Genomic DNA, 922746 nt, shown 5'->3' with positions numbered 1-922746 from the left:
GGTCTCGTCGACGGACTTCCAAGTGTCTGATGTGCGCTGGCACGTGGATCGGTTCGGGTAGTAGGCGAAGCGGCGCGGCTTGCTTCAGGGTTCGGTGCGGCCGGTGCCCGTTGTAGAACGTCGCGAACTCGCGCAGCGCGTGGAGGAGGTGGCGCTGGTTCCAGATCAGGGTGCGGTCCAGAAGCTCGCGCCGGCAGGTTTGTATCCACCGTTCCGTGATCGAGTTCATGCGGGGCACGCGGATGCCACACTTGATGACCGCCAGTCCGGCATCGATCAGGACCTCGTCGAAGGCTGCGGTGAACTTGGAATCTCGGTCGCGGATCAGGAACTTGGTCCCGCTGCCCACATCCTCCAAGTCCGTGACGAGGTTGCGTCCGAGCTGCGTGACCCAGGCGGTGGTGGGGTGGGCGGTGGCGCCCAGGATCCGGATGCGCCGGGTGGCGTGCTCGATGACCGCGAAGACGTACAGGCGCGCCCCGGTCAGGGTGCGGGTCTCGAAGAAGTCGCAGGCGAGCAGGGTATCGGCCTGGCTGCGCATGAAGTCGGCCCAGGTGGTGTACTGGCGTTGGGGAGAGGTGTCGATCCCGTGCTCTTTGAGTATCTCCCAGACGGTGGAGGCGGCGACCTTGATGTCGAGGGCGGCCAGCTCGCCATGGATGCGCCGGTATCCCCAGGCGTTGTTGTCGCGGGCCAGGCGCAGGACCAGGGTGCGGATGGAGCGCACGGTGCGCGGGCGTCCGCGCCGTCGGGGCGCGCATGTCGCGGCGTGACGGCGTTTTAGGAAGTTGCGGTGCCAGCGCAGGATGGTGTCCGGGCGCACCAGCAGGTGGAGCCGTCGAAGCTTGTCCATCGGCAGGTGGTGGAGCAGCCGGCGAACAGGAGCCGGTCGCCCGGGGTGAATGCTGGCTTGTCGATCTGGCGTTGCAAGACCGTGAGTTGGTGCCGCAGCACCAGGATCTCGATCTCCTTGTCGCGGTCGCTCATCGGCAGCAGGCGTATGAGCGAGAAGGTGTTCGTCATGGTGAGGTAGGCCAGGCGTAGTAGCACGGCAGACCATGATGCCGCCGTCCACCATGTGCTGGAACAGCGTAGTCGTGGGTGACGTGACCGCCCACGACTGTGATCGACGATCGGGGCCTTCACCTGCGCGGATGATTTATCGGCACCCGCACAGCTGTCGGACCAGAGCTGCGAGGTACGCGCGGTCGGCCCAGTCGAAGCGCGGCTTGGGGTTCGCGCGGCGCAGCACAGCGACCTCATGACGTAGGACCAGCAGCTCGACGTCCTTGGACGCGGAGGAACGGGCGAGCAATGCGAACCAGCCGAGCAGCCGGCTGAAGATCAAATAGAGCAGACGTAGCGACACCCCGAGATCATTCCCTGGAGGTAGTGCTCCACCCATCGCCACTGGTCATAGAGCCAGGCCGAGTTCTGGAACCTGACAGGGCACCCAGGCCACGCAAGTCCGCGGTCGACAGCACGATCTGGCCACCGCTGGTGACCACGTCCTCCACCACCAGCACCCGACGGCCCTCAGTCTCGGCGCCCCTCGGCGAGACGGCAGGTGCCATGCGGCTTGGCCTGCTTGCGCACGAACGCGCAGGGCAGACCCGTATGCCGGCCGAGCGCAGTCACCACCGGAATGCCGCCCATCTCCAGACTGGCCAGCACCTCCGTGTCGGACGGCACCAGTGGTGCCATCCGCTGGGCAATCTCGTCCAGAAGAACGGGATCGCCTTCGAACCGGTACTTATCGAAGTACTCCGTGGCATCGCGTCCGGACCGAAGCGTGAACTGGCCCTGAAGGTGAGAGACGGCATGGATACGGCGAGCAAGATCAGAATGAGTCACAGGCAGCCAGTCTTCCAAGCATCCCGTCGAGCCACGACACGGGCTCGCTGCACAGGGCCACGGCCAGGAGACCCACCCTCCCCCTGCGGCCGTAGGCCGCAGGGGGGAGCCGGGACTCCCCGCATACTCCCCAGCGGGGGCTGTTCTCCCCATGGACTCTCCACCCATCGCCACTGGTCATAGAGCCAGGCCGAGTTCTGGAACCTGACAGGGTCCCGAGCCTGTCAGGCGAGGGCGGCTGCGATCACGTCCACGGCCTTGCCGCCGCTCGCTTCGATGTCGACCCAGCGGATCTCCGGCAGAGACATGGGCGCCGTCTCCTTTACTCGGAGCAAGGCGCTGACGAAGCGCCGGCCTTCGGAGAGGAAGCCGCGAAGACCTCTCCCCACTGCTGTCGGGGTATCAGGCGAGACAGTGCCGCGAGCCACAACCGGTCCGCCGGCTCATACCGCACCCGTGACAGCTGCCGACGCAGCCCGCGTTCTCGTGCTGCAGGGCCAGCAACTCCGCGTCCCTGGAGGCGTTTCGGCGCAGCAACACGACTGGTACCGACAGCAGACACCGAACCACCGAGTCCACCGTCGACAAGATCATCCGGCTAAGCTCGCAGTCCCCGCTGCCGTACGGAGGCCCGCCCCTGACCAGCGGCGATGAGTTTCCGAGCGGCACAGGCTACCGGGCCGGGCATTTCTTCAGGATGCGAAGCTCCGCCTCAATTGGAATGGATGCATCAGGCACAGCTTCTGACGCTGTGCGGCTGGATACGGGTGCGCGAAGGTGCCTGCTGCTACGACGTATCCACATCGCCGCGGAGACGACGGACCTCCTCCTCGAACAGAGGATGAGAGTCCGGGGCGTCCTGGAGGGCGCGGGTGAGCAGAGCGAGGGCGGACGGGGTGGCGCCGTTGCGGGCGAGCAGTCCGGTCACCGTGAGTAAAGTGGTCCTCCAAGCGGAGGCCCAAGGCAGAATGCTCGCGGCCGCGGCGGCAAGTACTTCGCACTGGCCGGCGCCGAGCCGCCCCTCGGAGTCCAGGAATTGCGCCGCGATGACGACATGGGAGAAATAGGAGTCGCTCCGCTTGTCGAGGCGAGTGGCTTCCTCAAGGATCCGTTCGTACGCTCTGATGGCGTCGGCCCGTTCGCCGGTCCAGGCGAACAGGCTGGCAGCGCTGAGCAGGTCCGTACTTTCCGGGTCTGGCCGGTCGAGGACTCGGCGGAGCATGATCAGCGCGGTGGCACGCTCGTCGAGCCGCAGCAGACCTGGGGTGCAAGGAATCGGTGCGGATCAGATCGAGGAGGACGTGGCGGGCTTGGGCCGGACGCAGCCAGGACATCAGGTCGAAGGCGGTACAGCGCTGATGCGAGTTGTCCGGTGCGATGTCGCTGATGGCGCGGTGCAGCAGGGACACGGCTTGGTCCTCGGCCCCGACAAGGAGAAGGGAATGCACGAGTTCGACGGCGCTGGTGATGTGGCCCGGTGGCCCGGTGGACTCGCTGACGAGGGCCTCGATGCCGTGTTGTCGGTCGTCGGTTTCCAACAGCGCAGCGGCTGCCGCCCTACGTGGCCCGCCGCTGCCGTTGCGGGCCAGCCACAGCAGCATCTGTCGGTTCCTCTCGTCCCTGATCTCGGCCAGGAGGCCGGCGATGGACCACACGTCCCAGAGGTGGGTGATGGACCACACGTCCCGCTCGGTGTAATGACGAAAATCCCGCATCAGACGTCTGTTGACGGCCTCGCGTACGTCCTCGACTCGGCCCTGTCGCGAGATCACACGCGCGAGCATGATCCAGTCGCTAAGGTCGATGACCGGGGGTGACGTCTGCTGACGGTCGTTGCCGAGCGACGCGGTGTGCAGCAGATCCAGGCCGGGAGCGGGGTCGCCGGCCCGGGCGACAGCGCTGAGCGACACCACCCGCGTCCGGGAGTTCGTCACCATGGGCACCGTCCGCCGCGCCGTTGCCAAGGCTTGCTCGGTGAGTCCAGCGCCCACGTATACGTCGACGATCCCCTGGATGTCCGCCCACGGACCCTGGACGTCCCCCCACCGATCGCGCTCCGCGCTGCTCGCGAACCAGGCGTCTACCGTCCGCGCCGCCACGTCCTGCCGTCCGGTGCGAAGTAGGACGGAGACCTCGCCAGGGATGTTGCGGTGAGCCCCCGGGGGCACAGAAGTGATAAATGAGGCGGCCCTGTCCGAGTCGCTGACCGCGAGGGCAGCCTCCGCCGCCAGGAAGCGACCCCAGCCGTCGTCCTCCGCCAGCACCATGCGATCAAGGAATGCGTTGGCGAGGGGACGGGCCGCATGACCGAGCGCCGAAATCTTGTAGGCGATGATCGCCCGGACATCCGAGATGCCCATGGACGCCATCCGGCCCCCCTCCTCGTACAGGAAGGACTCGGAACCGTCGAGGGCGAGCAGTGGCTCAGTGGCGTCGTGCAGGACGTCCAGGCCGAAGATTCGGCCCACGGTCAGCGCCGCGTCGGCCCGGATCACGCCAGACAGGTCGTTGTCGTGGGCCATGCGCATCAGCGCGTTGCGGGCACGCTCGCGTTGCGGCTGGGCCGCGACGAGCTGACAGAAATAGCGGGCGTTGAAGATGGAACGTGCGCGGATGAGGAGTCGGTCGAGGATCTGCCCTGACATCGCCGCGGGGACCGGCACGCCCTCCGCGAGCAGCCGTCCGGCGAGGGCTATGTACTGATCTACGCGGCTGCTGTCGTCGTTGACCGTCACGCCTCCGCCGCCATGATGCTTCAGTAGGACCTCGTAGGCATCGCTCCACACGATGAGAAAGTCCAGGAGTCGGGCCACGGCCGTGTCACGGTGCTCGGCCCAGCAGGCGAGGGTGAGCGCGGACTGGTCCTGGCCCACGCCTTCCAGGGCTTCGCGCAGGAGAGCGTCGGCGTGAGGGTCCGTGCCCGGCCATGTGCTGGGCAGGGCTTCCGCCGCGTCGCGCGCCGCCAGGTACTCGGCGAAGCTCCGGTGTACCCACTGGAGTTCGCCCGTCCCGTCCGCGTCGGTGACCAGGCCCGTGCCGGTCAGCAGACCGAGGATGATGTCGGGCCACCCCACCAGGAAGTCCGGCGGGTCCGGTGCGTGGGCCCTGACCCAGGCCAGGCTCTCCGCGAGGAGCGAGGCCTCCGTGGAGAGCGTGCGGTTCGCGAGGAACTGCAGCAGCGACACGCGGTTCTGGTAGAGCCACTCCGCGAGGCGCGAGCCTGCGCCGGCAGCCCCCGCGGCCTGCCGGAACGCCCTACGGCGCTCGGCCTCGCCGTCGCGGCCGGTGAGCAGGTACGCGATGAACTCCCGGTACAGTCCCGGTCGCCCGGTGGGCAGGCCTTGCCTGTTGCGTCGGTGGAAGATGGTCAGGGTGATGGTGGCCAGCAACGGGGCCCTGGCGAGCTGGCGGAGTTCGCTCTCGTCGAGTTGCCGCAGGAACTCTTCCACCCGGGCCCGGCCGGACTCGTCGGCGGAAGGACCGACCAGCCACCCCTCTGCAAGTGTCTGGAGCTGTGCGTCGTCGAACGCGGCGAGCGTGCATGGACCCAGTCCCGCGTTCCGCAAGGGAGCCAGTTCTCCGGCCGGCAGGGGGCGGGTGGTCACCACCCAACGGTAGGGGCTGGAAGGATTCGCGGCGTCCCGCGCGATGGTTGTGATGACCCGTTCCCTGGCTACCGGGTCAAGGATCTCGTCGAGCCCGTCCACCAGCAGCAGCCAGGGCACGCCGTGCGGCGGTGCCGCGAACAGATCAGCGGGCAGCTCGTGTGTGAGGCGGATGCCCAGCCGGGTCCGCACCGAGGCGTGCAGCAATGACGTCAGTGGTGCGTCGTCGGCGAGGTGCCCGGCTGGGACGCGAACGGCCACCGCGGACACTCCCGTCAGATCCGCGGCCGCGGCCGCGGCCTCGTCGCCGAGCCGGACCGAGGCCAGCGTCCCGCTGACGTGATGCGTGAACGTCGACTTCCCGGTACCGGGGCCGCCCTCGATCAGGACATGACGCCGGGCGTTGAGCACCTCGGCCACCGGAACCCGCTCGGTCGCGAGCCCCGGCTCGGTACCCGAGCCGGCCGTCAGGCCTGGTTCACGATCCGCCCACTGGTCGACGTACACCTGACGCAGCTCCGGGCTGCGCAGGCCGGGGATGCGATAGGGCTGCAGCGCCGACGCCTCGCGCTCGGCGCGCAGCAGTGCCTCCAGCGCCTCGTCGCGCAGGGTGTGGGAACTTCCGGGCAGCGCGACTTGGGCGAGCTGGTCCCGGGGCGGCAGGCCGATCAGCAGGGTCAGCTCGCTCAGCTGGGTGTCGTCCAGCCGGTGGTACCAGTGGTCGACGCGGCTCGCCGCGAGTTGCCCGAGCCCGTCGGAACGGTGGTGGGACCGCACCAGCCCGATCAGGCAACCGCCGCTCCACACCGGCGCACCCGACATGCCCTCCCACGGCGACCGCTGTGGATCGGGATCATGCTCCGGCGCCGGGACCCGTATCGACAGGGTTGCCTCGCGCAGATTCGACCACGGAGAGACCGTGCCGTTGACGTGGGCGGAGTCCCGGTAGACCGAAGGAGGGCCCGGGTGGGAGGCGTCGGTGGGATCGTTTCGCAGTTTGTGGCGCGGGAAGCCCATGGTGCTGCACGGCACATCGCCGTCGTGGTCCTGGATCCCGCCGAACCGGACGGGAACCACGGCGCCGACGGGGCGGCCCGCCTCGGCGATCGCCACGATCGCCACGTCCACGTCGGTGTTGCGCCATAGAACCGTGCCGTCCGCGGTCCAGGAACCCGGCCGGTCCGCCCTGAACCGGACGCGCACCAGCGAGGCGTCCCGCACGACGTGGGCAGCGGTGAGAACGAAACCCGCCCGGATGCGATAGCCGGACCCCCGGCGACCCCGCGGCTCTGCAGACCCCTCGACGATGACCTCCGCCACGCGGTCGGGATCGAGTCCCGCCGAGGCGAATCCGAGCCGTCCCTCCATCGCGCCTCCCCGCAACCGCTGCCGCCTGCCGAACTGTGGTCAGCGTTCCCCGGAGACGGCGTGCCCGGAAACCTCGGGACGGCTCCCCGTGGCTGCGAGCTTGGGTTCGAGCTGGAGCTTGATCCGCTGGGTCGTGGCGCCCGCCACCTTGCCGTGAGCGTCCGCGTCGACCACCCAGAAACGGACCTTGGCACCGCCGCCGCCTTCTTTGGTGATCGCCACTGAGACCTCGAGTTCGATCGGCCCCAGCTCGAACCGGAGTTCCTCACCGGCCCCGCCCGCGATGGCCGTGTTCAATTCGGTGCGCAGCTCCTGAATGACCGTGGACAGTTCGATCACAAGACCTCCCATGCGGCGTCACCTGGACTGTACCGCCGGTACCACCGCGGATGGCGCCCACCAACGGACTTCCGTGAGGTAGCTGCCCACCTCTGGGCCGACAACGGTATGGACGCCGAAGAATGCTTCGATCAACGCACGGTCCGGCTCATCCAGCGCCATCTGGTCGAGACGGTCGGCGATCGTCATCCCGTCCGCGGCCGCGATCTCGTCGGAGGCATGGCCGGGACGGTAAGGCCTCGGGACGATCTGGTCGGAGCCATCGAAGAAGGCACTGAACAGGCTCTTCTCCCGCGAGGTGTGGGCCTCCGCATTGGTCCACTCCAGCCCGCCGCCGGCCCCCCGGCGTAAGGACGAACTCGGTTGCCTCCCCACCCTCTACGACGTCGCCGCCGAAACCGCAGCGGGTGATCTCGGACCACAGGTGTGGCTGAGCCAGTGGACGTACGTCCCGCCGATCTCGATGGCTTCACCGTTCGACAGCGTCGTGGTCCGGACGCGGCCGCCGACCTCGGGGCACGCTTCGACCACCAACGTCCGGAACCCACGTGTAGCCAGCTCACGCGCCGTGGTCACTCCGGCGACTCCGGCGCCTCCTTGACCTTGACCTTGACCTTGACCTCGCCGAGAACCTCATCCACGCACGTTATGCGGCATGTTGGTACTCATGGAGGATGCCGCCCAGGCGATCGCATCGGCGTATGTCGAGGCGGGCTATCTTGTCCGGATCGGCGATGGGCGCAGGCAAGGGATGGAGCGGGGCGGCGTTCGCGGTGCCCTGGTGCGGGCGGTGTTCCGTTGTAGAACTGTTCGAACTCGCGCAGGGCGTGGAGCAGGTGCCGCTGGTTCCAGATCAAGGTTCGGCCCAGGAGCTCACGGCGGCAGGTCTGCACCCATCTCTCCATGATCGAGTTCATTCTCGGCATCTGAACGCCGCTGAGCACAACTTCGATCCCCGCATCCGCCAGGACGGCGTCGAACTGGGCGGGGAACTTGCCGTCGCGGTCACGGATCAAGAACCGGGCCCGGCAGCTCACATCCTCCAAGTCCATGACGAGGTTCTTCGTGGCTTGCACCACCCAGGAGGCGGTTGGATGCGCGGTCGCGCCCATGACCCGGATACGGCGACTGCCGTGCTCGATCGCCGCGAACACGTAGATCCGCGCCCCGGACAAGGTGACCGTCTCCGGGAAGTCCCACGCCAGTAAGGCGTCGGCCTGGGAGCGTAGGAAATCGGCCCAGGTACTGGAGATCCGTTCGGGCGCCGGGTCGATACCGGCATCCTTCAAAATCTCCCAGACAGTGGAGCCGGCCACCTTCACCCCCAGCACGAGCAGTTCGCCGTGCAGGCGTCTGTACCCCCAGTTGGGATTCTCCCGAGCCAGGCGCCACACCAGGGCGCGGATGGAGCTCACCGTGCGCGGCCGTCCAGGGCGTTTGGGCCGGGACTGGGCCGCATGGTGGCGCGCGACCAGGTCACGGTGCCAACGCAGCACCGTATCCGGCCGGACCAGCAGTCGCAGCCTGCGCAGCACGTCCAGTGGCAGCCGGTGCAGCAGCGCCGCCAAGAACGCCCGATCGCTCGGGGTGAACCGGACCTTCTCCTTGCCCAGTTGGCGCTCCAACACCGCGATCTGATGGCGCAGGGCGAGGATCTCCTTGTCCTTCTCCCTGTCGCCCATCGGCAGCAGGCGCAGCATCGCGAACGCGTTCGTCACACCCAGATAGGCCAGTCGCAGCAGCACGGTGGACCATCGTGCCGCGTTGATCACCAACCTCACCCGCACGCGATCCCGGCCGACCGCGATCAATCCGTGCACCGCCTTCCAACAGTGCGGATGTGGTTATCGGCAAGGGCACAGCCTGCACCTCCTCCACCGTCTGCCGGGTGATCACCAGCCGGGACACGTCCGACTCGGCCGGCTCCAACTGCTCACGCAGCTCCTCGACCCGGCCACGCGCCGCAGCCTCCCTGATCTCAAGCGCTTCCATCACCGACGGCACGACATCCCGCCCCTCACGACCACGCCGGCCCGCTCCGACAACGGGCGGCTCACCGCCGACGATGGGAGGGCACGTTGATCGCAGACGTAACAAATCCCTTCTGACCATGCCAACGAGTCACCCCTGCAAGATATGCACCCGAAGTGAGGAGCAGTTGATGCCGCTGTGCGGTGCCCCGTCACCACCACCCAAAGGCGAAACAGGCCAACGCAGGGCCTACGACCACCGAGACGAGGCCGCAGGTCAGCAGGTGTCGGAAGAGGCGAGGGCGGTCTTCGGCGCGAGCGGCGCCGAGGATCAGGCCGCCGGTGATGCCCAGCGGGTTGATGTCGACCAGAATCGACGCCAACGCGACCGCGAGGACGGCGCCGACCGGGGAAGCGCCTTCGGCGACCACCGCGGGGACCAGTGGCATCGTGGTGGCGAAGACGGCGATGGAACTCGCGGCGAAGGACGTGACTCCCGCGATGTAGCACAGGACGAGCAGGCTCAGCATCGGCGATCCCTCTACCCGCAGCAGCTCGCTGATCCGAGTGAAGGCGCCCAGTTCCTGCATCAGGCCGACGTAGGTGAGCAGGCCCCCGATGAGCAACACGATGTTCCAGGGGACACGCGAGATGATCTCGGTCGGCTCGATCCGCAGTGCGAGTTGCTGGACCACCGCGGCGGTGAGCCCGAGGTAGCCGATGTTGATGTCGAAGCCGACCGACAGCACCACAACGGCCAGCAGGCATACGAGGGTCAGGACACGGGCCGCAGTCGGCGAGGCCATTCGTCCTATGGGCTCCTCGCGCGTTGACTCGGCGGCTGGGCCCGCGTCGAGGCCCGCGGACGCGGTCGCCGCCGGGGGCCCGACCGGCGTGAGGTGACCACGGGGCATGGCCCCGATGCGGAATGCGACGACGAGGCACACCGTCGAGACCACGAGGCCGGCCAAGAGTCCGCCGAGGAAGAAGCCGACCGGGGCGGAGCCCGGAAGTTCGAGACCCAGCTTGGCGCCGAGCCGGCTCGCGCTGGTGCCGTAGACGGCGAGCGGTGACAGGAGACCGCTGATGATGCCGGTGATACCGAGGATGGCCGCGATGAACGGAGGTATTCCGTAGCGCGCGGCGATGCCGAGCGCGATCGGCGCGACGATCGCGGTGGCCGCAGCCGGGAGGGTGCCGACCGCCGTCAGCACGGCACCGATCAGGAACGGGACAAGAGCCACCAACAGCGCTCGTCCGCCCACGAGACGGAGGATGCCGTCGAGGAGCCAGTCGAGCGTGCCGTTGATCTGCGCGACGGCGAACAACGCGGTGATCCCGACGAGCAGTACGAAGAAGTCGCCGGGGAAGAAGGAGGTCACCTCGTCGGCGCTGCGGTCCGCGGCGAGGCCGACCAGGAAGGCGGCCGGGAGAGCCGCGAGTCCGATGTTGAACCGCGGAACCAGTGTCGCGACGAAGAGGGCGACGAGAACGACGATGGAGACGTCGGCCATGGACATGGGCGGATGCCTTCCTGGTTCAGATGACGCCGCGGTCGGCGAGGGCGTCGACGGTGTCCTCGGTCAGGCCGAGGTCCTTGAGGACGGCATGCGTGTGCTCGCCCAGACGCGGTGCGCTGCGGTCGATCGTCTGCTCGAACCCGGAGAAGCGTCCGGCGGACCCCTGCACCAGGCGGGTACGTCCGTCGTGCGCATCGGTCACCTCGACCACCGAGCCGCGGGCCCGCACATGAGGGTCGGCACAGATGTCGGCGGCCGTGTTGACCGGCCCGCAGGCCACCCCCGCCGCGTCCAACAGCTCGGCCAGGGGCCGAAGATCGCGGGAGGCGACGAAGTCGGCCACCCGGCCCTCGATCTCCGCGCGGTGTTCGATCCGGGCAGTCATCGAGTCGTAGGCCGCCAGGTCCGGCGCGTCCATCACGGCGACGAGTCTGCGCCACATCTGCTCGGTCGATGCGGGCAGCGCCAGCCACCGACCGTCGCGCGTGCGGTAGAGGTTGTTGGGGCTGATGTGGGGGTTCTCGTTGCCCTGGCGTTCACGGGCCGTGCCGGTCGCGCCGTAGTCGACGATGAAGTCCTCCATCATCCGCAGCAGCGGCTCGTACAGACCGATGTCGGCGAGTTGGGGCTCGCCGGTCAGGTCGCGCTGGCGTAGGGCGAGCATTGCGGCGAAGGCGGCGTAGATTCCGGTGACCCCGTCGGCGACCGGATAGCCTGCGAACACCGGCGGGCCGTCGGGGAACCCGGTGCGGTGGGTCAGTCCGGCGAAGGCCTCGGCGACACGGGCGAATCCGGGGCGGTCCGCGTAGGGGCCGGTGCGACCGAAGGCGCTCACGTGCACCATCACGAGATCGGGCCGATGCACTACGAGGTCGTCGAAGTCGATGGCGAATCGGCGCAGGGTCGCCGGCCGGAAGTTGGTCACCACGACATCGGCCGTCTCGACAAGTCGCCCGACGAGACCCGCGGCGTCCGGGTGGTGCAGGTCGACGGTCACGCTCGACTTGTTGCGGCCGATGACCGCCCAGCCGGCGGACACCCCGTCCTCGAGCGGCGGGTAGCTGCGGGCGGGGTCGCCGGTTCCGGGCTGCTCGACCTTGATGACCTCGGCGCCGAACTCGGCGAGCAGAGAGGAGGCGAGGGGACCGGCAAGGACGGTCGAGATGTCCAGAACACGTACACCGTTGAGGGGCCCAGGCACGAAAATTCCTTTCACAGGAAACCGGCATGTCACGTCCGTTCGTGACCCGCGCCACGATGTCGCGCCGTGATCGCCGTGGGAAGATGCCGATCACTGGACCCGGTGAAAGGTAACGGCTATAACATCTGTCCATGCGAGTCGAACGCGCCCGGTACTATCTCGCCGCGGTCCGCACCGGATCTCTTCGCTCGGCGGCGGCGGCCTGCGGCGTCAGCCAGCCCACCATCGGACAGCAACTCACCATGCTGGAAGAGGAGCTCGATGCGGTCCTGCTGACCCGAAGCCGGGGAGGTGTGCGTGCCAGTTCGGCCGGGGAGGCGCTGATCGGCCCGTTCACGCGGCTCGTTGCGGCCGAGGACGCAGTGCGCGAGGCGGCCCTGGCTTCCAACGGGACCTATCAGGGTCGGGTGTCCATCGGTGGCGGATCGGTGACCGTCGAGACGATCGTCGCTCCGGTCGTGGGACGGCTCGTCGCGGACCATCCGGGCCTGCGGTTCTCCGTGCACGAAGGGCCGTCCGGCGACGTCGAACGCGCGGTGCTCAGCGGTGACTTGGATCTCGGAGTGGTCACCACCCCGGCCGGGCCCCCACCGAGTGGTCTCTCACGGCGCCGACTCATGACGGCTCCCCTCAGCGTCCAGACCCGCCTCGACCACCCGCTCGCCCAACACCGTGCAGTCACGTGGGGCGAGCTCGGCAAGTGGCCGGTCGTTACCATGAGACCCGGAACCGTTCTGCACCAGCGGCTGCGCGAACACCTCCCCGACGCCGAAGCGAGGGTCGAGGCGATGTCGGCCCGTTCGGTCCAGACGATGGTCGCCCAGGGGGCCGGGGTCGGGCTCCTCGCGCACTTCAACACCCGAGAACCCATCGCGGACTTGGTGTGGCTCCCCCTGGTGGACGCCGAGCCGGTCGAGATCAGCCAGGTTCAGCGCACGGACAGTCAACCGTCACGGCCCGCCACGATCGTGCGGCGACTGATCAGTGCTCGCGCCCAGGAGTTGCAGAGCATCGGGACACTTCGGCTCTGATGCCTCTGCCGGCCCGCGCGCCCTGTGGGGTTCCAGAACTCGGCCAGTGGCGCTGACCTGCATCTCTACGCCGCTCCCTCGTACTTGTTGATAAGGCCGCCGAGGATCGGTCGGCGTTTGATCGGCTTGTGAGAGAGGTCGGCGATGGGGTGGTCGGGCCGGGGCGGTTGGAGTTGGCGCTCCTCTTCGGCCAGCGCCGCCTGCGCACCGTGTTGAACGAGTACGCCCAGCTCCGCGCGGGGGTGCCGCCGAGCCACCTCTACCAGCGCCCCCTGGCACCGACCGCGATCCGCCACTGCCCCATGCGACAAACGAATCACCATCGTCGCGTTGTTGGCGACCTCCGAAGGCGCGCGACCCACCGTCCCAGCGGCCAGCCCCGACGTCATCCCCATGCGCCGCGACTGAGCTCAGCACGCCGCTGACCCTATTGCATCAGGCGACGGGGTCATTCGGCGTTTTCGAACCAGTCGCCGATGTTGTTCCGCATGAAGGCGTCCTTCCAGCCCTGGCGGCTCTCAGCCCACCCAGCTCAGAGCGTCGATCACTCTCGCCTGGGAGATCGTCCGAGTCTGATAGCGCTCAGCGGCACTCCCGTCCCGGAACTCCAACTGGTAGGTGTAGTCATTCTTCAACCACACATGCTCATGCCAGTCCTTCCCGGACTCGACGTCAGTTCGCTTCACAATCACGAAGGCATTGAAGGTCGTTCATCTTGAAGTTGCTGGTCACGGGGCTGGTGTGACTGTTCTGCAGGGTACTCGCGCTGATCGCGGGCGGATGTCTGTGCTGTAGATCGTCTGTCGCTTCGGGCCGGGCGGTTTTGCTGTGCGCGCCGTGCGGCGCTTCTTACGATCCGTTCCGGATCGGTGACCTGGGGCGAAGGGGCGGATGTTGGGCATGTGGGAGCGGATCGCGGCTCCGTCATCCGGGTGAGGAGCCCGCGGCACCTGCCCGTTGACGCCGACGACCCGCGGTCGTACCGTGCGGCGGGCAGAGATGTGACCGTCATTCATAAACGAGGACATGGGGTGGGGTTGTGGGGCAGCGCAGGGTCGTGGTGTCGGGGGGCGGTACGGGGATCGGGCGGGCGGTGGCCGAGGTCTTTGCGGCGGACGGCGACCACGTCGTCCTCATCGGGCGGCGCGAGGGGCCTCTGGAGAAGGCCGCCGGAGAGCTCGACGCCGCGCACGGTGCGGGAACGGCCTCCTGGGTCGCCGCCGATCTGAGCGATCCCGGCCAGGCCCGTAGAGCCGTGGAGTTCTGCACCGCGGGCGGCGCGCAGGTCGACGTGGTCGTCGCCAACGCCGGCGGCAACGTCGCACCAGCCCACGACGGCACCCTCGAAGGCATCGCGGACAGCTTCCGCCGCAACTTCGAGGCCAACGTGCTCACCGCCGTGCTGCTCACCGAAGGGCTGCTGCCGCACCTCACCCGGCCCGGCGGCCGGATCATCCAGATGTCGTCTATCGCCGCGCTGCGCGGCCCCGGTTCGTACGGCGGCTCCAAGGCCACCGTCAACACCTACACCGTCGACCTGGCGCAGAAGCTCGGCCCGCAGGGCATCACCGTGAACGCGGTCGCTCCAGGCTTCGTCGCCGACACCGAGTTCTTCGGCGACCGGGCCACGCCCGAGTTCGTCACCGCCCGGACCAAGCAGTCGCTGACCGGCCAGGCGGGCCGGCCCTCGGACATCGCCGCCGCGGTGCACTATTTGGCGTCATCTGAAGCGGCGTACATGACGGCGCAGATCGTGCATGTGAACGGGGGCGCAGCGCTAGGGCGTTGACGGTCCGTTACCGGTCCGCAGCCGACCGGCGCGCGACCAACCCGACTCCATGCTCGTTGCACCGGCATGGGGATCTCGCCATTGAAGATCGTTAATCTTGAAGTTGCTGGTCTGGAGGCTGGAATGGGTGGGTGATTGGGTACTCGCGCTGGTCGTGGGCGAGTGTCGATGCTGAATCGTCTGTCAGCGGGCGACTTCGTGGTTCGTGAGTACGAGCAGCGCCCGCAGCAGCGTGGTGGCGTGGCGGGTGTCGAGGCGGAGCTTGTGAGGATTCGCCAGCTTTTCCGGTGGGAGGAGGCGTGCTCGCAGACGGCCCTTTCCCACGCGATCAGCTTGTTGACTTCGTTCTTCGCGCTGGTCAGCGGCTTGGTGCGGGCGGCCTTGTAGCCGGTGATGAGCACCGGGTTGTCCGGGTCGTCGTCCCGGCCTATGAAGCCGAGGTCGCCGAGCGCGCCGAGGCACGCCACCCGCAGGTGTTCGATGAGCTTGTTGTGGCGGGCGGTGGTGATCTCCGAGGACCGGCCGGGCCGTGCGGCGGAGATCCACACCAGTCGGCGGCCCTTCTCATAGGTGAGGGCCAGGAACAGCAGGCCGTGGGCCTTGTGTTTGCCGGAGTAGTTGCGCTGGTTGGCCGCTCCGGTGCGGCGCCGGGTTGCGGATAAGGGTGCCGTCCAGCAGCACCACCTCCCCACCCTTTCGGACGATTCTCTTCAGCGCCCGATCCGGGCGCTCGGCCGGGCGGCGAGCAGCGTGCACACCTCCAGCACCCAGCGGCGCACCGTGGCCGGGGAGACACCGTTGCCGCTGGCCATGTCGAGAAGCCGCTGGTCATGGCGGAGTACCGCGAGCGCCCGTCCGCCGGGACCGGACGCACTCCCAGCCGGTCACCAGGCGCTGCTCCACCCGGTTGTGCTGGAATACGAGTCCAGCAGGTCCACCACGAAGACCAGGGTCGAGCCCGCCGGGATCAAGGGCGAGGGCGACTGATTGCCGTAGCCGAGACGCGGGGGAACGATGATCTCGCGCCGACCGCCGACCTTCATCCCCCTCACCCCCCGGTCCCAGCCCTTGATGACCTTGCCACTGCCCAGGGCGAACTTGAACGGCTGGCCCCGGTCCCAGGAGGCATCGAACTCCTTCCCGGACTCGAAGGTCACCCCGACGTAGTGGACCCTGACCACCATGCCCGGCTTCACCTCAGCTCCGTCCCCGACGACCAGGTCCCGGATGGTCAGCTCGGTAGGAGCGTCACCCTCCGGAACGTCGACCTCGGGCTTCGTCAGTTCACTCATTGCCGCCTCATCACTCTCCGTCGGAAGCCGTCGCACGGATCAGCCGGACACATGGACAGTCCATGCAGCAGATGGTCACGCTACCGAGAATGCCGGTCTCCGGAGCACAGCAGATCCAGCGGCCACACGTGATGATCTTTTGCACTGCCGATGAACGCGACCGGCACGCACAGGTCACGCAGTAATCGCCAGAACGAGACGAGGTGCAGACGGCTGTCGGCACATTGCGAAACATGTCGACCGGACATGGGACTTCGCAGGCACAACTCTCTGCAACAAGCAGTCCGAGCGCCCCCGCACCGTCCGCTCCATCCGAGCCCTCGTCCTGCGCCTGACCCGAGAGAACAGCACCTGGGGCCACCGCCGGATACAGGGCGAACTCGCCCGCCTCGGCTACCCGATCATCCCGTCCACAGTCTGGGAGATCCTCCACGCAGCCGGCATCGACCCCGCCACGCAACGCTCCGGCCCGACCTGGCAGCAGCGCGAGGAGGAGTGAAGGCACCGGGAGTTGGAGGGCGGCCTATAGTCGATCTCATGAGTCGTTGGCAGGAACTGACCGGTGGCACATCCGGACACGAGTACGCCGCGCGCTTTGCTGCGCTGGCCCGCAACGGCAAAGATGTGCATGGTGAGGCGCGTTTCTGTGCGGCCCTGGTGCCCGCTGGGGCGCGGGTGCTTGACGCCGGGTGCGGTACCGGACGGATTGCGATCCGGCTGGCGGAGCTGGGGTACGACTGCGTCGGGGTCGACCTCGATGCCTCGATGCTGGACGTGGCGCGGGCTCACGGACCTCAGCTGCCGTGGTTCCGGGCCGATCTCGCCGAGTTCGATCCGGCCGGGCTCGGCATCGCCGCGGACTTTGACCTCGTCGTTGCTGCCGGCAATGTCTTCCCGCTGCTGGCCGCCGGGACCGAGGGCGCGGTGGTCGAGCGCCTGGCCGGGGCCCTGCGTCCGGGCGGCCTGTTGGTCGCGGGTTTCGGCCTGGACGCAGCCCACCTGCCCGTGCCGCCCGGTATCACGCTGCCGGAGTACGACGCGAGTTGCGCTGCGGCGGGTCTCGCCCTCGTCGACCGCTTTGCGACCTGGGACGCTGACGCCTACGACGGCGGTGGCTACACCGTCAGTATTCATAGGGCCGGCCCCTGACTCAGTCGTCCAGCTTCATGACCACAGGGGTCAAGCCCGCTGCGGCGGAGTCCTGAGAGCCGAGAAGGAGCCAGCCCCCGTTACGAGGGCGTGATTGCCACGAGCGGCATGTAAGGGTGGCTGAGGGTTCGAAGTTGACGTGAGTGTGCGCCATGGGAGCTGGGTGGTGTAGGCAACTGGATTGCCAGGGACGTGAATTGGCGTCCACGACGTACGCGTCCGGTCGGGAGCGGCAGTGGGATCATGTCACAGCCTTGAACTGGGCGTTCCAGGTCTGTAGTTGCGCATAGCCCGTGCCCGCGCCTGGGGGTCAAGGGGTCGCAGGTTCAAATCCTGTCGTCCCGACTTGTGTTGTCGCAGGTCGGAGGCCGTTCTCTCGTGATCGAGAGGGCGGCCTTTCGTGCGTTCCGGGGCGTGGTGGTCGCAGTGCGGTCGCACGTTGTCCTCGGGACTGGCTGGCCGTGGTGCTGAAGGCGGGCGGGGCGGGGTTACGCAGTCGTCGGAGGGCCTTGCGGAGACTGTGGTTCTGGTCGCGTGGTGGTCGCGGCCACGTCGGTCGGTCTGTTGAAAGACCGGTGGTCTCGGCTTGGGTGAGGGTGCGGTCGATGGTGTCGACGGCTTCGCGTGCGGCCTGCTGGGTGAGGTGGCTGTAGAGGTTCGCGGTGGTCGACAGGGTGGAGTGCCGCAGGGTCTTGGAGACCACGGTGAGCGGTACGCCTGCGGTGATGGTGATGGTGGCGGCCAGGTGTCGCAGGTCGTGAACAGTGATTCTGGGGACGCCGGCTTCGTCGGACAGGCGGTGGAGACGGTCGAGCACGAGTTGTGGTCCGAGTGGGCGGCTGTCGGGCCGGCAGATGACGAGCCCGGCGAATGGGTCGGCGGGGTTGCTCCGGGTATGGGGAGCGGTTGGTGCCCGGTGGCGGAGTGCGGTGGCGACGCGGGGTGAGATGGCGACCCAGTTGCGGCTTGCTCGGGTCTTGGGTGTGGTGAGGACGAGGCGGTTGTTGTCGATGGCGGAGAGTGTGCAGCGTACGTAGAGGACGCCCTGGTCGAGGTGGACGTCGTCCCAGTGGAGGCCGAGGGCTTCGCCCTTGCGCGTGCCGGTGCCTATGAGGAATTCGAACAGGTCGGCCATGTCGGGGTCGGCCTGGTGGCAGTAGGAGAGGAAGCGTGCGGCCTGTTCTGGTGTCCAGATCCGCCGCTCCGGTGAGGGCGATCGGCGCGGGACGGGTGGGCTGGCGGGGTTGTGGGCGAGGCGGTGTTGGCGGACCGCGTCGCCGAGGGCGCTGGAGAGGGTGGCCAGACACCGGGAGAGAGTGACCTTGCCGCGGCCGGCGGCGAGCTGGCTGGTGGCGAAGGCGGCGATGTGCCGGTGCCCGAGCTGGTCGAGCTTGAGGGTGCCGAAGCCGGGGATGAGGTCGTTGCGCACGTAGTCCCGGTAGCGGGCCATGGTGGTCGGCTTGAGCACCAGGGCTTTCGCGGTGAGCCAGGCGTTGAGGTAGTCGGTGACGGTCTGGTTGGGGTCGGCGTCGAACCCGCCCGCCTCACCATCGAGGAATCTGAGCAGCGCAGTCTCGGCGCTGTCCTGGCTTGGGAATCCGCCGCGGCGGATGGTCGTGCGACGGTGATCCGGGTTGGGGGTGTCGACGGCGAAGGTCCACGTCCCGTGATCGCTGTCCGTGACCAGATGTGGACAGTGCGCACACAAGGCGGACCGCACAACGCGGCATGGCTCCGGCTTCCCCTTGGACCGGCCCCACCGCGTCGCGATCAAGCTTCGGTGAGACTGGTCAAGCTCCGTTGAGATATACACGTCGCAATCGCGTTGGTCTGCAGCGGAACCGCGGACTTGTTGTCCGCGGACAACAACGACGCCGGCCCCGCAGTTGGCGGCGCGACCCTCGATAGTTCCGAAGGCCAGTCAGCGCCCGTGCCCCGCGCGGAGGACGTATCGGGCAGCGTTGCTGCGCCCCGCGGGTACCAACAAAGCGGGTCGGTCGGAAAGCACCTCGTTTCGATCAGCCCTCACTCACGCTTCGCACGCGTCAGTCCATGAATCGGGCTTCCGGTTCTTGGTCGCCCCAGAGTGATTCAACTCCGGCGAGTCGCAGCCACCTTCCTCATCGCAAGTCAGACGAGTCGACGACAAGATGCTGACGTGCAGGGCTGGGGCCGAGGTGCCGGAATGACAGCTGGCAGCAGGGTGCTCGTGAGGGGACGTAGGTGCCAGGCTGCACGTGCGGAATCAATCATTGGGCGTGCGGTGTGTGGAGACACGGCTAGCTCGAGCCTGGCTTCTGCGAGGAACTGAGGCCTGCCAGCAGGGGTAGTGCTTGCCCTCGTGCGCCGGTCCTCGAAGTCCTCGGGGTGGAAGATCTGGAACAGAGTCAGCACGTAGTACGTGTACGCGGAGGCCTCTGTGATCAGTTGCTGAGCAGCCTCGGGCAGGGAGGCCACAGGTCCTGTGGCCGGAGCGACCCCGGAGGCGGCCACGTACTCCAGGGATGCCACGAGTTCCGTGGTGCTGTGTGGGCAGGCCGTGCGTAGCTGGTCCATGACGACGCGGTACCCGGACAGCCAGGTCGCGTTCTGATGCGTCCACTGCTGCTTGGCAAGCAGCGTCCGGAACCCGCCAAGCGTGTCGCTGAGTTCTTCAACGATGAGACGTCGCGAAATCTCAGTCAGCTCAACGGCTGAAGCTTGCTGGCCGGACGCGATTTCGCTGTGCATCTCCAGCATGCGGCGCCCGTATCGAATCAGGTCGCGGGGGAGGCCGCCCGACAGGGCATGGGCGAGGAACACGTATGGCTTCGGAAAGTCTCGTGCGCGCTCATCCATGATGTTGAGGGACTGCGTGAGGTCACCCGGCTGGACGTGCAGGATGTCGTCGAGGGAGCTGTCCGTGGCGTCACGGTGAGGCAGTCCTCGCCGGATGAAGGCTGCACCGACGTCCTCGGCGACGGAAATCAGGTAGTGCACGCTGGGTACGCCAAGGATCGCCTTGATTTCGCTGAGGAACGCGAGGGCTTGCTTGTCTGACCCCAGACGATCGAGTTCGTCGATGCAGATGATGGTTCGGCCCCCCTGCTTCTTAACGTGTTTCGCGACGTCGGCGAGCCTTGCGCGAAGGTCCTCTACAAGCTGCGGGAAGTTCGGGGGAATGCTGGCGAGCGACGAGGTGTGGGTGCTGCCGATGGTTGCTGGCCCTGAGGCGCCGACGTTGAGAGCTGCCGACGTGGACTGCGTGGTTCTGAGCTGGATCAGATGATCACGGCATTTGGTAACCAGCTCGGGTTCTTCTGATCGAACCCTCAGGGAGCCGACCTTGAGCAGGAGCATCCCTGCGACAGCGTATGCAACTCGTGCCGAGTTGTCGGGGTCCAGGAGGATGCCTCGGATGACGGCGATGCGCAGGAAGATCCAGAGGGCGAGGGCCAGCAGCAGGGCACTAGCTACCTTCCAGAGTGGAGCGAGCACGTGACGGTGGGTTGTCTCTCCAAGGATGTACGCGCCCAGAGAAATGAAGATCATTACAAGCAGGAGGAAGGTCACTCCCAGGCCCTTCGCGTGAAGGTCCAGAGCGTCCAAGAAGTGGCGCCTGACGTCAGCATCAAAGGGAAGGCTCACGATGGGCCCTAGGATCAGGCATGCCGCAGCCAGGCGAAGGGTCACTCCGGGCCAGCGAAGCAATCTGCGCCGCCATCGGTCGGACTTCCCCAGTCTCCAGAACACAAGCCCGGCTGCTGTGACAGCAAGGCCCGCGCCGACACTTCGCCCCTGCCAGATGTCTTCGGTGTGCTCCGTAATCCAGCGGCCTGTGGTTCCTGCCCAAGACTGCACGCCCTCTCTGTGCCTGTCCCACAGAGTTCTTACGGTCTTGGCTGTACCGAGGGTGATCAGTGCGATCGCAGGGATACCGAAGAACAGGCTGCGCCGAATGCCCCGGAACACTCGCCGTACATGCTGACGGGTACGCACGAATCCGGATAACCGGGTCAGCTGCGGTACCTCGACATCCTCACGCGCCATGAACCGCTCACAGAGCTTGGTGAATGTGGCGAGCACAAGGTCGTAAGGCGTATAGGCAGCCGGGACACGCACGGTGACGCTGAAGACGTCAGCACTCCTGGCGGCGGCTTGCAGCACCGTGGTCTTCCCAACCCCACGCGGTCCGCATACTGCAATGGTCCCGTCCTCGAGAGCGGCCAACTTGCGCTCCAGTTGGCGTGACGCTTCGCCAGTCACCACCCACCTCGCGTCGGTCGCCGACCGCAGTCCCGCAAAGTCCCCGGGAAGGAGCACTGAGTGAGGATCTGCCCCCATCAGCTGCTCAATCACCTGGATGGCTGCTCGAGGTGTTCCGTAATCGCGGAGGTCGCGTTCCCAGCTCTTTGCTGCCCTGCGTACGTCGAAGCGATCAAAGGGCAGGGACAGCGTGTACCCGACCAGGAGCAGCTGGTTCTTGAGGTTCTGCCTCGATCTGGAGTCGCTGATGGCTAGGAATGTGGGTGCGCAAGCCAACGCGCCTGCCCCGACAAACGCCGCTAGTTCGGCCCAGAGCGAGAGGCCCGACGACTGCGTATAGATGAAGATAAAGACGGCGGCGGACACCGAGGGGTAAACCAGCACTGACCGAACGTCAATACCCACTGTTGACCGGGCCCTTGCCCGCTCGGTGCGAGTCCGCGCGAGCCCGTCTACAGCGCGCCGGTAGCCAACAAGGCTGCCCCTCACCTGTCCCAAGGCGCGCCCGACTGTACTCGGCGACGACATCTCCGCACGCACCGCATCTGCGGTGACACCGGGCCGGGCGTCAAAATGCCGCCGCACGCGTGGAGAGTCAAGACTCGCCGCCACGGTCCTCGCGTACACGGTCTGCTCCTCTGCAGTGTCACAGCTGAGGATCTGATGCGTGTTGGGTGTCGGAGGAGGTGCCACAGACCAATCCTTTCCCCTTGAGTGGAGGCGCGAGTGTACTGGTCTCCAGAGGGTGACCAGTAGCGCCGCGGTCCGGTCCGACTCCCGCGAAGTAGCCCGCTGTATGGGAAATGCTTGGCCTCCGGTCCGTAGCCGTGCGGAGCAAATGGTGCGGGCCTCGCTCTACCACGGAGGTTCGTCCGACGTCCTCACATGTCGCGAGGGTGAGGTCCTCTCCAAGGCCGTCGCGGTCCGGGCAGCGGGTGAGCGGTAGTCGACGGGAGCTCCGCCGTGGAGGTCGGAGTGAAGGGTGGCGAGACACCGGACTCCGAGCTCAATCGACGGCGAAGGTCCAGGTGCCGTGTTCGCTTTCCGTGACCAGATGAGGACAGTGTGCGCCGAGCTGGTGGCGCTGAATGTCTCGGCAGCCGCAGCGGCGGTAGACACGCCCGCGGCCGGCGGGGGTGGTTGTACGCATGGGGATCGCCTCCAGCGTGCGGCAGGGCATGTCGACACTTCCAGCCTCCGCCGGACGCGATCACCAGGCGACCACCACGCCCTCGGCATGGTCTCTGACCTGGTCATATCCCTTGATAGGGCGTTAAGGGAGCAACCGTTCCAGCACTGCCTAACTGGGGCGGCGAGGCAGGCTCGGCATCGTGCGGATGTACAACCTCATCTTCACCGGAAAGGCCAGCCGCCTGCGTCGTGGCGACAAGAGCTGAAGGCGGCACTCAGGGGATCAGGCGGCCGAGCCCATCAGGCATTCCCGACGTCGGGCCGGACGCGCCGCCGCCAGGGAACTGCTCCGGCAGCGCTCCGACTCGTGGGACAACCGGCAGATAACGGCGTGCTCGGGCCCTGGCAGTGCCAACTCTTCGACTAGAACGCCCTCTTGCCGCGTCTACCTGCCCATCGCACTCTTTGAAGTGGGCACTTCGCGATCCGTGACCGGGGGAGGGGCGTATGACAGAACGACCCGGCGACCACTTACGCCGAACACGGCCAGCTTGGGAACTGCTTGAGGACAAGATCCTCATACACACCCGCGGCAAGAACCAAGAGGCCATCAGCCTCCCGGCACTCAAAAATCACGACGGAATCGTGCTCTGCGGCGCCGACGCTGCAGCCGCCGCCAAAGGTTTCAAGTACACCGCTGACGGCAAGCCGCTGCTCATCGACCAACAGGCCTACGAACATGAGGCCACCGCGGAAGAGCCGTTCTATCCGACGCCCGGCCTCAACGCAGATCTGCTCCCCCTCTTCGAGAGTGGACTCCTGGAGCAGCAGCACGCCGGTCAACTCCACAACGGCGCCACAGCAGCCCTCACACCCACGGGATACCTGAAGGCTGGCGACCGAAGTGCCGTCAGAGCAGCAACCGAACGCGCGCGAGACCTAGACCCTTCCACCACCATCTTCCTAGTGCCGCTAGACGGCCAGTGGCTCAAGACCGTAGACGCCATCGACTTCCTCGCGCGCACACTCGAGAGCGTCCCCCACCTCAAAGCCATCGCTCTCGGTGCCGACCGAAACCCACTCAATACCGCGATCGCAGCCCAGAACTTGCGTGCCCTCGTCACCCGGCTGCATCGCGTAGCACTCATCCGCACGGACCTCGCCGGGCTGGAGGCCTTCGCTCACGGAGCGATCTTCGCCTCCATCGGCATGCAGACCTCGCTCCGGCACATCAGTCGACCAGGTGGTCAACCACCGTTCAGTAGAGGGCAGTACACCACCGCTGTCCTGCATCCCGACCTCATGGACTACTTCAAAGCGGACAAGCTTGCCACCCTCTACGGGCGTCAGGATGCGACCTGCACCTGCAGGGTATGTAACGGTCGGCAACTCACTCGCTTCGACCACACCCGTGACGACCAAGCGGAAGCCAACCTGCACAATATTGCGATCTGGCTGCCGTGGGTCGAAGAACTCCAACGCTCCGCCCCAGGACGCGAGCGACGAAACGCGTGGCACGAAATCTGCCGTACCGCCTATGACGCATATCAAGAACACCGCGAAAAGCTCGCGGCCCCTGGCGAACTGAAGATCCCGCCGTGGCTCACCGTGTGGGCTGGGGAAGCAGGCTGATCACGTCGCTAGCCTGCAGCAACTGTGCGTACACCTGCTCAGTGAACAACCAGCCAGCAGACGTATGCCCAAACCGTGACGACGACCGAGGCGCCACCAGCAACTCCGGGGCCTCACCAGCCTGCCCGCGCACAGCCCCCAGGCCGTACACGCCGGCTTCCATCACCAGCAGCTCCGAACCGGCCGCAGGACCGTCCAGCCACACCGCCGACGTCGTATACGCACCGAACCGGCCCGCCCGTACCAGAGCACCCCGGGCCGGACGCGAAGCCCGCACCACGGCCAAGTCGACCTCAAGCGGCGTCACCAGACGACGCACCAGCCCACCATCCCGCCGCTCCACCGCGTGCTGCGGACAGCGACGCAACAATGAGCGCTCCCGCGCCGTCAGCACCGACGAGGGCACTGGAAGTCCGGCAGGAAGCTGCATCAGGCCCTCAAGCGCGCTTCGGTCCAATACGGGCTCGACACCGGCTTCCTGCCGCCGCTCCACCTCCGCTGCATTCAACCGAAACGCCAACACCACACGCACACCGCGCGCATGAACCTCCGCCACCGACGATCCCGGCAGCAGGCGGCCGCCAGCCACCACTTCGCACACTCGACGAGCAGCATCAAGATCTAACTTCGACGACATCACACACGTCCCTCATGAACGACAACCACAAGCACGCAACCACACCAGCACCCGCCCATCTACGAGAAATGGCGAACACCACACCGGCGCAACAGAAATGAGGCAGGGCCCGAAGCCCTCAGTCTCACCCTCGGACGTGTCCCACATGCTGACCGCCTCCCACAGTCAGGCGGCGCCCTCACGGGAGAGCCGTAGCGTGGCGTCGTATAGCGCCGACTTGCGTGTGGCATCTTCCATGGATCGATCAATTGGACCGTCGGCCCCGCAGAGTGTGCTGCCGCATCAGCCGTGAGATGTCCTTCGCGGTGATGATCCCCACCAGATGGCCGTCGTCCACGACGAGGATGCGCATGCCGGTACTCGGGCGGAGCCGGTCGAGAGCCTCACTCAGAAGATCACTCGGAGCGGCAACCGCGCACTGAGACAGCGGGATCGCCACATCGCACACACGAAGATCCTCCCGGCGCGCTTCTGGTATCCCGGCAAGCCCGCGTACCTGAACGATCCCGCTGGGACGGCCCTCGAAATCGAGCAGCGGCACGGCTGAATGGCGGGACTTCATTGCCACCTCGTCGATGAACCGCTGGGCGGTCAGCCAGTCGGCACCGGTGGTCACCGGGCTGGACATGGCACTGTCCACCCGCACGCCCCTGAGTGCCGTGTGGATCACGGCGCGCTGCCGTTCCGCGCCGGCGACGACTGTGATGAAGAGGCCGACGAAGACGAGCCACAGCCCGCCCGGCCCCCCGTGCAGGAGGCTTATCCAGCCGACAACCGTCAGCAGCACACCCACGACCTGACCGCTTCGGGAGGCCGCCCGATCCGCACGTTCCCGGTCTCCGGTGTGCCACCACAACGCCGCCTGCACCACCCTTCCGCCGTCGAGCGGCGCAGCGGGCAACAGGTTGAACGCGCCCAGGAACAGGTTCGCCCAGCCCAGCCACACCAGAACGGCTGCGGGCACTGCCCAGCCCGCCAGGTGGTGCAGCCCGATTCCCGCGCCGAGCGCGGCGCCCCCGATGGCCAGGCTGGTGAGCGGCCCGCTGACCGCCACGGCAAAAGCCACCGCCGCGGTCTTCGGGCGCCCCATGCGGGTCATCCCGCCCAGCGCCCACAGCGTCACATCCTCGACCGCGATCTTCTTCCTGCGGGCAGTCACCGCGTGCGCGGTCTCATGGAGCAGCAGGCTGCCCATGAGCAGCACGGCCCCTACGGCACTGGCGAAGGTGTACACCGCATCCGAGCGCCCTGGAGTCCATACGGGGAGGGTCTGGCGGCCGAGACCGTACGCGAACACAACCACCAGCACCGGCACGCTCCAGTGCATGCGCAGCGGTATCCCGACCACCTGTCCGACACGGACCGAGCCGTTCATCGTCGTCTCCTGCCGGCTCCGGAACCGGTCCACCGGGCAGGATCTCGCAACCTGCGCTCCGCAAACCGACCAGCACGGCACCCACCACCATTGTCGCTCCCCGCGGTCGGCGAGAGGCTCAGGGGACGCTCGCTTCTCGGTTCCGTGAACTCCGTTCATCACCTCGCTGCACACGTACGGGCAAAGAGAGCACCGGATCTAGGCTGGACGTACTCCAGCACTGGGAGGTGTGTCATGGAGCACAGCCACCACTTCCACCTGGATAAGGGTGACCACTCGATCACCGTGAACGTCGGGCCCGGAAGAAACGGAGAGATCGAGCTCCTGGTCAACGGAATGGCGCGGGGATTTTCCTGAGCCAGGCGCATCACCAGCTTCTTGATCGCCTTGTGGGTCGGTGGCCTCCCAGTCTGGCCTCGGCGGTGGCTGTAGTCCCACTTCTTGGCGATCAGCCTGCGGTGCCAGTGCAGCAGCGTGCCCGGCGTGATGGGGAACCTGTGCCCAGCGGCGCCGGGGCATCAGGGGCGACAGTGCCGCGAGCCACAGTCGGCCTCACAGCTTCTTCAACCCTGGTGCGGGGACGCCCGTCGGTTGGAGGAGCCGACGGACCTGGCCGTCGTCTTCGTCCTCGCGTGAGCGGCGCAGGCCGCCCTCACACTCGTACCGGCCGATTGTGAACCAACGGGACAAGCTCCCACACGATGACTAGATCAGTAGAAATGCGACTCATTCATCGCGATCGGGGTTGAGCCGTGCCCGGAGTTCGCTCACTTCGGACTGCAGGCTCTGCACCATGCGGTAGAGGGCCTGCACGGCGACCATGGAGACGCCGTTCACGTCGACGAGGTGGATGGAGCGATCGTCCGGGCCCAAGCCGAATGCGGCGTGCCAGTCCTGTGCCATCGGGCCGAGGTGCTGGACGTGCTCCTCGCCCCGGTAGCTCCAACTGCTGACCGGCACGGAGGCAACAGCCTGCAGGATGGCGAATCCGTCCCGCTGCGGGAGCGTCGGGCTCGGGTCGTCGCCCGGCGGAATCGGGACATGGTCTGCCGTCTTCGGCCCCGAGGGCCAACTGACCGGGGAGATCCGGCATTTGAGGGCTCGATCGCTCGCATCGCCTCCGCCAGAGTTGGAACTGCTGGAGTACCCCGAGTTGGACCACGTTGACGCCGGGCGCCGCTTTGTCGGCTCCTCGGACGTCTGCATCCACGTCTCGATGGTCGCCAGGAGATCCGCCCCCGCGACGGTCTCGGGGTGATCGTCGCCCAGCACTTTCCGCAGCGAGGCGACGGTCCGCTTGCAGAGCCGCTGGGCTGCCCCGGCGCCCTGCGTGTCCAGGGTGGCAATGACGACGTTCATGCGGATCCGAAGCGCGTCGGGATGCTCGTCCCCGAGGGCTTGGCTCATTCGTTCGGCGAGGTCCTCGAAGACTGGGAGGACAGGATCCGGTCCCTCGATGACGGCCCGGGCTGCTGCGTGATTGGACGCCGCCTGCAGTGTCTGGGGGTGCGTGGGCCCGAAGCTCAGCTCTGTGCGCATTGCGACGTCGGAGAGGGCGATGAGTGCTGCGTCCTGGTCGGACTCCAGGAGACAGAGCGCTTCGACTTCGGCCGCGTGGATGGTCAAGTGATGGTCCCGACCCAACAGCACCTCGCACTGCCTGCTGATGGCGGCGGCCATCGGCAGCGACCGGTCGACCGCACCGGCGGCACGGGTCCAGTGGGCCAGGGAAATACGAAGACGCAGACTGGCGGGATGGCCGGGTCCCAGGGCGCTATCCGCCCGGTCGGCGAGCCCCTCCAGCAGAGAGGATGCCTCCTCGGCCCTTCCAGCGCGCCCGGCGGACCAGGCGTAGGCGTGTCCCGCGTCGAGCGCGGCCGGATGGTCGGGCCCGAAGTGCTCGGTCACGGACGGCAACAGGTCGCCCAACTCGACGTATGCGTGTATCCAGTTCCCCTTGCGCCCGCCCGAGCGCGCCATGCCCCAACGTGCGAGGAGCCAGGTGCCCGGGTCCCGGTCCGGGCGGTTCGCCTCGGTGCGGGCCGCTTCGACGTAGAGCCGGTTGGCTTCGTGCCAGCGACCGGCGTAGCCGGTCCACAGCGCTTCCCGGATGGCGGCCAGCCGGCTGAGGACGTGGTCGTCGCCCAGATGTGCCCGGCAGTCGGCGCGCAGGCTCGACGTCAAGGCCAGTGCGTCCCGCACCGATCCGGAGTGTCCGGTCCAGAAGGCGAGCGCGTGCCGGGCCGCAAGTGTCTTGGGGCTGGCCTCACCCAACTCCGCCATAGCGCCGTCGACAAGCCGCTGGGCAACCTCCTTCGCCAATTGGGGTTCGTAGGCCGAGCCGAGGCGCGCCACGGCTTGTGACAGAAGGTCGAGTCGGCTCTGCCCCGGGGGCCAGTCCGTGAACTCCTGCGCCGAGGACTGCGCGAGGACGGCGTCCGCCTGGCCGTCCCAGCTGCCGATCCAACAGCCGGCGGGGATGCTCGGCCGCCGGGCTCCCTTCTGGTCCACCAAGCGCTGCCAGGCGCTCTGCCAGGAGTCGTAGTCGATGCTGAGCCTTCTGCCGTTGGCCTCGGCCACGAAGGCGATGCACCGCAGAAGGTTGTCGATGACCTGCCAGTCTCCGTTGCCGACCCGGTCGTCGTTCTCCTTTAGGTAGCCATAGAGGGTGGAACGCCTGACGGTCAGGAAGGACGGTACGTCGCTTCCGGCGGGCGCACTGGGCGGGACCTCGCCGGCCTTCACCATCTGCCCCGGTGTGACACCCCCGTCCTGCATGAGCCGGGCCAGCGCCGACCTGAACTGCCGCCACGTCTCCACAGCGTCCTCTCCACGGTGCCGTTCGGAACTGGCGTCCAGGATGTGCGAGCAAGTCCGGCACTGTCCAGGGACGTCCAGAACTCCGTCTCAATCCTTCCCGGACGTCTGAGCACCTTCAACGGCCGTCCCGGAACTTCCGTCAGAATCCGGGAATTGACTGTGGATCACCGTGTCGGGGTGCACTCGGAGCAAGCAGTCACCTGGTCTAAATCCGCACGTGGTCCCGGGAGGTCCTTCATGTCCTTCGTCCCCCACTGGCTGGACGGTTCAACGCCTCTCGGCATCCTGACCCTTGTCGCGTTCACGGTCCCAGCGCTGCTGAGGCAACTGTTGCTCTTCCTCGGCTTCAAATGGTCGCTGCGCGGAACCCGCAACGACGAGGCCCGCGTGTCACTGTTCACCGCGTTCTCGGCGGCACTGACTCCGCGCCGCCACCCGGTTGACGGCAGCCAGGCAGACCGGTTCCCCAGTGAGCACGCCAGCGACCGGGAGGGGACATGGCCGCGCTGAGGGGGCCAGTCGCGCTCGTACTTCTTCGCAATGTAGGTCGGCACCAGGTACGTGCATATCCTCGGCGTGACCAGCCATCCGGAGGGACCCTGGACCACGCAGCAGGCCCGCTGTCTCCTGATGAAACTCGACCACCGAGCATCCGAGTTCACCTTCCTCGTACGCGACCGGGCCGGCCAGTTCAGCAGGTCGTTCGACGCGGTCCTCGCCAGCCAGGACATCCAAGCCGTGAAGTTCCTTCCGCGCTGTTCGCAAGCGAATGCGTACGCGGAGCGGTTCGTGCGCACCGTCCGCTCGGAGGTCACCGACCGGATGCTCATCTTCGGTCAGCGCCACCTGCGCACCGTGCTGGATGAGTACGCCCAGCACTACAACGGGCGATAGCCGCATCGCGGACAACAGCTGTACCCGCCGCCGCCCGACCACCCCACCGCCGACCTCACCCACGAGAGGATCAAGCGCCGCCCAGTCCTCGGCGGACTCATCAACGAGTACGGAAGGGCAGCGTAGATCTGCAGGTCAGGACGATGACCCTGTTCTGGACCCCCACAGGGTGATGCGGAGTGGGTGGTGGTACGTGACGCGATGCCGGTCCCCGGATGGCTGAATGGCCGTGTCGGCCGCGGCAGATGGTCGACGCGGTGCGCTGCTTGGTCGCGGGCGGCACTATCTGGTGGTCGCGGAGTGGGTGGTGGTGCGCAACGCGCTGCCGGTTCCTGCCTGGCTGGAGGGTCGGGGCGGGAAGCCTGAAACGGGCCATGGCCCGAAGCCCCGCCAGTGCCAGACGTGCGAGACGCAGGACCTGCGGTGTGTCCGGCAGGATCCCGTAGCTGGGGCTCACACCCACGTGTGCCGGGTGCCGACGCAATGCCGTCGGCACCTCACGGTAGGCCGCGGCCGCCGCCTCGTGCGCGCGGGGCGCGGCCTCCGATTGCGAGAACCATGGCGCCTGCGCCCCTCGAGTGGGGCGCGCTGCTACGTCTGGTAGATCGGACCGCGCCGGACTGCAAGGCCGGCGGTCTCCCGTCCGCGGCCGCGAGAAAAGATCGGACCTCTTGCTTCAAGGCCCCTTGTGGCTAAGGGAAGTTGACTGCATCATTCCCGGCACGCGGGTTCACCTCCGAGTATGGGAGTCACTTACATGAACGAGAGGCACATCTCGGCCGCACTCTCCCGCCCATCCCGGCGGACCGCTCTCACTCTGGCCACCGGAGTGGGCGCAGCCACGCTTCTCCCGCAGACCGCCTCCGCCTGGGGCGCTTCTGCCGCCACCGTGGGGGCGAGCGCGTATTCCACCGATGTCTCGCCCCATGAACGGGTCGCGCGCGACGCCTCGTTGCGTTGGCGCACGCTGCCCGCCGACTGGAAGGACGGCGCGCTGCTCGGCAACGGGCTGCTGGGCGCCGTCGTCTCCAAGGGCGCCGCCGCGAACACCCTCCAGGTGATGCTCAGCCACACCAAGGTGCAGGACCAGCGCGGGCAGTGGCGTGCGGCCATCGGCTACTCCCGGCTGCCGATCGGCTGTCTCACCCTCAGCCTCTCCGGCGAGATCACCGCCGTCGACTGGACCCTCGACCTGTACGACGCCGAACTGCGCGGCACCATCACCACGGTCCGGGGCAGCGTCGCGTTCAGCATCCTGGTGCACAACTCCCGTGACGCACTGGTGGCGTTCACCGAGCCGAGCCCGGGGGAAGAGGACGCGGCCTGGTCCTTCACCTGGATGCCCGCCACCACGTCGCGCACAAAGGACAAGCCCGCCGACTACGTGGGCAACCCGGACCCCGCGACCGGCACTGCCGAGGGCACCTCCTATGTCGAGCAGCCGCTGATTGCGGGCGGCGGCTGGACCACGGCCTGGCGCGAGCGCCGCGACGGCACCCGCCGGGTGCTGGCCGCCCATGTCGTGTACCGGCACCCGGAGGAGCTGAGCGGCACCACGCGCCTCGCCCTCGCCGCGGTCGACCGCACCCTCGCTGCCTCCACCACGGGCCTGCTGAGCGAACACCGATCCTGGTGGCACCGCTACTACCGCCGCAGCTTCGTCTCCGTACCCGACAAGCGAATCCAGGACTTCTACTGGATTCAGCTGTACAAGCTCGCCAGTGCCACCCGCGCGAACGGGCCGTCCCTGTCCGAGTGGGGGCCGTGGTATCCGGAGACCGGCGGCAGCTGGACCGCCGTCTGGTGGAACCTGAACGTACAGATCGCCAGCTGGCTGCTGCAGGGCTCCAACCATCCCGAACTCGACTCCGTCACCTCGACGTTCAAGGCCTTCGAGGCAGAACTCCCCACATCCGTCCCGGCGGAGTACCGTGACGGCGATACCTACGCCCTCGCGCACCCCTCGGACTGGATGCTGCGCACCGGCGGAAAGACGGTCGGCGTCCCCGGCACCGCCTCCAAGACCGACAACACCGGCAACCTGCTGTGGGCGCTGCACAACATCTGGCTCAGCTACCGCCACTCCATGGACCTGGCGATCGTCCGCGACGTGCTCTACCCGATCCTCACCCGCGCGGTGAACTTCTACGACCATTTCCTGTACGTGGGTTCAGACGGCGCCCTGCATCTGCCGCTGACCCGCTCACCGGAGTGGGCCGACGCCGAGGACTGCACCTACGACCTGTCCCTGGTGCGCTGGGGCTGCACCACCCTCCTGCAGTGCCTGAAGCTGCTGCGCACGACGCACCCCAAGGCGGCCCGCTGGCAGGAGATCCTGGACCGGCTCACTCCCTACCCGCAGGACGCGACCGGGGTGATGGTCGGTGCGAACAAGCCGCTCACCGAGTCGCACCGGCACTTCTCGCACATGCTCTGGCTCTTTCCGCTCGCCGAGTACGACCACGCGCGCCCCGCCGACCGTGCTCTGATTGACACCACCTTCGACCACTGGGTCAAGGACCGTACGCAGTGGGCGGGCTACAGCTTCGCCGCCGCGTCCTCGATGGCCGCCCGGATCGGCCGTCCCGAGCAGGCCCTCGACCTGCTGACGTACTTCACCGATGGCAACGTGTTCCGCAACTCCCGGATGACCGAGAACACCATGTACGTCGAGGGTGGCAACCTCGCCGTCGAATCGCCGCTCACCGCAAGCCAGTCCGTGCTCGACATGATGATCCAGAGCCACTTCGGGCCGGTGCGGGTCTTCCCCGGTGTGTCGGCGAGCTGGCCCGACGCCAGTGTCCATGGCCTGCGCGCCCAAGGCGCCTTCCTCATCGACGCCGACCGGGCCGACGGCGCCACCCGATGGGTACGGGTGCACAGCGAGGCCGGCGCGCCGCTCGACCTGGAGCACGGGATCAGCGGGGACATCGACGTACGGGACGAGCAGGGGCGACGTTTGCCGTACCGCACGACGGGTGTCGGGCGCGCTGTGATCCAACTCCGGAAGGGCGCCGTGGTGTTGGTGACCCCTGCCGGCAAGAGGATCACCGGTCCCGCACCGCGGGACGTGCCCGCACTGTCGGCGCGGCGCCCCTGGGGACTGCCGGACTGAACGCGGAGTCAGCGCACCGGCGCGGCGGACTCGGGAGTGATGTTCTTGTTGAAGCGGAGCAGGTTCTCAGGGGCCCAGGCGGCCTTGACGGCGCCCAACCGCCTGTGCTTGGCCTCACCGCCGTGAACGGTCCGGCGCCACTGCGGGCCCTGGTCATCGGTGAGGTTGGTGTAGCCGTTCGTCAGTGAGTGAGGGCGCATCGCCTCGGCCATCGCCGTCGCCCATTGCTCGTACAGAGCGTCGTGCTCGGACGTGTCCCACATGCTGACCGCCTCCCACAGTCAGGCGGCGCCCTCACGGGTGAAGGCCATGGCGTCCTCGGCCGTGTCCTCGGAGATGGCGCCGCCTGTGGGCGCCGACAACCCATGACGGCGGACATCTGCCTAGCCGGACTGCATGTCGCGGGAATCCTTCTCTGGTCTGCCAGCTGCAGGCCAGAGTCGGAATCGTATTTCCGAGCGGGACAGGCGCTGTATCAGCTGCCTGCCTGGGCAGGTGACGGTGTGTCGGGTGTCGCGCCTGTCCTTGGATGCCCAAGTGCGGTCCCCACGTGCTCCGCCACCGCCCCGGCCGCCTGTCAGTGATTCACGTCCACTACCACGCTGGCGCTGAGACGCTCGGTGAGGCTGCCGCCCAACTCCCGTGCAACATCACCGCGACGCCGACGCGCTCTCCAGCGTCGACTGGGGCCATCTCCCTCGTCCGCAGCGCCTGCGTGCCGCGCGATGCTGAGGGAAGTCTCACGGTCCACACTCATCATCCATTGCCCGCGCCTGAAGGCCACTTGACCTTTTCTTGAACCGCCTCACCTAGGGTCAGGTGCCGCACGCGCGAACGACGGGGGACACCAGCGCATGAGTGACGGCAGTGACGACGGCATGGTGCTGGATATCAAAACCGCGGACATCAAGGCCTCGGCGCCGGTGTTCCACGAACAGGCGAAGAACCTGAGCAAGGCGCTCACCACCCTTGTCACCACCTTGGACAACCTGGGCAAGCCCTGGGGTGACGACAAGCAGGGCAAGGAGTTCGGGGACGTCTACTCGCCGCAGCAGAAGAAGATCGAGAGCTCCGCGGGGATCCTCGTTCTCGGCCTGACCAGCATCCACGAGGCGCTGGTCGACCTCTCCGACGGGCATGTGGACAACGACGATCTCATAGCGGGAATGTTCACCAAGGTGAAGCCCCCGAAGGGCAACGCGGACAGCGAGGGTTCCCGGTGAGTATCGAGGACGAGGCGAAGAAGATCCTCCTGCATCTGGGCCTGTGGTGGCCGGACGCCAACTCCGGCTCGCTGCGCTCTGCGGCCACCGCGTGGCGGACCTTCGCCGACTCCGTCGACGACGTGAGGGCGCCGGTGCACAAGAGCGCGTCCTCCCTCATCCATCACAACAAGGGTGAGTCGATCGAGGCGTTCGAGAAGTTCTGGGGCCGCTACGCGAAGGGCCAGGACGCCGGCTGGCTGAGCGATCTGTCCGATGCGGCACACGGAATGGCGAAGGCGCTCGACAAGTTCGCGGACGCCATCGACGACGCGATCAACAAACTCTGGACACAGATCGGCATCGACGCTGCCGTGATCGCGGGTGGTGTTGCGCTGGCCTTCTTCACCGCGGGCCTGGCCTCGGGAGCCGCCGTCGCGGCCGCCGACGTCATCATCGAGCTCGGCGCCACCATGGGCGTCGCCGTATCCACGACGGTCGCCGAGATAGCGGCTGGGACCCTGGTTGCGGCGGCGTTCGGCGGTGTCGAGTCGGTCACCGTGGATGCGGCCATCGCCCAGCCGCTGAAGATGATCACGGGCCTGCAGCATGGCTTCAGCCTGGACGAGATCAACCAGGCGGCCACCGACGGCATGCTCTACGGCGGTGCGCTCGGAGCGGGAAGCGGTGTGCTGAAGGCGGGCGTGGAAGGAGCGTTCTCCGACACCACGCCGCTGATGCTGCGCCCGCCGTCGCTCCGCCCCGACCTGGTGGAGCTGGGCCCGGCCGCCCGCAACGCGGAGCGCACACCTTGCGTGGGCGAGCCGATCGACGTAGCGACCGGTGCGATGCTGATGACGCAGACGGACCTGTCGCTGCCCGCCTCGCTCCCGCTCCTTTTCCAGCGCACCCATTTGTCGTCGTACCGGGGTGGAGTCTGCTTCGGCCCCACCTGGATATCCACGCTCGACGAGTGCGTGCAGATCGATGGCGAGGGCGTCGTCTTCGCCGCGGCGGACGGCATGCGCCTGGTCTATCCGGTTCCGGAGCCGGGTGTGCCGGCCCTCCCCGTCAAGGGTGCTCGCTGGCCCCTGGAGTGGGACGGCAAGCCGGACGGCGTCATGACGATCACCGACCCGGCGACCGGAGTCGTACGCACCTTCAGCACGCCTCTGTCCTCCGGCACCTTCGGTACCTTCCACCTGCCGCTGGACTCATGGAGCGACCGCAACGGCGCCCGCATCGACATCGAGCGCGACGAGGACGGCCTTCCGCTCGGCCTGCGCCACTCCGGCGGCTACTACGTCGCCGTCGACACGACAGGTCCGCGCGTCACGGCCCTACGCCTGCTCAACCGCGCGCCCGACGCCTACGGTCCCGACGCCTCGCAGGAGCGCGCGGGTGGCACGCTCCTCATGCGCTACGCCTACGACGCTGACGGCAACCTCACCGACGTCATCAACTCCAGCAACCAGCCCCTGAGATTCACCTACGACAGCGACCGTCGTATCACCAAGTGGCAGGACCGCAACGGGACTTGGTTCGCCTACGAGTACGACGCCCGCGGCCGGGTCGTGCGCACCGAGGGCATCGACGGCATCCTCTCCGGCACACTCACCTACGACGAGTCGGCCCGCACCACCACCTACACGGACTCCCTCGGCCACGCCTCCTTCCATCGCTACAACGCCGAGGGCCTGGTCGTCGAGGAGACCGATCAGCTCGGCAACATCACCCGCAGACAGTGGGACGACCACGGCGACAAGCCTCTCTCGGTCACTGACCCGCTCGGCCGCACCACCCGCTATGCCTACGACGAATTCGGAAACCTCACCCAGGTCACCCTGCCCGACGGCTCGACGACACAGGCGTCGTACAACGGCCTCGGTCTGCCGACGGAGGTCGTCGAGCCTGGAGGCGCACGCTGGCAGCACGCGTACGACAGTCGTGGCAACCTCCTCACCACGACTGACCCGCTGGGCGCGGAGACCTGCTACGGCTACGACGCCTCCGGGCAACTGACCACCCTCACAGACGCGCTCGGACACACCCGCACCCTCACGGTGAACGCGGCCGGCCTCCCCCTGTCCATCACCGACGAACTGGGGCACACAACGACGGTCCGCCGGGACGCCTCCGGGCGGATCGTCGAGACGGTGGATCCGCTTGGCCACACCACCCGCAGGTCCTGGACAGCCGAAGGCAAGCCGGATCAACTCGAACATGCCGACGGCACGAAGGAGTTGTGGACCTGGGACGGCGAGGGCAACCTCCTCTCCCACACTGACCAGGCAGGCCACACGACCCACCACACGTCCGCCTCGTTCGATGTGCCCGCCACCCGAACCGACCCCGACGGCGCGACGTACGCCTTCCGCTACGACACCGAACTGCGCCTGACCACCGTCACCAACGCGCAGGGCCTGACGTGGTCGTACACCTACGACCAAGCCGGGCGGCTGACCACAGAGACGGACTTCAACGGTCGAACGCTCACCTATACACGGGACGCAGCGGGCGGCCTGCGCTCGCGCAGCAACGGCGCGGGCGAGACCCTGTGCTTTACGCGCGACGCGCTGGGACGGGTTGTGGAGCAGCGCTCGGATACGGGTGACGTGACTACCTTCGTCTATGGTGCCGATGGCGGCCTGCACTGTGCGACCAACGGGGATGCCGAAGTCGTACTGAAGCGGGACGCCGTCGGCCGGGTGTTGTCGGAGACCGTGAATGGCCGCACGACCTCGCATGCCTACGACGCCCTCGGTCGCCGCACCCGGCGGGTCACGCCTTCTGGGCTGGCCTCCGAGTGGACGTACGACCCGTCGGGGCGCCCGCTCGCCCTGCGCTCCCCGGCAGGCATGCTGGACTTCGTCCACGACGCCGACGGCCGTGAGACGGAACGACTCATCGGTTCGGAGGTGACGCTGACGCAGAGCTGGAGCGCCGGGGGACTGTTGACTGCGCAGTCCTTGACCGCCGCATCCGCCGTGCCCGGAGCGGACCGCCTTCTTCAGCACCGCACCTACTCCCATCGGGCCGATGGGTGTCTCACCGAGGTCCGCGAGCTCACCTCGGGCACTCGCCATATCAAGCTCGACACCATGGGCCGGGTCACCGGGATCCGCGCCCACGGCTGGACTGAGACGTATGCCTACGAGACGGCAGGCAACATGACGCGGGCTACCGCGCCCGCCCACGACGCTTCCGGTGAGCGTGAGTTCGACGGCACACTCATCCGCTCGGCCGGCCGTACCTCGTATGAACACGACGCTCAGGGACGCCTGGTGCGCAGGACACGCAGACTGCTCAACGGCCAGAGCCGTACATGGTCATACGCATGGAACGCCGAAGACCGTCTGACGGAAGTGGTTGCCGCGGACGGCAGCCACTGGCGCTATGCCTACGACCCGCTCGGTCGCCGCATCTCCAAGCATCGGGTGGCCGACGATGGCACGACAGCGGACCGCACGGAGTTCACGTGGGACGACCTGAATCTGGCCGAACTTACGGATCCGAGCGGCTGGGCCATCACCTGGGACTACGCGCCGGACACCCCTCGCCCAGTGGCTCAAACGCGCCAGAAGCTGTCGACTGCTGCCTCCAGCGACTCGTATCTGGCGCGGCTGGCGGAGGAGTCCGACTTCGGACACACCACTCAGTTCCATGCCGTGGTCACGGACTCCCTCGGCACGCCCACGGAACTCGTTTTCAAGACAGGGGAGTTGGCCTGGCAGCGCCGCACCAGTCTGTGGGGCACCGGTTTCCCGGCACCGGACGAGGACACTTCGGTCGACTGCCTGCTGCGCTTCCCGGGCCAATACGCCGATACCGAGACCGGCCTACATTACAACCTGCACCGCTATTACGATCCCGAGACGGCACGCTACATCAGCGCGGATCCGCTAGGCATCGTCCCGGCACCCGATCACCACGCCTACGTGCCCAATCCGCTCGTCTGGAGTGACCCCCTCGGCCTCGCCGGGAAGGGGCCGATGGGGCCGAAGAACCCGCTGGACTTCGGGCAGGGGTACACGGGCCGGCGTGACGTCTTCCCGGTGGGCAACAAGGGAATGGACGTGGAGATCCACGTATACGACAAGTCCATGCGAGAAGTGGGGCTGTTCAACAGCCAGGGGTGGTTCAATAAGCATGGCATCAATGCCTCGGAAGTCGAGGTTCCACCTGCTGTGGAGAACGCCATCAAGGGGCGGATGGTCTACGAACTCCGGAAAGTCGGTCGCATCGCCCCCAGAGGCGCCGAGGACATCACTGGAGATAAATGGAGGCGGCCGCCTCTCGCCGCGGAAGGTTGCAAATGAAGTACGTCACAGCAGTCTGGGAATCTGATGGATTCTACGTGGACCCGAGGGCCTATCTGGCCGAACTCCCAATGCTCCGCGACCAATTGCCGGCCGGTGCCTGGGCTTTTGCTTCCGATTCGGCGCACTACGATATGGGGCGCGGAAACAGTCACTGTGTCAAGGACCTCGAATTGTCCGGTATTCAGGTTGCTACCGACAAAAGCGGAGGACTGACCCTAGATTTCGCTCCGAATCAGTGGAAGCATGACTCCGGGCTGCGCGTCACCTATTCAGGAGTGACTCACTTTTCCATCGACTATGAGCACTCCATCGACTGGATGCCAGTCGACACCGTGCTTCTCGACGAGATCCTCCCGGGTGAGAACGGGGGCTGCGTGCACGAAATCGCACTGACCGACGCGAATATTACGGTCCGCTGCCAGGACCTGGAGGCGGTTTGGGGCGACACGTCTTGACGGGTGGTGAGCGCCCAGTGGGGCGGCTCTCCACAAGTAGTCCGCGTTCAAGGCGGCTCAAGTCGTTGGCCGCGGAACCGTCCTGCGTCGTGACTGCTTCCACCCTCCTGACTTGAAGAGCGTGCCCCCGGAGTCGGTTGTAGGAATAAGAGGGCTGAGCTGTCTCAGCGGCCGCTGGCGGGCTACAGGTTCGTCGAACTTCTGGGAACTTCCGCGGTTGTTGGCTTAGGCGCTGAAATGAAGCGGAGCGGACGGGGAGACGGTCAGTAGACCGAGGAGATCTGTTTGTGGCGGGTGAAACGACGGAGCGCTATCTGCTCGTATGGATGGGAGTGAGTATGAACTCCTGTCAGTAACCGCTGAATCACCAACCCCGGGTGCATAGTTCCGCGTATCGTGTTGTGCCGGTGCCAGCAGTCCGCCAGCGGTTGATTGTTGCGTTCGAGTGCTGCACCGGGAGCGACCGCACCGCGGGGGGTCAAGGGGTCGCAGGTTCAAATCCTGTCGTCCCGACAGTGATGTCGGACTGTTTTCGCAGTTCAGAGGCCGTCTCCTCGTTTTCGAGGGGGCGGCTTTTTGTGTGACGGGTGTGGTGATGGTCGCACGGTGAGTTCGGAGCCCATGCCGCGCTCGGTGTTTTGGCTGGTCAGCGCGGCGCCTTGGCTGGGGTGGAGGTCGCGTGGTGGTCGCAGCCGGTCCATGAACCTGCGCCAGCGCAGGGTGCGGGTGGCCCGGGTGAGGGCGGTGTCGAGAGTGCGGGCGGCGCGGGCTGCGGCGGGGTCGGTGAGGTGGGTGTAGAGGTCGGCTGTGGTGGCGAGCTGGGTGTGCCGGAGCAGTTTGGAGACCAGGACCACCGGGATGCCTGCGGTGATCATGAGGGTGGCGGTGCCGTGCCGTAGGTCTTTGAGGGCGATGGGGCGCAGGCCGGCTTTGCGGGCGGCAGCGCGGAAGTCGTTGAGGACCTGTTGCGGGCGCGGTGGGGCGCCGGCGGGTTGGGCGAAGGCCAGACCCATGGTGCGCCCTGTGGCTCGCTGCCGACGGCGCAGGGCGGCCAGGGCCCTGGAGGAGAGCGGGATCCAGCTGGCGCTGGCAGCTGTCTTGGGTGCTCCCAGTACGAGGTGGTTGTTGTCGATGGTGGTCAGGGAGCGGCGGACGAACAAGCGCCGCGCGGCGAAGTCGATGTCCTTGAAGGCGAGGCCGAGGGCTTCGCCGCGTGGGGGATCGAGATACCGGACTTCATCGACACGGACGAGTGGGCGCGGGACATGGCCACCGCATCCGAGCTGCTGCACGTCAACACCGACCCGTTGGGCGACTCCGCGCTGCGCACCGCCCTGATCACTGCTCTCAACGACGTGTTCGCTGGACAGTCGGCTCCCGGCCGCGAGGTGCAGCCGCTGCCGATGGCGGTCAACCCCGATGCCGACGGAGGCAAGATCAGGTCGGGTCCGAACCGGATCTTCCCCCCGCTCGCCACGGGCGACGACCCGCACTTCGAGCTGCGGCCGGGCTCCCAGGCCGTTCGCCTGCTCAGCCAGGGAGATCAGGTGCGCGGCGCTGTCGTCCGTGATGTCGTCTCCGGTGACGAGTACGAGGTCACCGCCACCGCGACCCTCGTGTGCGCGGATGTCTTCCGCACCCCTCAACTGCTGTTCGCCTCCGGGATCAGGCCGTCCGCGCTCGGACGTCACCTCAACGAACATGTCTTCCAGACCGGTCGCGTGAGCGTCGATCCCGTGGCCGTCGCACTGGACGCGGCCGCGCCGGCCGAGGACCGGGCGGGCGAGGCGCTCAACACGTCGTACTGGCTGCCCCACAGCGGTGAACCACAGCCGTTCAACGGGCAGTTCACCGGGAGCGTGCAGTTCGCGCAGGACGGCAGCGTCGCCGACTGCTCGGCCGGGATCGCGCTCTACGTCCCGACCGAGATCCAGGCGTCCAACCGGGTCGAGTTCTCCGAGACCGAGCTCGATGCCGCGGGGATGCCGAAGATGCGCATCACGTTCGAATACACCGAGGAGGACCGTCGCCTGATCAAGGAGGCTCAGCGGGAACAGGAGCGCGCAGGCAGGCGCCTCGGGCGCTTCGACCCGGCGACCGACAGCGCCACGCTGCCGCCGGGAACCTCCCTGCACATGACGGGAACCGTCCGGATGGGGCCCGGCAACGACGGCACCAGCGTCTGCGACCCGGACGCCCGCGTCTGGAACCTCACCAACCTCTACCTCGCCGGCTGCGGCGTCGTCCCGACCGCCCTCGTCTGCAACTCCACGCTCACCGGTGTCGTCACCGCTGTCCGTGCGGCCCGCGCCGCGGTCGCACACCTGGCGCCGTGAACCGGTGAGCGAACCTCAGTCCTCCGGATGCCGCAGCGGCACGACCCCCGTGCTGCGGCCGCTGCGGTCCAGGAGGCGTCCCATGTGCTTGACCGTGCGCAGGACCACCGAGCGGTCGGAGACCGTCAGGCGCCGGAAGCCGCGCGAAAGGTGGGCCTCGAAGGCGTGCACGTCGTGCAGGGCGCGCAGCCAGACATCGATCACGAGGTTGTGCGGGCCCGCCGTGATCGAGCAGGAGCGGACCTCGCGCAGGTCGGAAAGGACCCGGCTGGTCTCCTCCAGGTACTGGCCCGGCACGGACGCGAAGTACACCGCGGACAGCGGCCAGCCGGAGAGCGGGCGGGCGAGGTCGCAGCGCAGGCGCAGCCGCGAGGAGAGCAGGGACTGCATCCTGCGGCGCACCGTGGTCAGGGCCGCGTCGCTCGCCTGCGCGAGGTCGCGCAGCGACATCCGGCCGTCCACGCTGAGGAGTTCGAGCAGCCGCGCGTCCAGCGAGTCCCAGCGCGCCGGGGCCGCGGAGGCGGTTGCCGACGAGCCCGGGGCCGACGCCTCCATGCGTGCGCACTGCTCCGCATCCAGGCTGCGCAGGCGCCACCCGCTGCCGTCGGTCGGCAGCCCCGTGGAGATGTGCGTACGCGTCGCCCGCACGCCCGGGGTTCGCTGGATCACGTAGGTGCTGAGCCGGGAGAGTTCGTCCAGGCTCCGGGCCTGCACGGCGGCGACCATGTCCCGGCCCCCGGCCGTCAGCTTGATGTTCGGCACCGCCGGGTCCGCGGCCAGCGCAAGGGCCACGTCCTCCGCGGCCCCGGGAACGGTGTCCACCTCGACCAGGCCCGTCACCACGAGCCGCGTGTCGGTGAGCCGCGGATAGGCGGTCACCCACGCGAGCCCCGCCTCCTCCAAGCGGTGCCAACGGCGCGCCGTCGTCACCGGATTTACCCGGAGTACCTCGCCGACCAGCGTCCACGGGGCCCGCGGCTGGATCTGCAGGGCGTGCACGATGCCACGGTCGAGTTCGTCCAGTTCACCGAGCTCGTCCGGGGCACCGGGACGCTGCCGGGCCGTGGCACTTTCCTGCACCGCCATGGGTGGCACTTCTCTGCGCGTACTGCCGGAATCCCGAACGAAATCTGCGCGGTCGTACGGCGATGACGTACGCATCCCACACTCCCCTCCAACCGGTCCCCCCTGCATACCTCCAGGAGTGAAGGCACGCCATGACGCACGTCACCACGCAGGACGCGGTACGAACCCCCTTGCGTATCCACAACGCCCGGCTCATCGACGGCACCGGCTCCTCCCCGGTGGACGACGCCGTCGTCCTCGTCGACGCCGAGGGGATCATCACCTACGCCGGGGCCGCCGCGCAGGCGCCCGCGACCACATCCTCCGACGTCCGCTGCGTGGATGCCGGTGGCCGCACGCTGCTGCCCGGCTTCTTCGACTGCCACGTCCACCTCTCCTACGCACATGGCGCGCACCCGGGCCGCCGCGGCGAGCTGGACCGGGTCCTCGTCACCCTCGACACCGCGGCGCGCCTGCGCCAGACCCTCGACGCGGGCGTCACCACGGTGCGCGACCTGGCCGGCCTCGCCGCCGGGTACCGCACGGCCGTCGAGACCGGCAGGATTGTCGGCCCGCGGATCCAGACCGCGGTCCGCGTGATCAGCCACACCGGCGGCCATGGCGACGTACGGCTGCCCGACGGAACCGACCTGAGCGACGGCATGTCCGCGCTCGCGGACACCGCCGACGAGGCCCGTCTCGCGGTGCGCCGGGTGCTCCGCGAGGGCGCCGACCTGGTGAAGGTCTGTGCCACCGGCGGCATGGGCAGCCCGTACGACCAGCCCGACGACGAGGGCCTGACGGAGGAGGAGATCCGGGCCGTCGTCGACGAGGCGCGCCGGCACGGCGACAAGCCGGTCGCGGCGCACGCCCAGGGCACCTCCGGCATCCTCAACGCGATCCGCGGGGGAGTCACCAGCATCGAGCACGGCTACGGGATCAACGACGAGGCCCTTGAACTGGCCGCCGAGCGCGGCACGTTCGTCGTCCCGACGCTCTCCACGGTCTACGCCGGAATCAACAAGGAGACCATGCCGGATTACCACTACCAGAAGAAGGTCCGCTGGTCCGGAATCACCAAGGAGAACATCGCCCGCGCCATCGAGCAGGGCGCCCGCATCGCACTCGGCACGGACGCTGCCGTCGGGCCGCACGGCGTGAACCTGATGGAGCTGAGCTACCTGGTGGACCTGGGCATGAACCCGATGGACGCCATCGTCGCCGGCACCCGCAACTCCGCCGAACTCCTCGGCGTCGACGACCGCCTGGGCACACTGACCGCGGGCCGCGTGGCGGACCTCGTCCTGTGCGACGGCGACCCGCTGGCCGACATCGGTGTCCTCGGCGACCCGGCCAACATCGTCTGCGTCGTCCAGGGCGGCGTCGTACGCAAGGACCTGGTCGGTGCCGCGGCCGGGGGGCGTCCGTGATGTCCGCGGGGACCGGGCAGCGGGCCGCGGCGCCGGGCCCTTCCACGCAGAAGCCGCGCGGCATCGACCGGGTGCTCGCCTTCGTCGAACGGGCGGGCAACGCCCTGCCCAACCCGGTCGTCCTGTTCACCGTCCTGTTCGGGGTGGTCGCGGTGGTCTCCACCGCGCTCGCCCTCGCGGACGTGTCCGTGACGGTGCCGGGGACGGACGACACCAAGCAGATCACCGGGCTGCTGACCGGCGCAGGGGTGCGCTGGCTGGTGGAGAACCTCGTCACCAACTTCGCGGCGTTCCCGCCCATCGCCGCCGTACTGCTCATGATCATGGCGGTGGGTGTCGCGGAGCGGGCCGGTCTCCTGGAGACCGCGATGCGGGCCACCCTGGCCCGCGCCCCGCGCGCCTTCCTGCCGTACCTGGTGGCGCTCGTCGCCTGCCAGGCGCACATGATGAGCGACGTCGCGGCGATCGTGCTGCCGCCGCTCGCCGCGGTCGTCTTCAAGAGCGCGGGCCGCCATCCGGCGGCCGGCCTGATCGGCGGCTTCGCGTGCGTCACCGCGGGATACGCGGCCGGGTTCACGATCGGTTCGCTCGACGCGCTCTACACGGGCATCACCCAGCAGGCCGTCGCGGTCCTGTCGGACACCCACCACGCCGACGTGAACATCCTCGCCAACTACTTCTTCACCGCCGCGAGCAGCCTGGTCCTCGGCCTCATCGGCGGCTTCCTGATCAGCCGGGTGCTCGAACCCAGGCTGCCCGCCTACACGGCGACCGCCGACGCACCGGACGCCTCCGAGAGCGAGGACATCCGCCTCACCCCGGCCGAGCGCCGCGGCCTGCTGTGCACCGGCCTCGTCGTCGCCGTGTACGCGGCCGTCGTCCTGTCGCTGTGGCTGCCCAGCGGCGCACCGCTGCGCGGGGAGGGCGGGGCGCTGGTGCCGTCACCGCTGCTCACGGGCATCGTCCCGGTCCTGTTCGGCGCGTTCCTGCTGGCGGGCGTGACGTACGGGTTCACGGTGAAGACGCTGAGCGGGTCGGAGGGCGTCGTCGCCGCGATGACCGACTCGGTGAAGAACATGTCCGGCTACGTCGTCATGATGTTCGTCGCCGCGCAGGTCATCGCGGTGTTCAACTGGTCCAACCTGGGCGTGCTGCTCGCGGTGAAGGCGGCGGCGCTGCTCAAGTCCGTCGGGCTGACCGGCTTCGGGGCACTGGTCGCCTTCATCCTGCTCGTCTCGTGCCTCAATCTGGTGATCCTCTCCGGATCCGCGCTGTGGTCGCTGATCGGGCCCGTGTTCGTCCCGGCGTTCATGCTGCTCGGCATGAGCCCGGCCCTCAGCCAGGCCGCGTTCCGCATCGGCGACTCGGCCACCGCCGTGATCACGCCAATGAACCCGTACGTGTTCCTGCTCCTCGCACTCCTGCAGCGCTACGAGCCGGAGGCGCGGCTGGGGACGCTCATCTCGCGGCTCGCCATCTTCGTTGTGCCGTTCCTCGTGGCGTGGCTGGGCATCCTGGCGGTGTTCTACGGCTTCGATCTGCCGCTGGGGCCCGGGGCGGGTATCTCCCTCAAGTGAGCGTGTACGTCAGTGTGGTGACAGGTCGGTGCCCCACCGGGGGATTCCGGTGGGGCACCGACCTGTCACCACACTCAGCTCCGGGCCATCCACTCCAGAACGATGTCGGCGAACTCCTGGGGCACCTGTTCCGGCGCGGCCACATGCCCGTCGGACAGGACCTGGGTCTCGCAGCCCAGCGCGTCGGCGAACTTCGCCAGTGAGGGCAGCGAATAGGTGTCATGGGGTGCGCAGACGGCGAGGGTTCGCGCCGTGATGTGCGGCAGGCGCGCCTCCATGTCGTAACGGCGTATCGCCTCGTGCCCTTCCTCCACGCGGTCGAGGACGCCCAGGGCATCGGCCACGTACCGGTTGAGCGCGGCCTCCTCGCCCGCGCGGTAGAAGCCGCGCCGGTTGTCCCACAGGGCCTGGAGATGGGAGCCGTCCGGCTTCGGGTCGACGTGGTCGATGCGCCGATGCCTTGCCGCGCCGCGCCGCTTCTCGTCGTCGACGAACGGGGTGGCGGACAGCAGCAGACCGGCGACGCGGTCCTGGAACCGCGCCGCCAGTTCGACGGCGATGACCCCGCCCGTGTGGTGCCCGACGAGGTGGAAGCGGTCCAGGCCCAACTCGTCGACGAGCGCGCCCGCGGCGTCCGCGAACCGCTCGATGGAATGCGGCCCCCCGGGCCTGGCCGAGGCGCCGAAGCCGAGGGTGTCCATGGCGATCGCCCGGTGCCGGGCACCGACCAGGGGGAGCACGTCGACGTACTCCGTCCAGGACCGCGGTGTCTGGTGGAGCAGCAGCACGGGGACGCCGTCGCCGGACTCCGCGTAGTGCAACTGGCCGTAGGGGCTGGGGACATATCCCTTGCGCAACGTATCCGTCATCCGTTGTCTCCGTTCCTCGCGCTCGTCGGCACTGGCGTTGTGGTGTCTTCGTGCATGCGTGCACGTGTCACAGGGCCGGCAGCACCGAGGCACCGACGGCTTCGATCAGTTCGTCCGGAAGGTCGTACGAGCCGACGTGCTGCAGGAACACTCCGCTCACCCCGGTGGCACGGAGCGCGCGCAGCCGCTCCGCGATCTGCTCGGCGGTGCCGAACAGGCAGAAATCCTCGGCGAACCGCAGCGCCGCCTCGTCACTGACCCACTGCGACACCACCTTCACCGCGGCGTCCCAGTCCTCGGCGTGCACGAGGTCCGGGTACACGCCCTCGACGACGTCCGGTACGTCGAGGTGGATGCCGGCGAGGGCGAGGAAAGGCGCCCCGCCGTTCTGTGCGATCGAGACGCAGATGGGCTTGATCTGCCGGGCCGCCGCCACGGTGTCGGCTGCGGACTCGGTCACGGCGCAGTACGCGGAGACGGTCAGCGGCACCGACGCCACGGTGCGCCCCGCCGCCTCCGCGCCCTCCCGAACGCGTGCGGTGGCGCCCGCCAGAGTGTGCGGAGAGACACCGCTGAGCAGGATCGCACCGTCGGCGACCTCCCCGGCCAGTCGCAGGTTCCGCGGCCCGCTCGCCGCCAGGTGGAGCGGTACCCCGGGGCGGGGGGCGCGCAACCGGGAACGGACCGTGCCTGCCGGGCCCTCGAAGTCCCGCTCCTCGCCGTCCAAGAGCCCGCGCAGCAGAGCGAGCCCCTCGCGCATCGCGGCCGTGGTGCTCTGGCGCAGGCCGACGGGCCCGACCGAGCTGTTGCCCACGCCGAGCCCGAGGGTGAACCGTCCCGGGGCGAGCTCCGCGACACTGCGTGCGGCGGAGGCGACGACGGCCGGGTGGCGGGTCACCAGGTTCGTCACCGCTGTGCCCAGGCCGATGCGTTCGGTGCCGAGGGCGGCGGCGGTCAGCGTGGTGAATACGTCGCGCCACAGCAGCTGGGAGTCCGGGAACCAGGCCTCGTCGAAGCCCAGGGCTTCCGCCCTGCGTACGGTGTCGACGATGCGGTCGGCACGCGTGCAGGGAGGGATACGGATCCCGACGCGCAACGACTCCTGTGCGGCGCTCACTTGGCGCCCTCGGTGGTGCTCATCGGGTGCCCACGAGAGGCGTGTCGACGCCCACCGGGCCGAGGCCGCCCGCCCCGCCGGGAGTGCCGAGCGGCGCGTCGCGGCCCGGCAGAACCTCCACGAAGAAGCGCTTGTTGTCCTCGCGGAAGTCGGGGTCGGCCTTGCGGTCGACGGTGATCGCCTGCTCGGGGCAGGCGACCTCGCAGGCGCCGCAGTCGATGCACTCCACCGGGTTGATGTAGAGCTTGCGCTCGCCCTCGTAGATGCAGTCGACCGGGCACTCCTCCATGCAGGACCGGTCCATGATGTCGACGCAGGACGCGCCGATGACGTACGCCATGGTGTGCTCAGTGCTCCTTCTCGGTGGAGTGCCCGGGGAACAGGGCGGCCTCCGGATCGATGACGGTCGCCGCGTTGTTGACGGCGGTGGCGGCCTCGCCGAAGCCGACCGAGATCAGGCGGACCTTGCCGGGGTAGTCGGTGATGTCGCCCGCCGCGAACACGCGGGGCAGGTTGGTGGCCATCCGGGTGTCGACGGTGATCGTGCGGGCCTGGAGGTCCAGGCCCCAGTGCCGCAGCGGGCCGAGGTCGGCGAGGAAGCCGAGGGCCGCGACCACCGAACCGGCCGGGAGCAGACGGGTCTCCTTCGTCGTGCGGTGCCGGATCTCCGCCTGTTCCAGGTGAGTTGACCCGCTCAGGCGGCTCACCTCGCAGTCGGTGACGATCTCGACGCCCAGCGAGCGGACCTTCGCGACGCTCGCGGCGTGCGCGCGGAACCGGGCGGTGCGGTGCACCAGCGTCACGGAGCGGGCGATCGGGGAGAGCATCGCTGCCCAGTCGAAGGCGCTGTCGCCGCCGCCGACGACCACCACGTCCTTGTCCGTGTGCACGGACGGGTCCGGCACGAAGTACTCCAGGCCCCGCCCGAGGAACTCCTCACCGGCCGGCAGCGCCCGCGGGGTGAACGTCCCCACGCCGCCGGTGATGACGACGGCCCCCGCCCGCACCGTCGCACCCTGGTCGCTGCGGACGACCGGGCGGCCGTCGACGCCGTGCGTCAGCTCGACGGCCCGGTGGCCCAACAAGTAGCGGGGCGCGTACGGTTCGGCCTGCGCGACCAGCCCGTCCACCAGGTCGCGGCCGCGCACGGAGAGAAATCCGGCGATGTCGAAGATCGGCTTCTCCGGGTACATGGCGCTGATCTGCCCGCCCAACTGCGGCAGTACGTCCATGACCGTGACGCTCAGGCCGCGGAAACCGGCGTAGTAGGCGCCGTAGAGGCCGGCCGGACCGGCGCCGATGATCAGGACGTCGGTGTCGAACCCGAAGTCATCGGTTTCGTCGGTTTCGTCGGTGAGTTGGCTCATGATCTGGAGCGTAGGAACGACGGGCGGTCCCTCCTACGGAGTCGTTCCGCTGAGCAGGACGCGACGACGCCAGGACGCGGATGCGGGGAGGGGCCCGCACTCAGGCAGGCCCCTCCCCACATCCGCGTGCGCGGCTACGCCAGCGACCGTCCGATCCCCAGCGCGGCGGTCCGCAGTGCCGCCGCGTGCCCGGCCGCGTCCATCCGGTACGTGGGCGCCGTGATGGACAGCGCACCCACCAGGCCCGACGTGCGTCCCGCGAAGACCGGTACGGCGAGGCTCGCGTAGCCGAGGCGGATCTCCTCGCTCTCCAGGGCGATGCCCTCCTCCCGGATCCGGTCGAGCTGCGCGCGCAGCCGGCCGGGGGAGACGACGGTGTGGCGGGTGAGCGGCTTCAGACCGCCGCGCACGACGTCGACGAAGAGCGACGGCGGCGAATGGGCCATGATCGCCTTGCCCGTCCCGGTGCAGTACAGCGGGAGCCTGCCCGCCACCCGGGACTCCGCGTTGAGCCCCCGGTGCGGGAAGATCTTGTCCAGGTAGACGACGTCCAGACTGTCGTGGATGGCGAAGTGGATGGTCTCCCGGGTGATCAGGAGCAGATCCTCCATGTACGGCTGTACCGCCTCGCGCAGGATCCGCTGCCGGTGCACCCGCTGGCCCAGCTCGAACAGGCGCAGACCGAGCCGGTAGTCGCACCCCTCCCGCTCCAGCAGCCCCCAGGTGACGAGCTCCTGGGCGAGCCGGTGCACGGTGGCCTTGGCCACCCCCGACCGGCGCACCAGCTCGGCCAGCGACAGCGCGTTGTCGTCCGCGGTGAACGCCTCCAGGATCGGACGGACCTTCCCCAGCACGGAGTTCATCGAGTCGGCCTGCTCGACGTCCGCTGCGGCCTCGCCCGCCGGACGGGAGCCGAGCACCAGCCCCCGGCTCCCGGCGTCCGCCCGGCACGGGCCGTGTGCCGGCATCACGGCGGGGACACTCATGTCCGCGGCCCGTCGCCCGAAGCCCCCGGGTCGAGGACCGCGACCCCCATGCCGGTCAGCCACTCGGGCATCGGTTCGTAGGCGAGGCGCCGCCCCGGCGTGTGGTCGAGTGCCGCCGCCATGAGCAGCCACGTACGCAGCTCCTGCGCGCCGTTGCCCGCCGCCTTCTCCAGCTCCTGCGTCGAGTACGCGGTCAGGCGGTGCGCCTCGCCGCGCTCGATCAGCGACAGGAACTCCTCGTCGAACCCCGGCGTGAGGGAGGCCTCCGCGGCCCGGATGATCTCGCGGCGCCGCGCGTCGTAGTCCTCCCAGTTCTCCCGGCCGTTCAGCCAGGCGCCGACCATGAACTCCTCGTCGTCGCCGTGCGGTTCACGCCAGTCGGGCCACGGCAGGCGGTGCGAGAGACCGCCTGAGCCGACCACCGCGACCCGCCGGTCGCCGGGGAAGGCGAGCACGGCCTCGCGGATCGCGCGGCCCAGCTCCTCGCACCGCTCCAGGGTCGGCAGCGGGGGCGCGAAGACGTTGACGACGAGGGGCACGATCCGTACGCCGTCCAGGCCGTCGAGGAGGTACTGGATCGCGTGCGACTGCCCGTGGTCGATCTGCAGCCGCGCGGAGAACGCCGGGTCGAAACGCCCGCCCTCCACCAGGGAGTCGGCGAGGTGGTGGGCCAGCGGCACGTCCACGGCCTGAGGGCCCTTCGGCGTACCGGACTCGCCGCTGGCGACGCACTCGCCGACGCCCAGCGTGAACGCGGGGATCAGGTCGAGCCAGAACCCGCGGAAGTGATTGGAGCCCACCAGGACGACGGTGTCCACCCGCGCCTCGGCGAGCGCGTCGCGGGCCTCACCGAGCGCGTCACGGAAGCGTTCGGCGCGGTCCTTGTGGAGGGTCTCCTCCCAGTGCGTGTTCATCAAGGTGCTGTGGGAGGCCCCCACGCCAAGGACGATCTCGGTCATGCCACTGCTCCGTCCTGAGAAGGCTCCAGCTCGTCACGGGAACGCGTGACGGTGTCGACGGCCGTGCGGATCAGATGGCGGGTCAGCCGCTCCATCTCCGCCACGGACACGGTGTTCATGCCGCGCGCGAAGTCGATGTCGAACGGGGCCTCGGCCACCTTCGGCATGCCGACCCGCACCGTCGGGATGCCGCGCCCGCGCAGGATGTTCGCGTCGGTCGCGCCGCTGTTCGCCGCGATGACCTCGTGCGCCCGCCCCTCGAAGGCCTCCCAGCCGGCCGCGGCGCTGCGGAAGATCCAGCTCTCGCGGCTGGTGCGGGTGCCGGGGATGGCCAGGATCATCTCCACCGTGGCATCGAGACCCGGCAGCTTGTCCCTCAACGCCTCGACAGCGGACTTGAACTCACGCTTCGCCTGAATCGGCGTCGTATCGGGACCGATCCGCAGATCCACCCGCAGCGTGCAGACGGCCGGGGTGACCGCCGCCATCCGCGGCCAGCCGCCGCGCACCGACGACACGATGCCCTGCGGTGCGACCGTGCCGTCCGTGTGCCGCTCCGCGTACGTGACGAACCACTCCTCCAGGTGACGTACGACATCAGCGGCACGGGCGATCGCGTTGTCGTAGGGGAGGCGGTGGCGCGAGCCCGCGTAGGTATGGGTGCCGTGCACGGTGACCTCGAACCAAGCCAGGCCGACCTCGTCCCAGGACACCGTCCAGCCGGGCTTGGCGATCACCGCATAGTCGGTCCACACGCCCTGCTCAAGAAGGAACGAACACCCCACACCCTGACCGGTGTTGGCCCGGTCGCTGCCGGGGCGCGCGTTGGTGGGCATGCCGCCCGCGCCGAACGCGGCCACCAGGTCGCCGGTGAGCGGGATCCCGGCCAGCGCGATCGCCTCGGCGGCCATCATCACGCAGGCCGCGTGCCCCTTCGGGTTGGAGGCGCCGAGCCCCGTCACCAGGTCGTCGTAGACGGTGGCCCACGGCCGCATGTCCTCGCGCAGCTCGGGCCCGATCCACGGCACGTCCTCGCTCTCCTCGCCCACGGTGAGCGTGTCGATGGGCGCGTACAGCATCAGGTCCGGGCCGCTGCCGTCACCTTCGAGGCGGGCCCAGGCGTTCGCCTGCCGGGCGTCGATCGCCTGGGTGGTGGCGCGCAGGCCGACGGAGGAGAGCGTGGCCGCGATGTGCTCGGCGAGCGGCCGCTCGTCGCCGGTCGGGCTCGGCACGCCGACCAGGCCCACGATCAGCTCGCGCAGCCGCTCGGCGGTGACGTGCCGCCAGGCTTCGGCGGTCCAGGCGCGACGCTGCTCGTCGAGGCCCGCCAGCGCGTCGGTGCTCACTGGTTCACCCGGCGGACCTGCGTCATCGTGGTCTGCGCGATGCGCTTTTTGACGAGCGGGAGCGCCACGGCGAGGGCGGCGCCGACGAGCAGTTTGAACAGGGTACGGGCCATGGTCAGGCACCCTTCTCCGTGGTGGGGTCGGTCTCGGCGGCGCCGGTGGCCGCGAGCTTCTTGCCGTACTCGTCCTCGCTGAGGTTGCGCCAGGAGGTCAGCGACACGTCGGGGCGGTACAGCTTCTCGGGGGGCGCGTCCGTGACGTCGACCATCCAGGCGTCCTGTCCGGAGAACTGCCCGTGGAACAGCCAGCGGATCGCGCCTAGGTACTTGCCGTAGAAGGGGACGGTGCCCCAGCCCTCCTTGAAGTTGACCATCACGCCGACGTAGCGGTGGTTGTCGTCGTCGACCGGGACGTAGAACTCGTAATGGATGAAGTTCGGGTACGCGATCCGCAGCACGCCCGGCATCGACAGCGATGCGAATCCGGGGAACTCCTGCGCCTCGATCGTCGGGTCGACCGCGTCCGCCTTGCCGGTGTTGCCGAGGTTGAACGTCTCCTTCGGCGGCTGCTTCTTCCACCAGCGCTTGTTGGACCAGCGGCCCACGCCCGGGAAGTCGGCCGCCCAGTGCACCTCGTCCTGCACCCGGTAGATCCAGCGGCCCTGCGGCACGATCCGGGTGATGTTCCACGTCGGCATCGGCTTGAACAGCCGCCAAAGGGCTGTGCGGTGCAAGTACTTGGCGTGGCCCTCGTCGAAGCCGTTCTCGCAGGCGAACCGCCAGTTGCCGCCGCGCGGCTCGATCCGTCCCCCCATCACGAAGGCGTTCGAGACCAGCTCCTCCGGCAGCTGCTCGTCGATCGGGTGCGGCTCCTCGTCGGCGACGGGGATGTACACCCACACCATGCCGAGGCGCTCCTCGACCTGGTACGTGCGCACGCCCAGCTTGCCGGTCAGGCGACAGCCAGGGCCGTCCGTGATGACCGCGGACAGATTTCCGGTGGGCAGGTCGAAGGTCCAGCCGTGGTACGGGCAGCTGACCGTGCCGGGGAACTGCTGGCTGCCCTCGGACAGCGGAACACCGCGGTGCGGGCAGCGGTTGTGCAGCGCGTACGCCGTGCCGTTGTCACGGATCAGCGTGATCTTCTCGCCGCAGATCGTGTACGGCTTGGGGTCGTCGGTGATGTGGCTCGACCAGGTGACCGGGTACCAGTAGCCGCGGAATCCGGACGCCGCCTTGTCGTAGTGCGGCCAGGACGACCAGTCCTGTCGGCCCATCTTGTCGCCGGCCGCGCGCCGCGGGCGGGCCGGCCGCTTGGGGGCGACCTCATTGCGGGCCGGCATTTCTTCGCTCGTCGTCATCCTGCCGTGGCCTCCTGCTCATGCACCGCTGATCGGTCTGTGGCTCGAGCATCCGGCGCGGCCCGTCCGCCGCCTATGGGACCGTTCCGCTGACCGGACCGGCGCAGCGGCGGACCGCTGAGCGAACCGGAGCGCTCACCTGACTGGACCGGACCGCTGAGCGAACCGGATCGATTGATCGGGGAGCCGGTGCGGGACAGCATCCGGCCATGAAGCGCATGACGATTCCCGGCCTCGTCGACGCCGCGGCCGAACACTTCGGCGACCGGCCCTTTCTGCGCACCGCGGACGGCGCTCGGCGTAGCTACGCGCAGACGCGGACGGCCGCGGCCACGATGGCCGGTGCGCTGTCGGAGCGGGGCTGCCGACCGGGGGACCGGGTCGCCGCGCTGCTGTCCAACCGGGTCGAACTCGTCGACCTGATCCTCGGCTGCGCCTGGCTCGGCGCGGTCGTCGTGCCGCTGAACACCGCCCTGCACGGGCGGCTGCTGCGGCATGCGTTGCGTGAGGCCGAGCCCCGATTCCTCTATGTCGCGGCCGAGTTGGCGGCGCGGGTGGCGGACACCGAATACCCGGGCCGCGTGTGGGTGGCCGGCGCGGACGACGCCCCCGTGGCCGGTACGGCGCAGGCGGCGGCCCCCTGCGCGGCGGAGCCCGGCGACACCGCGGCGATCCTCTTCACCTCCGGCACCACCGGACCCTCGCGCGGTGTGCGCTGCCCGCAGGCCCAATTCGCCTGGTGGGGGCGGAACGTGGCCGACGTCCTGCGCCTCACCGCCGACGACACCCTCTACACCTGTCTGCCGCTCTTCCACACCAACGCCATCAACGCGCTCGCGCAGGCCATGACGGTGGGGGCCGAGATCGTCGTCGACGGCCGGTTCTCCGCCTCGCGCTACTGGGCCCGTGCGGCGCAGACCGGTGCCACGTGTGTCTATCTCCTCGGCGCGATGGTGCCGATGCTGCTCGCGCAGCCGCCCGGGGAGGGCGACCGGGCGCACCGCGCCTGGCGCACCCTCGCGCCTGCCACCCCTGCTCCGCTGTGGGAGCCCTTCCGTGAACGGTTCGGCGTCGCCGTCGTCGACGGGTTCGGGTCCACGGAGACCAACCTCGTCATCGGGCACACCCCGGACCGGTATCGGCCGGGGTACATGGGGACGGTACGTGACGGCTTCCACGCGCAGGCCGTCGACGCGGAGCTCACCCCGGTCCCCGACGGGACCCCCGGTGAGCTCATGGTCCGTACCGATCGCCGATTCGCCTTCGCCTCCGGCTACTTGGGGCAACCGGAGGAAACGTCCGGAGGATGGCGCAGGACCGGCGACCGGGTGGTCCGCGAGCCCGACGGCTGGTTCCGCTTCGTCGACCGCGTCAAGGACTGCATCCGGCGCCGCGGCGAGAACATCTCCTCGTACGAGGTGGAGAGCGCTGTCCGCTCCCATCCGGCGGTCGCCCAGGCCGCGGCGTTCCCCGTCGCCTCCGAACTGGCGGAGGACGAGGTGATGGTGGCGGTCGTTCCGAGGGCCGGCTCGGCCGTGGACCCGGCGGAGCTGGCGCGGCACTGTGCGCGGGAGTTGCCCGGGTTCGCCGTGCCGCGGTACGTCGATGTGGTGGCGGAGCTGCCGCTCACGGAGACCGGGAAAGTGCGCAAGGGCGTGCTGCGGGATCGGGGTGTCACCGCTGTGACCTGGGACCGGTCCGGGTGAGGGATCCCCACGCCCGCGCGCGGGCGCGGGGATCACCTGTGCTCTACGAGGGCAGGACGACCGCGCGCCCCCGTACGCGGCCGTTCTTCAGCGCGTCCAGGGCCGACGGGATGTCCTCGAGGCCGAACTTTTCGACCGCCACGGTGAGTTCACCGGAAGAGAGCCGGCGTACGAGATCACCCGCGACCTCCCGTGCCCGGTGCTCCGCACGGATCATGTTGACCGGAAGAAGAGCGACCTCGTCGAGGAGCCAGCTGGGCAGGTCGAGTGCCACGTGCGGGCCCGCCACGTACCCGATGACGACCGCGCGCCCGCCCTGTCGCACCCACCGGCTGCGGCCGACGAGACCGTCGCCGCCGAGGGTGTCGACAAGGAGCGCGGCCGAGCGGTCCTGAGCGAGGCGCTCAAGGCTCTGCGTGTCGCCGAGCTGCACCGCCTCGACACCCTCCGGAACGTCGGCGAGCTGGTCGGCGCGGCCGACCACTCCGGTCACCCGCGCTCCCGCCGCGAGCGCCTGCTGGGCGACCATCGCGCCGACCGCGCCCGCCGCCCCGACGACGACGACCCCCTCACCCTTCTCGACCCTGCCGACGTCGTGCAACGCCACGTACGCCGTGGTCGCGGGGACGAAGAAGCTGGCCGCCACGGCCGGTTCGAGGGGGGCGTCGAGCGGCGTCACCGCCTTGCGCTTCACACTGACCCGTTCCGTCCAAGTACCGTCGCGGACGATGCCGAGGCCGCCGCCCCGCAGCACCACCTGTGTACCGGGCGCGAGGCCGGAGTCCGCGTCGGCCTCCAGGACGGTGCCCGCGCCCTCGACCCCACCGACGTACGGCGGGTTCGGCTTCAAGGCGAACTCGCCGGAGGCAACGGTCACATCGAGGTGGGCGACCGCGCCCGCCTCGACCCGGACCAGGACCTCGCCCTCCTTGCGCACCGGCTCGGGCACCTCGTCGACGACCGGCGCTGCGCCCCACGTGTGGAACCGGGCCGCCCGCATCAGCCGGCCGCCTTGGCGATGAACTCCAGGCTGAGGGCGTTGAAGCGCTCGGCCTGCTCATGCTGCGGCCAGTGCCCGCAGTTCTCGAAGAGCTCAAGGCGCGAGCCCGGGATCGCCTCGTGCATCGCCGTCGCCTCGGGCGTCTCGCCGAACGGGTTCTGCCGGCCCCACACCACGAGGGTCGGCTGGGTGATCCGGCCGAGCTCCTCGGGGCGCAGCAGATTGCGCTGCCTGCGCTCCATCTCCTGCAGGGAGAGCAGGTTGTCGACGCCCGCGACGAACTCCGGCGTGTGGTAAATGGCGTGCCGGGCCGCCACCAGCTCCTCGGTGGCGTCCGCGTCGTCCGCCATGAGCAGCCGCATGCGCTTGCGCGTCAGCTCGATGTCGTCACTGGTCACGGCCTTCCGGGTGGAGGTCCGGATGCGGTCCATCACCGTCGGGTTGGCGACCGTGCCGCCGGCGCACAGCAGCTGGAGGCTGAGCACCCGCTCCGGGTGCTCGACGGCGGCCCGCGCGCCTACCCAGCCGCCGAGCGACTCGCCGACGATGTGGGCGGCCCCGACACCGACGGCGTCCAGGTAGTCGACGAGGTGGGTGACGTAGTCCGCGATCTCGTACGGCTTGTCGGGCTTGCCGGTGTAGCCGTGGCCGAGCATGTCGACGGCGTGCAGGTCGTACGCGGCGTGCGCGCTGATGTTGCGGGCGAACGCCTCCAGGTGACCGCTCGTGCCGTGCAGGAAGACGACGGCCTGCGCGGTCGGGTCACCGGCCCGCAGGGTACGGGTGGGGACGCCGGCGGCGTCCGCGTACTCGACGCGGAAAGGGGTGGGGCTGATCTCGTTCCAGATGGTCACGAGGCGTACTCCGTCCGGGAGTTGGTGCGGTCAGGGCAGGTAGGGAAAGGGGCGGTCAGGAGAGGGAGTCGAGGAAGCCGCTGACCACCGAGTGGTACGCCTCGGGGCGCTCCTCCTGGAGGTGGTGCGAGGCGTGGTCCATCACGTGCAGGCTCCCGCCAGGCACCATGCGGGCCAGCATCAGCGGGTAGTCCGGGGTGAGGAACGCGTCCTGCATGCCCCACATGAACAGCGTGGGGGCCTGGATCCGCCCGAGTTGCGCCGTCAGGTCCTGCCAGTCGCCGCGCGGCGAGTCGGACATCGCGGCGAGTGCGCGCTCGCCCTCGTCGAGGCTCTGCTCGTAGCGCAGGGTGAGGGTCTCATCGGGGAGCTTCGCGCCGTCGTACCACTCCAGCTTGGTGATCAGCTGGCGCATCTTCTCGCGGGTCGGGCCCTCACCGCCGTAATAGATGTCGCGGGCCGTGCGGCCGCGGTGGCCGTTCTCGGGGAGCGGGGCGAGCGGACCGTAGAAGACCGGCATGCTGCCGGTGATGACGAGCGAGCGGACCCGTTCCGGGTACGTCGCGGCCAGGTTGAGGGCGATCGTGCCGCCCCACGAGTTGCACACGAAGTCGGCGCGGTCCACGCCGAGCGTGTCGAGCAGGCCGACGGTCCTGGCCGCGTGGTGGTCCCACATCGGCCCCTCGATGCGGGACTTCTCCGACTTGCCGTACTGCTGGATGTCGACGAGCAGACAGCGCCGGTCGGCCGCGAACAGCGGGGCCACGGGCCCGAAGTCGCTCCACGCGGTGCAGCCCGGGCCGCCGCCGTGCAGAAAGACCGTGTCCGGTCCCGAACCCAGGTCGTGGTAGTGGTAGTTGACCCCCGCGCCGTCGGCGTAATGGCTCTGTGGTGCTGCTGACATGCGAGTCCTTCCGTACGTTTCCGGGTGCTGCGGGGCCGAGCCCATCACCGCGTTGTCCCTCGGACCAGCGGGGCGGTCCGCTCAGCGAACCCGTACCGGAAGCGGGCCTGCCTCACTGCGCCGTATAGCCGCCGTCGACGTACACCACGGAGCCCGTCGTGAAGGCGGATCCGGGAGCGAGCAGCGGAAGGACGGCGTGGGCGACGTCCTCGGGACGGCCCCAGCGGCCGAGCGGGACCTTGGCGGTGAACGCTGCCTGAGCGGCGGCGTCGTCGTCCGTGTCGTTCTCGTTCATGGGGCTGCGGACCGGTCCTGGGGCGACGCAGTTGACCGTCACGCCGGTGCCCGCGAGTTCGAGCGCGGCCGACCGCGTGAGAGCGGCGACCGCGCCCTTGGTGGTGGCGTATCCGGCGCGCTCGGGGGCGCCCGTCGAGCCGAGCACGGAGCCGATCGTCACGACGCGCCCGTACCCGGCGTCGAGCATGCCCGGCAGGACGGCGCGCAGGGCCAGCCACGTGCCGACCACGTTGGTCTCCAGTGCGGCGCGCAGTTCGCCGATCGGCAGGTCGAGGACCGAACCGCGCGCGAGGCGCCCCGCCGAGGTGACGAGCCCGGTGACCGGCCCCCAGCGTTCGGCGGCCCGGGCGATCACGTCCGCCAGGGCGTCCGGGGCCGTGGTGTCCGCGACGGAGGCCAGATGTTCCCCGCCGATGTCCTTGAGGAGCCCATCGGCGTTCTGGCAACGCTCCGCCGAGCGCCCGGTCACCACGACGGGCCTCCCGGCGCGGGCCACGGCGCGGGCCACCGCGAGACCGATGCCGCTGGTGCCGCCGGTGACGAGGACGGGGCCGGTGGCAGCGGTGAGGGACCTGTCGGCGGCGGATGGTGTGAGTGTCATGCGGTGAGGGTGCGGATGCGGGGACAACCAGCCAACGGCAGCGGTCCGTTGACCGGAACGGGCGAAGGCGGCGCGACAGGTGCTTGGGGTCGGAGGACAGGTGTACGTACGTCGCCGCGCCTGGGCGCCCAGGGTGCGTGCACGCCGCCAACGGGACTGCGGGGGCAGCCCGTTCGTCGCGCCGCCCCCGCAGCCGTGCGCCCTCACCGGCCCATGAACACCGCGTCCCGCTTGTCCAGGAACGCCTGCAGCCCTTCGGCCGCGTCGGCGGTACGGGTCAGTTCCGCCACGCCCTTCTCCTCCCGCTCCAGGGCCTCCTCGACGGGTAGCCCGTAGCCCTCGTCCACGACCCGCTTGAGCAGCGCGATCGCTGCCGTGGGCTGCGCGGCGAGCGCGCGGGCCCGCTCGGCGACCACGACGTCGAACGCGTCCGGCGCCGCCACGAGGTCCACGAGCCCGAGCTCCAACGCCTTCTGTGCCGTGAGCCGTTCGCCCTCGATCATGAGGCGCTTCGCCAGGTGCGGTCCGACGAGTCGCGGCAGCCGCTGACTGCCGCCGGCCCCCGGGAACAGGCCGAGCCGGATCTCCGGGAACCCGAAGACGGCGTCGGCGGAGACGATCCGCAGATCGCAGGCGAGCGACAGTTCGGCGCCGCCGCCGAGCGCATGCCCGTTCATCGCCGCGACGACCGGCTTCGGCGCCCGCTCGATGACCCGCTGCACGTCGATCCAGCGGCGCATCCTGGCCTGGTTCTCCGCCGACAGGTCCCGCATCACCGCGATGTCGGCCCCGGCGATGAAGAACCGGCCGGTACCGGTCACGACGATGCAGCGCACCTCCGGGTCGGCCGCGAGGGGCGGCAGGACCGTGAGGAACTCCTCGATCATCGCCGGATCTACGGCGTTCGCCTTGGGCCGGTCGACCCGGATCGTTGCCACGGCACCGTCGCGGGTCACGTCGAGTACGGAGGGTGCGGTCATGGTGCTGTTCTCCTTGGTCGTTCGGTGACGTCTCCGTGGCCGGGACGCGTCATTCGGTGACGCCTTCGGCCGCCAGCGCGTCGAGTCGGTCGTCGTCGAGGCCGAGCACCTCGTGCAGCACCTCGCGGGTGTGCTGCCCGAGGAGCGGGGCCGGGTCGGTGAGCGCGCCGGGCGTCGCCGCGAGCCGGGCCACGACGCCCTCGTGCCGGACGGATCCGGCCAGGGGATGGTCCAGTACGGGATAGAAGCCGCGGGCGTCGAGGTGCTCGTCGGCCTCGACCAGATCCCGGCCGGTCGCCACGACCGCCGCCGGGACGCCTTCCGCCTGCAGCAGCGCGGCGAGCTTGTGCGCGTCATGGCCGCGCGTCCAGTCCGCCAGGGCCGCGTCGATCGCGTCCTCGCGGGCCCGGCGAGCCCCCAAGTCGCCGTTCTGGCAGGGGAGATCGACGAGGCGGGTGAGCGACCTCCACTGCGCCTCGTCGGTCACGGAAACGGCCACCCACCGGTCGTTCCCGGCCGCCGGATACACGCCGTGCGGCACGGCGTGAGGCGACCGGTTGGGGTGCTCGGCGGTCCGCGGATCCGGCCGGCCCTCGTCCAGCACCGGCTCCAGCGCGGCCGGACCCATCGTCGCGGCCATCGCCTCCAACTGGGACAGGTCCACGTGCCCGCCGCGCCCCCGCGCCAGCAGATCGAGCGTGGCGAGCACGGCGGCATTGGCCGCGACCATGTCGCCGAGCCCGAACGTCAGGCCCTGCGGCGGGCCGCCCGGATCCCGGGTCTCGCTCGACAGACCCGACATCGCGGCAAGCGTGTCGGCGAACGTCACGGCCTTGCGCCAGGGACCTGTCTGCCCGACCCCCGCCATCGACACCAGGACGACGTCCGGATTCAGCTCGCGCAGCGACGCGTAGTCCATGCCCCACCGGGCGAGCACCCCGGGGCTGAAGTTCTCCACGATCACGTCGCAGTGCGGCACCAACTCCCGGAGCAGGCGTTGCCCTTCACCGGTGCGCAGGTTCAGGGCGACGCTGCGCTTGTTCCGGTTGAAGTTGAGGAAGTAGCCGCTGTCGTCCGGGTCGGCGCCCGGCCGCAGATGCATCGAGGGGGCGAAGCGCGTGGGGTCCTGCCGGTGTTTCGACTCGACCTTGACGATGTCCGCACCGTGCTCGCCCAACTGCTTCGTGACGTACGGACCGGCGAGCACCCAGGTCAGATCGAGGACCCGAACCCCTTCCAGGGCACGGGACTTGGGCCTCCCGCGCAACCCTCGCCGCTCCGGCTCCCGCCACGGGGACTCCGACCGCGGCACCTCCCGTACCGCCTCCAGCGCGACCGGTCGGGGCAGCGCAGCCCACGGGAAACCGACGTCCTCCACCCCGCTCTCCGGCAGCCCCTCACCGGTGACGGTGACCAGCGCGCCCCGGTCGCGCAGCTGCGGGTTGACCGTCAGCCGCTCCGGCGCCACGACCTCCGCCCACGGCAGAGCGCGCGCCCGCGCCTCGTCGGCGAGTTCGGCGGCCGGCCACCGGGCCGCGAACCGCTGTACGAGCTCGTCGACGTGGGCCCGCCCCTTCCACCGGTAGGCGGCGTCGCTCCAGCAGGCGTCGGTCAGGTCGCCGGCCTCGCCCCGCTCCACCATCCACGCGAGCAGATCGGTCCACATGCGGTCGCTGCCCGAGTAACCACCGGCGACGTACCCGTCCGCCGCCGCGAAGATCCGATGTGCCACGTGCTCGTACACCCCGCCATTGCGCACCGGGAAACGACCTGCGTGGATCCAGGTGAGGGCGGCGGTCTCCAGGGTGGCGGCGACGGCCTCCTGTACGGAGACGTCGACCAGTTGGGGCCGGCCCGACACGACGCCGAGCAGCGCTCCGATCGCCGCGTGCGCACCGGCCGTCTGCACCGCCTGTTCGCGTGGCGGCGGCTTCGGCTGCGCGCCGGACCGTCCGCCCAGCCACGTCATGCCGCCTGCCGACGCGAGGACGAGGTCGTCGCCGACCCAGTCGCGCCGCGGACCGGTGAGCCCGAACGGCGTCACCACCACATGCACGGCATGCGGCCACCGCGACGTACCGTCGCCCTCCCGCAGCCCGCGCAACCGCGCGACGGGTCCGCTCTCCAGAACGATGTCGGCGCCCCGCGCCAGCTCATCGAGTTCGGCCGCCCCGCGCACCGGCACCCAGCGCTTCCCCGCGTGCCAGTGCGTTCGAGCCGCCGGGTCCAGGCCCGCGCCCGGCTCGATCCGTACGACGTCGGCGCCGATCCCCACGAGCAGCCGCGCACCCTGATACGCCAGTTCATCCGTCAGATCGAGCACGCGCAGCGGCGCCGGGTCTGCTTCTGCCGAGCGTCCCGGCCCGGCTCCTGTCAAGGCTCCTGCCACGGCTTCCACCAGGGCTCCTCCCCATCATCGCGAGCGGAGCCTCACGATCACCTCCCCGGGTCCTGGCAGCCAGGCAGGTGTTCCGTTCACCGGACCCGCGGTTGCGCAGAGTGCGTGAGCCCTCGCGTGATACCGGCCGCCGTGGACCGCAGGGCGGGCAGCAGCCGCTCCACCGAGACCTCGGACACGGGCGCGGTCGCCGACAGGGCCGCGCGCACGACGCCGTCGGGTCCCGCCACCGGCACGGCGAGACTGGCGAAACCGGCCCTGACCTCCCCGACCTCGTGGGCGAATCCCTGCCGCCGCACGGCTGCCAGCTGCCGTCCGAGGGCGGCTGTGGACACCACGGACCGCTCGGTGAGCGTCGCAAGCCCTGTCCCCGTGCCCTGAGCGAGGTGTCGGACGTGCCGGTGTCCGTCAGGAGACAGGGCGAGGAGCAGCTTCCCGGTCGCCGTGCACGACGCCGGCAGGCGGCCGCCGAGTTGCGAATGCGTGCGCACGCTCGCTTCCCCGCCGATCTTCTCGAGGAAGAGCACATGCGTCTCGTCGAGCACCGCGAGGTGGATCGCGGCACGGGTACGCGCGAACAGGTCGGTGAGCAGTGGCCGCGCGGCGGAACGCAACACCGCGGAGGCGGGCACGCGCTCGCCGAGCTGGAACAGGCGCATGCCGAGTTCGTACGTCTCGTCGTGCCGGTCGAGCAGTCCCCACTGCACCAGCTCCTGGGCGAGGCGGTACGCCGAGGCCTTCGGCACCCCCGACCTTCGGCTCAGCTCACTCAGACGCAGCCGGACCGCACCCGACTCGAACGCGCCGAGCAGCAGCTGCGCCTTGCCCAGGACGGAATTGGGCAGGGCGGTTTCCTCGGTGTCCGACTCCCGCAGATCCATCGGCGTCCTCGTGCTCCTTCACATGGCGGAAAGGCCATTTGAAGTGCATCAAGGGCATGTTGCATAGAGGGGCCCCGACGTGAACATCAGGCAACAGGCGCGCCGGTGTCCCTTTTTGCTGTGATTTCTCCATGGGTGTCGGTCTCGGTGCTGGTGTCGGAGGCGGATGGGGACGGGTCCTGCGCCACGTCCGCCGTCGCGGTCCGGTCCGCGAAGAAGACCAGCGCGACGGTCGCGACCAGTGCCATGGCGATCGTGAGCAGTGCGACCGGCAGGAAGTGTCCGGTCGCGGCGAGCAGCGCGGTCGCGGCCACGGGGGACAGACCGCCGGCCACGGCGGAGGAAAGCTCGTGACCGATCGCCATCCCGGAATACCGGGTCCGGGTGCTGAACAGCTCGGCGAAGTACGAGGGCTGTACGCCGATCATCGCGGCGATGGCGATGTGCCCGACGACGAACGCCAGCCACACCGCCGCGGTCTCCCCGGTGTCCATCAGCAGGAAGAACGGCACCGCCCACACGATGATGCCGATGGTTCCGCCGAGGTACACGGGCCGTCGCCCCACCCGGTCGGAGAGCCGGCCGAAGACGACCATCATCACCGAGTCCACCGTCATCCCGACGATCCCCGCCCACAGCAGCACGGTCGACGAGATCCCGACGTACGCCCCGTACACGAGCGAGAACGACATGAAGATGTAGCTCGCGCCGCTGTCTGCGAAGCGCAGGGCCATGGCGAACAGGATCTGGCGCGGATGGCGCCGCAGAACCTCGCGCAGGGGCGAACGCGCCTCGCTCGCGACCGCCTTGTCGGCGGCCTCCGCCCCCGTGACTGTCGTCTCCTCGAAGCTCTCCGTCTCGCCGAGGTTGCGGCGGATGTACAGGCCGACCGCGAAGATCACCGCACTCGCCAGGAACGGCAGGCGCCAGCCCCAGGCGGCGAAGGCATCGCCGCTCGCCTGCTGGGCCAGCCACAGAGCAAGGGACGAGAGCACGAAACCGATCCCCATGCCGCACGAACTGAACGAGGCAAGGAATCCACGGCGGTTGGGCGGAACGTTCTCCGTGATGATGAGCACACCGCCGCCCCACTCGCCGCCCGCTGCGGCACCTTGCAGGATGCGGAGCACCACGAGCAGCAGCGGCGAGACGATGCCCGCCGTCGAGTACGAGGGCAGCAGACCCATGCAGAAGGTCGCGCCGCCCATCAGCGAGATGGTCGCGAGCAGCGCCGTCTTGCGGCCCCGCCGGTCTCCGATGTGACCGAAGACGAGACCGCCGATGGGCCGGGCCGCGAAGCCGACGGCGTGCCCGGCCAGGGCGGCGATCGTGCCGAGCAGAGGATGTCCGCCGGAGGGGAAGAAGACCGAGCCGAGGACCATGGCGGCGGCCGTCGTGTAGAGGAAGAAGTCGTACCACTCCAGCATGTTGCCGGCGAGGGACGCGGTGACGACGCGTCGTACCGGAACAGCGTCCGAGGCCGCAGGCGACGGTGCGTCGCCGTTCGTGGACTGACGGGTCATGTGCACTCCTTGCCGATCGAGCTGGGGATCGCCGGAGCGTATGGACGGCCCGGTGGGGGCTCAAGGGTGTCGGTCCGCCTGGCGAGACGTCGGCCGCGCACGACGGGTCGAGACGCGTACGACGGGAAATGGCGCGCAAGACGGGAAGCGGCGCGCGCGACTCGACGGATCCCGGCTGAACCGGAGACATCCCGCTCAGCGGACCGTCGCCCGTGCGGCAGCGCGCCACGGCCGGTAGCGTGCGCCGCCTTGCGGGCCCGCACCCCGTCGACCTGCCGAAACGCGTCCCACTGTGAGGTGCCCATGTTGCCGGCGTCACGTCCGAGATACCCTCTGGCCCGCTCCGCCCTCCTCGCCACGGCGGCCCTGTTGTCATCGACCGCCTGCATGGCGGGCACCACCGACTCCGCTGGCGGCTCCGGAGGCGGGGCGGGACCCCAGGTCCGGATCGCCGTCGGAATCGATGCCTCGTTCGCGCCGTTCTTCCTGGCCGATGCGGAGGACCTGTGGGCGAAGCACGGCGTGAACGTCGACCTCGTGCAGTTCGCCAAGGGCGGCGAGGGAGTCGACGCGCTCAGCGCGGGGCAGGTGCAGATGGCGGGCAACTCGGACACCACCACTATCGGCGTGCTTGCGCAGAGCCCGAGCCTGCGCTCACTGCTCGTGTACGAGAGCTCGGGGAAGTACCTCAAGGTCGTCCTCCGCCCGGGCATCAAGTCCCCCTCGCAGATAGGGAAGATGGCCGTCGTCCCCGGCCTCTCCGAGCTCGCGGCCACTCGGTACCTGGAGTCGAAGGGCATCGGCGCAGGATCGGTCGACCTCGTCACCGCGGACCCGGCCGAGATCCCCGCCCTGACGAAGAAGGGTGACATCGACGGGTACGTCCTGTGGGAGCCGTGGCCGACGAAGGGCAAGGAGCTCGGCGCGAGGGTCGTGGCGACCACCGGCGACTATGGCGTCTCCTACCAGCAGTGGCTGCTGGCCACCTCATCCTGGCTGCGGGCCAACCCCGACACTGCCGCGAAGGTCGCCGCCGCCCTCGCGGAGGCGACCAAGAAGACCGAGAGCGACCCGGCCGCCGCGGCGAAGGCGACCAAGGACGCGGCCAAGGTTCCGGCCGAGCAGACCGTGAACGCCATCGAGGAAATCGACTTCGCCGTACGCGACTTCACCGCCGCCGACCTGGTGGCCTATCGGCGTACCGCCGAGTTCTACGCGAGCACCGGCAAGGTCAAGTCCGAGCCGGACGTGTCCAAGGCCGTACTGGACGGATGGCTGCGCGAGCACACGGAGGGATCGCGATGACGAAGAGCGTACATGCTCAACTCGCCTCAGATGCAGGCCAGTTGATTGAGGTGACGCGCGGTGCGGCGTTGCGCGCCGACGGCGTCGGCATTCACTTCGGCCCTTTCCAGGCCGTCAGCGGCATCGACCTCGACATCGCGGCGGGTGAGTTCCTCTGCCTGCTCGGCCCGAGCGGCTGCGGCAAGTCCACCCTCCTGTCCGCCATGGCGGGCTTCGTCGAGGTGAGCGAGGGCGGCCTCACCGCGGACGGCGCGGCGATCGCGGGGCCCGATCCCGAACGGGGCATGGTCTTCCAGAGCAGCGAGGCCCTCTTCGACTGGATGACCGTGCGCCAGAACGTGGCGTTCGGCCCGCGTATGCGTGGCGTGTCACGCGCCGAACAGGCCCGCCTCGCCGATGAGTTCCTCGGCCTGGTCGGCCTGCGCCACTGTGCGGAGCGCTTTCCGGGGCAGCTCAGCGGCGGCATGCGCCAGCGCGTCCAGATCGCCCGAGTCCTCGCCAATGAGCCGGGCGTGGTCCTCATGGACGAGCCGTTCGGCGCGCTCGACGCGCAGACCCGGCAAGTCCTGCAGCAGGAGACGGACAGGATCTGGCGGGCGTCGGGCTGCACGATCGTCTTCGTCACCCATGACATCGACGAGGCCATCCTGCTGGCGGACCGGATCGCTGTCATGACGGCGGGACCCGCGGCCTCGGTCAAGTCCGTCTACGACGTGCAACTGGCACGGCCGCGTGACGAGGACGACCCCGCTGCGATCGATCTACGGCGCAAGCTGCGCCAGGACATCGGGGAAGAGGTCCGCAAAACCCTGCGCGCTCAAGGCCTCGACCAACAGGTCGATCAGGGAGCCGGCTTCGAGGAGGACGCACGATGAGCTTCACCACGACGGACACCCCCACCCCCATGCCTGCCACCGGCTCGGGCCCAGAGGCGCGCCCCCGCCGCGCGGTCCGTGCGGGCACGCGACGGGGCCTGCGCACCGCCGGTGTCTACACCCTCTCCGTCCTCGTCGGCCTCGGCATCTGGCAGCTGCTCGCCACGAAGTACGGCTCGTCGCTGCTCGCTTCGCCGAAGGAGACCGTGTCGGCCGCGGGCGAACTCGCGGGCGACGGCACCCTCCTCAAGTCGGTCATCGCGTCCAGCCGCCGCATCCTGATCGGCTGGGGACTCGGGATCGTGGTCGGCGTTCCGATCGGCCTCCTCGTCGGGCAGATCAAGACGGTCCGCCAACTCCTGGAGCCCTATATCGAGTTCTTCCGCTTCATCCCGCCGGTCGCCTTCGTCACCCTGGCGGTGGTCTGGCTGGGCATCGGCGAGGCGTCGAAGGTGGTCCTGATCTTCTACACGGCCGTCTTCATCGTGACGCTCAACACCAGCGCGGGCGTGATGGCCGTCAACGAGTCCAAGCTGCGTGCGGCGGCCAGCCTGGGTGCGAACCGCCGCCAGATCCTGCAGCGGATCGTGCTGCCGTCCACCGTCCCGTACATCGTCACCGGCGCCCGCCTCGCCATGGGCAACAGCTTCCTCACCATCGTGTCGGCCGAGATCGTCGCGTCCCAGGTCGGTCTGGGCTCGCTGATCTGGACGTCCCGCAACTACGGGCGGATCGACTGGGTCTTCGTCGGCATCATCACGCTCGGGATCCTCGGCTTCGTCTATGACCGTGTGCTGCGCATCATCGCAGTACGTGTATTGCGCAACTACGGAGTCAAGGTGTAAAGGAAAGAGACGAACGGAGAACGTACGCGAGTCGTGCCGCCGCATCCGCATCTGATCCGAGTCGCGGGCCCTGGTCCTGCAGGAATTCGGCACCCGGCCGCTCCTGGTGAAGCGGCCGGTCCGGGTCCCGGAGCCGGCGCCTCTGCCCAGGTCGGGCCAGAGCGACGGGGCACCGGGTCGATTCCGGCCTTGTCCAGGATCGCCCATACCTTTGGGGCTCCGACCGGGCGGTCCAGGCCGGCCAGTTCGACCGCGATCCTGTGGTAGCCCTGGGTTGGGTTCTCCGCGGCCATTCTCAACGTCGGCTCCCGCGAGATGAGCCGGGTCGGCGGACGGCCGGGACCGGGGCGCTTGTCCATCCGGCGGCGCTTGACCAGGTCGGCGTGCCGGCGCGGCAGCGCGCCCGGGGTGACGCACACGTGCCCTCGCAGGGCCTTGGGCAGCAGCCGCGCCCCTCCCGCGACCAGCGCCCGGTCCGCCCATGAGAGCCGTGGTCGGGCGACCTGACGGCGGAGGACGGCGAGTTGGCGCCGAAGTACAAGAATCTCCGCCCTCTTCGACGCCGCCCCGCGGGCATGAGATCCGTCCGGTCAGGCAGTCACCGGCTGAGGCTGCCCCGCGGTGAGCCGCCCGGAACGGACGAGCGCGGCGAGTGCGGCGGCACAGCCGAGACCGGTCATGGTCAGGGCCGTCCAGGTCAGCCAGAGCACGTCGTGCCGCACGGCGAAGTCCCACAGGGCGCCCGTGGCGAGGTTGCCGAGGGTGATGCCCAGGCCCGAGACCGTGTTGTAGAGCCCGTAGTGCGTGGCGACCAGACGGTCTCCGGAGAGGGCCACGACGGTGTCCATCTCGAACGGGTAGACCACCGCGCTGCCCGCGGCGAGCAGGACGACCGCCACCGCGAGCGCGGCGATGACCGCCGTGGGCAGCGCCTGCGGCGCCAGTGCCGATGGCAGGAAGGCGAGGCCCATCGTGGCAAGGCCGCGGACCAGCGCCTCATGCGGTGACCATCGGCGCCTGGCCCATTGAGTGAGCCGCAGTTGGCCCGCGACGGCGACGGCCGCCGAGACCACGAACAGTCCACTGGTGACCACCGTGCCTCGCGCTCCCAGTGCGTTCGAGGCCGCCAGCGGGAGGGCGAGATAGACCTGGAACGTGAGGACGTACGAGCCGATCATGGCGACGGAGAAGAGGAGGAACGGCCGGTTCGCCACGACCGTGCGCCACTGCCTCAGCACACCCTCCGCATCCGTCGACGCTGACGCGGTACCTCCCCGCGCGGGCAGGGCGCGCCACTGGAGCACGCTGAGCGCGGTGAAGATCACGGCCGCGACCGTGCACACCAGACGGAAGTCGGCGGCCAGCAGGGCCAGTCCGACGAGAGGGCCGAGCAGCATGCCTGCCTGGTAGTAAACGTTGAAGGTGGCGAAGGCATCGACGCGGCGCTCGCCCGCCTCGGCCGCGAGGTAGGCGCGGACGGCCGGGTTGAACAGGGCGCCCGCGAAGCCGGTCGCGGCGGAGGCGGCGATCAGTGCGGGCAGGCTGTCGACCCAGCCGAGCAGCCCGAACCCGAACGTGCGCAGCAGGCAGCCGGCCATGATGGGGGCCTTGTATCCGTACCGGTCGGCGAGGGTGCCGCCGATGAGGAACATGCCCTGCTGGGAGAAGTTCCGTACGCCCAGGACGAGTCCGACGGCCCAGGCGGCGAGCCCGAGATCGCCGGACAGGTGCGCGGCGAGGTAGGGCATCAGCATGTAGAAGGCGAGATTGATGGCGAACTGGTTGGCCATCAACAGTCGTGCGGCGGGCGGGAAGGAGCGGGTCTGGCGCCACAGGTTCCTCATCGGGCGGCTCCCGCGAGGCGCTGCGGGGCACGCGTTCCGGCGAGGGGGTCGACGACACGGGTGCAGCGGGTCCAGCGGGTGACCACCCTGTCGCGCGGGTTGTCGATCTCGTCAGGGTTGTCGGCGGGCAGATGTCCCAGCAGGTCGTGGGCGCGGCAGTACGTGTCGTCGAAGACGGTGCCGACGTAGCGCTGTGGGCCGTCCGGGAAGATGGTCACGATCCGGTTCTCGGCGGGCAGAGTGCGGGCCAGCCAGCGGGAGACGAGCGCGACGGCGCCCACACTCCAGCCGCCGGTGGCGTAGTGGTGGCGGGCCAGGCGGCGCGCCGCCCAGACAGCCTCGGGGGCGGCGACCCAGTGCACCTCGTCGAACAGGTCGTAGGCGACATTGCCCGGGTAGATGCTGCTGCCCAGGCCGCGCATCAGCCGGGCCGACGCGGGCTGCCCGAAGATCGTGGAGCCGGTGGTGTCCACGCCGACGACACGCAGCCTGGGGAAGTAGGTGCGCAGGACAGAGGCGATGCCGGCCGAGTGGCCTCCGGTTCCGACGGAGACCACGAGTGTGTCGACGCGGCCGAGTTGCGCGACGATTTCGCGGGCGAGGGAGGCGTAGGCCGTCACGTTGTCGGGGTTGTGGTACTGGTCCGGGCACCAGGCGTCGGGGTACAGGGCGAGGAGTTCCTCCACCCGCTCCCGACGCGCCAGTTGCCAGCCGCCCTCGGGGTGCGGCGTGGTGACGAGGTCGACGTCCGCTCCGTACGCGGTCAGCAGACCGGTCATCAGCGGTTCCATGCCGGGGTCGGTGACCACCGTGACCGGATGGCCGTACACCGCGCCGGCCAGGGCGAGACCGAGGCCGAGGGTGCCGGAGGTGGACTCGACGATGCGGGCGCCGGACGGCAAATGACGGCGCTCGCGGGCGGCTTGGACCATGTGGAGGGCGGTGCGGTCCTTGATGCCGCCGGGGTTGTGGCCTTCGAGCTTGGCCCAGAATCCGCATCCCTCGGTGGTGAAGGGTTCGCCGATCCACAGGACGGGTGTGTCGCCGACGAGTCCGGCCGGGGTGTGCAACGGGTGTTTGGCGTCGGAGAGGAGCATGGCGGGGGAGGCGGGTGCGGAGGTGTGGGTGAGTTGGTCCATGGCGTGGTTCTCCCGCGGCCGGCGGCAGATGGGGAGCCGGGCCGCTTGGTCGACGGAGGGTGAGATGTGACCCGTTGCCGCGAGAGACGCGGGGGCGCTGGTGCCAGCCGCTCGTCGCGGTTCAGCGGACAATCACGTCCTCCACACGCCCAGGCCGGCTCGTGACCGGCCGGTATCGGGGCTGCCTGGGTCGGGAGCCGGGGGCAGGGGCGGCCTGCGCACATGGGGCGCGGCAGGGTTGGTCATCGGCTGCACGGTCAGGGCCGCTGTCGGTGCCGGGGTGACGATGTCGCGCGGTGGCTGAACCGAGGGCTCGTCACTCCCCTCGCATTCCACCGGTTCGTCTTCTGATGGAGTCCCGTGCTGCGTCGCCGGTTCGTCAGCCACTCCCGCAGAGGCAGGGCACGAAGTCGTCATGGTGAGCAGGCTGTCCGTCCGGACGGAATCCGCGAGTGCCGGGCCGTGGGCGCAGCCGAGGAGATGGACGAGCATGGCGAGCAGCACGACGAGAGCCGCCCCGGCGTGGGAGCCGGGGCGGGGTGAGCGATGTGCTGACCGAGCCGCCATGAGTGCAGAAAGTAATCGATCATGTGCATAAAGTTCATGTGAAGGGTGGCTGGGCATGGTGGTGCACGGTTGCCGACTCGTCGCGTCAGGGCGCGGCAGCGCCGTGCGCGTGCGCCCGTCCGCCGCGTCGTGGTCGGTTCGGTTGCGATCGCCGAAACGAGTGAATCCAGGCTCCAAGTGCCTACTTCCGCGTGAGGCGGGCCGTTCCCTCGCGGTTGTCTGGGCGGGAGACAGCCAGGAGGGTTCGATGCAGTACTCGCTCAGCAGGACCGGGTCGGCAGTTTGCCGTGGCCTGGGTGCTGTCGTGCCGCTGGTCCTCCTGGCGTTCCTGTACGCCAGGTTCAGCCCGGGCCCCCGCCGTCTGTCCGCCGTGGGCTTCGACGGCTGCCCGTAACGGCAGACCGCCACGAGCGTGGCGATCGACAACTGTCAGAACCCATAGTGCTTCAAAACTGCTTCGCACTCCTTGAGCTGGGGTGTTGCGGAGTGATCAGCTTGCGCGGTCGTACTCGTCGATGAGGCCGGCGACCGCTTGGTGGCGTTGCATTCCGGGTGCAGGTTCCTGGCGGCGTACCACCTGAGTGGGACCGAGGCCGGGCGGTGCGGCGGTGTCTCGCATCTGTGGCAGGTGTCCAAGCGTGCGTCTAGCGTGGTTCCTGGACACTCGCTGCGCTCCGTCACGGCGCGCAGGGGCGGAAGCCCGGTACCCCCGACGGTGGGTGCGGCGGAGCGCACGTCGTGTGGCGCTGTGCCGTAGGCGCGGCCTGCACCGTCATGGTCACTCGTCGACCATACCGACTCTCACTCGGGCCTCGCGGTGCTGGTGCGTCGGCCGCACGGACGAATCCATTCCCCTGTGACGCCACGCTGGCGGATCCCGCGCCGCCCGGAGACGCGAGGAGGACGATGATGCGAACGAACATTATCCGCAACGAGCGCATGACCGTCAGCTATGACGTGGTGAACGGCTGGACAGTGGTCGAGATCGACGGCGACGTGGACGCCCACACCTCTCCCCTGGTCCGTGAAGCGGTGATCAAGCTCGTCAACGAGGGACACCGCCACTTCGTCCTTGACCTGAGCTTCGTACCCTTCCTCGACTCGATGGGGCTGGGCGTGGTCGTGGCGGTCACGAAACGCATCCGTGAACACGATGGCTCACTGCGGATCGCGTCCGCCTCCGGCCGGATAGCCAAGGTCTTCGACATCAGCGGCCTGCGTGAGGCTTACGAGATTCACTCCACACCGGAGGAGGCAACGCGACACGCTCCCTCGACCGGCAGCCTTGCGCACTGGCCACACCCGTCAAGCTGAGGAACACTCACCGGCGTTGCACGTGCCGAGAACCTCGTCCGCACAGGTCACGCGGCATGTTCGCATGTGTGGAGGATGACGCCGAGGCGTTGGCGCTTCCGTATGTCGAGGCGGGCTGTCTGCTGCGGGTCAGCGAGAGGGACGGGCAGCCGCCGGAGCGGACGAGTGTTGGCGATGCCCTGGTGGGTCCTGATCGGCTGTATGGTCCGCGGCCGGTCCGGGCGTTCGGGCCGGGACGTGGCGGCGTGGCGGCGTACGACCAGGTCGCGGTGCCATCGCGACACCGCGGTCGGGTGCAGCAGCAGCCACAACCGCCGCAGCACATCCCGCGGGAGCACCGGACTCTGCGACACCGCCGTGTAGCGCATCAAGGTCGGCCGACGGCCGATTCGAACCGGTCGCCAAGGCCCGGGAGGTCGCTCCGGCAGAAGGAGACACGTGTGCTGCTCGGACCCGTATCGCACCGGCGCACACGGCCCGGGCTGACTACGCTCCCTTGTTCAGAGCCGCGTCCAAGGTGATGACTGCGTCAATGAGAGCCAGATGTGTGAACGCCTGGGGGAAGTTGCCCAGTTGACGGCCCGTCGGGTCGATCTCCTCCGAGTAGAGACCCAGGTGGTTGGCGTACCCCAGCATCTTCTCGAACACCAGCCTCGCCCGGTCGGTCCGTCCCGCGCGCGCCAGGGCGTCGACGTACATGAACGTGCACAGTGAGAAGGTGCCCTCCGAGCCGCGCAGGCCGTCGGGTGAGGCCTCGGGGTTGTAGCGGTAGACGAGGCTGTCGCTGACCAGTTCCTGTTCCATGGCGTCGAGGGTCGACGCCCACATCGGGTCCTGGGGGGTGAGGAACCCGACCGTCGCCATGCGCAGCAGCGAGGAGTCCAGTACGTCACTGCCGTAGTGCTGGACGAAGGCCTTGCGTTTCTCGTGCCACCCCTTGGCCATGACCTGCTGGTAGGTGGCGTCCCGCTCGGCCTGCCAGCGTGCGGCCGCGGAGGGCCAGCCGTTCGACTCGGCGAGCCGGACAGCGCGGTCGAACGCCACCCACGACATCACCCGGCCGTAGGTGAAGTCCTGGCGGCCGCCGCGGGTCTCCCACAGGCCCTCCTCCGCCTGGTCCCAGTGGTCGGCCAGCCAGTCCAGGTCCGTCAGCAGCGAGGTCCATCCCTTGTGCCCGAGGTGGAAGCCGTGCTGCTGCGCGAAGTAGATGCTGTCCAGCGCCTCGCCGTAGATGTCCAGTTGGAGCTGTGTGGCGGCGCCGTTGCCGACGCGTACCGGCGCGGAGCGGGCATAGCCCTCCCAGTGGTCGAGGACCTGCTCGTCCAGGTCGGAGGAGCCGTCGACCTTGTACATGATGTTGAGCGGGCCCGAGTCCCCGTCGTGGCCGGCCCGTTCCTGGACCCGGTCGCCCAGCCAGACGATGAACGCCCTGGCCTCTTCGGTGAACCCCAGTCCCAGCAGGGCGTAGACAGAGAAGGATGCGTCACGGATCCAGGTGAAGCGGTAGTCCCAGTTGCGCTCGCCGCCCAGTTGCTCCGGCAGAGCCGCCGTCGGGGCGGCCACCAGGGCGCCGCTCGGGGCGAAGGTCATGAGCTTCAGCGTGATGGCGGAACGCTCAACCGTCTCCCGCCAGCGCCCCGTATAGCGCGACTGGCTCAGCCAGGAGCGCCAGAAGGTGGCGGTCTCTTCGAAGAGCTGCCGGTGTTCGGCCTCGCGGACCTCGGCGGGCGGTCCTTCGGCGCCCGCCTCCAGGACCATGCCGCGCTGCTGGCCCGCCTCCAGGGTCATCGAGAAGTGCAGGTCGGACTCCCGGGCAGTGATGGCGTCCGTCAGCCGCGCGTCCTCCGGTTCGCGGATCGGGTGCACGGTGAGTTCCGTGCCGTCGTCCGCGGAGAACAGCGCTCCGTGCTCGGTGATGCGCAGGCCGTGGCCCGTGCGCCCGTAGTCGAACCGCGGGGCGATCTCCACCTCGAATGTCATGCTGCCGCGCACACAGCGGACCAGGCGGACCAGGCGGTGGCGGGACGTGACCGTCGTACCGGTCACGGGCATGAAGTCGATCATCTCTCCGGCGCCTGCCTCGGTCATGAACCGGGTCACCAGGATCGCCGTGTCGGGCAGGTACAACTGCTTGGTCGCGTACGTCACGTGAGCCGGTCGGACCGTGCAGTGCCCGCCCTTGTCCTTGTCTAGCAGAGCGCCGAACACGCTGGGGGAGTCGAAGCGTGGACAGCAGAACCAGTCGATCGTCCCGTCGGTGGTCACCAGCGCCGCGGTCTGCAGATCACCGATCAGACCGTGGTTCTCGATCAGCGGGTATTCATCCATCGGGGCGCCCCTTCCGGCATGCGTCGTCACCCGGATGCAGCCCCCCGACCAGCGTAAGCCGGGGACCCGGCCCTGGCCCGCCGACCCGGACCCGCGAGCACCTGCAAGCCGTCTGGCGCCGACGTGCCCCATTCGCCTCCTGCTGTTCGACCGCCTCTGCGGCGGCCCGGCGACTCGCCGCCAGAGCGTCGTTGCAAGCGAAGGGTGAGGGCGCCGACGCTGAGGTGTGCCTCGACCGCGGCCCACAGCGTTGTGGACGAGCGCGGTGGGCTGGTCGGCCTCGATCTGCTCCGTGCGCCGCGAGAACATCATCTCGACGTCGTCGACGGCGCTCGACCTCACGCGGTCGAGACACCCAATGAGCGCAGGCTGACCAGCGAACCCCCGTCCGCCTAGGACCCGAAGGAATCCCGGAGACCCCGACCGCTCGGAGCCGTTGCGTGCAGCTCCACAGGCACGTTCGCGGAGTCGTTCAGCTGTGCGGGGGCCGTGAAGTGTTGCGGTACGGCACCCGGGGAGGAGAGGTGGCTTGTCGGCGTCTGCAAGGGGGTGTCGACGTGGTCGGAGCGCGTCGTACGAGTGCATGGCCGTGGCGACGGCGGTGGAATTCTCTCCGGGGACGCAGCGACATCAGGGCAGTCGGCCCGCCGGTCAGGTCTCCATCACGGCATCGCAGTCGGGGCACACCGCGGATGCGTGTTCCTCGGGATACCACGGCCCCTCGGGGTGCTCGGAGGGCTTCCAGCTGGGCGTCTCCATGGCGAAGGTGTCTTTGCCGCAGAGGGTTCGCGGTCCCGTGGCGGTGGGCGTCCCTTCGGCGGCAGGCGCCGCGTGCACCCGGCGAACGACCCGGTCGCCATCACGCGGTACGCGCGGGGGAGGCGCCCGTGGCCACTGCCTTGTCGAGCGCGTACACGATGAGGACTTCGCCCATGTCTCCACGACAGGCGGCCGCACCACGGTCCGACTGCCGGGCCAGTTGCCGAAGTGGGCCGTGCAGGTGCCGACACATCATCCGCGCAGATGAAGGCCGTGATCACCGAATGGCTGTACACGGTCCCGCAGCTCACCCCGGCTGCTTTCAGGGTCGCCGACGGCAGCAGCACTTCACCGCACACGCGCCAGGCCTCGGACACGGACGAGAGCGGTCGCGGTCTGTTCGTGATCGCCCTGATGGCGGACCTCTGGGGCACCCGCTACTCCCCGAGCGGCAAGACCGTCTGGACCGAACGGTCGGGCTCGTGAGCCGACGAAGCGCTGCCGGGCACTTACGCGGTGGTGCGCGCGGCCATCACACCGAAGCCGGCGATGTACTCCTTGATCGGCTGGTAGAAGGAGTACGTCACGTCGTACGGGCCCGCCGCGCCGAGAGCTGCGAAGGCGGCGACCCAAGTGCGCACCTCGTGGGCGGAGTTGCCGCCGTCCTTGGCCATCTGTGCGGGTGTCATCGCGTCGATGGGGGAGAGGTCGCCCGAGGCGAGTGTCGTCATCAGGGCCCGGTCCCACTCGGGGTTGAGGTCCTGGATCGTGGCCGTGCCCGCCGCGAACGCCTTCGCCGCGTCGATGACCCGTTGCTGGCGGGCGTCGCGGGCCGCGGCCGTGGGGTGTCTGCCGTCGAGCAGCATGGCGCGGGCGGCGTCGTCGGCGGTGGCCCACTGGGGGACCGGCGGGTCGTGGGAGAGGCCGCCGGAGCCGATGACGAGGACGCGCTCGTTCTTGAGGGTGGCGAGGAAGCTGCCGATGGCCTCGCCGAGCCGCCGTACTCGCCGCATCGTGACGAAGGGCTTGGCCACGCCGTTGACGAAGATGGGGATTGTCGGCACCGTGTCGATGCCGCCGAAGAGGATCTCCAACGGCTGGATCGCGCCGTGGTCGACCTCCATCCGGCGGGAGATGGCCACGTCGATGTCGCGTTCCGCCACCCATTGGGCGAGTTCCTCGGCGCGCTCGGTCGGCACGCTGAGGGGGCCTTCGGTGGTGCCGTAGTCGCCGACGCCCATGGCCTCGTAGCCGATGCAGAACGGCGGCATCAGGTCGTAGAAGAAGCCGTTGTAGTGGTCGGGTGCGAAGGAGACGACCAGGGTGGGGTCGTACTTCTTGACGAAGGTCCGTGCGGACGAGAAGGCGCCCTGGACGGCGTCGACCATTTCGGCGGGCGGGTCGGCGAACTCCAGCAGCGGGCTGTGCGACATGGTGACCAGGGCGACGGTCATGACAGGGCTCCTTCCGTGGCGAGTTCCTCGACGGGCGCGTTGACGGACTCCTCGGCGGGTTGCCTGGAGAGCGAGGCCGCGTCGCGCAGGGCGGCGAGGGCCTGGGACGCCTGCCGTGTGAGGGAGGCCGCGGCCACGAAGTGGTCGGGGCGCAGGACGACCAGGCCGCAGGCCCGGACGTCGAACCAGTCCTTGAGAGCGCCGGTGCTGTCGCCGACCACAGTGACGGGTGCCGCGGAGCCCGCGTACTGCTGCTCGGCCCAGGAGCGCTGGGTCTCCGGCATGAAGGACACCAACTTGATCCGGTGGCGGCGGACGAGTGCGAGGTCGGCGTCGGTGAGGTACGCCGTCGGGTCGGTGCCCCAGGTGGCCAGCGTCCACCAGTCGCCGGTGACGTCGTCAAGGAGGACGTTCGTGGCGCCCGCGGTGTTGACCCGTGGCTGGATGAACTGCAGGCCGACCGGCGAGAGTTCACCGGGGGAGTCGATGAACGGGGCCAGCCTGCCGCCGTGTCTGAAGCCGGGCCGCGCCGTGCCCGGGGTAAGTGTGGCCTGGTCGACGACGACACCGGCGGCGTAGCGCGGCATGGGCTTGAACCGCAGCTCGGTGAAGTACGACTTCCACTTCGGCACGAGGTTGAGCACGGAGGCGGCGACGTCGCGCACTGTGCCGCCGAAACGGCCCATCTTCATGACCGTGCCGGCCGCCATGTTCACATCGATCATGTCGGAGGCGTGCTTGCGGCGTTCGTCGGTGTACGTGTCCAGGAGGGCGTCGGACGCGTCGCCGGCGAGGACGGCGCTGAGCTTCCAGGCCAGGTTCGTCGCGTCGCGTATGCCGGAGTTCCAGCCCTGGCCGAGCCAGACCGGCATCAGGTGTGCGGCGTCGCCGGCGACGAAGACCCGGCCCTTGCGGAAGTCGGAGGCCACGCGACCGTGGTGGGTGAAGGTGCGCTGGTTGATGACCTTCAGTGCCGACGGGTCGGGGACATGGCGCTTGAGCAGGGAGTGCATGAACGCGGGGTCGTCGCACAGCTCGGTCGGCTCGTCGTCGTGGAGCATGAACTCCCAGCGGCGGATGCCCTGCGGCAGACCGATGGACACGTACGGGCGGCGTGGGTCGGCGCCGAGATAGACCGACGGGGTGCCGATCGGGTCGTTGGCCACGTCGACGACCACCCAGCGGGTCGAGGGCGACTTTCCCTCGAACTCCACGCCCATCCACTTGCGGGTGAAGGAGCTGCCGCCCTCGCAGCCGACGGCGTACCGGGCGGTGACGGTGACCGTGCCGGTGACCTCGCCGTCGGTGTCGATCTGCTCGGCGGTGACCTCGACGTGGTCGCCGCGGTCCTCCAGGCCCACGACCTTGTGGCTCAAGCGCAGTTCGGTGCCGGGGAACCGGTCGAGGCCGGAGGCGAGCTCCTTGTCGACGAGGGGCTGGACGAAGCCGTGCTTGCGCGGGTAGCCGAACTCCTGCGTCTTCGGGTTGTTGGTGGCGAGGACCTGGCCGCTTCCGTTGACCAGCCGCACCACATGGTGCGGGACCGTGAACGGCTGGATCTGCTCCCACAGGCCTGCCGTGTGCAGGGTGCGGATCGACTCGTCGTCGAGGCCGACGCCGCGGGGGTAGTCGATCAGCTGGTGGCGGGCTTCCAGGACGGTGGCCCGGTGGCCGCGTACGCCGATCAGATTGGCGAGGGTGAGGCCGACGGGCCCGGCTCCGATGACAACGACGTCGGTGTCGAAGGTGGTCATGGGGGTGTTCCGATCGATTCAGTGCCGGTGCGGTTGCCGGTCAGGTGCCGGTTCAGTTGTGCGACAGGAAGTCGATGACGAGGCGGTTGAACTCGGCGGCGTGCTCGATCATCGCCCAGTGCCCGCACCGATTGAGCAGCACGAGACGGGAGTTGGGGATGTTGGCCAGGAGCCACAGGCTGGTCTCGTAGTGCAGTACGCGGTCGTCCTTGCCGTGGATGAGCAGCGTCGGCGTCTGGATGCCGGGGATCCTGTCGCGGTCGACCTTGATCGGGATGGGGGCGCCGTGGGCGAGGCCCTCGACGTAGTTCTTCAGGTGGTCGGGGCGGGTGAGCGCCGCCTCGGAGCGGGCCAGGGTGAGCTCCGGCGTCGCGAAGCGCGCCTTGTCGTAGGTCATGATCTCGACGAGCGCCTTCATGTTCTGCGGGCTCGCTTCCTTGTAGGCCTTGACCAGGACTTTCAGACCCTCGCTCGGGCCGTCGCCCGCACCGAACAGGGACGCCGGGCCGCGGCCGAGCGAGGCGCCCATCGTCACCAGGTGTGTGATGCGCTCCGGGTGCAGCGTGGCGAAGCGGACCGCGGTGTGGGCGCCCATGGAATTGCCGACGAGGGCGGCCTTCGCGAGGCCCAGCGCGTCGAGGAACTCCACGAGCGTCGCGTCGTGGTCCATGTCCTTGGTCGCCTGGGCGTCGGAGTCGCCCCAGCCCGGCATGTCGGGGGCGATGACGTGGAATCCGGCGTCGGCGATCGGGCCGATGTTGCCCGCGAAGTTCGACCACCCCGTCGCGCCGGGGCCGGAGCCGTGCAGCAGGACGACGGGTGTGGCCCCGGCCTCTCCGGCCTCGTAGTAGCGCATGCGCAGGCCCGACGGAAGGGCGATGTCGTGCGACGCGGCTTCCTTGGTGAGGGACATGACCCGACTCCTCGTTCTTTATCTGCACGCTTACGAGCGTTATTTGCACGCTCGATTCGATGGAACGCGTGCTCGGCAGGAATGTCAAGGGGTGCTTGATCACTGCGCCGGGAGCCGAGAGGTGCCGTGCGGCCGGCGCCGAAGCGGCTGCGTCGGCATGCCGAGGAGGGCCGGGAGATCTTGCCCTCCCGGCCCTGTCCCGTAGGTGGTGTCAGCTCGCCTGCGCGAGTCCCAGCGCCACGTCCACGATCATGTCCTCCTGGCCGCCGACGAGGCCTCGCTTGCCGACCTCGACCAGGATCGTCCGGACGTCGACGCCGTAGCGTTCGGCCGCCGCCTCGGCGTGGCGCAGGAAGGAGCCGTAGACCCCGGCGTAGCCGAGGGTGAGGGTCTCGCGGTCCACGCGGACCGGGCGGTCCTGCAGCGGTCGCACCAGGTCCTCGGCCGCGTCCTGCAGGGCGAAGAGATCGCAGCCGTGGTCCCAGCCGTTCAGGTCGGCGACCGCGATGAACGGTTCGATGGGACAGTTGCCGGCGCCCGCGCCCTGGCCGGCCAGGGAGGCGTCCACGCGGGTCACGCCTTCCTCGACCGCGACCATGGAGTTGGCGACGGCGAGGGAAAGGTTCTCGTGGGCGTGGATGCCGATCTCCGTGGCGGGGTCCAGCACGTCGCGGTAGGCACGCATCCGCTCGCGCACCCCGTCCATCATGAGGCGGCCGCCGGAGTCTGTGACGTAGACGCAGTGGGCGCCGTAGGACTCCATCAGCTTGGCCTGCCGGGCCAGCGTCCCGGCGTCGGCCATGTGACTCATCATCAGGAAGCCGGAGACGTCCATGCCCAACTCGCGTGCCGTGGCGATGTGCTGGGCCGATACGTCGGCCTCGGTGCAGTGTGTGGCAACCCGCACCGAACGCACGCCGAGCGCGTACGCCCGCTTGAGCTCCTCGACGGTGCCGATGCCGGGCAGCAGGAGGGTGGTGAGACGGGCGTTCTCGATGTGGGCGGCCGCCGCCTCGATCCACTCCCAGTCGGTGTTGCTGCCGGGACCGTAGTTGAGGGACCCGCCGGCGAGCCCGTCGCCGTGGGACACCTCGATCCCGTCGACGCCTGCCGCGTCGAGGGCGGCCACGATCCGGCCGACCTGCTCGGGCTCGATACGGTGCCTGATGGCGTGCATGCCGTCGCGCAGGGTGACGTCCTGGATGAACAGCTTGGCGACGGTCATACGCCGGCTCCCTGGAGTTCGATGGCGCGGGCGGCCATGGCCTCGGCCATCCGCAGGGCCGCGCTGGTCATGATGTCGAGGTTCCCGGCGTACGCCGGAAGGTAGTGGGCGGCTCCCTCGACCTCGAGGAAGACGGAGACCTGGTGGGTGACCGGGGCCGTGGTCAGGGTGCGGACGGGCTGGTCGGCGGGGACCGGCGTGATCTGCACCTGCTGCTTGAGCCGGTAGCCCGGCACATACGCCGACACCTCGTCGACCCGCTTCGCGACGGCCGCGCGGATCGCGTCGTGCGTGGCCTCGTCGGGCGCGTTCACCAGCGCGAGCACGGTGTCGCGCATGATCAGCGGCGGCTCCGCCGGGTTCAGGATGATGACCGCCTTGCCGCGGTCGGCGCCGCCGACCGCCTCGATGGCATGGCTGGTCGTCTCGGTGAACTCGTCGATGTTCGCGCGGGTGCCGGGACCGGCGCTCTTCGACGCGATCGAGGCGACGATCTCCGCGTACGGGACGGGTGCCACTGAGGAGACCGCCGCGACGATCGGGATGGTGGCCTGGCCACCGCACGTCACCATGTTGACGTTGTCCGCCGCGACGTGGTCGGTCAGATTGACCGCCGGGACCACCATCGGGCCGATGGCGGCGGGGGTCAGGTCGATGAGCTGCTTGCCGTACGGGGCGAGCGTCGCGGCGTTGGCGACATGAGCCTTCGCGGACGTCGCGTCGAAGACGATCTTGATGTCCTCGAAGCCTTCCATCGCGATCAGGCCCTGGACGCCTTCGGCGGTCACCGGAACGCCGAGCCGCCCGGCTCGCGCGAGCCCGTCGGACGCGGGATCGATGCCGACCATCGCCCCCATCTCGAGGGTGTCCGACAGCCGGAGCACCTTGATCATCAGGTCGGTGCCGATGTTGCCCGAGCCGATGACGGCCACCTTGGTCTTCATGCGGAGGTTCCTTCGCCGGAGGAGTCGGAGACGCCGGACGCGTCGTGGAAGCGGACGGAGACGGACCCGAGGCCGGTGATGTCGGCGGTGAACGCGTCCCCGGCCGCGGCGGGCACCATAGGGCCGAGGGCACCGGACAGCACGACCTGGCCCGCGCGCAGCGGGTCGCCGACGTCGAGCGCGGTCCGGGCCAGCCAGGCGAGCGCGGCGAGCGGATCGCCCAGGCAGGCGGCGCCGTCACCGCTGGAGACGGTCTCGCCGTGCCGCTTCAAGGTCATGACGGCCTCGACCGGCTCGAACTCGGCGAGCGGCTTGACGGGGGCCCCGAGGACGTAGAGCGCGGAGGAGCCGTTGTCGGCGACCGTGTCACCGAAGGTGATGTCCCAGTCGGCGATCCGGCTGTCCACGATCTCCAGCGCGGGGACCGCGTGCGCCACGGCGGCCCGGACCTGGGCGTCGTCCAACGGCCCGGACGCGAGGTCCGCGCCCAGGACGAACGCGATCTCCGCCTCGACCTTGGGCTGGAGCAGCTCCCCGACCGGCACGGACGCCCCGTCCTCGACGCTCATGTCGGCGAACAGCACACCGAAGTCCGGCTGGTCCACGCCCAGTTGCCGCTGCACGGCGGGGGAGGTGAGGCCGATCTTACGGCCGGCGATACGGCCGCCCGCTTCGAGGCGGCGTGCGGTGAGCAGCTCCTGGACGGCGTACGCCGCCCTCACGTCGTCGCTGCCGATCAGATCGCGCACCGGGGGGCAGGGCACGCGGCCGGCGGCCGCGCGCAGCAGCCGCTGCGCCGCCTGCGTCACGGCGTCGGTGTCGGTGTCGAGGGAAATCTCGTTCATGCCGTCAGCTTGGACAACAAGGGCTCCTCACGCCCAGGAAAGAGTTCCGCCACGCGGAACTCTTTCCCGACGCGATTCCCGGTCAGTGGTTGTTGCGCAGCGCGGCGCGGCGGCCGAGCGTCGCGGAGATCCCTGCCGCGGCCGCGCGCACGCTGTTGGCGTGCCGTGCGGGCTGGAACCGGTGCACCGGGCCCGTCACGCTGACCGCGGCCACGATCTCGTCCGACGGGCCGAAGATCCCGGCCGCGACGCAGACGATGCCGACCGCCGACTCCTCGTACTCGAAGGCGACGCCCTTCGTGACCACATCGGACAGCTGCCGCGCCAGGACGTCGACGTTGGTGATCGTCCGGGGTGCCTTGCGCTCCAGGGGGCCGCGCAGTGAGGTCTCGCGCACCTCGGCCGGGGCGTGGGCCAGCAGCACCTTCCCGAGTGCCGTCGCGTGCAACGGCATCCGTCCGCCGAGCCTCGACGGCGAGTCCGCCTGCTGGTGGCCGCCCATCTTGGCGACGTAGACGACCTCCGACCCCTCGCGTGTGCCCAGGTGGACGAGCTCATGGGTGCGTACGTAGAGGTCCTCGAGGAAGGGTGTGGCCACTTCGAGCAGGCCGCGCTCGACCGACGCGCGCATCCCCAGCTCGAAGACGAGCCCGGACAGCCGGTAGCGCCCCTGCACGCGGTCGAGAAGCCTGGCGGCCACCAGATCGCCGAGGACCCGGTGCAGTGTGCTCTTCGCGAAGTCCGTACGCCGCTGCAGTTCGGCGAACCCCAGGGTGGTGTCCTCGACGGTGAAGGCCTGCAGCACGGTGAGGGCCTTGCCCAGCACGCCGCTCGGCGCGTCGTCGCTCAACGGGTTCTTCCTTCCGGGGAGTCCGGTGTGCTCCGGCGGGCGACGTCACGGTCGTCTCGCCGGGCGGGGCAGACGTGATGCCCTGTGCGACATTCCGACTGTACGGGACCGCACCCGCACCCTCGGGGGTGACGGTGTGTCACCACCAAGCCCGTAGACTGAGCGGATGAGCGACAACCAGGCGGGGGCGGACGCACAGGGTGCGCGGAGCGGCGGATCCGAGCGCGCCGAGGGGCGGGGGAACGGGGCGGCGGGCAAGGCCGTCGGCTCCCAGACCCTCGCGCGTGGGCTGCTCGCCCTCGAACTCGTCGCCGCGCAACCGCAGGGACTCGCCGTGCAGGACGTGGCGCAGCGCTTGGGCGTCCACCGCACCATCGCGTACCGGATCCTGGTCACGCTCGCCGAGCGCCACCTGGTCGTGCGCACATCCGACGGCCGTTACCGGGCCGGTTCCGGCACGGTCACGCTGGCGCGCGGATACGCGGCCGGTGTCCGCGAGGCCGCCCTGCCCGTGCTGCGCCGCACGGCCGACGAACTCGGCGCCACGGTGGCGCTGATCGCGGCCGAGGGGGACGAAGCCGTCGCCGTCGCGGTGGTCGAACCGTGGTCCGTGGACTACCACCTCAGCTACCGGGTCGGCAGTCGCCATCCCGTCGGGGTCGGTGCCGCCGGCCTGGCGCTCGCGACACTGCGCCTGCCCGCGCCGGGGGAGGCGCCCGACGTCACGAAGGCCCGTGATCAGGGGTATGCCCAGACCTTCGGGCAGGTCGAACCCGGCGCGTACGGCGTCGCCGTGCCGTTGCGCATGGCCGATCCGGCGCTGCACATGTGCGTCAACCTCATCACGGCGCGCGAGGACGTGGCTGACGCGTCCGTACCCGCGATGCGGGCGGTCGCCAAGGAGATCTCGGCCCTGGGCTGAGCCGCGCCACTGCTCCTCCCCACACTGCCCTTCAGGCCCCCACGCCGGCGTGGGGGCCTGCTTCGTCTGCGTCGGGGCCTGTTTGATCGATCATTCGGGCGGCTCTTGACACCCTCCCGGGCTGCCCGCAGGGTGTTCGCTATCTACATGCGCTTGTGCGGAAAATGCACACCACTCGCGTGGTGGCCGTGGACGATCCGGCTGCCACCCCGGTGCCCCACCGTCCGCAGCGCACCCAACCCCCGGAGCCGCAGATGCCCCTCAACGACGCTGCGCGTCGCGCCGAGTCACGACGAATCGCCCTGTCCAGCTTTGTCGGCAGCGCCATCGAGTTCTACGACTTCCTGCTCTACGGTGCCGCCGCCTCACTCGTCTTCAACGAGCTGTTCTTCACCGATCTGAACGCACTCGCCGGCACGATCGCCGCCTTTGGCACCCTCGCCGTCGGCTACGTCGCACGTCCTCTGGGCGGCATCGTCTTCGGCCATTTCGGCGACCGCGTCGGCCGTAAGTCGATGCTGGTGCTGACCATGACCCTGATGGCGCTCGCCAGCTTCGCCATCGGCCTGCTGCCCACCTACGGCACCGTCGGCATCTGGGCGCCGATCCTGCTCGTCGTCTGCCGACTGGTCCAGGGCGTCGCGGTCGGCGGCGAGTGGGGCGGCGCCGCCCTCATGGCCATGGAACACGCGAGTGCCGGGCACCGTGGTCTGATGGCGTCGTTCGCGAACATGGGCGGACCCGCGGGCGCCGTGCTCGCCACCGCCGTCTTCGCCGCCTTCTCCGCGCTGCCCGAGGACGACTTTCTGGCCTGGGGCTGGCGGGTGCCGTTCCTGCTCAGCCTGCTGCTCATGGCGATCGGCCTGTTCATCCGGCTCAAGGTCACCGAGAGCCCGGTCTTCACCGAAGCGCAGCGCCGGGCCGCGCTGGAGACGCCCAATCAGGAAGCGCCCCTGCTCACCGTCCTGCGCCGCTACCGCAAGAACATCGTCCTGTCCTGCCTCGGAGGCTGCGCGGCCCTCGTCCTCCAGTCGCTGCTCGCCACCTTCATGCTCACGTACGCCACCGGTGTCGGCTTCGAACGCTCGACCGTGCTGCTCGCGCAGACGGTCTCCTCGGCGCTGCACATCTTCACCATCCCCGCGTTCGCGATGCTCTCGGACCGGGTGGGCCGCCGCCCCGTCATGATCACTGGCGCGCTGGTCACCGCCGCGGCCGCGTTCCCACTGTTCGCGCTCGTCAACAGCGGCTCGGCGACGCTCCTGTTCGTCGCGTACATCATCGGCAACCCGATCCTGCAGGCCTCCATGTACGGGCCGATGGCGGCCTTCGTCAGCGAGATGTTCGGCACGCGCGCCCGGTACACCGGCGCCTCGCTCGGCTACCAGCTTTCCTCCACGCTGGGCGCGGGCACGGCGCCGCTGGTCGCCAGCAGCCTGCTCGCCGGGGCGGGCGGGGACACCAACTCCGCGTCGGTCAGCGTCTATCTGATCGCTGTCTGTCTGGTCAGCGCAACGGCGATCGCGCTGACGCGGGAGTCGCACCGCGCTGACATCACCGACGCAGGCACGATCGCCTCGGCGGCGGGCGGAGCGCCGGGGCGGCAGGGAGCGGACGCGGTGATGCGGGGCTCGTCGGTGGAGTGAGGCGAGGGACGAGCACGGCGGCAGCCGCCCCGCTGGACTGTCATAGGTACCTCACAGCGTGATGCCGTTACTACGTTCTTCCGGCACTCCCGGTCCAAGGAAGCGGTCATGTTCCCTGACCCACGACCGGCTCCTGGAGCCGATCAGGGACCGGCTGGCGTCGTCCAGACACAGCATTGCGCTCGTCGCCGTCGGCAGTGACCTACCGCGGCCCCCGGCTCCGGCCCGTGCACCCGGGGCGGCCCACCGGGCCGCGAGCGGCCATCAGTGCTGCGACGGCCCATGGTGCCCAGGTCATGGTCCGGAACGGCGCAGCGGACAGGGTGCCTCCTCGACCAGCTACGGCCAACAGGATGTACGGCAGGCTCCCCGTCCAGACGGATCCCCGTGCTCGGTTCCGTCACCGACGCGGCTACCGGTTTATCCGGCCGAGGTGTCCACAGCCCGCGCACTGGCACGAGGGAAGCTGGAGGAGTGGGGGCTGGACGACGCGACGTTCGTCGCAGAACTCGTCGTGAGCGAACTCGTCACCGACGCGATCCGATACGGCGGCCCCCCGGTCTCCCTGCGCCTGCTCCGTGACGTCGACCGCACACTGATCTGCGAGGTTTCGGACGGGGGACACACTTCCCCGCACCTACGTCGCGCCGGCGACGAGGACGAAGGAGGCCGAGGCCTTTTCCTCGTGGCCCAACTCACCGACATGTGGGGCACACGCTATGGCCGCCAGGGCAAGACGATCTGGGCCGAGATCGGACGAGGTCAGGAAATGCCGCTGGATCTGTTTCCGTCTCTGGACTCTGTTGGTGATCTGTAGGCCGTCAGCCTTGGCTGAGCTGCTGTACGCGGCCGAACAGTTTTGGGGAAGACGTCGGTGCAGTGCTGGGCGGGAAACATTCGCTGAACCGGCCGATGTTGGCTCCGGCGACGGCGAGTACGCGCTTGCGGGACCCGAAGCGGCCGCAGGTGGTTCCCCCCCGTCGACGACGTGTTCCACCGAGCATGGCAAGAACGTATCGAAGCCTGACTTTTGCGTCATCGCCCCGGGGCGGCTCGAATGGCCAGGATCGAGGCATGACGTCGACGGAAGCGCATGAAGACCTCAACTCGCCGGATCCGGCGGCCGCCTCGGACTCTTCGAATCCTGCTGCCCGGCAGGGTTCCCCATGGATGGTCGCCCCGCACCGGACGGCGGTTGTTGCCGGCGCCGTGGAAGACGCCGTGCGCCGCGCCCTGGCCGAAGACCGCGCCGAGGACGACGTCACCACCCGCTGGGCGGTGCCGGACGGCACCCGTGCCCAGGCGCGTGTCGTTGCCTGCCAAGGCGGCGTGATCGCCGGCACGGCGATCCCTGCCGAGGTGTACCGGCAGCTCGGCGACGTCGTCGTCACCGGGCACGTCCAGGACGGCGACCGCGTCCGCGCCGGGCAGGACCTGCTCACCCTGGCGGGACCCGCACGAGAGATCATCACCGGCGAGCGTACAGCTCTGAACTTCCTGCAACGCATGTCGGGCATCGCCACCGCCGCCGCGGCCTTCGCGCAGGCGGTGGCCGGGCTTCCGGTCCGGATCCTGGACACCCGCAAAACCGCTCCCGGACTCCGAGCGCTCGACAAGGCCGCGGTCGGCGCCGGCGGGGTGCGCAACCACCGGCTCGACCTCGCGGCGATGGTCCTGCTCAAGGAGAACCACATCGCCGCGGCGGGCGGGGTGAGCGCCGCGATCGCGGCAGTGCGCGCACGCAACACGCAGGGTATTGCTGTCGAGGTGGAGGTCGAGTCGACGGCCCAGGCAATCGAAGCCCTGCACGCGGAAGTCGAGTGGATCATGCTGGACAACATGTCCATCGAAGAAATGCGGTACATCGTCGCACTGCGCGGGACGGAAGGGCCCCGACTCGAGGCATCCGGAAACATCACGTTGTCCACGGTCAGGTCCGTCGCGCAGACCGGGGTCGACGCGATATCCGTCGGTGGCATCACGCACAGCGCGCCGGCCTTCGACCTCAGTCTGCTGCTGACACCGACGACGCTCGCGGGCGAATCGCCGCGCGCCGCGGCCGATGGGCGCCCGGCGCAGAGGTTCGGATGAACCACCGGGAGGCGTACGGTGCGTCGTGGCTAGGCGGGAATGGAGCCCGCATCGCCGACGGCCGGATCCGGGGCACGGAAGGTGCGACGGTACGCAGACGGGGCGACTCCGGCCTCCGCCGCGAGGTGCCGCCGCAGCGAGGTGGCGGTGGCGAATCCGACCTCGTGGGCGACGCGTTCCACCGGCAGATCGCTGGACTCCAGCAGGTGCCGGGCCCGCCGCAGCCGCTGCGAGGTCAGCCAGCGGCCGGGGCTCAGACCGGTCTCCTCCTTGAAGCGCCGGGCGAAGGTACGGGGGCTCATCGCCGCGTGCGCGGCCAACTCGTCCAGCGACAGCGGCAGTTCAAGCCGCTGCAATGCCCAGTCGCGGGTCGGCCCGGTGCCGGTTGCGCCCGTCGGCGGCAGTGGCCGCTCGAAGTACTGTGCCTGCCCTCCGTCCCGGTACGGCGGCACGACGCAGAGGCGGGCGACCTGGTTGGCGACCTCGGTGCCGTGGTCCCGGCGCAGCAGGTGCAGGCAGACGTCGACGCCGCTGGCCGCCCCCGCTGAGGTCAACACGTCACCGTGGTCGACGAAAAGAACGCCGGCGTCGAGCTCGACCCGGGGGAACAGTTCCCGGAAGTGGTCGCTGAGCGCCCAGTGGGTGGTGGCCCGGCGCCCATCGAGGAGACCGGCGCCGGCCAGCAGGAAGGCACCGCTGCAGATCGACACCAGACGGGTACCGGGCCGGACTCTGGAAAGCGCGTCCAGGGCCTTCGAGTCCGTGGCGGCGGCCGAGGCCTGGGTGATCGCGTACGGAGGGATGATCACGGTGTCCGCCTCGGCCAGCACCTCAGGGCCGTGCCCGGGGGTGACGGTCAGGTCCGAGTCGGTGCGCACGGGCTTCCCGTCCACGCCCGCGGTCACCACCTCGTAGCGGCCGCCGGCGGAGCCCAGGACCCGTTGAGGTATGCCGAGTTCGAAGGGGTAGATCCCGTCGAGTACCAGGACGACCACCTTGTGGGCGCCAGGCCGCGGTTCCGGGCGCATCGCGCGATCCAGTGCGGCGGTGCGACCGGCTAGGTCGCGGGCGCCGGGTGTACCGGGGGCGGCATGGTGGAAGGGCATGGCGAGAATGTATCGGAGGCTGACCTTTCCGCCATGGCCGATGCCGGCTCGAACGGCAAGGATCGAGGCATGACCTTGACGCAGACATTTGAGAACCTCGGCCCCCTGGGCCGTCGCCGGGATCGAGCAATCTGAGCGTCAATTCGAAGTCGGACATGTCCGGCCGAACACAGGAGGTTTCCATGGCTAAGGGCTACTGGGTCAGTGTCTACCGCGCCATTTCCGACCCTGAGAGGCTGACTGCCTACGACAAGCTGGCCGGTCCGGCCGTCAAAGCTGGGGGCGGGCGGCTCCTGTCCCGTGGCGGCCGAGTCGTCGCCCACGAAGCCGGAAACACGCAACGCGTCGTTCTGATCGAGTTCGACAGCTTCGAACAGGCCGTCGCGGCACACGAGAGCGAGGCGTACCAGAAGGCGCTGGTGGTCCTCTCCGACGGCGTCGAGCGCGACTTCCGCATCATCGAAGGCATCGACTGACCGACGGGCTCAGCCATCGCTGAGCATCCGTCACCTGATACGCACACGGTGCTGAACGACGACTCTCGCCGTTATCTTTGGGTTGTGCAGTGTTTGCGCAGGTCAGCGGCTTGGATGAGGTTAAGGCAAGTTAGGCAAGTGGTGAAGGCGTGATCGGTCGGGCCTGGTGGGAGTCGTTGTCCCACACCGACGGTGTCGATGTGGGGATCATCGATGGGCTACGCCACCGGCGGTGCGGTCATCATCCACTATCCGGTGCAGGACGGCACCGGCTGAGGCAGGCCGGTACGCTCCGGGACGCGTTCGGTCGGCCGTTGCGGCCAGGCCCGGCGGACGCCGTTCGCGGTTGCCGGTTCGTTGAGCGTCAAAGGTGGGCCGATGTCCTGGCCGGATGTCACGGTGGTTGATGCGTGCGTGCGGCGCGACGGCCGGGGCGGTAGCCCCACCGCCGTCACCGACGACGACCCGGCGGCGACGGACGCGGACCGGCGTGCGGTCGCTGCTGCGGCCGGCACCTCGCACGCGGCGTTCCTCGGCCCAGGGCGGACGCCGGACGGTGGCCGGCCGGTCCGGTTCTTCACCGCCACCGCCGAACTGTCCGGCTGCGGCCACGGCACCGTTGCCGCGCAGGCCGTCCGGTTGACCCGCACCGCGCGGGGCGAGCTGAACGACCGCCAACACACCGGCGGGCGCACGTTCGACACCGTCGCGATCCGCCGCCCCGCCGGCATCGAGGTGTGGTTCGACCAGGGCCTCGTCGCGCTGCGTCACCCGGCACCGGACGAGCGCGCCGCGATCGTCGCCGCGCTCGGGCTCACCGCGGACGATCCGCATCCGACCGACGCGCCACGGATCGCCGCGCCCGGCGCACCACGCATGCTGGTACCGGTCCACGACCGGTCGGCGCTGCTCCGAGTCTGCCCACACCTCGGCAGGCTGACAGCGGCGTGCCAGCGGTACGGGCTCCTCGGCTGTTTCGTGTACGTACCGCCGGTGGGCGACCGACCGGGTGCGGCGCGGATGTTCGCGCCGGCGATCGGTGTCGACGAGGACGTCGCCAACGCCAACAGCACCGGCTGCCTGGCCGCCCACCTGCTCGACACGACAGGGGCGCAGACGGTCGCGATCGAGGTGGAGCAGGGTGACACCCTCGGTCGACCGGCCAGCGTGCTCGCTTCGGCCCGACGCGGGCCGAAGGGCATCACGACCCGGGTCGGCGGGTTAGCGGTGGTCCGCGGCGGACACTGAGGCGACGACTGGATGTTGCGGGTCATGACGTTGTTGACGTGGCGTCAGTCACTGGCTTCGGGGGTTAGGCGCGGAGCGCGAGTGACGTGGTGACAGGGCCGTAACGGGCAAGGGCGTCGACAACTTCTTCGAGTCGTCCTGCCTGCGGGCAGTGGACGTTGAAGATGAGGCAGTCTTCCCCGGTGACTCTCAGAGTGGAGACGACCTCGGGGGTCCGGGAAGCGAAGTCCAGGGCGCTGAGGGCTTGGCTGCGCAGTCGCCGGAACAGCTCCGCGGCGACAGGGCTGTTGGCGGAGAAACTCGTGAACTATGCCTGGTCGGCATGCCGTTCGCCGCATATTCTCCGACGGGTCGCCCCCTCGACCCTGGTCTTTACCACTTACTTCGGAGTCCCCATGGTGATGCACGAGCACGAAGTCGATCGACGCACCCTGTTCCGGGTCGGCCTCGGCACGGCAGTCGCCGCTGTCGTCGGTACGGAGGTGGCGTTCCCCGCCGCTGCCGGTGCGACCCCCTTGCCGCAGTTCCCCTGGATCATCGACTGCGACACCTGGGGTGCGCGGCCGCCGGCCAGCCCGATCCAGATCACCGGCAACACCACCAACAAGATCATCCTGCATCACATGGATTTCCCTAACGTCACGGACTACTCCCGTGAGCACGCCATGCAGTTGGCGCGTGACTGCCAGGACCTGCACATGGACACGAACGGCTGGGCGGACACCGGCCAGCACTTCACCGTCAGCCGCGGTGGCTACGTCCTGGAGGGCCGCCACCGCACCCTGGAGACCCTCGCCGCCGGCGAGCACCAAGTGACGGCCGCCCACTGCCCCGGGGAGAACGGCAACGCCATCGGGATCGAGAACGAGGGCACATACATAACCGAGACCCCGCCCCCGGCACTGCTGCACTCGCTGGTGAAGTTGTGCACCACGGTGTGCCGGCAGTTCCACCTGAACGCGTGGGACATCTTCGGTCACTGGGACTTCCGCCTGGGCACCGACTGCCCCGGCATCGCCTTCTACCGACTCTTTCCCCAGATTCGCAAGGGGGTACTGCATTCCATGGGCGTGTCGCCGGCCGTGGCACCGGCACGGCGCTGGCCGGACATCTGGCGGTTCGTCAACAGCCAGGTGGTACAGGTCGCCCAGTACCTGCTGGTGAACGCCGGCTACAGCGACCTTTCCATCGACGGCGTGTTCAGCACCAAGATGAACACCGTCGTCGCCGACTTCCAGACCAGCCACGGTCTCGCCGTCACCCCCGACGCCACATTCGACACGGCCACCTGGGAAGCACTCGCGCCCTCCCTGGACAAGGACGCCTCCGGGCTGCCTGTCCAGGCCGTGCAGTATCTGCTCACCATCAAGGGCTACGCCGACACCGTCAGCATCACCGGCACCTATGACCACAGCACCATGAAGGCGATCCAGGACATGCAGCGCCTGCACAGCCTCCACCCCGACGGCAAGGTCGACCTCAGCACGTGGTGTGCGCTGACCGGCGGCACCGTCCGTGAGGCTCTCACCCACTGAGTCATCTCCAGCTGACTGCCGACAACCGCACCCTCGATGAGCGGCCGCAAGGCCGCCTGCCCCAACCTTCGCTTCCACGGCCATCACAGCGTCGACCTCGAAGCTGAGAACGCGGGCACCTGAACACCGGGGGAATTCCGCTCAGTCCGGTCCGGTGACCAGGGGAAACCTGTGGTCACCGGACCGCGACGGTGTCCCGCCGAGTCGTGTGACAGATCTCCGCGTAGCCCCTGGTCACGGGGTCGCCACCGTGCAGGGTGGACCGGTTCCGGTTCTTCCTGCGGGACCGGGTCGGGAAGTTCTCCGACTCGTTCGACGCTGTCCTGGGCGGCGCGGGCGTGCAGGTCCTGCTCTCCCCGCCACGATCACCGAAGGCGAACGCGTTCGCGGAGTGCTGGGTGGGCAGCGTTCGTCGCGGGTGCACCGATCGGATGCTCATCCTCAACGAGCGGCACCTGCGGACCGTGCTGGACGCCCATGCAGATCACTGCAACCGGCATCGGCCCCCCAGTCTCTCCAGCAACGACCTCCCCAGGCCGTAGAGGCAGGAGAGCGGGTCCCAGTGATCCCGCTGGCCGGTCGCATCCGTCGTACTCAGCGGCTCGGCGGCTTGATCAATGAGTACCAGCAGTCCGCGTGACCGCGACGCCCGTCAGAGCCGAGGCGAGACGTACCTGATCGGCTACCCGAACCCCGGTTCACGCGGACAGGCTGCTGACCTCCGTGCCCGACCTCGATGCTCGCGGGGCCGCGACCGGAACCGGGGACCCGTGCTGCCGGGGCTCAGGCGTCGATGATGACGGGGATGATGAGGGGCTTGCGGCGGTGGGTGCGGAACGCCCAGTTCGCCACGGCGCGGGCGAGGAGCTGTTCGAGTTGGCGCGCGTCCCCGACGCCTTCCTCAGCCGCGGTGGACAGCGTCTTCTCGATGACAGGGATGACCGGCTCGAAGGTGGTGTCGTCGTGGACGAAGCCGCGGGCCAGGAAGTCGGGGGGCTCGGCGAGGGCGCCGGTGTCTGCGTCGACGATCGCCACCACCGTGACCACGCCTTCGGCTGCGAGGGTGAGGCGGTCCTTGAGGGACGCTTCGGTGGCGCCGCCGACTTCCATGCCGTCCACGTAGACGTTGCCGGCGGGGACCTTGCCGGTGATGGACGCGCGCCCGTCGACGAGGTCGACGACGACGCCGTCCTCGGCGATGACGACCCGGTCCGGGTCGACACCGGTACGGATGGCGAGGTCGCCGTTGGCCCGCAGGTGGCGCCATTCGCCGTGCACGGGCATGACATTGCGGGGTTTGACGATGTTGTAGCAGTAGACGAGTTCGCCGGCGCTGGCGTGCCCGGAGACGTGGACCTTGGCGTTGCCCTTGTGGACCACGTGGGCGCCCCACCGGGTAAGTCCGTTGATGACGCGGTAGATGGCGCTCTCGTTGCCGGGGATGAGGGAGCTGGCGAGCAGGACGGTGTCGCCCTTGCCGATGCGGATCTGGTGGTCGCGGTTGGCCATCCGTGACAGCGCGGCCATCGGTTCGCCCTGGGAGCCGGTGCACACCAGAGTGATCTTGTGGTCCGGGAGCTTCTCCAGCTCCTTCGTGCTCACGACCAGACCGGACGGGACCTTCAAATAGCCCAGTTCACGGGCGATGCCCATGTTGCGGACCATCGACCGGCCGACGAAGGCGACCTTGCGGCCGTGCTGGTGGGCGGCGTCCAGGACCTGTTGGATGCGGTGCACATGGCTGGCGAAGCTGGAGACGATGACCCGGCGCGGCGCGGTGCGCATCACCTGCTCGATCGCCGGGTTCAGCTCACGCTCGGAGGTGGTGAAGCCGGGTACTTCGGCGTTGGTGGAGTCGGTGAGGAACAGGTCCACGCCCTCCTCGCCGAGGCGGGCGAAGGCGCGCAGATCGGTGATGCGGTCGTCGAGAGGGAACTGGTCCATCTTGAAGTCGCCGGTGTGCAGCACCATCCCGGCGCCGGTGCGGATCGCGACCGCGAGGCTGTCCGGGATGGAGTGGTTGACCGCAACGAACTCGCAGTCGAAGGGCCCGAAGCCGCGCCGGTCGCCTTCCCGTACCCGCACCGTGCGCGGCCGGATGCCGTGTTCCTTGAGCTTGGCCTCCAGGAACGCCAGCGTCAGCTTGGAGCCGACGACGGGAATGTCGGACCGCTCGCGCAGCAGGTACGGCACGCCGCCGATGTGGTCCTCGTGGCCGTGGGTGAGTACCACGGCCACGACGTCGTCCAGCCGGTCCCGGATCGAGGTGAAGTCCGGCAGGATCACGTCCACGCCGGGCTGGGTCTCCTCGGGAAACAGCACGCCGCAGTCGACGATGAGCAGCTTGCCGGCGTGCTCGAGGACGGTCATATTGCGGCCGATCTCACCTAGGCCGCCCAGGGGGATGACCCGCAGCCCTCCTTCGGGAAGGGGCGGGGCGGCTTTCAGCTCGGGGTGCGGATGACTCATACCTTGACGTTACCCGGGGACGGGGTGATCCACTGCCTGTGTGATCTCTTCTTCCCGACGGAGCGCGGCAGCCGCAGCGGCTGCCGCGGGTCAATCGGATTACGCGGTCTCGACGTGCCACTGCCAACCATGCACGAGCTCGTTAGTTCCGCGGGGCGCCGAACCACATCGTGGCGGCCTGCTCGAACGCCTCAAGGGCCAGGTCCTCTCCGCCCGCCCAGGCCACAACACCGTCCGGGCGCACGAGCACGGCGGTGAAGCCGAGGTCGTCGCGGGCCTGGCCGGTCGCGTACTGGATGTGGTCCTGCCGGGTCTTGACCGCGCGCCGCAGGGCTTGGTCGCCGCGGAAGTCCAGGAGCACGCCGTGGCCCTGGCGCAGCAGGTCGCCCAGGCGGGTGCCGTCCTCGAAGTGGAAGTCGGGGGCGGAGGTGCCGACGAGCGGGTGAGGGCTGTTCAGGTCGTAGCGGTTGAACAGCCCTGTTGTCTGCCGGTAGGCGAAGGTCGTTCCGTCCGTGGTGCTCAGCAGCTGGTGGACCAACTGCCGCAGCGCGGGGGCGTTGGGGCCCGGCTTCATGGTCGCCACCTGGGCGCGTGACCAGTCCAGCACGGCGGCGCCGACGGGGTGGCGTTCACTGGTGTAGGTGTCGAGCAGCCCCTCGGGCGCAGTGCCGCGCACGGTCGAGGCGAGCTTCCAGCCGAGATTGGCGGCGTCGCCGAGGCCGAGGTTGAGCCCCTGGCCGCCCAGCGGGGAGTGAATGTGGGCGGCGTCACCGGCGAGCAGGACACGTCCCTTGCGGTACGTCGTCACCTGCCTCGCACGGTCGGTGAAGCTGGATGCCCGATGCACCTCGGTCAGCGCAATATCAGTGCCCGTGATGCGACGCAGGACGTCCTGGAGGTGCTCGCGGGTCAGCGGTTGTGACCGGTCGAAGGTGCCGCCGTCGAAGTCCATCATGCCCAGGTGCCCCTCGAAGGGCGTGCGCAGGTACATTCCGTGCGGCGTCGGGTTGAAGCCGAGCTGGAGCTGTTCGGGGTCGGCGAAGGCGACCTGGGCGACGTATCCGGTGAACAGCGGCTCCGTGCCCACGAAGTCGAAGCCCGCGAGACCGCGCACCGTACTGCGCCCGCCGTCGCAGCCCACCAGAAGGCGCGCCTGGTGTTCTTGGCCGCCGGCGGTGACGGTGACGCACTGGTCGTCCTGCTTGACGGCCGTGACGGGTGTGCCTCGCCGGAGGTCCACGCCGAGCGCGATGGCCCGCTCGTTCAAGACCGAGGTGACGGCTGCGAGGCTGGTCATGAAGCCTTCCATCGCCGGGCTGGGCAGCCGGAAGGGGAGTGCCGTCATGTCGATGTCGGCCGCATCCAGGCCCATGCCCGCGAAGTGGCTCACATCCCGGGGGGCCGGCGCGTCGACGGCATCGGCAGGCGCACCGACCTTCGCAGGATCAGCGTGCGAAGCGTTGATCACCGCTTCGAGCAGACCGCGGCGGTAGAACACCTCGGCCGATCCGGCGCTCAGCCCCCGCAGACCGAGGGGAAGCTCCTTCCACGGAGAGGTGACCTCCTCGTCCTGCTCCAGGACCAGGACGGAACAGCCGCCCAGGGCGAGCTCCGTGGCCAGTAACAGGCCGACCGGGCCGCCGCCCGCGACAACTACGTCATGCATGAGAAACGCCTTTCTGGAACACATGCCGGAAGGGCCCGGTCTGTCGGGACGGTCAGCGGAGCCGGGTGAGGCCGTCGATGACGACAGCGATGCCGGTGAGGAACTGCTCTCGGTCGTCGTGCTCGCTCATCTGGCCGGCGATGGCGTGCATGAACGGGTAGTCCTCGGGGGCGAGGGCCTGCCAGGCCGCCGCGGTCGCGTCGAGGAACTCGGCACTGTCGGGCTCGGCTCTCGAGGTGTCACCGTCGATCCGGGCGTTCTGGCTGACAGCCCCGAGGATGTAGTGCACGAGCGTCGAGGCGGCGTCGAACCAGGACTCCTGTCGCACCCCCAGAGCACCGATCTGCCGGCCGATCCTCTCGAAGATCCCCACCGTCACCGGTCCGAACGGCTGCCGGACCACATGCAATGTCAGCCGCGTCGCCAGCCACCGGTGCTCGGCGATCGCATCGAACAAGGCCATCGCTACTGTGCGGATCTCGCCCTCGGGCGTGGCAGCGCCCTGTATGGGCCTGGCCGCCAGGGCGTCGGTGACGATCGTCTCCGTCGCCGTGTCCAGAAGCTCGTCCCGACTGCCGACCCGGTAGTAGATCGCCCCGGAACCAGTGGACAGACGCCCGGTCAGTGCCCGAGTGGTCAGCGCACCCTCACCACCCGCATCGAGCAACTCGATCGCCGTGTCGATGATCCGCTCCCGGGAGAGCACCTGGTTCCGCCGCTGAGGCTTAGGGGTTCTCGTTGCCATGCCTCCACTGTGACACATTTGGATCGCTGAACTAAATTGGTTTACTGCTCCAAAATAATCCGCCGAAGGGGGATGGCGAGCGTCTAGGTGGGGGAGGGCGTGCCTGGTGGACCGTCACGTGTCGAGACCGAGGACGTGGTGCGGCCTGGCCCCTGCTGGAAGGACGGGCCGCGCACCGCGGAGGGGGAGATTCTCGGCGCTGGTGAGGGTGCGTTCGATGGAGTCGACAGCTTCGCGGGCCTCGCCCTGTGTGCCGCGGTCGGTACGTATGCAGACGGCCGGACCGCGGACGGGCGGTTCGAAAGGGACTGACAGATGGTCTTCGGTGTGGTTACGATGCCCGCGATGAACACCTTCCTCTCTTTGGGATCGGAGGAATCGTCCGCGCAAGGTGAGTGCTGATGGCACATCACTTCACGCAGGAGATTCCCGCCCACCTGTTGATGTGGCAGCGCGTACGCGAGTACGCCGTGCCACCGTCCATGATCGAGACCGCGACCGCGCGCCGTGCGGCCGGTGACTGGGCGGGGGCCTGTGCCGCCGCCCGGATCGACGTAGACCTCGATCTGCGCGCCGTGCGCGACCGCCACGGCACCGATATCGCCACCCGTATCCGTGCAGATCTGCGCAGACTCGCGCCCGATCTGCTCCGCTGGCACATGCCCAGGATCGCCCCCGACGGGCGCCTGAGGCCCGGCCTCACCATCTCCTTGGCCCGTTACGGGAGATGTGGCGGCACGTCGCTGCACCTCGTGGTGAGGACACCGCCCGCCCAGGCGGACGCCGGACAGCGGATGTCGCTGGACGTGTGGGAGGGGTCGGCGAACGACCGTCCCGCGAACCGTCCGTATCTCCATCCGCATCCGCATCCCGACCGGCGCTTCCGGCTCGATCTGCACCGGCATCTCTGGGATTCGGGGCGGAGCGGCGAACTGGCGCGGCGCGGAGGTGCGCCGTCCGTGGAACCCCCCGGCCGGCCCGCCCTTCACGACTCGCCCTGGGCAGTGGCCAGCTGGGCCGCCGAGGCGGAGTTGCTGCTGCAGGCCGAGGGGCGCTCTCGTGGGGCCTTCACCGTACGGCTCGGAGCGCGCAGTCGAGCCGCGCTCGAACTCGTCGCCCCCGACGACAGCCACGCGCCGACGTTCCGGCCGCTGCGGGAGACACTGCCCCCGCAGGAAGTCGCGGTACTCCCCGTGCTGCCTGAGGCGGCGGCACGGATTCTTCCGGATCTGGAACTGCTACGGGCCGGGCTGATCACGGTCGGGCGGCTGCATCCCCTCGTGGCCCCGGCGGTGCAGGGAGACGGCCCGAAGCCCGTGGCCGGCCGCGCCCCCGAGCCCGGCGACCCGCACCGGGTGGAGTGCCGGGGCGAGGTCCATCGCATCGCGCTGCGCGACGGGGTGCTGAGCGCGGTCGATCACGACCCGGACCAACTCCGCCGAGAGGAGCTGCTGGTGGCGCTCGGGGGTCCGGCGCTGCCCTGCCTGCGGGCGATCGACGCGGTGCACCGCAGCCCTGAGGCGCTTCCCGCCGTACGGGAACGGCTCCGCCACGGTGACGTCACCGGTGCGCTCGCCGTGGTCGAGGGGCTGCTCGGTCCCGGTGCGATGCTGCGCGACGGGCCGCTCAGGGAGGAACTGGAGTCGGCCGCGGTCCGCCACATCGATCACGGGCTCTTCCGCGCGGGGCTGACCGACGTACCCGCCGGCCCCGGCACGTCACGGGGCGGGGACGCTTCGGGCGCGCGGCACACGGAAGCGGGCCACCGACCCCGGCTCCGCCGCGACACGTCCCTTGCAGTGCGCCGCAAGCGCGGCAGCAGGGGCCGGCCTCGTACCGGTCAGATCTGATCCGCCCTCGCTCACTGATCGGCTGATTCGCCGAAGTCCTTTTCACGCACGGCACGTTGCGCGCCGCAGGCCCTCACGCCCTCAGGAACGGCACGCCCCGTTCCCCTCTCCCACTCCAGGTGATGCCCCATGACTTCCAGCACCGTCCTGCCCGTCCTTGCCCTCGCCCCTGCCACCTCCGAGACCGATACGGACCTGGCCCTCGCCGGCCGTCTCCTCTCCCTCCTGCGGACGACCACCACCGAGCCGCGCCCCGACGAACAGCTCGAAGCGCTCACCCTGGCCGTCGCCGCCGACCTGCCCGTGCTGCTCTGGGGCGAGCCGGGCATCGGCAAGACCGCCGCCCTGACGCAGCTCGCCACCTCGCTCGACCTGCCGCTGACGACGGTGATCGCCAGCGTCCACGAGCCGTCCGACTTCTCCGGGCTGCCCATCGTCGGCGACGACCCGGCCGTGCAGGGCGTGCCGATGGCGCCGCCGCAGTGGGCCGTCGAACTCGTACGCGCCGGCCGGGGGCTGCTCTTCCTGGACGAACTCTCCACCGCCACCCCAGCCGTCCAGGCCGCACTGCTTCGCGTAGTCCTGGAACGGCGGGTCGGAGCGCTCCAACTCCCGCCCGACGTAAGGATCGTGGCCGCCGCCAACCCGCGCGCCTCGGCAGCGGACGGTTGGGAGCTGAGCCCGCCGCTCGCCAACCGCTTCGTGCACCTGCACTGGGTGCACGACCGCGACGTCGTGGTACGCGGCCTCGGCGGCGTCTGGCCCCGGGCGGAGCTGCCCCGGCTCGCACCGGAACGGCTGGCAGAGGCGGTGACGTTCGCCCGGCACGCGGTCTGCGGATTTCTGACGGCCCGGCCGACGCTGATCCACCGACTGCCGACCTCCGAGACGCGGCGCGGCGGTGCGTGGCCGTCGCCCCGGAGCTGGGAGGCCGCGCTGACCCTGCTCGCCTTCGGCACGGCGGCCTCCGTCTCCCGGGACGTCCTCGCGCTGCTGGTGCGGGGCGCGGTGGGGGACGGGCCGGGGCTCGAACTCCTCGCCCACCTCGACCGGATGGACCTGCCGGACCCGGAATCGCTGCTCGCCGACCCGGCCGCCGCCGAGCTGCCGGACCGCGGCGATCTGCGGCAGGCGGCGCTGGAGGCGGTGGTGGCCGCCGTCGGCGCACGGCCGGAGCGGCACCGGTGGGAGGCGGGCTGGGCCGTGCTGGTCAGGGCCATGGAGACCGGAACGCCGGACCTCCTGGTCGCCCCGGCGACGGCGCTGGCCGGGCTGCGACGAGACGACTGGGAGGTGCCGGTAGCGGTGGAACGGCTGGCCGGCGTTGTCGGGCTCGCCCGCACTGCGGACCGGTCGGTGGAACGGGTCGCGGCAGCGGCCGACGCCCGTCGCGTGACGGGGGCACGCCGATGACGGCACCCGCAAACCACCCCGGACCACGCCCGCTCCCGCGATCGACGACGGCTGCCGTGAAGCGCCCGGGAGCACGCCCGCTGCCGCGCCCCATGTCCCGGCCCACGCCGCCGCGCCCGGTCCGGGCGACACCGCCGGAGCGGCCGGACCGCTCCGCAGGGCCCGGCGACCGGTCCGGACTCCCGCTGAACTGGGAGAAGTTGCTGGCCGCGCGGCTGCACGCGGTGAAGGTCCGCCCCTACCTGGCCGACGCGCTCTTCGCGCTGCATGTGGTGGAGGACCGTGCGGTGCCGACGATGGCGGTCGACGCGCACTGGCGCTGCTACGTGTCGCCCGGATTCGTGGCCCGCACACCGCTGGAGGAACTGGCGGGCGTCTGGGTGCACGAGGTCTCCCATCTGCTGCGTGACCATCACGGGCGCGGCGAGCGGTATGCGCGGGAGAACGAGGAGTCCGGGCCGGGCGAGCGGCTGCGTCGGAACATCGCCGCCGACTTCGAGATCAACGACGACATCTACGGTGACGGACTGCCCCGGCCCTTCGGGGCGGTCGTGCCGTCGCTGCTGCGACTGCCCGACGGCCTGCTGATGGAGGAGTACCTGCGGACGGCCTCGATGTCCGGGCTCGCCGCGGAACTGGCCTGGCTGGACTGCGGAAGTGGTGCCGACGGGCACGACCGGACATGGGAGCTGGGGCCCGACGGGGCGAACGGACTCACCCGCCAGCAGCGGGACGCGGTTCGCTTCCGGGTCGCGGAGGGCATCAAGGGCCGGCCCGGCGACGCACCGGAAGGGTGGCGGCGGTGGGCCGACGAGGCGTTCCAACCGCCGCAGCCGTGGCGGCAGTTGCTGGGCGCGGCGGTCCGCTCGGCGGCGGGTGCGCCCGGAGTGGGGGAGAACCACACCTACCGGCGTCCGTCCCGCCGCTCGTCGAGCGTCTCTGGAGTGGTGCTGCCGAGCCTTCGCCGTACGCCGCCCCGCGTTTGCGTCGTCATCGACACCTCCGGCTCGGTGAGCGACGCTGAGCTGGGCAGCGCACTCCTCGAGGTCGCGGCGATCTCGCGGGCCGTCGGCGGGCGGCGCGATCTGGTCTCGGTGATCTCCTGTGACGCGGCGGCCGGCGTCGCCGTCCCGCTCTGCCGTGCCGAGAGCCTCGAGCTGCTCGGCGGCGGCGGTACCGATCTGCGCTCCGGTTTCGCCCGGGCGCTGCGTTCCCGGCCCCGCCCCGACGTGATCGTCGCCCTGACCGACGGGCAGACGCCGTGGCCCTCCGGGCAGCCGCCCTGCCGTACCGTCGTCGGCCTGTTCTCGCGACCCGCCCGCGCCACGGACGAGGACGACCCCGACTACGTCCCGGACACCCCGCCGTCCTGGGCGCGCGTCGTCACCATCGGTTGAGGAAGGCGCAGGCGCCCGTCGCTCAGTGCGAGGAATTGCCAGCGGTGATCGGCCCGTCCGGCCGGGGAGAGAAGGCTAAGGCTTGAGACCTGCCAGTTTCTCGATCGGCACGGTTCACGAGGTCGTCGAAAAACCCCTCGGCCCAGGCGCCGGCAGGACACCCCGGCCCAGCGGATCCGCGCGGCCGGTGCCGGGATCGGCGCCTTCTACGGCCCGGCCGACGTCTCGTCACCGGGGTGATCGCGGTCGGGTCCCCGGGTCGCGCATCCCTTGCGCCGGCCAGACGTCGCCGCGGCGTGCTCACTGCCGAGGAGTGCGGCAGAACTGGCGGGATCGTCGTACTTCCACCATGCAGACGCCTTCGCCGACGATGCGGGGCGGCCACTTCGACGTGTGCGGGAGGGGCGCGTTTCGCGTTTCCTCGACGGGCGACCTCGCCGAGGGTGTCCCGCGTGAAAATCCGGGTTCTGGCTCTTGGGCTGAGTGTTCGGCTGGGCAGGATCAGGCTGCCTGGTGGTACTGGTTGTTGAGACCGCCGAGCACTTGGGTTACCGCCATGGGGTGAGGGTGCGCTGGAGCGCGACGACTTCGTGGGCCATGGCCAGGACGATGACATCGCCGTGCGCCGAGACGGTTTGTGCAGGCAGGGGGAGCGCGAGCGCCGCCACCACGCGGGTCGCGAGCAGGTCCCATACCCGCACCGAACCGTCGTCGCTGGTGGTGATGGCATGAGGGCGACGGTCGATCTCCGTTACCGCCACCGCCTTCACCTCGTCGGTATGGCCGGTGAGGACGGCACGTTCCGTGCCGGAGACCAGATCCCACAGCCGCACCGTCCGGTCCTTGCCCGTGGTGACGGCGAAGGGAAGGCCGTGGAGCTGTGTCACCGCCACAGCGTTCACGCGACCACGGTGGCCGGTAAGGGCAGTGCGTTCGGTGTCGGCAGACACATCCCACACCCGCACCGTCTCGCCGTCGGCGAAGAGGGCGTAGGGGCGGTGGCCGATCTCCGTCACCGCGACCGAACCCACCCAACCCGATTGACTGCTGAGGGCGGCGCGTTCGGTGCCTGACGCCAGATCCCACACCTGCACCGTCCCGAGATGGCTGGCGGTGACGGAGTGGGGGCGGTTGTCGATCTCCATCACCACCAGCGCGGTCGCCAAGCCGGTGCGGTCGGTGAGGGCGGCCCGTTCAGTGCCGGTGGCCAGGTCCCACACCTGCACCATCTCGTTCCCGCCGATGAGCACGTTGGGACGGTTGTCGGCCTCCGTCATAGCGAATGCGCTCACCCAGCCGCTGTGGTCGGTGAGGGCGGCCCGTTCAGTGCCGGTGGCCAGTTCGCGCACCCGCACCGTCCCGCCGTCGCCGGTGAGGACGTAGGGGGAGTCGTAGATCTCCGCCGTCGCCAGCGCGCTCACCCAACGGGTGTGGTTGCTGAGTGCGTCATGTTCGGTGCCTGAAGCCAGATCCCACACCCGCACCGTCTCGTCATCGCTGGAGGTGACGGCGTGGGGGCGGTTGTCGAGCACGGTCACCGCCACCGCCGTCACACGGTCTGTGTGGCCAGTGAGGACAGTACGTTCAGAGCCAGAAACCAGATCCCATACCCGCACCGTCCTGTCCTCGCTGGCGGTGACGGCGTGGGGTCGGTTGTCGATCTCCACCACCGCCACCGCGTTCACGCCGGCGAAGTGGCCGGTGAGGACGGCGCGTTCGGAGCCGGAGACGAGATCCCACACGCGTGCCGTCCCGTCGCCACCGGCGGTGAGAGCGTGCGGACGGTTATCGATCTCCGTCACCACTACTGCGTTCACGCCGTGGATGTGGCCGGTGAGGGCAATGCGTTCAAAGCCAGGGACCAAATCCCACACCCGCACCGTCCCGTCATCATGAGCGGTGAGAGCGTGAGGACGGTCGTCGATCTCGGCCATCGCCACTGCTTTCACCCTGTCGGTGTGACCGGCGAGGACAGCACGTTCGGTGTCGGAGGCCAGGTCACGCACCCGCACCGTCCCGTCGATGCTGGCAGTGAGGACGTGGGAATGGCCCCCGATCTTCGACACCGCCAGCGCAGTGACCCAATCGGTGTGGCCGGTGAACGCGGAGTGTTCGGAACCAGAGAGCAGATCCCACACCCGCACCGTCCCGTCTCCGTGGGTGGTGAGGACATGTGGACGGTTGTCGATCTCGGACGCCGCCACTGCGATCACGCTGCCGGTGTGACCGGCGAGGACGGCACGTTCGGTGCCAGAGGCCACATCCCACACGCGCACCGTCCCGTCGATGCCGGCGGTGACAGCGTGGGGGCGGTTGTCGATCTCCACCACTGCTACCGCGCTGACCCCGCCTGTGTGGCCGGTGAGAGTGGCCCGGTGCGCAGGGTGAACAAGGCTGCCCGTAGCCCAGCGTGGTGCCCATGGGCGGGTCCGAGCGAGTTTGGCGGCGAGCTGAGGGTACTCGTAGCGGGCCGCGTCGATCGCCAGGATGTCGCGGCGGGCGTCCGCGGGGAGCGGGGCGTGAGCGGCGGCCGAGGCGCGGTAGATGTCGGCGACGATGCGGTGCGCCGGCGCAGTAACTGTGTCCAGGGCGCGCAGCAGCGAGGCAGGGGCGGCGTGGACGAGGTACTCGGGGTCGGACAGCAACCCGACCAGGACGCCCCCCGCCGCCGCATGCGTAGCCGCGTGGTGGCGGATGTACGGGTGGGCCGCGGGCCAGTCGTTCACGCCGCTGGCAGGGTCTTTGTGGACCAGGGCGGTGAGGGTGTGGGCGATGGTGGCGTGGTCGTCGTGTTCGTGGCCGGTACGGCGCAGGTGTTCGGCCATGGTCTCGTGGAAGAGACGGTAGGCGGATCCGTCGGGGGTGGGGGTCTCGACGATGTAGACCCCTGCGTGCCGGTGGAGCCAGTCGAGGTCGTTCTGGGAGCAGGACAGGCCGGACAGGGCCTCGGCGAGGGGGGCCCAGAGGGTGGACCAGGGCAGGCCGGCGCCTTGGGCGTAGGCGAGGGGGCGCAGGAGACGTTCGGCCTTCGGGCGGTCGGAGCCGAAGCGGTCGAGGTAGGTGGCGAAGGCTTCCTTCGCGTCGCTGGGGAGGTGCTCGCGCCAGTCGGGCCGGCTGGTGTCGATGCTGATCTGGCCGTGGACGAGGGCGCGTGCCGTCATGCGGGCGACGAGGTAGGAGAAGCGGGCTCGTTCGGCGATGCCGTCGGCGATCGTGGCGGCGAGGGCGGGGTCGTGACGGTAGGGAGAGCGGCTGTCGGGGTCCTGGGCGTCTTCGAGGACGGCGCGGGCGTATGTGGTGATGTCGGCGCGGGTGATGTGTTCCGGCGCGTCGAGGTCGAGGACGTGCACGGCGTGGCCGAGGGAGGGGACCTGGGGGCGACGGGTGCCGACGACGAGCCGTACGGCGGGGAGGGTGGAGAGGGGCTGGAGGAGTTCGCGGGCGATGCGGCGGCTCTCCTGGGCGTCACCCGCGGCTCCGGCCTCGTCGAGGGAGTCCACCACGACGGCGACCGGCGCGGTGCGGCCGGACAGCGCGGCCAGCACGCAGTCGCGGTCGGCGGGGGCGGGCAGGTGCAGGGCCGCGGCGAGGTCGGCCACCAGGGCGGCCAGGGAGGCCCGGCGCGCGTGCGGGGCGATCACGGAGGGATAGGCCCGCAGCCTCTGTTCGCTCCCGGATGTGTCCCCGTCCCTGCGCGTCCTCGGGGCGTCCGGGCCGGCGAGGGCGAGGAGGCGTCCGAGCAGGGCCGACTTGCCCGAGCCGGGGTCACCGGTGACGACGCGGGCCTTGCGGTCGTGGTCCCCGCCCGGGGTGGTGAGGAATGCGGTGAGTTCGTCCAGGGCGCGGGCGCGGCCGGTGAAGTAGTCGCCGCGTTCGCCAGTGTGTTCCAGCCCGCGGCTGCGGGGGCCGTAGTGCGGGTCGTAACGGCGGCGCAGCAGGGCGAGGCCTGCCAGATCGATACCGTCGGCGGGCAGGCCGGGCAGGAAGACAGGGCTGGGGAAGAAGGGGTCCTGGCCGTCGGTCTCGGTGGTGGTCAACCGGGCCTGCTGGCTGGGGCGGTGGGTTCTGAAATGGGCGTTGACGCGTTCGGTGACCTCACGCACGCTCACGTACCGCTGGGTCGCGCCGTGCCGAGGGTGGGCGAAGACGTCGGCGAGCGCGTCCACGAACACGTTCTCCTTCGCGCGGTCCCGGGCGCGGGCGGCAGCCAGGTGCCAGCGATTGGCCCGCCCGCGGTGCAGGTCCGCCAGATCGGCGGCGAGCCGACTGACATCCGCCGTACCGGCCCCCGCGTAGCAGGTGTCGAGTATGACCAGCAGATGCCCCACCGCGCTCTTCACCAGCGGCCGGGCCAGGTCCTCGGCCGCCAGCGCCCGGGTCCACCGGCCGGGCCTGCTGTCGGCACACAGCAGGTAGTGGCGGTCCTCCTCGCAGACACCGTGTCCAGCGAAGTACACCACCACCATGTCTTCCGGCCCCAGAGAAGCCTCCAGGGTCCAGTCCTCGATGCCTTCGGCGAGCGCGTCCCGGGGCGGATCGTCGGCCAGGTCGGTGAGGACGCACGTGTAGCCCATGGGCTCCAGCAGTTCCCGAACCCTGCGCACGTCCGCCGCGACACCGGGCAGGCCGTCGATGCCCGGGTTCCGGAAGACGCCGACACCGGCCGCGATCAGGAACCGGCGCCCCGCCACGACGTGTTCGGCGTCTTCGCAGGTTGTCATGCGTGCGGCGCCCGGAGAGCGGCGGCGACGGCGGTCGCAGTCGTCTGGGCGGTCAGATAGCGCTCGAAGTCGTGCATCCGCACCCCGTTGGTGATCCTCCTGTCGGCCACCCCCTCGCCGGGGCCGGACACGAACCGCGGGGCCAGCGCGCCCACCAACGCGACGATGTCACCCGGGTCGGCGACGTTCGTCCACCGCACCACCCCACCGGGCCACGCCCCACGGCCCTCCACCGGCAGCGGGCTCAGCCGTCGGTGGATCACCGGCAGACCGAGCGGAGATCCCACCGTCACCAGATCCGTCACCGGCCAGTCAGGGTTCTCGCACAACGCCTCGTACGCGACGACCGAACCCAGCGAATGCGCAACCACCACCCGCGTGTCCGCACTGATCTCGGCTGCCACCGCCGCGCGGGCGGCCTGCCACACCGGCGGCTCGTCCAGATACCGGCGCACCTGCTTCAGCTCACCGATCAGCATCCGCTCCGACACCGGCTGGAAGAACCGGGCCTGCGTCAGAGCGTTCAACCGCTCACGCACCCACCGGGAGAGCAGCAGCCGGGACGCGGCGTACCCGGCCGGCCCTCGTGTCCCGTCCTCGTCGGCAGGCTCCACGCCATCATCGATCTCCGCCGCCTGCCGCCACCACGCGTCGAGGAGTTCGGCCTCCAGACCGTCCTCCACATCGTGCTCGTCCCAGGCGGGGAGACGGTTCGACCGGGTCCCGGGTTCGATGAAGCAGTTCCCGTAGAACGCGCACGCCACGTCCTCCGGCTGGAGCACCGTCCCCGTGGCCAGCTTCACCCCGTCACGGAGCGCGGCACCCAGCCGCAACGACAACAGCTCCGGCCCCTCGAACTGCTGAGCCACTCCGTGCACCAGCACTACCCGAGCCACGACAACCCTCCCCCGAGCCTCGCCCAACTACTTCCTCAGAATAGGGGGCACGCCCGCACCGTTCACCGGTTGATCGCTAATTCGACTGCGGCGCTGGAGGAGACACAGAGGTCAGCGCCGCACTGCGGGATGTGATGCGGGCGATGGACCTGTTCCGGCTGAGGATCGCGGTGGTGCCTCGCCTGCTGACTGCCGGCCGTGCTCGTGGCTCCGATGCAGTCGTGCGCTGAGGTGGTGAAGCACGGCGTTGCCTGTTTGATGGTGCGGGTGCGCGAGGTTGAGCACTTATCAGGCGGCAGACCGCTATTGGCAGCTCAACGCGCCGACACTGGTGAAGACCGCGTCGAAGCCCTCGGTGAAGTACCCGGCGTTGTCCCGCGATCAGGTATCGGATGGAGGCGGTGCGCATGTCATCCAGCCTCATCCTCGGGTCGTGACCGATTTCGCCTGGTTTTTGGATGCATGATGGCAGCTCATGGCCGCCCGTCTTCCACATGTGCAGTGCATGGGGGTTCAGCTTGTCCGCACACGCCCCTCGTACCCGGACCGTCATCGGAACCACACTTGCCGCGCTCGCACTGGCGGCGGGGTGTGCCACGCGTAGCGAGACGAGCGCACTGGGCCATCCGGAAGGGTCGACGGCTCCCGCGCAGACCGCGTCCCCGTCGCCGGCCCTCACCGCGCGGGCGACGGAAGATCTGCGCGACCCCCAGCAGATCGTGAGCAGGAACGGACTGCTCAGGACCAGGATCGTCGTCGAACGCAAGAAGGTGCACCTGGCAGGCCGCGATCTGTGGGCCCTGACGTACAACGGGATGTACATGCCGCCCACCCTGCGGCTACGGCCGGGGGACCGGATGGAGATCTCCTTCGTCAACAAGCTCGACCAGCAGACGAACCTGCACGTGCATGGCATGCATGTCTCACCCGTCGGCAACTCGGACAACATCTTCCTCAAGATCGAGCCGGGGAAGACGTTCACCTACAAGTACGCCTTCCCCAAGAGCCTGGAGCCGGGCACGTACTGGTACCATCCGCACCCGCACACGCTCTCCGCCGCCCAGACCGCCGGTGGCATGGCCGGCCTGATCGTTGTCGACGGTCTTGACACGTATCTGCCTGCGGCGCTCCGTGGAATCACACAACACGTCGTCGCGCTCAAGGACTTCCAAATCGTGGGCGACCAGATCAAGACCACGCGCCTCAAGATCGGTGCGCCCACGACGCGCACCGTCAACGGACAACTCAACCCACGGATCCGGATCAGGCCCGGCGAGACGCAGCTGTGGCGCCTCGCGAACATCGGGGCCAACATCTTCTACAAGGTGACACTGCCGGGCAGCAAGTTCCACATCGTCGCCAAGGACGGCTACCCGGTGAACAAGGTCTACTCCGCCGACTCCCTGGTCATCCCCGCCGGTGCCCGCTACGACGTTCTCGTACAGGGCCCGAAGGCGGGCGTGTCGGAACTGCGGACCCTGCCGTTCAACACTGGCAAGGCCGGTAACCAGTTCCCTCTCGCGACACTGGCCACGGTCCAGTCCGACGGCGAACCGATGCGACCCGCGGCCTTGCCGACAGCCTTCGCCCCGGTGAACGACCTCGCGAAGGAGGCCGTCGCGGGACGCAAGACGGTCACCTTCACGGAGAACAAGGCAGGCACGCTCTTCTACATCAACAACAAGCAGTTCGACCACAGCCGCGTCGACTTCCGGGCCAAGCTCAACACCGTCGAAGAGTGGACGATCAAGAACGACACCGACGAGGTCCACTCGTTCCATATCCACACCAACGACTTCCAGGTGATGAGCATCAACGGCAAGCCGCAGACCAACTACGGCTTGCAGGACACCGTCGACGTCCCTCCGCGCGGAAACATGGTCATCCGGATCCGGTTCCTCGACTATCCGGGCAAGACGGTCCTGCACTGCCACATCCTCAATCATGAGGACGCGGGGATGATGGCGGTACTCCAGATCAACAAGTAGCCACCCGCGATGACATCACGGGGCGTGGACAGCCGACGTGTGATGACGGTCCCGCAACTCCGAGCTCATGTGCCGCATGTCTGCCCCGCCCGGGCGCCGGCGCGTTGCGCGGCTTGTCAGGAACGTGCCCCGGGTGAGGCAACGATCCGGAGGCAGCGGCTGTGCGCCTGCCGAATTAGTCCATCCATGCAGTTCAGTCGGCATGTTCGTATGCGTGGAGGGATCCGCCGAGGTGGTCTCTTCGGCGTACGTCGAGGTTGGGGGGCTGTGCAGGGGCGAACGGTTCGGGGACGCACAGGTTCTCGCGCATCTGCGCCAGCGCGATCTCGGCTTCGCTACGGGTCGCGAAGCCGCTGCGGCGCACGGTGTGTCGGCGGCCGTCGGTGGTGCGGGGTGTGTCGATGGCCAGGGCCCAGCTTTCGGCACCCAGGTCGCGGACGGACGCGCGGTCTCGCCGAGGACTTGGACGCGGCGGGTGGGGTGCCGTTGGACGGCAGGCAGGTCAGCGAGCCGTCAACTCCGTGGTCGGGGCCGCCGCCTCGCCCATGGAGCCGACGGTGAGGTCGGCCTCCCAACTGCAGCGTGGTGGGCATCGGATGACGAAGCTCCGCTGCACCGTTGAACTCGGCTACGTCACCGCGACGGGCGCACGCCCCGTGTGAGCTCGGCCAGCGGGATCGGTGAACCGAGGATCCGTTCGGCCGCGCGATGTCCCGAGTGGAGCGCGCCGTGAACGGTGGCCGGTTCGTGTCCGCACGTTGCTTCTCCTGCGAAGTGGAGAACGCCGTCGACGGGGCCTGCCATCGCGTCGTGGTCGTTGTGCGAGGAGCCAACGGCGACGTAGGAGTACGAGCCGAGGGCGAAGGGGTCGGTGCCCCAGCGTGTGATCCAGTGCGCCACGGGGTCGGGGGCGGAGCCGCCGTAGATCTTGCGGAGGGAGCTGAGCACCGACGCGACCACCTCTTCGTCGGTCTTCTGCTCGATCTCCCGCCCCCAAGCACCGCCGGCGAAGGTCAGCAGCATCGGCTTGCCACTCACCGCGGAGACGTCATACCAGGAATGCCAGGGGACTCCGGCCCGGCCGTGCTGCCGGATCGCGTAGACGTCGTCCTGCCAGAACCGCTCCGGGAACTGAAGAAAGACCTTGTTGAACACGCCCATACCGAGTCGGGCGATCGGTCCCGCGACGGCGTCGGGCAGAGCGGGCGTGAACTCGATCGCCTCTGCCTTGAGCACGCCCAACGGCACCGTGATGATCACCTGGGCGGCGTCGAAGGACTCGTCCTCCGTGTCGACTCGCACCCCAGCGGCAGATCTGGTGACGGCGGTCACGGTCTTGCCCACGCGCACGTCGAGGCCTTCCGCGAGAGCGTGGGGAAGCACGTCGTAGCCACCGGGGAAGACCACTTCGTCGCCTTCGATGGTGTCCTCGTCGAGGGCGTGGGCGGCGACCTGGTCGACCTCTGCGCCGCACTGCTCCTCCGTGCGATGCCGATAGAACATGCGGACCCGTTCGGCGCGTTCGGGTTCCCATCCGGTCGCGGCGAGGGTGCGCTCAGCTGCAGCGGCGTAACTCTCGTCGTGGCCGGACTCCGCGATGGTCCGTTGGAAGAGTGCATCCGCCGTGTCGACGTCGATGGTCCATTGTTGTGTCGCGTCGTCGTCCAGCGGACGCCGGGATTCGTCGTAGTCGGCGATCGGTCGTCCGCCGGCCTGGAAGCTCCCCACCGTGAACTCGCTCGTCTCCATCCCGAGCGCGGTGACGAGTTCCGTGAGCGGGTTGCCCGTGAGGCCGTGGATCCATGAGGCGCCACGGTCGACGGAGAACCCTGTCGTGCGGTCCGTCCACACCCGCCCACCGACGCGGTCTCGCGCTTCGAGCACGACCACCCGCTGTCCTGCGGCGTGAAGCAGCCGCGCAGCGGTGAGGCCGGCGATTCCAGCGCCGACGACGATTGTGTCCATCAACTTCACTCTTCTCATGAGGGCTTGAGGCCGGAGCTGCGTGTCGCTGTCAGAGGGGAGGTCATGCGCCCGCGGATGTGCGAGGTCAGCCGGCGTGGCCGAGTTGGGTCAGGGCCAGGTCGAGCGTGTCGGCGAAGAAGTCCGCGGCGGTGGTGTCGATGCACAACGGGGGCTTGATCTTCAAGATGTTGAGGTGGTCGCCGGTGGGTTGGACGATGACGCCCAGGTCGAGCATGCGGTCGCAGAGTTCGGCGGTCTCCTCGGTGGCGGGCTCCAGGGTGGCCCGGTCGCGGACGAGTTCGAGGCCGAGGTAGAGGCCTGAGCCGTGGACTGTGCCGATGAGGGGGTGTCGGTCCGCCAAGGCCTGGAGTCGGCTCTTGAGACGACGGCCGACGCGGACCGCGTTGCCTTGGAGGTCTTCGTCGCGCAGGGTGTCCAGGACAGTGAGGCCGACGACGCTGGAGACCGGGCTGCCTCCGGTGGAGGAGAAGAAGTAGCCCTGCTCGCGGTACCGGTCGGCGACCGACCGGGAGGTGATGACGGCGCCGAGCGGGTACCCGTTCCCCATGGCCTTGGCGACGCAGACGATGTCGGGGACGACCTCCTGCTGCTCGAATCCCCAGAACCAGTGACCGAGTCGGCCGTAGCCGGCCTGGACCTCGTCGGCGACGGCCAGGCCGCCGTGCCGCCGGATCGCCGCGTACACCGCGGCCAGGTAGCCGTCGGGCAGGGCGACCCCGCCGGCGTTGCCGTAGAAGGTCTCGCTGACGAAGGCCCCGGCGGGGCGCCCGGCGATGGCCAGTTCGTCGATCGCCGCAACCGCCTCTGGCGCGTAGCGTGCCGCGTCCGCCCCGCGGTGGCGGCCCCGGTAGGAGTTGGGCGAGTCCACGGTGTGAACCCAACTGGGCCGGGTGGCCAGGGCGTTCGGGTTGTCCTGGAGGGAGGTGGAGACGGCGTCCGAGGCGTAGGTCCAGCCGTGGTACGCCTCGCGCATGGCGACCACGCCGGGTTGGCCGGAGGCGCCGATGGCAAGGCGCAGGCCCAGGTCGACAGCCTCGGAGCCGGAGTTGACCAGGAACACCGTGTCCAGTGGGTCGGGCAGCAGGGCGGCGAGGCGTTCGGTGAACTCCACCACCGAGGCGTAGTGGAACCGCGAGTTGGTGTTCAGCCGCCGCAGTTGCCTGGCCGCCGTCTGTTCGACGCGGGGGTGGGCGTGGCCCAGTGGGGTGACGTTGTTGACGATGTCGAGGTAGGAGCGGCCTTCGGTGGACAGCAGGTGGTGGCGCCAACCCCGTTCGATACGGGGCGGGGTGGCGTAGTAGTGCTCCTGCACTGTCGCGAACACGGCGCTGCGCCGCTCCAGCAGGTCGGTCCGCTCCGCGCGGTCGATGGGGGCCAGGCCCAGCAGCGGGGCGGGGTCGGCGGTGAGTGGCAGCCAGCCGGCGGCGTACTCGGGACGCACCAGGGGTGGGACGTCAGGGCTGCCGGACGTGCGCAGTGCGAAGCGCGCCCGGCTCCCGGCGGGGAGGTGGACGAGGTCGTCGCCCGCCCGGACCGTTGCACCGGCGGCGACCACCGGTGCGCCGGTCGGGAAGGACACCGTCAGGACGAGTCGGCCGTGGGTGATCTCCACGAATCCCGCCCTTGCGGCGAGGACCTTCCCCGCACCGGGGGCCTGGAGCACCGCCGCCCGGCCGAGCCGCACGTCGACGCCGGTGGGAACGGTCGGGCCGGACACCGTCGACAGGGCCGCGGCACGGCTCAGCCGCGCCTGTGCGTACCGGGTGGCTGTCGCGGCCGCGCCGTTCGCGAGCGCGGCGGCCGAGTGCGTCTCCTCGGCGTCGGTGTCGAGCCAGGCTCCCCCGTCCATGGAATCGGAGTCCGTGGACAGGTCCAGTACGGCGATGTGGTCGGCGGCGATGCCGCGCAGGAGGGGGAGTTCCGGGACGTCGGCTGTGACAGGGGCGTCGGCGTGAGCGATCGCGTTCCTGACGAGCCGGGTCATCACCGGTAGGGGCAGCGAGACGGCCTGTTCGAAGATGCGCCATTCGCGGTCGAGAGCGGCCTTCGCGTAGGTGTTGTCCGCGTCGACGGCGGCCTGATGCCGCCCGCTCACGACGAGGCAGGCGGCGCGCAGGACCACGAGCGGCCACAGCGCCTCCGCCTCCGCGGCGGACAGCGGTCGCACCGCATGGAAGGCCCGGACGGCGGGCAGCACGTGATGCGGTTCGATGCCGTCGTGGTGGAGCACCGAGGAGAGCGATACGGCGAGCTCGCTGACCGCCCAACTCGTAGTCAGGTCGCCGAAGTCGATGACCCCGTCGGGTACCGGCAGGCGGCTGTCGGGACGGCGGATCAGGTTGTCGTCGGTGAGGTCCAGATGCACGGCCTGCTTCGGCAGCGCGGTGGCGACCTCCTGGACGCGGGCCCAGGCGTCGGCGGTGGCGTCCTGGACGGCGGCCCGCCGCTCGGGCTCGTCGATGTGCCCGGCGAGCCTGGCGACGACACGGTCGGCGTGCCGCAGGTCCCACTGGAGGACACGATCGAGGCCCGGGTGACGCAACTCGCGCAGGGCGGTGCTCACCTTGGCGGCGATCGTGCCCATCGCCGCCACCGCGTTGGGGGACAGGTGCCGCGGTCCGGACAGCGCGCCGCCGGACAGATGCCGCAGCAGGCGGGCGAGGGCCGGCCCGGTTTCGGTGTCCACTGTCGTGCCGCGGGGGGTGCCGTCGGGGTGGCGCAGGACAGTGGCGACACGCAGGTCGGGGTATGCCGAGGCGATCAGGTCGGCGGCGGTGTCCTGTGCCTCGATCTCCAAGGGTCCGAAGGCCGGGTTGGCGATCTTCAGGACCGCCAGGACCGTCCCGTTCCCGTCCCGCAGCAGGAAGTTGGCGTCCTGCTGGCTCCCCAGCGGTTCCGCGTGCGCGTTGATCCCGAGGCTTTGCGCGGCTATCAGCTCGGCCTCGGCCGGTGTGGTCCGCGGCGCGGGGAGCGCGTCCTCGGCGAAGAAGTCGATCGTGCGGTGCTCGTTGGGCGGCATTGCGGAGTCCTCGACGGGGTGCGGGTGGCGGGGATCGGGGCGAGCGGGCGCCTCAGTCGACGTGCCACAGGAAGCGGTGGGTGTGGATCGCGAAGTAGGGGAAGTTCTCCACGGCCGTCACGCCCTCGACGACCCGCACGACATCGTTGACGAAATCCAGCAGGTCGTGGGGCCCCGCGCAGACGACCTCGACGAACAGGTCGAAGGTCCCCGCGGTCAGGACCGCGTACACGACCTCGTCGTGCCGGGAGAGTGAGTCGGCCACCGCCCGGGGGTCGCCGTCGATGTGCAGGCCGAGCAGGGCCATCGATTGGTGGCCCATGGTTATCGGGTCGGTCACCCCCACCACCTGTACCGCCTTGGTGTCGATCAGGCGCTGCAGCCGGAGCCTCGCGGCCGACGGGGACAGGCCCACCTTCGGCCCCAGGTCGGCGTAGGGGATCCGGCCGTCCACCTGCAACTCCCGCAGGATGGCCCGGTCGATTTCGTCCACGAAGCACCTCTTCGCTGACCAGAACGGTTGTCTTCGATGTTGTTACGAGCAAGATGCCGGTTCCTTGTGCTCGAATCAAGCGTTCGTGCGCTCGAATCACGCGAGCGATCGAAGTAGTGGAGCGCTTGCCGTCGGTTACGCAACGATCTTCCTGTCGTCCGGCGCGAGGATGATTCGCCCGTCGGCCGCCCTCGGCGGCGGCGTGGAGGCGAGCAGTCGCAGACGGCGTGGTTCCAGCCGGCCGTGGTTGACCGCGTCGTGCATCGCTTCGTGCCAGCGCCTGCGCCAGCGCCGGTGCTCGGTCGTCAGCGTCAGCTCGGCCAGCCGCTTGACTGGACCGTCCGTGCACAGGAACGCGTCGGTGAGAGCGAAGAGCGCATCAGCACGGGATTGAAGTGCTCTCCTCCCTTCGCAAGCTCAGGGAGGAGATTCCCGTCTACCTTGCGGTGGCGGGCTTGACGCGCTTGTCACGCCTGACGACTGCCCTCCCGGCAGCCGGGATGAGCGCGTGGCCCATCCGGTACAGGTGCAAGATGTTGCGGGCCGCGTTGTGGTCGGCGTTGCCTGACCATCCGCAGTCGGGGTTCTTGCATACGAACGTGGCCTGGTCCTCCCGGCTGCCGGGCGTGATGAAGCCGCAGGCGGAACAGCGTCGGGAGGTGTTTGGGGCGGGCACCTTGTGCAGGGTGCCGCCGTACCGGCCGGCCTTGTACGTCAGCATCGTGACGGTCCTGCCCCATGCCTCTTGGCTGATGGAGCGGTTGAGTCCGGCCTTCTGGGCGACGCGGGTCCCCGGCTCGGCGATGGTGCCCCGAGCGGACTTGACCATGTTCGTGATGGTGAGTGCTTCGACCACCATGACGCCGTACTTCTGGGCGAGGGTGGTGGTCGTCTTGTGCTGCCAGTCCTGGTGTCGTCGCGTGGCTTTTGCGCGCAACCCTCGGATCTGGTCATAGGAGTGGTGCAGGCGGCGGCTGGTGCGCTCGCCGGGCTTTCGGTGTGCCTTGCGCTGGGCGGCCCGGCGCTCGAGGCGCAGGAGTTTGCTCTTTTCCTCGGTGTTCAGCCACTTGTCACGGTCGGCGCTGCCATCCGGGAGGCGAGGCGCACGCCCGTGGTCCTGGTGGTTGCCGTCCGAGAGGGCCAGGGGCAGGTTCACCCCGGCGTCGATTCCGACCTGTTCCCCCTGGTGGGATACGGGCTTGGCTTCGAAGCTCTGCACGCGGAAGGCGATGTGCCATCCCAGGTGGTCCTTGACCAGCCGTGCCCCGGTGATCCGGTGGTCGGCGTTCGCCTTCTTGCCCACGGGGAGGTCTTTGGTCCAGCGGAAGCGGACACGGCCGACCTTGGGAAGGTTGGCCATGCCCCAGCGGCGGTGTACCCGCTTGATCCGGAGGTCACGGCCCTGCGGGATGTCCACGCTCATCACTGACCGGAACCGGCCCTTGAAGTTCGGAGCCTCCACGCGGCCGTCCCAGCAGTTCTTCCAGGCCTGGAAGTACGTCTTGAGCACCGCTTGCGCGGCCTGCGCAGGAAGAACGGCGAGGAAATCGATCTCTTTGCGGGCCTGGCGTATCGCGGCGTCCGCGTTCGCCAGAGTCCGCTTGTCCTTCGGCATCATCTGCCACCACGCGTGCAGGCAGTTCCACATCGTGCGGGCCGCGTGCGCCTGCTCGTCGGCGAGGAGAATCTCGGCAGGGGACAGTGTCAGTCGGGCACGGTGCCCGAACTGCCGCTTTCCCAAACCGAGTTCACCCATGGTGATCAGCATGCTACCGGTGGTCCATGTCGCCGCGATGGAACCCGAACCCCGATGTCGGAACCGGCCGTCACGTCGTCTATAACCTGCACGTCCGCTTGGTGTTCGTCACCAAATACCGACGCAAGGCGTTCACGGCCAAGATGCTGAAGCGCTGCGAAGAGATCACGCGGGCGGTGTGCACCGATTTCGAGGCCGAGTTGAAGCAGTTCAACGGCGAGCAGGACCATGTCCATCTGCTCGTGCACTATCCGCCCAAGGTCCAGCTCTCCAAACTGGTCAACTCCCTCAAGGGCGTCAGCTCCCGCAGGCTTCGCCAGGAATACGACAGCCACGTCCGCCGCCACCTGCGGGGCGGACACTTCTGGTCCGGCTCTTACTTCGCCGGATCCCGCGGCGGCGCACCGCTGACCGTCGTCAAGCAGTACATCGAAAACCAGCAGCGCCCCACCGGCTGAGGACAACACTGCGGACCCGTGCGAACGTGCGGGTCAGAGCAGCCCTGAGATGGCCTTCACCCCCGCCGTAAACGGCGGAGCACTGGCCAAGATCAAAGGTAGAACTCGACGCGAAAGTGGGGCAGCGCGCTCAGCGCTGCGTCAGCGGGACTTAAGGAAGTCAGACTCTTCGCAGCGGCCGTTCCTTCGCGCGACGTTGCTCGACACCTCGAAGCGTGAAGAACGGCCGTCTTGCTGCATCACGAAGAAGCCATGATCAGCAGGTCAGGTGACCCGGCGAGGTTGAGTAACAAGCTAAGAGAGTCGCCTTCCGGGGGCGGCATCCTGGCCTCCGCACCGGGCTGAACGCGTGACCTGGGTAACGCGGAGGGGTGCCGACGCTGTGAGGCGCCCCATAGGGGCCAGATCACATACTAGGGGTGGTAGTAGCCGATGAGGCCACCCATAGGCGCATAGAAGGCATCGTATCGTCTCATTTCGGACATTCCTCCGTAGTGGGGTAGTACGTCACATCCTTGCGCCCCCTCTCGGGCATCGCTAACTATGGCTGTCGTCCCGGAGAGCGGGTCGGAGCACGAGCCAAGGCGCTCGCTCCGGACCCCCGGGTCAGGACGCGGATCTCCACTCCGCCCCCAGCGCCACCACACGGCCGGCGCCGCACGATGTCCCCGAGCATGAAGAGGTAATCCCGTATGGCCTTCTCCACTCAGATCACCGCTGCCGCCCGCCCCACCCGCTTCAAGCGCGCCACCGTCACGGTCCTGGCCGCCGCCGGTCTCGCGGGCGCTGCACTGACCTTCGCCCCGTCCCCCGCGCAGGCCGCCGAGCCGACCGCGGCGCCGAAGGCCGCTCCCTCGGTGTCGACGAAGAAGGCCACCGACGGGAACAACGTCGACGCCTGGATCAACGAGGCCCTCAAGGTCATGAAGGCCAAGGGCATCCCCGGCTCCTACGAGGGTCTGCACCGCAACATCATGCGTGAGTCCTCCGGCAACCCGAACGCCGTGAACGGCTACGACGTCAACGCGGTCAAGGGCACCCCGTCCAAGGGCCTGCTGCAGGTGATCCAGCCGACCTTCGACGCCTACCACGTCGCCGGCACCGCCAACAGCCTGACGGACCCGGTCGCCAACATCACCGCGGCCGCCAACTACGCCGCCGACCGCTACGGCTCCATCGACAACGTCAACTCCGCGTACTGAGCCGTCGTCACCACACGCCGTAACTGATCCACGGCACACCTCAACCCTCGAAGGTGTCTCGAGGTCGACTTCAAGGGCTTCCGCTTCCAGAAGTTCGTCGACGAGCTCGGTGGTGTCGACATCACCACCCACCGGGCCATCAAGGACACCAGCAGCCACCTGTCCCTGAGCGCCGGCAAGCACACCCTCAAGGGTGAACAGGCACTCGCGCTCGTGCGGACCAGGCACGCCGTCGGCGACGGCAGCGACCTGGGCCGGATCCAGCTCCAGCAGACCTTCATCAAGGCACTGACCCACCGCGCCGAGTCGATCGGCGTGCTGAGCAATCCCGCCAGGACGTACGAACTCGCCGACACCGCGACCAAGACCGTGAGCGCCGACTCCGGTCTCGCCTCCGCGGACAAGCTGCTCGGCCTGGCGAAGGACCTGAAGGGCATCAGCCCCGACCACATGAACATGGTCACGCTGCCCGTCACTTACGACCCCCAGGACGCCGGCCGCGTCCTGCCCCTCACCAAGGCGTCCCACCAGGTCTGGCAGGCCCTGCGCGACGACCGGCCGATCCCGAAGTCCGCGACCGACAACTCGGTCGCCGCGAGGACCGACTCACCGGTGCCCGCGTGCGCCTAGGGGGAGTCGGGCCGTCGCCAGTTGCTCACATCGACCGGGAGAACGATTCCGCCGTCGGCCGCCCTCGACAGCGGGGTGGAGGCCCGTGTTCCCCGCCCCTGCGGCGCCGGTACCTGTGTCGATGCAACCGTGTCGGCCGAACCGGCTGTCCCGGCGCTGACGACCGAGCACCGGCGGGGGCGCGGAGCGATGTACGACGCGGTCAACAACGGCTGGCTGGAACTGCGCCGTCTGCGGTAACTGCAAACCATAAGGTCGTCCGCCCCGTCAGGATCCGTGCCTCAGGGGTCGCGGTACGTCCGCCATGCACTCGGACAATGACGCTTTCTGCGAGTTGACCTGGAGCGACCCGGACGGTGGTCCCCGCCCTTCGTGATCTAGGTGGTGGTGGCGGCCTGGTGCATGTCCTTGATGTCGGCCGGGTCGCCTTACGGCTGTCCGCAGCCTCAGGGCCCGCGCGCCCTCGCAACTCCTCAGTGTGCCGGGTGCGAGGACTATGCCGGACTTATGAGAGTGCTTCAGCGACCGAGGGCCTTACGGCTCCTGCCGAGGGGGCGAAGGGGGCGCAGGGGGTGTCACCGTCTCACCCGGAATGATCCGGGGCGGGGTGTCCGGTTGCTCTTCCTTCATGGCCTTGGCCTCGGCCTTGAGGATGCGGGCCGATTTTCCTGCGCTGCGGGTCAGTTCGGGCAGTTTCTTGATGCCGACCACGATGGCGATCACGATCAGGATGATGGCTATCTCGCTCAGTCCGAACATGGTCAGTCCTCACCGTCTTCGTCGTCGCCCTCGAAGAAGTCTCCGACCTCGTCGATCACCTCGGCGGCAACCATGCCGCCGACCACACCAACGGCCAGTCCGGCTGCGCCCGCCGCGATGGCGGTACCCATGCCGGGGCCGGAACGATGGTGGCCCCCATCGTGGTCGTGGTGGCCCTCGTAGTGACCGCTGTGGCCGTACGAGGCGTGCGTGCCGTACGCCGCACGGTGCTCGACCAGTTGTCGTACCCAGCTGTCGACGAGCGTGTTCCAGTCCCGGTGGCGGACGTCGTCGTGGCCGACGGTGAAGCGGGTGACTGCGTCGTGGCCGCCGGAGAAGAGGCCGCTGCGCTTGTCCGCCTCAAGGATCACCTCCATGCCGCCTGGTGTGGCGAGGAAGGTCGCCTCGATCTCGTTCACCGCGTGGGCGTACTGCGGCGCCGGAGCCAGCTCGATCTCCTGGTAGAAGGGCAGCTGCTGCCCGGTGCCGCCGATGCGCCCGTACTCCAGGTCGGCCGACTTGAAGCCGAAGCCGAGCTGCCCGAAGGCTTCGAGGATCGCCTCTTGTGCTGGGAGTGGTCCGACGGCGAGCGGGTCGAGGTCGCCCTTGTCCTTGGCGCCCGCGACCGAGAGTTCGGTGTGCACGCCGAGGACGATGCCCAGGCCCTGCCCGTACAGCTCGGTGATCGGGGTCTCCCATGGCAGCGTCACCGAGAACGGCACGGTTTGCTCTGAGCCCTCGGCGAGCCGGAAGCCGCCACCGACCACGAACCGATCGAAGGCCACCATGCCGTGGCTCTCGCCGTCCTCGTGTTCTGCCTCGACATGGGCCACCAGTTCTAGGGTGATGTGGTCGATGTCGAAGTCGCCGCTGCCACCCTTGAGATGGACCTGGCCGGAGAGCGTGGAGCCGGGGGCGGTGGCCCCGGGCGCGAGGACCGTGTCGACGGTGGGGCCGCCCACACCGAGTGAGCCGAGCAGTCGTTTGAACACCATCGAGGCGTCTCTCCCTTTTGTGCGTACGAGGGTGAGCAGAGCCGGGAGCGCCGGAACACGCATGACACCCGCGAGTTTCTACACCTGTGTAGAAGCATAGGGCCGGGTGATGCCGAAGTGCGGGGCGTGCAGCCTTGAGCGGCGGAAAAGTCTCAAAGGTGCTGCCTGGAGCGTCCCGTGCGCACGCTTGACGAGCGCCCTTCTTGATGTGGAACGAGTTCGACGCCCGACACGTCCTCAATGCGTACGCCCAGCATGACAACGTCATCGCCCCACCAGGCTCGCCGACAGCTCCCTCCCCTCGCCCTGGAGCACCCGACGCCTGTAGGCGCCCCGTCCGCTCACCGGTTTCTAGGCATCCGCATACTCGGCAGCGTGATCAACGAGTGCAGATATGCGGTCTGAACAGGGGTGATGAGCTCCCGAACGGGACAGGAACGAACTCGTACGACGACCCGTTCGGCGTCCGAGTCGGCGCCGTGCCCGACCGCCGCAAACCGGGTGCTTGCGGCGGTCGGCGTGCCACTCAAGCGGTGTCCGGCGCAGGGGGCAGGGTGTCTGGGGTGAGGGCGTACACCTCGACGGGTGCCGTGGTGTGGGTCTGCGCGGAGCCGTCCGCCGCGACGGAGACGGAGAGTTCGTGACCGGCGATCCGCAACCCCGTCACGGTCAGCGGCAGCAGCCCGCTCGCGACCGGCTGAATGCTCACCGTGCCCGCCGGCACGTCTGCATCGAGGCCGAGCAGCGCCTGGAGCAGGGCCACGGACGCGGCGGCGGCCCATGCCTGCGGTCGGCACGATGCCGGGTACGGGGCCGGCCGGGAAGACTCTGATTGGGCAGTGCCCGCGAAGAGTTCGGGCAGGCGGGAGTCGAAGGCGGGCCCCGCAGCGATCAGGTTGTCAGCGAGGTGCCGGGCTTGGTCGGGGTATCCGGCACGGGCCAGTCCGTGCACCGCGATGGCCGTGTCGTGCGGCCAGACCGAGCCGACGTGGTAGCCGAGCGGGTTGTAACCGCCGTTGCCGGTGGCGTACGTGCGCAGGCCGAAGGCGTCGGACAGGCCGGGCGAGAGCAGTCGGTCGGCGACGAGACGTTCCTCGTCGTCGTCGAGGAGGCCGGTGCCGAGCAGATGTCCCAGCCCCGAGGTGACAGCGTCCACGGGGCGCTTGTCGGTGTCGAGAGCGATTGCCGGGTATCGGCCGTGTTCGTCGGTCGTCCAGAATCCGCGCCGGAAGGCCTCGCGCAGGTGCGCGGCCCAGTCGCGGTAGCGGTCGCCGCCGGGCCGGTCGAAGGCGTCCAGCAGGGTGGCCCCGGAGACGGCTGCCTCGTGTGCGTAAGCCTGCACCTCGCACAGCGCGATGGGCGGGGTGGCCAAGGAGCCGTCCCGGAAGCGAACCGAGTCGCCGGAGTCTTTCCAGCCCTGGTTGGCCAGGCCCGTGCCGGTGGAGTCGATGTACTCCAGGAGGCCGTCCCCGTCCGGGTCGCCGTACTCCACAAGCCAGTTGAGAGCTGCTTCGAGGTGCGGCAGCAGCGCGGCGACCTCCTCCGACGGCATGCCCCAGCGCCATGCGTCGTGCAGCAGACAGATCCACAGGGGAGTGGCGTCGATGGTGCCGTAGTACTGCGCGGGCAGTCGGGTTCCGTCCTCTGTCTCCTGCGCCTCGGCGCGGACTTCGTGGAGGATCTTGCCGGGCTGTTCCTCGGTGACGGACACGACGGCGCGGCCCTGCCGGCGCGCGAGTGTACGCAGGGTGCCGGCCGCCAGTTCGGTGCCCAGCGGCAGCAACATCCGCGCGGTCCACAGCGAGTCCCGGCCGAACAGGGTGAGGTACCAAGGGGCGCCCGCCCCGACGAACAGATCACCCGGTGCCTCGGGGTCGGCCAGCAGCAGACGGGCCAGGTCCTGCTCCGACTGTGCGACCAGTCGGGCGAAGTCGCTGTCTGCAGAAGCCAGTTGGAGGTCGGCCCAGGGGCGGTCCTCGCGTGCCGCCGGGGCGAAGGGCGTGGGCGTGGCACTCTCGGCGAGGCCTTCGAGGGTGCAGGTCCATGTATCGCCCGGGGCGAGAGCGATGGTGAAGGCCCAGCTGCCGCGGCTGCCGTCCACCGAGACGGGGACCGGGACGCTGTCGGGGTCGGTGGGGCCGTGGACGCGGGCCGTGAGCGTCATCCGGTTGCCGTTCGAGACCCAGGCCAGGCCGTCCCCTTCGTCGCGTGGCCCGGCCAGGGGTGTCCGGGCACCGCTCTTGACGGCGTCCATGGCCGCGAAGTCGCTCTCGGCGGTGATGCCGAGCGTGAAGTGGGCCGCCAGGGAACCGCTGTTGTGGACGGTGACCGTCTCGCGGAACCGGCCCGGCTCGACACTGCGATCCCGGCGCAGTGCCACCGCCGGGTCGGGGGTGAGCTGGGCGACGCCCCGCAACACGGCGTCGAACGTGGCGCGGTCGGCAGACTCCAGCGCGCTGTTCGTGGCGGTGAGGTGTGCCCCGTCGGCGCTGATCCGCAGTGAGCTGAGGAAGCGCCGGTCACCGTGGTAGAAGCCGTCGACCGGAGCGGCGATGTCGCCGTCGGGGCGGGAGGCCACGAAGGAGGGCGCCCAGATCGCGAGTATCGCGTCGTGGACGAACGGCTGGCCGGCGAACTCCGAGGCGGACGCCGCGGGCTGTATCTGCTGAGGGGTCTGCTGCGCCATCGAGATGTGACCTTTGGCCTTCGTTCGTGCGGGAGGGGGGATGTACAGTGACCGAACTTTGCGGTTGGATCGATCCAACACGGTATTGGATCGATCCAATCGCCTCGTGTCCACACCGTACCCGACGTTCCGTATGGATTGAAATGACCAAAGACCTTCCTGCTGGGGCTACTTCGTCCGATGGACGGCCACCGACGATGGCTGATGTCGCGCGTCTCGCCGAGGTCGGCAAGCAGACGGTGTCCAACGCCCTCAACAATCCTGAGCTGCTGCGGCCCGAGACCCTGGCCCGGGTCAACGCCGCCATAAAAGAGCTGGGTTACCGTCCGCACACCGCCGCCCGCTCCCTGCGCCGCCGCGAGTCACGCACCCTCGGGTACGCGCTGGAGCGCAGCGTCGCCGGTCGATCCAACGCGGTGTACGACCGCTTCCTGCACGCCCTCGCCGCCGCCGCGGGCTACCGGCTGATGGTCTTTTCGGTCGGCTCCCGTGAGGAAGAGATCGAGCGCTACGACGAGTTGCTGCGGGAACGGGCAGTCGACGCGTTCGTCCTGGACCGCACCAGTGAGGACGATCCGCGCCACCGCTGGCTGCACGACCGATCCGTGCCCTTCGTCGCCTTCGGCCGCTCCTGGAGCGGGGACGACTTCGGCGACTGGGTCGACGTCGACGGCGCGGCGGGCATCGAGGTGGCGACCGAGCACCTCATCGCGGCAGGACACCGGCGGATCGGCCTGCTGGGCTGGCCCGTAGGCAGTGGCACCGGCGACGACCGCACCGCGGGCTGGCTCCGCACCATGGAACGTCACGGACTTCCGGTCCGCGGACTGCACGAGACAGCCCTGCCCGAGGCCGCCCGACAGGCCGCGGACACCCTCCTGAGCCGAGACGTGACCGCGATCATGGCCGTCAGCGACGCCCTCGCCCTCAGCGCTTACGACGCCCTGCGCGACCGCGGGCTGCGGCCCGGCACCGACGTCGCGGTCACCGGCTTCGACAACTCGCCCTTCACCGAACTCCTCGATCCGGCCCTGACCTCCGTCGAACAGCCCCTGGAGCAGGTCGCCGAGGAGTGCGTGCGGATGCTGCGCGCCCGGATCGCCGATCCTCTGCTCCCTTACGAGCACCGGTTGCTGCCCCCCGGACTCGTGGTGAGGGCCAGTTCCGGGCCCGCCGCAGTGGACGCTCCGGCAAGCACCTGACCCGGGCCGCCGCCCCCTGCCCCCGACCACGCTCGTCCCGCTCCACCCGCTCACACCACGACACTCGCCTCCACGCGCAAAGGAACGATCATGAGCCGCACCCAACTGCCTCTTGTCGCCTGCGGACTGTCGATAGCACTGCTGGCCACGGCCTGCTCGTCAGGGTTCGACGAGGGAACCGCCTAGGACGACTCGGGCAAGCAGAAGATCAAGGTCCTCATCGCCACGTCGGGCGACGCCGAGACCACCGCGGTCAAGAAGGCCGCCGCCGCATGGGCGAAGGACACGAAGAACTCCGTCACCGTGGACCTCGCGCAGAACATCGACCAGCAGCTCGGCCAGGCCTTCGCGGGCAGCAACCCGCCGGACGTCTTCTACACCACCGCTGACCAGTTCTCCACGTACGCCAAGCGCGGCTCGCTGTACGCCTACGGGACAAGCTCAAGGACCGCGACGACTTCAGCCCCGTGCTGACGAAGGCCTTCACCTACGACGACAAGCTGTACTGCGCGCCCAAGGACCAGTCGACGCTGGGCCTCGCCGTGAACACCACCCTGTGGAAGAAGGCCGGCCTGACCGACGCCGACTACCCCAAGACCTGGGACGAGTTGGAGGCCGTGGCCAAGAAGCTCACCAAGAACGGCGTCACCGGCCTGGCCTTCAACCCCGACTACAACGAGCTCGGCGCCTTCATCAAGCAGTCCGGTTCCTGGCTGACCAACACCGACCAGACGAAGATGACGGCCACGGACAAGGCGAACGTCCAGGCGCTGACCTTCGTCAAGAAGCTGCTCAAGGAAGGCGTGCTCAAGTACCCGAAGGACTTGGACGCCGGATGGGGCGGCGAGGCGTTCGGCAAGCGCAAGGCCGCGATGACCATCGAGGGCAACTGGCTGGCCGGCGCCATGACCAAGGACTTCCCGGACACCGCGTACAAGGTCGTCCCGCTGCCCGAGGGGCCCGGCGGCAAGGGCACCATGGTCTTCACGAACTGCTGGGGCGTCGCCGCCAAGAGTCGGCACCAGACCGCCGCGGTCGACCTGATCAACCATCTCACCAGCGACAGCAGCCAGTTGGAGTTCGCCAAGGCCGTCGGCGTGATGCCCGCGAAGACGACACTGCTCGAGAAGTACGTCGCCCAGAACCCCGAGTCGAAGGCATGGGCGGACGGGACTGCCTACGCCCAGCGGCCGGTGTCCGCTCCCGGCATGCGCCAGGTGATGGCCGAGTTCAACACCTCCCTCGCGCAGCTGGCGGACAGCGAGCCGGCGAAGCTCCTGGCCGACCTGCAGAAGAACGGCGAGAGCGTGCTGGGCGGTAGCGGTCGATGAACACCAGCACGACGGCGCGGCCGCCCCGCACCCCGGCGGCCGTACGCCGCGGCCCGACGGCGCGCCGATCGCGCCGCGAAGGCCGCCAGGGCCTGTGGGGCTGGATCTTCGTCAGCCCCATGGTGATCATCCTCGGCCTCTTCCTGGCCATACCCGTCGTCATGGCGGTGTGGGTGAGCCTGCTGGACTGGGACGGCCAGTCGAACCCCTTCTCCGGAGCGGCCGACTTCGTCGGACTCGGCAACTACCAGGGCCTGTTCACCGACGACGGCCTGACCCGCACCCTCTTCATGACGTCCCTGCGCAACAACCTGTACTACGTCCTGCTGGTCGTCCCGCTGCAGACGGCTCTGGCGCTCGGCCTGGCCCTCGCCGTCAACCGGCGCCGCCTCAAGGGCAAGAACGCCTTCCGGACGGCGTTCTACTTCCCGTCCGTCACCAGCTCCATCGCGGTCTCGACCGTGTTCCTCTTCCTCTTCCAGAGCAGCGGCGCCGTCAACAACCTGCTCAGGTGGGTGGGCATCCAGGGCCCGAACTGGTTCACGGACGCCCGGGGCCTGGTGTGGGTGGTGCTCGGCGGGCTCGGTCTGGTCGACCCCGACTCACCGCCCGCCGCCCTCGCCGGGCACGGCATGCTGGGACTGTCCTGGTGGGACTGGCTGTCCGGCCCCTCCGTCGCGATGTGCACCATCATCCTGCTGGTGGTCTGGACGACGTCCGGCACCTTCATGCTCATGTTCCTGGCCGCACTCCAGGACATCCCCGAGACCCAGTTGGAGTCCGCGCGCCTCGACGGTGCCAACCGCCGGCAGACATTGCGCCACGTGATCCTTCCCGCGCTTCGCCCCGTCCTCTTCCTGGTGATCACCCTCGGCCTCATCGGCTCCTGGCAGGTCTTCGACCAGGTCTATGTGATGAGTCAGGGCCAGCCCGCCAACACCACGCTCACGCCCGCGTACCTCTCCTACAGCCTCAGCTTCAAGGACGGGCAGTACGGGACGGGCACCGCGATCTCCTTCGTCCTGCTGGCGATCATCCTGGTGATGACCGGACTCCAGCGGCTCGCACTGCGGGAACGAGACGGGCGAAAGGGGCGCCGCATACGACGCACGAAGGGGGCGGCCCGATGACCGCACCGATGCCCACTGCCGCGCGTGAGCGGCGCGGCACGCTCCGCCTTGCCGGCACCCTGGTCATGTCGCTCGCGGCGCTCCTCTACTTGATGCCGTTCGTCATCCAGTTGGTGACGACATTCAAGACGGATCCGCAAGCAGCATCCTCACCGCTCAGTCTCATCCCGAACCCGTTCTCCCTGGACGCGTACCGGAAGCTGTTCAGCGGCTCAGAGGGTGTGGCCTTCCCGACCTGGCTGGGCAATTCCGCCTTCATCGCCGTGGTCGTCACGGCCGGACGGGTCTTCTTCGACTCGCTCGCGGGATACGCGTTGTCGCGGCTGCGCTTCCGCGGCCGCGGCCTGCTGACCGTGCTGCTCATCTCCGTGATGGCCGTGCCCGGCGTCGTCCTGATGATCCCGAAGTTCCTCGTGGTGCAGTACCTCGGCATCTACGACACATACACGGCGATGATCGTGCCGCTGCTGGTGGACGCGGTCGGCATCTTCATCATGAAGCAGTTCTTCGAGTCGGTGCCGCGCGAGATCGAGGAGGCGGCCCGCGTCGACGGCGCCGGCGTTGTCCGCACCTACTGGTCCGTGGTCCTGCCCATGGCGCGCCCGGCCCTGATCACGCTCACGATCCTCTCCTTCCAGGGTTCCTGGAACGAGTTCACGCACTTCGTGGTGACCACACAGTCCGCCGACCACGCCACCCTGACAACCGGTCTAGCCCAGTTCGTCTCCGGCGGCCTGGGAGTCGGCACCCAGTACCCCCTCAAGCTCACGGCAGCGCTCCTCGCGACGATCCCGGTCGCGATCGTCTTCTTCGTCTTCCAGCGCCACTTCGTACGGGGCGGAAACGCGGGCGCTCTCAAGGAGTGACGCGCGCGAGGCCCGGCGGATGGCAGGAGTCGGCGTACGTGCTGCATGCGGTGTGTGCGTCGAGGACCGCTTCGGGGGCGGTGTCGGGGGCGAGCCACGTGTGGATCCGCAGACGCAGGCGCCGGGTGTGAATACGGACGCGGACACATCCCTGGCCAGCAGCGGGGAGCAGTCTTGAAGCACTGCGCCGTATCAGCACCTGGCCCAAGAGTTCGAACGACGCCTGGCGGTCGTACGGGAGGACGCCACGAACGCCCGATCACTTCTTGCTGGCGTCTTGCCGAGCCGCCTTCCGCCCTTGGCGCGACCCCCTCACCCACTCCCGCCACCATGTCCCACTCCGCCTGAGCCGGGACAGGTTGTGGTACGCGTACGAGTCGGAACCGGGCCGCGACGACTGGTGGCCCCGCGGCACTCCGACCTCGATCCGGTCGGCGCCCTGACGGCCTCGGCGCTTCGCCGGAGTGCCGACGGGTATGCACCTATGTGGCGCGACGGGCAAGGCGGCGCGACCGGCAGCGAGGGCGGCCTCTGTCACCCGATGTCACTACACTGCCCCGTGGCGCCACAGGGCACACACAGCAACTGGCCGAGAGAGAACGGGGAGCGGCATGGCAACGGGGGGATGGGGGCCGGGAAACGGCCCGGGTCAGCCTGGCAACAACGGACCGGGAAACCAGGGCGGTTGGGGCGCTCCCTACGGACCACCGCAGGGCGGCCCGTACGGTCCGCCACCACCGAATCCGGGCCCGTACCCGAACCAGCCTCCGTACCCGAATCCGTACCCCTACGGCCCCCAGCCCACGAGGCCCGCCGTCCGGCGCCGCCGCGGCTGCCTGTCGCTCGCCTCTCCTTTCGGGCTCGTCGGCGCGATCCTGCGCTCCGCGCATCGCGTCGCCACCAGGCTCTTCGTGCAGGAGGGTGAAGGCCGGATCGTGGACCGCGCCGTGGACCGCGTCCAGCTGGCCCGCACGGTGCTCGGTGCCGCCGCCACCGTCGCCCTGATCCTCGCCTACAACGTGGACCCGAACCGCTGGGAGGACGCGGCGTATGGCGGTGCCGCCCAACTCATCCTCGCCCCGTTCGTGCTGATCATCGCCGCGCCCCTGGTCATCCTCGGATTCATCTACTACGCGCCCCCGCGCCTGCGGCCGCATCTGCGCTCCCGGCTGCGCGCTCCGCTCAAAGCGGTCGGCTGGTACGTCCTGACGCTGGTCGTCATCGGCGGAGTCCTCGTCCCGACGGCCCTGACCGTCAACGCCGACGACGGGAAGAGCTGGTGGGAGTACGTACTGGCCGTCGCCTCGCTGATCGTGATCGTGTGGGGCCTTCCCTTCTTCTTCATGGCGTCTCTGTACTCGGCTCGCAGTGCCTTCAACAGCGCCCAGGTCCACCCGATGCTGCCGCCCGTCCTCACCCTGACGCTGGTGTGGGTGTTCGCGGCCTTCAGCGTGATCGGTGACGGCATGCCGGGGGGCCCGCCCGTCGTCCAGTTCTGCTCCATGCTGGGCGGGCCGCTGTCGGTGACCGCCGTCTCGCTGTGGGAACTGCGTCGGATGAAGACCCGTTTCGGCGTCACTCTGCGTGCCTGACGCTGCTCACCGGACTGCTGCCGCGGCAGCAGGGCTGCGGCCAGATTTGCCGGGCCGGCAGCCGCAGCCTGCGCAGCGCATCTTGCGGAAGCCGGTGCCGCAGCGCCGCCAGGAACGCCCGATCACTTGGGCTGAACCGCACCTTTTCCTTGCCGTGTTGGCCCTTCAGTACCGTGGTCTGATGGCGCGGGGCGAGGATCTCGACGGCCCTGTCCCGATCGCTCATCGCCGGCAGGCGCAGCATCGCGGACGTGATCGCCACACCCAGGCAGGCCAGTCGCAGCAGCATGGTGGATCACCATGCCCCGGCGCTCGTCAGTCGGGCGAGAGCCCCGGCGCCATCAGTCACAGCTGCCAGCCTCCAGACCCAGCGCACTTGCCCTCGCCAGGACTGATGAGTTTTCGACAAGGGCAGGATCAGCATCAGCTCCGTCGCCCACGCAAGCCCGGCCGACGACCGGGACGCGATGTGGGTGATTTCCCAGCTCCCTGATCGGCTGCTCGCCCTACCAGATGCCGTCGATCACTTCTTCGAAAGTCAGGTGCCACTGCGAGTCCTGATGTTCGAAGGGTAGAGGGTCGAACTCAGTGATTTCGGTACGGAGCGCATCAACGCGTTCTTCCGTGTCTTCGTCGTCACCGTCTTCCAGCCCCTGTTGGAGGATCTGGAACTTGGTCAGGGCATAGACGAGCGACTCGACGTCACGGTGAATCACCCTGTAGACGACTTCCGTCTCACTGTCGCCGAGGGCGTAGACCGTGCCTGTGTCCGGAGCGAGAGCGAGGGTGGTGTCTGCGAACATGCCGATAATCAGCCAGTCGCTGCACTCCTTGGGCACCGTGCCTTTGCCCGCGTACCACTCGCTGACGTGGATGTAGTCGTCGGCTTGCAGGCTGGCCTTGGACATGAACCATTCGGTGTCCGGAAGGCCGATGCTGCTCAGCAACAGCGCAGCGGCGTCGTTCAGTTGGTTGTTCGGGTCGCTATAACGGGGGAAGTAGACGACACCCGAGAGCCCGAACGCGGTGCGTACCCCGTCCGGGGACAGGACGAAGTTCATGCGGGGACCTTTGCATTCTGCGAGGGCGACTGGTGGTCGATGCTATCGGCCATGGTGAGCCTGCAGCTCGTGGGTGCCCCGATACTCGGCCGCTTATGTGGCCTGCGTGTCTTCGTGGATCAACCCGCCGAGTGGATCACGGCGGATGACCTTGCCGTCAGGGGCTATTGGATCGGCGATTGGCCGCAGCGGTGCTGATTGGTGGAGGGCACGGCGCGGGCGATGGGGGTTGAAGTGTTTCTCTTACGCGGCCAGAACGTGTCGCAGGTGCCTATCGTGATCTCTGGTGGACGCGGACGGTTTCGAACGGTCGACGTCCGCCTTGTATGGACGGCCGTGACGTGCCTCGAGAGATACCAGGTCGCGCCAGGCATACAAGCCAATCAGGTCAGCGGCGCATCGTGACTGCGGCGAACCGCCCTTGACCGTGATTCACCGCCCGATGTGGCACGGCCGTGGCACGACTCCGCCCCTCTGCTTCAGCGTCGACGGTTCGAGCGCTCGCGGCGGCGCCCCAGTAGCCTCGCCTGCTCGCTCTTCAGGTGGGTGAAACGGTCGCGGGTGTATTCCCTTAGCTCCCGGCCAGGGAACGGTATGAGTGACAGGTGTTCTTCGTAATTGCCCTCGGCCCATTGCGCGACGGTGATCTCGTATCCGGCGACATGTGCGCAGAGCTGGAGCAGGGCCGAGGGCATCTCCTCCTCGATGAGGAGATCGGCCTTGGTGACCACCACGTCCCGCATTGCCTGAACGTTGGGGATGAAGATGGTGGCGGCCCATGTGCGCCACCGGGCGAGCTCCTGCTCGGTGGGTGGTATGTCGTGGTGGAAGGGATCGCGGCCGTCGGGGCGGGCGTACGTCTCGGAGAAGGTGTCGTAGGCACGGCTGTTGGCTTCCATCAGCGCGAACAGAGGACCGTAGAAGTCGCTCAACTGGACGTTGACCCGCGTCAGTCGGGCCTGCCTCTGCGCCAGTCGGAGTCCGTTGAGATAGGTCGCCAGGTAGCCGATGAACGCCAGCCCGACGGTCAAGATCACTGTTGCCATGAGAGGTGATGGTAGGCCCGCTCCGACCGGATCATTGGTCCGGGTCGTGCCCTCGTGCGCCCCCCGAACTCAAGGTCGGCGGAGTCTCAATGGGCACGCCAAGCACAGAACATCGGCCCTTAGTCGGGCCGGCCCAAGGACGGCCTGGGTGTGTCGCTTGCCTTCAGCGCGCTTGCGTTCGTAGAAGCGTTGCAGTTTGTCGCAATTGCGGATGCAGATCAGCGCGGAGGTGTAGAAGACGCGTTGCATGCCCGCATAGGTAGCGCCGACGCCGGTGCAAGTTGCCGATGATGTTGCCGGAGTCGCGTGGGACAGCCATCGTCGGCCCGGTTGTGGTCCTACTCTCCGTGTTCAGCCAACAGATCCCAGACCTGCTCCAGAGCTTGGTCGACGGTGTCAGGAAGTCTGTCTCTGTTTCCGAGACGCCGTGCGACGGCACGGGCAAGTTCGGCGCGGTGGGGTGCCGTTGACTCCATTGCTCGAACCAGGGAGCCGTTCGTGTTCAGGCACGGCAGCACCGCGAGCCACTCGCCGAGTGGTCCGGTCAGCGGGCCTGTGACGTCCGGCCATCGACGCTGCACCTCGTCGTTGTGCTGGGGCAACTGCTCGATCCCTAGCCAGGTCGGGTCGAACGCACCGAAATGAAGTCGACCGACGCGCGCCACGACGACTGCGCCTAGACACATTGGACACGGATGTAACGTGGTGTAGAGCGCGCTGCCGCGTGCACGGTCCTTCTCTGCCGGAAGCACACTCAACGCCTCCATCTCTGCATGCGCGAGAAGGCCACGCGGTGACATCGTCCCGAAGCGCCGGTTGCGTCCGCGACTGACAATGTTCTCCGTTCCGTCAGTCAGAACGGCACCGACGGCGATGCCGCCTTGGCGGTAGGAATCCCAGGCCATCTCCACGGCTGCCCGCCACGGCACGCCGAGCATCGACCACGACTCGTGAGCTGATCTTTGTACCGGCATGCAGCGATTCTTTCGCACCATGCCGCCGAAGGTGAGGCGGTCCACGATGGCCGCGCAGAGCCGGGGGTCGGTGAATGCCTTGGTCCAGCCGCTGAACGAACTTGTTCGACGCGATCGCGACGCTGTTCGTTTCTTCGGGTGGAATCTGGAAGGGCAGTTCAGCGTGTGGGGGCTCGGAGAGTCGTCGCCGCAGATCAAGCGGTGTAGCGGTACGCGGTGATGGTTCCGCCGAGGACGTGGGTGTGCAGGCGACTGCCGGCTTCGACTTTGGCACGGTGATGGGGTCGTGCTCGTTGTAGTGCCGTTCGTAGGCGGCCAGGACCTGCCGGGCATGGCCCGGTTCATGATGAGGACATGGTCGAGGGCTTAGCGCCGAATGCTGCCGATCACCAGCTTGCAGCGGGCGTTCATTCGAGATGCCCGCGATGCACTCATCGGGATATGTATCTCCTCGGCCTCGAAGACGGCATCGAGAGACCGCCGTCCCTGCCGTCGTGGTCACGCAGCAGGAAGCGCAGGTCACCGTCCACTCACGAGACGGCGATGATGCCTGCGCCGGACGACGTAGTCCCACCTGACCAGGAGCACTGCATTCTCATGGCGGAGATCCAGCAACTCGGCGTCCTTGGTGCTGTCGTGGCGCAACAAGACCGGGGGACCGGCTGCAGCCTGCGGGCGACATTGTTCCGCCGCTGTAGGTGTGCGGGAATCGCGAGCCGCACGGGAGTAACTCCTGTTCGATCGCGGACCACATCGGCCTGAGTGCGAGTACGAATCACTCCGAGGAGTTGACCCTTGTCGGGAGTGGAGATGCTTGGGGGGCGGTCTGACGACCGCTGCGGTAGCGGCCCGGGGTCGTTCCGATGATGTTGGTGAACGCTGCGATGAAGCTGCTGGGGTTGGCCCATCCGCAGGCGAAAGCGGTTTGGGTGGTGTCGTGGCCGTCAGCGAGGAGCACGAGGGCGTGGTGGACGCGCAGTTGCGTGCGCCACTCATAGAAGGTCATGCCGAGTTCGTCGCGGAACAGTCGGCTGAGGGTGCGGGTGCTGGCTCCGATGGTCTTCCCGAGTTCGGCCAGCGTGGTGCTGTCTGCCGGCGTCTCGTTCAGCATCCGGGCGATGGCTCGCAGTCGGTCGTCCCGTGGCTCTGGCAGGTGCAGCGGCTGTTCGCGTGCTTCGCGGAGTTCATCGACGAGTACTCGAAGGAGACGAGAGCGCGCGGACCGGCTGTAATCAGGCGCGGCGTCACCGTAGTTGCGGAGGCCGGTCAGGGCGAGCAGGACCTCGCGGGCGAGGTCGGAGGCCAGGAACACCGCGGGGCGGTCCGGCATGAGCCGGGCGAGAGACGGCACGAGAAAGACGATCCGCATATCGGTGTCGCCGTGGGCGCGGTGGTAATGCGTGAACACGGCGGGGGTCCAGGCGACCCGGTTGGCGGGAACGATCGAGGTGCCGCGCTCGGTGTGAACTGCCAGGACGCCGCTGGCCGCGTACACCAGGTGTCCCCGTGTGTGCGACTGCACCGCGCTCGTTTCGCCGGATGGCCACAGGTGGCGCCCGCCGGACGGCCACATATGTGAGGTCACACCGGTGGTCTGGCGAGGTTGGCGGCGAACAGGCATCGGTTGGCAGCGTAGCGGTAGCAAGCCACACCGTGAACTGGCGAGACTTCCTCCGTATGGACTGGTCTTCAGTCGCGCGGAGTGCCTCACGGAACCACATGTCGTCGAGGCGGCGTGCCTCGATGCCGTGGCTTGAGAGAGAAGGGGAAGCGCATGGCGACGTTCGTCCTTGTACCTGGTGGTTGGAAGGGCTCCTGGTCGTACGAGGCGGTGATTCCGCTGCTGGAGCGTGCCGGTCACGCCGTTCACGCCCTGACCCTGACCGGCCTGCGGCCAGACGACGACGAGGCGACGGTCGCGACCGCCAACCTCGACACGCACGCCGATGACGTGTTGCGCCACCTCGACCGCAACCACATCACCGGCGCGACGCTGGTCGGCCACAGCTACGCCGGGATGGTGATCGCCGCCGCCGCCGATCGCGCTGACGGCCGGATCTCACGACTGGTGCATCTCGACGCCTTCGTACCGCGCAATGGCGAGTCGTGGTGGTCGTCGACAAACGAGTACTTCCGGGAAGTGGCTGCTGCTGGCGCTGCGGCCACCGGCTACGCCATCCGGCCACCGGACGGCGGCGATCCCCGCCGCCGTCCCCAACCCCTTGCCTCGTTCCTGCAAACGGTCCGGCTCACCGGCGCGCTCGCCCGGGTCCCTCGCCGGGAGTTCATCTACTGCTCGGGGTGGGAGGATCGGACACCGTTCGCCGAACTCCGCACCCGCCTCCAAGCCGATCCCGAGTGGCAGGTCCACGACCTCCCCACCGGCCACGACGCCATGCACGAGGCACCGGAGGCGGTCGCCGCACTACTGCTCGGCGAATAAATCGCGGATGCATCGACAGGGTCTGTCATGGGGACGGGAAGCGATGATGCAGGACTACGTCCGCGGCCTGCCGGAGCCTGTGGCTCGGACGAACAGCTGGGTGCGCCGCGAGGCGCCATGTGGCCGAGTGGAGCTGGGAAACCGTGCGCCACGAGGCGCTGGCCTGCGTCATGCGGAGTCATCCGCTGAACTCGGCGAATCTCCTGAACTGCTCATAGGGGACAAGGAGTCGACCACCTGCCTCGACCGGCAGGAGCAGGGCTGACGGTGACCGCCACGCCGATGGGTCGACAGCGGATGAGTGCTGAGTGGATCTCCCCGTCACGCTCATCTAAGAAAAAATTGATGACGCTCAAGACCATTGTGATGGCGTCAAAGGCTTGTTAAGTTTCCGTCCATGTCCAACGATCAATCCGGCCCCGCAGCCGGCATCGGGGCACGGCTGCGTCGTCGCAGACGGGCCCTCCACCTGACGCTCAAAGCCGTGGCGGAGCAGGCCGGGCTGACCGAGGGGTATCTCTCGCAGGTCGAGCGCGACCAGGTCAACGCGAGCGTGCGCACACTGCAACGGCTGTGTGACGTACTGAAGTTGAGCGTCGGCGACCTCTTCGAGCAGGCGGGCTCGGCCGCGAGCCCGGTGCTGCGGTTCCGTGACGCGCACGGCATGTCGTTCGGCGACGGCGCCACGAAGATCAAGCTGACCCCCGGCTCCTTCGACCACCTCGAAGTGCTCCTCGGCCACTTCGCCCCGGGCGGCTCCACCGGTGTGGAGCCGTACACCCACGGCAGCTCCGAGGAGATCCTTCTCGTGCTGTCCGGTGAGGTGGAGGTGTGGGTCCGCGACCAGCACCACCGGCTGAGTGCCCTCGACTCGGTGCATTACCTCAGCAGTGATCCGCACCGCGTCGTCGAGACGACGGGCGTGGACGAGGCCAGGGTTTTGTGGGCGATGGCGCCCCCCACCTACTGAGCGTCCCGCACCTTCTGAGCTCCCCCCATCCTTCTGAGTGCCGCCACTTTCTGATTCCCGTCACCGCGTCCCGGACGCCCCAATCCCCTTGCGTCCAGCTGGAGTTGTCGCATGACCGTGTACCGCAACGGTGAGATATCGCATTGGATACAGGCGTCCCGCGCCGCCACGGACGAGCTCTCGGGCCCGACCGCGCGCCGGGACGCCGCGCTGCCCGACGAGGAGCAGGACCTCGTGGTCGTCGGCGGTGGCCTGACCGGGCTCTGGGCGGCCTACCACGCGATCCTTCAGCAGCCGACGGCGAAGATCACCGTGATCGAGGCCGAGGAGGTCGGCTACGGGGCCTCCGGGCGCAACGGCGGCTGGCTCTCCCCGCTCATCCCCGGCAACCGTGCCGTGTACGCCAAGTGCGCGCGCCGGCGTGGGGAGGACGGTGCCGCCGCGATCGCCGCGTTCCAGCGGGAGATGGATGGCGCTGTCGATGACACGCTGAGCATCCTCGACAAGGAGGGCATCCAGGCCGACCAGCGGCGCGGCGGGCATCTGCGGGTGGCCACAACTCCGGCTGCTCTGAAGCGGCTTGAAGGAACTTACGCCGCGGATCTCGCCGCCGGATACCGGGCTGAGGACCTCGAACTCCTTGACGCCGACGCCGTCAGGCGGCGCATCGCCATCGGGCCCGCGCTCGGCGGCCTCCTCACCCGTACCACCGCCCGCGTCGACCCCGCCAAGCTGGTCCACGGCCTCGCGGCGGTCGTCGAGGCCAAGGGGGTCCGGATCTGTGAGAACACGCGGGCCTCGCGCATCGCGGCGGGCGCCGTCGCCACCTCGCGTGGGACCGTGCGCGCCAAGACCGTGCTGACCTGCGTGGAGGCGTACTCCGGCCAGGTCGAGGGCGATGTCCCCGGGCTCGGCAGGCGGGACGTGATTCCCGTCAACTCCTCGATGATCGTGACCAATCAGCTGTCCGCGGAGGCGTGGGAGCGCATCGGCTGGCAGGAGCGCGAATGCCTGGGCGACGCCGCCCACACCTTCGTCTACGCCCAGCGCACCGCCGACGACCGCATCGCCATCGGCGGCCGCGGTACGCCGTATGCCTTCAACTCCGGTACCCCGGGAGCCGGCGCCGTCGACGCCCGCACCGTGCGCACCCTCGCGGAGCGGCTCGCATTCTTCTTCCCCGACGTGCAGTTCACGGTCGAGCACGCCTGGCGGGGCGCCATCGGCGTGACCCGTGACTGGTGCGCCGGCGTCTACTTCGATCCCGCCACCCGCGTCGGCGTCGTCCGCGGGTTCGCCGGGCACGGCGTGACCGCTACGCAGCTCGCCGCCCGCACACTGCTCGACCGGGCGGCGGGCCGGGACACCGAGCTGACCCGGCTGCCGTGGAACGACCACGACTCGGGACGCTGGGAGCCCGAACCCCTGCGCTGGATCGGCGTCCACGGCATGTACCGGCTGTTCGGTGTCGCCGACCGCTGGGAGGAGAGGCGGCACTCACAGAACACCTCGCTCATCGCCCGTTTCGGCTCCCGACTGGCAGGACTCAGCGAATGAGAACCCGAACGACACCGACCACGACGCCGGTCTCGCAGAAGCCGTCCGCGACGTCTGCCACGACACCGCCCGCGGGAGACTTCCGGCGCGGCCTGTGGAGCATGGCCTTCACGGAACTGTGGGAGCGCTATTCGTTCTACGGACTCCAAGGCATCCTCTCGTTCTATCTGCTGTACGAGATCGGGGAGGGCGGCCTCGCCCTCGATCCGGCGCTCGCCTCCGGCATCGTCGGCGGGTACGGCGGCGCCGTCTATCTGTCGCAGATCCTCGGCGCCTGGCTCGGCGACCGGCTCGTCAGCCCGCAGAAGATGGTCCTGTACGGGGCCGTCGTCATCACCGCGGGGCATGTCGTGCTCGCCTTCGCGCCCGGCCTCTCGGGCCTCGGCGCCGGCCTCGTCCTCATCGTGCTCGGCACCGGAGCGCTCAAGACGAACATCACGTCGATCGTCGGCTTCGTTCTCGACCAGCACACGGACGAGCGCTACCGGGACGCCGGATTCTCGTACTTCTACATGGCTATCAACATCGGCGCGGTGGTCGGCCCGCTCACCACCGGGCTCGCCCAGAACGAGCTCGGTTTCCACTTCGGATTCGGGCTCGCGGCCATCGGTATGGCCGGGGCGCTCATCCAGTACGTCGTGTCGATGAACCGGCTCCCGGAGCGCGCAAAGATCGTCAACAATCCACTGTCGACGGGGCGTCGGCCGCTCGTCGCCGCTCTGGTCCTCGCCTGCGTCGCGGTCGTGGGCGGCGCCGGCGCCACCGGACTGCTCCAGGCGGGGAACCTGTCCACCGTGGTCACGATCACCGCGCTGGTGGCCGCGGCCGCGTACTTCCTCACGATGACGACATCGTCGTCGGTCACCCGCGACGAGCGCCGGCGCATCCTCGGCTATCTGCCGCTGTTCCTCGCCTCGGGTGTCTACTTCGGTTTCCTGTTCCAGAAGTTCACGGCCATCTCGATCCTGATCACCGAGCGGATCGATCTGCACATCGGCGGCTGGAAGTTCCCCGTCGCCTGGATCACCACCGTCAGCCCCCTGGCGGCGGTTCTCATCACGCCGCTCGTCGCCCGGGTGTGGAAGCGCCTCGGGGAGCGCCAGCCGGGCCCGGTGACCAAGGTCGCCATCGGACTGACCCAGATCGGCTGCGCCTATCTCTTCCTGCTGATCATCTCCGAGGCAACCGGCGACGCGGTGATCCCGCTGTTTCTCATCCTGCTGTTCATGATGGCCGCCGGTTCTTCGGAGGTGTTCATCGGGCCGATCGGCCTGTCGCTGGCCACCCGGATCGGGCCGGAGAAGTTCCGTTCGCAGATGGTCGGCCTGAACTTCCTCACGCTGGCGCTGGGTTCGTCGCTCGCGGGGCTCCTCGGGCAGCTGTTCACCGTGATCGACAACGCCTCGTACTTCACCGTCACCGCCGTGTGCGGCATCGGCATCGGTCTGGTCCTGTTCGCCGTACGCAAGCCGGTGGGGCGGCTCCTGGAATCGGGGCTCGGGAGCTGACCCGAGCCGGTCCGCGCGCTCAGCGGGCTTGCAGCGCCGCCGGCACCAGTGCCACGTCGTGCGGCTTGCGGATGTCAAGGCACTTCAGCGCGTGGATCCGGGCCATCTTCCGTCAGAGGCTGACGGGAGATGGCCCGGATCCGGATCGGCGAGGTGCGCGACGTCTCGTGGACGCGGGTCTCCCGCTCGATGAGCCGCACGCTCACCAGACTGCGGTCGGCAGGCTCGTCGACGACCTATCCTCGTAGATCACGGCTGAGCGTGGAAGGCCGAGTACTGACAGTGCTTCCTCGAAGGTGGCAGAGTGAGATGATGCGCCCAAGCCCTATGCCCCCCTCAGAAGCAGCGGACATCGCCGCCGAGGTGACAGGACTGCTCGGCGTTCTTCGCGGCAGGGCCCACGGCAGGATGCCGTCCGGACCCGTCTCCGCGTCGCAGATGCGCGCGCTGCTCGCGATCGGAAGGATCGAGGGCAGCAACCTCCGGGCACTGGGTGATGCTCTGGGGTCGACCCCACCCGCCACGAGCCGTCTGTGTGACCGCCTTGAGGCGGCCGGGCTGGTGGAGCGGCGCCTCAGCGTCACGAGCCGCCGGGAGCTGGAGCTCTATCTGAGCAGGCAGGGTCGAGCTCTCCTTGAGGAGGTGCGCAAGTGCGAGGCGGATGAAGTGCGCCCCGTACTCGACGCGATGTCTCCGGAGGCGCTCGGGTATCTCGCCCAGGGGCTGACGGCGTTCCGGGATGCGGCCGCGTTGATCGTCGATGGGGCGGCCGGGGCACGGAAGGACAGTGAAGCCGCCGCCCTCCCGGAAGAGGCGCGCTTGCGGATCGCACGCCCGGCCTGAGTTTGGCGCCCGTCCTCTGAATCAGTGGGCCGCCAGGTCGAGATCTCTACCCATACGCAACAGTTGCCAAAAGGCAACTGATCGTTTTAGTCTCTTCGCGGACGCGCTTGGGCGGCCCCATGGGCCCCCACTGCCCATGGTGAGAGGAGACACCCTGCCATGGGCACCGGCCCTGAATCAGTATCTGGCTTGAATGCCCGAGGCCCCCTCGTCCCTGCGCCCTCCCCACCCGCAGCACCCGCCCCTGCCCTGGTGCCGCCGAGCTTCACCGGCATGCAGGGCGCCCCCAGTCAGTGGGACGGTGCCCAGCCCGACGTCCTGCTGATCGAGGACGACGACGGGGACGCCCTCCTTGTCGAGGAACTCGTCGCCGACAGTGGTGTGCCCATGGGGCTGCGATGGTCGAGGTCGCTGGCCGACGCCCTCGCTGAACTCGAAGAGCACATGCCGCACTGCGTCCTGCTCGACTTGCACCTGCCTGACGCCCAAGGCCTGGAAGCCCTGGAGAAGGTGCTGCAGCGGGCCGACGATGCGGCCGTGGTGGTCCTGACCGGTCTGGCCGAGGAACAGGCAGGCCTTGCGGCGGTCGCAGCCGGCGCCCAGGACTACCTGATCAAAGGGCGGCTGGAACCTGACCTGTTCGTGCGCGCCATCCGCTACGCGATCCAGCGTAAGCACACCGAGCAGGCCGCGGCCGCCCTGCAGGCGGGCAGGCTGCGAGCCGAGGAGAACGCGCGCTTGGAGCGCGGGTTGCTCCCAAGACCCCTCCTGCTCGACGACAGCGTCGTGGTCCATGCCCGCTACCAGCCGGGGCGCGCACAGGCCCTGCTCGGCGGTGACTTCTACGATGTCGTCCAGACGCCGGACGGAACCACGCATGCCCTTGTGGGTGACGTCTCGGGACATGGACCCGACGCAGCGGCGTTGGGCGTCTGCATGAGGGTGGCCTGGCGTTCCTTCGTTCTGGCCGGAGCCCGAGACCAGCAACTGCTGGAACTGCTGGAGCAGATCCTGGTTGCCGAGCGCTCCCGTCCGGAAGTCTTCGCCACCCTCAGCTGCCTGACCCGGGCCGCCGGCGAGCCGGCGGTGAACGTCGTGCGTGCGGGCCACCCGGGGCTCCTGGTGCGCTCGCGCGAGCGAGGCGTGCGTCTGGAGGAGGTGCCGGGCGGCCCGATGCTGGGGATTCTGCCCGGGGTGGCAGCCTGGCCGGTGACCCGCGTGCAGCTCACCGGGCACGACATGGTCATGATGTTCACGGACGGTCTGATCGAAGGCCGTGTGGGGGAGGGGCCGGAACGTCTGGGGGAGGACGGCCTCCTGGAGATCGCTGCAACCCATGCACACCATCCGCCGGGCCTGTTCGTGGACACCGTGATCCGTGCCGCCGAAACACTTGCCGCGTCAAGCGGTGGTCTTGCCGACGATGTCGCCGTCCTGCTTGTCGAATGGAACAGCACCACATGACACCCGAACAGAAGCAAGACCTGGCGGCCGACGTCACACCCCGCGTTCTCACCGTCAGGGCATGGTTCCTGCTCGTCCTCACGGTCATGGGCATCGTGACGCTGGTGGCCGCCGGCGTCTCGGCGACCGTGTTGTCGCGCACGACCGACGCCACGGACCGGCTGGTCGGCACGATCGCTCCGGCCCGCACGGACGCCTTCCAGCTGCAAGCGGCTCTCCTGGACCAGGAGACCGGAGTCCGCGGCTACCTCCTGACCGGGGACAAAACCCTGCTGGAGCCCTACCGGCGTGGCGTCACTGCCGAGGACCGGTCCCGGGACGACTTGGAGGCCCTGGTCGCCGAGGGGACCGATGGCTCCGCCGCTCTCAGCGCGCTCGAGTCGGACGTACGCACATGGCGCGAGGAATTCGCCATGCCGGCCATCAAGGCCAAGGAGACGAACGGCAAGGTCGTCTCGCTCGCCCGGGGGAAGAAGGACTTCGACCAGGTACGTGAGCGCCTGACCGCCCTGCACGCCCAGCTCGGCAAGGACCAGAACGAAGCCCAGTTGCGCCTGGAGGAAACACGCTCCCAGCGCGACCGCGCCTTCTTCGGGGTCCTGGTCCTCCTCGTGCTGACCGGGGCGGGCATGACCGTGCTCCTGCGTGTCACCGTCGTACGCCCGATGGAGGCCGTACGCAGTGCTGCCCGACACGTGGCGGACGGAGACTTCGGCCATCCCATCCCGGCGCGGGGGCCCGCCGATCTGCGCGCCCTGTCACAGGCGGTGGAGGCCATGCGCCTGCGCGTGGTGGGCGAATTGACCACTGCCCGGCACAGCGAGGCCGCGCTGGCCGAACAGGCGACACAGATGGACGCCCAGGCGGTCGAGCTGCGCCGGTCGAACGCCGAACTCGAGCAGTTCGCCTACGTCGCCTCTCACGATCTGCAGGAGCCACTGCGCAAGGTGGCTTCGTTCTGCCAGCTCCTGGAGCGGCGGTACGGCGAGAAACTCGACGAACGAGGCCTGCAGTACATCGCGTTCGCGGTCGACGGCGCCAAGCGGATGCAGATCCTCATCAACGACCTGCTGACCTTCTCCCGCGTAGGGCGCCTCAACGACGCCTATGGAGCCGTCGACCAGAACGCCGTCTTCGACCGTGCGTTGCGTAACCTGGCCGCTGCGGTGGAGGAGCACGACGTGCGCATCGAGCGCCCGGACGACCTGCCGGCGGTGATGGGGGATCCCATGCTGCTCACGATGCTGTGGCAGAACCTGCTGGGCAACGCGATCAAGTTCCGCGCCGCGGACCGGGACCCGCATATCACTGTGGAGGTCGCGGACGATGACGAGCCCGGCTTCCTGCGGTTCACCGTCACCGACAACGGCATCGGTATCGCGCCCGAGTTCGCCGAGAAGGTCTTTGTCATCTTTCAGCGCTTGCACAGCCGCGACGCGTACGACGGCACCGGAATCGGTCTCTCCTTGTGCCGGAAGATCGTCGAGCACGGCGGCGGCCGTATCGGGGTGGACACGTCTCACACGGACGGCACTCGCCTCGTCCTCACCATCCCTCGTGTGATGGCGACGGACGCCGACTCATCCCACACACTCACCACCGAAGGAATCGCCTGATGACCACGCCCCCGGCCCAGCCCATCGAGGTGCTCCTCGTCGAGGACGACGCGGGCGACGAACTCATGCCCCGGGAGGCATTCGAGGACAACAAGATCGGAAACACCCTCCATGTGGTGCGGGACGGCCTGGAAGCGCTCGACTTCCTCTACCGGCGTGGGGAGCACGCCGGGGCGCCGCGGCCCGACCTGATTCTGCTGGACCTGAACCTTCCCAAGTACGACGGCCGCCAGGTCTTGGAGCGAATCAAGTCCGACCCGGATCTCAATCACATCCCCGTGGTCGTCCTGACCACCTCCTCCGCCGAGGAGGACATCCTGCGGAGCTACAAACTCCACGCCAACGCGTATGTGACCAAGCCTGTGGACCTCGATCAGTTCATCCTGGCCATCCGCCAGATCGATGACTTCTTCGTCACCGTGGTCAAGCTGCCGAAGAGCTGACGCCGCCCTCCGGGGCAGGTCCGTCACGCAGTGCCTCCTGGAGCCCGGCGTGCAGAGCGAAGGCGTGATCCACGCCGAGAATCTGCACCAGCCGCAGAACAGGCCAGGACAGCGCGGCGATGCGCACCCGGCTCCCGAGTGAAAGACGGGCCGGCAGGAGCGCATTGATGATGGCGGCGTGCGCGCACACGACCGCCGACAGATCTGCCACCATCGTCCGGTCACCATCGTTCGCTGCTCCGGCCAGTGCCAGTCTCAAGGGTTCTACCGACTCCAGGTCCACTTCCCCGGACCCGGCCAGGACCAGACCACCTGGCGACAGTGGGAGACGAGACTCATTGCCTGACCGGCGCCTCTGGTGGCCAGGACTGGCCCCTCAAACGGTGGCGGCGAAAGCCGGCCACGGCCTCGACGGGACGGGAGGCCCTCCTCGTTGGGAGTCCCGCTGCTGCGCGGAACCCGGCCGACAGGCTGTGCCCATGATGCGAGCGAGCCACCATTGAACAAATAGTTACTAAATGGCAACACTTGCCTTTGGTCAAGTGTTGGCGCGGCGCCAGCGGGCACCGCGAGACCGAGCAAACCACCAGGGCACCGGCCAAAGAGGGCCAGACACACCGCTACGCTGCTTCGTCCGGCACATCCCGACATGACGAAAGCAGGCCAACGGTGAGCGGATTCCTGGCCGTGGAACGCGCCGTGCGCAGCGCAGCCCCACATGCTCTTCTCGATGCGGCACGCGCCGCACTGATCGAGCACTACGAAGCCCTCAGTGTGGAGCTCCTCATGGCCGACTACGGCCTCACGGTCCTGCAACCGGTCACGGCCCTGCCCCACACCAACGAGCCGCTTTCCCTGCACGCCAGCCCTGAGGGAAGAGCGTTCGGGAGCCAAGAGCCCTACGGCCAGTACGCGGCACAGGACGGGGCAGTCGACCTGCACCTGCCGGTCACCGTACGCGGCGACAGACTCGGCATCCTCACCGTGCGCCTACCCAAACACAGATGCACCCCCCAGGCCGTCGACGACCTGACGGACGCCGCCGAGCTCTTGGGACACGAGATCGTCGTCGCCGAGCGGGACACCGACCTCTACCTCCAGGCCCGGCGGGCCAGCCGCCTCACCCTTGCAGCCGAAATGCAGTGGCAACTCCTGCCCGGCCGCTCCTGCACGCGCCAGGAATACGCCGTCGGAGCACAGTTGGAACCGGCCTACGCCATCCATGGCGACAACTTCGACTGGGCCACCACCGCCGAGACCCTGACGCTCTGCATCACCAACGGCATGGGCGAGGGAATCCAAGCCTCCCTGCTCACCAACCTCGCCGTCAACGCACTGCGCAACGCGCGCCGCGCGGGAATCGGCATCGCCGATCAGGCAGCCCTCGCCGATCAGGCCCTCTACGCCCAGCACAGGGGCACGCAATACGTATCCACCCTGCTGCTGTCCTTCGAACTCGCCACAGGGAAGGTTCAGGTGGTCGACGCAGGATCCCCCCAGCTGTGGCGCCAGCGCGACAAGGTCGTGGAGCGTGTCCCCTTCGAGGCGCAGTTCCCCCTGGGCATGTTCGATGACACCCCCTACGCGGCCCAGGTATTCGAGGTACTCCCCGGCGACCGGATGATCTTCGTGAGCGATGGGGTCTACGCCGCCGCAGGGCAGGCGGATGAGAAGTACGGCGAGCGTGCGCTGGCACGCGCCATCCAGGCAGCCAGCCTCCTTCCCGCCGCTGCGGTGCCGCGCGCCGTGCTCGGTGAACTGGCCGACTACCGCGGTGATGCCGCCGCCTCCGACGACGAACTGGTCGTCTGCCTGGACTGGTTCGGCCGCGACACCCCCGTCATCCGATGAGCGCTCAGCCCGAGCTGGTGCCGCAGCACGAGAACCTCCGCGTTCTTCGACGCCTCTGACCCGGTCGGCAACGCCATCCATCCCAGGACCTTCAAGAAGGCCGGGTACAGCAGTCGCAGAGCCATGGGGCAGGGTCCCGCCTTGCCCAACCTCGACCGCAAACCCCGGAGCAGCACCAGTGCCCGAGTTTCGGGCACCCACAGGGCCGGCACCGGACATTCCGGTGCCGGCCCACCGTCGGGCTACTTCAGGGCGACGCTGTCCCCGGTCGCGGTCACCGCGCTCGTCGTGCTCCTGCAGCGAGCAGGTCCAAAGCGCGCGACCAGTCCTCCAAGTCGGATGGCACAAGAGTCATGGCCAGTCGACCACTGACGAAACTGCTCGCGACGAGGACCTCCGCGTCGAGCCGGTCGTGAAGATGCAGCAGTCCCGGAGACTGGCGCCCCAGCACACGCAGCCGGAAGCTATTGCCGCCATCCGAGAGGTTGATCAGTTCCACCGTGCACCCTCTGTCAGGCCCGCTCACAACCGCCAAGGCTCATGGTGGTCACCCAGATCGTCGGGTACAACCCGGTTGCCCAGCCTCATACTGTTGGGAGTTCTAAGCGTGCGGCCCTACCGACACCTTTCCCACGGTCAACTCCACCGCCCCTTCCGCCACGTCGCCGACACGTGCCGTCTGCAGTTCCAGTTCCTTCAGCTGCCCGGCCGTGAGCCTCTCCAGCGGCTCGACGGTGACCGCGATGCGCTTTCCCGAACGGCGTTGGTGCCACACCCCGGCCACGGTTCCGTCCACCAGCAGCAGCGGATAGTTACCGGCCTGGCCGCCCGCCAGCGCACGCTCGGCGGCCCTTCCCGGGAAGAGCAGTTCGCGCGGCTGCGAGGCGATCCCGAAGGCGTCGAAGTAGGGGAGGAGCCGCACCCCTTCAGCTCGTTCTCCCGAGCCGCGGAACTCGGTGTCCCCCGCCGCCACCCACGCCTCCCCGACTCCCTCGAAGTCGACCTCCTCGACCTCCCCGCCCCGGGCCAGCTCTTCGAAGAATGCGCTCGCCCAACCTCGCGGTTCCGCAAGCCACTTGGCGAAATGCTGCGAGGTGGCCGGACCGTACGCGTACAGATAGCGGCGCACGAGCTCGAAGAGCGCCGCGTTCTGCTCCATCGGGACCGCGCCGGGGTTCGTGTACGTCACCTTCTGCCCGCGGTTCGGCCCGAACGCGAGCACCCCGCGGTGCGCCGCCGTGTGCATCGCCTGCCGCCAGCGCGGCCACATACCCTGGAAGGCGGGAAGGACGAGGTCACCGGCCCAGGACCCGGTTCGCGCCATGATGGCTTCCGTCAGCTCGTCGGCGGTCAACTCTGCGCCGGACAGGGCCTCTCCTGCGGCACCTACGACTGCGTCGGTCTGTGCCGCTGTGAGCCGGATGTCCTTGGAGAGCTGGCCGACCCGGCCGGGGATCGCGGAGAGCGCGCCGGTCCACATCGGCACGTCCCCAGCGGCCAGCAGATGTACGGTGCCGCGCGGGCCGTACGTCTTGACCAGTGACCGCTCTTCCCACAGTGCTCGTCGCACATCGGCGCGCGTCGCCCCTTCGATGCGCAGCCCGAGGGAGAGTTCGGCGGCCGACAGCACCTGGGCGTGCGCGCCCAGCATGACGCCGGAGAGTAGAGGGATGGCGTTCGGGGAGGTGGGGGCCGGTGCGGCCAGGCCCTGGCGCTCGATACGGCGGGCGTTCGCCCCGGACCAGCTCACGGTGCGTGTCGGCATACGCCTGACGCTAACCGTCATCTAGGCCAGAAGCTGTCCGCCTTTACGGGGTACCCGGACGTCCCTATCTCTCCGAAGGGCAGATCGCCAGGCGAACCGCACTCTGTCTCCTTGCAGTTGACGCTCCGGGACCGCGAGTTTGATGGCGGAGCACCAGGATCTCGGTGTCCTTGTCACGGTCGCTCATCGCTAGCAGTCGGAGCGCGGTGAAGGCATTCGGCATCGAGAGGCAGGCCAGACGCGGCAGCACAGCCGAGCACGATGCCGCAGGCCGCCAGTACGACCTTGACCAGGGTGGATGACATCGCCGGCAGGCGCACCGTCCATCGCTCAACCGCGTGGCGAGTGCACCTTGTCGGCGCTGATGGTCAGCATGACGCGCTCCTGGTCGCGCCCACCGAACCACGGATAGGGTCCGCCGAGGTACTTGTGCGCCACTTTGTCGATGTGCGCCTCCGCGCCCTCGGTCGTGGACGAAATGACGCGGCCCCGGATTGCCCAGTAGCGGGAGGGCTCCGCCGGATCTGCGATGGCAACGGCGACGCGCGGATCACGGTGGATGTTCTTCATCTTCTGATGAGTGGTCACCGTGTTGATGACCACATGGTCACCATCAGAGTCGACCCAGGTCTGGGTGATCTGCGGCGAACCGTCCGGCATGAGCGTCGTCAGGAAACAGAGGGCCGGGCCGCCCAGGACCTCGGTCAGCTCGCTAGGCAATGTCATGTCGGGCAACTCTCTCGTGTGGCGCGGGAGGCACCCACCCAATCAGAACCGCCAGCCCATCCCTTCTCTCGCGTGGGTATCCCTGGCTTCAGCCCAGGCGGGAAACGCATCTCAGGGCTGCTGTGACCGGTCGTGTCTGCACGGGTGGCGTCGCCTGCTGCGAGCTGAACGACCAGTGTCCCTGACGCTCAGGGGCGAACGCCCGGATCTCCTTGAGCTCCGCGGACTGCATCCTGCACCTGATGCTGATCTTCGATACATGTCGGGAGGGGCTTCTGTCACACGCGCGACCTGGGCGATGAGCGCGGGCGCCAGGCCGGGGGAGGCCGGTGCGAGCACGGTCGGCATCAGAGCACGATCGCCTCAAGCGGAGGGCTTCTCGCGTCGGCCCCTTCGCTCCCGGCGCATGGGGCTGCCGCATGCGCCGGGTCGTGCATCCGGGGCCCTGTACCGGACGTCGTTGCGGGCCCTCTACACTCACTTGGTAGCTACAAGCAATAAAATGTGAACGGAAGAGGGGCGGGCAGTGGGCGAGGGGACGGTCCATGACCGCACAGCGGGGGAGTACATGACAACCGGGGACACGGGTGTCGCGAGTGCCGAGGAGGCCGGGGCGGGACTGGGGAACCAGATCGTGCGCTTCACCCGGCTGGTCGCGGCACGCAGGAGCCAGGCCAAGCTGGAGCAGGGCGCGGGTGAGCGCGTCCTGCTGGCCCGGCTCCTGCGGGACGGGGAGCAGCGGGCCACCGATCTGGCCGCCGAGACCTTCCTCGACCTGTCGACGGTCAGCCGTCAGGTCCGCTCCATGGTGGAGCGCGGCCTGATCGAGCGGCGGCCCGACCCGGAGGACCGGCGCGGCACGCTGCTGTACGCGACCGAGTCCGGCAGGGCGGTGTACGAGAAGTACCGCCAGCAGCGCGACGCGCAGCTGGCGGAGCTCCTCGACCCCTGGCCCCCAGAGGACCGGTATCAGCTGATCCGGCTGATGACACGCCTCAACGACGACCTGGTAGCGCATCAACATGAACGCCACGGCGACGGGACTCAGTCCGAAGCCGGGGCGCAGCAGGGAGCAAGCAAGCATGAGTGAGGCCGTGTCGGCACCGAGCCGAGACACCGCTAAGCACACGGAGGCGATGCCCGCCTCCTCCGGCGGTGGCCTGAGCCACCGTCAGATCCTGACCATTCTGAGCGGTCTGATGCTGGGCATGTTCCTGGCCGCGCTCGACCAGACCATCGTCTCCACCTCGATCCGCACCATCGCGGACGACCTGCACGGCCTCAGCCAGCAGGCGTGGGCGACGACGGCGTACCTGATCACCTCGACGATCGCGACGCCGCTCTACGGCAAGCTGTCCGACCTGCACGGCCGTAAGCCCTACTTCCTGGGCGCGATCAGCATCTTCATCATCGGCTCGGCGGCGTGCACGTTCTCGACGTCGATGACCGAACTCGCCGCGTTCCGCGCCCTGCAGGGCATCGGCGCCGGCGGCCTGATGTCCCTCGCCCTCGCGATCATCGGCGACATCGTGCCGCCCCGCGAACGGGCCCGCTATCAGGGCTACATGCTCGCCACCTTCGCCACCTCCAGCGTCGCGGGGCCGCTCATCGGCGGCTTCCTCGCCGGGCAGGACAGCATCCTGGGCGTCGTCGGCTGGCGCTGGGTGTTCCTGGTGAACGTGCCGATCGGCATCATCGCGCTGTTCGTCGTCGCCAAGGTCCTCAACATCCCCCACACCCGCCGCGACCGGCGGATCGACTGGTGGGGCGCGTTCACCATCGCGCTCGGCGTCGTGCCGCTGCTCCTGGTGGCCGAGCAGGGCCGTGAGTGGGGCTGGGACTCGTCCAAGTCCCTTTCTTGCTACGGCATCGGCGTCGTGGGCATCATCTCCTGGATCCTCGTCGAGCGCCGGATGGGCGACGACGCGCTGATCCCGATGCGCTTGTTCCGCAACGCGATCTTCAGCAAGACCAGCCTCCTGTCCGTCCTGATCGGCGCGGGCATGTTCGGCGGGATGCTGATGATCCCGCAGTACCTGCAGATCGTGAAGGGCGCGAGCCCGACCAAGTCCGGTCTCGAGATGCTGCCGCTGATGGTCGGCATGATCATCGCGTCCGTCGTCTCCGGCCAGATCACCGCGAAGACCGGCCGCTACAAGATCTTCCCGACCATCGGCACCGTCCTCATGGTCACGGCGCTGCTGCTCTTCCACTTCAAGGTCCAGTGGGACACCCCGCTGTGGGAGAGCATGATCTACATGCTCGTCTTCGGCCTCGGCCTCGGCGGCTGCATGCAGACCCTGGTGCTCGCCGTGCAGAACGCCGTGCCGCCGCAGGACATGGGAGTGGCGACCGCGTCGTCCACGTTCTTCCGGCAGATGGGCGCCACCGCCGGTACGGCCATCTTCCTGTCGGTGCTGTTCTCGAACGTCGGCGACAAGATCTCCTCGGCGTTCAAGTCGGCCGCCGGGACGCCCCAGTTCCAGGCCGCGCTGCACGATCCGGCGGTCCTGTCCGACCCGGCCAACAAGCCGGTCCTCGACATGCTGCGGCACCCCGGCGCGGGCGGCGGCTCCGACGTACTGAGCGACTCGTCGTTCATCCAGCACCTGGACCCGCGCCTGTCGGAGCCCTTCAAACAGGGCTTCGCCGACTCCATGCATGTGGTGTTCCTGATCGCGGCGGGCGTCATCGCGGTCGCGTTCCTCATGGTCCTGTGGACCAAGGAGGTCCCGCTGCGCAAGATGTCGGGCCTGGAGGCACGGGCGGCGGAGGAGAACGGCACCGCTTCGGACGACGCCGCCGAGACGCCCGTGACGGCGCTGGCGGACACGGCGGAAGCGGTGGAGGCAGCCCCGGTCGCCTCGCTCGCCACCGCCCTCGCGGACGAACCTGCCTCGGGCGTCCGCGGCCACATCCGCGACAGCGTGGGATCGCCCGTGGCGGGCGCCGTGGTCACGCTGATCGACCTGCGCGGCAGCCAGCTCGGCCGTACGACGACGCAGGCGGACGGCCGTTATACGGTCGCCGCGCCGGCCGAGGGAACCTACGTCCTGATCGCCTCCGGCGGCGCCCGGCAGCCGCAGGCCACCACCATCACGGTGGCCGACGGCCTGGTCGACTTCGACCTGGTGCTCTCCGGCGCGGCCGGCCTGACCGGCACGGTCCTGGCCACCCCCGGCGACCGGCCGCTGCCCGGTGCCCTGGTCATCGCGACCGACGTGCGCGGCGAGGTCGTCGCCTCCGCAGCGGCCGACCACACCGGCGAGTTCGGCTTCGCCGACCTGGTCCCCGGCGGCTACACCCTCGTGGTCAGCGCCCCCGGACACCGCCCGGCGGCCGTACCGGCCGAGGTGGCGGGCGGCGCCGCCAACCGCCACGAGATCCGCCTCGACCCGGGCGCCCACGTCCACGGCACCGTCCGCAACCGCGCGGGCCACCCGCTCGACGACGCCCAAGTCACGCTTCTCGACGCGGCGGGCAACACGGTCGCCACGACCATCACCGACGCGAACGGCGCCTACGCGTTCAACGACCTGGACACCGGCGACTACACCGTGATCGCCAGCGGGTACGCGCCCCAGGCCGTGCCGCTGCTGGTGAGCGGCGAGGGCGAGAAGGAAGCGGACGTGAATCTGGGGCACTGACCGATACTGGTGCCCCCGAAAGCCTGAGAGGTCGCTTTCATCTGCATCAGCTTGAGATGAGCTGATGCCTGGAGTGCGAGGGCGAGAGGCCCCCCGTGAACGAGGGGGCCTCTCGCTCTGCCGGCTGGGCGTCGCGACCGGCCCGTAAAACATTCAGCAGGCCCAGTTGCCGCTCCAGCACCGTGATCTGCTGCGCAGCGAAAGGCGGACGAGGTTCGGCAAGGGCGGGGCCTGGCCGTCTTTCGACGCTGCACCCTCGGCTCGTGGACTGCTCGAAGCGGATGCGTCGGCCCGTCGAGTGCTACATCGAGGTGGGCGGGTGTGGGGAGCGGAGCACGAGCAGGGTGATCTCGCTGGGGGCGAAGACGCGGAATGGTGGGCCCCAGAAGCCGGTGCCGCGGCTGGTGTAGAGGAGGGTGCGGGGGCCGTGGTGGCTGAGGCCGGCGAGGGCGGGCTGGTCGATGCGGACCAGGTGGTGGAAGGGCCAGATCTGGCCGCCGTGGGTGTGGCCGGAGAGCTGGAGGTCGATGCCGGCGGCTGCCGCCCGGTCGATGAACTTGGGCTGGTGGGCCAGGAGCAGGACGGGCAGGTCGGGGTCGGCGCCGTGCAGGGCTCCGGCGAGATGGGCGCGGTGGCCTGCCAGGCCGGAGGACTCGGCGGTGACGTCGTCCACGCCGGCGACCACGAGGGTGTCGCCTCCGCGTTCGAGCAGCAGATGGCGGTTGCGCAGCGGCTCCCAGCCCAGCTCGTCCATCAGGTCCACCCAGCCCTGGGCCTCGCTGTAGTACTCGTGGTTGCCGGTGACGTATACACGGGCCCGGGTGGCCCGCACGGTTCCGAGTGGGGCGGCCTGGGCGCGGCGGCGTTCGGCGGTGCCGTCCGCGATGTCACCGGTGTGGCAGACCAGGTCGGCTTCCAGGGTGTTCACCGTCTCGCATACCCGTGCCGACCAGCGAGCGCGATCGAGGGGACCGTAGTGGGTGTCGGTGATGAGGACGACGCGGGTGCCGTCCAACCCGGCACCCAGGCGGGGGAGTTGCACGTCGAGTCGGCGCACGCGTGGCACGCGGCGGGCCTCGGCGTACCCCCAGGCGAGTAGTACGGCGGTTACGCCGAGGACGGCCCAGGTGACGATTCGGGCCCGGTCCTGACTCTCGCCGACGCCGGCCACGGTCAGGACGAGCCGCAAAAGGACGCCGAGCAGGACGGACCAGGTGAACAGTACCCAGCTGGTGCCCAGCAGGGTGTCACCGGTGATCGCCGCCCGGTCCTGCTGGCGCCGGCCGTGGCCGCGCACCATCGCGAGCGGCATACCGACGAGGCCGAGGGCGAACAGGGCGGTGCCGGCGAGCGTGATGGGCAGCGGCCAGTGCTGGCCGCTGTGCAGGAGCACCCAGCAGGGCACGGCCCACAGCAGGACGGGGGCGATCAGAGGGATGAAGCGCATCAGGCGGTGCAGCCGGCTCGGCCGTGGCGCTTGCGCTTCACTGTCGGCGGGTCGGGTGTCGCTGGTGTCGGTCACGCTTCCCCTCACAAACCAAGCTGCCGTCCCGCGCACTGTATCCGGTCGCCCTCGGGCCGGCCGGACCGGCGTTGATGGGTGCGGCCCCTTGGGGCGAAGGGTTCTGTGCGGGATGGCAAGAGACTTCGCCGTGGACACCTCCCTTGGCATGAGCCGCGATCAGGGCGCTGCTGCCCCGGCTTGGTGCTGCCGCCGGTGGAGCGCGCGTTAGCGGGCTGCTTGTTGCAGGAGGCTCTTGTGTGGCGCCGCCGGAGCGGGTTGCGAGGCTGTCGCAAGATGGTGTCCGGGCGGACGAGCGGCCGGAGTCGGCGCACACCGTACGGGACAGCGGGGCCAGAGCGCGGCGCGGACGCCCCGGTCTTCGGGGCTGAACTTCACGTTCGACGAGTCGAGTTGGCGCTCGAGGGCGGCGAGCTGGTGGTGTCGGGGGAGGGTTTCGGCGACTTTGGTGTGGTCGCTCGAGGGCAGCATGCGCAGGGCGGCGCGAGGTGAGTAGCGGTCAGGTAGGGGAGACGGAGCCGCGCGAGTGACCGTCCTGCCGTGCCGTGCGATCGACGCCATGACGGCGGTGACCTGCTCGGACGTAATTATCGGCCCACAGAACGCTCGTGAGTGATGAACGCCGTCAACGCATCCACGACTGCGGCGGGCTGCTCGTCAGGAATGAAGTGTCCGGCGTCCGGGATGACGACACCGGTCGCGTTGTCTGCCCAGGGGCTGATGGAAGCGGCCATGTCCGGGATCGAGCCGTGGGAGCTGGAGATCCCCAGGACCGGGAGGGTCAAGTGCTGTCGCCTGAGAGCGTCGTGATTCTTACGGGCTGATTCCGCGGCGTCACGGTAATAGGAGAGAGACGCTCGAAGCCCGCCCTCTGCCGCGATGGCGGCGGTGTAGAGGTCGATCTCGGCACTGTCGTGCGTGATCGGGGAGAGTGCTTTGGTCTTCAGGAACCAGCTGACGTAGTCGCGCTCGCGACCGGCGAGCAGGGTCTCGGGGAGATCTGGCACGAGGTGGAACGCGAAGTGCCAGGTTTTCCAGGCCCGGTCGGGATCCGTTGGGATGGCGTCCGGGAGGCTGATGCCGGGGATGCCGGCGTCGAGCAGGGCGACACCGTGCAGGTGCTCTTCGTACTTCAGAGCGAGTGAGAAGGCGACCCAGGCTCCGATGTCGTGGGCGACGAGCCAGTACTTCGGCACGTTGAGTGCCGTCACCGCAGCGTGGATGCGCGAAGCGACGGTGTGCGTGTCGTAGCTGCCGTGAGGGCGGTCGGAGTGGCCTTGTCCTGGCAGGTCGATTGCGATCACGCGGAATCGCTGGGCAAGGCCCGGCGCCACTTTGTGCCAGGCCCACCAGGTCTGCGGGAATCCGGCGAGCAGGACGACGGCGGGGCCGGTCGGCTGACCGCCTTCAACGGCATGAAGTCGGATGCCTTGTGCGTCGACCCAGCGGTGAGTGAAGCCCGGAAGGTCGTGCAGGGGCAACCCGGAGATCGGGTTCTGGTCCGAAGGGTGGTTCGCGGTGGTCGCGGCATCAGTCATGGCGTGAGGCTAACGCATCTTGAACCATTCAGTTCAAGATATGATGGGCAGGGCCACAACGGCTTGGCTCAAGAACGAGGTGCGTGCGCGATGGCCGGGAAGAAGCAGTTCGATGTGGACGTCGCGCTCGATGCGGCGATGGTCCAGTTCTGGCGAGCCGGATACGCCGACACATCTCTCGACGACCTCTCCAGGGCGACCGGATTGAACCGCAGTTCCATCTACGCCTCGCTCGGCGACAAAGACTCGCTCTATTCGCGTTGCCTGGACCGCTACCTCACGCGGTACGGAGACAGGTACGACCAGGCTCTTTCATGTGCGTCCGAAGAGCCGCTGCGGGCAGTACGGGCGTTCTTCGACGTCACGCTGAAGCGCATCGCCGACCCTGACGTGCCGGACGGATGCCTCGTCGCCCAAACCGCGATGGCGATACCGGCACTGAGTCCCGACATCGCCGCGCGCGCGATCGAAGCGCTGGGCTTGCAGCGTGCGCGGCTGCGGACCGCCTTGGTCGCCGCGAAGTTGGCTGACAGTGACGCCGACAATTTCGCCGTTCACCTCGCGGCGGTCAACCAGTCACTGGCCGTGATGAGCAGGGCCGGGGCGAGTCGGGAGCAGCTCCACGCGATCACCGACATCAGTATGGGCGCGCTCTCGCAGGCGTTGCGGGCGCCACGGGTCTAGGGGGTGTCGCTGCGCTGCTCAGAGCTCGCACGAATAGGCAGGAGGCCTCCCCGGCAAGCTGGACAGCCGCAGGTCTTGGCGACCACGTTGTTGCAACGCTCTGTGATCACCGAGGAGACCTGTGCCTGTCTGTCCTTCATGGCTGACCGAACCGCTGTGGGGCCGATTTTCAAGCCTTCCTACACCTGGCAGAACGCCTCTTTCCACTGCCTCGCCGGCTGCCACGAACGTCGCGCCACCGTCGGGGCGGCCCGCCCGCGCCGGCCGCCCGGGGTGCCACGGCAAAGAAGGTCATGCAGGTGCGCGGGTGGCCCGGATGAAGCGGGTGCCCCACTCCTGGACGTGCGCGGCGAACTCCGGCGGCCCCAGGACCTCGAACTCGGCGCCCACGTTGCCCAGTGCCTGGGTCGGCCAATCGAGGGAGGTCGAGGTCATGGTGAGCCGGCAGCTGTCCTGGTCGAGCGGTTCGATCGTGCCCCAGCGGCCTACCACCTGTCGCACCCGCGCGGAGGGCGCATGCACAAGGACCTCGACCGTGTGCGGGGCCGGGGCCCCGCTCGCTGCCTGGACGAAGGCCACGGCGTCCTCGGTCGGGAGCAGGCGCGGCCGAAAGCGCGTGCCGGTCGCCGTCGGCTCGGTCAGCCGGTCGAGGCGGAAACTGCGCCAGTCGTGCCGACTCAGGTCGTAGGCCACCAGGTACCAGCGTCCTCCGAGTGCGACGACGCGGTGCGGCTCGACCTCGCGCTCAGTGGGTGCGGAGCCCCTGGCCGTGTAGCCGAACCGCAGTCGCTCCTCGTCCCGGCAAGCCTGGGCGACCGCGGTGAGCACCCCCGCCGCGACGACCGGCCCGGACGAGACAGCGGAGAGGGTCATCGCCCGCAAGGCGTCCACCCTGGCCCGCAGCCGGGGCGGCAGGACCCGCACCACCTTGGTGAGTGCGCGAAGCGATGCCTCCTCCATCCCCGCGATCCCGCTCTGCGCCGCGTCGCCGACGCCCACCGCGAGGGCCACCGCCTCCTCGTCGTCGAGCAGCAGCGGCGGCAGGACGGCGCCGGGCGCGAGCTGGTAGCCGCCGTCGGTGCCGCGTGCCGCGCCGACCGGGTAGCCGAGCTCGCGTAGCCGCTCGACATCGCGGCGCAGCGTCCGCTCGGAGACCCCGAGCCGGTCGGCCAGTTCCAGGCCGGACCAGTGCCGGTGGGTCTGCAGCAGCGAGAGCAGTCTGAGGGTCCGTGAGCTGGTGTTCGCCATGGCGACATCCTGCCTCGGCTTCCGGTCAGAAAGTGGCCGGAAGCCTCCCTAGGGTCGATCTCGACGGGAACACCGGACACACCCGAGGTAGGGACAGAGAAATGATCACCCGTGAGATCCAGCTGACTGCCCAGATCACCGGCACCCCCATGCTCGACCATTTCACCGTCGCCAAGACCGAGGTGGACGGCGAGGTCCTGGTACGCACCGACCAGGTCGGGCTCGCCGCGACCTACCTGGAGCTGATGCGGGCCGACTGCACTATCCCGGTCCCCGCCTGGCAGCCGGGGCAGCGGGTAGGGGTGGCCGCCATCGGCACCGTGGTCCGGTCCGACAGCCCCGAACTCGAGGTCGGCGACCTGGTCCAGTCGATGACCGGCTGGAGCGAGTACTCGGCCGGTCCGGCCGGCTCGTACCTCAAGCTCGACCGCGAGCTCTTCGCCGACCCCGGTTACTACCTCGGCCAGGGCCCGACCGCCTACTACGGGATGGCCGAGGTAGCGGCCGTAGGCGAAGGCGACGTGGTCTTCGTCTCCGGCGCGGCGGGCGGGGTCGGCTCGCTGGCCGGGCAGATCGCCAAGTGCCTTGGCGCGGCGCGGGTGATCGGCAGCGCCGGCAGCCCGGCGAAGGCCGACTACTTGGTGAACGAGCTCGGCTACGACGCCGCCTTCGACTACCACGACGGCTCCCTGGCCGACCGGCTGGGGGAACTCGCGCCCGAGGGCATCTCGGTCTTCTTCGACGTCGTGGGCGGCGAGCAGTACGACGCTGCGCTCCAGGCGGCCCGGCCCGGAGCACGCTTCGCTCTCTGCGGTTCACTGTCCAGCCAGCTCGGCGACGCGGCGCAGCGCTTTCCGCGGCCCGACCGCGCGGCGGCCGAGGCCAAGGGAGTCGAGCTGCTGCCGTTCTCCTGCTACCACACGCCCGATCAGATCGCCGCCTGGCGCGAGCACTTCAGCAGCTGGCTGGGCGAGGGCCGCTTCGTCTACCCGCAGACAGTGGTCGAGGGCGGGATCGAGGATGTGCCGCAGGCGTTCCTCTCCCTGCTGCGGGGTTCCTACCGGGGCAATGTCTCGGTGCGGCTGTCGTGACCACACTCTCCCTCCGGGCCCTGAACCGGGCGTTGATGGAACGCCAGTTCCTGCTGACCCGCACCGATCGCACCCCGCTGGAGGTGATCGGGCGACTGGTTGCGCTGCAGGCACAGGAGCCCAACTGGGCCTATGTCGGGCTGTGGAGCAGGATCCACACGTTCGCGCAGTCCGTGCTCACCGCACTGCTGCAGGACCGGCAGGTGGTCCGCTCCGGTCTGCTCCGCAGTACTCAGCACCTCGCCGCGGCCGACGACTACCGTCGGTTGCGGCCGTTGCTGCAGCCCGTTCTCGACCGCACGGCCGGCTCGCCCCACTTCACCCGGAACAACACGGGCCTGGACACGGCGTCCTTGGTGGCCGAGGGACTCGACCTGCTCGCGGGAGGGACGCTGTCGCGCAACGAGCTGGCCCGGCGGCTGGCCGAACGCCATCCGGGACGCGACGGGCGCATTCTGGCCGGGGAGGTTGAGCTGCGCACTCCCCTCGTACATGGCGCGGACACCGGCGCATGGGGCTCGTGGGGCAACCGGTCGGCGGTCTCGGTCACGCCCGCCGAGGTCTGGCTGGGACAGCCGATGGCGGCGACGGCGCCTGCCGCAAAGGCCTCGGCCAAGGAGCTGATCCGCCGCTATCTGGCGGCTTTCGGCCCGGCGGGAGTGAAGGATGTTCAGGCCTGGTGCGGGCTGACCCGCCTCGGCGAGGTCGTCGCGGAGATGCGCGCCGAACTGCGCCGCTACTGCGGCCCCGACGGCAGGGAACTGATCGATCTGGCCGACGCTGAGCTGCCCGACCCCGAGACCCCCGCCCCGGTGCGGCTGCTGCCTGCCTTCGACAACGCCCTGCTCGGCCACGCCGACCGGACCCGCGTCATCAGCGACGAGGACCGAAAGCGGGTGATGCCCGGCCGGGCCCAGGTACGGCCCACCTTCCTGGCGGACGGCCGGGTGCAGGGAACCTGGTCCCTCGACGCCGGGACGCTGCGGCTCACCCCGTTCCGACCGCTCTGCGCAACCGATCGGGCGGCCCTGGAACAGGAAGCCGACCGGCTGCTGCCGTTCGTGGGAGGCAGGATGGTGTCCTGCAGCGACCCGGTCGCGACCTGCTCGTCTTGAGGTTCCACCCCGGCATCTACCGCTGGAACGAGGCCAGGTGAGGCGAGCGCCCGATTGGTGATCCGAGCGCGAGGTGCTGCGTCATCGCGGTCGCACCGAAGGCACAACCCTCACACCACGTTGGGGGTCAGGCGGCCGACGTGGCAACGTGACACAGCACTGCGGCCCGGTGGAGTCCGGTGTGCAGTCATGGACGGCGATTCGGGCGGTTGTCCCAACGGCGGCCGGTCCCGGCTCGTCGCAGCCACGAGGGCAATACAGGCACAGGCCTCCCCAGTGGTCACAGAGCGTTGCGGCTCCATGATCGCCAAGACCTGTGCCTGCTCTGCCGCCGGGGCGGCGCCCCCGCGCCTGTCTGTGCGAGTTCTTAGAGATCATCTCAATTGGAGATGCCGGTAGCCTGGTGACGTGTTGCTGACTGAGCGTCTGGTCCCTGACGGGTTGTGGGAGTTGTTCCAGCGGGTGGTGCCAGAGGCGCCGACGCGTCCGCAAGGAGGTGGTCGGCGCCGTCATGGTGACCGTGAGGTGTTGGCGGCCATTGTCTTCGTGGCCACGACCGGTTGTACGTGGTCGCAGGTCCCGCCCGTGTTCGGGCCGTCCGGGGCCACGGCTCACCGCCGGTTCATGGAGTGGAGCCGACAACGGGTCTGGGCGAAACTGCATCGCCTGGTCCTAGACGAGCTGGGGGCTCGAGGCGACCTGGACTGGTCGCGATGCGCGATCGACTCGGTGAACATGCGCGCCCTGAAAAAGGGGATCTGACGGGTCCGAATCCTGTAGATCGGGGCAAGTATGGCTCGAAGATCCACTTGATCACTGAGCGGACTGGACTTCCGCTTTCCGTCGGCATCTCCGGCGCCAACCTCCACGACAGCCAGGCCCTCGAACCACTCGTGCGCGGCATCCCACCGATCAGATCCCGGCGCGGTCCACGCCGCCGACGCCCCGCCAAGCTTCACGCCGACAAGGCCTACGATAACCGTCACCTGCGGCAATGGCTCCGCCTACGCCACATCACACCCCGCATCGCCCGCAAGGGAGTTGAGACGTCACAGAAGCTGGGGCGCCACCAGTGGACCATCGAACGCACCATGGCCTGGCTCGCCGGCTGCCGACGTCTCCACCGTCGCTACGAGCGGCGGGCCATCCACTTCCTGGCCTTCACCAGCATCGCCTGCACCCTCATCTGCTACCGCAGACTCACCAATTGAGATGATCTCTTAGTTGTCGCGTGTCCGGCTGGGAGGTATCGAGCGGACCTTCGGCCGGCAGATACAACCAGCAGGGCTTGCCGTCCGGCGGACAATCGGTGCCCACGCCTGCCCTGTCCCCGGTGAACGTGCGGCGAGCTCACCGGCGAGGAAGCGCAGAGCCGGGGTGGACGAACGGTGCCGGCTGGGCGGACAAACACGCAGAAGCTCCTGGTGGACGGGCGACCTTGGTCGTGACCTCGTCTACCAGGAGCATCTTCACGTTCGGATACCACTCGCCCCAACTGCCGGCCGGACCACCCGGGTTGGGGCTCGCGGGTACTGATGCGGAGCGAGGATGCCTATTCCTGGAGCTGCCTCGGATCGATCGGAATCTCTCGTGCCGTCTTCTCGGCGCGCTGCTCGGCGCCCAGCTGTCGCGTCGCGGTTCCGCAGCAGCGGTCGTACTGGTTCTGCCAGTCCGTCATGAACGGGTCGTAGCTGGACTGTCCGACCAGCTTCAGGTCCGACTCGTCGTTGTGCCAGATGCCGTTGCTCGTCCAGTTCGAGGAGCCGACGAACACGACCCTGGAGTTGGCTGTACCCGCGTAATTGCCGCTGACCATCATGTACTTGTCGTGCGTGTAATGCAGAGCGTTGCCGTTCGCGTCGGTGCCGCGGGTGGTGTCGTGCACGTCGATGTTGGCACGGTTCTTCAGGTAGCTCTGCACGCTGTCATCGACCTGGGCGGCGGTGATGAGAATGTGGATCTTGACGCCGGTTCCTGCCAGGCTCACCAGCTTCTTCGGCAGCTCCAGATAGTTCTGGTCGCCCGGCTCCCCGTGAGAGGTCCACTGGAACATGGCGATGTTGATCGTGGCCGGCGCCTTGATGTTGTTCAGGAAGTCGACCCAGGTGTCGCTTCTGCTGCGGGCCTTGGGCCACTGGTAGGAGGGCGGGGACAGTTTCCTGGCCGCCGTGCCGTTGGTGGAGTCGTAGTAGTCGGGTGCGAGCGGGCCCGGGCCGTTGATCGCTCCCTTGGCCATGGCGGTGAAGTAGCTGACGTAGGAGTTGTACAGCTCGACGTTGCCCTTGACGGTGGCGCTGCTGTTCCACGCGGTGTTGGCCTGGGCACCGGTGGGGTTGGCGCTGCTGACGGTCACCGTCCTGTTCGCGTCGGACCCGCCGCTGAGCATGTAGTACTTCGCGTGCAGGGCGGAGCCGTCGAAGTGGGTCAGGCAACCGCCCGGGCACATCGCGGCGAAGCTGGAGGCCTGCGGGTCGTTGCCCAACTCGGTGACCATCGACTGCCAGATCGCGTTGTCGCTGTGAGCGTCCATCAGCGCCTTGACGATGACGCCGCGCTGGTGCGCGGCGATCAGAGCGTTGGCGAAGTCCGGGCCCGGCTGTCCGTTGCTCATCGAGTACATGGCGACGCGGATGGTCTGCCCGCAGCTGGCACTGTTGATCGAATCGATGATCGGGCCCATGACCTTCATCTGGGCGGCGGGGTCTTCCGGGTCGTTGAAGCGCGGGCCCGGGGTGGAGGTGAAGGTCCGGGACTCGCAACTGAGCGGGTCCTTGGCCTTCTTGACCGCGGCGTCCGCCGGTGTCAGCGCCAGCACCGTGACGGCCAGTGCGGTGATTAACGTGAACATTCGCTTCATGGGCGGCCTTTCGCTGGGCTGTTGATGATGAAGAGTCGGCTTGCCGCAAGAGGCCCGCAGGAGCGATGCTGCCGTCAGCGGAATCTTCTACTGTCTACCGATCGTTCCGACTATGTTCTTTACGTCGCCGCACCGTGCATCGCAAGACTCTTCGAGCAGGTGAGCGACCGCGGGGTGTTGCTCTGCCGGTCGGCCGATGGGCTGTCACCGTGGGGAGTGACAATCGCCTGGCGCGGTGACCGTCCATACCGTCGGGCCGGCGCTAGCGCCCCTGCCGCCACGTGCTTTTGACGCGTCCGAGGCGACGACTGGGGTGAACGCCTACACCCCTGGCAAGGCGGGGAAGGCATGCGAACCCTTTCGGGCTCGTGGACTACGGAGCGCCGGCTCGCGCTGTGCTGACGCTGACGCAGCTGTGGCGACAGCGAGATAACGAAGTTTCAACGTCCCCCCGGAGTGTCCTGAAGGTTGCCGCGAGCCGCCGATGATGGCCGGCGCCTACGCCCCACTCCTCGCGCAGCGGCCCCACGGGCAAACTCCCAAGCGGGCGCGCACCAGCCTGAACTGGCCCTACCCTCCCTTGCGGAAGATTACCACGATAGTTTCACGTAAAATCTACATTCTCGTCTGAGCGGAGACATAGAGGCCCACTCCAACTGAGTTCGACGGTCAGCCTGTTGGTGTGTGACGCTCAGTGAGGTTCTCCCCATCAGATGTGGTGGCGGGAACGCCTGCTGGCCGTACAACGCGAAGAAGCTCCTGGTAGTCGGGTTCTCGACCAAGGTGACCCGCGTCCATCGGGAGCTTCGGTGCTTGGCCATCCGTCGCCCACCGAACTGTCCAGCCGCACCCTGCGATACCTGACCGGGCAGCTCCGTGCCCGGCATCGCGAGATCGGAACGCATCCGCGGCGCCTGCCCGTTGGCCGCCAAGCCCTGCTCGCCCTGGCTCACCTCAGGCGTGAGGGCGCCTATGCCCAGCTCGCCGCGGGGTTCCGCATCGGGATCGCGACCGTGTACCGCTACCGGGATCCATCCGCAGTGCTCCGGCCTTCCGGCCGGGGGTGAAGCGGAAGCTGCCCAGCCGTTCCCGGCCATCGGTGAAGCGGGTTCGTGGCGGACCCGGCCGATCTGGCGGCGCAGCGCGGCGTCCTCGTGCCGCAACGCAACGCCTCCGCATCCTTGCCCACGCGGCTGCGGAGCACTGCAGCGGGCGCGGTGATCGGATTCAGGGCCGGCGTGGTGGGGATCGACGGCAGTGTCGAAGGGGCATCCCAGGCGCCGCGGGGGCCGTTGCCGCGCGCGGAGAAGCTGCAAGCCAGACCCGGAATCGTGTCTCCGAACGGGACAAGAAACTGGGAAAAAGAACTCGACGCGCAGGTCCACCCCCGTCACGTACTCGTCCTTTACACTTTCGCCGTCACATAGCGTGAGGAATGATGTGAGAAGCGTGATTGAAGTGCTGCGTAGCCCGCGGCGCCCCCTCGTGCTCGGCACGGTGCTGACCGTCGCGCTCGCCGCACAGTCAGCTCTGATCGTCGCCCAGCAAATGCAGATCGACGACCTGCAGATGCAGCCCGTCGACGTCCAGGCGAACGTGAAGCCTGGCCCCTCAGGGCCGTCTGGCCCCCCTGGCCCCTCAGGTCCCGGTGGCCCTATCGGCCCGGCAGGCAAGGACGGCACGGACGGGAAGGACGGGAAGGAGGGCACGAACGGGAAGGACGGCACGGCCGGGAAGGACGGGCAGGATGCTGTCGTTCCGCCTGCGCCAGCTGCAAGTTAGACACTCGGCCGCACTGGCCGACTCCTGCGGCGCGCACCGGAGGGTATTCCGCCCTTGCGCGGGGCCGGACAGTGCAGTCGGAGTCGTGGACAGTGCCCGGACGGGTGTGGCGCCGCCGATAGTGCCGGACGTGCCGGTGGCACGGCGCGGGATCGTCAACCGGCCGCCGGGGGCCGTTCCCGGTCCGTCGCGTTCATAGCGGTTGTGGGCTGAAAGTGAACGCCGCAGCTCGTGACGCATCTTGGGCTCTTCGCGCGCCGAACGGGCGCCCGAAGTAAGTGAACATGTCCTTGCACGCCCGCCTGCGCTGCGCCCGTGACGTGCTTCAGCCTCTCCCCTCAGTGATGGGAAGAAGTGGGGTGTCCGGTCGCCCCGAGAAGGACGCTCGACGTAGAGGTCCGCCTTTGCCGCACCCTTGCCCTTTGCCCCTTGTCATCACACAACGTCAGGAATGATGTGGGAAGTACGAAAGAGGCGTGGCGCAGCCCGCAACGCCGCCTTGCAATCGGCGCAGCGCTGACCATCATGCTCGTCGCGCAGACAGCTGTGATCGTCGCCCACCAGCAGCAGATCGACCAACTCCAAGCACGGCGCATCGCCCTCCAGGGGAACAGCGTCCAGCAGGGTCTGCCCGGCCCACCTGGCCCCTCCGGCCCCTCCGGCCCGGCTGGCCCCACCGGCCCGACAGGCGTGCCGGGGTGGCATGGGCGAAACGGTCATCACGGCCCACCGGGGCGCGACGGAAGACCAGGGAGGAATGGCAGGCACGGGAGGGTTATCTACCTCAAGTCGTGCCACCATTCGGCCGCCTGTACCCGCTGCGCTTCCAAGCTGTCATCGGCCAAAACGCGTTCCATTGACCAGCCGCCCAGGTCAGCCCGAGGTCCGCGAGCTGCTGGAGTTTGTCGTCGGTGAGTGTGCCCCTGGAGCGATACGAGCACGAGCACGCCTCCAGGAAAAGACGGTGGGTTCGTTACCTGCCTGCAGCCATGCTTCTCGCCGCGGTGGTCATTGACCTCGCCTGGCCGGAAGCCAACACCCTTCCCCTCCTGGCCGCTGTCTCCGTGACCGCAGCACCGATGTTCTCCCTGGCCTGGACGGTCACCAGTGGTGTGGCGGCCTGCGTGGCCGGTGCGCTCCTAGCTGTTCGCGAAGGCCATATTGCTCTGTCCGCCCGTTCGGATGTCATTGGGCTCACGACCATCGGTGTCCTGACTGTCGTCGCGGCCCTCCTCAATCGGATGTTCGCACGCGAGCGGGAACAGCTGAGAACGTCCCGCCAGGTGGCGGAGGCCGTCCAACGCGCGGTGCTACCGGTAATGCCCGACCGCGTCCGAGGACTGGCCGTCGCCACCCGGTACCGGGCTGCCCAGGAAGAGGCCCTGATCGGCGGCGACCTCTACGCGGTCCACGACACCCCCTACGGCGTCCGCACGGTGATCGGCGACGTCCGCGGCAAAGGCATGCAGGCGGTCACCATGGTCAACACCCTGCTGGGCTCATTCCACGCGGCTGCCCTTCAGCTGCCCGACCTGCCCGATGTCGTCCGAGGCGTGGAAGTGCAATTGCAGGACGTCAAGAGACGCCAGGCCGATGCGCCGTACGAAGACTTCGTGACCGCCGTTGTCGTCGAGATCTCCCCCGACCATTCTGTGCTGCGCATGGCGAACCGGGGCCACCCGGCGCCGCTGATGGTCCACCAAGGCAAGGTGACCGTTCTGGAACCGCAGGAGCCATCACTGCCGCTGGGCCTGGGCGACCTGGCCGGGCCTGATGTCCCGGTGGACCAGTTCGAGCTGCCCCCCGGCGCCACGCTCGTGATGTTCACCGACGGCATCACCGAAGCCCGCGACCAATACGGCACCTTTTTCGACCCCGTCCCACCGCTGACCGGTCCCCTTCCCTCAAACCCCGGCGCCGTACTGGACGCCATGCTCACCGCTCTGTCCCGGCACACCAAAGAACTCGAAGACGATGTCGCGGCCATCGCGATCACACGTGTCCCAGTCAGCAGCGTCGGACAAGGCCCTTCTGCCACACCGCAGGTAGGTGGATCGTAGAAACGACGGCAGCGGAGCCTCAGCGGCCGAGTCGGGGACACACCTACGACCTGAACGGTCGGGGTCGTTGTGCCTTGCCTGCCACTCGCTCGAGACGCCTGCGGCGTGAATTCGGCGCAGCCTCAATGGCCCCAGCCAATTGACGGGCTGCCGGCCATCAGCAGAAGGAGGGAGGATGGCAGCCCACGACGGGCACAAGCTCCAAGGACCAGCCTCAGCCTTGTCGCCGCGATCGCACGGATCCGGCGTACTGGATCAATCGGCGTTCTGCCTGGCCTCCAGATCTGCTCTGGGCCATTGCTGACCGACGCTGCTCGTCTCTGCTGGTGTCAGATACTCCCGGATGCTCCCTGGCACCCCTGCCTCCCGGTTGAAGGGGGTGAGGTCTGGCGGCAACCTGCTGTGAAGGCATGCGCGTCGATGACCCACCCTCGCCGGTCCGGAACCCGTACGTCTACGGCGGAGACGGCCATCGGTGGAACGAACCTGCCGACCGCCGAGGCCAGTCGTCCCACCCGCTTTGCCAACATGACGATGTCTTGCCGCAGACTTGGCGGCCCTTTGGCGGGGTACTGCCTTTCCGGCGCTTAGCGTTCCCGCCATGCCGTCCCTGCCCTCACGCTCCCCACGCCACGGCGCCCTCCAGGTCCTGCCGTACCGCAAGCCGACCCGCGGTCGGGACTACTGGATCCTGGACAACGTCCTGCCCGACCCCGACGTTGTGCGGGCCCGCATCCTTGAGCGCGACGACTGGGTGGAGGGCTACCCTCACAAGCCCGAGCCGTGGCCGGGGCTGCGCACGATGCCCGGTCTTGAGCCGGCAGAACTGGCGCACGTGGAGAAACTGGTGCGCAAGACGACCGGCGCTCAGAAGCTCTGGGCCGTGGATCCCGCCTGCGGCGGCACCTTCAACCACAACTGCGTCCAGGTCGTCGGCAAGGGCGAGTGCGAACCGCGCCCGCACACCGACTCCCGCAGCCTGTGCCGCTACGCAGCGGTGCTGTACCTCAGTCCGGCGCTGCCCAAGGACTGCGGCACCAGCTTCTACCGCCAGAGCCTGCCCGGCGGTGTACTCGGTGGAAATCAGGTGCTCGCCCCGCACAACAACCTGGTCGACGCGCTCGGCACTCGCTTTGTGCCGGAGGACTCCTTCACCGAGGACCTGCGCGTCCCGCCCCGTTACAACCGACTGCTGCTGTACTCGGCCAACCTCATCCACACCGCGACCAGTTACACGGGTACCACCCTGGAGGACAAGCGGATGACGGCTGTCTTCTTCTGGATGTCCTAGGTGCCTGCCGTCGGGTCCACCCGGAGCGGGGGCCAGTGGCGTGGACAACGTCCCTTGGTATCTGCTGTCCCCTTCGGTAGACGGCGACAGGTCCGGCACTCCTTCGCCCCGTGAGCCGTGGGGTATCCGGATGGAGATCCGTCACCGTGCGTCGCGGAGCTGAAGAAGGTAGGCGGCCGTCAGCGCAACAGCACGGTCCTCATCGTGCGACAGCTCCATGAGGGCACGTGACACCGTCGTCCCCGGAATGTCCGCCAGCGCTTGGGTCAGCCGTCCGCGTGCAGGCGCTTCTGTCGTGTCGTGGGCAAGGCGGTCGATGAGCCTGGCTGCGATCTGATCGGCCATCGCGGTGTCGCTCGCCAGCTTGCTCAGTGCGTCGGCGGCATCAGTGTCGTTCCTTCCCTCCACGATCATGTCGATGAGCGTCGGGACGGCTTCGGGCACTCCACGTGTCCCGAGGGCCAGAGCCGCATACCCACGGACCCCGACGTCGGAGTCCGTGAGAGCGTCCCGCAGGTGCGCGGTTGCCTCATCACCGGACATCACGGCGAGGGACTGAACCGCACGTTTCCGCACCGCGGCCACCGGCGAGCCGAGGCCCTTCGCGAGCAGGGCCGGGCCGCCGTCGCCCGATTGTGCCAGCGCCCATCGCAGGACGCCGGCGACGTTCGGCTCCGTCTCGCTCAATGCCGCCTCGACCAGGGCCTCCACCGGCACCGGAACCCCACCTACCGAGGAAAGAGCCGCGCGCTGGCGAGCGTCGGCACTCTGAGACCCCAGTGCCTGGAGGAGCGCAACGATCTGGAGGACGTCCTCCCAGCCGGCGGGGTCCGCGGCGTCGATCTGACGCAACCGCGTGAGCAACTCGGTCTCGGCCGAGATGCGGTCGCTCGTCTGACGCATGAGGTCTCCGACCAGCGCCGAGGGCGTGAAACCGGGATCGTCAAGCGCACGCCCGATCTCACGCAGCGACATACCCAGCGACCGCAGGCTCTCGACATGGAAGATCCGCCGGATGTCTTTTGCGGAGTACTCCCGATATCCGGAGCCCGTACGACCCGAAGGCCGCACCAGGCCGAGCGATTCGTAATGCCGGAGCATGCGGGCACTGACCCCGGACCGTCTCGACACCTCACCGATCAGCACAGTTCCTATCGTCCGTCCTGAGGGGCTCCGGCGAGGGCCACGGCGCGCTTGGCCTCCTCGATCGCCACCTCGAATCCGGCGTCCGGGTCGCGCAGCAGCCGTTGTGTGGCAAGCGCGTGCGCACGCACGCCCGGGTCATCAGCCGTCGTCGCGGCCTGCACAACCGGCACGATCACTTCCCCCAGCGCGACCAGCGCCTGACTGAGACTCAGCTGTGTCCCCTGCTCCCCGCGCCCCAGTTGCGCCGCCAAGTCCGTGGCCAGGGAGGACTCTTCACCCTCCGGCACGAGCACGACCGCGGCCCGCCAGGCGCTCCGCGCCACCTCGGCGTCGGCGTCGGACAACAGTGCCCGCGTGATCGCCGGCCACGCCTGCCGGTCCCCGATCTTGGACAGCGTGTGCAGCGCCTGACTGCGTGCCTGCGCACGCTCCGAGCGGAGTTCGCGGAGCAGCTCGGGGAGCGTCAGGGATACCGGGTGGCGGACGAGCGCCCAGGTCAGCATGTCGCGGACGAAGAACTCAGGCTCGATCGCGCATCGCTGGATGAGCTTGTCGACGAAGCGCGGGTCGGGCGCCGTACCGACCGCCAGAGCAGCCCGCAGTCGGACAGACGAACGGCTGTCCTCCAGTCCCTGGAGCGCGCGAATCGCATCCGTGTCCTGTCGCGTCATGGTCATCGGAACCACCTCCTTGGGAAGCAGTGAAGACCTTGTCACCGTGTCAAGGTCAAACGGAGTCGACTGCCCGATCACGAGTCACTGAGGGGATGCCCCGTGTGTACTCCAGCGGGTCCGGCTCCGGGTGCTCGATGATCGTGGCGCGGTCGTGTGCGGCGTAGGCGCGCGTCAGGTCGAGCGCTCGCCATGCGGCCTGGTTCGTCCAAGGGTCGGTAAGTCCTGGACGTCTAGTCGATTCCAGCTGTCGCGAGCTGAATCGGGCTGGCACGGCTACCCGTCAGGCGACCGTGATCGAGACGGACCCGCCCCGGCGTCAGCGGCCGGCACGTTGACGCGCTGGTGCGCACCATGCCCGAGCGTTCTGACCGGATGGAAATGGAAGCGGGGTCCGGGGCAGAGCCCCCGTGACCCCGCTTCCATCGCCCCGGGCTTTACGGCAGCCGCAGCACACCGGCCAGCGTCGGACCGACGAACGCCGCGAGCTCATCCCGGGTCGGCCCGGTCGCAGGTCCCCGCCGTGTCACGGCAAGCGCAGCAGCCGCATTGGCGCCCCGAGCCGCGTCGAGCGCCCCGACGCCTTGCCCCAACAGCGCCAGAAATGCGCCCACATGCGCATCTCCGGCCCCGTTGCTGTCGACCGCGTCCACCGGGAACCCGGGGACGTGCACCACGTCGCCGTCCCCCGGCGGAGCCAGCCAGCACCCGTCCTTGTCGGCCCGCACGAGCACCCCGGCACCGTCCCGCAGCCGCTCGCGCAGCATCCGGGCCGCCTTGGGGGGCGCGGTCACGCCTGTCATCAGCCCGGCCTCCCGGGCGTTGCAGCTCAGCCAGTCCGTCCGGGCCAGCACCGGGTCGAGCACCGTGGCCGGGATGTCCGCGACCAGTGGCGCCGGGTCGAAGCAGACCCGTACACCGTCACCGAGTCCCGCCACCAAGGCGGACAGCAGCGGCCCGTTGACCTCCATCACCAGGCCGTACCCGGAGAGCTGCACCAGGTCGCCGTCGCGCACGGTTTCGGCGATGGCGGCTGCCTCGGGCGACGTCATTCGCGCGTCGACCCCGAAGCTCGTCACGAACGTCCGCTCGCCACCGCTGTCGACGAGCGCCACACAGAACCCGGTGTCGCCGTCGGTGCGGGCCGGGTGCAGAGTCTTGATGCCCTCCGCCGCGAGTGAGGCCCGCACCAGTTCTCCGTAGGGCCCGGTGCCGTGCAGCCCAGCGTAAACAGCCTCGGCGCCGAGCCGGCGCGCCGCGGTGAGTGTGTTGAAGCCACCGCCGGCGTAGAGCTCGGTGCGTGTACCGATCACGTCGCTGCCGCGCTCGGGTAGCGCAGGGACGTCGATGACCAGGTCGGCGATGACGTTCCCGGCAAGGACGACACGGGACTCGACGGTCATGGGGTGGCCTCCTCAAGGGCGACGGAAGAGGAGTCAGGGGAGTCGAAGGTCACCGGCGACCTCCGCCCGAGGAACGTGTACAGCGCACCGCCGACCGCGATCGCGACGAGCCAGCCGAGCCCGTTCACCCCGAGCCAGGACCCGGTCAGCGGGCCCTCGAACCAGACGTCGTCCGCGCTCGTCGCGGCCTTCGTGAACAGCAGCCCGGCCGTGATCGCAGCCAACCACGCGACGACGGCAGGCAGATGGAAGCCGCCGCGGTACCAGTACCGGCCGCCGTGACCGGTGTCCATCAGCCCCGAAGGGTCGTACTGCCGGCCGCGCAGTATGTCGACGGCGATGACCCCGATCCACGCCGAGATCGGTACGGCGAGCAGCGTGAGGAACGTGCTGAACGGGCCGTAGAAGTCGTCGGCGATCAGCATGAAGTAGATGCCGCCGAGGAACATCAGGACGACGTCCAGGCAGACCGCCCAGGTCCGCGGTACGCGCAGGCCGAGTGTGATCATCGTCAACCCGGCCGAGTACGTGGACAGATGGTTGGACATCAGCAGACCGCCGAACGCGGCGAGGAGATACGGCACCGCCATCCACGACGGCAGCATCGCGTTGATCGCCGACACCGGGTCGGCCGAGGTCGCCAGCGTGCGGTCGCCCGCCGTGAGCAGTGAGCCGAGCGAGATCAGCAGCACCAGCGGGATGCCCGCGCCGAACGCGGAGGCCCGCACGAGACGGCCGCCCGGGATCGCCCGCGGCAGGTAACGGGCGTAGTCCGCACCGGCGTTGGCCCATCCGATGCCGGTTCCGGCGGCGATGAAGCCGATCCCGGCGACGACACCGCTGACCGGTCCGGCCGGGGTGTCGAGCACCTTCGACCAGTCGACGGTCGCAACGAGGAAGCCCATCACGATCAGGTTCAGGACCCCGAAGGCTATCGTCGCCCACTTGTTGATCCACATGATGGTGGCATGCCCGAGCCCGCTGATGAGCAGCGTGCAGGCGATGAAGACCAGGAGGCAGACCAGCGTCAGGACCGTGCCCCGGCCGACCCCGAACAACGTGTTCAGCAGGGCAAGCAGCGCGTACGCCGCCGTGGTCGTCGTGATCGTCTCCCAGCCGACCCGGCTGAGCCAGGTCACCAGCGTCGGCCCGTGATTGCCGCGCTGCCCGAAGACGGCCCGCGACAGGGTCAGGGCGGGCGCGCCGCCCTTCTTCCCGGCCAGGCTGAGCGCGCCGACGAGCGCGAAGGAGCCGACCGAGCCGACGACCGCGACGAGCACGGCTTGCCAGATGTTCAGTCCGCGAAAGGCGACGAGCGTCGCGCCGAGCGGCAGCCCGAGGATCGAGATGTTGGCGGCGAACCACGTCCAGAACATCTGGCTCGCGTGGCCGTGCCGCTCGCTGTCGGGGACCGGTTCGATCCCTCGGGTCTCCACGGTGCCGACGCGGTCGTTCTTCGTCGAAGCGGCCATCGCGGAACCTCCTTACAAAGGGCAGAAGGGCAGAAGGGGGTGTTGTCAGGGGGTGCGGTAGGTGAGCAACTGCCGTGTCAGTGGCTCCAGGTCGAGCTGATTGACGTCGCGCAGGGTGCGAACGGCGTCGGCGGGCAGAGCGGCGAGGCCGCTTACGGAACCGGCGATCGCACCGGCGATCGCGGCGATCGTGTCGCTGTCGCCGCCGAGGTTCGCGGCGAGCAGCGCCGAGCGCCACGGGTCGCCGCCTGTCAGGGCGAGCACCGCGAAGGCTGCGGGGACGGACTCCTGGCTGGCCACGCTGGTGCCGATGAGCGCGTCGATACGGTCGAGGGCCGTGGCTTCGTCGAGGCCGGAGACCAGTTCCCTGGCCCAGCCGATCCGGGCCGAGATGCTGGCGCCCGCGATCCAGTGACCCCGCTGGGCGCCGGCCGCCGACGCGGCTATGGCGGCATCGAAAACGTCGTTGAGCGAGCCGCCCGCGATGCCGGTGGAGACGGCCGCCGCGACGGCCGCCGCGCCCGCGATGCCTACCGTCGTGTCGTGCGTGACCTGGCAGGATTCGACGACCTGGTCGAGGAATCGATCCGGCTTGTCGGCGTTGAAGGAGAAGGCGATTCCGACCGGGGTGACCCGCATCGCGGCGCCGTTCGTGGTGCCGTACTTGCCGGCCTCCTTCGGGTCGGTCCCTCGGGCCACCGCGTCGAGGGCTGCCTTGGTCGACGGGCCGAGCAGGTCGAAGGATCCCTTGGCCTTCATGTCCTGTTCCCAGGACAGGAGTTCCTTGGCGAACCGCAGGGGGTCGACGTGCCCGCCGCCTTCCACGATCAGCCGCGCCACGATGATCGCCTGGTCCGTGTCGTCCGTGATGGACCCGGCGGGCATCCCGGCGCTGACCGGGTTGTCGGGCTGCGCCGGTTCGAAGCCGCTTAGAGTGCCGTAGACGCGGATGACGTCCGCGCGCGACATGACCTGCGTCGGCATGCCGAGGGCGTCGCCGAGCGCAAGCCCGTGGAAGGCACCGGCGGCGCGGTCGAAGAGGGCGGATTCGGGGGTGATGCTCACGGGTGGCCTCCTCGGCCGGTGCGTACGTGCAGTTGGAACCGGGACGGGTCGAGCAGGCTCGTCACCTGCTCGACGACGTCCCCGGCCGCGTCGCGGAACACCTGGGCGACTCGGAGGAAGGATTCGCCGGGGGAGCGGTGCAGGGCCGTGGCGTCGGCGTCGTCGAGTCCGGCGACCGCGATGTGCGCGTCACCGGTTTCGGGGATGTGGCCCGCCGCGGTGAGCGTCCGGCTCAGGGAGCCGCCCTCGAGGCCGCGTTCGGCCAGGTCGGCGAGCGGCCCGATGGCGGGCACCCGGCTGAACTCCAGCGAGACGCCGTGTCCGTCGGGCAGTCGGCGCACTCGGTCGAGGGCGATGAACTCGGCGCTTTCCAGGCCGAGTTCGGTGGCCAGCCCCTCGTCCCTGATCCGCTCGAAGCGGAGCGTGTGCGTCGTCAGCTCGGTGCCCTGCGCGGCCAGGGCCCGGGTCCAGCCGAGGCCCTGGTCGAGGGGTGTGCCGTCGAACGTGACGATCGAACCGATCCCGGCGTGTGTCTCGATGAGCCCCTGCTCGCCGAGGGCGCTCAGGGCCTGCCGCACGACCGTGCGGCTCACCCCGAACCGCTCCCGCAGCGCGTACTCACCGGGCAGCTTGCTGCCGTCGGCGTGCACGCCCGTGCGGATCTCCTCGGCCAGTACATGGGCGACGCGATGATGCTTGTGAACCTGTCCAGGCATGTCCAGAAGATAGCCACGGAGAGCTGGACCTGTCTACACCTGTCCAAATCTGGTTTGGGGATCACATCTCCGGAAGGGGACACACGCACCGCCGGGCCACGGTCGCGGCAGCACGGACCGCGACCGGTCTGCGTGCACACGTGCTCTTCCTCCATGCCCGGCCGCGCACCTCGCGGGCCGCACCTCGCGGGCCCGAGGCAGAGGGTCGTACGCCCACGCCCGCCGGTTCCCGCGACCTTCATCGCCCTCGTGCGACCGGTCGCGTTCAGCGGCCGGCTGCCCCGACAAGGACGACAAGTGCGCAGAGGACGGCCGCGAGAGCCATCGCCATCGCAGCCGGGACCCCGAGGACCAGACGGTCCGCGGGCCGCTGCCGATGGGCGAGTTTGAGCGCCACCCACGCGGCCTGCGCGAGTACGCCGCCAACGAAGGCGAGCAGCAGCGGCATGATGCCGTCCGGAATTGGCAATGCGCTCGTCACGAAGGCTCCCGCGACCGGGCTCAAACAGGCCAGCGCGATCCACGGAGCAATGCGCCGCCTCGGTTGCACCCCCAGCAGAGCGGCCAGCGCCAGGCCCTCGCTGGCCGCGTGCACGAGGAGCGCCGCCACCACGGCGACCGAGGCGGTCAGCGCCAAAGTCGCACCTTCCAGGAAGCGGTGCAGAGCGAGCCCTGACGCTGCGCCGATGCCGCCCGCACGACCCGGCTCGCACGGGCAGCCCATACGGACCAGGGCAGCCATCACCGCGTACGAGGCGAGCGCGGTGACCGGTACCCCCCACAGCGGCACGCCGGCTTGGTGGGCCTCGTCCCACGCGTCGGGCAGAAGATCGAGGACTGCAGTGACCAGCAAAATCCCGGACGCGGCGGCCAGCAGAAGCGTCGACCGGCCCGATCCGCGCCGCGCCAGCCAGACGCCCACCACAGTGGCCACGGCCACCAGAACCACGGCCACCAGCGTTTCGGCGGGGGGCAGCTGCCACCCGGCCCCGTCGTCAGTGTGCGCGCCTGCTGCGTAGAGCACGGAGAGCATGTCCCCTCCCTCCGAGGGAGCGGGCTTGCGTGCGCGGTGACCGGGCGAACCGGCTTCTTACCTCACTATTCCACCGCGCTGCCCGTGCGCGATTCGGCACCGCCCACGCCAAGTCTGACCTGCCCCAACCTCACGTGGTGCGCGCCACCGCCAGTGCGCTGTGCGGTCCTTCCCGGCTGCATTTCACACCATCTGGGGCGGCATCCAGTCGAGCCGTTTCGGCGGGTCCCGAAGCAGTCTTTGCCCAGCCGACGTCGGAACCGGCGTGGCCTCCAGGGGACCTACCGTGCCGTCCGCCGCCCGGATTGCCCAGGGGCCGGCATGACAGGCAGTGGCCTCGCCGCCACGGCGGCAACCGCCGCAAGCACCGGCGTCGGCGCTCGCGGAGCACAAGCGGTCAGCTGCGGTAGCAGTACGAATCCGAGGAGGCGTCGCCGCCTTGCAGGCGCGTCTGGTGCACGCGCAAGCCCAGGAAGTCCGGGCCGTGCGGGTAGAAGCGGCTGTCGACGGACAGCCCGCCGTGCGAGGTGTCGGCGTCGAGTTTGACCATCCATGGGTCGATGCCCATGGGATAGAACTGCGCGTCCCAGGCGCTGTACAAGGAGTTCGTCAGGTACACGCGCCGCCCGTCGCGGCTGAGCTCGACCATCTGCGCTCCGCCCGTGAGCGGAGTGTTCGGTTCGGCGGGATGGGGCTGCCGGCTGCCGATGCCGCCCAGACGCACGGACGCGGTCTGCTTCGGATGGAACGGGTCGCTCACGTCGTACTGATGCAGATCGCCGGTTCCCCACGCGGATACGTACAGCCACTGGTCGTCCACCGACAGGTCGATGTCGGTGAACAATGGGGGCACGGCGCCGTACGGCTGCAGTGCCGGGGGCAGGTCCTCCTTTTGCGCGGGCTCGGCAGGGACGGTGATCACCTTGTGGACCACGAATTCCTCGCCCTCCCGGTTCCACAGGTAGACCGACGCCGACAGGTCCTCCACGTTGACCACAGTGTTTGTGAAGCCCCACGTTGCCTCGGGGTCGTGCGCGGGACGCAGTTCCAGCACCATCTGGTTCTCATCCCCCAGATCGACGCGCTGCAGGTGCCGGCCGGAGTCCAGCTCCCAGAAGTGCAGTGAGTGGCCGTATCGGCGCCCCAGGAGCAGTTCGGGTACAAGGCCGTCCTCGATCATCGAGGGGGTGCCCCACTCGCTGGTCACGGCGACGTTCTGGCGCAGATGCCACCAGAGATCGTAGGAGAGCCACTGCGGTCCGCGGTCGCTCTCCCAGGCGCGCAGCACGTCGAAGCTTTCGTGGTCCAGCAGTGCGACGCCGCCAGGCCCGTCGGCACCGTCCGCGCCGCCCAGGAAGGACAGGAACACTCCGTCGGGGCCACAGTGGAGTGTGTGGGGACGCGAATATCCGGCCTTGGCGGCCAACTCCTCGGGCTCGATCACCTTGATCAGGCGCGGGCGGGCGGGCTCGGGGCTGGTGTCGAAGACGTGCAGCCGGGAGGAGCGCAGTCCCGGGACGATGAGATAGCGCCGCGCAGCGTTGTGATGACCGGCATGCGCCAGCGCGCTCGAGCAGGCGTTCCAGCCGAAGTGGTGCAGTTCGTTGCCCAGTCCGGGCAGCTCGGCGTGGGCGGTCACGCGGCCGTATGCGGGCGACCCGGGGTCGGTGTCGACGGTGAACAACGCGTCCGGGCGCTGCGCGGTCGGGTCGAAAGCGACGACATAGGCGAACTCCTCCGGTGGCGCGGCGACGGCGTCCGCCGGAGTGCGGTACAAGGTGGGGTCACTGTGGTCGTCGCGCTCGTGAGCGTGCTCCGTCGTCGTCATGGCTGTTCCTCACTCCCGAACGGGAGCCTGGATCCTGGGGGACCCCCGACAGGCAGCCGGGCTCACCCGTTCGAGATCGATGTGCGGACGCAGGAGGGCGGATATGCCATATAACGAGCGTTTCACAGCCCCGGAGCCTTGCCAAGGCGGCGACGGACCGCCTCAGTGTGCGGCTCGCTGAGAGGGCGGCGGCGAGCGGACACCGGGCCTTCCGGCCGACGGTCACCTCTGCCTCCTTTACAGCTGCTGCTCTGGCTCTCCGCGGCGATGCCCTGGATGATCGGCGCGGCCGCAGCGGTACAGCATCCACAGGAATGACGGTTTGATCCATAACAAGCCGTGTTCACAGACCTTTCGTAAGCCGGGACCACGCATCTCCTGGCCGCCTACGAGGCCCGATGCCAGGCTGCACGGGGAACCTCCGTTCTGACTTCGGACGCTACTTGGCCCGCACGGGCGGCTTCCTGCCTTTGCGCCCGGCGTGCTCCGTCGCGTCGCGCAACAGTCGAAAATCGGTGGTCACCTGAGTCGGCCGAGCCCACGCTGTACGCCATGGAAGAACCGCACCGCAGGATCCGCGCGCTTCACACGGCATCCACGATCACCGTCTATCAGGCGTACCGCCCTGAGATCGGACTGCCCGCCGTCCGCGACGGCCGTTTTCCCGCCGCGTGGAAGCCCGACCGCATGACGTGGATCAAACCCAGTTTCATCGGGTTCCTCCGTGGATACCCCTGCCTTCAGGCAGGGGAGGAAACGGACTCCTGCGGAGCAGGGCAAGGTGGGGTCATTCGCCCCCCAGGGCGAAAGGCCGTGCTCTGGCCCGCAGGTTTGGTCTCACACATCGGTCGCACTAGTTTGTGAGCGTGGCCACGACTTGTGTGAAGCGGGCGTTCAAGTACCGCTTCTATCCGACCGATGCGCAGGCGGCCGAGCTGTCGCGCACGTTCGGATGCGTGCGCAAGGTCTACAACCTCGCGCTTGCCGCCCGCACCGAAGCGTGGGCGCGGCAGGAGCGGGTCAACTACAACGCCACCTCGGCCATGCTGACCGCATGGAAGAAGACAGGGGAACTGGCGTTCCTCAACGAGGTTTCCTCCGTACCGTTGCAGCAGACGTTGCGGCACTTGCAGATGGCGTTCACCAACTTCTTCGCCAAGCGGGCTAAGTATCCGCGCTTCAAGTCGAAGAAGAAGTCGCGGAAATCTGCCGAGTACTCCACCAGCGGTTTCCGGTTCCGTGCCGGGGAGCTGACTCTGGCGAAGATGGCCCGGCCGCTGGACATCGTGTGGTCGCGCCCGCTGCCCGAGGGCGTGTCCCCGTCCACGGTGACCGTGTCGCAGGATGCGGCGGGGCGCTGGTTCGTCTCCCTGCGGTGCGAGGACCCGGCCATCGCGCCACTTGCCGCTGCTGATGCGGCAGTGGGAATCGACGTCGGTCTGGAGCATCTGCTGACTCTGTCCACCGGGGAGAAGATCGCCAACCTCCGGCACGAACGCCAGGACCGTGCCGCCCTCGCCCAGGCGCAGCGCCGCATGGCGAAGAAAGCGCCCGGCAGTGCGAACCGGGCCAGGGCCCGGCGCAAGGTCGCCAAGATCCACGCCCGCATCGCCGACCGTCGCCGCGACCACCTGCACCAACTGACCACTCGACTCGTTCGTGAAAACCAAACGATCGTGATCGAGGACCTGACCGTGCGCAACATGGTCAAGAACCGGAGACTTGCCCGCGCCATCTCGGATGCGGCGTGGTCGGACTTGCGGAGCATGCTGGAGTACAAGGCCGCCTGGTACGGGCGGGAAGTGATCGCGGTCGACCGCTTCTTCCCCTCGTCCAAGCTGTGCTCCCACTGCGGCAGCGTGCAGGGCACGATGCCGCTCCACGTCCGTACCTGGACGTGTGAGTGCGGCACGACCCATGACCGGGACGTGAACGCGGCACGCAATCTTCTGGCCGCCGGGCTGGCGGTGACAGTCTGTGGAGCTGGTGTAAGACCTCAACGGAGTTCTCCGGGCGGGCAGTCGGCGACGAAGCAGAAAACCCCACGGCGCGAGCCGTAGGAATCCCCCTCCTTCAGGAGGGGGAGCATGTCAAGTGGATGATGTACCGCTCCGGCTGGGGCACGAAGGAGGGGCAGGAGACCGTCCTCGCCGTCGAGATCACTCGCGACGGCTTCGACTGGGCGCTGAGCCGTGCCTGCCTGTCGAGTTACGTTCGCGGACTGCATCCCGATCGCGGCACCTGGCAGCGTGACCTCAAGCGCGCACCGGTCCGTGTCCAGTGGGATCCCGAACGCGATCTGCACCTGCGTCCCCTGTCACACCGCTCGCTGCAACTGGGGCTCTCGGGTGAGGCATCGGCGCATTACGCGGACGAGTGGATCGTGTCCATCAGCGACGTGACCCCGCTCGCCCACGAGATCCACGCACTCGTCAAGGACGGCGAACTGGACTCGGCCACCCGACTGCTCCCCCCTGAGCAGGGATACCCCGCCAGTGCAGAACTCCTGGCCCACCTGTGTCCCTGACTGGCAATCCGGGCACAACCGCCGCCACCACCCACGGGTCACATGGCGGCAAAGGTCTGTGAACGCTGCAACGGCTGCCGTGCAGCAACGCACGGTAGGGGAAGGGCCATTCACGCGATGGGGCAGTCCTTGGCGGCCAGCTCGCGGTGTGGGTAAGACCCGTCAGGCATAGCGCCACGCAACCAGTCGGCGAGCCACTCGGCCAGCGGTTGGCTCAGTGGGGCCAGAGTGTGTTCCTTGCAGCAGAGGTTCGGATCCCAGTCCCACATCTGCCCGTCCGCCGTCTTGAAGTCGACGAGAGCCCACATGGCGCAGCCCCGGTCCATGAGAGGCACGAGCCCCGAAGGCAGGCCCCGCTCGGGATCGGAGAAGTCGCGGTACGCCATCTTGATGTCTTCGCAGTCGCTGAACCAGTCTCCCGTATCCGTCAGAGACACGGCCTCCCACGGCCCGAAGCCACCGTTGCAGACTTCCAGGTAGATCCTTTTCAGCAAGCCGGGCATCGGGTGCCCCACGGTCCGCTCGAAGGCAGCTGCATCCTCCGGCGAAGCCGGGCCGGGAAGTCCCTCGTCAGCCGCATATGCGCGGACAGCCGCTATGAACTCGTCATCGGTCACCTGCAGATCCTCGGCGGCAAAACGTCGTTTGTCGACGTCCCGCTCATGCAAGCTCAGGGCCATGGGGGCGCGGCCGCTCGGCGAGTTCGGTCAACTACATGGCTCGCAAGTCTTTTTAACGATGTAAGTCCTGTGCTGTGATGAGCGCCATCGCTGAGGCCGTCCGAGGAGACAACGATGTCAAATCTGTCTGAAGTGCGCCCCCATCCCGATCCCCGGAACGCCGAGGTGCCGCGCCCCGAGTACCCTCGCCCCAGCTTCGTCCGGGATGACTGGCTCACTCTCAACGGCACTTGGCAGTTCGCTTTCGACCCGGGTGACAGCGGGCTCGAACGCGGCCTGGTCCACGCAGAGTTGCCCGAGCGGATCACGGTCCCCTTCTGCCCGGAGTCGGAGCTGTCGGGCATCGGGGAGACCGACTTCCACCAGGCCGTCTGGTACCGCCGCACAGTCCGGATCCCCGAGAGCTGGCGGGGCCGACGTCCGGTCCTGCGCTTCGGGGCCGTCGACCACGACGCCACGGTGTGGGTCAACGGACGTGAAGTGGCCCGCCACAGCGGCGGGTTCACCTCCTTCAGTGCTGACCTCGGCGGGGTGGTGGGCGCGGGCGACGAGGCGGTCGTCGTCGTGCGCGCCAGAGACTCCCGTCAGGGCCCGCAGGCCCGTGGCAAGCAGTCCGACCAGTACGCCAACTACAGCTGTCACTACACGCGCACGACCGGCATCTGGCAGTCGGTGTGGCTTGAGCCGGTGGCCGACACGCATCTGGGGCGGCCCCGCATCACCCCGGACCTCGCCGCCGGCTGTTTCCACCTCGAACTCCCTCTGTCCGGCAGCCGCGCGGGCCATCGCATCCGGGCACGTCTCACCGACGAGCAGGGCACCGTGGTCGAGGCCTCGGTCGCGGCGCACCTCGATCTCGCTCCGCGCCTGGTGCTGTCTCTCCCGGAGGAGCGGCGCAGGACCTGGTCGCCCGAGGATCCGCACCTGTACGAGATCCAGCTCGACGTGGTGAGTGACTCCGGCACCGTGGTCGACAGTGCCCGCTGCACCGCGGGGCTGCGCTCGGTCACCATCGAGGGCAAGCGGGTCCTGCTGAACGGCAAGCCGGTCTTCCAGCGTCTCGTCCTCGACCAGGGCTGGTACCCGGACGGTCTGATGACGGCGCCCGATGACGCGGCGCTGGTCCGTGACATCGAGCTGTCGCTGGCCGCCGGGTTCAACGGGGCCCGCCTGCACCAGAAGGTCTTCGAGGAGCGCTTCCTCCACCACGCGGACCGTCTGGGCTACCTGGTGTGGGGCGAGTTCGGCGACTGGGGCGCGAGCAGTGGCCCGCTGAGCGGCGACAACCAGCAGCAGACCGCCGGCTTCGCCGCCCAGTGGCTGGAGGCGGTCGAGCGGGACTACTCGCACCCCTCGATCATCGGCTGGTGCCCGCTCAACGAGACGCGTCAGCAGCTCCACGACCGGCACACCACGCTGGACGACGCGACCCGTGCGATGTTCCTCGCCACCAAGGCCGCCGACACCTCACGTCCGGTGCTCGACGCCTCCGGCTACTCCCACCGCGTCGCCGAGACGGACGTCTACGACTCGCACTGCTACGAGCAGGACCCCGAAGCCTTCCGGGAACTGATGGCGGGGCTCGACAAGAACGCGCCGTTCATCAATCCGCAGGATGAGCCGGGCGACAGCGAATGGTCGGTGCCGTACCGCGGACAGCCTTATTTCTGCAGCGAGTTCGGCGGCATCTGGTGGAACCCGGAGGAGGCCGCGGCAGCGGGTGGCGAGGACCGGGACGCCTCGTGGGGATACGGTCAGCGGCCCCGGGACGAGGAGGAGTTCCATCAGCGCTTCGCCGGTCTGACCGGGGTGCTCCTGGACGACCCGGACATGTTCGGCTACTGCTACACCCAGCTCACCGACGTGTTCCAGGAGCAGAACGGCGTCTACCGCTTCGACCGCTCCGTCAAGCTCGACGTCGAGCGGGTCCGTGCGGCTCAACTGCGCTCGGCCGCCATCGAGTCGGACGACGAGGGGGCGGCGTGATGGCCGTCTCCCGCAGGAGCCTGCTGAGCGGCGCCCTGTTCGGGGCCGCCGCGGCCGCGACAGTCCCGGCCCTGAGCGCGTGCAGCTCGATCGCCGCCGCGAGCACCGGCACCATCCAGTACTGGAACCCTTTCACCGGCGGCGACGGCGGCCTGATGAAGCAGATGGTCGCCACCGTCGAGGGCAGGGCTCCCGGCCTGAAGGTGACCACGACGGTGCTGGACTGGGGCCAGTCGTACTACACCAAGCTGGCGATGGCCTCGGCCGGCGGCCGCGCGCCCGACGTCGCGATCATGCACGTGTCGCGGTTCGCCGGGTATGCGCCGGGCGGGCTGCTCGACCCCTGGGACATGGATCTGTTCCGGGAGTTCGGGGTGAGCCTGGACCAGATCAACCCGGTCACGGCCAAGCGCGGCCGGTACGACGGCGGCCAGTACGCGCTGCCGCTCGACACCCACCCCTTCGTCGTCTTCTACGACAAGGAGGTGATGGACAAGGCGGGTCTGGTCGACAGCGACGGCAAGCTCCTTCCCTTCGGAGGCCCGGAGGGCTGTCTGGAGGCGGCGAAGAAGCTGCGTTCCGTCAACAAAGGCGGCCTCGGGCCGGTGTACGGCCATGTCAACGACGCCGCCCAGAACTGGCGGATGTTCTGGTCCCTGTACCAGCAGACGGGCGCCGAGTTCGACCTGTCCGGCAAGAAGACTCGCCTCGACAAGGACACGGCCGTCGAGGTCATCACCTTCATGCAGAAGCTGGTCGCACCCCAGTGCCGGACCATGGACCCGGCCACGTCGGTGGGCGCCTTCGCCTCCCGCAAGGCTCCGCTGATCTTCACCGGCGAGTGGGACTCCGCCGCGTTCAGCAAGATCAAGGGCATCGAGCTGGGCGCCGCCCCGTTCCCCCAGATCTACGACAGCCCCGCGGGCTGGGCCGATGCCCACATGTTCGTACTGCCGCACCAGGACAATCCCGACAAGGAGCGGCGGCGCACCACGCACCGTCTGGTCGCCGAACTGTTCAAGGCCAGCTTCACCTGGGCCCAGGCCGGGCACATTCCCGGCTACCTGCCGATCGTCGAGTCGCAGAAGTACCGGCATCTGGAGCCGCAGGTCGAGTACGCGGCCGCCGCGAAGACTCCGGCGCTCGACCCGCCCGCCTGGTTCATGGGAGCCGGCGCGGACTCGCAGGTCCAGATGTGCCAGGCGATGCAGACCGCCCTTGTGGGCGCCAACTCCGCGTCCGTCGCCGTCGACAAGATGGTCAAGGCTCTCGACTTCTACCTGAGCAAGCCCAACCCGGCTTGAGCCGCACGAGAGGAATCGTTGTCATGAGTACATGGCAGGCTCGCGGCGGCCGCACCGCCCGTCGCTCGCTCGGCGGCCGCGCATCGGGGCCGCTGTTCATCGCCCCGTTCTTGGTGGTATTCGCGCTCTTCCTGGTGGTCCCGCTCGTCTGGGGTCTGTGGATGAGCTTCACCAACTCCAGCCTCACCGGCCGGGGCGACTCCACATTCGTGGGGTTCGGCAACTACGCCGAGGCCCTCACCGACTCGAAGATGTGGGAGACGATCGGCCACACCGTGCTCTTCACGGCCATGTCCACCGTCCCCCTCGTCGTCTTCGCCCTGGTCATGGCGCTCCTCGTGCACGCCGGGCTGCCCGGCCAGTGGCTGTGGCGGCTCGCCTTCTTCGCTCCGTACCTCCTCACCAGCGCCGTTATCTGGCAGGTCGGGCTCCTGCTGTTCCAGACGGACTCCGGCATGCTCAACACCTTCCTCAACGCGATCGGCCTGGACGGCGTGGGCTGGCTCGTCGAGGAGCGCTACGCGATGTGGTCGGTGGTCCTGATCACCGTCTGGTGGACCGTCGGCTTCAACTTCCTGCTGTACCTGGCCGCCCTGCAGTCCGTGCCCGACCAGCTCTACGAAGCCGCCGCGATCGACGGTGCCGGTGCCTGGCGTCGCCTCTGGTCCATCACCATCCCCCAGCTCCACCGAACGACCGCGCTGATCACGGTGTTGCAGGTGCTGGCCTCGCTCAAGGTGTTCGACCAGATCTTCCTGCTCACCAAGGGCGGTCCGGACGGATCCACCCGGCCGGTCCTCGAGTACATCTTCGACACCGGATTCACCGGCTACCGGCTCGGCTACGCCGCCGCCATGTCGTACATCTTCTTCGCCCTGCTGCTGATCCTCTCCATCGGGCAGCTCAAGTTCTTCTCGCGCAAGGAGGCGTGACGATGACTGCCGACACCCTGAACCGCCCGACGGTCCGGCCGGCCGGCGGGGCCGAGGAGCGGATGCGCGTTCGGCGACGCAGTACCAAGCCACAGCAGGTGGTCGGTTCGGGGATCGGGGCCAAGGTGGGCGCCGGGGTCGCGCTGATCCTGATGGCCGTGATGTGGCTGGCGCCCATCGCCTGGGCGCTGGTGACCTCGTTCAAGACGGAACCCGACGCGACCTCCGTCGGCGACGGCTGGATACCGGAGCACGGCTTCACGACCGCCGCCTACGGCAAGATCTTCAGCCACGGGACGATCCCCACGTGGGCGCTGAACAGCTTCTTCGTGGCGGCGATGGTCACGGTGCTGACTGTCGCGGTGTCCGCGCTCGCCGCGTACGGGTTCTCGCGCACGCTCTTCAGGGGCCGGCGGCTGCTGTTCGCCGCGACGATCGCGTCGATCATGGTGCCGCCGCAGATCCTGATCGTTCCACTGTTCCGCGAGATGCTCTCGCTGAACCTCGTGGACACCTACGCCGGCATGATCCTGCCGCAGGTCGTGGCGCCGCCGATGGTGTACATCCTCAAGAGGTTCTTCGACGCCATCCCGCGTGAGCTGGAGGAGGCGGCCCGGCTCGACGGTGCGAGCAACGCCCGGGTGTTCCTCAGCGTCGTCCTGCCGCTGTCCCGGCCGATCCTGTCAGCTGTGGCGATCTTCGTCTTCATCGGCGCCTGGAACAACTTCCTGTGGCCGTTCATCAGCACCAGCGACCAGTCCCTGATGACGTTGCCCGTAGGCCTGGCGACGGTCAAGGACTCCTACGGACTGCAGTACGCGCAGCTGGCCGCCTCTGGGCTGCTCGCTTCCGTGCCGCTCATCCTGGTCTTCATGATCTTCCAGCGTCAGATGGTGAAGTCCGTGGCCACGACGGGGCTCGGCGGTCAGTAGGCGCCGCGTCACGCGAACCGCCCGGTGGGACCGGCAGCCTTGCCGGTCCCACCGGGCGGTTCCCTGTCCCCGGCTCTCAGCCGATCGCCCGGCGCAGCCGGTTCGCGATGTCCGCGCTCTCCTCCGCGGTGGATGCGAGCACCCCGTTCTCTGTCATCAGGGCGTGGTACTGCTGCCGCTCGTAGGGCACCCCCTGCGGCAACCCCGCGATGTGCCAGTGCAGGTGGCTGTTGCCCTGCGCGCTGCCCAGCGACAGCAGGTACGTCCGCTCCGGCGCGAAGACTTTTTCCACCGCCAGCGCCACCTTGCGCACCACGAGCATCAGCCTGCTGTACGCCGCCTCGTCCAGGTCCCGCACGACGTGCTCGATGTGCGCCTTCGGTGCGACCAGCACCTTGCCCGGCAGGGTCGGGTACCTGTCCAGGTAGGCCACGTGCGCGTCGTCCTCGTAGACCGTCTCGTGCCGGTAGTCCGGTTCTCCCGCGAGGAAGGCGCAGATGTAGCAGGGCCCGGTACGCGTCCGGGCGACGTACGCGTCGAGATCCATGACCTCCCGTTCCACCCGGCTCACCGTTCCCCGGGAAGCCGCGCGGTGATGGCCTGCTCCAGCTCCGTCATCGTGCGGCCGAAGGCGGTTCGCAGGTCCACGTCGTAACGGTGCGCCAGAATCAGCACGGACCACAGGCAGTCGGCCAGTTCGTGCTCGAGTGCCTGCCGCCCGCCGGGCATCTCACGGGCGCCCTCCTCGGCCATCACCAGTTTGGCGAGGTCTCCGACGTCGCCCATGAAGCCGAGCATGAACTCCTCCCGGGTCCACACCCGCCCTCGTTCCCGCAGATTCAGCTCGTCGTACAGGTCGTGGATCCGTCGTGCTCGCTGCTGCAGCAGCAGCTCGTCGAGCTCGGCCACAGACACTTCCTCTCATCGGGGTTTAGTGCCGCATCAGGCAACGTTCGCCCTGTCGATGGCTACTCTGATGACGTGGCTGATGAGAAGGACAGTGGGAGCGGCTCGATCCGACGCCCCTCGTGGGACCACCCGGTAGTGGCCACCGTCGTGCTGGAACTGGGCGGCCTCGCTTTCTCTGGGTTGGTCGCTCTGGTGGGGTGGCCGTTCGGGTGGCTGCCCGACACGGGTTTCGTCCTCATCGTGACGGGCCTGATCGCGATCGGCCCTGCGGCTGAGTTGTACAGCGGGGCGGCCCCGCCGCGTCGGCTTGCCGTTGTTGCCGCTCTCCTTGCGCTGGCAACGGTGAGACTGCTCGTGGCTGCAGCAGTGAACTGGGCCTTTCCTGCGCTGGCTGATCCGGGCGTCGGTATCCTCGTCGGCTACCTTGTTGCGTTGCCCATCGGTGTGGCTGTGTTGGCTTGGTTCCTCACCAGGGCGAACGTTGCCTGATGCGGCGCTAGTGACGATGCGTGGCGTCCGCGTGGCGGGGGTCCGCGGGGTGTTCGTAGCCGGGCATCAGGGTCACCGATTCGGCGTGGCGGCGTTCCAGCCACAGGGTGAAGTGGCGGTCGGCGGCTGCCTGGTGGAGTTCGTGCTCGACAGCAGGACGCTCCGCTTCGTAAGGGCCGGGGTGCAGGTCACGGTTGCGGGCGTAGTAGTCGCGGACCGCGGGCTCCGGTACGGCGACGTCGGCGGTGACCCGGGCGCGTACCGCGGGTGCCACCGGCAGCGAGGCCAGGACCGCCGCCGTCACTCCGCCCATCCGCAAGGCGTCGACCAGGCGCAACCCGTCCCTGGTGAAGGGTGGTCGAGACGGCAGGTTCAGCGCCGCCGCCTCCGCTTCGACGACCGCCTCGTACGTCATGACCTGGACCACCCAGCGGCGCAGGTTGCGCGCGTCCGCTGTTCCGGGGCGAGGCAGACGTGGCGCCAGGGGGCCGCGCCGCAGTGCCGCCACGCGGGCCTCCACCTCGGCTTCTGTGAGGGTACGGTCACCGACGACGGCCGCGGCGTGAGTGTGCGTCACGGGGCGACCTCGATCTCGACCGCCTCGGTGTAGTGCAGCCATCCGGCGGCCGCGAGCTTGACGACGGCCCACCAGCGCCCCGGCCGGGTCCCGGCGGGGACGGACACCGGGAAACGCAGGGTGTGCTCACCCCGCGCCGGGATCTCCGTGCCCGTGTTCCAGTGCGGGAACAGGTCGAACGTCTGCCAGGGGCTGATGAGCTGGGCCTGGACGTGGACGGGGGTACGGGCGTCCGACGTGACATGTACGTCGAGCGTCCCCGCTTCTCCTGGTGCCAGTCGTAGCGCCGTCGTCCGCAGGGTCGCCGCCGGCTCGGCCGCGGGCGCCTCGCCGATCAGGACGCGGGTCACGTCCTCGAAGGTCTGCCCGCCGTACGTCGTGCGCGCCCGCAGCCAGTACGTTCCCGGTTCCGCCGACGGGGCCGGCGTGACGCGCAGGTCGCGGGCCAGGTGGCCGCCCGGTTCGAGGTCGTACGGCACCGCGGTCGTGTCCGCCGACCAGCCCTGCGGGAGCAGCAGCTGGACCTCTCCGGCGGTGGACGCTTGCGTGAGGCTGGACGCCACGGTGAGGGTGATGTCGCCCGCGCCGTGCAGCACCGGCGGGTGCAGGTGGACGGCCACGGGCAGGTTCCCGGTGGGGGCCGGGCCGGTGTTGTGCAGCCAGTAGCGGGTGAACACCGGCTGGTCGGGCTCGTGGCCGGGCTCCACTGCGCCGTGCGCCCGTGGGAGTCGGGCGACGACCGTGGCGATGTCCATGCCGCCGAGGTCGACGGTGAGCCCGGCGAGCGGGGTCTGGGGGTGCTCCAGCAGGGTGGCGCGGTGGGCCGAGGTGAGGGGGAGGTCTGTGGCCAGAGCGGCCTGGACCGGGCGGCCGGTCGCCTCGTACAGGCGCAGCGTCAATCCCGTGACGGGCGAGGGAAGTTCACCCTCCGCCAGGGGGTTCCCCGTGGGCTTGAGCGCGCTGAGGACGACCTGGCCCGCCGGTTCCACCGCGAGGAACGACCGCGTCTGCGGCCGGCCTGCGCCTTCGCCGCGTACCGCGCGCAGCGGGTGATTGACGTCGTGGGCGCGCGGGACCAGGCTCTGCGCGCGCCAGTCACCCGGTCCGGCCATGAGCGTGTAGTCGAAGGAGTGGGTCCAGTGCTGCTGCTGGAACGTGGAGCCGTCCGGGTGCGTGCGCCGCGGCGGATCGATCCATACGCCGGACGGCCAGCCGGTGCAGGAGCGCATCAGCGACAGGTGCAGGGCGCCGCCGGAGTCCACCGCGAAGCCGGGGACACCCTGGTTGACGAGGGCGACCGTGTAGTCGTCGAGCGGCGGTTCGGTGAGCGGGCCGCCGTGCGTGACCTCGATCGTCGCGTCGTCCAGGTCCGCGACCAGGTCGTCCACCGCGCCCTCACCGGCCACGACGAGCACCGGCAGCGCGTGTGCGGCGCGCAGGTCGGCGCCCGGCACCCACACCTTCTCCAGCGGACTCTCGGCCGGCACCCACAGACGGGCCCGGCCGGTCGCCGCGAACTGCGCGGCGAACGCGTCGGCGTACTCTCCCGTCAACACCTCGGCGGTGAAGGGGTTTTCGTCCGGGCCCCCGAGCGCGATGCGTACGTCGGGGAGGTTGGAGTCCACGGCGAGGTCGCCGTAGCGGGCGCCGGGCGCGGCCGAGCAGGTGCTGGTCACGCCCGCCTTCACCAGGGCGACGGCGAGGTCCTTGGCGCCGGCGCCGTCGGGCGTGACGATCTCGGCGATGCCGAGAGCGCGGTCCCCGTCGGGAAGCCGGACGCGTGCGGTGGACGACAGGGCGAACCAGTTGTTCGCCGGGTTGTCGAGGGTCCAGGGGTGCTCCGCGGAGTCCACGTCGATCAGACCGAAACCGCGCCCGATGACGGCGTTCGCGACCTCGCTGACCGGCAGCGCGCCGGGCACCCGCACCGGCCAGCGCAGCCGCAGCAGCCGGTCGGCCCCGTCGAACGCGTCGATGTGCGTGACGCCGTCGAGACGGTCGACGCCGTGCCAGAGAGTGAGGGTCTGGGTGTACCGCACCGGGCCGACCGTGCCGGTCACCGTGATCCGCTCGCCGAGGGCGCTCGTCTCGGTCCGCACGGATGTGGCCGGCGCGGACGCCGAGCCGGTCACGGCCCCGTTCGGTACGAGGTGCCAGGGGCCCTCGTGGTAGCGGGGGTGCGCCGGGTACTCCTCGTAGACCAGGAGTTCGTTGCCGACGCGGCCGGCCTGGAGCAGTTCGCGGCCCTCGACGGTCAGCCGGGAGACGCAGCCGCCGCGTCCGGGGTCCACTTCGAGGACGTGCGTGGAGTTCGCGATGCGGGTCGTGCCGTCGGGCGACGGCGCCCAGCGCGATGCCGTACGGGAGGGAAGGGGGCGGAAGGTGCGGTAGCCCAGCGGCGGGACGTCGGCGGCGAGGAAGACCACGTCGGCTTCGGCGAGCGAGCCGTCAGGGTGGTGGAGCGCGTGCTCCAGGACGAGTGGCGTGCCGTCCGCCAACTCCCAGCCGCTGAAGCCGGGTTCGGGATGAGCGAGGCGGATGCGGACCAGGTCGGTGCGCGGCCACGCCGACGGGTTGAAGACGGTCACCGTGTCCTCGGCGGCGGGGCCCAGGCGGCGCAGCGAGACATCCAGGACGTCGCGCCCGGTGTCGTAGGCCTCCCGCCAGCTGGTGAGCAGGTCGAGGTAGACCTGGTCGGACTCGGAGCCGGTGATCGCGTCATGGTGGGCGCCGTACGCGAGCTGCCGCCACGCCTTGTCGATGCGGGCGTGCGGGTAGTCCGCGCCTGTCTCCACGGAGGCGAGGGTGGCGAACGTCTCGGCCTCCGTGAGCAGCGACTCGGCCGCGCGCTGCGCTTGCTTGGTGTCGATGAACGACACGTCCTTGCCGGTGTAGACCGGGTTCATGTCTCTGGTCTGCGGCGAGGGTTCGGTCAGCTCGCCGCGCACGGCCGCGAAGAACTCGCTCGGCAGGGCACACTTCAGGCGCGGCCAGGTGTAGCGGGTGGCGAAGTCCCGGTGGATCTCGGTGACCCACCGGTTGGGCGGGGTGTAGTCGGTGCCGACCGGGAGGAGCACGTTGCGGGTCGCGGCGACGTTCTTCATCAGGCGGTACAGCTCCAGGACCGCGTCCTCCGCCTCGGCGAGGCTGGTGGCGGAGTCCATCCACCAGCCGGCGCTGTAGTGCGCCGGCATGTAGTGGGTGAGGACGCCGCGGCCGCTGGGCGAGAGCCATTCGAATTCGGCGGGGAACTGCATCGTCGAGGGGTCGCCCCAGCCGTCCTGCTCCCGGTCGCGGTCGGTGAGCATCGGGCCCCACTGGTGGTGCGGGCCGCGTGCCCACGACGACGAGGTGAGCCCGGCATCGGCGGCGAGGCCGGGGAACTGCGGGTCATGCCCGAACACGTCCAACTGCCAGGCTGTCTGAGGGTCGCCGCCCATGACGCCGCGCTGGAAGCCGATGCCGTACACGAGGTTACGGACGGTGGACTCGGCGGAGGTGAGGTTCGTGTTGGGCTCGTTGTAGGTGCCGCCCATCAATTCGACGCGGCCCTCGCGCAGGAGGCGGCGCAGATAGGCGCGGTCGCCGGGGTGCGCGTCCCAGTACGGCTTGAGGTAGTCGACCTCGGCCAGCACGAACCGGTAGTCGGGGTCACGGCGCGCGGTCCGCAGGTGCAGCCGCATCAGCTCGAAGCCGGTGTACTGCCAGTCGATCCGGAACTGCTGCGCCGTGTCGCCCGCGTCGTCCCAGGTGGTGGTGTACGCGGCCTGCGTGTTCCACCACACCGGGTCGTAGTGGAAGTGCGGCACCATCCACACCGTCCAGCCCGGCTCCGCCACCGTCAGTTCGGCGTGCGCCACCTGATCGCCGGCGGTCACCGTCAGGGGGACGACGGTGCCGGGCGCGGCCTCGCAGCGCACCCCGATCTCCACGGGCTTGCCCGACTGGCCTGCCGCGCCCATGCCGTGGGCGCCGGGGCCGCTGACGACGACCGGGACGGGCTCGCTGAGCTCGACCCGGACGACCTGCAGGGGTTGGTCAGCGGGACCGACGAACAGGTCGGTCGGCTCGACACCGATGATGCGCACCGTGCTATCCCTTCACCGATCCGGCCATGTTGAACGAGCCGGAGAGGTACTTGTTGACGAGGACGTAGAGCAGGACGGCCGGGGTCGTGTAGATGACGGAGAAGGCCGCCAGCTGCCCGTACGCCACCTGGCCGTACTGAGAGAAGAACGAGTAGATGGTGACCGCGGCCGGCTGCTTCTCCGGGGTGTCGAGCAGGACGAACGGGACGAAGAAGTTGCCCCACTGGCCGACGAACACGAAGATCGCGACGACGGCGACGCCCGGCGCCATCAAAGGTGCCACCACGCGGCGCAGTGATTGGACCCAGCCCGCGCCGTCCACCCAGGCGGCCTCCTCCAGGCTGACCGGCACGCCGTCCATGAAGTTCTTCATCATCCAGATGGCGAACGGCAGCGCGCTGGCCGTCAGGAACAGCACCATCGCCGCTACGGAGCCGTACAGCTGGAAGCGGAAGAACATCGCGTAGACCGGAACCATGATCGCGGTCAGCGGCAGGCCCGTGGAGAACAGGAGCGTGAGCATGAAGTGCCGTTTGTAGCGCAGCCGGTAGCGGGAGAGCGGGTAGGCGGCGAGTCCGGAGACGACGACCGTGAGCAGGGCCGTGGAGCCGGAGATGACCACGGAGTTGAGTAGCGGCCCGTACACCGTGTCCCAGTTCAGGACAGCCCGGAAGTTGGCGAGCGAGAAGGAGAAGGACAGTTCGGCGGCCGGGGAGGAGCCGGGCTGCACGGAGGAGAGCAGCACCCACACGAACGGGCCGAGGAAGCAGAGCGTGATCAACACGATCACGGCGTGCGACGCGGTGCGCGCGCCCCAGCGGGTCATCAGTCCTCCACCTTGATCAGTCGCAGGTACACCAGCGACAGCAATGCGCCGAACAGGAGCATCACCAGGGCGATGGCGCTGCCGTACCCGACCTCGAAGTACTTGAACGCCTGCTCGTACATGTACAGCGGCGTGGTCTGGCTCTCCTCGCCCGGGCCGCCGCCGGTCAGGGCGTAGATCAGGCCGAAGCTCGCGAGGGTCTGCAGCGTGGTCAGCATCAGATTGGAGAGCACGGAGCGCTGGATCAGCGGCAGGGTGACACTGAAGAAGGTGCGGCCGGTGGAGGCGCCGTCGACCTTCGCTGCCTCCAGCACGTCACGAGGCACCTCGGACAGGGCCGCTGAGTAGACGAGCATGGAGAACGCGGTGCCGCGCCAGGTGTTGGCGAGGATCACGGCGAGCATCGGTGCGGAGACCAGCCACTCCTGGTGCACGCCGAGCATCGAGTTGAGCGTGCCCTTCTCGTCGAGGAACGAGAACCAGCAGGCGGCGGCGACGACTTCGGGGACGACCCAGGCCGCGATGACGACACCGTTCACCACGCCTCTGACGACCCGGTTCTTGCCGCGGAGCACCAAGGCGATCAGGAGGCCGAGCACATTCTGGCCGAGGACGGCCGAGAACAGGACGAAGACCAGGGTGCGCATCAGCGAGCCGGTGAACGCGTCGTCGTCGAAGAGCCTGGTGAAGTTGTCCAGGCCGACGAAGTGCGAGTTCACGGAGGCCGACCCGGTGAGGGTCTCATTGGTGAAGGCGATCCAGACGCTCCACAGGATGGGCCCCAGGAGGAAGACCGCGATGAGGACCAGGGCGGGTGCGAGCGGCAGGAGCCAACGCAGCGAGCGGCGGCCCGGCGACGGTGGCGGCGTCTTCACCGGGGTGCGCCTCGCCGGGACGGAGGTGGTCATCGTCATGAGGTGGAGACAACGTTGTCTACACCGACGATCCGGCTCACTTCCTGGGCGTATCGCTTCGCCGCGTCCGCCGGGGAACTGCTTCCGGTGGTGACCGCCTCCATCGCCTCCTGGATCTGCGCGGAGACCTTCGGGTACTGCTCGTAGGCGGGCCGGTAGTGGGTGACCTTCGCGAGACCGGTCCAGAACGCGATCGAGGGGTCGCTCTTGAGGTAGGTCGGGTCGGACGCCACGTCCTTGCGGACGGCGAGGTCGCCGGAGCCCTCGGAGTACATGGCGGCGTTCTTCTTGTTCAGCGCCACCGTGATGAAGTCGAAGCCCTTTTGCTTGAGCTTGCTGTACGAGCTGACCGCCATGACCCAGCCTCCCGACATGCTGACGGCGCCCGGTGCCTCGCCGCCCTGCGTGGGCATCGGGACCCAGCCCATCCTTTCGGTCCACTCCGGCCACGGGTGCGGTCCCGCCGGCTTCCAGGAGCCGGAGATCCAGCCGCCGTCCAGGCTGATGCCGAGCTTGCCGTCGGGGAACCACTCGAACAGCGCCTTGTCGGCGAGCTTGGCGTTGAGGGCGTCGGCCTTCTTGGGGCCGAGGTCTTCGCGGTAGATCGTGTCGATGAACTTCAGGGAGTCGGTGACTCCCTTGCTCCGTGCCACCCACTTGCCGCGGTCGAAGAGGGTGCCGCCGGGAGTGCCGTACAGGAGCATCTCGAATCCCTGCATGGTGGCGCCCTCGCCGTGGATCTTCGCGGAGTACATGCAGAACGGGGTGACGCCGCGCACCTTGCGTTTGATGGTGCGGGCCGCGTCGAGGATGTCGTCCCAGGTCTTGGGGGCCCAGTTCTCGGGCAGTCCGGCGGACTTGAAGACGTCCTTGTTGTACCAGAGGCCGCGGTTGTCGGTGGAGATCGGGACGCCGTACGTCTTGCCGTCCAGGCCACGGGCCGCCTGGCGCAGCGATTCGGGGAACTGCTCCTGCCAGTCGGGCCACTTGGCGAGGTAGGAGTCCAGTGGGGCCAGTTTCTTGGCGGCCACGTCGGCGTTGACCTGGAAGGTGTCGTGGAAGTAGACGTCGGGGGCGGAGCCGGGGGAGCGGTTCAGGAGGGCGAGCTTGGTGTAGTAGTCCTCGCTGCTGCCCTGGACCGGTGTCAGCTTGACGGTGACGCCCTTGTGCGCGGCCTCGTACTCCTTCTTGGCCTCCTTCAGCATCTTCTCCAGGTGCGGCCAGGTCTTCTCCACGCGGTAGAGGACCTCGAGCTCACCTGGCTTGCGGCCGGACCCGCTGCCGCAGCCCGAGACGGCGGCGGTGGTCGCGGCGGCGAGGGAGGCGGCAAGAAGGGTGCGTCTGTTCAACTCATGCTCCTGGTGACCGAGTTACAACGATGGAAAGCCAAGTGCCGCGCAAAGTAGATCAGTTGACGCAAGGCCGTCAATGCCTGGGACGTAATTGCCGGTCGGAGGTCGCGAAGTTGGTCCACCGCGGCAGGAATCTGCGCCTACCCATGGACAACATGCCGTCGAGGGGCTTACTTTCGCCGACTGTTTACAACGATGTCAGGCTTTCGAGGAGCAGTGATCGTCGATGGTGTCACGAAGAAATCTCCTGCAGGCGGGCGGCGCGTTCCTGGCCGCCGGGAGCCTCGGGGTCAGCCTGCCCCAGCAGGCCGGAGCCGCCGAGCGCAGCGCGGCGGCCCGCCTCCTGCCGACCTTCGGCCGGGCCACCAGGCTCGACGTCGCCGACCTCAGCAAGCTGAACGGCAACGACCAACTACTGCTGACGACCCTTCAGGGTGTCGTCAACCGGCGCGACCCACGGCTCTACTTCAACTTCGACAGCGGTGAGGTCGACCTGCGCTGGCTCGCCGGCACCGGCGCGAAGGCCACCCACCACGCCGATGCCCTCGCCCTGGTCGACCGCTACCGCGACGAGGTGCGCGGCGCCGTCATCATCGACCCCGACGTACCCGATTCGGTCAACGTCGCCACCACGCTCGCCGGCCTCCACGGCGCCGTCGCCGCCACCGCCGAACAGGCGAAGACCCACGGTCTGAAGACCGTCACCGACCTGCGTGGCCGCTTCGACGCGGACGACGTCCTGGCCACCTACCGCTGGCAGCTCGACCACCTCTTCCCGCACTGCAGCCACGCCCTGCTGGCAGGCCTCCCGCCGAGCCGGACCGTCAACGTGACCGGGGTCAAGTGGCGCGAGGTCGCACGAGAGACCGAGCGGATCCGCGACACCTCCAACCGCAAGGTCCGCACGCTCGACCTCAGCCCGGAACTCGGCGGCGACAACGATGTCTACCTTCGGTTCCAGGACTCCTTCGGCGACGACGGCTGGGGCGCGTCGGTCGCCTCGGTCACCGTGAAGGCCGACGGCAAGGACATCGCCTCGTTCACGCCGGGCACCGACGCCGAGAAGCCCTACCTGTTCGACGGCCTCAACTCCTCCCTCGGGGACAAGTCGAACCGGTTCAGCGACGGCGGCGGCTACTTCGTCTACCGACTCACCGTGCCCGCCGGCGCCAAGGAACTGACGGTCGACGTCGACATGTGGAACCAGTACCTGGTCACCGCCACCACCACCGCGCCCACCCGCGTCGAGCCCTTCCCGTACTTCCGGGACTACGTGGTGGCGAGCAACGCCATGGTGCTGTGGCTGCCACCCTCGGGCGACACCGGCAAACTGCTGGACGAGACGTTCGCCAAGCTCGAGCCGACCACCCCGTACACCGGCTGGTTCTCCAACGACGTGGCCGGCGAGTGGGGCGGCGTCGACCGCGCCTCGCAGCACGGCATCCCGGTCGTGCCCGCCGACTTCTACATGAACGGGACCGTGCACGCCGGCACCCCGGCGAAGATCTCCGACCGCGTACGGCCCCGTCCGAAGGCCGAGCTCCACAACCGCGTCTACGTGACGCTGACGGTCGGCGAGGGCGACAACGTCCAGTACTGCCAGCGCCGGATGCGGGACATCTGGGACGACCCCAAGCGCGGCACCGTGCCCGTCAACTGGACGGTGAGCCCCCTGCTCGCCGACATCGGACCAGCGCTCCTCGCGTACTACCAGAGGACCGCGACCGCCAACGACCTGCTCATCTCCGGCCCGTCCGGGGCGGGTTACACCTACCCCGGGTCCTGGCCCGAAGAGGCTCTGGACGCGTACACGGCGCTCAGCGGCCGCTTCCTGCGCCGCACCGGCATGGATCTGGCCTACGCCTACAACCCCCGCAACACCGCGGGCGACGGCTGGGTCCCCTTCGACGAGCGGGTCATGACGTCCTACCGCAAGAACACATCGGTGCGCGGCGTCATCCAGTCCTGGGAAACCGGCGACCTGCAGGTACGGCCCGCCGGGATCCCGGTGATCGGCAACTTCTACCCGCAAGGCAAGGGCGAGGAGTTCCGCGACGCGCTGCTCCGGCACATCGAGGGGCGGGACACGTCGAAGCCGATGTTCATCGCCGCCGCGATCAACGCCTGGGACTGGACCCCGAGCGATATCGCGGATCTCGCCGCACTCCTGAAGGACCCGTTCGAAGTCGTCCGCGGTGACGCGTTCTTCTCACTGATGGACCGCGCCGCCATGTGAGGGCTGCTCTCACATCGCCCGTCCTTCTCATGGCGCCGCCCCGCGCAGCACTCGGGCGTGGGGCGGCGTGGGACGGCGTGGGGCGGTGCAGTGGCGTATAGCCATAGGTCAGTTGATTCCGGAGGCCAGTTCGCGGCTGCGATCTCACGCGGCCTCCAGGACGGCGATGAGGCAACGCGGACTCCGTCTGCGAGTCGCCCTGGCCACGGAACCCCCCCGTTGGGCAGGAAACTGCCCGGCTCATCGGGGTCCGGCAAGTCTTCGTGGCCAACGGTCCCCCGCTTAGCGAGCCCTGCCCGAGTCGGCCGGTTAAGGGTGTGCGGCCTCCGGTGTGCCGTGGTGAGGGCGACCGGACGGGATCGGCAGTCACGCCGCATGCCCGACCGGGGAGCCGGGCTGCCCGGCGCGCGGCAGGCGAGCCCTTGAGCAAGTGAGGGCTGTTACGACCGATCTACGGCTCTTGGTCGGTCTTCGGCTCGAAGCGGCGGGCGTGTGCCGCGGCGCGCAGCAGCGATTGGGCAACTCGCTCGGCGCTATCGGCTGACAGGTAGATCTCCTGGGTGAACAGCACCGCCAGCCGAACTGTGCCGTCGTTGGCGTTGGTTGCGACGTCGACCTGCACCCCGTTGCCGGTGACGTCGTAGACCTCCAGGTCCAGATCACTTCTGAACGCGCTCATGTTCTGAGCATGGCATGCCGGAGGTGTGGGCGTTGAGGAATTACTGCGCGGTGTGGGTTCCTCGTTGGCTGTGATCCGGTAGGTGATTTCGGTGCGGTCTGCTGCGATGCGGAGTTCTTCGAGGAGCAGGGCCTGGTCGCCGGTGCCGCAGGTGACGCGGGCAGCGTGCAGGACCGGTGTCGCGTCGGGCAGGCGCTGCGCGGTGGGCTCGCTGGGCAAAAGCATGCGGGCCCGTACGGTCTCGCACCGCCACGGCTCGTGCCCGGCGTCGAGGCTCAGCGCACCGGGAAGCCGAAGGAGTAGCCCTGTTCCTTGAGTTGGGGGAGAACACGGCGCAGAGCCTCGACGGTCTGGGTGCGGTCGCCGCCCGCGTCGTGGAAGAGGAGGGTCGGTCCGTTGGGCAGCTCCTGCTCGACGGTGGCGACGATGGTGTCCGTACCCGGCCGCTCGAAGTCCTTGCTGTCCACGTTCCAGCCCAGCGGGCGCATGCCCCGGGAAGCGGCGAGCTTGCGGCTGTAGGGGGTGAAGGCTCCGCCGGGTGCCCGGTAGTACATCGGGCGTACGCCCCCGGAGGCCTTGGTGATCATGCGCTCGGCGTCGAGAATCTGCTGCGACTGGTAGGCCTCGGACTTTTTGTCCATGGCGGTGTCGTGCGACACCGAGTGGTCGCACAACCGGTGCCCGGCCGCGACGACCTTCTTCACGAGGTCCGGGTGCGCCTGGGCCTGTGGGCCCACCATGCAGAACGTGGCCTTCACCTTGTACTGACGCAGCACGTCGAGCACTTGAGGGGTCCATTCGGGGTCGGGGCCGTCGTCGATGGTGATGTTGATGCCGCGAGTCCCCGCGTCCGAGGCGTGTGCGATGGTCACCGCGGTCGGTCTCACGTCACTGACCGGTGTGGCCGGGGCTGTCGCCTCCGATGATGAGCCGTCCGCGGTACCGGCCTGCGCGGTCCACACCGAGGCACCGGTGGCGAGCAACGTCACCCCGAGCGCGGCGCCGAGCACTTTGCTGTTCCAGCCCCGCCTGTTTCTCCGCCGCGCCATGTCCGTCCCCTTCACGCAGTGCCACACCGGTCCCGATCACCTTGCGATCACTGGGCAGGACGAGAGGCAGGGACCCACGGATGCGTCCGTTACCGATCACGGACAAGTCCGGGAAGGTTCGCGGACAACTCCTGCGACCGGGGCAAAACAGGAAGCCACGAAACCGGCGGTGTCGTTGTGCTGGTTGTGTTGTGTTGCTTAGGGGGAGCCGGGCTCAACAGGCCTTTCGCGGGGCACAATTGAGTGTGCCGCTCTCTGATGCGTGGAAGGGCACGGTCATGCCGCAGCCCACGCGCTGCCTGCGCTCGACGGCAACTGGAAGGTCGCGTATGTCGAACTGACGACGGTGACGGGGGGGGGATCCCCTTGTTGCCGTTCTTCCGCCCGCCCGGCGTCAGCAGTGGCCGCACGTAGTCACGCATCCGCCACCGCGGATCCGCCCGCCCGAGCCGTCCCGAGATTCTTCGCGATCTGGACGCCCCCGGCTGGGCACCTTCGCGTGCGTCCCTCTGTATCCCGCCGCATTCCGGCATGGCCACCAAGGAACGTCCTTTCGAATCAACCAGCCGAAGGAGCCCCGACCGCCGATCGCTGGCCATCAGGACTCTTCCGGAGCGCGGCGCTTCCAACAGGGCCTTGTGCGCCTACAACCACCTTCTCCTCAAGGCTGGTTGTGCGGGTTGTGTGATGCTGCGTTCCTCGCCATGGCCGGGGTGCTGCAATGTTGATGAATTTCTGAGGGCGCAGGGAGGCGGAGGCTTGGCGGTGGACGGCGGGTCTCCCGAGCTGCTTCGATTTGAGGTGCTCGGGCCGTTGCGGGCCTGGCGGGGCGGGACGCCGCTCGAGCTGGGTTCGATCAAGCGGCAGGCCGTACTGGCCGCGCTGCTGCTGCGCCAAGGGGCCGTGGTGAGTCATGAGCGGCTGCTCGATGCGGTGTGGGGATCGGAGCCGCCCGCGGGCGGTCGCAAGGTGCTGCCCACGCACATCAACTCGCTGCGCAGGGCGCTCGACCCGGAAGGCACCCCGCCCGCCGAGTCGGTGATCCGCAGTGGAAAGGGCTGGTACCGCTTCGTCGTCGAGGGTGTCCGGCTCGACACGGCAGATCTGGACGAGCGGGGTGAGGAGGCACTGCGTACCGTCGCGTCGGGCGAGCCGGCCGACGCGGCCGAGCAGTTGTCCGCGGCCGTCGAGTTGTTCCGGGGTGAGCCGCTGGCCAACCTGCCGGGGCCCTTCGCCCACGAGGAACGGCGGCGGTGGGAGGAGCGGTGGCGGACACTGCGACTGGAGTGGCTCAAGTGCCTGCTTGTGCTGGCCCGATTCGGAGAAGCACTCGACAACCTCGGCAGGCTGGCGTCCGCGTCCGACGGCTACGACGAGTCACTGGCGACCGTGCGCATGCGGGCCCTGTACGGCTGCGGACGTCAGGCGGAAGCGCTCAGGGTCTACGAGGACATGCGCGTACGACTGCGTGACGAGCTCGGAGCCGATCCCGGTGAGGAACTGCGCCGGGTACACGATGCGGTGCTGCACCAGGACGGCGCCTTCCTCCTGCGCCCGTCCCCGTCGGTGTCCTCCGCGCCGCGCGAGAGCGCCGTGCCCGCCGAACTCCCGCACGACACACCGGGTTTCGCCGGACGCACCGGCGAACTCGAACGACTCCACTCTCTGCTTGCGCCCGCACGGGTGCAAGGGACGGCGAACACCGTGGTCATCTCCGCCATCGGCGGCGCCGCCGGCATCGGCAAGACCGCACTGGCCGTCCACTGGGCACACCAGGTCCGCGACCGCTTCCCGGACGGCCAGCTCTACGTCAACCTGCACGGCTTCGACCACGACCGGCAGCCCCTCGAACCCAGCGAGGCCCTCGAACTGCTGCTGCGCAGCCTCGGACTCGCGGCGTCGGAGATCCCCCCGCACCACGAGGCCCAGGGGCGCGTGTTCCGGACTCTGCTGGCCGACCGGCGCATGCTCGTGCTGCTGGACAACGCGGCCTCCGCCGATCAGGTACGTTCGCTGCTTCCGTCCAGCCCGACCTGCTGCGTCGTCGTCACCAGCCGCAACCGGCTCGGCGACCTCGTCGCCCACGACGGCGCCCACGCCCTGCCACTGGACCTCCTGCAGCCGGACGAGGCCCGCGCCCTGTTGAGCCGGACCCTCGGCACGGAACGGGTCGACGACGACGTGCACGCGGTCGACGAACTGATCCGGCTCTGCGGCAGCCTGCCTCTGGCCCTGCGCGTGGCCGCCGCCAGGCTCGCGGGCGATCCGGCCCTGCGAACGGCCGACCTCGTCGCCGAGATGACCGAGGGCAACAAGCTGGAGGCACTGGCGCCGGACGGTGATGCCAACTCCCCTCTGCGTAAAGCCTTTTCGGTGTCGTACCGGGTTCTGGCATCCGGCGCACGCCAGCTGTTCCGCCTGCTCGGCCTGTTCCCGGGAGCCGAGTTCACCACCGAGGTCGCGGCGGCGCTCCTGGATGCGCCGGTGCCGCAGGCCCGGCGTCTGATCGGTGCGCTGGTCTCGGCCCATCTGATCGAACCCGCGACGGCGGGGCGTTACCGGTTCCACGATCTCCTTCGTGAGTACGCACAGGAGTGTGCGTTGGCGAAGGAGGCCGCCCCGGACCGTGAAGCCGCCCTCGAACGGCTGCTGGTCTGGTACCTGAACGTCACCCGCACCACGGCGGGGGCCGGGCTCTTTCCGGAGCTGCCCAGCAGCCTCCGTGCCGGCAGGCACCCGGGCATGCCGTCAGCCATCGCACCCGGACTATGGCTGGATGCAGAACGGGCAAATCTGCTCGCCGTCATCAACCATGCCGCACACCACGGCCCCCGCCCCCTCGCCTGGCACCTGACCTCCGCGCTGTTCAACCACTTCTGGGTCCATCTGCCACGCAAGACATGGCAGACCACGGCGCAGACGGTACTGGACGCGGCCGTGACCGACAGTGACCTGTTCGGCCAGGCAGCGACACACTCCAGCCTTGCAGCGGCGCGGTGGGACCGGGGGCATGTCCGACAGGCGATGGAGCACGCCACACGCGCACTGGACATCAGCCGGGAGCTTGGTTGGGCAACGGGCGAGGCCGCTGGCCTCGGCCTGAGAGGCATGGCGTATTGGAGCATGGCGCGACTCGAGAGTGCGCACGACGATTTCACTGCCGGGCTGCGCATCTTCCGTGAGACCGGGAATCGCTACGTTGAAGGATTCGGGGTGGTCGGCCTCGGTATGGCCTGTCGGGATCTGGGCCGGCTGCACGAGGCCGCCGATCACCTCGAACGTGCCGTCGGCCTCGAGGCGGAGGTCAGCTGGTGGGACGCCGGCTCGGCCCTGCAGGTCCTGGGTGGGGTGTACTGGGAACTCGGCCGTCTCACCGACGGACTCGACCTCCTCGGCCCGGAGGTGGCCTCCGGCAAGCGGGCCGGTTACCGCGACGGCCACGCGATGATGCTCGACGCCATCGCGAAGATCAATGTCGAACTCGGCCGCCACAACGAAGGGCTGGAGCAGGCCGAGCGAGCGTTCGCGCTGGTCGAGGACACGAAGCGATACTGGGTTCAGTCCGGCATCCTCATCACGGTTGCAGCAGCCCGCAGGCGACTGGCACAGCTGGACCAGGCTGTTCAGGCCGGCGAGCAGGCTCTCGCCCTGGCCCGCGAGGCGCGATTCAGACGGGCCGCAGCGGACAGCCACATGTGCCTCTCTGTCACGTACAGGGCAGCGGGCCGGTACGACAAGGCCCGTACCCATGCCGAACAGGCGCTGGTCCTGGCCCGTGACCACTCGTTCCGCGTGGTGGAGGGCCAGGCCCTGACAGCCCTGTGCGAGACCGCGGAGGCCGAGGAAGCACACGGCGCAGCCGTCGAACTCGGCCACAAGGCCCTCGCCGTACACCGCCAGACCGGCCACAGACTCGGCGAGGCCCGCACCCTCAGTGCCCTCGCCCTCGCCCACCGGAACACCGACGGTGCTGCCGCTGAACTGATGAGGAAGCAGGCGTGGGACATCTTCTCGGACGTCGGCGTGCCCGCGAAGGAGTACAAGGATGTCGACCGGTGACGTTTGGTGGCGGTGATCGGGAAGGCTTCGCGGCCCTGATTCCCTACAGCGTGGACAGTGCGAGCCGCACCCGCACCCCACCCCTGGTCCGTGGCCTTGGGCTGGTGCTTTACCCGGGAGCGGCTCACGTCGCTCCTCGGTTCACAGAGAAGCCTTCCTCACGTGATCTTCCCCCCGCGCGCCGACATAGACTCGATCTCGCCCGAACGCGTCAGCTTGTCGGCTAGCAGGGAGAATCGATCTCGTGGCCAACGCACTGCAGGTATTGGTGAAGAACCGGCTGGAGCAGCAGGGCTGGTCCTACGGCGACGTGGCCCGGCGTGGCGGCATCCCGCGTTCCACCGTTCACCACCTGGCGACCGTCGCGAACGTGGCCCGTATGCCGCAGCAAGCCACCCTCGAGGGCCTGGCCCGAGGACTGGAACTGCCCCTGGACGCGGTACGCAGAGCCGCCGCCGAAGCCTGCGGTATCCACCTCTACTTCGAGGACCCTGCCGACACCGCGTCCGACCCGGAGATCGCCACTCTCATCGCCAGCGTCCAGCGCCTGTCCGACGCCGACCGCCGCCACGTCACCGCACTCGTCGAGTCCCTCCTGCGCAGCACCCCCGACCCCGACGCCCCGACAGACTCCGGCTCCGCCTCCGGCGACTGATGAGGGTGTCGGGCTGTTCACCGCCCGTCACCGAGGATCCGCAGCCATCTGATCACCGCGGCCACCGTCGGGTAGTCGAGTTCGGAGATCCGGGCGAGGGCGTGGAGGTCGGGCGTCCGTACCGTGATGCAGGCCGAGTCCAGGGCACAGTGCAGCATCACCTGGTGCGCCTGAGTGGCCGGCAGGTCGCCCCCCATGTGCATCTGGGGGCGCAGCAGCGCGGAGATGGGCAGCGGGGGCGTGGGGTGTTCCAGGGGCATGTCCCGGTTCCTCTCAAGAAGGGCTGCCGTCGCCGGTGCGCCCCTGGATACCGGCCCGGCGCATGAGGAGTTCCACCGTCCCGTGGCTGACGGTGATCCCGTAGGTCCGGGTGAGTTCGCTGTGGATGCGCCGGTATCCGTGGGTGGCGCCGGAGGCGGCGTGGATGGTGGTGATGAGTTCGGTGAGCAAGGTGTGACGGATCGACCGGGCGGAGGGGTGGCGGGCGCGCCAGGTGAAGTAGCCGGACTCGGTCACCCCGAGCGCCCGGGTGGCGGTGCGCACGGGCAGCCCTTCGCCGGCCATCACGTGTACTGCTTCGAATCGTCTTTTGGGGGCACCACATCGCGCAGCAGTTCGGTCGCGCGCCGGAGGGCGGCGAGCTCGGACTCCAGTTCGGTGATGCGCCGGCGTGCGGCCCTGAGGTCCATCCCCGTGGAGGGCTTGGGCCCTCCTTTGCTGAGGTGCGGGAGGTGCCGGCGCCGCCACTGGTAGATCGTCTGGTCGTTGAGGCCCAGAGCGACGGCGACTTTCTTCACGGGCTCGCCGTCGGCGAGCAGGTCCAGGGCCTTGCGGCGCAGTTCGGGCGGGTATCGCATGGGTCGCATGGGCGTCGTCCCTGGGGAGATCAGCCCCCGGGCCCGGAGGAGCAGTTCCGGGCCCGGGGAGACGGTGGGCTCCGTGGACCCGGAGCGCCGGGGGGCTAGTCGATGTGGCGCCGCAGGGTGACGGTGGGCCGCAGGCCCAGAGAGTTGACGGCTTCGCCGTGCGGCGCGGCCGCGACCGACTGCTGGAGAAGGCTCACGACCTCGGCGGCCAGGGTGTCGGCGTGGCGCTTGACGGCGTCGATCGGGTCGTGGCTGCGTTCCAGGGCGGCCAGCCGCCGTTCGTACCCGGCGAGTGTGTTCTTGGTCGACGAGCTCAGCGTGAACCGGTACGGGGTCGAGACGATGAACTGGTAGGCGCCGGCGAAGGTCTCGCAGCCCTCGCAGTGGTCGTTGATGGCCTTGCTGGTGTTCGAGGCGTTGAGGCGCGCGGCCCCGTTCGTGGTGACGACCTGGAAGGACAGCGCGATCGACCGGCAGGGCGCGTCGATGGAACAGCCGACGGAGCGGGCGATCGCCCGGTTGCGTACGCCGGCGCCCACGACTGTGCCGAGCTGATGGATCGAGAACTCTTCGTCGTGGTCGAAGCGGTGTCGGGGGTTGGCCATGGACCGTGCCTCGTCCACGGCGATGCCGACGCCACCGGCGGTGCGGGATCCGGTCGCCGCGCCCGCCGGGGTCATGGCGGCGAGGCCGGTCAGGCAGACGGTGGTCAGCATGCCCAGGCGCACGGCCGTCCGGCCGGCTGTGCTGGTGCGTGGCTTGCGGTGGCTCACTTAAGTTCTCCTTTTGCGGGTGTATGAGCGGCACGGGGCCGGGGAGTTCACCGGGGTTCACGGCTGTTCATCGCGGGGCCGGGGGCCTGGGGGATTCACCAGGGGAAGGGGTCGGGGAAGCTCTCGGTGGGCAGCGGCGCGGAGGGGCTGGTCGAGAGCGGGGCCGACGGCGAGGTGCTCGGCGTACCGGCCGAGGAACTGGGACCGGGCGGCGGCGGACTCTGCCTGCGGGTCGGGGTCGGGCTCGGCGTCGCCTTCTTGGGTGTCGGGGAGGCCGTCTTGGTCTCGTCCTCGGCGGAGGGGGAACCGCTCGCGGTGTCGGCCTCGTCGGACGGACTGGCATCGGGCGTCGGCGAGAGCAGGCTCGCGTCCGGTGACGGGCTGGTGGGGACGGCGCCCGGGCGGGCGTCGTCCTGCGGCGTCTCGTCCGAGGCCGACGGCGTTTCCGCCGCGCGCAGCGTTGGCACGCCGGGCTGGAGGATGGGGATGATGGGCGGCTGCGGCGGCAGCGGCTTGGGTGTCATCCCGCCCATCCATGCCGCGCTGAGCGCGCCGGCCGTGGCCAGTACGCCGGTGCAGATGACCAGGCGCAGCCGGAGGTTTCCCTCGGTGGCGCGCAGGGTTGCCCGGACGAGCCGCCCGCTCAGGCGCACGGTGAGATACCCGGCGCCGGCCAGGGGGCACAGGATCATGAACTCTCCGACGACGCCGACGAGTCCGGCCGCGATCTGCCCGTCGGCGAAGGCGTACCAGGTTCCGGTCGCCTGCTCGGCCACTGATCGCAGCCCGGTGGTGAGCAGGCGCGGGAGGTTCCACAGGACGTAGCCGAGTTCGGCGATGATCAGCGGCACCATGGTCAGCACCCAGCAGGTCACGATGACCCGTGCGGAGCGTTTGAGGCCGGCCACCTCCGGGGGGAGCGGCCGGCCAGGCAGCATGCTCAGGAGGATGGGTTTGATCTTGCCATAGAGGTCGGGGATTCCTGCGAGGTCACCGAGGATGTAGTAGCCGTCCAGACGGACCGCCGGCATCAGCTGTTCGAGGATCTCGAAGTGCACCAGGTAGACCGCGCCGAGGAAGAGGGGCTGGCCGGTGAGAAGGTAGGCGCCGGCCAGCCCCAGCACGAAGACGACGTTGAAGTAGACGCCGCCCAGGTCGGTGCGGATGCGGCCGGCCCGGTTGATGCGGTAGACGTCGGTGACGTCGGTGTACATGGAGGGCCAGATCAGGAAGAGGCCGAACCCGATGCTTCCGGGTCGCGCGCCCCCGTACCGGCAGGCCGAGGCGTGACCGAACTCGTGGAACATGAGCGAGGCTACGATCAGCCCGAAGACGGCCAGCATCAGGACGGGTTGCTCCAGCACCTGGAGCACCGGCTGTATGGCGCCGTGGTAGCCGAACAGCCAGATGTCCAGCACGGTGAGCGCCGCCAGCACCAGGGCCACCACCGGGGGACGGTGCAGCCAGGCCAGTGTCTTGGCGATGCGGGCGACCTGCCGTTCGCGGAAGATCACTCGGTGGCCCTTGAGGACCAGGAGGAGGTCGGACCGGGGGTTGGCGACGACCTGTTGGTCCGCCTGCCCGAACGGGACGGTGAGGCCGAGTGGTTCGAGCTTTTGCTGCACGAGGTAGTTGATGTTGTCCGCGCTGATCTCGCGCCCGTAGCGGCCGCTGACCCGGTGGGAGATGCCCTCGGTGTCGCGTACGCCGTCGATGGCTTCGACGACGAGGTAGAGCAGCCGGGAGAGTTGGACGACCTGTCCGTCCTTGCGGCGGACGAGATACTTGCGTTCCGTGAAACCGGTTCCCTGGTACTCACCCAGGCGTTGAAGGCCTGCGCCGAGTCGCGGGACGGGGAAGAGGGCTTCCTCGTTCACGTACCCGGGAAACGTTTTGCCTGTGTCCCGGACCGCCGTCCCCATGGGAGCGGGGTTATGGGCCCCCTGACCGTCAGCCATCGTCGTCCTGCCCTCCCTCCCCTGGTGCGGACCGCGTCGCCACGAAACACGGTCCGCACATGCCGGGTGCCGTTACTGGTGGATGTTGATGGTCTGGTTGGCCTCGGAGGCGGCGATGGCCTCGGGGGAGTTGAGGTTCGCCGCCAGCGAGTTGTTGTGGGCGTCGACGTAGGCGACGTGCCGCGTCACGTTGGTGGTCTTGACGAAGTTGAACTTCAGCCGGCCCAGGGCCTCGCGGCCGGGCAGCAGTTCCGCGGATTCCTCGTTGAGCTGTTCGTTGTTCATGGTGAAACCTCTTTCGGTATGAAGGGTCGGTTACTGGGCGATGTTGATGGTCTGGTTGCCCGCGGACTGGGCGATGGCCTCGGGGGAGCAGGCGTTCAGGGCGAACGAGTTGTTCTGGGCCTGGACGTAGGCGACGTGCTTCGTCACGTTGGTGGTCTTGACGAAGTTGAACTTCAGCCGGCCCAGGGCCTCGCGGCCGGGCAGCAGGTCTGCGGATTCCGCGTCCATCTCGTGCATGCCGAGCATGGTGGTTCCTTTACTGAATGGGCATGGGCGGTCACATCCGATCCCGGATGTCCATCCATGCCGGACGTTCTGTCTGACGAGATTGGACAGTAGAGCGTTCAAGAACCTCGGACAACCACTTCACGCACATCGCCCCTCACCGGACACATCGCCCATCAAGGGAAACGGCAGGTGGGAGCGCGAATGCCCGGAGACGAACTCCGACCGACACGCGTCGCACTCTCACCCGATTGGCTCAACTCAGGTCCGAAAGGCCCATGTTGAGGGGGTCTGCGATGGCTATCCTCTCGACCCTCAAGACGGGTGAACCACCTGAAACCTCCGCGAGAGGGGTGCACGTGCTTGTCGTCCAAGGAGTGTCCGCGACCGCCGTCGTACGGGGCAGGACGGGGGAACCGGTGGTCCTGCTCTCCGGCGAGCTCCCCGAGGCCCTCACCCCCGCAGCCCGCGACGAGTTGCTGAACCTGGCCGCCGCGGTGCTCGACGCCGAGGAGCTGCGCCTGTTCCGCAGCTGCCTGTCGGCACTGCACTGCGGCGAGAAACTCGACGAACGCCGTATCGAGGTCAGCGGCGCCGTCCTGACCGTCTACCGAAGCTGACCGCGTCGAAACGACTGCGCACAACGCGGGGCAAATACGTCGCGGCAGATTCCCGTTTCCGCAGGACAGAACTCCCCGCTCATGAAAACGACACGGAATTCTTCAACGCATTACCCGGGGCGATCCGGAAGCCTTTTTGATATTCCTTGGTGACCCGCAACGCGACTACGACATACCGGAGTTGCTTCACCCTGAAGAGTGTTTCCGGCCGCCGCAGGAGCGAGGTCCGGAAATACCCGATAACCCAAGCTCAGGGCATGTTTTGAGCGCCGTGGAACCCCACGCCGATTGTGGTCCGGTAAGTCGCCCATAGCCGGTTGGATGAATGAGCTCAGGGTCGCTGCCGAGTAATGTCTGGCACGCCATCCGGCAATTCATCGAAACAAGGAGAAACACGGTGAGAAAACTGGCACGCGCCACCGCGACGGCCGCCCTGACCGTCGCAGCAGTCGCCATCCCCCTGACCGGCACGGCCATGGCCTCCACCGCGACCGCCGCCCCGGCCCAAGCCCACCGGCTCCTGCACAAGCCGGCCCTCCACAACAACGGCTGGTGCGCGGACTCCCGGTACAACCGGCACCACCGCGGGCACCACTGGAGCCGGTGGGACGACAACTGCGGCTACCGCAACGACTGGAGGGGCTACCGCAACGACTGGAGGGGCTACCGCCACGTCAACTACCGCACCTACAACGACTACAACGACTACAGGGACTGCTACCGCAACTTCTGATCCGGTCTGATCGGGCGGCACCCATGTGGGGCGCAACCGATATGGGGCGCACCCGATGCGGGGCTCCCGGGAGCAACTCCCGGGAGCCCCACGGCCATGTCCGGGATCAACTCCGATAGACGGTCAGGACGGCGCCGCTGACCTCGATACGGCGTTCGTCGAGTTTCTCGCCGCAGTGCAGTGCCGACAGGCAGCTGCGGAACAGGCGCAGCTCCTCGGCGTCGAGCACCGCGGCGGCCAGGTTCAGCAACTCGTCGCGGGCTGCGGGGGTGAGGGCCTCGGGGAGCTCGCCGGAGAGCAGGACCACCGGTTCCCCCGTCCTGCCCCGTACGACGGCGGTTGCGGACGCTCCATGGACGACAAGCACGTAGACCCCCCTCTCTCTCCCCGGAGGTTTCGGGCGGTCCAACGCGGCCCGTGCGACGAGAGGATAGCCTCAATGGAACGATTTTTACGGCGATCTGACGCTTCGCCACGCAATGCACGCCAGTGCGGAGAGAAGCCCCTAGCCGGGGCCGCCGGGCGTGCCGCCCAGGAGAGACTCGACGAGTGCGGTGACGTGGCGACGGTCCGCGTCGGACAGCCGCTGGACACTGGCGATGAGCGTGGAGATCTCCGGGTCGGAAGCGGTGTCGGCAGGATCCTCGAAGTACAGGTGAATACCGCAGGCTTCAGCAGCGGCTCTACGTACCGCGTCCAGGGGCACGTCCAGCCCCCGGGCCAGGCCTTCGAGAGTGGCCTGCTGCGGCATACGGGCCACATTCGCGACGGTCGCCAGATGATGGACGGTCGAACGCGGAATGCCGCCACGCCGGGCCACATCACCGTAGGACCAGCCCTGCTGCTCCAGCCGACTCTTCACCAATACCTGCAGTGCGTTGGCCACGAGATCGATTCTCCCTGCTAGCAAGGCGGTTGAGCAAACACTCTTGAACGGCTTGCCACCAGGTGCTACGGAGGACTTGCGTCCAATATCATTGGACACTGTCCGGCGGCACCACAACTGCTGGGTTCAACGCTTCACGGCCAGCTCCGTCACGCCCGACGCCCTCGCTTCTCGGCCTGCTCGTGACGCCCCGCGCCCTCGCTTCGCCGCCGGCCGCCTCGCATCCGGCGCCCCCACAACAGCCGTTGCACTGAGACACGGTGCATCTCAGTGATTCGCCCATTGCTGGACGAAAGTCCTTGTCTTACCGGGATGAGGTCCCGTGCAAGGTAGACGTTTCTCTGCCACCTGCACCGCGAGGCGGTGTCTTACGGTCGGCTCCACGTCCGTTTCGTGTCTCCGGGCCACTCCCGGCGACGTGCCGCTTCACGAGCGCGGCGAGGTTGAGTGCGGCGTTCTCGTCCCGGTCCAGGACGAGTCCGCACGTCTCGCAGACGTACGTGCGTACCCGCAGCGGCAGCTTGGTTTTCACCGTGCCGCAGGAACTACACGTCTTCGAGGAGGGGAACCAGCGGTCCGCGACCTCAAGGTGGCCGCCGTTCCACACGGTCTTGTATGCGAGCTGGCGGCGGATCTCACCGAACCCGGCATCAGCGACAGCGCGGGCGAGCCGGCGGTTTTTGACCATGCCCGCAACGTTCAGGTCTTCGACCACGATCGTCCCGTACTCGCGGGCCAGGCCGGTGGTCAGCTTGTGGATCTGGTCCCGGCGCAGCGCGGTGACCTGGTGGTGGACCTTGTTGCGCTGGGCATCCGCGCGGCGCCACCGGTTCGACGGCCGCCGGCCGGTGCGCCGGTCGGGGCCCTGACGGCGGGACACCGTCCGCGACAGACGCCGCAACTTTTGGCGGGCGGTGTGGAAGTGTTTGGGGTTCTGGGCTGCGGGGCGCCCGTCGGAGAACACCGCGAGGGTCTTCACCCCCAGGTCCACACCGATCACCGCATCCGGCCGGGCAGGCGTGCGCGCCTCCCGTTCAACCTCCACCGTGAACGACACGAACCAACGCCCGGCCTCGCAGCGGACCGTCGCGGACATGATCCGCGCCGTCCCCGCCTCGAGACGGCGGGCAAGCTTGCGCGTCGACTCGTGCGTCTTGATCCTGCCCAGGACCGGCAGCACCACATGCGTCCGCCCCTCCAGACGGATCGTGCCGGTGGTGAACCGCACCGACAAGGTGGACTTCCGCTTGGACTTGAAACGCGGGAAGCCCACACGCGGGCCCTTGCGCTTCCCCGACGTGGAGTCGCTCCAGTTCTTCAGGCTGGTGGCGAGGCGATCCAGACCGGTGGCATAAGCCTCCTTCGAGCACTTGGCCCACCACGGCGCCACCTCACCCTTCGCCTGATTCCAGGCTTTGCGCAGCGAGTACATCGACCACGACAACGCCGGCGTCAGCTCACCCTCGGAAACCCCGTAAGAGCGCTCCGCCTCACGCTGCCCCAGGTTCGCCCTCACCACCGCAAGCCCCCAGTTGAACGCGACCCGGGCAGCACCGACATGACGCAGCAACACACCGACCTGACGCGGAGTCGGGTCGAGCGCAAAGCGGTACGCCTGCATCACGATCACCCGATCAACCTACAAGCCACCACTGACAGCAAGCCGAAATACCCGAATCGCTGAGGGCGACTGACGAAAGCCACAACCGCTGGCGACCCCTTTTGCCCCGCTCTTGGAACTCCCTCCTGCAGCGCCGCCGCATCCGCCCCGGTCAGCCACCGATAGGCCGGCCCGCCCGAGAACCGGGCCGCGTTGTCCCACCTCCATCGCTGAGCCTGCATCCACGCCCCGAGACCCCCGGATTGCACGACCGGGCCGCCAGGCTCGACCGGCCAGTACACCGCCGGTATCGATGTGGTTCTGGTGTGGTGATTGCCATGCTGCCGGGCGGTGTCTCACGCGGGGCACGAGCCGGAGGAGATCCACTAGGTCGGCAAGCGCCCCGCCAAGAGTTCGACGACAAGGGTCGCCAGTCTCACTCGCCACCGCTGGTAGGGCCAGTGGTATCGCGTGCGGCTTCCACTCCTACAACGGCTGCGTCCCGGTCGCGGCGAACATGCTGGAGCTTGTGCGCGAGCACGGTCCGGCTGGACCGCTTTCTGGCGCGTTGGCAGAAAGGGGCGACAGCCGCTGTTGTACGCGATCGGCAGACTCCCGCCGAGACGCCGCCCTCGCCCGCAGTCGCCAAGCCGCCAGCACCTTCAACTCCGGGCGGTGCAACTTAGGTTGGCGCCGTTGCCGGTGTCCAGCCCGCAGATCACGCGCTGCCCGCGAGCCCGGAACAGGTCGACCCCCGACCGCGGCGCTGTCCCAGCTCGGGCCCGGGGCGGCCACGGAGTCCCGGTCCGCGCCTGTGGAAGCGCGGCCGGGCCCCCATCGGGTCTGCTTTATCTGGATCAAGCAGAACCAGTATCAGCGTGTCCATCAATCAAGGGAGGGAAGCCCCATGAACATGGACTTCGCCGACGAGCGCGCTGACATGGGCCAGCTGCGCTCTGGATGGCCAAGATCTTGCGGGATAGGGAGGTTGGCCACCAGGGCCGGCGCTGGCCGCTGGCGCTGCCCTTACTTGGTCGTGTGCGTGGGGTAGACCTGAACGTCGGTGTAGGCGCCCTTGATCGCTCCCGCGCCCGCCGGCCACTTCAGGCTCACGGTGTGGGTCTCGTTCGGGGGCGTCACCAGGATGTCGGTCGGGGTCGCGAGGCTGTTGCCGGTGTTGTCGATGTCGTAGGCGAGGTCGAAGACAGCGGCGTCGCCCGGCTTCAGGATGGTGACACGCGGCTGGGCCTGGCCGCGTTCGATGGGGCTCGAGGTGTGGTCGGCGTCCTTGATGTCTACGCCCGCGAAGCCCGTCGCCGAGCAGGTGGTCGAACCCCGGTTGATCATGGTGATGTTGATCCTGCCGGAGACCTTGTCCGGCGCTGCGTCCGCAGCGTCGATGGCCAGGTCCTGGGTCTTGCAGAATGTGACCTTGCTGCCGGTCTTCGTCGCGCCGTTTGCGGAGGCCTTTTCCTTGGTGTTCTCACCGGAGCCCGCCTTCGCGTTGCTGGCCTGCGAGCCGCCAGAGCCCGAGCCGTCGGAGCCCGAGCCGCCCTCCGACTTCGAGCCACCGTTCGAGGACGAAGAAGACGAGGACGAAGAGCCCTTGGAGGACGAGGCCTTCCCGGAGTCGTCGCCGCCACAGGCGGTGAGCGAGAGGGTGGCGGCGACGCCGATGGCGGCGAAAGTAGCGATGCGGGTGTACTTCATGGTGTTCCCCCAGGTGTAGCGCGGTGCATGTGGTCGGAAGTATTTGTATCTCGCACCGAGTCACAGGCAGTCCTCCGCGACGTCTTCGTTCTGTCACAGGCGTATTGGCCTCACGGCAGGCCATGGCGTCGCCGTACGGTCACCTGCCTGACCTGACCTCGATCGCCCTGGCCTTGTGCTCCGGGGTGAACTCCCTCGCCACGGCCGGTCGCCGCATCAGATCACCGGACACCTCGGCCGCGACCTCGTCCACCTGCGCGAGATATCCAAGCCGAGTGACGGCAGGTGTAAAACACTTGCCGGTGAGCAGGGGAAACGTAAGGCGCCTCCGTCGGATGGATCACGGCGGAGGCGTCTTGCTCTGCAAGGCGGCCGCCCCCTACTGCTGGCCATCGAACGGCTGTCCTGTCCCGTCGCTGGTGCGTGCCCCGGCGCACCGGCGACGGGGGGCTATGCGTCGGACTCGGCGAGCCTGATGTGTCCGAGATTTCGCATCACGGCCACCGGCGTGACGGTCTTGGCGTGCCGCTCGCATGAGGACAGCGGGAATCATGGGGCCGATGGGCGCGAGATTGGGGGCGCGCGATGCCCTCGAAGTCACCGATGTTCGATGAACTCCTTGACGGAGCCCAACAGTCCGCGGCGCATCTGGAGATGCGTGACGCTTACGGCGTGACCAGCGAGGCGGAAGACTTCGCCAACTGGCGCGAGACGGGGTTACGGGACATCGACCCGCACTCGCCGTACTGGGGAGGCTGGACGGCCCTCATTCGTCGCGCGTGCGAGCAGCGTGGTACAGCAGCGACACGATCATCGGGGTAGCGTCCCGGCCACCACTGCCAACCATGAACTCCACTGTTCACCTGCAGCGATGCCTGTACGAGCCCCACAGCCGACAGAAGCTGTGGCGGGCCCGTCTCCGGAATCCCGCCGAGCTGACAGATCGTCATGAACCGAGCGTCAAGCGACTACGCCGATGCTCTGCGCCTCAGATCGCTTCGGCCTCGGGGCGGACGACCTGTTCGGCAAAGGTGCCGAGTCGCGTGGCCAACTGCTCGAGCGCTGCGGCTGCGTAGTGGTCGTGGCTCCAGCAGGCGTGGATGGGGAGTTGGACGGGAGCGCCATCGGTGTCGAGGACGAGCACGGGGCGGGTGCCGAACCGCGGCAACTCGGTCCCGATCGCGACGCCACGCCGCCCTGCCGCCAGGGCGTGGCGCATCTGCTCCCATGGGACCTCGGCGTGGCGTTGATACCGGAGTCGGGCCGCGATGACGGCTGCGTCGAGAACGGTGCGCGTCGGGTCCGTCGGGCCCGGAAGGAGGAGAGGCTGCTTCATCAATTCGTCCAGCGTGATGCCGGTGTCGTGGGCCCACGGGTGGCCCGGGTTGACGTAGGCGTGCAGTGGCACGCGGGTGAGGTGTTGCCAGGCAAGGCGGCCCGCGGGGGGCATGTTCGCGGCGATGCCGAAGTCGTGTCCGGCGACGACCGCCTCGTGCACCTCGTCGCCGAGGACGGAGACGACGTCGATGAACGGGTCGTCGTCGTCGAGGGTGGCGACGAACGGAGCGAGGACGTAGTCCAGCGTGGTGGGGGCGGCCACGCAGGAGATCCGGGTCAGTTGTCCGTCGGCCATCTGCCCTGCGACCGTCGTCAGCCGGTCGGCCCGGGTGAGCAGGTCGTGCGCCACGTCGAGCGTGTGGCGGCCCGCGTCGGTGAGGGATAGCCGATGGCCGTTGCGACGGAAGAGCGTGACGCCGAGGTCGCGCTCCAGGCGCTGGATCTGGCGGGACACCGCGGGCTGAGCGATGTGCAGTTGGCCGGCGGCGGCCGTGACGGTGCCGAGTTGGGCGACCGTCACAAAGCACCGAAGGTGGCGTAGCTCCATGCTTCATCATGCCGAATCGGCATGATGATGGGTAGTGGTTAGGTCTTGGACAGGAGTTGGTGGCCGGGATCACCATCTCCTGCATGACTTCCTGTGACGTCTCGCTCGGCAACTGGCTCACCCCGCCTCATCACCGACTCGGTCTGCACCGGGTCGAGGACGTGGTCCCCTGCACGACCATTGCTCGCGGTGAGGCACCGGTACGCATGCTGGTGCCCGCGAGTGAGCCCTTGGACTGGGACCTTCTGACGGTGCCGGGCCCCGAAGGGCGGCCGAACAGCGCAGAGGAGTTCCTCGCTCGCACGCACACCGACGGCATCCTCGTGCTGCGCGGCGACAGGATCCTCGCAGAGCGCTACTTCGGTGGGTTCACCTCCGCGTCTCGCCACATCGTGATGTCCATCTCGAAGTCGTTCGCCGGCATGCTGGCCGGGGTGCTGGCCGCCGCCGGCCTCCTTGACCTCGAGGCGACCGTCCCGACGTACGTCCCGGAGCTGGCGGCGGGTTCCTATGCCGGCGCCACTGTGGGACAGCTGCTCGACATGACCGCGGCGCCGCGCTACGACATGTCGTACCTGGAGCCCACGGCCGAGGTTCACGCGGGCGACCGCGCTGCCGGGTGGCGGCCGCGGCAGTCCGAGGACGTGGTCGGCACCCGGCCGTTCCTGGCCCAGTTGCGCGGCGCCGGCCGGCACGGCGCCGGCTTCCAGTACTGCTCGGGGACCACCGACGTCCTCGCGTGGGTGCTCGAACGCGCGGGCGGCGCGGACTACGGCGAGCTGATGCGGCGACATCTCTGGTCGTGGATCGGCGCCGAGGACGACGCCTTCGTCACGGTCGACGACCATGGAACGCCCTATGCGTGTGCCGGGATGGGGATGCGCCTACGCGATCTCGCGCGATTCGGGCGCTTGATTCTCGACGACGGGTGGCGCCAGGGCGCAGAGGTGGTGCCGTCTGACTGGATCGCGCGGACGCGCCGCGGAGGGCGCTTCGCGACCACGGCCGAGTCCGACGCGGCGGCGGGCGGCACCTACAAGAACCAGTGGTGGATCCCGGGCGACGACCACGGGTCCTTCTACGGGGTCGGCATCTTCGGCCAGTACCTCTGGCTCGACCCGCAGACCGACGTCGTCATCGCGAAGTTCTCCGCCACCGATCAGCCGGTGGCCGATTCCCCCGCTCACCTGGACGCGCTGGGTGCCATCGCCCGTGCGGCCGCCCTGACCCCGCAGGAGGCATGAGATGGGCCGTAACCGATCACACGGCGAGTCGATCGAGCAGCACTCGATCGACTACGTGCCGCCCGAGGAGAGACACGGCAAGCCGTGGCACCTGTTCACGGTGTGGTTCTCCAGCAACGTGCAGATCACCGGGTTCGTCACCGGTGTCCTGGCGGTCACCCTCGGACTCGACCTTCTCTGGGCTGTCGCCACCATCTTGATCGGCAACCTCGTCGGTGCCGTGTTCATGGCGTACCACTCGATCCAGGGTCCCCGCCTGGGCGTGCCGCAGATGATTCAGAGCCGTGCGCAGTTCGGATTCCTCGGCACACTGCTGCCGGTTGTCATCGTCCTGTGCATGTACATGGGATTCGGCATCGAGGGTGGTGTCATCACCGGGCAGGCCTTCGCGAACTGGGCCCACATCTCGTTCACCTGGTCGGTGATCATCCAGGGCGCGGTCCCGGCGGTCATCGCGATCGTCGGGTACAAGGTCATCCACCTGTCGACCCGAGTGGTCAGCGTGGTTTCCGGGCTGCTCTTCCTCGCCCTCACGATCGCGTTGGCCGGTCACTTGCCGGAGCACCTGCCGAGCGGCCCGGCTCCGTCGTTCGGCACCGTCCTGCTCGTCATATCGATCTTCGTCTCGTGGCAGCTGACCTGGGCGCCGTACGTCTCGGACTACTCGCGCTACCTCCCCGAGGACACCCCGTCGCGGACCACGTTCCTGTGGACCTACGCCGGCTCGGCACTCGGCTCCTCGTGGGTGATGATCCTCGGCGCGTTCGCCGCCACGATCAGCGCCGAGGCGGTCGGCAACGACGCCGTCGGCATGCTCAGCCGGCAGATCCCGGCGCTGAGCTCGGTGATCCTGCTCGCCATCGTCATCGGCATCGTCCCTGCCGGCGTGTACGGCTACTACGGCATGTACTTGACCGCGATCAGTGCGGTCTCGGCCAAGGGCCACGGCTCGGCGACGCCGCTGGTGCGCGCCGTCTTCATCGTGGTGAGCGCGGCGCTCACGATCACCGCCACGCTGATGGCGAGCGGCCACATCCTGAGCACCGTCGAGAGCATCACGTTGTTCCTGCTGTACCTGCTGGTGCCGTGGACCGCCATCAATCTCACCGACTACTACGTCGTACGCCGCGGCCACTACGACGTCGGCGAGCTCTTCCGGCCCCGGGGCGAGTACGGCTTGGTGAACTGGCCGGCCGTCCTTGTCTACCTGGTCGCCGTTGCGGCGCAGATCCCCTTCATCAGCAGCAGTTTCTACACCGGGCCACTGGTCGAACACCTGGGCGGCGCCGACATCTCCTGGATCGTCGGCCTGCTGGTGGCGACGGTCCTGTACCTGGCCTGTGTGCGGCGAGCCCGACAGGTCGCACAACCCGTCGGCGCGAGAGCATCGGCACCCGGCCCGGACGCGCCGCTTGCGCTCGACTGAGCGTCCAAGGTCTGCGCAAGCCGCGACTGGAATGCTCGCCGGGAGGTCAGACGACGTCCCCACCGGACCCCACCGCGCTCAGCTGCGGCCAGTCGCCGACCAGGAACGCGTTGGCGCCAGTCCGGTGTGCTTCTTCGGCGCGTTCGTCGGCAGAGATCTCACGACTGCTCGGGCGACAGCGAGGAGGGCCTGACAGCACACCGCTGCCCTGCTCACCAGGCCACTGGTCAGCGCACGCAGACGAGACAGTGAGGCCCCGGCTCTACAGCCGGGGCCTCACTGAAGGGCACTGTCAGGGATCTTCCGCGGCGGCCAGGCAGCCGCGCCGTTGAACGTGATCGTCGCCGCGGTCAGCCCATCCTGTCTGACGGCCGGCGCTCGACCGAAACCTGGTCGCATCCCTCTGATCTGCGGCTCCTGCGTCCGCCCCGTAGCTCGCTGTCACTGTCGGTCGTCATCGATCGGGCTTGAGCGTTCACGGCCCAGGGGCCACTCGGCAGACAGCTCCACTCCGCACAGCTGAATCCATACCTGGAGAGGTCGCGCTGAGCATGCCCGATGGCCTCGCCCCGGTGAAATCACCGGGGGCGAGCAGTTCCATCTCGTGCGGCGTCGCCGATAGCTCGGCCGGCGCCAGGGTGTCCGGGATCCCGTCAGCCCTTACGACGACCCTGAGGGCAGCTCGAACCATATGGTCTTGCCGGTGGCTGTATCGGTGGTGCCCCAGGCCTCGGTGAGCAGATCGAGTAGTTCGATCCCGCGCCCACCCTCCGAGTCAACGTCGACGAAGCGGCGCAGGGGGCCGCCCGCGGCGGTGTCCTCGACCTCGCACCGCAGACGAGACCCGAGCACCTGCAGGTTGAGCCGCAACGGGCCGCGCGTGTGACGCAGGGCGTTGGTCACCACTTCACTCACCAGGAGCTCGGCGGTGTCGGCCGGTTCCTCCAGATCCCAATCGCCCAGCTGGGCGATCACCAGTCGCCTGGCCCTGGCGACCGAAGTCAGATCCCGGCTCAGAGGCCAGGAGGCGTGCCAGACGGTGGGGCGGCCGCGGGGTGCGTCGAGCGGTCGCAGAGGTTCCAGGCTGCGGGACCACATGGCCTGCTGCCGGGCGATCCACGAAATGGGGGCGGCCTTGGAGGACCCCTCCTCCCGCCGACTACGGTCCGAGACGGTCTTCCGGAACAGGTCTCCCAGGCGGCGCCGGGAACGCCGGGCGAGGTCTCCCCTGTGAGAGGTCGCGGTGCAGCCGATGGCCTGGGGGGCCATGGAAATCATTCCTTCCGAGTCGTTGGCCGACACGTTCGCGTAGCGGTCGCTACACTTAAAATATACACGTAGCGGTCGCTTCAGTAAATACCTGGACGAAAATGAATGAATCGGACATTCAGTCAACGTGATGCAGAACCCGGTCCACCTCGCGCGACCGCCACGGTATCCGCGTAACCACCACTGGGAGCCTTTATGCCGCGCCCGCCCGACCCGGCCAAACGACGCGCCCTACTGGACCGGGTCCGCGAATACCTGATCCGCAACGGCCTGGCCGACCTGTCCCTCCGCCCGCTGGCCCGGGCCCTGGGCACCAGCGACCGCATGCTCCTGTACTACTTCGGCAGCAAGGAAGGCATGGTCGCCGAGGCAATTGCCCTGGACGAGCGGCGGCCACTTCTGCGCGTCCGGAATCTGCCCGACACCACCGGCTCTCCCAAGGACCCAGCGTGGATGCGCCGCTTCTTGGAAGAGGTCTGGCAGCGCTTCAGCGCCCCCGACCTGCGCGCCGCCCTCCCTCTCTACCTGGAGATCATGGCCGCCAGCCTGCTTCATCCCGACCGGTACGGATCCCTCATGCGCGACCTGATCACCGAGTGGACGGGCCTGCTCAGCTCCGCTTTCCGCGACATGGGCATGCCCGAAGCACGCGCGCGAACGGAGGCCACCCTCCTCGTCGACGCGTCCTTCGGCCTGCTCATCGCACCCCTGGCCGATGGCGACTGGCATCGGGCAGACGCAGCCTTCCGCACCCTCCTGGACCGCCTGGAACCCGGCTGGCAAACAGACTGACAACGGCCTCCAACCCGGCCGGGGGCACGTCAAGCCGGAATTCCAGGAGCAGTGCAGGTTGATTGCTTAGTAAGGGCGGAGGTGGTCAGTGGCGAGGGTGCCCAGGTCACTCCGGCTGTAGCGGCAGCCCAGGTGAACGGCGCGTCTCGACTGCGGCGAGCCGTCGCCGACCATGACTGACCGCACGAGACGTGGCATGGGTGTGGCACGCGACCTTCTGATCCGTAGTTCTGTGTGAACAGGTCGCTGGCGGTCGTACCGGTCGCGCTACGGGTGTAGGACGTCGCTACCGGACGCGATCAGCTTCTGGGGTTGCTGTACTTCACTGCTGCATCGCAGCCGGGCTCCGCCGCGCCACAATGCACCCCCTGGGCCCGCCAATCACGGGACGCCCGACCGCGGGCACCACCCGGGCCCGCAGTCGGCGTTTCCTGCTACCTGCTCAGCCAGTCGGTGGGGGCCACAGCCTGGTCCGTCAGGACCTGGAGGTTCTTTCCGTCGGCGGCATCGACGACGTAGGTGCTGTGGCTGTAGTCGCCGTCGTCCATGGCGGAGAACGTGATTCGGGTGCCATCGGGCGAGAAAACGGGGCCCTGGATGCTGCTGAGGGGGGTCGCCCAGCTGCCCTGCAGCTCAGTCACGGCGCCGGTCGCCACGTTGACGGCGTTCAGGCCGCTTTCGGTGGCGTAGACGATGCGCTGCCCATCGGGGGACCAGTCGACGGGCGTGGACCGCGCGTTGTGAGTGGTGCTGATCTGGTGCACCTGCCGGGTGGCGATGTCCATGACCCAGACGTCTCTGCCGGTCTCCCAGCCCTCGGCCGTCTCGTACGTGGTGGTCCTCACGAAGGCGATGCTCTGGCCGTCAGGCGAGAAGGTGCCTGCGCCGCCGGTTGTCGTGAGCACCTCTTGTCCCGTGCCGTCGCTCTTGATCCACTCCATACCGCGTGGGCTGTCGAAGACAATCCGCTTGCTGTCAGGGGACCAGTCGGGGTGCCCCACGTACGGGGCCTCATTGGTTTCGGGCGCGATACCCCGGACCAGGACGTGCTGGTCACTGCCATCGACATCGGCGACCACCAGGTTCCGGGCGTACATACAGCCTTCGGTCTGGGGAACGCAGGTGTCGTCGCGCTGGATGTACGCCACGGTGGAGCCCTTCGGGGAGAGGACGCCGTCCTCGGCGTTCTGCGCGAAGGTCCGGATGACGTCGCCGCTCACGGGGTCGAGTGAGACCAGAGCGGGAGAGCCGGAGGAATAGCCGGTGGCGGTGATCCGGCCGGCCGCCGTCCCCTGCTCCGCCGCGGCGGTCCCTGCTGTCGGCAGACCAGCAGCGACGACGACCCCGACGGCCAGCACGACGTGTTTGAAAAGCACTTGAGCCCTCCTACAGGGCAACCGGAGTTTCCGGCCCCCGGTGCAAGAGCGCAACCGGATCAAGAAGTGTCACAGGGGCGGCCCTTGGCGCTGACTGACCACCTACCGGGATCGGTAGGTGGCCTTTTGGCTGGTGGCCCCGGCGGGATCCGAACCTGCGACACCCGCTTTAGGGGTTCGATCCGGGCTCGCTCCTGCTGGGCCGTCGACTGCCACAACGACCTGGCAGGGAAGTTGGTGTGCACCACCGTCCGGCGCCGTTGATGTCAGCCGTGGGTGTCAGAAGACTTCGCGCAGTTGTAGCCAGCTAATCGCTAAGAGGTTTGGCGCACCCCGGACCTGGTCAGCGCTTTTGCTTGTACCGGTCGACGAGTTCGGGCTACTTGCGCGCCGGATCAGCGCCACAACGTGCACCGCCCGCCTTGGGCGGACCCATAGCCGTACAGGCCCAGCAGACGATGCACACTCGATCACCAGCGCTTGGGTCCGGACCCACACGAGTGGCACAGTCACCAGCCACGCCGGATCATCCCTATAACGTGCTTCACCTGCACGGGCATGACCCATAGCCACACGGGTCCATCAGACGATTCGCACTCGATCACCAAGGCGCTGTCTGGGAGCCACAGCATCTCGCGGAAGGTCATTTCACGTGTGCGGACACACTGCAGGTCTGCCGGGAGTTCACGCAGCCGCGTCCACGGCCAGCGAGGCTCCCATCGGAACTCTTCAGCACTAGCTTGCACTCGGCCCAAGTGCCATCGGTGACCCACGTCCGGCCGCTTGGCCCCGATCCGGAAGTGCACTGCCTGCCCAGCATTCGCCCGAGCCATGGCCTGCTTCGCTCGCCTGCGGACGAGCACAGTCCCGAGTAGCGCGCCAAGGCCAGCGCAGATCGCCGAAAACATGAGCGAAGTAAAACAGCGCGTTGCCTCTCGGCCAATAGGTCCAGGCCAGCTTTTGACACAACCTCACCCACCACTCACCCCAGCTCCCATCCCATCCGCCGTCGACCCACGCCCGCTCGGCTCTGCCTGGTCGACGGTGGACGGGATGGGAGCTCGAACGCTCGCCACGATGTGCCCGCGGCGGGGAACGGCGCCCCCTCCATCCTGGTGCCGGCCGATCCCACGCCGGAGGCATCGTCTGTGACCGTGGGCCAGATACGTCGGGTGCCCGACGCATGACCTCCGGTCTATCCACAGTGGGTGGGCGTCGGCGCAGCCGGGTGCTTGAGCCAAGGCGGGGGAGGCCTTGGCTTCCGGGCCGGACTACGTCTTCACCACTCGCACCGGCGGTCCGGTGGAGCCGCGCAACGTGTACCGCTCGTTCACCCGCGTCGCCGAGTCCGCCGGCATCCGTGTCATCCGGCTCCATGACGCCCGGCACGGCATCGCGACCCTTCTCAGGCTGCCGGAGTCGCGGAGTCGCGCCCCGCGTCGGGTTGAAGATCCTCGGGCACAGCCAGATCAGCGTCACCAGGGACGTGTACACGCACGTCGTCCAGGACACCCAGGGCGAAGCCATGAGCCACATGGACCGACTGCTCAGGAAGCGTCGCGGTCGTCAGCGACCACCCGCGTCGATGTCAGAAGTTGATGTCAAAGGCCACCCACCGAGATCGGTAGGGCCTTTTGCCTGGTGCCTCAGGCAGGATTCGAACCTGCGACACCCGCTTCAGGAGGGCGACCGTGGTCCGTAGCGAAGGATTTCAGGCCACCTCGGCTGCAGCGGCAGCCTCGGTGAACGGCGCATCTCGACTGTGACGGACCGTCGTTGAGCGTCCTTGACCGCGCGATGTGGCACGGCTGTGGCACGCGAGCTTCTGATGTGCACACGGACCAGTTCGTGATCGGTTACGGAATCCACTCGGCCAAGTCTCAGATGAAGACCGAGACCCCGGCTCTGGAGAACAACTTCGAGAAGGGTGCCAACCTGTACCGGGACGGCTACAGGAGGAAGCCAGTACCGGCCAGCGGATTGATCCAGAAGTGAGGTGAGGGCCACCGTGACCAGCAACAACAAGACGGCGCGCACTCTGTCTTGGACTGGTGCGACCGTGGCCCTCGCGCTGTTCGCGGCCGGCTGCAGTCCGCCCGAGCGCCCGCTCGTAGCCATAGGCAGGGGCCAGGACGGAAACATACGGGCGTTGCTGCGGCCCTGCTCGGACGACGACCCCATCCAGGAGGTCGGGCTCGTCAAGAACGACAAGAAGGGCGACAAGGTGGACCCCGCGGCCCTGGACTACTGGTCGGCTCAGCCGCCTGCTGCGGCCACCGGCGAGCAGGAGTTCAGTCTCTTCGGGCTCCCGAAGGGCTGGCAGGGCAAGGCAGTTTCTGCCACGAAGCTGGCACCGGACCGGGACTACTCGGTGTGGTTCGTCGTCGGGCCGAACGACACCGTGCGCTACAAGGGCGTCGCCTGGTTCACGCGCGCGGACGTCGAGGGCTTGTCGCCCGGGCAGTGGTGGGCCGACGGAAAGGCCATGAGCCGCTCGGAGTTCCGGGCGCAGGCGGACGACGCCTGCTGAGAACCGTGGGGGCCGCTGCGAGATGCCTTCCGGATCAGGCCCGAACAGGCCTGATCCGGAAGGCACTTCCATCGGCAGAAGCCCCTGCCGCCGCGTATACGTCGACGGCGGGTGGGACGCAACGCGGCGAGCCCATCGCGGTCGCCAGCAGCTGCGAGAGCCGCACGACGACGGTCAGGAAGCCGCGGCGGCCGCGGGTGCAGTGCGGTTCCCGCAGTCCAGGCGGCGTGCCTCGCCCGTCGCTCGGAAATCATGTCCCCGCTGTTGCCCCAGAAAACCCCGCACTTGAGCAACTGCCCCGACGGGCGCCCCGTGGCCGGTCTCCCTGAGGCGGCGACCTCCGTCGCTGCAGGGACGGGGCCCCACGCCACGGGCGGTGGAGCCACAGGCTGCGCCACCTGGCGGAGTTCGGGCCGGCCGCGGTGGCAGACGTGGCGCGGTTCGCCATGGTGCAGCGGGCGCCCATCCGCGAGGTGCTCCGCGCCCTCGACGGAGCCATCGAGCAGCTCCAAGGGCCGGACGGCGGCACGCTGTTCGACCTTCCGGACGCGACCGGGCTGCCCGCGGAGACCCCCGCTCCGCCCTGGCTGATGGCGATGTGGGGCAGCGCTCTGCTGGCCTGTGCCGAAGGTAGTCGGGTGATGCCCCGGGCCTACCTCGCCCTTGGCGATCCGCAGGAGCGGCGACGTCCTGCCCATCCTGCTGGTGGACGGCTACGTCGCCTGTGTCTGACGCCCGGTGGACGGCGGCATGGAGGCCACCGCTTTCTACCCCCGCCCCCGGCTGCCTGGGACGGGCTCGCCGCGGAGGCGCAGCCTTTGACTCCGACCGGATCGGAGTCAGCGCAGCCAGGACACGACGGGCAACGTGACCAAGTCGAGTGTGACCGTCAGCATCGAAGGAAGAACGCTGTACAGCATGTTCGAAACGAACGACTGCGTTCTGGGTGGCGACGGCGCAGGGCCAGCATGCAACGGAGCAAGGGCACTGGGTCTCGTCTCCGGCGGGAGAGGCCGTCTGCACTTCCTCTTCCAGCGGCACCTACCGGAACTATTTCACTAAGGTGCGAACAGTGCTGAATGAATGCGGTCTTCACGTCTACTGACGGCACGCCCTGTCCAGCCGCAACCCGTGAACCTGCTCTGACTCAGCCATGTCACAGGGGCAGAACTGCTAGCTGCCGCTCCATTCGACCGGGAGGTCTCATGCGCATCAGGGCACCACGCTCCGTCAGTCTGCGTGCTGGGCTTGCCTTGTCCGCCGTTGCCCTGACGGTCAACTCCGGTTGTGGCAGCCAGAAGGTGGCCAGGGAGGGCACGGATGTGGTCTCGGACCGTGCTCGGCAGGTCGCCGAAGCTTGGGATGGTTCAACGGCAGCTGCCGAGTGGCGTGCCGGCTATTACCCCTTGGGGGCGGCAGTTCAGCTGCCGCGGGGCGGCCTGCGCAGTCAGGCTGACAAACAGGCATACGAGGATCAACATTTCTTCCTGCGGGGTAAGTTGCCCGACTTCGAACAAGAGGATGGCCAAGTGACGTGGTCTGGGGGTGTATCGCTCACAAGGCCATTGATGAGGGTCAAGGATGCGTACAAGATATTGACTGGCGACGGCATCAGCGGAGAGCCCCACCTCACCGTGACCGGAACGCAGTTGGGGGAAATGAAACTGGCAACCAGCCGCGGACCGGCAACGGTCCCAGCCTGGATCTTCAACTTGGACGGATACGACTCTCCCCTCAAGCAGGCCGCCGCCGTACCGTCGAAACTACCTAGACCGCCGATTGGGGCAGCCCACGACATCCCCGGCCATCCCCTCAACAGGCTTGTCCAGATTGCCACAGACGGGCACTCGGTGACCGTGGTCGCCCTCCATGGAGTCTGCGACGACGGCGCCGCAGTGGACGTGCTGGAAACGAGCGGCAGTGTCGTGCTGTCGGCTTCCGTCAAGGACCATAAAGACAGAAGCAAGTGCACCAAGCAGGCCAAGATGCAGCAGATGACGGTGGAACTGGAGCGCCCCTTGGGCGACCGCGTCCTGCTGGACGCGCGCACAGGTCAACCGGTTCCTTACAAAGGGCCACTCGGGACGTGATCCGGCAACCACCAAAGCACTGAGGGCGGGGAAACTTCCTGCCTCGCCGAGTCTCAAGCAATGCTGCACAGCGTTCCGTTGACGAAGTGATTGCTACGACCGCACGGATCGGTCGCTGTCGATTTGTCGGCGCGATTCAGGTTGCTGCGCCGAACCACGTGGTCAGTGCCGCGTGCAGGTGGTGGCGCATGGACTGGCCCGCTGTGTCATCTGTGGCCCACGCCAGGTATCCGTCGGGACGGACGAGGATGGCGGAGGCCGGCAGGGACCGGTTTGCGGACCGGGCAGTGATGACGTCCACCCGGTCCGTCCAGGCGCGGGCGGCCTGGGCCGTCGCTGCGTTTCCGGTGAGGTCCACGAGCACGGGGCGGGCTGCGCGCAGCCTTTCGGCGATCTGGGTCCAGCCGTCGGTGATGTGCGTCCGGAGGTCGGGAAGCCACCGTCCGGTCAGTGGATGCGTGGTGTCGTGGCCCATGTCGTAGCGGATGTCGGTTCCGGACAGGAGGGCGGCGATGCGTGCGCGGTTGCGTGGGTCGTCGAGCAGTTCCACCAGCAGGTCGCGTGCCGCAGTGATGTCGGCTGCCGGGCGCATCAGGGCCATCTGGGCGCGGGTCTGCATGAGGACTCGCCGGCTGACCGGAGCTCGCTCGCTGTGGTAGGTGTCCAGCAGTTCGGGGGGCGCCCAGCCGTGGATCTGGGCGGCGAGTTTCCAGCCGAGGTTGATGGCGTCCTGCATGCCCAGGTTGAGCCCTGGCCCGCCGACGGCGGAGTGTACGTGTGCGGCGTCTCCGAGGAGCAGGACGCGGCCGGCGCGGTAGGTGTCGGCCTGGCGCGAGTTGGTGCCGGTGAGGCGGCGCAGCAGGTGCGGTCCGGGGGTGCTGGGTGGACTCATCGGCAGGTCTGTGCCAAGGACGCGGCGGGCGCTGGCCCGGAGTTCGTCGAAGGTCATCGGTGTGCTGTCATCGGCCGGCGGCTGGTCCCACTCGAAGGTGGCTACGAGGTGGATGCCCGATCCGGGTTGCATCATCGCGAAGGTGAGCACGCCGCCCGGTAGGCGGTTGTGGGTGTACGGCCGAAGGCGCATGCCCGGCTCGGGCAGGTCGAGTTCCCCGGTGGCTGGATCCAGCAGCGCGTCGGGGATGATGGCTTGTCCCGCGCGAGAGACGAAGCTGTCGTCAGTGATGCCAGGGAAGGCGATTCCGGCCTGTTTGCGGACCGTGCTGTGGCCGCCGTCCGCTCCGACCAGGTACCGGGTGCGGATCCGGTAGGCGCCCTGCGGAGCTCGGATGTCGAGGGTGACGGCGTCGTCGTCTTGGTGCAGGGCGGTCAGTTCGTGCCCGCGGCGGATCTCGACGCCGAGTTGTCGAGCGCGCTCTTCGAGTACCTGCTCGATGCGTGCTTGCGGCACCTGGAGGGCGTGCAGCGGGTTGTCGCGCAGGTCGCGCAAGTCCAGTGGCAGGCCGCTGAACTGGTAGAAGGGCAACGGCTCGGCGGGCCCGGAGCGACCGGTGAGGGGCTCGTAGAGGCCGCGCAATTCGAGGGCCTGGACGACGCGGCCGACGAGCCCGTTGGCCCGAGGGGTCGCGCTGCGGGTGTGCAGTCGCTCCAGGAGCAGCGGCCGCACGCCTGCGTGTCGTAGTTCGCAGGCCAGCAGCAGCCCGTTCGGGCCACCGCCGACGATGGTGACGTCAGTAGTCATCGAAGGTCTCCTTCACTTCGCCGGGCAGGAGGCGTCCAGCCGCGACCGAATGTCAGCCTGGACTGACAGTGCGACCTGGCGTCAGTCTGGATTGACAAGCGCAGGGATGTCAATCCAGACTGACGGTCATGGAAGCGGGAGATCTCTCAGAGCGCCTCAGATCGCACGACCCTGCAGTGGGGCTGCGGGCCGTGGGTGCCTTGCACCGACTGGCCGAGCAAGTCGAAGCGGCAGCAGTCATACGGGCCAGGGAACAGGGATGGTCCTGGGAACAGATCGGCGACGCCCTCGGCGTCTCCCGACAGTCCGTGCACGCCAAGTACGGGAAGTGAGACGACCATGTTCGAACAGTTCGCAGCAGATGCCCGCGAGGCCGTCACCTCGGCACTGAGCGAAGCCGCACTGCGCGGCGATCGCCGCATCGGCACCGAGCACCTCCTCCTAGGAGTGCTCCACGAGCCCAGCTCGGTCCAAGCCCTCGGAACCGACCTGGAAACCGCGCGTGCCGCTCTCGATGCTCTCGACCGGTCGGCGCTGGCCGCGGTCGGCGTCGACATCCAAGGGATCGAGCGGCCGCCGATCCCCGCCTCGCGCAAGCGCACCCCCTTCACCTCCGGTGCCCGCGCCGTCCTCCCACGCGCCCTGGCCGAGACGAGGAAGACCAGGCGCCGGCGCATCACACCAGAGCACCTCCTGCTGGCCCTGCTCGACTGCGAGCAGCCGGATCCTGCTGCAGAACTCATGGCACAGCTCGGCATCGACCGCGCCGCTGTCCGGGAACGCATTCGGGCGGGCGCCTGAGACGCGGGGCGCCCCCAGCGGGGCGAGCCACTCGGCCCCTGGTCTCACTCGTCTTCGCGGGCCCGGGTCGTGCAGGGGCCTCAGCCCGCCGCGCAGGTGGAGAAGCTGAAAGGACTAGCGGCTGAGCGTGTTGATGGGTGCCGCTCGAACAGGAAGAGGCGGGCGACGTCCTCGTCGCGGAAGTCGCGGCCGTCCGTGCGCAGTTGGGTCACGGCGGAGTCCAAGCGCCCGGTGCTGAAGGGAATGGGAGGCACGGGCGGGGCCGGTCCGCGAGCTGGGGCAGCGCACGCCTACGCAGATGGGCGAGAGGTCGTAGCCGCCACGGTGCTCACGCGACTGTCGCAAGCGGTCCGCGACACCGGACGCCGCGGTGCCCGGAGGCGTGTCCGGCCACTGCGGCGAGGAGACCGGCGGACCGGGTTCGAATCGCTGCCCGACGTCGCGGCCCACGGCAGGTCGCCTCGGCAACCGACGCGAGCGCTGCCCGCCGCGACATCGTGCAGTCGGCTATAGGCTCAACTCATGGTGTGCGCGCCCGAGTCGGGTAGTGGTCGGCCACCACCCGGCTCATCGCGCCGAGTGGATCGGCGGCGACCTGCGTGGCCGAGAAGTAGACGTTGCCGCGCACCTGCGGGTAGTCGGTGTCGAAGTCGAGGTGGCGGGAGAGCTCGGCCTGGTCCTGCCATGCGGCGGGCTGTCCGGCGACACCGACCTTGTACAACGCCTCGCCTACATAGAGTTGGACGCGGGTGCCGGAGACGAGGCTGGACCACCAGGGCACCAGCACGCCGTAGTCGGCAGCGGCGAATCCTATGTTCCAGTACACCTGCGGAACGATGTAGTCGATCCACTCCTCCTGCACCCACTTGCGGGTGTCGGCGTGCAGATCGTCGTAGGTCTGCACGCCGGCAGTGGTTGCCGAACCCAGTGGGTCGGTAGCCGCGTTGCGCCACACGCCGAACGGGCTGATGCCGAACCGCGTCCGCGGCCGGATCCGCTTGATGCGCTCGGCCATCTCCTGTACCAGCAGGTCGGTGTTGTTGCGGCGCCAGGCGTCACGGTCGGGAAAGCCTGTGCCGTAGCGGGCGTATGCGTCGTCGTCCTGGAACGTCTGCCCGGCGACGGGATACGGGTAGAAGTAGTCGTCCCAGTGGACCGCGTCGATCGGGTAGCGGCGGACCGCATCGAGCATGGCGTCCTCGACGAAGCGGCGCACTTCGGGCAGGCCCGGGTTGTAGTAGAGCTTGCCGCCGAACGGCACGATCCACTCAGGGTGGAGGCGAGCCGGGTGTGTGGGCGTCAGCGCGGTGACGTCGGTCGTGAGTGAGACGCGGTAGGGGTTGAACCAGGCGTGCAGTTCCAGGCCGCGGCGGTGCGCCTCGTGAACGGCCGTCCCCAGCGGGTCCCAGCCCGGGTCGCGCCCCTGGACGCCGGTGAGGTACTGCGACCACGGCTCGTAGGGCGAGGGCCACAGGGCATCGGCGGTCGGCCGCACCTGGAGCATCACGGCGTTCAGGCGCCGTTCGACCGCCACGTCCAGCAGGTCGCACAGCTCCTTCCGCTGCTCATCGGGCGAAAGTCCCGGCGCCGAAGGCCAGTCGGTGTTGGCCACGGTGGCAATCCACATGCCGCGCATCTGCCTGTGTCCGGCGCCGTGGCCGCCGGCTGCCGACGCGTGCTCCGGCCGGGCACCCTCAGCGGGCCTGTCCGCCGCATTGGCGCTGGCCGGCAGAGTCACGGCAGCGAGCGTGCCCGCAGCCGCGGCGGTGAAGCCTCTTCGCGAGAGTCTGTGCATCTGCGCCTCCTGATCTTCCGTCAAGGTCCGCCGATAATGGGCCCGTTCTGCTTTGGCGGCAACCATAAAATGGTTTAGACCACTGTCGGAGACCTCCGGTTCTCTGCCTGTGAGGGCTTACACACCGCCGTCAACCGGGACGCGCAAGATAGGGATCCCGAGGCTGACCCGCCTGCAGGGGCTGGGTGCCACCGGCCCGTCGGGCCCGTCGTGGCGGGCAGAAGGTATCGCTCGTGGCCAGGCAGTACCGGCTGCAGGCTCTCCTCTGGTGCCTGGATGATGGGTTGCGCAACGGATGGCTCAGAGTGTGGCCCAACAGGTCTTTTCTTTGGCTGCGGAGCAGGTGGGCCAGCAGCGCCTCGGGCCAGCAGCCAGTTGCCCTGCCTGTGCGCTTTCGCCGCGCAGTCCGGGGGGTCGCGGCTCGACATCGAGATCCAGCTGAAGGGGGCTGTGCGGCACCCGGAGCCAGAAGTGGCTTGGCTCGCGGGCGCGCGGCAGGATCCCGTGTCACAACGCGGACTCTCTGCCTTCACTGCAACTGCATGTCCACTCATCATGGCCACCAGCAATCCGAGCCCCCGGGGGACGCGATGGTCAGCTACAGCGACCTCCAGAAGGCTGTGAGGGTCGAGAAGTTCCGGATCTGGCTCGTGTGGATCTGCGGCATGGTGATGTTTCTGATCGTGGGTCGCGCGGTGGATGGCCTCGGCGTTGTGGGCGCGGTCGTTCAGGTTGCGCTTGCGGTGGCCTGGGGGCCGCTCGCGATGGCGGCGGTGCGGATGGTGAGCGCCCTAAAACGGCGGGCTAAGGAAGCGCGGCGGGAGGCCCTTGGGGACGACTACCCGGGCTGACGGTGGGAGTGCAGCGGAGAGCCCTGCACCGGCGCTGTTCGGCAGTTGCCAGCTACAGCGCCCAGAAAGGGCCGCTAGCCGGTGATGTGCATCGGTGCCATTTCGTAGAGCGCTGGTCACGGATCAAGGCCCACAGGCAGGATCGAGGGCGGCCGGCCCGGACGCGGCTCGTCGGTCAGCCCCTCCGGCCGCAGCTGGACGAACCGCGACCGCCAGCGGTTCACCGTGTTGTGCGCGATGCCGAGTTCGGCAGCGATCTCCTTGTTCGTCCTGCCTTCCGCGCACCGCAGCACGATCCTTGCCCGCAACGCTAGGAACTGTGCCGTCTTCGCCCGCCGTGTCCATCGCGTCAGTTCAGCCCGCTCGGCATCGGACAGCACCAGCTCCGGCTTGCGCCGGCCCGGCCGTGGCTCATCCGTCAGCTCTGCCATCCGCCGGGCCACGAACCGCGAGCGCCACTTGCGCACCGTCTGCGCAGACACCCCGAAACCCGCCGCCACAGCGGTATTTGACTCCCCGTCTGCACAGGCCCGACTGCCACTCGCCCATTCAGGGCTGTTGACCGTCCCCATCCGCCGGGTTCATCGACTCGCGCAGGCGCGCGCTCGCCATCCGCATGTGTTCGGCCATCGCTCGGTCAGCGGCTTCCGGGTCCCGGTCGCGGATGGCCTGGAGGACGGCGTCGTGCTCGCACAGTGTGCCGCTGACCGTGCCCTCGATGTCGCTCACGCGCTCCATCCACACCTGTAGCAGTGCGCGGATGCTGTGCAGGATGTCGCTGAGGACCGTGTTGCGGGCGATTGTCGCGCACTCCAGGTGGAAGGCGATGTCGGCGTCGATGAACGCCTTGACGTCGCTGCCCGCTTCTCGCATGTGGCGCAGGTGGTCCTCCAGGCGGGCCACGTCCTCGTCGGTCGACCGCTCCGCGGCGAGCCGTGCCGATACGCCCTCCATGTAGGTGCGCACCTCGACCAGGTCCTGGGTGCGGCGTTGGCCGAGCATCAGGCCCCAGTTGATGGCTCGCGGCAGGAACTCCGAGGTGCCCTCGCGGACGTACGAGCCCGAACCCGGCCGGATCTCGATGATGCCGAGTACGTCGAGCGCGGACAGTGCGCCACGGACGCTGGAGCGTGCCACGCCGAGGGCCTCGGCGAGCTGGCGCTCTGCGGGCAGGCGCGTACCGGGCTTGATATTGCCCGCCGAGAGGTGATCGAGAAGACGCTTGGCGACCTCGCTGACCGAGGACTCCCGCACCACGGGGCGCAGGAGTTGGGCGAGGTCGGGCTGGGAGTCGGCGGCGTGGGAGGGCTGACTGGTCACGGTCACCAGTAGACCAGATGGGTCGTCGCCGGTGTCCGTCGGTCGCGCATGACATCCCTGGTCACCCGCTTTGTCAAGGGTTCAAGCATGACGAGGAAGTGCGACGCTCACCACATTGGTAAATTGGTGACCAATTTGGGAATCGGGCATAGCGTGACACGCAGATCGGCCCGTGCGGCGTGCTCAGTGAGCTGTTGCACCCCTCGCGCCGAGAGTGACCCAAGTCCGGACAGGGCTGTCCGGCGAGCCGAGGAGTCGCCATGCCTGCCAGCACCGCGCCGCCCGTGACGGAGACAAAACCAGCCGTCGAAGCGTCGGCGATCAAGAAGATCTCGATCCGCCTCGTGCCATTCGTGGCCCTGATGTTCTTCGTGAACTATCTGGACCGGACGGCGGTGTCGTTCGCCGAACCCAACGGCATGGGCCAGGACCTGACGCTGACCGCCGCCCAGTTCGGCTTCGCCTCCGGGATCTTCTTCCTCGGCTACATCGTGCTCGAGGTCCCCAGCAACATGGCCCTGCACCGCTTCGGTGCCCGCCGCTGGCTGGCCCGGATCATGGTGAGCTGGGGCATCGTCTCGCTGCTCTTCACCTGGGTGGACAGCAGCGGCCAGCTCTATACGCTGCGCTTCCTGCTGGGTGTCGCGGAGGCCGGGTTCTTCCCCGGCGCGATCCTCTTCCTGAGCCAGTGGGTGCCCAGCCGCCACCGCACCAAGATCCTGGGTCTCTTCTATCTCGCCCAGCCGCTGACCACGGTGTTCGGCGCCCCGCTCGCGGGCTGGCTGGTCGGCCACCACGGCCTCTTCGGCCTCGAGGGCTGGCGCGTGATGTTCCTGTTCGTGTCGATCCCGGCGATCCTGCTGGGCGTCATCGCCTGGTTCTACCTGATCGACCGCCCTGCCGACGCGAAGTGGCTGACGAGCGACGAGCGGGACTGGCTGACCAAGGAACTGGCCGCCGAGAACGCCGAGAAGTCCGGCCACGAGGGCCGGCACGCCAAGGGCGACCTGAAGACCGCCTTCACCAACGGCCGCGTCTGGATCCTCGCCGTCGTCTACTTCGGTTTTGTCTACGGCCTGTACGCGCTTGCGTTCTTCCTGCCGACGATCATCAACGGCTTCCAGGATCAGTACGACACCACGTTCAGCGTGATGGACAAGGCCTGGATCACCGCGATCCCGTACCTGCCGGCCACCATCGTCCTCTTCTTCTGGACCCGCCACGCCACCCGGCACGGCACCCGCACCTGGCATGTCGCGGGGCCCGCGGTCATCGGCGGCCTCTCGATCCCGCTGGCCCTCTACATGGGCTCACCCGCGGCCACCGTGGCCGTCATCACGGTCACCGCCTGCGCCATCTTCGCCGCACTTCCGGTGTTCTGGGCGGTGCCCTCGCGCTTTTTGACCGGCGCGGCCGCCGCGGCGGGAATCGCCCTGATCAACACGGCGGGCAACGTCGCCGGGTTCGCGTCCAGCTACATCACCGGCTGGCTCAAGGACTGGACCGGCAGCTACTACCTGCCGCTCTACCTCGTAGGCATCTTCATGCTGCTGTCCGCCGCCCTGATGATCTGGCTCGCCTCCCGCACCTCCTCGTCCCCGTCCGCCCCGTCAGCACCCGCGGAGAGCCAGCGATGACCCGCCTGTACAACGACCCCGCCGCCTTCGCCGACGAAGCGCTCGAAGGGTTCGCAGCCGCCCACCACCGCTGGGTGCGGCCGGTCCCCGGAGGCGTGGTGCGAGCCACCGCCAAGACTGAGGGCCAGGTGGCCGTCGTCATAGGCGGCGGCTCGGGCCACTACCCGGCCTTCTCCGGCCTGGTCGGCCAGGGCCTCGCGCACGGCGCCGCCGTCGGTAACGTCTTCGCCTCGCCGTCCGCCCAGCAGATACGCACCGTCGCACGCGCCGCGCACGCCGGCGGCGGAGTCCTCCTCCTGTACGGCAACTACGCGGGCGACGTCCTGCACTTCGGGCAGGCCGCCGAGCGACTGAACGCCGAGGGCATAGCCACCCGCACCTTCGCCGTCACTGACGACCTGTCCAGCGCCACGCCCGACGAGGCCCACAAGCGCCGCGGCATCGCGGGCGACCTCCCCGTCTTCAAGGCCGTGGCGGCCGCCGCGGAACAGGGCCTGCCGCTCGACGAGGTGGCCCGCGTCGCCGCGCACGCCAACGCCCGCACCCGCTCCTTCGGCATCGCCTTCTCCGGCTGCACGCTGCCCGGCGCTGACCACCCGCTGTTCACAGTCCCCAAGGACCGGATGGCCGTCGGCCTCGGCATCCACGGCGAACCCGGCATCGGCGAAGCGGCCGTGCCCACAGCCGACGAGGCCGCCGAACTCCTCGTCTCCACCCTCCTGAAGGAACTCCCGGAAGGTGTCGCCGGGCCGCACGGGCAGCGCGCCGCCGTGATCCTCAACGGGCTCGGCTCGGTCAAGTACGAGGAACTCTTCGTCGTCTACCGGCGCGTGGCCCAGCTCCTCGCGGACGCCGGCGTGCACACCGTCGACCCCGAGGTCGGCGAACTCGTCACCAGCTTCGACATGGCGGGCATCTCCCTCACCCTGACCTGGCTCGACGACACCCTCGAAGCACTGTGGACCGCGCCCGCCGACGCCCCCGCCTACCGCAAGGGCAACGTGCCCCAGGCGGCCGCCGCCGAGGAGGAGGCCGCGTACGAGACCGGGAGCGAGCCGGAGCCGTACGTCGCGAACGACGAGTCGCGCAAAGCCGCCGCCACCGCGCTCGACGCGCTCGGCCGCATCAAGAAGACCATCGACACGCACGCCGACGAACTGGGCCGCATCGACGCCGTCGCGGGTGACGGAGACCACGGAATCGGCATGCAGCGAGGATCCGCCGCGGCCTACGAAGCCGCCTTGCGCGCCCAGGAGTTGGGTGCGGGCGCCCAGTCGCTGCTGATGGCTGCCGGTGACGCGTGGGCCGACCGTGCCGGCGGCACGTCCGGAGCCCTGTGGGGCATCATCCTGAGCGCGGTCGCCGACGCGCTCGGCGACACCGAACGGCCGACCCCGGCGACCGTCGCCCATGGAGTCCGGCAGGCATCCGACGCCGTCCGCAGGACCGGCGGCGCCGAGGTCGGCGACAAGACCATGGTCGACGTCCTCGTCCCGTTCGCCGACACACTCAGTCAACAGGTTGAAGAAGCTGCCGAGTTGATCGCAGCCTGGGCTCGCGCTGCGGACGTCGCCGAGCAGGCAGCCCGCGACACCGCCCGGCTCGTCCCGCGCATGGGCCGCGCTCGGCCACACGCCGAGAAGTCCCTCGGCACCCCTGACGCGGGTGCCCACTCCCTCGCCCTGATCGTCCGCGCCGTCCACGGCGCGCTGACCACCTGTCAGTAACTCCCTTTAAGGACAAGCAACATGAGCGAGAAACTGCGGATCGTCGTCGGCTGCGACGACGCCGGATACCAGTACAAGGAGGCCCTCAAGGCTGACCTCCAGGCGAGCGGCCTGGTCGCCTCCGTCACCGACATGGGCGTGGACGCCGACGGGCACACCGCCTACCCGGCGATCGCCATCGCCGCCGCCGAGACGGTGGCGCGTGGCGACGCCGACCGGGCGCTACTCGTCTGCGGCACCGGCCTCGGTGTGGCGATCGCCGCGAACAAGGTCAAGGGGATCCGAGCCGTCACCGCCCACGACTCCTTCTCCGTGGAACGCGCGATCCTCTCCAACAACGCCCAGGTGCTCACCTTCGGGCAGCGTGTCATCGGCCTGGAACTGGCCCGCCGCCTCGCCGCCGAGTGGCTCACCTACCGCTTCGACGACTCCTCGCCCTCCGCGGCGAAGGTCCGGCTGATGAGCGACTACGAGAACGAGCCCGAGGCCGCGTGATGACTGCCCCCGTCCTGCTCGGGGTGAGCCTGAAAATGTACTTCGGCCACCACGAAACCCTCAACTGGGCCCGCAAAATAGTCCAGTTGGCCGACCGTCACCCCGCTGTCGCCAGTGGCGCGGCCCGCCTGTTCGTGCTCCCCGCCTTCCCGGCGATCGTGCCCGTGGCCGGGATCCTCGCGCGCAGCGGCGTCGACATCGGTGCGCAGGACATCGCCACGGAGGACGTCGGCGCCTACACCGGCGAGGTCTCCGGGCCGTACCTGAAGGAGATCGGCTGCCGCTATGCCGAGGTCGGCCACGCCGAGCGCCGCCGCCTCTACGGCGAGGGAGACACCGTCGTCGCCGCGAAGACCGGGGCCGCCCTGCGCAACGGACTCACCCCGGTCCTGTGCGTCGGCGAACTCGACCCGGTCGAGCCGGAGGAGGCAGCCCGCCGCACTCTCGCGGAGGCCGCGCGCCTGCTGTACGGCGTGCACGGCAAGGTCGTCCTCGCGTACGAACCCCAGTGGGCCATCGGGGCGCCCGAGCCCGCATCGGCCGAACACATCACGACGGTGTGCGCGGCGCTGGGGGAGTGGCTCAACACCCGTCCTCAGCACGCCGGTTCGACCGTCATCTACGGCGGGAGTGCAGGCCCCGGACTGCTCAGCCGCCTCGGCGGCTCGGTCGGTGGCCTCTTCCTGGGCCGCTTCGCCCACGACCCGGCGGCCGTAGGGCGGATCCTCGACGAGATCGAGGCCCCGGCCTCCCGGACGGCGGTGGCGTGATGGCGTACGGCATCAGCACCTACGCCTACTTCTGGCGGATCTCGCAGCGCGCGCCCAAACCGCTGTCCCTGCTCGACATGCTCGTCGACACCAAGGAGCAGGGCGGCGAGCTCTTCCAGATCTGCGACTACCCGGCCATCGAGTCGTACGACCACGCGCACCTGGCCGACATCCGGGACGCCGCACGGGACCTGGGCCTGTGCCTGGAACTCGGCACACGCGGCGTGCGCCCCGAGTGCCTGGCCAAGTACCTCGACATCGCGGCGCAGTTGGACGTCACGCTCGTCCGATCGATGATGAACACCATCGACCACCGGCCGGGCGTCGACGAGGCCGTTGCCCTGATGCGACAGGCGCTGCCCGGTTACGAGGAGTCGGGGGTGACCCTCGGCCTGGAGACCTATGAACAGGTCTCCACCGACGACCTCCTCGCTGTGGTCAAGGGCGTCGACAGCGACCGCCTCGGTATCGTCCTCGACCCCGGCAACAGCGTCGCCCGCCTGGAACGCCCCGTCGACGTCATCGATGCGACCGCCCCCTACGTGGTGAACATCCACGTCAAGGACTTCGCCTTCACCCGCCGCGACGGCTGGGTCGGCTTCACCTACGCCGGTTGCCCGCTGGGCACCGGCCTCCTCGACTACGACGCCATGATCGCCGCAGTCCGGCCGCTTGAGCGCGGCATCAACCAGATCGTGGAGCACTGGCTCCCGTGGCAGGACGAGGGCTTCGACGCCACCGCCCGGCTCGAACACCAGTGGACGCAGCACAGCATCAGCACCCTGCTGAGCAACACCGTTTCGAGCACAACCCTCTTGAGGAGCGAATGACCATGGCCACCGAGAACAAGACCGTCGCTGTCATCGGGGCCGCCGGCAAGATGGGCCAGCGAGTCTCCAACAATCTGGTCGAGAGCGGCTTCCGGGTGCTCTTCAGCGAGGCCTCCGAGAAGGGGCAGGAGCTGATCCGCTCCCTCGGCCGCGACCTCACCGACTCCGACGTCGCGGCCAAGGAGGCCGACGTCGTCATCCTGGCGGTGCCGGATATCGTCCTCGGCAGCGTCTCCGAGCAGCTGGTGCCCCTGATGAAGCCGGGCGCCGTCGTCCTCACCCTCGACCCGGCCGCCGCCTACGCGGGCCTGCTGTTCGCCCGCGACGACGTGCACTACGCCTGCGCACACCCCTGCCACCCGTCCGTCTTCCTGGAGCGGACCACCAAGGAAGAATGGCAGGACACCTTCGGCGGCATCGCCGCACCGCAGGAGGTCGTGGCCGCGTACGAGGGCGGCAACGCCGAGAAGCAGGCCCTCGCCGACGCCGTCATCCGCGTCATGTACGCCCCGGTCGTCGACGTCCACTGGGTGACCGTCAAGCAGCTCGCAGTCCTGGAGCCGACGCTCGTCGAGACCATCGCCTGCATGGTCGGCGCACTCCTCACCGAAGCGCTCCACGAGACAGTGCACACCGTCGGCGTCCCCGAGAAGGCCGCCCGCGCCATGCTCCTCGGCCACACGCAGGTGGCCCTCGCGAACACACTCAAGGGATCCAACCCCTTCTCCGACGCCTGCCTCATCGCGATGGACTACGGCCGCGAGTCGATCGTCCGCGACGACTGGAAGAAGGTGTTCGACGACGCGGAGCTCGACAAGGTCATCACGCAGATGCTCAAGATCAAGGAGATCAAGCGCTAACGTCTTGCAGGCAATCAAGGTGCTGCTTCCCGCTCCAGGGATCGTGGGTGTGGCATGCGCATCGCGAAAGGCCCCGCCGCGACTGGGGAGCGCAGCGGGGCCTGGATCAGCGGCGGTTCAGCCGATGCTCCACTGGCCGGTCTGGTCCGAGAAGCCCGAGTCCATCGCGAACTGCACCTGCGTGACCTTCGACTTAGTAGGCGCTTCGAACACGATCCAGCCGAGAGCCTTGCCGCCAGGCGCCAGCTTGACGCTGGACGACATGGACGGACCGGCCGTGATGTCTCCGAACGTTGCGTCGAACTGCTGCCCGTCCTTGTCGGCGACCTGAGCCCCGTTGGAGGGGCTGTCGTTGTACGCCTTGGTGCCGGAGTTGACGAGCTTGAACTGCACGCCGATGAACCGGTTGCCCGACTCGGGGGTGGTGAACTCGTCGCTGCTCTTGGCGGGGTCGACGACCTTGACGACGGTCACGTCGAGCTGACTGCCGTCGTCCATGCCCTTAAGGGTGATCGTGTCGCCGGTCTTGGCGTCGTTCTTGGCGGTGTCCTCGGCCGGCTTCTCGGCGGGCTTGCCCTCTTGGGAGTCGCTCTTCTTGTTCGGAGTGGTGGTGACGTCGGAGTCACCGTTGCATGCGGCAGTGAGGGGAAGGAAGCCGGCGAGGAGCAGGGCGGCGACGGACTTGGCGGCGCGGTTCATTTGTGAGGTCAACCTTTCTGTGAACGACATGTGTGTGACCTGTGAAGAGCGTCGATGGTTGTACGTCGTCGCTACTTTTTCGGCGTGCCGGCGACGAGTCCGTCCTTGACGGGGCCGGCAACCGCCTTGCGAGGCTCGGTACTCTGCGGCGTGCTCGCTTTCGGCCCCTCGGCCCCTCGGCCCCACGGCGCGCTTCGGGTCGCGGATGGGCACGTCTCGGGCAGTGCCGGTCCAACTCCGGGCCGCACACGCCCGGTTGGAACGGCTCACTGCAGGTGCCGCGTTTCGGGAGTCGGCTTCAGGTGCGCGACCGGCTCTGGAGATTCGAGGGTCAGCCTTCTCTGCTGCCCGATACACTCATTTTCTTCACACCAGGCTCACCGTATGCGCGCATGTGTCGGGGAGGTGAGTGAGGGGGGTTCCTCGTACCTGGGCGATCGGTTGGGAGGCCGCATGTACGAGATGGTCAAGGGGGCCAATGTCGGGCTGGGGGGCTTGAGCGGAGACGACGTCGACTCGGTGGTCGTCAGTCTGGGATGGGTGAGTCCCACGGGAGAGGGCGACGCCGACGTCTCCGTGCTCCTGCTGGACGAGAACGGCAAGGTCCGCACCGACACCGACTTTTATTTCTACAACAACGCCTGTGCGCCGGACGGGAGCGTGCAGCTGCTGGGTAAAACGCCCGTGGGAGAGGGCAGCGAGGACCGGATTAGTTTCGACTTGACGGCAGTTCCCAGCGACGTCGCCACCATCCTCATCGCGGCGAGCCGGTACGAGTCAGCCCGGTTCGACGAACTCGAGGACCTCGAGCTGAGGTTGAGCGACGGGTCCGGCGAGCCGCTGCTGCGGTTCGCGATCGATGACGCCGGTGGCGTGAGCGCGTTGATCTTCGGGGAGCTGTACCGGCGCGGCGAGGAATGGAAATTCCGGGCTGTAGGGCAGGGCTACGAGGCGGGATTCGCAGCCCTGGCGGGGGACCACGGCGTAGACATCGACGACGACGCCGAATCGGCGAACGCCACGCAGGCACAGGAGGCAGTCCAGGAGCTCCCGGCCTCTGACGTCCTCCAGCAGAAGCCCGCGCCGGATTCGGTACCGGACGTCATCATCGCAGTGACCGTCCCCGGCACACGACAGGAACCCGAAGCAGCGGCGCCCGCCAGGAAGCCGGTGCGTCCGCGCACGTCGAAGAAGAAGATCACCGTCTCCAGGGCGCCGCAGAAGTCCCTTGCGGAGAACGAGTCCTGGAGGGGCGCGCGCCTCTTTCCCGTGTCCGCGTTGAAGAGCGACCGGGACCGGGAGGCTCGCGCCACCTCGGTCCTGCTGGCTGTGATGGCGCAGGTGCCGGAACTCGGCCGGCGGCTCACTGCCGGGTTCGGCGCCCCCGCGGGGCGTATAGAGACCTTCACCGAGGTGTCGCTGCCCCACGGAGAATCGCCCCGTCGCCCCGACGGTGTCATCCGCGTGGAGCGAGCGGGCAAGCTGTGGACGGCACTCGTCGAGACCAAGACCAATGGCAATCCGCTCAAGGCCGAGCAGGTGCAGGACTACTCGGACATCGCCGCCAGGAGGGGATACGAGGCGGTCATCACCCTCTCCAACGACGTGGCGCTGGAAGGCAGCCCGCTGGTCGAGGTGAAGATCGACCGGCGGCGGAAGAACAAGGTGAGCCTGTGGCATCTGTCCTGGGCCGAGGTGGCCCACCAGGCGCAGATGCTGATCCGGCACGAGGGCGTCGGCAACCCCACACACGCGTGGCTCCTGGAGGAGCTGCTGCACTACCTGCTCCACGAGAACTCGGGCTGTCACGGCTTCCACAACATGGGCCCGGCATGGGTGCCCGTACGCAACGGGATCCAGGACGAAACGCTCTGCCCGGGCGACCCGCGAGCACTCGAGGCCGTCGAGAGCTGGGAGCGTCTGGTACGTCAGGTCTCGCTGGGCCTGGGAGGCGAACTGGGACGAAAGGTCCTCCCCGTGCAGCGCGCCCGCCGCGGCACAGACGCCGTGGCCCGCCGCACCCGCATGGCCGACGAATTTTGCCATAACGGAAAGCTCCAGGCCGAGCTACGCATCGAGCAGACACCAGGAGTACTCGCCGTCACCGCCGACCTGCGCACCGGCAAGATCCGCACGTCCATCGACATCTCGCCCCCGGAGCAGGGCTACCCACTCTCCTGGGCCAAGCGCATCGTCCGCGAACTGGCCGAGGCGCCCGCGGACCTGCACATCGAGACTCTTCTTGATGGCGATGTGAGAGGACCGCGGGGAACGCTGGAACGGCTGCGCCCCGAGCCGGGTGATCTCCTCCCGAAGGGCGGGGCGAAGATCACTGGGTTCCGGCTGTCGCTGTACAAGGGCATGGGCACGCAACGGGGAAACACGGAATCCGGATTCATCCGGAGCGTCGACGAAGCAATCAACAAGTTCCACACCGGGGTGGTGACCCACCTCGACCGCATGGCGACCCGGAGGAGGTCGCCGGCAAAGCCGTCTGCTGGGGAGTAGGAGGAGCGCAGCCGAGAGGGGCCCCCGGGCAGCGACCGTTGATCGCGCAGCGATCCGAAATGATGAACAGTGCGACCGCGGATCTTCCGAGGAAGTTGTGCCCCAACGTGCTGGGGGAGTGGGGTGCACGGTACGTCGTCCTGCCCCGACGAAGTACCGTGCACCCCGCCGGCCGAGGGCCGTGCTCGCACCGCACTGAGAACTGGCCGTGTCCGGCGAGGCCAGGGGTTGCCGACATGCGTCGGACCGCGCCGCACCGTGGCTGTTGCCTCCCACGCCCGGTGTCATACGGCGATCCCCGCCACTGCGCGGCCCGCTGGTGCCCGGCGAAAGCCTGATCTGCGACGGTAAGGGAACGCCGCTCCACGCCATCACGACCGCAGCCAACGTCAACGACATCACCCAGACCCTCGACTTGGTCGACAGCGTCCCGCCGGTGGCCGGACGGCCGGGCCGTCCGCGAAGTCCCCCGAGTGTGTCTCCTGGGCGACAAGGCGTACGACTCCCGGGCGGTACAGCGTCAGCTACGGAGCCTCCCGATCCTGCCCGTGATCTCCCGCAAGGGCGCCCCGGACATAAAGGGCCGGGAAGGCTCCGCTACGTCGTCGAGTAGATCTTCGCCCCGCTCCACCAGTTCAAGCGCCTCGCCATGCGCTGGGAAACGACGCCTCGAACTCCCCGACGTCTTCGTCCCGTTGACCTGCAGTCTCGACTGCTGGCGACGACTCAAGACGGCCGAACTACGATCGCGTTGGCGCTCTTAGCTCAAGGCGAATTTCAACGCGGGAACCGCAGAGCCGGAGTTGCTCGCGGGGATCTTCCAACGGAAAACGGTGCCGTCGCCGTCGACATAGATGAGGGTGCCGCCCCTCTCGGCTGGTGCAATGTCGAAGACAGCCACGTCCTGGTGACCTGTCTCGGAGGTAAAGTCCGGCCCGCCTTCGCTGAGTCCAATGGGAGCGACCTTTGTCGCGGCCTTGCTGTTCCTCGCCGTGACGGTGTGTCCATCCGAGGCCTTCCATCGCAAGCCGCCCTGTTCGGCGGTTGTCGTCACACGCGACTTGGTCCGATTCCTGGACTGGTAGTTGACGACAGCGAAGAGGCCGTGCTCCGGGGTGCCGAAGCTAGTGCTGTCGGCGTAGACGACCGTATCCGGGGTGATCTGGGCAGTCCCCCGGCCACCGACACCTGCGGTATCCGCGCTCTGCCCCAACTTGAGCGTGGAGCGCGGGCGCGGCTGAGGCGTACTCCGGTCGTCGCTGCCCGTACAGGCCGCAAGACTCAGACAGCAGACGGCCGCGAACGTGGAAACGGTGATGAGATGGCGCATGATCCCCCCCAAAAAGGAGCAGGCAAAGGAGGCAGACTTTGCCATAGCCAGAGAACCCTTGGGAGAGGATTGCGTAGCCGTGACCAGTCTCCGAGCCTGGCACAGCATTCAGGAGCTCTCACCTCCCCGAACGTCAGCTTCACGTTACGGATCGGGTCGACCTTGTTGGGGATCAGGTTGTGAAGAACCTTGTGATCGTCCTCGAGGACGCCGACTGCCGGGCCCGTTACCTGATCAGGGACCGGGACGCGATGCTTGCGGACTGTTCGACACGGTGCTCCAAGGTGCGGATTGAGATCGTCCTCAGCAGGCATCCGAGTACCCCGCATGAACGCGTTCATGGAGCGGTGAGTGCAGACCTGCCGACGAGAACTGCTGGTCCGCACACACTGATCGATCTTGCTCCTCAAACGCCATGAGTTTCACGCTCCGAAGGACAGCCGTCCCTGAACCGTTCCAAGCGGCTGTACGTCGCGATGACACGCGCCCGGCACAAGGCGCACCTCGTCGTTCCCCATCTGGTGCATAGTCCCTGGCAACTTCTCGTGGCCGTCCTGTGGTGGGAACGCTGCGTCCTATGACGCGCAGCGCGACGTGTGGAGCACGGATGTGCGCCGGACCTGCACTCTGGCCACCAAGGGCGGTTCAGTTCTTCGAGTGGGTTCGCTGTCAAACGCCTCGTTTGAAGGGCAGGGGACAACTGGTGAACGTCTGGCCAGATGTGTCCGGTAGGCGGGACGCGCCCGTCGAGCCCTGCCCATAGTCGTCGGCGCGCTCGAGGTTGTGCGGTTCCGGGATCTCATGGGCTGCCGGCCTCAGAGAAGTTCTTCACGGCATCACCCAAGACGTCGGCGAATCCCTGGCCGAACTCGGTGGGCGCGATCAGCACGCCGAATACCAGCACGATGGACACGGTCAGCCACTGGTCGGATCGACTTCGAGCCTGTACACGGCGGCGTATGCGGAAGTAGATGATCACGCCAAGCAGGACCGCCACGTTGAGCGTCAGGATCACTGGGCCAACCCCCTGGTCAAGACAGTGCCGTCGGGCGGCGTGATGGCGGGATGCGATCGAGCAGGTCCCACAGCGGCCGTGATCCGGCGGCCCACTCACCTAGTACGCGCCGATCGACGAGGTGGATTCGGTGCTCCCGGCCCCAGGGGATGGCCTTCGAGGAGAAGCGGCCATTGGTGAGGACGACCGCGATGTCCGCTCCGTGGACCTGTCGGGCGGTGCCGTTGACCTGCTGCAGCACCCCGACGCCGACGGCCGAGCCCCGGTCCCCGTCTCGGCGGTGCTTGCACTGGATTGCCCAGATGCGGCCGGCCGGGTCGGTTGCCCGTACGTCGCAGGCGTCGTCCCCGGCGCCGCCGATCTGCTCGGCTGTGCAGCCGTCGCGGCACATCAAGTCCCGTATGGCGAACTCGAATGCGCGGTGATCCAGGGCGTCAATCTCGGCGATGCGCATGTGCACGGCCTGGGCACGTATGCGTTGCCACTCAGCACGCTGTCGGACCTGCTGGAGCCAGAGGCCGCCAGCGACGGAGGCAACCACGGCCATAACGACGAGGAGCCACCAGTGAGCAAGCAGCCACTGCAAGGCGGCAACCGCCAGACCGACCGCCACGATAGCGCCGACCAGCAGAGCGATCTGCTCATCCTGCTTCTTGGAACGACGCTTCGGACGGCGGCGGACGGCGCGCCGCGTCGGGCGACGGCGGCTCATCCGGCCGCTCCCCGTAGGGCTGGGCCGGTATCAGTGGCGTTTTGCGGCGAACGCTTGGCATCATCATCGAACCTTGGTCCGCCGCATAAGTGCGCATTCACCTGTGCCGTCATGATCGAAATCCCCCTCTGCCCAGATGCGTTGGCATGTCCTCGCGCAGGTCGTATGACAGCACGCGTCACTGACACTACGTAAGGACGCGAGCGCTGAGGGCAACGGACTTTCGGCCAGTGAGAGCCGCTCAACCATCAGACCGAAGAGAAGCGACTTGCGTGTTCGACGGCAAAGACGATCAACTTTCAGCCGATTCAGCGACCTCGAGCGGCGCCACGAAACCTCATGCGAACACCTCCCATTCCGCGGGCCCACAGTCCGCCCGGCGTCAGGTCCCCCAGGCGGGTCGCCGAAGATGCCTGAATAAGCTTGCTCCAAGCGCTGGGCTGCGAGTTCGAGCGGATGCGCGCCATGGACCTGCAACTTGGCCCTGACGTGCGTTAGAGGACGCCCATTGCTCCATACGAACTGATGCAGGTCTGCGCATGGGGGTTAGAGACCACAGAGCCCTCACGCTGCTTCGATCTCAGGCGCTGCTACCCCCGACGAAGACGTCGGCACTCATCAGACGACCCGGCGGAGAAACGGGAGGCGGAGCCGAGACCCGCGGCCGCGGTTGATGCCGTGCTACGCGGCCGCTGCTGGATCGTTCACATGGCAGCGGGCTGTCTGTTCGTGGTCCTCGAGGCAAGCTGCGTCGGGTGAGACACCTGACCGCACCGGGGTCGATGCGAGAGAGTCGAACGTGCACGGAATCAGGGCAGCGCCGGACCCGTCAAGAACTCCCAAACCGGCTCGTACACCCCACCTGGAATCCGTGACGGCAGCTCGTCGAACGGCACCCATACTGCCTCGGCAACCTCCCGCGGCGACGCCGCCCGAGCCGCACCCGACAGCCACCAGCAGCCGACATAGACGACCCGCAGACCCGTCACCGGATGCAGCCTCTCACCGATCACGGTGAGAGGCTCGACAAGTACCCCGGTCTCCTCCAAGGCCTCCCGCACAGCCGTCTCCTCATGCGACTCACCAGGCTCAACCTTGCCCGCTGGGAACTGCCAGACCAGACTCCCCTCGGGGACGGCGCGACGAACCAGCAGTACTTTGCCCTGATGGGCGACCACCGCACCGGAGATCGTCGGCTGTATCTGCAACCTCAACTCTCCTCTGAAACCAGGCCGTTCACCGAATGCCCCTCGACTGCAGACGGACATCATGCCGCCAGGAGTAACAAGCAGTACATCGAGAAGTGGCACTGGTGATAGCTCCTTGCCTGCCATGGAGGACCACGTCTTCAAAGCCGCATCTGGAAGGCATCCGAGAAGGGCGGGAAGCGCGTAAGCGACCCAGACATAGGGGGGGCCAACAAGAGGCCTTCGTAGGGAGATCCGCCCTGGACTGTCTCGTTCGGATCACCACGAGTAGGTCACCTCTGGTGGCTGAGTCGATGCTGTCGCCGAGGAGCTTTAAGTTTGCGTAGATTTACCCCGTGACCTACGACATCATGCTCGTGCGGGTGCAGCCGGGCCTGACGCTTCACGAGACGCTTGGCCGCCTCAACGCAGACTTTGATCCCGACGCTGACCTGCCCGAGCTCCGACTCCGGGCGGGGAGCGCGCAGGTGGGCCATGACATCGGCGAAGGCCGACATCCCCGTCTGTCCGGCGGTGAGAACGAACGCAAGGGGCCGACAACGGTCGTCGGCGGCGAGGTGGACCTTGGTGGTGAGTCCGCCGCGGGACCGGTCGATGGCGTAGTCGTCCGGCTCGCGGTCGGGACCCCCCTCGTCCACGAAACGGCCCAGCTCAGATCTTCGTCCGCGTCGGCCGGAGGCACCATGGGCCCCGGCCGTATGTTGGTGAGCCCGTACGATCGTGGACAAGGGCCGCATGCTCCTCTGCCGCTGTCGTCCGGATCGACTCGTGTGCAGTGGGGCAGTTGTTGATTCTATGTGTCATGAACTGACTGAGTGTGCAAAAGTGAATTGAGGTAGGGGAGCGGACCGGGTGACGGCAGGGGAGTGGGGGGCGTGCGCGGCGGGGGAGACAATGCGTTAGGCGGGGTGACGCAGTGGCCGCGCCACAGCTGACACGGACGCACCGCATACTCATCGGCGTGGTCGTCGCCGGTGCGGTGGTCATCGCCGGCATCGGTTTCGCGGGTTCGTACGCGGCCGTTCGCTCACTCGCGCTCCAGAAGGGGTTCGGGAACTTCAGCTATGTGTTCCCGATCGGCATCGACGCGGGTATCTGCGTCCTGCTCGCCCTGGACCTGCTGCTGACCTGGATCCGCATACCGTTCCCCCTGCTGCGCCAGACGGCGTGGCTGCTGACCGCGGCGACGATCGCGTTCAACGGCGCGGCCGCCTGGCCGGACCCCCTCGGCGTCGGCATGCACGCCGTCATCCCGATCCTGTTCGTCGTCTCGGTCGAGGCGGCGCGCCACGCGGTCGGCCGGATCGCGGACATCATGGCCGACAAGCACATGGAGGGCGTGCGCCTCACGCGCTGGCTGCTCTCCCCGCTGCCCACGTTCCTGCTGTGGCGCCGCATGAAGCTGTGGGAGCTGCGCAGCTACGAGGCCGTCATCAAGCTCGAGCAGGACCGTCTCGTCTACCAGGCCCGCCTGCACTCCCGCTTCGGCCGCGCCTGGCGCCGCAAGGCCCCCGTCGAGTCCCTGATGCCGCTGCGCCTCGCGCGCTACGGCGTCCCGCTCGCCGAGACCGCCCCCTCGGGCCTGGCCGCCGCCGGCATCGAACCCGCGCTGCTGCCAGCCGCACCGCAGCAGACAGCTGCGGAGCAAGAGTTGCCGATCGAAGCCGTAGAGGTTCCTACGGCAGAGTCTTCGAGTCCGTGGTTTGCCAAACAGTTGCCGGCGCACCAAGGCGAGACGGCGCATTTGATCGACTACTTCAGCGCCTATGAGGATTTCCTGGACGAGTATCAGGTGGCTCCGACGGTAGCTCAGTTCGCGCACTATCTGCGGGTCGAGCATGAGGCCGTCCAGGACGACGGCAGTCCGCTGTCGGAGGAGGAGCTGCTGCCGCTCCTGGCCGAATATGCAGCCAGGAGCGAGGCTAGCGTGGGTCGCCAGGACATGGGTGGCAGGGAAGGGGCGCTGGCTGAGGTGCCGGTCTCAGAGGAGACGTGGGCGGCGTTCTGCCGGGATGTGGCCCGTGCGTATGTCGAGGAGTTCGGCAACTCCCCTGATTCGGCAGCGCTCGCGCAGTACTTGCGAGAGCGCTACAACTTGGACGCTCCCGAGCCGCACCTGCTGCCCGCTGAGGTCGCAACGGAGCACCTCTCAGCTCCAAGCGCTGCGGAGTTGAATCCGGCCGCCGAGTTGGCGCGAGGCAAGACTCCGTCAGACGAGGTGCCAGTTCCTTCGCAACGGGACCGCGCGCAGATCGACGTAACCCTCGACACTTCCGCGGCAGATGACGATGGGGGTAACGAGGAGGAGCTTCCACGGCTCACGAATCCCGACCGGTACTACCTCGCCTACCAGCATTACGTGGACACCCACGGCACGGACCCCAAGGGTAGAGCAGCCTGGGAAGAGGTGGCCCAACAGGTCGCTGCATCCGGTGTCCTGGGCGACAAAGGACAGCCTGTCAGCCCCAGCACCCTGCGCCGATACGCACTGGAGCAGCGCATCTACCGCCGGTGGGCCGACGAATACGAGCGCCTGGGTGAACCTCCTACGTACGAGGCGCTACTGGATCGGCTCGCCCACGACGGCGTCAAATCTGGCAACCGGCAGCTGACCCTCGACGATCTACAGCGCGGCGAGCACCTCGCCTCTGGGTTCGAGCGCCGCTACGACGCGCTGCACAACCACAACTGACCGCAGGCGACAGTGATCTGCGGCCTCCTAGCCGATCAACACCCTGACCAGCTGCTGAGCCGTCGGCAGTTGTCAGTGTCGGTCATCAACGAGCGCCCTTCCACGCCCCCAGGAGGGCCCGGTCGGGAGCTTGTGCGTGAGCACCGCGTTGGGAGTGGGAGTTCGATCAGGGGCTCGTTCCGGCCGAAGCAGGACTGATCCGGCAGAGCAGGAAGCGGTCACATGGGTGCGCCTGTCGCTGCTGTCGTCCGACTTCGTTGATGTCTAAGATGGGTGTCAACCGCTGGCCAGTCTTGGGCTGTTCACTCCAGGAAGTAGGACCAGAACGGGATCTTGGCGTACTCGTGGATTTCCGGTGTTTGCGCCGGGCGGCCGAACTCGTGATGGAAGTAGTCGACCAGGTCGGTGCCGTAGTAGATGATGTCCGTCTGATACATCGACAACACGGGCGTGCCTGTGCGGTCTGGGTCCGCCAGGAGATAGCGGTGGGAGTAGATCGGCGTCATCGTCGGGACCTTGGCCAAGTGGGTACGAGCCAACGCCAAGGCGTCCTGGGTGCCCGCCGGCCGCGGATCCCACTCCGGATGCCAGAAGCCGTTGTGCTCCACGTCGAACAACACGCCGTCGACCGGCCGGGCCAACCGCTCCGCCAGATCCTTAGCGTCACCGTCGCGCCAGTCGGGCCAGCTACGGCCACCCGTAGGCAGTCCTGCGCCCAGGAGTGTCCTGTGCTCCGGCGCGAAACGGAACCCCCAGTGCTCCTCGACCTGGTCGAGCTCGCGCTCACTCATACCTCGCTTGATCTCGGCCCGGGCGGAGAACCTGGCGAGCAGCTCGTGGGCGTCTTCTGGGGTCAGCGGGTTCTCGGGGCTGATCGACTTCATACGTGGAACGGTAGGCGACCTGGGGGACGACAGGCAGAGCCTTTCGCTGTGATCTCAGCTTGGGAAGCTGGGGTGATCTGAGGCTGACTCGGCCGTTGAGCTGGTGAAACGAGGGATCACGGCCCGCGTTTGGAGCAGGGGCGTATGCCGCCATCCGACGTCGTTGATGTCGGCTGTGGATGTCAGAGCCTTCTGATCCGTAGCTCTACAGAGACCGCTCACAATTTTGGCACGCCTGTCGTCGGTAGCTGTGCTCAGCAGTCGTAGCGGTGGGCGTAGGGGAGTTCGGGGCACTGGCGACAGAAGAATATGTAGATGCCGCCGAGGTCTCCCATGACCATGTCCAGGTCTTCCTCCGGGGCGACGCTGAGCAGGTGTTCCATGCGGTGGCCGCGCTCGCAGGATGGCCAGTCGGGTGGCTGGTTCCAGGCCGGGTACCCGCCGACCTTGTTCTGCAGCGCACACGCCAACAGGGTGTACTCCATGCCGAAGCGCTCTTCCAGCTCCTCGATGCGGGGCTGCAGGGTCTGCCGAAGTTCCTGTGGCAGGTCCCAGTTCGGGTACTCCACCACCGAGGTGGGGGACACCGTGCACGGATTGGGCATGAACTCTTCTTCGTACTCGCCTTCCTGGGGGGCGGGTATCGCCTGGAGCATGCCGGAGGTGAGCACGTCGGCCTCGCTGCGCCAGTACAGACTCGGCAGGGCGGCGCACGCCTGGTCGTTGGGATGGATCAACGGACACCAGACCAGCTGGAGTACGTCCCTATCTTCGGGGAACGGCAGCTCGGGTACGTCGCGTGCGAAGAGCTGAACCACCGGGACCATGGGGACCGTCCCGGCCGGGTTCTTCTCGTTGGGCCACGCCCAGTGACCTGGTTGTCCGCACGAAGGCCAGGGTTCATCGATGGGCCAAAGCATGGGGCCGCCCAGGGAGCTCTCCTGGGCCTCGGGAGATCCGCTCTTCGGCAACAGCAGCGTCGTCCGCCGGCCGAGAACCGCGAGCTCAGGTATCAGGCCATCCAGGTCGTACAGCGGGCCAGTAAAGCTCTGCGTCACGGGCAGGGCCTCCTCGGATCAACAACGCAAACTTGTGGGCAAGCTACCTCCTGGCGCTCACACAGGACGCCAGGCAGATACCTGCCCCGAAGCTTCTTCTTGCCCTGGGTCTTGCCCGGGAACTTGGAAGCCTGCGTATTTGCAGCCCCGGGGCCCGATCGCGGCCGCCTGACTGGTCGTCGATGGTCGTTGTCGGCCGGTATTGAGCGGCTTCGGACGGCCCAGGCAACGGCCCGGCGGCGCGTCCGACGGCCTATGAGCTGATGGGCAACTCTCGTGCTCGCTGTCGTGCTTGAGCTCGTAGCTCCTTCAGCCGACTGTGGAACGCGTTATGGCGGTTCTGGTCGAGGTTCAGCGGGAGGTCGAGCTGAGAGATGAGCTGCGACTCCAGGTCCCATGGTTCGCTCCGCTCGATCCAACACACTTGCGCATTGCCCGCCATCCACTGGCTCAGTGTGGCTTCTTCCCTGCCGAAGGTCATCCGTTTGCCGCTGCCCACTCGACGCAGCTCGAGTCCGAGTAGGCAACCGAGGGTGAACCGCAGCGTCGAGCCGGCCGCGTTGCCCCGGTAGTGATAGCGCACGCGCTTGCGCAGGTTCTGGGTGCTGGTCCGGTTCGCCATGTATCGCGGGGCTATCCCGACGTACAACAGGCGCTCGGCATCCAGGCACGGATGGGGCGGCTGCTTGAAGTGCCAGCCGTAGACCCCTGCCGCCGCCGGGACAGGACTGGGACGCACCAAGACCTCCTGCGCCGACCACAACCGGCTGGGACTGACGAGAGCGGTAGCTTTCACGATGCCTCCAGTAGTGCCACGGCCGATCAGCACAAGCTGTGGGTCGACACCGACAGAGGCTCTTCGTGGCCTGCGTAGTCGCGCGACATCAGCCTGTGAAGCTAAGTTGATCTAGGGCCGAATCGGCCGCTGACCTGCGCCGAAGTGCGCCGACGATCTCCCGCCAGACTGATCCGGATCCCCGGTGTCCCCGTGGTTTCCCGGTTGACCTGATACGGCTGTGGCACGACCCTGAGTGGTGAGGCAGCCGAACCTCGTCCGCGCCTCGGGGGCGCGTCAAACCGTAGCAGAGGCAGCCAAGGCCGGATCCTGGCCGGAGCTGCGCAGTGCCTTGGCGACGAATCCGGAAGTTACCAGCTCGGTCACGAGGTCACTGACGAACCGTGCCGTCTTCGGACTTCGTCCGCGTGTGGTGCCGATGGCCTGCCGGATCGTCATGAACGCAGGTTCCAGCAGGCGTAGTTCGGCCCGCTGGGCAACATGCGCGGTCAATGGTTGGCGGATACCGGCCGCTACGTCCAGACCCTCGGCATGGAAGACGTCGACCCCCTCGTCGCCGCGAAGGACGGTGGCGTGGTGCAGGCCGCGGCTCAGGTAGAGGTCGTAGGCGGAGCCCTTCTTGACGCCGATGCGCACCCCGTCGCGGTCCACGTCTGCGGCGCAGGCGAACGCCGAGTTCGATGGTGCCGCGTACACCCCCTCGATGTGCACATACGGCGTGCTGAATGCGACTTCCTTTTCGCGGTCCGGATCCACGGCCAGGAAGCACAGGTCGGCGTGGCCCTCGGTCATCGCAGCGTACGACTTGCGGGCTGCATCGAAGCAGATGAACTGCACGGGCAGAGCCAGGCGTTCGGCAACCTCACGGGCAAGGTCGACAGTGATCCCGGACGGCTCGTCGGGGGTGCCCTGAGCGAGCACTGGATTGCCGAGGTTGATGGAGGCGCGCAGCACTCCAGTGGGGGCCAGGTCGTGCGCAAGATCTGCGTCTACGGGCGTCATGGCCTGAGCGTAGGTGGCTGTTGCTCAATCGTTCGTGGTCAAAGATTCAAGGGCAGGTAAGGAAGAGACGTCTGGGTGCGCATGTAGCGCTTTGAGACCGCCTCGTAGGTGCTGGTGAGAAGCCTGCTCAGCCCACCACCCAACCTCAGCTCCCATCCCGTCTGCCGTCGACCCGCACGCATGTGGAGCGGGCGTGGTTCATGCCGTCCAGGTGGAGCGCGCCACCGTACGAGCGACCTGGACACCAGGGCCGCCTTGCTCGGCTCTGCCTGGGTCGATGGCGTACGGGATGGGAGCACCCCGCGTACGCCGCTACGGACCCGCAGTCGGAAGCGGCGCCCTCTCCATCCCGGTGCCGGCCGATCCTCCGCCGGAGGCACCGTTTTGACCGTAGCCCACGTTCTGCGGTGATGGCCTCTAGGGGGTGTCTCTTCGATCAGGTAGTTCGTTGTCCTGGGCATGCTCAGCAGAGGGGATCTGACGGACGGCGAGTGGGCAGTGCTGGAGCCGCTGCTGCCGGTGAGCAACAACCGGTGCGGCCGGTGGCGAAACCACCGGCAAGTGATCAACGGCATCATTCATCGGCTCAGCACCGGGGTTCAGTGGCGTGAACTGCCCGAACGCTTCGGCTCATGGAAGACCGTCCACAAGCGGCATCTTCTGTGGTCGGCCGACGGCACCTGGGAGATGCTCCTTCAACACGTCCAAGCCGCTGCCGATGTCGAGGGGGACCTCGACTGGAACGTCAACGTCGACTCCACATCCGTGCGCGCCCACCAGCATGCCGCCGGTGCCCTCAAGAAGCCGCCGCCTGCCCCCGCCGGCTCCTCAAAAGGGGCGCCACGAAGATCAATTCACCTGCGCGCGAACATCACCCTGCGGCTCCGGCCGGAGGAGGCGGTGCGCCGGGCGAGGCTCTCGGCCGTTCCCGCGGCGGGCTGACCACCAAGATCCACGTAGCCGCGGAGGGCCGTTGCCGCCCGTTGTCCCTGCTCATCACGCCGGGGCAGCGGGCGGACTGCACTCAGTTCGAACCGGTCATGGACAAGATCCGCGTCCCCCGCACAGGAGTCGGGCGACCACGCCGCATCCCGGACAGCGTCTCCGCCGACAAGGCGTACAGCAACCGCACGATCCGTACTTACCTCCGCAAGCGCGGGATCCGGCACGTGATCCCCGAGAAGAAGGACCACAAGGCCGCCCACCTGCGACGGGGGTCACGCGGTGGACGCCCGCCGGGCTTTGACAAGGCGCGATACAAAGATCGCAACACGGTGGAGCGGACGATCAACAAGCTCAAGCAGTTCAGAGCGGTCGCCACCCGCTATGACAAGCGCGGATACGTCTTCCTCGGCACTGTCACCGCCGCCGCACTCCTCATCTGGCTCCGCTCATGACCGCAGCGACGAACTGATTGTTGCGCATCGTGCTCCGCCGCCGGGGGCCGAGGTGAGCGAAAACGGGTTGTGCCCGAGTAGATGATCAGCTTGGGCTCGTGCTCGTGACTGACTTGAACGATCTCATACGTCCGGACCGCTATCCGCGCTCCTCTGGCTATGACCCCGCCTGGTTGCTCAACCTCGACATGGGGCCGAACCCGCTGCGGCTGCTGGAAGACCTCGCCCGGGACCTTGATCTGCGCCCGGGGATGCGGATTCTCGACCTCGGCTCCGGCAAGGGCGCCACGTCGGTGTTCCTAGCCCGCGAGTACGGCGCCCAGGTCGTTGCGGCCGACTTGTGGATCGCCCCTGAGGACGCGGCAACCGTCTTCGCCGATGCGGGTGTCGGCGACCAGGTGACGGCCGTGCGAGCTGAGGCGCACACCCTGCCGTTCGAGGAGGAGACTTCGACGCCATCGTGAGCGTGGACGCGTTCGAGTGAGCTGGTCCCTCCCTCGGCGCCTGCCAGGCCAGGGCCGGCGCGGCCGATCCCGATCAATCTCTCCCGCGGTACGCCGAGCACGTCATACCCGGACCGGCGACCGCCGGGCTTTCCTGCACCTCACCATCTCGTACAGGAGTTGAATGTGCCGAGGAACATTCGCATCGCCAATCTCAACGCCTACAAGCTCAGCCCCACCACACGGAACACTCGCTCTTGGGCAGCGCGAGTCACCGCCATTCAGGAGATAGCTCCTGACATCCTCGCCCTGCAGGAGTTCATCCTCGACGAAAGCGGAACCGGCCGCGACCGCTGGGAGAGCGAAGCCGCCTCGCTTATCCAAGACCTGTCCGAAGAATGCGGCCTGAGTGCTTCCGTGCGCGTCAGCGCCGGCCATCCGCACGGCACGGCCATGGCGGCAAACTGGCACCGTCCACGGTGGACCGCGTTGATGTGGAACCCCCACACCGTCGATGTAGTCGAAGGGTCATACCGCCCCTTCGGCGCCCCCGATTATTGGCATGGCTGCACCACAGCCCGCTTCGACGTCGGAGCCAAAGTCCCGGTCCTCATAGCCAGCTACCACGGGGACCCCTTCCGACCGGACTACCGGTACAACGAGGCGCTCCGACTCAAGGGCACCATCTGTACGACGGGTGGTGTCCGGCCCGCCCTCTGCGTGGGGGACTTCAACTCGATCTGGATCAGGGCCCCCTCCCGACACCGTTGGGAAGTCGACTGGAGCGAATCCATCGACAAGCGGAGCTTCTCCGTGATCGCCGGAAGGACGACTACCAACTGACGGTCAGCTGGGACGCCACCCTCAAGTAGGTCTCCGGCCTCGGCCTCAGCCCCTGCGCCCGCTTCCCCGACCGCGCGCAAGAGGAGAGCATTCGCCGCCCTCACGTGGCATTTCGCTGGCGTGGGGTAGCCGGTCGTGGTGAGGTTCGGCCAGTCGAGGAGAGGAACGTCTTTCATGCGTGCTCGGAACATAGGCGCGTCAGCCGCCACGGCGTTGGCGCTGGTGGCCGCCCGCGACCTCGTGCAGAAGAAGCACGCACTGCTGAGGAACTTCCCCGTGCTGGGGCACGCCAGGTACTTGCTGGAGAAGATCGGCCCCGAGCTGCGGCAGTACGTCGTGACGTCCAACGACGAGGAACGGCCCTTCAGCCGTGACCAGCGCAGCTGGATCTACGCGTCGGCGAAGGAGGAGAACAACTACTTCGGCTTCGGCACCGACAACGACGTCGAGCATGAGCAGGGTCACGCGTACGTGAAGCAGCGCACGTTCGCCGGTCGGCTGCCCGATCTGCGCGACGCGCAGGCGCCGTTGCCCTCGGCAAAGGTGCTCGGCGGACCACGAGGCCGCGCGAAGGCGTTCCGTCCGGCGAGTGTCGTCAACATCTCGGCGATGAGCTTCGGCTCGCTGTCCGGCGCGGCCGTCACGGCACTCAACAAGGGTGCGGCGCTGGCCGGGACGATGCACAACACCGGCGAGGGCGGCCTGTCGCCTTACCACCTCAACGGTGGGGAACTCGTCCTCCAGATCGGTACGTCGTACTTCGGCTGCCGCAACAAGGACGGGACGTTCAACCTCGACAACCTCAAGTCCGTGGTCGCGAGCGGGCCCGTGAAGGCGATCGAGATCAAGCTCTCGCAGGGTGCGAAGCCGGGGCTCGGCGGCCTGCTGCCGGGTGCGAAGGTGACCGACGAGATCGCCGGGATCCGCGACATCCCCGCGGGCAAGGACTGCGCGTCGCCGTCGCGGCACACCGCGTTCCACGACGTGGACTCGATGCTTGACTTCGTGGAACTGCTCGCCACGGAGACCGGATTGCCCGTCGGGATCAAGAGCGCCATCGGGGAAATGGGCTTCTGGGAGGAACTCGCCACCCTGATGGAGCGAGGTGATCGAGGGGTCGACTTCGTGACCGTCGACGGAGGCGAGGGCGGCACCGGGGCTGCTCCCCTGATCTTCGCCGACTCGGTGTCCCTGCCGTTCCGCATGGGCTTCTCCCGCGTCTACAGCGTGTTCGCCGAGCGCGGGCTGACCGACGACATCACCTTCATCGGCTCCGGCAAGCTCGGCCTGCCCGAGAACGCCGTCGTCGCGTTCGCCCTCGGCGTCGACATGGTCAACGTGGGCCGTGAGGCGATGCTGTCCATCGGCTGCATCCAGGCGCAGAAGTGCCACACCGACGCATGCCCCACCGGCATCGCCACCCAGAACCCGTGGCTGACGCGCGGCATCGACGCACCCTCGAAGGCCATCCGGGCCGCGGGCTACCTGCGCACCCTGCGCAGGGAGTTGCTGAGGGTCTCGGGCGCCGTCGGCGTCGCCCATCCCTCGCTTATCACCCCCACCGACATCGACATCCTCAACGGCGACTACGACGCCCGCACCCTGGCGAGCGTCTACGGCTACAAGGACGGCTGGGGCTCGCTCGGCCCCAAGCTCGCCGATGAGATCACCGAGCTGCTCACTGCCTGAGCACGTCCTTGCCCCCTCGTCGGGTATGCGGAGATACGACTGCGGCCTGATCAGCACGCGACGTCACGAGTTTGCGCAGTCCTGTCCGGGGCGGTCCTCGGGGCGGGACGCTGCGCGCGAGGCGTGACAGCGGCCCGGGCAGCGCGGCCCGTACGGGAGTCGGGCCGCGCCGCGCGGGCGGGTCAGAGCGCCGAGTCGAGGTGCCCGAGGTGCTCGATGAGGTTCATGTTCTCGGCGTAATCCACCGGGCAGTTGATGATCGACACGCCCGGGTCCGCCAGTGCCTCACGGAGCGTCGGCAGCAGGTCCCCGGCGGACTCGATGTGGTAGCCCTTCGCGCCGAAGCTGCGGGCGTACTGGACGATGTCCGGGTTGCCGAAGTCGGTGTTGGAGTTCTCCCCGACCTCCAGGTCCATCTTCCACTTGATGAGCCCGTAGCCGTTGTCCTCCCAGATCAGCACGGTCAGCGGGATGTTCTCGCGGACAGCCGTCTCGATCTCCTGGGAGTGCATGAGGAACGAGCCGTCGCCGACCGCCGCCAGCACCTTCGTCTGCGGCCTGGCGAGCTGGACCGCGAGCGCGCCGGGCAGCGAGAAGCCCATGGTGGACAAGCCGTTGGAGATGAGGCAGGTGTTCGGCGCGTACGTCGGGTAGAGCCGGGCCATCCACATCTTCAGCGCGCCGGTGTCGACCAGCACGATGTCGTCGCGACCGAGCGCGGCGCGGGTGTCGGCGATGACGCGCTGCGGGGCGAGCGGGTAGCGCTCGTCCGCGGCGCCCTGCTCGAGTTCCTTGGCCAGCAGCGCGCGGGTGGCCGTGGTGTCCTCGTCGTCGATGGTCCACCGCAGGCCGTCGAGTGCGGTGGCGAGGGCGTCGAGGGAGGCGGCGATGTCGCCGATGATGCCGACATCGACCGAGTAGCTGTCGTCCACCTCCGCCGGGAAGCGGTGGATGTGGATGATCTTCTTGTCGCCGTCCGGGTTGATCCGGGACGGGTCGAACTCCTGCAACTCATAGCCGACGGCGATGATGACGTCGGCCTCCTCGAACCCGAAGTTGGTGTAGTCGCGCCGCATGAAGCCGAACGTGCCGGTCGCGCACGGGTGGTCGTCGGGCAGGACGCCCTTGCCGTGGAAGGTGGTCGCCGTCGACACGTCGAGTGCGGTGGCGAACGCCGCCAGCGACTCCTCGGCGCCGCCGCGCGCCGCGCCGTGCCCGGCGAGGATCACCGGCCGGCGGGCCTCCCGCAGCAGCTCCGCCGCCCGCTTGATCTGCCCCGGGGACGGCGCCTCGGGCTGCACGACGTTCCTGCGCAGCGGGCGCAGGTCCGAGCCGTCCGTCGCCTCGTCGACATCCTCGGGCACGGCGAGGTAGACGGCGCCGGGCCGCTCGGACTCCGCGGTCTTGAACGCGCGCCGCACCATCTCCGGGATGGCCCGGGTGGCCGGGACGTCCGCCGACCACTTCGTGACCGGCGCGAACATGCTCACCAGGTCCACGAACTGGTGGGACTCCTTGTAGTTGCGCTCCTTGCCGACCTGCGCGCTGATCGCGACGACGGGCGTGCTGTTCGTCATGGCGTCGGCGACGCCCAGCATCAGGTTGATCGCGCCGGGCCCCAGCGTCGCGGACATCACACCCGCCGAGCCGGTGAGCCGGCCGTGCATCTCCGCCATGAAGGACGCGGCCTGCTCGTGCCGGGTGAGGACGTAGCGGATCTTCTCCGAGCGGGCGAGGGCGTTGGTGAAACGGATGTTCTCCTCGCCGGGCACGCCGAACACCACCTCGACGCCCTCGTTCTCCAGGCAGCGCACCAGGAGTTCGGCCGCTCCGTCGGGGGTCTGCTTCCGGTGCTCGGCGTCGCTCACGCTGATCGTGTCCTCTCCCGGGTTTCGGCCGCGCCGATGGGCGGACCGGTCAGTCGTCTACCCCGGCCCACCGCTCGGACGCCTGCGGACCGGGTCTTACGAGCCAGACCCTCGGATTCTTGATCGCCGCCCAGCGTTCCTCGTCGTCAGAGACCGCAGCCAGGGTCTGGTGGGTGCTGGACGCCATTCCAGAGCATCGGTGCTGCTCAGGCCACCGGCTGGCCACCCACCGATACGACTTCAGGGTGTTGTAGGAACGTCAATTCGACGGGCCTGTGCAGGGCACCACGCGCATCGCCGTGCGGGCCTGCCGGATCGGCGGCATCGACATCGAGGCGGGGCAGAGGGTCGTCGCCTTGTTCGCGGCGGCCAACCGCGACCCGGCCGCCTTCGAGTGGCCGGACGACCTGGTGCTCGACCACTCCCCGAACCGTCACCTCGGCTACGGGTGGGGGCCGCACTCCTGCATCGGGACGACGGTCGCCCAGGCGGGCCTGCGCGCCCTGGTCGCGGCCCTGGCCGGGCACTCCGCCCGCCTGGAGGCCGCGGGCGACGGAGTGCGGCGGCGTACCGCGACCATGCGGGCCTTCGACTCGCTGCCCGCTGTCCTCCTTCCACCGTTGACCCTTTCGCCCACCTCTTGGAGTCCGCCGTGCGCATCCTGATCGGCAACCACATCGACCCCTCTATACGGGCGCGCGGCGACATGCGCGCCTGGACCCAGCGCCTGTTCTGGTTCGCCCGCCCCGGCGACCTTCTCGCCCTGTGCTACGAGCCGGATGCGGAGTTCGCCGACTATGCCCTGGCTCACACCGGCCTGCGGCGCGAGGACCTGACCGTGCTGGCCGTTCCGCCCGGCGTATGGGGAGAGAAGCTGCTCGATCCCTCCTGCCTGACCGCGCCCGCGTTCCTCGACCGGGTGCGCGCCGCGCTCGGCCCGTCCGGGGCCGACGCGGTGGAGGAGGTGTTCGCGCTGTGGCCGTCGGCCGCCGTGGCGCGGTTCGCCGCCGCGGTGAGCGCGGCCGACCGGTATCTCGGCGCGGCGTTCTTCGCGCAGGGTGGCGTACTTCGGAACGGCGGACGGCTACCTGCCCTACCTGACGCGATTCCTCCGCCCTGGCGGACATCTGGCGATGGCGACTCCCGCCATGACACGGGAGGTCCGTGAGCTCGGAGCCATCCCACCTCACATCAAGAAGGTGGTCGGCTGGGAGGCGATTGCCTGGCACACGGCGGAGTGGTGGCGCTTTCAGTGGGCGATCACCGAGCTCGTGGAGGTCACCTCCGCGTGGTTGCCGCAAGACGCCTGGCGGGACTGGCTGTTGTGGGCCCGGGCAGCAGCCGAGCACACGCCCGACGGCCGGAGCGCGAACCAGCCCGTCATCGACATGCTCACCACAGACGGCGGAGAATTCCTCTCCTTCGCTCTGATAACTGCACGTAAGAACTGCGCAGACTTCACGCCGCCGGCAATTCTGTCTCTCCGATCGTGATCGGAGAGACAGAACCTAGCCTCGTGTGAGGGCTTTGACCTCCGGAGGCAGGCTGCCATCGTGTTGGACGGCGAGGAGCATGATCTTGTCCGAGGTGTACCGCATCGCGATGGCGATACGTGGATTCAAGCCGTCGACGGCATAGGCCGTGGTCGGTTCGGGCCTTGCGGCATCGTCGTTGTGGCCCGGTGTGTCATTGCAGGGCGGGAACTCGGCGGGGCCCAGTGCTTTGCCCACGGTGAAGTCGACGTTGACCACCTGCGTATAGGTGCGGCCCCCGTACCTGGCAGCGATCGCGCATGACCCTTGGGCCTCCCCGCCACCGCCCTGTGCTGAACAGGCAGTCGTCAGCGCGGCTACGACCATGACCATGCCTGAGTACAGCGGCAGCCGCCGCGACCGCCTCGTCATGTCGGCGTCGCGGCGGCGTGAAATTCTGATTCGCATCCGTTGGCTCCTTCTGGAGCGTGCGCGCTCCGTCTCACCGGGCGCCGCTGAACCCAGGGGGAGTTCGGACCCCGGGCGCGTCTCCCGATCGATTCATGAACATGACGGAGTTCGGGGCGAACTGGTTCGTTCCGCTTTCGGTGACGCGTCCTCCTCACATGACCCAAACGAGAGACCCTAGCCATCGCTCATTGCGGTTCAGGGCGTCGAAGAGGGGCGGGCGACGGGAGGGGATCGCCGCCAATGCGTCACAGTTAGCCGCGAGGCCGGACCCGTGCCGCGATGATCTTCGCGACGCGGTCGGGAGTGATTTCGGCGGTGTCGATGACCTCGGCTGCCCTGTGAAGCCAGGACAGGGACTGCCGATAGTCGGCGAGATGGTCAAGACGCCACTGGCGGGCAGTGATGCTCTTCGCCTTGGTGTCAGTCTCGATGCGTTCCACCAGCGTGTCCTGGTCGGCATGCAGCAGGAAGTGGTGCACCGGGATCCCGGCCTGGGTCAGGCCGGTATGGATCTCCTGCCAGTACTGCTCGACCAGAACCGTCTGGGTGACTACCAAGGTGCCGCCGACGTAGTCGAGCACCTGCCGGGCGGTCTCCACGACGAGTCCCCGCCACGGAGGGAAGTCCTGGAAGTCCCGCTCTGGCACCCCCAGGACGTGCCAGAGCATCTCCCCGACCTTTTCAGCATCGAAGAGCCGGGAATCTGGGATCCGAGAGGTCAACTCCTTCGCCGTGGTGGTCTTTCCCGCCCCGAACGTCCCGTTCAACCAGATGATCACCGGCCCGACCCTACGTGCGACCGCTCCTTACGTGTCTTGGATGAGGCACCTTTCACCGGATTCCTCTGAGGATGCCCGGGCCTTCAGGCCGGGGAGGAATCGGATGCCTGCGGAGTAGGGCAGGGGAAGGTGATTCGCCGGCTGGGCGGATCGGTGTCCACCCGTCGTGGTGGTGAGGCAGCCCTCGTTGGATCAGAGCTCTCAACTGTCAGTCCTCCCGGATAGGTTGCTGTTGATGACGATCGAGGCGCAGGAGACGGCGGGTGTTGGGCATGCCCGCTTCACGTTCCGTCTTCGTGTGTCGTCCACCGCGGCTGGTGCTCTCGAAGCGGAATGGGCGCGGTGCCGGTGGTTGTGGAATGAGTGCTGTGCCCGCTCGAAGAGGGCGCACGCCGAGAACGAGAAGTGCGGTCCGGCCCGGCTGGACAAGATGCTGACCCAGGCGCGTGCCTGCATGGGCTGGCTGCGCGAGGGCTCCAGCGTTCCTCAGCAGCAGGTGATACGCGATTTCGCGAAGTCGCGGGCGAAGGCGCTGAAGGACATCAAGGCCGCTGTGCCGGTGCGGCAGCGGGCCGGGATGCCCAAGTACAAGAAGAAGCACCAGGACGACTTGTCGCTGAACTACACCCGGCGGGGTTTTCGGCTCAAGGACGGCCGCCTGCACCTGGCAGGCGGCATCGCCGTGACGGTCGTGTGGTCGCGTGCCCTTCCCGAGCCACCCTCCAGCGTCCGCGTCTTGCGCGACAGCACCGGAGCTTGGTACGCGTCTTTCGTCGTGGCGAGCATGCCCGAGACACTGCCGAAAACCGGCCGGGTGATCGGGATCGACTGGGGTGTGAAGGAGACCGCGACCACCACCAGCGACGACCACGACCTTGCCCACCCGCAGCACGGGAAGAGGGCCGCCCAGCGCTTGGCGCACTATCAGCGGATGATGTCCCGGCGTAAGCCGAAGCGTGGATGCGCCGGATCGAAGGGCTACCGCGAGGCGAAGCGGCAGACGGCGAAGCTGCACAAGAAGGTGGCCCGGCAGCGTCAGGACACCGCCCGCAAGTGGGCCAAGAAGGTCGTCCGTGACCATGACGCCCTGGCCGTGGAGGACTTCCGGCCGAAGTTCCTCGCGAAGTCCACCATGGCCAAGAAGGCCGCTGACGCGGCGATCGGCGCGACGAAGACAGCCCTGGTCGAGATGGGCCGTAAGCACGGCCGGTCCGTGCACCTGGTGCACCCGGCGCACACCACGATGGACTGCGCAGACTGCGGAGCGAGAACCAAGCACGCGCTGCCTCTCTCAGAACGAACGTATACGTGCACCACGTGCGGGGTGTCCCGGCCTCGGGACAAAAACTCAGCCCGTGTGATGCTCGTCCGGGCTGGTCTCTGTCCCGGCTAGTGCTGATCGTGTAAGACCTGCATCCCTGCCAGGGATCAGGCGACGTGAGCTAGGAATCCCCCTGCTTTAGCTGGGGGAGGTTTCAAAGGATCAACCGCCTGAGGACAGAAGTGGGGCCGACCTGAAGCCCGCCCTACCCCGCTCAGCAAACGCGCAGGACGCCCGCAAGCACCTCGGTCCGAGCCTCGTCCCCTGCGTGGCCTGCGGCACCCCGGCCCGCTCCACCCGCATCATCGACACCCCAGAGCATGGCCGGCGGTAGCTCGATCTCTGCCGGGACTGCATGCTCGCCACCGTCGACCGCAGCCGGCCGACCGTGCCGCTCGCCGACACTTTGACCGTACTGCGCGATGCTGCCCGCGAGGCCGGCGTCGCCCTGACCGTCCTCGTCGACGAGCTGCCGCCGCGGCCGTGACACAGTGCTCGGGTGGATGATCCGGAGCACTACCGCCTGACCCTCACCTCCGACGGAGCCGTCGTGATGCAGGACTGGTGGCCTGACCGCGCGATCGGAGAGCGAAAGTTCCTCTCCTGGATCGGCAGCTACAGCGCCGTAGCGGACGCGCGCATCGTCCTCACGGAGCGGGGCGACGACGGGGAGGAGCGCGTCCTCCAGCGGTGGCCCAGTGACGAGGCATAGACCTCGCCTCTGTCGGTGCCTGCTCCAGGGTGGTCCGTCTGGATGGCGCAGGGTGACTGGCCGGGGCGACGCACGGTTGTCAACGGCGACCGGGGGACAGGCAGCAGCCGGTCCCACCCCCTCCAGTACCCGTAAGGACCCCCACGTGAGGCTCACCCGGACCATCGCCATGATCGGTGCTGCCGCCACGGCAGCCATCTCCCTCGGTGCCAGCGCCGCGCACGCCCAGGACGATGGCAGCCTGGTGTCACTTTCCAGCGCCCCATCGCTCACGCTCGCCTGCTTCCCGGCCGGTCAGGTCGGCCAGGGCAACACCTTCACCGGAACCCAGAACGTCAGCTGCAGCCAGAGCGCCACGCAGTCCAACCCCACGCCCCCGCCCATCGGCGGCGGCAATGGTGGTGCGACGTCGTCCCGGATCGTGCGCAGCAGCGCGGTCCCTGTGCCCGCCAACGGAACGGCGTTCATTGCGGCGTACTGCGCTACCGGAGAGGTCGCAACCGGGGGCGGTTACAACGTCATGCCCGTCGACGCCAATGTGAGTGTCACCTTCTCGACGCCCGGCGACGTCAACGGCGACGGCCGTGCAGACGCATGGGGCGTGAATGTTCACAACAACACCGCTGAGCAGGTGTCGGTTTCGGCATCCGTCATCTGCTCGGCAGACTCAGCCACGCCGCAAGGCTGACGGCGCGATATCCGCGCCTGCGGGCTGCAGTGCAACGCCCGCCCCTTCGCGGCGAATTCCAGGGGCGGGCGCTTTGCGGTCAGGCCGCTTCGGGTTCGGGGTGGCGGACGAGGCGCTTGAGCGCCATCTCGACATCGATCCGCGGTTCCCCGTCCTCAGCGGCGAAGACAGTCACCGCCTGCTATGCGGCGAACGTAGTGTTCACGGTCAGGGCGCCGGCCTGGATCTGCTCCCAGACGGCACGTTCCAGCGCGATGAGGTCGTGGGGGAAATCGATTGCTGCCACCTCCCGAGATGTTAAGCGGGCGACACCGAGCTGCCAGTCTCGGCCTGCGGGCAGGCGGTTACGCCCCAGAGTTCTTCGTCAGGCAGGTGAAGTACACGGCCCCTGCCCATCCCGTCCTGTCCGTGAAGCTGAGAACAGCGGGCCTTGCAGGGGGTGTGCAGTCGGGTGCCACTGTGGACCAGGCGCCGTTCCCCGCGGGGTCATACGGGAGTAGGTAAGTGCACTGGTACGCCGGGACGTTGGAGAGCAGGATCGCGTCTCTCGTGCTGCCGCTACCACTGCCCGTGTACACGAGGCAGTACGTCGTGGACGGGTCGCCTCCTGTCGCAGGGGCCTGGATAACCTGCACCTGTTCGAGCTGAGATTCCTTCGTCGCCTCGACCGATGGCGAGGGCTCGGTCCACGGCGTCACGGACGGCATCGTCATTGCGGACCGTGGCGCCCCTTGCCCTTTCGCCGTCGACTCCGAGCCCGCATGGGTGCTCGCCGCTGGCGGGCGGTCTCCTGCCCAGCGGACTGCGCTGACCCCGATTAGCGCCCCAATCAGCCCGAAGGAGACGATCGCGGAACCCCAAAGGAATGCCTGCCGTCGCCTCGACATGGGCGCGGCCGAACGTAGTTTGACGATGGGGATGTTGTCGAGGGTGTCGCCGTTGTGGAACCGGGCGAGGTCGTCCTCGTCAGGGCGTGGCCGTTGACTGGTCATCATGTCCCCCTGGTGCTGCAGCGCGAGGAGGAGAGTTTCCCGCGTTGGCGCGGCCCTTGCGGGCGCATGGGGCAACAGGTGCGTAACGGCTAAGGCGGTGTCCTACATGGTGAGGCTGGGTAGTGCTCCTCAACATGGGTCAGGGGACGTGGAGTTGGATTGTTCCGGACGGGCTGTGGGAGATCGCCAGGCCGTTGATTCCGGCGGATCGGGTGCGGCCGCAGGGTGGCGGAAAGCAGAACACGCCTGATGAGACGCTGTTCGCCGCGATCATCTACGTACTGGTCAGCGGTTGCGCCTGGCGGGCGCTTCCGCCCTGTTTTGGGGTGTCGAAGTCGACGGTGCACCGGCGGTTCATGATCTGGTCGAGAGCCGGTGTGTGGGGTCGACTGCACGAGGCGGTTGTGCACCGACTGGACGATGCCGGCCTCGTCGATGTCTCCCGTGTCGTGCTGGACTCCGCGCACGTGCGGGCAAAAAAGTGCCCCTATGGTTTTGGTCAAGCAGCGGTAGTGGGTGGAGCCTCGTAGAACGTGCCGTCCCGGAGCATGGTCCTGGCGGCGTCCGCGATGATCGCGGCGTCCCGGGCGTCGGTCTTCGACTCACCGGGGTAGAGGTCGGCGATCCGCCGCATCGTCAGCCCCGGAAGGTAGGCGACACGACAGCTAACATCTCGTGCGACGGCCAGCGGCAGTGCCCCGATCGAGGCTGGTTGGTCCACCACGACCAGTATGGTTCCGTGCCTGGCCTGCAGTTTCGTGAACAGCTCACGCAGCCTAGGCTCACTGTTGGGCAGCGGCTTGTCGAACACCTTCTTGCCCGCCGGAGTCAGTGCGGTGCCGTGATGCTCACCCTTGCCGACGTCCAGACCGAGGTAGACATCGATCTCGCTCTCGTCGCTCACATGCCCCTCCCAAGCAGCCTCTTCCCGGCCTTGCCTGCGGCATCAGCATGCCGGCATCCACGTTACGAAGGCCTGCCCATCCAGCGAGTGCGGATAGAGCGGTCATGCCCCTGATCAGCGGTCTGCCAATGCCTCCGGCCCGGTGACACCACTTTTTCGACCATGATCGACAAGGGGCAACAGTCATGCCGGACCCGGAGGCCGGGAGCCCCATTGCGGGACCACGAAAACGGTAACGGGGGCGAACACACAGGTCCGAGCCCCGTGGACGGGGCAAGCCGGGTTCCAAGATGCACGTCCTGTCGGACGCGAACGGACTGCCCCTCATCGTCGGTCTCTCCGCCGCCAACGTCCACGACAGTCTCGCGCTGAAACCCATGGTCGAGGGTCACCATACGAGACATGACCCCTACCGCGGACGCTACTTCAAGCCACAACGCCTTCACGCCGACAAGGCCTACGACATCCCTCACCTGCGGCGATGGCTCTGGGGCAAGCACATCGGGGTCCGCATCGCCCGCAAGGGCGTCGAGTCCAGCGATCGATTAGGGCGCCGCAGGTGGGTGATCGAACGGACGATGTCGTGGCTGACGGGCTACCGCAGACTCAGCCCCCGTTACGAGCGCCAACCCGCAAACTACCTCGCCTTTCTCGGCCTCGCCGCAGCCCTCTGCTGCTACAAACGGCACCTCAAACTCACCATGTAGGACACGGTCTTAGTGATGATGTCAGTGCCGGGGAGGGGTGCTGTCGCACCAGGTTCGCTGACCGAGTCGGTGCAGTACTCCTGCAGCCGGGCTGATCCGGTGTTGCGCAGGATGATCGGGCCATGGCCGGGGTACTTGACTACGCCGTGCTCGGCGTCGGTCTGCTGGGGCGTAGGGCACACGGCCCCGAGGCGGTTCGGGACTTCGGGCAGGCCCAGCTCCGCGGCGACGCGCCTGATTGCTTCGATGTTGGTGCCCAACGGCGGCTTGTCGAGGTTGATCACCTGGACGCGTCACGGGCGGGCTGCCCTTGTGCCGGCCCGACGGCCGCCAGCCGTTACGCCACCTCATACCGGTCCGCCCGCAGATGCCTACAATCCGGCATGCTTCCGCGCTACTCACCCCCTGGGCCATAAGCCGGAAGTATTCCTCCCGCTCACGGACCAGGATCCGGCGCCCCTGTGGCTTCCGATCCTTCCGGATCTCGAACGTCATCGCACCCCTTGAGCTGGGGTGTTGCGACGACCACTAGAACGGAAGTTAATCCGGGGGAGGAGTCATGGTGCCGGCCTGGACCGACGTCGCCGCGCGGGCCCGCGTGCGGACGGCTTCCGGCTCCAGGTTTGGACCGCGGCGGGCCGGTTACGGTCGGGGCATGGAGAACGTACTGCGCCCGGTGATCGTCGTCGGCGGCTCGGTCGTGCTCACGCTGCTCGTCGGGTGGGCCGTGGACCGGCTGCTGCGACGCGCGGACGGCCGGCACCACGAGACCCCGCTGTGGGGGCTGCTCCGTCGCGGCCGTGTCCCTTTCCAACTCGTTCTGTGCACCGCCATGCTCAGAGGGTCCTACGCGCAGGCCAAGCTGCTGGAGGAGCACTCCATCGGCATCGGCCGGATCCTGACGCTGACGCTCATCGGCTCCACGGCCTGGCTGGTGGTGCGCATCGCCGCCGCCGTCGTGGAGACCTCGTACACCCGCTACGCGACCGCGCACCGCGACCCCGCCCGGGTCCGCCGGGTCCGCACCCAGGTGTCGCTGATCCAGCGGGTGGTGTCCGCGATCGTCGGTGTGGTCGCGGTCGCCGCGATGCTGCTCACCTTCCCGGCGATGCGGGCGGCCGGCGCCTCGCTGCTCGCGTCGGCCGGCGTCCTCGGCATCGTCGCCGGTGTCGCCGCACAGTCCACGCTGTCGAACCTCTTTGCCGGGCTGCAGATCGCCTTCGGCGACATGGTGCGCCTCGGCGACACGGTCGTGGTGGACGGCGAGTGGGGCACCGTCGACGAGATCACCCTGACCTTTCTGACGGTACGGACCTGGGACGAGCGGCGGATCACGATGCCCGTCTCTTACTTCACCTCGAAGCCGTTCGAGAACTGGTCGCGTGGCAGCGCCCAGATGACCGGCATCGTCTTCTTCCACGTCGACCACTCGGCGCCGGTGGAGGCCATGCGCGAGAAGCTGCGCGACATCCTGCGCGAGTGCCCGGCCTGGGACGGACGCGACTACGGGCTCGCCGTCACGGACTCCACTCCCAACACCATGCAGGTGCGCGCCCTGGTCACGGCCAAGGATGCGGACGACATCTGGTCGGTGCGGGTCACGGTCCGTGAGCGGATGATGCGCTGGCTGGCCGAGGACCACCCCTACGCGCTCCCCCGCGTCAACATGGCCGGCGCGGCGCCGCCTCCGGGCAGGACGCTGCGGAGCCGGCGCCGCGACCAGGACGGCGCCGCGACCCACTCCTTCGAGCCTTCACGCACAGGCACGGGTCGCGGCTAGCCCCATGCCGAGGCCGCCACGGCCCCGCCACATCGCCGACTGCGCACCCCACGGCAGAGTCCAGCCGCCCGGCGAACTGCCCGTCGTCGATGAGGCCGGGAAGGCGCTGGCCACCTACATCGTCTCGACGCAACCGGTTCCGGAAGTCCGCGTGGGCTATCTCCAGATCCGCCCGTGATCTCGCTGCCGCCGGAGCTGGCCCGGGGGGGTACCCGGTGGAACTCGGAGACCATTGCCACCTCGGCAAGCCTGGGCTTGAGCATCGCGATGTCTGCGGCCCGCGTCGGTCCGGCGTGACTGTGGTGGACGATCTGGGTGTCCTCGCTGCCGGCACCGTGGCCTGCTTGGTCGCCGACCGCCGGCTGCGCACTTGAGCGACTGAGGAGCTCCGCAGCGCCCCGCCATCGCACCCCCGGGTGGCGGGGCGCAGGCATGCAGTCCAGTGCGACGGCTCCTAGGCTGTGCCTTCTCGGGGCCCGTCTCGGAGGTTCGTCATGCCCCACGCTGTTTGGTCGGGAGCCATCTCATTTGGCCTGGTCACGATCCCTATCCGCGTGACGACCGCGACCGAGGATCACAGCATCCGCTTCCACCAGTACCACCTCGAAGACCAGGGCCGGATCCGCACGCGGAAGTACTGCGAGATCGAAGAGCGCGAGGTCTCCATGGCGGAGATCGGCAAGGGCTACGAGGTCTCCAAGGACACACTGATCGCGGTCACCGACGAGGACCTCGCCAACCTGCCGCTGACCACAGCGAAAGCCATCGAGATCGTCGCGTTCGTGCCGTACAGCGACATCGACCCCATCCGTATCGGTGAGGGGTACTACCTCGAGCCCGATGGCCAGGTCGCCACCAAGCCGTACACCCTCCTGCGCAAGGCCCTGGAGCGGAACTCGAAGTCTGCCGTCGCCCGGTTCGCGTGGCGCGGGCGGGAACGCCTCGGCCTGCTGCGAGTCAAGGAGAACGCGATCGTTCTTCACTCGATGCGCTGGCCGGACGAGATCCGCTCCTCCGAGAGTCTGGCCCCGCCGGCCGTCGACGTCCCCGAAGAAGAGATCAAACGGGCGCTCGCCCTCATGGACGCCCTCTCCAGCGACGACATCCCCGCCGACGCCGCAGTCGACCGGTACACGGAGGCGATCTCCGACCTGATCACTGCCAAGGAGAAGGGCAAGACACCGCAGCGCGCCGACGAGACGGAGGCGCCGCCCGCGGCGGTAGTCGACCTCATGGCCGCGCTGAAGGAGTCCGTGCAGAAGGCCAAGGCATCCCGCGGTGAGGGCGAGCACGCGATGGTCCATGAGATGCCGAACAAGAAGGCAACGGCCAAGAAGGCGCCCGCACATAAGGCGCCAGCGAAGAAGACGGCTGCAAAGAAGACGGCGGCGCGAAAGCCGAAGCGTTCCGCCTAGCACCAGTCCGATGGGTCGGCGAAGCTTCTCGGCACATGATTGTTTGCTGATCCGGAGCGTGCTGGTCTTTAGCGAGGCAGGCTGGCCACCCCGATGGACCGATCCGCACGGAGCGCGAGGTGATCGCGGCATGAGCGAGACTCCAGAGGAGCAGCGGCAAGAGCGCCGCATGCCGCGCCAGGAGGGCGCCCGGCAGCGGCGACGCTTGGCCTCGCGGCTCACCGGGTGGGCGGTCCTGCTTATTGCTCTGGCCGTCGTGGCGTGGGCATCCGTGCACTCTTGAGCGCAGACGAGTCTGGGCGGAGGGCGGACTCTCCGCCACTTGGTCTGTAGGCTCCGGGCGGCGGGCGTAGCGCAGTGGTCGACGCGCGCGGTCTCCAAAATCGCGAGGACGCCGGTTCGAATCCGGCCGCTCCGCCCCTTCTCAAGCTGCTTGGTAGTGGTGCGGCTTGCCACCGCGCCACTTCACCCACTACGGATTGTCGAGCAGCTCCTCCGCATCCGTCAGGCCCGCACGGTGCAGGGACTCGATGACGTCGCCGTCCGAGTACGCGAGGCCGAGGATCTGCCCGTACGACCACCCGCCGGCCGCCCGACCCGTACGGCCAGTGCACGATAATCGGTGCGACCTCCATAGCTCCACGGTCACCCGAATGGCCGAGCCACGCATGCGGCAGCAAGCTCGGTCGCGCGAGGATCGCAGAGAGCCCCGCCCGGAGTTCTCCCCCTCTTCCAGCCCGGGCGGGCTCTGTCAGTCGTACCCGGATGGCACCATCCGCTCCCGAACGCCCCGATGGATACGGCGTTCGGCAGCGCCTTCGTCAGCCCTTTGCACACGCCTGGCCCGGTCGGCTCGACATGCAGGTCGAACCTCGAAGTGGCCCAAGGTTTTGCCATGAAAATGGACCATCCCTCTGGGCTGTTCCGCTCCTAAGGTCGGAGACATGGCGACGAGCGCATAGCAGTCCGGCGGACGCAGTCCAGATCGGCCGGCCGCGCCGTATCACCCGGCCGAGGGGATCTCGATCGGGCTTTCCATACCCGCAACAGTTCTACCAAAGAGACAAATGACCGAGGAGGCCATTCCCATGAAAGCGATCGTGGTGACGGACCAGGCTGCGGGAACGGCCGGGATGACGCTGGTGGAGCGGCCCGAGCCGCTCGCATCGATCAACGACGTCATCGTTCAGATTCATGCGTCGGGTTTCGTCCCGACTGAGATGGAGTGGCCATCGACCTGGACCGATCGCGCCGGCCGTGACAAGACACCGTCGATCCCCGGCCACGAGCTGGCCGGAGTGGTCACCGCCCTCGGCTACGGCACGACGGGGCTGTCGGTCGGGCAGCGAGTGTTCGGCCTCGCCGACTGGCACCGTGACGGCACCCTGGCGGAGTACGTGGCGATCGAAGCACGCAACCTCGCACCGCTGCCCGGCGACGTCGACTTCACGGTAGGCGCGTCCCTGCCCATCTCAGGTCTGACCGCGTGGCAGGGGCTGTTCCAGCACGGCCGCCTTCAGTCTGGCCAGACCGTCCTCGCCCATGGCGCGGCCGGGGCCGTCGGGACGATGGTGACCCAGCTCGCACGTGAGGCCGGCGCTTACGTCATCGGCACCGGACGCGCCGCCGACCGTGAGAAGGCACTCGACTTCGGCGCGCACGAGTTCCTCGACCTTGAGAATGACGCGCTGAAAGACGTCGGCGACGTCGATCTGGTCTTCGATGTCATCGGTGGCGACGTTCAGAAGCAGTCCGCTGCCCTGATCAAGGCTGGAGGAACGCTGGTGTCCATCGTCGGAGCGGTCGAGGCGCGACCCGCTGAGGGCCTGGCGGTGGACTTCGTTGTCGAGGCCGATCGTGCCGAACTGGGTGAGATCGTGCAGCGGGTGCGGGACGGACGGCTGCGGACGAACATCGGTGACGTCTCGCCCCTCGACAATGCCGTCGCCGCCCTCAACCCGACCGAGCGACGCAAGGGAAAGACGATCATCCGCGTTCGTCCGTGAGGACTCGGGGACGGTGACCGGCCCTGCTCGCTGGTGCCAGGCTCAAGGCCGCATCGCGATGCCGCTCGTCGCCCCTTCACCTTCCGCACGTCTCTCGGCGTCGAGACCAGCCGCCACGTCCGCCAGGCACGACAAGCTGGCGGTCCGCTACGAGGCAACCGTGCTGGTCGCGGCCATCAACGAGTGGCTGTGACCGCACGCTCGCACCGGTCTTTCGTTGACCCTTTGCCGAGAAACCGATGGGCCAGCTACGTTCTCCCAGCCGTCCGATGTCGTTCCGGACCGGCGCTGTCGACGAGGAGGTGTGGAGCACATGCACAGGAGTGCCCAGCAGTTGAGTCCGCGCACTGACCTCTGCCACTTCCTCACGACGGAGACACCTTGTCGTCTCGCATCACCCCACTGACCGACCCCGCTCACGGCGCGAACAGCCGGCGTCTTGCATGGCTGGCGTTCGACGCCGATTCCATCCCCACCGGAACCGCCTTTCTGCGCCTGTTCAACAGTCCCGGACAGGAGCACCTGGCCGAACTGACCCTCCAGGTCCATCCGGCGGAGCGACGCCGGCACGTCGGCTCGCAGCTCCTCAACGCCGCCGTAGCCGCCGCCCGGGACAACGCCCGCCGCTGCATCATCGCGCAGGCCGAGGCCGGAGCGCCCGGCGACCAGTTCCTGGTGGCGCGCGGTTTTCGTAAGGTCCTCACCCTGAGGTTCTCCCGCTTGCCACTGGCCGATGTGGACACCACCGCCCTCGCCGAGATCATCGAGCATTCGCATCCCGGCTACCGGCTGGCGGCATGGCAGGGAGCCGTCCCCGACGACCTCGCCCACACGTTTGCCGTCTCACGTCGCGCCATGGACGACATGCCCATGGAAGACACCGACTACGGCACCGTGACCTGGGACGTGGACCGGGTCCGGGCCGCGGCAAAGGCCGTCGAACGGCGCGGCGACCACCTGCACACCGTCGCCGCCATCGACACCTTCAACGGCTCGATCGCCGGATTCACAGAACTCGTCATTCCCGGCAACGGCACAGGTGATGGCCAGCACTACGGCACCGGCGTGCTGCCCGAGCACCGTGGACACGGCCTTGGCCGATGGATGAAGGCCGAGTCGATCCAACACGCCCATGGGCACTATCCGGACCTCGGTGGCCTCCTGACCGACACCGCCGACAGCAACACTCACATGAGACAGATCAACGACAGTCTCGGCTACACACCCACGCACACGACACACCAGTACCAACTCGACCTCTAGCAGCGGACGGACGGGCCGGACCTGGACATCCCATCGTCCGGCCCGTCCATGCTTTTGATACACGGCCGAGTCCTCCGCACAGGACAGCCGCCCCTACCGTGAGCTCCCTGGGCGCATCACTCCCCAGGGAGTTTTGCTGCACCTCGTCGCCTGCGACGGAACGGCCCTGTGGGATTCAGCCCTGAGGTTTGCCAGCGGTTCTGGCCCTGACCACGTCGTATCGACGAACTGATGAACGCCGTCGGCCTCCTGTAGCGATCCAACCTCGACCAGTGCTGATCTGCGGGCGCCGGGTCATGCGTGGTCGTTGTCTGTCGTTGCGTGCCGCCCGTTGACCGTCCAACGACGGCACCGGGTGCACCGCCTTCCGAGGGTCGGCAGATATACAGCTGGCTGGTTCCGCACATCCGCACTACTTGACGGGGGACACGGGCCACTTCCGGTCGGGGGCCTCACTCGATGGAGGATGCGCACCATCCCCCGTATGTCTCTATCGGGCCGTGCCGAAGTCCTGAGTCCAGTAGCTGTTGGGCTGCGCGAGGCCGATGCCGATCTCCTTGAACGAGCAGTCGAGGATGTTGCGCTTGTGGCCCGGGCTGGACATCCAGCCCGCCATGACCTTCTCGGGCGTGGAGTAGCCGTAGGCGACGTTCTCGCCGTAGGAGCTCCAGCTGTAACCGGCACGCGTGATCCGGTCATCGGGCGACGACCCGTCCGAGCCCGTGTGGGACATGTTCTGGTGGGATGCCATGTCCTTGCTGTGGTCCTGAGCGGCCTTGGTCAGCTTCGCATTCATGGTCAGCGGCGAGCATCCGGCCTTGCTGCGCTCGTTGTTGACGAGCGTCAGCACGCGGGCCGCGTCCCCGGATACCGGTGCGGTCGTAGCAGGTGCGCTGGGAGAAACGGTGGTCCGCGGTGCGCGATAGGACGCGGTGGTCCGCGGTGCAGTGGGGGACGCGGTGGTCCGCGGTGCGCGGGGAGACTCACTGGTTCGCGGTGCGCTGGGAGAAGCGGTGGTCCGCGGTGCGCGGGGAGTCGCAGTGGGGCTCTTCGACGCTTCCGCAGTCGGCTCATGACCCCAGGACGAGCCCGTCCATCGCTGGTGGGAGCTCGCCTTGTCCCAGTGGCCGGAGGGGCGACCGCCCGCATCATCCTGAGTACCCAGGCAGGCCATGGCGGCGGAGGGCACACCCACGGCTCCTACGGCGATGACAGCGATGGCTATCGGCCGGCGGGACGACTTCCTGCGGTGCTTCCTCATGCGTGACCTCGCTCGGTGATCGCGGAGCGCCCCCAGGGGGTCCGGCTCTGCCCAGTTCCTGCACCAGGGCCGCGGAGACGCCTTGCGGCCGACATTCTTGGAACTGGTGTCGGGGTGCGGCAACCGGCGGCAGTACTACCTCGCTTCGTAGCGACGGACGGCGCTTGAAACGGGCGCGCAGGCGTGCTGGTCCGGCTCCCGAGGTGGCGAAGAAGTCTGCTGGTCCGTCAGAAGCCGTTGCTCGCTGCACGAGTGGGCGAGAGCGTTGAGCGGGTCGAATGTTGACCGATCCGGCTTGGATCATTTCTGTATCAAGACAGATAAAACGCACTATGCCGTCAGGCCTCGATCTACTATTCGACGACCTGAGAGCCGAAAGTCTGTGTGGCTGATGTCACAGGATGACGAGTGCGTCGGCCTCGCCATGCCGCCGGTGGTGCAGGCGCTGCCTTCGATCTTCCGCTTCCTTCAGGACGTGGACCGTGCCGAAGGGGCCGGATGGGCCGGAGGGGTACGGCTCACCGTCCAACCCAACACGGCTGCCGCTCGAGCGAACTTGCGCCTGGGTGAGGCGCCGACATCGAGGCGCCACTCGATTGGCTTGCCCACGACGGAATCAAGTTGGGCAACCAACGGCTGACCCTCGACGATCTGCCGCTTCCCAGCATCTCGCGTCTGGGTTCGAGCGCCGCTACCACGCGCTGCACAGCCGTACCGCTGTGCAGTACAAGGAGTTACGCACTGAAGAAGAGGTGTCCCGCCTGCTGGATGATCCGCGAAAGAGAAGGGATGGCTGCCCTCTCCTCATGAACCGTGCTCAGATGTGCACCACCGTCGTTCCGCTCAGCTACCGGGTCAAGACCGCAAACGCGTCGTGCTCACAGGCTGACGCGATCCATGCCCATCCAGGCATGGAAGTGGAGTTGCCGTACGCCCCGTTCCTACCGTCGAGGCGTACGTCACCCGCCTCGGCATGGTTTCTCACCCGCGGGGGTGGATTCCGGCGGCCGGTGAGCGCAACGCGGCCCGGGGGCGGGCGGAATGCTGTGCGTCCGGCGCAAAGCTGCGGCCCATGCTGACCTCTCATCTGCGCCGATACCGGGGAAGACATCGCCGGTCACGGGCCGCCCGGGCCGTGGTCGTGGCGGCCACCGGTCTGGCACTCGTCTTGGCCCTGCCCGGCACCGCGGCCGCTGCCCCGGGCGCCCTCGATCCCACCTTCAGCGGCGACGGCAAGGTGCTCACCAGCTTCGCCGACGACGATCACGCCAACGACGTGGCGGTGCAGTCCGACGGCAAGATCGTCTCTGTCGGCGCTTCCGCCGACTATTCGGCATTGGAGAGCGACTTCGCGCTGACCCGTCACAACGCCGATGGCACCTTGGACACCAGTTTCGGTGGCGACGGAACCGTGACGACCGCCATCAACAACATGAACCCAGACTTCCAGTGGAGCGAGGCCAACGCCGTAGCGCTGCAGCCCGACGGCAAGATTGTCACGGTGGGCAGCAGCTGGCGAGGGTACGAGAACTGCTGCTGGTTCACGGTCGCTCGCTACAACACGAACGGCACCCTGGACCAGAGTTTCGGCGGCGGCGACGGCAGGGTGTTCACCGACTTCGGCGGCCCGGACGAGGCCCAGGACGTGGCAGTGCAACCCGACGGCAAGATCGTCGCCCTCGGCACTAGCGGTGGCGATGCCGCACTGGCCCGCTACAACGCCGACGGCACCCCGGACACGAGTTTCGGCGGCGGCGACGGCAAGGTGACCACCGACCCGGCGCCCGAGTCGCTGGAAGAGGGCGGCGATGCGCGCGCCCTGGCACTGCAGCCCGACGGAAAGATCATTGCCGGGGGCCAGGTCGGGACGACCCGCTTCGACTTCGTCCTCCTCCGCTACAACGCGAACGGCACCTTGGACACGAGCTTCAGCGGCGACGGCATCGAGCGCACTGATTTCGGTGACTACGAGGCCGTGGAGGGGCTGGCGGTCCGACCCGACGGCAGAATCGTCGCGGCCGGGGGAAGCGGCGGCAGGTTCGCGCTGGCCCGCTACAACGTCAACGGCAGCTTGGACACCACCTTCGGTAACGCCGGCCGGGTCCTCACCTCCGGTGGCGGCGAGGCCCAAGACGTCGTGCTGCAGCCCGACGGGAGGATCGTCGTCGACGGCAGTAACGGGCCCGGCGGCGACTTCGCGGTCCTGCGGTACAACACCAACGGCAGCCTGGACAGTGGCTTCGGCACCGGCGGCCTGGTGACCACCGACTTCGGCGGCAGCGATCAGGCTCGCGGCGTGGCGCTCCAGCCCGACGGCAAGATCGTCGCCGCCGGTCAGGGCGGCCCGAACACCGACTTCGCACTGGCCCGCTACGAGGGCGGCGGCGGCACACCGCCCCCGCCGCCCTCCGGCGTGGACCTGTCCGTCACCAAGGCCGGCCCTGCCACGGTCAGCATCGGCGACCGTGCCACCTACACGGTGACCGTCAACAACAGCACCACCACCTCCGCCACCGGCGTCACGCTCTCCGACACGCTCACCGGGCCCGCCGCGTCGGTGGTCTCGGCCACCTCGAGCCAGGGCACCTGCACCACCACCGCGACGAGTGTGAGCTGCTCCCTGGGCACTCTCGCCCCCGACGCCCACCCCAAGGTGACGGTCGTGGTCGAGCCCCGCGCCGCCGGGACACTCACCAACAAGGCCACGGTCACCGCCACCCAGAGCGACCCCAACCCCGGCAACAACACCGCCACCGCGACCACCACCGTGAACAACAGTCGCGGCTGCACGATCGTCGGCACCAGCGGTAACGACACCCTCAACGGCAACTACAACAACGACGTGATCTGCGCCCTCGGAGGCGACGACAGCGTCAACGCGAGCTACGGCAACGACACCGTGTACGGCGGCTACGGCAACGACCGTCTCGACGGCGGCTTCGGCAACGACACCCTGAACGGCGGACCCGGCAACGACAGCCTGATCGGCAACTACGGCACCGACAACCTCAACACCGTCGACAACATCTCCGGCAACGACACCGCCAACGGCGGCTACAACACGGACACCTGCACGACGGACACGGGGGACACCCGGATCAGCTGCCCCTGACCACCACAAAAGGCTCCCCGGCGAAGGCCGTCACCAGCGCTGGTGACGGCCTTCTGCGTCGCAGGCAGCGCGCTGAACGGCGCGCCACTGCCGCACCACAGGGGTAGATCGAGCGGGGGACAGCGAGGAACCACGGGGAAACCAGTCCAACCCCGACGAGGCGCCACGAACCGGCCACTCACCCAGACGAGCGCTTCCTATGCTGAGGCCTCAGCCCACCCCGGTGCACGCCTGTGGCACGCGCAGGGGCCGTTCTCGCGTCCTGTGGCGGCGGAGCAGCAACCTGCCCTCGCGAGCGCTGTAGTCCCCTTCCTCCTCGGTCTCTGCGGGTTGGTGCTCGAATTCGCCGACAGTGAGAGCGCGGCGGATGCGCCTTGCCACTTCATCATCGACCTCCCCGACGCCGGCTGAGAAGCAGTACTGCTGTGCCGACGGTGAGGAAGGCGGCGGCGCTGCCGCCGAGTGCGATGGCCCGCTGGCCGGTGCCGGTGTACGCCAGCTGCGGGTCGGAGCCGCCCGCAGCCGCGGTGGCGCCCTGGAGGATCAGGTCGGCCACGGCGTCAGGGCGGGCGATGAGGGACACGTGGCAGGAGTCGATCTCCTGCGTGTGGGAGTGGGCCCGTTCGGCCTCGAAGCGCTCCTGCTGGGGGCTGATGGTCATGTCCTGCCGTCCTATCAGAGCCCAGGATGGGATCTTCTTCCAGGCCGCGACCTTGGCCGTCTCGGAGAACGCGGTCGTGGCCACCGGGCGCTGGGTGACACCGATCAGGTTCGCCTGGCTCTCGGGCAGGCAGTTGGCGAAGACCGAGTGGACCTTGTCCCGCTTGAGGTACAGGTCGGTGCCGCTGGCGTCGGCCGTCCGATACGGCAGGGATTTTGTGGCAGTGCCCAGGGCGCTGGGGAATCGGGCGGATAGCGACATACCGCTCTCGCCGACGTCGGGCATCAGCGCGTTGATGTAGATCAGGGATTTGACCTGGAGGTTTCCCGCCGCGGCCGTACTGATGATGGCACCGCCGTAGGAGTGACCTGCCAGTACGATCGGGCTTTTGATCGTCTTCAGGACGGAGGCGATGTACGCGGAATCGCTGTACAGGCCGCGCAGCGGGTTGGCCGGGGCCATCACGGTGTAACCGCGGCGCTCCAGCCGCTCGATCACTCCGTTCCAACTGGAGGCGTCCGCGAAGGCGCCATGGACCAGGACGACAGTCGGCTTGGCGGCGTTCGCACCGTCGTTCGCTACCACCGGGGCCGTGCTCAGCGCGCACAGGGCGGTGACAATGCAACCTGCCGTCGCCACGCGCAGCGTTCTGCTTCGGAGCAGTGAGCCGCGTATCGCAGGTACTGTCATGTCGACCTCGCTCTTGATAGGGGCCTACAACACCCCACCATTCACACGGTCGACCGAACGGGCCTGGCAATGGCATCCAAACGGGTGACTTCGGCGCGGCAGCCCCGCCGCTCAGCCCCTCGATGCGAACTACGGGCGCGGCGGTCACTGAGGGGCAATTGCCTGTTCGGCAAGGGCGGAAGGGGTCCCTAAAGCCGTGGAGCCGACCGCCCCAGCCACGACGTGTCCCGACCTCATGCACTGCGCGCCCGCCCGGAGGAGCGGAGCGACGACGGGTGCTTGATGAAGTAGGGAAAGTTCTGCCGCGCCTGTGCCGGACAATCTAGGAGGCTGAACGCCGGAACGGGGAGAAGATCTTCTCCTAGGTCTTTTTCAGCGCCCTCGGAGCGGTCACGGGCCGGGCGCCGGCAGATTTACAGCGGGCCGGCTCTCCCCCCCAGTTGACCAGGCGTTCCTCATGCACACGCATCGCTTGGGGGACACCGGGGGAATTCCAGCCTCCCGGCGAGCTGGTCACAAGTTCGTGCCGGATGACCGGCATGCGGTCCACGCGGCGTTGCCCACCCAGAAGTGGGCGCGGGATGCAACCGGTGGCGCGTCAGCACAGTCTTGATCGTGTATGGGCATAGCTACGTCCCGCCGACGGACCGACCGGAGCCGCCTGCGCCTGTGGCCGGTCGGCAGCGTCCTCGTCCTGGCCTTTGCCGCCGCCGTTCTGGTGGCCGCTTCCGTTTTCTACACCGCGTGGGGCCTGCTGGGCGCCCAGGGCCTCAAGCCCGAGCACCGCATCGACTCCACGACGCTGTTCGACCTGGTGAAGCTGTCCCTCGGCGTGGTCACCGGGGCTGGCGCCCTCGTCGCCCTGATCGTGGCCTACCGGCGCCAGCGCGTCGACGGGGACGGCGCGCTGCGCGAGGCCACCCGCCTGCATACCGAACGCTTCACCACCGCCGTTGGCCAGCTCGGCGACTACTCCGCCGCGGTCCGCCTCGGCGGCGTGCACGCCCTGGCCGGCCTCGCCGACGACGCCCCCACCCACGCCCTGCGCCAGACCTGCATCGACGTCCTGTGCGCCTACCTCGCCTGCCCTACACCGCCGAGGCTGACCTGCCGGCCGGTGACGCGCAGGCCCGGCACACCTACCTGTCCCTGCGCGAGGTCCGGCGCACCGTCATCCGCCTCCTCCGCGACCACCTCCGCCTGCCACCCGAACACCCCCACTCCTGGCAGGGTCACGACTTCGACCTCACCGAAGTCACCTCCGACGGAGGAGACTTCGGTCTCAGAGGAGACGTGGGCGGCGTTCTACCGGGCGACGCCGGAGGAAGAGCTGGTGCCGCTCCTGGCCAACTGTCGAGGGTTACGTCGATCTCCGCGCGGTCCCGCTGCGAGGGAACCGGCACCTCGTCTGACGGAGTCTTGCCTCGCGCCGGCTCGGCGGCCGGATTCATGTCCGCAGCGTTAGAGGTCCGGAACTGCTCCGCTGTGACCTCGGCGGGCAGCAGGTGCGGCTCGGGAGCGTACAAGTTGTAGCGCTCTCGTAAGTACTGCGCGAGCGCTGCCGAATCGGGGGGACACGGAGACGTTCTCGGTCCGCTTCAGGTACTTCGCCAACTCACGCGTCGACCAGTGCGAAAGACCGGTGCCGGCCGGCGGCGTCATGCGCGTGAGCGCAATCACCCGGGCCCGTACCCGCGCCGGTACCTGTTCGCGGGCCCCGCCGGGACGGTCGCCTTCCAGTCCGGCCAGCCCGCGCCGGGCATATCGAGTCTTTCACCGGTCCAAGGTCGGCAGCGACACACCAAGCAGTTCGGCAATGTCCATGCGTTGGCGCCCCTCGCCCGACCACAGCACGATCCGGGCCCGCGTGGCTATATCCGCAGACACCTCACGACTGTTCGCCAACTCCCGCAACTCGGCGGCCTGTTCCATGGAGACCTCTATGCCAGCAACATCGAGGCACGCGAGATCAAGTAACGCCGACGGAATCACGAGACACTAGAACCGGGGCGCTGAGCGACTGGCGACTCAGATGGCAGGCAAACAGGCCGTCAGTCGGGCAAGAAATTAGCCCAGCCGGAGTAGCCAACTCAGCACAGGTAACGGACAGGCATCACGATGCACACATGTCTGATGGTAAAGAACCTGAGCAGCCCGACGGAATTAGGCCATCGCTCGTCTGCCACCCACTCCTTTGGTGGGCGGACCGGAAACGTCGCTGCCGTGATAGGGAGAATGAGATTGGTTCATGGGAGCTGCGCGAGGCGATCCGCTCCAGCATCTACGAGCTAGAAGCGCTGCTAGACAGTAAGCCAATCGTGCAGGGAAAACAGGCACTAGTCGATAAGGCTAGAAGAGAACTGGAAGAGGCGACCGAGAAGCTTGGTCACAACGAACATCGAGGCCACTTGGTCGGATCGCATTTGACTGTCGCGCAAATCCACGTCAATACTGCTCGCACGCTTCTCTTGCAAGCCATTCCTCCCAATGAAGTCTTGCCACTACTTCCAGGACTGGTTGGCGTAATTAGGGAACAACTTCGCGAGGATGACCCCCGGAGGGTCCACTCTGAGGAAATCTTGGGGCTCGGCGAACTCGATACAGACAGTGTGCAGACAATTCTTGACGCCGTGAGTGTTGCCCGACTAGAAGCTCTTCGAGAACATCTTCGCGTCGGCAGCTTCGTGCGCATCGTCCAGGCCGTCTCCGCAGTTCTTGCAGTTCTAGCAGTGCTCGTAGCAATTCTTACCGCAATTTTTCCATGGCTAGTCCCCATTTGCTTCACCCCTCAGAATCCACCCGACAGCGCTGCTCCGTTCAGTATTGTCTGTCCCGTATATAGTCAAACGCTGAATAAAGCCCCAATTTTCTGGGACGTCAATTTCACGGCCGCGGCCAGTGCAGACTACGCTGTCGTTGAGAGTCTCGGCGTATTGGGTGCCTCTATCTCCGCAGCTTCGGCCTTGCGGCGAATTAATGGCACTGCAACCCCTTATCCTGTCCCGGTCTCTCTGGCCGTGTTGAAACTTCCGACCGGCGCGCTCACGGCCGTACTTGGCCTGCAAATCATGCGTGGCGGATTCGTTCCTGGACTAAGCGCCCTGGACTCGTCAGCTCAGATCATCGGCTGGTCCATTGTCTTCGGCTACTCCCAACAACTGTTCACGAAGTTTGTTGATAAACAAGGTCAGGTAGTGCTTAACGCCGTCCGCGGGCCGCTTTCGCCCGACCCGCAGGCCGCGTCAAACCCGTAAGCCCAGGCAAAAGGGTCGCAAGTCCACGACACTCCCTATCGGGCGCAGGACGTGCCGTGGCCGCGGTTCGCCCAGCGCCGATCCTGGGAGAAATCTGGGAGAAGATCTTCTCCCAGTACCCCCCAAGCACCCACTGCGACAGGCTCATACCAAAGGCATGGCCTGCATTAACGTCACCGTACTCTGGTCTCGATCTTCTCCGGACCTTATTCGGGACGAAGAGGTCGTGGGTTCAAATCCCGCCACCCCGGCAGCTGAGAGACCAGGCGAGGTGGGCGCTGACCGGATTCGGTAGACGCCTCACCTGTTTCTGCGTGCATGTCTATCTGCCTGGCTACTGCTCCGGATTCTGCTTGAGGATGCCGTCTCCTGAACGGCCTCGAGGGCGCCAGCCCCAGGTGCCGGAGCCGCGACAGCAAGCGTCTGACACCAACGCGATAGAACTTTCTCTACCTCATCCCCAGATGTGGATAGGGGACTTGACCTTCCGTGTGCTGACCCGGCCCGGCGGGGCGGCAGGAGCCGTGCCAGGACCCGCCGGCTGCCAAGTGCCCGCCCGGGCGTACTTGCTCACGGTGCGGCGGTGCAGTCCGAGTTCCCGGGTCACAGAGCTATGGCTCCGGCCGGTTCGGGTCAGGGCTTGCACGGCTTCGAACAGTTTTCGGGCATGCCGCCCCGCTCGGGTGTCCGCCGTGGCATTCTCGGCGGTCTCCTCGACCGATGCGGGATCGGTCTCGCTGACCGGGGGCAAGAGCTGCGGGAAGGCAGTTGCGGTGGGCGGAGGCGATGTCCTGGACGCGGCGGGAGAGGCCCTGCCAGAGGTGGAATTCTGTCGCTGACCTGCACGGCATCGGGGCTACCTGCGGAGATGCCCTGCCGGTAGGTGAGGGAGCCGTCCCGGCAGGGCGACCTCGACACCCGGGTGCTCACGGAGCCATCGGCCGAGCTGTTCCGCGTCGCGTCCCTCCCAGAGCGTGAGCGGGAGCCGGGAGGTGGCGTCGACCAGGAGAGTTCCGTAGGTGCCGCCGTAGAGCGCGAAGTCGTCCACCCCCAGCACCCGGGGTGTCTCGGGTGACGGAAGCGGCACCCGCATCAGCTGGGACAAGACGGTGCACCGCGAGAGCGTGACGTTCAAGATCCGCAACATTCGGGCACCGCCCCGGCCGGCCGGTACCACACCCACGTCCTCCACCAGGCACTGCAACTGTGGTGTCCGCCGCTGGTAGAGCACGGTCAGCCCCGGTACCTGCTCGGCGAAAGTCCTCTTGGAGCAGGTCGCGTTTTCGCAGTACAGGCGGCGTACGGACAAGTCGATGCGCAGAGGCCGGCCCCCAAGAGTGATGTCCGCCAGCCGCGCTACATAGCGGCTATGGCACCACTCGCTGAGCTGGCCGCATCCCGTACATCCTGCAGGAACACCGGTTCTCGTGCGGGCACGGACCGTAACAACAGCATCCGAGACCTCGACCGAGACCACCAGCACGTTGGCCAACTGCGGCAACAGACTTGCCAGTTCAACGGAGCACAATCACAGGCTGCCCGCTATCCAGACCAACTGACCGTGTCACCGAGATGATCTCTGAATACCTTGCCAGAGCCACGTTCATGTGTACGCCGACACGGCGTCAGGTACTCGTACGTCCGCTCCGGGCCGAAGATCTCCGCGCCGTTGATGCCAGTCCGGTCACGCAGCCGCTCCAGCAGGCCGAAACCGGCGTCGAATGTGATGCCGCCGTGCGGGGCGCCGTAGGTGAAGAGCTTGGCCACCCAGTCGGCCGGATCACGTCCGAGGTCCGGGAGGATCTTTTGGACGAGGCAGCGGCACACCAGGTCGCCCATGGAGGGCGACCAGATGGACACGCGGCGCCCCGGACTTCTCCCTGATCGTCTCGATCAGCTTCAGCAGGTCCTGTGCGGCGGTCTCCAGCCGGAACTCCCTGGGTTTCTTTCCCCAGGTGGTGGCCGAGGTGTCATAGAAGCGGTGGACCCAGATGCTGTCCGGCGGGATCGTGTCGTGGGAGGCCGAGAAGAGTTCCTGGCCGCCGTTGACGAGGATCTGGTAGCCCTCGTCCAGGTGCAGGCGCAGCAGCGGGCTCTCGAACTGGTAGAAGTACGGCTCGTTGTCCGGACCGATACGGACGTGGGTGGAGCCCTCGTTGAACCGTAGAAGGGGTCCGTCACCACCTTGTCGATGCCGGCGGTGTCGCTGGCGAAGCCTCGGACGTAGACGATCGGCAGCTTTTCGGCCCCTGCCATGAGGTCCTCCCGGTCTCCGGTTACGGCACACTCGTGACCCGGGCCCCGGGCCCCGGGCTGGGTGCGACGCCGTCCTGCCGGGCGGCCTGGTCCGGGTCGGCGGGCGACAGTATTTCCTCCAGGATCCGGATCGCCCCGCTGGCCCGCAGCAGCCCGTCGCGCGTCGCCGTCTCGTCCTGCATCAGTCGCTGCAGCTGTGCCTCGCCTCGCTGGTAGTCCCGCTTGAGGTCGGCGAGCCGTTGTCGCATCCGCTCCTGCGCGTTACTCGTCTGCTGATCGGTCATGGTGCAGCCTTTCTCTGTGCTTCACGACACCGGCGGTCTCCGGTCGGCCATGCTCCGCAGGATGCAGGTAGTAGCCGCGGTCCGTCGGCGGCTTGTCCTCCTCGACGGTGATGCGGTGGGCCTGCGCCCACGCGTCCTGCCGGACTCCTGTGACCTGCCAGCAGACCTTGACGCCCGGCTGGTCGGTGCGCAGGGTGAAGCGGTTCTCCTTGATTTCGTCCGTCACCGCCGCCTGCGCCATGGTGCCCACCGGCGTGAGCTGGTAGCGGAAGTCGCGGTTGAGGGTTTCGAAGTAGTCCGGGAGTACGACGGTCGCCTCGCCCGCCTCATCGGTCTCTACCACTCCGTGGTAGAGGTTCGCCATGTCCGGCGACTCGACGAAGGAATGGCACAGGTACTGACCGCCGGGGTCCAGCGGGTGGTCGATCCTGAATCCGCCGCCCCCCTTGTCCACCCTGCCAGCGACCCGCGCGTCACCGTTCACGTCGAGCTTGGCCTGAGGGGTGATCGTGCCCAGCCCGACCCGGTCGTTGCCGCCGCTGATGGCCACGACGTCTCCGCCGCTCTTGAGCACCAGGAGGCCATCGCCGGTGTCACTGACGGTGGAACCGAACAGGTGCAGGACGCCCGGTACGTCACGGCGGCCGAAGTGCCGGCCGAAGACGGCTTCTCCGGTGACGGACAGGCCGTTGCGGCAGGACACCGTGCCGGTGCCGGTGTCCATCACAAGACCCCAATTGGCGCCGGTGTTGCCCCAGAAACCGACGCTCGTATCGGTCTCCATCCCGACGAACGCGCGGTCCTGGTCCGGCACCATCTGGTGGAACCAGATGCCCGACGAGGTGTCACCGGGCCTCTCCCGCACCCTCATCCGCCCCCGGACGTCCAGCGCGTCGCCCGAGCCGAGGCCCACCGTGAGCCGGTCCTCGCCGGACCACAGCCGTGCGGCTCCGGCGAAGGCATACCAGACCCAGCGTTCCCCGCCGGAGGGGGTTTCGACGAAGCTACCGAGACCCCGGTCCGCGAAGGAGTACCCGCCCGCGCCGCCGCCCGAGTGGAGCCCCATTCCGTCCACGTGGAGGCTCGCGTTCGGGCCGTCGTCGGTGGTCGCGACGGCGAGGCTTGCGATGCTCGCGCTGGCCGCGGCCAGAGTGGATGTCTGCAGGGTGTTCCCGACGTTCAAACTGCCCGCGACGCCCGCGGCGCCGTCGGCATCGACCACCAGCAGGTCGGTCTCCTGGCTCTCGTTGGTGAGACGCCATGCGCCGTCGTCGCCGATGAACATGCCGTACGCCGGTCCGACGTCGTCGTTCTCCAGCTCGATGCCCGAGCCCGCGGCGGGTGACGTGATCCTCAGGCCGTGCCCGTCCGACCCATTCGTGTCGATCTCCAGTGCGGCGGACGGGGACGACGTACCGATGCCGACCCGGCCGGTCGCCCCGTCCGCCGACAGGGCGGTGCGTTCGGAGCCGTCCGGGGCGGACACCGTGAGGTCCACGCCTCCGCCGCTCCGGGCGCGCAGCTCCGCGGCCTGCCCTTGGCCGACGCTCGTACCCGCCTCCGACGTGATTCGCGCGCAGCTCAACCGGACCCGCTCCACGGGCACGCCCACCATCTGGCGCGGCCCGGGCTGCAGAGAGGTGATGGCGCCGTCGGCGCCGAAGGACACCTCGGCGAGCACCACCTGCTTGCCCACGTCTTCGAAGCCGTCGTTCGGCAGCAGCCGCAGCCAGGGTGCGTGCAGCCGGAGCAGGCGGCTCTCGCCGACGACCTCACGCCACGTCAAGGTCAGCAGATGCGTGCCTTCGGCGACTCCCGCGGTGTCCAGGCGCAGGCCGTCGGCGCCCACCTCCACCGTCGGGATGTCGAGCACCTCCTCCGGGTCGACTCCCCCATCCACGACGGCGAAGCCGTCCGCCGCGAGGATGGTCGTGCGGCCCACGGAGTCGAGTGCCGTGCCGGGATGGACGTTCACCCCCGGCTGTCCAAGTGTTGCGCTCACCTCCAGGCCGCCGCAGACGCCCCAGGTGTGCAGGGAGCACCCGCGCGCCTCGTCCAGCCGCCGGTCGTAGTCGTCCGTGTCCACCAGGGTCTCTGCCCGGACTGTGCCGCCGCTGCGGGCACTGCCGGTGTCGAAGTTGAAGTACTCCGTGCGTTTGACTGCCATGCTGCTCACCGCTCATCGCTGCTAGGGCTCGGTCATGGTCACTTCGCTGAAACGGCAGTGGGCGGGCATGTGCTGCCGGACGATGGACTTGATGGTGCCCACGGCCTGGCTGAGCTCGCGTCGCTGCTCCACGGGGTCCGCCGAGAGCTGTGATCTCGAGAAGTGGATGACCATGTTGATGTCGAAGGGCCCGAACCGGGACCGGTAGCCGTCGAGGCGGACTCCCGAGGACTCGATCTGGCCGGGGTCACAGATGATCAGGCGCTTGCCGTGTGCCGTCATCCCGGTGGGATTGACGAAGTGTCCGGGTTCGGTCACCCGGAGCGTGTTGCCCGCCGTCGCCCCGGACGCCGTCTCGACGCGGACCAAGACGGCCGGCCGGGCGGTGTGGAGGATGAACGGGTGCTCGGTTGCTGACGGCCAGAACGGGCAGAGGCCCGCGTCCAGTACGTACAGGCCGTCCGTGTCCGTGCGCGTGACCGCGGTGGGCGCCACGAGCGGATTCTGCCGCGGCAGCAGCCGGGTGTGCGTCCACTCGGTGCCGCCGCGGACGATCCGGACCAGGTTTCCGCCACTTGAATCCTCCAAGGGTGGTGCCTCCCGGTCACCTCCGTCGCCGACGATGAGCGCGCCGTCGTGGTCGACGAACAGTGACAGGGGCTCGGTGACGAACGCCGGATCGAGGTCCTTGACTGTCACACTGAGGGGCGCGGGCCGGACGACGAACACCTTCGGCCTCGCCACCTCTTCCGGCTGGAGTCCGCGGTCCAGGACCAGCAGGTCGCCCTGATCGTCGACAGCCATCGCCAGCCGGAACCCCGAGCCCGGCGTGAGCCTGGTCAGCTCCGTCGCGGTATCTGCGGTGTACGGAGCGGGCAGGGAGAAGATTTTGCCGGTGCTGTCGAGGATGAACAGTGTCTCCGGCCGCCCGGCCCGGGCAGGGGCCACGGCCACGGCGATGATTTGGCCGAACACCTGCTGAGGCGCGAGCGGGCGGGGAAGCGGCGGACTGTCTGCGAGGTCCGGCTGCCCGGTTGTCGCGTCCAGTCGCCACACTCGGCGCCGCACCCCGGGGGCGAGGTCTGCCGGCAGCCCTCGGTCGCCGGCGAACAGAGTGCCGTCGGGGCCTCGCGCGACACACCAGGGACGCAACAGCCCCTCTCGCTCCACCTCGAGGCCGTCGCTCTCGTTGAGCAACGGCCGGAAGGGCGATAGGGCGGACACCGGCGCCGGCACCCCGGCTGCGACGTGTGCCACGAACAGTGAGGAACCGTCGTCCACGGCCACCCGGGGCCGCACCTTGCCCACGGAATACAGGTCCAGGAACGTGGTGAGGCCCGAACGCAGACCTTTGCGCCGGTGGACCCCGCTGATCTCGGCGGTCGCCTTGCGCCGCTGGTACTCGTCCCACAGCTGTCGGCCTTGCAGCTCGGGGAAGCGCAGTGACACCCAGGAGGCCAGCCACGGCAAGAACTCCGGCGGTGTCGTCCAGGGATCGAACAGCCGGTCCAGCAGCGCGAGCCGCTCGGCGATCGACCGGTGGGTGTGGCTCTCGTCCCCTGCCTGCGTGTGCTTCGTGTGCACGACCGGCACATCGTCGTCGATGCCGGTGAGGATCTTTTCGAAGACGCAGAGGGCGCTGCCTAGGGAGAATTCGGAGTCCTGAGGTGTGTCCTTCCACAGCACCGGTGGGAGGTGCTGCAGATAGCTGCTCTCGGGCATGGCCGCTGTTCCTCTCTGCGTTGTCCGTCAGGAGGTCGACTGTCTGACCGACACGTCGGGCACGTCCGCACAGACGAGCTCGTAGTCGGCCACCTGGACTGAGGCCCCGGGGGCCGCTGGGGCGAAGGGCCGACTGTCGGGATCGTGCGGGCCGGCGGCGACGGTGATCTGTTCGATGTATCCGACGTCGTCGGGTGGCATGACCGCCCGGAACAGATCGGAGCTGAAGACGTGTTCACCCACTTCCCAGCCCTGGCCGGCCGGTCCGCCCCGGGTCGGGTGCAGAAACGCGGTGATCTTCCGCACGACCTCGGCTTTGACCTCCTCCGTGTCGACCCCGGCGAGGGCCGCCTCCCGCCACACGACCACGGACACCTTGGCCACGATCGGCAGATACCGGGGACCGAGCACGAACAGCCGGACGGTCAGGTCCCGGCGCTCGTCGAGGTAGGCCCGTACCGTGTCGATCAGTTCGGGCGGCGGTTCGGGCCGCGACACCGCGACGCCCTGGTCCGGTACGACGATGACGGAGACGTTCCCGGGGGCGCGGTCGATGCCGCCGAACGTCCACGGGGTGCCGCGCGGCGGATGCGGCGCCAGGCAGGCGCTGATCCGGACGTCGCTGGTCGCCTCCCGGGCGAGATAGACGTAGTCGTCGGCCGTCACCGCGCGCTCACGGATCTTCAGCTGCTCCGGGGCCCGGCGCAGGGTGTCCTCGATGGGCTCCTCGTCGCTGCCGTCATTGGCCGCCGCCGGGTTGGTCACGTCGAGCCCGCCAGGTACCGTTCCGTCAGGAGCGGTACCGATCACGACGATCCGAGCGGGGGAGACATTGCCGGCCGCGCCCGACGCGACATGCCGGTAGGCCCTCGCCCGGATCAGACCGCCGAGTGGCGGGATGCTGCCGTGACCGTTGCTGTGGCGCTCGTCATGACTCCCGAAACCGATCTCCCCGGTCACTGGGTTCAGCCGGTACACCTTGCCCGGCCCCGGCAGCAGCTCGGGCGTCTGCTGCCAGGTCTCCCAGGTGGGCGGCGTCCCTTGGCCGACCTGGATTTCGACGTGCGCGTACGGGGCCTTGGCATCCGGCCCCCGATACAGGGGGTGGTGACGCAGCGCGAACGTCTGGAAGGGCTCGCCGTCGCTCTCGCCGAGCATCTCGGGGGAGCGGATGGTGAGCGCGGTGTGGGCGGGCGCGGCGTTGAACAGCACCCGGGTCAGCCCGATTTCCAGCGGGTCTTCGGACGGATTGCCGATCCGCAGGCCGATCCAGAAGCGCGCCTGGTCGAAGGCGGCGGAGCCGGGGGCCGGGCTCGCGTCGCCCCAGTCCTCCGCCGGGTTCTGGGCAGCCCACGACTGCGGTACGGGGATGGCGACCGGCCTGTCGTGCATGCCGTTCGTCGTACCGGCGGGGCCCAGTTCCGGCCAGTCCCCGGGCTGTTCGTCGGGGACCGACGCGGCCCAGGTCGTCGATCCCGCCGGCGCGTCCGGAGCCGGCCGGAACAGACGCGGCCGGAGCGTGATCTCCCCCTCGACCGCTTGCTCGAAGCCCAGGCACAAAAGCGTCGTCAGGCCCGGCGGGACCGGGATCAGCCGCCGCCCGGTCCCCGAGCCGACCAGGTCGGCGGAGACGTCGTCGTAGACGAGCCGGGAGTCGTCGTCGGGGTCCGGGGTGAGCAGAAGGGCGGTCGTGAGGCTGGTGGGGAGGACGGTGACGTCCTCGTCCGTCTCGAAAACGACGGGTGCCTCCCCCTCCTCGGGCAGGGTGTGGGCCTGGGTGCCCGCCGGCACGTGGACCGATGCGGGCCCCTTGGCGCCGAACGACAGGTGGGTGGCCGCGGGGGTGGCCGGGTCGCGGGTGATGCCCATCAGGTTGAGGAAGGCGATGTAGTTCTTCTCGGGAACCTGGTTCAGCCGGTAGATCAGTCCCTCGCCGAGCCAGGCGAACAGTTCGATGAGCGTGATGCCGATGTCGCTCGGCCTGTCGTCCGTCCACTGCGGCGCGTACGACGTCCTGAGGGCTCGCATCTGCGCGGACAGGTCCTGCCAGGTCCGGTCGTCCAGATCGGGGGGCTGGACACGCCCGCGCTTCGACTCCGAGGTCATGGCGACCGCTCCAGGGGGAAGGGATGGACGACTTGGTCGGCGGCGCCGGTCGCGCGGACGCGGTAACTGATGTCGATCCGGAGCGCCGCCCCCACGCCGTCGTTGGTGACGGTGACGTCGAGGATGTCGATGCGCGGCTCCCATCTGGTCAGCCCTTCCTCGACGTAGTACCGGGCGAGGCTGGCTGTCGCCTCGTTGTTGGGCGCGAACAGCAGCCGCTTGAGGTTGCAGCCGAAGTCGGGGCGCATCACCCGCTCGCCGTACTGCGTCTCGAGGATGATGCGGATCGACTCCTGGATCTTGCGCAGGCCCGCCGACTCGTTCAGCCCCGCGGTTCCCAGCCGCATCGGGAAGGCGATGCCGCGGCCATGAATGTCCGGGTCCATAGGTGCCTCCGGTCACAGCGAGGTGAGCTTGGACTGGTTGGGCTTGGGCCTCAGGACCGGTGGTGGTGGCAGGCCATCCGTCTGCAAGCCGATGACGTCGAGCATGACGGGTTTCCCGCCGGCCTTGAGTTTGGCGGACTCACCGCTGAGCACCGTCGTGATGTGCAGACAGGGCGACCCTGACGCGGCGTTGGGGCAGTTGGAGACGTCCTTCAGAAGAAGACTCGCCCTCACGAGCACCGGATGGCCCTCGACCTTCAGCTTCTCCTCGCTGGACGTGGCGACCAGACCGGGCACCGGGGGCGGTGGCGTTCCGGGCGGTGGCGGCGGAGGCAGTGGCTCCGGCACGTGCCCGCAGGTCACTGTGCTGGCCGTCGTCAGTACGTTCCCCATTCGAGCTCTCTCCTTAGGAGATGTCGACTTCCGTCTCGTTCACGGTGACCGTCGTGGCACCCCCCGCCGCCTCCAGCGTGACGGACCCGCCGGCCGTGATCCTCAGGTCCCCCGCGGCGCTGATGGTCAGCGAACCGTCGGTGGCGTTCAGGGTGATCCGGCTTCCGCGCCCACCGTCCTTGATGACCAGCTCGCCGCCGGCCTTGTCGTCGTCGAAGAAGATGGTGTGACCGGCCCGGCTCTTGATGACGCGGGTGCTGTTCGTGCCGTCGGTGTTGGTCTCGGGGGGTGGCTGGTCGGCGTTCCACAGGCCGCCGATGACGTACGGCTTGCTCAGATCGCCGAACTCGAAGGCGACCAGCACCTGGTCGCCGACCTCGGGCAGCCAGTAGAAGCCCATGTCCTTCCCCGCCATGGGACGCGCGCACGGGGCCCATTCACTAGTGAAGCGGTCGGACAGCCCGGGGAAGCACACCTTGACCCGACCGATCGGGGCCTTGGGCGGCACGGCCGTCATTTCGTGGTTGTCCTCGACCACGGCGAGGACCACGCCGTAGAAGGGCTCCGCGCGGTTGGGCGGCGGGTGTTCCACAATCTGCTTGCGCAGCATGCCGAGCAGGCTGGAGTGGCCGCTCTGGCTGATCGAGAAGTCGGTCGTGAAGCCGCTCTCGTCGATCCGGTGGGTGACCTTACGGAGGCGATAGGTGCCGCTGAACCGCTTGCCGACACCGCGGATCTCGATGAACTTGCCCGCTGTCAGCTCCGGAATGCCGATGCACGAACCGGTGCCCTCGTACATGCCCTCCAGCAGCTCCATCAGGAGGGACTCCGCGAGGATCTTCGCGTCCAGGGGGTTGTCCATCACGTGTCGGCGGATCCCCTTGCGTGTCATGGTGAGGACGAGGTCGGCCGCGGAGCTGCCGAGGCGCTCCGTGAGCTGCTCCGGATTGAGGTCGGCGGCCAGTGCCAGGCCGTGGATGGTCTGCGCGAGCTCCTGGTTGTAGCCGCGTACGGCCTGCAGCCCGGCGGCACCCGAGTCCGAGATACGCGGGCTGAAGCTCGACAGGTTCCGGCCCCACTCCAAGACGTGGGCGGCAGTCTGTGGACGGGGGAACTGGAAGTGCAGCCGGTCCCACTCGACGTACACGTCGAAGTGGTAGCGCTGGGCGCGCTCCTTGAGGAACGCCATGTCGCCCCCGACCTGGATGATCTTTTCCTTGAGGCCCGGAGTGGGGTCCACCACGGGGATCAGCCCGTTCTCCACGGCGATCTGCGCGGCCACCATTGTGTCGTTCATGAAGGTGTACTCGGTGGGCTCCTGCTCACCGCGGCGCATACGGTACGACTTGTCGTAGCCGGAAACCTGGACGGTCGGCGCGCCGCTCTGCGGGAACGACGGCTCGACGGCGGCGATTTCGCCGAGGAAGGCCGGCTTCAGGTCGTTGCCGTAGCCGAGGTGGATCTCCACCGTCTTGCCCGGGTCCAGCAGGGGCGAGTCGAGCAGCCGGTTGTCGGGGTTGCGCAGCACGAAGCTGAAGGTGCCCGCGAGGTCAAGGCTGGTCTCCACGGTCATGCTCACCGCCTGGTTGGCGAGTTCGGCGGCCATGGTCAGCCCGGCGACCCGGAGCTCGAAGCGCGGCGCGTAGGAGGAGGTGCTCATGGCCGTGTGCCTCCCCGCCGCCGCGGCGGAACGACCAGGCGGGTGTTGGGTGCGAGGTGGAGCGGGTCGACGATGGCGTTGGCTTGGGCGATCTCGCGCCACAGAGCGGGATCGCCGAGGTAGACGCCGGCGATGGCGCTGAGCGTGTCGCCCTCCACCACGACATGGACCGCCGGCTCCTGCGACATGACCGACTCGGCGGCTGACACTGCCCGGTTGACGACGCCCGATGCTGTGGGCGACGCGAAGAAGACTCCGCCGCGCACCTCGACGTCCGTCGGCACGTATTCCTGGAAGCGCACCGAGAGGCTAGAGCGCACCGGGGTGCCGTTGCGCAGGAACATGGTGAAGCGCTGGTTGGCGTCGACCAGGACGCAGCGGAACTGGAAGCTGCCCAGGGAGAAGAGCAGGACCGGTGGGGCATGCGTGTCCGGCCGCTTGTCCAGCAGCCGCACGATCGGCCCCGTGTGTGCGCGGACGTCCCCTCCGGTCTCGTACGTGTCGAAGAAGAGGTCCATGGCGAGGGTGCGTGCCCTGCCGCGGACGTACTGCACCGGCGGCGTGTTCAGGCCCGGGATGCCGATCTCGGCGAAGCTGTTGCCCTGGTCGAGTTTCAGTTCCTCCGGGTTGAACATCACCGGGTAGCTTTCGCCCGACGCGGTATCGATTATTTCGGCCTTGGCCAGGGCGGCGCTGACCGAAGCGGCGCCGGGCAGCGGGGGCAGGCGGAAGGGTGTGGTCGCCATGTCAGCCTCCGCGCTCGAACTCGGTGCGCAGCTGGTGTATGACGTCGTCGATCACGTTCCGGCGCAAGGCCTGTAGGTCGAGTGGCGGCGGTGCGGTGGCCGGGACGTCGGTGTGGCGGTCGGTCGGGGCCCGTTGGGGGCGGGCCGTCGATGAGGAAAAAGCGGTGGGTACCGGAATCTGGGCCGGGGCCGACGGGTGCCGGTCAGGGATGTGTCCGGATTCGGTTGACGACGGTGGCAGGGCGGCGCCGGACCGGCCACCGAAGATGGCCGCGCGCTCATTGGCCAGCGCCTCCGCCTCTTCGGCCCGCGCGCCCGCGCCGGTCGCCCGATGCCAGGACGCGCCGGGCCGCAGCAGGGCCAGGACGTGTGTGGCCTCGTGCACGAGCAGCCCGAAGCCGCTCTGCTCCGCCGGCCGCAGTCGGTCGTGTCGGAAGAAGACGTCCCGCCCGACGGTGACGGCATCCGCCCGTTGTTCCCGCGCGAGCGCGCCGGACTCGTCGTCGTGGTGCACCCGCATAGCGTCGGCCGCGGGGCCGACGGCCGCCCGCAGCCGCGATCTGACCGCGGCGGGCAGAGGGTCGCCCGCGTACGGTGGCACGGACGAGGCCGACGGCCGTTGCGCCGCGGGAGCTTCGGGCAGCGGGAGATCCGGTGGTACAGGCGTCGGCGCTCGCGCCGCGGGAGCTTCGGGCAGCGGGAGACTCGGTGGTACAGGCGTCGGCGGCCCGCCCGGCGATGGGCCGACGCCGGGTCGCGGCCGACGCCTGACAGCGGTCGCGGTGAGCCGCGGAGGACGGTCGGCGTCGCGCTCGATCCGGTCGAACCGGCCCCCACACACCACCAGCCCGGATGCGTGGTCGATGAACACGTGCAGCGGCCCCGCCCACGGCAGTGTCGTGACCAACCGGGCGGTCAGACGCCGCCCTTGGGCGTCCAGGCGTTCACCCAGGGGCGGCCGGGGCGGCAGGGGACCGTCCTGTGTCATGGTTCGCCATCTCCTTCCAGGGTGGTGGCGATCTCGCGGATCCAGTGCAGTCGTTCGGAGTGGTCGAGGGTGAGCAACTCAGCCAGGGACCAGTGGACTTGGCGTCCCAGAAAGGCCACCTCCTGGCGGACCCGTTCCACGGGGTAGCCTCTTATCCCCCCAGCGGCGGCACCTCCGCCTCGTGCTCCCTGCTGCAGTGGGGACAGGTGATCAGGACCGTGGTGGGTGCGAGTCCGTTGATCCGGTTGTAGAGATTCTGTAGGTGTGCCAGGTCCTCCGAGTAGAGACTCTCGATCACGCCCGGTGTAACCTCCAGCACCCCGCCCAGCTTGGTCACCACACGGGAAAGGAGTATGACGATCAAGTACGCGGGCCAGTCCTGCACACGCGGATCCTTCAGGGGGTAGATCTCGTCCGCGGCCGTCGCCAGCCGCATCACGCCGTTGCGATGCAGGTTGCCGACGCCGTCCACATACCCCTTCGGCAGCTCGAACTCGACCTCCGTGACCAGCATCGCCGTCACACCCTGGTCAGGCCCTCGTGGGCCAGCACGAGCGTGTCGACGGCGACGTCCGCGCCCTTGGCGCTCAATGACGCGCCTTCCCACTTGGCAGGCCAGGCGCTGATGAAGTTCCAGCGCGCCACCTCGGTGTGGTTGCCCAGGTCGTACACGACGATCGAGCCATTTTTCCTGACCACGTTTCCGTCCACCACTTGCTGGCGCCAGGCCCACAACTCTCGCGAAGGCGTGATACCCCACTTGAGGGTGATATCGGAATAGCTCGTCTTGCCGGGCAGTTTGCGTACCGTAGTGTTGTCGCCGCCCTCGCGGTTCTCGACGATCTCTGTGGTCGACCCCAGGCCGCTGCATTCGCTGAAGCTGGCCTGGGCGATTCCGTCCAGCTCCACAAGGAAGTTGAAGTTGCGGAAGGGGTCGACCCGCTGGCCTGTCTGTGCCATGTCCGGTCCTTCTCTCTACGCTTCGTTGACACGGCCGCCGCCGGACCACAGGCCCAGCTGGATCACGACCTGTTCAGCGGGTCGGGTGGGCGCCAGACCGATTTCGATGAACACCTGGCCCAGTTCCCGTACCGGGGCGGGGTTGAGTTCCTCGTCGATCTTGACGTAGAAGGCCTCCTCGGCTGTTCGTCCGAACAGTGCGCCGGCCTGCCACACCCGCGTGAGGAACTCCGTGACGGTGCGTTCGAGGGCCTTCCACAGTGCCGTGTTGTTCGGCTCGAATACGGCCCAGCGCAGACCTTGCAGCAGGGAGTCCGAGATGTATGCCACGAGCCTACGCACGTTGACGTACCGCCAGGCCGTATTGCTGGAGAGCGCACGGGCACCCCACACCATGGGCGGGCCACCAGGGAAGGTCCGGAGCGCGTTGATGTTGAGGTTGTTCAGAACACCCTGTTCCGCGTCGTTGAGGTGGTGCTCCAGGTTAAGGGCTCCCCGTACGACCTCATTGGCTGGCGCCTTGTGTACCCCACGTTGGTTGTCGCTGCGAGCCATCACACCGGCGATGTGACCCGAGGGGGCGACCGTCACCTGTTCTGGGCTGTTCGCCGGTGCCTCGGGATCGTTGATGCGGATCCACGGCCAATACAGGGCACCGAACCCGCGCTCGGTCATCAGCCCGTCGCGCTGGGTGCGCAATGGTTCGGTGTCTGCGGTGTTGTCGGGATTACGGGCACCGTCCAGGACTGCGAAGCGGTCACCCATGGCCTCGCAGTGGTTGATCACCTTCACCTGGTTCGCGAAGTCCGTCTGGCCAGGCAGGCAGACGATACTGACATCCAGATTGTGGGTGAGCGCCTCCAGGGCACTCTCCAGCCCCGACATGTCGCTGACCGGCACGATGTAGGCCAGCGTTCCGCCATTCTCGAAGAAGCCGCGGACGGCGTAAGGAAGACTCAGCGGCTTACTGAAGCCGCCGAACTCGCGTAGGTAGGACGTCCAGTTCGTCACGAGCACCGGCTTGCCCAGCACGAAGTTGGCAGGGTCGCCTGCGACCGTGCCGATCAGCGCCGCCGTACTAGTACCCGCTCCCGCGATCGGCCCGGCAGTTTCGATCTCTTGGAGATATACGCCTGGCGCCCTCGTCTCGAATTCGGTCATCGAAGCCTCCTAGGCTGTCTGGGGTGTGTCAGGGTTGCGGAAGGACGACTTCGTGCACGTCGCGGCCGGATACGTACTCCACCCGCGTCCGCACGTCCGGTCGACCCGCGAGCCGGACGAGCAGTGTGTATGTGCCGAAGTCCAAGTGCGCGAAGGAGAAGTCGCCCAAAGCGCCCACCACCGTGTCCCGCCCGGCCTCGACCACCTCCACGTGTGCCCCGGGCACCGGCTGCGCGGTGCCGTCCAGCTTCTGGAGCAATCGGCCCCTGAGCGTGGGGTGGCTGGAGGAAGGCTGCACCTGGATGTCCCGTACCTGCGGGTACCGCTCCGGCTCCTCCGGCTGCTGCAGTCCCAGGGTCACGTTGAACGACAGCGCCAGCCGGGGAGCTACGCCAAGGGCCGTCCAGAACTGGCCCATGCCTGTGCTGTCCTTCGGCTGCCCCACGGAGGTAGGGAGCGGGTGCAGCTGCGGCGGCTGCGCCACACTGCCCTGGAGGAATCGCTCGTCAATCACGGGAAAGCGGCTGAGCCAGAGGAACAGTTCTCCCAGCAGCCGATGCTCGTCCTCGGTCCTGACCCCTTCGGTCTTGTGCGACCAGACGGTGGCCAGGTACGTGCAGTCCACGCGCATCGGCGGGCGCCGGCTGACGAAGCCGTCGTCGACCACGTGCTCCAGGAGGGGGGCCTGATCTCTGAGCATCCTGTTCTCCTGGACATCGTGGAGAAACAGGTTCACCGTGTCCCGGGTGGGCTTGAAGTCCTTGTCGGGCGTCACGAAGCTGACATCGGCCCCACGGAGCGCTTCGGGCGCCTCGCCATCGCTCAGCATCGCCTTGAGCGTCGCGTCGAGGTCCTGGAACACGGCTCAGCCCTTCTCTCCGCCGTCCGGCCCCGCTCCTGGCATGACCTGGTCCAGCTTCTGGAATTCGCGCCGGGTCGCCCGTAGCAGGTGCGCCATACCGATCGCGGTGCCCTCTGAGGCCGCCAGGAACGCGGCATGCAGCACGATGTTGCGGATGCTTCCGCCCGTCAGCTGGAAGTCCCGGGCCAGTCTCCCGAAGTCCAGGGCGGGGTCGCGCGGCGCCTCCGGAGGGAAGCACACCCGCCAGATCCGCTCACGGTCCGCTTCGCCGGGGAAGGGGAACTCGACGATGAACTGCAGGCGCCGGGTGAACGCCTCGTCCAGATTCCGGCGCAGGTTAGTGGTCAGGATGACGAGTCCCTCGTACTGCTCCATGCGCTGGAGCAGGTACGCGATCTCGATGTTCGCGTAGCGGTCGTGCGCCTCCCGTACCTCGGAGCGCTTGCCGAACAGCGCATCGGCCTCGTCGAAGAGCAGCACGGCGTCAGTGTCGGCCGCGGCGGTGAAGATGCGTTCCAGATTCTTCTCCGTCTCCCCGACATACTTGCTGACCACGGTTGCGAGGTCGATTTTGACGAGGTCGAGCCCCAGCTCGTTAGCGATGACTTCGGCTGCCATGGTCTTGCCGGTGCCCGGAGGGCCGCTGAACAGGCAGCTGACGCCCTTTCCGCGCGAGAGCGTGTGCTCGAAGCCCCAGTCGTCCATGACCTGTTGGCAGTGCGCCACGCGCTCGCAGAGTTCGGCGAGCGGAGCGGAGCAGTCGGGTGGAAGGACGATGTCGTCCCATCCGTATACGGTCTCGACGCGCGGTGCCAAAGACGCCAGCCGGTGGCTGTTCTGGGCGCGAGCGGAGGCGAACAACTCGGCCCGGGCCGGCACAGGAGCTGGGGAGTTCGGCAAGGCCTTTGGGCCGGCGCACGCGGCTCTTCTGCCGGCCTCACCGACAGCGGTCAGGGCCGCCTCAGCGATCTGGTCCGGGCCGAGCCGGAAGCGGGCGGCGACGTCGTGGAGATCGGTGGGGGCCACGCCCACACCCTGGGCCGCCAGTTCCCGCTCCCAGAGCGCTTGCCGTGCGGCGAAGTCACACCTGGCGACCGGTACCGGGACGAAGCCGAGGGCGTGCTGGGTCAGGGGCGTCCAGTCCCGTTCTCCCTCGACGACGACGGGGGCGTCGTGCTCGGCGAGAAGATCGCCGAGCATCCGCTCGCGGACGTCCTGGTCGTCAGGCTGGAGCCGGATGCTCTCGACGTCGTCAATGCGGAGCAATGCGCCCAACAGCGATGCCTCCCGGAACGCGAGGGCCAGCACGGCCGCCGCCGAGTCGAGGTCATGAGGCAGGCCGGAAGTCTCTACAGTCAGGAGCGCGAGCCCAAGTCCCGCCGCCACGTCGCGGGCTAGGCGCCCCCTGGCCGAACCCGCGGGTCCTTGGACGTACACGCGCAGGGGACGCCGTCCGTCGGACCACTCGGCCATGCGCAGCAGGCCCGCATCGGGGTCCGACGCGGCTTGGGGAGTCTCCAGCCGGCAGCAGTCGGCGAGCCTGCGATCCAGTCCGCTCTGACCCAGCAGCACGTCGGTGATCTGCTCGTCCAGCACCATGAAGTGCGCGAGCAAGGGAGGATGGATGGCCCGAGGGTCGGGGACGAGGGTCACAAGGCGGTGCGCGGTCAGCGGTGCCTCGGGCGCGAAGACCCCACGGGAAGCCAGCCGCCCGTCGGCGGTGTTGGCCAGCAGGTCCAAGGCCAGTCCGACCAGGGGACGCTTGCGACTCACGTCGTCCTGGAGATAGGCATAGAGGCGTTCGTAACGGAGGTCCACCTCGGGTGCCAGTGCCATCAGCGCCACGTCGAGTTCGAGATCTGACAGGCCGTAGCGCGTTCGTAGCCACAGCCATCCCGCGTGGTCGGATGTGATGCGATCCCATCCGGGCCGGGGATCCCGGGCCGCGGGCGCTTCCAGCAAGGGGCGGCCCGGGGGCAGTTGGAGCAGGTGCCGTGCCTGAGAGGCGCTGACGTGCAGGCCTGGAAACGCATCGGCCGCCGTCTCCGCCGCCCAACTGCTTGCCAGGGCGTCGACCGCCTGCGCCAAAAGGCCGTCCAGGCGTGAGAGCGCCAAAAGCAGTGGGGAACCCACCACAGAATGGGGAGGGGTCAGGACTTCGGACACGTGAGACTCCTCAGAAGAGGGTCTTTGCTTCAGGGCTTTGTCCAGATTGCCTGATAAATGGTATATATCTACCTAAAGTGCGCTCTGGTGATATGTCAATTCGTGTTGCTGTCAAGTCGCAGGGAAGAGGCCGTTCGGTAGGCGGCACTGTGAGTTCAGGCAGGCCGCTGCGCCCGCACCGAGGCCATCGCCGTCCGCGCGGGCCGCGTCGCCGCCCTCACCCATCCTCCGACGGTGGCCGCCCGCGACCTAGCCGTCCGCGTCACCCCGGACCGCGTCGCCCAACGCGCCGTCGACGACCTCCACAACGGCTTCCGTCTTCTCGGCCGCCACGCCCTCCCCGGCGGCGAAGAACCCCTGAAACGTGGGTTGTCGGTCCGGCGGACGTACGACTGGCAGGCGCCTCCTCCATGGCATCGCGCTCACCGACGCGGACGGTCACGGCCGTCGGGGGAAAGGACAGGCGTCATGCCCCCGGACTTCGCGTCGGGTGCCGGGTGACGCGCTCCGGTGGAAAGCCCAGCGGTGACCGAGAGTTCGAGTCGCCCGCCGAGCGCACGTCCAGCCCGAGGCTCTCCTCGACCACCCAGCGTCGAGGTCGTCGGTGTACCGGAACAGACGCGTGGGGTGGGTGGCGGGGCCACGCGGTGCGTTCAGGCGCCTGTGGCGGGATCCCAGCGGTTGGGGTCGTACGGGATCCTGGCCGGTGGCTTCAACGCCTCCTCTCTCGTCACCCGCGCGCCCGTCGAGTCGTGGTAGATCATCTCGCCGTTCACCTTGTCGACGGAGTAGCCGGTACTCCGATATCCTTGGTCGAACGTGCTGGGATTGAACAGCTTGTTCTCGTCGACCTGGTGGAATTGCACGTGAGCCCCTTCGGGGAACCATTCGGGCTTCTCCCTGGCGATTTCCTCCAGGACCTCCGGAACGGCCTGGATCAGGTCGAAGGCGACCCCCAGGTGCCCTGCCAAACCCTCGACGAAGGAAGGGCCTTTGCCGCGGCCGACCTTGGGGACGGCTCCGGGCGTCACGGACGTCTTGCCCACCGCCTTGGGTGCTGCTGCCTCGCCGACCCCGCCCGCCTTGGGTGCCGCCGCCTCGCCCACAGGGCCCGCCTTGGACGGCGCTGCTTCGCCGGCCGCGCCCGCCTTGGGTGCCGCCGCCCCGCCCGCGCCCGCCTCCTTGAGTGGCGTTGCCTCGGCCGTTCCCGTTCCGGCCTTCCCGGCCGGAGCCGGTGCGGGGGTCTGCGGCCCGGTCGCTTTCTGCGGCTTGAGGGACGGGGCGGCCTTGGCGACTTTGGCGGCCTTGGACGCCGCGGGTGACTTGGGTGTGACCGGTTTGGAGGCGCCTCCCCCCTTGGGCTTCGAGGCAGCCGCCTTGCCCGCCTTGGATGCGGGAGCGGGACTGCTCGCTCCAGCCGGAACGACCTTCCCCTTCTCGCCGATGACGAAGACGTCGCCCTCGTTGAAAGGCACCGTGTTCTTCTGGACGTCCCTCAGGTCCTTGAGGGAGAGGTTTCCGCCTTTGCTGCGGACTTGATCATTGATCATCTTGTGCCATCGGTTATGGGCGACGTTCTCCATCAAGACCAGATTGCTGGGGTCGTTGGGAAACCTGGTTGGGAACCGGTGCGCGAATTCCAGGGGGGTGATGTGGTGCACTTGATACCCCGCACCGGGTTGCAAGCCCTTCCCCATCGTCGCCGTGCGCCACTGGTATCTCGCGTCCGAGCGCAGTCGGTTCTTCATGCTCGAGTTGAGCTTCTTCCCCTGAGCGATCTGCCGCCTGATCTGGGCCCTTTCCCTGCTGGTCAGGGGGTTGTCGAAACCGCCGACGCCGCCCGAGACGGTCTGGGTCGCCGGCGTCGAGGCCACCACGGCGGTCTGAGGCGCCCGGGCGATGCCGATGGCCGAGCCCTGGCTGACCGGGGCCGGGCCGAGCCCGTCGGCCCAGCGGGAAGAACTGTCACCGGCCACCCGTTCATGGCTGTCCGAGCCGGCGGGAGCGGCCCCGCCAAGAGCCTGCTGGACCGTGTGGGTCAGCTCATGGGCGATCAGCGCCCGGCCCGCGGCGTGCTCGGGCCGGTACTCGCCCGGCCCGAAGACGATGTCCTGCCCGACCGCGTAGGCCCTGGCGCGCAGGGCGTTCGCCGATGCCGTCGCTGCGGGGGAGGTGTGAAGCCGGACCCCGGACAGATCGGCGCCGAGATGCGATTCCATCTCCGCCCGCAGCGACGGGTCGAGCACGTGCCCGTCGGACGAGGAAGCGTCCCGCGCGGTGCGGGCCCCCCGCGCCTCTCGGTTCAGGTACGCGCCGACGGCACGGTTCCCGGCGCCGGACGCGATCAGCCGCGCGAGCCCGTCCGGCCGCTGTTCCCGCTCGTCCGCCTGGGGCCCCGCTGGTGACGGCCTGCCGCGGGAGGCGCCAGCCTTTACGTCTGCCAGTCGTATGTGTTCGGCCATCAGGATTACCCGCTTGCGTCGGGGCCGATGGACATGAATCTTCTCCAGTCTAGTTTCGCCTGCCGAGGCCCGCTCTTTCCGCGCCTCCTCCGGCAGCTGGTCCGTTGGCCGCCAGTGGCCGATCCCGCCCGCCTTCAGCTGTACCAACGGCACACGACGGCGTCCTCAACGCCACCGCCGTGGTCCCGGAACCAACGGCCCGCCGACGTCCCACGCCGAGCTGCTGCGCCACAACGGCGGCTGGCACGACCCGATCCCGGCCCTGCGCGATCGGATCGACCCGGCATGCTCACGCGCCCCGGGCGGATTACTTCGCCGCAGTCTCTCGTCCACGTCCGCAGCCGCTCCCGATGACCGGCCAAGGTACTGGTGAGCTCGCCCATTTAGGCCGTCACCATGGGACCTCGATGCCGGAGTCAAGAGGAGGGAATCGGGATGAGCGACCAGAACGCCCTGGCCCAGCAGGGGGATGTCTTCCACTGGCAGTGGAGTGATGGTGTTGTCCACGTTTGAGTGAGTGCGGTTTTCCGTCTGCCCGGCGGCGGCAGGGCGCGCGAACGCTACTCACCAGAAGGGCACGCCGAAGGGAAAAGCTCAGAGCGGTACGTGGAGCGCAGGCGGCAGGCGTTTCACGGGCAAGCGTCTTCCGTCCCACCGCCCATACGGTTCTGCCCAGACAAGACCACGGACGGGTGATGAGGGCGTTCGAGTCATCATCAGCCCCTTCAGGTCGCAGCTGGACCGGCCACCACTCCCGAATTGAACATCTGTCCACGATCTGCCCCTGGGGCGGCCGTTACGGACCTCCATCGGCGCCGTTCTTAGAGCACCAGTGCCACCGAAGCGCCCAGATGGAGGACGCCATGAATCCTGTCTTCGCCCTCGCGTATCGGCCTCTTGGATTCGAACATTGGCGGCCCGCAGAGGGCATGATCAGCTTCAATGCACGGAGGGTTGACGCCGTCACCCGCCGCGCAGCAACGCCGGGTACGGGATGGGCGGTATGAGCGAGTCCGCCGATGCGTCAGCTGACAGTGTCCCGGGACCGCGTACCACTCCACGGGCAGCCCCGCCCGCGATGCCGACTGGCGAAGCGCAGAACGGCCCGACTGCCGACTCTCCTCCTGGATTAGAGCCGGGCCCCGCTTCGACGACCGCACCAGAGCCGCAGATGCGGTATGTGGACCTGACTGGCAGTCGCGAAGCGGCCGGCCGCTCCATTCGGATGCGCGACATGGCCAAGCGCGTGCCGCAGTTGGTGCACCGCTCGGTGGCTCTCGCCTGGCGGGTCGACCGTCGTGCGACCGTCGGCCTTCTGCTGTGCCAGGCAGTCGCTGGCATCACGCAGGCCCTTGGCCTGCGATCCGCCAGATCATCACCGCGTCCGCCATGCAGGCCCGCATGCAAGCCGTGAGCACCTGGCTGACCTCCGGAGCGCGACCAGTAGCCGCGCTACTCGCCGGCGGATTCGGGACATGGCTCGGTGTACGGCCCACTCTGATCGGGGGCGCCGTCCTGCTGGTTGTGCCCGTCGCGGTGCTGGCCTGCTCGCCGCTGCGAGGGCTGCGGCACATGCCCGCTCCGCCACCCGACCCTGCCCGACCGGCAGACCCTCCCGTTCTGCCACCCACGCCTGCCGATGCCTGGAAGCCGTCCGTGGCCGGTCGTCGCCCGGTGCGCACCGGGGATACCTGCCAAGACTCCTCGCTGGAGGGAAGTCCGTCGTGATCGATGGCCGCCTCGCGTGGCCCACGCCCGCGCGCACGCGGTCGATGCTGTGCGGGAGTGGCAGATCGACGACGACATCGTCGAGGCTCTGCGGCTCATCGTCAGTGAGCTCGTCACCAACGCGGTGGTCCACACAGTGAGTCGGAGTATCGAGATCACCGTGTCCGTCACCGCCACTGAGGCCATTGTGACCGGCAGCGACCAGGGACCGTTTGGAACACCCGTCGCACGAAAGGCGCGCCCTGAGGAAGAACACGGACGAGGCTTGGCCCTCGTCGAGGCCCTATGGCCCGGCCCGGAACCGTCGCCGGTAATGCGTCAGCGCCGCCCGGCCTCCGCCAGCGCAGTGAGGACGCGCCGGGTCTTACTCTCGGGGTGCTCGGAGAGCGTCACCCCTCGCTCCCGCACCGTCTCCGCCAGCTTCCGCTGCTTGCGCTCGGCCCGCGCCGTGAATTCCGCAGCATCGTCCCCGTCCTTGGGCTTCACCCGGATCGAAACCTCCAGGAACTCCAGTCCGGCGACCGACCACGCCTCCATGTCGACGTCCAGGTCTTCGAGCGTGACATCGTCGGCCTTCGTCGAGAAGACCGGGCCCAGCGCGACCAGCCCGTTGAGTCGCACGGCGGGGGCGCAGGCGTGTAGGAACTGATCCTGCACCTCGTCGATCGGCGCGGCGGCATCGGCGCCGGGCTCCACCGCGCCGGACAGTGCGCCCGGCGGGTGATCGTGCACCAAGGAGGCAGCCAACGCCCTGCGGTCCTGCGACCAGTCCTCCTCGATTCGGTACGTGAACGGCGTGGTCTCGAATTGGGTCGTGAACCGGCCGACCAGCTGCTCCCGGGTGCACGGACGCAACTTGACGGTCAGGTCGTCCCGACCGCCACCGATCCTGAACCGCACGATCACACCGTCGTCCAGCAGTTGCACCCGCCCTTCGGCGACACCGTCCCGGTCCTCGGCGAACCAGATCCGACGCGTTGTCAGCGCGCTGTGCGAACCACCGAGAGCTGACAGTGCCCCCGCCACGTCGCCCTCGATGTTGACCTTGATCTCGACCGGCAGCAGGTCCATTGCATCGCTCCTGCATGCGTCTCAGATGCTCGTCAATCCTTCTATTCCAGGGTATCCACATCACTCCAGGGCCGCATCGGATCCGACGGGCAGAGACCTCAGGGGCAGTACAGCGGTGCGCGGTCGAGGTTCTTCTCGGTGGCCAGGACGAGCGGGACCGTGGCGATCTTGGGAGTGGGCTTCAGACGGGTCGGCGCTGAGCACCACCAAGCCGGTCCTTTCACCTGCTGAGCCGCCACTCGATCCTGACGCACTGTCAGGCCATCTGGGAACTGATCAACATCGTCGGCAGCGGCAGAACTCTCGATCTCTACAACCCGGTCCAACGAACCACTGCTGGTTCATTGCTGCTCGGGTTGGCGTACCTCCGACCGCTGGCGGACGATGAAGACGGGGGCACTCGGCACCGTGGGCCGGACACGGACCGCGGTCGGCACGTGGAGGTCGGACATGGCCCGAGCCAGTTCCCTTGCATCGTCTGCGATTCCCGACTCGCTCAAGCCCGGCGGGATCGAGTCGGAGAACCATCCCTGGAAGATACGGCTGGTTGAGCACCCCAAGCGCTTCGAGTCGTCGTTCTTCCGCGCCGCGAAGAAGACGGCGCACAAGATTCTCGACGAGATCAGCGACGCGGATCTGCCGTACGGGTCCCGGCCCACCGGCTCCGAGCATTGGGAGATGCACCACGGAGGCAGCCTCTGGGTCAAGGGAGCGGGCGGCTGGCGGATGTACCGGGCCCGGGTGGGCATCGAGTGGAGCATGCAGTTCTGCGCTGAGCCGGTGAAGGTCGACCGGCTCAGGCAGGAGGCGGCCGAACTCATCGATGCCTTCCCGCTGACCCTGCCGGCCCTCGCCGAGCTGGGATACGAGGAGGCCGACGCACTGCTGCGCACCCCGATCAAGGACGCGGACGGTGTGGAGGCGTGGACCGACTCGCTGTTCAATGCGTGCGTGCCCATGACCCACGGCAACCACCAGGGGATTCTGCCCAAGGTGCCCGGTGAGCACCACTACCCCTGGCCCGTCAAGGGGGCTGACTTCGTCCGGTACGACGACTTCCAGCTGTGGGTGACCCTGCCCGACGGTACCCATGGCGCCGTCGCTCCGGTGGACCGGCGGGGTTCCGGAGACGGACACGTCCGCCTGGTGCACGTCCCCGAGGGCAGCGGAGCGGCGGATGCCCTGGCCGAGGCGCAAGACCAGGGGCTGATGGCGGTCCTGCCGCCGAACAGCTCCGCCGCGCTCCAGGCGTTCGCCGAGCAGATTGACCCCGGACGACGCACCGCGGCCGGCGCCCTGGCCGCGGGCCGGGCGCGCGGGAACGGCCGAGGCCCCCGCTAGACCCGCCAGACGAGGAGCCGATATGCCGCGCAGGATCGTCATCTGCCTCGACGGGACGAGCAATCAGGTCGGCGCCCGCCACCCCACCAACGTGGTGCGGCTGTTCGAAATGCTGGAGGCGGACGACCCCACGCGCCAGCTCCTGTATTACGACCCCGGCGTCGGCACCATGTCGTCGGCCGCCGCCCGCGGTCCGGTCGACCGCTGGCTATCCCGTGTGTGCGGTCTCGCCTTCGGCACCGGGCTGAGGACCAACCTGACAGAGGCGTACACGTACTTGATGCAGCACTGGGAGCCCGGCGATCTCGTGTACGTCTTCGGTTTCAGCCGCGGCGCCTACACCGCCCGCGCGCTGGTCGGGATGCTCAACAAGCCTGGACTCATGCGGGCCGGCTCGGAGAATCTCGTCCCCTACGCGGTGGCCAAGTACGCCTTCAACCAGGACATCGACAAAAGCGAGCGGGAGGTGGCCCGGTTCTCGCACGCCTTCTGCCGGCGCACCGACCGCGAGTCGCTGTGGGCGGCGGTCAAACGCAACGATCCGCGGCAGGTCTCCCACTACGCTGTGCCGGTCGCCTATCTCGGTGTCTGGGACACTGTGAAGGCGGCGGGCATTCTCCGCCTAGGCGATCTGCAGTGGCCCTTCACTCACCAACTCCCCAACGCCGCCCGCATCCGCCACGCCGTTTCCCTCGACGAGAAGCGGCGACCCTTCCGCGAGTTCCTAGTGAAACGTCGGCCGGAGCCGCTGCGCGACACGGCGCAGGAGGTCTGGTTCGCCGGTGTCCACTCCGATGTCGGCGGCACCTTCGCCCATGAGAAGGGCAATCCCCTGCTCTCGACGATCACCCTCAAGTGGATCACCGATGGAGTCTGCCAGGACCTGGTCTTCCGCCCCGGCGCATACGCCGAGGCGTGTGCGGTGAGCGAGGAGTTCGCCGACGCGGCCATCCACCCGAACGGCCCGTTCTGGATCCTGGCCGGCCGGCGCGCGCGCCGTGTACCCGAGCACGCCGTGCTGCACACAAGCGTCCGGCTCCGCCTGGCGGGAGATGCCAAGTACCGTACGGATCTGCCCGATCCGAGCGAGCCGGGCCGCTGGGCCGACCCCGATTGGACCAAGCCCGCCCAGAAGAAGGACGGCTGACAGCAAGAAGGACGGCTGACAGCCGGACGTCACCAGCTGGGAGTCACGTCGGACCCGAAGCGACCACCGGCCGGGCGCTTTTCGAAGTGCAGGTGGGGTCCGGTGGCGTTCCCGGTCGAGCCCACTTGGGCGACCCGTTGCCCGGCTCGAACGGCACCACTGCTGACGTAGCGATGGGAGAGGTGGCAGTACCAGTAGTCGAATCCGCCTGACCTCAGCACGAGGTAGTTGCCGAAGCTGCCATCCTGCCCGGCACGAACGGAGCCGCTGACGACGGCGACACAGGACGTACCCTTCGCGGCGGCGTAGTCCGCACCCGTGTGGTAGCCCAGACTCCAGTGGGGTCCCTTCCTGTGGTACGAGGTTGTCACTGTGTGTCCTGGCACGGGAGAGGAAACGTGCCCACCCGCGCCACTCGTCGCCGGGACGTGGAGCCGGTCCCAGGACTGCCGGCCGGGTATGCCGTCGGCGTCACTCGCCGAGAGGCCAATCTTGTGCTGCCAGGCGGCGTAGGACCGGCGGTCGGTGTCGGTCCACTCGGGGCCTGGGCCCGTCGTGTACTTCCCGCACCCTTCCGCGACGAGTCGTTTCCCCATGGCAGTGATGATCGGACTGCGTCGGCCTATATGGAAGAACGCAGCTCCAGGGAAAGGTTCTTGCGCAGGCATGACTCTCTCCTCACTCCTCAAACGAGCTCAATAGGGATGGGGCGGGAGGTGCGGATTTGCCTGCTGGACGCGCGAGATGTCTCCGTATCTCCGCCAGATGTAGTTGATGGCAGCAGCGACGTTCGCAACCGGGTCATAGATCCGGTTCGTCGTACCTGCCTGGTGATTTTCGCCGAAGGTGTCGGGAATCACCTGCGCATACCCGCGGGAGCAGTTGAGTCTTGCTCCGTCCACCTGCCGCGGCCCTGTGGCGTTCACGTCGTTCTGATTCACCGCGTTGGTATCGAAACTCGACTCCCGCTGTATGAGGGTGAGCAGGTTCGCGCCATTACCGACCCCGGTGACCCATTCCGTCGGGGCGCCTGTTCGCTCGCACGCCTCGAGCGCAAACGTGCGGGCGATGCCCCTGTCCTCACCGATCCCGGAATTTTTTGTGCACAGGACGGAACTCTTGGCGATAGACCCGGTATGCCGACAATCCACACTGAACCCAGCAGTGCCGCCGAGTTTCCTCAGGGAGGAGCAGCCGGGGAATCCGTCCGCGTCCGAGCCGTTGAGGCCGATCGACCGTTGCCAGGCAGCGTAGGCCGATTTCGTCTGCGGCCCGAACAAGCCTGTGGGTCCTGAAGGGATACTGAAACCTGCTTCGATGAGGGCGCTCTGCAAGGCCTTTACGTCGTTGTTGGTCTTGCCGAATCGCACGTTCGAAAGGGAGACCATCGTGCTCCTCCTCGGCTGGAGGCCGATCGCGGTCAGGCCTCGCACAGCGCCCACGCACGGGTACTCCGCTCCAGATTCTCTTTCTCCGCGGTGCTGTTGCGCTCTAAATTCCAGCGTGCGCCGACTGGACCTGTCCCGCAAACGGAGCAACGCATCCGCCGCGGGGCCCTGGAGACTGCCGTCAGACGTTGGGGACGCGCAGCCTGTCCCAGCTCGCTTCGCCAGGGATGCCGTTGGCGGCACTGCCGGAGTGGCCCAGTTTCTTCTGCCAGGCGGCGTAGGACCTTGCGTCACCTGCCCCCCACACAGCGATGTTGCTGCTGGACTGGTACCGGTCGCAGTCTTCGGCTACGAGCCGACGGTGCATCGCGGCGATGATCGGCGATCTCCGGCCGGCTTGGAAGAAGGATGGACCGGGAAACGGTTCGAACTCCGGGCGATCAGCGGGTCCCCCGCCCGGTTTGCGCGGCTGCTCCTGCACGAACGCTGGCCAGGATCCGGGGTCGACGTGGTTGTTCTCCGGGACATGGGCGTGCGCGTACCAGCCGCCCCGGGAACTCCAGACGTCCGGGGAGCGGGCCGAGACGAAGTTGGTCGGACGGCCCATGGGCCAGGTGTCCGGCACGCCCCAGGAGCGTATCCATGCGTTGAGTTCGCTCCAGCCCTTGCAGGGGGTGTCGGTCAGCGCGGCGCACACTCGGCCGTCGGCACGGCAGTGCGGGAAGAAGAGAGCTTCGATCTGGAGAACGACTTCGCCGGCGCGGTTGGTGCGCGTACCACCGGGCGCATCTGAGAGTGCTTTGCTGCGAGAGGTGGCAGGGAAGAACTGGGCGAACGCGCCGGTGAAGGGATCCCACAGGATATGCGGTGCCAAGCTTTTTCCGCTGTGGGTGAAGAAGTTTTGGAGACGGGCGAAGGAGACGAGATCCTGCGGGGCCTCCGCGGTGGCATTCCTGTCCGCGGTGATATGTGCGATTGCCTTCGGCGGCAACGCCGGGTCACATGGCGCGTGATCGCCGAGGTCCGCCTTGATGGCCTGCGACATCCATATCTCGGGCATGTCAGCAGAATGCCCGAGATGGCCTGATCGCGCGACCGGAGTCTCACGCCGTGGAGCCTCCAAAACCCGCGCCGAGCAGCGCCAACGTGGCCTGGATTTTGAGGTATTGACCTCAGTGAGACCCGGCTGTGGATATGGGCCACGGCCGGAGCTGCTGGATGCTGAGTTGCAGGCCTCTGGTGACGGGCGGAAACTGATGCCATAGCACGCGCGCGCATGGATCGCCTCTTGAAACCGGAAGCATCTTCTCCTCCAGGGAGAGAACTCCATGCTCGGCACAGCAATTGGCCGCCTTCGACATGAAGACGTCCTCGCGCCGCGGCATCTCCAGGCGGACGTGCGTGCTCTTCAGGCAGTGGATCACGTCGTCCCCCTTGAGTGTGTCCGTGCCCAGCACCACGGTGGCAGCGCCCTGTCCGTCGCGGGCGTGACCGCTCGTAGCGGCATCTGACGGGCCGACAGCACTATTTTCACCAAACCGTCTTGAGGTGCGCACACGGGCGCGAGCATCAGGCGGATGAGGTGCGCTACCGCCATCCGCACCGATCGGAGCACATCCCATGACCGACGACATCCGGCGCTCCTCGCTCAGGTACGTGGCCACGACGCCGTGTGCGATCGTGCCACCACATCTGCTCAACCGGCTGGCCCGAGCTGAGGAGCCGGCCGTGCACGAGCCCGCCCGCCGCACCCTTGCGCTCGACGCGGCACAACGCGTCCAACGCAGGCTAGCGACCGAGATCCGCCCAACCGCCGCCCCGCCGACGCGCGGCCCCGACCACTCCGACCGCACCATCAGCGACGTCGAGCACCGGCAGGAGTTGCCCGGCAGACGCATACGCGGAGAGGGCGAGGCCGACGCATTGGACACCTCGGTCAATTGCGCCTACGACGGCCTTGGAGCCACCTTCGACTTCTATCTGCAGGCCCTGTCCCGCTCGTCCATCGACGGGGCCGGCCTCCCGCTGGACGCCAGCGTTCACTACCGCCGGGACTACGACAACGCCTTCTGGGACGGCGAGCAGATGGTCTTCGGCGACGGGGACGGGCGCATCTTCGGCGACTTCACTCAGTCCCCCGACGTCATCGGCCACGAGCTCACCCACGGCGTCACCCAATACACCGCCAACCTGACCTACATGGGCCAGTCCGGCGCTCTGAACGAGCACCTGTCCGACGTATTCGGGTCCCTGGTCGAGCAGTACGCCAAAGACGAGACGACTGAGGAAGCAAACTGGCTGATCGGAGAGGAACTGCTGCGCCCCGGAGTACAGGGCGTCGCTCTGCGCTCGATGAAGGCGCCCGGCACCGCGTACGACGACGACGAGCTCGGCAAGGATCCGCAGCCTGCCCACATGAACGACTTTGTGCGGACCTTCGCCGACAACGGCGGCGTGCACATCAACTCGGGCATCCCCAATCACGCCTTCTACCTCGCCGCCACCCAGCTTGGCGCCCACGCCTGGGATGGCGCCGGCCGTATCTGGTACGACGCGCTCACCAGTGGCACGCTCGCCAGCGACGCCGACTTCACGTCCTTCGCACGGCTGACCGCGGACGCCGCCGACGCCTACGGGCCGCAGGAGCGCGATGCGGTACTCCAGGCGTGGGATGCGGTCGGCGTACCGACGGGCTGAGTCGGCCAGTGTCCGAGTAGAACTGCGCGCCTGCGTGGATCGGCGCAAAGGGCTTGTGCACCCACGGCTGTGCACTCATCCCCGCCGACGGGTACCAGCACGAGTTCGTCGTCCGCCGCAGCATCGACGACAGCGAATCTCCTGTCCGGAGCCCGAAGGGGACTCATTCGTGTAGGCCGTCCGGAGGCATCCGGATGGTGATCCGAATGATCACCACGGACGATGGTGCTCGAGTCCCGGCGCAGCACCAGGTCTCCTGGTCCGCTGCGGGGATCGGATGCTCCGCGACGCCACCGCGAGGTACACGCCGCAGGAAGCAAGCCGGCAGGGGCTCGCCAGACGGCGCTCCACCCGTGCAGTGCCCCAGTGACGTTCGAAGGAGACACCTCTTGGGTTCAGTTGGCGTACGCCGGTGCCGACCGGCGGGACCGTGCACCGGCCGGCTCGGGTGTGTTGCCGGTCGCGGTCACCATCGGAGCGGACGGCACTCCCGCATCGGCCTGCGGCGTCGGGAGCTGAACAGGTGAAGGTTCCCCTCTGGTCCGGCGTCGGATCCCGTCTGCGGGAGTTGCTGGTCCCGACGAGCAACAGACGGTCACCGGCAACCGTGGTATTGATCCTGGTGGTTCTGCTTCTGACGGGCCTGCCGCTGGGCTGGCTCGGCTTCGAAGACCTCGTCGACGCCCTGACCTACGCGGGTCGCATCACCGGTGCCATCCTCATCCTGGTCTCGTTCACCACACTGGTGGGTGCTTTCGCGGTCTGGGACCACTGGTTCCGAAACCGCATTCCCTACTCGGGCTCGGTCGCGCTGATCGGCACGGTCGCGGCATTCTTGACCAACGCCGCGCTTTTGCTCATGACGTTCAAGGACGTCGAATACACGGCCTACCGGGTGCTGTGGTGCCTGATCACGGTGGGTTGCGCCTGGGCTGTCTTCGCGGTGTGGCGGACCTCGGTCGAGATCCCCGCTCCGAAGCGGGTGGCCGCGGCGGTGATCGCCACCGGGCTCATCGCACTGGCGAACTTCGGCTACGAGCGTCTCTACCAGCCGTCCCAGGACGGCGCCAGACCCCTCATCACGATCACCGTGGGAAAGCCTGTATTGAAGCAGGACCGTAAGGCGTTCGCGTTGCCGGTCGACATCAGGGCCGAGAACCGCAGCAATGTGGGCTATTACGTGCTTGGCACCGAGTTCCACGCCATGGGGGAACGAGTGAGGATAAGCGCGACGGACCGGAAGCGCGAGCAGTGGCGCGACGATGCCGAGAAGTGGCGCACGTTCCAGGAGAACTACCCACTCTCCCGCCGGGAGATCCAGCAGCCCGGCGAGCTGGTGGCGGCGAAGCCATGGGCGCCCCCCGGACACTGGATCGAGCCGGGTGACACGTTTGTCAGCCAGACGGTCGTGCAACTGCCCATGGACACGGCGTACGACCAGTTGGCGTTCTACGCCAACGGGAGCTTCGCACGCAAGGACAGGCTCGGCCTGTCCAGGCTGCAACTGACCGGGTACTCCTGGAGCGACGGCAAGGTGCCCAATTGGGTGAAGGCGACGAAGGACGTCGACAACGTCGTCTACCGCGGCCGGGTGTATGAGAACAACGCGATCGCCGCGCATACCAGGGACAAGCGTTACGTCACCGTTTATTGGCAGTTCGGTGTGCATGGCGCAGACCTGCTGCCAATCATCAGGCGAAACGGCGAGGAAAACCGCATCAACAGCGAATCGGAAGACCGCGCGTTGGAGAGGCGGTACGGCATCGTCGACTCCAGGCAGGGCCCGATCGAACGGACCCTGTGGGATGTCAAGGACCGGCAGTGATGGGCATGAGCGTGCGGGAGCGCTGGTCCGATTGCTCCAGCCACACCACCAGGGCGAGAGAGCTGTTCATACGATCCCAGGAGTATGAGTCCCCGACGCCGAGCTGCGCCTCCCGCACCGCCCGGCACAACGTCTCGACGTCGAACATCTCCGCGATCAGCGGATGCCGTGCAGAGCGGCAGAGGTCGACGAGTTCGTCGCCGTGTGTCCGCAAGCCGCGGGCGTAGAGCTCGTCGAAGGGGACCTTGACCGTTCGGCCGAGGATCCGGGGCGGGAGTAGATCCGCCATGGCCTCGCGCAGGACCGCCTTCGGACGACCTGGACGGAACGTGGCCTCGGCCGGGAGACGGCGCATCGTGGCGACGACCTCCGGGTCGAGGAAGGGGTGCGAGAGGAAGAACCCGTCCTGCCGTGCGCGGCGCCAGGAGAGCGGGTCCGGAGCGGCGATGTAGTTGGCCGCGTCGTAGAGCGACTGTTCCGGCCGGCGTCCGAACACGAAGCGGCTCTCCGCGACACTGGCCTCCCGGTAGCCGTGAGCCCGCGCGAATCCGGATCGCAGCCATCGGGGGCGGGTGAAGTTGCCGAGGCCGCCGAGCACCGTTCCGCGGCGGCGGACGAGCGCGGTGAGCCGTTCGGCGGCCAGCGGCAGAGTCGGCTGCACCACGCAGGCGGAGACGACGTCCCGCAAGCCCCGCTCGCCGCCCGTGGCCCAGGCACGTGCCTGCTTCGTCATCTGCCGGAGGTGTCCTGCGCGGGCCAGCCTGTGCAAGTGAAGCGGGTTGGCGTCAGCAATCGGATCGGCCCCGCAGCCGGTCAGGAGGGCGTCACAGCCCAGTTCCGCCGCGGCGGCATGGAGCCTGCTCCAGAACGGGGCGCGGAAGGCGTGCACATGAGGCTCGTCCGCGTCCCCCGCGTGGTGCCGAAAGTCGTCGAAGTCGGCCACGTCATCGACATCGATCATCATCGGGTGGGCCGCGGGCACAAGGCGGCCAATCGCTTCCATCGCCTCATCGAGGTACGGCTGTTCCTCGGCCAGTTCTCCTCTGCCGAAGCGTCCGGCAAGCAGGACCAGGTCCCCAGGGCGCTCCTGTCCCGCGGCCAGCAGACGTGCCGCGAGCAACGCGACGCTGGTGGAGTCGGTGCCGCCGGAGACATGGCACGCCGTCGTCCTGCCCATACGGCGCCCGACAGCGTTCTCCAGCGCGAGGCGCAGATCCTTCGCGGCGCCGCTGAAGCAGGGTCCGTCTGCCCCGGGTACCGACAGGTCCTCCGCCTCACGGACGTGTCGCGGCACCCGACCGCGCATCTGCCCTGCTATCGAAAGTTCCACCACCTCGCCGCCCAGTATCCGGTGCACCCCGGCGAAAGGGGTGAGTTCCGAGTGGGGTTGCGCCGTGTTTCCCGTCAGGTACCGGCAGAAGTAGCGACGTTCCAGCTCCGCTCCGGCGCCCAGGCGGCGCGCCGAGGTACTCACCGCGCTCACACGGCCGCCGGACTCCTTGAAGAACAAGGGGATACGTGCCTGCTCGTCCCGCATCAGCAGGATGCGGTCGCGGTACACCAGGACAGCCGCGTAGTCGCCGGTCGGCAGACGCGACGCGACTCCCCGCCGGCCGAAGTCGTCGAGGAGCCGGCGCGCACCCGCCATGCGGTCCCGGACCGAGCCGACCCAGCCGGCGACCACCGCGGTTCCGTCCTGTGAGGAGACCGTCGTCACGAGCCCTTGCTCGGCCATGGCCCCGGCTGCCGAGAGCGTCGGTGTGCTCCCGGCCCAGTCGAGGCGGAGTGCTTCCACGTCACTGGCCTCCGCCGTTGATCGAGAGGACTGCAGTGAACGCGTGCCCGCGCGGGTCGGCGTCGGGAATGCACACGTCGGCCGAAGACGTCCAGGCGTGCAAGGCGAACGGGTGTTCGCGCGCACCTACGTGGAGGACGGCCTGCAGGCCGCGCCGACGCAGCAGCACAAAAGCTGTCACGGCCTCGGCCTTGCAGTCGTCGTTGACAAACCAGCTTCTGCGGCCGTGCGAATGCACCGCCCGCTTCAGCGAGGCGACGTCTTCCGCGGGAGCGGGATCTGCGCGGGCATAGTCCGGGGCCGCCAAGGACAGGAGCCGAAGGACGCGCCCGAATCCGATGGTCCGGATCAGCAGATGCACTCCGCGCAGCCAGAGCCCGACCTCGACGTTGGAATGCTCCTTTTGGCGGCCCGTCACGCACCGGGCACGCATAAGACTGGTGACGAGCTCGGCACGTTCCGTGCAGCTTTCGTCGGCGAACTTCTGGATGTCCGCCGTCGCCATTCCAAGAAAACGCGTCCGCTTCCAATCCGCGATCAGTGCTCCGCCGGACGTCTGTGTGACCCGGCAATGCGGTGACAGGATCCGCTCCATGGCCACCAGGGCATCGGTGTCCTCTGCCACCGCACATCCTCCAATGTCCTCTGAGGCGGACTCGGTTCGACTTATGGACGGTGTTTCAGCCAAGGTATCCGTGACCGTCGTAGTGGCTGCCGCTGAAGCCCCGGATCAGACGGCCGTTGCCGATAAAGACAAGCCCACGCGGCATACGACGCCGCAGCAGTCGGGCAAACATGGCTTACCTCCTGGTCGGGTATCGTTGGTTAATTTCAGGCTACTCTGCGAGGGGTGCCCCGCAACCGGACCGCCGGTGCCCGCGCCGCGAAGCACGAGTGATTCGCGGGACTGCCTTGTCCGTCGGTTCCGGCATCGAATCCCTCCGCCACAGACGTCGTGGTTATTGAGGATTCAGGGTGGGGTCGGTGGTGTGAGGAAAGTAAGGTCGTGGTGAGGCAGCCGTCGACGAGGTGGGGCCTGATTGGGACTTTGCGTTACTCGTGGCGGAGCGTGCGGTCGAGGTCGTCGGGTGTGTCGAACGCGGTGTTGGCCATTGCCCTCCGACGGTTGAAGCGGCGGGAACCTGCTGGCGGGGTAGGCATCCAACGCTGGGATGGCCGTGGCTTCTCGGTGCTGGTAATTGCGTTGTCGATCTAGTGAGGCTGAGGCAGCATCCCGGTCATGGGACAGCCTGCTGACGTGCTTCGGTTTGACCAGGTCGAACTGCGCCGGCGGCGTGTCGATGACATCGAAGCCCTTCATCGGGCGATCACCGAGTCGCGTGATCACCTGCTGCCGTGGATGCCCTTTGCGGCTACTCACGACCGGAAGCAGGGGGAAGGCTTTCTGAGCCACTGGGAGGAGCAGTGGGCCTCGGGGGAGGCATACAACTACGCGATCACCTCGGGTGGAGTGGTCATCGGCAGCTGCGGATTGCATCGCCGGATCGGACCTGGCGGTCTGGACATCGGGTATTGGCTGCATCACGCGTGGACGGGGAGGGGGTTGGCCACCATGGCCACGGCTGTCCTCGTGCAGGCGGGACGGGAGCTGGCGGGCATCGATCGCATCGAAATCCACCACGACGAGGCCAATCCCGCGGGTGGCGCCGTCGCCCGCCGCTTGGCCTTCAGTGAGGTTGAGCGCGTGCGGGTGCCGGATGGACCGGAAGCCCCCGGCGAGACAGGCGTCCTTGTGGTGTGGCGCCTTCAGATACGGGCCGACACGAACCAGCGGGTTCACGGAATCTCGGAGCTGACTTGAGCCAACCAGGCTGGTAGTTGAGACGTACTGACGGGACGAGCACGCCGGTTCGCGGTCTGTATGCCTGGGTGGGATCGATAGTGAAGTACTCGGCACGACATGCGCGGACTCAAGTCCCGAGAGGTCAAGGCGGACCGACCGGTCCCCAATTCCCGCCCCCGCTGGTCGCGATGCTGCGCGAGCACATCACGGCGTTCGGGGTCGCCACGAACGGCCGGATCTTCGCCAACGAGCGAAGCGAGGTGTTGGGAACGTCGAGCTTCTGAAGGGTCTGGCAGGACGCCGCCCCATCGCGCTCCCGGCCGGACAAGGTGGACTCGCCGCTCGCGCACCGGCCCTACGACCTGAGGCGCACCGCATCACGAACTGGCTTAACGCGAGAGTCCCTTTGGCAGAGGCCGCCCGCCGCCGGCAACTCGCCCGAGGCCATCCACCGGGAGTACGAGGGCTACATCGACGGCCATGAGGAGGCGAACAACAAGAAGATCGAAAAGGCTACGGGCTGGAGCGAAGAGCCGTCATAAACCCCACTGACTCTCGGAGACTCTCGGCGGTGAATCTGTGTCGTCGTTTCCATCGGAGGTGACACAGGTTCGGGTGCTGGCGAAGGCCGGCCCACGTTGACTCCGCTCAATGCTCGTGCCGGATCGGGCAACCGATCACTCTGAGCCGCCACCAGCAACCAGGCATGGATCGCGTACGTCCCAGTGGGCATGACAGCCTCCGCCGTCCCGCCCAACTCGTCGCCACCACCGTCCTGGCCGCACTGCGCACACGGAGCGGACCCGATCAGTGACCCGGTTGGCTGTCGTGGTCGTCAGGTCTCCCCGTACCGCGACTGCCTGACTCACCTCACGGAGACCGATCGGAGCACTCACCTCAGGACTCTGGTGGCCGGCAGTGACCTCGACCTTCGCGGCACACCCATTGCAGAGAGCCTGCTCCGGGAACTTCTGGCCGCACTCCATGACCCAGCCTCCGAGTGCTCTCGTGTCGGCACCGCCCGGTTCAACGGGGCTGTGTTTTCCGGCGATGCTCGGTTCAGTAGGACCGTGTTTTCCGGCGACGCAGAGTTGCGCTCAGCGCTGGTGGGCGGATGGGCGGCGACAACCCCGCGACGGACACGGGCGGGGCGAAGGCGGCGGGGCTTCGGACACTCTGGGTGGCCCATGGTCGTGAATGGGCCGATGGCCTCCGCAAGCCCGACGTCATGCTGGTACCCTAGTGCCCGATTCGCCCCCCCAACCTGGTTATGTGCTGGGGTTGGCTTTGCTTGCCGGGTGGAGTGACGACGACGGCGGAGTCGACGCCCCCGCTGGCACCGGTGATGATCGCGACCTTCCAGGCGGTGTCCGCATCTGTCATGTCGTCCACGCTCACTTGAGGATTTCCAGCATCCGGTTGCCCAGAATCGCGGCCGAAGAGCGCCATAAGCTTGGCGAGCTCGGTGATCTAGGGGGAGTTTGGCGTCTGACGTTCAGCGGAGTGACCTGACTGCCCCCTCGACGCGAGGGGCTCGCTGTCCGCCATTCTCTGCAGTTCCCCCCCCGCCCAACCTGGCATGGATCTGGCACGGGCTTGAGAATTCGCTGCTGTAGTGCGCTGGGGTGGCGGTCAAGCTCAGCGCACGGCGAGTGCCTTCGTGAACATCGCAAGATAGCTGTCGTGAGCGAGGCACAGTTCTCCGAGTTCGTTTTCCTGGAACCACGCGATGGCATCGTGTTCGTCCAACGCGGCGTTGACGGGAGCTCCCCTCCAACTGTCGATCAGCCAGATCTGCATGTCGAAAGCGTCGGTATGGATCTGCTGCATGGGCGGGCCCGCAGGCACTGCGACCTCGATCCCGAGCTCCTCGAGGAGCTCTCTTGCAAGCGCCGCAGCGGGAAGCTCTCCAGGTTCCACATGCCCACCGGGTAGGTCCCATACGTCGGGGTACCAGCGGCGCTGCGGAGATCGGTGACACAACAACACCCTGTTGCCGTCGCTCAGGAACGCCGCAACGATCCGAGCCCGAGTAGTGCCTTGCGTAGAAGTCGACACATGAGCAGTCTGCCAGCGCTGTGCCCCGGCCAGTTAAGGCGCCCGGCAGAGCGGAGCGCAGCCGGGGCTTTGATGAAGTAGGAAAGTCCAATCGCGCTGGTGTCAGGTGCTTGCCGTCGTGGCTCCGCACGTGGGGCCTGCTCCATCGAGGGCGTCCAGGAGCCGGATCGAGTAGACCTCGGCCATGTACTGCGTGACCTTTGCGAGCGTCAGCCGCTCAACGGCCTTCGACCCACTCGACGTTCGCCCGCGGCTTGCAGCGGAACACGAGGGCGACGACGCCTCGGGTCATGTTCTTGTAGACGCCGGCAAGCTCGTTACCTCGACGTGGACGCCGGTCTCTTCTCTGACCTCGCGTCGTACACCTGCCTTGGGAGTCTCTTCGACGTGTCGCATGCTCTATGCGGTCAGGGGTCAGTGCAGGGCGTCGATGGCCTTCACGATCAGCGCCCGCGCGTCGGCCCCGTATACGGCCATGCTCCGCAGCTGCTCGAACGCCTTCAGGTACAGGGCGATCTCGGACGGCTGCGTCACGTTCACCTGGGCAGACAGCAGTTCCACGGAGACGAGGGTGTCGTCGTAGACGTGGAACAACTCGGTTGGCCAGACGATCCGTTCCGCAGTGTCCGACGGGATGATGCCGAGCGACACGGCTGGCATGGCGCCCGCGGTCAGCAGGTATCCGAGCTGGGCAGCCATGGCGTCGTGATCGCCCAGCTGGTAGCGGAGCGCGCCTTCCTCGATGACCAGAAGGAAGCGGTGCCCCGCCTGGTGGATGATCTGCGACCGCTGGACTCTCGCCTCGGCCGCAGCCGCAGCATCGTTCGGCACGTCGAGGAGATCTGCGTTCGCGCCCAGCAGGCCACGCGCGTACCCCTCCGTCTGCAGCAGGCCAGGCACCAGCGTGGGCGAGTAGACGCGGAACAGTCGCGTGGACCGGAACAGATCCAGGTAGCTGTCCTGCAATTGGCGCAGCCCGTGCCGGGTCCGACGCCGCCACTCGCTGTACTGCGACTCGGCATTGAGGGACGCGGCAATCAAGTCTTCGATCTGCTCGCTGGCTTGGCAATGGGAGCACCACAGACGGATGTCGGTGGGCGAGGGCGGTGTCTTGGCGTGCTCGATGCGAGATGTCTTGGCGTGGTGCCATCCGCATCGGTCGGCCAGCTCGACGACCGTCAGCCCGGCAGTCTTGCGTATGCTACGCAGGCGCCCAGCCACGGCTTCGCGGGCTGCCTGCGCGGACGATGACGGGGAGTTGGGCATGAGCTGGCCTGACCTGTTCCTTGCCTAGCGGATCTTGTAGTCGCGGTGGGGATTGGCCCGCGCCCAGACAGCTTCAAACGCGTCGACGCACTGCTTCACCACAGCTGGGTCAGTTCGCAGCTCCAGACCGGGTGGCGACCAGTCGCCGGCACCGGTGAAGTGGTTGAACAGAACCCGTTCCCCGTCGAAGATCCACAGGTCGCAGCCTGGCACGAGCAGGTCGACGGCCTGCCGGCGTGGTAGCCACCGCACCTGCTCGCCCGCGTGCACGTTGACGTCCGTGCCCGCGTGTTCGTACCGGATGTAGTCGGTCACCGGCTCGGACACGATGCGCGCCCGGCGGACCTGGACTCCGCGGGCCGCGGCCCGGGAGATCAGGTCAACCCAGGGCGCCCAGTAGGCGGAGCCGGGGTCAGCGTCGCGCTCGCCGGTGCGCTGCCAGCGCTCGAAGTCTTCGGACTCGTCGCCGACGCCGTAGACGTCCCGCATCTCCAGGTGGACGGCCGACCGTGTGCTGGCCTCAAGCAGGTCGTTGAAGTTCAGCTCGCTGCTCGGCGACATCACATGCCTCCCTCAGCATGGGTACCAGGTGAGCCGGGATACGGATCACCGTCTCGTGCGCGGGGATTCCCTTCGCGTGTCCGGGCGCGGTGTTCTCGATGCACTCGGCACGGGTCGCCTCGTCGGCGGTGTAACTCTGCAAGACGATGTCGGCTGTCGCCGAGTCGACCCAGGCCGTGGGGGATCCGCTCTGCCCTGTGTTCGGGTCAATGCCGATGAACTGTAAGGCCATGGCTGCCCTCTCCTCATGAACCGTGCTCAGATGTGCACCACCGTCATCCCGTTGGACCACCGAGTCAAGACCGCAAACGCGTCATATACACAGGCTGACACGATCCATGCACATCCATGCACGGAAGTGGAGTTGCCACACGCCCCGCTCCTACCGTCGAAGCACGCGGCAACGACCACCGCTCGAAGCGAGCGGCATAGCCCTGCGGAGGCGCACATGCCCACCACCGAAGACGCCCCAGCACGAGCAGCCGGCCGGATCCCCGGGCTGATCCAGGAAGCCATGTCGGTCACACGCACTGTGCCCGGCCTCGCCGGCTTGCAGGAGCTCAACCTTGAAATCCGGGCAGAACTTCGGGACCTCATCCCTCGCGTTGAGGAGCAGATCGAGCAGATCACCGAGCGCACGACAGCCTCGTACGCCCGCGAAGGCGCCCTCGTCAGGACGAAGGCGGAGCTGGCCCAGGGCCTCAGCCCCAGCCCTCTCGCCGCGGCACTCGCGATCGCCGAGCTCGGGCGCTGCCTGCGCACACTCGATCAGTTCGCCGGCGGCGACCGATGAGCGCCGAGGGCGTGCGGTTCTGCTGGTACTGCGACCAGCCGATCGAATCGGGCGAGAAGACAAGGTCGTACATGAAGGACTCAATGTCGGCGGGCGGCCTGACAGTCGAGTTGCACGAGGTGTGCGTCGAGAAGGCCCGATACGTGACACGGACGCATCGCAGAATTCGCCACTATGACCCTCGCCGCCGGGGTGCTTGAAGGTGACCGGCGGCGGGACAAGGCGGGCCGCTCGACGGCCGAGTAGCGAGAGCAACCCGCCCAACATGCACCGCCCTCGCCGTGCCCCACGCCCTGGGGGGCGGGCGGGATCACGCGAACGGTCCCCAGGACCGTCGGCGCTCACATCTCTGCCCTGCCGGCGCTCGGGGTGACCACGACCTCGTCGGGGTGCGCCGCGTCGTAGTCGACGAGCTTGCCCTGCGCCTGGAACTGAGCCATATCCTCCGGAGTCGTCAAGGCGGCGTGGGCGGCGGTGAACTGGAAGGACGCCCGATGCGGCGGCTCCGGCCCCGGCTTGGCCGGGTCATGGTCGCCCGCCATGTAGACGGCCAGCTGGCTGTGCTGCAGCGCCTGCGCCTTTCCCGTACGACCCGGCACGGTTCTGGCACGACTTCTTGGTCCTGAACTCCCGGCTGGGAAGTCATGGAGGTCTGGCGGGATGGTCAGTCGGCCACCGGAAGGCGTTGGCGGTCAGCTGCGGTCGTGATGGTTGCTGTACTGCGCTGCTGTGCTGCAACGGCAATCATGTGGAACCGGTTCACACGCGGTCCGCCGGCGGACGACGCTTCGGCGTCATACTCTCTTGAGTCATGCCGAGTCAGCTGGCTCTGCGGTCTGGGCGGAGGGGGAACGGAGATGCCGCTGGAGTTCGGTCTCTGGCGTGTGGACGACACGCCCGTGCGTGTCGCTACGCGGCCGATGCCTTTGGAGTCTCGGCTGGAGGAGCTCATAGAGGCCGACCCCGGCATCTTGGGGAATCCGTTGCTATTGATCGGCCGGCAGGTACTCACTCAGTACGGCAAGATCGTCGACCTCCTTGGCATGGACGCTGAAGGGGGCTTGCACGTTCTGGAACTCAAGCGAGATCGCACGCCTCGCGAGGTGGTGGCTCAGGTTCTCGATTACGGTTCCTGGGTCCAGGAGCTCACCAACGAGCAGATCCGCGACATCTACACCTCATACGCCCGCGCCAGAGGGCTGGCGGAGGAATTGGAGAGGCGTTTGCTGTGCGGTTCGGCGACACTCCGCCGGAAGCTCTCAACGCGACTCACGCTCTGACTATCGTCGCGAGTGAGATCGACGCGGCGACGGAGCGGATCGTCACCTACCTGGCTTCTGGGTTCCAGGTTCCGGTCAACGTGCTCTTCTTTCGCTACTTCGAGGACGATGGCCGCTCCTACCTGGCCCGTACCTGGCTGATAGACGAGGCAGAGGCCGTGGCGCCGTCGGCCGGAGCGAAGGGACGCGGAAAGCGGGAGCCGTGGAACGGGACGGACTGGTATGTGTCGTTTGGCGATGAGCCCGGCGGCCGGAACTGGGATGACGCCCTTCGCTACGGATTCGTGTCGGCTGGCGGCGGGGAGTGGTTCTCTCGGACGATCCGGTCCTTGCCACTGGGAGCGCGGGTGTTCACTCATGTCCCCAAAGTGGGCTACGTGGGCGTCGGCACGGTCTCCGGCGAACCCCAACCGTTCGAGGACGCCGCACTCGGCCTCGACGGTGACAGACAGCGGATGGCCGATCTTTCCCTGGCAGGCACCTATCGATGTGCCGGGGAGAGGACAGACCGGGACGGGGAGGATGCTCGTGAGTGGATCGTCCCGGTTACCTGGCAGCGTGCTGTGCCGCGTGAAGAGGCGTTGTGGCGCACGGGGTTCTTCGCCAACCAGAACTCCGCCTGTAAACTCCGTGCCCGCTTCACGATTGAAGAGGTCTCCCGCCACTTCGGCATTGATCAAGGCTCCCCTGATGCCTGACCTGAAGTTGCGTCATTGAGAGGCCTGCGAAGTAGGCGCCGCCGTGCGCGTGGTTCGGTCCGCTCTCGGAACAGAGGTGCCTGCGGTCCCGGCAGTTCACGAGGGGCCGGCACTGGTTGCGGCCCCTAGAGGCAGGCGAAGCCGGCGCCGCTGCCGATAGGCTGCTCACTCGGCGTCGTCGTGCCGTAGCTCCGCAGTCAGCTCCTTGAACTCCTGGAGAGCTATGTGCAGATCGTTAAGAACTCCTTGGGCGATCTCTTCGGGAGTAGCGAGAGGCCCCTCCTCTGAGTCTTCGTTTTGCGGTGTGAGATCAAGGCTTGCGTGATCATGCTCGAGCACATCGTGTATGTCGAAGTATCGGAAGTGTTCTGTCTCCCGGCGATCCGTTCGGTAGAGACCCGGACCGTATGCGGACACGAATTCGTTCAGGACCCGTTGGTTGAGCGGACTGCTGCTGGCGTCGAATGGTCGTCTTGGACGCAGGTCGTAGACCCAGATTCCGGATGTTTGAGGAAACTCGCCCGCATGATTTGCGTGCTGGTCGAAGAAGATGACACTCGCCCTGACGCCGCTGGCTGAGGGGAAGGTGCCTGTAGGCAGCCTGAGGATGGTGTGGACGTCGAACCTGTTCAGCAGGTCTCGTCGGATGGTCTCTGCCGCGCCCTGGGCGAAGAGGACGTTGTCGGATACGACAACGGCTGCGCGTCCCCGCACGGCTATCAGTGACATGACGTGCTGCAGGAAATTGATCTGCTTGTCGGTCGAGACGGTCATGAAGTCTGGCCGCTCATACGTGTGGCGGGAGCCCTCCCCGAAGAGCTCTGCATGCTTACCGAACGGCGGATGAGTGAGCACCAGCGAGGCTTTTCTGTCGGGCTGTTGAGCGAGCGCGTCCCTCACGGAGATCGGTGCCGGCTGCCCGGCGGTGACGGCTCCGTGTAACAGCAGGTTCGCGGTTGCCAGCCGGGCTGCACCAGGGACCAGCTCGGCTCCCCGGCGCTGTTGGCTGCCGTACTGGCACTCTTCGTCAGAGGTGGAGCTGGCCAACTGCCGTGCGAGATAGTCGTGTGCACCGAGGAGGAAGCCGCCCATGCCGCAGGCTGGATCGTTGATGGTGTCGGTGAGCGCTGGTTGGAGCACTTCGACGATGGCCTCGATGAGCGGGCGGGGAGTGAAGAACTGACCGGCGCCAGATCTTCTCTCGTTCATCGTTCTTTGCAAGAGCTCGCCGTATGCCTCGCCCAGCAGGCTCTCCCCATACCCATTCCATCGCTCCACATCGAAGAGGTCGAGAATGAGTCGCTGCAGCAGTGCAGGATCGGAAATGTGGTTCTGTGCGCCGGCGAAGACAGCGTCCACGGCGGTGCCGGAGGTACTGGACGAACGCTGGGCCAGTATCTGGGTGTACTGGGCGACCAGCGGCCCTGACCTCTTCTTTGTCAGCGATGACCAACCGTGTGGTGTGGGCGCCTCGGGCTGTTCGCCGGATACTGCAGTCTGGCGCTCCTCGTCCTCAAGTTTGAGCACGAGCAGATACGTGAGCTGCTCGACGGCTTCCACGGCCGACAGCCCGCCGTCATACAGCAGGTTGTAGCCCTCCAAGAGCCGCTTGGTGATGTGTGACTTCGAGCCGTGCGATCCTCGGTCTGTCGCGGGGGCAGAGGCGTGGGTCATAGCTCAAGCTCCAGTTGTACGGGGACAACGTTCCGGCTGTGCTGATGAGCGGCCGTCCCTGGGGTGTGCACCTGGCGGGCAGTCGAGTCGCCGGCAGACGGCTGCGGCGGGAGGTGTGGGGCGATCTCCTCCTGCGGCAGGCTACTGCTATCAGGACTCTTGATCCGTCCGGCGGACGCCACATCAGCCAGCGCCCTGCGCAGCAGGGCCGATGACTCCAGGGCCTTGTGCACCCGCAGATGCAGGTGGTCCGCTGCGTGCCGGCTTTGAGTGGCTTGTCGGCCCAGCCGCACCTGGTCGTGCAGTGGGGCAATGGGGATCGGAACGTCTTGCAGACTGGTTTGCGTGATGTTGCGCATCGACGACAGAGTGCCGTTGCTCCGTCGCGCGATCTCTGCCCGTACGTAGGGGGTTGTCAGCAGCGGCACCAGCCATTGGTGATCGATGCCGGGCTTCGGGACTAATCGCAGGCTTTTGTCGCTCAGATACAGGCCAGGCCGGCATTCGGTGACGCGGACGGTCGCACCGACGTGGTCGAGGCTGTTGGCGCGGCACAGCAAGATGTCGCCAGACTTGATCTCGTGCTGTTCCTTGAGGAGCGTTCCGGCGGGCACTGCTTTGTTCTCGTCCTCGAGGAATCTCCCTCGGGTGATGGCACTGGTCTTGATCACTGCTCTCTCGTCGGATTCGGCGGGCCTCTCGAGGCACTGCGGTGAGTGACCTGCCTCGATCCGCTCGATGACCTCGTCCAGGCGCCCCCAACGCCAGCCGTGGGGAAGCATTTGAGCAGCGGCATTGCAGCGCGCCGTCAGTACATGATGGGCGGCGTCCTGCAGCTCAGTGACTCCCAAAGAGGCCCGGCGAAGGGCTGCTTCGGCACGGTCCAGGCGTTTGAGCCGTGTCCGAAGCGCCGCCAGGATGCGTTCCTGCTGGGCAAGTGGCGGCAGGGGAATCCTGATGCCCAGCAGTGCCTTGATCGTGAGCGAGTGCGTGCGGCCGCTGCGTGCTGCGGCCTTGACCTGTTCTCGGACATGGGAGGACTGCCACAGCTGTTCCAGGTAGGCGGGATGCAGGAGCGTGGGGCGCACGCGGACTCGTGTCATCGTGCTCGGGAAGTTCAGCAGTTGCGTTTCTTCCTTGACCAGTACTCCCTGCCCGAGGCGATCTGGTGTTCCGGCGTTGCGGCAGACGAGAAAGTCTCCTGCACGAACGACCTCTGGAGGAGGCCCGCTGACGCCTGCCCTGCCCACTGCTACGTTCCGGTGCCCTCTCGTCGCCATTAGCCCTAGCGGTTCGTCTGCTGGTGCGGGACGCCATTCGCCGTTGGCACCGGTGAACTTGGACCCACCGCTGATCAATCGACTGCCGAGGACGCTGGCAAGCCGGACTTCAGGCCAGCCGGAAGCGGACTCCGGTTCCGACACGGGCCATCCTCCTTCGTCCCGGCCTCACAGGCTGGGCACAGTATTTCGCTTGTCAGCTCCGCAGACGCCCAGAGTTGGCCCGGCACAGCGTCCCCCGCAGCTGTTACTGTGCGGCGATTCCTCGGGTGCGGACCTGTCCCTCTTGCGATTACAGCTTCGGAATGCCAAGTTCGGCGAAGAGTTGCGTGGTAGCCGGGTCCGTGGAGTACAGCACCGTGCCGCGGATGGACCGAGTCATCAGTACGCCGTAGGCGTTACGAAGTCGCTCCGTCAATATTTCGTCGGAGTCGATTCGGATGGCCTTGCTCTTCACCCAGCCCCGGTCCAAGGCCCAAGAGCCCCCGGCCCATCTGAGGTCAGGGCCCATGATGACACCGCCCCACTCGTATTCCAGGCCTTGGGCCGTATGCACGCAGCCGATCTGACCGAAGCCTCCGTCGTCTGTGGCCCAGAATCGGCGTGAGGGAACACCTGGGGTGCTGTGCGTGTCCTCTGCGTTCCATGGGCGAGCCCACCCCGGTTCCGGGGCGACGTCTGGGAAAGTGCCGGACGTGTCGGTCCACTCCCAGCACATGCCGGCAGTCATCCGGGCGCTGTGCCCCGCGTCAAGCTTGGACTGGAGGAACTCCTCCATCCGGGCCGCCCTGTCGGTGTAGTAGAGCCCGAAGGGCTCCGGATTCTCGTCGGCGTCCGCGTTCCACGGCACAGGCCGGCCCGCCATGAGATGCCGCACCCAGGTGTCGTAGGTGGAACTTCCGACCGCTCGAAGAGACCTGTCAAGCCTGATGGGCACGACCTCTGCCTTGAGGTCCTGAATGGCCTCGATGAGATCCGTTTCGGACCAGGCATCCTCGGCGAAGAGCCGCTGGTCTCCGTCCACAAAGAAGACAGGGACTCTGGCCCGTGTCACGATCACCGACACCGATGACTCACCGGGCCGCATCGTGAACGAGCCCGACTGCGGCCGCTCGGTAAGCCGGTGCGCTTCGTCGCACACCAGCAGGTCGAGCCCGTTGGGTGCCACCCTGTTCGCGACCTGGTTCAAGGTCGTGAAGTGCTTCTTCTTTCCCTTGGCACCGCGCTTGAGATTTTCGCGGGATGCGACACCACCCGACACAAATCGCGCTTCGTAACCCTTGTTGAGCGCCTCGCCGAGTGCCGTCAGGGCCAGGAGCGACTTTCCGGTGCCTGGCCGTCCGCTGATGACGTACACCTTCTTCGCGCCAGGCGACGGTTTCCCGACCGATTCCATGACCTGGTCCACAGCTTCGAGCTGCTTCTCCGTCAGGCTGAAGCGTGTGTGCCCGTTGACGATCGCCCCGATCTCGTCCGTGAGCAGAGAGCTGGCACGGCGACGGCCCAGGAGCGCCTGCGCTGCCTCGGCATCCTTGACGGGACTGAAGTGCTGGGTGAGGAACTTACGGAGATCGGCTGGTTGCCGCGCCGTGAAGGTCGAAACTCCCGGCACCGGTCGCACCATGCTGATCCACTGGCAGTCGGGATCCCTCAGGTTGTGCAAGTAGGCTGCGCCGGCGAGGTGCACGTACCGATCGTCGAACATGCTGTGATGGCGCTTTAGCGCCTCCAGGTTGTCTTTCACCTGCACAGCGGGGTGCTTTGTGTGCCGCCGGTAGAACGGCGCGTAGACGCAGCCAATAGCGCAGTCTTCGCAGAGCTCCCCAGTGGTGGACTGCTTGCACGCAGCGCACAGCTTGGCCGTCCCCTTGGCTGGATCGGGCCGCTCGATGGTGCCCCACTGCTTCAGTTCAACGGCGGCGAAGCTTAGTCCGCCGTCGGGGTGCTGTCCGGCAAGGACCACATCGATCGGATTCATGGTGGGGTGAACTCTGTACTCAACGAAGACATACACCTGCCCGAGACCAACGTCCTTGAGGGCTGTCGCGACCTCGTAGAGACTCTCGCGCCACGTCTTCTTGTCGGCAGTAGAGGCCTTGGCATGGTTGGGATGCGCGGCTTCATAGATCTCAGCAATCTTGTTGCTGAGCCGCCCCCTATTACGCACCATCTCCTCAGCAGGCCAGAACGCCTCCAGATCCGACCACGTGCCCCCGCTAGCCACTGCCCTCACGCTCCCGATCTCACGCATTGGAGACACCAGCGGCCATACGAAACGCCGGTGGACGTCTAAGAGTTGGACGATTATCCCAGCGGCCCAAAGTGACAGCAAGCGATCTTCCGCCAGTTCACCAGCTGCTACCTTCAAGGTCCCGGGCAGTCGGACGCCGCTGAGGGGAAGGACGCCGACTCGCTTCCGCGTCGCGAGGCCTCGAGACACCCCAGCGGATCAGCATCCCGGGGCGGTCCGGCGGCGTCCGCTCCGCAGCACCCCCAAGGACTGCCTCGTAGTGACCTCCGACGCCCCACGGGCACAGTGGGGTTGGCTACAAGTTTGATGATTGACCGTCAGTTGCCACAACGTGGCCCCGGCCCGCCCGAGTTGAACGAACGGCTGTCGGCCGCAGATGTGGTATCGCCCCAAACCTCGCGGTCTCGTGCTGAGATTTCCGCTTCGAAGGCGCCCCGGACATTGCAGGCGGCGGTAGTCAGGCTCTCCGGGACCAAGTTCGCCATACATGCACAGTCCGGATCCACCGTTCCGGCAGCCAGCTCGCGCTGCTCCTTCTCTACGCCTTCGCGTCAACCTGTCGTAGGTCATCCACTCATGGGCGGACCGTACAGCCGGCCAGTGTCAACACTGCTCAGCTACGGCACACGGCTCTGGAGGCCCCGTGCATCTTGCACGTTTCAGCAGGTCGGCAAGCTGTTTCGTGCTTCGCGAAGCCACTCGTTTCCACGAATGGGCCGCAACGCGCGAAGCTTCGTGGGCGGCTGGATCGTGGGGCGAGCCTGACGCATGGTCCTGTCTGAACGGCTGTGAGCGTGGCTGAATCAGACGGAAAATGGGATGGATTACGGCCGGGGGACAAGAATTGGCTGCGCAACGTCCCACAGTCGTTCCGCCTGCTCTAGGAAGGTCTCGAACCAGGGATCGTCTGCCCGGGTAAGTGTAAAGATGGGGCGAGACTCGCCAGCCACTTCGAAGGAGTAGAGCTGCACGCACAGCAGGGCGTTCACCTTGTTCACGTCGATGTAGTTCAAGCCGAACTTGAGCGCGGTGTGTGTCGTGCGTACTTCCAGTCGTCCTCCGGTCTCCGTGTACAGGCGCTGGAGCAGGCGCAGGGACTGGCGGATCTCGTCCCTGATCTCGTCGGGGCGCGGTCGTGTCGGGCGGTTCTGGGTAGTTACCGCGGCGTCGTCCGCGTCCGCATCGGTCAGCAGGATCCTGATGCGGCCTCCGGACGACAGGGTGTTTTCAAACGCCCGGTAGGAGGTTTCTAACGTTCGGCTCAGGCTGACGCCAGTCAGATAGATGTCGGTGGACCTCTCGCGCCGTTCTTCGACGTCAGCAGGGAAGTCGGGTAAGAAGCGGACGCTGCCGCTGGCACGGGAACGGGCCAGGTCCTCGACCATGGTGCGGGTGGCCAGTGTGCTGAAAGCCAGGACAGCGAGCACCGCCAGGACGGCGGCCATGATCTTCTCCGTCGGAGCCAGATCGATGGCCGCAAGGATGCTGGTGGCAAGGGCAACGGCAATCGTGGCGTACACGTCGAGGTTGCGCCGACCTTGTAGGTCGGTCCGAAGGCGTCTCCAGGCTGTCATGTTTCTCCCCCGTCAATGAGCCCCTGCTGGCCTCAGCGAGCACGGGCAAGAAGTTTCGGGTTGCCAGTGAGCATGCCGCAACGGTGCGTAATCGTAAGATCATGGACATATGCCAGCTCTCGAGCATCGTCTTAGGAAGATCGGGTTCTTTGAAGCTGGGCGTGCCGCTGGCTTGCGCAGGGGACACGACGGCATTGGGCTCGCGGCTGCCTCGGTGACCGGTGTTCGCGACAGCCGCTGCTCGTTACGGCTTGGGGAAGCTCTGCTCGAGCCACTGGCGGACGGTGCCGACTGTCGTGCGGCCGTCCTGGCGGAGAGCGTCGATGATGTCCCGGCCGGAGACGAGGACGATGGGGTGGCCGTCCTCGTGGACTTCTTCCTGGACTTGCTTGTGGAAGTAGGACGTTGCCACGAGTACGCCGAAGTTCCGGTGCCTGATCCGGGAGATCAGCCGGGAGACCTCGCGGACTCCGACGGAGTTGGTCGCCGCGTAGCACTTTGCTTCCAGGGCGAAGTCGATCGCGATGCGGCTTGCTGCCGGCCCCAGGCCGTAAGTGCCCACGGCATCGCGGCCGCCGTCCCTGCTCGGCCGCGTCAAGTCAACCGGCCCGGTGTTCCGCGCGATCAGCCGCCAGATGGCCACCGCGCAGGCTTCGAAGTCGTGCTCGCGGCCGCGGAAGTACTCCCGGATCTCCTCCAGCATGGCGATGCCCGCTGCATCATCGGGAAGCTGCTCTGCCCGGGACCGGATGGCCGTCGTCACCGGCGCCATCAACGGGCGGTAGACGCGGCCCTCGACCCAGGTCCGCCACACGTTCGGGCAGCCGCCACCGAGGGGGTCACCGCCTGCAAGCAGATGCTGGATCCAGGGCCGGGGAACCAGGTCGTGGTCGAGCACGGTGAAGTGAGACCGGTAGTTCTGGAAGCGCTGGCCGGCGGTGGCCCTCCAGATGGCAGCCAGCTCATCATCCGACGTCAAGGTCGGGCCTCCCGGGGCCAGGAGGCCGCGGAAGAGCACGGAGCGCCCTGTGGCCCCGGCCTTCTCGAAGAGGAAGAAGGGAGGCACTTTGGCCCTGTCCGCGGCGGTGCCGTGGGAAGCCGCGAAAACGTCTCGCAGCAGGACGTTCCCTGCCCGCGGTGTGCCGTGGAGGCCCTGCCCAGGCCTCCGGTTGTCGCCGTAGTAGGTGAACGTGCCGGTCTCTACGTCGAGATGGTCAGGCCAGTCCACCTCACCGCCGCTTGTGTAGAGCACGGCTAGCTTCACCGTTCCCTTGGCCGGTGAGCCTGCGTACCGGAAGCCTCCCTGGTTCCCGACGCCCTTTATCAGCTTGGACATCGGGTCGTCGCTGGTGTTGCCGCTGGTCCCGCCGGGATAGAGCGCATCGACTTGAAGGTCAGCTGTCTCCAGGTCGGAGAACGCCACGTGCGGCACAGGAGCGGCAGGAAGGGTCATGCTCCAACATCTACCAGGCACCACTGACAACTCAGTCTGAACGCTGATCACTTCATTTCGGCCTGCCAGAGTGCCCCGCCCAAGTACCTGTTGTCTTGCCGATCGTGGTGACTGGCGACTCGCAGGGGGATCTGGGTCGGGCGATGCTCAGGCGGGCTGGACATGAAGGCAGGGCCTCTTGGCAGCTCGGGGTTGCGAAGCCAACCGCGTTCCAGGAGGCCCAGTTGCCGCAGCTGGGCGCGCTCACGCCGGTGGAGTTCAACTCGGCTCTTCCATCGTGTGGTTGTGTCGCTCACCGTTTCGGAGGCGCGGCTGATCATCCCGAACGGGTTCGCCGGTATCCGACCTGACATGAGAGACGCGGAATGGGATGCGATCCGGTCGCTGCTGCCGGTTCCGGCTTGGCTGGAGGGCCGGGGCGGACAGCCGGAGGGCTTTGCCATCGCCAGCTGCTCGATGGGGTGCGGTATCTCGTCGACGGCGACCTGCCCGGATGGGGCCTGGCACCTCGGCCGGATCGACGGAGAGTCCGTGCTCTGCGCACCCACGGGGGACAGTCCCGTCGCTGCGCTCCGCGAACAGGGCAGCCTGAAGTGCTTCTCGCGGGGGGATGGTCCCAGACCACACGCCATGTTGCGGCCCTTCGTCCAGTGTTCTCCGCACTTAGAACTCCTAACGAAATGATCTTCGACGTGGTTGGATCGCTCCGGGACCGGTGATCTGGGGGTGCGGGGTGGCTCGGCCGAAGCCGTGGGAAGTGGACGACGAGCTGTGGGCGGTGATCGAGCCGCTGCTGCCCAGGGTCGAGCGCCGCACGCGGCATCCGGGACGCAAGAGGCATCCGGATCGGCTGGTGTTCCAGGGCATCCTGTTCGTGCTGCACACCGGGATCTCCTGGGAACACCTGCCGCAGGAACTGGGCTTTGGGTCGGGCATGACCTGCTGGCGGCGCCTGGCTGAGTGGACCGAGGCCGGTGTGTGGTCCCGGTTGCACGAGGTTCTCCTTGCGAAACTCCGCAGCGTGAACGCCCTGGACTTCTCCCGGGCAGCGGTCGACGGCTCCCACATCCGAGCGTTAAAGGGGGAGCTAAGACCGGACGAAGCCCCGTTGACCGGGGCAGAACCGGCAGCAAGCATCACCTGATCACTGACGCCACCGGCATCCCGCTCGCCGCCGCCCTGACCGGCGGCAACCGCAACGACGTGACCCAGCTCATCCCGCTACTTGAAGGAGTACCGCCCGTGCGGGGCAAGCGCGGCCGGCCCCGGCGCCGACCCGACGTGGTGCTCGGCGACCGAGGCTACGACCACGACAAGTACCGCCGCCTCGTCCGCGCGCTCGGTGTGAAACCGCTGATCGCCCGCCGAGGCACCGAGCACGGCTCCGGACTCGGCACCCAACGCTGGGTCGTGGAGCGGACGTTCGCCCACCTGCACTGGTTTCGCCGCCTGCGGATCCGCTGGGAGATCCGAGACGACATCCACGAAGCCTTCCTCACCCTCGGATGCGCGCTCATCTGCTGGAGACGACTGAACGTGACCCGCCACGTTCCAGCAGATGGCGCTGCGGCAGGATCTTGAGGTCGCGATCCGGCTCCGGGAGGCACCCCATCACCATCATCACGCACGAGGACCCCATCGGCCGGGGCCCTGCCAACTACATGATTCACGCTGACCTCTCGGACCGACAGGACGGCTGGCGCGAGCAGTTGTGGACCCGCCAGCTTGCTCAGGACAGGTTCGAGGTGACCTGCCTGCCTTTCTTCACCTACGGAATCTGCTACCTCGATGTGGTGACCATCGACAGCAACCACCTGGTGGCCTCTGTGGTGCAGAAGTCCGGCCACCGGACTCTTCGCGTCGCGCTCGTTGCGGACCACCAGGACCGGGACCAACTGCATGAGCTCCTGCACGGCAAGGTCGTCGAAGCCGCCCTGCCACACGAGTGGCTGCAGGGCACTTACCTCTCCGTGGACCTGCCGCCCGGCGCCGACCCTGCCGCCCTCACGGAGGCTCTCAAAGCACCCGCTCAAGCCGGTGCCCTTCACTGGGAGATCGACTCCTGACTCGAACACTCATTCCGTTAGGAGTTCTTACGGGAAGCCCTCAATGATCCTTCCTGCTCAGAGGACTGGCACCTTCGCTCTGGGTGAGGGAGCGCACTGCAACGGCCGACGAGGGCGCGGGAGCGGTTGGGGGCATGCTGCGGCGCCTGGCGAAGAGTGTCACGACGACCGCTGGATATTCCGGGCTGATCGGCGCAACCATGGGATGTCAGTAGTGGTCCATAAGGTGAAGTTGGTACAGGGGGAGACAGGCTGCACTGTGCTCATAGCGCCGTCCGCGGTGGTGTTCTGAGTGGTTGGGGCTTGGACGGGGAACCGAGGCAGACATGGATTTCGTGCCGTATGGGGCTTGGCAGCGAGCCTTGGAGGACACCTTCTTCAGTCCCGAGTGGGACGGCCATCCAGTCGTCATGTACGTGGACGAGGGGGAGGCGGAGCGACTGCAGAAGCGCTTCGGCATTTCTGTGTCGCTTACCGAGGCCGTGCGCCGGGTTGTCCTGTCGGACGAGCACAGGCCCTATAGCGCCATCGAGGGCTACGAGGCCTCGAAGCAGAACAGTGAGGACGCGCCAGCTGTGCTGCCTTTGCTCGCCTCCTCAGTGGTGGCGGCTACGCGCATGGCCCACGACGGGAACCGGAGGGCGAGCAACTACCACGGCCACTTCTCCGAGCTCCTCTCGGGCAGGGCGGGAGTACTCACATCGGCGCAGTACGCGCCGGTTTCGCAGATGTGGCAGCGGCTTGCTTCCTGGCAGCACCAGTGGGGTGCCTACCGTGGTCTGTGCACGATTCCGTCGCCTGGTGACCTTCCCCGTAACCAGGCGCGCATCGGGTATGCCCTGTCTCAGGCCGTGCTGCGCGGAACGGACCGGCAACTGCTGCCGAAGTTCTTCGACGTGATGAGAGAGCGCAACGCCGCGGCGTGGCCGCAGCCCGGCGCTACCCTGGCCGAGGGAGTGCGCCTGTGGGACCAGGCTGGCAAGTTCTCAGCAGCTTTCCAGAACGCGTTGAGTCACCCTGAGTTCCGGCCGCTTGTCGAGCGGCTTCTGGGCGGCCTCGCCAATGTGTGGGACGGCTCTGCGCAGTACGTCCGCCCGGGGACGCCAAGAGGGGAACTCCTGGTGCGGCTGGAGAACCGGCGTCTGGGATGGCTCGCCAGGTTCCCGCGTGCTGGAGCGCGCCAGTACGAGTTGCCCCGCGGCATTGTGCTTCGAGAGCTGGGGGATACGCACTATTACGCGGTGGATGGGCTGGAGCTCCCCGCGGATGGGTCTCTGCGTGCTGGCGTTCAGCTTCTCGGCGGAGGGGTCGCGGTCAGCCGTCCTGCTTCTTCTCTGGTGGTGCTGAGGCAGAACGAATCGCTGGACTGCCGGACCAGTGTGGACCGGTTCGTGCCAGGTGAGGAGCACATGATCCTGGCGGGCCCGGGGGCTGTTGGTGACGTCGAGGCTGTGCTGGAGAAGGCGGCGCCACCCGATCGTGAGCGCAAGCCTCGTCAGCTGTCCTGGATTCCTCAGGGCTGGGTCCTGTATCCCCGCGTGGTCTTCGATGACGCGGTGTCGCTTAAGGAAGCTATCCGCGACGTCCAGGGAACGGTTCTTGCGGTGCAGCCTGCACCGCAGTTCAAGGCGTACCTCGACGGCGGGCTGCCCCTGGCCCCCAAGATAAGCAAGAGGCTTTACCTGGCGGGGGGAGAGCCTGATGTGGTGCTGCCTGATGGCGCGTCGGGCGAGGCAGTGCTTGACGGACAGGCGCAGAACCCGCCGTTCCATGCGAGGGGAGTGCCCATTCCGCTGTGGCCGAGAGGGCTTCGTCAGGGCGCGCATCTGCTGGAAGCCGAAGGGAACGCTCTTGCCTTTACTACGGCCGAAAGTGCGCCTGACCTAGTTGAGTTGGACCATCCGTCCGGATTTGCTGCGACCGGTTCTGAAGCTGCGGCGTTTGCGTCCTCGGATGGCAGCACCGCCCTGCTGCGCGGAGCCGACCTTGGCGCTCGGGGAGCCAGGGGCGCATCCCGCGTCGCCCTGTGTCGGCGCCGGGCTCAGCGGACGCTGTTCGTTGCCTCAGACGGTCGCGCCTGGAAGATAGCCGAACCGGACTCTCCCGCGTGGTGGGCCAGACTTTCCCAGCCGCCTGCCGGCTATCACTTCGAGGTCGAAGTCCGCGGCAGCGGAGGCTGGATCCTCCAACTCCGGCAAGGAGCTTGGGCCGTTGTACCGGCCTATCCGGAACATCCCTCGTTTGTTCCTGGCCCTGAGCACCGTGCGTGGGCTGAGGCCGTGCTGGATGCGGGCAGCGCCGGTACGGGTGAGCTGTGGGACGTTTTCGTTGAACTGGCCCGGGAGGTACCAGCGTGCTGAGCATCGGAAACCTGCTCCTGCGGTGGGCAAGTGAGCTTGGGGGCGGCAAAGTCTCAGATCTGAGGGCCGGCGTGCTCCGTACGGCGCGCAGCAGGGGGATCCCGGTGCGGGAGGGGGCGGACGGCCGGTGGCTGCGCGATGTGTCTGCGCTCGGGCATCTGGATGTGGACTGGCGCCGGGGACTGTGGTCCGCGGCCCCTGCGGTCCTGACGCGGGTGCCGTTCTCTGACGGGTTTGCGGTTATCACCGGGCGCCGAACTGCTGTATTTGACGGCCTGGTTGAGGCTGCGGGCGACGATTGGGCCGCGTTCGTCTGGGCGGAGAATGAGGCGGCCGAAGGCGACATTCCCGTGCCGGACACTCTCTACCTGCAGTACGACTCTGCAGAGGGTCTGCCCCGGGAGGCTGAGCGGCTCGGATGCCGCTACGTCCCGTGCGCCGCGACGCAAATTGTCTCCCTTCTTCCAGAGCTGTCTGCAGGCCCCCAGGCCGCACCGCCAGGAGGAGGCAACGCGCACACGGTCGAGCGGTACCGCCCGCAGAGCGGGGAATACGCACCCGCTGAGTCGTACGACGAGGACGGGCTCTACCGATGGCGCAGCGCAGACTGGGTGCGACTTGTCCAGGTCCGGCGGGGCAGAGAGTTCCTGAGCACAGAGCATGAATACGGCGTTTACCTGGAACATGAGCGTGTGGGGACCAGCGTGATGAGGTGGAAGGCTGAAGGCGGGTCCGGCCGCCAGCGGATAGGCCGTCTCGCAGTCGACTGGGGAGCACCCCTGCCGCCCCTGCACGCCCGGGCTGCCGTCCTGTGCACAGGTCTGCAGCCGCGCTTCCACAAGCTTGCAAGGACTGTCTGCTACGACAACGTCCCCCTGACGGCCGGCGAGCGGCTGGCCAGGTCTTTGCACCAGAAACTCGAGATCCAGAAGCCCGCGGCGGGGCCTGGGAAGGCGAGCGATGACTGAGCCCGCCGAGCTGCCCCATAGGCCCGGAGCCACGGATATCCCCGGCACCTTCCAGGCGTTGCGTGACACGCTCATGCGGTACTACGACACGCCATTCGCCGTCAGCGATCCCTCGGTCATGAAGGAGCGGCGTGCGCTCCTGGACGTGGACGGCGGGGCCTGGCGCGAACCGCTGCTGGAACTGCGCCCGCAGTATGCCTCGAGCGGCGTCAGTATCGCGGAGTCCTTCCGTACAGCAGACGCACACGCCCAGGCAGCTGACTTCGCCCGGTTCGCCCTCCCTGATGGTGTGAGCCAGCTCTACCGGCACCAGCACGACGCGCTCGTTGCGGCGTGCCGCGACGGCCAGGACTTCGTCGTCACGGCCGGCACAGGTTCAGGCAAAACGGAGACTTTCATGCTGCCGGTCATCGCCGACCTGGTCGCGGAGTCTGCTAGCTGGACAGGCCGCGGCAGCGCCCAGGTGCCGTGGTGGGGGACGCGTGGTGGTTTCGAGCCGAGCCGCACCGGCGAAGACGGGCACCCTGCGGCCATGCGCGCACTCATCCTCTACCCGACCAATGCCCTTGCCGATGACCAGCTGGTGCGCCTGCGCAGAGCGCTGGACAGCGACCAGGCCCGGGGCTGGCTGGACCGGAACCGGTCAGGGCACCGCTTCTACTTCGGCCGCTACACGGGTGTGACGCCGGTGTCCGGGCGTGCTGATGCGCTGCCGGCCCTGGACCGGATGCGGACGTACATGCGAGAACTGGAAGAGCGGGAGCAGCGAGCCGCAGACCAGGTGCACGACTTCATCCCGCGAGTCGGCGGCGCTGAGATGCACGCCCGCTGGGACATGCAGCACGCTGCACCGGACATCCTCGTCACCAACTACTCGATGCTTAACATCATGCTCCTGCGGCCGCAGGAAGCACCGGTATTCGAGGCGACCCGCCGATGGCTGCGCACCACCCCTCAAGCGCGGTTCACGCTGGTCCTTGATGAGCTGCACATGTACCGGGGGACCGCAGGGACTGAGGTTGCCTACCTCCTTCGTAAACTGCGGCACCGGCTCGGCCTTGACGATGCGCCGGAAAAGTTCCGTGTCCTGGCCGCTTCGGCTTCTCTGGAAGCGGGCCGGGATGACGAGTTCGTGGAATCCTTCTTCGCGCTGCCGCAAGGGCGGCACACCGTCGTGCCCGGAACCCTTGTACTTCCCGGCCCCGGCCCCACCGATCTGACGGCGCACGCCCAGAATCTGGCCCATGCCGCCGGGGGCGCCCTTGAGCCTCAGCAAGCGGGCCGTCTCCTGCAGACCACTGGCGCCGGCGACGCACTGGCACGAGTGCTGGCTCCGGCAGGCAAACCGCAGGCACAGTCTCTGTCCCGCACAGCCGTCCAGCTCTTCCCGGGACTTTCATCGCAGGCGGAGCAAGCCGAGGCCCTCCACGGTCTTCTGCGCGCTCTCGGCGCCGCAGCAGACCCCGGGCAGCCCAAGCTGCGGGCCCACATGTTCTTCCGCAACATCGACGGTATCTGGGCCTGCTCCGACCCGCAGTGCCCCGATGCCCCCGCTGACAGGCATCCGCAGCGCCGTGTGGGAAAGCTGTTCAGGGCGCCCACACCCCGCTGCAGCTGCGGAGCGCGGGTTCTGGAGCTGTTGTACTGCCAGAACTGCGGCGACCTCATGCTCGGCGGCTTCACCAGTCCGCATCTGCTGGGCAAGGACACCTTCCGCGGTTCACTGCACACCGACTTCCCTGACTTCGATCAGCTGCCCGACGATGCGACGGGCGCAGCAAACGCCGGCAACTACATCGTCTACTGGCCGCGCAGAGAACAACCCGGCCTGGACAGTTCCGAATGGACCGGCTCAGAGTCCAATCAGGGGGCCAAGGCCACCTTCCATTTCAGGCCCAGCCGCTACCAGCCGGGCACCGGCCGGCTCGCCAATGACAAAGCGGCATACACCGGCTGGTCCTTCCACGTCGTCCCGGAGAAGGGGAAGGACGGAAAACCAGCCCTCGACCTGCGAGGTCTGAGGGCGCTGCCTACGCGCTGCCCCGCATGCGGCGACGACTGGGAGATGAAGAGGGCACGGGACCCCAAGACCGCAGTGCTGAAGCCAATCGGCCTGGAGGACCCGGCGCGGCTGAGGAGCGCCCCCGTGCGCCGGATGCGCACCGGCTTCGACAAGCTCAATCAGGTGCTCACCACCGAAGCTCTCGGCCATATGCCGGACGGGGAACGCAAGGTCATTGCCTTTTCCGACAGCCGCGACGACGCTGCAGAACTCGCCAGCGGCCTTTCACTGCGCCACTACCAAGACCTCCTGAGGCTCATAGCTGCCGAGGTCGTCGAAAGCCAGGGCGACCCGTTCGCAGACTTGCAGCTGGTCAAGGCCCACTACGCCAGCCAGCCAGCCGACCGCGAGCAGGTCAAGGCCGCGCTGCACAGGCTTCGCGCCCGCCGCCCCCGGGAACTGTCCGCGCTGCGCGACATCCTCAGCGACGAGATCGACGCGGAGCCCGAGCGGCGGCCTGAGCTGGAGTCAGTTCTCGGCTCACGGCCCTCGCTCGAGGACCTGCGCTACGACTTGCGCGCACGCCTGCTGGGATACGGCGCCAACCCCGCAGGCCCCGCTGCCTCGCTCCAGGACCACAAGGGCATCCCCTGGACGGCGCTGTTCGACTGGGAGGGCGACCGCAGCCTCAAGCCCGGACTGGGACAGGAGCAGGAGGAGTTCCTCAAGCGCATCGACGACAGCCTGGGACGCGAGTTCATCTTCGGTCTCTTCTCCGGCGCCGACCGCGACTTCGAGTCGCTCGGACTCGGCTGGCTCAGCCTTTCAGATGACCGTTCACCCCTCGACATGCCACTAGAATCTGACGTCGCTCTGTGCCGGGCCAGCCTGCGAATCCTGGGACTGCTGCGGCGTTTCAGGGAACTGCGGGCAGGCTCCGAGAAACCGCCAGCCCCGCTGCTGCGGTTGTGGAAGCGAGTCGCCGAGCGCGACGGCGCCGATGTCGACACGGTCAAAGACCGCGTGCTCGCCGGGTGGGGGCAGGCAGTCGCCCAGTACATCATCGACCCGCGCAAGGTTGCCCTGCGCCAAGGGGGAGGGCGTGCCTGGATCTGCGGCAACTGCCGGCGCCCCCATCTCCATCATGGCGCCGGACTCTGCACCAAGTGCCAGGCCCCGCTCCCCGCCAGCCCCGTCCACTTCGCAGGGCCCCTCAACGACGACTACTACGCCTGGAAAGCCCAGAGCCGCACCGGAAACTTCACGCTGCGAGCCGCCGAACTCACAGGGCAGACCGACCGCATTGACGCCCAGTCACGCCAGGCCCGGTTCCAGAACGTTTTCCTCGGTGAGAGCGACGTCCCCGCCGCTGACGGCCTGGAAGTCCTCTCGGTGACGACCACCATGGAGGCCGGCGTTGACGTGGGCTCCCTCAACACGGTGCTGCTCGCCAACATGCCACCCACGCGTTTCAACTACCAGCAGCGTGTGGGCAGGGCCGGGCGCCGCGGCAGCCCTACGGCCACGGCTCTGACGATCTGCCGGGGGCGAAGCCACGATGAGCACTACTTCGCCAGACCGGACGAGATCACGAATGCCCCGACCCCGCCGCCGTACCTGGCCCTGGGCATGCCGTCCATCTTCAAACGGGTCCTGCTCGGCGAAGTGCTCCGGCTGGCCTTCGACGCAGTGGCTGCTGCACGGCAAAAGCGAGACCCTGACCTCACGAAGAACATCCACGGCCAGTTCGGGCATGCGGCCGACTGGCCAGTGCACCGGGAGCGGGTACGCCGCTGGGTGGACGACAACCGATCAGACATCGCAGCAGCGGCGCGCGCACTCCAGCTGGGAACGCCGCAGGCGGTAGCCGCCATTGACCCGTTCCGCTGCATCCAGGAGCTCCTGGACCAGGTGGACCAGCAGGCAGCCTTGAGTACTGGCCACACCGATCTCAGCCAGCGGCTTGCGGAATCCGGGCTCCTGCCCATGTTCGGCTTTCCCACACGCGTCCGCTATCTCTACACAGAACGGCCTGCGAAGAACTTCCCCTGGCCCCCGCCTGGCGCCATCGACCGCAATCTGGCGGTCGCACTGACCAAGTTCGCGCCGGGCTCTGAGACTCCGCGTGACGGACGCCTCTACCAGGCGATGGGAATTGCCTCCTTCCGGCCCGGTGGCACTCAGCCGCGGGCCGAAGAGGAACCCTTCGGTCCCGAGAGGTGGGTCGCGCTGTGCCGCCTGTGCGCGCACATCCAGCTGCTCAACGAGGAAGGCGAAGAACAAAAAGCCTGCCCTGCATGCGGGGCAGCGGGCCGCCCCAACTACACCGCACTGCCGATGCGCGAGCCGGCCGGCTTCCGCGCCGGAACACCGCGCGACTACGACGGCGTGCGTGAATGGGGCCACGGCGGTGCCAGCTCCCGTACGGCAGCAGATCTCGACAAGGAAGCCCCCCGGGTCGAACGAGGCGTCGACGACTGGCTCGTCGTCCACGCAGGAAGCGGTGACCGGTTCACCGTCAACAGCAACAACGGCCGCCTGTACCGGTTCAGGAAAGTGCACGGCTCGTGGGGCGGCTACCACGTCGTGGACAGCCCGAAAGCACAGGCTGACATCCAAACAGCCCTGGGAGCCACAGAGCACACCGACATGCTGTTCCTGGGTGCACGGGCACCGCTCGATACCGACCGCGGCCTGCGATTCGACATCTCCCAGTACGAGCAGCCGCACGGATTCCGCGACGCTTACCACGGCCGCCGCGCAGCCTGGTACTCACTCGCCTCGCTTCTGCGCCGCGCGGCAGCACCGCTCCTCGATGTGCAGCCAGAGGAGCTCCTCGCCGGCATCCACGGCTCCGCATCAGCGGCGTCCCCCGTACTCGCCTACCTCGCCGACAGCCTCGAGAACGGCGCAGGATTCAGCACACACCTCGGATCAGCCAAGTACATCGAGGAGTTCCTCGACGCCGTCGACACATATCTCTCAGAACTCGGCCCAGACCACGCCAGGGACTGCAGAGGATCCTGTTACCGCTGTCTGCGCGACTACTCAAACATGAGGCTTCACCCGCTGCTCGACTGGCGGCTCGCAAGAGACCTGATCGCAGTGCTGCGCTGCCGGCCGCTTGCCACAGACACCAGCGCGCACGGCAGCCTGCTGGAACGCTGGGCCGAGGACCGCACAGACCTCACCGCTCAACTACACGACACACCCTCCGGCCGCATCGCCCTCGCAGACAGCGAGTTCGTAGAAAAGCCCTTCGCCGTGGTGGTGAAACATCCACTGGAATCGGCCCAGCCCAATTCAATGGCGCCGCGACTGCAGGAGTACGGCGACTACATCGCCGCGAACGGCCTGGCCGAACGCACGGCTTTCGTCGACGCATACTGCCTGGACCGCACACCAGCCGCAGTCACCAGCGCCCTGATGGAGTTCGCCGAGGAGGACCTGTGACCAGCGGCCCCCTCTTCTCACACCCCGCAGCCGGAGACCGCCCGCCCGCAGCGCTGACCCGGCAGGCCCTGATCGAGCAGGAACGGCAACGCCGCCTCGCCCTGATCGAAGCGCGAGCAACCGGATCCTCACCAACAGCCAGGAACCCTCCAGCGCAAGATAACCCTCAGACACCGCAGCAGACGGACAGCACGCAGCCGCACCCCGGTTCCGCACCCGCGCCGCGTCCTCAGGACAGGCGACTCCCCGACGGATTCACATCAGAGACGGCCTGGCAGGCGGCACAACAGGCGGCCCGCGCGGTAGCCGCTGCAGCACAGGCCGCCGGCTATCCCGCGCCACACCTTGAAACCCAAACCCCGGATACCACCGCGCACCAGCTGGCCCAGTACATCGTCTCCGCCGTACTGCCACTGCCTCCGCTCACCGCGGTCCAGACCCTCCTCCAAGCAGGAACCTGGCTGGAAGCACTCCTCACGCCACGCCACGCCGCACGCGCCCGCACCCTCCTTGGAAGCGACCGCGCCTACAAGCCCGCCAGGTACAGCAGCCCCCCAGACAACGAGAACGACGAAGCCGATGCAGCATGGCAGCGCTACGCCGACTACACGAGGCTCACCCAGTACGGCCACGTCACAGCCGAAGCCCAGCAAAAGCTCCTGCGCTACCTGCCACTGTCCGTCATCGATGACCTGATCGACGACGGACACATCGCAGCCAGAGCCGTCCCGCCCCACGGCGATCGCCGCCTGTACCTGCAAGCCCGCCTCACCCCCTCCGAGGTGAGCACCGAAGACCTCCGAAACCTGGGATGGACCGACGAACTGACCCGCCGCGAATTCCGCCTCCGGCTGGCCCGCGGCGACATCGCAGTGCTGGACGAAGCACAGCACCTGACAGACGCACAGCGCCAACTGGCAGCAGACCTGATCCAAGTGCACTCAACCGGACGGATCCCCACTGAGCTGTCCGCCCAGAAATGGCTCTGGCCCGCACTGGAAAGACTCGCCCCCCAGGCACAGATACACCTTCGCCGCGACAAGGCATTCGGCAGCTGGTACGTCGTGCGGCGCATGCACCGAGCCCTCCGCGCCGCGCACCGGATGCAGCTGAGCAAAGACTACAAGCGGGCCGACTCGCTCCTCAAGCATGCCCAGAACGACGCAAACGCCCTGCGTGAGATCTGGACTCCCGGCAGCTGGGAGGCCAAGAACATTCTTGCCTACCTGCTCGTACTCAACGGCTCCGGGGACGAAACGTATGACAAAGCGCTCGAACTGATCAGCCCGACGGCGCCAGGACAGGGCCCGCGCGAAGACCAGCTGCCGGGAACAGGGCGCGCCAATCTCGAGCACAACCGCGGGGTACTGCGCCAACTGCAGCGCCACCGTGAGGATGACCACGTCCTCAACCCCTACCTGGTCCTGGACGCACCCGACGGCGCCCCCAATCAGGTGTGGAAAGACAAATGGCGCGCTCTTCGCAGAGCTCTCGACGAGGACGGCGAGGCCGCAGTCAACCAGGCAAAAGACGCCATCCAGGCACGCGAGCGCGGCCGCGCCCCCATCGAACCTTTCGTGCTGCCCCTGATGCCTTCAAAGTGGGCCGCCCCTCTTGCCGAAGCAGCCCCGGTCAGAGCAGGCACACCGCAGATGCCGCGCCGCTCCGCCCCACCGACACAGCAAGAGCAGGACTACGCCCGCGATCAGGCAGCCCGGACGATCATCCGCGCCGCCTGCCAGAATGCAGGACTCCCAGCTACAGCTGAGGCCTGCCCGACCCCCGTTTCAGAGAGCGGCAACGAGTGAAGAAAGAGCCCCATCGCAGCGGGACTTCCGATTCCAAGGGCCATGCAGACCGGCCGGACCGGAAAGGCAGGAAGCCTCGCAGCGCCCCGCATAGACCGCCGGAACAAGCGCTCCCTCATCCACTTGAGCACACAGCAGATACACCCGCCTCGGACGCTGGCGCTCCCCAGACACCGCAGCCGCAGATCGTCATCACCATCGGGGAAGGTCATCCCCGCTTCCAGCAAGGTACCTTCGACGCCGCTGCTCTCCTGACGTCAGTCCTGGCCGCAGTGCAACCCGCGATCACCGCGGGCATGCACTCCCTCCACAACACCCTGGACGCCGCAGACGACAGGCCTGAGGCGATCGCGAACGCTGTCCGAGCCGCCGGCCAGCAGATCGCGGATGCAGTGCGATCAGGCGTGGTCGAAGGCATGGGGTCCCGGGACCGCCACCTGGCCCAGCTAGCGGTGATCGACCGCGCCGCAGCACAAGCCAGCGGACTCAAACCGCTGCAGAGGCGCATCGACAGGGAGCTGGCCCTCGCGGGACTCCAGCGGATCTCAGACCTCTCGGACTTGTCGCCATTCAACCTGGCAGGCGGGAGCAGCCCACCCGATCACCTCACCCAGGACAGCGACGTGTACGAACTCGTCAGTCCTGCCTACGTTGATGCCGAGACCGGGCGGACGATCGAGCGCGGATGGATCCGCTCACCAACCGGTGAACAGTCCGCTGCGCCCGCTGGCAAACTCCACGGCTCCGCCTCACGCAAGCACAAGGACCGCCACAGAGAGAAAGAACCAACTCCCGCAGAAACCGCGGCACCAGCACCCGGACAAGCACAGACAGCTGCCCCGCACCAGGACCCGGCCAAGCGCCTCGATGAACCGCTTCCCAGCGCTGCCTCAGCCGGTACCCAAGCCCCCCTGACCCCGACGGGCGTTCCGCAGGCCCAGGACCAAACCCCAGAGGAAACAGCCGCGCCGGCCAAGAAGACCCCCAGGGACGCGCACGGCCCCGAAGCGCCGCACGAAGCGACATCCCCTGAGCCGCCGGATTCGCTGAGCCAGACAAGTTGCCTCCCCGACGCTGACACGAGCCCTGCCGGCGCGCAGCTGCCCGCAGCCACCCGCCACCAGCAGGAACCACCAGAAACAACACGGCAGCCACGGCCACGGACCGCATCCCCCGGCAACCGCATGACACCTCGCCGCACCGCCCGGCCGGCGCCCGGCTCTATCGGCGGCGTCACCATGCCACGACGCCTCACACAGCAACCGCAGGACAAGCCGTCAGACACTCACAATGAGGCACCAGGGGAGACCAGTTGACATTCGGCATCGATTTCGGCACCAGCAACTCGGTCGTCGCCCGCTCTGACGGCACGAACACTGAAACCGTGCCGGTAGACAGCGAAACCGTTCCCGCACAATGGCGCCAACCGGAGTTCGAGCAGCTTTTCCCCTCAGTGCTTGCTGTCCGCGACCTGCAGCGCACCCTCTGCTTCGGCTGGGCAGCCAAGACAGCGACAGCCGAACCCGTAGACGCAGTCAAGCGCATGCTCGGCACCCGCTCCGCCGGCCTGGAGCAGGCAGACCCGGCAGGAACACTCCTCGAAGAGCACCATGTCTGGCTCGGCGGTGAACCATTCCGCAGCACCGCTGCAGCCGCTTCGCTCTTTGCACAGATGAAAACAGCCGCACAGCGCAGATTCCTCGACCTCTCCGAAGCCGTCGTCACCGTCCCGGCCAACGCAACCGGTGGCGCCCGGTACAGGACACGCGCGGCCGCACGACTGGCCGGAATCAAAGTCAAAGCCCTCCTCAACGAGCCCACAGCCGCAGCAGTCTCATACGCCAACGACATCGACATCCCCGGCCGCTTCCTCATCTTCGACTGGGGCGGTGGCACCATCGACGTCACGGTCCTGGACTACGACGGCAAGTATTTCGAAGAACTCTCCTCACGAGGCATCGCAGCACTCGGCGGTCTGGAATTCGACGAAGCCCTCGCCAGGATCGTCCTGAAGAAGCTGGGACAAGTACCCGAGCAGCTCAGCGCCGGGGAACGCAACCGCTGGCGCCGCGACGCGGAGCTGACCAAAATCGCTCTCTCGCGCACCGACGCGGCCGAAGTCCCCTTCGACCTGCCGAACCTCGGCACGACGCTGACCATCCTGCGGGAGGAATACCTCGCCGCCGTCTCACCACTGATCGAACGCGCCATGGAACCCCTGGAACAGTGCCTCGACGACACCGGCATCGCACCAGACGGCATCGACACCGTACTCATGATCGGCGGCACGTCGCAGATCCCAGAAGCCCGGCAGGCAGTCGGCCGCATCCTGGGAGCCGACCGGATCATCCCTGCCGAGCTATGCCACCCCATGACGGCAGTCGCACGAGGCGCAGCCATCTACTCGGCAGCACTCGACGACCCCGACCAGCGCAACCGCTTCAGCCTCGTCACCAACTACGACCTGGGTACCGCCTTCGACGCCGCTCCCCGCAAGGGCTTCCAGCCCATCATCCGCCGCAACCGCACACTCGTCGCGCGGGGCGAGCGGCGCTTCACCCCCTCACGACCGGATGCCGTCTCAGTCAACGTGGAGATCATCGAAGGAGAGGCAGGCTATCCAGCAGACAGCGATCGCGCCTTCCCTCTAGCCCAGCTGGAAGTCCGGCTCCCCAAGCCGGAACGCGACCCGGAACGCAACGCCGTCCTCGTACAGTTCCGCTACGACCACAGCGGCATCCTCGGAGTGAAGGTGACCCATGAGGCCACCAAGGCACCCCTGTTCGGCGGAGAGATCGACTCGTTCGGCAAGGACGGAACTCCACTCCAGGCCGGTCTCGACAGCGAACTGGTACGGCTCCTTTCACACAGCGAGGTGCCCTTCCTGACAGATGGAGCCCGAGCCAGAGACACACAGGACGAGCCACAGCAAGCTCCTGGAGAAGAAGAACCGCAGACGCCACTGCCAACGCGAGACGCGGACCTCTCGGTGAACGGTGTCGCCCAGCAGCGGCTGTGAGACTGGTCCGTGCCGCAGCCGAGGCTGCTCGGCTTACCGGCCTGCGGATCCGGCGTCACGGACGGTCTATGAACCGGGTGAGATTGGCCAGTGCAACCTGTGGTTTCCGCCGGCCGACATCCCGCTCGGCTTCGGACAGGTCGGGCGGCCGCCGGTGCTGGTCATGGTCGCCGGCTACTCGCGGTGGATCACCGCCCGGATGCTGCCCTCCAGGTCTGCGGCCGATCTGACCGCCGGGCACTGGCGGCTGCTGATCGAGCTGGGCGCCGTCCCCAGGGTGCTGGTCTGGGACAACGAGGGAGCCGTCGGCTCCTGGCGGTCCGGCGGTCCTCAACTGACCGATGATTTAGCTGCGTTCACCGGGTTGCTGGGAATCAAGTTCCTGCTCTGCAAGCCACGGGATCCTGAGTCCAAAGGCCTGGTCGAGCGGGCCAACGGCTATCTCGAGACCTCGTTCCTGCCTGGCCGGGTGTTCGCCTCGCCCGCGGACTTCAACATCCAGCTCGCCGACTGGCTGACCAAGGCCAACCGGCGCATCCACCGCACTTTGCAGGCCCGCCCGGCGGACCGGCTGGAAGCGGACCGCTCCCGGATGCTGGCCCTACCGCCGATCGCCCCGCCAGGCTGGTGGAAGGGGCATGGCATGCGACCTCGACGCCGTCGCAGGTGACCAGGACCTGGTCCAGGTCGGCGGCGAACTCGATGCGGCGGCCGACGGCCAGCGGGTGCACCGAGTAGTCGCAGGTGTCCAGGCGAACGTAGTGGTCCCGGGGCAGCCGCAATGACGCGACTGCGGCAGCGGCCGCGTGGTCCGGGTCGGTGATCGTCTGGTGACGAGCCCAGCTGCGGACCGGATCTTGGGCGTCATCGACGGCGGGCTGAGCACGGGTGAAGGGGCAGCGTGATGAGCACGAAGAACGGCACGAACCAGGACAGGACCAGCCGTGATATCGGCTCCGAACTGATCTATCTGACGGAGGCGTTGAAGGCGCCGGCCCTGCGGGACGCTGCCGCCCGGCTCGCCGAGCGGGCACGCGGCGAAGGCTGGAGCCACGAGGAGTATCTGGCCGCTTGCCTGCAGAGGGAGGTCGCCGCCCGCGACTCGCATGGCGCCGAGGGACGCATCCGCGCGGCTCGTTTCCCCTCCCGCAAGTCGCTCGAGGACTTCGACTTCGACCACCAGCGGTCCGTGAAACGCGAGGTAATCGCCCACCTGGGGACGCTGGACTTCGTCGTCGGAAAGGAGAACGTGATCTTCCTTGGGCCGCCCGGCACCGGCAAGACCCACCTTGCCACCGGGCTCGGCATCCGGGCCCTGTCAGGCCGGCCACCGGGTCGCCTTCGGCACCTCCGCCCAGTGGGTCACCCGCCTCGCCGAGTCCCATCAAGCCGGGCGTCTGAGTGATGAGTTGACCCGGCTGGGACGGATCCCGCTGATCGTGGTCGACGAGGTCGGTTACATCCCCTTCGAGCCCGAGGCCGCGAACCTGTTCTTCCAGTTCATCTCGGGCCGCTACGAACGCGCCTCGGTGATCGTGACCAGCAGCAGACCCTTCGGGCGATGGGGCGAGGTCTTCGGCGACGACACCGTCGCCGCCGCAATGATCGACCGCCTCGTCCACCATGCCGAGGTCATCTCGCTGAAGGGCGACAGCTACCGCATGCGCGGCCGCGACCTCGGACGGGTTCCCGCCGCCAACACCGGGGAATGACCAACATCAACTGACGCAGTGGGGGTCAACTTTCGCCCGCCGGAACCGGCTCACTATTCAAGCGTCGCCGACACCTGCGCAGACATCCCGCGTGGCGATTGTCCAAAGCGCCTCTCATTGGCGCAGATTGACCCTGATGGTGGCTGCGAGTCCCGTGGCTCTCCGCACGATCTGGCGCGGTTGTGGCACGCAACCGTCGGTCCTGACCGACATCGCTGTGAATGCCGGCAGCCACGGTCGCGATCCGTGAATCAGACAGCGGGTAGCAATCTGCTGTGCTGAACTCGACACATGCAGTCCTTACTTGTCGCGCTCATAGCCGTTGCAGGCACCTTGGGGGGATCGCTCGTCACGGGTCTGCTGCAACACCGCCAGGCAGCCAAACTCGAGCTCGCCGCGCGGACGGAACGTGTACGCCGGGAGCGCTTGGCCGCCTACAACACGTTCGTGGGAGCCATTGTTGAGTTCCGGCGTTGGCAGATCAGGCGGGGATGGATCAAGAGGGATCACGAGCCCACGGAGGTGCGGTACATCGACACGAAGGACGCATGCGACCAGGCCCGCACAGCGGCACGAAGCGCGCTCTTGGGACTCCAACTCCTACCCGCAGACGAGTCAGCACTGAACGCTGCACGGGCCTCTCTGGCCGCCGCCATCAGGATTGAAGATGCGGCTGACACCGTCCAACTGAACCAGCTATCGGAAGTTGCGCGAGAAGCAGTGGAGGCCTTCGCGGATATGGCGGCCCGGCTTGAGCGGCCCTCGTAGGTTCCCCAGGCACCGGGCCGACCGGCATCTGCCTTGTAAGTTCGATCCCGCCCCTGCGTGGCTGCGGTCCAACCTGTGCGCGGGTGCCGTTGCCGGGCGCTGCCGTATGCCGCCGTCCGGGCTCGTTGATGTCAGCGTTGGATGTCAGCGGAACAGTTGCGGCACGGGGCAGAGTTCCCATGGCCCGTCCGGCCGGTCGGCTCAGCGCCACCAGATGTGTCGGTCGGCGCACTTCCACAGCGACCGACAGGTCTGCCGGCCATCGTCCTTCCGCTCGGAGAGCACGAGGCCACCAGACCGCATGGGCTGGCCGCACTCAGGGCAGGCCGGAACGTCGTCGCTCACACATTGCACCTTAGCGACGCGACCGCTTCGTCTCGAAGCAACTGGGGATGCTCGCTGCCCTTGGGTTGCTGTGCCTGTCACCGGCGCTGATGGTCCGCTGACGTCCACGGTTGTTCGCGGGTGTGCATCGCGGTTGTCACGCAGTTAGACACTCACCGCTACTACTGTCCGTGTGAGGCCCTAAAGGTTGTCCCGTAAATGATCTTCGACTGGTGGCGGCCGCCTCGTGCGAGGCGAAGATCGCCTGATGCCCGATCGTGATCCAAGGGTGTACAACCCCGTGCGGATCCCAACTGTCTGAAGGGCGCCGGAGGATGAGCCTCCGGCGCTCTTTACGCACCGATGGCCCGGGCCGAACGGCTGTCCCTGCGGATGATCTGCTGTCCGGATGCTCTGGCAGAAGTCATCACCGCAGCCACACTCACCAACCAGGTGAACATCCCGCACGCTGATGGCCAGCACGTGTTCCCCCTCCTTCTCCAGAAGAGTGGCCAGTTCGGCGACGAGGTCCGGGAAGATGTCGCGAACGAGGGGATGAGCCTGCTCCATGCAGGGAGGGTAGCCACAGCGGCCAACTGGCGCTGAGCGTGGCCATCCATCGCTGAACGTCTCAACGGTCATGCTTCGTGCCTCAGACACACGAACTCATGAGCGGGAATGACGGGCTCTCCGGGCGTGGGATCGATGGCGCCGATCCTGATGGCCACTGTCGCCACAGTAATCGGGGTATTCGCCGCCTTCGGACGCATCAAACGCCAACGGTGCAGGGGAGGGACCTTCTTCGCCGGCAGCTCGAACGTGGCCAGTTCGACCCAACGGTCATAGTTGGTCGGGTAGCAACGCACCAGTGCATCGCAATGCCGGCACGTACGAGGCTCGATCCATTCGACGTCATCCGGGTCGAACTCGGGCTCCGGTGCAGCTGTGGCGCCCTCGCTCACGGCAAGCTCGTTGGCGACCTTATTCCAGCACCTGTCGCAGAGTTCAGCTGACAGGCGAATGATCCGTCCCCGCTCACGAACGTCGGGCCCGTTCGAGGAACACAACAGGCACTCAGGCTGGCTGACACCGTGGAGAACCGCCATTATTTGAGTGTGAGTGCCCGGTACGTCATTCAAACAGGGTGTCTTTCGGCCTTATTCGACAAAGTCGCACTTCAGTAGCCCGATCGACGCGCAGGCGCCACTACTGCATCAACCCACCACTCTCCCCAGCTCCCATCCCGTCTGCCGTCGACCCACATTCCGTGGAGCGGGCGTGGTTCATGGCGTCCAGGCGGAGCGCGCCACTGTACGAACGACTGTGAGAACGGCGGCGGCACCGCTCGGGCTGCCTGACCCGACGAACGATCGACGCTTGGGTTGTCTTCTCCAGGAACCGTCGGCTGGCCGGGCGGTGCTGTTGTGCGCGTGGCCGGTCGGGTTTCGGTGACGGCATAGCGCCTCTGTTTGTGAAGCGGATCCGACGTGGTTCCGTTGGTCGCGTTTCATGATCCGGTAGACCACGTTGCACAGGCGTCACCTTCATGCCTCTGCCGAGCCACACCGCGCGGGTGCTGGTCAGCGGCGGAACGCTAGCAGTGAGCCGGCTCGGGGGCGGCAAGGAGCACTGCGGGCCCGTGCTGACCGGCACCCTGGACGCTACGTCTGCAGACCGAGCGTCTGGACTCGATTGAACAAGTCAGGAGCCTGGACGCAGGCCCCATCAGAGTCTGTCCTGGTGTCCGGCCAGCCGCGTGCGATCCATAGTGCTCGCGCGGAAGGACAGGCATCCAGCATGGCGGATCGGGTCGCGGTGATCAGCGGCGTGGACACCCACACCGATGTCCACCAGGGCGCGGTGATCGACTGTATGGGCCGGCACCTGGCTACCGCGTCGTTCCCCACGACCCCGGACGGCTACCGTCTGCTGCTGGCGTGGCTGCGTGCGCATGGCGACCTGCAAGCGGTCGGAGTCGAGGGCACGGGGGCATTCGGGGCTTGCCTCCTTCTATCTCCTCAGGAGCGGCACTCTGATGATTGGGTCGGCATCAGGACGGGAGACTCGGTTGTCGGCTGCGCAATCACTCCTGGCCAGGGGTGGCTGCACCTTGGGGACGGCAATCTCATGGCGGTGACAGTGCCCAGCTGAGGACTCTGATCGGACGCGCCCTCCCCAAGGCCACGCACCGGCACACCCGTTGATCCAGCCCCTGCGAGCGGGGTCGACCAACCGCAGCGCTAGCGTTGCTGTCGTGGGTGACTTCTACGAACTCCAGCTGGCCTTGGACCTCCCGGATTCCGCAGAGCTGGGTCTGCTCCGGTGGCACCTGGGCGAGACACCAGAAGACGAGAAACCGGACGGTGATGAGGAATATCCACTACTGACCGGCACCGGCCCCGCGCAGCGCATCGGTGGGGCGCTGGCAGGCCTGCTCCAGAGCGGGCCTCGAGGCTGTTCCTTGCTGGCACGTCAGGAGGTGCACCCCGACGACTTCGCAAGCCTGCGGCATCTCCTCAAGTGGATCGCTGCGCGGACAACGACCGTGGGCACCATCGGCTATGTGCGTTTCTACGAAGACCACATCCCCGACGTACTCGTCGTCGAATCCGGAACCGTTCGTCAGGTCCCCCTCGAACTGGCCCCGAGAGCCGAGGAACTGCTCCCGGACTGAGGTTCAAGATGGGCTCTGAATGGCCGGTGGAGAGCTGAGATCCCCTGGGCGGCTGTTCGCCAGCCCCAAATCCGGGCCACCCGAGCGAGCTTGGTGCCCGGAGAGTGCTGCCCTTCTGTCCCGGACGGTGTGGTCCGCGCCTGCTGTCGGTGACGTCTCAGGCTGCCTGGAGCGGCCTGTCCCTGTATCCGCTGCACGGCTCGATTGTGGTCACCGGCCGCTGGTGAGGCAGCCAGCCTGGACGGCGAGCTGGTTCGCCAGGCGCATTATCGCGGTGGTCCGGGAGACGGTGGCACGCTGGTAGGGCAGTCCGCCCGTGTCGAATAGGGCGGCGGCGGAGGAACTGCTGGCCTACGCTGCCCGCGAACTCGCCGCCGCCAGAACGAACTCGGCCACGGCCCCAAGAGATCGGTTCCAGCCCAGCTAGGAGGCGGCGAGCAGCTTGTCGACGAGCGTCTGGGTCTTCTTGTCGATCTGGTCTCGGGTCAGGTGCCGGTTCGCGTCCTGCCATTGTGCGATGGCGGCGCGCAGGCCGGTGCGGTTGCCTGCTGCGGCCTCGGCGCGCATCAGGGCTCGGTAGAGGGTTTCGGAGTGGCCGTCGGCGTTGAGGCCGGTGGTGCAGGCTTGTCGGGCGCTGGGGAAGTCTTGATGCCGACCGTCTTGCGTGCGGTAGCTGGCCACGTGGTGTGCGGTGTCGACGATGCGGGCTTGCATGGCGGTGCGCAGTCCGCTCATCCAAGATGCTGCATGCTCGCCCAATGGGGCACCGTCGACCATGGCCAGGGCTCGTTCAAGGTAGTGCAGGCCGTCCTCGCCACGGCTGACCCCCAGTTTCGCGAGCCGCTCGAAATCGTGCCAGTCGCAGCGGACCTTGTCCGAGAGCGCGTAGGGGGATGATTTGCCTTTGCGCTGCGGGACATACAGGTCGCCGTCGACGTCTGCGCCGAGTCTGGTACGCAGGTCCCGCAGCCGTGAGCCGAGCGTCTTCGGTGACCAGGGCTCTCCATCGCCCAGGTCCTCACACAGCCTCTCGGCACTGCTGTGCGGTTTGAGCAGCAGGTGCGCAGCAAGCCCGATGAGGCGGGGTTCCAAGTCTCCGGCGTTGTGCAATTCCAGTGTGCCCAGGACCCGCAGCCGGGGAGCAGTGTCGTCCGGCCCGGCTCCGGCGAGGGTCTTGTCGGCGTCGGTCTTGAGGATCGGCGGGGTGCGCTCGGCAGCAGTGAGAGAGTGAACGGGCGGGATGAGGAACCGCGGCCCGATCCGCTCGGCAGGCTCTCCGCTCACCGAAGTGGGTGCGGGCGGAACGGCTTTGAGCGATGCCTGGCCCGGGTCGCCCGCAGAATCCAGCAGGGCCTGGAACGCGACCGGCTGCGCCTGTGCGGCGTCCGTGTTGTCGCGACGGGTCGCGACGTCCTGGTGCTGGCCTGCCGCGTCGCCAGCGGGCACCGGCCCGGAACGGTCATTGTTGTCTTGCCGCGGGTCGGGGACCGGATGGACGGCAGGGGCTGATTCGGGTACCTCGATGGGCTCCGGTGGGACGTGCTTCCACACGCCCTCGGGTCCCTGTGCGGGTCGGCTGGTCTGGCGGTAGGCGGCGGCGAGTTGAGTGATGGACGCCGCGTCCAGGCGCTGCAGGAGGACATCGATGCCGATGGCACTGACGTCCTGCGGCGCGTCGGCCGAAGCGTTAAGGATTTCCGCGTCGGGGAACAACGATGCGGCGCTGGCGGGCAGCACGAGTACGCACGGGGTCAAGCCGCGGGAGTGGTCGAGAGTTTCGGCGATCTGCCATGCGGTGTCTGCGTCCAGGTCACCGCCGCACAGCATGACGTACGGGATCCCGCGGTCTTCGGGGTCCTGGTGGGCTTCCAGGATCCGCGCGGCGAACGCACCGGCGGCCTGCGGAACGTCGGGCAGGTACTGGACGCCGAACGCTTGAAGTTCGGCGCCCATGGAGCCCAGCCCGGATGCTACGACCTCGACGTGATCCGCATGGGGCCCCAGCGCGAGCTCCGTGGCCATGCAGGCGATCGTCTCGGCGCGGGCGATGGGGTCGCCGTCGACGAGGACGACTTCCCAGGCGGGCAGGTTCGCCAGCACCAGGCTGTTCGCGGTGTCGGTGCCGAGTGTGACCAGTGCCGGATAGGGCAGTTCAGCCTCGTCATCGGGCACCGGAAGGTCGACGTCGTCGGGCAGGTGCCACCAGCCGGCGTGCGCGGTGGTGAACGGAGCTTGTGGGGCGGCGGAAACGTCGTCGGGCAGGACCTCGATGCCGTCTGCGGTGATGCGTGCGGCGCGCAGCAGCGGGGGAGTGCCCTGACCGTGGAGGGCGAGCGCAGCCAGCGCGGCCTGCAGACGCTCGACGCCGTCGGCCCCATCGTGGGCCGCCTGTTCCAACTCGGCCTCTGCTGCTGCCGGCACGATCTCAGGCAGTGTCTGTCCGGGTTTGCGGGAGCGCCGCTGCCGCAGCCGCCTGAAGGCGAGCGTGCCGGTCAGGGCTGAGGCAAGCAACGCGAAGGCCCCCATGGCCGTCCGCGTCGAGACGAGTGAAGACGTCTGGGTGTCGTCGGCACCCTGCGGTGCAGCGGGTGCGCGCTCCTGATCAGATGTCGAAGCAGACGGCGAGGCGGTGACAGGCGCTGACGGTCGGGCAGATTCCTCGGGCCGAGCCGAGGCAGACGCCGGGGGCTCGCTGCGGTGTGGGGAGGGGCGGGATGTCGGCGGCTTGGTCACGCCGGACGCGCCGGAGTCACCGCCGCGATCCGACTCGTCGGCAGAGTCCTGCTCGCCGTGATCTGACCCGCCTCCGGTGCGAGGAGGCTGCTGCGTGCGCGCGTCGGACGCCTGGCCCTCGTCGTTGTGCTGGCCGGCGGCGGAATCCTGGTCGTCGTGCGGCGTGGTGGGGGCGGGGATCGTGATGCGCTGGCCGGGGCGGATCAGGTCCGGATCGGTGATGCGGGGCAGCCCGTGCGGCTGCGCGCCGCGGCTGGCCTCGTACAGCTCTGGCCAGTTGGCGCCATTGCCGGTCTCCTGCTGTGCGATCCCGGACAGGGAATCGCCACGGGCCACGACGCGAACCTGGGCGGTGCGCTCGGCGCCTGCGCTCTGCGCCTGCAGATCCCCCTCCGCTTCCACTTCCTCTTCATCGTGGTGCTGGGCACCGGTCGGCTGCTGCGGTGGGGCCGCCGGGCTCTGGAGTTTCTCGGAGCTGGCACGCGTGGCCTGCGACCGTGCGTGTGCGTCTGGGGGCAGGACGATGGTGACGCCCTTGGGCAGGTACTGGTCGCCGGCCGTCAGCTGGGGGATGTCGTTGAGGGCGGCGATGTCCTTCCAGCGCTTGCCGTCGCCGAGATACTCCTCGGCCAGATCCCATGGCAGCTCGGTGGAGGTGGCCACCGTGTGCTGCCGACCAGTGGTTTGAGCAGGCGGTGCGTGCGTTTGTGCGCTCGGCGTGGCGCCTCCACTGTTCTCCCCAGCGGTGTGTACGGCGGTGGCGGCGACAGCAGGTCCGCTGGTGGCAGCCGAGGCGGCCGTAGGGACCAGCAAGACGATCCCGCCGACCAGGAGCGAGGCGAGGGACTGCAGGCCGCCCAGGCCGCGGATGCGGGGAGCCGAACGCCGCTGTGCGAGGGCAACGACCTCGACAAGGACGGAGAAGGTGAACGCCGCCCACGCGAGCCATCCGATGCCGGTCAGGACGGCAAGGAAGAGCGTGCCGTCGTCGGGCTGCGCCAGCGCACCAAGGCTCCCCGGCAAACTGGCGGGCAGCCGGCCCACCCGTATGAGGAGGTAGGGAACACCGGCGGTCAGACCCACCAGGGCGATCAGGCCGAGCAGCGCGCGGGCGAGGACGCCGAAACCGCGCAAGGGAGCGGGGGTGCGGTGGGCCATGGTGCGGGCTCAGCCTCCAGCCTGGGTCTGCAGATGCGCGGTCGCCGTGCCGGTGACGTTGATGGTTCCCTTGCCGACCAGCTGCGCGAAGTACGTGTTGTAGGTGTCGTGAACTGTGACGGTCAGAGTCCGTCCGTTGCCATCGATCGTCACGTCACCCTGGACACCCGCCGCAGCGAGGTAGTCCTGGGCTGCGGCCTGAGCAGCGTCGGGGTCGATAGTGATGGCGGTGCCCTCGATGGCCTGGGCGGGGTCGAGCTGCTGGCCTGCAGTGCGGGCGGCTTCCTGGGCCAAAGAGGTGGCCCGGCTGGAGGCGTTCAGGGCGCCGCCACCATCCACGAGAAGCCCCATCACCATGAGGAGCGCCACCGTGGTCACGGCGAAGAACAGCGACATCGAACCGCGATCACGGTAGCGCCGCTCGGTCAGCGCGCTGCTCAGCGGCTTGAGCCGAAAGCGAAGCTTCATGGGCGGGCCCGATAGGTGTCGATGGGGCTGGTCCACGAGGCAGTCAACGTCTTGGACCCGGGCAGGCCCGGCACGGCGATGTCGGACAGGTTCGCCGTGCAGGAGATCGTCGCGGTGACAGTAGATGCCTCCCCGACACCTGCGGCGTATCCGCCCGTGTTGAGGGTGACGTTGGACGTGCGGCACGTGATGCCCTCCCCGTCCAGGCTGCGAGTGACCGCATCCTGCGCCTGGCTCTGAGCGTTCGCAGCGTCGCGTTCCAGGGAGGCTGCGCGGGCGGCAGCGTGTGCGGCGGAGTCGACGGCGCCCTCGGCATCGGTGACCCGCCCGAACGCAATCATCAGGCCGAGGATCACGATGAGGACCGGGGCCAGGACGGCGGTCTCCAGCGCATAGCTGCCCCGGTCGCCGCCGAGCAGCCCGCGCAGTAACTCCTGGCGACGGATCATGGGTTGGTCCAGCGCTCGACGGGCCCGTCCGCATGCTGCGTGACGTGCAGCTCGAGACCAGGGACCAGGGTGGCGACGTCCCCGGTGACGGTGATGCGGATCTGCTGGGCGCTGCTGCCGGAGGTCGAGATGTGGGCGCCGCGAACGGAGTTGCCGTAGCGGGCCAGGTACTGCTGGGCCTGCGCAGCGCCGTCGCCTGGGCCGGCGCCGAACTGCCGTCCCGCGTCCACGCCCTGGCGGGCGGCGGACTGGGCGACCTTGCGTGCGTGGTAGTAGAACCCGACCTGAATGGTGGTGAAGGCCAGCGCCAGCACCACGACCGCCAGGGTGGCGAGCTCCAGACTCCCCGTACCGTGGTCCTCGCGCCGCCTCATCAGTGCGGCCCACAGCCCCTGCCACCCCCTGCGCACTTTCTCACCGTTTCCCGTCGACGTCATCTCGTCTGTCCCCACACCCTGTTGGCGGGTCAGCCGCCGTTGATGATGCCGATCTTCTCCATGAGCTTGGCCCGGATGGCCACCACCAGCAGGCCGGCGCCCACCAGGAGGGCTCCGGCGATCACCGCGAGTTCGGCGCTGGTGGACCCCTTGTCCTGTGCGGCGCGCAGCATTGCGTAGCGGCCGCGTATCCATGCCGTCAGCGTCTGGATGTCCATAGGTGTCCGCTTCTCCTGTTCGGGGCTCAACTGGCGAGGATGGTGTTGACGATCGGGATCATGACGAAGGTCAGCATGAGAATGACGCCGAGCGTGACGGGCAGGACCATCGCCGCGGATGCCTCGTTCGCCTGCGCCTTGGTGTCGGTCAGCAAAGCGATCCGCAGCTGGCGTGCTTGTGCCTGCAAGGTGGTGTAGACAGCGGCACCGTCCCCGGCCAGTGCCAGGGTGTCGACGGGGCGCGTGAGTTCGGGGATGTCGAGCTCGTCGCCGAGCTGGCGCAGTGCCTCCCACGGGGTGACGCCGGCGAGTTCGGCATGGTCGAAGGCCTGGCGCATCCGCTGGAAGATCCAGCCGTCTCCGACCTCGGCGGTCTGCGTCAGGGCCTGTCCGGCACCCGAGTTCGCGATCCTGGCGAGCGCCACACGCTCCAGGTAGCTGGCGGCCGCATGCCGCACGACGAGGCGCGCAGCGGCCGCATCGCGCCTCACGTCGCGTCCCGGGGCCAGCCAGAACAGCGCACCCAGAACGAGGGAGACCACGGCCGGGATCGCGAAAGGAAGTGAGGCACCGGCAACGGCGAGCAGGGCCTGCAGCAGCTGCGGCAGCAACAGCCCGTACAGGCACAACAAGACGCGCCGCCCCAGGTGCTCGGCCGCAGAGATCCGCAGCAGATTGAGGTCCTTGTACGGCAGGTGGACGCGGACCCCGAACTCGCCCAGCAGCTGCGCCCCGACCTTCCCGGCGAGCGAACCCGCCGCCCCGGGAGCACTCGTGCCAGGCACCGCTGAAGGGTAGTTACGTGCATCGAGCCGGTCCAGGGCGCTGGCCAGATGGGGCTTGGCCGGCCAGGCGGCGCGCACGGCGAGCCCGATCAGCACCCCAGCGGCGGCCGCAGGGACCACCGCAGTCATCGGGATCACGAGTCGACTCCGTTCGCGGCCCTCAGATGGGCAGGCAGCGGCTCGAGCAGACGCGGGTCGGGATGGGTACGTGCGATGCGCCGCAGCCACGCCAGCGTCCACGCGAACAGGCCCCCCAGGACGGCGAGCACGATCTGCCCCAGCGGCGAGGCATACCAGCTCGACCAGGCCTGGTTGAGCATGCAGCCCATCACCACGACGCAGATCACGATCGACACCTGTCGCGAGGACTTGCGCACCGAAGCCCGGTCGGCCTCAACATCGCGGGCATCCGCGCCCTGCTGATGAATGGTCACTGCGAGGGTCTCAAGCGCCGCAGACAGCCCCGGCCCCTTGTACACCGCATGGGACTGCATGAGCAGCACCACATGGTCACTCACCCCGTCCGCCAGCTCGTCGGCGAACATCGCGAACGCGAGCTGGGCGTCCATGCCCGCACGCAGGCGCTCCGCGAGGGCCTGCACGTTCGCGGCGATCGGCCCAGGCGCTGACTTCACAGAGGCGCGGATCGTCTGGGTCAGCGAGATACCGGCGGTGTGCACCCCCGCGAGGTGATTGAGCCACTGACCGAGCGCCTCCAGACGCTCGATACGGGCCTGGGCCGGGCCACCGGGGTGCAGCACGAACGGCAATCCCATGACCGCCGCCCCCGCAAGCAGCCCCTGCACCGGCCAGCCCGTGTACGCCCACACAATCAGCGCGACGACACCCGCCACCGTGACCAGCAGACGCCAACGCCGCCGCCACGCCTCGGGGAGTTCAGAGCGAAGACGCTGGACCCGCGCGGCCATCCGGGACGGCGGCTTGACCGGATCGGGGACCCGGCCGCGCACCTCACGCACCGCACTCATCACGGCAAGTGCGGCCAACACAGAGCAGCAGGCAGCCGCTAGAGCGAGTTGATTGGTCGTCATCGCGGCCTCACCATCTGCAGGGGCGGACCCCAGGCACCGTGTGGGTTGTCCGTCAGCCACGTGCGCAGGAACTTCCCCGTGCGCTCCAGGTCGTCAATGAAGCTCGGCATGTTCTGAAACACCGCCCGCACCTCCCTGCCCGACGGGGCGAAAACCTCGGTGGTTGTCGGCCGGCCGGCCTCACCGACGACGTCGTGGACTTCGTAGACGTGTGAGACGAAGCGGTGCCGGCGCCCGCCCAACCCGGTCTCGTCGAGATAGGTGAGATAGACGACGACGTCCACGGACGAGGCGATGAGATGGTGCGCGGCGTCGGTGGCCATCCCCGCTTCGGTGCACAGCTGGACCAGTCGGCTGACGATGGCGTGCGGACGCCGCACATGCATGGTGCACATCGACCCGGAGCCACCCGCAGACATGGCCTGCAGCATCGGCACGATCTCCGTGGAGCGGACCTCGCCGACAATCACCCGCGACGCGTTGTAACGCAGCGCCGTGGCGAACATGTCACCGATGCTGATCTCACCGGCCGCCCGCCCGTCGTGCCGCTCACCGTTGGACTGACGCGCCTCGAACGCGAACGTCACCGGACCCGGCTTGGACCCGAGCTCGTCCAGGTAGAGCTCCCGGTCAGACTCGAGGGTCACCAGCCGCTCAGCGGCAGGGATCTCGCGGCCCAACGCCCGCAGCATCGTCGTCTTGCCCGCGCCCATATCCCCGACAACCAAGATATTCAGCCGAGCCTGCACACACGTGATCAGGAACCGCTCCAGCAGCGGGTTCATCGCGCCCCACTGGACCAACTCGCCGGTGCCGTCGTCCTTGATGCGGTGCTTGCGGATGACGACCGAAGGCCGCGCAGTCAGCAGCGAAGACGTGACACGCGAACCGTCCGGCATCCGAAAGCCCACCATCGGCGTGGCCTGGGTCAGGGCGCGCTCCCCGTGCCCCGACAGGCCCGCCATCCGATTGACCCAAGTGATCAGCTCATCGTGGGAATCAGCGACCTTCTCGATCGTGCGCCGCGGCTTGTCGAAATACTCCACATGCGCCCGGACGCCATCCACCATGACGTCCTCGACGCCCTCCTCGTCCAGCAACGACTGCAGCCGCCCACCCCGATACATCGAGTCATAGACGGCGGTAGCGATGCGCGCCTCGTCGTCCCCGCTCAGCGGAGTGTTGCCCTGCGCATACTTGGCCGACCAGTCAGCGACCGCCTCGGTGGCCAACGAACGGGCCAGCGCACGCCGGTCCTCCTCAGCCAAGGTGCGCTCGGGATCGCGCTCGCTCAACTGCGCCGACACATCGGCCTGCAACGCTTCGATGACGTCCCAACCCACACGAAGCTGACCGGGCAGCTCCGCCAGCCGCGGCACCACACCGGGGCCTGCGACGGCGGCCACTGGTGCAGCCGGCAGCTGGGGCGGCCGCCCGGCCGGGCGACGCTGCCCGATCCGATTGGTCAGCAGGTTCACCATGTCGTCGCGCCCCATGGCCGCTGGCGGAGCGCCGTTGCCCCCCGGGCGCTGGTGAGTGTCAGCCACGGGCTGCTCCCCGCTGCGGGCCCAGACGCTGCAAAAGTCCCGCGAGCTGCCCATGAACGGCCGGCGCCGGGAACTGCTGCTGGACTCGCCGGCGCTGCGCCACCACAGCGAGATGCTCGGCCGCGGTGCGGGCGTAACGCAGCAGGTCGCATCGCCCGTACCCCCGGGGCGGAGTGCCGCCCTCGGTGAAGTAGTCGGCCACCGGCGCATCCCACGGCAGGGCTGCGAGGACCGGGGTCTTGAGGGCGTCAGCGATCTGGTGGGTGGTGTACCCGCGACTGCCCCGGGACGTCTCCCGCTCGATCACCAGCAGTCCCAACGCAGCTGAACCGGCGCCGTGTTCGTCGAGCTCGGCGCGCAGCGGGTCGATGACATGCCGGGTCAAAGACAACGACGGCTCGGTATTGCGAACCACGAGGACCACCAGATCGGCCTGGTGGATCAGCGCAACCGGCGTGAGCGTCTGATGCAGCAGGCCGGACGTGAACGACACCCGCCCGGCATCGACATACACGTCGTGCCCGGCCTCCTGTGCAAGAACATGGAGTACATCGGACAGCGCGGACCAAGTACGCCCCAATGCTGCAGCTTGCGCGGGATCAGTCAGCCCGGCCAGTAACTTGCGATGCCCGGGCTCATCCAGCGGCCACAGATGGGATGCGAACGCGCTGGCCATCGCCTCTGAACTGACCCGCTCGGCCGCAGCCAGGTGGTAAAGCCCGATCCCGGCAGTGATCTGCCCCTGCAGAAACCCTGCGCGCAGCGTGCCGCCCTTGGGATCGCACTCGGCGAGCAGACTCGGACGTGGGGAAGAGAGGGTGAGGGCGAGGGCGGAGCTGGTGACTCCGCACGACGCGGCGGAGGCGAGCGCAATGACGGCCATCAGTTCCTCCGCGGTTCACGGACCAGCGCGATCCGGCCCTGTGCAGCGCGCGTGGCGAGCAGTGGCCCGTCGGCGGATGCAACCGCCAGATTCACGACGACCGTTCCGGTGGCGTCCGGGCGCGACACAGAGACGACAACAGCATCGACGGACGACGGCGGGGCATCGCTTGGCTTGGCCTCCTCCGCGCCCTGGGCGGGCGTGGTCACCGCGAGGACCTCATCACCCGGGGTCAGCGTGCCTACCGGGGCCTGACCGCGCTTGACCTGCACACCGGCCAGCTGCTTGTCGTCCCCGAGCCCGGTGCCGGTATCCAACTGCGAGGCCTCCAGCAGGCTGCCCTTGCGTAGCCCGACCGCGGGACGCTTCCCGATCACACCGGCCCGGTCCGCCGCCGAAACCGGGGCCAGCGCGGCGTCGGAAGACACCTCCGCCACCGTCAGATCGGCCGCCGTCAACACCTGCCCAGCCGGCACATCACGAGCCACCGCAAGGACCTTGGCCCGGTCACCGGCCGAGGTGACGGCAGCCGCCGCCCCCAGGGCGCACAACACAGCAAGAACGATGCATAGCGCGACGACCGACCACCGACGCTCCCGTTTCACCGGCGGGGCGGTCGTGATGGGCAGGTCGGGCCGAACCGGGGTCGCCGGGCGTGGGGCAATCGGCACAGAGGATTCCATGACGCAGCGGTGCCTCTCAAAATCCGTACGAACAGGGGCTAGTTGAGGACCTGGACCTCAGCGACCGTGATGTCCACGGCGTTGTCCCGTACCTCGGTGAGCTGACCGGTCTGACCGCCGCCCTCCCAGGCGATCGCCCACGTGGCGGTCGCGGTGACGTGGTACTTCCCGGAAGGCGCCGATGCGGACGGGAGGTCGTAGCGGTAACCGCAGTCCGGCGACACCCTCTTACCGAAGGCCGCCTTGTAGGCCGTGCCGCGCCCGTTGCAGACAACCTTGGACCCGTCCCCCATGGACCACGCGACCTTGCTGACCTTCGCCGTCGCCGTCACGGTGACCTGCCCTGCAGAGGCGGAGGCGACGACGGGGCCCCAGGCATTGGGGGAGTCGTTGGCCCACATCCACACCGGCATGCCGACAACACCCTTGCCCCCAGGCTTGGGTGCAATCCCGATGTCCGGGCCGAGCAGCGTCATCTCCTTCACCGCCTGCAGCGCCAGCACCTTCGGGTCCACGGCCGCAGCTTCGCCGGTGGGTGGCTGCGCGAACCACATGCTTTGCATGTTGGGGTTGTTGGGGCAGTAGGCGTTGTAGACGGCACCATCATCGACGGCATGCCCCTCGCGGGCCGGGTCACCTTTCTGCGGCTGAGGAACGGCGGCCTTGAAGTAGCAGTTGTGCGCGTCGCTCCACGATCCGAGCCCGTCGAGTGAGCAGGGAACCTCGACGTTGCTCTGCAAGCCGTCGCGGCACTTGGGCTCTTTCGATGAACCGCCGCCGGATGTAGCCGACTTGCCGTGTCTGCCGGGCTGCCCCGCGCTCTCCTGCGTATCCGAGGCGACCACCCGGCACTGGCCCCTGCTGTTGCAGACGACCTTGCCCCCGTCGGCGAGCGCGGGACTCTGCACCAGCCAGCTAAAGACCGTGGCGCCGATGGCTGCGACCGTCCATAACTGGCGCATCAGCACTTGCGCTCCTTGTCCGCGACGTCATCCGATACCAGCCAGAGGCCGCCGCGGGAGAGGAGCTTCGCATTCAAGGTGTACCGCTTAGCCTGGTCAGGTGGAGCGACGCTCTTGCCCGTCTTCTTGTTGACGGGCTCCCAGGTATTCATGTCGAAACAGACGCGGAGCGTGGCGCGCTTCGGATCGGCCTTCAGGTCGACCTCGACGTCATTCGGGTCGATCGTCAGCTTGGGCTTGCCTTTGAAGACGATGTCGTTCTGCATGTCTACGAAGATCGTGTCTTTGGTGTCCCGCAGGGCGTTGCCGGTGGCGAACTGGGTGATGCGGCTGCCCTTGAGTGATCCCGCTGCGTACGCCTGGACTTGCTCGTCGTTCATCCCTTGGTAGGCGGCGACCACGGCCTTGCGTGCCTTGGCTTCCTCAGGGCTGACCGTCTTGGAGGGCGCTGGGCTGGAAGGGGCAGTCGTTCCACCCCCGTTTGCGCCCTCATCGGCGGTGCTGCAGCCCGCCACGGCGATGAGTGCGGCTGTCCCCAAAAACAGAATGGGGATCCGGTTTTGATTCCGGATGCGAACGCTGGAATATGCCTGGCGTCGTGCTGGTCGGTGCATGACGTCTCCCCGTTGTGGTGCTGTGCCGGACACCTTGGTCGCGGGATATCGGTGTCTCCTGTGTGGCTGGTGGTGTTGGTGGAGCTGGGGTGATTCTGTTGAGTGACGGAAGACTACTTCTGGGTAAGCAGTGTGTGCACCCCTCGGATCGTTTGGCGTGTATGGCACATTGGGAAATATCGGTCACAACTTGCCTGTGAGTTTGCCAAGTTGGCGCAATTTCACGGTTACGTCTGCGAAGGGTGGGGCTGGCGCGGCTGATCGGAGGCATTGGTTCCGTCGCGTGGCGGTTTCACAGATGAGTCCAGGGCCATGGCGCATGGGTCGGCCTTCGGCACTGTGGGTACGAACTCGAGATTCCGTGCGGCGGCGGCCTCCGGAACGCGGTGTGGTGACGGTCGTCAGCGATATCCCTTCGTGATGCCGGCGTCGGCCCGCACTCCCAGTGGGCGGCCCCGGTCGGTGGCTGCCGCCGCAAGCCGCGACAGTTCACTGCTGTCCTCGAAGGCCTCTCCGAGTCAGCTGTCCGGGGCGGTCACGGCGTTCCATCAACGCTGATGGCGATCTTCGGAATCGGTTCTGGCCGCAGTTCCGTGAAGCTCATGGTCGAGTCATTCGTCGTCTTTCGTGCTGAGGTCTTCCCGGCGGCACCTGATCCACAAGGTGATCTTCCGGGGGCTGGGTATGTCGGCGCGGACGGGTTCGGCGGTGCCGTCGCGGAGGGCGGCGAAGTGTTTGCGGATGGCCTGGACGCTGCCGAGATAGCCCTGCGCGTGGATCTCGGTGAGGACCTGAGGTGCGGTGACGCTCGCTGCCGCCGGTGTCGGTGAAGCGTGCGGTGGCGTATGCCTTGAACGGGCTGAGGATGCCAGTGGGGGGCTCGGGCAGAGGCCAGGAGGATGTTGAGGCCGGTGTCCCGGAAGCGGCGCACGGTCTTGCGGTCCAGTGGAGACGGCGAGTGATGGCACTGATGGTCCAGCGGGCGTCCACGAGCCGGTGGACGTCGGCGTGACGCTGCCGGGGCCGTTCGATGATCTGGGTACGGGGCGGCTCGGCGGCCGGTAACTCGGTGATAGTGACGGCCACCGCCAAGGGCGCGGGACCGATGCGGACGATGAACGGGGAAGCGATTGCCCGCGTTCGCGAGTGCCCTCTATCGTGAACTCGTCGAGGTAGGGGGGCTACTCGCAGTGAGTAGAGCCAGCAGCAAAGCCCGCGGATACCGGCAACGGGCATGGTTATGGACGCGCGACATGGTGGCGTCGGGCTGCTTCAAGTTGGGGACCCTCTTCCTCACCCTCGCGGTCGTGGCGGCGCCGCTCTCCCGTCCCGCAGGCGTCTGGCCGGCGTCCGGCAGTGGCTCCGTACCGCGCACGTATCTTTCCGTCTTTCTTCTCGATCACGCATGCATCGTCCTGGCCCTGCTCGTATTCGGCCTGGGGGCATGGGCGGCCGTTCCCGCCGCCCTGCCCGGCCCTGACGCCGCACTCGCCCCACCCGCCTCCGAGGAGCCCGCCCCACACCCCCGACGGAGATCGCTTCGAACAGCTGGTGGTGCTCTGGTCTGGCTCAGCGCCTGGCTTTTCGTCCTGGGCGGGCAGATGTTCCTGCTTACCGCGCGCGGCGGGTTCACGTGGCTGGTCAATCTCGGAATCGCCCTATGTTCCGTACCGGTGTTCCTGGCAGGACGGGAGTTGCGTCGCACGGCCGACCGACGGGGACGAGCGGTGACGCGGGCCGCGCTCTGGACCGGGTGGACGCTGCACCTGGCCCACTGGCTCTGCAGAATGGCCGGCGCCGGTCTGGTTGCCCTCTCCGTGTACGCGGCCTCGGTCACCCTGGCCCGGCCGGGAGCGGACCGCCTGGCATTCCTCCTCGTTCTCGCGCTCAGTGTGTCCGCCGCAGCCGTCGGTGTCGTCGCCTTCCGGCTCGGAGCGGTCGCCGGGAATGCCGCCAGGCGGCAGTTCGGGCTGGCGACGTCTGGACCGTCGAGGCGCCTGTCGACTGCGCAGAAGCTGCGCGTGGGCTCCATTCAGCTCACGAGCCTGGCGACCGGAACAGCCGGGCTCGCCGTCGTGCTCGTGGGCCTGCGTCTCGCGGTGGGCGACCTCGTGGCGATGGTGTCGCACCTGTCCTCACCGCACACCCTTCTCCTCGACCTCATGAGCCTGTGCGTCGGCGGCTCGGACATCTGGGTAGCGCTGGCCGGCTGGCGCGTAGCCCAGCGATTGCTCGGGACGGGCGCAGGCAATGGCGCACCTCTCCCTCGACGCCGCCGGGTCTATGGCTGGGCCCTGCGGACAGCGAGTTGGGCGATGCGCCTTGCGGGAACGGCCGTACTGATCCTCGCCGTCCTGGGAATGAAATCGGTATCCACGATTCCCGACCTGCCCGGATACCACGGGCCTCCCTGGTACATCCTTCTCGTGATTTTCCTGCTGGTCGGAACGGGCGGTGCCGCGGTCCTGGTATTCGCCTCCGTCCCGACGATGAAGGCGAACCGGTACCTGGCCAATATCGTCACGTCCCCGGAGCACATTTCCAGCGGGTCGTACGTCCTCTATCTCCGGCCGTTCGACCAGGACGCCGGTGCCTCCGAGGCAACGCCCCTCGGCAAGAACCTGAACTTCTTCAACAACCCGGGCACGTGGATCATGCAGTCCCACCGCAGCCACGAGGAACGCATCAGCGCCCTGTTCGCCGAATTCGGGCCGCTGCTGGCGGTCGGCAGCCCCGGTGAGCAGGTGCCGGGCGGCGCGGGGGCGGCGCGTATGTACCTACCGCTCGACGACTGGAAAGGCACCGTCGGCCGGCTCATCGAGAACGCGGGTGTGATCGTCATGGGGACCGGCCCCGGACCGGGAACGCTCTGGGAATACGCCGAGGTCCTCCGCCGCAGACACCCCACACGGCTCGTCCTGCTGGTGACGGACCCGATTGAATACCGACGCTTCAAGGCTTCGAGTGTCGCGGAGGCGGAAGGCGTGCTGTACGAACTCAAGAGCCGATACGGCGAGTCCTGGGAGACGCCCCTCCTTCCTGAACTGCCGGACTACCTTTCCTCTCCAGCCGATCGGGCGTTCTGGTTCAAGTCCATGGTCTATTTCACCAGTGATTGCGAACCTCAACTGGTTTCCCTGGACACCTCTACAGTGAGCGGAAATTTCCGGATGGACAGTTTTGTCGCCAAGAGTCGCCTCACTCCACTCATGAACCATTTACGAAGCATCCTGTCGGGCGCCTCATCGACGATGCCGGGTCAGAAATGACCATTGACGATCCGGGGCGCCGAGCAGCCCTGCGCCGGACCGGCCCCACCGTCCCCGGGCAGTCGGACCCCGCCTCCACCCCACAGCCCACCTCACCCACCGTCAGGAACGGTGATTTCATGGCGGGTTACGCACTGGCCGTCGAAATGGCGGACCGAGTCTCGGCCCGACGCGGTGCCGCCAACAGCTTCTTCTTGGGCATCCAGACCACGCTGCTGGCCGGTGTCGGCCTGGTGGACTCAACCGCCCACCGCGTCAGTTGGTACGCGGCGCTGACCATCGCCCTGACTGGCTGCACCCTCTCCGCCTTCTGGTGGCTGCAACTCCGCAGCTACCAGCTGCTCAACCAGGCAAAGTTCGAAGTCATCAACAAGCTGGAGGAGCAACTGCCAGCCAAGATCTACACCGACGAGTGGACGAGCCTGAAGCAGCGCCGGAGACTACGCCGGTTCAGGTACCTCGAACTGGGCGAGACCGAACGTCTCATCCCCCTTCTCCTGGCGGCCCTGCATGTTCTGCTTCTCGCGGGCAGACTGAGCGGATGACCACATACCTCACCGAAGCGGCCAAGCTCATCCGGAGCCTCCTACCTCCCACCGCCGAACCCCCGGGCGACGACGAGTCGTTGTTCCTTGGGTACGCGGTGCTGATGCGAGCCAAGGGCACCCGGACGACCGCCTCAGACGTCCACGACGCGTGGACGGCCTGGATGCTGAGCCGTGGCAGCGACCACCGGAGCCTCGTTCCCTTCGAAAAACTCTCCGGTGAGGTGCAGGCGTTGGACGCCGCCTACGTCCACGCGATCCACGCGGCGGCCGAACGGTGCGCGGGCGACGCTCGACGCGGGTGAGACTGGGTCTGCCGTGAGTGCGGGTGGCCATCAGATCGTGGGTGGAGCCTGGCAGCGCGGGCGAGGCCCGCAGCAGGCGGATCGGCCAGTGCTGCTCGTCGCCTCACTTGCTCCGTCTCTCGACCGAGCAGGAAGCGGGCCTGGACGATGGCGCCGGCGGCAGCATTTCGCGCTGGCTCTGAGCGGCGTGCGGCGGTGTTGGTCGGCGCCGCCGCACGGCGCGAGTTCCGCAGGGCGCGTTCAGCTCGAAGTTCTGGCGGCTGTTGTTGCTGGGACATACCAGAGGGGGCCGACGCTGGCAGAGCATTCGCCAAGAACCCTCGCACCACTCTGGCCGTCCTCGAACGTTCCACCTCAGTCCCTGACCGGGCAAGAAGCAGCGACCTGGGGACTCCCGCGCCACTCCCGTGATCGTCTCGCAGGCGATAGCGTGCGCCCATGACGTGGCGGGGACCGACATATCGGATGGTGGACAGAGAGAGGATCGATGGGGCCTGGTGCCACATCTGGCGGCGTTATCGAGCAGACAGTGAGTACTACCTCGACGACTTGATTGTCTTCGCGGACGGAGCGATCACCTGCGGAGAACGTACTGACCTGGCCGGCCTCGAGAAGATGCTGGCAACGGGCCGATTGGCAGTGACCAACCCTGAGACTCCAACGCTTCCCGACGAACCATCGAAGTGGGCCTCCCGTCACGGCGAACCGCTGACACCAGAGGGATTTCTTCTGGAAGTCACTGACCGCATCGAAGCACTCAATGAGCGACCAACTGCCGGGCAACGCTGCTGGGATGCGATCCGACGCTTTCAGCAGGAGCCAGCCGAGTCCACCCGAGCACTTCTCCGAGCGGCATATCTTGCGGTTCCATCATATCTTCGGATCTATGTCCTCGGAGATATGGACCTTCAGGACCGTCCCTTGCGGATCCTGCTCACGAACATTGGTGAGGCCGTCGACGGCGATGGCCCGGTAGCGACAGCGGAGATGCATCAGGACGTCCTGGACTACTTCAGCCACGGAAATCAGGGAGTCCAGAGCGAGCAGGAGCGGCGAGCCATCCAGCATGCCGACGATCCTTCAGGGCCCGGCCGACCGGCTCTCATCCTGCACGAAACCGTCTACCCACGGGGGTGGCCTGAGCAGCCGGGTCTGTTCATGCTCCGCAACGACTTCCCTGCACAGATCGTGTTCGCCGGCGAATCCTATGCGTCCGTGCTGCACGGGTACTGGGCGCTGTCGGCAGCCGACGGTTCTGACAGAAGCAGAATCCGGGATGCGGCCTCCGGCAGAGAGGCACACGACCTGGGTGGCCAGGCAACGCACCGGAGTGACTGGCCCAACGTTCGGCTCGCGGTCATGGCAGAGCTCCTTCGCGCGAAGTTCACTCAGCACCCTGAACTCGCCCAGGTTCTCGTTTCCACAGGGGACGCCAGGATCAGCTACACCGGCCTCTCGGACTCACCCTTCTGGAGAGACATCCCCGACGCTCGGGGACGAAACTGGATGGGGCGGTTGCTCGAGCTGACCCGCTCCGAGCTCGTAGCCCAGCAATTGCTCCGGCCCGAGGAACCAAGGTGCTGTGGCTCCAAAGCCGCCGCGTCACGCCTCGGATAGCCCGCAATGGCGTCGACTCCTCGGCCAGGCTCGGCCGACACCGCTGACCGGCGAACGGACAGTGAGCTGGCTCGGCGGCGTCCGCAGACTCCACCGCCGCCACGAAGGCAAGGTCGACCACTTCCTGCCTTCGCGGGTATCGCTGCAATCCGTATCTGCTACGGCCGTCTGACCAGGGGGCGCACCGCTCGCTAGCATCGCCCCTCATGATCGCAGTGGTCGTCACCATCGGGCTGGCGTTCGTCGGCTATGTCGTCACCTACCTCAACAGCTTGCGTTTATCGCAGCGTCAGGAACGTCTTGCTCGCGTGAATCGCCAGCTCAGCGACTTCAACGGTCCGCTGTTCGCCCTCACGGAAGCGAACAGCCGCACGTTCAGCGCGTTCGTGGAACGTCACGCTCGTCCCGGCGGAAAGTCGCCATTCGTTCATGAGCCCCCGCCCACTCCTGAAGAGCTCACCGAGTGGCGGCTGTGGGTCACTACCGTCTTTCTTCCGAACATCCAGGCAATGCGCGACCTGGTCATCAAACACGCGGACCTGTTGAGCGAACCAGCGATGCCGCCGCTTCTGCTCCAACTGTGCGCCCACGTGTCTGGCTATGAGATCGCAACTGCCCGGTGGGCGCAGGGACACCACGACCGGCACCTCTCGGTGGTGTCGTTCCCCAGCGAGGAGCTCGCCGCCTACGCGCTCCAGGGATTCTCCGCGCTGAAGAGAGAACAGGCCCGACTGTTGGGGCAACGGCAGGGGACTTGATCACTTGCAAAAGCATCGAAGGAGCTCAGCGCTTGAGGTCCGGCGTCGCACAGGCGCGTTCGCCTCGGCCTGACTAGCCTGCTCAAGTGCCCGATCAAGAGAGCTATCGCCGTCGTTCCGCTCGTGTACTGCTGATCGACGAGACGGATCGAATCTTGCTGCTGAAGTTCTTTCGCGACTCCGAGGACCCCGATGCCGGCCACGGGTGGATCACCCCCGGTGGGGGTGTTGAGGACGGGGAGACCCTGGCTGAGGCAGCGGTTCGGGAACTGCGCGAGGAGACAGGCCTGTCCGTGTCTCGGGAGGCTCTCGGGCCCAAGGTGGCGGAGACCTCCGGGTATGCAGACCTCGGATGGGCTGAAGGGATCTTTCGGGACGACTTCTTTCACCTTCGGATCGCGGCTCACCGGGTCGATATCAGCGGTCAGGACGCCCACGAGCGCAAATACCATGCGGGGCACCGTTGGTGGACGCTTCATGAGCTGGCTGTCAGCAGCGACACCATCTATCCGTTCGGCCTGGCCGAGCTTGCTACAGAGCTCGTTGCTGGGCGTATTCCGACTGAGCCGGTCATGCTGCCCTGGCACCACTGAGAGGGCAGTCATGAGGCCACCTTCTGCAGCACGCAGGGCTGTTGGGCGTGCATGTTTTCGGTGGTCGTGTCCCGGCCAAGATCACGTTAAGCAAACCTCTCTCCTGAGGCGAGATCTGCTGGGGCCACTCGTCCCCGGGCGCTCCTGGTCCCGGTGTCACCGCCGGCCAAGTAGCGGGCCCTGGCACTCGGTACGCGTCACGCCCTGAACCCGTCCGGGCGAGCACCGGGTGGGGGAACGACGGGACGGTAGGAGGCGTGAACGTCCGCCACGGCTTTGCGCCAGGCCGACTGGGCGGCCGAGCCGTCGCCGGCGTGCTGGTAGCAGGGGTCCGGCTTCCCACCGTCGTCAGTGACCAAGGCGGTCAGCGAGTGGGTGGAGCGTGAGCGGGCGGACGCGACCTCAAGAGCGTGCCGCTGCTGTTCCTTGGTCAGCTCGGACAGCCCCTTGACCTGGGAGCACAGACGGTTCCAGTCGATGGTCGCGCCGAGCCGGGCAGTGTGTTCGAGGACATCGCGTGCCGCGTCCGCCACGGCGTCGATATCGCTGGGGATGGCCACCGGGGCAGACGCGGGGCGCGGGCCGCCGCTCTTTCGCTGCCCTGTGACCGAAGGGCGTGCGGAGGGCTGTGAGGCGGCGTGTGCGGGAGGCTGGGAGGCTTGCGCGGCAGGCGCAGTCGGCGGCTTGGTGGGTGCTGCAGTCGCAGGATTGGTGCGCTTTCTCCAGACGCTGATCTGTTTGCGCTGCGTCTGGGTCAGCCAGGGCCCGGCGACACGGGCCTTGTCCTGCAGTTGGTTCACCAGACGCTGTTGCTCGCCGGGACGCAGGTGGCTGCGCCGCCGGTCGAGAGTGTCCAGGAGGTCGGCGACCGCCTCGGCCGCCTGCCCTGCGCGGCTCTTGCGGCGCCGGCCGGTGTGGGAGACATGGCCGCGCCGCGACGCGGGAGGCGGCGGGGCACTGACGCCAACACCGCGTTCCCTGCGCAGGAGCACGTCCGAGGCGCGGCGCAGCAGGGCGTTCTCCTCGGCGCTCGCGCCGCCGCGGGTGACTGTCTCGGCGCGGGTGAGGCAGTGGCGCAGTTCGCTGCTGGTGTGCTCGCCCTCGACTGCCTGGTGCAGGGCGCTGAACGCGGCCTGGCGGTCATCCGACGCCTGCGGCGCGGCCACCGGCCGGACGGCTGTGCTCTGGGCCGGCACGAGGCGGTGCGGGAAGACAGCAAGCGGGCGAGTGCTGCTGCGCAGGCGGCGGACCTCCTCGACCGCGGGCGTGGACAGACCCCACGGCGTGAGGCGGCAGGCATCCAGGCTGAACCACTCGGTGTGGCCGTGCAGTTGAGTGCCGATCATGACGCGGCGTCCGGTGCTGTCCGTGTCGCAGCGGATGCGCAGCACATAGCCGTCGAGGGTGAGCCGCCGCGGATCGTGCGCGACGTGCGGGCCGAGTATCAGCTGAGTGCCGTCCCCGGGTGCGTCAAGCACGGAGTCCTGGTCCAGCAGAACCCGCAGGCAGCCGTGACCGTCCGGCTCGAACAGCACCTCGCTGCCCAGCCGTTCGGTGTCCTGGGGCAGGTGCGCGCTGGCGCCGATGCCGTGGCTGCCCAGCCAGGCGAGGATCTGCTGCTTGATGTAGAGGTGATCGGCGCCGGAGACGCCCACCGACGCCCTGCTGCATGGGAGACGTCCGGGGCCAGGGACATGGGCGAAATGGGCGACGCGGTCAGCGTAGGTCTTGATGGTCAGACGACCCTTGCATCCGCCCAGCCACTGCCCGCACCAGAACGTGTCCCCGGCGTGGGCCTGGCGGAACAGGATCGCCTGGCCACCTTGCATCGGCAGCAGGACGGGTATCTCCGATTCCGCACTGCCCATCACCGCGGTCTGCACAAGGCGCTGGTCTTGAGGCACGCACGCCACCTCCCATACCGATTGGTTCGTGGTCTGCAGTGTCCTTCCCTCCACGGCGGCCGCGGAAGAGCGCAAAGCGGGGTGCGCCGGCCAGGGGTGAGCTCAGGCGGCTGGTTCATCGCGGACGCCAATGAGCCCCCGACTCATGGCGAGGGCTCAGCCGAACGGCGCAGTTGCGCGCGGTGCTACCTGGCGAGTGTCACCTTCACCGGCGCGTTCGGGCAGCGGGCAGCGTTCTCTGCAAGCGCCGCTTGCTCTGCAGGGTCGATGGCGAGCTGCCAGCGCACCTTCACGACAATCCAGTCCCGCACGTACGCGCAGCGGTCGCCCTCAGCCGGCGGCATCCACGTCGAGGGGTCCTGGTCGGCCTTGCTCCGGTTCGACTTCGCCGACACGGCGATCAGGGAACGATCGTCACCCAGGTCGTTGGCGTAGGCCTGGCGCTCTGCCGCGCTCCACTGTGAGGCGCCCGAGTCCCACGCTTCGGCGAGCGGCACCCGGTGGTCGACATCGAGGCCACTGGCTCCGTCGATGTAGTGGTCGTCGTACTCCGAGTACCAGCGCCCGCCGGTGAGCTTGCACTTCGGGCCCTGCTCAGGGGTCATGAACGCCTCAGCCTTGAGGACTTCCGCCCGGGTGTTGCAGCCGTCCTTGTCGGCATCGATCCAGTGCTTGAAGCTGGTGCGCTGGTAGCCGGTGCGGTCCTCATCCTTGACCGGCAGCGCCTTAAGGGCGAACCGGATCGGGGTGGTGATGACATCACCGGGGCTGCCGAACGGGCCGGGCGCCGCCTGCGCGGCAGCGGTGGGGATGGCGAGCGCCGTGACGGCGGCGAGCAGTGTCGCGGTGAGGGCGAAGGTGCGCACGAGACTCCTTGAAGATCGCGAACAGAACGTGATCTTCGTAGCGAGTTCGTGGCACGCGACGTGCCGTACACGGCGCGTATGTCACTCGTGCGAGGGGTAAATCGGATCACCGTGGCAGCCGCTTAAGACCCGTAGTGGCTCCCACAGCTCCTTTCGACGTGACGGTACATAGCCGAACCTGAGATCCACGCCGGGGGCGACGCGGGCATCCGCGCTGAGGTCGCCCGGCGAGCACGTACGTCTGACGGCGGAGCCCGCAGGGGCAGGGCATCGGCGTACGCGGACCCGGCCGCCGCAGGGGCTGCTATCTCATCGGCCTCGGATCCGTTGCTGACGGCGTACGGTATGTCATCGAACTGGACGTGCCCATACCGCCGTTGCCCACCTGGATCGCATCCCCGCTCATGAAGGCTGGCCGTGTCTGCACCTCGTGATGTTGAGGCCATCGCCCGGGCTTCCGGGTACGTGAAGCACGGCATCAATCACTGGGCGGCACCTTCGCCGAGTGCGTGTGCCGCAAGCAGCCCTGTGGCGGCGTCGCCGGCGACGACCAGCGGCGGGAGTGCCCGGAGCACCGGGCGTGAGCCTGTACAGGTATGGCACTGGGCTGTGGAGTGCCCGGCCCGGTGAACGAAGGACGGCCCCGCGCGCGGTTGCGTGGGTGCGCGGGGCCGTTGGGTACGTCGGGGGCGGACGTCCTGGCGTCGACACTGAAGAGGGCAACTGATCTGATTCACGGGTGGTTTGGGGTGCTCGCTGTGACCGAGGCGACGGCGGATCGTTGCGTTGGCGTGCGCTGGTCGCGTGACGAGTTGGGCAACCCTGTTCGAGGTGTAGCGAGGCCCCGTCGCGACGGGGGATGCACGACGGGGCCTCGTGGTCAGGTTAGGTCAACCGCGGTCCCTCGGCTTGCTGGGACGGGCTTCTCCTCAATGCCCGGACACGGCTGTGTCAGGGGCCACTAGCTTGTACCGGCGGGCGGGTCGGCGTAAACGCCCTGCAGCATGCCGGTGGCCTGCCCGACTTCAATGAGATAGCCGTCCGGATCGCGCAAGTAGCACCGCAGCTCGGCCTTGCGATCGATGGGTGGCGTGAGGAACTCGGCGCCCTTCGCACTCCACTCTCGGTGACATGCCTCGATGTCGGCGACACGGAGGTTGAGGAAGCTGCTGACCGTGCTCGGGTCGGTGGGCGGGCGCAGGGTGACGTCTGGCTTGTCCGGGGTGGGGCCGCCGCCCGGATTCATGATGATCCATCCATTGGCGAGCTTGATGGTGCAGGGGTTCTCCTCGAGCACGACCTCACCGCCGAGAACGTCGGCGTAGAAGGCGCGAGATCGGGCTACGTCGGCCACTGTCAGAAAGTGAGTGAGGAGGAGCCCGGAATCCGGGGCAGGAAAACCGTCACGTTGCATGCAAGGCCTCCAGGCAAATCGGATGTTTCCTTGCATAGTGATGGATGGATGTCCGTGAGCACGCATGAACACGGCCGGGAGGGGAGCCGGCGGTCGGGCGTCAAGACTCATGCTGAGGCAGCACCCCAGACAGTGGTGAGAGCGCAGGTTCAGTCACTGGTCGACGGCGCGCTTTCGGGGGCGCTCAGCATGGCCTGCGGCAGGTAAGCAGATTGGACGCGCAAGTCCCAGCTGTGTACTTGGACTGCCAGGGCGGCCAGGGCGATGGTCTTGTGCGGCAGGAGGCTGCGGGGCGCCGCATCGCAGGGTGCGCTCTCCCGGTGCTGGACAAGACGATGCTCCAGGGCCTGTTCGAAGGCCAACTGGTCATCCTCCAAAAGCACATGCAGGAGGCGCTGATCTGGCGTCAGCGCATCGAGAGTATCCAGCTGCCGCTGTGCATCGGCGCGCACGCCGGCATTCGGCTTGCACAGCGTCACCGACGGCCAGTGACGGGGCAGATGCCCTTCGGCCTGCGTGAGGTAGCCGCACAAGGCGTCCATCTCCGCCAGCTCGCCCGGGTCCGACTTCGATGCCCGCTTCGAGTGCGGCACACCGTTACGGATGTCAGGCGCATAGTCGCCGCGCAGCAGCAGTCCGATGACCAGGTGCTGTTCCCAGATCATGCCGCTGATCACAGACAAAGCGAACGCGTCCAGCCAGGTCCTCGCGGTCGCCGCCTGCTCCACCACAGCCTCGAAGTCGGTGTCCTCGCTGCTGAGCTTCTCGTCAATGAGAGTGAAGGAGATCTCTTGGTCGCCGTTGGGGTAGCAGCCCAGGCTCAGGAGTCCCAGAGCGCACTCGGCCGTGGTGCGCAGGACGATGTGTGACGGGGCAGTGCCGGGCTCGGGTTCCGTCACCGTGCGGGCGGCTATGTGGTCGAGGAGCTCGTCGCGCATTCCCTGCAGCTCCTCATCGGAGTAGCAGTCGTATTGCATCGTGTGCCAGCGGCCGCGGGCCCGCCGCCAGATGTTCTCCAGTGCCTGTTCGATCCGCGGCTCACTCACGTCATGCCGGGCTACGTTCTTGATCGTCATGAGCGACATCCTGGCAGCCGCCACCGACACCGCATGTATCCGGCCGTGACCACGCCTGAGGAGCCTGGTAGTTGCAGGGAGCAGCTCCGCACGGCTGGCGAACCAGGCAGAGGTTGAAACTCGAGCCAGGGCCTGTCCGACGGGTCGCGCCGCCGGCCCCGCATCCGACAGTGCTGTCACCTGAATGGCGCAACATGACGTGCCACCTGCATGGCGATTAAGCTGATTAGTGCCCCAACCGGGACAATCCGTGAAAGGGGAACTAAATGCGCATTCGACGAATCCTTCCCGCCGTCGTCGCCACGGCAGCCCTCGCCGGACTCGGCCTCACGGGCGTCGCCAGCGCCAGCGCCGCCGCACAGGGTGCCCCAACCGCCGTCACGCCTTCTGAGTGCAAGCAGGCCGGCGGGATGCCCGATCTGACGGACAACCTCTGCAAGGGCGGTATGCACAACGGGGAGGCGGTCGACTAAAACCCCACAAGGCGCCCCGCAGACACGCGCCGCGGGGCGATCCGGCGCAAGCGCAGCCGGGAGAGTCGCAGGGACTGCGCCGACGCTTCATCGAACGAGGCCCGAGCGGCCGGTGGCATGGAGTGTCAGGCCGCCTTGCGGCCCCATGCGGTGATCAGCGGTGCGAGCATGAGGTCCAGGTCGCCGTGCGCGAGGTTCGCGAGATGCGTCTCGATTTATTCGGCCGTCGCCAGTTCCGCGGCCAGGAGCCGGTCGCGGACGTGCTGGACGGTAGCCGCCTCCAGGACCGCGCACGCGCGTGACGCCATAGGGAAGTAGGCCTCGGCGCCAACGTCCGTCGGGCCTGACTCACGCAGCAGCCGGGGCAGCGTACGACCGTATGCGAGGTCCGCCCCGCGCTCGGCCATCAGCGTTCGGATCCGGGTGCGCAACCGGTTCGCCAGGGCTTCCTCGGGGCCGCGCTCGTCCGGGCAGGCGAGTGGCTGCAGGCCTGGGTCCCCGTCCTCGATCACCAGCCGTCCGCCCGGCCGGAGCGCACCGATCATGACACGCATCGCGGCCGCGCGATCCTTCAGGTGGATCAGAACCAGCCGGGCGTGGACCAGGTCGAACGTCTCCGCCGGCGGTGGGTCGCGGATCACGTCGTGCCGGCGTACCTCGAGCGCGCGCCCGGCCGCGGGCTCGGCCCACGACACGTCGATGTCCGTGGCCAGCACCCGGCCGCTGGGCCCCACGCGCTCCGCCAAGTCGCGTGGCACCGAGACGCCGCCGGCACCGACCTCCCAGCACCGCCATCCTTCACCGAGCCCCAGGTCGTCGAGGTGACGAAAGGTCCACGGGTCGAACATCTCGGCGAGCGCCGCGAACCGTTCGCCGGCCTCCGGGCGACGGTCGTCGAGCAGATAGCGGTTCACCGCAGCAGCATGGCCCGGTCAACGCCTTTGCAGGTAGCAGGCGTTGACGAACGTCACGGTCGGCTCGTACTGCGGGCCGTCGCCGAACGGCAGGAGACGTCCGTCGACATCCAGGACCAGCAGCGGGCGTTCCCTTGACTCGCTCATGCCACGACGACCTGTTCACGCTCGACCAGGACGCCGCGTTCGAAGCGGGCGCCGCTGCGGACGAGGGCGGCGAGGCGGGGTGTGGTGATCGCCCGCCGGCGGGCCTGTGCGGACCCGGTGAGCTCGAAGACCATCGCCAGGGCGGCAGCCGAGCTGCCGGCGCCGCGGGTGACCCAGCCCCTCAACTCGACGGTTTTGAAAGTGGATTCGATCGGATCGGTCGTGCGCAGATGCACCCAGTCGTCCCTGACGGATCATTCTGCGGACCAGATGGTGTGCAAAGGCCGTTGCGTGGATGCCGGCACTACACCGAAGATCCCTGGATGAGCAGCAGCACGTTCGCCGACCTTTCCCACAAGCCAGTTCTCACTGGCGAGAAGGCTCTGTTGCGCCCCTTCACCGAGGCCGACGCGACCGCCATCGCCGAGATCATCGAAGACCCTGAGGTCATCCGCTACACCTTTGAACCCTCCGCTGAGCTCACTGTGGAGCGACTGCGGGCCTGGTACGGATCACGTGGTGAGCAAGCCGACCGGCTTGATCTCGCAGTTACCGACCGCGAGACGGGAGCTGTAGTCGGCGAGGTCGTCCTCTATGACTGGAATCCGGCTCACCGCAGCTGCGTCTTCCGGACCCTGATCGGCCCTGGCGGGCGGGGCAGAGGGCTGGGCACCGAAGCCACACGTCTCATCGTGGGCTACGCCTTCGAGCAGATTGGCCTGCACAGAATTCAGCTGGACGTGTACTCCCACAACCACAGAGCACGGCGGGTCTACGAGAAGGTGGGCTTTGTTGAGGAAGGCACGCGACGGCAGGTACAGCTGCGTGACGGTGCATGGCTCGATGAGGTAGTGATGTCGATCCTCTCCCACGAATGGGACGTTCGAGGCAGATGAATCACAGAGGTTACTCGAGCTTAGCCTTCTGGGATGTACACGTACGAGGAACTCACGTCGTCAGAGCGCCAGGTGTGGGATGCCTACCCCGCTGGGCACCTGGTGGACTTCCGGACGGGTGGTGCGCAGGACGCCCCCGACAACGGCGAAGATTGGGGCGTCGAGCGGACGATCAGGGCTACCGTCGTAGCCACCCTGCTCCTCGGCGGAAATCCAGGACAACCTGGAAATGTTCCTGCGTTGCGGCTCGCGGGTGCCCGAATCAGTGGCGCGCTCGACCTGAGCGAAGCCGAGATCGGGCACGGGATGTGGTTCGAGGGGTGCTGGTTCGAGCAGGACCTCAATCTGTTCGGAGCCGAAACCCGGACGATCGAGATCACGGACAGCAGGCTTGCGGGACTCACCCTGACCATGGCCCGTGTGGCAGGCAGGGTCGTCCTTCGCCGCACGGTCCTGAACGGCAGACTCTCGTTGATGAACGCGCGCCTGTCCGGCGAGCTGAAGCTCAGAGACGCGGTCGTCTCACACCCCGGCGACTGGGCTGTCTTCGCCGGCGGGCTCGTCATGGAGGCCGGACTGTTCTGCCGTGGAACCACCGTGCACGGCGGTATACGTCTCCCGGGCGCTCAACTGCCCGGCGGCCTACACATGGAACAAGCGCAACTACACCACCCCGATGGCGTGGCGCTCCTCGCCGACCAAGCAGTGGTGAGCAGCATGGCGCTGTCCCAGGGCTTCACGGCCGAGGGAACGGTCAGCCTGCGGGGCACGCAGATAACCGACCAGCTCACCCTCGACGGCGCCACCTTACGGGCCCGCGGTACGGCGCTGGACTGCGCCCGAATGCAGGCAGGAATCTTCGTCTTCACCCCGGCCGAGCCGCCGTCCGGACAGGTCGACCTGCAGAATGCCCAGGCCGTGACCGTCCACGACCAAGAAAGCTCCTGGCCGGAGACTGTGCGACTGCAGGGGTTCACCTACGGTTCCTTCCATGAGAGCGGTGATGTCCACGCGGTGTCGGTGGAGCGCCGCCTGGCATGGATACGACGGCAACCCAACTACGCCGCCCAGCCCTACGAGCAACTTGCCGCTTGGTACCGGGTGATCGGCCACGACGACGACGCCCGACGAGTCCTGTTGGCCAAGCAGCGCCAACGCAGAGGGACCCTCGGCCTGCCCTCCCGCCTGTGGGGCCACCTCATCGACGCCACCGTCGGCTACGGCTACCGCCCCTGGTTGGCAGGCGTGTGGCTCGCCGCTCTCGTACTGCTCGGGACCACGATCTTCGCCGCCCACGCACCCCGGCCGACTCAACCCGGCCAAGTTCCACCCTTCAACCCGTTCGTCTACACCCTCGACCTGTTGATCCCCATCGGTGGTCTCGGCCAACGCACTTCCTGGTACTGGATGGGAGGAGCGACTGCTTGGCTGTCTTACGCCCTCATCGCCGCCGGCTGGATCCTGACGACTGCGGTACTTGCCGGTATCACCCGCACCCTGAGCAGGAACTGATCCTTCTAGCGGCCAGTTGGCGGGGCAGAGGCCGCGGGACGGGCACAGCTCAAAATGGAGGGCCGTGCCGCGGCATCGGCCTTCGGTGCCACCGCGCTGATGATGAGATCGCCGCGGCAGTGCGAGCGCTGCGCGAGTCACTACGAGCAGCACGGCCAGCGATGCCGCTCTGCTGAGCGAGAGCCCAGGCAAAGCGCTGTTCGTAGATCGCCGTCACTTCGCCCTTCGCTTGTCCGGCGAGGGGCGTTGCACATTCGGCAGGCCGCCCCGCACAGCGTTGGTCGGGGTCCCGGATCAGGAGGCCGGCAACTGGCCCAGGCGGCGTCCGCGGTCGGCGGCAGCTGCCACGAGCTGGGCCAGTTCGCCGTCGCCCTCGAAGGTCCGGGCCCTTCCAGCCGGGAGGGGCTGCGACGGAGGTGAAGCTAATCTGGGTGCGGTAGCGGGACGCGGCTCCGTACAGGGTGTTCAGCGCAGTCAGTGCACCGACATTGAGGGCGCCAATGCGCACCAGCCACACATCGCGGCCCGGGTCAAAGAAGCCGACGGAACGCAGGAGTTCGAGCTGTGCGTGCCAGGCTGGTCCGTCGGCGGGTGCGGCATGACAGGTGGCCTCCAGAAGCCACCGGGGTGAGGCCGTACGGGAGGACGTAGTCGTGGTGCTGACCGTATCCGGCAGCACTGACAAAGAGGCTCTTCAGACGGTGGCCCGAGCATTGATCCGGCGTGGGTCACCGCAGCTGTGTCGGATCCCCCGCCCCGGTTTGTTCATCAGGCACGTCTACGAGGAGATCGCGCCATACGAAGGGCATGGCAGGGCGGATCGCTGGTACGCCAAGGTACTCAGCTGAAGGCCACGAAATCGAGATCCAGTAGCGCTGTGACCTCAAATGCACGGGTTAAGCACGCGAACGCCGACGGCAATACGCGAGGGCCATTTCAAGCCAACAACACCAATCAAGCCCACAGAGGCCGAAAGTTGCGAGCTCAACAATTATCGACCCTCGCTACGCTCCAAAGCGTACGTAGCGGACGCAGGGAAGATTTACGCCATCTTTAATGTGACATTGACTTTCACTGGAGCTTCACTCATGATCAAGCTCGAACTTCCACACGGGGAGTTTCATGAGGGGGATCCATAGTGAAGAAGTTTGCCAAGTCAATAGCCCTCGGTTTCGCGGGTCTCGCCCTTGCGGTGAGCGGCTCCACAATGTCTTCGGCCGCGGAGGCGCCCGAGGCGACGGGGAATCCCTATAACGCCACCATCGAGTACCACACGCGTGGCGATGGCACGCAGCCGCCCGCAGAGCTGGGTGACCCGAAGGAATGGGGTGTGGCGGAGTTCGAGATGGACCCCTCGGTCATCCGCCCGCAGGTCGAGGCGTGCACCAACCCGGACAGCGGCGGCAAGTGGTGCTACGGCTGGTACCTCACGGGCGCGGCCGCAACCGATAAGTACTGCTACTCGAACTACGCTCACCAGACGAAGACCCACAAGTCTTCGGTGAACATCGCCAATGTGACGGTTTCCAGCGGGTGGGTGTCCAAGGGCTCGACATCCAACGCCCACCGGACCACGGGCGCCGCGTACACCTGCAAGACGTACTACGCTACCAAGTAGTAGCGGTTCACTGATCCGTTCCAGCGGGGACCGTTGACCGGATCAAGAGTGGTCGCTCATAGGCCGTGGAGCCACACGTAGGCCGTGGAGCCACACGGCCCATGAGCGACCGCGCGTCGCGATCCTCGGTATCGAACCCCCCACGGAATGAGGGTCTGAAATCGCCAGCCTTCTGCGCACCTACGTCATACCAATCGCGGCATCTCTCGGGACCGGGCTGCTGCTTGGCCTCATCGGCCCCGCCGCCGGCAAGGGAGGCAACGGCCTCTGCATTGCCCTGAGCCTCATCTTTTCCGGTGGGTGGCCCTGGGCCTGCTACGCATTTTTGGTGGGCTATTTTAGCCTCGCTAAAAGAATGTCCGCCCTACTGTCTTTCACAGGACTAACGGTCGCCGTCGTAGCGTATTACACGTTCAAGCACCTCTACCCGACCGTTCCACCGGGAACTCACGGTACGGTTGGTGAAGGATTTTCCTCGGGGATTTTCCTCTGGGTACTGTTCGCCCTTATTCTTGGCGCACCGATGGGTCTCGCAGGCTACCTTGCCCGACGGCATGACTTTTTCGGCCTCCTGTGCCGAATCTCCGTCCCCTTGATCGCCTTCTTTGAGACCAACATGCGTCTCCGCGCCGAGGCAGACGGGCAAGGCCCCGTTGTCATCGCCACCTGGACCACCGTCCAGTACGCATCCGCCGCAATCGTGCTGGCCCTGATCGGCCGCACCGTCTGGACCTCTGTGCGGAATCGGCGCGCGCCAGAGAGCGACGACACCTACCACGCGATGAGCCCCAACGAGCACGTCTAGCACCCGTTGCGGGTCATTGAGCCTCTTCCAACCTCGCGGTGAGGTCCGCCAGTTGGCCCGCCCTGCAGCATGAAAAAGCTCCTGGTAGACGGTGTCACGACCAAGATCCACGTTCCCCGCCAGGAGCTTCGCTTGCTTGTCTATCCGTCGGCGATCGATCTGTCCACCCGCACCTTGCGGTACCCGACCGGTCAACTCGCCGCTCGCAGACGGCAGATCGACACACGATGGAGACGGCTGACCGCGGGCCGCCAGGCCCTGCTCGCTCTGGCGCACCTGAGGTGCGGTGACACCTCCGCCCAACTCGCCGCCGGGTTCGGCATCGGGATCGGGATCGCGACCGTGTACCGCTCATGCGCGAGGCCGTCGCCGTGCTGTCCCTGCTCGCCCCGTCCCTCGCCGAGGCGAACAATACGGGAGGAGGCGTTCGTCATCCTCGACGGCACACTGCTGCCTATCGACCGCATCGCCGCCGACACCCCGTACTACTCCGGGAAGCATCAACGACACCGCTGAACCTCCAGGCCCTCACCGACCCGTTCGGACGGCTGCTCCGGGCCTCGTCGGCGCTGCCCGGCTCGACTCACGATCTGACCGCAGCCCGACAGCACGGCATCATCGAAGCCCTCGCCAAGGCGGGACTCAAATGCTGGGCGGACAAGGCGTATCAAGGAGCCGGCGGACTCGTACGGGTACCGTTTCGGGGCCGTCGCCTCAAGAAATGGAAGCGCCGCCACAACACCACCCATGCCAAGATCCGCTGCGTCGGCGAGCAGGCCATGGCCACCCTGAAGGGCCGGCGCCTCCTGCGGAAGCTCCGCTGCAGCACCAACCGAATCCCCGATGTCGTGAAGGCCGTCCTCGTCCTTCACTTCGCATCAGCGTGAGATTGGAAAACGCTCAGTTTCCGTCCGTATCGTCATTTGGCGATCTCCCAGATGTGTCCGCCGGGGTCACGGAATGAGGCGGTGCGTATGCCCCAGGGCCGATCCATCGGGCCGTTCAGCAGCTTCACACCGCGCGCTGCCAGCCTCTCGCACGTCGCGTCCACATCACCGACAGTCAAAGTGAGTTGGAACCGGGAACCGGCGTCGGGGGCTCCAACTGACGCAGGGTCAATCAACCCTGGCGCCTCAGCGCTCTTGAGGAGATTGATCAGGGTGTCGCCGAAGCGGAAGACGGCGGAATTGGCGTTCTCGAAGTCCACCGGAAGGTCGAAGACCTCTCGATAGAACACCTTGGTCGCTTCAAGATCTTCGGTGAACAGAGTGATAGCGGTGATGCCACCGGGCCACGGACGTTCGTTCATGATGTCAGTCATGGCCCCGCATGATCCTCTGGCTGACCTTTGATGCATAGGGGCACGGTCGAAATGTCGCGAAACCGGATCCGGATAGCCTTCCGTTAACTTGATCTTTAACGTCCGTCGTCGAATGACGGGTCGAACTTGATCACTCGGTTCGGTAACCGGCCCGCGCCAAGACGGGGCCAGCGACCGATCGGTGACTACACGCCGCCAGAGAATGCCATCGCCTCGGCGCTGACGGACGTCTGCCTCGGTCTCGTGTCTCTGGGTACCTTCTGTCCAACAGGGCTTCGGGCTTGTGCTTTCCGTTGCGGCAACTTCTACGGTCGTGTGTGTGGCCGGAGAGACCGGCCCGGCGAGGGAGGCACCGGCAATGGCCTGGTCGATCGCGGAGGTGGCGCGGATGTCCAAGGTGACATCGCGGACGCTGCGGCATTACGACGAGATCGGCCTGCTGCCGCCGGCATGGATCGGGAGCAACGGTCACCGCTATTACGAGGAGGCCGATCTGCTGCGGTTGCAGCAGATCCTGCTGATGCGGGAACTGGACCTGGGGCTGCGCGAGATCCAGGCGGTCCTGGACAGTCAGCTCGACCAGGTGGCCGTGCTCCGTGAGCATCACCAACGGCTGCTCGCGCAACGGGACCGGCTGGAGACGCTGGCCCGTACGGTCGGCCGCACCATCGCCGAACTGGAAGAAGGCAAGGACAAGGGCCATATGACGAAGATCAACAGGCCGGCGAACCTGTTCGAGGGGTTCCAGCCCCCCTCCGAGGCAGAGGCCGAGGTACGGGAGCGGTGGCCGCAGGAGTGGGAGCAGTCCCGGCAGGCCGTCGAGGCGATGACCTCCGAGGACACGGAGCGCTGGCAGCGTGAGGTGACGGCGCAGATGATCCGTATGGCGGAGTTCATGGTGGCCGGCACGCCGGTATCCGATCCAGCGGTACAGGCCGAGGTGGGCGCCAACTACCAGGGCATCTGCCGGTTCTGGACCCCGACGGCGGCCGCGTACAAGGGAGTGGGTCAGACCTATGTCGATGACCCGCAGATGCGGGCCAACTTCGACAAGATCGCCGACGGTCTCGCCGTCTACCAACGTGATGCGATGACCGTGTACGCCGATGCCCGGCTGAGCTGACCGCATGCAACTGACGACCTCGGGAGCGATATCAACTCCCGTACCCGTCCGGCGGCCTGGGCCCCTGTGCGATCAGGACGCCCGTGGGAGAAGTGACGCCGGTCAGGCGGATCACGGTCGCCGCAGACTTGACCGGCGCGTCTGGGTCAGGGAGTGGAACGCAGCGGCGGTGCCTGCCACGTCATCCCCGGCGGCTGGAGCAGGGGCGAGGGCTCGGGGCCGGGTTCATCGGTGTCGACGACCCCGGCAGCCGTATGGTCGAAGTCGGCGGGCCAGCGGGTGTGCTCGCTGGCCAGGGCGCCCCTCAGGCGTGCTTCGGCAAGGTTGGCGGTCCTCAAGTCACAGCCGCGCAAGTCAGCCATGCGCAGGTCGGCCCGGTGGAAGACCGCGCCGTGGGCGTCGGCCTTGCGCAGGTTTGCCTCGCGCAGGTCGGTCTCGGTGAAGTCGGCGTCACGCAAGTCGGTTTCGACCAGCTTCGCGCCCCGCAGGTCGGCCAGAATGCAGCGAGCCCGGCGGAGAATTGCAGTCGTGAGGTCGGCGTGCCGCAGGTTGACCGAGACCAGCGACGCCTGGGTCAGATTGGCGTGGTAAAGGCCCGCCGCCTCCATGCAAGCGCGGTCGAAGTTGACCTCTGGGAACCACAGCCCGTCGCAGTCGGCCCGCCGCAAGTCGGTGATGCTGAGATTGACCCAGGACTGCTCCCGATGCTGGCACAACACGCCGAGCGCGGTCAGCGCCACCTGGGCGTCGGCGGCGCGAGTCTCCAAGGGCGCGATTGCATTGATGGGCACGTCTGCCGCCGGTGATTCCGGCCCGACGGGTGGCCAGGGCAGATGTGTACGCAGATACGCAGCCTGGATGGAGATGATGGCTTCCCGGTCGCGGGCGGACTGCTCCGCGATCCGCCACAGCGCGTGCAACCCGCCGATGCGCACATCCAGCTTGTCGCTGCCCAGCTGGTCGACGGCCCGGCTGAATCGGTCGGTGACGTAGCCCTCCTGGGTGGCGCGCAAACTGTCCTGACTCACCCGCAGTTGCCGCCACGTGGCGTACGCGCCGAAGAGCACGACCAGGCCACCGACCACCTGCAAAAGCGTCGTACGGACATCGTTCACCGCCTTCAGCCGATCCTGCGCGGCAACGCTCGCCCCGGCGAGATCGTGGTCGACCACCACACCCGGCAGTACGACGAACACCGTGCCCAAAATGACCAGCCCCGCCGCCCCGGCCAGCAGAGCTGCGACTACACGATGCCTGACCAATCCATCGCGCCATGCCCGCCGCACGCGATCCGGCTCCCCCATCCCCATGGGCACGAGAGCCTAGGCGCCGTTCAGCAGACGATCAAGAGCGTCATGCCGTCGGCCCGTGACACGAGAACAGCCATACGAGGCCTGTGAGTTGTGACGTAAGCCCGGGACCGTGCGGCCCGTTCCCATCCTGCGCTGTCCGGCATCTCTCGGCACACTTCGGCGAGCTGCTCCAAAAAACACGCGCCCCCGGTGGCAGGCGGCGCGGGAGTCGGCGCTGCACGAACAACGTACCTGTGACGTTGTCCAGCGGCCCCGGCATGACGTCTTCCAGCGGCCCCAGTAGATGGGGCTCGCGGGTGCATTGAGGGGTGGTGACGGGGCGAAGTGTCCCCACCCCGGCTCTTGCGGTGAGACGGTTCCTGTGGTCTCCGGCAGGGGCCGTGCTGTGGATGTCTATGTCCAAGCAAGAGCTGTTCGCCCGGATCCGGCGGGACAGCTGGCAGCGGCAGATGTCGATCCGGGCTCTGTCGCGGAAGTACGGCGTCCACCGTCGGCTCGTACGCGAGGCTCTGTCCTCGCCGGTGCCCACTCCGCGCCGTCGGACAGTGCGGACGTCACCTCGGATGGAGCCGTACAAGAAGACGGTCGACGCCTGGCTGCGGGCTGATCTGGAGGCCCCGCGCAAGCATCGCTTCCAACGAGGCGTTCACCGGCTGGAGCCGGACCTTCACCGACCCACGGCTCTGCGCAGCGATGGTGGACCGACTCACGTTCAACGCCACCATCATCGAGACCGGAACCGAGTCCTACCGCCTGGCCCGCACCAAGGCGCAGAAGAACGACGCCGCGAAGCACACCGTCACGACGCCACGGAGTAGCTGAGGTCCGTCGCGGTAAGCGAGGCAGGCATCAAACGCAGCCACATCGTGCCTCGTTCGCCCGGATCACCGTGCAGGTAGTGCACGAAACGCTCGTCCCACAGAGCCTCGTCCGCCCCCAGATAGCGAACAAGCTTGCGCCGCCCCCGCGGCACATCGAAGGGCACAAGCTCGGCCTGGCCCCGAGCGATCACCTGCCGGACACGCCCCGTCACGAGATCGCACTCGTCCACCACGAGGGCGACGTTCGGGTCACCCTTCACCCGGTCGAACAGCCGGGCCCACGGGCCCGTCAAGGTCCAGAAGGCTCCCTCTTCCCAGAGAAACCAGACAGGACGCACCGTCGGCCCGCTCGTCGCGATACGAGCGGTGAGCGGCCGCTGCAGGAAAGCGTCCACATCAAAACCAGAAGATTCCACATCGCCAATCTTCCGCTTCCGCCGGTCACTTCACCACCGACCTACGACCTACGACCAAAGCCTCAAAGAGTGTTTTGTCCTGGTGAGGTTGTTTGGTTCGAGGTTCAGGTGTTGCGCCAGTTCGGGGTGGATTCGCGGGTGAGGCGTCGGCTCATGAGGTCGATCATCGCGACGTGGATTATGGCTTCGGAGCGGTGGGGGTGGGTTTCGTAGTCGCGGGCGAGGCGGCGGTGGTGCATCAGCCAGCCGAATGTCCGCTCAACAACCCAGCGTCGGGGGATGACTTTGAATCCTTTGACGCCGGGGTTGCGTTGGACGACCTCGACGTCGATGCCGAGTGTGGCGCCGTGGTCGATGGCTTTGGTGCGGTAGCCGGAGTCGGCCCATGCCTTGGTCACGCGGGGGTTGGTGGTGGCGATGTGGGACATCAGGTGCATGCCTCCGACGTTGTCGGAAACGCTCGCCGCGGTGACCCACACAGCCAGGAGCAGGCCGAGGGTGTCCACTCCGATATGGCGCTTGCGGCCTGCGATTTTCTTGCCGGCATCAATGCCCTGGCCGGCCGCGGGCACGTTCGCGGAGGTCTTCACACTCTGTGCGTCCAGTACGCATGCAGTCGGCTCTCTGTCGCGGCCATCGGCCTCGCGCACGAGACGCCGCAGGAGACCGTTGAGTTGGTCGAAGACGCCTTCTTTCTGCCAGGCGGCGAAGTAGCCGTAGACCGTTTCCCAGGGTGCGAAGTCATGCGGCAGGTAACGCCATGGAATGCCGGTGCGGTCGACGTAGAGGACGGCATCCATGATGCGGCGCAGGTCATGCTCGGGTGGTCGGCCGATGGTCAGGCCCTTGCTTTTCCGGTTGGTCCGCCAGGTGGTGAGTGTGGGCCCGATCAGTTCCCAGCGGGCATCGGAGAGGTCGCTGGGATACGGGCGGTGTCGTGTCATGTTTCGGTAGTACCGGCGAGCAGGTCGTCTCCACAGGGCGCAAACAACGTCAAGCGGGGGCGCGTTGGGATCAGACGGGAGCGACCAGTGAGAGTCGGCCCTTCGGAAGATGACGCTAGCCCCATACGCCGCGTTGAACTCGTCTACCTCGCACATCCCTAGCCAGCCCGCACCCCAAAGCGCCACCAAACAACCTCACCAGGACAAAACACTCTTTCAGACCGCGTTTGAGATCTGGCCAGCCCAGGTTGTGTCGACGCGTTTGTTGTGCTCACTGTTGGCAGATGCCTCGGCAGGTCACCAGTCAGCTGAAGCCAAGTTCGGTGAAGGCGCAACCCCCGCGTTCGACGTAGGGCAATGCCTGCCGGGATATGAGCCTCGGAATCTGCCGGAAGTACTGCTGGAAGCCCGAAGCCCGGAACTTCAAGTCAAACGTGTGGCCGTCGATGTGCCAGAGCGGACAGTGTGCAAAGTCCGGGCGGGCATCATTCGGCACCAGCCGGTGCACCCTGTCGACCTCCAAGTCCAGGGCTAGCCCCTTAAAGTCGAGGTCGCCCTCAAGGTCGAAGACATCTTCGAAGACGAGTGTCGCCGGAGAGACCCAGAACGAAAAGTGTGTTGCGGGCGGGACCGGGTGGACCCAGCGGACGATGTAGTCGAGGTCGAGGAGAAGACGCGGCAGGATGTCTTTGGTCGGTTGGACGGACAAGCCGTGGATGGTGGCGTCATGCCACCCCATGTCTTCGAAATCTGTGTCGCTCCATGTGCTCTTGGAGAGACCTGAATCCTCGTGGCTACCGTTGCCCATGTCCGAATCCAACCAGACACCTCAACGGAAGCACTCACAGGCCAGGCTTGGACGAGAGGGGACGGGGTCCTGGGCGTGAGGCTGGCCGGCCTCGAGTGAGTCGACGGACCATGATGCCGATCATCGCCCAGCGAATCATGGTCTCGGACCGGGCCGGACTGGTTTCGTAGTCGCGGGCCAGGCGCCGATGGGAGGTGATCCACGAGAGTGTGCGCTCGACGGCCCACCGCTTCGGCTGGACCTGGAAACCGCGCTGGCCCGGGGCCTTGCGCACGATCTCTAGCTCGCGGCCGAGGACGGTACTGGTCCACTCCACGAGGCGTCCGGCGAAGCCTTGGTCGGCCCAGATCTTCTGCACGCCCGGGTGTTCCAGGCGGATCCACAGCAATGAACGCTTCGCGCCGTCACGGTCCTGGATGTTCGCTGCGACCACGTGCACCGCCAGAAGCAAGCCGAGGGTGTCCGTGACGATGAACCGTTTGCGGCCCTTCACTTTCTTCCCCGCATCGAACCCTCTGGTTCCCATGGGCACTGTGTCGGCAGACCGAACCGACTGTGAATCGATCAGGCCCGCGCTTGGCTCGGTGTCGCGCCCGACGGCATCGCGCACTTTGTCTCGCAGGGCGTCGTGGATGCGCTCGACAGTGCCGTCGTCGTGCCACCAGGTGAAATACCAGTACACCGTCGGCCAGGGCGGAAAGTCCTTCGCCAGCTGCCGCCAGGCACACCCGGTCCGCACCACGTAGGAGATCGCGTCCACGATCCGCCGCCGCGGGTGCTTCTCTCGCCGCCCGCCCTTCGGTCCCACCCTCGCCGCTGGCAGTAACGGCTCGATCAACACCCACTGCGCATCCGACAGATCTGACGGATACCCGCCCTCAGAACCACTCACCCAAGGCTCAACGGCCTCTCCAGCCAAGGGATACGGCAGATCTCTAACGCGGTCTCAGACGCCCCGAGCCCCCCCGGAGAGGAGCCCGAAGAACCCCTCAAGTGGTCCCAGCGCAGGCCATCCCCGGGGCCACTTGAAGACGTCCAGGAGGCACAGGATCTTCATCTACTGGGGCCGCTGGAAGACGCCATGACGGGGCCGCTGGACAACGTCACAGTCAAACGGCGTGGCAGAGCCCGCAGACGGGACGCTGACGCCGGCGGACCCAACCAGCGGCTTTGTCAACCTTGTGCGGCTGTCTGGTTCTTCAGTTGAACGGTTTGCTGAGGGCAGTGACGCCTGTGGCCGGCGTCGCCCTGGTACCCGGTGTGGCGCAGGCTGGGGGCGTGGTCTGGCCGAGCTGAGCGCGCACGTGGTCGGTCTGGGCCGCAGCGCGGGTGCTCTGTTCGGTCAGTGGGCGACTGCCGGCGCCTCTGTGTGCGGCGTTGACCAGAGCGGGGACGGCCCTGGGGCGGGCCAGGTTCTTGAAGTCGTCGTCGAGGTGGATGCCGTGCAGGCGCAGCGGGCCGATGCGTTGGCCGTTGACGGTGAACGAGGCGTAGTGCTGGTAGCGGGGCAGCGCGATCACCTGCTCGGGGCTGGGCTTGTCGCCCCACTCTGCGGTGATCGAGGCGATGACCTTGCGGGAACCGGTGGTCGTGGCGAGGGATGAGGAGTTCTGCAGGAGTGCGTCGCGTACCGCCTGCGGCAGGCGTCCAAGGGCCTGGGTCATGCCGTGGATGCGCACCTTGAACTTGCGGAGGTCTTCGAACATGGCAGCCAGTGACTCGGGCGCGCTGCCGGCGATGGTGATCAGTTCGTCCAGGTAGGCGCGGAAGGGGACGCGGTCACCGGTCGGGGTGTCTCTTCGGGAACGGCCGGCACGGAGCAGTTCGTGTGCGATCAGGGAGGACAGGAGGCGGTCGGTGGGGCTGTTGCCGGCCGTGCAGACCCACACGATCCGCCTGTGGTCCATGGCGGTGCGCAGGTCGAAGTGACTGATGGGCTGACCGAGGAAGGCGTAGTAGACGGGGTTTGCTGCAAGGCGGGCGAGCGGGTTGAGGATGATGCCGAACGCGTCGAAGGACAGGGTGGGGAACACCGTGGTCCACCAGCTGGTCGTTTCCTCGCCGAGGTCGCCGAGCACGGTGCGAAGAGCCTGGGCGCGGAAGTTGTTGTCGGTGAGCAGGGCCCGGATGTGGAACACAGTGGCCTGGGCCTGAGGCTTCCCGTTGCGGCAGGCGCGGCTGTTGAGGGCGGCCAGGACCTGGACGCAAGCGGTGAGAATGGTGATGCCGCGAGGGGTCTGGGTGTCGTCCCAGCTCATGCCTGCGGCCAGGCCGTCGACGACGGAGGCGACGACATCGTGCCGGGACCGGGTGTGACTCATGTCGAGCAGATTCCAGCTGCCCACAAGACCCGCGCCGACGCCAGGATTGAGGTCGATGAGCTGGATACGGTCCATGATGTCTAGGTGGGCGAGGTAGGGCGCGGCGCGGTCCCAGGAGTCGCGGTGCGGGTCCACATACAGCAGCCCGCCACCCGCGTGAGCGACCATGATGGCCTGCGCGAGCGCGCGTTCCGTCTTCCCACCGCCGGCCTTGCCCAGCCCAGTCTCGAACAGCGTCTCCTCCTCGTAGGTAGCGATCAGACGCCGCGTGCCATCCGCCTCTACGACGGCGCCCTGCAGCAGCAGTTCGCTCATCTTGTCGGCCTCGAACGTGGGAAGCTGGGCGGGCAGCAGCGGCAGACGGCAATGCACCGTGGGCGGCTTGAGCAACCCGGCGAGTTCCGGCAGCCGGGCCAGGTTCGCGCGCGGCGGGCGACAATGACCGCAGTCCCACCGGCGCTGCCAGCCCGACTTGAACGGCCACTGATCGGGCCCCCAGCACCAGCCCAGCAGACGGATCCCGCGCGGCACAAGTCGCACCTCACTCGTGAACACCTGCAAGCCTGCCCCAACTTGGGACGCCAGCGCCCTGGCACGGCCTTCCTGATCGGACGCGCAGCGAATCAGGACCTGCACCCTGGCCAGGGGAGCATCGCTAGCGAGCTTGCCGAGGGCTTTGTCCCGGTCAATACGCCGGACCTGCGGCACCACCACAGGAGCGGTCCTCATGTCGCCGCGCGCGAGAGCACGCAGGGAATCAGCGGCCGCAGTGGCCTCCCGGCGCGACCACCGAGAGACGACACCGGCCTCCCTCTGCTCCTCACCGCGCGCCCGCCGAACCAGCTGCAGCCGCTGCAAACGCAGCGCCCACCGCGGAGCGGGCTGCACATCGACACAGATCTCCACCAGGTCACCGAGCTCCGCCTTCAGCGCGGACACGGCGTCCACGATCGGCTGCAGCGGATCAGGGTCAAGGGGCACCTTGCGCAGGTAGGCCGCCGGATTACCGCGCAGCACCATCTCCGAACGCACCTCGAACTTGCGACTGTCATCCGGGACGCCGGCCGCCCGATCCAGGGCACTGATCGTCACCGCGTCACCGAAAGAACTGGTGCGCAGAAACTTCTGCGCACCCGCAGGCCCTTCCAACTGGTAGGCCAGCGGATGGTGTTCGTCCGAACGCAGCCGGATGCGTATCGTGCGGCTGCGCTTGGGCGCCCACCAAGGCAGCGTGTTCGCGGCCTGCAAGACCGCCATCCCCTGCCGCAGCACCCGTTCCTCATCCGGATCGAAGTACGGGGCGGGTGTCACCTGCAGCACGCACCGCTCGCGCGAGGCCTTCGCCGCCACCTTGCGCACGATCACCTCCCACCCGGCCCACCCCGCCAGGACCACGGCAAACAGCGCGTACCAGTGCACGAACAACCACCACAAGCCGTGGACGAGCCAGAAGGTGACATCGACGGCGTCGGGCAAAGCGAGGCCTGTCATGACGTGGTGGTGAGGGGCAGGGGAGTCCATGTGCCATCTCCTCGAGCATGGTGGAAGACGATGTCCGTGACACGGCCGGCCGTGTAGGTCCCGCCGCGGTCCGCCCCGGCCCACACCAGATGCACCACCGCCCGGCCCGCACGCCTGCCCTGGCGGGCGATGACAGCCTGGATACGGATCCGAGTGAACGCCGGCGCCACCACGCCCGCACGCCCGGCCTTCTGAGGGAAGGCAGCAGGGAACTGGCCGCGACCGAGACCGGTGACGTCGGCGAGCAACACCTTCCTGCCCATGGCGCGAAGGATCGTCTCCTCCTCGCCAGGGAGGTCGGCAGGCCAGGAACGCTCCAGCAGCTGCTGGATAGCCCGGTCACCGGCCACCCCCTCGCCCCGAGGCAGCAACTCACCGGCCGACCTGGAGGCTGCCCCCGACGCAGAGACGGAGCCCGAGGGCCCGCCGGCAGGCTGGACGCCAGAGGGTGGGGACGCTGCACCGGGCCTGCCCGCAGTCGAGGCGCCGAGACTGGGCACGTCCGCCGCGTGGCGCGGGCCAGCGGAGGGAGTGGTGGCTGCAGAAGACAGGAGCAGCCAGCCGACCACACCCAGTGCTACAGCCACGGCAAGCAGCAGCCAGGCGCCGCGCGGACTCGGGACGTCGTCAGGAGTCACAGGAGCCTCGCACCCCCGGCATACCCAGGCATCGCGTCCACAGGGTCGAAACGCACGACAGTGCCCGGCCTGGCAGCGTTGATCATGCGGCCGCCACCGACGTAAATCCCCACGTGATCGATGGTCGAATCCCGACCCGGGATATAGCCGAAGAACACCAAGTCACCCGGCTGGAGCGCACCTTGACCGGCCGAGGCAGGGATACGCCGCCCACGGCCGGCCTGCGCAGCGGCAGTCCGCGGCAAGCTGATCCCAGCTCGCGCGAACGCGTAGGTAGTGAGTCCCGAACAGTCGAAACCAGTGATCGAAGAGCCCGACTTTCCACTCGGTGAACAGCACAACCCCCTCGAGGGCCCCGACACGGTGCCGCCACCCCACGAATACGGCACCCCACGCTGGGCGAGCGCGGCCCGAAGCGCCGCGCGGGCCTTCCCCTTCAGACCCGTCAGGCTGGCACCTCCGCCGGAACGGGCGGCATCCGCGTACTGGTCGATCCACTTCGTGACGTTGGCTACGTACTCATTGCTGTGGTTGTACTGAAAGATCGCAGCCCGCAGCTGACCGGCCTTGCCCAGATCGCGGCCGCGCCCACACAGATAGGTCGCGGCCCCGAGGGCGGCATCGTCCGCGTTGTGCGGATCGCGCACGCCGTCCTTGTTGCCGTCCTGCCCGGTTGACTCCCAAGTGGCGGGCATGAACTGGAAGGGACCCACAGCGCGTTCGCCCTCGGCGGTGCCATCCCACTTGCCGCCATCGGTGTCGGTGAACACGCTCGTGTTGCCACCGGCCCCGGAGCCGTTGAGCAGGACTCCGTAGATCCGCGGTCGGATGTCCCCGCCCCTCGCGATGGCGCGTCCGGCGGCGTGGTTGGACTCGACCTTTGCGATCCCGGCCAGGACGGGCCAGCGCACGCCCCGGCATCGGGGAACCTTCGTCCCGATCAACCGGACGGCGTTCTTGTAGGCGTCGAGCATGCGGGGCGGGATGTCCGCACTGCCGCCTGCCCCCGCCAGCCCGATGTCGCTTTTCTCCTGTTGCTGGGTGAGGGCCGCCAGGGTGCTGGCCGCGCCCGAGACCGGGGCCGTGCAGCACACGGCCAGCCCCAGCAGCACGCCGGTGACACAACCCCACTTGATCCATCGGCGTGAACGCCGCCTGGAAAGTGTCCCGTTCACGAATTCTCTCCGTCCTCGTCATCGCTGTCGTCTGCCGGCGGGCGCGGGTTTTGGGCGTTGCGCTCCTGGATTCGGCGGAACATCTCCTGTGCCTGCCGGGAGGAATTGGAGGAACCTGCTCCGCCACTGAGGCGCGGCCGGGACTGTGTACTCGGCGGCAAGGTGCCGCTACCGCCCGAAGGCGCCGCGGGCGGAGGCGCTGCGGGTGAGTGAGCCGGAGAGGTCGCGCTAGGTGCAGCGGATCGAGGACCCGCCGAAGGCCGCGCCCCCGACCCCTGCCCGGCACCGGCGGCACCGGGGCCTGTGCCTGGGCGCGGACCGGCCATGGGCCAGGACGTGGGTCGCGGACTGCCTGGCTGCCAGCCGCTCCCGGACGCTCCGGACGACGCGGGCGGCGTGGAGCCGCCAGTCGGCTGCAGCGTGCCGCGTGCTGTCGACGCGGACGCGGCGGGAGGGGGGAGACGCCGGCTGCTCGCCGACGCGTTCTGAACGCCTGCCTGGTTGATGAGGTTCTTGGCGCCCTGGGCTGAGCTGGCCCAGCCGCGGCGGTCCTGGCGCACGGTATTGCCCCACACGCGCAGCTGCTGACGGGTGTCGTGGGTGGCACGGCTGGCACCTGCCTGCGTCGTGCGGACGGTTGTGGGCAGGCCCATCGTGGAGGCGTAGGCGAACCGTCCGCCTCGGTGGGCGAGCCGGTATCCGCGCAGCCTGACCAGCCGGTTGTGAGCCCGGGTGGAAAGCAGCGTGCGGTCGGTCTTCTGGTCGTGCAGGACCTCCCCGGTGTCGGGGTCGATGACCGTGCCGTCGTCGTCGCGATAGCGGTCCTTCGGCCCGCCGCCAAGCCTGCCCGAGCCTGCCTGCTTCTGGCCTCCGCCGTTTTGCGCCGCGTTGGGGTCGTCGCCTTCAGCGGTCGGCTTGCGGAGCTTGGCGAACGTCGCCTCGTCGGGCTTCTTGCCGACCAGCAGCGAGAACGCGCCACCCGCAGCGAGCCGGGCCCCGACGACGGCCGCACCGATCGGCGCCAGGCCGCGGGAGGCCTCCGCGTTCGCGTCGGCCAGCAGTCGTGCCGGTTCGCCCGGCATCCCAGACCCGTCGGTGAAGCCACCGAGCACGCCCTGCACGAGTCCGGCCGTGCTGAGGCCCGTCCTGCCGCGCCCGCGCAGTGACCCTGCGGCGAGATAGCCACCGCCGCCTACGCCGCTCATGGCGAGCGCGGCACCCAGCTGGGAGTCGCCGGCCATGTGGCTGCCGCCGATCTTCGCGTACCGCATCCGCAGCGTGAGGCGCTGGCTGAACGACGTGATCACCATCAGGAGGCGCCGGTGGAAGGCGAGGCCGACGATGGCTACGACATCGATGAGCAGGAGGCGCTCGGCCAATAGGTCCGGTCCGTTGGTCAGGATGACGTCGATGGTGATCCCGACGGCCGGGATGAACGTGGAGATGGCGAGGATCGCGGCCATCGAGATTCCGAACAGGGCCAGCCATTTCCACACCGCTGACCTGCTCGGGCCGGGCAGCATGCCCCACACGAAGCACACCCCGCCACTCGCGGCGGCCGCCGCGCACACCGCCGTGATCCCCACGAGCACCATGGCGGCCGACAGCAGCAGCGCACAGATCAGTAGGGCTGCGATGAGCACCATGACGACGGAGGCGACGCGCCACCAGGTGGGCTGCCTTGCGTAATCGGCACACTCCTTGCCGACCGGCCCGGCCTTCCTCAAGTCTCCGAGGAACGCGGCGAACTCCTGATCCTCCTGGGAGACCACCGGACTTGTGGTGGCGTCCAGTAGCTGCTCGCCGACGGTGAGGCTGGGCAAGTCGGAGTGAGGCGGGATCGCGTCATCACCCTCGCGGCGCTCGCAGTACTTCCGGCCAGGGCCCTTGATCTTCTTGCAGATGTCGTCCGTGTCGCTGCTTTGTGCCGGCTCCAATGGCTTGGGTTTGTAGGCGCCGGACACCCACATCAGGTGCACCTGGTAGGCCTTGCGGTCGGCAGGGTTGGACGGGTCGAGGATCCGCCCGTATTCGAGGAGCATGAAGGGCTTGACCACGAGGGAGTTGGTCACTGCGTCCTGGATCGGCTTGGCGATCTTCCGCGCCTCAGGGGTCTTGGCGTCCTGGGCGTCGTAGCAGGTCTGATACGCGGGCCCGGACACGGTCGCGCACGGGTCGTCCGAGGAGATCTTCCCGCCCCAGGAGTGGGCGTTGACGGTCTTCTCGGCGATGTCAGCTGCGGCCGACTGGGTCTGCAAGATCGGACCGTCCTTGCCGAGGAGGAAGTTCGGCGTGACGAACACCGAGGCGGCCAGCGCACCGATGACGAGCGTGAGTGCGATCTCACCGATCCCCTTGGCGTGCTTGCCGCGCACCACCAGCACCAGCCCGAACACGAACGCCCACGCAAGCAACATGCTCTTCAGACCGAGATCGTCGACCACCGTCTCGGTGTAGACGTCCGACAGATGCTGCGCCGGCTTCGTCAGCAGCTTCAGCAGCGGGAAGCGGTAGGCGACCTGAATAGCCCAGCACGCCAGCCCGACAAAGACCCGGACCACGGTGAACAAGCCGCTGAGGATCAGCGCCTGCCAGTTCGACGTGAACGAGAAAATGCTGCCGCCCTGCGCGCCGAGTTCGTAGCCCTTGAGGGAGACGCCTTCGGAGGTGTCCAGCTCGAGCGGGGACAGCAGCCCGCCCTGCGCGCTCGCACTGTTGGCGGCGTAGGCGACGGACGTGTTCACCGTGAGGAACACCGTCACCAGCAGCGCGACGAAGCCGGCGGCACGCAGCGTGCCGCGATCCGGGCGCCACATCACAACCCCCGACGACGGCGGCGGAGGACGAAAAGGGCTGTGATGCCGACCGCCAGAACACCCAGCGGCCACAGGACGCCCCGCGTGAACGTGCCGCTGGCGCTCTGCGGGCCCGGAGCACGCAGGCAGTAGTCGTGTGCCGGCCCCACGATCACGTCACACACCTCTGATCCCTTGGACGGCGTGGGGGCGGGAGCCTTTCCGTGTGCAGCACCTTGAGCCGGCGTCGTGACGCGGTCGCTGGGGGAGGCGGCGAACGCGTTCCCGGTCTGCGGCCACCAGCCGGAGGGGACACCGGGCTCGACGATGACGCAAATGATCGCGGCAATCAGCAGGGCGATCACGATGCCGGTCGCGGTGCAGCTGGCAGCCGCGCGGCGGCGCGCCCACAGGCCCGTTGTCATGCCGACACCTCCTTCGTCGCTCGCGGCGTGGCGACCGCGGTGCGCGGGCTCTTGCCGGGGGTGGTGGTGATGTGGTCGGCGATGCGCTTCACGGCGGGGATACGGACCTTGATGCGGCCGGTGTTCTGTCGCGGCCCCGTGAGGAGGATTTCGCCGGCACGTTCGGTGACACCGACGGGGGACAGGTCGGTGGTCACCAGACGGACCAGGTCCTCGTCGCGGCCGTCCAGACCGATGAAGTCCAGGCCGCGGCGGGCGCGCTCACGATCCGCGGTGCGAGCGAGGGCCTTGTAGGCAAACAGCCCGCGGTCGGGGCCGAGTTCCCTCTCGTCGTGGGACCCGGCGAACAGCCCGGCGTTGTGCTTGCGGCCGTCGTGCAGGATCTCGTGCACGAGCGCGGTGCCTTCGGCGGAGCTGGTCAGCCAGTACAGCTCGTCGGTGACCACGGCGCAGAAGCGGGACGGGTCAGCGAACGCCGCCTGCCGTGCCATCGCTGCGATCAGATACAGCACCGCGCGGCCGATCAGCGCTTCGAGGGGCTGCTGGTGGAGGATCTCCGGGTTCTCGAAGGCCTGCTTAGGCGGCAGTGTCAGCCCGGCCGTGGTGATGACGATCAGGTCAGCTGTTGTGGAGCCGTTCAGGCGGGCAATCGGCAGGCTCGGGTCGAACACCATGGCTGCGAGCGGGCTGCTGGTGACCAGGCTCAGCATCCCCGCGACCGACGCGGCCGCATCGCTGCGCTTGCCGGTTGCGGCCGCGGCCGTCTGCACTAGGACCTGTATGACCTTGGCCATTGAGGCGTCGGGCATGCTCGCGGCCTGCTCGACGGCGTGGTGCAGGACTTCGCCCTGGACGCTCATGGCGCCGATGCCGAGCTGAAGGGTCAAGTAGTTGAGCGCGTACTGGCGTCCCTCGGGGCCGGGGAACAGACGGAGTGGGTCGATGGACAACTCGGCCTGCGCAGCGTCGATGACCTGACACCGCCCCGCAGCCGCCCCCTTGGCGAAGGTCGCCCACTCGCGCACCGGGGTCCGGTCGATGCAAATGGCCCGCGCCCCTCGGTCGACCACCGCGCTTTCCAGGCTCTTCTGCAGGACGCTCTTGCCGCCACCGAGATCCCCGATGACGGCGAGTGAGGCACTCGCATCCTGCTTGGGTGCGTCAGCGACGTTGATCATCACGGGCCGGGGAGTGCCGCAGTCCAGGTCGAAGCCGAGCAGGACACCGTTCGGGTCCCCCACCTCGCTGCGGGCGAAAGCACCGGACATCGCCCAGTCCTCCGCCACCTGGTGCTGGGTGAATTCCCTTACCGTGAGCGGACAGACACTGCCGGGCAGCCCAAGAGCGAACAGATCGCTCTGCAAGCCGACTGGCCGCACAATCCGGTAGTCGACACCGGCCAGCAGCTTCTCCAGCGCACGTGCCCGGGCATCACACAGGGCCGATGTCGGTGCCCACACGGTGAGCACCGTGATGGACTGCACCTCTACCTCGGCTGACGTCCGCGCGAGGCGCGCGTCCATCTCGCTCAGGTCCCGGGCCGCTTCCGGGATGTCGGAAGGCAGACCGGTGGGGCGGGCGTCGTACTGGTCGACCTGGTCGACCAGCTCGGTGCGCTTGCGCTGGATCTTGCGCCGCGCCTCGGCGGCCTCCACCAGGGTGAGACTGACGGTGAAGTCGACCGGAAAATCAAGGACGTCGAGCTGCGCGAACAGGTCAGCGGCCTGCGCGGACAGCGCGGGCGGGCATTCGGCCAGCACCAGATGCGCCTGATACCCGGTTCCCTGCGGCGTCTCGACCTGCAGCCACCGGCGCTGGATCGGCGACGTCGCGTCCTTGACCCACTGCCGGCCCGTCACACTTGAAGAGCCGCTGCCCCGCTTAAGGAGTCCCCCGAACAGTGCGTGCCGGGCGCTGGCTCCTGCTGTCGCCGCGCGCGGTGCGCCGCCTTCCTCGAGGCGGACCTGGCCGAGGTCCGCGTAGCTCGGGGAGAACAGCAGTCCGTCCCGCACCCGTCCCGCATACAGTGCACTCGAGGCCGCCTCGGACAACAGGGGCTCACTGATGCCGCGGTGCAGTGCGTGCTGGATGAGCCAGACGATCTCCGCTGGACGCGCCGGCCGGAAGGAAACCGCACCAGCCATCTGCGCCTCGATCTGTGCGGCCTTCTCACCCGCCCGGGCCACATTGGTGTCACTGACCGGCGACGGCTTCAGCCCCAGAGAGTCGGACAGTTCACCCAGCGCGCCGATTCCCAGGCCGCGTGCGACCATCCCGCGCCCGCCCCTGGCGTCACGCGAGAGAGGCACGGCCAGCCACAGCGTGCGGCGGTGCATCTCCTGCCCGTCCAGAAGGTCCAACGCGGCCTCGACGTGCTCGACCCACGGACCGGCTTCGGGCATCAAGTCCCCGGTCTCGTCGTGGAGGCCTTCGAGCATGAGCCACGCGACCTCGGACGGGTCGACTTGCGCGCACACCCCGAACAGCCGCGGCTCACCCGACAGGGAACGCACCAGCTGCGTGATGCGCTGCAATTGCTCCTCGCGGACCGCGGCGGGAAGGTAGGCACCGGTGACCGCCTCGCCGCTGTGGCCGGGCTCGTCCGCGCCAGGGTGCAGGCGGTACACGGCCCATGTGTGGTCCTCGGCCGACCACAGCAGATGCCCGGCTATGTGGCGGATGGGAACACGCATCAGTTCTGCTCCTTCGCTGCGAGGAGAGCGGCCTGGACCGGAGAGAGCGGACGGCGCACGGCGGCCGACGCGGACTGCCGTGGTGCCGGGCGGCGGGCGGTGCGCCGCTGAGGCCGGGCGACGGTGACCCGTTCAGTGACGGCCGAGGGCTCGGCCTTGGTGAGGGCCTGCAGGGTGAAGGCGCCGGAGAATGCCTGGGGGCGAGGCCCGCGGGCGGCGCGGCCGCCGATCCGCCCGCCTGCCGGCTGCAGCAGCCGGAGCCCCACGCCGAGGGCTGCGCCCACCGGGGTGCGACCTGCGATCTTGTGGCGGCGGCACACGAAGATTGCCACCACCCACAGGACGACCGGTACGGGGCCCAGCAGCGACCACCAGTACGAGGCGGTGCGCACCAGAGCCAGGCCACCGATCGACATGACGCCGATCTGCACGGCGTTGTAGGGGCCGAACCAGATCTTCCAGTCGGCGAACTTCCCGATCACCCACGGCAGACGACGCGCGCTCGTGTAGAACCGGGCCGTGCGCACCGGCTCGGCCGCGCTCACGACGCCACCCGACCCGGCCCGGGCGGCGTCTCGGCGCCCGGCTGGTAAGGCACCTGGAGCTGGGCTGCTCCCTTAGCCGGGTTCTTGACCTCGTCCTCAACCTTGTCCGCGAGGTCCTGGCGGGCCTGGTAGATGCCCAGCGCGAGCACCATCAACAGCAAGGCTCCGACCCCGGCCTTGAGACTGAACCGGGTGATCAGCACGTAGAGGACGATCAGGAGCAGTACGACGGCCAGGCCCTGCGTGGCCCAGCCCTTGAGCATGCCGATCCAGCTGTTGCCCAAGTCGTCGAGCTCTCCGGCGAGCACCACCGAGTGCAGCGTGTTCACTTGGTCGCACCCCCGCCCGAGGTAAGCGCGGCGATCTCCCAACGACCGCCACGCGCCGCCAGGGTGAGCTCATAGGACAGCGGCCACGTCCCCGACTTCGTGTGCGCGCTCACGCTCGCCTCGACGTGCACGCGGGTGCCGTCGGAAGCGACCTGCTCACCGGCCGCCGCCTCCTCCCGCGCGCTGACCACATCGACGTCGACCTTGTCGGCGAGGGCGGGAGCGACAGCGTCCAGAGAAGTCCGCGGGGCAAGGTAGCGGTCGACGTCGCCGCTACCGCCCAAGTACGCCGTCAGGAAGTCCCCGACCGTGTCGGCCAGCGGCCCATCCGGCACCTCGACCCGGTACACCGACGGCTCGGCCTTCGCAGCAGCAGGCGCGGCCACCAGAGCAGGAGTGCCTGTGACAGCGACCGCACCGTCGGATTTCGATGCGGTGACGGGTACGGCGAAGTAGCGGACGCCGTCGGCGTACTGGGCGGCCACGGTGACCGACCACTGGCTCCCGCTGCGCTGCACGCTGCGTACCGACCTCACCTCCTGCGGCGCCTTCGCACCGTCGGCCGGCTCGGGCAGCGCGACACCGGGACCGAGGCGAAGCGCCCGCATGGCGCTGGCGCTGTCAGGGGCGTCGGCATCGGATCGCAGCCAGGCGTCAGCGAACTCTGCGACGTACCCGGAAGGGTCGGCCGCCGCCACCGCAGAGTCGGCGTTGGGGGAAGGCGCCGGCGCATCCGGGGGGACCACGGTCACGGCCGGCTGGGTGAGCGCCAGAGCCAGAGCGGCGGGCCCGGCCAACAGGCAGGCCCACACCCCGGCCCGCCCGAGACGGATGGTGCGGCGGGTGCGTTCGAGGTCGAGACCGGCCGCCGTCGGCGGCGCCTCGAGGGCGGGTGCTGGCATCTTCGATCTCCCGTGGAGAGAGGGGGAAGCGGTTGATGCCATGACTCAACCCAGCAGGGCGTACCGAAAGGCGTACCGGTTCGGGCAGTCCGGAGTTGCGAGTCAGTCACGATGCACCGGTACGCCCGTACCGGTCGCCGGGACCACCCGCGCAGTTAGCGCCCTCCACCCGCTCACCGCGTGTGACAACACCCGTGCTGCGCACCGAAGCCTGGCCGGCTGCGCAACACAGCTGACGCAACTGCGCACCGCGTCGCAGGCCCGCTGCGCACCCGGTTCACTCGAAGGCTCGAACCACTGCGCAGCAGGGTAGGCGGACCACCTCCAGTTGCGCAGTTGGCGCCCCGCCTGAGCGCACTGCGCAGCCCGGCGAGTGACGATGCGCAGTGGCCGCGACGGTCCCGGTGAGGCTGCGCAGTCGCCGCGCGGGAGGCCGCGCACACCGTGGTGCGCAAAACCCACACGGCTCCCGTGCAGCATCAGAACTCGTTGACCGACAAGGCGTACCGGGCCGCTCCACACGTCGAGGAAGGGCGTACCAGTGCGCGGAGCACCAATGCGCCGCCGTTCGGCCTCGCCTAGGCAACAGGCCTCTGACCTGCCCAGTATGGGCGTACCAGCGCGACCGGTACACCCAATCTCGCGCCCACGCCACAAGCCCGTCCCGCTCCAGGGCCCTGCACCTCGCGCACCGTCGCGCGCCACCTGTGCCCGGCACTGCTCGGCGCAGACTCCCCGTCGGACCGGCCTGTAAGCGGGAGTTGGAGACCCCAATCCGCTTCCGGTGCTCGGCCTGCGCAGTTGCCTCGCCGGAGACCGGGGCTAGCTGCGCACCATCACTGCGCAGGCGACTGCACAGCCCGTGGTGTCCCTCGACTGCGCAACTGACCGAGCCGCTGCGCAGTATGTCGCCAGCCGCTGCGCAATCGACTGCGCAACAACGGGCGGTACCCAGTCGCCAGTACGGCCGTACCGCCCCCTCGTGACAGAACGTGATGGAAGCCTGATCCCAGTACGCCTGGACCGGTGCGCCTTTCGGTACGCCCTGGCGGGTCAACTCCGGCATGGACACAAGATCTGCGGCCGGTCATGGCTGCCGGTCCCGGACGGACGGAGTGCGCAGTGAGCGGAGCGAGGAATGGGTTCGGCGGACTGATCCAGCGGGGCCCGATGGCCGTCGACGTGATCGGCAGCCACTACACGACTGTGTTCAACCAAGCAGTCCGCGACCGTCGCCTGTCCCGTCGTGCACGCGGTCTGCTGGTGGAACTGCTCAGCCATCGTGACGGCTACGGCGTCTCGTTCGGGATGCTCCTAAAGGCCGGCCCCGAAGGGAAGGACGCGGTGACGGTGGCGCTGCGCGAGCTGGAGAGGCACGGCTATCTCCACCGGGAACGTGAGCGCGACGCACGGGGGCGTCTGGGGGAGGCCCGCTACTACTGACCGACATGCCGAACGGCGTCGAGATCGTTGCTCAGGCGCCGTGGGCCTCCCCATCGAGGCACCCTGGCGACCGATGGGAGAGCGGGGAGACAGCACGCCCGTATTCGCGCAGGTCACAACCAAAGGCGGAAAACCCGCCCCTGGACAGCGGTCCGCAAACGCCCAGGTCAGAACCTAAGTCGGATTTCCCTGCGCAGGCTCAGCCTGCGCAGGGAAATCCGCCACATAAGAAGAACAAGTTCAAGAAGACCAACCAGCAGAACACCAACTCCCTCCCTCCCTCCGCGCACCGGGCGCGCGAAAGCAGGGGAGGGACGGACGCAAAGACGGTCGGGCGGGCCCCGACGCGGCCCGCGAGTACGCCGTCAGCGTGTGGGCCTACGGCATGCGCACCGCCGAGCAGCTGAGTGAGAACCTGACCGACGACCTCGGGGAGTGGGACATAGCCCTGGCCAGCCTCCAGGCCGTCCGCGAGCACCTGGCCGAGCGGACCCGTTGATGCGTCTCGGTTGTTACCAGGGCAAGAACGTGGCCGTACCGGTCTCCCGTGCCGCGTGCACCGCCTCCAGGCGCTTGAACGTGCGTGGACTCATGAGCGTCTGCCACTCGCGCATGGGCGCGACTCGCAGCTCCGTGTGCTCCTCCGGCTGAAGTCTGATCGCCGCGATCTGCTCGTCGGTGAGCATGCCGCCGTCGAAGACGAATCCGACCCTCGCCAGCGGCCACGAGCCGCTCCGGGCCCCGAAAAGACTCACCAGGAGCCGCTGTTCTCCCTCGTACGTCAGCCCGGTCTCCTCGTGGAACTCCCGGACAGCCGTGTCCCACGGGTTCTCGCCGACGTCCGTGTTACCGCCCGGGAATTGCCACTCTTCCTCCCTGCACACGGACAGCATCTGCACGGGGAAACCGCGGGTGTCCGTGATGTAGAGGCACCCATACATGGTGGCCTGCTCGATCGTCTGGACGTACTCGGCCGGCGGGAGCCAGTTACTCGGCATGCCGTCCTTCGAGGGCATGAGTCGGTCCGCTGGACGCTGCTGAGCCTGAGAATTATTCATCTGGTGACGTTTCGCTCTCACTCTTTGGGTGTTTGAGGCGGGTCTTGCGTCGCATCGGTTACTTCAAATCCCGCACTGTGAGATAGGACGCTACTGCTGGGAGGGTCGCGGCATCCACAGGAACATGTGCTCGGTTAGCGAAGGGCGTTGCATGCGGGAGTCCGGACTGAAGGTGGAGAAGGCCGTCGACCGCACCAACAGGCGGTTCGGTGCGGGCACGGTCGCCCCGGCCACTTTGCTGGGGAAAGCCTCGTAGGCCAACTAGTGCTCTGACCGGGAAGGTTCGCCGGGTTGCTGGGAGGGTGGATGACGTACGACGACTTCCGACGGAGATCCGACTCATAGGATCTTGAGCCCAGGCACGGATGTCGGAGGGCAACGATGGAAGAACCGCGGATACGCCTCGGCAACGATGACGTGTGGCTGGAACTGGCTCGAATCGGTGGCGACAGCTGGCAGGTCACCGCAGATTGGTGCTCGTGGCTGTCAGCTGACTTCACCGCGGATCTCAGCGCTGCGGAGGTCGTGGACTTCGCGGCCCGCATGGTCTCTCACCTGCGCTCGTCGGCGGGTGGACGCTTTTCGGCGGCGGTGACTCCCGGTCGGAACAATCCGCTGACGTTGAAGGCGGAGCCCGTCGGGGACGGTTTCGCCTTTTTCGTGCGCCTGACTCCCAATGGCGACGACGACGTGTGTCATTTGCAGATGGAGATCGATCCGATCGCCACGTTGGAACTTCGCGAGACGTTCAGTGCGCTGCACGGGGCGCTGGTGGTCTGACCCCCGAGGCCTCTTGGTCAGGCTGCCGTCGTGAGTGGGCGTCCGCCCCAGCGGATGCCCTTCTCGCTTCGGATGCGGGTGCGTTCCTTGCGTTCGGCGGCAAGGACGTCGTGGTGGCGGGCGTTCGCGTTGCGCCAGCGCAGGTAGGCGTGCAGGGCTCGGGTCTGCACGGGGTGGTTGGGATAGTTCGAGTTGGCGATGGTGAACTGTCTCAACGGTCCGAAGTGCGCCTCGATCGGGTTTGCCCACGAGGCGTAGGTCGGGGTGAAGCACAACTCGACCTTGTGCTTCTTCGCCCAGCGCCGGATGTCGGCGCCCTTGTGGGCGGACAAGTTGTCCATGATCAGGTAGATCGGGGCGCCGTCGGGCCGGGCGGCGCGGATCGACTTCAGCGCGGCCAGCGTGTTCGCGGCACCTTTCCTGCGGCGGTTGACGCCCCACAGGCGGTCGTCACCGACCGAGTAGCAGCCGTGGAAGTACCGGACTCCGTGAGTGCGGTGGTAGGTGGCCGGCACCCGGTCGGGACGTTTCCGTTCGGCCCAACCCGAGCCTGCGGTGGGCCGGATTCCGAGTGGTCCGAACTCATCGAAGGCGAACACTCGGTCGGGGAAACGGTCCAGGACCTCCTCGATCCGGTCCAGCTTCGCTTCACGGTCCGGGTCGGGGGATTCCTTCCCCGTCTTGGTGCGCTGGAAGGTGACACCGCGGCGGGCGAGCAGGCTGCGTAACGCCTCTCGGCCGATGCGGATCATCCGACCGTGCTTTTTCCGCAGGTAGGCGACGAGTTTGCGCAGTGACCACCGGGTGAACGGCTGGCCGAGCTTGGCGGGGCGGGTGGTGGCCGTCTGCACGACGAAGTCCTCGTCGTCAGAGCTGAGTAGGCGGGGACGGCCTCCCGCCCACCGAGGGTCCAGACAGGCCAGGCCGATCTCGTTGAACCGGTGGATCACATCGCGCACGGTGTCCTCGTCGGCCTGCACCAACTGGGCAATCACTGGCACCCGGTTGCCGCCGGCAGAGGCCAGCAGCATCATCGCCCGCCGGTAGCGCACCGAACTCGTGCTGCCCCGGCGCACGATCTGCTGCAGCCGCTGCCCCTCCTGGTCAGTCAGTCTGCGCACACGGACAGGCTCAGCCACCGCGCCTCCAGCGGTCGGAACGGACGTCACCGCACATCCAACCGCCACGACCACCAACCCGGCGAACATAGGCGGTCAGAGCACTAGGGATGACGCCATGACGACCGAGCACGACCAAGAGCAGCGGCATCTCGAGGCGGCGACGGCCTACGCGGTGAACGGGGACCGTGCGGCCGCAGGCGCCGAACTGGCCCACATCTACGACAAGGGCGCGAGCCACATGTACCGGGTGTGCGTCGCGCTGGAGGAGACAGCGGCGGCCCCGACTCCGACTGCGCACTGCCGCCGAGGGGCATTGCCCACCGAGTGCTGCGCAACCTTTGCCGGTCGACTCTGAGCGACCCGAGCGCCCTTGCGGCCACCGGGAAAACGCGTACCGAGCGGCCAGGGCGGTGGGGCAAAACGCGTACCAGGACCTGAGCGACCGGTTGCGTCCTGCTGACCATGGGTACGTCTGACCAGCCTGTCACCTGGGTGTTCCAAAGACCGGTACGCGTTTCAGTACGCGCTTCTCTGCCCCCGCAAAACGCGTACTGGTCGCCAGATGGCATCGGGCGCGGCAGTCGCTGCGGCGCCCTCGAAGCCGGGCGGCGCGAAATCGGGTCGCGACCGCCGGTACGCGTTGGAAAACCAAACGCGTACCGGCGCAGGGAGTGCGCAGTTACCGCGAAAGAGCACCCGCGGCGCTGCGCAACCTCCGCTGCGCAGCCGCAGCGCACCCTGACTGCGCACCCCGGGGTCCCCGCTGCGCAGCGGACGATCAGGTCGTGCTGCGCAACCATCCGCGACCCTTTGCGCAGGCGGAGACAGGCGAAGGTGCGCAACGGCTGCGCAGTGGTGTCCGGCAGCGCGCCAGCCGAGACGCGTACCGGTGTGCGTACCGGTCGGTTGTGACGGACTGTGATTCAGCCGTGATCGCGGGACCCCCCTCTCGGTACGCCTTTCGGTGCGCCCAGCCGGATCAACTCCGACAACGACCAATGCTCCGCAGCCCCGTCCGGGAATGCGGATTCCCGGACGGACGGAGCGAACAGTGAGCGAAAAACATGGGGGATTCGGAGGAACGATCCAGCGCGGCCCGATGGCCTGCGACGTGATTGGTGCGCAGTACACCACGGTCTTCAACCTGGCCGTGCGCGACCGGCGACTGTCCCGTCGCGCGCGGGGCCTCTTGGTGGAATTGCTCAGTCATCGCGACGGGTTCGGCGTCTCGCTCGCCATGCTTCTCAGGAACGGCCCGGAGGGTAAGGACGCGTTGACGGTCGCACTGCGCGAACTTGAGGCCCACGGCTACCTGCACCGCGAGCGGGAGCGCGATGCACGCGGGCGTCTTGGGGAGGCCCGCTACTACCTGACGGACATGCCAGCGGGGGTCGAGATCGTCGCGCAGGCACCGTGGACGACGCGACCGAGCGACACAGACGGGGGCGCCGGGGGAGGCGCGACCCTGGTCTCACGTTCTCGCAGGTCACACCCTAAGCCGGAAATTCCACACCTGGATGACGGCCTGCAAACCCCCAGTTCAGAACCTAAGTCGGGTTTTCCTGCGCAGGCTGAGCCTCCGCAGGAAAACCTGCCCCCTAAGAAGAACAACCTCAAGAAGACCAATGAGGAGAACACCAGCCCCTTCCTTCCCTCCGCGTCGAGACCACGCGAGAACAGAGGAGGGAAGAACGCGACGACAACTCGGCGGGGTGAGAAGGTGTTGTTGTCGATCGCCCGTCACCACCCAGAGCTGCACGCCGCGCTGGCGACCGGCACCACCCTCGCCGACCAGGCGCCGCTGGCCGGCCGCCTTTTGGAGGGCGGCGTGAGCCGCGAGCACATCCGCGAAGCCCTCGTGGGCCGCCCATATCCCGCGCCCGAGCAGCGAACCCATTCACTGGCCGCCCTCGTCGCAGCGCGCCTGCAGCAGCTCAAACTCCTTGCTGTGGCCGCCGACCGAGCCCGCGACAACTGGAAGCCGCCGCAGAAGCCAACTGGAGCACCGGCCCTGGGCGCAGCGACGGTGGACCTGATCGTGCCAAAACCTGAGTGCCCGGGCCAGGACGGCCTGTGCGGGCGTCCCGTGGACGCTCCAGGAGATCTGTGCACGCCATGCGCCCGCTTCGCTGCAAACGCGGGCCTAACCGCGTGATCAACAATGAGGCAGGAATCGAGGCTAGGGGAGGGCTCATGGTGGCGACGATCGGGCGGCCGCCGTGTGGGACGCAGCAGCAGGGTGGTGCATCGGCGCCGCGCTGCACCGGCTCGCCGTGCTGCCAGATTCCGTGGCGCACAACGTACCCCGACAGGCATCAACTGCCGACACCTTCGAGGCGACCAACCCATGTACAGCAGTGGCAGGGCCGCCCGCCCGGCCGGCCAGATCGACTTGAACCCGCCACCCCTGACACACGGATCGCCGATCAAATGGCCATGTCGGGGAGGCGTTGATGGCATCAAAAAATGCGCTGTGGCCCTACGGGTCGACGGCTCCGTTGCGCGAGGACATCCTGCGAGTGCTAGGGGTGTTGAAGGTGGCCACAGCGGAGCAGATCCAGGAACTCACGCGTCCACACCTGACCTACCGCCACCCGGCCCCGAGCAATCGGGGCAGCCGCACGGCCGCACACCGCAACGCCGCCCTGGACCTGGCGCGTCACGGCCTCGTGATCTCCGAGGGCCGCAGCCGAGCCGGCACCAAGCTGTACGGGCTGACTCCCAGCGGGCTGGAGGCGGCCGCCCTCGCGCTGGAGCGGCCGATAGCGGAGATGGGCTCCATCGCGCGGGGCGCTGCCTCCCACGGCGCCGCGCACGCTCTCGACGTCAACGCCACCGTGCTGGGACTGCTGCAGCCCCGACCCACGCAAAGTGCCTACGATCGCCTCAGCCCTGCCGATCAGGCCGTGGTGGACAGCCGGCCGCAAGGTCTTGGCAGTCTGGAGGCGATGAGCACCGAGGTCGGTCTGCCGGTCACCGGCACCGACGCGGAGCCGGGATACGGCTCGGTGCAGTCCGACTTGGTCGTCTGCGACCACGGGCACCAGTTGCCGCTGATGTTCGTGGAGGTCGACCGCTCCACGATGGTGCCCGAACGCGTCGTGGCGAAGATCCGCCGCTACCAGCAGTACGTCGAGCGCCGCGACAAGCAGGGGCGCCTGTGGTGGCGCGCTCGCTGGCACGTGCCCGAGGATCAGCAGCCAGTGGTCGCCTTCGTGCTGAGTGGACGCAGCGAATCCAGCGTCCTCAACCGGGCTGCGGTCGTGATGAACCTGGTCGACAGTCTCGATCCGTCGTTCCCGGTCGTCGGTACCACCCTGACTCGGCTGCATGAGCGTGGTCCGTGGGGCAAGACGTGGTGGAACGCAGCTCGCGGCGGCAGTCCTCAGTCCCTGGACCAGGCACTGGACCCGCCTGCATCGCTGGCCATGTGACGGCGGTCTGCAAGCCAGATGAACAACCCAACTGCCCGCGTTGGTCGTGCAGCTGGACGGAAGGCTAAGGGACCAGGCGGCCGACCAGAAACCGGTGATGGCCATGATCGAGCGGTTCACAAAGGAGTGGTAGTGCCCGGGCGAGGGAGGCCCAAGGCCTGTGACGACCCGCCCGGGCACCACATCCGCTGCACCTGCACTGTCGACAAACTAACCCTCAAAGCCACTGGCAAAGTCACCCGCAAAACGGGCCTCAAAGCCCCTAGTGCACCTCCCGTTACTCGAAACAGGGAAACGGCAGGTCAGATAGGCCGGTGCGGGCGTACCAGTCCTGCCGACAACCCCTCTCACGCACACTCCGGCCTGGCAACAGAAGTGGGGAAGGAAGAAGGAAGAGAAAGAGCAGACGGCAGGACCGGGCCGGCGCGTGCGTGCTCGGGGTTCGGAGCCGCGATTTGTCTTGTTGCGCGTCGGCCGGGGGCCTCGCGCTCGCGGCCCGATGAGACGGGCCGCGAGCGGGAAGAGGGCCAGAGGCGGGGTGCATCGCGCGCTGCCTGGACGGAGATCTAGGCGGGGCGACTGATGGTTGGGGAACACTCCGACGGGTGCCTCCAATACGCCGGCGGCTGCGGGATCATCCCTGCAGGTGCGGGGTGGTCCCCTCCAGGAACTCCGCGACCGTGGGGTCGAGTTCGTATTCCCCGCACCCGAAGGGATTTTCCCTGGGACGCGCTGCGGCCGTACCCGGTGTCGATATGCCCCCGCGCCCGCGGCGGACCCCAGAAGGCGGGGCCTCCCCAACGGCTCTCGAGCGGTCAGGCCTTGATGTCGAATTCGCCTTTGCCTGCACCGTCGAGGAAGCAATTCCACACATGCTCAGTGACGACGAACGGGGGGTTGTCCAGGTCCTCGTTGTCTCGGAGGGCGATCCGGCCGTCGCCGGTGAAGGCCACCTCGAGGCAACCGCCCTGTCCGGAGGATGCCGAGGCCTTGAACCAGTTGAGGCCCTGCAGGTAGTCGGGTTGAGAGTTGTTGTTCATTGCTTCTCCCTTGTGGCGTCCCTGAGTAGTGCGGCTGAATCGTCGGGATCAAGTGACCGCGCTCGTAGCAGATCGAAGGACGCCGAGAACCTTCTGAGGTCGACCCGCTTGTTGAGGTAGAGGTTTCCTGCCGGGCTGTCGACGTAGACGACTGGAGCAGCCTCTTCGAAGTCGAGGATGGAGAAGGCGCCGCCGAGGCCGGGGTGAGCCCCCTTGCTCATCGGCATGATCTGAAGCGTCACGTTCGGTAGATCCGCCATCTTGAGCAGATGACGAATCTGGCCCTGCATGACGGCCTCGCTGCCGACGGGCCTGCGGATCACCGTTTCGTCCAGGATCGCCCAGAAGTCCAGTGGAGGCTTGTCCTCTGTCGTGAGGAGTTCAGCTCGACGCATTCGCACGCTCACGAGATCGTCCACATCGATCGGCCGGTTATCCGGCCATGCCGACAAGATGGCGTGGGCATAGTCCGCGGTCTGCAATAGCCCATGGATCAGGCTGGATTCCCAAGCGCGCTCCGACAGGGCGTCAGTCTCAAAGGCGAGAAGCGCGCCTAGACCGCTCGGCAGCACGCCGCGGTACGTGTCCCACCAGGCCGAGGACTGCTCCGACTCGGAGGCTAGGTCGAGCATCGTCTGTACTTGCTGCTCGTCCTCGACGCCGAGCAGTGAGCAGAGTGACAGCACCTCGTTCTCCAGGAGACGCACGCGCCCCGTGCCAGTCTCCAGTCGGCTGATACGGGTTTCGCTGCACTTCAACCGCTCGGCAAGATCCGAAGCCTTCAGGCCGCGGGCCTTGCGCAGTCGCTTGATCTCCGCGCCAAGCGACCGGCGCTTTGCTGTCGCTGACTGGGGTGGAGCCATGCGTCGCCGCCCCTTTCGTCGCCGCTGAACTTGCGCACCTTCTTGCGCACAGTCTGCCCCACTACCCCTACGAGCTGCACCCATGAGCCATCTCCCATCGCTGAATATTCCTCACGCATGTGCAAACTTGCCGCGAACTTGCTGCGCACTTGCGCAGCAGGTGCGCATGGCGTCACTGTAGAGGCAGATGGATACGTCAGGTAGCGGTCCGGTCGCACTAAGTCGACCAGGCCGCGGGCGATCGGGAGTACTTCATGTCACCGTCCTCGCAGGTCAGGGGCCAGCAGCCCGACAAGCCAGATATCTCAGGCGACGTTCGCGCCCGCGAGCACGACGGCCTGGGCACGTCAGCTGAGGTTTGGGAACGGATTCGAGGCAACGCTTGTGCAAGCTGCGGGAGTACGAAGGACCTGCAGCCCGGTGGATTCGCCTACGTCAGGGCTCGCGGATTGCTCGGCTACGCGGTGCGGGTCTGCTCCAACTGCCCCCAATCTGTAGGGGGCGCGCAGTGATGGCCGCCTATGGCAGGGCTGAGAGCTGGACGCCCGGCGCCGAACCGGGGGAGGGGCTCCAACGGGCCTGGCTCTTGGGCCGCTGCGGCACCGTACGGATTACCGGCGCGGAAGTCTTACGCGTCAGTGGCACCGTGGCCGTCGCAGCTCTGGCTGTGCTTGAGGCGAGCGGAACACCGCTGGGACCGATCCTGGCCAACTGCGCCCGCTACGCGGCCGAGATTGTCGTCGCAGCGGGCACACGGGCTACCTGGCCTGCGCTGCCCGGCACAAATTGCGTTGAAGATGCCGAGATGTGGTGCCCTGCACCGGAATTCACGGCCGCCAGCCGTCGCCACACGGGCGGTCGAACGTGGATCTGCGCCCCCGCCCCCGAAAGGCCGGCCACTACCGACAGCGATGTGTTGTGCGAGGCCATCACCACCGCACTGGTCACGCTGGCGGCGCCTTGGCTCTCCCCCACGCGACCGACATGCTCGGGAGGGGCGCGCCTCACATGAAACCGACTCCTCCTGCGCGCTACGACGCCACCGCACCACGTGACCTCGAACCGGTCCAGCCGGTAGGCCTTCCCACAGCTCACCCTCAAGTCGGCCCTTGTCCTCCGCGCCGGCGCAGGGTGGCCTTGCCTGGAGCTTCGCGTTCCAGCGTGGCCCACGCCCGCGCGCACACGGTCGATGCTCTGCGCGAGTGGCAGATCGCCGACGACACCGTCGAGGTGCTCCGGCTCATCGTCAGTGAGCTCGTCACCAACGCCGTGGTCCATACAGCGAGTCGGACCATCGAGATCACTGTGTCCGTCACCGACACTGAGGCCAGCGTGACCGTCACTGACCAGGGACTGTGCGGAACGCCCGTCGCACGAAAGGCGCGTTCCGAGGAAGAACACGGACGAGGCCTGGCCCTCGTCGAGGCCCTGACCACCCGATGGGAGTCCACACCGCTCTCCGACGGGACCCGAGTTGAGGCCGCGGTCGCTCTGCCTGAGCAAACGGCAGGCGCGCTGTGACAGGGCGAGAGGCTCCTCACGTACCTGCCCTCCGCGCGCCGCGGGCGGACCGCCCCTTGGTCGTGGACCGGGCCCCGCCGCAGGGAACTCACGACCGGCACTCTCCTCAAGCGCCTGTTCCGGGCTCCTTCTGGTGCGTTGCTGCCGCTCATCTCTGCGACAGCCGCATGCTCTGGATGGGCGGACAGGCTTGCTGGACGCCTGAGCAGGCGCTGGCCTGGATCGGATGGCGAGCCGGACACGTTGCTGACCAGCTAGATGACCATCTGGCCCGCCCGGTGCGCGCATGGATTCAAGACCACGCCGAGCATCAACGGGCGATCGGACAGCTCGTTCGCGGGATTACCTACGCGTTCGTAGTCTGCGACGGCAGCGTCCAGTTCGTCCTGGCGGCCACGCCCGGCGCCTTCGACCCCAACGGTGACGGTGCGCCATAAGGCGCGCCCTGCAGTGGCGCCGCGGACTACGAGCACCTGGCCGCGCAGTCAAGCTGAGGGCATCCCCCAACTGGCGCTCGATGGCCAGCCGGTCAGCGCAGACTGGGACCCGGATCTCGCCCCTGCTATGAATGCCCTCGGCGTCGCGCTCCACGACGAAGCCACCGTCGACTTCCTGGTGGCCGACCTGTCACACCAGGCGTAGAGAGCCTCGCATCTGTTGTTTGTGACACAACCCCCGGCCGATTACGCACTGTTGCTGTATAGGTACCCGCGATAGCCTGCGGAGGGCCGTCACGGCGCCACCGGGGATACGGGCAGGACGCGAGGGGGATCGTGGAGCAGCGCGACATGCGAGGGCACTACGCGGGGCTGGCAGCCGAGTATGACGAGCACTGGGTCTACGACTCCGACTATGTGCCCTGGATGGCCAGCCAGATCGCGGAGGCATTGCAGCTGAGCCCCAACGACCGCATCGCCGACATCGGGTCAGGCACCGGACTGTTCGCCCGGGAAGTTGTCAGGCAGATCCGGCCACATCACCCCCTTCTGTGCGTCGACCCGTCAGAAGCGATGCTCAGCCGACTCGGCACACCGCCGTCTCCAGGTTTGACCCCGGTCGTCGCTTCGGCTGAAGACATCGCGGAGAAGCGCGTCGACTTGCCGTACGGACAGTTTGATGCGATGTGGCTGAAAGAGTCTGTGCACCATGTGACGGACCCTGGGCATACGCTCCAGGGCCTCGCCGACTCGCTGGCACCCGGAGGTCGGATACTGGTCGTGATGCTTCCGGCATCCATTCAGTACCCGCTGTTCGAAGCGGCCCTCGCACGCTTTGAGGAACTGCAGCCGGATCCGGCCGCCATCGAGGGACATCTGCGTGCTGCCGGGCTGGAAGCCTCGCTGACCCACGTCGAGCACGAGCTGCGCATCGATCGGGACAAATACCTCGGTATGGTCCGTGCCCGCTACATGTCCCTGCTCTCCACGTTCAGCGACAGTGAGATCGAGAAGGGCATCGAGGAGATACGAGTCGCTCATCCTGAGCCTGTCCTGGTGTTTCCCGACCGGTTCGCGTTCGTCCTCGGGCGGCGGCGAGAGGAGGGAGTGTGAGCACCGTGGTCGACGAGCGGCTGAGGCGGCTGCGGAGCGAACTCGACGACCACTCGCGGATCGCCGACCGATTAGGGCTCGATCTCGAACGGCCGCTGCGGTCCCTCAACGACGGTTACCCCGAGAATGCAGTCGCTCTGATCGGGAAATTGACGGAAAAGCTGCTCAAGCAGCTGTGGCGCCATCACGGCATTGAGGGCGACCCGTCGACGAAGGCCCTGAACGACCTTGTCAAGCGCTGCCGTCCACATATCCGGAGCAGCACGGTCGTGGACGCGTTGGAAGACATCCGGCGGCTGCGCAACCGATCCACACACGACGGGTACGACATCAGCGACGAGGACGGGCTGCTGGCGGTCCGCCGGCTCGTCGACGTACTGGTCTGGTTCACCGACACCGGAAGCGCGGCGCTTCTCGGTGGTGAGCCGGACATGGCGCTCGAGGTGGCACGCAGGTGCGAGTTTTTGGCCGGGCTGTACGTCACCCTCGGCTATCGCCAGGCCAAGCGGTTCGTCCTGAGCTCCGACACGGTGTACTTGCTGTTCTGCCGTGAGTCGGGGATGCGCCTGGAGTACGTGGAGCTGATGCTCTCCAAGGACGCGGACGATCTGGGTACCGTTCTTGCCTCCAGCGGGGGTGAGTTGCTGCGCACCCGGCTGCCCAAGCTCACCCGGTTCGTCATCTTGGACGATGTCGGCGGCGGCACGGCGACGGGGCCGCTCCATCAGATGCTGGGTGTGGATTTCCGGATCGTGCGTTACGACGGCTTTGTCGACACCATCGTCAATCTCGAAGCCCACCTTGCCGCTCTGGCCACCCCGGCCCCTGCCGAACCACGCATGGCCGTGACGGCGGCGGTCATGACCACCGACCCGTACACCGGCGGGTCGAAGGTGGTGCAGTCCGAAGATGCGGCTGAGCTGTTGACGCGCTTGGCATGCGGGAGTGCGAACGTTCTGGTCACCGGTCGTCCGGGCAGCGGGAAGAGCACCCTTCTGCGCTCTCTCGCCCTGAGCCCGGGCATCCGCCGCTTCCGTTTCTACTTCGACCTCGGTCTCAAACCGAAGGACGAGCCGTTCTCCGAGTACGCGGCGCGCCTGCTGGCGCCGGCCATGACAACCGACCGCTCTCGTGCCTACGACCTCTTTCTCTACCTGATCCGTTCCGGGGTCGCACTGTGCGTGCTCGACGCCGTCGACGAAGGGGTCGAGGAACCAAGCGCGGCCGGGTTCCTGCGGCTCTTCACCGACCTCGCCGCCGTGCTGTCCGCCGAGTCGGCGGTGATCATGAGTTCCCGCGTGTCTTTCCTTGCTGACTCGCCACAAGTGCGTCAGCTGCTGGACAGCGGCGCGGGGCGTTCCGAGCAATTGGTCGAGCAGATGTACGCGAACGGCGTCGACCCGGCGCGCGTTCCGCACTTCCATGTGGTGCGCCTGGCCGAGCCCGGCGCCACACCCCTGGAAAGGCACCTGGCCGCCGAACTCGCGCTGCCGTCAGGTCAGCCGCTCGCAGACGTCCTCGGCACGCACATCACGCGGGCCTTGGCCGAGCGCGGGCGGCCTGGTCTGGAAGAACGGTTACCCGCCGCGTTCGGACAGGCCTTCCTCACCGATCGAACGGTCTTCTCCCTCCTCGACGTGCACCGGCTACTGGGGGCCGACGCCTTCACGGACGGGAGTTTCGGTCTCGACACGTGTGTCCTCTCCCCGCTACTGCGGCCCGCCGGTCCGGATCACGTCGCCTTCGTACACACGGCGTACCAGGAGCTGCTGGCGGCCCGGTACCTTACCGAGGCAGTTCACCGTGACACTGCAGCAGACATTCCCGGCGGCGCCTTCCTCACCGAGCAAGTGCGTGCCTTCCTTGCCCAGATGTCCGGCAGTCCTAAGACGGACGACTGCGTGCTACGCGCAGGGACGTACCTGGTCGGCCCGGCCGAACGGCTGCTGATGCGGCGGGTCCCGCGCCCTGTACGTTTCGACCGCCATGCCGTGACTGTCGCACGCTATCGCCGCTTCCTCGACGCCCTTGGCGCGGACGGTACTTCACGGTGGGACCACCCCGACCAGCCCGCCCACGTCACACACCACCCCTGGACCGACCGGCTGCGACGGCCCGACTACTACGAGAACCCGCACTACGACGCCCACCCGGCGATCTGCGTCAGCTGGTGGAGCGCCCACGCTTTCGCCTCGTTCGAGGGTAAACGTCTGCCGACGGTCATCGAATGGGAGGCTGCCGCACGCGGCACGGACGGGCGGCTGTTCCCCTGGGGGGACATGCCCGACGAACGCCACGTCAACTGCGCCGACTCATGGGTCGGCCGACCTGTCGTGACGTACCAGGCGTGGTACCGGGACTTCGCCGGCGACGCACTGCGCCATGCCGGGGTGACGCCCGACGGCGAACGCACCGGCAACCACTCGCCGTTCGGCGTACGCGACATGGTGGGCAACTGCTGGGAATGGACCTCTACCAGCCTCGCCGACACCAGTGAGGCTGTCATCTGCGGCGGCAGCTACGACAACCCCATGCGGGCGGTGCAGACCAGCACCAAGGGCATCTACCGCAAGCGGGGTGGAAGCAACGCTGTCGGCTTCCGTTGTGTGCAGGACATGACCGACAGCTCCGAAGCAGAGGAGACGACCGCATGACGGGCGGCGGAGCGCGCCACGGAACTATCGTCGACAGGCGCCCCAGCGGGGGAGGACTCGGCGGGTCCGCCGGGTTGTACATCGTCCGGGACGACGAGGACGAGCGGTACTACGGCTTCGACTACCGGCAGATTGTGACCGAGGGATTCCGGACCGTCCGCACCGGCGAACGCGTCCGCTTCCATGTCCACGCCGAGAGCCCCGACCGGGCGGAGTTCGTCATCCGCCTCGACCAGCCCGACCCAGCCGAGTACTACCGGTGACCGGCAGTGTTGTGCAGCTGGACGATGTCACCGGGGCGCGCCAGGAACTGACGGTTGTCCTGCCCGTACGGCTGCTGCGTGTTCCCGCCTGGCCCGAGGGCCCCTTTCCGTTTGAGCTGGGCAGCCGCCGCACCGACGCCGAGACCCGATCCACCTACTTCGCTCCGGCCTCCGCGCGCGCCCTCTACGGGACTCCCGGGCGGCCCTGCCGCTGGTACCTCCCGCTGGACATCAAGCATGACGGGCTGCATCTACTCGGCATGGAACTCCTGCGCGCATCCACGGTCCGCCGTCCCGAACACGCCCTCGCCGTCTTGCACTTCACGGTGGAAAGACCCCTACTGCCCGTACTGCGGGCCCTGGCCGGACGGCAGCCGAACTCCGCCGATGAACCATTAGTCGGGCCGTTCGACCCGGCCGGACTTCTCGCGGGCATCGCCGACGTACGGAGCCTCAGCGCACCGTTCGCCATCGCCCGGCCCTATTCCATTGCCTTCATGGCTCCAACAGCACAGGACGCCCCCGCTCTCCGAAGTGGCCTCGAAGGGGAGCTCCCTGCAACCGCGGACCGATGGCTGTGGCGATTGGCGTCACGCTCCACGCCGGAAGACTTCCCCCTCCCGCCGGAAACCGCGGCCGAACAGCTCAAGGACGTTGTGCGGATTTCGGCGGACTGGAGCGCCCTCGTCCTGCGGCAGGGAGCTGCCTTCCTTGGCCATCGTGCCGACACCGGCAGTGGCGATTTCTTCGAGTTCGGCGCACTGCACTCTCGTACCGTCTATCTCGACGCGCTGCTCCTCGGCGCGCTGCAGCGAGATCACGTCGACGAGCTCACCGACGAACTCTCCGAAGTGTTCACCTCCTCACGACTGGCACGCCGCGTCGCCACCTTGGAGAGAAACATCGCCGTCTTCCGCAGCACCTACTGGCGGCAGCACCTCACTGCTCACGGCGCGGCAAACGATCTGCTTCTCGCCTTCCAGAACCAGCACCGACTGCCTGCCCGCTTCCACGAGATCCTCGCCGAAGCCGCCGACTACAGCAGGCTCGTGCAGACACAGGAGAGTCAGCAGATCAGCGGGGCTCTCGGGGTCCTCACCGTTCTCGGCCTGCCGCTCGGCACCGCGCTCGGCATCCTTCAGGTCGTTGACGACCACTCCTTGGCACACCTGCTCGTCGGAGTCGGTCTGTCTGTCGCCGCCACTGCGGCAGTCCTGACCACCCGGTACGGGCGACTGGTCATGTCTTCCCTGCGCGGCAGCGACGGAAAAGCCTGACGCACATGGCTACTGTCCTCCTTCGGCTGCAGCTCAGCCCGACCCGCAAGGGGGTAAGGCAGAACTCATCGACGATGTCTTGCACTTCAGCGGGGCCTGGGCATGCGCGGAGTGGCCATAGCCGAGCGGCCTTATCCAGGCCGGCGCGTCCTCCTGTACGTGCGGCGTGGCCTCGGGCCGTTGACTTCTCTGCCTCTCTGCAGGGGCTCCTCCGGCGGCTGCTCCCGGACAGGGCCGGCAGGCCGGGCCCAGGACGTCTGCGGCTGCAGGTGTCCTGGGCCCAGGAAGCCGTGTCAGTGCGCCTGGTCCCGCCACTGGGCGGTTGCGGCCCGCACATCGTCCAGGGTGGTGTAGTACGCCTGCAGCCGCTCGGTGACGCCGCCGTGGTCGAACAGGAGGTCCCCCCGGTCGCGCAGCGCCTCTGCTCCGCCGCGCCCGAGGATGGTCGTGCTGTCCACGGCGGACTGCACCTTCATGGCGACGCGCGCAGTCAGGTTGGCTTTGATGTCCCCGGTGATGACCTGGACGCTGGGACGCTGCGTCGCCAGTACGAGGTAGATGCCGAATGCCCGTGTCAGCTGCCCGTACCGCTGAATGAGAGTCATGAAGGTCTGGCGTTCGCGCCTGCCGAGGCTGGCAGCGAGGTCCGCGAACTCGTCTACGAGCACCACCATCTGAGGCAGGTCTTCCAGCGAGTTGCCCATTTCATAGAACTCTAGGGCGCTGGTCGCTCCCGCCTCTTTCAGTGTGGTGCGACGCCAGGCGATCTCGTCCTCAAGTGTCTGGGCCAGAACGGTGATTGCTTCGGCCGGGTCGGTCACGATGCGATGGTCGACTAGATGCGGGAGGTCATCGAAGGGCATGAAGTCGACCTGTTTCGGGTCCACGATCAGGACCCTGAGCTGCTGCGGGCTCCGTTCGCGGGAGAGGCAGCACAGAAGTCCCCGCAGCAGGACGCTTTTGCCGGAGCCGGTCGCCCCGGCAACCAGCAGGTGAGGCAGACGGGCGAGGTCAGCCACACGGACCTCGCCGCTGGGAGCTACGCCGAGAAGGAAAGGCAGTGCTCCGGGTTCGCGGACCGCCTGCAGTTCGTGAAGCGCACCGGCCAGAGGGACCACGACGCGTTCACGGCGGGGGACATCGACGGTGAGGTAGTAGGGCTCCTGGTCGATCAGCACGCCTTCCGCGACCCCGATTTCCCTTCCTAGGTCCAGGGCTTTGCTGCGCACTCCTGCGATGGTCTGTTTGCCGAGGAGGCGGGTCCGGTACCGGATAACGGATGGGCCGATCTGGGCGGCGCCAGTGGAGAACGGCGCCAGGTTCAGCTCGTACTTGGCTGCGGCGTCGTCGAGTTCGGCGGCCTTGGTCTCGACCTCGCGGGCCAGGCCTATTGAGAGCGGGCTGGCGGCAGGCGGCATGCTGTCTGGATTGTCAGCAGCGGAGCCGTCCGTTTCGGGGCTTTCGCTGCCTTGGGGGGCAGGTCCCGGGGGCGGCTCGCTGCTGTGGGGCGTGCCGACTTCTGGCGGGGTGGTGTCGTCGGGCTGAGGAGGGAAACTGATGCGGTTCCACTGCTGGGAGCGGCGCAGCGGTGTGCCCTGTGCGAGCTGCTGCAGTGCGGGCGCGCCGAGCCGGACGTAACCCATCGGGGAGTGGGTGCCGCCGGGCAGGCTCTGACGGTGGGGCATTTCCGGGTTGTCCAGTTCCAGGCTGATTACGTCCCCGTGCAGCCACTTGTCTGCGCTGGTGAACGACAGGGCCAGGCCGAAGTGGCCGGATGCCACAGCTTCGGCGATCTTCTCGACCGCTGTGGGTGCCAGTCCGGGCAGGCCGAAACTTGCGTTGCGTGCAGCGCCGGTGCGGATGAACTCCGCCAGGTCCCGCAGCCGGAAGGGCCGGGCAGCACTGGGGTGGTTGTAGACCTGCTGGAGCCAGGTGCGGGTTGCCTCGATCTCGCCGCGTGCTATGGCCAGGTCGGGGCGCCCCGCGGTGGCGAACTTGACTTCGATCAGGCGCCCGCGCAGGTCGATCCGACCGTCGCCGGTTTCATGCACGCGCAGGTAGAGCAGGTCGTCGCACAGACGGACGGAGGGCCGTTTCACTCCGCTGGCTTTGAGGAGCCGGAACAGTTCTTCGAGGGACAGCAGCACACCGCCGAGATCGCCGGGGCTGTCGACAGGAGCGAATGCGCTGTCCAGATCTTTGAGGGCGGCGATAGCAGCCAGTACGCCAACCCGCTCGCGCACTTTGTTGAGGGGCAGGGAAAGCAGGTCCATGTTCCAGCGGCCGCTGACCGCGTTCCCGAGGTCGATCAACCCGGCCAGAGCTGTGTCTTCGAGCTGTGCTGCTGGCGCGAACGCACGGGTGAGCGCTGTGCGGTAGGGCTCCACCCGTTCGGTCACGGTGATGCTGTTCAGCCCGGCCTGCCAGTAACTGCTGCGGTCGTCGAAGTCGACGATGCTCGGTGCATGGCCCGGCTGCGGTGTGAAGGCTTCCGGTCCAAGAAGCCGGTCGGCGTGCGTGGTCCACACGCTGGCCGAATAGATGCCGGCCATGGCGTCCGGCTCGATGACGGTGGTGGTTACCTGAGTGATGCCTGGTGCCAACTGCCCGTGCGGCTGCCCGCCGACGAGTTCGAGGCAGCGGGTGAGCAGCGGGCCGAGCGGTCCGCTGTCGGGACCGATGAACAGCCCAGAGGCGAATGCCATCTCGTTGGCGCCCCGGCGGGCAGTGCGGCCCGGCGCGGCGGCGAGCCCGCTGATCCAGGCTGTGGACGCGCGCTCGGTCAGTTTCGCGGAACGCGGCTCACGCTGGGCCGGTGAGCGGAAGACGAAGGACAGGTGCGCAAATTCAGGCTCCTGTTCTCTGGGCACGCATCTCATGCTGGTACGGCTGCGCACGAGTTTGTCGACGTCGGCATCGTTGTCCGGCGCAACGAGCTTCGCGAGCTTCTCCGGTACCCGCCCGTCACCCGTGTATACGGTGATGTCCAGGCCGGGCCGGTACTGGTCGGCACCGGGCATGCGCTCCGCGGCATAGAACGTGCGCAGGGCCTGTGCCGCGCTGCCGCCGTCGCCGGGTTCATGGAGCGCGACGGCAAGGCGCTGGCGGGGGTCCTTGTAGTGGCCGAAGACGGAAAGGAACTTCTCCAGCTGGCGTGTGATGGTGCGCGGGTCCCCGCCGCCCAGGGCCAGAGAGGAGCCAAGTGGCCGGTAGCGGCGCCACAGACGCGGTGAGCGCGGATCGGTTTCCCACCAGCCCTGCGCATGGTGCAGCAGCGGCAGAAGGAAGGCGGGTGTCAGGGCGTCCAGGTCGCGGGAAGGGAGCTGTGCACCCTCCCGCGCCCATCGCTCTGCGGTGTCGGCCAGTTCAAGTGCCCAGGCGACGGTGACCGGATTAGTGGGAGCGAACCAGCACTGCTGAGTGGATTCGTCGGTCACCAGATCACACAGGAGCAGGCGGTTGTACTCCGGCTGGTAGCGCTCCGTTATGGCTACAGACAACAGGAGTTCCTGGTAGGCATCGACGTAGGAGCGGGCCTCGTCCCTGCCTGTGCCACAGAGCAGCGCGTGGACGGATCCCTGCTCGGTGAGGCTGGCGAAGAATTCGGCACGGGCATGTTCGAACGCCTGCACCAGGGTGGCGTCGAGCGAACTGAGACTGAGGGCTTCCAGGACGCGGTCGGGAACCAGCTTGGGGGTACGGCCTTCACGGGAGACTGCGGAGGCCAGAATTCCGGGCTGCTGCAGCACCGCCTGCTCAAGGGCCAGCCCGTTGAGGTCACGGTGCAGGGACTGGCTTTCCAGCTCCTGGAACAGACCCCCTTTCTCTCGGCTGAAGTTGGGGGAGCCGCCCCCCGTGAAACGCAGGCTTCCCGTCTCGATGCCCAGGTTGCTGCGCGCCCGGGCGGCAGCGAAGGCCAGCAGCGCATGAGCTGCTGTGGGAGCCCTGCCCTGCAGAGGGCCTTCCCCGGGGTCCGCTTCCTCTTCATCGCCGTCGCCGGTTTCCCCGGTGAGTTCTGGGCCCTCAGGCTGTTCTGACGGGTCCTCTGCCTCAGGAGCGATGTCGGAAAGCAGGGGGATGGGCTGCACGGTTCCCGCATACTCAGCCGTTACCTGGGTGCGCACACCGGGATCACTCTCGGAGAGGTCGGTTTCCGGGCGGGCGTTGCCCAGGACAACGCCGTCCGGGCCGACTGCTGCGATGCCAGGCGGGTCGGTGGCGACGAATGCCCCGCTGAGCCGGTCGATCACCAGGCCCTGCTCGACCGGGAACCAGGTGCCCTCGCCCCGGAAGACAGCGAGGTCCAGCAACTGCCCGCGGCCCAGCTGCAGTTGACCGAAATGCCAGCCAGTACTGCCCGCCCCGGGGACATGCAGACGCACGACGAGTTCCGCCTCGTCCACGGAGGCCGGCTCCATCTCACCGCCGCCCCACCGGACACCTGCCGATGCTGCCGTGCCTTTCGGGTTGCCGGTGAAGCTGACGGCCACGGAGACATCGTCCAGGCCAAGCCATGCGGCTACCGAGCTCCCGCGCGGGAGAAAAGACCGCACTCCGTGCAGTCGTGCCGGGGCTACGAGAGCGGCTTTCGACTTGTCGGGCCGGGAGGGAAGGTCGCCGAGTGTGAAGCCGTTCCAGTCCAGCCCGCTCACGCCGCGGGCGGCGAGCACCTTCTCCACTCCGGGCGTCCGTTCGCCGGCGTAGCGCACGAGCTCGGCTGCGAGGTCCCGGTCGGGGCGGGACCATGTCTGCAGCCAGTGGCGCCACTCGCGGGACTGCTGCAGCCGGGAGGCAGTGGGTGCCTCGTCCGCCAGATACGGTCCCAGGCCGGCGAGCGCAGAGCCGGCTTCCTCGGTGCTGTGCCAGGGGGCTTGGGTGAAGGCGGCGAACCTGTCAAGCAGGGCCCCCTCGCGCAGTGCTTCGGGGATGACGGCCAGGTCATTTGCAACAGTTGCCACAAGTGGTGCTGCCGGGCCTGACGCCCCCTGCGCGATCTGTTGGACCAACTGCCGCCACTGCAGCTGGGGAAGTCCGGCTGCGTCTTGCGCGGCGGTCAGGACCGTCTCAAAGGGGTTCTCATCGAGCACTAGCAGGACATGGGGTGTCCCCGGAGCAGCATGTTCAGTGAAGTCGGTGCGCAGGGTACCGGCATAGCCACGAAGGCCCCGGTTCCCGCCGGAACGCCCGTCATCGACGAGGTAGGGAATGAGCAGCGCGTTGCTTGCAGGAAGGGCTGCGAGTGTGCGGCCTGCACCGACCGTCACGTGCTGGCTCAGGCCGGCTTCGAGGGCGGCGAACACGGCCGTCGGCGTCACGGCGTAGTGGCTGCGCAGGTATAGGCGGCGGTGAGCAGTGCTATCCGCGGCTGCGGCGGTCAGCGCGGAGGCGATCGCGGCGGCGGCGGTGGCGTCCTGGGGGCCGGTCACAGGGCTTCCTCGTTACTTGCGTCGGAGTGGTGGACGTATGCGCTTTCGCCTGCGTCGGAGTAGCGCCGGAGCATCCCCAGACGGGACAGCGCCGACTGCAGAAGCTGCTCCTCCGCCTGGTTCTGCGGTGCGAGACCGTACCGGCGCAGCCCTTCGAGGAAGCGTCCATAGGACAGCAGTTCGCTTCCGCAAACCAGGCGCACGAGCAGGTGAAGCATGTCCTCGTCTACTTCGAAGAACGTGGCGGCATTGCCATTGCTGGCGATGAGGCGGCCGGTACGCACCTCCTTGGCCAGCTGGTGCACGATGTCGCGCCCTTCGTGACGCATGGTGGTCCTGCGGGACTCCAGCAGCGCCAGCCTCAGCGCGTGCAGCCCGGGAAGCCCGGTCTGTACCTGAGCGCCCATGGTGCTCTTCTGTCGCGTCTGATACCGCTTGCAGACGGCCAGGAGCCGCACGACAGCATCGAAGCGCAGGCGCAGTCGGGAGTCCGCGGCCAGGGACGCGTACAGGCCCTCCAGATCAGCGGGTGCCAGGACCGGTCCGCCGGCTGCCTCAAGCGCCCGCCGCGCGAAGTTGGCCGTGCTGATCGTTACAGGCAGAGGCAGCAGGTAATTGCTGGTGAGATCGCGATAGCTGGTCACACAGGGATCAGTGAGCCTGACAGATCTGAATGACCCCGAGCCGACACGGAAACGCATTTTTGCAGAGAGATCGCATGCTCCAGGTGATCCGCAGCACTGGACAGCGCAGGAGGCACCGGCGGGATCAGCGTCCTTGCCGCCGTCAAAGAGCGCAACGCAGCGGTCCAGCCGCAGACTCAGGACAAGACCGGCCCGGTAGAGGCGGGTGGTCAGGTGCAGTGCCAGCAGCAGCGTCAGCTGGTGAATGAGGTCGCGCCGGGGCAAGTCGAGAGTCAGTACTTGCTTGAGGTCACGGCGGAACTCGTCAAGCGAGGGCGTGCAGAACGGACCACCGGCTTCTTCAAGACGATTGAGGACCTCGCGGGAACTGCTGAGCAGGGTCTCCGCGTCAAGACTGGAAACCCGCGGGGCGATTACCGAAGCGATCTCCAGGACCTTCCTGTCCAGCCGGGTCAGGTCCCTCTCGTCACTGAATATTCCCAGCACCTCGTCCAGCAGTTCCCGGTCGACTTCTCCGGTGGCCCCGCTCAGCAGAAATGGCAGGAGGGTGCCGCGGAACATCTTGTAGCGGAAAGCTGTCTTGCCGCCAACCGCCTTCTCCTGCCGGAAGGACAGCGGCAGTTGTGCATGGAGCGGGAGCAGATAGAACTTGGAGTTCTTCGTCCCGCCTCCGGTAGCAGTGGTCCAGAACTTTGACCGCATAGCGGCCGCGAGAGCATGCCGCTGCTGGGGGGAATCCCCGGGCAGATCGCTCTCGAGAGCGTTACGCAGGACACTGTCCAGAGGCTGCACCCCGCCAGACGGTCCCGCGTCCTTTACGATGCCGAACAACAGAGTGGGGCGGGCCTCACCGTGCGGAGTGTTTGGCCACACGGCCGGGGCCTCGTGCAGCATCCACCCTTTGGGGTCCTGGGGTACGGCCATGCCCGGAGCACCGCGCACGCAGATCCGGTCCCCGTCCAGCGAAACGCCCTCAGCTGCACCGGGCAGCTGGTCCGCCAGCGCCTTGAGGTCCCTGGGATCACTGGTCATTCTCAGGCCACCTTCTCAATCTTCAACTGCTCCTGGCCGCGGCGATGGCGGGGCGTCACGACGAAAGCTGTGCCGCGGGCATCGTCAGTGACGAGCAGCGGCAGATCGGTGTTATCAGCCTGCTGCCTGCCCAGCCGTTCGGCGGCATAGCGCAGCGCATGAAATCTCTCGATGTCCACGGTCGCGGGAAGGGCGCCCTCGGCTGCCATCTGCAGGAGCCGGTAGAGAGGAAGGTCCAGATCGATCACTGACTTGCCGATCTTCAGACGGGCTGTCAGCGGGCGCAGCCCGACCACACGGGACCCTTGCCGATTGAAGTGCTGAGCGCGCTGCGGCAGGACTTCCACGTGCTCATCGACATCGACCTGTACCAGGACACGGGCATCGCGGCTCTCTCCCAGGCTTTCCGTCGGGAGATAGCTCCTGCGCTCCGCCGTCTGTCCGAAAGCCTGCACCAGCCCGTCGGACACCACCTGGATCACCTGCTCCCGAGCATCATCCTGCATAGACACCGCCTCCTTGAACTCCTCGGGCACCACTGGCCCGAGGGGCAGCCGTCCCATGAGCCAGTGGGCGCGCACAAGGCCACGGGCACCCTCGCCAGCTGAGCTTGCCGCCAGAGCAGACGCCGCGGTCGTAACGGCTTGCCGCGCCTCGCCGTCCGCGGAGCCCAGAAGGTCCTCCAGCATCCTTGCGTCCTCCGCGGGCAGGATGCCGGCCGAAGCAATGACCGTGTGGGTTTCGCTGCTCGCTCGGAACGACGGATCAAGTGCCTGGATCTCCCTGGCCAGAGCGCCCTGCGCCCAGCCGAACACTCCGTTAGGGAGCAGCGCCTGCCAGACAGCGGCTCCGTCCTTCTCACCTGCAAGGCCGGCCACAGAATTGCAGGGATCCCCTTCAGCGCTGATTCCGCCGAGGGCGAGTTCACTGACGCCGTCCCACAGTTGCCGGGGAGCGACGTCACGCCCCCGCCGCATGGCGATCTGTTCGACAGCCTCGTCCAGTGCCGCGCCAATCTGAGGGTCAGCAAGCAGCTCGGCATTGGTCCGCGGTGCACACCATGCCTTGACCGCGCACGTCCCGCAGCGAGCCGCGCCCGCCAGCACCCCTCCGGGCAGATCAGGGTGGAAGCCAGCCAGCATCCGCCGCAACAGCCGCCCCTCGCCGCCGGAAGTCGGACGCTGGTCAAGGTCGACGACCAGCACAGCGGCGCCAAGCTCTTCCCTGCGGGCCTCCGTGAGACTCCGCTTGCCGGGAACACCGAGAACGTGAAGGGCATAGGCGATCACGTCCGCCAGGGCGGGCTGCCCCCGCTCGGTGAACTCACGGTGCAGCTCCAGCAGCAGACCGGTATTAGCCGCGATGACTGTGAGATCCCCGGCAGGCGGAACGCCGTTGCTGAATCCGGCGAGAACTCCGGCCAGTCGCTCGGTCTGCCGCTCGCTCGGGCTGTCCGCATGCGTCGCATCCTCCACGACACGGCTGATAGTCCCCTGCGGCAGCCTGCTCTGCAATTGGCGGATCAGCGCGCTCTTGCCGCCGCCCGCACTGCCCGTCAGCAACACGAGCCGGAGCCCGGTGTTCTCGGATACATGGGCGACGAGTGCCTCGTCGAGGTCAGTTGACACATACATGGCCTGTTGGCGCGGTGAGATCCGGTCAGTGGCGACCACGCTCTCCTCTCCCGAGGAGCGCAGTGCCACCAGGGCCTCCAAAGGACTTGGCAGCGAGCTGTCGAAGGGGGCTGGGGCTGTACTCACATGTTCTCCTCGTCGTCCGGGATTAGCTGCAGGTGCAGGCCGTTGAAGTCAGCCAGCCTGTACGCGGCCAGCCATCCAGGGATCAGTAATGAGTCAGACACCGCTGCCACGAGCCCGCCGGTGTCCGGGTCCCACGGATCTATCCCGGACCTGAACGCAGCACGCACCGCCTGAGTGAGGGGGCCCGGCGGAGTCAGAAGGATGCCGGCCAGCTCGCTCGCTTCAACCTCAGCGTCAGTGCCGTATGGCCAGTGGCATGTGGTCTGCAACAGGATGTGGGCCGACCCGTGAGCGATGAGGAAACGCCGGCCGGCCACGCTTCCCTCCCGGCTGCCCGGACCGGAGGCGGGAGCCGGCGCCGGGTCAAGTCCCGCCTGCCTCCGGACAGCGCCCCACAGACGGCCCACATCCACCCCCGGTTCCTCACCGGTGAGCGCAGGAGCAACGGCAGACAGCGCGACCTGGGTCATGTGCAGCCGCGACAGAGCCTTGCGGGCAGCTGGAATATCAGCGAACGCGAGGCCAAGGCGCGCATCACCAGTCAGCTCCCGGACTTCCGGCAGCGGAAATCCTCCAGCCGCATACAGCGCGTCCCCGCAGGAGAGTGCTGCACTCAGGCGCTCAAGGCTCTGAGTACTGAGCCTGTGCGCGTAACGCCCGCTCTCCAGCCGTGACAGCACGCTCCGGTCGATCCGCGCGGCTTCCGCCAGCTGCGCGCGTGTCAAGCCGGCTGCTGTGCGAATCGCCACCAGGGCGCGTGCGAAAGTCTCAGCGGGCGACTCGGCCCGCTCATCACCAGCCATGGACAAACCGTGCCAGGCTCCCTGCGAGATCTCCATCTAGTTCTGTGTTTTGTGCGCATCAGACACAAGCATCGGCGTGCGGGCGCGCCGAACTTTCTACCTGCGGTGGGGGAGTTGCCGGGTTCATCGGCGCACGAACTTCCTCAGCGCCCCTGATGCTGCTCCCCGCAAGCGTGCCCAGACAGGGCTCTCAGCACTGGTCCTGGCCTCCGGAGCCGCAGTGCATCGCCGGAACATTGGGCTTGCGCACTCTGTGGACTGGGACGCCGCAGGCGATCCACGCGCAGCGATCTACAGATGGGTGCGCTCCGGGTCGTCCCACGGCTTGAGGGTGCCGACCAGCTGACTGCCAAAGCAGGATGCTCTGTTCTTGCCGGGGCGGCCCTTCGGTGGCAGGAGGAGCACCCGCCGCCTTGGGGTGCGTCGCCCACGCACTGCAAGTCCGGGTGGTCAGAGATCCGGGGGCCGTTCCCCGGTGACTTGCTGCCCCTTGGAGTTGTTCGCACCGGCCATTCGTTCAAGTCGGCTGAGGCGCTCGGCCATCGGTGGGTGGGTGGAGAAAAGCCTGGACAGAACGTCGTCTGGCCGGAATGGGTACGTGATCAGCATGTGGCTCATGGCCTCCAGGCGAGGCTCCGGGGGGAGAGGCAGCGCGCGGGCACCGGCTTGGAGTTTGCGAAGCGCGGATGCGAGTGCAAGTGGGTCGCCCGTCACATGGGCACCTGCTACGTCCGCCTCGTACTCCCGGTACCGACCGATGGACAGCCGGATCATGGCGTATGCGATAGGACCGAGCAAGATTGCGAGAAGTACTCCGAATATTCCCGTCGTGGCGTCACCGTCCTTCGAGCGCCCTATGGGGATCAGGCCGAGGATGGGCAGGAACATCACCGCCGAGGCGAGACCGCCCAAAACCGTGGATGTCAGGATGTCTCGGTTGTATACATGGCTGAGTTCATGCCCGATGACGCCGCGCAGCTCACGTTCATCAAGGATCTGCAGGATTCCTTCCGTAAAACAGACGGCGGCGTGACCGGGATCGCGACCAGTGGCGAAGGCATTGGGGGCCTCGGTCGGTGAGATGTAGATGCGCGGCATGGGTTGATGCGCAATGGCCGAGATCTCGCGCACCATGCGGTACAGGTGCGGCGCCTCGAACTCGCCGACGGGGCGAGCCCGCATGGCGCGAAGCGCCAGTTTGCCGCTGTTCCAGTAAACGTAAATGCCGGTACCCAGCGCGGCGACGGCGCCCACGATGATGCCCGCGTGACCGAACGTGCTCCCGATCGCGGTGGCCAGCGCGAATAGGCCACCGAGGAGCATCACGGTCTTCAATGCATTGCGCTGGGCACGCCATCGCTGGTGAGGCCACCGGGTGGCCGTGCCCTCCGCGCCTGCGTCCGCTTGTTGTCTGAGCGCACCTGTACCTGCTGCGATAGCTCTCCTGTCGCCTTGCGGAGCGGGGAGGGTGACGCTCAGCATGGCCGCAATGACGCGACGCGACAGACTGTAGTGATCGCGAAGTTGGCCACGCGTGGGCGAGACACGATGACGTTTGCCGAGTCCAAGGGCTGTTGATAGGGCTCTGCGACCAAAGTTCCCGGATTTCACACCGCCTCCTGCCGTCCAGGACCAGGCTCCGGCGTGCGATGGGGGCCTGCCCCGGAGGGCGACTGATCCGGCCTGTCATCGAGGGAACCTTCAGTTCTATGCACTGGTGAAGGTGGAGAGTCGGGTGCAGGCGGGCCGGCGACAGCGTCGCTCACGCTTTGTACTTGTCCGATCTGGGCCAGTAGGGCGGGTGCTGAGATCCCCACCGCGATGGCCGCGTACGCACCATCAATCTGTCCGGTACTGCCGAGCATCGCAGCGGCGCCAGCGCCAAGCGCGGTATGAAAGGCTGCTGCCAGGCCATCTGGCCATGGATCGACAAAGTCCCGGAACGATGGCACCTCGGTGGCTCCGCCGGAGGGGTTCTCTTGGCGATGCCTTCGGCGAGCGGTTCGCCACTCCATCGTTTGGTTGTAGAAATCCACCAGAGCCCGCAACGACCCACCCGCCGCGCCCAGCAGCAAGAGCGTCAGCGTGTCCACGGGACCCCCAGCATGGACTATTCAAGTGGCCTTCTACGAACACTACTTGAGGCAAGGATAAGGGCAGGTCCCAGTGCATCGATCACTTGGGAGGGAATGTTCTCCTGACCTAATCCAGACGTTCTGACGACACCCGCTGCGCGTGCGCATCGCAGCCACCGTCGACGCTCTGCATCACGCCGCTCGCCCGCCGCCTGGCAAGCCTCCTCGTCCCCCCGCCGGCCCTGACCTCCCGCGCGCACGGGCCCTCCTCACGGAGGCCTTCACCCCGGGGGCTGGCATCACGCGGTACCGGTGCTCGCCGCGATCGACTCCGATGCCGTCCTGTGGGTACGGGATGTCGTCTTCGCTCACTTGGGATTCAGCGACTGAGTATCCCACCCATCTCGGGCAGGACTCGGTTGGCGGCTTCGACGAGGATGAAGCGCAGCCACTGCCCAGCGCCCGCGAACGAGCCCTGAGCTTCGGCGCGGACTATACGGGGCGAACCCCCACAGCGAGCCGGTCATCGCGTCCTGCTTGCCGTGCACGGCCACCCCGTAGACAACGACGGCGTCTTCGATGCGTCGACGGCGGAGGCCGTTGGGGCTCTTGAGGAAGAGCTCAACTTGGCTACGGACAGTGTGGTGGGGGCCCGGACCGCGCCCGTGCCCGCTCGTGCGAGCGGCGATGGCTGCCGCGAAGCGCCCGGGACCACGCCCGCCGCTGCGCCCCATGTCCCCGCCCGCGCCCCCGAGTGCGGTGCGGGCGACACCGCCGGAGCGACCGGACGGCCACGGAGGGTCTGGCGACCGGCACAAACTACGTCTGGACTGGGAGAAGTTGCTGGCCGCACGGCTGCACGCGGTGAAGGTCCGCCCCTACCTGGCCGACGCGCTCTTCGCGCTGCATGTGGTGGAGGACCGTGCGGTGCCGACGATGGCGGTCGACGCGCACTGGCGCTGCTACGTGTCGCCCGGATTCGTGGACCGCACACCGCTGGAGGAGCTGGCGGGCGTCTGGGTGCACGAGGTCTCCCATCTGCTCCGTGACCATCACGGGCGCGGCGAGCGGTACGCGCGGGAGCATGAGGAGTCCGGGCCGGGCGAGCGAAGCGAGATGGGGGTCCCCCCGGCCGAAGGCTGGGGGAGGCTGCGTCGGAACATCGCCGCCGACTTCGAGATCAACGACGACATCTACGGTGACGGACTGCCGCAGCCCTTCGGGGCGGTCGTGCCGTCGCTGCTGCGACTGCCCGACGGCCTGCTGATGGAGGAATACCTGCGGACGGCGTCGATGTCCGGGCTCGCCGCGGAATTGGCCTGGCTCGACTGCGGCAGTGGTGCCGACGGGCACGACCGGCCGTGGGAGCTGGGGCCCGACGGGGCGAACGGACTCACCCGCCAGCAGCGAGACGCGGTTCGCTTCCGGGTCGCTGAGGGCATCAAGGGCCGGCCCGGCGACGCGCCGGAAGGGTGGCGGCGCTGGGCCGACGAGGCGTTCCAACCACCGCAGCCGTGGCGGCAGTTGCTGGGCGCGGCAGTCCGCTCGGCGGCGAGTGCGCCCGGAGTGGGGGAGAACCACACCTACCGGCGCCCGTCCCGCCGCTCGGCAAGCGTCCCTGGAGTGGTGCTGCCGAGCCTTCGCCGTACGCCGCCCCGCGTCTGCGTCGTCATCGACACCTCCGGCTCGGTGAGCGACGCCGAGCTGGGCAGCGCGCTCCTCGAGGTCGCGGCGATCTCGCGGGCCGTCGGCGGGCGGCGCGACCTGGTCTCGGTGATCTCCTGTGACGCGGCGGCCGGCGTCGCCGTCCCGGCCGTCGTAAAACCCCTCGTCCCAGGTCCTGGCAGGACACCCTGGCCCGCTCCACAGTGTGTGGGTCGACGGCGGACGGGATCGAAGCGGGGGAGAGTGGTGAGTTGAGGTGGGTGGACGATGTGCCGTTGGAAGGCGAAGGTCTCTTCGCCGCTGATTGACCGACCGTCGGTTGACACCCCGCCCATCAGCAGACAGAGCCACCACTGCAATTCATGATGCCGCGGTCAGCGGAAAAGTCCAGGTTCTAACGAGTGAACCCAGCCGTTCCGCGCGTAGCGGCCGATGTGACAGCGGGAAGGTCATTCCACACCGGACAAACGATGGGCAGGAAGCATCCCGATGCCGAAGTTCCTCATCCGGGCCACCTACACGCCCGAGGGCACCAAGGGTCTGCTCAAGGAAGGCGCGAGCAGCCGTCGCGCCGCCGTCGACCATGTCGTCACCAACCTCGGCGGGCAGGTCGAGGCCATGTACTTCGCCTTCGGGGAGGACGACATCGTACTTATCGTCGACTTCCCCGACCCGGTCTCCATGGCGGCCGTCAGCCTCACCGTCAAAGCCAGCGGAGCCCTGCACACCCCCGGTACCCGGAACCGACCGTGCCGCCTACCGCCGTCCGTAACCGACCAGGCAGTGTCGCCTGACATCACCGGCTGACAACTCCTAAAGCGGGTGTCGCAGATTCGAATCCTGCCGGGGGCACCAGGCGAAAGGCCACCTACCGATCTTGGTAGGTGGCCTTTGACATCTGCTTCTGACATCAACGGGGTCGGTCACTGACGACCGGGACGCCTCTTCCCAGGCAGCCGGTCCATGTGGCTCATAGCCTCGCGCTGCGTGTCCTGCACGACGTGCGTGTACACGTCCATCGTGATGCTGATCTGGGAGTGCCCGAGGATCTCCATCACGACGCGGGGCGCGACTCCGGCCGCCGGGAGAAGGGTCGCCGTGCCGTGTCGGCATCGTGGAGGCGGATGACCTGGATGCCGGCGGACTCGGCGACGCGCGTGAACGAGCGATTGATGTTGCGCGGCTCGACCTGGCGGCCGGTACGAGTGGTGAAGACCGTACGGGCACGAGTCTGATCACGCCCAGCCCGTGGCTTGGCGCATCGCTCAAGGTCAGCCGCGGTGAAGTAGTTTTGGCACCCTACGGGGAGTCGGCTTGTCGTCACCCCGGCTGATCACGAGAGGCCCGGGCGCGCCCCGAGGTGTCAGCCGATGCGGGCCTGTCCGTACGGCACCAGTCGGACCGGGCCGGTCAGGCCGTACTGCTGGCGAGCGAGCCCGCCGTAGACATCGGGGTCGCTCACCCGCAGCCGGTTGGCGAGGGTGGATGCCACCTCCACCTCGATCGTGTTGTCACCTCGCTTCAGCCACGGGCCGACGTCCACCACCGGGTTGATCTGGTCGACGGGGTCGAGCTGTCTGCCGTTGACGGTCACGCGGCAGGTACCGCTCGGCGTGCCCAGTTCCAGGTAGGCGCCGTATCCGCCGGTCCATGGCCGTTCCAGGGTGACGGTGGTGCGATAGCGGCCCACCCCAGAGACGTCCTCCAGGCCCTCCAGCTGCGACCAGGGCGCCAGAGCGTCGAGCTTCAGGTCGTGCCCCGTCACGGTGGTCGTGGTCGGGGCACCTCCCGGTCGCCAGTCCTCCACGTGCAGCTGCCAGGCCGACAGCACCCTGGGCTCCGGCACCTCACCGATCGTGGTGCTGACGGTCGTTGTGGAAGCGTCCTGGGACAGCACGGTGTCGAAGGTGACGGCGGCTGAGTGGCGGACCGTCAGATCACCGTTCACGAACTGCACGGACTCGGCCTGGCTGCTCACGGCGTGCGGCTGTTTGCCGCCGCGGTCGCCGAAGAGGCCCGGCCGGCCGATGGCCACGAGCAGCGTCTCGGCGGGGTGGAGGGCCACGCGCAGCTGGATGGAGTCGCCGTCCTCCGCATACCGGCCGATGCGGCGAGCGTTTCCGGTCCACGGGTCGAGTAGATAGGGGACGCCGTCGTATCCGGTCCGGCGCAGAGTGACCTCGTGGTCTATGGGGGCGACCGGTGGCTTCACGTTCTCGGCGTGCTTGCCGTTGCACAGGTAGTAGTAGTCGACGCCGTTGGCGACCCGATGGGCATTGAGTAGCGTGGAAGCAGTCGCGTACCGGACGTCCGGCTGTACACCCAGGTCGGCCAAGGCCGCCGGGACGTCGGCCTTGTCTGACACCCTGCGCACCCGTGGCTGGGTGAGCAGCTCGCCGATGAGCGTCCGCAGTCGCTCGTTCTCGCCGTCGGCGGGCAGGCCGGGCACCGTCGCGGTGTCCCAGGCGCCCAGCATGACGATGGGAAGGCCGGCTTTGGTGAAGTCCAGGAGCCGTTCGGCGTCCCGCACCCGGAGTGTGCAGGCGGAACCGGAGAAGAAGTCACCCTCGATGAACAGCGCCTTGTAGGCGGGGCCTTGGGGAGCGAGCCGGCCGCCCGAAACTTTCGCGCCCGGCAGTTCCAGCAGTGGGGCGCTGATGAACTGGTGGGCCCAGCCGAGGGGAACGCCGCTCGCGGTGAACCACGAGGCGCCGATCCCGGTCGCGGTGTACCCGGTCTGGCGAAACACCGCGACGTCGGCTCGGGCGGTGCCGGACTGCAGAACTTGGTGGATGCGGCTGAGGTAGCCGGAGATGTCCGGGACATGCTGCCAGGTCGGCTGCCGAGGTCCCCAGGATTCCCCGTAACCGACCTTGCCGTGGTAGGGGGTGAACGCCGCGTAGCCCGGCCACTTGACGCCGGGCGCCGTGGCGTACGAGAAACCGTGCACCACGGTCTGGTTGACCCCGGCTGCGTAGGCTCCGCCCATCGTGGTCAGGAACTTCTGCCATGTCGTGTTGTAGGCGCCTCCCGTGTAGGCGCCCGACTCGCAGGACAGGATGGTCTGGCCGGCCATGTCGCGTCCGCCCGCCAGGCAACGGTAGTCGTCGAGGTTCTTGAATCCGAGTGATTCGCCTTCGGGTATGTCCAGGATCGAAGCGGTGGTGATCGCGTCGGTCTGCAATCCGTACGGCTGCATCCGCAGCTTCAGGCCGAGGGAGTGCGCCCACTTCTTCAGCACCGCGACATGGTGGTCGTCGAAGAGCCTGGAGACGGTCTCCCAGAAGTCGTGCCGGACCTGGCGGGTGAGTGCGGCGTCGAAGGCGAAGACCTGGTTGCTCTTGTTGAGGATCACTGCGGGCAGATACGGCTCCAACGCGTAACCGCAGTGCTTCTCGAATGCGGCGGGCAGGCCGGGGGTCCACTGGAGTGCGGCGGTCTCGATCTCGAGCGAGTCCTCGAAGAGGGCGCCTCCGGCCTTCTTGAGTAGCCTGCGGACCGGGGCGGTCAGGATGTGCGCTTCCCAGAAGTCGATCACTGCCTGGGCGCCGGCCTCGCTGAAGTGGTCCACGACGTACGCGGTGGGGGAGGTGTGGGGACCGGACTCCGGGGTCTGGCCGGAGCCGCGCAGCCAGTAGGCGATGAGGACCCATTCGCCGTCCGGCGGTGCGGTCCAGCTGATGGATCCGTCGGCGACCTGGTCGGTCAGATCGCGCACGGAGGAGAAGCTGAGTCCGGTCTCCTTGCGCGTGGAGTTGGCGGTGTCGACCCGCGCTGCCTGTACGAGGATCAGCTGTTGGCGTGTGACGCCCGACGCGGCGGCGACGAGGGGCGCCGGGACTGGTCCCGTGTAGGTCGCTCCGCCGGCCACCTGCACTGAACCATGAGCGAGTTCCTTGACGGCGGCCTCGCTGTCCGCAGTGATGGAGGGGACTGCCGTGGGCCAGCTGGGACCCGCTGTGAGGTCGATGGTGATCCCGCGTTTGGCGGCCTGGTCCAGGGCGGCCTCGACGCGGGCCGTCCACACCGGGGTGCCCCAACCGTTCTCGGCTACGTGGAGCACCGTCTTGTCGTCCAGGCTGTGGGTGACTGCGGCGATCTCCACGCCGCCGAACCCGGCGTCGGCGATCTGGTCCACCTCGCGTCTGATCTCGCGCGGGTCCACCAGGCCGTCCGGCCACCACCAGCGGAACCTCGGCTGCACCGGCCGTCCGGGGTGCGCGAGCCAGCCTGTGCGGTCGACCTGGGCCGCTGCGGACGCTGGGGTGGCCGCGGACCCGGGGGAGGCGGCCAGCGCGGTGCCGGTTGGGGTGCTCCAGGCCAGCGCGGTGCCTGCTCCCGCGACGGCCGCGGTCCGCAGCAGTCGTCGGCGGGTGAAGCTGTGGTCGTCCTGGGCGTCGGTGTCACTCATCGTGGTGTCTCTCCTTGCTGCACGTGCCACGCCGGCGAACCGACCGGGCGCACGCATGAGCGAAGCCACTACGGATGGACCGGCGACGCTTTCTGAGGAAGATTTGAATCGTTTTAACGGACCGGGACGTTAGGGCGACACGGCTTGGGAAGCAAGGGGTCTGCGCCCAACAAGCGAAATTGAGCGGTTACTTGCAGGTAGTGAGCTCATGTCTTGGTAATCACGACAGCACTCCCCGTTGACGGCTTCGATGGAGGGTGCTGAGAATGATGCCGCGACTGAAACATTTCATATCCGTCCGTCAGGTCGCCGTCACGCGCGTCGCGTGGGCGGTCAGTCCTCCATGTCCAGACGGTGACCTGTACCTGTGCGCGGAAACGAGAGGTCAGATGACGCACGGTCATGTTCCCAGACGTCAATTTCTCAGGACGGTGGGCGCCACCGGACTCGGCGCATCGGCGGCCGCCCTGGCTGCCGGCTCCGGCATTGCTCAGGCCGCCCCGCCGGGCTCGGCATCCGGAGGCCGCCCCGCTCAAGATCGCGAGACGGCCCTGCCGTATCCAACGGTGCAACGACCGTTCGCGATGCCTGGCATCAAGGACCAGGACTGGACAGGCGCGCTCTTCGTCGGTGAGGGAGAGTCCAGATTCGCGCTCCGCATAGGCCTGCTCACCGAGACGGGCAAGGTCATCCGCGAGAAGATGACGAACAACCTCTGGCGCATGGGGCCGATGGCACCCGACGGCGCCTACAAAGAGGTCCAGGTCAGCACCGACGAACGCAAGGTCACACCGACGCATCTCGAAGCCCTGCGCGAGGTGATCGCACACCCGCAGCAGTGGTCCGCCGCCGAAGTCTCCGACGCCACCTCGAAACTGCCGTCCCTGCAGAAGCAGTACGACGACACGCAGAGCCAGAAGCACACCATCCGGGTCCGCTACGCCCGTGCCGACGACGGCAGTTCCGTGGTCGGATCCGTCACCGCACTCGACGACGACACGACGGTTTTCCTTGAGGTCGCGACGCCCTGGGGCGAGGACGCGGCCTTCGCGCTGGACGGCCAGAACGTGACCGGCACCGCGCCGGGTCTGCTGCAGACGTCCCGCACCGGCCACTTCCGGCTGGCGCCCGCCGAACCCGCCGACAGCAGTGGCTGCTACGCCTCCATCGCCGACATGATCGCCGACATGACCGGCGCCACCACCGGTGCCCCCGGCACCGCGGCAGCCGCCCTGCGGTACCGGCTGAGCAAGGGTCAGGCCCTCACCTTCGCCGCCACCGTCGGCGGACGGCCGCCGCGGCTCGACCCGCCGGAGCCACATGAAGTGGAGCGGGCACTCGCCACCGCCGAGGCATCGGTTCGCAGGGACAACCTGACCGGCTCGGGTCCGGCGGGGCGGGCGGCGGACGCCGTGCGCGACGCGCTGTCTCTCAACACCAACTACGACAAGAACCATCAACGCGCCTTCGTGATGTGGGGATGGGGCGGCGGGGGCGGCCTCTTCACGGGGTGGGACTCGGCCTTCGACGCCATCGACGCCGCACTCGTGAGCCGGCCACTGGCCACGCAGCACGAGACGGACATCTTCGACGCGGACGCACCGCCCAACCAGGTCCCGCTGAAGGGGCCGCGCTACGACCAGCAGAACTCCGGCCCGATGCACGCATACGCCGCTTGGCGGCTGTACACCAAGTTCGGCGAGGTGGCGGTCCTGAAGAAGGCGTACCCCACGCTCGTCGCTTACTACGACCTACTGCCGGAGTGGGACGCGGACGGCGACGGGCTGCTGGAATCTCCCTACTTCGGAGACCGGGTCGGCGGCCGGGGCAACCACCTCGGGCTGGACGACAGCCCCGTGTACGCCAACTACCGGCGCATCCCCAAAGTGGGCGGCAGCGGGGACGGCCGCGACAACACCGACCTCACCGACGTGGCGCTCAACTCGTACTACGCACTGCTCGCCGAGACGCTGGCGAAGATGGCCGAAGTGCTGGGCAGAACGGCGGACGCGGCACGGTTTACCGCGCACCACGAGACGATCCGGCGGCTGCTCAACGACAGGCTGTGGCACCCGCAGCGGCGCCTCTACCTGAGCCGCTACCTGGACGGAACCTGGAACGAGGTGGTCACGCCGACCGTCTTCTACCCGCTGTTCGCCGGCATCGCGACGCAGGACCGGGCGAAGATCCTGGTGCGGGAGCACCTGCTCGACCCGCAGGAGTTCTGGGGCGAGTACGTCGTGCCCAGCGTCGCGCGCAACGACCCGGCCTACTGCAGCGGCGGCCCGGTGCACCCACGCTCCGAACACTTCAAGTTCTTCGACCGATACGGCGAGGACACCGCCCCCGAGCAGTGGAAGGGCGCGGTGTGGCCCCCCATGAATGCCACCGTGTACGACGGTCTCAAGCGGTACGGCTTCGACGACGTCGCCGGCGAATTCGCCGCGCGGAGCACCGCGATGTACCTCGATGCCTGGGACAAGGACAACTGGTTCCCCGAGTCCTTCGACCCCGTTCCCGGCCAGTCCATCATGGACTCCGCCGTCGACTCCGCCTGGCGCACCTACTCCTGGTCCAACGCCATGGCCGTGCAGAGCCTGCACGAACTGATCTCCGACAACCCCTGGGGAGGCGACCCGTCGGGCATCATGTTCGGCACCCTCTCGCTGCCCGGCACCAACGCCATCGCCAACGTGCGACTGCGTGGGCACACGTATGCCGTCTCCGCCGGGCCGTCCCGCACCACACTCGTCCGGGACGGCAGCGTTGTGTTCCGGGCCACCGGCGCGCGCGTCGCGGTACGCAACTTCCTGCTTCGAGCGTCCGGGGTCTCCTTCGACGTCAACGCGGACGGCCGGGTTGACATCGAGGTGTCCCCGGAGCGCGGCCGGGCGCGCCGGACACAGGTGCGCGCGGGATGGACCCATGTCGAGCTGTGACACCCGTACCCCTCGCAACGAGAAGAGAGGTCCCATGCCCAGCGCCAGAACACCGTCTTCCGGCCGATGGTGGCAGCCGGCCTGCCGTTCCCTGTGGGCGGTGGGCGCCCTACTCATCGCCTGCCTGGCAGCGCTCCTCACACCCACGGCCAGTGCCGGCACCGGCACGGTCCAGTCGATCAGCGTCGATAGCCGCGGCACAGGACGAGTCTTCGACGGAATCGGGGCTATCAGCGGGGGCGGCGGCACATCCCGGCTGCTCGTCGACTACCCGAAGCGGCAGCGCGACCAGATCCTCGACTACCTCTTCAAACCCGGATACGGAGCCTCGCTGCAGATTCTGAAGGTGGAGATCGGCTCCGACACCAACTCCAGCAACGGAGCCGAACCCAGCCACATGCGCACGCCGACCGACGTCAACTGCGAGCGCGGGTACGAGTGGTGGCTGATGGACCAGGCGAAGAAACGCAACCCGCAGATCCAGTTCTACGGACTCGAGTGGGGCGCTCCCGGGTGGTTCGACGGTGGATTCTGGTCGACGGACAACATCAACTACCTGATGCAGTGGCTGGGCTGCGCGAAAAAGCACCACCTGGACGTCAACTATCTCGGCGGCTGGAACGAGAAGGGCTGGGACGCCGCCTGGTACGGGAAGCTGAAGGCCGCGCTCGTGAAGAACGGCTACCCCGACGTCAAGGTGGTCGCCGCCGACAACGCGGGCTGGAAGGTGGCCACCGACATGAAGAACGACCCGGCCTTCGCCAAGGCCGTGGACGTCGTCGGCATCCACTACCCCTGCTCGGAGATCCACTGCTCGAGCTCACCGGACGCCCTCGGTCTGGACAAGCCGCTGTTCGCCAGCGAATCGGGCTGGAACAACTACCTCACCGGAGCGCCCCGGCTCGCCGCGGAGATGAACCACGAGTACGTCGATTCCCGCATCACGGGGTTCATCAACTGGCCGGCCGCGTACGCCTGGTACCCCACCGTCCAGATGCAGGGCAGCGGCCTGCTGCGCGCCAACGAACCATGGAGCGGCCACTATGAACTAGGCCCGACGCTGTGGACCATGGCCCAGACCGCGCAGTTCACGCGTCCCGGCTGGCGCTACGTCGACTCGGCCAGCGGCTACCTCGACGGCGGCGGCACCTACGTGACGTTGCAGTCGCCGGGCAAGCCGCGGGCCTACACGACGGTTTTCGAGACGACCGCTGCGACGGCCCCGCAGACTGTCGCGGTCACACCGGCCGGGCACCTTCCCCGCGGCGCGCTGCACCGGTGGTCGACCACACTGGGATCCACCGACCCGGCGGACTGGTTCGTCCGCGGCGCCGACGTGTCTCCGGACGCCCGGGGCAGTAACACCGTCACCCTGCAGCCCGGCACTGTCACGACGCTCACCACGATGCCCGGCGGGGAGGGCCGGGCCGCGAGGACGGCGCCTGCGTCGACGACGATGCCGCTGCCCTACCGCGACACCTTCGACGGATACCGCGACGGTGCCACCCCCCGATACCTGTCGGACATGGAGGGCGCGTTCCAGGTGGCGCCCTGCTCCGCCGCACCGCAGGCCGCACCCGGCAGCGGGGGCACCGGTGGTTGTCTGCAGCAGGCCATCACGACCCAGCCCATCAGGTGGTCGAAGGTCCCCAGCCCGCTCACCCTCGTCGGGGACAGCCAGTGGACCGACTACACCGTGTCCGCCAAGGTGATGATCCACCAGTCCGGCACGGCATCGCTGCTCGGCCGGGTGGTGAACCAGCTCAACTCGGTCGGGCCCGACCACTCCAACGTGTGGGAGGGCTACTACCTGAAGCTGTCGGACACCGGCTCCTGGGCCCTGGAGGCCGTCATGCCGGACAAGACCAAGCGGACCCTGGACCAGGGCGACCTGCCGACCGCCGGAGCGGACACCTGGCACCGGCTCGCACTCGACTTCTCCGGGGAGCGGATCACCGCGACGGTCGACGGCACCCCGGTCGCCGAGGTCACCGACACCACGTACGACCACGGCCAGGCCGGTCTGGGGCTCGACTCCTATCAGTCCTCCCAGTTCGACGACGTGGCGGTCGCACCGGAGCCGAACCGGTAGGTCGCAACCGAACGCCGGTCCGCATCCCGCCGGTGAGACACCAAGGGGTAACGCCACACCTGGGCGGCACCCGCAGTCAGGTATGCGGAGGTGGGCGCTGCCTGGTGCCTGCCGACCGCCCATGGCGTGGCAGCGGCCCGCCTCGGGCCACGCGCCCGTTCCACCCACTCGTTCTCCGCGTTCATCCAGCTTTGCGAGGCATGTATGACCACTTGGAAGAGGAGACACAAGACCGCCCTCACCACCGCGACCTCGGCAGCGCTTGTGGTGATGGCCCTTATCGCACCACAGGCGGCGGATGGGGCCACCGCCCCCGGCGCCGCTTTCTCCGGGGCCCTGCCTTCAGCGGCCCGGCATCCCTGGGATGCCTACAACTACTCGCCGCAGTCCCGGACACTGAAGCCCGTGGCGATCCACAGCACCGTGGGTTCGGTGACGGACAGCTCCGCCGTACTCTCGGGCAAGTCCACCCGATTGAGCGGCACCGGATCCGCCGTCACCTTCGACTTCGGCAAGGACGTCAGCGGTCTGGTTACGCTCCACTTCGCGGCTTCAGACGGCCCGCAACGCGTGGGTCTCGCGTTCAACGAGTCTTCGCAGTACGTGGGCACCACGAGCGACGCCTCCACCGGTGGTCCGCGAAGCCGGGACGGAGCGCTCTACGCCGACGTCGACGGGGCGACCACTTACACCATGCCGGCGAAGAACCTGCGCGGTGGGTTCCGGTACCTGACCGTCTTCATGGACTCCGCCGGCAGTGCCGATCTCGATGGCATCACCGCGCACTTCACGGCCGCACCGAAGATGCAGGACCCGCGCGCCTACGCGAACTACTTTTACTCCAGCGACGACCTGCTCAACAGGATCTGGTACGCCGGGGCTTACACGATCCAGCTCAACACCATCGCCCCGAAGACCGGACGGGTCTGGGAGGCTCCCGCCCAGACATGGGACAACACCGGCGACGTGGGCGTGGGCGACACCATCCTGGTGGACGGCGCGAAGCGGGACCGCACGGTCTGGCCGGGTGACCTCGGGGTCGAGATCCCCTCCGCCTACGCGGCCTTCGACGACACCGAATCGGCCCGCAACGCCCTCACGACGCTCTACCAGCACCAGAAGATCACGGGCGAACTGCCGTACTCCGGGCCCATGATGAACAAGTACGGGTCCGACACCTACCACATGTGGACCCTGGCGGCGTCCTGGGACTACTACCAGTACACCGGCCACCGGAAGTGGGTCGACGGCATCTGGGACCAGTACAAGCGGGGCGTCGACTACATCGGCGCGAAGACGGACGACCAGGGGTTGCTCTCGATCACCGAGACCGCCGACTCGGTGCGGAGCCTGCCGAAGGGCGAGAACCTGATCGCCAATGTCCTGATGTGGCGCGTGCTCACGACCGGCTCGCAGCTGGCGAAGGTCGAGGGCGACACCACGCTCGCCCAGTCCTATGCGCACCGGGCGGCGGCGCTGCGCACCGCGATCGACAGCCGTCTGTGGGACGAGAAGAAGGGGGCGTACCGGTTCTACCCCGACTCGGACGTTCACGCCCAGGACGGCAACGCGCTCGCGGTGTGGTATGGCCTGGCCGACCAGAGCAAGGCACGCCGCATCAGCTCGTACCTCATGACCAACTGGAACGACCGCGGGTCAACCTCCCCGGAGAACAAGGGGAACCTGGGCGTCTTCGCCGGGTCCATGGAGGTCAACGCCCACTTTGCCGCGGGCGGAACGACCGCCGACCAGGCGGGAGTCGATCTGATCCGGCGGCAGTGGGGCGCCATGCTCGACGACCCGCTCGGCACCAGGAGCACGTTCTGGGAGTCGTCGCGTCCGGACGGCTGCATCTGCAGCACCTACGTCAGCCTCGCCCACGCCTGGGCGACCGGGCCGACCACGGCGCTCACGTTCGCCGTGCTGGGACTCCAGCCGACCAGCGCGGGCGGCCGCGCCTTCGACTTCGTCCCGCACACCGCCGACCTCAGCTTCGCCCAGGGGCGGATCACCACCATGCTGGGCCCGGTCGACGCCTCGTGGCGCGTCAACCGGAAGGAGGGGAAATACCACGCGGAGCTCACCGCCCCCAAGGGCAGTGAGGGGCGAGTCGCGGTGCCCACCTTCGGAAAGCACATCTCGGTCTTCGTCGACGGCAAGTTGGCCTGGAACGGCACAAAGGCCAAGGCCTACGACGCGCACACCGACGGTGAGTACGTCTACCTGGAAGCGCTCTCCGGACACCACGTGATCGACAGCCACCAGCACGACAGCTGAGACGATCACGCCGCGCACGCCTCGCGCCGGCCCGCGTGAGGCGTGCGCGGCCTTCGGAGCAGCTCGGGCTCCGCTCCCCGTCGCACAGAGCGCGCCGCGGCTGTCCGCTGCACGCCGCCGACCCGGTTCGCGGATCGGGCCACCGCGCGCCCGTTCGCGCCTGCCGCCGCCGAGCCACACCCCGCGCCCCCTCGCTCGGCGGATTCCCCGCATCCACCAGGAGTCCTGCCGTCATGAACGCATCGCACCATCCGGCACGCCCCAACCGCCGCCACGTCATCGCCGCCGCCGGAGCCTCCGCCATCGCGCTGAGCCTGGGCGCCCCCGCCGGGGCCACGGCCCGCCCCGCCGACCGTGGCCGCCCGGTCCCCGCCGGCACGGTCCCGCCGCGGCTCACCCCGCTCCCCCTGTCATCCGTCACGCTCCTGAACAGCCCCTTCCGCGAGAACATGCGGCGCACCTGCGCGTATCTGCTGTTCGTCGATCCGGATCGCCTGCTGCACACCTTCCGTCTCAACGCCGGCCTGCCGTCGTCCGCCGAACCCTGCGGCGGGTGGGAGGACCCGGCGGTCCAACTGCGCGGTCACAGCACCGGCCATCTGCTCTCCGGGCTGGCCCAGGCCCACGCCAACACCGGGGACGACGCCTACGCCGCCAAGGGGCGGATCATCGTCGACGCCCTCGCGGCCTGCCAGGCCGCCTCCCCCGCCGCCCGCTACACGCCCGGATACCTCTCCGCCTTCCCTGAGCAGGTCTTCGACCAGCTGGAGGCCGGCGGCCGACCCTGGGCCCCGTACTACACGATCCACAAGATCATGGCCGGTCTGCTCGATCAGTATCTGCTCAGCGGCAACTACCAGGCCCTGGACGTGGTGCGTTCGATGGCCGCCTGGGTGGAGACCCGCACCTCGCGCCTGACAGTGAGCCAGATGCAGACGCTGGTCCTCCGGGTGGAGTTCGGCGGCATGAACGAGGTCCTGTCGAACCTGTACCTGGTCACCGGTGACCCGGCACATCTGCGCACCGCCCGTCGGTTCGACCACGAGGACCTGTACGGGCCGCTGGCCGCGGGCCGCGACGAACTGGACGGTCGCCACGCCAACACTGAGATCGCCAAGATCGTCGGCGCCGCGCGCGAGTACGAGGCCACCGGTGAGCAGCGCTACCGCGACATCGCCGCCTACTTCTGGGACACGGTTGTACATCACCACTCGTACGCCATCGGCGGCAACTCCAGTCAGGAGTTCTTCGGTCCTCCCGGCGAGATCGTCAGCCGTCTCTCCGAGGTGACCTGCGAGAACTGCAACTCCTACAACATGCTCAAGCTGGGCCGGCAGCTTTTCCTTCACGACCCGGGCAACGCCGTGTACATGGACCACTACGAGTGGACCCTGTACAACCAGATGCTCGGCGAGCAGGACCCCGACGCCGAGCACGGCTTCGTGACGTACTACACGGGTCTGTGGGCGGGCTCGCAGCGCCAGGTCAAGGGCGGGCTCGGGACCGCGCCCGGCAGTTACAGCAGCGACTACGACAACTTCTCCTGCGATCACGGCACGGGCATGGAGACCCACACCAAGTTCGCCGACAGCATCTACTTCCGCTCCGCGGACGCACTGTGGGTCAACCTGTTCATCCCGTCCCAGGTGACATGGGCCGAGCGAGGGGTGACGCTGCGCCAGGAGACCCGCTACCCCGACGCGGACACCACCAGGCTCACAGTCACCTCCGGAGGCGGCCGGTTCACCCTAAAGGTACGGATCCCCGGCTGGCTGGCCGACCATCGCTCTCACGCCCGGGTCCGGGTCAACGGGCGTCCGGCCGGCGCCCACTGCAAACCGGGTACGTACCTTGCGCTGACCAGGAACTGGCGCTCCGGAGACGTGGTCGAGGTGGCGCTGCCGATGGAGCCGGTCTGGCGTCCGGCGCCGGACAACCCGCAGGTGCGCTCCCTGTCCCACGGCCCGGTGGTCCTGGCCGGCACGTACGGCAGCACCGTGTCCCCGACCATCCCTCACATCGATCCCGCCTCAGTGCGGCGGCTGCCGCGGTCTTCGACGGCCTTCACCGCCACCGCCGATGGCGCCCAGGTGTCGCTGCTGCCCTTCCATCGGATCCAGCACCAGCACTACAACGTGTACTGGGCCGTCTCGCCCAAGGCCGGCCGCGAGCGCGAGCTCGCCCACTACGCCTTCGACGAGGGCCACGGAAGCACCACCGCGGACTCCCAGCGTTCCTTCCCAGACGGAGAGTTGGCCGCGGGCGCCGGCTGGACGGCGGGCCGTACCGGCGCCGCCATCGCCCTGGACAGCGTCGCCGGCGGCCACGTGGTCCTGCCGCCCGGTCTGCTCACCGGTCTGGAGGAGCTGACCGTCAGCGCCTGGGTGCGTGTCGACTCGCTCAGCAACTCCGCCCGGGTGTTCGACCTCGGCTACCACAAGGACACCTACCTCTTCCTCGCCGTGCGCACCGGCACCGGGAAGGCCCGCGCTGCCCTGAAGATCGCAGGTATGGAGGCCGAGGACTTCATCGACGCCTCCGATGCCCTGCCGCAGGGCCGTTGGACCCATGTTGCCCTGACCGTCGGCGACGGCACCGGCGTGCTGTACGTCGATGGCGTGGAGTCCGGGCGCAACGACGCGATGGTGAGCAGTCCGTTGCTGCTGGGCACCACCACGCACAACTACCTCGGCCGCTCGCAGAACTCCAAGCACCCGTACCTGCAGGGCGCCATCGACAGCTTCCGCGTCCACAACCGGGCTCTGTCCGCCACGGACGTCGCCGCGCTGTTCCGCGCGGACGCCTGATCCCGCGCCTCCACGCCACACCCCGTCCATCGCACCCGAGCCAGGAGACCCCGTGTCCGCAGCCTTCCCCCGACGTGTCCGGCGCCGCCCGGCCCTCGTCACCGCCTCCGTCCTGACCACACTGGTCACCATCCTGCCCCTGGCTGTGACCGCCCAGGCAGCACCCGCCGGCATCGCCCCCGTCACGCTGCGCACCCAGCACCTGAGCCAGGCACTCGGCATCGACGACACCACTCCTGGCCTGAGCTGGCAGCTCAGCGGAAGCGGCACGGACGTCATCCAGCAGGCGTACCGCGTCCAGGCGGCCACCAGCCGCGCTCTGCTCACCAGCGGCCGTCCCGACCTGTGGGACTCGGGCCGTGTCGACTCCGACGCGCCGAGCACGACCTACGCCGGCAAGAAGCTCGGATCGCGCGCCCATGTCTACTGGCGCGTGACGGTGTGGTCGAACACCACGAACCGCCCGTCCCGCTGGAGCGACACCGCCGTCTTCGAGACCGGACTGACGAACCCGCAGGACTGGTCCGCGCAGTGGATTACCAACCCCGACTGGAAGCTGAGCACCCGAAAGGTGGAGCCGGTCGTCGTCCGGCTGCCGAAGACCACCGCCCGCTACGTCCGGCTCGACGTCACCAAGCTCGGCCTGCCGCTGGCCGACGACTTCCCGAACCGGTCCTGGCGGCTGCAGTTGGGGGAGATCGAGGTGCGCGACTCCGCCGCGCCGGACACGGACCTCGCCCAGGGCGCGGCCGTCACCGCCTCGGAGTCCAACACCCTGCGCAAGACCTGGGAACCCGCTCTCGCCGTCGACGGGATGACCAACAGCGCCCTGCAGACCGCGGCCGGGTACTCCAGCCAGGCCCACTTTGGCGCCGACCTGTCGTCCTCGCCGATCACCCTCACCCTCGACCTCAAGTCCGCCCGGACCTTCGACCAGGTCGTGCTCTATCCGCGGTCCGACGTCCTCACCGACGATGGCCGCGTACCGAACTTCCCTGTCGACTACACCCTCTCCACCGGGGACGCGGCCACCGGGCCGTTCGCCTCCGCCGCGAAGGTCACGGGCCAGCAGCCCCCGAAGCCGTACCTGCCCTCCAGCCTCCCGCTGTTCACCAAGGACTTCGCGCTTGGCACGAAGGTGCGCAGCGCCCGTCTCCACGTGGCCGGGCTGGGCATCTACACGGCCGATGTCAACGGCCGGCCGGTCGGCGACGCCGTGCTGGAGCCCGCGAACACCACGTTCGCGGACCGTGTGCAGTACGCCACGTACGATGTCACCGACCTGCTGCGGCACGGCGACAACACCATCGGCGTCGCCCTCGGCAACGGCATGTCGAACGTGGTCAGCACCGCCGACCGGTACCGCAAGCTCTACGGGAACCTCAGCGACCCCAAGCTGATCGCTCAGCTGGAGGTGACCCTCGCCGACGGCACCGTCAAGCGCATCGCCAGTGGCGCGGACTGGCGTACGGTGCTGGGGCCGACCACGTCCTCGAACTGGTACGGGGGCGAGGACTACGACGCCCGCCGCGAGATACCGCACTGGGACCAGCCACACCAGGAGCGCTCGGCCTGGTCGCACGCGGTCACCGTGGACGGGCCCGGCACGCCCGGCCACCCGGCACAGCTCAGCGCCCGCGAGACCGAGCCGATCCGCGTCGAAGAGAACCTCAAGGGCACCGAGGTCTCCGGCGCCGCCCCGGGCAGCCGCATCTTCGACCTCGGCCGCAACATCGCCGGCTGGCCTGAGATCACACTGGACGCACCGGCCGGCACGACCGTGCGCATCTACCCCGCGGAAAGCCTCAAGGACGGCCACGCCTTCCAGTCCATCAGCAACGTGGGCGCCCCCCTGTGGGACAGCTACACCGCACGCGGCGCAAAGAGCGAGACCTGGCACCCGCAGTTCTCCTACCACGGCTTCCGCTACCTGGAGATCAAGGGCCTGCCGGCCGGAGCCACCGTCTCCGTGCGCGGAAAGGCACTGCACACCGACAACGCTTCCGCGGGTGACTTCAAGAGCTCCAACGACCTGGTCAACGGCATCCACTCGATCACCCGCAACGCCATCGAGAACAACATGATGAGCGTGCTCACCGACTGCCCGAGCCGGGAGAAGCTCGGCTGGCTGGAGCAGGACCAGCTCGTCTTCCCGGCCCTGGCCGCCAACTACGACATGGAGGCCTACCTGCGCAAGATCGTGCGGGACATGGCCGACGCACAGACCACCGAGGGCCTGGTCCCGAGCACCGTGCCGGAATACACCAGCCTGCCGGGCGCCTACCGCAACGACTCCAACTGGGGCGGCGCCTTCGTCCTCGTGCCCTGGCAGCTCTACACCACGTACGGAGACACCGACACGCTGCGCACCTACTACCCGGCCATGAAGAGGTACGCGGCGTTCCTGAAGACCCAGGTCTCCGACGGCATCCTCGACTACGGGCTCGGCGACTGGTTCACCCCCGACAAGTCCTTCCCGCGTGCGGTCGCGGGCACCTACGGCTACTGGCGGGTGGTGGACGCGCTCAGCCGGATCGCCGGCGTGCTCGGTGACGACGCCGACGCGGCGTCCTACCGCAGCGAGGCCGACGCGAGCGCCCAGGCGCTCACCCGGAAGTACTACGACGCGGCGACGGGGACCTTCGGCGGCGGCGGCCAGGGCGCCGAGGTCCTCGCCCTCGACATGGGTGCGGTCCCCGACGACCAGCGGCAGCGGCTCCTCGACCACCTCGTCGGCAGCATCCGGGACGCGGGCTACCACCTGAACCTCGGTGAGATCTCACTGCCGGCGGCGTTCCGGGTGCTGTCCGGGGCGGGCCACGACGACATCGTGTACAAGATCGCCACGCAGACCACCAGCCCCAGCTACGGCTATCAGGTGGTGCACGGCAACACGGCGCTCGGCGAGTCCTGGGACGGCGGCCCCGGCCAGTCACAGGACCACTTCATGCTCGGCGCGATCGACTCGTGGTTCACCAGCCGCCTCGCCGGGATCCAGCAGGCGCCCGGCGCGGCCGGCTACCAAAAGCTGCTCGTCGCGCCGGCCGTCGTAGGGGACCTGGCCTCCGCTTCCGGCTCCTACACGACGCCGTACGGCAAGGTCTCCACCTCCTGGCACCGCGACGGCTCGGCCTACCGCTTGCGGGTGACCGTGCCGGCGGGGGCCACGGCGGAGGTCCACGTGCCGGTCACCTCAGGGGCCGTCCGGGCCGACCGGGGCGCCCGCATGCTGCGCACCGAGGGCGGCACGGCGGTGTACGAGGTCGGCTCCGGCGACTGGTCCTTCGCCTCCGTCTACACCCCGGCCGGGGACTGATTCCGGCACCGCCGGGTGGTGTCCTGGGGGACCTCGGGCCTGTGCTGGTTGGCCGGCCTGGCATGCCGCACGGATCGAGCTGCATTTTGTGCCGTCCTACGCCCCGTTGGACCCCGACGGGCTGGTCAACGCTGACCTCGAGCGCAGCCTTCCGATGCACAGCCGAGTCTGAGACTGGGCCGAACTCACCGCCGAAACCAGCCGGTTCCTCCATCGGCGCCGGTGCCCACCTCGCATCGTCCGCAACTACTCCCAAGGCTCTTTTGAGCTTCAGGTCGTTGCCGGAGCCCAGGCAGTCGGCGGGGGCGGCACTTCTGCCACTCCTGTGCACACCCATTGACACTGTCCTCGGCCTCTTCATAGGGTCCGAGGCAGAAGGTATTGATACGTTTCAATTCGGCAAGCCAAGCCCATGACTCCCGAGTTGACACACTTGTTGCACTTCACGTCGCTCCAACTGCGCTTCCTGTCTTCCGCGGAAGTGGCAGTAGTCGTGTCCAGTTGAATCATTCAAATCCCTTCCTGGGAGCATGTGCATGAGCCTTCAGTGGCCGTTCCCGTCCCGGTCCAGTCTTCGGTTCGGTGTTGTCGCGACGGCCTTCGGGCTGACGCTTGCCCTTGCCCCGCCCGCGGTCGCGGACCGCGCAGGGCCCGATCACAGCCCCCAGGCGCCGGCCGGTCTCACGGTCGGTGACAGGGTCAACCCGTCGGCCGTCGACGGGACACCCCCGTTCGGCTGGCTGCCGCGCGACGTCGACAGCGACGAGGTGCAGTCGGCGTACGAACTGGTCGTGCGCGACGGCGCGGGGCACACGGTCTGGGACAGCGGCAAGGTGCCCGGCGCGCGCCAGTCCTGGGTTCCCTACGCCGGTCCCGGCCTCGCGCCGGGCACGCAGTACCGCTGGACGGTGCGGACCTGGGACCGCCAGGGCGCGGTGTCGCCGTACGCGGGCCCCGCGACGTTCGTCACCGGCCTCGGTGACACGGACTGGGCGGGCGCGCAGTGGATCCGCAGGCCCGCCACCGGCAACGACGCGGACAACCAGTGGACCGCCGCCCGCAAGGTGATGCGGGTGTCCGCAGGCAGTCCGGTGACCGCTGCCCGCGTCTACACCGCCGCCGTGGGGGACTGGCAGGTCCAGGCAAACGGGCGCACGGTGCAGCGCGGCTCGTCGTACGAATACGCGGGCGAGGGGTTCTACGACGTCGCGGAACTCAAGGGTGTTGAGGCGGGAGAAGAACTGCCGGTCGGCGTCGTCACTCACTACTGGAACTGCAAGTGCCAGGGGCGCGCCAATGGCCCTGCCGGTCCGGACGGCCCTGACGGTCTGCTAGTGAAGGTCGTGGTCGAGCACGCGGACGGCACCCGGGACGTGATGGTCTCCGACGGATCCTGGAAGGTACGCCGCTACGACCCGCAGACCGTCGACACCGTGGCATTCCGGAACAAGGACGCGGGCGACCGGATCGAGTACTACGACGCCCGGGCGGAGCTGACGGGCTGGGACAAGGCCGGTTACGACGACGGTAGTTGGTCCGGCGCCACGGTGGTCGGCCCGCACCCGCGACCGAACCCGGCCGACTGCTCCTCGTACGCGTCCGGTTCATCACCCTGTGCCTTCACCCACCTGTCCGCAACGAACGCCCACCTGACCCGCACGGTGGTCCACCCGAAGTCCCTGCTCCGCCTCCCGGACGGCACCGTCTTCGCCGACTTCGGCAAGGTCAACTCCGCCGTTCCCTCGGTGAGCTTCCAGCACGGCGTGGCAGGGCGGCAGTTGACCTTCACTACCAGCTACCGGCGCAGCAACTCCACGCTGACAGCGGCCGTACGCGCCGGGGACACCACGGTGACCCTCGCCAGTACGGGCAACCTGCACGTCGGCGACCGTGTCACCGTCGACGCCCCCGCGACCGGATACGGCGCGGGCGACCCGGAAACCCGCACCGTAACGGCGGTGGACGGGAAGACCGCCACTGTCGACCGGGCCCTAGGCAAGGACCACGCCGCCGGGAGCTGGGTGGAGAACTCCCGCGCCGGCACGTCGGCCCTCGACACCCAGGGCAGTAACATGCGCTTCTTCCACACCCAGCGGGACGGCGCCCAGATCGCGCAGCCGTTCACCTACTGGGGCTGGCGCTATCTGCAGATCAGCGACCCCGGCGAGAAGCTGACCACCGACGACATCACGGCCGTTGTGCAGCACACCGACGCCGCCCACCCGGCCACCTTCTCCAGCAGCGACGACACCCTCGATGACGTCTTCGCGCTCATGCAGCACTCGGCCCTGCAGTCGGCGCAGAACGTCTTCCTCGACACCCCGACCCGGGAGAAGGGCCAGTTCCTCGGCGACGCCATCGACGAGTCGTACGCGACCATGGCGGCCTCCGGGGAGCGGAGCCTGACCCGGCAGGCGATCGTCTCCTTCATGAACTCCCAGGCGCGGTACTGGAAGAACGGTGCCATGAACGCCGTCTACCCCAATGGGGACGGCAAACGGGACATCCCCGACTACACCGAGATGTTCCCTGAGTGGGTGCTGCGCTACTACCGGACCACCGGCGACCGGGAATTGCTGGCGCAGGCCCAGCCCGTGATGAAGAACATTTCCGACTACATCTCGTCCGCCGTCGACAGCCGCGGGCTGGTGGCCGACCTTCCCGGCGGCAGTGGCGCGTACCAGTACGGAATCATCGACTGGCCCGCCCCGATGCGCTACGGCTACGTCACGGACGGCAACGTTAACCGCACCGTCGTCAACGCTCTCGCTCTGGGTGCGCTGCGCTCGACGGCCGAGGCCGCCGACGCCCTCGGCGACGCGGACGCCCACACCCTGTATGGCGACCGGGCGGAGCACCTGACCGCCGCGATGCGAGCCCAGCTGCGCGACCCCGGGAGCGGCGCCTGGTCCGACGGCCTGACCGCCACCGGCAGCCGCATCGACCACTCCGGCCAGCACGCGCAGACCTTCCCTGTCGCCTACGGAGCCGCAACTTCCGCCGAGTACCCGGAACTCGGCGAGCGCATCTCCGCACTCGGCATGCAGCAAGGGCCGATGACCCTGCGCACGCTGCTCGAAGCCCTGCGCGTCACCGACCGCCCGGACACCGTGGTGGATCTCCTCACCGACCCGCACCACGACGGCCCGGCCCAGGTGCTCGCCGAGGGCGGCACCTTCCTGTGGGAGCAGTGGACCCCCGGCTGCGAGACCTCCGACTGCACCGGTGCCCAGGTGTCCCAGAGCAGCAGCGAAAGCCTCTCCCACGGGTGGGGCGGAGCAGGGATTAATGGCGTCATCGAGAGCGTCCTCGGCCTGACCGTCACCTCGCCGGGCGCCGCCACGGTCCGAATCGCCCCGGCGGACAAGGGCCTCGACCACGCCTCCGGCACGCAGTGGACAGAGCGCGGCACCGTCGGCGTCGACTGGCGCAGGAACCGCCATGGCGTGGACACCGAGGTCACCGTCCCCGTCAATGTGACGGCGACCGTCGCCCTGCCGGTGGTTCACGGCGGCGCCTACCACGTCACGGGCCAAGGTGTCCGCTACCTCGGCATCGAGGACGGCCGCGCCGCCTACCGCGTCGGGTCCGGACATGTGTCGTTCCACGCCCGGTCCACCGACTGAACGCGAAGGCCCAGCTATGAACGAGTACAGAGAGCAGCGAGAAGTACGGCACGGAGAACGGCACGGCGCGGGCCGGCCGGTGGCGCGCGTACTGGCCCGGGCCGTCCTCGGCCTGTGCACCGCCGTGGCCCTTACGGGCCTGGTGCCGGCCGGTAACTCCGTTGCTGTGGCCGCGAGTTCAGACCTTGACGGCGGCGTCGTCTCGTCCACGGGCACGGTCGTGGTGGCGAAGCCCGGATCCACGCGCGTGATCCGCAACGTCGGCACATCCACCGTCACCGTGCGCCCCGGCGCGACCGTGCGGCAGACACTCGGCCGCCTGACCGCATCCGACCGCTCCCACCAGAGCCGCACGATCGTCGACGCGTCGGGTGCCGTGCGGCGCGACGGCCCGGTCGTGGCGGGCGACCGGCTCGCTGTCCATGCCGAGGACGGCCGCACCGAGGGGAGTTACGCGCTGGCCGTGTACGACCCGGGGGCCGCGGGGCGCGACGGCGCCTACTGGAACCAGCCGCTCTACGACCGGATCGACTCCACCGTCAACGCCCACGTCCCGGTCTTCCCCGACCGCCGCTGCGACATCACCGACCCCGCCTACCGGTCCCAGGTCCGCCGGGTCACGGAGCGGTACGCCGTAGGGAACGAGGCCGGTGACCCCGCGGCCAAGACCTCGCCCCTTGTGTACGACTCCCAGCGGGTGTGGTTCTACGGCAACGCCCTCAACGCGGCGATCAAGGACTGCCACGACGCGGGCGGCGGCACCGTCGTCGTCCCGCCGGGAGGCTCCCTGAACGAGAACGGGGCCTACTACTCCGGCGCCATCAACCTGCTCAGCGGCGTCAACCTGCGCGTCGAGACCGGCGCCGTAGTGAAGTTCATGCGGGACAGGACCAACCAGTTCTACCCGGTCGTGCGCACCAGCTACGAAGGAACCGACCTCTACAGCTACTCGCCGCTCATCTACGCCCTGCATCAGCACGACATCGCGGTGAGCGGCGGAGGGACGCTCGACGGCCAGGAGGACATGTGGAACTGGCGCCCCTGGAAGAAGGGTTACTGGGGCGAACCCTCGGTGGAGGACAAGGACCCGGACGGCACCTACGGGCAGAACGGTGTTCTCAACCGCATGAACTTCGAGGACACCCCGGTCGAACAGCGCCTCTTCAGCGACGACGGCCACCTGCCGAAGACGATTCCCGTCGTCGAGGACGGCCAGGTCCGCCACGTCACACCGCCCGCCGGAGCCAAGGCCATGAAGTCGACGTTCCGCCCCTCCTTCATCCAGCCCAACGAATCGACGAACGTACTGATCGAGGACGTGAAGATTCGCAACACGCCATTCTGGATCGTCCATCCCCTCAGCTCGGCCAACGTTCTCGTCCGCGGCCTCGACATCTACAGCGACAAGACGAAGGGCTTCGAGGCCAAGGGCTGGAACAACGACGACGGCATCGACCCCGAGTCGAGCCACGATGTGGTCATGGAGGACAACCACGTCACCGTCAGTGACGACGGCGCCGCAGTCAAGGCCGGCCGCAACGTCAACGGGCGCGAGCACCGGACGCCGAGCGAACGCATCATCATCCGCGACTCCGACTATCGCAACGAGGCCGGGAACTCCGCCGCCATCTCCATGGGAAGTGAGATGTCGGGCGGAATCCGCGACGTCTTCATCCACGACAACGTCTTTGGCGGTCACGGCCTCGCCATGGCCCTGAAGATCAAGACGAACTCCACCCGCGGCGGCGCCGTGGAGAACATCTATCTGCGCGACAGCCTGCTGCAGTACGCCGTCCGGTCCCTGGTCGAACTCGACAGCGACTACAACGAAACCGTGCCGTTCCCGAACGCGGACGCGTTCGACCCTCAGGTCCGCAACATCTATGTGGACCGTGTCGACACAGGCCCCGGCATGCCGCCCGCCACGACCAGCTTCTCCTTCCGCAGCGCCGCGTCCCGCTCCCCGGTGGAGAACGTCCGCTACCGCGACTCCGTCTACCACTCGACCAGCACCCTCGCGGCTGGCTTCGCGGACAACAAGAACATCAAGGACCTCGTTGTCGACAACGTCACCTACATCAACCCGCAGACCGGCGCGACCACCCGCTACGACACCACACCGCTGCGCCTCCTCGACGCGACGCGGGCAGTCCCGGACACCGGTGACGCGATCAGCCTGATCGCAGCCGACGCCGGCCGCCCCGACACCGTCACCCCGGTTGCCGGGCGCACGTTCCGGATCGCCGGCGCGGTGGACCTCTCCACGGCACCCGACTTCCCCCGCGCCGGCACGCTGCGCATCCTCGTCGACCGCGACGACACACCCGTCCCGGTACACGTCCGGGCCGACGGCACCTTCCTCAGCGAACCCGTCACCCTGGACGACGACCAGAGCTGGTACCGCGACCGGCACTACGTGGCCGTGAACTTCTGGGCGGACAACGGCATCGACATCAACACGAGCGTCTACCAGGTGGCAGTGTCCACCCAGCGAGGAAGGAACCGTTCATGACCGACCAGCCGCACGTCTCACGCAGAGCCTTCGTCGGGGGAGTCGCCGCCCTGACCTCCGCGACGCTGATGTCCCGCGTCCTGCAAGCGGAGTCGGCGGTGGCCGCCGAACCCGGTACGGACGGCACCGGAACCCGCATCGACCGGCACGCGCTGGTGTCCCGGCACCGCGTCGTCCGGCACAGCAGCGACCTCGATCTGCCCGTCCAGGTCGGCAACGGCCGGTTCGCCTTCGGCGCCGACGTGACCGGGCTGCAGACCTTCGTACCGTTCAACACCCTCTCCGACTGGGGCTGGCACGCGGACGCCCTGCCGCCGGGCAAGAAGATTGCGGACTACCGGGGCACCGTCTGGGACACGTACGGCCGCGACGTCTCCTACTGGACGGACGACGACAACGAGCCCGAACTCCACAACTGGCTGCGCGAGAACCCCCACCGGGCGAACCTCGGCCGCATCGGCATGCGGCTGCTCAAGGCGGACGGGACCGAGGCGGCCGAGGCCGACCTCACGGACACCGTGCAGGAACTCGACCCGTGGACGGGCGTCCTGCGCAGCGCGTTCCGCCTCGAAGGACACCGGGTCACCGTCGAGACCGCCTGCCACCCCGGCCAGGACGTCATGGGCGTACGCATCGAGTCCGCACTCGTCCGGCTCGGGCGCCTCTCGGTCTTCCTGGACTTCCCGTACGCCACCGCGGCCGGAGGCAACAAGTTCGAGGCGCCGTACGTCGGCCTCTGGGACCGTCCAGAGCTGCACACCACTGTGCTGCGCCGCCGCGGCCGCACACCGGTCGTCACCCACACCCTGGACGCCACCCGCTACGAGGTCGGCCTGGCGCTGTCGCCGGGCGCCCGCGTCAGCCGCAGTGATCCGGGTCGACACCGCTACGAAGTCATGGGCGAAGGCGACCAGTTGGACGTAGCTGCCCTCTTCGCGCCCGAGGTGCGAGGCGCCGTGCCGAGGGCCGGCGAAGTGGTGCGCCAGAGCGAGATCTGGTGGCCGCGGTTCTGGCGGACCGGCGGGGCGGTCGACCTCTCGGCGAGCGAGGACCCGCGCTGGCGCGAGCTGGAGCGCCGCATCGTCCTGAGCCAGTACCACCTGGCCGTGAACGACGCCGGCAACGACCCCGCCCAGGAGTCAGGACTCGTCAACAACGGCTGGTACGGCAAGTTCCACATGGAGATGTACTGGTGGCATGCCTTCCAGTACGCGCTCTGGAACCGCTGGCCGCTCCTGGACCGCGGCACCGACATCTACGAACGGTTCCTGCCTACGGCGCGACGCCTCGCCACGTCCCAGGGCTTCCGCGGCGCCCGCTGGCCGAAGATGACGACGACATACGACGACGCGATCGGCCGCGAGTCGCCCGGCACCCCGACCTGTCTGCTGATCTGGCAGCAGCCCCACCCCCTCTTCCTCGCGGAACTCGACCATCAGGCCCACCCGGGACGCAGCACCCTGCTCAAGTGGCGCGAAGTCGTCCACGAGAGCGCGGAGCTTATCGCCTCGTTCGCCCACCGCGAGGAGAGCGGCCGCTACGTGATCGGCCCGCCGATCATGTGCTGCAACGAACGCAACCCGCCCGCCCAGACCCTGAACCCGGCCTTCGAACTGTCCTACTGGCGCTTCGGTCTGCGCATCGCCCAGGAGTGGCGCGAGCGCCTCGACATGGCGCGTGAGCCGTACTGGGACGAGGTCCTCGACGGCCTGGCGCCGCTGCCCGTCGAGGACGGCGTGTACGTGCTGTACGAGGGCGTGCCCGATATGTGGACCAAGTACAACACCAACCACCCCGATCCCGTCGCGCCGTTCGGGATGCTGCCCGGTGACGGCGTCGACGTGGAGACCATGCGGGCGACGACCCAAAAGGTCCGCGAGACTTGGCCGGTCACTGACCTGTACAGCTGGGACTTCCCGCTCCTCGCGATGAACGCCGCCCGCCTAGGCGACCCGGACTCGGCCGTGGAGTACTTGCTCCACGAGCGGTTCGGGTTCACCGGCACCGGCCTGCCCGCCAGCGGGAAGAGCGGGGTGCCGTCCCCGTACTTCCCGGCCGCGGGAGGCCTGCTCTACGCCGTCGCGATGATGTGCGCCGGCTGGCGCGACTCTCCTGGCGGCCCTGCGGGCGAGCGGGGGCGTCCTGGCCCGCAGGGCGTGACCCCGGGATTCCCGGACCAGGGTTGGACGGTCTGTTGGGAGAGCCTCACGCCCGCCTTGTGACCGGCGCAAGAACCGGACGTCGTCCACGTCCGTAGCGGCGACAGGCCGGACGCGAACGCTGCCGTCCCGGACGAGCGTGGTCCGGTTCGGCCCGGCGGAGACGGCATACGTGTGCCCACGCAGTCGCACGTTGGCGATGCTGTTGGTGCCGGGCAGCGAGAGGGTGCCGAACATGATGCCCGACGGGTCGCCTTCTCAGGGGTTGTCGGAGATCAGTTCGTGCAGGCTCTGCACGGCCATGGCGTTGGACCAGGAGTAGGTGCGCCAGGCGGAGTCCGTGATCGGCTGGTCGGGAACGGGGTCGAAGGACTCGGGGAACCAGTTGTCCTTGTCACTGGCCGACGGCTTCTTCGACCGGGAGATCATTCCCTTTACCCTGCCGGACGGCACCGTGAGCCGTGCGGACGACGGGCCGCGGGCCGGGACGACGTACGGAAAGCTCGCCCAGCTCGCACCGGCCCTCCGGGAGAACAGCACTGTGACTGCGGGCAATTGCTGTCCGCTGAATGACGGCGCCGCTGCGGTCGTGGTGATGAGCGACGTCAAGGCACGCGAGCTCAGTGCCTTTGCGAGGTCGCTGCTGTGCATGTGGAAATGCGGAGCCGCCGTCTTCAGGTCGGCGATCTTGATGTCGAGTATCTCGCCGTTGGCGTCGCTGCCCTGAGGTGGCGATTACGGTCTTCTGGCGACAGGATCGGGTTGTCCGAGTGGGTTGTCGTGCATGCCGCGCAGGGGTGAGAAGAACAGCCACAGTCCCGCGCTGCAGCCTCCGACGACGGCGATCCACATGGTGGTCCGGACTCCGAGGGCGGTGGCGAGCGCGCCGCCGACCAGGCCGCCCAGCGGCAGTGTGCCCCAGTTGATCCAGCGTGCGGCGGCGTTGACCCGGCCGAGCATGTGTGGTGGGCAGCCCGGCGAGGGCGGACGGCGGAGTTCCTTCTCACGAGATGGTCGGCTCAGACCTCTGTGGGACATTGGCAACCGCACCGCAGAGGGAAAACAAGATGTGAATCTCGCGCGGCTTTGGGTGGAGTTCGCGCCGCAGCTCGGGCCTGGAGAGACAGCCGACGTTCGCCTGGCTCCCCTGCACCCCGAGCAGTGGCAGCATCTGAAGCCCGGTGACGTGATCACCATGCACGACGCCCAACCTGCCGTCGGCATCGCCGAGATCATCGAGGTTCTGCCGCCTCGTGTTTGAGCCAATGGATCAGGCGGGCGTGCGATACCCGCAGGGGACGGCCGTCAGCCACCGTCACGGCTCGCGGTGCGTCGGCCGGCGTTTGTGCGGAGGTCGCGCATGCTGAGGCGCCCCGGGCCGGCCGCGGCCAAACGCTCAGCGACTCCCGCGGCCAGAGGCCGGTCAGTGTCTGCGACAGCACGATTCGCCCGTCGGGTATGGGCGCGGCCAAGTGCTTCGGCCGCGCCACATGGCCGACGTAGCCGACGCCGTCGCGGTCGACAGATCTCGTACCACCAGCCCTTGCCGCGGGGCAGCGCCGGCATGGGCTCGGCGATGGCGACAGCGACGGGTTACTCCCTGCGCGGCCGAGAGCGGCGGTTGTGGCGTCTGACGTAGGTGCCGTCGGAGCGGAAGTGAGGGCGTACATAGGTCACGGGCGGTCCCCGACGGTGAAGGGGGAGCGGTCAGGATTCCCATGCGGGGCCGGGTGTTCCGTGGCGCGACATCCGACGGTTTCGCCACCCACGGGCAACGTCGGTCGAAAGCCGGCGCGCGCTCTCCAAGGTCGCCACTGCACGGCCACGTCGAGTTGATGAGCTCCTGCCGCTCACCGACGTAGTGCACGTGGACAGCCGTCCCTGGCTCCAGGAACGAGTTTCCGGCACGACTCCGGCTTCGCTGATCGGCCCGGTGCGGCGAGGTCGCCGGCTACGGATCGAGTACAACAGCACACGCGAGTCATGCCCACGCGACCTGGTCGTGGATCCCTACGGGCTGGTCGCCAAAGCCGGCATCTGGTACCTCGTCGCCGACTGTGCCCGAGTGCCACGGATGTACCGACTCGAACGGATCACCACGTGGAAAGACGTCGATCAGCCACGACGGATCCGCAAGGGCCAGACCCTGGCCACCGTCTCTGCAGCGCTCATTGATCAGTGGGAACACCACCACGCGATAGAGGTCAGCGCCACCATCGACCAGACCCAGATCGAGCGAGCGCGACGGGTCCTCGGCCAACGACTCGTCCAGGACGACCACGAGGAATCCACCACCGGCCACAGGGTGCGGATCCGCTTCCCGCACCTGGAGGACGTACGGACACTGCTGCCGTTCGGGAGCACCATCACTGTGCACGGCCCCGCCGAAGTCAGAGCTCACCTTCGCGACCTCGCCACCGACCTCGCCCACCACTATGCGCCGTCACCAACGTCCTGACCCGCACACCCACGATCTGCCATGGGTGTAGCTCTCTTCCGGGGACGGCCCCGATGGTTTGAGCTGGGAGATCGTGGTTGTGGGTGATGGCGGCGTGGTCGGGTCTCTACCGTGTGGGTGGAGGAGGCGACGCTGATGGGGTCGTTGATCGGGGAGTTGGAGGCGCGGGAGGCGGCGGCCCGGGCCCGGGTGCGGTCGCCGCCGTCCTCGACGAGTGACGGAACCGCCGGGCCGCACCGTGCCGGGGGCCGGGCGGGGCGGGCCGCCCACCGACTAGCATCGCCGAGTTCGTGCCACCCACAGGCCCGGGCATCGCGGCACGGCGTACAGGGGAGCTGGCACGGCATGAGAACGAAGAGCGCGGCGGCGTGGGCGGTAGCGGTGCTGATGCTCGGCGCAGCCGTCGGCGGCTGCGCCGAGCAATCGGACAAGGGCCGTCCGGCAGCAGCGCGAAGCACACGAAGTCCCACCGCGAACCCGAGGACAAGCCTGATTCACGGGTCGTCGAGGACGACGACGACCACACCGTCCTCGAACTGTCCGACGGCCGGCAGGTGTCCCTCCGCTTCACTCGCCGCGGCCTGGAGGCACAGCATCGCCACGCCTCTGACGACGCCTGGTCCGCCCGGAAGACGGTCTATGAGACCGGCACCAAACCGTGCCACGGCATCAGGGCAAAGGCGTACCGGGACACCGTATGGCTCGCGGCCGGCTTCGGCGCGTACTGCAGGGACGGCGAAGAACCGCAAGAGGTGATCGCGGCCGTCGCCACCGGGGACCTCTCCTCCTGGACCACCGACCCGACCAAAAACACCATCCCCTGGCCGAAGGCCCGCATCCGAGACGGTGGCGCCCGAGTGGACTTCGTCGATCCCAGCATGCTGCAAACCACCACGCTGACCTGGCGCAAAGGCTCCGGATTCGCCGAGGTGGCCACGAAGTACAAGCCCATCCACCCCTGGTTCGTGGGCCGGTGGCGAGCCACGGACGGCAGCCAGCAGCTGACCCTCCACCAGGTCGAGCCGGGCAGATGGGCACGCGTGGTCATCGAGTCCCGCACTGGCCCGCGATGCAAGGGCAGCGCCGTTGTCTCCGGCGACGACCCGCACAACCTGTCCATCATGGGCAACTTCAAGCTCGATCAGGGCCACGGGACCGTCAACTGCCTGCCGAAGGGGACCGAGTACGACTTCGACGTGAAGTCCTCGGACGGCCCGCTGCGCCTACGCACGATCGGCAACCACCCGAAGACCGTCCTTACCTATGAGCGGGCGGGCTGACGTACGACTGCGCATGAGAGGCGGCGGCGTGGTCGGGTCCCGACCGTGTGGGTGGAGGAGGCGACACCGCGTTGGCCGAGGGCTGGCCGATCGCCACCGGCCCGATCGAGGGCGCATGCAGGCATCTCATCGGCGACCGTCTGGAGATCACCGGGGCAAGGTGGGGGCTGAGCGGCGCCGAGGCCGTCCTCAAACTCCGGGCGGTGAAGGACAACGGTGACCTCGACGCCTACTTCGCCTTCCATCTCGCCCGCGAGTACGAACGGCTCTATTCCACCTCTGACCAGCACGACTACGACCTCACGGTCTGAACCGCAGGCGTCCCCCGGGGAGGGCTACACCCATCTGCCATCAAAGGGTCGGCTGGTTCACAGCTCGGGGTCGTTCACAGCTTGTGAACCCAAGAACTTGACAGGGAACACCACAGCGTGCCTGGTCGTCCCCGCGAGGACCTCCACCACAAGGCCGCGGCCGGTCGTCACGTAAGCCTCCCCGCTCGACGTCCGCGCCCTGCGCCCCGGCCCCGCGTCGAGGACGCCGCCGGGCGATCTCCGCAGCGACCGGAGCCATCAACGCCTGCGACAGGACACGACTCCCGTCCCGCAGCCGGACCGCCACGCGGTGGGGCCGGGATGCCGGGCCGACGTAGCCGACGACATCGGTGTCGACGATGTCCGAGTGCCGCATCTTCTTCCTTCTCTGCACTTCACCTGAATGGGCGGCGATGACGTTCGGGGTGGTGGGGAGCTGTTAGGAGTCTCGCGGGTGGAGTCCGTATTCGGCTAGCCACCTGAGCAGCTCGGGGCGGGATGCTTGGACGAGGTGCCCTCCTGTGAAGCGGGTGTCGTCGGTGACCTCTGCCACGCACTCGGCAGGGGGAACGAAGGACTGTGCCTCTTCATCTGTGGTGAACTCGGCCTCTGCTAGGACCAAGCCCTGCAGATGGCCTTCGAAAATATCAACGCCCAAGGGGGGACACTGAAGCGGGTCTTCGACAACCAGGCGGCGGGAAGTGAGGCGATCACGTTGTACTCGGCTGGCGACAAGTACGTATTCGTGATGAGGCCCTGGATGGCGCCGGACTGAGGAATCGGGACTTTCTGGGTGAGTTTGAGCTCACAGCGGCCATCCGAGAAGTCGGCCCGGCGCAGCCAGGCGCGTTCCTGTCACGTAGCGATCGTTGATCACGCGAATGATGGTCACCGCCGACGGCGCTGGCGGCTCGGCCAGCAGGAATCGCCTCTCCCGCTCGACACGTGCGTACTGCCGGGGCGAACCGCTTCGCCTTCGACTCCACCTCTTTTGTCCATCATGAGGACAGCCTCTCAGCCGCGAGGGCGCGGAAACCCAAGGTCAACGGTGGTTCGTCGTTGCGAGCGGATGGCCTCGGCTTGCTTGGTCCGCAGGAAGGTAAGGGTCAGGTTGATGCCCTCGATCTCCCCGAGCCGCTGCTCCTCCTCGGCGCGTTTCCGCCGCATTCCGGTCCACGCGGCGAGCTGGTCGGCGGTGGCATACGGGATGCGCAACAGGGTTCCTCCAGTGCTCTCGGCCCTGCTTCAATGCGCGCATGGATCAGATTCCGGTGTTCTTCGGCTTGTTCGTCGGTGGTGCAGGGCTTGCTGTCTCGCACCTCAGGCGGCAGCAACGCAAGATCACCCGTCACCTCATCGATGGACGGCGCATCAAGGTCGTCTGTGTCCTGAAAGACCCTCAAGCGCCCAGATGGACACGCGGGCATTTTGTGATCGAGTCCGGGGCCTGGTCCTGGGAGCCTCGTCGGCGTCAAAAGAACCCGTTGATGTTGCCTCCTGATCTGGAAGTGGCACGTGTACGGGACCTGGGGCTAAAGGAGAGCACCCGTCTCAATGGCCACTTCTTGATCATGGAGTGCACATCGGCCCAGGGCGAGGTGCTCGTTGCGGCGCTGCATGGACACGCCGAGCACGTGTTCATGGCCCTAAGCCGCCCCTGATGCCACCGCCCGCCCTTATCTCGTGGTGCCCTCGATGAGTCCGGCAGTGACGCTCGTCCCAGTCGACCAGTCGCAGTAATCCGTCGACCGGCAACGCCTCGGGCCCCTGGACCGGAAGCGGTACGTCGTGGAGCAGGTCGAGCAGGAGCGCGCGCCGCTCGGTGTACGGGCGGCTGCGGACGTCGCCGAGTTCGGGGTGGGCGAGGAGGTCCCACACCGAAGCGCGCGGGTTAGTGGAATCTGGTATCGGCCTAACGGGGAACCCGTCCGCCAGCCTGGTGTTTCCGACTCAGAACGACTCCTATCGCCTCGCCAGCACGCGAGCGCGACGGGAACAGCCTGCGACGGCCAGCTGACTGCTGCGGTTCAGTTGCAACGGCAAGCCGTCCCAGCACGGAAGTCACTCTGTCCGGCTTCGGGGTTCGACGGGGGCGGTGCCTTATCCCTGTTTCCGCATGGCGTGGCTGATCGCGGAGGCGACGTCTTTGGCGACGTGGGTTGGCTGGTAGGAGTCCTGGGACCAGGGTCGGCCATCCGTCACCCACACGCTTCGAAGCCCGAGTGCTTCGGCGCCGGCGATGTCAGCATGCGGTGAATCGCCGATGACCCACGCGCCAGGCAGAGGAATGCTGACGGTTGCTGCTGCCGCATGGAAGATTTCCGGTTCGGGCTTCTTGTGACCGATGGATTCGGAGACGACCCAGCCCTGGACGAGTTGGTCGAGCCCGGTGTTGCGGATCTTCGCTTCCTGCTGAACGGTGCGGCCATTGGTGACGATCACGCAGGTCCATCCGTCAGCCTGGGCTTTCCTCAACGCTTCGCGGGAGGAGTGCGTCAGCACGACGTGGTCGGCAACGCCATTGTCGAGAAGGGCACGGATAGAGGAGATTGGCACCATGTCGCCGTATCGGTCGCTCAGGGCTGCGGCGACTTCCTGCCGCGCGGTATAGCCGCTGGCGTCAATAGTCGTCACCCACGTGAGGTCGGAGTCGGGCAGGCCGTGCTGGGCCAGGAAGTCAGCGACAGCGGCGCGGAAGGCCGCATCGCGGTCGACCAGAGTGTTGTCGAGGTCCAGCAGCAGCAACGACATGACCATCAGTAGATCATGCGCACTGGCTTCGGGCGGGTGGGTTTCCCGCCCTACACCGATACCGTCGGCCACGCGGAACTCGACCGCTACGGTGTCGAACTTCTCTCTTCCGGGTTCAGTCTCGAGGGCCTGCCGCCCTCACGGGCGGCGGGCCCTCCATGCACTGAGTCATTTCTCGTGAACATTCCCGAGCCCGTCGATCTACATCTGCTGCCCGAAGTGCTGGACAAACGCTGCTGCTGAAAGTGAACGAAGCCAGCTTGCCGATGGCGAGAACGACGACGGCGAGCAGGACTGACCGTCACCGACCAGGGCGCTGATCACCTTGCACGCCACCACTGGTCAGCCGCTTCGCGGCGGTCGCAGCCGGTCCTAGTGGCAGATGCGTTTGTGTCGGTCATGTCCCTCACCTGGCTTGTGGTGCGCCGTGGGAGAACTTGTACCCGGCGAAGTCGGCGACGTGGACGTATCCGATGCGCTGGTAGAGGGCATTGCTGGTGGGGTTGTCCGGGTCCGTGAACAGGACGACGTCAGTCGCACCCGCGGCTAGTGCTGCCCGGCTCGCCTCGACCGTCGCGGCGCCCGCGTAGCCGCGGCCCCGGAGGTGGGCCGGGGTGTAGACGGGGTCCACCCGGACCATGCCGCCGACCATCGAGGTCGCGGCCGCCATGGCGACGGGGGTGCCGTCCGGGGTCTCCCAGAACGTGAAGTGCCTGTCGCCGAAACGCGAGTCGTCCCAGGAGCCGGCGTCAATCAAGTCGATGGAGGGCTGTTCCCCGACGTCGACACAGAACTCACGGCACCAGTGCACGACTTGCTCACGGTCCTGTCCGCCTGTGATGCGCCCCCGGCCCTCCGGGCGCGGCTGTGGTGGGGTGAGCGTGCCGAGACGGTAGAGATGCGTTCGCCAGAAAGGCGGTACCGGCGCCGCTCCCGTGTGCCGCTGCCAGGACTCGGCGAAAGCGCCGGCAGTGTCGCGGTCCGCGATGACGTTGGCGGGCGAGTGGCCGAGGCCGGCCAGGTGGGTGGCGAGGGCGTCGGTCTGCTCGACAGAGAGGGGGGTGAGGCCCAGGCGGCCGCCTGGAGTGAGATAGAAGACCGCGTGGACTTCACCTCCTGACTGCAGTCGACCGAAGACGGGTGCTGCGGCGTCAGGTTCGGCCGCCCCGCGTATCCGCAGTTTCTCGATGTCCGTCAGCGGCGTGTTGTGCAGGGCGGGGCGCGAGCGCAGGAAGTCCCCGGCTCGGGCGAGGAAGTCGTCAACGTCTTGGGTAAGGTGCCAGTCATCCGGGAGCATGCTTCATGATCCCGGATCTCTCCGGCACGGGGAGCACTTGCTCAATGCCTTTCAGGTTCGGCCGCGTGCCGCGGGTGGAGCGTGGGATCGGTGGTGGGGGTGGCGAGTATCGGCTCCGGCAGGGACCACGTCGAGGACATGAGCGACGCCTTCCCCTTGAGTAAGCGGCGCCGGGCGGTGTCGCCCGGTCAGCGGATGCGGGGCAGGGCCTTGTCCGGGTGCGCGGTCTGCACGTACTTCACGGCGACCCCGGGGTGGATGCCGAAGAGACGGACCAAGTGGACCGGGTCGGCGGTCTGCTGGGCCTCGTAGAGGATGCGGTCGGCCCATACCTGGCGGGGCAGCAGTCCGATCTGGTCGAAGGCAGCCCTGCGTGCGCAGTAGCTGATCGGCGGCGAGGCCGGGTGACGGTAGCTATGGGAAGTGATGAGCAGATGCGGGTTGGTGGCCTGTGGCCAGCGTCGTCGCCGTTCGCGCAGCCAGTCGGCTGCGAGATCGGTGCTCAGGTCGTCGAGGTAGACAGTATGGGTGTGTTCGCCCCGCCGAACCGCGAGGGTCCGATGGGCGAGGTCGGCGTCGGCCAGGACGAGCCGGGCAACCTCTACGGCGCGCATGGCGTGAATGGCGACCAGCCCGACAATGAGCCGTGCTGCAGGCCCGTCGAGCCGTTCGAGGGCGCCGGCCAACCGGTCGCTGGACAGCGGAAGCGGCAGATGGCTCCCGGCGTGCAGCCGCAGCCCAGCGATGGGGTTGCGGAAGATCAGCCGTTCCTGTTTGACGGCCCGGAAGATGCTGCGCAGCGCGGTGAGTAGCTCGCGCCCCGGGCCGCCGGGGCATTTGGCGAGCTCCGTCCGCGCATGCTCGGTCGTGACCTGTCGCAGGTCCATCCCGGCTGCTGACCACAAGGCAAGGGCGGGCGATGCGGTGCGCAGGTAGCGGCGGATGCGCGGGTAGTCGGCGGGCGCGTGCCGGTAGCGGCCGAGCCCGCGCATGACCATTGCCCAGGCGCGTAGTTGTTCGGCCATCGGCTCGGGAAACTGTGCGATCCGCTCGTGCAAGGCCTTCTCGCCGTGCCGGTCGCGTCGCTCCGCGCTCAGGTCCGGGACATGTGAGCGGACGTGCCTCTGGACATCGGTGAGTAACTGGGCCGGAGTCTCGGAGAGGGCGTCCGGTGCGAGAAGAGCGCGCCCGTCGAGGAAGTCGATCACCCGGCGAATCGCGGCGGCACCTGCTGGCACTGTCCTGGCCAGGGAGCGCACCTCCCGCTCGGGGATCGCCGCGTGCGGCCCCAGGCAAGCCAGTAGAGCGTGCAGGACGACGGCCGCACTGCCCGGCACACTGCGCTTGTCGACGGGCCAAGCATGCGGCAAGCCGACGGTGAACGCGTTCAGTAACTCCTGCGCCGGAGGCGGCAGCGAGGACACAACGGCGGCGGCAACGTGATCGCGCCGCCAGGAGCGGGGCATCGCGAACAGACACAGCTGCCCTGGGCCGGTCGGCGCCAGCACCACGCGGCCGTCTGCGGCGTCCGACGTACGTGCGCGTGCGTGGGCGCGCATGACGGGGCCGGACCGGTTGTGCACGACGAATCCCAGCTCCCCGGCCCGTCGTTTGAGGGGATGCGCGAGCGGTGGGGCGAAGGTGAGTTGCGTGAAGGGCGCCGCCGTCTCGGGACCGCATTCACGCACGTACGCCAGGCAGCCACGGCACAGGCCCTCCTCGCGGTGCACGGGCAGTTCGTCGCGCAGGCACCGCGGGCATCGGCTCACGGGATAACGGTCTGGGTTGTACCACCAATCGCTGCAGCCCCTGCACCGCGCCGTGGAGATGCCCCAGCTGGCGCAGTCCGCACACGCCCCCACCGGCCACAGCGCGGGAGGCGGGGCCGTGCGGGGCCGCAGCATTCCGGCCTGGGCGAGGATCTCGGCGGCGGCCGCCTTCAGCGGCAGCCGCACCTGGTCAAGGAACTCCTGCGCAACCAGGGCCTCGCCCTCGGCGTCCCGGATCGCCAGCGCACAGCGGATCAACCGCATCACCGTACGTGGCCACGCCGTCGTCAGGCCCGCCCTGACCGCCCGCTGCTCGGCGAGCGCGTACAGGGCTGCTTCCTCGGGCCACCTCCGGGCGCTGATGCGCCGGGCATGGAGGGGTTCGATGCGCCGCCGGACGGGAAACAGCGTCTGCTGCCCACGGATCACCGCAGGACAGATCCGAGGGTCGTCGACCAGGCGCTTCACCTCCCGCGGCCCGAGATAGGGGCTGGCCGCACCACGGGGGCGCTGGAGATTTCGTGCCCCCTGCCGACCGAGCCCCAGCACATACAGGTGCAGCTGGTGCGGGCCCGGAAACACAGCATCGACGCCGTCCCGGATCGCTTCGCGTACTGCGATCACGCAGGGCCGGCACAGTCCGTCGCCGTCCAGGTACTCGATCCGGCGGCACCGCGCACAACCCGCCCGTACGGCACGCTGTTTCAGCCACCCGCCGCAGCTCCAACACAGCCCGTCAAGCAGGCGGGGCACTCCCCAGTCCAGACAGAGCGCGCACTGCCGCGCCGCCACCACGGCCGCCGTCAGTTCGGCGGCCGCAGCCGGCGCGGACCATCCCGGCGCGCAACCGGGCGCACCGGCCCCGCCTCGCCGCCGACCACCCGCTCCTGCTCGTCCTGGCCCGCAGCGGTCGCCACCGGCTCGGCCTCCATCAGATCGGCCACTGTGCACTCCAACGCCGTGCAGATCTTGTCCAGATCATCCAGCCGTACCGTCACCGGAGTGCCGCCCCACAGGGCAGCTACCTTGCTCAGCGACGGCGTAAATCCCACCTTCGCGAAGGCCGCCTGCAGATCGACCGGCCGCCAGATGTCGCGCTTGGCCGCCGCCCAGCGCAGATTCCACTTCACCGCAAGCTCCCCATGTCCGCGACCAACCGCTGCCCGGCCCGCGCCGCCGACGACCGCGAGCGGTCCGCGTGCTCCGGATCGGCCTGGGCCGTCGCCAGATAATTGACCGTCGTAGTCGTCCAGCTATGCCCGAGCAACCGCTGCACCTCCCACAACGTCATCCCCCGCTCGTAGTTGTGGGTCGCGCACGCGTGCCGCAGCAGATGCGGGAACAGCTCCGCCACCGGCCCGGGCAGGTACAGCCGCGACGCCGACTTCAGCGCCCGACGGAACGTCGCCGGGACGACCGCCGGCGCGATGGGCATGTTCAACGCCGCCACCGGCTTGGGCAACCGCTCGGAGGGAAAGAGCAGGGCCGCCGGATGCTCCGGATCGTCCCGGAACATGCCCCGCACCTCCTCCACGTACCACCACAACAACTCGCGCCCCTCTTCGAACAGGAACGCCTCCCGCGGCCGGGGCCCGGACCCGCGGGCGCCCTTGCCCTGAACCACAAACCGGCCCCACCGTCCCGACTCCCAGTGCACGTCCTTTACCGCGACGCCACACAGCTCCGCCGCCCGCACCCCGGACAGGTAGGCGATCTTCGCCATCACGTAGTCCCGACATGCCACCGCCTCCTTGCGCGCCTGCGGCAACTCATTCCGCCACACGGCGAAGAACTCCCGCATCGCACGCTGCGATGGAGGCACCCGCAGCCCGAAGTCCCCACGGTGGCGCGGCCGGTTGAACGGATCGACCGGCGACTCGATGACCACGCCGAACAGTCGGTGGATCTCTCCGGCGTACGGCTGCTCCAGGAACGCGAAGTACGCGTCGATCTTGTTGATCTTCGCCAGGACCGTCGACCGTGCCCTCTTGCCCGGCCCGGCGAAGTACCGGTCCAACGCCGCCGGCGTGAGCTGCCACGGCACGACGTCGTAGTGGTCGCACAGCTCGATCACTGGCTTGACCAGCTGGTCGATCGACGCAGGCATCAGCCCCGCCGCATCCCTCGCCCACTGATACTCCGCGAGTGTGTCGAAGAAATATGCCTGCTCGTCCTGCTGCCCCGATCGGCTCGATCGGTAGGTATGAAGAGAGAAGACCTCCGCCAGACCGACCGCATCACGCCCAGGGGCCATGGAACGGGTTTCGAATTCCCCCATGAACCAGCAGATTACGAAGGCCACTCGCGAAATCTGCGAGCAACTACGGGAATCTCACGCCCTTGAGGGATGCCTCGAACACTGGTCCTCCACCAGCCGACTTCGTCCGCTCACGGCCCTACTGGCGATGGACGAACCCGTGCGTACTCCAGTTGTGTATGAGGCTGGTCGCTGGACCGTCCCGAGCGTCAGTAGACGTGGCAGAACAGACGGTCCGGACTGGTCGGCGCATTCGGCCGCAGCCACGCCGAGACATCGACCGCCAGGACCAGACGCCCGTCGGCGGCCTTGGGTTGCGGCAGCATCGCCAGAGCCCTGCGCAGCCGGCCCACGTCGATGCGGCCGCAGTTCAGCGCGTCGTGCAACGCGCCGTTCCCACGCCGGTGTTCGGCCAGCAGCGTCAGGTCCACCGGTGACGTGACCGGCCCGTTCTCGCACAACATCGCGTCGCACAGCTCGAACAGGGTGTCACCGCGTCGAGTGAGGCAGGCGTAGAAGTCTTCCCGGAAGTGTGACGCGAAGTCGAACGCATCGCGCCGGGCGTCATGATGCAGCAAGCTCACTCCTGCGGCCTTCGTATGAACGTGTTTCCTTGGCGGAACGCATGCCTATGCGAGGGCCGTCAGCGTGCACGGCGAACTCCCCAACTAGTGAGCACGTACGAGGCGACGTTCGAGGTCAGAGGACAAGCTCAGAGTCGGGCAGCGGCCAGCCGCGAAGGGTGACCTCGCTCGGGCCGTTGAACGGGGCGAGCGAGGTCACCGTCTGCGGTGTCCGCAACCCGTCGTTGCCCGCGAAGAGCTGCCGCGCCGCAGTGAAGGACACATCGCCAGCCGTCACCTCCGCGGCTTCGTCGTACAGCTCGCGGATGGTGTCCGTCATCGCCTCGTCACTGCCGGCCCCGACACCCCAGACGTCCCAGAGGAGCGTCTCGACCTTGTTGAGCGCCGCGAGGTCGAGGCGGATATTGCCCGTCACGAACCACTCTCCGGTCAGTGGGCCGCCTGGTAGGGGAAGCCCGTATGACTTTGGATCCGCCTCGCCAGCGCGGATCCGCCGCCAGACGTCACCGGCGACCTGGAAGCGGTCGCGCGGGACGTCCATGGGATCGAAGCCCACCTTGTGAGTCTCCACGACGAGTGGGTCTGCCAGCTCCGGATCGGCGAGCAGCCAGCCTCGCGTCGGGTCCCAGTACTCAGTGACCACATGGTCGAAGTGGAAGCCGTCCGCACCGAAGTAGTCGACGAAGCCGGACCGGATCCGGGCGGGTATGCCCGCGTGGCGCAGGAATGAGCAGTGCAGCAGCGCAAAGTCGCGGCAGATGCCGACGAAGCGGTCGCCGAACTCGCGGCGCAGGGACAGCGGGGCGTCGTTGCGCGCGATGACGATCCGCAGGATGTCATCGATGTAGCGCGTCTCGGCGTCGTTGTGGAGACGATCTTTAGGGGCGGCGTACTCGAAGAGGTCACCCTCCAGGCGGTGGACCACCAGGTCCCTGGCGATCCGGGCGAGCTCGCGCGGATCGGCGGGCAAAGCGGCGTACAGCCCTGCGAGGTCTCCGGGGTCAGAGAACGGGCTCTGCGCGGCGTAGAAGGCGGCGGTGTCGGAGGCGAGGCTAGGGATTGGCATGCGCGCAACCGTGCCAAATTCCCCTTGCGAATGTCCATGGATGATGTCGCATCCACATGCAAGGGCCGTCTGCTCGTCCCACAAATGCCGCCAGGCAAACACGTCTGGGTGGCTCGTCGTTTGAGCTCAGAAGTTAAGTGCCAAGCTCATAGAAGACCGAGGATGGTTCCTGAGCACCTAACCTCGCGCTTTCATGGAGCGGGCTGTCCAGCAGGTGATCAGAACAGCTGAAAGTGCCCCTGACCGGCAATGCCGGTGATTTTGGCTCATCCGTGCAGAGAGCGCGTACTGATGGCTCTTTTGGATGAGTGGGTGCGCCTGGAATGTATGGCGAGATGCACCACGATCTGATGATATGTCAAATGATCTCAGGACGGGGGTAACAGGGTTCCCGGTAGGACGGGGGATCGAACGATCAAGATCCGACTGTCTGCGAGGGACCCCGTCGGCTGCTCAGTCTGCCACCGCCGCTGCCTCAATTGTCGATCCCGCATAGCCTTGGGCCGACAAGCCGCGGCCTTCCGAGCCGCCGGACGCAACAGGAGGCTCCGCGTTGCTCACCCTGGATCTGCACCCGATCTTCCGCAACAACCGGGACATCGAACTGGCCCTGCGCCAGGCCATTTTCAAGGCGGCGCGCAGCGGCGAGACCAGCATGGAGATCATTCCGGGCAAGGGCTCGGGCAAGCTGAAGAAGCGCGTGGTCGCGTTCCTCAACCAGCCGCACATCAAGAAGCTGTACGAACGATTCGAGACGGACCCGAGTAACGACGGCAGGATCGTGGTCCACCTCAGGTCGTAAATGGACGCTCGCTGGACAGTTCACTCCGAGACGGTGTCCAGAAGGAGCTTGGCACCGCAGCGCCCCCGCCTCTACGAGACCTTGGGGGCGCCGTCGGCCCGAGGTGTCTAGTTGAGGGGGCGCCAGGCCCAGGAGGTGGACACCTCTAGAGGGTCGATCGTGGTGATCAGGCGGGGGAGGGTGTTGAGCCCGTTCGGGGGTCCGGACTGAGGTGCGACGGCGACGGCCTCGGGCTGCTTGTTCAAGATGGTGACCCATTCGGCACGGCTGGTGACCTTCAGCTCCAGGGCGCCGGGCCAGGTGAGAGTGACGTCCACACCGTTGGGCATGCCGAAGGAGTCGTCCCAGGGGCCAGGTTTGGGGTCGACGCGGCGGCCGGTGGGCGCGTGATCATCGCCTCGTTCCTCCTGCCATGCGGCGTCGAAACCGAGCTCGACGTCGCCGCCGGTGCCGAGGTTGCGCAGGAACCAGGGGTGCCAGCCGACCTGAGCCGGGAAGCTGTCTCCGTCGCTCTCCACCCTCATTGTGAGGGTGACGGCGTTTTCGGCGAGTTCCACCACCTGTGTGACGCGGCCGGAGTAGGGCCAGGGTTGGGCGAGGTCGTAGGTGAACGCGGCGGAGTCCGTGTCGGTGCGGACTGTGCGCCAGGGGGTATCGCGTCCGGTTCCGTGGATGCTGTGCGGTTCGCCCTTGACGGGCATCTGGTGGCGTTCCGTGCCGTTGGCGAACTGTCCGAGCGTGATGCGGCCGCACCAAGGCACCATCGGGAAGGATCCATACTTGGCTCCTTGCCGCAGGACCTCGGTGCCGCGGATGCGGAGGCTGCTGATTCGGCAACCGCTCTCGGGGTCGACTGTCAGCTCGGCGTCTCCGGCTTTCAGGCGGACGTGGTCGGTGCTGGTCACGGGCATCCATTCCGGGATGTCACTCCTGGTGTCCAGCATCAGGAGGTCAGTTGATCCCTTGTCAGTCACCTGCTGACGGCAGGTGGTCGGTTGCAATACTTTCAGTGGCGTCCTGGTTGCGTAGAGTATTCGTCGCGGCGTGTAGTTGTTGACTGCTTCCACCATGCGGCATGCCCGCAACGCCGGCCATATGCCGCGCTCGGCGTGCTCGACCAAGACTGGCCGGACAACGGCCGTGCTCGGCTGTCGCTGGCCAGGCGGACTTTCGTGCTCAGGTCACCGCGGGAGCGTCGGAGTGAGTGGTCGCCGAACTGTTCGACGAGCGCGACCGGTTCGTCCGCAGCGAGCACCATGGCGACTCCGTCGTCCAGGTCGTGCGCGGCTCGGCTTCCTTCGGCTGGCAGGACATGCAGACCCTGCTGCGGGTCGTTCTGGAATCCGCCGAGGAGCGGGTTCGCCTCACCACCGCCTACTTCGCCTTCGACGCCTACTTCATCGGGCTGCTTTGTGCCGCCGCCCGCCGCCCGCCGCCCGCCGCCCGCCGTGGGATGGAGGTGGAGGTCCTGCTGCCCGGTTCGCACACTGACAAGCGGGTGTGCCAGTTGGCGGGGCAGCGGTACTACGAGGACCTGACGGCCTGCCCGCTGCTTCGCCGCTGGGAACCCGTGGCGCCTAGCGCAGCGCGGACCGGGCACCCAGGACCGGCGCCGTCAGCTCGCGCTCGGGCGGCAACCGGCCCCCGGCCTTGTGCTCTCCGGTGAGTACGCGTTCCTCGATGCTCTCGAACACGAGCCCATGCGTGCGGGACTGCCGAACGGGGCGTCACTCGACGGGTATTGGGCAACTCCCTGGCGCTCGGCCGACACGGCACAACCGGACCGGCCACCTATGTCACCCATCGCGTGTGGGAGGAGCGAAGCACGCTGAGTCGCCGATCAGTTTGAGTGCGGCCTCCTGCTTTCGCGCTCATGAGCGCTCATGAGCCGGGGCGCCGCCGCGCTGTCACCTTTCCCTGGCAGGGGTGCGCGGCGGGTTCGGTGTTTCCGTTGATCGAGGGATGGGTGCGCGCGGCCTCGAGGAGTTGGGCTGCGCCTCGGACGGCCGCGGTGTGGGGGGCGGGCACGGGCTTGACAGGGGCGTCGAGTTGACGGGTGAGGTGGTAGGTGATATAGGGGCGCAAAGCGCCTCCGCCGGCCAGGAGTGCGCCTGCCTGCAAGGCGTTGAGCGTCTGGGCGGTGGCGTCCTGTTCCAGCATCGCGGTCACCATCGCGACGATGGCGTCGGTGATCCGCGTCGGTGGAGTGAGGCCGTCCACGTCGCTGGTGCCCAGCGCGGTGTGGCGGGCGTCGGTCACCGCGCCGTCGGTGAGGAGGGTGACCTCGGTGAGGTGGGCGCCGATGTCCACCACGAGCAGGGGACGGGTCAGGTCGGCCCCGGCGGTCATGGCCACGGCTCGTGCGGTGGGGATGGTCAGCACGCTGTACGGCCGCAGGACCTCGACCGCGGTGCGGGCCTCGGTCCGGAAGGCGACTCCTCCGAGTGCGGGGGCAGTCACGACGATCAGGCGGCGGCTGAAGCGGGGCAGGCGGTGGCCGAGCAGGCGGTCGAGCATCCGGGCGGTTGCGGGGGTGTCGACGATGGTGCCGCGTTGGACGGGGTGGATGTCGCCGTCGCCGGGGAAGGTCACCGTGGGCACGTCGAGGATGCTTCGCCGGCCGGAGATCCAGGCCCGGGTGCGGGCGCTGCCCAGGTCAAGGGCGATGCCTGACCATTGGCGGTCCAAGGGCCCAGGCCTCGGCGGGGCATGCACGGCACGCGGTCGGGCTGTGGTGGTCATCGGCCGGCCTCCCTGACCTGCTGGCAATGGGCGCAGTAGCGGGCCTGCGGCACGATCATCAGCCGCTCGAGGGCGATGGGTCGGCAGCACAACTGGCAGGCGCCGTAACGCCCCTGGTCCATGCGCGTGAGTGCTGCTTCCACGTCGGTGAGGACCATGCGGGCGGAGGCGGCGAGTTTGTCGCGGACCGCGAGGTGGGAGTCAGCTTGCCGCTCGGGGACCGCGTCCGTGCGGACCGTGGCGGTACCTGCGATCTGCTGCAGCTGCTCCTGGCGGAACAGGCGCTGCTCTTCCAGGTTTGCGCGCAGTGCTGCGAGGTCGTCGATCGAAAGGATCGTGTGGCGGCCGACGGCGATCTGATGGTTCATCACTTCACCCCTCGGGCACAGCGGGAGACAGAGAATGGGCAGGTGGCTGTCAGGCCGTGGCGCGCTGGCAGGGGACGCAGAACCGCGTGTAGGGCAGGATCTCCAGGCGCTCGACCGGGATGGTCCTGGAGCAGCCCAGGCAGATGCCGTAGCTGCCGTCCTCGACGCGGGTGAACGCGGCCTCGATCTCCTTGAGGACACGCTCGAGGGTGTCTCGCTGCGCCGACATCACCTCCTCCGTGCCCTGTCCTGCCTCACCGATGGTCTGCAGTTGCGTCAGCCGGGAGTTGCGTTCGTGCGCGAGGCGCTGGCGGGTCTCGTGGGCCGTCAGGCGCTCGGGGCGGGCTTCGGTCCGGGACGTGTCGAGCGACATGGTGCGTCCTTCTCTCTACAGGGGCGTACGGAAAGGTGTGATGCGGCGGGGCCGGTGCGGTGACGGTCAGGGATCACGGTGGGTGTGCCATGGCCCACCGTGGCCGATCCGCCGCGAGAAGCCCATCGGGCGCGATACCCATCTGTGGCAGGTCCCGGAGCCCATCCGGCCGTGGGCAGGGCACACGCCCGGAAATGGGGTCCGGCACCCATCGACGGCACGGCAAGGGGGCGGGCAGCCTGGGTCAGGCTGGTCAAGACCAGTGGCCGCGGCTCATGATCGAGGTGAGCGGTGACCGACAGTAGAGGCACAGCCGTGTCATGAAAGGAAGGCGTCATCCCGGTGTCTCTGTTCTGGCGGATCTTCGCTCTCAACGCAGTGGTGCTGAGCGCCGCCACCGCGCTTCTGCTGTGGGCCCCCGTGACCGTCTCGGTGCCGGTCGTGCTGACCGAGGCGGTCATTCTCGTGACCGGCCTGGTGATCATGCTGGTCGCCAACGCGGCCCTGCTGCGGATCGGGCTGGCTCCACTGGACCGGCTCATGAGGCTGATGACCACCGTCGACCTGCTGCGCCCCGGCCAGCGGCTGCCAGAGCGTGGCCGTGGCGACATAGCCGAACTGATCCGCGCCTTCAACGCCATGCTGGAGAGGCTGGAGCACGAACGGGCCACCAGCAGCGCCCGCGTCCTGCTCGCGCAGGAAGGCGAACGGCGCCGCATCGCCCAGGAACTCCACGACGAGGTCGGCCAGAGCATGACCGCGATCCTGCTGTCTTTGGAGCGGGCGGCGAGCGAGGCGGACGAACCCCTGCGCGGTGAACTGCGGCAGGCCCAGGAGATCACCCGCGGGAGCCTGGACGAGGTGCGCCACCTGGTGCGACGGCTCCGTCCGGGCGTGCTGGACGATCTCGGCCTGATCAGCGCCCTGACCTCGCTGACCAGCCAGATCGCCACCCACACCGGACTACGCGTGCGGCGAAGCTTCGCCCCCGACCTGCCCGCCCTGGATCAGCAGACGGAACTCGTGCTGTACCGCGTCGCCCAGGAAGCACTGACCAATGCGGCCCGGCACGCCGAAGCGGACGGTGTCGAGGTGTGCCTGCACCACACCGACAGCGCGGTGGTCCTGGCAGTCACCGACGACGGCCGCGGAACCGGCGTCCCGCACGAAGGCGCGGGGATCCGCGGCATGCGCGAGAGGGCCCTGCTCATCGGGGCCACCCTGGACCTCACCTCCCAGCCGAAGGCCGGTACGCAGGTCCGGCTGACCGTGCCCATCCCCAGAAAGCCACGATCATGACCCAGACGCCCACGATCCGTATCCTCCTCGCCGACGACCATGCCCTGGTACGTCGCGGTGTGCGGCTCATCCTCGACCGGGAGCCGGACCTCGAGGTCGTCGCCGAGGCCGGGGACGGCGCCGAAGCCATCGACATGGCCCGCACCCACGATGTCGACCTGGCCGTGCTGGATGTCGCCATGCCCCGCATGACCGGCCTGCAGGCCGCACGGGAGCTCATCGCGCTCAGACCGGGACTGCGTGTGCTGATGCTGACGATGCACGACAACGAGCAGTACTTCTTCCAGGCGCTGAAGGCCGGCGCCAGCGGATACGTCCTGAAGTCCGTGGCCGACCGCGACCTGGTCGCAGCCTGCCGGGCCGCCATGCGCGACGAGCCCTTCCTCTACCCGGGCGCGGTCACCGCCCTCATCCGCAACTACCTCGACCGCGTCCGCCAGGGCGAGGAACCCCCGGACCAGGTGCTGACCGCCCGCGAAGAAGAGGTCCTCAAACTCGTGGCCGAAGGCCACTCCTCCAAGGAGATCGCCGAGGTGCTCTTCATCAGCATCAAGACCGTCCACCGGCACCGGGCGAACCTCCTGCACAAACTCGGCCTGCGCGACCGCCTGGAGCTCACCCGCTACGCCATCCGGGTCGGCCTCATCGAACCCTGACCTTCCCTGACCGCCTCAAGGCTCCGGCTGCCACTCCCCAGCCGGGACCTTGGGGCCCCACGGCCCGCCGCAAGTCAGCCACACCGACACGCGCCGAAGAGGGGGACGGGCATGGCACGCTCCACGCACACCGTCCCGCGCGCCGGTGGGCTCGGCCCGGCAGCGCTGCTGATCGCTGCCCTGCTCGCCCTCCTGGCCACCCTGTTCAGCCCACCGGCGACCGGCAGCACACACCCCCACGTGCCGGACGACGCGGCACTCACTTCCGCGACGATGCGGGCCGGCAACGGACCTCACACAGACGACGGACATCCAGCCGCGGCCCGTTGCCATCGTGACACCATCGGCGAGCGTCCTTCACCGCCCGTCCCCGCCACCCTCACTCCGTGCTGCACGGCCGACAGCCCGCCGCATTCCACCTCCATGCCGCTTCCGGCGGTGCGCCCGCCCGCCCCTGCACAGACGGCGGACTGTCACCCGACGCGGGCACCACCTCCACCTCCAGGCACCTGAGACACCTTCCCCTTGTTCCGCTGACCGCTGCCACCGTCCTGGCCGCGGTGTGCCTGCCGGAGGCCCGCTGTGAACCGATCCCAACGCATCCGAGGGCTCCTCGCCCTCACCGCCGTCGCCCTGTCCCTGTACATCGCGCTCACCGTGCCGGTCCGCCTCGGGCTCGACCTGCGAGGCGGCACACAGATCGTGCTGGAAGCACAACCCGCCGACGCCACTGTCACCGACGACGAGGCCACCGACCGCACCGTGGAAGTGCTGCGCGGCCGCATCGACGCGCTCGGCGTCGCCGAACCCACCATCGCCCGCTCCGGTGACAACCGGATCGTCGTCGAACTGCCCGGCGTCCAGGACCCGAGGAAGGCGGCCGACGTCCTCGGCCGAACCGCCCAGCTCACCTTCCATCAGGTGCTCGGCACAGCCAACAGTGCCGACGACCTTCCCGAACCACTACCCAAACAGCCCCGCCAGCACGTTCTGGCCGACGAGTCCGGTCGGCTCCTGCGCCTGCAGGCAGCCCCGTTGACCGGCAACGACGTCAAAGAAGCCGTCCCAGGCTTCGACCAGCAGGGCGGCGCCGGATGGCACGTCAGCGTCGACTTCGAAGACAGTGGCCGTGACAACGGGTGGGCCCACCTGACCGGCCAAGCCGCCTGCCACCCGGCGGGTGACCCGGCACGCCGGGTCGCCATCGTCCTCGACGACAAGATCATCTCCTCGCCGCAGGTCGACCCGTCGGTCCGCTGCGTCTCCGGCATCAGCGGCGGCTCCACGCAGATCACCGGGTCCTTCAGCCCCGGCGAAGCGCGGGAACTGGCCCTGCTCATCAACGGCGGAGCCCTGCCCGTGCCGGTCGAGACCGTCGAACAGCGCACCGTCGGCCCCAGCCTGGGCGCCCAAGCCATCACAGCCAGCCTCCGGGCTGCCGTCATCGGCACCGCGCTGACCGCCCTGTTCATCACCGTCGTCTACCGGCTCATGGGCGCGCTGGCCACCGTGGCCCTGGCCTGCTATGGCCTCATCTCCTACGCCGCCCTGGCCGCCCTCGGCGCCACCCTCACACTGCCCGGACTCGCCGGATTCGTCCTGGCCATCGGCATGGCCGTCGACGCGAACGTACTCGTCTTCGAACGAGCCCGCGAAGAGTACGCCGTGCGCCACCGCCCCACCGCACGCTCGTCCCTGGCCGCCGGATTCCGCCGCGCCTTCAGCGCGATCGCCGACTCCAACATCACCACCCTCATTGCCGCCGGCCTGCTGTTCTTCCTCGCCTCCGGACCCGTCCGCGGCTTCGGCGTCACCCTGGGCATCGGCGTCCTCGCCTCCATGCTCAGCGCCCTGGTCATCACCCGCGTCCTCGCCGAGTACGCCGCCGCCCGCCCCTGTGTGCGCCGTCGCCCCCGCATCACGGGCATCGCTCACACCGGAACCGTCCGTGACCGCATCAGCCGCAGCAACCCCCACCTGATGCGCCACCCCCGCCGATGGCTGGCCGCCTCCATCGCCGCGCTGGTCCTGGCTGGCTCCGGCATCGCGCTGCGGGGCCTCGACTTCGGCATCGAATTCACCGGCGGACGTGTCATCGAGTACGCCACCGCCACCCCCGTCGACCCCGACCAGGCCCGCGCCGCACTCGCCGACGCCGGATTCCCCCGCGCCGTCGTCCAGACCTCCGGCGACAACCAGCTCACCGTACGGACCAGCCGGCTCACCAACGCACAGACGGCCGAAGTCACTGAAGCCGTCCGCGATCTGACCGAGCACGCCGGCAAACTCCGCGACGAGAGCATCGGCCCCAGCCTCGGCAAAGAACTGCGCCGCGGCGCCCTCATCGCCCTCGCCGTCGCCCTCGGAGCCCAGCTGATCTACCTCGCGACGCGTTTCCGCTGGCTGTTCGGAACCGCAGCGGTCTCCGCCCTCGCCCACGACGTGGTGATCCTCACCGGCATCTTCGCCTGGCTCGGCAAACCCATCGACGGCGTCTTCCTCGCCGCTCTCCTGACCGTCATCGGCTACTCCGTCAACGACTCCGTCGTCGTCTTCGACCGCATCAGAGAACTGAGCCGGCGCGACCGAAAGGCGCCCCTCTCACGCATCAGCAACGAGGCCCTCCTGCAGACCCTGCCCCGCACCGTCAACACCGGTATGGGAGCGGCCTTCATCCTCACCGCGCTGGCCGTCTTCGGCGGCGACACCCTCACCGACTTCGCCCTCGCCCTCCTCATCGGCCTCGCAGTCGGCACCTACTCCTCCATGTTCACCGCCACGCCCCTCGCCGTCGAGATCCACAACCGCACGCACGTGCCTCGTCCCGCAGCCGGCTCAACAAGCGGAACGTGACACGGAACCGTCGCTCGCAGCCGCCGCCACCTGCCGGCGTGAAGGCGGCGGCCTGCAGGGGGAAGCCGCTCCAGCACACTGGTGATCAGGCCGTGTCAGGGGAGCGTGACAGGGGAACGGGGCTGTGACCTGCACGGACAATATCTCCGGCAGGTGCAAGGTTCGTCGCCGCGATGTGGGACTACGCCGCACGTTGATGCGGGGGCAGGTTCTAACGAGTGAACCAAGCGGTTCCGCGCGTAGCGGCCGATGTGACAGCGGGAAGGTCATTCCACACCGGACAAACGATGGGCAGGAAGCACCCCTATGCCGAAGTTCCTCATCCAGGCCACCTACACGCCCGAGGGCACCAAGGGTCTGCTCAAGGAAGGCGCGAGTAGCCGTCGCGCCGCCGTCGACCATGTCGTCACCAACCTCGGCGGGCAGGTCGAGGCCATGTACTTCGCCTTCGGGGAGGACGACATCGTACTTATCGTCGACTTCCCCGACCCGGTCTCCATGGCCGCCGTCAGCCTCACCGTCAAAGCCAGCGGAGCCCTCCACACCCGGGCCACCCCTCTCCTCACCCTCGACGAGATCGACGAGGCCGCCCGTCAGCAAGTCGCCTTCCGTTCCCCCGGCACGTGAGCCCGGGACCCTTGGCCCCGGTACCCGGAACCGACCGTGCCGCCTACCGTCGTCCGTAACCGACCAGGCAGTGTCGCCTGACATCACCGGCTGACATCAACGGTGCCAGACGCCGGCAACTTCGGGCGGTCATAGGTATCGGTGCAGGCCTGCCCGCAGTCGACCAGAGTGGCTGCTGGGTCGAACTCCTAAAGCGGGTGTCGCAGGTTCGAATCCTGCCGGGGCATCAGCACAAGGGCCCACAGCCACAGATGTTAAAGGCCCCGCACCAGGGCTATCCGGCTCCGTGACGAGCGCTCTCTCATTGCTGTGTCGGCGCAGTCGAACCGCTCCAAGGCGGACCAGGACCCGTCCACCTGGATGCCACCATTTGACGGGGACCGGTGCGAGTACATCACTGACTGGATCACTGTGAAGGTGCGCTGGCAGCTCGCGATCGATTCGTCGGAAGAGGCCGCGCTTGCCGAGAACGCGGCACCCTGCCCCAACGCGCCGGTGACGGTCACCCTCGCACGCTGACAAGACTGTCCCGCTCAGAGCCGAACCGCTGCGTCGGCGTGCTTGGAGCGATCACGCCGAGGCAGCAGCGTAAATCCTGGGGGACCTCACGCGACCCTTGCCCTCCTCCCGGCTCAATTGCCCCACAGGCACCTTTGCGCGAGTGAGTCGCCGAGGGGCGGGCCGCGCTGTGGCTCTCGATCGGTGACGCCGGGTCGTTCTTGAGACTGCTCGGCGCAACCGTGCTCGGTGACGGTGTTTGTGGACGGGCCGTTGCGTGTGGAGACGTTTACCAGGCGGTCCGAGCCGCTCTCCACGGTGACGCAGAGGATCACCGTGGCGCACCTCCCTGACCACGAGTTCGGGCTCGCGCACCACACTCCGACTGCTGGACGACGACGACTGAGCATCAGCCACACTGAGGCCTGGCCGCCCTCCGCCCTAACCCAGCTGTCGTACTCCCAACCGCCGTTTCGAGGAGTGCCTCCAGTGCGGACAGGGTGACCTCGTTCCCACTTGCGTCGCTGTCACTGCTGCCGACTAGAGTTCTTGATCGCGTAGGCGGCAATTTTGCGTTCGTGGGCAGAGTGGGGACCAAGGGGGAGGATGCGGGGATGGGCTACACGATCCCGGGCTGGCTGGACGAGGTTCTGGACTTCATCGGGATCAACTTCCCGAATGTGGACGAGGACGACTACCGTGAAATGGCGGATGCCATGCGGGAGTTCGCGGAGAAATTCGAAGGCCATGGCGGTGACGCGCACAAGGCGGTCTCTCGGATCCTGTCCTCTTCCGAGGGCTGGGCTGTCGATGCGATGGAGAAGCACTGGAGCCAGGTCAAGGCCAGCCATCTGGAGAAACTCCCCGAGCTCGCACGTTTGTTCGCGGACGCCTGTGATGTGCTCGCGGAGATCATCTTCGGAATGAAGACCAAGGCCGAGGCCGAACTCGCCATCATGGCTGCCTCGGTGGGGATCTCGGCAGGACTCGCCGTAGTCACCGGTGGCCTGTCCGCACTGATCGGAGCAGCTGAGGTCACCGCGATGCGTCAGGTGGTCAAGAGGATCATCGACGAGGCTGTGGACCGGGTTGTGGACGAGGTCCTGGCCAAGATAACTGAGCCCGTCAACGCCAAGCTGGAGGCGATGGTCGAGGACATGGTCCTCGACCTCGCGGAGGGGGCATTCTCCGTGCCGCCCGCCAGTGGAGGCAGGGGGCACGGGGGGCATGGCGGGCACGGTGGGTTGCAGCTCGCGTCGGCTGGCGGCTCCAGCGGCAGTGGTGCCGGGGGAGGCGAGAAGGCCACCAGGATCGATCACTTTGAGTTCGAGGACGGTGCGGGGAAGGTTTCACGGCACGGCGGCGAGATGCACTTGGGTGCGGCCTCGCCGCTGTCGCGGGCCAAGGGAGCGTTCGGCCGCAGCAAGGGCCGCGACCCGTTCACACAAGCCTTCGACAGTGTCCTGCACGGTGCGCTCAAGGGCTCAGAGAAGGCCCTTGGCAAAATCTCCAAGCATGTCACCGAGACCGTCCCGGAACGTGTCAAAGCCGCCTCCAAGCTGCACAAGCACAACGACATCGGTGTCCGCGACAAGGCCCGCAACATTCACGTCAATAAGGGTGACGCGGGCGGCGGCTCAGGCCACGGCGATGCCTCCGGTGCTGGGCGCAAGCCCAGCGGGCTGAAGATCGACTCGACCAGGCTGTCGAGGCAGGCCCGCCCCCTGAATGCGCGGGAAACCTGTGGCGACCCGATCGACATGGCCAGCGGTCAGATGATCCTCGCCCAGACCGACGTAGAACTTCCCGGAGTGCTGCCGCTGGTGCTGCGCCGCACCCACCTGTCCGGATATGACGCGGGACGCTTCTTCGGCCCGTCCTGGGCTTCCACTCTCGACGAACGGCTCGAGGCCAACACTGAATGGGGCGGGATCTGGTGGTACCGCGAGGACGGTTCTATTTTGGTCTACCCGCGGCGTCCCGACCTGCCGGGCGACCGCGTTCAACCAGCCGCGGGTGCCCGCCTGCCACTGACCTACGTCACCCGCGGCACTGCCTACTCACTGACCGTACAGGACCCCTTCACGGGCCTGACCCGTCATTTCGAACCCTCCCTTCAGCACGACGGGCTGTGGTGGTTGTCCACGATCGAGGACCGCAACGGCAACAGCGTTGCCATCGAGCGCACTGATGACGACGTCCCCGTACTGGTCGTCCACTCAGGCGGCTACAGCGTCCAGATCGACACGCACGCAGAGCGCCGCCGCGTCACCGGCCTGCGCATGCTCACCGACGAAGGCTCCACGCGCCTGCGCAGCTTTCGCTACGAGGACCGGGGCGACACTGCTGACACCCCCAGCGGACAGGCGCCCGTCACCGCGGGCGACCTGGACGAGGTGCGCACCGCGCTGGATGCTCCGCTCCACTTCACCTACGACGCGGCTCACCGCATCACCGGCTGGCGCGACAGCAACGACACGGTCTACGCCTACAGCTACGACGACCAGCACCGCGTCATTACCACCCACGGCACCGACAACATTCTCAACGCGCGCCTGACCTATGCCGGCCCAGATGAGGACGGCACCAGCACCGTCACATACACCGACTCCCTGGACCACTCCATGGTCTATCGCGCCAACCGGCGCGGCCAGATCATCGCCATCACCGATCCGCTCGGCCACACCACCCGACAGCAATGGGACCGCCACGACCATCTCCTCTCCCGAACCGACCCCCTGGGCCGCACCACCCACTGGGAGTGGAACGACTCCGGCGACCTGGTCCGAACACAGACAGCCGACGGCGCCACCACCCGCATCGCCTACAACGACCTGCACCTGCCGGTGGAACTGATAGGCCCCGACGGCGCTCAGACCCGGCAGGGATTCGACGCCCGCGGCAACCGCACACTCCTGGTCGAACCCGACGGCGCCGTCCACCGCTTCACCCATCACACCACCGGAGCCGTCGCGAGTGCCACCGACCCGCACGGCGCCACCACCACCGTGGAGACCAACGCTGCCGGGCTGCCCCTCACGGTCACTGACCCGCGCGGCGCGACCACCCGGGGCTGCTACGACCTCTTGGGCCGCGCCGTCGAACTCATCAACCCGCTCGGGCACGTGACCGCCCTGGCCTGGGACGCCGAAGGGCGACTGCTGAGTCGCACCACACCAGATGGTGCCCGTGAGTCGTGGGCCTGGGACGGGGAGGGAAACTGCACGAGCCATACGAACCCGCTCGGCGCGCACACTCGCATCGACTACGGTCCCTTCGACCTGCCGGCAGCCCGCATCTCCCCGGACGGCTCGCAGCACCACTTCCGCTACGACACCGAGCAGCGCCTCACCCGCGTCACCAACGCTCAAGGCCACACCTGGAGTTACGCCTACGACGCGGCGGGGCGTCTGATCGCTGAGACCGATTTCGATGACCGCACCACCCGCTACGCTTATGATGCGGCCGGCCAGCCCATAGCCCGCACCGACGCCGCCGGTCAGACCGCCACCTATGCCTTCGACGACGTCGGCCAACTGACAGCGAAAGCGGCTGACGGCCGGCGCACGGAGTACCGCTACGACGCGGCCTCTCGGATGACTCACGCCACCACCCCAGACAGCAGCCTGGAGTTCTCCTACGACCCAGCCGGCCGACTGGCCGCTCAGACGGTGGACGGCGCCGTCCTGCGCTTCACATACGACCAGGCCGGACGACGCCAGAGCCGGACCACGCCCTCAGGCGTAGTGACCACCTGGACCCATGCCGGGGCGGACAGCCCACCACGCATGACCTCATCCGGCCACACCATCGGCTTCACCTACGACGCAGCCGGCCGGGAACTCATCCGCACCGTCGGCGAGTTCGCCACCCTCACCAGCACCTACGGACCCTCAGGCCGCCTGACCGGCCAGGCCGTCACCACCGGCACCGACCACCGCCTGATCCAGCGCAGGACCTACACCCATCGCGCCGACGGCCACCTCACCGGCACCGACGACCTCCACTCCGGCCCGCGCCGCTTCGACCTCGATACAGGCGGGCGGGTCACCGGCGTGCGTGCTGCGAACTGGAGCGAGACCTATACCTACGACGCGATGGGCAACCAGACAGCCGCTACCTGGCCCACACGGCATGCCAGCCCGGACGCCACAGGGCCACGCACCTACACCGGCACCCGCCTCACCAGAGCCGGCAACGTCCGCTACGAACACGACGCCCTGGGCCGCGTCACCCTTCGCCAGAAAACCCGGCTCTCCCACAAGCCCGACAGCTGGCGCTATGAATGGAACGCAGAAGACCAACTGATCGGCTGCACAGCCCCGGACAACACACGCTGGCGCTACACGTACGACGCTCTGGGCCGACGCACCGCCAAACTCCGAATGGCCCCAGACGGCCAGAGAGTCCTGGAGCGCACCACGTTCACGTGGGACGGCACCACCCTGTGCGAACAGACCGTCCACACCACGAACGCCCCGGAACTCATCACCTTCACCTGGGACCACGACGGCCACACCCCCGTCGCCCAGACGGAGACCAAATCCCTTGCCACCGCACCGCAAGAAGCCATCGACCAACGCTTCTTCGCCATCATCACCGATCAGATCGGCACCCCCACCGAACTGATCGACGAGTCAGGCACCATCGCCTGGCGCACCCGCGCCACCCTCTGGGGCGCCACCACCTGGAACAAGAACGCCTCCGCCTACACCCCCCTGCGCTTTCCCGGCCAGTACTACGACCCCGAAACGGGCCTGCACTACAACTACTACCGCCACTACGACCCCGAGTCAGCCCGCTACCTCACCCCAGACCCGCTCGGACTGCCCCCTGCTCCCAATCCACTCGCCTACGTCGACAACCCGCACTCACTCAGCGACCCGCTCGGGCTCACCCCCTGCGACGAGAACGACGTCACCTGGGGCGACCGGGTCCAATACGGCAACCTCGGCCCGCACAACCGTGCTACGTCGATGCACGCCACCATCACCAAGGACATGCTCGGCGGCAAAACCGGCCCACAGGTCGACCCGGCCGGCTGGGAATCCGGTAAGGGATACAACCGCGCCCACCTACTCGCAGCCATGATCGGCGGATCCAACAAAGACCCGCGCAACTTCGTCACCATGCACAGCTACGCCAACTCGCCCGTCATGCGGCAGGTCGAACTGCAGGTCCGCAACGCCGCCAGAGACGGTGAGATCATCCAGTACAGCGTGACGCCCATCTACGCCGACGACAATGCGAAAATTCCCCTCGGTGTGACCATCGAGGCCCACGGCAACAACGGCTTCCAGATGCGTCCGCACGGCAGTGACGGCGATGGAACCAACATCTTCACGATCTGGAACCGCAAGCGGTGACGAAAGGACTCAACAGATGAACCCCGACCTGACCCAGCTCACCGAGCTGCTGCCGCGGCCCCACGGCAGCGGCCAGGTTCCGGACTGGAACGCCGCCGAAAGCACCCTGCAGAGCGCGCTGCCCGGGGACTACAAGGAACTCATCGAAGCCTACGGAGGCGGCGGCTTCATCGACGGCTACCTGCTGCTCCTGGAGCCGGGATGCCGCAATGACGTCTACGACCTGATCAAGATCTCGGCGGAACGCGAGGAGGCCAACGACTCCCTGTGGCAGTTCGAGGACAAGCCGGCCGAGCTGGAGGCCGAGGGCAGCCGCCTGATCTGCTGGGCAACCACGGACAACGGCGAGTACCTGTACTGGCTCATGCAGCCGGGTGACGACCCCGACACCCGCCCTATCCTGATCAACGACGAGTCCGGCGAGGAGTGGGAGCGATACGACATGACCGTGACCCGCTTCCTCGTCGGGGAACTCAGCGGAGAGATCCGCTCACAGATCCTGTGGGATCAGTTCCCGCAGCCTGACCACGAGTTCCGCACCGCCCATGAGATGGCGGACTAACTGACCGCTTCGAAATGCGACGGATGGGGAAGGCCAACTGGCCTTCCCCATCCGTCGCATGCGAGGTGAACCACGACGACGGTGGCCACACTGTCGGGATCCAGCTCGCGGACGCCCAGCGCGGAGCGGATTTCGGAATCTGTGCTGCCCAGTACCGAGTTTGTGGTTGCACCCGTCTAGGACGGCCAATCAGGGCAGACGCGACGTTCGCGCGATGGTTGTCGCCCGACATCCTCACCAGGCTCGCGACGTCCTCGCCCATTCGGGGGGCAATCGGCTGCTCAGGATAGGGGTTGTAGCAGTCCAGGGCCGGGTGGTAGAGCACTTGCCAGGTGCGGTCCTCGATGATGCCGCTCGCCGGGAGACCGTGGCACCCCTGGATCCACTCGATCTTCTTCAGCATGACCGAGTCAAAGACCCCGTCGAGGGTGAGCTTGGGCGGCTCGCCTCCCCACGCGTTGCTCAAGCACTGAGCCTGCTTTACCCCCACCCCGGTGTCCCCGACCATCACCGTGGGCCGAGACGCGGACGAGAGGTAGGAACACTGATCAGGGACGGCTGCGGCGACAGGTGGCACTGTCAGGCCTAGCGCTGCGGCTGTACACAGCGCCGCACCCACAGTGGCCAGTCTCTGCTGTCTCATACCGCTCCTTCCGGTCCGGCCGCGTGCTGGTGCGGCTCGGCGTCTGAGGGCGATGGATCGGTCCCATTATCCCCACGGTCAACAACGCCTGCGAGTTGCGACCGTTACGGCCGTGGCACCGGCGTAATGAGGCGGCCAGACCGTCCGCCAGCTCGCGTACGTGGTGCGCCGGCTGCACAGGTGGGGACCGGCGTATGTGGGTCGCAGAGCACGCAGACAGCGGTGAGCATGGAACTCGGCGGTCTGATGTTGCCCGGGCGAGAGGTACGCGGAAAGTGCGAGGGCATTTAGCTCGGCTTGGTCATAGAAGGCGACCAACCACACGGGACGGTGGGCGTCGGGGTCTGCGCGGTCTGGCGGGATAGCGCAGCGACTCGGGCGTGTACTCAGGCAGGGCGCCAGCGGCGGTGGCATGGTCGTCGGCATCGCGTGTGGAGACGTTGCCGACCAGCTCGATGATCATCAGGCCCGCCAGGTGCGCGCATGGATCCAAGACCACCGCGAGCACCATCGGGCGATCGGACAGCTCGCTCGCGGGATCACCGATGCGCTCGTTGTCTGCGACGGCAGCGTCCAGGTTGTCCTGGCCGCCACGCCCGGCGCCTTCGGCCCCGACGGTGAGAGCGTGCCATAAGGCGCGCCCCTGCAGTGCCGTCCTTTCGGCGACTCCCCATAGATCTCTGCCCGGTGGCGCCGATGACGTCGGCCCGGCCATCGAGAGCCCTCTGTCACCTGCCCGTCGAGGCTGCCCTGCTCTGCCTCGCACTCACTTGATGAAAACAGCCCGCGCGATCTCGTCGGGGGCGGCGCCGGCCTCCGCGACCAGTTCCCCGTTGGCGGACCAGATGCCCGAACGTCCGGACGTGCGGTCGAACCCGCCACCGGTCGGGCCCGCGAAGGCCGCTGTGGCGACCCACACTCCGTGGTCGGCTGCGACCCGACGGGCGCGCTCGCCGTGGACCTCAGCCTCGTGATCCGCGTGGACGACCCCGGCCACATACCCGTCGATTCCCAGCGCGGCCGTCTTCGCGGCATGCTCAGGGATACCCGTGTCGCGGCAGACGGCGAGCCCCAGCCGCCACCCGTCCACTTCGATCACGGTGGGTTCTCCCGGCACAAATCGGGTGGCCTCGCTGCCGTGGAGGTGCACCTTCCCATAGGCCACCCGCGCACCGTCGCCCCCTACTGCCAGGATGCCGATGCGTGGACCCGGCACAGGCGCGCCGACCAAGGCAAGCGCGCCCGTCTCCGCGCATGCGGCGACGATCGGAGCCAGTCGTTCATCGTCCGGAAGGACCGGCACCGCGTCCAGCTCGTATCCCGTCAGCGACATCTCGGGGAAGACCACCACTCGCGCGTCTGCCGCCCGAACGGCCTCCGCATGAGCCACCGCGTTGGCCGTCACGTCGTAAGCCGTGCACCTCGGCTGCGCTACCGCAATGCTCAACGGCTGCTGCACCCCGAACTCCCTTCGTCGCATCTACGAGCACCCTACCTAGCGGCCACCCACTGCTCCCCGGCCTCGTCACCCAAAGTCACTGTTCGAGGCTCCCGGTGGACCGATACGCGACAGTTGAAAAGAGAGCCCACCAGTGCCAAGGCCGGTCATGGGCACAGAGCAACCCCCTAGGTGTCGAGTGCTGGTGGCGGCGCGAGCCATGCAGCAGAAGCCCGCCGCCGCGCACTGCTGAGGAAGGGGAAGGGCCATCGTGCCCGCTTCGCCGCGCTCAACGAGGCGTTCCAGCACCTCGGCAGGGCCGACGTGTACGTGGCAGGAATGGCAGCCGGAAGACCTGATCGAGGTCTGGACGCTCCTTGAAGACGACATGGCGAAGCTGCGGAACAAGTCGCGGGCAAACCGGCTGGGGTTCGTACTGCTACGGCTCGGCCTCACGCTGCTTCAAGATCGCTGACACATGACTTAACCCCGAACCGAAAACCTCAGTAGTACGTCGGCGAGGGTCCCGGGTGCGTGGCGCCCGGGACCCTTCCCGTAGGTGGCACTTAGTGCCATAGTGCGGGTGTGAGCTCTCCAATCTTCGCAGGTACGGCACAGGCTTGGATGGCACTGGGTGCCGATTCTTCTCTGCTCGACCGGGTGTCATACGGCGGTCCGTCCGGAGGGCTGCCAACGCGGCTGCCCGTCATGGAGCTGGCGCGGGCCACTGTCGCGGTGTGCTCGCTCGCGGCCGCCGAGCTCACTTCCGTACGCACGGGGCGGCCCGTGCCCCGGGTGCGGGTCGACGACGAGTCGGTGGCGACGGCGTTCCTCAGCGACCGGCTGGTGCGGGTCGACGGGCAAGCGTGGTCGACCTTCGCGCCGCTGTCCCGGTTCTGGCGGGCGGCCGATGGATGGGTCCGTACGCACGCCAATTACCCGCACCATCGGGCCCGGCTGCTCGCCGCTCTCGGGGTGCCGGGGGACGCTGGCGAGGAGGCGGTGGCCGGGGCGATCGCGGGGCGTACCGCGCTGGAGGTGGAGGAGACCGTGTACGCGGCGGGCGGTCTGGCCGTCGCGGCACGCAGCCCCGAGGAATGGGCCAAGAGCGAGCAGGGGGTCCTGGTCGCGGGGCAGCCGCTGCTGACGACGGCGCGCGTCGACGACGCCCCGAACCGGGTGCTCGGTGACGCCGCGCTGCCGTGCACAGGGCTGCGCGTCCTGGATCTGACCCGGGTGCTCGCCGGGCCGGTCGCCACCCGAACGCTGGCGCTGCTCGGGGCGGACGTGCTGCGGATCGACGCCCCACAGCTGCCGGAGAGTCAGGAAGCCCACAACGACACCGGGATGGGGAAACGCTCGACCACCCTGGACCTGGGTGACGTCACCGGCCGCCGGGTCTTCGAGGAGCTGCTCGACGAGGCGGACGTGGTGGTTACCGGTTACCGGCCGGGCGCGCTGGACCGGTTCGGGCTGACGCCCGAGGCGCTCGCCGGGCGCCGTCCGGGTCTCGTGATCGCCCAGCTGTCCGCGTGGGGCCGTTACGGGCCGTGGCACGAGCGGCGCGGCTTCGACAGCCTGGTCCAAGTGGCCACCGGCATCGCCGAACTGGAGGGTTCGCCGGACTCGCCCGGCGCGCTGCCCGCCCAGGCGCTCGACCACGGCACCGGCTATCTGCTGGCGGCCGGGGTGCTACGCGCGCTCACCGAGCAGCACCGCACGGGCGGCACACGGCTGGTCCGCCTGGCCCTGACGCAGACCGCCCACTGGCTGGTCCACGACCTGGCCCCCGCTCCGGGCGAGGATGACGGCTTCGACGCCGGGCGCTGGCTGACCGAGACCGACAGCCCCATGGGCCGACTGCGGCACGCGCTGCCGCCGGTGTCGTACGAGGGAGGCCCGGTGAACTGGGCACGACCGCCGGGTCTGTGGGGCACGGACGCCGCGGTCTGGGGCGGCGCCTGACGAAAACTGTCGACGATTCGGGGTGGTGCGCTCTTCAGGCCGATGCATCCGTGTCCGGCCTCGGGGATCAATGCAACCGTGGTTGGCACTGAGATTGATCACGGTGCGGGCTTGGTGGCAGTTTCATAGGTGGCAGCCTGTGCTGGAGCGGTCAGTGCGGCGGTGGACACGGCGAGCATGGCGGCGGCACCAGCGAAGTACTTGATCCTGCTCGACACCCTCGGAGACCGTACTGCCGCGCAGGCGTGCAATCGCCGCTGGGCCACCCGAAAGGATCGGCTGGCCCAGCTGTTTGCAGGAAGCGCAGGCCATGAAGGGTTGCTTCCGTTGACGCTATGAGGAGGAACCTGAGGGGACGCCCCAGGGATCCGGTTTCTCGGGCCTTCGGAAGGGCATCAGACGGCCACTGCGCGCCGGTCAATCAGTCAACCAGGTGCAGTGACCCGTCAGTACCTTCCGGTGAGGAGTGATGTCATCCGGTTGCAGGCGGATCGGTGGCCTGATCCAAGAAGGGAGTCTCACCTCGTGCACGATCACTGGCCGTGCGGATCCAGGCAGGATGCAAAGCGGCGAGAACCAGGCATGCAAGGGACGCTGCGCACCACAGTCCGGTGGGTCCGACGTGCTCCAGCAGCTGTGTGCCGGTGACCGGGGCGACGATCCCGCCGATCCCCCAGCTTGTGCCGTAGACCGCCAGGTAACGCCCCTTTGCCCCGGTGGGGGCCAGGCCGGCGACGAATGCGTACGCGCGGCCCACAAGTAGGAGGTCGCCCACACTCCACACGATGGTGGCTGCGATATATGCGACCAGGTTGTGAGCGAGCGCGTACCCGGCAAGGCCGAGGGCCAGTAGGAGGTAGCCACTGATGAAGGCAGCGGATGCTGATATCGAGGCAACGCGGCTGAGCTGTAGTAGTGGTTGCCCGGAGGTGATCGTCAGGGCGGACGTAGTGAACAGCAGTCCAGCGTCGGCGGGTTGCAGTCCGCGCAGTTCCAGGGAAAGCGGCAGCATGGCCATGAGCTGGAGATAGACCACCGCGAACAAGGTTCCGGCCGCGAGCATGACGAGCAGCGATGGGTCTCGCCAGGGGGCGGCGCTCACGGCCCGCTCTGCTGCCGCCTTCGCGGCGGGACGGTCTGCGGGCAGCACCAGGTGCACTATCAGCGCGCAGAACAGGCATGTGACGGCGTCCAGTGCGAACAGCCACCGCAGGTCCCAGCGGCCGACCCCCGTCGCCAAGAGCCCCGCGCCCATGCCGGCCACGGCGAGCGCCACGTTCAACAGGCTGTAGGCGCGGACCTGTTCACTCGGTGCCACGACGTCCGCGATCATCGCCTGGCTGGGCGGCTCATAGATCTCAAAGGCCAGCCCCAGCAGTACCGCGAAGCAGGCTGCCGACACCAGGCCGCTGGACAGGGCAAGGCCCAGTTGCGCCAACGCGCACCCGGTCAGTCCGATCACGATCGTGCGGCGCGTGCCGACGTGGTCGGCCAGTCGGCCGCCGATCAAGCGCGAGGGGATTGTTGCGAGTCCGAAGGCGGCACTGATGTATCCGGCGGCTGCGGCACTCGCGCCGAAGTTCGTCGTGGTCAGCACGGTAAGGAACGACAAGGAAAACGCACCCAGACGGTTCACTGCTCGCGCCGCGATCAGCAAGCGCACCGTGCGCGGCAAAGCCTTCCCGCCCTGCGCAGATTCCACGAACCCCCCTCGTGCGTGACCGGCGAAACGACTATCGTCGGTTGCTCATGCACGCTAAGGGTCGAAGGAGTGACCGGTCAAGTGATGTTCGATGGTCACGTGGTGACGCTGCTCGATGCCGCTGTCTCCCTCGTGAATACGCTGACCGACGGCCTTCGGCAGGGCCGCCCCTACACCGCTCCGCACGGTGACCAGCTCCCACAGGCGATTCACGAAGCGCTGCCGCTCGCCTCGGATCGCTCCAACGTCGAACCGGACCACGCCGCCTATCTCGTGCACACCGCCCACCAGATGCGAGGGGTCTTCGAGGCCGCCGACAGCGGCCACATCGACCAGGCAGCTCGGGCCGTGAACGTCCTCCTGCGCACCACCGGCGCCCGTCCACAACTCGACTGCGTCGATGGCGAGCCCTGGCAGGTCCACTTCCACGGCTCCGACGACAGTCTCTCCGTGGGGTGGAGTGCCGGATGCGCCACCGCCCTGGCGCTGGCGATCGGCAGCAGCCTCGCCGGACGTCTCGGAGTCTGCACGGCCCCCAACTGCGACCGCGTGTATGTCGACGCCTCTCGCAACGCGGTCCGCCACTTCTGCTCTACAGCCTGCCGGAGCCGGGTCAAGGCGGCGGCATTCAGGGCGCGCAAAGCATCCCGCAACTAGCTCCTTGTGCCTCCGCGGTGCGTCAGGCGGAGGAGTCGATCGGCTGGCTGGCACGGGGAACGACAGCGAGGCGGGCCGCGGCTGGCGTGCCGGTAGCGGCCTGAGGGCCGCGCAGCCGGGCGATCTCCTCGTGCTGGGCGGCGAGGCGCGACAGCGCGAGGGCCTTGAACTCGCTTAGCTTCTCAATCTCCTCGCTCTGGCGGGCGGCGCGTTCCCGTAAGGCCTCTATCTCGGCTTTGAGGCGAGCGATCTGGGCATCCCGAGGGTCCGGCATGGCACCCCGCTCGCTGTCTCTTTGGCCAGCGGAAACCGTCACGATGTCACCCAGCTCATGCCGCTCCTGGACGCCGCCCCGGGTCGTCGGTGGCGGGCACGGCTTGGATCGGGGGCGGCACGTCGTGGAGCAGGTCGAGGAGGAAGGCCCCTGGTAAAAGGCTGCATGACAGACATTCAGGGCTGCAGGTCACGGGGCCCGCCTTGCCGAGGCCGAGCCGGCTCCAGCGTGGCCCCCAAACTCGATCTGGCCGGAGCCGAGGAGGAAGCTGCCGCCGTAGCCAACTGAACCTGCCTGCAGAAGGCATGGCGCCTGTGGTGATGTAGCTGCGCCCCACCGACTCATCGGACGGCATACCCGTCCCACAGCGGGCCGCCGGCTCGGTCCAGCACCTCTGTCACGGCCGCGGCGAAGACGCTCGCGTCCCCGGTGAACGCCTGCGCGGCGCCCCCGGTCAGCGTGCGGTGCAGCCCGGGGTCGGCCGCGGCCAGCCGCCGCGACAACCACTTGCCTCCGCCGAGCCAGTGCCCGCCAACCAGCAGGACCAGCTGCGAGGCGCGCTGCAGCATGTGCGCGACCAAGTGCACCCGCTCGGCAGGGTCCGCGCAGCCACGCAGGTCGTCGAGGAGGTCGGTCAGGATGTACCGCTGGTAGTCCCGCTCACGGTCCGAGAGCGGCGGCGGGCCCGCAGCCCAACGCTTTCGCGCCTCGGCCTGGAGCGAAGCGCCGAGCCCATCCGTGTCTACCAGGAGCATGCCGTCGGAACACATGGCGAGCAGCGGTGAACTCCGCTTCGCGGTCTCCTGATCGGCGAAGCGGTGCCAGGCGGCCTGCGTCTGCACGAATAGCTCCACCGGCCATCCGCGGTACACCAGGTTCTCCCGGTTGGGTGCGGGCGGCCCGTCCAAGAGGACCACGATGTCCAGATCGGAGGTGGGCGTCCGGCGGTCGGTCAGTACGCTGCCGGCGAGGAAGGCTGCTCGGGCGCCGGGAAACCGATCCCGCACCAGTTCGTGGGCGGTGAGCACGGGGTCGTCCATGCAGGAACCCTACGGACACCCTTTCCCAAGGCACAGCGAATTGTTCACACGACGCGGCGGCATAGCGGCGCTGTCACGACTCGGGTTCTGGCTCACTTTCCGTGGAGCATGCACCCTCAGTGACGGTGATCGAGCTAGCAAGCCCTGGGGATGTTGCCCGGAATTGACCCGTACCGGGTGCGGCATGGCTGACAGTTCGGCCCGTGGAAGAAGTGGTGCTCCGGCTGGAGGAGTTGTTGTTCCCGTCGATCGCCGATGTGGCGGTGCTGTCGGTCGACGTGGACGACGAGGCGGTACACATAGAGGCGCGAAGCACGCCGGCTGGGGCCGTCTGCCCCGGATGCGGGAGCTGGTCACGGCGGATGGTTCGCGGAGGAAGAGCCGGTGGTACTGACTGTTCGGTGGCCGTCCGTGCCCGGCTATGCAGCGATAGAGAAGGACCAGGCGCAACTGCGGACCTGACACGAATGGGCGATGTCGTCCCCCACAATGGCGCGCCCCCGCCTGGCTGAGTCGGGGCGTGCGGCTCGCCTAAGCGTCAACCCCCCTGCCGTCTGATAGAGAATGTCCCACTTGGTGCGGTCTTGCACCCGGAACAGTCACCGGGTGCATCTCTGTGTTCGCACCCCGCGCCACGACGGCGACTGACGCGACAGCAGAGGGAGATCATGCGCTGGACACTCACACGTCGGGCGGCAACGTCGGCGGCTCTCGCCGGAACGATCGCCCTTGTCACGGCGATGCTGCAGCCGGCCCATACCGGAACGCAGACCGGGGTCGCGCAGTCGTTCGCGCCCGTGGCGGAGCAACGGCCCAGTTCGCCCACGCCGCGTCCGCCTCATCTTCCCCGGGGCTTTCGTGGGAAGGGCAAGTGGATCGTCCGGGACCTGGACGTCACGGTCCCGTTCACCTGGGAGGGGAGAAACGGCGACAGCCAGATGACCGCGGGCGGCCCGCAGTACCCGATCTGGTTCACCAACCTGATCTACCACGGCAGCCTCTACACGCTGACCTACAAGTGGCCCGGCCTGAACGAACATCCGTGCTCGCGGATCCCGGGCTTCGACCTCGACCAGTTGAACCAGGTACTTCGAGGCGCACGGTTCGTCGGGCGGGAGATCCTCCAGCAGCACCCGGACCGGCACGTGAACCACTGGAGGGTCGGTGTCGTGCTGCCGAAGCTGCCTCCGGGGAATTTCCTGCGGTTCCCCCTTGCGCTGGGCGACATCTACGTCGATCAGAAGGATCGGGGTACGTTCTGGCAGGTGCTGCAATTCGGAGTCCAGAATCTCTACGACCCTGAGTTGGACGAGTGGCTCGTGATGGACAATTTCCAGCACAAGCCCGGTACGGTCACGCTTCCCCCGCGCTGCTCAGCACTGCGGCCGGCCTAGGTTTGCACGACAACCCGCCTCGGGGATGGACCTCATCAAACGGGCGAATCAGGGTTCCGCCGCGAGCGCCCACGCGGGCCGGGTTCCTCGTTTCACCAGCTCAGCCGGCGAATCAGCCCTGGATCACCTCAGCTTCCCAGGCTGGGGGCGCCTACCAGCTCAGTACGGCCGCGGGATCTCGTGCTCGTCCAATGCTGCTTCGTACTGCGCCAGCAGAGCATCGAGGTTCGCCAGGAGAAGGCCGGTGGACTGCCGAGCTTCATCCAGGTCGTCTGGCTCGCATGCCTTCGCGACCTCGGCCACATCACCGCGGAGGATGTGAAGGGAGTCGCCCTGCACCACGACCCCGGGGAACCCACTACCTGGCATGCGAACCACAGCGGCGTTGCCGCCATCGGTGGATGATCGCGGCGAACAGCGCCTCATCAGGCGTGTCCTGGGTTCCACCGCGCTGCGGGCGCACCCTGGACGGCGGCAGCAACGGCTTCGCGATCCCCCACAATCCGTCCGGAACAATCCAACTCCACGCGCCCTGAGCCATGTTGAGGTGTCTAGCGTCTCACCACGTAGGACACCGTCTTAGGGTGGCCGCTGCGGTGCAGCAGGCCGCCTCAGTCATCAGGTCGTCTCTCACTGGAAGGAGATCGTCTGCCTGGTGTTTCCCGGCGGGCGCTGACACGCGAATACCGGCCCGTGGCAAGGTGGCCAGGCCGGTGGTCCGGGCCACCTCGGACGGGTGGGATCAGGCGGGCTGCGGGGCGGGCGTCGCCGGAGCGGCCGCGACCTTGCGGGTCTCGCGCATCATCAGCAGGCCGTTGACCACCATCAGTGTCGCGGTCAGGCCGTGGACGCCGAACGCGGTGGCCACGGAGCCGTGGTGGGCCAGCACGTTGGTCAAGTCGCCGTACGCGGCGAGGGCCTCCATCAGCAGCGCCCAGCCCAACGCCCGGCGGTGGCCCGTCACCAGCAGGATCCCCAGGACCAGAGCCAGGACGACGTCGCGGATTCCCTTGATGATCAGGAAGCCGTCGCCGTCGCCGGACGGCCAGCTCGGCAGGCCGTAGCCCGGCGCCGTCGTCTCCGGGCTCACGATGTACTCCGTCCCGAACCAGAGGATGAAGAGGATGAAGGCGGCGGCCAAGACGGTGTTGATCTTCTTCAGCGACATTGTTCTTCTCCTTGCGAGTCTTCGTGAGCTCGGTGGAGCCCGGTGAGTCGTATGGGGCATGGTCGGGTGGCGCGTAACGCGGCTGATGTGGCGGGCGTAGCGAGGGCGGCCGACGACGTGCCAGATGTGCGTACCGGTGCGGGGAGTGCGGACAGGAGCGTGGTGCGCTCGGCCAGGTTCGCGTCCTCCAGGACGAGGCCGAAGAGGGTGAGCAGGGTGAGCTTGGGGGTGTTGGCCACCAGGTGGTCGCCCAGGGAGGGCCATTCCTTTTCGGTGATGTGCTCGGCTGCCAGCGGAAGGAGGGTGGGTTTCTCGTGGTCGAGGTGTTCGAGCAGGACCGCCCGGTGATCGGTGAGGGGCGCCACGAGGGTGTCGCGCTCGTCGGCTCCGGAGGTGGCCGCTCATGCCGGGACTGCGGTGTCCAGCCTGGTCAGCGTGGCTTCAACGCGCTCGTGCTGGGCCTGCATGTGCAGGACGATGTCCGCCTCCGGATCGACCCGGGACAGGAGGGGCGGCCACGGCAGTTCGGGCCGGCCGGTACCCGCCGGAGCATGTGCTGGGCGACAAGGGCTAAAGCACCCGTGCTGTCCGATTGCACCCGCGTGCGCGCGGGATCGGGCCCACCATTCCCGAGCGGGCCGATCAGGTGGCCAACCGGGCCCGGCGGGGCTGAGCGGGCGGGTACCGACCGGCTTTTGATGGCGAGCGCTACAAGTAGCGCGACGTGGTCGAGAGGTGCACTAGCCGCCTCAAGCAGTGGCGCGGGACAGCGACCAGTTATGACAAGACCGCCCAGTCCCACCAGGCAGCCGTGACCCTGGCAGCGCTGATGATCTGGATGCGCACAGAGTGAAGACAGGCCCTGGAAGCCGTGATCCGCTGGGCCGCCATCCGTCTCACGACCCGGTGCCGCCCGGGGTGAGGATTTCCGTGAGATGTCCGTCGGGGTCGTGGAAGTAGGTGCCTCTGCGGCCTTTGGTGCGCTTGCTGCGATAGATCTGCCCCATCTCTTGGCATGTGGGATCGCCGTAGTGGGTGATTCCCCGGTGCTGGATGCGGGCGAGGGCGGCGTCGAACTCCTGCTCGCTGACCATGAACGCGTAGTGGTGTGGGTCGAAGTCGTCCACCTGGTCGTAGTCCAGGCTGACTTGGTTGGCCAGCGTGACCGGCGTGAAGTGCGCCACCGGCGGATCGACACTCAGGCCGAGGATTTCGGCCAGGAACTGCGCCGAGGTTTGCGGGTCATGGGCAGGGACGATGGTGTGGTTCAGTTGCACGGCCATAGGGACTCCTCTTCCGGGACGGGTCACGCGTGTTGGGGTGGTCGGCGACCCGGCATGGTGCATGGATGCGTGAGTGCCCGCGGGGGAGGGCAGGGCTTCTCCGGCTGCCGTCCCCCGACTACAGCTGCCGTGTCATGCGTCGATCTGCTCGAAGATGTGCGGGTACGACACGATGTCGTCGGGGAACTCGGCTGCCATGCGCTGGAACTCCGGGCTGCCGAACGCCGTGGCGAGCGCCTCGGTCGACTCCCAGAGCGCGATGTTCATCAGCAGCTGACTGTCCCCGGTTCCCTTGTGCATCTGCAGGGAGACGAATCCCGGCTGAGCCTTCATGAATTCGGCCTGCCTGTGAAAGAGGGCCAGGAACAACTCAGTCCTCTCCTTCGGAACGACGAAGGTGTTGGCCAGGGCGATGGGCCCGGTCTTCTCCTTGAGCTGCGCGAACATCGGCGTGTGCGGGTCGAGACTGTGCAGCTTGGCCATTTCGGTACGTCCTCTCGCTATCGGTCAGTGGGTGGCGCCGGCGCCCGCGTCGTGGGGATGCCGGCGGAGTTCGAGGGTGTTGGTGTCCGGGTTCTGGATGTGGATGAGGTGGCGGTGCCGCACTTCGGGCGCACGGCCGAGCGGTTGCGGCTGACGATCGGAGGGTGAGCCCGTGGGCTCAGGTGAGGGCGGTGACCAGCAGGGCGAAGGCGGCGATGATGACGGCGACGCGGACGTAGTGGTAGCGGTCCCAGCGGTTCATCTGCTCCTTCCAGTCGGCGGGCCGGTTTTCGGGGGTCCATGTCTTGCCCTGGTTGTTGATCGGGACGAGCAGCAGGATCGACATGATCACGCTGAGGATCAGCAGTGCGCCGGCGGTGACGACGAGGCCGGCGCCGTCGTGATGCCATCCGGCGATGGCCCAGATGCCGACGAGGACGAGCGAGCCGATGTACCAGACCGGCATCACGGCGCCGAGCATCCGGCCCCCGTGGGCGCGGCCGAGTTGGCCGCTGTCATCGGGGAGTGCGTCGAGGATCCGGTTGATGACGAAGGCGACGGAGAACTCCACCCCGACCATCAGGCCGACGACCACGGTAGTGATGACCTCGAGTGCGTTGAGCATGATGACCCCTCCTAGGCACTGGATCCTAGCGTTGCTAGGTGATGAGGCAACGCTAGCGCTGCTGCCGCTCTCATGTCTAGCGGTGCTAGGATCGAATCATGTCGGTACAGGAACGCAAGCAGCGCGAACGGGCGGAGCGCGAGCGCCTCATCGTGGCGACGGCCCGCGAACTCGCCGAGCTGCAGGGCTGGGACGCGGTCACCACCCGCCGGCTCGCCGAGCGCATCGAGTACAGCCAGCCCGTCCTCTACAGCCACTTCCGCGGCAAGCGGGAGATCATCGGCGCCGTCGCCCTCCAGGGCGCCACCGAGCTGGCCGCGGCGGTGCGGGCCGCGACCGCCGCCGCGAACGGCCCGCGCGAGCGGGTTGCCGCCCTCGCCCGCGCCTACCTCGACTTCGCCGCATCCAACCCGGCGGTCTACGACGCCATCTTCCAGCTCGACGGCGGTCTGGCGTACGCACAGGAGGAAACCCCGGAACCTCTCAAGGACGCCTTCGCCGCGCTGCTGGAGACCCTCGGCGAGGTCACCGGGGACGGCGTCGACCCGGGGCTGTTCACCGAGGTGTTCTGGGCATCCCTGCACGGGGTGGCGACCTTGACCCGGTCGGGACGGCTGCCGCCGGAGTACACCGACTCGAGGGTGGAGCTGCTGGTGGACCGGCTCGCCATCGTCTGACACCTCATCTCGGCGGGTGCGCAGCCGGGGCCCTCGGGCCCGACGCTGCCTTCCTGCGGCCCGCACGGCGCAGTCGCAGATCGGCGGGCTCCGTCCCCTCGACGGGGCACTTGCCCCGGAAGCTGCGACGCTCATTGATCGCGACCCGATCCGCGCCCTGACGCCACGTCATTCGCCGGTGTCCTCGTGGTCCTCGTCAAGGTGGGCGGTCGCCGGGTCACGCAGGGGGCGCAGGCCCTCGCGTGGCGGGCGCGCGGCGAAGCGGTAGCGGTCCTGGCGGTTGAGATCGGCGTGCTTCAGCGGGGCGACTCGGGCCACGTCCTCGTCCAGGCCGTCATGCTCCCGCTCCGTGGGCGGCTGGGCCCGCAGATGGTCGACGGCGGCGTCGAGGTAGCGGTTGTCCCGAGCGCGGCGGCACTTCGTAACCCGGCCGAGCGCACCGAGAAATGAGGAGCCTGACCGTCAGCAGCAGAGCAGCTCGCTCACCGATGCAACCTGCACCGATGAGCAGCACAGCATGCTGAAACTGTGGCGCCGTCCGAAGCGGCAGACCGGTCCGGCCTGCGACCGGTGCGATCGGCCCACAGGGCATCCGTCCCGGTACAACATGCCGCGCACGCCGTGGCGTTGAGACCCATGCAAGGAGAAGGCCACGGCGACTTTGCTGCGGACCGCGAAGATGCCTGACACATATATCTCCAGTGCCGCCTCCGCCTGACGAGCCAGGGGCAGACGCTCCGGGCGGGTCGCCGCGCTTGCGTCCATGTGGGTGCACGTCCACCGAAGCACAGTGCCGCGAGCCCCGACATCGTCGTTGAAGCGCGCATGAGCCAAGACATCACCAGCGCCCTTCCTGCCCCAGACGCGGCCGCGCGCCGACTGGAGGTCCTCACATCTGAGGAAACCCACGATCTGCTGCGTCTGCTGCACCTCATCGCGGGCGAAGAGCTGGACGAACTCTCGCAGGAAGCGGAGTGGTTCGCCCGCGAGATCGCTGCCCGCATTCCGTCGGAAAACTGAGACTCACCAGCCGAAACACCGAAAGACCGGCGAGCTGGCAGCTGCATCACGTCGATTCGTGCCTGCCGCACCGCCGTTCTGCCAGATCCACGTCTGCGGACACATGCTCGATTGGCCGAAGCCCTGCGGCAACGGAACTCGTTGGGCATGTCACCTGCTACGACGCTGATGAGGAGCCAAGTGAGCAAGAAGAAGCGGAAGGGCCGCAAGCACCGGACCGTGAATCGGACACCGCGGCCCGGCCCGGCGCCCAAAAATGTCTCTGCGGAGAAAACCCCGATCCAGGCCACGGCGGTCAGCCAACGCCCCGCACCGGAGCAGCTGGGCCACCATGCTGCCCGCACCTACGGACAACTGCTGGAGCACGGACCGCACTCGATCCAGCATCTGTGTGAGGCGGTCGGCTACACCAAGCGGACGATCATGAAACACGTGGACGGGCTCGCACAGATCGGCCTGGCGGTGCAAGAAGCTGATGGCCGCTGGGCGGCGGTCAACCGGACGCAGAACGCCACCACGAGTAGCACCTGTGCCGTGCCGCGACAATAGACGCGCCAGTGGCTGCGGGCAGCTGACAGCGGGACCAGGCATCCCGGGGCGCCACCAGGCATGGCCGGCGCCGGACTGAGTCCGAGCCCAGAACTTGTCGGTAGCCTCCCGCCCGGGCGCGGTCCAGGATCACCGACACGTCGGCGGCCGGTAGGGTCACGACCGCTTGGCCTGCCGCATGCCCCCCGTGATGCGGCAGGCCAAGCACCTGCTCACCTCAAGGCCTCGTGCCTGGCATGAGCCGCCGCGATCCGCGCCGGCATGACGATGATCGTCGTCACGTACGGCAGGGGCTTCGCTCGCGAGGTCGGCGGCAGCCTCGTCTTCATGGACGGCGGCGTCGTCGTCGAATCCGGACACCCCCTGCGATGTCCTGACCAACCCGCAACGCGAACGCACCCAGTCGTTCCTGTCCAAGGTGGTGTAGTTCCCAGTGGCGAAAGGGGGCGTCCGGGGTCTCGACTCCGGACGTCCCCTTCACGTACGTCGGTTACTGGACGAACGGAAGGAACAGGTCCGCGGTCGCCTCGGCGTGGATCGTGAACTGCTCGCGCGCCTGCGCCGCGTCACTGTGCTCGATCGCCGCGACGAGACCACGGTGCTGCTGGTCGGGCGTACTGCGCGCCTCCACGCCGCCGGGGTGCTCCGCCAGGAGCCGGGTCAGCTCGTCCTGGATGCCCTGTTCGGCCTCCATCAGCCGCCGGGAGCCGGAGAGTTCGGCGATGTGGAGGTGGAGTCCGGCGTCCAGCGTGCGATAGGCCTCCGCGTCGGCGACGGCCTCGTCGGTCGCGGCCTCGAGTTCGCGCAGCCTCGCAAGACCCGCCTCGGAGGCGCGCCTCGCCGCCCGGGCGGACGCCTCCCCGGACACCGCGATCCGCCACGCCGTCAGCTCTTCGATGTCGGCCTGCGTGTACGGGTGGAGGGCGGTCAGCTCCCGGATCCGGGCGAGTACTTCGGGCACCACATAAGTGCCGGCGCGGTGTCCGCGCCGGGTCTCGATCAGCCCGTCCTCCCGGAGCACGGCCATGGCGTGACGCATGGTCATCACGGCCACCCCGAACATCTCGGCAAGGGCCTTCTCCGGAGGGAAGCGGTCACCGCCGACGAGGATCCGCGCGCCGATCAGCTCGTTGAGCCGCCGCGCGATCGCCTCCGCCGCTCCCGCCGAGCGCACCGGCGCGATGTGTTGGGCCCAGCCCTTGTCGTCCATGAAACCTATCCTCTAGATTTCGCATCTCTACCGCAAGTTGCGATCAGCAGGAGAGCCTATGAGTACGACTGAGTCCGCGGCACCGGCACCCCGCATCGGAATACCCGTACGCCTGAGCGACGCCACCGCGCCCGGCGCCGACCAGCGCGTGCTCGAGGCGAACCGCATCTTCGACGACATCGTCGACCTGATCCGCGCCGCGGGCGCCGAGCCCGTCCTGCTGCGGCCGTCCGAGGACGGGAGCACGCTCGACGCCCAAGCCTTCGACTGTCGCGGCTTCGTCGTGCCGGGCGGCGGGGACGTCGATCCGGCCCGGTACGGAGCCGACCCGGACCATTCGGCGCTCTACGACGTCAATCCCGCGCAGGACCGGCTGGACACGGCCGTGATCCAGCACGCCCTGGACGGCGGGTTCCCGCTCCTGGGTATCTGCCGCGGCATGCAGCTGCTCAACGTCCTGCGCGGCGGCACCCTCCACCTCGACCTGCCGAAGACCTCCGTCGCGCACGACCCGGAGCCCGGCCAGGAGTGGGCCGTGCACGACGTCGTGCTGTCGGCCGGGAGCGCGGTGGCCGCGGTGTTCGGACGCGACCGGATCCCCGTGTCCTCCGGTCACCACCAGGCGGTCGACCGGGTGGGCGACGGACTGCGGGTGTCGGCCCGCGCGGACGACGGATGCGTGGAGGCCATCGAGGCATACACCGCCTCCGATGCCGCCGACGCCGCATGGACCGTCGGCGTCCAATGGCATCCCGAGGCGTTCGTCCCCAGCCCGGAGCTGCGCCTGCCGCTGTTCAGCGCGCTGTCGCAGCAGGTGCGTGCCCAGTCGCGGACAGGGGTCCGGTCATGAAGGAAGAGAACGCAACGGTGGCGCGGCAGCGCACCGACACGGCCGAAGGCGCGGGCCGGGGCGTGCTGCCGGGTGGTCCGGCTGTTGCGGGCGGTGGCTCGGCGACGTTGGCCCAGAGCCTGCGCAGCCGCCACATCACCATGATCAGCATCGGTGGTGCGGTCGGCGCGGGACTCTTCGTCGGCTCGGGGGTGAGCATCCAGCAGGCGGGCCCGGGCATCCTGATCTCGTACGCCGTCACAGCCGCCGTCGTCATCCTGGTTATGCGCATGCTGGCCGAGATGTCGATGCCCCGACCGGACACCGGTGCCTTCGCGGTGTACGGACGACTGGCCTTCGGCCGCTGGGCAGGGTTCGCGAGCGGCTGGCTCTACTGGGTCGGCTGGCCCCTGGGGCTGTGCGTCGAGTCGATCGCGCTCGCACAGATCGTGCACGGCTGGCTGCCGGCTCTGCCGGTCTGGCTCACCGCCCTGACCGTGGTGGCCGTGGTCAGCGCGGTCAACCTGACCTCCGTACGCGCCTACGGCGAGATGGAGTTCTGGGCCGTCTGGATCAAGGTCGCGGTGATCGCCCTGTTCATCGCGGTCGGCATCGTCGCGGTCGCCGGCCTGCTGCCGGGTACGCCTGCACCCGGCGTCGGAAACCTCGTGGACCACGGCGGCTTCCTCCCCATGGGACTCAGCGGCGTCGTCATCGCCACCTCGGGCGCCATGTTCTCCTTCTCCGGCACCGAGATCGTGACCATCGCCGCGGGCGAGACGCGGGACGCCGCGGCCGCCATCCGCAAGAGCACCCGCACCATCCTGGTCCGGGTCAGCGTCTTCTACCTCGGCTCGCTGGCCGTGATCGTGCTGCTCCTGCCCTGGAACAGCGCCGCCGTCGGGGCGAGCCCGTTCGTCGCCACCCTCAGCCATCTCGGCCTGAACGGCGCGTCCACCCTCCTGAACATCGTGCTGTTCGCCGCACTGCTCTCCACGATGAACTCCCAGCTCTACGCCAGCTCCAGGATGCTCTTCGCGCTCGCCCGCGACCAGGACGCCCCGGCCTTCCTCGCACGCGTCTCCCGGCGCGGGGTGCCCTACACGGCGATCCTGCTCACCGTCGCGGTCGCCGTGCTCTGCCTGCTGCTCCAGGTGTTCCATCCGACCACGGCCTTCACCCGGCTCGTGAACATCACCGGCGACACCGTCTACATCACCTGGATCGGCATCGCCGCCTCCCACCTCGTACTCGGCCGCCACGACCGCGCCGCAGGGCGCCGTCCCGCGACCGGCACGGGAGTCTGGCTCTTCCCTTGGCTCACCTGGGCGACCCTGATCGCGCTCGTCGCGCTGTACGCGGTGATGATCTCCCTGCCGGACGCCCGCGAGGACGCCGTGCTCGCCCTCGGATTCACCGTGGCCATCGCGCTGGTGGGCCTGTGGCTGCAGCGGAAGCGACCGGTGCGCGATCAGTCCGGCGCACTCCAGCCGAACCAACCGCAGGAGGTCTCCTAGAGGGCAAGGGAAGAACACGCCGGTGGCGCACGCCTGTGTCGGCGTACGTACGGGGCGGAGCGCTCGCCTCACCGGCTCTGAAGGAGCGCCGTCAGAAGAACCTGTGGCCCGGCTGCTCTTGCTCAGGGCAGCACGAGCGCGACGGGCGGTGCGGCCGGCTCCGTAGCCGGCTGCACCGCCCGTGCGCCCATCGTCCCGACAGGCCAAGGTGTATTGCCCCGATGCGTTGTTTGCGCGTGGTCTGGCACGCCGACCTGCGGCGTTGTCGTCGGTTGCCGACGCTCCACGCTGTCGCCCTCCTCCGCCTTGCATCTCGACGCACCAGACCCCGCTCACCAGCACAAATCAGCGCGGGCCACCGAGTGCGACTTGATCCGCCGGACAGACCCTGGGCCTGTCCGGCGAGGGGATGCCTTCACGTCTCGGCGCGGCGGAACTTACGGTTTGTGGGTTACCCAGAGCAGTTCCGCCGGCCAGCGGTGTGCCCAGTCGGGTGGGTCGGTTTCGTTGTAGCCGTTGGGTGTTCCGAGCTCGGGCCGCGGCTCGATGAGGTCGTCGATGATGAGACCCGCGCCGCGCAGGACCTTGACCCAGTCGCCGTAGGTGAGCTGATAGCTGGTCGCGCCGTCGTCTTCGGCGATGGTGTTCAGTCCGAAGTAGGCCTGCTGCAGCGTCGTGGTCACGCGGCCGGCGGCTTCGTCGTAGCAAGCTTCGAACCATGGGCTGGCGACGTTGAACACCAGGCGCCCGCCTCGGCCCAAGACACGTGCGGCCTGCGGGACGGCCAGGTGTGGGGGCGCCCAGCTGAGCCCACCGAAGTCGCAGAACACCAGGTCGAAGCTGTCGGCGGCGAAGGGGAGTTGTTCGGCGGCGCCTTGCACCAGCGGGTAGCGGGCCGCTCCCATCGCGCGTGCTGCTGCGGCGAGTTGGGCTTCGGACAGGTCGAGCCCGACCACGGTGGCGCCCTCGGCGGCGAGCGCCCTGGACCACTGGCCGGCGCCGCAGCCGAGTTCGAGGACGCGCTTGCCGGTGACGTCGCCCAAGGCGTGCAGGTGCGCGTCGGGGACGGAGTACATGCCCCACAGCCGGGGTGTGGCGCCGATTTGAGGGTCATGCTTGTGCTGGTAGGCGCTGCTGATCTGGTTCCAGAGCCGCCGGTTGGCGGGGATGCTGTCCACGTGCCGACTCCAGCACTGCCTGCCGGGGGCGGTCAACACGATGAGGGCACTGGTCGGCCCTCGCTTCGGTCCGGCCTGGCCCGGCCCATGATGCACCGGACGAGCCCTAGACGGCTGGCCGGCCGGGATGTGTTGGGATGACCAGGACGTCGAGGTTGTAGCGATTGGACACCTGGGCGGTCTGATGCTGCACCCTGGTCCGCAGCTGGGCAAGTGCCTCGTTGAACTTCACTTCGCTGCCAGGGCCGAAGTTGCCGCCGTCTTGGCGCTCACACTCCTCGATGAACTCGTTGAATCCGTGACGGATCGCGGCGAGCCGCTGGTTCAAGTCGCTTCCTGGCTCTGACGTTGTCTCAGTTGGAGGTATACCGCGAGTGGATGGTGCCTACGATGTCCCGGGAGCACGGCCGTTCACGGGCAAGACGGTGAGCGCTGGTTCCATCGAGTCAGGTGCGTAGCCGCGTGAGTTCGTCCGCGCGACGGTGGTCTTTCGAGCGGCCGAGGGCTCGCCGCATGCGGATCAGGTCGTCAAGTGCGGCGTAGCGGATGGTGAATCCCGTAGGGTCACGGGTGGTTTCGGCCGAGGTCAGGCAGGGGGTGACATCCATGGCGCCCCAAGGCAGGGCGGAAGTGCACAGGTCTCCGCTGGCACCGGTGACCCGGTACCCCACCTGTGAGCGGTCGAGATCGGGCAGTTCGGTGCAGCCGCACAGGGCCAAGGCGTCTCGCAAGGCGTGCGCCTCGTCAGGGGTGCCGTCCCAGAGCAGGTCGAGATCCCCGGTCAGTTCGGTGGAGCCGTGCATGATGCCGGCGACCTGACCGATGACGACCGCGCGCGAGCCGGCGCCATAGATCGCTTGGAGGAAGGGGAAGGGATCGAAGCCCAGCGCCCCGTCGGTGGTGAAGGTGCCCAACACATCGTCGGCTTCCTCTGGGCTGCGTCCGATGGGACTACGTTCTCGGGTTGCCTCTTCGGTCCGGGCGATGGCCTGCCGCAGGCGCAGGGCAGCTGTCTGGCTCACAGGCCCATCCAACACGGTCGCCCCCCTTACCGCTGACGAGGAGACCAGCCTGGTCTCCTGGTCAACTGGTGGCACTTTCAGTCCGACGAGGCTACGCCTGCCGGGTCGTGTCTAGCAGCTCGGTGAGCCGTGCCCGGCACTTGTGAGCGGACCGCAGGCACTTCTCCGCTCGACCTGTGGGCGTGACCTTCCAACCCTGAGGATGCGGCGATCGGCCAAGAAGTTCATGAGCCTTTGGGCGGCAACCCTGTCCTTCTCGGTGAACTCCCACGTGATGCCAACGTCGAAGATGTTGAGCGATGTGAGCCTGAAGTTCATGGGTCCCTCTGCTCGGCCAGCTGCGCTGACGATGCTGCGACGTGCCCGGGGGCGCCGTCCGAGAGCTCTTCATCAAAGGGCCGTCTGATGACCCGAGTTGGTCAGTCCCACTCTCGATAACATGCCATATCGCGGGCGCAGAACAGTACAATTAGACATGTCTCAGAGCCCTGGCCTAAGGCCTCATCGCTGCACCGACCGGTGGCGCTGCCCAGAGCACGGCGCCGCGTTGAACTACTGGCCCGCGAGTGATGACCGCGCGTGCCAAGACACTGCGAGTACGCGCAGGTTTTCCAGTCGATCGAGTTGCCGACCGCTGAAGTTGAGATCACTGTCGACACGACCCGTCTCTCTCGGGCCTTCTCGACAGGCAGGCGAGGCGATCCTGATGTGGCGCCACCACCCTGCCATCAAGAACCTGGGGCGTGACAAGTGACCGTCCTCATTCCGCGCCAGTCGGACGCCACCCCCGCCGCCTACGATGCCGCGACGCTCGCCGTCCTGCACGCTATGGAAGAGGCAGCCGAGAAGCACCTCGACGCCATCCGCCCCCACAACACGAAGCGCGGCTACGCCAACGACTGGGCGCTGTGGGAGGAGTTCCACGGCTGGCTCGCCGAACGCACCGGGCACACGCTGCCGTTGACCGCCGTGACCAAGGGGACGATGGTCGGGTTCGTCGTCTGGCTCGACACCGTCAAGGCAGCCGCGCCCAACAGCATCGACCGGCGGATCACTGGCGTCACCGTCACCCTGCGCGGCCGCGGCATCGAAGTCCCGAAGGCCGTAACCGTCGCCGCTCGCCAGGCCCTCAAGCCGCTCAAGAGGGACCCCGAGCGCCAAGCCCGCGGCCGCGGACCGGCGGCCGCCGTCACGCCCGACCAACTCCGCCAGATGAGCGCGGCCGCGGCCGCTGGGCTCACAGGGCTCCGCGACCGTGCGCTCTGGCTCATGGCCTTCGGGATCGCCGGACGCTCCGCCGAGGTCGCTGCCCTGCGCGCCGACGGCATCACCCTCGTCAGCCAAGGGCTCGACGTGAACGTTCCAGCCGTGAAAGGACGCCCGCCCCGCAACGTGGTCGTCGCCTACGGCAAGAACCCCGACACCTGCCCGGTCCGGGCTTGGTCGACCTGGAAGGCGGCCACCGGCATCGCCAGGGGCCCGGCATTCCTGCCCATCGACGTGTGGGGCAACGTCGGCGGCCGCGCCCTATCCTCGGAGGCAGTCCGGGAGATCATTGCCCGCAACGCGGAACGCGCAGGGGTCGCCGTCCGCCTGACCGGCCACAGCATGCGAGCAGGGTTCATCACCACCAGCCGCCGGGCAGGGAAGCGCGAGGAGAAGATCCGCGAACAGTCCGGCCACGCCGAGAACAGCCCCGCCTTCTGGGGCTACATCCGCGAAGCCGACAAGTGGACCGACGCCGCGTCCGAGGACATCGGACTGTGATCGCAGGCCTAGAACAGGAGCGTCTCGTTGATTAAGACCCATTGCCGTCCGCGTTCTCGTGGCCGGCTTTCTGTTGTTGTCCCCGCTGCTTGCGGCATGCTCGTCGGATGACGGCGTTGATGACGCGCTGGCTGCAGACGCGGAGTCGGCGGCGAACGCGCCGGAGCCGTCGCCTGCTCCGAGAAGACGAACAGCAACTGGGAACGCAAGTTCCTGTCTGAGCTGTCGCTGACTTTCGGCGAAGACGAACCGCCCTCGGACAAGAAGGTGCTGGCTGCCGGGCGCGCGGCGTGCGAGGAGCTGGAGTACGACTACGGCGATGGCAGCTTCTGGGGCGGGCGGGCCGCGGTGGCGCGGGTACAAGAGATGCTGGGCGTGGACGAACCCACGTCGTGGATGGTCGTCGAGAGCGCGAACGACTTCATCTGTCAGTGGTCCCACCTCGCCGACGCGCCCCTACCGTTTCCGCCACGGTCGTCGTTCAGGGACTGCCTGACACACTGGCTGTTTGCCCGCCTCTCGTCCCCCGTAGAGGCGGGCATGCTTGCGTTGCGCTCCTCAGGCTGAAGTCGGGCCGCCAGTCGGTACATTGCACGGATGCTTTCTGGCGTGTGTCTGCTCCAGTCCTCGAGCGCCTGCCAGACGGCGATCGCCTCGCTGTGCGTCAGGGACAGCGTGCAGATGCCGTCGTCTGCCGCCGGCGGGGTCACCTCTGAGAACGTCGTCACGACCTTGGCAACGTCTCACGCGTCGAACGGTCATGGCTGGGGTTCGAGCCGCTGCCCGAGGTGTCGGGCATGCGCCCGCACTGGATGGGTACACGTCAGAACGGTGCTCGGGGGAGCGGCCCCAACCGCGGCCCACGTGGCACCGCCGAGCCCTCGCATCCCCCCCAGGGGCGGGGGCTCCCCTCTTCTCTGGGCTGGTTAGCCCAGGAGCCCGAGCTCGGCGTCCGTCGACGTGCTGTGCACGCAACAGGGTCGTAGCTGCACCTTTGGAGCCCCTGGCCTGCTGTTCTCAGTTGTATCTCGCCGTAGCGACCGTGGGCTGAGTCTCAAGGGGGAGGCCATTTCCTCCGGCAGGTTCAGTCGCGACCGCCTGGCAGCGCTATTCGCTCAGTTGGTGCCTCGGTCAGTGAGCTGCGTGGACGGAGTGCTCGGCTTTGCTAGCGGGGGCGAGCAGCCTCGGGCCCTTGGCTGTCACCGTGGACCTGGCGGGCGCCGATTCCAGGAGGGCGACTGGTGTCCATTCAAGCAATGAGCAGGCGCAGGCCGAGGTCTGCCGCGTCGAGGTCGGCGAGGTCGTTGTTGCGCTCGGCCCACCGGCCGGAATGGAGGTCGGCACTGAGGCTTCGTACCGCCCGCTGCTCGGCCTGCGGCCCGACTCTCGTCCACACCGACATCGCACGGCGCACGTGATCCTCCAGATACGCCTCCGGTCGGCGCCAGTAGGCCTCGAACAGGCCGTCAGCGCAGTCCCACGGGATGGGCACCGGCTCAGTGCGGGCGCCGATCGCGTCGGCCATCCCCGCAAGTGAGGGGAATTCTGCGAGAACGGCGGCGAACTCGGGCAGGTAGTCGCGAGTGAGCCAGAACCGGTCCTGCCATCCAGGCTCGTCGGTGTCGAATGTCAGCACCACCACGCGGCGGGCCACACGCCGCATCTCGCGCAGCCCTGCTATCGGGTCCCCCCAGTGGTGAACGGTGGAGACGGCCATGGCGACGTCGAAGGAGTGATCCTCGAACGGAAGCCTCTCCGCGGCAGCGGCCACGCACGGTGCCGAGCCGGCAGGCCGCTGCTCCCGCATGACCGCCGAGGGCTCCACCGCGGTCACGTCGCGATCAGCGGGCTCGTAGGAGCCGGTGCCGGCCCCGACGTTCAGTACCGTCTGCGCGTCGCCGAGGGCATCCCAGATCTGTGCGGCGATCCGCGGCTCGGTACGCCGTGTCGCGGGGTAAGCGTCGCCGATCGCGTCGTACAGCCGTGCACCGAGCATCTCCAGTTGCTCCTCCGGTGTCACCTTCAGTCCCTTCGCCCGTGCCTCAAGTTCCCTGTCGATGGCTGTCACCATGGCGTCAGCGCGATCACGCTGCTCCAGCAGCAGGCCGCGCAGTCGGCGCAGGTGCGCGATCGCGTCGGTGGACGAGTCGTCGACCAGTTCCGCAACCTCACGCAGACCGAAGCCCAGCCGCCGGTAGGCCAGCACCTCCCGCAGCCGCTCCACGTCACCTGCCGAGTAGGCCCGGTACCCGGCCGCAGTGCGCGCTGAAGGACGCACGAGTCCGATCTCGTCATAGTGATGCAGCGTGCGGACGCTCACGCCGGCCAGCTTGGCCACGCGTCCCACGGTCCAGTGATCTTCCACGGCACCGACTATGCAGCCTGACGTCACGTGAGGGTCAAGAGCCGCACTCACGCCAGCAGGAGCCGAAGCGCAGGCCGTCGCCGCACGCTGTGTTCCAGGGCGCTGGCCGGGTTGAGGAGTGAGTCGATGCGCAGGCAGCGTGTGTGGAGGACGAGGAGCAGCGCGTACGCGCGCGTCGGTACCGCCTCGGCGAGGGTGACAGCGACGGGGTACTGCGCCAGGCCAGCCTGGGGCGGTCGGATCGCGGATGCGTGCTGGCCTACGCTGCTGGTGTGCGATGAGCGAACGGCGGCCGCGGGAGTGGTGGGCTCGTGTGCCGAGTGCCAGCGGCAGAAGAAGCCCGCTGGCACTCGAGCGCGAGGTCGGGCCTCCCCGCTTTCTGACCGTCCAGGCATCCGACGCGGCGAGCGACAGCGCCTGCCGCCTGCTGCGGGTGCCCCACATGCGGGCCCAAGTCGCACGACCTTCAGCGTGCTCTTGCGAGGAACCCCGCTGACGCCACAGATGCCCAAAAAACATCGGTGGAGCCCATGGCGGGCGCCATTGACCGCCATCTCGCCTGATGGCACGGACGTTGCCCGACGCTCCTGCTATGGACCTGGTGCCAGATCAAGCCGTCGCCTGGAGCCACTTCAGGACGTCGAGAGCCACGGGACCTGCACCAAGTGGGGCCGCTCGAAGCCAACATGCTGGATCCACTGAGCGCGCCGGAGGGGCAACTCGAACGCCAACATGGGATCCCTCGTGAGACTCGGCCTCGCCGAACCGCAGCCAGTCCCGCAGGACGAGGGACTGTTCCTCGAACTCCGGCAAGGGTCTGTGCCGGACTGGACGACCCCAGGTCAGATGAGGACGTCCTGGCATCGATGGGTGACCCTCTCGATGCTCGCCCACGCCTTCCTCACCGCGGCCATCGCCCACGAACGCGCTCACACACCGGCCCCGGACGGCCTGATCTCGCTGACCTGCAACGAGCTCCAGCACCTGTTCACCTAACTCGTCACCCAACCCGTCCCCCCAGCCCGCGCACCGACTCCGCTGGTCCGCATGGCGACCACTAGGCCCGATCCCGGGCCGGCCACTACCGGCGCCGAACAGTTCCCATGTGAGGATCACGATCTGCGGCACGGACGGCCGGGAACGCCTGGGAGTTGGCAGTCATGGCTGCCGATCCTAGGCTCGATAACCATGACCGTTCTGATCACGGTGTGGGGAGCATCTCCCGGAGTGGGCAAGTCGACGCTGTGTACCGGGCTGTCCCAATGGCTGGCCGACACGGGACAGCAGGTGGACCACTTCCGCGAAGAAGAGATCTTGACCCGGCCACAGTTCGCTGCGGTGGCCGAGGAGTTCAAGACAACCGGCACGGTCGCGCTGGGGACACTGATCGCGGCGACCACGAAGTTCGTCGATGCGGTCGTGGCGAGGGGCGATGACGTGGTGATCGCGGACGCGCTGATGCCGTTCGTACCGACGCTGCTGGCCATGGGGCACGGTGAAGAGACCATCGACGCCTTCATGACCGACCTCACCGCGGTTCTCGCACGGGTCCGGTCGGTCATGGTCTTTCTCGATGGCAATGCCGAGTCCGCACTTTCCCGAGCCGTGACGAGGGAAGGCGAGCAGTGGATGGACTGGTACGTCGGAAAACTCGCCGCCTACCAGGTAAGTCCTCCAGTCGCCGACGTGGCTTCGGCGGTGCAGTACCTGCTGCGAGAGCGTGCAGTGACACTGGACGCAGCCCGCCGGAAGGACTGGCGTCTCATCGTGATCGAACGAGCTGACGAGCTGTCTCCGGATGAAGTGCTACGGGTCGCGCAACGGAGACTGAGACCGTGGCTCAAGACCGTCACACACGGATAGAACGGCCAGGCAAGGTCACTCGGCCGACTGACGCCACGGCCGGGTACGCACACCGTCGGGCGTCGGCTGTCTCGGCCGTCGGCGAGCCCAGTCATCGTCCGGACGTCGGGCAACTCGGGGTGGTGGTGTACCCGCTGGAGGCATTCACCGGCGAGATGCGGACAAAGGACCGGAGCGACGTTCCCAGCTTCGGGCCCAAGACGTCAGGAGGAGTTGGGTCCCCCGGTGCACGCCACGCAGATCCCGCGCGACCAACGGTGCGGCACCTGGAAGGCCCCGCGGTACCTCCCTCGCCCGTGGCAAGGACCTTTGCCCGCACAGTGGCCTGAGGAGAAAATACTCCTCTGGTATGCGTGGTGGCGCCTCCACGACTTCTAGGAAGGCACCTGCGCCACCTGCGACGCCGCCGCTTACGCCATCGACCACGACCACGACCACCGCATGGTGACGGTCGAGCGGCTTGGCTTGCGGTCCGGAATCGCGGTTGCCGACCAGATCACTCCGCTATGGGCAGGCACTCGGCGAGCAGGTCGACGACATCACGCCAAGCTCGCTGCGCGTGCCGTGGGTGGTAGCCGACGCCGGGGACCACCGGATGGTCGACCGGCGGGTGGTGGAAGGCGTGCAAGGCGCCGCCGTAGACCATGAGGCGCCAGTCGACGCCCGCGGCCTGCATCTCGGTGGTGAATGCGTCCCGTTGCGCGGGCGGCATGATCGGGTCTTCCGACCCGACCCCGGCCCATACGGGGCAGCGGATGTGCAGCGTCTCGCCGGGGCGGCCCGTGGTCAGCGCGTTGACTGTCCCGATCGCGCGCAGGTTGACGCCGTCGCGCCCGAGTTCCAGCGCGATTGCGCCCCCGGTGCCATAGCCGACGGCGGCGATCTGGTCGGGGTCGGTGCGCGGCTCGGCGCGGAGCACGTCGAGCGCCGCGTGGCCGATGCCTCGCATCCGGTCGGGGTCGGCGAGCAGTGGCATGCAACGGGCAAGCATCTCCTCAGGGTCGCCCAAATAGCGCCCGCCGTGGAGGTCGAAGGCCAGCGCCACGTATCCCAGCTCGGCGAGCGCATCGGCCCGGCGGCGCTCGACGTCGCTGAGCCCCATCCCCTCGGGGCCGACCAGGACCGCGGGCCGGCGGTCGGCACCGGCCGGGAGCGCGAGGTGCCCGATCATCGTCAGGCCGTCGGCCGCGTATTCGACCGTGCGCGTTGTAACCGTCGTCATGAGCCTGGACTGTAGTGATCGCTGAGCCCGGTGGGGCCGGTGTTCTGCCGCTGGCAGAAAGGGCGGATTGCAGGATGCGCAAGCACAGGACGAACACGTCCTGCTCGTCGCGCCGGTACGAGGAGATCTCCCCGCCCTTGCCGCGACGGGCACCGAGCTGTACACGGCGGCGGCGGGGCAGTTGGGCAGCGACAGCCCCACCCGTCATGGACTTCCACGACGTGGGGGTCTTCGGCAATGAATCGCAGTCAGCCTCCAAGTCTCCGCCGATCTCGGAGACAGCGCTGGTCTGGAAGGGCTGCTGGCAGTCCGATGAAACACCCATCCTGAACACGACCGAACAGGTGCGCCAGGCAATCCGCCCGGCGTCCCTGGCTCGTTCGGGAACCGATCGATTCATGGACACCGCTGCGGGCAGCCGAAGGCCGGCGACGAGTTCGCCGACTCGATGGAGCGCGCCCTCGTCGGGGACCCGACGAAATGCGGCTCCGGAGGTGACGGAATGTGCCGAGCGGGGGCAGCGGGCCGGTGACCACCGCGTGCTGTGCCACGCTAGCCGGCCACTGTGAGCCTCGCTGTTGGCTGGCCCAACGAACCCGCTGCTGGTCAGCAGCTGATTGGGGGGTTACCGGAAGCGATTCGGCAGAAGTCCGATCCGAGTCCGCCGTCGACGGTGCCGGCGTTCGGGCCGACGAGGATGAAGTCGCCGTCGGCACCGCCGAGGATCCTGCCGTTCGCCGTGGTACCGGCGTTGGCCGTGATGAAATCGCCGCCGGCGCCGCCGTCGACGGTGCCGGCAACGATGCCGTTGATGACGATGTAGTCGCTCCCGCCCAAGCCGTTGACGCTATCGCCCAAGGCAAGGGCGCCGCAGCTGATGTTGTCGGAGCCGGCAGTACCGCTGACGGTCGTACCGGACACGGGACGGCCGTTGACCGTACATGAAGTCAGGGCTTGTGCAGGCGTTGCGGTCAGGGCGAGGGGAGCGGCCACGAGGGTGGCGGCGCAGAGCGTACGCATCGCGTGTCTGATCATGTAATGAGTGGCTCATGCTGATTTCATGATCGCAATGCTGCGCCATCGGCGACTCTACCGTTCGGGGGCAGGTTGCCGCCCGGACGGGCCATCGTTGGCCGGGTTGCTGACGCTGCTCGGGACGCCCATGAGCACAACCCAGCTGGTCGCCGTGACCGGGCGGACGCTGGGTTCGGGGGCGGGCATCTGCGAGTGCTGCTCGACGCGGGGATGGTGGAGCGACGGCGGGCGGGGCGGTCGGTGCTGCGATCCCCGGTGCCGTGCAGTGCCCCCGCCGACCTCGCCGGGGTCGTCGCCTTCCTCGCCTCCCCTGACAGCGGCTTCGTCACCGCGAACACCATCGACGCCAACCCGATCACCCCGATCAGCCGAGGTTCTTGGGGCCCAGATACGTGCCCCACGCGTTCGATCGCCTGGCTGCCGGTGACCATCTGCTGCGCCTACGGATGGGTCAACTTGACCCAGACGCCGTGTCCACGGCTCGGCCCTGACCTCTGCTGACCTGGCATGATCGGTTTGAGGAGCTCGGCGTCTCGGTCCGGACCGTATGGGTCCGGCCGTGTCCTGCCGGACGGTCGTCGCGCTGAGTGGACGGTGGTCGCTTGTCATGCCGTAGGCGTGGAACAGGTGGGAGTGGTGGCTGGTAGTTGCTCCGAGGCGCGTGAGGGCCCGATGGAACGGAACCCGGCGTGCAGTTCGACTCGTCTGGGCTCCGCCCCTCTCTCTGCCCTTCCCGCCGGGCTCCCGGGGTGGGGGACGCCGATGTCAGAGCGCGTCGAGCGCGCTCACCTTCCAGCCACCGTCGTCCGTACGTGTCAGCGTCATCCGCACCCGGTTCAGGTCCGCGCGGGAGCCCGTGACCTGGGTGCTCGTGGTCACCTGGTTGACGAAGAGGAGGACCACGGCCCGGTCCGCCGAGGCGGAGATCACGGAGGCCGCCGGGGCCGTGGCGGAGTCACCGGCGGGCTGCGCCACCGTCGCTTTCACCACTCCGTGGTACTTCCTGGCAGTCGGCCCGACCACCCTCGTGGTGGTCTTCCCGTACTCGTCACGGAAGTGCCCGGTGAGCCGGGCGCGCGCCGCGGCGAAGTCGCGGTCCAGATGCCGGTAGTCGTACGAGAGCACGACAGGCGCTGCCTGCCGTGCGGCCGCGAGCGCCTGTCCCCGTGCTTGTTCGGCCCGCGTGCCCTCCCGGTATCGCCACCCGAGGACGGCGGCCGCGATCAGGCCCGCCACGAGCAGGACGCACAGGAGTGCGGTGAACGGCCGTCGCCGGCCGCGGCGCGGCGGCGTGCCGCGGCCGGTCTCGTCCTCTTCCTGCTCCTCGTGCTCTTCCTGCTCTTCCTGCTCTTCCTGTGACTTTTGTGACGGGTCCTCCCTGAGGGATTCCGGCGAGGGCTCCGGCGGGTCGTCCCAGCCGCCCTCCTCAGGAGCCTCGATGAGGAGGGTGCGCCCGGAGTCCACTGCCCTGAGCCGTTGCCCGGGAGCCTCCTCGTCGGTGGCCGCAGGACCCGGCCTGTGGTGGCCGCGCTCCGCACGCTTGGTCGCCGCGCGTGCAGCCGCGGTCATGGTGCGCCGGGCGCCGGAACCGGAGCCACGGCTCCGATTGGTCGTCTTCGCCACGGTATTGCTCCTCATGGGCCGGTACGGAATGGGTGGTACGGAGAGAGGGGGCGGTCAGCCGACGAATTCGACGTCGGAGGTCAGCCAGCGGCCGTCCCGGTACACGAGGTCGAGCTGCAGCCGATAGGTGCGCGCCTCGCCCTTGGGTGTGGCGGTGTTGGTCACCTTGCTGTCGGCGACCACCAGGACGCGGGCCGAGCGTTCGTCGGAGCGGACGATGCCCGCTTCGAGGATCTGGCCCTCGGACATGGACCGGTTCTCGGCGACGAGTTTGGTCAGTTCCTCCGTCTGCGCGGCGAACTGCTTCTTGAAGTCGCCGGTGGCGCCCTCGAGGACGTTCGCGCTGTCCCGGCCGTAGTGCCGGTAGTCGAGCGAGGTGAAGTTCAGCGCCGACTGGCGGGCCGCGGCCAGGAGGTCCTGGCGCCGCTGCTCCGTTTCGCGCTGGTCGAAGACGCCGAGGCTGAGCCAGATGGTCAGCGTGGTGGTGAGGACGGTCGCCACGACGAGTCCCGCCGCCCAGGCCCTGCCCGACAGGGCCAGGACCGGTAGGGCCTTGCTCATGCCATCGGTCCGACGAGCAGCCATTGCCACGATTCCTTTCCGAATACGTTCTGTTGGCCGCCCGTCGAGCCGATCTCGACGGGCCTTCCGTCCGGGCCGGTCGCGGTGCCGGTCTCCGGGTCGTACGGCGTGACGTACGCCGTCTGGTTCGCCCGGCCGGAAGCGGCCGTCGCGCCGGGGGCGTTCTGTGCGCCCCGCACCGACGTCTTGCTTCCCCGCGGGGCCGCGCAGCGCGCGTCTGTGTTCGCCTCGCGCATGCTGGTGTCCGAGGGGTTGCGCCGTGTCGTCCCGTACCCCTGGGTGCACGGCGGCGGGTCGTCGGCGTTCACCACCAGGCCGAAGTGGGTGGTGCCGTCGCCCGGGAGGACCGTGTAGCTGCCCGCGACCAGCGCCGGGAACGTGACCAGGGACTGCTCCACGCCGGGCAGGCGGGCCAGCGTGACCTGGCCGCCGCTGATCAGATTGGCCAGCAGGACCGAAAGCCGTGGACCGGTGGACTTCAACAGCGAGTTCACCTGTTGCGCGGCCGGCGTCGCGTTGCCGATCAGCTTGCGCAGGTCCCCGTCGCTCGACTTCAGCTGTGCGCTGAGCGCCGCCAGATCGTGCGCGAACGACTTGATGGACGAGCCCTGGTCGGCCTGCGTCTTGAGGACCGTCCGCGAGTCCTCGATGAGCGAGATCGTCTGAGGCAGTGAATCGGACGCCGACTTGACGAGCGCGTTGCCCGAGTCCACCAGGCGGCTCAGATTCGGTCCCGTGCCGGAGAAGGCCTTGCCCAACTCGTCGACGGTGACCCGCAGATCGTCCTTGCCGACCGAATTCACCAGCCGGTCCAGGCTGAGGACCAGCTCCGTGGTGGGCAGCGGCACGCGGGTACTGCCGCGCGGGATGGTGCCGCCGTCGAGGAGGTACGGGCCGTGCGAAGTGCGCGGCTGCAGATCTACGAACTGCTCGCCCACCGCCGAACGGTTCGCCACCACGGCGAGGGTGTCCGCCGGGATGCGTGGCGCGCCGTCCTTGATGTCGAGGGCGACCGAGACGCCGTCCGAGCCGGCCAGCCGCAATGTGCCGACGCGGCCCACCGGCACCCCGCGGTAGGTGACCTCGGCGCCGGGGAAGATGCCCCCGGAGTCGGCGAAGTCGGCCCGCACGGTGTAGCCGCGGCCCAGGACGCCGTCCACCAGGCCGGTGTACTCGGCGCCGACGTACGACACCCCGACGGCGGTGACCGTGGCGAAGGCGAGCAGCTGGATCTTGACCGTACGTGTGATCACGGCTGAACCCCCATCAGCATCAGCTCCGCGAGAGCGAGGTCGATCCCCTCGGGAAGTTCGCCCGGGGTGGTGTAGCTACTGGTGCACACCGGCGGGCACAGCGGACCGCCGCCGCCCGACGGGGCCGAGGGGACCGAGGGAGAGGGCACGCCCGGTGCGCTCGGCAGCGCGGTGGGCGTCGGGACGCGCGGCACGTCCGGCACATCCGGGAGATCCGGCAGACCGGGGACCTCGGGCCCCCGGGAATCACCGTTGCCCTTGCCGGACCTACCGGACCCGCCCGTCACGTTCCCGTAGAGGTCCGACAGATCGAGATCGGCGGTGAGATGGAGGTTGACGTAGTCGCCCTTGACGGCGTCCGACGCGTTGCGCGGGAACGGGTAAGTCGTCAGCAGTTCCAGGGAGTTGGGCAGATCGTCGCCCGCCTTGTTCAGCTGCTGGAGGACCGGTCGCAGCGCTTTGAGGTCAGCGACCGTGTCGTCGTGCGAGGTGTTGACCACCTTGGTGCCCTTCTTGCCCAGCTTCGACAGGGCAGTGAGCATCTTCGTCAGATCGTGCCGCTGGTCGGCGAGGACCTTCAGGGCGGGCGGCATGGTGTCGACGGCCCGTGCGATCGTCTTCTTCTCCTTCCCGAGCCGTCCCGCGAGCCGGTCGACGGCTTTGAGGGCGCGGACGATGTCCGCACGCTGGTCGTCCAGGCCACCGATGAACGTGTTCAGCTCCTTGAGCAGCGACCTGACCCGGTTCTCCCGGCCGTCCAGTGCCTTGTTCAGCTCCACGGTGATCGTCTTGAGCTGGGCCACTCCGCCGCCGTTGAGCAGCGCGGACAGCGCGGACAGCACCTCCTCGATCTCCGGGTTGCGGCCGCTGCGGGACAACGGAATGCGATCGCCGTCGCCGAGCCGGCCCACGGGGGCCGTGCCGGGCGGGGCGGAGAGCGCGACGTACTTCTCGCCGAGCATGCTGGTCTGCCGCAGTTCGGCGACCGCATTGGCGGGCAGCTTCACCGAGTCGGCGACCCGCAGCCGTACGCGCGCGTGCCAGCCGTCAAGACCCACCTTCTCGACCGCGCCCACGGGGACGTCGTTGACCTTCACCGCCGACTGCGGCACCAGGTCGAGGACATCGCGGAACTCGACGGTGACGTGGTAAGCGTGGCCGTCGGCGGCGGCTCCGCCGGGCAGCTGGACGTCGTACCAGCCGTTGAACTCGCAGCCGGACAGGAGCAGCGAGCCGGTCGCGGCCCACGCGACAGCTCCGACTCTGCGCAGTGCGTTCATGCGCTCGCCCCCAGAATTCCGCCGAGTGTCCGGTCGACCGTTCCCGTCACCGCGGAGCCCCGCGGCGCCTTCGGCAGGGAGTCGAAGAGCTTCTTCAGCTCCGTGCAGTCGGGGTTCTTGCCGCCCTCGTCGCCGGTCGTCCTCAGCACGGAGCACAACAGCGAGGCCGGATCCTGGGCCTGTTGCGCGTTGTTGCGGGTGTCGAGGGTGCCCGCGGACGGGTTGTAGGCGTTGTTCAGGTTCGACAGACCCGTCGGGGCGACCTCCAACAGCTCTTCCAGCGCGGCCCGTTGGGTCACCAGCACCTTGGTCACCTTGCTCAGGCCCTTCACGTCCGAGGTCAGCGACTTCTTGTTCTTCTTCACGAAGTCCGACACGTCGCCGAGCGCCGCCCCCAGGTTCCGCAACGCGTCCGCGAGGTCCTTGCGCTCGCCGGCGAGCTGCTCCGCGACCTTGCTCAGGCTGGTGTTGAACGACCGCACGCTCTTGTCGTCGGCGGCCAGCGCCGCCGTGAACACCTGCAGGTTCCGTACCGTGCCGAAGAGGTCCCCGCGGCCGTCGGACAGCGTGGTGACTGCCTGCGAGAGGTCCTTGACCGTCCGGTTGAGGTTCTCGCCCTGGCCGTCGAGAGTGTCCGCGCTCACGCCGAGCAGCCGCGACAGCGAGCCGTCCTTGTTGGCGCCCTTGGGGCCGAGCGCGTCGGCCGTCGTGTGCAGACTGTCGAAGATGCGGTCCAGCTCGACGGGGACGGCCGTCCGCTTCTCGGGGATGACAGCGCCGTCCCGCATCACCGGACCGTCGCGGTAGACCGGCAGCAGCTGCACGTAACGGTCGCTGACCACCGAAGAGTTGATGATCGCGGCCTTCGCGTCCACCGGGACCTTGCGGCCCTCGTCGTACGCCAACTCCACCCGCACCCGGTCGCCCTCCGGCGTGATCTTCTCGACCTCGCCGATCCGGACGCCGAGGACACGGATGTCCGAGCCGGGGTAGATACCGACGGTGCGCGGGAAGTACGCGGTGACGCGCACGGGCTCGGAGCGCGGCCACAGCACGTGGCTGAGCGCGGCGACGAGGGCGAGCGCGGTGACCACGGCCACGCGCCTCTTCAAGTGCTTCACTGCACGCCTCCCGTGCGCGGCACCACCGGAGCGGCGACCAGGTTCTGGATGTAGCTGTCGAACCAGTGGCCGTTGCCGAGGGTGTTGCTGAAGACCCGCACATAGGGCGCGAGCAGCTTGACGCTCCGGTCGAGGCTCGACTGGTTCTTTTCGAGCATCCGGACCACACGGTTCAGGCCTTTGAGCGCGGGCCCGATCTCCTTGTTGTTGTCGTCGACCAGGCCGGACAACTCGATGCCCAGCGCGATGGAGCTCTTCAGCAGCTTGTGGATCGCCGTGCGCCGCTTGCTGATCTCCTTGAACAGCTTGTCGCCGTCCTTGACCAGGGCGGAGAAGTCCTCGGAGTGCTCGGCCAGCACGCCCGTGACACCGTTCGCATGGTCGAGGAGTTCGCCCAGCGCCTTGTCGCGCGAGGCGACCGTCCGGGAGATCTTCGACAGGCCCTTGATGGACGCCCGTATCTCGGCGGGCGAGTCCTCGAAGGTGGTGGAGAGGGTGTCCAGGGCCTTAGCGAGCCGGTCGGTGTCGACCTTCTCCGTCGTGGTGGTGAGATCGCTGAACGCCTGCACGACGTCGTACGCCGGAACGGTCCGCTTCAGGGGTATCTCGCTGCCGGGCCTCAACTGCCCGGGCCCCTTGGGGTGCAGCGCGAGGTACTTGGCGCCGAGGATCGTCTTGACCCGGATCGAGGCGCCGGTCCCGGTGCCGAACTCCGGATCGCCCTTGATCTTGAAGGTGACCTTGACGTGGCCACCGTCCAGATCGACGTCCTCGACCTTGCCGACCTTGACGCCGGCGATCCGCACCTCGTCGCCGGGCTTGAGACCGCCCGCCTCCGAGAAGGCGGCGTTGTACGTCTTGCCGTCGCCGATCAGCGGCAGACTGTCGGCGTTGAACGCGGCCACGGCAAGGAGCGCGAGGAAGCTGAGACCCACGGCTCCGATCACCACCGGGTTGCGCTCGCGGAACGGGGTCAGGCGCGGGCGGTGAATCCGTATCTTGGGGAGCTTGGGCGGGTCGATGCGGACCTTGACCAGGGGTTCCGGGCGGGGTGGGCGTGGTGCCCGGCGCGGCAGGAGCCGTATTTTTGGGAGTTTGGGCGGGTCGATGCGGACCTTGACCAGCGGCTCCGGGCGGCGCTGACGGGGCCTGCGCGGAATGAAGCGCTTCATCACGCGCCGCACCTCGCTCTCGCCACGTGCAGGCCGGGAGTGAGCACCCGCTTCGTCTTCGGCAGCACGATCCGGCCGTCGAAGTCGCAGAGGTAGAAGTTGAACCACGAGCCGTAGGACGCCGTCCCCGTCAGCTCGGTGAGCTTGTTCGGCAGCCGATTCAGCACGCCCTCCACGGTCTTCTCGTTCTTGTTCAGCGTTCCGGTGAGATCGGTCAGCCCGGCGATGTCGTCCTTCAGGGGCGGACGCGCGTCCTTGAGCAGCCCCGAGGTGGCGTCCGTCAGGTCGCCGATGTTCACCAGCGACTGCCCGATGGGCTTGCGGTCGGCGGACAGTCCCGAGACCAGCCGCCGCAGCTGCTTGAGCAGCCCGGAGAAGCGGGCGCCGCGCTTGTCCAGCGTCTCCAGCACAGTGTTGAGGTTGTCGATCACCGAGCCGATCAGCTGGTCGCGGCCGGCCAGGGTCGTGGTGAGTGAAGCCGTGTGCGCGAGCAGGCTGTTGACTGTGCCGCCCTCACCCTGGAGCGTCCGGATGATCTCGGTGGCGAGCTGGTTGACGTCCTGCGGGCTGAGCGCGGCGAACAGGGGCTTGAAGCCGTTCAGCAGCGCGTTGAGGTCCAGCGCGGGCTGCGTGCGCGACAGTGGGATCGCCGTGCCGGGCTTCAGCTGGGTGCTGTCTCCTGCGCCCTCCGTCAGGGCGACGTAACGCTGTCCGACCAGGTTCCGGTAGCGGACGACCGCGCCGGTGCTGTTGAGGAGCGGACGGTCCGCGCCGACAGTGAAGGTGATCTCCGCCAGTGTCCGGTCCTTGATCCGGATGCCCTCGACCTCGCCGACCCGCACCCCGGCCACCCGGATGTCGTCGCCCTTCTCCAGGCCTGTCACATCGCTGAACACCGCGCGGTACGTGTGCTCCGGGGTGAAGGAGATGTTGACGATGGTGGCGGCGAGCAGAGCCGTCGCCAGGATCGTCACGAGGGCGAAGAGGCTGAACTTGATGAGCGGGGCGGCGGTCTGCTGGGCTCCCGGCGTCCTCGTGGGCGTCGGCGTGTTCGGTGTGCTCATGCGACGCTCACCGCCGTCCCGCGTGCCATCGGTCCGAACAGCAGGGTCGCGACAGGCGGCACCTCGTCGGCGGGTAGGCCCAGGACGGGCGCCACGAGCGAGCCGACGGCGCGCTGCTCGGCGCGGGTGGCGGACACGTCGGCCGGACCGGATGGACTCCCCTTCTTCGAACCGTCGTTGAGGTGGACCCCGGGCGCGGGCATCGAAGGATGGGGCAGGCTGCGGCAGTTCGGACCCGACCGGTCGGCGTAGCGGGGATACTCACCGGGTTCGTACGCCCCTTGCTGGCGGACGACTTCGAGCGTGATGTGCATCTTGCCGCCCCGGAACGCCTCCTCGGACGCCCGCTCCTGGTGGACCAGGCCGGCGAGGAGGCAGGGGTACTCGGGCGAGTAGCGGGCGAAGAGACTGAGCGTGGGGCGGGAGACCCGGCCCAGGGTGATCAGCCGGTCGCCGTTCGCGTCGAGGAAGTCCTCCGCGGTGCCCGCCGCCGTGGCCGTCGTGGTGAGCGCGGCCGCGAGCCGGTCCCGCTGCTCGACCAACGTGCGGCTGGTGGTGACCGTGTTGCGCAGGATGTCCATCAGGTCCGGAGCCGCGTCGCCATACACCTCGGCGACGTCGGCGAGGCGTGCGAAGTCCTCGGTGAGGGACGGCAGATGAGGGTTGAGGCGGTGCAGATAGTCCTCCACGCGCGTGAGGTTGTCGCCGATCCGGTCGCCGCGCCCTTCGAGGGCGGTGGCGAAAGCGGAGAGCGTGGCATTGAGCTTGCCGGGCCGCACGGTCCGCAGCAGCGGCAACAGGTCGTTCATCAGCTGTTGGAGCTCGATGCCGACGCGCGTACGGTCCTGGGTGATGACATCCCCGGCGCGAATGGGTCGGGCCGAGGGGTGCGCGGGCGCGACCAGGTCGACGTACTTCTCGCCGAACAGCGTCTTGGGCAGCAGGAGCGCCCGCACGTCGGACGGGATGGACGCGGCGTACTCCGGCTTCAGTGCGATGTCGAGCATCGCCTTCGTCCCGTCGGCACGCACCGCGTCCACCTCGCCGACCAGCAGCCCGCGCAGCTTGACGTCGGCCCGCGGATCGAGCTGGTTGCCGAGGCTGCTGGCCTCCAGCGTGATCCGTACGGCGGGGGTGAACGCCCGCTGGTACACGGCGACGGACAGGGACAGCAGCAGCGCCAGCACGGCGAGGAACACCACGCCGTACAACCGCAGTCTCAGTACCCTCGTAGCCCCCATACGGCTCACCCCGCAATCCGTACGGTCGTGTTGGCTCCCCAGATGGCGAGCGACAGGAAGAAGTCCAGGACGTTGATCGCGACGATCGACGTGCGCACGGCACGGCCCACGGCGACGCCGACGCCCGCGGGGCCGCCGCTCGCGTAGTAGCCGTAGAAGCAGTGCACCAGGATGATCAGGACGGCGAAGACGAGCACCTTGCCGAAGGACCACAGCACGTCGACCGGCGGCAGGTACTGCTGGAAGTAGTGGTCGTAGGTGCCCGCCGACTGCCCGTAATAGCCCGTGGTGATGGTGCGGGCGGCAAAGTACGACGACAGCAGCCCGACCACGTACAGCGGGATCACCGCGACGAAACCGGCGATCATCCGGGTGGTCACCAGGAACGGCAGCGAGGGGACCCCCATGACTTCGAGGGCGTCGGTCTCCTCGCTGATCCGCATCGCGCCGAGCTGCGCCGTGAACCCGGCGCCGACCGTCGCGGACAGGGCGAGCCCGGCCACCAGCGGGGCGATCTCGCGGGTGTTGAAATACGCCGAGAGGAACGCCACGAAGTTGGAGGTGCCGAGCTGGTTGAGCGCGGCGTACCCCTGCAGGCCCACCTCCGTGCCGGTGAAGAACGACAGGAAGGCGATGACACCGACCGTGCCGCCGACGACGGCTAGCGCCCCGCGCCCGAAGCTCACCTCGGCGAGCAGCCGCAGGATCTCCTTCTTGTAGCGGCGCAGGGTACGGCCCGTCCACGCCAACGAACGTCCGTAGAAAGACAGTTGGGCGCCGAGATCTTCGAGAGAGCGCAAGGGCCGCTGGAGAAGTCGCATCGGCTAACCCCTCTGCGGGACGACTTGGAAGTACACCGCGGTCATCACGAAGTTCGTCACGAACAGCAACATGAAGGTGATCACCACCGACTGGTTCACGGCGTCACCCACCCCCTTGGGGCCGCCTTTCGCCGTAAGTCCCTTGTACGAGGCGACGATCGCGGCGATCGCGCCGAACACCAGCGCCTTGATCTCGGCCGCCCACAGGTCGGAGAGCTGGGCGAGCGTGGTGAAAGAGGCCAGATAGGCGCCCGGTGTGCCGTTCTGCAGGACGACGTTGAAGAAGTAGCCGCCCGCCACGCCGACCACCGACACCAAGCCGTTGAGCAAAACCGCCACCACCATTGATGCCAGGACCCGCGGGACGACGAGGCGGTGGATGGGGTCGATGCCGAGCACCTGCATCGCGTCGATCTCCTCGCGGATCTTCCGCGCCCCGAGGTCCGCGCAGATCGCCGTGCCGCCGGCGCCCGCGATCAGCAGCGCGGTGACGATCGGCGAGGCTTCCCGCAGCACCGCGAGGACCGAGGCTGCCCCGGAGAAGGACTGGGCGCCGAGCTGCCGCGTCAGGCTGCCGATCTGCAGCGCGATGACCGCACCGAAGGGGATCGACACGAGAGCCGTCGGCAGGATCGTGACGCTTGCGATGAACCAGGACTGCTGAATGAACTCCCGGGCCTGGAAGGGCCGTCGGGGCATGGTCCGGACGACGTCCAGCGCCATCGCGAAGAGGTTCCCCGACTGCCTGAGCGCCCCGGTCGGTGACAGGCTCATGCGTCCGCCACCTCCTTGCGGTGCAGCTCGGCCTCGCGCCGCGCGATCGCCTCCCAGCGGGGCGGGCGGGTGATGTCGGGGCCCGGCAGCAGCCGCGGCGTCATGTCGTTGCCGACATGGCGGGCTTTGCGGTCCAGGTCGCCGAGCCGCGCCAGCTCCTGCTCGACCTGGGCGGCGTCCTTCTCCTCGGCCATCCCGATGGGGCCCTGCATCCGGCCGTTCAGGAACTGCTGTACGACGGGCTCATCGCTCCTCAGCAGCTCCTCGCGGGGCCCGAACATGACCAGTTCACGCCGGAACAGCAGGCCGATGTTGTCCGGCACCTGGCGGGCCGAGGCGATGTCGTGCGTGACGATCAGGAAGGTCGCGTCGATCTGTGCGTTGAGGTCGACGATCAGCTGGTTGAGATAGGCGACGCGCACCGGGTCGAGGCCGGAGTCTGGTTCGTCGAAGAGGATGATCTCCGGGTCGAGGACCAGGGCCCGGGCGAGGCCGGCCCGTTTCCGCATGCCGCCGGAGATCTCGCCGGGCAGCTTGTCCTCGGAGCCGATCAGCCCGACCATGTCCATCTTCCCCAGCACGATGCGCCGGATCTGGCTCTCGGACTTGCGGGTGTGCTCGCGCAGCGGGAAGGCGATGTTGTCGTACAGGCTCATCGAGCCGAACAGCGCGCCGTCCTGGAACAGCACGCCGAAGAGTTTGCGCACCTCGTACAGCTCGTGCTCGCGCAGTTTCGTGATGTCCCGTCCTGCGACTTTCACGGAACCCCGGTCCGGTTTCAGGAGTCCGACGAGCGTCTTGAGGAACACCGACTTGCCCGTGCCCGAGGGGCCGAGCATGACCGAGACCTCCCCGGCGGGCAGCGTCAGCGAGACGTCCTGCCAGATGACCTGGCGACCGAAGGACTTGGTCAGCCCTTCGACACAGATCTCGACACCCATCCGGTCCACCCTTCTGCCGTGGAACAGCTCCGACAACTGCTCTACGGGGAGGGGAGGGGTGTCCGTCGCTGCGGAGGTGGATTTTGTCGGGCGGTTTTTTCGGCAGTTCTTTCGGCGGTTCTACGGCAGCGTGGCGGGGGCGGAGGGCGTGGCGGGAGCCTCCAGGAGGGCCGGAACCGTCGGGGGGACCGTGGGCGCGGCCGGCAGGCCGGGAAGAGCGGGCACACTCGGCAGGTCGGACACGCGGGGGAGGTCGGGGACATCGGGGACGGACGGCACCGGTGACAGTGGGGCGTCCGGCAGCGATGGCACCGACACCGACAGCGGCAGCGGCAGCAACGACGGCAACCGGCTATGACCGCCGGGCGTCGGCGTCGCCGGGGCGGCCGGCAGATCAAGGGCGTTCGGGGTCGCGGCCCGGCCGCCGCCATCGGGCCGGACGGTCGGCGTGGGCGCCTGGGCCCTACGGGACACGGAGGGACCGGAAGCCGCGCCCTGCCCGTTCCCGTAGTGGACGTACGGCAGCACGCACCCCGCCACCACCAGGGTGCAGGCAGTCGAGGTCACCGCCACGGCCTGCGCGTGACCGCCCGCGCGCAACTTGCCGTGCCCCCACAGGAACAGGGCGAAGCCCAGCGTTCCGGCCAGCGAGTCGCGCAGCGTGCGCCGGGCCCGGGCGAGCAGCGACTCGACCGTCCGATAACTCAGCCCCATGCGAACGGCGACCTGGCCGACATCGAGGTCCTCGGACTTCAACCGGAGTGCTTCGGCCTGGCGAGCGGGCAGCTCCCCGCTCTGCACGGCCAGCCACCTGGCCTCGGCCCGGTCGCACACCGCGTCCTCGATGGGCACCGGACCCGGCATGGCGAGTGTGGGGCTGCCGTGTACCTCGGCCTCACGGTTGACCTGGCGGTACCGGTCGACGCACAGCCGCATGGTCACGGTCGTCAGCCAGGCGCCGAGGCGCTCGTCGTCCAGCTCAGGGCGCTCCGCGGCGCGCAGCATCGCCTCGTGCACCGCGTCCTCGGCGTCCTCCGGGCTCATCGACCTGCGCCGGGCAACCTTGAGCAGTTGCTCGCGGTGGCCCCACATGTGCTGCCAACGATCGTCGGCCGTTTGCGTCCAAGCAGGTATGTCCGTCGTCATGAGAGCCCCTTCGCGCTCACCCGCCGGTCTCGTGCCGTCCGGCGGGTGGCGACATTACCGCCCGGTATCCGCGGGTGTGGAGGGGGAGGAGGCCATCGAGTCCACACTGTTGCTGGTCGGTGGTCGGTGGTCGGTGGTCGGTGGTCGGTGGTCGGTGGTCGGTGGTCGGTGGTCGGTGGTCGGTGGACGGGAGCTCTGCTGGGCAACCCCCGTCGGCTCCGTGACCGAGCCGGCTCGCCCGGTGACGGAGCCGCTGGAGCCTGCCATACATCGACCACCCGGGGATGAGAAAACGCCACCCGCCCTGAGACGGGGGCACCTGGAGGACGTGAGACAACCCGAGAACCTGCTGGTCAGCGCAATGCCCTAGGGCAAGTGGTGCGAGATCCTAGGCGCCGGAGCTGAGTATGCCTGGCGGGCCGTCGTCACCAACGAGACGAAGAGCTGCATAGGCCTCACCTGCCTGCTGCTCATCGCCAACGCCCTGATCCGCGACCAGGGCCGCCGGTTCGGCACCATCGAAGACATCGACGACGTCACAGGGACTCCGGAATGCAAGGCACAAGGCCACCGGCCGAGTTCGACCTCGCCAACTCCAATGGACTCGTGACGCGGCGGCGGTGAAAGGCCGAGGGGCCGTGCACATCGGGGCAAAAGTTACGGACTCCTTCCGTACTCGCGACTGTCCACGACATGCCGAAGAAGTTTCCAGCGAAGAAGACGACCGCCAAGAAGGCGACGGCGAAGAAGACCGCCGGCGTTCAGGGACAAGCCTGAATCACTGACCCGCCCGGATGCCCGCCGTGGCTTCGTTGCTCTCTTGGAACAGCGGTGGGCGATCGGTTCCGGAGGCAGTTGGTGATCACCTGGCTCACGGTTCGCGATGAGAATTGACGGCGCTGTTGTGTCTACGAACGTGGGACGGACAGCCCCTCGTCAGAGTGGCCGGCCGTCGAGGGGGTCGCCGGAGCCGGGCTTGAAGGTCGCGCCGAGGTCGTACTGCGCGATCCCGAAAGGGTGAAAATCGGCATCGGCAAGGACGCGGTGGAGGAACTCCGAGGTGGACATGTCGTACCGGTGCCAACCACCGACGTCATGGGACCGCGCAAGGACGAAGTACTCTCCCGGCCGCTCGGCATCGATGAGCCAGAAGTACTCGTCGGCCCATTCGGTGGAGCCCCACTCAACCAGCCCCTTGCCGCCCGGCGCGTAGATCGCATAGGGATCGACGGCGGAGACGCTTCCGAGCTTGCTGTCCTGGTCGACCGACAGGTCGACCCGCCACTGTGTCAGGAAGTCGAACGCGAGGCCCTCGTCGCGCCCCAGAAAGTAGAGGGAATCACTGAAGACGCCGCCGCCGAACACCTCGTAGAGCTCCTTGTAGTCCGCAGGCAGCGGAACTCCCAGTTCTCCCTCGACCGCCGCCCAGTCGACGGAGATCCCGAGCGGCTCCCACCCGGTCAGTTCGATCACTCGCTGAACCCACATGCACCAATCTTTTAGCACCGGGCTTCGTTCCGATGTCGCTTACCCCTCGTCGCTCAAGTCAAGATCGGCAGTTATCGCACCCAGCCGACCTTGGCGGGTTCCTCAGCACGGGCTCGGGTGCTGCCCTAGCGAGAACCTCGATGACTCCCAAACTCGTCGACATCACCCATCCGTGGATTGGCGTGCCCCCAAACTCATAGACAAGTGACTTCACCACTGTGAGACAAAGCCACCCGCCGCATCCTTGCCGTCGCGCCCACACCTGCTCTGGCCGCCAAGCTGCCGATGTGGAAGCTGACCGCCATGCTCCGGTGAGCCGGCCGCCGCCGGGGCATCGAAACCCACGCTCAACGAATCCAGCAGCCCTTCCGCGAGGAAGCCCCGCGGCAGCTGCCCCTCACAGTAGCCGCGCCTCAGCCTCAGGGAGTTTCGACCACCAGTGGCCGTAGCGGCTGTAGACCGCCGCCTCGCGTTCGCTGAGGAGTGTCGTCAAGGACTGAGCCTCTGCGGCGAGCCCGTCCCAGGCGGCGGGGGGCAGGGGGTGGAAGGCCGTGGCCTCGATGCCGCCGTCCACCGGGCGCCAGACACCGGCGACAAGGCCGTCCACCAGCAGGGTGGGCAGTACGTCGCCGTTCCTGCGGATCACCAAGGGGCGGTAGGCCGGGGGTATCACCCGGCTACGGTCGGCATAGGCCAGTAGAACGCTGTCCCACATCGCCATCAGCCGAGGCGGGGCGGGGGTCTCCGCAGGCGGCCGGGAGGCGCCTGGAAGGTCGAACAGCGTGTCGCCGTCCGGCCCTTGGAGCTGCTCGACGGCGCCGTCGAGAGCGCGGAGCGCCTCGCGGATGGCCGCCCGCTGCACCATGGCGAACTGCGCCACGTCCGCCATCGAGGCAGGCCCGAAGCCCGCCAGGTAGCGCAGGATCAGGGTCCGTAGCGCCTGTGGATCCATCGCCCGTCCCGTGGGGGCGGGTCCTGTCCCCGCAGCGACGAAGGACGGCCTCAGGCCGAACGACCACGGGGCGTCCGTCGGGGCATGATGCAACGGCGCGTACGCCTTCAACCCCCACCACGCCCCCTCCTTCTTCTCGGCGCCCAGCCGCTCCTCGACCCACGCCTGCATCTCTGCCGAGGTGCGCTGCCGGCGGGCGAAGGCCAGCAACTCGGGCACCAGCTCGTCGGCGTCCGCCGGGGCCAGCCCCGCGGCGGCGAAGCGGAAACCGAGCCGGGAGGCGTACAGCGTGGGCTGCATCGCCGCGCGGAAGGCTGGGTAATCCTCGGCGTGCACGGCGTGCAGGGTGATTCGCATGAGGGTCGCCTTGGCCACCGAACGCCCGGTGAAGGCGGCATCCAGGTCGGCGGGAGTGAACCTGGTGAGCCGGTTCCACAGTGCGAGGTAGGGCGAAGCCGGGTGCTGTGCCTGGAGCGCGACCACACGCCGCACGCCGTCAGGGATGGTCAGCGGCTCACGCTCCAGCAGCAGCTGGCGGCTGAGGGTTGCTCGGTTGAGTTCGCGCGCGCTGATCGCCACGACGCAGGATTCTGCCCCACCCCACGCGCCCCGGCTCCTGTGCTCCAACTTTGGTGACACGAATCCGCGTTCGCCGCGGTTCGATGGCACACGCGCAGGGTTCGCTGGCGCAGGACGACGAGCACGTCCCCGACACGTCGAGGGGCGTTGCCTTTGCTTCGGAATTCGAACATACGCTCTACTAGAGAGCATGGACCGCCACTTTCCGAGCGACCTCCTGAAGGCGCAGACGTCCTGGTACGTCACCTACGAACAGCTCGCCACCGGCTCGTCGGACGACGCGGCTGCCCAACGCCGACGGCTCCTCCGTCTGTCCCGGCTCATCGCCGGGCACCCGTACTGGACGACTTCGGCGGGCACGCCCGCGGCCCGGATGGCACTCAAGGAGATCGCCCGTACGAAAGCGCGGCCGTGATGCTCACGGACCGGCAGATGCGGATCATCCGCAGCGCACGGGAGTGGACCGCCGAGTACGGGGAAGCCCCGTCGGTACGCGAGCTCGCCGCGGCGGTAGGGGTCTCCTCCACGTCGTCGATCGTTTACCAGCTGCGAAGACTGCGGGAGATCGGCATTGAGATAGAAACCCGTGGCCGCCCCAGTGGACGGTGCCCGCACTGCGGTCACTGACCCTCTCGCCACCCAGCCCCGGATCCGGATCAAATTGTTCGCGGTCCGGCCATTCGCACAGTCGCTTCTGTGTCGGCACGTGGCTGGTCACATGGAGCACTGCGCCCGCGGTGGAACCCGCTGTGAGAGAGACAAGCATCGCGATGACAGGTTGCCGGGACCATCCCCCAGGCGCTGGGCGACACTTGCAGCCGCTCAGAGTGAATCGGCATGAAAGGACCATCCCCGCAGACGCGGGGAGCACCGGCACGGTCCGGCTGCCGACCGCGGCGGGACCATCCCCGCGGGCGCGGAGAGCACGGCCTTCGCGGTGGCCCGCTCCTGGGCGAACCAACGTGCGAGCCTCCTGCCGATATAGCCTCAGCGGATGCCCGTTTCGCAGAGGGCATGCGGCCCGTGAACAGTACGTATGAGAGATGGGAAGTCGATGGCTCTCAAAGAAGGTCAGCGGGTGGAGCTGGCAGCCGACATCAAGCTGACCGACTCGGTTGAGGTGTCGGGGGTCATCATCGGGTTCCTGTCCTTGGCGGCGGGCACCAGCGGGACCATCGAGCGGGTGACCGACCACCAGGACGAGAGCGAGGACGTGCGCGAGTACGAGCGGCTCAAGTCGCTGCTCGACGCCTACGGACTGGACATGCCCACGGAGAGCAGGAGGCAGCTCGAAGAAAAGGTTGCCTCTCTGGAACCCGCGTGGACTGCCTTCCAGGAACGGGCGCCTCACGTGAGCGTACGGGTCCGCTTCGACAACGGGTTCATCCTCGACGGGGCCGACGAGGCCGTCTTCATCTCTGCCTGAACTGCGCCTGGACGCAGTCATCGTGCTCCCGGCCGCCGCCTACGAGAAGGAGCTCCCATCAGGGCATGGCGTTCCTCCAGCCCGACCAGGATGTTGTCCGCCGGGAGCCCGAACTGGGCCAGGGTATGCGTGTCGCTTCCTGCCACGACAGCCCACGCCTGGAGAGGAAGCGCAGCAGCGGCCGTAATCCGTTTCGTAGTTGCGCTTCGTTTCCCGCTCCAGATTCCGGAAGACCTCGGACCGTACGCCCGAACACGGGTGGCAAGGCCGATCACTAAGCTCTGTGGCTTGACCAGTGCACCGTCCGGAACGGGAGACCGCCGCAGTGGTGCCATCCTCCGAGACAGGCAGCAGTTGTGACGGAGGACATGCGAGTGCCACTGACCGCTCAAGCGCCAGAAGGCCTGAGCCGACGAGCTCGGTACTTCGTGGAGGGGCACGGGCTGCGCGTTCCCCGCCGCGTCGGCCGGGAACCGCCATCCTTCCCCGGCGGAGCCTTCGGGCATGTCGGCTTCCAGAACGCGCGGGCCGCCCTCGTAGGCGGGAGCCGGCGGGAGGGCGATTCCACCCCACCGCTCCTGGTAGGCCACGGCGCGGTCGATTTCTGGTCTGCAGGTCAGCCCCCTGTGCCTCGGGGCGATGATGTTCGGGCCCTGGGGCAACGAGGACGAGGCCGACTCGATCCGGATCATCCACCGCGCCCTCGACGCGGGCATCAACTTCGTGGACACCGCCGACGTGTATTCCGCCGGCGTGTCGGAGGAGATCGTCGGCAAGGCACTCAAGAACCGCCGCGAGAACGTCTTCCTCGCCACCAAGTTCTTCATGCCCATGGACCAGGACGACCCCAACCAGCGCGGCGGCTCACGGCGCTGGATCATCCGCGCGGTCGAGAACTCCCTGCGCCGGTTGGGCACCGATCACATCGACCTCTACCAGGTCCACCGCCCGAGCCCGGACACCGACGTCGAGGAGACCCTCGGCGCACTCTCGGACCTCGTCCACCAGGGCAAGGTCCGCTACATCGGCTCCTCGTCCTACTCCGGCTCCCAGATCGCCGAGGCCCAGTGGGCCGCGCGGGAGCGGCGCCTGGAGCGGTTCGTGACCGAGCAGCCGCCATACTCGCTCCTGGTCCGCGGCATCGAGGAAGACGTCCTACCCACCGTTCGCCGCCACGGCATGGGAACGCTCACCTACAGCCCGCTCGCCGGCGGCTGGCTCTCGGGTCGCTACCGCAAGGACAACACCTCCGGCCCGGCCTCGACGGCCCGGCCCGCGGCCCGCTTCGACATGAGCACCCCGGCCAACCAGCGCAAGCTGGACGCGGTCGAACAGCTCGCAGTACTGGCGGAGAAGGCCGATCTCAGCCTGATCGAACTGGCCGTCGCCTTCGTCATCAACCACCCCGGCGTCACCTCCGCGATCATCGGACCGCGCACCATGGAGCAACTGGAAGCGTTCCTGCCCGCCGCCGATGTCACGCTGCCGGCTGACGTCCTGGACCGCATCGACGAGATCGTGGCCCCCGGAGTGACCGTCAACCCTGCCGACAACAGCTACGGCGACTTCGAACTCCGCGCCGGCCAGCGCCGGCGCTGACACAGGCGGCAAAAGCGCGAAGACGAGTCCCAGGCTGTGCAGGTCACGCTCGTCGGGATCGGGGCACTCCCGCACTCCCTGGGGCCGCGAGGGACGTTCGGAGTGGGTGAGCACGCTAGTTGGCCATCGGCGCCAAGTAGCGTGCTCAGTCACAGGGGTGTGACTGAGCACGATTGTCCTGTCCCAGCGAAGTGTGGGCAGTCTCGGAGTTCTCTGGGCAGCAGATGCCACGCCTCGCGGAAGTCCGGGCAAAGGGGTGCGGCACCTCAGGTTCTAGGACAAAAGGGCCGCCAATCAGCACCCTGGCCCTTCGCCGAGCAGCGTGCGCAGCATCCGTATGCTCCCGGCCATGAGATTCTTCCGGCGCGGCCGAGACGACGCCAGACGCATGACGGGAACCCCGGTGGCTCGGGCCAAATCGCTTTACGAGGCCGGGCGTTACGCCGAAGCAGAGGCCGAAGCGCGCGCCGCGGCCCGGTCGCGGCCACGCGACGACGAGTACGCAGCGGTGGCGCTGTTCATCGCCGCGATCGCGACGGGCGCCCAAGGCCGCCACGCCGAGGCGGTCGTCACGTACGACGAGGTGCTGTCGGCCTTCAGAAGGATATTTGGAGCCCATCACTGGCAGACCCTGAAGCTGCGCTCGGACCGCGCCCAGCAGCTGGCCTCGCTTGGTCAGTACGCCGAGTGCGAAGCAGAGTGTGCGGCCGTCGCCGAGGCCGCGAGCCGCCGTATAGGCCCGGACATGGCACTCGTAACGGCGGCCGCCCGCAACGGACTGGTATTCGCCCTCAATGCGCAGGGGCGCCACCAGGAGGCTGAGGCGCTCGCCCGCGAGGCGCTGGCCGTCCATCGCGAACTCGACCGGGCGTCCCTGGTCCTGCGGCTCGGCCTGGCCCGCAGCCTCAACGGCCAAGCCCGCCACGAGGATGCCCTCGCTGAGGCGCAGGGGGCCGACGAGCTGTACCGCGCTCTGCCCGAGAGCCAGCGCCATCCGGACATGGGTGCCGTCGAACTGGCCTTTGCCACTGCCCTGTTGGGGTTGCGCCGCACTCCCGAAGCGCGTCTGCGGGCCGTAGCCGCTCACGATACCTGCCTGGCCTCCTTCGGTCCGGACCACAGCCGCACCGTCGAAGCGCAAATGCTGCTCGAGCGCATCGACGGCACGCGACCGTAAGCTCAGGCCACTCTGGGTGGGCCGCATGCGCACCTTGGACACCTCAACCGGCTATCGCAATGAGGCGGGCCAAGGTCACTGACACGCCGGTGCGGCCCCGAGGCCCGCACTCTGAGGCAGCGTGAGTCGGCGGGCGTGGTGATGTTGCCGCATCTGCTGGCCGGCTCCCTCCAACGTCGCCACCCTGTGCAGCCGACCGTCGCACCGCGTCCTCCCCGATCGAGCTCAGTTCGGTGCGGGAAGGAGGTAAGGATGCCGATGCGGCCGCGGCTCTTGTGAGCGGGTGACCGGGGCATAGCCCTCTGTGTGGCGCAGAGCGACCAGCTGTCGTGTCACCGTGAGCCGCCCCCCTTTCCATGGCTCTCCCCATACAAGGGCGCCTGGGCATACCTCGAACTGCCCACCCTGGAACGGGACATTCCGGGCTAGAGCGTTTCAGGAAACCTGGGCACTGCAGGTCGCGGCCTCGGCCTGCCCACACTTGTCTGAGACAGGGCGGCGATGGACAACTCCGATTCTCAGAATCGGATCGGCAGCGGACCGAGGGACCGGCCGGTCACCGACTCCGGGCGTGGCGCCGCCCAAGCGCACACCGGCCCAGAGGGTCACGGTCCTGCGCCCGTGCGGGTGGCCCCTAGGGCCTGTCTTCAAAGGGAGTTGATGGGGCATCATGTAGTGCATGGTGCGGCGGCATGAGCTCTCGGATGAGGAGTGGGATGTGCTGTCGAGGCTGCTTCCGAGGGCGGAGACGGGGCGGCCTCGGCGGGATGACCGGGTGGTGCTGAACGGGATCGTATGGAAGCTGCGGACCGGTTCGGCCTGGCGTGATGTGCCCGAGAGGTATGGGTCCTGGCGGACGCTGTACACGCGTTTCCGCAGGTGGGCGTTGGATGGGACCTTCTCGCGGATGCTGGAGGCGGCCCAGGCCCGCAAGGATGCAGTCGGGGACATCGACTGGCTGGTGTCGGTGGATTCCACGATTGCCCGCGCTCACCAACACGCGGCAGGTGCTCGTAAAAAAGGGCGGCCCCAGCGGAATCGGCACACTCTCACGCCCTCGGACGATCCCGTGGCGGACTGACCACGAAAATCCACCTCGCCTGCGACGGCCGCGGACGCCCGCTCGGCTTCCTCGTCACGGGTGGCAACGTCAACGATTGCACCCAGTTCGAGCAAGTACTCGCGCGGATCAAAGTCCGGCGCACGGGACCGGGACGACCGCGTACTCGGCCCGAACATCTCCTGGGCGACAAGGGATACAGCACGCGACACATACGCAGCTACCTGCGGAAACACGGAATCCCGCACACCATTCCCGAACGTTCGGACCAGCAGGTCAACCGCCGCCGACGCGGCAGCAACGGCGGTAGACCACCTGCCTTCGACAAGGAACGCTACAAACAGCGCAACGTCGTCGAGCGTTGCTTCAACGCGTTGAAGCAGTACCGGGCCATCGCCACCCGCTACGACAAGACCCGTGAATCGTATGAGGCAGCCCTCACCATCGCATCACTCCTGATGTGGATCTGACTCCTTTGAAGACAGGCTCTAGTGCTCTGACCGCCTATGTTCGCCGGGTTGGTGGTCGTGGCGGTTGGATGTGCGGTGACGTCCGTTCCGACCGCTGGAGGCGCGGTGGCTGAGCCTGTCCGTGTGCGCAGACTGACTGACCAGGAGGGGCAGCGGCTGCAGCAGATCGTGCGCCGGGGCAGCACGAGTTCGGTGCGCTACCGGCGGGCGATGATGCTGCTGGCCTCTGCCGGCGGCAACCGGGTGCCAGTGATTGCCCAGTTGGTGCAGGCCGACGAGGACACCGTGCGCGATGTGATCCACCGGTTCAACGAGATCGGCCTGGCCTGTCTGGACCCTCGGTGGGCGGGAGGCCGTCCCCGCCTACTCAGCTCTGACGACGAGGACTTCGTCGTGCAGACGGCCACCACCCGCCCCGCCAAGCTCGGCCAGCCGTTCACCCGGTGGTCACTGCGCAAACTCGTCGCCTACCTGCGGAAAAAGCACGGTCGGATGATCCGCATCGGCCGAGAGGCGTTACGCAGCCTGCTCGCCCGCCGCGGTGTCACCTTCCAGCGCACCAAGACGGGGAAGGAATCCCCCGACCCGGACCGTGAAGCGAAGCTGGACCGGATCGAGGAGGTCCTGGACCGTTTCCCCGACCGAGTGTTCGCCTTCGATGAGTTCGGACCACTCGGAATCCGGCCCACCGCAGGCTCGGGTTGGGCCGAACGGAAACGTCCCGACCGGGTGCCGGCCACCTACCACCGCACTCACGGAGTCCGGTACTTCCACGGCTGCTACTCGGTCGGTGACGACCGCCTGTGGGGCGTCAACCGCCGCAGGAAAGGTGCCGCGAACACGCTGGCCGCGCTGAAGTCGATCCGCGCCGCCCGGCCCGACGGCGCCCCGATCTACCTGATCATGGACAACTTGTCCGCCCACAAGGGCGCCGACATCCGGCGCTGGGCGAAGAAGCACAAGGTCGAGTTGTGCTTCACCCCGACCTACGCCTCGTGGGCAAACCCGATCGAGGCGCACTTCGGACCGTTGAGACAGTTCACCATCGCCAACTCGAACTATCCCAACCACCCCGTGCAGACCCGAGCCCTGCACGCCTACCTGCGCTGGCGCAACGCGAACGCCCGCCACCACGACGTCCTTGCCGCCGAACGCAAGGAACGCGCCCGCATCCGAAGCGAGAAGGGCATCCGCTGGGGCGGACGCCCACTCACGACGGCAGCCTGACCAAGAGGCCTCGGGGGTCAGACCACCAGCGCCCCGTGCAGCGCACTGAACGTCTCGCGAAGTTCCAACGTGGCGATCGGATCGATCTCCATCTGCAAATGACACACGTCGTCGTCGCCATTGGGAGTCAGGCGCACGAAAAAGGCGAAACCGTCCCCGACGGGCTCCGCCTTCAACGTCAGCGGATTGTTCCGACCGGGAGTCACCGCCGCCGAAAAGCGTCCACCCGCCGACGAGCGCAGGTGAGAGACCATGCGGGCCGCGAAGTCCACGACCTCCGCAGCGCTGAGATCCGCGGTGAAGTCAGCTGTCAGCCAGGAGGACCAATCTGCCGTGATCTGCCAGCTGTCTGCACGGGTCCGAGCCAGTTCCAGCCACACGTCATCGTTGCCGAGGCGTATCCGCGGTTCTTCCATCGTTGCCCTCCGACATCCATGCCTGGGCTCAAGATCCTATAAGTCGGATCTCCGTCGGAAGTCGTCGTACGTCATCCACCCTCCCAGCAACCCGGCGAACCTTCCCGGTCAGAGCACTAGGGAGCGGTCATCGGTCCTGCTCCGGACTGAGGACGGCGTGGGCAGCCGTCAGGAAGCGCCGCACGGTCTCCCGTTCGGCGGGGTCGAAGGAGTCCAGCACGCCCAGCAGCCCGTCGATGACGGGGCCGAAGAACTCCTGGCCCAGACGGATCGCCTCCGGCTCGACGCGCAGCAGGACACGGCGCCGGTCGCGGTCGTCGCGGACCCGGGCCACGTGTCCGAGCCGCTCCAGCCGGTCGATCACGGCGGTGGTGCCGGCCGAGTTGAGGCCGAGGCGGGCGCCGAGCAGGCCGGCGGTGGCCGGCTCGCCGGCCCGGACGGCGTCGAGGAGGCAGATCAACGCCCGTACGTCGGTGCTGTGCATGGCGTTGCGGGCGGCGAACTCGGCCTGGCGCAGGCCGAACTCGACGGTCACGGCGCGCAACAGGTGCACCAGCCGCAGGCTGTCCGGCTCGTGCGGCCCGCGGCCGCTCCGGTCGGCCCTGCCATGGCCGTCGTCCTGGTTGTCGTCCACATCGCCTCCGCCTACGATCTCTCGCTGAGCGAGATTATCGCCAGGCGAGATAATGGGGTCAACATGTCCGTGATCGTGCCCGGTTCCTTCCGCACCGCCTACGACGAGGTCCTCAGCCGGTGGCCCGGACCGGTCGACCGCGCCGACCTGCCGACGCCCTACGGGGTCACCCGGGTCAACAGCTGCGGCCCGGCCACGGCGCCGCCGCTCGTCCTGCTTCCGGGCGGCGGGGCCACCTCCACGGTGTGGGGCGCCTGCGCCGCGGCCGGGCTCGCCCGCCGTTACCGGGTGCACGGCGTCGATCTGATGGGGGATCCGGGGTTCAGCGTGCCTCAACCCGGGCGTCCGGCCGGCTCCGTCGACGACCTCGCCGGCTGGCTGGACGCGGTCCTCGACGGGATCGGTTCCGCGGGCCCCGACGCGGGTCCGGTGCTGCTCGGCGGGCACTCCTACGGGGCCTGGATCACCGCCCACTACGCGGCCCAGCGGGCGGAGCGCGTCGCCGGCCTTGTCCTGCTCGACCCGACCCAGGTCTTCACCGGCCTCAGCCCCGGCTACGTCCTGCGCGCACTGCCGATGCTGGCGCGGCCCACCCCGGGACGGATCCGCTCCTTCCTCGCCTGGGAGAGCGGGGGAGTGGCCCTCGACACGGCCTGGCTGCGGCTCCAGGAGGAGAGCGCCGGCTTCCCGGCCGTCCGCCCGGTCACCGGGCCGCGGCCGGACCCGGCCCCACTGCGGGAGCTGCCGGTGCGCGTGCTGCTGGCAGGGCGCGCCCGCTGCCACGACCCCGGCCGCGTCTCCCGGGCCGTCGCCGAGGTGCTCCCGGGAGCGCGGACCGAGGTCCTGCCGGGGGTCTCACACCACGCGTTCCCGCTGGCCGCGGCCGACCAGATCGCCCGGCGGCTGGACGCCTGGACCTAGCTGGCCGCGCCCGGTGAGGATGGCGCCCTGGTAGTCAGGCCTTGCGCGACCGGGCGTCGCGGACGGCCTCATCGAAACGGGCGACCACGGCCGTGCCGTCCTCGACTGTGATGATCGGGCGGGCGCTGAACCAGCTTCGAGTGCGCGGCCAGGTGGGCGGTCCAGCGGGCGCGCCTCCTCGGTCTCCTCGCCCGGCAGCTCCCGCAGATCGGTCTCCCGGGCCTCACTCACGCCGACTGCGCCACGTTCTCGCAGCTCAAAGGGGCTGTGCGCCGAGCAGCGCCCTTTGAGGGGTCAACTGGACTGCACGGCGGGCCAACTATCGTGCTGTGTCACACCTGTTGAGCGCCGCAGCCGTCGGACCAGCGCCACGGTTCTCGTGCTCGAGGCGCGGCAGTGGGTCGGCAGGGGCGCCGTGATCTGTGGGTGGCCGGGGAAGTCTGAGCAGTCTTAAGACCGGGGCCACCCCTCGCTGCTGTTGCCGCTCAGATCTGAGCAGCAACGCACGGGGTGTGAGCGTGATCATCAAACTACGTCCTGCGGGGAGCTACGCACGGCAGCAGGCCGGTGGCAGGATCACGCAGGTGGCAACAGATGATGAGTTGACTCTCCGCTACGGAGGGACGTCCGCACGGTGGTGGACCGCAGTGGCTGCGCTGGCCGCCATCGCAATGGGGGGCGCGGCCGCTCTGGGGGGACCGGACGCCAACCAATGGGCGGCCGCCTCCGCGTGCGTCGGCGCGGGGGCCCTCTTCTCGGCCTTCGGGTTCCTCTTGCGCCGCGTGGAGGCGGGTCCGGACGGGCTGCGCTACCGCACCGTGCTGCGCTGGCACAGGCTGGAGTGGGACGAGATCGTACGCCTGCAGGAAATACAGGTGATGCCCAACGACAAGCGCCAGAAGACCCCGAACGTCCGTGTCGAGGCCACCCTGCGCAGTGGCGAGGCCGTCCGGCTTCCGGTGCCGTGGTTCGGTGCCGTGGACGCGATCACCTTCGAGGGCGAGCTGCGCAAACTGCGCGCAGTACGCCGCCGTTACACCCCCTCCGCACACTGACGACCGTGCGTGCAGCTCCAGTGGTGCACGACGGCGATTCTCGCCTCGGCACCGCCGCGGGTGACCTCGCCGCCACCGTCGGCTTCGGTTACCTGGGTCGGTCGTCCTCTTCGCAGTCGGCAACTGCGTGCCCGCCCTCGCCCACCGCTTCGGCGCCCTGAGCGCGATGACCGCGCTTGGGATCGCGTACGTCATCACCCGCTCCCTCGGAACTTCCGTCGCAGACTGGATAACCCGCGGCGGCCTCGGCCTCGGCCTCGGCCTGTCGCCGGTCACCCTCGCGTGGACCGTCGCGATCACCAGATTCTTCGGCTACCTGGCCATGTCACGGCGCGACACGGGCGCCCACACCGCAGCCTGGGGATCAGGGCGCGCAACGCGCTGTGGAGCCTGATTCCGAGGCTCGCGGGACCGTGCGCAACGGCGGCCGTCCGACTCGGCATTGAAGTTCGGTAGGATCCGCAATTCTTCGTACTGGGGAGGGACGATGGCCGAGAGTGGCGGCGCCGAAGGCACCAACAACAGCGCCGGAACCTATGACGGTGTCGTGGACGAACAGAGCGCGGTCCAGTTGGCGTACCGGCCCGAGTCTGCCGACGCACTGGTCGGCCTGCGGGTCCGTGAGCGGATCAAGCGGACCGGGCTACTGCTGCGCGGTGTGTTCCTTGCACTGTGGGTGGGGCAGTGGCTGCTCTCCACCGTGGGCCGCGGAAGTATCGACGTGGTCTCGACGGTCCTGTTCTTGTTCGTCGTCCTGCTGGTGTGGGGGTATCCGCGGCTGCAGGCCGCGCAAGTGCAGCGGGTCGTCGGGTGGCAGGGTGAGTACCGCGTCACCGTTTCGCCGGTCGGGATCAGCTGCCGTACCGACCACAGCACTTTGAGCCAGAAGTGGTCTTTCTTCCAGGGCTACCGGGAGACGGCAGGTCACTTCGTCCTGCTCAGCCGGGACCCCAGCATCACGTGGCTCAGTGTCCTTCCCAAACGGGGTGTGCGTGAAGATGAGGGCCTCGACCGGCTGCGGGCCATCCTGGACCAACACACCTCTCGCGTGTGACGGACTGGAAAGGCACCACCCACGGACAGGCCTGACCCTCGAGGCTTGCGGCCAGTTCACGGCCCGGCTTCCCATTCGGTGAGAGCGGAGCTACGGGGCTCGTTGACCTCGTGTGCGAGATGTCAACGAGCTGGTGAATACGGTGTTTTCGCGGTCACGGCGGCTGATGTGTCCCACGCTCGGCTGCCGGCGCACCTTGGCGAAAGCATGCGCTGTGAAAGGGCTGGCTTTTGCCTTGGGAGCCTTGGATTGTCGCCTGTGCAGTGGCCGCGCGAGACGAAGTGGCATCCGGGTGCTCAGGACGGAGCGGGAGGGGGCCCATTAATTCGTCAGAAGCGGCGTGCTGGGAGGTTCGGCACGCATCAGCGCAGGCGCGGCGTCGATGCGCACAGGCCGGACGCTGCCCTGGAGTTGAGTCACCCGGCCCTCGTTCTACGGGCTCGGGTCACTGCTGGTGGGTGTGGCCTACGTGGTTCGGGGGCTCCTCTATCCCGAATCCTGCCAAGCCCACCTCGGGAGGTCCGCATCGTCGGATTCGACGTCCTTGTATTCTGCGGGCCGATCCTCATCAAAGTTGGCCAGGTACAACGCAGTGGGTGAACTCCTCACGAACTTCTAGCGACTCCTACGCGCTGGTCGTCATGAGCTGACCAACTCCCAGGATAGCCCCCCGACATCACGCCAAGTGATCTCCGTCACCCCACCCAATGGAGAGTGACGTTTACCGGCTCGGCCGCGCTCTCTGAGTGAGCCATCCCGTGACGGATGTGTCTCACGTGACTTTCGCAAGTGGCCCTTCGCGGCCGTCTATTGGGGTGGATCGTCTTGAATCGTCGTACCTCGCGTGCATACAGACCACTGAGCTTGAAACGACGGGCGTGGATCACGCTCGGCGCGGTAGTGCTGGGGGGCGGGGGCCTGGTCACCTACGCCGTGGCCACCCCTTCCCAGGATCCAGAAGCAGGCCGGGCCAAGCGGCCGGTGAAGGTCTACGACCTCGCGCTGAAGGGCACCACGAGCGGCAAGCGTGAGCTGCCAGGCACGCAGACCAAGCAGTTCTCGATGCTCGGCGTCTCCTGGACCGGGGCGACCAAGCGGCTGCACGGCAGCGCCCAGGTGCGCACCCGCAGCCTCGAGACCGGCGCGTGGACTGCCTGGAAGGACCTCGAAGCGAACGTCGACCCGTTGGAGAGTCCCGAGGCCGGAGCCGAGACGCGCGGCGCGTCCGAGCCGCTGTGGGTCGGCCCCTCCGACGGCGTCCAGGTCCAGGTCGTCCGCAAGAACGGCTCCACCAACGCGGGCCTGCCCAAGGGCCTCCAGGTCAACCTGGTCGACCCCGGCGTGGCAACCACCGCCGAAATGAAGGCCAAGCCTGCCGCGTACGTCGCGCCGGCCGTCAGCGACAGCGCTTCACCCACCGACTCGGTCACGCCCACCGACTCCGCGTCCCCGAGCGACTCAGCCGCCCCGTCCGCGCCCGCGTCCCCTTCCTCCGCCCCGAGCGCGTCCGCGAGCCCGTCAGCCACCATCCCGACGGCGCCCCCGTCCACCGTGCCCGAGCCGCCGATCACCTCGCGGGCCGGATGGGGCGCAGACGAGTCGCTCAGCCCGGACCCGTCCGAGTACAACCCCGATGTGAAGGCCGTCTTCGTCCACCACAGTGACGGGACGAACGACTACTCCTGCGCCGACTCCGCGTCGATCGTGCGAGGCATCTACGCCTACCACACCCAGACCAACGGCTGGAACGACATCGGCTACAACTTCCTGGTCGACAAGTGCGGCACGATCTTCGAAGGCCGCAAGGGCGGCGTCGACCGGCCGGTGCTCGGCGCGCACACCTACGGGTGGAACCGGGAGTCCGCAGGCATCGCGGTGCTCGGCGACCACACCTCCACCGGCGCCACCAACGCGGCGCTGGCCTCTGTCGCCCGTATCGCGGCCTGGAAGCTCGGCCAGTACAACGCCGACCCCGTCTCCACCGTGAAACTCACCGCCGGCGCGACGCAGACGAACTACTTCGGCACCAGCTTCACCGCCGGCAGCCAGTACACGTTCAACCGGATCTCCGCCCACCGCGACGGCTACAACACCCAGTGCCCCGGTAGCTCCCTCTACGGCCAGTTGCCGACGATCCGCGCCTGGGCGTCCGGCCCGGTGCAGGACCTGAAGGTCACCTCGCTGTCCGGCGCCGGCCAGTCCGGTTCGACGTACTACACCAAGGGCGCCATCACGGCGAAGTGGTCGACGACGACGCCCGGTTCGCTGATCTCCAAGTTCGAGCTGCTGGTGGACGGCAAGGCTGTCGCCACCGCATCCGGTACGGCCACGTCCGTGGGCACCACCCTGGCCCTGGGCACCCACACCGTCGCCGTGCGGGCTGTGCACCAGTCAGGCAAGACCACGACGACCCCGGCGCTGAACGTCGTGGCGGAGACGACGGCACCGACCTTCACCACCGCACCGAAGCTCTCCCTGCGCACGGGCACCGTCAACACCAGCGCCGTGCCGGTCACCCTCGGCTGGAAGGCGACCGACAACACCGTGCTGAAGTCCGTGAGCCTGCTGACCCCGACGACGGCCACCTTCGGCCCGACGACGGCAAGCTCCAGCCGCACCGCCGCATCCGGCACCGCGAGCACCTGGTCGATGAAGGCCTACGACTACGCGGGCAACACCCGTACATCGTCCGCCTCCTTCACCCCGATGATCCTTCAGGAGACGTCGGCCACCAAGTCCGGTACCTGGACGTCCCGTTCCTCCACGAGCTACCTCGGCGGCAAGTCGTACTCCAGCGGTTCCAAGGCCGCGAGCCTCACCTGGACGTTCACAGGCCGCTCCGCCTCGTGGGTGGCATCGCGGGCGTCGAGCTCCGGGCAGGCCTACGTATACGTCGACGGAGTCAAGGTCAGTACGGTCGACCTGAAGTCGTCCAGCACCCTTTACCGCCAGGCCATTTGGACCAAGTCGTGGTCCAGCAGCGCCAAGCACACCGTGAAGATCGTGGTGGTCGGCACGAGTGGTCGTCCGACGATCACGACGGACGGACTCGTCTACATCAAGTAACACCCCGCACTGCACCAAGGCAGCGGCCTTCACGATCCGACCAGATCCACCTGATCGTGAAGACCGCTGCCGTTTGCACGCCGGCACGGGAAGCAACAGATACCTGAGCTGTGCACAGGTCCGAACCGACCTGTGCACGGCTCAGGCGGCAGCGGATCACGCCGTCGTCCAGAGTCCCGCCCCCGTGGACGGCGTTGGCCAGGGCCGGCGGAACACTGCGCCAGGCACCAGCCCGGGCAGGCGCGCTCGTCGTCCAGGTGCTTGGGAAGCAGCAACCCGGGCCCGTCGGCCAGGGGCTTGTCCTTCGTGACTGCCGTCTGAAAGGCGAAGGCGTTCACACCGCCATGCTCGGAATTGCCCGGCTCCACAACCTCGCCCTCACGGGGTAACTCCCGCCCCATACGCGACCAGAAAGTCCCAGGGAGACGGCACCCCCACCTCCTCGGCTCGGAATGCTCAGTCGATACAGAATTCGTTTCCCTCGATGTCCAGCATGGGGATGCACGACTCGTTTTCCTCATCGGCATACAGCGTTTGCACGTGGGTGGCGCCGAGCGCGACCAGTCGTGCGCACTCGGCTTCGAGCGTGGCGAGGCGCTCGTCCCCCACCAGCCCGGTGCCGACCCGCACGTCGAGATGTACCCGATTCTTGACGATCTTGCCTTCGGGGACGCGCTGGAAGTACAGGCGTGGGCCCACGCCTGACGGATCACTGCAGGCGCACCATGATCCCTGCTTCTCAGGAGGCAGGGTGCGGTTGAAATCGTCCCAAGTGGCGTACCCCTCCGGTGGCGACGGTATGACGTACCCCAACACTTCACACCAGAAGCGAGCGAGTCGCTCAGGTTCTTCGCAGTCAAAGGTGACTTGGAACTTCTTGATCGCTGACATCGGCGCACCGTACCGCGTACAAGGGGCCCCTGTGTCTCATCTCCCAAGGAGGATCCGCCCGTCACCCGTCGCGCGCTGGGTCTCCCGTGGACACCAAGTGACCAAACCGGACCTTCCGCGAGAACGACGCGACCGTGGCGACGGATCGCCCCAGTGTCCCCGGGATCCAGTCCTGACAACCGACCTTCATGCCAGGACCAGTTGCGGTACGTCCCTTAGCGGGACGAAAACCTTCGCTGCCTCATCTAGCCGCTCCCACTCCTCCAGCCATGGCCGGTGCGGGTCCCACGGATTCCCGTGCACCTCCAGCGCGCGGGTGATGTCGTTCCCGGTCACGGTCCACCAGGTGGTTTCGTTCACCTTCAGCGACAGTGTTTGTCGGCCAGTTTGAGCAGCGTTCAGCGATCTCTGTGGCGATAAATGTTCACGAGTTTTGGCTCTGGTCCAACTTGTGTGGTCGGCGACGGTGAGCTATTGGGCGTCCGCCAACCTGTTCGATCTATCGCCCGTGTCGTGGGCAGCTCCCGGCGAAGGAATCGAGCCGGGCGAGACGCCATTTGCCGCTCTCCGCCGTGAACTGCGTGAAGAGGTTGGTCTTGTCGTAAGGGCCGATCCGCCGCATGTCTGGCACCAGGAAGTCGTGGCGCCTGATCATGCCGAAGGCTACGACGGGGTCATCAACGACTACTTCCTCGTACGCACTGTCAATTTCAGTCCGCGCGGGACTCTGACCGACGACCAACTTGCCGCGGAGAACATCAGCGGTCTGAAGTGGTGGCAACCTGAGGAGGTTGATGCTTATGCCGGTGCCGATCTGTTCTCCCCGCGCGACCTTGCGTCGCTTTTGACGGAACTGATCACCTCTGGTGTTCCAGCCGGACCAGTACGGCTCGGTCTATGAACAGACAGCCCTGTCACGGTGCGAGCAGGACTCGCTTTCGCAGGAGGGCGAAGCCGGCGCGGCCGAACATCTGCCGCTTGAGCATCTTGATGCCGTTGACGAACCCACCGCACTTTCGAGCCTGCCCGCCCAAGATGCAAGTCCCTCAGTCACGCTGAGGCCATGGCCGTCGTGCCGTTAACGAGCGGCGGACCAGGTGACAAGCAGCCTGCCAGTTGCCCTTTTTGGGGAGGGGGCTCCGTCTGGTTACTGGTCCGGCCACCAGGATTTCGAGATCACCCCATTGCCCGTTTGGCGGGTGTCACACCGCCAGGTCCTTGGCTGCGGACTTGATGCACCTGAGGCGGTTGATACCCCGCCCCGGTATGGTGAGGTGGCGATCGCCGTTCGGCGCGCCGAACGGCGAGGGAAGAGAGGGGACGGGACGTGAGCAGCGGACACGTAGGCAGGCGGGGGATCGCCCGGCTGCTGACGGTGTGCGCGGTGCTGTTCGGCCTGTTCCTCATGCACGGCTCCCCGGCGAGTGCCGCCGAGGGCTGCCACGGCTCGATGCCTGCACCCGCGCCCGTGTCCGTCGGTCACGACGGCTCCTCGATGACTATGGCTCACGCGCCCGCCACGCATCATCCAGGCCCGGCCGTCCAGGCCGCCGTGATGTCAGGGGCGCTGTGCGTGGCGATTCCGGTCCATGAGCGGATCCCCGTGGCGGCGCCCGGCCTCCTCGCCGTGGCCGCCGTCACGATTGCGGGCGCATGGACGCCGGCCTGGCTGCGGGCACTGGGCGGGAGCGGGCTGCGCGGGCCGCCGACCGGCGGAAGAGATCTCCTGCTCCAGGTGTGCATCGCGCGGACGTGACAGGCACGCGCCGAAACCCGGCCACCGGCCGGGACCGGCACCGCGCCCTGTCCCTCTCCGCGCGCCACCGGTGTGGTGCGCCCACCTGGAAAGACCCCTTCGATGATCTCCTCTTCCCGTCTATTTGCGCGCCGCAGCACGATCGCCGCGGCCGGTGTGACGACCGTTCTCGCGTTGACCCTGGCCGCCTGCAGTTCCTCCAGCGACTCCTCGTCCATGCCGAGTACGGACCACGGCAGTAGGTCCTCCGCCTCGTCCTCGTCCAGCGCGACGCCCTCGACGGGTGACATGCCCGGCATGGACCACATGGCTTCCGGCAACGGCCTGTCCGCCGGCCAGGGCGGCTACCGCCTCGCGTCGAAGGACACCACGCTGCTGTCAGGCGAACAGGCCGCGTACCGGTTCACGGTGACCGGCCCGGACGGCAAGCCGCTCACCGACTTCGCGGTCGACCAGACCAAGCGGATGCACTTCTACGCGATCCGCTCCGACCTCACCGGATTCCAGCACGTCCACCCGACCATGGCCGCCGACGGAACCTGGAGTGCGGACCTGTCCACCCTCACCCCGGGCTCCTGGCGCATGTTCGCCTCCTTCACTCCGAACACCGGCACGGGCAAGGGCGACGATTTCGTGCTCTCGCGCACCGTCGCGGTGTCCGGCAACGCCGTGAAGACCCCGCTGCCCGCACCGGCCACCAGCACGCAGGCCGACGGGTACACCGTCACCGTCAGGGGCGAGCCCATGGCGGGCATGGCGCACCCGCTGACGGTCTCGATCGCCAAGGCCGGGAAGCCCGTCACCGACCTTGAGCCCTACCTGGACACCTACGCCCACCTGACGGCCTTCCATGAAGGCGACGCCATGTTCGCCCACCTCCACCCGACCACCAAGGTGAGCGGCGACAACGGCGGCCCGGACCTGTCCTTCCACGCCGAGCTGCCCACCTCCGGCAACTGGCGGCTGTTCCTGCAGTTCCAGACCGGCGGCAAGCTCCACACCGCCGCCCTGACCCTGCGCGTCGGCTGAACCCCGGCGGGGCGCCGCCCACACGGCGGTGCCCCGCACCCCGGTTCGACGGACGCGCAGCCAAAGAGAGAGTGTCTGGGATCGCGGGCCGTACCTTGTGGAGGAAGGCTTCACAGATGCACGCCGTACTGCACGCACTGTCGATTGCCGGGTCCATGACCTGGGAGATCACCTGGGCCCTGATCCTGGGCTTCGCCTTGTCCGCCATCGTCCAAGCCGTGGTCCGCAAGTCCACCGTGGTCTCACTCCTGGGCGATGACCGGCCCCGCACGCTCGCCGTCGCCGCCGGCCTGGGCGCGGCGTCCTCATCCTGCTCGTACGCGGCGGTCGCGCTGGCCCGCTCGCTGTTCCGCAAGGGCGCGAACTTCACCGCCGCGATGGCCTTCGAGATCGCCTCCACCAACCTGGTCATCGAACTCGGCGTGATCCTGGCCCTGCTGATGGGCTGGCAGTTCACCGCCGCCGAATTCGTCGGCGGCCCGATTATGATCATCCTGTTGGCGGTCCTTTTCCGGCTCACCCTGCGTGACAAACTCCTGCGCGCCGCCCGCGAGCAGGCTGAACGCGGACTAGCCGGCTCGATGGAGGGTCACGCCGCGATGGACATGTCCGTTCACCGTGAGGGCTCCTTCGCCCGACGCCTGTTCTCCCGCGAGGGTTTCACCTCGACCTCGCACGTCTTCGTCATGGAGTGGGCGGCGATCCTGCGCGACCTGATCGTCGGCCTGCTCATCGCCGGCGCGATCGCCGCCTGGGTTCCCGACTCTTTCTGGCGCACCTTCTTCTTCGACGGCCACCCTCTCGCTGCCAAGTTGTGGGGCCCGATCGTCGGCCCGCTCGTAGCGATCGCCTCATTCGTGTGTTCCATCGGCAACGTGCCGCTGGCGGTGGTGCTGTGGAAGGGCGGCATCAGCTTCGGTGGCGTGGTGGCGTTCATCTTCGCCGACCTGCTGATCCTGCCGATCCTCAACATCTACCGGAAGTACTACGGCGCGAAGATGGCCGCCTTCCTGCTCGGCACGTTCTACCTCGCGATGGTCATCGCCGGGTACATCGTCGAATTCGCCTTCGGCGGGCTCGGCCTGATCCCCGACCGGGCCGACGCGGAGATCCCTACGGGGGGCGTGAGGTGGAACTACACCACCTGGCTCAACATCGCCTTCCTTCTGCTGGCCGCGGTGCTCCTGGTGCGCTTCTTGCGCACCGGCGGGCTGTCCATGCTCCGCATGATGGGCGGCTCACCTGACACCGGTCACGATCACACCGGCCAGGTACAGCAAGGGCAACAAGCAGGGGACAGGCACGACGGGCACCACCACTGAACGGCGGCCTCCGCCCGTGAGCGGAGCGCCGATTCTGCCCACGGGCTGATCTGTGGCCCGCCGTCGACGTGCTGGATTAGTGCTGTGACTGCCACACTGCCGCGCGTCTCTTGCCCAGCCCGGACTGCAAACGATCCTGCCGACCGGCACCGCGGATGTCTTCCGGGCCTTTGCTCAGGACCTGGCCGCCGTCCGGCGCCACCGGACGGCCGAGACCGCACAGTTCATCCGCGCGTGCTTCGAGCTGGACCCGTCCGGTCCTGACGGCAGGGCAATCGGGCCAGGCTGACGAAACACTCGAACTCACCTTCAACAACTGCACCCCTACGTGGCCGCGCGAGAGCATCCCAGAGGGCGGCCCGTAGGGATCAGCACCGTCGCCTTGCCCAACTCCGCTGTCATCCTGCCGATCTCGCTGTGCAGACAGATGTCAGCGTGGAAGCCCCGACTGTGACAGCGGCGCACAGGAGTGCATGCCCCTGTCGACGGGGCTGTGGTGGGGGTCGCGGCAGGCACCACCCGGCAGACGGTTGTCACGAACTGCGCGTCTTCTGCACATCCCTCTGACCAAGTCCCGTATGAACCCGACTCCCGGACCTTCTATGACCGCAAACGAGCCGAGGGGAACGTCATACCCAGGCTGTGATCGCCATCGCCCGCCGCCGCGCCAACGTCCTATGAGCCCTCACCATGACCGACGCCTCTACGATGTCGCCCCACCCGAGCCAACCAGCAAGCCGCTGGCGCAACGAACCGGAGCCGTGACTGTCGGACCAGAAACTTGCTGGCTGGCGTCTGATCCACAGGGCATGCTGAACGCGTGATCGAGCGAGAGACCGCAGTTCGTATCGTGGAGGAAGAGCTGGAGCGCGAGAACCGCAAATGGGCGGCTCTGGGCGTGGACCCGATACGCACAACAGTTCTCCACGTAGAGGAGCACGAGCTGGTCTGGAAGGTCTACTGGCAGTCCGATGAATTCGCGCGCACCCGCAACCCCGCCACCATGCTGATCGGTCACGGCCCGTACCTGGTCGACCGCATTGACGGAGGACTGCATGAAATCGGGGCTCTCTCCGAGCATGGCGGAGACTGGGAGGCTGACTATCGCGTTCGCATCCGTGGGCTCGTCATCCGTACTCCTGTGGACGATCTACACGATGAGATACGCGAAACCGCCGCAGGACGTGGACGCATGAGCGCGGCGCGCATCCTGCGCCAGAGGCTGCCGATGCTCTCTCCAGCGCAGGCCCTCGAGTACGTGAGTGCGTTGCTGCACGCCGACGCCCCAGCCCACCTCGTGGCTGTCGCCGTTGAACAACTCGTCGAACCCATGAACCCGGTGCTCGCTGTGAAGACCATTCGTCAAGGAAAGGTCGACTAGCAAAGCCGGCTCACAGCGGTTGATTTCTCCATTCGGCAGCCCGTTCGGCCAGGCAGGTTCTCGGACCCGACAGTACTGATGAGCGGCCACGGCCACTGAGGTGTGGACATGAATCCTCGCGTGGTTGGCCTTGTCGTCGGCACGGTAGCCTTGCCCGCCGCAGAGCCGGGCCCCTCAGGCCGGTACCGGAGCGCCGCCGACGGTCGAGGTCAGAGATTCGAGCCGTTTGATCTTCCCCCGCACCACGTACAGGGGGATCACGCCGAACGCCCCGAAGGACATGTCGATCACGGACCACCAGAAGGGAATCCCCCGGATCGGCCCGCAGATCAAAGCCAGCGGGATGATCCCGGCGCAGGCGATCATCCCGAACTCGATCACCCAGATATTGCGGACCGGGTCGCGGTAGGGACCGTAGAACGCCACGGCGATGACGAGGTGGGCGAACGCCAGCCAGTCAGTGCCGTACAGCAGGAACGGATAGTTCGCGTCGGCCTCGTCGAGTCCGGCACGGACGCGTCCTATCCACTCCATCAGCGAGGGCAGATGGTCGCCCACGGACAGCCAGTTCAACAGGTCTTCGGTCCAGCGCAGTTCATGGACGAGCGGGAAGGCCGTGGTCCCGCTGAGGACCAGGCACACGCCGAAGAGGACCAACCACGCACGGATGCCCTTGAGTAGGGCGGCTCTGTCGCTCATGGCAGGAGCGTACGCCCTTGTTGAACACGTTCAAAACATAGGTTCTCGCGGTCAAGCGACCAGCCCCCACCCGTCATCCGCCGCCAGGGACATTCGCGGCTTGTGACCGCCCCAGCGTCCGGTGCACCTGGAGCCGCACCCCCCGGCCAAGGAGGAACCGGAGTTCATCCGTGACGGAGTGTCCGACCTGGGCGTGTGCGACTGGGCGCGACAGATACGTCCGGTCGCCATGCTGGCGGTCGTCACCCACGCGTCTTTCACGTGACCCGCATGGAGTTCCTCGAGCTCATCTGACCCGCCGTTCGACGCCGGTCGCACCACGACCGAGACGACGGAGGTACAGGCATGACGGAGCCGGAGTATGTCGGCGACCGGCCGCGCCGCGCTGGCTCGGCCGGCTCGCTGGCCGGCGGGGTCAACAATTGCGCGCCGACGGTGGTCGCGTAGCCGCGCAGCCTTCGGCCGATGGCTTGACGTTCCCGTGACCGGCGAGGTGGCGGTCGCCGGACCGGGTAGGGGGATTCGTGTGTTCACCGTCGATGCAACTCGACTACTGGGCGGCCGCGGTTTCACGGGAAGTGTGGAGATGATCAGCAGACGAACCTTCGGAAAGGTCGTCGGTACGGGAGCGGTTTCGGCCTCGGCGGCCGCCCTTTCCGTGGCATGCTCGACTACCTTGTCCGGCGAAAACAATCATTTTCCGCAAACGGAGGAGCCGGTAGAGGGAAACTCAGAGTTCGGTTCATTGAAGCAGATCAAGGCTGGCGTCCTGAATGTGGGGTACGCCGATTTGGGTCCGGCTCATGGCCCGGTGGTCGTTCTTCTGCACGGCTGGCCTTACGACATTCACAGTTACGTCGCTGTCGCGCCTTTGCTGGCGGAAAAGGGATACCGGGTCATCGTTCCGTACCTGCGGGGCCATGGCACGACGCGCTTCCTTTCGAGCGGAACGTTCCGGAACGCACAGCAGTCGGTATTTTCTCTCGACATCATCGCTTTGATGGACGCGCTGCGGATCGGCAAGGCGATCCTCGCAGGCTATGACTGGGGATCGCGGACCGCGGACATCATTGCGGCGCTCTGGCCGGAGCGGGTGAAGGGCTTGGTCTCCGTGACCGGCTATCTGATCACGAACCTGGAAGCCAACAAGAAGCCACTTCCGCCCAAGCTCGAGTGGGCATGGTGGTATCAATTCTACTTCGCCACGGAGAGAGGCAAGCTCGGACTCGAAAAGAACCGGCATGATCTGGCGAAGCAGATCTGGAAGTTCAACTCTCCGACATGGGCATTTAATGACGCCACGTTCGATCGCGCCGCGGCCGCGTTCCGAAATCCGGATTACGTCAGCATCGTGATCCATAATTATCGATGGCGGCTGAGCCTGGCCAAGGGCGACCCCCGTTACGACGACCTCGAAAAGCGGCTCGCCGCAAGTCCCGTCATCACAGTGCCCACGATCACACTCGACGGCGAGGTCGATCCCTTCACGCCTGCGGGCGGTGGCTCTTCCTATCGCGACAAATTCACCGGTCAGTATGCGCACCGAACTCTGAAGGGTATCGGTCACAATCTGCCCCAGGAAGCGCCTCGCGACTTCGCGCAGGCCGTCGTGGACGTCGACCATTTTCCCGCAGCCGGGCGGACGTCATCTCCATGACGGCGGACCGCGGGGCCTGTCCACGCTGCCCGAGTGAGAAGACCATCCGGGATTCCGTGTACAGGCACCCGGTCATCCTTCGCGGCTGACCACCGGATCCACCTCGCGGGCTGGCCAAAGACCGCCGCAAGGGCTTCAACGAGACCGACTACATCCGGTTGCTGGATGCAGGCCAGCAGCAGCTCGGCGGTTCCGTCGTCCTCGCCTGGGACAACTTGAACACGCACATCAGCCACACCATGCGCAGGCTGGCCATCGCCCGACCATGGCTGACCAACTATCAACTGCCCTCCTAAGAAGTGATTTCATTTGGGGAGTCTGCGGTGGCAGATGAGTGTCGCGGCGATGGCGACGAAGGCAAGGAAGTGTTCGGGCTTGCGTTCGTAGCGGCGGTGAAGTCTGCGGCAGCCGGCGAGCCAGGCGACGGAGCGTTCTACGACCCAGCGGTGTCGTCCGAGGCGGTCGGAGTTTTCGATGCCTCGGCGGGCGATGCGGGGTGTGATGCCGCGTGAGCGGAGCCATCGACGCAGGTGAGGGTAGTCGTAACCTTTGTCGCCATGGAGCTTGTCCGGCCTGCGGCGGCGCGGTCCGCGGCGGGACCTGATCGGTGGGATCCCACGGACGAGAGGCTCAAAGCCCTGACTGTCGTGGGTGTTGGCCGCGGAGATTCCGAGCGAGATCGGAAGGCCGTTGCGGTCAACTATGAGGTGGATTTTGGACCCCTTCTTACCTCGGTCGGTCGGATTCGGTCCCGTCAACTGCCCCCTTTGAGCGCGCGGACACTCACCGAATCGATAGCGCAGCGCGACCAGTCCAGCTCGCCCTGGACGCCGAGTTCATCGAGCACCAGGCGGTGGAGCCTGGCCCACACTCTGGCCTGGGACCACTCGGTGAAACGCCGGAAGGCGGTCACACCTGACGGTCCGATACCAGGTGGGAGTTGGTTCCATGTGCATCCTGACGTGGCTACGAAAACGATGGCCGCCAGCACTTCACGGTCCCCATGCCGTCGCCGGCCGCCACCCTGAGGACGCGTCGGCGCTGGAGGAACCACCCGCTGGAACAACTCCCACAAGCCGTCCGGCACCAACCGCTCAACAAGCTTCGTCGTCACGCCATCAGCATCCCGCAAGATCACACCAAACGAAATGACTTCTAAGCAGCCGAACTCAACCCCGTCGAAGGCATCTGGTCGCTCCTGAAGAGGACCCTGGCCAACCTCTCCAAGCACAGCCGCGACGACCTCACCACCCTGGTGAAGATCCGCCTGAAACGGGTGCAGTGCCGCCCCCGCCTGATCGACAGCCGGGTGGCCAAGTCCCCATTCGACTTCCATCTGCCGCAGCCGCAGCCGCAGCCGCAGCCGCAGCCGCAGCCGCAGCCGCAGTCGTGAAGCTCTCTAGCGTGGGCCGAGGCCGGTGCGACCGTCGAGGAGCTCACGAGCGGCATCGAGGTGTCCGAGATGCCGGGCGGTCTCCTCGATCATGTGGAGAACGATCCTGCGCAGATCTGCGACCTCGTCGTCGAGGTCGCTGCCGTGCCGCCCGGCCGGCTTCGCATCCAGCGGTGTGGTGGCCAGCAGGGCGTTACCTCGTTCGCACTGTTCCCGGTAGAAAGCAAACACCTCCGCAACCGGACGCCCCGAGGCCATCTCCTCCTCGTCATCGGGCCACGGCACATCGACCGCGATCCCGCAGAACACCTCTTGGAACCAGTGCCGCTCGGCATCGCCCAGATGCTTGACCAGCCCGAGCGGCGTCCACCCCGACGGCAGCACCGAGGTCCGCAACTGCTCGTCGGTGAGCCCGTCGAGGATTGCTCGCACACTGGCCCGCTGAGCGTCGAGGAAATGCTGCAGGGCAACAGCTTCCGCGGTCATCGTGCTGGTGGGATGCATGGTCATCCTTTCGAGCAACACGTTCGTCGTCACGCGCCGCAGGACTATTCCAGATCCGAGGAACGCGAGGAACCCCTCGCCCTCGCCCTGAGCGGGCACGAACGCGCTCCCCGCCGGCCATGAGTCGATCCCGTACAGGTGACCCAGGTTAAGGACCTCTAGCTCTCGGTGGAGGGCTCTCGATGGGTGAGGCTGTCGCCATGGGAATGCGCCTGGTTGCCGACAACTTCGTTGGCAGCAACATGAAGTCCATCGGCCACGTCATTCCTGAGGAGGCACCGGAAGGGCCCGCCGACATGCTGAAGAGCCACTGAAGGTTACTCCCCGTGGTGGCTATCAAGCGCTTGGTGAGCAGGGCGAGCCTCCAGGCCACTGCCGGGCGATGGCGGGGAGGCGCCGGCGGACACAGAAGTGACCCGGTGAGCGCGGCCCACGGGCTCACCGACGCACTACTTCGTGGTCACGAAGCCAAACCCGCCGGAGTCCAAGGCGGACACGATTGCGCTGTACCCGTCGCGCACGGAAGCAATGATCAGGTCGGTTGCGGCTTCACCGCCGCAGCATTCTCCGGCCCTCGATGCGAGAATGTGTGCGTAGGTCGTGCCCGTGGATGGGATGACGCTATGGGCTTCAGTAGTGAAGCGGGCGGTGGAGATCCGCTCACACCATTCGACATGGCAACTGCGGCTTTGCTGAGGGTGGACAGCCATGGCGTGATCGCGGCCTGGAACCAGGCCGCTCAGGATCTCCTCGGGTACACCGCGGTCGACGTGCTGGGGCACTCAGTGACAACCCTGCTCGTCGACGAGGGTGATGTGCCTGCCGTGCAGTCATGGCTGCACGGGGCGGAGAACGGCTGGAAGAGCCCTCTCGCAGCGCTCCACCGCGAGGGGCGTCCCGTGGAAGTCGCGGTTCGTGCGTGCCGGCTTCACGCGCTCGGCGGGCATCGTGAGTGGCTCGTCGCCCTGCGGGACGCCGCCGCGCTGCGCGAGGACGAGTGGCATGAGGATGTCGCGAGGAGTCTGCTGCAGCAGTCCCCGCTGGGTGTCGCCGTGCTCGACACGGACCTCCGATACCAGTGGGTGAACCGTGCGATGGCTCACCTCGACGAGGAGGGGTGCGGCGCCGCCACCGCTCCGGCCGCCGGTGCGGAGCCATCGCCCATCGTGGCACGCCAGGCCAAGCAGGTACTGAAGTCAGGGCAGGCACCGGTGGCTCTGGAGAACATCGCGCCGATCCGAGTGCCCGGCCGGGAAGACGCCGGTCATGTCAGGCTCCGCTCCTCCTTTCCCTTGAGCGGCGCTGACGGCAACGTGCTCGGGGTCTGTCACGCCGTCCTCGACTTCCAGGGCCAGGACCCGGCGCGCGAACGGCTGACCCTGCTCAACACGGCCAGTGAACACATCGGCACCACGCTGGATCTGGACCGTACGGTGCACGCGCTTGCCGAGATCATGGTGCCCTCCGTCGCGGACTTCGTGGCAGTTGATCTGCTCGAAAGTGTCCATGCGCCGATGGACCTGACACCGAGATCCGCCGACTCTTCCGACCCCCTGTGCCGTGTGGCCCACCTTTCGATCCAGGAAGATCGCCCCGAAGCGGCAGTCGAGATCGGCGCGACGTCCCATTACGCCAAGGAGTCGCCCCAACGACGCTCCCTGGCCACTGGACAGCCGATCCGTGAGGTGGTTCGCCCGTCGACGCCTTGGCTCGCGAAAGACCCGCTGCGCTGGACAAGGCTGATCCGGCTGGGCGTGCACACGCAGCTGGTGGTACCGCTGCGGGCACGCGGCATCAATATGGGCGTCGTCACCCTGCTGCGTTGGAAGAATCCCCGCCCGTTCGACGAGGACGACCTCTTCCTCGTCGCGGACTTGGTGGGCCGGGCCGCCGTGAGCGTCGACAACGCCAGGCGTTACACCCGCCAGCAGCAGGCGGCGCTGACCTTGCAGCAGAGCCTGCTGCCGCAAGACCTGCCCGATCTCAGTGCCGTCGAAGCCGCCTACCGGTACCTGCCGGCCGACTCCGAAGTGGGCGTCGGCGGCGACTGGTTCGACGTCATTCCGCTCTCGGGTGCCCGTGTGGCACTCGTCGTGGGCGATGTCGTCGGGCACGGCCTCCACGCCGCGGCAAGCATGGGACGCCTCCGGGCGGCCGTGCAGACCCTCGCGGACCTTGATCTTCCCCCGGATGAGCTGCTGACCAAAGTCGACGACCTTGTCCTGCGTCTGTCCGACGAAGCGGAAGCCACATCCGACGGGCCCGTCGTCATCGGCGCGACGTGTGTCTATGCCGTCTACGACCCGATCGCCCGCACCGTGACCATGGCCCGCGCCGGACATCCCACCCCCGCGATCGCGAACCTCGACGGGCCGGTCGAGTTCCCCGACGTTCCCGCCGGGCCGCCCCTGGGGCTGGGCGGCCTGCCCTTCGAGTCGGCAGAGATCCCGGTCGAGGAGGGAAGCATCATCGCGCTGTACACCGACGGGCTGATCGAAGCGAGCGATCGCGACGTCGATGTCGGATTCGAGCGCCTGTGCTTCGCCCTTGCTCACCCTGACCGCCCGTTGGACGAGATCTGCGACACCATGGTCAGGATCCTGTTGCCCGATCGTCCCTCTGACGACGTCGCCTTCCTCATCGCACGTACCCGCGCCCTGAGTTCGGACAGCGTTGCCACTTGGGACGTGTCCGCCGAGCCGTCCGCCGTCCACGAGGCGCGGGAGAAGTCCGTCAGCCAACTTGAGGTCTGGGGACTGCAAGCGGCCGCTTTCACCACCGAACTGATCGTCAGTGAGCTCGTCACCAACGCCATCAGGCACGCCTCCGGCCCGATCAGCCTGCGGCTCATCCGGGAGCACATGCTGATCTGTGAGGTCTCGGACACCAGCAGTACGTCTCCGCACATGCGACGCGCTTCGGGCACGGAGGAGGGAGGTCGCGGACTGTTCCTGGTCGCGCAGATGGCCCAACGCTGGGGGACCCGCTACACAGCCGAGGGCAAGACGATATGGGCCGAACAGCCGCTGCCCGCGTCTATCTGACCATCCAAGCGGCCTGAGGCGGCGATGGCCTGTTTGTACCGGAGATCCGTCCGTGTGTGGATTCGGGGTTGCTCCCGGTGGAGGTTCGCGGCGAGAGGCCGAGTGAGCCGGGGCTGGGTGGGAGCGACGATCAGGATCCAGGTCCATCGGTCCGCCGCCTCGTGAGTACGGAGATTCGTAGTGGTCCAGCCCAGGGTCTGCGTCGCGAGCGTAGGTGGTGGTGCGGGGAGCACTCCGCAGGGACCGAGAGGTGACTTCATGTCACCACAGGGGGTTGTATGACCACGGACAGCTGGATAGGACTGTCCGCGTGACTGATCAACGCAGCTTCGCCCGTACCGTCATCGCGCTCTCCCTGGCCGTGATCGCCTGTTGTGCGCTCACTTTCACCATCATGCTGCTGGCCGGGAGTCCCGCCGTGCAGCCGCAGCGCGTCCTGGATCAGGACGCGCTCGCGCGGGCCGTCCTCAACAACGTCAAAACATCCGCTGACTTCGTCAAGCCCCCGACCATCGACGATGTCAGCTGCCCCGCTTCCATCTCCGTCGAGGCGGGCCGGGAGTTCGAGTGCGACGTCGTCGGGGTCGGCGACGGCCACAGGAGCGGCCGTGCCTGGGTCAAGGTGAAGATCAAGGACGATCAGGGCGACCTGTCAGTGGGCTGAGGAACGGCAGAGCGGGTGAGCGGACCGCAGCCGTGGCATCGGGGCCATCTCGGCCCCTGCTGGCGGCAGAAGCGGACCACCTATAGGCCCAGCCCCATGCCAGGGGGACCGTCAAAGGACACAACCGGCGCGGCCGTACCCGAGAACGATCTCTTCGCCGGACTACGCTGATCCGCCCCTCCGACCGGGGCCCGAGAAAGCTCATCGGCCGCACAAGCGCGATCGAGCCCTGCGCGCCCCGCGTCCCTCCGAGGGCTGACCCACGAGATCGACAAGTCCCCATGACCGACTCTGGTGCCGGGCTTGGGAATCGTCTTCGTGGTGGTGATCGCGGGCTCGTTGACCTTCAGCTTCGGACCGGTTGTGCTTCTCGTCCCGTCAGGTGCCGCCACCTGGAGCGCGTGGCCTGTACTGCGTCGCGCCATCGGGGCGTGGTGTGGTCGGCGGGCAGGGGGAGGGCGGGCAGGTAAGCAGTGAGTGAGAGGCCGGCCGCACAGGAGAGCGCGTAGGCCCCAGTCACGCCAACTGCCCTTCACCGAGGGGGCAGTGTGCCAGTCGCCCACCCGCCGGATGCCCCTTGTGGTACCACCTCTTAGGCTGCGGTCGTTGGCCAATGCATCGAGTGGGGGGTAGTGGGCCGATGAATCAGGTTCATCATGCAGCGGATGTCTTCCAGCCACTTCAGGCGGAGGACCCGCCGGTGGTGGCGGGCTACCGGCTTGCCGCCCGGCTGGGCGCGGGTGGCATGGGCCGGGTCTACCTCTCGCATACCCAGGGCGGCCGCCCCGTGGCGATCAAGGTCGTGCGGCCGGAACTGGCGGACGACCCGGACTTCCGGCGGCGGTTCGGCAGGGAGATCAAGGCAGCTCGGCGGGTTCGGGGGGCGTACACCGCCGAGTTGATCGACGCCGACGCGGACGGCGTACCGCCTTGGCTGGCCACGCTGTACGTGCCCGGGCCGTCCCTGGCCCAGGCTGTGGCCCGACAGGGGCCGCTGCCGGTGCCGGCCCTGCTGTGGCTGATGGCGGGGGTGGCCGAGGCGTTGCAGGCGATCCATGCCGAGGGCATCGTGCACCGGGACTTGAAGCCGTCGAACGTGCTGTTGGCCGCCGACGGGCCACGGGTGATCGACTTCGGTATCGCGCTGGCCGCCGACGGAACCTCGTACACGGCGACGGGAAACATGATCGGCACGCCCGCGTATATGGCCCCGGAGCAGGCGACGGGGGACGAGGCCACGGCGGCGACCGATGTCTTCGCCCTGGGCCAGACGGCCGCGTTCGCGGCGCTAGGCAGGCCGCTCTACGGCGATGGATCGGGCGTCAACCTGCTGTACCGGATCGTGCACTCCGAACCCGACCTGTCCCTGCTGCCTGAGCCGTTGCGTCCGCTGTTCGCCCGGTGCCTGGCCGCCGATCCGGCTGAGCGGGCCACCCCGGCGGAGATCGTGGGCTGGTGCCGGCGGCAGCTGGGAGCGGACGCCGACGAGGGCGGGGGACCGGCCGTGTGGCGGGAGATCACCGGGCCGGAGTTCCTGGTTCCGCCCCCGGTGCCCGACCCCACTCCGGTGTACCCGCAGGCGCTGGCCGGGTACCCGCTGCCGCTGACCGGGTACCCGCAGCCGACGCTGGAGGAGCGCAAGGCCCGCAGGCGCCGCTCCATGCTGATCACGGCCGTCGGTGTGACCGCGGGCACGCTGATCGTGACAGCGCTGGCCTGGACGGTCATGGACGCGAAGGACCGCATCGATCACCGGGACACCACGGGCGCGTCGACGTCGTCGACGTCAGCCACGGGAGCGGACACACGGCCGTCGGGGTCCTCCTCGGCTTCTGCGCCAGGGTCCTCGTCCGACTCCTCGGATTTGGCGGGCCCGGGCACCGGTGATGACCGTGCGTCCGGGACTTCGTCGTCCTCCTCGGCCCGGCCCCAGGAGCCGAAGCCCGAGCCTTACCCCCTGGTGTGGCTGGACACGAAGAACTCGGTGAGTCTCAAGGACCCGGACGCTGCACGGAAGAACCGCACGGGCGACATTCGCTTCGGCTGCAAGTCGGCCGGTTGCGAACTGGACAGCGACACCAGCGTGTTCCTCCAGCTGTACGGCAAGCCCGGCGGCACCCTCGACGAGTGCCGTCTCATGCTCAAGCACGAGAAGAACCACCGTCTGCCGCTCGCCGGGGCGGCCAACGGCAGCGAAATCTGTATCAAGAACCCCTCGGGCGACATCGCGCTGTTCGTGATTGGCACGAAGTCGACCGCGATGCCGGACATCGGCTTCCTCCAGGGCGACTTGACGATCTGGCGAGGGGCGGCCTAGATGATCGACGCCGAGGAGTGCATGTAGAGACCTGAACGAGGCTCTCCGAGATCCTGCTCTTGCCCTTACCGCCCCAGCAGCAGCCCCTATCTGCCTGTGCCGCTCGAAAATACGAACCGGTGTTGTGAGCTGTGGTGATGGGGTCGGTCAGGCGGCGTGGAGGTGCTCGTCGATCCCGGTCCCCGGAGGAAGGGGCGCAGTGAGTCCGACGAGTGCCCCGTGCGCCATGGCAAGGTTCCCGGCCTGCTGAACGGTCCATGTGGCGGTGGAGTGGGCGGTGACGTCGGCGAGCTGGACGCAGCGGGTGCCGTGTTCGATGAAGGTCGGGGCACACAGGGGGAGCGAGATGGTGTCCAGGGGCAGGGACTCGATCTACCTTTGATCTTGGCCAGTGCTCCGCCGTTTACGGCGGGGGTGAAGGCCATCTCAGGGCTGCTCTGACCCGCACGTTCGCACGGGTCCGCAGTGTTGTCCTCAGCCGGTGGGGCGCTGCTGGTTTTCGATGTACTGCTTGACGACGGTCAGCGGTGCGCCGCCGCAGGATCCGGCGAAGTAAGAGCCGGACCAGAAGTGTCCACCCCACAGGTAGCGGCGGACGTGGCTGTCGTATTCCTGGCGAAGCCTGCGGGAGCTGACGCCCTTGAGGGAGTTGACCAGTTTGGAGAGCTGGACCTTGGGCGGATAGTGCACGAGCAGATGGACATGGTCCTGCTCGCCGTTGAACTGCTTGAGTTCGGCCTCGAAGTCGGTGCAGACGTCGCGCATGATCTCCTCGGTGCGCGTCAGCATGGCGTCGGTGAATGCCTTACGCCGATACTTGGTGACGAATACCAAGTGGACGTGAAGGTTATAGACGACGTGACGGCCGGTGCGTACGTCAGGATTTGGGTTCCATCGTGGTGACATAAGCCAACTGTAGTAGGGTGATGGTCATGGGCGAACTCGTGTGGGAGAAGCGGCAGTTCGGGCACCGCGCCCGGCTGGCGCTGACGCCTGCACAGGTCCGGCTCATGGATGACCAGGCGCACGCGGCACGCGCGATGTGGAATCAGCTCCACGACCTGTGGCAGATGACGCCGAAGTGTCAGCGCGCTCCGACGCGCATGGATCAGGCGTTGCGGCAGGCCCGCAAGGAGATCGACTGGTACGCGGTGCTGCCCGCGCAGGCCGCGCAGGCGGTACTCAAGACGTACTTCCAGGCGTGGCGGAACTGCTGGGACGGGCGTGCGGACGAGCCGAACTTCAAGGCCCGCCTGCGCACGGCGATGTCGGTGGACATCCCGCAGGGCCGGGACTTGCAGATCAAGCGAGTACACCGACGGTGGGGCATGGTCAACATCCCCAAGGTCGGGCGTGTCCGCTTCCGCTGGACCAAGGATCTCCCCGTCGGCAAGCTCGCCAACAAGGAGAACCGGATCACCGGGGCACGGCTGGTCAAAGACGGACTCGGCTGGCACATCGCCTTCCGCGTCCAGACTCTGGAATCAAAGCCTGAGCCGCACACTGGCCCTGAGATCGGCATCGACGCCGGGGTCAATCTTCCCCTTGCCTTGTCCGATGGCAACCATCAGGATCACGGACGACCCGCCCGGCTCCCGGATGGCGCCGCCGACCGGGACAAGTGGCTGAACCTGGATGAGAAGGCCAAACTGCTTCGCCTCGAACAACAGGCCGCGCACCGCAAGTCCTTCCGCAAGCCGAAGGAGCGCAGCTCCAACCGGCTGCACGCCACCTACGACCAGATCAAGCAGCTCCGCGCAAGAGCCACGCGCCGAGCAATCGACTGGCAGCACAAGACCACCACCGCCATCGCCAAGCAGTACGGCACGGTCGTGGTGGAGCAGTTGCAGATCACGAACATGGTCAAGTCCGCCAAGGGAACCATCGAGAACCCGGGGAGGAACGTCGCGCAGAAGTCCGGCCTGAACCGTTCCATCAGCCAGGAGGCGTGGGGCCGCACCGTGACACTGCTGACGTACAAGGCCGCCCGTCAGGGCGGCACCCTGGTCAAGGTACCCGCCCCGAACACCTCCCTGCGCTGCTCCGCGTGCGGATTCATCACGCCCGGCAGCCGCGAAGACCAGGCCACGTTCGTATGCAAGAACCCGGACTGCGGATGGTCGGCGAATGCCGACTGGAACGCGGCCCGGAACGTCTTGCACCTGTACCGGATCGGCCTCGTGGCGATCCCGGCTGCCGGGAGGGCAGTCGTCAGGCGCACCCGTGGCGTCAAGCCCGCTGCCGCAAGGTAAGCAGGAATCTCCTTCCTGAGCCTGCGAAGGGAGGAGAGCACTTCAAGGTCAGTTCAGCATGTCAAGGGCCTTGGTGATCTGCGCTCGTGCGTCCGCGCCGTACACGGCCGTGCTGCGCAGCTGCTCGAACGCGCGCAGGTAGAGGGCGACTTCCCGAAAGCCATTCACTGGCTCAACCTTTACAGCCACACCTGGAGCCCTCAGGCCCTCTGATCCTACGAATGACCAGATCAGGCCCAGGCCATGAAGGTAGGACAACCTCTAGTCGTCGAGCATGTCGGTGGTGTTGTACTGGTCGTGCCTGATCCGGAAGGCTTTCAGGTCTTCGCTGCTGCGCTGTGAGTACTCCGCCACCTTCTCGAAGTACTCCTCCCTGGGAGCTCCCGGTGTGAAGAGCAGCAAGAGGGACACCGGGTCGTCGCTGTCGTTATGGAAGGCGTGGAGCCCGCCGGGCGGTACGTAGAGGAAGTCTCCCTCGCCTCCTGTGACCCAGCGCTCGCCGTTGTAGAGCCGGATTTCGCCGGAGAGGACGTAGAAGGACTCGGAGATCGTACGGTGGAAGTGTTCCGCGGCGCCCTTGGCCTTCGGTCCCATGTCGATCTTGTACAGACCGAACTCGCCGTTGGTGTTCTCCTGACTGGCCACGTAGGTGATGAAACCGGTGTCGGGCTCCGGGGACGCAGGTCGGAACAATGCGCTGACCTGGCCTTTTTCGCCGAGATAGCGGGGCTCTGGATAGGACATGGCAACTTCCTTCCGGGCCGGCGGTATAGCACCGCACAGGAGGGGCCTGGGCAGACGTCAGGCAGCACTGCACCGAGCTGACCCTGATCGAATCGACCACGTACCGGCCCGCGGAGCCGGTCCGCCGGAGACTGCGTGCTCCTTCGTCAAACTCTCTTCTGGAGATCGCTAGTTGGAGCTGTGGGCGCGCCGCGGGATGCCAGGGGCCGCGTCCGCTCGGCTCTGCCTGGGGCGATGGTGGACGGGATGGGAGCCCCCGACTCTCGTCACAATGAGCCCGCGGCCGGGAACGGCGCTCCCTCCATCCCGGTGCCGGCTGATCGGCCGCCGGAGGCATCATCTTGTGCCCGCGGATGACGTCCTGCCCTGGCCCGCATGGTGCGCGCCCGTGCCCTGCGATCGGGCGGCGGTGCTCAGGCTGTGAGGCCTTCGATGGCGACGGGAAGATGGCGGGGGCCCCGCAGGACCGCGTTGGCGCGGTACGGCGGCGGGTCCTCGATCAGCCCGGAGAACTTGACCCGGCGGAACAGTTCGGGCACGGCCAGATGCAGTTCGATACGGGCGAGCGGGGCGCCGAAGCAGTAGTGGATGCCTGTGTAGAAACCCAGGTGTTCGTTGTCCTTGCGGTCGGGATCGAACTGGTTGGGGTCCTTGAAGCGTTTGGGGTCGCGGTTGGCCGCGGCCAGCATGAGCCAGACCGGCGAGCTCTTGGGGATGGTGGTACCGGCGACGTCGATGTCCGCCAGGGCGGTGGTCCACGGGACGAATTGGACCGGGGGCTCGTATCGCAGCACTTCCTCGATGAGCGGTACGGCCAGTTCCGGCTCCTTCTGGAACCGGTCGAGGACGTCGGGGTGGCGCAGCAGGGTGAGGGTCGTGTTGGTGATCGCGTTGACGGTGGTCTCGTGGCCGGCGACCAGGAGCAGCACCGCGGTGGCCTCCAGGTCTGCGGGTGTCATGTCGGGGGTGAGGGCGCTGAGGATCCCGGGGCCGGGGTGGCGGCGTTTGGTCTCGATCAGGTCGGACAGGTAGGCGCCGATGTCCTGGCGCGCCTGCTGTGCTTTTTCCTGGCCGCTCCCGCCGGCGGCCTGGGGGTCGATTCCGGACGCCAGGGCGTCGGCCCAGCCGTGGAAGAGTGGTTCGTCCTCGCGCGGCACGCCGAGGACCTTGCAGATGGCGGTGACGGGAAGGGGGTAGGAGAAGTCCTCGACGATGTCGACCTGGTCCTTGCCCTCGAAGGCGTCGAGTAGTTCGGTGACGGCCTTGGCCAGCTCTCCGCGCAGTCCGTCGAGGAATCCGGGGCTGTGCGGGGGGCCGAACGGCCGGTTGATGGTGTCGCGCAGCCGGTCGTGCTCGGGCGGGTCGGTGAAGATGAAACTGGGCGGCAGGCCGGTCTTCTCCGGCGGCTGCCCTGGACGGGCGTGGCCCGGTGGGCGGTGGCGTGTGTCGTTGCTCAGTCGCGGGTCGTTGGCCAGGTTGCGTACCTCGTAGTAGGTGCTGACCAGGTAGGTGCCGTCGTCCTCTCGCCTGACCGGTGTCTTGCGCAGTTCCGCGTAGAGCGGGTACGGATCGGCTCGGTTGGCGTAGTCGGTGATCTGCGCGGAGATGGTGTCGGGCGTCATGGTGTCTCCTGAGGGGCTTCGGACGGCGCAGGGCCGGTGATCAGGCGTGCGACGGAATGAACTGGACACGCCGCTCGCTCGGTGAGTGACCCGTCAGCGTGACGGTGGGCCCGTGGGTGGGCAGGTGGGGGTCGGGGAAGTCCGGCGGTTGACGGTTCCGTATTCCGGCGGGAAAGGCGCCCCGGCCGCGATCTGCTGCTCGTAGAAGCCCATCCACTTGGCTCCGTCGAAGGCGGCCGCGGCGATGACGCGGCCGCGGTAGCCGTACACCGCGACGAACTGCGCCTCGGCGAGCGCCCCTTGGGCGACGACTATCTGGTCGCCCAGCGAGGGAACGCCCACCGACTTGATGTTGACACCGAACTGGGAGGACCAGAACTTCGGCAGCCACAGGTGCGGACGGCGCTCGGGGCCTGCACAGACCATGTTGTGGGCGGCGATCTCGGCCTGTTCGACGGCGTTGCCCCAGTGCTCCAGCGCCAGGAACTGGTAGTCGAACAGTGGGTGGGGGCTGCGTGCGACGTCACCGGCGGCGTAGATGTCGTCGGTGACGATGCCGTTGACGTCGAACACCCGGCATCCGGCGTCGCAGGCGATCCCCCGGGCACCCGCGGCCACCCCCGAGCCGGCGAGCCATTCCGTGTTCCGGATGGCACCGAGCGAGACGACCGCCACCTCCACGTCGATCGCCGAACCGTCGGACAGATGGGCGCGCCTGAGCCGTCCCACATCGTCGCCCTCGAGGGCAGTGACACTGATGCCGCAGCGCAGGTCGACTCCGTGGTTGCGCTGCAGCCGGGCCGCGACCGCGCCGATCACTCCGCCGAGTGCGCCCACCAGCGGTGCCGGGCCGCGTTCGGCGACCGTGACCTCATGGCCCAACTCCCGGCAGACGGAGGCGACTTCGGAGCCCGTGAATCCGGCGCCGATCACCAGTACCCGGGACGCGCCGCCGGTCAGCTTCCGGTGCAGCTGTGCGGAGTCGTCGCGGGTACGCAGCACGAACACCCCGTCCAGAGCGGCCTCTTCCGGGTGGAACCAGGGCCGCGCTCTGGTCCCGGTCGTGATCAGGAGGCGGTCGTAGGGGACGGTGTCGCTGTTCGCCAGGCACACCTGCTTGGCGTCCCGGTCAAGGCGCGTGGCGGCAACGCCCAGGCGCCATTCGGCGTCGATGTCGCGCCGCCGTGGCAGTGCGGTGTCCTCGGGCCGTGCCCGTCCGAGCAGCGCCTGCTTGGACAGCGGCGGCCGGTCGTACGGTTCGTACGGCTCGTCGCCGATCATGGTCAGCGATCCGGCGAAGCCCTTCTCGCGCAGGGTCTCCGCCGCGCGCAGACCCGCCAGCGAGGCGCCGACGACGACTATGCGGCCCTGGCGGCGCAGGACCTCGACGTCCCGGTCAGCCGACATGGGGTTCCACCCGCTTCGTCGGCTCGTCGGAGTAGTCGACAAGGATGGCCTGGACCGGGCAAGCAGCAGCGGCCTTCTCCACCCGGTCGCTTTGTGCCTCGTCGAAGCGAGGGGAGAACAGCAGCGCTTCGTTCCCGTGGAGGGAGAAGACATCCGGGGCGAGAAAGACGCACTGCGCGTACCCCTGGCACCGGTTGAGATCGACGACAAGCCTCATCCGGAACACGCTCTCCGAAGGCCGCGGTCACTGTCGGCTCCGCAGTCCTTGCGCTCGGTTCACACGATTGGCAGGCATGCCTCACATCCAGGATCGCCCCCTCCAGGGCTGGCTTGCAAGGCGAGGGGTTCAGGGCGAGCCTCAGCTGAGTGAACGCGTGTCTGGCGCTGTCCGATCCATCCGACCGGTGCGTCGCGCAGGCGCAAGGTGCACATTGGATGTATGCACCTCGGCCAGCGGTTTGCCGTCACATGGCAGCGGTGGCACGCCACCCGGGCATTGGTGCTGCTCCCTCTCGGGTTGATCGCGACGATCACCGTCGTGGACATCCACTCTCCGGAATCCGTCCACCTCGGTCCGCTGCTGGTCGTAGCCCCTGCCATCACGGTGGCGATCGGTGGGGTCTGGCTGACCGCACTGATCGGCGTACTGGCGGTGGTGGCTCAGGTGGTTATCGCTGTTTTCCACGGGGGTCTGACCACGCCCAACCACATCAGCCAGATCATCGGACTCGCGATCCTCTCGGCGTTGGCCGTGATCGTCTGCCTGGTGCGTGACCGGCGCAGGGCTGAGCTCGCCCAGGTGCGGACCGTTTCCGAGGCCGCGCAGCGGGCGCTGCTGCGCCCGCTGCCCCGCCGGCTGGGCGTTCTGCGCATCTCGTGCACGTACCTGGCCGCTGCGAAGGAAGCCCGTATCGGCGGTGATCTGTATGCCGTTGCCCGCATCGGCAACCGCACTCGTGTGCTCATCGGCGACGTCAGGGGGAAGGGACTGAACGCCGTGGGTGAGGCGGCCGCACTTATGGGCGCATTCCAGGAGGCCGCTCACCAGCACGCCACACTGCCGGCGCTCGCCAGCGCCCTGGACCGCAGTGCATGCCGCTACTCCGCCCAGTTCCTCGGGGCGGACGATGAGGCTGAGGAGCACTTCATCACCGCGCTGCTGCTGGAGATCCCCGATGGTGGCTCGGTGGCGCGGTTGACGCACTGCGGGCACCCGCCGCCCCTGCTCATCAGCCGGGGGCAGGTGATGATTGTCCAGAGTTCCCCGGCGCCGCCCCTGGGCATGTGCGGGCTGACGCAGGACATCCGCACTTCTCACACGTTCTCGTTCGGGGCCGGTGACACGCTCCTGCTGTACACCGACGGTCTCGTGGAGGCCCGCGACAGCAGCGGCGCCTTCTACCCATTGGAAGAGCGACTCCCTCTGTGGGCCAAGTGCCATCCCGACGCGCTCGTCGAGTGCGTCCAGCGCGACCTCCTGGCCCACACCGGCGGGGACCTCCGCGACGATGCCGCCGTGCTCGCCGTACAACGAACGGCAATGGCACACGTCGGACACCTCGGCAGCGAGCTGGTGGGCAGCGACGGCCGCCCGATGGTTGACCTGAAGCGCCATTAGCGCACGGCCGGTGAAGCGAGACCTCATCCTTGGCAGGGCGATCGAGGAACCCGGTCGACCGCGATCGACATCCGTTGCCCCTGGTCCGCTTGCCGCTGGAGTTCGGCGTTCATCAGCGCCGCTCGGGGCTGGACCCACGCCCTGGGCCGCGGCTGTTCGGCTCTGCCTGGGGCGAAGATGGTCGGGGATGGGAGCCCACGACGCTCGCTCACCACGATCCGGCCGGCACTCACGAACGGCGCTCTGTCCATCCCGGAGTCTGAGCGCCCCCGCCGGAGGCATCTCCTGTGCCTGCCGCTCCCTCTCGGCAGGGGGCTCTCGCTCAAGTTGCGCAGACCGGCGTAGCCGCCGGGAATCTTTCCGCAGCCGGGCGTAGCGTGAAATGACAGATGCCCCATCTGAACTCAGAGTGGTGCACTGAGGCGAGCGGTCCTGATCACAGACCTCAGCAGGCCGCAGCAACACAGTGCGCTCGCATGATCACACTGTGAGAGTCCGTAAAGGCTGGAGGGGTCCGACGCCGAGGACACTCTGCGCACGGGCCAGTTCCCTTGAGAAGGAAGGGTCCGGAGCCTGAGCGACGACGAGGATGCCGGCACCAGCATCGTTGCCGAGAACGCCCGCCGAGTTTTTGGGCGCTGAGAGACGAAAGGTCACTCATGCCTCAATCCATGCGCGCGCTCGTAGCCGGAAAGGTCGGCGAGCCTACCGATGTCCTACGCCTGGAATCCCGGCCCGTTCCCACGCCAAGCACTGGCCAGGCGTTGATCCGCGTGAAGGCGACTCCCATTCACGCCAGCGATCTGCACGTGCTGCGTGGCCGCTACGGTTTCTCCCCCGAATTCCCCACCGTAGGGGGTCACATGGAATGCGTGGGCCGTATCGAGGCTTTGGGCCCGGATACCGAAGGGCTGAAGATCGGCGAGCGCGTGGTGGCAGCTGCAGTCCCCGCGGTGCCCGGGCCCGCTGTGGCCGGCACCTGGCAGGAATACCTTGTTGCAGATGCACGAAGACTCCTGCCGGTCCCCGACGACCTGAGCGACTCCAGCGCCTGTCAACTCGCCGTCAATCCGTTGACCGCGATGCTCCTCGTGACTCGCGAACTCGACGTACAGCCTGGCGAATGGCTGTTGCAGACGGCCGCGGGCTCCACCGTCGGCCGGCTCGTCATTCAACTGTCCAGGCATCTGGGCATACGCACGATCAACGTCGTGCGGCGACGCAACGCTGTCGAGGAGATCAAAGCGCTTGGTGGCGACGAGGTCATTTGCACTGAGGATGAGGACCTGTTGCAGCGTGTGGCAGAGATAGGGGGCCCGGCCGGCGTGCACAAGGCCACCGACTGTGTCGCAGGCCCCGTGGGTGCCCAGGTATCCCAAGCATTGGCTCCGGGCGGAGAGGTCGTGATCTACGGCGCGCTCTCCACCCATCGGCAAACCGACCCGGCAGCGCTGACCATCCCGCTGCAGGCACGCTCGGTCATCTACGAGACCAAAACAGTCCGCGGCTTCTGGCTGAACCGCTGGTTCGGCACTGCCTCACCCGAAGATGCGCTGCGCGCGCTGTCCCAGGTTCGCAGTCTCGTCGCTGATGAAGTGCTGAGCATTCCCCAAGGCCAGCCGTTCCCGCTCGAACGCTTCACCGAAGCCATCTCGCTGGCCGAAACACCGGCACATGGGACCAAACCGCTCTTCGTCTTCGACGACGATCGGGACACGGACGACAGTTGACATGCTCCTCAGGTTTTGCTGCCCATGCCGAGGTGGGGGTCTGGTTGGGAGCCCGTGTGAGCCCTCGCTGCCTGGCGCTGCTCCTGCTGAAACCGCCCTGCCCGGCGCGATAGCCGCGCCGCGCGGTTCGTAGCCGGGCCGGCGAGCCTCGCTACCGCTGCAAGTCGGCTTGCGCGCGGGCGTGTTCGATGTCGGGGACGTGGTGCTCGGCCCATTCCCGGACGGCACGCAGGGGTATCAGCAGTGACCGGCCGAGGTCGGTGAGGGCGTACTCGACGTGTGGGGGATGCGCGGGAATCTCCGTGCGGGAGACCAGGCCGTCGTACTCCATCGCGCGCAGCGTCTCTGTGAGCGCCTTGGGTGTGATCCCCCGGATGTGCGCTTTGAGCTCGGTGAATCGCATCGTCCTGGTGTCGAGCGCGTTGACGACGAACACCGTCCAGCGCGCCCCGATCCGGTGAAGAACGGTGCGACTGGGGCAAGTCGCGGCCATGACGTTGTAGGCCTTACCCATGCACGACTCCCGGTAGCGTTGTAGATACCGGTATAGAATCTATACCGTCTGGGCCGTGGCCAAAACCGATTCCACGATCCGTCCCTCCATGGCTCGACACAGCCGATTCGTCGCGGCGATCGTCATCGACTCGATCGGCACCGGCGTCTTCATCCCCGTATCGATGCTGTACTTCCTGGCCACGACCCCGCTGACGCTGGTGCAGGTGGGTGCGGCGCTGACGACGGCCGGGCTACTGGCGCTCCCAGCAGGTCCTCTGGTCGGAGGGCTGGTCGACCGGTACGGCGCCAAGCCGGTGCTGCAAGCAGCAAACCTGGCCCAGGCACTCGGCTTCGCCGGATATCTCGTCGTGGGCCAAACCTGGCAGATCGCCATCTGCGCGTGGTTGAACAGCGCCGGAAGGGCAGTGTTCTTCGGCTCCTACGGCGTGACCATCACGGCGCTGGCCGCGCCTGGCCAACGCGAGCGCTGGTTCGGCCTCCTCGGGTCCGTACGCAACCTCGGATAAGAGATCGTGGCCGTCAACGCCATCTCCTATGTCACCGCCTTCGCCCTGATGCGGACCGTACCGAACGCCCGTCCCGAAGCGGGCCACGACGCTGCCGGAGGCTGGCGACGCGTGCTCCAAGACCGGCATTACCTCCCAGTCATCGGACATCAACTGTGCTTCGCCCTCTCGTTGTTCGCCCTCAACATCGCGATACCCGTCTACGCCGTGAAGGTGCTGGGACTGCCGGGCTGGACGGCCGGGGCGGTCTTCACGCTCAACACCCTGATGGTCGGCTTCGGCCAGGGCATCGTCATCGGTTGGCTCAGCGGACGAGTCCGCAGTCGCGTCCTCGTCGCAGGACACGCCTGCTTCGCTGCCGGCTACCTCCTGTTCCTCACCGCCGACCGCGTGGCTGCGCTCGCCCTCGCGGTCGCCGTCATCCTGCTCGGCGCGGCCAGCTACACCCTCGGGGAAGTCCTCGGCGGCCCCATCACGTCGACGGTCGCCGCGGAGAGCGCCCCAGAAGCTCTCCGCGGCCGGTACCTGGCCCTCAATCAACTCGCCGTGACGTTCGCAGGAACAGTCGCCCCGATCGCGTTCTCCAGGTTGCTGTCCACTGGGCCAGCCACGACCTGGCTGACCCTGGCCGGCGTCAGCGTCCTCGGAGCGACGCTCGCCACCGTGATCGGCAGGATCGTGCCGGCGGCACAGAGCCGCATCGGGGATGTCGCGTGCTTGGAGCAGATGGAGTGAGACGCGGCGAGTAATGCCGCAGGATGAAACAGATCGGTGACCCACGCCTAATCCCGCCCGTCTCACCGGGCGTTGAGACCGCTTCTGGTAGTTGCCTTGTCCGGGTCATGCTCGGGCCGCCGGGGCAGGCCGAGCACCCGTGCCCTTTGCGGACCCTGAATGCGTGGTCGGGGTGCTGGTTGAAGGCGTGCACGACGCTGGTAGGCGGTGCCTTGATCGTGAGGACCGGACCAGGATCGGATATCCAGTGTTCTGCCCACCCCATGAGGACGCAAGATGGTCCGCATGACTTTGGCAACTCCCGTGCTGCACACGACTCGCCTGCGACTGCGCCCCTTCGCCGACGCCGATGCGGACCTCCTCTTCGCGCTGCACAGCAGCACCCATGTGATGCGGTACTGGGACTCCGCACCCTGGCACGAACGAGCTCGCGCTGAGCGCTTCATCGCGATGTGCGCAAAGATGGCGGAAGAAGGCACCGGGGCGCGGGTAGCCATCGACCGTGCGCGTGACGGGGCCTTCGTCGGCTGGTGCGGGCTGACCGGATGGAACCCGGACTACCGCAGCGCGTCGTTGGGCTACGTCCTCGACGATGAGATGTGGGGCCACGGCTACGCGACGGAAGCCGCGCATGCCTTGCTGCAGTGGGCATTCGACACACTGGACCTGAATCGAGTTCAGGCCGAGACCGATACACGCAACGCGGCATCTGCCCGAGTGCTGGAAAAGATCGGATTCGTGCGGGAAGGGACGTTGCGGGAAGACTGCGTCGTGGACGGCGAGGTATCCGACTCGTGGGTGTTCGGGTTGATCAGGCGAGAGTGGCGGCCGTCGACCATGCCGATCTCAGCCGGTTACTGAGGTTGAACTCGTGGTGTCGTAGCGGGCTATACGGGTCGGATGGTCAGGCCGGTCTCGGCAAGGCAGCCGTCTATGAGGTTGCTGCGGTACTGGATGTGCCGCAGGCCGCATCGGATGCGCTGGATGAGGTGTTCTGGGGTGCTGAAGGCGACGTTGGAGAGCCAGCCGCGCCGCAGCAGGGACCAGATGCCTTCGACGGGGTTGAGGTCGGGTGCGTAGGGCGGCAGGTAGTAGATGGTCAGCCAGTCCCGGCCTTCCGCCCACTGTCGTAAGTCGGCGGCCTTGTGGACGTTGAGGTTGTCCCAGACGAGCACGATCTGGCCGCCGAGCTGCTGGTGGGCGACGGTCAGCAGGTCCCGATAGTCGCGCCAGGAGAAACTCTTGCGGCCGTCCCGTCGGCCATCGTCTCGACGCGGCCGATAGATCAGCCGGGACCGGTGGCCGGGCTTGTAGCAGGTCAGCGCCGCGATGGATATCCGCCGACGGGAGCGGCCTCGAACGCGCACGACCGGGGTTCGGCCTCGTGGCGACCAGGTCCTGGCCTGCGGCGGCGTCATGGAGAATCCGGCTTCGTCCTCAAAGACAAGCCAGGCTCCACGGGCCGCCGCGAGTCTTCCGCGCAGGGCCACACCTCCTTGACCCACCCGGCCACCGCGTCGTCGTCCCGTTCCATCGCACGTCGGGCCGGCACCTGGCAGGACCAGCCATTACGCACCAGCAATTTCCGCACGCCCTGGATCGTGTAACTCAGGTGGAAACGCCGGCCGATCACCGTCTTGACTCGCCCCAGCGTCCAGCGCTGGTCCTCCCAGCCGTGCGCGGCCGGCCCTTTGGCCAGCTCCTCTTCCAACTGCGTGAACTGCTTCTGGCTCAGCCTCGGTAGCGATGCCGGACCCTGCGACCGCAGAGCCCGCGGACCACCCTGGTCCCATGTCTGGCGCCACCGCTGCACCGACCGGACGCTGACCCGCAGGTCCTTGGCGATCACCGAACTCGCCTCACCCCGCGCGAACCGCTCCGCGGCCTGAATTCGTAACTCCTCGCGAAACTGCTGCCGTTCGGCGGTGAGCCCGCCCCCTTGTGGATACCGCATGCACCTGGTGATACCGCAGCGGACGACCAGTCGTCAGCCCCTACGACACCACGAGTTCAACCTCAGTAAGACGGTGTCCTATGTGGTGAGTCGGGCGTATCGCTTGTAGCAGCACAGGGCTGCGGCGAGGCCGAGGAAGGCCAGGTAGTTGCGTGGGTGGCGTTCGTAGCGTGGGCTGAGTCGTCGGTAGCCCGACAGCCACGACATGGTTCGCTCGATGACCCATCTGCGGCGGCCGAGTCGTTCGCTGGACTCGATCCCCTTGCGGGCGATACGCACGCCGATGTGCTTGCCCCATAACCATTTACGCAGGTGGGGCACATCGTAGGCTTTGTCGGCGTGGAGACGCTGGGGTTTGAAGTACCGGCCGCGGTGAGGGTCGTGTCTCGTTTGGTGACCCATGATCATGGGCCTCAGCGCGAGGCTGTCGTGGGTGTTCGCGGCTGAGAGGCCGACGAGGAGGGGCAGTCCGTTTGCGTCCGACAGGACGTGCATCTTGGAGCCCGGCTTGCCTCGATCCACGGGGCTCGGGCCTGTGAGTTCGCCCCTTTTTTGGCCCTGACATGTGCGGAGTCGAGGACTGCGCGGGAGAGGTCGAGCAAGCCAGCGTCATCCAGTCGGTGCAGGATCTCCTCGTGCAGCCGGCCCCACACACCGGCTCGTGACCAGATCAGGAATCTGCGGTGGGCCGTCGACTTGGATATCCCGAAGCACGGCGGCAACGCCCGCCAGGCACACCCACTGACCAGCACATAGATGATCGCCGCGAACAGCGTCTCATCAGGCGTGTCCTGCGTCCCGCCACCCTGCGGCCGCACTCTGGACGGCGGGATCAACGGCTTCGCAATCTCCCACAACCCGTCCGGAACAATCCAACTCCACGTCCCCTGACCCATGTTGAGAACCAATACCCCGACTCACCACATAGGACACCGTCTAAGACGTCATCTCAATTGATGGCTGATGACATAGGAGCGTGTCTCACGTGGCTGTAGGCGCTCAAATTTCGTGGCCGCATCGCATGGCCGGTGACCAAGTATTGGCCCAGTGGCCATGCACGTGAGATCGCCTGGTCAAGTCATTGAGTCGTTGGAGTGGGTAGTTCGTGAGCTGGGCCGCTCAGGGGCAGCTTCTCAGCAGCGTGGTTCTCGTACGACGCCTGAGCTGGGGGTACGCCATGGGTGGCGGCACGGTCATAGTCAGCGCTCGACGTCGTTGCGGTGAAGTCGCGGAAAAACAGGCTTGGTTGACGGTATCGGTTGATCTTCTTTTCTCGGCTGCCCCGCGGCGGACGCTCCGCTGGTGCGAGGGGCAGAAGCACTACCCCGGCACCTAATGGACGGCGACTACGCAGGATCCCTTGATCTACCTTTGATCTTGGCCAGTGCTCCGCCGTTTACGGCGGGGGTGAAGGCCATCTCAGGGCTGCTCTGACCCGCACGTTCGCACGGGTCCGCAGTGTTGTCCTCAGCCGGTGGGGCGCTGCTGGTTTTCGATGTACTGCTTGACGACGGTCAGCGGTGCGCCGCCGCAGGATCCGGCGAAGTAAGAGCCGGACCAGAAGTGTCCACCCCACAGGTAGCGGCGGACGTGGCTGTCGTATTCCTGGCGAAGCCTGCGGGAGCTGACGCCCTTGAGGGAGTTGACCAGTTTGGAGAGCTGGACCTTGGGCGGATAGTGCACGAGCAGATGGACATGGTCCTGCTCGCCGTTGAACTGCTTGAGTTCGGCCTCGAAGTCGAGTCGCGTCTGGAGCTCGGGCGGCTGTTGTTCGCCGATTTCGATCCCTTGGTGCATGGCGTCGTGGCCCAGCCGCTTCCATTGAAGGTCGAGGTCAAAGGCCAGGTCCGCAAGCACATCCCGGACTACTCACTGCTCACCGAGAACCGCCCGGAGGTGGTGGATGTCAAGCAGCATCGACGGCTGCCCGACCCGGTGGTGTCCTTCACGTTCGCGTGCCCGGCAGGGGTCGAGTCGCGTGACGGGCGCTCAGCGCCTCGTCTCGTACCTGGTCAGGATCACGCCGCAGGGAAACGTCCGCGTCTCCACCAGGTTCAGGTTCACCCAGCTGTCCAGCGCGCTGAAGAACGGCGTGCCGCCGCCCACCAGGACCGGCGCGGTGGCCAGCACGTACTCGTCAATCAGCCCGGCCCGCATGGCAGCCCCGGCGAGCGTCGCGCCGCCGATGTCCATCGGGCCGCCGTCCTCGGCCTTGAGCCGGGTGATCTCGGCGACCGCGTCACCGGTGACCAGGCGGGTGTTCCAGTCGACCTTGTCGATCGTCGAGGAGAACACCACCTTCGACATATCCCGCCAGCGGCGCGCGAACTCGATCTCCGCCGGGGCGGCGTTGGCCTGCTGATCGGCGTCCGGCCAGTAGGAGCTCATCGTCTGCCACAACTTGCCCCCGTACAGCGACAGGTCGGTCGCCTGCAACTGGTCGGACCAAAACTGGAACAGCTCGTCGCTCGGCACGCTCCAGCCGATGTCGTCGCCGGGCGCGGCGATGTAGCCGTCCAGGCTCAGGTTCATGCCGTAGATCAGTTTCCGCATGGCGCCAGCCTTCCGTGAATCGGTCTCACGCGTGCAGACCGGCGCGCCGCGGGAAACTCATCGGTGTGCGAGTTCGTCCAGCACCGCCCGGTGCAGCAGACGCCACAGGCCGGCCTCGGTCCCTACCGTGAAGCGGCGATGCGCGGTGGCGGGCGACGTGACGAACGTCGGCGGCAGATGCCGCCAGCACAGCCGCTGGTCAGCGCGTACACCACTGCCGTGAGCACGGCCCGCTCGTCACACGGAGCGATCCCACCACCTTGCGGACGAGCAGCGAACGACGGCAGCAACGGGGCGGTCGGCTCCCAGAGTTCATCACGAACCAGATGCTTCGATAGATCAGCACCCACGACTGGCACCGTGCCGCAGGAACATCACGTCACGCGTGACAGCCTCTACGTCTTGATCGGTGCGGCCGACCTGGCGGCCTGCTCGATCTTCGCGCAGTGGGCTGCACGGGCTTCCTCGTCGATCGGCTTCTCGTGTTCGGCGCGCAACCCGGTCCGGCCGTCGAGGCCTTCGCGCAGGATGTCGGCGTGCCCGGTATGCCGGGTGGACTCGCTGAGGATGTGGACCATGATGGCGAACAGGTTCGTGTTGGGATAAGGCTCCGGCCACCACGGCACGTGGCCGGGGGCATCGAGGGGAAGCGCGTTGATCGTCGCGTCCGAGTGTTCCCACGTGCGCCGGCAGAACCCGATGATCTGGTCGCGGGTCTCGTCCTCGGTCGCCCACAGGTCGCTGCCGTCGGAGTCCTGCCACCGGGGCAGCGGTTCCGGGGAAGGGCGGTCGAAGACCTCGCCGAAGTACCTGGCCTCGACGGTGGCCACGTGTTTGACCAGGCCGAGGAGGTTGGTCCCGGTCGCTGTCAAAGGTCGGCGGGCGTCGTACTCGGACAAGCCGTCGAGTTTCCACAGCAGCGCCTTGCGGTCCCGCCGCAGTCTCCCGTGCAGGTTGCCTTTCGCGAAATCATCGATCATGCGGCATGAGCCTGCCATGGGCTGCTCGTGCTCTCAAGATCCGTACGTGGTCCGCAACGACTGGCAGAGACGGGGCCTGGCCATGGCCGCCGCCCTGACTCGCTACAAGAAGCTTGCGAAATTTGCCACGTGAGACAACATCTAAGAGGGCGTTACATCCGTTGCTGGTGATCCGGGTTGGGCGAGGACGCCTTGACGGGCCAGCCCGCTGAGGCGGGAGCGGGTGACGTGCACGGTGGCCTCGTCGGTGGGCAGGCCGAGGAGCCCGTGGAGTTCGCGGGCCCGGAACGGCTGCTTGGTTGGGCAAGGCCGGCGGCGAGTTTGCCGATCTCGCGCTAGACATCGGCAAACTCGCCGCGGCCGACCTCACCCAGGTCATTCGCGCTGTGAAGCGCAAGCTCAAGATGCTGCAGTACCGACCGGAGGCCATCCTCGGCTGGCTCGCCGACACTGACCTGATCCTGGACGTGTGAGCGGTGCCTCGTCAGAAGAGTTTCAGCAGCTCCGTCAGAGAAGCGATGGAGGGGACGCCAGGAAGGGCCGGGGGCGAGGAGTCCCGGCAGATCGTGCGCCCCTCATAACCGAGTTCAATGGCTGCGGCGACCAGGCTGGGATCATCGTCGATGAACAGGCATTGCGCGGGTGCGAGGCCGAGCGCGGTGCTGGCGTGGTGGTACATGCGCGGATCCGGCTTGTTGCAGCCGACTTCGGCGGAGATCGTGTATGCCTCGAAGAAGTGGTGGATGCTCAGTCCGGCGTGGAGGTCGGGCAGGTCGGGCCAGGCGTCCGAGACCACGGCCATCCGCACGCCACGCCGGTCCAGTTCCTCCAGGGTTTCGATGACCTCCGCGTACGTCTCCAGCACGCTGGCGGGAGGGACCTCGCGGCACAGGTCAGCCAAGAGTTGTGGGGTGGGTTCCACCCCGAGGCTGCGCAGCACTACACGGTGGTAATCGTCGTAGTCAGGGGTCGAGGACAAGGTCGCGAAGAACTGATCTCCCGCAGCGATGGCGGCCGCGAACCGGTCAGGCCTGATCGACGGGTCGTGAGCCAGGACGGTCTCCTCGAAGTCCGCTCGTGGGTTCCACCGGCCGCCGATCGGACGCATCAGCACGCCGCCCGAGTCGAAAAGAACGGCCTGAACATCCCCGGATGCGAAAGAACCTCTCATCATCCGTCCAGTCTTGTGGACGCAAATCATCCTGTCGATCTCGGTTCGCGGCCACGGTAGTTCGGCGCCGGGGGAGGGGAGACACTGACCGCTCAGATCGACATCACGCAATCAAGGTCAGTAGCGAGGCCCAGGATCTCCGACGCCGGTTCGTACGGTGAAGCATCGCTGCTCAGCATGGCCGCCGCACGCGTTCTGAGTGCTGCGCGACAGGCCTCTGAGTCGTCCATGATCTAGAGAAAGGCGCAGATATGTCGCGGCCCGCGGGTTGTGCCACTCTCGTGCCAGAACGGGCGGGGACTCACGGGGAATCGGGGGCACAGAGCGGGCAGTACGGCCGCAGTGTGGGAAACCTTTGACGTCCACGTCCGACCGCGCGAGTGATCACTCGCGATTGGACCGTCCTCACGGCGCGCTTTGACCAGCGCCGCCGCTGTCAAACCGCCGCCACACCCGGAGTGACCTGGACACGTTCGCTACCGACCACGGCCGCCCTTCTCCGGCACATTCGCGCCATGACGACGTGCGCCGTCTGCCGCGGGGAGTACGACGAGAGCGACGCCGCGGCCGTCGCGCATCACACCGAACCCATCGACTGCGGACAGTCGTGCCGCTGCATCGGACGTCCACGCTGCTCCATGTGCAGAGGTTCGTTCTGCGTCTGCGCTGCGCACTGATGCTCTCTCGACGAATCGCCCCCGCTTCCCTGCCGGTTGGCCAGGAAGCGGGGGCGTCGCCAAGTGGTCGGCGGCCCGGCGCCGGACAGCGCCGCAGATGGCTTCAAGGGGAGGGGGTCACGCGGCGGGCGTAGTGTTCGACCAGCCGGCTATCTGGGCCAGCGGTCCGCGCCAGAGCCCCAAAGACTGTCGAGTGCTACCGCTCACGAACACGGCATCCTTCAAGTGGACGAACCGCGGCAAGCTCTTCTTGTCGCTGTCCTCGCTCTCGCCTCTGAGCCGCGAGACCTCCTTGAGTACCTGCCCTGCGAAGGTGCTCGCGGCGCCGACCTCCTCGATCCAGCGCTTCTCCCAGGAGTCACGGCTGATCATTTGCCCGTAGACGAGGCCGCCGTTCACGTTGAAGGCCATGCTGATGCTGTTGTCGCCATCAGCCTCCAGCATCCTCAGGAGAACGTGGAGGTAGTAGTCGTGCACCGGCTCGACGATGAGGACAGGGTCCTGGTCGGCGTCGGACGGTTGTTGTGGGTCAGGGTGCGTCATATTGGCTCCATGTGCGGATGGAGGCCGGTCGCCTCACTTCGCCCGAGGCTACAGATCACCGCTGACCACGGGGCTCCGGTGACAGCACTTCGCCCGCGTCACGCCCCGGTGACGGCCGTGACGCCGTACTGCGAGCACCGCGGAATTCACATTTCTCCCACATGTGCCCTACTGTGTTCCGGATAGCTCAACTGTGGGGGAATTCATGCGCGTTCGTGCTGCTACGGCCATCGCCGCGGTGCTTCTGGCTGCTCTGACCGCGTGTGGCGGCAGCGACGACCAGGCCGATGACAAGCCGGCTGCTGACAAGACGTCGACGAAGAAGGTCGACTGCGCCGACGAGAACCTGAGCCAAGCCGACTGGATGGCGCACTGCTCTGACGAGCAGCCCGCCGGAGGTGACACTGCCGGCGCAGAGCAAGGCATCGGCACCGGCGGGGACGGTAAGGCCGGCACGGGCAAGCTGGCTTGGGGGAAGCCGGCCGAAACCACCGGCGATCAGGACTTCGATACGGGCGGTGGCACGCTCGAGGTGACGCCGACGACGATCACCTACCAGTCGAAGGCGATGGGAAGCACGTCGGTGAATGGACTGTTCGCCATCATCACGGTCAAGGACAAAACCGTCGGCAATTCGGCAGCAGCGGAGTCCGCGCCTGCTGGTGGCGGCGGCTGGCAGTGGATCGCTCCCGACGGCCAGGCCCTGGACGAGGGCGAGAACGAAGCGTCCAACATCACTCCGCAGGGCTTCACCGGTGGCGGCAAGGTACAGGCTGGTTCGTGGGCGTGGCGCACGATTGCGTTCGACATCAGCAAGGAGCAGCAGGGCGGGACGCTCGTCTATGTCGACGGCGCTGGCCAGTCCTTCCAGTGGAAGGCTCCTGCGATGGAGACCGGGCCTGAGCTCGCCGCGTTGAAGAAGGGCATGTCCGGCAACTACTAGTGCCACATCAGGCATCGTTCGCCCTCACCGGGGAGAGCGAGCTGGTCCACCCGTCGCAGGGAGTGTCAGTGGGCAGTGCGATGCTGGCGCCAGCAACTCCGCTCATGGCGATCAATGGGGGGCCGATGCCTGGCGAACGATCAGGGTCTGAATTGTCCTCGACCGGCTTCGACTCTGCGTGGTGTGCCACCGACCTCGGCGAATACCGACCCTGCCGCTACACCTATGAGTACTACCCCTGCGAGAGCCTGCCACCTCTCGACTCCACCGAGTTCACGGGCGCTTTTCAATGGCTCGGTGGTACCGGCGAACCTGTTCCCGAACAGATCACGGCACTCGATCGCTTGGTAGAGAACCTTGCGGCCAAGGGCTTGACGCTGCCTCGGGACTTCGTCACCTTCCAGGCGGACTCGAAGCTGCACTACTCACTGGATGAGGTCTCGGTGACCTGCTGCTGGACCGATATCTCAGAGCCCTTGCCCAGTCCGGTCGAGCCTGGTGCCTTCCTCGTGCGATTCCTGCGGGATCAACAGGATTGCGTCATCTGGTACCTCTACCTCCGTCCTTCGGGTGAGGTGTTCGTGGTGCACTCCTATCTCGACTACGAATGCGAGTACGAGGCACGGCGCGACGGGGAAGCGACGGAGATCGATCTCGACGACCCGGAGGAGCAAAGAGCCGCAATCCTCTGGTGTGCACCTTCGTTCGAGGAGTTTGCCCATCGGTTCTGGATCGAGAACCGCCTCTGGCACGCCCTCAACGGCAATGACCTGTCCGGACTCGAGCCTCAGGCGTGTGACTACTTGCGCCACTACGCGCCGCCCCGGATACCCGTTCTGCCATCCGCGCATTGAACTTGATCATGTGCGGACGGCAGAGCGGGTACGCGTTCGCGAGATCGATGGCAACGAGGGGCAGCGCCTGCTGCGGATCATTCGTAGAGGCACCGGTTCGGTGGTGACCTGGCGGCGGGCACAGATGGTGCTGCTGTCCGCGCAGGGCATGTTCGTGGCAAAGATCGCCGGGGTGACATTCACCAGCCCCGACCGGTCCGCGACGTGATCCACAACTTCGACACCGACGGCTTCGACTCCCTCAAGCTGGGCGATGGTCTCTTGGCGCGTCTGGTTCTCCGGTTGGGCGATGCGCTCGCGGATGGGAGCGCTCTGACTCCCCGAGCTGCTCCCCGTCCTGGGCAAGATGGTCGGTCAGCTGATCGGTGACCTCGGTCGGCTGGACGTCGATTGCCAGGGTGAACTGGTCGCGGATGGCTGTCACTTCCGCGTCGACGGCGTGGATCCATTCCTTGCGCAGGGCATCGAGCGAGTTGGCGCTGCCCTTGTGGATCTGCAGGCCGTGGTTGGCGGGTGCGGTAACTCCGGCGTCCAGTCCCGCTGCGGACAGCAGGTTGTCCGTCGCGGCCAGGCCGTACACGCGGTTCGTTGGGATCGCACTTCAACGACAGCGGGCAAACGGGAACCGTCGATCGCGAGCCGGGGTGAGTGGGCTTCCGCTGTCGGGTGACGGGTGGGCGGTGTCTTTCTTCGGATTCCACTGGGGGCGGGGCCGCCTCTTCGACGTGCGGAGCCAGACCGCCACGAAGCAGGATTTGGGCGAGGCTGCTCCTGCGATGGGTGCTTGTCGAGGCGACCGCTGCCATCTGTGTGACCGGCCCTGCTCATTCGTCCCACTGGCCAAGGAGGACGTCGGCCAGGTCGGTGTCGGGTTCTGCGGCTTCGTCGTGCAAGGCCTGCTCCGCCCAGATGATTTTGCCGTGAGCGGTGTACCGGGTGCCCCAGCGTCGAGCGAGCTGGGCGATCAGGAACAGTCCCCGGCCGCCCTCGTCGGTGGCCTTCGCCCGGCGCAGGTGCGGCGAGGTGTTGGAGTCGTCGGCGACCTCGCAGATCAGATTGCTGCTGTCGTACAGCAGGCGCAGCCTTATGGGCTGGGCGCCGTACCGGATGGCGTTGGTGACCAGCTCGCTGACGATCAGTTCGGCGGTGAAGGCCAGATGGTCCAGGCCCCAGGTCTCCAGCTGACGGGTGACGCCGGCGCGGACGCGGGAGACGGCCTCTGGGTCGGAGGGGATGTCCCAGTCAGCGACTTGGTCGGAGTTCAGCAGCCGCGTGCGGGCGATGAGCAGGACGACGTCGTCGAGGGGGCGTTCGGGCAGCAGGGCGTCGATGACTGCCTGGCAGGTCTGTTCCGGGGTGTGGTCGGGGTGGGACAGGGCCTGCCGCAGGAGGTCCAGGCTGGTGTCGAGATCGCGGTTGCGGTCCTCGAGGAGCCCGTCGGTGAACAGGGCCAGCCGGCTGCCCTCGGGCAGCCGCAGTGCGGCGGTTTCGAACGGGAGAGTGCCACCGAGGCCGAGGGGTGGCGAGACGGGGGTGTCGGGGAAGGCGACAGTGCCGTCGGGCTGGACCAGGGCGGGACCGAGGTGGCCGGCGCGCGCGATGGTGCACGCACCCGAGACCGGGTCGTAGATGGCGTACAGGCAGGTGGCGCCGGTGATCTGCTGCCCGTCCTCCTCGGCGGCCTCGTCGGCGTCGATGCGGGCGACCAGCTCGTCCAGGTGGGCCAGCAGTTCGTCAGGGGCGATGTCCAGGGCGGAGAAGTTGTGCACGGCGGTGCGCAGGCGGCCCATGGTGGCCACCGCGTGCACCCCGTGACCGACGACGTCGCCGACGACCAGGGCCACCCGGGCGCCGGGCAGCGGGATGACGTCGAACCAATCCCCGCCCACCCCTTCTTGCGAGGGCAGATAGCGGTGGGAGAGCTCCAGGGCGCTGACCTTTGGCAGTCCCTGCGGCAGCAGGCTGCGCTGCAGGGCGACGGCCATGGTGCGCTCGTGGGTGTAGCGACGGGCGTTGTCGATGGCCACCGCCGCCCGGGCGGCCAGTTCCTCGGCGAAGGAGCGATCCTCCTCCCCGAAGGCCTCGGGGGTCTCGGCGCGCCAGAAGTCGGCCAGCCCGAGCACCACGCCGCGGGCCCGCAGCGGCACGGTGATCAGCGAGTGGACGCCGTAGTCCAGGATCTGCTGGGCCCGCTCGGGATGCTGGGCCTGCCAATGCTCGGCCGTGCGCAAGTCGGCCTCGAGGACCGCCTGTCCGCTCGCCACGTCCGATGCTGTCGGAGTGCCGGGCGCGAGGGTGACGAGTTCACCCACCGGGGGGAAGGGCGAGTTCTGCCGGACGCCGCTGACGGCTGCGCGCCGCATTGCGGTGCTCCCCTCGGAGGGCTCATCGCCCCGCAGAACAGGCTCCAGCAGGTCGACGGTGACGACGTCGGCGAAGCGCGGGACCGCGACCTCGGCGAGCTCCTGCGCGGTGCGCGCCACATCGAGTGTGGTGCCGATCCGCACCCCCGCGTCGTAGAGGAGTTGCAAACGCTCCCGGGCCGCCTCCGCGCGGCCTGCGAGCGCCCGCAGCTCGGTGGTGTCCCGCAGTGTTACCGCGCTCCCGGCGCCGCCTCCGTAGGGGGCGGTCGGCCGCACGTTCACCGCCAGCAGGCGGTCGCCCGCCAGATGCACCTCATCGGTCGCCCTTCGCCCGGAGATCAACAATTCGGCCAGGGGTGGCTCCAGGCCGAGAGTCGTGACATGGCGGCGCTCCGCGTCCGTGGGCAGGTCGAGCAGTCGCCGTGCCTCGTCGTTGGCCAGCAGCAGCTGCCCGTCGCCACCGATGATCAGCACACCCTCGCGCACCGAGTGCAGTACCGCGTCGTTGTGCTCGTACATGCGCGTGATCTCGGCCGGGCCGAGGCCGCGGGTCTGGCGCAGCAACCGTCGACTGAGCACCGCCGCTCCGCCCGTGGTGATGACCACCGCGCCGGCCGCAGTTCCCAGGATGGCCGGCAACTGCGCTGTGACCACGGCGCTGACGTGTTCAACCGTGATCCCGGCTCCGACTGCGCCGACTACCGCCCCATTCGGTTCCTTGATGGGGACATAGGCCCGGATCTGAGGGCCAAGTGAGCCAACTCCCTTCTCCCGTATGGTTCGGCCGGCCAGCAAAGGAGTCATGTCCGTGGCGGTGTGGGTGCCGGGGCGACCCGCGCGGGAGGAAAGGGCGTAGTAGATTCCGTCCCGGTTCAAAACGCCCAGGAAGTCGACGCCGGAGCCCTTCCGTGCCTCGTCGATCCGCGGCTGCAGTGCTGCCGTGGGGTGGGGTGACTTCACGATCCTCGCGAGCCCTGGGGAGCTGGCAAAGCCCTGTGCGACAGCGAGTGATTGATTGTCGGCCGCACGGGTGCTCAGGCTCTGGGTCGTCAGCGCGAGCATCAGGACGGCCCCGACGGCGAGGAGTACCACGACCGCTATTTGCAGTACGAACATCTGGCCGACGACGCTACGGACGCTCAGGACCGAAGACGGCCTCTTCCGCCGGCTGCTGGCGCCATCGCTCATGAACCGGGCGTCGGGGGGAGAGCTGGGTCGGATTCGACATCCGCACATACATCAATTTTGCGCTTCCCCTTCGGTCCTGGGGTGATCGCATGCGCATGGTCACAGGGCGGTGCCAGGGAGTGACGTGTGGCAGCGCGGTGGTGGAGGCGGGCCCGGCGCGTACTCCGTACTACCCGGCGTTCGTCGTCGGTTGCCCTCGAAGGGGGCGCCGGCATCGCATGTACGACCTACCCCACGCGAAATTCCTGATCGTGAACGGTGGGCTGTGTCCGCTGACGTTCGTGACGCCCTGTGCTGTCCAGGCCTCCGAGGCGGGTCACATCCTGCCTGCCGGACTTGCCCCGACTTGTCTATATGGAGCAATGTGGAGGCATGGGTGCTACGGAGGGGCCCACGCTCATTACGTCGGTGCAGCGAGCCTTCCGTTTGATGGAAGCGGTGGGCGCGCACGAAGGCGGCGTACCGGCCAAGCAGCTGGCGCGCGAGACCGGGCTGGCTCTAGCCACCACCTACCACTTGCTGCGCACGATGGTGCATGACGGCTACCTGCGCAAACTCGACGACGGCACGTTCGTCCTGGGGGAGAGGCTGGGCGCGCTGCATGGGGGGAGCCGCGAGCAGGCGGCGCTCAGCAGGGTCCGTCCGACGCTCACGGAGCTGCGGGACGGCCTGTCGGCTGCGGCCTATCTGACCCTCTACGAGGACGGCGAGATCCGGGTCGCGGAGATCGTGGACGGGCCGAAGGCGCCCCGTGTCGATCTGTGGGTCGGCTTCGAAGACGCAGGGCACGCCACGGCGCTCGGCAAGTGCGTTCTGCGTGAGCTGGGCGGCGATGCCCGCGCCGACTACCTCTCCCGCCACACGCTGAATGACCTCACCCCTCGCACCATCACTCACCGTGCCGAACTGCTGCGGCGTCTCGATGCCGCGCCCCAGGGGCCTGCCGTCACCGACATCGAGGAGTACTCCCTGGGTACCTCGTGCGTCGCCGTGCCCATCCGCCAAGGCGACACCCTCGGCGCGCTGGGCATCTCCCTGCGCGCCAGCCGCGCCGACCGTCTCGAAGATGCCGTGGCGACGCTGGTCGCCACAGCGGAGCGGGTGACCCGCGGACTCTCGCTCACCATCTGAAAACCGGGACCTTGTGGCTGTGTGGCCATGACCGGTCTTATGGATAAGACGGACAAATCGGACAAGGGTGCAGAGGAGCAGGGACGTGTGTGACCAGGGCGTCGCAGGGCCGCATGAGTCAGTCGATTGTCGCGTGGCGAACGGCTGGACGGTCGTCGAGGCCAACGACGAGATCGACATCGCCTTCGCTCCTCTCGTGCAAGCCGCAGTGATCCGCAGCCTCGCCGAGGGCCACCGTCACTTCGTTCTCGATCTGTGCAGTACCCGCTTCCTGGACTCCATGGGGCTCGGCATGATCGTCGCGATCACCAAACACATCAAGGCCCGTCAGGGGTCGCTGCGGATTGCCTGCTCCGACAAGTGGCTCCTGCAAGTCTTCGTTCTCGGCGGTCTGCGTCACGTCTACTCGTTCCATGACTCGGTCGAGCAGGCCGTTGCGCAACCCTCAGGGGCAAGCTCCTGGCCTGTACGGAGCGCTACCAGCCACTCCTGATCGATGCCTCGATGCCCTCGACGGGTTGGGTATGGATCGCATCGACGCAGGTGGCGGACGGGTCCGTTGCGGAGCTGGCCGGCTCCGGTGCTCGCGGCAGCCGGCGCACGGAACGCGCTGGGACGGTCATCCTTCGGTCGGTGACCACTCGTCCCAGCTCGCCCATGGCGGAACTGACGCCAAGCCCTCGTTCGTCGTCCCGATAGGTACGGCTCAGCATGTACAGGGAGACGGGTACGGCCGTACGGGTGCCCGGGCAGCTCTCCCGGATGCACCTGTTGCAGGTGGTCGCTACCCAAGGCATGACTTCGGAGGCCACCAGCATGATCCCCACGCAGGACAGCACGGCGCGCCGTCTGGCGATGCTCACTCACGCTCGACGAGACCAATGACCTGACCCGGCTGCTACGGCTGATCGCCAGCGAGGATCTCGACGAACAGAGCGAGGAGGCTGACTGGTTCGCCCGGGAGATCGCTGCGCGCATCCTTTCGGAGAACTGAAGGAGCCGACCGGTCCCGCTTCCGCAGCGAGGAACTGCCGGTCATCGTCGTCGCGGTGCCTGCTCGCGTCCGTCAGGACGCCCCCGGGGTGCTTGAGTCAGCCTGGCGGCAGATCGAACCGATGGGTCGCGTCGGTGAGGCGGACGAGATCGCCAAGGCGGCCGTGTTCCTGCTCTCGGACGACTCCTTGTACGTCACCAGCGCCGAGCTCGGCGTGGACGGCGGCTGGACCACGGGCCCGACGGGCAAGTGCGTGATGGGACGGTAGTGGGCCGCAGGCGCCGAAGGTGCCAGGCGTCGCGGGTGCGGTCGGCGCGGTGGGCGCCATGCGCGCGGCGGGTACCCCGAAGAGGTCCGGTTCCCCGTGAGGAGACCGGGCCCTTCGCCGTAGTTCCTCGCGCGGAATCGCCTGTCGGGCCGCGGAGTACTGCCGGTCGCGCTCGCCATCAAAGTCTGTTTGTGTCTGTGTCATGCCCGAGTCTGTTTACTTTCTGGAAATTCAGTCGTAGTCTCAGATTGAAACCACAGACTCGGGCACATCCGGGCGAGACGTCGGAGGCAGACGGACATGTACGCACCGGAGCGGCAGCAGGAGATCCTCCGTCTCGCACGTGACGGCGGCCGCGTGGACGTACTGTCACTCGCCGAGGAGTTCCAGGTCACCGCGGAGACCATCCGCCGTGACCTGAAGACCCTGGACAGAGCTGGTCTCGTACGGCGTGTGCACGGCGGAGCCATACCGGCCGGGCGGCTCGACTTCGAGCCCGACGTCGCCGAGCGCGAGGGCACTGCGGCCGACGAGAAGGACCGCATCGCCCGGCTCGCACTCGCCGAACTCCCCGAGGACGGCACCGTGATCCTCGACGCCGGCACCACCATCGCCCGCCTCGCCGCGGCCCTGCCCCTGGACTCGACGCTCACCGTCGTGACTCACGGCCTGCCCGTCGCGGCCCGCCTCGCCGACCACCCCGGCATCCAGCTGCACCTCGTCGGAGGCCGCGTCCGCCACCGCACCCGCGCCGCCGTCGACGCCTGGGCCCTGCGGGCGTACGGGGAGATCCGCGCCGACGTCCTCTTCCTCGCGGCCAACGGGTTCTCCGCCGAACACGGCCTGACCACCCCCGACCTCGCCGAGGCCGCCGTGAAGCGCGCGGCCGTCTCCGCCGCCCGCCGGGTCGTGCTGCTCGCCGACTCCGCCAAGTACGGGCAGGAGCACTTCGCCCGCTTCGGCGACCTGAGCGACGCGGACATGCTGATCACCGACAGCGGCCTCAGCGACGCCGACGCCGCCGCTATCGAGAAGGGCGGCACGGAGGTGGTCCGCGCATGAGCTCCTCCGACTCCGAAACCGGCTCCAGACACCGGGGCACCGGCAGCGGCTCCGGCACCCCCACGCAAGCCACCACGGAAGACACACGCGGCATGATCCTCACCGTCACCCCCAACCCCTCTCTGGACCGCACCTATGAGGTCCCCGCACTCGACCGGGGCGAGGTTCTGCGCGCCACCGGCGAGCGCATGGACCCGGGCGGCAAGGGCGTCAACGTCTCGCGGGCCGTCGCCGCCGCCGGCGCCCCCACACTCGCCGTCCTCCCGCTGGGCGGCGCGCCCGGCGCCCTGGTCGCCGAACTCCTCGACGCCCAGGGGATCAGCGTCGACCCCGTACCCGTAGCCGGACAGACCCGGTCCAACATCGCGCTCGCCGAGCCGGACGGAACCCTGACGAAGATCAACGCGCCGGGACCCGAACTCACTCCGGAAGAAGCCGAGTCACTGCTCACCGTCGTCGGCGAGCGCTCCGCGGGCGCCGACTGGATCGCCTGCTGCGGCAGCCTCCCGCGCGGCCTCACCCCGACCTGGTACGCCGAACTGGTCGCCCGCGCCCACGCGGCCGGCGCCCGTATCGCCCTCGACACCTCGGGCCCGGCCCTCCTCGCCGCCCTGCGCGAACGGCCCGACGTCGTCAAGCCGAACGCGGAGGAGCTCGCCGAGGCGGTCGGCCGTCCGCTCGCCACCGTCGGCGACGCCCTCAAGGCGGCCGAGGAGCTGCGGGACCTCGGCGCACGCGCCGTACTCGCCTCCCTCGGCTCGGACGGGCAGCTGCTCGTGGACGGCTCGGGCGCCTGGTTCGCCACCGCCCCGGTCGACACCGTCCGCAGCAACGTCGGCGCGGGCGACTCCTCCCTGGCCGGTTTCCTCATCGCGGGCGGCACCGGTCCGCGGGCGCTGGCCTCGGCCGTCGCCCACGGCGCCGCGGCGGTCCAGCTCCCGGGCAGCGCGATGCCGACCCCGGCCGACCTGAACCCGGACGCGGTGACCCTCACCTCGGACGTTCCGCTGGACCGCGCACTGAAGGAGCCCGCGCCGTGACGGCCTGCGCCCCGCCCCCGAATACGCACCAACCCGTCGTCTCCGGCCCGATCACTCCCCATCGGGTCGCTTCCGGCCCGATCACCCCCCACGCTCCCTCCCGGAGCCGCCGTCCCCGCGGCGAAACCCCCGTCCCCACCCCCGCCGCCAAGGCGATACGCGTGCGAAGGAGCCCGCGATGAGCGAGATGATCACCGCGGACCTGGTCGATCTCGACCTGTCCGCCGACACCAAAGAGGCGGCGGCCCGCGCCCTCGCCGAACGCATGGTCGCCCGCGGCCGGGTGACCGACCTCGACGGCTTCCTGGCCGACGTCGCGGCCCGCGAGGCGCAGATGCCGACCGGCCTCGACGGCGGCATCGGCATCCCGCACTGCCGCAGCGGGCACGTCACCGAGCCGACCCTCGCCTTCGGCCGCAGCACCGACGGGATCGACTTCGGAGCGCCGGACGGCCCGGCCGACCTGATCTTCCTCATCGCCGCACCCGCCGGAGCGGACGACGCCCACCTCACCATCCTGTCGTCGCTGGCACGGCAGTTGATGGACGAGGACTTCAAGGCGGCGCTGCGCACGGCGACCGACGCGGGGGCCACGGCGGCGCTGATCCGCGGGGACGAACCCGAGCCGACTCCCGAGCCCGCGCCCACTCCCGAGTCGGAGTCCACGCCTGAGTCGGAGCCCACGCCCGCGCCCACTCCCGAGCCGGAGCCCACGCCCGAGCCGACGCCTGAGTCGGCGTCCACGCCCGAGCCCGAGACCGCTCCCGCGGCCCCCGCCGCGAAGTTCAAGATCGTGGCCGTCACCTCCTGCCCCACCGGTATCGCCCACACCTACATGGCGGCCGAGTCCCTGGAGAAGGCCGGCCGGGACGCGGGGGACGTGGAGGTGGTGGTCGAGACGCAGGGCTCAGCCGGGTTCACCCGTCTCGCCCCCGACGTGATCGCCGCAGCGGACGGCGTGATCTTCGCGCACGACGTGCCCGTACGGGAGAAGGACCGCTTCGCCGGCAAGCCCACCGTCGACGTCGGCGTGAAGGCCGGCATCAACCGGCCGGCCGCCCTCATCGGCGAAGTACGCGAGAAGGCCGCCCGCGGCGAGACGACCTCGGGCACCGCGCCCGCCACCCCCGTGGACCGGGCCGGTGACACCGGCGACAGCTACGGCACCAAGCTGCGCAAGTGGCTGATGAGCGGCGTCAGTTACATGGTCCCCTTCGTCGCGGCCGGCGGACTCCTCATCGCCCTCGGCTTCGCGATCGGCGGCTACACCATCAACAAGGCGCCGTCCGTCGCCGAGCACTTCGTGTGGACCCAGACCGACAGCTGGGCCGCGCTGCTCTTCCAGGTCGGCTCCGTCGCCTTCGCGTTCCTCGTCCCGGTCCTCGCGGGCTTCATCGCGTACGGGATGGCCGACCGGCCAGGCCTCGTGCCCGGGTTCGTCGGCGGCTCGATCGCGCTCACCATCAACGCCGGCTTCCTCGGCGGCCTCGCCGCCGGTCTCATCGCGGGCGGCGTCGTGATGGCGATCCAGAAGGTGAACGTGCCACCCGTACTGCGCGGGATCATGCCGGTGGTCGTCATCCCGCTGATCTCCTCCGCGGTGGTCGGCTTCCTGATGTTCCTCGTCATCGGCAAGCCCATCGCCTCCCTCCAGCGCGCCCTGACGGACTGGCTCAACTCCCTGTCCGGCGCCAACGCGATCATCCTCGGCGTCATCCTCGGCCTGATGATGTGCTTCGACCTGGGCGGCCCGCTGAACAAGGTCGCGTACGCCTTCGCGGTCGGCGGCCTCGCGAATCCCACCGAAGGCTCGCTCAAGGTCATGGCCGCGGTGATGGCCGCCGGCATGGTCCCGCCGCTGGCCATGGCCCTCGCGACAACCGTGCGCGGCCGGCTCTTCACCAAGACCGAGCGTGAGAACGGCAAGGCGGCCTGGGTGCTCGGCGCCTCGTTCATCACGGAGGGCGCGATCCCGTTCGCTGCGGCGGACCCGCTGCGCGTCATCCCCGCCTCCATGGCAGGTGGCGCGGTCACCGGCGCCCTGTCGATGGCCTTCGGCTGCACCCTGCGCGCCCCGCACGGCGGCATCTTCGTGGTCCCGCTGATCGGCAACCCGTTCCTCTACCTCATCGCGATCGCCGCCGGCGTCTGCGTGTCGACGGCCTTGGTCGTGATCCTGAAGGGCATGCGGAAGTCCGCGCCCGAGGGCGGGGCGGACGGAGCGGGCGACGCGACGGCGCAGAAGGAGCAGGAGCCGAAGATATCGGTGGCCGCCTGACAGTTCGGAACCGTCCGCTCATGCGAGACACGTCACGGTCCGGGACCCAACTCCCGGACCGTGGTGTTGACGGGGGCCATGCCTGAGCACGTGTCGATCTTTCAGTGGGTGTACTGACGAGGAATCCGGGGTCGTCACGCCCGGGAGGAATCGCATCCACGGGGTGTGTCGCGGAGCGTCGCCGTGCTGTGCGTGGCCATGACGGCCACGGAGTGTCGGAAGCCTGTCGGCGGTGAACCGTGATCTGTCGGCGGTATGTCAGCGGAGGGTGCGAGCTTGAGCGGGTTGGTGCTCCTCATGAGCACACTGCCCCCGAGCGCAAGGAGCCTGTCGCCGTGTCTTCCGCATCCCAGAGCGGGCCCTGGGACGTACACCGCCTGCCGTCTGCCGAGGGCAGGGCCTTCCTGGTCACGGGGGGTAACGCCGGGATCGGCTACTTCGTCGCGGAGCAGCTCGCCGCCACCGGTGCCGTCGTCGTACTCGGCAGCCGGGACGCCACGAAGGCCGACGCCGCCATGGCCTCGATCCGCTCACGCGTCTCCGGCGCACACTTACGGCACCTTCAACTCGACCTCGCCGACCTGTCGTCCCTGAAGGCCGCCGTGGACAGGCTGGACCTCGGTCATCTCGACGCGGTGGTCTACAACGCCGGGGTCGCGCTCGACGACCCGCCGCGTCGAGAGACCGAGGACGGCCACGAGTTGATGTTCGCCACCAACCACCTCGGCCACTTCGCGCTCACCCAGCAGCTGGCCCCCCTGCTGTCCGCGGCATCGGCAGGCCGCATCGTGACGGTGGGAAGCTTCGCGGCGCGGTCCGAGCGACTGGACCTGGGCGATCTGCAGTCGACCCAGGACTACCGGCCGAATCGCACCTACGGCCGATCGAAGCTGGCGCAGATGTGCTTCGGCTTCGAACTCGATCGCCGCCTGCGCGCCGTCGGCAGCACGGTGCTCAGCGTGGTGGCCCACCCCGGCGGCGCACTGGACTCCCTCACCCCGTCCCGCCCGCCGGTACGCGTGACCACCCCCAGCGAGCGGCTGCGCGCCTTGCCCGCCAGGCTCCTGGTGCAGGGCAAGGACGCCGGAGCATGGCCCGTCGTCCGTGCCGTCCTCGACCCGGAAGTGCAGGGAGGACAGCTGTGGGGGCCAAGGGCCTTCGGCCTGCGTGGCACACCACGGCGTGAGCCCGTCCCCGCTCACATGGCCGATCCAGCTATCGCTGCTCGCCTGTGGGCCGCCAGCGATGAGCTGGCCGGCACCGACCCGCACCTCGGCTTCCGGTAGGCGCTCAGCCGTACCCACCCCGGCCAACCGGGCGCTCAATCACAACCAGTTGCCTGCAGGAGGCCGTTGATCCAGATCATCGAGACACGGAGACGGAGATCGGCCCGGTAGCTCTCGGGCGTCTTGTCGTATCGAGTCGCGATGCCCCGCCAGGCCGTCACCTTGTTGATCAGGCGCTCGACGGTGTTCCGCTGAGTGGGCCCAGGCCCGGCCGCTGCTCCCGGTGCCGGGCTGGCTGCGGCGGCCAGTCGGAAGGGTACTGTCACCGGCAGATGCTGAACGCGATCCGCTACCTGGTTCCTTGAGCCGGGCGACGACGTCGACGGCGTCACCGCCCACGACGGTCGCGTCCGGCCAGCCGAAAGGTGCGCCGACAGCCGGGGCTTGAGGTAACGGCCCCGAGCAGGAAGAGCGGCGAGTCAGGGGGTGACCCTTGGGTCACCGGGATGATGAACCTGCCTGCGACGGTGGTGTCGACCACCCTGGCCGCGCGGACGCCCCGAACTTCAAGGGCCGCTTCTGCTCCCGCACGGCCACCCTAGTTCTGCTGTGGCTGAGGTGGCTCAGCGGGCAAGGGAGAGGACGCCCAGAGCGGTGCCGTGTTCGTCGATGACAGGCAGGGCGTCGAGCCGGCAGTAGAGCATTGCCTGCTCGGCTTCGGCCATCGTGGTCACCGGAGAGGCGAACGGCCCTCGATCGCCGAGGATGTCCCGCAGTTGAACCCGGTCCGTGTACGCGGAACTGTCGCGGACTGCCGTCAGCTGGGCTTGGGTGACCAGTCCGGTGCACTGACCGCTGTCGTCGCGGATGAGCAGGTGCCCGGTGCGGGCGCTGGCCATGACGGACAGGGCTACCTCGACGGTCATGTCCTCGCAGGCCTGCGGTCCGCCTGTATCCATGGCGTCGGCCACCGTCCTGGGCACGGGGGTGGCACTCGTCGAGCGGGGCTGCATCTGAACCAGTGTCAAAAGGTGCCTCCTGCAGAGATGGGTCAATTTTCGGATCACGAAGTCTTCAGGCCGCCGCATCAAAGGACGACGGCCGCCCGCCCGCGCGCCGGGCGGCCGAGGCGGGGCTGCGTCGGCCGCGTGAGGATGCGGTGCGCTTACGCCGCTCGGCGAGCGGCGCGGTGATCGTCACGGGGATGCCGGAGGGGGTCTGGGCGCCGGTGATCCGGCTGAGGGCCTCCTCGCCGGAGCGGACCTGGGTGGTCTGGGGCACGATGCCGGCAGCCGTCATGAGGCGGGACATCTCGCGGCGCTGGTTGGGGGTGACCAGGGTGACGACACTGCCGGACTCGCCGGCGCGGGCGGTGCGGCCGCCGCGGTGCAGGTAGTCCTTGTGGTCGCTCGGCGGGTCGACGTTGACGACGAGGTCGAGGTCGTCGACGTGGATGCCGCGAGCGGCGACGTTCGTGGCCACGAGCACGGTGACGTGTCCCGTCTTGAACTGGGTCAGGGTCCGGGTGCGCTGGGGTTGCGATTTTCCGCCGTGCAGGGCGGCGGCCCGCACCCCGCTGTTCAGCAGGTCCTGGGTGAGCCGGTCGACGGCGTGCTTGGTGTCCAGGAACATGATGACCCGGCCCTCGCGTGCCGCGATCTGCGTCGTCGTGCGGTGCTTGTCCGCGCCGTGGACGTGCAGTACGTGATGTTCCATCGTGGTGACCGCGCCTGCGGACGGGTCGACGGAGTGGACGACCGGGTCGGTGAGGTAGTGGCGGACCAACCGGTCGACGTTGCGGTCGAGGGTGGCGGAGAACAGCATCCGCTGGCCCTCGGGGCGGACTTGGTCCAGGAGTGCGGTGACCTGGGGCATGAATCCCATGTCGGCCATCTGATCGGCCTCGTCCAGGACGGTGATCGCGACCTGGTTCAGTCGGCAGTCGCCACGGTCGATGAGGTCCTTGAGCCGGCCCGGCGTCGCGACGACGACCTCCGCACCGGCGCGCAGCATATTGGCCTGCCTGCCGATCGGCATTCCGCCGACGACGGTGGCCAGGCGCAGCTTCACCGAGCGGGCGTAGGGGGTGAGTGCGTCGGTCACCTGCTGGGCCAGCTCCCGCGTCGGCACGAGGATCAGGGCCAGCGGCTGGCGGGGCTCGGCGCGTTGTCCGGCGGTGCGTGCCAGCAGGGCCAGGCCGAAGGCCAGGGTCTTGCCGGAGCCGGTGCGCCCGCGCCCCAGGGCGTCGCGGCCCGCGAGAGTGTTGGGCAGGGTCGCGCCCTGGATCGGGAACGGGATGCTCACGCCGTGTGCGGTCAGCGCTGCCAGTAGTTGCTTGGGCATGTCGAGGTCGGCGAACGCTTCGACCGCGGGCAGTGCGGGAGTGATCGTCTGCGGCAGGGCGAACTCGCCCTGGACCGCTGCGGGCCGTCGGCCCTGGCCGCCCGAGCGCTTCGGACCCCTTGAGGCCGGGGCGGGTGAGGCGGAGCGGCCGGCCCGCCTCGAACCGGCACTGGAGGTGAAAGCGGGGCCGTCGGCCCGGCGAGTGCGGGAGGAGCGGCCGTTGGTACGTGTGGGGTTCATTCAGAACCTTCCTTGATAGGGCACGTATCAAAGGAATCCGCGCAGCGAAATAGCAGCGCGGGGAATCGCAAGAACGGGCCGAATGGAATTCGAAAAGAATCTGGTTTGCAGTGCACCCGGTGCGGAGTGCAGGCGATGGCATGGTGACGTCATGTGGATGCGAAATACCGAACGTCAACCGGTACAGCTCCGAAGAGCGTGTATCCCTGGGGAATTGCTGTCGGCGGTGTTGTCCCACAGGTGGCATCACTGCGGGAAACGCCCGCAGCTGGGGCCCGCACCCCGAGGGATGCGGGCCCCAGCTACAAGATGTGCGTCGGCGTCAGGCGGGAACGATGTTCTCGGCCGTCGGGCCCTTCTGGCCCGGCGCGATGTCGAAGGTGACCTTCTGCCCTTCGAGCAGCTCACGGAAGCCCTCGGCGGCGATGTTCGAGAAGTGGGCGAACACATCAGCGCCCCCACCGTCCTGCTCGATGAAGCCGAAACCCTTGGCTGCGTTGAACCACTTCACGGTGCCTGTTGCCACGTCATATCTCCTCAGGGGCAGTACGCCGGAACCTGCGATGGGCGGATACCGGGTCGCCGCGATGATGCCCCGTCCGGAATTTGACCGGCCATACAAAAAAGCTTCCGCCGGCCGAAAATACCCGCGAAGACGCTTGAAGTTTGGGAACCACAACTGCAACTGGGATCGACAGTAGCACGAGGTAGTGGCCCGTGTACGGCAAATAATTCCGGCCTGTTAGTTGCGGTAAAAACACTCCCTGCGCGGCGCGCTGAACCCTCACCTCGCGGTCATAGATATTGACCCGCCCGGAGCGCAACATTTCAGGAGGAGCGGCTGCTCACGGCTCGGAGAAACACAATCATTTCGGTGGCGCCGTCCTGCCCGGCGACGGCCCCATCGGCCCATACGCCGGTCTTCACACAGATCAGGGCCGCGCAGCCGTTGCTGCGCGGCCCTGATCGCGCACCGCCCAAGATCCGACCACCGTCACCTGAAGGCCGGCGCCCGCTGTCGCGGTGAACAGCCGGACTTTCCTTGAGGTAGCCGCACGCTCCGGCCGCGGTCGGGAAGGTCAGGCGAGGTTGATGTTCTCGGCCTGGGGACCCTTCTGGCCCTGGGTGACATCGAACGTCACGGCCTGGCCTTCCTGGAGCTCACGAAAGCCCGAGGAGTTGATCGCGGAGTAGTGGGCGAACACGTCCGCGCCGCCGCCGTCCTGGGCGATGAAGCCGAACCCCTTCTCCGCGTTGAACCACTTCACAGTTCCCGTAGCCATGTCTCATGCCTTCCAGTCGATGTACGCCTCCCGCAACGTACGGAAGGCGGAGGTGATCGCCCTGGTTCCTGCGGCACAGCACAACGCCCACGCCGAAGACGTGGGCGTCGGGAAACTTCCGAACCATGACAGCTGACGCAGACGCTACACGCCGGCACGCCCTGTCACCACGGGAAACGACCCACGTGTCGCACCCGACGGGGCGCGGGGCGCCCCTCTGGTGCACGGCGGGCGTCCTGCCTCAGGCCGCCGGCGGGCCGGACGATTCGGCGGCGCGGCGGTATTCGGCGTTGATGCGCTGGGCTTCTTCGAGCTGGTCTTCGAGGATGACGATGCGGCAGGCAGCCTCGATGGGAGTGCCCTGGTCGACGAGCTCGCGGGCGCGGGCGGCGATGCGCAGTTGGTAGCGGGAGTAGCGTCGATGGCCGCCCTCGGAGCGCAGCGGTGTGATGAGTCGGGCTTCACCGATGGCCCGCAGGAAGCCCTGGGTGGCGCCGATCATCTCGGCGGCCCGGCCCATGGTGTAGGCGGGGTAGTCGTCGTCATCGAGACGTCCGAACGAGTCGTCTGCTGTCATTGCACCTCTCTGTGGAACGCGTTGAGGGGCCCTGGTGCTGTGTGGCACCAGGGCCCCGAAGGAACTGCTACACCATCTGCCGACTCTATGACTGCGTCGGCCCTGTGTTTCCGCAGACCCGACCGAGCTGCTGTCGGGGTTGCGGGGATCGCGGTTGCTTGACCGGAGACCACCTCACTATCGATGTCCTGCGGTACCCGGGCTCGAGACTTCTGCCCGGGCGATCCTGATGGCGCCTGGATCCTCCGTTCTTTCCCTCTGAACCAATCACTCACCGAAGGGGACTTGCATACTGCTGATCCTGCGTACTGCTGGTGGCCTTCAACAGCGCCACCCTTCGGCAGCCAGCCCCGTCGCCCGTCCTGCATCTGCTCTGGCTTGGAACCCCACTGCCGAACCTCCCGGCACGCGCGCCCGCAGCCGACGCCTTTACCGAGGAACCACTGACAAACGCACTGCTGTACTGCGAACTGCACCTACTGAACTGCTACTGCGGTACTGCTCATGGCGGCCCCTGATCGCTGCGGGCCACCCGGTCCGGTCGTCAGTCCCGTCGCCGTCCTGCAACAACGCTGGCTTCGACACTCCACCACCGCACCGTCCTGCGAACTGCTGTACTGCTGCCCGGCAGTTCGTCTCTGCCGCGCCTTGTTTGATCTCGGCTACGAGAGAAACCATAACCACGCCACCACCCAATGTCTACTCTGGCCGACACAGATTTCCGCGTGTCGGGCAGAGAGATAGTCGACCTCGATCGCAGAAGAGGCATGGAGCGGCCCCCACCCCAACCGGTGCTTCACAGGGCGAGGCCGTGTCCATGCCCGAGATTCTCTGGTCGGTACTGGGATGTCTTCGGCGGGACGGACCGTGCACCCGCGCATCCGCAAGGAATCTGGATCGATGACCGCCCAGTGGTGGTCCAGCCGGACGCGATCTCGTCATGGACCTGGGGACGCGGGCGGCAGGGCGAGATTCCTGGCTCAGGCTGTCCGTCGGACGACGGCCCAGCTCCCCCAGCCTGCCCTGGCTTCGAGGGCCTGCCACTGTCCGGGCAACGCTGCGGCGACGTCGGCGGCCGCCAGGTAAAGGGGACCGTCCTCTCCGAGTTGGTTGATCCACAGAAGTACGCCGTTGGGGGCAAGTACGCGGGCGGCTTCGGCGGGGAAGAGCAGCATGTCAATGCCGGCGATGGCCGCTACTGACGCGTCGGCGAGTGGCAGTCGGCCGGCATCGGCGCGTACACGGTTCGGTGAGCGTGATGCGGCCTGGTGAAGCATCTGCTCGGACAGGTCGAGGCTGATCACGCTCGTGAAGGTGGAAGCCAGCAGTCGCGTGAAGAGCCCGGTGCCGGAGCCGATCTCGACGCAGGGGCCGGCAGGGTACGGTCCGCCGCGGGTGAGGGCGTCGCGCAACGGGTCGTCGCGGCCGGTGGCGTGCATGGTGTCCCAGTCGGCGGCGAGCTGGTCGAACTGGTCGGCGATGAACTGGGCGCTCTCGGCTGTCCAGGCGCGCCGTCCTGCCGCGATGTCGCGGGCAAAGGCCCGGAAGCGTTCCGCGGTGCCGGGCGGCGGGAGCAGTTTGCCGTCCGGGCTGGGCATGGTGCGCGGCAAGGTGACGTTCACCAGGCCAGTGCAGCATGTACAGCATGCCGTGCGGATCGGCCCGGGGGTGGAAGGGCAGCCCCGCCTCCGGGTGGAGAGGGAGGAAGGCGAACGCGCGGCCTCGTCCGCGATGCGCATTCCACACCACCGATGCCTGGACCGGGCCGCGCTCGCCTCTACCAAGCCGTGGTCGCCGTCATCTGCCGACGACCCTGGCTCACCTGACTTTGCCGGACGCGACCCAGGTCGTGCGGGCGTCCAGTTGTGTCCGGGATACTCCTGAAGCGACTGTCCCGTGGTTGATGTCCGAGATCTGTTGGAACTGCAATGTCCGTTCAGTTTCACCTAGTTGGTGACCCAGTCACGCAACGTAGCGTCAAATCGACATCGCTGTACGTGAGTTGTGTGCAAAGAATGCAGGTATGGGCGAGATTTTTCACGTCAGGCTTTGAAATGGTCACAGGAAGGTCACTAGGGTCGGGTCTCGAACCTCCGATCGGGTGATCACTCACATGAGGTGAGTGACGGTGGAGGGGGCCCGCCCACTGGGTGTTTGTGGGCGGCTGGAGGAAGAAGGAGATCGCCTTCGTGGCGTCCCACCGTCGATCCAAGCAGTCGAGCCGTGCCCGTGTGACCGTACTCACGGCGACCGCCGCCGCTGCCGTGGCCCTTACTTCGCAGGCCGCCAACGCGGCCCCCAAGCCGACGAAGAGCGAGGTCAAGGCGAAGGTCGACAAGCTCTACGAAGAGGCGGAGCGGGCCACCAACCAGTACGACGGGGCCAAGGAGAAGCAGAAGAAGCTGGAGAGGGAGATCGGCCAGCTCCAGGACAAGGTCGCCCGTGAGCAGGGCGAGCTCAATGAACTGCGTACGGGCCTCGGTGCGATGGCCGGCGAGCAGTACCGCTCGGGTGGCATCGACCCCTCGGTCCAGCTCTTCCTCTCCGCCGACCCGGACGACTTCCTCGACAAGGCGTCCACGCTCGACTCGCTCTCCGCGCGGCAGCTGGAGTCGCTCAAGAAGGTTCAGGCGAAGCAGCGCGAGCTGGCCCAGAAGCGCGCGGAGGCCGCAGAGAAGCTCCAGGACCTCGCCGGCACCCGCACGGAGCTCGGCAAGAAGAAGAAGGAAATTCAGGCCAAGCTCAGCAAGGCGCAGAAGCTGCTGAACTCCCTGACTGCCGCCGAGCGTGCCAAGATGGCCGCCGACGAGGCTCGGGCCAGCCGATCCTCCACGGGCCGCGTCAACCTCGGCAATGAGGTGGCCGCCTCCAAGTTTGGCGCCGCCGCCCTGAACGCGGCCGCCTCCCAGATAGGCAAGCCGTACGTCCGTGGCACCACGGGGCCCAACTCCTACGACTGCTCGGGCCTCACGCAGTGGGCGTACGCGCAGGCCGGTATCCAGATCTCCCGGGTCACGTACACGCAGGTCAACGACGGAACCCGGGTGGGCATGAGCGCACTCAAGCCCGGTGACCTGGTCTTCTTCAACAACACCGAGCATGTCGGCCTCTACGCGGGTAACGGCCAGGTGCTGCACGCGCCGCACCCGGGGGCCTCGGTGCGCTACGAGTCGATGAGCACGATCGGCAGCTTCCAGTTCGGCGTCCGCGTCGCAGGCTGATCGTGCCCGCATCTGATCCTCGTACCAACGGCGCCCGGGAACACGCCCGTTCGGGCGGATTCGTGGCCCTCCAACGTTCGTGTGGTGGCCGGTACCGCGCACAGGACACCGGCTGACGCGGTCACCACTGCACTGGCGCTGCGCCGGTGGAGTGTGATGCCGTGTGCTTCTGTGACGGCGAGCTGCGGCTCGATTGCCGGCCATGTGCGAGGCGGCCCTGCGTTAGCCCTTGAGCACGCCCAGCGGCACCAGGCGTGCTACAAGGCGGCCCGTGTCGTTGTGCTCGCTTGCCCGGACAACGGCGTCGACGTCCTTGTACGCCTCGGGCGCTTCCTCGATCACGCTGCGCCAGGAAGCGGGGCGCACCGCGACCCCTGCACCGGCCAGCTCGTGGCGCAGTTGTCGGACAGACGTCTCGCGGTGGGCACGGTGCCGGCTCCAGACGCGGCCCGCGCCGTGGCAGCAGGAGTCGAACGCCCGGTTGCCGGTGCTGCCGGTCATGACGTACGAGGCGGTGCCCATCGTGCCGGGCACGAACACCGGCTGGCCGAAGCGGCGCAGGGCGTCCGGCAGGTCGGCGTGGCCCGGCGGCAGGGCTCGGGTGGCGCCTTTGCGATGGACGCACAGCAGCGCCCGGGCACTGTCGTGGGGGTGGGTTTCCAGCTTGGCCAGGTTGTGCGAGACGTCGTAGAGCAGGTCCAGGTCCGAGCCGGTCAGCTGCAGGAATGCACGGCGGGCGGCGTCGGCGAGCAGCTGGCGGTTGGCGCGGGCGTAGTTCGCGGCGGCGGCCATCGCGCCCAGGTAGGCGCGGCCTTCGGCCGAGTCGACGGGTGCGCAGGCCAGTTGCGGGTCGGGTACATCGATGCCGTAGCGCCGCATCACGGCATCCATGGCCCGCACGTGGTCGGAGCAGATCTGGTGGCCCAGGCCGCGCGAGCCGCAGTGGATCATGACGCACACCAGGCCGGGGCACAGGCCGAACGCCCGCGCGCATGCCTCGTCGTAGACGGTGTCGACCGCCTGGATCTCCAGGAAGTGATTGGCTGAGCCCAGGCTGCCGACCTGCCCGGCGCCGCGGTCCAGCGCGCGTTCGCCGACCTGGGTGGGATCGGCGTCGCCGACGGCTCCGTAGTCCTCGCACCGCTCCAGGTCACGTGGCACGCCGTGGCCCTGCTCGACCGCGTACCGGGCGCCGCCACGCAGGATTTCTTGCAGCTGCGGCCGGCCCGTCAGGTGCCACAGTCCGCCGCGCCCGAGCCCGCGTGGGATCAGTCCGTCCAGCCGGTCCATCAGCGCGGGCAGTCTGTGCAGCAGGGCGGTGCGGTCGATGTGCGCGGTGAGCAGGCGTACCCCGCACGAGATGTCGAAGCCCACCCCGCCCGGCGAGATGACGCCGCCACCCGCGACTTCGGTGGCGGCCACGCCGCCGATGGGGAAGCCGTAACCCCAGTGGATGTCGGGCATGGCGTACGAAGCGCGGACGATGCCGGGGAGCGTGGCCACATGTGCCACCTGCTGAAGGGCCTGGTCGCCGGACTCGTCCGGCAGCAGCTCCCGTGGAGCGAGGACGACTCCGGGTACGCGCATGGCGCCGGTCTGTTCGATGCGGAACCGCCAGGGTCCGTCTGTCACGAGCCGGATGTCCATGTCGGTTCGGCCTCCTCGGCGAGGTGTTCCGGCGCGGGACGCCGGGACGGACGTCACACATCCAGCGTCACTCGGCACGCCCACCCGTGCGCGTCCTGGGCCAGTCGCAGCCCGTGCAGCGCGACGGCTTTGGGCACGGCCCCGGTCTGCGTGGCCGTCGAGCTGTCTGCCATCGTGAATTGCACGCGTACGTCACCCGGTTCCGGCGTCACGGTGATGTCAACAGGGAGTTCGCCCGCAGCGTCCATGCGGTAGACGACCTCCTCAAGCACATCGACCAGGAGCCGGCCGTCGTCTCCCGCCGCCACCACGCACTCCCGCGCCACGCAGGAGGCGTCGGCGGGCAGGTCGGCGAAGCTGGCGACCATGCCCCGCACTGCCTCGGCAATGCACTCCTCGCGGGTCGGTGCCCAGGCCTCGACGCGCAGATCACCGGTGTGCGGAACACTACGATGACCGTGTGGAGAATGCCCGGGCCCGGTGGTCATGGGCGTCCGGAGATCCGGTCGGTCGGGCGCACTCACGTCCCGGCGCGGCGGATCCGGCGCCGGGGCGGCCGGCCCGCGAACCACGACGCCGATGTCTGTCCTTGCGTTCTTCACGGGATCTCCTGATCAGCCCAGATGATCTTTCCGCCCGCCGTGTACCGGGCACCCCAGCGGTGGGCGAGTTGGGCCACGAGAAAGAGGCCACGGCCGCCTTCGTCGGTGCTCCGCGCATGTCTCAGCCGCGGAGCGGTGCTGCTTCCGTCGGCGACCTCGCAGGTCAGGCGGGCGTCGCGGAGGAGCCGTAGGTGTATGGGTGGTTCGGCGTAGCGAATCGCGTTGGTGACCAGCTCGCTCACGATGAGTTCTGTGGTCATGGCCAGGTCCCCGAGACCCCAGGCTTCCACCTGGCGCGTCGCCCGGGCCCGGACTTCGGCGACGGCGGCGGGGTCCATGGGAACGTCCCACGAGACGACATGGTCGGGACCCAAGGCGTGCGTGCGCGTCAGGAGGAGGGCAATGTCGTCGGGCCGAGGAACCGGCACCAGCTGCTGCACCGCGGACGTGCACAGGTCGGAGAGGCCGACGTCCGGCTGGGCCAGCACCTCGCCGAGCCGGGACATGCCCAGCTCCATGTCGTGGTCGACTCCCTCGATGAGGCCGTCGGTGTAGAGGCCGAGCAGGCTGTTCTCGGCGAGTTCGATCTCGGTGGCCTCGAACGCCATGCCGCCCAGCCCGAGCGGAGGGCCGGCGGGAAGTTCCGGGAAGGAGATGTGCCCGTCGGGTGCGACGACGACAGGTGGCGGATGTCCGGCCCGGGCCATGGTGCAACGCCTGGTGACCGGGTCGTAGACGGCGTACAGGCAGGTCGCTCCGAGGAAGGCGGTCGAACTCCGGTTGGCCGCATCGTCGTCGGTCTTCTCCTCGCTCAACCGGAGCACGAGGTCGTCGAGATGGGCCAGCAGTTCGTCGGGAGGCAACTCCATGTCCGCGAGTGTCTGCACCGCAGTGCGCAGTCGGCCCATGGTCGCCGCCGCGGTGATGCCGTGACCCACCACATCGCCGACGACGAGGGCCACACGAGCGCCGGACAGCGGGATCACGTCGAACCAGTCACCGCCGACCCCGTCCGTCGCATCCGCCGGCAGGTACGAGGAAGCCACCTCCAGAGCCGTTCCTCCCGTCAGGGCATGGGGCAGCAGACTGCGCTGAAGAGTGACCGCTGCCGTGTGTTCCCTGGTGTAGCGGCGGGCGTTGTCGACGCACAGCGCCGCTCGTGCCACCAGATCCTGTGCCAGCAAGACGTCGTCGGGCTGGAACGAGACGGTATTGAGCGACCGTACGAACGTGGTGAGGCCCAGGGCGGTGTTCCGGGCCCGCATCGGCACGCAGATGAGGGAGTGCAGTCCGAACTCGCGGATTTTTGTCGCCTTCCCGGACTGTTCGGCGACCCACAGGTCCTCGGAGGGGGCGAGGGTCGGGATGAGGACCGGCTCGCCGCTGATGAGCAGCTCCGCGTCGTGCGGCGGGGGCAGGAAGTCCGCCCTCTCCCCGATCCGCGCCACGGCCTCCGGGCAGCCCTCTCGTACCGAGCTCATTCCGGCGCGGCGCAGCACCGGCGTGGCGGAGGCCGGTCCCGCATCGGTCAGCCACGCTCCGTGCCCCTCGGTGCTGAGGACGGGCTCCAGGAGATCGACGATGACGAAGTCCGCGAAGTCGGGAACGGCGAAGTCGGCGAGTTCCTGAGCCGTCTGCATGACGTCGAGAGTCCTGCCGATCCTGGTCCCCGCTTCGTTGACCAGCGACAGAAGCTGGCGGGCGTTCCACCGCTCGGTGACGTCCGAGACCATGTAGCCGACGCCCGTGACGGAGTTGTCGGCGTCCAGCAGGGGGAAGAAGGACGTGGAGTAGGCGTGTTGGCGGTGTGGATCGGCCCAACTCCATCCCGCATACTCGTAGTCGGTCACCGGGACGCCGGTCACCAGCACCTTGCGCATCAGCCTCTCGATGGTGTCCGCCTGCAGCCCGGGAAACAGGTCGCTCAGCCGACGCCCCAGCCGCTGCTCTCGGGGCACACCGCCGAAGCGTTCCAGAGTGTCGTTCAGCCACACGTAGCGCAGGTCCAAATCCATCACGGCCATGCCGACCGGAGAGCGGGTCTGGAAGCCCTCGAGGACCGACTGGCTCACCGTCCACTGCTGCTTCCGCTCCCGCGCCGAGATCAGGAAGCACTCGCCCGAGCCGACACCGAAGGACGCGGAGACACGCAGATCGACATCGATGCTGCTGCCGTCGCGGTGCCGTACAGGGATGAGACCGCTCCACCCCATGCCGCCGCGGCACCTCTGCGCGATGCCGGCCACCCGTGCCGGGTCCCCGCGCATCGCCAGCAGACGCGCGGCCGACCCGCCGACCACCTCTCGTGCCGGGTGGCCGAGGAGGTCTTCGGCGCCCCGGGTCCAGCCGACCACGACGCCGTCCGCGGACACGACCGCGGCCGCGTCGGTGGATGCGTCGAAGCGATCGAGCGGTCCCGCGGGCGTATCGGAACCGTTTTGCGCAGAAGCCATGGGCCTCATCCCCTACACGACCATGTTCCTGCTATCGGGGTTCATTCGCAGTGCATCGGGCTTCAGCCCGGTGGTGAAGCGAGTCTTCACCTGCGGCGCGGAGCGTCGCGGTGTCGTGCCCTGCGGAGGGGTGGTGCTGTTTTTCAGGGCTGGTGACGCGGAGCGTTACGGCGGAGTGATGGGTCAGGTCGGCCGGTTCTGTTGCTCGCTGTACTGCTTGATGCTGGTCAGGGGTGCGCCGCCCACGGTGCCGGCGAAGCAGGACCCGGACCAGAGCTTGTTGCCCCGCCAGTAGTGTCGGACGAGATCAGGGAATTCCTGGCGCAGGCGTCGGGAAGAGACGCCCTTGAGGGAGTTGACGAGTTTGGTCACGGCCACCTTCGGGGGGAAGTTCACTAGGAGGCGGACGTGATTGCGATTGCTCTCTCCGTTGAACTCGATCAGCTCGAACTCGACGTCGGCGCAGACCGCCCGCATGATCTCCTCCATGCGCCGCTGATGAGAATCCGTGAACACCTTGTGCCGGAACTTGGTCACAAAGACCAAGTGGACGTGCATGACGAAAACGCGGTGCCTGCCAGTTCTGATGTTCGGCATCTCGCTCATCACCCGAGTACGTAGGGTGACGGTCATGCACCTCAGGTACAGCTTTCGCCTGTACCCGGAGCCCGGCCAGCGATCCGCGCTGGCTAGAGCGTTCGGGTGCGCACGCGTGGTGTTCAACGACGCGGTGCGTGCCCGCCGTGACGCCTATGCCGCCAAGGGGCCCTACCCCACGTCCAGGGTCCTGTCGGCGTCGCTGATCACCGAGGCGAAGCAGCGCCCCGGGCGTTCATGGCTCGGTGACGTTTCCGCGGTGGTACTGCAGCAGGCGCTGCGGGACGCGGATACCGCCTACGCCAACTTCTTCGCCTCCCTCAAAGGGGAACGCAAAGGGCCCAAGATCGGTGAGCCGTCCTTCCGCTCCCGCAAGGATTCCCGGCAGGCGGTCCGGTTCACCGCAAACGCCCGCTGGAAGATCACCGAGGGCGGGCGGCTGTCCCTGCCGAAGATCGGCGAGGTGCGAGTGAAGTGGTCGCGGAGCCTGCCGTCGGTGCCGTCCACGGTAACGGTGATCAAGGACGCGGCCGGCCGGTACTTCGCCAGCTTCGTCATCGACACCGACCCAGTGGCCGACGCCGCCAAGATGCCCGCCCCTGACCCAGGCTCCTGCCTCGGTATTGATCTTGGACTCACGCACTTCGCGGTCCTGGACGACGGCACGAAGATCGACTCCCCGCGGTTTTTGCGCCGTGCGGAGAAGAAGCTGAAGAAGGCCCAGCGGGGGCTGTCCCGCAAACAGAAGGGATCGAAGAACCGTGAGAAGGCCCGGCTGAAAGCCGCCCGCGCCCACGCCCGAGTCGCTGACGCGCGCAGAGAGTTCCACCATCAGCTCTCCACCTGGATCATCCGTGAGAATCAAACGGTGATTGTGGAGGACCTGGCGGTCAACGGACTCGCGCGCACGAGGCTGGCCAAGAGCGTGCATGACGCGGGCTGGTCCCAGTTCGTCGCCATGCTGGAGTACAAGGCGAAGCGGTACGGGCGCGAGTTCGTACGGATCGGCCGGTTCACCCCGACCACCCGCACCTGCTCCGCCTGCGGACATCTCGACGGACCCAAACCGTTGTCCGTGCGGGAGTGGACCTGCCCCGCCTGCGACACCCTGCACGATCGCGACATCAACGCCGCGAAGAACGTCAAAGCCGCCGGACAGTGCGGTTCGAGCCTGCGGAGCGTCGGTAAGACCAAACCCCCAGCATCATCGGGGGCAAGGCACGATGTGAAGAAGCAGGAAGCCACGGAATCCCGTACCGAAAACCGTGCCGCGTAGCGGCACAGCTTCCCGTACGGGACGGCCAGAATCCTCGGGCTTCAGCCTGAGGAGCATGTCAATCCGCCCGATGTGCACCATGCCGGCGGGAGGGTGGCCGAGCGGGCCGCGGCCCTGCGCCGCCGGCGAGCACCACGCATTGGGCAAGGCGCTGGCACGGGGGCAACATGGAAGTGCAGGTGGTCGGTACCCCGAGCGCGCGAGGGTGCCGACGCGGGTGGGCACGGCCTACCGGCTGGTCAAGGAGGTCTGGGATGGCAGCCGAACCCTTCCCGTCCAACGGTGACGAGCACGGTCCCGAGCCGCCTCGGCCGACTGGACTGCTGGACCTGCTGAGCGTGGCCGCGTTGGTCGTCGACGCCGACGGGCGCCTCGTGTTCTGGACCCCACAGGCCGAGGAACTCTTCGGCTACACCTCGGAAGAGGCCCTCGGCAAGTACGCGGCACGGCTGTTCATCCATCCCGAGCACCTGCAGGCCGTCACGCGCCTGTTCGCGGAGGTGCTGGAAACCGGCCGGAGCTGGGCCGGCACCTTCCCCATCCGTCACAAGGACGGCAGCATCCGGCTGACGGAGTTCCGGAACATGCGGCTGGTGGACGATCTCGGAAGTGTTCACGCTCTGGGCATCGCAGCCGACCACAACCTGCTCCAGCGCGTCGAGACCGACCTGGCGCTGTGCGAGCGGTTGATCAGCCAGTCACCGATCGGCATCGCCCTCATGGACCCCGCCCTGCACTATCTCCTGGTCAACCCGGCTCTGGAGCGTATCGACGGCATCCCCGCCGAAGACCACATCGGCCGAGGTCTGAGAGAGACCCTGCCCTTTCCCGACGTCGACACCATCGAGTCCGCGCTGCGTCAGGTGCTCGCCACCGGCACCCCGCTGCTCGACCAGTACCACGTGGGCCGTCCCCCGGCCGACCCCGACCACGAGCACGCCTGGTCCCTCTCCTTCTACCGGCTGGAGGACCCCGGCGGGCGGGTCCTGGGAGCGGCCACCTCGGTCGTCGACGTCACCGAGCGGCACCGAGTGGCTGCCCAGGCCGACCAGGCCCGACGACGCCTGGCCCTCATCGCCGACGCCTCCACCCGCGTGGGCACCACCTTGGAGGTGGAGCAGACCGCCCAGGAACTGGCCGACATCGCCACCCCCGAACTCGCCGACGTGGTCGCCGTGGACATCCTGGACTCCGCCCTGGCCTGCCGCGCACGCAGACACGGCGACGGCCCGGAGCTCTTCCGCGCCCTTGCACTCAAGGCGGCCCACCCCACCGTGGCACTGCGCGCCGCCGACCCGCCCGGTGACCTCGCGGCCTACGACAGTGACCGCCTGGTCACCCTGTGCGTCCACACCGGTCGGCCGGTCCTGGTGAGCCATGTCGGCGACCACGATCTGCCGCGCATCGCCCGTAACGCCGAGGCCACCTCGCTTCTGGCCCGCGCCGGCGTCCATTCCTACCTCGCGGTGCCCTTGATCGCCCACGGCGAGGTGCTCGGCGCCCTCGACCTCAAGCGCACCCGCAACCCGCGCCCCTTCGAGCAGGACGACGTCACCCTCGCCACTGAGCTGGCCGGCCGCGCCGCCGTGGCCATCGACAACGCCCGCTGGTTCCAGAGCGTGCGCAACACCGCCCTCACCCTCCAGCGCAGCCTGCTGCCCGACCACCCACCGCACCACACCGGCCTGAAAATCGCCTCCCGCTACCAACCCGCCCAGGCCACCAGCGAGGTCGGCGGCGACTGGTACGACATCATTCCCCTGACCGGCGACAGGACCGCCCTGGTCATCGGCGACGTCATGGGCAACGGCATCGACGCCGCGGCCACCATGGGCCGACTGCGCACCGCCACCTGCGCCTACGCGGAACTCGACCTCGCCCCGGGCGTCCTGCTCCAGCACCTGGACAAGATCACCTGCGACCTGGAGCACTACATCGTCACCTGCATCTACGCCGTGTACGACCCCCACACAAAGGAGTGCCACATCGCCAACGCGGGACACATGCCGCCCGCCCTGGCCCGCCCGGGCCGCACCCCCGCACTGCTCGACCTGCCCCCCGGAGCCCCCCTCGGTGTCGGCGGCATCCCCTTCGAGACCACCACCGTCGAGCTCAGCACCGACGACCTCTTCGTCCTCTACACCGACGGCCTCGTCGAAACCCGGCACCACTCCATAGACGACCGCCTGAACTTCCTCCTCAGCTTCCTCGACACCCCCGATCGACCCCTCGAAGAAACCTGCGACCTCCTGCTGCACGGCCTGCGCCACCCCGACGACCACGACGACGTCGCCCTGCTCGTCACCCGGGCTCTGTAGGCGTATGGCTCGATGGCCGCGCGCGGAGCCGCACAGGCACAGCGCTTCGCGAGGCTCCTGTCGGTCCACCGCTGGGCCGTTCCTTACGGATCACCACACAAGTAGCGAGGTGTCGGTGGTGTGATGGCGTCAGGCGAACTGAGCATTGTTCGACCAGGAACCACCTAGAGGTGTGGCATGACCGCGTGCAGCCGTCGGGGCCGGAACGGATCAGGTTCTGGACGGTGCTGCGCGGCTTGCTCCTGCCGATCCTGCTCGGGACCGGCGTCGCGTGCTTCGCCTACCACCCGGTCGCGGCGATGGTTCTCGGTGGGCTCTTCGCATTGTCGTTCGTCGTGGGGTTCGGGCTGCGCCGCAGAGAGCCTTCAGTGAAGATCCGACTGGACCGCGGTCAGTCGATGCCTTCGACGATGCGGAAGTCGCGCTCGACGCCGTCGGAGAGGGCGACCAGCGCCTCCTGGTAGGCCGCACTCTCGTGCGCCGCGACGGCCTGCTCGAAGCTGTCGAACTCGATCAGAACGGTGCGCTCGGCGATACCGGCGTCATGCGCCACGACCCGACCGCCACGGACGAAGGTCCGGCCGCCCCCGGCCTTGACGGCCGGAGCGGCCAGCTTGTTGTAAGCAGCCAGCTTCTCAGGGTCTGAAATGGTGCGGTAGACGCTGACCCAGTAGCCCTTGGGCATGGAACCTCCAGTGTGGGGATGAGTGCACCTGACTTACGGGTTGGTCTCGGACGAGCGTCGGCGGGCGAGAGCGAGGCTTGTCAGCGTCGTGATCGCCATGGCGCCGATGCCGACCAGCGCCGCGGTGGTGTAGGCGCCGTCGTCGGGGAAGAGGTGGCCGGGGCCGGTGCCCGCGGCGAGGATCAGGCCGCCGATGGCGCTGCCCAGGGAGTACCCGACGCTGCGGACGACATAGTTGAAGCTCATGGCGCTCGACGTCTCGCTCTTGGGGGTGACGGCCAGGATGACGCCGGGCATCGCGGCCGAGAAGCCGCCGACGCCGACGCCGAGCACGCCCATCGCCGTGAACAGTTCGGCCAGGTCCGACCGGGCCGCCGCGAACAGGGCGAACCCGCCGCCGACCACGACGGCGCTGCCGGCCAGGAGCAGGGGGCCGGTGATCCGCGTCCGGACCCGCGGCGTGAGCTTGCCGGCGACGAACCCCAGCACCGAGAACGGGATGAGGACCAGCCCGGAGACGAAGGTCGTCAGCCCGAAGCCGTATCCGGCGCCGCGCGGCGTCTGCGCGTACCGGGTGATGAGCGTGAGCAGGAGGTACATGCCGATCCCGCCGACGAACATGGCGAGGTTCGCCCCGGCGACCGCCGGGTGCCGCACCGCCCGCACATCGACCAGGGGCGTCGTGCTGCGCAGCTCGATGACGGCCCAGACGCAGAGCAGCACCACCGCGACGACGGCGAGGCCCGCCGCCACGGCGAGGTGCCGGCTCCACAGATTCCGTTCGCCGGCGAGGAACAGCACCAGGAGCAGCGCAGCGGCCAGGACGACCGCGCCTGTCACGTCCACGTGGGCGGAGCGGCCTGTGGGGGCTTCGGGCATGGAGCGCCAAGCGGTCAGGAGGGCGGCGGCGGTGACGACCAGGCCGAGGCCGTAGGCGGCCCGTACCCCGCCGAGCTCGGCGAGCAGTGCGGTCAGCGGGTAGCCGACGCCGGCCCCGATGATCGAGACCACCGAGATCAGGGCGATCACGGCCGCGCTGCGCTCCTCGGGGAGGTGGTCCCGGGCCACGCCCATCATCAGCGCCGTCAGCCCGAGCCCGACGCCCTGGGCCGCCCTGCCGGCCAGCAGCCACGCGAACGGCAGCGGCAGAACGGTGAGCGCGCTGCCGGCGACGACGACCGCCAGCGTGGCGAGGATCGTGGCCCGCCGGTGCGGGCCGGCTCCGAGCCGGCCCAGGACCGGCGTGGCGACGGCGCCGCTGAGCAGCGCGACGGTCAGCGTCCACTGCGCGCTGCCGAGCGAGACGTGGAACGAGGTCGCCACGCTGGTGATGAGTGGCGTCCCGAGGCTGGCGACCGCCGCCACGACCAGAGCGATGAACATCAGGGCGGGGACCAGCAGCCGCGCCTCGGAACGTGCCACCGGGAACGCCTTCGCCGAGACCCCGCCGACCGGCTGCCCGGTCACTGCTTCGGGCCTTCGCGGTCCTGGCTTTCGAGCTCTGCCAGATGCTTCAGCGCCGGAAGGGCTGCCACCAGCGCCTCGACCTCGTCGCCGGTGAGCCCGCCGATCAACCGCTCGAACGCGTGGACGCCCGCCTGGTGCCGCGTCCGGACATAGGAGGCGCCGGCCTCGGTCAGGCACACCAGTGTGACCCGCTTGTCGGACGAGTTGCCCCGCCGCTCGACCAGGCCGGACTTCTCCATCACCCGGACCAGGGCGGTCATCGCGGGCTGGGTGACGCCCTCGACTGCGGCCAGATCGGTGATGCGCCGCGGTCCGGTCCGGTCCAGGGTGGCCAGGGTGGCGGCGGACGTCAGGCTCATGTCCCGGGGCAGGCGTCTCGCGGCCCTGGTGGCCAGGCCGTAGAGGGCTGCCCCGATGGCGGCGGACGCGCCAGGAGCGGTGTCTTGACGACTCATGCTCGAAGCATAGCAATTTTATATTCATAGTTTATGGAAATGGTCGACTGGCGCGGGCGGCCTCGACCGCTGGGAGCCGGTGACGTCGCGGTGCGCTGCCGCATCGACTTCAACTACGTCCTCGGCCTGGAGCTGGAAGACCCGGCTGCCACCACAGCGTCCTGTCCGACTTCCGCGACCGGCTCGCCGAGGGCGACCGCGCCGACCGGCTGCCGGCCCTCGCGCTCACCCGGATCCGGCGGGCCGGCTTGCTCAAGAGCCGCGGCACCCAGCGCACCGACTCCACCCACATCCTGTCCGCCGCACGGGAGCTGACCCGCCTGGAACTGGTGACCGAGGCGGTCCGCGCCGTCTTGGAGGCCATGGCCCACCACGCGCCGGAGGTGCTGGACGAGCTGGATACCGCCGAGTGGGCGGAGCGCTATGGGCGTCCTGCAACGCCTGGTGCCAGTGACCAGCACCCCGGCCCGGGTTGTCATGCTGAGCGCGTGATGGGGGAAGCGACGCCGATGTGGTGGTGGGGCAGCGCGTGAGTGGAGGCGACCAGAGCTGTATCCGTCAGGACCTCGACAGGCACGTTCGCGGAGCCGCTCAGCCGCGCGGGAGCCTTGAAATGTTCCGGTGCGGCACCCGGGGAGGAGGAGCGGTTTGTCGGCACCTTCAAGGGGGTGTCGACGTGGTCAGAGCGGGGTCGCATGAGCACATGGCCGTGGCGACGGCAGTGGAATTCTCTCCGGGGACGCAGCGACGTCAGGGCAGTCGGCCCGCCGGTCAGGTCTCCATCACGGCATCGCAGTCGGGGCACACCGCGGACGCGTACTCCTCGGGATACCACGGCCCCTCAGAGTGTTCAGAGGGCTTCCAACTGGGCGTCTCCATGGCGAAGGTGTCTTTGCCGCAGAGGGTTCGTGGTCCCGTCGCGGTGGGTGTCCCCGGGGCGGCTGGCGCAGCGTGCACCCGGCGGACGGCCCGGTCGGTGCCACGCGGTACGCGCGGGGAGTCACGCGTGGTCACTGCCTTGTCGAGCTCGTACACGATGAGGACTTCGCCCATGTCTCTACGATAGGCGGCCGCACCGCGGCCCCGCCTGCCCGCGGCCAGCTGGACCGCTGCGCGGATCTGGCGCCGATTCGAGTCCGGTCACTTCGAGCTCCGTTCGGACCTCGTTGGCCGTGCGACGCGGCGGCCGCAGCGCGCCCGAGAACGCGGCGTGTGGGGCTCGATTCCCCTGGTGGATTGCGTGACTGCGGGGCCGGCCGCCGAAGTGGCCCGCAAGGCGGCCGACGCTGCGCACCTTGCCCTTGACTGCCCTGCTCAACGACGGCGTTTTCATCCCTCGCACAGCCACCGTCAGAGCAACCAGAGGCGCCCACCGGAAGGTGTCGGCAGCCTCGCCGGTGGGCGAGGAGCAATGACCAGCCCGCCACTGCCCCCACCCCGTACGCCGGGCCGTCGAGCGCGGCGACGGCCATGCCGAAGCTGCGCGGGGCGCAGGTGGTGAGCGCCGGGATGCAGTCGGCGGGCCACGAACGGCAGGGCGTCTGTGCGTCTCGGTGGCGATGCGCTCCAGGACCGGCTGGAAGGTCGTCGAGGGGGACTGGATCACCGTTCTGCCGTCCTGCCGGTCCTGGTGCTCGTCGGCTCAGCTGCCCTGCGGGCTGCCGGTGCCGGCGAGCACTTCGGGCCGCAGCAGCGCTTCGAGCCTCTCGGCGGGCAGCAGGCCCTTCTCCAGGACGAGTTCGGCCACGCCTCGGCCGCTGGCGAGGGCCTCCTTGGCGATGTCGGTGGCGCGATGCGCTCCAGGACCGGCTGGAAGGTCGTCGAGGGGGACAGGATCACCGTTCTGCCGTCCTGCCGGTCCTGGTGCTCGTCGGCTCAGCTGCCCTGCGGGCCGCCGGTACCGGCGAGCACTTCGGGCCGCAGCAGCGCTTCGAGCCTCTCGGCGGGCAGCAGGCCCTTCTCCAGGACGAGTTCGGCCACGCCTCGGCCGCTGGCGAGGGCCTCCTTGGCGATGTCGGTGGCGGCCGTGTAGCCGATGTGCGGGTTGAGAGCGGTCACCAGGCCGATGGAGTTCTCGACCGCGGCGCGCAGTTCCTCCGTGTTGGCGGTGATCCCGGAGACGCAGCGCTCGGCGAGGGTCAGGCAGGCGTTGCGCAGATGCGTGATGCTCTCGGAGAGGGAGTGCAGGATGATCGGTTCGAACGCGTTGAGCTGGAGCTGTCCCGCCTCGGCCGCCATGGTGATGGTGACGTCGTTGCCGATCACCTCGAAGGCGACCTGGTTGACGACCTCGGGAATGACCGGGTTGACCTTGCCGGGCATGATGCTCGAGCCTGCCTGCACCGGCGGCAGGTTGATCTCGTTGAGGCCCGCGCGCGGCCCGGAGGACAGCAGCCGCAGGTCGTTGCAGCTCTTGGAGAGCTTGACCGCGATCCGCTTGAGTACGCCCGACATCTGGACGAAGGCACCACAGTCCTGGGTCGCCTCGACCAGGTTGGCCGCCGTCACCAGGGGCAGCCCGGTGATGTCGGCGAGGTGGCGGCGGGCGGACTCGGCATATCCGGCGGGGGCGTTGAGTCCGGTGCCGATCGCCGTGGCACCCAGGTTGATTTCATGGATCAACTCGACGGCCTCGTCAAGACGGCTGCGATCCTCACCAATCATGACGGCAAAAGCAGAGAACTCTTGACCGAGCGTCATGGGTACCGCGTCCTGCAACTGTGTACGGCCCATCTTGAGCACGTCGCGGAACTCGACGGCCTTGCCGGCGAAGGCGTCCTGCAGTACAGCCATCGCCTTGAGCAACCCGCGCACCGCGAACACGGTCGCTATCTTCACTGCGGTCGGATAGACGTCGTTGGTTGACTGGCTCAGATTGACGTCTTCATTGGGGTGCAGGAACTCGTATCGGCCCTTCTCATGGCCCAGCAGTTCCAACGCCCGGTTGGCAATGACCTCGTTGGCGTTCATGTTCGTCGAGGTGCCGGCGCCGCCCTGGATGACGTCGACGACGAACTGGTCGTGCAGTTTGCCATCGCGGATCTCCCGGCATGCCTCGACGATGGCCGCTGCCTTGGCCGGGTCGAGCAGGCCGAGTTCCTCGTTGGCGCGGGCGGCGGCTTCCTTCACGGCGGCGAGGGCGTCGATCAGGTGAGGGTAGGCGGAGATCGGTGTGCCCGTGATGGGGAAGTTCTCCGTGGCGCGCAGGGTGTGGACGCCCCAGTACGCCTCGGCGGGGACGTCGCGGTCGCCGAGCAGGTCGTGTTCGCTGCGGTGGGAGGCTGCGGTGGTCATGCGGTGCGGGTCTTCCTTCAGCTGTGAGCGGGTGAGTCAGGCGCAGGTGCCGTACGGCGTGGCAGCCGCGAGCGGGTTCAGGGCGCGGGTCGGCCGGATACTGCCGACCACCGCCCCGCCGCCGAGGAGCGGTGCGCCCGCGAACTCGGCGAGCACGGACGGATCGATGCCGCAGCGGGCCAGGGCGGCGGCGGTCACCGGGACGCGCGCCCGGTCGGCGCCGTCGGCGATCTTCACGGCGACGGCACGGCCGTCCGGCAGGGCCGCGACCTGGACGCCTTCGAAGCCGTCCTTGGTGAGGAGCCCCGGCACGGCGCGCATCAGCGCGCCGACGTCGCGGCCCGAGCCGGAGGCCATCTCGGCGTGCTCGCGCATCGCGTCGGCCACCTGTGCCTCGGGCGTGCCCGGGGCCGCGGTGGTGATCCGGGCGGCGGCGCGTGCCAGCCCGTGCAGTGAGATGGAGAAGAGGGGCGCGCCGCAGCCGTCGACGGTCACCTGGGCGATCGCCTGGCCGGTGAGATGCTCGACGCTCTCGGCGATGGCCTGCTGCAGGGGGTGCGCCGGGTCCAGGTAGTCGTCGAGCGACCAACCGTTGAGCTGCGCGGTCATCAGCATCGCCGCGTGCTTGCCGGAGCAGTTCTGCGCGAGCCGGGAGGGGAGGCGCCCCTCGCGTACCCAGGCCTCCCGGACCACCGGGTCGAAGGGCAGGTCCGGGACGTTGCGCAGGGCGTCCTCGGGCAGTGCGGCCAGCTCCAGGATGCGCCGGGTGCCGGCGAGGTGCCGGTCCTCGCCGGAGTGGCTGGCCGCGGTCAGCGACAGCAGCTCGCCGTCCAGCGGCAGTCCGGCGCGCACCATGGCCACGGCCTGCAGCGGCTTGAGTGCCGAACGGGGGTAGAAGGCGGCCTCGATGTCGCCGATCTGGAGGTCCACGTTGCCGTCGGCGGCCAGGACGACGACCGAGCCGTAGTGGATGCCCTCGATGACCCCGCCGCGCACGAGCTGGGCGACCGGGGCGTGGAGAGGTTCGCGTATCGCGGGAGCCTCGGCCACCGAACTGCCGTACTTCACTGCTTGGTTCACTACCTGATTCATTGCTTGGTTCACTGCTTGATTCACGGCGGGGTTCACCGGTCTGTTCCGACGCGCACGGCGGCGACCCGGCGGCGCACCCCGTACCAGCCGGCGACGAGAGCCGCGACGATCAGTGGCAGGCACAGCACGGTGGTACGTCCCGCGCCCCCGTCGGCGTACATCAGCACGAGCACGGAGACGAGGAAGCCGATGGTGACGATCTCGGTCCAGGGCGAGCCGGGCAGCCGGTAGCCCGGCCGGGACAGCTCGCCGTTCTGGGTCTTCCGCCAGAACAGCAGGTGGCAGAGCATGATCATGCCCCAGGTGGAGAGGATGCCGATCGCCGCGAAGTTCAGCACGATCTCGAACGCGTCGGCGGGGACGACGAAGTTGAGGCCGACACCGAGGACGCAGATGCCGCTGGTGAGCAGGATGCCGCCGTAGGGGACCTGGCTGCGGCTCATCACGCCGGTGAACCTCGGGGCCGAGCCGGACACCGCCATGGAACGCAGGATGCGGCCGGTGGAGTACAGACCGGAGTTGAGGGACGACATGGCCGCGGTGAGGACTACGAGGTTCATGACGCCGCCTGCTGCGGGGATGCCGATGTGGGACAGCACGGTGACGAAGGGGCTCTGGGCGGCGCTGTAGGAGGTCCAGGGCAGCAGCATGGACAGCAGGACCACGGAGCCGACGTAGAAGAGACCGACGCGCCACATGATCGAGTTGATCGCCTTCGGCATGATCTTCTCGGGGTTCTCGGTCTCGCCCGCGGCGACGCCGACCAGTTCGACGGAGGCGTAGGCGAAGACGACGCCCTGGATGATCAGCAGCATCGGCAGCAGGCCGCTCGGGAAGATGCCGCCGTTGTCGGTGATCAGGGACGGGCCGGGGTGGTGGCCGTCCACGGGGTGCTGCGTGACCAGCAGGAAGATGCCGATCAGCATGAAGACCACGAGAGCGCTGACCTTGATGATCGCGAACCAGAATTCCAGTTCGCCGAACATCTTCACCGAGATGAGGTTCACGGTGAGTACGACGGCGAGAGCGATGAGCGCGATCACCCACTGCGGAATGTCGGAGAACATGCCCCAGTAATGGGTGTAGAGGGCGACAGCGGTGATGTCGGCGATACCGGTGGTGGCCCAGTTGAGGAAGTACATCCAGCCGGCGACGTAGGCGCCCTTCTCGCCGAGGAACTCACGGGCGTACGAGACGAAGGCACCGGAGGACGGCCGGTACAGGACGAGTTCGCCCAGCGCCCGCACGACGAGGAAGGCGAAGACGCCGCAGACCGCATAGGCGACGAAGAGGGAAGGGCCCGCATCGGCGAGACGGCCGCCCGCGCCCAGGAAGAGGCCGGTGCCGATGGCGCCGCCGATGGCGATCATGTTGACGTGCCGGGACTTCAGGGACTTGCTGTAGCCCGCGTCTCCGGCGTCGACGTGTTTGGCAGGGCCTGCCGCCGGGGTCGTCCGGGCCTCTTGTATCGCGTCTTCTTGAAGGGATCGTTCGCTCACGCCTGGGGTCCGCCTTCTGTGGGTGAGTCCGGGCGCTCGGGGCGCACGATGGAGGTGAGGGTGGTTTCGACGCGGTCGAGGTGGTGGGCCATGGCCTCCACCGCGTCGTGCTCGCTCCCGTCGACCAGCGCCTCGACGATGGCGCGGTGCTCGCGGTTGGACTGCTCACGGCGGTCGCCGAGCTCGTTCAGGAAGGCCGACTGGCGGGCCAGCGCGTCCCGGATCTCCTCGATGACCCGGCGGAAGACCGGGTTCTGAGAGGCCTCGGCCACGGCAATGTGGAAGATCGTGTCCATCGCGACCCACGCCGTGGTGTCGGTCTCCCGCTCCATCCGTTCCATGAGATGGGCGAGGTGGTCGAGGTTCTCCGGGGTCCGCCGCGTCGCCGCATACCCGGCGACCGGGATCTCGACGTGCCGGCGCACCTCGAGCAGGTCGCTGGCCGCGTAGTCGCCGAAGGTGGGGTCCTCGACGGCGTTGGCCACGACGAAGGTGCCCTTGCCGGTACGGGACACGGTCAGTCCCATCACCTGCAGGGCGCGCAAAGCTTCGCGGAGCACCGGGCGGCTGACTTCGAGGCGGCGGCAGAGCTCCGCCTCGGAGGGGAGCTTGTCGCCGATGGCGTACTCGCCGCGCTCGATGGCGCTGCGGAGGTGGGTGAGTACCGCTTCCATGGCGCTGACGCGCCGCGGCACCGAGCCACCTGTCTGGCTGTCTGACAGGTTCACGGAGGTGATCCTGCGGGGAACGGGAGGGGGCTGTCAAGGGTGGTTGACGTGAGAGGCCGCGTCCGGGCCCCGCACGCCGCCTCGCTGAGGTGCCCCGAAGTTCTCGGACAGCGGTCCTCATCCATTCTCTGTGTGGGTATCCCAGGCTTCAGCCGGGGATGGAAACGCATCTCAAGGCTGCTTCGACCGGTCATGTCTGCACGGATGTTCCGTCTGCGCAGGGGTTGCTGCTGCGTCCCGGACCAGGAACCGTGGTCGGCAGTCGGCGTTTTCGAGGTCCATGGCGAGATTTTTGGCTGTCTGCGTCGCCCGGAGGCGCTCGGGTGCGCGGTGGCGCCGAGGATCTGGATCCGCCCGGTTGGCATGCTCGATCACCGCGCGAACTCGTGCAGGCGTGCCGCGGACAACGTGACCGTCTCCAGGTAGTCGCACGCTGGCAGGGCATCGGCCTGGGAGCGCGGGAGATTCGCCCAGTTGCTCTGGAAGCGCGTTCCGGCGCTGGGTCGATCCCATCCTCCTGGAGGATCTCCCAGACGGTGGAGGCGACCGCCTCGCAGCGTCGGCCTGGACACTCCCGCCGAGGGCATCAACGGCTACGCCGGCTGCCCCGACGGCCACGAATGAAAGGAGACCGCGTCGGCGCCGCCGACACCCTGCGGCGTCTTGTCAGGCCGAGTACCGCGCATCCGTCCACTCACGACGGCGGTTCCGTCCCGGCCTGCTCGCTCACCAGGTATCGCGCGTACCAGTCCGGCCAGTTCGGGTCCTCCGCGCCGATGCGCGTCTCGTGCTCGCCGTGAGCCGCTGCGGTCCGCCGTAGGGCGCTCGCCAGGTCCTCGGCCGAGGCGAACGATGTGGTCGCGGGGTCCAGCCGTCCCGGAAGCCGTGTGGTGATCTCCTGCAGGAACCAGCCGTTGCCGTCCGGGTCGCTGAACGAGAGGAAGGAGCCATAGCTGCCGCGTTGTGGATCAGGGCCGGGCACCCGGGTGTCATCGCCGGCGTGGTGGAAGACGCCGCCGGCGTCGTGAAACACATCGCTCGGGTCGGCGCCGCCCCGCATCAGCTCCTCGTGGGCCGCCTCGATGTCGTCGACGACCAAGTACAGACCTTGAGCCGAGCCCGGGGCCCGATCGGTGACGGATGTGCCGAAGATGACCGACGCCGGGGAACCCGGCGGTGTCACCTGCACCACCCGGAAATCCTCGTCGGGGGCTATGTCCGCGTCGAGTCTCCAGCCCAGCGCCGTATAGAAGTCCTTGGCTCGGTCGACGTCGGACACCGGCACTACGACGATCTCGAGTTTCATGTCCATGGCTTGCGCCTCCTGTCTCGAAGGGGATCCCGGTTCGTTGCGAGCCCCTGTGTCCACACCCGGCGTGGCGACGCCCTTAAGCCCTCCGGCTGTGCCGTGTTCCGGCGAGCGTTCGATCAGGCCGCAGGTGGACGCTCGTCCACTTCGCGGGCGGCGGATCACGTGACGCGCCGCACGAGGTGGTGCTGCCTGCGGCAGTCCGCGCGGTCCACGGCCGACCGAGGGCAAAGCGGTCAGTGTGCGACGAGTTGTTGGCCGCCGTCGATGTCGTACGTGGCACCGGTGAGGGCGCCGTTGACCATGATGTGCACCGCGAGGGCGGCGACATCCGCCGGTCCGACCACCCGGCCAATGGGCAGCAACTTCCTCAACTCCTCCCGCCGTGACTCGAGTTGGTCGCCAAGGAGTGAGGCCGACAGTGGCGTGTCCACGAATCCGGCCGCGATCAGGTTGACCCGGACCGGAGCGACCTCCAGTGCCAGGTTGGCGGTCAGTGCCGGCAGCGCCGCGGTGAGGGCGCCCATCACGGCCATCCCGGGCGCGGGGCGCCGGCCGCCGGTGCCACCGATGAACAGCAGTGTTCCCCCGGCCCTGACCTTGCCCCGGCCGGCCCGCGCCACCGCCAGCATCATCGCGATACGCCCGCCGAAGTCACGCCCGGCCTCGGCCAGATCGAGGTCGTCGAGGGGGGTGTACGACGGGCTGCCGGCCGTGACCATCACATGGTCGACCTGCCCGGGCAGCTCTCCGAGAAAGCGCTCCAGGCGGTCGGTGTCCTGGGCGTCGAACGCGGCCGTGCTCAGGGGGTTCAATTCGTCCGCCGCCCGTTTGAGGCGTTCGGCATTGCGCGCCACGAGCACCAGCTCACCGTCGGCTGCACGCACCTGTCGCGCGGTCTCCAGACCAATGCCCGCGCTTCCTCCCACGACCACGACCGTCTGCCCGGCCAGCCCCCCGTGCGCTGTACCGGCTCCTCCATCGGTCCCATTCACAGGGCCACCACCTTCAGAACAGGGGTTCCGTACGTCCCTCCGCGCGCCCCGGATGATCGCCTCCGCTTCCTCCGGGCGCTCGTTCTCCTGTTGTGCTGCCGCCGTGGGCGCTCACCTCTTCATGCCATGGGCAGCGGCGGGCCTCGCGGTTGCGCAATTCATGCCGCGCTCCTACGCACGTCGGGGATGTGCAGGTAGGTGAGCCACTGGGTTTGCCCAACTCGGCGCCCGCCAACCCAATTCTGGCTGCCGGGGATTGGGCACTATGGGGAGCCCTTGCCGGCCCCGCCGTTCACGATGTCGACGAACTCTTCTGTTGTGAGGACGGCGTGGGCGTACAGGGGCGCGTTGAGTTCGAATGTCGCTGTCATTTCCTCCCAGCTGAAGGCGGCGATGGCGTCGCGGATGAGGGTGACGTGGTAGCCCAGCTCCTGACCGAAGCGTGCGGTGGTGTCCACACAGGTGTTGGCCCGCATACCGATCAGCAGGATCTTCCGAATGTGATGCTGCTTGAGCATGAAGTCGAGGTCGGTGTTGGCGAAACCGCTCGAGGCCCAGTGCTGGCCGATGACGAGCTCGTCCTCGAGGGGCTGGAAGTCGGGGTGCCACTCGGCTCCCCAGCTGCCCTCGGCAAAGGTCTGCTGTGTCACGATGCGCTGCTGTGTCGGGGACAGGTAATCCCATGTGACGTAGTCGCTCGGCGTCGTCCGGTGATGGGGCACGATGAAGACGCGAAAGCCCTGGCTGCGGGCCGTCGCGAGCATGGTGCCCATGTGGTCGAGCAGTGAGACGCCTTCCGCCACTTCCTTCGCTCGGGGCCACAGCTTGCCGCCCTCGGAAAGGAAGTCGTTGTACGGGTCGACGACCAGAAGCGCGGTTTCGTCCGGTGCGTACGGCGATTCAGACGTCATGGTCGGTTCCCATCTGCTCAGCGAACCGATCGATCGCTGCTGGGATGCAAAACGGAGCGGACGGCCAGGACACGCCCCAGGTGGACTCGGCAGACCGCCGAAACCGGATATTCAGTCTGTCACCCATCCGGCTCCACAGCATCCGCGCCGGTAATACGCGGCCAGGTGAGCCGGACTCGTCCTCGGACGGAAAATCCTTTCCAGCGCAATCGCCCAGCGGTGCGCCTCGTCCGATCTCAGTGCCCGCGCCGGTCAGAACGCCGTCGACCGGGAGCCGGTCAGACTTCGAGGTGCCTGTCAACGCCTCCCGCGCCGCGCTCGCCGGAGCCGAGCCGCGTCCGCAGCCTTCAAAAGGGAACTGGGCCAGCGCACACTCGTGCGCTCGCTGCAGATAGTTACCCGGGTCTGCGCACGACGACGAAATCGCGCTCTGCGGAATGTGCCGGCGCCGGCACACCCACGCCCAGCCCGAGCAGGGTGACCAGCAGGCCGAACGAGACGTACGAGGGTATTGTGTTGTGACGAATAAGCCCGCGCCTCCCCACGCGGCGGCGCGGCAACCTGGTGCGATAGAGGTGCGATAGGCAGGCACCGCCAGGGCAGGCCCACCGGATACCGCGGTGGCCGAGCCCCTTGAGGACGCGCACGGCATGATCCACCGTGGCATCCCGACCATTCGGCCAGTTCCCGGACAGGAAGTCGAAGAAATCCCCGGCGCGTTCCTACCGCCGAACGGATATCCGAACGTCACGAGAGAGCTAGAGCTGTCTGCGGGCCGTCAGCCCCATCCTGGTGGTTCGCCAGGTCAAATTGGCCAGTCCTGACGGGACACAAGTTTTCTGCACGGGTTGTGAGTAGGTGACATCGCGCCCTCGGTCGGCCGTCGGCCGGCCCGATCAGTTTCGGCGCGGGCACCCCCGGTTCCCGCCGCGAGGCCGACCGAGCGGTGCAACCGGTCCGAGAGAGGTCTCTTTCCAGCCACCCGTCCTGATTCCGCGGAGGTACCCCCATGGCCGCAGGCTCTGTCAGTGCCGCATCAGGGAAGACTCGGTTCGACGACATCTACAACGAGCCCGATCCTCGCGCCTACGTCCGCCGGCTCGCCCCGTTGGAGTACGAGATACCGCACCAAGCCCAGGATGTTTTCCGGCGCACCCGCACCGAGCGCTCCGCGGCCGGCAGCACCGACGACCCCGTCACCGTCCTCGACCTCTGCTGTTCTTACGGCTTCAACGCCGCTCTCCTCAACCATCACGTCACACTGGCCGAGCTGTACGAGCACTACGCCAGCCCCGAGGTCGACGCCCTCACGCCGACCGAACTCATCGAACAGGACAAGAAGTTCTACGCCTCACGGCGCCGCGCGGACGCGACCCCGGTCATCGGGATCGACACGGCCGACAACGCCGTCCAGTACGCCCTGGCCGTCGGCCTGCTCGACGAGGCCTATGCCGAGAACCTGGAAGACCACCCGCCCAGCCCCCGGTTGCGGCGCGCCGTCGCGGACACCGGCCTGATCACGGTCACGGGAGGCGTCGGCTACATCACCCGCCGCACCTTCCAGGCGCTGCTGGAGTGTCAACGGGAGCCGATCTGGGTCAGCGCGTTCGTCCTGCGAACCGTCCCCTACGGGCCCGTGATATCCGAACTGGAAGCCCACGGCCTGATCACCACCACCGACTCCTCACGAACCTATCCCCAGCGGATGTTCACGAGCGCGGCGGAACAGCGATACGCCGTCGAGCAGGTGCTCCGTGCCGGCGACGACCCCACTGGACTGGAGGCGGAAGGCCGCTATTACACCCGCCTCTACCAGTCCCGGCCTCCCTCCGTATGACTGACGCCCAGAAGTAGGGAGCAGCTGACCGTCGGGCTCCGCTCCTGCGAAAGCGGGGCCCGACGACTGGCCGTCAGACGGGCGGAGTCGGGCGGTTCGGTCTCGTCGCGAGCCGTATCGCCCCGATCGCCCGTACCCTTCGTGGTGACCACGGTGTCACATAGCGGGCGCCAAACCACTGGAGGCAATACCTCGTGCTCATCGCTCAGCGTCCGTCCCTGACCGAAGAGGTCGTCGACGAGTTCCGCTCCCGGTTCGTGATCGAGCCGCTGGAGCCGGGCTTCGGTTACACCCTCGGCAACTCCCTGCGCCGGACCCTTCTTTCCTCGATCCCGGGTGCGGCGGTCACGTCCATCCGTATCGACGGTGTCCTGCACGAGTTCACCACCGTGCCGGGCGTCAAGGAAGACGTCACCGACCTCATCCTGAACATCAAGCAACTGGTCGTGAGCAGCGAGCAGGACGAGCCGGTCGTGATGTACCTGCGCAAGCAGGGCCCGGGTCTGGTCACCGCCGCCGACATCGCGCCCCCGGCCGGTGTCGAGGTGCACAACCCCGACCTCGTCCTCGCCACGCTCAACGGCAAGGGCAAGCTGGAGATGGAGCTGACCGTCGAGCGCGGTCGCGGCTACGTCTCCGCCGTCCAGAACAAGCAGGTCGGTCAGGAGATCGGGCGCATCCCGGTCGACTCGATCTACTCGCCGGTCCTCAAGGTCACGTACAAGGTCGAGGCGACCCGTGTCGAGCAGCGCACCGACTTCGACAAGCTGATCGTCGACATCGAGACGAAGCAGGCCATGCGTCCGCGTGACGCCATGGCGTCGGCCGGTAAGACCCTGGTCGAGCTGTTCGGTCTCGCCCGCGAGCTGAACATCGACGCCGAGGGCATCGACATGGGCCCGTCCCCCACGGACGCCGCCCTGGCCGCCGACCTCGTACTGCCGATCGAGGACCTCGACCTCACCGTCCGGTCGTACAACTGCCTCAAGCGCGAGGGCATCCACTCCGTGGGTGAACTCGTCGCCCGCTCCGAGGCGGACCTCCTCGACATCCGCAACTTCGGTGCGAAGTCCATCGACGAGATCAAGGCGAAGCTGGCCGGCATGGGTCTGGGCCTCAAGGACAGCCCGCCCGGATTCGCTCCGACCGCTGCCGCCGACGCCTTCGGCGAGGAGGACGACGGCGACACCGGGTTCGTGGAGACCGAGCAGTACTGAACGCTGCGCTGAGCGGGCTGCGAGCGAGCCGGGAGGACAGAGGAGGCGGGTCAGCGGTGCGTCGGCATCCGCGGGCCCGTCACCTCCTTCTCGCGAGGATGCTCCGGTCCTTCTTGCGAGGATGCTCCGGCTTTCACGCCGGGGAGGGGCCGCGACCACGAGCTGCGGCGGTGGACGGCTTCCGGCCCAGGTTCCCCGCAGAGTCGACGATGGCCCGCAAAGCCACTGACGCGGTGATCGGCGCCACCAAACGGGCCCTGACCGACATGGCCGGGTAACACGGCCCGATCGTGCACCCGGCCCACACCACGGCGCGATGCCCGTCCGATTGAGGGCGATGAACATTGGGGCGGGCATCTCGGGAGCTCGGCTGCAAATGGCCTGCGGCGGGGATGACCTGGCCGTCAGGTGGGCGGGCGGTGGTGGGAGAGGATGTCCTGGAGGTCGGTGAGCCACTGACGGAGAGAGACGCCGTCGGGCGGATAGACGCTCAGGCCGAGGATGCGCGTGGCTTGGTCGAGACCGCTGTCCGAGGTGAGGGACGAAGACCTTGTGCACATTTGCGGGCCTGCGCCCCGGACGAAGTCGTCGCAGGACATGCTACGGCCGGTGGTCTCCTGGCCGTAGCCGACGTAGAGCTCCAGCTCCGTCTTGGGGTCTTCTCCAGCCAGCGCTTCGCCTTGGTCTGTTACCTGATCATGGCCCGGTCGGTGAGGTCTTGGGCCGCCTGCTCGTTGATGAAGCTGGAGCCACCTCCGATCTGCTTGTCGGAGCGCAGTCGGGCACGCAGTTCGCAGTCTGTCTTCTCGACGTGCCGGTCGATGGTGTGGGCTCCTTTCTGCCCCTCATCACCGGCGAGGTCACTTCTGTACTTCGGCTTCTGTGCCCCCTTGCGCTTGCTCCGCGGCCAGGCGCTGGGCTCCCCATCGCCCTGGATGAGCAGTCCGAGGTCTTCGAGGCTTGTCGATTCGCCGCCCGCGATGGCGACTTGTGGTCAGAAGCCGGGTATGCGTATGCCGCCGAGTAGTTCGGTCATTCCGCCCGCGTTCTGCGCGGCGCGGTAGGAGGCGCCTGCGCCGCCGAGAGCTCCGCCGGTGAGGGCGCCGTAGAGGAGGGCCTGATGGGCCTCGTCCAGGTTGAGGCCCTTGCTCTCTCCAGTGGCCATGGCGACGGGTTGGGTGACGGCCAGGTCGACGGTGATCGATTCGATGCCGGCTATGGCCGCGGTGGCCAGGGTGGTGCCCGCGATAGTGGCGATCTCGGTCGTGACGGTCACGCCCAGGGTGGCGGCCAGGTCGACGATGGTCGCGGTGGCTGTGGCCGCGGCGGCTTCGGAGATGCCGGCTACAACAAACGCGCCTACATCTACCTCGGCACCGTCACCCTCGCAGCCCTCGCCATCAGGCTCAGCACATGATCTAAGAAACAGCCCTCAGTGCCAGTGGCCAGATTGCTTGGGCGATACGACTGTTCACAGGAGATGATCACCTGGTTTTGACCTGCTGGCTTCTGAGTGCACTCCGGGGGATCCCATGTACAGATTCACCCACCACATCGGCAAAGCTCTGGCTGCCGTTGCGGTGCTTACCGGCATGACAACGTCCTGTTCTGGCTCGCCCGCGACATCCAAGGTTCCGCACTCTCACAAGGCGGCGACTTCCACCGCCGCACCCACAGCGCAGCCGAGGTCCCGGTCCGGCCGGGAGCGGCTGGACAAGGAGGCCCGCGATTTGCTTCACAGGACGGATCGCCTGGACTCAGACGACGAAGGCTTGATCTCGGCCGGCTCCCTCGCGATACCCGGACAGAACCTGGACGAGACCGTCAAGCCCGGCACCGTCCTGCGGATAGAGGTGGCATGCGCAGGGGAGGGCGCGGTCACCTTCACGGCCGTCTCAGGAACCGCCAAGAGAGCCAAGCGCGTCGACTGCACGCAGCCGATGACGAACAGGTTCGACTTCACTACGGCCGGGCCGAGTCTTGCGATCCAGGCAGACTCCTCCGAGGCAGAAAGGGTGGGAGCCGCCTATGTGGTGCGCCACATCATCTGACCGGCCCGGATACGAATGAGGTTCATCCAGCGGTATCGCGCGGCGCAGACTGCGTAGTCGCCGGCCTGCGGCTTTGGATGTCACCCTCCGGGTTGACCACCCGCGGCGGGAACCAGAGTGATGGCCGTTGGAGTCTCCGCTGATGCGATCGTGCTCAGGAGGCCGGGGCGCCACAGAGAGGAAGGCGATGAAGATCGACTGGGACCGGCGGACCTGTGCGCGCCGTGGTCACCTCACCTATGCGCCTCAGGAGCAGGGGCTGCGCGAGCGGCTGCGGGCCGACACCGGGCTGGGTGAAGCCTGGCGCTGTCTGCGCTGCGGGGACTTCGCGCTCGGCGCGCCGCACGGTTCGGGCCCTGCGGAAGACGCGCCTCTGGTGCCGCGCGGAAAGGCGCTGAGAGACCTGTTCATCCTGCGCTTCCTCGCGGTCGAACGGGCAGTGCGCGGAGTCTTCATCGTGCTGGTGGCGATCGCGGTCTGGAAGTTCAGTAACAGTCAAAACTCGGTCCGGCAGTTCTTCGACGAGTACCTCGACGTCTTCCGCCCGGTCTTCCGGCACTTCCACTACGACCTGGACCACTCGCCGGTCGTGGACACCATCCAGAAGACGTTCGACTACAAGCACTCCACACTGGTCATCGTCGCCGTGGCGCTGCTGGTCTACGCACTGATCGAGATCGTCGAGGGTGTCGGCCTCTGGCGGGCCAGGCGCTGGGCTGAGTACCTGACCGTGGTGGCGACAGCTGCCTTCCTGCCCCTGGAGATCTACGAACTCACCGAGAAGGTCAGCTGGGTGAAGATCGCCACCCTGACCGTCAACGTGCTCGCCGTGCTGTACATCCTGCTCAGCAAGCGGCTGTTCGGCCTGCGCGGCGGCCATGCCGCTTTCGAGGCCGAGCGGCACAGCGCTTCGCTGCTCGAAGTGGAGACCACGGCGGGAGTCGCCGCCACCGTGTGACGGCGGGCATCCGCTCTGCCTGCCGCACTCGCCGACGCCACGTCAGCGTTGGACCCGCCGAGCGATGCATCCGTTACGGGGCAGAATGAGTGCCGCTGTTCGTGGATCGCGCTGTCGGCGCCGGCCCGCGCCCAGAGGAGGGCGGCGGCAAGGTGCACCTGCTGCGCGGCGGCGCGTTCGACGACGAGCAAGTTGCGATGATGGCGCACCCTCTCGGTGCGACGAGATCGGCAGCAGCTCCCGGGCCTCCCGGCGCCTCGAGTTGACCTGCCACGGCGAGGCCGCTCACGCCGCGGCGGCGCCGCACTCGGGTATGAATGCCGCCCACGTGACAGTCGTCGCCCGGACCGCACACGGACTGCTGCGCCAGCAACTCCCGGATGGCAGGGCTTCAGCCCGAGGAGCAAGTCAAGAGTCGGGCGCCGTCGCGCGACCCGGCTGCGACCTGGAGACCGCGCATCCTTCGCCCACTTATGCCGAGTTGCGCCAGGACGGATGGATGACCGACGCGTACGCCGCCGACGTCACCGCACGCGCCGTGCCCCGCGCCGCACTGCCTCCGTCGGCGCCGCGCCTCGACCGCCCGGTTCACGGCCTTCTGCGACTCGCTTCAGCGGCCGCGGGACACGGATTCGGCCTCGCCGGTGATCCGCTCCAGGTCCGTCATCAGCGCGTCCAGCCACGAGACGGCCGCGTAGTACACCCGCGGCGCGCCCGGTGGCTCCACCGCGAAGCCGTCGAAGTCGGGGTCTCGCAGTGGCACGGGGGCGTGCGGGTTGTCGACGCACGGATCGAGCCGGGCCGACACCAGTAGCATCCGCCCTGCGACGCGGTCTCCGAGGCGGGACACTGCCGCTGTCGGCTCCAGCTCCAGGGGCGGTGCGAAGGTCCGCTCGGGCGGGACCAGCAGCCGGTCGGCTCCCCACAGGGTGTGGTGGGCGGCCATCAGGGTTGCCTGCCAGTCCTGGGGGCCGTCCTGGCCGGGGGGTTCATGGGGGCCTGTTGAGCCTCGTGCATCCTGGCCGGGGCGGGCGGCGGCCAGGTTCTTCGGCTCGCTCTGGAACTGCGCGTACGCTGCCTCGGCCATGCCCAGCGAGTGCAGCAGCGAGCGGTGTCCCGGCGCGGCGGTCACCGGCGCCCGCACCCCGCCCGCGGTCAGCTGGGCCGTGGTCGCCACCACGTTCTCGGCCGCACCGCGCAGCAGTACCGCCATCGACCGCCGCAGCTCGTCGTGGGCACCTCGCGGCCAGGCGAGCAGCCCGAAGACGGCGCCGATCGCGCTGCCGGTCAGTACGTTCAGCAGCCGGAACTCGGCAAGCTGCCAGGTCGCGGGCGCCAGCTGTGCGAACGCCAGGGCGACCACCAGCGTGAACATCGCCTGGGCCCAGCCGATGCCCTTGACCGGCCCCAGCGTGAACGTGATCAGCATCAGGGGTGGCAGCACGCCCGCGTACACGGCGATATTCGTCCCGACGAGCGTGAACAGCCCGGCCACGATCAGCGCGCCGATCAGAGTCCCGGTCAGCGCCACCCGTACCGTCGACCGGGTCTCCCGCACGGTGGTCCGGGTCAGGGTCAGGGTTGCCAGCAGCACCCAGAAGCCGTGCGGCAGCGTGTCCACCCCCGCGATCACGCGGGCCGCGGCGAGGGCCAGGCTGATCCGTACCGCGTTCTGGAAGAACACTGACCGGCTGCTCGCGTGTCCCACCATCCGCCGCCACCACAGTTGCGGCGTGTTCATCCGGGCGTACCAGAACCGGCCCGGGCCCGCCTGTGCCGCGCCAGCCCGGCCCCGTACGGCGATGGCGGCTGCCGTGGACATCGCCAGTGCGGCGTCCGCGAGCTCCAGCACCGCCGCGTGCCGGCGCAGCGCGGCCGGCGAGGCGTCCGCCTCCGCGCCGGCGGCCAAGGCGGTACGGGCCCGCAGCAGCTCGGCGTGCGCGTCATCGGCGGCGGTAGCCCGGCCCCGCAGGCGGTCGGCCGTCTCGCGGGCCGTGTCCCGTACCGCGCGCGGTACGACCAGCCAGACATCGGACTCGGCCGGCCCGGGATCCGGCTGCGGGGGAGTGGTCAGCCGTGCCAGCAGGGTGCGAGTGGCCAGGCCGGTGTGGGCCAGGCCCCGGGCCCGCACGCTCGGCCCGGCCGGCCGTTCGGCTTCCGGTACCTGCGAGGACCGCAGTGAGGTACTGGCGACCTGGGCCTCCTGCGCTGTCCGGGCGGTGACCGCGTACGGCGGCGCGGTCAGCTCCTCGGCACACCGCCGGGCGCAGTCGGCGGCCCGCGCGGCCAGCTCCCGGTAGGGGACGGTGGGCGGATCCGGCAGCAAGAACATCTCTGCGAGCACGAGGAGCACGATGCCCACCGAGGCTCCGGCCAGCCGGGCGCCGAGTGAGCCGGGGTCGTAGGGCGGGAACGACGGCAGGATGTACATCAGCTGGAGCCCGGGCGCGGCCCCCGCCGGGCGTGGGCCGCCCACCGCGGAGAAGGCCAGCGCGAAGCCGATCACCAGCATCCCCACCGTCGCGGTCCAGGTCTGCACCGACAGGTAGGTGCCGACGGTGATCAGCACCATGCTGACCGGCAGCAGTCGCGCCACCACGGCGGCACGCTGCCGGCCCGTCCCGGGGATGTGTGACAGTCCCGCGAGCGACACCGCGGCGAACAGGGCGTAGGTCGCCGCTTCGGTCGAGCCGAAGCCGTACAGGAACAGGTAGAACCCGGCGCCGGCGGCCACGGTGACCCGCGCGGAGCGGCGGGCCGCCGCCCGGTAGGCGACGGGCAGCCGGACCCGGGGAACGCCACCGGTACCACCCATGCCACCAGGATCACCCCGAGCCGTGCGGCCCGCCCGCCGGAGGGCAGTCGACGACCTTGACGGCGGGGTCCGTGCCGTCACTTGGCAGACCATGCCCACCGTGCTGGCCCTGTTCACCATCGACCCGATCCGCAGGTACCTGTCGCACCAGGCCATCAGCGACGCGGTGCCCCGGCAGGAGAGTGCGGCCACGGACACGCCGGTGTCGACCGGCGAGGGAGAAACGTCCGGTGAGCACTGCCCCGCGCATGAATGCCCGTCAAATTGACCCATGAACTGGGCCATGAAATGCACCTCATGGAAGGTCTATCTAATTCATAGAGTGGTGTTCACAAGGCGCCGGGAGAACCCGAAGCCGCAGCTCACAGGCAGGAACAAGCCATTATGAACGCGCAGACCGCACCCCAGGCCGTCCTCACCCGTGCCGCCACCGCCGAGACCACCGCTGACCCCAGCAGCGTGATGACGCTGCTCGCGGACTACGGCACGGACGGCAGTGGCCTCACCAGCTACCGCTCCACGTTCGCGAAGGGCACGGTCGGTGCTCCCGCGCACTTTCACACCAAGGCGTCCGAGCTGTTCTTCGTCTTGGACGGCGCCCTGCGGGTGCTGATCGATGACGAGGTCAAGGTTTTGGAGAAGGGCGACTTCCTGCTGGTGCCGCCGCACACCCCGCACGCCTTCGCCGCGGCGCCGGGCCGCGAGGCGGATGTGCTGTTCGTCTTCAGCCCGGGTATGCCGCGCTTCGACTACCTGCGCCTGCTGGGCCGTGTGATGCGCGGCGAGGCCGGTTTCGAGGAGATCAAGAACTCTTCGGAGCTGTACGACAACCACTACGTCGACAGCCCTGTCTGGCAGGCCGCCCTTCAGGACGCCAAGTGACCCTGCGCGGTTGCTCAGGCCTTCAGGCCGACGACCTGATCCCGCCATCACCGCTGTCCGGGTCGCCTCGCCCGGCTCACCGTCGGTGAGGACGTAGGGCTGCTCGAAGGCCTGAAGGGTGTTGAGGACACCGACGACGGAGGCGACGAGGAGTGTGGGGGAGAGGAGCGGGAGCGTGCTGCGCAGGTGCTTGCGCAGCCCCGTCGAGCTGTCCGTCGAAGCGGCTTCGTGCAACCAGCGTGGGATGTCGGCGGGCCCGCCCGCGCAGTGCAGGAACGAGAAGCAGCCCCTGGGCATCTCCGGTGACGCCCGCAGCTGTCTGAGCCGCCGAACAGCGTCCCGCTGTTGTCTGGGTGGCGCGGGCACGGTCCGGGCGTGCGCAGGGCTGTGGAGGCCGGCATAGGTATGCAACGGCCAGATGCCTGGCACGCCACCGGACCATGTGGCAACCCGGCCCTGCCGGACGCGTGAACCGCGTCGTGACCCGGTGCGCGACGACCAGTGAGAACAAGCTGGAACCAACGTGTTCACGGATGCTGGCATGCGAGGTTTTCGCTCTGCTGCGCACCGGCCGACCAGGACAGCGCGTTCCTGCGTCCACCTCCCTGCCCGAGTCGCTGGAACGCCGAGTGGCAGGCTGCCGGGCTGTAGCCGCATGAGGAGGACGGCCGGCGCAAGCAGAGCGGTCGTTGCAACCTGACGGCCACCCTCCATGCCACGGCAGGTCTCCGCTGATAGCCCAGTACGCCCCAACGCAGGCCATCACCGCGAATAGGGCCTGGGCTTGAAGAGGGCGGCCTATAGGTTCTGTCAGCAGAGGCCGCAACTACGCCGTGCGCGCGTGCGGCGTCATCGACAGCTTGTCCGGCTTGACCGTCACGATGGCTTGCGGGCGCGGTGGAGCCGAGGTGAGCGTCAGCCGCCAGCGTTGGAGCACCGTGGCGAGGATGATGAGGAGTTCCGTCCAGGCGAACTCTTCGCCGATGCACTTGCGGCGGCCATCGCCGAAGGCCAGGAACGAGGACCGGTTGAGGCTTTTTGCGCGCTCGGGTTCCCAGCGGTCCGGGTCGAAGGCGCTCGGGTCGTTGTAGACCTCGGGGTCGTGTTGATGGATGTAGGGGCTGTAGACGACATCCGCGCCCTTGGGTATCGGGTGACCGTCCAGCGTGACCGGGCGCGTGGTGGTTCGCGTGACCAGCCAGGCGGGGCCGTACATGCGCATCGTCTCCTTCAGGACGCTGCGCATGTAGGGGAGGGCGGTGATGTCTTCCTGGGCGAGCGGCCGGGAGCCACAGGCCGCCTCGAGTTCCGCGTGCAGGCGCTTCTCGATCTCTGGGTTCCTGCTGATCTCGTAGAGCGCCCAGGCGAGGGTCGTGCCGGTGGTTTCTATGGCGCCGGTGAGCAGGGTGATCGCTTCGTCCTGGAGCTGTTGGTGCGAGAGCGGACCGGTCTCGGGATCGTCAGCGGTGAGGAGAGTGGAGAACAGCCCGCCTCCGGGGGTCTGTTCGGCCGGCTCGTGCGCCGGGCAGCCGATCGGCGCTTCGGAGGCGGCTGGTGCCGGGGCCGACAACTGCGCGTGGTGGTGGTCGATCGCCTGGTCGATCAGGGCCCGCAGGCGCGCTACGCGCTGTTCGTGTGCGCGGTTCGCGGGCAGTGGCAGTTTCGTCATCCAGCCGGGCAGGATCGTCTGCCGGATCGTGCCGCGCATGATTGCCGGCATCAGGCTGGTGAACTCCTCCTCGACGTGGGCGGGCAGGCCCGAGCCGAAGAGGGCGACGAGGAAGGTCGAGAGGGTGAGGTCGTTCATGTCGTCGTAGGTGTCGCGTGCGACCCCGTGCGTCCAGGTGTCTGTCGCGGCCCTCACGTGTTCGATCATGACGTCGCCGCGTGTCGCGATGTGCGCCTTGTTGAACATCGGCTGCATCAGGCGCCGGTGCTTCATGTGCAGGTCGCCGTCGGCGATGGTGGCGAGTCCGTCGCCGAAGAAGACCCGCAGGGCATCGATGATTTTCCCGCCCTTGGCGTAGGCGTCGACGTCCGTCACCAGTACCTGCCGGGTGACGGCAGGGTCGGTGACCACGTAGGCGGGGGTGGGGCCGAGGAGGATCCGTACGACACTGCCCTGCCGGCGCAGGGAGTCCATGAAGTCCAGCGGGCGGCGGGCGAGCTGGTGGGCGTGGCCGATCAGGGGCAAGCGGCCGGGCGCGGTGGGGGCCGCGGTGGGGGGACCCGACAGGGGAGTCATCCGTACGTCTCCTCGAGATCATTCCGGTGGGCTGGGCGTGACATGCATGCCCCCGGCGATCACGGTGTACCCCACTGACTTGATCACATCCGACCGTTCGGTCGTTGAATTCTTTCGCAACTGGCGCGTCAGTGAAGAGATTTGTCGATACGTCAGCACTGCCAGGGCGTGGTCGAATACCCGCCAGTACGGGAAGGGGAGTTGATCCTTTCGATCACTTAACCGATAAGCTCCCCTGCGGCGCTGCGAGTTGACGTAGACACGCTCAGTTGACTCGCGCTGCGTTCCCCCACGCATGCAGCGCCCCACCCCCTGTTCGATCGTGTTGCTTTCGAAGGATGCAGATGGAAGCTGCCACTCCGTCCCCAGCGGCGCGTGCGCCGGTCGCCCTGAAGGCCTGGTGGCTGATGCCGCTGGCCTTGGGAGCCGGCACCGTGGCCAACGCAATTGCGGGGCCCGACACGCTCCAGATACCCGCGACGTTCGCCGGGGCGGCGGCCACAGCGGCCAGCACCGTCTGCGTGCGGCTCCTCGTGCGCAGCCAGGACCGGCTACGCCGTACCACCACCGACTTCCACGCCGCGCAGGCCGAGTACCGGCAGCAGCTGAGCCACCACGGGAAGCAGTGGGAACAGCATGTTGCAGGCCAGGAAGAGAAGTTCAAGGCCGCGTACTCAGGCCTGGAAACTCAACTGGCCGAGCACTCCGCGTCCTTTGAGGCCCAGCGCTCCGAGGACGCGAAGGCCTATGAGGTTCAGCTCGCCGCCGCAGCGGGAGACCGGCAGGAGCAACTCGCCCGTCAGCAGGCCGCCGTCGCACAACTTGCCGTGACACATCTGCCCGGAGCGCTCAAGCGACTGCGTGCCGGTGACGCCATCGACGACATCCTGCCGGACGCCACAGAGGATCTGGATGCCACGCCCGAGCTGGCGGCCGAGCTGCGCAAGGTTCTCAGGACCGCGCTGATCGGCATGGAGGAAGAGCTCGACCGCTCGACCTCCGCCGAGCAGGCCGTCATCAGCATCGGCAGCCGCATCCACGTCCTGACGAGCATGCTGCGCGGGCGCCTGCACGAGATGCAGGGTGAACACGGCCGGCTGCCGGCCGTCGCCCAAGGACTCATGGAACTGGACCAAGGGCTTGGCCCCGCAGACTGTCTCGCCGCCAGCATCGGAGTTCTCGGAGGCTCGGACCGGCCCGGCCGGCAGTGGCAGGAACCGCAGAAACTCCTGAGTGTCGTTCGCGGCGGCATCGGACGCATCAAGGACTTCGAACGCGTCGAGGTCCGTCAGCTGCCCGAACTCGGTGTCGACGGCGGCCTGGTGGACCACCTCACACTGATCCTTGCCCAGCTTCTCGACAACGCAGCCCGCTACTCACCGCCCGCCGAGCCGGTGGTCGTCTCCGGCAAGGAGGTGCCCAACGGCGTCGGCATCGAGATCCAGGACGTGGGCAAGGGGCTGAGCGAGGAGAAGAAGCTCGAGGCGGAGCAGGCGCTCTCGGGATCCGCGCCGGGCCCCGGCCTCGGCGGCATCTCGGAGGACGCGAGCCTGGGCCTGCGCGTGGTGGGTCGCCTGGCACGTCGCTACGGCATCCGGGTCACCTTCGCGGACTCTCCCTGGCTCGGTACATCGGTGGTCGTCGTGGTCCCCCACAAGTACTTCAGTCCCCTGCCCGCCGCCGTTCCCGAGCCCGCCGCTGCGGCCGCAGCCGCGGCGCCGAGCGCCGAACCGGCCCCGGTCGTCGCCGCGTCGGAGACCGTCGGCGCCGCAGACACCACGCCCGGCGGCCTGCCCCGGCGCAGGAGCCGACGCGATGGTGTGTCGGCGCAGCCAGAGCGTGCCGAGCGCACGGAAGAAGCCGTGGCGGTCGTGCCGCCGGCCGCGTCCTTCGACGGCCTTGCCGCCTTCGCAACGGCCGGCCGGCACAGCGACCCGCCGCGCGAGACGACCGCGGACCGCGAGGCGGCAGGCAACGGCGCCGGCGCCGGACGTGAGTTCAACCGCACTGAAGAGAGCGACTAGCCACATGACTCAACAGGGAACCGACGTGAGCTGGGCGCTCCGTGACCTGACGGAGAGCATCCCGGAGATCCGCTTCGCCCTTGTGGCATCGAGTGACGGCAAGGCCATCACGTCCCACGGTGCCGATGATCCCGACGACGTGGACCGGTTCGCCGCCGTCGTCGCGGGCCTGCAGGCGCTGGCCCAGCCGGTGGCCGAGCAGTTCCCCAAGTACGCCGGTCAGCTGCGGCTCGCCATGATCGAGGTCGACGGAGGTCACCTCTTCGTGGTGAGGGCAGGCGTGGAGACGTACCTGGGAGTGGTGGCCAGGGAAGGCCTCGATCAGGGGCTTCTCGGCCACCAGATGAGGGACTTGGCCCGCAGGATGGGTGAGCTCCTGGGCACCACCCCGCGTCTGGACGAGAATTCTGGATGAGTGCTCCCCGCCCGCCCACGGACCCGTCCGGTCTCGAGCGCTACTACGTCCTCACGGGTGGCCGCAGCGGACCGGGCGGTTCCGCCTCAAGCCTTGACGTGGCGACCCTCATCGTCTCCCGCGCCGCGGCCGTACCCGGCATGCAGCACGAGCACGAGGAGATCATCCGGCGCTGCCGCGATCCGCTGGCGGTGGCCGAACTCGGCGCCCACCTGCGTCTGCCCTTCAACATTGTCGCGGTGCTCCTGGCCGATCTGCTGGACGCAGGCCGCGTCGAAGCCCGTAATCCCATCCCGGCGTCGAGCGCCGGCAGCGGGCCCGACCTTGCGCTCCTCGAGGAGGTACTCAGTGCACTTCAACGGCTTTGACCACGCCAACCGGCAGACGACCGGGGGCACCCGCTCGGTGAAGGTGATGATTGCCGGCGGCTTCGGCACCGGCAAGACCACCATGGTGGGTTCGGTCAGCGACATCAAGCCGCTGACCACTGAGGAGACGCTGACCCAGGCCAGCGCAGGCGTCGACAACCTGATCGGTGTGGCGGACAAGACGCAGACCACCGTCAGCCTGGATTTCGGCAAGATCGGCATCAATGAGGACCTCGTCCTCTACCTGTTCGGGACGCCGGGCCAGGAGCGGTTCTGGTTCCTGTGGAACGGCCTGTTCAAGGGCGCCCTCGGCGCGGTGGTCCTCGTGGACACCCGGCGGCTGGCCTCGAGCTTTCGCGCCATCGAGGAGATGGAGCGGCAGGGCGTGCCCTTCGTCATAGCTCTGAACGTCTTCCCCGACTCCAAGGACCACCCGGTGGAAGAGATCCGGGACGCCCTCGACATCTCCCCGGACACCCCGGTCGTTGCCTGCGACGCACGCGACCGCGCATCGAGCCGTGACGTTCTCATCGCGTTGATACGTCACCTCAAGGAACGCTCTGCCGTCGCTCTGGAGTCCCGATGACCGACCAGCCCACAAACAGCCCCGACGCCTCTGGTGGATGCCCCGTCGCACACGGCGGCGACGGCGACCTCACCCGGCTGTACGGGCCCCAAGCGGCGCTCGACCCGCTCGGCATCTACGCGCGGCTGCGTAAGGAGCACGGAGCCGTGGCGCCGGTCCTCCTGGAAGGCGACATCCCTGCCTGGCTCGTTCTCGGGTACCGGGAGTGCCGGTGGGTGCTGGACACCCCGCGACAGTTCAGCCGTGACTCGCGGATCTGGCGGGACTGGAAGGAAGGCCGCGTCGAGGCCACCTCGCCTCTGATCCCGATGCTCGGCTGGCGCCCCGACTGCGTATCGCAGGACGGCGCGCCGCACCGCAGACTGCGCGGCGCGGTGACGGACAGCCTGCAGACCGTCGCGGGACGCGGCATCCGCCGCCACGTCGAGCACTTCGCCAACAAGCAGATCGACGCCTTCGCCGATGCAGGCAGCGCCGATCTTGTGGGCGACTACGCCGAGTTCCTGCCGATGCTCGTCCTGACCCGCCTGTTCGGGCTCCCCGCGGCCGAGGGGCGCAACCTGGCCGTCTCCTGCGCCCAGCTCATGAAGGGCGGTGAAGACGCTCTCGCGCACAACGACCGCATCATGCAGATCCTTGCGGACCTCGCCGCGCGCAAGCGTGACGAGCCCGGAGCCGACTTCACCACCGGTCTGCTCGGCCATGACGCGGGCCTCGACGAAGACGAGATCCACAACCATCTGCGCCTGGTCCTGATCACAGCGCACACCACCACCAGCAATCTGCTGGCCCGAGTGCTACAGCTGATCCTCACCGACGCCTCCCGCCTCGCGGGACTCGTGAGCGGACAGCTCCAAGTCTCCACAGTCGTCGAGGAGGTCATGTGGAACACGCCGCCGCTGGCCGTCCTGCCGGGACGCTTCGCGACCAACGACCTGGAACTCGGTGGCCAGCACGTCAAGGAGGGCGACCTCCTCGTTCTGGGGCTCACGGCCGGCAATCTGGACCCGGAGATCCGGCCTGAGGCGGGCGTCTCGCTCCAGGGCAACCAGTCACACCTGGCGTTCAGCGGCGGTGCACACGAGTGCCCCGGCCAGAACATCGGCCAAGCCATCATCGAGGTCGCCGTCGACCGCCTGCTCCACCGCCTGCCCGGCCTGCGCCTGGCGGTGCCGGCCGACGAACTCACCTCGACCGCCTCGACCTGGGAGGCGCGACTCGACGCCCTGCCCGTTGAGTTCACGGCGCAGGCCGCCACGGTGTGAGTGCCGTTTGATCACCGCGGGGTGAGCCGCGTCATTCGAGCGGACCTGCGACACGACCGAGCTCCGGAGGCATTCTCGCCGCCTCCGGAGCTCGCTGCCGTGCAGATCACGATGCGCCGCCGCAGGTCGCCACTCAAGAGTGGGACGGCTGTCGCCGGCGTCGACACCGCCTTGGACACCGTCGCCCCGTACTGATCAGCCTGCTGCACTGCGCCCGCACCGCGCAGGCCCGCGCCGGCGCCCGCGCGTCACCTTGAACGGGCGCCGGGCCGTGCCCCGGGCGGTTCCGCCCGGCAGGAAGGAGCCGGCCGGGCGGAACCGGTGGGTCACACGGTCAGCAGATCGTCCACCGACCCCTTGCCCGCCAACTCTGCAGTGACGGCCGGCCCCTCCTTCGCCGCGTTGTAACGGCCGGAAACCAAGGCCCACTCGTAGTTGCCGTTGATCCAGTGCTGGATGGCCTCCACACCCATCTGGACGTGAAGGCGCTGCGTGGCGGTGAGACCGAGCTCGTCGCACATGTGCGGGACGCGGGCCTCGAGTTCGAGGTACTCCTTCAGGCACTCGGTCGTCATCCGGTACGCCTCGGCGGCGGCTTCCTCCCAGCTGCAGCCGCGCTCGCGGTGCAGCACGGCTATCAGGTTGTGGCCGTCACCTCGACGCTTCTCACGTTCGAAGGAGTGGATGTCGTTCATGAACCCGATGGTGTCCGCGGCAAGGTCGCGCATCCGGACCATGAGGGGATGGGCCTGCACCTGCGGCGGCACTTCGAAGCCACGGCTGCGCTCGCCGGCGTCGATGCTGTGGTGGATTCCGACCGTGCGGCGCCGGAATTCCGCGTATTCCTCAAGGCTGAGCGTTCCCGCCAGGCCGTGCGCAGCCAGGTCGACCTCTTCGGTGTGTGCCGCCAGGAAGCGTCCCCAGGAGGCGGCGAAGCGGGTCCGCCAAGTCAGGGACATGCCATCCGAGAGGGTGGACCAGACCTCGGTCCAGGCGACGGTGATCGGGCACACCACTCGGGGAGTGGTCCCGGCCGGGCGGAGCGGAGTGACGATCAGCTCCCGTGCCACCTCCGCTATGCGGTCCGCGCGGTCGGGCCTGCCCGCGTCGAATTGATCGTCGAACAGGAAGGCCAGCGAGAACCAGTTCATCAGGACGACCATGTCGTCGGCCGAGGCGTAGGGGTAGGTGCGTGCCGCCGCCTGGGGGAGGTCCCAGGACTGGTACTCCTCGAAGCCGGCCTGGCTGCGCACCAGTCCCATGTCCCAGACCCAGCGCAGATGCCGCTCCCGGGCATAGCCCAAGTGCTCGCTGACCGGGGTCCTGAAGGGCAGCTCGAACCTGACGTCCTGTGGCATTCGTGTCCTCTCTTGAGACGAATCACAGGCCCCCGCCCCTGCGTACAGGCGACCGTTGTCGTCGCCTGCTGACTCGAACTGATTGATCTGAGCCGATAGTTGACGGCTCAAGTGCGCTTCGAGACTGCCCAGAGCCTAAACGATCTATGTTGTGAGATCCGCAACTCCTGAGGCGGGAGTGAATTGCCCCGGGCGTTTCGCGGCGGTTGAAGCCGGTACAGGCGGCAGGTGCGTCAGGGTCCACAACAGCTCGGCGGCGAGCCGGAGTCGTGGCGGTGCCGGACGGGGACCGGTTCAGGGGCGAGAGGTCGGGGAGCCACCCGGACCCGGGCCGTGAAGTGCGGGTGAAAACCCTGTGGAAACCGTGTCAGTGATGCCGCTCATAGTGCTGCGGATGATCACGCGGGACCTGGGGAGGGCGCGGCATGTTCGACAAGATGTTCGGCAGGGGTGCGGAGAGACCGGCGGCGGATCCGTACGCCCTTCCCGTCTCGCGCAGGCAGAGGAACGGGATGTACACGCTGCGCGTGCTCGGGGACACGCGGGTGCTCGCGCTGGTGGAGTCGGCCCAGGCGGGTGACTGGAAGGCGGTCAAGGCCGCACTGACGCCCTTCGATCTCGGCCGCGACCACCAGGTCCTGGCCGAACTGGCCCGACCTGGACGGTGTGCAGGACTGGATCGGCCGGGCCGTCGAGGACGACAAGGAGCACCGGGCGACGGCTCTGCTGATATCCGGGGCGCGCCACATCAGCTGGGGCTGGGAGGCCCACACCTCCGACCGTGCCGTCAACGTCACGCAGGAGCAGTGGCGCGTCTTCCACGAGCGGCTCCACATCGCCGAGGAACAGCTCCACCCGCCTGATCTGCTGGGCAACCACGGACAACGGCGAGTACCTGTACTGGCTCATGGGGCAGGGCGACGACCCCGACACCCGCCCCATCCGGGTCAACGACGAGTCCGGCGAGCACTGGGAGCGGTACGACATGACCGTGACCCGCTTCCTCGTCGGTGCACTCGGCGGAGAGGTGCGCTCGCAGATCCTGTGGGATGAGTTCCCGCAGCCCGTCCACGAGTTCCGCACCGCGACTGCGATGGCCGACTAGGAAGACACCCTGCGAGCGTACAGCGGCCGGCCTGGCGGCTTCGCTGAGGTCTCGCCCGCTGCCCAGCCGTCAGGCGCGTAGACCCGCCTGCCGCATGCCGATCGCCGCCAGGTCGGCGATGACCTGTTCGTCGCCGCGCCGCCAGGCCTCCGCGAGGCCGCCGGGTGGCGTGGGCACCGCTGCGAGTGCGCGTTGTGAACCGGTGAGCACGCGCAGCGCGAGGAGGTCGGCGCCACCCGGACCGGCGGCCAGGCGCTGGGTGACGGCGCTGCGGCGGATCCAGCGCAGGCGCGGGGGCAGCCACAGCAGCAGCACGAAAACCACCGGGATGACGATCAGGACGACCGTGGTCAGCGTGGCCACGTGCCCTACGGTGTCCTGGAGCGAGCGACCTGCGTCGGCCAGCCCCGTGCCGGCGCCGGCGGCGGACCCGAGCTGCTTCTTCAACTGCCCGCCGACGAAAGGCACCTTCGAGGCGGCCTCGCCCGCGTCGTGGAGTCCGCCGGAGAGGCTGTTGCCGGCGCTTTCCGCTTTGCGGCCCGGTTCGGCCAGTCGCCCGATCGCGTCGTGCACGACCAAGGCCAGCTTCACGGCGGCGTAGATCAGGGCTGCCGCGATCAGGTCTGCGAGGATCTGGCGGGTTCGACGTGCCGGGGTCTGGGCGTAGAGGCGCATGGGCATGCTCCTTTTCCGATAGGCGTCGGCAGTCGGCGGCTGCCCGTACGGCTACCCGGATCGGGAGGGCGGAACTCCGTGCCAGCCGTCGGCCCATTGGCCTTGAGACATAGACCAGACTCTGTTCCATGGTCGGGCCAGGGCGGACGGCACCGTAAATCACACCCGTTCGCGAGCGTCATTTGATCCATGTGGGGCACTCTGCGTGTTCTACCGTTCGAGCGGGTCGGATCGCCCCCACGCCATCAGCACACCTGCATCCGGTCGGATCGCTGTGTCCTCGACCCGATGTGCGGGTCCGGCACCGCCACCCTGGTCGAGGGCGCCAAGGGTGGCCTGACCTCGCCGCCACCTCATGACCGACATGTGCACGGGGCGCAAGCGCGGCATTGGTGCGCCGGTCGAGCTGTTCGTCCGAATCCGCGCCGGTCAGCCAGCGTCTGTGAAGGCGGTGCTTTTTGGTGAACAACTGTTGTGCGTCCAATTGCTTCATCTGACGCATACTGCTTATGGGTTGACAAATGATGACAACCGGAACCTCCGCAGTGAACTGAGGTTGAACGACAGGCCGACTCCCTCGCTCTCTAACGGAGACTGCTCGTGTCTGGGTCCAACCTGCCAATTCCCGCTGCCCGGCCCGTGATCGGCGAGGCCGAGATCGAGGCTGCCGTACGCGTCCTGCGTAGCGGCCATGTCATCCAGGGGCCGGAGGTGGCCGCGTTCGAGGAGGAGTTCTCGGAGCTGGTCGGCGAACGTACCTGTGTCGCCGTCAACTCCGGCACTTCCGCACTGCAGCTGAGCCTGATGGCGCTCGGCATCGGAGCGGGCGATGAAGTGGTGGTGCCCTCCTTCTCGTTCGCCGCCACCGCCAACGCGGTCCGCCTGGTGGGCGCCGAACCGGTCTTCGCCGACATCACGCCCGGCACCTACTGCCTCGATCCGGCCGCCGCGTCGGCGGTGATCGGTCCGCGCACCGCGGCACTGATCCCCGTGCACCTGTACGGCCATCCGGCCGACATGGACCGTCTGCTGCCGCTCGCCGCCCGCCACGGCCTCGCCGTCGTCGAGGACGCCTGCCAGGCGCACGGCGCCGCGCTGCACGGACGGCCCGTCGGAACGTTCGGCGAGGCCGCATGCTTCAGCTTCTATCCGACGAAGAACATGCACGCACTCGAAGGCGGCATGATCACCACCGCTGACCGCCAGCTGGCGCGCACTCTGCGGCTGCTCAGGAATCAGGGCATGGAACAGCGGTACGCGCACGAGATCGTCGGCGCCAATCTGCGTATGACCGACGTCGCGGCGGCCGTGGGCCGTGTGCAGCTGCAGCAGCTGCCCGCGTGGACCGAGCAGCGGCGGGCCAACGCCAAGGTGCTCGACTCCCGTATCGAGGGGCTGGCCGTGCCGCACGTGGCCGACGGTGCCCGGCACGTCTACCACCAGTACACCGTCGCCATCCCCGACGGCCGCAGGGATGCCGTGCAGCAGGAACTGGCGGGGCAGGGCATCGGCAGTGCGGTGTACTACCCGACGCCGATCCACCGTCTGGCGCCGTTCCGCGATCCGGCCGGACCTCCGCTGCCCGAGACCGACCGCGCTGCCGCGGAGGTGCTCTCTCTGCCGGTCCATCCCACTCTCGGGCAGGGCGAACTTGAGCGCATCGCACGGGCCGTGAGTGTGGCCGGAGGTGTCCGGTGAGCAAGCAGACGTTGCGTGCGGGGCTTGTCGGTCTGGGGGCGATGGGACGCAACCACGCGCGGGTGTTGTCGTCGCTCGACGGGGTCGAACTCGTCGGCGTCTTGGACCCGGCGGGGGACCCCACGGGTGCCGCTCGTGGCGCGCCGGTCGTCGCCACTCTGCCCGAGCTGCTCGCGTTCGGCCTCGACTACGCCGTGGTCGCCTGCCCCACGGTGCTGCACGAGGAGATCGGCCTCGCTCTGGCCGCGAACGGCGTGTGTGCGTTGATCGAGAAGCCGCTCGCCCACTCCGCGGCCGCGGCCCGGCGACTGGTCGACGCCTTCGAGGGCGCCGGCCTGACCGCCGGTGTCGGGCACATCGAGCGCTTCAACCCGGCGCTGCAGAGCCTGCGTTCGCGTCTGGAGGCGGGCGAGCTCGGCGAGATGTTCCAGGTGGTCACGCGACGGCAGGGGCCTTTCCCGCAGCGCATCGCGGACGTGGGTGTCGTCAAGGACCTGGCGACCCACGACATCGATCTGACCAGCTGGGTGACGGGTTGCCGCTACGCCTCCGTGGCGGCCCGCACCGTGTCCAAGAGCGGCCGCCCGCACGAGGACATGGTCGCGGTCGTCGGTGAGCTCACCGACGGCACGATGGTCAGTCATCTCGTGAACTGGCTCAGCCCGCTCAAGGAGCGCTTCACGGCGGTGACCGGCGAGAAGGGCTGCTTCATCGCGGACACCCTCACCGCTGATCTCACCTTCCATGCCAATGGCGCCTTCGCCACGGAGTGGGAAGCGCTGAGCACGTTCCGCGGGGCCGCCGAGGGTGACATGGTCCGGTTCGCGATTCTCAAGCGCGAGCCGCTGCTGGTCGAGCACGAGCGGTTCCGTGACGCCGTCGAGGGCAAGGCCATGGACATCGTCACTCTCGGCCAGGGGCTGAGGACGGTGGAGGTCGCCGAGGTGGTCCTGGACTCGGCACGGCGCAAGGCGTCCCTGCCGCTGCAGATCCACCATCCCCGGAATCTGGCGGCGGTCACCCAGCGGTCCTGAGTCACCCTGGCCTGTGGGCTCGTTCGGTTCTCCGCGCCCAACGAACGCACAGGGCCAGGGGAATGGTCGTCGCCACGTGGTGCGCGGTCACGGCTCTCGGATCGGCTCGGGCCGGCCCGGACTGCCCGGACTGCGGGTCTCTCGCGCGGCGGGGGATCTGAAGACCCACCATCGAAACGCACCGTAATTTGCCACGGCATTGATGATGGTCGACGCCGTCTTGGCTGCTACGTAAGCCAGGCCCAGAGCGGTCAACCCGGTGACCGTTGCCAGGGTTGCACAGTAATTCAATGCGACGAGGACGAGGTATTTGACAATGGCCGGGCGGGCCATCGCTCCGCTTCGGAAGACGAAGGATCTGTTGAGGCTAAAATTGACCGCCAATACGGTGACGAACGCCAGTGAGGTGGCCGCGGCCAATGGCATATGAAGTACACCGTGCAGCAGGACCAGTGTCCCTACGTCGATGCTGTAGCAGAGCCCTCCTACGAGAAGGAATCTTGTCGTATCGGCCGATGAGAGGCGGCGGGCGGAGTTCCACATTCTCTGAATGATTTCTGATACCTTCCTCCGTGCTCAAGGCCGTCGTCGCAGGCGGGTTCCAGGAAAAGGACCGTGAGAGGGTTTTTCTTCGTGTATCAAAACATGCGAGTCGCCGTCGTGGTGCCGGCGTACAACGAGGAAAAGCTGATCGCCCGGACGATCAGCACGATGCCCGATTTCGTCGACCATATCGTGGTGATCGACGACGCCAGCAGTGACGAGACGGCCTCCGAGGCGATCGCCGCCGGCGATCCGCGGATGGTCCTCATCCGGCACGAGGACAACACCGGTGTCGGTGGGGCGGTGTGCGACGGGCACCTGGAGGCGTTGCGGCTGGGCTGCGACGTCTCGGTGGTCATGGCCGGCGACGGACAGATGGACCCGGCCTATCTGCCTGCCCTGATCGCTCCGATCTGTGACGGGACCGCTCTCTTCACGAAGGCCAACCGTTTCTACTCCCGCGACTCCTACCGGGGCATGCCGAAATACCGGATTCTCGGGAACATCATTCTTTCTTTCATGACCAAGCTGGCATCCGGGTACTGGCATCTGTTCGACCCTCAGAACGGGTACACCGCGATCCACAGGACAGCACTGGAACGGCTCAATCTCGACCGCGTGGCCAAGGACTACTCGTTCGAGAACGACCTTCTCATCAATCTGAACATCCTCAGGATTCCGGCCTGTGACGTCCCTATCCCCGCGGTCTACGGGAGTGAGGTGTCCACGATGCGGATGCACAAGGTCATTCCCGCGTTGATCGCTCAGTTGGCGCGCGGGACCGGCCGGCGTGTCGTCCTGAAGTACGTCGTCTTCTCCTTCTCGCCGATCGCTCTCCTGCTCCTGGCGGGACTGTGTCTCATCACCTTCGGTGGCGTGGCGAGCACCTGGGTGTTGATCCACACGCTCGGGCCTGCGAGTGCCAGCGCAGGAAGTGTCCTGCTGGCTTCCCTGCCGATCCTCACCGGGATTCACTTTCTCATCGGCGCCCTCATGCTCGATATCCAGGAGAGTCCGGACCGCCGGGCCGCCACTGTCTGAATCGGAGGGGCGTGACCGGCGGCTGCGGATAAGGGACGGCGGCTTTTTGCATCAGGCCTCTGTGAGTACGCCGTCCTTTTCGGTGTGCAGCACGCCGGTGTGCGGGCACTCCCACATGCCGGGCGAGCCGGGGAGCTCACGGAGCCGCTGTCCCGCGCGGCCCACCCAGCCGATGTGACGGGCCGGGACGCCGGCGACGAGCGCGAAGTCCGGCACGTCCCGCGTGACCACGGCGCCGGCGGCGACCATCGCCCAGCGGCCGACGCGGACCGGGGCCACGCAGACGGAGCGCGCGCCGAGCGATGCGCCCTCGGCGACCGTGACCCCCACGGGCTCCCAGTCGCCGCGTCCCTTGGGGCGCCCTTCGGGATCGACCGAGCGCGGGTTGTGGTCGTTCGTCAGTACGACCGCGGGGCCGATGAAGACGCCGTTGCCGAGCTCCGCAGGCTCGTAGACCAGAGCGAGGTTCTGAATCTTGACCCCGTCGCCGATCCGGACCCCGGGGCCGACATAGGCGCCTCTCCCCACGACGCAGTCATCGCCGAGCACGGCCTGCTCACGGATCTGGGCGAGTTCCCACACGGCGGTGCCGGGGCCCAGTGCGGCCGACTCGTCGACCTGGGCCCCGGCTGCCGTCCGGACCGGAGCGAGGGACACTTCACTGTTCTGCTTCATGTGCTGTGGAACGACCCGGCGGGCATCTGGGTGCGGGGACTTGGTCTACTCCCAGGCCGACGGATACGGGCCGCAGACGGGACCGAGGGCGACGCATTGGGTCTCTGCCTCATCGCACAAGTGCAGCGTGAAGCAGTGCTGGATGGCGCCGTAGAAGTATCCGACGACCGTCTCTCCTGCCTCCACCGTTTCCTTGACCTTGCCGGATTCGGGGCCCCCGGTCACATCCACGTACCACACCGTGTAAGTCATCGGCCGAGCGCCGCCGTTGGTGATGACGTACTGGAGGCCGGTCACGTCCTGGACCTCTCGTGCCGTGACGCAGACCTGTGTGCTGCCCAGGGCTTTGCAGACACTCGTGACCGGCGGTGCCTCACGCGCGGGCTCCGCGTCGGCTGTCGAGGTGGGAAGGCCCAGCGCGATCGTCGACGCTGTGGCGCCGACCAGTACGGTGCGCCGCGACATCTCCTGCATGTTCTCTTCTCTCCGTCAGTGGGGTCGGGCCACGAGGAACTAGGCCACCGCTTGCGTGAAAACGTTCAGCAGGAGTTTCTGGATCGCGGTGTCGATCGGAACGCTGCCGGTGAAGGACAGGGAGCCGACCGAGAACACCCAGCCCTTGGTGTCGCTGGCCGGCACGTACAGCATTTCGGCCCCGCCCGTCGTGTTGAGGCCTTCCGCGATGAGTACGGAACCGGGCACGGCACCCTGCCGGCGGTCGACTTCCCAGCCGCTGGCGGCGATGTCGTAGGAGACGCTGCCGAAGGTGTCTCCCACGCTCAGGCCGGTACCCGCGGTAAAGGGATTGCTGGTGGTGTCGCGCACCTGGTACGGGGCGAAGCTCATATATGTCGGCTGGTAGTGGGATACGCCCAGGATTTGCGATTCGGACTGTCCGGAGTCCGCGTAGACATCTCGACTGCCGTCGGGCCGCCGGAAAATGATCGCGTTACCGTCCGCGGTGTACTGCATCCGTTCATAGATGCCGTTGCCGCCCAGGTAGATGATGCGCCCGCCGTTGTTCTGGAAGGCCACGACGTTGTCACGCGCGGTTTGCGAGAAGTACTCGGGATGCGTGGTCAGTACCAGCGCCTTGTAATGTCCGCCCTGCGAGGGAGTCCGCAGCCAGTTGGAGCCCGTCGCATGCAGGTCGGTGTCGGCGTAGCAGTCGTATGCGACGCTCTTTGAGCTCATCCATCGAAACAGCTGAAGGTCACTGTAGAGGAGATGGTCGATGATGCCGGTCGCGGTCGTGTAGAAGTTGTCCCACGAGGTTCCCATTTGGGGGCGCTGCATGGTGACGGTGCGCTGTGCACCGGCCTGGCCGGTCGTGTATTGGTTGTGCCCGCCCCAGAAATTGTAGGCATTGTACGTATTGGTGGGCACCAGGACGGCGATCTGTCGCTGCGGTGTTGAAGGCCGCACGACGAACATGACGTTGTGTTCTTTGCCCTGGGGTGACTTCAATTGTGAGGCGTAGACGCCCGAGGGCCAGCTTGTCCCGGTTCCCACGGAGACGGAGAAGGACTGGCTCCACCCGCATCCCGCGCTGTGGTATCCGCTCTGCAGCGGCTGGAACTGCCCGGTTCGAGTGGTGGGCTGGGTGACTACGACGGGGGCGCCCGTGGTGGGAGCGAGGCGAAGAGTGGAGGACGTGTACGAAGGGAAGGTCGTCGACACGTGAATGCCGAGACTCGTGCCTTGTCGGGTGGACAACGACGTCGGATATCCCTGCAGTGCCGCGGAGTTCTCGCGGGTGAAGCCCGAGCCGACCACGGCGCCTGACCCGCTGGCCCATTGGACACCGCTGGTGTTGACGGTCTCGGAGTTGAGCAGGCGATACCACTGGAGTTGGTTGTCGGGGCCCGGCGGGTTGGCGGTGTTCGTCTTGATCTTGTACACGGCACCGGAACCGTTGGAGAAGAGCCCCCTCTCGAACGGCCCCAGAATGGTGGTGTCGACAGGCACGCCGCCGTTCGCCCAGTTGAACGTTCCGTTTGTCCCGAGGTAGCGGAACCAGCTGAGAGCGCTGCCGTGCCGCGTTCCGAAAATCACCCCGTTGGGGTCGGCGAACAGCTGGGTGTAGGTCTGCCATTGCGAACCGATCTTGGAACCCGAATTCTCCGCCCAGCTGAAGGAGCCGTTGGTGCCGGTGTACTTGTACCAGCGCAGGTCTCCGTTGCCGTCCTCCGCGTAGAGGACGTTGTTCCATCCGCCGATCACCCGCGGGAAGTTCCATTGGGTGCCGATTCGGCTGCCGCTCGCCGAGTGCCAGCTGCCGGCACCGGTGTTGATGTCGGACAGCATGTATCGGTACCAGAGCAGGTCACCGTTGGGCATGAACGCGAAGATCTGTCCGTCGGCCGCGGCCAGGACGAAGCGGAACTTGTGCCAGCTGGTCCCGATGAGCCGGCCAGATCCGGAGTTCGCCCAGGACGGGGGAGTGCCGGTGGTCCAGTTGATGTGCCGATACCAGTAAAGATTTCCGTCGGCCTGAATGGTGTAAATAATTCCGTTGCCACCGGGCACCAAGTTCAAGAACCGTTGTTGAGGGTCGTAGGCCATATCTTTCGGTGCCCTCCCGGACAAGCAGTCGTGAGCAGGGATGATTGTGTGTCACTTGTCCACGCGCAAGAATCGACACGATCTGGTCGGGCCGAGGGTCATGCGGATGGCGCAGCCGGTCGAATCAAGTCGCCGCGGCTTCCGTTCCTGGAGCGTTCGGCGGGTTCGGCCCTGAGGGCCGGGATCAGCGACAGACACAGCACGCCGATGAACATGGGTGCCGCCATGTAGCGGAAGCACGGCGCGGGGTTGGCGACGAGCACGGTGAGCTGCACGCCGAGAGAGACGCCCGCGAGGGCGAGCAGGGCACGTCGGCGGCGGGCCCGGGTGAGCAGGGCGACCAGCGCATAGGTGGCGTAGCACCAGGTGGCGCCACGCCAGAGGAGCCACTCCAGCTGGGGGACGCCGAAGGCGGAGCGGCCGAACGTGGCGGCGTGGTGAAGAGCGCGGGACAGCGGTCGGGCCTTGAGCAGCGACCGGTACGGGCTGTCCTCGATCGGGCTGAAGCCCCACAGGTCGGCGGGGATCGATGTGCCGTACGTCCAGGTCCTGGCGTCCTTGTCCGCCGGTCCGGGGAAGACGGCCCAGGCGATGTGGGCTCGGCACAGGCGTGCGCCGAGGATCTCCTGCGGAGACCGGCGCAGGGTGCGCCACCACAACCCCACCAGCGGTTCGGTGAGCTGGGTGGCCGCGGCCCGGTTCAGCGTCGGGTTGTAGTAAAGGACGTCGGACACGTAGCAGTTGGTACCGGCGTCGTGCCAGGTCGAGAGTGGTGCCACCTGGGCCATCAGCCGCAGATCGGCCGGGGTGAACTGTCCCGGTGTGCGCGCGTACGTCACGGCGAGGTCGGCGTAGTGCAGGTTGTAGAGGAACGCCTTGCTCGGCTGCTCGATGCCGACCGCCGGATAGATCACGAGAGCGAGCAACAGCGTCAGAGTGGTGGTGGCGGACGCCAGCCCGGCGATCAGGAGCCGGGCCCCGGGCAGCGCCAGGAGAAGGGCCAGCGACGCGATCACGGACACCGGGAAGCCGTTGTTGCGGAAGAGGTCGACACCCAGCAGCCCGGTGCACAGCAGCAAGAGCTCCGAGTGCCGCAGACGGCCGTTCCACGTGCCGTGCGCACGCCTGCCCAACAGCCGTACGGACACGGCGAACACCAGCACCGCGCAGATGGTGAACGGCACGTCCTTCCACATGAAGACGATGAAGGACCCGAGCGGTGGAGTCGCCGCGCAGGCCACCGCGGCCGGTGCGCTCCACCGCCCCCGTACACCCAGAGTCCGCAGGCCCGCGCAGGCATAGGCGAGGACGGCGGACATCGCGATGGTCTGCAGCAGGGTCAGGGCCGAGAGGTCCCCCGTGATGTCGAGGGTCAGCCGGACCAGCGCGTTGTAGAGCACCGAGTGGTCCGAGCGCCAGTGGCCGGTGGTGACCTGCCACGTGTAGACCACGGAGTCCACGCTCATCAGACCCGGGTAGAAGGCCGCCCACCACAGCAGGTAGCAGGCCTGGCACGCGAGGAAGACGGCCACGGGCAGACGCAGTGCCGGCGGTACGCGGGACCGGAGGGCCCGTACCCTCGAGGCCGCCGTCACCCCGGATCCACCGGCCCGGACTGCGGAGGGGAGGCGGGCATCTGACACGGTGGAGATCTCCTGGGCGTTCGGGCCGGACCGGCGAGGGGTGTGAGCTGCTGCGGGTGCCTCTACGGGGCGTACTCCACGTTCTTCGGCACGGTGGTGGCCGGCCTCGCTCCGGGCACCCAGGGCGGGGCGACGGGACTCACCGCACCGCGCAGCGCGGGGATGAGTGACAGGCAGAGCACGCCGATGAACATGGGGGCCGCCATGTAGCGGAAGCACGGCGAGGGGGTCGCGACCAACACGGTGAGCTGAGTGCCGAAGGTGACGCCCGTCAGCGCGAACAGGGGGCGGCAGCGGCGCGACCGGGCGAGCCGGGTGACGAGCGCATAGGTGGCGTAGGACCAGATGGCGCCGCGCCACAGGAGCCACTCCAGCTGGGGGACGTGGGCGGCGGCGTACGCGAAGGAGCCGACGTGGTGGAGGCCTTCGGACAGGGGCCGGGGCTGGGCCGCCCTGTTGTACGGGCTCGTCCGCATCTCCGAGTACCACTTGTAGAACACCGGATCCACCCGGTTGAGAGCGTTGTACGTCCGGCCGCCCTGATCCTGCGGCCCGGGGAAGACGGCCCAGGCGATGTGTCCGCGGCACAGCCGTGCGCCCATCACCTTCTGGGGGGCCTTGCGCAGGGTGCGCCACCACAACTGGACCAGTGGCTGGGTGAGTTGGTCGGTGACGTGCCGGTTGAGCTTGCGGTACAGCGGGTCGGAGGCAAAGCATGTGGTTCCCGTCGTGCGCCAGTCCGAGAGCGGCGCCGTCTTGGCCATCAGCTGCAGATCGTCCTTGGTGAACAGCTCGGGTGCCTGCGCGTAGGTCACCGACAGGTCCGCGTAGTGGAGGTTGTAGACGAGCGTTTTCGGCGGCTTCTGGATGCCCACCGCCGCGTAGACGACGAACATCAGCGTCAAGGTCACGGCAGTGGTGAGGGTGACCAGCGTGGTGATCACGCGCCGCGCACCGGGCAGCACCGGAAGAAGGCACAGCGCGGCGATCACGGCGACAGGGAAGCCGTTGTTGCGGAAGAGGCTGATTCCGAAGAAGCCGACGCACAGCAGCAGGAGTTCGGAGCGACGCAGACAGCCGTTCCAGGTTCCCCGCAGCCGCCTGCCCGTCAGCCGTGCCGTGACGGCGAACACCAGCAACGCACAGATCGTGAACGGTACGTCCTTCCCCACGTAGACGGTGAACGAGGCGAGCGGCGGGGCCAGGGCGCACGCCAGCGCGGCCGGTGCGCTCCATCGCCCGCGTACGCCGACGGTGCGCAGGCTCGCGCACGCGTAGGCGAGCACGGCGGACATCGCCATCGTCTGAAACAGCGTCAGGGCTGCAAAGCCACCGGTGGTGTTGAGACTCAGCCAGAGAAGGGAGTTGTAGAGGACCGAATGGTTCGAGATCCAGTGATCGGTGGTGACCTGCCAGGTGTACGCGAGCGCGTCGTAGTCGATCATTCCCGGGTAGAAGGCCATCCACCAGAGCAGGTAACAGGCCTGGCAGGAAAGGAGGACGACGAGCGGCAACCGCAGCGCCGCCGGAACGCGCGTCCACAGCGCCCGTGCCTTCGCGGTCGCGGTCCGTGGCCAGGAACGGTGAAGGGCGTCTGACATGGCGGAGATCTCCTGGGTGTCCGGACCGAAGCGGCCGTCGGGAGGTGATGCCTGAGGGCGCACGTCAGCGTGTGCCGTCCGGAAGAGCGGAGCGTGCGGACTGTCGGAGCTGTCGTGCGTCCTGCTGGGGAATGACCGACGGGGGGTGCTCCCGGCCGAGCATGACCAGAGAGACCACCCGGGCGGCCGCGTGCCCGTCGTCGTAGGGGCAGAACCGCCGGCGGAAGTCGGCGCGCAGAGCGGCGGAGCGCGCGTCCTGCCACGCCCCGGAGGCGAACAGATCCGTCAACTCGTCGGTAGTGGTGGTGACATGGCCCGGCGGGTCGGCCAGCACATCGAAGTAGACGCCGCGGGCCGCCCGGTACGCCTCCCAGTCATCGCCATGGACGATGATCGGGCGGTCGGTGTTGGCGTAGTCGAACAGCAGGGACGAGTAGTCCGTCACGAGGGCGTCGGAGACGAGCATCATGTCCACGGCCGAGGGCTCGTCGGTGACGTCGAGGAGCAGCCCGCGCCGCTGGAGGTCGCGTAGCTGCAGACCGCGGAACGGGGCCTGCGCGTCCTTCGGATGCAACCGGACGAGCAGCGTGACCGTCGGCCCGAGCCCCCGCAGCAGCTGCTCGAAGTCGAGCCGCGGGACGTACGACTTGCGATGGTCGCGCCGGGTCGGGGCGTAGAGCACCACCGTGTTGCCGTCCGGGACACCGAGCCGCTTGCGCAGGGCGACCTTCCGCATATGGTCACCCCTCACCAGCACGTCGTTGCGCGGGGCGCCGGTCGGCAGTGAGGTGAAGTGACAGGGATAGGCGCGGTCCCAGATCTGCTGCGCGTACGGACTGGAGACCAGGCTGAAGTCCCAGCGGTCCGCGCGCCGCAGCTGCGCGCGGACATCGGCGCGATACTTGGCGGCCGGACGGCTGAGCAGGTCGACGCCCATGTGCCCCAGAGGCGTGCCCTCGTGGGTGTGGACATGGATCTGCCCCGGGCGCTTCACCAGGCCGAGTGTCCAGTCGACGTTGTTGACGAAGTACGTGGCGCGGCTCGTCACCCGGTGGTAGCGCGGTGTGTCCGGAGTGACGTAGTCGATGCCACTCGGCAGCTGCGCCACAGCGTCCGGCCGCACCACCCACACCGCGTCGATGTGCGGGGCCAGCATGCGGGCCGCCTCATGGACGGCCGCGGGATCGCCGAGAACACCGCGGTGCCAGGAGGCCGAGTACACGGCGAGGTTCGGATCGAGACGGAGCCGGCGCTGGGTCCCGGCGTAGGCGCGCTTGACCTGCCGGGTGGTCGCCGCGCACAGTTTGCGCTGCTTGCGCAGGGACGCGCGCCCCAGCCGCTCGGCCAGCGCGTACGCCTGGAACACGGAGTAGGGGCTGCGCGCGATCAGGCGCCACTGGGCGCGGTAGGCATCGTCCGGCGGAGTGAAACCATCCGGCTTGTGGCGCCGGTAGAAGTCCACCGTCTCCCGGTAGAAGGCGGACCGGTCCTCGGGCAGCACCCGCTCGCTGAGCGGCATCGTCGCCAGGAAGTGGTTGATCATCCGCTCGAAGAGGAGTGGTCTCGACTCGTGCATTTCCGGGTGGTCGTCGAGAAACGCGAACAGTCCCGAGTACTGCGTGAAGATGTCGAAGTGCCTTCGTCCCGGGGTGCGGGTGATCGCGCCACTCCTGCGCTGCAGATACTCGACGCACACCCGGTCCAGACACCCGATGCGACGCGCGGACATCAGCGCCTGATAGGTGACCGGGGCGTCCTCGTACAGGCCTGGCCGGTAGGTGAATCCGTGGCCCGTGAAGAAGTCGCGGCGGTATGCCTTGTTCCAGGCCACCAGGAACAGATGCAGATACTGGGGACTGCTCACGATGTCGAACGTGTCCGTACCCGCGGAGGCGAGCAGATCCGCCGTCATGCTCCTGCCGCCACGGCCCCACCAGTGCGTGCGCACATGGTCGAACACGAGAATGTCCGGGTCGTCGGTGGCGGTGAGCCGCTCTTCGATGGCTTGCAGCGCCCCGGGTGTGTAACTGTCGTCGCTGTCGAGGAAGAGCAAGTAGTCACCCGTGGCGTGACCGGCCCCCGCGTTGCGTGCCCGGCCGAGGCCGACGTTCTGAGGCAGGTGGACCGCTGTGACACGGGCGTCGCGCGCCGCGTACTCGTCGATGATCGCGCCGCAGTTGTCGGGCGAGCAGTCGTCGACCGCGATGACCTCGATGTCGGTGCAGGACTGGGTCAGGATCGAGTCGAGGCACTCGCGCAGGTAGCCCTGGACCTTGTAGACGGGGACGATGACGCTGAAACGAGGCACGGGCTCTTCCATGGTCGTAGGGATGGGGGTGTGGGCGTGCGCATCGGGCGGGTCAGCGGTGGAGGACGCGGGCGGCGGCCGGGGCCGGAACGCGCTCGCCCAGCGGAACGACCGGCGGCAGCGCCTCGGCCGGCTCACCGAGCAGCACCCGGCGCACCACCCGCTCCGCGGCCAGCCCGTCGTCGAATTCGCAGAATCGCCGACGAAACGCGTCGCGCAGCCGGGCCGCGGTCTCGCCCCGCCACTCACCGCTGCGGAAGATCCTCGTCAGCTCGTCCTGGGTACGGGCCACCGGACCCGGCGGCGCGGCGAGCAGATCGAAGTAGACGCCCCGTGTCTCCCGGTAGATGTCCCAGTCGTCGGCGTGCACGACGACCGGGCGGTCGAGGTTGGCGTAGTCGAACATGACCGACGAGTAGTCCGTGATCAGAGCGTCCGCGGCGAGACACACCTCCTCGGGCGAGCGGTGCTTCGTCACGTCGATCAACGCGCCGGACCGCAGCATCCGTTCGAGGCCCGCGGACCCCTCGTAGGAGTGGTGGGCCCGCAGCAGCACGACGAACTCGTCGCCGAGCGCCCGGCAGAACGCGACGAGATCCAGCTGCGGGAGGAAGTCCGTGCGGTAGTCGCGGTGGGTCGGCGCGTACAGCACGGCGACACGGTCCTCGGGCACACCGAGGCGGCGCCGGATCGCGGCGACGTCCTCGGCCGTCGACGTGTAGAACGCGTCGTTGCGCGGATAGCCGACGTCCAGACTCTCGTACGCACCCGGGTAGGCCCGCTCCCAGACCTCGGTGGAGTGATGGTTCGAGGAGATGTTGAAGTCCCATCGGTCCACGCGCTGGAGCAGCTTGCCCAGCGGGCCGACCGCGGCCGCAGCCGCCGGGTACTCCACCAGGTCCACACCCATGCGCTTGAGCGGGGTGCCGTGCTGGGTCTGCACGTGGACGGTGTCGGGTCGCTTCTTCACCGCCATCTCGAAGTTCACGTTGTTGAAGGTGTACTTGGCGGTGGCCATGACCTCCCAATAGCGGTCGCTTCCGATCACGACGCTCTCCACCTCGTCGGGCATCTGCTCCGCATGCGCTGCGGTCACCAGAAAGACCGTCTTGATATGCGGAGCCAGGCGCCGCGCCGCCGCGTGGATGGCGGCGGGGTTGCAGGTGTAACCGCGGCCCCAGTACGAGGAGAAGACCGCGAGATTCTCGTCGACCGGCCGCCTGAGGAAAGCCCTGTACGGATTGCCGCCGCGCCTGCGCAGCCACCTCAGGCACCGCGCGACGGACCGGGCCACCCTGCCCAGCTGCCGCTTCGTGCCGCGCAGCGCGCTGAATGCCGCGTAGGAGCCGGCAGCCAGCAACGCATGTTGCAGCCCCACGCTCCCACCTGGCCGTCGGTTCCCCGCCGGGCGGTGCCGACGGTAGAGCCGGGTGGCCCGCCGGAAGTACTGCCGCCGCGCCGCCGGGCTCGGCAACCGCCAGGGGGATGCCGCGGTCTTGAGCACCGCGCTCACCAGCTGGTGAAAGACCCTGTCGAGCACCGCCGGGTCGGGCTTCAGCTCGGCCGCCCCGCGCATCACCAGGTCGAACTGGTGGAGCAGGTCCATGTGGTGAAGTCCGGGCAGGTAGTTCCGGCTGCCCTGGCGGCGCAGCACATGACGGACGCAGATCCGGTCGAGCAGCGCGATCCGTTCGGCCTGGAGCGTGGTCAGTACGCTCCACACCGTGTCGGTGAACATGCCGGGCACGAAGGCCAGTTCGTGCCGGGCCAGGAAGTCGCGGCGATAGGCACCGCTCCACGCGGGCACCCCTACGTCGGGCAGCGCCGGGTGCTGTTCCACCGAGAAGGCCCCGGTCAGCGCGTCCTGCCACAGCCGCCCGAGCGTTGCCCCCATGCCGCCGTCGAACCAGTGCACTCGCTCGTGGTCGAAGAGCAGCACATCCGGCTCGCCGGACTCGGCGAGCCGGGCGTCGAGGAGTCCCAGTGCCCCGGGTACCAGCGTGTCGTCGCCGTCGAGGAAGAGGACGAACTCTCCCTCCGCGCCCGCGATCCCGGCATTCCGCGCGCCCGGCAGACCGTCGCCCGCCGGCGAGCGCACCACCTTGATCCGTGGATCGCGGTCCGCGTGCGCGGCCACGATCGAGGCACACAGCCCCTGCGGGGAGCTGACGACGGCGATCAGCTCGACGTCGGCGAAGGCCTGGCCGAGCACCGAAGCGAGACAGTCGGGCAGCCGCCCCGGCCCGTCGTGGGCCGGAACGACAACACTGAAGCGGGGCAACGCACTCTCCTTCGATGGGCGTTCAAACGGCGCTGGTGGGCAGAGTCACGCTGGCCTCCGGCTCCTGCCGCGGACCGGGTGCCGGCGCCGGCCGCCGCTCCTCCAGCGGTACCGCGGACGGCAGGCCCGCCTTCTCCCCCAGCAGGACATGCCGCACGACCCGCTCGGCGGCGCCCCCGTCGTCGTGCGGGCAGAAGCGTTCACGGAATGCGGCCCGCCGCCGGGCGGAGCGGGCGCTGCGCCACTCGCCGGTCACGAAGATGTCGATGAGCTCGTCCTCGCCGGTGGCGACCGCGCCGGGAGGGAAACTCCGGAGGTCGAAGTAGGTGCCACGGGTCGCCTCGTAGGCCTCCCGGTCGTCGGCGTACAGGACGATCGGGCGGTCCAGATTGGCGTAGTCGAACATCAGCGAGGAGTAGTCCGTGACCAGGACGTCGCTCGCCAGACAGAGGGATTCGACGCTGGGGTGGTCCGAGACGTCGACGAGTTGGGACGAGTGTGTGCCCACCGGCGGAATCGCGGACAGATGGTGGGCGCGCACGAGCACCATGAAGCGGGGACCGAGGGAGCGCAGCATGCGTTCCAGATCGATGGCGTGGCGCTGGGTGCGGCGGTAGTCCCGGTGCGTGGGGGCGTACAGGATCGCGACCGAATCCTGGGGGATGCCCAGGGTGTCACGCAGCCGGGCCACGTCCTTGCCGGTGGCGTTCTGATAGAGGTCGTTGCGCGGATAGCCGTATTCGAGCGTGGTGTAGTCACCGGGGTAGACCCGCTCCCACACCAGCGTGGAATGGCGGTTCGCGGACAGGACGTAGTCCCACTTGCCGCAGTTGGCGAGCATGCGCCGGACGTCGGTGTCGCCGACGGCGGCCGGCCGGTCGAGGAGATCGAGGCCCATGCGCTTGAGCGGGGTGCCGTGCTGGGTCTGCAGGAACACCTGGCCCCGGCGCTTGACGAGTCTGCGGTCGAAGTTGACGTTGTTGACCAGGTACTTGGAGCGGGCCAGCGCCGTCCAGTACGCGGCCGTGCCGGAGGTGAGACGGCGGGTGCCCGGCGGGATCGTGTGGTGGTGCGCCGGGTCGGCGATCCAGGAGGTGCGGATGTGGGGCGCCAGTTCGCGGACCTTCGCCTCGACGCCCGCCGGGTTGCAGCCGTAGCCGCGGCCCCAGTAGGCGGAGAACACGGCGTCGTTCTCGCGCAGCGGAAGGAGCCGCTGGATGCGGTAATGGATCTGGACGACGCCCGCCGAGACGGCACGCTGAGCGGCGACGGCGGCGCGGCGGACACGTCGCAGCAGAGCCCGTGCCGAGTGCAGGGTCCGGTAGCTGCGGTGCGCGCCCAGACGTACGAGAGCGTGCCGGATTCTGGTGCGCAGAGGGGGAGTCGCGCCCGGGGTGCGGTAGCGGCGGCAGTACGTCCGGGCCTGGCGCAGAAACGCCGCGCGAGTGCCGCGCGGCAGACGGTCGGGCGCCGTGAACACCGTGCTGAAGTGGTCGAGCATCCGGCGGAAGACGAGGGGCCGCCAGCGCGCCGTTTCGGGGTGTGCACTCAGGTAGGCGAAGACCCGGTCGTACTGGCCGAAGATCTCGAAGTGCCTATGCCCGGGGGAGCAGGTGATCGCTCCCATTCTGCGCTGCCGGTAACGCACGCAGACGCGGTCGAGCACCGCGATCGACTCGGCGGTCACCAGTACCGGATAGGTCCAGGAGACGTCCTCGTAGTAGCCCGGAGCGAAGGTGAAGCCCGCGCGCTCCAGGAACTCGCGGCGGTATGCCTTGTTCCAGACGACGTGCAGGACCCTCAGCAGGCCCGGCCTGTCGTCGAGGGTGAACGACGACGGACCCTCCTCGGCGAGATGAGCGGTGACGGGATTGGGCACCGTCCCGCCGGTCCAGTACGACCGTTCGTAGTCGTAGACCAGGACGTCAGGGCCGTCGGTGTCCTTGAGCCGGTCCGAGATCGCGTGCAGCGCGTCCGGAGTGAGGGCGTCGTCGCTGTCCAGGAAGATCACATAATCGCCGGTGGCGTGTTCGAGACCCGCGTTGCGGGCACGGCCGAGACCCACGTTCTCCGTCAGATGCACGGCGCGCACACGGGGATCGCGGGCTGCGAACTCGTCGACAATCGTCCCGCTGGCATCCGGTGAGCAGTCGTCGATCGCGATCAGCTCCAGATCTGTGAACGGCTGCTGCAGGACGGATTCAAGGCATTCATGAAGATATGCCTGCACCTTATAAACGGGAACAATCACACTGAACCGTGGCAATGCACTTCCATGGGTCATTAGCGACATATTGCATGAAAGCGGTTCATGAACGGAGAGCGTTACACCGCATGCGGCATACGGGGGACCCGGCATACGGGGGACCTCGGATGCCCGAGGGTGACGAGCCCGTGCCGCCGGTCCATCTCGGCGGCGCGGCGGCCGTGGCGGGAGGAGGCATTCCCGGCTGCGGCGCGGCGCGGTGGAGTTCGAGCGGGGCGGTGATCCGGAGTGAGTGGCCCTGGCCGCGGCGGATGGTCCGGCCGGCGGCGAGCGTCTGACGGACAGTCTCGTCGCCGGCGGTGTCCAGGTGGTCGGTCACCAGGCCGGGCAGGTCGAGTACCACGTCCAGGTCCGGCGTTGGAGCGGGCAGTTGGTCGCCGGGGTCGGCTCGACGACGTCGAGGTGCGTGGACAGTGCGCGGGCGCCGGCGGCGTCGAGGACGCGGCGGATGGTCTTCGGGGCGCCCTGATGCTGCCGGGCGAGGGCCCTGACGGCGGTGCCCCGCTGATGCGCCTCGATGACGCCTGCGGCCTGGTCCTCATCCAGTGCGGCCGGCTGGCCCAGCACCTGGCCGGCGGCTTCGGCGGCGGCGACGCCTTCGTCTACCTGGGCGCCTCGACCGGACCCACCCTGCAGACCGAGGCGGGCCCGGGGTACGCGGGCGCGTTCGCCGTGGCCGACTTCGACCGCGACGGACACGACGACCTGGTCGTCGGCTCCGACTTCGTCTCCGTCACGGATCAGACGGCGAAGGGCGGCTACGCCACCGTGTTCTACGGCGGCGCGGCGGGCGTCGACACCGCGCGTACCGCCGTGTTCAGCCAGGACACCGCGGGTGTGCCGGGAACGGACGAGTACCACGACTCCTTCGGTGGCGCGCTCGCCGCCGGCGACGTCAACGGTGACGGCTACCCGGACCTCGCCGTCGGCGCGAACTTCGAGACCATCGGCTCCGCCGAGCAGGCAGGCAACGTCTGGGTGCTGCGCGGCGGCGCCTCTGGCCTGACGGGAACCGGCGCCCAGTCCTTCAACCAGGGCACCGCGGGTGTCCCGGGCGCCAATGAGTCGTCGGACTTGTTCGGCGACGCCATCCACCTCACCGACCACAACAAGGACGGCCGCGCCGATCTGTCGGTGGGCGCGGGCGGCGAGAACAGCGACGACGGCGCCGTGTGGGTCCTGCGCGGCTCCACGGCAGGCGTCACGGCCACCGGCGCGGTGAGCTTCGGTGCGTCGTCCGTGGGCATCGGGAAGTCGGGGGACGACCCCATGTTCGGGGACGCCCTGTCGGGCTCGTGAGCACGTAGGCGGACAGCCGGAAGCGCTCGCCGGAGCCTCGTTCGCTGACCGCGGCACAACGCGAGGGGCGGCGCCGGAATCCTCCGGTGCCGCCCCTCGGCCTTCTCGGACTCAGACAACGATGAAGGACCAACGCGTGTCACTGATACCGGTCTTGATGTGGAGCAGCACGGTGCCGGCCGTTTCGCTCGTGTCTGTCTGCAGGTAGAGCGTCGTCGTCCAGGAGGCGCCCGGTGCGAGGGAGGGGACGTTCCAGTACTGCCATGTCGTGTCGTAGCCGTGGACCCCGGCCGGGAGACCGCTGAGGGTCTGCATGGAGGTGGCGGCGGTGGTGGAGGAGGAGGTGTTGGTGAGGGTCACGGGCACGGCGACCTGGGAGCCGCGGGTGACGGTGCAGTTGCCGCTGGGTGGCGCGGCGGTCGCGCTGAGGGGGCCGCTGCTGGCGGTGCCGGTGATGGCGCCCATCTCGTACGAGTTCTGCGACACCCAGGCGCAGGCGCTGGAGTCCGTGGCGGACGGCTCCCAGACGACGACACCGTCGGCGGACGCCTTCACCTTGGAGAACATGTGCGCCCAGGTGTTGCCCGCCACGTAGCCGCCGCCGTTGAAGGCGGTGGGGCTGACGTAGGGGTAGATGGGGTGGGTGGGCGCCATGGCCGTGTCGCGGCTGATGGCGGCGTCGAAGTCGCTGTCCCAGTCGGTCAGCGACTGGCCCGCGTAGAAGTAGGCGCGCGGGGCGAAGCAGTTGAGCAGATTGTCGTCGTGGAGCTGCTTGATGAGGTTCTGGTTCTGGGTGAGCCAGTCGTAGCCGTAGTGGCAGACCGGTGCGGAGGGCGCGGCGTTGTGCGTCCAGGTGAGCAGCTGGCGCCACAGGTTGTACGCGTTGGTCGCGGTCTGCCCGGTGGCGACCTGGGTGAGTTCGATGTCCTCGAAGTCCAGCACCACGGGCCCGGTGGATGCGCCGTTGAACTGGCCCGAACCCATGTACTCCTTGACCTTGGCCTCGTAGGTGGCTTCCGAGGGCAGGGCGCCGCCGTTGGAGTAGCACGCGCTCGTGTCGCAGGTGAAGTGGAAGGAGTCGTAGACCACCGTGGAGCGGGTGGCGCCGTACTGCTCCAGTGTGGGCCGGACAGCGCTGCGTTCGTTGGTGTAGACCGGGAAGGTCGCGGCGGCCGCCGGGGTCGGCGGGGCGGCGAGCGTCGGCACGAGGGCGGCCGCGAGGGTCGCGATACCGACGGCGAGTCTGCCAAGGATGCGGGATCTCATCGGTTCTCCGTGAGTTGGTCGACGTCCGCGCGGGTCTGACCCAGCTTCAGATCGTCGAGCCAGACATGGGAGTTGACGTCGGTGATGGTGGAGCCGTACGTGCCCCAACGGGGGTTGTTGCCCATGTCGTCCCAGGTGCGGACGTTGTGCTGGTCGACGACGAGGGAGCCGTCGACGTAGAGCGCGAACGATCCGGTGGTGTCCGAGCGGGTCGTGATGCCCAGCTCGATCTTGTGCCAGGTTCCGGACGACCACGCCCGGCTCCCGGCCAGCTGCCACACCTCACCCGGTGCGACGTACCAGATCTTCAGCCGGCCGCCCTCGACCTTCATCAGGACCGGGTAGTTCTGCTGCTGCTGGTCGCCGGTGCCCCAGGACTTCCACTGGAAGACGGTCTGGGCGTCGTCCGTGAGGGTGTCGAAGGAATAGCCCCACCAGTAGGTGGAGTTGTTGCTCCACGTGCGGCCCGCGGCGCCGGCCACCTCGCACCGGTTGATCCCGGCCGGCTTGTTGATGCTGAAGATGTCGCCGTGGCCGTCGTTCCAGTCGGTCGTCGTGATCTGGCCGCCGTCGCAGGCCGTGTAGTCGAAGGCGCCGGCGCCGGAAGCGGGGTCGGCCGTCCAGAGCACCGCGGCGTTGGCGGGGGACGCGGTGATGAGTGCCATGGCCGAGGCGATCGCGGCAGGGGCGAGAAGGAGACTGCCCGTCTTGGCGCGCAGGGCGCGCAGGGCGGGACGGACGTTGCGTCGTTGCACGGTCTTCTCCTTGGTGGGGGGAGAGAGAACGGGCCCGCCGCCTGTCGGCGGACCCGTGGTCCAGGAGGTCAGCCGAGCCTGACCCTGACCTTCTGGGGGGCTCCGTAGGCGCCGGTGAGGTCGCCGAAGGAGAGCTTCAGAGACGATCCGGTGGCCGCCGCCGAGACGGTGGCCGGCTTCGACAGCACCCGGCTGACGCGCCGGTGCCAGGTGATGTCGAGCGAGGTGGCCTGGCGGGCGGGGTCGGAGACGACGACCGTGGCCGTACCGTCGCGGTGCTCGCGGATCAGGACGGAGGCCGGGGCGCTCGCGGTGACGGTGTCCACGGTGCCCGCGCTCCAGAAGTTGACCGCGGTCAGGCCGTGGCGCGGCACACGGACGCCCTGCTGGTCGCCCGAGTTGGCGAGGACCTTCAGCCAGCCCTTGTCAGCGGCACGTTGCGCGGTGGTTCCGGCGCCGGCGCCGGGCAGCAGGACGTAGGCGTAGCGACCGTCGACGGGGTCGGTGCCGTGATCGGTGTACAGGGTGAGGTAGCGACGGGTGATCGGGTCGGTGGGGCCTCCCGTGTTGATGTCCCGCCAGGCACCGGTGCGCTCCTCGCGTACGGCGGTGACCGGGGAGCCGCCGAGGAACACGTAACCGGCGTGGCCCGCGATGTGGGCCCAGCGCGCGCTGTCGAAGGTCTTGTTCCAGCCCTGCTGGGAGGGTTGGGTCTTGCCGTCGACGGTCAGCGCCGGTGCGCCGGAGGTGCCGAGGGCGCGATTGTCGACGGTGGTCTCGACGGGGTGGCCGTCGGTGGACGTGATGCCGGCGCCGAGGCAGACGATCGAGTCGTCGAGCCAGAACCACGACTTCTTGGCGCTCATGGTGGAGGACAGGCCCTTGAGGTGCTGCCCGGTCGCGCCGAACTCGCCGTCGGTGGTGCCGCCGACCCAGGCCGCGGCGGGGCGTACGGCGCCCCAGTTGCCGCCCTCGCCGTCGGCGAGCGGCTTGCGGGACGCCGTGATGCCGGGGTGCCGGTAGGGGTCGACGGTGGGCCAGTACGCGTCCGCGTACTGTTCCAGGCCGAAGTCGTCGCCCCACCAGGACAGCCAGCCTGCGCCGGTGTGGTAGCCGCGGGCGTTCTCGCCGTTGCCGAACTCGTAGTGGGCGATGCGCTGGGAGGCCATGGAGAGTGAGGCCGTCCAGCCGCGGCGGCGGTGGGTGACGCGGTCCATGTTGTGGAAAACCCGGTGCTCGACGGGTTCCGGCGAGGGCTTGACGGTGGTGTCGTCCTGCAGGGACTGCAGGAGCCAGGCGCGGATCAGGCTGAGGCCGGGGTTCTTGAGAGGCGGCGCGTAGGAGTCGCGCTGCATCCAGCCCTTGACCATGGCGCGCCAGCGTGCGTTCTCCTCGGCGCTCGCGCCCTGGCCGACCAGCAGGATGGTCGCGAGCAGACCCAGTGCCCGGCTCTGGTCGGAGGTACCGACCCGGCTGATACCGCGCGCGGAGACGTTGTCCATCATCAGGCCGTTGTGGATGAACGGGGCGATGGTCGCGTCCACGGTGTCGAGGAAGAGCTGGGTGTTGGGGTCGTCGACTTCCCAGGTCGATCCGCGCAGCAGGGCCATCAGCCGGCCCACACCGTCGTGCAGGACCGCTCCGTAGCCTCCGATGTAGGGGATGTAGGTGTGCTGGATGAAGGAGCCGTCGTCGTAGAAGCCGTCGCCGGAGGTGACGTAGGGGAACACGGGGGCGAGGGACCTGGCGGCCAGGGAGACCTTGTCCGCGCTGCCGCCCACGATGCCGCGCAGGATGACACCGCGGCACAGGTCGACGCGGTTGGCGCCGGTGCTGGTGCCCGAGTAGGAGGCGAACACCGAGTCGGGTATGAAGTGGTCGACCGCTTTGCAGTAGCGGTCGACCTGGTCGGCGGTGAGGTGGTCGTAGAGCAGGACGCAGGTGTCCATGAGCGCCTGCGGGGAGCCGATCTGGAAGTTCCACCAGTTGCCGTACTGCTTGGTGTTCTCGTTGAACACCTGGGAGTTGACATGGTCGAGACCGGTCAGGACCGCCTGGAGCAGGGCGGTGTCGCCGGTCAGCCCGGTGCCGGGCTGGCAGTACGCCTGCGCCATGGTGTTGAGGCGGTTGTAGCTGTCGTTCATCTTCGCCGAGAAGTTGTACGACTCCGCGTCGGTGTCCGGGTCGGGGTCGGCCCACACGGCGTCGGGCCACAGCGAGCCGTCGGCCGGTGCCATCGTGGACAGGAAGCCCCGAGCGCTCGTACCGAGGTTGGCGAGGAGCGTTCTGAAGGGTTCGGCGGTCGGGCTGAATCCCGTGCCGAGGATCAGATCGCGCCACTTCGCGCGGAGCGCGGTGAACTCGTCGTCGGCCGCGCCGGCTGATGCGGCGGCGTCGGCGGATGTGGCTGCGGCCGCGGGTACGGCACCAGCTGTGCCGAGGGCTCCGATCGCGAGAGCGGAGGCGGCGGATCCCTGGAGGAATCTGCGTCGGGACGATCGGTTGGACATGGTTGAGGACCTCCGGGCGAAGGAAGGAAGGGGGCCGGCCGGGGGATCGCACTCGCAAGTGGATGGGTTTTAACATGACTGCACACAGCACCACAATGGCTTGAACAGTGAACACTTGCGTTAGTTATCGTTTGACAGAAAGCGCAAGTAGGGAGTGGTGTTGGCCGTGACGCTCTGACCTGGGGCGTCGCTCGTGCGTGGAGGAAGGGGAGCCGCAGCATGCACGCAGAGGAGAGACTCAACCTGATCCTGAGCCGGGTCCGCCGGGACGGGTCCATGAGGATCACCGACGTGTCGGGGGAGCTGGGGGTCTCCCCGGTGACCGTGCGCAAGGACGTGGACATCCTGGCCGAGCGCGGACTGGTGGCCCGGGTGCACGGCGGCGCCATGCGGCTGGACGGGCTGCCCGACCCGGCGTCCACGAGCCCCGAGCATCCGGCCGAGGGTGCCGCCCCGGACGAGGGGCCCCGAACGCTCGGGATGATCGTGCCGTCCTCGGTGTACTACTACCCCGAGGTCATCAAGGGGGCGAAGGAGACCGCCGCCGCGCACGGCGTCCGGCTGTCCCTGGCGGTGTCGGACTACCGGCCGGAGGCGGAGAGTCTGCAGGCCGCACGCATGGTCGAGGACGGTGTCGCGGGTCTGCTGCTCGCCCCGTCGCCCGTCGCGCCGGCCCCGGACGCCTCCGCCCGCGCCTGGTACGACAGCCTCGGAGTGCCCTTCGTCCTCGTCGAACGGCGCCCGGCGAACGAGGCCGCCGCCGATCATGTGGGCACGGACCACGCCTACGGCGCCGGTCTCGCGGTGCGCCACCTGCTGGGCGGCGGGCGGCGCGGGATCGCCCTGCTCATGCGGGGCGGCACACCGACGGCGCCGTGGATCCTGGAGGGCTACCGCGCCGCCATGCAGGCGGCGGACCTGCCGCAGACGGTCATCGACCTCGGGGGCGGCGCGCGCGGGGAGGGACCCTACGAGAAGGGCGTGAGCGAGTTCCTGGCCGGCGTGCGCGAGGGCGGTCTCGACGCCGCGCTCGTCCATCCCGAGAACGACGCCATGGTTCTGCTGCAGCGGCTGCGTGCCGAGTCGCTGGCCGTGCCGGACGACGTCGCGCTCGTCTCGTACGACGACGAGGTCGCCGAACTCGCCGACCTGCCGCTCACCGCCGTGGCCCCGTCCAAGCATGAAGTCGGCGTCACTGCGGTGGAGTTGCTGCTGCGCCGCCTGGCGGAGCCCGGCCGCCCGCGCCGTCGGGTCGCCATCCTGCCCGAACTCCGGGTCAGGGCATCCAGTGTCGTGTAGCCGCTACTTCGTTTTTATTTCTAAAACCTTGCTTTGCTATTGACTACTTTCGGTTCAGGGTCGAAGAATGCGAGCATCCGCCGCATCGACGGCCCCGTTCCGAGGAGTAGAGCCGTGAAGCTCACCATCCTGAGATCCCGTGTGCCCCTTGCTGTCGGCTCCGTGTGCCTGGCCGTGCTCGCGACCGCCTGCGGCGCCGACCACGGCGACAAGGCGGACGCCGCCGGGACGTCCGGCAAGCCCGTCACCCTCGACTACTGGGGCTGGACGGTCGGCGCCAAGGACGTGGCCGACGAGTTCAACAAGACGCACAAGGACATCAAGGTCAAGTTCTCGCAGATAGCCGGCGGCCCCGACGGCTACGCCAAGATCACCAACGCGATCAAGGCGGGCAACGCCCCCGACGTCGCCGGCATCGAGTACAACCACCTCCCGGAGTTCGCCGGCCAGGGCCTCCTGGAAGACCTCACCCCCGAGGCGGGCGCCACCGTCAAGGCCAAGTACTCCGAGGCCATCCAGGACCGCGTGACCCTCGGCGGCAAGGTCTGGGCGGTCCCGTACGACGCCACCCCGAGTCTGTTCTTCTACCGCAAGGACATCTTCAAGAAGGCCGGCGTCGACGAAGTACCCAAGACCTGGGGCGAGTTCAAGAAGGCCGCAGAAAAGATCAAGAAGTCCGACAGCGAGGTCCGCATCGCCGGATGGGGCAGCGACGACCCCGCTCTCCTGCCCGCACTCTCCTGGCAGGCCGGCGGCAAGTGGTACAGCACTCAGGGAGACTCCTGGAAGGTCGGCATCGACGACGCCGCGTCCAGGAAGGTTGCCGACTACTGGCAGGGGCTCACCAAGGACGACCTGGTCAAGAAGACCAACTTCACCGGCCCCGAGTTCACCAAGGCCCTGACCGACGGCAGCATCGCCGGCTACATCGGCGCCTCCTGGAGCGCGGGCGGCCACCTGGTCACCTACCCCAAGCAGAAGGGCAAGTGGGGCGTCGCCCCGCTGCCGAACTGGGGCACCCCCGCCAGCGGCATGTACGGCGGCACCACCTACGCCGTGCCCAAGGGGACCGAGAACGTCAAGGCGGCCGCAGAGTTCGCCCAGTGGGCCGCCACGACGCCGGACGCCGTCAAGGCCCGGCTGAGCAACCTTCAGTCGCCCAGCAGCGCACTGCCCGCCATCCCCGCGCTGCGTGACGTCGCCGCCGCGTCGTTCGACGACAAGGGCTACTTCGGCGGCGACGACATCTACAAGGTCGCCGGTGAGGCGGCCGACACCATCGTCCCCGGCTGGACCTGGGGCCCGGTCGGCGCGGCGACCGACACCGCCATCGGGGACGCGTGGGCCAAGGGCACCGTCGCCGACGGGCTCGCAGCCGGCCAGAAGGCGGCCGAGAAGGCCATCAAGGACCGCGGACTCAACCTCGCCAAGTAGCCGTCAAGGGCGCGGGCCGAACCTGGTCAAGTGAGCGGGCGGCGTCCCCGGATCGTCGCCCGCCCGGTGCCGCCTGCCGCACCGCCCGGTGGCGTCCGTCGCAGAGCCCGCCTCCGCTCGCGCGCCGCCGGGTGCGCGCCTGACCGCGCACCCGGCGGCCAAACCCGACACCCCGAACCCGAAACTCCGGAACCCGGAACCTCGAACACCGAAGCACCCACCTAGGAGCCCCCGGTGGCAGCACCTCTCACCCGGCCCGCGCGCCGCGCCACGCTCAGGCCCGGCCAGCGCAGCGCGGTGGCCGCGTTCCTCGTCCCGTTCTTCTTCCTCTTCGCGATCGTCCTCCTGGCACCCATCGGTTACGCGGTCTGGATGAGCCTGTTCCAAGAGCGCTCCTCCGGCCTGGGGTTCGGAGGTACGGAGCGGATCTTCAGCGGGTTCGGCAACTACACCAAGGTGCTGGGCGACCAGGACTTCACCGGAGCGTTCCTCCACGTCGTGCTCTACTGCGCCTTCTACATCCCCGTCATGATCGGCGCGGCACTCGCCCTCGCGCTGCTCATCGACTCCGCCGCCGCCCGGGCCAAGCGCTTCGTGCAGCTTGCCGTCTTCATGCCGCACGCCGTGCCGGGCATGATCGCGGCCATCGTCTGGGTGTACCTGTACACGCCCGGCCTGAGCCCCATTCTCGACTGGATCCAGGGTGCGGGCGGCAGTTGGGACTTCTTCTCCAACGGCCACGTCCTGTCCTCGATGGTGAACGTCGCCGCCTGGCAGTGGACCGGCTACAACATGATCATCTTCTACGCCGCGCTCCAGGCCGTCCCGCGCGAGGTCATCGAGGCCGCCATCGTGGACGGCGCCGGCGAACTGCGCACCGCCCTGCAGATCAAACTGCCCATGATCCGCTCCGCGGTGACCCTCACGCTCCTGTTCACCTGCGTCGGCGTCGTACAGATCTTCAACGAGCCGAAGATCCTGGGCGAGCGGGCCCCCGGTCTCGGCTCCATGTGGTCACCGATGATGTACATCTACCGGGTGACGTTCGAACGGCACGACTACGGTCTGGCCGCCGCCGCCTCGCTGATCCTCGCCCTCGTCGCGGGCCTGCTCTCCTTCGTCGTCACCTGGATCGGAAACCGAGGCAAGACAGCATGAGCACGGACACGCTCACCCCGACCGAGACCTCGACCGCTTCCGAGACCGGCCGGGCGCGGAACACCCTCCGGCGGCGCGGGACCGTCCGCCGGCGCGCACCGGGCTCCGCGGTGACCTCCAAGGCCACCGTCAACGCGCTTCTGATCATCGCCGTCCTCTACGCCCTCGCGCCGCTGACCTGGCTCGTGATCGCGGCAACCAAGAACCCCGGAGACCTCTTCGGAACCTCCGGCTTCAGCTTCGGAGACCTCCACCTCCTCGACAACATCCACGCCGTGTTCACGTTCGACGACGGCATCTACGCGCGCTGGCTGCTGAACAGCCTGCTCTACGCCGTCGTCGGTTCCCTGGCCTCCTCGCTGATCAGCGTCGCCGCGGGCTACTGCTTCGACAAGTACGACTTCCGGGGCAAGGGCAAACTCTTCGGTCTCGTCCTGGTCGGCATCCTCGTACCCGGCGTCGTCATCACGCTCCCGCAGTACCTGCTGGCCTCCAAGGTCGGGATCGTCAACACCTACTGGGCCGTCCTCATCCCCTCGCTGGTCAACCCCTTCGGCGTCTACCTGTCCCGGGTCTTCTCCGAGGGATACGTCCCCAACGAGGTGATCGAAGCGGCGCGCGTCGACGGCGCGAGCGAGCTGCGGGTCTTCCGGGACATCGCCCTGCCGATGCTCACCCCCGGCTTCATGACGCTCTTCCTGTTCTCGTTCACGGGCAGCTGGAACAACTTCTTCGGACCACTGGTCATGCTCAACGACCGGAACCTCTACCCAGCCGGCCTCGGCATCTACAGCTGGAACCAGATGGTGCTCCAGAGCCCGTCGATCTATCCGCTCGTCATCACCGGCTCCCTGGTGACCGTCATCCCCCTGATCATCGCCTTCATCGGCCTGCAGCGCTTCTGGCGCTCCGGCCTGACCGCAGGAGCAGTGAAATAAGCCCATGCACGCGTCGGACCCGGACTCCCTCCCCACGACCCCGACTCGTAGGCCCAGGACCGTACTGGCCATGAGCGCCGAGACGAAGGAGGCGATCCTCGACGAGGCGGCACTGCGACGGCTGGCGGACACCGCGGCCATCGACGTCGATCTGCTGCTCACCGACTTCGCCGCCACATCACCGGAACTGGAGACGGCCCTGGCGTCGGCGGAGGTGCTCTTCACCGGATGGGGATGCCCGCCCCTGACCTCAGACGCCCTGAAGCGCATGCCGGAACTGCGCGCCGTCATCCACGCCGCCGGGAGCGTCAAGCACCACATGACCGAGGCGGCCTGGGCGCGAGGGCTGGTCGCCACGAGCGCCGCACGGGCCAACGGACTCCCGGTCGCCGAGTACACGCTCGCCGCGATCCTCTTCGCCAACAAGCGGGTACTGCAGGGCGCCTGCGTCTACCGAGAAGCCCGCACCCGGCCCAACCTGCTGACCCTGTTCCCCGGCATCGGCAACTACCGCCGCACCGTGGGCATCGTCGGCGCCTCGACCATCGGCCGCCGCGTCATGGAACTCCTGCGCCCCTTCGACCTGACAGTCCTCCTCCACGACCCTTACGTGGGGCGCACCGAGGCGCGGGCACTGGGAGCCGAAGCCGTCGACCTCGACACCCTGGTCCGACGCAGCGACGTGGTCAGCATCCACGCCCCCGAACTGCCCGAGACCTACCACCAGTTCGACCGCGAACGACTGGCCCTGCTGCGCGACGGCGCCACCCTGATCAACACCGCGCGCGGCTCCCTGGTCGACACACAGGCGCTGACCGACGAACTGGTCCCGGGCCGGATCCACGCCGTGCTCGACGTCACCGACCCCGAACCGCTGCCAGCCGACTCGCCCCTCTTCGACCTGCCCAACGTCCTGCTCACACCCCACATCGCGGGCTCACTCGGCAACGAACTGGCCCGCATGGCCGACACGGCCATCGACGAACTCGAACGCTACGCACACGGACAGCACTTCGAGCATCCCGTACACCCCGCGGCTCTGGCACGCTCGGCCTGAGCCGCCCGTCCACCCGCCCGCGCGTACCGGACGTGCGGCCGGGGAAACCGTCCGTGCCATGCCCAAGACGCCATTCCCGCGCGTCATCGAGCCGCGACCCGAGGAACGAGCCGATGCCCGAAGCCCCCAGCCCCACTCCTCGACAACTCGCCTGGCAGGAAGCCGGATTCGGCCTCTTCCTCCACTTCGGCATCAACACCTTCAACGGCAAGGAATGGAGCGACGGCACCCTGGCCCCCGCCACCTTCGACCCGAGCGCGTTCGACGCCGCCCAATGGGTCGACACCGCACTCGCGGCGGGCGCCGCGTATGTGATCCTCACCGCCAAGCACCACGACGGATTCTGTCTGTGGCCCACCGGGACCACCGACTACTCGGTGAAGTCCTCACCCTGGCGCCGCGGCAAGGGCGACGTGGTCGGCGAACTGGCCGAGGCGTGCAGGAAGGCGGGCCTGAAACTCGGCCTCTACCTGTCCCCCTGGGACCGCAACGCGCCCTGCTACGCCGACCCGGCCGCCTACGACGCCTTCTACCTGCGCCAGCTGACCGAACTGTGCACACGCTACGGCCCGCTGTACGAGCTGTGGTTCGACGGCGCAGGATCCGAAGGGCGCACATACGACTGGGACGCCATCATGGCGGTCATCGACGAGCATCAGCCGGACGCGATGGTCTTCAACATGGGCCGTCCGACGATCCGCTGGGTGGGCAACGAGGACGGCCTGGCCTCCGACCCCTGCGAGTACGTGGCGGAGGCCACCGGCATCTCCGTCTACGACGACGGAAGCGAGCAGTTGGACCAGGCCCGCTACCTGCCGCCCGAGTGCGACGTGCCCCTCCGCGGCAACTGGTTCTGGCAGCCGGACGACCTGCACACCCTCAAGAGCCGCGACCACCTGCTCGCCCTCTGGTACCGCTCCGTCGGCCTCGGCGCCGGCCTGCTGCTCAACGTGCCTCCGGACCGCCGCGGCCTGATCGACGAGGCCGACCGCGCCCGGCTTCTGGAATTCACCGGCGAACTGACCCGCCGCTTCGCCGCCCCGGTCCGGGCGGAACTCGTCCCCGACGGAGGCGAGGTGACCGCCCGCTTCCCCGAACCGGTACTCCTCGACCACGTCGAGCTGCGCGAGGACCTGGCGAGGGGCCAGCACATCACCGACCACGAGATCCTCGCCGACGGACAGCCGATCGCCTCCGGCCACACGGTCGGCGTCCGCCGCGTCCACGCCTTCGAACCGGTCACGACGACCGAACTGCGCATCCGCCTGACCGGCGACGACGCCCGCCTGAACGCGGTCACCGGCTTCCGCACCGGCCACTGCGCGATCCCACCCCTGGAGGAACAGCCGCCACCCATGAACGACAAGATCGACGCGCCCCACGCCTGAAGGCTGCCGTGCCCTACCCTCGGCCGCTGGTTAGGATTCACCATGCTTGTGGGGCGAGAGGTGCGGGTGTGGCTGGATGAGCCGCCCCGGGTGGCGAGCGTCGGTGTAGGCGTGCATGGCGAGAGCGTGCGGCGGGAGACGTTCCGGCTGCCGGACCTGTGGCAGTTCCACCTCTACCGGTACGCCGCCGAACTCACCGTGGACGGCGAGGTGTTCGCGATCCGGCCGGGCCATGTGAGCCTGGTGCCGCCGGGGTCCGTGGTGGAGTTCCGCTACCGGGGGAGGTCCGAGCACCTCTACGCCCACCTCGAACTGCGCACCACCGGACAGGCGTCGACCCTGCCCGTGATGCAGGAGGCAGGCGTGGCCACCCCCTCCCTCACCGAACAGCTGCAGCGCGCCGTCGCGGCGGCCCCGCGCAGCCCGCGGCAGGCAACCGCCGAGGTGTGGGCGACCCTGTGGCGGGTGGCGGAGCTCGGCCGGTCGGCGCCGCAGGGCGGCGCCGACGCACCGCACGCCTCGGTCGCCGTGGCCATCGCCTACATCGAGTCGCGCCTGGCCGAGGCCTTGACCGTGCCGGAGGTGGCGGCCGCCACCGGGATCTCGCACAACCATCTGATCCGGCTGTTCCGGGCGGAGACAGGTTCCACGGTGGTGGCGTACATCCGAAGCCGTCGCATGGCGCGCGCCCGCCACCTGCTGCGCGAGTCGACCCTGCCGATCTCCTCGGTGGCGACGGCCGTCGGCATCGAGGATCTGCAGTCCTTCAACAAGGCGTGCCGCCGTGAATTCGGCCTACCACCACGGGCGATCCGCGCCGGAGCCGCCTGAGGGCCCGGCCCACGGCAGGGTCGGCAAGCTTCCGTGCTGGACAGCCATGCCCAGCCCCACGCGATACGCGAAGTCAGTCCCGTCCCGTACCCCGGTACAGGTCGAGCTCACCGTCGAGTTCCAGCGCCAGCACGGTGGAGTACGGATCCACGTCGGCGGCCGCCGGTGCGTCGATCCACTGCACCCCCGGTACCTCACCGAGCCCGCCGGTGACGCGATGCCCCAGCTCCGTGCCGGGACCCAGCACGCTCACCCGCTTGATGGGATTGCGCAGACCGCGGATCCCGATGATCTCGCGCGGCACGTCGAAGCAGTACAGATAGAGCGTGCGGCGGTCGGCCGACAGGGTGCTCGGCCCGTAGTGATGCCCGGCGGGCAGCCCGGCCACGGTGCCGTACACGGCCTCCGCGTGCCCGCGGATCCAGTCGCCGAGCCCTTCGAGGCGCTCGACCTGCTCGGCGGGGATCGTCCCGTCCTCCCTGGGGCCCACGTCGAGGAGGAGATTACCTCCCATGCCGATCGTCTCGGCGAAGTAACGCACCAGCTGGCGTACCGACTTGTGGTTGGTGTCCTGGTGCTGGAAGCCCCATGAGTCGTTGACGGTCAGGCACAGCTCCCACGGCCCGTCCGGAGCGACGAGCGGCACACCCTGCTCGGGTGTGGCGTAGTCGCCGTAGCTGAGCATGCGCGCGTTGAGCACCGTGTCCGGGTTGCCCGCCAGGATCTGCTCGGACAGCTCGCGCATCTTCCACTGCTGCTCGCTGCGCTCCCACTCGCCGTCGAACCACAGCAGGTCGGGACGGAAGCGCGAGACGAGCTCGCCCACCTGGGCGTCGCGGTAGGCGAGGAAGCGCGCCCAGGCCTCGGGGTCCTCGACGCCTCCCTCGGGGGCGACGAAACGGTTGGTGCGTACGTCCTCGTCGGGCGGCTCGGGGTGGACCACGCTCGCGTAGTCGGGGTGGTTCCAGTCGGAGTGCGAGTAGTACAGGCCCACCTTCAGGCCCTGCTCGCGCAGCGCCTCGGCGTAGGGCGCGATCAGGTCGCGGGCGGCCGGGGTGTGCTTGACGACGTTCAGATCACCCTGCGCGGTGTCCCACAGGGCCACGCCGTCGTGGTGGCGGGTGGTGAGGACGGCGTAGTGGGCGCCGGCCCGGGCGAACAGTTCGGCCCACGCCTTCGGGTCGAACCGGGCGGCGGTGAAGCCGTCGAGCTGCCGCATGTACTGCTCGTGCGGCACCCGCCCCGAGTAGAAGGACCAGGACTCGGGGACACCGTCGACGGCGTAGATCCCGTAATGGACGAAGATGCCCAACTTGGCGTCGGGGAACCAGGGTTGCATCGGCATGGGACGAAGCTATGCGCGGCGGGCCGTCCGGCGCGTGGGCCACGATCACCATCACTGGTGCATTTTCACCCTGCGTGAGGGCATGCACCTGTACGTGTCCCTTGGCTGTGCGTCTTGTGGGGCTCATGTCGTTCCTGATGTGCCCGTCGATCCGCCCACCGGTCGAGTGCCCACAAGTGTGAGGGGGAGGAGCCACCGGTGGTTCCTCCTTCAGGCCGGGAGTGGGAAGAAAGGTAGGGGGCCACGCAAATTTACGCAACGAGTGTTACGTACAATACGTGACACAATCACGAGGTGCCGAACAGAGGGTCTCGACAAGTGAGTGGCGATGCCGGAACCGAGCGCGTCGTGCGGCGGGGCCGCCCGACCGGCGACCATGCGGCGAGGCGGGCGGAGCTGCTGAAAGCGGCGGCATCGGTGATCGCGCAGGAGGGCTACGCCAACGCGTCGCTGCGCAAGGTGGCGCAGCGTGCGGGGTGCACGACCGGGGCGGTGACGTACTACTTCGCGAACAAGGAGGAGCTGGTCGCCGCGCTCGCCGAGAGCCGCTTCGACACCTACGACGCGATGCTCGACGCCGTCCGGGACCGTGTCGACGTCAAGGCGCTCTTCGAGCAGTGGCTGGCGCGGACCGCCGACGACCCCGACTTCTGGCCCGTGATGTCCCAACTGCTCGCCCACGCACGGTACGAGCCGGCCTTCGCCGCCTTCATCGAACGGCGTTACGCACGCTTCCGCAGCGTGTACACCTCGCTTCTCGAGAGCGGGCAGGAGCAGGGCACGGTTCGCGACGACATCCCCGCCGATCTGCTCGCGGACCAGCTCGCGGCGATGGGTGACGGCTGGATGATGATGTTCCCGATCGAACCCGAGCGGTTCACGCCGCAGCGGGTGCGGGCCCTCGTCGACGCCGCCGTCGCCCTGGTCGCTCCCATGCCTGGCACGCGCCCGGGCGGCCGACGGGCCTGACCGCCCTCGCCGGACGTGTTCCCGGTGGCCCGGAACAGATCGACGCGTCTCCCGTCATGACGAAGCCAGGGCTTGAGTCACGGCGCGGGTCGGGTTCGCGCCGGTCTCGATCGCACCGTCGATCCCCACCAGTCCGATCCCCGCGAAGTCGGCACCGGCGAAGTGTGCACCAGGGACGAGAGCATGCATCCGAGGACGTCGCGCTCGTAGTCCGAGAGTGCCGCGAATCGATGCGGTCTTTCAGCGGCTTCTCGCGAGGAGCCCCGGGCGTTCACGCCCGGGAGGAATCGCATCCACGGGGTGCGAGGCGGCGCGTCGCCGTGATGTGCCGCAGGCCATGACGGCCGCGGAGCGGCCGAGAGGCGTTCCGGCGGAGCTGGGCTACGGAGGTGTGCGCGGGGAGGGGCGGGGCGGCTTTCGCTCGTTCGGGTGAGGTGGGGCGAACGTGTGGTGGGTTTTCGTCCGGGTGTATAGGTTCGTTGATCGTGAAGCTGGTGGTGCGGGTGAAGCTGCTGCCGACGCCCGTTCAGGCGGAGGCACTTGAGGCGACCCTGCATGCGTGCAATCAGGCGGCGACCTGGGCGGCCGGGGTTGCTTTCGAGGAGAACGCGCGTCGTCCGCTGGAGCTGCGCAAGCACACCTATGTCGAGATCCGCTTCCGGTGGGGGTTGGGCGCGCAGGCCGCCCAGCACGCGATCAAGAAGACCTGTGACGCCTACACCACCCTGAAGGCGAACCTGCGGGCGGGACGTTACGGGCGGCCCGGGACCCGGCGGCACACGCGCGCCTCGGGCAAGCCGGTGGTCTTCCGCCCGGATGCGGCGCAGCCTTACGACGACCGGATGCTGTCCTGGCAGCACCAGGCACGCACGATATCGATCTGGACCACCGCCGGACGACTGAAGAACGTGGCATTCACCGGGCAGGCCGAGCACCTCGAGGTCCTGGCCGCGCACCGCAAGGGTGAGTCCGACCTGGTGTGCCAGGGCGGGAAGTGGTTTCTGATCGCCACCTGCGAGATCGCCGAAGCGACCCCGAACACTCACCCGGCGGGCTTCCTCGGGGTGGACCTGGGCGTCGTGAACATCACCGCCACCAGCGACGGCGTCCGTCATGCCGGTCGCGGGATCAAGCGGATGCGGGAGAACGACCGCAAGCTGCGGTCCAAGCTGCAGAAGAAGAACACCAAGTCCGCCAGGCGGCGGGCGAAGAAGTACGCGGGCAAGGAAGCCCGGCGCGCCAGGGACGTCAACCACAAGATTTCGAAGCGGATCGTGGCGGAGGCTGAACGCACCGGTCGCGGGATCGCCCTGGAACAACTCACGGGCATTCGCGAGCGGGCACGGCTGAGAAAGCCCCAACGCACCACGCTCCACTCCTGGCCCTTCGCCCAGCTCGGCTCGTTCACCGCCTACAAGGCGAAGAAGGCTGGGGTGCCGGTCGTGTACGTCGATCCGGCGTACACCAGCCAGGAATGCTCGAAATGTCATCACACTGAACGCGGCAACCGGCCCTGCCAGGCCCGTTTCGCGTGCCGGGTCTGCGGATTCGTTGATCACGCAGACCACAACGCGTCCCACAACATCGCCCACCGCGGGTGGTACGTGTGGGTCTGCGGGGCCCAGTCAACGGCCCCCGAACTCACCCTCATCGCGTGAGTCCTGGACGCAGCCGAACCCATCACAGCCAGTGATGACTCGAGCAGCAAACCCGGTCGTTGACGACCGGGTAGTTGACTGACTCCTGCTCGATCGCACTGACATCGCCGGCGGTCATATCGAAGGGGTACGGGAAGCATTCCCGCGCGTCACCGAGCGCCCGCTCGCTGAGGGGCCCGCGGTGATGCGGCATCGTGGGCCTGTGATGACGCCGCATCGGCCACAAATCGACCGATCCGCCCGACGACGCGCACCACCGTCCAGCCGATGACTCGCCTGGCCGGCACGGTGGTGCCGGAAGCCGGAGCTCGGCACGGATCAGGACGCCTTCGCAGCCCTCTTGGCAGACCGCTTCGCGCGCTCGCTTCCGCCGGCACCCGTAGTGCTGCGCCTTGGTTTGGCGGGCGCGCTCTTTCGTGCTGTGGCCTCCCGTGTGTTCGCGGTCGTCCGCGATGACGCTGTCCGGGCCGATGCGGTCGGCCACTTGAACTCGATCTCCAGCTCGATCTCCCCGTCACCGACCTCGACCTCGATCTCGCTGCGGAGGTCGTCGGGGAGTCGCAGGCTCAGCGTTCCGGCGCCGAGTTCCAGTTCGGCATCCCCGCCCTTCCTCAGCGCGTCCGCGAACGCGGTGAGCTGGTCAGCCGCCTCGAGGCGTGACAGCGTGCGCTTCTGCTCGAATTTGAGATCTCTCATGGGTGTCTCCGATCCCGGCACGGCCCGGAGGCCGGGCCGCATTGCGAGGTGATTCCTGCCCCATTGCTCCGACGGACTGGGAGCGGTGCACAGCGCCCGGATCACGAACGCGGTGATCGCGATCAGGGCGATCGCGACGAACGGCGCGTAGGGGATCCGCAGGAAGTTCGCGAGCACGGCCAGGACGGTGAGCCCGACGCCGACGCCCCTGGCACTGAGAGAGCACCATCAGGCCGCCGGGGATCATCAGGACGGCGGCGAAGACCAGCCGGCCGCTCCCGATACCGGTGCCTGTCGATCGTGCCGCGGCATCCGAGCGGCTTCCACTCACATGACCGGCCACCGCGCTCCCTGGTGTCTTGGGCCCCGGGCAGCCGCGCGTTCACGCTCGGCTGATCGGGCTACTTCCAATCTCGGCCCACCGCGATCGCTTCGCACCTCGGGGTGTCTGGCCGGCAGTGCTTGACGGGCAGTTCGTATTCCATCTGTGCGGGTAGGAGAGGCGTCGTCGCTCCTGCGGCCACACATGAAAGCCCTCGGCGAACTGGGCGGTGCCACCCTGGCTGGTGCGCATGCACGCTCCGGTGACCGCACCGCGATCGCGGCGTGCCTGGGCAGCGGTCAGCGGCGGACGGCGACGTGGCGCCCGCGTACGGCGGTGCCCCATGGGCTTCGGCGCACACGTCAGGGGGTCCGCGGGGTGGTGAGGCCGGCCACCATCTGCGCGAACGCGTCGGCTGCCCGTTCGTCGAGTTCCTCCAAGGGGATGCCGGTGTCGCGGGCGTACGCCTCGCGGAAGATGACGTAGCCCATCTGCGCCGCGGCTGTCATCACGTGGGCGGCCACCACGTCCGCACCCTTAGGGAGCGACCCCTCGCCCTCGTCCCGCTCCAGGCTCTGGCGGGTCTGCGCGAAGCGGGGGAAGGGGCTGAAGTCGTCGTCGCCGTCGAGGGCCAACAGCGCCTCCAGCCGGACCAGTTCGGGCTCGTCCAGGCGGTGGTGGAACATGGCCTGCCGCCGCTCGTCGAACGGCAGCTCCCAGTGGCCGTCCCGGTCGGCCGTCTGGCGCTCCACCAAGTCGCCGGCCGCCGCTCGGAGCAGGGCCTGACGGGTGCCGAAGTACTGGTAGATCTGACCGTGGTTGACCCCGGCCTCGGCGGCGATCTCGCGGAGGTTGACTCCGGCGAGCACCCCGTCCCGCTTCAGCAGCCGGCGCGCGGCGGCCAGCAGATCCGCCTCGGTCTCCTCCCGGGTGCGCCTGCGCCGCCGCACCTTGCCGGTCTCGCTCATGTGCTCCGCTCCCCGTCCGTCCTGGGATGAATCCGCTCGCCGCAGACCCTTGCCGCGCCGAAGGTGACCACTCTATGGTCCCACTAACAACGTTTCGTTAATAACGAATCGTGAACTAGATGCGAGGGGCCACCCATGTCGACACTTCCCCTGGCGGGCATCCGTGTGCTCGACCTGTCCACCGTCCTGGCCGCGCCCGTCACGGCCACCTTTCTCGGGGACTTCGGCGCGGAGGTGGTCAAGGTCGAGGAGCCCGGCCGTGGCGACTTCACGCGGGGCACGACTGCGGGCGCCCGCTCCCCGTACTGGGCCCAGGAGGCCCGCAACAAGAAGTCGGTGACGCTCGACCTGCGCACGGAGGCAGGTCAGCGGATCGTGCGCGAGCTGGTGCTGCATTTCGACGTCGTGGTCACCAACTACCGCCCGCCCACCCTGAAGGCGTGGGGCCTGGACCCGGACACGTTGCAGGAGATCGCCCCGCGTGCGGTGCTCGTGTATGTGACCGGGTACGGGCTGACCGGTCCGTACCGTGACCGCGGCTCCTTCGACCGGATCGCGAGCGCCTTCGCCGGCCTTACCTACGTCACCGGTGACGAGGACCGCCCGCCGGTGCGCAGCGGGTACTCGACGATCGACTACATGGCCGCCTACCTGGGGGCCTTCTCCGTGGTCACCGCGCTGTACCACCGTGACACCGCGGGCGGGGGCGGCCAGGTGATCGATCTGGCGCTGTACGAGGCCGGGTTCCGGGCCTCCGAGGACGCCCTCGCCGCATACGCCACCACCGGCAAGGTCCGTGAGCGCCTGGGCAACCGCAACCCGCAGATCGTCCCCGCCAGCGACTTCACCACGGGCGACGGCCGCCGCGTGTCGATCCATGCCGGCACCGACGCGCTCTTCGGCAGGCTGGCAACCGTCATGGGACGACCCGACCTGGCGCAGTCACCTCAGTACGCGACCCGTGCGGCGCGGGCGCGGCACGCCGACGCCCTGTACGCGACGATCGCCGACTGGGCCGCCGAGTATGCCGCGGACGACCTGACGAAGCTGCTCAGCGAGGCCGGTGTGCCCGCCTCGCCGTTGATGAGCATCGCGGACATCGCCGAGGACCCGCACTACCGGGAGCGGGGCACGCTCGTCGAGGTCGAGGACCCCGACTTCGGGCGGCTGCCCATGGTCGCGCCGCTGCCGCGACTGTCGAAGACGCCGGGCAGCATCCGCTCGACCGGCCCCCGGCTCGGCGAGCACAACTCCGAGGTCTACGGGGACGTACTAGGCCTGGGTCCGGACGAGCTCGCCGCCCTTTGCGCCGACGGCGTGATCTGAACCGCCCAGGGCTCCGACGGCGTGATCTGAACCGCTCTCGGCTCCACCAGAACGACCTGAACCGCCCTCACTCCGCTCACCCTTTCCCCTAGGGAGGTAGTACGCCCGTGGCTGTCACCTCGCACGCCGCCGCACTCGGGCAACGGCTCGACCGGCTCCCGCTCAGTCCGTTCCACCGGCGCCTGGTCGTCGCACTGGCCGGAATGATCCTCTTCGAGTGGGTGGAGACCTACGCCTTCGCGTTCGTCGCCCCCGCCCTGCGCGACCAGTGGGGACTGTCCCTGTCGGCCGTCGCCGCCGTGGCCGGTGTGGGGCAGCTCGGCGCGTTCGCCGGCGGGGTGCTCGCCGGGTATCTCGCAGACCACCTCGGCCGCCGCCGCACCATGCTCGCCTGCGTCGCCCTCTACTGCACGGCCACCGTCGGGTGCGTCCTCGTGCAGAGCCCGTGGCAGCTGCTCGTGGCCCGTACCGCGGCTCACTTCGGCGCCCAGGGCATGGCCGTCGTCGCCATCGTCGTCCTCACCGAGTTCGTTCCGGCCGCCTCCCGCGGACGGCTGCAGACCTACAAGGTGGCGGTCGGCTCGCTCGGCATTCCCATCGCCGCCTGGGCCGGCTACTTCCTGGTGCCCCAGTGGACCTGGGGGTGGCGCCTGGTCTTCGCCCTCGGCCTCTTCGGGGCCGTCTTCGCCTGGCTGATCCGCCGCTGGGTCCCCGAGAGCCCGCGCTGGCTCGCCTCCCGCGGCGAGCTGGCGAAGGCGGACGACATCGTCCGGTCGATCGAACGGCAGTGTGGCGTCCAGACACCGCCCGGCAGCGACACGGGCCCCGCCCCGTCGACCACCCAGGCGCCGCCCGACCACCCCAGGATCGCCGAGCTGTGGCACGGTGCGAACCGCCGCAACTTCCTGGTCGTCACCACGATGTGGGTGACCGGACTCCTCGCCTACTCCGCGTACAACACCTGGACGCCCACGCTCCTTTCAGAGACCGGACTCGACCTCGACGACACCCTGCTGCTGTCCGCCGTCCTGGCAACGGCGGCGCCGCTGGGCGCACTTGCCGCCGTTCCGCTCATCGACCGCTGGGACCGGCGCCGCACCCAACTGGCCCTCGGCTCGCTGACCGCCGCCACGCTGCTGCTCTTCGGATTCGTCCGCGATCCCGCGGCCGTCCTCGTCCTGGGCTGCCTGGTCAGCCTGCTCTTCCAGATGGCCGTGCCCTTCCTCCAGGTGTACTCGGCCGAGATCTTCCCCACCCGCGTCCGCGCGCTCGGATCCGGCACCGCCAACGCTCTGTCCCGCATCTTCAACTTCGCCGCCCCGCTGCTCGTCGCGGCCCTCTACGAAGGCGCCGGATACACCGCCGTCTTCGTCCTGCTCGCCGCCCTGAGCGCCGTCGGAGGCTTGGTCGCCGCCCGCTTCGGCCCCCGCACCACCGGCGTCAGCCTGGACCCCGCCCCACCTGCCGAAAACCCCCGCACTTCCGAGGAGCCCGTCCTGCCATGACCGATCTGTCCTACGCCTCCGCGACCGAACTCACCGCCCTCATACGGCGCCGCGCGCTGTCGCCCGAGGAACTCATGGGCCACACGCTCGGCCGGATCCAGACCGCCGACGCCGCACTCAACTCCGTCGTCGCCCTGGACCCCGAGCGGGCCCTCACCGAGGCCGCCGCCCTCACCGCGCGGCTCGCCCGCGGCGAGGACCCCGGCCCGCTCGCCGGCCTCCCCGTCCTCGTCAAGGATCTCGAGGACGCGGCCGGATTCCCGACCAGCAGGGGCACCAGCGCCTACCGGCACAGCCCGCCGGCCACCCGTGACAGCATCCACGTCGCCCGGCTGCGCGCCGCCGGCGCCCTCGTCATCGGCAAGACGAACCTGCCGCCGATCGGCGCGGGCGTGCACACCGCCAACGATGCCTTCGGCGTCACCCGCAACCCGTGGAATCAGGAGCTGTCGCCGGGCGGTTCCAGCGGGGGCGCCGCAGCGGCGGTCGCCGCCGGGCTCGTCGCCCTCGGCACGGGCGGGGACGGCGGCGGCTCCACCCGCATTCCCGCGGCGCTGTGCGGCATCGTCGGCCTGAAGCCGAGCCGCGGCCGCATTCCGCAGGGCCCCTCCCGCATGCCGTGCTGGCCGCAGCACGCCTGCCTCAGCGGTATGGCCCGCACCGTCCGCGACACCGCACTGCACCTCGACGTGGCGGCGGGGCACCACCCCGCCGACCCGAACTCGCTCCCCGCACCGGCCGCCTCGTACCTGGACGGCCTCGACACACCCATGCCCCCGCTGCGCGTGGGAGTCCTGCGCACCCTGGGCATATCCGCCCCGCGGCCCGAGATGCTGCACGCCCTGGAGCGCACAGCCGGCCTCCTGCGCGAACAGGGCCACGACGTCCGGGACGACGAGGCGGCGCTGCCCGGCGCCACGGACTTCCCGGCCCCCTTCCTGCTGCGGCAGAAAGTCCTGGCCTACAACCGACTCCTCGGCGTACTCGACGACTTCACGGCTCGCCGCGGCGACTTCGAACCCTGGTTCGCCGACATACTCGACGGCGGCCGCACCGTCACGCTCGACGACTTCGCCGCCTACTGGACACACCGCGCCCTGCTGGACCAGTGGACGGCGGAACTCTTCGGCCGGTACGACCTGCTGCTGATGCCGACCGTCCCCACCACGGCGTGGCCCGCGACCGGCCCGGACCTGGCGGCGGCGGTGCGGGAGCGGACCCTGCCCATCTCCTACACCTCCGTCTTCAACGACACCGGTCACCCGGCCATCAGCGTCCCCGCCGGCCTGAGCCCCGACGGACTGCCCTGCGCCGTCCAACTCGTCGCCCCGCACCACCGAGAGGACCTCGCACTCGGCGCCGCCCAGACGCTCGAAACCGCCCTGGGCACCCTGCACCCGCCGGCTTTCGCCACCGCCGGCTGAGCAACCACGTAAGGGTCGCGGACGCAGGTGCCCGGCCGACCGGACCCTCGGCCTGATACCGGTCAGCGTTTGATGCCCACACCCGCCAACAGGCTGATCTGGGCGTCCTCGGGCTCCGTCCCGTCGGAGGGACCGGCGGGACGCCAGCGGTGGCAGCAGACGATGCCGGGTTCGATCAGGTCGAGCCCGTCGAAGAATCGGCGGACCTGGTCGTGCGAACGGAACTGCACCGGAGACCCGGACTTGGTGTAGACCTCCGCGACCTTGTTCCAGGTTTCGGGGTCGAAGTCGGGCGTGCAGTGGTTCATGGCGAGGGCGCTGCCGGCCGGGAGCGGGTCGAGCAGCCGGCGGATGATGGCGTACGGGTCGTGCGGGTCGGTGATGAAGTGCATGAGCGCGTTGAGGGAGAGGGCGATGGGCTGGTCGAAGTCCAGGACCTCCGAGGCTTCCACGGCGCTCATGAGCGTATCGGGGTCGGTGGCGTCGGCCTCGATGTAGGCCGTGCGTCCCTGCGTCGTGCTGCGCATCAGGCGCTCGGCGTACTTGAGGACGAGGGGGTCGTTGTCGGCGTACACGACGCGCGCATCGACCGCGACGGACTGGGCGACCTGGTGCAGATTGGGCTCGGTCGGGATGCCCGTGCCGATGTCCAGCCACTGGCGGATGCCGTGCTCCTGCGCCAGCACACGAGTGGCCCGGTGCATGAACGCCCGGTTCTCGCGAGCGGTCACGTAGATGCCCGGGTGGGCCTGGGCGGCGACCAGGGCCGCGTCCTTGTCGATCTCGAAGTGGTCCTTGCCGCCGAGGAAGTAGTCGTACATCCGGGCCGAGTGCGCCTTGCTCGTGTCGAGATCCCGGCCGGCCTGCCTGGTGGTCATGCTCTCCCCTTCAGGTGTGTGTCTGTCGGCCCGCAGGCCCAGGACGAGACCGGTGTCGTCGTCCCTTCCGCTGCCCGCCGCCGGTTCACCCGGCGGCCAAGTGATCGGCCAGGCCCTGTTTGACCCCGCGGACGAACGCTGCGATCTCGTCCGGCGTGTAGATCAGGGCCGGCCCGGCCGGGTCGGTGGACTGCCGAATGGCCACGCGGCCGTCGGCGAGCTGCTTCGTCTCGACGCACTGGCCGCCGTTCGGCCCGCTCCAGGGACGTTCCCAGCCCTGCTCCCCGAGATCGCGCGCCGGCATCCCGTTGTACACGCCCTCGTCAGTGATCGTCACGAGTACTCCTTGCGCATGCGGTTCAAGAGCGCCCTGCTGTCCTCCGACGACGTCAGCAGCGCCATACGGGAATGCGCCTCGAGATGGGCGACGACGTCCGCGCGCTGGTCCAGGTAGACGGAGGCGGACAGGAGCTCGCTGTAGACGATGTCGGGCAGCTCGGGCTCCTCGAACCGGAAATACGTGAACGGGGCACACGCCCCGACGTGCGCACCGGCGGTGAAGGGCACGATGTCGAGGCTGATATGAGCGAGCTCGGACACCTCCAGAAGCCGCTCGATCTGCTCCCGCATCACGTCAGGGCTGCCCACCGTCCGGTGCAGGACGGCTTCCTCCATGACCACCCACAACGTGGGGGCGTCCTCCCGCTCCAGCAGGCTCTGGCGGAGCAGCCGCAGCTCCACGCGGCGCGAGAGCTCCTCCTCGCTGCCGTTCGGCAACCCACCGCGCAGCACGCCGCGCGCGTAGTCGGGAGTCTGCAGAAGGCCGGTGACGTACTGGGGTTCATAGGTGCGCAAGGTCTTTGCGCCGGTCTCCAGGCTGACGTAGGCGGTGAACCAATTGGGGACGACGTCGCGGTAGGAGTGCCACCAGCCGGGCTCGTTGGCCTGCTCGGCCAGGTCGACGAACTCGTCTATCTCCTGGCGGTCCGCGCCGTAGGTCTCCAGGAGCTTCTCCACATAGAGAGGCTTCAGCGCGACCTCGGCCTTTTCCAGCCGGCGGATCGTCAGGGTCTTCACGCGCAGAGCTTTCGCCGCGTCCTCCAGCGAGGCACCGGCGCCGAGCCGCATGTCCTGCAGCCGGCGGCCGAGGATCATGCGCAGGACTGTCGGCGCGCTGGTGCCGGAACGGGCTTCACTCACGCCCAACCTCCTGAGGGATCATCAACAACGCCATTCTGACAGTGACTTGAAGACGACGCCAGAGTGATATTCGACTGCTGAAATTATCAGGGAGTCGGTTGCAGGGTGAACGTGATCGCGCGCATAGTTGGCGTGTGAGCGGTCAAGTCACAGCTCTGACGCAGCATCCGGCCCGGACGGGGGACGTGATGCTGATGCCGTCGTCGGCACCCCACCGCAGGGCGCCTGCCTCGATACACGCCTCTCACCGCTCGAGCTGCAGCCCGCATCCCCACACCGCGCCTGCCCCCCGGAAGGCACTGGAAGGCGACATCCGTGACTCTGCCCACCCCCTCAGCCCCGGCTTTGACCCCCGCCTTAGCCACGACCGCGCCTCGTCGGGAGTACTGGTTCGGCCTCCCCGCCCTGCGCACCAGCGCGAGATCCGCCCGCCACACCGTGCGCGACCGGCTCCGCGCCTGGAAGGTGCCGGGCGACGCCTTGTGCGACGCGGTGCTGCTGGTCTCCGAGCTGACCACGAACGCTGTACTCCACACCGACAGCGGTCAAGTCCTGTGCGGCCTCACGCTGACCGGCGACGAGCGGTGCCTGCGCATCGAACTCCACGACGACGGCCGCACCCCGGTCCGCCCGCCCGAGCACCAGGCCGGCCCCGGCGACGAGGGCGGGCGAGGTCTCTTCCTCGTCCAGCAACTCGCGGACCGCTGGGGCTCCGCACGCTCGACGCGGGCCGAAGGCAAGGTCGTCTGGGCAGAGTTGACGGCTCACCCCTGACGCCATGGGCGCCGGCCCGCGCCGAACGTGGCGCCCGCCCCGGCAGCGACACCCCGGATGCGGCGCGGCCAGGCCCGGCCTGCCGCGCGCCGGACCAGTTCCCCCGTCCAACGACAGAGACCGCGGTCGGCACGGCACGGCCCCGCTACGTCCCCTTCACGCGGCGAGGAACCCCTGCTCCTCGATCCATCTACAGAAGGCGCCCATGACCCCCCACAGCGAAGCCCCTCCTCCCGTCGTGCTGTACGTATGTGCCGACCGGGCCCGGGGCGCGCCCGGGTCGGCCACGCAGTGCGCGCAGACAGAAGGCCACGCGTTCGCCCAGGAGCGCGGACTGGAGATCGCCGAGGTCGTCACCGACACGTACGGTGAGCCCGACCCGGCCCAGCGCAGCGGGTGGCGGCGCGTGAGACAGCTGGCACAGACCGGCGACGTCACCGCGGTCCTCGTCCGCTGGCCCTGCGCCATCGCCCCGGAGTCGGCGCACGAACTCCGGCACCGCGAGACCGCATGGCTCCACGACCACGGCGTGCGCGTCCAGTACACCTGGGCGCCGTTGTCCTCTAGGAGCGACGAGGCCCGATGATCCCGCTCGGAGATACCCAGAGCTTTGATCGGGTCATTTGAGCGCAGACTCCTTCCCTTAGGGAGGGTTAGCTCATCCTCGGACTGTAGCCGCGTAGCGGCGGAGTTCGCTGCGTTGTCAGTGGCCCGCGCTAGCCTGATCGCCTTGGTTGGAGGGGGGTGTTCTTGTGCTGACTGGTCGTAGGTATCGGCTTGAGGTGACGGTGGGTCAGGCTGCGCAGTGTCAGGAGTTTGCTGATATTTGCCGGTCGGTGTGGAACATCGGCTTGGAGCAGCGGCGGGCGTATCGGCGTCGGGGCGCGTGGATGAACTACGTCCCGCAGGCCGGTGAGTTGGCTGATGCCAAGCGTGAGCACGGGTGGTTGAATGCCGCGCCGTCGCATGTGTTGCAGCAGACTCTTAGGGATCTCGACAAGGCGTGCCGGGATCACGGCACGTTCAAGGTGCGGTGGCGGTCCAAGGCCCGTTGGTCTCCCTCGTTCCGGTTCCCTGCCGGGAGTCTGATCACCGTGGAGCGCCTGGGCCGTAAGTGGGGGCGTGTGAAGCTTCCGAAGCTGGGGTGGGTGCGCTTTCGCTGGTCGCGCCCCCTGGGCGGACAGATCCGTTCCGCGACGGTCAGCCGCAGGTCCGGGCACTGGTTTGTTTCCTTCCTCGTGGACGACCAGGCCGTCACTCCCCAGCGGCACGCCATGGCGGACACGTCGGTCGGGATCGACCGGGGCGTGAAGATTGCCGCTGTCACCTCGGACGGCGACTTCCACGACCGGGCGTTCATCACGTCTGGCGAGGGCACCCGGTATCGGAGGCTGCAACAGCGCCTGGCCCGGTCCGAGCGCGGCAGTACAAACCGGGCCAAGGTGCTCGCCGCTATGAACATGGTCATGGGCCGCGTGTCCAACCGGCGCGCAGACTTCTGCGCGCAGACCGCGTCCCGGATCGTTGCGAAGAACGCTCTGGTCGTTCTCGAAGACCTCAAGACCCGGAACCTGACCGCCTCCGCCTGCGGCACCCGAGCGGAACCGGGCCGGAAGGTTGGGCAGAAGCGGGGCCTGAACCGGGCCATCCTCGATAAGGGTTGGCATCGTCTCGAACTCTCCCTCATCAGCGCGGCCCGGTACACGGGCACGGTCGTGGTGAAGGTGAATCCCGCGTATACGTCGCTGCGGTGTTCCGCCTGCGGCTTGGTCACCGAAGGAAACCGCGAGAGCCAAGCGGTGTTTCGGTGCAAAGCCTCAGGCTGCGGACACGCGGAGCATGCCGACGTCAACGCGGCGAAGAACATCCGACACGCGGGCGGACAGCTCGTGTCAGCCTGTGGAGACCTCGGCACCGGCGGTCTGTGAAACAGGAACCCGTAAGCCGGGCGACCGGCCGAACCCCCTCATAGGGGAATCCCCGTCCTTCAGGGCGAGGAGGACGTCAATCACCCGGCCAGTGACGGCAGCCGCCGTCCACTGGCGCTTTTGATGACCCCGGTGCAGGGGCAAGGGAGTGACGCCCCGCAGCACGCCCCGCAGCCGATCACGGTCGTGCATCGCATCCGTGTTCGCGGGCCGGCTGGTGGCCGCCCGCGTCAGCTCCGTGCGGGGCTCGTCGAGCTCCTGCGTGAAAGACGCCGAGGCGGCTTTGAGGAGCTTGTCGGGGGTCGTTTTTCAGCCTGATGCCGACCGCCCGTTCCGGCGTGTCCAGGACCTCCGACTCCGCCGCGGTCCGCCATGTGATTGCCCCCTACAGGTAGCCAACGGCTGCCGGAGTGCGCGAGTCCGTACCCCGCGATACCGTCGAAATGCGTGTGTTCCGCCCGCACCGCTGCGGCGTTGCCCGGCTGGGCAGCCTTCGACATCGGCACAGGAACGGAATCCCATGAGACAGCACCGCTTCCATGCGGCGGCTGCCGGGGCCGCTCTGGCCTGTCTGGCGGCGTTCGGCTCGACACCGAGCAGTGCCGCCACACCATTCGCTCGCACTGCCGGGCCCAGCCCGGTGGGTACGGCACGGTTCGTGCCCGGTCCCTGTCCGAAGACACCCGAGCCGATGGATGCCCTGAGCACGGCGCGGTGCGGGCACCTGGTGGTGCCCGAGAACCGCGGCCGGACCGGCGGCCGGACCATCGAGCTGGCCGTGGCCGTCATCAAGGCCGCCGCGGCGAAGCCCTCCGCGGACCCGGTGGTGTTCATGGCGGGCGGCCCCGGCGGCGACGCCATCGACGACATTCCCATCCTGGTCGACTCCGGTCTGAACAAGAACCGCGATCTGATCGTCATGGCTCAGCGCGGAAACCTCTACGACCAGCCGAACCTCGCCTGCCCGGAGATCGACCGGTTCAACGCGAAGGCCGTCGGGCTGGGCTACGACTCGGCAGCGGCGCAGCGGCGCATGCTGGACGCGGTGAAGAAATGCCGTGACCGCCTGAAGGGCGACGGCGTCGACCTGAGCGCCTACAACACCACTGAGAACGCCGCAGACTTCGCTGACCTGCGTACGGCACTGGGCATCGCCCGGTGGAACGTCTACGGGTACTCCTACGGCTCCGACCTCGCCCTCACCTACCTGCGCCTGCACCCCAAGGGGATCCGCGCGGTGGCGATCGACTCCGTCACACCTCCGCAGAACGCGATCCTGCAGTGGGGCTGGAGCAGCGCCCGTGAGGGGATCGACGACATCCTGGAGGCGTGCGCGGCCGAGCCCGGTTGCAAGAGCCGCTACCCGGACCTCGCCACCACCCTGACCGAGCAGGTACGCAGGCTGGAGGCGAAACCGCTGACGCTGAACGCCAGGCCGCCGAGCGGCGGACACCCGGTGAAGGTGGTCCTCGACGGGGGCGCGGTGCTGAACCTGCTGGTCGCCAATGCCGTCAAGGCCAAGGACGTCCCGGCGGCGATCGACGCACTCGGCCATGGACGTCCCGACCGCTTCGCGCAGGCCCGCGCGGCCGACTCGGTCCAGGCCGTCGGCGTGACCGCGCACGGGCTGACGGAATCGGTGGCGTGCAGCGAATGGGCCCCGGGCTCTTCGGAATCCGACGTGCTGAAGGCGGGGCGCCGGGCCTTCCCCGGCTGGCCCGACACAGTCCTGGTCCAGGTGCCGCAACTGCCCTTCCAGTACGAGACGTGCCGGCTCTGGGATGTTCCGGACCGTGCCGCCATTCAGCGGGTGGCCACCACCAGTGCGGTGCCGACGCTCCTCGTCTCCGGGACGTTCGACGCGAAGACCGGGGCGAGTTGGGCGAAGGGAGCGGCCCGTACGCTGTCCCGCTCGACCTCCGTGGTCGTCCCCGGAATCACCCACTGGGTGGTCCCGCAGTCGCCCTGCGCGCAAAGGGTGCTGGCCTCGTTCCTTGCGCGTCCGACCGCGCCCGACACCCGTTGCGTGGCCGGGCTCACGCCTCCACCGTTCACGATCACCCCGAAGTGACCGGGAGGACAGATGGCTTCCCATCAGGCGCCCAGCCGTCGGCGCACCGTACGACGGATCCCCGCCACAGCGGCCGGTGCGGCGGCGGGACTCCTCGTCACCGGCCTGCTGGCCGCGCCTGCCCATGCGCGGGAGGACACCGGAACGCCGATCGGAACGACCGCCGGCAAGGCGGGCGACGCCCGCTACGAGCCGGGCCCGTGCCCGAAGACACCCGAGCCGATCCCCGAGCTCAAGGGGGCCCGCTGCGGAACGCTCTCCGTGCCCGGGAACCGCGCCAAGCCGGACGGTCGAAGCATCAAGCTCGGCGTCGCGATCGTGCCGGCCCTGGCCGCCGAGCCCAAACCCGACCCGATCGTGTGGTTGGCCGGCGGACCCGGCGACGACGCGGTCGGAGAGGCGAAGATGGCGGTCGACGGCGGCCTGAACCGCGACCGGGACGTGATCTTCATGTCCCAGCGGGGAACGTACTCGGCCACCCCGAGGCTCACCTGCCCCGACATCGACAAGTTCAACGCCCGCGCGGTCGGCCTCGTCTACGACGCCCCGTCCACCGAGCGCCTGCACGTCGAGGCCACGAAGGCCTGCCACGACCGACTGGCGGCCCGCGGGACCGACCTCAGCGCCTACAACGACACCGAGAGCGCTGCCGACTACGCGGACCTGCGAGCCGCACTCCGCATCAAGCAGTGGAACCTGTACGGCATCTCGTACGGCACCGACTTGGCGCTCATCTACATGCGCCTGCACCCGGAAGGACTCCGGTCGGTCGGCATCGACGGCATCCTGCCGCCCTCCAAGGCAGGATCGGCCGCGACCTGGAGCAGCGCCCGGCAGGGCTTCGACGGCCTGTTCAAGGCCTGCGCCGACCAGCCCGCGTGCAACCGCCGCTATCCGAACCTGTCGGCCACCTTCGACCGCCTCGTGCGTGAGCTGGAGGCCAAGCCGGTCACGACCACCGTCACGGTCCCCGGTCGCGCGAAGCCGGTGAAGGTCGTCCTGGACGGCGGAGCTCTGGTGAACTGGATGACCTCCGCCACCCACGTGGCACCCCAGGTCCCCCTCGCCCTCGACGAGCTGGCCCACGGCAAGCCGCAGCGGATCGCCCAGCAGTGGGCCGGCGGCAAGCTCAGCCCCCAGGCCGTCGGAAGGGTTGCCCACGGACTCTCCTACGGCGTCTTCTGCAGCGAGTGGACGCCGTACGAGAGCCAGGAGGAGGCGCTCCGGGGCGGGCAGGAAGCGTTCCCGTCGTTCCCCCGCTCGGTACAGGCCCAGGCCCCACAGCTCACGTTCCTGCGCCCGGACTGCGACATCTGGAACATCCCCGCGGCGCCGCGCTCGATCCGGGACGTCACGCGCAGCGACATTCCCACGCTCGCCATCTCGGGCGGGTTCGACTCCCAGACCGGTGCGGACAACGGGCCGTACGTCGCCCGCACGCTGAGCAAGGCCAAGGTCGTCACCGTCCCCTACGAACCCCACGTGGTGTTCGCCACGTCGAAGTGCGCGCAGAAGATCACCGTCTCGTTCTTCGACACCCCGACCGCCCCGAACACCGCGTGCCTCAAAGGCCTCAAGCCACCCCGGTTCGAGATCGGCCACTGAAGGCCGAGGTGAGGTGCTCCGCCGTCATGGTGGGGGCAAGGAGCCTGAGGCGTCGAGGAGTTCGTGCCGCAGGTGGGAGGCGGTGATCACTCCGGGCGGGTGGGTGCCGTGCCGGTCTTCTCGGCCACCGCGACCACAGGACTGCGGACCTGGGCCATGAGGGCGGCGACCTCCAGCGCGGTGTCGTCCGGGGTGGCTACCGGCGGCGGTGTGATGGCACGGGGGAGACAGTCGGCGAGCGGAGAACACCGTGAGGCAGGGGGCGGATGTCGACAGGACCGTGCGGGCGGCGAGACCCGGCAGGAGGACCGCGATGCGCGGTGCGACTCCGGATTTCGCGACGAGAACCATGGCCGGCGCCCCCGATCATCGAAGAGACTTGTCTCCCGTCGCCGACCAGACTTCCCGGCACACCGGTGGGAACCGTACAAGTCCTCAACGCGGCCCTGACTGTCTCCTGGCCTGCGGTGAATGCGGCTCGTGCTTGCTGGGGTCCGGCTGCCTGTCGGAGGGCGGTGACCGGGGGAGCGGCCGAGGCGCTGGAAGACGCGGCCGCCTCCTGGCGCGCCACGGTGCCGTCCTTCCCGGCGCCACTCGACGGAGCGGCTCAGCCGGGTGGCGCCGGGGCGCCGGTCACGTCCGGCACCGGCATCAAAGAGTCATAAAGACTGCCGGTGTACGGCAATGCGCCGGGCGTCGCAGACGCCTCAGGATGGGTGTGGCAGGAACGGGGGCCGACCCTGGTGCCGGGCTTCGCGAGCGAGGCCCGGCACCAGGGCGGAGCCGAGGGGTGTACCGAACGGGGGTCGGGGGATGGGGGAGTTCGTCGCTGCGGCGGTCGGTTTTCCGGGACTGCTCTTCACCGCCGCGCTCATTGTCTCCTGCGGGTTCTGGGTGTCGGTCGCGCTGGGCAGGGTCGGGGCCGATGCGTTCGATGCCGATGTCGAGCTGGACGCGTGGGGGCTCGGGGGAGTGCCCGTTGCCGGCGCCGTCTCCTTGGTGATCGCCGTCGCGTGGGTCGCCACGGTGACCGGTTCGACGCTGGCCGAGCGGGTCGCTCCGGACGGAATGACGCATGCCGCACTCGAAGCGGTGCTGCTGATCGGCTCGCCCGTGCTCGGCCGGTGGGTGGCCCGCCGCCTCATGGGCTCGCCGGCCGAGCCGCCGACGGACCCGGCTCGCTCCGACGTGGTGTCGGGGCCACGCCCGGCGGTCGTGAGGGACCCCTCCCTGGCGGCAGGGCCCTGAGGGAACAGGGCCGCTGAGAGGGCGGGCGCGGCCCGCCCCGCTGTCCCGCGGGTCCCACCCGGGCGGTGCCGCACCGCTGCCCCGGCATGTCTCTCTCCTTCTTCATCCAGGGGCGTCAACTGTCCCTGAATCCAAAGGACTTCATCATGGATGCCACCTCCGTGGGCATCGGCGTGTCCGTCGTCGTTGTCCTGATCGTCGTCGCCGCGCTGCTGCTCGTGTTCACCCGGCTGTTCCGCAAGGTGGAGCAGGGCAAGGCTCTGATCGTCTCGAAGATCCGCAAGGTGGACGTGACGTTCACCGGGCAGGTCGTGCTGCCGGTGCTGCACAAGGCCGAGGTGATGGACATCTCGGTGAAGGCCATCGAGATCACCCGGACCGGCCGGGACGGGCTGATCTGCCAGGACAACATCCGTGCCGACATCCGTATCTCGTTCTTCGTGAAGGTCAACAAGACCGTCGAGGACGTCATCAAGGTCGCCCAGGCCGTGGGAACCCAGCGGGCGAGCGACCAGAAGACGCTGCAGGAGCTGTTCCACGCGAAGTTCTCCGAGGCGCTCAAGACGGTCGGCAAGCAACTGGACTTCACCGATCTGTACACCAAGCGCGAGGAGCTGCGGTTCCGCATCATCGAGGTCATCGGTGTGGACCTGAACGGCTACCACCTCGAGGACGCGGCCATCGACTACCTGGAGCAGACGCCGCTGTCCCAGCTCGACCCGAACAACGTCCTCGACGCGCAGGGCATCCGGAAGATCACCGAGCTGACGACCATCGAGCACGTCCGCACGAACGAGTTCCAGCGGACGGAGGAGAAGGAGATCACGCGGCAGAACGTCGACGCCCGCGAGACCATCCTGGAGCTGGAGCGCCGCCAGGCCGACGCCGAGATCAAGCAGAAGCGGGAGATCGACACCGTTCGGGCGCGTGAGGAGGCCGAGACGGCGCGGGTGGTGGAGGAGGAGCGGCTGCGCTCGCAGGGCGCGTTCCTCGCCACGGAGGAGAAACTCGGTGTGCAGCGCGAGAACCAGGCCCGTGAGGTCGCCGTGGCGCAGAAGAACCGCGAGCGGGTCATCGCCGTCGAGAACGAGCGCATAGAGAAGGACCGCCTGCTGGAGGTCATCGCACGGGAGCGGGAGACACAGCTGACGAAGATCGCCGCCGACAAGGAGGTCGAGGCGGAGAAGCGGGAGATCGCCGAGGTGGTGCGTGAGCGGGTCGCCGTGGACCGCACGGTGGCCGAGCAGGAGGAGTCGATCAAGAAACTGCGCGCGGTCGAGGAGGCCGAGCGCGGGCGGCAGGCCGTCATCATCGCGGCGGAGGCCGAGGCGCAGGAGAAGCTCGTCAAGGACATCAAGGCCGCGGAGGCGGCCGAGCAGGCCGCCACCCACCGGGCGGCCGAACAACTCACTCTCGCTGAGGCCGAGTTGAAGTCGGCCGATCTGCAGGCGCAGGCCAAGCTCAAGCTCGCCGCCGGCATTCAGGCGGAGAGCGCGGCCGCCGGGCTCGCCGAGGTGCAGGTACGCGACAAGGAGGCCGAGGTCACCGAGAAGGCCGGCCGTGCCGAGGCGGAGGCCACCGAGGCCAGGATGCGCGCCGAGGCGGAGGGGGCCCGCGCGAAGGCGCTGGCCGAGGCGACCGCCATCGCGGAGAAGCTGAAGGCGGAGGCCGAGGGCATCAATCAGAAAGCCGTCGCGATGGCCGCCCTGGACGAGGCGTCGCGCGGGCACGAGGAGTACCGGCTGCGCCTGCAGGCCGAGAAGGAGATCCGGCTCGCGGGCCTGGACGTGCAGCGGCAGGTCGCCGAGGCCCAGGCGACGGTGCTTGCGACCGGCCTGGAGAACGCGGACATCAACATCGTCGGCGGCGAGTCCGTCTTCTTCGACCGGCTGGTGTCCTCGATCGCGCTCGGCAAGGGCGTAGACGCCTTCGTCCAGCACTCCGAGACCGCGCAGGCGCTGGCCAAGCCGTGGCTGGACGGCACCGAGAGCTTCACCGAGGACATCGCGAAGATTCTCGGCTCGGTCTCTTCGCCCGCGCAGAACCTCACCGTCTCCGCGCTGCTGATGAGGCTCATGAAGGGCGGTGGAGAGCAGGCCGGGCAGGTGCGTGAACTGCTCGACAAGGCAGGTCAGCTGGGCATCGCGGACCTGCCGCTCGCCGAGCTGAACGGATCGCGCAGGAACTGATCAGCCCAGCGAATCGCGCCCGGGCCGCGGTATCGAGGTCCGCGGGTCCGGGCGTGCCCAAGCGCCTGCACACGTAGCAGCAGAGCCGGAAAGGGAGACCGGGCATGGCCACCGGAACGGAACCGCGGACCGGCCTGGACGCGGGCACGTACGAAGTCCTGCGCGATCGACTCGCACTTCAGGCACAGGAGTTGACCGACCGCGCCACGGCGCTCAACGACCGCCGCGTCGCCGCGTTCGGCTCCACCGACCTGACGCTCGCCGCGAGCGAGGCCGTGCGCACCGACGAGCCGCGGCTCGCGCGCGACGTCGTCGCCGTGGGGGACGTTCTGCTGCTCGGTCTGCGCACCTCGCCGGGCGTCCGCACACCCGACATCGGCGACGTCTTCACCCTCCACGACCGCGACCTGGCCCGGCTGCCCGACGATGCCGTCCCCGGCCTCCTCGACGACCCCGCGTTCGTGGCGGAGTTGGCCGCGCTCTTCCGCTACTACCGCCAGGCAAGACTCCTTCAACTCCGCGATGTCGAGGGCAAGCTGCTCGCCGTCTTCCAGACAGGCGAGAAGGCCGACGACATCCGCGTGCTGCGCTGGGAGCACGACGGCCGCGGTGGCGTGCGGTTCCTCGACGCGCGCGGCGAGCGTGATGACGTGCTGCCGCCCGCACACGGCGTCACCTGGCGGGACGCGGCCCGCGAGGACCACGTTCCGGGGCGTCACCCGCACGTCTCCATCGGCGGAGAGGTGTACGTGTCCACCGTCGGCGGCGCCCTGACCGTCAAGGCCGAGGACGACACCGAGACCGGTGACTGCATCCACTCCGAACCGGTCGACGAGCCGCTGCAGTCCCTCGCGGACGCCGACATCGCGCACGCACGCGTCGGCCCCCTGATCCTGCTGCGCATCCGCCCGTACAAGGAGGACACCTGGCGCCACCTGGTCTTCAGCACCCTCACCAAGACCGTCGCACGCCTCGACGGCATCGGCCAGGGCTGCCGTGTCCTCCCCGACGACCAGGGCATCCTCTTCCCCGGCGGTTACTGCCTGGCCACCGGCACGCACAAGACGTTCGACGCGCTCGACACCACGGGCCTGGCTTACGACAGGACGGTGCGCTCACCGAACGGCGAGGACGTCCTGTACGTCTTCCGCGCCCGGGCCGCGGGCCGCACCCTGCTGCTCCCGTACAACGTGATCCGCAAGGAAGTCGCTGCCCCGCTCACCTGCCGCGGCCACGCCGTCTTCGACGACGGCACCCTCGTGCTGCTCCGGTCCGACGAGACCGATGAGCCGGCACGCGTGCACCCGCTCCAGACGTGGCACACTCCGTTCACCGCCGACACCTACCCCGCCGAAGCGCCGGGTGGCGACGAGACGCTGACCCGCATCGGCAACGCCGATCTCGTACGGGGCATCTCCGACTGCCTGTCCGTCGCCCGCGCCGTCGCCGGGACCGCGCACGCCCCCACCGCGAACGCCTACGAGACGCTCGCCGCGTCCTGCGAGCGCGCCGCCGACACCTACCACTGGCTCACTGACCCCGAACTCGGCGCCATGAACGGACCGTTGGAGGCCATGCGGGCTACGGCGCGACAGGTCCTTGCCGAGTACGAGACGGTCCGGACGCTGACCCGGCAGGCCGCCGACGCGCTCGCCGACGCGGCCTCGCACATCGCGGGCCTGGTACGCAGGATCCGGGGGGAGGTGCCGCGAAGTGCCCACGAATGGGTCGGCCGCATCACCGAACTGCGCGGAGCGCAGGGCCGGTTGCTCACCCTCAAGGAACTCAGGTATGCGGACGTCGACCGCATCGACACCCTCGCCGACGACCTCGCGGGGGACATCGCCGCGGCCGCCACCCGCGCCGTCACCTTCCTCGCGCGCCCGGACGCCTTCGCCGACCACCACGCCGACATCGAGGAGCTCACCGCCGAGGCCGCTCGGCTTCACACGGCCGCCGAGGCGGCCCCGCTCGCCGCCCGCGTCGCCGACCTCGCCGAGCAGCTGCAGACGGTGACCGACATCGTCACAGGCCTCGACGTCGGCGAAACGACCGTGCGCACCGGCATCCTGGAGCGCATCGCCGAAGTCCTCGCCGGCGTCAACCGGGCCCGCGCCACACTCGACGCACGCCGCCGCGAGCTGACCGTGAACGAGGGGCGCGCCGAGTTCGCCGCCGAGTTCTCGCTGCTCGGCCAGGCCGTCAGCGGCGCGCTCGCCGTCGCCGACACCCCGCAGTCCTGCGACGACCACATCGCCCGCCTGCTCCTCCAACTGGAGTCACTGGAGGGCCGGTTCGCCGACTCCGACGACTTCCTCGCCGGCCTCGAAGCCAAGCGCACCGAGATCCACGAGGCGTTCGCCGCCCGCAAACAGACCCTCGCCGACGCCCGCGCCCGGCACACCGAACGCCTCGCGGTCTCCGCGCACCGCGTCATGGAGACCGTCACCCGCCGGCTGGCCGCCCTCGCCTCACCCGACGACATCACCACATACCTGGCGTCCGACCCGAGGGTCGCCAAGGTCCGCCGCACCATCGACGAACTGCGCACCCTCGACGACCAGGTGCGCGCCGAAGAACTCGACGGCCGCCTGGCCGTCGCCCGCCGGCACGCCCTGCGCACCCTGCGCGACCGCACCGACCTCTACACCGACGGCGGCACCGCCGTCCGCCTCGGCCGCCACCGCTTCCCGGTCAACGCCCAGCCGCAGGAACTGACCCTCGTCCCCCACGGGGACGGCATGGCCATAGCCCTGGGCGGCACCGACTACCGCGCGCCCGTCACCGACCCCGACTTCACCGAACTGCGGCCCTACTGGACCCAGCTGCTCCCCTCGGAGAACGAGACGGTCTACCGCGCCGAGCACCTCGCCGCCCGCCTGCTCGCCGAGCACGGCGCGGATGCGCTCCTCGCCGCCGACGACCTGCGCGCCCTGGTGCGGACCGCGGCCGAGAAGTCCTACGACGAAGGCTATGAACGCGGCGTGCACGACCACGACGCGACCGTGATCCTCACCGCCCTGCTGCGGCTGCGCTCCGGTGCCGGACTGCTGCGCCACACACCCGCCGCCCGCGCCGCCGCCCAGCAGTTCTGGGCGTTCGGGGCGGACGAGGGCGAGCGCGAGCAGTGGACCCGCCGCGCCGTCTCGCTCGCCCGCGCCCGCGACACGTTCGGCCTGGCCCCGGTCATCGCCGACTGGTGTGCCGAACTGGCCGCCCGCATCGGGGACGCCCCGGCCGCCGACTACCTCTTCGAGGAGCTGACCTCCGCACCCGACGGCTTCGTCACCTCGGCCGCCACCCGTACGTTCCTCGACAAGTTCCGTCGTGCGGTGGACAGTTCGGCCTACGAGGCCGACCTCGCCGGTGTCACCGACCCCGCCGCCCGCCGCTCCCTGGCCGAGGCCTGGCTGTCCTCGTACGCCGCCTCGACCGGAGAGGGCGACACCGACCTCCCCGAAGCCGTCGCCGTCGAGGTCTGCCCCGGCCTCGCCCGCTACGACAACGACGCTCCGCTCACCGTCACCGTCGACGGGCTCCTCGGCACCCACCCGCGTCTCGACGGCCGCCGCATCACCCTCCGCCTCGATGAACTCCTCACCCGCACACGCCAGTTCCGTGAACGGGCCGTCCCGGGCTTCCGCACCTACCAGTCCCGCCGCGCCGCCCTCGTCGCCGCGGAGCGCGCCGCTCTGCGTCTGGACGAGCACCGCCCGCACGTCCTGCCGGCCTTCGTCCGCAGCCGCCTCATCGACGAGGTGTACCTGCCGCTGATCGGCGACAACCTCACCCGCCAACTCGGGACGGACGGCGGTCTGTTGCTGCTCGTATCGCCGCCCGGCTACGGCAAGTCGACCCTCGTCGAGTACGTCGCCGAACGCCTCGGCATGCTCCTGGTGAAGGTCAACGGCCCCGCCCTCGGCCACCAGGTCACCTCCCTCGACCCCGCCCAGGCCCCCGACGCGACGGCACGCCAGGAGGTCGAGAAGATCAACTTCGCCCTGGAGGCCGGGAACAACGTCCTGCTCCACCTCGACGACATCCAGCACACCTCGCCCGGACTCCTCCAGAAGTTCATCGCGCTCTGCGACGCCCAACGCCGCATGGACGGTGTCCGGAACGGCGTGTCACGTACGTACGACCTGCGCGGCAAGCGGTTCGCCGTCTGCATGTCCGGCAACCCCTACACCGAGTCCGGTGCCCTCTTCCGCATCCCCGACATGCTCGCCAACCGCGCCGACGTGTGGAACCTCGGCGATGTCCTGACCGGCAGGCAGGACGCCTTCGCCGTCAGCTTCGTCGAGAACGCGCTCACCGCGAACGACCACCTGGCGCCGCTCGCCGGCCGCGACCGCGCCGAGCTCGACGCCCTCCTCCGCCTCGCCGCCGACGGACCGTCCTCGGGCGCTCGACCCGGCGGGCGCGGGCCCGCCGCCCGTACCGACGGGCTCAGCCACCCGTTCGCCCCGGCCGAGACCGAGCGGATCGTCGCGGTGCTGCGCCACCTGCTCACCGCCCGCACGACCCTCCTGACGGTCAACGCCGCCTACATCGCCTCGGCGGCGCAGTCCGAGGACGCCCGCACCGAACCGCGCTTCCAACTCCAGGGCTCCTACCGCGACATGAACAAGATCGCGGCCCGGATCGAGCCGGCGATGAACGACGCCGAACTCTCCGCCGTCCTCGACGACCACTACGCGGCCCAGGCCCAGACGCTCACCACGGGCGCCGAGGCCAACCTCCTCAAGCTCGCCGAACTGCGCGGCACCCTCGCGCCCCAGCAGGCCGAACGCTGGACGGAACTGAAGGCCGCCCACGTCCGCGCCCGCACCCTCGGGGGCGCCGACGGAGACCCTGCCGTCCGCGCGGTCGCCGCGCTGGGACTGGTGGCCGACCGCATCGCTGCCGTCGAGTCCGCGATCACTCGCGTCACCGCTCCCGGTGAGTAGGTTGCCTGCTGTCGTTCGCAGTTCAGCGCCGAACAGGCCATTTAGCCGCAGGAGTTGGCGAGGTGCGTGATGCCCGGGGACGCGTCGTGGGGTGCTCGCGCTGTCGAAGTGCCCCAGGTCGCCGGCGACGGCCGTCCCGGCTCCGCGACGTAAAGTGCCGGTATGGATCTGAAGGGGCTCGGCCGGGCTGTCGACGAGGCATTCGCCGTCACTGGGGTGGACACCCCGCCCTGGCCCGATCCGCATCCTGACGGCGAAGTACGGGACGAGGAGTACTCGCGGTGTTCGGAGCCGGAGAAGTACCGCGTTCTCGCTGCCCGGGCCGACGCCTGGACACAGGCGTTGTCGCGGCTCGGGCTGGCCGAGGTCGAGACGGTCACGGATCCGGCGGGGATCTGGCGCCGTGGGCCGGGCGTGGCGGTGAGCGGTGCTGTCCGTCTGCACCCGGTGCGCGCGGACGCGGTACCTCTCGTGTTCGGGTTCTCGGCCATCGACGAGGTTGCCCGGACGGTCCTCGTGGTGGGGGCGGGGGAGCCCGCTGTGAGTCTGGAACAGCTTCCGGACTGTGGTTGCGATGCCTGTGACAGCGGTTCCGACGGCCTGCTGGAGGCGGTGGACGACCTGGTGGTAGCGGTGGTCACCGGCACGTTCGTGCACGTCGACGCCGGGGAGGGGCGGGAGATCGTGTGCACGGGGGACAGCTGGTCGGCGAGCAACTGGGACGGGTTCGGGCCGCCGGTCGAGGAGGCACTCGCCGCGGCACGGGCGGGGCGGTCGCCGTACCGCGTCGTACGGGGGCGAGCCTGGGAGCGATGACCCGCGCGAGGTCACGTCGAGCGAAGTCGATCACCGCTCACTGACGCCGGCCCCTTCCGCGTCCCGGGTGCGGAGCAAGGGCTTGAGCACCTTGCCGCCCGCGTTGCGGGGAAGCTCGGCAACGAGCACGAGGTCCTTCGGCCACTTGAAAGAGGCGAGCCTTCCTACGAGGAACTCCGTCAGCTCGCGCAGCGACAGCTCGGCTCCCGGGACGAGGGTGACGTAGGCGACCGGCACCTGACCCCAGCGCTCGTCGGACCTGCCGATCACCGCGACCTCCCGAACGGAGGGGTGCGCGGCGACGGCGTTCTCCAGCTCGGCGCAGTAGATGTTCTCGCCGCCACTGATGATCATGTCCTTCTTGCGGTCGACCACCCAGACGAAACCCTCGTCGTCCCGCTTGACCAGGTCACCGGAGTGGAACCACCCTCCGTCGAAGGCCTCTGCGGTCTCCTGCGGCTTCCTCCAGTACCCCTGCGTCACCGTGGGCCCGCGGTAGACGATCTCACCGACCTCACCCACGGCGACGTCGTGCATGTCCGCGTCGACGATGCGGTACTGGATGCCCGGGATCGGCCGGCCGACCGAGCCGAGCTTGCGCAGCGCGTCCTCCCCGCGGAGCACGCAGGTGATCGGCGAGGTCTCGGTCTGGCCGAACACCGCCACGTTGAGCGCGGCGGGGAACTTCTCTCCCATGGCGCGCAGGGTCGCATCGCTCGCGGGGGCGGCACCCCAGCTGATGATCCGCAGCTTCAGGTCACGCTTGTCGATGTCGGGCTGGGCGCAGATCAGGTCCCACTGCTGCGGAACGTTGAACACGATGGTGGCGGCTTCGCGTTCATAGGCGTCGAGCACCGCCCGCGGGTCGAAGGCGCCCAGCGGATGGATCACGACCGTGCTTCCCACCAGGAAGTTCGCCACGATCGACCCCAGACCCGCGATGTGGAAGAAGGGCGCCGTGAGGAAGCCGACATCCGAGTCGTCGAACATCTCCATCGCGCGGATGCACGTGATCGCCTGTACCTGCATGTTGCGGTGGGACAGCATCACCCCCTTCGGCCGGCCGGTGGTGCCCGAGGTGTACATGATCAGCGCGGTCGACTCCTCGCTGATGTCGGGCAGTTCCATCGGCTCGTGCGCCGACAGGAACTCCTCGTACGCGGTACGGCCCTCGGCCTCGGCCTCGGCCTCGGCCTCGCCCGAGTCGCCGATGACGACGACCGTGCCGATCGACGTGGCGTTCGGCGCTGCCTGGAGCAGCGGCAGGAGATGCGCGTCGACGACGATCGCCGAGGGCGTGCAGTCGGCCAGGATGTGGTCGAGTTCCAGCGGCGCGAGCCGGAAGCTGAGTGGCACGGCCATGGCCCCCAGGCTGTTCGCCGCGAACACGCTTTCCACGAACCATGGATGGTTCAGCGTGAGCATGGCCACGCGGTCACCCGCGGCGACGCCCCGGTCGGCGAGCGCGGCGGCCAGTTGCAGCGAGCGCCGCGACAACTGCGCCCAGGTCGTGGTCTCCCCGAGATGGCGCAGCGCCGGCTTGTCGGGTCGCATCATCGCGTGGGTGGCCGCCTGGGACATCCAGTGGTGCCGGAAGGACCAGGCGGGAGCCGTGTCGGTCGACATGGGTGACTCCTCAGGTGTCGTATCGATCGGTGGCCGCTGCGGCATTGTGCCGTTCAGTGCCGTGGTTCGAGAAGCGTCGCGACGCATTTTGTTAATGGAAAATCACATGGGTGGCGTCTCGGGACCGCATGTCGCAGGGTCCGCGCGCGGTTGGCCCCGGGACCTGCTCGACGTGTGATTGACTGGGCCGTATGGCCCTGTCTCCGCATGCGTGTGTGCGTTCATGACCGCCGAGCCGAGCGCGGCCACTCGCCCCCGCAACCGCAGGCAGCTCATCGTCGAGGCGGCCGGCCGGCTCTTCAGCGAGCGCGGCTACCACGCGGCGTCCATGGAGGAGATCGCCGCCGGTGTGGGCATCACCGCCACGGCCCTGTACCGGCACTTCCCGAACAAGTACGCACTGTTCGCCGAGTGCGCGCATGTCATGGTGGACCGGCTCGTCGGCGCACTCGACGAGATGCCGCCCGAGGCGGCCCCGGCAGACGTGCTCACCGCCCTCATCCGCGTCACCCTCGCGCATCGCGCGTCGGGCGGCGTGTACCGGTGGGAGGCCAGATACCTCGACCGTGAGGACCGCCGGCTCCTCAGAGCGAAGTTCGGGCACGTCGTCGGGCGGGTCACCGAGGCGGTGCGGCGCGAGGAACCGCGGTCCGAGGAGCAGCTGCGGGTCGCGGCCGCTCTCGGCGCGATCGGGTCCATCACGATGCATCGCACCTCCATCGCTCAACGTCGGGTCGAGGAACTGCTGTTGGGGTGCGCCCTGCGCGTGATCGCGACCGACCCCGTACCCGCCACGGGGAGCGAGCGCTCCGTCGAGCTGCCGGCCCTGCCGGTGCCGCGCTCGCGGCGCGCGGAGATCCTCGCGGCCGCCGTCCCGCTGTTCGCCCGGGACGGGTTCGCCAACGTCACGAACGGCCAGATCGCCCAGGCGGTGGGGCTGGCCCCGTCCGCGCTCTACCGTCACTACCCGGGCAAGGTCGACATCCTGGCGGCGGCATGCCTGCAGGCGGCGGGACTGCTGACTCAGGCGGTGGACCGGAGTCTGCAGAAGGTGACCGATCCGCATGACGCCGTCGCGGCGCTGGCGGCGACCTACGTGGCCTACAGCTTCGAGCACACCGCCCTCACGAGCGTCGCCGAAGCCGAGTTCGTCGGCCTGCCGGCCGACCTGCAGCGCCCCTTGATCCTTGCGCAGCGTGAGCACATCGCCGTCTGGGAGCAGCAGTTGCGAGCGGCGCGTCCGGAGCTGGACCCGCGTCAGGCCAGGGTGCTGGTGCACGCCGGGTTCGGCGTGGTGGTCGAGGCCGGGCGGAGACTGCGATGGCAGGACAGCCCTGACCACCGGGCCGCCGTGACCAGCCTGGTCGCGGGCGCCCTGGGTATGTGAGGAGAGCCCGAGGCCCGGGGCCGGGCCCGGGCCTCTGAGCGCAGCCTGCGTTTCCGGGCGGGGAGCGGGCAGCTGCCCGCCCCACGGCCGGTGCGCCGCGGGACGGGCCTCCACACGATCGGTCCGGGTACTCAGGAGGCCGCTCTGTTCCCCGTCGGGATCACGATGGGGGTGGTCGTCCCCGAGGTGCCCTTGTTGAGGAACAGCATGGCCAAGGCGCGTACGAACTGGTCGAAGACGTAGAAGGCGCCGGGCGCGACGGGCGACAGTCCCTCGCGGAACAGGATGAAGGCCGGCCATGCGGTGCGGATCAGTGCCGCCGAGGCGTAGTCGCGCTTCAGCGCCAGCCAGTCGCCGATCTCGTCGCTGAGGACGTAGCGCACGAACTCGTTGAGGAATCCCCGCGTGACGCCCAGGTCGACCTGGGCGGTCAGCCCGAGCAGGTCCTCGGCCAGTTCGATGCCCTCGGTCGTCGGGGCGAGGATCGGTGTGAGCACCTGCCCCGACTGCGCTTCCGCGTCGGCCCACGATTTGGGGATGTACTCGTCCCGCACGCCGAGCAGATGCAGCGCGACCTGCCAACTGTGCAGGAAGGCGTCCTGGTCCCCGGCCGAGAACGGGACCTTCCAGTCGAGCAGCTTCCTGCGCACGAACGTGCCCAGGCTGTGGAAGGTGACCAGGATGTCGGCGTTGCTGATCGGGACGCGCTCGTCCGTGACCGCCGCCCAATGGGGCGACTGCGGCAGCAGGTGACGCACCGCGGCGTGCACCACACGCGTCTTGTTGGCCGTGACCACGAACTGGCCCGTCGGCTCGAAGCCCTTCAGCTGGGCCAGGTCGTAGCCGAACGTGAACGTCTTGGCCGCGCGGTCCTGCATGTTGGCGCCGCCCGCGGACCAGTAGACGCTCCTGGCCTCCCGCGGGATCACGGTGCTCATGATCCCGCTGCCGAGCCCGTACAGCAGGAACAGGTACGTGTCCTTGCGCCGGTTGAAGTCGGCGGCGCGAGCCAGCTTGGCGGGGTCCGCCCACGAGGGCAGCTTGTTGACCTTCTGGAGGTATGCGGTGAGGTCGGCCGGCAGGCCACTGGGCAGTGGGTCGTTGTTGTTCACCCACGACGCCATCGCGGTGTTGACCGCCGGCACCTGGCCGTTGTCGAGGAGCGAGGCCACCAACTGGTCCACCTCGTCGTCCCACACGTATTCCGGGTCGGTGCCCGTGCCGGTGCCGGCGACCGAGCCCGCCGGCGACCACGCCCATGCGTTGGTGGTACTCGTCGCGCTCACGAGCCCCAGCGCGGCACCGAGGGAAAGGACTCTTCTGCGGCTGAGATTGTGCATTGACTTGCTCGCCTTCCTGGTAGGACGTGCGGCCCATCTAGCCTTGTATGACGCGGTGTTGGCGTTGCCGGCACGTTTCAGAGCTTGTTCCAGGATGTGATTTCTGATTAACATAGCGAGGTGCGCTGCCGTCGACAAGGGCATCGACGTGACCGACGGACCATCGCCGGCCCAGGCCCCCGGCCCGCCGGATCCGCGCCGGGCGAACCGGACGTGGGGCCACGGCATTCCGGTTCGAACCAGTCCCGTACGACCGAGGAGCCCGCATGACCACGGAGCAGGACCAGATCCCCGCGCCTGACAGTCCAGCGCCCGACAGCTCGGCGTCTGACGGCCCGGCGCCCGACAGCGCTATGACACAGAGCTCTCGACCCGCTTGGGTGACGGACGAGTTGATCGCGCAGTGGTACGCGTGGGTGCGCCGGGACGCGTCACGTCGAGGGCCCGGCAGTGCCGAGCCCGTGACCGCGGTCGCACCGTTCGACCTGGCGCCGATCGCGGCTGTACCCGCGTGCACGCCGCAGGACGTCACGGCGGCCGTGGCCGGTGCCCGCGCGGACCAGCCGGAGTGGGCGGGGACGCCGCTGAGGCGCCGCGCCGATGTGGTACTCGCCTTCCACGACCTGCTGTTGGAACGGCAGGACCAGGTGATCGACCTGATCCAGTGGGAGACCGGAAAAGCGCGCTATCACGCCTGGCAGGAGGTGGCCCAGGTCGCGGCGATCGCCAGACACTACGCGCGGTGTGCCCGGCACTACCTGGCCCCCCGCCCCGTGCGCGGAATGGTGCCCGGCCTGACGAAGGTCAAAGAGGTACGCGTGCCGAAGGGCGTCGTCGGCGTCATCTCCCCGTGGAACTACCCCCTCTACCTCGGTGTCGGCGATGTCCTGCCGGCCCTGACCGCCGGCAACGCCGTGGTCTCCAAAGCGGATTCGCAGACCGCGCTGACCATGTTGTGGACACGTGCCCTGATGGCGGAGGCCGGGCTGCCGGACGAGCTGTGGCAGATCGTGACCGGCACCGGGGCCGTGGTGGGGACCGCCCTGGTCGACGCCGTCGACTTCGTCTGCTTCACCGGATCGACCGCCACCGGACGCACCGTCGCGGAGCGTGCCGCGAGGCGACTGGTCGGCGCCTCCCTCGAACTCGGCGGCAAGAACCCGCTGATCGTGCGGGAGGACGCCGACATCACCGCCGCGGCGGCCGGCACGGTGGTGGCGGCCTTCGCCAACACCGGACAGATGTGCATCCACATCGAACGCGTCTACGTGCACGAAAAGATCTACGACGCCTTCCGCACCGAGCTCGTCCGGGCGACGCGGGCGCTTCGGCTCGGGCAGTCCTACGACTACTCGGCGGACATCGGGTCACTGACGTCGGCGGCGCAGTTCGACGCCGTCGAGGCACATGTCGACGGCGCGGTGACCGAGGGGGCGACCGTACTCGTGGGCGGCCGCGCCCGTCCCGACATCGGCCCGCTCTTCTACGAACCGACCGTCCTCGAAGGCGTCACGCCGAGGATGGCGGTATGGGACGAAGAGACGTTCGGCCCGGTGCTCTCGCTCTACGCCTACGGAGCCGACAGTGAGGCGGTGGGCCTGGCCAACCAAGGAACCTACGGACTGTCGGCGTCGATCTGGTCGAAGGACTCCCGCGAGGCCGGGCGGATGGCGGTGCGGATCCGCGCAGGGTCGGTCAACATCAACGACGGTGCCGCCGCGGCGGCCGGCAGCATCGAGGCCGGGATGGGCGGCATGGGCGACAGCGGACTCGGCAGACGCCACGGGGCCGAGGGAATCCGCAAGTACACCGAGAGCCAGACGGTGGCCACGCAGCGGCTCCTGCCGCTCGGACCGCCGAAGCCCGGGCAGAGCGCGGTGGAGCGCTTCGTTCGCCGCACCAACGGACAACTGTCCCTGCTGCGCCGGCTCGGCGTGCGATGAGCGGCGACACGCCGCCCGTGGGCGAGCGGTGGCGGGCACTGCGGGCCGCGACGGGTCCGGTCGACCCGAGTGAACTCGAGGCCCTGTGGGCGGATCTCCAGGTCGTCGACGCGTCGTCGATCCTCGGCCCCTGGCGCGGCTTCGCCCTCCTGACCGGCCACCCCATCGAGAAGGTACTGGCCTCCGGCCGGTGGCACGGCAAGCGGTTCGACGCGCTCGACGACGCCAAGCCGCTGATCTGCCGGGCCGAGGACGGCAGCCTCTACTCCGACACCAAGGCGGGCAAGGGCGAGGCCAGCCTCTGGAACGTCGAGTTCCGCGGCGAGGTGACCGCCACGATGGTGTACGACGGCATGGCCGTGCTCGACCACTTCAAGCGCGTGGACGACAACACCCTCATGGGCGTGATGAACGGCAAGCCCGGCCTCGTGCTCGCGGAGGGCCGCCCCTTCTACTTCGGCCTGGAACGCGAATGAGGACCGCGGTGCTGCTCTCGCGCGGCCCCGGACCCACCCAGATCGTCGAAGCCGAACTGGACGACCCGCGCTCCGACGAGGTGATCGTCCGGATCGAGGCGGTCGGCGTCTGCCACACGGACCTCGTCACCCGCAAAAGGCTCGGGGACCGGCCCGCAGTGCTCGGCCACGAAGGATGCGGCGTCGTGGAGCGCTTGGGCCCGGCGGTCGACACCCTCGCCGTAGGAGACCGGGTCGTGATCTCCTTCGCGTCCTGCGGCCGGTGCGGGCAGTGCCGGGCCGGTCATCCGGCGTACTGCGACCTGGCGAGCGCGCTCAACGGATCGGGGCGGCGGATCGACGGGTCACCGACGATCCGCGTCGGCGACGAGCCGGTCTTCGGCGCCCACTTCGGGCAGTCGTCGTTCGCCGCGGCCGCGCTGACCGACGCCCGGTCGTGCGTGCCGGTCGGCGACGTGCCACCGGAGATTGCCGCCCCGCTGGGATGCGGATTCCTGACCGGCGCGGGAGCGGTGCTCAATGTCCTGCGGCCTGCTCCGGGCGACCGGCTCCTCGTGATCGGCGGTGGCGCGGTCGGCACCGCGGCCGTACTCACCGCCCTGTCCGAGGGAGTGGATGTGGTGGTGGCGGAGCCCCTCCCCGCCCGCCGCGAACTCGCCGTCCGATTCGGAGCGACAGCCGTTGCCTCGCTGGACGACCCCCTTCCTCCACTGACCCACGCGCTCGACACCACGGGGCGCCCCGAGTCGGTGGCGCGCGCACTCGCTCTGCTGCGGCCTCGCGGAGCGCTGGCCGTGGTCGGCCTCGGACCCACGACGGCCGCCATCGACGTGCGCGCCCTGATGATGCGAGGTCTCCAACTGCGCGGCTGCGTCGAAGGCGATGCCGAGCCGTCGCACCTCGTGCCCGCACTGATCCGGCGCTACAGGCAGGGGCGACTGCCTCTCGACGAGCTGGTGACCACGTACGGCCTGGGCGACTTCGACCGGGCGGTCGCCGAGCAGCAGGCCGGCCTGGCGCTGAAGCCCGTACTCGTCCCGACGGGCTGACCGCTCACCTCGCTGCTTCCCTCTTCCGCCCTCGTCCCCCTGCTCTCTTCCTTCCGCATGTACGAGATCACTTCAGATCGGAGTCATGATGACCAGTACGATCTTCGGCGAACGGTCGCTCTACGACGACGACCACGAACTCCTGCGAGAGACGGTTCGCGCGTTCGTCGACAAGCACGCCGCGCCGCACGCCGAGCGGTGGCGGACGGAGGGCAAGGTCGACCGCGAACTCTTCGAGGAGGCCGCCCGGGCCGGCATCCTCGGCTTCAACATCCCCGAGGAGTACGGCGGCGGCGGGATCACCGACTTCCGCTTCAACGCGGTGATCGGCGAGGAGTTCTCCCGCCATCCCGTGTCGGACGGCCTCGCTGGGGTGGGTCTCTCCAGCGACATCGTCGTGCCCTACTTCACCGACCTGACCGACGACGAGCAGAAGGCCCGCTGGCTGCCGGGGATCGCCGCCGGCAGCTTCATCGTCGCGGTCGCGATGACCGAGCCGGGGACCGGGAGCGACCTGGCCGGCATCGCCACCACCGCGGTCCGGGACGGCGACGACTATGTGGTCAACGGCAGCAAGGTCTTCATCTCCAACGGCCAGAACGCCGACCTGGTCGTCACCGCCGTACGGACCGGCCCGGACCGCCACGGCGGGATCAGCCTGCTGGTCATCGAGGCCGACCGGCCGGGCTTCTCGCGGGGGCGCAACCTGGAGAAGGTCGGCCTGCACGCGCAGGACACCAGCGAGCTGTTCTTCCAGGACGTCCGCGTGCCGGCCGCCAACCTGCTCGGAGAGGAGGGCTCCGGCTTCAAGGCCCTGATGCGCAACCTTCCCCAGGAGCGGATCTCGATCGCCACCAACGCCGTGGCGTCCATCGAGGGCGTGCTGGAGCGGACCGTGGAGTACGTCAGGGAGCGCAAGGCGTTCGGCCGGACCGTCGGCTCCTTCCAGAACACCCGCTTCCAACTCGCCGACATGGTCACCACCGCCCGCGTGGGCCGCGCCTACATCGACGATCTGCTCGCCAGGCACTCCCGCGGCGAACTCAGTGCCGTGGACGCCGCGGCGGCGAAGTTCTGGGCCACGGAGAATTACGTCGACATCGTCGGGCGCTGCCTGCAACTGCACGGCGCCTACGGCTACATGCTCGAATACCGCATCGCACACGACTACCTCGACTCGCGCATCAGCACCATCTACGGCGGCACCACGGAAATCATGAAGGAGATCGTCGCTCGCGACCTGGGTCTGTAGGACCCGGCGACCCTCTTCTGAATCCGGCCTGGCTCCCTGAGGGCCAGGCCGGGGGGGTCGTGCCGCACGAGCCACCGAACGCAGTGCCGGGCACCCTGCGTGCCTGGGACGCGCGTCCATCTCCAGATGCGCCGGCAGTGGCAAGGGGGCGGGTTCCCTCCGTGCTTCTTGCTCTTGCGCGGATCTCCCCTCATGGACGCGTGGTATCGGCCCGCAGGTCGCTGCGTTATGGTGGCCGACATGCAGACGCACTCGAACTTCCGTGAGGATGAGCCGCAGCACAGCGGCCCCCGCGGTGAGTGCGCGCCCCGCGGATACGGCTTTATCCGCCGCCGCGGCCGGGTGGGTTCGCCCCCGGCGCCTTCCTGTCGCTGAATCCGCCGTAGGCCTCCGCATTCGGGCCTGAGCATTCCCGTACCGGTTCCCGGAAACGGCGCGTCGCGCCGTCCGCCGCCGGCCCCTCTTTGAGCTTCCAAGGAGTTCGCCATGTCGCTCACTCATGACGTCGCCCCCGCATCAGCCCTGCGTGACCACCGCATCCCCGCCGACGGCATGTACGAGGGCACGCGCATCCTGAATCGCCTGCCGGACGGTGTGCGGGAGCGGCCGTACGAGCGTTTCGAACTCATTCCGCAGGGCCGCGTCATCGGAGCGGAGATCCGCGGCCTCGACCTCTCGCGGCCTTTGTCCATCGAGGTGCGGGAGGAACTGAACCGCGCGTTCCTCGAATGGAAGGTGCTCTTCTTCCGCGGACAGCACCTGACGTGCGACGCGCAGCGCCAATTCGCCCGTAACTGGGGTGAGTTGGAGACCAATCCCCTGCTCGCCCCAGGTGATGCGGACGACGTGGTCCGCTTCGACAAGTCGGCCGGTGCCGTTCCCACCTACGAGAACGTCTGGCACACCGACGTCACCTTCCGTGAACACCCGGCCCTGGGCGCCGTGTTGCAGCTGCGGGAGGTGCCGCCCGTCGGCGGTGACACGATGTGGGCGGACATGGCGGCCGCGTACGACAACCTGCCGGCCCGGGTACGCGAACGGATCGACGGCGCGAGTGCCGTCCACGACTTCCTGCCGGGCTTCGCGCGCTTCTACCCGCCGGAGCAACTGGCGCCGTTCCAGGAGCAGTTCCCGCCCGTTCAGCACCCCGTGGTGCGTCGCCACCCGGAGACCGGACGCAGGATGCTGTTCGTCAACACCTCCTTCACCACCCGGATCATCGGCCTCGAGCGTCCGGAGAGCGACCAGCTGCTCCGGCTGCTCTTCCAGCAGGCCCACGTCCCGGAGTTCCAGGTGCGGTTCCGCTGGCAGGCGGGCGACGTCGCCTTCTGGGACAACCGCGCGACCCAGCACTACGCCGTCAACGACTACGCGCCGTACCCCCGGGTCGCCGAACGCGTGGCGATCGCCGGGGACCGTCCGTTCGGCTGAGCCGCCGCGCGGCGGCGTGACGGGGGTGTGTGCGGGATGACCGTGGGCCGGTCTCTGGCGCCGCCCGCGCCACACCACCTGTCATCCACCACCTGCCGTCCGCCACCTGTCATCCACCACCTGCCGTCCGCCACCTGCCGTCCGCCACCCGCCATCCACCACCTACCGTCCGCCTTGCGTGGCTCAGGGCCGCTTGGGCGACTTGTCGGCGAGCGGCGCCTCGCCGTGAGTGCCAGGAAGGCGGGTGTCGCGACCCTCTGGCGGCAGCGTGCTGTCCGGCAGTGGTTCCGCGGTCTCGTAGCGCCGGGCGCCGAAGCGGTACACGACGACGAGCAGCGCGAAGAACGGAAGGCCGGCCTTCCAGGAGTCCTCCAGGCCCTCGATGAACGCGGTGGAGACCAGGATCGCGGCCAGCGCGAGCGCCGCCGCGACGGTGGTGAACGGAGCGCCGCGCAGCCGGGCCGGGGAGGAGGGGAGGTCGTGGCGGGCGCGGTGGCGGCGGAACATCAGGTGCGTGGCGAGGATGAGGATCCACACGACCAGCGCCCCGAACACCGAGATGCCGAAGAGCAGGACGTACGCCGTGTCCTCGGAGTGGACCGAGAGGACGGCGGCGGCGCCCAGGCCGAGCCCGGAGACGGCGAGTGCTCGGTGCGGGACGGCGCCGCGGCCGACCCGTGCGAACATCCGTGGCGCGTGCCGGTCCACCGCCAGGGAGTGGATCATGCGGGTGGCCAGATAGGTGTTGGCGTTGGCGCTGGAGAGCGCCGCGGTCAGGACCACGAAGTTCATGATGCCCGCGGCGGCCGGGATCCCGGCGGCGTCGAAGAGCTGGACGAAGGGGCTCGCCGTGAGGTCCCCGCCCGCCGCCGTGCGCGACCACGGCACCACGGTGACCACCACCGCCATGGCCAGGACGTAGAAGAGCGCGAGTCGCACGACCATCCGGCGGGCGGCACGCGGGATGTCCCGCACCGGGTTCTCCGACTCGGCGGCGGTCACCGCGATGATCTCGGTGCCGATGTAGCTGAAGATCACGAAGACGAAGGCGGTGCCCAGGCCGCTCATGCCGTGCGGGAGGAGACCGCCCGGCCCCGAGAGGTGAGAGGTGCCGACCGCCGCGTGACCGGGCAGGCCGAGGAAGACATAGGCGCAACCGAGCAGGACGAAGACGCCGATCGCCGTGATCTTGATGGTGGAGAACCAGTACTCCAGGCGGCCGAACAGCCCGACGGTCAGCGCGTTCGCGGCCAGGATCAGCAGTGAGGACGCCACCACCGGCGCCCACAGCGGCAGTTCGGGCCACCAGAAACGGACGTAGATGCCGACGGCGATGACCTCGCCGCCGATCGCGATCACCTGGATCGTCCAGTACGTCCAGCGGATCACGAAGCCCGCCAGCGGGCCGAGATAGTGGCGGCCGATGGTGCCGAACGAGCCGGTCGCCGGGTGTACGGCGGTCATCTCGGCCAGCGCCCAGCCGATCACCAGGGCGATCAACGCGCAGAGCACGTACGCGATCACGGCGGCGGGCCCCGCGGCGGAGATGGCGAGACCCGAGCCGAGGAAGAGGCCCGTCCCGATGGCACCGCCCAGACCCATCATGCTGAGCTGACGGCCGGTCAAGGCCCGTCTCAGACCCGGTTCCTGGCCGCCCGCACCGTGGCTCTGCCGCGGATCAGTGGTGGGGGAGGGGGCGGCCGTCGGGCTGCTTCCGGCATCGTCGGGCATGTCACTCGCTCCGTGGGGTGCGGTGTTCCTGGACGTCCTACTGGGCGCGTATCTCACCGAGCGCGTCGATCAGTGCGTCGATGTCGGACAGGGTGTTGTAGTAGTGGAAGGAGATGCGGAGCAGGGTGCCGCGCGGGCTGGTGACGATGCGGCGCTCGGCGAGCGCGGCAGCGAGCGCGTCCGGGGCGGCGTCGGTGATCGCCACCTGCGGGCCGCGCAGCTCCGGCTCGGCGGGCGAGGCCGGCGTCTCGCCGATCTCGGTCAGCCGCGTGTGGGCGTACGCGGTGAGCGCGGCGATGTGCGCCTCGATGTCCTTCGGGTCGACGTCGGCGAGGGTGCGAAGCCCGGCCGCGGCCGCGTACGCGGAGGGGATCGACGGCGTGCCGGTCTCGAAGCGGCGCGCCGTGTCCGGGAAGTCGAGGGAGCGCGGGTCGAAGCCGAAGGGGTCAACTCGCCCGAACCAGCCCGTGAGTTGAGGGTCCACGTCGTCGCGCAGACCGCCCCGCACATAGAGGAACGCGATGCCGGGGACACCGAGCAGATACTTCAGTGCCCCGCACACCAGGTAGTCGCAGTCCAACTCCCTTACGTTCACCGGGAGTACGCCCAGCCCTTGGTACGCGTCGACGAACACCCTCGCACCGACCGCATGTGCCGCCCGGACCGCCTCGGCCACCGGTAGCCGGGCACCGTTGCGGTAGGAGACCAGCGGCACGGAGACCAGGTTGGTCGAGTTGTCGATCGCGGCGCCGTAGTCCTCGGCGGGGACGATCCCTCCCTGCTCCGGAACATGGCGCACCCGAGCGCCGCGCCGCTCCTGCGCCAGCCAGACATGGGCGATGGACGGGAACTCCATGTCCGTGGTGACCAGGCCGGGGCGGCGCGACCAGTCCAGCGTGGACGCCACCTGGTAGGCGCCCTCCGAGGCACAGCCGACCACCGCGATCTCGTCCGGCTGCGCGCCGATGTGAGCGGCGAACGCGGCGCGGGCGGCATCCACTTGAACCATCCACGCGCCCCAGGGCGCCCCCTGGCTGCGCATGGACCACTGGAACTCCTGCAGCGCCGTCAGTACGTGCTCGGAAGCTGCGCCCTGGCTGCAACTGGCCAGGTGGACCGTGTCCTTGAGGGAGGGGAACCGGGCACGGAAACGCTCGGTGACGTCGAGGGGTACGAGGGACACGGGGCGGCTCGCATTTCAATCACGGTGAAATTGTTCAGTGCGAGTGATCGAAGCAGCCGCGTCATGCGCCCGTCAATGGGTGGGCGGCCGGCCATCGATTGCAGGGCCGGCCGACAACGTGCGGGAGCCACCTGCTCGTTGTGAGGGTCAACGGCTCGGCGGTGTCACGCTCACCAGGAACCGTGCGGGCTCGCTGCCCTCGTTGACGTAGCGGTGCGGGACTCGGGAGTCGAAGGTGCAGCTGTCCCCGGGCCCCAGCTCGTGGCGGCTCTCGCCCGCCTCGACGACCAGGCTGCCGCTCAGCACCACGACGCATTCCTCCGAGGGGTGGCTGTAGCGCTCCTCCGAGGACGCCCCGCCCGGTTCCAGCGCGCCCTCGAGAACCTCGAGGCGCGCGGAGCCGGCCGACACACGTGTGTACTCGATCCCGCCCTGCGGCGAACGCAACACGATCCTGCGGTCGCGCCGCACCAGAGCGATGTCGTCCGGATCGTCCTGTCGGAACAGGTCGAAAAGGGGGAGCCCGAGGGCGGTGGAGAGCCTGCGCAGCGTCTCCAGGCTGGGATCGGTCAGGCCGCGTTCGACCTGACTGACCAGACCGGTCGACACCCCGGCGTGCGAGGCCAGGTCCCGCAGGGTCATCTTGCGGGACTGGCGCAGCTCACGTATCCGGTTGCCGATCACGCGGTGAGGGTAGCTCAGGCGCGTTCTCGCGGACGGAACGGTGCCTCTTGCCTCCCGAGACTTCCGAAGGGCGGCGCCGGCCGGCGAGCGTTCGCCGCGCCCCGGCGGTTGGGGCGCAGACCGTACTCCGAGGACACCTCCCGGCTGCGGAGCGGCCGGACCCGGGACCCGTCACCTGGCCCACGGCGGGGTCGGCCTGCCGGACGGCGACGGCGACGGCGACGGGGGCGGGGACGGCGATGGAGATGGGGCCGACGATGGCGACCGGGAGCCCACAGACGCGCACGTGGCAAGGCCGTGAAGGGGGCATTGCAGCGCGATGACAGTCAACTCCCTTCCCTTGAAGGGAGCCTGGCCGGTGGATAGCTTCGGTGGCATGTGGATCTGCAAGCGGTTCCGGAAGCGACGGGCCATCGATCTGATGCGCGTCGCCACCGCGGTGTGTAGCTGACCTCCTCTCTGCGCTGAGCCGGGCCGCTCGGCGCCCGCCGCACTGCTCCGCTCGATTCCCTCCTCACGCCTCGCCCTCCCTTCCGCCCCGCGCCGAGGCGTGCCCCCTCTCGCCCCGTGAAGGCACGAATGTCCCCACGTACCGCCATGCCCGCATCCCTGCGCGTCGGCGCGATATCCGCTGTCGCCCTGTCCCTTCTGCTGACCGCGTGCGTGAGCAACACGCAACCCACGGCAACCAGTGAGAACATCGCGGCCAAGAAGATTCCGGCCAAGGTCTCCGCCGACACCTCCCTGACCGTCGGCGCGCCCGATCTCAAGGTCGCCCTGGAACTGTCAGGTCAGATCGACAAACTGCCCTTCAGGGTGAAGTGGGCCAATATCAGCGGCGGCCCGCAGTGCTCCGAAGCGTTCCGGGCCGACGCGCTCGACATCTGCTCAGCCGCGGAGATTCCGTCGATCAACGCCCACTGGACGGGCCTGGACACCAAACTCGTGGCGGCTAAGTTCCGCAAGGATCCCACCGCGTCCCCGATCTACGAGCTGGGGATCGCTCCGGGCGCCCACATCAAGACCCTCGCCGACCTGCGCGGAAAGAAGATCGCCTACAGCCCCGGGCAGGCACAAGGGGCGCTCGTACTGCGGATCCTGAAGAAGGCCGGTCTCACCCAGCAGGACGTCGACCTCGTCGAACTGGCCAGCACCGGTGACGTCTACCCCACCGCGCTGGGAAACCGGCAGGTGGATGCCGCGCCTATCGCCGACGTCAATATCAAGCGCTATCTGACGAAATACGGAAGGGACGGCGGTACGACCCTGAAGCACGGTCTGCGCGACGATCCGGGGCACTTGTGGGCGCTCACCGAATCCGTGAGCAACGCGCAGAAGTCCGCTGCCGTCAGAGAACTCATCAAGTTCTGGGCGCGAGCACAGGTCTGGATCGACGCACATCCGAAGCAATGGATCGACGGCTATTACGTCAAGAACCAGGGACTGAGTCGCGAGGACGGTGAATACCTCGTCGCACGGTCCGGCCACCCTGACTTCCCCGCGGACTGGACCGGAGCCATCGCGCGCCAGCAGCAGACCGTGGACCTGCTGGCGAAGGAGCAGAAGCACAAGGCCTTCGACGCGGAGATCCTCTTCGACCGCCGCTACGAGCGCGTCGCCGCCGATGCCGTTGCCGGTGAAAGGAAGACGCCATGAGTACGACAGCTCTCGACCGGAGGGCGGCGACCGCGAAGGCGACGGACGGCGCCGCGGTCCCGTCTCCCGACCCGCGCCGACAGACGCGCAAGAGATTGGGGCCGGGCCGCCCCATCGCGTACGGCTGGGCGCTCGGCCCGCTGCTGCTCCTCGCGGTGTGGGCGGCCGGCTCAGGGGCCGGACTCATCGACGCCCGCAGCCTGCCCGCGCCCTGGGCCATCGCAGGCACCGCCGGCGACCTCATCGGCGACGGCAGGCTGCAGTCCAACTTCGCGACCTCCGCCCAACGTGCCCTGCTCGGCCTGGCCTTCGGCACGGCCGCGGGTCTGCTGCTCGCGCTCGTCTCCGGACTGAGCCGCCTCGGCGAGGGGATCGTCGACGGACCGGTGCAGATCAAGCGGGCGATCCCCTCGCTGGCACTGATCCCTCTCCTCGTCCTGTGGTTCGGCATCGGCGAGACGATGAAGGTCATCACGATCGCGCTCGGCGTCTTCGTCCCGGTCTACATCCACACCCACAACGGGCTGCGGACCATCGACAGCCGCTATTCCGAACTCGCCGAGACGGTGCGGCTGAGCAGGATCCAGTTCGTCCGGCATGTCGTCCTGCCAGGTGCGCTGCCCGGGTTCCTGCTGGGGCTGCGGTTCGCGGTGACCGCCGCCTGGCTCGCGCTGGTCGTCGTCGAACAGGTCAACGCCACCAGCGGCATCGGCTACATGATGGAGCTCGCGCGGACCTACGGACAGACGGACGTGATCATCGTCGGTCTCGTCGTGTACGGACTCCTCGGGCTTGTCTCCGACGCCCTGGTACGGCTCGTGGAGAGGAGGGCCCTGGCATGGCGGCGGACGCTGGCGGGCTGACCGCGACGGAGGACCGCACGACGGTCCGCATCAAGAATCTGGTCCGCTCCCTCGGTGGGCGCCGCGTGCTCGACAACCTCGAACTGAACATCGCCCCGGGCGAGTTCGTGGCCCTGCTCGGACGCAGCGGCTCTGGCAAGAGCACCCTGCTGAGGGCATTGGCCGGCCTCGACCACGACGTGGCGGGAAGCGGTGAACTGGCAGCACCCGATGACGTGTCGGTGGTCTTCCAGGACGCGCGGCTGCTGCCGTGGAAGCGGCTGCTCGAGAACGTGGTTCTGGGCCTGCCCGGTCCGGATGCCGCACACAGGGGCCGCACCGCCCTCGCCGAAGTCGGCCTCGAAGGCCGCGAGCGGGCCTGGCCCGTCGAGCTTTCCGGCGGGGAGCAGCAGCGGGTGTCGCTCGCCCGCTCCCTCGTCCGTGAGCCGCAACTCCTTCTGGCGGACGAGCCGTTCGGAGCGCTCGACGCCCTCACCCGTATCCGGATGCACACCCTGCTGCGGCAGTTGTGCGCGCGGCACCGGCCCGCCGTTCTGCTGGTCACCCACGACGTCGACGAGGCCATCGCCCTGGCCGACCGGGTGGCCGTCCTCGACGAGGGCCGGATCGCGGTCGACATCCCGGTCGAACTTCCCGCGTCGCGCATCCACGGCGGCCCGGAGCACGCGGCACTGCGGGATCGCCTGCTCGCCCGCCTCGGCGTGGAAGCAGCCGGCTGACCACCCCCGACCAGGAGCCCAGCAGTTCTCACCCCGGCACCACCCGCACGTACGCAGAGGAGAAGAAGCCATGACCACCGTCGCCACTTTCGACATCCTCAGGGCAGGACCGCGCTTCGGCGCGGAGATCACCGGCGTCGATCTGACCGCCCCCGTCGACGAGGCCACAGCCGACGCGCTGCGGCGGGCCTTCCGGGACCACAAGGTACTGGTGTTCCGCGGCCAGCACCTGACACCCGATCAGCACGTCGCAGCCGTAAGGATCTTCGCGGAACCCTTCGACCACCCGACCGCCGCGAAGGACGACGCCCATCCGCTGGTCTACCCGTACAACGTCCGGCAGACCGGCAAGGCCAGCACCTGGCACATCGGTGGCCTGTGGCGCGACCCGGTCTTCGCCATCGAGTCGCTGACGTACGAGGTGGTGCCCGACCTGGGCGGCCACACGCTGTGGGCCGACCTGCAGGCGGCGTACGACGACCTGTCGGAGCCGTTCAAGGAGCTCCTGGAGTCCGTGAGCGCGGTGTACGACGGCAACGCGGAGAACTACGCGCAGGGCAGTACGAAGACCGCAGGCGGACCGACCGTCGAGCACCCGGTCGTCCTGGCCCATCCGGCCACCGGCCGCAAGGGCCTGTTCCTCAGCACCTCGGCGATCCGCCTCACCGGCGTGACCCCCGCGGAGAGCAAGGCCCTGCTCGACCACCTGCTGCGGCACGCGTCCTCGCCGGACTACACGATCCGCTTCGGCTGGCAGCCCGGAGACTTCGTCCTCTGGGACAACCGCGCCACCTGGCACTACGCCGTCGACGACTACGGCGACGGGGCGCGCGTCTACCGCAAGGTCATCGGCGTGGAGCCGGAAGCCGGCGGTGTGCCGGAGGCGCGTTCCTGAGCGATCCCGGGAGTAGTCCGTGCCGCCGGGCACGTGCTGCGGTCTGCGGCTCACGGCGACCGTCACGTTTCCTTCGGCGCTCGCGCGGCGGTGGTGCACCACATCGCCCGTGCACGGAGCCTCGGTCGCGCCCTCGGTGCCGGCGCTGCCCTGGCTGGGGTGGCGCCGGCGCTCGCCGTGCCGCCTGCGGGGCTCGCCTCGACGTGCGCCGGTGTGCGGGTCCTGACCGGCGCCGCCTCGGGACTCACGGTCTCGCCCCACCAGACCCCGGTCCAGCACGACGCACCCGCGGAGCGGCCGGAGCGGCCGGCGGCATTCCGCGGATGGCAAGGCGCATCGGCGACAGCGCTCTGCCTCAGCGTGTTCTCGGCGGTGTCTCCCCACTCCGCGCCGCCGCCCCCGGGAGGCGGCGGCTTCAGGTCCGCGTACCCGCTCGTCCCGTGTGTCCGCGCCGTGAGCCGGCCTGACCGAGGCGGCTCCCGTGCTGTCACGACTGCGCGAGGCAACGCTGAAGGAAGCCTCCGCAGCGTCCCCGCAGCACCGGAACTCGCCCTGGCGTACTGCCACTTGCTCCCGTAAACCCCCGCCGACCGGCGCCTCCACCGGCCCGCCACCGCCCGAACAACGATCGGATGCATGATGACCCCGCAATTCCTCTGGTACATCCCCAACACCGTCCAGCCGGGACACCGCGGTGACGACATCACATCCGGCTGGGGGTCCATCGAGTACTCGACGGAACTCGCCCGTACGGCAGAAGCCCACGGCTGGGGCGGCGCCCTGCTCGGCACCGGATGGGGACGCCCGGACACCTTCACCGTCGCCACCGCCCTGGCCGCGCGCACCACGACGTTCAAGCCACTGATCGCCGTCCGCCCCGGCTACTGGCAGCCCGCGAACTTCGCCAGTGCGGCCGCCACCCTCGACCAGCTCAGCCGCGGCCGCGTCCTGGTCAACATCGTCAGCGGCCTGGACACCCCCGCGGCCTACGGCGACACCACCGTCGACCCCGCCGCGCGCTACGCCCGCACCCAGGAGTTCCTGCATCTCGTACGCCGCCTGTGGACCGAGGAGAACGTCACCTTCCACGGCGAGCATTTCCAGGTCTCCGGCTCCACGGTCAGCCCGCGCCCCTACGGCACCGCCGAGCGGACCCATCCGACCCTCTACTTCGGCGGCGCGTCCGAAGCCGCCGAACGCGTCGCGGCGGCCGAGGCCGATGTGCAGCTCTTCTGGGGCGAACCGCTCGACGGTGTCGCCGAACGCATTGCCCGGCTCAAGGAGTTGAGCGAGCGGGTGGGGCGCCGCCATGTGGCGCTGGAGTACGGTCTGCGCATCACCACCGTGGTACGTGACACCACGGAGGAGGCGTGGCGCGCGGCAGAGGAGAAGGTCGCGAAGATGGCGGCCGACGCGGGCGAGATCGACACCTGGGCGGGCAACCGCAGAACAGCGGTCGGCCAACAACGACTGCTCGACCTCACCGAACGCGGCGAGGTCCTCGACACCTGCCTGTACACGGCGCCGGGCAGGTTCGGCGGTGGGGGAGCGGCGACCACGTGGCTCGTCGGCTCACCCGACGACGTGGCTGCGGCACTCAACGCCTACCGTGCGCTCGGCATCACGCACTTCGTACTGTCCGACACTCCCTACAAGGAGGAGACCCGCCGGATCGGTGACCAACTGCTGTGCAGGCTGCGGGAAGTGTGAGGGCGGCTGCGTGCACTTGGGGTCCCCGTCGGGGATCAGGCGAGCAAGGGCGAGCTCGGGTCGGCTGTGAGGCCGGCCGGCCAGGTCCGCAGCAAGCCCGGGGCTGATGCACACGGTCGACAAGGGGGGTCGAACGACGAGTACGGGCAAGTGGGCTAAGTTCGTGGTCGCCTTCGCAAGTCCCCACTGCCTGAGGAACCACCCGTGTCCCAACTACCGCCCCTGGGCGGCCCGAGCGTCTCGCACACCCCGGCGCAGATACGACGCAACCGCCTCATCTTCCTCGGTCTGATCCTGGTCCTCGCGGGTTTGGTGGTGTTCTGGGCCTTGGGCCCGTACGAGACGAAGGACCAGTCCGCGACGCTGAAGGCCGGTGACTGCTTTGAGAACATCGGGACGGACAAGGAAGCGAAGGCCAAGAAGCTCGACTGCACTGACGCGCACGCCGACTACAAGGTCCTGAAGATGGACAGGGACGGAGTCGTCGATACCTTCTCGTGCTCCGGCGTCCCGGGCACGACCGGTTCGCTCACCCAGTCAGGCTCCGGAGATTGGTTCGTCGTCTGCTTCAAGGAAAACGACGAGCAGGGCAGGAAATAGCGGGGCAGCCTGCGCTCGCCAAGCGTTGTCGCCTCACTGCTGGTCAGCGTGAGGCGATCTCCGTCAGGCGGAAGCGTGTCGCGCCGAATCGGCTGCGGTCCGAGCGTGGGACACCTCAGCCCGCCGGCGCCGGGTAGCTTCGCTCGCGGTGCACCCGCTCCCGCCTGAACCCCCTGCACGCGTCGACGCCGGCCTTCCTCGGCACCATCCAGAACGCTCCCCCCCGATCTGGTGAGCCATCGCCCGGCACTGTGTGGCCTGTGGATGCTCGCCGGAGACATCGCGGAGAATCACCAGGTGGCTTCGCCGGTGCGGTGCGGTGCGGTGCGGGTCCGCGTCAACCGGCCGGGTCGGCGGCCGCCCCCCCGTACGGCGCCCACCCCACCGGGCACTGGCTGAGCGCACATGTGCCGGCCTCACCTGTGCACCGGCGCGTCCGCGGTGACAGCGCCGAACGGCCCGCCCCCGGTGATGACCGCGCCGATGAACCGGGCGTGGGGGTCTGAGTGACGGGCCGTCCCGCGCGACGTGATCCGCCGCGTGGAGCCTCTCGGGGCGTAACAGCGACGATTTTGAAATAATGAACTTGTTGCCCTTTATGTCGTGCGACGCCATGACCTCGATCACCGAGGGTCCTGCCGGGAGGCCGAAATGCACTCCTCAATCGTGTGGGCGGGCCCGGCACCGACGCGCAGCGACTGCTGCAGACCGACGGCGACCGAGATCGGCCATGTGGTCCCCGGGCGCTCGTGATGGCGGGAATCGAGAAGGGCATCCATCCGAGGCAGCCGCACGTACCCGACCTGCACGAACGTCTGCGTGCCGAGCTGGGCCGGATCGACGAGCAGTTGCGGTCTCTGCTGGACGCCATGGACCGGCTGCAGGGTCTGCTGGACGCGGTGGTGTCCATCAGCCGGGAGGTCGAGCTGCCCGCGGTGCTGCACCGCATCGTGACCACTGCCATGGAGCTGGTCGGTGCCCGCTACGGGGCGATGGGTGTGCTCGACGAGTCCGGAGACCATCTGGAGCGGTTCATCGCGGCCGGTCTGTCCGAGCAGGAACGCGCTGACCTGGCGGAGGCCGGCTTCCCCCGTGGGCACGGGGTCCTGGGGCACCTGATTCGCCACCCAGAGCCCCTGCGCGTGGAGAGCATCCTGTCTCATCCGTCGTCCACCGGGTTCCCGGCCGGGCACCCGCGCATGCGCACCCTGCTCGGTGTCGCGATCAGCGTCCGCGGCGAGATCTACGGTGACCTCTACCTCTCCGAGCGGCGCGACGGACAGCCTTTCGACACCCACGACGAGAACGTCGTCGTCGCCCTGGCCGGCGCCGCCGGGATCGCGATCGAGAACGTCCGCCTGTTCGAGCGGGTACGGGTCGGAGCCGAGCAGTTTCAGCGGCTGCTGCTGCCGACGCTTCCCGACCTGCGGCCTTTCACCGCGGCCGCGATCTACCGGCCCGCAGCAGAGCCCAGTCAGCTCGGCGGTGACTGGTACGACGCCATCCCGTTGCCCGGCAATGTCGTGGCGGTCGTCATCGGTGATGTGGTCGGGCACGATCTGCGGGCCGCGGCCTCCATGGCCTCCACCCGCAACATGCTGCGCGCTCTGTTGTTCGAAGGGGGCGATGCGCCCGGCGCCGTCCTCACCCAGCTCGACCGCACACTGCAAGCCATCACGAACAATCCCGTCACCACCACGACGCTGGCGCGGATCGAACCGGCCGGACCGGGCTGGCGCCTCCACTGGAGTACCGCGGGCCACGTCCCGCCACTGCTGATCGTCCCTGGGCGCCGGGCGGAATCCCTGTTCGCCGAGCCGGGTGTGCCCCTCGGCGTCGACACCGAACAACCCCGCCCCGATCACTCCCGGTACCTGCCCGCTGACTCCACGGTCGTCTTCTTCACGGACGGGCTGGTCGAACACCCCGCCCGGTCCATCGAGGAGAGCCTCGCCGAGCTCGCCGCCCTCGCCACCCTGTACGCCGCCCTGCCCCTGCCGGAATTCGTTCAGGCACTGGCCGAGCACCACCCCAGCGACGGTCACGACGACATGGCCGTCCTCGCCCTGCGCACCCCGCCCGCCTGACCTCGAGACCGCGACGAACGGCCTGTTCAACGGTCCCGTGGAGGATCCAAGGGAAGCGGCGGATGATGGATCACGGAGCGATGTCGAAGCGGAGGCCGCCCTCATGACAGCCGCCCGGCGAGAACGGCTCCGGCGCGGCGCTGCGGCCGCCCTGGAGATATGTGTCGTGGCCGCGGTCTACTACGGCTCGGCCAAGCTGGGACTGCTCCAGCAGCTGGTGCGCGGCCAGGTCACCCCGCTGTGGCCGCCGACCGGTATCGCCCTGGCGGGCCTGCTCCTTCGCGGCCCGCGGGTCTGGCCCGGGATCACGCTCGGTGCGCTCCTGGTCAACGCCGCCCTCGGACCGTCGCTCCCGGCCGTGCTCGCCATCGTCGCCGGGAACACCCTCGCGCCCCTCTGCTCCTACGCACTGCTCCGTCGCGCTGGATTCCGTATCGAACTGTCCCGTTTGCGGGATGTGCTCGCACTGATCTTCCTCGGTGCGTTCACCGGGATGCTGATCAGCGCGACGATCGGCAGCGGGACCTTGGCCCTCGCCGGAGTGGTGCACGCCGACGGGTTCTGGCCGACGTGGTCGGTCTGGTGGACCGGCGACGCGATGGGCGTACTGGTGGTGACGCCGGTCCTGCTCGTTCTCCGCTCGGCACGCTGGCCGAAGGACGCTCCGCCGTCCCGTTGGGCGGAGGGCTTCCTGCTCGTCGTGGCCACAGCCTGCGTCGGGCTCGTCGGGAGCGGCAGCGCGCCCCTCATGTTCCTCGGCTTCCCGCTGCTCATCTGGGCGGCCTTCCGCTTCCAACTGGCCGGAGCCGCACCCTGCGCTCTGGCCGTGTCCACCTTCGCGATCGTGACCGCCGCCCGCGGGTCCGGGCCGTTCGCCGGTCATGATCTGCTCACCAGCATGATCACCCTGCAGGCATTCAACGCTTCCTCCGCGCTGACCGCCCTGCTCGTCTCGGCAGCCGTCAGCGAGCGCAACCAGGCCCAGAAGGAGATTTCGCGAGCCTGCGGGTATCTCGCCGACATGGTGGCCAAGATCTCCGCGGGCGGCTTCCAGCCGACACTCCCCGTCCGCTTCGGCGAAGAGAACACGTCGGTGAAGAGGACGATCGGGAAGAGCGCGGCGGACGAACCAGAAGTGCGGCGTGATCAGCCGGGATAGGGGCACATCACCCAGCCACCGCCCCCACTCCGCAAGAGCTCACTCTTCGCCCGCGTCGTCGGACCGACCGTGAGGGATCTCCGACGTGCTCATCGCCCACCGCGGCAACGACTCCGACCAGGGCGGAATCACTTCCGGGGGCGGCTCGGGGCGTGGGCGTGGGACGGCTTCCCTCTGCGGTCGGGCGCAGGTTCAGGTGGGAGGCTGGGAGGACATGTTCCGTTCCGAGGAGGTAGTTCCCGCATGCGCCTGCTGCTCATACGCCATGGCCAGACCCCGTCCAATCTCAAGCACCTGCTGGACACGGCGGCGCCGGGCCCGGGACTGACGCCATTGGGGCAGGACCAGGCGGCCGCACTGCCGCAGGCGCTGGCGGGGGAGACGATCGACGCCCTGTACGCGTCCACGCTGCTGCGCACCCAGCTGACAGCCGCCCCTCTCGCCGCCGCGACGGGGCTGGACATCCAGGTCCGGGACGGTATTCGGGAGCTGGTCGCCGGAGAGCTGGAGATGCGGGGCGACGACGAGGCTGCCGCCCTGTACCTCGCCACCGCGTTCGCCTGGTCCGCAGGCGACGTGGAACGCCGGATGCCCGGAGGCGAAAACGGCGTGGAGGCCCTGGGGCGCTTCGATTCCGTGGTTGCGGAGGCCGCCGATTCGGGGGCGGAGACGGTGGCGATGGTCAGCCACGGTGCCGCGATCCGGATGTGGGTGGCCGCGCGGGCGGCCAACGTGGACGTGGCGTACGCGTCGAGCCGCCCGCTGGGCAACACAGCCGCCGTCGTCCTGTCCGGCTCACCCGACCAGGGCTGGCAGACGCTGGTGTGGGAAGGCCGGCCGCTCGGGCCGGAGGGAAGCTCGCCGCAGGAAAGTGGCCCGGCAGGGGAAGCGGTCCCGACAGCCTGAGCAAGGCCGGCCGACGGAATCGGAGCTCAACAATGGCGTGCGCCGAAGCCGGTCGAGACGACCGGCCTCGGCGTCGGGGCAGAGCCACGAGCTACGGTTCGGAGCCGCGCCGAAGCAGAAGCCCGCCGGGGCGGAACTCCGGACGAGAACGCGACTCACGAAGAAACACCACACCTCAGTGGCGGACCGACCGAGGTCGCAGCGCGAACTCACAGCGCAAACTCACAGCATGATGAGAAGACGTGTCTTCGGCTTGAGCTTCCTGTTCACCGAACGACTTTGCACATACACCTCCAGCTTGGGATTGTTCCCCGCTTTCACGGAGACGGTTCCTTGCACATCCGTACCGAACAAAAGGCTCCGCGCCGCGTCGCCCGTATAGGCCCGGTCGGTGTCCTTCTCGACCACGATGACTTCTTTGTTCGGCTGGACCTGAGCCCGGGCGCCGAGCTGGTAGTAACAGGAGCCACGTTCGTACGCCACCCCCGGATGAGAATTGACGAAGGGGCGGATCTCGACTTCCTGGTCGACTTTCAGAAGCCGGTACTTGTCGGCCGGAACCGGTTCGAGGTTCGCCCGCACTTCGGCAACCGATATGTCCTGACCGACGGCGAAGAGGTTCTTCGTGCCGCGCACGCCCTGCTCCCGCCCGCGCAGGAAGCTGGTGGCGGCAGCCCGCACCGTGCCGATCGCTTCCTCGACACCCTTCTGGGAATCCGCATCCCAGATGGCGATGTTCCCGGCCGGGAAGCCGTAGTTCTGGGCGGTGCGCTTGGCCAGGGAGTTCGGGACGAGGATCGCGGACGTCCAGTGGCCTGGAAGCCCGCCCATCGTTGCCGTGATCTTTTTGAGCCAGGGGCCGAGGACGGCCATGTCGCCGTCGTGCCGCCTGTCGCCGCCGGAGGCGTTCTCCTCGCCGTCCGTCACGACGATCTGGAGGAAACTGTGCTCGCCGTATTCCTCCCAGATATGGCCCAGGTCGTCCAGCGACTTGAGAGAAGCCTCGATGAGCGCCGTAGCGCCATTGTTGACCTGGTACAGGCCCCGCATGGACGGCAGGTGCTTCACGTCCATGTCCCACACGAGGTTCTCCACCCTGTGGTCGAAGGAGTAGAGGCTGATCCTGGTCTCGTGGCCGAGGCTGTCCGATTCGGCTTTCAATCCCGCCACGAACTCATCGACCACACGGATGAGTTGACCCTGGTGCGGGCGCATGGAACCCGAAGAGTCCACTACCAGCGCGACGTGATTGACCTTGTGCTGGATCCTGTTTGCGGACACGTTTTTGCTCCCCCTCCGATGCTCCCCGAGTGACGTTTTCACTCTATGGGGAGGCACTGACAACGGCCTTTGACGTCGCGTCACCTGCACGGGCGCTGCCCCTCCGCAGGCTTGGCGAGGAACTGGTCGAGGCACAGGTCGAGGTGCCGGGGCCGGCAGCTGTCCTGGACGGTGGCTGGAGGGCTCCGTGTTGGACAGATCCTTCGAAGGTATGGACCCTGGTGGGCGATGTGCACGACGGGGTGCTGCTTGCGGCCGCGCAGGCCCGAGCCGGGCCCTTCCGGACGCCGCCAGCTGGCGCCGGGTGTCCAGGACCACCACTGGCTCAGGTCCCGCAGGTCGACCGGGCCGGGTGTCGGCCGGAACACCATCGAACCCGGTTTCAGCAGCTGCGCGGGCAGGCCAGGGTAGTGCGCAGGACTCAGCGGGCGCTCGGCGAGGGTGACGTAGCGGTGGCCGCGACGAATTCGGCGAACTGTGTGTTGGTCACCTGGTGGCGGTCGATGGCGAAGGCCGGGACCGCCACCAGGCGGGCCGGTGCTTCTTCGGGGTAGTGCGCGTTCGAGCCCATCATGAAGCGTCCGGAGGGGAGGGCGACCATGCCCTCCGGAGCGGTTGCCGTTCGGCCGGTGGGTGCCGCCGGGCCGGGCGGCAAGGGGGCGGCCGGTGGGGTGGGCGCGGCGGCGTGGAGTTCCGCCGTGCCCGGGGCGGGTTCAGGCACTCGGGACCCCTGAGACCAGGTTGGCCAGTACCTGGTCGACGGTGAAGCTCGCCGCCTTCTGCCGCGGTGGGAACTCCTTGAAGGTGGCCAGGAAGTCCCCGACGATCCGCTGGGCCGGCACGAGCAGGAACACGTGCGCCAGGAACCAGTCGTAGTAGGTGTTCGCGGTCACGTCGGCCTTCTCGAACGGGTCGGTGCGCAGGTTGAACAACTTGGGCACGCGCAGCACGGTGAACGGCTCGGCCCACAGCGCCAGCGTCCCTGGGGAGCGCTGCTCCATGAAGATCAGTTTCCAGTTGTCGTAGCGCAGCGCCATCAGGTCCCCGTCGTCGGAGAAGTAGAAGAAGTCCTTGCGCGGGCCCTGTTCGATCTCGCCGGTCAGGTAGGGCAGAAGGTTGTGGCCGTCGAGGTGGACCTTGAAGGTGTGTCCGTCCAGCGTGGTGCCGGTCTTGAGCTTGTCGACGATTTTCGGCTCCCCTGCCGCGGCGGCGAAGGTCGGCAGCCAGTCCAGGCCGGCGACGATCTCGTTGGACACCACCCCGGCGGGGATGCGACCGGGCCAGCGCACCAGGGCCGGTGTACGGAACGCGCCCTCCCAGTTGGAGTTCTTCTCGCTGCGGAACGGGGTGGTGGCGGCGTCCGGCCAGGTGTTGGCGTGCGGGCCGTTGTCCGTGCCGTACACCACGATGGTGTTGTCGGCGATGCCCAGCTCGTCCAGCAGGTCCAGCATCGAGCCGATCAGCTTGTCGTGGTCGATCATCGCGTCGTGGTATTCGGACTGCCAGCGTCCCGACTGGCCGAGGGAATCGTCCTTGGCGTGTGTGCGGAAGTGCATGTGCGTCGTGTTGAACCACATGAAGAACGGCACGTCGTCCGTGGCCTGCCGGCGGATGAAGTCCGTGGCGGCCGACGCGAACTCTTCATCACAGGTCTTCATCCGCTCCCGGGTCAGCGGCCCCGTGTTCTCGATCCGCTGCCCGCCCTTGCCGTCGGCCCAGGTGTGCAGCACACCACGCGGACCGTAGTTCTCGCGGAAGTCCGGGTACTCCTCATCGGAGGGGTAGTCGCGTTCCTCCGGCTCCTCCTCGGCGTTGAGGTGGTAGAGATTGCCGAAGAACTCGTCGAAGCCGTGCACGGTCGGCAGGTGCTCGTCGCGGTCGCCCAGGTGGTTCTTGCCGAACTGCCCGGTGGCGTAGCCCTGTTCCTTGGAGGACTCGGGCGATGGTCGGATCCTGCGCCTGCATGCCCAGCTGCGCCCCCGGCAGTCCCACCTTCGACAGGCCGGTGCGGAACGGGCTCTGGCCGGTGATGAACGCCGAACGCCCCGCCGTGCAGGACTGCTCCGCGTAGTAGTCCGTGAAGCGCATGCCCTCCGTGGCGATCCGGTCGATGTTCGGGGTGCGGTATCCCATGAGGCCGTCGCTGTAGCAGCTCAGGTTCGTGATTCCGATGTCGTCGCCCCACAGCACCACAATGTTCGGCTTGTCCGCCATCGCCCGCGCGCCTCTCCTCGGCCCTCTGCTGTTCCGGGGGCTCGCTTCCGCTGTTTGGCCTCGACGCTAAGGGCTACCCGCCCCGTCCGCCGTGAGCGCTGCGGCAAACCGGTGAACCGATCGTCGGACGCCACGGTGCGGTTCGTCGCCGGGCCCGGTCGAGCGTGGCTTTGGCGGCGTCGGACGCGGGGGCGGTGGTCGCCGCGTTGCGCGTGAGGTGATGCCACGCGGGATCGATCACCGTCACCGACACCTGTCTCTTCTGCGATGATGGCTGATCATGGCCTCGATGTCCTCGCAGAGTTCGGCCGGAACCCCGCCCACGAGCGAGGACGTGGCACGCGCCGCGGGAGTCTCGCGGGCCACCGTCTCGTACGTCCTGAACAACACCCGGGGCGGACGCGTCAGTGAGGCCACCCGGGAGCGGGTCAGGGAAGCGGCCCTGCAGCTGGGTTATGTGCCGCACGCCGTGGCGCGGGCACTGCGCGCCGGGCGGAGCGGAGTCGTCCTGCTCACCGCCCCGGCTGTGACCGCGGGGCCTTTGTTCGCCCAGTTCTTCGCCGAGCTGCAGTCGGCCCTTTCGGAACTCGGTTACACGGCCGTCCTCTACGGCCCGACGGGCCACCGGGGAGCCGAGGCCGCCCGCCGATGGGCCGAGCTGCGGCCCGACGCGGTGCTGTCGCTGATGGACGACAGCCTGGACGAGCACGCCGTCGACGTGCTGCACCGGGCCGGCATCGGCGTCGTGGTCAGCGCCGGGCCGGCGCCTGTGCCCGGCGCGCACGCGCTGGTGGCGGACCAGGTGCAGGTCGGCGCGATGGCCCTGGAGCACCTGGTGGCGGTCGGACGCAGGAACATCGGTGTGATCGTGCCCGCCGACGTGTCGCTGCGCGGGTTCGCCGAGCCCAGGTTCTCCGGTGCCGAGACCGCCGCGCGAGCACACCCTTCCGTCACCGTCGTGCGGCAGGAACTGTCTCTCGACGAGGGGGCGGCGGCCCGGTGGGCCGAGCTGGTGGTCGAGGCCAGGGTCGACGGGTTGTTCGCCTACAACGACGAGTACGCGTCCGTCGCCGTGCGCGCCCTTCAGGACGCCGGCCTGCGTGTCCCGGAGGACGTCGCGGTGGTGGGTGCGGACGATCTGCTGATCGGCAGACTCCTGCGCCCGAAGCTGACGACCGTCCGCATGGATTTCACGCCCGCACGTGAGATCGCCGCGATGCTGGACCGCCTGATCGGCGCTCCCGGCACGCCTGCGGAGACCCGCTCCTACCTCCGAACCGGTCTGGTGATCCGGGAAACCGCCTAGCCAGGGCGGTCGGCAAGGTGACGTGACAGCAGCGTCGCCGCGCGCGTCGGCCCCGCGTCGTGGCTGACGGATCAGTTGCTCCGGCGTCGATCACTGGCTTCAACTTTTCAACACTCGAGTGGTCCCGCATCGGATGACGAACACAACTCGTGCCGTCAGACCTCTTCCGCTGATTACACGTGTCACCTACTGTCCTCCTCAACGCGCGCCCCCACCGCGTCCGCATTCATCGGCATCGCTCTTCAAGGGGCCTCAGCATGACCCATTCACTTCCTGAAAACGCGACGGCGACCGCCGTCGTCGGCGCCGACACCGGCGCCGACGCACCCGCGCCTCCCCGGCGCCTCGCACGGCTCTACGTCACGCTGCCCGCCGCCAACATCGCGCTCTACCTGTTGTGGCTCGGCGTGGGCAGCTTCCTGCTGCCCATCCAGGTCGCCCAGATCACCGGCACGAACGACACATCCGCCTTGTCCACCGCCAGCACCACGGGGGCCGTCCTCGCCACGATCGGCAACCCGGTGTTCGGGCAACTGTCCGATCGCACGCGGTCCCGGTTCGGCCGCCGGGCGCCGTGGATCCTGCTGTGCGCGCTGCTCGGCGCACTCGCCCTGGTCGCCCAGGCGCACGCGGCAAGCATCGCGACGCTCGGCCTGAGCTGGGGCGTCGTGCAGTTCATCATGAACGGCTACCAGGCCGCCCTGACCGCCGCCATGCCCGATCGCGTCCCGGCCGCCCGGTACGGAACCTTCTCGGCGCTGGTCGGTCTGGGCGTACCCCTCGGCACCATCGCCGCGGCACTGATCATCGGCGGGGTGCCCGGCACGAAGTTCGGCCTGGACGGTGTCATCGGCGGATTCGGCGGCCGGTTCGCCGGCGCGAACGGCTACTACCTGACAGCCGCCGTCATCGTCGCCGCGGCGCTCGTGTTCGTCGTCCTGTCGCCGGACCGTGACGCCCGTGACCTGCCGCGCGAGCCGTTCTCACTCAGAGCGTTCCTCGGCGGCTTCTGGGTCAGCCCCTGCCGGCACCCGGACTTCGGCTGGGCCTTCGTCTCCCGGCTCGGCGTCATGCTGGGCTACTTCATCGTCCTCACCTACAACCTGTACCTGCTCGCCGACTACATCAAGGTCCCGCCCCAGGATCTGCTGCCGACCGTCGGCTTCCTGATGGTCGTCAACGCGCTGTGCACGGTCGCCGCCACCGTCCTCCTCGGACCCCTCGCCGACAAGGTCGGCAGGGTGAAGCCGTTCGTGTTCACCTCCGGCATCGTCGCCGCGCTGGCCCTGTCGCTCCCGATGCTGTGGCCCACTCAGGGCGGCATGCTCGCGTACAACATCGTCGGCGGCCTGGCCTTCGGCGCCTACATGGCCGTCGACATGGCCCTGATCACCAAGGTTCTGCCGCGCGCAGCCGATGTCGGCAAGGACATGGGCGTCATCAACATCGCCAACGCCGGACCGCAGATCCTCGCCCCCACCCTCGCCGGCTGGATCGTCGCCGCGGGCGGCTACGAGGCCTTGTTCCCGGTCGCCGCGGCCGTCTCACTCGTCGGCGCGCTGGGTGTACTCCGCGTCCGGGGCGTCCGGTGAGCCGTCAGGCCCGCCACGCCCCTTCCGCGCCCGCGCGGTGACCGCCACTCCGGGACGCCGGCCGTGTCCCGGTCCGCACCGGCGCCGAACCACCCCCGGGACTCCGTCCCCTTCGCCCTGGAGGCACCCATGACCACCACCGCACCCGCGCCACGTCACGAAGGCCACCCCTACCAGGACCCGTCCCGCCCCGTCGACGAGCGAGTCGAGGACCTCCTGGCCCGCATGACCCTCGCCGAGAAGGCCGGACAGGTCTTCCACACCATGCTTCCCCTCCATCCGGACGGACGCCCGGTCGAGAACGGCGACGAGGCGATGGTGCCCACGGACACCACCGGACTGATCCGGACACGTCTCATCAGCCACTTCAACGTCCTGGGCGCCGCGGGCGCCCGGCAGATGGCCGAATGGCACAACGCCCTTCAGGAGATCGCCGCCGGCACCCGCCTCGGCATACCGCTCACGCTCTCCACCGACCCGCGCCACGCCTTCACCGACAACCCGGGTGCGTCGTTCACCGCAGGGCCGTTCTCCGCGTGGCCCGAGCCGCTGGGTCTGGCCGCGACCCGCGACCCCGAACTGGTGCACCGGTTCGCCGACACCGTCCGACGCGAGTACCTGGCCGTCGGCCTGCGCGTGGCCCTCCACCCGCAGATCGACCTGGCCACCGAGCCGCGCTGGTCCCGCCAGACGGGCACCTTCGGCTCGGACGCCGCCCTGACCGCCGAGCTCGTGCGGGCGTACGTCCACGGACTGCAGGGGGAGGAGCTGGGCGGCCACTCCGTCAGCGCCATGGTCAAGCACTTCCCCGGCGGCGGCCCCCAGAAGGACGGTGAGGACCCGCACTTCCCGCACGGCAAGGAACAGGTCTATCCCGGCGGAATGCGGGACCACCACCTCCTGCCCTTCCGCGCCGCCATCGACGCCGGGTGCGCGCAGATCATGCCGTACTACGGACAGCCGATCGGCACGGACTGGGAAGAGGTGGGCTTCGGCTTCAACCGCGGCGTCGTCACCGGGCTGTTGCGCGAGCAGCTGGGCTTCACCGGCATCGTGTGCACCGACTGGGGACTGCTCACCGACGCCTCGATCCTCGGCGAACTGCACCAGGCGCGCGCCTGGGGGGTGGAACACCTCAGTGTCGCCGAGCGGGCGGCGAAGGCCCTCGACGCCGGAGCCGACCAGTTCGGCGGCGAGGCCTGCCCGGAGGTGATCGTGGAACTGGTCCGCTCGGGCCGCGTCCCTGAGTCCCGTATAGACGCCTCGGTGCGACGCCTGCTGCGCGACAAGTTCCGTCTGGGACTGTTCGACAACCCCTTCGTCGACCCCGGGACGGCCGAGGAAACCGTCGGCAACAGTGAGTTCCGCGCGGCCGGCGAGGCCGCACAGCGCCGCTCCCTGACCGTACTGACCAACCACGAGCGGACACTCCCGGTCACCGCGACCCGGCCGAAGCTGTACGTCCGCGGAGTCTCGCCGGACGCGGCGGCCTCCTACGGCGAGGTGGTCGCCGACCCTGCCGCCGCCGAACTGGCGATCCTTCGGCTGCGCACCCCGTACGAACCGCGCGAGGGCAGGTTCGAGGCGTTCTTCCACTCCGGGCGACTCGACTTCCCCGAGGAGGAACTGAGCGACATCGTGCGTCTCTTGGAGACCGTGCCGGCCCTTGTCTGCATCAACTTGGAGCGGCCGGCCGTCATCCCGGAGATCGCCGAGAAGGCGTCCGCGCTGATCGCCGACTACGGCGCGAGTGACACCGCACTGCTGGACATCGCCTTCGGCCGGGCCGCCGGCGAGGGCCGCCTGCCCTTCGAGCTGCCCCGCTCCATGGCGGCCGTCGCGGCCTCACGCCCGGACGTACCCAACGACACCGCCGACCCCGTCTTCCCGCACGGACACGGACTGCCCCTCTGACTCCCGGAACTGTGCCGGACCCGCAGACACCCGGTGGCCGGCACCCGCGCCGGCCACCGCCTCCGACCTGAACAAAGGGACACGCCCACCATGCCCATCACCTCCCGCTCCCGCATCGTGCTGGCCACCACCGCCGCACTCGCAAGCCTCACCGCGACGGCCTACGCCCTGCCACAGGCCACGGAACCCGCCGCCCACGCGGAACCCTCGGCCCAACCCCTGGCCGGACTGCGCGTCCTGCTGTCCAACGACGACTCCATGCAGGCCGCCAAGGCCTCCCACTCCGACGGGCTGGGCCTCTACGAGATGCGCAAGGCGCTGTGCGCGGCGGGCGCCGACGTCGTCGTCATGGCGCCGTGGCAGGTGCAGTCCGGCAAGGGCACCGCGGTCACCAACGGCGGCGCGCTCACGCTGGCCCGGCGCACACGGCTGCCCGCCGGCTACGAGAACGACTGCACAGGCGCACCGTCCGGCTCGCCCGTCTACGGGGTGTGCCTGTCCGACGATGCCTGTGGCGCCGGCACACCGAGCGCGACGCCGGCCGACACCGTCAAGTTCGCCCTCCGCTCGGGCCTCGCCGCCAAGGTCGGCTGGGCCGACGGCCCCGACGTGGTCGTGACCGGCATCAACTCCGGGCCGAACGTCAGCGCGCAGGTCAACGACTCCGGTACCGTCGGCGCCGCTGTCGCCGCCATCGACGACGGCATTCCCGCCCTCGCTTTCTCCTCGTCATCCGGCGACAGCACCAACACCTACTTCCCGGTCGCCAACTACCGGGCCAACGCCGAGTTCGGCGCCCGCCTTCTCGCCGGAATGCGCGATCGCTCCCTGCTGACCGACACGTTCGCCGTCAAGGTGGACTACCCCGACGTCAGCACGGGCCGGCGGGCCAAGGCGCCCCTGTGGACCGGCATCGGCCACGGCAAGGTCGTGTGGCACGACTACGCGGCACACCGAGGCAGCGGCGACACCTTCGACATCGTCCCCGGCGTCTGCGCGGACAGGCCCCAAGACCCCTGCACGGAAACCGTGCGGCGCGCCGACTCCACCGCGCTGCTCAGCGGCCATGTGGCCGTCGCGCCCGTCACCGCGGACCGCACCTACGGTGCCACCGTCGACGGCGGGAAGAACCTGCGGAAGCTGAAGCACTACGTCGAGCAGAACGCCCCGCGCCCGTGAGCCGGGACAGATCTCGACTCCTCCACCTCGGCGCCGTACAAGACACCAGGAGCAACCAGTGACCGACCACCCCGCGGAGCAGCCCGTCGTCCGTACCGCCCACGGCCCCGTGCGCGGTGAGCGCCGTGAGAGCGGCGTCCGGTTCCTCGGCATCCCCTACGCCCAGCCGCCCGTCGGCGAACTCCGGTTCGCCGCGCCCCTTCCTCCCGAGCCCTGGTCCGGCGTCCTGGACGCCACCACCTACGGACCGACCGCACAGCGCCGCCCCCTGGCAGAGGTCACCTTCATCCCTGAGCCGAGCATTCCGGGCGACGGGACGCTCAATCTCAACGTGTTCACCCCAAACCCCTCTCCGGACGACGGCCTGCCGGTGATGGTGTGGATCCACGGGGGCGGTTTCGTCGCCGGATCCCAGGCGAGCCCCTGGTACGACGGCGCCGCCTTCAACCGCGACGGGGTGGTCGTCGTCTCGATCGGCTACCGGCTCGGCTTCGACGGCTTCGGATGGATCTCCGACGCACCGCACAACCGCGCCGTCCGTGACTGGTTGCTGGCCCTCGAATGGGTCCGGGACAACATCCGGGGCTTCGGCGGGGACCCCGACCGGGTCACGATCGCCGGTCAGTCGGCGGGCGGCGCGGCCGTACTGACCCTGCTGGGAATGCCCCGCGCGCAGCACCTGTTCCAGCGCGTGCACTGCCTGTCCGGCCCGGTCTCACAAGTGTCGACGGCCGGCGCGGAACGTGTGGGCCGGAAGCTGGCCGAACTGGGCGGCGTACAGCCGACCCGATCCGCACTGTCCCGGCTGAGCGAGGAACAGATCCTCGATCTGCAGAAACAGGTGTCATCCCTGACCGAGGACACCGACACCGAAACAGATACGGGTACGGATACCGATACGGATACGGATGCGGGCACGAGCGCGGCCCCGGAAGACGCTCTGGCCTGGCTCGCCGGCCTGATCGGCACAAGCCTGCCCTTCGCTCCGGTGGTCGACGGCGACTTGATCCCCCAGGCCACCCTGGACGCCCTCGCAGCGGGTGTGGGAGCCGACAAGGAGCTCGTACTCGGGGCCACCGACCACGAGTTCACGATGGCACTGCACCCCCTGCGGGACCGACTTGCCACCGCGGCGCCGGCCCGGATCCTCACCGGGTGCGGCGTCGACGAGGCCGTCGCCACCGCGTACATCGCCGATCACCCGGACCTGGACACCGCCGACCTCGTCGGCCAGTACGTCACGGACCACGTCTTCCGCACCGCCGTGGCCCGGGTCGCCCGGGTTCGCGGCACCGCGCCCACCTGGCTGTACCGGTTCGCCTGGCGCTCGCCCGTCCTCGGCCTTGCCACGCACTGCCTCGACGTGCCGTTCCACTTCGACTGCCTCGATGCCGACGGGGTCACCGCCGTAGCCGGTGCCGAGCCGCCCGAGGCCCTTGCCGCGAATGTCCACGGCGCGGCGGTCGCCTTCATCCACGACGGCAGGCCGGGCTGGACGCCCTGGACCTCCAGCGCCCCCGCCACCCGCGTCTTCGACACCCGCTCCTCCGACACGGGCGACGGCTACGCCGACGTGCGCTCCCTCCTGCTCACTTAGGACCTCTGCTTCGAAAGACCTAGCCCCCGGTCCTGTCCTCGTCCACCGACCGGGATGATCCGAAGTCCCGTGGGCGGCTGCGTAATTGACAGCTGACGCAGCCGTCCCTACGGTGACGGCACAGGTTTACATCGATGTAACGACGTCGCGCTCCCGTGCCGGTCTCCCTTCGGGGAGCCGCCTCCGAAGGGCTGCCCATGTCCCTGTCGAGCACTCTCCGCGTCATCCGCCGGGCGGTCGTGTCGTTCGGCGCGCTCCTGGCGCTCGTCGGCGGTGTCCTTCCGGCGTCGGCCGATCCGTCGCCCGGGGCGCCGCGCACGGTTGCCGCCGCCGCTTCGGGCGGGTTCCGTAACCCGCTGAACAGCGGCCCCGATCCGTACATGACGTACTGGAACGGCAACTACTACCTCACGACGACGCAGGGCGACAGCATCAGAATGTGGCGGTCCCCGTCCCTGAGTACCCTGCTGACGGCCGATCCGGTCACGGTGTGGACCGACACGGACAGCTCGCGCAACCGCGACATCTGGGCGCCGGAGTTCTACCGGTTCGGCGACCGCTGGTACATGTACTACACCGCGGACGACGGCGTGGACGACCACCACCGCCTCTACGTCCTGGAGTCGGACCGGGACGATCCGGCGGGCCCCTACCACTTCAAGGCCAAGCTCGCGCCGCCCAACCACGCGAACGACTTCGCCATCGACGCGGGCATCCTGCAGCACAACGGGCGTCTCTACCTCGCCTACAGCGGCATCAACCAGTACCAGCACAACGGCCTCAACATCGCGCCGCTCGCCAACCCCTACACGGTCTCGGGCGACGCGGTGGCCATCAACGCCGCGGGAGGCTGCCCGGAGGTCCGTGAGGGGCCGGAGTTCCTCAACCGCAACGGCCGTACGTGGATGACGTACTCGACGTGCGACACCGGCAAGCCGGACTACCAGATCTGGATGATGTCGCTCCCGGACACGGCCGATCCGCTGGTGCCGGGCAACTGGACGCAGCACCAGGGCGCGGTCTTCTCCCGCGCCGACGACCACGGCGTCTTCGGGCCGGGACATCACGCGTTGTTCAAGTCACCCGACGGCAGCGAGGACTGGATCGTCTACCACGCCAAGACGACGAGCGCTTCCACCTACAGCAACCGCACCACGCGCGCCCAGAAGTTCGGCTGGAAGGCGGACGGCAGCCCGGACTTCGGACGGCCGCTCGCCCTGGGCGCCACGCAGGACCTGCCGTCGGGGGACCCCGGAGCCGGCAATTACTGGATCAACGACGACGGGCGCTCCGACGGTCCAGGGACCGTCGCCTACAGCGGCGCCTGGAACTCGGGCACCGGCTGCGCGACCCAGTGCTTCTGGAGCGACGACCACTGGAGCGACCGAGCCGACGCCTCGGCCACCTTCACCTTCGACGGCACCCGCATCGCCCTGCTGTCCGTACGTGACGTGGGGAACGGCTACGCGGACCTGAGCATCGACGGCGGGCCGGCACAACGTGTGGACTTCTACGGTGCCATCCGCACGGGGGAGACGGTCCAGTATCTGAGCCCGAGGCTCCCTTCCGGGCACCACACGCTGCGGCTACGGGTCACCGGTCAGCACAACGCGCAGTCGACCGCCTCGTTCGTGAGTGTCGACCGTGCGGAGGTCTACAACGATTGAACGCGGCTGCGCACGCGTGCAGTTGTCGCCCGCACAGGGGGCGGGCGACGACGCGTACCCATGACTGACGCGAAGGTATTGCGTGTCCCGTGGTCAGGGGTCAGGGGTCAGGAACAGCTCGCGACTACGTGTCTATAAGTGTTCTTTAGGTGTCACAAGTGTCGTAGGGTCCGGTGTATGAACCTGACGGAATGGGCACGCGCACAGGGGGTTGCCCCGCGTACTGCGTACCGCTGGTTCCGTGAGGGCACGCTGCCGGTCCCTGCGGAGCGAGTGGGGCCGCGCACGATCCTGGTGAACATCGACGCGAACACTTCACCGTCCGTGACCGGTGGCGTGGGCCTTTACGCCCGCGTTTCCTCCCACGGTGAGAAGGCCGACCTGGAGCGGCAGACCGCACGCTTGTCGGCATGGGCTGCCAAGGCCGGGCATAGGGTCGTGCGCGTCGAATCCGAGATCGCTTCGGGAATGAACGGTGCCCGCGCCAAGGCCTGTCGCCTGCTGGCCGACCCGGCGGTGACCACCGTAGTGGTGGAGCACAAAGACCGGTTGGGCCGCATGAACGTCGAACTCGTTGAGGCCGCTCTGGCTGCAACCGGCCGTCGACTCGTTGTGCTGGATGACGGCGAGGTCGAAGACGACCTGGTGCGCGACATGGTGGAGGTTCTGACCTCGTTCTGTGCCCGCCTGTACGGCTGCCGCAGTGCGAAGAACCGTGCCAAGAAGGCGCTGGAAGCGGCGGCTGCCGATGGCTGACAAGAAGAAGCAGCTCCGCACCATCGACCCGCCGTTCGTTGCTGTCGGCCCGTCCGGTGTGGCGTTACGCGACCGCCTCAAGCACCTCACACCAAAGGACGAGAAGGTGTTGCGTCTGGTCGGCGAGCACCAGGGCCGCCTGGCCTCTGTCGACCTCAAGGCCCGTTGCGAAGCCGGGCACAAGCACAACAATGACGCGTGGGCATCCCGCAAGCGTGACCTGACCGAGCAGTCATCGTCGCGTATCGCGGGTGCGATCACGAAGGCCACGCACGACCAGTACGGCCTGGCCCGACGTTGCCTGCTCGCCCATGTCCAGAACCTTGAGGCCGGTATCCGCATGCTGCGACACCGGCTGTCCCTCCCGATCGGCGAGAAGGGCAGCAAGCGGGCGCCGGGCGGGTATCGGTCCAAGGGCGAGTGGTTCCACAAGTCCCGCCGCCTGGCCACCCTGGAACACCGCCTCGACATGGCCCGTGACGACTGGAAGACCGGACGTGTCCGTGTCGTTCGCGGGGGTCGGCGGCTGCTCAGGAACCGGCACAACCTTCAGGCCGCGCAGCTCACCGAGCGCGAGTGGCGTCAGCGTTGGGAGGCTGAGCGCTGGTTCCTCGCCGCAGACGGCGAGTCCGGAAAACGCTTCGGTAACGAGACGATCCGCGTCACCCCTCACGGCGATGTGTCGATCAAGATGCCCGCCCCGCTCGCCCACCTGGCCAACAGTAAGCATGGCCGGTACGTGCTTGCCTCCAAGGTCGTATTCGCGCACCGTGGGGACGAGTGGCGCGACCGCACGGAGGCCAACCGTGCCGTCGCCTACCGCATCCACTGCCACGTTGAGCGGGGCCGCTGGTACCTCACCGCTTCGTGGACCAGGCCCGTCGTGCAGACGATGCCGTTGGCCACCGCTTGCGCCAAGGGCATGGTCGGCGTCGACACGAACGCCGACCACTTCGCCGCCTACCGGCTCGACCGGCACGGCAATCCGGCCGGCGACCCGCGCCGCTTCCACTACGATCTGTCCGGCACCGCCGACCACCGCGACGCCCAGATCCGGCACGCTCTCACTCGCCTCCTGCACTGGACCAAGCAGACCGGCGCGCGGGCGATCGGCATTGAAAACCTGGACTTCGCCGCCGAGAAGACCCGCGAGAAGCACGGCCACAAGAAGCGGTTCCGGCAACTCATCTCCGGTATACCCACCGGCAAGCTCAAGGCCCGCATTGTCTCCATGGCCGCCGAGCACGGCATCGCCATCGTCGCCGTTGACCCGGCATACACCTCGATGTGGGGCGACCAGCACTGGCGCAAGCCCATGATCAGCAAGACTCGCAACATGACTCGCCATGACGCCGCCTCGGTGGCCATTGGCAGGCGCGCCCTCGGGTACCCGATCCGGCGACGGACGGCACCGCCCCAGCATCACCAGAGTGATGGTGCTGGGCATCGGACCGTTCAGGCCGATCGTGGTGACCGAGGGCGTGAGGAAACCCGCCGCCCCGTCCCGGAGCGTGCACACGATGCACGTTGCCGGACAGGGACAACGAGAACGCGGGGGACCAGCGCATCCAAAACCGTTCGGGATGCGCGCAGTTCTGGGACGTGGGTACAAGACTCGCTCCCAGACACTGTTTAGGAACGGTGCGCGTCACAGTCTGCGGGAGACCTCCTCGGCCGCCTGCCGGACCGCCGGGGCGAACGCGGTGAGCTGCTCCTCGGTGACGAGGGCGGCCAGGGAGGACACGGAGACCGCGCCGACGGGGTAGCCGTCGGTGTCGAGTACGGGAGCGGCGAGGGAGCAGATGGCCGCGTCGGTTTCTTCGTAGTCCGTGGCGTAACCGGTGTGCCGGACCGTTTCCAGCTGGCTGAGCAGCGTGGTGCGGTCGGTGACGGTGTGTGAGGTGCGGGCCGGGAGGCCGGCCCGGTCGAGCAGCGCCTTCGTCTCCGTCTCGGGCAGGTAGGCCAGCAGTACCTTGCCCGCGGCCGAGGCGTGCAGGGGGAGGCGGGTTCCCACCTCGGTGGCGATGCGGTAGGCGAGGCCGGGGTCGACCTTGTGGGTGTAGGTGGCGTGGTCGCCGCTGAGGACCGCCAAGTGGACTGCCTGGCCCAGGCGTTGCTGGAGTGCCCGCAGGACCGCGTCGATGCCGACGGTGTCGTCCGAGAGTACCTGGGCGGCCAGTGCGCGCAGTTGGGTGCCGATGCCGTAGCGCCCTTCGCCGTCCGGGACGGCGTAGCCCTCGTCGATCAGGGTCGCGAGGATGCGGTGGGTGCTGGCCTTGGGGACGCCGGAGCGCTCGGCGATCTCGCCCAGCTTGTGGGGGGCGTCGGGATGGGCGAGGGCGTGCAGGACGCGCAGTGCCTTGGCGACGGAGTTGACCGGGCCCGAGGTCTCGGACTGTCCGGGGGCGGTTGTGTGCTCGCCCTCGGGCCGGAGTTCGGGCGGTGTGGGTTTACGCGTAGCTGACGAGGCGTTCGTCGGGGCGCCCGTCGATTTCAGCGACTCTTCGCGATCCATTGACCCTCCGAAGGCATCCGGCTAGCGTTCAATCAATCCGTTCTACGGAACGCGAATCTACCCTACGGAACGCCTCGGTGTTCCGCGGTTGTCCCCCACGCCCTATCTCATGCTCCTTGGAAGGCCGCCGTCCATGGCTGTGCAGGCATCCGACCCAAACCGATTCGATCTTGTGATTCTTGGCGGGCAGGTGGTCGACCCCGAGCGGGGCACCGTCGAGCCGGGCGATGTCGCGCTCGCCGGCGACCGGATCGCGGCGGTCGGCCCGGCCGGGACGCTCGACCCGGCCGGTGCCGAGGTGTACGACGCGACGGGCCTGCTCGTCACCCCCGGTCTGATCGACCTGCACACGCACATCTACGACGGCGCCACCGGCCTCGGTGTCCCGGCCGATCTGGCCGGTGTCCGGCAGGGTGTGACGACGGTCGTCGACGCGGGAAGCTGCGGCAGCGACCACTGGCCGCACTTCGCCTCCTCGGTCGTCGCCCCGGCCGCCACCCGCGTGCTGAGCTGGCTCAACATCTCCCGGCACGGCCTCGTGCACGGCACGAAAGAACTCGTCGGTGGCGCGGCGGACATCGATGTCAAGGCCACTGACCGGATCCTCGCCGACAACCCGGCGGTGGTGCGGGGCCTCAAGATCCGCATGAGCCGTTCGGTCCTCGGCGACAGCGGTCTGGCGCCGCTGCGCACGGCCAGGGAGATCGCCGCGGCGCACGCGCTGCCGGTCATGGTCCACGTCGGCAACGCACCGCCCGCCTTCGGCGACGTCCTGGACCTGCTCGGGCCGGGCGACGTCGTCACCCACGCCTTCCACGGCAAGCCCGGCGGGCTGTTCGGTGACGGCGCCGAACCGCTGCCGCAGGTCCGGGCGGCGCTGGAGCGCGGCATCCGGTTCGACGTGGGACACGGCAGCGCCAGCTTCGCGTTCGACACCGCGGAACGGGCTCTGGCGGCCGGCATCCGTCCGTACACCATCAGCACCGACCTGCACGCCCGCAACATGAACGGGCCGGTACGGGACCTCTGCCACACCCTGTCCAAACTGCTCGCCCTGGGGATGTCGCTGCCGGAGGTCATCCGGTGCGCCACCACGCGCCCGGCCGAAGTGCTGGGCATGGCAGGCGAGTTGGGTTCGCTGCGGCCGGGCGCCGCGGGCGACCTGAGTCTGCTCGAGGACCGCGGAGCGCCGGACCGGCTCACCGACTCCCAGGGAGTCACCCGCCCGGCAGGAACCCGGCTCGCGCCTGTCGCCACCGTCCGCGCCGGGCGTCCGGTGCCGATACGAAAGGCCACCGCATGACTGACGACCCCCTGATCGAGGCGCTCAGCGGCGCCGTGGCGGACACCGCCGAACCCGTGCGCGACGAGGACCGTCACGCTCTGGCCCGGCTGCTCCCGCTGATCGAGGAACGTGCCGCGGCGGAGCGGATCGTCCTCGACGAGGACCGCCGGCTCGCGCTCGCCGTCCACGCCCTGGGCTTCGTCCGCCGGGTACGCGCCGGCGAACACCTCGACGCGCTGGACCCCGGCGTGGCCGACGAGATCACGCCGGGCCCGCTGGCCGCCGCCCGCGAGCTGATCGACGCGTACGGCACACCCCTGGGCCATGCCGCCCGGGACACCGAAGTCGTGCTGCTCGCCCTGCACTTCGAGACGGCGCGGCAGCTCCAGGACAGCTCAGCCGCAGCACACAGCACCCAGGCATGACCGGACCGCGCACCAGCGGGCCGGCCACATCACCGGACGACAGAGGGAGTGCACCATGGCAGTCAAGATCGTGATCGGACACCGGCTCGGCAAGGGCCAGGCGGTCGCCGACGGCATACGGGCGGCGGGCGGCGAGCCCATCCTGATCCCGGGCCCCGGCGCGGACATGAAGGTCGGCGACGTGATGGCCGCCGAGGGCGCGGCCCTCGGCATCTCGTTCTGCGGCAGTGGCGGCGCGGGCGCGGTCACGGCCAAGGCCAAGTACGGGCATGACATCGAGTTCGGCATGCGCTCCCCGCAGGCCGGTATCACCGCTGTGCAGCAGGGCAAGACGGTCCTGGGCTTCGGCTTCCTGGACAGCGAGGAACTCGGCTTCAAGGTGACCGAGGCGCTGCTGAAGAAGCTCGGGGAGTCGGCGTGATCGAGGACCGGCACACGGTCCGGGTCAGCGGCACCGGGCCGACCCGCGAGAAGGCGTTCGCCACCGCCATGCAGCAGGTCTCCGGTGCCGTCGGGAAGCTGACGGACGGCGTCTGCTTCCGGGTCGAGCCGCTCGCCGTCGAGGTCGCGTCCGCGGTCGAACACCGCTGGACGGAACGGTTCCTGGGTCTGCTCTTCGCCCGCGAGCGCCGCCGCTACGAGCTGACCCTGCGGATCGAGGTGCGCACCGCCGCACTCGATCTGGACGCCATCGAATTCTCCGTACGCGAGGAGCGGCTGACGCCGCTCCAGCACGCGCTCCACATGAGGTGAGGACACCCGCATGAACGAGACGCTCACCATCGCACTGGAGTCGATGGTCATCGGCGCCCTGATCGGCTTCGGGGCGAGCGCGGGCGTGGCCCGCATGTTCCACGCGCCCAAGGTGCAGGGCATGGGTGCCTTCCGGACCCTGGGCGAACTCAACGCCTGCGAGAACGACCCGGTCGCGCACTTCTCCTTCGGCCTCGGCTTCTTCTTCAACGCCTGGGCCAGCGCGGTCGGCACCGGTGCGCTGACCTCGGACGTCGATCACCGCATCGTGCCGCACTGGGCCGCCGCGCTGTCGATGACCAAGAACCGCAACCTCGACGAGACGCTGCACAACCCGCGCCGGATGGCGGCCTACGGGGCGTGCGTCGGGCTGGTCCTGGTGACGGTCCTGAACACCACCGCCGCGTCCATTCCGCACTCCCTGCAGAAGGTCGCGGCCGACGTGCTCGGCCCCGCCTCGGAGTGGCTGATCAACCCCGTCATGCCGATCGTCTTCTGGATGGCGGCGGTCGACGCGGGGCGGCGCAGCGGAGGCTGGGCCACCGTGCTCGGCGGTCTGGCGCATGTCGTGATGGGCAACGCGGTTCCCGGCATCGTGCTCGGCATCGTGGTCGGCAAGGGCATCGACGACCTGGGCTGGACGAGGGTCACCAAGTCGCTGGCCGGCGCGGTCGTGGCGCTGTTCGTCGTCAGCGCCTTCCTGCGCGGTGTGGACATCCAGCTGCTGCAGCAGATGAAGGCGGATGTGCCGCACTGGCTGAGCCGGCTCCACGACGCGACCGGTACCACCCCGACGAAGTGAGCGAGGCACCGCGATGACCACGAACGACGCCACCACCACCGCGGGAGCCGCGGCGCCCGCGGGCAGGACCCGCGGCAAAGTCCCCGGCGAGGGCAGCTTCTGGCTCTCGGAATGGGCCTTCCCGCTCTTCGTGGCGGCCTTGGCGGCCGGCATCTTCGCCGGTACGCATCTGTACTACGTCTACCGCACCGGCACCTTCAGCGACGTCGCCGTCACCGCGATGCTCAAGGGCGGTATGGACAGCGGGAGTTACGGGGCGGCGGCGGCCTTCGGCGCCGGCTTCCTGTTCGCCCGGATCATCGAGGGGCCGATGGTCGGCATCCTCGACATCGGCGGTTCGCTGCAGACCGGAGTCGGCATCGGCATCCCCGCGATGCTGCTGGCTGCCGGGATCACCGCCCCGCTGGAGCACTTCTGGCTGGCTCTGCCCACCGGCGCCCTGCTGGGCGCGCTGATCGGCGCCCTGATCCTGGCCATCCGGCGGGCCACCGTGAACTCGGCGGGCGGCACCTCCACCTTCGGCGCCGACGTCATGATGGGCGCCGGAAACTCCGCAGGCCGCTATCTGGGCCCCTTGGTGATCATCGCCGCGGCCACCGCCTCCCTGCCCGTGGGCCTCGGCTCCACCCTCGGCGCCGCGCTCTTCTACTGGTGGAAGAAGCCGCTGACCGGCGGCGCCATCCTCGGCGCCATGCTCTTCGGGCTCTTCTTCCCCATCGCGGGCACCTAGGGCCTCCCGGCGCGCGCCCAAGAAGTCGGCCCCACCCCGCACAGGGATCTGCTCTCCACGAAAGGCACCATGAACACGCTCTACGAGGACCTCGGCCTCACCCACGCCATCAACGCGAGCGGCAAGATGACCGCCCTCGGCGGCAGCCGGCTCGACGACCGGGTGATCGCCGCCATGGGGGAGGCCGCCCGCGGCCATGTGGTGATGGACGACCTGCTCGTCGCCGCGGGCCGGGAACTCGCCCGCGCCACCGGCACCGAGGACGCCTGCCCCACCACCGGCGCCGCGGCCGGCATCGCCATCGCGGTCGCCGCCCTCATCGCCGGCACCGACCCCGCCCGCACCGAGCGACTGCCCGACGCGGGCGGCGCGCCGAACGAGGTGGTGCTGCAGAAGGGGCACGCCGTCCACTTCGGCGCCTCCGTGTGCCAGATGATCGCCGTCGGGGGCGGCCGGCCCGTCGAGGTCGGCGCCGTGAACAAGGCGCGGCCCGAGCACTTCACCGCCGCGATCACCGACCGCACCGCGGCTCTCCTGTATGTCCAGTCGCACCACGCCGTACAGAAGGGCCAGGTCCCGCTGGAGACGGTGGTGGCCATCGGACGGGAGCACGGTATCCCGGTGATCGTGGACGCGGCGGCCGAGGAGGACCTGCGCCGCTGGCCGGCCACCGGCGCCGACCTCGTCGTCTACAGCGGGGGCAAGGCCATCGGGGGACCCACCTCCGGACTGATCTGCGGACCGGCCGACCTGATCGCCGCGTGCCGCGCACAGTACGGCGGCATCGGGCGGCCGATGAAGGTCGGCAAGGAAACCGTCCTCGGCCTCGTACAGGCGGTGCGCGACTACGGAACCGCGGCCGGCGCCGTCGACCCGGAGCAGCAGCACGCCCGTATGACGCGGCTCGCCGAGCGCGTCGACGGGCTGCCGGGACTCTCCGCGCGCGTCGTTCGCGACGAGGCGGGCCGGCTCATCCACCGGACGGAACTGACCGTCGACCCGGAGGAGGCGGGCCGGAACGCGACCGAGCTCGCCGCGGAGCTGGCGCAGGGGCAGCCGCCCGTGTTCCTGCGGGACCACCACGCCGCCACCGGCAGGCTGGCCATCGACCCCCGGCCGCTGACGCTGCAGGAGGAGGAACAGATCGTGGCCAGGCTCACCGCGATCCTGGGCGGCGCGCGGGCGACCGCCGGGCCCCGCGGTCACGGAGAGCGGACAGAGGCAGGGCGGACACCGGCACCGGACCAGCAGGACGCGCAGGTGACCGGTCGGCCGGCAGCCGGGGCGACGCCCGAGCGGGCGGCGGACGCGGACGGCACGACGACGCCGGCGGCGCCCTTGGAGCGCCGCCTGGTGGTGACCGAGGCGGCAGGGCTGCACGCCCGGCCGGCGGCGGCCTTCGCCCAGGCCGCAGGCCGCAGCGCGGCAGCCGTGACGGTACGCCGAGCCGGTACGGAAGGCGGTTCCGAGGCCGATACACGCGAGGTACCGGCCCGCAGCGTGCTGTCCCTGATGTCGCTCAACATCCGCTCCGGCGAGGAGATCGTCCTCACCGCGCGCGGCGAAGGTGCGGCCGAGGCACTCGCCGAGCTGGCGGCCATCGCCGCACCCGAATCCTCCTGACTCCGCCCCGACCGTCGAAGGACCTCCCCGCCATGTCTCTCACCCCCGCCGTCCAGAGCGTCGTCGACCACCTCCAGCAGGCCCGAGCCGTTCCGACCGTACGGGCCGCCGACGCCGACGCCGCCTACGCACTGGCGCGCGAGCTGCTCGACGCCGGTTTCAGCACCTTCGAGTTCACGGCCACCACCCCCGGCTGGGAGGGCCTGGTGAAGGGCTGGCACCAGGAATTCCCGCAGGCGGTGTTCGGGCTCGGCACGGTCACCTCACCGCGGATCGCCGAGCAGGCGCTGGCCGCCGGCGCGCAGTTCCTGGTCAGCCCGTTCCAGGTGCCCGACGTCCGGCCCGTCGCGGACGACGCCGACCGGCTGCTGGTCGAGGGCGGCCTGACCCCCTCCGAACTGCGCACGGCCGCCGAACGCGGAGTGGCGAAGCTGTTCCCGGCACACATCGGTGGTGTCGCCTATCTCAAGTCGCTGCTGGCCGTACTCCCCGGCGCGCGGATCATGGCGACCGGCGGAATCACCGTGGCCAACACGGCCGAGTGGCTCGCCGCCGGTGCCTTCACCGTCAGCATCGGCAGCGACATCAGGGGCAACGCCACCAGGTTGCGCACCCTCCTCGACAGCTGAGCGACGCCGAGTGACGAGCCCCGCGGGAGGGGGGCTCTCGCTGTGCGGGACCGTCCGAACGATCAACACGGGGGACCGTTTGAACGATCAAAATCGGGGCGGGTTAGCATATGAGCGCCGCCTAGCTCGAAAGATAAACCTGTGACTGTCAAAGACGACTCGTTCACCAACTGGAAGAACCGCGAGGAGATCGCGGAGTCGATGATCCCGATCATCGGGAAGATGCACCGGGAGCGGGACGTCACCGTCCTGCTCCACAGCCGCTCCTTGGTGAACAAGTCGGTGGTGAGCATCCTCAAGACCCACCGGTTCGCCCGCCAGATCGCCGGCGAGGAACTGTCGGTCACCGAGACGATGCCGTTCCTGCAGGCGCTGGCCGCGCTCGACCTCGGCCCGTCGCAGATCGACATCGGCCTGCTCGCCGAGGCGCACCGGGCCGACGACCGGGGTCTCTCGGTCGAGGAGTTCACCGCCGAGGCCGTCTCCGGCGCCACGGGTGAGAACAAGATCGAGCGCCGTCAGGCCCGTGACGTCGTCCTCTACGGCTTCGGCCGCATTGGCCGCCTCGTGGCCCGCCTGCTCATCGAGAAGGCCGGCTCCGGCAACGGACTGCGGCTGCGCGCCATCGTCGTCCGCGGCGGGGGCGACCAGGACCTCGTGAAGCGTGCCTCGCTGCTGCGCCGCGACTCCATCCACGGCCAGTTCAACGGCACGATCACGGTCGACGAGGCGAACAGCACGATCGTCGCCAACGGCAACGAGATCAAGGTCATCTACGCCAACGATCCGTCCGAGGTCGACTACACGGCGTACGGCATCAACGACGCCATCCTGATCGACAACACCGGCAAGTGGCGTGACCGCGAGGGCCTGTCGAAGCACCTCCGTCCCGGTATCGAGAAGGTCGTCCTGACCGCTCCGGGCAAGGGCGACGTCCCGAACATCGTGCACGGTGTCAACCACGACATGATCAAGCCGGACGAGCAGATCCTGTCCTGCGCGTCCTGCACCACCAACGCGATCGTCCCGCCGCTGAAGGCGATGGACGACGAGTACGGTGTGCTGCGCGGCCACGTGGAGACCGTCCACTCGTTCACCAACGACCAGAACCTGCTGGACAATTACCACAAGGCCGACCGCCGCGGCCGCTCCGCGCCGCTCAACATGGTCATCACCGAGACCGGCGCCGCCTCCGCCGTCGCGAAGGCGCTGCCCGACCTCAAGGCGCCGATCACCGGCAGCTCGATCCGCGTGCCCGTGCCGGACGTCTCGATCGCGATCCTCAGCCTGCGCCTCGGCCGCGAGACCACCCGCGAGGAAGTCCTCGACCACCTCCGCGACGTCTCGCTGAACTCGCCGCTCAAGCGCCAGATCGACTTCACCACCGCCCCCGACGCCGTGTCCATGGACTTCGTCGGCTCGCGCCACGCCTCCATCGTGGACGCCGGTGCCACCAAGGTCGACGGCGACAACGCGATCCTCTACCTCTGGTACGACAACGAGTTCGGCTACTCGTGCCAGGTCATCCGCGTCGTCCAGCACGTCTCCGGGGTGGAGTACCCGACCTACCCGGTCCCGACCGCGTAAGTTTTGACAGCCCGAGGGGGCCCGGCCGTTCCGACGGCCGGGCCCCCTCGGGCTGTCGTCACAGCAGAGGGACCCCTACCGGTCGCCCGCGAGCGTGCGCATCCACGCCTCGACCTCGTCCGCCGACCGCGGCAGGCCCGCCGACAGGTTCTCCGTGCCGTCGGCCGTGACCAGCAGGTCGTCCTCGATCCGCACGCCGATGCCGCGGTACTCCTGCGGCACCGACAGGTCGTCCGGCTGGAAGTACAGGCCGGGCTCGACCGTCAGCACCATGCCGGGCTCCAGCGGGCCGCCCACGTACGACTCCGTGCGTGCGGCAGCACAGTCGTGGACGTCGAGGCCGAGCATGTGACCGGTGCCCGCCATGGTGAAGCGCCGCTGGAGACCGAGCTCGAAGACCCGCTCCGGGTCACCCTCCAGCAGCCCCCACTCCACGAGCTTGCCCGCCATGTACCGCTGCGCCGCGTCGTGGAAGTCGCGGTAGGCCGCACCCGGCTTCACGGCGGCGATGCCCGCCTCCTGGGCCTCGTACACCGCGTCGTAGATCTTGCGCTGGAGCGGCGTGAACGTGCCGCTGATCGGGAGCGTGCGGGTCACGTCCGCGGTGTACAGGGTGTGGGTCTCCACGCCCGCGTCGAGGAGCAGGAGTTCACCGGGGCGCACCGGGCCGTCGTTCTGCTCCCAGTGCATGATCGTGGCGTGCTCGCCGGCCGCGCAGATCGAGCCGTAGCCGACGGCGTTGCCCTCCAGGCGGGCGCGGCGGAAGAAGGTGCCCTCGATCCAGCGCTCCGAGGTCGCGATCGCCGTGGCCAGTTCCCGTACGACATCGGTGAAACCGCGCACCGTGGAGTCGACGGCCTTGCGCAGCTCGCCGATCTCCCACGCGTCCTTGACCAGGCGCAGCTCGGACAGCGCCTCCTCCAGCCCGGCGTCGCGCTCCGCCTCCGTCGTCAACACGGCCTCGAGTGCGGGGTCGTGGCCGCGGACGATGCGGGTCGGCGCCTCGGGCGCGGCCGACAGCTCGGAGGCGGCGTCGCGGATGTCGCGGCAGGGCAGGCCGAGGACCAGTTCCGACTCGGCGAGGCTGCGGCGCCGGCCCATCCACAGCTCGGACGTCATGCCGGTCCAGAACTCGTCGCTGTCACGGCTGTCGCGCGGGAGCAGATAGAGGTGGATGTCGTGACCGCCGTCGGCGCGCGGCTCGAACACGACGGCGCTGTCGCGTGCCTGATCTCCCGTCAGATGCACATACGCCGAGTACGGGCGGAACGGGTAGTAGCTGTCGTTCGAGCGGATCTTGAGCTTGCCGGACGGGACCACCAGCCGCTCGCCCGGGAACCGCGCGGACAGTGCGGCGCGTCGACGGGCGGCGTGCGACGCCTGCTCGTCCGGGCGCAGGTCGCGCTGCTCGGTGTCGGCCCAGCCCGTCCGCATCAGGGCGGAGAGCTCGTCGGAGAGGCCCGTGTAGAGGCCGTTCTTGCGTCCCTCGGGCCGGGGTTGGGCCTCGGGCTGCTTCGTGGGCTGCGACGTCGCCTGAGTCGTGGGCTGTGGCCTGGGCTCGGAGGAGGACACGGTGCACCCTTCTGCTGTGTTCCGTAGGGGTTTCGGCTGAGCTGCCTGTCAGCCTAGTGACCCTTGGCGCCCTTGGGAACATGTGACATAGTACTGCCGTGACTACGCGGCTGACCTGCGATGTTGTAGTGGTCGGCGCCGGAATGGTAGGCGCTGCTTGTGCCCTCTATGCGGCGCGGGCGGGGTATTCCGTCGCCCTGGTGGACCGGGGCCCCGTGGCCGGAGGCACCACCGGCGCGGGCGAGGGGAACCTGCTCGTCTCCGACAAGGAGCCCGGCCCCGAGCTCGAACTCGCCCTGCTCTCCTTGCGGTTGTGGTCCGAACTCACCGCCGAGCCGGGAGTGGCCGAGGCCGTCGAGTTCGAGGCCAAGGGCGGCGTCGTCGTGGCGTCGTCCGCCGAAGGCCTGGCGGCACTGGAGAAGTTCGCCGTGCAACAGCGCGACGCCGGTGTCGACGCGCGCGCTGTCACGGCCGACGAGCTCTACGCCCTCGAACCCGAACTCGCCCCCGGAATGCCGGGCGGCGTCCACTACCCGCAGGACGCCCAGGTGATGCCCACACTGGCCGCCGCACACCTCGTACGGCTGGCGCGCGCGGCAGGAGCACGGCTGCTGACCGGCACACCCGTCACCGAGGTGCTCCGATCGGCGGACGGCTCCGTACGAGGCGTCCGTACCGACGGGGGCGAGATCCACGCCCCCGCCGTCGTGAACGCGGCCGGCACCTGGGGCGGCGAACTGGCCGCACTCGCCGGGGTCCGGCTGCCGGTGCTGCCGCGGCGCGGCTTCGTCCTCGTCACCGAACCGCTGCCGCGCCTGGTCCGGCACAAGGTGTACGCCGCCGACTATGTGGCCGACGTGGCGAGCGACTCCGCCGCACTGCAGACCTCACCGGTCGTCGAGGGCACCGCGGCCGGTCCCGTGCTGATCGGCGCGAGCCGCGAACGCGTCGGCTTCGACCGCGCGTTCTCGCTGCCCGTCGTGCGGTCCCTCGCGGCGGGGGCGGCACGGCTGTTCCCCTTTCTGGAGAGCGTCCGAGTGATGCGGTCCTACCTGGGCTTCCGCCCGTACATGCCGGATCATCTGCCGGCGATCGGGCCGGACACGCGCGTGCCCGGCCTCTTCCACGCCTGCGGACACGAAGGTGCCGGCATCGGACTCGCCACGGGAACAGGCCACTTGATCGCCGCGGCGCTCGGTGGCGCAGGGCCGGATCCCGCGCTCGCGCCGTTCCGCCCGGACCGGTTCCCCGAGGAGGCGTCTTGAACGGCAAGCGCACACCACTGGATCTCGTGAGGGCCGAGCCCGGGCCCGCGTACACCGCCACGTTCGACGGCGCGCAGATCGCGGTGCTGCCCGGGCAGACCGTCGCCGCGGCGCTGTGGTCGGCGGGCGTCACCGCCTGGCGCACCACGCGCGGCACGGGCGAGCCGCGGGGAGTCTTCTGCGGCATCGGGGTGTGCTTCGACTGCCTCGTGACCGTCAACGGCCGCCCCAACCAACGGGCTTGCCTCATCCGGGCAGAACCCGGCGACGACATCCGCACCCAGCACGGCACCGGACACGACGAGACGGGCGAAGGGGAGGGGCGATGAGTCGTCACGCTCATGACGCCTATGACACCCATGAATCCCACGAAGGCGTCGGCGGCGGGGCGCGTCGCTCGCTCGCGGTGATCGGGGCCGGTCCCGCCGGGCTCGCCGCCGCACTCGCCGCGGCCGTCCGGGGGAGCCGCGTGACGCTGATCGACGCGGGCGCGCAGGCCGGCGGCCAGTTCTACCGCCAGCCCGCCGAGGAACTGGGCGCCCGCCGGCCGCAGGCACTCCACCACCAGTGGCGGACCTGGGAGCGGCTGCGGGACGGCCTGGCCACACAGATCGCCACAGGCCGCGTCACGCACCTGACAGATCATCATGTGTGGTGCGTGGAACGGCTCGACCTCGACGAGGCAACCGGCTTCCTCGTCCACGCGCTGCACGGCCCGGCCCAGGAAGAGCCGTCCGTGGTGCGCGCCGACGCCGTCGTCCTGGCGACCGGCGCCTACGAGAAGGTGCTGCCCTTCCCTGGCTGGACCCTGCCGGGCGTGATCACCGCGGGCGGCGCGCAGGCCATGCTCAAGGGCGGACTCGTGCTCCAGGGGCGTACGGCCGTGGTGGCGGGCACAGGGCCGCTGCTGCTGCCGGTCGCCGCCGGGCTCGCCTCGGCCGGTGCGGAGGTCGCCGCGCTGGTCGAGTCCGCCGGGGTGCATCATGTCGCCCGGCACGCGAGGGCGCTCTCCGCCCACCCGGACAAGCTTGTCGAAGGCGCCGGGTACGTGGCTGAACTGATGCGCCGCCGCGTGCCGTTGAAGGCCCGGCACGCCATCGTGGAAGCGCAGGGCGACGGTGCGCTCGAAGCCGTCACCGTTGCCGCGCTGGACCGCGACGGGCGCGTCACGCCGGGCTCGGAGCAGGTCATCCGCTGCGACACCCTCGCCGTCGGCCATGGCCTGCTGCCGCACACCGACCTCGCCGAGACGCTCGGCTGCCGTCTCGAAGGGCCGGCCGTGGCCGTGGACGACGAGCAGCGCACCGACGTCCACGGAGTGTGGGCCGCGGGCGAGGCCACCGGCGTGGGCGGCGCCGCCCTCTCGCTCGCCGAGGGCCATATCGCGGGCTGCTCCGCCACGGCACGGCTCGCCGGACGCGAACCCGACCCGCGCGCGTGGAATGCCGCCGCCAAGTCCCGTGCGAGGGGCAGGGACTTCATCGCCTCCCTCGACGCCGTGTTCGCGCCGCGTGCGCACTGGGCCGAGCAGGTCACCGACGCCACCGTCGTGTGCCGCTGCGAGGAGGTGCCGGCCTCCGCGATCCGTGAGGCGGTCGGCGAGCTCGGGGCCACGGACGCGCGCACCGTGAAACTGCTGACCCGAGCAGGTATGGGCTGGTGCCAGGGCCGCATGTGCGGACCGGCTGTCGCCGGGCTCACGGGATGCGAACCGCGCCCGTCCAGAAGGCCGTTCGCCCGACCCGTACCGCTCGGAGTACTCGCCCGGGCGGGAGAGGACCTGCCCGACGAGTGAGTTCGGACGCCCCTCCGGTGACCGCGTCCATCAGACCGGACACCCGCCAGGCCGGACAACCATCAGCCGGACATTCACCGGACCTCGGACCGGACACCCGTATCCATCAGTGCCATGTCACACGCCACAGAGGAGACTCAGCCCATGACCACGTCACAGCGCAGCCCCTGGCACGGCGTCCTCGTAGCCACGCCGCTCCCGCTGAACGACGATCTCTCCGTCAACTACGCCAAGTTCGCCGAGCATTGCGCCTGGCTCGTCGAGAACGGCTGCGACGGCGTCGTGCCCAACGGCTCACTCGGCGAGTACCAGGTACTCACGCCGCAGGAGCGTGCCAAGGTCGTCGAGACGGCCGTCGACGCGATCGGCGGGCAGCGCGTGATGCCCGGCGTCGCCGCCTACGGCTCCGCCGAGGCCGCCCGCTGGGCCGAGCAGGCCAAGGACGCGGGCTGCGCCTCCGTGATGCTGCTCCCGCCCAACGCCTACCGCGCCGACGAGCGTTCCGTCCTCGCCCACTACGAGGCGGTCGCGGCGGTGGGCCTCCCCGTCGTCGCGTACAACAACCCCATAGACACCAAGGTCGACCTGGTGCCTGAACTGCTCGCCAAGCTGCACCGTGAGGGGTTCGTCCGCGGGGTCAAGGAGTTCTCGGGCGACGTGCGGCGGGCATACCGCATCGCCGAACTCGCCCCGGAACTCGACCTGTTGGTCGGCGCCGACGACGTCCTGCTCGAACTGGCGCTGGCCGGCGCCAAGGGCTGGATCGCCGGGTACCCGAACATGCTGCCCGCCGCGTCCGTGGAGCTGTACCGCGCCGCCGTGTCGGGCGACCTCGCCACCGCGACCTCCCTCTACCGGCAGCTCCACCCGCTCCTGCGCTGGGACTCGCGCCCCGAGTTCGTTCAGGCCATCAAACTGTCCATGGACATGATCGGCCGCCACGGAGGCCCCTGCCGCCCGCCGCGCATGCCTCTTCTGCCGGAACAGGAGAAGGCCGTGCGCGCCGCCACCGAGCAGGCGGTCGCCGCCGGCCTCGTCTGAACCCCGCGACCGCACTCGCACACGTCCCCCGCATCCACTTCCAGGGAGCAGCTTCCGACATGCGCAGCAAACTCGTCCTGCACGCGGTCGACTCGCACACCGAGGGCATGCCGACACGGGTGATCACCGGAGGCGTCGGGACCGTCCCCGGCGCCACGATGAACGAGCGCCGCCTGTACTTCCGTGAGCACCGCGACGACATCAAGCAGCTCCTGATGAACGAGCCGCGCGGGCACGCCGCGATGAGCGGAGCGATCCTCCAGCCGCCGACCAGGCCCGACTGCGACTACGGCGTCATCTACATCGAGGTCTCCGGCTACCTGCCGATGTGCGGGCACGGGACGATCGGCGTCGCCACCGTCCTCGTGGAGACGGGCATGGTCGAGGTCGTCGAACCCGTCACCACCATCCGCCTCGACACCCCCGCCGGACTCGTCGTCGCCGACGTCGCCGTGGAGAACGGCGCGGCGAAGTCCGTCACCCTGCGGAACGTGCCGTCGTTCTCCGTCGGCCTCGACCGCGAGATCACGCTCGCCGACGGACGCACGGTCACGTACGACCTGGCCTACGGCGGCAACTTCTACGCGATCCTGCCGCTCGACCGGTTCGGCCTGCCCTTCGAGCGCGAACGCAAGGACGACATCCTCGCGGCGGGTCTCGCGCTGATGGACGCGATCAACGCCAAGGACGAACCCGTACACCCCGAGGACCCGTCCATCCGCGGCTGCCATCACGTCCATCTGTACGCGCCCGGGTCGACCGCCCGCCACTCCCGGCACGCGATGGCGATCCACCCCGGCTGGTTCGACCGCTCGCCCTGCGGCACGGGAACGAGCGCGCGCATGGCCCAGCTGCACGCGCGCGGTGAACTGCCGTTGCACACGGAGTTCGTGAACGAGTCGTTCATCGGCACACAGTTCACCGGGCGGCTGCTCGACACCACCGACGTGGCAGGGATCCCGGCGGTGCTGCCCAGCTTCACCGGCCGCGCGTGGGTGACCGGGACGGCCCAGTACCTGCTCGATCCGGACGACCCGTTTCCGGCCGGATTCATCCTGTAGAGCCAGTCCCGCATCAGCCACCTGTCCCGCGACACCCGTCCCGCAGCACTCCAGCCACCACGGGATACTTGTGGCACGTGACATGTCACCTAGGAGGACCACCCCATGGCCGACCGGCGCAGCGCCCCGTCCGCCGCTCCCGCCCTGCCCAGTCTCGGCGGGACGCGCAGCAGCTACCGCGAGCGGGTCGCCGACGCGCTGCGCGCCGCGCTGATCGCCGGTGAGCTGCGGGCGGGCGAGGTGTACTCGGCGCCGACCCTCGCCGTCCGCTTCGGGGTCTCGGCGACCCCGGTGCGCGAGGCCATGCTCGACCTCGCGAAGGAGGGTCTCGTCGACGCGGTGCCGAACAAGGGGTTCCGGGTCACGGCCGTCTCCGAGAAGCAGCTCGACGAGTACAAGCACATCCGCTCGCTGATCGAGATCCCGACGACGGCGGAACTCGCGACCACCGCCGACCTCGCGGCACTGGAGGCGCTGCGGCCGGTCGCGCGGGAGATCGTCGACGCGGCGGTGGCCGGCGACCTCATCGCGTACGTCGAGGCGGACATCCGTTTCCACCTGGGGCTGCTCACCCTCTCCGGCAACGAGCATCTGGTCGAGGTGGTCGGCGACCTGCGCAAGCGTTCCCGGCTGTACGGGCTGAACGCGCTGGTCGAGGCGGGCCGGCTGGAGGCGTCGGCCGAGGAGCACCTGGAGATCCTCGACGCCCTGGTCGCCCGCGACGAGGAGGCGGTGCGCGCCGTGATGACCCGCCACCTCGGGCATGTGCGAGGGCTCTGGGCGCGGTAGGCCATCGCCGGGGTGATCGGCCGTGAGACCCCGGCGCTCCCGTGTCGGCGCGGCGGGCCGCGGCCCGTGGCGTCGTAGCGTGGCCGCACTGCGGACGGCGACGGGCGTCGGCGCGCACGACCCGGAACCGTGGTGATGTGGCATGTGCTGGAGCGCGACGGCCGATCTCGTGGCGGGCACCGCGATCGCCGCCGCGGGAGCCGGCTGCGTCGCACGGACGGTCCGCGCGCGACGGCCCCGCGACCTGCCGCTGGCGGCGCTGCCGCTGCTGCTCGGCGCCCATCAGATCGTCGAGTCCGTCGTGTGGCGGTCCGGTGGCGGGACGGGTTCGGCCACCCTCGCCTGGGCCGTGATCGCCCTCCCGGTCCTGGCCCTGTGGGTGCCGGCCGGGGTGGTGTGCGCGGCGCCCCGGCGCGCCCGCGGGCGGCTGCTGATCCCGCTCGCGGCCGGGGCCGTGACCGCGGCGGGACTCACCTCCGCACTGGCGACCCGCACCGTGACCGCCGAGATCCGTGGGCACACCGTCGGGTACGCCCTCGGCCTGCCGCACGCCGGCCTTCTGGTCGCCGGGTACCTCCTGGCCACGGTCGGCTCGCTGCTCCTGTCCGCCGACCGCGGCCTCGTACTGCTCGGTGTGCTGGTCGCGGCCGGCGCGGCGGTGTGTGCCGCGCTGTGGCGGTGGGAGTTCGTGTCGACGTGGTGCGCGTTCGCGGCCGTCTGCTCCGTCGCCCTCCTGTGGTGGACGGGCCGGAGCGCCGGTCAGCCGGTCAGAAGGCGTCCTCCGCGAGATCGACAGCCGTCCGGTCCAGGGACTCCAGAAGGCTGAACTGCGCATCGGTCTTGGGCAGTTCGTGCCGGAAGAAGTAGCGGCACGCGCCGCGCTTGCCCTCGTGGACGGCCTCCGTGCCGGACGCCGCCGCGAGCAGCTGCTCCAGCCACATCCAGGCGACGACGACGTGCCCGACGGCTTCGAGGTAGACGCTCGCGTTGGCCAGGGCGGTCTCCGGGTCTCCGGTCGACCACAGGCGCTGGGTCACGGCGACGGCACGGCGTACGGCGGTGTCGAGCCGGGCGCCGTACTCGGCACTCTCTCCGCCCGCTTCGGCCGCGCGGGCGGTCGTCGCGGTGACGCGCTCCACGAGGAGGCGGAGCCCGGCCCCGCCGTCCATGACGACCTTGCGGCCGAGCAGGTCGAGCCCGTGGATGCCGTGCGTGCCCTCGTGGATGGGGTTGAGACGGTTGTCACGGTAGAACTGCTCGACGTTGTACTCGCGTGTGTAGCCGTAGCCCCCGTGGACCTGGATCGCGAGGCTGTTGGCCTCCAGGCACCACTGCGAGGGCCAGCTCTTCGCGATCGGGGTGAGCACGTCGAGCAGCAGCCGGGCCTGCGTGCGCGCCTCGGGCGTGGCGCCGGTGTGCTGCTCGTCGAGGAGCCGGCCGCAGTACAGGGTGAGCGCCAACGCCCCCTCCACGTAGGCCTTCTGGGCCAGGAGCATCCTGCGGACGTCGGCGTGAGCGAGGATCGGGACCTGCGGTGCGGCCGGGTCCCTGCCCGCGAGGGGACGGCCCTGCGGGCGCGTGCGGGCGTAGTCGAGAGCGTGCAGATAGCCGGTGTAACCGAGGGCGGTGGCGCCCAGGCCGACGCCGATCCGGGCCTCGTTCATCATGTGGAACATGTAGGAGAGCCCGCGGTTCTCCTCCCCGACGAGATATCCGACGGCGCCCGGCGCGCCGCCCGGCAGGTGCGCGCCCTCACCGAAGTTGAGGAGGGTGTTCGTCGTGCCCCGGTAGCCCATCTTGTGGTTGAGGCCCGCCAGGACCACGTCGTTGCGCTCGCCCGGCGAACCGTCCTCGCGTACCAGGACCTTGGGGACGATGAACAGCGACAGGCCCTTCACGCCGGCCGGCCCGTCGGGGGTCCTGGCGAGGACGAGGTGCACGATGTTCTCCGACAGTTCGTGCTCGCCGCCGGAGATCCACATCTTGTTCCCGAAGAGGCGGTACGTCCCGTCCTCCTGCCGCTCGGCCCGCGTGCGCACATCGGCGAGCGACGATCCCGCCTGCGGCTCCGAGAGGCACATCGTGCCCAGGAACCGGCCCTCCACCATGGGGCGTACGAAGGTGTCGATCTGTTCCTTCGAGCCGTGTGCGAGGACGAGGTTGGCGTTGCCGATCGTGAGGAACGGGTACGCGGACGTGCCGACGTTCGCGGCCTGGAACCAGGCGAAGCACGCGTCGGCGACCACCGACGGCAGCTGCCCGCCGCCCACCTCGTGGTCCATGGTGCTCGCGATGAGCCCCGACTCCCCGAAGACCCGGAGCGCCTCCTTCACCTCGGGGATGATGTGGACCCGCTCCCCGTCGAAGGTGGGCTCCTGTGTGTCGTTCTTCTTGTTGTGCGGGGCGAAGTGCCGCGTCGCGATCTGCTCGCTCAGTTCGAGCGCCGCGTCGAAGGTCTCGCGGGAGTGGTCCGCGTACCGCTCGCGGGACGTGAGCGCGCAGACGTCGAGCCACTCGTACAGCAGGAACTCGAGATCGCGGCGGGACAGCAGCAGGGATGCCATGCGTTTACTCCAGGCGCACAGGTGGTGACGGGCGGTACCGAACCACGGGGCCCGGCGGGCCCCGCCCCATCAGCGTACTAAGCAGTCGCTTATTCGGCCAGTGAGTGAGCGGGGGTAACGGCGCCGTGCTCCCCTCGATAGGGTTCCGCCCGAAGGGGGAATGCCGTGACAGGGGAACCTGCGAGCCGGACAGTGCTGGACGACGGGCAGATCAGGCACCTCGAACTGATCCAGGCCGTCGTCGCGCGGATGGGCAACAACTCGTTCCTGATCAAGGGCTGGGCGCTGACCCTGATGGGTGCGCTGCTCGCCTTCGCCGCCGGGAACGAGAGCCGGACGGTGGCGGCCACCGGCTTCGTCCCCATCGTGGCGTTCTGGCTGCTCGACGGGTACTTCCTGTACAAGGAGCGGCTGTTCAGGCGGCTCTACGACAAGGTGCGGCGGCCGGGCAACGGCATAGAGCCGTTCAGCCTCGACGCGAGCGCGGGCGCGGAGCGGGCCGGCGCGCTACGGGCCGCGGGTTCCCTGACGGTCGCGCTCTTCTACGGCGGCCTCGCCCTGGCCCAACTCATCGCCCTGGTCGTCCTGTTCTAGGGCCTTGGACAGCCGGCTCGCCGCGTCGTCGAGGGCGGCGGGTGACCCGTCGTCCGGGGCCGGCCAGATGGCGCCCATCCGGTCGTCCGCGAACCGCGGGACCACATGGACATGGAGATGCGGCACCGTCTGGGTCGCCGCGGCCCCCGACGACTGGATGACGTTGAGCCCGTCGGGCCGGAACACCGTACGCACGGCGTGCGCGACCCGAAGTACCGTACGGGTCGCGGCCGTTGCCGTCTCCTCGTCCAGTTCCCAGATGTCCTCCAGGTGCCGACGCGGCACGACGAGGACATGGCCGGGATGGACCGGGCGCAGCGGAAGGAAGGCGATGACGTCCGCGCCGGCGGCGACCAGGCGGGCCGGTCCCGTACCTGCGGCGATGTGGCAGAACGGGCAGTCGCGCGCCGGTCTTCGGTTCGGTGTCACGTGTGATGGGGCCATGCCGCGACGATACGGTCCACCAGTTCGCGCACCGCGGTCACGGTCTCGTCGGGGGCGTCCGCGCCGCCGGGGTCGACCAGCGTGAGCGCCCGGGCCATGGCGCGGAACAGGTCCGGGGTGGTCTGGTCGTAGGCGAAGTTCACGAGCAGGTGCACCCGTCTTCTGAGCGGGTCGACGAACTGCGTGACCGCGGGACGGTGATCCTGGCCGACGTCCCGGAGCACGGCCTCGACCCAGGGCGTGTACCGCGTGGGCTCGCGCAGCGGGCCGGTCGTCAGGGCCTCGATCAGCCGGGCCTTGTCGGAGACCGCCGGGGGAGTGGGGGCGGGCACGGCCGGGGGATCGATGGGCCGTACCGCAGGCTCGGGCCGGTCGGGAGAGACGCGAGGGTCCGGCACCAGGGAGAGCGCGGGGGTGTGCCGCGTCTGCTCGGGGGGCGCCGGATCCGGTTCGGGCTCAGGCGTCGGCTGCGGCTCGGGATCGGGGTGCGGCTGGGCGCCGCCCGTACCGAGGTCCGATCCTGTCGCGGAGCCCGACAGCGACGTGTCCCCCGTGTCCCACTCGCCGAACGCGAGCGGAATGTCCCGTACGGCGTCCGCGTCGAGCGCCGGAAGATCGCGGTCCGCCGCGTCGATCATGGTGTCGGCGAGCCTGCGGACGAAGGCCGCGGCCTTCTTCTTGTCCTCGCGCAGCAGGTCGATCAGGTTGTCTGGGGCCCTGCCCCCGCCGAACAGCGCCGGCGAGCTGTGCTGGATGGCGGCCAGATCCTTGGGGAGCGGGCCGCGGGGCTTGACCCAGAACAGCGGCAGGATGGCGACCGGCTCGTCCCCCGGCGAACGCCCCGCCCGGCGGGCGCGCTCCGTCATCACGGCCCACTCCCGCCGGCACCACTCGCTCTCGAAGTAGTCGGCGGTGATCAGCGCGACGAGCAGCCGCGTCGAGCGGATCGCCTCGACCATCGGTTCCCGCCAGGTGAGGCCGAGTTGGAGACTGCGGCGGTCCAGGAAGCCCGTACTCGTCACATTGCGGCCGCGCTTGATGCGCAGCTCCTGTTCGAGCTGCTCGTGGAACTCGGCGACATGGTCCTGGTCGTCCTCCCGGTTCGCGTAGCTGGTGAAGAAGAACGGGGCATCGGCGGGGCGTGGGGGCAGCACGGCGCGTATCGGCTCCTTGTTCTCGTTCCAGTTCGCCGCCGCCGGGCCGATCAGCGCCCGGACGAGCTGCGCCTCATGCCGGCCGGCCCTGTCCTCGAAGGCTCCGGCGAGGGCCAGCAGGACATCGGGAGCGTCCCGGCTGAGGGCGATGGACACCAGGCCGACGACGCGCGTGCGGATGGTCTCCGTCTCCGACGGCAGGCCGGACGACACGGCCGCCCGCCGGTCGATGGCCTCGATCCAGGCACGGTAGCTGGGCAGGTCCCGGCAGACCGGCGAGGACAGCAGGGTGTCGATGAGCGTCTCCCGGTCCTGGGCGCTCATCCGCACATGGCCCGACGGCTGCGGCGGCGCGGGCCGCGTGGGCGCGGGAGCGAGCCGTACGGCGTCGGCGAGCGTGACGCACGCGGCGGGCGGGGTACCGTGGCGGATCTGCCCGGCCACCGCGATGATCTGCTGCGGATGTCCCGCGAACGTGCGGGCGAGATCCTCGGCCACGGGCTGCCGGATCTCCGCCAACTGACGAAAGAGACTGGCCACTTCGGACGGGTCGAGGTCACCGACGGGCAGCCGGGCGGCCTCGTCCCACACCGCGCCCGGCGAGCGGGACGTGACCAGGATCCGGGCGTCCCCGGCCGGGAAGAGGTCCTGGATACGGTCGGGATCGGCCACGTTGTCGTACAGGAGCAGCCACTTGTCGTCGGGCCGTGCGGGGATGTCCGTGACGCGCAGGACCTCGCGGTACCGGGTGTGCAGCTCGTCCGTCCCGCGCTCGATCAGCCGCCGCAGCCGGTGGGGATCGCTCTCGTGCGAGCAGTTGAACCACCAGGCCACGCGATAGCGCATGCGATAGCGGTGGCAGTACGTGATGGCCGCCTCCGACTTGCCGTACCCGTGCTGCCGGTCGGCCGGGTCGTGGAGGAGGACCGCTCGGTGGTCCTCGAACAGGTCCTGGATGGCGGCGATCTCTTCGTCACGGCCGACGAACGGGGTCGCCTGGACCGGCAGATTCGAAATCGGCGGCGGATCGGTGGCGGAACGTCTCGACCCGGTCAACGCGCTCCCCCCGCCGGGTCGCGGGGCGCCGTACCCGTCGGGTCCATGACTCCTTCGCGGAGCCGCTCGGCCTGGTCGGGGCCCGACCCCTCCAGCGTCAGGACCTTGACACCGCGCACGAGCACGGGCCGGGGCGCCGCGTCGATCTGTACCGCGACGAGCCAGGACGGGTCGGAGGCGGGCGGGTCGAAGGCGGCCTCCCAGTCGGTGGGGGCCGTGTTCCCCGCGTCGAAGTAGCTGCGGGAGAAGACGACCACGACCCGGTCGACGCCGTCCCGTGCGCGCTCCACGGCCTGCGACAGAGTCTCGCGCCCGACCCGCCGGCGCCGCTGCCGCACGGTGTGGCCCTCCTCGCGGAGCACGCCGTCCATCCAGTCGGCCCACGCCTGGTCGGCGCCGACGTAGCTGATGGCGACCGAGCGTGGCTCACCGGCGGCGCTCTCGTGCCGGGGATCAGGCTGCTCGGGCACCCTGAGGTGGCGGCCGCCCGGGCCGGCCGCGCCCTGCGCGGAGCCGAACGCGGGGAGCGTGTCGCGCGCTTCGTCGGCCCCGAGCGGTGCCAGCCCGGCGCGTCCGGCCTCCAGGATGCTCTTGGTCAGCTGCTCGACGAATACGTAGTACCGCTCGTCCGCGCCCGGATCCGACGACGACACCAGGGCCTCCAGGCCCTGCTCCCTGAGCCAGTCGAAGGCGCCGGGCCCGGGGAACGACTCGGAGCGGCGCACCTCCTGCGGGATCAGACGCTCGGCCACGGGCTTCCAGCAGACCGGTATGAGACAGCCGGGACCCTGAACGCCCTCGATGTTCGCGCGGCGGCGCATCCGGGACTGGATGACGGCCCACTCCAGACCGCAGCCGCGATCCAGGAAATACCTGGGGGAGTAGAGCGCGATCATCACGCCGGCCTTGACGATGGCACTGCTCGGCACCGTGCCCGGGGTCATCGCCGCCCCGAGCGCGCCACTGATGCCGTAACCCTCCTGCGCCCGCAGCCGGTACTCCAGATCGGCGTGGAAGCGGGTGAGCGCGGGCCAGCCGTCGCCACGGGTGCAGCTCGTGTAGAAGAAAGCGGATGGATCCACACGCCCTCACAAACTGCCGCCGCGGCCGTCCGGTTCAACACCCCTGAGAATAAGCCGGGTCGACCGCCGTGGGTAGCGGGACGCACTACCCGCGCGTGGCCGGCCGGCCCCCCGGCGCCGACACGTCCACCAGCTCCGACTCGCCCTTCGGGGTGAGCCTCAGGATCGGGACCGCCTTGTCGCGCGGGTCCCCGTTGTCCTTGAACGACAGGAAGCCGCTCGCGCCGGGCACCTTGCGGTCCCCGTCCAGCTGGAGGAACATCCGGCCGACCGAGCGGCCCGTCACCTCGCCCTGCCAGTTGGACGCCATCCGGATCGCCTGCGCCGCCGTGAGCACCGCGTCGTGCCCCATGATGTCCTGGCCGTCGTAACGGGCGTCGCCGGGGAACCACTTGTCGAGAGCGCCGCCCGGCTGGAAACTGCCCGCCGACGGTCCCGAGACCGCCCCCGGGTCGTTGCGCCACATGTCCGCGTGCGCGAGACCCGTGTAGAGCATGGTCACACCGGTGCGCGCGGCGGCCGCGAGCTCACTGGGCGTCAGATTCGTCGTGTCGTCGCCGGTGAGCACGGTGAAGTTCCGCGACTGGCAGGTGCGGTTGGCGAGCGCGTTGAGGAAGTGCGACAGATGGCGTCCGCGCCCCGCGAAATAGACCACATCGGGCCGCTCGCCGCACAACTGCTCGGCGGTGTAATGCAGTTCGTTCGGCCAGGCCGAGGGCACCGACGAGTCGTACGTGATCCGGTCCGCGACCAGGCGGTGCTTCTTGTCCGGATACTCCGCGCTGAACGCGTAGCCGAGGGTGGACGCGTAGAGGTCGTCCTTGTCGGCGTCCTGGATGACGACGGCGGTACGGAACTTGCCCTTCTGCCGCTTGAGGTACGCGGCGCCCGCCCGTGCCTCGTCCGCGTTGGTCGGCGCGACCCGCACGAAACCCTGTATTCCCTTTATGTCGGTGGCCGTCATGATGCTGGAGACCGTCGCGATGCCGTTCTGCGACAGCTTGCGCAGCGCCTTCACGTCCGGGCCGGTGCTCGGACCGAGGCCCGCCACGGCGACGAGCCGGTCCGGAGCGCTCCTGCGGGCGATCAGCTCGTCGACGGTGTGCTCCCAATGGCGCGCGCCGCTGCCGGTGTTGGCGACGAGCAGCCGGATCTTCGGGGAGGCGGCGAGGTCGCCCGTGTTGTGCCGGATCTGCGCGAGATAGGCGCCTTCGAGCTCGTGCCGGACCGAGTCCTCGGAGTTGCTGTCGTCGTCGGTCACCGTGAACGAGGTGAGGTAGGCGACGGTGACGTACGGGTCCGTGCCGCGGTGGTCGTAGACCCGTTTGTTCTCCGCCTCGATCTTCTTCTCGACCCGCTTGAGATGCCCGGCGAACGTGTACGAGCCGTCCGTGACGCCGACGCACTCCCGGTCCGGGTCCACATGCGTCACGCCGTCGGCGCAGCGGGCGCGGGCGTCCGAGACCTTGTCGACGATCACGAATCCGGCGACGGACAACACCACGGCGAGCGCCACACCGGCCGCGACCAGCTTCACCGTCCGCCAGGACCACTCGCGCCACCGGGGCCGGGCCAGAGGACTCATGTCCCGCTCCCGAGTATCGGCGACGTACGGGTGGGTGTCGTGAGCCGGTAGCGCTCCGCCTCGTTGACCAGAGCCACGTTGTAGTTCCTCCACAGTCGGGACAGGTGCACGAACCCGTCGGCGAGGACCGGGCTGAGCTGCCTGCCGGGATCCGTGAGCGGGTCGCTCCACAGCCAGCGCGCCACCACCAGGTCGCGGATCACGGCGGGCACGGTGACCTGGTCGCCGGGGTCGGACGGCGCGAGCCGCGCCCGCAGTTCCAGCGGGCCGCCGGGGTGGGCGAGCCGGTTGGGGGCCGAGGTGATGGCGTGGAAGGCGCTGAGCCACTCCTCCGTCCGCGCCGTGTTGCGCAGGGTCACGAGGTACTCGGCGACCTCGTCGACCTTTTCCAGCGCGAGAAGGTGGTAGAGCTCCTGAACGCGCTGCTCCCCGTTCGCGTAATGCTCTGCGAGGACCTCGTGCGCGGTGTCCCAGGCGCCGGCCCGCCCGGCCAGGTGCCACAGCAGCATCCGCCGGAGCCAGGGATGGAGGGACAGGGTGCCGGGAGCGCTCAGCAGCCAGCGGCTGCGGATGTCGGTGAACAGCTCCGCGCCACGGCCGAGCAGCTGCGCGCCCACGAACAGGTCGTCGGCGGCGGCACATTGGGCGAGTCGGTCGCGGTCCGCGGCGTCGAAGTCGGCGAGCAGGTCGTCGAGCGCGGCGTCCACGAGCAACGGCTTGCGTCCCCCGGCCGACACGGTGCGGTGCGGAAGGTCACGCAGCCAGAGGTTCTGCTGCGGGCCCGGCACCTGGGGCACGTTCGGCCCCCCGAGCACTTCGAAGACCTGCTGGACGGCCTTCGGCAGACCGCCGGTGAGCCGGTGGACGAACGGCGCGAGCGTGGTGAACGGCGTGAGTTCGGGATGGGTGTTGAGCTGCTGCTCGACATGGATGCGCACCTCGTCGCGGTCGAGGTCACGCATGCGCAGCGGATACCACCACGTGTCCTGGCCGTCCCCGGAGGGGCGGTGCTCGTGCCAGTCGGCGAGCGAGGCCCGGTCGGGCTCCCGCGGCTGCCAGGGCCACTCCTCGCCGGTCGCCGGGCCCCAGCGGGGCAGCCACCGGTTGCAGCCCGCGACGACGGACAGCGGGTCGCACGGGCGGCGCCCGAGCACGGTGTCGTCGTGCCGCGCCTGGAGGAGCAGATCGAGGAACTCACGGCCGTGGTCGGTGTGCGTCTCGTCGAGCAGCAGCAGGTACGAGCGCGGCCGGAACAGCCCCTTCACGCTGGTGCGCAGGTCCTCCAGGAAGGCGGAGCACAGGAGTTGGTCGAGCCGGAGCTTGTCGCGCTCGTCGCCCTGGTGGCGCCAGCGGTTGAGTTCGAGCAGGGACTCCCACGGGTCGGAACTGTGGGTGAGGCGGTGCTGCCCGAACCAGGCGGCGGCCGAGTGGTCCCAGCGCCCGGCCCAGGACCGCGCGGACGTGTCGGTCGCCGCGGAGAGCAGCGTACGCGCGCTCCGGCTCGCCCCTTCGGGCGCGTCGATCGAGGCCTGGGCGACCGTCAGATACGCGGCCAGATAGTCACCGTGCTGATGCTTGGCCTTCTTCTCGAGATCCGTGAGAGCGCCCCTGATGCCACGCTGTCCGCCGGTGAGGGCCTGGTGCGGAAGGCCCTGGTCGGAGGCGAGGAGCCCGAGGGCCAGACGCGGGAACGCCGTGTGCCGGTAGCTCGGCAGATCCCGGGCCAGCTGCCGTGCCAGCAGACCGAGCGCGTACCGCGGCAGCAACTCCTGGCCCGAGGTGAACTTGACGTATCCGAAGGGGTATTGGCCCCCGAACTGCTCCATCAGGACGCACAACAGCTCGCTGGTTCCGCTGCCGCGCGGCCCGAGCAGCATGGTCAGCGGACGCTCCGCGGCGCGGTCGAGCGCGAGCGTCGACTCCACGAGCGAGACGATGCCTCCGCGCCCTCGCACGCCGGTGACTGCCGAGTGCTCCGTCACAGCCCCTGCTCCCTCGTATCTCGGCGATCTACAGGGCATCAGTGCAGCGAGAATGCCACAGGAGGCACTCCGTGACGTCAAGTATTCAGGTTTCCTGCGGAGTTGGCTGATCTTTACACCCAACAGGCTGACGCCGGGGGCCGCGACGACCCGCGCCCCGGGTGGGGCGCGGGTCACGTCACCGCGCGTCTAGACCTCCGCGATGGACCGTCCCGCCCACTCCGGGGCGGGCTCGGTCAGCTCGGTGAAGCGCTCGCGGACCTCGTCGGGGAACGGCGCCGCACGCCCCGCCTTCTGGTCGACGTGCACGGCGAGCAGTTCCGTCGTGGCGACCGGCTGCGCGTCCTCGGCGGGTTCCGTGCCCGGGGCCGCGACGACGTACATCTCGTGGGTGAAGCGGGCCTTCTTGGCCGCGGCGCCCAGGACCCGGCTGCGGACGACGAGTGTCGCTCCCTCCGGGACGTCGCGCAGATAGCGCAGGTGCGACTCGACCGTGTACAGCGAGCAGCCGGTGGACTCGCGGTACCCGGAGTGCAGGCCCGTCTCGATCATCAGCGCGTCGGTGGCGTGCCCGAAGACGAGGACGTAGAACGCCTCGCTCATGTGGCCGTTGTAGTCGATCCACTCGGCGCGGACGGTGCTGTGCAGCAGGGGCAGCGGCGTCACTTGCGGGCCTCCTTCCGGGCGCCCGGCAGGCGGCCCGTCGCGCGCAGTACGTCGATGACGCCCTGGTCGCGTTCGGCCACGAGGTCGGCGATGGTCCGCCCGGCCGCCGCGTCGTCGCAGCCGGCGACCACGGAGTCGTACAGCGCCTTGTCGAGTTCCGGGGCTTCGAGGCGGGTCCACGGCGACTTCAGCGAGGGGCCGAAGTGGTCCAGCATGTGCGCCATGCCGCCCTCGCCGCCCGCGAGCGCGAACGTCAGCATCGGGCCCATGAAGGCCCAGCGCAGGCCGGGACCCTCGGTGATGGAGTCGTCGATCTCCTTCACCGTGGCCTCGCCGTTGGCGACCATGTGCAGGGCCTCGCGCCACAGTGCCTCCTGGAGGCGGTTGGCGATGAAGCCGGGCACCTCGCGGTCCATCGTGATGACGGACTTGCCCGCCACCTCGTAGAAGCGGGAGGCCCACGTCACCGCCTCGGCCGAGGTCCGCTCGCCGCCGACCACCTCGACCAGCGGGATGAGGTACGGCGGGTTGAAGGGGTGCCCCACGACGAGGCGGCCCGCGCCCTCCGCGTCCGTCTGCATGTCCGTCATCGGATAGCCCGACGTGGACGAGGCGATGACGACTCCGGGCGGCGTCGCGGCGTCCAGGCGGGCGAGCAGATCGCGCTTGAGGTCCAGCTTCTCCGGGGCGCTCTCCTGCACGAACTGGGCGTCCGCCACGGCCTCTTCGAGGGTGGCGGTCACCGTGAGGCGGTCCGTGGACGCGCCGTCGGCGAGGCCGAGCTGCGTGAGCGCGGGCCACGCGGCGTCGACGAGGCGGCGCAGCCGCAGCTCCGCGTCGGGCGCCGGGTCCCAGGCCGTGACGTCGTAGCCGCGGGCCAGGAAGTGGGCGACCCAGCCGCCACCGATCACTCCGGCGCCCACACAGGCGACGCGGCGTACGTTCTCGGGTTCGGTCGGCGTCATCATCAGGCGGTTCCTTCCTGGGTGACGGCTCGGTCGCGTGGCTTGAGGCCGAGCTTCTGGCGGGCCTCGTCCGGGGTGGCGACGCGGGCGCCCATCGCCTCGACGATCGTCACGGCGCGCTCGACGAGCTGCGCGTTGGTGGCCTTGACGCCCTTGCCGAGATAGAGGTTGTCCTCCAGGCCGACGCGGACGTGCCCGCCGAGCACGACGGACTGCGCGACCCACGGCATCTGCATCCGGCCCAGCGCGAAGCTCGCCCACTGCGCGCCCTCGGGAAGCATGTTGACCATCGCCTGGAGCACGCCGGGGTCGGCGGGCGCGCCCCACGGGATGCCCATGCAGAGCTGGAAGACGGTCGGGTCGTCGAGGAGGCCCTCGGCGAGGAGCTGCTTGGCGAACCAGAGGTGACCGGTGTCGAAGATCTCCAACTCGGGCCGCACCCCCAGCTCCTGGATGCGCCGGGCGCCCGCGCGGAGCATGTCGGGGGTGGAGACGTAGAGGTTGCTGCCGTCGCCGAAGTTGAGGGAGCCGCAGTCCAGGGTGCAGATGTCGGGGAGCAGGTCCTCGACGTGCGGGAGCCTTTCGAGGCCGCCGACGAGGTCGGTGCCCGGCAGCTGCTTCAGCGGCTCGTCCGGGTCGATGACCAGGTCACCGCCCATTCCGGCGGTGAGGTTGATGACGACGTCGGTACCGGTCTCCTTGATCCGCTCGACGACCTCGCGGTACAGCCGCGGGTCACGCGAGGGCGCTCCGGTCTCGGGGTCGCGTACGTGGATGTGGACCTCGGCGGCGCCCGCGTCCGCCGCCTCCACCGCGGAGCGGGCTATCTGCTCGGGGGTGACGGGTACGTGGGGGCTCTTGCGGACGGTGTCGCCGGCGCCGGTGAGGGCGCAGGTGATGATGACGTCCTGGTTCATGGGCATGCGGACATCGCTCCTTGGGCCCGGAGGCCGTTGGGGGCAGGGGGATGTGAGGGAAAGTCAGTTCATCGGGGGGCGTGCGCGGTCAGGGTGCTGTCGACGTACGTGAGCAGGGCCGTGTGCATCGCCTCGGCGTCGGTGCCGGGGGCGCCGGGAGCCGTGGCGAGCACCTGGGTGGCCAGGCCGTCGATCAGGGCGGTGAGCGTGAGTGCCGCCGCCTCCGGGTCTACGGGTCTGAACGAACCCCGCGCGACGCCGCGCCGCACCACGTCGGCGACGGTCTCGCGCCATTGCCGGTAGTACTCGGCGTGCAGCCCGCCGACGGCCGTGGAGCGGGCCGCCTCGGCCCACAGGTCCAGCCACACCGCCCACTGTCTGCGCTGCTGCGCGGTGCGCGGCGTCTGGAGCGCGATGAGCTGGCGCAGCTCGTCGGCCGGGTCCGCCGCGTCGGCGGTGCGGACCGCCCGGTGGGCGGTGTCCTCGTCCATGCACCACCGCACGGCGGCTTCGAGGAGTTCCGCGCGGCCGGGGAAGTGGTAGTGGATGGCGGCCGTGCTGGTCGCGCAGGCCTCGGCGATGTCGGAGACCCGTACGGCGTGGAAGCCGCGCTCGGCGATCAGGCGGACCGTCTCGCGCACGATCTGCGAGGGGCGGCCGCCCTCGACCGGGACGGCGGCGCCCGCCGGACGGGCCGGGGGCCGGTGCCGTGCGCCGAGCAGCCGGCCCGCGTCCACCTGCCCCTCGTCGGCGATCCGTGCCAGTTCGGCCGCCGTGAAGCGGCGTGTTCCGCTCAGGGACCGGGAAAGCTTGGAGGGGTCCATGACGATCCGCCGGGCGAACTCGCGCTGGCTCACCCCGGCGGCGGTGATCACCTCCCGCACCCGGGCGGCGATCTCGTCTCGGTTCTCGTCTCCGTGCTCCACGGTCGACGACCCTAACCACATGTTGAGCGGATCTCAACATGTGCCCACACATCAATACAGATCAGTGGGTGTATTGAGCTGCTGACTGGCGCATCAGTCAACAGTTCAACGCGCGCTCAGCGGGACCGGTGGGCCTCCGCCGTCGCGGGCGCGCTCCGGGACCCGTCCGGGGCGACCGCCACGAGCCGCAGCCGCGTGACGGTCTCCGCTGCGGCGGGGGCGGGAAGGCTCAGGCAGTACACGTCGTCGTAGATCCGGCCGAGCCAGCTCCCGTCGTCGTCGCGCAGCAGGTCGTAGTGGTGGACCCCGTGCCCGGCGAGGCGCCAGGACAGGAAGACGTGGTCCGTCCCCCCGTCCGTGAGCACCTCGTCGACCGTGAAGTCCTCGGGCGGGGCGGGTGCTGCGAACTCGGGGCCGAGCAGGGCGAGTTCACCGACCCGTATCGCGCACCGGGTCGGCCGGCGGGACGACACGCGCAGGCCGACGGCCGCGATCGTCCGTCCCTGGAAGGGGGTCAGGCTGTGCGTCGTCGTGTGCCAGCCGGCCGCCGGTCCGGCCGCGAGCCAGACGAAGGCGTCGGGCGCGTCCTGGAACAGCAGCCCCACCTCCAGATCCGCGCCGTCCGTGCCGTGCGCGGTCACGGCGAGGCGCTCGGGCCCGGTGACGGTCAGCGCCGTCTTGTAGAGGCGCACCGTCGTCGCGCCGCCCGGCCCGAGCGGACCCGACAGGAGCAGCGAGGACCCGCCGTCGTACGCGAGCTCGTGGTCGAAGTCGACCGACAGGGCGGCGCCCGCACCCTCTGGGCCCGCGCCCCCGGCGCCCCTGTCTTCTTCACCGGTACCCGCCGCGCCCGTACCCTCCGTGCGCGTCCAGAACTGCCAGGTCGGCAGCACGTCCTGGACGGAGGCGTTGTGCCAGTCGCCGTCCGCGGCCCGCCGTCCGTCGAGGAAGAAGGCGCGTCCGTGACCGGTGTTGAAGCGGGTGACGAACGGGAACGAGCCGATGACCGACCGCTCGGCGATGTGGTGCGCCACGCCGTCCCACGCCCGGTGGTCGTCGCGGTCGCGTGGCGTCTGCCGGTCGTGGGGGAGGAGGCGGCCGCTGCGGGTGGGGTCCTCGTGCGGCCCCGACCAGTAGCGGCGCTCGCGCCGGAACACCTCCTCCTGGGCGTCCGGGTCGTCGTGGCGAGGGGCCAGCTCCTTCACGAAGTGCGAGCCGAACAGCGCCCAGCTCGTGCGCGCCGCCTCCCCCGGCGGGAACAGCAGCCGCGGGTCGTACTCGGGGTCGAAGCCGAACTGCTCGTTCTCCGTGCCGTGGAAGACCGTCGCGTAGGGGTCGCGGCCCAGCTTCAGGGCCGTCGCACGCGACGTCTCGACGCCCTCGGGTGTCATCCAGTAGTTCGCGAAGAAGCTGTCGGACACGTCGAGCCAGGCGGCGTTGTCCGCGTCGAGGTGGTTGAGGTAGTCGAGGTGCCCGTCCGGCGTGATCGTGTCGTACCACTGGAGGTGGAATCCCTCAGGGGCGCGCTCGCGCAGTGAGCGCAGCAGGTCGTGCAGGCGCGCCGCCTGGGCGGGCGGTGTCTGGGCCTCGTGGTTGACGAAGTAGCCGTCGAAGCCGAAGTACGCGGCCATCTCGATCAGCTTGTCCGCCACGGGGAACGAGCCGTCGGCGCGCTGCTCCAGATAGTCCTCGAAGTCGCCGGAGCGCGGCCAGAACCAGCAGCCCAGGCTGCGCACGCCGTTGCGGTGGGCCGCGTCCGTGTAGGCGGGGTTGGGCAGGTTGACCAGGCCGTGAGCGGGGTCGTCCGTGGGCGAGCCGTCGACGGGCAGCCCGTGCCAGGAGCCGTAGAAGTCGGAGTACTGCCAAAAGCGCAGGAGGCGGCGTGCGAACGCGCCGCCGTACTTGCGGGCCGTGAAGAAGGCGTCGTCGTAGTCGTAGGTCAGGTTCATGAGACGCGGGCCCGTCGCCAGGTCCGGGTGCGCCTGCGTGGCGGGGAACGGGGCGATTCGCGGCGCGAGCGGGACGCGTGAGCGGAAGTGGCGCGCCCAGCGGTCGGTCCCGGGGCTCCAGCTCTTGAGCGCGGCGGCGTCGTAGCCGTGCATGTACGGGCGTACGGGGGAGTGGTCGTCAGCCATGAGGCAACTCCGTGGAGGCGGGGGCGAGTTCAGGGGCGGACGTGGGGATCAGGCAACGTTGTCAACCGTCACGACCTCGGTGATCCCGCGCGCCGCGAGATGCCCCGCGTCGTCCGCGAGGCCCGCAAGGACCGTCGTCGGACGCGCCCCGTCCGCCGTCAGACGCGTGAACGCCTCGAAGACGGGTCCGCCCGGTGCGCACACCGAGCGGTGCGGGGCCCGGTCCTCGTCGCCGGCGTCCACGACCAGGGCCGTGGTGCGCGGAGCCGGCGCGTGCTCGCGCCCCCGCCAGTGGGCGGCGATCGCGGACACCGACTTGCCGGCCGGCTTCACCTCGCCGTCGTTCGTCAACAGGCCCAGGGAGTACTCGAGTTCGGGGAAGTCGGCGAGGTCGCGGCTGACGTCGTGCGAGCACCACCACGTGACGCCCCACAGATCCGGGCAGTCCAGGGCGGCCTCGACGGTGGCCTCCGTGAACTCGGCCGCGTGCTCGGCCGGGATCAGCGGCTGCGGCGCGCCCACCTCCTGGAGCCACACCGGACGCCGTGCGTCGAGCGCCCACGCCTTCGACAGCTCGACCAGATACGCGGCATGCCCCGAGGTCGCCGGGCCACTGCGTCCGTGGCGCTGCGCGGTGCCGTTGAACACCCAGGAGTGCACCGCCGTCATCGCGCCGAGCCGCGCCGCGTGCGCCGGGGTGAACGGCTGGTCGTCCTGGTACCAGGAGGCGTCGTACTCGGCGTGCAGATGCGGCAGCCCCGGCGCTCCCTCCTCGCACGCGGCGAGGACCCGCTCCAGCCAGCTCCCGGCCTGCTCGGGGGTGATGCGGTCCGGGTCCGGATGCGGAGGGCCCGCCGCGAACTGGGCGATCTCGTTGCCGATCGTCATTCCCAGGAAGTTCGGCCGGTCGGCGAGCGCGGAGGCGAGCGTCCGGAGATAGTCCTCCTGGGCCGAGACGACGTCCGGATCGGTGAAGATATTGCGGCGGTGCCAGGTCCGAGTCCAGGCGGGCAGGAAGTCGAAACTCGACAGGTGCCCCTGGAGCCCGTCCACGTTCACATCGAGGCCGCGCTCGCCGGCCGCGTCCGCGAGTGCCACCAGCTGCTCGACCGCCCGCGGTCTGATCAGGGAGCGATTGGGCTGGAAGACGGGCCACAGCGGGAACACGCGCACATGGTCGAGGCCCAGCGCGGCGATCGCGTCCAGGTCCGCGCGCACGGCGTCGAGGTCGAAGTCGAGCCAGTGGTGGAACCACCCCTGGCTGGGCGTGTAGTTGGCGCCGAAACGCATCGCGGACTCCCGGCTATCGGAATCGAATCCCGGGCAGTCTGCCCTCAACTCCCTGCTCGCATCCACCCTTTGCGCAGTTCCAGGAGATTTTTACGAGCCCTCTTGCCGAGGTGGCTTTAGCGCTTTAGTCTCCACCGCACTCAAGCGCTTTAGCCAGCCGTGCGAACCGTCCGGCGAAGCGGATCCAGGAGCCAAGCCATGCGGCGTACCCCCGCCAGACGCCCCACCATCAAGGACATCGCGCTGCGCTCGGGCGTGTCCGAGAGCGCCGTCTCCTTCGCGCTCAACGGCAGGCCCGGTGTCTCGGAAGCCACCCGGGACCGGGTCCGCCGCGTCGCCGACCAGCTGGGCTGGCGGCCCAGCGCCGCGGCGCGCGCCCTGTCGGGCGAGGGCGCGGCCACGGTCGGCCTCGTGCTGGCCCGCCCGGCCAGCACGCTCGGCGTCGAGTCGTTCTTCCTCCAGCTCGTCTCCGGCATCCAGGAGGTCCTCGCCAGGCGCCGCCTCGGCCTGCTCTTCCAGGTCGTCGAGGACCTGTCCGCGGAGTGCGACGCCTACCGGCGCTGGTGGGCCGAGCGCCGCGTGGACGGCGTCCTCGTCGTCGACCCGCGGGCGGACGACCCCCGGCCGCCGCTCCTGGACGAACTCGGCCTGCCGGCCGTCGTCATCGGCTCCCTGCCGCCCGGCGACGACGGCACCGGACACCCCGGCATCTCCAACCTGTGGGCCGACGACGCCCGCGCCATGGCGTCCATCGTGAGTCACCTGCACGGCCTCGGACACCGCAGGATCGTGCACATCGCGGGCCTGCCCGAACTCGCCCACACCCGGCGCCGCATCCAGTCGCTGCGCACCGAGGCGGAGCGGCGCGGCCTCACCGACGTCCGGTCGATCACCACGGACTACTCGGACACCGAGGGCGCCGAGGTCACGCGCCGCGTCCTCGCGTCCGACGCCCCGCCGACGGCGATCGTCTACGACAACGACGTCCTCGCCGTCGCCGGGCTCGCCGTCGCCGCCGGGCGGGGCATCCCCGTGCCGGCGCGACTGTCCATCGTGGCCTGGGACGACTCCGTCCTGTGCCGCACCGCGCACCCCTCCCTGACGGCGCTCGTCCGCGACACGACAGCGTTCGGCCGGCGGGCCGCGGAGGAACTGCTCGCCCTGCTCGACGGCGGACCAGCTCTGCGCGTCGAGGACGAACTGCCCCATCTCCAGCAGCGCGGCAGCACCGCCGCCGCGCCCTGAACCGGAACCACCCGTCTGCGCCGCCCCCCACACGCAACGCCGCTCGGACAACGATGTCGTCCCTCGTCCCGGAGGTTTCAGGTCGTCATGAACCCCATGAACCGCACGAACACCACCACCCCCACGCCCCGGTCCCGCACCCACGCGATCAGAACCGGCACCCTCGCGGCCCTCTCCCTCGCGCTCGCCGCGACCGGCTGCTCGGCCACACCCACCGCGTCCGGAGGGGCGGGCGCCTCGTCCCTCACCGCGAACCTGGGCTTCTCGGGCACCACCATCACCCGGAACTTCAACCCGTTCTCCCTGACGGCGTCACAGGGCACCTTCGGCTTCCAGTACGAGGCGCTCTTCGACTTCAACATCCTCAAGGGCGGCGAGTTCAAGCCGTGGCTCGGCACCAAGTACACCTGGTCCGACGGCGGCAAGAAGATCACCGTCGACCTCGACAAGCGCGCCAACTGGTCGGACGGCTCCCGGCTCACCGCCGCCGACGTGGTCTTCACCATGGACTACGTACGGGACAACAAGCTGCCCCCGAGCTGGGCCTTCGACTACAAGAAGGCGACGGCGCCCGACGACCACACGCTCGAGATCACCTTCGACAAGCCCGCCTACTCGAAGCTCGACTCCATCGGCGGGATCACCCCCGTACCGAAGAAGGAGTGGCAGGGCAGGGACGGCAAGACGTACACCAACCCGAACCCGGTCGGCTCGGGCCCCTACAAGCTCAGGCAGTACAGCGCCCAGCAGCTCACCTTCCAGGCCCGCGACAACTACTGGAAGCAGAAGAACATCCCGGTCAAGACGGTGAAGGCGCCCGTCATCACCCAGGCCGCCGAGGTGCCCAAGCTGCTCAGCGGGGAACTGGAGTGGAGCGGCGGGGTCGTGCCCGACGTGCGGAAGCAGTACATCTCCAAGGACCCGAAGAACCACCACGCCTGGTACCCCACCTACGGCGGGCAGTACATGTTCTTCAACCACACGAAGAAGCCGTTCACCAATGTGCATGTGCGCCGGGCCCTCTCCCTGGCCGTCGACCGCACCCAGCTGCTCGACATCACCAACCCGGGCATGTTCAACACACTCAACCTGACCGGCCTGGACTCCAGGACCCAGGGCAAGTGGATCGACGCCAAGTACAAGGACGCCGAGCAGCCCAAGGCCGAACTCGCCAAGTCGCTGGCCGAGTTCGAGAAGGCCGGCTACACGAGGAAGAACGGCAAGCTGGTCGACGGCAGCGGCAAGCAGCTCTCCTTCACCATCATCGAGGTCTCCACCTGGGGCGACGCCGTCCAGTTCGACAAGGTCGTGGCCAGCCAGCTGCAGAAGGCAGGCGTGAACGTGTCGGTCAAGCCGACCGACGCCTCGCAGCTCGACGTCAAGCGCAAGAAGGGCGACTTCGACGTCCTGATCGGTGGCGCGGTCTACTACTCGACCCCGTACAACTACTTCAAGGACATGCTCTGGAGCGGAAACGCGGGCGTGTGGACCAACTACGGCCACTACAAGAGCGCGAAGGCCGACGCCCTCATCAAGGAGCTGGGCGAGACCGGCGACCAGGCCGAGATCAAGAAGATCTCCGCCGAGCTCGAGGGAATGATGGTCGACGACGTGCCTGCCGCACCGCTGATCACCATCGGTGTCTCCAGCGAGTACAACAGCAGGAACTGGACCGGCTGGCCGACCGCGAAGAACCCGTACGCGCAGCCCGCGCCCTGGGCCGGCGGGATCGACTCCATGAGCATCCTGCTCAACCTGCGCCCCGCGAAGGGCTGACGACGCCATGACCGTTCCCGCCCTCGGCCCGGTGGACGCCACCGCCGTCGAACCCAGGCCCGGCCGCCGCCTCAGGAGCGCCAGGCTCGGCACCGCCCGGTACTTCCTGCGGCGACTGGGCTTCTACGCCGTGGCCGCAGCCCTGGCCATCACCCTCAACTTCCTCATCCCACGCCTGATGCCGGGCGACCCCGCCTCCGCCCTCATCGCGCAGATGCAGCAGAAGCAGACACTCTCCGGCGACCAGGTGCACGCCATCTACCGGCTGTTCGGGACACCGGGCGAGCCGCTCTGGGACCAGTACGTCACCTACCTGAACCAGGTCCTGCACTTCAACTTCGGTATATCCGTGGCCTACTACCCCACGCCCGTGTGGGAAGTGATCCGCACCGGGCTGCCCTGGACGGTCGGCCTGGTCGGACTCACCTCCGTCCTGTCCTTCGTCCTCGGCACCGCGGCCGGCGTCGTGTCGGGCTCCCGCGTGGGGTCCCGTTTCGACTCGTTCATGACGCCCGCGTCCATGTTCATGGGGTCGCTGCCGTTCTTCTGGGTCGCCCTCATCCTCGTCCTCGTCTTCGGGGTGCAGCTCAGCTGGCTGCCGACCAGCGGCGGGTACGACGGCGACATGCTGCCCGGCTTCAACGGTCCCTTCCTGGCCAGCGTCCTGCAGCACGGCATCCTTCCCGCTCTCACGATGGTGATGGCATCGGTCGGGGGCTGGCTCGTCGGCATGCGGAACATGATGGTCACGACCGTCTCCGAGGACTATGTGCTGCTCGCCCGCGCCAAGGGACTCTCCAAGGCGCGCGTGATGTTCCAGTACGCCGCCCGCAACGCCGTCCTGCCGAGCGTCGCCGGGTTCGCGCTCACCATCGGGACCGTCGTCAGCGGGCAACTCCTCGTGGAGATCGTCTTCGCCTATCCGGGCGTCGGATACCTCCTCTACCAGGCGGTCTCCAGCGTCGACTATCCGCTGATGCAGGCCCTGTTCCTCATCGTGTCGCTCTCCGTCCTCGCCGCGAACTTCATCGCGGACTCCGTGTACGGACTCATCGACCCGCGTGCGAGGGAGACCCGCTCATGAGTGCATTCGTACGGGGCCTGCGCCGCCTGAAACTGCCCCCGAACCCCAAGGTCCGCGTCGGGATCGCGATCTTCGTCTTCTTCGCGCTCCTCGCCCTGCTCGGCCCGTTCGTCGTGCAGAACGTGATGGGCCTCTCGCCCAGCGACGTCGACACCGCGCAGGCCATGGAACTCCCCTCCGCGAAGCACCTGCTGGGGACCACGGCCACCGGCGAGGACGTCTTCGCGCAGCTCGTCGTCGGCAGCAGGATCTCGCTGCTCGTCGGGCTCGTGGCGGGCGTCATCACCACCACGCTCTCCGTCCTCGTCGGGGTCGCAGGGGGATATCTCGGCGGGCGCGCCGACTCCTTCCTGACCGCCGCCACCAACGTCTGCCTCGTCATCCCCGGCATGCCGCTGCTGATCATCGTGGCGAGCTATGTGCAGGGACGCGGCGGCTGGCTCACCGTGGCCCTGGTCATCGGGCTCACGGCCTGGCCGTGGGGTGCGCGGCAGAAGCGGGCGCAGACCCTGTCGCTCCGCCACCGGGACTTCGTGTCCGCGGCCGAGATGACGGGCGAGAGCCGGTGGGGCGTCATCACCCGCGAGCTGATCCCCTCGCTCGCGCCGATCATCTCCGTGAGCTTCCTGGGCGCGGTCGTCGGCTCGATGTTCGCGGACGCCGGCCTCTCCTTCATGGGGCTCGGCAACATCAACATCACGAGCTGGGGCTCGATGCTCTACTGGGCGCAGAACGGAGCCGCCCTGACCCGGGGCGCCTGGTGGTGGTTCGTGCCACCGGGCGCGTGCATCGCCCTGATCGGCGTCGCCGCGGGCCTGATCAACTTCGGAATTGACGAAATATCCAACCCCCGGCTCCGCAAGCCCTCCAAGGAGGTACGCGCCAGGGCCCGCGCCGCCCGCCTGCACGCGGCCGCCGGCGGCTCCGCGGCCAGGGCCACGGCCGGGAAGCCCGCGCCCGTTCAGGAGGCCGCGTCATGAGCAGCAGCGGCACGCCGCACACCTCGATCCCCAAGCAGGACACCGTTCGCCGAAGCGATGACCGCACCCCCCTGCTCACCGTCCGTGGCCTGAACGTCGACTACTTCGACAAGGCGGACCCCGTACACGCGGTCAGCGGCGTCGACCTCGACCTGCTCCGCGGCGAGACCCTCGGCATCGTCGGAGAGAGCGGCTGCGGCAAGTCCACCCTCGTCACCGCCATCACCCGGCTCCAGCGGCCCCCGGCCGTCACCACCGCCGGCTCGGTCGTCTTCCACGGCCACGACGGCACCGAGAGCATCGACGTCCTGCGCCTGACCGAACGTCAACTGGCGGATCTGCGCTGGGAGAACATCGCGGTCGTCTTCCAGAGCGCGATGAACGCCCTCAACCCCGTCCTCCGTCTGGGCCACCAGTTCGCCGACGTCCTCCGCCGCCACGGCCGCCTGTCCAAGCGCGAGGCCTGGCAGCGGGCGGGAGAACTGCTCGCCATGGTCGGCATCCCCGCCGACCGGCTGCGCTCGTACGCCCACGAACTGTCCGGCGGCATGCGGCAGCGCGCCACGATCGCCCTCGCCCTCGCCTGCGAACCCGACCTCGTCGTCATGGACGAGCCGACCACCGCCGTCGACGTGGTGATGCAGCGCCAGATCCTGCGTCAGATCTCCCGCCTCAAGCGGGAGCTGGGATTCTCCGTCGTGTTCATCACACACGACCTGTCCCTGCTCATCGAGATCGCCGACCGGATCGCCGTCATGTACGCGGGCAAGGTCGTCGAGACCGGACCCGCGCGACAGCTCTACACCGACCCGCAGCACCCGTACACCGAGGCACTCAGGGGCGCCTTCCCGCCGCTGCACGGGCCGCGCCGCGAGATCACCGGCATCCCCGGCTCCCCGCCCGGCCTGCGCACCCTGCCCGCGGGATGCGCCTTCCACCCGCGTTGCGCCCGCCGCTTCGAACCCTGCGACCAGGCGACCCCGCCGCTCCTCGCCCTCGGCGCCGGCGAGGCCGCCTGCCATCTGCACCAGACCGTACGCGGAGAGGAGGACCACCATGCCCGCACCCGCTGAACCCGTCCTCGAAGCACGCGACGTCGTCAAGAGGTTCCCGCTGCACGGGCCCGGCGGGCACGGCAAGGAAGTGCACGCCGTAGAACCGACCAGCCTCGCCCTGCACGCCGGCCGCATCACCGCACTCGTCGGCGAGAGCGGCAGCGGCAAGTCCACGCTCGCCCGCATGCTCGCCCTCGCCTACCCACCGACCGAGGGCGAGATCCGTCTCGACGGCGCCCCCGTCAAGCAGGCCCGCACGGCCCGCGGCAAACGCGCGTACTACCGCCAGGTCCAGATGATCTTCCAGGACCCCTTCTCCTCGCTCAGCCCCGTGCACCGGCTGCGCTACATCCTCAGCCGCCCCCTCCAGCTGCACGGCCACGCCTCCGGGCGCGCGGAGCTCGAACGGCAGATCCTCGACCTGCTCAATCGCGTCAACCTCACCCCCGCCGACCAGTTCATCGACAAGTTCCCGCACGAGCTGTCCGGCGGCCAGCGCCAGCGCGTCGCCATCGCCCGTGCCCTGGCCGCCCGCCCCAAGGTCCTCCTCGGCGACGAGCCCGTCTCGATGCTCGACGTCTCGATCCGCCTCGACATCCTGAACCTCCTCGGCACGCTCCGCGACGACGAGGGCCTCGCGATCCTCTACATCACCCACGACATCGCGGGCGCCCGCTACTTCGCCGACGAGATCAAGGTCCTCTACGCGGGCCAGCTCGTGGAGTCGGGACCCGCCGACGCCGTCGTCGAACAGCCCCGGCACCCGTACACCCGGCTCCTGCTGGAGTCCGCGCCCGACCCCGAGCGCGACGGAGGGCTGCTCGACGAGCCCGAGGTCGTCGACGACGAGGAGACCCTCGGCGAACCGCCGAGCCTCGTCGACCCGCCCACGGGCTGCCGCTTCCACCCGCGCTGCCCGCTCGCGAAACCCGTGTGCGCCACGGCGTTCCCCCCGCGCACACATTTCGACGACGGACAGTGGGTGCACTGCTGGAGCTACGACGAGGAGAACCACCGATGATGCAGCCCTGGTTCACGGACGGGAAGCTCGGCATCTTCCTGCACTGGGGGATCTACAGCGTCGACGGCGTCGCCGAGTCCTGGTCCTTCTTCAACGGGCAGGTCCCGTACGACACCTACATGGCGCAGCTCGACGGGTTCGACGCCCAGAAGTGGGACCCCGACGCCTGGGCCGACCTGTTCGTCGAGGCGGGCGCCGCGTACGCGGTCCTCACCGCCAAGCACCACGACGGGGTCGCCCTCTGGGACACACGGGCGGGCGGCCTGTCCGTCGTCGAGCGGACCCCGGCCGCACGCGACCTCATCACCCCCTACGTGGACGCGCTCCGTCGCCGCGGTCTCAAGGTCGGCCTCTACTACTCGCATCTCGACTGGTCCCACCCCGACTACGCCACCCTCCGGCCGGACGGGCAGGACCCCGACGACCGCGGCAACCCCTACTCGATGCCCGCCGCCGGCGACGAGTCCCCGGAGCGCTGGGACGCCTTCCTCGCCTTCCACCGCGCCCAGATCCGCGAGCTCCTCGGGCTCTTCCAGCCGGACCTGCTCTGGTTCGACGGCGAGTGGGAGCGCAGCCCCGAACAGTGGCGCATGGCGGAACTCGCCCGACTCATCCGGGAGTTGAGCCCGCACACCGTCGTCAATGGGCGTCTCACCGGACACGGCGACTACGCGACACCCGAACAGGGCGTGCCCGTCGAACCGCCGAAGGGCCCCTGGGAGCTGTGCCTCACCGTCAACGACTCGTGGGGTTACCAACCCCAGGACGACCACCACAAGTCGCCCCGTCAGCTGGTCCGCGTCTTCGCCGAGACCGTCGGCGGCGGAGGAAACCTCCTGCTCGCCGTGGGCCCGAAGGCCGACGGCACGATCCCGCCCGAGCAGGCCGAGCGCCTCGAAGCACTCGGCGAGTGGATCGCCGAACACCGGCCCGCCGTCCGCGACACCGTGCGCGGCCTGCCCCACGGCCACTTCTACGGCCCCTCCACCCTCTCCGCCGACCGCCGCACCCTGTACCTGTTCCTCTTCGACCGGCCCAACGAGTACGTCGTCCTGCGCGGCGTGCGCAACGCCGTCCGCTCGGCGCGGGTCCTCGGGACGGGCGCGGACGTCCGCCACGAGCGCGTCGGCGGCCTCGGCGAGGTCCCCGGCTGGGAGTACCTGTACGTCAACGACGACCAGCTCGACCCCCTGTGCACGGTCGTCGCCCTCGAACTCGACGGCGAACTCGACCTGTACCGCGAACACACCCGCGACTGACACCCCAGCACTCCACCCCCCTCGACCGACCGACACAGACACCGATCTCGGAGGCAGAGCCCCATGACAGCCCGAAGAGCCGTGCACGCCTGTTCCGTCGCCACCCTGCTCGTCGCCGCGTCCGCCGCGGCGGTCCCGCCCGTGTCGGCGCACACGACGGACCGGCCCCTGCCCGTCGTCTCGCCGACCCCGCAGCACATGACCCGCGCCGGCGCGGACATCGCTCTCCCTTCACGCGCCGAACTCGTCGTGGACGACACCACCGACAAGCCGGCCCGCGACCTCCTCACCGCCACCCTGCGCGCCCACGGAGTCCGCCACGTCGACGTCCGTACCAAGGCGTCGGGACACGCGCCCCTGACCGTGCTCCTCGGCCCGGCCACCCACCCCGACGTGGCCGGAGCCCTGCGCGGCACCGACGTCCCCACCCAGGACGAGGGCTACGCCGTGCGTGTGGCCGGACGCACCGTGGCGCTCGGCGGCACCGACGCGACCGGCCAGTTCTACGCGGCCCAGACGTTCAGGCAGCTCGTCACCAAGGGGAAGATCGCCGGGGCGTCCGTCTCCGACTTCCCGTCCATGCGCCTGCGCGGCTCCATCGAGGGCTTCTACGGGCCGCCCTGGACGGAGGCGGAGCGCCTGGACCAGATGGACTTCCTCGGCGAGGTCAAGTCCAACACCTACGTGTACGCGCCGAAGGACGACCCGTACCACCGCGACAAGTGGCGCGAACCGTACCCGGCGGACAAGCTCGCCCAGCTCGGCACGCTCGTCGACCGGGCCCGCGCCAACCACGTCCGCTTCACCTTCGCCGTGTCGCCCGGCGGCTCGGTCTGCTACTCGGACCCGGCCGACGTGAAGGCCCTCACCGCGAAGCTCCAGGCGCTCTACGACCTGGGCGTGCGCTCGTTCTCGGTGCCGCTCGACGACATCAGCTACACCAAGTGGAACTGCGACGCCGACCAGCAGAAGTTCGGCGCCCCGGGGCGCGGCCCCGCCGCGAAGGCCCAGGTCGGTCTCCTCAACACCGTCCAGCAGGACTTCATCGCCACCCACGACGGCGCCAACCCGCTCCAGATGGTGCCCACCGAGTACGGCGACCTCACCGACACCGCGTACAAGCAGGAGCTCCGCGGGAACCTCGACAAGAACATCGAGGTGATGTGGACCGGCACCGACGTCGTCCCGCCGGAGATCACCAACGACCAGGCACAGAAGGCGTCCGAGCTGTTCGGACGCAAGGTGTTCGTCTGGGACAACTACCCGGTCAACGACTTCGGCCGGACCTCGGGACGCCTCCTGCTCGCCCCCTACGACAAGCGCGAGCCCGGCCTGTCCGAGCACCTCAGCGGCCTCGTCTCCAACCCTATGAACCAGGAGGCCGCCAGCAAGCTCGCCGTCTTCACCATGTCCGACTTCTCGTGGAACGACCGCGGCTACGACCGCACCCGCTCCGCCCGTCAGTCCGCGCTGCACCTGGCCGGCGGGGACCCGCGCGTCGCCGACGCCGTACAGACCTTTGTCGACCTCAACCACATGGCACCGACGTTCGGCGCCAAGCCGTGGCAGCCGCAGTCGCCGATCCTCGGCGCGCAGCTCGAGAAGTTCTGGAAGACGTACGAGAGCGACCCGGCGGCCGCGATCCGCTCCTTCACGCCGACCGCGACGAACATCGGGCGCACCCCGGCCGTCCTCCGCGCCGGCGTGCCCGACCAGCAGTTCCTGCACGACGCCGGGCCCTGGCTAGACTCCACCGCACTGTGGGGCAAGGCACTCGGGCACGGTCTCGCCGCGCTGAAGGCCATCGACGCCCATGACACGGACAAGGCGGCCGACGAGCGCGCCGCGATGGAGAAGGCGGCCGACGCCGCCTCGCACATCACCATCGACCCGGCCGAGCACCACCAGCCCGGTCCCGTGAAGATCGCCGACCCGTTCCTCGGCGACTTCGTCAGCCGGGTCCAGGACCTGCACGACGCCTCGAAGGGCCTCAAGCCGTTGCGGCAGCTCGCCCTGAACAAGGACACGAAGCAGAGCTCCGACTACGCCTCGGACGGCGAGTTCCCGTACAGCGCGGCCAAGGCGGCCGACGGCGACCGCTTCAACTTCTCGACCACCAGCGGCAAGGAGGCACAGCCCTGGTGGCAGGTCGACCTCGGCTCCGTCGCCGACCTGGAGCGCGTCGACGTCTACAACCGCAGCGACTGCTGCGCGGACCGCACCCAGGACTACTACGTCCTGGTCTCCGACGAGCCCTTCACCGGCACTCTGTCCGACCAGCTGACCAAGCCCGGCGTGTGGTCCCACCACGAGACCGCGCAGGCTGGCGGCCCGACGGCGATCCCGGTGACCGCCCACGGCCGCTATGTGCGGGTGTGGCTGGCGAGCGAGAAGCCCGTCGAGCTGAACATGGCGGAGGTCGAGGTGTACGGCAGAGCGCGGAGCTGACCTACCGCGTGAACGAGTGGATCTCGCTCCGCAGGTCCGCAGGCAGCCGCGCGTCGTCCCGCTCCGCGGCGGTGGCGAGCAGCGCCGTGACGCGATGGACGTGGCTGCCGGGCAGGGCCTGGATGCCGCGCAGCACCCGCCGGTACGTCAACTCCAGCTCGGCGTCGGTCAGTTCCACACCGCCGCTGAGCAGGAGGTGCAGCAGATCGTGCGCGAGCGAGGTGGCCGGCTCTCCTTCCGTGGCCACGAACGTGGTCACGGAAGGGCCCAGCCACGCGAACACCGGGTCCATGACGTGCCGCACGAGGGAGTCGTTCGTCCCGCCGGACACCTCCATCTTGTGCCAGATCTCGTCCCAGTAGGGCCGGGACCAGCCGGGCCCGCCGTGCCCGCGCGGGTAGCGGTAGAGCCAGTTCGCGTCGACCGGGTCCGGCGGCGCGGGCGCGCCGTACCGCGGCGCGACATCGAGCGTGCGGCGGCCGTCCGCGTCCCAGGACCGTCGCAGGGTCATCGACAGGGCGAAGTCCGTCCACTGCTCCTCGTTGAGCGCCGAACGCCACAACAGGGCGTGCCGGTGCCAGGCGCTGACCGGGTTCGCCGAACCGGGGAACAGCTCGGCGGCCGTGGTGCCGCCCGTCAGCAGCAGGATGACCAGGACGAGATTGGCGCCGTAGAGGCCGTGCCGCGACGCGACCCTCAGCGTCGCGGGCCGGTAGGCGGGGTGCTGGTCACCGGTGCGGGTCTCGTGCTGGTCGAGCACGCGGATCAGGACACGGCTGAGCCTGTCCCGCTCGGCCGGCTCCATCCGCGCCGCCATCGCGCGGGCGAACCGCAGCATCTGACGGCCGGACAGGGGCGCGTACGAGAGCAGCGCGTACGCCAGGTCGTCGTCCACGCGCTGGTCGCCGAGGGCGAGGGCGGGGCGGTTCTGCACGAGCGCGCCCAGCACGTGCAGCGCGAGCCGCACCGCCAGGTACTCGCCGAACGTGGCGTGCAGGAACTCGTACGTCGCGAGGACGTGGCCGTCGCGCACCGACTGGGCGCGCTGCACGAAGTAGAACCGGCCGAGCGCGACCTCGGCCGCGCCGAGCGGCGTGCGGAAGCCGGAGGCCCCGGGGGACGAGCGGCCCAGGAGCGCGGCCAGGTCCTCGTCGAGCTCGGCCGCCGAGACCCACTGACGGCGCCGGTTGAGCAGGGCGAACGCGACCAGGGACAGGCGTTGCATCTCCAGCTCGGCGCGCTCGCGCAGGAGGTCGTCGGACGCCATGTCCCCGCTCGTCTTGCCGACTTCACGGCGCGCGAAGGAGAACAGGAGCTCCTCGTACAGATCGGCCTCGTCCAGGGGCTCCCCGCCGTCGCTCTGCAGGCCGTTGTCCGCCACGTCGTACAGGGCCAGCATCATCAGGAGCAGCGGCTGCGCCGCGAGCGCAGCGTGCCGCGACACCACCTCCCACGACAGCGGGCGCAGGCCCCTGGCCGTGAACCCGGCCGCGTTGGCGTCGTTCCATACCGCGAGCCACTGCTGGATCTGCGCGGCCCGGAACGGTTCGAGGCGCAGCGCCACCATGCCGTCGGGGTAGCGCGCGCGGTCGGCGACGGACGTGCGGCTGGTCACCAGGGCCAGCAGCGGACGGCCCTGTTCCGCCTCGCGCTCCTGGAAGCGGGCCACCCGGACCAGGAAGTCGTTGTGGTGCACCCCGGTCGTCTGCAGCAACTCGTCGAACCCGTCGAGCAGGAGCACCGGGACCGCGCCGCCGGCCGAACGGACCAGATCGGGCCACGTGACGCGCTCGCCGGTCGCGGCCCGCACCGCCTGCTCGATCTGCTCCTGGAGATCGTCCTCGGCGCGCACGTCACGCAGCGGTACCCGCACCGGCAGGAAACCGGCCGCGGGGAGCCGCGCCGCGAGCACCCGCGTCAGGACGGACTTGCCCGCGCCGGGCTGCCCGAGCACCAGCAGCGGTGTGCGCTCCTGCCCCGCCGAGGTCAGCGCGCCGGCGAGATAGCGGGTCAAGTCCTCCCGCACCGGAGCCCGTTCCCACCATGCCTCGTCCGCCGGCCCGTGCTGCCCGGCCACCGGCCGCACCCGGAAGTCCGGGTCCAGATACATCTCCTCCAGGGCCGGTACGCGGATTCCGTCGGGCGCCGACGCCGCGTCCAGGACCGGACGGGAGAGCGCCGCCTCGTGGGAGCGCGCCAGGGCGGCCGCGACATCCACGGGGGGCAGGGCGTGCGACGCCGTACCGGCGAGCAGCGCCTCGATTCCCGCGAGGGCCCGCTGTACACCGGCCCGCGTCGCCCGGTGCTCGGTCAGCGTGGCCCAGAATCCGAACTCGGGTGCCTGCTGTGCGAGTTGGGCGTAGAGGCTGTCGTAGTGGACGCACGCCGCACCTGGCAGTGCACCCGTCAGAGCCCGCTCCGCGGCGTCCCGCCCGGCCGGCGTGAGCGTGTCCCACACCGCGAGGCCCGACACGAACCGCAGGAAGCGCCCGGACAGGGCCGTGTACCAGCCGAGGAGTTCCCGCGCCGCGTCCTCCGGCGCGAGGTGCGGTGCCGGGAACGGCGCGTCCACCGCGGCGAGGGCCCGCGCGAAACCGGCGTCCGCCTCCCCGGCCCCGACCAGCGACAACTGGTCGCCACGGGTGATGCGCACCGCTTCGAGGGAGAACGGAAGGTCCTGCTCCGCGAGCGCCTCGAACCAGCCGAGGACCACGACGACCGTGTGCGCGGCCCGCAGCATCTCACCCCGCTCGACCCGCCCGTCCGCCGCCCCGAGCCGCGCCCCGACCCCGCGCACCGCGTCACGGCCGAGCCCCAGGATCCGGCCCCGCGCGTCCGCGATACGCAGAAGTCCGTCGCTCACGCCGCCCGTCGCCACGGCCAGCACCCCGCCGAGCGACCGGTCGAGCGCCGCGAGGCGCGGCGGATCCGCGCCGAGCAGCACCAACGCGTCCGACAACGACAGCAGTCTGCGCGAACCCACCCGAACCCCCCATGGATCATGTGCGGACGGCGGCCACTCTGCCAGGACACGCGGTCGGGGTCCATCGAGTACGCTGCGTGAGCCGGGCGACACCGAGTGCGCACCGTTCCCCCGAATGGCTTACCGTGTGGGCCGTGGACAGTCAGGGGAAGCGTGCGGTTCGGCTGCGCCTGACCGGGGCCGCGGCGCTCGCCGTCGTATCGGGATCGGCGGGCTCGTGGGCGTACCTGCGGGCCGGTGGGTCCGCGGGCGACGTGGTGCGGGATCTCTCCGTGGGCTGGGCGTACGCGGCCGCGGGGCTCATGGCCTGGCGGCGCAGGCCCGCCAACCGGACCGGCCCCCTGATGATCGCCGAGGGCGTCACCTGGTTCCTCGGAAACCTCCAAGGCACCTCCGTACCCGCCCTGTTCGCGTTCGGAGCCTGGTGGGAGGCGCTGAACATGGCGATCCTCCTGCACCTCATCCTCTGCTTCCCCGAGGGGCGCCTCACCACGGTCCTGACCCGGCGTCTGGTCCAGTTCGCGTACGGTCTCGTCGCGGTCGGCGGCCTGCTGCGCACGCTGCTGTTCGACCCGGCGCGGTCCACCGGCGCCACCTACCTCGACTGCGCCGGCTGCGGCCCGAACGCCCTGTTCATCCCCGGCACTCACGACCTCTTCGGCCCCGTCGACACCGTCTACCACGCGCTCGGCTGGGTCATCTCCGCCGGCGCCGCGGTCGCCATCGTGCAGCGCTGGCGGCACGCGTCCGCCGCCCGCAGGCAGGCGCTGCTCCCGGCATGGATCGGCATCGGCGTGGCCGTCGTGTTCCTGATGTGGGACATGCTCTTCTACGTCGTGCCGTGGTTCGGCAAGGCCGGCGACACCGGTGAACAGGCCGTCTATCTGCTGTCCGACCTCGCGCAGGTCGCCGTGCCGTTCGCGTTCCTCGCCGGACTGCTGCGCATGCACCTCCAGCGCGCCGAGGTCAGCGGCCTCGTCATCGAGGTCGGCACCGACCCCGACCCGGCCCGCCTGCGCGAGGCGCTGGCCCGCGTCCTGGGCGACCCGACGCTGCGGCTCGGCCTGTGGCGCGAGGAGCGGCGGGCCTACGTCGACGGCTCGGGGCGCGAGGTGACGGCGGACGGCACCGGCCGCACCCCCGTCGGAGCGGCGGACGGCCGGCCCCTCGCGCTGCTGCACCACGACCCCGCCCTCATGGACGACCCGGAACTCCTCGCGTCCGTCGCCGCCGCGCTGCGCCTCGCCCTCGAGAACGTCTGGCTGCGTTCCCGCGCCAGGGACGTGAGCACACGGATCGTGGAGGCGGCCGACTCCGAACGCAAGCGCCTGGAGCGGGATCTGCACGACGGGGCGCAGGCCAGGCTGGTCTTCGCCCTGATGGCCCTGCGACGTGTCGAACGCGGCCTCGCCGACCATCCCGACGCCGCCCTGCGCGAGTCCGTGACCGAGGCGGAGTCCAGTCTCAGGCTCGCCATCGAGGAGTTGCGCGGTCTCGCCCACGGTCTGCACCCGGCGGTCCTCACGCGCGAGGGCCTCGGACCCGCGCTGACGGCGCTGGCCAGGGAGGCGACCCTGCCGGTCGTCGTCGCGGCCGAACCCCGGCGCTACGACGCGGTCGTGGAGTCGACCGCCTACTTCACGGTGTGCGAGGCCCTGTCGAACGCGGCCAAGCACGCCGGAGCCCGCGCCGTCAGCGTCTCCGCGACGCACCAGGACGGGCGGCTCGTCATCGAGACCGTCGACGACGGAGTCGGGGGAGCGGACAGCATGCGCGGCAGTGGCCTGCGCGGCCTCGCGGACCGGCTCGCCGCGGTCGACGGAGTGTTGCATGTACACAGTCCCGCCGGTGGCGGGACCAGAATCAGGGCGGAGCTTCCGTGCGGGTGATCGTTGCCGAGGACTCGGCGCTGCTGCGGCAGGGGATCGTACGACTGCTGTCGGACGAGGGGTTCGAGGTGTCCGCGGAGTGCTCCGACACGGGGCCGCTCCTCGCGCTCGTCGCCGAGCACCGTCCGGACGCCGTGCTCCTCGACATCCGCATGCCGCCGACGCACACCGACGAGGGTCTGGTCGCGGCGGCCGCGATCCGCGCGGAGCACCCCGGCACGGGTGTGCTGCTGCTGTCCCAGTACGTCGAGACGACCGACACCGTCAGAGCCTTGGCGGAGCAGCCCGAGGGTTTCGGCTACCTCCTGAAGGAGCGCGTCGCCGACATCGACGAACTCGGCGGGGCGCTCAAGCGCGTGGCGTCCGGCGAGACGGTCCTCGACCCGCTCGTCGTCGCCAAGCTCATGAACACCCCCCGCCCCAGGAGTCCCCTCGACGACCTCACGGGCAGAGAGCGGGACGTGCTGGCGCTGATGGCCGAGGGCCACTCGAACGAGGCGATAGCCCAGCGTCTCGTCATCGGCGGCAAGACGGTGGAGACGCACGTGCGGAACATCTTCGGCAAGCTGCGCCTCGAGCAGGATCTGCTCGAACACCGGCGCGTGCGCGCGGTGCTCACCTACTTGCGCGCCTGACCCCGCCCGATGCGGGCGGGGTGAAGTGGTCCCGGCTGGCCGCTCCGAAGGCGACGTCGTCCCCCGATTTGCCCCCGTGGCTCCCCCGTACGTCGACTGCGGAGCGGTGCCGGTGAACTCAACTCTAGGCAGCCCGCGCGCCCGGGACATCAGGGCCAGCCCTGAGATCCGGAGTAGTTGCTACCGGAACCGGGGGACGGGGGGGGGCGAAGTGCGAGCTCAGCGGGGTGCGCAGCGCCCGACCACCGTACCCGCCCGGTCGATGCAGAGTACATCGACCTGGACGGGGGCGCCCCGCAACACGCGCAAAGCCTCGTCGCGGGCGGTCGCGGCGACCATGTCGCCGAGAGGCGGCCACAACTGGAGTGCCGCGAGGCCCGTGTTGGCGTCCGCCACCGCCGCCGCGACCTGCGCACCCGCGCCCGCCTCGGCGGCGAGGCCGGCCAGGAACGACTTGTCGACCTGCGAGCGCGCCGAGTGCAGATCCAGGTGCCCGGCCGCGAGCTTGGACAGCTTGGCGAACCCGCCGCAGATCGTCAGCCGGTCGACGGGATGACGCCGCACGTACTTGAGGACCGCGCCCGCGAAGTCGCCCATGTCGAGGAGCGCGTCCTCGGGCAGCCCGTACTCGGCGACGACGGTCTTCTCGGACGTCGATCCGGTGCAGCCCGCCACATGTGTGCGCCCGGCGGCCCGCGCCACGTCCACACCCCGCCGGATCGAGTCGATCCAGGCGGAGCAGGAGTACGGCACCACGATGCCCGTCGTCCCCAGGATGGACAGCCCGCCGAGGATCCCGAGCCGCGGGTTCCAGGTCGACCGGGCTATCTCCTCACCGTGGTCGACGGACACGGTGATCTCGACGTCACCGCTCCCGCCGTGGCGCTCGGCGACGGCCGCGACGTGGTCCCGCATCATCTGCCGCGGCACGGGGTTGATCGCGGGTTCACCGACGGCGAGGGGCAGCCCCGGACGGGTCACCGTGCCGACGCCCGGCCCGGCCCGGAACACGACGCCGGACCCGGCGGGCAGCAGCCGCACCGACGCCCGCACCAGCGCGCCGTGCGTGACGTCCGGGTCGTCGCCCGCGTCCTTCACGATGCCCGCCACGGCGTGCTCGCCGGTCAGCTCCTCGGCCGCCAGCGCGAACGCGGGCGTCTGCCCCTTCGGCAGCGTGATCGTCACCGGGTCGGGGAAGTCGCCGGTCAGGAGCGCGGTGTACGCGGCCGTGGTCGCCCCTGTCGCGCAGGCACCGGTCGTCCAGCCGGGCCGCAGACCGGTGTGCTTGAGTTGGGCGCCGCGTCCGCCCTTGGCGCCGCCCGCCTCACCCATGAAGGGATCCCGCACCCGTGCACGTACTGATCCTCGGCGGCACGACCGAGGCCCGCCGCCTCGCGCAGGCCCTGACCGCCGGCCACCCCGGGTGGCGCGTGACGAGTTCGCTGGCCGGGCGCGTGGCCCGGCCCCTGCTGCCCGAGGGTGAGGTGCGGACCGGTGGTTTCGGGGGAGCCGATGGCCTGGCCCGCGCGCTGCGCGAGCTCCAGGTGGACGCGCTCATCGACGCCACCCATCCTTTCGCCGGGACGATCAGTTTCCATGCGGCGCAGGCCGCCGCCACGGCCCATGTTCCCCTGCTGGCGCTGCGCCGCCCCGGCTGGGTCCCCGCACCGGACGACGACTGGCACCACGTGAACTCCCTGGAGGAGGCGGCGACGGCACTTCCGACCCTGGGCACGCGGGCGTTCCTGACGGTGGGCCGCCTGGGCCTCCCGCCGTTCGCGTCCATCGACGACGTCCACTTCCTGATCCGCTCGGTGGACGCCCCCGAGCCGCCGCTGCCCCCGCACTCGGAGGTCCTGCTGGGCCGGGGCCCCTTCACGCCGGACGGCGAACGGGAGCTGCTCCGGACCCACCGCATCGACGTTCTGGTGACGAAGGACAGCGGGGGAGAGGCGACGGCCCCGAAGCTCGTCGCGGCGCGAGAGGCGCGGATCCCGGTCCTGGTGGTGCGACGGCCGCAGGTGCCGGCGGGAGTGGCGGTGGTGGGATCGGTGGCGGAGGCGGTGGAGTGGGCGGGGAACCCGGGCTCTTGCCGCCCGTCCGGCACCTCGGAACAAGGCTGACCGGGCATTTCCGGCCTGCTGTCCGGCGCTTCAGGACCAGCCCGACCGGGCACTTCCCGCCTGTCCGGCGTTCGAGGGCGAGCCCGAAGGGTGACGGCGGGGGTCCGGGGGTGCCGCCCTGGGGATGTGCGCCCGAAGCTATTCCACGGCACAGGCAACCGCGTTGACCGCCGCGGCGGCCATCGCACTGCCACCCCGCCGCCCTCGCACCACCAGGTACTCCAGCCCCAATTCCCCCGCGTGCTCCACCAGCGCGTCCTTCGACTCGACCGCGCCCACGAACCCGACCGGAACCCCGATCACCGCGGCGGGCGGCTCCGCGCCCTCCCGCACCAGTTCCAGGAGCCGGAAGAGCGCCGTGGGCGCATTGCCCACAGCGACGACCGCTCCGCCCATCCGCTCCCGCCACAGCTCCAGCGCCGCGGCGGAGCGCGTCGTGCCGAGCCGTTCGGCCAGCGCGGCAACCGACGGGTCGGACAGCGTGCACACCACGTCGTTGTCCGCGGGCAGCCGCTTGCGTGTGATCCCGCTGGCGACCATGGACACGTCGCACAGGACGGGCGCGCCGCCGCGCAGCGCCTCGCGGGCGCGGACCGCGACGTCCGGCGAATACGCGAGGTCGCCCGCCAGGTCGACCATTCCGCAGGCGTGGATCATCCGGACCGCGACCTGGGCCACTTCCGGCGGCAGCCCGCCCAGATCGGCCTCGGCGCGGATCGTGGCGAAGGACCGGCGGTAGATCTCCGCCCCGGACTTCTCGTACTCGAACGCAGTGCTCACGGCGGGGAGCCTATCCAGCGGTGCCCACTTCACAGGGTGCGGGGCCCGGGTCTATAGTCCAAAACTAGCAGTGCTAATTAACTTCCCTCAGGAGCCGCACGTGCGTCCCGTCCACTTCGCCGCCGCCCGCCGCACCCCGATCGGAAAGCTGCGCGGGTCCCTGTCCACCGTGCGCCCGGACGACCTCGCGGCCGGTGTCATCCGCGGTCTGCTCGCCGGTGTGCCGCAGCTCGACCCGGCCCGGATCGACGACGTCTACTGGGGCGCCGCGAACCAGGCCGGCGAGGACAACCGCAACATCGCGCGCATGGCCGCTCTCCTCGCGGGCCTGCCCGAGTCCGTCCCCGGCGCGACCGTGAACCGCCTGTGCGCCTCGGGGCTCGAAGCCGTCACCACCGCCGCCCGCACCATCGCCTCCGGCGAGGCCGACGTCGTCCTCGCGGGCGGCTCCGAGTCGATGAGCCGCGCCCCCTTCGTGCTCCAGCGCCCCGACGAGGCGCTCCCGCACAAGATGGAGACGTACGACACACGCCTGGGCTGGCGACTGGTCAACCCGAAGATGAAGGAGCTGCACGGCGTCCTCGCCATGGGGGAGACCGCCGAGGAGGTCGCCGACCGTTACGACGTGCCACGCGAGCGCCAGGACGCCTTCGCGCTGCGCAGCCACCACAACGCCGCCGAGGCCCGCAAGAACGGCCTCTTCGACGCCGAGATCCTCCCCGTCACGCGCCCGGACGGCGTCGTCGTCGAGCAGGACGAGTGCATCCGCCCCGACACCTCCCTGGAGAAGCTGGGCACGCTCAAGCCGGTCTTCCGCAAGGGCGGCACCGTCACCGCGGGCAACGCCTCACCCATGAACGACGGCGCCGCGGGCCTGCTCCTGGTCAGCGAGGACGCCCTGCACGACCTCGGCCTCGAATCCCTCGGCCGCTACGTCGCAGGCGCCTCGGCCGGAGTGCACCCGGACGTCATGGGCATCGGCCCCGTCCCCGCCACGCGGAAGGCGCTCGCCCGCGTCGGCTGGTCCGTCGCCGACCTCCAGGAGGCGGAGTTCAACGAGGCGTTCGCCGCCCAGGCCCTCGCCTGCGTCGACGCGCTCGGCATCGACCCGGAACTGGTGAACCCGACCGGCGGCGCCATTGCGCTCGGCCACCCGCTCGGCTGCTCCGGCGCCCGCATCCTCACGACCCTGCTCCACCGCATGCGCCGCACCGGCGGCTCCCGCGGCCTCGCCACCATGTGCGTCGGCGTCGGCCAGGGCTCCGCCGTCCTCGTCGAGCGCTCCTGAACTTTTGTACAGCGTAAGGAACATGAAGAAGATGAGCAGCAGGTTCACCGGCCGCGTGGCCGTCGTCACCGGCGCCGCGCAGGGCATCGGCGCCGCGACCGCCCTGCGGCTGGCCGAGGAGGGCGCGGCCGTGGCCGTCGTCGACCTCACGGCCGAACGGGCCGGGGCCACCGTCGAGGCGATCCGCGCCAAGGGCGGGCAGGCGGCCGCGTACGGCTGCGACGTCACCGACCAGGACGCCGTCGAGGCCACCTTCGCCCGCGTCCACGAGGAGCTCGGCGGACTGCACATCCTGGTCAACAACGCCGGCGTCACCCGCGACGGCATGTTCTTCAAGATGCCGAAGTCCGACTGGGACGACGTCATCAACGTGAACCTCAGCAGCGTCTACAACTGCTCGCAGGCCGCGCAGAAGTACATGGCGCGGGCCGGGTACGGGAAGATCGTCTCCCTGTCCTCGCGCTCCGCCCTCGGCAACCGCGGCCAGGCCAACTACGCCGCCGCCAAGGCCGGAATCCAGGGCTTCACCGCCACCCTCGCCATCGAGCTCGGCCGCTTCGGCATCAACGTGAACGCCGTGGCGCCCGGCTACATCGCCACCGCCATGACCGCCGCGACCGCCGAGCGCGTCGGCACCACCGCCGAGGACCACCAGAAGCTCGCCGCCGAGCGCACCCCGCTCGGCCGCGTGGGGCAGCCCGAGGACATCGCGTCCGTCGTCGCCTTCCTCGCCAGCGACGACGCCTCCTACGTCAGCGGCCAGACGCTGTACGTGAACGGCGGAGCGCGCTGACACATCGCTGAGCTGTACCTGGTCCAGAGCCGCACCAGAAGTCAGTACGGAACGGAGCACCACCCTCATGGCAACCCTGTCCCTCGCCGCGATCCTCGCCGAGTCCGCCCGCCGCCACCCGGACAAGGCCGGGCTCGTCGAAGGTGAACTGCGCATCACCTTCAAGGAACTGTGGCTCCAGGCCCGCAAGCAGGCCGCCGCGCTCATCGCCGCCGGCGTGCGGCCGGGGGACAAGGTGGCGCTGATGGCGCCCAACGTGGCCGAGTTCCCGCGCGCGTACTACGCGGCGCTCGCCGCGGGCGCCGTCGTCGTCCCCGTACACCTGCTCCTGTCCGCCGGGGAGGTCGAGCACGTCCTGCGCGACAGCGGCGCCACGCTGCTCCTGTGTCATCCCGGTCAGGCGAAGACCGGCGGAGCGGCGGCCGAGGCGACCGGCGTGCGCATGCTGACCCTCGGCGAGGGAGGCGACCTGGAGCGGCTCACGCACGACTCCGAGCCCCTGCCCACGTACCTCACCCGCGACGCGGACGACCCCGCCGTCGTGTTCTACACGAGCGGCACCACCGGCGTCCCCAAGGGCGCCGTCCTCAGCCATTTCAACCTGGTGATGAACGCGACGGTCAGCGCCTTCGACGGCCACGACGTGCGCTCCGACGACATCGCGCTCGGCGCGCTGCCGCTCTTCCACGCCTTCGGGCAGACCGTCTCCATGAACGCGACGTGGCGCGCCGGCGCCACCCTCGTCCTCCTCCCGCGCTTCGACGCGGCCAAGGCCGTCGACCTGATGGTCGCCGAGGGCGTGAACACCTTCCACGGCGTGCCCACCATGTACGTGAAGCTGGTGGCCGCGGCGGCAGCCGCCGAGAAGCTCCCCACCCTCAAGGTCTGCGTCTCGGGCGGCGCTTCGCTGCCCGTCGCCGTCCTCGAAAGCTTCCAGGACGCCTACGGAGCCACCGTCTACGAGGGCTACGGGCTCTCCGAGACCTCCCCGGCCGCCGCCACCAACCAGCCGGTCTTCGGCGCGCGCCCGGGCACGATCGGCCACCCCCTGTGGGGTGTCGACGTGGAGATCGCCCGCGCCGAGGTCGAGGACCACGTGGAGCTGCTCCCCGAGGGCGAGCTCGGCGAGGTCGTCGTGCGCGGGCACTGCGTCTTCACCGGGTACCTGGGGCGTCCCGAGGCCACCGCGGAGGCCCTCGTCGACGGCTGGTTCCGCACGGGCGACCTCGGCACCAAGGACGAGGACGGCTATCTGCGCATCGTCGACCGCAAGAAGGACGTCATCATCCGCGGCGGCTACAACGTGTACCCGCGCGAGGTCGAGGAGGTCCTGATGCGCCACCCCGGCGTCGCGCAGGTCGCCGTGATCGGCCTGCCCGACCCCGTGCACGGCGAGGAGGTCTGCGCCGTGATCATCCGCGCGGAGACCGGCGGGAGCGCGGCCGGCGCCGACGAGATCGCCGAGTGGTCCAAGGAGCACCTGGGCCGCCACAAGTACCCCCGCCGCATCGAGTTCGCCGACGAGCTGCCGCTCGGCCCGAGCATGAAGGTCCTCAAGAGGGAGCTGCGCTCCCAGTACTCCGGCTGATCCCGGGAGCACGCGCGGGGGCGCCGTCCCAGCATGCGGCGCCCCCTGCCGCCGGCTCGATAGATGGGTCTAGCATCTGTCCCCGGTATGTACTCCATAACCCTGTGGGAATTCGTCGCCCTTGCCGCCGCGGCCGTGCTCGTCGGATTCTCGAAGACGGCCGTCAGCGGCGCCAACACGGTCAGCCTCGCCATCTTCGCGGCGGTCCTGCCCGCCCGTGAGTCCACCGGCATCCTGCTGCCCGTCCTCATCGCCGGCGACATCCTCGCCGTGCTGACCTACCGCAGACACGCCCACTGGCCCACGCTGTGGCGCCTCTTCCCGGCCGTGGCCGCGGGAGTGGTGCTCGGCACGCTCTTCATGGTGTGGGCCGACGACGCCATGGTGCGTACGTCGATCGGGGCGATCCTGCTCCTCATGGCCGCCGTCACGGTGTGGCGCAGACGCCGGGAGGACGCTCCGGAGGTCGAGGAGAGCGCGAGCCGCGCCGGCCGCGCGAAGGCCCGCTCCTACGGCGTGCTGGGCGGCTTCACCACCATGGTCGCCAACGCCGGCGGGCCCGTCATGTCGATGTACCTGCTGTCGGCGGGCTTCCGGAAGCTCGGCTTCCTGGGCACCTCCGCGTGGTTCTTCCTCATCGTCAACTCGGCCAAGGTGCCGTTCAGCGTGGGCCTCGGCCTGATCAACGGGCGCTCGCTGCTCCTCGACGCGGCGCTCGTCCTGTTCGTCGTACCCGGCGCGTTCCTCGGCAAGGCCTGCGTGCACCGCATCAACCAGCGGCTGTTCGAGCGGCTCGTGATCGCGGCGACCGTGGTCGGCGGGGTGCAGCTCCTGCTGCGCTGAGCCACCGTCACGAAGCGGAGAGAACCTTGTCCGGGTGCGGGACGGCAGGCCGCGCTCCCCGCTCTCCCCGGGGCTGGGTGCGCGGTGCTCCGCGCCATGCGGAGGCCCGGGCGAGAGGTCACGGGCGTAGGCGGGGGGCGTTTGTCGCTGCGTCCGGCGTGGGGGCGTGGTCTTCCACCTTCTGGGCCAGTGTCGTCGCCCAGACGTCCAGGGACGTCAGGTCGATTCCGTAGGGGGTGGGCCTGCCCGTGGCCTCGGCCCAGGCCGTGAGGCCCGTCGCGCCGCGGCGCAGGAGGCGGGCGCCGCCCGCGGTGTTGCCCCGGGCCGAGTGCGTCAGGCCCACCGCCAGCTGCGCCAGCGCGCGCCACAGGCCGCGCTCCTCGTCGGGACCCGACTTCCACGCGTCCTCGAACACCTCGTGCGCGTGGAACGGCCGGCCCGCGTCGAGCAGCGACTGCGCCTCCGTGACCGTCTCCTCGGGAGCCCGCACCACCCCCTCCGGTTGCCGGGCGACCCCCTCCGCGCCGTACGGCAGCGGACGGCCGAGGCCGTCACGGGGGCGCGCGTTCCTGGCCCGCCCCTCCTCGTCACGGTCGCGGTCCCGGCCACTGCTCACGTCACTCATGCCTCGATTGTCCCGCGTCGGCGCCCGGCCTTCCCGTCGCCGGTCCGGCCGCCGCCCCGCGGCCCTCGCACCGGCGACGGACCACCCCTGAGCTTGGGGTATTGTTCTTTCTGCGCCGCCAAGCGGAACACCCGCCGGGCGGCGCGACCGGGACGTGGCGCAGCTTGGTAGCGCACTTGACTGGGGGTCAAGGGGTCGCAGGTTCAAATCCTGTCGTCCCGACTTTTCGAAGTCGCAGATCAGGGGCCGTATCAGAGAAATCTGACACGGCCCCTCGGTCGTTCCCGGGCCTCCTCCCGAACTCCCGCTATCCGGGGGCGTCTTCCTCCGCCGGAGGCGTCCCGTACGCGTCACGCGCCGCGTACCACCACACCGTCGCCAGGATCAGCACCACGGCCAGGGCCGCCGACGCGTAGTTCATCGAGTCGACCGTCACCGGTGAAGCCTGCGGCAGGCAGAACAGGACCGTCACGAACGCCACCCACGTCACCGCGATCCAGCCGACCGGTCCGCTCCAGCGCCCCAGGTTCCAGGGGCCGGGAGTGAAGCGGTCGCCCGCCCGCAGGCGCAGCAGGATCGGGATCGCGTACGCGGGCGTGATCCCGATGACGTTGATGGCCGTCACCGCTCCGTACGCCGTCGTGGAGTAGAGGGACGGCAGCGCGATCACGGCGGCGAGGCCCACCGACAGCCACACGGCGGGCACGGGAGTGCGAGTGCGGGCACTCACCTTGCGCCACAGTGCCGAGCCCGGCAGCGCGTTGTCGCGGCTGAACGCGAACACCATGCGGCTGGTCGCCGCCACCTCGGCGTTGCCGCAGAACAGCTGGGCCACGATCACGATCAGGAGCAGCGCCGTGGCGCCCGACGTGCCGAGGGCGTCGATCATGATCTGAGCGGGCGGCACCCCGGTGGCGCTGTTCTGCGCGCCCGCGTAGTCCTGGATTGCGAACGTCAGCCCGGCGAGCAGCACGAACCCGGCGATCCACGAGACCCACACGGCCCGCACGATGCCGCGCGCGGCGGACACGGAGGCGTTCGACGTCTCCTCCGAGAGGTGCGCGGACGCGTCGTAGCCGGAGAACGTGTACTGCGCGAGGAGCAGGCCGATCGCGGCGACGTACAGCGGATTGTGCCAGCCGGTGTCGTTGACGAACTCGGTGAACACGAAGGACGGCGACCGGTGGTGGTCCGGGACGAAAGCGAGAACGCCCACGATCACGGCCACGCCCGCCAGATGCCACCACACGCTGATCGAGTTGAGCACGCTGACCAGGCGGACGTCGAAGAGGTTCAGGGCGGCGTGCGCGGCGAGGATGGCGAGGAAGACCAGAAAGGTCGATCCCGGTGTCGGGTCGAAGCCGAACCGGAGATTGAGCAGCGCGCCGGCGAACAGGGCGGCGCCGTAGTCGATTCCGGCGATCGCGCCGAGCAGACCCAGGAGGTTGAGCCAGCCCGTGTACCAGCCCCAGCGGCGGCCGCCCAGCCGGTCGGCCATGTAGTAGAGGGCCCCGGACGTCGGATAGGCGCTGGTGACCTCGGCGAGCGCGAGAGCGACGAGGAGGACGAAGAGGCCGACGCCCGCCCACCCCCACATCATCACGGCCGGACCGCCCGTGCCGAGGCCGAATCCGTACAGCGTCATGCAGCCGGACAGGACGGAGATCACGGAGAAGCTGATGGCGAAGTTCCCGAAGCCGCCCATGCGGCGGGCCAGGACCGGCTGGTAGCCCAGCTCCCTCAGTCTGGCCTCCTCGTCCGGTGGCTGCCCGGCCGGCCCGGACTCGGCGGCGCTCGACGGGGTGGTGCCTATTTCCGGTGTGGACATGAGCTCCTCTTGTGGGGAGAGAGGCGTGAAGTCACAGGCCTGTTAAGGAGTCTGACGAATGATCAGTCTAGGGGCGGAAGGAAGGGGGCACCCTTGACGCTCTCGCGGGGGCTGTTGCAGGCTTCCGCGGTGATCACGAATGCCGGCGGGCCGCCCGAGGGGACCGTCCTCGCCATCGATCAGGGCACATCGGGGACGAAGGCTCTCGTCATCTGCCCGCGCCGCGGCGTGATCGGCTCGGGCGGCGCGCCCGTACGCCCGCGCCATCTCCCGGGAGGCCTCGTCGAGGTCGAACCGGCCGCACTGCTCGCCTCCGTCGTCGACGCGGGACGCCGCGCGCTGGCCGCCGCGTGCGAACCCGTCGGCGCCGTCGGACTCGCCAACCAGGGCGAGACGGTCCTCGCCTGGGACCCGGTGTCCGGCAGACCGCTCACGGACGCGATCGTCTGGCAGGACCGGCGGGCGGAGTCGCTGTGCGCCGAACTCGGCCCGTACGCTGACGAGTTGAAGGACCTCACCGGACTGCCGCTCGACCCCTACTTCGCCGCCCCGAAGATGGCCTGGATCCGGCGCCACCTCACCCGGGACGGCGTCGTCACCACCAGCGACGCGTGGCTCGTGCAGCGGCTGACCGGCGCGTTCGTCACCGACGCCGCCACCGCGGGACGCACGCAGCTCCTCGACCTGGACACCGTCGCGTGGTCGCCGCGCGCCCTGGACATCTTCGGCCTCGGCGGCGAGCGGCTGCCGGACGTCGTCGACGCGGCCGGAACCGTCGGCACGACGAAGGCGTTCGGCCCCGAACTCCCCCTCACCGGGCTCCTCGTGGACCAGCAGGCCGCGCTGCTCGCCCAGGACGTGACCGAGCGCGGAACCGCCAAGTGCACCTACGGAACAGGTGCGTTCCTGCTCGCCCCGACCGGCGACCGCCCGCGCCGCGGCGGCTCGGGACTGGTCAGCTGCGTCGCCTGGCGACTGGCCGGGCGGAGCAGCTACTGCCTCGACGGGCAGGTCTACACCGCCGCCTCCGCCGTCCGCTGGCTCACCGACCTCGGGGTGATCACGGGGGCCGAGGACATCGACCCGGTCGGATCGGCCGTGCCCGACACGGGCGGCGTCACCTTCGTGCCCGCCCTCGCCGGTCTCGCGGCGCCGTGGTGGCGCGGCGACCTGCGCGGCTCCCTGACGGGCCTCGGCCTGGACACGACCCCCGGCCACCTCGTCCGCGCCCTGTGCGAGGGGATCGCCGCGCAGGTCGTCTCGCTCGCGGACGCCGTCACCGCCGACCTGGGCGAACCGCTGCGCACCCTCCGCGTCGACGGCGGCCTGACCCGGTCGGCCCTGCTGATGCAGACCCAGGCGGACCTTCTCCAACGTCCCGTGGAAGTGGCGGAGCTGCCCGACGCGACCGCACTCGGCGTGGGCGCCGTCGCCCGGCTCGGACTCGACCCGACGCTCACCGTGCGGGACGTGGTCCCGCACGGGCGGCCCGCCGCCGTGTACGAGCCGCGCATCGACGCCGCCCACGCCGCCGAACGCCTCGACGGGTTCCGCTCGGCGGTGGCCACGCTCCTCGACCGCACGCCGACGAGGTCCCCGTGACCGTCACCAGCAAAGGGCCGCTGTGCCCCGAGAGGCAGATGTCGCCCCGGCCCTACGACGTCGCGGTCGTCGGCGCCGGCGTCGTCGGCACCGCCATCGCCCGCGAACTGGCGCGCCACCCGCACCTGCACATCGCTCTCCTGGAGGCGTCCGCCGATGTCGGAGACGGCACCTCCAAGGCAAACACGGCGATCCTGCACACCGGGTTCGACGCCGTACCCGGCTCCCTGGAAGCCCGCCTCGTCAGGGAAGGGCAACGACTGCTCGCCGCCTACGCGGCCGAGTCCGGGATCCCCGTCGAGCCCGTCGGCGCCCTGCTCGTCGCCTGGGACGACGCACAACTCGACGCGCTGCCGGGCCTGTTGGAGAAGGCGGGACGCAACGGATACGACGCGGCACGCATCATCGGCGCCGACGAGACCCGCGCCCGCGAACCGCACCTCGGACCCGGCGTGCTCGGCGCCCTGGACGTCCCGGGCGAGAGCATCATCTGCCCCTGGACCACCACGCTCGCGTACGCCACCCAAGCGGTGCGGTCCGGTGTCGAACTGCACCTCAACACCCGCGTGGAAACGGTGAGTTCAGAGGGTGGCGATCACCTACTGGCCACGTCGCGCGGCGCGCTCCGGGCGCGGTTCCTCGTCAACGCCGCGGGGCTGAACGCCGACGTGCTCGACCGGCTCGTCCTCGGGGCCGGCGACTTCACCGTCACCCCGCGCCGCGGCCAGCTCATCGTCTTCGACGAACTCGCCCGCGACCTGGTCCGGCACATCCTGCTTCCGGTGCCGACCGCGCTCGGCAAGGGCGTCCTCGTCGCGCCGACCGTCTACGGCAACGTACTGCTGGGCCCGACCGCCGAGGACCTCGACGACAAGGAGGCCACCGGCACGACAGCGGACGGACTCGACGGGCTCCTCACGAAGGGGCGCCGCATCCTGCCGGCCCTGCTCGACGAGGAGGTCACCGCCGTCTACGCGGGCCTGCGCGCCGCCACCGAGCACGACGACTACCGCATCCGCTGCCACAAGGAGCGGCGCTACGTCACCGTGGGCGGCATCCGCTCGACCGGCCTCACCGCGTCCATGGCGATCGCGGCGCACGTCGCCGGCCTGATCGCCGAGGCGGACGCCGGCCTCGACCTCGAGGAGCCGGTCGAGCCGGCCCCCGTCCACATGCCGAACCTGGGCGAGGCCTTCCCTCGCCCCTACCAGCGCGCCGACCTCATCGCGACCGACCCCGCGTACGGCACCATCGTCTGCCACTGCGAGCGCGTGACCCGCGGAGAGATCAGGGACGCTCTGATCAGCACGGTCCCGCCCGCCTCCCTGGAGGGCCTGCGCCGCAGGACCCGGGCGCGGGGCGGACGGTGTCAGGGGTTCTACTGCGGGGCGGCCGTGCGCGCACTGCATGAGGGGCGGGGCGAGTGGGGGCCGGAATGACGCGGCGGCAGCGGAGCGTCGACGTGATCGTCGTCGGCGCGGGGCCCGCCGGGCTCGCCGCCGCCCGCGGCCTCGCGGATCACGGCGTGGGCGTCGTGGAGGTCCTGGAGCGTGAGGCGGTGGCGGGCGGTGTGCCGCGGCACTGCCACCACCGCGGGTTCGGGCGCTGGGGCGTGACGGGGCCGCAGTACGCCGCCAGGACCGTCGAGGCCGCGCTCGGCTCCGGCGCACGCGTACGGACGGGAGTCACCGCCACCGGATGGGCGGGGCCCCTCACCCTGGACACCACCGGCCCGCACGGACTCGAACGCATCGCCGCGCGCGCCGTCGTCCTCGCCACCGGGGCACGCGAACGCCCGCGCAGCGCACGCCTCGTACCCGGCACACGACCCGCCGGAGTGCTCACCACCGGCGAGCTCCAGCAGGCCGTCCACCTGCACGCACAGCGGGTCGGCACCCGCGCGGTCGTCGTCGGCGCCGAACCGGTCGGCTACGCGGCCCTGTCCGCCCTGCGCCGCGCCGGCGTCACCGTCGCCGCGCTCACCACCGAGGAGCCGCGCCACCAACTGGGCCGGGCCTGGGCCGCCGCGGCCCGCCTCGGTCACGGCGTCCCCGTGCTCACCGGCGCGACGGTGGCCGAACTCCTGGGCAGGGGACGGGTATCGGGAGTGCGGCTGCGCCACCGCGACGGCCGGCTGACGACCGTCGACTGCGACACCGTGGTGTTCACCGGCGACTTCGTGCCGGACCACGAGCTGGCGCGGCGCGGGGGCGTGGCACTCGACCCGGGGACGCGGGGGCCCGCCGTCGACGGCGCGTTCCGCACCGGCGCCGACGGCGTCTTCGCCGTGGGGAACGTGCTGCACGCGGTGGAACCGGCGCTGTGGGCGGCCCGCGAGGGCGCGCTCGCGGCCGACGCCGTGCGCGGGTTCCTGGACGGCTCGGGCCCGGCGCGGGGAGGCCCGGCGATCGAGGTCGCGGCGCCCCTGCGCTGGGTGGCGCCGAACCGGGCCGTCCCGCAGGTGCCGGTGGACGCCTTCGTCCTGCGCACGTCGCAGGCGCTGACACGCCCCGTGCTCGTCGTCACGCAGGACGGCCGCCGCCTGCACCGCCAGTACGTACCGCGACGTGCGCTCCCCAACCGCACCCTGCACTTGGCGGGCCGCTGGACGCGAAGCGTCGACGCCACCGGCGGCCCTGTCCGGATCACCGTCGGCGGTCCCAGAGGCGGAAACCTCGGAGCGGCCACGGAGTGAGGCGCGCCCATTGCCGACCCGCGCCCCCTTTCCGCCCAGGGGCAGCCCGCAACGGCCCCGCACTCCTGTCTCTGACCCACGGTGCAACGTAGACGCGGGGCCTCGCGCCTTCCCGCTTCCTGGCGCTCTGATGTCTCACCAGAACGACCTGCCCGGGCCGGCGACTTCGAGGCCACTCGCATCGAGTACCACGCAGCGATCCGCCGGCACCAGGATCTGCCGGGCGCGCGTTGGCAGGACCAGGAGAAACTCTTTCAGTCGCGCGGGACAGTCCGAGGGCGGGGAACCGGCGGACCCGGGCCATGCTCGCTCGCCCGGCCGTCAGGAAGGCTGGACCTCGTCGAAGAGGGCGAGGGCCTCGGAGGGGTCCGGGCTCACGAGGCGTTCCAGACCGGCCGCCGTGATGTTCGCCCACCTGCCGGCCCGCGCCCACATCTGTTCCTCGAAGGCGCGGACGGCCTCGTCCAGATCTGCGGGGCCGGGGGCGGCTGCGATGGACTCGGCGAGTTCGGCGCCTTCCAGCATCGCGAGGTTCGCGCCCGCCCCCAACGGGGGCATCAGGTGGGCGGCGTCGCCCAGGAGCGTCACCCCGGAGACGTGGGTCCAGGTGTGGGACACGGGCAGGACGTAGAGGGGGCGTCGGACGAACGCGGTGCCGTGGCGGAGGAGGTCGAGGACGGGAGCGGCCCAGCCGTCGAACAGAGCCAGCAGGCTCGATCGCACGGCCTCGACGTCGGCCGGGTCCAGGTTCGTGTTCTGGTCCAGCGGCACGCGGAACTGGGCGTACGCCTTGACGTGGCCGCCGCTGTTGCGCTGGGCGACGAGCGCGCGGTTCACGCCGTACACCGCAACGGATCCGTCGCCGACCAGCCGGGCGAGGTCGGGATGGCGGGTGTCGACGTCGTCCAGGGAGGTCTCGACCGAGGTGACGCCGGTGTACTGCGGCGTCGCGGACGAGACCGCGGGGCGGACCCGGGACCAGGCACCGTCCGCGCCGATCACGAGGTCGAACGTCTCCGTTTGCCCGTCCGCGAAATGGACCAGCACGCCGTCCGGGCTCTCCGGCACCACCTCCGTCACGTCCCGCCCCCATTGAACGTCCACAGGCCCGAGCAACAGGTCACGCAGTTGCCCGCGGTCGATCTCGGGATTGGCCCGGTCGTCCGGACGAGGTGGCCAGTCGCGCAGGACGGTCCCGTCCGTGTCCAGGATGCGCATGGCCTGCCCCTCGGGACGGGACAGCGCCCGGAACTCCGCCAGCAGCCCCGCCTTCTCCAGCGCCAGCTGGCCCAGCCCCTCGTGCAGGTCCAGCGTGCCGCCCGGGGGCCGGGCGTCGCGGGAGGGATCGCGTTCGAGGACGGTGACAGGGTGGCCATGACGGTGCAGGACGCGGGCGAGAGTGAGGCCGGCGGGGCCGCTGCCGATCACGGCGATACGGGGTGTCATGTCAGTACAACCTAGGGCCCCTCACCGAGCCGGTCCGCCCCTTGACCGAACCGAGACGGCGGCGTGAGACGGCGGACGGATGATCCGCGCCGTGCTCGGTTGCGGGGCAGAGGGGCGCATCCGGCATCGAGCCGCGGCCGGCGCCGCCGGACCTCACCAGGGCCTCGGCGGAGAATCAGGCGGCAGCGCTGTGGCGCCCGGACGTCGGGCGTTCTCGCGCCCGGCGCTGTTTTGCACCGTGGGTCGGGGACGGGAGTCCGGGGCCGCATCGGCTGCCCGGCGGCGCGCCTTCGAAAAATGGCGCGGACACGCCCATTGTCAGGGTTGCGGTGAGGGAGTTACATGGTGCCCGCACGTGACGAAAGCGCTTTCTGCCGGTCGGGAGAATCCCGGTCGGCAGCCCCTTCGTTGCCGCTCGGAGGCCGTATGAGACTGCCCCGCACCAGACGTACCGTGATCGCCCGGACCGCCGTCCGCACCGGGCTCGAACCACGCGCCCGGCGCACCCGATCCGCCCGGGACACCCGCCGGACCCGACGTACTGCACTCGCCGCCGTGGCCCTCGCCTCGGTCGCCGTCCTCGCCGCCGCCGCGCTTCCCGCGCAGGCGAGCGGCCCCGCCCACACGGTCCCCGCGCAGGCCAACGGCCCCGCGGGACACGGCCCGTTGCGCGCCCGGGCCGTGGCCGCCTACGACTTCGGGCACCCCGATCCCGCCGATCCCGCCAGGGAGCGGGACATCGGACGCTCCGGCACCCCGCTCACGCTCATCAACGGCGGCTCCGCCATGCGCGTGGACGACGAGGCGTACCGGGGCAGCTCGCCCGCCCTCCAGGTGCGCCAGCAGAACCCCGCCGCGGCGGGCAACGACGACTGGAAAGCGGGTACTTGGGACGAGGCCGGGGTCGGTTCCCTCGGCGCCTTCAACAGCGCCAAGGCCGCCACCGTCATGGGCTGGTTCAAGATGACGGGCGACAACCCCACCCTCAACTCCAACACCGCCAACCCCACCGACCGCTACGGAGCGATCGGACTCGCCGGGGTGCTCTCCGGCACCAGTGACGGGCACGCCGTACGCGCGCTGCTCGAACTCATCCAGGTGAACGGCGAGTTGAAGCTCGTCGCGCTCGGCCGTCGCCTCGACAGCGGCGCCTCCCAGACCTTCGCGGCCTCCGCCGACTGGCAGAAGGTGTTGCCCCGGGGCGAGTGGGTCCATCTGGCCGCCACCTTCGACTTCCGCGACGGCACGATGGCCCTGTACCGCGACGGCAAGCCCCTCGACGGCTTCTACGTCACGCCGGGCGACCCCTGGGAGCTCACCACCACGCCGGCGCCGCACCGCGCCTCGCCGACCGACCCCCGCGGCATCAAGATCGGCGGCAGCTTCCCGCAGAACACGCGCGAGAACAACGCCTGCGACTGCCGCATGGACGATCTCCTCTTCCTGGACCGCGAGGTGACGGCAGGTCAGGTAGGCGCCGAGTACCGCCGCATGACGAAGGGCCACTGACGCCTCGTCCACCGCTTCCACTCAGCCGTACTCGCCATCCGAAGGGACCCGCATGGCAGCACGACGCAAGAATCCAAGACTCTGGGCGGCCTTCGCCGTCACCGCCACCCTGGCGCTCGGCGCGCTCGCCGCGCCCTCGCACGCCGACGAGCCCGCTCCCACCGCCGCGACGGCGGGCCTGAGCGACCCGATCCCGGAGAAGCCCGCCCAGTCGAGGACCGGCCTGGTCCTCACCGAGTACGCCCAGTTCCCCAAGTCGGAGCCGGTCCCGGCCCCGACGGACCCGCGTCTGATGCGGCACGCCAGGATCAACACCATCAACGAACTCCCGGACGGTTCGGGCCGGATGGCGACCCCGGACCTCAACGGGACGCTCTACCTCACCGACCCCGGCACCGCCGGCAAGGACACCGGCGGCACCCCGCACCCGTACCTCGACGTGAAGGGCACCTTCCCGAACTTCTTCTCGGGCCGCGGCCTCGGTCAGGGCTTCGGATACGCCGCGTTCCACCCGCAGTTCGCCAAGAACGGCCGCTTCTACACCATCCACACCGAACTGGCCTCGAAGGTCACCCAGGCCCCCGACTTCAAGCAGGCCGGGACCACCACTTACCACGGCGTCATCACCGAGTGGACCGCCGACGACCCGAAGGCCGCCGTCTTCCACGGCACCCACCGCGAGGTCCTGCGCATCGGCTTCACCGGCCAGGTGCACGGCATCCAGCAGATCGACTTCAACCCGACCGCCAAGCCCCACGACAAGGACTACGGGTTGCTCTACCTCGCCGTCGGCGACGGCGGTCAGGGCGTCGGCAACAGCGAACCGCAGAACATGGCGCTCCCGCACGGCAAGCTCCTGCGCATCGACCCGGCGGGCCGCAACAGCGCGAACGGCAACTACGGCATTCCGGCCGACAACCCGTTCGTGTCCACGCCGGGCGCCCTCGGCGAGATCTACGCCGTCGGCATGCGCGACCCGCACCGCTTCAGCTGGGACACCGGCGGCAGCCACCGCATGTACCTCGGCCACATCGGCGAGCACGCCATCGAGTCGGTGTACGAGGTCAAGGCCGGCGACAACTTCGGCTGGAGTGAACGCGAGGGCCCGTTCCTCTTCGACAAGAAGACCACCGACCCGTGCGCCCGCATCGCGCCGCTGCCCGCCGACGACGCCAAGTACGGCTACACGTACCCCGTCGCCGCGTACGACCACGACCCCGGAGCCGGCTGGGACTGCCGCTCCGACGTGGGCCGCGCGATCGCCGGCGGCTTCGTGTACCGCGGCAAGGACGCGCCCGAGCTGCGCGGCACGTACATCTTCGGTGACCTCGTCGACGGCCGGATCCTGGCGGCCGACACCCACGACATGCGCCGCGGCGCCGGCCTCGCGCCGCTCAAGTCGCTGATGCTGTACGACCAGGCCACCGGCAAGAAGGTCACCATGCGCGACCTCGCCGGGGACCAGCGCGTCGACCTGCGCTTCGGCACCGACCTCGCCGGTGACCTCTACATCGTCTCCAAGGCGAACGGCAAGGTCTGGAAGGTCACCGGCACCCGCACCTTCGCCGACTGCAAGGTGGGCAACACCCCCACCACGCACACCACCGGCGCGGACAACTGGGCCCCGGTCACCCCCGCCAAGTGGGAGTTCACCCGGCGCGAGACGGTCCTCACCGAGCCGGGCGTCTCCCGCCCCGGCCCGCGACGCCCCTTCGAGTACGCCGTCCTCACCGCGGGCCCGCGCTACTCGAACGTGACGATCGAGGCCGAGGTGCGCATCGACACCCCGGTCGACATCACCAACCGGGACGTCATCGTCGTCTGGGACTACAACTCCGACACCCGGTTCCAGTACGCGCACCTGTCCAGCGACAACAGCATCTACCCGCACAACGGCCTGTTCACGGTCGACAACGCGGACCGGCTGCGCATCGACGACCAATGGAACGGCACCTACGGCGCGCCCCCGGCCATCAAGGACGCCGCCTGGCACAAGGTCCGCCTCACCCACTGCGCGGACACCGGCGAGACGGCGGTCTACATGGACGGCAGCCGCACCCCGCTCATCACGGGCACGGACCCGGTGTTCTCCTCCGGCCGCGTGGGCTTCGGCTCGTTCGACAACAACGGCCGGATCCGGAACCTGAAGGTCACGGGCACGGTGGCGAGCGACTGACCCAGCGGGGTCGGAAACACGGAGGGGGAGCCGGTCCGCTGTCCGGACGGACCGGCTCCCCCTGACCACGCCGTCGTCACGGCATGGGCGGTGCGGCCTCGCGCTGGTGCGGAATGGCCACCGCTCCCTGCTGGAGCGCCACCGTCCGCGTGGGCGCCGGGATCCGGATGCCCTCGTCCCGGTACCGGGCGTGCAGGCGCTTGATGAACTCGTGCTTGATCCGGTACTGGTCGCTGAACTCGCCGACGCCCAGGATCACCGTGAAGCTGATGCGGGAGTCACCGAACGTGTGGAAGCGGATGGCCGGTTCATGATCAGGGACGGCACCGGTGATGTCGACCATGACACTCTCGACCACCTCGGCCGTGACCCGCTCGACGTGCTCCAGGTCGCTGTCGTAGCCGACGCCGACCTGGACGAGCAGCGTCATCTGCTGTTCCGGGCGGCTGTAGTTGGTCATGTTGGTCGAGGCGAGCTTGGCGTTCGGGATGATCACCAGGTTGTTGGAGAGCTGACGCACCACGGTGTTGCGCCAGTTGATGTCGACGACGTAGCCCTCCTCACCGCTGCTGAGCCGGATGTAGTCACCGGGCTGCACGGTCTTGGAAGCCAGGATGTGCACGCCCGCGAAGAGGTTCGCGAGCGTGTCCTGGAGCGCGAGCGCCACCGCGAGACCGCCGACGCCGAGGGCGGTCAGCAGCGGGGCGATGGAGATGCCCAGCGTCTGCAGGACCACGAGGAAGCCCACCGCGAGCACCACGACCCGCGTGATGTTCACGAAGATGGTGGCCGACCCGGCGACCGCGGACCGCGACTGGGCCACCGACCGCACGAGCCCGGAGATCACCCGGCCCGCGGTGAACGTGGCGACGAGGATCAGCAGCGCCGTCAGCGTCACGGTGACGTTGTGCCGGGTCCGCGTGGTGAGCGGCAGCGCGGAGGCCGCCACCGCGACACCGGCCGCGACCGCCGCCCACGGCACGAGGCTGCGCAGCGCATCCACGATGACGTCGTCACCGCCCCAGCGCGTCCGGTCCGCGCGCACCCCCAGCCAGCGCAGCATCATGCGCAGGAGAAGACCGGCCGCAAGCCCCGCGGCGACCGCGATCCCGGCCACTATCAGATCGTCGGGTGTCATCGCACGGTTCACCGGCGGCCTCCCGTGCCGTGACCGAGGTCGTCGTACGCCGCCGGGAGCGGCCGTATGTGATGTGTCGTCACCTTGCTACCTGCTTGTCCGTAAGTGGAGCTGCCGCGCCTGCTCCGACGCGCCGGGACATCCTGCCGCACGCGCCGGACGCATGCGCGCGGGGGATGGCGCTCACCTGCGCCTACGGGGCAATCGCGGGGCCGGGGGGACTCCCCGGCCCCGCGCTCCCACCCGTCAGCGCGCCGTCCCCGCCCCGCCCTCGCGGCCCAGGGCGACGTACCGCGCGTGCACCTCCAGGGAGTCCGACACGAACGGGTACTGGCGCATGGCGTTCGTCAGGCCCGCCTCGGTGAGCCAGTCGTGCCAGACGATCTCGGAGGGGAGCGGCGAGACCGGCCCGTCGACAACGGCCTCGTGCACCCCGAGCCAGTACGGGCCGATCTCCCCGCGGCACAGGTACTTGAAGACGAAGCGGACGGGGGCCGTGACCCCGAGTTCCTCCGCGAGCTCGCGGGCCGCCGCGGCCTCGTACGACTCGCCCGCGTCCACACCCCCGCCGACCAGCCAGTTGTACCGCCCGGGGAAGCGGGAGACGTGCGGCGCCCTGCGATGCACGAGGATCCGTCCCGCCGGGTCGCGGCACACGACCGTCGCCACCCGGTGCAGCCACCCCTCACGGACGGCCGCGCCCCGGTCCACGGTGCCGAGCACACGGTCCAATTCGTCCACGCGGTCCACCAGTTCGCTCATGCGGTCACGATGGCAGAAGCCACCGGACGTCACCGCACCGGCACCGCCCTTCCCTCGCGCGCGGACCGGTACGCCGCCGTGACGATCCGCAGGGAGCGCAGCCCCGATTCGCCGTCCGTCACGCTCGTCCCGCCGCCGCTCCCGTACAGGAACGAGTGGAGCATCAGGGCGTCCAGGTTGACGCCGTAGGGAAGTTCGAAGGGCGCGCGGGACGACTCGCTGAAGCCGTGGACCTTCTGGTCGAAGGCGTCCATCTCCAGGGTCGCCCGGTCGCCGATCACCTGCATCTGCAACCCGCCCCAGGCCGGGTGGTGCTGGGGCTGGCTCCAGCTGCAGTCGATCGTCGCGACGGCGCCGTTCGCGTACTCGACCGTGACGAGCCCCGCGGTGTCCGCGTCCACCTGTCCCTCGTGGAGCACGTTGTTGACCTGTGCGTACACGGTGGTCGCGGGTGACGCCTCGAAGAGGTCGTCCAGGAGGTCCGCGATGTGCACGGTGTGGTCCATCAGGGCTCCACCGCCCGCGAGTCGGGGATCGGCGAACCAGCGGCGCCGGGCGGCCGGCAGGTAGCCGTTGTTGGCGCCGGACACCGCGAGGACGCCGCCCGCGGTGCCGGAGCGCACCGCGGCGCGGACCGCCGTGTACGCCGGGCTGAAACGGACGGGGTGCGCCACCGCGAGCCGTACCCCCGCTGCACGGCACGCCTCGACCATCGCCGCGCCGTCCTCCTCCGTCGTCGCGAGGGGCTTCTCGCACAGCACGTCCGCGCCGTGCGCCGCCGCCAGCTCCACGAGGGGCCGGTGGCGGACGTTCTCCGAGCAGACGACGACCTTGTCGGGGCCCCAGGCGAACAGCTCCTCGTACGAGTGCGCGTAGGCCACCCCGAGCCGGTCGGCGAACTCCCGGCCGCGGACCTCGCCCGGCGCCGCCAGATCCGTGTCCGGGTCGGCCGCCAGGACCTCGACGCCTTCCATGTCGTCGAGCAGGCGGGCGAACCCGCCCGCGTGGACGTGCGCGAACGACAGCACTCCGACCTTCATCGGGCCGCCTCCTCGGAGATCTTGAGTTCCACGGACTCGCCCGTCCGGGCCGAGGCGGCCGCCGCTGCCGCGATCCGCACCGCCTCGACTCCGTCGCGGGCCGTCACGCGGGGAGCGGGTCCGCCGTCCACCGCCCGGGCGAACTCGCGCAGCTCCGTCAGGTACGGGCTCTCCGTCATCGGGCTGCGGGGGATGCCCTCGCCGGGCGGGCGCGTGCCCTGGGCGAGGATGCGGAACCCGGGCAGGGCCGTCGAGTCGTGCTCCAGGATCCCGTCGGGGCCGGCGACACGGAACGTCGTACGGAACTGGAGGTCGGGCAGGCCCCAGACGCCGAGGACGTGGCTGATCGCGCCCGACGCGTGGGTCAGGACCGCCGTGCCGACCGCGACGTCACCGGGTTTCGCGCCGGGCTCCTGACGGCCGCGGAGTTTTGCGTGGACGCGTACGACCTCGCCAGCGAGCATGCGGGCCAGGTCGAGGTCGTGGATCATCTGGTCCATCAGGATGCCGCCCGACAGGGCCGGGTCGCAGAACCACGGCGCCCACACCGGGTAGGCGCCCGAGCGGGTGAAGCGCAGGACCGCGGGGGTCCCGACGGCGCCTTTGCCGACGGACTCGGCCATCGCCGCGTACGCGGGGAAGTAGCGCACCACGTGCGCCGGGAACAGCAGGACGCCCGCCGCCTCGGCCGCGTCCGCCATCTCGGCGGCCTCGGACGCGGTGAGGGCGAGAGGCTTCTCGCAGATGACGTGCTTGCCGGCGGCGATCGCGTCGAGAGCGAGCTCCCGGTGGGTGAACGTGGGTGTGCAGATGTCGACGACGGTGGAGCGGTCCAGGAGACCGGCCATGCTGTGCGTGGCCGTCACACCGGACTCGGCGTACTTCGCGGCGAGTTTCTCCGCGTTCCCGTCCGTGGACAGGATGGTGACGCGTGCGCCCAGCTCGATCCACGCGGGCAGATGGGCCCGGGCGATGCCGCCCGCGCCGATCAGACCCACATCGAGGCGTGTCATGGCGTTCCTTTCTGGAAACGGGAGTTCGGCCCTGCGTGCGGCTCGGCCTCACATGCGACGAGGCCCTTCGTGCCGCTCTGGGCGATGCCCTGCACGAAATGCCGCTGGAGGAAGAGGTAGAGGACGATCACGGGGAGGCTCGCGATGAGCGAACCCGCCATCATCACCGGGTAGTTGGTCTCGAACTGGCCCTCCAAGGACGTCAGGCCCGCGCTGATCGGCATCTTCGCCGGACCGGTGTTCACCACGAGCGGCCACAGCAGGTCGTTCCACGACCACACCGCCGTGATCACCGCGAGTGCGGCGAGCGCCGGGCGGATCAGGGGCAGCATGATCGACCAGAAGATCGGGAAGGGCCCGGCGCCGTCGATGCGGGCGGCCTCCTCCAGCTTTTTCGCCAGCGCCATGAAGAACTGCCGCAGGAGGAAGGTCCCGAAGGCGCTGAACATGCCGGGCAGGAAGAGCGCCGCGGCCGTCGTCGCTCGCGGCCACGCGGGGCGTGGCCGCGAGCGGACCGGCGAGAAGCGTTCTCCTGCGCATACGCGCCTCCGGAAGGTGAGGGGGAACGGTGGAGAGGTCAGGGGGCGGGGGTCGGCCGCAACGGACCTACTTCGTAGGGGAGATGGGGGTCGAGGGCGTCGAGCGCGCGGCGTACCGCGCCGAGGGCCACGCCCTCACGGCCGAGCGCGCTGACCGCGATGCGCGGCACGTGCAGCGTCAGCGGCCGCAGCTGCTCCGTGAGCAGGGGCCCGAGTGCCTCGCCGACCGGGGCGAGCGCGCCGGAGAGGACCAGGAGCTCGGGATCCAGGGCGAGAACGAGCGCGGCGATACCCGGGGCGACCCCGGCGAGATAGCCGTCGAGCACGGCGCGCGCTTCGGCGTCCCCGGCCCGCACGGCGCGCGCGAGGGCGTCCGTCTCGGACTCGCCCGGGAGCCGCTCGCCGTCCCACGCCAGCCACTTCTCCGCGGCGTCCAGGCCGAGCTGGGGCAGGATGCCCAGCTCGCCCGCGCCGCCGCGCCGCCCGCGGTGCAATGTGCCGTTGATCATCAGGCCGCAGGAGATGCGCCGCCCGACGAGCACGCAGGCCACGTCGTCCGCGAGTGTCGCCGCGCCCTGCCAGTGCTCGGCGAGCACCGCGAGATTCACGTCGTTCTCGACGAGGATCCGGCACGGGAAGTCGTCGGCGAGGCGGCGCGCGAGATCCAGGTCGGTCCACTCCGGGACGATCACCGACCGGATCCGGCCCGTGTCGTCGACCATGCCGGGCACGCCGATGCCGATGGCCCAGACGGCCTCGGCCCGCAGATTCCGGTCGGCGAGGAAGCGCCGCAGCCGCCCGCGCAGCAGCTCGATCCGTTCCGCGCCGCTCAACTCCGCGGCGATGTCCTGCCGTTCACGCGCGACGACCTCGCCGTCCAGCCGCGCGAGCACCAGCACGATCTTGCGCAGTCCGATGTCGACGCCGACGACATGCCCGGCCTCGGACCGGAAACGCAGCCGACGGGCCGGGCGGCCGGGGGTGCGCCCGGCGGCCGGAGCGCCCGCCTCGGCGATCCAGCCCTGCGCGACGAGCTCGTCGACCAGCGCCTCGACCGTGGGCCGTGACAGCCCGGTCGCACCCGTCAGCTGGCTGACGGTCTGCGGACTCTCCCGGCGCAGTGCCCGCAGCACCACACCCGTGTTGAGCCCGCGCAACGCCGCGAGGTCGTGCCCCCGTGCCCCAGCCATGCCGAACCGCTCCCTCACATCAGGTTGCGCAGGACTTTTGCATAACCCGACTCCCTTGGGAACCCCGCCTGTTGAGCTGGTTATGCAGAACTCCTTCGAATCGGGTGAGCGGGCCTGCGACGGGTGACGGAGTCGACGGTCGTCGCGGCCACCCGGGTGACCCGTGGCCCCCAGGGGGCGGATCGTCACACATGGCCCATTGACGTCCTTTCGGCTCAGCGTTGAGGGTGGAGACATGACGCGACTGTCCGAGCATCTGCGCCAGGCCACCCCCGTCGTCGCCGAACGCGGGGAAGGCGTCCATCTCTACGGCACCGACGGCCGCCGCTATCTGGACTTCACGGCCGGGATCGGCGTCACCAGCACCGGCCACTGCCACCCACGCGTGGTCGCCGCCGCCCAGGAGCAGGTGGCCACCCTCATCCACGGCCAGTACACGACCGTCCTGCACCGGCCCCTCCAGCGCCTCGTCGAGAAGCTGGGATCCGTTCTCCCCGAAGGACTCGACAGCCTCTTCTTCGCCAACTCCGGCAGCGAGGCCGTCGAGGCGGCCATGCGGCTCGCCCGGCAGGCCACCGGCCGGCCCAACATCGTCGTCGCGCACGGCGGCTTCCACGGCCGCACCGTCGCCGCCGCCTCCCTCACCACGTCCGGCACGAAGATCCGTACCGGCTTCGGACCGCTGATGGCGGGCGTCGCCATCACCCCCTTCCCGAACGCCTACCACTACGGCTGGGACGAGGAGACCGCGACGCGATTCGCGCTGCGCGAGTTCGACCACCTCCTCCAGACCGTCTCCGACCCGGACGACACCGCCGCGATCCTCGTCGAACCCGTCCTCGGCGAAGGCGGCTACGTCCCCGCCAACTCCGCTTTCCTGCAAGGACTCAGGGAGCGCGCCGACCGCCACGGGATCCTTCTCGTCCTCGACGAGGTGCAGACCGGCGTCGGCCGCACCGGACGCTTCTGGGGCCACGACCACTTCGGCGTACGCCCCGACATCCTCATCACCGCCAAGGGCCTCGCGAGCGGCTTCCCGCTCTCCGGGATCGCCGCCCCCGAGGCGCTGATGCACAAGGCGCGGCCCGGCTCGCAGGGCGGCACCTACGGCGGCAACGCCGTCGCCTGCGCGGCCGCCGTCGCCACCCTGGAAGTCGTCGAGGAGGAAGGGCTCGTCGCCAACGCGGCCGCCATGGGCGCCCGCCTGCGCTCCGGCCTGGAGGACGTCGCCGCGAAGACGGAGGCGATCGGCGACGTACGGGGACTCGGCCTGATGCTCGCCAGCGAGTTCACCACCCCGGACGGGGAACCCGACGCGGCGACCGCCGTACGCGCCCAGCAGGCCGCCGCCGACGAGGGACTGCTGCTCCTGCTCTGCGGACCCTGGGGCAACGTCGTGCGGATGATTCCCGCGCTCGTCGTCGACGAGGGGCAGATCGACGACGGCCTGCGGGCCTGGGCCGCGGCCGTGGAGACCGCGACGGCGACCCGCTGACCAGCGACGGAGGAACCTGTATGACTACGACCCACCCCACGCCCCGAGTCGTCGAGGACGTCCCCAAGCAGCTCCTCATCGGCGGCCGCCTCCAGGACGCGGCCGGGGGCCGCACCTTCTCCGTCGACAACCCGGCCACCGGCGAGAGCCTGTGCGAGGTCGCCGACGCCGGCCCCGACGACGGCCGGCGCGCCGCGGAGGCCGCCGCGGCCGCACAGGAGTCATGGGCCGCCACCGCGCCCCGCGCCCGCAGCGAGATCCTGCGCCGCGCCTACGAGATCATCATCGCCCGCACCGACGACCTCGCCCTCCTCATGACCCTGGAGATGGGCAAGCCCCTGGCGGAGGCGCGCGGCGAGGTCACGTACGCCGCGGAGTTCTTCCGCTGGTTCTCGGAGGAGGCCGTGCGGATCGAGGGCGGATTCGCGCCCTCGCCCGACGGCCGCAGCCGCCACCTGATCATGCGCCGGCCGGTCGGTCCCTGTCTGCTCGTCACCCCTTGGAACTTCCCGCTCGCCATGGGCACCCGCAAGATCGGCCCGGCCGTCGCCGCGGGCTGCACCATGGTCCTCAAGCCCGCGCCGCAGACACCTCTGTGCACCCTGGCCCTGGCGGGGATCCTCACCGAGGCGGGCCTGCCCGACGGTGTCCTGAACGTCGTCACGACCACGGACGCCGGCGCGCTCGTCGAACCGCTGCTGCGGGGCGGAATCATCCGCAAGCTGTCCTTCACCGGGTCCACCCAGGTCGGCCGGATCCTCCTGGCCCAGTGCGCCGACACCGTCGTCCGCACCTCGATGGAGCTCGGCGGGAACGCGCCGCTCATCGTCTTCGACGACGCGGACCTCGACACGGCCGTCGAGGGCGCCATGGTGGCGAAGATGCGCAACATGGGAGAGGCGTGCACGGCCGCGAACCGCATCTTCGTGCACAGCTCGGTCGCCGACGAGTTCGCCTCCCGGCTCGCCGCGCGCATGAGCGCCCTCACCGTGGGCCCCGGCACCGAACCCGGGACGAACGTCGGGCCGCTCATCGACGCGGCCGGCCGCGACAAGGTCGACCGGCTCGTACGCGACGCGGTGGACCGCGGCGCGAAAGTCCTCACCGGCGGCGAACTCCCCGGCGGGGAAGGCTACTTCTACCCGCCGACCGTCCTCGTGCGGGTGCCGCGCGACGCCGGTCTCACCGGGACCGAGATCTTCGGACCTGTCGCCGCCCTGTCCACGTTCGACGACGAGGACGACGTGGTACGCGCCGCCAACGACACGGAATGGGGCCTCGTCAGCTACCTCTTCACCCGCGATCTCGACCGGGCGCTGCGGGTCGGGGAGCGCCTGGAGACGGGCATGGTCGGCCTCAACACGGGCCTCGTCTCCAACCCGGCGGCCCCCTTCGGCGGCGTCAAGCAGTCCGGCATCGGCCGGGAGGGAGGCAGGGTCGGCATCGACGAGTTCCTCGAGTACAAGTACCTGGCGATCCCGGCGCCGGGACAGTGACGGCGGTGACGGACCGGCGGGGTCTCAGAGCCGCTCCAGCGCACGGAACGCCGTCAGTTCGGCCAGCAACACCCGTGCGGCCGGTGCGAGTTCACGGACGGGCAGCGGTCGTCCGGAGTTGAGGACGCGCAGTACGGCGGCCAGGTCGGCGGCGGGCAGCTCCGTGGCCGCCACATGGCCGCACGCGGAGTACAGCCGCCGCCCGGCGGCCTCGGTCCACAGCACGCGCTCCGTGGCCCGTACGACGTCGTCGTCGCCGAACCTGCCGCGCGGCGCCGGCGGCGGCACGGGCCGGAAACCCCCGGCCGTCCAGTGCCGCAGGGACTGCCGGGCGACCCGCTCCTCCAGCGGCCCGCGCGCGCCCGCCGAGCGGAAGTGCGCGAGGGCCCGCTCCAGGGGTGCGGGCAGCTCCGGCCCCGCCTCGGCGTCGGGCACGAGCAGGCCCTCCTCGCCGGGCGGCGCGGCGCCCGCGGGATCCGGGTCCGGCGTGAGCAGCGTCTCGGGCGTCACGTCGTACAGCAGGTCGTACAGCTCGGCGGCCGCCTGGCGTCCCTCCCGTACGACGCTCACGCGCACGCCCGTCGACGCCCAGCCGGCGTAGGGCTCGGCGGCGGGGGAGAGATGCGAAGGCCAGTACAGCAGGTCGCCCGGGCCGGCCTCGACGGCGTAGGAAGCGCTCCGGTCCGCCGCACCGAAGCGCATCCGCTGCCGCCCGCCCAGTACGAACAGGAACGTCGCGACGCGCTGACCGGGCAGCGCCTCGGCGAGCGGCTGCTCGTACGTGCCGTGGACCAGTGTCGTGAAGGCGCTCTGCGCGGGTTGCCCCACTCGCGCCCACAGGCCGGAGAAGAAGGCGCGTTCGCGCGCCCACAACGGATGGTGGAACGCGTGAAACGCCTGAAGGGCCAGGGAGTACGGCTCGCCGGAGAGCTGCCGGACGAGCCGTTGGTGGTAGCCCGCGAACGAGCCGTCCCTCGGCTGCGGCAGGAAGTCGCCGGGGTCCGTCTGGGGCTCGCCGCCGACCGCGAATCCGGCGTAGGGCGGCACGCCGAAGGGACCTCCGCGGTGAGCCGCGGCGACGGCGGTCTCGAACACCTCGTGCACATCGAAGGGGGCGGGCGTGACCGACGTGAACAGCGCGGGTTGCCGGTCCCAGTACCGCTCGCCGAATTCCCGCCAGTCGAGCCGGTCGCGCCGGTCGAGGCGGACCGGCCGCCTCTGCTCGCCGGGGGCGGCGGCGCGGTCCGCGGGCTCGGCGGCGTGGCTTGCGGGCTCGGTGACGCGGGGGTCCTCCCTCATGCCGCCCCGTCTCCGCCCACCAGTTCGATGGCGCGCATGCGATGCAGGTCGGACAGGAGCGGGGTCAGTCTCTCCGCGGACATCCGCGAGCCGCGTCCCAACTCCCTTATGGTGAGGGTCACTCCGGGCCGCAGCCGCCTCCTGACGCGTTCGGGTCCCGCCCCCTCGACCGCCAGGGTGTGTCCGTTCGCGGCCCACACGGCGCGTCCGGGGCCGTCCGGTATGCGGAAGAGCTCGGCCGAGGCCCGTACGCGCAGGCCGGGCGTGAGGGGGACGACCGGTCGTGGCGGAGGCGCCGGTTCCAGCCCCGCCGCCGATCTGCGGGCCGCCCAGGACACGCGCAACTCCCTGGCCGTTCCCGGGTCGGCGGCGAGCCCGGTGAACAGCCGCGCGGTGGCGGCGACCGGCTCCGCCGCACCGATCTCGCCGTCCGGCCCCGCCGGGGGAGGGAACGGCAGGATGCCCGGGGTGCCCGCGTAGGCGGGGTCCTCCTGCATGCGGTCCGCCAGAAGTCCCCGTACGTGGGTCAGGGCGGCGGCGCGGCGAGCGGGGACCACGATCCGTAACGTGGTGCAGCGGTCGAGGTAGTGATCGAGGTGGCGGCACCCGGCAGGCCAGTACAACAAGTCCCCTGCATTCGCCGCGAGTTGATACTCGGTTCCGGTGTGCTCGGGCCAGAGCCTGACCGTCATGGTTCCGGCGAGTACCCACGTGAGCGCGAACGAGCCGGGACGCGGGGCGGGGGCGTCGGGGCCGGCGCAGCGCTCTCCGAGGGCGAGTTCGGCGGTCACGGGCAGGGCGGGCCAGCCCACCGCCCGCCACAGCCCGGAGACGAGTTCACGCACATGAGCCCACAGTTCGTAGTCCCGCCACAGCGGTTGCCCGACACTCAACAGCCAGCCGGAACCGGTGAGTTGACGGGCAAGCCGGTCCCGGTACGCGTCCGGGTCGGCGTCGTCGCGGCCGGGCAGCAGCGCGCCCGCGTCGCGTAATCGGCCCTGCGTCGCGGTGGCGAAACGAACGCCGGCCGCGTCCTCGGCAGGCGGTGCGCAGGAGGCGGCGACGGCCCCGTACACCTGCTCCGGCCCGAGGCCCGGCGCGAACGCAACCGCGGCAGGCTCCCTGCCCCAGTGTGCTTCGGCGAACCGCTTCCACCTGGCGGAGAGGTCGGGCTCTGTCGCATTCATGGCGTCGAGAATCTGTCAGAGCGCGATCGGGCGAGTCAACGGTTGACCCGTAATCGGCAGACATATGGCGCGGAAGTGGCGCTGCGTCCCAGTGGTTCACCCGCGCCCGCGCTCGCCCGTCCTCGTCCGTCGATCCACGGAGCCGACGGGGGTGCGGGCATGGTCGAGTGGTGGGTGAAAGGTGAGGGGAGTGTGGAATCTGGAGCGCTCCGGCGGCGGTATGTCGGATTCCCGTGTATTCACCACGCAGTTGCCGCCGGTAACCCTTGGCGCCCTTGATCAGCGGAGATCGCGGACATGGGATCGTATGTGCGAGCCCGCTGCGGAGGTTCTGCGGCCGAGTCGGAAGGTGATCTGCATGCCCCTCGCGCTGTTCAGGAGGAGCCGGTCCGGACGTGACCCGCGCGGGGCAGGACTGGTGCACCCCGTGCCGCACGGCGCCGGCGCCTTCCACTGCGAGGTGGCCGACCCCATGGGGCAGCCGATGTCGGGGGCGGACGTCACCGTGACGCGGGTCGGCAACGGCCGCGTCGTGGCGAAGGTGGTCAGCGACCCGTACGGCCTCGTCTTCCTCACGCTGCCGCCCGGCCGCTACGGCGTCATGATCGCGGCCGACGGACTCCAGCCCCACCAGCAGACGGTCGACGTCGTCGCCGGTGAGACGCTCCCGCTGACCTCGGTGCAGCTGCACATGGGGCGCCCGCCGGAGCTGCCGCAGCCCGGCACCTGGCTGTTCGACCCGCCGCACACCGCGATCCGGTTCATCGCCAAGCACGTCGGCATGGCGCACGTCCACGGCCGGTTCACCCGCTTCGACGGCGGCATCCAGGTCGCGAACGACATGGCGGACTCGCGGGTCGAGGTGCGGATCGACGCGGCGAGCATCACGACGGGCAACAAGACCCGGGACAACCACCTGCGTTCGGCCGACTTCCTCGATGTCGAGCGCTACCCGTACATCCACTTCTCCTCCGACCGCTTCCTGTACCGCGGTGGCACCAAGTGGACGATCCAGGGCGCGCTGACCATGCACGGCGTCAGCCGCACGGTGGAACTGGACACCGGCTATCTCGGCATGGTCAACGGCGGTTACGCGGAGGAGCTGCGCTGCGCGGCCCTCGCCACGGCCGAACTCCACCGGGAGGACTACACCCTTGACTGGCGGAGCATGCTGGCCCGCGGCATCGCCGTGGTCGGTCCCACGGTGAAGCTGGAGCTCGACATCCAGGCGATGTACCACAGCCACGACACACCGACGCCGCCGGAGTAGTCGGCGGGGTGGCCGTCAGGCCACCAGTCGCAGCCGCTCCCGGGCCCGTCCCACCCGCACCGTCTGACCCCAGGTCAGTTCCAGCGCGTCGCTCTCCACGCCGTCGCCGAAGGCCACCAGACGGTCGGACTCGACCGTGACGCGCAGCCGGTCGGCGGGGCCGAGGGAGCCCTCCACCTGGGACGTTCCCGTGGCGGGGGAGGGCCAGGCCTCCCGCACGAACCAGAGCAGCCGGGGCTCCGCCGGGCCCGGCAGCGGCAGCGTGCTCGCGTGCTGCTGCCACAGTGAACGCAGCCAGCCGGTGGCGCCGGTCCCGGTGCCGACCAGGACGCCTGAGGAGGCCTGGGGCTCGGGCGCGTACGTGTCGTCGTCGGGACCGATGCGATAGCGCGCCGTCTGGTGCGACGGCGGACCGAGGTAGATCTCGTTGAGCGCGAGCAGCCGCTGCGTGTCGTCGGCGACCGCCTCCACCATGGTCAGTTCGTCGGCGGACGCCCGGCCGGAAACGGCGGCCGGCAGCAGTTTCGCCGCGTCGGCCGCCCGGTGGCGCACCAGAACTCCCGGATTGCGCCCCGGATCCGCGTCGATGCCGACGACCGGCTGGCCCGACAGATACTTGGCCGCGTTCGCGACCAGACCGTCCTGCCCGACGACGATCACCACGTCCTCCGGGCCGAACAGGAACCGGTCCAGATCCGCCCGCTCGAGACGGGTCCTGCGCCACGACAGCGGCACGGCCGCCGCGACCTCCGCGAGGGCGCGCGCCGTACGGTGATGGCGCTCGGCCACCTCCTCGACGGAGCGCCCGCGCGAGGAGAGGAAGAAGGCGGCCTGGCCGTGCGTGCCGTGCCGGGCCAGCAACTCCTCGTACTCCGTGGTCCGGTGGACCAGTACGGCGCGCGGGGCGAGTGTCACGGTCGTTCACCCCGGTCGTGGCCGAGCCGGGCGAGCAGGCCCGTGAGCACGTCGGGGGAGAGGGTCAGGTTCTCGATCCTCGGCACGTTCTGTGCCAGTTGCGTGGCGGCGAGGGCGTGCAGCGTCGCGGCGTCGACCTCGGAGTGGACCCGCAGCCACGCCTCCTGCGCATGCGCCCGCGCCTCGCCGACCGCGCGCGCCGCCTCCGCCTCACCGCCGGCCAGGCGCACCGCCCGCGCGGCCTCCGCCTCGGCGCGTACCGCGTCCGCCGCCGCGTTCTCCTCGGCCTCGCGGCGCGCGTTCGTGCCGCGCTGCTCGACCAACTGTTCCTCCTGCCGGGCCAGTTCGATGCGGCTGCCCAGCTCGTTCTCGGCGATGGCACGCTCCCGTTCGACCGCCACCGCGCGCCGCTCGTACGTCGCCCGGTCGGCCTCCTGCTGGATCCGCTCCCTGGCCGGCGTGCGCAGCGCCCGTTCCACCTCGGGTTCGGGGCGCAGCGCCACGACGCGCACGGTGACGACCTCCACGCCGGTGGCGGGCAGCCTGGGCTCGGCGGCGAGACCCGCCGCGATCCGTTCGCGCACCGCCGTCACGCCGTCGGCGAGGGCCTCCGCGAGCGGGGTGCGCGCCAGGACGTCCAGTGCGTGCTGCTGCGCCGTCTCCGTGAGCAGGGCGGAGAGTTGCTCCAGGGGAGTGCCGCGCCAGGCGCCGGTGTCGGGGTCGAGCGAGAAGTCGAGCCGGGCGGCGGCGAGCGAGGGGTCGCTGATCCGGTACGTCACCGAGGCCTGCACGGCGACGTCCTGGAAGTCGGCGGTCCGCGCGTGGAACGTGACCGCCAACTCCCGGTCGTCAACCGGAACTTCGGACAGTGCCGCGCTCAGCGCCCGGAACCAGAAGCTCAGGCCCGTGCCGTCGTGGGCGAGTGCGCCGCGCTTGTGGTGACGGATGTGGGCGGTGGGCGCGGAGCGCAGATGGTGCAGCCCGAAGCGTCGCTTGATGTCGGCCATGACAGGTACCCCCTGAATGTTTTCGTCATGGCGACGGTATTGCGCAGCGTGAATATAGTCAAGGTGACCATAAAGATTTGAGGGCGGGGGTTACGGCTTGCGTGCCACCCCCGCGTACAGCGGAACCGGCGAACCGTTCCTGACCTCGTCCACGCCGAGCTCCGCGTGCCAGTCCGGCAGCCACACGATCCCGGGTTCCAGCAGGTCGAGCCCGTCGAAGAAGCGGCCCATCTCCTCGCGCGAGCGCGGCACGAGCGTCACCCCGCCCGCCGCGTACATCGCCACGGCCTCCCGCGTCCGCTCCGGATCGAAGTCGCCCGCGAGCTGCGACAGGACCAGGTGGCTCCCCGGCGGCAGCGCGTCCATCAGGGTGCGTACGAGGTCGTGGGCGCCGTCCGAGTCCGGGACGAAGTAGAGCAGCGCGATGAGCGACAGCGTCACCGGACGGTCGAACTCCAGGATGGTCGCGGCGAGTTCGAGGATCTTCTCCGGTTCCCGCACGTCCGCCGAGAGGTATTCGGTGCGGCCCTCCGGGGTGCCGTGCAGGAGTGCCCCCGCGTGGGCGAGCACGATCGGGTCGTTGTCCACGTACACGACACGGGCGTCCGGCGCTGCGCCCTGGGCGATGCGGTGGAGGTTGGGCTCGGTGGGGATGCCGCTGCCGATGTCCAGGAACTGGCGCGCCCCGGCCGCCCCGGCGAGATACCGTGTGGCGCGCTGCATGAACCAGCGGTTGTGCTGGGCCGCGTATTTGGACTGCGGTTCGAGGGCCACGATCTGGCGGCCGAGTTCCTCGTCGACCGGATAGTTGTCCTTGCCGCCCAGGAACCAGTCGTAGACCCGTGCGGGATGCGGCTTGCTGATGTCGATCCGGTCGGCGGGCGGCGGCGTGATCTCCCCCATGCGGCAACTCCCTTGTGAAAAGGCTCAGTTCGGTCAAGTGCCCGATCATCGTGCCTCAGTGGTCGCGGCGGGGGGAGGCGATCGGGAAGGATGGGTCCGGCATGGATCAAGGGCGGCGGGCCAGGGGTGCGCCGCGCAGGAACGGAGAGGCGACGATGACGCGACCGGACCCCCACACCTCCGGCGACCACCGGACCCCCGGCACCCCCGAGGTGCCCGAGCGGCTCGACATCACCCGGGCCACGCTCGACGACTGGGCCGTCATCAGCGGCTGGGCGGCGGAAGAGGGCTGGAACCCGGGCCTCGCCGACGCCCGCAGCTTCTTCGCCCAGGATCCGGACGGCTTCTTCATCGGCCGGGTCGACGGCGAGCCGGTCTCCGCGATCTCCGTGGTCAACTACGGCGACGACTACGCCTTCCTCGGCTTCTACCTCGTACGGCCCGACCTGCGCGGCCGCGGCTACGGCATCGCCACCTGGAAGGCGGGCCTCGCGCACGCGGGCGGCAGGACGGTCGGCCTCGACGGCGTCCCCGCCCAGCAGGACAACTACCGCAAGTCCGGCTTCGAGCCGGCCCACAAGACCGTCCGCTACGCGGGCGTGCCGCAGGCCCCGCGCCCGGCCCCCGACCTCGCGCCCGGCACCGTCATCCCCGTCGCCGACGCGGGCGGCCTCAAGTCCATCGCCTTGTACGACAGCGCCTGTTACCCCGCGGAGCGCCCCCGCTTCCTCGCCTCCTGGCTCGCCGGGGACGGGCACCGCGCCCTCGCCCGCGTCGTCGACGGCCGCGTCACCGGCTACGGCGTCATCCGCCCGGGTCGCGAGACCTTCCGTGTCGGCCCCCTGTTCGCGGACACGCCGCAGGACGCCCGCGCACTGTTCGACGCCCTGATCGCCGCGGTCGGCCGGGCCCCGGTCGCCGTGGACGTGCCCGAATCCAACGCCCCCGCCGTGGCACTCGCCGAGGCGTACGGCCTGACCCCCGGTTTCGCCACGGCCCGCATGTACACCGGCCCCGTGCGGCCGTTCGCCCAGGAAAGGGTCTTCGGCGTCACCACCCTCGAACTGGGCTGAACGGGTATCGGGGCACATTGACCGTGACCATGTCTCGAAAAGATAACTGGGCTAGACCAGTCTTAAGGCCTCGGTCACCTCCGGTACGTCGTCAGGCCATCGCGACCCGTAACGCTCGGGACGACCAACCACCCGTACACGGGGGCAGTCGCTTTGGAGGAAACACCGATGGATCGCAGATCGTTCATGGCCACGACCGGGCGCGCGACGCTCGCGGGCGGCGCGCTCGCCGCGACCGGCACCCTCGCCTCCGCGCCCGCGGCCGACGCGGCACCCGCCGCCGGGCCCGCGGCCCAGCGCCACGGAGACGGCGGGACCGTACGGTTCAACATCATCAGCGACATCCAGGGCGACCTGACGGACTTCGGCAAGGCGCTCGACGACCTGCACTCGGTCAACCCCCGCAGCGCGGGCCTCGGCATAGCCGGCGACATCACCCCGCGCGGCTACGACTTCGAGTACGCGGCCGTCCGCCAGACCCTGGACAAGCACCCGCACCCCAAGAACGTGGCGTGGGCCATCGGCAACCACGAGTTCTACGTGCCGAAGTACAGCGACCCGAACACCCTCGCCCAGGCGACCTGGCCCAACGGCACCACCGAGGACTCCCTCTTCCGCAGCTTCTACACGTTCGCGCAGCGGGGCAAGGTCTACTCGGAGACCTCGTTCGGCGGCGTGCCGGTCCTCAGCCTCGGCACCGAGCGCTACTCCCACTACCACGACGCCAAGCTGTGGGACGAGGTGTGGATCAGCGACGAGCAGTTCGCGTGGCTCGAGGACCGGCTCGCCCACTGGGCGCGCCGCCGCCGTCCCGTCATGGTCCTGACCCACCACCCGCTGCCCAACACCGTGTCGGGCACACACAACAAGCTCTACATGAGCGACTACCTCCAGCCCGACCGGCTCCTGTCGATCCTGGGCCGCCACAAGGACGTGTTCCTGTTCTCCGGGCACACCCACTGGGACCTCAACCTGTCCGACTGGGTGGTGCGCCGCGTCGTCCCCGGCACCGGCAACCTCGAAGGGTTCACCGTCGTCAACACCGCCGCCGTGCAGGTCGGCTGGATGGACGACGGCAAGGGCGGCGAGGTCTCGCTCGGCGGCGCCTTCAACCAGGGCCTCCAGATCGAGGTGGGCCCCCACTCGGTCGTCATCAAGGCGCGTGACTTCACCACCGGCACGTGGCTGAAGCAGCTGACGGTACCGCTGCACACCTCCGGCTGACCGTTCGCCGGGGACGGGCGCGGCGCCAGGTCACGCGTCGGTGAACGACCCGTGCCGCCCCGCCCCCGACGCGAACCGCGCGGCCCCCTTCAGGCTCTCCTCCAGCACGGCTGCCCCGTAACGCAGTTCACCCGCCATGGCCGCCTCCTCGCCCTGACCCGACTGGTCCAGAACCGAGGCGCGGTCGCCGCGCATGCAGGCCTGCGGGAAGCCCGCGATCTGCTCCGCGAGCTCCTCCGCCTCGGCACGCGCCCGGCCGGGCGGCACGAGCCGGTTGACGAGCCCCATCGCGTGCGCCTCCGGGGCGGACACCGGGCGGCCCGTCAGGATCAGGTCCATGGCACGGCTCTCGCCGATGAGCCGCGGCAACCGCACCGTGCCGCCGTCGATGAGGGGCACGCCCCAGCGCCGGCAGAACACTCCGAACACGGCGTCCTCCTCGGCGACCCGCAGATCGCACCAGAGCGCCAGTTCGAGACCGCCGGCCACCGCGTGCCCGCTCACGGCGGCGATCACCGGCTTGGACAGCCGCAGACGGGTCGGGCCCATCGGCCCGTCGCCCTCCTCGGCGACCCGGTTGCCGCGCTCCGTGCCGATGGCCTTGAGATCGGCGCCCGCGCAGAACGTGCCTCCCTCGCCCCAGAGCACCGCTACGCGCGCGGATTCGTCGGCGTCGAACTCCTTGAAAGCGGCGGCCAGTTCGGCTGCCGTGGGCCCGTCGACCGCGTTGCGGACCTCGGGGCGGGACAGTACGACCGTGGTCACATGCCCTCGGCGCTCGACGCGGACCGGCATCCGGACCCTCCTGGGTGATCGGGTTTCTTGAGCGCAGACCCCTTCCTTGAGGGAGGGGTTAGCTCGTCCTCGGACTGTAGCCGCGTAGGGGCGGAGTTGGCTGTGTTGTCAGTGGCCCTCGCTAGCCTGATCGCCTGAGTTTGGAAGGGGGTGTTCTTGTGCTGACTGGTCGCAGGTATCGGCTTGAGGTGACGGCGGGTCAGGCTGCGCAGTGTCAGGAGTTTGCTGATATGTGCCGGTCGGTGTGGAACATCGGCTTGGAGCAGCGGCGGGCGTATCGGCGTCGGGGCGCGTGGATGAACTACGTCCCGCAGGCCGGTGAGTTGGCTGATGCCAAGCGTGAGCACGGGTGGTTGAAGGCTGCGCCGTCGCACGTGTTGCAGCAGACCCTGCGGGATCTCGACAGGGCGTGCCGGGATCACGGCACGTTCAAGGTGCGGTGGCGGTCCAAGGCCCGTTGGTCTCCCTCGTTCCGGTTCCCTGCCGGGAGTCTGATCACCGTGGAGCGCCTGGGCCGTAAGTGGGGTCGGGTGAAGCTTCCGAAGCTGGGGTGGGTGCGCTTTCGCTGGTCGCGCCCCCTGGGCGGAGAGATCCGTTCCGCGACGGTCAGCCGCAGGTCCGGGCACTGGTTTGTTTCCTTCCTCGTGGACGACCAGGCCGTCACTCCCCAGCGGCACGCCATGGCGGACACGTCGGTCGGGATCGACCGGGGCGTGAAGACTGCCGCGGTCACCTCGGACGGCGACTTCCACGACCGGGCGTTCATCACGCCTGGGGAGACCGCCCGGTATCGGAGGCTGCAACAGCGCCTGGCCCGGTCCGAGCGCGGTAGTACCAACCGGGCCAAGGTGATCGCTGCTATGAACGCGGTCATGGGCCGTGTGTCGGACCGGCGGGCAGACTTCTGCGCGCAGACCGCGTCCCGGATCGTTGCGAAGAACGCTCTGGTCGTCCTGGAAGACCTCAAGACCCGGAACATGACGGCCTCCGCTTCCGGCACCCCTGCGGAGCCGGGCCGGCAGGTTGCGCAGAAACGGGGCCTGAACCGGGCCATTCTCTACAAGGGATGGCACCGTCTCGAACTCTCCCTCATCAGCGCGGCCCGGTACACGGGCACGGTCGTGGTGAAGGTGAACCCCGCGTACACGTCGCAGCGGTGTTCCGCCTGCGGCTTGGTCACCGAAGGAAACCGCGAGAGCCAAGCGGTGTTTCGGTGCAAAGCCTCAGGTTGCGGACACGCAGAGCATGCCGACGTCAACGCGGCGAAGAACATCCGACACGCGGGCGGACAGCCCGTGTCAGCCTGCGGAGACCTCGGCACCAGCCGGTCTGTGAAACAGGAACCCGTAAGCCGGGCGACCGGCCGAACCCCCTATAGGGGAATCCCCGCTTCAGGGCGGGGAGGACGTCAACGTCGCAGTGATGCCCAGCGTGGCACGTCGCCCGCGCGCCTCCCAGACGCCCCCCACCGTGAAATGAGGCCTTGTGTTGACCTCAATCTTGCTTGAGGTCTTACCGTCTACTGCATGAGCATGGAGACCACGGCGTGGACGCAGCTGCACAGCGTCATGAACGCCCAGCAGGACACCCGACCTTTCGCCCCCGCCACCCTCCGCCGCATCGCCGCCTTCGCGCGTCCGCACCGGCGCCGGATCGCCCAGTTCGTCGTCCTGAGCGTGGTCACCGCGCTGACCGCCGTGGCGACCCCCGTCCTCGCGGGGCACGTCGTCAACACCATCGTCGCCGGCAAGGACGAGGGCACCGTCGTCCGCCTCGCCCTCCTCATCGCCGTGATCGCCCTCGCGGAGGCGGGCCTCGGCCTCGTCGCCCGCTGGCTCTCGGCCAACCTCGGCGAGGGCCTGATCCTCGACCTGCGCACCGCGGTCTTCGACCACGTGCAGCGCATGCCCGTCGCCTTCTTCACGAGGACCCGCACCGGCGCCCTCGTCAGCCGTCTCAACAACGATGTGATCGGCGCGCAGAGAGCGTTCAGCAACACGCTCTCCGGTGTGGTCGGCAATGTCGTGACCCTGCTCCTCACCCTTGCCGTCATGCTCACGCTGTCCTGGCAGATCACGCTCCTCGCACTCGTGCTCCTGCCGCTGTTCGTGGTGCCCGCGCGGCGCATGGGTACGCGGATGGCCCGGCTCCAGCGCGAGGCGGCCGGGCACAACGCGGCCATGGGAACCCGGATGACCGAGCGCTTCTCGGCGCCCGGCGCCACGCTGATCAAGCTGTTCGGCCGGCCCGGCGACGAGTCCGCCGAGTTCGCCGCCCGCGCGTCCCGCGTACGGGACATCGGCGTCCGCACGGCCATGGCGCAGTCCGCGTTCATCACCGCGCTCACCCTCGTCTCGGCCCTCGCCCTCGCGCTCGTCTACGGCCTGGGCGGCTACTTCGCCATCGAGGGCACCCTCGACGCGGGCGCTGTCGTCTCCCTCGCCCTGCTTCTCACCCGCCTCTACGCGCCGCTGACCTCCCTGGCCGGCGCGCGCGTCGAGGTCATGAGCGCCCTCGTCAGCTTCGAGCGCGTCTTCGAGGTGCTTGACCTCAAGCCTCTGATCGACGAGAAGCCGGACGCCCGAGAGGTTCCCGAGGGGCCGGTCGCCGTGGAGTTCGAGGACGTCCGCTTCGGCTACCCGTCCGCCGACAAGGTCTCCCTCGCCTCCCTCGAAGAGGTCGCCTCGCTCGACACCCGCGGGGGCGCCGAGGTCCTGCACGGCATCTCGTTCCGCGCCGAACCCGGCCAGACCGTCGCTCTCGTCGGCACCTCCGGCGCGGGCAAGTCGACCGTCGCCCAGCTCATGCCCCGCCTCTACGACACCGACGAGGGCGCCGTACGCATCGGCGGGGTCGACGTCCGTGACCTGACCGCCGTATCCCTGCGTGAGACCCTCGGCATGGTCACGCAGGACGGTCACCTCTTCCACGACAGTGTCCGCGCCAACCTCCTCCTGGCCAGGCCCGGAGCGAGCGAGGACGACCTGTGGGACGTGCTGCGCCGCGCCCGCCTGGAGGACCTGGTGCACTCCCTGCCCGACGGCCTCGACACCGTCGTCGGCGAGCGCGGCTACCGCCTCTCCGGCGGCGAACGCCAGCGCATGACGATCGCCCGCCTGCTCCTCGCCCGGCAGCGCGTCGTCATCCTCGACGAGGCGACCGCCCACCTGGACAACACGTCCGAGGCGGCCGTGCAGGAAGCGCTCGCGGAGGCGCTCGAAGGCCGTACCGCCGTCGTGATCGCCCACCGCCTGTCCACGATCAGGTCCGCCGACCAGATCCTGGTGGTCGAGGACGGCCACATCGTGGAGCGCGGCACCCACGAGACGCTCCTCGCCGAGGACGGCCGGTACGCGGAGCTGTACCGCACACAGTTCGCGAACCCGGCGGACGTGGTGGAAGCCGCTTAGCCGCCTGGAACAGAGCGAGGAGGAGGGGGTGGCCGCAGCGGCCACCCCCTCCTCCTCGTCACGTCCTGCCCGTCGGGGCTAGTCGGTGCCGGACTCCATCGCGGCGCGGTCGAGGAGCTCGTCGTCCTCGGAGACCTCACCGCGGGAGGCGATGACCTCGGCGCCGCCCTCCGGCATCGCGCCGATCAGGCCCGTCGCCGCCGCCTGCGCGGCGCCGATCAGCTCGGGGTGCGTCGTGCCGACGATGCCGAGGCCCGCGTACTGCTCGAGGCGGGCGCGCGAGTCGGCGATGTCGAGGTTGCGCATGGTGAGCTGGCCGATCCGGTCCACCGGGCCGAACGCCGAGTCCTCGGTGCGCTCCATCGAGAGCTTGTCCGGGTGGTAGCTGAACGCCGGGCCCGTGGTGTTGAGGATCGAGTAGTCCTCACCGCGCCGCAGCCGCAGCGTCACCTCGCCGGTGACGGCCGAGCCGACCCAGCGCTGGAGCGACTCGCGGACCATCAGGGCCTGCGGGTCCAGCCAGCGGCCCTCGTACATGAGCCGCCCGAGGCGCCGGCCCTCGTTGTGGTACTGGGCGAGGGTGTCCTCGTTGTGGATCGCGTTCACGAGGCGCTCGTACGCGGCGTGCAGCAGTGCCATGCCCGGGGCCTCGTAGATGCCGCGGCTCTTCGCCTCGATGATCCGGTTCTCGATCTGGTCCGACATGCCCATGCCGTGGCGGCCGCCGATGGAGTTGGCCTCCATGACGAGGTCGACCGCGGAGGCGAACGCCTTGCCGTTGATCGTCACCGGGCGGCCCTGCTCGAAGCCGATCGTGACGTCCTCGGCGGCGATGTCCACGGACGGGTCCCAGAACCGCACGCCCATGATCGGCTGGACGGTCTCCACGCCGGTGTCGAGGTGCTCCAGCGTCTTGGCCTCGTGGGTGGCGCCCCAGATGTTGGCGTCGGTCGAGTACGCCTTCTCGGTGCTGTCCCGGTACGGCAGGTCGTGGGAGACCAGCCACTCCGACATCTCCTTGCGGCCGCCCAGCTCCGTCACGAAGTCGGCGTCGAGCCACGGCTTGTAGATGCGCAGGTGCGGGTTGGCCAGCAGGCCGTAACGGTAGAACCGCTCGATGTCGTTGCCCTTGAACGTCGAGCCGTCGCCCCAGATCTGGACGTTGTCCTCGAGCATCGCGCGTACCAGCAGGGTGCCGGTGACGGCTCGGCCCAGCGGCGTCGTGTTGAAGTAGGCACGGCCGCCCGAGCGGATGTGGAACGCGCCGCACGCGAGCGCGGCCAGGCCCTCCTCCACCAGTGCCGCACGGCAGTCGACCAGGCGCGCGATCTCGGCACCGTAGGTCTTGGCGCGGCCGGGCACCGACGCGATGTCGGGCTCGTCGTACTGGCCGATGTCGGCGGTGTAGGTGCACGGGACGGCACCCTTGTCGCGCATCCACGCGACCGCGACGGAGGTGTCGAGGCCGCCCGAGAAGGCGATGCCGACGCGCTCGCCGGCGGGAAGGGAGGTGAGAACCTTAGACATAGGAAGAGTATGCATCCCGGAGAATGATTATGCAAAGGGGGGGTGTCCCTTTGCGACGCCGTCTTCTGTGACGCCTCGTCCATCGTGACCGTGCAGGAGTCGCGGCGCACCGCGGGGCGACCCGGGTTCATGCCGCGTGTCGCCCGGCGTCCCGGACGATCCCGTAGGTGAGCGCCGCGAGGCCGTCACCGACGGTGCGGGTGTCGAGGAGGCGCAGCGACAGTTCGTCACCCGTCTCGCCGAAGAGGCGCTCGCCGGCCCCCAGCACGACCGGGTGGACGATCAGCCGCAGCTCGTCGGCCAGACCGTGCTCGAGCAGCGTGCGCACGAGCCTGCGGCTGGCATAGACGACGATGTCCCCGTCCAGCTCCCGCTTCAGCTTCGAGACCTCGGTGACCACCTCGCCGGCGAGGACCGTCGAGTTGTTCCACACGGGGTCGACGAGGGTCGAGGACACGACGTACTTGGGCAGCGCGTTCAGCCGCTCCGCCCACGCGCCGCTCCGGGACGGCCACCTGGCCGCGAACCACTCGTAGCTCCGCCGGCCGAGCAGCAGTGCCTCCGTGCCGAGCGCCTCGTCGAACTCGACCTTGGTCCACTCCAGCCGGTCCTTGCCCGCCATCCGGTCGAACCAGCCCCCGCGCCTGAAGCCCTCCTCGCCGGTCGGGTCCTGGACGACCCCGTCGAGCGAGACGTTCTCGCTGATCACGATTTTTCCCATGTCCCTCTCCTTCGGTACGGGCTAGTGTCGGGGCGGCGAGCAACCCCGGAGGAGTGAGGCATGCCCGGTCGTACGCGCACGCTTTGACGCTGCAGGCCGTGATCGGCCCGTCATCGCGTGCTGCCCTTGTCGTGTGGCACAGCGAGCTCTCTCCTGCCTGAACCGTCGGTGCGCCTTGTGCGCGCCCGGTGGCGGGCCTCGTCGTCTGCACCGCAAGGGATTCCTGTGTCCTCCGCGTCCTCTGGTTCCGCTGGTTCGTCCGCGTCCTCTGATTCCTCCGGTTGCTCCGGTCTCTCCGCGGGATCCGATTCCTCCGCCGGATCCACCTCCGGTCGGCCCGCCTCCCCAAGCCTGTGGCGGGACCGCGACTTCCGCCGACTCTGGGTGGGCCAGACGGTCTCCCAACTCGGCGAACACACAACTCTGGTGGTTCTGCCGCTCTGCGCCGTCCTGACGCTCGACGCCGGCGCCGGTGAGCTCGGCGTCCTGCGTGCGGTGGGACAGGCGCCGATCCTGCTGCTCTCACTCCTGGCCGGCGCGTGGGTGGACAGATGGCGCACCCGCACGGTGATGGTGCTGGCCGACGTGGGCCGGGCGCTGGCCCTGGGCACCGTCGCCGTGGCAGGACTCCTCGGCGCGCTCGGCCTGCCCGCGCTGCTCGTGGCCGGCTTCGCCGTCGGGGCCCTCTCCGTGTTCTTCGACGTGGCCTACCAGTCGTCTCTCGTACGGCTCGTGGAACGCGATCAGCTGGTGCGGGGCAACAGCGCGCTGGAGGGCAGCCGCTCCGCCGCCCAGATCGCGGGCCCCGCACTCGGCGGGGCGCTGGTCTCGCTCCTGTCGGCACCGATCGCTGCCGTGTCCGGCGCTCTCCTCTTCGCGCTGTCGTGCCTGTCGATCCGGCGGATCCGCCGCGGCGAGTCGCTCCCCGAGGCCACGCAACGGCGCTCACGACGTCACCCGAAGCCGACGCGGGGCCTCCCGTCGCGTCTGCCGGACTTCACGCGAAGGCGCTCGCAGCGTCACTCGGAGTCGACGCGGGACCTCTCGCAGCGTCTCTCGGACTTCACGCGGCGAGAGCGATCGCAGCGCCTCCAGGAGCCCACCCAAGAGTGCTCACAGCCTCACCCGGAGCCCAGGCAGGAACACTCGCAGCGTCCCCCGGAGCCCACGCAAGAGCCCCCGCGGCGTCCCCCGCGGGTCTGGCGGCGGATCTGCGAGGGCCTCGGCTTCGTCGTCGGTGACCCCTCGCTGCGGGCCGTGTGCCTCGCCTCGGCCGCCTTCCAGTTCTCGCTGGCGGCGACGATGACCGTCTATCTGCTCTTCCTGCCGCGCGAGCTGCACCTGTCCGGCACGGAGGTCGGTCTCGCGCTCGCGGCCACGGGGCCGGGCGCGCTCCTCGGCTCGCTGCTGGCAGCCCGCCTGCCGGGCCGCTTCGGGCACGGCGTGGTGCTCGTGTCCGCAGCGGCACTCGGCGACGGCGCGTTCCTGTTCGTGCCCGTGCTGCACGGCTCCTCCGCGGGAACGGTTCTCGCCCTCGTCGCGGTCAGCCTCGTGTTCGGGACCTTCGGCCAGCTGGTGAACGTCACGGTGATGGGCGTCCGGCAGGCATTGACCCCGGACGGGATGCAGGGCCGCGCGGCGGCGACCATCACCTTCGTCGGCATGGGCCTGACCCCGCTCGGGTCCCTGCTCGGCGGATTCCTCGCGGACGAGTGGGGGCTGCGCCCCAGCCTCGCGGTGACGGCGGCGGGGATGCTGCTGTCACCGTTGCTGATGTCGCTGTCCCCGCTGGCCCGCCTGGGACGTACGCTTCCCGACCGTCGGCTTCTCGTGGACTGATGCTGCCGCCGAGTCCATGGGCCGGTGCGGGGTGCTGACCCGATTCCTGGATCAGGGCGCGGCTCAGGCCGTCCGTATCGACCGGTTCTCCCTGAGCCGGCTGTAGATCCGCTCCGGCGTCAGGGGCAGTGCGCGGTAGCGGACGCCGGTGGCGTCGTGGAGCGCGTTCGCCAGTGCGGGGGCCACCGGGTTGATGCAGCATTCCGCCATCCCCTTCGACCCCATGGGCCCGAAGGAATCCGCCGACTTCACCAGGAGAAGTTCCGTGCGGGGGACGTCGGCGTAGGTGGGGATGCGGTAGTTGCGGAGGTTGGGGTTGGCCATGGCTCCGCCCGCGTCGACGTGGTAGTTCTCGGTGAGCGTGAAGCCGATGCCCTGGGCCACCCCGCCCTCCACCTGGCCCCGGACCTGCGCGGGGTTGATGACGACGGCCGCGTCGGTGGCCTGCACGCTGTAGAGGATGCGGATCTCGCCCGTCACCTGGTGCACCGCGATCTTGAATCCCTGCGTGTTGGACACGACGCTTCGGGGCGATCCGTAGGCCTTGCGTGCGGCGGTGAACCGGATTCCGCGCGCGCGGGCCAGCGCGACGAGTTCGGCCAGCCGTACGTGCTGGTCCCCGCAGACGACTTCCCCGTCGCCCAACGAACACATGACCACGTGGACACCCGTGTGCGCGGCGGCGAACTCGAGGATGCGGTCGCGCACGGCGTTGGCCGCGCGGAGCACGGCGTTGCCCGCCACGAAGAGTCCCGCGCTCGCGAACGCGCCGGTGTCGAATCCCGTGCGGTCTGTGTCCGACTGAACGAGGCGAATGCGCGAAGGCGTCGTCCCCAGTTGGTTGGCCGCGATCTGGACGTGCGCGGTGGACGTGCCCTCGCCGAACTCGACCGTGCCGACGGCCAGTTCGTACACGAGGTCGTCGCCGAGCGTGACCCAGGCCTCGGAGAGGTGCTCGGTCGGGGGCGCGGTCTCGTGCAGGGAACTCGCGACCCCGGACCCCAAGAGCCAACCGGAGCCGTGCGGTGGCTCGTTGGCGGCACGGGCCATGGCGTGCTCCACGAGATCGATGCACTTGCCGAGCCCGTCCTCGTTGAACATCACGTCGTCGGGGCCGTCGTGCAGGGCGACGAGCGGGTCGCCCGGCCGCACGATGTTGCGCCGCCGCAGTTCGAACGGGTCGAGGTGCAGGGCGCGGGCCAGTTCGTCCATCGCCGACTCCACGGCGAACGCCGGCTGCGTCATCCCGTAGCCGCGCAGCGCCCCGCTCGGCACGGTGTTCGTGTAGACGGAGAACCCGTCGTACTTCTTGTTCGGGCAGCGGTAGATCATGACGGCCGCGCCGCCCGCGTACAGCGTCTCGCCGCCGTGGTTCCCGTAGGCGCCCGTGTTCGACACGTTGCGGACCTGGAAGGCTGTGAGCGTGCCGTCCGCCTTCGCGCCGAGCCTGACCGTCAGCTTCATCGGGTGCCGCGGCGACGCCGTCGTGAACTCCTCCTCGCGGGTGTACTCGAAGCAGACGGGCCGTCCGGTGTCCAGGGCGGCGAGCGCCGCCAGATCCTCAGAGATCACTTCCTGCTTGCCGCCGAAGCCGCCGCCGACCCGCATGCAGAACACGCGGACCTGGTCGGGGCGCAGCGCGAAGAGATGCGCGAGCTTGACCTTCGCGATCGACGGCGACTGTGAACTCGTCCGCACGGTCAACCGGCCGTTCTCCACCCAGGCGATGGAGCCATGGGTCTCGAGATGGGCATGCTGAACGCGGGGCGAGGAGTACGTCCCTTCGTGGATCACGTCGGCCTCGGCGAACCCCGCGTCGACATCGCCGATGTGCGAGTGCAGCTCCAGCAGGATGTTGTGGACGCAATCGCGGACGAACGCGTCGTCCGTACGGTGCAGTTGAGGAGCCCCGTCGGCCATGGCGGCCTCCGGGTCGAACACCGCAGGCAGCTCCTCGTACTCCACCTCGATCCTCCTGCAGCCCTCCTCCGCCGCGCCGACCGTGTCGGCCACGACCGCGGCGACGCGCTGGCCCACGAAGCGGACCGTGTCGTCGAGGATGTACGTATCGTCCGGATCGACGAGGTGGTCGGTGTGGATCGCCGTGGAGAACCGCCTGCGCGGCACGTCCTGCCAGGTGTAGACGCGCCGCACGCCCGGCACCGCCAGCGCGGCGGACTTGTCGACCGACACGATCCGGGCGTGCGCGTGCGGCGAGTGCAGCACCTTGAGGTGCAGCAGCCCTTCGACGGCGGTGTCCATCGTGAACTCGGCACGCCCGGTCACCACTTCGTCGCCGGCCGGCGCGGCGACGCTCGTCCCGACTGCCTTTCCCGGCGTGGCGCTCTCGACGCCGATGACGCCCTTCACGGCGTCCTCGATCGCCCGGTAGCCGGTGCAGCGGCAGAGGTTGCCCTTCAGCGCGCGCGGCAGGTCCGCCTTCTGTGCCTCGGTGAAGGTCGCCGAGGTCATGATCATCCCTGCGGTGCAGAAGCCGCACTGGAACCCGGGCGCATCACGGAACTGCCGCTGCACCGGATGCAGTTGACCTGGTGCTCCAAGCCCCTCGATCGTGGTCACCTCATGGCCCTGTGCGCGGAACGCGGGTGTGATGCAGCTGTGCACCGGAAAGCCGTCGAGCCACACCGTGCACGCGCCGCAATCGCCCGCGTCGCACCCCTTCTTGACGCCGAAGTGCCCGAGCGACCGCAGGAAGGTCCGCAGGCACTGGCCGGGGCCCGGCTCCTCGTCGAAGCTCCTGCCGTTCACGACGTACGTCATGGCAGGCCACCGTCCGACAGTTCGCGACGAATCTCTTCGGCGAAGTGCTTCGTCAGATGGCGACGGTGGTCCGGGGTCCCATTGGCATCCGCGAACCAGAGACCGGCGGGGACGGCGTCGATGCTCCGCCGCAGGGTCGAGGCATCGGGCATGGCGTCGAAAGTCATGCGCACAGGCCGTGCCGTGCCGGCGGTGACGGTGAGCAACAGGTCGCTCGTGCCCGGTGTTTGCGTACCGACGAGGAACACCGTCGAGCGGCCGAGGCGGGTCAGCGTGAAGCGGCGGTGCGTGGCGCGTTTCCGCAGAGCACGGGCCGGAATGTCGATGCGCCGCAGGACTTCCCCGGGGCCGAGAACGTTCTGATGGTCGCCCGTCACGAAGTCGAGGGCATCGACGGTGCGCACGGTCCCGTCAGGGGCCCACAGTTCGTACCGGGCCTCCAGCGCGACCGTCAGCGTGATCATGGGTCCGGCGGGCAGGGACAGACAGATATTTCCGCCGACGGTCGCAGAATTCCATACCTTGAACGAGGAAAGGAAGGCTTCGCAGCTTTTCGCGAAAAGAGCGCCCGCGATCCAGTCGCCCGGAAAGGCGAAGGAATAGAGATCGCGAATGGTGCACGTGGCACCGATTTCGAGTCCCGCGTGGCTCGGGACGAGCGCGTCCCAGCGCAGCGCCGTCAGGTCGACCAGTCGCCGCAGGCCGGGCTGCTCCACGGAGAACAGCCACGTGCCACCCGCAAGCCACGCATCACCTTCGCGCCAGTCCGCGCCGGGCCGGTCGAGCGGCGGGCGTCGGACGACTTCCGTAATGGTGTTCAGGTCCATGGAGACTGATCTCTCGCGCGACAGCCGTGCGACGGATATTCCCCGGGCATCGTGGATCAAGTGTCGTTTGAATTCCTGTGAACTAGACTACGCCGTATGGGTATCCGTGCAAGCGGCACCGCTACCGTCGTGACCTCCCAGAAGGTACGGGAAGGCTTCGACGAGGAGTACGACCGCTGGCAGGAAAAGGTGAACCGGGCCGTTCGGGACTTCGACGGATTCGAGGGGACGGAGACCTATCCCCCCGGCTCGGGCGAGGACCATGAATGGGTCGTGGTGTTCCGCTTCGCCGGCACGGATCAGCTCAGCGCGTGGCTGGACTCGACCGCGCGCCGGGAGCTGCTGGCAGAAGGCCGTGAGCTGCTGGACGGTGCCCCCACGCAGGAGGTCCTCGCCGGCGGCCGCATCGACGAGCCCGACCGGGTGGCGGGGGTCACGGCCGTCATCTCGCACGACGTACGGCCGGGCAGGGCAAAGGAATTCGAGCACTGGCAGGACAAGGTCCTCAAAGAGCAGGAGAAGTTCCCGGGCTTCATGGGAACCGAATTCTTCCGGCCCGTCGAAGGAATCCAGGATCATTGGGTGGTCGTTTTCCGGTACGACACCCGTGAACATCTCGATGCCTGGCTGGACTCCAGCCGCAGGGAGCACCTGCTGAAGGAGGGGCGCGAATACTTCGCGTCCTATGACGTCCGCAAGGTGGGGACGGCGTTCGGCGGCTGGTTCCGGTTCGGCTCGGACGAGGGCGAGGAGGTCCCGCCCAACTGGAAACAGTCCATGACGGTCGTGCTCGCGCTCTATCCCACCGTCATGGTGCTGAATCTGACCGTCGGTCATGAATTCCAGGTCCTGGGCATCCCCGGATACCTCGGCCTGTTCTTCAGCAACATACTGAGCGTCAGCATTCTGAGCTGGCTGCTCATGCCCCTCGTGAACCGCGCCCTCGCCTTCTGGCTCCGGCCCGGCCGGACCCGCACCGTCCGCGTCGACGTGGCGGGCGCGGCGCTCGTGGTCCTGTGCTGGGCCCTGACCGTCCTCGTCTTCGCCCTGACGACGGGCTGACGCCCGCGTTCTTACCCGTGCCGTGGGCAAGGCGCTGGATGCCACGCTCATCCGGTGATCTACGTGCCGCAGATGTTCCGGGCCGTGATCCACTTCGGATCTCGTCGGTTCCCTCATGGACCCCGCCGATCTCGCCGATCTTGCTGTCGCGGAAGACCGCCTCGACCCGTCCCGGCGCACTGTGCGCGCTGAGCTCGCGAGCCAAGCCGACGCCGAGGCCGCCGAAGGCCCGGACGCATGGCGGGCCACGTCGGCCACGCCTCGGGTCCGGAGGCCGGATCCCGGCACCGTGGCCTGTGGCCAAGATGTGCCGCGGGGCCCCAGGCGTAGCCTTGAATGCAGACATTCCGGTACTGGGCAGGTCGCATGGCCACGATGCACGCATCATGCGAAACCGGTCATCAGAACCCTTTCGACACGACCACAGCAGCAATGATCGTGCTGGATGCGCAGGGGAGAGTGACTGGCTGGAGCCCTGGGGCCCAAAACCTCTACGGTGCCGAAACCCGAGACGTGCTCGGCCGCTCGGCGAGCGAGGTTCTGCGAGATGTCCGGGCCCGGGGTGACACGCTGCAAGGCTTCGGGACGGCGGGGGCTGCGGCCCTCGCGGGCGCCCGGACCGAGAGGCGTACCGTCCGACGCCCGGACGGGGCGCTGGTGGAGACGGTCCTGCGCGTCTTCCCCGTGGAGCAGGACCGGGGGAGCCCCGCCTGGGTCGTGATGGCGGCGGCGAGCGACCGCTACCAGGAGTGGGTGACCGACCAGTCGATGCTGTCCGGGCTCTTCACGCAGGCTCCTGTGGGGCTCAGCGTCTACGGCCCCGACGCCCACCTCAATTGGACCAACGACGTCGTGCAGCAGGTCATGGGCTGGCACGCCGGTGAATGGGAGGGCCGGGCCAACAGGGTGCTCTATCCGCACGGCAGCATCCTGTCCCCTCCGGGTTACCACGAGATGGAGGAGGTACTGGAGGAAGTGCTGCGCACCGGCGAAGCCGTACTCGACGTCCATTGGCGCGGGCCCACTCCCGCCACCTGCGAGTACCACCGGGTCTACTCGTGCTCGTACTTCCGCCTTCAGGACGACGCGGGCCACCCCCTGGGTGTCTGCGAGGCGTCCGTCGACATCACCGATCGTTACGAGGCACGGGCTCGCCTGGCGCTGCTCAGCCGAGCCAGCGGGATCGGTACCACCCTCGACGTCGGGCAGACGGCGGAAGAGGTCGCGGAGCTCGTGGTTCCGGACCTCGCCGACTCGGTTCGCATCGAGGTCGCGGAGTCGGTCCTGGCCGGAGATGAGGCCCCGTCCTCGGCCTCCGGTGCACCGAAGGGGCTACGGCTCATGGCGGAGCGCACCAGGAGCGACCCCTCCGTCATGCAAGGTGATGCGCTGCTGGGTGTCATCGGCAGTCGGCCGACGACCGCGAGCCAACGCCTGCTGGCCGTGCCCCTGCTCCTGGGCGGCACCACGCTCGGCGCGGTCACCCTTCGGCGGGAGCCTCCTCGTGCGCCCTTCACCCAGGAGGACCGCGCAGTCGCCGAAGAACTGGCGTCGCGCACCGCGGTGTGCGTGGACAACGCTCGCCGCTACGTCCGCGAGCACGCCACGGCGTTGAAACTGCAGCGCGACCTCCTCCCGCGAGAACTACCGCAACCGAGTGGCGTCGAGTTCGCGCACCGCTACATTCCCACCACCGGTCCTCTCGGAGTCGGGGGCGACTGGTACGACGTGATTCCGCTGTCGGGTGCCCGCGTCGGGCTGGTGGTCGGTGACGTGGTGGGGCACGGGGTGGACGCCGCCGCCACCATGGGACGACTGCGCACGAGCGTGCGGGCACTGGCCGCCCTGGACCTGCCCCCGGACGAACTCCTCACCCGGCTTGACGACTTGGTGGGTCAGGCACGCGTCGGAATACACCGGACGCCGGGCGACGAGGGGACGGACAGGGCGCTCGGGGCGACCTGCCTGTACGCCGTGTACGACCCCACCTCCCGCACCTGCGCCATGGCCAGCGCGGGCCACCTCCCGCCGGTCGCCACCGGCCGTGGGACAGACACCGGGCGGGCTGGACCGCTCCACCTGCCCACAGGTCCCCCGCTGGGCGTCGGCGGGCTGCCTTTCGAGAGCGTGGAGCTCGAGTTCGCCGAGGGCACTGTGCTCGCCCTGTTCACCGACGGGATCGTCAAGGCGCGCGGCCGGGACGTGGACGAGGGAGTGGCGGACCTGTGCGGCGCCCTGGACGCCTCGGCCGGATCCCTACAGAAAGCGTGCGACGAGATCGTCTCCCTGTGCGCCCCGGGATCCGCCGAGGACGATGCCGCGCTGCTGCTGGTGCGCGTCCACGCCTTCCCCAAGGACAGCGTGGCGTCCTGGCAGGTCGCCTCCGACCCGGCCGAGGTGGCCGGAGTCCGCGCACTCGTCCGGGAGAAGCTGGAGGACTGGGGGCTGGACGATGCCGCGTTCGTCTCGGAACTGGTCGTGAGCGAACTCGTCACCAACGCCGTCCGATACGGCCGCCCCCCTGTCTCCCTGCGCCTGCTTCGGGACGTCGACCGCACACTGATCTGCGAGGTGTCGGACGCGGGACACACCTCCCCGAATCTCCGCCACGCCGGCGACGAGGACGAAGGAGGGCGGGGCCTCTTCCTGGTGGCACAACTGACCGCCATGTGGGGCACGCGCTACGACCGCCAGGCCAAGACGATCTGGGCCGAGATCGGGCTGGGGCAGGAAGTACCACCGGACCTGTTCGCGGAGCCGTGAGCCCGATCCCTGGCCCGGCCGGGAGTCCGCAGTCCCCTCCGTGATGCCGGCCCGACGCCTGTGCGGTGAGCCCGACCATCCCGCTGGGACACACTGTTCCGCGCCCTCGCCCGGGCCGGGATGAGCGCCCAGGTGTGCCGTGGGGAGGGTGATGTGGAGGAGGTGTGCGTGGCGGACGACGCGTGAACCTTCATATAAACAGTGCGTGTTAGCCTGCCCGCGGTCGCGATCGAATGCATACGGGGGAGACGCGGTGGGCTCGGACGGATACCAGGTCAAGGCAGGTATGACCGGCCAGGCCCAGCAACTCGACGACGCCGGCACGGACATGGACGGCGTCAGCTCGGCCGTCAAGTCCCGCACGACCTACTCGTACGACGATGTCGGCGGCGACGACGCCGCATCGGCGCTCAACGCGTTCACCAAGGCGTGGGAGGCGGAGGCCAAGACACTGGCGTCGGCGTTGCACGAGCTCGGTGGCAAGGTGCAGTTGGCCAAGAAGACCTACCACGGCACCGACGGCCTGGTGAAGACGCACGCGGACAGCGTCCCCGTCGGCGGCGCGAGCAGCCTCACCGACACATCGACGCAGGGCGGGCGCGCCTCTGCCCTGTCGAGCTACTGAGGGACGGGCCGATGTCGTTCTTCTCCTCCCCCCTCAACTCCCCTTCCCTCCGCCTCGCGTTGCTCGCCGGGCTGTCCAAGAAGATCCTCGGCGCCGGAAGCAAGAACGACCTCCTCGACCTGATCGACGACGCCCTCTCGGTGCCCGAACCGGGTGGCGACCAGAGCGTTCTGGAGGGACTGGCAAGTCTCTACCGCGGTCAGCTCGACCAGGTCGGCAGTGTCTTCGACCAGGTCGACCGGGTGGGCCGCAAGGGTCTTCCGGAGGTGTGGGTCGGCGACACGAGCGTCCTCGCCTCCGACGTGGTGAACGCCGCCGGGCGGTCCGTGACCCAGATGAGCGAGGCGTTCCAGGGCTGCGCGTCGGTGCTGCTGACGCTGGCCGACGCGATCGGCGCCGCGCAGCGCAAGGACGAGCAGGGCCGCGGACAGCTGCTGGAGCAGAAGAAGACGCTCGGCGGCAAGGACGGCTTCTTCGACGACCTGCACGAGAACGACGAGGAGGAGTGGGACCGCAAGAACGCCGCTCACTTCGGCTCCTACGCGGTCGACCTGATGCACGCAGCCGTCTCCGACGCGCAGGAGGCCACCCGCGTCGCGGCCCGGGACCTGAACAAGTGGGCCGCCGAGGCGCGGGCCGGGAAGATGGAGACCAGCGAACTCACCGCCGTCGACAAACTGATGCTCGCGGACACCGGCGTCGCGGGCGCCGACACCGAGCTGAACGAGATTCTCACGGCCGGCGACCTGGCACGCGCGTCGACGCGTATGGACCGGCTGAACCTCGACGACGAGACGGCCATGGAGCGGATGCTGGCGAAATCGGACAGCCCGCAGGAGCGGGCCTACCTGATGAAGGCCCTGGCCGCAGGCCACAGCGTCGCCGAGATAGGGACGTTCCAGGACAAGATCCACGGCAAGGACCCCGACTGGATGCGCCGGCACCTCACTCCGGTGGTCACCGCCGAGGACAGCATGGACGACGAGGGCCTGGCGTCGGACGGCGCGAACAACAACAAGGACTCCGTGACGTTCGACGGGCAGTCGTGGATCCAGGGCGGCGACGGCTCCGAGGGCACCTGCGTGGCCTCGTCCACCGTCACGTCCCGCGCCATGGTCGACCCCATGTACGCGCTCGACCTCACCGGCGGCCCCGACGGACAGCAGGACGACCCCGAAGCCTTCAAGCAGCGCCTGGTGGCCGAACAGCACCGGCTGCACACCGAAGGCGACGGCGGCAAGAACTGGGGCGGCATGGGGCCCGAGGGGCAGGAACGGATCAACGACACCGCCGTCGGCAGCGCCACAGGCACTGACTACCAGCGCCAGGACCTGAACAGCGCCGACGACCGCAGGGCGGTCCTCACCCAGGTCGAGAATTCGGTGGCTCAGGGACGGCCGGTCCCGGTCGACGTCTCGGGCAAGGACGGCGCCCACGCCATGACCATCATCGCCCAGGAGGGTGACATGCTCCAGGTGTACAACCCCTGGGGCACGACCACCTGGGTCAGCGAGGACGACTTCATCAATGGCCACATGGGCAAGGCTTCCAGCAATGATCTCCCCGATGCGTACAGCGTCTATCTTCCGCGCTAGCGGGGGCGGTGCCGTGATCGCGGCGACCGCGCTCCTCGCTCTCGCTACGGGCTGCGGCTCAGGCACCGACGAACCTGACGGCGGTTCCACGAGCACCGCGAGCCACCCCTCGGGCGCCACGGGCCGCACGACGAGCCGCCCGGTGAAGGACACCAGCATCACCGCCGAGCCGGGCGAACGCTTCACACTCACCGTCGACCAGAACGCCTCCACGCGCGAGTACTGGTACCTCGTCGACCCCGAGCCCGACGGCTCGGTGCTGGTCAGCCTCGGCCAGAGCGACCGGTCGGACTCCGGCGACGAGCCGGCGGCCGGCGCCGGCCACCGGCACACCTTCACCTTCGAGGCCAAGGGCAGGGGGACCACCCGGTTCACGCTGCTGCACTGCACTTTCACCACCTGCCAGGGCAACACCTCCACCCTGCCCCCCGAGACAACCGGCCCTTCCGCCACCCCGACCACGGGGGCGGCCACCCCCTCCCAGCCCCCCGAGCGCATCACCTACACCGTCACCGTCAACTGAGCCGCAGCGGACCAGTCAGATGAGACGAGACACCCGAGGCCCCGCCATGAACGACGACGCTCCGTACCCTCCGGACCGCACGGACGACGAGCTGGCACAGCTCGACATCACCGTCCTGCTGCGTTACGGCCTCACCGCCGCGCCCGGCACCCGGCGCACCGCCCTGTTCGGCGACGGAGCCGCGGCCGCGGCCGTCATCCTCGACCGCCTCGGCACCGAGCCGCGCTCGGTCGCCTTCCTCGCCGACACCGTGCGCGCCGGCGGACTCGCCCGCGCCGCGGAGCTGCCCGAGCCCCTGCCCCGCCGGGAGGCGGCCGACCTCGTACGGGAGTGGCTGGAGGCCGGCACCGAACTGGTGGGCGGGATCGCCGCCGACGACACCGCGGCCGCCTGGCTGCACGCCGTCGCGACCATCATCGAACTGAAGCAGCTGGCCCGGGCGCGGGGCCGGAGCACGTGATCTGAGGTCAGCCTCCGATCAGCCCGGAGCGACCCGATGTCTCCTCACACCCTTCGAGTCCGACGCGTGCCGGTGTAGAGTGCGGAACGCCTTTGACCTGCAAAAAGCGGGCAGGGAGCGAATTTCGGGAGTGCTGAATGCTGCGCACCATGTTCAAGTCCAAAATCCATCGCGCCACCGTCACCCAGGCCGACCTGCACTACGTCGGGTCCGTCACCATCGACCGTGACCTCCTCGACGCCGCCGATCTGCTGCCCGGCGAGCTCGTCCACATCGTCGACATCGACAACGGCGCCCGCCTGGAGACGTACGTCATCGAGGGCGAGCGGGGGAGCGGTGTCATCGGGATCAACGGGGCCGCGGCCCATCTCGTGCACCCCGGGGACCTCGTGATCATCATCAGTTACGCTCAGGTCGACGACGCCGAGGCGCGTGCGCTGCGGCCCCAAGTCGTGCACGTGGACCGGGAGAACCGGATCGTGGCCCTGGGCGCCGACCCGTCCGAGCCGGTTCCCGGCGGGGACACGGAGCGCAGCCCCCAGGCGGTGGCGGCCACCAGCGGCTGACCGTCCCGCAGCAGACGCGAGGAGACCCCCATGAGCGACATCGAGATCCGCGACGAACGGGACAAGGGGCTCCTCGTGGCCTGCGCGGCGGGAGAGCCCGAAGGCGCCGTCTTCGGGTACATCCAGTACTTCGTCCTCGACAAGCCCGAGAGGGCCCTCGTCCCCGTGCACACCGTCGTGCAGCCCCAGCACGAGGGCAAGGGCATCGCAGGATCGCTGGCCCGCGAGCTGTACGCCATCGCCGCCCGCGAGAGCATCGCCGTCGCGCCCCTGTGCCCGTTCGTCGTGGAGTGGGCCGCACGCCATCCTGGAGAGGCCCCCGTCGCCCCGCCCGAACTGATGGACGCCGCACAGCGCGCGCTCGCCGACGACCCGGCCAAGTGGTGACGGCGTGACCCTCGCCCTCCTGCACACCTCCCCGGTCCACGTCCCCGTCTTCGACGCCCTGCGCGACACCGACCACCCCGGCCTCGCCCTGCGCCACGTCGTGGACGAGAGTCTGCTCGAACGGGCCAGGACCGCCGGGCCCGACGCCGTCGCGGACGACGTGCGCGCGCTGCTCGAAACCGCAGTGGCCGACGGGGCGGCCGCCGTGCTCTGCACCTGCTCGACCATCGGCGGCGTCGCCGAGGCCCAGTCCGCCGCCGTCGGCGTCCCCGTCCTGCGCGTGGACCGGCCGATGGCCGCCGCCGCGGTCGAGGCCGGACGCGTTGTCGCCGTGGTCGCCGCCCTGGAGAGCACCCTCGCGCCGACCGTCGCCCTCGTCGAGGAGGAGGCCGCCCGGGCCGGCCGCCCCGTCGACGTCCGCACGGTGCTGGTCGCAGGAGCCTGGGAGCGTTTCGAGGCCGGTGACCGGGACGGGTACCGGGACCTCGTGGCCGCCGCCGTGGACGCCCTCACCGATGTCGACGTCGTCGTGCTCGCCCAGGCCTCCATGGCGCCCGCCGCCGACCGGACCACCGCGACGGTCCCCGTCCTGTCCAGCCCCCGCCCCGGCCTGCGCGCGGCGGCGGACAACACGGCCTAGGCTGAGCCGAGTTCGTACCGAGTGACACCGGCTTGAGCTGAACGAGGAGAGCCAGATGGCCGAGGACGAGACCGGCACCGACGTCGTGATCAGCCCCACCGGCTGGGTCGCGGAGCAGGCCCGCCTGTACGAGGAGTCCGGCGGCACCGAGGGCACGACGATCCCGGGCCCGATGAGCGCGCCCTGCCTCCTGCTCGACTACCAGGGGCGTCGCACCGGGCAGTGGCGCCGCACGGTTCTGATCTACGACCGTGACGGCGAGGACTACCTGATCGTCGCCTCGAAGGGCGGCGCCGACCAGCACCCCGAGTGGTACCTGAACCTGGAGGTCAACCCGGACGTGCGGCTGCGCGTCGAGACGGAGCGGTTCGACGCCCGCGCCGAGACTCTCTCCCCGGAGGAGAAGGCCAGGGTGTGGCCCCACCTCGTGGAGATCTTCGCCCCGTACGCGGACTACCAGAAGAAGACCGAGCGGGACATTCCCGTCGTACGCCTCACCCGTATCAAGGGCTGAGAGCCGGCCGGGGCGGTGTGTGGACCTGGCAGGCGTGGGCACGCGTGCCGGGAGACAGTGGCAGGGACCGGCCGCCCCCCGCCCGGGACGCGGCCGGCCTCCGACCCCCCCAGGAGGAATCGATGACGCATCCCTTCCCCGACCCCGTCACCCCGCCCACGCCGGGGCCCGACGTCCCCGATCCCGGTCCGTTCCCGGCCCCGGTTCCGACACCCCCGTCGCCCCGCCCCACACCGCAGCCTCCGCCGCCCCCGCCGTCCCCGGGCCCGCCGAACCCCGACCCGGACCCGGCGCCGCCCGAGCCGGAGCCTTCACCCATTTGACGCCCTTCCCTGCCCGAGGGCAGGGAATTCCGGTCCGTACTGCTCCGCCGTACCACCTTGGGTTCCTGTTTCACGGGCCTCTGCCGACCGGTGAGGGTCGGTCTTACAAGGCCTCCGCAGACCTGACTTTCCGCCCGTCCGGCGGTAGGTCCGACAACTCCGTTGTCGGACAAGGTGATCCTGGCCATGCCACTGCGCCCCTCCGGGCCGCTACGGGCAGGATGCCCTCCACCTCCACCCTTCAGGGTGGAGGTGTAGGGCAAGTGTTCGGTAGCGGCAAGGCCTTACGCCGACACCTCGGACCGGTCGCCGCCCCACAGCGTGTGGAACGCGCCGTCGCGGTCCGTGCGGCGGTAGGTGTGGGCGCCGAAGAAGTCCCGCTGGCCCTGGGTGAGCGCGGCCGGGAGGCGGTCGGCGCGCAGCGCGTCGTAGTACGCGAGCGCGGCGGCGAACCCGGGCGCCGGCACGCCTTCGACCGTCGCGGCGACCAGGACGGCACGCCAGTCGTCCTGCGCCGCGCCGATCTCCTGCGCGAACGTCTTGTCCGAGAGGAGGCTCGGCAGGTCGGGCCGGGCGTCGTACGCGGCCGTGATCCGGTCGAGGAACGCGGCCCGGATGATGCAGCCGCCGCGCCAGATCGAGGCGACGGCGCCCAGGTCGATGTTCCAGTCGTAGGCCTCGCTGCCCGCCGCGATCTCGTGGAAGCCCTGCGTGTACGACACGATCTTCGACGCGTACAGGGCCTGCTCGACCCGGTCGGCGAACGCCGCCGCCTCCGGCTCGCTCAGCGCGGTCGGCGTCGGGCCCGCCAGGTCCTTCGAGGCGGCGCGCAGGTCCGCGTGGCCGGAGAGCGAGCGCGCGAAGACGGCCTCGGCGATACCCGACACCGGGACGCCCAGGTCGAGGGCGATCTGCACCGTCCAGCGCCCCGTGCCCTTCTGCTCCGCCTCGTCGACGACGACGTCCACGAAGGGCTTGCCCGTCGCCGTGTCCACGTGGGAAAGGACCTCGGCCGTGATCTCGATCAGATACGAGTCGAGCCGGCCCGTGTTCCACTTCCGGAAGATGTCGGCGATCTGCGCGGGGGAGTAGCCCGCCACGTCGCGCAGGAGCTGGTAGGCCTCGCCGATGAGCTGCATGTCGGCGTACTCGATGCCGTTGTGGACCATCTTCACGAAGTGGCCGGCGCCGTCCGGGCCGACGTGCGTCACGCACGGGGCGCCGTCCTTGGCCTTGGCGGAGATCTTCTCCAGCATCGGGCCGAGCGCCGCGTACGACTCCTCGCTGCCGCCCGGCATGATGCTCGGCCCGTTCAGGGCGCCCTCCTCGCCGCCGGAGACGCCCGTGCCGACGAAGTGGATGCCGCGCTCGCGCAGTTCGCGCTCGCGGCGCCGAGTGTCCGCGAAGTGGGCGTTGCCGCCGTCGACGATCATGTCGCCGGGCTCCAGGAGCGGCGCGAACTCCTGAATCACCGCGTCCGTGGGGTCACCGGCCTTGACCATGATCACCAGGCGGCGCGGCCGTTCCAGCGCCGCCACGAACTCCTCCGCGGTCTCGGTGGGGACGAACTCGCCCTCGCCGCCGAACTCCGCGACGAGGTCGTGCGTGCGGGACGCGGTGCGGTTGTGCAGGGCGACCGTGTAGCCGTTCCTGGCGAAGTTCCGGGCGAGGTTGCGCCCCATGACGGCGAGTCCCGTGACACCGATCTGGGCTGACTTGCTCATGCCTGTCGCTCCTGACGTAGGGAGGTGATCGTTCCTGTTCATTTGTAGCGCGGTGAGGCGTACGGTGACGCTGCGACGCTCTCTCGAGCCCTCAGGACTCGCTGCGGAAGTCTCGACGGATATCTCTACGGAGAAGGAGCTGCCCGTGCCTCATTTCGACCTGCCGCTCGACGAACTGCGGGCCTACCGGCCGACATTGACGCGGCCCGAGGACTTCGACGTGTTCTGGGAGAAGACCCTGGCCGAGGCGCGTGAACACGACCTCGACGCGCGCTTCGTCCCGGTCGACGTGCCGCTGTCCGCGGTCGACGTCTTCGATGTTACGTACGCCGGGTTCGGCGGGCATCCGGTCAAGGGCTGGCTCGTCCTGCCTGCCGGGACGACCGGGCCGCTGCCCGCCGTCGTCGAGTACATCGGCTACGGAGGCGGGCGCGGACTGCCGCACACGAACCTGATGTGGGCCGCGGCCGGCTTCGCCCACTTCGTCATGGACACCCGCGGCCAGGGCTCCGGCGGCCGGGTGGGCGACACCCCCGACCCGGTCGGCAGCGGACCCGCGCACACCGGCTTCATGACACGCGGCATCGAGGACCCGCACGACTACTTCTACCGGCGCGTCTTCACCGACGCCGTGCGCGCCGTCGAGGCGGCCCGCTCGCACCCCCTGGTCGACGCCTCGCGCGTCGCGGCCCTCGGCGGCAGCCAGGGCGGCGGCATCACGATCGCGGTCGGCGGCCTCGTGCCCGACCTCGTCGCCATCGCGCCCGACGTGCCGTTCCTGTGCCAGTTCCCCCGCGCGGCCACCCTCACCGAACGCCACCCCTACCGCGAGATAGCCCTGTACCTGAAGGCGCACATCGGCGCCGACGAGCAGGTCTTCCGCACGCTGTCGTACTTCGACGGCGTGCACTTCGCGGCGAGCGGCACCGCGCCCGCCCTCTTCTCGGTGGCGCTGGAGGACCAGACCTGCCCGCCCTCCACGGTCTTCGCGGCCTTCAACGCCTATGCCGGCCAGGACAAGACGATCAAGGTGTACACCTTCAACGACCACGAGGGCGGCGGGCCCTTCCACCAGGCCGCCCAACTCGACTGGCTGCCGGTGAAGTTGCGCGGCTGATACGCGAACTACGCCTGAACAGCGCCCCCTTGGCACCTCTTGACTGCCCGTGTCACCCCTGTGCGGGTCTTGTCACGAGTGTGCCGGAGCGGCTAACTTGCCGCTTCTGACGTGTGTCTGAGGGGGCTTCCATGGCCGTACGCGGTCGGCATCGCCGGTATCAGCCGAACCGGATCAACCGGGCTTCGCTCACCGTCACCGCGGGCAGCGCGGGGATGGCGATCCCTCTCATCGGTGCGGGCGTGGCGCACGCCGCCGACGCCAACACCTGGAACAAGGTCGCGGCCTGCGAGTCGAGCGGCAACTGGAGCATCAACTCCGGCAACGGCTACTTCGGCGGGCTCCAGTTCACGCAGTCCACCTGGGAGGCGTACGGCGGCACCGCCTACGCGGCGCGCGCCGACCGCGCCACCAGGGACCAGCAGATCGCCGTCGCCGAGAAGGTCCTCGACGGGCAGGGTCCCGGCGCCTGGCCGGTCTGCTCGGCCCGCGCCGGCCTCACCCGCGGCGGCGACACTCCAGGACCGCACACCGAGACCGTCCGGCAGAAGCCCCAGCGCACCGTCAAGGACGTCAAGCCCGAGGTCACGCCCCAGTCGACGGCGGGCACGGCCCAGATGTACACGGTGGTCGGCGGCGACACCCTCTCCGGCATCGCCGACGCCCGCGAAGTTCCCGGCGGATGGCGGAAGTTGTACGAGGCGAACCGCCGCACCATCGGCTCGGACCCCGACCTCATCCTGCCGGGACAGCGGCTCGCCCTGCACCCGTCGGCGAAGCCGGGCGGCCCGGCCGCCCCGCAGAAACGTGAACGGCCGGCCCAGAAGACCACCGAGAAGCACGAGAAGACCGACAGGAAGAGCGACCAGAAACGGGACACCGCACCCGCGAGGAAGACCGGTACGGCCACCGCCGCCCGGCCGCGGACCGAGAAGCCGGCCGCGTCCCAGGACGTCATCGCCCCCGTCTCGGCGAGCCTCAGCACCCCCTACCGCGCGGCTGGTTCCTCCTGGTCGAAGGGCTACCACACGGGCGTCGACTTCGCCGTGTCCACCGGCACCACCGTCAAGGCCATCGCCGCGGGCCACGTCGTCTCCGCGGGCTGGGGCGGCTCGTACGGGTACGAGGTCGTGATCCGGCACGCGGACGGCAAGTACAGCCAGTACGGCCACCTCTCGGCGCTCAGCGTGAAGGCGGGACAGCGGGTCGTGGCCGGCCAGCGCATCGCGCGCTCCGGCTCCACGGGCAACAGCACGGGCCCGCATCTGCACTTCGAGGTGCGGACGGGGCCCGGCTTCGGTTCCGACATCGACCCGCTGGCGTATCTGCGGGCGCACGGCGTCAGGATTTGATGCGCTCGTCGCGGGGGCTGTACCACTCGTCGTAGTGGCCGCCCTTGCCCCTTCGGCCGCGCGGACCGGCGTCCCGCGCGGGCGCCCCGACGCGCCGCGTCAGCGGTTCGCCGTCGGTGATCTCGCGCGGCGACCCGGGCGCGGGCTGAGCCGGCAGCGCCGCGACGACCGTCTCGGCGGCCGCCTTGCGCGACCCGCTGATCCGTTCCGTCGTCAGCAGGATCAGGCCGCCCGCGGCGACGACACCACACGCGAGCGCGAGGGCGGTGCCCGTCGCGCCGTATCGGAACGTCTCGCCGAACAGTGTGAGACCGACCGCCGCCGCGACCACCGGGTTCACGACGGTCACCGTGGCCAGCGGAGCCGCGAGGCCCGCGCCGCGGTACGACGCCTGGGACAGGAGCATGCCGGTCGTGGCGAGCGCCGCTATCACCAGGAAGCTCGAGAACTGCGCGAACGTCCCGTCCTCCGTCCACTCCACCGCCACGGACTTCGTGAACACGGACGCGATGCCGAACGCGACGCCGGCCGCGCCCGCGAGCAGGACGCTGCGCACCACGGGGTGGCGGTGCGCAGCGTGGGCGAGCGTCATCAGGGCGAGGACCGCACCGGCCGTCACGAGGGCGACCATCAGCCGCTCCGCGCCCTCCAGGGACTGCTCGGACGCCGACCCCGTCAGGGAGAGCAGACCGGCCAGACCCACCGTGGCCATGATCGCGCCGCGCCAGGCGGTGGCCCCGGCCTTGCGGTGCACGAAGAGCGCCGCCATCGGCAGCGCGAACACGATCGTCAGCGCGCCCAGGGGCTGGACCAGGCTCAGCGGCCCGTACGCCAGGGCCGCCACGTGCAGGAGCGCCCCCAGACCGTTGAGCACGACCGCGCACCACCACACCGGGCGGCGCAGCGGCGCATAGGTGTGCTGGGGCGTGGAGACCGCGACCCGTTCCTGGAGGATCGCGCCGCCCGCGTATGCGACCGCGGAGACGAGGGAGAGAAGCACGGCCAGCGTGAGGGCGCTCATCGGCCGCTCCTCACTGTGCGGCAGCGCATCCCGTGGCGCGGCGAACGGTCGGTTTCCATACCTCTACGATCTCTCTTTCCGGCGCTCACGTCGTCGTACCTGAGCACGCATTGGGTCCTACTGCCGATGGAGTACGACCGGCCCCGGCTCCTCCACCCGGTGGGGGACACGGGGTGCACCCCACCCGTGACCTGCGAGCGCCTACTTGCTGTACTGAGGCCGTGACAGCCCACATCGACCTGCGCGAACTCGTTTCCCTCGGCGGATTCTTCGCTCTGCGCGACACCGGCGCGGCAGAAAGTGATCTGCCGACGCTGGGGCGCGTCTATCAGAGCGACGCACCGGTCCGCGACCCCCTCGCGTACCGCGTCGAGAAGGTCGCGCGAGCACTCTCCGTGCCCGAACCACGCGTCGCCGTGTCCGTCGCCCAACTCGGACTCGCGGCACGCCTCTGGTCGCTGTCACTCGGCAGCGCCGCCCTCTTCGGGCGCGTCCCCGACCTCGACCCCGCGCTGCTGCACTGGAACCCCGACGCCGGTGCGCCCGACGACCTGTTCCTCGCCGGTACGGGGCAGCTCCCCGCCGACAGCGCGCACATCGCGGAGCTCGTCCTCGACCGCCACCTCGAACCGCTGTCGGCCGCACTGCGCGCCCGCTACCGCGTGTCCGCCCCGCTGCTGCGCGGCAACGCCGGGTCCGCGCTCGCCGGCGCGGCCCGCGAGATCAGCCGCTGGGCGCGCCGCGCGGGGCGCCCCGACGTCGCCGCCCGCGCCCGCCTCCTGACCACGGAACTCTTCGAGGACCCCCGCCTCACCGCGACCGGCACCCGCACCGGCACCGCCTTCCGCCGCACGAGCTGCTGCCTCATCTACCGCACCCCGGGCGGCGGTCTCTGCGGCGACTGCTGCTTCGAGCGGCCGCCGCAGCACTCTTCCCCACCGGCCGCTTCTGGGTGACCTTGACGCTCCCCTCCCTGAAGGGAGGGGTTCTTACGGCTCGCGCCGTGAGGTTTCCTGTTTCATCGCCGACTGCCCGCCCGGAGAACTCCGTTGAGGTCTTACACCAGCTCCGCAGGCTGCAACCGCCCGCCCGGCGGCCAGAAGGTTCTTCGCTGCGTTCGCGTCCCGGTCATGGGTCGTGCCGCACTCACACGTCCACGTGCGGACACTGAGCGGCATCTCGTCAGCCAAGGTGCCGCAGGAGGAGCACAGTTTCGAGGAGGGGAACCACCGGTCGACCGCGATCACCTCACGCCCGTACCAGGCGGCCTTGTACTCCAGCATGCTCCGGAACTGAGACCACGCGGCGTCGCTGATGGCGCGGGCCAGTTTCCGGTTTTTGACCATGTTGCGCACGGTCAGGTCCTCGATCACGAGCGTTTGGTTTTCGCGCACGAGCCGAGTGGTGATCTTGTGCAGGGCATCGCGGCGGCGGTCCGCGATCCGGGCGTGGATCTTGGCGACTTTGCGCCGGGCCCTGGCCCGGTTCGCCGAGCCTTTGGCCTTCTTCGCCAGCCTGCGCTGAGCTTTCGCAAGTGCGATGCGGTCGCGGCGCTCGTGCCTCGGGTTGGCGATCTTCTCGCCCGTCGAGAGGGTAAGGAGGTGGTCGAGACCGGCATCGATACCGGCCGCGGCATCACTGGTGGGCAGGTGCCTGATGCTGGGGTCGTCGCACAACAGAGAGACGAACCAGCGGCCGGCCGCGTCCTGCGACACCGTCACCGTGGAAGGGCTCACACCGTCCGGTAGCGGTCTCGACCACGCGATGCGAAGGGACTCGCTCATCTTCGCGAGTCTCAGCTCACCGTCCCTGAAACGGAACGCCGAGGTGGTGTACTCGGCGGACTTCCGCGACTTCTTCCGGCTCTTGAAGCGCGGGTATTTGGCCCGCTTGCCGAAGAACTGGGCAAACGCTCCTTGCAGGTGCCGCAGGGCCTGCTGGAGCGGGACCGACGAGACCTCGTTCAGATACGCCAGTTCCTCGGTCTGCTTCCACGCCGTCAGCATCGCGGAACTCTGGTTGTAGTTGATCCGCTCCTGCCGCGCCCACGCCTCGGTCCGAGCGGAAAGCGCCATGTTGTAGACCTTCCGCACGCATCCGAACGTGCGCGACAGCTCCGCGGCCTGCGCATCCGTCGGATAGAAGCGGTACTTGAACGCCCGCTTCACCTGCCTCGTGGTCACACTCGCAAACTACCGCCGCCACACGTGACGTTCAAACCCGCGGGTCAAAGCACTGCGATCCACCCTGGCGGCGAAGCCCAGCCCGTTGCCCGCTGTCCTGCCCCGCAGAAATCCGATTCCTCTCCGCCCTGAAGGGCAGAGTATCCACGGAGGTATCCGATGAGAGTGGGACTGCTGACCCGGGAGTACCCGCCGGACGTCTACGGCGGCGCGGGCGTCCATGTCGAGTTCCTCGCGAGGGAGTTACGGTCCCTCGTCGACCTCGACGTGCACACCTGGGGCGAGGGCGGCGCCGAGGGGCTGCGCCGGCACCGCGCCTGGCAGGCGCTCGACGGGGCGAACGACGCCCTGCGCACCTTCTCCGTGGACCTGTCCATCGCCGCCGCGCTCGAAGGCCGCGAACTCGTCCACTCCCACACCTGGTACGCCAATCTGGCGGGCCACCTGGGCAAGTTGCTCCACGGCATCCCGCACATCGTGACCGCGCACTCGCTCGAACCGCTGCGCCCCTGGAAGGCCGAGCAGCTCGGCGGCGGATACGCCCTGTCGAGCTGGGCCGAGCGCACCGCCGTGGAGGCGGCCGACGCGGTCATCGCGGTCTCCGGAGCCATGCGCGACGACATCCTGGCCTGCTATCCGGCGATCGACCCGGCGAGGGTCCGCGTCGTCCACAACGGCATCGACTCCGCGCTCTACCGCCCCGACCCCGCCACGGACGTCCTCGCCCGCATCGGCGTCGACCAGGAGCGCCCGTACATCGTCTTCGTCGGTCGCATCACGCGGCAGAAGGGTGTTCCCCATCTCCTGAGGGCGGCCAAGGAGCTGGACCCGTCGGCGCAGCTGGTCCTGTGTGCCGGGGCCCCCGACACCCCTGCCATCGGGCGTGAGTTCCGCACCCTCGTGGACGAGTTGCGCGCCCTGCGGAACGGTGTCCACTGGATCCCGCAGATGCTGCCCCGCGCGGAGGTGGTTCAACTCCTCACTCACGCACGGGCGTTCGTCTGTCCGTCGGTGTACGAACCTCTCGGCATCGTGAACCTGGAGGCGATGGCGTGCGGCACCGCCGTCGTGGCCTCCGCTGTAGGCGGCATCCCCGAGGTCGTCGCCGACGGGAGGACCGGCCTCCTCGTGCCCTACGAGGAGCGGGACCCGCGGGCGTTCGAGAGCGGGCTCGCGCAGGCCCTGAACCGGCTGGTGGCCGACCCCGCAGAGGCGGCCCGCATGGGCGCCGCCGGGCGTGAGCGCTCGGAGCGAGAGTTCGGCTGGGACACCGTGGCCCGGCGCACGGCCGATGTGTACGACGAGATCCTCAAGGCGACATAGTCCGTCAACCAGGCGATGTAGTCCGTCAACAAGGCCAAGTAGTCCGTCAACAAGGCCAATTGGATCCTCAAGGTGAAGCTGGGGGCTGGGATGCGCGGTGGACCTTCGGTGCTCGGGATCGTACTGGCGGGCGGGGAGGGCAAGCGTCTGCTGCCACTCACCGCCGACCGGGCGAAACCGGCGGTCACCTTCGGCGGCACGTACCGCCTCGTCGATTTCGTCCTGTCCAACCTCGTCAACGCCGACATCCTGCGCATCTGCGTCCTGACCCAGTACAAGTCGCACTCGCTCGACCGGCACGTCACGACGACCTGGCGCATGTCGAGCCTGCTCGGCAACTACGTCACGCCCGTCCCGGCCCAGCAGCGCCTCGGCCCGCGCTGGTACCTCGGCAGCGCGGACGCCATTCTCCAGTCCCTGAACCTGGTCCATGACGAACAGCCCGACTACATAGCGGTGTTCGGCGCCGATCACGTGTATCGCATGGATCCGCGTCAGATGTTGCAGCAGCACATCGAGAGCGGCGCGGGCGTCACGGTCGCGGGCATCCGTGTACCCCGCGCGGACGCCTCGTCGTTCGGGATCATCACGCCGGCCGGTGACGGCACGCGCGTGGACCGCTTCCTGGAGAAGCCGGCCGACCCGCCCGGCATCCCCGGTTCCCCGGACCAGGTGTTCGCCTCCATGGGCAACTACGTCTTCACGACGAAGACCCTCGTCGACGCGTTGCAGCAGGACTCCGAGACGCCCGACTCCGTTCATGACATGGGTGGTTCGATCCTTCCGATGCTCACCGAGCGCGGCGTCGCCCAGCTCTACGACTTCGACGGCAACCACGTCCCCGGCGAGACGCACCACGAGCACGGCTACTGGCGGGACGTCGGCACTCTCGACGCGTACTACGAGGCGCACCTCGACCTGCTCTCGGACAAGCCCGCCTTCAACCTCGACAACCGGCGCTGGCCCATCTACACGCACCCCGGGCAGCTGCCGCCCGCCAAGTTCTGCGCGGGCGGCATCGCGGGCCAGTCGATCGTCAGCCCGGGCTGCGTCATCCGCGGCCAGGTCACCCGCTCCGTCCTGTCCCCGGGCGTCACCGTCGAGGAGGGCGCGGTCGTCCAGGGCTCGGTCCTGCACGACAACGTGCGGATCGGCCGGGGTGCCGTGGTGCGCGGTGCCGTGCTCGACAAGAACGTGGACGTCCCGCCGGGCGCGACCATCGGCGTCAACCCGGAGCGGGACGCCGAGCTGTACACCGTGTCGAAGGGCGGGGTGATCGCGCTGGGCAAGGGCCGACAGGTCGTGGCCTGACGGACCCTGACATCTCGTCGGCGGGGGCCCTGAGCCGCGCCTCGCGGGCAGGCTCCCGCTGTCGAGTCTCTTGACGAGTACACGCAGGCGACAGAAGAATGATCGCGCTGCGCTTTGACAACGTTGTCTAGGACTCGAGGAGGCGGTCTCGCCATGAGATGGACCCAACGGCTGCGCGGAGCGGGGACGGCGGTGGCGGCGGCCGCGCTCCTGGGTGGTGCGCTCGCCGTGCCGTCGGCCCAGGCGGCCGCGGCCACCGACGAGGGCCGGCTCACCGATCTGGTCAACCCGTTCATCGGCACCGAGAACGAGGGCAACACCTACCCGGGCGCCGCCGTGCCCTTCGGCATGGTGCAGTTCTCGCCCGACACGGGGCACAACACGGGTTACGACTACTCCGAGAACCACATCCGCGGCTTCTCCACCGTGCATCTGTCCGGCGTCGGCTGCGGCCTGGGCGGCGATCTGCCCGTGCTGCCCACGACCGGCGACATCACGTCGACCGACTACGCGAAGTACGCGGCCGAGTTCAGCCACGACGACGAGAAGGCGAGCCCGGGCTCGTACAAGGTCGGTCTGAAGACGGGCATCGAGGCCGAGCTGACCGCGACGAAGCGCACCGGCGTGCAGCGCTACACGTTCCCCGCCACCGACAAGGCCAACGTCCTCATCAATGCCGGTCAGTCGCTGCACAAGACCCTGAACACCAAGGTCGAGATCCTCGACAACCGCACCGTCCGCACGGCCATCACCGGCAGTGGCTTCTGCCAGGACACCAAGCCGTACACGGTGTACACGATCACGCACTTCGACCGGCCGTTCGCCACCTCGGGCACGTGGAAGGGCGACGCGGTCACCGAGGGCTCGAAGGAGTCGACGGCCGGCGGTGAGCGCAGCGGCGCGTTCGTCCGCTTCGACACCTCCAAGGACCGCAGCGTGGAGGCGACCACGGCGATCTCGTACGTCGACGCGAAGGGCGCGGCACTCAACCTCCGGTCCGAGGGCGGCCGTTCGTACGACAGCGTCGAGCACGCCGCACAGGCCGCGTGGGAGGACCGGCTCGACGACGTCAAGGCGCAGGGCGGCAGCGACACGCTCCGCCGCACCTTCTACTCGTCCCTGTACCGCTCGTTCCTCGCGCCGAACATAGGCAGCGACGTCGACGGCCGCTACACGGGCTGGGATCAGAAGATCCACCGGGCCAAGGGCTACACGTACTACCAGAACTGGTCCCTGTGGGACACCTACCGCACGCAGGCGCAGCTCCTGTCGCTGCTCGCGCCGCGTGAGTCCCGTGACATGGCGATCTCCGTCATCAAGATCGACGAGGAGAGCGGCTGGCTGCCCAAGTGGGGCTACGGCACGGTCGAGACGAACATCATGACCGGCGACCCGGTCACCCCGTTCCTCACCAACGCGTACCAGCAGGGTCTGCTCAAGGGCTACGAGGAGCAGGCTTACCGCGCGCTGAAGAAGAACGCCGACGGGGTCCCGCCCGCCGACTCCGCGCCGGTCGGCCGTGAGGCCAACAAGGAGTACATCGCGGACGGCTTCGCGCCGTACATCAAGGACCGCGCGCATGTGAAGCCGGGCGACTCCGACTACGACCACGGCGCCTCCGCGACCCTGGAGTACGCGCTGTCCGACGCGATGCTCGGGCAGATGGCGAAGGACCTGGGTCACAAGGACGACGCGGCGCGGTACACGCAGCGGGCGCAGAACTACCGGAAGATCTTCGACAGTTCGACCGGCTTCTTCCGGGCGCGGGACGCGGCGGGCGCCTTCACCGGCCCGGCCGACCCCGCCCAGAGCGAGGGCTTCCACGAGGGCACGTCCTGGCAGTACCAGTGGCTCGTCCCGCAGGATCTGCCCGGCATGGTCGGCCTGATCGGCGGCACCAAGGCGGCCAACGACCGCCTCGACTCGTTCTTCGCGTACGACCAGCTGGTGCAGGACCCCGCGAAGACCGCCCGTGAGGTGTGGGTCAACGGTCCGTACGCCTACTACAACGCGGACAAGTACAACCCGCAGAACGAGCCCGACCTGATCGCGCCCTACACGTACCTCTCGACCGGTCAGCCCTGGAAGACGACCGACGTCGTGCACGCGGCGCTCACGCTCTTCACGGACGCCCCGACCGGCATGACCGGAAATGACGACCTCGGGACCATGTCCGCCTGGAACGTCCTGTCGTCGATCGGGATCTTCCCGGTCCAGCCCGGCACGGACACCTGGGGCCTGTCGACCCCGGTCTTCGAACGGGTGGACGTGACCCTCGACCGGCGCTACTACCCGAAGGGCCGCCTCACGGTGAAGGCTCCGGGGACGTCGGACTCGGCGCGGTACATCCAGTCGGCGCAGGCCGACGGAACCGCTTTCGGGAAGACGTATCTGACGACGGACGACATCCGCGGGCTGCGGGAGCTGTCCTTCACGGTCGGCGACAAGCCCTCCACCTGGGGCACCTCCGCCGACGCGGCGCCGCCCGCACTGAAGTAACGCCACCACACGCCCCACCAGCAACACGAGACCCGTCCCTTCACAGAGGGGGCGGGTCTTAATCTGTTGTTTACTGTGTGTAGCTTGATCGTACTTGACCGTAATCACCGGAGAGCGGTTGACTGCTTTCCCCCGTCGTCGACGCGAGAGCGGCCTCAGTGAACTCTCAGCAGTCCCAGCACTCTCGGCCCGAGCCGAGCCCGGACCTCCTCGCGCCACTCGACCTGGCGTTCTGGAACATCGAGACCGCCGAACACCCGATGCACCTGGGCGCGTTGGGAGTGTTCGCCGCAACGTCGCCGGGCGACGCCCGGCACGCGGTGGAGCTCCTCGCCGCCCGCGCCCCCGCCGTCCCCGGACTGCGGATGCGCATCCAAGGGGTGCGGATCCCCGTGGGTGGCGCGGCGCGCGTGCCCGTACCCGACTTCGACCCGCTCGACCACGTACGGCTGAACGAGCCCACCGCGGACTTCCACGCGTCGGCCGGTGCCCTCATGGAGCGGCCGCTCGACCGGGCGAGGCCCCCGTGGGAGGCACATGTCCTGCCGGGGGCGGACGGCACCTCGTTCGCCGTCCTGTTCAAGTTCCACCACGCGCTGGCCGACGGGCTGCGGGCGCTGACGCTCGCCGCCGGGGTGATGGACCCGATGGACCTGCCCGTCTCCCGGACGGCGCCCCCCACCGAGACGCCCCGCGGGTTCCGGCTGCCGTTCCCCGGCATGCGTGACCTCCGGCTCGGCGACCTCGACCCGCGCAAGCTGCCCGGCCTCCTGCGGGACAGCGCCTCCAGCGCCGTCACGGCCCTCGACATCGGCACCGCCGTCGTCCGCGCCACCATGGACGTGCACACCTCGGCCGCCTTCTCGTCGAACGCCACGGGCACCCGCCGCACGGAGGGCGTCGTCCTGGAACTCGACGATGTGCACCGGGTCCGCAAGACGGTCGGCGGCACCGTCAACGACGTCCTCATCGCCGTCGTGGCCGGGGCCCTGCGGCGCTGGCTCGACGAGCGCGGCAACGGCAGCGAAGGGGTGCGCCCGCGGGCCCTGATCCCCGTCTCGCGGCGCCGTCCCCGTACGGCCCACCCTCAGGGCAACCGGCTCTCCGGCTACCTGGTGAAGCTGCCGGTCGACGAGGACGACCCGCTGGCCCGGCTGCGCTCGGTGCGTACGGCCATGGACCACAACAAGGACGCGGGCCCGCAGCGCGGCGCCGGCGCCGTGGCCCTGCTCGCCGACCACGTGCCGCCGCTCGGTCACCTGATCGGCGGGCCCGTCGTCGCCCAGGCGGCCCGGCTCCTGTTCGACATCCTGGTCACGAGCGTGCCGCTGCCGAGCCTCGGCCTGCGGCTCGGCGGCTGCCCGCTCACCGAGGTCTACCCGCTCGCTCCGCTGGCCCAGGGCCAGTCCCTCGCCGTGGCCGTGTCCACGTACCGGGGGCGTGTGCACTACGGCCTGGTCGCCGACGCGGCCGCGGTCCCCGACCTGGACGTGCTCGCGACCGGCATCCGCGAGGAACTCGCTGCCCTGGTGAGGGTGTGCGAGATGGAGCAGCGGGGGCTCTGAGGGGGAGGGGTGGCGTCGCACCGGCGCCGTACCGGACCGCGGTCCAGGACCGGCGTTCCCGGCCCGGTCCTGGAGCGGGATAAACTGCCCACTTGGCGGAATGTCGACAGCAGGTTGTATGGTTCCGCCTTTTGGGAGCATCCGCGGTCACTCACAGCACGCCGCGGTCCGAGTGACGCGAGGAACGCAGCGGCGATGACGATGACAGAGGACAGCCCGATGGGCGCCACCGACGCCACGGTGGTGTCACAGGAGTCGTTCGGCCCCGGGATCGACCCCGAGCGGCTCGCGGTCTGCCTGAGCGTGCTCGACGAACTCGACAAGCTGGACGTCGACCACCCCGACGCGATCCAGGTCCGGCGGGCCACGGCCGGTGTCTACCGGACCGTGAAGCAGCGCCGCCGCCAGGAGCGCCGCGCCGCGAAGACCGCCCACGACAAGGCCGTCACCGAGGCGACCGCGACCGGCTCCGCCGAGCGCATCGACGACGAGACCGAGGGCCTCCTGCCGTCCTCGCAGGTCGAGGAAGGCAGGCTCGCGGGGATACTCCAGCGTCCCCGCTCCTGCTACACCTGCAAGGCCCGGTACGTCGAGGTCGACTACTTCTACCACCAGCTCTGTCCCGAGTGCGCCGCCGTGAACCGCGCCAAGCGCGACATCCGCGCCGACCTCTCCGGCAAGCGTGCCCTGCTCACCGGCGGCCGCGCCAAGATCGGCATGTACATCGCGCTGCGCCTGCTGCGTGACGGCGCGCACACGACGATCACGACGCGATTCCCCAAGGACGCCATCCGCCGCTTCAAGGCGATGGACGACTCGGCCGACTGGATGGACCGCCTCGAAGTCGTCGGCATCGACCTGCGGGACCCGGCCCAGGCCGTGGCGCTGGCCGAGCAGGTCGCCGAGCAGGGCCCGCTGGACATCCTCATCAACAACGCGACGCAGACCGTGCGCCGGCTGCCCTCCGCGTACGCCGCCCTCGTCGAGGGCGAGAGCGCCCCGCTGCCGGCCGGTGAGCTCCCCGCCCACCACGTCATCGGCGCGTTCAACTCCGGCGCGGTCGACGGCCTGACCGCGCTGCCCGCCGGTATCTCCGGCCTCGACGCCCAGAAGGTCGCCGATCTCGCCCTGGTCGCGGGCAACGCCAGCGTCGCCCGGCACCGCGACGGCAGCGCCATCGACGCGGGCGGCCTGGTCCCGGACGTCGTCGAGAGCAACACTTGGGTGCAGACGATCGAGCAGATCTCCCCGGTGGAGCTCCTCGAGACCCAGCTGTGCAACTACACGGCGCCGTTCATCCTGATCAGCGCGCTGCGCCCGGCGATGTCCGACGCGGCGAAGAAGGCGTCGAGCGGACGCGCCTACGTCGTGAACGTCTCGGCGATGGAGGGCGTCTTCGGCCGCGGCTACAAGGGCGCGGGCCACCCGAACACGAACGCCGCGAAGGCCGCCATGAACATGGTGACGCGGACCAGCGCCCAGGAGATGTTCCAGACCGACGGCATCCTCATGACCTCGGTCGACACGGGCTGGATCACCGACGAGCGCCCGCACTACGACAAGCTGCGCCTCGCCGACGAGGGCTTCCACGCCCCCCTCGACCTGATCGACGGCGCGGCCCGCGTCTACGACCCGGTCGTCCGCGGCGAGGCCGGCGAGGACCTGTACGGCGTCTTCCTGAAGGACTACGCGCCCGGCAAGTGGTAATGCCCTAGGGCGAGCCCGGCAGCCGGTGACGGAGCTGCTGGTGGACGGCATCAGTGAGGCCCGGCGACGCGGCCCTGACCCTGGTTCCGCCGTCCACCAGGAGGTCGGCCCCCGTCACCCAGGCGGCCTCGTCCGACACGAGCCAGCGCACCGCCCGGGCCACGTCCTCCGGCTCCCCGATCCGGCCCAGCGGCAGCCCCGTCGCCACGGACTCCTCGGCGTGCTCCCACACGAAGCGCGCCATCTCCGTGCGGACGAGGCCGGGCGAGACGGAGTTGACCCGCACCGACGGGGCCAGTTCGCCCGCGAGCTGCTGCGTCAGGTGCAGCAGCGCCGCCTTGCTGGTGCCGTAGGCGCCCACACGGGGGCCGACGTGCCCGGCGCCCTCGGTGCAGATGTTCACCACGGCCCCGCCGTGCTCCGACATCCAGGCCCGCCAGGCGCACTGCACCAGCCGCAGCGGCGCCTCCACGTTGACCGTGAACGCCTCGCGCCAGGCCTCCGGATCCGCCTCCATCAGCGGACCGTACGGTTCGTTGGTGGCGGCGTTGTTCACCAGGATGTCGAGCCGTCCGTACGCGTCGAGCGCCCGCTCCGTCAGCTCCCACAGATGCGCGGGATCCGCGACGGACCCGGCCAGTCCCGTGGCTTCGGCGCCGCTCTTCGTCAGCGCGGCGACGGTCTCGCGGACCCCGTCCGGATCACGCGCCGTCACACACACCCGCGCCCCGGCACCCGCGAGCGCCACGGCGACGGCCCGGCCGATGCCCCGCGACCCCCCGGTCACGACGGCGACCCTGCCTTCCAGCGAGAGCTCCGAAGTCATGGGGCGTACGGTCTCATGACGGAGCGTCAGTCCGACATGTCAACTACGTAGGGATGGTGTGAAGTTGGTGGACCGGTACCCCTGCGCCACCAGCTCCACCACCGGTCGCCAGTCCTCCATGACCCCGGCGTCGAGGCCCACCACCTTGCCCGCGTCGTCCGCCTGACGCAGCGTCACCGCATCGTCGGCCAGCGGGTCATGGGCGAACGCCGCCACCTCCTCGGGCGTCATCGGCCCGCCCTGCGTCTCCAGCGTCAGCGCGCTCTGCGGCGACAGGCCACGCGTCGGGTCCGATGCCGCCAGGTAACGCTTGGCCGGGACATGCAGCTGCACCAGGCGTGCCACCCGCTCCCCGAGCAGCCCCCGCACCGCGGCCGCGGCCGTGTCCGCGTGGCCCGCGTCGTCGCCGGGGCGCAGCAGATGGCCTATGTCGTGGACGAGCCCCGCGAGCTGGAGCTCCTTGTCACTGGGGTGGCCGCGGCGCAGCAGCGCGGCGGTCTGCAGCGCGTGGTCGTGCAGGTCGACGGGGTCGCCGCTGCGGTCGGGGGTGTCCCACGCTCCGCGGCAGGCGTGCAGGAGATCCATCAGCTCGTCGACGCCGCGCAGCTCGACCCGTGTCATGTGTGGCTCCTCCCTGGGGCCCGTATGCCGGTGTCCCGGCAGGACACCATGGCCATCTTTCGGCGGGGACAACGGGACATTAACGGTGCGTCCGGACGGGCGATAGGCTGACCGCAGGCAGTGATCTTCAATGGTGGCGCGGCGCGCCGGGGCCGAGGAGGAGACGGGTACGGATGACAGGTGGGCAGTCCCCGGCGGTGGACGAACCCCGTGATCCGGACGTCGATCTGCGCGTGCCTGCCCAGCGGCGCGCGGGGCTGCGGGCGCAGGGCCCGATCGTGGCGGTCGTCTCGCTCGGCGGCGCCGTAGGCGCCTGCGCCCGCTACGGCGCCGGTCTCCTGTGGCCCACGTCGCCCGGAGCGTTTCCCTGGACGACGATGTGGGTGAACGCGCTCGGCTGTTTCGTGATCGGCGCGTTCATGGTGATCATCACCGACGTGTGGGCGGCGCACCGCCTGGTGCGGCCGTTCTTCGGCACCGGCGTCCTGGGCGGCTTCACCACGTTCTCGACGTACGCGGTGGACATCCAGCGCCTGGTGGACGGCGGCCGGGTCCGTACGGGCCTGGTCTATCTCGCGGCGACGCCCCTGGCGGCGTTCGCCGCCGTCGGGCTCGGAGTGGCGCTGACGCGCCGCGTCCTGGCGTGGAGGAAGCGATGACGCGACTGACCGGGCGTGCGCTGCGGCTGACGGTCTTCATCGGTGAGAACCACACGTGGCACCGCAAGCCCCTGTACAGCGAGATCGTGCACCGGGCGCACAAGGCGGGCCTCGCCGGGGCGAGCGTCTTCCACGGTATCGAGGGGTTCGGGGCGTCGTCCCTGATCCACACCTCGCGGCTGCTCTCGCTCAGCGAGGACCTGCCCGTGGCCGTCGTGATCGTCGACACCGAGGCGCGGGTCCGGGCGTTCCTGCCGGAGCTGGACGAGCTGGTGTCGCAGGGCCTGGTCATGCTCGACGACTGCGAGGTCATCCGGTACGTGGGCCGGGAGAAGGGCGGAACGCGGGCGTGAACTGGCTCCTCGTGATCGCCGGCGCGATGGTCGGCGCACCCCTGCGCTATCTCACCGACCGGGCCGTGCAGACCCGCCACGACAGCGTCTTCCCGTGGGGGACGTTCACGGTGAACGTCTGCGGCTCCCTCGTGCTGGGCCTGCTCACCGGCGCCGTCGCCGCGGGCGCCGCCTCGCCGCAGGTGCAGCTGCTCATCGGCACGGGCCTGTGCGGGGCCCTGACGACGTACTCGACGTTCTCGTACGAGACGTTCCGCCTGGGCGAGGACGGGGCGCGGCTCTTCGCCGTGGCCAACGTGGCCGCGAGCGTCGCCGCCGGCCTCGGCGCCGCCTTCGCTGGGGTCGCGCTGGCCGACGCCTTCTGGGGGTAGGCCGAAAAAAGGGGCGCGAAAGTCTGAACGCCACCCGCGTCACGTCCGTACCCTCCCGTACCAACAAGTAGCTCGCCCTCGCGGCGAGTTGACGCCGGTATCGGGAGGATTGCTTGCGACGCATCAACGGGACCGCGCTCATCTTCGCCGCCCTGGTCGCCACCCTGGGCGCACTCGCCTTTCCGATCTGGTCGTACGCCGACCGCTCGGGCACCGGGTCGGCCAACCTGAACGCGGGCAGCGTGGCCACCCAGTGGGGCCCCCTGTCGGCCACCGACCGGGACTTCCTGGTCAAGGTGCGGCTCGCCGGACTCTGGGAGATACCGGCCGGCCAGCAGGCCATGGAGCGGGCGCCGACGCAGGCGATCAGGATGGCGGGCGATCACCTCGTCGTCGGCCACACCGACCTCGACAAGCGTGTCCGCTCGGTCGCGGGCCGACTCGGCGTGGAGCTGCCGAACCAGCCCAACCCGCAGCAGCAGGGGTGGCTCAACGAGCTGACCGCCGCGAGCGGCAAGGACTACGAGAACAAGTTCGCGAACCTGCTGCGCGACTCCCACGGCAAGGTCTTCGCGCTGATCGCCCAGGTCCGCCACACCACCCGCAACAGCCTGGTCCGCGAGCTCGCCACCGACGCCAACCAGACCGTCCTCGACCACATCACGATGCTGGAGAACACGGGCGACGTGGACTTCGACGCCATCGCGAACGAGGCCGCGGGCGCCGCCACCGCGAGCCCCACCGGACCGCCGCCCCCGGGAGGTGTGCTGCCACCCGCTCCGAACCCCGCCGAGCCGTCCGGTTCGCCCGATGTGACCTCCCAGCCGTCGGCCGAGTCGACCGACGATCCGGGGCGATCGATCAACACGGCCCGGCCGGACCCCACGTAGTCGTCGCCCAGTCGGGTGTCATATGGCCGGTGGCCGAATGAATCCCCGGCGACCCCCAGCCGTCTCTCTGGTTTCGGCCCCATCGAGCGCGACCCTGCTCATATGGTTACTCTGTCTGTAGCCGACGGACAGCACAACGTGGTCCAACCAGCACCCGTGGTCCGTCGCGGGACGTCCCTATCCAGGGTCGCCCATGCAGAAAACCGGCGCCACCGCGCCCGAACCGGTAGAGAAACCAGGCCCGACCGGGCGCCGGACGCCCGACGGGAACGCCGGGTGCGACGCGCCGGACAGGGTTACCCGACACACAAGGAGTGCGCGGTGACACCAGAGAAGACGAATCGCGAGCAGCGCCCCCGAGAACGCACGGAGCGCGCGGGGCGGCGGCCCGAGAAGCTGGGCAGCCTCGACGTCTGGGCCCGCTCGGCCCCCATCAGGCTCGCGGGCTACGAGGACGACCTCGCGGAGCCCCACATCCTCCCGAGCGTGGACTGAGCGGCCCCCGGCTCCGTATCCGTCCCTGACCGGCCGCGTGCCGGACTCACGCACATGCTGATCAGGGACGCGGAGGACGAGGACCGGGCGCAGATCTGGCCGTTCCGGCGGCAGATCGTCGGATCCCGCGAGACGTACGCCTGGGACCCGTACACCCCCGAGGCGCTGGCCCGGACCCTGTGGATGGGTCCGGGCCAGCGTGCGTACGTCGCCGAGGTGGACGGCGCTGTCGTCGGCTCGGCCTATGTCGCGCCGAACTACGGCGGTCCCGCCGCCGGCATCGCCAACGCGGGCTTCATGGTCGACCCCGCCCAGGGCGGCCGCGGCATCGGCCGCGCCCTCGCCGAGCACGTCCTGGAGCGCGCGAAGGCCGACGGTTACCGAGCCATGGCGTTCAACGCGGTCGTCGAGACCAACCGCGCCGTCGGTCTGTGGACCTCCCTCGGTTTCACGATCCTGGGCACGGTCCCGGACGCGTTCGAGCACGCCCGGCACGGCAGGGTGGGGCTGCACATCATGTACCGCGCGCTGTGACGCGCCGACTCCCGACGGTGCCGGATCCCCGGAGATCGGTTGCGCGCCTTCTTCGCACGCGCTGACAGACGGCCGTTTTCGGACATTCGTCGCGGGTGCCGCTCGGGGCTCGGTCCCGATGAGCGGTCATCGGATCACTCTCTCAACTACCGCCTCTGCGCGGCCCATTGACGCGCTCACGGACCCCCACCATCATCAGACCTCCGATGAATGCCCAGCCTTGAGCCGCATCAGGGAGTGCTGAGTATGAGTTCGTACCCAAGACGCCAGGTCCTCGGGACGGCCGCGGCGGTGGCAGCCGCCGCCGCGGTGCCGCTCGCCGCCGCCGGACCGGCGGCCGCGTCAGACGCGGCGGCCACCGCCCGGACCGCGTCCGCGGACACCGTCTGGGGACCCGTCCCCGACCCGGTGCCCGTTCCGCTCGACGCCCACTTCGACAACGACGGAGTCGACACCGCGGCCGCCCGCGGAGGCGACTTCGACGGCAGCGGCTACACCTTCCCCGGTGAGGAACTGCCCGCCGGACCCGTCGAACTCGACGGGATCGCCTACGTCTTCCCCTCGTCGGCGGCGGGCGCGAAGAACAACGTCGTCGCCATGGGACAGCGCGTCGACCTCCCCAAGGGCCGCTATCTGTCCGCCCTGTTCCTGACCGCCGGCAGCTACGGCAACGCGTCCGGCAGCGCGACCGTCCACTACGCCGACGGCTCCACCGCGAGCGCCGGACTCGGCGGCGCCGACTGGTACTCCTCCGGCGGCCCGCTCTCCGCCGCCTACCGCTACAAGCCCGACGGCACCAAGGACGCCAACCGCGTCGGCATCGGCACCAGCGAGATCCCCCTCGACCCGCAGCGCGAGGCCGTCGCGATCAGCCTGCCGAAGCTCAACCCCGCCGAGGCGAACAAGACCGCCCTGCACGTCTTCGCGCTCTCGCTCCAGCCGGCCGCGCAGGGCCGGGCGCTGGCGCTGCGCGACGCGCACTCCACGTTCTCGCTCCTGGAGTCCACCGGCGCGCAGAGCGTCGAGGCGACCGTCATGAACGCCGGCACCGTCGGCATCGTCACCGCCGACGCCCTCACCGTCAGCGTCGACGTCCCCGGCGCGCGCACCGTCGAGCCCGCCCGCGTCACGCGCCTCGCCCCCGGCGAGCAGGCCCGCGTCCGGGTCGGCATCCGCAATCGCGCGGGGACCGCGCCCGGTACCGTCCAGGACGGCAAGGTCGTCGCCACCGGGCGCGGACACCAGGCCGCGGCCAGCTCCAGGAAGCTCACGCTCGGCGTCCCCGACTACGAGCCGACCGACGCGTCGCTCTCCGGCCACCAGGCCCCGTACTGGTTCCACTCCGCGAAGTTCGGCATCTTCATCCACTGGGGCGTCTACTCGGTGCCCGCGTGGGCGCCGGTCGGCAAGCAGTACGCCGAGTGGTACTGGGACCAGATGCAGGACCCGAACAACCCGACGTACGCCCACCACAAGGCCACGTACGGCGAGGACTTCGCGTACGACGACTTCATCCCGATGTTCACCGCGAAGAAGTGGGACCCGCGCGCGTGGGTCGAGCTGTTCCGGGACGCGGGCGCCCAGTACCACGTCCTCACCTCCAAGCACCACGAGGGCTTCGCGCTCTGGGACACCAAGCTGTCGGACCGCAACTCCGTGAAGATGGGCCCCAAGCGGGACATCATCAAGGAGCTCTTCGACGCGTCCCGCCGCTACGCACCCGAGCTGCACCGCGGCCTGTACTTCTCGATGCCCGAGTGGTTCAACCCCGACAACCCGTGGATGGGGCACGCCCCGCGCAACCCGTACACCCTGGAGCCCGTCCCCTACACCGGCTACACGTCCGGCAAGGACTACGTGAAGGGCTTCCAGGCCCCCCAGATGCTGGAGCTGATCCACGACTACGACCCGCAGCTGCTGTGGTGCGACATCGGCGGCGTCAACGACTCGCGCAACGTCCTCGCCGAGTTCTTCAACCACGGCAAGAACCGCCCGAAGCCGTACGAGGTCGCCGTCAACAACCGCTCCGGGATCGGCTTCCACGACTTCACGACGCCCGAGTACACGACGTACGACAACACCGTCGTCGCCAAGTGGGAGTCGAGCCGCGGACTCGACCCGTACAGCTACGGCTACAACGCCGAGACGCCCGACGACCGCTACATGAGCACCGAGGAGGTCGTGCACAGCCTCGTCGACATCGTGTCGAAGAACGGCAACTTCCTCCTCGACATCGGGCCGCGCGGCGACGGCACCATCCCCGAGATCATGCAGACCCGGCTGCGCGAGACGGGCCACTGGCTCAAGACCAACGGCGAGGCCGTCTACGACACCACCTACTGGTCGCGGATGGCGCAGCTCGGCGAGGACCTGCGGTTCACGGTCAGGCCGAACAAGGCGTTCTACATCCACTCGCTCGCCGAGCCGGGCGCGACGCTCACGGTCGAGGCCGCGGTGCCGGTCCGGCCCGGCGACAAGGTCACGATGCTCGGGTACGACCGGCCGCTCAACTGGCGTACCACCGGCGGGTCGTTCGTCGTGGACGTGCCGACGGCTGCGCGCGCGGCGGGCGAGCACGTGTGGGTGTTCAAGGTGGAGTGGAAGGGCTGACACGTGCCGGGGTGAAGCCGTGCGTGAGCAGCGGCGGGCGGCGGGCCTGGGAGTCCGCCGCCCGCTGGCGTTCGGCAGCGCTCGTGCCTCTGATTCATCCGATGAGTTTTGCGAGATGTCCAAGTGGTTGCTGGGGAGGATCCATTGACACCCTCGCCAGAAGGCTTGAATCATCGGATCTCATGACGGATTCGAGCTCCAAGACGGCGCCCTGGCGACGCAGACACCGACTGATCGGCACCGTAGCGGCGTTCCTGCTGCTGGCGGCACCGGCCCCCCTGGCGCGGGCGGCACCCCAGGACCCCGTGCCCCGGACCCTGCCGAGCCTCACCGACTGGACTTCGGCGCAAGGTACTTACTCCTTCGGCCCCAGAGCGCGCCTGGTCGCGCACGACGCCGCCTCGCGCCGCGTCGCCGCCACCCTCGCCGACGACCTGCGGGCCGCGGGCAAGGGCACCGTGCCGGTCACCGGCGGTCCGTCCCGAACCGGTGACATCGTTGTCGATGTCGAGCCGTCACGGAGCGGATCCCTGGGCGCCGAGGGCTACGAACTCCGCGCCGCGCAGCGGCTCGAGATCACCGGAGCGGCCGAGGCCGGAGCCTTCTACGGCACCCGCACCCTCCTCCAGCTCCTCGCCCAGAGCGACCGGGTGCCGGCCGGACGCACCGTCGACGTGCCCCGGTACAAGGAGCGCGGCGTCGGCGTCTGCGCCTGCTACGTGCACATCTCCACGGACTGGATGGAGAACCTGGTGCGCGACATGGCGTACCACAAGCTCAACCAGCTGCTCGTCGAGCTGAAGGTGAAGAGCGACCGGCACCCCGAGGCCAACACCTGGGGGTACTACACCAGGAGTGAGATCCGCCGCCTGGTCGCGCTCGGTGAGAAGTACCACGTCACCATCGTTCCGGAGATCAACTCCCCGGGCCACATGGACCCCTGGATCGAGAACCGCCCCGACCTCCAGCTCACCGACTCCGACGGCAAGGCGCAGCCGTCCCGCCTCGACATCACCGCACCCGCGGCCTTCGACTACTACAAGAGCCTCATCGACGAGTACGGCGAGGTGTTCCCCGCCAAGTGGTGGCACATGGGTGCCGACGAGTACATGCTCGGCTCGGACTTCGCCAAGTACCCGCAGATCGCCGCGTACGCGAAGAAGAAGTACGGCGCGAACGCCACGCCCCAGGACGCGTTCATCGACTTCGTCAACCGCGTCGACGAGTACGCCGCGAGCAAGGGCAAGCGGCTGCGCATCTGGAACGACGGCCTGACCGGCGCCAACACCGTCCCGGTGACGCCCGGTACGACCGTCGAGCACTGGCTCGGCGTCAAGACGAAGCCCAGCGAGCTGATCGCGCAGGGCTACCCCGTGATGAACGCCGCCTACTCCCTCTACCTCGTACGCGGCGGCTTCCACACCGACACGCACAAGCTCTACGACGAGCAGTGGGACCCGCGCAGCTTCGAGGGCGAGAAGCTCGCCTCGCGCGACGGCATCACCGGCGCCAAGATCAGCCTGTGGCCGGACAACGGGCGCGGTGAGACGGAGAACGAGGTCGCGCAGGCGGCCCGGCTGCCCCTGAGTCACATCGCGCAGGCGACGTGGAGCGACCCGCACCCCGACGCGACGTACGACGGCTTCACCGCACGGGCCGAGGCCGTCGGCCGGGCGCCGGGACAGCGGGACCTGACACGGCCGCCCGTCGCGGACGGCACGTACACCCTCGCCGACACGCGCCACCGCATCGCGGCGGCCGGCTTCGAGCTCACCCGCACCCCGGACGGCTATCTGACCCTCAAGTCGACCGAGACCGGCAGCTGCCTGGAGACCCGCAGCGGAAAGCTCACCCTGAACGTGCCGCTGCAGCCCGGCTCGGCGGTCACACAGGAGACCTGCGACACGAAGAACACCCTTCAGCGCTGGCAGGTGTCCCGCTCCGGCCGTGGCTACGTGCTCACCAACGCCATCACGCGCATGACCCTGAACGCGACGTCCGACGGACATCTCGTGCAGAACCCGCCCGACCAGCAGACCCCGACCACCTGGACGCTGACCCAGCGCTGACCCGGCGCCGACCTGAAGGGACCCCACCCGCAGATGACCGTCAGCAGACGACTTTTCCTGGCCGCCGCCGCGACCACGGCCGTGGCCGCATCGAGCAACTCCCTCGCCCTGGCCGCCCCGGCGGCCGGCGGCACCACGGCGGCAGAACCCCATTTCCGCATCCCCATCAGCACCGCGGACTCCCCGGAGGAAGTGGTCGCCAAGGCCTCCCTCGTCCGGCCGACAAAGCGTCAGATCGCCTGGCAGAGCCTGGAGAAGACCGCCTTCCTGCACTTCGGCGTGAACACCTTCACCGGCCTCGAATGGGGTACGGGAGACGAGGACCCGAACGTCTTCCAGCCGACGGGCCTCGACACCGACCAGTGGGCCCGCGCGCTGCGCGACGGCGGATTCAAGCTCGCCATCCTCACGGTCAAGCACCACGACGGCTTCGTCCTCTACCCGTCCCGCTACACCGAGCACAGTGTCGCGTCGAGCAGTTGGCGCGACGGCCGGGGCGACGTGCTGCGCTCCTTCGCCGACTCCATGCGCAAGCACGGCATCAAGGTCGGCGTCTACATCTCGCCCGCGGACGAGAACCAGTACCTCGACGGCGTCTACGCCAACGGCAGCAAGCGGTCCGCCCGCACCATCCCCACGCTCGTCGACGGCGACGACCGGGCGGGCGGCGACCTGCGCACGTTCACCCTCGACGCGACCGACTACGGCGCCCACATGCTCAACCAGCTCTACGAGGTGCTCACCGAGTACGGGCCCGTCGACGAGGTGTGGTTCGACGGCGCGCAGGGCCGCATCCCGCCGGAGAAGGTCGAGACGTACGACTGGGACAGCTGGTACGCGGTGATCCGCGCGCTCGCCCCCGGCGCCACCATGGCCGTGCGCGGACCGGACGTGCGCTGGGTGGGCAACGAGGGCGGACTGGCGCGCGAGGACGAGTGGAGCGTCGTCCCGGTCAAGGACTCGGGCAACGGAAGCGTCGACTACGCCCTGCGGTACGACGCGCCGGACCAGGGCAGCCGTGACGCGCTCGCCCAGTCGCGCTCCGTAGCCCAGTATCTCCAGTGGTGGCCCGCCGAGTGCGATGTGTCCATCAGGCCCGGATGGTTCTACCACGCGGACCAACAGCCCAAGAGCGTCGACCAGTTGGCCGACATCTGGTTCCGGTCGGTGGGCCGCAACTCCGTGCTGCTGCTCAACATCCCGCCGGACACGGACGGCCTGCTGCCCGCGGCGGACGTGGCGCGGCTCAAGGAGTTCCGCGAGCGCATCGACCGCGAACTGCCCGAGGACCTGGCGGACGGCGCCCGTGTGCGCGACGACGGCGCGGGCACCCGCACCGTCGACCTGCGCACCGCCCGGGAGGTCGACCGCATCCGGCTCGCCGAGGACATCCGGCACGGGCAGCAGGTGGAGCAGTTCGTCGTGGAGGCGAAGTCCGGCGGCGCCTGGACCGAGGTGGCGCGGGCCGGGACGATCGGCGCGAGCCGCGTCCTGGTCCTGCCGGCGCCGGTGACGGCCCGCGAGTGGCGCCTGCGGATCACGCAGACCCGCACCGGCCCGCACATCGCCCGGTTCGGGCTCTACCGCTCCCGGGTCTGAGCGCGGGGACAGGGACGTGGGGTGGCCCGCCGGACGCGGGCCGCCCCACGCGTGCGAGGATCGGCCGCATCGGTCCAGTGCGTGTACGAGGCGGAACCATGACTGCGGAAGACGTGACCCCGAAGGCCTGCTGCGCCGCGCGCCGCGAAGGCGGCGGCGATCCGCAGCCCGTGCCCCTCGCCCCGACGGCCCGGCGCGCCTCCGGCAAGGGCATGGTGACGCTGCCCGGCGGCACGTTCCGCATGGGCAACGAGGACGACCGGGCGAACCACGGCGACGGCGAGGGACCGGTTCGCGAGGTCACCGTCGGCCCCTTCCGGATCGACGAACACGCCGTCACGAACGCCCAGTTCGCGACGTTCGTCAAGGACACCGGGTTCGTGACCGCCGCCGAGCGGTTCGGCTGGTCGTACGTCTTCGCCGGCTTCCTCGACCCGCGCCTCGCCCGCGCGACGCCCGCCCCGGCGGGGACCCCCTGGTGGCGGGGTGTCGAGGGCGCGACCTGGCGCGCGCCCGAGGGACCCGGCTCCGGGATCGGGGACCGGTCGCGGCACCCCGTGATCCACGTCAGCTGGGACGACGCGAGCGCCTTCGCCGCCTGGGCCGGCAAGCGGCTGCCCACCGAGGCCGAGTGGGAGTACGCGGCCCGCGGCGGCCTCGACCAGGCCCGCTACCCGTGGGGCGACGAGCTGACCCCGCGCGGCCACTGGCGCTGCAACATCTGGCAGGGCGAGTTCCCCGTCGTGAACACGGGCGAGGACGGCCACACCGGCACGGCGCCCGTCGACGCCTACCGGCCCAACGCCTACGGCCTCCACAACACCGTCGGCAACGTGTGGGAGTGGGTCGCCGACCGGTTCACGACCGACCACCCGGCGGCCCCGCTCACCGATCCGCGCGGCCCCGCCGAGGGCGACACGCGGGTGATGCGCGGCGGTTCGTACATGTGCCACGACTCGTACTGCAACCGCTACCGTGTGGCCGCGCGCACCGCCAACACACCGGACTCCAGCAGCGGGAACTGCGGTTTCCGGTGTGCGGCGGACGTGTAGGCAGCGGTCACCCGGCGGCGTACACCCGCTCGCCGCCCACGAACGTCTCCAGGACACGCGTCGCGCCGATCTCCTCCGTGGGCGCCGCGAACGGGTCCCGGTCGAGGACCACCAGGTCGGCGAGGCGTCCCGCCGTGATCGAGCCGGTCACGTCGTCGAGGTGGTTCACGTACGCGCTGCCCGCCGTGTACGCCGTGAGCGCCGCGTCCAGGCCGATCCGCTGCTCCGGCAGGAACACCGGCGTGCCGGGCGCCGCGTCGGGCAGGACGCGGTTGACCGCGACATGGATGGCCTCGATCGGGTCCGGGCTGCTCACCGGCCAGTCGCTGCCCGCCGCGAGCGTCGCCCCCGAACGCTGAAGATCACCGAACGGGTACTGCCAGGCGCTGCGCTCGGGGCCGAGGAACGGGATCGTCAGGTCGTCCATCTGGGGCTCGTGCGCCGCCCACAGCGCCTGAAGGTTCGCCGTCGCGCCCAGCTCCCTGAACCGGCCGATGTCATCGGGGTGGACCACCTGGAGGTGGGCGAGGTGCGGGCGGGTGTCGGTGCGCCCGTTGGCTTGGCGGGCCGCCTCGACGGCGTCGAGCGCCTCGCGCACCGCCCGGTCGCCGAGGGCGTGGAAGTGCACCTGGAAGCCGCGCGCGTCCAGCTCGGTCACGTACTTCTGGAGGTCGAGCGGCGGGACGAAGCTGATGCCGCTGTTGTCGGAGGCGCAGCCGCAGCCGTCCAGGTAGGGGCCGAGGAGGGCCGCCGTGCCGTTCTCGGCCACGCCGTCCTGCATGATCTTCACCGTCGTGCAGCGCAGCCGCCCGCGCGTGCCGGCCGCGCGGCGGGCCACGAGCTCGTCGATCTGCTCGGTCCCGCGTGAGCGGTCCCACCACAGCGAGCCGACCACCCGCGCGGTGAGGCGCCCGTCCGCGGCGGTCGCGAGATACGCGTCCGTGGGGTCGGTGAGGTTGGCGTGCTCGCCGAGGAGGGCGTCCTGCCACGCGGTGACACCGAGGGAGTGCATCAGTTCCTGGGCCCGCAGCAGGCCGGTGATCCTCTGCTCCAGCGTGACGGGCGGCAGCAGCTGTCCGATCAGGTTCGCCGCGCCCTCCTGGAGCATGCCGGTCGGTGCGCCGTCGGCGTCGCGCTCGATGCGGCCGTCGGCGGGGTCGGGGGTGCGGGCGTCGATCCCGGCTGCCTGCAGGGCGCGGGAGTTGACCCAGGCGCCGTGGTGGTCGCGGTTGACGAGGTAGGCCGGGCGGTCGGGCACGAGGGCGTCGAGCTCGGCGGCCGTGGGCAGGCCGCCGGGGAACGCCTCCATCGACCAGCCGCCGCCGGTGATCCACTCGGTGTCGGGGTGCGCCTGCGCGTACGCGGAGATGCGGCGCCGGTACTCGTCGAGGGTCGTCGCGCCGCTGAGGTCGCACTGGCCGAGTTCCAGGCCGCCGCCGACCGGATGCGCGTGCGCGTCCTGGAAGCCGGGGATGAGCAGCTTGCCCTTCAGGTCCACCACTTCGGTGGCCGGGCCGACGAGTTCGCGTACCTCGTCGTGGCCCACGGCGACGATCCGCTCGCCGCGCACGGCCACCGAGGTCGCGCGCGACCGGGCGGGGGAGAGGGTGTGGACCGGGCCGCCGGTGAAGACCAGATCGGCGGGGGCGGTGTCGGGCATGGGACGTGACTCCTTGCGGTGAGGGAACGGGGGCTGGTCAGGAAGGTTCGGCGGTCAGGGGGGCCGTCTCGGGAGTGGTGACACCGCCCTTGACGAAGTACGGGGAGCGGCGCACGTACTTGGCGTAGGCGGCCATCACCAGGCCGGACACGACGATGGCGACCGGTATCGACAGCATGAACCACCCGTTGTCCGGGCTGAGTTCGAAGCTGTCGCTCATCGTCAGGTACGAGCGGGCGAGGTAGACGCCGATCCCGAGGAGCGCGAGGCCGCTGACCGCGGGGGCCGCGACCGCGCGCAGCGCCCCGGACAGCGGACCGCGCAGGGCGGCGCGGAAGCGGACCGCGCAGGCGAGCGCCGTCAGGCCGTAGTACAGGGCGACGACCAGGCCGATGGAGTTGACGGCGGCGAGGATCATCTCGTTGAGCTTGGGGATGGCCAGCGCGAGCACCGAGACCGCCGCGGAGATCGACATGATGAGGACCGTGCCCAGGGCCGGGGACCCGTAACGCGGGCTGACGCGGGTCCATACCTGGCCCATCGTGCGGTCGCGGCCCATGGCGAGGAGGCCGCGGGCCGTCGGGATGACGCTCGACTGGAGCGAGGCCACCGCGGAGAACATCAGCGCGAGCAGCGGCAGCGTCGCCCACGGCTCGTCGGCGAGCTTCGCGCCCAGATACGTCAGACCCTGCGGGCCCTGGGCGACCAGCTCGGGCAGGCTCATCTCGCGCTGGAAGGCCACGGCACCGTAGAGGAACATCGCGAGCATCGTGAACAGCGCGATGAAGCCGCCCCGGCCGGCGTCGCGCACGTTCTTCGTCTCCTCCGTGACGCTGAACGCCGCGTCCCAGCCCCAGAAGAAGAACACCGCGAGGACGAGGCCCTGGGCGAAGGCTGTGCCGTCGTGGATCGCGAAGGGGTTCAGCCACGACCACTGGAAGGCGTGGCTGCCCGAGACCAGGGCCCAGCCGCAGAACACCAGCAGGACCGCGTACTCGAAGACGAGCAGCCAGGTCTGGAGCCGGGTGGCCTTGCGGACGCCGGTGATCGCCGTGTACGTCACGACGGCCAGGACCAGGAGGCCGACCACGGTGCTCAGGGCCGTCGAGTTCGGGTCCAGCGTGAGTCCGAGGGCGTGGTGCCAGCCGGCCTTGTTGGCGAACTGGAGGAAGACCGACCCGGTCACGGCGCTGGTGTACGCCATGAAGATGACCGTGCCGACCAGGGTGACCCAGCCCGTGATGAAGCCGGGCCACGGGCCGAGCGACTTGCCGACCCACACATAGCCGCTGCCCATGTTCGGCTCGGAGCGGTTGAGGCGGGCGTACGCGGAGGCGATGCCCAGGATCGGAAGGAACGCCACAAGCAGGATCGCCGGGGCCTGGAGGCCCACCGTCGCGGCGAGCGCACCCATGCCGATCCCGATGCTGGTGGTGGCCGCGGTACTGGACGCGGCGATGGCGACGCCGTCGACGACACCGAGAGAACGGCGCAGGCCAGGGGGTTCGCTGCTCATTCGGACACTCCTGAAACCGGAGGAGGGGAGGGAGGGTGCGATCAAACAGGCCTTGTCAATGTTGCGTCAATGGTGTTGACATAAGGCGAACGCGCGGCGCGTACGGAAGGGGATTCGGTATGACCGAGGGGCGGATTCCGGTGGAGCGGCGGCGCCGCAAGCCGACCAAGTCGGGGGTGCTGCTCTCCGGTGACCTGATCGTCGACTGCGCCCTGCGCCTGGTCGGCCAGCACGGCCCCGACGCGCTGAGCGTGCGCAGGCTGGGCGCCGCGCTCGGCTGCGACCCGAGCGCGGTCTACCGCTACTTCCACAACACGGACGACCTGCTCCTCGCCGTCGCCGACCGGATCATCGGCGAGAGCATGGCCGGCTTCACACGGAGCGACGACTGGGTCGCGGACCTGCGGAGCATGGCGCGGCGGATCCATCGCGCCTACAGCGAGCACCCGCGGATCGCCGCCATGGCCGCGTACCGGGTGACGCGTCGGATCAACGAGGTCAAGGCGGTGGAGACGGGAATCGGGCTGCTGCGGAGCGCGGGCTTCGACGCGGCCACGGCCGTGCGGTACTACGCGGCGTTCGTCGACACGGCGCTCGGGCACGCGGCCCTGGACGCCTCCCATCTGGCGCTGCCGCCCGAGCGGCGCGCCCAGGACCACAGCGCCTGGACGGACACCTACCAGTCACTCCCGGCTGACACGTACCCCCAACTCGACGCCGTGCGCGAGCACTTGCCCCTCATGGCGCAGAGCGCCTTCGGGACGGCGCTGGAACTGCTGCTCTCGGCGCTCGCGGCACAGGCGCCGCGCTGACCCTCCTTCCCGCGGTGGGTCAGGTCGGTTCGGCGTCGAGCTGGCTGCGCATCCAGGCCTCGACCTCGCCCACATGGGCCGCCGCCGCGGCGCGCGCCGCCTCCGGGTCGCGGGCGACCAGTGCGCGGTGGATACGGGCGTGCTCGCGGCCCGTGCGCTCGAAGGCGCCCTCCTCCTGGTAGCCGCGCCACACGCGGGCCCGGAACGTCCGTGACGACAGCCCCTCCAGGATCGCGGCCATCGTGTCGTTGCCCGCGGCCGTGGCGATCACCCGGTGGAACGCGAGGTCGTGGGAGAGGATCTCCTCGGGGTCGTCCGTCGCCGCCATCGCCGCCAGGTGCAGCTCCACCTCGGCGAGTTGCTCCGGCGTGATGCGCGCGGCCGCCAGCGCCGTCGCGGTCGACTCGAGCACGCGGCGCACCTCCATCAGCTCCACGAGCCGCGCGCCGCGCGAGAGATCCGCGACGACGCCGAACGTCTCCAGAAGGTCTCCGGCGTTCAACTGCGTGACGTAGATGCCGGATCCGTGCCGCGCCTCCAGGACGCCGAGGACCGTGAGCGCCCTGATCGCCTCACGCATGGAGCTGCGCGAGATACCGAGCTGGGTGGCCAGGTCGCGCTCCGTCGGCAGCCGCTGGCCCGGCTCGAGCAGTCCCTCGCCGATCATCGCCTTGATCTGCTCGATGGCCCGCTGCGTCACGGTGCCCTTCTGCGGGGCGGTCTGTTCCACGGACGCTCCTCAATATGCCGGGTGCGCCGCAGTCTAGCCAGAGATGTGGTCCGACCACTACGGCTTGAAACGCGGAAAAGTTGGCGCCGAGGGGTGTTGTGGCCGCCAAGTGGTCTGATAAATATTTCCGCCATCAGGTACCAGAAGTCGCTCGATCTCGCTCGATGAGGAGCCGTCAGATGGCCGGCAGAACAGTGCGCAAGCGGAACAGGTCGCGGATCGTCGGCGCGGCGGCGGTCGCCGCTTGCGCCGCCCTGGTGCTCTCCGCGTGCGGCAGCACGAAGGACGACGTCGCCTCCGGCGGCAAGGGCGGTGGCGACGGGAAGGGCAAGGTCGGGGTCATCCTGCCCCTGCTCACCTCGCCGTTCTGGCAGTCGTACAACGACTACGTGCCGAAGATGGCGAAGTCCGAGAGCGTGGACGCGCTCAAGACCGTCAACTCCAACAGTGACCCCTCGCAGCAGATCACGGACATCAACAACCAGCTCAACCAGGGCGTCAAGGGCCTCGTCGTCGCGCCCCTCGACAGCGCCGCGATCTCCGCCGGCCTCGACCAGGCCGAACGCAAGGGCGTCCCCGTCGTCGCCGTGGACGTCGCGCCCGAGAAGGGCAAGGTCGCCATGGTCGTACGGGCCAACAACGTCGCGTACGGCGAGAAGGCCTGCGAGTACCTCGGCCAGCAGGTCAAGACCGGCAAGGTCGTCCAGATCATGGGTGACCTCGCCTCCGTGAACGGCCGCGAGCGCTCGCAGGCCTTCCGCGACTGCGTCAAGAAGAAGTACCCGGACCTCAAGGTCCTGGAGATCCCCGCCAAGTGGGAGTCCGACACCGCCGCGTCGAAGCTGGACACCCTCCTCAACGCCAACCCCGACATCAAGGGCATCTACATGCAGGCGGGCGGCGTCTACCTCGCGCCCACCCTGCAGACCCTCAAGTCCAAGGGCCTGCTCAAGAAGACTGGCGAGAAGGGCCACATCACGATCGTCTCGAACGACGGCATCCCGCAGGAGTTCGCCGCGATCCGCAAGGGCCAGATCGACGCGACCGTCTCCCAGCCCGCCGACGCCTACGCCAAGTACGGCATGTACTACATCAAGGCGGCGATGCAGGGGAAGACGTTCAAGCCCGGTCCCACCGACCACGACTCGGAGATCGTCAAGCTGCCCAGCGGCATCCTCGAGGACCAGCTGCCCGCGCCGCTCGTCACCAATGACAACGTCGACGACCCGAAGCTCTGGGGAAACACGGTCAAATGAGCACCTCGACGACAACCACGCCGGCGGTCAGGCCGCTGGTCGAGGCGTCGGGCATCGCCAAGCGGTACGGTCCCACGGTCGCCCTGCAGGACGGTCGCCTGACCGTCCTGCCCGGCGAGTCCCACGCCCTCGTGGGCCGCAACGGCGCCGGCAAGTCCACCCTGGTCACGGTCCTCACCGGCCTCCAGGCGCCGGACGCGGGCACCCTCCTGTTCGACGGTGAGCCCGCGCCCCCGCTCAGCGACCGCGACGCCTGGCGCGCCAAGGTCGCCTGCGTCTACCAGAAGCCGACCGTCGTACCCGAACTCACGGTCGCCGAGAACCTCTTCATCAACCGGCAGCCCGGCAGCCGCCGCGGCTTCTTCTCCTGGCGCAAGCTCCAGGAGGAGGCCGCGCAGGTCCTCGACACCTGGGACATCCACGTCGACCCCGACGCCCGCACCGCCGACCTCAAGGTCGAGGACCGCCAAATGGTGGAGATCGCCAGGGCGTTGAGCGGCGGCGCCCGCTTCATCGTCCTCGACGAGCCCACCGCACAGCTCGACAACCGCGAGATCGAGCGTCTCTTCACCCGCATGCGCGCGCTCCAGGAATCCGGTGTCACGTTCCTGTTCATCTCGCACCACCTCCAGGAGGTGTACGAGGTCTGCCAGACGGTCACCGTGCTGCGCGACGCCCGCTGGATCACCACGGCGCCCGTCGCGGAACTGCCGCGCGCCGCACTGGTGGAGGCGATGGCCGGCGAGGTCATCGCCGAGGAGCGCGCGGCCGCCCGCGCCGCCGTGGAACACGAGCCCGACGCCACCGTCCTCCTCGACGCGCGCGGCCTCACCTCGGAGGCGTACCACGACGTCGACCTGGCCGTCCGCAGCGGCGAGGTCGTCGGACTCGCCGGATCCAGCGGCAGCGGCAAGATCCAGCTCGCCGAGGCGTTCGCCGGACTGCACACGCCGTCCGCGGGGACGGCCCGACTGGACGGCAGGAAGCTGCCGTTCGGTGATGTGGGCGCCGCGCTCGCGGCGGGCGTCGGCTGCGTGCCGCGCGACCGGCACGACCAGGGGCTCGTCACCGGCATGACCATCGGCGACAACGCCACCATGAGCGTCCTCGGCCGCCTCGGCCGCCACGGCTTCGTCGGCACCGACCGCAAGCGCCGCTTCGCCGCCGACCTGATCGACCGCCTGGACATCCACGCGGAGGGCCCCGACCAGCCCGTGTCCGACCTCTCCGGCGGCAACGCCCAGAAGGTCGTCATGGCCCGCGCCCTCGCCTCCGACCCCCGCCTTCTCGTCCTCATCAACCCCACGGCGGGCGTCGACGTGAAGTCCAAGGAGTCCCTGCTGTCCCGCATGGACAGCGCCCGCGAGGACGGCACCGCGGTCCTCGTCGTCTCCGACGAGCTCGACGACCTGCGCCGCTGCGACCGGGTCCTCGTCCTCTTCCACGGGAAGGTCGTCGCCGAGCACGCTGCCGGCTGGAACGACCACGAGCTGATCGCCTCCATCGAAGGAGTGGACCATGGCTGACATCAAGGCCCCGTCGGCCTCACCAGCCACCCCCGTACGGCTGCCCGGCAAAGGGACCGCTAAGAGCGTCCTGCTGCGCCGGGCCCGTGAACTCGCCCTTGTACCTGCCCTGTTGCTGCTGATGGTGCTCGGAGCGGTCGTCAACGACTCGTTCCTCACCGAACGCAACCTGATCTCCATCCTCGGCGCGTCCGCCGCCCTCGCGATGGTCGTGCTCGCCGAGTCGCTCGTCCTGATCACGGGCAAGTTCGACCTGTCCCTGGAGTCGGTGGTCGGCATCGCGCCCGCCGTCGGCGCCCTGCTCGTCCTGCCGGTGTCGCAGTCAGGATTCGGCACCGAGTTCCCGACCGTGCTCGCGCTGCTCGCGATCCTCGTCGTGGGCGCGGTGATCGGGGCCTTCAACGGCATCCTCGTCGTGAAGTTCAAGCTCAACGCCTTCATCGTGACGCTGGCGATGCTGATCGTCCTGCGCGGACTGCTCGTCGGCGCGACCAAGGGCAAGACGCTGTTCGGGATGCCCGACGCGTTCTTCTCCCTGGCCACCACGACGTTCCTGCGCATCCCGATGTCGGTGTGGCTGGCCGCCGTCGCCTTCGGCGTGGTGGGCCTCATCCTGAAGTACCACCGGATCGGCCGCGCCCTGTACGCGATCGGCGGCAACGCCGACGCCGCGCGCGCGGCGGGCATCCGCGTCGAGCGCGTGATGCTCGGCGTCTTCGTCGTCGCGGGCGTCCTCGCCTCGGTCGGCGGGATCATGCAGACCGGCTACGTCGGCGCGATCAGCGCCAACCAGGGCAACAACATGATCTTCACCGTGTTCGCGGCGGCGGTCATCGGCGGCATCAGCCTCGACGGCGGCAAGGGCACCATGTTCGGCGCGCTCACCGGCGTGCTGCTGCTCGGTGTCGTCCAGAACCTGCTGACCCTCGCCCAGGTTCCGTCGTTCTGGATCCAGGCCATCTACGGCGGAATCATCCTCCTCGCCCTGATGATCGCCCGTGTGACGACCGGCCGCGCCCAGGACTGACCCCCCGCCTCAGCAAGAAAGGCCACCCGTGTCTCCAACTGCCGCCCGAATCATCGCGGTTGACACTTACGACATCCGGTTCCCGACCTCCAGGGAGCTGGACGGATCCGACGCCATGAACCCGGACCCCGACTACTCCGCCGCCTACGTCGTGCTCCGCACCGACGCCGCCGACGGAGTCGAGGGGCACGGATTCACGTTCACCATCGGTCGTGGCAACGATGTCCAGGTCGCCGCGATCGACGCCCTGCGGCACCACGTCGTCGGCCGGGGGGTCGACGAACTGTGCGCCGACCCGGGGACGTTGAACCGCGACCTGATCGGCGACAGCCAGCTCCGCTGGCTCGGCCCCGAGAAGGGCGTGATGCACATGGCGATCGGTGCCGTCGTCAACGCCGTGTGGGACCTGGCGGCCAAGCGCGCCCGCAAGCCGCTGTGGCAGTTCCTGGCCGACGCGACGCCCGAGTGGCTCGTCTCGCAGATCGACTTCCGCTACATCGCCGACGCGCTCACCCCCGACGACGCGCTCGCGCTCCTCAGATCCGGCCGCGAGGGCGCTGCGGAACGCGAGAGCGCCCTGCGCGAGCGCGGCTTCCCCGGTTACACCACCTCACCCGGCTGGCTCGGCTACTCCGACGAGAAGCTCGGCCGGCTCGCCCGGCAGGCCGTCGCGGACGGCTTCCGGCAGATCAAGCTGAAGGTCGGCGCGGACCTCGCCGACGACATCCGGCGCTGCCGCACCGCCCGCTCGGTGATCGGCCCGGACATTCGCATGGCGATCGACGCCAACCAGCGGTGGAACGTCGGCGAGGCCATCGAGTGGACCAAGGCGCTCGCCGAGTTCGACCCGTACTGGGTGGAGGAGCCGACCAGCCCCGACGACGTCCTCGGCCACGCCGCGATCCGCAGGGCCGTCGCCCCCGTGAAGGTCGCCACCGGCGAGCACGTCCAGAACCGCATCATCTTCAAGCAGCTCCTCCAGGCCGGCGCCATCGACATCCTGCAGATCGACGCGGCCCGCGTCGGAGGCGTCAACGAGAACCTCGCCATCCTGCTGCTCGCCGCCAAGTTCGGCGTCCCCGTGTGCCCGCACGCGGGCGGCGTCGGACTGTGCGAACTCGTCCAGCACCTCTCGATGTTCGACTACATCGCCGTCGCGGGCACCACGCAGGACCGCGTCATCGAGTACGTCGACCACCTGCACGGCCACTTCATCGACCCCGTCGTGATGCGCGACGGCCACTACACGGCGCCCACCGCGCCCGGTTTCTCCGCCGCGATGCGGCCCGAGTCCATCGCGGAGTACACCTACCCCGACGGCGCGTTCTGGGCCGCCGACCTCGCCCGGCAGGGCGCCACCGACCAGAAGGGTGCAGCGGCATGACCGACGCCAGCGACGTGCAGGACTTCGCGGGGCTCAAGGCCCTCGTCACCGGCGGAGCGTCCGGCATCGGCCGGGCCACCGCCGAACTCCTCGCCGCCCGCGGCGCGAGCGTCGCCGTGCTGGACCTCGACCCGGGCAGCGTCGACAAGCCCCTGCGGGGCTACGCCGCCGACGTCGGCGACGACGCCTCCGTCCGCGCCGCCGTGGCCGCCGCCGTGGCGGACCTCGGCGGCCTCGACATCCTCGTCAACAACGCGGGCATCGGCGCCCAGGGCACCGTCGAGGACAACGACGACGACCAGTGGCACCGCGTCCTCGACGTCAACGTCCTCGGCATCGTCCGCACCACGCGCGCGGCCCTGCCCCATCTGCGGGACTCCGCGCACGCGGCGATCGTCAACACCTGCTCCATCGCCGCGACGGCCGGCCTCCCGCAGCGCGCCCTGTACTCGGCGTCGAAGGGCGCCGTGTACTCCCTGACGCTCGCCATGGCCGCCGACCACGTCCGCGAAGGGGTACGCGTCAACTGCGTCAACCCGGGGACCGTGGACACCCCATGGGTCGGCCGGCTGCTGTCCGCCGCCCCCGACCCGGCCGCCGAGCGCGCGGCCCTCGCATCCCGTCAGCCCACGGGCCGCCTCGTCTCCGCCACCGAAGTCGCGGGCGCCGTGGCGTACTTGGCGAGCCCGCTGTCCGGCGCCACCACGGGCACCGCCCTGGCCGTCGACGGCGGCATGCAGGGCCTGCGGCTGCGCCCCGCGGGCCAGTGACCGCGATGCGCACCCGCACCCTGGGCCGCAGCGGCGTCGACGTCACCGAGCTGTCCTTCGGCGCCGCCGGGATCGGCAACCTGTACGCGCCCGTCACCGACGAGGAGGCCCGGGCCGCCGTCGACGCGGCCTGGGACGCGGGCATCCGCTACTTCGACACGGCCCCGCACTACGGCATCGGCCTGTCCGAGCGGCGCCTCGGCGAGGCGCTCGCGGCCCGGGACCGGTCGGCGTACACCGTCTCCACCAAGGCGGGACGCCTCCTCGTACCGGCCGGGGAGGGCGGGGGCGACGACCTGGAGAACGGGTTCGCCGTGCCCGCCACGCACCGCCGCGTCTGGGACTTCAGCGCGGACGGAGTGCGCCGTTCCCTGGAGGACAGCCTGACGCGGCTCGGCCTCGACCGCGTCGACGTCGTCTACCTGCACGACCCGGACGACCACGGCGAGCAGGCGTTCCGCGAGGCCTACCCGGCGCTTGAGCGGCTGCGCGCCGAAGGCGTCGTCGGGGCGATCGGTGCCGGCATGAACCAGGCCGCCATGCTCACCCGGTTCGTCCGCGACACCGATGTGGACGCCGTCCTGTGCGCGGGCCGCTACACCCTCCTCGACCAGGGGGCGCTGACGGAACTGCTGCCCGAGGCGCAGGCGCGCGGCACCTCGGTCGTCGTCGGCGGGGTGTTCAACTCCGGCCTCCTCGCCGACCCGCGGCCCGGCGCGACGTACGACTACGCGGTGGCGCCCCGCGAAGTCCTCGACCGTGCCTACCGGTTGAAGGACATGGCGCAGCGGCACGGCATCACCCTGCGGGCGGCCGCACTCGCCTTCCCGTTCGGTCATCCGGCGGTGGCGAGCGTCCTGGTCGGCACCCGCTCGCCGCGCGAAGTCCGTGACACCGCGGAGCAGTTCACCGTCGCCGTACCGGCCGCGTTCTGGAAGGACGCCCGCGCCGGTGGACTCCTGGCCGACGGCGTCCCCGTACCCGGAGAGGAGCAGGCGTGAGGATCGCCCTGCACACCACAGTCCGCGCCGACCGCGTCGAGGCCTATGAGGCCGCCCACCGCGAGGTCCCGGCCGAACTCCGGCGGGCCATCCGAGCGGCCGGTGCCACGTCGTGGACCATCTGGCGCAGCGGAACCGACCTGTTCCACGTCCTGGAGTGCGAGGACTACGCCCGCATGCTCGCCGAGCTCGACAAGCTGCCGGTGAACATCGCCTGGCAGGCCCGGATGGCCGAACTCCTCGACGTCGTCCACGACTACTCGGCCGACGGAGCCGACGCCGGCCTGCCCGTCGTCTGGGAGCTGTGATGCCCGCGATCGTCGACGCGCACCATCACGTCTGGGACCTCTCCGTGCGCGATCAGGACTGGATCGCCGGTGAGGAACTCGCCCCGATCCGGCGGGACTTCACGCTGGACGACCTGACGCCCCTGGCGCGCAGGTCCGGTGTCACGGCCACCGTCCTCGTGCAGACCGTCACCGTCGAGGAGGAGACTCCGGAGTTCCTGGCCCTCGCGCACGACTGCGAACTCGTGGCCGGGGTGGTCGGCTGGGCCGACCTCACGCGCCCGGACATCGGTGACACCCTGGCCCGGCTCGCCGAACTCCCGGGCGGGCGTCACCTGAAGGGCATCCGCCACCAGGTCCAGGGGGAGTCCGACCCCCAGTGGCTGCTGCGGCCCGACGTGCGCCGGGGCCTCGAGGCCGTCGCCGACGCCGGTCTCGTCTACGACCTGGTGGTCCTGCCGCACCAGCTGCCCGCCTGCGCGGCGGCGGCCGCCGCCCTGCCCGGCCTCACCTTCGTCCTCGACCACTGCGGCAAGCCGCCCGTCGCGTCGGGCGTCACCGAGCCGTGGACCGACGACGTGCGCGCGCTGGCGGCCCTCCCCAACACGGTCTGCAAACTCTCCGGCCTGGTCACCGAGGCCGACTGGGAGACCTGGACGCCGGGCCTGCTGCGACCGTACGCCGATACGGTCCTGCAGGCGTTCGGGCCCGACCGCCTGATGTTCGGCTCGGACTGGCCGGTGTGCAATCTGGCTGCGACCTACGAGCAGGTCGTGGAAGCGGCGCGGGAGCTGACCGGATCGCTGACCACCCCTGAGCGAGACGCGGTCTTCGGCGGCACGGCGACCCGCGTCTATCGGCTCTGAATCCGGGAGGCGGCAAGCCGCGTCGGCAACAGGAACTCGCGTACGTACGTCCGCTCCCAGCAGGCCCCCGTCGCCCGCAGCTCACGCCACGTGGTGAAGCGATAGCGGTAGAGGCGGGCCCGGACGTACGTGGGCGGGGTGTCGGCGGGGAACGGGGAGTGGCGCAGGAGCCGCAGTGTGTCACGGTCGCCGGTCAGGAGGCGCTCCACCAGGCCTCCGAACCAGGACTCCGCGTACATGGGGGAGAGCGCGGCGAACCACATCAACCAGTCGAGCCGCAGATGGTAGGGGGCGAACTGGCGTGGCCAGCGCCCCGGATCGCCCGGTTTGCCCCTGAACTCGTAGACCAGCCAAGGGGATTCCTCGCGGGGCACCGGGTCGGCCGTGCCCTCGATGACGATCTCGTGCCGGATGCGCCCGACGGCACCGAAGGCGCCGTACGCGTTGACGAGGTGCAGGGAGTCGTAGGAGCGGTTCATGGACTGGCGGCGGGACAGCAGGTTGCGTGCCGGGTGGTAGCTCAGCGCGACGACGAGTGCGGTGACGGCGATGACCACGCACGCGTACCAGAGCGGGGCGGCGGCCAGGTGCGGCGGCTCGCGCAGCAGGGAGAAGTCCACCGCCGTCACGGCGAGCAGGATCGTCAGCCAGTTCAGCCACGAGAAGTTGCCGGACAGGACCAGCCACAGCTGGGTGAGGATCATCAGGCAGGCCGCGCACGTCGCGATCGGCTGCGGGGTGAACAGGAGCACGGGCACGACGAGTTGGGTCACGTGGTTGGCCCCGGCCTCGACGCGGTGCAGGGGGCGCGGGAGCCGGTGGAAGAACCAGCTCAGCGGGCCCGGCATCGGCTGGGTCTCATGGTGGTAGTAGAGGCACGTCAGCTTCCGCCAGCACTCGTCGCCGCGCATCTTGATCATGCCCGCGCCGAACTCGAGGCGGAAGAGGACCCAGCGCAGGAGCAGCAGGACGAGCAGCGGTGGCGCCACCCGTTCGTTGCCGAGGAAGACGGCGAGGAAGCCGACCTCCAGCAGGAGTGACTCCCAGCCGAACGCGTACCAGGTCTGCCCGACGTTCACGATCGACAGATAGAGCACCCATGGCACCACCCACAGCGCCATGGCTGCCCACAGGGGCACCCGGTCGGCGAGGCCCGCGACGAGCGCGGCCGACACCGCGGCCCCGCCCCAGGCGACGCCCGCGAAGAACCGGTCCGAGTAGTACGCCCTGAACAGCGTCGGCGCCAGCCGCCACGGCATCTGGGCCAGATAGCGCGGAACCGGCAGCATCCCGCGCTCGCCGATCAGCGCCCGGAACTGCAGAGCCGCCCCGACGAAGGCCACGAGGTACAGCGCCGCCAGACCGCGCTGGAAGATCAGGCGGCCGAGCCAGTACCCGGGCGAGCTGAACCACTCCACCCCTCCAGTGTGACGGAGGGTGAGCGCAATGCGCGTGCGGGGATCGCGGTGCGTTTGCGAGATGCCTGTTTTCGCCGCAAATAATGGCGCAAAGTGCCCACATGTAGGCGGGAGACCACGGTGCGCTCACCCACCAGGACCTTTGTGACTGCCTGTGCGATATCCGCGGCGCTCGTGGTCGCCGGATGCTCGGGGAACAGCGGCGACACCGCGTCGGCCGGCAACGGGGAGCTCTTCCTCCTGCCCGTGGCCGAGACGGGCCCCGACCCGTTCACCGACTCCACCGCCAAGTCCACCGAGACCCCCGCGCCCGTCACCCGAACGCCGCAGCCGCCGTCACCGAGCGGCACCGCCTCCGCGACCGCGCAGGGCATGCGCCCCGTCGACGGCGCGACACCCGGCCTCTACGGCGGCACGCAGTCCGCCGGAAGCTGCGACGTCGAGAAGCAGGTCGCCTTCCTCACCTCGGACCCGACCAAGGAGCGCGCCTTCGCCGACGCCGAAGGCATCTCCGCGGCCTCCGTACCCGGCTTCCTGCGGGGTCTCACGCCCGTCGTCCTGCGGGCCGACACCCGCGTCACCAACCACGGCTACCGCTCCGGAGAGGCGACGGGCTTCCAGTCCGTGCTCCAGGCCGGCACGGCCGTCCTCGTCGACGACCGGGGGATGCCACGGGTGCGGTGCGCGTGCGGCAACCCGCTGAGCCCGCCCGTCGCGTTCAAGGGGACGCCGAACACCCAGGGGCAGCAGTGGTCCGGTTACCGGCCCACGCAGGTCGTGGTCGTCACGCCGGCCCCGAAGCCCGTCACGAACCTCGTCATCGTGAACGTCACCGACAACACATGGATCGAGCGGAAGGTCGGGGACGACGGGCAGCACGACAAGCGCGTTCCGCCGCCCCCGATGCCGAAGCCCCACCCCTCCGACAGCTCGGACAGCTCCGCGTCGCCCTCGACGTCGCCCCCGCCGTCGTCCACGTCGCCGAGCCCGAGCAGCAGCACCGGCCCGCCGTCGTCACAGCCGCCCTCCTCGGAGGAGTCGGCGCCCGCCTCCGAACCCGCGAGCCCTCCGACCAGCGCGCCCGGCGACGCCGGCACCCCCACGGACTCGCCTCCCGGCGACGGATCCAGCGACCTCGGCCCGGACACCGTCCCCGACAGCCCGGACCTGCCCGACGGCAACGGCCTCATCCCCGACGTGCCGTCCGCCACGAACGTCGTCGACAGCTGACGGACCCCGGCCCGGCGGAGCGCGCCGGCGGCCGCCGCACCGACGGCCACCGGCGCGCTCCGGGGTGCGTCCGGGCCCGCCCGGGCCCGTCCGGAGTACGCCCTGCCCCGCATGCGAGTGATTCGCGCTGCGCCTAGCGTGGCCCCATGGAAGCCGCCGGCACGGGGGGCGGGGAGCCGATCGACTGCACGCACTGCGGCAGGGCGACAGGGGGCGACGCCTGCTGCTTCCTCGCCGAGTTCGGGGACCACCTGGGCATCGGCAGCTTCGACTGGGACCTCGACACCGGCCAAATGCACATGGACGCCAAGGCCCACGACATCTTCGACGTACGCCCGGACGAGTACGACGGGCGTCCCGAGTCGCTCGACATCCGCGTCCCCCCGACCGAGTCCACCCGCCTCGACGAAATCGTCTCCACGGCCCTCAAGAGCAGCGACGAGAACTACGGCGCCTACTTCCGCATCAAATGCCGCGACGGCAGGATGCGCTGGACCCACACCCAGGGCTACATCAGGCGCGACGACGCCGGCCGCCCGCGCCGCATCATCGGCATCGTCCGCGACGCCACCCAGGAACTCAGCGACAGCACGGCCCGCCGAGAACAGGACGCCCTGCGCCGCCGCCAGACCAGCGTCGTCCAGGGCACCACCGCCGCCCTCGCGCACGCCCGCACCGTCCAGGACGTCATCGACGTCCTCAAGGACAGCCACGGCCTCCAGCACCTCGGCGCCACCAGCCTCGTCATGGGCCTCGTCAGGGCCGGCCGCATCCACCTGGTCGCCGACGGCCCCGAGGGCAGCTTCGTGCCCGGCACCAAGGTCACGCGGATCGACGAGCCGTACCCCATGGGCGACGTCGTGCGCACCCTCGCGCCCCGCTTCATCGATTCCCCCGACGACTTCGCCCGGTCCTACCCGCTGCTGTGGCCGCACATCACCCAGCTCGAGATCACCGCCGCGGCCTACCTGCCGCTCATCGCCCAGGCCCGCCCCATCGGCGCGCTCGGCCTGCTCTACACCGACAAGCAGGGCTTCACCGAAGAGGAGCGCAACGTCCTGGTCGCCCTCGGCAGCAGCATCGCCCAGAGCCTCCAGCGCGCGATGTTCTACGAGCAGGAGAAGGACCTCGCCCAGGGCCTCCAGCAGGCCATGCTGCCCCGCACCATCCCCGCGGTCTCCGGCGCCGACATCGCCGTCCGCTACCGCTCGGCCGCCCTCGGCCGCGACATCGGAGGCGACTGGTACGACGTGATCCCGCTGCCCGGCGGACGCGTCGGCGCCGTCATCGGCGACGTCCAGGGACACGACACCCACGCCGCCGCCGTCATGGGACAGCTGCGCATCGTGCTGCGCGCGTACGCCGCCGAGGGGCACACGCCCGCCACCGTCATGGCCCGCGCCTCCGTCTTCCTCCACGAACTCGACACCGAGCGGTTCGCGACCTGCCTGTACGCGGAGGCCGACCTGTCGACCGGGGTCGTCCAGCTCGTGCGCGCCGGACATCTGGACCCGCTGCTGCGCCTCACCGACGGGACCTGCCGCAGACTGCCCGTCGACGGCGGCCTGCCCCTCGGCCTCTCCGCCGAGTTCGGCCGGCTCGAATACCCGGTCGGGACCGTCGAACTCGACCCGGGCCAGACACTGCTCCTGTGCACCGACGGCCTCGTCGAGCAGCCGGGCACCGACCTCGACGACGGACTCCAGGCCCTGACGACCCTCGTCGGCACCGGCCCCCACGACCTCGGCGACCTCGGCGACCTGCTGTGCGAGAGCGTCGACGAACGCGGCGGTGACGACGACGTCGCCCTGCTCCTGCTGCGCCGCCGCGGCATCGGCCAGCCCCAGTCGGGCGGCCGCCTCCAGCAGCACGTCGCGCCGAACGACCCCGAGGCCCTCAGAGAGGCCCGGCACATGATCAGGGCCGCCGTCCGGGCCTGGGGCGCGGGCGGACGGGCGGACGAGATCGAGCTCGTCGCCGACGAGATGATCACCAACGCGCTGATGCACACCGACGGCCCCGCCGTCGTCACCCTCCGCGTGATCACCGCGTCCGACCGCAGACTGCGCGTGGACGTCGAGGACACCTCCAGCGCGCTCCCGCGCCGGCGCGAGGCGGGCGAGGACGGCGTCTCGGGGCGCGGCCTGCTCCTCGTGGACCGGCTCGCGGACGTGTGGGGCGTGGAGGCGCGGGGGAGCGGCAAGTGCGTGTGGTGCGAGTTCGTGGTGCCGGCCAGGGACTGACCCAAGGCGCGGTGACGGCTCACCTGGCGCTGTCGGTGCCCGGTGGCACTCTGGACGTATGCCGGAACTACCCGAGGTCGAAGCGCTGACGGACTTCCTCACCGAGCATCTGGTGGGGCACGAGATCGTCCGCGTGCTGCCCGTCGCCGTGAGCGTCCTGAAGACGTACGACCCGCCGCCCGCCGCCCTGGAGGGCCGCACGGTCACGGGCGTGACTCGGCACGGCAAGTTCCTCGACCTCGACGCGGACGGGCTGCACCTCGTCACGCACCTCGCCCGCGCAGGCTGGCTCCACTGGAAGGACCGGCTCCCCGACGGCCCGCCGCGCCCCGGCAGGGGACCGCTCGCCCTGCGCGTCGCCCTGGAGGACGGGGAGGGCTTCGACCTCACCGAGGCGGGCACCCAGAAGAGCCTCGCGGTGTACGTCGTCCACGACCCGGCCGATGTCCCCGGCATCGCGAGACTCGGCCCCGACCCGCTCGACGACGGCTTCGACGAGGCGCGCTTCACCGCCCTCCTGGACGGCGAGCGGCGGCAGATCAAGGGGGCGCTGCGCGACCAGAGCCTCATCGCGGGCATCGGGAACGCGTACAGCGACGAGATCCTGCACGCCGCGAGGATGTCCCCCTTCAAGCTCGCGTCGAGCCTGACCGCCGACGACGTGTCCGTCCTCTACAAGGCCCTGCGCGACACGCTGACCGAGGCCGTCGAGCGCTCCCGCGGCGTCGCGGCCGGGCGGCTCAAGGCCGAGAAGAAGAGCGGGCTGCGGGTGCACGGCAGAGCGGGCGAGAAGTGCCCGGTGTGCGGCGACACGATCCGTGAGGTGTCCTTCCACGACTCGTCGCTCCAGTACTGCGCGACCTGCCAGACGGGCGGCAAGCCGCTCGCGGACCGAAGGATGTCGAAGCTCCTGAAGTGACCGCCCTTGGGGACACTGCCCAAGTCGGTTGCCAGGAAAGGGTGTTCAGCCCATAGGGATGGTCACCAGGCGCGTTCCGTCCGTGGTCCGCACCTCGAAGCGGGCGATCTCCTGAGGGTGGAGCGCCACCGCGCTCTGCGTCGTGGTCGCCGCGGTGTCATGGGCCCGCGCGGCCCAGGTCGTCACCGTCTGCCGTGAACCGTCCTTTCCGACGGCCACCAGCTCGCACACGCGGGGCCCGCGCGCGTCACGGACCTCGATCCCCACAGCGGTACCCCACTCGCGGCCGGACGCCGTCACCGACGCCGACACCCCGGTCCGTGCGTCCCGCGCGTCCAGGCGCACGGCTCCGTCGCCGGAACCGCCCAGGACCACGACACCCGGCCCCGCCACGGCGAGCACGACCGCCGCCGCCACCGCGCACAGCCACCGCCTGCGACCCGCCCGGCGCACCCGCTCCATCCGCGACACCAGCTCGTCCAGGAGCACGGGACCGGCCTCGGCCACGGTCTCCACGGCGGGCGGCGTCGCCCGCGCGTACAGCGCCAGCGCCGCCGTCGTGGAACCGAACTCCCCGACCCGCGCCACGCACCGGGGACACTCCCCGAGATGGTCCTCGAAGCGGAACCGGTCCGCCTCGTCGAGGACGCCCAGCGCGTAGGCGCCGACGTCGCGATGCCGATCCAGGGACCTCATGCCGTTCCTCGCGTCGTACGTGTCCGACCTCTGAACGGACGGTTTGCCGCTCGCCCTCCCGTACGCAACCGGCCGCCGAATCACTCAAGTCCCACCAGGATTGGCCACCAAGGGACAAGCACCTACACTCCAGCCGCATGCTGCGCGTACTGGCCGTGGACGACGAGGAACCCGCACTCGCCGAGCTGCTCTACCTGTTGCGGGCCGACCCGCGGGTGCGCGCGGCCGAGGGCGCCACCGACGCGAACGAGGCACTGCGCCGCATCGGCCGCGCCCTGGACGCGGGAGGCGACGACGCCAACGCCATCGACGTGCTCTTCCTCGACATCCAGATGGCCGGGCTCACGGGCCTCGACGTGGCACGGCTCCTCGGCGGGTTCGCCAAACCACCGATGATCGTCTTCGTCACCGCCCACGAGGACTTCGCTGTGCAGGCCTTCGACCTGAAGGCCGTCGACTACGTCCTCAAGCCCGTACGCAGGGAGCGCCTCGCGGAGGCCGTGCGGCGCGTCGCCGAACAGGCCGCCGTCGCCAGGCCCGCAGTGGACCTCTCCGCCGACCGGATCCCCGTCGAACTCGGCGGCGTCACCCGCCTCGTGGCCGTCGCCGACATCGCGTACGCAGAGGCCCAGGGCGACTACGCGCGCCTGCACACCGCTGACGCCAGCCACCTCGTGCGCATACCGCTGACCACCCTGGAGGAGCGCTGGCAGCCGTACGGGTTCGTCCGGATCCACCGCAGCCATCTCGTCGCCCTGCACCGCATCGACGAACTCCGCCTCGACGGCGGAGGCATGAGCGTGCGGATAGGCGACGCCGAACTCGCCGTGAGCCGCCGCCACGCGAGCCGTGTGCGCGAACTGCTCATGCGGCGCGCGGGCGGCTGACCGGAAACCGCGTGACCTGGGCCGATACCCGTCGACCCCTTCCGCTTGCCCCGCACCCCCGCCTACACTCCGGCCGTGTCCGCCAGCGCTGAGCCCGCACCCCGCCGCGAGGTCGTGACCGGCGAGCCGCGCGCGGTGCGCCGGCTTCCCGGCCACCCCACCCAGTGGGAGATCGACGAACAGACGACGCTGGGCGCGGCCTACGTCCGCTCCCTGATGCGCAGCCAACTCCGTACCGGACTCACCGCGTTCGCCGTCCTCGCCCTGCCCGTGGTGACCCTGCCCCTCTTCTTCGGCGCCCTGCGCAACACCACCGTCGTCTGGATCGTCCTCGGCTTCGGCTGCTACCCGGTCCTCGTCCTCATCGCCTGGTGGTACGTACGCCGGGCCGAGCGCAACGAACGCGACTTCGCACGCCTTGTGCACGGCCGGGCCGTCCGCGACCGCCACGGGGCGCCGTGAACGAGGCATACGCGATATCCGCCGTGACCGTGGTCGTCCTGGCCACGGTCCTCATCGGCGGTTTCGGCCTGCGCATCTCCCGCACCACCTCCGACTTCTACGTCGCCTCACGCACCGTGGGCCCCGGCCTCAACGCCGCCGCGATCAGCGGCGAGTACCTGTCCGCGGCCTCCTTCCTCGGCGTCGCCGGACTGCTGCTCGTGCACGGCCCCGACATGCTCTGGTACCCCGTCGGGTACACCGCCGGATACCTCGTCCTGCTCGTGTTCGTCGCGGCCCCGCTGCGCCGCTCCGGCGCCTACACGCTGCCCGACTTCGCCGAGGGGCGCCTGGAGTCCCGCAGCGTCCGCAGGGTCGTCAGCATGCTCGTCGTCGGCGCGGGCTGGCTCTACCTCGTGCCCCAACTCCAGGGCGCGGGGCTCACCTTGCAGATCCTCACGGGCGCGCCGCGCTGGTTCGGCGGGGCGCTCGTCGCGGCCGTCGTCGTCCTCGCGGTCGCCGCGGGCGGCATGCGCTCCATCACCTTCGTACAGGCCTTCCAGTACTGGCTGAAGCTGACCGCGCTGCTCGTACCCGCGTTCTTCCTGGTCCTCGCCTGGCACGGCGACGGCGGCGCCCCGCCGTCCGCCGACGGCCTGCCCTGGTCCGGCGCGGGCTCCGGGCAGCCGCTCGCCACCAGCCGCGCGGACCACCCGCTGTACGCGACGTACGGCCTCATCGTCGCCACGTTCCTCGGCACGATGGGCCTGCCGCACGTCGTCGTCCGCTTCTACACGAGCCCGAACGGCCGCGCGGCCCGCCGCACCACGGTCGCCGTGCTCGCCCTCATCGGGCTCTTCTACTGCCTGCCACCGGTCTACGGCTGGCTCGGCAGCCTGTACGCACCCGAACTGAGCGCCACCCAGGACGCCGACGCCGCCGTCCTCCTCCTGCCGGGGCGGGCCGTCGGCGGGCTCGGCGGGGACCTGCTCGGGGCGCTCGTGGCGGGCGGCGCCTTCGCCGCCTTCCTGTCGACCGCCTCCGGCCTGACGATGGCCGTCGCCGGCGTGCTCAGCCAGGACGTTCTGCCTGCCCGCGGAGTACGGCACTTCCGCCTGGCGACACTCCTCGCGATGACCGTGCCGCTGGGCGGGGCGCTGCTGGTCAACGGGGTGCCGGTGGCGGACGCCGTAGGGATGGCGTTCGCGGTGTCGGCGTCCTCGTTCTGCCCGCTGCTCGTCCTCGGCATCTGGTGGCGCCGGCTCACCCCGCCCGGCGCGCGAGCCGGGCTGCTCCTCGGCGGCGGCTCCGCGCTCGTCGCGGTCACCCTGACCGTCGCCGGCGTCGCACGAGGCGGCTGGCTGCACACGCTCCTCGCCTGGCCCGCCGTGTGGTCGGTGCCGGTCGGCTTCCTCGCCATGATCCTCGTGTCGCTCGCCACCCAGGACTCCGTACCGCCGCACACCAGCGCCACGATGACGCGACTGCACCTGCCGGAGTCCCTCAGCGCGCGCGGGACGATCACCACGGGCGAGCCGGGAGCCCGGACGTGACCGCCACCGCCGTGCTCCTCGCCCTGTGCCCCCTCCTCCTCGCGGGAGGCTTCGTCCTCGGCCGGCGCACCGCGCACCCCGGGGGCCGCAGCGACGTGGGCACCCCGGTGGAGCGCGCCACCTTCGACACCCTGCACACCGCCTCGCTCGCCGCGCCGCCGCTGCGGGCCGGACTCACCGAGGAGTCGGCGCGCCGATCGGCCCGCAGACTGCGCACGCTCCTCGGCACCGACGCCCTCTGCCTCACCAACCGCGCCGCCGTCCTCGCCTGGGACGGCGCGGGGGACCAGCACGGCAAGCAGGTCATGGGGCATCTCGAAGGGCTGCTCGACACCGGGCGCAGCGCCGCGTTCGGCTGCGGATGCGGCGCCGTCGACTGCCCGCTGCGCTGGGCCGTGGCCGCCCCGATCGTCACCGACGGACGGGTGCTCGGTGCCCTCGTCGCCTATGCGCCCCGCGAGTCGGCCGTCCTGGCCCGGGCCGCCGACGAGGTCGCCCGGTGGATCTCCGTACAGCTGGAGCTGGCCGAACTCGACCGCTCCCGCACCCGGCTCATCGAAGCGGAGATCAAGGCGCTGCGCGCGCAGATCTCGCCGCACTTCATCTTCAACTCGCTCGCCGCCATCGCCTCGTTCGTCCGCACCGACCCCGAGCGGGCCCGTGAACTCCTCCTGGAGTTCGCCGACTTCATCCGCTACTCGTTCCGCCGCCACGGCGACTTCACCACGCTCGCCGACGAGTTGCACTCCATCGACCAGTATCTGGCCCTGGTCCGGGCCCGGTTCGGCGACCGGCTCTCGGTCACGCTCCAGATCGCGCCCGAGGTCCTGCCGGTGGCGCTGCCCTTCCTGTGCCTCCAGCCCCTCGTCGAGAACGCCGTGAAACACGGCCTGGAGGGTGCCGTCACCCGCAGCCGCATCACGATCGGCGCCCGGGACGCGGGCGCGGAGGCGGAGGTCGTCATCGAGGACGACGGAGTCGGCATGGACCCGGGCGAGCTGCGCGCGATCCTGCGCGGCGAGGGCGGCACCTCGACCGGGATCGGCCTGTCGAACGTCGACGAGCGGCTCAGACAGGTGTTCGGCGACGACTACGGCCTCGTCATCGAGACCGGCACCGGCGCGGGCATGAAGATCACCGTGCGGATCCCCAAGTACCGCGCGGGCGTGCACTCTTCAGGCGTAGAGGTCGAGTAGCGGGCGCAGGGGCACCAGGGGCCTCAGAACAGATGGATCGCCAGATGGCCCAGCGGCAGCCCCAGTTGCCACGCCGGTGTCCACACCTGCGGCCCGTCGTACTCTTCGCCGGGCAGCGGTCCGCGGCCCGGCACGGAGTCCAGATCGGGCGCGAGGAGCTCCGTCTCCTCCAGCCACCGCCACGCCGCCTCGGCCAGTTCGAGGTCCGGCGAAGGTCTGTTCTCATCGAGTGCCTGCGCGGCCAGGCGCGCCATGTGCTCCCGTACCCAGTACTGCCACGGCTGGTCGTATGCCGTCAGCGACAGCCAGGTCTCCAGCTGGGACACGACCCGGATGCCGGACAGCTCGCCGTCCGTGTCCGACAGGAAGATCGTCAGTGCGAGTGCGTCGCGCCCGGCCCGGAACTCGAAGGACGTGGGCGGCATCAGATCACCGGTGCGCAACAGCTCATCGGCGATGTACTCGGCGTACAACCACGCCATCGGCACCGTCAGTTCGCCGCCGCCGGCGCCCGATGTGCCTTCCTTGCTCCCGTGCAACATCCCTTCCTGCCTTCCTCCGGTCCGTGCGCTCCGCCGGCCCCCGGGCCCTCGCGTCCGACCGGGCAGGGGAGGACAGCCGATTACTCAATCGAGGACCGGGGCACCGGGCAAGGCGCTTTACGGAGGCTTGACCTGCCGTCCGGTTTCAATGCGGGCCGGCCGTGTTCGCCTCATAGCCCGGGAGCACCCTGCGCAGTGCGCGCAGCGCGTAGTACGCGCGGGACTTCACGGTACCGGGTGGTATCCCGAGCGCCGCGGCCGCCTCGGCCACGGAGGCGCCCCGGAAGTACACGTGGAGGAGCACCGCCCGGTGCTCCGGGCTGAGCGTTGCCACGGCCTCGCGGACATCGAGCGCGGCCGCCGAGCGCTCCGCGTGGTCGGCGCAGACCCGCGCGCTCTCCAGGACCGTGCCGCCGATCTCCGGGGGCCTGGCGAGCCGTGCGCGCCGGGCGTCTATGGCGAGCCTGCGGCCGACGGTGAACAGCCACGGCCGCACGGACTCGTAGTCGGCGCGCAGCGCCTCCGGATGCTGCCAGGCGCGTACGAACGTCTCCTGGACCAGGTCTTCCGCCCGCTGCCGGTCGCCGTCGCACAGTCGCAGGAGGAAGGAGAGAAGCGGCCTGCCGTGCTCGCGCTGGAGCTCGGCCAGCACATGTTCTGCCGTGTGGTCGGGTCCTTCGGTCTTCATGGCGGTCGTCATGGCCGTATGGCAGCGCAGCGCGCTGCTCACGCCCAGAGCGAGGGCAGCGGTGTGCGACGGGCGGTCGATGCGGTCGGCGAACGGTGCGGTGAACGGGGCCGACTGCCGCGGAACGTGACGCCGTTCCGGGGACCGCGGCGGTATGGATCCTTGACTCGGCCTGATGCCCGTACGTCTATGCCTATGTCGAAAATCACCTTATTCACCGAATCGGGAGCTTGATCGATGTCGCACCGCAGACGTGGCACAAGGCACACGGGACACAGCCGGCGCACGCAGCGCACACGGCACGCACGGCAGGGCACGGCGATCCTGGCCGCCGCCCTGATCGCGGCGGGCGCGGGCTGCTCCGCGCCCGAGAGCGGCACACGCCGCGCGGCCCCCCACGACACCGGCGCCCCGGCCCCGTCGGCCGTCGGCGGTGCCACGGACGGGCAGCGCGGCTTCACGCTGGTCGCCTCCGGTGACGTACTGCCTCACGCGTCGATCATCAAGCAGGCGAAGACCGACGCGAGCGGCGACGGCTACGACTTCGCGCCGATGCTGTCCGCCGTGCAGCCGGTGATCTCCAAGGCGGACCTGGCGATCTGCCACATGGAGACGGTCTACGGCGCGGGCGGCCACTACACCGGCTCCCCGACCTTCAAGTCCCCGCCCGAGGTCGCCAAGGGGCTGCGCGACACGGGCTACGACGCCTGTTCCACGGCCTCGAACCACGCTCTCGACGACGGCGTCGCCGGCATCGACCGCACTCTCGACGCCATGGATCGCGTGGGCATCAGCCACACGGGCTCGGCCCGCAGCGCCGCCGAGGGCAGCGGCCCCGCGTGGCTGCGCGCCGGTGGCGCCAAGGTCGCCCACCTCGCGTACACATACGACACGAACGGCCTCCCGCTGCCCAAAGGGCGCCCGTGGGCCGTGAATATGATCGACCGTCAGAAGATCGTCGACGACGCGCGGGCGGCCCGGAAGGCGGGCGCGGACGTGGTCGTCCTCTCCCTGAACTGGGGCGCTGAGTGGCAGGAGGAGCCGGACGAGGACCAGCTGCGGCTCGGCGACGAGCTCACCGCGTCGCGCACGGACGGCCGCCCCGACATCGACCTGATCCTCGGCACGCACGCGCACGTCCCGCAGGCGTACGAGAAGGTCAACGGCACCTGGGTGGTCTACGGACTGGGCGACCAGATCGCCGGCGAGATGGTCAACGGCGACGGCGCCCAGGACGCGCGTGGCAACGAGGGCACCATCGGCCGTTTCACCTTCGCGCCGCCGGAGCGGTCCGGCGACCGCTGGGAGGTGCGCAGGGCCGAGTTCATCCCGCAGTGGTTCAACCTCGGTTCGGGCCGCGTGATCAACGTCAGCCAGTCCATCCACGACGGCCTCGGCCTGACGGACGTCCGCGACCGGATCAGTCAGGCCGTCCTCAGCCGCGGTGCGGCCAAGGACGGCCTGACGATGGGCCGGTAGGCGATGGGCCGGTAGCGGTCAGGACTTCGCCGGCGGGTCCGTCCTCGCCAGCTCCGACCTCTTGTACGAGTAGCCGAAGTAGATGACGAGCCCGACGGCGAACCACACGGCGAACCGGATCCAGGTCTGCCACTGCAGGAAGGTGATGAGCCAGATGGAGAAGACGACCCCGAGCGCGGGCACGAACGGCATGGCGGGCGTACGGAACGTACGGGGCAGGTCAGGCTGCTTGTAACGCAGCACGATCACCGCGATGCACACCACCACGAACGCCAGCAGGATGCCGATGTTGGTCAGCTCGGCGGCCTCCCCGATCGGCAGGAACCCGGCGATGACGGCCGACGCGCACCCGACGATCCACGTCACGCGCGTCGGTACGTGCCGGGTCGGGTGGGTCTTCGCGAACCACTTGGGCAGCAGTCCGTCGCGGCTCATCGCAAACCACACGCGGGTGACACCCAGCATGAAGGTGAACATCACCGTGAGGATGCCGATGATCGCGCCGGCCGCGATGACGTCGGCGAGACCGCTGAGGCCCACCGACTTGAACGCCGTCGAGAAGCCGCTCTCCGGGTCGATGTCCTTGTAGTTCTGCATGCCGGTCAGGACCAGGCAGGCCAGCACGTACAGGACCATCGAGATGGCGAGGGAGTAGAGGATCGCCTTCGGCATGTGGCGCTGCGCGTCCTTGGACTCCTCGGCGGCCGTCGACATGGCGTCGTACCCGAAGACCGCGAAGAAGACGGTGGCCGCGCCGGTGAACGCGCCACCGACGCCGAACGGGAAGAACGGCGTGTAGTTGCCCGTGTCGATGTGGAAGAAGCCCACGCCGATGACCAGCAGCACGACCAGGACCTTCAGGACCACGACGACGGTCTCGAAGCGCGCCGCGTTCCTGATGCCGAGCGTCAGCAGATACGCGATGAGCAGGCACAGCAGCGCGGCGAACAGGTCGACCTTGTGGCCGTCGCCCGTGCCCGGCGCGCCCAGCATCCAGTGCGGCAGGTCGAGCCCCGTCTCGCCGAGCAGGAAGCTGAAGTAGCCCGAGATGCCGATGGCGACGACCGCGACGATCGCCGTGTACTCCAGGAGCAGGTCCCAGCCGATGAACCAGCCGACCAGCTCGCCGAGGACCGCGTACCCGTACGTGTAGGCGGACCCGGCCTTCGGGATGAGGCCGGCGAACTCCGCGTAGGACAGCGCGGCGCACGCGCTCGCGACACCCGCGATGAGGAACGAGAGCAGGACCGCGGGCCCCGCCGTGCCGTTGGCGACCGTGCCGGCGAGAGTGAAGATGCCGGCGCCGATGATGCCGCCGACGCCGATCGCGGTGAGCTGCCACAGGCCGAGGGAGCGGGTGAGCTGCTGCGCGCCGCCGCCCTCGGTCTCCTCTATCTGTTCGATGGGTTTGCGGCGCAGTACGCCCTGTCCCATCCGAAGTCCTCTGAGACCGGCCATGGGCTCCACCTCTTCGCGGACGGCGATCGGCTGACGGTCGATCATGATGGCCCAGCCTCGGCGGTTGAGGAAGAACGCACGCTCCACGGAGTGTGAGGGTTCGGGGGTGGTTACGGGACCACGGTGACGGGCCAGCGCCCGGCCTTCACCAGCCGGATCGCGACCGACCCGACGATGCGGTGTCCCGCCTGCTCGGACGCGCCGACGACCACGGCGTCCGCCTTGAGTTCGTCGGCGGCGGTGACCAGGCCGTTGTACGGATCGCCGCGGAAGGTGTGGAACTCCCAGCGCACCTCGTATATGTCCTTCACCCGCTCCGCCGCCTCCCTGATCTCGGCGATCAGACCCTCGGCGATCTCGTCCGTGGTGTCGGCCACGGGGACGCCGAGCGCGGCGCCGGCGGCCATGACGGGCTGGATGTAGACGACGGCGAGGAGAGCGCGCTGACGGCGCGCGAGGCCCCCGGCATAGGACGCGGCGCGCAGCGAGGAGTCGGAGCCGTCCACTCCGACCACGATCACCTTGGGGCCGTCCGTACCGCGTTCGAACTGGTGTGGCTGCTGTGCGTTCACAGCGGTGAGGCTAGCGGAAACCCCAGGTCCCGCAGGCGCGGGGGGCGAGCCTTTCCGTACGGGCCCGCCTCGGGCGTTGCTGGACCCATCGGGTGCTTTCGGGAGACGGCCCGGCGTTGGATTGCGGCCCGCGATCTTCGCCGTGCGACGCATTAGTCATGAAACCGGATCAGAACAATTCGGGGCGGCGGGCCCTGTTGCGCGGCGCAGCGCTCCTCGGCCTCGGCGCCGTCGCCGGCTGCACCGGCCGCGCCGCGGCCCCCAGCCGTCCCGCCGCCCCCGCCGCGGGCCCGCGGGCCGCGAAGGCGATGAGGCCGTCCACGTACCGTCTCCAGCCCCTGGCCCGATACGGCCCGCCGCTCGCGGCGCCCACCCGGCTGCCGGTACGGCGCGCCCCGATCCTGCGGATGGACACCCCTGACGCGAGCATGGTCCTCACCTTCGACGACGGACCCGACCCGCTCTACACCCCGCACATCCTGCAGACGCTGCGTGAGCACGACGTCCGCGCCATGTTCTTCGTCTGCGGGGAACAGGTCGAGTGGAACAAGGACCTGCTGCGCGAGATGACCGACGACGGGCACGTCGTCGGCAACCACACCTGGACGCACCCCCTCCTGACGAGCATGTCGCGCTCGGCGATGGGTTCCGAGACCGCTCGGACCTGAGAGATCATCGACGACACGATCGGTGAGCCGCCCGCCTGGTTCCGCGCGCCGTACGGCGCCTGGAACCGCAACACGTTCCGCATCGGCGCCGAGCTCGGCATGGAACTCCTCGCGTGGACCGTCGACACCAACGACTGGGCGGAGCCGGGTACCCGCGCCATCGTCCGGGCGGTCCGGGCCGCGGGCGGCCCCCGGCGTGGTCGTCCTCAGCCATGACGCGGGCGGCAACCGCTCCCAGAGTGTCGCCGCCCTGCGCACCTGTCTGCAGGAACTCCTCGACTCGGGCTACCGCATCACGGTGCCCAGGCGCCGGGGAGCCTGAGCCGGGCTTTCGCCCGCCGGGTCAGCGCACCTCGACCAGGCGGGCGAAGACGACGACATTCCCGTCGTAGCCGTTCTGCTCGGAGAATCCGCCGCCGCATGTGATCACCCTCAGCTCGGGTGCTCCCGTACTGCCGTAGACGCGATTGCTCGGGAAATTCGCCTTTTCGAAGACCTCGATTCCGTAGATCTCGAACACGGCGGTCTTGCCGTCCTTGCGCACGACCTGGACGCGATTTCCCTTTTTGAGCGAGCCGAGGCCGTAGAAGACCGCGGGCCCTTGCTGGTTGTCGACATGGCCGACGATGACAGCGGTGCCCTTCTCACCCGGAGCCACGCCCCCGGTGAACCAGCCCGCGAGATTGGGGTCCTCCGGCGGCGGGGCGTCCACCCAGCCGTCCGGATCGACCCCCACGGGCATGACCGGGGCATTCACCTGGATCGCCGGAATCTGCACCCGGTCCACCGCGGAGAACGGCAACGGCTTCGGCGCCTTCGCGCCGGGGCTGGACGAGGCGCGATCCGCTGCCGCCGCCGAAGCGGGCTGCGGGGGACCGAGATCGAACTCCCCCGATCCATTGCGGATCAGCGCGAGTCCGGTGAGCAGAACCAGCGCGATCACGCCCCACGGCGCGCGCTTTCGCTGCTGACCGTCCTCGTCGGCCGGCTGGGACGAAGACATTCGTTCACCCCTCTCGACGCGGCGGCGGGACCGCGACAGTTGCGCTTACGAAAACGCTAAGCGCGGCGCAAGCGGAGGGCGACAGCGCAGGAGCGAACGGGTGGCGGCCAGGAATGCGGCGCGCCATACGAGTCCATGTCGTCAGGAATTCCTGACAGTCCGTGACCTGCGGCAATATCAGCTCGTACGGAATTCCGCCGGCGATGCCGGCATCGCCGGGCACGGACCCGGACGGCCGCGATCCACGTAGGGCGAACGGGGCGACGGTGTGCGCCGGTCAGGCGACAGGTGACGGCTCGTCGGGTCCCATCGTGTGCCACACGTGCGGGCCCGCCCCGCGCCATTCGACCAGATGGGGGTCGTCGAGCGTCATGTCGGACTCGCCGAGCCCCGCCGAGCGCAGCAGTCGGATCAGGTCCCGATCGCTGTGCGCGAGCCCGACGGCCCGCCCCCGCACGGTGACGTGCCGCCCGCCCTCGGGTGCGGGAGGGTGTACGACGATAGGGGAGTGCCAGGCAGTCATGGCACCAGAGTGCGGCGCCGGGGCCGCGGGCGCAGCCCGCGCCCCACCGGGAGAGGCAGGCAGTGATGACGGACGGCACGGCATCCACCGGTTTTCCGCGCGGGATCGGCGCTCCGGCGCTGCGTGCGCTGAACGGGGCCGGATACACGGAACTCGCCCAGCTCGCGGACGTGCCCGTGAACGAGCTGAAGGCGCTGCACGGGATGGGTCTCAAGGCGCTGCGGGTCCTCGGCGAGGCACTGGCCGAGCGGGGGCTGGCGCTGGGCGGGCCGCGCTGACCCGGAGGTGAGCGCGGCCCGCCGGTCTCACCCCCCGGCGTGCGGGAACAGCATGAGGAACGGTTCCACCGTGGCCGCGACCCCGCGGCTGTAGGGCGCGTCGAGGTCCCAGACCAGGAAGAGCAGGAACGCGATCAGCGCCGAGAAGAGCCCGGCGAGGATCAGTTCGCGTGCCGTCCGGCGGATCTGGAGCGCGAAGACCATGCCGATCGTGACGAGCCCTCCCGTGATGAGGCCGAACCACACGACGCCCGGCATCGTGGCGCCGGTGGAGTCCGCGCGCGCGTTGCGGGCGTCGTCCGCGGCGGTGATCTGGTCGAGCAGCGGCTGGTAGGCCTGCGCCTCGAAGTCCGTCTTCGGCTGGTAGTCGGTGACGTCGTGGCGCACCTTGTCGAGGAGCCGGGTGCCCTCGGCGGTGAGATGGCCCTGGTTCTTCATCGTGCGCCACTCGGTGGTGACGACATGGCTGACATACGTGTCGACATCCGCGCGGATGCGGGTCCTGACCTCCGTCGGGTAGACGCGGACGCGTTCATGGACCTCGTGCAGGGCCTGCGCCTCGTTGCGTACGTGGTCCTGGGCGGCGCTGCGGCCCTCCCAGACACCTGCGATGGCGAGGCCCAGGACGATGGCGTACACCACGCCGATCATCATCGTCATGTACTCGATGACGTCCGGGGTCTCGCTCGGGTCGTCGTCGTCACCGATCCTGCGCTGCTGAAGGACGGTCACGGCGAGCACGACCGCGCACGCGGCCACCATCGCGAGGGTGAGAACAAGCCATTCCGACAACGGGACCTCCGGGCGGTCAGCGCGGGCGCAGGGCGGCTACGGCGAGCACCGCGGGCGCGGTGATGAGCAGGGTGAGCGAGACCAGTGACGGCCCGCCGCGCGGCGGAGCCTTGCGGGGCGCGGGGCGGTATTCGGGGTAACTCACGGGGGTCGGCGAGGGCTTGGGGCGCACCGTCGGCTTCGGCGCGGGCGGCGGCGGTGCCTTCACGGGTGGTGGCGGAGGCGGAGGCGGAGGCGGAGGCGGTGGCGGTGGCGGTGGTGGAGGAGGCGGTGGTGGAGGAGGAGGCGGCGGCGGTGGCTTGGGGGCCGGGGGCGGCGCGGGCTTGCGCGGCGGTGGCTTGACGGGGCCCGCCCGGCAGACGACGCCGTCACCGGCGCGGGCAATCGCGTCGCCGCCCTTGCCGATGGAGGCGTACGCGCAGTTGTCGGCCGGGGTCAGCGCGGCCGCCGTGGCGCCGGCCGCGGGCGAGCCCATCAGCCAGGCCAGCGCGAGCACCGCCACCACCCGTGTGACCAGGGTCGACCTGGCCCCTCTGGATCCGTACACGACGGAGATCATGGGCGGCGGGAGGCGCCGCCACGCCCCGGCCGCCGAGGATTGGTCCGAAGGTGGGGAGATGGGGGGCGCCAGGTTTGCCCGCGGTCACCGGAGCGCACGCGTGGCTCGCACCGGACACGTCCCGCGCTCCCTCGCCAGAAAAGAAAATTTCCGGCGCGTTGAACACTTCCGCCGTCACCGCGCGTACCTAGGGCCATGTGCGGCCCCTTCCGGGATCGCACAACACCCAAGCAACCAGCGGGAGTTGGCAATGAACACCTGGCGGAGCGCCTCACTCGTAGCGACAGCTGCGGCCCTGCTGGCGCTGACGACGGCGTGCGGTCAGGACCAGGGCGATCAGTCGCCCAACGGCCAGTCCGTGGGCAACGCCGCCCCGGCGCAGGGCGGTTACGGCAACGGCGACGCGTACGGCTACGGGGACGCGAAGGACGCGGGGGCGACGAAGGCGAAGCCGGCCGGGCAGCTCGCCACGTGGGACAGCAAGAAGCTCGGCCAGGTCCTCACGGACAGCGCGGGCTTCACGATGTACCGCTTCGACAAGGACACCGCGCAGCCGCCCAAGTCGAACTGTGACGAGGCCTGCCTCAAGGCCTGGCCCGTGGTGCCCGCCGACGGCGCCAAGGCCGCGCCCGGCGTCGACCAGTCCCTGCTCGGCGAGGTCACCGCGGCCGACGGCACCAAGCAGCTCACCATCGACGGCTGGCCCATGTACCGGTACGCCATGGACACCAAGCCGGGCGACGCGAAGGGGCAGGGCGTAGGGGGCGTCTGGTACGCCGCCGGGCCCGACGGCAAGAAGGCCAGCCCTGCCGCCGCGCAGCCCGCCGACCTGGCCGGCCTGTCCACACGCAAGGACCCGAAACTCGGCGAGATCGTCGTCGACAAGAACGGGATGACCGTCTACCGGTTCCTCAAGGACTCGGCCTGGCCCATCAAGTCGAACTGTGTCGACACCTGCGCGGAGAACTGGCCGGCCGTCGCGCCCGTGGCGAAGAACGACACCAAGGGCATCCTCAAGAAGGGCTTCATGACGTACAACCGCACTGACGGCGGCAAGCAGCAGACGATCAACTGCTGGCCGATCTACACCTACTCCGGCGACAAGAAGCCCGGCGACACCAATGGGCAGGGCGTGGGCGGCACTTGGTACGCCGCTTCGCCCGAGGGAAAGCCCGTGGGAGCGCCCAAGTAGGCGCACCGCGTAGAGTCTGCGACGGATTTGGCGAATCGCCGGTCTGTTCCCCCCGTGATCACGCGGAGGGAACAGGCCGGTTCTTTTCCGTTGCGACCGAGAGGGTTTCGGGGTGATTTCGGAACATTGCCATTCGGCACTTGCCGGAGGCAGTGACCGAGAACGGACGGTCAATTTCCGTTTTGACTCGCTCCATTGGCGGGCGATCAGTAGCCTCAGCTCGAACACCGGCTCGCCTACGCCTTGGAGACATTGATGGAGCGTCCCGCCTGGGCCCCTCAGGGCATCGACATCTCGGTGCCCAGCGTGTCCCGGATCTACGACTACTACCTGGGCGGTTCGCACAACTTCGAGGTGGACCGGGAGGCGGCCCGAAAGGCGATGGAGTTCATGCCGGGGCTTCCCAAGATCATGCAGGCGAATCGTGCCTTCATGCGCCGGGCGGTGCGTTACGCGGTCCAGGAGGGCGTCACCCAGTTCCTGGACATCGGATCCGGAATCCCCACTTTCGGCAACGTCCACGAGGTGGCCCAGGCGGCCGACTCCGCAGCGCGCGTCGTCTACGTCGACCACGACCCGGTCGCCGTCGCGCACAGCCGGGCCGTCCTCGACGGCAACGACCGCGCGGCCGTCGTGACCGCCGACCTGCGCAAGCCCCGGGACATCCTCGCGGCACCCGAGGTCGGTGAACTCCTCGATCTGGACAAGCCGGTCGCCCTGCTCCTCGTCGCCGTCCTGCACTTCGTCGAGGACACCGACGACCCGCAGGCCGCCGTCGCCGAACTGCGGGACGCCCTCGCGCCCGGCAGCCTCCTGATCGTCACGCACGCCGCGTACGAGGGCATCCCCGTGCCCGCCGCGCGCGCCGCCGGCACGGTCGACGTGTACAAGAACATCCGCAACCCGCTGATCATGCGCTCGCGCGAGGAGATCGCGCGGTTCTTCGAGGGATACGAGATGGTGGAACCCGGACTCGTACAGATGCCCGACTGGCGGCCGGAGAGCGCGCCCGCGGACGAGGATCCATATGCCTTCTCGGGCTGTGCCGGCGTGGGGCGCAAGGCGTGAGCGGCGAACCGGACGGGCCCGAGGACAGACTGAGCAGATTCGCGACCATCTGGAGCCGGGCGATCTTCCCGGTGACGGCGACCTCCCTCACCCGGGTCGAGTTCGAGAAGGAACTCATGCCGCTCGCAAGGCGGTTGCGGGACGCGCTCGGCGAGCGCACCCTGGACGCGCCCGCCGCCCAGGCCGTCGGCGCGGCGCTGATCGGCGTGCACTGCACCGACCCCGAGGCGCTCACCCGCACCCTCGACGTCGTCGACGCCTACCTCGTCCTGTACTGCCGTCCCGACGAGGACCGGCGTGAGGACGAGCTGCGGGCGCGCTGCGCGCGGCTCCAGCACGCCGTCGCCGCCGGCTTCGCCCAGGCCCTGCGCGAGCGGACCCTTGTCGAACAAGAGGCCATCTCCCGGGCGGCCCTGAGCGCGCGCAGCGCGGTCGCCGAGGCCCTGCACGCGAGCGAGGCCCGGTTCCGCGCGGTGTTCCACGGAGCGGCCATCGGCATCGGCATAGCCGACCTCGAAGGCACGGTCCTGGAGGCCAACGACGCGCTCGTGCGCATGTTCGGCGGCGCCGAGAACCTGGTGCGCGGCCGCAACGTCGTCGAGTGGACCCACCCCGAGGACGCCCCGCACGTATGGCGCCTGTACGAGGAGCTGGTGCGCGGCGAGCGCGAGCACTACCGCGTGGAGAAGGCGTTCTACCGCCCCGACGGCACCGCCCTGTGGACGAACCTGACCGTCTCCCTCCTGCGCGACGCCGACGGAGTGCCGCAGTACCAGCTGGCACTGGTGGAAGACACCACCGAACGCCGCCTCCTCAACCTGCGGCTGCGCTACGAGGCCACCCACGACGCGCTCACCGGGCTCCCCAACAGGACGCTGTTCTTCGAGCGACTTGAGAAGGCGCTCGCCGCCGGCGACGGCATGCGTTTCGGCCTGTGCTACCTCGACCTCGACGGCTTCAAGACCATCAACGACAGCCTCGGCCACGCGGCGGGCGACCGGCTCCTCGTCGAGGTCGCCGACCGGCTCCAGGGCTGCGCCACCGCGCCCGGCGAGATGGTGGCGAGGCTCGGCGGCGACGAGTTCGTCGCGCTGACCACCGGCCGTGACACCGCGGCCGAGGTCGACGACCTCGCCGGACGCATCATGCACGCGCTGGCCACGCCCATCCGCATCGACGGACGCGAACTGACCGTGCGCGGCTCCATCGGCATCGTGGAGGGGCCCGCGGCGGGCGAGCGCAGTCCCGCGGAGGTGCTGCGCAGCGCCGACATCACCATGTACCGCGCCAAGTCGGCCGGCGGCAACCGCTACGAACTCGCCGACCCCGAGGCCGACGCGCGTGCCATCACCCGCCACGGCCTCACGACCGCACTGCCCGCGGCCCTGGAGCGCGCCGAGTTCTTCATCGAGTACCAGCCGCTCGTCCACCTCGGCGACGGCAGCGTGCGGGGCGCCGAGGCGCTCGTGCGGTGGCTGCATCCGCAGCACGGCGTGCTCGGGCCCGACCAGTTCATCCCGCTCGCCGAGGACACCGGACTCATCGTGCCGCTCGGGCGCTGGGTCCTGGAGGAGTCCGTCCGCCAGGCCCGGGTCTGGCAGGAGCGTTACGAGGACGCCGGGCCCCTGCGCATCAACGTGAACCTGTCCCCGATGCAGCTCACCCACCCGGGCCTCGTCTCCGACACCGTCGACATCCTGGAGCGCTTCGGACTCGAACCCGGCGCGCTCTGCCTCGAAGTCACCGAGTCCGCCCTGATCGGCGCCGACGACGATCTCCTCAAGCCGTTGCGGCGCCTCGCCGAGATGGGCGTGGACATCGCGCTCGACGACTTCGGCACGGGGTACTCGAACCTCGCGAACCTGCGCCGGCTCCCGGTGAGCGTCCTCAAGCTGGACCGCTCCTTCACGCAGGGCATGCAGCGTTTCCCCGCCGACCCCGTCGACCTGAAGATCGTCGAGGGCATCGTCGCGCTCGCACACAGCCTCGACCTCTCGGTCACCGTGGAGGGCGTGGAGACGGGCGCGCAGGCCGAGCAGCTGCGCCACCTGGGCTGCGACACGGCGCAGGGCTGGTACTACGCCCGCCCTGGCCCGCCGGACCGCCTGCACGAGCTCGCCCTGTGCGACGCGACGGGGTGAGCGCCTGGTGATCCGCTGGGTGTGCGCCTTCATCGACCGGCCGGAGGCACACTTCGGCGCGGCCTGCGACTTCTGGACACGGGTCACGGGGACGCGGCTGTCCGCGCCCCGCGGTGACCGCGACGAGTTCGCGACACTGCTCCCGGAGGACTCGGCCGATCCGTACCTGAAGGCGCAGGCGGTCGCCGGCCCCGGAGGCGCACACCTGGACTTCGCGGTGGACGACCTCGCTCGGACGCTGGCCCTGGCAAGCCGCCTCGGCGCGACGCCCGTCCACACGGAGGACGGCCTCGAGGTCCTGCGCTCACCCGGCGGCCAGCTGTTCTGCCTGGTCCCGTGGTCCGGCGAGCACCGGCGCCCCGCCCCCGTCACGGCCCCCGACGGGTCGACGAGCCGCCTGGACCAGGTCTGCGTCGACCTGGCCCCGGCGGTGTACGAGGCGGAGATCGACTTCTGGACGACCTTCACCGGCTGGACCTCGACGCCGGGCACGCTCCCGGAATTCCACACGATCCGCCCCCCGGCGGAACTCCCCGTACGCATCCTGCTGCAACGCCTCACGGACCCCCGCCCCACAGGCGCCCACCTGGACCTGGCCTGCACGGACATCGAGGCAACGCGCACCTGGCACGAATCACTGGGCGCGACGCTCCGGTCAAGGGGCGCACACTGGCTGGTCCTGCAAGACCCCTCGGCAACGACGTACTGCCTGACGTCCAGACCCCCCGAGTGACAACCCACGGCCCTCAGCCCTCACGACCAGAGCCGCAGGAAGCGGGGCAAACGATCAGGGCCACGGGGAACGGGGCCATCCATCACGGGTGCGCGGAACGCCGCAAGGAACGACCACGGGTCGCACCCGCAACCCAGCCTCGACCCCCACGATCAGGGGCGCGGGGAACGGCGCAAAAGACGATCACGGGCGGTACCCGCAACCGGGCCCTGACCTTCACGATCAGGGGCGCGGGGAACGGCGCAAAAGACGACCAGGAGCCGCACCCGCAACCCAGCCCCGACCCCCACGATCAGGGGCGCGGGGAATGGCGCAAAAGTCGATCACGGGCGGTACCCGCAACCGGGCCCTGACCTTCACGATCAGGGGCGCGGGGAACGGCGCATAAGACGACCACGGGCGGCACCCGCATCCCGACCGCGACGCTCACGCTCAGGGGCGCGGGGAACTGCGCAAACCCCCAAAAGACGACCCGCACACAACCACCCGGCAACAACGTGTCACCGCTCGAGCAACATCCGCTGAAGCTCCCGCGCGGCCCGAGGCGGAGCCACATCGCTGCGATGGGCCAGCGCAATGGTCCGGTGCAGCCCGGGACGGGCCAGCGGAGTCACCCGCAGATCGGCCCCCACCCGCGTAGCGACCATGTGCGGCACGACGGCCACCCCGAGTCCCGCCCGCACGAACCCCAGCACCGCGTCCATCTCCCCGCCCTCCACCGCGAAATCCGGCTCGAACCCCTCCGCCCGGCACGCGGCAACCGTCAGTTCCCGCAGGTCATAGCCGTGCCGGAACATCACAAGCCGCTCGCCCTCAAGATCGGAGATGCGCACGGACCGCCCCCGTCCGGGCCGCGGCGCATCCGGCGACGACACGACCACCAGATCCTCCCGCAGCAACTCCACCGTGGTGAGCGCGGGCGCCGGCGCGGGCAGTGGAAGCACCACGAGCGCCAGATCCAGCGCGCCGCGCGCGAGTTCGCGTACGAGGTCGTGGGAGCCGCCCTCCTCGATCATCAGGCGGATGCCGGGATACCGGTCGTGGAAGGTGCGCAGCACATCGGGCAGCAGGCCGGTGCACAGTGAGGGCGTGGCGCCGAGCCGGACCCGGCCGCTCTTGAGCTGCGCCAGCTCGTGCACCTCCTGCCGGGCCGTGTCCGCGTCGGCGAGGATGCGGCGGGCCAGCGGAAGGAGCGCCTCGCCCGCGTCGGTGAGCGTGATGTTCCCGCGGGCGCGCAGGAAGAGATCCGCGCCCAGCTCCCGCTCCAGGGACCGGATCTGCTGGGACAGCGACGGCTGGGCGACATGGACCACTTCGGCGGCCCGGGTGAAGTGCCGGGTCTCGGCGACCGCGACAAAGTACTGGAGCTGCTGGAACTGCATGACCCCCACAGTAATCGCTCGATAGCCTGTGCCTATGGAAATGAGCCGGACCATGTCTTGGACCGATCGGGCCCTCCGGCTCTAGCGTGCATGACATGGCTCTGGCAACACGGACGGACCGACGGCCGTCCATGACGCGTACGCTCTGGGACTCGTCCGTCGGCAAGAAGACAGTGATGGCCGTGAGCGGCCTGATCATGCTGCTCTACTTGGTCGTCCACATGATCGGCAACCTGAAGATCTTCTTCGGGTCGGGCGAGTTCAACCACTACGCCCACTGGCTGCGCACCGTCGGTGAGCCGTTCATGCACTACGAGTGGACGCTGTGGCTCATCCGCGTCGTACTCGTGGTCGCCGTCGTCGCCCATGCCACGTCCGCGTACCAGCTGAGCCGCCGCGACATCAAGGCCCGCCCGGCCAAGTACGTGCACAAGAAGGCCCGTTCGAGCTACGCCACGCGCACCATGCGCTGGGGCGGCATCATCCTCGCGCTGTTCATCGTGTGGCACATCCTCGACCTGACGACCGGCACCGTGCACCCGGGAGGCTTCCAGTCGGGCCACCCGTACCAGAACGTGATCGACACCTTCTCCACCTGGTACGGCAACGTCGTCTACATCGTCGCGATGCTCGCCCTCGGCCTGCACGTCCAGCACGGCTTCTGGAGCGCGGCCCAGACCCTCGGCGTGGGCAGCGCGACCCGCGACCGCGTCCTGAAGACCATCGCCAATGTTCTCGCGCTGCTGCTCACGGCCGGCTTCATCGCCGTACCCGTGGGCGTCATGACCGGATTGGTGAGCTGACCCATGAATTCCTACGCGGAGTACGCGACCGGTGAGCCGGTCGTCGACACCAAGGCCCCCGAGGGCCCCGTCAACGAGCGCTGGGACACCCGCCGCTTCGAGGCGAAACTGGTCAACCCGGCCAACCGCCGCAAGCACACCGTGATCGTCGTCGGTACCGGCCTGGCCGGCGGCTCCGCGGGCGCCACGCTCGCCGAACAGGGCTACCACGTCGTCCAGTTCTGCTACCAGGACTCCCCGCGCCGCGCCCACTCGATCGCCGCGCAGGGCGGCATCAACGCCGCGAAGAACTACCGCAACGACGGCGACTCCGTCCACCGCCTGTTCTACGACACGGTCAAGGGCGGCGACTTCCGCGCCCGCGAGTCGAACGTCCACCGCCTCGCGCAGATCTCCGTCGAGATCATCGACCAGTGCGTCGCGCAGGGCGTCCCGTTCGCCCGCGAGTACGGCGGCCTGCTCGACACCCGCTCCTTCGGCGGCGTCCAGGTCTCCCGTACGTTCTACGCCCGCGGCCAGACGGGCCAGCAGCTGCTCCTCGGCGCGTACCAGGCGCTGTCCCGGCAGATCGCCGCCGGGAACATCGAGATGCACGCGCGTACCGAGATGCTCGACGTGATCGTCGTCGACGGCAAGGCGCGCGGCATCGTCGCCCGCGACCTGATCACCGGGAAGATCGACACGTACTTCGCCGACGCCGTCGTCCTCGCGTCCGGCGGCTACGGCAACGTCTTCTACCTGTCGACGAACGCCATGAACTCCAACGCGACCGCCGTGTGGCGGGCGCACCGGCGCGGTGCGTACTTCGCGAACCCGTGCTTCACGCAGATCCATCCCACCTGTATCCCGCGCACCGGCGACCACCAGTCGAAGCTGACGCTGATGAGTGAGTCGTTGCGCAACGACGGCCGGATCTGGGTCCCGAAGGCCAAGGGCGACGACCGCCCGCCGAACAAGATCCCCGAGGATGAGCGCGACTACTACCTCGAGCGCATCTACCCCTCCTTCGGCAACCTCGTGCCCCGCGACATCGCCTCGCGTGCCGCGAAGAACGTGTGCGACGAGGGCAGGGGAGTGGGCCCCGGCGGCCAGGGCGTGTACCTGGACTTCGCCGACGCGATCAGCCGTATGGGCAGGAAGGCCGTCGAGGAGAAGTACGGCAACCTCTTCGACATGTACGCGCGGATCACCGCGGAGAACCCGTACGAGGTGCCCATGCGCATCTACCCCGCCGTGCACTACACGATGGGCGGCCTGTGGGTCGACTACGACCTCCAGACCACGATCCCGGGGCTGTTCGCGGTCGGCGAGGCCAACTTCTCCGACCACGGCGCCAACCGCCTGGGCGCGAGCGCGCTCATGCAGGGTCTGGCCGACGGCTACTTCGTGCTTCCTTCGACCATCAACGACTATCTCGCGCGCAACCCGCACCGCGATGAGGTGAGCGCCGAACACCCCGTCGTCCAGGAGGTGCTGGCCGAGACCGAGGACCGGATCAACCTCCTCCTCGCCGTCGACGGCGACCGCACCCCCGACTCCTTCCACCGTGAACTCGGCGAACTCATGTGGGAGTTCTGCGGCATGGCCCGTACGGAGGAGGGCCTGCGCAAGGCCCTCGACCGGATCCCGCAGATCCGCGAGGAGTTCTGGCGCCGCATCAAGGTGCCGGGCACCGGCGAGGAGTTCAACCAGTCGCTGGAGAAGGCCAACCGCATCGTCGACTACCTGGAGCTCGCCGAGCTCATGTGCC

Annotated in this window: 768 protein-coding genes, 2 tRNA genes and 54 pseudogenes (2 of these 824 running past the window's edge); 418 read left to right on the top strand and 406 right to left on the bottom strand. The window is 68.9% G+C overall.

Features of this window, described 5'->3' with window-relative positions:
- From OHO83_RS10730 to OHO83_RS10685, 11 genes and pseudogenes are all read right to left on the bottom strand, one after another.
- A pseudogene (locus tag OHO83_RS10730) lies at positions 1-1050 on the bottom strand (integrase core domain-containing protein) (it extends 41 nt beyond the left edge of the window).
- A 109-nt stretch (positions 1051-1159) separates the two neighbouring features.
- Positions 1160-1369 carry a hypothetical protein gene (locus OHO83_RS10725; RefSeq protein ID WP_329432999.1) on the bottom strand — a complete coding sequence of 70 codons (210 nt, stop codon included), beginning with the start codon at positions 1367-1369 and terminating at the stop codon, positions 1160-1162.
- Between the two features lie 167 nt (positions 1370-1536).
- Positions 1537-1872: an orotate phosphoribosyltransferase gene (locus OHO83_RS10720; protein WP_329432997.1), complete on the bottom strand. Its 336-nt coding sequence runs from the start codon at positions 1870-1872 to the stop codon at positions 1537-1539.
- Between the two features lie 769 nt (positions 1873-2641).
- A complete protein-coding gene (locus OHO83_RS10715; protein WP_330279331.1) occupies positions 2642-2782 on the bottom strand; it encodes a hypothetical protein in 141 nt (46 codons plus the stop codon).
- Positions 2783-2954: 172 nt separating this feature from the next.
- Complete coding sequence (locus OHO83_RS10710; RefSeq protein ID WP_330279330.1) at positions 2955-6827, bottom strand: trypsin-like peptidase domain-containing protein; 3873 nt, start codon at positions 6825-6827, stop codon at positions 2955-2957.
- Positions 6828-6866: 39 nt separating this feature from the next.
- Positions 6867-7178, bottom strand: a complete 312-nt coding sequence (locus OHO83_RS10705) for a trypco2 family protein (protein WP_266675602.1) — start codon at positions 7176-7178, stop codon at positions 6867-6869.
- Positions 7179-7184: 6 nt separating this feature from the next.
- Complete coding sequence (locus OHO83_RS10700; protein WP_330279329.1) at positions 7185-7541, bottom strand: hypothetical protein; 357 nt, start codon at positions 7539-7541, stop codon at positions 7185-7187.
- A gap of 3 nt (positions 7542-7544) precedes the next feature.
- Positions 7545-7748: pseudogene (locus tag OHO83_RS47000) on the bottom strand (FAD-dependent oxidoreductase); the annotation flags it as partial.
- 64 nt (positions 7749-7812) lie between these two features.
- A pseudogene (locus tag OHO83_RS10695) lies at positions 7813-8911 on the bottom strand (integrase core domain-containing protein).
- A 437-nt stretch (positions 8912-9348) separates the two neighbouring features.
- The gene (locus OHO83_RS10690; RefSeq protein WP_329432992.1) at positions 9349-10656 is read right to left on the bottom strand and encodes an SLC13 family permease; all 1308 of its coding nucleotides are present in this window, start codon (positions 10654-10656) and stop codon (positions 9349-9351) included.
- Positions 10657-10675: 19 nt separating this feature from the next.
- The gene (locus OHO83_RS10685; protein ID WP_329432991.1) at positions 10676-11857 is read right to left on the bottom strand and encodes a CaiB/BaiF CoA transferase family protein; all 1182 of its coding nucleotides are present in this window, start codon (positions 11855-11857) and stop codon (positions 10676-10678) included.
- A gap of 131 nt (positions 11858-11988) precedes the next feature.
- Between OHO83_RS10685 and OHO83_RS10680 the strand changes: the two genes are divergently transcribed.
- A complete protein-coding gene (locus tag OHO83_RS10680; protein WP_330279328.1) occupies positions 11989-12888 on the top strand; it encodes a LysR family transcriptional regulator in 900 nt (299 codons plus the stop codon).
- Between the two features lie 1039 nt (positions 12889-13927).
- Complete coding sequence (locus tag OHO83_RS10675) at positions 13928-14677, top strand: SDR family NAD(P)-dependent oxidoreductase (RefSeq protein WP_329432988.1); 750 nt, start codon at positions 13928-13930, stop codon at positions 14675-14677.
- Here OHO83_RS10675 and OHO83_RS10670 read toward each other — a convergent pair.
- Together OHO83_RS10670 and OHO83_RS10665 are read right to left on the bottom strand one after the other, a co-directional pair.
- A complete protein-coding gene (locus OHO83_RS10670; RefSeq protein ID WP_330279327.1) occupies positions 14599-15369 on the bottom strand; it encodes a transposase family protein in 771 nt (256 codons plus the stop codon). The genes OHO83_RS10675 and OHO83_RS10670 overlap by 79 nt on opposite strands.
- Before the next feature lie 192 nt (positions 15370-15561).
- Positions 15562-15969, bottom strand: a complete 408-nt coding sequence (locus OHO83_RS10665) for an FKBP-type peptidyl-prolyl cis-trans isomerase (RefSeq protein ID WP_329432986.1) — start codon at positions 15967-15969, stop codon at positions 15562-15564.
- Positions 15970-16506: 537 nt separating this feature from the next.
- Here OHO83_RS10665 and OHO83_RS10655 point away from each other — a divergent pair.
- A complete protein-coding gene (locus tag OHO83_RS10655) occupies positions 16507-17118 on the top strand; it encodes a class I SAM-dependent methyltransferase (RefSeq protein ID WP_330279326.1) in 612 nt (203 codons plus the stop codon).
- Positions 17119-17428: 310 nt separating this feature from the next.
- On the opposite strand, the gene OHO83_RS10650 is transcribed toward OHO83_RS10655, so the two are convergent.
- The gene (locus tag OHO83_RS10650; RefSeq protein WP_329432984.1) at positions 17429-18838 is read right to left on the bottom strand and encodes a tyrosine-type recombinase/integrase; all 1410 of its coding nucleotides are present in this window, start codon (positions 18836-18838) and stop codon (positions 17429-17431) included.
- 410 nt (positions 18839-19248) lie between these two features.
- Complete coding sequence (locus OHO83_RS10645) at positions 19249-21990, bottom strand: P-loop NTPase fold protein (protein WP_330279325.1); 2742 nt, start codon at positions 21988-21990, stop codon at positions 19249-19251.
- 1011 nt (positions 21991-23001) lie between these two features.
- Between OHO83_RS10645 and OHO83_RS10640 the strand changes: the two genes are divergently transcribed.
- Positions 23002-24126, top strand: coding sequence for a hypothetical protein (locus OHO83_RS10640; protein WP_330279324.1), 1125 nt, complete (start codon positions 23002-23004; stop codon positions 24124-24126).
- Here OHO83_RS10640 and OHO83_RS10635 read toward each other — a convergent pair.
- From OHO83_RS10635 to OHO83_RS10625, 3 genes are all read right to left on the bottom strand, one after another.
- A complete protein-coding gene (locus OHO83_RS10635) occupies positions 24098-24763 on the bottom strand; it encodes a hypothetical protein (protein WP_330279323.1) in 666 nt (221 codons plus the stop codon). The two genes, OHO83_RS10640 and OHO83_RS10635, sit on opposite strands and share 29 nt — an antisense overlap.
- A gap of 244 nt (positions 24764-25007) precedes the next feature.
- The gene (locus tag OHO83_RS10630; RefSeq protein ID WP_330279322.1) at positions 25008-26138 is read right to left on the bottom strand and encodes a site-2 protease family protein; all 1131 of its coding nucleotides are present in this window, start codon (positions 26136-26138) and stop codon (positions 25008-25010) included.
- Between the two features lie 726 nt (positions 26139-26864).
- Complete coding sequence (locus tag OHO83_RS10625) at positions 26865-28958, bottom strand: tetratricopeptide repeat protein (protein ID WP_330279321.1); 2094 nt, start codon at positions 28956-28958, stop codon at positions 26865-26867.
- 237 nt (positions 28959-29195) lie between these two features.
- Here OHO83_RS10625 and OHO83_RS10620 point away from each other — a divergent pair, with 237 nt between their 5' ends.
- From OHO83_RS10620 to OHO83_RS10610, 3 genes are all read left to right on the top strand, one after another.
- Positions 29196-29468, top strand: coding sequence for a hypothetical protein (locus OHO83_RS10620; protein WP_266675687.1), 273 nt, complete (start codon positions 29196-29198; stop codon positions 29466-29468).
- 66 nt (positions 29469-29534) lie between these two features.
- On the top strand, positions 29535-29852 hold the full coding sequence (locus tag OHO83_RS10615; protein WP_329432977.1) for an integrase core domain-containing protein: 318 nt from the start codon (positions 29535-29537) through the stop codon (positions 29850-29852).
- A gap of 757 nt (positions 29853-30609) precedes the next feature.
- A complete protein-coding gene (locus OHO83_RS10610; protein ID WP_329432976.1) occupies positions 30610-32967 on the top strand; it encodes a glycosyl hydrolase family 95 catalytic domain-containing protein in 2358 nt (785 codons plus the stop codon).
- 8 nt (positions 32968-32975) lie between these two features.
- Here the strand turns inward: OHO83_RS10610 and OHO83_RS10605 are convergent, their stop codons facing one another.
- Entirely contained in the window at positions 32976-33230 is a 255-nt protein-coding gene (locus OHO83_RS10605; RefSeq protein ID WP_329432975.1) for a BBE domain-containing protein, read from the bottom strand.
- 591 nt (positions 33231-33821) lie between these two features.
- On the opposite strand from OHO83_RS10605, the gene OHO83_RS10600 reads away from it, so the two are divergent.
- Genes OHO83_RS10600 through OHO83_RS10590 form a run of 3 tightly spaced genes read left to right on the top strand, consistent with a single transcriptional unit; the run spans position 33822 to position 38946 of the window.
- The gene (locus OHO83_RS10600; protein WP_266675695.1) at positions 33822-34190 is read left to right on the top strand and encodes a hypothetical protein; all 369 of its coding nucleotides are present in this window, start codon (positions 33822-33824) and stop codon (positions 34188-34190) included.
- Positions 34187-38488 (top strand): DUF6531 domain-containing protein, encoded by a 4302-nt coding sequence (locus tag OHO83_RS10595; protein WP_330279320.1) that lies wholly within the window; start codon positions 34187-34189, stop codon positions 38486-38488. The genes OHO83_RS10600 and OHO83_RS10595 overlap by 4 nt, the downstream gene beginning before the upstream one ends.
- The gene (locus OHO83_RS10590) at positions 38485-38946 is read left to right on the top strand and encodes a hypothetical protein (RefSeq protein WP_329432972.1); all 462 of its coding nucleotides are present in this window, start codon (positions 38485-38487) and stop codon (positions 38944-38946) included. Before OHO83_RS10595 ends, OHO83_RS10590 begins: the two co-directional genes overlap by 4 nt.
- Before the next feature lie 539 nt (positions 38947-39485).
- On the opposite strand, the gene OHO83_RS10585 is transcribed toward OHO83_RS10590, so the two are convergent.
- Entirely contained in the window at positions 39486-40238 is a 753-nt protein-coding gene (locus OHO83_RS10585) for a site-specific integrase (RefSeq protein ID WP_330279319.1), read from the bottom strand.
- Here OHO83_RS10585 and OHO83_RS10580 point away from each other — a divergent pair.
- Positions 40212-41282, top strand: a complete 1071-nt coding sequence (locus tag OHO83_RS10580) for a GMC family oxidoreductase (RefSeq protein ID WP_330279318.1) — start codon at positions 40212-40214, stop codon at positions 41280-41282. The two genes, OHO83_RS10585 and OHO83_RS10580, sit on opposite strands and share 27 nt — an antisense overlap.
- A 15-nt stretch (positions 41283-41297) precedes the next feature.
- Here the strand turns inward: OHO83_RS10580 and OHO83_RS10575 are convergent, their stop codons facing one another.
- Positions 41298-42368 (bottom strand): Lrp/AsnC family transcriptional regulator, encoded by a 1071-nt coding sequence (locus tag OHO83_RS10575; protein WP_330279317.1) that lies wholly within the window; start codon positions 42366-42368, stop codon positions 41298-41300.
- 131 nt (positions 42369-42499) lie between these two features.
- On the opposite strand from OHO83_RS10575, the gene OHO83_RS10570 reads away from it, so the two are divergent.
- Positions 42500-43777 (top strand): metal-dependent hydrolase family protein, encoded by a 1278-nt coding sequence (locus OHO83_RS10570; protein ID WP_330279316.1) that lies wholly within the window; start codon positions 42500-42502, stop codon positions 43775-43777.
- The gene (locus tag OHO83_RS10565) at positions 43777-45354 is read left to right on the top strand and encodes an AbgT family transporter (protein ID WP_330279315.1); all 1578 of its coding nucleotides are present in this window, start codon (positions 43777-43779) and stop codon (positions 45352-45354) included. The genes OHO83_RS10570 and OHO83_RS10565 overlap by 1 nt, the downstream gene beginning before the upstream one ends.
- A 74-nt stretch (positions 45355-45428) precedes the next feature.
- Here OHO83_RS10565 and OHO83_RS10560 read toward each other — a convergent pair whose 3' ends face one another.
- The 8 genes from OHO83_RS10560 to OHO83_RS10525 form a co-directional block, all read right to left on the bottom strand.
- Positions 45429-46223 carry an alpha/beta fold hydrolase gene (locus OHO83_RS10560; RefSeq protein WP_330279314.1) on the bottom strand — a complete coding sequence of 265 codons (795 nt, stop codon included), beginning with the start codon at positions 46221-46223 and terminating at the stop codon, positions 45429-45431.
- A 67-nt stretch (positions 46224-46290) separates the two neighbouring features.
- Positions 46291-47340 (bottom strand): LLM class flavin-dependent oxidoreductase, encoded by a 1050-nt coding sequence (locus OHO83_RS10555; protein ID WP_330279313.1) that lies wholly within the window; start codon positions 47338-47340, stop codon positions 46291-46293.
- Between the two features lie 19 nt (positions 47341-47359).
- Positions 47360-47680, bottom strand: a complete 321-nt coding sequence (locus OHO83_RS10550) for an indolepyruvate ferredoxin oxidoreductase subunit alpha (protein ID WP_329432963.1) — start codon at positions 47678-47680, stop codon at positions 47360-47362.
- A 7-nt stretch (positions 47681-47687) separates the two neighbouring features.
- On the bottom strand, positions 47688-48707 hold the full coding sequence (locus OHO83_RS10545; protein WP_330279312.1) for an NAD(P)/FAD-dependent oxidoreductase: 1020 nt from the start codon (positions 48705-48707) through the stop codon (positions 47688-47690).
- Between the two features lie 134 nt (positions 48708-48841).
- Positions 48842-49693, bottom strand: a complete 852-nt coding sequence (locus OHO83_RS10540) for an IclR family transcriptional regulator (RefSeq protein WP_266675737.1) — start codon at positions 49691-49693, stop codon at positions 48842-48844.
- Positions 49690-50652, bottom strand: a complete 963-nt coding sequence (locus tag OHO83_RS10535; RefSeq protein ID WP_329432961.1) for a catechol 1,2-dioxygenase — start codon at positions 50650-50652, stop codon at positions 49690-49692. The genes OHO83_RS10540 and OHO83_RS10535 overlap by 4 nt, the downstream gene beginning before the upstream one ends.
- A complete protein-coding gene (locus tag OHO83_RS10530; RefSeq protein ID WP_266675741.1) occupies positions 50649-51998 on the bottom strand; it encodes a M20 family metallopeptidase in 1350 nt (449 codons plus the stop codon). Before OHO83_RS10530 ends, OHO83_RS10535 begins: the two co-directional genes overlap by 4 nt.
- Positions 51999-52113: 115 nt before the next feature.
- Positions 52114-53358: a Rieske 2Fe-2S domain-containing protein gene (locus OHO83_RS10525; protein WP_330279311.1), complete on the bottom strand. Its 1245-nt coding sequence runs from the start codon at positions 53356-53358 to the stop codon at positions 52114-52116.
- Between the two features lie 209 nt (positions 53359-53567).
- On the opposite strand from OHO83_RS10525, the gene OHO83_RS10520 reads away from it, so the two are divergent.
- Entirely contained in the window at positions 53568-55064 is a 1497-nt protein-coding gene (locus OHO83_RS10520) for an AMP-binding protein (protein ID WP_330279310.1), read from the top strand.
- Between the two features lie 43 nt (positions 55065-55107).
- Here OHO83_RS10520 and OHO83_RS10515 read toward each other — a convergent pair whose 3' ends face one another.
- The 8 genes from OHO83_RS10515 to OHO83_RS10480 all read right to left on the bottom strand — a co-directional run bounded on the left by OHO83_RS10515 (position 55108) and on the right by OHO83_RS10480 (position 64502).
- Entirely contained in the window at positions 55108-56064 is a 957-nt protein-coding gene (locus tag OHO83_RS10515) for a quinone oxidoreductase family protein (protein WP_329432959.1), read from the bottom strand.
- Positions 56064-56918, bottom strand: coding sequence for an alpha/beta fold hydrolase (locus tag OHO83_RS10510; RefSeq protein ID WP_266675750.1), 855 nt, complete (start codon positions 56916-56918; stop codon positions 56064-56066). Before OHO83_RS10510 ends, OHO83_RS10515 begins: the two co-directional genes overlap by 1 nt.
- 55 nt (positions 56919-56973) lie before the next feature.
- Positions 56974-57822, bottom strand: coding sequence for an alpha/beta fold hydrolase (locus OHO83_RS10505; RefSeq protein ID WP_266675752.1), 849 nt, complete (start codon positions 57820-57822; stop codon positions 56974-56976).
- A gap of 112 nt (positions 57823-57934) precedes the next feature.
- On the bottom strand, positions 57935-58720 hold the full coding sequence (locus OHO83_RS10500) for an SDR family NAD(P)-dependent oxidoreductase (RefSeq protein WP_329432958.1): 786 nt from the start codon (positions 58718-58720) through the stop codon (positions 57935-57937).
- A gap of 203 nt (positions 58721-58923) precedes the next feature.
- Entirely contained in the window at positions 58924-59700 is a 777-nt protein-coding gene (locus OHO83_RS10495; RefSeq protein WP_330279309.1) for an enoyl-CoA hydratase/isomerase family protein, read from the bottom strand.
- 49 nt (positions 59701-59749) lie between these two features.
- Complete coding sequence (locus OHO83_RS10490) at positions 59750-62098, bottom strand: CaiB/BaiF CoA-transferase family protein (protein WP_330279308.1); 2349 nt, start codon at positions 62096-62098, stop codon at positions 59750-59752.
- 77 nt (positions 62099-62175) lie between these two features.
- Positions 62176-62979: an IclR family transcriptional regulator gene (locus OHO83_RS10485; protein ID WP_266675760.1), complete on the bottom strand. Its 804-nt coding sequence runs from the start codon at positions 62977-62979 to the stop codon at positions 62176-62178.
- A gap of 86 nt (positions 62980-63065) precedes the next feature.
- Entirely contained in the window at positions 63066-64502 is a 1437-nt protein-coding gene (locus OHO83_RS10480) for an MFS transporter (protein WP_329432954.1), read from the bottom strand.
- Between the two features lie 387 nt (positions 64503-64889).
- Between OHO83_RS10480 and OHO83_RS10475 the strand changes: the two genes are divergently transcribed.
- Genes OHO83_RS10475 through OHO83_RS10465 form a run of 3 tightly spaced genes read left to right on the top strand, consistent with a single transcriptional unit; the run spans position 64890 to position 67527 of the window.
- Positions 64890-65807, top strand: coding sequence for an ABC transporter substrate-binding protein (locus OHO83_RS10475; RefSeq protein WP_330279307.1), 918 nt, complete (start codon positions 64890-64892; stop codon positions 65805-65807).
- Complete coding sequence (locus OHO83_RS10470) at positions 65804-66682, top strand: ABC transporter ATP-binding protein (protein ID WP_330279306.1); 879 nt, start codon at positions 65804-65806, stop codon at positions 66680-66682. The genes OHO83_RS10475 and OHO83_RS10470 overlap by 4 nt, the downstream gene beginning before the upstream one ends.
- Positions 66679-67527, top strand: coding sequence for an ABC transporter permease (locus OHO83_RS10465; protein ID WP_330279305.1), 849 nt, complete (start codon positions 66679-66681; stop codon positions 67525-67527). The genes OHO83_RS10470 and OHO83_RS10465 overlap by 4 nt, the downstream gene beginning before the upstream one ends.
- A gap of 590 nt (positions 67528-68117) precedes the next feature.
- On the opposite strand, the gene OHO83_RS10460 is transcribed toward OHO83_RS10465, so the two are convergent.
- Both OHO83_RS10460 and OHO83_RS10455 read right to left on the bottom strand, forming a co-directional pair.
- Entirely contained in the window at positions 68118-69371 is a 1254-nt protein-coding gene (locus tag OHO83_RS10460; protein WP_330279304.1) for an MFS transporter, read from the bottom strand.
- A complete protein-coding gene (locus OHO83_RS10455) occupies positions 69368-70510 on the bottom strand; it encodes a PLP-dependent cysteine synthase family protein (protein ID WP_330279303.1) in 1143 nt (380 codons plus the stop codon). The genes OHO83_RS10460 and OHO83_RS10455 overlap by 4 nt, the downstream gene beginning before the upstream one ends.
- Before the next feature lie 814 nt (positions 70511-71324).
- Between OHO83_RS10455 and OHO83_RS10450 the strand changes: the two genes are divergently transcribed.
- Both OHO83_RS10450 and OHO83_RS10445 read left to right on the top strand, forming a co-directional pair.
- Positions 71325-71471, top strand: coding sequence for a hypothetical protein (locus tag OHO83_RS10450; RefSeq protein WP_330279302.1), 147 nt, complete (start codon positions 71325-71327; stop codon positions 71469-71471).
- A gap of 512 nt (positions 71472-71983) precedes the next feature.
- On the top strand, positions 71984-72391 hold the full coding sequence (locus tag OHO83_RS10445; RefSeq protein ID WP_266675774.1) for an STAS domain-containing protein: 408 nt from the start codon (positions 71984-71986) through the stop codon (positions 72389-72391).
- A gap of 47 nt (positions 72392-72438) precedes the next feature.
- Here OHO83_RS10445 and OHO83_RS10440 read toward each other — a convergent pair whose 3' ends face one another.
- Positions 72439-72744, bottom strand: a complete 306-nt coding sequence (locus OHO83_RS10440; RefSeq protein WP_330279301.1) for a hypothetical protein — start codon at positions 72742-72744, stop codon at positions 72439-72441.
- A 133-nt stretch (positions 72745-72877) separates the two neighbouring features.
- On the bottom strand, positions 72878-74719 hold the full coding sequence (locus OHO83_RS10435; protein WP_330279300.1) for a glycoside hydrolase family 15 protein: 1842 nt from the start codon (positions 74717-74719) through the stop codon (positions 72878-72880).
- Between the two features lie 1023 nt (positions 74720-75742).
- On the opposite strand from OHO83_RS10435, the gene OHO83_RS10430 reads away from it, so the two are divergent.
- Positions 75743-75964, top strand: a complete 222-nt coding sequence (locus OHO83_RS10430) for an ATP-binding protein (RefSeq protein WP_330279299.1) — start codon at positions 75743-75745, stop codon at positions 75962-75964.
- A gap of 23 nt (positions 75965-75987) precedes the next feature.
- Here the strand turns inward: OHO83_RS10430 and OHO83_RS10425 are convergent, their stop codons facing one another.
- From OHO83_RS10425 to OHO83_RS10395, 7 genes are all read right to left on the bottom strand, one after another.
- Positions 75988-76932, bottom strand: a complete 945-nt coding sequence (locus tag OHO83_RS10425; RefSeq protein ID WP_330279298.1) for a 3-carboxyethylcatechol 2,3-dioxygenase — start codon at positions 76930-76932, stop codon at positions 75988-75990.
- The gene (mhpA, locus tag OHO83_RS10420; protein ID WP_330279297.1) at positions 76929-78686 is read right to left on the bottom strand and encodes a bifunctional 3-(3-hydroxy-phenyl)propionate/3-hydroxycinnamic acid hydroxylase MhpA; all 1758 of its coding nucleotides are present in this window, start codon (positions 78684-78686) and stop codon (positions 76929-76931) included. The genes OHO83_RS10425 and mhpA overlap by 4 nt, the downstream gene beginning before the upstream one ends.
- Positions 78687-78738: 52 nt before the next feature.
- A complete protein-coding gene (locus OHO83_RS10415; protein ID WP_266675784.1) occupies positions 78739-79599 on the bottom strand; it encodes an alpha/beta fold hydrolase in 861 nt (286 codons plus the stop codon).
- A 211-nt stretch (positions 79600-79810) separates the two neighbouring features.
- Positions 79811-80824, bottom strand: a complete 1014-nt coding sequence (dmpG, locus tag OHO83_RS10410) for a 4-hydroxy-2-oxovalerate aldolase (protein ID WP_266675786.1) — start codon at positions 80822-80824, stop codon at positions 79811-79813.
- Positions 80821-81768 carry an acetaldehyde dehydrogenase (acetylating) gene (locus OHO83_RS10405; protein WP_330279296.1) on the bottom strand — a complete coding sequence of 316 codons (948 nt, stop codon included), beginning with the start codon at positions 81766-81768 and terminating at the stop codon, positions 80821-80823. Before OHO83_RS10405 ends, dmpG begins: the two co-directional genes overlap by 4 nt.
- Entirely contained in the window at positions 81765-82613 is an 849-nt protein-coding gene (locus tag OHO83_RS10400) for a 2-keto-4-pentenoate hydratase (RefSeq protein WP_330279295.1), read from the bottom strand. Before OHO83_RS10400 ends, OHO83_RS10405 begins: the two co-directional genes overlap by 4 nt.
- An 82-nt stretch (positions 82614-82695) precedes the next feature.
- A complete protein-coding gene (locus OHO83_RS10395) occupies positions 82696-83463 on the bottom strand; it encodes an IclR family transcriptional regulator (RefSeq protein ID WP_266675792.1) in 768 nt (255 codons plus the stop codon).
- A 166-nt stretch (positions 83464-83629) separates the two neighbouring features.
- On the opposite strand from OHO83_RS10395, the gene OHO83_RS10390 reads away from it, so the two are divergent.
- From OHO83_RS10390 to nadC, 4 genes are all read left to right on the top strand, one after another.
- On the top strand, positions 83630-84385 hold the full coding sequence (locus tag OHO83_RS10390; RefSeq protein WP_329432936.1) for an IclR family transcriptional regulator: 756 nt from the start codon (positions 83630-83632) through the stop codon (positions 84383-84385).
- 164 nt (positions 84386-84549) lie between these two features.
- Positions 84550-86031, top strand: a complete 1482-nt coding sequence (locus OHO83_RS10385) for an MFS transporter (protein ID WP_330279294.1) — start codon at positions 84550-84552, stop codon at positions 86029-86031.
- A gap of 433 nt (positions 86032-86464) precedes the next feature.
- The gene (locus OHO83_RS10380) at positions 86465-86848 is read left to right on the top strand and encodes an ATP-binding protein (RefSeq protein WP_405634586.1); all 384 of its coding nucleotides are present in this window, start codon (positions 86465-86467) and stop codon (positions 86846-86848) included.
- Between the two features lie 257 nt (positions 86849-87105).
- Positions 87106-88122 (top strand): carboxylating nicotinate-nucleotide diphosphorylase, encoded by a 1017-nt coding sequence (gene nadC, locus OHO83_RS10375; RefSeq protein ID WP_266675798.1) that lies wholly within the window; start codon positions 87106-87108, stop codon positions 88120-88122.
- 29 nt (positions 88123-88151) lie between these two features.
- On the opposite strand, the gene OHO83_RS10370 is transcribed toward nadC, so the two are convergent.
- The gene (locus OHO83_RS10370) at positions 88152-89150 is read right to left on the bottom strand and encodes a GlxA family transcriptional regulator (protein WP_330280750.1); all 999 of its coding nucleotides are present in this window, start codon (positions 89148-89150) and stop codon (positions 88152-88154) included.
- A 260-nt stretch (positions 89151-89410) separates the two neighbouring features.
- Here OHO83_RS10370 and OHO83_RS10365 point away from each other — a divergent pair, with 260 nt between their 5' ends.
- Both OHO83_RS10365 and OHO83_RS10360 read left to right on the top strand, forming a co-directional pair.
- Entirely contained in the window at positions 89411-89704 is a 294-nt protein-coding gene (locus OHO83_RS10365; protein ID WP_266675800.1) for a DUF1330 domain-containing protein, read from the top strand.
- 378 nt (positions 89705-90082) lie between these two features.
- A complete protein-coding gene (locus OHO83_RS10360) occupies positions 90083-90952 on the top strand; it encodes a PhzF family phenazine biosynthesis protein (RefSeq protein WP_330279293.1) in 870 nt (289 codons plus the stop codon).
- 64 nt (positions 90953-91016) lie between these two features.
- On the opposite strand, the gene OHO83_RS10355 is transcribed toward OHO83_RS10360, so the two are convergent.
- On the bottom strand, positions 91017-91184 hold the full coding sequence (locus tag OHO83_RS10355; RefSeq protein ID WP_266676831.1) for an Lrp/AsnC ligand binding domain-containing protein: 168 nt from the start codon (positions 91182-91184) through the stop codon (positions 91017-91019).
- Positions 91185-91353: 169 nt separating this feature from the next.
- Between OHO83_RS10355 and OHO83_RS10350 the strand changes: the two genes are divergently transcribed.
- Positions 91354-92487, top strand: coding sequence for a peptidoglycan recognition protein family protein (locus OHO83_RS10350; protein ID WP_266675804.1), 1134 nt, complete (start codon positions 91354-91356; stop codon positions 92485-92487).
- A 175-nt stretch (positions 92488-92662) separates the two neighbouring features.
- On the opposite strand, the gene OHO83_RS10345 is transcribed toward OHO83_RS10350, so the two are convergent.
- A complete protein-coding gene (locus OHO83_RS10345; RefSeq protein WP_330279292.1) occupies positions 92663-92926 on the bottom strand; it encodes a hypothetical protein in 264 nt (87 codons plus the stop codon).
- Between OHO83_RS10345 and OHO83_RS46995 the strand changes: the two genes are divergently transcribed.
- Entirely contained in the window at positions 92835-93029 is a 195-nt protein-coding gene (locus OHO83_RS46995; RefSeq protein WP_389569456.1) for an integrase core domain-containing protein, read from the top strand. The two genes, OHO83_RS10345 and OHO83_RS46995, sit on opposite strands and share 92 nt — an antisense overlap.
- Positions 93030-93270: 241 nt before the next feature.
- Here the strand turns inward: OHO83_RS46995 and OHO83_RS10340 are convergent, their stop codons facing one another.
- The 3 genes from OHO83_RS10340 to OHO83_RS10330 all read right to left on the bottom strand — a co-directional run bounded on the left by OHO83_RS10340 (position 93271) and on the right by OHO83_RS10330 (position 97367).
- Positions 93271-94956: a ribonuclease J gene (locus tag OHO83_RS10340; RefSeq protein WP_330279291.1), complete on the bottom strand. Its 1686-nt coding sequence runs from the start codon at positions 94954-94956 to the stop codon at positions 93271-93273.
- A 142-nt stretch (positions 94957-95098) separates the two neighbouring features.
- Positions 95099-96622 (bottom strand): FAD-dependent oxidoreductase, encoded by a 1524-nt coding sequence (locus OHO83_RS10335; protein WP_330279290.1) that lies wholly within the window; start codon positions 96620-96622, stop codon positions 95099-95101.
- 52 nt (positions 96623-96674) lie between these two features.
- Entirely contained in the window at positions 96675-97367 is a 693-nt protein-coding gene (locus tag OHO83_RS10330; RefSeq protein WP_330279289.1) for a TetR/AcrR family transcriptional regulator, read from the bottom strand.
- Between the two features lie 401 nt (positions 97368-97768).
- On the opposite strand from OHO83_RS10330, the gene OHO83_RS10325 reads away from it, so the two are divergent.
- The 3 genes from OHO83_RS10325 (at position 97769) to OHO83_RS10315 (ending at position 102027) form a co-directional block, all read left to right on the top strand.
- On the top strand, positions 97769-99217 hold the full coding sequence (locus OHO83_RS10325; RefSeq protein ID WP_330279288.1) for a hypothetical protein: 1449 nt from the start codon (positions 97769-97771) through the stop codon (positions 99215-99217).
- 129 nt (positions 99218-99346) lie between these two features.
- The gene (locus tag OHO83_RS10320; RefSeq protein ID WP_330279287.1) at positions 99347-100630 is read left to right on the top strand and encodes an AAA family ATPase; all 1284 of its coding nucleotides are present in this window, start codon (positions 99347-99349) and stop codon (positions 100628-100630) included.
- 92 nt (positions 100631-100722) lie between these two features.
- Positions 100723-102027: a vWA domain-containing protein gene (locus OHO83_RS10315; protein ID WP_330280749.1), complete on the top strand. Its 1305-nt coding sequence runs from the start codon at positions 100723-100725 to the stop codon at positions 102025-102027.
- A gap of 548 nt (positions 102028-102575) precedes the next feature.
- Here OHO83_RS10315 and OHO83_RS10305 read toward each other — a convergent pair.
- Together OHO83_RS10305 and OHO83_RS10300 are read right to left on the bottom strand one after the other, a co-directional pair.
- Complete coding sequence (locus OHO83_RS10305) at positions 102576-106748, bottom strand: caspase family protein (RefSeq protein ID WP_330279286.1); 4173 nt, start codon at positions 106746-106748, stop codon at positions 102576-102578.
- Entirely contained in the window at positions 106745-107644 is a 900-nt protein-coding gene (locus tag OHO83_RS10300) for an antibiotic ABC transporter ATP-binding protein (protein ID WP_330279285.1), read from the bottom strand. Before OHO83_RS10300 ends, OHO83_RS10305 begins: the two co-directional genes overlap by 4 nt.
- Before the next feature lie 277 nt (positions 107645-107921).
- Here OHO83_RS10300 and OHO83_RS10295 point away from each other — a divergent pair, with 277 nt between their 5' ends.
- Entirely contained in the window at positions 107922-108110 is a 189-nt protein-coding gene (locus tag OHO83_RS10295; protein WP_330279284.1) for a hypothetical protein, read from the top strand.
- 52 nt (positions 108111-108162) lie between these two features.
- A complete protein-coding gene (locus OHO83_RS10290) occupies positions 108163-109632 on the top strand; it encodes a multicopper oxidase family protein (protein WP_330279283.1) in 1470 nt (489 codons plus the stop codon).
- 193 nt (positions 109633-109825) lie between these two features.
- Here the strand turns inward: OHO83_RS10290 and OHO83_RS46990 are convergent, their stop codons facing one another.
- The 5 genes from OHO83_RS46990 to OHO83_RS10270 form a co-directional block, all read right to left on the bottom strand.
- Entirely contained in the window at positions 109826-110035 is a 210-nt protein-coding gene (locus tag OHO83_RS46990) for an Arm DNA-binding domain-containing protein (protein ID WP_405638263.1), read from the bottom strand.
- Positions 110036-110265: 230 nt separating this feature from the next.
- Positions 110266-111597 carry a flavin monoamine oxidase family protein gene (locus OHO83_RS10285; RefSeq protein WP_330279282.1) on the bottom strand — a complete coding sequence of 444 codons (1332 nt, stop codon included), beginning with the start codon at positions 111595-111597 and terminating at the stop codon, positions 110266-110268.
- A gap of 85 nt (positions 111598-111682) precedes the next feature.
- Positions 111683-114637 carry an aminotransferase gene (locus OHO83_RS10280; RefSeq protein WP_330279281.1) on the bottom strand — a complete coding sequence of 985 codons (2955 nt, stop codon included), beginning with the start codon at positions 114635-114637 and terminating at the stop codon, positions 111683-111685.
- Positions 114638-114689: 52 nt separating this feature from the next.
- Positions 114690-115130, bottom strand: a complete 441-nt coding sequence (locus OHO83_RS10275; RefSeq protein ID WP_266675829.1) for an Lrp/AsnC family transcriptional regulator — start codon at positions 115128-115130, stop codon at positions 114690-114692.
- Between the two features lie 436 nt (positions 115131-115566).
- Positions 115567-116886 (bottom strand): RNA-guided endonuclease InsQ/TnpB family protein, encoded by a 1320-nt coding sequence (locus OHO83_RS10270; RefSeq protein ID WP_330279280.1) that lies wholly within the window; start codon positions 116884-116886, stop codon positions 115567-115569.
- Between the two features lie 26 nt (positions 116887-116912).
- On the opposite strand from OHO83_RS10270, the gene tnpA (OHO83_RS10265) reads away from it, so the two are divergent.
- From tnpA (OHO83_RS10265) to OHO83_RS10255, 3 genes and pseudogenes are all read left to right on the top strand, one after another.
- On the top strand, positions 116913-117344 hold the full coding sequence (gene tnpA, locus OHO83_RS10265; RefSeq protein ID WP_330279279.1) for an IS200/IS605 family transposase: 432 nt from the start codon (positions 116913-116915) through the stop codon (positions 117342-117344).
- A gap of 692 nt (positions 117345-118036) precedes the next feature.
- Complete coding sequence (locus tag OHO83_RS10260) at positions 118037-118546, top strand: transglycosylase SLT domain-containing protein (RefSeq protein WP_330279278.1); 510 nt, start codon at positions 118037-118039, stop codon at positions 118544-118546.
- Between the two features lie 54 nt (positions 118547-118600).
- Positions 118601-119176, top strand: a pseudogene (locus OHO83_RS10255) (LCP family protein); the annotation flags it as partial.
- 534 nt (positions 119177-119710) lie between these two features.
- On the opposite strand, the gene OHO83_RS10250 reads toward OHO83_RS10255, so the two are convergent.
- The 3 genes from OHO83_RS10250 to OHO83_RS10240 form a co-directional block, all read right to left on the bottom strand.
- Positions 119711-119935, bottom strand: coding sequence for a twin-arginine translocase TatA/TatE family subunit (locus OHO83_RS10250; protein WP_330279277.1), 225 nt, complete (start codon positions 119933-119935; stop codon positions 119711-119713).
- Between the two features lie 2 nt (positions 119936-119937).
- Positions 119938-120930, bottom strand: a complete 993-nt coding sequence (locus OHO83_RS10245) for a sporulation protein (RefSeq protein WP_330279276.1) — start codon at positions 120928-120930, stop codon at positions 119938-119940.
- A 526-nt stretch (positions 120931-121456) separates the two neighbouring features.
- Positions 121457-123616: an amylo-alpha-1,6-glucosidase gene (locus tag OHO83_RS10240; protein WP_330279275.1), complete on the bottom strand. Its 2160-nt coding sequence runs from the start codon at positions 123614-123616 to the stop codon at positions 121457-121459.
- A gap of 197 nt (positions 123617-123813) precedes the next feature.
- Between OHO83_RS10240 and OHO83_RS10235 the strand changes: the two genes are divergently transcribed.
- From OHO83_RS10235 to OHO83_RS10210, 6 genes are all read left to right on the top strand, one after another.
- Positions 123814-124818, top strand: a complete 1005-nt coding sequence (locus tag OHO83_RS10235) for a LacI family DNA-binding transcriptional regulator (protein WP_330279274.1) — start codon at positions 123814-123816, stop codon at positions 124816-124818.
- A gap of 303 nt (positions 124819-125121) precedes the next feature.
- A complete protein-coding gene (locus OHO83_RS10230; protein ID WP_330279273.1) occupies positions 125122-125292 on the top strand; it encodes a hypothetical protein in 171 nt (56 codons plus the stop codon).
- Complete coding sequence (locus OHO83_RS10225) at positions 125286-126149, top strand: extracellular solute-binding protein (protein WP_330279272.1); 864 nt, start codon at positions 125286-125288, stop codon at positions 126147-126149. The genes OHO83_RS10230 and OHO83_RS10225 overlap by 7 nt, the downstream gene beginning before the upstream one ends.
- A complete protein-coding gene (locus tag OHO83_RS10220) occupies positions 126146-127279 on the top strand; it encodes a carbohydrate ABC transporter permease (protein WP_330279271.1) in 1134 nt (377 codons plus the stop codon). Before OHO83_RS10225 ends, OHO83_RS10220 begins: the two co-directional genes overlap by 4 nt.
- Positions 127276-128145, top strand: a complete 870-nt coding sequence (locus OHO83_RS10215) for a carbohydrate ABC transporter permease (RefSeq protein ID WP_330279270.1) — start codon at positions 127276-127278, stop codon at positions 128143-128145. The genes OHO83_RS10220 and OHO83_RS10215 overlap by 4 nt, the downstream gene beginning before the upstream one ends.
- A 611-nt stretch (positions 128146-128756) precedes the next feature.
- Positions 128757-129737, top strand: a complete 981-nt coding sequence (locus OHO83_RS10210; protein ID WP_330279269.1) for a hypothetical protein — start codon at positions 128757-128759, stop codon at positions 129735-129737.
- On the opposite strand, the gene OHO83_RS10205 is transcribed toward OHO83_RS10210, so the two are convergent.
- The 6 genes and pseudogenes from OHO83_RS10205 to OHO83_RS10180 form a co-directional block, all read right to left on the bottom strand.
- Positions 129721-130026 (bottom strand): hypothetical protein, encoded by a 306-nt coding sequence (locus tag OHO83_RS10205; protein WP_330279268.1) that lies wholly within the window; start codon positions 130024-130026, stop codon positions 129721-129723. The two genes, OHO83_RS10210 and OHO83_RS10205, sit on opposite strands and share 17 nt — an antisense overlap.
- 217 nt (positions 130027-130243) lie before the next feature.
- Positions 130244-130798, bottom strand: coding sequence for an SUKH-4 family immunity protein (locus OHO83_RS10200; RefSeq protein WP_330279267.1), 555 nt, complete (start codon positions 130796-130798; stop codon positions 130244-130246).
- Between the two features lie 479 nt (positions 130799-131277).
- The gene (locus OHO83_RS10195; RefSeq protein ID WP_266675847.1) at positions 131278-131844 is read right to left on the bottom strand and encodes a hypothetical protein; all 567 of its coding nucleotides are present in this window, start codon (positions 131842-131844) and stop codon (positions 131278-131280) included.
- A 69-nt stretch (positions 131845-131913) separates the two neighbouring features.
- Positions 131914-132154 (bottom strand): annotated as a pseudogene (locus tag OHO83_RS10190) (hypothetical protein); the annotation flags it as partial.
- Between the two features lie 28 nt (positions 132155-132182).
- Complete coding sequence (locus OHO83_RS10185) at positions 132183-132863, bottom strand: nucleoside deaminase (RefSeq protein WP_323186968.1); 681 nt, start codon at positions 132861-132863, stop codon at positions 132183-132185.
- 730 nt (positions 132864-133593) lie between these two features.
- Positions 133594-134340 carry a helix-turn-helix transcriptional regulator gene (locus tag OHO83_RS10180; protein ID WP_330279266.1) on the bottom strand — a complete coding sequence of 249 codons (747 nt, stop codon included), beginning with the start codon at positions 134338-134340 and terminating at the stop codon, positions 133594-133596.
- Positions 134341-134592: 252 nt separating this feature from the next.
- On the opposite strand from OHO83_RS10180, the gene OHO83_RS10175 reads away from it, so the two are divergent.
- From OHO83_RS10175 to OHO83_RS10140, 8 genes are all read left to right on the top strand, one after another.
- A complete protein-coding gene (locus tag OHO83_RS10175) occupies positions 134593-135261 on the top strand; it encodes an alpha/beta fold hydrolase (RefSeq protein WP_330279265.1) in 669 nt (222 codons plus the stop codon).
- A gap of 397 nt (positions 135262-135658) precedes the next feature.
- Positions 135659-136231 (top strand): helix-turn-helix domain-containing protein, encoded by a 573-nt coding sequence (locus tag OHO83_RS10170; protein ID WP_266675855.1) that lies wholly within the window; start codon positions 135659-135661, stop codon positions 136229-136231.
- 111 nt (positions 136232-136342) lie between these two features.
- The gene (locus OHO83_RS10165) at positions 136343-137788 is read left to right on the top strand and encodes an NAD(P)/FAD-dependent oxidoreductase (protein ID WP_329432891.1); all 1446 of its coding nucleotides are present in this window, start codon (positions 136343-136345) and stop codon (positions 137786-137788) included.
- Complete coding sequence (locus OHO83_RS10160) at positions 137785-139296, top strand: peptide MFS transporter (protein WP_330279264.1); 1512 nt, start codon at positions 137785-137787, stop codon at positions 139294-139296. The genes OHO83_RS10165 and OHO83_RS10160 overlap by 4 nt, the downstream gene beginning before the upstream one ends.
- Before the next feature lie 327 nt (positions 139297-139623).
- A complete protein-coding gene (locus OHO83_RS10155) occupies positions 139624-140139 on the top strand; it encodes a MarR family winged helix-turn-helix transcriptional regulator (RefSeq protein WP_329432889.1) in 516 nt (171 codons plus the stop codon).
- Between the two features lie 273 nt (positions 140140-140412).
- Positions 140413-141603, top strand: coding sequence for a PP2C family protein-serine/threonine phosphatase (locus OHO83_RS10150; protein WP_330280748.1), 1191 nt, complete (start codon positions 140413-140415; stop codon positions 141601-141603).
- Positions 141600-143219, top strand: coding sequence for a sensor histidine kinase (locus OHO83_RS10145; protein ID WP_330279263.1), 1620 nt, complete (start codon positions 141600-141602; stop codon positions 143217-143219). Before OHO83_RS10150 ends, OHO83_RS10145 begins: the two co-directional genes overlap by 4 nt.
- Positions 143219-143662, top strand: coding sequence for a response regulator (locus OHO83_RS10140; protein ID WP_330279262.1), 444 nt, complete (start codon positions 143219-143221; stop codon positions 143660-143662). The genes OHO83_RS10145 and OHO83_RS10140 overlap by 1 nt, the downstream gene beginning before the upstream one ends.
- Here the strand turns inward: OHO83_RS10140 and OHO83_RS10135 are convergent.
- Entirely contained in the window at positions 143643-143969 is a 327-nt protein-coding gene (locus tag OHO83_RS10135) for an STAS domain-containing protein (RefSeq protein WP_330280747.1), read from the bottom strand. The genes OHO83_RS10140 and OHO83_RS10135 overlap by 20 nt on opposite strands.
- Before the next feature lie 362 nt (positions 143970-144331).
- Here OHO83_RS10135 and OHO83_RS10130 point away from each other — a divergent pair, with 362 nt between their 5' ends.
- The gene (locus OHO83_RS10130) at positions 144332-145513 is read left to right on the top strand and encodes a PP2C family protein-serine/threonine phosphatase (RefSeq protein WP_330279261.1); all 1182 of its coding nucleotides are present in this window, start codon (positions 144332-144334) and stop codon (positions 145511-145513) included.
- Between the two features lie 274 nt (positions 145514-145787).
- Here the strand turns inward: OHO83_RS10130 and OHO83_RS10125 are convergent, their stop codons facing one another.
- The 3 genes from OHO83_RS10125 to OHO83_RS10115 all read right to left on the bottom strand — a co-directional run bounded on the left by OHO83_RS10125 (position 145788) and on the right by OHO83_RS10115 (position 148004).
- The gene (locus tag OHO83_RS10125; protein WP_329432885.1) at positions 145788-146012 is read right to left on the bottom strand and encodes a DUF5959 family protein; all 225 of its coding nucleotides are present in this window, start codon (positions 146010-146012) and stop codon (positions 145788-145790) included.
- Positions 146013-146114: 102 nt separating this feature from the next.
- Positions 146115-147278 carry a winged helix DNA-binding domain-containing protein gene (locus OHO83_RS10120; protein WP_330279260.1) on the bottom strand — a complete coding sequence of 388 codons (1164 nt, stop codon included), beginning with the start codon at positions 147276-147278 and terminating at the stop codon, positions 146115-146117.
- Positions 147279-147608: 330 nt separating this feature from the next.
- Positions 147609-148004: a PPOX class F420-dependent oxidoreductase gene (locus OHO83_RS10115; protein WP_266676841.1), complete on the bottom strand. Its 396-nt coding sequence runs from the start codon at positions 148002-148004 to the stop codon at positions 147609-147611.
- Between the two features lie 568 nt (positions 148005-148572).
- Here OHO83_RS10115 and OHO83_RS10110 point away from each other — a divergent pair.
- Together OHO83_RS10110 and OHO83_RS10105 are read left to right on the top strand one after the other, a co-directional pair.
- Positions 148573-149094: a MarR family winged helix-turn-helix transcriptional regulator gene (locus OHO83_RS10110; RefSeq protein ID WP_329432881.1), complete on the top strand. Its 522-nt coding sequence runs from the start codon at positions 148573-148575 to the stop codon at positions 149092-149094.
- Positions 149087-151651: an MFS transporter gene (locus OHO83_RS10105; protein ID WP_330279259.1), complete on the top strand. Its 2565-nt coding sequence runs from the start codon at positions 149087-149089 to the stop codon at positions 151649-151651. Before OHO83_RS10110 ends, OHO83_RS10105 begins: the two co-directional genes overlap by 8 nt.
- 301 nt (positions 151652-151952) lie before the next feature.
- Here OHO83_RS10105 and OHO83_RS10100 read toward each other — a convergent pair whose 3' ends face one another.
- Both OHO83_RS10100 and OHO83_RS10095 read right to left on the bottom strand, forming a co-directional pair.
- Positions 151953-153173, bottom strand: a complete 1221-nt coding sequence (locus OHO83_RS10100; protein ID WP_330279258.1) for a metallophosphoesterase — start codon at positions 153171-153173, stop codon at positions 151953-151955.
- A 587-nt stretch (positions 153174-153760) separates the two neighbouring features.
- On the bottom strand, positions 153761-154711 hold the full coding sequence (locus OHO83_RS10095) for an alpha/beta fold hydrolase (RefSeq protein WP_330279257.1): 951 nt from the start codon (positions 154709-154711) through the stop codon (positions 153761-153763).
- 90 nt (positions 154712-154801) lie between these two features.
- On the opposite strand from OHO83_RS10095, the gene OHO83_RS10090 reads away from it, so the two are divergent.
- Entirely contained in the window at positions 154802-155395 is a 594-nt protein-coding gene (locus OHO83_RS10090; protein ID WP_330279256.1) for a TetR/AcrR family transcriptional regulator, read from the top strand.
- Positions 155396-155686: 291 nt separating this feature from the next.
- Here OHO83_RS10090 and OHO83_RS10085 read toward each other — a convergent pair whose 3' ends face one another.
- Complete coding sequence (locus OHO83_RS10085) at positions 155687-156643, bottom strand: helix-turn-helix transcriptional regulator (protein ID WP_266675894.1); 957 nt, start codon at positions 156641-156643, stop codon at positions 155687-155689.
- Between the two features lie 101 nt (positions 156644-156744).
- On the opposite strand from OHO83_RS10085, the gene OHO83_RS10080 reads away from it, so the two are divergent.
- From OHO83_RS10080 to OHO83_RS10070, 3 genes are all read left to right on the top strand, one after another.
- Complete coding sequence (locus OHO83_RS10080) at positions 156745-157734, top strand: MDR family NADP-dependent oxidoreductase (RefSeq protein WP_266675896.1); 990 nt, start codon at positions 156745-156747, stop codon at positions 157732-157734.
- A complete protein-coding gene (locus tag OHO83_RS10075) occupies positions 157731-158849 on the top strand; it encodes a winged helix DNA-binding domain-containing protein (protein WP_330279255.1) in 1119 nt (372 codons plus the stop codon). The genes OHO83_RS10080 and OHO83_RS10075 overlap by 4 nt, the downstream gene beginning before the upstream one ends.
- A gap of 414 nt (positions 158850-159263) precedes the next feature.
- A protein-coding gene (locus OHO83_RS10070) for an IS5 family transposase (RefSeq protein WP_405638262.1) occupies positions 159264-160060 on the top strand; the annotation gives its coding sequence in 2 pieces (ribosomal slippage) (positions 159264-159596 and positions 159599-160060; 795 coding nt in all).
- 341 nt (positions 160061-160401) lie between these two features.
- Here the strand turns inward: OHO83_RS10070 and OHO83_RS10065 are convergent.
- Complete coding sequence (locus OHO83_RS10065) at positions 160402-161697, bottom strand: phospholipase D-like domain-containing protein (RefSeq protein ID WP_330279254.1); 1296 nt, start codon at positions 161695-161697, stop codon at positions 160402-160404.
- A gap of 818 nt (positions 161698-162515) precedes the next feature.
- Between OHO83_RS10065 and OHO83_RS10060 the strand changes: the two are divergent.
- From OHO83_RS10060 to OHO83_RS10045, 4 genes and pseudogenes are all read left to right on the top strand, one after another.
- Positions 162516-162731: pseudogene (locus OHO83_RS10060) on the top strand (transposase family protein); the annotation flags it as partial.
- Between the two features lie 87 nt (positions 162732-162818).
- Complete coding sequence (locus tag OHO83_RS10055) at positions 162819-163133, top strand: hypothetical protein (RefSeq protein WP_330279253.1); 315 nt, start codon at positions 162819-162821, stop codon at positions 163131-163133.
- 1344 nt (positions 163134-164477) lie between these two features.
- Positions 164478-165548 carry a PP2C family protein-serine/threonine phosphatase gene (locus OHO83_RS10050; RefSeq protein ID WP_330279252.1) on the top strand — a complete coding sequence of 357 codons (1071 nt, stop codon included), beginning with the start codon at positions 164478-164480 and terminating at the stop codon, positions 165546-165548.
- Positions 165549-166149: 601 nt separating this feature from the next.
- Positions 166150-166839, top strand: coding sequence for a DUF6445 family protein (locus tag OHO83_RS10045; RefSeq protein WP_329432871.1), 690 nt, complete (start codon positions 166150-166152; stop codon positions 166837-166839).
- Between the two features lie 141 nt (positions 166840-166980).
- Here the strand turns inward: OHO83_RS10045 and OHO83_RS10040 are convergent, their stop codons facing one another.
- From OHO83_RS10040 to OHO83_RS46985, 9 genes are all read right to left on the bottom strand, one after another.
- Entirely contained in the window at positions 166981-167985 is a 1005-nt protein-coding gene (locus OHO83_RS10040) for a MerR family transcriptional regulator (protein ID WP_330279251.1), read from the bottom strand.
- Between the two features lie 5 nt (positions 167986-167990).
- The gene (locus OHO83_RS10035) at positions 167991-168662 is read right to left on the bottom strand and encodes a HEAT repeat domain-containing protein (protein ID WP_330279250.1); all 672 of its coding nucleotides are present in this window, start codon (positions 168660-168662) and stop codon (positions 167991-167993) included.
- A gap of 431 nt (positions 168663-169093) precedes the next feature.
- Positions 169094-170059, bottom strand: a complete 966-nt coding sequence (locus OHO83_RS10030) for a PfkB family carbohydrate kinase (RefSeq protein ID WP_330279249.1) — start codon at positions 170057-170059, stop codon at positions 169094-169096.
- Positions 170056-171531, bottom strand: coding sequence for a purine-cytosine permease family protein (locus OHO83_RS10025; RefSeq protein WP_330279248.1), 1476 nt, complete (start codon positions 171529-171531; stop codon positions 170056-170058). Before OHO83_RS10025 ends, OHO83_RS10030 begins: the two co-directional genes overlap by 4 nt.
- A 45-nt stretch (positions 171532-171576) precedes the next feature.
- Positions 171577-172596, bottom strand: coding sequence for an ADP-ribosylglycohydrolase family protein (locus OHO83_RS10020; protein WP_330279247.1), 1020 nt, complete (start codon positions 172594-172596; stop codon positions 171577-171579).
- Positions 172593-173312, bottom strand: a complete 720-nt coding sequence (locus OHO83_RS10015; RefSeq protein ID WP_266675916.1) for a GntR family transcriptional regulator — start codon at positions 173310-173312, stop codon at positions 172593-172595. Before OHO83_RS10015 ends, OHO83_RS10020 begins: the two co-directional genes overlap by 4 nt.
- Positions 173313-173577: 265 nt before the next feature.
- On the bottom strand, positions 173578-174345 hold the full coding sequence (locus tag OHO83_RS10010; RefSeq protein WP_330279246.1) for a hypothetical protein: 768 nt from the start codon (positions 174343-174345) through the stop codon (positions 173578-173580).
- A gap of 397 nt (positions 174346-174742) precedes the next feature.
- Complete coding sequence (locus OHO83_RS10005) at positions 174743-176173, bottom strand: selenium-binding protein SBP56-related protein (protein WP_330279245.1); 1431 nt, start codon at positions 176171-176173, stop codon at positions 174743-174745.
- A gap of 237 nt (positions 176174-176410) precedes the next feature.
- Complete coding sequence (locus OHO83_RS46985; protein ID WP_405638260.1) at positions 176411-176479, bottom strand: hypothetical protein; 69 nt, start codon at positions 176477-176479, stop codon at positions 176411-176413.
- A 246-nt stretch (positions 176480-176725) separates the two neighbouring features.
- Here OHO83_RS46985 and OHO83_RS09995 point away from each other — a divergent pair.
- The 3 genes and pseudogenes from OHO83_RS09995 to OHO83_RS09985 all read left to right on the top strand — a co-directional run.
- Positions 176726-176932 (top strand): annotated as a pseudogene (locus tag OHO83_RS09995) (DUF4291 family protein); the annotation flags it as partial.
- 107 nt (positions 176933-177039) lie between these two features.
- Positions 177040-178233, top strand: coding sequence for an RNA-guided endonuclease InsQ/TnpB family protein (locus OHO83_RS09990; protein ID WP_330279244.1), 1194 nt, complete (start codon positions 177040-177042; stop codon positions 178231-178233).
- Between the two features lie 2 nt (positions 178234-178235).
- The gene (locus tag OHO83_RS09985; RefSeq protein ID WP_405638259.1) at positions 178236-178700 is read left to right on the top strand and encodes a DUF4291 domain-containing protein; all 465 of its coding nucleotides are present in this window, start codon (positions 178236-178238) and stop codon (positions 178698-178700) included.
- Between the two features lie 110 nt (positions 178701-178810).
- Here the strand turns inward: OHO83_RS09985 and OHO83_RS09980 are convergent, their stop codons facing one another.
- Complete coding sequence (locus OHO83_RS09980) at positions 178811-179380, bottom strand: SMI1/KNR4 family protein (protein ID WP_266675926.1); 570 nt, start codon at positions 179378-179380, stop codon at positions 178811-178813.
- 114 nt (positions 179381-179494) lie between these two features.
- Between OHO83_RS09980 and OHO83_RS09975 the strand changes: the two genes are divergently transcribed.
- From OHO83_RS09975 to OHO83_RS09960, 4 genes are read left to right on the top strand one after another with little or no spacing between them, the layout of a single operon-like run.
- Positions 179495-181366: a glycoside hydrolase family 2 protein gene (locus OHO83_RS09975; RefSeq protein WP_330279243.1), complete on the top strand. Its 1872-nt coding sequence runs from the start codon at positions 179495-179497 to the stop codon at positions 181364-181366.
- Positions 181366-182670 (top strand): extracellular solute-binding protein, encoded by a 1305-nt coding sequence (locus OHO83_RS09970; protein ID WP_330279242.1) that lies wholly within the window; start codon positions 181366-181368, stop codon positions 182668-182670. Before OHO83_RS09975 ends, OHO83_RS09970 begins: the two co-directional genes overlap by 1 nt.
- Before the next feature lie 23 nt (positions 182671-182693).
- Entirely contained in the window at positions 182694-183602 is a 909-nt protein-coding gene (locus OHO83_RS09965; protein WP_266675932.1) for a carbohydrate ABC transporter permease, read from the top strand.
- Between the two features lie 2 nt (positions 183603-183604).
- Positions 183605-184534: a carbohydrate ABC transporter permease gene (locus OHO83_RS09960; protein WP_405634558.1), complete on the top strand. Its 930-nt coding sequence runs from the start codon at positions 183605-183607 to the stop codon at positions 184532-184534.
- A gap of 76 nt (positions 184535-184610) precedes the next feature.
- Here the strand turns inward: OHO83_RS09960 and OHO83_RS09955 are convergent, their stop codons facing one another.
- Together OHO83_RS09955 and OHO83_RS09950 are read right to left on the bottom strand one after the other, a co-directional pair.
- Entirely contained in the window at positions 184611-185096 is a 486-nt protein-coding gene (locus OHO83_RS09955) for an HIT family protein (RefSeq protein ID WP_330279241.1), read from the bottom strand.
- Positions 185097-185101: 5 nt separating this feature from the next.
- Positions 185102-185443, bottom strand: coding sequence for a MazG nucleotide pyrophosphohydrolase domain-containing protein (locus tag OHO83_RS09950; protein WP_330279240.1), 342 nt, complete (start codon positions 185441-185443; stop codon positions 185102-185104).
- A 72-nt stretch (positions 185444-185515) separates the two neighbouring features.
- On the opposite strand from OHO83_RS09950, the gene OHO83_RS09945 reads away from it, so the two are divergent.
- Positions 185516-185932 carry a hypothetical protein gene (locus OHO83_RS09945; protein WP_330279239.1) on the top strand — a complete coding sequence of 139 codons (417 nt, stop codon included), beginning with the start codon at positions 185516-185518 and terminating at the stop codon, positions 185930-185932.
- 7 nt (positions 185933-185939) lie between these two features.
- Here OHO83_RS09945 and OHO83_RS09940 read toward each other — a convergent pair whose 3' ends face one another.
- From OHO83_RS09940 to OHO83_RS09920, 5 genes are read right to left on the bottom strand one after another with little or no spacing between them, the layout of a single operon-like run.
- A complete protein-coding gene (locus OHO83_RS09940; RefSeq protein ID WP_330279238.1) occupies positions 185940-186509 on the bottom strand; it encodes a DUF7158 domain-containing protein in 570 nt (189 codons plus the stop codon).
- Positions 186506-190597 carry an NEW3 domain-containing protein gene (locus tag OHO83_RS09935; RefSeq protein WP_330279237.1) on the bottom strand — a complete coding sequence of 1364 codons (4092 nt, stop codon included), beginning with the start codon at positions 190595-190597 and terminating at the stop codon, positions 186506-186508. The genes OHO83_RS09940 and OHO83_RS09935 overlap by 4 nt, the downstream gene beginning before the upstream one ends.
- A gap of 4 nt (positions 190598-190601) precedes the next feature.
- Entirely contained in the window at positions 190602-191423 is an 822-nt protein-coding gene (locus OHO83_RS09930) for a carbohydrate ABC transporter permease (protein ID WP_266675944.1), read from the bottom strand.
- Positions 191423-192331, bottom strand: a complete 909-nt coding sequence (locus OHO83_RS09925) for a carbohydrate ABC transporter permease (RefSeq protein ID WP_389567260.1) — start codon at positions 192329-192331, stop codon at positions 191423-191425. Before OHO83_RS09925 ends, OHO83_RS09930 begins: the two co-directional genes overlap by 1 nt.
- 2 nt (positions 192332-192333) lie before the next feature.
- A complete protein-coding gene (locus OHO83_RS09920; RefSeq protein WP_330279236.1) occupies positions 192334-193686 on the bottom strand; it encodes an extracellular solute-binding protein in 1353 nt (450 codons plus the stop codon).
- A 229-nt stretch (positions 193687-193915) separates the two neighbouring features.
- Here OHO83_RS09920 and OHO83_RS09915 point away from each other — a divergent pair, with 229 nt between their 5' ends.
- Complete coding sequence (locus tag OHO83_RS09915) at positions 193916-195925, top strand: GxGYxYP domain-containing protein (RefSeq protein ID WP_330279235.1); 2010 nt, start codon at positions 193916-193918, stop codon at positions 195923-195925.
- Between the two features lie 451 nt (positions 195926-196376).
- On the opposite strand, the gene OHO83_RS09910 is transcribed toward OHO83_RS09915, so the two are convergent.
- From OHO83_RS09910 to OHO83_RS46980, 3 genes and pseudogenes are all read right to left on the bottom strand, one after another.
- Positions 196377-196829 carry a hypothetical protein gene (locus OHO83_RS09910; RefSeq protein WP_330279234.1) on the bottom strand — a complete coding sequence of 151 codons (453 nt, stop codon included), beginning with the start codon at positions 196827-196829 and terminating at the stop codon, positions 196377-196379.
- A gap of 50 nt (positions 196830-196879) precedes the next feature.
- Positions 196880-197653: a polysaccharide deacetylase family protein gene (locus OHO83_RS09905; RefSeq protein ID WP_330279233.1), complete on the bottom strand. Its 774-nt coding sequence runs from the start codon at positions 197651-197653 to the stop codon at positions 196880-196882.
- Between the two features lie 371 nt (positions 197654-198024).
- Positions 198025-198168, bottom strand: a pseudogene (locus OHO83_RS46980) (IS701 family transposase); the annotation flags it as partial.
- A gap of 250 nt (positions 198169-198418) precedes the next feature.
- On the opposite strand from OHO83_RS46980, the gene OHO83_RS09900 reads away from it, so the two are divergent.
- Both OHO83_RS09900 and OHO83_RS09895 read left to right on the top strand, forming a co-directional pair.
- Positions 198419-201712, top strand: a complete 3294-nt coding sequence (locus tag OHO83_RS09900; protein WP_330279232.1) for an AfsR/SARP family transcriptional regulator — start codon at positions 198419-198421, stop codon at positions 201710-201712.
- Positions 201713-201956: 244 nt separating this feature from the next.
- A complete protein-coding gene (locus tag OHO83_RS09895; protein ID WP_266675960.1) occupies positions 201957-202367 on the top strand; it encodes a helix-turn-helix domain-containing protein in 411 nt (136 codons plus the stop codon).
- 17 nt (positions 202368-202384) lie between these two features.
- On the opposite strand, the gene OHO83_RS09890 is transcribed toward OHO83_RS09895, so the two are convergent.
- The 7 genes from OHO83_RS09890 to OHO83_RS09860 form a co-directional block, all read right to left on the bottom strand.
- The gene (locus OHO83_RS09890; protein WP_266675962.1) at positions 202385-202627 is read right to left on the bottom strand and encodes a hypothetical protein; all 243 of its coding nucleotides are present in this window, start codon (positions 202625-202627) and stop codon (positions 202385-202387) included.
- Between the two features lie 13 nt (positions 202628-202640).
- Positions 202641-202931, bottom strand: a complete 291-nt coding sequence (locus tag OHO83_RS09885) for an IS3 family transposase (protein ID WP_266675964.1) — start codon at positions 202929-202931, stop codon at positions 202641-202643.
- Entirely contained in the window at positions 202931-203233 is a 303-nt protein-coding gene (locus tag OHO83_RS09880) for a transposase (protein ID WP_266675966.1), read from the bottom strand. Before OHO83_RS09880 ends, OHO83_RS09885 begins: the two co-directional genes overlap by 1 nt.
- 95 nt (positions 203234-203328) lie before the next feature.
- Positions 203329-204006 carry a hypothetical protein gene (locus OHO83_RS09875; RefSeq protein WP_266675968.1) on the bottom strand — a complete coding sequence of 226 codons (678 nt, stop codon included), beginning with the start codon at positions 204004-204006 and terminating at the stop codon, positions 203329-203331.
- Between the two features lie 95 nt (positions 204007-204101).
- Positions 204102-205883, bottom strand: coding sequence for a hypothetical protein (locus OHO83_RS09870; RefSeq protein WP_406337552.1), 1782 nt, complete (start codon positions 205881-205883; stop codon positions 204102-204104).
- Between the two features lie 153 nt (positions 205884-206036).
- A complete protein-coding gene (locus OHO83_RS09865; RefSeq protein WP_266675972.1) occupies positions 206037-206249 on the bottom strand; it encodes a hypothetical protein in 213 nt (70 codons plus the stop codon).
- Positions 206250-206279: 30 nt separating this feature from the next.
- On the bottom strand, positions 206280-206495 hold the full coding sequence (locus OHO83_RS09860) for a hypothetical protein (RefSeq protein WP_266675974.1): 216 nt from the start codon (positions 206493-206495) through the stop codon (positions 206280-206282).
- A gap of 338 nt (positions 206496-206833) precedes the next feature.
- Here OHO83_RS09860 and OHO83_RS09855 point away from each other — a divergent pair, with 338 nt between their 5' ends.
- Positions 206834-207094: a hypothetical protein gene (locus OHO83_RS09855; RefSeq protein WP_266675976.1), complete on the top strand. Its 261-nt coding sequence runs from the start codon at positions 206834-206836 to the stop codon at positions 207092-207094.
- Between the two features lie 397 nt (positions 207095-207491).
- Positions 207492-207827 (top strand): hypothetical protein, encoded by a 336-nt coding sequence (locus OHO83_RS09850; RefSeq protein WP_266675978.1) that lies wholly within the window; start codon positions 207492-207494, stop codon positions 207825-207827.
- Positions 207828-207933: 106 nt separating this feature from the next.
- Here OHO83_RS09850 and OHO83_RS09845 read toward each other — a convergent pair whose 3' ends face one another.
- From OHO83_RS09845 to OHO83_RS09825, 5 genes are all read right to left on the bottom strand, one after another.
- A complete protein-coding gene (locus tag OHO83_RS09845) occupies positions 207934-208194 on the bottom strand; it encodes a hypothetical protein (RefSeq protein WP_266675980.1) in 261 nt (86 codons plus the stop codon).
- A 138-nt stretch (positions 208195-208332) separates the two neighbouring features.
- Positions 208333-208713, bottom strand: a complete 381-nt coding sequence (locus OHO83_RS09840; protein WP_266675982.1) for a helix-turn-helix domain-containing protein — start codon at positions 208711-208713, stop codon at positions 208333-208335.
- A gap of 304 nt (positions 208714-209017) precedes the next feature.
- Positions 209018-210334: an IS607 family element RNA-guided endonuclease TnpB gene (gene tnpB / locus OHO83_RS09835; protein WP_266676847.1), complete on the bottom strand. Its 1317-nt coding sequence runs from the start codon at positions 210332-210334 to the stop codon at positions 209018-209020.
- A 1005-nt stretch (positions 210335-211339) separates the two neighbouring features.
- Entirely contained in the window at positions 211340-212023 is a 684-nt protein-coding gene (locus OHO83_RS09830; protein WP_266675984.1) for a DUF4232 domain-containing protein, read from the bottom strand.
- A 139-nt stretch (positions 212024-212162) separates the two neighbouring features.
- Positions 212163-212333: a DUF6192 family protein gene (locus OHO83_RS09825; protein ID WP_266676849.1), complete on the bottom strand. Its 171-nt coding sequence runs from the start codon at positions 212331-212333 to the stop codon at positions 212163-212165.
- 275 nt (positions 212334-212608) lie between these two features.
- On the opposite strand from OHO83_RS09825, the gene OHO83_RS09820 reads away from it, so the two are divergent.
- Positions 212609-212845, top strand: coding sequence for a DUF6879 family protein (locus OHO83_RS09820; protein ID WP_323186974.1), 237 nt, complete (start codon positions 212609-212611; stop codon positions 212843-212845).
- 166 nt (positions 212846-213011) lie between these two features.
- Here OHO83_RS09820 and OHO83_RS09815 read toward each other — a convergent pair whose 3' ends face one another.
- Positions 213012-213908: a LysR family transcriptional regulator gene (locus tag OHO83_RS09815; RefSeq protein WP_330279231.1), complete on the bottom strand. Its 897-nt coding sequence runs from the start codon at positions 213906-213908 to the stop codon at positions 213012-213014.
- An 83-nt stretch (positions 213909-213991) separates the two neighbouring features.
- Between OHO83_RS09815 and OHO83_RS09810 the strand changes: the two genes are divergently transcribed.
- The gene (locus OHO83_RS09810; RefSeq protein ID WP_266675988.1) at positions 213992-215152 is read left to right on the top strand and encodes a serine hydrolase domain-containing protein; all 1161 of its coding nucleotides are present in this window, start codon (positions 213992-213994) and stop codon (positions 215150-215152) included.
- A 1-nt stretch (position 215153) separates the two neighbouring features.
- The gene (locus OHO83_RS09805; RefSeq protein WP_330279230.1) at positions 215154-216578 is read left to right on the top strand and encodes a purine-cytosine permease family protein; all 1425 of its coding nucleotides are present in this window, start codon (positions 215154-215156) and stop codon (positions 216576-216578) included.
- A 660-nt stretch (positions 216579-217238) separates the two neighbouring features.
- On the opposite strand, the gene OHO83_RS09800 is transcribed toward OHO83_RS09805, so the two are convergent.
- Entirely contained in the window at positions 217239-217847 is a 609-nt protein-coding gene (locus tag OHO83_RS09800) for an ATP-binding protein (RefSeq protein WP_266675991.1), read from the bottom strand.
- Positions 217848-218042: 195 nt separating this feature from the next.
- Between OHO83_RS09800 and OHO83_RS09795 the strand changes: the two genes are divergently transcribed.
- Complete coding sequence (locus OHO83_RS09795; RefSeq protein WP_266675992.1) at positions 218043-218639, top strand: TetR/AcrR family transcriptional regulator; 597 nt, start codon at positions 218043-218045, stop codon at positions 218637-218639.
- A 434-nt stretch (positions 218640-219073) separates the two neighbouring features.
- On the opposite strand, the gene OHO83_RS09790 is transcribed toward OHO83_RS09795, so the two are convergent.
- Entirely contained in the window at positions 219074-220015 is a 942-nt protein-coding gene (locus OHO83_RS09790; protein WP_330279229.1) for a DPP IV N-terminal domain-containing protein, read from the bottom strand.
- 1239 nt (positions 220016-221254) lie between these two features.
- Between OHO83_RS09790 and OHO83_RS09785 the strand changes: the two are divergent.
- The 5 genes and pseudogenes from OHO83_RS09785 to OHO83_RS09770 form a co-directional block, all read left to right on the top strand.
- Positions 221255-221582 (top strand): annotated as a pseudogene (locus tag OHO83_RS09785) (tyrosine-type recombinase/integrase); the annotation flags it as partial.
- A 209-nt stretch (positions 221583-221791) separates the two neighbouring features.
- Positions 221792-222010 (top strand): hypothetical protein, encoded by a 219-nt coding sequence (locus OHO83_RS09780; protein ID WP_330279228.1) that lies wholly within the window; start codon positions 221792-221794, stop codon positions 222008-222010.
- Between the two features lie 13 nt (positions 222011-222023).
- Positions 222024-222545: a hypothetical protein gene (locus OHO83_RS09775; protein ID WP_330279227.1), complete on the top strand. Its 522-nt coding sequence runs from the start codon at positions 222024-222026 to the stop codon at positions 222543-222545.
- Positions 222546-222991: 446 nt separating this feature from the next.
- Positions 222992-223624: a hypothetical protein gene (locus OHO83_RS46975; protein ID WP_443066097.1), complete on the top strand. Its 633-nt coding sequence runs from the start codon at positions 222992-222994 to the stop codon at positions 223622-223624.
- A 126-nt stretch (positions 223625-223750) separates the two neighbouring features.
- Positions 223751-224635: a hypothetical protein gene (locus tag OHO83_RS09770; RefSeq protein ID WP_330279226.1), complete on the top strand. Its 885-nt coding sequence runs from the start codon at positions 223751-223753 to the stop codon at positions 224633-224635.
- Positions 224636-224771: 136 nt separating this feature from the next.
- On the opposite strand, the gene OHO83_RS09765 is transcribed toward OHO83_RS09770, so the two are convergent.
- Complete coding sequence (locus OHO83_RS09765) at positions 224772-226334, bottom strand: FAD-dependent monooxygenase (protein WP_330279225.1); 1563 nt, start codon at positions 226332-226334, stop codon at positions 224772-224774.
- A 191-nt stretch (positions 226335-226525) separates the two neighbouring features.
- Here OHO83_RS09765 and OHO83_RS09760 point away from each other — a divergent pair, with 191 nt between their 5' ends.
- Both OHO83_RS09760 and OHO83_RS09755 read left to right on the top strand, forming a co-directional pair.
- Positions 226526-226666 carry a helix-turn-helix domain-containing protein gene (locus tag OHO83_RS09760; RefSeq protein ID WP_389567120.1) on the top strand — a complete coding sequence of 47 codons (141 nt, stop codon included), beginning with the start codon at positions 226526-226528 and terminating at the stop codon, positions 226664-226666.
- Positions 226667-226673: 7 nt separating this feature from the next.
- Positions 226674-227135 (top strand): Clp protease N-terminal domain-containing protein, encoded by a 462-nt coding sequence (locus OHO83_RS09755; protein ID WP_329432823.1) that lies wholly within the window; start codon positions 226674-226676, stop codon positions 227133-227135.
- 520 nt (positions 227136-227655) lie between these two features.
- Here OHO83_RS09755 and OHO83_RS09750 read toward each other — a convergent pair.
- A complete protein-coding gene (locus tag OHO83_RS09750; protein ID WP_330279224.1) occupies positions 227656-228930 on the bottom strand; it encodes a glycoside hydrolase family 10 protein in 1275 nt (424 codons plus the stop codon).
- 590 nt (positions 228931-229520) lie between these two features.
- On the opposite strand from OHO83_RS09750, the gene OHO83_RS09745 reads away from it, so the two are divergent.
- Positions 229521-229781 carry a hypothetical protein gene (locus OHO83_RS09745; RefSeq protein WP_266676007.1) on the top strand — a complete coding sequence of 87 codons (261 nt, stop codon included), beginning with the start codon at positions 229521-229523 and terminating at the stop codon, positions 229779-229781.
- A gap of 116 nt (positions 229782-229897) precedes the next feature.
- Here the strand turns inward: OHO83_RS09745 and OHO83_RS09740 are convergent, their stop codons facing one another.
- Both OHO83_RS09740 and OHO83_RS09730 read right to left on the bottom strand, forming a co-directional pair.
- A complete protein-coding gene (locus tag OHO83_RS09740) occupies positions 229898-230353 on the bottom strand; it encodes a helix-turn-helix domain-containing protein (RefSeq protein ID WP_443066038.1) in 456 nt (151 codons plus the stop codon).
- The gene (locus OHO83_RS09730; protein ID WP_266676009.1) at positions 230331-231107 is read right to left on the bottom strand and encodes a FadR/GntR family transcriptional regulator; all 777 of its coding nucleotides are present in this window, start codon (positions 231105-231107) and stop codon (positions 230331-230333) included. Before OHO83_RS09730 ends, OHO83_RS09740 begins: the two co-directional genes overlap by 23 nt.
- Positions 231108-231361: 254 nt before the next feature.
- Here OHO83_RS09730 and OHO83_RS09725 point away from each other — a divergent pair, with 254 nt between their 5' ends.
- The 6 genes from OHO83_RS09725 to OHO83_RS09700 are packed head-to-tail and all read left to right on the top strand — an operon-like array spanning position 231362 to position 237420.
- Positions 231362-232738, top strand: a complete 1377-nt coding sequence (locus OHO83_RS09725; RefSeq protein ID WP_266676011.1) for an MFS transporter — start codon at positions 231362-231364, stop codon at positions 232736-232738.
- Positions 232735-234465, top strand: coding sequence for a dihydroxyacetone kinase family protein (locus OHO83_RS09720; protein ID WP_330279223.1), 1731 nt, complete (start codon positions 232735-232737; stop codon positions 234463-234465). The genes OHO83_RS09725 and OHO83_RS09720 overlap by 4 nt, the downstream gene beginning before the upstream one ends.
- A gap of 21 nt (positions 234466-234486) precedes the next feature.
- Entirely contained in the window at positions 234487-234960 is a 474-nt protein-coding gene (locus tag OHO83_RS09715) for a ribose-5-phosphate isomerase (protein ID WP_266676015.1), read from the top strand.
- A complete protein-coding gene (locus tag OHO83_RS09710) occupies positions 234960-235730 on the top strand; it encodes a triose-phosphate isomerase family protein (RefSeq protein ID WP_330279222.1) in 771 nt (256 codons plus the stop codon). Before OHO83_RS09715 ends, OHO83_RS09710 begins: the two co-directional genes overlap by 1 nt.
- Complete coding sequence (locus OHO83_RS09705) at positions 235730-236560, top strand: sugar phosphate isomerase/epimerase family protein (RefSeq protein WP_330279221.1); 831 nt, start codon at positions 235730-235732, stop codon at positions 236558-236560. Before OHO83_RS09710 ends, OHO83_RS09705 begins: the two co-directional genes overlap by 1 nt.
- A gap of 2 nt (positions 236561-236562) precedes the next feature.
- Complete coding sequence (locus OHO83_RS09700) at positions 236563-237420, top strand: phosphogluconate dehydrogenase C-terminal domain-containing protein (RefSeq protein ID WP_330279220.1); 858 nt, start codon at positions 236563-236565, stop codon at positions 237418-237420.
- Positions 237421-237537: 117 nt separating this feature from the next.
- Here the strand turns inward: OHO83_RS09700 and OHO83_RS09695 are convergent, their stop codons facing one another.
- Positions 237538-238119, bottom strand: coding sequence for a DUF4352 domain-containing protein (locus tag OHO83_RS09695; protein ID WP_330279219.1), 582 nt, complete (start codon positions 238117-238119; stop codon positions 237538-237540).
- Between the two features lie 453 nt (positions 238120-238572).
- On the opposite strand from OHO83_RS09695, the gene OHO83_RS09690 reads away from it, so the two are divergent.
- The gene (locus OHO83_RS09690) at positions 238573-240627 is read left to right on the top strand and encodes a TerD family protein (protein ID WP_330279218.1); all 2055 of its coding nucleotides are present in this window, start codon (positions 238573-238575) and stop codon (positions 240625-240627) included.
- 760 nt (positions 240628-241387) lie between these two features.
- On the opposite strand, the gene OHO83_RS09685 is transcribed toward OHO83_RS09690, so the two are convergent.
- From OHO83_RS09685 to OHO83_RS46970, 5 genes and pseudogenes are all read right to left on the bottom strand, one after another.
- Positions 241388-241957 (bottom strand): hypothetical protein, encoded by a 570-nt coding sequence (locus OHO83_RS09685; RefSeq protein ID WP_330279217.1) that lies wholly within the window; start codon positions 241955-241957, stop codon positions 241388-241390.
- A 799-nt stretch (positions 241958-242756) separates the two neighbouring features.
- The gene (locus tag OHO83_RS09680; protein ID WP_330279216.1) at positions 242757-242972 is read right to left on the bottom strand and encodes a hypothetical protein; all 216 of its coding nucleotides are present in this window, start codon (positions 242970-242972) and stop codon (positions 242757-242759) included.
- 16 nt (positions 242973-242988) lie between these two features.
- Positions 242989-243684 (bottom strand): restriction endonuclease, encoded by a 696-nt coding sequence (locus OHO83_RS09675; RefSeq protein ID WP_330279215.1) that lies wholly within the window; start codon positions 243682-243684, stop codon positions 242989-242991.
- An 809-nt stretch (positions 243685-244493) separates the two neighbouring features.
- Complete coding sequence (locus OHO83_RS09670) at positions 244494-245018, bottom strand: NUDIX hydrolase (protein ID WP_330279214.1); 525 nt, start codon at positions 245016-245018, stop codon at positions 244494-244496.
- A 371-nt stretch (positions 245019-245389) separates the two neighbouring features.
- Positions 245390-245617, bottom strand: a pseudogene (locus tag OHO83_RS46970) (IS5-like element ISMt1 family transposase); the annotation flags it as partial.
- A 191-nt stretch (positions 245618-245808) separates the two neighbouring features.
- Between OHO83_RS46970 and OHO83_RS09660 the strand changes: the two are divergent.
- Positions 245809-247584, top strand: a complete 1776-nt coding sequence (locus tag OHO83_RS09660; protein ID WP_330279213.1) for a DUF2637 domain-containing protein — start codon at positions 245809-245811, stop codon at positions 247582-247584.
- A gap of 302 nt (positions 247585-247886) precedes the next feature.
- Here OHO83_RS09660 and OHO83_RS09655 read toward each other — a convergent pair whose 3' ends face one another.
- The 4 genes from OHO83_RS09655 to OHO83_RS09640 form a co-directional block, all read right to left on the bottom strand.
- Entirely contained in the window at positions 247887-248468 is a 582-nt protein-coding gene (locus OHO83_RS09655) for a hypothetical protein (protein ID WP_330279212.1), read from the bottom strand.
- A 254-nt stretch (positions 248469-248722) separates the two neighbouring features.
- Positions 248723-249526 carry a DUF1963 domain-containing protein gene (locus tag OHO83_RS09650; protein WP_330279211.1) on the bottom strand — a complete coding sequence of 268 codons (804 nt, stop codon included), beginning with the start codon at positions 249524-249526 and terminating at the stop codon, positions 248723-248725.
- Between the two features lie 253 nt (positions 249527-249779).
- Positions 249780-250322 carry a GIY-YIG nuclease family protein gene (locus OHO83_RS09645; protein WP_266676038.1) on the bottom strand — a complete coding sequence of 181 codons (543 nt, stop codon included), beginning with the start codon at positions 250320-250322 and terminating at the stop codon, positions 249780-249782.
- A gap of 276 nt (positions 250323-250598) precedes the next feature.
- Positions 250599-251276: a transporter substrate-binding domain-containing protein gene (locus OHO83_RS09640; RefSeq protein ID WP_330279210.1), complete on the bottom strand. Its 678-nt coding sequence runs from the start codon at positions 251274-251276 to the stop codon at positions 250599-250601.
- Positions 251277-251783: 507 nt separating this feature from the next.
- Here OHO83_RS09640 and OHO83_RS09635 point away from each other — a divergent pair.
- From OHO83_RS09635 to OHO83_RS09620, 4 genes and pseudogenes are all read left to right on the top strand, one after another.
- A pseudogene (locus OHO83_RS09635) lies at positions 251784-252721 on the top strand (IS5 family transposase).
- 98 nt (positions 252722-252819) lie between these two features.
- Positions 252820-253185: an SAM-dependent methyltransferase gene (locus OHO83_RS09630; protein ID WP_266676042.1), complete on the top strand. Its 366-nt coding sequence runs from the start codon at positions 252820-252822 to the stop codon at positions 253183-253185.
- Positions 253186-253350: 165 nt separating this feature from the next.
- On the top strand, positions 253351-254007 hold the full coding sequence (locus tag OHO83_RS09625; protein WP_330279209.1) for an endonuclease/exonuclease/phosphatase family protein: 657 nt from the start codon (positions 253351-253353) through the stop codon (positions 254005-254007).
- A gap of 174 nt (positions 254008-254181) precedes the next feature.
- Positions 254182-255696, top strand: a complete 1515-nt coding sequence (locus tag OHO83_RS09620; protein ID WP_266676046.1) for an FMN-binding glutamate synthase family protein — start codon at positions 254182-254184, stop codon at positions 255694-255696.
- Between the two features lie 182 nt (positions 255697-255878).
- Here OHO83_RS09620 and OHO83_RS09615 read toward each other — a convergent pair whose 3' ends face one another.
- Together OHO83_RS09615 and OHO83_RS09610 are read right to left on the bottom strand one after the other, a co-directional pair.
- On the bottom strand, positions 255879-257564 hold the full coding sequence (locus OHO83_RS09615; RefSeq protein WP_266676048.1) for an acetolactate synthase large subunit: 1686 nt from the start codon (positions 257562-257564) through the stop codon (positions 255879-255881).
- A gap of 49 nt (positions 257565-257613) precedes the next feature.
- The gene (locus tag OHO83_RS09610) at positions 257614-257790 is read right to left on the bottom strand and encodes a DUF6192 family protein (protein WP_266676050.1); all 177 of its coding nucleotides are present in this window, start codon (positions 257788-257790) and stop codon (positions 257614-257616) included.
- A 49-nt stretch (positions 257791-257839) separates the two neighbouring features.
- On the opposite strand from OHO83_RS09610, the gene OHO83_RS09605 reads away from it, so the two are divergent.
- Genes OHO83_RS09605 through OHO83_RS09595 form a run of 3 tightly spaced genes read left to right on the top strand, consistent with a single transcriptional unit; the run spans position 257840 to position 259057 of the window.
- Positions 257840-258229, top strand: a complete 390-nt coding sequence (locus OHO83_RS09605; protein WP_266676052.1) for a cytochrome P450 — start codon at positions 257840-257842, stop codon at positions 258227-258229.
- Positions 258217-258732 (top strand): hypothetical protein, encoded by a 516-nt coding sequence (locus OHO83_RS09600; RefSeq protein ID WP_330279208.1) that lies wholly within the window; start codon positions 258217-258219, stop codon positions 258730-258732. The genes OHO83_RS09605 and OHO83_RS09600 overlap by 13 nt, the downstream gene beginning before the upstream one ends.
- A complete protein-coding gene (locus OHO83_RS09595) occupies positions 258713-259057 on the top strand; it encodes a hypothetical protein (protein WP_266676056.1) in 345 nt (114 codons plus the stop codon). The genes OHO83_RS09600 and OHO83_RS09595 overlap by 20 nt, the downstream gene beginning before the upstream one ends.
- A 15-nt stretch (positions 259058-259072) precedes the next feature.
- On the opposite strand, the gene OHO83_RS09590 is transcribed toward OHO83_RS09595, so the two are convergent.
- Together OHO83_RS09590 and OHO83_RS09585 are read right to left on the bottom strand one after the other, a co-directional pair.
- Positions 259073-259504 (bottom strand): DUF6281 family protein, encoded by a 432-nt coding sequence (locus OHO83_RS09590; protein WP_330279207.1) that lies wholly within the window; start codon positions 259502-259504, stop codon positions 259073-259075.
- A 254-nt stretch (positions 259505-259758) separates the two neighbouring features.
- Positions 259759-260286 (bottom strand): AAA family ATPase, encoded by a 528-nt coding sequence (locus OHO83_RS09585; RefSeq protein WP_266676060.1) that lies wholly within the window; start codon positions 260284-260286, stop codon positions 259759-259761.
- Between the two features lie 235 nt (positions 260287-260521).
- On the opposite strand from OHO83_RS09585, the pseudogene OHO83_RS09580 reads away from it, so the two are divergent.
- The 5 genes and pseudogenes from OHO83_RS09580 to OHO83_RS09560 all read left to right on the top strand — a co-directional run.
- Positions 260522-261749: pseudogene (locus OHO83_RS09580) on the top strand (RNA-guided endonuclease InsQ/TnpB family protein).
- A 213-nt stretch (positions 261750-261962) separates the two neighbouring features.
- Positions 261963-262094, top strand: coding sequence for a hypothetical protein (locus OHO83_RS09575; RefSeq protein WP_266676954.1), 132 nt, complete (start codon positions 261963-261965; stop codon positions 262092-262094).
- A 12-nt stretch (positions 262095-262106) separates the two neighbouring features.
- A complete protein-coding gene (locus OHO83_RS09570; RefSeq protein WP_330279206.1) occupies positions 262107-262319 on the top strand; it encodes a hypothetical protein in 213 nt (70 codons plus the stop codon).
- A 145-nt stretch (positions 262320-262464) separates the two neighbouring features.
- Positions 262465-263007 (top strand): hypothetical protein, encoded by a 543-nt coding sequence (locus OHO83_RS09565; protein ID WP_266676958.1) that lies wholly within the window; start codon positions 262465-262467, stop codon positions 263005-263007.
- 1126 nt (positions 263008-264133) lie between these two features.
- A pseudogene (locus OHO83_RS09560) lies at positions 264134-264481 on the top strand (transposase); the annotation flags it as partial.
- A gap of 65 nt (positions 264482-264546) precedes the next feature.
- Here OHO83_RS09560 and OHO83_RS09555 read toward each other — a convergent pair.
- Positions 264547-264903, bottom strand: a pseudogene (locus tag OHO83_RS09555) (IS110 family transposase); the annotation flags it as partial.
- Positions 264904-265140: 237 nt separating this feature from the next.
- Here OHO83_RS09555 and OHO83_RS09550 point away from each other — a divergent pair.
- A pseudogene (locus OHO83_RS09550) lies at positions 265141-265610 on the top strand (IS5 family transposase); the annotation flags it as partial.
- On the opposite strand, the gene OHO83_RS09545 reads toward OHO83_RS09550, so the two are convergent.
- Both OHO83_RS09545 and OHO83_RS46965 read right to left on the bottom strand, forming a co-directional pair.
- Positions 265580-265894, bottom strand: a complete 315-nt coding sequence (locus tag OHO83_RS09545; protein ID WP_330279205.1) for a hypothetical protein — start codon at positions 265892-265894, stop codon at positions 265580-265582. The pseudogene OHO83_RS09550 and the gene OHO83_RS09545 sit on opposite strands and share 31 nt — an antisense overlap.
- Positions 265893-266105: pseudogene (locus OHO83_RS46965) on the bottom strand (helix-turn-helix domain-containing protein); the annotation flags it as partial. The gene OHO83_RS09545 and the pseudogene OHO83_RS46965, both read right to left, overlap by 2 nt.
- A 160-nt stretch (positions 266106-266265) precedes the next feature.
- Here OHO83_RS46965 and OHO83_RS09540 point away from each other — a divergent pair.
- The 5 genes from OHO83_RS09540 to OHO83_RS09520 all read left to right on the top strand — a co-directional run bounded on the left by OHO83_RS09540 (position 266266) and on the right by OHO83_RS09520 (position 269224).
- Entirely contained in the window at positions 266266-267390 is a 1125-nt protein-coding gene (locus OHO83_RS09540; protein ID WP_266676964.1) for a mechanosensitive ion channel family protein, read from the top strand.
- A 4-nt stretch (positions 267391-267394) separates the two neighbouring features.
- Positions 267395-267568: a hypothetical protein gene (locus OHO83_RS09535; RefSeq protein ID WP_330279204.1), complete on the top strand. Its 174-nt coding sequence runs from the start codon at positions 267395-267397 to the stop codon at positions 267566-267568.
- A 316-nt stretch (positions 267569-267884) separates the two neighbouring features.
- Complete coding sequence (gene ku, locus OHO83_RS09530; RefSeq protein WP_330279203.1) at positions 267885-268805, top strand: non-homologous end joining protein Ku; 921 nt, start codon at positions 267885-267887, stop codon at positions 268803-268805.
- A 130-nt stretch (positions 268806-268935) separates the two neighbouring features.
- The gene (locus OHO83_RS09525; protein WP_330279202.1) at positions 268936-269088 is read left to right on the top strand and encodes a hypothetical protein; all 153 of its coding nucleotides are present in this window, start codon (positions 268936-268938) and stop codon (positions 269086-269088) included.
- A gap of 60 nt (positions 269089-269148) precedes the next feature.
- Positions 269149-269224, top strand: a tRNA-Trp gene (locus tag OHO83_RS09520).
- Between the two features lie 53 nt (positions 269225-269277).
- On the opposite strand, the gene OHO83_RS09515 is transcribed toward OHO83_RS09520, so the two are convergent.
- Positions 269278-269475 carry a hypothetical protein gene (locus OHO83_RS09515; RefSeq protein WP_330280842.1) on the bottom strand — a complete coding sequence of 66 codons (198 nt, stop codon included), beginning with the start codon at positions 269473-269475 and terminating at the stop codon, positions 269278-269280.
- A gap of 418 nt (positions 269476-269893) precedes the next feature.
- Between OHO83_RS09515 and OHO83_RS09510 the strand changes: the two genes are divergently transcribed.
- The 3 genes from OHO83_RS09510 to OHO83_RS09500 all read left to right on the top strand — a co-directional run bounded on the left by OHO83_RS09510 (position 269894) and on the right by OHO83_RS09500 (position 272074).
- Complete coding sequence (locus OHO83_RS09510; RefSeq protein WP_266680102.1) at positions 269894-270811, top strand: NADP-dependent oxidoreductase; 918 nt, start codon at positions 269894-269896, stop codon at positions 270809-270811.
- 13 nt (positions 270812-270824) lie between these two features.
- Positions 270825-271004 (top strand): hypothetical protein, encoded by a 180-nt coding sequence (locus OHO83_RS09505; protein ID WP_330279201.1) that lies wholly within the window; start codon positions 270825-270827, stop codon positions 271002-271004.
- A gap of 188 nt (positions 271005-271192) precedes the next feature.
- A complete protein-coding gene (locus OHO83_RS09500) occupies positions 271193-272074 on the top strand; it encodes a GNAT family N-acetyltransferase (protein ID WP_330279200.1) in 882 nt (293 codons plus the stop codon).
- Positions 272075-272564: 490 nt separating this feature from the next.
- Here OHO83_RS09500 and OHO83_RS09495 read toward each other — a convergent pair whose 3' ends face one another.
- Positions 272565-272924 (bottom strand): CAP domain-containing protein, encoded by a 360-nt coding sequence (locus OHO83_RS09495; protein WP_323187021.1) that lies wholly within the window; start codon positions 272922-272924, stop codon positions 272565-272567.
- Positions 272925-274407: 1483 nt separating this feature from the next.
- Between OHO83_RS09495 and OHO83_RS09490 the strand changes: the two genes are divergently transcribed.
- On the top strand, positions 274408-276447 hold the full coding sequence (locus OHO83_RS09490; RefSeq protein WP_330279199.1) for a calcium-binding protein: 2040 nt from the start codon (positions 274408-274410) through the stop codon (positions 276445-276447).
- Between the two features lie 385 nt (positions 276448-276832).
- Here the strand turns inward: OHO83_RS09490 and OHO83_RS09485 are convergent, their stop codons facing one another.
- Positions 276833-277747: an alpha/beta hydrolase gene (locus OHO83_RS09485; protein ID WP_330279198.1), complete on the bottom strand. Its 915-nt coding sequence runs from the start codon at positions 277745-277747 to the stop codon at positions 276833-276835.
- A 670-nt stretch (positions 277748-278417) separates the two neighbouring features.
- Between OHO83_RS09485 and OHO83_RS09480 the strand changes: the two genes are divergently transcribed.
- Positions 278418-279263 carry a hypothetical protein gene (locus tag OHO83_RS09480; protein ID WP_330279197.1) on the top strand — a complete coding sequence of 282 codons (846 nt, stop codon included), beginning with the start codon at positions 278418-278420 and terminating at the stop codon, positions 279261-279263.
- On the opposite strand, the pseudogene OHO83_RS46960 reads toward OHO83_RS09480, so the two are convergent.
- Together OHO83_RS46960 and OHO83_RS09475 are read right to left on the bottom strand one after the other, a co-directional pair.
- Positions 279260-279556: pseudogene (locus OHO83_RS46960) on the bottom strand (helix-turn-helix domain-containing protein); the annotation flags it as partial. The gene OHO83_RS09480 and the pseudogene OHO83_RS46960 overlap by 4 nt on opposite strands.
- 15 nt (positions 279557-279571) lie before the next feature.
- Complete coding sequence (locus tag OHO83_RS09475) at positions 279572-279730, bottom strand: helix-turn-helix domain-containing protein (RefSeq protein ID WP_330279196.1); 159 nt, start codon at positions 279728-279730, stop codon at positions 279572-279574.
- Positions 279731-279924: 194 nt separating this feature from the next.
- Here OHO83_RS09475 and OHO83_RS09470 point away from each other — a divergent pair, with 194 nt between their 5' ends.
- Positions 279925-281052: a hypothetical protein gene (locus tag OHO83_RS09470; RefSeq protein WP_330279195.1), complete on the top strand. Its 1128-nt coding sequence runs from the start codon at positions 279925-279927 to the stop codon at positions 281050-281052.
- An 856-nt stretch (positions 281053-281908) separates the two neighbouring features.
- On the opposite strand, the gene OHO83_RS09465 is transcribed toward OHO83_RS09470, so the two are convergent.
- From OHO83_RS09465 to OHO83_RS09380, 17 genes are all read right to left on the bottom strand, one after another.
- Positions 281909-282187 carry a hypothetical protein gene (locus OHO83_RS09465; protein WP_330280841.1) on the bottom strand — a complete coding sequence of 93 codons (279 nt, stop codon included), beginning with the start codon at positions 282185-282187 and terminating at the stop codon, positions 281909-281911.
- 407 nt (positions 282188-282594) lie between these two features.
- Complete coding sequence (locus tag OHO83_RS46955; protein ID WP_443066037.1) at positions 282595-282891, bottom strand: hypothetical protein; 297 nt, start codon at positions 282889-282891, stop codon at positions 282595-282597.
- Positions 282892-283328: 437 nt separating this feature from the next.
- Positions 283329-283592 carry a hypothetical protein gene (locus OHO83_RS09450; RefSeq protein ID WP_330279194.1) on the bottom strand — a complete coding sequence of 88 codons (264 nt, stop codon included), beginning with the start codon at positions 283590-283592 and terminating at the stop codon, positions 283329-283331.
- Positions 283570-285759: a hypothetical protein gene (locus tag OHO83_RS09445; RefSeq protein ID WP_330279193.1), complete on the bottom strand. Its 2190-nt coding sequence runs from the start codon at positions 285757-285759 to the stop codon at positions 283570-283572. Before OHO83_RS09445 ends, OHO83_RS09450 begins: the two co-directional genes overlap by 23 nt.
- A gap of 21 nt (positions 285760-285780) precedes the next feature.
- Positions 285781-287481, bottom strand: a complete 1701-nt coding sequence (locus OHO83_RS09440; protein ID WP_330279192.1) for a phage tail protein — start codon at positions 287479-287481, stop codon at positions 285781-285783.
- Positions 287482-287508: 27 nt separating this feature from the next.
- On the bottom strand, positions 287509-289587 hold the full coding sequence (locus tag OHO83_RS09435; protein ID WP_330279191.1) for a putative baseplate assembly protein: 2079 nt from the start codon (positions 289585-289587) through the stop codon (positions 287509-287511).
- The gene (locus OHO83_RS09430) at positions 289584-289973 is read right to left on the bottom strand and encodes a GPW/gp25 family protein (protein ID WP_330279190.1); all 390 of its coding nucleotides are present in this window, start codon (positions 289971-289973) and stop codon (positions 289584-289586) included. Before OHO83_RS09430 ends, OHO83_RS09435 begins: the two co-directional genes overlap by 4 nt.
- A 12-nt stretch (positions 289974-289985) precedes the next feature.
- A complete protein-coding gene (locus OHO83_RS09425) occupies positions 289986-290366 on the bottom strand; it encodes a hypothetical protein (RefSeq protein WP_330279189.1) in 381 nt (126 codons plus the stop codon).
- A gap of 13 nt (positions 290367-290379) precedes the next feature.
- The gene (locus OHO83_RS09420; protein ID WP_330279188.1) at positions 290380-292026 is read right to left on the bottom strand and encodes a phage baseplate assembly protein V; all 1647 of its coding nucleotides are present in this window, start codon (positions 292024-292026) and stop codon (positions 290380-290382) included.
- A complete protein-coding gene (locus OHO83_RS09415) occupies positions 292023-292772 on the bottom strand; it encodes a CIS tube protein (protein ID WP_330279187.1) in 750 nt (249 codons plus the stop codon). The genes OHO83_RS09420 and OHO83_RS09415 overlap by 4 nt, the downstream gene beginning before the upstream one ends.
- Position 292773: 1 nt before the next feature.
- Positions 292774-293760, bottom strand: a complete 987-nt coding sequence (locus OHO83_RS09410) for an eCIS core domain-containing protein (RefSeq protein WP_330279186.1) — start codon at positions 293758-293760, stop codon at positions 292774-292776.
- 151 nt (positions 293761-293911) lie between these two features.
- Positions 293912-294274, bottom strand: coding sequence for a hypothetical protein (locus OHO83_RS09405; protein ID WP_330279185.1), 363 nt, complete (start codon positions 294272-294274; stop codon positions 293912-293914).
- Positions 294275-294279: 5 nt separating this feature from the next.
- Positions 294280-294720, bottom strand: coding sequence for a phage tail protein (locus tag OHO83_RS09400; protein WP_330279184.1), 441 nt, complete (start codon positions 294718-294720; stop codon positions 294280-294282).
- 15 nt (positions 294721-294735) lie between these two features.
- Positions 294736-295881 (bottom strand): phage tail sheath family protein, encoded by a 1146-nt coding sequence (locus OHO83_RS09395; RefSeq protein WP_330279183.1) that lies wholly within the window; start codon positions 295879-295881, stop codon positions 294736-294738.
- A gap of 28 nt (positions 295882-295909) precedes the next feature.
- Positions 295910-296743, bottom strand: a complete 834-nt coding sequence (locus tag OHO83_RS09390) for a Pvc16 family protein (protein WP_330279182.1) — start codon at positions 296741-296743, stop codon at positions 295910-295912.
- Positions 296744-296746: 3 nt separating this feature from the next.
- Positions 296747-298909, bottom strand: a complete 2163-nt coding sequence (locus OHO83_RS09385) for an AAA family ATPase (protein ID WP_330279181.1) — start codon at positions 298907-298909, stop codon at positions 296747-296749.
- A gap of 653 nt (positions 298910-299562) precedes the next feature.
- Entirely contained in the window at positions 299563-301524 is a 1962-nt protein-coding gene (locus OHO83_RS09380) for an eCIS core domain-containing protein (RefSeq protein WP_330279180.1), read from the bottom strand.
- Positions 301525-302542: 1018 nt separating this feature from the next.
- Here OHO83_RS09380 and OHO83_RS46950 point away from each other — a divergent pair.
- Positions 302543-302731, top strand: a pseudogene (locus OHO83_RS46950) (ABC transporter ATP-binding protein); the annotation flags it as partial.
- A gap of 279 nt (positions 302732-303010) precedes the next feature.
- A pseudogene (locus OHO83_RS46945) lies at positions 303011-303376 on the top strand (ATP-binding protein); the annotation flags it as partial.
- 41 nt (positions 303377-303417) lie between these two features.
- Here OHO83_RS46945 and OHO83_RS09370 read toward each other — a convergent pair.
- Complete coding sequence (locus OHO83_RS09370; RefSeq protein WP_330279179.1) at positions 303418-304170, bottom strand: hypothetical protein; 753 nt, start codon at positions 304168-304170, stop codon at positions 303418-303420.
- Positions 304171-304620: 450 nt separating this feature from the next.
- Between OHO83_RS09370 and OHO83_RS09365 the strand changes: the two genes are divergently transcribed.
- On the top strand, positions 304621-305511 hold the full coding sequence (locus OHO83_RS09365) for a DUF6424 family protein (protein WP_330279178.1): 891 nt from the start codon (positions 304621-304623) through the stop codon (positions 305509-305511).
- A gap of 22 nt (positions 305512-305533) precedes the next feature.
- Positions 305534-306658 (top strand): DUF2235 domain-containing protein, encoded by a 1125-nt coding sequence (locus OHO83_RS09360; RefSeq protein WP_330279177.1) that lies wholly within the window; start codon positions 305534-305536, stop codon positions 306656-306658.
- A gap of 29 nt (positions 306659-306687) precedes the next feature.
- On the opposite strand, the pseudogene OHO83_RS09355 reads toward OHO83_RS09360, so the two are convergent.
- The 4 genes and pseudogenes from OHO83_RS09355 to OHO83_RS09340 all read right to left on the bottom strand — a co-directional run.
- A pseudogene (locus OHO83_RS09355) lies at positions 306688-306972 on the bottom strand (M23 family metallopeptidase); the annotation flags it as partial.
- 108 nt (positions 306973-307080) lie between these two features.
- Positions 307081-307323, bottom strand: a pseudogene (locus OHO83_RS09350) (peptidoglycan-binding protein); the annotation flags it as partial.
- 30 nt (positions 307324-307353) lie between these two features.
- Positions 307354-308046 carry a transglycosylase SLT domain-containing protein gene (locus OHO83_RS09345; RefSeq protein ID WP_330279176.1) on the bottom strand — a complete coding sequence of 231 codons (693 nt, stop codon included), beginning with the start codon at positions 308044-308046 and terminating at the stop codon, positions 307354-307356.
- Positions 308047-308227: 181 nt separating this feature from the next.
- Positions 308228-309106 (bottom strand): peptidoglycan-binding protein, encoded by an 879-nt coding sequence (locus OHO83_RS09340; protein ID WP_330279175.1) that lies wholly within the window; start codon positions 309104-309106, stop codon positions 308228-308230.
- 560 nt (positions 309107-309666) lie between these two features.
- Between OHO83_RS09340 and OHO83_RS09335 the strand changes: the two genes are divergently transcribed.
- Both OHO83_RS09335 and OHO83_RS09330 read left to right on the top strand, forming a co-directional pair.
- Positions 309667-310743, top strand: a complete 1077-nt coding sequence (locus tag OHO83_RS09335; RefSeq protein WP_330279174.1) for a M4 family metallopeptidase — start codon at positions 309667-309669, stop codon at positions 310741-310743.
- A 523-nt stretch (positions 310744-311266) separates the two neighbouring features.
- Positions 311267-312568 carry a hypothetical protein gene (locus OHO83_RS09330; protein WP_330279173.1) on the top strand — a complete coding sequence of 434 codons (1302 nt, stop codon included), beginning with the start codon at positions 311267-311269 and terminating at the stop codon, positions 312566-312568.
- On the opposite strand, the gene OHO83_RS09325 is transcribed toward OHO83_RS09330, so the two are convergent.
- The 3 genes and pseudogenes from OHO83_RS09325 to OHO83_RS46940 all read right to left on the bottom strand — a co-directional run.
- Positions 312552-314363, bottom strand: coding sequence for an asparagine synthase-related protein (locus tag OHO83_RS09325; protein ID WP_330279172.1), 1812 nt, complete (start codon positions 314361-314363; stop codon positions 312552-312554). The genes OHO83_RS09330 and OHO83_RS09325 overlap by 17 nt on opposite strands.
- A gap of 1 nt (position 314364) precedes the next feature.
- Complete coding sequence (locus OHO83_RS09320; protein ID WP_330279171.1) at positions 314365-314988, bottom strand: lasso peptide biosynthesis B2 protein; 624 nt, start codon at positions 314986-314988, stop codon at positions 314365-314367.
- Between the two features lie 345 nt (positions 314989-315333).
- Positions 315334-315485: pseudogene (locus OHO83_RS46940) on the bottom strand (IS630 family transposase); the annotation flags it as partial.
- 118 nt (positions 315486-315603) lie between these two features.
- Between OHO83_RS46940 and OHO83_RS09315 the strand changes: the two are divergent.
- Positions 315604-316185 carry a GNAT family N-acetyltransferase gene (locus OHO83_RS09315; RefSeq protein ID WP_330279170.1) on the top strand — a complete coding sequence of 194 codons (582 nt, stop codon included), beginning with the start codon at positions 315604-315606 and terminating at the stop codon, positions 316183-316185.
- A gap of 1096 nt (positions 316186-317281) precedes the next feature.
- Complete coding sequence (locus OHO83_RS09310; protein WP_330279169.1) at positions 317282-317410, top strand: HAD hydrolase-like protein; 129 nt, start codon at positions 317282-317284, stop codon at positions 317408-317410.
- Between the two features lie 395 nt (positions 317411-317805).
- On the opposite strand, the gene OHO83_RS09305 is transcribed toward OHO83_RS09310, so the two are convergent.
- From OHO83_RS09305 to OHO83_RS09285, 5 genes and pseudogenes are all read right to left on the bottom strand, one after another.
- Positions 317806-318225 (bottom strand): NUDIX hydrolase, encoded by a 420-nt coding sequence (locus OHO83_RS09305; protein ID WP_330279168.1) that lies wholly within the window; start codon positions 318223-318225, stop codon positions 317806-317808.
- Positions 318226-318319: 94 nt separating this feature from the next.
- Positions 318320-318612: pseudogene (locus tag OHO83_RS09300) on the bottom strand (NUDIX hydrolase); the annotation flags it as partial.
- A 27-nt stretch (positions 318613-318639) separates the two neighbouring features.
- Entirely contained in the window at positions 318640-319491 is an 852-nt protein-coding gene (locus OHO83_RS09295) for a helix-turn-helix domain-containing protein (protein WP_330279167.1), read from the bottom strand.
- Positions 319492-319515: 24 nt separating this feature from the next.
- Positions 319516-320052: a DUF6879 family protein gene (locus OHO83_RS09290; RefSeq protein ID WP_330279166.1), complete on the bottom strand. Its 537-nt coding sequence runs from the start codon at positions 320050-320052 to the stop codon at positions 319516-319518.
- Positions 320012-320284: a hypothetical protein gene (locus tag OHO83_RS09285; protein WP_330279165.1), complete on the bottom strand. Its 273-nt coding sequence runs from the start codon at positions 320282-320284 to the stop codon at positions 320012-320014. The genes OHO83_RS09290 and OHO83_RS09285 overlap by 41 nt, the downstream gene beginning before the upstream one ends.
- A 216-nt stretch (positions 320285-320500) precedes the next feature.
- Between OHO83_RS09285 and OHO83_RS09280 the strand changes: the two genes are divergently transcribed.
- Entirely contained in the window at positions 320501-320845 is a 345-nt protein-coding gene (locus OHO83_RS09280; protein WP_330279164.1) for a DUF6415 family natural product biosynthesis protein, read from the top strand.
- A 341-nt stretch (positions 320846-321186) separates the two neighbouring features.
- On the opposite strand, the gene OHO83_RS09275 is transcribed toward OHO83_RS09280, so the two are convergent.
- Positions 321187-321444, bottom strand: a complete 258-nt coding sequence (locus tag OHO83_RS09275; protein ID WP_330279163.1) for a hypothetical protein — start codon at positions 321442-321444, stop codon at positions 321187-321189.
- Positions 321445-321702: 258 nt separating this feature from the next.
- On the opposite strand from OHO83_RS09275, the gene OHO83_RS09270 reads away from it, so the two are divergent.
- Together OHO83_RS09270 and OHO83_RS09265 are read left to right on the top strand one after the other, a co-directional pair.
- Positions 321703-322125, top strand: a complete 423-nt coding sequence (locus OHO83_RS09270) for an endonuclease NucS domain-containing protein (RefSeq protein WP_330279162.1) — start codon at positions 321703-321705, stop codon at positions 322123-322125.
- Complete coding sequence (locus OHO83_RS09265) at positions 322074-322823, top strand: hypothetical protein (RefSeq protein ID WP_330279161.1); 750 nt, start codon at positions 322074-322076, stop codon at positions 322821-322823. Before OHO83_RS09270 ends, OHO83_RS09265 begins: the two co-directional genes overlap by 52 nt.
- 165 nt (positions 322824-322988) lie before the next feature.
- Here the strand turns inward: OHO83_RS09265 and OHO83_RS09260 are convergent, their stop codons facing one another.
- From OHO83_RS09260 to OHO83_RS09240, 5 genes are all read right to left on the bottom strand, one after another.
- Complete coding sequence (locus OHO83_RS09260) at positions 322989-324425, bottom strand: HsdM family class I SAM-dependent methyltransferase (protein WP_330279160.1); 1437 nt, start codon at positions 324423-324425, stop codon at positions 322989-322991.
- 68 nt (positions 324426-324493) lie between these two features.
- Positions 324494-325921, bottom strand: coding sequence for a hypothetical protein (locus OHO83_RS09255; protein WP_330279159.1), 1428 nt, complete (start codon positions 325919-325921; stop codon positions 324494-324496).
- 148 nt (positions 325922-326069) lie between these two features.
- Positions 326070-328028: a DNA/RNA helicase domain-containing protein gene (locus OHO83_RS09250; RefSeq protein ID WP_330279158.1), complete on the bottom strand. Its 1959-nt coding sequence runs from the start codon at positions 328026-328028 to the stop codon at positions 326070-326072.
- A gap of 824 nt (positions 328029-328852) precedes the next feature.
- The gene (locus tag OHO83_RS09245) at positions 328853-329548 is read right to left on the bottom strand and encodes a hypothetical protein (RefSeq protein WP_330279157.1); all 696 of its coding nucleotides are present in this window, start codon (positions 329546-329548) and stop codon (positions 328853-328855) included.
- A 298-nt stretch (positions 329549-329846) separates the two neighbouring features.
- Positions 329847-331025, bottom strand: coding sequence for a restriction endonuclease (locus OHO83_RS09240; RefSeq protein ID WP_330279156.1), 1179 nt, complete (start codon positions 331023-331025; stop codon positions 329847-329849).
- A gap of 763 nt (positions 331026-331788) precedes the next feature.
- Here OHO83_RS09240 and OHO83_RS09235 point away from each other — a divergent pair.
- The 8 genes and pseudogenes from OHO83_RS09235 to OHO83_RS09200 form a co-directional block, all read left to right on the top strand.
- Positions 331789-332636, top strand: a protein-coding gene (locus OHO83_RS09235; RefSeq protein WP_443066036.1) for an IS5 family transposase whose coding sequence is annotated in 2 segments (ribosomal slippage) — positions 331789-332134 and positions 332134-332636 — 849 coding nt in all. Because the reading frame shifts where the segments join, the coding sequence is not laid out codon by codon here.
- Between the two features lie 80 nt (positions 332637-332716).
- On the top strand, positions 332717-333121 hold the full coding sequence (locus OHO83_RS09230) for a DUF4265 domain-containing protein (protein ID WP_330279154.1): 405 nt from the start codon (positions 332717-332719) through the stop codon (positions 333119-333121).
- Positions 333122-333447: 326 nt separating this feature from the next.
- Positions 333448-335481 carry a hypothetical protein gene (locus tag OHO83_RS09225; protein WP_330279153.1) on the top strand — a complete coding sequence of 678 codons (2034 nt, stop codon included), beginning with the start codon at positions 333448-333450 and terminating at the stop codon, positions 335479-335481.
- Positions 335475-336449 (top strand): hypothetical protein, encoded by a 975-nt coding sequence (locus OHO83_RS09220; RefSeq protein WP_330279152.1) that lies wholly within the window; start codon positions 335475-335477, stop codon positions 336447-336449. Before OHO83_RS09225 ends, OHO83_RS09220 begins: the two co-directional genes overlap by 7 nt.
- The gene (locus OHO83_RS09215; RefSeq protein ID WP_330279151.1) at positions 336442-341904 is read left to right on the top strand and encodes a DEAD/DEAH box helicase; all 5463 of its coding nucleotides are present in this window, start codon (positions 336442-336444) and stop codon (positions 341902-341904) included. Before OHO83_RS09220 ends, OHO83_RS09215 begins: the two co-directional genes overlap by 8 nt.
- A complete protein-coding gene (locus tag OHO83_RS09210) occupies positions 341901-343712 on the top strand; it encodes a hypothetical protein (protein ID WP_330279150.1) in 1812 nt (603 codons plus the stop codon). Before OHO83_RS09215 ends, OHO83_RS09210 begins: the two co-directional genes overlap by 4 nt.
- 1312 nt (positions 343713-345024) lie before the next feature.
- Positions 345025-346731 carry an Hsp70 family protein gene (locus OHO83_RS09205; protein ID WP_330279149.1) on the top strand — a complete coding sequence of 569 codons (1707 nt, stop codon included), beginning with the start codon at positions 345025-345027 and terminating at the stop codon, positions 346729-346731.
- Between the two features lie 34 nt (positions 346732-346765).
- Positions 346766-347362, top strand: a pseudogene (locus OHO83_RS09200) (DDE-type integrase/transposase/recombinase); the annotation flags it as partial.
- Between the two features lie 7 nt (positions 347363-347369).
- On the opposite strand, the pseudogene OHO83_RS09195 reads toward OHO83_RS09200, so the two are convergent.
- Positions 347370-347516, bottom strand: a pseudogene (locus tag OHO83_RS09195) (Mu transposase domain-containing protein); the annotation flags it as partial.
- 119 nt (positions 347517-347635) lie between these two features.
- Here OHO83_RS09195 and OHO83_RS09190 point away from each other — a divergent pair.
- The 3 genes from OHO83_RS09190 (at position 347636) to OHO83_RS09180 (ending at position 350141) form a co-directional block, all read left to right on the top strand.
- Entirely contained in the window at positions 347636-348136 is a 501-nt protein-coding gene (locus tag OHO83_RS09190) for an ATP-binding protein (protein ID WP_330279148.1), read from the top strand.
- Positions 348021-348443, top strand: a complete 423-nt coding sequence (locus tag OHO83_RS09185) for an ATP-binding protein (protein ID WP_330279147.1) — start codon at positions 348021-348023, stop codon at positions 348441-348443. Before OHO83_RS09190 ends, OHO83_RS09185 begins: the two co-directional genes overlap by 116 nt.
- 1455 nt (positions 348444-349898) lie before the next feature.
- Entirely contained in the window at positions 349899-350141 is a 243-nt protein-coding gene (locus OHO83_RS09180) for a hypothetical protein (protein ID WP_330279146.1), read from the top strand.
- A gap of 32 nt (positions 350142-350173) precedes the next feature.
- On the opposite strand, the gene OHO83_RS09175 is transcribed toward OHO83_RS09180, so the two are convergent.
- Positions 350174-350641 (bottom strand): DUF6083 domain-containing protein, encoded by a 468-nt coding sequence (locus OHO83_RS09175; protein ID WP_266677008.1) that lies wholly within the window; start codon positions 350639-350641, stop codon positions 350174-350176.
- Positions 350642-351332: 691 nt separating this feature from the next.
- Here OHO83_RS09175 and OHO83_RS09170 point away from each other — a divergent pair.
- The gene (locus OHO83_RS09170) at positions 351333-351686 is read left to right on the top strand and encodes a hypothetical protein (RefSeq protein ID WP_330279145.1); all 354 of its coding nucleotides are present in this window, start codon (positions 351333-351335) and stop codon (positions 351684-351686) included.
- A gap of 103 nt (positions 351687-351789) precedes the next feature.
- Positions 351790-352209 (top strand): hypothetical protein, encoded by a 420-nt coding sequence (locus OHO83_RS09165; RefSeq protein WP_330279144.1) that lies wholly within the window; start codon positions 351790-351792, stop codon positions 352207-352209.
- A 423-nt stretch (positions 352210-352632) separates the two neighbouring features.
- On the opposite strand, the gene OHO83_RS09160 is transcribed toward OHO83_RS09165, so the two are convergent.
- The 12 genes from OHO83_RS09160 to OHO83_RS09105 are packed head-to-tail and all read right to left on the bottom strand — an operon-like array spanning position 352633 to position 364198.
- Positions 352633-356100 carry a LysM peptidoglycan-binding domain-containing protein gene (locus OHO83_RS09160; protein ID WP_330279143.1) on the bottom strand — a complete coding sequence of 1156 codons (3468 nt, stop codon included), beginning with the start codon at positions 356098-356100 and terminating at the stop codon, positions 352633-352635.
- Between the two features lie 9 nt (positions 356101-356109).
- Entirely contained in the window at positions 356110-356568 is a 459-nt protein-coding gene (locus OHO83_RS09155) for a TadE/TadG family type IV pilus assembly protein (protein ID WP_330279142.1), read from the bottom strand.
- Positions 356565-357017 carry a TadE/TadG family type IV pilus assembly protein gene (locus OHO83_RS09150; RefSeq protein WP_330279141.1) on the bottom strand — a complete coding sequence of 151 codons (453 nt, stop codon included), beginning with the start codon at positions 357015-357017 and terminating at the stop codon, positions 356565-356567. The genes OHO83_RS09155 and OHO83_RS09150 overlap by 4 nt, the downstream gene beginning before the upstream one ends.
- Positions 357014-357454, bottom strand: a complete 441-nt coding sequence (locus OHO83_RS09145) for a TadE family protein (protein ID WP_330279140.1) — start codon at positions 357452-357454, stop codon at positions 357014-357016. Before OHO83_RS09145 ends, OHO83_RS09150 begins: the two co-directional genes overlap by 4 nt.
- 29 nt (positions 357455-357483) lie before the next feature.
- Entirely contained in the window at positions 357484-357702 is a 219-nt protein-coding gene (locus tag OHO83_RS09140; RefSeq protein ID WP_330279139.1) for a hypothetical protein, read from the bottom strand.
- A complete protein-coding gene (locus OHO83_RS09135; protein WP_330279138.1) occupies positions 357699-358553 on the bottom strand; it encodes a type II secretion system F family protein in 855 nt (284 codons plus the stop codon). The genes OHO83_RS09140 and OHO83_RS09135 overlap by 4 nt, the downstream gene beginning before the upstream one ends.
- Positions 358554-358591: 38 nt before the next feature.
- Entirely contained in the window at positions 358592-359509 is a 918-nt protein-coding gene (locus OHO83_RS09130; protein ID WP_330279137.1) for a type II secretion system F family protein, read from the bottom strand.
- Positions 359506-361005, bottom strand: a complete 1500-nt coding sequence (locus OHO83_RS09125) for a CpaF family protein (RefSeq protein ID WP_330279136.1) — start codon at positions 361003-361005, stop codon at positions 359506-359508. Before OHO83_RS09125 ends, OHO83_RS09130 begins: the two co-directional genes overlap by 4 nt.
- A gap of 43 nt (positions 361006-361048) precedes the next feature.
- Positions 361049-361939, bottom strand: a complete 891-nt coding sequence (locus tag OHO83_RS09120; RefSeq protein WP_330279135.1) for a hypothetical protein — start codon at positions 361937-361939, stop codon at positions 361049-361051.
- A complete protein-coding gene (locus OHO83_RS09115) occupies positions 361939-362622 on the bottom strand; it encodes an SAF domain-containing protein (protein WP_330279134.1) in 684 nt (227 codons plus the stop codon). Before OHO83_RS09115 ends, OHO83_RS09120 begins: the two co-directional genes overlap by 1 nt.
- A gap of 38 nt (positions 362623-362660) precedes the next feature.
- Positions 362661-363584: an ATP/GTP-binding protein gene (locus OHO83_RS09110; RefSeq protein ID WP_330279133.1), complete on the bottom strand. Its 924-nt coding sequence runs from the start codon at positions 363582-363584 to the stop codon at positions 362661-362663.
- Complete coding sequence (locus tag OHO83_RS09105; RefSeq protein ID WP_330279132.1) at positions 363584-364198, bottom strand: hypothetical protein; 615 nt, start codon at positions 364196-364198, stop codon at positions 363584-363586. Before OHO83_RS09105 ends, OHO83_RS09110 begins: the two co-directional genes overlap by 1 nt.
- Positions 364199-365451: 1253 nt before the next feature.
- Between OHO83_RS09105 and OHO83_RS09100 the strand changes: the two genes are divergently transcribed.
- From OHO83_RS09100 to OHO83_RS09065, 7 genes and pseudogenes are all read left to right on the top strand, one after another.
- Complete coding sequence (locus OHO83_RS09100; protein ID WP_330279131.1) at positions 365452-367467, top strand: hypothetical protein; 2016 nt, start codon at positions 365452-365454, stop codon at positions 367465-367467.
- Complete coding sequence (locus OHO83_RS09095) at positions 367464-368012, top strand: RipA family octameric membrane protein (RefSeq protein WP_330279130.1); 549 nt, start codon at positions 367464-367466, stop codon at positions 368010-368012. Before OHO83_RS09100 ends, OHO83_RS09095 begins: the two co-directional genes overlap by 4 nt.
- The gene (locus OHO83_RS09090; RefSeq protein ID WP_330279129.1) at positions 368009-368317 is read left to right on the top strand and encodes a DUF7701 domain-containing protein; all 309 of its coding nucleotides are present in this window, start codon (positions 368009-368011) and stop codon (positions 368315-368317) included. Before OHO83_RS09095 ends, OHO83_RS09090 begins: the two co-directional genes overlap by 4 nt.
- Before the next feature lie 438 nt (positions 368318-368755).
- Positions 368756-369934 (top strand): NADAR family protein, encoded by a 1179-nt coding sequence (locus OHO83_RS09080; RefSeq protein WP_330279128.1) that lies wholly within the window; start codon positions 368756-368758, stop codon positions 369932-369934.
- Positions 369901-370129 (top strand): annotated as a pseudogene (locus OHO83_RS09075) (IS5/IS1182 family transposase); the annotation flags it as partial. The gene OHO83_RS09080 and the pseudogene OHO83_RS09075, both read left to right, overlap by 34 nt.
- Before the next feature lie 11 nt (positions 370130-370140).
- The gene (locus tag OHO83_RS09070) at positions 370141-370692 is read left to right on the top strand and encodes a hypothetical protein (protein ID WP_330279127.1); all 552 of its coding nucleotides are present in this window, start codon (positions 370141-370143) and stop codon (positions 370690-370692) included.
- Positions 370693-370778: 86 nt separating this feature from the next.
- A complete protein-coding gene (locus OHO83_RS09065) occupies positions 370779-371285 on the top strand; it encodes an NUDIX hydrolase (RefSeq protein WP_330279126.1) in 507 nt (168 codons plus the stop codon).
- A 197-nt stretch (positions 371286-371482) separates the two neighbouring features.
- On the opposite strand, the gene OHO83_RS09060 is transcribed toward OHO83_RS09065, so the two are convergent.
- From OHO83_RS09060 to OHO83_RS09045, 4 genes are all read right to left on the bottom strand, one after another.
- Positions 371483-373189: a hypothetical protein gene (locus OHO83_RS09060; protein WP_330279125.1), complete on the bottom strand. Its 1707-nt coding sequence runs from the start codon at positions 373187-373189 to the stop codon at positions 371483-371485.
- Between the two features lie 185 nt (positions 373190-373374).
- The gene (locus OHO83_RS09055; RefSeq protein WP_330279124.1) at positions 373375-374055 is read right to left on the bottom strand and encodes an HNH endonuclease family protein; all 681 of its coding nucleotides are present in this window, start codon (positions 374053-374055) and stop codon (positions 373375-373377) included.
- Positions 374056-375016: 961 nt separating this feature from the next.
- Positions 375017-375469: a VOC family protein gene (locus OHO83_RS09050; RefSeq protein ID WP_330279123.1), complete on the bottom strand. Its 453-nt coding sequence runs from the start codon at positions 375467-375469 to the stop codon at positions 375017-375019.
- Positions 375470-375618: 149 nt separating this feature from the next.
- Positions 375619-376545: an immunity 49 family protein gene (locus OHO83_RS09045; protein WP_330279122.1), complete on the bottom strand. Its 927-nt coding sequence runs from the start codon at positions 376543-376545 to the stop codon at positions 375619-375621.
- Positions 376546-376811: 266 nt separating this feature from the next.
- On the opposite strand from OHO83_RS09045, the gene OHO83_RS09040 reads away from it, so the two are divergent.
- The gene (locus tag OHO83_RS09040) at positions 376812-377018 is read left to right on the top strand and encodes a hypothetical protein (protein ID WP_330279121.1); all 207 of its coding nucleotides are present in this window, start codon (positions 376812-376814) and stop codon (positions 377016-377018) included.
- 125 nt (positions 377019-377143) lie between these two features.
- Here OHO83_RS09040 and OHO83_RS09035 read toward each other — a convergent pair.
- The 3 genes and pseudogenes from OHO83_RS09035 to OHO83_RS09025 all read right to left on the bottom strand — a co-directional run.
- A pseudogene (locus OHO83_RS09035) lies at positions 377144-377932 on the bottom strand (methyltransferase domain-containing protein).
- An 18-nt stretch (positions 377933-377950) separates the two neighbouring features.
- Entirely contained in the window at positions 377951-378079 is a 129-nt protein-coding gene (locus OHO83_RS09030) for a hypothetical protein (protein ID WP_330279120.1), read from the bottom strand.
- Positions 378076-378324, bottom strand: a pseudogene (locus OHO83_RS09025) (IS256 family transposase); the annotation flags it as partial. The gene OHO83_RS09030 and the pseudogene OHO83_RS09025, both read right to left, overlap by 4 nt.
- A gap of 78 nt (positions 378325-378402) precedes the next feature.
- Between OHO83_RS09025 and OHO83_RS09020 the strand changes: the two are divergent.
- The 5 genes and pseudogenes from OHO83_RS09020 (at position 378403) to OHO83_RS09000 (ending at position 383797) form a co-directional block, all read left to right on the top strand.
- On the top strand, positions 378403-378975 hold the full coding sequence (locus tag OHO83_RS09020) for a GNAT family N-acetyltransferase (protein WP_330279119.1): 573 nt from the start codon (positions 378403-378405) through the stop codon (positions 378973-378975).
- A gap of 33 nt (positions 378976-379008) precedes the next feature.
- The gene (locus OHO83_RS09015) at positions 379009-380487 is read left to right on the top strand and encodes an oxidoreductase (protein WP_330279118.1); all 1479 of its coding nucleotides are present in this window, start codon (positions 379009-379011) and stop codon (positions 380485-380487) included.
- Between the two features lie 1138 nt (positions 380488-381625).
- Positions 381626-382105 (top strand): lactococcin 972 family bacteriocin, encoded by a 480-nt coding sequence (locus OHO83_RS09010; RefSeq protein WP_266677060.1) that lies wholly within the window; start codon positions 381626-381628, stop codon positions 382103-382105.
- Positions 382106-382460: 355 nt separating this feature from the next.
- Positions 382461-382910 (top strand): hypothetical protein, encoded by a 450-nt coding sequence (locus tag OHO83_RS09005; RefSeq protein ID WP_330279117.1) that lies wholly within the window; start codon positions 382461-382463, stop codon positions 382908-382910.
- A 132-nt stretch (positions 382911-383042) separates the two neighbouring features.
- Positions 383043-383797: pseudogene (locus tag OHO83_RS09000) on the top strand (transposase family protein).
- A 32-nt stretch (positions 383798-383829) separates the two neighbouring features.
- Here OHO83_RS09000 and OHO83_RS08995 read toward each other — a convergent pair.
- A complete protein-coding gene (locus tag OHO83_RS08995; RefSeq protein WP_330279116.1) occupies positions 383830-384231 on the bottom strand; it encodes a VOC family protein in 402 nt (133 codons plus the stop codon).
- Between the two features lie 358 nt (positions 384232-384589).
- On the opposite strand from OHO83_RS08995, the gene OHO83_RS08990 reads away from it, so the two are divergent.
- The gene (locus OHO83_RS08990) at positions 384590-385354 is read left to right on the top strand and encodes a MerR family transcriptional regulator (RefSeq protein ID WP_330279115.1); all 765 of its coding nucleotides are present in this window, start codon (positions 384590-384592) and stop codon (positions 385352-385354) included.
- Positions 385355-385500: 146 nt separating this feature from the next.
- Here the strand turns inward: OHO83_RS08990 and OHO83_RS08985 are convergent, their stop codons facing one another.
- A complete protein-coding gene (locus tag OHO83_RS08985; protein ID WP_330280744.1) occupies positions 385501-386658 on the bottom strand; it encodes a pentapeptide repeat-containing protein in 1158 nt (385 codons plus the stop codon).
- 633 nt (positions 386659-387291) lie between these two features.
- Between OHO83_RS08985 and OHO83_RS08980 the strand changes: the two are divergent.
- A pseudogene (locus tag OHO83_RS08980) lies at positions 387292-387489 on the top strand (ATP-binding protein); the annotation flags it as partial.
- On the opposite strand, the gene OHO83_RS08975 reads toward OHO83_RS08980, so the two are convergent.
- The 13 genes from OHO83_RS08975 to OHO83_RS08915 form a co-directional block, all read right to left on the bottom strand.
- A complete protein-coding gene (locus OHO83_RS08975) occupies positions 387467-387883 on the bottom strand; it encodes a pyridoxamine 5'-phosphate oxidase family protein (RefSeq protein WP_330279114.1) in 417 nt (138 codons plus the stop codon). The pseudogene OHO83_RS08980 and the gene OHO83_RS08975 sit on opposite strands and share 23 nt — an antisense overlap.
- A 125-nt stretch (positions 387884-388008) precedes the next feature.
- Positions 388009-388848, bottom strand: a complete 840-nt coding sequence (locus OHO83_RS08970; RefSeq protein WP_330279113.1) for an IS5 family transposase — start codon at positions 388846-388848, stop codon at positions 388009-388011.
- 304 nt (positions 388849-389152) lie between these two features.
- Complete coding sequence (locus OHO83_RS08965; protein WP_330279112.1) at positions 389153-389656, bottom strand: hypothetical protein; 504 nt, start codon at positions 389654-389656, stop codon at positions 389153-389155.
- A 34-nt stretch (positions 389657-389690) separates the two neighbouring features.
- On the bottom strand, positions 389691-390548 hold the full coding sequence (locus OHO83_RS08960) for an IS5 family transposase (RefSeq protein WP_443066035.1): 858 nt from the start codon (positions 390546-390548) through the stop codon (positions 389691-389693).
- Between the two features lie 307 nt (positions 390549-390855).
- Positions 390856-393453: an ATP/GTP-binding protein gene (locus OHO83_RS08955; RefSeq protein ID WP_330279111.1), complete on the bottom strand. Its 2598-nt coding sequence runs from the start codon at positions 393451-393453 to the stop codon at positions 390856-390858.
- A gap of 11 nt (positions 393454-393464) precedes the next feature.
- Positions 393465-393761, bottom strand: coding sequence for a hypothetical protein (locus tag OHO83_RS08950; RefSeq protein ID WP_330279110.1), 297 nt, complete (start codon positions 393759-393761; stop codon positions 393465-393467).
- 371 nt (positions 393762-394132) lie between these two features.
- Positions 394133-395311, bottom strand: a complete 1179-nt coding sequence (locus OHO83_RS08945; RefSeq protein WP_330279109.1) for a C40 family peptidase — start codon at positions 395309-395311, stop codon at positions 394133-394135.
- Positions 395308-398127 (bottom strand): hypothetical protein, encoded by a 2820-nt coding sequence (locus OHO83_RS08940; RefSeq protein WP_330279108.1) that lies wholly within the window; start codon positions 398125-398127, stop codon positions 395308-395310. The genes OHO83_RS08945 and OHO83_RS08940 overlap by 4 nt, the downstream gene beginning before the upstream one ends.
- The gene (locus tag OHO83_RS08935; RefSeq protein ID WP_330279107.1) at positions 398127-398531 is read right to left on the bottom strand and encodes a hypothetical protein; all 405 of its coding nucleotides are present in this window, start codon (positions 398529-398531) and stop codon (positions 398127-398129) included. Before OHO83_RS08935 ends, OHO83_RS08940 begins: the two co-directional genes overlap by 1 nt.
- Positions 398528-401224, bottom strand: coding sequence for an ATP-binding protein (locus OHO83_RS08930; RefSeq protein WP_330279106.1), 2697 nt, complete (start codon positions 401222-401224; stop codon positions 398528-398530). The genes OHO83_RS08935 and OHO83_RS08930 overlap by 4 nt, the downstream gene beginning before the upstream one ends.
- Positions 401224-401769, bottom strand: coding sequence for a hypothetical protein (locus OHO83_RS08925; protein ID WP_330279105.1), 546 nt, complete (start codon positions 401767-401769; stop codon positions 401224-401226). Before OHO83_RS08925 ends, OHO83_RS08930 begins: the two co-directional genes overlap by 1 nt.
- Positions 401766-402098 (bottom strand): hypothetical protein, encoded by a 333-nt coding sequence (locus OHO83_RS08920; RefSeq protein WP_330279104.1) that lies wholly within the window; start codon positions 402096-402098, stop codon positions 401766-401768. The genes OHO83_RS08925 and OHO83_RS08920 overlap by 4 nt, the downstream gene beginning before the upstream one ends.
- A complete protein-coding gene (locus OHO83_RS08915; protein WP_330279103.1) occupies positions 402095-403000 on the bottom strand; it encodes a conjugal transfer protein in 906 nt (301 codons plus the stop codon). Before OHO83_RS08915 ends, OHO83_RS08920 begins: the two co-directional genes overlap by 4 nt.
- A 1122-nt stretch (positions 403001-404122) precedes the next feature.
- On the opposite strand from OHO83_RS08915, the gene OHO83_RS08910 reads away from it, so the two are divergent.
- Entirely contained in the window at positions 404123-404443 is a 321-nt protein-coding gene (locus OHO83_RS08910) for a hypothetical protein (RefSeq protein ID WP_330279102.1), read from the top strand.
- A 370-nt stretch (positions 404444-404813) separates the two neighbouring features.
- Positions 404814-404942: a hypothetical protein gene (locus tag OHO83_RS08905; protein ID WP_330279101.1), complete on the top strand. Its 129-nt coding sequence runs from the start codon at positions 404814-404816 to the stop codon at positions 404940-404942.
- A gap of 13 nt (positions 404943-404955) precedes the next feature.
- On the opposite strand, the gene OHO83_RS08900 is transcribed toward OHO83_RS08905, so the two are convergent.
- The gene (locus OHO83_RS08900; protein WP_330279100.1) at positions 404956-405459 is read right to left on the bottom strand and encodes an NUDIX hydrolase; all 504 of its coding nucleotides are present in this window, start codon (positions 405457-405459) and stop codon (positions 404956-404958) included.
- Between the two features lie 423 nt (positions 405460-405882).
- Between OHO83_RS08900 and OHO83_RS08895 the strand changes: the two genes are divergently transcribed.
- Positions 405883-406281, top strand: coding sequence for a hypothetical protein (locus OHO83_RS08895; RefSeq protein WP_330279099.1), 399 nt, complete (start codon positions 405883-405885; stop codon positions 406279-406281).
- Positions 406282-406298: 17 nt separating this feature from the next.
- On the opposite strand, the gene OHO83_RS08890 is transcribed toward OHO83_RS08895, so the two are convergent.
- Positions 406299-407420, bottom strand: coding sequence for an IS630 family transposase (locus OHO83_RS08890; protein ID WP_330279098.1), 1122 nt, complete (start codon positions 407418-407420; stop codon positions 406299-406301).
- Positions 407421-407517: 97 nt separating this feature from the next.
- Here OHO83_RS08890 and OHO83_RS08885 point away from each other — a divergent pair, with 97 nt between their 5' ends.
- The 3 genes from OHO83_RS08885 (at position 407518) to OHO83_RS08875 (ending at position 410836) form a co-directional block, all read left to right on the top strand.
- A complete protein-coding gene (locus OHO83_RS08885; protein WP_330279097.1) occupies positions 407518-407757 on the top strand; it encodes a hypothetical protein in 240 nt (79 codons plus the stop codon).
- Between the two features lie 696 nt (positions 407758-408453).
- Positions 408454-409557 (top strand): hypothetical protein, encoded by a 1104-nt coding sequence (locus tag OHO83_RS08880; RefSeq protein WP_330279096.1) that lies wholly within the window; start codon positions 408454-408456, stop codon positions 409555-409557.
- Between the two features lie 343 nt (positions 409558-409900).
- Positions 409901-410836: a replication-relaxation family protein gene (locus OHO83_RS08875; RefSeq protein WP_330279095.1), complete on the top strand. Its 936-nt coding sequence runs from the start codon at positions 409901-409903 to the stop codon at positions 410834-410836.
- 815 nt (positions 410837-411651) lie between these two features.
- Here OHO83_RS08875 and OHO83_RS08870 read toward each other — a convergent pair.
- Both OHO83_RS08870 and OHO83_RS08865 read right to left on the bottom strand, forming a co-directional pair.
- Positions 411652-411876, bottom strand: coding sequence for a DUF397 domain-containing protein (locus tag OHO83_RS08870; protein ID WP_330279094.1), 225 nt, complete (start codon positions 411874-411876; stop codon positions 411652-411654).
- Complete coding sequence (locus tag OHO83_RS08865; RefSeq protein WP_330279093.1) at positions 411873-412739, bottom strand: helix-turn-helix domain-containing protein; 867 nt, start codon at positions 412737-412739, stop codon at positions 411873-411875. Before OHO83_RS08865 ends, OHO83_RS08870 begins: the two co-directional genes overlap by 4 nt.
- A 1161-nt stretch (positions 412740-413900) precedes the next feature.
- Between OHO83_RS08865 and OHO83_RS08860 the strand changes: the two genes are divergently transcribed.
- The 6 genes from OHO83_RS08860 to OHO83_RS08835 all read left to right on the top strand — a co-directional run bounded on the left by OHO83_RS08860 (position 413901) and on the right by OHO83_RS08835 (position 420004).
- Positions 413901-414260, top strand: a complete 360-nt coding sequence (locus tag OHO83_RS08860; protein ID WP_330279092.1) for an ATP-binding protein — start codon at positions 413901-413903, stop codon at positions 414258-414260.
- A gap of 450 nt (positions 414261-414710) precedes the next feature.
- Positions 414711-414902 carry a DUF2399 domain-containing protein gene (locus OHO83_RS08855; RefSeq protein ID WP_330279091.1) on the top strand — a complete coding sequence of 64 codons (192 nt, stop codon included), beginning with the start codon at positions 414711-414713 and terminating at the stop codon, positions 414900-414902.
- A 131-nt stretch (positions 414903-415033) separates the two neighbouring features.
- On the top strand, positions 415034-415810 hold the full coding sequence (locus OHO83_RS08850; protein WP_330279090.1) for a class I SAM-dependent methyltransferase: 777 nt from the start codon (positions 415034-415036) through the stop codon (positions 415808-415810).
- Positions 415807-418464: an SUMF1/EgtB/PvdO family nonheme iron enzyme gene (locus OHO83_RS08845; protein ID WP_330279089.1), complete on the top strand. Its 2658-nt coding sequence runs from the start codon at positions 415807-415809 to the stop codon at positions 418462-418464. The genes OHO83_RS08850 and OHO83_RS08845 overlap by 4 nt, the downstream gene beginning before the upstream one ends.
- Positions 418465-418538: 74 nt before the next feature.
- Complete coding sequence (locus tag OHO83_RS08840) at positions 418539-418727, top strand: hypothetical protein (RefSeq protein ID WP_330279088.1); 189 nt, start codon at positions 418539-418541, stop codon at positions 418725-418727.
- The gene (locus OHO83_RS08835) at positions 418724-420004 is read left to right on the top strand and encodes a hypothetical protein (RefSeq protein ID WP_330279087.1); all 1281 of its coding nucleotides are present in this window, start codon (positions 418724-418726) and stop codon (positions 420002-420004) included. Before OHO83_RS08840 ends, OHO83_RS08835 begins: the two co-directional genes overlap by 4 nt.
- A 293-nt stretch (positions 420005-420297) precedes the next feature.
- Here OHO83_RS08835 and OHO83_RS08830 read toward each other — a convergent pair whose 3' ends face one another.
- The 5 genes from OHO83_RS08830 to OHO83_RS08810 form a co-directional block, all read right to left on the bottom strand.
- Positions 420298-425430 (bottom strand): FtsK/SpoIIIE domain-containing protein, encoded by a 5133-nt coding sequence (locus OHO83_RS08830; protein WP_330279086.1) that lies wholly within the window; start codon positions 425428-425430, stop codon positions 420298-420300.
- A complete protein-coding gene (gene dptG, locus OHO83_RS08825; RefSeq protein WP_330279085.1) occupies positions 425427-427106 on the bottom strand; it encodes a DNA phosphorothioation-dependent restriction protein DptG in 1680 nt (559 codons plus the stop codon). The genes OHO83_RS08830 and dptG overlap by 4 nt, the downstream gene beginning before the upstream one ends.
- 2 nt (positions 427107-427108) lie before the next feature.
- Positions 427109-428779: a hypothetical protein gene (locus OHO83_RS08820; RefSeq protein WP_330279084.1), complete on the bottom strand. Its 1671-nt coding sequence runs from the start codon at positions 428777-428779 to the stop codon at positions 427109-427111.
- 83 nt (positions 428780-428862) lie between these two features.
- Positions 428863-429705, bottom strand: a complete 843-nt coding sequence (locus OHO83_RS08815) for a helix-turn-helix domain-containing protein (protein ID WP_330279083.1) — start codon at positions 429703-429705, stop codon at positions 428863-428865.
- Between the two features lie 414 nt (positions 429706-430119).
- Complete coding sequence (locus OHO83_RS08810; RefSeq protein ID WP_330280742.1) at positions 430120-430992, bottom strand: M48 family metalloprotease; 873 nt, start codon at positions 430990-430992, stop codon at positions 430120-430122.
- Between the two features lie 1484 nt (positions 430993-432476).
- Here OHO83_RS08810 and OHO83_RS08805 point away from each other — a divergent pair.
- Complete coding sequence (locus OHO83_RS08805; RefSeq protein WP_330279082.1) at positions 432477-433664, top strand: vWA domain-containing protein; 1188 nt, start codon at positions 432477-432479, stop codon at positions 433662-433664.
- Between the two features lie 234 nt (positions 433665-433898).
- The gene (locus OHO83_RS08800; RefSeq protein ID WP_330279081.1) at positions 433899-434216 is read left to right on the top strand and encodes a GYD domain-containing protein; all 318 of its coding nucleotides are present in this window, start codon (positions 433899-433901) and stop codon (positions 434214-434216) included.
- Between the two features lie 116 nt (positions 434217-434332).
- On the opposite strand, the pseudogene OHO83_RS08795 reads toward OHO83_RS08800, so the two are convergent.
- Together OHO83_RS08795 and OHO83_RS08790 are read right to left on the bottom strand one after the other, a co-directional pair.
- Positions 434333-434628: pseudogene (locus tag OHO83_RS08795) on the bottom strand (tyrosine-type recombinase/integrase); the annotation flags it as partial.
- Positions 434629-434772: 144 nt separating this feature from the next.
- Positions 434773-437820, bottom strand: coding sequence for a glycosyl hydrolase (locus OHO83_RS08790; protein WP_330279080.1), 3048 nt, complete (start codon positions 437818-437820; stop codon positions 434773-434775).
- Between the two features lie 584 nt (positions 437821-438404).
- Between OHO83_RS08790 and OHO83_RS08785 the strand changes: the two genes are divergently transcribed.
- The 8 genes from OHO83_RS08785 to OHO83_RS08750 all read left to right on the top strand — a co-directional run bounded on the left by OHO83_RS08785 (position 438405) and on the right by OHO83_RS08750 (position 459611).
- Positions 438405-440759, top strand: a complete 2355-nt coding sequence (locus OHO83_RS08785) for an MGH1-like glycoside hydrolase domain-containing protein (RefSeq protein ID WP_330279079.1) — start codon at positions 438405-438407, stop codon at positions 440757-440759.
- A 100-nt stretch (positions 440760-440859) separates the two neighbouring features.
- Entirely contained in the window at positions 440860-442851 is a 1992-nt protein-coding gene (locus tag OHO83_RS08780; RefSeq protein WP_330279078.1) for a galactosylceramidase, read from the top strand.
- Between the two features lie 405 nt (positions 442852-443256).
- On the top strand, positions 443257-445128 hold the full coding sequence (locus tag OHO83_RS08775; RefSeq protein WP_330279077.1) for an alpha-L-rhamnosidase-related protein: 1872 nt from the start codon (positions 443257-443259) through the stop codon (positions 445126-445128).
- Between the two features lie 233 nt (positions 445129-445361).
- Positions 445362-447935, top strand: a complete 2574-nt coding sequence (locus OHO83_RS08770; protein ID WP_330279076.1) for a beta-L-arabinofuranosidase domain-containing protein — start codon at positions 445362-445364, stop codon at positions 447933-447935.
- A 52-nt stretch (positions 447936-447987) separates the two neighbouring features.
- Positions 447988-451251 carry a family 78 glycoside hydrolase catalytic domain gene (locus OHO83_RS08765; RefSeq protein WP_330279075.1) on the top strand — a complete coding sequence of 1088 codons (3264 nt, stop codon included), beginning with the start codon at positions 447988-447990 and terminating at the stop codon, positions 451249-451251.
- A 536-nt stretch (positions 451252-451787) separates the two neighbouring features.
- Positions 451788-454877 carry an alpha-L-rhamnosidase-related protein gene (locus tag OHO83_RS08760; RefSeq protein WP_330279074.1) on the top strand — a complete coding sequence of 1030 codons (3090 nt, stop codon included), beginning with the start codon at positions 451788-451790 and terminating at the stop codon, positions 454875-454877.
- A gap of 16 nt (positions 454878-454893) precedes the next feature.
- Entirely contained in the window at positions 454894-457389 is a 2496-nt protein-coding gene (locus OHO83_RS08755) for a glycoside hydrolase family 28 protein (protein WP_330279073.1), read from the top strand.
- Positions 457386-459611, top strand: a complete 2226-nt coding sequence (locus tag OHO83_RS08750; protein ID WP_330279072.1) for a hypothetical protein — start codon at positions 457386-457388, stop codon at positions 459609-459611. The genes OHO83_RS08755 and OHO83_RS08750 overlap by 4 nt, the downstream gene beginning before the upstream one ends.
- Positions 459612-459806: 195 nt before the next feature.
- Here OHO83_RS08750 and OHO83_RS08745 read toward each other — a convergent pair whose 3' ends face one another.
- Positions 459807-459977 carry a hypothetical protein gene (locus OHO83_RS08745; RefSeq protein WP_330279071.1) on the bottom strand — a complete coding sequence of 57 codons (171 nt, stop codon included), beginning with the start codon at positions 459975-459977 and terminating at the stop codon, positions 459807-459809.
- 25 nt (positions 459978-460002) lie between these two features.
- Here OHO83_RS08745 and OHO83_RS46935 point away from each other — a divergent pair, with 25 nt between their 5' ends.
- Positions 460003-460275 carry a hypothetical protein gene (locus OHO83_RS46935; protein WP_443066034.1) on the top strand — a complete coding sequence of 91 codons (273 nt, stop codon included), beginning with the start codon at positions 460003-460005 and terminating at the stop codon, positions 460273-460275.
- An 8-nt stretch (positions 460276-460283) separates the two neighbouring features.
- On the opposite strand, the gene OHO83_RS08735 is transcribed toward OHO83_RS46935, so the two are convergent.
- Positions 460284-460508, bottom strand: a complete 225-nt coding sequence (locus tag OHO83_RS08735) for a hypothetical protein (RefSeq protein ID WP_330279070.1) — start codon at positions 460506-460508, stop codon at positions 460284-460286.
- A 109-nt stretch (positions 460509-460617) separates the two neighbouring features.
- Between OHO83_RS08735 and OHO83_RS08730 the strand changes: the two genes are divergently transcribed.
- The 4 genes and pseudogenes from OHO83_RS08730 to OHO83_RS08715 form a co-directional block, all read left to right on the top strand.
- Positions 460618-460809, top strand: coding sequence for a hypothetical protein (locus OHO83_RS08730; RefSeq protein ID WP_330279069.1), 192 nt, complete (start codon positions 460618-460620; stop codon positions 460807-460809).
- Positions 460810-461409: 600 nt separating this feature from the next.
- Positions 461410-462006, top strand: a complete 597-nt coding sequence (locus OHO83_RS08725; protein WP_330279068.1) for a helix-turn-helix transcriptional regulator — start codon at positions 461410-461412, stop codon at positions 462004-462006.
- Between the two features lie 290 nt (positions 462007-462296).
- Positions 462297-463286, top strand: a complete 990-nt coding sequence (locus OHO83_RS08720) for a hypothetical protein (RefSeq protein ID WP_330279067.1) — start codon at positions 462297-462299, stop codon at positions 463284-463286.
- Between the two features lie 62 nt (positions 463287-463348).
- Positions 463349-463597, top strand: a pseudogene (locus OHO83_RS08715) (ISKra4 family transposase); the annotation flags it as partial.
- 1014 nt (positions 463598-464611) lie between these two features.
- Here OHO83_RS08715 and OHO83_RS08710 read toward each other — a convergent pair.
- Positions 464612-464812, bottom strand: coding sequence for a recombinase (locus OHO83_RS08710; protein WP_330279066.1), 201 nt, complete (start codon positions 464810-464812; stop codon positions 464612-464614).
- Between the two features lie 41 nt (positions 464813-464853).
- On the opposite strand from OHO83_RS08710, the gene OHO83_RS08705 reads away from it, so the two are divergent.
- Positions 464854-465258: a hypothetical protein gene (locus OHO83_RS08705; protein WP_330279065.1), complete on the top strand. Its 405-nt coding sequence runs from the start codon at positions 464854-464856 to the stop codon at positions 465256-465258.
- 439 nt (positions 465259-465697) lie between these two features.
- Here the strand turns inward: OHO83_RS08705 and OHO83_RS08700 are convergent, their stop codons facing one another.
- A complete protein-coding gene (locus OHO83_RS08700; protein WP_330279064.1) occupies positions 465698-466348 on the bottom strand; it encodes an HAD family hydrolase in 651 nt (216 codons plus the stop codon).
- Positions 466349-466363: 15 nt separating this feature from the next.
- Here OHO83_RS08700 and OHO83_RS08695 point away from each other — a divergent pair, with 15 nt between their 5' ends.
- Positions 466364-466591 (top strand): hypothetical protein, encoded by a 228-nt coding sequence (locus OHO83_RS08695; protein WP_330279063.1) that lies wholly within the window; start codon positions 466364-466366, stop codon positions 466589-466591.
- A 163-nt stretch (positions 466592-466754) separates the two neighbouring features.
- Here the strand turns inward: OHO83_RS08695 and OHO83_RS08690 are convergent, their stop codons facing one another.
- From OHO83_RS08690 to OHO83_RS08665, 6 genes and pseudogenes are all read right to left on the bottom strand, one after another.
- Positions 466755-467645: a GNAT family N-acetyltransferase gene (locus tag OHO83_RS08690; protein WP_330279062.1), complete on the bottom strand. Its 891-nt coding sequence runs from the start codon at positions 467643-467645 to the stop codon at positions 466755-466757.
- Between the two features lie 188 nt (positions 467646-467833).
- The gene (locus OHO83_RS08685) at positions 467834-469843 is read right to left on the bottom strand and encodes a hypothetical protein (RefSeq protein WP_330279061.1); all 2010 of its coding nucleotides are present in this window, start codon (positions 469841-469843) and stop codon (positions 467834-467836) included.
- Between the two features lie 374 nt (positions 469844-470217).
- Positions 470218-470544: a helix-turn-helix domain-containing protein gene (locus tag OHO83_RS08680; protein ID WP_330279060.1), complete on the bottom strand. Its 327-nt coding sequence runs from the start codon at positions 470542-470544 to the stop codon at positions 470218-470220.
- The gene (locus OHO83_RS08675; protein WP_330280741.1) at positions 470541-471668 is read right to left on the bottom strand and encodes a tyrosine-type recombinase/integrase; all 1128 of its coding nucleotides are present in this window, start codon (positions 471666-471668) and stop codon (positions 470541-470543) included. The genes OHO83_RS08680 and OHO83_RS08675 overlap by 4 nt, the downstream gene beginning before the upstream one ends.
- Before the next feature lie 215 nt (positions 471669-471883).
- Positions 471884-472249, bottom strand: a pseudogene (locus tag OHO83_RS08670) (transposase); the annotation flags it as partial.
- 121 nt (positions 472250-472370) lie between these two features.
- Positions 472371-473321: a transglutaminase-like domain-containing protein gene (locus OHO83_RS08665; protein WP_330279059.1), complete on the bottom strand. Its 951-nt coding sequence runs from the start codon at positions 473319-473321 to the stop codon at positions 472371-472373.
- Between the two features lie 553 nt (positions 473322-473874).
- On the opposite strand from OHO83_RS08665, the gene OHO83_RS08660 reads away from it, so the two are divergent.
- On the top strand, positions 473875-474123 hold the full coding sequence (locus OHO83_RS08660) for a Smr/MutS family protein (RefSeq protein WP_330279058.1): 249 nt from the start codon (positions 473875-473877) through the stop codon (positions 474121-474123).
- Between the two features lie 107 nt (positions 474124-474230).
- On the opposite strand, the gene OHO83_RS08655 is transcribed toward OHO83_RS08660, so the two are convergent.
- Complete coding sequence (locus OHO83_RS08655; protein WP_330280740.1) at positions 474231-475034, bottom strand: aldose epimerase family protein; 804 nt, start codon at positions 475032-475034, stop codon at positions 474231-474233.
- Between the two features lie 302 nt (positions 475035-475336).
- Here OHO83_RS08655 and OHO83_RS08650 point away from each other — a divergent pair.
- Positions 475337-475669, top strand: a pseudogene (locus OHO83_RS08650) (cardiolipin synthase B); the annotation flags it as partial.
- 34 nt (positions 475670-475703) lie between these two features.
- On the opposite strand, the pseudogene OHO83_RS08645 reads toward OHO83_RS08650, so the two are convergent.
- From OHO83_RS08645 to OHO83_RS08630, 4 genes and pseudogenes are all read right to left on the bottom strand, one after another.
- Positions 475704-475817, bottom strand: a pseudogene (locus tag OHO83_RS08645) (GntR family transcriptional regulator); the annotation flags it as partial.
- Between the two features lie 187 nt (positions 475818-476004).
- Positions 476005-476865, bottom strand: a complete 861-nt coding sequence (locus OHO83_RS08640; protein ID WP_330279057.1) for a rod shape-determining protein — start codon at positions 476863-476865, stop codon at positions 476005-476007.
- Positions 476862-477233: a TraR/DksA family transcriptional regulator gene (locus tag OHO83_RS08635; protein ID WP_330279056.1), complete on the bottom strand. Its 372-nt coding sequence runs from the start codon at positions 477231-477233 to the stop codon at positions 476862-476864. The genes OHO83_RS08640 and OHO83_RS08635 overlap by 4 nt, the downstream gene beginning before the upstream one ends.
- Positions 477234-477282: 49 nt before the next feature.
- The gene (locus OHO83_RS08630) at positions 477283-477606 is read right to left on the bottom strand and encodes a TraR/DksA C4-type zinc finger protein (RefSeq protein ID WP_330279055.1); all 324 of its coding nucleotides are present in this window, start codon (positions 477604-477606) and stop codon (positions 477283-477285) included.
- Between the two features lie 342 nt (positions 477607-477948).
- Here OHO83_RS08630 and OHO83_RS08625 point away from each other — a divergent pair, with 342 nt between their 5' ends.
- From OHO83_RS08625 to OHO83_RS08595, 7 genes are all read left to right on the top strand, one after another.
- Positions 477949-478905: a HAMP domain-containing sensor histidine kinase gene (locus OHO83_RS08625; protein ID WP_330279054.1), complete on the top strand. Its 957-nt coding sequence runs from the start codon at positions 477949-477951 to the stop codon at positions 478903-478905.
- Complete coding sequence (locus OHO83_RS08620; protein WP_330279053.1) at positions 478902-479561, top strand: response regulator transcription factor; 660 nt, start codon at positions 478902-478904, stop codon at positions 479559-479561. The genes OHO83_RS08625 and OHO83_RS08620 overlap by 4 nt, the downstream gene beginning before the upstream one ends.
- Before the next feature lie 582 nt (positions 479562-480143).
- Positions 480144-482414: a protein translocase subunit SecD gene (gene secD, locus OHO83_RS08615; RefSeq protein WP_330279052.1), complete on the top strand. Its 2271-nt coding sequence runs from the start codon at positions 480144-480146 to the stop codon at positions 482412-482414.
- Between the two features lie 306 nt (positions 482415-482720).
- Entirely contained in the window at positions 482721-483041 is a 321-nt protein-coding gene (locus OHO83_RS08610; RefSeq protein WP_330279051.1) for a GYD domain-containing protein, read from the top strand.
- A 309-nt stretch (positions 483042-483350) separates the two neighbouring features.
- A complete protein-coding gene (locus tag OHO83_RS08605) occupies positions 483351-483560 on the top strand; it encodes a hypothetical protein (protein ID WP_330279050.1) in 210 nt (69 codons plus the stop codon).
- Between the two features lie 593 nt (positions 483561-484153).
- The gene (locus OHO83_RS08600; RefSeq protein WP_443066096.1) at positions 484154-488905 is read left to right on the top strand and encodes a DUF6531 domain-containing protein; all 4752 of its coding nucleotides are present in this window, start codon (positions 484154-484156) and stop codon (positions 488903-488905) included.
- A 16-nt stretch (positions 488906-488921) separates the two neighbouring features.
- Positions 488922-489467 carry an SMI1/KNR4 family protein gene (locus tag OHO83_RS08595; RefSeq protein WP_330279048.1) on the top strand — a complete coding sequence of 182 codons (546 nt, stop codon included), beginning with the start codon at positions 488922-488924 and terminating at the stop codon, positions 489465-489467.
- Here the strand turns inward: OHO83_RS08595 and OHO83_RS46930 are convergent.
- Entirely contained in the window at positions 489379-489975 is a 597-nt protein-coding gene (locus OHO83_RS46930) for a peptidoglycan-binding domain-containing protein (protein WP_443066033.1), read from the bottom strand. The two genes, OHO83_RS08595 and OHO83_RS46930, sit on opposite strands and share 89 nt — an antisense overlap.
- A gap of 547 nt (positions 489976-490522) precedes the next feature.
- On the opposite strand from OHO83_RS46930, the gene OHO83_RS08590 reads away from it, so the two are divergent.
- Positions 490523-490744 carry a hypothetical protein gene (locus OHO83_RS08590; RefSeq protein ID WP_330279047.1) on the top strand — a complete coding sequence of 74 codons (222 nt, stop codon included), beginning with the start codon at positions 490523-490525 and terminating at the stop codon, positions 490742-490744.
- Between the two features lie 132 nt (positions 490745-490876).
- Here OHO83_RS08590 and OHO83_RS08585 read toward each other — a convergent pair whose 3' ends face one another.
- Entirely contained in the window at positions 490877-491569 is a 693-nt protein-coding gene (locus OHO83_RS08585) for a carbon-nitrogen hydrolase family protein (protein WP_330279046.1), read from the bottom strand.
- A gap of 603 nt (positions 491570-492172) precedes the next feature.
- Here OHO83_RS08585 and OHO83_RS08580 point away from each other — a divergent pair.
- Positions 492173-493513: a CoA transferase gene (locus tag OHO83_RS08580; protein ID WP_330280739.1), complete on the top strand. Its 1341-nt coding sequence runs from the start codon at positions 492173-492175 to the stop codon at positions 493511-493513.
- Between the two features lie 472 nt (positions 493514-493985).
- Here the strand turns inward: OHO83_RS08580 and OHO83_RS08575 are convergent, their stop codons facing one another.
- Positions 493986-495215 carry an MFS transporter gene (locus tag OHO83_RS08575; RefSeq protein WP_330279045.1) on the bottom strand — a complete coding sequence of 410 codons (1230 nt, stop codon included), beginning with the start codon at positions 495213-495215 and terminating at the stop codon, positions 493986-493988.
- 84 nt (positions 495216-495299) lie between these two features.
- On the opposite strand from OHO83_RS08575, the gene OHO83_RS08570 reads away from it, so the two are divergent.
- Together OHO83_RS08570 and OHO83_RS08560 are read left to right on the top strand one after the other, a co-directional pair.
- The gene (locus OHO83_RS08570; RefSeq protein ID WP_330280738.1) at positions 495300-495872 is read left to right on the top strand and encodes a CGNR zinc finger domain-containing protein; all 573 of its coding nucleotides are present in this window, start codon (positions 495300-495302) and stop codon (positions 495870-495872) included.
- 271 nt (positions 495873-496143) lie between these two features.
- A pseudogene (locus OHO83_RS08560) lies at positions 496144-496227 on the top strand (IS5/IS1182 family transposase); the annotation flags it as partial.
- Between the two features lie 260 nt (positions 496228-496487).
- Here OHO83_RS08560 and OHO83_RS08555 read toward each other — a convergent pair.
- Positions 496488-497186 carry a nucleotidyltransferase domain-containing protein gene (locus OHO83_RS08555; protein WP_330279044.1) on the bottom strand — a complete coding sequence of 233 codons (699 nt, stop codon included), beginning with the start codon at positions 497184-497186 and terminating at the stop codon, positions 496488-496490.
- Positions 497187-497531: 345 nt separating this feature from the next.
- Here OHO83_RS08555 and OHO83_RS08550 point away from each other — a divergent pair.
- Together OHO83_RS08550 and OHO83_RS08545 are read left to right on the top strand one after the other, a co-directional pair.
- Positions 497532-497648, top strand: a pseudogene (locus OHO83_RS08550) (signal peptidase I); the annotation flags it as partial.
- A 206-nt stretch (positions 497649-497854) separates the two neighbouring features.
- Positions 497855-498580 (top strand): hypothetical protein, encoded by a 726-nt coding sequence (locus OHO83_RS08545; RefSeq protein ID WP_330279043.1) that lies wholly within the window; start codon positions 497855-497857, stop codon positions 498578-498580.
- A gap of 159 nt (positions 498581-498739) precedes the next feature.
- On the opposite strand, the gene OHO83_RS08540 is transcribed toward OHO83_RS08545, so the two are convergent.
- From OHO83_RS08540 to OHO83_RS08510, 7 genes and pseudogenes are all read right to left on the bottom strand, one after another.
- Complete coding sequence (locus tag OHO83_RS08540; RefSeq protein WP_405597759.1) at positions 498740-498949, bottom strand: DUF6959 family protein; 210 nt, start codon at positions 498947-498949, stop codon at positions 498740-498742.
- A gap of 28 nt (positions 498950-498977) precedes the next feature.
- Positions 498978-499121, bottom strand: a pseudogene (locus OHO83_RS08535) (IS5/IS1182 family transposase); the annotation flags it as partial.
- 201 nt (positions 499122-499322) lie between these two features.
- Positions 499323-499748, bottom strand: a complete 426-nt coding sequence (locus OHO83_RS08530; protein WP_266677246.1) for a DUF4267 domain-containing protein — start codon at positions 499746-499748, stop codon at positions 499323-499325.
- Positions 499739-500113 (bottom strand): hypothetical protein, encoded by a 375-nt coding sequence (locus OHO83_RS08525; protein WP_330279042.1) that lies wholly within the window; start codon positions 500111-500113, stop codon positions 499739-499741. The genes OHO83_RS08530 and OHO83_RS08525 overlap by 10 nt, the downstream gene beginning before the upstream one ends.
- A gap of 531 nt (positions 500114-500644) precedes the next feature.
- A complete protein-coding gene (locus OHO83_RS08520; protein WP_330279041.1) occupies positions 500645-501031 on the bottom strand; it encodes a VOC family protein in 387 nt (128 codons plus the stop codon).
- A 132-nt stretch (positions 501032-501163) separates the two neighbouring features.
- A complete protein-coding gene (locus OHO83_RS08515) occupies positions 501164-501514 on the bottom strand; it encodes an antibiotic biosynthesis monooxygenase family protein (RefSeq protein ID WP_330279040.1) in 351 nt (116 codons plus the stop codon).
- 178 nt (positions 501515-501692) lie between these two features.
- The gene (locus tag OHO83_RS08510) at positions 501693-502139 is read right to left on the bottom strand and encodes a DUF1772 domain-containing protein (RefSeq protein ID WP_330279039.1); all 447 of its coding nucleotides are present in this window, start codon (positions 502137-502139) and stop codon (positions 501693-501695) included.
- A 98-nt stretch (positions 502140-502237) separates the two neighbouring features.
- On the opposite strand from OHO83_RS08510, the gene OHO83_RS08505 reads away from it, so the two are divergent.
- The gene (locus OHO83_RS08505; protein WP_330279038.1) at positions 502238-502816 is read left to right on the top strand and encodes a TetR/AcrR family transcriptional regulator; all 579 of its coding nucleotides are present in this window, start codon (positions 502238-502240) and stop codon (positions 502814-502816) included.
- A 168-nt stretch (positions 502817-502984) separates the two neighbouring features.
- Here the strand turns inward: OHO83_RS08505 and OHO83_RS08500 are convergent, their stop codons facing one another.
- The gene (locus OHO83_RS08500; RefSeq protein WP_330279037.1) at positions 502985-503134 is read right to left on the bottom strand and encodes a hypothetical protein; all 150 of its coding nucleotides are present in this window, start codon (positions 503132-503134) and stop codon (positions 502985-502987) included.
- A 507-nt stretch (positions 503135-503641) separates the two neighbouring features.
- Between OHO83_RS08500 and OHO83_RS08495 the strand changes: the two genes are divergently transcribed.
- From OHO83_RS08495 to OHO83_RS08485, 3 genes and pseudogenes are all read left to right on the top strand, one after another.
- On the top strand, positions 503642-503836 hold the full coding sequence (locus OHO83_RS08495) for a DUF6417 family protein (protein WP_329432755.1): 195 nt from the start codon (positions 503642-503644) through the stop codon (positions 503834-503836).
- Positions 503837-504016: 180 nt separating this feature from the next.
- Positions 504017-504385, top strand: coding sequence for a helix-turn-helix transcriptional regulator (locus OHO83_RS08490; RefSeq protein WP_330279036.1), 369 nt, complete (start codon positions 504017-504019; stop codon positions 504383-504385).
- 255 nt (positions 504386-504640) lie between these two features.
- A pseudogene (locus OHO83_RS08485) lies at positions 504641-504812 on the top strand (ectoine/hydroxyectoine ABC transporter ATP-binding protein EhuA); the annotation flags it as partial.
- Positions 504813-504875: 63 nt separating this feature from the next.
- On the opposite strand, the gene OHO83_RS08480 reads toward OHO83_RS08485, so the two are convergent.
- On the bottom strand, positions 504876-505595 hold the full coding sequence (locus tag OHO83_RS08480) for a FadR/GntR family transcriptional regulator (protein WP_266677266.1): 720 nt from the start codon (positions 505593-505595) through the stop codon (positions 504876-504878).
- Positions 505596-505653: 58 nt separating this feature from the next.
- Here OHO83_RS08480 and OHO83_RS08475 point away from each other — a divergent pair, with 58 nt between their 5' ends.
- Both OHO83_RS08475 and OHO83_RS08470 read left to right on the top strand, forming a co-directional pair.
- The gene (locus tag OHO83_RS08475) at positions 505654-506445 is read left to right on the top strand and encodes a gamma-glutamyl-gamma-aminobutyrate hydrolase family protein (RefSeq protein WP_330279035.1); all 792 of its coding nucleotides are present in this window, start codon (positions 505654-505656) and stop codon (positions 506443-506445) included.
- Positions 506442-507941: an amino acid permease gene (locus OHO83_RS08470; protein WP_330279034.1), complete on the top strand. Its 1500-nt coding sequence runs from the start codon at positions 506442-506444 to the stop codon at positions 507939-507941. The genes OHO83_RS08475 and OHO83_RS08470 overlap by 4 nt, the downstream gene beginning before the upstream one ends.
- A gap of 437 nt (positions 507942-508378) precedes the next feature.
- Here the strand turns inward: OHO83_RS08470 and OHO83_RS08465 are convergent, their stop codons facing one another.
- The 3 genes from OHO83_RS08465 to OHO83_RS08455 all read right to left on the bottom strand — a co-directional run bounded on the left by OHO83_RS08465 (position 508379) and on the right by OHO83_RS08455 (position 510141).
- Positions 508379-509119: a class I SAM-dependent methyltransferase gene (locus OHO83_RS08465; RefSeq protein ID WP_330279033.1), complete on the bottom strand. Its 741-nt coding sequence runs from the start codon at positions 509117-509119 to the stop codon at positions 508379-508381.
- Positions 509120-509225: 106 nt separating this feature from the next.
- A complete protein-coding gene (locus tag OHO83_RS08460) occupies positions 509226-509447 on the bottom strand; it encodes a hypothetical protein (protein ID WP_329432748.1) in 222 nt (73 codons plus the stop codon).
- A 118-nt stretch (positions 509448-509565) separates the two neighbouring features.
- Positions 509566-510141 (bottom strand): hypothetical protein, encoded by a 576-nt coding sequence (locus OHO83_RS08455; RefSeq protein ID WP_330279032.1) that lies wholly within the window; start codon positions 510139-510141, stop codon positions 509566-509568.
- Between the two features lie 750 nt (positions 510142-510891).
- Here OHO83_RS08455 and OHO83_RS08450 point away from each other — a divergent pair.
- Positions 510892-511908 carry a tyrosine-type recombinase/integrase gene (locus OHO83_RS08450; protein ID WP_330279031.1) on the top strand — a complete coding sequence of 339 codons (1017 nt, stop codon included), beginning with the start codon at positions 510892-510894 and terminating at the stop codon, positions 511906-511908.
- 267 nt (positions 511909-512175) lie between these two features.
- The gene (locus tag OHO83_RS08445) at positions 512176-512475 is read left to right on the top strand and encodes a hypothetical protein (RefSeq protein ID WP_330279030.1); all 300 of its coding nucleotides are present in this window, start codon (positions 512176-512178) and stop codon (positions 512473-512475) included.
- 682 nt (positions 512476-513157) lie between these two features.
- Here the strand turns inward: OHO83_RS08445 and OHO83_RS08440 are convergent.
- A complete protein-coding gene (locus OHO83_RS08440; protein WP_330279029.1) occupies positions 513158-514255 on the bottom strand; it encodes a MerR family transcriptional regulator in 1098 nt (365 codons plus the stop codon).
- 888 nt (positions 514256-515143) lie between these two features.
- Between OHO83_RS08440 and OHO83_RS08435 the strand changes: the two genes are divergently transcribed.
- Both OHO83_RS08435 and OHO83_RS08430 read left to right on the top strand, forming a co-directional pair.
- Positions 515144-515269, top strand: a complete 126-nt coding sequence (locus OHO83_RS08435) for a hypothetical protein (protein ID WP_330279028.1) — start codon at positions 515144-515146, stop codon at positions 515267-515269.
- Positions 515270-515461: 192 nt separating this feature from the next.
- Entirely contained in the window at positions 515462-516136 is a 675-nt protein-coding gene (locus OHO83_RS08430) for a hypothetical protein (protein WP_330279027.1), read from the top strand.
- A 496-nt stretch (positions 516137-516632) separates the two neighbouring features.
- Here the strand turns inward: OHO83_RS08430 and OHO83_RS08425 are convergent, their stop codons facing one another.
- Together OHO83_RS08425 and OHO83_RS08420 are read right to left on the bottom strand one after the other, a co-directional pair.
- Complete coding sequence (locus OHO83_RS08425) at positions 516633-517358, bottom strand: dienelactone hydrolase family protein (protein WP_330279026.1); 726 nt, start codon at positions 517356-517358, stop codon at positions 516633-516635.
- A gap of 606 nt (positions 517359-517964) precedes the next feature.
- A complete protein-coding gene (locus OHO83_RS08420) occupies positions 517965-518393 on the bottom strand; it encodes a hypothetical protein (protein ID WP_330279025.1) in 429 nt (142 codons plus the stop codon).
- Between the two features lie 85 nt (positions 518394-518478).
- On the opposite strand from OHO83_RS08420, the pseudogene OHO83_RS08415 reads away from it, so the two are divergent.
- A pseudogene (locus OHO83_RS08415) lies at positions 518479-518894 on the top strand (hypothetical protein); the annotation flags it as partial.
- 264 nt (positions 518895-519158) lie between these two features.
- Here OHO83_RS08415 and OHO83_RS08410 read toward each other — a convergent pair.
- The 14 genes from OHO83_RS08410 to OHO83_RS08345 all read right to left on the bottom strand — a co-directional run bounded on the left by OHO83_RS08410 (position 519159) and on the right by OHO83_RS08345 (position 534430).
- Positions 519159-520016, bottom strand: coding sequence for a hypothetical protein (locus OHO83_RS08410; protein ID WP_330279024.1), 858 nt, complete (start codon positions 520014-520016; stop codon positions 519159-519161).
- A 54-nt stretch (positions 520017-520070) separates the two neighbouring features.
- A complete protein-coding gene (locus tag OHO83_RS08405) occupies positions 520071-520577 on the bottom strand; it encodes a hypothetical protein (RefSeq protein WP_330279023.1) in 507 nt (168 codons plus the stop codon).
- Positions 520574-521851, bottom strand: a complete 1278-nt coding sequence (locus OHO83_RS08400; RefSeq protein WP_330279022.1) for an MlaD family protein — start codon at positions 521849-521851, stop codon at positions 520574-520576. Before OHO83_RS08400 ends, OHO83_RS08405 begins: the two co-directional genes overlap by 4 nt.
- Entirely contained in the window at positions 521848-523131 is a 1284-nt protein-coding gene (locus tag OHO83_RS08395) for an MCE family protein (RefSeq protein WP_266677306.1), read from the bottom strand. Before OHO83_RS08395 ends, OHO83_RS08400 begins: the two co-directional genes overlap by 4 nt.
- Complete coding sequence (locus OHO83_RS08390) at positions 523128-524252, bottom strand: MCE family protein (protein WP_266677308.1); 1125 nt, start codon at positions 524250-524252, stop codon at positions 523128-523130. Before OHO83_RS08390 ends, OHO83_RS08395 begins: the two co-directional genes overlap by 4 nt.
- The gene (locus tag OHO83_RS08385) at positions 524249-525229 is read right to left on the bottom strand and encodes an MCE family protein (protein WP_330280737.1); all 981 of its coding nucleotides are present in this window, start codon (positions 525227-525229) and stop codon (positions 524249-524251) included. The genes OHO83_RS08390 and OHO83_RS08385 overlap by 4 nt, the downstream gene beginning before the upstream one ends.
- A 194-nt stretch (positions 525230-525423) precedes the next feature.
- Positions 525424-526488, bottom strand: coding sequence for an MlaD family protein (locus OHO83_RS08380; protein WP_329432738.1), 1065 nt, complete (start codon positions 526486-526488; stop codon positions 525424-525426).
- Entirely contained in the window at positions 526485-527729 is a 1245-nt protein-coding gene (locus tag OHO83_RS08375) for an MCE family protein (RefSeq protein ID WP_330279021.1), read from the bottom strand. Before OHO83_RS08375 ends, OHO83_RS08380 begins: the two co-directional genes overlap by 4 nt.
- A gap of 5 nt (positions 527730-527734) precedes the next feature.
- Entirely contained in the window at positions 527735-528550 is an 816-nt protein-coding gene (locus OHO83_RS08370) for an MlaE family ABC transporter permease (protein WP_266677314.1), read from the bottom strand.
- A 3-nt stretch (positions 528551-528553) separates the two neighbouring features.
- On the bottom strand, positions 528554-529324 hold the full coding sequence (locus tag OHO83_RS08365; RefSeq protein WP_266677316.1) for an MlaE family ABC transporter permease: 771 nt from the start codon (positions 529322-529324) through the stop codon (positions 528554-528556).
- Complete coding sequence (locus OHO83_RS08360) at positions 529321-530265, bottom strand: ABC transporter ATP-binding protein (RefSeq protein ID WP_330279020.1); 945 nt, start codon at positions 530263-530265, stop codon at positions 529321-529323. The genes OHO83_RS08365 and OHO83_RS08360 overlap by 4 nt, the downstream gene beginning before the upstream one ends.
- A gap of 120 nt (positions 530266-530385) precedes the next feature.
- A complete protein-coding gene (locus tag OHO83_RS08355; RefSeq protein ID WP_330279019.1) occupies positions 530386-531411 on the bottom strand; it encodes an RNA polymerase sigma factor in 1026 nt (341 codons plus the stop codon).
- Between the two features lie 936 nt (positions 531412-532347).
- Positions 532348-532899 (bottom strand): SMI1/KNR4 family protein, encoded by a 552-nt coding sequence (locus tag OHO83_RS08350; protein WP_330279018.1) that lies wholly within the window; start codon positions 532897-532899, stop codon positions 532348-532350.
- A 397-nt stretch (positions 532900-533296) separates the two neighbouring features.
- Entirely contained in the window at positions 533297-534430 is a 1134-nt protein-coding gene (locus OHO83_RS08345) for a winged helix DNA-binding domain-containing protein (RefSeq protein WP_330279017.1), read from the bottom strand.
- A 190-nt stretch (positions 534431-534620) separates the two neighbouring features.
- Here OHO83_RS08345 and OHO83_RS08340 point away from each other — a divergent pair, with 190 nt between their 5' ends.
- The 7 genes from OHO83_RS08340 to OHO83_RS08305 all read left to right on the top strand — a co-directional run bounded on the left by OHO83_RS08340 (position 534621) and on the right by OHO83_RS08305 (position 541389).
- Positions 534621-534845: a hypothetical protein gene (locus OHO83_RS08340; RefSeq protein ID WP_330279016.1), complete on the top strand. Its 225-nt coding sequence runs from the start codon at positions 534621-534623 to the stop codon at positions 534843-534845.
- Positions 534845-535057 (top strand): LexA family protein, encoded by a 213-nt coding sequence (locus tag OHO83_RS08335; RefSeq protein WP_329437664.1) that lies wholly within the window; start codon positions 534845-534847, stop codon positions 535055-535057. The genes OHO83_RS08340 and OHO83_RS08335 overlap by 1 nt, the downstream gene beginning before the upstream one ends.
- Before the next feature lie 427 nt (positions 535058-535484).
- Positions 535485-535856 (top strand): hypothetical protein, encoded by a 372-nt coding sequence (locus OHO83_RS08330; RefSeq protein ID WP_330279015.1) that lies wholly within the window; start codon positions 535485-535487, stop codon positions 535854-535856.
- Between the two features lie 600 nt (positions 535857-536456).
- On the top strand, positions 536457-537455 hold the full coding sequence (locus OHO83_RS08320; protein ID WP_443066095.1) for an aldo/keto reductase: 999 nt from the start codon (positions 536457-536459) through the stop codon (positions 537453-537455).
- A gap of 349 nt (positions 537456-537804) precedes the next feature.
- The gene (locus OHO83_RS08315; RefSeq protein WP_330279013.1) at positions 537805-538632 is read left to right on the top strand and encodes a tetratricopeptide repeat protein; all 828 of its coding nucleotides are present in this window, start codon (positions 537805-537807) and stop codon (positions 538630-538632) included.
- Between the two features lie 679 nt (positions 538633-539311).
- A protein-coding gene (locus tag OHO83_RS08310) for an IS5 family transposase (RefSeq protein ID WP_405596638.1) occupies positions 539312-540162 on the top strand; the annotation gives its coding sequence in 2 pieces (ribosomal slippage) (positions 539312-539669 and positions 539669-540162; 852 coding nt in all).
- 105 nt (positions 540163-540267) lie between these two features.
- Entirely contained in the window at positions 540268-541389 is a 1122-nt protein-coding gene (locus tag OHO83_RS08305) for an IS630 family transposase (RefSeq protein WP_330279012.1), read from the top strand.
- Positions 541390-541406: 17 nt separating this feature from the next.
- Here the strand turns inward: OHO83_RS08305 and OHO83_RS08300 are convergent, their stop codons facing one another.
- Positions 541407-541805 carry a hypothetical protein gene (locus OHO83_RS08300; protein ID WP_330279011.1) on the bottom strand — a complete coding sequence of 133 codons (399 nt, stop codon included), beginning with the start codon at positions 541803-541805 and terminating at the stop codon, positions 541407-541409.
- A gap of 127 nt (positions 541806-541932) precedes the next feature.
- Positions 541933-542439 carry a MarR family transcriptional regulator gene (locus OHO83_RS08295; protein WP_443066032.1) on the bottom strand — a complete coding sequence of 169 codons (507 nt, stop codon included), beginning with the start codon at positions 542437-542439 and terminating at the stop codon, positions 541933-541935.
- Between the two features lie 63 nt (positions 542440-542502).
- Between OHO83_RS08295 and OHO83_RS08290 the strand changes: the two genes are divergently transcribed.
- Positions 542503-543360: an alpha/beta fold hydrolase gene (locus OHO83_RS08290; RefSeq protein WP_330279010.1), complete on the top strand. Its 858-nt coding sequence runs from the start codon at positions 542503-542505 to the stop codon at positions 543358-543360.
- A 34-nt stretch (positions 543361-543394) separates the two neighbouring features.
- Here the strand turns inward: OHO83_RS08290 and OHO83_RS08285 are convergent.
- A pseudogene (locus OHO83_RS08285) lies at positions 543395-543533 on the bottom strand (arsenate reductase family protein); the annotation flags it as partial.
- Positions 543534-544007: 474 nt separating this feature from the next.
- Between OHO83_RS08285 and OHO83_RS08280 the strand changes: the two are divergent.
- The 5 genes and pseudogenes from OHO83_RS08280 to OHO83_RS08260 all read left to right on the top strand — a co-directional run.
- A complete protein-coding gene (locus tag OHO83_RS08280; RefSeq protein WP_330279009.1) occupies positions 544008-544415 on the top strand; it encodes a PH domain-containing protein in 408 nt (135 codons plus the stop codon).
- A 127-nt stretch (positions 544416-544542) separates the two neighbouring features.
- Positions 544543-544809: a hypothetical protein gene (locus OHO83_RS08275; RefSeq protein WP_330279008.1), complete on the top strand. Its 267-nt coding sequence runs from the start codon at positions 544543-544545 to the stop codon at positions 544807-544809.
- Between the two features lie 93 nt (positions 544810-544902).
- Positions 544903-545469 carry a YcxB family protein gene (locus OHO83_RS08270; protein WP_330279007.1) on the top strand — a complete coding sequence of 189 codons (567 nt, stop codon included), beginning with the start codon at positions 544903-544905 and terminating at the stop codon, positions 545467-545469.
- Between the two features lie 864 nt (positions 545470-546333).
- Complete coding sequence (locus OHO83_RS08265; RefSeq protein WP_330279006.1) at positions 546334-548535, top strand: peptidoglycan recognition protein; 2202 nt, start codon at positions 546334-546336, stop codon at positions 548533-548535.
- A 299-nt stretch (positions 548536-548834) separates the two neighbouring features.
- Positions 548835-548924 (top strand): annotated as a pseudogene (locus OHO83_RS08260) (IS5/IS1182 family transposase); the annotation flags it as partial.
- Between the two features lie 67 nt (positions 548925-548991).
- On the opposite strand, the gene OHO83_RS08255 reads toward OHO83_RS08260, so the two are convergent.
- Both OHO83_RS08255 and OHO83_RS08250 read right to left on the bottom strand, forming a co-directional pair.
- Positions 548992-549426 carry a VOC family protein gene (locus OHO83_RS08255; RefSeq protein ID WP_330279005.1) on the bottom strand — a complete coding sequence of 145 codons (435 nt, stop codon included), beginning with the start codon at positions 549424-549426 and terminating at the stop codon, positions 548992-548994.
- A 186-nt stretch (positions 549427-549612) separates the two neighbouring features.
- Positions 549613-549786, bottom strand: a complete 174-nt coding sequence (locus tag OHO83_RS08250; RefSeq protein WP_330279004.1) for a hypothetical protein — start codon at positions 549784-549786, stop codon at positions 549613-549615.
- 106 nt (positions 549787-549892) lie between these two features.
- Here OHO83_RS08250 and OHO83_RS08245 point away from each other — a divergent pair, with 106 nt between their 5' ends.
- The 5 genes from OHO83_RS08245 (at position 549893) to OHO83_RS08225 (ending at position 554914) form a co-directional block, all read left to right on the top strand.
- Positions 549893-550327 carry an NUDIX domain-containing protein gene (locus tag OHO83_RS08245; RefSeq protein ID WP_330279003.1) on the top strand — a complete coding sequence of 145 codons (435 nt, stop codon included), beginning with the start codon at positions 549893-549895 and terminating at the stop codon, positions 550325-550327.
- A 426-nt stretch (positions 550328-550753) separates the two neighbouring features.
- Entirely contained in the window at positions 550754-551182 is a 429-nt protein-coding gene (locus OHO83_RS08240) for a hypothetical protein (RefSeq protein WP_330279002.1), read from the top strand.
- A 102-nt stretch (positions 551183-551284) separates the two neighbouring features.
- The gene (locus tag OHO83_RS08235; RefSeq protein WP_330279001.1) at positions 551285-552211 is read left to right on the top strand and encodes a hypothetical protein; all 927 of its coding nucleotides are present in this window, start codon (positions 551285-551287) and stop codon (positions 552209-552211) included.
- Positions 552212-552327: 116 nt separating this feature from the next.
- Positions 552328-553533, top strand: a complete 1206-nt coding sequence (locus tag OHO83_RS08230) for a permease (RefSeq protein ID WP_330279000.1) — start codon at positions 552328-552330, stop codon at positions 553531-553533.
- An 820-nt stretch (positions 553534-554353) separates the two neighbouring features.
- Entirely contained in the window at positions 554354-554914 is a 561-nt protein-coding gene (locus tag OHO83_RS08225; protein ID WP_330278999.1) for a YrhB domain-containing protein, read from the top strand.
- 174 nt (positions 554915-555088) lie between these two features.
- Here OHO83_RS08225 and OHO83_RS08220 read toward each other — a convergent pair whose 3' ends face one another.
- Positions 555089-555613: a hypothetical protein gene (locus tag OHO83_RS08220; protein WP_330278998.1), complete on the bottom strand. Its 525-nt coding sequence runs from the start codon at positions 555611-555613 to the stop codon at positions 555089-555091.
- Positions 555614-556199: 586 nt separating this feature from the next.
- Between OHO83_RS08220 and OHO83_RS08215 the strand changes: the two genes are divergently transcribed.
- Positions 556200-557270, top strand: a complete 1071-nt coding sequence (locus tag OHO83_RS08215; RefSeq protein ID WP_330280735.1) for an alpha/beta fold hydrolase — start codon at positions 556200-556202, stop codon at positions 557268-557270.
- A 104-nt stretch (positions 557271-557374) separates the two neighbouring features.
- Positions 557375-557560, top strand: a pseudogene (locus OHO83_RS08210) (IS630 family transposase); the annotation flags it as partial.
- A 15-nt stretch (positions 557561-557575) separates the two neighbouring features.
- Here OHO83_RS08210 and OHO83_RS08205 read toward each other — a convergent pair.
- A protein-coding gene (locus tag OHO83_RS08205) for an IS5 family transposase (protein ID WP_330280734.1) occupies positions 557576-558384 on the bottom strand; the annotation gives its coding sequence in 2 pieces (ribosomal slippage) (positions 557576-558034 and positions 558037-558384; 807 coding nt in all).
- Between the two features lie 45 nt (positions 558385-558429).
- Between OHO83_RS08205 and OHO83_RS46925 the strand changes: the two are divergent.
- Positions 558430-558663 (top strand): annotated as a pseudogene (locus OHO83_RS46925) (hypothetical protein); the annotation flags it as partial.
- A 6-nt stretch (positions 558664-558669) separates the two neighbouring features.
- Here OHO83_RS46925 and OHO83_RS08200 read toward each other — a convergent pair.
- The gene (locus tag OHO83_RS08200) at positions 558670-559200 is read right to left on the bottom strand and encodes a DinB family protein (protein ID WP_330278997.1); all 531 of its coding nucleotides are present in this window, start codon (positions 559198-559200) and stop codon (positions 558670-558672) included.
- 149 nt (positions 559201-559349) lie between these two features.
- Between OHO83_RS08200 and OHO83_RS08195 the strand changes: the two genes are divergently transcribed.
- The 4 genes from OHO83_RS08195 (at position 559350) to OHO83_RS08180 (ending at position 565192) form a co-directional block, all read left to right on the top strand.
- A complete protein-coding gene (locus tag OHO83_RS08195) occupies positions 559350-559481 on the top strand; it encodes a hypothetical protein (protein ID WP_329432711.1) in 132 nt (43 codons plus the stop codon).
- 309 nt (positions 559482-559790) lie between these two features.
- Complete coding sequence (locus OHO83_RS08190) at positions 559791-562211, top strand: SpoIIE family protein phosphatase (RefSeq protein ID WP_330278996.1); 2421 nt, start codon at positions 559791-559793, stop codon at positions 562209-562211.
- Between the two features lie 310 nt (positions 562212-562521).
- The gene (locus tag OHO83_RS08185) at positions 562522-562875 is read left to right on the top strand and encodes a DUF4333 domain-containing protein (protein WP_266677403.1); all 354 of its coding nucleotides are present in this window, start codon (positions 562522-562524) and stop codon (positions 562873-562875) included.
- 640 nt (positions 562876-563515) lie between these two features.
- Positions 563516-565192: a serine/threonine-protein kinase gene (locus OHO83_RS08180; RefSeq protein ID WP_330278995.1), complete on the top strand. Its 1677-nt coding sequence runs from the start codon at positions 563516-563518 to the stop codon at positions 565190-565192.
- Positions 565193-565666: 474 nt separating this feature from the next.
- On the opposite strand, the gene tnpA (OHO83_RS08175) is transcribed toward OHO83_RS08180, so the two are convergent.
- Positions 565667-566098 (bottom strand): IS200/IS605 family transposase, encoded by a 432-nt coding sequence (gene tnpA, locus OHO83_RS08175; protein ID WP_266558385.1) that lies wholly within the window; start codon positions 566096-566098, stop codon positions 565667-565669.
- Between the two features lie 26 nt (positions 566099-566124).
- Here tnpA (OHO83_RS08175) and OHO83_RS08170 point away from each other — a divergent pair, with 26 nt between their 5' ends.
- Entirely contained in the window at positions 566125-567444 is a 1320-nt protein-coding gene (locus OHO83_RS08170; protein WP_330278994.1) for an RNA-guided endonuclease InsQ/TnpB family protein, read from the top strand.
- A 261-nt stretch (positions 567445-567705) separates the two neighbouring features.
- On the opposite strand, the gene OHO83_RS08165 is transcribed toward OHO83_RS08170, so the two are convergent.
- The 4 genes and pseudogenes from OHO83_RS08165 to OHO83_RS08150 all read right to left on the bottom strand — a co-directional run bounded on the left by OHO83_RS08165 (position 567706) and on the right by OHO83_RS08150 (position 571434).
- Positions 567706-568188: a cupin domain-containing protein gene (locus tag OHO83_RS08165; RefSeq protein ID WP_329432708.1), complete on the bottom strand. Its 483-nt coding sequence runs from the start codon at positions 568186-568188 to the stop codon at positions 567706-567708.
- A gap of 413 nt (positions 568189-568601) precedes the next feature.
- Positions 568602-569810: a cytochrome P450 gene (locus OHO83_RS08160; protein WP_330278993.1), complete on the bottom strand. Its 1209-nt coding sequence runs from the start codon at positions 569808-569810 to the stop codon at positions 568602-568604.
- 40 nt (positions 569811-569850) lie between these two features.
- Positions 569851-571217 (bottom strand): annotated as a pseudogene (locus tag OHO83_RS08155) (NAD(P)/FAD-dependent oxidoreductase).
- The gene (locus OHO83_RS08150) at positions 571207-571434 is read right to left on the bottom strand and encodes a ferredoxin (protein WP_329432704.1); all 228 of its coding nucleotides are present in this window, start codon (positions 571432-571434) and stop codon (positions 571207-571209) included. The pseudogene OHO83_RS08155 and the gene OHO83_RS08150 overlap by 11 nt, the downstream one beginning before the upstream one ends.
- Positions 571435-571656: 222 nt before the next feature.
- Between OHO83_RS08150 and OHO83_RS08145 the strand changes: the two genes are divergently transcribed.
- A complete protein-coding gene (locus tag OHO83_RS08145; protein WP_330278992.1) occupies positions 571657-572835 on the top strand; it encodes a PP2C family protein-serine/threonine phosphatase in 1179 nt (392 codons plus the stop codon).
- Between the two features lie 671 nt (positions 572836-573506).
- Positions 573507-574565 carry a zinc-dependent alcohol dehydrogenase family protein gene (locus OHO83_RS08140; protein ID WP_330278991.1) on the top strand — a complete coding sequence of 353 codons (1059 nt, stop codon included), beginning with the start codon at positions 573507-573509 and terminating at the stop codon, positions 574563-574565.
- 151 nt (positions 574566-574716) lie between these two features.
- On the opposite strand, the gene OHO83_RS08135 is transcribed toward OHO83_RS08140, so the two are convergent.
- Entirely contained in the window at positions 574717-575079 is a 363-nt protein-coding gene (locus OHO83_RS08135) for a winged helix-turn-helix transcriptional regulator (protein ID WP_330278990.1), read from the bottom strand.
- 88 nt (positions 575080-575167) lie between these two features.
- Here OHO83_RS08135 and OHO83_RS08130 point away from each other — a divergent pair.
- Both OHO83_RS08130 and OHO83_RS08125 read left to right on the top strand, forming a co-directional pair.
- Positions 575168-576322 (top strand): annotated as a pseudogene (locus tag OHO83_RS08130) (MFS transporter).
- A 285-nt stretch (positions 576323-576607) separates the two neighbouring features.
- Entirely contained in the window at positions 576608-577183 is a 576-nt protein-coding gene (locus OHO83_RS08125) for a GNAT family N-acetyltransferase (RefSeq protein WP_330280733.1), read from the top strand.
- Positions 577184-577209: 26 nt separating this feature from the next.
- Here the strand turns inward: OHO83_RS08125 and OHO83_RS46920 are convergent.
- The 5 genes and pseudogenes from OHO83_RS46920 to OHO83_RS08095 form a co-directional block, all read right to left on the bottom strand.
- Positions 577210-578276, bottom strand: a protein-coding gene (locus tag OHO83_RS46920; RefSeq protein ID WP_432748113.1) for an IS630 family transposase whose coding sequence is annotated in 2 segments (ribosomal slippage) — positions 577210-577830 and positions 577833-578276 — 1065 coding nt in all. Because the reading frame shifts where the segments join, the coding sequence is not laid out codon by codon here.
- A 78-nt stretch (positions 578277-578354) separates the two neighbouring features.
- A protein-coding gene (locus OHO83_RS08110; RefSeq protein WP_329432751.1) for an IS5 family transposase occupies positions 578355-579172 on the bottom strand; the annotation gives its coding sequence in 2 pieces (ribosomal slippage) (positions 578355-578824 and positions 578824-579172; 819 coding nt in all).
- Positions 579173-579743: 571 nt separating this feature from the next.
- A pseudogene (gene tnpA / locus OHO83_RS08105) lies at positions 579744-580016 on the bottom strand (IS200/IS605 family transposase); the annotation flags it as partial.
- Positions 580017-580265: 249 nt separating this feature from the next.
- Positions 580266-580829 (bottom strand): dihydrofolate reductase family protein, encoded by a 564-nt coding sequence (locus tag OHO83_RS08100; RefSeq protein ID WP_266677409.1) that lies wholly within the window; start codon positions 580827-580829, stop codon positions 580266-580268.
- A 395-nt stretch (positions 580830-581224) separates the two neighbouring features.
- A complete protein-coding gene (locus OHO83_RS08095; protein WP_330278987.1) occupies positions 581225-581809 on the bottom strand; it encodes a DinB family protein in 585 nt (194 codons plus the stop codon).
- Between the two features lie 299 nt (positions 581810-582108).
- Between OHO83_RS08095 and OHO83_RS08090 the strand changes: the two genes are divergently transcribed.
- On the top strand, positions 582109-582282 hold the full coding sequence (locus OHO83_RS08090) for a hypothetical protein (RefSeq protein WP_330278986.1): 174 nt from the start codon (positions 582109-582111) through the stop codon (positions 582280-582282).
- 11 nt (positions 582283-582293) lie between these two features.
- On the opposite strand, the gene OHO83_RS08085 is transcribed toward OHO83_RS08090, so the two are convergent.
- Both OHO83_RS08085 and OHO83_RS08080 read right to left on the bottom strand, forming a co-directional pair.
- Positions 582294-583091 carry an HAD family hydrolase gene (locus OHO83_RS08085; protein ID WP_330278985.1) on the bottom strand — a complete coding sequence of 266 codons (798 nt, stop codon included), beginning with the start codon at positions 583089-583091 and terminating at the stop codon, positions 582294-582296.
- A 683-nt stretch (positions 583092-583774) separates the two neighbouring features.
- On the bottom strand, positions 583775-584200 hold the full coding sequence (locus OHO83_RS08080) for a hypothetical protein (RefSeq protein WP_266677415.1): 426 nt from the start codon (positions 584198-584200) through the stop codon (positions 583775-583777).
- A gap of 205 nt (positions 584201-584405) precedes the next feature.
- On the opposite strand from OHO83_RS08080, the gene OHO83_RS08075 reads away from it, so the two are divergent.
- From OHO83_RS08075 to OHO83_RS08065, 3 genes and pseudogenes are all read left to right on the top strand, one after another.
- Complete coding sequence (locus OHO83_RS08075) at positions 584406-585143, top strand: hypothetical protein (protein WP_266677416.1); 738 nt, start codon at positions 584406-584408, stop codon at positions 585141-585143.
- Positions 585144-585211: 68 nt separating this feature from the next.
- Complete coding sequence (locus tag OHO83_RS08070) at positions 585212-585997, top strand: hypothetical protein (protein ID WP_266677417.1); 786 nt, start codon at positions 585212-585214, stop codon at positions 585995-585997.
- Between the two features lie 10 nt (positions 585998-586007).
- A pseudogene (locus tag OHO83_RS08065) lies at positions 586008-586240 on the top strand (IS630 family transposase); the annotation flags it as partial.
- On the opposite strand, the gene OHO83_RS08060 reads toward OHO83_RS08065, so the two are convergent.
- Entirely contained in the window at positions 586239-586577 is a 339-nt protein-coding gene (locus tag OHO83_RS08060; protein ID WP_330280840.1) for a hypothetical protein, read from the bottom strand. The pseudogene OHO83_RS08065 and the gene OHO83_RS08060 sit on opposite strands and share 2 nt — an antisense overlap.
- A 244-nt stretch (positions 586578-586821) precedes the next feature.
- Positions 586822-589548 carry a SpoIIE family protein phosphatase gene (locus OHO83_RS08055; protein WP_330278984.1) on the bottom strand — a complete coding sequence of 909 codons (2727 nt, stop codon included), beginning with the start codon at positions 589546-589548 and terminating at the stop codon, positions 586822-586824.
- 372 nt (positions 589549-589920) lie between these two features.
- Between OHO83_RS08055 and OHO83_RS08050 the strand changes: the two genes are divergently transcribed.
- The 7 genes from OHO83_RS08050 (at position 589921) to OHO83_RS08020 (ending at position 597607) form a co-directional block, all read left to right on the top strand.
- Positions 589921-590679 (top strand): IclR family transcriptional regulator, encoded by a 759-nt coding sequence (locus OHO83_RS08050; protein WP_330278983.1) that lies wholly within the window; start codon positions 589921-589923, stop codon positions 590677-590679.
- Positions 590680-590812: 133 nt separating this feature from the next.
- Positions 590813-591172, top strand: coding sequence for an STAS domain-containing protein (locus tag OHO83_RS08045; protein WP_330278982.1), 360 nt, complete (start codon positions 590813-590815; stop codon positions 591170-591172).
- A 589-nt stretch (positions 591173-591761) separates the two neighbouring features.
- On the top strand, positions 591762-591941 hold the full coding sequence (locus OHO83_RS08040; RefSeq protein ID WP_266677428.1) for an SDR family oxidoreductase: 180 nt from the start codon (positions 591762-591764) through the stop codon (positions 591939-591941).
- A gap of 300 nt (positions 591942-592241) precedes the next feature.
- Positions 592242-593003, top strand: a complete 762-nt coding sequence (locus tag OHO83_RS08035) for a DeoR/GlpR family DNA-binding transcription regulator (protein ID WP_329432687.1) — start codon at positions 592242-592244, stop codon at positions 593001-593003.
- A 92-nt stretch (positions 593004-593095) separates the two neighbouring features.
- Positions 593096-594043, top strand: a complete 948-nt coding sequence (gene pfkB, locus OHO83_RS08030; protein WP_329437659.1) for a 1-phosphofructokinase — start codon at positions 593096-593098, stop codon at positions 594041-594043.
- A gap of 178 nt (positions 594044-594221) precedes the next feature.
- Positions 594222-596321, top strand: a complete 2100-nt coding sequence (locus OHO83_RS08025) for a PTS fructose transporter subunit IIABC (protein WP_330278981.1) — start codon at positions 594222-594224, stop codon at positions 596319-596321.
- 335 nt (positions 596322-596656) lie between these two features.
- Entirely contained in the window at positions 596657-597607 is a 951-nt protein-coding gene (locus OHO83_RS08020; RefSeq protein ID WP_330278980.1) for an SDR family NAD(P)-dependent oxidoreductase, read from the top strand.
- Positions 597608-598170: 563 nt separating this feature from the next.
- On the opposite strand, the gene OHO83_RS08015 is transcribed toward OHO83_RS08020, so the two are convergent.
- The 4 genes from OHO83_RS08015 to OHO83_RS08000 form a co-directional block, all read right to left on the bottom strand.
- Entirely contained in the window at positions 598171-598575 is a 405-nt protein-coding gene (locus tag OHO83_RS08015; protein ID WP_329432683.1) for a CBS domain-containing protein, read from the bottom strand.
- A gap of 46 nt (positions 598576-598621) precedes the next feature.
- Entirely contained in the window at positions 598622-600130 is a 1509-nt protein-coding gene (locus OHO83_RS08010; protein ID WP_329432682.1) for a DEAD/DEAH box helicase, read from the bottom strand.
- Positions 600131-600452: 322 nt separating this feature from the next.
- Positions 600453-600656, bottom strand: a complete 204-nt coding sequence (locus OHO83_RS08005) for a cold-shock protein (RefSeq protein WP_266677442.1) — start codon at positions 600654-600656, stop codon at positions 600453-600455.
- A gap of 553 nt (positions 600657-601209) precedes the next feature.
- Positions 601210-601413, bottom strand: a complete 204-nt coding sequence (locus OHO83_RS08000) for a cold-shock protein (protein WP_266571304.1) — start codon at positions 601411-601413, stop codon at positions 601210-601212.
- Here OHO83_RS08000 and OHO83_RS07995 point away from each other — a divergent pair.
- Positions 601412-601549 (top strand): hypothetical protein, encoded by a 138-nt coding sequence (locus OHO83_RS07995; protein ID WP_266677444.1) that lies wholly within the window; start codon positions 601412-601414, stop codon positions 601547-601549. The two genes, OHO83_RS08000 and OHO83_RS07995, sit on opposite strands and share 2 nt — an antisense overlap.
- 105 nt (positions 601550-601654) lie before the next feature.
- On the opposite strand, the gene OHO83_RS07990 is transcribed toward OHO83_RS07995, so the two are convergent.
- Together OHO83_RS07990 and OHO83_RS07985 are read right to left on the bottom strand one after the other, a co-directional pair.
- Positions 601655-601990, bottom strand: coding sequence for a MerR family transcriptional regulator (locus tag OHO83_RS07990; RefSeq protein ID WP_266677446.1), 336 nt, complete (start codon positions 601988-601990; stop codon positions 601655-601657).
- A gap of 980 nt (positions 601991-602970) precedes the next feature.
- Complete coding sequence (locus OHO83_RS07985) at positions 602971-603612, bottom strand: class I SAM-dependent methyltransferase (RefSeq protein ID WP_330278979.1); 642 nt, start codon at positions 603610-603612, stop codon at positions 602971-602973.
- 567 nt (positions 603613-604179) lie between these two features.
- On the opposite strand from OHO83_RS07985, the gene OHO83_RS07980 reads away from it, so the two are divergent.
- Positions 604180-605211, top strand: a complete 1032-nt coding sequence (locus tag OHO83_RS07980; protein WP_266677450.1) for a C40 family peptidase — start codon at positions 604180-604182, stop codon at positions 605209-605211.
- Between the two features lie 222 nt (positions 605212-605433).
- Here OHO83_RS07980 and OHO83_RS07975 read toward each other — a convergent pair whose 3' ends face one another.
- From OHO83_RS07975 to tnpA (OHO83_RS07960), 4 genes are all read right to left on the bottom strand, one after another.
- On the bottom strand, positions 605434-606858 hold the full coding sequence (locus OHO83_RS07975; protein WP_329432680.1) for an RtcB family protein: 1425 nt from the start codon (positions 606856-606858) through the stop codon (positions 605434-605436).
- Positions 606859-606911: 53 nt separating this feature from the next.
- A complete protein-coding gene (locus OHO83_RS07970; RefSeq protein ID WP_266677452.1) occupies positions 606912-607346 on the bottom strand; it encodes an archease in 435 nt (144 codons plus the stop codon).
- Positions 607347-607456: 110 nt separating this feature from the next.
- Entirely contained in the window at positions 607457-609913 is a 2457-nt protein-coding gene (locus tag OHO83_RS07965; RefSeq protein WP_330278978.1) for a SpoIIE family protein phosphatase, read from the bottom strand.
- 183 nt (positions 609914-610096) lie between these two features.
- Positions 610097-610519, bottom strand: coding sequence for an IS200/IS605 family transposase (tnpA, locus tag OHO83_RS07960; RefSeq protein ID WP_330280732.1), 423 nt, complete (start codon positions 610517-610519; stop codon positions 610097-610099).
- Between the two features lie 25 nt (positions 610520-610544).
- Here tnpA (OHO83_RS07960) and OHO83_RS07955 point away from each other — a divergent pair, with 25 nt between their 5' ends.
- Positions 610545-611786, top strand: a complete 1242-nt coding sequence (locus OHO83_RS07955; RefSeq protein ID WP_330278977.1) for an RNA-guided endonuclease InsQ/TnpB family protein — start codon at positions 610545-610547, stop codon at positions 611784-611786.
- A gap of 254 nt (positions 611787-612040) precedes the next feature.
- Positions 612041-614104 (top strand): SpoIIE family protein phosphatase, encoded by a 2064-nt coding sequence (locus OHO83_RS07950; RefSeq protein ID WP_330278976.1) that lies wholly within the window; start codon positions 612041-612043, stop codon positions 614102-614104.
- Between the two features lie 391 nt (positions 614105-614495).
- Here OHO83_RS07950 and OHO83_RS07945 read toward each other — a convergent pair whose 3' ends face one another.
- The 3 genes from OHO83_RS07945 to OHO83_RS07935 are packed head-to-tail and all read right to left on the bottom strand — an operon-like array spanning position 614496 to position 616711.
- Positions 614496-614789, bottom strand: coding sequence for a DUF1330 domain-containing protein (locus tag OHO83_RS07945; RefSeq protein ID WP_060897481.1), 294 nt, complete (start codon positions 614787-614789; stop codon positions 614496-614498).
- A 33-nt stretch (positions 614790-614822) separates the two neighbouring features.
- Complete coding sequence (locus OHO83_RS07940) at positions 614823-616256, bottom strand: MFS transporter (RefSeq protein WP_329432674.1); 1434 nt, start codon at positions 616254-616256, stop codon at positions 614823-614825.
- Positions 616253-616711: a MarR family winged helix-turn-helix transcriptional regulator gene (locus OHO83_RS07935; protein ID WP_405634144.1), complete on the bottom strand. Its 459-nt coding sequence runs from the start codon at positions 616709-616711 to the stop codon at positions 616253-616255. Before OHO83_RS07935 ends, OHO83_RS07940 begins: the two co-directional genes overlap by 4 nt.
- 248 nt (positions 616712-616959) lie before the next feature.
- Between OHO83_RS07935 and OHO83_RS07930 the strand changes: the two genes are divergently transcribed.
- Positions 616960-617244, top strand: coding sequence for a hypothetical protein (locus OHO83_RS07930; RefSeq protein ID WP_330278975.1), 285 nt, complete (start codon positions 616960-616962; stop codon positions 617242-617244).
- A 238-nt stretch (positions 617245-617482) separates the two neighbouring features.
- Here the strand turns inward: OHO83_RS07930 and OHO83_RS07925 are convergent, their stop codons facing one another.
- The 9 genes and pseudogenes from OHO83_RS07925 to OHO83_RS07880 form a co-directional block, all read right to left on the bottom strand.
- Positions 617483-617764, bottom strand: coding sequence for a hypothetical protein (locus OHO83_RS07925; protein WP_266677468.1), 282 nt, complete (start codon positions 617762-617764; stop codon positions 617483-617485).
- Between the two features lie 589 nt (positions 617765-618353).
- Positions 618354-618512, bottom strand: a pseudogene (gene aspA / locus OHO83_RS07915) (aspartate ammonia-lyase); the annotation flags it as partial.
- Positions 618513-618586: 74 nt separating this feature from the next.
- Positions 618587-620005: an aspartate ammonia-lyase gene (gene aspA / locus OHO83_RS07910; protein ID WP_266677470.1), complete on the bottom strand. Its 1419-nt coding sequence runs from the start codon at positions 620003-620005 to the stop codon at positions 618587-618589.
- Positions 620006-620041: 36 nt separating this feature from the next.
- Entirely contained in the window at positions 620042-621097 is a 1056-nt protein-coding gene (locus tag OHO83_RS07905; protein ID WP_329432670.1) for an asparaginase, read from the bottom strand.
- A gap of 32 nt (positions 621098-621129) precedes the next feature.
- Positions 621130-622596: an amino acid permease gene (locus OHO83_RS07900; RefSeq protein WP_266677474.1), complete on the bottom strand. Its 1467-nt coding sequence runs from the start codon at positions 622594-622596 to the stop codon at positions 621130-621132.
- Entirely contained in the window at positions 622593-623324 is a 732-nt protein-coding gene (locus tag OHO83_RS07895) for a FadR/GntR family transcriptional regulator (RefSeq protein ID WP_266677476.1), read from the bottom strand. Before OHO83_RS07895 ends, OHO83_RS07900 begins: the two co-directional genes overlap by 4 nt.
- A 694-nt stretch (positions 623325-624018) precedes the next feature.
- A complete protein-coding gene (locus tag OHO83_RS07890; RefSeq protein ID WP_330278974.1) occupies positions 624019-624636 on the bottom strand; it encodes a VOC family protein in 618 nt (205 codons plus the stop codon).
- Positions 624637-624869: 233 nt separating this feature from the next.
- Positions 624870-625628, bottom strand: coding sequence for an SDR family oxidoreductase (locus tag OHO83_RS07885; protein ID WP_432748110.1), 759 nt, complete (start codon positions 625626-625628; stop codon positions 624870-624872).
- A 263-nt stretch (positions 625629-625891) separates the two neighbouring features.
- Entirely contained in the window at positions 625892-626539 is a 648-nt protein-coding gene (locus tag OHO83_RS07880) for an isochorismatase family cysteine hydrolase (RefSeq protein WP_330278973.1), read from the bottom strand.
- Between the two features lie 1009 nt (positions 626540-627548).
- On the opposite strand from OHO83_RS07880, the gene OHO83_RS07875 reads away from it, so the two are divergent.
- Together OHO83_RS07875 and OHO83_RS07870 are read left to right on the top strand one after the other, a co-directional pair.
- Positions 627549-628376: a hypothetical protein gene (locus OHO83_RS07875; RefSeq protein WP_330278972.1), complete on the top strand. Its 828-nt coding sequence runs from the start codon at positions 627549-627551 to the stop codon at positions 628374-628376.
- 194 nt (positions 628377-628570) lie between these two features.
- Positions 628571-629593, top strand: a complete 1023-nt coding sequence (locus tag OHO83_RS07870) for a DNA-directed RNA polymerase subunit alpha (RefSeq protein ID WP_266677484.1) — start codon at positions 628571-628573, stop codon at positions 629591-629593.
- A gap of 404 nt (positions 629594-629997) precedes the next feature.
- Here the strand turns inward: OHO83_RS07870 and OHO83_RS07860 are convergent, their stop codons facing one another.
- The 3 genes from OHO83_RS07860 to OHO83_RS07855 form a co-directional block, all read right to left on the bottom strand.
- Positions 629998-630153 carry a hypothetical protein gene (locus tag OHO83_RS07860; protein ID WP_330278971.1) on the bottom strand — a complete coding sequence of 52 codons (156 nt, stop codon included), beginning with the start codon at positions 630151-630153 and terminating at the stop codon, positions 629998-630000.
- A gap of 128 nt (positions 630154-630281) precedes the next feature.
- A complete protein-coding gene (locus tag OHO83_RS46915) occupies positions 630282-630416 on the bottom strand; it encodes an RNase A-like domain-containing protein (protein WP_405638218.1) in 135 nt (44 codons plus the stop codon).
- Positions 630417-630587: 171 nt separating this feature from the next.
- Positions 630588-630869 (bottom strand): hypothetical protein, encoded by a 282-nt coding sequence (locus OHO83_RS07855; RefSeq protein ID WP_330278970.1) that lies wholly within the window; start codon positions 630867-630869, stop codon positions 630588-630590.
- Positions 630870-631125: 256 nt separating this feature from the next.
- On the opposite strand from OHO83_RS07855, the gene OHO83_RS07850 reads away from it, so the two are divergent.
- Together OHO83_RS07850 and OHO83_RS07845 are read left to right on the top strand one after the other, a co-directional pair.
- Positions 631126-631644 (top strand): hypothetical protein, encoded by a 519-nt coding sequence (locus OHO83_RS07850; protein WP_330278969.1) that lies wholly within the window; start codon positions 631126-631128, stop codon positions 631642-631644.
- A gap of 187 nt (positions 631645-631831) precedes the next feature.
- Entirely contained in the window at positions 631832-632602 is a 771-nt protein-coding gene (locus OHO83_RS07845; RefSeq protein ID WP_266677488.1) for a DUF2127 domain-containing protein, read from the top strand.
- Positions 632603-633212: 610 nt separating this feature from the next.
- Here OHO83_RS07845 and OHO83_RS07840 read toward each other — a convergent pair.
- Complete coding sequence (locus tag OHO83_RS07840) at positions 633213-635417, bottom strand: FUSC family protein (protein WP_330278968.1); 2205 nt, start codon at positions 635415-635417, stop codon at positions 633213-633215.
- 91 nt (positions 635418-635508) lie between these two features.
- On the opposite strand from OHO83_RS07840, the gene OHO83_RS07835 reads away from it, so the two are divergent.
- Together OHO83_RS07835 and OHO83_RS07830 are read left to right on the top strand one after the other, a co-directional pair.
- A complete protein-coding gene (locus OHO83_RS07835) occupies positions 635509-635685 on the top strand; it encodes a hypothetical protein (RefSeq protein ID WP_330278967.1) in 177 nt (58 codons plus the stop codon).
- A 116-nt stretch (positions 635686-635801) separates the two neighbouring features.
- Entirely contained in the window at positions 635802-636299 is a 498-nt protein-coding gene (locus OHO83_RS07830; protein WP_330278966.1) for a cupin domain-containing protein, read from the top strand.
- A 45-nt stretch (positions 636300-636344) separates the two neighbouring features.
- On the opposite strand, the pseudogene OHO83_RS07825 reads toward OHO83_RS07830, so the two are convergent.
- Both OHO83_RS07825 and OHO83_RS07820 read right to left on the bottom strand, forming a co-directional pair.
- A pseudogene (locus OHO83_RS07825) lies at positions 636345-636581 on the bottom strand (sugar ABC transporter permease); the annotation flags it as partial.
- A gap of 544 nt (positions 636582-637125) precedes the next feature.
- The gene (locus OHO83_RS07820; protein WP_330278965.1) at positions 637126-638544 is read right to left on the bottom strand and encodes a cytochrome P450; all 1419 of its coding nucleotides are present in this window, start codon (positions 638542-638544) and stop codon (positions 637126-637128) included.
- Positions 638545-638888: 344 nt separating this feature from the next.
- Here OHO83_RS07820 and OHO83_RS07815 point away from each other — a divergent pair, with 344 nt between their 5' ends.
- Genes OHO83_RS07815 through OHO83_RS07795 form a run of 5 tightly spaced genes read left to right on the top strand, consistent with a single transcriptional unit; the run spans position 638889 to position 643202 of the window.
- The gene (locus OHO83_RS07815) at positions 638889-640568 is read left to right on the top strand and encodes a sensor histidine kinase (RefSeq protein ID WP_330278964.1); all 1680 of its coding nucleotides are present in this window, start codon (positions 638889-638891) and stop codon (positions 640566-640568) included.
- Between the two features lie 4 nt (positions 640569-640572).
- Positions 640573-640983, top strand: coding sequence for a roadblock/LC7 domain-containing protein (locus OHO83_RS07810; RefSeq protein ID WP_266677500.1), 411 nt, complete (start codon positions 640573-640575; stop codon positions 640981-640983).
- Positions 640980-641351 carry a DUF742 domain-containing protein gene (locus OHO83_RS07805; RefSeq protein ID WP_266677502.1) on the top strand — a complete coding sequence of 124 codons (372 nt, stop codon included), beginning with the start codon at positions 640980-640982 and terminating at the stop codon, positions 641349-641351. The genes OHO83_RS07810 and OHO83_RS07805 overlap by 4 nt, the downstream gene beginning before the upstream one ends.
- Positions 641332-641937, top strand: coding sequence for a GTP-binding protein (locus OHO83_RS07800; protein ID WP_266677504.1), 606 nt, complete (start codon positions 641332-641334; stop codon positions 641935-641937). The genes OHO83_RS07805 and OHO83_RS07800 overlap by 20 nt, the downstream gene beginning before the upstream one ends.
- The gene (locus tag OHO83_RS07795; RefSeq protein WP_330278963.1) at positions 641934-643202 is read left to right on the top strand and encodes a cytochrome P450; all 1269 of its coding nucleotides are present in this window, start codon (positions 641934-641936) and stop codon (positions 643200-643202) included. The genes OHO83_RS07800 and OHO83_RS07795 overlap by 4 nt, the downstream gene beginning before the upstream one ends.
- Positions 643203-643528: 326 nt before the next feature.
- Here OHO83_RS07795 and OHO83_RS07790 read toward each other — a convergent pair whose 3' ends face one another.
- Positions 643529-644560 carry a 7-epi-alpha-eudesmol synthase gene (locus tag OHO83_RS07790; RefSeq protein WP_266677508.1) on the bottom strand — a complete coding sequence of 344 codons (1032 nt, stop codon included), beginning with the start codon at positions 644558-644560 and terminating at the stop codon, positions 643529-643531.
- Positions 644561-644985: 425 nt separating this feature from the next.
- On the opposite strand from OHO83_RS07790, the pseudogene OHO83_RS07785 reads away from it, so the two are divergent.
- Both OHO83_RS07785 and OHO83_RS07780 read left to right on the top strand, forming a co-directional pair.
- A pseudogene (locus OHO83_RS07785) lies at positions 644986-645412 on the top strand (hypothetical protein); the annotation flags it as partial.
- The gene (locus OHO83_RS07780; RefSeq protein WP_266680329.1) at positions 645342-645665 is read left to right on the top strand and encodes a hypothetical protein; all 324 of its coding nucleotides are present in this window, start codon (positions 645342-645344) and stop codon (positions 645663-645665) included. The pseudogene OHO83_RS07785 and the gene OHO83_RS07780, both read left to right, overlap by 71 nt.
- Before the next feature lie 69 nt (positions 645666-645734).
- Here OHO83_RS07780 and OHO83_RS07775 read toward each other — a convergent pair whose 3' ends face one another.
- Positions 645735-646340 carry a hypothetical protein gene (locus tag OHO83_RS07775; RefSeq protein WP_266677510.1) on the bottom strand — a complete coding sequence of 202 codons (606 nt, stop codon included), beginning with the start codon at positions 646338-646340 and terminating at the stop codon, positions 645735-645737.
- 600 nt (positions 646341-646940) lie between these two features.
- Between OHO83_RS07775 and OHO83_RS07770 the strand changes: the two genes are divergently transcribed.
- Together OHO83_RS07770 and OHO83_RS07765 are read left to right on the top strand one after the other, a co-directional pair.
- A complete protein-coding gene (locus tag OHO83_RS07770) occupies positions 646941-648038 on the top strand; it encodes a DegT/DnrJ/EryC1/StrS family aminotransferase (protein ID WP_330278962.1) in 1098 nt (365 codons plus the stop codon).
- Positions 648035-649072 (top strand): Gfo/Idh/MocA family oxidoreductase, encoded by a 1038-nt coding sequence (locus OHO83_RS07765; protein WP_330278961.1) that lies wholly within the window; start codon positions 648035-648037, stop codon positions 649070-649072. Before OHO83_RS07770 ends, OHO83_RS07765 begins: the two co-directional genes overlap by 4 nt.
- Before the next feature lie 87 nt (positions 649073-649159).
- On the opposite strand, the gene OHO83_RS07760 is transcribed toward OHO83_RS07765, so the two are convergent.
- The gene (locus OHO83_RS07760) at positions 649160-649615 is read right to left on the bottom strand and encodes a GtrA family protein (protein WP_266677516.1); all 456 of its coding nucleotides are present in this window, start codon (positions 649613-649615) and stop codon (positions 649160-649162) included.
- 117 nt (positions 649616-649732) lie between these two features.
- Here OHO83_RS07760 and OHO83_RS07755 point away from each other — a divergent pair, with 117 nt between their 5' ends.
- Entirely contained in the window at positions 649733-650656 is a 924-nt protein-coding gene (locus OHO83_RS07755; protein ID WP_330278960.1) for a glycosyltransferase family 2 protein, read from the top strand.
- 51 nt (positions 650657-650707) lie between these two features.
- Here the strand turns inward: OHO83_RS07755 and OHO83_RS07750 are convergent, their stop codons facing one another.
- The 8 genes from OHO83_RS07750 to OHO83_RS07715 all read right to left on the bottom strand — a co-directional run bounded on the left by OHO83_RS07750 (position 650708) and on the right by OHO83_RS07715 (position 663995).
- Positions 650708-651331: an acyltransferase gene (locus tag OHO83_RS07750; protein WP_330278959.1), complete on the bottom strand. Its 624-nt coding sequence runs from the start codon at positions 651329-651331 to the stop codon at positions 650708-650710.
- A gap of 45 nt (positions 651332-651376) precedes the next feature.
- Positions 651377-651805: a hypothetical protein gene (locus tag OHO83_RS07745; RefSeq protein ID WP_330278958.1), complete on the bottom strand. Its 429-nt coding sequence runs from the start codon at positions 651803-651805 to the stop codon at positions 651377-651379.
- A gap of 39 nt (positions 651806-651844) precedes the next feature.
- Positions 651845-653896, bottom strand: a complete 2052-nt coding sequence (locus OHO83_RS07740; RefSeq protein WP_330278957.1) for a N,N-dimethylformamidase beta subunit family domain-containing protein — start codon at positions 653894-653896, stop codon at positions 651845-651847.
- Positions 653897-653994: 98 nt separating this feature from the next.
- Complete coding sequence (locus tag OHO83_RS07735) at positions 653995-655428, bottom strand: hypothetical protein (protein ID WP_266677526.1); 1434 nt, start codon at positions 655426-655428, stop codon at positions 653995-653997.
- Between the two features lie 173 nt (positions 655429-655601).
- Complete coding sequence (locus tag OHO83_RS07730; protein WP_330278956.1) at positions 655602-657140, bottom strand: hypothetical protein; 1539 nt, start codon at positions 657138-657140, stop codon at positions 655602-655604.
- Positions 657141-657204: 64 nt separating this feature from the next.
- Positions 657205-659448: a bifunctional glycosyltransferase/CDP-glycerol:glycerophosphate glycerophosphotransferase gene (locus tag OHO83_RS07725; RefSeq protein WP_330278955.1), complete on the bottom strand. Its 2244-nt coding sequence runs from the start codon at positions 659446-659448 to the stop codon at positions 657205-657207.
- A 52-nt stretch (positions 659449-659500) separates the two neighbouring features.
- Positions 659501-661729 carry a bifunctional glycosyltransferase/CDP-glycerol:glycerophosphate glycerophosphotransferase gene (locus OHO83_RS07720; RefSeq protein ID WP_330278954.1) on the bottom strand — a complete coding sequence of 743 codons (2229 nt, stop codon included), beginning with the start codon at positions 661727-661729 and terminating at the stop codon, positions 659501-659503.
- A gap of 22 nt (positions 661730-661751) precedes the next feature.
- Positions 661752-663995, bottom strand: a complete 2244-nt coding sequence (locus tag OHO83_RS07715) for a bifunctional glycosyltransferase/CDP-glycerol:glycerophosphate glycerophosphotransferase (protein WP_266680140.1) — start codon at positions 663993-663995, stop codon at positions 661752-661754.
- Between the two features lie 402 nt (positions 663996-664397).
- On the opposite strand from OHO83_RS07715, the gene OHO83_RS07710 reads away from it, so the two are divergent.
- A complete protein-coding gene (locus tag OHO83_RS07710) occupies positions 664398-665294 on the top strand; it encodes an FG-GAP and VCBS repeat-containing protein (protein ID WP_330278953.1) in 897 nt (298 codons plus the stop codon).
- A gap of 111 nt (positions 665295-665405) precedes the next feature.
- Here the strand turns inward: OHO83_RS07710 and OHO83_RS07705 are convergent, their stop codons facing one another.
- The 3 genes from OHO83_RS07705 to OHO83_RS07695 form a co-directional block, all read right to left on the bottom strand.
- Complete coding sequence (locus tag OHO83_RS07705) at positions 665406-666560, bottom strand: hypothetical protein (protein WP_330278952.1); 1155 nt, start codon at positions 666558-666560, stop codon at positions 665406-665408.
- Complete coding sequence (locus tag OHO83_RS07700; protein ID WP_330278951.1) at positions 666557-667315, bottom strand: heparin lyase I family protein; 759 nt, start codon at positions 667313-667315, stop codon at positions 666557-666559. The genes OHO83_RS07705 and OHO83_RS07700 overlap by 4 nt, the downstream gene beginning before the upstream one ends.
- Positions 667316-667383: 68 nt before the next feature.
- Positions 667384-669825 (bottom strand): polysaccharide lyase 8 family protein, encoded by a 2442-nt coding sequence (locus tag OHO83_RS07695; protein WP_330278950.1) that lies wholly within the window; start codon positions 669823-669825, stop codon positions 667384-667386.
- A 219-nt stretch (positions 669826-670044) separates the two neighbouring features.
- On the opposite strand from OHO83_RS07695, the gene OHO83_RS07690 reads away from it, so the two are divergent.
- The 7 genes from OHO83_RS07690 to OHO83_RS07660 all read left to right on the top strand — a co-directional run bounded on the left by OHO83_RS07690 (position 670045) and on the right by OHO83_RS07660 (position 677930).
- Positions 670045-671124, top strand: coding sequence for a substrate-binding domain-containing protein (locus tag OHO83_RS07690; protein WP_266677538.1), 1080 nt, complete (start codon positions 670045-670047; stop codon positions 671122-671124).
- A 114-nt stretch (positions 671125-671238) separates the two neighbouring features.
- Positions 671239-672558, top strand: a complete 1320-nt coding sequence (locus OHO83_RS07685; protein ID WP_266677540.1) for an ABC transporter substrate-binding protein — start codon at positions 671239-671241, stop codon at positions 672556-672558.
- Positions 672559-672792: 234 nt separating this feature from the next.
- Positions 672793-673716, top strand: coding sequence for a carbohydrate ABC transporter permease (locus OHO83_RS07680; RefSeq protein ID WP_329432641.1), 924 nt, complete (start codon positions 672793-672795; stop codon positions 673714-673716).
- A complete protein-coding gene (locus OHO83_RS07675; RefSeq protein ID WP_330278949.1) occupies positions 673713-674654 on the top strand; it encodes a carbohydrate ABC transporter permease in 942 nt (313 codons plus the stop codon). Before OHO83_RS07680 ends, OHO83_RS07675 begins: the two co-directional genes overlap by 4 nt.
- A gap of 70 nt (positions 674655-674724) precedes the next feature.
- The gene (locus tag OHO83_RS07670) at positions 674725-675711 is read left to right on the top strand and encodes a hydroxyacid dehydrogenase (RefSeq protein ID WP_266677543.1); all 987 of its coding nucleotides are present in this window, start codon (positions 674725-674727) and stop codon (positions 675709-675711) included.
- Positions 675712-675824: 113 nt separating this feature from the next.
- Complete coding sequence (locus OHO83_RS07665; RefSeq protein ID WP_266677544.1) at positions 675825-677099, top strand: alpha-L-fucosidase; 1275 nt, start codon at positions 675825-675827, stop codon at positions 677097-677099.
- A 42-nt stretch (positions 677100-677141) separates the two neighbouring features.
- Positions 677142-677930 (top strand): AraC family transcriptional regulator, encoded by a 789-nt coding sequence (locus OHO83_RS07660; RefSeq protein WP_329432638.1) that lies wholly within the window; start codon positions 677142-677144, stop codon positions 677928-677930.
- 73 nt (positions 677931-678003) lie between these two features.
- Here OHO83_RS07660 and OHO83_RS07655 read toward each other — a convergent pair whose 3' ends face one another.
- Positions 678004-679275 (bottom strand): alpha-L-fucosidase, encoded by a 1272-nt coding sequence (locus tag OHO83_RS07655; protein WP_330278948.1) that lies wholly within the window; start codon positions 679273-679275, stop codon positions 678004-678006.
- Between the two features lie 318 nt (positions 679276-679593).
- Here OHO83_RS07655 and OHO83_RS07650 point away from each other — a divergent pair, with 318 nt between their 5' ends.
- Both OHO83_RS07650 and OHO83_RS07645 read left to right on the top strand, forming a co-directional pair.
- On the top strand, positions 679594-680244 hold the full coding sequence (locus OHO83_RS07650) for a TetR/AcrR family transcriptional regulator (protein WP_266677549.1): 651 nt from the start codon (positions 679594-679596) through the stop codon (positions 680242-680244).
- A 485-nt stretch (positions 680245-680729) separates the two neighbouring features.
- Entirely contained in the window at positions 680730-681902 is a 1173-nt protein-coding gene (locus OHO83_RS07645; RefSeq protein WP_330278947.1) for an RNA-guided endonuclease InsQ/TnpB family protein, read from the top strand.
- A 318-nt stretch (positions 681903-682220) separates the two neighbouring features.
- Here OHO83_RS07645 and OHO83_RS07640 read toward each other — a convergent pair whose 3' ends face one another.
- From OHO83_RS07640 to OHO83_RS07635, 3 genes and pseudogenes are all read right to left on the bottom strand, one after another.
- Positions 682221-682703, bottom strand: a complete 483-nt coding sequence (locus OHO83_RS07640) for an amphi-Trp domain-containing protein (RefSeq protein ID WP_432748751.1) — start codon at positions 682701-682703, stop codon at positions 682221-682223.
- Positions 682692-682802: pseudogene (locus OHO83_RS46910) on the bottom strand (DUF7144 family membrane protein); the annotation flags it as partial. The gene OHO83_RS07640 and the pseudogene OHO83_RS46910, both read right to left, overlap by 12 nt.
- A gap of 480 nt (positions 682803-683282) precedes the next feature.
- Positions 683283-683888 carry a TetR/AcrR family transcriptional regulator gene (locus tag OHO83_RS07635; protein WP_266677555.1) on the bottom strand — a complete coding sequence of 202 codons (606 nt, stop codon included), beginning with the start codon at positions 683886-683888 and terminating at the stop codon, positions 683283-683285.
- A gap of 135 nt (positions 683889-684023) precedes the next feature.
- Between OHO83_RS07635 and OHO83_RS07630 the strand changes: the two genes are divergently transcribed.
- The 3 genes from OHO83_RS07630 to OHO83_RS07620 all read left to right on the top strand — a co-directional run bounded on the left by OHO83_RS07630 (position 684024) and on the right by OHO83_RS07620 (position 688143).
- Positions 684024-685214 carry a CaiB/BaiF CoA transferase family protein gene (locus tag OHO83_RS07630; protein WP_330278946.1) on the top strand — a complete coding sequence of 397 codons (1191 nt, stop codon included), beginning with the start codon at positions 684024-684026 and terminating at the stop codon, positions 685212-685214.
- A 107-nt stretch (positions 685215-685321) separates the two neighbouring features.
- A complete protein-coding gene (locus OHO83_RS07625; protein WP_330278945.1) occupies positions 685322-686719 on the top strand; it encodes an MFS transporter in 1398 nt (465 codons plus the stop codon).
- A complete protein-coding gene (locus tag OHO83_RS07620; protein WP_330278944.1) occupies positions 686716-688143 on the top strand; it encodes an amidase in 1428 nt (475 codons plus the stop codon). The genes OHO83_RS07625 and OHO83_RS07620 overlap by 4 nt, the downstream gene beginning before the upstream one ends.
- A 62-nt stretch (positions 688144-688205) precedes the next feature.
- Here OHO83_RS07620 and OHO83_RS07615 read toward each other — a convergent pair whose 3' ends face one another.
- From OHO83_RS07615 to OHO83_RS07605, 3 genes are all read right to left on the bottom strand, one after another.
- Complete coding sequence (locus OHO83_RS07615; protein ID WP_266677563.1) at positions 688206-689021, bottom strand: SAM-dependent methyltransferase; 816 nt, start codon at positions 689019-689021, stop codon at positions 688206-688208.
- Positions 689022-689106: 85 nt separating this feature from the next.
- Positions 689107-689325, bottom strand: a complete 219-nt coding sequence (locus tag OHO83_RS07610) for a DUF397 domain-containing protein (protein ID WP_382473262.1) — start codon at positions 689323-689325, stop codon at positions 689107-689109.
- Positions 689326-689354: 29 nt separating this feature from the next.
- Positions 689355-690221, bottom strand: coding sequence for a helix-turn-helix domain-containing protein (locus OHO83_RS07605; RefSeq protein WP_266677567.1), 867 nt, complete (start codon positions 690219-690221; stop codon positions 689355-689357).
- A gap of 315 nt (positions 690222-690536) precedes the next feature.
- Between OHO83_RS07605 and OHO83_RS07600 the strand changes: the two genes are divergently transcribed.
- The 9 genes from OHO83_RS07600 (at position 690537) to OHO83_RS07560 (ending at position 705801) form a co-directional block, all read left to right on the top strand.
- On the top strand, positions 690537-690995 hold the full coding sequence (locus tag OHO83_RS07600; protein WP_266677569.1) for an ATP-binding protein: 459 nt from the start codon (positions 690537-690539) through the stop codon (positions 690993-690995).
- A 205-nt stretch (positions 690996-691200) separates the two neighbouring features.
- The gene (locus tag OHO83_RS07595; protein WP_266677571.1) at positions 691201-691581 is read left to right on the top strand and encodes a recombinase family protein; all 381 of its coding nucleotides are present in this window, start codon (positions 691201-691203) and stop codon (positions 691579-691581) included.
- Between the two features lie 196 nt (positions 691582-691777).
- Entirely contained in the window at positions 691778-692923 is a 1146-nt protein-coding gene (locus OHO83_RS07590; protein ID WP_266677573.1) for an RNA-guided endonuclease InsQ/TnpB family protein, read from the top strand.
- A gap of 520 nt (positions 692924-693443) precedes the next feature.
- Positions 693444-694994: an alpha/beta fold hydrolase gene (locus OHO83_RS07585; protein WP_405634134.1), complete on the top strand. Its 1551-nt coding sequence runs from the start codon at positions 693444-693446 to the stop codon at positions 694992-694994.
- Positions 694995-695006: 12 nt separating this feature from the next.
- Complete coding sequence (locus tag OHO83_RS07580) at positions 695007-696599, top strand: alpha/beta hydrolase (RefSeq protein ID WP_330278942.1); 1593 nt, start codon at positions 695007-695009, stop codon at positions 696597-696599.
- Positions 696600-697412: 813 nt separating this feature from the next.
- The gene (locus OHO83_RS07575; RefSeq protein ID WP_266677579.1) at positions 697413-697847 is read left to right on the top strand and encodes a hypothetical protein; all 435 of its coding nucleotides are present in this window, start codon (positions 697413-697415) and stop codon (positions 697845-697847) included.
- 146 nt (positions 697848-697993) lie between these two features.
- On the top strand, positions 697994-700036 hold the full coding sequence (locus OHO83_RS07570; protein ID WP_266677582.1) for a flotillin family protein: 2043 nt from the start codon (positions 697994-697996) through the stop codon (positions 700034-700036).
- 104 nt (positions 700037-700140) lie between these two features.
- Complete coding sequence (locus OHO83_RS07565) at positions 700141-704985, top strand: DNA repair ATPase (RefSeq protein WP_330278941.1); 4845 nt, start codon at positions 700141-700143, stop codon at positions 704983-704985.
- 162 nt (positions 704986-705147) lie between these two features.
- Positions 705148-705801 (top strand): DUF6226 family protein, encoded by a 654-nt coding sequence (locus OHO83_RS07560; RefSeq protein ID WP_330278940.1) that lies wholly within the window; start codon positions 705148-705150, stop codon positions 705799-705801.
- 30 nt (positions 705802-705831) lie between these two features.
- Here the strand turns inward: OHO83_RS07560 and OHO83_RS07555 are convergent, their stop codons facing one another.
- On the bottom strand, positions 705832-707427 hold the full coding sequence (locus OHO83_RS07555; protein ID WP_330278939.1) for a long-chain-fatty-acid--CoA ligase: 1596 nt from the start codon (positions 707425-707427) through the stop codon (positions 705832-705834).
- Between the two features lie 223 nt (positions 707428-707650).
- Here OHO83_RS07555 and OHO83_RS07550 point away from each other — a divergent pair, with 223 nt between their 5' ends.
- On the top strand, positions 707651-708814 hold the full coding sequence (locus tag OHO83_RS07550; RefSeq protein ID WP_330278938.1) for a TetR/AcrR family transcriptional regulator: 1164 nt from the start codon (positions 707651-707653) through the stop codon (positions 708812-708814).
- Between the two features lie 131 nt (positions 708815-708945).
- Here OHO83_RS07550 and OHO83_RS07545 read toward each other — a convergent pair whose 3' ends face one another.
- Positions 708946-710154, bottom strand: coding sequence for an oxygenase MpaB family protein (locus OHO83_RS07545; protein ID WP_329432622.1), 1209 nt, complete (start codon positions 710152-710154; stop codon positions 708946-708948).
- 266 nt (positions 710155-710420) lie between these two features.
- Between OHO83_RS07545 and OHO83_RS07540 the strand changes: the two genes are divergently transcribed.
- The 5 genes from OHO83_RS07540 to OHO83_RS07520 all read left to right on the top strand — a co-directional run bounded on the left by OHO83_RS07540 (position 710421) and on the right by OHO83_RS07520 (position 716305).
- Positions 710421-712097, top strand: coding sequence for a succinic semialdehyde dehydrogenase (locus OHO83_RS07540; protein WP_330278937.1), 1677 nt, complete (start codon positions 710421-710423; stop codon positions 712095-712097).
- Complete coding sequence (locus tag OHO83_RS07535) at positions 712094-712573, top strand: DUF4334 domain-containing protein (protein ID WP_330278936.1); 480 nt, start codon at positions 712094-712096, stop codon at positions 712571-712573. The genes OHO83_RS07540 and OHO83_RS07535 overlap by 4 nt, the downstream gene beginning before the upstream one ends.
- Positions 712570-713622 carry an NAD(P)-dependent alcohol dehydrogenase gene (locus OHO83_RS07530; RefSeq protein WP_266677597.1) on the top strand — a complete coding sequence of 351 codons (1053 nt, stop codon included), beginning with the start codon at positions 712570-712572 and terminating at the stop codon, positions 713620-713622. The genes OHO83_RS07535 and OHO83_RS07530 overlap by 4 nt, the downstream gene beginning before the upstream one ends.
- Before the next feature lie 88 nt (positions 713623-713710).
- Positions 713711-714874, top strand: coding sequence for an acyl-CoA dehydrogenase family protein (locus tag OHO83_RS07525; RefSeq protein WP_330280730.1), 1164 nt, complete (start codon positions 713711-713713; stop codon positions 714872-714874).
- 486 nt (positions 714875-715360) lie between these two features.
- On the top strand, positions 715361-716305 hold the full coding sequence (locus tag OHO83_RS07520; protein ID WP_330278935.1) for a TauD/TfdA dioxygenase family protein: 945 nt from the start codon (positions 715361-715363) through the stop codon (positions 716303-716305).
- A gap of 183 nt (positions 716306-716488) precedes the next feature.
- Here OHO83_RS07520 and OHO83_RS07515 read toward each other — a convergent pair whose 3' ends face one another.
- The 3 genes from OHO83_RS07515 to OHO83_RS07505 all read right to left on the bottom strand — a co-directional run bounded on the left by OHO83_RS07515 (position 716489) and on the right by OHO83_RS07505 (position 719903).
- The gene (locus OHO83_RS07515; RefSeq protein WP_330278934.1) at positions 716489-718036 is read right to left on the bottom strand and encodes an amino acid permease; all 1548 of its coding nucleotides are present in this window, start codon (positions 718034-718036) and stop codon (positions 716489-716491) included.
- 37 nt (positions 718037-718073) lie between these two features.
- On the bottom strand, positions 718074-719219 hold the full coding sequence (locus OHO83_RS07510) for an aminotransferase class V-fold PLP-dependent enzyme (RefSeq protein ID WP_266677603.1): 1146 nt from the start codon (positions 719217-719219) through the stop codon (positions 718074-718076).
- A gap of 147 nt (positions 719220-719366) precedes the next feature.
- Positions 719367-719903 (bottom strand): helix-turn-helix domain-containing protein, encoded by a 537-nt coding sequence (locus OHO83_RS07505; protein ID WP_266677605.1) that lies wholly within the window; start codon positions 719901-719903, stop codon positions 719367-719369.
- A gap of 579 nt (positions 719904-720482) precedes the next feature.
- Here OHO83_RS07505 and OHO83_RS07500 point away from each other — a divergent pair.
- The 9 genes from OHO83_RS07500 (at position 720483) to OHO83_RS07460 (ending at position 730498) form a co-directional block, all read left to right on the top strand.
- Positions 720483-721559: an ABC transporter substrate-binding protein gene (locus tag OHO83_RS07500; RefSeq protein ID WP_330278933.1), complete on the top strand. Its 1077-nt coding sequence runs from the start codon at positions 720483-720485 to the stop codon at positions 721557-721559.
- Positions 721556-722422, top strand: a complete 867-nt coding sequence (locus OHO83_RS07495) for an ABC transporter permease (RefSeq protein WP_330278932.1) — start codon at positions 721556-721558, stop codon at positions 722420-722422. The genes OHO83_RS07500 and OHO83_RS07495 overlap by 4 nt, the downstream gene beginning before the upstream one ends.
- The gene (locus OHO83_RS07490; RefSeq protein ID WP_330278931.1) at positions 722398-723141 is read left to right on the top strand and encodes an ABC transporter ATP-binding protein; all 744 of its coding nucleotides are present in this window, start codon (positions 722398-722400) and stop codon (positions 723139-723141) included. Before OHO83_RS07495 ends, OHO83_RS07490 begins: the two co-directional genes overlap by 25 nt.
- 70 nt (positions 723142-723211) lie before the next feature.
- A complete protein-coding gene (locus tag OHO83_RS07485; RefSeq protein WP_266677613.1) occupies positions 723212-724036 on the top strand; it encodes a TauD/TfdA dioxygenase family protein in 825 nt (274 codons plus the stop codon).
- A 636-nt stretch (positions 724037-724672) separates the two neighbouring features.
- Complete coding sequence (locus tag OHO83_RS07480) at positions 724673-725746, top strand: LLM class flavin-dependent oxidoreductase (RefSeq protein ID WP_330278930.1); 1074 nt, start codon at positions 724673-724675, stop codon at positions 725744-725746.
- Between the two features lie 204 nt (positions 725747-725950).
- Entirely contained in the window at positions 725951-726346 is a 396-nt protein-coding gene (locus OHO83_RS07475) for an LppU/SCO3897 family protein (RefSeq protein ID WP_266677617.1), read from the top strand.
- Between the two features lie 752 nt (positions 726347-727098).
- Positions 727099-728433 carry a PP2C family protein-serine/threonine phosphatase gene (locus OHO83_RS07470; protein ID WP_266677620.1) on the top strand — a complete coding sequence of 445 codons (1335 nt, stop codon included), beginning with the start codon at positions 727099-727101 and terminating at the stop codon, positions 728431-728433.
- Between the two features lie 103 nt (positions 728434-728536).
- Positions 728537-729592, top strand: a complete 1056-nt coding sequence (locus tag OHO83_RS07465) for an MASE1 domain-containing protein (RefSeq protein WP_329432609.1) — start codon at positions 728537-728539, stop codon at positions 729590-729592.
- Positions 729593-729835: 243 nt separating this feature from the next.
- On the top strand, positions 729836-730498 hold the full coding sequence (locus tag OHO83_RS07460) for a histidine phosphatase family protein (RefSeq protein ID WP_266677624.1): 663 nt from the start codon (positions 729836-729838) through the stop codon (positions 730496-730498).
- Between the two features lie 222 nt (positions 730499-730720).
- On the opposite strand, the gene OHO83_RS07455 is transcribed toward OHO83_RS07460, so the two are convergent.
- From OHO83_RS07455 to OHO83_RS46905, 4 genes and pseudogenes are all read right to left on the bottom strand, one after another.
- Positions 730721-731779, bottom strand: a complete 1059-nt coding sequence (locus OHO83_RS07455) for a vWA domain-containing protein (RefSeq protein WP_330278929.1) — start codon at positions 731777-731779, stop codon at positions 730721-730723.
- Between the two features lie 421 nt (positions 731780-732200).
- Positions 732201-732500: a formylglycine-generating enzyme family protein gene (locus OHO83_RS07450; RefSeq protein WP_330278928.1), complete on the bottom strand. Its 300-nt coding sequence runs from the start codon at positions 732498-732500 to the stop codon at positions 732201-732203.
- Positions 732493-733731, bottom strand: a complete 1239-nt coding sequence (locus OHO83_RS07445) for a sulfatase-like hydrolase/transferase (protein WP_330280729.1) — start codon at positions 733729-733731, stop codon at positions 732493-732495. Before OHO83_RS07445 ends, OHO83_RS07450 begins: the two co-directional genes overlap by 8 nt.
- Positions 733721-733993 (bottom strand): annotated as a pseudogene (locus OHO83_RS46905) (sulfatase-like hydrolase/transferase); the annotation flags it as partial. The gene OHO83_RS07445 and the pseudogene OHO83_RS46905, both read right to left, overlap by 11 nt.
- A 280-nt stretch (positions 733994-734273) precedes the next feature.
- Here OHO83_RS46905 and OHO83_RS07440 point away from each other — a divergent pair.
- The 8 genes from OHO83_RS07440 to OHO83_RS07405 all read left to right on the top strand — a co-directional run bounded on the left by OHO83_RS07440 (position 734274) and on the right by OHO83_RS07405 (position 745640).
- Positions 734274-735299: a LacI family DNA-binding transcriptional regulator gene (locus OHO83_RS07440; RefSeq protein WP_330278927.1), complete on the top strand. Its 1026-nt coding sequence runs from the start codon at positions 734274-734276 to the stop codon at positions 735297-735299.
- A gap of 257 nt (positions 735300-735556) precedes the next feature.
- On the top strand, positions 735557-736891 hold the full coding sequence (locus OHO83_RS07435) for an MFS transporter (protein ID WP_330278926.1): 1335 nt from the start codon (positions 735557-735559) through the stop codon (positions 736889-736891).
- A gap of 129 nt (positions 736892-737020) precedes the next feature.
- Positions 737021-738805, top strand: coding sequence for a glycoside hydrolase family 3 protein (locus OHO83_RS07430; RefSeq protein WP_330278925.1), 1785 nt, complete (start codon positions 737021-737023; stop codon positions 738803-738805).
- Positions 738806-738895: 90 nt separating this feature from the next.
- Positions 738896-739984, top strand: coding sequence for a 5'/3'-nucleotidase SurE (gene surE, locus OHO83_RS07425; RefSeq protein ID WP_330278924.1), 1089 nt, complete (start codon positions 738896-738898; stop codon positions 739982-739984).
- 58 nt (positions 739985-740042) lie between these two features.
- A complete protein-coding gene (locus OHO83_RS07420; RefSeq protein WP_330278923.1) occupies positions 740043-741581 on the top strand; it encodes a carboxylesterase/lipase family protein in 1539 nt (512 codons plus the stop codon).
- A 197-nt stretch (positions 741582-741778) separates the two neighbouring features.
- Positions 741779-743248 carry a family 43 glycosylhydrolase gene (locus OHO83_RS07415; RefSeq protein ID WP_266677646.1) on the top strand — a complete coding sequence of 490 codons (1470 nt, stop codon included), beginning with the start codon at positions 741779-741781 and terminating at the stop codon, positions 743246-743248.
- Positions 743249-743425: 177 nt separating this feature from the next.
- The gene (locus OHO83_RS07410; RefSeq protein ID WP_330278922.1) at positions 743426-744004 is read left to right on the top strand and encodes an IS607 family transposase; all 579 of its coding nucleotides are present in this window, start codon (positions 743426-743428) and stop codon (positions 744002-744004) included.
- A complete protein-coding gene (locus OHO83_RS07405; RefSeq protein ID WP_266677650.1) occupies positions 743997-745640 on the top strand; it encodes a transposase in 1644 nt (547 codons plus the stop codon). The genes OHO83_RS07410 and OHO83_RS07405 overlap by 8 nt, the downstream gene beginning before the upstream one ends.
- Positions 745641-745652: 12 nt before the next feature.
- Here the strand turns inward: OHO83_RS07405 and OHO83_RS07400 are convergent, their stop codons facing one another.
- Positions 745653-746519 carry an IclR family transcriptional regulator gene (locus OHO83_RS07400; RefSeq protein WP_266677652.1) on the bottom strand — a complete coding sequence of 289 codons (867 nt, stop codon included), beginning with the start codon at positions 746517-746519 and terminating at the stop codon, positions 745653-745655.
- 109 nt (positions 746520-746628) lie between these two features.
- On the opposite strand from OHO83_RS07400, the gene OHO83_RS07395 reads away from it, so the two are divergent.
- The 9 genes from OHO83_RS07395 to OHO83_RS07355 all read left to right on the top strand — a co-directional run bounded on the left by OHO83_RS07395 (position 746629) and on the right by OHO83_RS07355 (position 754353).
- Positions 746629-747822 carry an amidohydrolase/deacetylase family metallohydrolase gene (locus OHO83_RS07395; protein WP_330278921.1) on the top strand — a complete coding sequence of 398 codons (1194 nt, stop codon included), beginning with the start codon at positions 746629-746631 and terminating at the stop codon, positions 747820-747822.
- Positions 747819-748229, top strand: coding sequence for a hypothetical protein (locus OHO83_RS07390; RefSeq protein ID WP_266677656.1), 411 nt, complete (start codon positions 747819-747821; stop codon positions 748227-748229). The genes OHO83_RS07395 and OHO83_RS07390 overlap by 4 nt, the downstream gene beginning before the upstream one ends.
- 55 nt (positions 748230-748284) lie before the next feature.
- Complete coding sequence (locus tag OHO83_RS07385; protein WP_100592857.1) at positions 748285-748650, top strand: SFCGS family glycine-rich protein; 366 nt, start codon at positions 748285-748287, stop codon at positions 748648-748650.
- Positions 748647-748982: a DUF4312 family protein gene (locus OHO83_RS07380; RefSeq protein ID WP_330278920.1), complete on the top strand. Its 336-nt coding sequence runs from the start codon at positions 748647-748649 to the stop codon at positions 748980-748982. The genes OHO83_RS07385 and OHO83_RS07380 overlap by 4 nt, the downstream gene beginning before the upstream one ends.
- Positions 748983-748992: 10 nt before the next feature.
- A complete protein-coding gene (locus OHO83_RS07375) occupies positions 748993-749784 on the top strand; it encodes a DUF4311 domain-containing protein (protein WP_266677661.1) in 792 nt (263 codons plus the stop codon).
- 13 nt (positions 749785-749797) lie between these two features.
- Positions 749798-750514 carry a DUF4310 family protein gene (locus tag OHO83_RS07370; protein WP_100592860.1) on the top strand — a complete coding sequence of 239 codons (717 nt, stop codon included), beginning with the start codon at positions 749798-749800 and terminating at the stop codon, positions 750512-750514.
- A gap of 69 nt (positions 750515-750583) precedes the next feature.
- Positions 750584-752137: a DgaE family pyridoxal phosphate-dependent ammonia lyase gene (locus OHO83_RS07365; protein ID WP_266677663.1), complete on the top strand. Its 1554-nt coding sequence runs from the start codon at positions 750584-750586 to the stop codon at positions 752135-752137.
- A gap of 32 nt (positions 752138-752169) precedes the next feature.
- Positions 752170-752766, top strand: a complete 597-nt coding sequence (locus OHO83_RS07360; RefSeq protein WP_330278919.1) for a bifunctional 4-hydroxy-2-oxoglutarate aldolase/2-dehydro-3-deoxy-phosphogluconate aldolase — start codon at positions 752170-752172, stop codon at positions 752764-752766.
- A 141-nt stretch (positions 752767-752907) separates the two neighbouring features.
- On the top strand, positions 752908-754353 hold the full coding sequence (locus OHO83_RS07355) for a glyceraldehyde-3-phosphate dehydrogenase (RefSeq protein WP_266677667.1): 1446 nt from the start codon (positions 752908-752910) through the stop codon (positions 754351-754353).
- A 75-nt stretch (positions 754354-754428) separates the two neighbouring features.
- Here OHO83_RS07355 and OHO83_RS07350 read toward each other — a convergent pair whose 3' ends face one another.
- A complete protein-coding gene (locus tag OHO83_RS07350) occupies positions 754429-755787 on the bottom strand; it encodes an aminopeptidase P family protein (protein ID WP_266680144.1) in 1359 nt (452 codons plus the stop codon).
- A 236-nt stretch (positions 755788-756023) separates the two neighbouring features.
- On the opposite strand from OHO83_RS07350, the gene OHO83_RS07345 reads away from it, so the two are divergent.
- The 7 genes from OHO83_RS07345 to OHO83_RS07315 all read left to right on the top strand — a co-directional run bounded on the left by OHO83_RS07345 (position 756024) and on the right by OHO83_RS07315 (position 762702).
- Positions 756024-757190 (top strand): NAD(P)/FAD-dependent oxidoreductase, encoded by a 1167-nt coding sequence (locus OHO83_RS07345; protein WP_329432590.1) that lies wholly within the window; start codon positions 756024-756026, stop codon positions 757188-757190.
- The gene (locus OHO83_RS07340) at positions 757187-757519 is read left to right on the top strand and encodes a (2Fe-2S)-binding protein (RefSeq protein WP_266677671.1); all 333 of its coding nucleotides are present in this window, start codon (positions 757187-757189) and stop codon (positions 757517-757519) included. The genes OHO83_RS07345 and OHO83_RS07340 overlap by 4 nt, the downstream gene beginning before the upstream one ends.
- The gene (locus OHO83_RS07335) at positions 757516-758985 is read left to right on the top strand and encodes an FAD/NAD(P)-dependent oxidoreductase (RefSeq protein WP_330278918.1); all 1470 of its coding nucleotides are present in this window, start codon (positions 757516-757518) and stop codon (positions 758983-758985) included. Before OHO83_RS07340 ends, OHO83_RS07335 begins: the two co-directional genes overlap by 4 nt.
- 144 nt (positions 758986-759129) lie before the next feature.
- Complete coding sequence (locus tag OHO83_RS07330) at positions 759130-760026, top strand: dihydrodipicolinate synthase family protein (RefSeq protein ID WP_330278917.1); 897 nt, start codon at positions 759130-759132, stop codon at positions 760024-760026.
- A 59-nt stretch (positions 760027-760085) separates the two neighbouring features.
- Entirely contained in the window at positions 760086-761087 is a 1002-nt protein-coding gene (locus OHO83_RS07325) for a proline racemase family protein (RefSeq protein WP_330278916.1), read from the top strand.
- 105 nt (positions 761088-761192) lie between these two features.
- Positions 761193-761876, top strand: coding sequence for a GntR family transcriptional regulator (locus OHO83_RS07320; RefSeq protein WP_266677679.1), 684 nt, complete (start codon positions 761193-761195; stop codon positions 761874-761876).
- A 142-nt stretch (positions 761877-762018) separates the two neighbouring features.
- A complete protein-coding gene (locus OHO83_RS07315; RefSeq protein ID WP_266677681.1) occupies positions 762019-762702 on the top strand; it encodes a DUF6629 family protein in 684 nt (227 codons plus the stop codon).
- Here the strand turns inward: OHO83_RS07315 and OHO83_RS07310 are convergent.
- Entirely contained in the window at positions 762644-764440 is a 1797-nt protein-coding gene (locus OHO83_RS07310) for an acyl-CoA dehydrogenase (RefSeq protein ID WP_266677683.1), read from the bottom strand. The genes OHO83_RS07315 and OHO83_RS07310 overlap by 59 nt on opposite strands.
- Positions 764441-764605: 165 nt before the next feature.
- Here OHO83_RS07310 and OHO83_RS07305 point away from each other — a divergent pair, with 165 nt between their 5' ends.
- Positions 764606-765034, top strand: a complete 429-nt coding sequence (locus OHO83_RS07305; protein ID WP_329432584.1) for a hypothetical protein — start codon at positions 764606-764608, stop codon at positions 765032-765034.
- On the opposite strand, the gene OHO83_RS07300 is transcribed toward OHO83_RS07305, so the two are convergent.
- The 11 genes from OHO83_RS07300 to OHO83_RS07250 form a co-directional block, all read right to left on the bottom strand.
- Positions 764948-765478: an HIT family protein gene (locus OHO83_RS07300; protein WP_330278915.1), complete on the bottom strand. Its 531-nt coding sequence runs from the start codon at positions 765476-765478 to the stop codon at positions 764948-764950. The genes OHO83_RS07305 and OHO83_RS07300 overlap by 87 nt on opposite strands.
- On the bottom strand, positions 765460-767688 hold the full coding sequence (locus tag OHO83_RS07295) for a toll/interleukin-1 receptor domain-containing protein (protein ID WP_330278914.1): 2229 nt from the start codon (positions 767686-767688) through the stop codon (positions 765460-765462). The genes OHO83_RS07300 and OHO83_RS07295 overlap by 19 nt, the downstream gene beginning before the upstream one ends.
- Positions 767685-768770, bottom strand: coding sequence for a TIR domain-containing protein (locus OHO83_RS07290; protein ID WP_330278913.1), 1086 nt, complete (start codon positions 768768-768770; stop codon positions 767685-767687). The genes OHO83_RS07295 and OHO83_RS07290 overlap by 4 nt, the downstream gene beginning before the upstream one ends.
- An 85-nt stretch (positions 768771-768855) precedes the next feature.
- Positions 768856-770355: a branched-chain amino acid ABC transporter substrate-binding protein gene (locus OHO83_RS07285; protein ID WP_330278912.1), complete on the bottom strand. Its 1500-nt coding sequence runs from the start codon at positions 770353-770355 to the stop codon at positions 768856-768858.
- Positions 770352-772337, bottom strand: a complete 1986-nt coding sequence (locus OHO83_RS07280) for a hypothetical protein (protein ID WP_266677695.1) — start codon at positions 772335-772337, stop codon at positions 770352-770354. Before OHO83_RS07280 ends, OHO83_RS07285 begins: the two co-directional genes overlap by 4 nt.
- Before the next feature lie 189 nt (positions 772338-772526).
- Positions 772527-773003, bottom strand: coding sequence for a thioesterase family protein (locus tag OHO83_RS07275; RefSeq protein WP_330278911.1), 477 nt, complete (start codon positions 773001-773003; stop codon positions 772527-772529).
- Positions 773000-773968, bottom strand: a complete 969-nt coding sequence (locus tag OHO83_RS07270; RefSeq protein ID WP_330280728.1) for a 3-hydroxyacyl-CoA dehydrogenase NAD-binding domain-containing protein — start codon at positions 773966-773968, stop codon at positions 773000-773002. The genes OHO83_RS07275 and OHO83_RS07270 overlap by 4 nt, the downstream gene beginning before the upstream one ends.
- A gap of 2 nt (positions 773969-773970) precedes the next feature.
- Positions 773971-774891, bottom strand: a complete 921-nt coding sequence (locus OHO83_RS07265; protein ID WP_329432578.1) for a 3-keto-5-aminohexanoate cleavage protein — start codon at positions 774889-774891, stop codon at positions 773971-773973.
- Between the two features lie 62 nt (positions 774892-774953).
- Positions 774954-775832: a TetR family transcriptional regulator C-terminal domain-containing protein gene (locus OHO83_RS07260; RefSeq protein ID WP_405634117.1), complete on the bottom strand. Its 879-nt coding sequence runs from the start codon at positions 775830-775832 to the stop codon at positions 774954-774956.
- Between the two features lie 95 nt (positions 775833-775927).
- Complete coding sequence (locus tag OHO83_RS07255; protein WP_330278909.1) at positions 775928-777946, bottom strand: endo-beta-N-acetylglucosaminidase; 2019 nt, start codon at positions 777944-777946, stop codon at positions 775928-775930.
- A 48-nt stretch (positions 777947-777994) separates the two neighbouring features.
- On the bottom strand, positions 777995-779236 hold the full coding sequence (locus OHO83_RS07250) for a glycoside hydrolase 5 family protein (RefSeq protein ID WP_266677705.1): 1242 nt from the start codon (positions 779234-779236) through the stop codon (positions 777995-777997).
- A 198-nt stretch (positions 779237-779434) separates the two neighbouring features.
- Here OHO83_RS07250 and OHO83_RS07245 point away from each other — a divergent pair, with 198 nt between their 5' ends.
- The 8 genes from OHO83_RS07245 to OHO83_RS07210 all read left to right on the top strand — a co-directional run bounded on the left by OHO83_RS07245 (position 779435) and on the right by OHO83_RS07210 (position 790104).
- A complete protein-coding gene (locus tag OHO83_RS07245; RefSeq protein WP_330278908.1) occupies positions 779435-780481 on the top strand; it encodes a LacI family DNA-binding transcriptional regulator in 1047 nt (348 codons plus the stop codon).
- A gap of 96 nt (positions 780482-780577) precedes the next feature.
- A complete protein-coding gene (locus tag OHO83_RS07240; protein WP_329432574.1) occupies positions 780578-782257 on the top strand; it encodes an ABC transporter substrate-binding protein in 1680 nt (559 codons plus the stop codon).
- A gap of 7 nt (positions 782258-782264) precedes the next feature.
- Complete coding sequence (locus tag OHO83_RS07235) at positions 782265-783341, top strand: ABC transporter permease (protein ID WP_266677711.1); 1077 nt, start codon at positions 782265-782267, stop codon at positions 783339-783341.
- A complete protein-coding gene (locus tag OHO83_RS07230; RefSeq protein WP_266677713.1) occupies positions 783338-784321 on the top strand; it encodes an ABC transporter permease in 984 nt (327 codons plus the stop codon). The genes OHO83_RS07235 and OHO83_RS07230 overlap by 4 nt, the downstream gene beginning before the upstream one ends.
- The gene (locus OHO83_RS07225; protein ID WP_266677715.1) at positions 784318-785394 is read left to right on the top strand and encodes an ABC transporter ATP-binding protein; all 1077 of its coding nucleotides are present in this window, start codon (positions 784318-784320) and stop codon (positions 785392-785394) included. The genes OHO83_RS07230 and OHO83_RS07225 overlap by 4 nt, the downstream gene beginning before the upstream one ends.
- The gene (locus tag OHO83_RS07220) at positions 785378-786397 is read left to right on the top strand and encodes an ABC transporter ATP-binding protein (protein ID WP_266677717.1); all 1020 of its coding nucleotides are present in this window, start codon (positions 785378-785380) and stop codon (positions 786395-786397) included. Before OHO83_RS07225 ends, OHO83_RS07220 begins: the two co-directional genes overlap by 17 nt.
- A complete protein-coding gene (locus OHO83_RS07215) occupies positions 786397-787656 on the top strand; it encodes an alpha-L-fucosidase (protein WP_330280727.1) in 1260 nt (419 codons plus the stop codon). Before OHO83_RS07220 ends, OHO83_RS07215 begins: the two co-directional genes overlap by 1 nt.
- A gap of 63 nt (positions 787657-787719) precedes the next feature.
- Positions 787720-790104, top strand: coding sequence for a beta-N-acetylglucosaminidase domain-containing protein (locus tag OHO83_RS07210; protein ID WP_330278907.1), 2385 nt, complete (start codon positions 787720-787722; stop codon positions 790102-790104).
- A 1-nt stretch (position 790105) separates the two neighbouring features.
- On the opposite strand, the gene OHO83_RS07205 is transcribed toward OHO83_RS07210, so the two are convergent.
- On the bottom strand, positions 790106-793087 hold the full coding sequence (locus OHO83_RS07205; RefSeq protein WP_330278906.1) for an NACHT domain-containing protein: 2982 nt from the start codon (positions 793085-793087) through the stop codon (positions 790106-790108).
- A gap of 134 nt (positions 793088-793221) precedes the next feature.
- On the opposite strand from OHO83_RS07205, the gene OHO83_RS07200 reads away from it, so the two are divergent.
- Positions 793222-794976, top strand: a complete 1755-nt coding sequence (locus tag OHO83_RS07200; protein ID WP_266677723.1) for a sensor histidine kinase — start codon at positions 793222-793224, stop codon at positions 794974-794976.
- On the top strand, positions 794973-795611 hold the full coding sequence (locus tag OHO83_RS07195; RefSeq protein WP_266680150.1) for a response regulator: 639 nt from the start codon (positions 794973-794975) through the stop codon (positions 795609-795611). The genes OHO83_RS07200 and OHO83_RS07195 overlap by 4 nt, the downstream gene beginning before the upstream one ends.
- Positions 795612-795830: 219 nt before the next feature.
- Here the strand turns inward: OHO83_RS07195 and OHO83_RS07190 are convergent, their stop codons facing one another.
- A complete protein-coding gene (locus OHO83_RS07190; RefSeq protein ID WP_266677725.1) occupies positions 795831-796943 on the bottom strand; it encodes a cobalt-precorrin-5B (C(1))-methyltransferase in 1113 nt (370 codons plus the stop codon).
- 17 nt (positions 796944-796960) lie between these two features.
- Here OHO83_RS07190 and OHO83_RS07185 point away from each other — a divergent pair, with 17 nt between their 5' ends.
- Positions 796961-797734, top strand: coding sequence for a cobalt-precorrin-6A reductase (locus OHO83_RS07185; protein WP_266677727.1), 774 nt, complete (start codon positions 796961-796963; stop codon positions 797732-797734).
- Positions 797735-797872: 138 nt separating this feature from the next.
- On the opposite strand, the gene OHO83_RS07180 is transcribed toward OHO83_RS07185, so the two are convergent.
- The gene (locus OHO83_RS07180) at positions 797873-798514 is read right to left on the bottom strand and encodes a precorrin-8X methylmutase (RefSeq protein ID WP_266677729.1); all 642 of its coding nucleotides are present in this window, start codon (positions 798512-798514) and stop codon (positions 797873-797875) included.
- A 100-nt stretch (positions 798515-798614) separates the two neighbouring features.
- Between OHO83_RS07180 and OHO83_RS07175 the strand changes: the two genes are divergently transcribed.
- From OHO83_RS07175 to OHO83_RS07160, 4 genes are all read left to right on the top strand, one after another.
- Positions 798615-799802: a thiolase family protein gene (locus OHO83_RS07175; protein WP_266677731.1), complete on the top strand. Its 1188-nt coding sequence runs from the start codon at positions 798615-798617 to the stop codon at positions 799800-799802.
- A 31-nt stretch (positions 799803-799833) separates the two neighbouring features.
- A complete protein-coding gene (fabG, locus tag OHO83_RS07170) occupies positions 799834-800595 on the top strand; it encodes a 3-oxoacyl-ACP reductase FabG (RefSeq protein WP_266677733.1) in 762 nt (253 codons plus the stop codon).
- Between the two features lie 67 nt (positions 800596-800662).
- The gene (locus tag OHO83_RS07165; RefSeq protein WP_329432567.1) at positions 800663-802183 is read left to right on the top strand and encodes a long-chain-fatty-acid--CoA ligase; all 1521 of its coding nucleotides are present in this window, start codon (positions 800663-800665) and stop codon (positions 802181-802183) included.
- An 87-nt stretch (positions 802184-802270) separates the two neighbouring features.
- Complete coding sequence (locus OHO83_RS07160; RefSeq protein WP_266677737.1) at positions 802271-803026, top strand: sulfite exporter TauE/SafE family protein; 756 nt, start codon at positions 802271-802273, stop codon at positions 803024-803026.
- A gap of 118 nt (positions 803027-803144) precedes the next feature.
- On the opposite strand, the gene OHO83_RS07155 is transcribed toward OHO83_RS07160, so the two are convergent.
- On the bottom strand, positions 803145-803651 hold the full coding sequence (locus tag OHO83_RS07155) for a DUF309 domain-containing protein (protein WP_266677739.1): 507 nt from the start codon (positions 803649-803651) through the stop codon (positions 803145-803147).
- A 148-nt stretch (positions 803652-803799) separates the two neighbouring features.
- Between OHO83_RS07155 and OHO83_RS07150 the strand changes: the two genes are divergently transcribed.
- Positions 803800-803873: transfer RNA gene (locus tag OHO83_RS07150), tRNA-Pro, on the top strand.
- Positions 803874-803958: 85 nt separating this feature from the next.
- Here OHO83_RS07150 and OHO83_RS07145 read toward each other — a convergent pair.
- Entirely contained in the window at positions 803959-805479 is a 1521-nt protein-coding gene (locus OHO83_RS07145; RefSeq protein WP_330278905.1) for an amino acid permease, read from the bottom strand.
- Between the two features lie 129 nt (positions 805480-805608).
- On the opposite strand from OHO83_RS07145, the gene OHO83_RS07140 reads away from it, so the two are divergent.
- From OHO83_RS07140 to OHO83_RS07130, 3 genes are read left to right on the top strand one after another with little or no spacing between them, the layout of a single operon-like run.
- Positions 805609-807081 (top strand): FGGY family carbohydrate kinase, encoded by a 1473-nt coding sequence (locus tag OHO83_RS07140; RefSeq protein ID WP_330278904.1) that lies wholly within the window; start codon positions 805609-805611, stop codon positions 807079-807081.
- Positions 807078-808520 (top strand): FAD-dependent oxidoreductase, encoded by a 1443-nt coding sequence (locus OHO83_RS07135; RefSeq protein ID WP_405634110.1) that lies wholly within the window; start codon positions 807078-807080, stop codon positions 808518-808520. The genes OHO83_RS07140 and OHO83_RS07135 overlap by 4 nt, the downstream gene beginning before the upstream one ends.
- A complete protein-coding gene (locus OHO83_RS07130) occupies positions 808517-809776 on the top strand; it encodes an NAD(P)/FAD-dependent oxidoreductase (protein ID WP_330278903.1) in 1260 nt (419 codons plus the stop codon). The genes OHO83_RS07135 and OHO83_RS07130 overlap by 4 nt, the downstream gene beginning before the upstream one ends.
- A 321-nt stretch (positions 809777-810097) precedes the next feature.
- Here OHO83_RS07130 and OHO83_RS07125 read toward each other — a convergent pair whose 3' ends face one another.
- A complete protein-coding gene (locus OHO83_RS07125) occupies positions 810098-811222 on the bottom strand; it encodes an FAD-dependent oxidoreductase (RefSeq protein WP_329432561.1) in 1125 nt (374 codons plus the stop codon).
- Positions 811223-811648: 426 nt separating this feature from the next.
- Between OHO83_RS07125 and OHO83_RS07120 the strand changes: the two genes are divergently transcribed.
- Both OHO83_RS07120 and OHO83_RS07115 read left to right on the top strand, forming a co-directional pair.
- Entirely contained in the window at positions 811649-812731 is a 1083-nt protein-coding gene (locus OHO83_RS07120) for a LamG-like jellyroll fold domain-containing protein (protein ID WP_329432560.1), read from the top strand.
- A 52-nt stretch (positions 812732-812783) separates the two neighbouring features.
- A complete protein-coding gene (locus OHO83_RS07115; RefSeq protein ID WP_329432559.1) occupies positions 812784-814907 on the top strand; it encodes a PQQ-dependent sugar dehydrogenase in 2124 nt (707 codons plus the stop codon).
- Positions 814908-814983: 76 nt separating this feature from the next.
- Here OHO83_RS07115 and OHO83_RS07110 read toward each other — a convergent pair whose 3' ends face one another.
- From OHO83_RS07110 to OHO83_RS07085, 6 genes are all read right to left on the bottom strand, one after another.
- Entirely contained in the window at positions 814984-816057 is a 1074-nt protein-coding gene (locus OHO83_RS07110) for a mechanosensitive ion channel family protein (RefSeq protein ID WP_266677755.1), read from the bottom strand.
- Positions 816058-816291: 234 nt separating this feature from the next.
- Positions 816292-816807: an NUDIX domain-containing protein gene (locus OHO83_RS07105; protein ID WP_266677757.1), complete on the bottom strand. Its 516-nt coding sequence runs from the start codon at positions 816805-816807 to the stop codon at positions 816292-816294.
- Positions 816808-816836: 29 nt separating this feature from the next.
- Positions 816837-817847: a Gfo/Idh/MocA family protein gene (locus OHO83_RS07100; RefSeq protein ID WP_330278902.1), complete on the bottom strand. Its 1011-nt coding sequence runs from the start codon at positions 817845-817847 to the stop codon at positions 816837-816839.
- Positions 817844-818860, bottom strand: a complete 1017-nt coding sequence (locus tag OHO83_RS07095) for a Gfo/Idh/MocA family protein (protein ID WP_330278901.1) — start codon at positions 818858-818860, stop codon at positions 817844-817846. The genes OHO83_RS07100 and OHO83_RS07095 overlap by 4 nt, the downstream gene beginning before the upstream one ends.
- On the bottom strand, positions 818857-819441 hold the full coding sequence (locus tag OHO83_RS07090) for a carbohydrate ABC transporter permease (protein WP_330280725.1): 585 nt from the start codon (positions 819439-819441) through the stop codon (positions 818857-818859). Before OHO83_RS07090 ends, OHO83_RS07095 begins: the two co-directional genes overlap by 4 nt.
- Positions 819438-820589, bottom strand: a complete 1152-nt coding sequence (locus OHO83_RS07085; RefSeq protein WP_330278900.1) for an ROK family transcriptional regulator — start codon at positions 820587-820589, stop codon at positions 819438-819440. The genes OHO83_RS07090 and OHO83_RS07085 overlap by 4 nt, the downstream gene beginning before the upstream one ends.
- Before the next feature lie 235 nt (positions 820590-820824).
- Here OHO83_RS07085 and OHO83_RS07080 point away from each other — a divergent pair, with 235 nt between their 5' ends.
- Complete coding sequence (locus OHO83_RS07080) at positions 820825-822084, top strand: aspartate aminotransferase family protein (protein WP_227298785.1); 1260 nt, start codon at positions 820825-820827, stop codon at positions 822082-822084.
- Positions 822085-822104: 20 nt separating this feature from the next.
- Positions 822105-823580 (top strand): NAD-dependent succinate-semialdehyde dehydrogenase, encoded by a 1476-nt coding sequence (locus OHO83_RS07075; RefSeq protein ID WP_266677767.1) that lies wholly within the window; start codon positions 822105-822107, stop codon positions 823578-823580.
- A gap of 24 nt (positions 823581-823604) precedes the next feature.
- On the opposite strand, the gene OHO83_RS07070 is transcribed toward OHO83_RS07075, so the two are convergent.
- Both OHO83_RS07070 and OHO83_RS07065 read right to left on the bottom strand, forming a co-directional pair.
- Positions 823605-824879, bottom strand: coding sequence for a hypothetical protein (locus OHO83_RS07070; protein WP_330278899.1), 1275 nt, complete (start codon positions 824877-824879; stop codon positions 823605-823607).
- Complete coding sequence (locus OHO83_RS07065; protein WP_330278898.1) at positions 824876-826066, bottom strand: hypothetical protein; 1191 nt, start codon at positions 826064-826066, stop codon at positions 824876-824878. The genes OHO83_RS07070 and OHO83_RS07065 overlap by 4 nt, the downstream gene beginning before the upstream one ends.
- A gap of 358 nt (positions 826067-826424) precedes the next feature.
- Here OHO83_RS07065 and OHO83_RS07060 point away from each other — a divergent pair, with 358 nt between their 5' ends.
- Entirely contained in the window at positions 826425-827336 is a 912-nt protein-coding gene (locus OHO83_RS07060) for a YceI family protein (protein ID WP_266677773.1), read from the top strand.
- 15 nt (positions 827337-827351) lie between these two features.
- On the opposite strand, the gene OHO83_RS07055 is transcribed toward OHO83_RS07060, so the two are convergent.
- The 3 genes from OHO83_RS07055 to OHO83_RS07045 form a co-directional block, all read right to left on the bottom strand.
- On the bottom strand, positions 827352-828251 hold the full coding sequence (locus tag OHO83_RS07055; RefSeq protein WP_266677775.1) for a hypothetical protein: 900 nt from the start codon (positions 828249-828251) through the stop codon (positions 827352-827354).
- The gene (locus OHO83_RS07050) at positions 828248-829258 is read right to left on the bottom strand and encodes an SPFH domain-containing protein (RefSeq protein WP_266677777.1); all 1011 of its coding nucleotides are present in this window, start codon (positions 829256-829258) and stop codon (positions 828248-828250) included. Before OHO83_RS07050 ends, OHO83_RS07055 begins: the two co-directional genes overlap by 4 nt.
- A gap of 90 nt (positions 829259-829348) precedes the next feature.
- Positions 829349-830161 carry an SAM-dependent methyltransferase gene (locus OHO83_RS07045; protein WP_330278897.1) on the bottom strand — a complete coding sequence of 271 codons (813 nt, stop codon included), beginning with the start codon at positions 830159-830161 and terminating at the stop codon, positions 829349-829351.
- A gap of 155 nt (positions 830162-830316) precedes the next feature.
- On the opposite strand from OHO83_RS07045, the gene OHO83_RS07040 reads away from it, so the two are divergent.
- Together OHO83_RS07040 and OHO83_RS07035 are read left to right on the top strand one after the other, a co-directional pair.
- Positions 830317-831234 carry a GNAT family N-acetyltransferase gene (locus OHO83_RS07040; RefSeq protein WP_330278896.1) on the top strand — a complete coding sequence of 306 codons (918 nt, stop codon included), beginning with the start codon at positions 830317-830319 and terminating at the stop codon, positions 831232-831234.
- Between the two features lie 168 nt (positions 831235-831402).
- Complete coding sequence (locus OHO83_RS07035) at positions 831403-832458, top strand: metallophosphoesterase family protein (protein ID WP_330278895.1); 1056 nt, start codon at positions 831403-831405, stop codon at positions 832456-832458.
- 30 nt (positions 832459-832488) lie between these two features.
- Here the strand turns inward: OHO83_RS07035 and OHO83_RS07030 are convergent, their stop codons facing one another.
- Entirely contained in the window at positions 832489-833253 is a 765-nt protein-coding gene (locus OHO83_RS07030; protein WP_329432543.1) for a crotonase/enoyl-CoA hydratase family protein, read from the bottom strand.
- Positions 833254-833411: 158 nt separating this feature from the next.
- Between OHO83_RS07030 and OHO83_RS07025 the strand changes: the two genes are divergently transcribed.
- On the top strand, positions 833412-834761 hold the full coding sequence (locus OHO83_RS07025) for an RNA-guided endonuclease InsQ/TnpB family protein (protein ID WP_330278894.1): 1350 nt from the start codon (positions 833412-833414) through the stop codon (positions 834759-834761).
- Between the two features lie 18 nt (positions 834762-834779).
- The gene (locus tag OHO83_RS07020) at positions 834780-836663 is read left to right on the top strand and encodes an ABC transporter ATP-binding protein (RefSeq protein WP_266677789.1); all 1884 of its coding nucleotides are present in this window, start codon (positions 834780-834782) and stop codon (positions 836661-836663) included.
- Positions 836664-836741: 78 nt separating this feature from the next.
- On the opposite strand, the gene argG is transcribed toward OHO83_RS07020, so the two are convergent.
- Both argG and OHO83_RS07010 read right to left on the bottom strand, forming a co-directional pair.
- Positions 836742-838190 (bottom strand): argininosuccinate synthase, encoded by a 1449-nt coding sequence (argG, locus tag OHO83_RS07015; RefSeq protein ID WP_266677791.1) that lies wholly within the window; start codon positions 838188-838190, stop codon positions 836742-836744.
- A gap of 127 nt (positions 838191-838317) precedes the next feature.
- On the bottom strand, positions 838318-838911 hold the full coding sequence (locus tag OHO83_RS07010; RefSeq protein WP_266677793.1) for a dihydrofolate reductase family protein: 594 nt from the start codon (positions 838909-838911) through the stop codon (positions 838318-838320).
- Between the two features lie 351 nt (positions 838912-839262).
- Between OHO83_RS07010 and OHO83_RS07005 the strand changes: the two genes are divergently transcribed.
- Positions 839263-840750: an MFS transporter gene (locus tag OHO83_RS07005; RefSeq protein ID WP_330280724.1), complete on the top strand. Its 1488-nt coding sequence runs from the start codon at positions 839263-839265 to the stop codon at positions 840748-840750.
- A 63-nt stretch (positions 840751-840813) separates the two neighbouring features.
- On the opposite strand, the gene OHO83_RS07000 is transcribed toward OHO83_RS07005, so the two are convergent.
- Positions 840814-843531, bottom strand: a complete 2718-nt coding sequence (locus OHO83_RS07000) for a molybdopterin-dependent oxidoreductase (protein WP_330278893.1) — start codon at positions 843529-843531, stop codon at positions 840814-840816.
- The gene (locus OHO83_RS06995; RefSeq protein ID WP_266677797.1) at positions 843528-844358 is read right to left on the bottom strand and encodes an FAD binding domain-containing protein; all 831 of its coding nucleotides are present in this window, start codon (positions 844356-844358) and stop codon (positions 843528-843530) included. Before OHO83_RS06995 ends, OHO83_RS07000 begins: the two co-directional genes overlap by 4 nt.
- 96 nt (positions 844359-844454) lie before the next feature.
- On the opposite strand from OHO83_RS06995, the gene OHO83_RS06990 reads away from it, so the two are divergent.
- From OHO83_RS06990 to OHO83_RS06945, 10 genes are all read left to right on the top strand, one after another.
- A complete protein-coding gene (locus OHO83_RS06990; protein ID WP_330278892.1) occupies positions 844455-845420 on the top strand; it encodes an antibiotic biosynthesis monooxygenase in 966 nt (321 codons plus the stop codon).
- Between the two features lie 336 nt (positions 845421-845756).
- A complete protein-coding gene (locus OHO83_RS06985) occupies positions 845757-848183 on the top strand; it encodes an ATP-binding SpoIIE family protein phosphatase (protein ID WP_405634101.1) in 2427 nt (808 codons plus the stop codon).
- Between the two features lie 253 nt (positions 848184-848436).
- Positions 848437-848808 carry a hypothetical protein gene (locus tag OHO83_RS06980; RefSeq protein WP_266677803.1) on the top strand — a complete coding sequence of 124 codons (372 nt, stop codon included), beginning with the start codon at positions 848437-848439 and terminating at the stop codon, positions 848806-848808.
- 11 nt (positions 848809-848819) lie between these two features.
- A complete protein-coding gene (locus tag OHO83_RS06975) occupies positions 848820-850403 on the top strand; it encodes a peptidoglycan-binding protein (protein WP_330278890.1) in 1584 nt (527 codons plus the stop codon).
- A complete protein-coding gene (locus OHO83_RS06970; RefSeq protein ID WP_266677807.1) occupies positions 850375-850926 on the top strand; it encodes a protease inhibitor I42 family protein in 552 nt (183 codons plus the stop codon). Before OHO83_RS06975 ends, OHO83_RS06970 begins: the two co-directional genes overlap by 29 nt.
- Positions 850927-850972: 46 nt before the next feature.
- Positions 850973-851386, top strand: coding sequence for a hypothetical protein (locus OHO83_RS06965; RefSeq protein ID WP_266677809.1), 414 nt, complete (start codon positions 850973-850975; stop codon positions 851384-851386).
- Between the two features lie 137 nt (positions 851387-851523).
- Positions 851524-851952 (top strand): aspartate 1-decarboxylase, encoded by a 429-nt coding sequence (panD, locus tag OHO83_RS06960; RefSeq protein ID WP_116506146.1) that lies wholly within the window; start codon positions 851524-851526, stop codon positions 851950-851952.
- Positions 851953-851982: 30 nt separating this feature from the next.
- The gene (locus OHO83_RS06955) at positions 851983-852339 is read left to right on the top strand and encodes a GNAT family N-acetyltransferase (protein WP_330278889.1); all 357 of its coding nucleotides are present in this window, start codon (positions 851983-851985) and stop codon (positions 852337-852339) included.
- A 4-nt stretch (positions 852340-852343) separates the two neighbouring features.
- Entirely contained in the window at positions 852344-852979 is a 636-nt protein-coding gene (locus OHO83_RS06950; protein ID WP_266677814.1) for an aspartate/glutamate racemase family protein, read from the top strand.
- Positions 852980-853034: 55 nt separating this feature from the next.
- The gene (locus OHO83_RS06945; RefSeq protein ID WP_266677816.1) at positions 853035-853493 is read left to right on the top strand and encodes a nitroreductase family deazaflavin-dependent oxidoreductase; all 459 of its coding nucleotides are present in this window, start codon (positions 853035-853037) and stop codon (positions 853491-853493) included.
- Between the two features lie 607 nt (positions 853494-854100).
- On the opposite strand, the gene gndA is transcribed toward OHO83_RS06945, so the two are convergent.
- Positions 854101-855540, bottom strand: a complete 1440-nt coding sequence (gene gndA / locus OHO83_RS06940; RefSeq protein ID WP_266677818.1) for an NADP-dependent phosphogluconate dehydrogenase — start codon at positions 855538-855540, stop codon at positions 854101-854103.
- Between the two features lie 145 nt (positions 855541-855685).
- Between gndA and OHO83_RS06935 the strand changes: the two genes are divergently transcribed.
- Together OHO83_RS06935 and OHO83_RS06930 are read left to right on the top strand one after the other, a co-directional pair.
- Positions 855686-856657 carry an acetylxylan esterase gene (locus OHO83_RS06935; protein ID WP_266677820.1) on the top strand — a complete coding sequence of 324 codons (972 nt, stop codon included), beginning with the start codon at positions 855686-855688 and terminating at the stop codon, positions 856655-856657.
- Positions 856658-856788: 131 nt separating this feature from the next.
- Positions 856789-858009, top strand: coding sequence for a transglycosylase family protein (locus tag OHO83_RS06930; RefSeq protein WP_266677822.1), 1221 nt, complete (start codon positions 856789-856791; stop codon positions 858007-858009).
- On the opposite strand, the gene OHO83_RS06925 is transcribed toward OHO83_RS06930, so the two are convergent.
- Positions 857999-859030 (bottom strand): DMT family transporter, encoded by a 1032-nt coding sequence (locus tag OHO83_RS06925; RefSeq protein ID WP_266677824.1) that lies wholly within the window; start codon positions 859028-859030, stop codon positions 857999-858001. The genes OHO83_RS06930 and OHO83_RS06925 overlap by 11 nt on opposite strands.
- A 221-nt stretch (positions 859031-859251) precedes the next feature.
- On the opposite strand from OHO83_RS06925, the gene OHO83_RS06920 reads away from it, so the two are divergent.
- The gene (locus tag OHO83_RS06920) at positions 859252-859986 is read left to right on the top strand and encodes a (2Fe-2S)-binding protein (RefSeq protein ID WP_405634097.1); all 735 of its coding nucleotides are present in this window, start codon (positions 859252-859254) and stop codon (positions 859984-859986) included.
- 33 nt (positions 859987-860019) lie between these two features.
- On the opposite strand, the gene OHO83_RS06915 is transcribed toward OHO83_RS06920, so the two are convergent.
- Positions 860020-861213, bottom strand: coding sequence for an RNA-guided endonuclease InsQ/TnpB family protein (locus OHO83_RS06915; protein WP_266677826.1), 1194 nt, complete (start codon positions 861211-861213; stop codon positions 860020-860022).
- A gap of 159 nt (positions 861214-861372) precedes the next feature.
- Here OHO83_RS06915 and glgA point away from each other — a divergent pair, with 159 nt between their 5' ends.
- The 5 genes from glgA (at position 861373) to OHO83_RS06890 (ending at position 869618) form a co-directional block, all read left to right on the top strand.
- Positions 861373-862536, top strand: coding sequence for a glycogen synthase (gene glgA, locus OHO83_RS06910; protein WP_266677828.1), 1164 nt, complete (start codon positions 861373-861375; stop codon positions 862534-862536).
- Between the two features lie 90 nt (positions 862537-862626).
- Complete coding sequence (gene glgC / locus OHO83_RS06905) at positions 862627-863847, top strand: glucose-1-phosphate adenylyltransferase (protein WP_266677830.1); 1221 nt, start codon at positions 862627-862629, stop codon at positions 863845-863847.
- Between the two features lie 153 nt (positions 863848-864000).
- Positions 864001-866346 carry a GH92 family glycosyl hydrolase gene (locus OHO83_RS06900; protein WP_266677832.1) on the top strand — a complete coding sequence of 782 codons (2346 nt, stop codon included), beginning with the start codon at positions 864001-864003 and terminating at the stop codon, positions 866344-866346.
- A gap of 158 nt (positions 866347-866504) precedes the next feature.
- Entirely contained in the window at positions 866505-867911 is a 1407-nt protein-coding gene (locus OHO83_RS06895) for a wax ester/triacylglycerol synthase family O-acyltransferase (RefSeq protein WP_330278888.1), read from the top strand.
- Positions 867912-868106: 195 nt separating this feature from the next.
- Positions 868107-869618: an SDR family NAD(P)-dependent oxidoreductase gene (locus OHO83_RS06890; RefSeq protein ID WP_266677836.1), complete on the top strand. Its 1512-nt coding sequence runs from the start codon at positions 868107-868109 to the stop codon at positions 869616-869618.
- A 4-nt stretch (positions 869619-869622) separates the two neighbouring features.
- Here the strand turns inward: OHO83_RS06890 and OHO83_RS06885 are convergent, their stop codons facing one another.
- Positions 869623-870444 (bottom strand): SDR family oxidoreductase, encoded by an 822-nt coding sequence (locus tag OHO83_RS06885; RefSeq protein WP_329432522.1) that lies wholly within the window; start codon positions 870442-870444, stop codon positions 869623-869625.
- A gap of 39 nt (positions 870445-870483) precedes the next feature.
- Positions 870484-871065 carry an inositol oxygenase family protein gene (locus tag OHO83_RS06880; RefSeq protein ID WP_330278887.1) on the bottom strand — a complete coding sequence of 194 codons (582 nt, stop codon included), beginning with the start codon at positions 871063-871065 and terminating at the stop codon, positions 870484-870486.
- A gap of 173 nt (positions 871066-871238) precedes the next feature.
- Between OHO83_RS06880 and OHO83_RS06875 the strand changes: the two genes are divergently transcribed.
- From OHO83_RS06875 to OHO83_RS06830, 10 genes are all read left to right on the top strand, one after another.
- Positions 871239-871724, top strand: a complete 486-nt coding sequence (locus OHO83_RS06875) for a fluoride efflux transporter FluC (RefSeq protein ID WP_266677842.1) — start codon at positions 871239-871241, stop codon at positions 871722-871724.
- Complete coding sequence (locus tag OHO83_RS06870; RefSeq protein ID WP_330278886.1) at positions 871721-872077, top strand: DUF190 domain-containing protein; 357 nt, start codon at positions 871721-871723, stop codon at positions 872075-872077. The genes OHO83_RS06875 and OHO83_RS06870 overlap by 4 nt, the downstream gene beginning before the upstream one ends.
- The gene (crcB, locus tag OHO83_RS06865) at positions 872074-872448 is read left to right on the top strand and encodes a fluoride efflux transporter CrcB (RefSeq protein WP_330278885.1); all 375 of its coding nucleotides are present in this window, start codon (positions 872074-872076) and stop codon (positions 872446-872448) included. The genes OHO83_RS06870 and crcB overlap by 4 nt, the downstream gene beginning before the upstream one ends.
- A gap of 113 nt (positions 872449-872561) precedes the next feature.
- The gene (locus OHO83_RS06860; RefSeq protein ID WP_266677848.1) at positions 872562-873338 is read left to right on the top strand and encodes a DUF4142 domain-containing protein; all 777 of its coding nucleotides are present in this window, start codon (positions 872562-872564) and stop codon (positions 873336-873338) included.
- Positions 873339-873659: 321 nt separating this feature from the next.
- Positions 873660-873833: a hypothetical protein gene (locus OHO83_RS06855; protein WP_100592955.1), complete on the top strand. Its 174-nt coding sequence runs from the start codon at positions 873660-873662 to the stop codon at positions 873831-873833.
- A gap of 54 nt (positions 873834-873887) precedes the next feature.
- On the top strand, positions 873888-874367 hold the full coding sequence (locus OHO83_RS06850; RefSeq protein WP_330278884.1) for a GNAT family N-acetyltransferase: 480 nt from the start codon (positions 873888-873890) through the stop codon (positions 874365-874367).
- A gap of 246 nt (positions 874368-874613) precedes the next feature.
- Entirely contained in the window at positions 874614-876977 is a 2364-nt protein-coding gene (locus tag OHO83_RS06845) for an alpha-L-fucosidase (RefSeq protein ID WP_330278883.1), read from the top strand.
- Positions 876978-877159: 182 nt separating this feature from the next.
- Entirely contained in the window at positions 877160-879046 is a 1887-nt protein-coding gene (locus OHO83_RS06840) for a family 20 glycosylhydrolase (protein WP_330278882.1), read from the top strand.
- Positions 879047-879079: 33 nt separating this feature from the next.
- Positions 879080-880645, top strand: a complete 1566-nt coding sequence (locus OHO83_RS06835) for an alpha-L-fucosidase (RefSeq protein WP_266677856.1) — start codon at positions 879080-879082, stop codon at positions 880643-880645.
- 98 nt (positions 880646-880743) lie between these two features.
- Complete coding sequence (locus OHO83_RS06830; RefSeq protein WP_389565802.1) at positions 880744-881697, top strand: formylglycine-generating enzyme family protein; 954 nt, start codon at positions 880744-880746, stop codon at positions 881695-881697.
- A gap of 7 nt (positions 881698-881704) precedes the next feature.
- Here the strand turns inward: OHO83_RS06830 and OHO83_RS06825 are convergent, their stop codons facing one another.
- Both OHO83_RS06825 and OHO83_RS06820 read right to left on the bottom strand, forming a co-directional pair.
- Complete coding sequence (locus OHO83_RS06825; RefSeq protein ID WP_266677858.1) at positions 881705-883357, bottom strand: amidohydrolase; 1653 nt, start codon at positions 883355-883357, stop codon at positions 881705-881707.
- 37 nt (positions 883358-883394) lie between these two features.
- Entirely contained in the window at positions 883395-884873 is a 1479-nt protein-coding gene (locus OHO83_RS06820) for an APC family permease (protein ID WP_330278881.1), read from the bottom strand.
- Between the two features lie 119 nt (positions 884874-884992).
- On the opposite strand from OHO83_RS06820, the gene OHO83_RS06815 reads away from it, so the two are divergent.
- The gene (locus OHO83_RS06815) at positions 884993-885685 is read left to right on the top strand and encodes a TetR/AcrR family transcriptional regulator (RefSeq protein WP_266677862.1); all 693 of its coding nucleotides are present in this window, start codon (positions 884993-884995) and stop codon (positions 885683-885685) included.
- A gap of 19 nt (positions 885686-885704) precedes the next feature.
- Here OHO83_RS06815 and OHO83_RS06810 read toward each other — a convergent pair whose 3' ends face one another.
- Positions 885705-886415 (bottom strand): FadR/GntR family transcriptional regulator, encoded by a 711-nt coding sequence (locus tag OHO83_RS06810; RefSeq protein WP_266677864.1) that lies wholly within the window; start codon positions 886413-886415, stop codon positions 885705-885707.
- Positions 886416-886594: 179 nt separating this feature from the next.
- Between OHO83_RS06810 and OHO83_RS06805 the strand changes: the two genes are divergently transcribed.
- From OHO83_RS06805 to OHO83_RS06770, 8 genes are read left to right on the top strand one after another with little or no spacing between them, the layout of a single operon-like run.
- Positions 886595-887671: a sugar ABC transporter substrate-binding protein gene (locus OHO83_RS06805; protein WP_330278880.1), complete on the top strand. Its 1077-nt coding sequence runs from the start codon at positions 886595-886597 to the stop codon at positions 887669-887671.
- The gene (locus OHO83_RS06800; protein WP_330278879.1) at positions 887668-889197 is read left to right on the top strand and encodes a sugar ABC transporter ATP-binding protein; all 1530 of its coding nucleotides are present in this window, start codon (positions 887668-887670) and stop codon (positions 889195-889197) included. The genes OHO83_RS06805 and OHO83_RS06800 overlap by 4 nt, the downstream gene beginning before the upstream one ends.
- Complete coding sequence (locus tag OHO83_RS06795) at positions 889190-890224, top strand: ABC transporter permease (protein ID WP_266677869.1); 1035 nt, start codon at positions 889190-889192, stop codon at positions 890222-890224. Before OHO83_RS06800 ends, OHO83_RS06795 begins: the two co-directional genes overlap by 8 nt.
- Positions 890225-890252: 28 nt before the next feature.
- Positions 890253-891608: an L-fuconate dehydratase gene (locus tag OHO83_RS06790; protein WP_266677871.1), complete on the top strand. Its 1356-nt coding sequence runs from the start codon at positions 890253-890255 to the stop codon at positions 891606-891608.
- Positions 891609-891622: 14 nt separating this feature from the next.
- Positions 891623-892378, top strand: coding sequence for an SDR family NAD(P)-dependent oxidoreductase (locus OHO83_RS06785; RefSeq protein WP_330280723.1), 756 nt, complete (start codon positions 891623-891625; stop codon positions 892376-892378).
- Between the two features lie 5 nt (positions 892379-892383).
- Positions 892384-893379, top strand: a complete 996-nt coding sequence (locus OHO83_RS06780; RefSeq protein ID WP_329432513.1) for an aldo/keto reductase — start codon at positions 892384-892386, stop codon at positions 893377-893379.
- Positions 893376-893687, top strand: a complete 312-nt coding sequence (locus OHO83_RS06775) for an L-rhamnose mutarotase (RefSeq protein WP_266677875.1) — start codon at positions 893376-893378, stop codon at positions 893685-893687. The genes OHO83_RS06780 and OHO83_RS06775 overlap by 4 nt, the downstream gene beginning before the upstream one ends.
- A complete protein-coding gene (locus tag OHO83_RS06770; RefSeq protein ID WP_330278878.1) occupies positions 893687-894532 on the top strand; it encodes an amidohydrolase family protein in 846 nt (281 codons plus the stop codon). Before OHO83_RS06775 ends, OHO83_RS06770 begins: the two co-directional genes overlap by 1 nt.
- Here the strand turns inward: OHO83_RS06770 and OHO83_RS06765 are convergent.
- Complete coding sequence (locus tag OHO83_RS06765) at positions 894520-895950, bottom strand: lipase maturation factor family protein (RefSeq protein WP_330278877.1); 1431 nt, start codon at positions 895948-895950, stop codon at positions 894520-894522. The genes OHO83_RS06770 and OHO83_RS06765 overlap by 13 nt on opposite strands.
- 144 nt (positions 895951-896094) lie before the next feature.
- Between OHO83_RS06765 and OHO83_RS06760 the strand changes: the two genes are divergently transcribed.
- The 3 genes from OHO83_RS06760 (at position 896095) to OHO83_RS06750 (ending at position 900342) form a co-directional block, all read left to right on the top strand.
- Positions 896095-897180: a DUF6777 domain-containing protein gene (locus tag OHO83_RS06760; RefSeq protein WP_330278876.1), complete on the top strand. Its 1086-nt coding sequence runs from the start codon at positions 896095-896097 to the stop codon at positions 897178-897180.
- Positions 897181-897326: 146 nt separating this feature from the next.
- Positions 897327-899423, top strand: coding sequence for a SpoIIE family protein phosphatase (locus tag OHO83_RS06755; RefSeq protein WP_329432508.1), 2097 nt, complete (start codon positions 897327-897329; stop codon positions 899421-899423).
- 58 nt (positions 899424-899481) lie between these two features.
- On the top strand, positions 899482-900342 hold the full coding sequence (locus tag OHO83_RS06750; RefSeq protein WP_330278875.1) for an Fpg/Nei family DNA glycosylase: 861 nt from the start codon (positions 899482-899484) through the stop codon (positions 900340-900342).
- Between the two features lie 45 nt (positions 900343-900387).
- On the opposite strand, the gene OHO83_RS06745 is transcribed toward OHO83_RS06750, so the two are convergent.
- Positions 900388-901038 (bottom strand): zf-HC2 domain-containing protein, encoded by a 651-nt coding sequence (locus OHO83_RS06745; RefSeq protein ID WP_330278874.1) that lies wholly within the window; start codon positions 901036-901038, stop codon positions 900388-900390.
- A gap of 137 nt (positions 901039-901175) precedes the next feature.
- On the opposite strand from OHO83_RS06745, the gene OHO83_RS06740 reads away from it, so the two are divergent.
- The 4 genes from OHO83_RS06740 to OHO83_RS06725 all read left to right on the top strand — a co-directional run bounded on the left by OHO83_RS06740 (position 901176) and on the right by OHO83_RS06725 (position 905115).
- Positions 901176-901925 (top strand): LytR/AlgR family response regulator transcription factor, encoded by a 750-nt coding sequence (locus tag OHO83_RS06740; RefSeq protein WP_266677884.1) that lies wholly within the window; start codon positions 901176-901178, stop codon positions 901923-901925.
- A gap of 114 nt (positions 901926-902039) precedes the next feature.
- Positions 902040-902387: a hypothetical protein gene (locus tag OHO83_RS06735; protein WP_116506061.1), complete on the top strand. Its 348-nt coding sequence runs from the start codon at positions 902040-902042 to the stop codon at positions 902385-902387.
- The gene (locus OHO83_RS06730) at positions 902384-903919 is read left to right on the top strand and encodes a sodium/solute symporter (protein ID WP_329432505.1); all 1536 of its coding nucleotides are present in this window, start codon (positions 902384-902386) and stop codon (positions 903917-903919) included. The genes OHO83_RS06735 and OHO83_RS06730 overlap by 4 nt, the downstream gene beginning before the upstream one ends.
- Complete coding sequence (locus OHO83_RS06725) at positions 903916-905115, top strand: sensor histidine kinase (RefSeq protein WP_266677888.1); 1200 nt, start codon at positions 903916-903918, stop codon at positions 905113-905115. The genes OHO83_RS06730 and OHO83_RS06725 overlap by 4 nt, the downstream gene beginning before the upstream one ends.
- A 23-nt stretch (positions 905116-905138) precedes the next feature.
- Here the strand turns inward: OHO83_RS06725 and OHO83_RS06720 are convergent, their stop codons facing one another.
- Together OHO83_RS06720 and OHO83_RS06715 are read right to left on the bottom strand one after the other, a co-directional pair.
- Complete coding sequence (locus OHO83_RS06720; protein ID WP_266677890.1) at positions 905139-905657, bottom strand: hypothetical protein; 519 nt, start codon at positions 905655-905657, stop codon at positions 905139-905141.
- 145 nt (positions 905658-905802) lie between these two features.
- Positions 905803-906357 (bottom strand): sigma-70 family RNA polymerase sigma factor, encoded by a 555-nt coding sequence (locus OHO83_RS06715; protein ID WP_266677892.1) that lies wholly within the window; start codon positions 906355-906357, stop codon positions 905803-905805.
- 225 nt (positions 906358-906582) lie between these two features.
- Here OHO83_RS06715 and OHO83_RS06710 point away from each other — a divergent pair, with 225 nt between their 5' ends.
- On the top strand, positions 906583-907824 hold the full coding sequence (locus tag OHO83_RS06710) for a CapA family protein (protein WP_330278873.1): 1242 nt from the start codon (positions 906583-906585) through the stop codon (positions 907822-907824).
- Positions 907825-907842: 18 nt separating this feature from the next.
- Here the strand turns inward: OHO83_RS06710 and OHO83_RS06705 are convergent, their stop codons facing one another.
- Together OHO83_RS06705 and OHO83_RS06700 are read right to left on the bottom strand one after the other, a co-directional pair.
- Complete coding sequence (locus OHO83_RS06705) at positions 907843-909282, bottom strand: amino acid permease (RefSeq protein WP_330280722.1); 1440 nt, start codon at positions 909280-909282, stop codon at positions 907843-907845.
- Between the two features lie 110 nt (positions 909283-909392).
- Positions 909393-909854 (bottom strand): universal stress protein, encoded by a 462-nt coding sequence (locus tag OHO83_RS06700; RefSeq protein WP_266677896.1) that lies wholly within the window; start codon positions 909852-909854, stop codon positions 909393-909395.
- Positions 909855-910012: 158 nt separating this feature from the next.
- Between OHO83_RS06700 and OHO83_RS06695 the strand changes: the two are divergent.
- A pseudogene (locus OHO83_RS06695) lies at positions 910013-910844 on the top strand (polysaccharide deacetylase family protein).
- A gap of 21 nt (positions 910845-910865) precedes the next feature.
- On the opposite strand, the gene OHO83_RS06690 reads toward OHO83_RS06695, so the two are convergent.
- A complete protein-coding gene (locus OHO83_RS06690) occupies positions 910866-911525 on the bottom strand; it encodes a class F sortase (protein WP_266677898.1) in 660 nt (219 codons plus the stop codon).
- Positions 911526-911802: 277 nt separating this feature from the next.
- Complete coding sequence (locus tag OHO83_RS06685; RefSeq protein WP_266677899.1) at positions 911803-912048, bottom strand: hypothetical protein; 246 nt, start codon at positions 912046-912048, stop codon at positions 911803-911805.
- Between the two features lie 65 nt (positions 912049-912113).
- Between OHO83_RS06685 and OHO83_RS06680 the strand changes: the two genes are divergently transcribed.
- Positions 912114-912326, top strand: coding sequence for a DNA-binding protein (locus tag OHO83_RS06680; protein ID WP_330278872.1), 213 nt, complete (start codon positions 912114-912116; stop codon positions 912324-912326).
- A 27-nt stretch (positions 912327-912353) separates the two neighbouring features.
- Here OHO83_RS06680 and OHO83_RS06675 read toward each other — a convergent pair whose 3' ends face one another.
- Positions 912354-913118, bottom strand: coding sequence for a bestrophin-like domain (locus OHO83_RS06675; protein ID WP_206302000.1), 765 nt, complete (start codon positions 913116-913118; stop codon positions 912354-912356).
- Between the two features lie 16 nt (positions 913119-913134).
- The gene (locus OHO83_RS06670; protein WP_330278871.1) at positions 913135-913665 is read right to left on the bottom strand and encodes a hypothetical protein; all 531 of its coding nucleotides are present in this window, start codon (positions 913663-913665) and stop codon (positions 913135-913137) included.
- A gap of 262 nt (positions 913666-913927) precedes the next feature.
- On the opposite strand from OHO83_RS06670, the gene OHO83_RS06665 reads away from it, so the two are divergent.
- The 4 genes from OHO83_RS06665 (at position 913928) to OHO83_RS06650 (ending at position 918811) form a co-directional block, all read left to right on the top strand.
- A complete protein-coding gene (locus tag OHO83_RS06665) occupies positions 913928-914869 on the top strand; it encodes an SCO0930 family lipoprotein (RefSeq protein WP_330278870.1) in 942 nt (313 codons plus the stop codon).
- 255 nt (positions 914870-915124) lie between these two features.
- Positions 915125-915937 (top strand): SAM-dependent methyltransferase, encoded by an 813-nt coding sequence (locus OHO83_RS06660; RefSeq protein WP_266677902.1) that lies wholly within the window; start codon positions 915125-915127, stop codon positions 915935-915937.
- A complete protein-coding gene (locus tag OHO83_RS06655; RefSeq protein WP_266677903.1) occupies positions 915934-918078 on the top strand; it encodes a putative bifunctional diguanylate cyclase/phosphodiesterase in 2145 nt (714 codons plus the stop codon). The genes OHO83_RS06660 and OHO83_RS06655 overlap by 4 nt, the downstream gene beginning before the upstream one ends.
- Positions 918079-918085: 7 nt before the next feature.
- Entirely contained in the window at positions 918086-918811 is a 726-nt protein-coding gene (locus tag OHO83_RS06650; protein WP_330278869.1) for a VOC family protein, read from the top strand.
- 500 nt (positions 918812-919311) lie between these two features.
- Here OHO83_RS06650 and OHO83_RS06645 read toward each other — a convergent pair whose 3' ends face one another.
- Complete coding sequence (locus tag OHO83_RS06645; RefSeq protein WP_116513166.1) at positions 919312-920193, bottom strand: LysR family transcriptional regulator; 882 nt, start codon at positions 920191-920193, stop codon at positions 919312-919314.
- A 131-nt stretch (positions 920194-920324) separates the two neighbouring features.
- Here OHO83_RS06645 and OHO83_RS06640 point away from each other — a divergent pair, with 131 nt between their 5' ends.
- Both OHO83_RS06640 and OHO83_RS06635 read left to right on the top strand, forming a co-directional pair.
- Complete coding sequence (locus OHO83_RS06640; protein WP_266680166.1) at positions 920325-920996, top strand: succinate dehydrogenase; 672 nt, start codon at positions 920325-920327, stop codon at positions 920994-920996.
- Between the two features lie 3 nt (positions 920997-920999).
- Positions 921000-922746, top strand: partial view of a fumarate reductase/succinate dehydrogenase flavoprotein subunit gene (locus OHO83_RS06635; protein ID WP_266677905.1) — the 5' portion only. Its footprint extends 203 nt past the window's final position; 1747 of the gene's 1950 nt are visible here — the first part of the coding sequence; its start codon is at positions 921000-921002; the stop codon falls past the right edge of the window.

The organism is Streptomyces sp. NBC_00569 (assembly GCF_036345255.1).
Taxonomy (GTDB): Bacteria; Actinomycetota; Actinomycetes; order Streptomycetales; family Streptomycetaceae; genus Streptomyces.
The sequence above is the reverse complement of the archived record's forward strand: the minus strand, read 5'-3'. Positions and strand labels throughout refer to the sequence as shown.

Bases quoted from the DNA above. Each gene is read 5' to 3' on its own strand.
- OHO83_RS09575 (WP_266676954.1), top strand. From the start codon at position 261,963: ATGCTCGCCACCGTCGACCGCAGCCGGCCGACCGTGCCGCTCGCCGAC.
- OHO83_RS08540 (WP_405597759.1), bottom strand. From the start codon at position 498,949: ATGCCAGGTAGTGGGTTCCCCGGGGTCGTGGTGCAGGGCGACTCCCTT.
- aspA (WP_266677470.1), bottom strand. From the start codon at position 620,005: ATGACCACCGCAGCCTCCCACCGCAGCGAACACGACCTGCTCGGCGAC.
- OHO83_RS08395 (WP_266677306.1), bottom strand. From the start codon at position 523,131: ATGAACGCACTGCGCAGAGTCGGAGCTGTCGCGTGGGCCGCGACCGGC.
- OHO83_RS07635 (WP_266677555.1), bottom strand. From the start codon at position 683,888: ATGAGCGAGACCGGCAAGGTGCGGCGGCGCAGGCGCACCCGGGAGGAG.
- OHO83_RS06890 (WP_266677836.1), top strand. From the start codon at position 868,107: ATGACGATGACAGAGGACAGCCCGATGGGCGCCACCGACGCCACGGTG.
- OHO83_RS09435 (WP_330279191.1), bottom strand. From the start codon at position 289,587: ATGACCTCGGAGTCGAAGCGCGGGCGTGTCCAGCCCCCCGATCTGGAC.
- OHO83_RS07535 (WP_330278936.1), top strand. From the start codon at position 712,094: ATGAGCGGCGACACGCCGCCCGTGGGCGAGCGGTGGCGGGCACTGCGG.
- OHO83_RS06710 (WP_330278873.1), top strand. From the start codon at position 906,583: ATGTCGCACCGCAGACGTGGCACAAGGCACACGGGACACAGCCGGCGC.
- OHO83_RS10160 (WP_330279264.1), top strand. From the start codon at position 137,785: ATGAGAACCCGAACGACACCGACCACGACGCCGGTCTCGCAGAAGCCG.
- OHO83_RS10105 (WP_330279259.1), top strand. From the start codon at position 149,087: ATGAGTGAGGCCGTGTCGGCACCGAGCCGAGACACCGCTAAGCACACG.
- OHO83_RS07795 (WP_330278963.1), top strand. From the start codon at position 641,934: ATGACCGACCAGCCCACAAACAGCCCCGACGCCTCTGGTGGATGCCCC.
- OHO83_RS08135 (WP_330278990.1), bottom strand. From the start codon at position 575,079: ATGGGTAAGGCCTACAACGTCATGGCCGCGACTTGCCCCAGTCGCACC.
- OHO83_RS08510 (WP_330279039.1), bottom strand. From the start codon at position 502,139: ATGCTCAACGCACTCGAGGTCATCACTACCGTGGTCGTCGGCCTGATG.
- OHO83_RS07695 (WP_330278950.1), bottom strand. From the start codon at position 669,825: ATGTCCAACCGATCGTCCCGACGCAGATTCCTCCAGGGATCCGCCGCC.
- OHO83_RS07285 (WP_330278912.1), bottom strand. From the start codon at position 770,355: ATGAGTCCTCTGGCCCGGCCCCGGTGGCGCGAGTGGTCCTGGCGGACG.
- OHO83_RS07570 (WP_266677582.1), top strand. From the start codon at position 697,994: ATGGATGCCACCTCCGTGGGCATCGGCGTGTCCGTCGTCGTTGTCCTG.
- OHO83_RS10330 (WP_330279289.1), bottom strand. From the start codon at position 97,367: ATGGCAACGAGAACCCCTAAGCCTCAGCGGCGGAACCAGGTGCTCTCC.
- glgA (WP_266677828.1), top strand. From the start codon at position 861,373: ATGAGAGTGGGACTGCTGACCCGGGAGTACCCGCCGGACGTCTACGGC.
- OHO83_RS10435 (WP_330279300.1), bottom strand. From the start codon at position 74,719: ATGGATGAATACCCGCTGATCGAGAACCACGGTCTGATCGGTGATCTG.
- OHO83_RS10140 (WP_330279262.1), top strand. From the start codon at position 143,219: ATGACCACGCCCCCGGCCCAGCCCATCGAGGTGCTCCTCGTCGAGGAC.
- OHO83_RS09020 (WP_330279119.1), top strand. From the start codon at position 378,403: ATGAGCAGCAGCACGTTCGCCGACCTTTCCCACAAGCCAGTTCTCACT.
- OHO83_RS07050 (WP_266677777.1), bottom strand. From the start codon at position 829,258: ATGGCCGACATCAAGCGACGCTTCGGGCTGCACCATCTGCGCTCCGCG.
- OHO83_RS09805 (WP_330279230.1), top strand. From the start codon at position 215,154: ATGGGCCGTAACCGATCACACGGCGAGTCGATCGAGCAGCACTCGATC.
- OHO83_RS09400 (WP_330279184.1), bottom strand. From the start codon at position 294,720: ATGGCACAGACAGGCCAGCGGGTCGACCCCTTCCGCAACTTCAACTTC.
- OHO83_RS09710 (WP_330279222.1), top strand. From the start codon at position 234,960: ATGACTGCCCCCGTCCTGCTCGGGGTGAGCCTGAAAATGTACTTCGGC.
- OHO83_RS10195 (WP_266675847.1), bottom strand. From the start codon at position 131,844: ATGGCAACAGTGATCTTGACCGTCGGGCTGGCGTTCATCGGCTACCTG.
- OHO83_RS10280 (WP_330279281.1), bottom strand. From the start codon at position 114,637: ATGCCGCCCAACGAGCACCGCACGATCGACTTCTTCGCCGAGGACGCG.
- OHO83_RS10590 (WP_329432972.1), top strand. From the start codon at position 38,485: ATGAAGTACGTCACAGCAGTCTGGGAATCTGATGGATTCTACGTGGAC.
- OHO83_RS09440 (WP_330279192.1), bottom strand. From the start codon at position 287,481: ATGCCCGAGAGCAGCTATCTGCAGCACCTCCCACCGGTGCTGTGGAAG.
- OHO83_RS10005 (WP_330279245.1), bottom strand. From the start codon at position 176,173: ATGACGACGACGGAGCACGCTCACGAGCGCGACGACCACAGTGACCCC.
- OHO83_RS10425 (WP_330279298.1), bottom strand. From the start codon at position 76,932: ATGACCGTCGCCCTGGTCACCATGTCGCACAGCCCGCTGCTGGAGTTC.
- OHO83_RS09105 (WP_330279132.1), bottom strand. From the start codon at position 364,198: ATGCACCGACCAGCACGACGCCAGGCATATTCCAGCGTTCGCATCCGG.
- OHO83_RS09880 (WP_266675966.1), bottom strand. From the start codon at position 203,233: ATGCGACCCATGCGATACCCGCCCGAACTGCGCCGCAAGGCCCTGGAC.
- OHO83_RS08805 (WP_330279082.1), top strand. From the start codon at position 432,477: ATGTCCCCGCCCGCGCCCCCGAGTGCGGTGCGGGCGACACCGCCGGAG.
- OHO83_RS10150 (WP_330280748.1), top strand. From the start codon at position 140,413: ATGCAGGGCGCCCCCAGTCAGTGGGACGGTGCCCAGCCCGACGTCCTG.
- OHO83_RS08315 (WP_330279013.1), top strand. From the start codon at position 537,805: ATGAGATTCTTCCGGCGCGGCCGAGACGACGCCAGACGCATGACGGGA.
- OHO83_RS08950 (WP_330279110.1), bottom strand. From the start codon at position 393,761: ATGGGCAGGAAGGTGTTGCTCGCCGACGTCACCGGTCTCGGTCGCGGC.
- OHO83_RS09155 (WP_330279142.1), bottom strand. From the start codon at position 356,568: ATGAAGCTTCGCTTTCGGCTCAAGCCGCTGAGCAGCGCGCTGACCGAG.
- OHO83_RS10515 (WP_329432959.1), bottom strand. From the start codon at position 56,064: ATGCGGGCGGCCCGGTTCCACACGTGGGGCGCAGCGCCGGTCGTCGAC.
- OHO83_RS06690 (WP_266677898.1), bottom strand. From the start codon at position 911,525: ATGTCTTCGTCCCAGCCGGCCGACGAGGACGGTCAGCAGCGAAAGCGC.
- OHO83_RS10285 (WP_330279282.1), bottom strand. From the start codon at position 111,597: ATGGACACAATCGTCGTCGGCGCTGGAATCGCCGGCCTCACCGCTGCG.
- OHO83_RS06985 (WP_405634101.1), top strand. From the start codon at position 845,757: ATGCAGACATTCCGGTACTGGGCAGGTCGCATGGCCACGATGCACGCA.
- OHO83_RS09795 (WP_266675992.1), top strand. From the start codon at position 218,043: ATGCCGCGCCCGCCCGACCCGGCCAAACGACGCGCCCTACTGGACCGG.
- OHO83_RS07565 (WP_330278941.1), top strand. From the start codon at position 700,141: ATGGCCACCGGAACGGAACCGCGGACCGGCCTGGACGCGGGCACGTAC.
- OHO83_RS10050 (WP_330279252.1), top strand. From the start codon at position 164,478: ATGCTTCTCGCCGCGGTGGTCATTGACCTCGCCTGGCCGGAAGCCAAC.
- OHO83_RS10260 (WP_330279278.1), top strand. From the start codon at position 118,037: ATGGCCTTCTCCACTCAGATCACCGCTGCCGCCCGCCCCACCCGCTTC.
- OHO83_RS07370 (WP_100592860.1), top strand. From the start codon at position 749,798: ATGACCACGAACGACGCCACCACCACCGCGGGAGCCGCGGCGCCCGCG.
- OHO83_RS08965 (WP_330279112.1), bottom strand. From the start codon at position 389,656: ATGGGCAACGGTAGCCACGAGGATTCAGGTCTCTCCAAGAGCACATGG.
- OHO83_RS07575 (WP_266677579.1), top strand. From the start codon at position 697,413: ATGGGGGAGTTCGTCGCTGCGGCGGTCGGTTTTCCGGGACTGCTCTTC.
- OHO83_RS08595 (WP_330279048.1), top strand. From the start codon at position 488,922: ATGAACCCCGACCTGACCCAGCTCACCGAGCTGCTGCCGCGGCCCCAC.
- OHO83_RS07615 (WP_266677563.1), bottom strand. From the start codon at position 689,021: ATGACCACCAGGCAGGCCGGCCGGGATCTCGACACGAGCAAGGCGCAC.
- nadC (WP_266675798.1), top strand. From the start codon at position 87,106: ATGACGTCGACGGAAGCGCATGAAGACCTCAACTCGCCGGATCCGGCG.
- OHO83_RS07145 (WP_330278905.1), bottom strand. From the start codon at position 805,479: ATGTCCACACCGGAAATAGGCACCACCCCGTCGAGCGCCGCCGAGTCC.
- OHO83_RS07035 (WP_330278895.1), top strand. From the start codon at position 831,403: ATGGATCGCAGATCGTTCATGGCCACGACCGGGCGCGCGACGCTCGCG.
- OHO83_RS07105 (WP_266677757.1), bottom strand. From the start codon at position 816,807: ATGAGCGAACTGGTGGACCGCGTGGACGAATTGGACCGTGTGCTCGGC.
- OHO83_RS07400 (WP_266677652.1), bottom strand. From the start codon at position 746,519: ATGGATCGCGAAGAGTCGCTGAAATCGACGGGCGCCCCGACGAACGCC.
- OHO83_RS08515 (WP_330279040.1), bottom strand. From the start codon at position 501,514: ATGGCCAAGCTGCACAGTCTCGACCCGCACACGCCGATGTTCGCGCAG.
- OHO83_RS10350 (WP_266675804.1), top strand. From the start codon at position 91,354: ATGCACGAGCACGAAGTCGATCGACGCACCCTGTTCCGGGTCGGCCTC.
- OHO83_RS10025 (WP_330279248.1), bottom strand. From the start codon at position 171,531: ATGGCCGCTTCGACGAAGAACGACCGCGTCGGCACCGTGGAGACCCGA.
- OHO83_RS10445 (WP_266675774.1), top strand. From the start codon at position 71,984: ATGATGCGAACGAACATTATCCGCAACGAGCGCATGACCGTCAGCTAT.
- OHO83_RS07125 (WP_329432561.1), bottom strand. From the start codon at position 811,222: ATGACACCCCGTATCGCCGTGATCGGCAGCGGCCCCGCCGGCCTCACT.
- OHO83_RS10215 (WP_330279270.1), top strand. From the start codon at position 127,276: ATGACCGCACCGATGCCCACTGCCGCGCGTGAGCGGCGCGGCACGCTC.
- OHO83_RS07245 (WP_330278908.1), top strand. From the start codon at position 779,435: ATGCGGCGTACCCCCGCCAGACGCCCCACCATCAAGGACATCGCGCTG.
- OHO83_RS06945 (WP_266677816.1), top strand. From the start codon at position 853,035: ATGGCCGAGGACGAGACCGGCACCGACGTCGTGATCAGCCCCACCGGC.
- OHO83_RS09535 (WP_330279204.1), top strand. From the start codon at position 267,395: ATGCCGAGGCCGCCACGGCCCCGCCACATCGCCGACTGCGCACCCCAC.
- OHO83_RS46975 (WP_443066097.1), top strand. From the start codon at position 222,992: ATGGTGCAGCGGGCGCCCATCCGCGAGGTGCTCCGCGCCCTCGACGGA.
- OHO83_RS07555 (WP_330278939.1), bottom strand. From the start codon at position 707,427: ATGTCGACCGACACGGCTCCCGCCTGGTCCTTCCGGCACCACTGGATG.
- OHO83_RS10455 (WP_330279303.1), bottom strand. From the start codon at position 70,510: ATGGACCAACTCACCCACACCTCCGCACCCGCCTCCCCCGCCATGCTC.
- OHO83_RS10320 (WP_330279287.1), top strand. From the start codon at position 99,347: ATGACTTCCAGCACCGTCCTGCCCGTCCTTGCCCTCGCCCCTGCCACC.
- OHO83_RS07120 (WP_329432560.1), top strand. From the start codon at position 811,649: ATGAGACTGCCCCGCACCAGACGTACCGTGATCGCCCGGACCGCCGTC.
- OHO83_RS09080 (WP_330279128.1), top strand. From the start codon at position 368,756: ATGACGTGGCGGGGACCGACATATCGGATGGTGGACAGAGAGAGGATC.
- OHO83_RS10155 (WP_329432889.1), top strand. From the start codon at position 139,624: ATGCCCCCCTCAGAAGCAGCGGACATCGCCGCCGAGGTGACAGGACTG.
- OHO83_RS09475 (WP_330279196.1), bottom strand. From the start codon at position 279,730: ATGGAACAGGCCGCCGAGTTGCGGGAGTTGGCGAACAGTCGTGAGGTG.
- OHO83_RS09705 (WP_330279221.1), top strand. From the start codon at position 235,730: ATGGCGTACGGCATCAGCACCTACGCCTACTTCTGGCGGATCTCGCAG.
- OHO83_RS07315 (WP_266677681.1), top strand. From the start codon at position 762,019: ATGTGCTGGAGCGCGACGGCCGATCTCGTGGCGGGCACCGCGATCGCC.
- OHO83_RS07830 (WP_330278966.1), top strand. From the start codon at position 635,802: ATGAACGCGCAGACCGCACCCCAGGCCGTCCTCACCCGTGCCGCCACC.
- OHO83_RS08940 (WP_330279108.1), bottom strand. From the start codon at position 398,127: ATGTGGCGCCCGGATCGCGGCACGCTGCGTGCCGCCGGCTTCGTCGCG.
- OHO83_RS09450 (WP_330279194.1), bottom strand. From the start codon at position 283,592: ATGACCGATCAGCAGACGAGTAACGCGCAGGAGCGGATGCGACAACGG.
- OHO83_RS07495 (WP_330278932.1), top strand. From the start codon at position 721,556: ATGAGTACGACAGCTCTCGACCGGAGGGCGGCGACCGCGAAGGCGACG.
- OHO83_RS08760 (WP_330279074.1), top strand. From the start codon at position 451,788: ATGAGCCTTCAGTGGCCGTTCCCGTCCCGGTCCAGTCTTCGGTTCGGT.
- OHO83_RS09115 (WP_330279134.1), bottom strand. From the start codon at position 362,622: ATGGAATCCTCTGTGCCGATTGCCCCACGCCCGGCGACCCCGGTTCGG.
- pfkB (WP_329437659.1), top strand. From the start codon at position 593,096: ATGATCCTCACCGTCACCCCCAACCCCTCTCTGGACCGCACCTATGAG.
- OHO83_RS09970 (WP_330279242.1), top strand. From the start codon at position 181,366: ATGGCCGTCTCCCGCAGGAGCCTGCTGAGCGGCGCCCTGTTCGGGGCC.
- OHO83_RS07010 (WP_266677793.1), bottom strand. From the start codon at position 838,911: ATGGGAAAAATCGTGATCAGCGAGAACGTCTCGCTCGACGGGGTCGTC.
- OHO83_RS09890 (WP_266675962.1), bottom strand. From the start codon at position 202,627: ATGCCCCTGGAACACCCCACGCCCCCGCTGCCCATCTCCGCGCTGCTG.
- OHO83_RS06755 (WP_329432508.1), top strand. From the start codon at position 897,327: ATGGAAGCCGCCGGCACGGGGGGCGGGGAGCCGATCGACTGCACGCAC.
- OHO83_RS08025 (WP_330278981.1), top strand. From the start codon at position 594,222: ATGAGCGAGATGATCACCGCGGACCTGGTCGATCTCGACCTGTCCGCC.
- OHO83_RS09960 (WP_405634558.1), top strand. From the start codon at position 183,605: ATGACTGCCGACACCCTGAACCGCCCGACGGTCCGGCCGGCCGGCGGG.
- OHO83_RS09700 (WP_330279220.1), top strand. From the start codon at position 236,563: ATGGCCACCGAGAACAAGACCGTCGCTGTCATCGGGGCCGCCGGCAAG.
- OHO83_RS08895 (WP_330279099.1), top strand. From the start codon at position 405,883: ATGGAAGAACCGCGGATACGCCTCGGCAACGATGACGTGTGGCTGGAA.
- OHO83_RS10600 (WP_266675695.1), top strand. From the start codon at position 33,822: ATGAGTGACGGCAGTGACGACGGCATGGTGCTGGATATCAAAACCGCG.
- OHO83_RS08745 (WP_330279071.1), bottom strand. From the start codon at position 459,977: ATGATCTCCCGGTCGAAGAAGCCGTCGGCCAGTGACAAGGACAACTGG.
- OHO83_RS06995 (WP_266677797.1), bottom strand. From the start codon at position 844,358: ATGGACCTGAACACCATTACGGAAGTCGTCCGACGCCCGCCGCTCGAC.
- OHO83_RS08145 (WP_330278992.1), top strand. From the start codon at position 571,657: ATGCACCTCGGCCAGCGGTTTGCCGTCACATGGCAGCGGTGGCACGCC.
- OHO83_RS07875 (WP_330278972.1), top strand. From the start codon at position 627,549: ATGGCCGCAGGCTCTGTCAGTGCCGCATCAGGGAAGACTCGGTTCGAC.
- OHO83_RS07070 (WP_330278899.1), bottom strand. From the start codon at position 824,879: ATGAGGGAGGACCCCCGCGTCACCGAGCCCGCAAGCCACGCCGCCGAG.
- OHO83_RS09215 (WP_330279151.1), top strand. From the start codon at position 336,442: ATGACTGAGCCCGCCGAGCTGCCCCATAGGCCCGGAGCCACGGATATC.
- OHO83_RS08640 (WP_330279057.1), bottom strand. From the start codon at position 476,865: ATGACCACCACAGCCCGACCGCGTGCCGTGCATGCCCCGCCGAGGCCT.
- OHO83_RS09180 (WP_330279146.1), top strand. From the start codon at position 349,899: ATGGCCCGGGCCGAACGGCTGTCCCTGCGGATGATCTGCTGTCCGGAT.
- OHO83_RS09030 (WP_330279120.1), bottom strand. From the start codon at position 378,079: ATGAGCGAGTCAAGGGAACGCCCGCTGCTGGTCCTGGATGTCGACGGA.
- OHO83_RS46930 (WP_443066033.1), bottom strand. From the start codon at position 489,975: ATGGTCGGGGACACCGGGGTGGGGGTAAAGCAGGCTCAGTGCTTGAGC.
- OHO83_RS10340 (WP_330279291.1), bottom strand. From the start codon at position 94,956: ATGAGTCATCCGCACCCCGAGCTGAAAGCCGCCCCGCCCCTTCCCGAA.
- OHO83_RS10545 (WP_330279312.1), bottom strand. From the start codon at position 48,707: ATGAGCCAACTCACCGACGAAACCGACGAAACCGATGACTTCGGGTTC.
- OHO83_RS09365 (WP_330279178.1), top strand. From the start codon at position 304,621: ATGGCCCGAGCCAGTTCCCTTGCATCGTCTGCGATTCCCGACTCGCTC.
- OHO83_RS07210 (WP_330278907.1), top strand. From the start codon at position 787,720: ATGACAGCCCGAAGAGCCGTGCACGCCTGTTCCGTCGCCACCCTGCTC.
- OHO83_RS10205 (WP_330279268.1), bottom strand. From the start codon at position 130,026: ATGCTGCTGCGACTGGCCTGCCTGGGTGTGGCGATCACGTCCGCGATG.
- OHO83_RS06835 (WP_266677856.1), top strand. From the start codon at position 879,080: ATGACCGTCAGCAGACGACTTTTCCTGGCCGCCGCCGCGACCACGGCC.
- OHO83_RS08620 (WP_330279053.1), top strand. From the start codon at position 478,902: ATGACCCAGACGCCCACGATCCGTATCCTCCTCGCCGACGACCATGCC.
- OHO83_RS08195 (WP_329432711.1), top strand. From the start codon at position 559,350: ATGGGTGAGGCTGTCGCCATGGGAATGCGCCTGGTTGCCGACAACTTC.
- OHO83_RS07430 (WP_330278925.1), top strand. From the start codon at position 737,021: ATGACCACCACCGCACCCGCGCCACGTCACGAAGGCCACCCCTACCAG.
- OHO83_RS09670 (WP_330279214.1), bottom strand. From the start codon at position 245,018: ATGGCAGGCAAGGAGCTATCACCAGTGCCACTTCTCGATGTACTGCTT.
- OHO83_RS09250 (WP_330279158.1), bottom strand. From the start codon at position 328,028: ATGCGTGAGATCGGGAGCGTGAGGGCAGTGGCTAGCGGGGGCACGTGG.
- OHO83_RS08900 (WP_330279100.1), bottom strand. From the start codon at position 405,459: ATGCCCTCGAAGGACGGCATGCCGAGTAACTGGCTCCCGCCGGCCGAG.
- OHO83_RS09515 (WP_330280842.1), bottom strand. From the start codon at position 269,475: ATGCGTGGCTCGGCCATTCGGGTGACCGTGGAGCTATGGAGGTCGCAC.
- OHO83_RS07730 (WP_330278956.1), bottom strand. From the start codon at position 657,140: ATGTCAGACGCCCTTCACCGTTCCTGGCCACGGACCGCGACCGCGAAG.
- panD (WP_116506146.1), top strand. From the start codon at position 851,524: ATGCTGCGCACCATGTTCAAGTCCAAAATCCATCGCGCCACCGTCACC.
- OHO83_RS08570 (WP_330280738.1), top strand. From the start codon at position 495,300: ATGTTCGATGGTCACGTGGTGACGCTGCTCGATGCCGCTGTCTCCCTC.
- OHO83_RS06845 (WP_330278883.1), top strand. From the start codon at position 874,614: ATGAGTTCGTACCCAAGACGCCAGGTCCTCGGGACGGCCGCGGCGGTG.
- OHO83_RS07660 (WP_329432638.1), top strand. From the start codon at position 677,142: ATGCTTGTGGGGCGAGAGGTGCGGGTGTGGCTGGATGAGCCGCCCCGG.
- OHO83_RS08750 (WP_330279072.1), top strand. From the start codon at position 457,386: ATGACCGACCAGCCGCACGTCTCACGCAGAGCCTTCGTCGGGGGAGTC.
- tnpA (WP_266558385.1), bottom strand. From the start codon at position 566,098: ATGTCACCACGATGGAACCCAAATCCTGACGTACGCACCGGCCGTCAC.
- OHO83_RS08255 (WP_330279005.1), bottom strand. From the start codon at position 549,426: ATGTCAGCGATCAAGAAGTTCCAAGTCACCTTTGACTGCGAAGAACCT.
- OHO83_RS10450 (WP_330279302.1), top strand. From the start codon at position 71,325: ATGCAGTACTCGCTCAGCAGGACCGGGTCGGCAGTTTGCCGTGGCCTG.
- OHO83_RS09815 (WP_330279231.1), bottom strand. From the start codon at position 213,908: ATGGAGCTACGCCACCTTCGGTGCTTTGTGACGGTCGCCCAACTCGGC.
- OHO83_RS06850 (WP_330278884.1), top strand. From the start codon at position 873,888: ATGCTGATCAGGGACGCGGAGGACGAGGACCGGGCGCAGATCTGGCCG.
- OHO83_RS07405 (WP_266677650.1), top strand. From the start codon at position 743,997: ATGGCTGACAAGAAGAAGCAGCTCCGCACCATCGACCCGCCGTTCGTT.
- OHO83_RS08270 (WP_330279007.1), top strand. From the start codon at position 544,903: ATGGCCGAGAGTGGCGGCGCCGAAGGCACCAACAACAGCGCCGGAACC.
- OHO83_RS07850 (WP_330278969.1), top strand. From the start codon at position 631,126: ATGTACAGATTCACCCACCACATCGGCAAAGCTCTGGCTGCCGTTGCG.
- OHO83_RS10390 (WP_329432936.1), top strand. From the start codon at position 83,630: ATGAGCGACAACCAGGCGGGGGCGGACGCACAGGGTGCGCGGAGCGGC.
- OHO83_RS08360 (WP_330279020.1), bottom strand. From the start codon at position 530,265: ATGGGTGTCGAGATCTGTGTCGAAGGGCTGACCAAGTCCTTCGGTCGC.
- OHO83_RS07705 (WP_330278952.1), bottom strand. From the start codon at position 666,560: ATGAGATCCCGCATCCTTGGCAGACTCGCCGTCGGTATCGCGACCCTC.
- OHO83_RS08610 (WP_330279051.1), top strand. From the start codon at position 482,721: ATGCCGAAGTTCCTCATCCAGGCCACCTACACGCCCGAGGGCACCAAG.
- OHO83_RS08935 (WP_330279107.1), bottom strand. From the start codon at position 398,531: ATGACAACGGGCCTGTGGGCGCGCCGCCGCGCGGCTGCCAGCTGCACC.
- OHO83_RS07410 (WP_330278922.1), top strand. From the start codon at position 743,426: ATGAACCTGACGGAATGGGCACGCGCACAGGGGGTTGCCCCGCGTACT.
- OHO83_RS07975 (WP_329432680.1), bottom strand. From the start codon at position 606,858: ATGGACATCCGGCTCGTGACAGACGGACCCTGGCGGTTCCGCATCGAA.
- OHO83_RS09160 (WP_330279143.1), bottom strand. From the start codon at position 356,100: ATGGCCCACCGCACCCCCGCTCCCTTGCGCGGTTTCGGCGTCCTCGCC.
- OHO83_RS09130 (WP_330279137.1), bottom strand. From the start codon at position 359,509: ATGACGACCAATCAACTCGCTCTAGCGGCTGCCTGCTGCTCTGTGTTG.
- OHO83_RS10665 (WP_329432986.1), bottom strand. From the start codon at position 15,969: ATGAGTGAACTGACGAAGCCCGAGGTCGACGTTCCGGAGGGTGACGCT.
- OHO83_RS10090 (WP_330279256.1), top strand. From the start codon at position 154,802: ATGGCCGGGAAGAAGCAGTTCGATGTGGACGTCGCGCTCGATGCGGCG.
- OHO83_RS06815 (WP_266677862.1), top strand. From the start codon at position 884,993: ATGACCGAGGGGCGGATTCCGGTGGAGCGGCGGCGCCGCAAGCCGACC.
- OHO83_RS10015 (WP_266675916.1), bottom strand. From the start codon at position 173,312: ATGCCTGGACAGGTTCACAAGCATCATCGCGTCGCCCATGTACTGGCC.
- ku (WP_330279203.1), top strand. From the start codon at position 267,885: ATGCCCCACGCTGTTTGGTCGGGAGCCATCTCATTTGGCCTGGTCACG.
- OHO83_RS08970 (WP_330279113.1), bottom strand. From the start codon at position 388,848: ATGACACGACACCGCCCGTATCCCAGCGACCTCTCCGATGCCCGCTGG.
- OHO83_RS07810 (WP_266677500.1), top strand. From the start codon at position 640,573: ATGACTCAACAGGGAACCGACGTGAGCTGGGCGCTCCGTGACCTGACG.
- OHO83_RS09740 (WP_443066038.1), bottom strand. From the start codon at position 230,353: ATGGGGACGGTCAACAGCCCTGAATGGGCGAGTGGCAGTCGGGCCTGT.
- OHO83_RS09975 (WP_330279243.1), top strand. From the start codon at position 179,495: ATGTCAAATCTGTCTGAAGTGCGCCCCCATCCCGATCCCCGGAACGCC.
- OHO83_RS06870 (WP_330278886.1), top strand. From the start codon at position 871,721: ATGACGCGACTGACCGGGCGTGCGCTGCGGCTGACGGTCTTCATCGGT.
- OHO83_RS07270 (WP_330280728.1), bottom strand. From the start codon at position 773,968: ATGACGCCGACCGAACCCGAGAACGTACGCCGCGTCGCCTGTGTGGGC.
- OHO83_RS09045 (WP_330279122.1), bottom strand. From the start codon at position 376,545: ATGACGATCAAGAACGTAGCCCGGCATGACGTGAGTGAGCCGCGGATC.
- OHO83_RS10535 (WP_329432961.1), bottom strand. From the start codon at position 50,652: ATGACCGAGATCGTCCTTGGCGTGGGGGCCTCCCACAGCACCTTGATG.
- OHO83_RS07995 (WP_266677444.1), top strand. From the start codon at position 601,412: ATGTCTCATGCCTTCCAGTCGATGTACGCCTCCCGCAACGTACGGAAG.
- OHO83_RS08915 (WP_330279103.1), bottom strand. From the start codon at position 403,000: ATGCCAGCACCCGCCCTCGAGGCGCCGCCGACGGCGGCCGGTCTCGAC.
- OHO83_RS09695 (WP_330279219.1), bottom strand. From the start codon at position 238,119: ATGAACCGCGCCGCCAAGTCCGTCGCCGCCCTGCTCCTCGCCGGCTTC.
- OHO83_RS10480 (WP_329432954.1), bottom strand. From the start codon at position 64,502: ATGACCCGTCAGTCCACGAACGGCGACGCACCGTCGCCTGCGGCCTCG.
- OHO83_RS08655 (WP_330280740.1), bottom strand. From the start codon at position 475,034: ATGCCCGTGACCAGCACCGACCACGTCCGCCTGAAAGCCGGAGACGCC.
- dmpG (WP_266675786.1), bottom strand. From the start codon at position 80,824: ATGACCGTCGCCAAGCTGTTCATCCAGGACGTCACCCTGCGCGACGGC.
- OHO83_RS07190 (WP_266677725.1), bottom strand. From the start codon at position 796,943: ATGGGTGAGGCGGGCGGCGCCAAGGGCGGACGCGGCGCCCAACTCAAG.
- OHO83_RS07075 (WP_266677767.1), top strand. From the start codon at position 822,105: ATGACTACGACCCACCCCACGCCCCGAGTCGTCGAGGACGTCCCCAAG.
- tnpA (WP_330279279.1), top strand. From the start codon at position 116,913: ATGTCGCCGCGATGGAACCCGAACCCCGATGTCGGAACCGGCCGTCAC.
- OHO83_RS08785 (WP_330279079.1), top strand. From the start codon at position 438,405: ATGCCTGGCATCAAGGACCAGGACTGGACAGGCGCGCTCTTCGTCGGT.
- OHO83_RS08180 (WP_330278995.1), top strand. From the start codon at position 563,516: ATGAATCAGGTTCATCATGCAGCGGATGTCTTCCAGCCACTTCAGGCG.
- OHO83_RS07515 (WP_330278934.1), bottom strand. From the start codon at position 718,036: ATGCCCGACGATGCCGGAAGCAGCCCGACGGCCGCCCCCTCCCCCACC.
- OHO83_RS08075 (WP_266677416.1), top strand. From the start codon at position 584,406: ATGCGCGTTCGTGCTGCTACGGCCATCGCCGCGGTGCTTCTGGCTGCT.
- OHO83_RS06975 (WP_330278890.1), top strand. From the start codon at position 848,820: ATGTCGTTCTTCTCCTCCCCCCTCAACTCCCCTTCCCTCCGCCTCGCG.
- OHO83_RS09885 (WP_266675964.1), bottom strand. From the start codon at position 202,931: ATGGCCGGCGAAGGGCTGCCCGTGCGCACCGCCACCCGGGCGCTCGGG.
- OHO83_RS07385 (WP_100592857.1), top strand. From the start codon at position 748,285: ATGGCAGTCAAGATCGTGATCGGACACCGGCTCGGCAAGGGCCAGGCG.
- OHO83_RS10430 (WP_330279299.1), top strand. From the start codon at position 75,743: ATGAAGGCCGTGATCACCGAATGGCTGTACACGGTCCCGCAGCTCACC.
- OHO83_RS06970 (WP_266677807.1), top strand. From the start codon at position 850,375: ATGCGTACAGCGTCTATCTTCCGCGCTAGCGGGGGCGGTGCCGTGATC.
- OHO83_RS08405 (WP_330279023.1), bottom strand. From the start codon at position 520,577: ATGAGCAAGGCCCTACCGGTCCTGGCCCTGTCGGGCAGGGCCTGGGCG.
- OHO83_RS07255 (WP_330278909.1), bottom strand. From the start codon at position 777,946: ATGGCTGACGACCACTCCCCCGTACGCCCGTACATGCACGGCTACGAC.
- OHO83_RS07760 (WP_266677516.1), bottom strand. From the start codon at position 649,615: ATGTGGAACTCCGCCCGCCGCCTCTCATCGGCCGATACGACAAGATTC.
- OHO83_RS10120 (WP_330279260.1), bottom strand. From the start codon at position 147,278: ATGCCGACACGCACCGTGAGCTGGTCCGGGGCGAACGCCCGCCGTATC.
- OHO83_RS08140 (WP_330278991.1), top strand. From the start codon at position 573,507: ATGCGCGCGCTCGTAGCCGGAAAGGTCGGCGAGCCTACCGATGTCCTA.
- OHO83_RS10270 (WP_330279280.1), bottom strand. From the start codon at position 116,886: ATGGGTGAACTCGGTTTGGGAAAGCGGCAGTTCGGGCACCGTGCCCGA.
- OHO83_RS07155 (WP_266677739.1), bottom strand. From the start codon at position 803,651: ATGAGTGACGTGAGCAGTGGCCGGGACCGCGACCGTGACGAGGAGGGG.
- OHO83_RS09690 (WP_330279218.1), top strand. From the start codon at position 238,573: ATGTACGAGATGGTCAAGGGGGCCAATGTCGGGCTGGGGGGCTTGAGC.
- OHO83_RS08375 (WP_330279021.1), bottom strand. From the start codon at position 527,729: ATGGGGGCTACGAGGGTACTGAGACTGCGGTTGTACGGCGTGGTGTTC.
- OHO83_RS10115 (WP_266676841.1), bottom strand. From the start codon at position 148,004: ATGACATTGCCTAGCGAGCTGACCGAGGTCCTGGGCGGCCCGGCCCTC.
- OHO83_RS09525 (WP_330279202.1), top strand. From the start codon at position 268,936: ATGAGCGAGACTCCAGAGGAGCAGCGGCAAGAGCGCCGCATGCCGCGC.
- OHO83_RS10370 (WP_330280750.1), bottom strand. From the start codon at position 89,150: ATGCGCCCGGAACCGCGGCCTGGCGCCCACAAGGTGGTCGTCCTGGTA.
- OHO83_RS10110 (WP_329432881.1), top strand. From the start codon at position 148,573: ATGACAACCGGGGACACGGGTGTCGCGAGTGCCGAGGAGGCCGGGGCG.
- OHO83_RS07065 (WP_330278898.1), bottom strand. From the start codon at position 826,066: ATGAATGCGACAGAGCCCGACCTCTCCGCCAGGTGGAAGCGGTTCGCC.
- OHO83_RS07265 (WP_329432578.1), bottom strand. From the start codon at position 774,891: ATGCCCATGAACCAGGACGTCATCATCACCTGCGCCCTCACCGGCGCC.
- OHO83_RS09370 (WP_330279179.1), bottom strand. From the start codon at position 304,170: ATGGACCTGCTGCCGGTCGAGATCAAGGTCAACATCGAGGGCGACGTG.
- OHO83_RS09315 (WP_330279170.1), top strand. From the start codon at position 315,604: ATGGGACAGCCTGCTGACGTGCTTCGGTTTGACCAGGTCGAACTGCGC.
- OHO83_RS08010 (WP_329432682.1), bottom strand. From the start codon at position 600,130: ATGAACCCCACACGTACCAACGGCCGCTCCTCCCGCACTCGCCGGGCC.
- OHO83_RS06965 (WP_266677809.1), top strand. From the start codon at position 850,973: ATGAACGACGACGCTCCGTACCCTCCGGACCGCACGGACGACGAGCTG.
- OHO83_RS06720 (WP_266677890.1), bottom strand. From the start codon at position 905,657: ATGTTGCACGGGAGCAAGGAAGGCACATCGGGCGCCGGCGGCGGCGAA.
- OHO83_RS09720 (WP_330279223.1), top strand. From the start codon at position 232,735: ATGACCCGCCTGTACAACGACCCCGCCGCCTTCGCCGACGAAGCGCTC.
- OHO83_RS08335 (WP_329437664.1), top strand. From the start codon at position 534,845: ATGCTCACGGACCGGCAGATGCGGATCATCCGCAGCGCACGGGAGTGG.
- OHO83_RS10035 (WP_330279250.1), bottom strand. From the start codon at position 168,662: ATGACCATGACGCGACAGGACACGGATGCGATTCGCGCGCTCCAGGGA.
- OHO83_RS08165 (WP_329432708.1), bottom strand. From the start codon at position 568,188: ATGTCCTATCCAGAGCCCCGCTATCTCGGCGAAAAAGGCCAGGTCAGC.
- OHO83_RS09410 (WP_330279186.1), bottom strand. From the start codon at position 293,760: ATGACACAGGACGGTCCCCTGCCGCCCCGGCCGCCCCTGGGTGAACGC.
- OHO83_RS10235 (WP_330279274.1), top strand. From the start codon at position 123,814: ATGGCTGATGTCGCGCGTCTCGCCGAGGTCGGCAAGCAGACGGTGTCC.
- OHO83_RS10560 (WP_330279314.1), bottom strand. From the start codon at position 46,223: ATGACGGATACGTTGCGCAAGGGATATGTCCCCAGCCCCTACGGCCAG.
- OHO83_RS09110 (WP_330279133.1), bottom strand. From the start codon at position 363,584: ATGCGCCAGTTATGGACGGTCGCAGCCATCGGCGCCACGGTCTTTAGC.
- OHO83_RS09340 (WP_330279175.1), bottom strand. From the start codon at position 309,106: ATGCCCGAGATATGGATGTCGCAGGCCATCAAGGCGGACCTCGGCGAT.
- OHO83_RS07250 (WP_266677705.1), bottom strand. From the start codon at position 779,236: ATGCGTTTCGGCGCCAACTACACGCCCAGCCAGGGGTGGTTCCACCAC.
- OHO83_RS09860 (WP_266675974.1), bottom strand. From the start codon at position 206,495: ATGCTCGGCATGCACGAGATGGACGCGGAATCCGCAGACCTGCTGCCC.
- OHO83_RS08000 (WP_266571304.1), bottom strand. From the start codon at position 601,413: ATGGCTACGGGAACTGTGAAGTGGTTCAACGCGGAGAAGGGGTTCGGC.
- OHO83_RS08520 (WP_330279041.1), bottom strand. From the start codon at position 501,031: ATGGCCGTGCAACTGAACCACACCATCGTCCCTGCCCATGACCCGCAA.
- OHO83_RS07490 (WP_330278931.1), top strand. From the start codon at position 722,398: ATGGCGGCGGACGCTGGCGGGCTGACCGCGACGGAGGACCGCACGACG.
- OHO83_RS09770 (WP_330279226.1), top strand. From the start codon at position 223,751: ATGCGCATCAGGGCACCACGCTCCGTCAGTCTGCGTGCTGGGCTTGCC.
- OHO83_RS10405 (WP_330279296.1), bottom strand. From the start codon at position 81,768: ATGAAGACCAAGGTGGCCGTCATCGGCTCGGGCAACATCGGCACCGAC.
- OHO83_RS10315 (WP_330280749.1), top strand. From the start codon at position 100,723: ATGTCCCGGCCCACGCCGCCGCGCCCGGTCCGGGCGACACCGCCGGAG.
- OHO83_RS08350 (WP_330279018.1), bottom strand. From the start codon at position 532,899: ATGTGGGTTCAGCGAGTGATCGAACTGACCGGGTGGGAGCCGCTCGGG.
- OHO83_RS07100 (WP_330278902.1), bottom strand. From the start codon at position 817,847: ATGAAGGTCGGAGTGCTGTCGTTCGCGCACGTCCACGCGGGCGGGTTC.
- OHO83_RS10470 (WP_330279306.1), top strand. From the start codon at position 65,804: ATGACGAAGAGCGTACATGCTCAACTCGCCTCAGATGCAGGCCAGTTG.
- OHO83_RS08095 (WP_330278987.1), bottom strand. From the start codon at position 581,809: ATGATCGATGATTTCGCGAAAGGCAACCTGCACGGGAGACTGCGGCGG.
- OHO83_RS07845 (WP_266677488.1), top strand. From the start codon at position 631,832: ATGAAGATCGACTGGGACCGGCGGACCTGTGCGCGCCGTGGTCACCTC.
- OHO83_RS07950 (WP_330278976.1), top strand. From the start codon at position 612,041: ATGGCAGCCGAACCCTTCCCGTCCAACGGTGACGAGCACGGTCCCGAG.
- OHO83_RS10550 (WP_329432963.1), bottom strand. From the start codon at position 47,680: ATGGCGTACGTCATCGGCGCGTCCTGCGTCGACATCATGGACCGGTCC.
- OHO83_RS10030 (WP_330279249.1), bottom strand. From the start codon at position 170,059: ATGACCGTCGAGTCCCGTGTCGTCCTTGCCGGGAACGTCATCGCCGAC.
- OHO83_RS10240 (WP_330279275.1), bottom strand. From the start codon at position 123,616: ATGGCGCAGCAGACCCCTCAGCAGATACAGCCCGCGGCGTCCGCCTCG.
- argG (WP_266677791.1), bottom strand. From the start codon at position 838,190: ATGTCTAAGGTTCTCACCTCCCTTCCCGCCGGCGAGCGCGTCGGCATC.
- OHO83_RS07585 (WP_405634134.1), top strand. From the start codon at position 693,444: ATGAGACAGCACCGCTTCCATGCGGCGGCTGCCGGGGCCGCTCTGGCC.
- OHO83_RS08870 (WP_330279094.1), bottom strand. From the start codon at position 411,876: ATGAACAACAACTCTCAACCCGACTACCTGCAGGGCCTCAACTGGTTC.
- OHO83_RS06770 (WP_330278878.1), top strand. From the start codon at position 893,687: ATGCCCGCGATCGTCGACGCGCACCATCACGTCTGGGACCTCTCCGTG.
- OHO83_RS09715 (WP_266676015.1), top strand. From the start codon at position 234,487: ATGAGCGAGAAACTGCGGATCGTCGTCGGCTGCGACGACGCCGGATAC.
- OHO83_RS07630 (WP_330278946.1), top strand. From the start codon at position 684,024: ATGTCGACACTTCCCCTGGCGGGCATCCGTGTGCTCGACCTGTCCACC.
- OHO83_RS08470 (WP_330279034.1), top strand. From the start codon at position 506,442: ATGAAGGAAGAGAACGCAACGGTGGCGCGGCAGCGCACCGACACGGCC.
- OHO83_RS10385 (WP_330279294.1), top strand. From the start codon at position 84,550: ATGCACACCACTCGCGTGGTGGCCGTGGACGATCCGGCTGCCACCCCG.
- OHO83_RS09430 (WP_330279190.1), bottom strand. From the start codon at position 289,973: ATGGACCCGGACATTCATGGCCGCGGCATCGCCTTCCCGATGCGGCTG.
- OHO83_RS07095 (WP_330278901.1), bottom strand. From the start codon at position 818,860: ATGACACGCCTCGATGTGGGTCTGATCGGCGCGGGCGGCATCGCCCGG.
- OHO83_RS06795 (WP_266677869.1), top strand. From the start codon at position 889,190: ATGGCTGACATCAAGGCCCCGTCGGCCTCACCAGCCACCCCCGTACGG.
- OHO83_RS07080 (WP_227298785.1), top strand. From the start codon at position 820,825: ATGACGCGACTGTCCGAGCATCTGCGCCAGGCCACCCCCGTCGTCGCC.
- OHO83_RS10145 (WP_330279263.1), top strand. From the start codon at position 141,600: ATGACACCCGAACAGAAGCAAGACCTGGCGGCCGACGTCACACCCCGC.
- OHO83_RS08340 (WP_330279016.1), top strand. From the start codon at position 534,621: ATGGACCGCCACTTTCCGAGCGACCTCCTGAAGGCGCAGACGTCCTGG.
- OHO83_RS09270 (WP_330279162.1), top strand. From the start codon at position 321,703: ATGCCGCTGGAGTTCGGTCTCTGGCGTGTGGACGACACGCCCGTGCGT.
- OHO83_RS07540 (WP_330278937.1), top strand. From the start codon at position 710,421: ATGACCACGGAGCAGGACCAGATCCCCGCGCCTGACAGTCCAGCGCCC.
- OHO83_RS09905 (WP_330279233.1), bottom strand. From the start codon at position 197,653: ATGGCGCGGCGGAGAAACAGGCGGGGCTGGAACAGCAAAGTGCTCGGC.
- OHO83_RS06840 (WP_330278882.1), top strand. From the start codon at position 877,160: ATGACGGATTCGAGCTCCAAGACGGCGCCCTGGCGACGCAGACACCGA.
- OHO83_RS09830 (WP_266675984.1), bottom strand. From the start codon at position 212,023: ATGAAGTACACCCGCATCGCTACTTTCGCCGCCATCGGCGTCGCCGCC.
- OHO83_RS10475 (WP_330279307.1), top strand. From the start codon at position 64,890: ATGGCGGGCACCACCGACTCCGCTGGCGGCTCCGGAGGCGGGGCGGGA.
- OHO83_RS07260 (WP_405634117.1), bottom strand. From the start codon at position 775,832: ATGTGGTTAGGGTCGTCGACCGTGGAGCACGGAGACGAGAACCGAGAC.
- OHO83_RS09750 (WP_330279224.1), bottom strand. From the start codon at position 228,930: ATGCACAGACTCTCGCGAAGAGGCTTCACCGCCGCGGCTGCGGGCACG.
- OHO83_RS10565 (WP_330279315.1), top strand. From the start codon at position 43,777: ATGTCCGCGGGGACCGGGCAGCGGGCCGCGGCGCCGGGCCCTTCCACG.
- gndA (WP_266677818.1), bottom strand. From the start codon at position 855,540: ATGAGCAAGTCAGCCCAGATCGGTGTCACGGGACTCGCCGTCATGGGG.
- OHO83_RS10360 (WP_330279293.1), top strand. From the start codon at position 90,083: ATGTCCTGGCCGGATGTCACGGTGGTTGATGCGTGCGTGCGGCGCGAC.
- OHO83_RS07935 (WP_405634144.1), bottom strand. From the start codon at position 616,711: ATGAGTCGTCAAGACACCGCTCCTGGCGCGTCCGCCGCCATCGGGGCA.
- OHO83_RS08885 (WP_330279097.1), top strand. From the start codon at position 407,518: ATGACGACCGAGCACGACCAAGAGCAGCGGCATCTCGAGGCGGCGACG.
- OHO83_RS07560 (WP_330278940.1), top strand. From the start codon at position 705,148: ATGGATCTGAAGGGGCTCGGCCGGGCTGTCGACGAGGCATTCGCCGTC.
- OHO83_RS08080 (WP_266677415.1), bottom strand. From the start codon at position 584,200: ATGACGCACCCTGACCCACAACAACCGTCCGACGCCGACCAGGACCCT.
- OHO83_RS09755 (WP_329432823.1), top strand. From the start codon at position 226,674: ATGTTCGAACAGTTCGCAGCAGATGCCCGCGAGGCCGTCACCTCGGCA.
- OHO83_RS08800 (WP_330279081.1), top strand. From the start codon at position 433,899: ATGCCGAAGTTCCTCATCCGGGCCACCTACACGCCCGAGGGCACCAAG.
- OHO83_RS07160 (WP_266677737.1), top strand. From the start codon at position 802,271: ATGTACTCCATAACCCTGTGGGAATTCGTCGCCCTTGCCGCCGCGGCC.
- OHO83_RS09930 (WP_266675944.1), bottom strand. From the start codon at position 191,423: ATGACCCGCTGGGGCGCGCGCACCGCGTCGCACGCCGTGATCGTGTTG.
- OHO83_RS09150 (WP_330279141.1), bottom strand. From the start codon at position 357,017: ATGATCCGTCGCCAGGAGTTACTGCGCGGGCTGCTCGGCGGCGACCGG.
- OHO83_RS08630 (WP_330279055.1), bottom strand. From the start codon at position 477,606: ATGTCGCTCGACACGTCCCGGACCGAAGCCCGCCCCGAGCGCCTGACG.
- OHO83_RS10095 (WP_330279257.1), bottom strand. From the start codon at position 154,711: ATGACTGATGCCGCGACCACCGCGAACCACCCTTCGGACCAGAACCCG.
- tnpA (WP_330280732.1), bottom strand. From the start codon at position 610,519: ATGAGCGAGATGCCGAACATCAGAACTGGCAGGCACCGCGTTTTCGTC.
- OHO83_RS07235 (WP_266677711.1), top strand. From the start codon at position 782,265: ATGACCGTTCCCGCCCTCGGCCCGGTGGACGCCACCGCCGTCGAACCC.
- OHO83_RS07360 (WP_330278919.1), top strand. From the start codon at position 752,170: ATGTCTCTCACCCCCGCCGTCCAGAGCGTCGTCGACCACCTCCAGCAG.
- OHO83_RS07525 (WP_330280730.1), top strand. From the start codon at position 713,711: ATGACCAGTACGATCTTCGGCGAACGGTCGCTCTACGACGACGACCAC.
- OHO83_RS06990 (WP_330278892.1), top strand. From the start codon at position 844,455: ATGGGTATCCGTGCAAGCGGCACCGCTACCGTCGTGACCTCCCAGAAG.
- OHO83_RS08300 (WP_330279011.1), bottom strand. From the start codon at position 541,805: ATGGAAGAACCGCGGATACGCCTCGGCAACGATGACGTGTGGCTGGAA.
- OHO83_RS06745 (WP_330278874.1), bottom strand. From the start codon at position 901,038: ATGAGGTCCCTGGATCGGCATCGCGACGTCGGCGCCTACGCGCTGGGC.
- OHO83_RS07310 (WP_266677683.1), bottom strand. From the start codon at position 764,440: ATGGCATCCCTGCTGCTGTCCCGCCGCGATCTCGAGTTCCTGCTGTAC.
- OHO83_RS09620 (WP_266676046.1), top strand. From the start codon at position 254,182: ATGCGTGCTCGGAACATAGGCGCGTCAGCCGCCACGGCGTTGGCGCTG.
- OHO83_RS06705 (WP_330280722.1), bottom strand. From the start codon at position 909,282: ATGGCCGGTCTCAGAGGACTTCGGATGGGACAGGGCGTACTGCGCCGC.
- OHO83_RS10210 (WP_330279269.1), top strand. From the start codon at position 128,757: ATGGCAACGGGGGGATGGGGGCCGGGAAACGGCCCGGGTCAGCCTGGC.
- OHO83_RS09420 (WP_330279188.1), bottom strand. From the start codon at position 292,026: ATGAGCACCTCCTCCTACGCGCCGCGCTTCGAGCTCCGGGTCGCCGGG.
- OHO83_RS10635 (WP_330279323.1), bottom strand. From the start codon at position 24,763: ATGTCGTCGAAGTTAGATCTTGATGCTGCTCGTCGAGTGTGCGAAGTG.
- OHO83_RS09175 (WP_266677008.1), bottom strand. From the start codon at position 350,641: ATGGCGGTTCTCCACGGTGTCAGCCAGCCTGAGTGCCTGTTGTGTTCC.
- OHO83_RS07030 (WP_329432543.1), bottom strand. From the start codon at position 833,253: ATGCCGGTCCGCGTCGAGCGCCGAGGGCATGTGACCACGGTCGTACTG.
- OHO83_RS09070 (WP_330279127.1), top strand. From the start codon at position 370,141: ATGATCGCAGTGGTCGTCACCATCGGGCTGGCGTTCGTCGGCTATGTC.
- OHO83_RS10505 (WP_266675752.1), bottom strand. From the start codon at position 57,822: ATGTCAGCAGCACCACAGAGCCATTACGCCGACGGCGCGGGGGTCAAC.
- OHO83_RS06825 (WP_266677858.1), bottom strand. From the start codon at position 883,357: ATGCCCGACACCGCCCCCGCCGATCTGGTCTTCACCGGCGGCCCGGTC.
- OHO83_RS08690 (WP_330279062.1), bottom strand. From the start codon at position 467,645: ATGCTCCCGGATGACTGGCACCTTACCCAAGACGTTGACGACTTCCTC.
- OHO83_RS10690 (WP_329432992.1), bottom strand. From the start codon at position 10,656: ATGTCCATGGCCGACGTCTCCATCGTCGTTCTCGTCGCCCTCTTCGTC.
- OHO83_RS08495 (WP_329432755.1), top strand. From the start codon at position 503,642: ATGAGCCAAGACATCACCAGCGCCCTTCCTGCCCCAGACGCGGCCGCG.
- OHO83_RS09915 (WP_330279235.1), top strand. From the start codon at position 193,916: ATGGTGTCACGAAGAAATCTCCTGCAGGCGGGCGGCGCGTTCCTGGCC.
- OHO83_RS08160 (WP_330278993.1), bottom strand. From the start codon at position 569,810: ATGACGCCCGACACCATCTCCGCGCAGATCACCGACTACGCCAACCGA.
- OHO83_RS09040 (WP_330279121.1), top strand. From the start codon at position 376,812: ATGCGCATTCGACGAATCCTTCCCGCCGTCGTCGCCACGGCAGCCCTC.
- OHO83_RS07620 (WP_330278944.1), top strand. From the start codon at position 686,716: ATGACCGATCTGTCCTACGCCTCCGCGACCGAACTCACCGCCCTCATA.
- OHO83_RS09100 (WP_330279131.1), top strand. From the start codon at position 365,452: ATGGTGGCGTCGGGCTGCTTCAAGTTGGGGACCCTCTTCCTCACCCTC.
- OHO83_RS09980 (WP_266675926.1), bottom strand. From the start codon at position 179,380: ATGGCCCTGAGCTTGCATGAGCGGGACGTCGACAAACGACGTTTTGCC.
- OHO83_RS09925 (WP_389567260.1), bottom strand. From the start codon at position 192,331: ATGACCACCTCCGTCCCGGCGAGGCGCACCCCGGTGAAGACGCCGCCA.
- OHO83_RS10345 (WP_330279292.1), bottom strand. From the start codon at position 92,926: ATGAGCATCCGATCGGTGCACCCGCGACGAACGCTGCCCACCCAGCAC.
- OHO83_RS09470 (WP_330279195.1), top strand. From the start codon at position 279,925: ATGTCTGATGGTAAAGAACCTGAGCAGCCCGACGGAATTAGGCCATCG.
- OHO83_RS09745 (WP_266676007.1), top strand. From the start codon at position 229,521: ATGGTCAGCTACAGCGACCTCCAGAAGGCTGTGAGGGTCGAGAAGTTC.
- OHO83_RS08555 (WP_330279044.1), bottom strand. From the start codon at position 497,186: ATGGACGACCCCGTGCTCACCGCCCACGAACTGGTGCGGGATCGGTTT.
- OHO83_RS10620 (WP_266675687.1), top strand. From the start codon at position 29,196: ATGTCCTTCGTCCCCCACTGGCTGGACGGTTCAACGCCTCTCGGCATC.
- OHO83_RS07890 (WP_330278974.1), bottom strand. From the start codon at position 624,636: ATGGACATGAAACTCGAGATCGTCGTAGTGCCGGTGTCCGACGTCGAC.
- OHO83_RS07215 (WP_330280727.1), top strand. From the start codon at position 786,397: ATGCAGCCCTGGTTCACGGACGGGAAGCTCGGCATCTTCCTGCACTGG.
- OHO83_RS08425 (WP_330279026.1), bottom strand. From the start codon at position 517,358: ATGACGACGGTTACAACGCGCACGGTCGAATACGCGGCCGACGGCCTG.
- OHO83_RS08050 (WP_330278983.1), top strand. From the start codon at position 589,921: ATGGGTGCTACGGAGGGGCCCACGCTCATTACGTCGGTGCAGCGAGCC.
- OHO83_RS09295 (WP_330279167.1), bottom strand. From the start codon at position 319,491: ATGCCCAACTCCCCGTCATCGTCCGCGCAGGCAGCCCGCGAAGCCGTG.
- OHO83_RS09120 (WP_330279135.1), bottom strand. From the start codon at position 361,939: ATGGCCGTCATTGCGCTCGCCTCCGCCGCGTCGTGCGGAGTCACCAGC.
- OHO83_RS08230 (WP_330279000.1), top strand. From the start codon at position 552,328: ATGCACGCCGTACTGCACGCACTGTCGATTGCCGGGTCCATGACCTGG.
- OHO83_RS07085 (WP_330278900.1), bottom strand. From the start codon at position 820,589: ATGGCTGGGGCACGGGGGCACGACCTCGCGGCGTTGCGCGGGCTCAAC.
- OHO83_RS07040 (WP_330278896.1), top strand. From the start codon at position 830,317: ATGACGCGACCGGACCCCCACACCTCCGGCGACCACCGGACCCCCGGC.
- glgC (WP_266677830.1), top strand. From the start codon at position 862,627: ATGCGCGGTGGACCTTCGGTGCTCGGGATCGTACTGGCGGGCGGGGAG.
- OHO83_RS07325 (WP_330278916.1), top strand. From the start codon at position 760,086: ATGCGCAGCAAACTCGTCCTGCACGCGGTCGACTCGCACACCGAGGGC.
- OHO83_RS06660 (WP_266677902.1), top strand. From the start codon at position 915,125: ATGGAGCGTCCCGCCTGGGCCCCTCAGGGCATCGACATCTCGGTGCCC.
- OHO83_RS09360 (WP_330279177.1), top strand. From the start codon at position 305,534: ATGCCGCGCAGGATCGTCATCTGCCTCGACGGGACGAGCAATCAGGTC.
- OHO83_RS09965 (WP_266675932.1), top strand. From the start codon at position 182,694: ATGAGTACATGGCAGGCTCGCGGCGGCCGCACCGCCCGTCGCTCGCTC.
- OHO83_RS08995 (WP_330279116.1), bottom strand. From the start codon at position 384,231: ATGACTGACATCATGAACGAACGTCCGTGGCCCGGTGGCATCACCGCT.
- OHO83_RS09590 (WP_330279207.1), bottom strand. From the start codon at position 259,504: ATGCGAATCAGAATTTCACGCCGCCGCGACGCCGACATGACGAGGCGG.
- OHO83_RS10580 (WP_330279318.1), top strand. From the start codon at position 40,212: ATGGCCACCGCATCCGAGCTGCTGCACGTCAACACCGACCCGTTGGGC.
- OHO83_RS07335 (WP_330278918.1), top strand. From the start codon at position 757,516: ATGAGTCGTCACGCTCATGACGCCTATGACACCCATGAATCCCACGAA.
- OHO83_RS10365 (WP_266675800.1), top strand. From the start codon at position 89,411: ATGGCTAAGGGCTACTGGGTCAGTGTCTACCGCGCCATTTCCGACCCT.
- OHO83_RS07500 (WP_330278933.1), top strand. From the start codon at position 720,483: ATGTCCCCACGTACCGCCATGCCCGCATCCCTGCGCGTCGGCGCGATA.
- OHO83_RS10045 (WP_329432871.1), top strand. From the start codon at position 166,150: ATGCCGTCCCTGCCCTCACGCTCCCCACGCCACGGCGCCCTCCAGGTC.
- OHO83_RS10640 (WP_330279324.1), top strand. From the start codon at position 23,002: ATGACAGAACGACCCGGCGACCACTTACGCCGAACACGGCCAGCTTGG.
- OHO83_RS09190 (WP_330279148.1), top strand. From the start codon at position 347,636: ATGAGCACGAAGAACGGCACGAACCAGGACAGGACCAGCCGTGATATC.
- OHO83_RS08930 (WP_330279106.1), bottom strand. From the start codon at position 401,224: ATGCGTGTTCCCATCCGCCACATAGCCGGGCATCTGCTGTGGTCGGCC.
- OHO83_RS08865 (WP_330279093.1), bottom strand. From the start codon at position 412,739: ATGGCTCCACCCCAGTCAGCGACAGCAAAGCGCCGGTCGCTTGGCGCG.
- OHO83_RS10170 (WP_266675855.1), top strand. From the start codon at position 135,659: ATGTCCAACGATCAATCCGGCCCCGCAGCCGGCATCGGGGCACGGCTG.
- OHO83_RS08290 (WP_330279010.1), top strand. From the start codon at position 542,503: ATGTCCGTGATCGTGCCCGGTTCCTTCCGCACCGCCTACGACGAGGTC.
- OHO83_RS06875 (WP_266677842.1), top strand. From the start codon at position 871,239: ATGACAGGTGGGCAGTCCCCGGCGGTGGACGAACCCCGTGATCCGGAC.
- OHO83_RS10465 (WP_330279305.1), top strand. From the start codon at position 66,679: ATGAGCTTCACCACGACGGACACCCCCACCCCCATGCCTGCCACCGGC.
- OHO83_RS07240 (WP_329432574.1), top strand. From the start codon at position 780,578: ATGAACCGCACGAACACCACCACCCCCACGCCCCGGTCCCGCACCCAC.
- OHO83_RS08420 (WP_330279025.1), bottom strand. From the start codon at position 518,393: ATGATCAGACACGCGATGCGTACGCTCTGCGCCGCCACCCTCGTGGCC.
- OHO83_RS07835 (WP_330278967.1), top strand. From the start codon at position 635,509: ATGCCCACCGTGCTGGCCCTGTTCACCATCGACCCGATCCGCAGGTAC.
- OHO83_RS10200 (WP_330279267.1), bottom strand. From the start codon at position 130,798: ATGAACTTCGTCCTGTCCCCGGACGGGGTACGCACCGCGTTCGGGCTC.
- OHO83_RS06830 (WP_389565802.1), top strand. From the start codon at position 880,744: ATGACTGCGGAAGACGTGACCCCGAAGGCCTGCTGCGCCGCGCGCCGC.
- OHO83_RS07390 (WP_266677656.1), top strand. From the start codon at position 747,819: ATGACTGACGACCCCCTGATCGAGGCGCTCAGCGGCGCCGTGGCGGAC.
- OHO83_RS09145 (WP_330279140.1), bottom strand. From the start codon at position 357,454: ATGACGTCGACGGGAAACGGTGAGAAAGTGCGCAGGGGGTGGCAGGGG.
- OHO83_RS08790 (WP_330279080.1), bottom strand. From the start codon at position 437,820: ATGAGTGACACCGACGCCCAGGACGACCACAGCTTCACCCGCCGACGA.
- OHO83_RS09490 (WP_330279199.1), top strand. From the start codon at position 274,408: ATGCTGACCTCTCATCTGCGCCGATACCGGGGAAGACATCGCCGGTCA.
- OHO83_RS09480 (WP_330279197.1), top strand. From the start codon at position 278,418: ATGGGCATAGCTACGTCCCGCCGACGGACCGACCGGAGCCGCCTGCGC.
- OHO83_RS10495 (WP_330279309.1), bottom strand. From the start codon at position 59,700: ATGACCGCACCCTCCGTACTCGACGTGACCCGCGACGGTGCCGTGGCA.
- OHO83_RS07230 (WP_266677713.1), top strand. From the start codon at position 783,338: ATGAGTGCATTCGTACGGGGCCTGCGCCGCCTGAAACTGCCCCCGAAC.
- OHO83_RS06930 (WP_266677822.1), top strand. From the start codon at position 856,789: ATGGCCGTACGCGGTCGGCATCGCCGGTATCAGCCGAACCGGATCAAC.
- OHO83_RS08475 (WP_330279035.1), top strand. From the start codon at position 505,654: ATGAGTACGACTGAGTCCGCGGCACCGGCACCCCGCATCGGAATACCC.
- OHO83_RS09125 (WP_330279136.1), bottom strand. From the start codon at position 361,005: ATGGGGCGCGACGACATGGTGAACCTGCTGACCAATCGGATCGGGCAG.
- OHO83_RS07655 (WP_330278948.1), bottom strand. From the start codon at position 679,275: ATGCCGATGCAACCCTGGTTCCCCGACGCCAAGTTGGGCATCTTCGTC.
- OHO83_RS10575 (WP_330279317.1), bottom strand. From the start codon at position 42,368: ATGGCGGTGCAGGAAAGTGCCACGGCCCGGCAGCGTCCCGGTGCCCCG.
- OHO83_RS09405 (WP_330279185.1), bottom strand. From the start codon at position 294,274: ATGCTGGTCACGGAGGTCGAGTTCGAGCTGCCGAAGGGGTATGTGGAC.
- OHO83_RS07750 (WP_330278959.1), bottom strand. From the start codon at position 651,331: ATGAAGCAGAACAGTGAAGTGTCCCTCGCTCCGGTCCGGACGGCAGCC.
- OHO83_RS07545 (WP_329432622.1), bottom strand. From the start codon at position 710,154: ATGCACAATCTCAGCCGCAGAAGAGTCCTTTCCCTCGGTGCCGCGCTG.
- OHO83_RS07775 (WP_266677510.1), bottom strand. From the start codon at position 646,340: ATGCGCCTCTACGCCCAGACCCCGGCACGTCGAACCCGCCAGATCCTC.
- OHO83_RS09540 (WP_266676964.1), top strand. From the start codon at position 266,266: ATGGAGAACGTACTGCGCCCGGTGATCGTCGTCGGCGGCTCGGTCGTG.
- OHO83_RS07470 (WP_266677620.1), top strand. From the start codon at position 727,099: ATGGCGGGAATCGAGAAGGGCATCCATCCGAGGCAGCCGCACGTACCC.
- OHO83_RS10165 (WP_329432891.1), top strand. From the start codon at position 136,343: ATGACCGTGTACCGCAACGGTGAGATATCGCATTGGATACAGGCGTCC.
- OHO83_RS10080 (WP_266675896.1), top strand. From the start codon at position 156,745: ATGATCACCCGTGAGATCCAGCTGACTGCCCAGATCACCGGCACCCCC.
- OHO83_RS07130 (WP_330278903.1), top strand. From the start codon at position 808,517: ATGACGCGGCGGCAGCGGAGCGTCGACGTGATCGTCGTCGGCGCGGGG.
- OHO83_RS10655 (WP_330279326.1), top strand. From the start codon at position 16,507: ATGAGTCGTTGGCAGGAACTGACCGGTGGCACATCCGGACACGAGTAC.
- OHO83_RS07860 (WP_330278971.1), bottom strand. From the start codon at position 630,153: ATGTGCACAAGGTCTTCGTCCCTCACCTCGGACAGCGGTCTCGACCAA.
- OHO83_RS06715 (WP_266677892.1), bottom strand. From the start codon at position 906,357: ATGACGACCGCCATGAAGACCGAAGGACCCGACCACACGGCAGAACAT.
- OHO83_RS10325 (WP_330279288.1), top strand. From the start codon at position 97,769: ATGGCACATCACTTCACGCAGGAGATTCCCGCCCACCTGTTGATGTGG.
- OHO83_RS09445 (WP_330279193.1), bottom strand. From the start codon at position 285,759: ATGGCAGTCAAACGCACGGAGTACTTCAACTTCGACACCGGCAGTGCC.
- OHO83_RS07220 (WP_266677717.1), top strand. From the start codon at position 785,378: ATGCCCGCACCCGCTGAACCCGTCCTCGAAGCACGCGACGTCGTCAAG.
- OHO83_RS08990 (WP_330279115.1), top strand. From the start codon at position 384,590: ATGGCCTGGTCGATCGCGGAGGTGGCGCGGATGTCCAAGGTGACATCG.
- OHO83_RS10085 (WP_266675894.1), bottom strand. From the start codon at position 156,643: ATGGCGAACACCAGCTCACGGACCCTCAGACTGCTCTCGCTGCTGCAG.
- OHO83_RS10460 (WP_330279304.1), bottom strand. From the start codon at position 69,371: ATGAGGAACCTGTGGCGCCAGACCCGCTCCTTCCCGCCCGCCGCACGA.
- OHO83_RS06800 (WP_330278879.1), top strand. From the start codon at position 887,668: ATGAGCACCTCGACGACAACCACGCCGGCGGTCAGGCCGCTGGTCGAG.
- OHO83_RS07520 (WP_330278935.1), top strand. From the start codon at position 715,361: ATGTCGCTCACTCATGACGTCGCCCCCGCATCAGCCCTGCGTGACCAC.
- OHO83_RS07580 (WP_330278942.1), top strand. From the start codon at position 695,007: ATGGCTTCCCATCAGGCGCCCAGCCGTCGGCGCACCGTACGACGGATC.
- OHO83_RS10705 (WP_266675602.1), bottom strand. From the start codon at position 7,178: ATGGGAGGTCTTGTGATCGAACTGTCCACGGTCATTCAGGAGCTGCGC.
- OHO83_RS07790 (WP_266677508.1), bottom strand. From the start codon at position 644,560: ATGCCACAGGACGTCAGGTTCGAGCTGCCCTTCAGGACCCCGGTCAGC.
- OHO83_RS08170 (WP_330278994.1), top strand. From the start codon at position 566,125: ATGGGCGAACTCGTGTGGGAGAAGCGGCAGTTCGGGCACCGCGCCCGG.
- OHO83_RS07465 (WP_329432609.1), top strand. From the start codon at position 728,537: ATGACAGCCGCCCGGCGAGAACGGCTCCGGCGCGGCGCTGCGGCCGCC.
- OHO83_RS10710 (WP_330279330.1), bottom strand. From the start codon at position 6,827: ATGGAGGGACGGCTCGGATTCGCCTCGGCGGGACTCGATCCCGACCGC.
- OHO83_RS09725 (WP_266676011.1), top strand. From the start codon at position 231,362: ATGCCTGCCAGCACCGCGCCGCCCGTGACGGAGACAAAACCAGCCGTC.
- OHO83_RS07965 (WP_330278978.1), bottom strand. From the start codon at position 609,913: ATGGCTTCTGCGCAAAACGGTTCCGATACGCCCGCGGGACCGCTCGAT.
- OHO83_RS06900 (WP_266677832.1), top strand. From the start codon at position 864,001: ATGAGATGGACCCAACGGCTGCGCGGAGCGGGGACGGCGGTGGCGGCG.
- OHO83_RS08330 (WP_330279015.1), top strand. From the start codon at position 535,485: ATGGCTCTCAAAGAAGGTCAGCGGGTGGAGCTGGCAGCCGACATCAAG.
- OHO83_RS09335 (WP_330279174.1), top strand. From the start codon at position 309,667: ATGACCGACGACATCCGGCGCTCCTCGCTCAGGTACGTGGCCACGACG.
- OHO83_RS10335 (WP_330279290.1), bottom strand. From the start codon at position 96,622: ATGCATGACGTAGTTGTCGCGGGCGGCGGCCCGGTCGGCCTGTTACTG.
- OHO83_RS08150 (WP_329432704.1), bottom strand. From the start codon at position 571,434: ATGAGGCTTGTCGTCGATCTCAACCGGTGCCAGGGGTACGCGCAGTGC.
- OHO83_RS07610 (WP_382473262.1), bottom strand. From the start codon at position 689,325: ATGCCGGCGCGCGATCTCGGGGAGCAGGGCTGGGAACGTCCCTGGAGC.
- OHO83_RS07165 (WP_329432567.1), top strand. From the start codon at position 800,663: ATGGCAACCCTGTCCCTCGCCGCGATCCTCGCCGAGTCCGCCCGCCGC.
- OHO83_RS09050 (WP_330279123.1), bottom strand. From the start codon at position 375,469: ATGCAACGTGACGGTTTTCCTGCCCCGGATTCCGGGCTCCTCCTCACT.
- OHO83_RS07740 (WP_330278957.1), bottom strand. From the start codon at position 653,896: ATGGCCTACGACCCTCAACAACGGTTCTTGAACTTGGTGCCCGGTGGC.
- OHO83_RS08635 (WP_330279056.1), bottom strand. From the start codon at position 477,233: ATGAACCATCAGATCGCCGTCGGCCGCCACACGATCCTTTCGATCGAC.
- OHO83_RS08700 (WP_330279064.1), bottom strand. From the start codon at position 466,348: ATGTCGTTGCTGCTGCTGGACCTCGACAACACTCTGGTCGACCGCGAT.
- OHO83_RS10520 (WP_330279310.1), top strand. From the start codon at position 53,568: ATGAAGCGCATGACGATTCCCGGCCTCGTCGACGCCGCGGCCGAACAC.
- OHO83_RS07805 (WP_266677502.1), top strand. From the start codon at position 640,980: ATGAGTGCTCCCCGCCCGCCCACGGACCCGTCCGGTCTCGAGCGCTAC.
- OHO83_RS09595 (WP_266676056.1), top strand. From the start codon at position 258,713: ATGACACGGGAGGTCCGTGAGCTCGGAGCCATCCCACCTCACATCAAG.
- OHO83_RS10485 (WP_266675760.1), bottom strand. From the start codon at position 62,979: ATGGATCTGCGGGAGTCGGACACCGAGGAAACCGCCCTGCCCAATTCC.
- OHO83_RS10680 (WP_330279328.1), top strand. From the start codon at position 11,989: ATGCGAGTCGAACGCGCCCGGTACTATCTCGCCGCGGTCCGCACCGGA.
- OHO83_RS09310 (WP_330279169.1), top strand. From the start codon at position 317,282: ATGGGCGGCGACAACCCCGCGACGGACACGGGCGGGGCGAAGGCGGCG.
- OHO83_RS07550 (WP_330278938.1), top strand. From the start codon at position 707,651: ATGACCGCCGAGCCGAGCGCGGCCACTCGCCCCCGCAACCGCAGGCAG.
- OHO83_RS09820 (WP_323186974.1), top strand. From the start codon at position 212,609: ATGCCCTCGAAGTCACCGATGTTCGATGAACTCCTTGACGGAGCCCAA.
- OHO83_RS08235 (WP_330279001.1), top strand. From the start codon at position 551,285: ATGATCTCCTCTTCCCGTCTATTTGCGCGCCGCAGCACGATCGCCGCG.
- OHO83_RS06640 (WP_266680166.1), top strand. From the start codon at position 920,325: ATGACGCGTACGCTCTGGGACTCGTCCGTCGGCAAGAAGACAGTGATG.
- OHO83_RS08815 (WP_330279083.1), bottom strand. From the start codon at position 429,705: ATGGAGATCTCGCAGGGAGCCTGGCACGGTTTGTCCATGGCTGGTGAT.
- OHO83_RS07880 (WP_330278973.1), bottom strand. From the start codon at position 626,539: ATGACGTCTGAATCGCCGTACGCACCGGACGAAACCGCGCTTCTGGTC.
- OHO83_RS10540 (WP_266675737.1), bottom strand. From the start codon at position 49,693: ATGAGTGTCCCCGCCGTGATGCCGGCACACGGCCCGTGCCGGGCGGAC.
- OHO83_RS10610 (WP_329432976.1), top strand. From the start codon at position 30,610: ATGAACGAGAGGCACATCTCGGCCGCACTCTCCCGCCCATCCCGGCGG.
- OHO83_RS08665 (WP_330279059.1), bottom strand. From the start codon at position 473,321: ATGCCAATCCCTAGCCTCGCCTCCGACACCGCCGCCTTCTACGCCGCG.
- OHO83_RS08590 (WP_330279047.1), top strand. From the start codon at position 490,523: ATGGTCGTCGGCATCGCGTGTGGAGACGTTGCCGACCAGCTCGATGAT.
- OHO83_RS08035 (WP_329432687.1), top strand. From the start codon at position 592,242: ATGTACGCACCGGAGCGGCAGCAGGAGATCCTCCGTCTCGCACGTGAC.
- OHO83_RS09225 (WP_330279153.1), top strand. From the start codon at position 333,448: ATGGATTTCGTGCCGTATGGGGCTTGGCAGCGAGCCTTGGAGGACACC.
- OHO83_RS09280 (WP_330279164.1), top strand. From the start codon at position 320,501: ATGCCCACCACCGAAGACGCCCCAGCACGAGCAGCCGGCCGGATCCCC.
- OHO83_RS07820 (WP_330278965.1), bottom strand. From the start codon at position 638,544: ATGACTCCCCTGTCGGGTCCCCCCACCGCGGCCCCCACCGCGCCCGGC.
- OHO83_RS07115 (WP_329432559.1), top strand. From the start codon at position 812,784: ATGGCAGCACGACGCAAGAATCCAAGACTCTGGGCGGCCTTCGCCGTC.
- OHO83_RS07945 (WP_060897481.1), bottom strand. From the start codon at position 614,789: ATGCCCAAGGGCTACTGGGTCAGCGTCTACCGCACCATTTCAGACCCT.
- OHO83_RS06880 (WP_330278887.1), bottom strand. From the start codon at position 871,065: ATGACACGGGTCGAGCTGCGCGGCGTCGACGAGCTGATGGATCTCCTG.
- OHO83_RS09170 (WP_330279145.1), top strand. From the start codon at position 351,333: ATGGCGGATCGGGTCGCGGTGATCAGCGGCGTGGACACCCACACCGAT.
- OHO83_RS08220 (WP_330278998.1), bottom strand. From the start codon at position 555,613: ATGAGCGACAGAGCCGCCCTACTCAAGGGCATCCGTGCGTGGTTGGTC.
- OHO83_RS08355 (WP_330279019.1), bottom strand. From the start codon at position 531,411: ATGACGACGGACATACCTGCTTGGACGCAAACGGCCGACGATCGTTGG.
- OHO83_RS07595 (WP_266677571.1), top strand. From the start codon at position 691,201: ATGACCCCCCACAGCGAAGCCCCTCCTCCCGTCGTGCTGTACGTATGT.
- OHO83_RS07670 (WP_266677543.1), top strand. From the start codon at position 674,725: ATGAGCGCCGAGACGAAGGAGGCGATCCTCGACGAGGCGGCACTGCGA.
- OHO83_RS08755 (WP_330279073.1), top strand. From the start codon at position 454,894: ATGAACGAGTACAGAGAGCAGCGAGAAGTACGGCACGGAGAACGGCAC.
- OHO83_RS07330 (WP_330278917.1), top strand. From the start codon at position 759,130: ATGACCACGTCACAGCGCAGCCCCTGGCACGGCGTCCTCGTAGCCACG.
- OHO83_RS07925 (WP_266677468.1), bottom strand. From the start codon at position 617,764: ATGGGCGAAGTCCTCATCGTGTACGAGCTCGACAAGGCAGTGACCACG.
- OHO83_RS06780 (WP_329432513.1), top strand. From the start codon at position 892,384: ATGCGCACCCGCACCCTGGGCCGCAGCGGCGTCGACGTCACCGAGCTG.
- OHO83_RS06820 (WP_330278881.1), bottom strand. From the start codon at position 884,873: ATGAGCAGCGAACCCCCTGGCCTGCGCCGTTCTCTCGGTGTCGTCGAC.
- OHO83_RS07020 (WP_266677789.1), top strand. From the start codon at position 834,780: ATGAGCATGGAGACCACGGCGTGGACGCAGCTGCACAGCGTCATGAAC.
- OHO83_RS07665 (WP_266677544.1), top strand. From the start codon at position 675,825: ATGCCCGAAGCCCCCAGCCCCACTCCTCGACAACTCGCCTGGCAGGAA.
- OHO83_RS06740 (WP_266677884.1), top strand. From the start codon at position 901,176: ATGCTGCGCGTACTGGCCGTGGACGACGAGGAACCCGCACTCGCCGAG.
- OHO83_RS10415 (WP_266675784.1), bottom strand. From the start codon at position 79,599: ATGTCCCTCACCAAGGAAGCCGCGTCGCACGACATCGCCCTTCCGTCG.
- OHO83_RS07045 (WP_330278897.1), bottom strand. From the start codon at position 830,161: ATGGGGGAGATCACGCCGCCGCCCGCCGACCGGATCGACATCAGCAAG.
- OHO83_RS08530 (WP_266677246.1), bottom strand. From the start codon at position 499,748: ATGTCGCTGAAGAAGATCAACACCGTCTTGGCCGCCGCCTTCATCCTC.
- OHO83_RS09425 (WP_330279189.1), bottom strand. From the start codon at position 290,366: ATGGGGAACGTACTGACGACGGCCAGCACAGTGACCTGCGGGCACGTG.
- OHO83_RS07970 (WP_266677452.1), bottom strand. From the start codon at position 607,346: ATGACCACCGGGCCCGGGCATTCTCCACACGGTCATCGTAGTGTTCCG.
- OHO83_RS10570 (WP_330279316.1), top strand. From the start codon at position 42,500: ATGACGCACGTCACCACGCAGGACGCGGTACGAACCCCCTTGCGTATC.
- OHO83_RS09005 (WP_330279117.1), top strand. From the start codon at position 382,461: ATGTCCGCCCTACTGTCTTTCACAGGACTAACGGTCGCCGTCGTAGCG.
- OHO83_RS09415 (WP_330279187.1), bottom strand. From the start codon at position 292,772: ATGGCGACCACACCCTTCCGCCTGCCCCCGCTGCCCGGCGCCGCTTCG.
- surE (WP_330278924.1), top strand. From the start codon at position 738,896: ATGCCCATCACCTCCCGCTCCCGCATCGTGCTGGCCACCACCGCCGCA.
- mhpA (WP_330279297.1), bottom strand. From the start codon at position 78,686: ATGACCACCTTCGACACCGACGTCGTTGTCATCGGAGCCGGGCCCGTC.
- OHO83_RS07320 (WP_266677679.1), top strand. From the start codon at position 761,193: ATGGCCGACCGGCGCAGCGCCCCGTCCGCCGCTCCCGCCCTGCCCAGT.
- OHO83_RS06885 (WP_329432522.1), bottom strand. From the start codon at position 870,444: ATGACTTCGGAGCTCTCGCTGGAAGGCAGGGTCGCCGTCGTGACCGGG.
- OHO83_RS09230 (WP_330279154.1), top strand. From the start codon at position 332,717: ATGATTCACGCTGACCTCTCGGACCGACAGGACGGCTGGCGCGAGCAG.
- OHO83_RS09685 (WP_330279217.1), bottom strand. From the start codon at position 241,957: ATGCGCCATCTCATCACCGTTTCCACGTTCGCGGCCGTCTGCTGTCTG.
- OHO83_RS10500 (WP_329432958.1), bottom strand. From the start codon at position 58,720: ATGACACTCACACCATCCGCCGCCGACAGGTCCCTCACCGCTGCCACC.
- OHO83_RS09865 (WP_266675972.1), bottom strand. From the start codon at position 206,249: ATGAACAACGAACAGCTCAACGAGGAATCCGCGGAACTGCTGCCCGGC.
- OHO83_RS10605 (WP_329432975.1), bottom strand. From the start codon at position 33,230: ATGTGGGACACGTCCGAGCACGACGCTCTGTACGAGCAATGGGCGACG.
- OHO83_RS10175 (WP_330279265.1), top strand. From the start codon at position 134,593: ATGGCGACGTTCGTCCTTGTACCTGGTGGTTGGAAGGGCTCCTGGTCG.
- OHO83_RS08600 (WP_443066096.1), top strand. From the start codon at position 484,154: ATGGGCTACACGATCCCGGGCTGGCTGGACGAGGTTCTGGACTTCATC.
- OHO83_RS06805 (WP_330278880.1), top strand. From the start codon at position 886,595: ATGGCCGGCAGAACAGTGCGCAAGCGGAACAGGTCGCGGATCGTCGGC.
- OHO83_RS08480 (WP_266677266.1), bottom strand. From the start codon at position 505,595: ATGGACGACAAGGGCTGGGCCCAACACATCGCGCCGGTGCGCTCGGCG.
- OHO83_RS09345 (WP_330279176.1), bottom strand. From the start codon at position 308,046: ATGGTCTCCCTTTCGAACGTGCGATTCGGCAAGACCAACAACGACGTA.
- OHO83_RS09910 (WP_330279234.1), bottom strand. From the start codon at position 196,829: ATGCTTTTGCCCAGCGAGCCCACCGCGCAGCGCCTGCCCGACGCGACA.
- OHO83_RS09810 (WP_266675988.1), top strand. From the start codon at position 213,992: ATGACTTCCTGTGACGTCTCGCTCGGCAACTGGCTCACCCCGCCTCAT.
- OHO83_RS08100 (WP_266677409.1), bottom strand. From the start codon at position 580,829: ATGCGGAAACTGATCTACGGCATGAACCTGAGCCTGGACGGCTACATC.
- OHO83_RS07365 (WP_266677663.1), top strand. From the start codon at position 750,584: ATGAACACGCTCTACGAGGACCTCGGCCTCACCCACGCCATCAACGCG.
- OHO83_RS08545 (WP_330279043.1), top strand. From the start codon at position 497,855: ATGCGCTGGACACTCACACGTCGGGCGGCAACGTCGGCGGCTCTCGCC.
- OHO83_RS08675 (WP_330280741.1), bottom strand. From the start codon at position 471,668: ATGGCCCCTGGGCGTGATGCGGTCGGTCTGGCGGAGGTCTTCTCTCTT.
- OHO83_RS09765 (WP_330279225.1), bottom strand. From the start codon at position 226,334: ATGACTACTGACGTCACCATCGTCGGCGGTGGCCCGAACGGGCTGCTG.
- OHO83_RS07375 (WP_266677661.1), top strand. From the start codon at position 748,993: ATGAACGAGACGCTCACCATCGCACTGGAGTCGATGGTCATCGGCGCC.
- OHO83_RS07440 (WP_330278927.1), top strand. From the start codon at position 734,274: ATGGCCTCGATGTCCTCGCAGAGTTCGGCCGGAACCCCGCCCACGAGC.
- OHO83_RS08380 (WP_329432738.1), bottom strand. From the start codon at position 526,488: ATGAGCACACCGAACACGCCGACGCCCACGAGGACGCCGGGAGCCCAG.
- OHO83_RS09655 (WP_330279212.1), bottom strand. From the start codon at position 248,468: ATGAAGTCGATCAGCCCCGAGAACCCGCTGACCCCAGAAGACGCCCAC.
- OHO83_RS08705 (WP_330279065.1), top strand. From the start codon at position 464,854: ATGGATCAGATTCCGGTGTTCTTCGGCTTGTTCGTCGGTGGTGCAGGG.
- OHO83_RS08370 (WP_266677314.1), bottom strand. From the start codon at position 528,550: ATGCGACTTCTCCAGCGGCCCTTGCGCTCTCTCGAAGATCTCGGCGCC.
- OHO83_RS09395 (WP_330279183.1), bottom strand. From the start codon at position 295,881: ATGACCGAATTCGAGACGAGGGCGCCAGGCGTATATCTCCAAGAGATC.
- OHO83_RS07675 (WP_330278949.1), top strand. From the start codon at position 673,713: ATGAGCACGGACACGCTCACCCCGACCGAGACCTCGACCGCTTCCGAG.
- OHO83_RS06750 (WP_330278875.1), top strand. From the start codon at position 899,482: ATGCCGGAACTACCCGAGGTCGAAGCGCTGACGGACTTCCTCACCGAG.
- OHO83_RS09095 (WP_330279130.1), top strand. From the start codon at position 367,464: ATGACCATTGACGATCCGGGGCGCCGAGCAGCCCTGCGCCGGACCGGC.
- OHO83_RS08580 (WP_330280739.1), top strand. From the start codon at position 492,173: ATGGCACTGGGTGCCGATTCTTCTCTGCTCGACCGGGTGTCATACGGC.
- OHO83_RS06955 (WP_330278889.1), top strand. From the start codon at position 851,983: ATGAGCGACATCGAGATCCGCGACGAACGGGACAAGGGGCTCCTCGTG.
- OHO83_RS08365 (WP_266677316.1), bottom strand. From the start codon at position 529,324: ATGAGCCTGTCACCGACCGGGGCGCTCAGGCAGTCGGGGAACCTCTTC.
- OHO83_RS07745 (WP_330278958.1), bottom strand. From the start codon at position 651,805: ATGCAGGAGATGTCGCGGCGCACCGTACTGGTCGGCGCCACAGCGTCG.
- OHO83_RS08695 (WP_330279063.1), top strand. From the start codon at position 466,364: ATGCGCACTGGCTTCGGGCGGGTGGGTTTCCCGCCCTACACCGATACC.
- OHO83_RS07225 (WP_266677715.1), top strand. From the start codon at position 784,318: ATGAGCAGCAGCGGCACGCCGCACACCTCGATCCCCAAGCAGGACACC.
- OHO83_RS07480 (WP_330278930.1), top strand. From the start codon at position 724,673: ATGATGACCCCGCAATTCCTCTGGTACATCCCCAACACCGTCCAGCCG.
- OHO83_RS09285 (WP_330279165.1), bottom strand. From the start codon at position 320,284: ATGGCCTTACAGTTCATCGGCATTGACCCGAACACAGGGCAGAGCGGA.
- OHO83_RS07060 (WP_266677773.1), top strand. From the start codon at position 826,425: ATGCCCCTCGCGCTGTTCAGGAGGAGCCGGTCCGGACGTGACCCGCGC.
- OHO83_RS06685 (WP_266677899.1), bottom strand. From the start codon at position 912,048: ATGACTGCCTGGCACTCCCCTATCGTCGTACACCCTCCCGCACCCGAG.
- OHO83_RS46955 (WP_443066037.1), bottom strand. From the start codon at position 282,891: ATGGGCGACCTGGTGTGCCGCTGCCTCGTCCAAAAGATCCTCCCGGAC.
- OHO83_RS07530 (WP_266677597.1), top strand. From the start codon at position 712,570: ATGAGGACCGCGGTGCTGCTCTCGCGCGGCCCCGGACCCACCCAGATC.
- OHO83_RS08770 (WP_330279076.1), top strand. From the start codon at position 445,362: ATGAACGCATCGCACCATCCGGCACGCCCCAACCGCCGCCACGTCATC.
- OHO83_RS09675 (WP_330279215.1), bottom strand. From the start codon at position 243,684: ATGAGCCGCCGTCGCCCGACGCGGCGCGCCGTCCGCCGCCGTCCGAAG.
- OHO83_RS07815 (WP_330278964.1), top strand. From the start codon at position 638,889: ATGGAAGCTGCCACTCCGTCCCCAGCGGCGCGTGCGCCGGTCGCCCTG.
- dptG (WP_330279085.1), bottom strand. From the start codon at position 427,106: ATGACCAGTGATCCCAGGGACCTCAAGGCGCTGGCGGACCAGCTGCCC.
- OHO83_RS06925 (WP_266677824.1), bottom strand. From the start codon at position 859,030: ATGAGCGCCCTCACGCTGGCCGTGCTTCTCTCCCTCGTCTCCGCGGTC.
- OHO83_RS08430 (WP_330279027.1), top strand. From the start codon at position 515,462: ATGACCGTTCTGATCACGGTGTGGGGAGCATCTCCCGGAGTGGGCAAG.
- OHO83_RS07395 (WP_330278921.1), top strand. From the start codon at position 746,629: ATGCTCCTTGGAAGGCCGCCGTCCATGGCTGTGCAGGCATCCGACCCA.
- OHO83_RS10220 (WP_330279271.1), top strand. From the start codon at position 126,146: ATGAACACCAGCACGACGGCGCGGCCGCCCCGCACCCCGGCGGCCGTA.
- OHO83_RS07955 (WP_330278977.1), top strand. From the start codon at position 610,545: ATGCACCTCAGGTACAGCTTTCGCCTGTACCCGGAGCCCGGCCAGCGA.
- OHO83_RS08125 (WP_330280733.1), top strand. From the start codon at position 576,608: ATGACTTTGGCAACTCCCGTGCTGCACACGACTCGCCTGCGACTGCGC.
- OHO83_RS07435 (WP_330278926.1), top strand. From the start codon at position 735,557: ATGACCCATTCACTTCCTGAAAACGCGACGGCGACCGCCGTCGTCGGC.
- tnpB (WP_266676847.1), bottom strand. From the start codon at position 210,334: ATGCAGGCGTACCGCTTTGCGCTCGACCCGACTCCGCGTCAGGTCGGT.
- OHO83_RS07460 (WP_266677624.1), top strand. From the start codon at position 729,836: ATGCGCCTGCTGCTCATACGCCATGGCCAGACCCCGTCCAATCTCAAG.
- OHO83_RS07415 (WP_266677646.1), top strand. From the start codon at position 741,779: ATGTCCCTGTCGAGCACTCTCCGCGTCATCCGCCGGGCGGTCGTGTCG.
- OHO83_RS10630 (WP_330279322.1), bottom strand. From the start codon at position 26,138: ATGAACGGCTCGGTCCGTGTCGGACAGGTGGTCGGGATACCGCTGCGC.
- OHO83_RS07000 (WP_330278893.1), bottom strand. From the start codon at position 843,531: ATGACGTACGTCGTGAACGGCAGGAGCTTCGACGAGGAGCCGGGCCCC.
- OHO83_RS10525 (WP_330279311.1), bottom strand. From the start codon at position 53,358: ATGACGACGAGCGAAGAAATGCCGGCCCGCAATGAGGTCGCCCCCAAG.
- OHO83_RS08810 (WP_330280742.1), bottom strand. From the start codon at position 430,992: ATGCTCCTCGGTGGCCTATTCGCGCTGGCCACCGCGATCGGGAGCACG.
- OHO83_RS08505 (WP_330279038.1), top strand. From the start codon at position 502,238: ATGTCGGTACAGGAACGCAAGCAGCGCGAACGGGCGGAGCGCGAGCGC.
- OHO83_RS10010 (WP_330279246.1), bottom strand. From the start codon at position 174,345: ATGCTCTCCGTGCTCTACGCAGCAGGCGCGCACACTGACGACGGGGCC.
- OHO83_RS07840 (WP_330278968.1), bottom strand. From the start codon at position 635,417: ATGGGTGGTACCGGTGGCGTTCCCCGGGTCCGGCTGCCCGTCGCCTAC.
- OHO83_RS09290 (WP_330279166.1), bottom strand. From the start codon at position 320,052: ATGTCGCCGAGCAGCGAGCTGAACTTCAACGACCTGCTTGAGGCCAGC.
- OHO83_RS09510 (WP_266680102.1), top strand. From the start codon at position 269,894: ATGAAAGCGATCGTGGTGACGGACCAGGCTGCGGGAACGGCCGGGATG.
- OHO83_RS07690 (WP_266677538.1), top strand. From the start codon at position 670,045: ATGCACGCAGAGGAGAGACTCAACCTGATCCTGAGCCGGGTCCGCCGG.
- OHO83_RS10305 (WP_330279286.1), bottom strand. From the start codon at position 106,748: ATGACAACCTGCGAAGACGCCGAACACGTCGTGGCGGGGCGCCGGTTC.
- OHO83_RS07300 (WP_330278915.1), bottom strand. From the start codon at position 765,478: ATGGCCCCATCACACGTGACACCGAACCGAAGACCGGCGCGCGACTGC.
- OHO83_RS07485 (WP_266677613.1), top strand. From the start codon at position 723,212: ATGACCACCGTCGCCACTTTCGACATCCTCAGGGCAGGACCGCGCTTC.
- OHO83_RS09090 (WP_330279129.1), top strand. From the start codon at position 368,009: ATGACCACATACCTCACCGAAGCGGCCAAGCTCATCCGGAGCCTCCTA.
- OHO83_RS08215 (WP_330280735.1), top strand. From the start codon at position 556,200: ATGATCAGCAGACGAACCTTCGGAAAGGTCGTCGGTACGGGAGCGGTT.
- OHO83_RS09800 (WP_266675991.1), bottom strand. From the start codon at position 217,847: ATGGCCCCCCAGGCCATCGGCTGCACCGCGACCTCTCACAGGGGAGAC.
- OHO83_RS08985 (WP_330280744.1), bottom strand. From the start codon at position 386,658: ATGGGGGAGCCGGATCGCGTGCGGCGGGCATGGCGCGATGGATTGGTC.
- OHO83_RS06665 (WP_330278870.1), top strand. From the start codon at position 913,928: ATGAACACCTGGCGGAGCGCCTCACTCGTAGCGACAGCTGCGGCCCTG.
- OHO83_RS10250 (WP_330279277.1), bottom strand. From the start codon at position 119,935: ATGTTCGGACTGAGCGAGATAGCCATCATCCTGATCGTGATCGCCATC.
- OHO83_RS09015 (WP_330279118.1), top strand. From the start codon at position 379,009: ATGTACACGTACGAGGAACTCACGTCGTCAGAGCGCCAGGTGTGGGAT.
- OHO83_RS08190 (WP_330278996.1), top strand. From the start codon at position 559,791: ATGGGCTTCAGTAGTGAAGCGGGCGGTGGAGATCCGCTCACACCATTC.
- OHO83_RS07905 (WP_329432670.1), bottom strand. From the start codon at position 621,097: ATGAATCAGGTAGTGAACCAAGCAGTGAAGTACGGCAGTTCGGTGGCC.
- OHO83_RS06645 (WP_116513166.1), bottom strand. From the start codon at position 920,193: ATGCAGTTCCAGCAGCTCCAGTACTTTGTCGCGGTCGCCGAGACCCGG.
- OHO83_RS10065 (WP_330279254.1), bottom strand. From the start codon at position 161,697: ATGTTCACGTTAATCACCGCACTGGCCGTCACGGTGCTGGCGCTGACA.
- OHO83_RS10400 (WP_330279295.1), bottom strand. From the start codon at position 82,613: ATGAACGAGATTTCCCTCGACACCGACACCGACGCCGTGACGCAGGCG.
- OHO83_RS10245 (WP_330279276.1), bottom strand. From the start codon at position 120,930: ATGGTGTTCAAACGACTGCTCGGCTCACTCGGTGTGGGCGGCCCCACC.
- OHO83_RS08055 (WP_330278984.1), bottom strand. From the start codon at position 589,548: ATGAGCGATGGCGCCAGCAGCCGGCGGAAGAGGCCGTCTTCGGTCCTG.
- OHO83_RS06680 (WP_330278872.1), top strand. From the start codon at position 912,114: ATGACGGACGGCACGGCATCCACCGGTTTTCCGCGCGGGATCGGCGCT.
- OHO83_RS07350 (WP_266680144.1), bottom strand. From the start codon at position 755,787: ATGCGGACGGGCTGGGCCGACACCGAGCAGCGCGACCTGCGCCCGGAC.
- OHO83_RS08735 (WP_330279070.1), bottom strand. From the start codon at position 460,508: ATGCTCGGCCGGGTCAACGCCGCCGCACGCTGGATCAACTGGGGCACA.
- fabG (WP_266677733.1), top strand. From the start codon at position 799,834: ATGAGCAGCAGGTTCACCGGCCGCGTGGCCGTCGTCACCGGCGCCGCG.
- OHO83_RS07990 (WP_266677446.1), bottom strand. From the start codon at position 601,990: ATGACAGCAGACGACTCGTTCGGACGTCTCGATGACGACGACTACCCC.